Source organism: Actinoalloteichus hymeniacidonis (assembly GCF_014203365.1).
GTDB lineage: Bacteria > Actinomycetota > Actinomycetes > Mycobacteriales > Pseudonocardiaceae > Actinoalloteichus_A > Actinoalloteichus_A hymeniacidonis.
Genome location: NZ_JACHIS010000001.1, coordinates 2066065 through 2988810 on the forward strand (window position 1 = coordinate 2066065; position 922746 = coordinate 2988810).

Annotated in this window: 621 protein-coding genes, 1 tRNA gene, 4 pseudogenes and 1 CRISPR repeat array (2 of these 627 cut by a window edge); of the genes and pseudogenes, 317 read left to right on the forward strand and 309 right to left on the reverse strand. The window is 68.2% G+C overall.

All coding sequences use genetic code 11. The annotated features are described in order from the left end of the window. Positions 1–468, reverse strand: partial view of an MBL fold metallo-hydrolase gene (locus BKA25_RS09265; RefSeq protein WP_069850585.1) — the 5' portion only. It extends 540 nt beyond the left edge of the window; only the first 468 of its 1008 coding nucleotides appear in the window; it begins with the start codon at positions 466–468; its stop codon lies off the left edge, out of view. Between the two features lie 230 nt (positions 469–698). Between BKA25_RS09265 and BKA25_RS09270 the strand changes: the two genes are divergently transcribed. Together BKA25_RS09270 and BKA25_RS09275 are read left to right on the forward strand one after the other, a co-directional pair. Next, positions 699–1628: a LysR family transcriptional regulator gene (locus BKA25_RS09270; RefSeq protein WP_069850584.1), complete on the forward strand. Its 930-nt coding sequence runs from the start codon at positions 699–701 to the stop codon at positions 1626–1628. 216 nt (positions 1629–1844) lie between these two features. Next, the gene (locus BKA25_RS09275) at positions 1845–4061 is read left to right on the forward strand and encodes a thiamine pyrophosphate-dependent enzyme (protein WP_069853848.1); all 2217 of its coding nucleotides are present in this window, start codon (positions 1845–1847) and stop codon (positions 4059–4061) included. Between the two features lie 531 nt (positions 4062–4592). Here BKA25_RS09275 and BKA25_RS09280 read toward each other — a convergent pair. The 5 genes from BKA25_RS09280 to BKA25_RS09300 all read right to left on the reverse strand — a co-directional run bounded on the left by BKA25_RS09280 (position 4593) and on the right by BKA25_RS09300 (position 10016). Beyond that, the gene (locus tag BKA25_RS09280; RefSeq protein WP_069850582.1) at positions 4593–5831 is read right to left on the reverse strand and encodes a cation:proton antiporter; all 1239 of its coding nucleotides are present in this window, start codon (positions 5829–5831) and stop codon (positions 4593–4595) included. 20 nt (positions 5832–5851) lie between these two features. Further along, entirely contained in the window at positions 5852–6334 is a 483-nt protein-coding gene (locus BKA25_RS09285; protein ID WP_069850580.1) for a cation:proton antiporter regulatory subunit, read from the reverse strand. Between the two features lie 273 nt (positions 6335–6607). Next, positions 6608–7387, reverse strand: coding sequence for an ABC transporter ATP-binding protein (locus tag BKA25_RS09290; RefSeq protein WP_069850578.1), 780 nt, complete (start codon positions 7385–7387; stop codon positions 6608–6610). Continuing rightward, positions 7384–8439 carry a FecCD family ABC transporter permease gene (locus tag BKA25_RS09295; protein ID WP_375791880.1) on the reverse strand — a complete coding sequence of 352 codons (1056 nt, stop codon included), beginning with the start codon at positions 8437–8439 and terminating at the stop codon, positions 7384–7386. The genes BKA25_RS09290 and BKA25_RS09295 overlap by 4 nt, the downstream gene beginning before the upstream one ends. Before the next feature lie 575 nt (positions 8440–9014). Continuing rightward, positions 9015–10016 carry an ABC transporter substrate-binding protein gene (locus BKA25_RS09300; RefSeq protein ID WP_069850576.1) on the reverse strand — a complete coding sequence of 334 codons (1002 nt, stop codon included), beginning with the start codon at positions 10014–10016 and terminating at the stop codon, positions 9015–9017. 511 nt (positions 10017–10527) lie between these two features. On the opposite strand from BKA25_RS09300, the gene gltB reads away from it, so the two are divergent. Together gltB and BKA25_RS09310 are read left to right on the forward strand one after the other, a co-directional pair. Next, positions 10528–15141: a glutamate synthase large subunit gene (gene gltB, locus BKA25_RS09305; RefSeq protein ID WP_069850574.1), complete on the forward strand. Its 4614-nt coding sequence runs from the start codon at positions 10528–10530 to the stop codon at positions 15139–15141. Continuing rightward, complete coding sequence (locus BKA25_RS09310) at positions 15134–16639, forward strand: glutamate synthase subunit beta (protein ID WP_069850573.1); 1506 nt, start codon at positions 15134–15136, stop codon at positions 16637–16639. The genes gltB and BKA25_RS09310 overlap by 8 nt, the downstream gene beginning before the upstream one ends. Positions 16640–16688: 49 nt before the next feature. On the opposite strand, the gene BKA25_RS09315 is transcribed toward BKA25_RS09310, so the two are convergent. Further along, on the reverse strand, positions 16689–17522 hold the full coding sequence (locus tag BKA25_RS09315) for a siderophore-interacting protein (RefSeq protein ID WP_069850571.1): 834 nt from the start codon (positions 17520–17522) through the stop codon (positions 16689–16691). A gap of 337 nt (positions 17523–17859) precedes the next feature. On the opposite strand from BKA25_RS09315, the gene BKA25_RS09320 reads away from it, so the two are divergent. Continuing rightward, positions 17860–19236, forward strand: a complete 1377-nt coding sequence (locus BKA25_RS09320) for a M28 family peptidase (protein WP_069850570.1) — start codon at positions 17860–17862, stop codon at positions 19234–19236. Positions 19237–19337: 101 nt separating this feature from the next. On the opposite strand, the gene BKA25_RS09325 is transcribed toward BKA25_RS09320, so the two are convergent. Continuing rightward, positions 19338–19700, reverse strand: a complete 363-nt coding sequence (locus BKA25_RS09325; protein WP_236750308.1) for a VanZ family protein — start codon at positions 19698–19700, stop codon at positions 19338–19340. Between the two features lie 228 nt (positions 19701–19928). On the opposite strand from BKA25_RS09325, the gene pyk reads away from it, so the two are divergent. The 5 genes from pyk (at position 19929) to BKA25_RS09350 (ending at position 26215) form a co-directional block, all read left to right on the forward strand. Further along, the gene (gene pyk, locus BKA25_RS09330; RefSeq protein ID WP_069850566.1) at positions 19929–21353 is read left to right on the forward strand and encodes a pyruvate kinase; all 1425 of its coding nucleotides are present in this window, start codon (positions 19929–19931) and stop codon (positions 21351–21353) included. An 85-nt stretch (positions 21354–21438) separates the two neighbouring features. Beyond that, entirely contained in the window at positions 21439–22410 is a 972-nt protein-coding gene (gene tesB, locus BKA25_RS09335) for an acyl-CoA thioesterase II (RefSeq protein WP_084643203.1), read from the forward strand. Between the two features lie 70 nt (positions 22411–22480). Continuing rightward, positions 22481–23605, forward strand: coding sequence for a DUF368 domain-containing protein (locus BKA25_RS09340; RefSeq protein ID WP_184285083.1), 1125 nt, complete (start codon positions 22481–22483; stop codon positions 23603–23605). Positions 23606–23758: 153 nt separating this feature from the next. Further along, positions 23759–25198, forward strand: coding sequence for an NADP-dependent phosphogluconate dehydrogenase (gene gnd, locus BKA25_RS09345; protein ID WP_069850562.1), 1440 nt, complete (start codon positions 23759–23761; stop codon positions 25196–25198). Between the two features lie 117 nt (positions 25199–25315). Then, positions 25316–26215, forward strand: coding sequence for a DUF4429 domain-containing protein (locus BKA25_RS09350; RefSeq protein WP_172803828.1), 900 nt, complete (start codon positions 25316–25318; stop codon positions 26213–26215). Between the two features lie 42 nt (positions 26216–26257). On the opposite strand, the gene BKA25_RS09355 is transcribed toward BKA25_RS09350, so the two are convergent. The 3 genes from BKA25_RS09355 to BKA25_RS09365 form a co-directional block, all read right to left on the reverse strand. Then, positions 26258–26977, reverse strand: coding sequence for a SigB/SigF/SigG family RNA polymerase sigma factor (locus tag BKA25_RS09355; RefSeq protein ID WP_069853844.1), 720 nt, complete (start codon positions 26975–26977; stop codon positions 26258–26260). Positions 26978–27295: 318 nt separating this feature from the next. Then, on the reverse strand, positions 27296–28069 hold the full coding sequence (locus BKA25_RS09360; RefSeq protein WP_069850561.1) for an SRPBCC family protein: 774 nt from the start codon (positions 28067–28069) through the stop codon (positions 27296–27298). A gap of 56 nt (positions 28070–28125) precedes the next feature. Further along, positions 28126–30540, reverse strand: coding sequence for a SulP family inorganic anion transporter (locus tag BKA25_RS09365; RefSeq protein ID WP_069850559.1), 2415 nt, complete (start codon positions 30538–30540; stop codon positions 28126–28128). A gap of 708 nt (positions 30541–31248) precedes the next feature. On the opposite strand from BKA25_RS09365, the gene BKA25_RS09370 reads away from it, so the two are divergent. The 4 genes from BKA25_RS09370 (at position 31249) to BKA25_RS09385 (ending at position 37158) form a co-directional block, all read left to right on the forward strand. Then, the gene (locus BKA25_RS09370; RefSeq protein WP_069850558.1) at positions 31249–32106 is read left to right on the forward strand and encodes a DedA family protein; all 858 of its coding nucleotides are present in this window, start codon (positions 31249–31251) and stop codon (positions 32104–32106) included. 355 nt (positions 32107–32461) lie between these two features. Beyond that, the gene (locus BKA25_RS09375) at positions 32462–34600 is read left to right on the forward strand and encodes a transglycosylase domain-containing protein (RefSeq protein ID WP_236750307.1); all 2139 of its coding nucleotides are present in this window, start codon (positions 32462–32464) and stop codon (positions 34598–34600) included. A 77-nt stretch (positions 34601–34677) separates the two neighbouring features. Then, entirely contained in the window at positions 34678–35748 is a 1071-nt protein-coding gene (locus tag BKA25_RS09380; protein WP_069850556.1) for a tartrate dehydrogenase, read from the forward strand. Positions 35749–35937: 189 nt separating this feature from the next. After that, positions 35938–37158 (forward strand): nitric oxide synthase oxygenase, encoded by a 1221-nt coding sequence (locus BKA25_RS09385; RefSeq protein ID WP_157421427.1) that lies wholly within the window; start codon positions 35938–35940, stop codon positions 37156–37158. Positions 37159–37190: 32 nt separating this feature from the next. Here the strand turns inward: BKA25_RS09385 and treZ are convergent, their stop codons facing one another. The 3 genes from treZ to glgX form a co-directional block, all read right to left on the reverse strand. Beyond that, positions 37191–38987 (reverse strand): malto-oligosyltrehalose trehalohydrolase, encoded by a 1797-nt coding sequence (gene treZ / locus BKA25_RS09390; RefSeq protein ID WP_216637745.1) that lies wholly within the window; start codon positions 38985–38987, stop codon positions 37191–37193. An 88-nt stretch (positions 38988–39075) separates the two neighbouring features. Next, positions 39076–41454: a malto-oligosyltrehalose synthase gene (gene treY / locus BKA25_RS09395; protein ID WP_069850555.1), complete on the reverse strand. Its 2379-nt coding sequence runs from the start codon at positions 41452–41454 to the stop codon at positions 39076–39078. Then, on the reverse strand, positions 41451–43619 hold the full coding sequence (gene glgX / locus BKA25_RS09400) for a glycogen debranching protein GlgX (RefSeq protein WP_069850553.1): 2169 nt from the start codon (positions 43617–43619) through the stop codon (positions 41451–41453). Before glgX ends, treY begins: the two co-directional genes overlap by 4 nt. 477 nt (positions 43620–44096) lie before the next feature. On the opposite strand from glgX, the gene BKA25_RS09405 reads away from it, so the two are divergent. The 4 genes from BKA25_RS09405 (at position 44097) to BKA25_RS09420 (ending at position 47791) form a co-directional block, all read left to right on the forward strand. Next, positions 44097–44987, forward strand: coding sequence for a M23 family metallopeptidase (locus tag BKA25_RS09405; RefSeq protein ID WP_236750306.1), 891 nt, complete (start codon positions 44097–44099; stop codon positions 44985–44987). A 510-nt stretch (positions 44988–45497) separates the two neighbouring features. Beyond that, the gene (locus tag BKA25_RS09410) at positions 45498–46817 is read left to right on the forward strand and encodes an SAM-dependent methyltransferase (RefSeq protein WP_084643196.1); all 1320 of its coding nucleotides are present in this window, start codon (positions 45498–45500) and stop codon (positions 46815–46817) included. A gap of 122 nt (positions 46818–46939) precedes the next feature. Continuing rightward, positions 46940–47440, forward strand: coding sequence for a hypothetical protein (locus BKA25_RS09415; protein WP_069850551.1), 501 nt, complete (start codon positions 46940–46942; stop codon positions 47438–47440). Positions 47441–47449: 9 nt separating this feature from the next. Further along, positions 47450–47791 (forward strand): DUF3817 domain-containing protein, encoded by a 342-nt coding sequence (locus BKA25_RS09420; RefSeq protein WP_069850549.1) that lies wholly within the window; start codon positions 47450–47452, stop codon positions 47789–47791. 39 nt (positions 47792–47830) lie between these two features. Here the strand turns inward: BKA25_RS09420 and BKA25_RS09425 are convergent, their stop codons facing one another. Then, positions 47831–49309, reverse strand: coding sequence for a DUF6297 family protein (locus BKA25_RS09425; RefSeq protein WP_069850547.1), 1479 nt, complete (start codon positions 49307–49309; stop codon positions 47831–47833). Beyond that, positions 49306–49923, reverse strand: a complete 618-nt coding sequence (locus tag BKA25_RS09430; RefSeq protein WP_069853841.1) for an ABC transporter ATP-binding protein — start codon at positions 49921–49923, stop codon at positions 49306–49308. Before BKA25_RS09430 ends, BKA25_RS09425 begins: the two co-directional genes overlap by 4 nt. A gap of 120 nt (positions 49924–50043) precedes the next feature. On the opposite strand from BKA25_RS09430, the gene BKA25_RS09435 reads away from it, so the two are divergent. After that, complete coding sequence (locus BKA25_RS09435; RefSeq protein WP_069850545.1) at positions 50044–50811, forward strand: TetR/AcrR family transcriptional regulator; 768 nt, start codon at positions 50044–50046, stop codon at positions 50809–50811. A 102-nt stretch (positions 50812–50913) separates the two neighbouring features. Here the strand turns inward: BKA25_RS09435 and BKA25_RS09440 are convergent, their stop codons facing one another. After that, positions 50914–52164 carry a glycosyltransferase gene (locus BKA25_RS09440; protein WP_069850543.1) on the reverse strand — a complete coding sequence of 417 codons (1251 nt, stop codon included), beginning with the start codon at positions 52162–52164 and terminating at the stop codon, positions 50914–50916. A 719-nt stretch (positions 52165–52883) separates the two neighbouring features. Between BKA25_RS09440 and BKA25_RS09445 the strand changes: the two genes are divergently transcribed. Next, positions 52884–53597, forward strand: a complete 714-nt coding sequence (locus BKA25_RS09445) for a M50 family metallopeptidase (protein ID WP_236750305.1) — start codon at positions 52884–52886, stop codon at positions 53595–53597. Between the two features lie 85 nt (positions 53598–53682). On the opposite strand, the gene BKA25_RS09450 is transcribed toward BKA25_RS09445, so the two are convergent. The 5 genes from BKA25_RS09450 to rpmB form a co-directional block, all read right to left on the reverse strand. Further along, positions 53683–54507, reverse strand: a complete 825-nt coding sequence (locus BKA25_RS09450) for an aldo/keto reductase (RefSeq protein ID WP_069850541.1) — start codon at positions 54505–54507, stop codon at positions 53683–53685. A 73-nt stretch (positions 54508–54580) separates the two neighbouring features. Further along, on the reverse strand, positions 54581–54832 hold the full coding sequence (gene rpsR, locus BKA25_RS09455) for a 30S ribosomal protein S18 (RefSeq protein ID WP_069850540.1): 252 nt from the start codon (positions 54830–54832) through the stop codon (positions 54581–54583). Between the two features lie 10 nt (positions 54833–54842). After that, on the reverse strand, positions 54843–55148 hold the full coding sequence (rpsN, locus tag BKA25_RS09460; RefSeq protein WP_069850538.1) for a 30S ribosomal protein S14: 306 nt from the start codon (positions 55146–55148) through the stop codon (positions 54843–54845). Continuing rightward, positions 55149–55313 (reverse strand): 50S ribosomal protein L33, encoded by a 165-nt coding sequence (rpmG, locus tag BKA25_RS09465; protein ID WP_069850537.1) that lies wholly within the window; start codon positions 55311–55313, stop codon positions 55149–55151. Next, on the reverse strand, positions 55313–55549 hold the full coding sequence (rpmB, locus tag BKA25_RS09470; protein WP_069850535.1) for a 50S ribosomal protein L28: 237 nt from the start codon (positions 55547–55549) through the stop codon (positions 55313–55315). The genes rpmG and rpmB overlap by 1 nt, the downstream gene beginning before the upstream one ends. Before the next feature lie 390 nt (positions 55550–55939). On the opposite strand from rpmB, the gene BKA25_RS09475 reads away from it, so the two are divergent. The 6 genes from BKA25_RS09475 (at position 55940) to BKA25_RS09500 (ending at position 66418) form a co-directional block, all read left to right on the forward strand. Beyond that, positions 55940–56209, forward strand: a complete 270-nt coding sequence (locus BKA25_RS09475; protein ID WP_069850534.1) for a type B 50S ribosomal protein L31 — start codon at positions 55940–55942, stop codon at positions 56207–56209. Between the two features lie 408 nt (positions 56210–56617). Next, the gene (locus BKA25_RS09480) at positions 56618–61840 is read left to right on the forward strand and encodes a tetratricopeptide repeat protein (protein ID WP_157421156.1); all 5223 of its coding nucleotides are present in this window, start codon (positions 56618–56620) and stop codon (positions 61838–61840) included. Positions 61841–62053: 213 nt separating this feature from the next. After that, positions 62054–62887, forward strand: a complete 834-nt coding sequence (gene kduI, locus BKA25_RS09485) for a 5-dehydro-4-deoxy-D-glucuronate isomerase (protein WP_069850530.1) — start codon at positions 62054–62056, stop codon at positions 62885–62887. Beyond that, on the forward strand, positions 62884–63645 hold the full coding sequence (gene kduD, locus BKA25_RS09490; protein ID WP_069850528.1) for a 2-dehydro-3-deoxy-D-gluconate 5-dehydrogenase KduD: 762 nt from the start codon (positions 62884–62886) through the stop codon (positions 63643–63645). The genes kduI and kduD overlap by 4 nt, the downstream gene beginning before the upstream one ends. Before the next feature lie 83 nt (positions 63646–63728). After that, a complete protein-coding gene (locus tag BKA25_RS09495) occupies positions 63729–64568 on the forward strand; it encodes an IclR family transcriptional regulator (RefSeq protein ID WP_084643194.1) in 840 nt (279 codons plus the stop codon). 86 nt (positions 64569–64654) lie between these two features. Further along, complete coding sequence (locus tag BKA25_RS09500) at positions 64655–66418, forward strand: L-lactate permease (protein WP_069853838.1); 1764 nt, start codon at positions 64655–64657, stop codon at positions 66416–66418. Between the two features lie 71 nt (positions 66419–66489). Here BKA25_RS09500 and BKA25_RS09505 read toward each other — a convergent pair whose 3' ends face one another. Beyond that, positions 66490–67233: a lysophospholipid acyltransferase family protein gene (locus BKA25_RS09505; RefSeq protein ID WP_069850526.1), complete on the reverse strand. Its 744-nt coding sequence runs from the start codon at positions 67231–67233 to the stop codon at positions 66490–66492. 407 nt (positions 67234–67640) lie between these two features. Next, entirely contained in the window at positions 67641–68675 is a 1035-nt protein-coding gene (locus BKA25_RS09510; RefSeq protein ID WP_069853837.1) for a LacI family DNA-binding transcriptional regulator, read from the reverse strand. A 557-nt stretch (positions 68676–69232) separates the two neighbouring features. Here BKA25_RS09510 and BKA25_RS09515 point away from each other — a divergent pair. The 5 genes from BKA25_RS09515 (at position 69233) to BKA25_RS09535 (ending at position 77401) form a co-directional block, all read left to right on the forward strand. Further along, the gene (locus BKA25_RS09515; protein ID WP_069850524.1) at positions 69233–70486 is read left to right on the forward strand and encodes an ABC transporter substrate-binding protein; all 1254 of its coding nucleotides are present in this window, start codon (positions 69233–69235) and stop codon (positions 70484–70486) included. Between the two features lie 103 nt (positions 70487–70589). After that, positions 70590–71597 carry a carbohydrate ABC transporter permease gene (locus tag BKA25_RS09520; protein ID WP_069853835.1) on the forward strand — a complete coding sequence of 336 codons (1008 nt, stop codon included), beginning with the start codon at positions 70590–70592 and terminating at the stop codon, positions 71595–71597. Next, entirely contained in the window at positions 71594–72487 is an 894-nt protein-coding gene (locus BKA25_RS09525) for a carbohydrate ABC transporter permease (RefSeq protein ID WP_069850523.1), read from the forward strand. Before BKA25_RS09520 ends, BKA25_RS09525 begins: the two co-directional genes overlap by 4 nt. A gap of 11 nt (positions 72488–72498) precedes the next feature. Further along, positions 72499–73956: a GH1 family beta-glucosidase gene (locus BKA25_RS09530; RefSeq protein ID WP_236750304.1), complete on the forward strand. Its 1458-nt coding sequence runs from the start codon at positions 72499–72501 to the stop codon at positions 73954–73956. A 1339-nt stretch (positions 73957–75295) separates the two neighbouring features. Continuing rightward, positions 75296–77401 (forward strand): glycoside hydrolase family 48 protein, encoded by a 2106-nt coding sequence (locus BKA25_RS09535; RefSeq protein ID WP_069850519.1) that lies wholly within the window; start codon positions 75296–75298, stop codon positions 77399–77401. 112 nt (positions 77402–77513) lie between these two features. Here the strand turns inward: BKA25_RS09535 and BKA25_RS09540 are convergent, their stop codons facing one another. The 4 genes from BKA25_RS09540 to BKA25_RS09555 all read right to left on the reverse strand — a co-directional run bounded on the left by BKA25_RS09540 (position 77514) and on the right by BKA25_RS09555 (position 84760). Beyond that, complete coding sequence (locus BKA25_RS09540; RefSeq protein ID WP_172803827.1) at positions 77514–78911, reverse strand: PP2C family protein-serine/threonine phosphatase; 1398 nt, start codon at positions 78909–78911, stop codon at positions 77514–77516. Between the two features lie 188 nt (positions 78912–79099). Next, a complete protein-coding gene (locus tag BKA25_RS09545; RefSeq protein ID WP_069850515.1) occupies positions 79100–80095 on the reverse strand; it encodes a sugar phosphate isomerase/epimerase family protein in 996 nt (331 codons plus the stop codon). 504 nt (positions 80096–80599) lie between these two features. Continuing rightward, positions 80600–81421, reverse strand: a complete 822-nt coding sequence (locus BKA25_RS09550; RefSeq protein ID WP_172803826.1) for a DUF4097 family beta strand repeat-containing protein — start codon at positions 81419–81421, stop codon at positions 80600–80602. A 231-nt stretch (positions 81422–81652) separates the two neighbouring features. Further along, positions 81653–84760, reverse strand: coding sequence for an efflux RND transporter permease subunit (locus tag BKA25_RS09555; protein ID WP_069850511.1), 3108 nt, complete (start codon positions 84758–84760; stop codon positions 81653–81655). Positions 84761–84882: 122 nt separating this feature from the next. On the opposite strand from BKA25_RS09555, the gene BKA25_RS09560 reads away from it, so the two are divergent. Beyond that, positions 84883–86169, forward strand: coding sequence for a MarR family transcriptional regulator (locus BKA25_RS09560; RefSeq protein ID WP_069850509.1), 1287 nt, complete (start codon positions 84883–84885; stop codon positions 86167–86169). Positions 86170–86188: 19 nt separating this feature from the next. Here BKA25_RS09560 and BKA25_RS09565 read toward each other — a convergent pair whose 3' ends face one another. After that, the gene (locus BKA25_RS09565; protein WP_216637744.1) at positions 86189–87007 is read right to left on the reverse strand and encodes an SAM-dependent methyltransferase; all 819 of its coding nucleotides are present in this window, start codon (positions 87005–87007) and stop codon (positions 86189–86191) included. 162 nt (positions 87008–87169) lie between these two features. Beyond that, positions 87170–87709: a TetR/AcrR family transcriptional regulator gene (locus BKA25_RS09570; protein WP_069850507.1), complete on the reverse strand. Its 540-nt coding sequence runs from the start codon at positions 87707–87709 to the stop codon at positions 87170–87172. Between the two features lie 88 nt (positions 87710–87797). Here BKA25_RS09570 and BKA25_RS09575 point away from each other — a divergent pair, with 88 nt between their 5' ends. Then, positions 87798–88709, forward strand: a complete 912-nt coding sequence (locus BKA25_RS09575) for a TIGR03564 family F420-dependent LLM class oxidoreductase (protein ID WP_069850506.1) — start codon at positions 87798–87800, stop codon at positions 88707–88709. A gap of 104 nt (positions 88710–88813) precedes the next feature. On the opposite strand, the gene BKA25_RS09580 is transcribed toward BKA25_RS09575, so the two are convergent. From BKA25_RS09580 to BKA25_RS09595, 4 genes are all read right to left on the reverse strand, one after another. Next, entirely contained in the window at positions 88814–89374 is a 561-nt protein-coding gene (locus tag BKA25_RS09580; RefSeq protein ID WP_069853833.1) for a TetR/AcrR family transcriptional regulator, read from the reverse strand. A gap of 838 nt (positions 89375–90212) precedes the next feature. After that, positions 90213–90527 carry a DUF6247 family protein gene (locus BKA25_RS09585; RefSeq protein WP_069850504.1) on the reverse strand — a complete coding sequence of 105 codons (315 nt, stop codon included), beginning with the start codon at positions 90525–90527 and terminating at the stop codon, positions 90213–90215. An 88-nt stretch (positions 90528–90615) separates the two neighbouring features. Then, positions 90616–90804 (reverse strand): DUF397 domain-containing protein, encoded by a 189-nt coding sequence (locus tag BKA25_RS09590; RefSeq protein ID WP_084643718.1) that lies wholly within the window; start codon positions 90802–90804, stop codon positions 90616–90618. A 674-nt stretch (positions 90805–91478) separates the two neighbouring features. After that, positions 91479–93935 (reverse strand): ATP-binding protein, encoded by a 2457-nt coding sequence (locus BKA25_RS09595; protein WP_069853831.1) that lies wholly within the window; start codon positions 93933–93935, stop codon positions 91479–91481. 436 nt (positions 93936–94371) lie between these two features. Here BKA25_RS09595 and BKA25_RS09600 point away from each other — a divergent pair, with 436 nt between their 5' ends. After that, on the forward strand, positions 94372–95106 hold the full coding sequence (locus tag BKA25_RS09600; protein WP_069850503.1) for a 50S ribosomal protein L11 methyltransferase: 735 nt from the start codon (positions 94372–94374) through the stop codon (positions 95104–95106). Positions 95107–95403: 297 nt separating this feature from the next. Here the strand turns inward: BKA25_RS09600 and BKA25_RS09605 are convergent, their stop codons facing one another. After that, positions 95404–96795 (reverse strand): COG1470 family protein, encoded by a 1392-nt coding sequence (locus tag BKA25_RS09605; protein WP_069850501.1) that lies wholly within the window; start codon positions 96793–96795, stop codon positions 95404–95406. A gap of 176 nt (positions 96796–96971) precedes the next feature. Here BKA25_RS09605 and BKA25_RS09610 point away from each other — a divergent pair, with 176 nt between their 5' ends. From BKA25_RS09610 to BKA25_RS09625, 4 genes are all read left to right on the forward strand, one after another. Continuing rightward, positions 96972–97604 carry a helix-turn-helix transcriptional regulator gene (locus BKA25_RS09610; protein WP_069850499.1) on the forward strand — a complete coding sequence of 211 codons (633 nt, stop codon included), beginning with the start codon at positions 96972–96974 and terminating at the stop codon, positions 97602–97604. Positions 97605–97941: 337 nt separating this feature from the next. Next, the gene (locus tag BKA25_RS09615; protein WP_236750303.1) at positions 97942–101100 is read left to right on the forward strand and encodes a hypothetical protein; all 3159 of its coding nucleotides are present in this window, start codon (positions 97942–97944) and stop codon (positions 101098–101100) included. A gap of 70 nt (positions 101101–101170) precedes the next feature. Next, positions 101171–101896 (forward strand): Pvc16 family protein, encoded by a 726-nt coding sequence (locus BKA25_RS09620; protein WP_069850497.1) that lies wholly within the window; start codon positions 101171–101173, stop codon positions 101894–101896. Next, positions 101893–104025: an ATP-binding protein gene (locus BKA25_RS09625; protein WP_084643188.1), complete on the forward strand. Its 2133-nt coding sequence runs from the start codon at positions 101893–101895 to the stop codon at positions 104023–104025. The genes BKA25_RS09620 and BKA25_RS09625 overlap by 4 nt, the downstream gene beginning before the upstream one ends. Before the next feature lie 16 nt (positions 104026–104041). Here BKA25_RS09625 and BKA25_RS09630 read toward each other — a convergent pair whose 3' ends face one another. Beyond that, entirely contained in the window at positions 104042–104947 is a 906-nt protein-coding gene (locus BKA25_RS09630) for a LysR family transcriptional regulator ArgP (RefSeq protein WP_069850495.1), read from the reverse strand. A gap of 70 nt (positions 104948–105017) precedes the next feature. On the opposite strand from BKA25_RS09630, the gene BKA25_RS09635 reads away from it, so the two are divergent. Then, positions 105018–105626: a LysE/ArgO family amino acid transporter gene (locus BKA25_RS09635; RefSeq protein WP_069850493.1), complete on the forward strand. Its 609-nt coding sequence runs from the start codon at positions 105018–105020 to the stop codon at positions 105624–105626. Between the two features lie 26 nt (positions 105627–105652). On the opposite strand, the gene BKA25_RS09640 is transcribed toward BKA25_RS09635, so the two are convergent. Then, complete coding sequence (locus tag BKA25_RS09640) at positions 105653–106369, reverse strand: hypothetical protein (RefSeq protein WP_069850491.1); 717 nt, start codon at positions 106367–106369, stop codon at positions 105653–105655. 594 nt (positions 106370–106963) lie between these two features. Continuing rightward, positions 106964–107698: a DUF7873 family protein gene (locus tag BKA25_RS09645; protein WP_069850489.1), complete on the reverse strand. Its 735-nt coding sequence runs from the start codon at positions 107696–107698 to the stop codon at positions 106964–106966. Positions 107699–108573: 875 nt separating this feature from the next. On the opposite strand from BKA25_RS09645, the gene BKA25_RS09650 reads away from it, so the two are divergent. From BKA25_RS09650 to BKA25_RS09660, 3 genes are read left to right on the forward strand one after another with little or no spacing between them, the layout of a single operon-like run. Continuing rightward, positions 108574–109647 carry an efflux RND transporter periplasmic adaptor subunit gene (locus tag BKA25_RS09650; RefSeq protein WP_084643186.1) on the forward strand — a complete coding sequence of 358 codons (1074 nt, stop codon included), beginning with the start codon at positions 108574–108576 and terminating at the stop codon, positions 109645–109647. Continuing rightward, entirely contained in the window at positions 109644–110402 is a 759-nt protein-coding gene (locus BKA25_RS09655) for an ABC transporter ATP-binding protein (protein WP_236750302.1), read from the forward strand. Before BKA25_RS09650 ends, BKA25_RS09655 begins: the two co-directional genes overlap by 4 nt. Continuing rightward, a complete protein-coding gene (locus tag BKA25_RS09660; RefSeq protein WP_069850487.1) occupies positions 110402–111700 on the forward strand; it encodes an ABC transporter permease in 1299 nt (432 codons plus the stop codon). The genes BKA25_RS09655 and BKA25_RS09660 overlap by 1 nt, the downstream gene beginning before the upstream one ends. 75 nt (positions 111701–111775) lie before the next feature. On the opposite strand, the gene valS is transcribed toward BKA25_RS09660, so the two are convergent. Beyond that, positions 111776–114343, reverse strand: a complete 2568-nt coding sequence (gene valS / locus BKA25_RS09665; RefSeq protein ID WP_069850486.1) for a valine--tRNA ligase — start codon at positions 114341–114343, stop codon at positions 111776–111778. Between the two features lie 367 nt (positions 114344–114710). On the opposite strand from valS, the gene BKA25_RS09670 reads away from it, so the two are divergent. The 19 genes from BKA25_RS09670 (at position 114711) to BKA25_RS09760 (ending at position 136465) form a co-directional block, all read left to right on the forward strand. Beyond that, positions 114711–116810, forward strand: a complete 2100-nt coding sequence (locus BKA25_RS09670; RefSeq protein WP_069850484.1) for an eCIS core domain-containing protein — start codon at positions 114711–114713, stop codon at positions 116808–116810. Positions 116811–116944: 134 nt separating this feature from the next. Beyond that, entirely contained in the window at positions 116945–118459 is a 1515-nt protein-coding gene (locus BKA25_RS09675; RefSeq protein ID WP_069850482.1) for a phage tail sheath family protein, read from the forward strand. 44 nt (positions 118460–118503) lie between these two features. Next, positions 118504–118944, forward strand: a complete 441-nt coding sequence (locus tag BKA25_RS09680) for a phage tail protein (RefSeq protein ID WP_069850480.1) — start codon at positions 118504–118506, stop codon at positions 118942–118944. Further along, the gene (locus BKA25_RS09685) at positions 118941–119417 is read left to right on the forward strand and encodes a hypothetical protein (RefSeq protein WP_069850479.1); all 477 of its coding nucleotides are present in this window, start codon (positions 118941–118943) and stop codon (positions 119415–119417) included. The genes BKA25_RS09680 and BKA25_RS09685 overlap by 4 nt, the downstream gene beginning before the upstream one ends. Next, positions 119414–119572 carry a DUF6760 family protein gene (locus BKA25_RS09690; RefSeq protein WP_172803825.1) on the forward strand — a complete coding sequence of 53 codons (159 nt, stop codon included), beginning with the start codon at positions 119414–119416 and terminating at the stop codon, positions 119570–119572. Before BKA25_RS09685 ends, BKA25_RS09690 begins: the two co-directional genes overlap by 4 nt. 6 nt (positions 119573–119578) lie before the next feature. Next, positions 119579–122791 (forward strand): hypothetical protein, encoded by a 3213-nt coding sequence (locus tag BKA25_RS09695; protein ID WP_157421154.1) that lies wholly within the window; start codon positions 119579–119581, stop codon positions 122789–122791. Between the two features lie 39 nt (positions 122792–122830). Next, a complete protein-coding gene (locus tag BKA25_RS09700) occupies positions 122831–123256 on the forward strand; it encodes a phage tail protein (RefSeq protein ID WP_069850470.1) in 426 nt (141 codons plus the stop codon). Between the two features lie 30 nt (positions 123257–123286). Then, the gene (locus tag BKA25_RS09705) at positions 123287–124021 is read left to right on the forward strand and encodes a CIS tube protein (RefSeq protein WP_069850469.1); all 735 of its coding nucleotides are present in this window, start codon (positions 123287–123289) and stop codon (positions 124019–124021) included. Then, complete coding sequence (locus BKA25_RS09710) at positions 124018–125787, forward strand: VgrG-related protein (RefSeq protein WP_069850467.1); 1770 nt, start codon at positions 124018–124020, stop codon at positions 125785–125787. Before BKA25_RS09705 ends, BKA25_RS09710 begins: the two co-directional genes overlap by 4 nt. Before the next feature lie 73 nt (positions 125788–125860). After that, entirely contained in the window at positions 125861–126223 is a 363-nt protein-coding gene (locus tag BKA25_RS09715) for a PAAR domain-containing protein (RefSeq protein ID WP_069850465.1), read from the forward strand. Then, on the forward strand, positions 126220–126660 hold the full coding sequence (locus tag BKA25_RS09720; RefSeq protein WP_069850463.1) for a gp25 family contractile injection system sheath assembly initiator: 441 nt from the start codon (positions 126220–126222) through the stop codon (positions 126658–126660). The genes BKA25_RS09715 and BKA25_RS09720 overlap by 4 nt, the downstream gene beginning before the upstream one ends. Then, positions 126660–128627: a putative baseplate assembly protein gene (locus BKA25_RS09725; protein WP_069850462.1), complete on the forward strand. Its 1968-nt coding sequence runs from the start codon at positions 126660–126662 to the stop codon at positions 128625–128627. Before BKA25_RS09720 ends, BKA25_RS09725 begins: the two co-directional genes overlap by 1 nt. Next, the gene (locus tag BKA25_RS09730) at positions 128624–129283 is read left to right on the forward strand and encodes a phage tail protein (RefSeq protein WP_069850460.1); all 660 of its coding nucleotides are present in this window, start codon (positions 128624–128626) and stop codon (positions 129281–129283) included. The genes BKA25_RS09725 and BKA25_RS09730 overlap by 4 nt, the downstream gene beginning before the upstream one ends. Before the next feature lie 7 nt (positions 129284–129290). Next, the gene (locus tag BKA25_RS09735; RefSeq protein WP_069850458.1) at positions 129291–130466 is read left to right on the forward strand and encodes an NADase-type glycan-binding domain-containing protein; all 1176 of its coding nucleotides are present in this window, start codon (positions 129291–129293) and stop codon (positions 130464–130466) included. A 262-nt stretch (positions 130467–130728) separates the two neighbouring features. After that, positions 130729–132207, forward strand: a complete 1479-nt coding sequence (locus tag BKA25_RS09740; protein WP_069850456.1) for a sugar ABC transporter ATP-binding protein — start codon at positions 130729–130731, stop codon at positions 132205–132207. Next, positions 132204–133241, forward strand: a complete 1038-nt coding sequence (locus BKA25_RS09745; RefSeq protein ID WP_069850455.1) for an ABC transporter permease — start codon at positions 132204–132206, stop codon at positions 133239–133241. The genes BKA25_RS09740 and BKA25_RS09745 overlap by 4 nt, the downstream gene beginning before the upstream one ends. Then, the gene (locus BKA25_RS09750; RefSeq protein WP_069850452.1) at positions 133238–134254 is read left to right on the forward strand and encodes an ABC transporter permease; all 1017 of its coding nucleotides are present in this window, start codon (positions 133238–133240) and stop codon (positions 134252–134254) included. Before BKA25_RS09745 ends, BKA25_RS09750 begins: the two co-directional genes overlap by 4 nt. Beyond that, a complete protein-coding gene (locus BKA25_RS09755) occupies positions 134251–135438 on the forward strand; it encodes a substrate-binding domain-containing protein (protein ID WP_069850450.1) in 1188 nt (395 codons plus the stop codon). Before BKA25_RS09750 ends, BKA25_RS09755 begins: the two co-directional genes overlap by 4 nt. A 169-nt stretch (positions 135439–135607) precedes the next feature. After that, positions 135608–136465: a sugar phosphate isomerase/epimerase family protein gene (locus BKA25_RS09760; protein ID WP_069850448.1), complete on the forward strand. Its 858-nt coding sequence runs from the start codon at positions 135608–135610 to the stop codon at positions 136463–136465. Between the two features lie 78 nt (positions 136466–136543). On the opposite strand, the gene bdeA is transcribed toward BKA25_RS09760, so the two are convergent. From bdeA to BKA25_RS09790, 6 genes are all read right to left on the reverse strand, one after another. Next, positions 136544–137458 (reverse strand): bis(hydroxyethyl) terephthalate hydrolase, encoded by a 915-nt coding sequence (gene bdeA, locus BKA25_RS09765; RefSeq protein ID WP_446323460.1) that lies wholly within the window; start codon positions 137456–137458, stop codon positions 136544–136546. A 171-nt stretch (positions 137459–137629) separates the two neighbouring features. Next, positions 137630–138646, reverse strand: a complete 1017-nt coding sequence (locus BKA25_RS09770; RefSeq protein WP_069850446.1) for an SDR family NAD(P)-dependent oxidoreductase — start codon at positions 138644–138646, stop codon at positions 137630–137632. A gap of 309 nt (positions 138647–138955) precedes the next feature. Next, entirely contained in the window at positions 138956–143152 is a 4197-nt protein-coding gene (locus BKA25_RS09775; protein WP_236750301.1) for a ThuA domain-containing protein, read from the reverse strand. A 762-nt stretch (positions 143153–143914) separates the two neighbouring features. Continuing rightward, positions 143915–144553 (reverse strand): LutC/YkgG family protein, encoded by a 639-nt coding sequence (locus tag BKA25_RS09780; RefSeq protein WP_069850444.1) that lies wholly within the window; start codon positions 144551–144553, stop codon positions 143915–143917. Then, entirely contained in the window at positions 144546–145976 is a 1431-nt protein-coding gene (locus BKA25_RS09785) for a LutB/LldF family L-lactate oxidation iron-sulfur protein (protein ID WP_069850442.1), read from the reverse strand. The genes BKA25_RS09780 and BKA25_RS09785 overlap by 8 nt, the downstream gene beginning before the upstream one ends. Then, on the reverse strand, positions 145958–146674 hold the full coding sequence (locus BKA25_RS09790; protein WP_069853825.1) for a (Fe-S)-binding protein: 717 nt from the start codon (positions 146672–146674) through the stop codon (positions 145958–145960). Before BKA25_RS09790 ends, BKA25_RS09785 begins: the two co-directional genes overlap by 19 nt. Positions 146675–147014: 340 nt before the next feature. Between BKA25_RS09790 and BKA25_RS09795 the strand changes: the two genes are divergently transcribed. Continuing rightward, a complete protein-coding gene (locus BKA25_RS09795) occupies positions 147015–148067 on the forward strand; it encodes a glucose 1-dehydrogenase (protein WP_069850438.1) in 1053 nt (350 codons plus the stop codon). A gap of 62 nt (positions 148068–148129) precedes the next feature. Here the strand turns inward: BKA25_RS09795 and BKA25_RS09800 are convergent, their stop codons facing one another. The 3 genes from BKA25_RS09800 to BKA25_RS09810 form a co-directional block, all read right to left on the reverse strand. Next, positions 148130–149017, reverse strand: a complete 888-nt coding sequence (locus BKA25_RS09800) for an NYN domain-containing protein (protein WP_069850437.1) — start codon at positions 149015–149017, stop codon at positions 148130–148132. Between the two features lie 339 nt (positions 149018–149356). Further along, positions 149357–150682: a glycoside hydrolase family 27 protein gene (locus BKA25_RS09805; protein ID WP_216637743.1), complete on the reverse strand. Its 1326-nt coding sequence runs from the start codon at positions 150680–150682 to the stop codon at positions 149357–149359. Positions 150683–150788: 106 nt separating this feature from the next. Continuing rightward, positions 150789–152078: an ABC transporter substrate-binding protein gene (locus BKA25_RS09810; RefSeq protein ID WP_172803824.1), complete on the reverse strand. Its 1290-nt coding sequence runs from the start codon at positions 152076–152078 to the stop codon at positions 150789–150791. Positions 152079–152510: 432 nt separating this feature from the next. Here BKA25_RS09810 and BKA25_RS09815 point away from each other — a divergent pair, with 432 nt between their 5' ends. From BKA25_RS09815 to BKA25_RS09825, 3 genes are all read left to right on the forward strand, one after another. Next, a complete protein-coding gene (locus BKA25_RS09815; protein ID WP_084643181.1) occupies positions 152511–153686 on the forward strand; it encodes a glycoside hydrolase family 43 protein in 1176 nt (391 codons plus the stop codon). A gap of 126 nt (positions 153687–153812) precedes the next feature. Further along, entirely contained in the window at positions 153813–154673 is an 861-nt protein-coding gene (locus BKA25_RS09820; RefSeq protein WP_069850429.1) for an NAD(P)H-binding protein, read from the forward strand. 83 nt (positions 154674–154756) lie between these two features. After that, positions 154757–156739: an AAA family ATPase gene (locus tag BKA25_RS09825; RefSeq protein ID WP_184285084.1), complete on the forward strand. Its 1983-nt coding sequence runs from the start codon at positions 154757–154759 to the stop codon at positions 156737–156739. A gap of 52 nt (positions 156740–156791) precedes the next feature. On the opposite strand, the gene BKA25_RS09830 is transcribed toward BKA25_RS09825, so the two are convergent. The 5 genes and pseudogenes from BKA25_RS09830 to BKA25_RS09845 form a co-directional block, all read right to left on the reverse strand. After that, positions 156792–158456 carry a hypothetical protein gene (locus BKA25_RS09830; RefSeq protein ID WP_069850426.1) on the reverse strand — a complete coding sequence of 555 codons (1665 nt, stop codon included), beginning with the start codon at positions 158454–158456 and terminating at the stop codon, positions 156792–156794. Between the two features lie 335 nt (positions 158457–158791). Continuing rightward, positions 158792–159115: a DUF7711 family protein gene (locus tag BKA25_RS28710; RefSeq protein WP_446323461.1), complete on the reverse strand. Its 324-nt coding sequence runs from the start codon at positions 159113–159115 to the stop codon at positions 158792–158794. Further along, a pseudogene (locus BKA25_RS28715) lies at positions 159000–159518 on the reverse strand (DUF7711 family protein); the annotation flags it as partial. The gene BKA25_RS28710 and the pseudogene BKA25_RS28715, both read right to left, overlap by 116 nt. After that, entirely contained in the window at positions 159493–160557 is a 1065-nt protein-coding gene (locus BKA25_RS09840; protein WP_172803823.1) for a pentapeptide repeat-containing protein, read from the reverse strand. The gene BKA25_RS09840 and the pseudogene BKA25_RS28715, both read right to left, overlap by 26 nt. 95 nt (positions 160558–160652) lie before the next feature. After that, positions 160653–161246: a DUF4352 domain-containing protein gene (locus BKA25_RS09845; protein WP_069850422.1), complete on the reverse strand. Its 594-nt coding sequence runs from the start codon at positions 161244–161246 to the stop codon at positions 160653–160655. 415 nt (positions 161247–161661) lie between these two features. Between BKA25_RS09845 and BKA25_RS09850 the strand changes: the two genes are divergently transcribed. Beyond that, positions 161662–162756, forward strand: coding sequence for a phosphatidylinositol-specific phospholipase C domain-containing protein (locus tag BKA25_RS09850; RefSeq protein WP_236750300.1), 1095 nt, complete (start codon positions 161662–161664; stop codon positions 162754–162756). A gap of 66 nt (positions 162757–162822) precedes the next feature. On the opposite strand, the gene BKA25_RS09855 is transcribed toward BKA25_RS09850, so the two are convergent. Together BKA25_RS09855 and BKA25_RS09860 are read right to left on the reverse strand one after the other, a co-directional pair. Further along, positions 162823–163488 (reverse strand): M15 family metallopeptidase, encoded by a 666-nt coding sequence (locus BKA25_RS09855; protein ID WP_069850418.1) that lies wholly within the window; start codon positions 163486–163488, stop codon positions 162823–162825. A 264-nt stretch (positions 163489–163752) separates the two neighbouring features. After that, positions 163753–165366 carry a hypothetical protein gene (locus BKA25_RS09860; RefSeq protein WP_157421151.1) on the reverse strand — a complete coding sequence of 538 codons (1614 nt, stop codon included), beginning with the start codon at positions 165364–165366 and terminating at the stop codon, positions 163753–163755. A 266-nt stretch (positions 165367–165632) separates the two neighbouring features. Between BKA25_RS09860 and BKA25_RS09865 the strand changes: the two genes are divergently transcribed. Further along, positions 165633–166262 carry a superoxide dismutase gene (locus BKA25_RS09865; protein ID WP_069853824.1) on the forward strand — a complete coding sequence of 210 codons (630 nt, stop codon included), beginning with the start codon at positions 165633–165635 and terminating at the stop codon, positions 166260–166262. A 119-nt stretch (positions 166263–166381) separates the two neighbouring features. Here the strand turns inward: BKA25_RS09865 and BKA25_RS09870 are convergent, their stop codons facing one another. From BKA25_RS09870 to BKA25_RS09900, 7 genes are all read right to left on the reverse strand, one after another. Continuing rightward, positions 166382–167074 carry an NADPH-dependent F420 reductase gene (locus BKA25_RS09870; RefSeq protein WP_069850416.1) on the reverse strand — a complete coding sequence of 231 codons (693 nt, stop codon included), beginning with the start codon at positions 167072–167074 and terminating at the stop codon, positions 166382–166384. A gap of 465 nt (positions 167075–167539) precedes the next feature. Further along, entirely contained in the window at positions 167540–171208 is a 3669-nt protein-coding gene (locus BKA25_RS09875) for a S8 family peptidase (protein WP_172803822.1), read from the reverse strand. A gap of 590 nt (positions 171209–171798) precedes the next feature. Beyond that, a complete protein-coding gene (locus BKA25_RS09880) occupies positions 171799–175464 on the reverse strand; it encodes a S8 family peptidase (protein WP_172803821.1) in 3666 nt (1221 codons plus the stop codon). A gap of 254 nt (positions 175465–175718) precedes the next feature. Then, positions 175719–176012 carry a DUF3817 domain-containing protein gene (locus tag BKA25_RS09885; protein WP_216637742.1) on the reverse strand — a complete coding sequence of 98 codons (294 nt, stop codon included), beginning with the start codon at positions 176010–176012 and terminating at the stop codon, positions 175719–175721. 158 nt (positions 176013–176170) lie between these two features. Beyond that, positions 176171–176650, reverse strand: a complete 480-nt coding sequence (locus BKA25_RS09890; protein ID WP_069853822.1) for a DUF2269 family protein — start codon at positions 176648–176650, stop codon at positions 176171–176173. A 322-nt stretch (positions 176651–176972) separates the two neighbouring features. Further along, positions 176973–177980 (reverse strand): 1-aminocyclopropane-1-carboxylate deaminase, encoded by a 1008-nt coding sequence (locus BKA25_RS09895; RefSeq protein ID WP_069850410.1) that lies wholly within the window; start codon positions 177978–177980, stop codon positions 176973–176975. A 143-nt stretch (positions 177981–178123) separates the two neighbouring features. Then, positions 178124–178768 carry a GntR family transcriptional regulator gene (locus tag BKA25_RS09900; RefSeq protein WP_236750299.1) on the reverse strand — a complete coding sequence of 215 codons (645 nt, stop codon included), beginning with the start codon at positions 178766–178768 and terminating at the stop codon, positions 178124–178126. A gap of 656 nt (positions 178769–179424) precedes the next feature. Here BKA25_RS09900 and BKA25_RS09905 point away from each other — a divergent pair. Next, positions 179425–180114, forward strand: a complete 690-nt coding sequence (locus BKA25_RS09905) for a M23 family metallopeptidase (RefSeq protein WP_236750298.1) — start codon at positions 179425–179427, stop codon at positions 180112–180114. Positions 180115–180273: 159 nt separating this feature from the next. Here the strand turns inward: BKA25_RS09905 and BKA25_RS09910 are convergent, their stop codons facing one another. After that, positions 180274–181629 carry a cation:dicarboxylate symporter family transporter gene (locus BKA25_RS09910; protein ID WP_069850404.1) on the reverse strand — a complete coding sequence of 452 codons (1356 nt, stop codon included), beginning with the start codon at positions 181627–181629 and terminating at the stop codon, positions 180274–180276. A 297-nt stretch (positions 181630–181926) separates the two neighbouring features. Between BKA25_RS09910 and BKA25_RS09915 the strand changes: the two genes are divergently transcribed. Beyond that, positions 181927–183537: an ATP-binding protein gene (locus BKA25_RS09915; protein WP_236750297.1), complete on the forward strand. Its 1611-nt coding sequence runs from the start codon at positions 181927–181929 to the stop codon at positions 183535–183537. Beyond that, the gene (locus tag BKA25_RS09920) at positions 183534–184208 is read left to right on the forward strand and encodes a response regulator (RefSeq protein WP_069850401.1); all 675 of its coding nucleotides are present in this window, start codon (positions 183534–183536) and stop codon (positions 184206–184208) included. Before BKA25_RS09915 ends, BKA25_RS09920 begins: the two co-directional genes overlap by 4 nt. 6 nt (positions 184209–184214) lie before the next feature. Here BKA25_RS09920 and BKA25_RS09925 read toward each other — a convergent pair whose 3' ends face one another. The 5 genes from BKA25_RS09925 to BKA25_RS09945 form a co-directional block, all read right to left on the reverse strand. Beyond that, positions 184215–184928, reverse strand: coding sequence for a GAP family protein (locus BKA25_RS09925; RefSeq protein WP_069850399.1), 714 nt, complete (start codon positions 184926–184928; stop codon positions 184215–184217). Then, complete coding sequence (locus tag BKA25_RS09930; RefSeq protein ID WP_216637741.1) at positions 184925–185494, reverse strand: TetR/AcrR family transcriptional regulator; 570 nt, start codon at positions 185492–185494, stop codon at positions 184925–184927. Before BKA25_RS09930 ends, BKA25_RS09925 begins: the two co-directional genes overlap by 4 nt. A 176-nt stretch (positions 185495–185670) precedes the next feature. Next, on the reverse strand, positions 185671–185967 hold the full coding sequence (locus BKA25_RS09935; RefSeq protein WP_069850395.1) for a hypothetical protein: 297 nt from the start codon (positions 185965–185967) through the stop codon (positions 185671–185673). Positions 185968–186257: 290 nt separating this feature from the next. After that, complete coding sequence (locus BKA25_RS09940) at positions 186258–186554, reverse strand: hypothetical protein (protein WP_069850393.1); 297 nt, start codon at positions 186552–186554, stop codon at positions 186258–186260. Between the two features lie 498 nt (positions 186555–187052). Beyond that, on the reverse strand, positions 187053–187253 hold the full coding sequence (locus tag BKA25_RS09945; protein ID WP_069853821.1) for a cold-shock protein: 201 nt from the start codon (positions 187251–187253) through the stop codon (positions 187053–187055). 465 nt (positions 187254–187718) lie between these two features. Between BKA25_RS09945 and BKA25_RS09950 the strand changes: the two genes are divergently transcribed. Both BKA25_RS09950 and BKA25_RS09955 read left to right on the forward strand, forming a co-directional pair. Then, entirely contained in the window at positions 187719–188141 is a 423-nt protein-coding gene (locus BKA25_RS09950; RefSeq protein ID WP_069850391.1) for a helix-turn-helix domain-containing protein, read from the forward strand. Positions 188142–188151: 10 nt separating this feature from the next. Next, on the forward strand, positions 188152–188571 hold the full coding sequence (locus tag BKA25_RS09955; protein WP_069850389.1) for a VOC family protein: 420 nt from the start codon (positions 188152–188154) through the stop codon (positions 188569–188571). A 70-nt stretch (positions 188572–188641) separates the two neighbouring features. Here the strand turns inward: BKA25_RS09955 and BKA25_RS09960 are convergent, their stop codons facing one another. The 3 genes from BKA25_RS09960 to BKA25_RS09970 all read right to left on the reverse strand — a co-directional run bounded on the left by BKA25_RS09960 (position 188642) and on the right by BKA25_RS09970 (position 190617). Then, positions 188642–189058 carry an arsenate reductase ArsC gene (locus BKA25_RS09960; RefSeq protein ID WP_069850387.1) on the reverse strand — a complete coding sequence of 139 codons (417 nt, stop codon included), beginning with the start codon at positions 189056–189058 and terminating at the stop codon, positions 188642–188644. A 99-nt stretch (positions 189059–189157) separates the two neighbouring features. Beyond that, the gene (arsB, locus tag BKA25_RS09965; protein ID WP_069850385.1) at positions 189158–190255 is read right to left on the reverse strand and encodes an ACR3 family arsenite efflux transporter; all 1098 of its coding nucleotides are present in this window, start codon (positions 190253–190255) and stop codon (positions 189158–189160) included. Next, positions 190252–190617 (reverse strand): ArsR/SmtB family transcription factor, encoded by a 366-nt coding sequence (locus tag BKA25_RS09970; RefSeq protein ID WP_069850383.1) that lies wholly within the window; start codon positions 190615–190617, stop codon positions 190252–190254. The genes arsB and BKA25_RS09970 overlap by 4 nt, the downstream gene beginning before the upstream one ends. Positions 190618–190697: 80 nt before the next feature. Between BKA25_RS09970 and BKA25_RS09975 the strand changes: the two genes are divergently transcribed. Further along, complete coding sequence (locus BKA25_RS09975; protein WP_069850381.1) at positions 190698–191177, forward strand: ArsI/CadI family heavy metal resistance metalloenzyme; 480 nt, start codon at positions 190698–190700, stop codon at positions 191175–191177. Positions 191178–191290: 113 nt separating this feature from the next. Here BKA25_RS09975 and BKA25_RS09980 read toward each other — a convergent pair whose 3' ends face one another. The 4 genes from BKA25_RS09980 to BKA25_RS09995 all read right to left on the reverse strand — a co-directional run bounded on the left by BKA25_RS09980 (position 191291) and on the right by BKA25_RS09995 (position 196672). Continuing rightward, the gene (locus BKA25_RS09980) at positions 191291–192079 is read right to left on the reverse strand and encodes an exonuclease domain-containing protein (protein ID WP_069853820.1); all 789 of its coding nucleotides are present in this window, start codon (positions 192077–192079) and stop codon (positions 191291–191293) included. 211 nt (positions 192080–192290) lie between these two features. After that, positions 192291–192512, reverse strand: coding sequence for a hypothetical protein (locus tag BKA25_RS09985; protein WP_069850379.1), 222 nt, complete (start codon positions 192510–192512; stop codon positions 192291–192293). After that, positions 192505–193155 (reverse strand): DsbA family oxidoreductase, encoded by a 651-nt coding sequence (locus BKA25_RS09990; RefSeq protein WP_069850377.1) that lies wholly within the window; start codon positions 193153–193155, stop codon positions 192505–192507. Before BKA25_RS09990 ends, BKA25_RS09985 begins: the two co-directional genes overlap by 8 nt. Before the next feature lie 214 nt (positions 193156–193369). Next, positions 193370–196672 (reverse strand): family 78 glycoside hydrolase catalytic domain, encoded by a 3303-nt coding sequence (locus tag BKA25_RS09995; protein ID WP_069853819.1) that lies wholly within the window; start codon positions 196670–196672, stop codon positions 193370–193372. A 422-nt stretch (positions 196673–197094) separates the two neighbouring features. Between BKA25_RS09995 and BKA25_RS10000 the strand changes: the two genes are divergently transcribed. After that, complete coding sequence (locus tag BKA25_RS10000) at positions 197095–198183, forward strand: phosphotransferase (RefSeq protein ID WP_069850375.1); 1089 nt, start codon at positions 197095–197097, stop codon at positions 198181–198183. Positions 198184–198234: 51 nt separating this feature from the next. On the opposite strand, the gene BKA25_RS28770 is transcribed toward BKA25_RS10000, so the two are convergent. The 6 genes from BKA25_RS28770 to BKA25_RS10025 form a co-directional block, all read right to left on the reverse strand. Further along, the gene (locus BKA25_RS28770) at positions 198235–198369 is read right to left on the reverse strand and encodes a hypothetical protein (protein ID WP_512699156.1); all 135 of its coding nucleotides are present in this window, start codon (positions 198367–198369) and stop codon (positions 198235–198237) included. Further along, a complete protein-coding gene (locus BKA25_RS10005) occupies positions 198360–199553 on the reverse strand; it encodes an alpha-amylase family protein (RefSeq protein ID WP_084643177.1) in 1194 nt (397 codons plus the stop codon). Before BKA25_RS10005 ends, BKA25_RS28770 begins: the two co-directional genes overlap by 10 nt. A gap of 258 nt (positions 199554–199811) precedes the next feature. Next, a complete protein-coding gene (locus BKA25_RS10010; RefSeq protein ID WP_184285085.1) occupies positions 199812–200600 on the reverse strand; it encodes an alpha/beta fold hydrolase in 789 nt (262 codons plus the stop codon). Positions 200601–200710: 110 nt separating this feature from the next. Then, positions 200711–201277, reverse strand: a complete 567-nt coding sequence (locus tag BKA25_RS10015; protein WP_069850373.1) for a hypothetical protein — start codon at positions 201275–201277, stop codon at positions 200711–200713. 205 nt (positions 201278–201482) lie between these two features. Next, positions 201483–203927 (reverse strand): glycoside hydrolase family 65 protein, encoded by a 2445-nt coding sequence (locus tag BKA25_RS10020; protein ID WP_069850371.1) that lies wholly within the window; start codon positions 203925–203927, stop codon positions 201483–201485. Further along, complete coding sequence (locus tag BKA25_RS10025) at positions 203924–204727, reverse strand: HAD family hydrolase (RefSeq protein ID WP_069850369.1); 804 nt, start codon at positions 204725–204727, stop codon at positions 203924–203926. Before BKA25_RS10025 ends, BKA25_RS10020 begins: the two co-directional genes overlap by 4 nt. A gap of 467 nt (positions 204728–205194) precedes the next feature. Here BKA25_RS10025 and BKA25_RS10030 point away from each other — a divergent pair, with 467 nt between their 5' ends. Next, positions 205195–206535, forward strand: a complete 1341-nt coding sequence (locus BKA25_RS10030; protein ID WP_172803820.1) for an MFS transporter — start codon at positions 205195–205197, stop codon at positions 206533–206535. Positions 206536–206610: 75 nt separating this feature from the next. On the opposite strand, the gene BKA25_RS10035 is transcribed toward BKA25_RS10030, so the two are convergent. Both BKA25_RS10035 and BKA25_RS10040 read right to left on the reverse strand, forming a co-directional pair. After that, complete coding sequence (locus BKA25_RS10035; RefSeq protein ID WP_084643171.1) at positions 206611–207933, reverse strand: sialidase family protein; 1323 nt, start codon at positions 207931–207933, stop codon at positions 206611–206613. A gap of 209 nt (positions 207934–208142) precedes the next feature. Beyond that, positions 208143–209150, reverse strand: a complete 1008-nt coding sequence (locus BKA25_RS10040) for an ABC transporter substrate-binding protein (RefSeq protein WP_069850364.1) — start codon at positions 209148–209150, stop codon at positions 208143–208145. 305 nt (positions 209151–209455) lie between these two features. Here BKA25_RS10040 and BKA25_RS10045 point away from each other — a divergent pair, with 305 nt between their 5' ends. Together BKA25_RS10045 and BKA25_RS10050 are read left to right on the forward strand one after the other, a co-directional pair. Continuing rightward, the gene (locus tag BKA25_RS10045) at positions 209456–210490 is read left to right on the forward strand and encodes a FecCD family ABC transporter permease (RefSeq protein ID WP_172803819.1); all 1035 of its coding nucleotides are present in this window, start codon (positions 209456–209458) and stop codon (positions 210488–210490) included. A gap of 80 nt (positions 210491–210570) precedes the next feature. Continuing rightward, positions 210571–211620: a FecCD family ABC transporter permease gene (locus BKA25_RS10050; RefSeq protein WP_069853816.1), complete on the forward strand. Its 1050-nt coding sequence runs from the start codon at positions 210571–210573 to the stop codon at positions 211618–211620. A 48-nt stretch (positions 211621–211668) separates the two neighbouring features. On the opposite strand, the gene BKA25_RS10055 is transcribed toward BKA25_RS10050, so the two are convergent. The 13 genes from BKA25_RS10055 to BKA25_RS10105 form a co-directional block, all read right to left on the reverse strand. After that, complete coding sequence (locus tag BKA25_RS10055) at positions 211669–212466, reverse strand: alpha/beta fold hydrolase (RefSeq protein ID WP_069850363.1); 798 nt, start codon at positions 212464–212466, stop codon at positions 211669–211671. Positions 212467–212667: 201 nt separating this feature from the next. Then, positions 212668–213789: a cytochrome P450 family protein gene (locus BKA25_RS10060; protein WP_236750980.1), complete on the reverse strand. Its 1122-nt coding sequence runs from the start codon at positions 213787–213789 to the stop codon at positions 212668–212670. Further along, positions 213771–215201 (reverse strand): cytochrome P450 family protein, encoded by a 1431-nt coding sequence (locus BKA25_RS27680; protein WP_236750296.1) that lies wholly within the window; start codon positions 215199–215201, stop codon positions 213771–213773. Before BKA25_RS27680 ends, BKA25_RS10060 begins: the two co-directional genes overlap by 19 nt. A 166-nt stretch (positions 215202–215367) precedes the next feature. After that, positions 215368–216927: a cytochrome P450 gene (locus tag BKA25_RS10065; RefSeq protein WP_157421149.1), complete on the reverse strand. Its 1560-nt coding sequence runs from the start codon at positions 216925–216927 to the stop codon at positions 215368–215370. A 305-nt stretch (positions 216928–217232) separates the two neighbouring features. Beyond that, on the reverse strand, positions 217233–218630 hold the full coding sequence (locus BKA25_RS10070; protein WP_221312333.1) for a cytochrome P450: 1398 nt from the start codon (positions 218628–218630) through the stop codon (positions 217233–217235). A gap of 207 nt (positions 218631–218837) precedes the next feature. After that, a complete protein-coding gene (locus BKA25_RS10075) occupies positions 218838–219962 on the reverse strand; it encodes a cytochrome P450 family protein (protein WP_311734466.1) in 1125 nt (374 codons plus the stop codon). Then, positions 219947–221329 carry a cytochrome P450 gene (locus tag BKA25_RS27685; protein WP_236750295.1) on the reverse strand — a complete coding sequence of 461 codons (1383 nt, stop codon included), beginning with the start codon at positions 221327–221329 and terminating at the stop codon, positions 219947–219949. The genes BKA25_RS10075 and BKA25_RS27685 overlap by 16 nt, the downstream gene beginning before the upstream one ends. Beyond that, positions 221326–221925, reverse strand: coding sequence for a GTP-binding protein (locus BKA25_RS10080; protein WP_069850354.1), 600 nt, complete (start codon positions 221923–221925; stop codon positions 221326–221328). The genes BKA25_RS27685 and BKA25_RS10080 overlap by 4 nt, the downstream gene beginning before the upstream one ends. Further along, positions 221903–222256: a DUF742 domain-containing protein gene (locus BKA25_RS10085; protein WP_069850352.1), complete on the reverse strand. Its 354-nt coding sequence runs from the start codon at positions 222254–222256 to the stop codon at positions 221903–221905. Before BKA25_RS10085 ends, BKA25_RS10080 begins: the two co-directional genes overlap by 23 nt. Further along, positions 222253–222666, reverse strand: coding sequence for a roadblock/LC7 domain-containing protein (locus BKA25_RS10090; RefSeq protein ID WP_069850350.1), 414 nt, complete (start codon positions 222664–222666; stop codon positions 222253–222255). Before BKA25_RS10090 ends, BKA25_RS10085 begins: the two co-directional genes overlap by 4 nt. Next, the gene (locus tag BKA25_RS10095; protein ID WP_069853813.1) at positions 222663–223973 is read right to left on the reverse strand and encodes an ATP-binding protein; all 1311 of its coding nucleotides are present in this window, start codon (positions 223971–223973) and stop codon (positions 222663–222665) included. The genes BKA25_RS10090 and BKA25_RS10095 overlap by 4 nt, the downstream gene beginning before the upstream one ends. Positions 223974–225619: 1646 nt before the next feature. Next, positions 225620–227110 (reverse strand): serine/threonine-protein kinase, encoded by a 1491-nt coding sequence (locus BKA25_RS10100; protein WP_069850348.1) that lies wholly within the window; start codon positions 227108–227110, stop codon positions 225620–225622. Positions 227111–227575: 465 nt separating this feature from the next. Further along, the gene (locus BKA25_RS10105) at positions 227576–228430 is read right to left on the reverse strand and encodes an SDR family oxidoreductase (protein WP_069853812.1); all 855 of its coding nucleotides are present in this window, start codon (positions 228428–228430) and stop codon (positions 227576–227578) included. Between the two features lie 97 nt (positions 228431–228527). Here BKA25_RS10105 and BKA25_RS10110 point away from each other — a divergent pair, with 97 nt between their 5' ends. After that, positions 228528–229415: a helix-turn-helix domain-containing protein gene (locus BKA25_RS10110; RefSeq protein WP_084643165.1), complete on the forward strand. Its 888-nt coding sequence runs from the start codon at positions 228528–228530 to the stop codon at positions 229413–229415. Between the two features lie 52 nt (positions 229416–229467). Here the strand turns inward: BKA25_RS10110 and BKA25_RS10115 are convergent, their stop codons facing one another. The 6 genes from BKA25_RS10115 to BKA25_RS10140 all read right to left on the reverse strand — a co-directional run bounded on the left by BKA25_RS10115 (position 229468) and on the right by BKA25_RS10140 (position 237403). Further along, entirely contained in the window at positions 229468–231201 is a 1734-nt protein-coding gene (locus BKA25_RS10115; protein WP_069850346.1) for a dipeptide ABC transporter ATP-binding protein, read from the reverse strand. 36 nt (positions 231202–231237) lie between these two features. Then, positions 231238–233013 carry a gamma-glutamyltransferase family protein gene (locus tag BKA25_RS10120; protein ID WP_236750294.1) on the reverse strand — a complete coding sequence of 592 codons (1776 nt, stop codon included), beginning with the start codon at positions 233011–233013 and terminating at the stop codon, positions 231238–231240. 34 nt (positions 233014–233047) lie between these two features. After that, a complete protein-coding gene (locus BKA25_RS10125) occupies positions 233048–233923 on the reverse strand; it encodes an ABC transporter permease (RefSeq protein WP_069850342.1) in 876 nt (291 codons plus the stop codon). Continuing rightward, positions 233923–234876 (reverse strand): ABC transporter permease, encoded by a 954-nt coding sequence (locus BKA25_RS10130; RefSeq protein ID WP_069850340.1) that lies wholly within the window; start codon positions 234874–234876, stop codon positions 233923–233925. The genes BKA25_RS10125 and BKA25_RS10130 overlap by 1 nt, the downstream gene beginning before the upstream one ends. Before the next feature lies 1 nt (position 234877). Next, a complete protein-coding gene (locus BKA25_RS10135) occupies positions 234878–236569 on the reverse strand; it encodes an ABC transporter substrate-binding protein (RefSeq protein ID WP_084643163.1) in 1692 nt (563 codons plus the stop codon). A gap of 207 nt (positions 236570–236776) precedes the next feature. Continuing rightward, positions 236777–237403 carry a GntR family transcriptional regulator gene (locus BKA25_RS10140; protein ID WP_069850338.1) on the reverse strand — a complete coding sequence of 209 codons (627 nt, stop codon included), beginning with the start codon at positions 237401–237403 and terminating at the stop codon, positions 236777–236779. Positions 237404–237492: 89 nt separating this feature from the next. Between BKA25_RS10140 and BKA25_RS10145 the strand changes: the two genes are divergently transcribed. The 3 genes from BKA25_RS10145 (at position 237493) to BKA25_RS10155 (ending at position 240929) form a co-directional block, all read left to right on the forward strand. Next, a complete protein-coding gene (locus tag BKA25_RS10145) occupies positions 237493–238218 on the forward strand; it encodes a YoaK family protein (RefSeq protein WP_216637739.1) in 726 nt (241 codons plus the stop codon). A 186-nt stretch (positions 238219–238404) separates the two neighbouring features. Then, positions 238405–240081, forward strand: a complete 1677-nt coding sequence (locus BKA25_RS10150) for a PepSY-associated TM helix domain-containing protein (RefSeq protein ID WP_069850336.1) — start codon at positions 238405–238407, stop codon at positions 240079–240081. Beyond that, entirely contained in the window at positions 240081–240929 is an 849-nt protein-coding gene (locus BKA25_RS10155) for a DUF5134 domain-containing protein (RefSeq protein ID WP_069850334.1), read from the forward strand. The genes BKA25_RS10150 and BKA25_RS10155 overlap by 1 nt, the downstream gene beginning before the upstream one ends. Before the next feature lie 44 nt (positions 240930–240973). Here BKA25_RS10155 and BKA25_RS10160 read toward each other — a convergent pair whose 3' ends face one another. Then, entirely contained in the window at positions 240974–241744 is a 771-nt protein-coding gene (locus BKA25_RS10160; RefSeq protein WP_069850332.1) for a TetR/AcrR family transcriptional regulator, read from the reverse strand. 143 nt (positions 241745–241887) lie between these two features. Between BKA25_RS10160 and BKA25_RS10165 the strand changes: the two genes are divergently transcribed. Together BKA25_RS10165 and BKA25_RS10170 are read left to right on the forward strand one after the other, a co-directional pair. Next, on the forward strand, positions 241888–242295 hold the full coding sequence (locus tag BKA25_RS10165) for a VOC family protein (RefSeq protein ID WP_069850330.1): 408 nt from the start codon (positions 241888–241890) through the stop codon (positions 242293–242295). Positions 242296–242350: 55 nt separating this feature from the next. Then, a complete protein-coding gene (locus BKA25_RS10170) occupies positions 242351–244666 on the forward strand; it encodes an ATP-binding cassette domain-containing protein (RefSeq protein ID WP_069850328.1) in 2316 nt (771 codons plus the stop codon). 30 nt (positions 244667–244696) lie between these two features. On the opposite strand, the gene BKA25_RS10175 is transcribed toward BKA25_RS10170, so the two are convergent. The 3 genes from BKA25_RS10175 to BKA25_RS10185 are packed head-to-tail and all read right to left on the reverse strand — an operon-like array spanning position 244697 to position 247549. Then, positions 244697–246091: an Asp-tRNA(Asn)/Glu-tRNA(Gln) amidotransferase GatCAB subunit A gene (locus BKA25_RS10175; RefSeq protein ID WP_069850327.1), complete on the reverse strand. Its 1395-nt coding sequence runs from the start codon at positions 246089–246091 to the stop codon at positions 244697–244699. Continuing rightward, positions 246088–246282 (reverse strand): hypothetical protein, encoded by a 195-nt coding sequence (locus BKA25_RS10180; protein ID WP_069850325.1) that lies wholly within the window; start codon positions 246280–246282, stop codon positions 246088–246090. Before BKA25_RS10180 ends, BKA25_RS10175 begins: the two co-directional genes overlap by 4 nt. Positions 246283–246322: 40 nt before the next feature. After that, positions 246323–247549: an MFS transporter gene (locus tag BKA25_RS10185; protein ID WP_069850323.1), complete on the reverse strand. Its 1227-nt coding sequence runs from the start codon at positions 247547–247549 to the stop codon at positions 246323–246325. Between the two features lie 92 nt (positions 247550–247641). On the opposite strand from BKA25_RS10185, the gene BKA25_RS10190 reads away from it, so the two are divergent. Beyond that, entirely contained in the window at positions 247642–248220 is a 579-nt protein-coding gene (locus tag BKA25_RS10190) for a TetR/AcrR family transcriptional regulator (RefSeq protein ID WP_084643161.1), read from the forward strand. 18 nt (positions 248221–248238) lie between these two features. Here the strand turns inward: BKA25_RS10190 and BKA25_RS10195 are convergent, their stop codons facing one another. The 5 genes from BKA25_RS10195 to BKA25_RS10215 all read right to left on the reverse strand — a co-directional run bounded on the left by BKA25_RS10195 (position 248239) and on the right by BKA25_RS10215 (position 250617). Further along, positions 248239–248811 (reverse strand): hypothetical protein, encoded by a 573-nt coding sequence (locus tag BKA25_RS10195; protein WP_184285086.1) that lies wholly within the window; start codon positions 248809–248811, stop codon positions 248239–248241. Between the two features lie 119 nt (positions 248812–248930). Beyond that, on the reverse strand, positions 248931–249626 hold the full coding sequence (locus tag BKA25_RS10200; protein WP_157421145.1) for a hypothetical protein: 696 nt from the start codon (positions 249624–249626) through the stop codon (positions 248931–248933). Between the two features lie 10 nt (positions 249627–249636). Further along, positions 249637–249957: a hypothetical protein gene (locus tag BKA25_RS10205; RefSeq protein WP_157421143.1), complete on the reverse strand. Its 321-nt coding sequence runs from the start codon at positions 249955–249957 to the stop codon at positions 249637–249639. Between the two features lie 10 nt (positions 249958–249967). Then, positions 249968–250231: a YbaB/EbfC family nucleoid-associated protein gene (locus BKA25_RS10210; protein WP_069850316.1), complete on the reverse strand. Its 264-nt coding sequence runs from the start codon at positions 250229–250231 to the stop codon at positions 249968–249970. Continuing rightward, positions 250231–250617, reverse strand: coding sequence for a YbaB/EbfC family nucleoid-associated protein (locus tag BKA25_RS10215; protein ID WP_069850314.1), 387 nt, complete (start codon positions 250615–250617; stop codon positions 250231–250233). The genes BKA25_RS10210 and BKA25_RS10215 overlap by 1 nt, the downstream gene beginning before the upstream one ends. Before the next feature lie 283 nt (positions 250618–250900). On the opposite strand from BKA25_RS10215, the gene BKA25_RS10220 reads away from it, so the two are divergent. The 9 genes from BKA25_RS10220 to BKA25_RS10260 all read left to right on the forward strand — a co-directional run bounded on the left by BKA25_RS10220 (position 250901) and on the right by BKA25_RS10260 (position 260639). After that, complete coding sequence (locus tag BKA25_RS10220; RefSeq protein WP_069850312.1) at positions 250901–252307, forward strand: MarR family transcriptional regulator; 1407 nt, start codon at positions 250901–250903, stop codon at positions 252305–252307. A gap of 326 nt (positions 252308–252633) precedes the next feature. Further along, a complete protein-coding gene (locus tag BKA25_RS10225; RefSeq protein ID WP_069850310.1) occupies positions 252634–253944 on the forward strand; it encodes an extracellular solute-binding protein in 1311 nt (436 codons plus the stop codon). A gap of 8 nt (positions 253945–253952) precedes the next feature. Beyond that, positions 253953–254936 (forward strand): carbohydrate ABC transporter permease, encoded by a 984-nt coding sequence (locus tag BKA25_RS10230; protein WP_084643158.1) that lies wholly within the window; start codon positions 253953–253955, stop codon positions 254934–254936. After that, complete coding sequence (locus BKA25_RS10235; protein WP_084643157.1) at positions 254933–255886, forward strand: carbohydrate ABC transporter permease; 954 nt, start codon at positions 254933–254935, stop codon at positions 255884–255886. The genes BKA25_RS10230 and BKA25_RS10235 overlap by 4 nt, the downstream gene beginning before the upstream one ends. Before the next feature lie 47 nt (positions 255887–255933). Beyond that, positions 255934–257097, forward strand: a complete 1164-nt coding sequence (locus BKA25_RS10240; RefSeq protein WP_069850308.1) for an ABC transporter ATP-binding protein — start codon at positions 255934–255936, stop codon at positions 257095–257097. A 108-nt stretch (positions 257098–257205) separates the two neighbouring features. Then, positions 257206–258177: an acetylxylan esterase gene (locus BKA25_RS10245; RefSeq protein ID WP_172803818.1), complete on the forward strand. Its 972-nt coding sequence runs from the start codon at positions 257206–257208 to the stop codon at positions 258175–258177. Beyond that, positions 258174–259043, forward strand: coding sequence for an acetylxylan esterase (locus BKA25_RS10250; RefSeq protein WP_069850305.1), 870 nt, complete (start codon positions 258174–258176; stop codon positions 259041–259043). Before BKA25_RS10245 ends, BKA25_RS10250 begins: the two co-directional genes overlap by 4 nt. Further along, positions 259040–260221: a PLP-dependent transferase gene (locus BKA25_RS10255; protein ID WP_069850303.1), complete on the forward strand. Its 1182-nt coding sequence runs from the start codon at positions 259040–259042 to the stop codon at positions 260219–260221. The genes BKA25_RS10250 and BKA25_RS10255 overlap by 4 nt, the downstream gene beginning before the upstream one ends. Before the next feature lie 37 nt (positions 260222–260258). Beyond that, entirely contained in the window at positions 260259–260639 is a 381-nt protein-coding gene (locus BKA25_RS10260) for a RidA family protein (RefSeq protein ID WP_069850301.1), read from the forward strand. 184 nt (positions 260640–260823) lie between these two features. Here BKA25_RS10260 and BKA25_RS10265 read toward each other — a convergent pair whose 3' ends face one another. Genes BKA25_RS10265 through BKA25_RS10285 form a run of 5 tightly spaced genes read right to left on the reverse strand, consistent with a single transcriptional unit; the run spans position 260824 to position 263819 of the window. Then, on the reverse strand, positions 260824–262020 hold the full coding sequence (locus BKA25_RS10265) for a lactonase family protein (protein ID WP_069853806.1): 1197 nt from the start codon (positions 262018–262020) through the stop codon (positions 260824–260826). Between the two features lie 26 nt (positions 262021–262046). Beyond that, entirely contained in the window at positions 262047–262634 is a 588-nt protein-coding gene (locus BKA25_RS10270; protein WP_069850299.1) for a hypothetical protein, read from the reverse strand. Continuing rightward, a complete protein-coding gene (locus BKA25_RS10275; protein ID WP_069850297.1) occupies positions 262631–263011 on the reverse strand; it encodes a hypothetical protein in 381 nt (126 codons plus the stop codon). Before BKA25_RS10275 ends, BKA25_RS10270 begins: the two co-directional genes overlap by 4 nt. Further along, the gene (locus tag BKA25_RS10280) at positions 263008–263490 is read right to left on the reverse strand and encodes a hypothetical protein (protein WP_069850296.1); all 483 of its coding nucleotides are present in this window, start codon (positions 263488–263490) and stop codon (positions 263008–263010) included. Before BKA25_RS10280 ends, BKA25_RS10275 begins: the two co-directional genes overlap by 4 nt. Beyond that, positions 263487–263819 (reverse strand): hypothetical protein, encoded by a 333-nt coding sequence (locus tag BKA25_RS10285; RefSeq protein WP_157421141.1) that lies wholly within the window; start codon positions 263817–263819, stop codon positions 263487–263489. The genes BKA25_RS10280 and BKA25_RS10285 overlap by 4 nt, the downstream gene beginning before the upstream one ends. Positions 263820–264161: 342 nt before the next feature. Between BKA25_RS10285 and BKA25_RS10290 the strand changes: the two genes are divergently transcribed. Both BKA25_RS10290 and BKA25_RS10295 read left to right on the forward strand, forming a co-directional pair. After that, on the forward strand, positions 264162–265025 hold the full coding sequence (locus BKA25_RS10290; RefSeq protein ID WP_216637738.1) for a helix-turn-helix domain-containing protein: 864 nt from the start codon (positions 264162–264164) through the stop codon (positions 265023–265025). Further along, the gene (locus tag BKA25_RS10295; RefSeq protein WP_069850288.1) at positions 265022–265222 is read left to right on the forward strand and encodes a DUF397 domain-containing protein; all 201 of its coding nucleotides are present in this window, start codon (positions 265022–265024) and stop codon (positions 265220–265222) included. Before BKA25_RS10290 ends, BKA25_RS10295 begins: the two co-directional genes overlap by 4 nt. Before the next feature lie 63 nt (positions 265223–265285). On the opposite strand, the gene BKA25_RS10300 is transcribed toward BKA25_RS10295, so the two are convergent. The 6 genes from BKA25_RS10300 to BKA25_RS10325 form a co-directional block, all read right to left on the reverse strand. Beyond that, positions 265286–265936, reverse strand: coding sequence for a hypothetical protein (locus BKA25_RS10300; RefSeq protein WP_069850286.1), 651 nt, complete (start codon positions 265934–265936; stop codon positions 265286–265288). A 77-nt stretch (positions 265937–266013) separates the two neighbouring features. After that, positions 266014–267570 (reverse strand): class I SAM-dependent DNA methyltransferase, encoded by a 1557-nt coding sequence (locus BKA25_RS10305; RefSeq protein ID WP_069850285.1) that lies wholly within the window; start codon positions 267568–267570, stop codon positions 266014–266016. Next, positions 267567–269078, reverse strand: a complete 1512-nt coding sequence (locus tag BKA25_RS10310) for a restriction endonuclease subunit S (protein WP_236750978.1) — start codon at positions 269076–269078, stop codon at positions 267567–267569. The genes BKA25_RS10305 and BKA25_RS10310 overlap by 4 nt, the downstream gene beginning before the upstream one ends. Positions 269079–269092: 14 nt before the next feature. Beyond that, positions 269093–272641: a type I restriction endonuclease subunit R gene (locus BKA25_RS10315; RefSeq protein ID WP_069850284.1), complete on the reverse strand. Its 3549-nt coding sequence runs from the start codon at positions 272639–272641 to the stop codon at positions 269093–269095. A gap of 376 nt (positions 272642–273017) precedes the next feature. Beyond that, complete coding sequence (locus BKA25_RS10320; RefSeq protein WP_157421139.1) at positions 273018–273470, reverse strand: hypothetical protein; 453 nt, start codon at positions 273468–273470, stop codon at positions 273018–273020. Between the two features lie 4 nt (positions 273471–273474). Then, positions 273475–274026 (reverse strand): DUF6973 domain-containing protein, encoded by a 552-nt coding sequence (locus BKA25_RS10325; RefSeq protein WP_069853805.1) that lies wholly within the window; start codon positions 274024–274026, stop codon positions 273475–273477. A 253-nt stretch (positions 274027–274279) separates the two neighbouring features. Here BKA25_RS10325 and BKA25_RS10330 point away from each other — a divergent pair, with 253 nt between their 5' ends. Next, positions 274280–275089, forward strand: a complete 810-nt coding sequence (locus tag BKA25_RS10330; RefSeq protein ID WP_069850280.1) for a hypothetical protein — start codon at positions 274280–274282, stop codon at positions 275087–275089. Positions 275090–276262: 1173 nt separating this feature from the next. Then, a complete protein-coding gene (locus BKA25_RS10335) occupies positions 276263–277546 on the forward strand; it encodes an acyltransferase family protein (RefSeq protein ID WP_069850277.1) in 1284 nt (427 codons plus the stop codon). Positions 277547–277600: 54 nt separating this feature from the next. Here BKA25_RS10335 and BKA25_RS10340 read toward each other — a convergent pair whose 3' ends face one another. The 9 genes from BKA25_RS10340 to BKA25_RS10380 all read right to left on the reverse strand — a co-directional run bounded on the left by BKA25_RS10340 (position 277601) and on the right by BKA25_RS10380 (position 292596). Further along, positions 277601–278407, reverse strand: coding sequence for an SDR family oxidoreductase (locus BKA25_RS10340; protein WP_069850275.1), 807 nt, complete (start codon positions 278405–278407; stop codon positions 277601–277603). A gap of 207 nt (positions 278408–278614) precedes the next feature. Further along, positions 278615–279871, reverse strand: a complete 1257-nt coding sequence (locus tag BKA25_RS10345) for a serine hydrolase domain-containing protein (RefSeq protein ID WP_157421135.1) — start codon at positions 279869–279871, stop codon at positions 278615–278617. Positions 279872–280047: 176 nt separating this feature from the next. Continuing rightward, a complete protein-coding gene (locus BKA25_RS10350) occupies positions 280048–282087 on the reverse strand; it encodes a YehQ family protein (RefSeq protein WP_069850270.1) in 2040 nt (679 codons plus the stop codon). Continuing rightward, positions 282084–283220 carry a VWA domain-containing protein gene (locus BKA25_RS10355; RefSeq protein ID WP_069850268.1) on the reverse strand — a complete coding sequence of 379 codons (1137 nt, stop codon included), beginning with the start codon at positions 283218–283220 and terminating at the stop codon, positions 282084–282086. Before BKA25_RS10355 ends, BKA25_RS10350 begins: the two co-directional genes overlap by 4 nt. Before the next feature lie 2 nt (positions 283221–283222). Beyond that, on the reverse strand, positions 283223–285598 hold the full coding sequence (locus tag BKA25_RS10360; protein WP_069850266.1) for a DUF5682 family protein: 2376 nt from the start codon (positions 285596–285598) through the stop codon (positions 283223–283225). Continuing rightward, positions 285598–286689 (reverse strand): ATP-binding protein, encoded by a 1092-nt coding sequence (locus BKA25_RS10365; RefSeq protein WP_069850264.1) that lies wholly within the window; start codon positions 286687–286689, stop codon positions 285598–285600. Before BKA25_RS10365 ends, BKA25_RS10360 begins: the two co-directional genes overlap by 1 nt. Positions 286690–286938: 249 nt before the next feature. Then, the gene (locus BKA25_RS10370) at positions 286939–288114 is read right to left on the reverse strand and encodes a DUF4132 domain-containing protein (protein ID WP_069850262.1); all 1176 of its coding nucleotides are present in this window, start codon (positions 288112–288114) and stop codon (positions 286939–286941) included. A 345-nt stretch (positions 288115–288459) separates the two neighbouring features. Then, positions 288460–291951, reverse strand: coding sequence for a DUF4132 domain-containing protein (locus BKA25_RS28355; protein WP_157421134.1), 3492 nt, complete (start codon positions 291949–291951; stop codon positions 288460–288462). Positions 291952–292098: 147 nt separating this feature from the next. Beyond that, positions 292099–292596 (reverse strand): DUF4132 domain-containing protein, encoded by a 498-nt coding sequence (locus BKA25_RS10380; protein ID WP_069850259.1) that lies wholly within the window; start codon positions 292594–292596, stop codon positions 292099–292101. Between BKA25_RS10380 and BKA25_RS10385 the strand changes: the two genes are divergently transcribed. Then, positions 292566–292886 (forward strand): hypothetical protein, encoded by a 321-nt coding sequence (locus BKA25_RS10385; protein ID WP_157421133.1) that lies wholly within the window; start codon positions 292566–292568, stop codon positions 292884–292886. The two genes, BKA25_RS10380 and BKA25_RS10385, sit on opposite strands and share 31 nt — an antisense overlap. A 172-nt stretch (positions 292887–293058) precedes the next feature. Here the strand turns inward: BKA25_RS10385 and BKA25_RS27700 are convergent, their stop codons facing one another. Further along, positions 293059–293184 carry a hypothetical protein gene (locus tag BKA25_RS27700; protein ID WP_257786022.1) on the reverse strand — a complete coding sequence of 42 codons (126 nt, stop codon included), beginning with the start codon at positions 293182–293184 and terminating at the stop codon, positions 293059–293061. Next, the gene (locus tag BKA25_RS10390; RefSeq protein ID WP_157421132.1) at positions 293148–293858 is read right to left on the reverse strand and encodes a hypothetical protein; all 711 of its coding nucleotides are present in this window, start codon (positions 293856–293858) and stop codon (positions 293148–293150) included. Before BKA25_RS10390 ends, BKA25_RS27700 begins: the two co-directional genes overlap by 37 nt. 322 nt (positions 293859–294180) lie before the next feature. On the opposite strand from BKA25_RS10390, the gene BKA25_RS10395 reads away from it, so the two are divergent. Further along, positions 294181–295098 carry a hypothetical protein gene (locus BKA25_RS10395; RefSeq protein WP_157421131.1) on the forward strand — a complete coding sequence of 306 codons (918 nt, stop codon included), beginning with the start codon at positions 294181–294183 and terminating at the stop codon, positions 295096–295098. Between the two features lie 64 nt (positions 295099–295162). Here BKA25_RS10395 and BKA25_RS10400 read toward each other — a convergent pair whose 3' ends face one another. Next, entirely contained in the window at positions 295163–298513 is a 3351-nt protein-coding gene (locus BKA25_RS10400; protein ID WP_069853804.1) for a DUF4132 domain-containing protein, read from the reverse strand. A gap of 395 nt (positions 298514–298908) precedes the next feature. Here BKA25_RS10400 and BKA25_RS10405 point away from each other — a divergent pair, with 395 nt between their 5' ends. Then, on the forward strand, positions 298909–299643 hold the full coding sequence (locus BKA25_RS10405) for a phosphotransferase (protein ID WP_069850251.1): 735 nt from the start codon (positions 298909–298911) through the stop codon (positions 299641–299643). Positions 299644–299739: 96 nt separating this feature from the next. Here the strand turns inward: BKA25_RS10405 and BKA25_RS10410 are convergent, their stop codons facing one another. Together BKA25_RS10410 and BKA25_RS10415 are read right to left on the reverse strand one after the other, a co-directional pair. Next, positions 299740–301704 (reverse strand): family 20 glycosylhydrolase, encoded by a 1965-nt coding sequence (locus BKA25_RS10410; protein WP_084643143.1) that lies wholly within the window; start codon positions 301702–301704, stop codon positions 299740–299742. Next, complete coding sequence (locus BKA25_RS10415) at positions 301691–303085, reverse strand: sugar porter family MFS transporter (protein WP_069850249.1); 1395 nt, start codon at positions 303083–303085, stop codon at positions 301691–301693. The genes BKA25_RS10410 and BKA25_RS10415 overlap by 14 nt, the downstream gene beginning before the upstream one ends. Positions 303086–304045: 960 nt before the next feature. Here BKA25_RS10415 and BKA25_RS10420 point away from each other — a divergent pair. The 3 genes from BKA25_RS10420 to BKA25_RS10430 are packed head-to-tail and all read left to right on the forward strand — an operon-like array spanning position 304046 to position 306693. Then, the gene (locus tag BKA25_RS10420; protein ID WP_069850246.1) at positions 304046–304927 is read left to right on the forward strand and encodes an SIS domain-containing protein; all 882 of its coding nucleotides are present in this window, start codon (positions 304046–304048) and stop codon (positions 304925–304927) included. Positions 304928–304940: 13 nt separating this feature from the next. Further along, complete coding sequence (locus tag BKA25_RS10425; protein ID WP_069850244.1) at positions 304941–305876, forward strand: 1-phosphofructokinase family hexose kinase; 936 nt, start codon at positions 304941–304943, stop codon at positions 305874–305876. Continuing rightward, positions 305854–306693: a class II fructose-bisphosphate aldolase gene (locus tag BKA25_RS10430; RefSeq protein ID WP_069850242.1), complete on the forward strand. Its 840-nt coding sequence runs from the start codon at positions 305854–305856 to the stop codon at positions 306691–306693. The genes BKA25_RS10425 and BKA25_RS10430 overlap by 23 nt, the downstream gene beginning before the upstream one ends. 15 nt (positions 306694–306708) lie before the next feature. Here the strand turns inward: BKA25_RS10430 and BKA25_RS10435 are convergent, their stop codons facing one another. Both BKA25_RS10435 and BKA25_RS10440 read right to left on the reverse strand, forming a co-directional pair. Then, positions 306709–307212 (reverse strand): nitroreductase family deazaflavin-dependent oxidoreductase, encoded by a 504-nt coding sequence (locus BKA25_RS10435; protein ID WP_069850240.1) that lies wholly within the window; start codon positions 307210–307212, stop codon positions 306709–306711. Between the two features lie 64 nt (positions 307213–307276). Continuing rightward, entirely contained in the window at positions 307277–307846 is a 570-nt protein-coding gene (locus tag BKA25_RS10440; protein ID WP_069850237.1) for a TetR/AcrR family transcriptional regulator, read from the reverse strand. A 50-nt stretch (positions 307847–307896) separates the two neighbouring features. Here BKA25_RS10440 and BKA25_RS10445 point away from each other — a divergent pair, with 50 nt between their 5' ends. Further along, positions 307897–308400 (forward strand): nuclear transport factor 2 family protein, encoded by a 504-nt coding sequence (locus BKA25_RS10445; RefSeq protein WP_069850235.1) that lies wholly within the window; start codon positions 307897–307899, stop codon positions 308398–308400. Between the two features lie 96 nt (positions 308401–308496). Then, positions 308497–309438 carry an oxidoreductase gene (locus BKA25_RS10450; protein WP_069850233.1) on the forward strand — a complete coding sequence of 314 codons (942 nt, stop codon included), beginning with the start codon at positions 308497–308499 and terminating at the stop codon, positions 309436–309438. 81 nt (positions 309439–309519) lie between these two features. On the opposite strand, the gene BKA25_RS10455 is transcribed toward BKA25_RS10450, so the two are convergent. Beyond that, a complete protein-coding gene (locus BKA25_RS10455) occupies positions 309520–310305 on the reverse strand; it encodes a DeoR/GlpR family DNA-binding transcription regulator (protein WP_069850231.1) in 786 nt (261 codons plus the stop codon). A 276-nt stretch (positions 310306–310581) separates the two neighbouring features. On the opposite strand from BKA25_RS10455, the gene BKA25_RS10460 reads away from it, so the two are divergent. Beyond that, a complete protein-coding gene (locus BKA25_RS10460; protein ID WP_157421421.1) occupies positions 310582–313461 on the forward strand; it encodes an FAD-binding and (Fe-S)-binding domain-containing protein in 2880 nt (959 codons plus the stop codon). 143 nt (positions 313462–313604) lie between these two features. Then, positions 313605–314381, forward strand: coding sequence for an alpha/beta fold hydrolase (locus tag BKA25_RS10465; RefSeq protein WP_069853802.1), 777 nt, complete (start codon positions 313605–313607; stop codon positions 314379–314381). A 254-nt stretch (positions 314382–314635) separates the two neighbouring features. Here BKA25_RS10465 and BKA25_RS10470 read toward each other — a convergent pair whose 3' ends face one another. Both BKA25_RS10470 and BKA25_RS10475 read right to left on the reverse strand, forming a co-directional pair. Further along, entirely contained in the window at positions 314636–316165 is a 1530-nt protein-coding gene (locus BKA25_RS10470) for a BNR repeat-containing protein (protein WP_069850227.1), read from the reverse strand. A 139-nt stretch (positions 316166–316304) separates the two neighbouring features. Further along, on the reverse strand, positions 316305–317156 hold the full coding sequence (locus BKA25_RS10475; protein WP_216637737.1) for an SDR family NAD(P)-dependent oxidoreductase: 852 nt from the start codon (positions 317154–317156) through the stop codon (positions 316305–316307). 83 nt (positions 317157–317239) lie between these two features. On the opposite strand from BKA25_RS10475, the gene BKA25_RS10480 reads away from it, so the two are divergent. Beyond that, the gene (locus tag BKA25_RS10480; RefSeq protein WP_069850226.1) at positions 317240–317650 is read left to right on the forward strand and encodes a winged helix-turn-helix transcriptional regulator; all 411 of its coding nucleotides are present in this window, start codon (positions 317240–317242) and stop codon (positions 317648–317650) included. A 34-nt stretch (positions 317651–317684) separates the two neighbouring features. Here the strand turns inward: BKA25_RS10480 and BKA25_RS10485 are convergent, their stop codons facing one another. After that, complete coding sequence (locus BKA25_RS10485) at positions 317685–317903, reverse strand: FCD domain-containing protein (RefSeq protein WP_069850224.1); 219 nt, start codon at positions 317901–317903, stop codon at positions 317685–317687. A 343-nt stretch (positions 317904–318246) separates the two neighbouring features. Between BKA25_RS10485 and BKA25_RS10490 the strand changes: the two genes are divergently transcribed. Next, positions 318247–318975, forward strand: coding sequence for a S1 family peptidase (locus tag BKA25_RS10490; RefSeq protein WP_069853800.1), 729 nt, complete (start codon positions 318247–318249; stop codon positions 318973–318975). Between the two features lie 322 nt (positions 318976–319297). Here BKA25_RS10490 and BKA25_RS10495 read toward each other — a convergent pair whose 3' ends face one another. Then, positions 319298–320188: a LysR family transcriptional regulator gene (locus BKA25_RS10495; protein ID WP_236750293.1), complete on the reverse strand. Its 891-nt coding sequence runs from the start codon at positions 320186–320188 to the stop codon at positions 319298–319300. Between the two features lie 137 nt (positions 320189–320325). On the opposite strand from BKA25_RS10495, the gene BKA25_RS10500 reads away from it, so the two are divergent. The 3 genes from BKA25_RS10500 (at position 320326) to BKA25_RS10510 (ending at position 324978) form a co-directional block, all read left to right on the forward strand. Next, the gene (locus tag BKA25_RS10500; RefSeq protein WP_236750292.1) at positions 320326–321327 is read left to right on the forward strand and encodes an NADP-dependent oxidoreductase; all 1002 of its coding nucleotides are present in this window, start codon (positions 320326–320328) and stop codon (positions 321325–321327) included. 542 nt (positions 321328–321869) lie between these two features. Next, positions 321870–324026, forward strand: a complete 2157-nt coding sequence (locus BKA25_RS10505) for a prolyl oligopeptidase family serine peptidase (RefSeq protein WP_084643134.1) — start codon at positions 321870–321872, stop codon at positions 324024–324026. Positions 324027–324102: 76 nt separating this feature from the next. After that, on the forward strand, positions 324103–324978 hold the full coding sequence (locus tag BKA25_RS10510; RefSeq protein ID WP_069850218.1) for an aminoglycoside phosphotransferase family protein: 876 nt from the start codon (positions 324103–324105) through the stop codon (positions 324976–324978). Between the two features lie 22 nt (positions 324979–325000). On the opposite strand, the gene BKA25_RS10515 is transcribed toward BKA25_RS10510, so the two are convergent. Next, on the reverse strand, positions 325001–325858 hold the full coding sequence (locus tag BKA25_RS10515; protein ID WP_069853798.1) for an LLM class flavin-dependent oxidoreductase: 858 nt from the start codon (positions 325856–325858) through the stop codon (positions 325001–325003). Positions 325859–326058: 200 nt separating this feature from the next. Continuing rightward, positions 326059–327192: a serine hydrolase domain-containing protein gene (locus BKA25_RS10520; RefSeq protein ID WP_069850216.1), complete on the reverse strand. Its 1134-nt coding sequence runs from the start codon at positions 327190–327192 to the stop codon at positions 326059–326061. Between the two features lie 323 nt (positions 327193–327515). After that, positions 327516–328284: a CRISPR direct-repeat array (repeat unit 37 nt; unit sequence GTGGCACCGGCCCTTTTGGGCCGGTGAGGATCGCAAC). A 284-nt stretch (positions 328285–328568) separates the two neighbouring features. Here BKA25_RS10520 and BKA25_RS10525 point away from each other — a divergent pair. Continuing rightward, a complete protein-coding gene (locus BKA25_RS10525; RefSeq protein WP_084643706.1) occupies positions 328569–329492 on the forward strand; it encodes a LysR family transcriptional regulator in 924 nt (307 codons plus the stop codon). Here the strand turns inward: BKA25_RS10525 and BKA25_RS10530 are convergent, their stop codons facing one another. After that, positions 329493–329678, reverse strand: a complete 186-nt coding sequence (locus BKA25_RS10530; protein ID WP_157421130.1) for a hypothetical protein — start codon at positions 329676–329678, stop codon at positions 329493–329495. A 157-nt stretch (positions 329679–329835) separates the two neighbouring features. Between BKA25_RS10530 and BKA25_RS10535 the strand changes: the two genes are divergently transcribed. After that, a complete protein-coding gene (locus tag BKA25_RS10535; RefSeq protein WP_236750291.1) occupies positions 329836–330603 on the forward strand; it encodes an alpha/beta hydrolase in 768 nt (255 codons plus the stop codon). Further along, positions 330600–330839 carry a hypothetical protein gene (locus BKA25_RS10540; RefSeq protein WP_069850209.1) on the forward strand — a complete coding sequence of 80 codons (240 nt, stop codon included), beginning with the start codon at positions 330600–330602 and terminating at the stop codon, positions 330837–330839. Before BKA25_RS10535 ends, BKA25_RS10540 begins: the two co-directional genes overlap by 4 nt. On the opposite strand, the gene BKA25_RS10545 is transcribed toward BKA25_RS10540, so the two are convergent. Next, complete coding sequence (locus BKA25_RS10545) at positions 330840–331046, reverse strand: hypothetical protein (RefSeq protein WP_069850207.1); 207 nt, start codon at positions 331044–331046, stop codon at positions 330840–330842. Then, entirely contained in the window at positions 331043–331624 is a 582-nt protein-coding gene (locus tag BKA25_RS10550) for a helix-turn-helix domain-containing protein (protein WP_069853797.1), read from the reverse strand. The genes BKA25_RS10545 and BKA25_RS10550 overlap by 4 nt, the downstream gene beginning before the upstream one ends. Positions 331625–331882: 258 nt before the next feature. On the opposite strand from BKA25_RS10550, the gene BKA25_RS10555 reads away from it, so the two are divergent. Beyond that, positions 331883–332860, forward strand: coding sequence for an alpha/beta fold hydrolase (locus tag BKA25_RS10555; protein WP_069850205.1), 978 nt, complete (start codon positions 331883–331885; stop codon positions 332858–332860). A gap of 125 nt (positions 332861–332985) precedes the next feature. Here BKA25_RS10555 and BKA25_RS10560 read toward each other — a convergent pair whose 3' ends face one another. Then, entirely contained in the window at positions 332986–333717 is a 732-nt protein-coding gene (locus tag BKA25_RS10560) for a DNA alkylation repair protein (protein WP_069853796.1), read from the reverse strand. Positions 333718–333797: 80 nt separating this feature from the next. Further along, on the reverse strand, positions 333798–334730 hold the full coding sequence (locus BKA25_RS10565; protein ID WP_069850203.1) for a LysR family transcriptional regulator: 933 nt from the start codon (positions 334728–334730) through the stop codon (positions 333798–333800). Between the two features lie 82 nt (positions 334731–334812). Between BKA25_RS10565 and BKA25_RS10570 the strand changes: the two genes are divergently transcribed. Continuing rightward, positions 334813–335607, forward strand: a complete 795-nt coding sequence (locus BKA25_RS10570) for a TSUP family transporter (protein WP_069850201.1) — start codon at positions 334813–334815, stop codon at positions 335605–335607. Positions 335608–335743: 136 nt separating this feature from the next. Next, entirely contained in the window at positions 335744–336355 is a 612-nt protein-coding gene (locus BKA25_RS10575; RefSeq protein ID WP_157421129.1) for a WD40 repeat domain-containing protein, read from the forward strand. A 25-nt stretch (positions 336356–336380) separates the two neighbouring features. Here the strand turns inward: BKA25_RS10575 and BKA25_RS10580 are convergent, their stop codons facing one another. Together BKA25_RS10580 and BKA25_RS10585 are read right to left on the reverse strand one after the other, a co-directional pair. Beyond that, positions 336381–336833, reverse strand: a complete 453-nt coding sequence (locus BKA25_RS10580; RefSeq protein ID WP_069850197.1) for a protein-tyrosine phosphatase family protein — start codon at positions 336831–336833, stop codon at positions 336381–336383. Between the two features lie 17 nt (positions 336834–336850). Beyond that, the gene (locus BKA25_RS10585) at positions 336851–338236 is read right to left on the reverse strand and encodes an MFS transporter (protein WP_084643128.1); all 1386 of its coding nucleotides are present in this window, start codon (positions 338234–338236) and stop codon (positions 336851–336853) included. A 75-nt stretch (positions 338237–338311) separates the two neighbouring features. Between BKA25_RS10585 and BKA25_RS10590 the strand changes: the two genes are divergently transcribed. Then, on the forward strand, positions 338312–338875 hold the full coding sequence (locus BKA25_RS10590; protein WP_069850195.1) for a winged helix-turn-helix domain-containing protein: 564 nt from the start codon (positions 338312–338314) through the stop codon (positions 338873–338875). Positions 338876–338908: 33 nt separating this feature from the next. On the opposite strand, the gene BKA25_RS10595 is transcribed toward BKA25_RS10590, so the two are convergent. From BKA25_RS10595 to BKA25_RS10610, 4 genes are all read right to left on the reverse strand, one after another. After that, positions 338909–340048, reverse strand: a complete 1140-nt coding sequence (locus BKA25_RS10595; protein WP_069850193.1) for an epoxide hydrolase family protein — start codon at positions 340046–340048, stop codon at positions 338909–338911. Positions 340049–340197: 149 nt separating this feature from the next. Then, a complete protein-coding gene (locus BKA25_RS10600) occupies positions 340198–341037 on the reverse strand; it encodes a DUF4097 family beta strand repeat-containing protein (protein ID WP_069853794.1) in 840 nt (279 codons plus the stop codon). Positions 341038–341168: 131 nt separating this feature from the next. Next, positions 341169–341699, reverse strand: a complete 531-nt coding sequence (locus BKA25_RS10605; RefSeq protein WP_069850191.1) for a histidine kinase — start codon at positions 341697–341699, stop codon at positions 341169–341171. A gap of 88 nt (positions 341700–341787) precedes the next feature. Beyond that, positions 341788–342405: a TetR/AcrR family transcriptional regulator gene (locus BKA25_RS10610; protein ID WP_069850188.1), complete on the reverse strand. Its 618-nt coding sequence runs from the start codon at positions 342403–342405 to the stop codon at positions 341788–341790. Between the two features lie 145 nt (positions 342406–342550). Between BKA25_RS10610 and BKA25_RS10615 the strand changes: the two genes are divergently transcribed. From BKA25_RS10615 to BKA25_RS10655, 9 genes are all read left to right on the forward strand, one after another. Continuing rightward, positions 342551–343579, forward strand: coding sequence for an aldo/keto reductase (locus BKA25_RS10615; protein ID WP_069850185.1), 1029 nt, complete (start codon positions 342551–342553; stop codon positions 343577–343579). Positions 343580–343786: 207 nt separating this feature from the next. Next, positions 343787–344623, forward strand: a complete 837-nt coding sequence (locus BKA25_RS10620; RefSeq protein WP_069853793.1) for an alpha/beta fold hydrolase — start codon at positions 343787–343789, stop codon at positions 344621–344623. Positions 344624–344818: 195 nt separating this feature from the next. Further along, positions 344819–345346: an SRPBCC domain-containing protein gene (locus BKA25_RS10625; protein WP_069850183.1), complete on the forward strand. Its 528-nt coding sequence runs from the start codon at positions 344819–344821 to the stop codon at positions 345344–345346. A 91-nt stretch (positions 345347–345437) separates the two neighbouring features. After that, the gene (locus BKA25_RS10630) at positions 345438–346481 is read left to right on the forward strand and encodes an RNA polymerase subunit sigma-70 (RefSeq protein WP_069853792.1); all 1044 of its coding nucleotides are present in this window, start codon (positions 345438–345440) and stop codon (positions 346479–346481) included. A gap of 117 nt (positions 346482–346598) precedes the next feature. Further along, positions 346599–347540: a phosphotransferase family protein gene (locus tag BKA25_RS10635; RefSeq protein WP_216637735.1), complete on the forward strand. Its 942-nt coding sequence runs from the start codon at positions 346599–346601 to the stop codon at positions 347538–347540. A gap of 195 nt (positions 347541–347735) precedes the next feature. Then, positions 347736–349799, forward strand: a complete 2064-nt coding sequence (locus BKA25_RS10640; protein ID WP_069850181.1) for a DUF262 domain-containing protein — start codon at positions 347736–347738, stop codon at positions 349797–349799. A gap of 118 nt (positions 349800–349917) precedes the next feature. Continuing rightward, entirely contained in the window at positions 349918–350568 is a 651-nt protein-coding gene (locus tag BKA25_RS10645) for a TetR/AcrR family transcriptional regulator (RefSeq protein ID WP_172803815.1), read from the forward strand. Beyond that, on the forward strand, positions 350565–351467 hold the full coding sequence (locus tag BKA25_RS10650) for an alpha/beta fold hydrolase (protein ID WP_069850180.1): 903 nt from the start codon (positions 350565–350567) through the stop codon (positions 351465–351467). Before BKA25_RS10645 ends, BKA25_RS10650 begins: the two co-directional genes overlap by 4 nt. A 181-nt stretch (positions 351468–351648) precedes the next feature. Beyond that, entirely contained in the window at positions 351649–352452 is an 804-nt protein-coding gene (locus tag BKA25_RS10655) for a GNAT family N-acetyltransferase (RefSeq protein ID WP_172803814.1), read from the forward strand. A gap of 22 nt (positions 352453–352474) precedes the next feature. Here the strand turns inward: BKA25_RS10655 and BKA25_RS10660 are convergent, their stop codons facing one another. The 3 genes from BKA25_RS10660 to BKA25_RS10670 form a co-directional block, all read right to left on the reverse strand. Beyond that, complete coding sequence (locus BKA25_RS10660) at positions 352475–353470, reverse strand: LLM class flavin-dependent oxidoreductase (RefSeq protein ID WP_236750976.1); 996 nt, start codon at positions 353468–353470, stop codon at positions 352475–352477. Between the two features lie 73 nt (positions 353471–353543). Next, entirely contained in the window at positions 353544–354074 is a 531-nt protein-coding gene (locus BKA25_RS10665; RefSeq protein WP_069850178.1) for a hypothetical protein, read from the reverse strand. Between the two features lie 184 nt (positions 354075–354258). Then, a complete protein-coding gene (locus tag BKA25_RS10670; RefSeq protein ID WP_069850176.1) occupies positions 354259–354822 on the reverse strand; it encodes a TetR/AcrR family transcriptional regulator in 564 nt (187 codons plus the stop codon). A gap of 126 nt (positions 354823–354948) precedes the next feature. Here BKA25_RS10670 and BKA25_RS10675 point away from each other — a divergent pair, with 126 nt between their 5' ends. From BKA25_RS10675 to BKA25_RS10685, 3 genes are all read left to right on the forward strand, one after another. After that, on the forward strand, positions 354949–356151 hold the full coding sequence (locus BKA25_RS10675; RefSeq protein WP_069850175.1) for an MFS transporter: 1203 nt from the start codon (positions 354949–354951) through the stop codon (positions 356149–356151). Positions 356152–356236: 85 nt separating this feature from the next. Then, complete coding sequence (locus BKA25_RS10680; RefSeq protein WP_069850173.1) at positions 356237–356995, forward strand: DeoR/GlpR family DNA-binding transcription regulator; 759 nt, start codon at positions 356237–356239, stop codon at positions 356993–356995. Beyond that, complete coding sequence (locus BKA25_RS10685) at positions 356992–358344, forward strand: MFS transporter (protein WP_069850171.1); 1353 nt, start codon at positions 356992–356994, stop codon at positions 358342–358344. The genes BKA25_RS10680 and BKA25_RS10685 overlap by 4 nt, the downstream gene beginning before the upstream one ends. A gap of 127 nt (positions 358345–358471) precedes the next feature. Here the strand turns inward: BKA25_RS10685 and BKA25_RS10690 are convergent, their stop codons facing one another. After that, positions 358472–360847: a helix-turn-helix domain-containing protein gene (locus BKA25_RS10690; protein ID WP_069853787.1), complete on the reverse strand. Its 2376-nt coding sequence runs from the start codon at positions 360845–360847 to the stop codon at positions 358472–358474. 333 nt (positions 360848–361180) lie between these two features. On the opposite strand from BKA25_RS10690, the gene BKA25_RS10695 reads away from it, so the two are divergent. The 3 genes from BKA25_RS10695 to BKA25_RS10705 all read left to right on the forward strand — a co-directional run bounded on the left by BKA25_RS10695 (position 361181) and on the right by BKA25_RS10705 (position 364445). Then, complete coding sequence (locus BKA25_RS10695) at positions 361181–362299, forward strand: alpha/beta hydrolase (protein WP_084643115.1); 1119 nt, start codon at positions 361181–361183, stop codon at positions 362297–362299. A gap of 18 nt (positions 362300–362317) precedes the next feature. After that, entirely contained in the window at positions 362318–362638 is a 321-nt protein-coding gene (locus BKA25_RS10700; protein WP_069850169.1) for a hypothetical protein, read from the forward strand. Positions 362639–363590: 952 nt separating this feature from the next. Beyond that, positions 363591–364445, forward strand: coding sequence for a discoidin domain-containing protein (locus tag BKA25_RS10705; RefSeq protein ID WP_069850167.1), 855 nt, complete (start codon positions 363591–363593; stop codon positions 364443–364445). Between the two features lie 107 nt (positions 364446–364552). Here the strand turns inward: BKA25_RS10705 and BKA25_RS10710 are convergent, their stop codons facing one another. After that, positions 364553–364960, reverse strand: a complete 408-nt coding sequence (locus BKA25_RS10710) for a hypothetical protein (RefSeq protein WP_069850165.1) — start codon at positions 364958–364960, stop codon at positions 364553–364555. A gap of 470 nt (positions 364961–365430) precedes the next feature. Here BKA25_RS10710 and BKA25_RS28610 point away from each other — a divergent pair, with 470 nt between their 5' ends. From BKA25_RS28610 to BKA25_RS10725, 3 genes are all read left to right on the forward strand, one after another. After that, positions 365431–365811, forward strand: coding sequence for a peptidase inhibitor family I36 protein (locus BKA25_RS28610; protein ID WP_084643702.1), 381 nt, complete (start codon positions 365431–365433; stop codon positions 365809–365811). A gap of 178 nt (positions 365812–365989) precedes the next feature. Continuing rightward, on the forward strand, positions 365990–366166 hold the full coding sequence (locus tag BKA25_RS28615) for a type I-E CRISPR-associated protein Cas6/Cse3/CasE (protein ID WP_216637733.1): 177 nt from the start codon (positions 365990–365992) through the stop codon (positions 366164–366166). 295 nt (positions 366167–366461) lie between these two features. Further along, on the forward strand, positions 366462–366653 hold the full coding sequence (locus tag BKA25_RS10725) for a hypothetical protein (RefSeq protein WP_069850164.1): 192 nt from the start codon (positions 366462–366464) through the stop codon (positions 366651–366653). Between the two features lie 115 nt (positions 366654–366768). Here BKA25_RS10725 and BKA25_RS10730 read toward each other — a convergent pair whose 3' ends face one another. Further along, positions 366769–367023 (reverse strand): hypothetical protein, encoded by a 255-nt coding sequence (locus BKA25_RS10730; RefSeq protein WP_069850162.1) that lies wholly within the window; start codon positions 367021–367023, stop codon positions 366769–366771. After that, positions 367020–367472: a hypothetical protein gene (locus tag BKA25_RS10735; protein WP_157421128.1), complete on the reverse strand. Its 453-nt coding sequence runs from the start codon at positions 367470–367472 to the stop codon at positions 367020–367022. The genes BKA25_RS10730 and BKA25_RS10735 overlap by 4 nt, the downstream gene beginning before the upstream one ends. A 341-nt stretch (positions 367473–367813) precedes the next feature. Between BKA25_RS10735 and BKA25_RS10740 the strand changes: the two genes are divergently transcribed. The 8 genes from BKA25_RS10740 to BKA25_RS28360 all read left to right on the forward strand — a co-directional run bounded on the left by BKA25_RS10740 (position 367814) and on the right by BKA25_RS28360 (position 378798). Then, on the forward strand, positions 367814–368656 hold the full coding sequence (locus tag BKA25_RS10740; protein WP_069850158.1) for a helix-turn-helix domain-containing protein: 843 nt from the start codon (positions 367814–367816) through the stop codon (positions 368654–368656). After that, the gene (locus BKA25_RS10745; RefSeq protein ID WP_069850156.1) at positions 368653–368850 is read left to right on the forward strand and encodes a DUF397 domain-containing protein; all 198 of its coding nucleotides are present in this window, start codon (positions 368653–368655) and stop codon (positions 368848–368850) included. Before BKA25_RS10740 ends, BKA25_RS10745 begins: the two co-directional genes overlap by 4 nt. Before the next feature lie 44 nt (positions 368851–368894). Beyond that, positions 368895–369083 (forward strand): DUF397 domain-containing protein, encoded by a 189-nt coding sequence (locus BKA25_RS10750; RefSeq protein WP_084643111.1) that lies wholly within the window; start codon positions 368895–368897, stop codon positions 369081–369083. Positions 369084–369509: 426 nt separating this feature from the next. Continuing rightward, positions 369510–370574, forward strand: coding sequence for an ABC-2 transporter permease (locus tag BKA25_RS10755; RefSeq protein ID WP_069850154.1), 1065 nt, complete (start codon positions 369510–369512; stop codon positions 370572–370574). Further along, the gene (locus BKA25_RS10760) at positions 370571–371404 is read left to right on the forward strand and encodes an aldo/keto reductase (RefSeq protein ID WP_069850152.1); all 834 of its coding nucleotides are present in this window, start codon (positions 370571–370573) and stop codon (positions 371402–371404) included. Before BKA25_RS10755 ends, BKA25_RS10760 begins: the two co-directional genes overlap by 4 nt. Positions 371405–371536: 132 nt before the next feature. Continuing rightward, a complete protein-coding gene (gene poxB / locus BKA25_RS10765; RefSeq protein WP_069850150.1) occupies positions 371537–373270 on the forward strand; it encodes a ubiquinone-dependent pyruvate dehydrogenase in 1734 nt (577 codons plus the stop codon). A gap of 230 nt (positions 373271–373500) precedes the next feature. Then, positions 373501–377874: a GH92 family glycosyl hydrolase gene (locus BKA25_RS10770; protein WP_069853785.1), complete on the forward strand. Its 4374-nt coding sequence runs from the start codon at positions 373501–373503 to the stop codon at positions 377872–377874. Positions 377875–378153: 279 nt separating this feature from the next. Next, complete coding sequence (locus tag BKA25_RS28360; RefSeq protein WP_084643109.1) at positions 378154–378798, forward strand: hypothetical protein; 645 nt, start codon at positions 378154–378156, stop codon at positions 378796–378798. Positions 378799–379681: 883 nt separating this feature from the next. Here BKA25_RS28360 and BKA25_RS10780 read toward each other — a convergent pair. Both BKA25_RS10780 and BKA25_RS10785 read right to left on the reverse strand, forming a co-directional pair. Next, positions 379682–380749: a ferric reductase-like transmembrane domain-containing protein gene (locus BKA25_RS10780; RefSeq protein WP_069850148.1), complete on the reverse strand. Its 1068-nt coding sequence runs from the start codon at positions 380747–380749 to the stop codon at positions 379682–379684. 277 nt (positions 380750–381026) lie between these two features. After that, the gene (locus BKA25_RS10785) at positions 381027–381542 is read right to left on the reverse strand and encodes a lytic polysaccharide monooxygenase auxiliary activity family 9 protein (RefSeq protein WP_069850146.1); all 516 of its coding nucleotides are present in this window, start codon (positions 381540–381542) and stop codon (positions 381027–381029) included. A gap of 508 nt (positions 381543–382050) precedes the next feature. Between BKA25_RS10785 and BKA25_RS10790 the strand changes: the two genes are divergently transcribed. From BKA25_RS10790 to argG, 9 genes are all read left to right on the forward strand, one after another. Next, positions 382051–382911, forward strand: a complete 861-nt coding sequence (locus BKA25_RS10790) for an ATP-binding cassette domain-containing protein (RefSeq protein ID WP_069850144.1) — start codon at positions 382051–382053, stop codon at positions 382909–382911. A 414-nt stretch (positions 382912–383325) separates the two neighbouring features. Then, positions 383326–384264, forward strand: a complete 939-nt coding sequence (locus BKA25_RS10795) for an ArsR/SmtB family transcription factor (RefSeq protein WP_157421127.1) — start codon at positions 383326–383328, stop codon at positions 384262–384264. Positions 384265–384372: 108 nt separating this feature from the next. Next, entirely contained in the window at positions 384373–385401 is a 1029-nt protein-coding gene (gene gntD / locus BKA25_RS10800; RefSeq protein WP_069850141.1) for a guanitoxin biosynthesis L-enduracididine beta-hydroxylase GntD, read from the forward strand. A gap of 102 nt (positions 385402–385503) precedes the next feature. Further along, the gene (locus tag BKA25_RS10805) at positions 385504–385719 is read left to right on the forward strand and encodes an MbtH family protein (RefSeq protein ID WP_069850140.1); all 216 of its coding nucleotides are present in this window, start codon (positions 385504–385506) and stop codon (positions 385717–385719) included. A 105-nt stretch (positions 385720–385824) separates the two neighbouring features. After that, the gene (locus tag BKA25_RS10810) at positions 385825–387129 is read left to right on the forward strand and encodes a sensor histidine kinase (protein ID WP_236750290.1); all 1305 of its coding nucleotides are present in this window, start codon (positions 385825–385827) and stop codon (positions 387127–387129) included. Continuing rightward, positions 387108–387773 carry a response regulator gene (locus BKA25_RS10815; protein ID WP_069850139.1) on the forward strand — a complete coding sequence of 222 codons (666 nt, stop codon included), beginning with the start codon at positions 387108–387110 and terminating at the stop codon, positions 387771–387773. The genes BKA25_RS10810 and BKA25_RS10815 overlap by 22 nt, the downstream gene beginning before the upstream one ends. A gap of 197 nt (positions 387774–387970) precedes the next feature. Then, on the forward strand, positions 387971–389020 hold the full coding sequence (locus BKA25_RS10820; RefSeq protein WP_069850138.1) for a TauD/TfdA family dioxygenase: 1050 nt from the start codon (positions 387971–387973) through the stop codon (positions 389018–389020). A gap of 54 nt (positions 389021–389074) precedes the next feature. Then, entirely contained in the window at positions 389075–398800 is a 9726-nt protein-coding gene (locus BKA25_RS10825; protein ID WP_069850137.1) for a non-ribosomal peptide synthetase, read from the forward strand. Positions 398801–399096: 296 nt separating this feature from the next. Further along, positions 399097–400545 carry an argininosuccinate synthase gene (gene argG, locus BKA25_RS10830; protein ID WP_069850136.1) on the forward strand — a complete coding sequence of 483 codons (1449 nt, stop codon included), beginning with the start codon at positions 399097–399099 and terminating at the stop codon, positions 400543–400545. Positions 400546–400670: 125 nt separating this feature from the next. Here the strand turns inward: argG and BKA25_RS10835 are convergent, their stop codons facing one another. Both BKA25_RS10835 and BKA25_RS10840 read right to left on the reverse strand, forming a co-directional pair. Next, entirely contained in the window at positions 400671–402614 is a 1944-nt protein-coding gene (locus tag BKA25_RS10835; RefSeq protein ID WP_069850135.1) for an FtsX-like permease family protein, read from the reverse strand. A gap of 4 nt (positions 402615–402618) precedes the next feature. After that, on the reverse strand, positions 402619–403389 hold the full coding sequence (locus BKA25_RS10840) for an ABC transporter ATP-binding protein (RefSeq protein ID WP_069850133.1): 771 nt from the start codon (positions 403387–403389) through the stop codon (positions 402619–402621). Between the two features lie 390 nt (positions 403390–403779). Between BKA25_RS10840 and BKA25_RS10845 the strand changes: the two genes are divergently transcribed. The 4 genes from BKA25_RS10845 to BKA25_RS10860 all read left to right on the forward strand — a co-directional run bounded on the left by BKA25_RS10845 (position 403780) and on the right by BKA25_RS10860 (position 420067). Continuing rightward, on the forward strand, positions 403780–404784 hold the full coding sequence (locus BKA25_RS10845) for a methyltransferase domain-containing protein (protein WP_069850131.1): 1005 nt from the start codon (positions 403780–403782) through the stop codon (positions 404782–404784). Positions 404785–404869: 85 nt separating this feature from the next. Continuing rightward, entirely contained in the window at positions 404870–417382 is a 12513-nt protein-coding gene (locus BKA25_RS10850) for a non-ribosomal peptide synthetase (RefSeq protein ID WP_157421126.1), read from the forward strand. 5 nt (positions 417383–417387) lie between these two features. Beyond that, the gene (locus BKA25_RS10855) at positions 417388–418701 is read left to right on the forward strand and encodes a serine hydrolase domain-containing protein (RefSeq protein WP_172803813.1); all 1314 of its coding nucleotides are present in this window, start codon (positions 417388–417390) and stop codon (positions 418699–418701) included. Beyond that, a complete protein-coding gene (locus BKA25_RS10860) occupies positions 418694–420067 on the forward strand; it encodes an MFS transporter (protein ID WP_084643103.1) in 1374 nt (457 codons plus the stop codon). Before BKA25_RS10855 ends, BKA25_RS10860 begins: the two co-directional genes overlap by 8 nt. Positions 420068–420329: 262 nt before the next feature. Here the strand turns inward: BKA25_RS10860 and BKA25_RS10865 are convergent, their stop codons facing one another. Further along, on the reverse strand, positions 420330–421349 hold the full coding sequence (locus tag BKA25_RS10865) for a class I SAM-dependent methyltransferase (RefSeq protein WP_069853781.1): 1020 nt from the start codon (positions 421347–421349) through the stop codon (positions 420330–420332). Between the two features lie 27 nt (positions 421350–421376). Further along, positions 421377–422525 (reverse strand): branched-chain amino acid aminotransferase, encoded by a 1149-nt coding sequence (locus BKA25_RS10870; RefSeq protein WP_084643101.1) that lies wholly within the window; start codon positions 422523–422525, stop codon positions 421377–421379. A 232-nt stretch (positions 422526–422757) separates the two neighbouring features. On the opposite strand from BKA25_RS10870, the gene BKA25_RS10875 reads away from it, so the two are divergent. From BKA25_RS10875 to mppR, 4 genes are all read left to right on the forward strand, one after another. Then, positions 422758–424002, forward strand: coding sequence for a cytochrome P450 (locus tag BKA25_RS10875; protein ID WP_069850128.1), 1245 nt, complete (start codon positions 422758–422760; stop codon positions 424000–424002). 189 nt (positions 424003–424191) lie between these two features. Then, positions 424192–425337, forward strand: a complete 1146-nt coding sequence (gene mppP / locus BKA25_RS10880) for an enduracididine biosynthesis enzyme MppP (RefSeq protein WP_069850126.1) — start codon at positions 424192–424194, stop codon at positions 425335–425337. Next, positions 425334–426596 carry an aminotransferase-like domain-containing protein gene (locus tag BKA25_RS10885; protein WP_084643099.1) on the forward strand — a complete coding sequence of 421 codons (1263 nt, stop codon included), beginning with the start codon at positions 425334–425336 and terminating at the stop codon, positions 426594–426596. The genes mppP and BKA25_RS10885 overlap by 4 nt, the downstream gene beginning before the upstream one ends. Beyond that, entirely contained in the window at positions 426593–427429 is an 837-nt protein-coding gene (gene mppR / locus BKA25_RS10890; protein WP_069850124.1) for an enduracididine biosynthesis enzyme MppR, read from the forward strand. Before BKA25_RS10885 ends, mppR begins: the two co-directional genes overlap by 4 nt. A gap of 61 nt (positions 427430–427490) precedes the next feature. Here the strand turns inward: mppR and BKA25_RS10895 are convergent, their stop codons facing one another. After that, positions 427491–429011, reverse strand: coding sequence for an MFS transporter (locus BKA25_RS10895; protein WP_069850122.1), 1521 nt, complete (start codon positions 429009–429011; stop codon positions 427491–427493). A 152-nt stretch (positions 429012–429163) separates the two neighbouring features. Continuing rightward, on the reverse strand, positions 429164–429688 hold the full coding sequence (locus BKA25_RS10900; protein ID WP_069850120.1) for a TetR/AcrR family transcriptional regulator: 525 nt from the start codon (positions 429686–429688) through the stop codon (positions 429164–429166). A 229-nt stretch (positions 429689–429917) separates the two neighbouring features. Between BKA25_RS10900 and aceB the strand changes: the two genes are divergently transcribed. From aceB to BKA25_RS10920, 4 genes are all read left to right on the forward strand, one after another. Next, on the forward strand, positions 429918–431519 hold the full coding sequence (aceB, locus tag BKA25_RS10905; RefSeq protein WP_069850118.1) for a malate synthase A: 1602 nt from the start codon (positions 429918–429920) through the stop codon (positions 431517–431519). Between the two features lie 589 nt (positions 431520–432108). Next, complete coding sequence (locus tag BKA25_RS10910; RefSeq protein ID WP_069850116.1) at positions 432109–432900, forward strand: IclR family transcriptional regulator; 792 nt, start codon at positions 432109–432111, stop codon at positions 432898–432900. A gap of 158 nt (positions 432901–433058) precedes the next feature. Then, on the forward strand, positions 433059–433844 hold the full coding sequence (locus tag BKA25_RS10915; protein ID WP_069850114.1) for an SDR family oxidoreductase: 786 nt from the start codon (positions 433059–433061) through the stop codon (positions 433842–433844). Between the two features lie 41 nt (positions 433845–433885). Next, on the forward strand, positions 433886–434269 hold the full coding sequence (locus tag BKA25_RS10920) for a hypothetical protein (protein WP_069850112.1): 384 nt from the start codon (positions 433886–433888) through the stop codon (positions 434267–434269). A 128-nt stretch (positions 434270–434397) separates the two neighbouring features. Here BKA25_RS10920 and BKA25_RS10925 read toward each other — a convergent pair whose 3' ends face one another. Continuing rightward, on the reverse strand, positions 434398–437733 hold the full coding sequence (locus BKA25_RS10925) for a hypothetical protein (protein ID WP_157421124.1): 3336 nt from the start codon (positions 437731–437733) through the stop codon (positions 434398–434400). 251 nt (positions 437734–437984) lie between these two features. On the opposite strand from BKA25_RS10925, the gene BKA25_RS10930 reads away from it, so the two are divergent. Further along, on the forward strand, positions 437985–439586 hold the full coding sequence (locus BKA25_RS10930; protein WP_069850108.1) for a carboxylesterase/lipase family protein: 1602 nt from the start codon (positions 437985–437987) through the stop codon (positions 439584–439586). Positions 439587–439626: 40 nt separating this feature from the next. Here BKA25_RS10930 and BKA25_RS10935 read toward each other — a convergent pair whose 3' ends face one another. Both BKA25_RS10935 and BKA25_RS10940 read right to left on the reverse strand, forming a co-directional pair. Next, complete coding sequence (locus BKA25_RS10935) at positions 439627–440094, reverse strand: DUF6194 family protein (RefSeq protein WP_069850106.1); 468 nt, start codon at positions 440092–440094, stop codon at positions 439627–439629. A 200-nt stretch (positions 440095–440294) separates the two neighbouring features. Next, positions 440295–441764: an MFS transporter gene (locus tag BKA25_RS10940; protein WP_069850104.1), complete on the reverse strand. Its 1470-nt coding sequence runs from the start codon at positions 441762–441764 to the stop codon at positions 440295–440297. A 198-nt stretch (positions 441765–441962) separates the two neighbouring features. Here BKA25_RS10940 and BKA25_RS10945 point away from each other — a divergent pair, with 198 nt between their 5' ends. The 6 genes from BKA25_RS10945 to BKA25_RS10970 all read left to right on the forward strand — a co-directional run bounded on the left by BKA25_RS10945 (position 441963) and on the right by BKA25_RS10970 (position 447731). After that, positions 441963–442628, forward strand: a complete 666-nt coding sequence (locus BKA25_RS10945; protein WP_084643698.1) for a TetR/AcrR family transcriptional regulator — start codon at positions 441963–441965, stop codon at positions 442626–442628. 424 nt (positions 442629–443052) lie between these two features. Next, positions 443053–444291, forward strand: coding sequence for a cytochrome P450 (locus BKA25_RS10950; protein WP_069850102.1), 1239 nt, complete (start codon positions 443053–443055; stop codon positions 444289–444291). Between the two features lie 2 nt (positions 444292–444293). After that, positions 444294–444962, forward strand: a complete 669-nt coding sequence (locus tag BKA25_RS10955; protein ID WP_069853777.1) for a TetR/AcrR family transcriptional regulator — start codon at positions 444294–444296, stop codon at positions 444960–444962. A gap of 68 nt (positions 444963–445030) precedes the next feature. Further along, entirely contained in the window at positions 445031–445228 is a 198-nt protein-coding gene (locus tag BKA25_RS10960; protein WP_069850100.1) for a ferredoxin, read from the forward strand. Further along, the gene (locus BKA25_RS10965; RefSeq protein WP_069850098.1) at positions 445225–446457 is read left to right on the forward strand and encodes an NAD(P)/FAD-dependent oxidoreductase; all 1233 of its coding nucleotides are present in this window, start codon (positions 445225–445227) and stop codon (positions 446455–446457) included. The genes BKA25_RS10960 and BKA25_RS10965 overlap by 4 nt, the downstream gene beginning before the upstream one ends. 53 nt (positions 446458–446510) lie before the next feature. Continuing rightward, a complete protein-coding gene (locus BKA25_RS10970) occupies positions 446511–447731 on the forward strand; it encodes a cytochrome P450 (protein ID WP_069853776.1) in 1221 nt (406 codons plus the stop codon). Positions 447732–447966: 235 nt separating this feature from the next. Here the strand turns inward: BKA25_RS10970 and BKA25_RS10975 are convergent, their stop codons facing one another. Together BKA25_RS10975 and BKA25_RS10980 are read right to left on the reverse strand one after the other, a co-directional pair. Next, positions 447967–449946 carry a P-loop ATPase, Sll1717 family gene (locus tag BKA25_RS10975; protein WP_157421122.1) on the reverse strand — a complete coding sequence of 660 codons (1980 nt, stop codon included), beginning with the start codon at positions 449944–449946 and terminating at the stop codon, positions 447967–447969. Between the two features lie 341 nt (positions 449947–450287). Further along, positions 450288–454229 (reverse strand): Dyp-type peroxidase, encoded by a 3942-nt coding sequence (locus BKA25_RS10980; protein WP_236750289.1) that lies wholly within the window; start codon positions 454227–454229, stop codon positions 450288–450290. A 976-nt stretch (positions 454230–455205) separates the two neighbouring features. On the opposite strand from BKA25_RS10980, the gene BKA25_RS10985 reads away from it, so the two are divergent. Further along, the gene (locus BKA25_RS10985; RefSeq protein WP_084643097.1) at positions 455206–456744 is read left to right on the forward strand and encodes a DHA2 family efflux MFS transporter permease subunit; all 1539 of its coding nucleotides are present in this window, start codon (positions 455206–455208) and stop codon (positions 456742–456744) included. A 146-nt stretch (positions 456745–456890) separates the two neighbouring features. On the opposite strand, the gene BKA25_RS10990 is transcribed toward BKA25_RS10985, so the two are convergent. The 3 genes from BKA25_RS10990 to BKA25_RS11000 are packed head-to-tail and all read right to left on the reverse strand — an operon-like array spanning position 456891 to position 460050. Then, a complete protein-coding gene (locus BKA25_RS10990) occupies positions 456891–458438 on the reverse strand; it encodes a tripartite tricarboxylate transporter permease (RefSeq protein ID WP_069850094.1) in 1548 nt (515 codons plus the stop codon). An 8-nt stretch (positions 458439–458446) separates the two neighbouring features. Next, positions 458447–459043 (reverse strand): tripartite tricarboxylate transporter TctB family protein, encoded by a 597-nt coding sequence (locus BKA25_RS10995; RefSeq protein WP_069850092.1) that lies wholly within the window; start codon positions 459041–459043, stop codon positions 458447–458449. Beyond that, positions 459040–460050, reverse strand: coding sequence for a Bug family tripartite tricarboxylate transporter substrate binding protein (locus BKA25_RS11000; RefSeq protein WP_069850090.1), 1011 nt, complete (start codon positions 460048–460050; stop codon positions 459040–459042). Before BKA25_RS11000 ends, BKA25_RS10995 begins: the two co-directional genes overlap by 4 nt. Positions 460051–460630: 580 nt before the next feature. On the opposite strand from BKA25_RS11000, the gene BKA25_RS11005 reads away from it, so the two are divergent. From BKA25_RS11005 to BKA25_RS11035, 7 genes are all read left to right on the forward strand, one after another. Further along, entirely contained in the window at positions 460631–461965 is a 1335-nt protein-coding gene (locus BKA25_RS11005) for an enolase C-terminal domain-like protein (RefSeq protein WP_069850088.1), read from the forward strand. A 49-nt stretch (positions 461966–462014) separates the two neighbouring features. Continuing rightward, positions 462015–463157, forward strand: a complete 1143-nt coding sequence (locus BKA25_RS11010; RefSeq protein ID WP_069850086.1) for an L-talarate/galactarate dehydratase — start codon at positions 462015–462017, stop codon at positions 463155–463157. A gap of 36 nt (positions 463158–463193) precedes the next feature. Beyond that, entirely contained in the window at positions 463194–464678 is a 1485-nt protein-coding gene (mqo, locus tag BKA25_RS11015) for a malate dehydrogenase (quinone) (RefSeq protein ID WP_216637732.1), read from the forward strand. An 11-nt stretch (positions 464679–464689) separates the two neighbouring features. Then, complete coding sequence (locus BKA25_RS11020; RefSeq protein ID WP_069850082.1) at positions 464690–466108, forward strand: FAD-binding oxidoreductase; 1419 nt, start codon at positions 464690–464692, stop codon at positions 466106–466108. A 201-nt stretch (positions 466109–466309) separates the two neighbouring features. Continuing rightward, positions 466310–466621 (forward strand): DUF6403 family protein, encoded by a 312-nt coding sequence (locus BKA25_RS11025; RefSeq protein WP_069850080.1) that lies wholly within the window; start codon positions 466310–466312, stop codon positions 466619–466621. After that, entirely contained in the window at positions 466614–468014 is a 1401-nt protein-coding gene (locus BKA25_RS11030; RefSeq protein ID WP_069850078.1) for a hypothetical protein, read from the forward strand. Before BKA25_RS11025 ends, BKA25_RS11030 begins: the two co-directional genes overlap by 8 nt. Beyond that, on the forward strand, positions 468014–468952 hold the full coding sequence (locus tag BKA25_RS11035) for a hypothetical protein (RefSeq protein WP_069850076.1): 939 nt from the start codon (positions 468014–468016) through the stop codon (positions 468950–468952). Before BKA25_RS11030 ends, BKA25_RS11035 begins: the two co-directional genes overlap by 1 nt. 72 nt (positions 468953–469024) lie before the next feature. On the opposite strand, the gene BKA25_RS11040 is transcribed toward BKA25_RS11035, so the two are convergent. Then, positions 469025–469330, reverse strand: a complete 306-nt coding sequence (locus BKA25_RS11040; protein WP_157421121.1) for a hypothetical protein — start codon at positions 469328–469330, stop codon at positions 469025–469027. A gap of 689 nt (positions 469331–470019) precedes the next feature. On the opposite strand from BKA25_RS11040, the gene BKA25_RS11045 reads away from it, so the two are divergent. The 4 genes from BKA25_RS11045 to BKA25_RS28365 all read left to right on the forward strand — a co-directional run bounded on the left by BKA25_RS11045 (position 470020) and on the right by BKA25_RS28365 (position 473103). Next, positions 470020–470754 (forward strand): ABC transporter ATP-binding protein, encoded by a 735-nt coding sequence (locus BKA25_RS11045; RefSeq protein WP_069853774.1) that lies wholly within the window; start codon positions 470020–470022, stop codon positions 470752–470754. After that, on the forward strand, positions 470751–471566 hold the full coding sequence (locus tag BKA25_RS11050) for an ABC transporter permease (RefSeq protein ID WP_069850072.1): 816 nt from the start codon (positions 470751–470753) through the stop codon (positions 471564–471566). The genes BKA25_RS11045 and BKA25_RS11050 overlap by 4 nt, the downstream gene beginning before the upstream one ends. A 33-nt stretch (positions 471567–471599) precedes the next feature. Then, on the forward strand, positions 471600–471941 hold the full coding sequence (locus BKA25_RS11055) for a hypothetical protein (protein ID WP_069850070.1): 342 nt from the start codon (positions 471600–471602) through the stop codon (positions 471939–471941). A gap of 76 nt (positions 471942–472017) precedes the next feature. Further along, on the forward strand, positions 472018–473103 hold the full coding sequence (locus tag BKA25_RS28365; RefSeq protein ID WP_084643095.1) for a helix-turn-helix transcriptional regulator: 1086 nt from the start codon (positions 472018–472020) through the stop codon (positions 473101–473103). A 32-nt stretch (positions 473104–473135) separates the two neighbouring features. On the opposite strand, the gene BKA25_RS11065 is transcribed toward BKA25_RS28365, so the two are convergent. Further along, a complete protein-coding gene (locus BKA25_RS11065) occupies positions 473136–473978 on the reverse strand; it encodes an SDR family oxidoreductase (protein ID WP_069850068.1) in 843 nt (280 codons plus the stop codon). A gap of 81 nt (positions 473979–474059) precedes the next feature. Here BKA25_RS11065 and BKA25_RS11070 point away from each other — a divergent pair, with 81 nt between their 5' ends. Further along, positions 474060–474521, forward strand: coding sequence for a MerR family transcriptional regulator (locus tag BKA25_RS11070; protein WP_069850066.1), 462 nt, complete (start codon positions 474060–474062; stop codon positions 474519–474521). 28 nt (positions 474522–474549) lie between these two features. Here BKA25_RS11070 and BKA25_RS11075 read toward each other — a convergent pair whose 3' ends face one another. After that, positions 474550–475146 (reverse strand): TetR/AcrR family transcriptional regulator, encoded by a 597-nt coding sequence (locus BKA25_RS11075; RefSeq protein WP_069850064.1) that lies wholly within the window; start codon positions 475144–475146, stop codon positions 474550–474552. 121 nt (positions 475147–475267) lie between these two features. Between BKA25_RS11075 and BKA25_RS11080 the strand changes: the two genes are divergently transcribed. The 3 genes from BKA25_RS11080 to BKA25_RS11090 all read left to right on the forward strand — a co-directional run bounded on the left by BKA25_RS11080 (position 475268) and on the right by BKA25_RS11090 (position 481709). After that, the gene (locus BKA25_RS11080; RefSeq protein WP_221312336.1) at positions 475268–477754 is read left to right on the forward strand and encodes an MMPL family transporter; all 2487 of its coding nucleotides are present in this window, start codon (positions 475268–475270) and stop codon (positions 477752–477754) included. 105 nt (positions 477755–477859) lie between these two features. Then, a complete protein-coding gene (locus BKA25_RS11085; RefSeq protein ID WP_069853771.1) occupies positions 477860–478471 on the forward strand; it encodes a class I SAM-dependent methyltransferase in 612 nt (203 codons plus the stop codon). 271 nt (positions 478472–478742) lie between these two features. Next, entirely contained in the window at positions 478743–481709 is a 2967-nt protein-coding gene (locus BKA25_RS11090; RefSeq protein WP_069850062.1) for a 3-keto-alpha-glucoside-1,2-lyase-like domain-containing protein, read from the forward strand. A 92-nt stretch (positions 481710–481801) separates the two neighbouring features. On the opposite strand, the gene BKA25_RS11095 is transcribed toward BKA25_RS11090, so the two are convergent. Next, the gene (locus tag BKA25_RS11095) at positions 481802–482551 is read right to left on the reverse strand and encodes an SDR family NAD(P)-dependent oxidoreductase (protein ID WP_069850060.1); all 750 of its coding nucleotides are present in this window, start codon (positions 482549–482551) and stop codon (positions 481802–481804) included. Between the two features lie 245 nt (positions 482552–482796). On the opposite strand from BKA25_RS11095, the gene BKA25_RS11100 reads away from it, so the two are divergent. Next, complete coding sequence (locus BKA25_RS11100) at positions 482797–483393, forward strand: TetR/AcrR family transcriptional regulator (RefSeq protein WP_069853770.1); 597 nt, start codon at positions 482797–482799, stop codon at positions 483391–483393. Positions 483394–483433: 40 nt separating this feature from the next. Here BKA25_RS11100 and BKA25_RS11105 read toward each other — a convergent pair whose 3' ends face one another. The 3 genes from BKA25_RS11105 to BKA25_RS11115 are packed head-to-tail and all read right to left on the reverse strand — an operon-like array spanning position 483434 to position 486055. Continuing rightward, a complete protein-coding gene (locus tag BKA25_RS11105; RefSeq protein ID WP_069850058.1) occupies positions 483434–484264 on the reverse strand; it encodes an ABC transporter permease in 831 nt (276 codons plus the stop codon). Continuing rightward, positions 484257–485039 carry an ABC transporter permease gene (locus BKA25_RS11110; protein WP_084643093.1) on the reverse strand — a complete coding sequence of 261 codons (783 nt, stop codon included), beginning with the start codon at positions 485037–485039 and terminating at the stop codon, positions 484257–484259. Before BKA25_RS11110 ends, BKA25_RS11105 begins: the two co-directional genes overlap by 8 nt. Next, positions 485036–486055, reverse strand: a complete 1020-nt coding sequence (locus tag BKA25_RS11115) for an ABC transporter ATP-binding protein (RefSeq protein ID WP_069850056.1) — start codon at positions 486053–486055, stop codon at positions 485036–485038. Before BKA25_RS11115 ends, BKA25_RS11110 begins: the two co-directional genes overlap by 4 nt. 72 nt (positions 486056–486127) lie before the next feature. Here BKA25_RS11115 and BKA25_RS11120 point away from each other — a divergent pair, with 72 nt between their 5' ends. The 4 genes from BKA25_RS11120 to BKA25_RS11135 all read left to right on the forward strand — a co-directional run bounded on the left by BKA25_RS11120 (position 486128) and on the right by BKA25_RS11135 (position 491280). Next, entirely contained in the window at positions 486128–487603 is a 1476-nt protein-coding gene (locus tag BKA25_RS11120; protein ID WP_172803811.1) for a helix-turn-helix domain-containing protein, read from the forward strand. 243 nt (positions 487604–487846) lie between these two features. Then, positions 487847–488398: a TetR/AcrR family transcriptional regulator gene (locus tag BKA25_RS11125; protein WP_069850050.1), complete on the forward strand. Its 552-nt coding sequence runs from the start codon at positions 487847–487849 to the stop codon at positions 488396–488398. A gap of 123 nt (positions 488399–488521) precedes the next feature. Next, on the forward strand, positions 488522–489376 hold the full coding sequence (locus tag BKA25_RS11130; protein WP_069850048.1) for an SDR family oxidoreductase: 855 nt from the start codon (positions 488522–488524) through the stop codon (positions 489374–489376). Positions 489377–489804: 428 nt separating this feature from the next. Beyond that, positions 489805–491280, forward strand: a complete 1476-nt coding sequence (locus tag BKA25_RS11135) for a multicopper oxidase family protein (RefSeq protein WP_084643092.1) — start codon at positions 489805–489807, stop codon at positions 491278–491280. Positions 491281–491430: 150 nt separating this feature from the next. Here BKA25_RS11135 and BKA25_RS11140 read toward each other — a convergent pair whose 3' ends face one another. The 3 genes and pseudogenes from BKA25_RS11140 to BKA25_RS11150 all read right to left on the reverse strand — a co-directional run. Further along, entirely contained in the window at positions 491431–491808 is a 378-nt protein-coding gene (locus tag BKA25_RS11140; protein WP_172803810.1) for an MFS transporter, read from the reverse strand. Further along, complete coding sequence (locus BKA25_RS11145; RefSeq protein WP_069850044.1) at positions 491802–492662, reverse strand: MFS transporter; 861 nt, start codon at positions 492660–492662, stop codon at positions 491802–491804. Before BKA25_RS11145 ends, BKA25_RS11140 begins: the two co-directional genes overlap by 7 nt. Before the next feature lie 731 nt (positions 492663–493393). Beyond that, positions 493394–493658 (reverse strand): annotated as a pseudogene (locus BKA25_RS11150) (MFS transporter); the annotation flags it as partial. Between the two features lie 19 nt (positions 493659–493677). Between BKA25_RS11150 and BKA25_RS11155 the strand changes: the two are divergent. The 3 genes from BKA25_RS11155 (at position 493678) to BKA25_RS11165 (ending at position 495626) form a co-directional block, all read left to right on the forward strand. Further along, entirely contained in the window at positions 493678–494907 is a 1230-nt protein-coding gene (locus BKA25_RS11155; RefSeq protein ID WP_236750288.1) for a cytochrome P450, read from the forward strand. 319 nt (positions 494908–495226) lie between these two features. After that, on the forward strand, positions 495227–495364 hold the full coding sequence (locus tag BKA25_RS11160) for a TetR family transcriptional regulator (protein ID WP_157421118.1): 138 nt from the start codon (positions 495227–495229) through the stop codon (positions 495362–495364). A gap of 64 nt (positions 495365–495428) precedes the next feature. Next, entirely contained in the window at positions 495429–495626 is a 198-nt protein-coding gene (locus BKA25_RS11165; RefSeq protein ID WP_069850038.1) for a ferredoxin, read from the forward strand. Positions 495627–495854: 228 nt separating this feature from the next. Here BKA25_RS11165 and BKA25_RS28370 read toward each other — a convergent pair whose 3' ends face one another. From BKA25_RS28370 to BKA25_RS27720, 3 genes are all read right to left on the reverse strand, one after another. Continuing rightward, positions 495855–496259, reverse strand: a complete 405-nt coding sequence (locus BKA25_RS28370) for a hypothetical protein (RefSeq protein ID WP_157421117.1) — start codon at positions 496257–496259, stop codon at positions 495855–495857. Between the two features lie 261 nt (positions 496260–496520). Beyond that, positions 496521–497741: an FAD-dependent monooxygenase gene (locus tag BKA25_RS11175; RefSeq protein ID WP_236750287.1), complete on the reverse strand. Its 1221-nt coding sequence runs from the start codon at positions 497739–497741 to the stop codon at positions 496521–496523. A 66-nt stretch (positions 497742–497807) separates the two neighbouring features. Next, positions 497808–515201, reverse strand: a complete 17394-nt coding sequence (locus tag BKA25_RS27720) for a type I polyketide synthase (protein ID WP_069850034.1) — start codon at positions 515199–515201, stop codon at positions 497808–497810. Between the two features lie 809 nt (positions 515202–516010). Between BKA25_RS27720 and BKA25_RS11235 the strand changes: the two genes are divergently transcribed. From BKA25_RS11235 to BKA25_RS11250, 4 genes and pseudogenes are all read left to right on the forward strand, one after another. Beyond that, positions 516011–517318, forward strand: a complete 1308-nt coding sequence (locus BKA25_RS11235) for a cytochrome P450 (protein WP_069850032.1) — start codon at positions 516011–516013, stop codon at positions 517316–517318. A gap of 356 nt (positions 517319–517674) precedes the next feature. Continuing rightward, positions 517675–527955, forward strand: a pseudogene (locus tag BKA25_RS11240) (SDR family NAD(P)-dependent oxidoreductase); the annotation flags it as partial. A gap of 29 nt (positions 527956–527984) precedes the next feature. Next, positions 527985–534944 (forward strand): type I polyketide synthase, encoded by a 6960-nt coding sequence (locus tag BKA25_RS11245; protein WP_069850028.1) that lies wholly within the window; start codon positions 527985–527987, stop codon positions 534942–534944. Between the two features lie 11 nt (positions 534945–534955). Next, positions 534956–552700, forward strand: coding sequence for a type I polyketide synthase (locus tag BKA25_RS11250; RefSeq protein WP_069850026.1), 17745 nt, complete (start codon positions 534956–534958; stop codon positions 552698–552700). Positions 552701–553016: 316 nt separating this feature from the next. On the opposite strand, the gene BKA25_RS11255 is transcribed toward BKA25_RS11250, so the two are convergent. The 3 genes from BKA25_RS11255 to BKA25_RS28620 form a co-directional block, all read right to left on the reverse strand. Then, positions 553017–553274, reverse strand: a complete 258-nt coding sequence (locus tag BKA25_RS11255; protein ID WP_069850024.1) for a hypothetical protein — start codon at positions 553272–553274, stop codon at positions 553017–553019. Next, complete coding sequence (locus BKA25_RS11260; RefSeq protein WP_069850022.1) at positions 553271–554104, reverse strand: hypothetical protein; 834 nt, start codon at positions 554102–554104, stop codon at positions 553271–553273. The genes BKA25_RS11255 and BKA25_RS11260 overlap by 4 nt, the downstream gene beginning before the upstream one ends. A 114-nt stretch (positions 554105–554218) precedes the next feature. Next, positions 554219–554569 carry a hypothetical protein gene (locus BKA25_RS28620; RefSeq protein ID WP_375791881.1) on the reverse strand — a complete coding sequence of 117 codons (351 nt, stop codon included), beginning with the start codon at positions 554567–554569 and terminating at the stop codon, positions 554219–554221. Here BKA25_RS28620 and BKA25_RS28625 point away from each other — a divergent pair. Together BKA25_RS28625 and BKA25_RS11270 are read left to right on the forward strand one after the other, a co-directional pair. Next, entirely contained in the window at positions 554451–554969 is a 519-nt protein-coding gene (locus BKA25_RS28625; protein ID WP_375791897.1) for a hypothetical protein, read from the forward strand. The genes BKA25_RS28620 and BKA25_RS28625 overlap by 119 nt on opposite strands. Before the next feature lies 1 nt (position 554970). Continuing rightward, entirely contained in the window at positions 554971–555267 is a 297-nt protein-coding gene (locus tag BKA25_RS11270) for a tyrosine-type recombinase/integrase (protein WP_069850018.1), read from the forward strand. Between the two features lie 82 nt (positions 555268–555349). Here BKA25_RS11270 and BKA25_RS11275 read toward each other — a convergent pair. The 4 genes from BKA25_RS11275 to BKA25_RS11290 all read right to left on the reverse strand — a co-directional run bounded on the left by BKA25_RS11275 (position 555350) and on the right by BKA25_RS11290 (position 561981). After that, positions 555350–555423, reverse strand: a tRNA-Pro gene (locus BKA25_RS11275). A 964-nt stretch (positions 555424–556387) separates the two neighbouring features. Further along, positions 556388–559168 carry a helix-turn-helix transcriptional regulator gene (locus tag BKA25_RS11280; protein ID WP_172803809.1) on the reverse strand — a complete coding sequence of 927 codons (2781 nt, stop codon included), beginning with the start codon at positions 559166–559168 and terminating at the stop codon, positions 556388–556390. 655 nt (positions 559169–559823) lie between these two features. Then, entirely contained in the window at positions 559824–560429 is a 606-nt protein-coding gene (locus tag BKA25_RS11285; RefSeq protein ID WP_069853766.1) for a dTDP-4-dehydrorhamnose 3,5-epimerase family protein, read from the reverse strand. Positions 560430–560532: 103 nt separating this feature from the next. Continuing rightward, entirely contained in the window at positions 560533–561981 is a 1449-nt protein-coding gene (locus tag BKA25_RS11290) for an NDP-hexose 2,3-dehydratase family protein (protein WP_084643088.1), read from the reverse strand. A 450-nt stretch (positions 561982–562431) separates the two neighbouring features. Here BKA25_RS11290 and BKA25_RS11295 point away from each other — a divergent pair, with 450 nt between their 5' ends. The 4 genes from BKA25_RS11295 to BKA25_RS11310 all read left to right on the forward strand — a co-directional run bounded on the left by BKA25_RS11295 (position 562432) and on the right by BKA25_RS11310 (position 597245). Then, a complete protein-coding gene (locus BKA25_RS11295; protein WP_172803808.1) occupies positions 562432–563814 on the forward strand; it encodes a glycosyltransferase in 1383 nt (460 codons plus the stop codon). 177 nt (positions 563815–563991) lie between these two features. Then, a complete protein-coding gene (locus BKA25_RS11300) occupies positions 563992–580230 on the forward strand; it encodes a type I polyketide synthase (protein WP_069850012.1) in 16239 nt (5412 codons plus the stop codon). A gap of 44 nt (positions 580231–580274) precedes the next feature. Next, positions 580275–596198, forward strand: a complete 15924-nt coding sequence (locus BKA25_RS27735; protein WP_446323466.1) for an SDR family NAD(P)-dependent oxidoreductase — start codon at positions 580275–580277, stop codon at positions 596196–596198. Positions 596199–596249: 51 nt separating this feature from the next. Further along, positions 596250–597245, forward strand: a complete 996-nt coding sequence (locus tag BKA25_RS11310; RefSeq protein ID WP_069850008.1) for a Gfo/Idh/MocA family protein — start codon at positions 596250–596252, stop codon at positions 597243–597245. Between the two features lie 69 nt (positions 597246–597314). Here the strand turns inward: BKA25_RS11310 and BKA25_RS11315 are convergent, their stop codons facing one another. The 3 genes from BKA25_RS11315 to BKA25_RS11325 form a co-directional block, all read right to left on the reverse strand. After that, positions 597315–598496, reverse strand: coding sequence for a cytochrome P450 family protein (locus BKA25_RS11315; protein WP_069850006.1), 1182 nt, complete (start codon positions 598494–598496; stop codon positions 597315–597317). A 61-nt stretch (positions 598497–598557) separates the two neighbouring features. Further along, on the reverse strand, positions 598558–599391 hold the full coding sequence (locus BKA25_RS11320; protein ID WP_084643086.1) for a class I SAM-dependent methyltransferase: 834 nt from the start codon (positions 599389–599391) through the stop codon (positions 598558–598560). A 66-nt stretch (positions 599392–599457) separates the two neighbouring features. Next, positions 599458–599847, reverse strand: coding sequence for a VOC family protein (locus BKA25_RS11325; protein WP_069850004.1), 390 nt, complete (start codon positions 599845–599847; stop codon positions 599458–599460). A 540-nt stretch (positions 599848–600387) separates the two neighbouring features. Between BKA25_RS11325 and BKA25_RS11330 the strand changes: the two genes are divergently transcribed. From BKA25_RS11330 to BKA25_RS27745, 7 genes and pseudogenes are all read left to right on the forward strand, one after another. Continuing rightward, complete coding sequence (locus BKA25_RS11330) at positions 600388–615081, forward strand: type I polyketide synthase (protein ID WP_069850003.1); 14694 nt, start codon at positions 600388–600390, stop codon at positions 615079–615081. 108 nt (positions 615082–615189) lie between these two features. Beyond that, positions 615190–629847 (forward strand): annotated as a pseudogene (locus tag BKA25_RS11335) (type I polyketide synthase); the annotation flags it as partial. A gap of 127 nt (positions 629848–629974) precedes the next feature. Then, positions 629975–642217, forward strand: coding sequence for a type I polyketide synthase (locus BKA25_RS11340; protein WP_069849999.1), 12243 nt, complete (start codon positions 629975–629977; stop codon positions 642215–642217). 236 nt (positions 642218–642453) lie between these two features. Then, positions 642454–643680, forward strand: a complete 1227-nt coding sequence (locus BKA25_RS11345) for a cytochrome P450 (RefSeq protein ID WP_069849998.1) — start codon at positions 642454–642456, stop codon at positions 643678–643680. Next, a complete protein-coding gene (locus BKA25_RS11350) occupies positions 643677–643886 on the forward strand; it encodes a ferredoxin (RefSeq protein ID WP_069849996.1) in 210 nt (69 codons plus the stop codon). Before BKA25_RS11345 ends, BKA25_RS11350 begins: the two co-directional genes overlap by 4 nt. Before the next feature lie 344 nt (positions 643887–644230). Further along, positions 644231–644464, forward strand: coding sequence for a hypothetical protein (locus BKA25_RS11355; RefSeq protein ID WP_157421116.1), 234 nt, complete (start codon positions 644231–644233; stop codon positions 644462–644464). Between the two features lie 511 nt (positions 644465–644975). Next, positions 644976–660668, forward strand: coding sequence for a type I polyketide synthase (locus BKA25_RS27745; protein WP_069849992.1), 15693 nt, complete (start codon positions 644976–644978; stop codon positions 660666–660668). Between the two features lie 451 nt (positions 660669–661119). On the opposite strand, the gene BKA25_RS11365 is transcribed toward BKA25_RS27745, so the two are convergent. Beyond that, positions 661120–662460, reverse strand: a complete 1341-nt coding sequence (locus tag BKA25_RS11365) for an aminotransferase-like domain-containing protein (protein ID WP_311734468.1) — start codon at positions 662458–662460, stop codon at positions 661120–661122. Between the two features lie 73 nt (positions 662461–662533). Between BKA25_RS11365 and BKA25_RS11370 the strand changes: the two genes are divergently transcribed. Then, entirely contained in the window at positions 662534–663475 is a 942-nt protein-coding gene (locus tag BKA25_RS11370; protein WP_069849989.1) for a DMT family transporter, read from the forward strand. 489 nt (positions 663476–663964) lie between these two features. Next, on the forward strand, positions 663965–665140 hold the full coding sequence (locus BKA25_RS11375) for an oxygenase MpaB family protein (RefSeq protein ID WP_236750284.1): 1176 nt from the start codon (positions 663965–663967) through the stop codon (positions 665138–665140). A gap of 78 nt (positions 665141–665218) precedes the next feature. On the opposite strand, the gene BKA25_RS11380 is transcribed toward BKA25_RS11375, so the two are convergent. The 9 genes from BKA25_RS11380 to BKA25_RS11420 all read right to left on the reverse strand — a co-directional run bounded on the left by BKA25_RS11380 (position 665219) and on the right by BKA25_RS11420 (position 680241). Next, a complete protein-coding gene (locus BKA25_RS11380; protein ID WP_084643081.1) occupies positions 665219–672172 on the reverse strand; it encodes a non-ribosomal peptide synthetase in 6954 nt (2317 codons plus the stop codon). A gap of 71 nt (positions 672173–672243) precedes the next feature. After that, positions 672244–673491 (reverse strand): MFS transporter, encoded by a 1248-nt coding sequence (locus BKA25_RS11385; protein WP_069849983.1) that lies wholly within the window; start codon positions 673489–673491, stop codon positions 672244–672246. After that, a complete protein-coding gene (locus BKA25_RS11390; RefSeq protein WP_069849981.1) occupies positions 673488–674663 on the reverse strand; it encodes an LLM class flavin-dependent oxidoreductase in 1176 nt (391 codons plus the stop codon). Before BKA25_RS11390 ends, BKA25_RS11385 begins: the two co-directional genes overlap by 4 nt. Positions 674664–674679: 16 nt before the next feature. Beyond that, positions 674680–675792 carry an acyl-CoA dehydrogenase family protein gene (locus BKA25_RS11395; RefSeq protein WP_069849979.1) on the reverse strand — a complete coding sequence of 371 codons (1113 nt, stop codon included), beginning with the start codon at positions 675790–675792 and terminating at the stop codon, positions 674680–674682. Further along, the gene (locus BKA25_RS11400; RefSeq protein WP_069849978.1) at positions 675755–676507 is read right to left on the reverse strand and encodes a dihydrodipicolinate reductase C-terminal domain-containing protein; all 753 of its coding nucleotides are present in this window, start codon (positions 676505–676507) and stop codon (positions 675755–675757) included. The genes BKA25_RS11395 and BKA25_RS11400 overlap by 38 nt, the downstream gene beginning before the upstream one ends. Further along, entirely contained in the window at positions 676500–676760 is a 261-nt protein-coding gene (locus BKA25_RS11405; RefSeq protein WP_069849976.1) for a hypothetical protein, read from the reverse strand. Before BKA25_RS11405 ends, BKA25_RS11400 begins: the two co-directional genes overlap by 8 nt. 9 nt (positions 676761–676769) lie before the next feature. Then, complete coding sequence (locus tag BKA25_RS11410) at positions 676770–678251, reverse strand: class I adenylate-forming enzyme family protein (protein WP_069849974.1); 1482 nt, start codon at positions 678249–678251, stop codon at positions 676770–676772. Next, positions 678248–679348: a nitroreductase family protein gene (locus BKA25_RS11415; protein ID WP_069849973.1), complete on the reverse strand. Its 1101-nt coding sequence runs from the start codon at positions 679346–679348 to the stop codon at positions 678248–678250. The genes BKA25_RS11410 and BKA25_RS11415 overlap by 4 nt, the downstream gene beginning before the upstream one ends. Before the next feature lie 152 nt (positions 679349–679500). Continuing rightward, positions 679501–680241, reverse strand: coding sequence for a class II aldolase/adducin family protein (locus tag BKA25_RS11420; RefSeq protein WP_069849971.1), 741 nt, complete (start codon positions 680239–680241; stop codon positions 679501–679503). Between the two features lie 642 nt (positions 680242–680883). Between BKA25_RS11420 and BKA25_RS11425 the strand changes: the two genes are divergently transcribed. The 3 genes from BKA25_RS11425 (at position 680884) to BKA25_RS11435 (ending at position 684925) form a co-directional block, all read left to right on the forward strand. Next, on the forward strand, positions 680884–681501 hold the full coding sequence (locus tag BKA25_RS11425) for a hypothetical protein (RefSeq protein WP_184285088.1): 618 nt from the start codon (positions 680884–680886) through the stop codon (positions 681499–681501). Positions 681502–681921: 420 nt separating this feature from the next. Next, positions 681922–684270: a non-ribosomal peptide synthetase gene (locus BKA25_RS11430; protein WP_069849967.1), complete on the forward strand. Its 2349-nt coding sequence runs from the start codon at positions 681922–681924 to the stop codon at positions 684268–684270. A 199-nt stretch (positions 684271–684469) separates the two neighbouring features. Continuing rightward, on the forward strand, positions 684470–684925 hold the full coding sequence (locus tag BKA25_RS11435; RefSeq protein ID WP_069849965.1) for a hypothetical protein: 456 nt from the start codon (positions 684470–684472) through the stop codon (positions 684923–684925). A 273-nt stretch (positions 684926–685198) separates the two neighbouring features. Here the strand turns inward: BKA25_RS11435 and BKA25_RS11440 are convergent, their stop codons facing one another. The 6 genes from BKA25_RS11440 to BKA25_RS11465 all read right to left on the reverse strand — a co-directional run bounded on the left by BKA25_RS11440 (position 685199) and on the right by BKA25_RS11465 (position 695368). Continuing rightward, positions 685199–687136 carry a S9 family peptidase gene (locus BKA25_RS11440; RefSeq protein ID WP_172803805.1) on the reverse strand — a complete coding sequence of 646 codons (1938 nt, stop codon included), beginning with the start codon at positions 687134–687136 and terminating at the stop codon, positions 685199–685201. Between the two features lie 428 nt (positions 687137–687564). Then, positions 687565–687777 (reverse strand): hypothetical protein, encoded by a 213-nt coding sequence (locus BKA25_RS11445; protein ID WP_069849964.1) that lies wholly within the window; start codon positions 687775–687777, stop codon positions 687565–687567. 184 nt (positions 687778–687961) lie between these two features. Further along, positions 687962–691063: an FAD-binding and (Fe-S)-binding domain-containing protein gene (locus BKA25_RS11450; protein ID WP_069849962.1), complete on the reverse strand. Its 3102-nt coding sequence runs from the start codon at positions 691061–691063 to the stop codon at positions 687962–687964. 10 nt (positions 691064–691073) lie between these two features. Then, the gene (locus BKA25_RS11455; protein ID WP_069849960.1) at positions 691074–692174 is read right to left on the reverse strand and encodes an enolase C-terminal domain-like protein; all 1101 of its coding nucleotides are present in this window, start codon (positions 692172–692174) and stop codon (positions 691074–691076) included. Continuing rightward, positions 692174–693967 carry a thiamine pyrophosphate-requiring protein gene (locus BKA25_RS11460; protein ID WP_069849958.1) on the reverse strand — a complete coding sequence of 598 codons (1794 nt, stop codon included), beginning with the start codon at positions 693965–693967 and terminating at the stop codon, positions 692174–692176. The genes BKA25_RS11455 and BKA25_RS11460 overlap by 1 nt, the downstream gene beginning before the upstream one ends. Positions 693968–694204: 237 nt before the next feature. Further along, positions 694205–695368, reverse strand: coding sequence for an erythromycin esterase family protein (locus tag BKA25_RS11465; RefSeq protein ID WP_069849956.1), 1164 nt, complete (start codon positions 695366–695368; stop codon positions 694205–694207). Positions 695369–695497: 129 nt separating this feature from the next. On the opposite strand from BKA25_RS11465, the gene BKA25_RS11470 reads away from it, so the two are divergent. Then, positions 695498–695869, forward strand: a complete 372-nt coding sequence (locus BKA25_RS11470) for a nuclear transport factor 2 family protein (protein ID WP_069849954.1) — start codon at positions 695498–695500, stop codon at positions 695867–695869. A 46-nt stretch (positions 695870–695915) separates the two neighbouring features. Here the strand turns inward: BKA25_RS11470 and BKA25_RS11475 are convergent, their stop codons facing one another. The 6 genes from BKA25_RS11475 to BKA25_RS11500 form a co-directional block, all read right to left on the reverse strand. Beyond that, entirely contained in the window at positions 695916–696656 is a 741-nt protein-coding gene (locus BKA25_RS11475; protein WP_069849952.1) for an alpha/beta fold hydrolase, read from the reverse strand. 211 nt (positions 696657–696867) lie between these two features. Beyond that, complete coding sequence (locus tag BKA25_RS11480; RefSeq protein WP_157421113.1) at positions 696868–699096, reverse strand: DUF4132 domain-containing protein; 2229 nt, start codon at positions 699094–699096, stop codon at positions 696868–696870. Positions 699097–699256: 160 nt separating this feature from the next. Then, the gene (locus BKA25_RS11485; protein ID WP_069849948.1) at positions 699257–700429 is read right to left on the reverse strand and encodes an acyltransferase family protein; all 1173 of its coding nucleotides are present in this window, start codon (positions 700427–700429) and stop codon (positions 699257–699259) included. Next, positions 700426–701073: a TetR/AcrR family transcriptional regulator gene (locus BKA25_RS11490; RefSeq protein ID WP_069853762.1), complete on the reverse strand. Its 648-nt coding sequence runs from the start codon at positions 701071–701073 to the stop codon at positions 700426–700428. Before BKA25_RS11490 ends, BKA25_RS11485 begins: the two co-directional genes overlap by 4 nt. A 142-nt stretch (positions 701074–701215) precedes the next feature. Then, on the reverse strand, positions 701216–701956 hold the full coding sequence (locus BKA25_RS11495) for a helix-turn-helix domain-containing protein (protein WP_069849946.1): 741 nt from the start codon (positions 701954–701956) through the stop codon (positions 701216–701218). 32 nt (positions 701957–701988) lie between these two features. After that, positions 701989–702180, reverse strand: a complete 192-nt coding sequence (locus BKA25_RS11500) for a DUF4177 domain-containing protein (protein WP_069853761.1) — start codon at positions 702178–702180, stop codon at positions 701989–701991. 229 nt (positions 702181–702409) lie between these two features. On the opposite strand from BKA25_RS11500, the gene BKA25_RS11505 reads away from it, so the two are divergent. Next, a complete protein-coding gene (locus BKA25_RS11505) occupies positions 702410–703984 on the forward strand; it encodes an alpha/beta hydrolase (RefSeq protein ID WP_069849945.1) in 1575 nt (524 codons plus the stop codon). Positions 703985–704093: 109 nt separating this feature from the next. Here the strand turns inward: BKA25_RS11505 and BKA25_RS11510 are convergent, their stop codons facing one another. After that, positions 704094–705086 (reverse strand): alpha/beta hydrolase, encoded by a 993-nt coding sequence (locus tag BKA25_RS11510; protein WP_269466147.1) that lies wholly within the window; start codon positions 705084–705086, stop codon positions 704094–704096. Between the two features lie 246 nt (positions 705087–705332). On the opposite strand from BKA25_RS11510, the gene BKA25_RS11515 reads away from it, so the two are divergent. The 5 genes from BKA25_RS11515 (at position 705333) to BKA25_RS11535 (ending at position 714316) form a co-directional block, all read left to right on the forward strand. Further along, entirely contained in the window at positions 705333–705917 is a 585-nt protein-coding gene (locus BKA25_RS11515) for a DUF3885 domain-containing protein (protein WP_069849941.1), read from the forward strand. A 222-nt stretch (positions 705918–706139) separates the two neighbouring features. Next, a complete protein-coding gene (locus tag BKA25_RS11520) occupies positions 706140–707381 on the forward strand; it encodes an MFS transporter (RefSeq protein ID WP_172803804.1) in 1242 nt (413 codons plus the stop codon). Positions 707382–707860: 479 nt separating this feature from the next. Then, the gene (locus BKA25_RS11525) at positions 707861–710596 is read left to right on the forward strand and encodes a M48 family metalloprotease (RefSeq protein ID WP_172803803.1); all 2736 of its coding nucleotides are present in this window, start codon (positions 707861–707863) and stop codon (positions 710594–710596) included. 473 nt (positions 710597–711069) lie between these two features. Next, entirely contained in the window at positions 711070–712962 is a 1893-nt protein-coding gene (locus BKA25_RS11530) for an alkaline phosphatase (RefSeq protein WP_069849937.1), read from the forward strand. Positions 712963–713098: 136 nt separating this feature from the next. After that, positions 713099–714316, forward strand: a complete 1218-nt coding sequence (locus BKA25_RS11535; RefSeq protein ID WP_069849936.1) for a COG1470 family protein — start codon at positions 713099–713101, stop codon at positions 714314–714316. Positions 714317–714381: 65 nt separating this feature from the next. Here the strand turns inward: BKA25_RS11535 and BKA25_RS11540 are convergent, their stop codons facing one another. Then, positions 714382–715308 (reverse strand): NmrA/HSCARG family protein, encoded by a 927-nt coding sequence (locus BKA25_RS11540; RefSeq protein WP_069849934.1) that lies wholly within the window; start codon positions 715306–715308, stop codon positions 714382–714384. Positions 715309–715429: 121 nt separating this feature from the next. On the opposite strand from BKA25_RS11540, the gene BKA25_RS11545 reads away from it, so the two are divergent. Next, positions 715430–715999 (forward strand): TetR/AcrR family transcriptional regulator, encoded by a 570-nt coding sequence (locus BKA25_RS11545; protein ID WP_069849932.1) that lies wholly within the window; start codon positions 715430–715432, stop codon positions 715997–715999. A 28-nt stretch (positions 716000–716027) separates the two neighbouring features. Here BKA25_RS11545 and BKA25_RS11550 read toward each other — a convergent pair whose 3' ends face one another. From BKA25_RS11550 to BKA25_RS11560, 3 genes are read right to left on the reverse strand one after another with little or no spacing between them, the layout of a single operon-like run. Beyond that, the gene (locus BKA25_RS11550; RefSeq protein ID WP_069849930.1) at positions 716028–716720 is read right to left on the reverse strand and encodes an AroM family protein; all 693 of its coding nucleotides are present in this window, start codon (positions 716718–716720) and stop codon (positions 716028–716030) included. Beyond that, positions 716720–718378, reverse strand: a complete 1659-nt coding sequence (locus BKA25_RS11555) for an OPT/YSL family transporter (RefSeq protein ID WP_069849928.1) — start codon at positions 718376–718378, stop codon at positions 716720–716722. The genes BKA25_RS11550 and BKA25_RS11555 overlap by 1 nt, the downstream gene beginning before the upstream one ends. 56 nt (positions 718379–718434) lie before the next feature. Continuing rightward, positions 718435–719220 carry an IclR family transcriptional regulator gene (locus BKA25_RS11560; RefSeq protein ID WP_069849926.1) on the reverse strand — a complete coding sequence of 262 codons (786 nt, stop codon included), beginning with the start codon at positions 719218–719220 and terminating at the stop codon, positions 718435–718437. Positions 719221–719380: 160 nt separating this feature from the next. Between BKA25_RS11560 and BKA25_RS11565 the strand changes: the two genes are divergently transcribed. The 4 genes from BKA25_RS11565 (at position 719381) to BKA25_RS11580 (ending at position 722294) form a co-directional block, all read left to right on the forward strand. Then, positions 719381–720316, forward strand: a complete 936-nt coding sequence (locus BKA25_RS11565; RefSeq protein WP_069849924.1) for a DUF1177 domain-containing protein — start codon at positions 719381–719383, stop codon at positions 720314–720316. Positions 720317–720325: 9 nt separating this feature from the next. Next, entirely contained in the window at positions 720326–720979 is a 654-nt protein-coding gene (locus BKA25_RS11570) for an aspartate/glutamate racemase family protein (protein ID WP_172803802.1), read from the forward strand. Between the two features lie 73 nt (positions 720980–721052). Next, complete coding sequence (pepE, locus tag BKA25_RS11575) at positions 721053–721778, forward strand: dipeptidase PepE (protein ID WP_069849920.1); 726 nt, start codon at positions 721053–721055, stop codon at positions 721776–721778. 168 nt (positions 721779–721946) lie between these two features. Then, positions 721947–722294, forward strand: coding sequence for a DUF1330 domain-containing protein (locus tag BKA25_RS11580; protein ID WP_069849918.1), 348 nt, complete (start codon positions 721947–721949; stop codon positions 722292–722294). A gap of 215 nt (positions 722295–722509) precedes the next feature. On the opposite strand, the gene BKA25_RS11585 is transcribed toward BKA25_RS11580, so the two are convergent. Both BKA25_RS11585 and BKA25_RS11590 read right to left on the reverse strand, forming a co-directional pair. After that, positions 722510–724105, reverse strand: a complete 1596-nt coding sequence (locus BKA25_RS11585; RefSeq protein ID WP_084643075.1) for an FAD-dependent monooxygenase — start codon at positions 724103–724105, stop codon at positions 722510–722512. A 145-nt stretch (positions 724106–724250) separates the two neighbouring features. Next, entirely contained in the window at positions 724251–724850 is a 600-nt protein-coding gene (locus tag BKA25_RS11590) for a TetR/AcrR family transcriptional regulator (protein WP_069849916.1), read from the reverse strand. A 407-nt stretch (positions 724851–725257) separates the two neighbouring features. Here BKA25_RS11590 and BKA25_RS11595 point away from each other — a divergent pair, with 407 nt between their 5' ends. Continuing rightward, the gene (locus tag BKA25_RS11595) at positions 725258–726736 is read left to right on the forward strand and encodes an SDR family oxidoreductase (protein ID WP_221313274.1); all 1479 of its coding nucleotides are present in this window, start codon (positions 725258–725260) and stop codon (positions 726734–726736) included. 77 nt (positions 726737–726813) lie between these two features. Here the strand turns inward: BKA25_RS11595 and secA2 are convergent, their stop codons facing one another. After that, the gene (secA2, locus tag BKA25_RS11600) at positions 726814–729231 is read right to left on the reverse strand and encodes an accessory Sec system translocase SecA2 (RefSeq protein WP_236750283.1); all 2418 of its coding nucleotides are present in this window, start codon (positions 729229–729231) and stop codon (positions 726814–726816) included. 409 nt (positions 729232–729640) lie between these two features. On the opposite strand from secA2, the gene BKA25_RS11605 reads away from it, so the two are divergent. Further along, a complete protein-coding gene (locus tag BKA25_RS11605) occupies positions 729641–730573 on the forward strand; it encodes a proteasome assembly chaperone family protein (RefSeq protein WP_069849912.1) in 933 nt (310 codons plus the stop codon). Between the two features lie 124 nt (positions 730574–730697). Here BKA25_RS11605 and BKA25_RS11610 read toward each other — a convergent pair whose 3' ends face one another. After that, positions 730698–731882: a helix-turn-helix transcriptional regulator gene (locus BKA25_RS11610; RefSeq protein WP_172803801.1), complete on the reverse strand. Its 1185-nt coding sequence runs from the start codon at positions 731880–731882 to the stop codon at positions 730698–730700. Positions 731883–732148: 266 nt separating this feature from the next. Here BKA25_RS11610 and BKA25_RS11615 point away from each other — a divergent pair, with 266 nt between their 5' ends. The 4 genes from BKA25_RS11615 (at position 732149) to BKA25_RS11630 (ending at position 735689) form a co-directional block, all read left to right on the forward strand. Next, a complete protein-coding gene (locus tag BKA25_RS11615; RefSeq protein ID WP_069849908.1) occupies positions 732149–732376 on the forward strand; it encodes a hypothetical protein in 228 nt (75 codons plus the stop codon). A gap of 473 nt (positions 732377–732849) precedes the next feature. Further along, positions 732850–733869, forward strand: coding sequence for a FecCD family ABC transporter permease (locus tag BKA25_RS11620; protein ID WP_069853757.1), 1020 nt, complete (start codon positions 732850–732852; stop codon positions 733867–733869). Continuing rightward, a complete protein-coding gene (locus tag BKA25_RS11625; RefSeq protein WP_069849906.1) occupies positions 733870–734694 on the forward strand; it encodes an ABC transporter ATP-binding protein in 825 nt (274 codons plus the stop codon). After that, positions 734691–735689: an ABC transporter substrate-binding protein gene (locus BKA25_RS11630; protein WP_069849904.1), complete on the forward strand. Its 999-nt coding sequence runs from the start codon at positions 734691–734693 to the stop codon at positions 735687–735689. The genes BKA25_RS11625 and BKA25_RS11630 overlap by 4 nt, the downstream gene beginning before the upstream one ends. Before the next feature lie 82 nt (positions 735690–735771). Here the strand turns inward: BKA25_RS11630 and BKA25_RS11635 are convergent, their stop codons facing one another. The 3 genes from BKA25_RS11635 to BKA25_RS11645 form a co-directional block, all read right to left on the reverse strand. After that, complete coding sequence (locus BKA25_RS11635; RefSeq protein ID WP_157421111.1) at positions 735772–737631, reverse strand: serine/threonine-protein kinase; 1860 nt, start codon at positions 737629–737631, stop codon at positions 735772–735774. A gap of 244 nt (positions 737632–737875) precedes the next feature. Continuing rightward, on the reverse strand, positions 737876–740932 hold the full coding sequence (locus BKA25_RS11640; RefSeq protein WP_084643070.1) for a glycine--tRNA ligase: 3057 nt from the start codon (positions 740930–740932) through the stop codon (positions 737876–737878). Positions 740933–741214: 282 nt separating this feature from the next. Then, entirely contained in the window at positions 741215–741694 is a 480-nt protein-coding gene (locus BKA25_RS11645) for an acyl-CoA thioesterase (RefSeq protein ID WP_157421110.1), read from the reverse strand. A 766-nt stretch (positions 741695–742460) separates the two neighbouring features. Here BKA25_RS11645 and BKA25_RS11650 point away from each other — a divergent pair. From BKA25_RS11650 to BKA25_RS11670, 5 genes are all read left to right on the forward strand, one after another. Beyond that, complete coding sequence (locus BKA25_RS11650) at positions 742461–743351, forward strand: tyrosine-type recombinase/integrase (protein WP_172803800.1); 891 nt, start codon at positions 742461–742463, stop codon at positions 743349–743351. Between the two features lie 110 nt (positions 743352–743461). Beyond that, positions 743462–744022 carry a GrpB family protein gene (locus BKA25_RS11655; RefSeq protein WP_069849898.1) on the forward strand — a complete coding sequence of 187 codons (561 nt, stop codon included), beginning with the start codon at positions 743462–743464 and terminating at the stop codon, positions 744020–744022. 54 nt (positions 744023–744076) lie between these two features. After that, on the forward strand, positions 744077–744364 hold the full coding sequence (locus BKA25_RS11660) for an alpha/beta fold hydrolase (RefSeq protein ID WP_157421109.1): 288 nt from the start codon (positions 744077–744079) through the stop codon (positions 744362–744364). A gap of 389 nt (positions 744365–744753) precedes the next feature. After that, on the forward strand, positions 744754–745095 hold the full coding sequence (gene trxA, locus BKA25_RS11665; protein ID WP_069849894.1) for a thioredoxin: 342 nt from the start codon (positions 744754–744756) through the stop codon (positions 745093–745095). Positions 745096–745246: 151 nt separating this feature from the next. Beyond that, on the forward strand, positions 745247–745804 hold the full coding sequence (locus BKA25_RS11670; RefSeq protein ID WP_084643067.1) for a DUF4231 domain-containing protein: 558 nt from the start codon (positions 745247–745249) through the stop codon (positions 745802–745804). A 16-nt stretch (positions 745805–745820) separates the two neighbouring features. On the opposite strand, the gene BKA25_RS11675 is transcribed toward BKA25_RS11670, so the two are convergent. Next, on the reverse strand, positions 745821–746201 hold the full coding sequence (locus tag BKA25_RS11675; protein ID WP_069849892.1) for an ArsR/SmtB family transcription factor: 381 nt from the start codon (positions 746199–746201) through the stop codon (positions 745821–745823). A 136-nt stretch (positions 746202–746337) separates the two neighbouring features. Beyond that, positions 746338–746736 carry a VOC family protein gene (locus tag BKA25_RS11680; RefSeq protein ID WP_069853753.1) on the reverse strand — a complete coding sequence of 133 codons (399 nt, stop codon included), beginning with the start codon at positions 746734–746736 and terminating at the stop codon, positions 746338–746340. 218 nt (positions 746737–746954) lie between these two features. Here BKA25_RS11680 and BKA25_RS11685 point away from each other — a divergent pair, with 218 nt between their 5' ends. After that, complete coding sequence (locus BKA25_RS11685; protein ID WP_260331222.1) at positions 746955–747986, forward strand: Rv2578c family radical SAM protein; 1032 nt, start codon at positions 746955–746957, stop codon at positions 747984–747986. Between the two features lie 54 nt (positions 747987–748040). Here BKA25_RS11685 and BKA25_RS11690 read toward each other — a convergent pair whose 3' ends face one another. The 3 genes from BKA25_RS11690 to BKA25_RS11700 all read right to left on the reverse strand — a co-directional run bounded on the left by BKA25_RS11690 (position 748041) and on the right by BKA25_RS11700 (position 752389). Continuing rightward, complete coding sequence (locus BKA25_RS11690; RefSeq protein WP_157421108.1) at positions 748041–750344, reverse strand: WD40/YVTN/BNR-like repeat-containing protein; 2304 nt, start codon at positions 750342–750344, stop codon at positions 748041–748043. A 316-nt stretch (positions 750345–750660) separates the two neighbouring features. Beyond that, positions 750661–751290 carry a hypothetical protein gene (locus BKA25_RS11695; RefSeq protein ID WP_157421107.1) on the reverse strand — a complete coding sequence of 210 codons (630 nt, stop codon included), beginning with the start codon at positions 751288–751290 and terminating at the stop codon, positions 750661–750663. A 277-nt stretch (positions 751291–751567) separates the two neighbouring features. Continuing rightward, the gene (locus BKA25_RS11700; RefSeq protein WP_069849885.1) at positions 751568–752389 is read right to left on the reverse strand and encodes a helix-turn-helix transcriptional regulator; all 822 of its coding nucleotides are present in this window, start codon (positions 752387–752389) and stop codon (positions 751568–751570) included. A gap of 143 nt (positions 752390–752532) precedes the next feature. Here BKA25_RS11700 and BKA25_RS11705 point away from each other — a divergent pair, with 143 nt between their 5' ends. Beyond that, complete coding sequence (locus BKA25_RS11705; protein WP_069849883.1) at positions 752533–752901, forward strand: nuclear transport factor 2 family protein; 369 nt, start codon at positions 752533–752535, stop codon at positions 752899–752901. Between the two features lie 139 nt (positions 752902–753040). After that, entirely contained in the window at positions 753041–753844 is an 804-nt protein-coding gene (locus tag BKA25_RS11710) for an aminotransferase class IV family protein (protein WP_069849881.1), read from the forward strand. 21 nt (positions 753845–753865) lie between these two features. Here the strand turns inward: BKA25_RS11710 and BKA25_RS11715 are convergent, their stop codons facing one another. Then, the gene (locus tag BKA25_RS11715) at positions 753866–756364 is read right to left on the reverse strand and encodes a glycoside hydrolase family 3 N-terminal domain-containing protein (RefSeq protein WP_084643065.1); all 2499 of its coding nucleotides are present in this window, start codon (positions 756362–756364) and stop codon (positions 753866–753868) included. A 468-nt stretch (positions 756365–756832) separates the two neighbouring features. On the opposite strand from BKA25_RS11715, the gene BKA25_RS11720 reads away from it, so the two are divergent. The 5 genes from BKA25_RS11720 (at position 756833) to BKA25_RS11740 (ending at position 760895) form a co-directional block, all read left to right on the forward strand. Next, entirely contained in the window at positions 756833–758131 is a 1299-nt protein-coding gene (locus tag BKA25_RS11720; RefSeq protein ID WP_069849879.1) for an ABC transporter substrate-binding protein, read from the forward strand. Continuing rightward, a complete protein-coding gene (locus tag BKA25_RS11725; RefSeq protein WP_236750282.1) occupies positions 758128–759024 on the forward strand; it encodes a carbohydrate ABC transporter permease in 897 nt (298 codons plus the stop codon). The genes BKA25_RS11720 and BKA25_RS11725 overlap by 4 nt, the downstream gene beginning before the upstream one ends. A 2-nt stretch (positions 759025–759026) precedes the next feature. After that, entirely contained in the window at positions 759027–759923 is an 897-nt protein-coding gene (locus BKA25_RS11730) for a carbohydrate ABC transporter permease (protein ID WP_069849877.1), read from the forward strand. Between the two features lie 27 nt (positions 759924–759950). After that, entirely contained in the window at positions 759951–760550 is a 600-nt protein-coding gene (locus BKA25_RS11735) for a hypothetical protein (RefSeq protein ID WP_069849875.1), read from the forward strand. 144 nt (positions 760551–760694) lie between these two features. Further along, a complete protein-coding gene (locus BKA25_RS11740; RefSeq protein WP_069849873.1) occupies positions 760695–760895 on the forward strand; it encodes a DUF6243 family protein in 201 nt (66 codons plus the stop codon). A 142-nt stretch (positions 760896–761037) separates the two neighbouring features. Here BKA25_RS11740 and BKA25_RS11745 read toward each other — a convergent pair whose 3' ends face one another. The 4 genes from BKA25_RS11745 to BKA25_RS11760 all read right to left on the reverse strand — a co-directional run bounded on the left by BKA25_RS11745 (position 761038) and on the right by BKA25_RS11760 (position 764448). Further along, on the reverse strand, positions 761038–761283 hold the full coding sequence (locus BKA25_RS11745) for a hypothetical protein (RefSeq protein WP_069849871.1): 246 nt from the start codon (positions 761281–761283) through the stop codon (positions 761038–761040). Further along, positions 761274–761711 carry a hypothetical protein gene (locus BKA25_RS11750; protein ID WP_069849869.1) on the reverse strand — a complete coding sequence of 146 codons (438 nt, stop codon included), beginning with the start codon at positions 761709–761711 and terminating at the stop codon, positions 761274–761276. Before BKA25_RS11750 ends, BKA25_RS11745 begins: the two co-directional genes overlap by 10 nt. Positions 761712–761892: 181 nt before the next feature. Continuing rightward, positions 761893–763074, reverse strand: a complete 1182-nt coding sequence (locus BKA25_RS11755; RefSeq protein ID WP_069849867.1) for a helix-turn-helix domain-containing protein — start codon at positions 763072–763074, stop codon at positions 761893–761895. A 246-nt stretch (positions 763075–763320) separates the two neighbouring features. Then, entirely contained in the window at positions 763321–764448 is a 1128-nt protein-coding gene (locus tag BKA25_RS11760; protein ID WP_069849865.1) for a Gfo/Idh/MocA family protein, read from the reverse strand. Between the two features lie 411 nt (positions 764449–764859). Here BKA25_RS11760 and BKA25_RS11765 point away from each other — a divergent pair, with 411 nt between their 5' ends. Next, positions 764860–765216 carry a VOC family protein gene (locus BKA25_RS11765; RefSeq protein WP_069853749.1) on the forward strand — a complete coding sequence of 119 codons (357 nt, stop codon included), beginning with the start codon at positions 764860–764862 and terminating at the stop codon, positions 765214–765216. 48 nt (positions 765217–765264) lie between these two features. Here BKA25_RS11765 and BKA25_RS11770 read toward each other — a convergent pair whose 3' ends face one another. Then, entirely contained in the window at positions 765265–766317 is a 1053-nt protein-coding gene (locus BKA25_RS11770) for a LacI family DNA-binding transcriptional regulator (protein ID WP_069849863.1), read from the reverse strand. A 246-nt stretch (positions 766318–766563) separates the two neighbouring features. On the opposite strand from BKA25_RS11770, the gene BKA25_RS11775 reads away from it, so the two are divergent. After that, positions 766564–767634 (forward strand): endo-1,4-beta-xylanase, encoded by a 1071-nt coding sequence (locus BKA25_RS11775; protein ID WP_236750280.1) that lies wholly within the window; start codon positions 766564–766566, stop codon positions 767632–767634. On the opposite strand, the gene BKA25_RS11780 is transcribed toward BKA25_RS11775, so the two are convergent. Beyond that, positions 767610–768650, reverse strand: coding sequence for an EamA family transporter (locus BKA25_RS11780; protein ID WP_069849861.1), 1041 nt, complete (start codon positions 768648–768650; stop codon positions 767610–767612). The two genes, BKA25_RS11775 and BKA25_RS11780, sit on opposite strands and share 25 nt — an antisense overlap. A gap of 232 nt (positions 768651–768882) precedes the next feature. On the opposite strand from BKA25_RS11780, the gene BKA25_RS11785 reads away from it, so the two are divergent. The 3 genes from BKA25_RS11785 to BKA25_RS11795 all read left to right on the forward strand — a co-directional run bounded on the left by BKA25_RS11785 (position 768883) and on the right by BKA25_RS11795 (position 771448). Beyond that, positions 768883–769881, forward strand: coding sequence for a LysR substrate-binding domain-containing protein (locus BKA25_RS11785; RefSeq protein ID WP_069849859.1), 999 nt, complete (start codon positions 768883–768885; stop codon positions 769879–769881). 281 nt (positions 769882–770162) lie between these two features. Beyond that, the gene (locus tag BKA25_RS11790) at positions 770163–770759 is read left to right on the forward strand and encodes an ATP-dependent Clp protease proteolytic subunit (RefSeq protein ID WP_069853747.1); all 597 of its coding nucleotides are present in this window, start codon (positions 770163–770165) and stop codon (positions 770757–770759) included. Between the two features lie 125 nt (positions 770760–770884). Next, on the forward strand, positions 770885–771448 hold the full coding sequence (locus tag BKA25_RS11795; protein ID WP_069849857.1) for a PadR family transcriptional regulator: 564 nt from the start codon (positions 770885–770887) through the stop codon (positions 771446–771448). 58 nt (positions 771449–771506) lie between these two features. Here BKA25_RS11795 and BKA25_RS11800 read toward each other — a convergent pair whose 3' ends face one another. Further along, positions 771507–772484 (reverse strand): hypothetical protein, encoded by a 978-nt coding sequence (locus BKA25_RS11800; protein ID WP_157421106.1) that lies wholly within the window; start codon positions 772482–772484, stop codon positions 771507–771509. A gap of 658 nt (positions 772485–773142) precedes the next feature. Here BKA25_RS11800 and BKA25_RS11805 point away from each other — a divergent pair. Continuing rightward, positions 773143–774102, forward strand: a complete 960-nt coding sequence (locus BKA25_RS11805) for an ATP-binding cassette domain-containing protein (protein ID WP_069849854.1) — start codon at positions 773143–773145, stop codon at positions 774100–774102. Between the two features lie 70 nt (positions 774103–774172). Next, positions 774173–774934, forward strand: coding sequence for an ABC transporter permease (locus BKA25_RS11810; RefSeq protein WP_084643064.1), 762 nt, complete (start codon positions 774173–774175; stop codon positions 774932–774934). A gap of 52 nt (positions 774935–774986) precedes the next feature. On the opposite strand, the gene manD is transcribed toward BKA25_RS11810, so the two are convergent. From manD to BKA25_RS11835, 5 genes are all read right to left on the reverse strand, one after another. Continuing rightward, on the reverse strand, positions 774987–776219 hold the full coding sequence (manD, locus tag BKA25_RS11815; protein WP_069849852.1) for a D-mannonate dehydratase ManD: 1233 nt from the start codon (positions 776217–776219) through the stop codon (positions 774987–774989). 60 nt (positions 776220–776279) lie between these two features. Further along, positions 776280–777158, reverse strand: a complete 879-nt coding sequence (locus tag BKA25_RS11820) for a carbohydrate ABC transporter permease (protein WP_069849850.1) — start codon at positions 777156–777158, stop codon at positions 776280–776282. After that, positions 777155–778048, reverse strand: coding sequence for a carbohydrate ABC transporter permease (locus BKA25_RS11825; RefSeq protein WP_069849849.1), 894 nt, complete (start codon positions 778046–778048; stop codon positions 777155–777157). Before BKA25_RS11825 ends, BKA25_RS11820 begins: the two co-directional genes overlap by 4 nt. Position 778049: 1 nt before the next feature. Continuing rightward, positions 778050–779339 (reverse strand): ABC transporter substrate-binding protein, encoded by a 1290-nt coding sequence (locus BKA25_RS11830; RefSeq protein ID WP_069849846.1) that lies wholly within the window; start codon positions 779337–779339, stop codon positions 778050–778052. An 828-nt stretch (positions 779340–780167) separates the two neighbouring features. Continuing rightward, positions 780168–780917, reverse strand: coding sequence for a maleylpyruvate isomerase family mycothiol-dependent enzyme (locus BKA25_RS11835; protein WP_069849844.1), 750 nt, complete (start codon positions 780915–780917; stop codon positions 780168–780170). Between the two features lie 457 nt (positions 780918–781374). Between BKA25_RS11835 and BKA25_RS11840 the strand changes: the two genes are divergently transcribed. Both BKA25_RS11840 and BKA25_RS11845 read left to right on the forward strand, forming a co-directional pair. Continuing rightward, complete coding sequence (locus BKA25_RS11840) at positions 781375–782430, forward strand: phytoene/squalene synthase family protein (protein WP_069849842.1); 1056 nt, start codon at positions 781375–781377, stop codon at positions 782428–782430. A 134-nt stretch (positions 782431–782564) separates the two neighbouring features. After that, positions 782565–783008: a nitroreductase/quinone reductase family protein gene (locus tag BKA25_RS11845; protein ID WP_069849840.1), complete on the forward strand. Its 444-nt coding sequence runs from the start codon at positions 782565–782567 to the stop codon at positions 783006–783008. A 68-nt stretch (positions 783009–783076) separates the two neighbouring features. Here BKA25_RS11845 and BKA25_RS11850 read toward each other — a convergent pair whose 3' ends face one another. The 4 genes from BKA25_RS11850 to BKA25_RS11865 form a co-directional block, all read right to left on the reverse strand. Continuing rightward, the gene (locus BKA25_RS11850) at positions 783077–784012 is read right to left on the reverse strand and encodes a transketolase family protein (protein WP_069849839.1); all 936 of its coding nucleotides are present in this window, start codon (positions 784010–784012) and stop codon (positions 783077–783079) included. Then, positions 784012–784713, reverse strand: coding sequence for a thiamine pyrophosphate-binding protein (locus BKA25_RS11855; RefSeq protein WP_069849836.1), 702 nt, complete (start codon positions 784711–784713; stop codon positions 784012–784014). Before BKA25_RS11855 ends, BKA25_RS11850 begins: the two co-directional genes overlap by 1 nt. 74 nt (positions 784714–784787) lie before the next feature. After that, entirely contained in the window at positions 784788–785600 is an 813-nt protein-coding gene (gene prcB, locus BKA25_RS11860; RefSeq protein WP_172803799.1) for a proteasome subunit beta, read from the reverse strand. A 198-nt stretch (positions 785601–785798) separates the two neighbouring features. Further along, a complete protein-coding gene (locus BKA25_RS11865) occupies positions 785799–788123 on the reverse strand; it encodes a PQQ-dependent sugar dehydrogenase (RefSeq protein ID WP_084643058.1) in 2325 nt (774 codons plus the stop codon). 24 nt (positions 788124–788147) lie between these two features. Here BKA25_RS11865 and BKA25_RS11870 point away from each other — a divergent pair, with 24 nt between their 5' ends. Beyond that, a complete protein-coding gene (locus BKA25_RS11870; RefSeq protein ID WP_069849834.1) occupies positions 788148–788540 on the forward strand; it encodes a hypothetical protein in 393 nt (130 codons plus the stop codon). A 137-nt stretch (positions 788541–788677) separates the two neighbouring features. Here BKA25_RS11870 and BKA25_RS11875 read toward each other — a convergent pair whose 3' ends face one another. Then, positions 788678–788830, reverse strand: coding sequence for a hypothetical protein (locus BKA25_RS11875; protein WP_157421103.1), 153 nt, complete (start codon positions 788828–788830; stop codon positions 788678–788680). A 29-nt stretch (positions 788831–788859) separates the two neighbouring features. Continuing rightward, positions 788860–789423 carry a DUF4132 domain-containing protein gene (locus BKA25_RS11880; protein WP_069849833.1) on the reverse strand — a complete coding sequence of 188 codons (564 nt, stop codon included), beginning with the start codon at positions 789421–789423 and terminating at the stop codon, positions 788860–788862. Positions 789424–790077: 654 nt separating this feature from the next. On the opposite strand from BKA25_RS11880, the gene BKA25_RS11885 reads away from it, so the two are divergent. Further along, the gene (locus tag BKA25_RS11885) at positions 790078–790767 is read left to right on the forward strand and encodes a M23 family metallopeptidase (RefSeq protein ID WP_236750279.1); all 690 of its coding nucleotides are present in this window, start codon (positions 790078–790080) and stop codon (positions 790765–790767) included. A gap of 76 nt (positions 790768–790843) precedes the next feature. Here the strand turns inward: BKA25_RS11885 and BKA25_RS11890 are convergent, their stop codons facing one another. Beyond that, positions 790844–790990: a hypothetical protein gene (locus BKA25_RS11890; RefSeq protein WP_157421102.1), complete on the reverse strand. Its 147-nt coding sequence runs from the start codon at positions 790988–790990 to the stop codon at positions 790844–790846. Between the two features lie 237 nt (positions 790991–791227). Between BKA25_RS11890 and BKA25_RS11895 the strand changes: the two genes are divergently transcribed. From BKA25_RS11895 to BKA25_RS11935, 9 genes are all read left to right on the forward strand, one after another. After that, positions 791228–791401: a hypothetical protein gene (locus tag BKA25_RS11895; protein WP_157421101.1), complete on the forward strand. Its 174-nt coding sequence runs from the start codon at positions 791228–791230 to the stop codon at positions 791399–791401. After that, positions 791398–791745: a hypothetical protein gene (locus BKA25_RS11900; protein WP_069849828.1), complete on the forward strand. Its 348-nt coding sequence runs from the start codon at positions 791398–791400 to the stop codon at positions 791743–791745. The genes BKA25_RS11895 and BKA25_RS11900 overlap by 4 nt, the downstream gene beginning before the upstream one ends. A gap of 49 nt (positions 791746–791794) precedes the next feature. Further along, entirely contained in the window at positions 791795–792388 is a 594-nt protein-coding gene (locus BKA25_RS11905) for a hypothetical protein (RefSeq protein WP_157421100.1), read from the forward strand. 121 nt (positions 792389–792509) lie between these two features. Next, a complete protein-coding gene (locus BKA25_RS11910; RefSeq protein ID WP_069849825.1) occupies positions 792510–793109 on the forward strand; it encodes a hypothetical protein in 600 nt (199 codons plus the stop codon). Between the two features lie 183 nt (positions 793110–793292). Continuing rightward, positions 793293–795494 (forward strand): alpha-galactosidase, encoded by a 2202-nt coding sequence (locus BKA25_RS11915; protein ID WP_069853743.1) that lies wholly within the window; start codon positions 793293–793295, stop codon positions 795492–795494. Positions 795495–795644: 150 nt separating this feature from the next. Further along, a complete protein-coding gene (locus tag BKA25_RS11920; RefSeq protein ID WP_069853742.1) occupies positions 795645–796112 on the forward strand; it encodes an ankyrin repeat domain-containing protein in 468 nt (155 codons plus the stop codon). A 180-nt stretch (positions 796113–796292) separates the two neighbouring features. After that, on the forward strand, positions 796293–797057 hold the full coding sequence (locus BKA25_RS11925) for an SAM-dependent methyltransferase (RefSeq protein ID WP_069849823.1): 765 nt from the start codon (positions 796293–796295) through the stop codon (positions 797055–797057). A 207-nt stretch (positions 797058–797264) separates the two neighbouring features. Beyond that, the gene (locus BKA25_RS11930) at positions 797265–798041 is read left to right on the forward strand and encodes an alpha/beta fold hydrolase (protein ID WP_069849821.1); all 777 of its coding nucleotides are present in this window, start codon (positions 797265–797267) and stop codon (positions 798039–798041) included. A 203-nt stretch (positions 798042–798244) separates the two neighbouring features. Continuing rightward, positions 798245–798895, forward strand: coding sequence for a phosphoribosyltransferase (locus BKA25_RS11935; RefSeq protein ID WP_069853741.1), 651 nt, complete (start codon positions 798245–798247; stop codon positions 798893–798895). A 101-nt stretch (positions 798896–798996) separates the two neighbouring features. Here BKA25_RS11935 and BKA25_RS11940 read toward each other — a convergent pair whose 3' ends face one another. After that, positions 798997–799965 carry a DMT family transporter gene (locus tag BKA25_RS11940; protein WP_069849819.1) on the reverse strand — a complete coding sequence of 323 codons (969 nt, stop codon included), beginning with the start codon at positions 799963–799965 and terminating at the stop codon, positions 798997–798999. A gap of 201 nt (positions 799966–800166) precedes the next feature. Between BKA25_RS11940 and BKA25_RS11945 the strand changes: the two genes are divergently transcribed. Then, positions 800167–801129 carry an RluA family pseudouridine synthase gene (locus BKA25_RS11945; RefSeq protein ID WP_069849817.1) on the forward strand — a complete coding sequence of 321 codons (963 nt, stop codon included), beginning with the start codon at positions 800167–800169 and terminating at the stop codon, positions 801127–801129. A 4-nt stretch (positions 801130–801133) separates the two neighbouring features. Here the strand turns inward: BKA25_RS11945 and BKA25_RS11950 are convergent, their stop codons facing one another. After that, positions 801134–801928 carry a DUF3592 domain-containing protein gene (locus BKA25_RS11950; RefSeq protein WP_069849815.1) on the reverse strand — a complete coding sequence of 265 codons (795 nt, stop codon included), beginning with the start codon at positions 801926–801928 and terminating at the stop codon, positions 801134–801136. Positions 801929–802081: 153 nt separating this feature from the next. Here BKA25_RS11950 and BKA25_RS11955 point away from each other — a divergent pair, with 153 nt between their 5' ends. The 4 genes from BKA25_RS11955 to BKA25_RS11970 are packed head-to-tail and all read left to right on the forward strand — an operon-like array spanning position 802082 to position 807890. After that, the gene (locus BKA25_RS11955) at positions 802082–803719 is read left to right on the forward strand and encodes a hypothetical protein (RefSeq protein WP_216637728.1); all 1638 of its coding nucleotides are present in this window, start codon (positions 802082–802084) and stop codon (positions 803717–803719) included. Further along, positions 803716–804837, forward strand: coding sequence for a hypothetical protein (locus BKA25_RS11960; RefSeq protein ID WP_069849811.1), 1122 nt, complete (start codon positions 803716–803718; stop codon positions 804835–804837). The genes BKA25_RS11955 and BKA25_RS11960 overlap by 4 nt, the downstream gene beginning before the upstream one ends. A 3-nt stretch (positions 804838–804840) precedes the next feature. Beyond that, the gene (locus BKA25_RS11965) at positions 804841–806559 is read left to right on the forward strand and encodes a tetratricopeptide repeat protein (protein ID WP_084643057.1); all 1719 of its coding nucleotides are present in this window, start codon (positions 804841–804843) and stop codon (positions 806557–806559) included. Then, entirely contained in the window at positions 806553–807890 is a 1338-nt protein-coding gene (locus tag BKA25_RS11970) for a CHAT domain-containing protein (RefSeq protein ID WP_069849809.1), read from the forward strand. Before BKA25_RS11965 ends, BKA25_RS11970 begins: the two co-directional genes overlap by 7 nt. 31 nt (positions 807891–807921) lie before the next feature. On the opposite strand, the gene BKA25_RS11975 is transcribed toward BKA25_RS11970, so the two are convergent. The 4 genes from BKA25_RS11975 to BKA25_RS11990 all read right to left on the reverse strand — a co-directional run bounded on the left by BKA25_RS11975 (position 807922) and on the right by BKA25_RS11990 (position 812575). Beyond that, a complete protein-coding gene (locus tag BKA25_RS11975) occupies positions 807922–808407 on the reverse strand; it encodes a MarR family winged helix-turn-helix transcriptional regulator (protein ID WP_216637727.1) in 486 nt (161 codons plus the stop codon). A gap of 66 nt (positions 808408–808473) precedes the next feature. Continuing rightward, positions 808474–808746, reverse strand: coding sequence for a hypothetical protein (locus BKA25_RS11980; RefSeq protein WP_069849805.1), 273 nt, complete (start codon positions 808744–808746; stop codon positions 808474–808476). Between the two features lie 32 nt (positions 808747–808778). Next, positions 808779–809648 carry an aldo/keto reductase gene (locus BKA25_RS11985; protein WP_069849803.1) on the reverse strand — a complete coding sequence of 290 codons (870 nt, stop codon included), beginning with the start codon at positions 809646–809648 and terminating at the stop codon, positions 808779–808781. Positions 809649–809827: 179 nt separating this feature from the next. Beyond that, the gene (locus BKA25_RS11990) at positions 809828–812575 is read right to left on the reverse strand and encodes an AfsR/SARP family transcriptional regulator (protein WP_157421099.1); all 2748 of its coding nucleotides are present in this window, start codon (positions 812573–812575) and stop codon (positions 809828–809830) included. A 1603-nt stretch (positions 812576–814178) separates the two neighbouring features. Between BKA25_RS11990 and BKA25_RS11995 the strand changes: the two genes are divergently transcribed. The 4 genes from BKA25_RS11995 (at position 814179) to BKA25_RS12010 (ending at position 817785) form a co-directional block, all read left to right on the forward strand. Beyond that, positions 814179–814898, forward strand: coding sequence for a YqeB family protein (locus BKA25_RS11995; RefSeq protein ID WP_157421098.1), 720 nt, complete (start codon positions 814179–814181; stop codon positions 814896–814898). After that, entirely contained in the window at positions 814895–816091 is a 1197-nt protein-coding gene (locus BKA25_RS28375; protein ID WP_069849797.1) for a sensor histidine kinase, read from the forward strand. Before BKA25_RS11995 ends, BKA25_RS28375 begins: the two co-directional genes overlap by 4 nt. Before the next feature lie 76 nt (positions 816092–816167). Continuing rightward, a complete protein-coding gene (locus BKA25_RS12005) occupies positions 816168–816851 on the forward strand; it encodes a response regulator transcription factor (RefSeq protein ID WP_311734469.1) in 684 nt (227 codons plus the stop codon). A gap of 139 nt (positions 816852–816990) precedes the next feature. Then, positions 816991–817785, forward strand: coding sequence for a glycoside hydrolase family 16 protein (locus BKA25_RS12010; protein ID WP_069849795.1), 795 nt, complete (start codon positions 816991–816993; stop codon positions 817783–817785). 46 nt (positions 817786–817831) lie between these two features. On the opposite strand, the gene BKA25_RS12015 is transcribed toward BKA25_RS12010, so the two are convergent. Continuing rightward, the gene (locus BKA25_RS12015; protein WP_069849793.1) at positions 817832–818632 is read right to left on the reverse strand and encodes a DeoR/GlpR family DNA-binding transcription regulator; all 801 of its coding nucleotides are present in this window, start codon (positions 818630–818632) and stop codon (positions 817832–817834) included. A gap of 289 nt (positions 818633–818921) precedes the next feature. Between BKA25_RS12015 and BKA25_RS12020 the strand changes: the two genes are divergently transcribed. From BKA25_RS12020 to BKA25_RS12045, 6 genes are all read left to right on the forward strand, one after another. Then, positions 818922–821474, forward strand: a complete 2553-nt coding sequence (locus tag BKA25_RS12020; RefSeq protein WP_375791851.1) for a LamG-like jellyroll fold domain-containing protein — start codon at positions 818922–818924, stop codon at positions 821472–821474. A 135-nt stretch (positions 821475–821609) separates the two neighbouring features. Next, complete coding sequence (locus tag BKA25_RS12025) at positions 821610–823763, forward strand: MGH1-like glycoside hydrolase domain-containing protein (protein ID WP_084643054.1); 2154 nt, start codon at positions 821610–821612, stop codon at positions 823761–823763. A gap of 366 nt (positions 823764–824129) precedes the next feature. Further along, the gene (locus BKA25_RS12030) at positions 824130–825215 is read left to right on the forward strand and encodes an ABC transporter substrate-binding protein (RefSeq protein WP_069849789.1); all 1086 of its coding nucleotides are present in this window, start codon (positions 824130–824132) and stop codon (positions 825213–825215) included. 87 nt (positions 825216–825302) lie between these two features. Continuing rightward, the gene (locus tag BKA25_RS12035) at positions 825303–826886 is read left to right on the forward strand and encodes a sugar ABC transporter ATP-binding protein (protein ID WP_236750277.1); all 1584 of its coding nucleotides are present in this window, start codon (positions 825303–825305) and stop codon (positions 826884–826886) included. After that, positions 826883–827992, forward strand: coding sequence for an ABC transporter permease (locus BKA25_RS12040; RefSeq protein ID WP_069849787.1), 1110 nt, complete (start codon positions 826883–826885; stop codon positions 827990–827992). Before BKA25_RS12035 ends, BKA25_RS12040 begins: the two co-directional genes overlap by 4 nt. Before the next feature lie 75 nt (positions 827993–828067). Further along, positions 828068–829084 (forward strand): ABC transporter permease, encoded by a 1017-nt coding sequence (locus BKA25_RS12045; RefSeq protein WP_069849785.1) that lies wholly within the window; start codon positions 828068–828070, stop codon positions 829082–829084. Between the two features lie 57 nt (positions 829085–829141). Here the strand turns inward: BKA25_RS12045 and BKA25_RS12050 are convergent, their stop codons facing one another. Both BKA25_RS12050 and BKA25_RS12055 read right to left on the reverse strand, forming a co-directional pair. Continuing rightward, the gene (locus tag BKA25_RS12050; protein WP_184285089.1) at positions 829142–829684 is read right to left on the reverse strand and encodes a TFIIB-type zinc ribbon-containing protein; all 543 of its coding nucleotides are present in this window, start codon (positions 829682–829684) and stop codon (positions 829142–829144) included. 74 nt (positions 829685–829758) lie between these two features. Continuing rightward, positions 829759–830472: a DJ-1/PfpI family protein gene (locus tag BKA25_RS12055; RefSeq protein ID WP_069853736.1), complete on the reverse strand. Its 714-nt coding sequence runs from the start codon at positions 830470–830472 to the stop codon at positions 829759–829761. 96 nt (positions 830473–830568) lie between these two features. On the opposite strand from BKA25_RS12055, the gene BKA25_RS12060 reads away from it, so the two are divergent. The 3 genes from BKA25_RS12060 (at position 830569) to BKA25_RS12070 (ending at position 834316) form a co-directional block, all read left to right on the forward strand. Continuing rightward, a complete protein-coding gene (locus tag BKA25_RS12060) occupies positions 830569–831552 on the forward strand; it encodes a GlxA family transcriptional regulator (protein ID WP_069853735.1) in 984 nt (327 codons plus the stop codon). A gap of 185 nt (positions 831553–831737) precedes the next feature. Beyond that, positions 831738–831902, forward strand: coding sequence for a hypothetical protein (locus BKA25_RS12065; protein WP_157421096.1), 165 nt, complete (start codon positions 831738–831740; stop codon positions 831900–831902). A gap of 482 nt (positions 831903–832384) precedes the next feature. Then, a complete protein-coding gene (locus BKA25_RS12070; RefSeq protein ID WP_069849781.1) occupies positions 832385–834316 on the forward strand; it encodes a KedN5 family methylcobalamin-dependent radical SAM C-methyltransferase in 1932 nt (643 codons plus the stop codon). A gap of 87 nt (positions 834317–834403) precedes the next feature. Here BKA25_RS12070 and BKA25_RS12075 read toward each other — a convergent pair whose 3' ends face one another. From BKA25_RS12075 to BKA25_RS12100, 6 genes are all read right to left on the reverse strand, one after another. Continuing rightward, entirely contained in the window at positions 834404–834880 is a 477-nt protein-coding gene (locus tag BKA25_RS12075; RefSeq protein WP_069849779.1) for an SRPBCC family protein, read from the reverse strand. 28 nt (positions 834881–834908) lie between these two features. Then, entirely contained in the window at positions 834909–835220 is a 312-nt protein-coding gene (locus BKA25_RS12080; protein WP_069849765.1) for an ArsR/SmtB family transcription factor, read from the reverse strand. Positions 835221–835399: 179 nt separating this feature from the next. Beyond that, the gene (locus BKA25_RS12085; RefSeq protein ID WP_069849763.1) at positions 835400–835585 is read right to left on the reverse strand and encodes a hypothetical protein; all 186 of its coding nucleotides are present in this window, start codon (positions 835583–835585) and stop codon (positions 835400–835402) included. Between the two features lie 37 nt (positions 835586–835622). Next, the gene (locus BKA25_RS12090) at positions 835623–836471 is read right to left on the reverse strand and encodes an SDR family NAD(P)-dependent oxidoreductase (protein ID WP_069849761.1); all 849 of its coding nucleotides are present in this window, start codon (positions 836469–836471) and stop codon (positions 835623–835625) included. A 371-nt stretch (positions 836472–836842) separates the two neighbouring features. Then, complete coding sequence (locus BKA25_RS27755; protein ID WP_069849759.1) at positions 836843–837037, reverse strand: DUF397 domain-containing protein; 195 nt, start codon at positions 837035–837037, stop codon at positions 836843–836845. 16 nt (positions 837038–837053) lie between these two features. Next, positions 837054–837905, reverse strand: coding sequence for a helix-turn-helix domain-containing protein (locus BKA25_RS12100; protein WP_069853734.1), 852 nt, complete (start codon positions 837903–837905; stop codon positions 837054–837056). Positions 837906–838280: 375 nt separating this feature from the next. Here BKA25_RS12100 and BKA25_RS12105 point away from each other — a divergent pair, with 375 nt between their 5' ends. From BKA25_RS12105 to BKA25_RS12125, 5 genes are all read left to right on the forward strand, one after another. Next, positions 838281–839045, forward strand: coding sequence for a hypothetical protein (locus BKA25_RS12105; RefSeq protein ID WP_157421095.1), 765 nt, complete (start codon positions 838281–838283; stop codon positions 839043–839045). A 151-nt stretch (positions 839046–839196) separates the two neighbouring features. Next, positions 839197–839619, forward strand: coding sequence for a VOC family protein (locus tag BKA25_RS12110; RefSeq protein WP_069849755.1), 423 nt, complete (start codon positions 839197–839199; stop codon positions 839617–839619). Between the two features lie 339 nt (positions 839620–839958). Next, complete coding sequence (locus BKA25_RS12115; RefSeq protein ID WP_069849753.1) at positions 839959–840576, forward strand: stage II sporulation protein M; 618 nt, start codon at positions 839959–839961, stop codon at positions 840574–840576. A 208-nt stretch (positions 840577–840784) separates the two neighbouring features. Beyond that, positions 840785–841564 carry a helix-turn-helix domain-containing protein gene (locus tag BKA25_RS12120; RefSeq protein WP_069849751.1) on the forward strand — a complete coding sequence of 260 codons (780 nt, stop codon included), beginning with the start codon at positions 840785–840787 and terminating at the stop codon, positions 841562–841564. Positions 841565–841710: 146 nt separating this feature from the next. Further along, positions 841711–842535, forward strand: coding sequence for a serine hydrolase domain-containing protein (locus tag BKA25_RS12125; RefSeq protein WP_069853733.1), 825 nt, complete (start codon positions 841711–841713; stop codon positions 842533–842535). Positions 842536–842570: 35 nt separating this feature from the next. On the opposite strand, the gene BKA25_RS12130 is transcribed toward BKA25_RS12125, so the two are convergent. Then, the gene (locus BKA25_RS12130) at positions 842571–843428 is read right to left on the reverse strand and encodes an LLM class flavin-dependent oxidoreductase (RefSeq protein WP_069849749.1); all 858 of its coding nucleotides are present in this window, start codon (positions 843426–843428) and stop codon (positions 842571–842573) included. A gap of 172 nt (positions 843429–843600) precedes the next feature. Continuing rightward, positions 843601–844473 carry an alpha/beta fold hydrolase gene (locus tag BKA25_RS12135; protein ID WP_069849747.1) on the reverse strand — a complete coding sequence of 291 codons (873 nt, stop codon included), beginning with the start codon at positions 844471–844473 and terminating at the stop codon, positions 843601–843603. 216 nt (positions 844474–844689) lie between these two features. Between BKA25_RS12135 and BKA25_RS12140 the strand changes: the two genes are divergently transcribed. Next, on the forward strand, positions 844690–848007 hold the full coding sequence (locus BKA25_RS12140; RefSeq protein WP_069849745.1) for an ATP-binding protein: 3318 nt from the start codon (positions 844690–844692) through the stop codon (positions 848005–848007). A gap of 14 nt (positions 848008–848021) precedes the next feature. Here BKA25_RS12140 and BKA25_RS12145 read toward each other — a convergent pair whose 3' ends face one another. After that, positions 848022–848930, reverse strand: coding sequence for a class I SAM-dependent methyltransferase (locus BKA25_RS12145; protein WP_069849743.1), 909 nt, complete (start codon positions 848928–848930; stop codon positions 848022–848024). 55 nt (positions 848931–848985) lie between these two features. Here BKA25_RS12145 and BKA25_RS27760 point away from each other — a divergent pair, with 55 nt between their 5' ends. After that, positions 848986–849120, forward strand: coding sequence for a hypothetical protein (locus BKA25_RS27760; RefSeq protein ID WP_257786021.1), 135 nt, complete (start codon positions 848986–848988; stop codon positions 849118–849120). 69 nt (positions 849121–849189) lie between these two features. Here BKA25_RS27760 and BKA25_RS12150 read toward each other — a convergent pair whose 3' ends face one another. The 3 genes from BKA25_RS12150 to BKA25_RS12160 all read right to left on the reverse strand — a co-directional run bounded on the left by BKA25_RS12150 (position 849190) and on the right by BKA25_RS12160 (position 852807). After that, entirely contained in the window at positions 849190–849717 is a 528-nt protein-coding gene (locus BKA25_RS12150) for an EF-hand domain-containing protein (protein ID WP_069849741.1), read from the reverse strand. A 364-nt stretch (positions 849718–850081) separates the two neighbouring features. Continuing rightward, positions 850082–850744, reverse strand: coding sequence for a response regulator (locus BKA25_RS12155; RefSeq protein ID WP_069849739.1), 663 nt, complete (start codon positions 850742–850744; stop codon positions 850082–850084). Further along, positions 850741–852807: a sensor histidine kinase gene (locus BKA25_RS12160; protein WP_157421094.1), complete on the reverse strand. Its 2067-nt coding sequence runs from the start codon at positions 852805–852807 to the stop codon at positions 850741–850743. Before BKA25_RS12160 ends, BKA25_RS12155 begins: the two co-directional genes overlap by 4 nt. Positions 852808–853002: 195 nt before the next feature. Between BKA25_RS12160 and BKA25_RS12165 the strand changes: the two genes are divergently transcribed. The 5 genes from BKA25_RS12165 (at position 853003) to BKA25_RS12185 (ending at position 860458) form a co-directional block, all read left to right on the forward strand. Beyond that, on the forward strand, positions 853003–854649 hold the full coding sequence (locus BKA25_RS12165; RefSeq protein ID WP_084643050.1) for a carboxylesterase/lipase family protein: 1647 nt from the start codon (positions 853003–853005) through the stop codon (positions 854647–854649). 381 nt (positions 854650–855030) lie between these two features. Further along, positions 855031–855924: a carbohydrate ABC transporter permease gene (locus BKA25_RS12170; RefSeq protein WP_236750276.1), complete on the forward strand. Its 894-nt coding sequence runs from the start codon at positions 855031–855033 to the stop codon at positions 855922–855924. Between the two features lie 4 nt (positions 855925–855928). Then, positions 855929–856873, forward strand: a complete 945-nt coding sequence (locus BKA25_RS12175; RefSeq protein ID WP_069849736.1) for a carbohydrate ABC transporter permease — start codon at positions 855929–855931, stop codon at positions 856871–856873. Continuing rightward, the gene (locus tag BKA25_RS12180) at positions 856870–858291 is read left to right on the forward strand and encodes an ABC transporter substrate-binding protein (protein WP_216637726.1); all 1422 of its coding nucleotides are present in this window, start codon (positions 856870–856872) and stop codon (positions 858289–858291) included. Before BKA25_RS12175 ends, BKA25_RS12180 begins: the two co-directional genes overlap by 4 nt. Before the next feature lie 73 nt (positions 858292–858364). Further along, the gene (locus BKA25_RS12185; protein ID WP_069853729.1) at positions 858365–860458 is read left to right on the forward strand and encodes a beta-galactosidase; all 2094 of its coding nucleotides are present in this window, start codon (positions 858365–858367) and stop codon (positions 860456–860458) included. A gap of 91 nt (positions 860459–860549) precedes the next feature. Here the strand turns inward: BKA25_RS12185 and BKA25_RS12190 are convergent, their stop codons facing one another. The 3 genes from BKA25_RS12190 to BKA25_RS12200 all read right to left on the reverse strand — a co-directional run bounded on the left by BKA25_RS12190 (position 860550) and on the right by BKA25_RS12200 (position 863741). Then, entirely contained in the window at positions 860550–861542 is a 993-nt protein-coding gene (locus tag BKA25_RS12190) for a LacI family DNA-binding transcriptional regulator (protein ID WP_069853728.1), read from the reverse strand. 214 nt (positions 861543–861756) lie between these two features. Next, a complete protein-coding gene (locus BKA25_RS12195; protein ID WP_172803797.1) occupies positions 861757–862863 on the reverse strand; it encodes an MrcB family domain-containing protein in 1107 nt (368 codons plus the stop codon). 68 nt (positions 862864–862931) lie between these two features. Next, positions 862932–863741 (reverse strand): helix-turn-helix transcriptional regulator, encoded by an 810-nt coding sequence (locus BKA25_RS12200; RefSeq protein WP_069849732.1) that lies wholly within the window; start codon positions 863739–863741, stop codon positions 862932–862934. A 130-nt stretch (positions 863742–863871) separates the two neighbouring features. Here BKA25_RS12200 and BKA25_RS12205 point away from each other — a divergent pair, with 130 nt between their 5' ends. After that, a complete protein-coding gene (locus BKA25_RS12205; RefSeq protein WP_216637725.1) occupies positions 863872–864306 on the forward strand; it encodes a hypothetical protein in 435 nt (144 codons plus the stop codon). Between the two features lie 382 nt (positions 864307–864688). Next, positions 864689–865453, forward strand: a complete 765-nt coding sequence (locus BKA25_RS12210; protein WP_069849730.1) for a S1 family peptidase — start codon at positions 864689–864691, stop codon at positions 865451–865453. A 65-nt stretch (positions 865454–865518) separates the two neighbouring features. Here the strand turns inward: BKA25_RS12210 and BKA25_RS12215 are convergent, their stop codons facing one another. The 4 genes from BKA25_RS12215 to BKA25_RS28645 form a co-directional block, all read right to left on the reverse strand. Further along, the gene (locus tag BKA25_RS12215) at positions 865519–866244 is read right to left on the reverse strand and encodes an SDR family NAD(P)-dependent oxidoreductase (protein WP_069849727.1); all 726 of its coding nucleotides are present in this window, start codon (positions 866242–866244) and stop codon (positions 865519–865521) included. 241 nt (positions 866245–866485) lie between these two features. Further along, on the reverse strand, positions 866486–868420 hold the full coding sequence (gene htpG / locus BKA25_RS12220) for a molecular chaperone HtpG (RefSeq protein ID WP_069849725.1): 1935 nt from the start codon (positions 868418–868420) through the stop codon (positions 866486–866488). A 566-nt stretch (positions 868421–868986) separates the two neighbouring features. Beyond that, on the reverse strand, positions 868987–869313 hold the full coding sequence (locus tag BKA25_RS28640) for a YidB family protein (protein WP_069849724.1): 327 nt from the start codon (positions 869311–869313) through the stop codon (positions 868987–868989). Next, the gene (locus BKA25_RS28645; RefSeq protein ID WP_069849722.1) at positions 869310–869519 is read right to left on the reverse strand and encodes a hypothetical protein; all 210 of its coding nucleotides are present in this window, start codon (positions 869517–869519) and stop codon (positions 869310–869312) included. The genes BKA25_RS28640 and BKA25_RS28645 overlap by 4 nt, the downstream gene beginning before the upstream one ends. A 290-nt stretch (positions 869520–869809) precedes the next feature. Here BKA25_RS28645 and BKA25_RS12235 point away from each other — a divergent pair, with 290 nt between their 5' ends. Beyond that, on the forward strand, positions 869810–870730 hold the full coding sequence (locus tag BKA25_RS12235; RefSeq protein WP_069853726.1) for a LysR family transcriptional regulator: 921 nt from the start codon (positions 869810–869812) through the stop codon (positions 870728–870730). Here the strand turns inward: BKA25_RS12235 and BKA25_RS12240 are convergent. Genes BKA25_RS12240 through BKA25_RS12255 form a run of 4 tightly spaced genes read right to left on the reverse strand, consistent with a single transcriptional unit; the run spans position 870718 to position 874630 of the window. Beyond that, a complete protein-coding gene (locus BKA25_RS12240) occupies positions 870718–872244 on the reverse strand; it encodes a tripartite tricarboxylate transporter permease (RefSeq protein WP_069849721.1) in 1527 nt (508 codons plus the stop codon). The genes BKA25_RS12235 and BKA25_RS12240 overlap by 13 nt on opposite strands. A gap of 13 nt (positions 872245–872257) precedes the next feature. Continuing rightward, a complete protein-coding gene (locus BKA25_RS12245) occupies positions 872258–872788 on the reverse strand; it encodes a tripartite tricarboxylate transporter TctB family protein (RefSeq protein WP_216637724.1) in 531 nt (176 codons plus the stop codon). Next, positions 872769–873794, reverse strand: coding sequence for a tripartite tricarboxylate transporter substrate binding protein (locus BKA25_RS12250; RefSeq protein ID WP_084643046.1), 1026 nt, complete (start codon positions 873792–873794; stop codon positions 872769–872771). Before BKA25_RS12250 ends, BKA25_RS12245 begins: the two co-directional genes overlap by 20 nt. A gap of 50 nt (positions 873795–873844) precedes the next feature. Then, entirely contained in the window at positions 873845–874630 is a 786-nt protein-coding gene (locus BKA25_RS12255) for an RraA family protein (protein WP_069849719.1), read from the reverse strand. 233 nt (positions 874631–874863) lie between these two features. On the opposite strand from BKA25_RS12255, the gene BKA25_RS12260 reads away from it, so the two are divergent. After that, the gene (locus tag BKA25_RS12260; RefSeq protein WP_236750275.1) at positions 874864–875982 is read left to right on the forward strand and encodes an adenylyl-sulfate kinase; all 1119 of its coding nucleotides are present in this window, start codon (positions 874864–874866) and stop codon (positions 875980–875982) included. Positions 875983–876019: 37 nt separating this feature from the next. Here BKA25_RS12260 and BKA25_RS12265 read toward each other — a convergent pair whose 3' ends face one another. Continuing rightward, positions 876020–876370, reverse strand: coding sequence for a hypothetical protein (locus tag BKA25_RS12265; RefSeq protein ID WP_069849717.1), 351 nt, complete (start codon positions 876368–876370; stop codon positions 876020–876022). A 507-nt stretch (positions 876371–876877) separates the two neighbouring features. On the opposite strand from BKA25_RS12265, the gene BKA25_RS12270 reads away from it, so the two are divergent. Continuing rightward, complete coding sequence (locus BKA25_RS12270) at positions 876878–878761, forward strand: rhamnogalacturonan lyase family protein (RefSeq protein WP_157421093.1); 1884 nt, start codon at positions 876878–876880, stop codon at positions 878759–878761. Between the two features lie 73 nt (positions 878762–878834). On the opposite strand, the gene BKA25_RS12275 is transcribed toward BKA25_RS12270, so the two are convergent. The 7 genes from BKA25_RS12275 to BKA25_RS12305 form a co-directional block, all read right to left on the reverse strand. Then, the gene (locus tag BKA25_RS12275; protein ID WP_069849713.1) at positions 878835–879617 is read right to left on the reverse strand and encodes an alpha/beta fold hydrolase; all 783 of its coding nucleotides are present in this window, start codon (positions 879615–879617) and stop codon (positions 878835–878837) included. Between the two features lie 14 nt (positions 879618–879631). Next, positions 879632–880255: a TetR/AcrR family transcriptional regulator gene (locus tag BKA25_RS12280; protein ID WP_172803796.1), complete on the reverse strand. Its 624-nt coding sequence runs from the start codon at positions 880253–880255 to the stop codon at positions 879632–879634. Between the two features lie 91 nt (positions 880256–880346). Further along, on the reverse strand, positions 880347–881240 hold the full coding sequence (locus BKA25_RS12285; RefSeq protein ID WP_069849711.1) for an aminoglycoside phosphotransferase family protein: 894 nt from the start codon (positions 881238–881240) through the stop codon (positions 880347–880349). A 204-nt stretch (positions 881241–881444) separates the two neighbouring features. Beyond that, on the reverse strand, positions 881445–881858 hold the full coding sequence (locus BKA25_RS12290) for a nuclear transport factor 2 family protein (protein WP_069849709.1): 414 nt from the start codon (positions 881856–881858) through the stop codon (positions 881445–881447). A 121-nt stretch (positions 881859–881979) separates the two neighbouring features. After that, a complete protein-coding gene (locus tag BKA25_RS12295; RefSeq protein WP_069849707.1) occupies positions 881980–882969 on the reverse strand; it encodes an ornithine carbamoyltransferase in 990 nt (329 codons plus the stop codon). Between the two features lie 11 nt (positions 882970–882980). Continuing rightward, positions 882981–883985: a 2,3-diaminopropionate biosynthesis protein SbnA gene (gene sbnA / locus BKA25_RS12300; RefSeq protein WP_069849705.1), complete on the reverse strand. Its 1005-nt coding sequence runs from the start codon at positions 883983–883985 to the stop codon at positions 882981–882983. Positions 883986–883989: 4 nt separating this feature from the next. Continuing rightward, positions 883990–885351: an MATE family efflux transporter gene (locus tag BKA25_RS12305; RefSeq protein WP_084643041.1), complete on the reverse strand. Its 1362-nt coding sequence runs from the start codon at positions 885349–885351 to the stop codon at positions 883990–883992. 86 nt (positions 885352–885437) lie between these two features. On the opposite strand from BKA25_RS12305, the gene fabD reads away from it, so the two are divergent. Next, on the forward strand, positions 885438–886457 hold the full coding sequence (fabD, locus tag BKA25_RS12310) for an ACP S-malonyltransferase (RefSeq protein ID WP_084643039.1): 1020 nt from the start codon (positions 885438–885440) through the stop codon (positions 886455–886457). Here the strand turns inward: fabD and BKA25_RS12315 are convergent. From BKA25_RS12315 to BKA25_RS12335, 5 genes are read right to left on the reverse strand one after another with little or no spacing between them, the layout of a single operon-like run. Continuing rightward, positions 886414–887448 carry a MupA/Atu3671 family FMN-dependent luciferase-like monooxygenase gene (locus tag BKA25_RS12315; protein WP_069849701.1) on the reverse strand — a complete coding sequence of 345 codons (1035 nt, stop codon included), beginning with the start codon at positions 887446–887448 and terminating at the stop codon, positions 886414–886416. The genes fabD and BKA25_RS12315 overlap by 44 nt on opposite strands. After that, positions 887445–894344, reverse strand: a complete 6900-nt coding sequence (locus BKA25_RS12320) for a non-ribosomal peptide synthetase (RefSeq protein ID WP_069849699.1) — start codon at positions 894342–894344, stop codon at positions 887445–887447. Before BKA25_RS12320 ends, BKA25_RS12315 begins: the two co-directional genes overlap by 4 nt. Next, complete coding sequence (locus tag BKA25_RS12325; RefSeq protein WP_069849697.1) at positions 894341–897790, reverse strand: non-ribosomal peptide synthetase; 3450 nt, start codon at positions 897788–897790, stop codon at positions 894341–894343. Before BKA25_RS12325 ends, BKA25_RS12320 begins: the two co-directional genes overlap by 4 nt. Beyond that, complete coding sequence (locus tag BKA25_RS12330) at positions 897787–900294, reverse strand: beta-ketoacyl [acyl carrier protein] synthase domain-containing protein (RefSeq protein WP_157421091.1); 2508 nt, start codon at positions 900292–900294, stop codon at positions 897787–897789. Before BKA25_RS12330 ends, BKA25_RS12325 begins: the two co-directional genes overlap by 4 nt. Next, the gene (locus BKA25_RS12335; protein WP_069849693.1) at positions 900287–903421 is read right to left on the reverse strand and encodes a non-ribosomal peptide synthetase; all 3135 of its coding nucleotides are present in this window, start codon (positions 903419–903421) and stop codon (positions 900287–900289) included. Before BKA25_RS12335 ends, BKA25_RS12330 begins: the two co-directional genes overlap by 8 nt. A gap of 506 nt (positions 903422–903927) precedes the next feature. On the opposite strand from BKA25_RS12335, the gene BKA25_RS12340 reads away from it, so the two are divergent. From BKA25_RS12340 to BKA25_RS12355, 4 genes are read left to right on the forward strand one after another with little or no spacing between them, the layout of a single operon-like run. Then, positions 903928–905559 (forward strand): amino acid adenylation domain-containing protein, encoded by a 1632-nt coding sequence (locus BKA25_RS12340; protein WP_172803795.1) that lies wholly within the window; start codon positions 903928–903930, stop codon positions 905557–905559. Positions 905560–905588: 29 nt separating this feature from the next. Continuing rightward, entirely contained in the window at positions 905589–905852 is a 264-nt protein-coding gene (locus BKA25_RS12345) for an acyl carrier protein (protein WP_069849689.1), read from the forward strand. Positions 905853–905856: 4 nt separating this feature from the next. Further along, positions 905857–907071: a condensation domain-containing protein gene (locus BKA25_RS12350; protein ID WP_157421090.1), complete on the forward strand. Its 1215-nt coding sequence runs from the start codon at positions 905857–905859 to the stop codon at positions 907069–907071. After that, positions 907068–909392, forward strand: a complete 2325-nt coding sequence (locus BKA25_RS12355; RefSeq protein ID WP_172803794.1) for a lantibiotic dehydratase — start codon at positions 907068–907070, stop codon at positions 909390–909392. Before BKA25_RS12350 ends, BKA25_RS12355 begins: the two co-directional genes overlap by 4 nt. On the opposite strand, the gene sbnB is transcribed toward BKA25_RS12355, so the two are convergent. Next, positions 909389–910399 (reverse strand): 2,3-diaminopropionate biosynthesis protein SbnB, encoded by a 1011-nt coding sequence (gene sbnB, locus BKA25_RS12360; RefSeq protein ID WP_236750274.1) that lies wholly within the window; start codon positions 910397–910399, stop codon positions 909389–909391. The two genes, BKA25_RS12355 and sbnB, sit on opposite strands and share 4 nt — an antisense overlap. A 300-nt stretch (positions 910400–910699) precedes the next feature. On the opposite strand from sbnB, the gene BKA25_RS12365 reads away from it, so the two are divergent. From BKA25_RS12365 to BKA25_RS12380, 4 genes are all read left to right on the forward strand, one after another. Further along, on the forward strand, positions 910700–911398 hold the full coding sequence (locus tag BKA25_RS12365) for an NUDIX hydrolase (RefSeq protein WP_069849682.1): 699 nt from the start codon (positions 910700–910702) through the stop codon (positions 911396–911398). A 136-nt stretch (positions 911399–911534) separates the two neighbouring features. Beyond that, the gene (locus BKA25_RS12370) at positions 911535–912080 is read left to right on the forward strand and encodes an NUDIX domain-containing protein (protein WP_157421410.1); all 546 of its coding nucleotides are present in this window, start codon (positions 911535–911537) and stop codon (positions 912078–912080) included. A 266-nt stretch (positions 912081–912346) separates the two neighbouring features. Further along, positions 912347–913252 (forward strand): 5'-methylthioadenosine/S-adenosylhomocysteine nucleosidase family protein, encoded by a 906-nt coding sequence (locus tag BKA25_RS12375; RefSeq protein ID WP_069849679.1) that lies wholly within the window; start codon positions 912347–912349, stop codon positions 913250–913252. Next, positions 913249–915294, forward strand: coding sequence for a hypothetical protein (locus BKA25_RS12380; protein ID WP_157421089.1), 2046 nt, complete (start codon positions 913249–913251; stop codon positions 915292–915294). Before BKA25_RS12375 ends, BKA25_RS12380 begins: the two co-directional genes overlap by 4 nt. A 165-nt stretch (positions 915295–915459) precedes the next feature. Here BKA25_RS12380 and BKA25_RS12385 read toward each other — a convergent pair whose 3' ends face one another. Both BKA25_RS12385 and BKA25_RS12390 read right to left on the reverse strand, forming a co-directional pair. Continuing rightward, positions 915460–916881 (reverse strand): FAD-binding oxidoreductase, encoded by a 1422-nt coding sequence (locus BKA25_RS12385; protein WP_216637723.1) that lies wholly within the window; start codon positions 916879–916881, stop codon positions 915460–915462. Between the two features lie 551 nt (positions 916882–917432). Next, positions 917433–917579: a hypothetical protein gene (locus BKA25_RS12390; protein ID WP_157421088.1), complete on the reverse strand. Its 147-nt coding sequence runs from the start codon at positions 917577–917579 to the stop codon at positions 917433–917435. Positions 917580–918088: 509 nt separating this feature from the next. Here BKA25_RS12390 and BKA25_RS12395 point away from each other — a divergent pair. The 3 genes from BKA25_RS12395 to BKA25_RS12405 all read left to right on the forward strand — a co-directional run. Next, positions 918089–920068 carry a glycoside hydrolase family 127 protein gene (locus BKA25_RS12395; protein ID WP_069849675.1) on the forward strand — a complete coding sequence of 660 codons (1980 nt, stop codon included), beginning with the start codon at positions 918089–918091 and terminating at the stop codon, positions 920066–920068. Between the two features lie 85 nt (positions 920069–920153). Next, on the forward strand, positions 920154–921875 hold the full coding sequence (locus BKA25_RS12400) for an ABC transporter substrate-binding protein (RefSeq protein WP_069849673.1): 1722 nt from the start codon (positions 920154–920156) through the stop codon (positions 921873–921875). Between the two features lie 13 nt (positions 921876–921888). Beyond that, positions 921889–922746, forward strand: the 5' portion of a protein-coding gene (locus tag BKA25_RS12405; RefSeq protein WP_236750273.1) for an ABC transporter permease. Its footprint extends 54 nt past the window's final position; the window shows 858 of its 912 coding nt (coding positions 1–858); its start codon is at positions 921889–921891; the stop codon falls past the right edge of the window.

Sequence of the window (922746 nt, forward strand, 5' to 3'; positions counted from 1 at the left end):
CGCTTGGAAGCCTCGGCGAGCGAACCAGCCGCCGAGCCCGGCCGGAACCAGCATCGGAGTCGTCTTCGCAAGTCGTCGCAGGGTGGGCGCGTCCAGATGGTCGTAATGGTTGTGACTGATCAACACCGCATCCACGCGCGGCACCTCCCGCCAGTCGATCCCCGGCGGAGTCAACCTGCGGGCTATTCCGGGAATCCTGGTCGACCACACCGGGTCCACGAGCACACACGCCCCACCCATGCGCACGACGTAGCCTGCATGGCCGACCCAGGTGATGCCGGTGGCGTTCGACTCGATCTCGGGCAGCCCCGCTCGGACCACGGGCACCCCCTCGGCGGAGGTGGCGGCGGTACGCAGTTCCCCGGAGAAGAAGAGCCGCAACATGTCGCGCAGATCCGGTGGCCGCGCGGTCACCCGATCGGCGAACGAACGCTGGCGTGGCCGCCGCGCCGAGGTGGTCTTGATCATGTCATCAGCCTCACACGGCCAGGGGGACGCGCCTATCGGGGTTGCCCCGGTGTTGACCCCCATCGTCGACCCTGACCCGGCCGGGTGCAGCCTCGAGACAGCGGGCCCCAGGCCGGGACGTCACTCCGATTGTTCGTCACCCGAACGGTGCGGTGTGGCCGATCCTCCCTGTCGGTAGACCGGTCACACCGTGGTCCGATGTACCGGGCCGCGTCCGTAGCATCGGGGGGGTGCTCAACCCCATTCACCTGCGAACCCTCCAGGAATGCGTGCGTACCGGGTCATTCGCCGAGGCCGCGCGGGCGCTGGGCTACACCGCCTCCGCGGTCTCCCAGCAGATGATGCTGCTCGAACGGTCGGTCGGTGCACCGTTGTTCGAGCGTTCGGCCCGCTCGGTACGCAGCACTGCGGTCGGTGAGTTGTTGGCGGTTCGCAGCCGCGATGCCCTCGGCGCACTGCATCAACTCGAACGCGAGGTCCGGGCCATGGTCGTCGGGGACCAGGGCAGACTTCGGATCGGGAGTTTCGCCACGGCCAACGCGCGAGTACTGCCCGCGGCACTCGCCGCCGTCGTCGCCGACCGACCGGGCGCCGAGGTACACCTCGACGAGGGAGAACCTGACGAGGTGCTCGCCGGGGTACTCGATGCGACTCTCGATGCCGCAGTCGTCTTCGAATACGACCTCGACCCGCGATCCTGGCCTGCGGAGCTGTCCCGCGTCGAGCTGCTCACCGAGGTTCTGGGGCTGGCGGTGTCGGCCGATCACCGGCTGGGGGATCGAGGGGAGGTCGGCATCGGTGAACTCGCCGACGACCCGTGGATCTGCACCAGGGAGGACACCGCAGGAGCACGCTCACTCACCCGCCTCGCCGCATCGGCCAATTTCGCACCCCGGATCGTCTGTCGCAGCAACGACTATGGAGTCATCCGCGACCTGGTCTCCCGTGGCCTCGGTGTCGCGCTCCTGCCGGGGCTTGCCATCGAGGACGGATCCCTGCGAGTACTGCGTCTGATCGGCTGGCAGCCCTGCCGTCGGGTGCTGGCGCTATTCCGTCCCGGCAACACCAACCCCCTGCTGCCCCTGGTGCTGGAGCACCTCACCCGGGTCAGCTCCGCATTGCCCAGCACCGTGTTGCACGAGACGAACCCGCGGCTCTGAGGCAGCCTGTGGCCATGGCCTGCCCAGTCCGGAACGCCCGGTCATCCCGGTCCCGAGCTGGTTCGCGGTGAAGGGCTGCTACCCCTGAGGCCCATTGATTGATCCGCTGAGACCTCTTGGACGCTGGGACGGATCCGGCCATGCTGGGTGGGCAGGCGCCCCAGCCGGAGCCCGCCGACGGTGTCGTGACCAGGTTGACCTGTGCGAGAGGTGCGCGTGACGAAGAACCCGGTGGACGAGTACTTCCTGACCGAGATCGCAGGGCTCTCGCCCGTGGCGGCCGTCGACCCGGCGGATCCGATCCCCGGGCATCCCGAACTGACCGGGACCCGCTTGCTCGGCATGTTCGACTCGCAGGTGGGCAGCCGCCACCTGGATCTCGCTGCCCGCGCGCTCGGCGCCGCAGGCAAGGGCTTCTACAGCATCGGTTCGTCCGGGCACGAGGGCAATGCGTCGGTCGCCGCCGCACTGCGGCCCACCGATCCCGCCCTGCTCCACTACCGTTCCGGCGCCTTCTTCCTGGAGCGGGCAGGCCAGGTACCGGGGCAACGACCATTGCGTGACGTGCTTCTCGGTGTGGTCGCCGCCTCGGCGGAGCCGATCTCCGGGGGACGGCACAAGGTGTTCGGCCACCGCGACCTCGACATCATTCCGCAGACCTCCACGATCGCCTCACATCTACCGAGAGCGGTTGGTCTGGCCTTCGCCTTGGAACGGGCCAAGGCGCTCGGCATCGACAGCGAGCGTCCCGCAGATGCGGTGGTGGTCTGCAGCTTCGGCGATGCCTCCGCCAACCATTCGACCGCGACCGGTGCGATCAATGCCGCGCTGCACTGCGCCTACCAGGGCGTCGGGCTGCCCTTGTTGTTCGTCTGCGAGGACAACGGGATCGGGATCAGCGTTCGCACCCCCACTGATTGGATAGCCAGGAGCCATCGGGACCTGCCGGGGATGACCTATCTGGAGGCGGACGGGTCCGATCTGCCCGCTGCCTTCGCCGTGGCGAAACAGGCGGTGGCCGAGGTTCGTCGCGAGCGACGACCCGTCTTCCTGCGACTGTCCACGGTCCGGTTGATGGGACACGCGGGCTCTGATCTGGAGTCGGGCTACCGCAGTCGGTCGGAGATCAACGCCGACTACACGCGAGACCCGGTGACGGCGACGGCACGTCTGCTGGTCGGCCTGGGCATCGCCACCCCGCAACAGCTGCTCGACCGCTACGCCGCCCTGCGTGCCGAGGTATCCGACCTGGCCACCGAGGTGGTCGGTCTGCCGAAACTGGCGTCGGCGGCCGAGGTGATGCGGCCGCTGGCTCCGATCAGTCCGATCGAGACCGCCGCACGAGCAGCGGTCGCCGCCCCGGCCGGTCGCCGCGCGACGGCGTTCCCCGACGGCCTGCCCGAATCCGAGGGCCCGTTGACCTTGGCGCAGTCGATCAACCGTGCGTTGGCCGACCTGCTCCTGGTGGATCCGGGCGCACTGATCTTCGGCGAGGACGTAGCACGCAAGGGCGGCGTCTACGGGGTGACGAAGGGCCTGCAACAGCGATTCGGCAGGCGGCGTGTCTTCGACACGCTGCTGGATGAACAGAGCGTCCTCGGCACCGCTCTGGGCGCGGGCCTGGCCGGGCTGCTGCCGATCCCCGAGATCCAATATCTGGCCTACCTGCACAACGCGGCGGACCAATTGCGGGGGGAGGCCGCGAGTCTCCGGTTCTTCTCCGCAGGTCAGTACCGGAATCCGATGGTGGTGCGAGTGGCAGGCCTCGGCTACCAGAAGGGCTTCGGTGGGCACTTCCACAACGACAACGGCCTGGCGGCGCTGCGAGACATCCCGGGTCTGATCGTGGCCTCGCCCTCGCGCCCGGACGACGCTGCGGCGATGTTGCGAACCTGTGCCGCCTCAGCGCGCACCGATGGGTCCGTCTGCGTCTTCCTGGAACCCATCGCGCTCTATCACCAGCGAGATCTCCACGAGGCGGGCGATGGCGACTGGGCGGCGAGCTATCCGGCGCCCGGTGATCCGACCATGGGGCAAACGCCATTGGGCCGTGCCCGACGATACGGCGATGGGCCGGATCTGACCTTGGTCAGCTTCGGAAACGGGGTGCGGATGAGCCTTCGCGTCGCCCGCAGGCTCGCGGAACAGGGAGTGGGTGCCCGGGTGCTCGACCTGCGGTGGCTCGCTCCGTTGCCGGTGGACGACCTACTGGCCGAGGCGGCCGCTACCGGACGGGTGCTGATCGTCGACGAGACCCGGCGCAGTGGTGGCGTGTCGGAGAGCGTGGTCACGGCGCTGGTCGACCGTGGATTCGATGGGCGGATAAGTCGTGTGACCAGCGAGGACAGTTTCATTCCGCTGGGCGCGGCTGCGGAACTCGTGCTACTCGACGAGGCCACCATCGAGGCCGCTGCGGTACGGCTCCTGATGTGACCCGATGGAATCGGCCTCGAGGTGGATCAGGAGTGCCGATCTGTTGGTCGATGATGCGGCAGCCCGCCCGGAACTCGGCTTGTTCCAGGCGGGCGTAGGACTGGGCATGTCTCAGGCGGGTCCGGTGCCATGCCGGTCGCCCTTCCGGGCGGCTCGGGATAGTTCGGCTCATGACCTTTCTCGGTGGCTCACCTCGATTATCGAGGAAGAATGGTTCTCGTTTAAACGTTTCTTCCCAACGATGTTCGGCGGGTATGGTCACGCGAATCTCTCCACTGCTGCTCGGATTCGCGCCTTGCCGTGCGCGGGCGTCGAACTCGACGGAGGTTACTCGAGGCCGACGCCATTGTTGATCCACTCGATCGATACCTTGCGGGAGTCGAACATTTGTTCGATCATGGATTTATGTCCGAGATCGATATCTCCAGGAATCCCGTTAGTGTCCTTCGGCGGATTTTGTCTGGCTTCGCCCGCCGATATCTCGGTGGTGGGGGCAAAGCGGCGAAGGCGGCCAGGTCCAGCTCGTCGCTCTCACGGGTTCGTCGAGCGAGCAGCGCCGCCCTCGGGGCGCTGCTCGGTGGGACCAGCCGTCGGCTGCGGAGCAGGCGAGGTTCGACGGAGCCACCATTGAGCGGCCGGCTCGACGAAGCGGGCGGCCAGCGGGCCGATGACGGCCATCGACAACACGTAGGTGGTGGCCAACGGGGCGAGCTGTGGCACGACGGCACCGCTCGCCACCGCAAGACCGGCGATGACGATCGAGAACTCGCCCCGGGCGACGAGCGCGGCACCGGTACGGACTCGCCCCGCTCGCCCGATACCCGCCCGTCCGGCCGCGTACCAACCGGTCAGCATCTTGGTGACCGTGGTGACGGCCGCCAGGGCCAACGCGGCCCACAACACGGCGGGGATCTCACTCGGATCGGTGTTGAGCCCGAAGACGACGAAGAAGACCGAGGCGAAGAGGTCCCGCAGAGGCGCCAGGACGCGGGTGGCGTTCTCGGCGGTCGAACCGGATATTGCGATTCCCAGCAGGAAGGCCCCGACGGCCGCGGACACCTCCAGTTCGGCCGCGATACCCGCGACCAGCAGTGCGGCGCCCAGCAATCGCAGCAGGAAGGCCTCGGGATGGCGCGAGTCGATGAGCGCCGAGACGATGCTCCCGTAACGCAGTGCCACCACCAAGACCACGGTCACCGCGAACAAGGCCACACCGACGGCCGTGATGCCGCCGATCAGGCTCAATCCGGCGAGCAATGCGGTGAGTACCGGCAGGTACACCGCCATGGTCAGGTCCTCGAACACGAGGATCGACAGCACCACGGGGGTTTCGCGGTTGCCCAGTCTGCCGGGGTCGCCCAAAACCTTGGCGATGATCCCGGAGGACGAGATATAGGTGACTCCGGCCATCGTCAGCATGCCTATCGGGCCCCAACCCAGCAGCAACGCCACGATCGCGCCGGGGGTGGCATTGAGCAGCAGATCGACCAAGCCGCCAGCCCAGGATCGACGCAACCCCGTCACCAATTCCTGCGCCGAGTACTCCAAACCCAGCAGCAACAACAACAGGATCACACCGATCTCGGCGGCGATCCCGGTGAACGACTCGATTCCCTGCAATGGCAACAGACCGCCATGGCCGAACATCAAGCCGCCGATCAAATACAGCGGAATAGGCGATATTCCCAATCGCCACGAAGCCTGTCCGAGCAAACTGAGGCCGAACAGGACCGCACCCAGTTCGATGAGCGCGATAGTCGTGTCATGCATCGCTCATCGCCCCGAGAATGTCAGCCACGCTCGAGAATCTCTGCGGCGAGTGCCAATCCGGCATCGGTGCCCACGATGATTATGAGATCGTGTGCCTGGAAGACGAAATCGGGCCGAGGCGAGGGAATCACCTCGCCGGCTCGTGCGACGGCCACCACGGAAGCACCGGTGCGAGTGCGCAGTGCCGTGTCGGCGAGGCTTCGCGTTGCGAAGGGCGAGCCGGGTGCGATCGGCAGCTGGCTCGTGGTCACGCCATCGACCTGGCTGTGTTCTTCGCGGAGCTGCAGCACGAGCTCCGGCGTGCCCAGCAGAGCGGCCAACGCACCGGTCTCCTCGGCGGTGAGCGGCACGCTGACTCGGCAGGTGTCCTCATCGTCGGGATCGGAGATGATCAGCTCCAGACGTCCATCACGATGGGTGATCACACCGAGTCTTCGGCCTGAGCCGGTACGGAAGTCCTGCCGGGTTCCGATCCCCGGCAGCGCAGTGACATCGACGTGCACGCCATTGAGCGTAGACCTCGTTCGGCGGTCGAACGGCGGCCGCCATCAGACTGGACTTATATGGGTAGGTATACGTTTACCTGGGGTTTTTGGCTGATGATGTGCACGTTCGTCCGGTCTTCCGGTCTGGCTGCTGTCTGGTTCAGCGCTGGCGTGGGTTGAGCGCGGCGCACTACACGAGGAACCGTGGAATGCGGACGAACCTGGCGAGCTTCGTCACGGTGAGTGACTGATCGTCGTGAGGTCGGAGGCCGGCGGGCGGTCCGCAGGCTGTCAGCGGCGCCGGGCCGGTGTCACGACCCGACTTCCATCGGAGGCGATCAGGACGGACACGGTCGCGTCGTAGTGCGTGGTGATGAGTGGTTCGGTCAGGACTTCGTCCGGTGTCCCGACCGAGACGGCTCGACCACGGTCGAGCAGCAGCAGCCGGGTGGCGTACTGGCCCGCCAAGGTCAGATCGTGCAGGGTACTGACCACGGTGACGCCGTCCTCGACCCGCAGGCGATCGACCAGTTCGAGCAATGCCTGGGCATGTCCGAGGTCCAGCCCGGTGGTGGGTTCGTCCAAGAGAAGGAGGCGAGGTTGCTGCGCCAGCACCCGGGCGAGGACGGCGCGTTGGCGCTCTCCACCGGAGAGCGTGCCCAGTTCTCGATCTGCGAGCGCGACCAGGTCCAACCGTCGTAGGACGTCGGCGACCACGATCAGATCGCGACGGCCCTCGCGGCCGAGCGGTGGGAGATAAGGAGTACGTCCGAGCAGGATGTAGTCGGTCACCGAGATCCCGGGTGGGATCTGTGGGATCTGTGGCGAGTAGCCGATCGACCTGGCGCGGTCGCGGTGGCTCATGGATTCCAGCGGTAGCTCACCGAGCCGCACCGTGCCTTGGTGGGGTATCAGCCCGGCGATCGCCTTCAACAGGGTCGATTTGCCTGCGCCATTCGGGCCGATGATGCCCAGCCAATCGCCGGTTCCGACGTCGACGGCGACATCGTGCACCACCGGGGTGGCGCCCTGGTAGGTCACGGTGACACCGCTGATTCCGAGCGCGGTCATGCGCGACCCCTCATCCGAAGCACGAAAGCGAAGAAGGGAGCACCGGCGAACGCGGTGATCACCCCGATGGGTAGCTCGGCAGGAGCGATCACCGTGCGGGCGACGACATCGGCAGCGGCGAGGAACGCCGCTCCGCCGAGGAGCGACAGCGGCACGACCACGCGGTAGCTACTGGCCACTCCCAACCGGACCAGGTGCGGTACGACGAGGCCCACGAATCCGATCAACCCTGCCGCCGACACGGCTGCGGCGGTGGCCAAGGAGGCGGCGATCAACACGACCAAACGAATCCGCCCCGGCCTGACGCCCAGCGACCCGGCTTCTTCATCGCCGACACCCAGTAGATCCAGCAGGCGCCCGCAGGCGCAGAGAACCACCGAGCAGACCAGGACATAGGGCAGGACCAACACGACATCTCGCCAACCGGTCGTGTTCACCCCGCCGAGCATCCACGTGTAGATGAGTCGCAGGTCTTCGGTGTGCAGCTGTTGCACCAGCGTCTGAGCTGCGGTCAGAAACGCTGCGACCGCGACACCGGCGAGGACGAGTGTCCCCGCGCCCGGCCCGGAGGAGCGGCCCAGTACCCAGGCGAGTCCGACGCCGGTCAACGCGCCGACGAATGCTGCGAGCTGCACCGGGCCGACCACCCAACCCGCAGTGGCTGGCACCAGGGTGAGAGCGATGGTTGCGCCGAGCCCGGCACCGGCTGCTGCTCCGAGTAGATAGGGATCCGCCAGTGGATTACGGAACACGCCTTGGAAAGCCGCTCCAGCGCCGCCCAGTGCGGCTCCCACGAGGCAGGCCAACACCACCCGGGGTACCCGGAGTTGCCAGAGGATCGCGGCCTCGCGCTCCGAGAGAGGGGAGACGCCGCCGGTCAGCTGCGCAAGGATCTCCGCCAGTACTCGGGTCGCGCCCAGGTCGGCTGCGCCGATCAGGACCGAGACTGTGACGACCAGGAGCAGGAAGCCCGTACTCGCCAGCACATGCCGAAGGCGCAATCTGGTCGGCCGGGGCAAGGCCGAGCGCGGTGGGTCGATGGCCTCGGAGATGCCCCGAGGTCGTCTGCCGCTGGGATGAGGCGTGCTCACGGTGTGGTCGGCATTCCCTTCAGCACTGTTCTCGATGAACGGCGTCGTGATGAACGGCGTCGTGATGAACCGGGCGACCCTCGCGCCTGGCCGTGGCCAGGTGTCTCCCAGTCGACGCTGGGTGGGCTATGCCCGGTGTCGGGCTTGACGGCGTCGCGCTCTGCCAAGCCGGCGCCGACGACCCCACGCCTCGCCGCCGCTTGCCGGTACCTCGTGGTCCGAGCCGAGGGGATGTGGAAGCGTCGAGGGGGATGTGGAAGCACTGCGGACTCGCGTGCTGCGCGCTCGAACCAGGTTGCCGGTTGACGCAGCGCGGCAGCGGGGTCGGTGCCGGGTCGTTCGCTCTGCCGAGCCCATGGTCGACGTTTAGCCGGTTTCGGTCAGATCAGTGGGTTGTGAGTAGGCCGACCCGATGTGGCCTGGCAGGCCTGCCAGGCGTGGTCGCCCGTCCATCGGGGCCGGCCGGCGGCGGCTCGGTGTGTACTGGGCCGGACCGCCGCCGATGTGCGCAGCTGAGGCGAGACTGCGCGGTGGGGTCACTCGGTGGCGGTGGCGTCCACTGCCTCTGCGACGGCCGCGACCAGCTCCACGACCCGAGGCCCCCACCGGGAGGCGATGTCGTCGTCGAGCGCGATGATGTCGCCGTTGCGCACGGCGGTCATGGTCTCCCAGCCCGGTCGGGCGGCGACGGTCTCCGCCGACTGGCCACAGCATTGGGCATCGGCGAGGAAGATCAAATCGGGGTCGCTCTCCACGACGAACTCATTCGCCAGCTGCGGGTAGTCACCGCCGCCCGCTGCCTCGTCCGCGATGTTGGTCAGTCCGAACAAGCCGTAGATCTGGCCGATGAAGGTCGCCGATCCCGCGCTGTAGAGATCCTCGCTGACCTCATGGAAGACGGTCATGCCCTCCTGTGCCTCGGTGGTAGTGACGATCTCGTCGATCTGGGCTTCGAGGTCCGAGGCGAGGTCCTGGGCGGCTTCGGCGTGGCCGGTGGCCGTGCCGAGGACCTCGATCTGGGCGTAGGTGTCGGCCAGTTCGGTGGCGGCCGGGAGCAATAAGACCGGCACCTCCACGATGTCCATGGCCGTGACGAGGTCTTCGGTCTCGGTGTCGGAGGAGGCGATGACCAGATCGGGGTCCTCGTCGGCGACAGCCTGCGGGTTGATGGTGAAACCGGAGAGTTCGCTGGTCGGGGCCTCCGGCGGGTAGTCCGAGTTGTCGTCGGCCGCGATGACCTGGTCGCCGGCGCCGATGGCGAAGAGCATCTCGGTCACGCTGGGGCTGAGGGAGATGATCCGGTCCGGCTGGGCCGGGATGGTCACCGGATCGGCATCCCCAAAAGCGACCTCCGCGGGGAAACCACCGTCCTGGGTGGCGCTCTGCGAGGACGGGGTGTTCTCGGTCGAGTCCTCGCGGGTGGCGCATCCGGCGAGCCCGAGCACGCCTACCAGGGCGGCCAGGGGCAACAGGGCCCGATGGCGGCGGGGACGGTGGCGCGATGCACCGGGGTTCTCCGGTGAGTACTGCGTGGTCACAGCTGGTCCTCTTGCTCGGCCGACGCCTGGCGGACGGGCGACCGGCGGGCCGAGGATGGTGGCCTGCGTGGACGCGTGAACCCCTGCGTCGGGAGTGTCAACGTCGCTCTCGCCGGTAGTCGACCTGGCTTATCCCCGCATCGGGGCATTACAGTTGCGGCACAGCGCCGGGTTCGCACCGGACTTCGCCACCGGGAGGCGCTGGCAGGCGTTCGCTCGCCAGCGAGCGGGACCCTACCAGGACAGACGCCGGCCGAAGCGGCCCGAAGCAACCGTCATCGCCACACCCGATAGGCCGGTTGGCTTCATGTATCGCTCTGGTATGCCAAAGCGTTACCATGCATGGCGAGGATCACTTTCGAGGGTCTCGTAATTTTTCACGTGGCTGTTACAGTCCCATGTACTGATCGCCCATCTCAGGTTACGGGCGTATTAACCGCGGGCCACCGTCGTCCCGACCACCCATTACCGACTTGACCAAGTCGGCCAGGACGACGAGGGAGGTCTGTTCGTGATCTTCTCCGCCATCCCCGGCCCGCAGGGCCTGTACAACCCGGAGGACGAGCGCGATTCGTGCGGCGTGGCGATGGTCGCCGATGTCAAGGGGCGTCGATCCCATGACATCGTTCGCGACGCGCTGATCGCCTTGGCGAACCTCGACCATCGGGGTGCTGCGGGCGCGGAGCCGAGTAGCGGCGACGGCGCGGGCATTCTGCTGCAGCTGCCCGACCGCCTGTTGCGCGCCGACACCGGCCTGTCGCTGCCCGAGCCCGATGAGACGGGTGCGCATCGTTATGTCGCGGGGATGGCCTTCCTCCCGGTGGACCTGACGCAGCGTGACGCGGCCAAGTCCATGGTCGCGCAGCTCGCCGCCGAGGAGGGCCTGCGGGTCATCGGCTGGCGTGACGTCCCGACCGATGCCGATGGGGCCGACGTCGGGCCGAGTGCTCGGTCCTGCATGCCGCACTTCGCGATGTTGCTGGCCGAGGGTGTGCCCGATGCCGAGGGCACTCAGCCGACCGGTCTCGGACTGGACCGACTCGCGTTCTGCCTGCGTAAGCGTGTCGAGCGGGAGAGCGTCCGCGAAGGCTGTGGCGTGTACTTCCCGTCGCTGTCCTCCCGGACGATCGTCTACAAGGGAATGCTCACCACCGAGCAGCTGCCTGCGTTCTTCCCCGATCTTCGTGATCCTCGGCTGGTCAGCGCGATCGCCCTCGTGCACAGCCGCTTCTCGACCAACACCTTCCCGTCTTGGCCGTTGGCGCACCCGTTCCGGTTCGTCGCCCACAACGGCGAGATCAACACCATTCGCGGTAACCGGAACCGGATGTTGGCCCGCGAGGCGCTGCTTGCCTCCGCGCACCTGGCACGTCCGGGCTCGACCACGGATGCCGAGGCCGATCTGGAGCGACTGTTCCCGATCTGCGCGGAGGACGGTTCCGACTCGGCGACCTTCGACGAGGTCCTGGAGCTGCTGCATCTGACCGGCCGCAGCCTCCCGCACTCGGTGTTGATGATGATTCCGGAGGCGTGGGAGAACAACACGCAGATGGACGCTGCGCGTCGCGCGTTCTACAAGTTCCACGCCAGTGTCATGGAGCCGTGGGACGGTCCCGCCTGTGTGACCTTCAGCGACGGCACCCTGGTGGGTGCGGTGCTCGACCGCAACGGACTGCGTCCCGCGCGCTGGTGGCGGACCGTCGACGACCGGGTCGTGCTGGCCAGCGAGGCTGGCGTGCTGGACATCGCCCCCGAGCAGGTCGTTTCCAAGGGCAGGCTGCAGCCGGGCCGGATGTTCTTGATCGACACCGAGGCCGGGGTCATCGTCGACGACGATGACGTCAAGCGGGAGCTCGCCGCCGAGCAGCCCTACTCCGAGTGGCTGCACGCGGGCTTGGTGAAGCTCGCGGCGCTGCCCGCTCGGGACCACGTCGTGCAGAGCCACGATTCCGTGGTGCGACGGCAGCTCACCTTCGGCTACACCGAGGAAGAGCTCCGCGTGCTGTTGACGCCGATGGCCGTGACCAGCGCCGAACCTACCGGGTCGATGGGTTCCGATACGCCGGTCGCGACGCTGTCCGAGCGCTCGCGGATGCTCTACGACTACTTCGTGCAGGGGTTCGCCCAGGTCACCAACCCGCCGTTGGACGCGATCCGCGAGGAGATCGTCACCTCGGTGGCGCGGGTGATGGGTCCGGAGCACAACCTGCTCGATCCCTCGCCCGCCTCGTGTCGACACATCGTGCTGCCGAGGCCGGTGATCGACAACGACGAGCTGGCCAAGCTGATCCACATCAACGACGACGGCGATCTCCCCGGCTTCGCGTGCCGGGTGATCTCCGGGCTGTACGAGGTCGACGGGGGCGGCGACGCACTGGCTCAGGCCATCGAACGGGTCCGGCAGGAGGCCAGCGCCGCCATCGCCGGTGGCGCCAGGGTGCTGGTGCTCTCCGATCGCGATTCCGATCACGCACACGCACCGATCCCCGCCTTGCTGCTGGTGTCGGCGGTGCACCACCACCTGGTCCGGTCCAAGGAGCGGCTGCAGGTCGCGCTCGTCGTGGAGTCGGGCGACGCCCGCGAGGTGCACCACATCGCGCTGTTGTTGGGCTATGGCGCGGCCGCGGTGAATCCCTACCTGGCATTCGAGACGATCGAGGACATGGTCTCGACGGGTGAGATCACCGGGATCGAGCCGGCCACCGCAGTGCAGAACTACGTCAAGGCGTTGGTCAAGGGCGTGCTGAAGGTGATGTCCAAGATGGGCATCTCCACGGTGGGCGCGTACACCGCCGCTCAGGTCTTCGAAGCCGTCGGGCTTGCGGGCGATGTCGTCCGGGAGTACTTCACCGGAACGGTCTCGAAGCTGGGCGGGGTCGGTCTGGACGTGCTGGCGGCCGAGGTCGCGCACCGTCATCGGCTGGCCTACCCGGAGAATCCGCCGGACCGCACTCATCGCAGGTTGGAGGTTGGCGGCGAGTACGCCTACCGTCGCGAGGGCGAGCTGCATCTGTTCAGTCCCGAGACGGTCTTCCTGCTGCAACACGCCACCAAGACCCGTCGGATGGAGGTGTACCGCGAGTACACCGCCGAGGTCGACCGGTTGGCCAAGGCGGGCGGCACCCTGCGTGGCCTGTTCCGCTTCCGCGACGGTGAGCGCGAACCCATCGCGCTGGACGAGGTGGAGCCGGTCTCGGCGATCGTCAAACGGTTCAACACCGGCGCGATGTCCTACGGTTCGATCTCCGCCGAGTCACACGAGACGCTGGCGATCGCGATGAATCGGCTCGGGGGCCGGTCCAACACCGGCGAGGGCGGTGAGGACGCGGCTCGACTGCACGACCCGGAGCGTCGGTCGGCGATCAAGCAGGTCGCGTCGGGACGCTTCGGCGTGACCAGCGAGTACCTGGTCAACTCGACGGATATCCAGATCAAGATGGCGCAGGGCGCCAAGCCCGGCGAGGGCGGCCAGCTGCCCGGTTACAAGGTGTATCCGTGGATCGCGCGCACCCGGCACTCGACGCCCGGCGTCGGGCTGATCTCGCCGCCGCCGCACCACGACATCTACTCGATCGAGGATCTCGCGCAGCTCATCCACGATCTGAAGAACGCCAACGAAGAAGCCAGGGTGCACGTCAAGCTGGTGAGCGAGATCGGCGTCGGCACCGTCGCCGCAGGCGTGGCCAAGGCGCATGCCGACGTGGTGCTGATCTCGGGTCATGACGGTGGCACCGGCGCCGCCGCGATGACCTCGCTCAAGCACGCGGGCACGCCGTGGGAGATCGGTCTCGCCGAGACCCAGCAGACCCTGTTGCTCAACGGTCTTCGTGATCGGATCACCGTGCAGGTCGACGGGGCGATGAAGACGGGTCGGGACGTGTTGGTCGCGGCGCTGCTCGGCGCCGAGGAGTACGGGTTCGCCACCGCGCCGCTGGTCGTCGCGGGGTGCGTGATGATGCGGGTCTGCCACCTGGACACCTGCCCGGTGGGGATCGCCACCCAGAACCCGGAGCTGCGCAAGCGATACACCGGCAAGCCCGAGTTCGTGGAGACCTTCTTCCAGTTCGTGGCCGAGGAGGTCCGGGAACTACTCGCGGAGTTGGGTTTCCGCACGCTCGACGAGGCGATCGGTCACGCGGAGCTGCTCGACACCGACGAGGCGGTGTCGCATTGGAAGGCGGGCGGTCTCGACCTGAGCCCGGTCTTCGCGGTTCCGGCTGCGATCGCCGATGGCACGGCGACCTACGGGACGATGCGCCGTCGGGTCCGGGACCAGGATCACGGTCTCGCCCACGCCTTGGACCGGACCTTGATCCAGCTCGCCGAGGCGGCGTTGGAGGATGCGCATGCGGTGCGGCTCGAGCTGCCGGTGCGCAACGTCAACCGCACGGTCGGGACGCTGCTGGGATCCGAGGTGACCCGACGGTTCGGCGGCGAGGGCCTACCGGACGACACCATCTCGGTGACGTTGACCGGCTCGGCAGGCCAGTCGTTGGGTGCGTTCCTGCCTTCGGGGATCACACTGGACCTGGTCGGCGACGCCAACGACTTCGTCGGCAAGGGGCTGTCCGGCGGGCGGATCGTGGTCCGGCCGCATCCCGAGGCCCGATTCGTCGCGGAACACCAGGTCATCGCAGGCAACGTCATCGGCTATGGCGCCACGTCGGGAGAGATCTTCCTTCGTGGCCAGGTCGGCGAGCGTTTCGCGGTCCGGAACTCCGGTGCGTTGCTGGTCGCGGAGGGCGTGGGCGACCACGCCTTCGAGTACATGACCGGCGGCCGTGCGGTGGTGCTGGGTAAGACCGGCCGGAATCTCGCTGCGGGCATGTCCGGTGGAATCGCGTTCGTCCTGGACCTGGACCCACAGCTGGTCAACCCGGCGATGGTCGACCTGCAACGGCCCGGCGTGGAGGACCTGCGCTGGCTGCACGACGTCGTGCAGCGCCATCACGAGCTCACCGGCTCGGCGGTGGCCGCCTCGCTGCTGGGCGACTGGCCGAGGCGTTCCGCCGGTTTCACCAAGGTGATGCCCGGCGACTACCAGCGCGTTCTGGAAGCGGTGCGGATGGCTCGCGCCGAGGGGCGTGACGAGGACGAGGCGATCATGGAGGCTTCCCGTGGCTGACCCACATGGTTTCCTCAAGCACAGCAGAGCCGAGCCGGGTAAGCGGCCGGTGGACGATCGACTCGGGGATTGGGACGAGGTATACGCCGCGCTGACCCCGGGCGATCGAGCGGACGAGGTTCGCACCCAGGCCTCGCGATGCATGGACTGCGGTATCCCGTTCTGTCATTCCGGCACGGCGGGCTGTCCGCTCGGGAACCTGATCCCCGAGTGGAACGACCTGGTTCGCCGTGGCCAGTGGGCCCAGGCCGGCGAGCGACTGCATGCCACCAACAATTTCCCCGAGTTCACCGGCAGGCTCTGCCCCGCGCCGTGCGAGGCCGGGTGCGTGTTGGCCTTGTCGCCGATGGCGGGTGGCGCGGTGGCGATCAAGCGGGTCGAGCAGACCATCGCCGATGTCAACTGGGAGGAAGGCACGGTCTCGGCGCAGCCCGCGACGGTCTCCTCCGGGAAGCGGGTCGCGGTCGTCGGCTCCGGTCCGGCGGGGTTGGCCGCAGCCCAGCAACTCACCAGGGCCGGCCACGAGGTCACCGTCTTCGAACGCGACGACCGCCTGGGCGGGTTGCTCCGCTACGGCATTCCCGAGTTCAAGATGGAGAAGCGCGTTCTGGACCGGCGACTCGCCCAGATGCGTGCCGAGGGGACCGGCTTCGTCACCGGCTGCGAGGTCGGCGTCGACCTGACCGTGGAGCAGCTGCGGGCCGACTACGACGCGGTGGTCTTGGCGGTGGGTGCCCTGCGTGGTCGGGACGCACCGGACATCCCCGGTCGTGAACTGGCAGGCGTGCACCTGGCGATGGAACATCTGGTGCCCGCGAACCGGGAGTGCGAGGGCGACGGACCAACCTCGATCAGCGCTGCGGGCAAGCACGTCGTGATCATCGGTGGCGGTGACACCGGAGCCGACTGCCTGGGCACCGCTCACCGACAGGGTGCGGCCAGTGTGCTGCAGCTCGACCAGTACCCGAAGCCGCCCAACACTCGGGACGACGAGCGATCGCCGTGGCCGAGCTGGCCGGTGGTAGTGCGCAACTACCCGGCTCATGAAGAGGGTGGGGAGCGCAAGTACGAGGTTGCCGTCGAGCGTTTCGTGGGCGACGACGAAGGCCACATCCGGGAGATCGAGCTGCGTCGAGTGCGGGTGCAGCGCGACGAGCAGGGCGTTCGCCGGGTCGTACCCGTTTCGGACGACGTCGAGCGCTTTCCCTGCGATCTGGTTCTGCTGGCGATCGGCTTCGAGGGCGTCGAGCGGATGCCCTTGCTGGACGAGCTGGGTATCTCGTTGTCCGGGCGCGGCACGATCGGCTGCGGTTCGGACTGGGAGACCAGTGCGCCCGGTGTGTTCGTCTGTGGGGACGCCCATCGCGGCGCGTCGCTGGTGGTCTGGGCGATCGCCGAGGGCCGCTCGGTGGCCAATGCGGTGGATGCGTTCCTGACGGGCGAGTCGCTGCTTCCGGCCCCGGTGCATCCGACCGCGCTTCCGTTGGCCGTGGTCTGACGACGAGCGTTCGCCTGCCCCACCGAGCTCGGTGGGGCAGGCGATACTCCTAGTCGGCGTCCTCGGCGTGGTGGTCGTGGTTGATCACGCCGCGCTTCCAGTAGCCGTCGACCTTGAAGTTCTTGCGGCTGAGCCCGAGCGTGCGCAGATGCCTGCGGATCGGCTTCAGCACGCCTGCCTCGCCTGCGACCCAGACGTAGCCCTCGCCGTCAGCCGGGAGGGTCTCGCCGCTGAGGGCCTCGCTCAGCAGTTCGGTGCCGCCCGCTGCGATCCCGTCGCGATGTAGCCAGGTCAGCTGGGTGCGGCCGCCGACGGCAAGGTCCTGTTCCTCGGCGGGCCCGTCGACCTCGACGAATGCGCGTACCGGGACGTCCGGCCTGCGATGGGCGAGTTCCTCGAGCCTGCGGCCGATCGCGGGCAGTGCGGTCTCGTCCCCTGCGAGCAGGTACCAGTCGAAGTCGTCGGGAACCACGTGCGATCCGCGTGGGCCCAGCACGCCGAGCTGCGCACCGGGTGCGGCGGTGCCCGCCCATCGGCCTGCGATCCCGTGATCGTGTAGCACGAAGTCGATGTCGAGTTCGCCTGCGTCGGCGTCGTACCTGCGCACCGTGTAGTCGCGGAAGATCGGCTGCGGCCCGCCTGCCGGGGTGGGGACGATGCCGCGCTCGCCGAGCGTCGGCATGATCGGCAGTTCGGCGCCCGGCTCGGGGAAGCAGAGCTTCACGTGGTCCGCGTAGTCGTTGGTGTGGAAGCCCGGCAGGTCATCGCCGACGAAGGTGATCCGCACGGTTCGCGGGGTGATCTCCTCGACCCGGCTCACGCGTAGCAACCGGGGACGGAGTTCGTAACGCAGAACGCGGATCTCTCGCTGTGCGATGGTCATGGAACGCCTGCCGCCTCTCCTTCGGTACGGGAATCCACTCGCCGCAACCCAACTAAGGGCACCCTAACATGACGGGTTCCGTGGTCTGACGTGCCCGGTGGTAGGGGGCCTGGTGCGGCCCGTGCCGTCGTTGACGCTCCGCGGCGTCGGTCTCACTCGTCGGTGAGAAACGCCAGCGTGCCTATGTCGATGCGTGACTGAGATGCATCTTGTCACTGCAATTCCGGCGCCGTAGATTCCGAATCATATACACCAATAAGAGTGACTCAATTACTGAGAGTCATTTCCTGTTGTCGGATGCTGCGGGGGACCGCGCGGCGCGCGAGGAGTGATCTGATTGTCCGGAGTCAAGCGTCGGGATCTCATCGGTGGGGCGGCTGCGCTGGCCGCGTTCGTCATGGCGGGCGCCGCGTCGCCTGCTTTCGGGGCCTCGCGGATACGGCCCGGCGCCGGGACCGCGCCGAACCTCGGCGTCGGCGATCGGGCCGTGGCCGCCTCGGTGGACGGACGCCGGGCGCTCGGACACATCCAGCACCTCGCGGAGACGATCGGCCCTCGGATCGGCGGCACCGAGTCGGAACATCGCGCTGCCGACTATGCCGCGGCCCGTTTCGAGGCGCTGGGTTACCAGGTGACCCGGCAGCCGTTCCCTGTCGCCGACAAGTACCTCGCCGACCTGGTCCTTCCGGACGGACAGCGGTGGCAGGCCAGCGCCTCGCCGCAGGGTGCCTTCGATACCGAGGTCGAAGCGGCCGTCGCGGACATCGGGAGTGGGATCGCGCCCGACGATCCGGCGGGCTCGGCACTCGAAGGCCAGTTCGCCCTCATCGATCACCGCACGGCGGACCGGGAGACCCAGGTCCGAGCAGCAGCGGAGCGTGGTGCCGTCGGAGTGCTCCTGGTCGCGTCGTCGGCGACACCCGACCGCAAGGCCGGTGCCTTCCTGCCTACCTTGGCGACGCCGGTCGGCATCCCGGTGCTGGGCCTCGGGCAGGCTCATGGTGAGTGGCTGCGCAGACGGCTGATGGCGGGTCCGGTGCGGCTGCGGGTCGTCGTCACCCGGCACACCAATCTCACCTCCTACAACGTCCTGGCCGAACGGCCCGCCTCGATCCCATCCGGCGACCAGGTGGTCATGATCGGAGCGCATTACGACTCGGTTCCCGGTTCGCCCGGCGCCAACGACGACGCCAGTGGTTCAGCGCTATGTCTGGAGCTGGCGCGGGTGCTGCGCAGCCTGCCCACTCAGAAGGCGCTGCGTTTCGCGTTATGGGGATCCGAGGAGCAGGGGTTGATCGGTTCGCGGTACTACGTCGATCAACTGGACGATCACGCGGCGGGGCGGATCTCGGCCTGCTTCCAGAACGACATGGTCGCCACCAGCCACCCGCCTGCCGACCTGTACTGGCTGTTGTCCGTGGACGGCGCCGACAATCTCGCCACCGCGACCGTCGCCGAGGCGGCCACCAGGCTGGGCTACCTGGCCGATGTCGCCGGTCCGACGGCACGGGGCGGCAGCGACCACGTCCCCTTCCACGAGCGGGGCATCCCGGCTGCCAACTTCAGTTGGCGTGGTGAGGCGGGACCTCACCTGTTGGAGCCCGTTTATCACACCCCGGAGGACACGGTGGCGGGCAACGTGAGCACCCAGCGCCTGCAGGTCTCGCTCGAACTGGTCGGCTCGGCGGTCTACGAGGTCGCCAGATCGCGCTGACCGGCGAGCGCCGAGTCCCGACGTGCTGTGCCGACCGCCCCGCCAGGCCCAGGCCCAGGCCTCGGGGCGGTCGTCGCCGGATCGCCTGCTCGGGTCGAGGCTTAACCCACGCGTTCGGCGCTCGCCCGGCGGCGGGCCGCGTACCGCCCGAACAACCAACACATCGACCAGGCGATCCCGACTCCCACGAGATCGGCCACCACGTCCCCCGGATCGCCGCTGCGACCCAGCGGCAGATTGGCCTGAAGTACCTCGGTGAGGCAGGCATAGCAGGCCAGCGCGATCGCCAACAGTAGTCGCGAGATCGTCGTCCACAGCCCGGTCACGGTCAGCGCGGCGAACACCGCCGCATGAACCACCTTGTCGGTGCCGGGTGGAGCCGATGGCACGCCGCTGGCCGGCATGAAGAACACCACGATGCTGGTCAACAGGGCTAAGAGGAAGGGCGTCCATCGCGGCGACACGGTTCGTAGTCTGGCACGCGCCCGTCGGCCGATCCGGCTCGCGTCGGTGGATGGTCGCTGGCCGTCGCGGATCAGTCACCCGACTCCGATGAAGATCGCTGCGGTGCTGCCCGGCGTGATGGTGACGGTCACGCTTCGTGTTCGCGGCGCCGATGGGAGCCAGAATGAGACAAGAATTCTGCTTCGCGGGGCAGAATCGGTCCAGTAAGCGGACTACGCTGACCAGACGTGAGTCGACGTGCGAAGATCGTTTGTACGCTGGGCCCTGCCACCGCGACCCCGGAGAAGATTCGGGACCTTGTTCGTGCCGGTATGGATGTCGCCCGGATGAATTTCAGCCATGGCGAGCACGCGGAGCACAAGCGCGTGTACGAGCTGGTCCGTGAGGCCGCCCGCGAGTCGGGTCGGGCCGTCGGAGTGCTCGCCGACCTCCAAGGTCCCAAGATCCGGCTCGGCCGGTTCGCGGGCGGCCCGGTGGAGTGGGAGACGGGATCGACGGTGCGCGTCACCGTCGAGGACGTGGTGGGAACCCACGACCGTGTCTCCACCACCTACCGAGGACTGGCCGACGACGCGAAGGTGGGCGACCGCCTGCTGGTCGACGACGGCAAGGTCGGCCTGGTCGTCACCTCGGTCGAGGGCCCCGATGTGGTCTGCGAGGTGACCGAAGGCGGCCCGGTCAGCGACAACAAGGGCCTGTCCCTGCCGGGGATGGATGTGAGCGTCCCGGCGCTCTCGGACAAGGACATCGCCGACCTCGAGTTCGCCCTCTCCTTGGGCGTTGACTTCATCGCGCTGTCCTTCGTCCGCTCGCCCGCCGACATCGACCAGGCCCATCAGGTGATGGACCGCGTCGGTAGCCGCAGGCTCCCGGTGGTGGCGAAGCTCGAGAAGCCCGAGGCCGTGGAGAACCTCGAGGCCATCGTGTTGGCCTTCGACGGCGTGATGGTCGCCCGCGGCGACCTGGGCGTCGAGCTCCCGTTGGAGCAGGTGCCGCTGGTGCAGAAGCGGGCGATCCAGATCGCCAGAGAGAACGCCAAGCCGGTCATCGTGGCCACCCAGATGCTCGAATCCATGATCAACAACTCTCGGCCGACCCGCGCCGAGACCTCCGATGTGGCCAACGCCGTGCTCGACGGCACCGACGCGGTGATGCTCTCCGGCGAGACCAGCGTCGGGCGCTACCCGGTCGAGACCGTGCTGACCATGGCTCGCATCATCGAGGCGGTCGAGACCGAGACCACGGTGGTTCCGCCCCTCACCCACGTCCCGAGGACCAAGCGGGGAGTCATCTCCTACGCGGCCCGCGACGTCGGCGAGCGGCTGAACGCCAAGGCGCTGGTGGCCTTCACCCAGTCCGGTGACACCGTGCGTCGCGTCGCGCGGCTGCACACCTCGTTGCCGTTGCTGGCCTTCACCCCGGAGCCGGAGGTCCGTGCGCAGCTCTCCATGACCTGGGGCACGGAGACCTTCCTGGTCGACAAGGTCGACTCGACCGACCGGATGGTTCAGCAGGTCGACCACGCGATGCTGTCGATGGACCGCTATCAGCGCGGCGACCTCGTCGTCATCGTCGCTGGCTCGCCGCCCGGAACGGTCGGCTCGACCAACCTGATCCGGGTCCACCGTCTTGGTGAGGACGACCACGCCTGAGCTCTGCGGGCTTCGCCCCGCCTCGGCGCGGGGTAGCGTCTCCGGTCATGCGAGGCGAAGTGCAGACCGGCTGTGAGACGTCGGAATGAGCGGGATCAACCACAACGCGGCGTCCGATCCGACCAGCGGAGTCGGCTCGGCCGCCGCGCCACGGTCGAGTGATGTCGGCGATGGTCCCGCGGTGGACTCCCGGGACGGCATCCGCCAGGGCGTCCTCGACCGTCTGGTGTCGCTACTGGATCTGGAACGGATCGAGGAGAACCTTTATCGAGGGATCAGCCCGGCGGAGTCCCCGGTGCGGGTCTTCGGCGGCCAGGTCGCAGGTCAGGCGTTGGTCGCCGCGACCCGGACCGTGCCCCCGGATCGCTACGTGCACTCCTTGCACGCGTATTTCATCCGGGGTGGCGACCCGAGCGTCCCGATCCTCTACGAGGTGGATCGGATTCGAGACGGCCGATCCTTCACCACTCGGCGGGTCGTCGCCATCCAGCACGGCAAGGCGATCTTCTCGCTGTCGGCCTCGTACCAGCTTCGGGAGAACGGGCTGGATCACGCCGAGACGATGCCCGACGTGGCCGATCCCGAGACACTGCCCACCCTGGAGGAACGGGTGGCCGGACATCAGGAGAAGCTGGGCGTCTTCGGGACCGTGCCGCTGCCCTTCGATCTGCGCTATGTGAACGACCCGCCGTGGCTGTCCATGCGCAACGGGCCGCGCGAGGCACACAACCAGGTGTGGATGCGTGCGGCCGGGAAACTGCCCGCCGACGAGGTACTGCACGTCTGCCTGCTGGCCTACGTCTCCGACCTGACCCTGCTGGACTCGGTGCTGGCGCGACACGGCGTCTACTGGGGCGCTGATCGGGTCGTCGGCGCGAGTCTGGACCACGCCATGTGGTTCCACCGGCCGGTCCGTGCTGACGAATGGTTCCTCTACGACTCCGCGTCGCCCAGTGCTTCCGGCGGGCGCGGCTTGGCACACGGGCGGTTCTTCACCAGAGACGGCAAGCTGATCGCCTCGGTCGTTCAGGAGGGACTGGTTCGCGTCGCCCGCTGAGGATCCGGACACCGATAGCCGTGTGGTGCCGGTGAACCGGCCGCAGCCCGTCGCCGGTTACGGTGACCGGGTGCCTCCCACCTCCTCTCCGCCGCAGCAGCGTGCCCGCAGTCGGTCGTCGTTCTGGAGATCGGCGCCGTTGAACTTCCTCTCCGGTGCCCTGATCGGCACCGTGGAGATCATCCCCGGAGTCAGCGGCGGCACCGTCGCCTTGGTGACGGGTCTCTACGAACGACTGATCGCATCGGCGGGGCACCTGGTGACCACGCTACGGCTGTTGGTCGCGGGGATCTCCCGTAAGAAGAAGGGCGGCAAACAGAACGGGCCGGGCGTCCGCGCCGGTCAGGATCCGGCCGAGGCCGCGACCATCGAGATCAGCCTCTCGCGGACCTCGGCGGCCAAGGCCGAGGCGGCCAAGGTCGACTGGTTGCTGCTCGGTTCGGTCCTGCTGGGCATGGCGATCGCGGTGGTCACCGTGGCGCAGCTGTTGACGCCGATGTTGGAGGAGTATCCGGTCGAGTCGCGGGCCGTGTTCATCGGCATGGTCGCGGCGTCGATCCTGGTGCCGGTCCGGATGATGGGCGGCTTGCGCAAGCCGTTGCACTGGGCCCTACTGATCGGCTCGGCGGCAGCGGCGCTGTTGCTCACCGGTCTTCCCTACGGCTCGATCGAGGACCCACCGCTGTGGTTGGTCGGCGTCGTCGCGGCCTTCGCCGTCTGCGCACTGGTGTTGCCGGGTCTGTCCGGCTCGTTCCTGATGATGGTCGTCGGCCTGTACGAGCCGACCCTGGCGGCACTCAACGCCAGGGACCTGCCCTACATCGGTGTCTTCATGCTCGGCGCGGTGATCGGCCTCGGGGTGTTCGTGAAGACCCTGCAGTGGTTGTTGGAGCATCGCCGCCAGGTCTCCCTTGCGGTGATGACCGGCCTGATGATCGGATCGCTGCGGGCGTTGTGGCCCTGGCAGGACTCGCACAGCGTGGCGCAGACCCCCGATGGCGATCTGCTGCCGGTGTTGCTGCTCGCCCTCGCCGGTGCGGCCTCGGTCTTGACGCTGATCTTCCTGGAACAGCGGATGACCGCCAAGCGGGTGGCCGAGGCATCGGTGTCCGAGGACGCGATGGCCGCGGACACGGAGACGACGCGCATTCCCCGGGTCGTCGGCGAGGACCCGACCATTCGAATCCGACGCTGATCCGCCGTTGTGATCCGCGCCGCCTGCGTGGCCCAGAACGACGCTGTGTCGGGGCATTTCGCCATGCGGACGATGTGTTCCGACGATCGGCCGTAACGAGTCGAAGGTGACAACAACTCGCGCAGCACCCGCTTCGCGAGGCAGGCTGTCAGCATGACGGATGATGTTGCGCGCACGGCGCGGATCGGGGTCACCGGGCTCGCCACCATGGGTAGTAATCTCGCCCGGAACCTCGCTCGGCGCGGATACACGGTCGCGGTGCACAACCGCACCCAGACGAAGACGCGCGAGTTGTTGGACCAGTACGGCGATGAGGGAACGTTCGTCGAGGCCGCGACCCTGGCCGACCTGGTCGCGGCGCTCGAGCGCCCTCGCCAGATCATCGTGATGGTCAAGGCGGGTGCGGGCACCGATGCGGTCCTCGACGAGCTCGCGGAGCTTCTCGAACCGGGTGACATCCTGCTCGACGGCGGCAACGCCCACTTCGCCGACACCCGCAGGCGCGAGGCAGCCATGCGGGAGAAGGGCCTGCACTTCGTCGGCACCGGGATCTCCGGTGGCGAGGAGGGTGCGCTGCTGGGCCCGAGCATCATGCCGGGTGGCTCCTCCGAGGCATACGAGCAGGTCGGACCGGTGCTGGAGTCCATCGCGGCAAGGGTCGACGGCGAACCCTGCTGCGCTCGCCTGGGGCCGGATGGCGCCGGGCACTTCGTCAAGATGGTGCACAACGGCATCGAGTACGCCGACATGCAGCTCATCGCCGAGACCTACGACCTGCTGCGCAGGGGAAGCGGGCTCGAACCCGCCGAGATCGCCGAGGTGTTCCGCACCTGGAACGAGGGCGATCTGGAGTCCTACCTGATCGAGATCACCGCTGAGGTGCTCGCGCACGTCGACCCGGTCACCGGCAAGCCGTTCGTCGATGTGATCGCCGACCGCGCCGAGCAGAAGGGCACCGGACGCTGGACCGTCCGCGAGGGCCTGGAACTCGGCGAGCCGGTGGCGGGCATCGCGGAGGCCGTCTTCGCGCGAGCGTTGTCCGGCCACGTCGAGCAGCGGGCAGCCGCGGCGAACCTGCCGGGCCCGGCCGCGCCGCCCAAGCTCGGCACGGACTTCGTCGACGATCTGCGCGAGGCCCTGTACGGCGCCAAGCTGGCCGCCTACGCCCAGGGCTTCAGCATGATCACCGAGGCAGGCCGGGAATACGGTTGGGACATCGACCTCGGCGCGACGGCGCGGATCTGGCGGGGCGGCTGCATCATCCGGGCCCGCTTCCTCAACCGCATCACCGACGCGTACAAGGCCAACCCGGAGTTGGTCAACCTGCTGGTCGATGACTACTTCGCCGAGCAGATCGGTCGTGCACAGGAAGCATGGCGCCGCGTGGTGTCCGTGGCGGCGGCGGCCGGGGTACCGGTACCGGGCCTCTCCTCGGGACTGGCCTATTACGACTCGCTGCGTGCCGAGCGACTGCCCGCCGCCTTGGTGCAGGGACAGCGCGATTACTTCGGTGCCCACACCTACCAGCGGGTCGACCGCCCGGGCAGCTTCCACACCCGGTGGTCGCAGGGCCGCGACGAGGTCGAGGCGTAGTTCCCGCCCGCTTGGTCTCGCACCGGGCGGGAGTTGCTCACCGGGCAGCGGCGTGGACCTGCCTACTCTTGGAGCGGATCCACGCCCACCCGGGTGAGCCCGCGCTACGCTGCATCGGTGAATTTCGGCCTGGAACTGCCCGGACGTAACGCATCGTGGTCTTTCGAGGCCTCGGGCATCCGGATTCGATATCGCACGAATTGGCGTTCCCACGCGTTGCTCCGGGAGTTCGGCGAGATCTTCGTGCCGGACGAGGCATTGGCGGGTGCGTCGCTCGGTTCGGGACGCAAGCCGACCCTGACCCTTCGTTTGCGCACGGGTGCGGAGCCGATCCGCAGCCTGGCGGCGGCGGGCCTGCCGTTGGCAGCCGAGCCCTACCGACTCGTGTTGACCTCGGATCAGGCCGAACTCGCAGCCTATTACCTCTCGGAGGTGGAGAACCGGGTCGCGGCTCAGCCGGATGCCGAGCAGCCCGCCAGCCGTTATCTGGTGAGATTGCAGTCACCGCCGTACACGACGAAGGGTTACGACGGAACCGCCTCCTTCGACGGGCAGGTCCTGACCCTGCGATGGTCGGCATTCGCGAGTAAGTCCAAGCGCGAGGTCGGCCTCGCCACCTACCCGGTGAGCATGCTGCGCCGGGTGGAATGGCATAACCCGACCGACGGCAGTTATGGCTTCCTCCGGGTCACCCCCAGCGAGTCGGTGACCGACTCCCGGCCCAAACCCGCACAGGATCTCGCCGCGGTCGTGCTCTACGGGCCGAACGCGGGGCTGGCGGTGGCCTGCGCGATTCAGATGGCGCTGCCCGAGCGGTCGGTTGTCGAGCTGGGGGAGGCCGCCCCGCTCGCCGTGTCCGCAAGCCCGCAGGCAGCGCGTGATTCCACCGAGGCCGCCGAGGTGGACGTGGACGAGATTCTGGAGACGATCCGGAAGCTGGGTGAACTCCGGGACGCGGGACTGCTCACCGAAGACGAGTTCGAGGCGAAGAAGACCGAGCTACTGGGCCGAATCTGATCGCTCTCGGTCGCGGGCGACGCCGATCGACCGCGAAGGCGATCAGCGTGCCTCGTCGCGCAACCGGCGCAGCGTGCGAGCCAACAGCCGGGATACATGCATCTGCGAGATCCCCACCCGCTCGGCGATCTGGGTCTGGGTCATGTTCGCGAAGAACCTCAACAGCAGTACGGTGCGATCCCGCGCGGGCAGTGCGGCGAGTAGCGGCTGCAGCATCTCGCGGTTCTCCACGTTCTCCAGCTCGGGTTCCTCCTGGCCGAGCGTGTCACCGAGCGCCATGCTCTCGTCATCGACGAGCATCTCGTCGAGTGAACTGCTGCGGTAGGCGTGTCCGGCGGCGAGACCCTCGTAGACCTCCTCGACGGGGATCTCCAACTGCTCGGAGAGCTCTCCGGGCGTCGGTGCCCGGCCGAGGGTCTGCGACAGCGTCCCGCTGGCCGAATTGAGGGCCAGGTGTAGTTCCTGGAGCCTGCGCGGGACCCGAACCGTCCATCCGGTGTCGCGGAAATGACGCCGCACCTCGCCCATCACGGTCGGCACCGCGTAGGACAGGAAATCGACCCCGCGTTGGTGGTCGAAGCGGTCCACCGCCTTGATCAGCCCCATCGTGGCGACCTGAACCAGGTCTTCCTGGGATTCACCCCGGTTGGCGAAACGGCGGGCAACGTGCCTGGCCAGCGGAAGGTGCTCGGTGACCAGCCGTTCCCGCAGTCGGGTGTGCTCGTCACCGTCGGGGTCCAGCTCGGCGAGCTGGGCGAACAACGGGGCGAGATGCGCATAGCGGACATCCTCGTGTCCGCGTGCATCTCGCTCTCCGTCGCCAGGCCGGGCCTGCTCCGGGCGCACCTTCCGGCTCACCTCGCCCCCGCCCGCCGTCTCCGCGATTCCACGCGCACCAGCTTGCCTGGACTCCCGGTGTCCTGCTCATCGTGCGCACCGGCACGGTGTCGGCCCGCCGGGGCGGGTCGCCCCACGGGCAGCGAAACGGTGCCGGGTCGGTGAGCCGACCCGGCACCGCCTCTCGGGCGGATCAGTTGCTCCCCGACCGCAACAGCAGGCCCGCCCGGGCCGAACGCCGGTTCACCGACCACTCCGATTGCTCGGTGCGTCGGTCTCCGGCGCGGATTTCTGAGACGGCACCGGGCCGGGACCGTCCGGATCGGGGTCGGCGGCGTCCATCGTCTCCGTGGCCGGAACCGGCTCGGCGGGGGTGCCACCGACCCTGGGCTCGACCAGATCGACCGTCCGGATGTCGCTCTCCTCGAGTTCGGTCTGGATCTCCTTCTCGACACCGAGATCGGTCTTCTCGGCTACTTCGGTCTCCACGGTCTTCGCGGCGTCCGACATGACCGCAGCCTCGGCGGTGACGGTCGCGGCGGCTGCCCCGACCTGGTCTCCGAGCTGGTCCGCCGGTTCGGGATCGGGATCGAAGAGCTCGAAGATGTCGGCTTCGACGAACTCTTTGAAGCGGTCGAGGTCGCCGCGCACCCGTTGGGCGATCAGCCCGAGTGCGCCGCCTGCCTTCTCCACCAGCGTGGTGGGCAGATATTCCATCCGCAGATGGATCCGGGTGATCTCCTCGTCGACCGCACGGAATGTCACCACTCCGCTGTGGTCCTGTCCACCATCGGCCTGCCAGCTCACCAGGTCGTCGAGCCGTTGCTCGACGATTCGTGCGTTGAACTCGCGGCGCACCCCCGCGATACTGATCACCCAGCGGCTGACCTGGTCATCGACGGGCGTGATCTCCTCGACGCCCTCCATGAACAGCGGGAAGTCCACGAACTGCGCCCAGCTCGCATAGGCGACGTCGATCGGAACTTGGACATCCACCGATTCCTCGATCCTCGTCACGCAGACCTCCTCCAGCCGGCCGTCAGCCGTGGGGGACTACCCGAGGTGTTCCGGCTTCACACCTGGACGACGGGGCCGGACAGTGACCGAAGGACGTCGTCGTCGGCGTCGATCAGGTAGACCTTTGCCTCGATCAGGTCGAAGTACATGCCCTCCAACACCAGGCGTCCCGCCAGTACCGCGTCGCGTACCACCGGATAGGTCATGAGATTTTCGAGTTGCTGTTGGACGTTGGCCACGGCGAGCCGCTGCCATTGCGTCGACTGAGCCTCGGCCGAGGCCAATTCGTGCTGCGTGGCAGACATCGCAGCCAAGGTCGCGGTATCGGTGCCCTGATCGCCGTGCGTCGGGCTCGCGGCGGCCGGGCCGTGGGCGGTGGAGTTCGGCGCGAGGTCGGGTTCCTGCTGCTCCTCGAAACGACGCAGGCTCGGCTCCGCGTGGACCAACCACTCGGCGAGATGACTGCCCTCCGGCGGTCCGCCGTCGAGCAGCGCGAGCATCGCGCCGCAATGCGAGTGACCGCAGACGACGATGCTGGTGACGGCCAGCTGTTCGACGGCGAACTCGATCGCCGAGCCCACCGAGCTGTCTCCGACCGCATAGCTGGGTGGCACCAGGTTGCCCACGTTGCGCACCGTGAAGAGGTCGCCGGGTCCGCTGGTGGTGATGACGTTGGGCACCACCCTGGAATCGGCGCAACACACGAACAGCCTCGCGGGTCGTTGTCCACGCTCGGCCAGTTCGGCGAGCAGCGGTCGTAGCAGGGGTGCCGACCGTTGCTCGAACTCCCGCAGGCCCACGATCATCGGGTCCGGGGCATCGCGAGGCTCCGGGATCACCGAGGCGGTGTCGGGTTGGTGCTCGCGGTGGCGCTGCCAGTGCTGCCAGGGGGCGAACCAGCGTGGCGCCAACACACCGGAGCTACGCCGAGACGCGGGCCTACCGCCCTGTGCCGCCCGGCGATACCAGGTCGCGCCGATCTCGTCGATGCGGACCGTGCCGCCCTCCTGCTCATAGGTGGTCCGCCAGTCACGAAGCGCTTCGAAAGCGCCGTGGTCGAGGCAGTCGAGGTGCAGCTCGATCGTCACATCCTCGCCGGGCGGAATGCTGCGCAGTTTCTTGATCAAGGCGCTGATCCCCAGGAAGACCAGCGAGCCGTCGACGTTGACCCGCCATTGGCCGTCATCGACCCTGGCCACCTGGATGGTGTGCCTGGCCAGCCGGATGAGCGTTTGGGCCAGGGCCACCGCGAGCCCGGTGAACACCCCGACGACGAGGTCGAAGCCGACCACGCCCGCCATCGTGCAGGCGTAGGGCAGGAACTCCCGCTGCCGCCACAGCAGCCGCATCTGCTTGCCGTTGACGAGCTTCACACCCACCACGATCAGGACTGCCGACAACGCCGCCAGCGGGATCATCTCCAGCATCCCGCCGAGGAACAGCACGGCGGCGGCAACCCACACGCCGTGCAGGACGCTGGAAGCACGGGTACGGGCTCCTGCGGAGACATTGGTGGAGCTGCGCACGACGACGCCGGTGACCGGCAGCCCGCCCAGTGCGCCGGAGGCGATGTTGGCCGAGCCCTGTGCGAGCAGTTCGCGATCGAGATCGGCGCGGGGGCCGTCGTGCAGCCGGTCCACCGCGACGGCGGACAACAGCGATTCGACGCTGGCCACCAGCGCCACGGTCAGCACCGCCGCCGCGATGGCGAGCAGGTTGGAATCGGGCAGTGTCGGCAGGCTTATCGCGCTGAGCGGATCATCCGGGAGGGAGACGGTGCCGATCCCGGAACCGCCCAGTGCCAGCACGGTGGCGATCGTCACGGCGGCGAGCGGCGCGGGAATCACTCGAAGGCGAGGTAGCCGCGGCCAACCGATCAGGACTGCCATGGCGACCAGCCCGATCAGCAGGGTGGGGACATGCAGTCGGGCGAGGGTCTCCGGCATGGCCGCGAGGTTGTCCCTGGCCTCCGGGTGGGATTGACCGCCCAGTAGGACCTGGGCCTGCCCGATGGCGATCACCACGCCGATCCCGGCGAGCATGCCGTGCACGACCGAGGGCGACAGTGACAGCGCGAAGCGGGCGATCTTGGAGATGCCGAAGATCAGCTGCAGCAGACCTGCTCCGATGGTGATGGCCGCGGTGGCAGGCCAGCCGTGTTGTTCGATCAGACCGGCCACGATCACGACCAGACCGGCGGCCGGACCGCTGACCTGCAGTGGAGCCCCGGCCAATGAGCCTGCGACCACTCCACCGACCACTGCGGCGATCAGACCGGCCATGATCGGCGCCCCGGTGGCCGCCGCGATGCCGAGCGACAGCGGGACCGCGACGAGGAAGACGACCAGCGATGCCGGGAGATCGTGGCGCAGCAGCACGCCCGGCCACGAGGCCGAGGATGCCGTCTCGCCCGGTGGGTCGACGGTGGTGTGCTCGCCGCCGTGTGGTCGCGGTTCGCTTCGTTTGTTCATGAGAACTCCTCTGCGCAAGAAGAAAGACGGTGCCGACATCGCCGGTTCGAAGGGCGACGGCTCCGGATGGGTGTTCAGGCTGCGACGGCGTCGATGCGATCGCAGGGCTCGACGTGACGGGAGACGAGAACGAGTTGCGAGAGTGCTGCGGGATGAGCGGGCCTCGATGCCGGTGCTCGCCCGGGCGCGTCGACCGCTGGGCTCCAGAAGCCGTCGCACCGGTCTCGGGAGTGCGCCTGCGGTGTCCCGCACGATTAGCGAGTCGGACGGACCGCTTCTTTCAGCGCGCGACGCTGCGCAAATCCGGCCTAGACCCACGAAGCCCATCGGTGGGCTTTCTTCGCTCCCTGGTGTGTGGGCGAGGTGAATAGACCGGACGCACTCCGGTTGGCTTGCTGCGCGGATTGGGTACTTCGATGCTCGCCATGGTCAGCCCCATCATCAACAAACAGGACGTTTCGGACAAAAGAATCCACCTGAACGAGTGGAGGAAGTCGCTGCGACGGATTTCGTCGTGCAGCTGACCCCGGGCCGCCGACCCAGGTAGGGTCTGCACCGTCCGAGTGACAGGGCGCAATGTCGTTGCCACCCGCAACGGCGTGGCGGGCCTCGGACTGAAGAACCCGGTCGAGTGATACGTGCCCGGAGTTTGTCGCTGTCAGTACGCCGCCGACTCGAACGGGGCGTCACATCAATGGGAGTACCTGCGTGGGTTTGCTCACGGAAGCACTGAACGCGCTGGCGGAGCTGCCCCAGCCCCTGGTGATCGCGGTTACGGGCTTGCTCGTGCTCGGCGAGACCACGCTCGGCCTGGGCTTCCTCGTTCCCGGTGAGACCGGGTTGCTCATCGCGGCGACCACCGTCCGCGACCCCTGGGCCTTCGCCATCATGTGCCTGGTCGTGACCGTGTGCGCGGGTATCGGCGACTCGATCGGATACTGGCTCGGCCGCCGATTCGGCCCGAGGCTGCGTGAGACCAAGCTGATCCGCAAGATCGGCCAGAACCACTGGGACAGCGCGGGCGAGCTACTGCGTAAGCACGGTGTGTGGGCGGTCTTCTTCGCCCGATTCCTGCCCGTCGTGCGGACCCTGACCCCGGCGGCCTCGGGTGCGTCCGGGCTGCCCTACCGCTACTTCCTGCCCGGATCCGTGCTTGGCGCAGCATGTTGGTCGGTGCTGCACGTGGGCATCGGTGCGGGGGCGGGCGCCTCGGCCGCGTACATCGAGGAACGGCTCGGCACGGCGAGCTGGATCCTGTTGGTCGCATTGGCCGTCGTGGTCACCGTGGTGATCGTGCTCAAGTCGCGTAAGGCGAAGCGGACGAAGGTGGCCCCCATCGCCACGGCCCCGGTGAGCCAGGCGGTGGCGGCCAAGAGCGTTCCCGTCGCCGACGGCGACGACCGGCCTGCACCGGAGGGATCCGAATCCGAGGCTGAGGCACCCTCGGCGACCACCGCTGCGGACGCCGCCCAGGACGACCCGCCTGCTCCCTCGGATGCAGGCACCCCGAACCGCAAGACCAAGCCCACCGCCGAGGAATCCGACTCCTTGGACCCGGTCTCGTAGCCGAAGCATGGTCCGGTTCGCCGGAGAAGACATCGTGATCCGCAGGCCCGGTGGTCGGGAACGACCGCCGCTGGCCTGCGGATCCTTTTACTGCGAACGGGAAACGACTCCGCCGGACTCACCATCGCGCTACCCGCGCTCGGGCACAATGGAACGAGCCAGGTGGGTGAGGCCACGTGGGCTCCGAGAGATCGGGGACGCGTGATCTCGCCACGCGAGGTGAGTCATTTCACCGCGAAGCCGGGCAACGCCGAATGGATCAAGGGCGTCTTGCTGAAGTAGCGGTTTGCGCCTCCAGTGCGCCCGCTGATCATCAACGCTGGTCGGCCGAGGTTGGCCGCCGGAGGAAGGAGTCGTGCCAGCCGTGTTCCTGGCTCGGGCGAAGGGCCTGTCGAAACTCTTGGGTCTCTGTCTCATCGCAGGCGTGCTGGTGGCCGCGGTGCTGTTCCCCGTGGCCGCAGGTTTCGGCGCTGTGTCCAATCAAGCGGCGGAGACGGTGAACAACACCTCAGCAGAGGTTGAGGAGCGGCTACCCGCCACCAATACCAAGGTCACCGACAAAGACGGCAACGTCATCGCACATCTTTTCCACCAGAACCGGGTGATCGTGGGAGCAGACGCGATCTCCGAACAGATGAAGGCCGCGATCGTGGCGGTCGAGGATCGACGTTTCGAAGAACACGACGGTGTGGACTGGCAGGCGACGGTTCGCGTCGCCCTGCAGAACCAGATGTCGGGGGAGATCGAGGGCGGCGGATCGACGCTGACCCAGCAGTACGTGAAGAACTACCTGGCCTTCGTGGTCGCCGACGGCGATCCCGAGAACCCGGAGTACGCGGCTGCTACCGAGACCACGATCGCCAGGAAGCTCCGTGAGGCACGCATCGCGTTGGACCTCGAGAAGCGGATGACCAAGGACGAGATTCTCGCCGGGTATCTCAATGTCGTGCCTTACGGCAACGAGATCTTCGGTGTGCATCAGGCGGCCGAGGCGTATTTCAGTACTACGCCGGACAAGCTCACCGTTTCCCAGTCCGCGTTATTGGCGGCGATCGTCAACGCACCCAGTTCGCTCAACCCGATCCGGCGCCCCGAACAGGCGTTGGAACGGCGGAACGTGGTGATCCAGTTGATGGCCGACCAGGGTCGGTTCTCCGAGGACGGTCCCGAGGAGAACCAGCGGATCGCCGACGAGATCAAGCAAGAGGGTCTCGGTGTCGGTGAGACGTTGAACCAGACGTACAACGGCTGTGTCGGCGCTGGAACCGGTCATATCAACGGGTTCTTCTGCTCATACGTTGTCAACTACCTCGTCGAGCACGGTTTCGACCTGGACGAGATCAAGCGTGGCGGCTACACGATTCAGACCACGCTCGATGCCAGGGCGACCGACGCCGCCAAGCAGGCGGCCGAGCATCACGTACCCAAGAACGCCGACGGCGTCGCGAACGTGATGGCCGTGGTCGAACCGGGCACCGAATCGCACAAGGTTCGGGCATTGGTCGCCAACCGGGATTACGGTGTCGACCCGGCGCAATACCAGACGCAGATCGATCTGCCCAGCTACGTCACCACTTTCGGGGCGGGCTCGATCTACAAGGTGTTCACCGCCGCTGCGGCCTTGGAGCGGGGTTACAAGATCGGCCAGCAGCTGGATGTTCCCGAGGTCTACACCTCGAACACCTATCGAGGGCCGAACGGTCCGTACCAGGTTCGCAATGCGAGCCAGAATCTGCCAGAACAGATGTCGTTGACCGATGCACTGGCGAAATCGCCGAACACGCCCTTCATCGCAATGCAGGAGGACATCGGCGTCGGTGCGGTGGTCGACATGGCCTCGCGGCTCGGACTGCGTGAGGGCATGAACGAGGTCAATCTGTCCGGTACCGCGATCCAGCCTGATTCCCCCGATGGCAGGCTCAATCAGTCCCAGGGGGACGCCGTGACCAACGGCAACCAGGGTTCCTTCACCCTGGGGGCCGGGCCGACCGGTGTACTGGAGTTGGCCAACGTGAGTGCCACGTTGGTCAGCGGCGGTGTGTGGTGCCCGCCGACCCCGATCGAGGAGATCCGCGATCGGAACGGCAACGTCGTGCCCATCGATGAGGCACCTTGCGAGCAGGCTGTCGATAAGGGACTGGCCGACTCGATGGTCGTGGCGATGAGCAAGGACACCGCCCCGGGCGGCACCGCAGTGAACGCGGCGACTAACGCGGGTTGGAACAGGCCGATGCTGGGCAAGACCGGCACCACCCAGAATTACGCGTCGGCTGCTTTCATCGGGGCGACTCCGCAGTACGCGGGGGCGAACCTGATCTTCGGGGACACCCCGTCGCCGCAGCCGCTGTGTAACGGCAATCCGCCGCATCTCTGCCAATCCGGAAACATGTACGGGGGCAACGTGCCTGCCAGGACGTGGTTCGACACCATGAACGTGCTCCACGATGGTCTCGAGACCGCACCACTCCCGGCTGCGCATCCGCGTTACTCCTGATCTACCCACGTATCCGGTGCTTTCCGGGGGGATGAGACGCTGACCTTCGTCCCATCCCCTCGGGAAGGTCGATCGAGATGACGCAACGAATTGCGGTGATCCCCGGCGACGGCATCGGGATCGAGGTCATCGACGCGGCCAGAATTGTGCTGGACGCCTTGGCCGCTCGGCACGGACTCGACCTGGCATTCCAGGAATTCGACTGGTCCTGTGCCCGCTATGCGCAGAGCGGGACCATGATGCCCGCAGACGGTATCGACACCCTTCGCGAATTCGACGCCGTTCTGCTGGGCGCGGTGGGGTGGCCCGGGGTTCCGGATCATGTCTCGTTGTGGGGCCTGTTGGTCCCGATCCGCCGTGCCTTCCATCAATTCGTCAATCACCGTCCCGCTCGAACCTTCGCGGGTGTGCCGTCGCCGCTGACCGGGGTGGGTCCGGGCGACATCGACATCCTGGTGGTGCGGGAGAACACCGAGGGCGAGTACTCCCAGGTGGGCGGCCGGTTCAATCACGGCCTGCCGGAGGAGACCGCGGTGCAGGAGGCCGTGTTCACCCGACGCGGGATCAGCCGGGTGGCCGACTACGCCTTCGAGGCGGCCCGCTCGCGCAGCGGAAGGCTGGTTTCGGCGACCAAGTCCAACGGCATCGTGCACACCATGCCGTTCTGGGACGAGGTGGTGGCCTCGCGGGCCGCGGAATTCCCACAGGTGGAATGGCGCAGCGAGCACATCGATGCCCTCGCTGCCAAGGTGGTGCTCGCGCCGAGATCACTCGACGTCATCCTGGCCTCGAATCTCTTCGGTGACGTCCTCAGCGATCTCACCGCAGCCGCGACCGGCTCGATCGGTCTGGCGGCCAGCGCGAATCTGAATCCGTCCGGGGAGTATCCGTCGATGTTCGAGCCGGTGCACGGCTCGGCGCCGGATATCGCCGGGCGCGGCATCGCCAACCCCGTCGGTGCACTGTGGTCGGTGGTGTTGATGCTCGAACAACTCGGGCATCCGGAGGCCGCCTCGGACCTCATGCGGGCGATCGAGCGGAGTCTCGCCGACGCCTCGACGCGGACCGGCGATGTCGGCGGCAATGCCGATACCGCCGAGGTCACCGAATTCATCCTCTCGACCATCGGTGCAGGCGAATCCGGCTGATACGGGAATTCGCCTGCCGAGCACCGAGCCGGAGCCGAATCGTTTGCTTCGTCGAGATGAAGATCGTGTTCGAGGAAGATCACCTGCCGGGCGAATCACTGCCCGGTGGTATTAGGTTGTCTCTCCGTGACTCTTTCACCCGGTAGGGCGTCAGTCGATGGAGTTTGTCCGGTCGCCGATCCGGCGAAGATCTGGGGGCAGGCACCGGCCCCACGGCTGCCGGATCAGCCGGATGTGTTCACGGCGGCCGAGGAGTTCTTCGAGCTGTTCGAACGCGAGAACGATGCGGTCGGCGCCCTTGCCGCCCGGAGACGGTGGGTGCGGGCCGAGATCGAGGCCACGGGAACCTATGTGCACACCACGGCGGAGCTCGTCTTCGGGGCCAGAGTCGCGTGGCGCAACAGCGCGCGGTGCATCGGCCGGTTGTACTGGAAGAGTCTGCGAGTCCGGGACTTCCGCGCGATACGGGGTTCGGCGGCGGTGGCCGATCGCTGCGTCGACCACCTTCGATTCGCCACCAACGGCGGCCGGGTGCGCCCGACCATCAGCGTGTTCGCCGCCGACAGCATCGACCGGCGAGGCCCGAGGATTTGGAACGAGCAGCTGATTCGCTATGCCGGGTACCGCACCGAGGACGGTGGGGTGCTGGGCGACCCCCGATATCTCGAATTCACCGAAGCGGTCCGTGCGCTGGGCTGGCGGCCGCCGGAGCAGCCGGGGGCCTTCGACGTGCTGCCGTTGGTGATCGACACGGAGGAGGAGGGCACCCGCTGGTTCGAGTTGCCCTCCGCCGTGGTGCACGAGGTCGAACTGACCCATCCCGATCTGCCCTGGTTCGCGGAGCTGGGCCTGCGTTGGCACACCGTGCCCGCCATCTCGAACATGAGCCTGGTGATCGGCGGCGTCGAGTACGCCGCGGCACCCTTCAACGGTTGGTACATGGGTACCGAGATCGGCGCGCGCAACCTCGCCGACCAGGACCGCTATGCGATGTTGCCCGAGGTGGCGCGGCGCATGGGCCTGGATACCTCTCATGAGCAGACCCTGTGGAAGGACCGGGCGCTGGTGGAGCTCAATCGCGCGGTGCTGCACTCCTATGCCCAGGCCGACGCGACGATCACCGATCACCACACCGAGTCCGAACGCTTTCTCACTCATCTGGCCAGGGAGGAGAAGGCAGGCCGCAGCTGCCCGGCCGACTGGAGCTGGATCGTGCCGCCGGTATCCGGCGGCCTGACGCCGGTCTTCCATCGGTACTACGACACCGAGCAGCTGTGGCCGAACTTCGTATTGGGGGACGAGGCAGCCAGCCGGGGTACCCAGGGCGCCCCGGCTAGGCCACCGAGGCGACCCGAGACCGCCGATGACGGAGTGTTCTCGATGTTCGGACTCCCGCTGGCGGCGAACTGACCAACGGGTCCGCCCGACGGCCCGTCACCGCCTCAGTGCCCGGTGGTGGCCACCCGGATCAGCGCGAACGACTCCGGTCCCAGCTCGATGCCGGGGCTCGCCGTGTCTGTCGTCGTGCCCCGTGCTGCCGTGTCGTCGGCGGAATCGGTGGAGTCGGCGGCGAGTTCGGGGACGGCGTAGCGGACGTCGTCGACCGGCAGATCCAGCGGGATCCGACGTGGTCGGTCCGCCAGGTTGCACACCAACCGCAGCGTCCCCCGGCGCAGCACCAGCCAACGTTGCTGTTCGTCGAAGTCCACCCCGAACCGGTCCAACCGAGGATCGGTCAGCTCGGCGGAGGACCGCCGCAGCGCGATGAGCCGTCGATACACGGCCAACAGCTCCCGGTGCCCGGGCCGGTCCGACTCCGACCAGTCCAGCGTCGAGCGTGCGAAGGTGGCCGGGTCCATCGGATCCGGTACCTCGGCCTCGTCCCAGCCGTGCGCCCCGAACTCGGCGCGCCGTCCGGTGCGCACCGCCTCGGCGAGCGCGGGATCGGGGAAGCTCGCGAAGAACTGCCACGGGGTGCGCGCGCCCCATTCCTCGCCCATGAACAACATCGGCGTGTACGGAGTGCACAGCATCAGGGCCGCCCCGCACGCCAGCAGACCGGGGGACAGCGTCGCCGATAGTCGGTCGCCGACCGCGCGATTGCCGATCTGGTCGTGGTTCTGTAGGTAGATCAGGAAACGATGTCCCGGCAGCCGGTGGGTGTCCACCGGCCTGCCGTGGTGACGCCCTCGGAAGGACGAGGCCGTGTCGGCGTGGAAGAAGACCGATCGCAGTGTGTCCGCCAAAGCCCGCAGGGAACCGAAGTCCGCGTAGTAACCCTGCCGTTCCCCGGTCAACGCGGTGTGCAGGCAATGGTGGAGATCGTCGTCCCATTGGGCGTGCAACCCGTGGCCGCCCGCCTCCCGCGCGGTGACCAACCGGGCGTCGTTCAGGTCGGATTCGGCGATCAGAGTCAGCGGCCTGCCCAGGTGCGCGGCGAGCACCTCGACCTCGATCGCCAGTTCCTCCAACAGAGGCACGGCTCGCTGATCACGCAGCGCGTGCACCGCGTCCAGCCGCAGACCGTCCACCCGGAAGTCACGCAGCCATCCCAGGGCGTTGTCGATGATCAGCCTGCGGACCTCGTCCGAGTCGGGGCCGTCGAGATTGACCGACGGACCCCACACGGTGCTGCCCGCGAAGTAGGGGCCGAAGCGATCGAGATAGGCCCCCGACGGCCCGAGATGGTTGTAGACCACGTCGAGGATCACCGCGAGACCCCGGTCATGACAGGCATCGACGAAACGCTTGAAACCGTCGGGACCGCCGTAGCTCTGCTGGACGGCCGACCAGGCGACCCCGTCGTAACCCCAGCCCCATGGCCCGTCGAAGGAATTGACCGGCAACACCTCGACGAAGTCGATGCCGAGATCGACGAGGTGGTCGAGCCGCGCGATCGCCGCGTCGAAGGTGCCTGCCTCGGTGAACGTGCCGATGTGCAGCTCGTAGACCACCCCGCCCGCCAGTGGACGGCCCGCCCAATCGTCGGTGCGCCAGTCGAATCGGCCGTGGTCGTAGACCCGCGACAGTCCGTGCACCCCATCGGGCTGCCATCGGGAACGCGGATCGGGCAGTGGCAGTTCGTCGTCCAGCCGGAAACCATAGGCGCTGCCATGCCCGGCCTCGGGTAGGTGGGCGTGCCACCAACCGTCGTCGGTGCGGTGCATCGGATGCTCACCGCCCCCGGTGTGCAGGGTGACCCTCTGCCGCTGTGGTGCCCAGACCGCGAAATCCGCCATGGGGATCATCTTGGCGTGAGGGTGCGCTCCTGCCCAGCAGCCCGATGGGGTCAACCGGGCGGCGCGCCGAGCGAGGGCGCCGGGTACGTCAGTCCCGCCGCAGGAGCGCCACCGGGTATCGGGCCAGTACATCGGCGAGCAACGGCGTCGCCGTGTCGACCCGTGCCCCACTGATCACATCGACCCATGAGGCGCGGCCGTCGGGCATGGCCAGCACGGTGTCCCGCCAGCCACCGGCCTTGGCCAGCCCGACCGGGAGCCTGGTGGCCACCGCGACCAACTCCGCGTGCCGCGAACCCCGGGCGAATGCCAGGGCGTGCGCTGCGGCCGGCCCGTCGGCGACCAGCGGCCGGTACCCGGTGAACAGGTGTGGCTGATCGCGTCGCAGCCGCAGCACCCGCGAGGTGACCAGTAGCTTCACGGCCCCCGACTCGTCGATCTCCGGCAGCCAACCCTGATCCAGCCGGGCGGCCAACGAGCGTCGGAGAGCGAAGTCCACCGGTCGCCGATTGTCCGGGTCCACCAGGGAGAGATCCCAGAGTTCGGTGCCCTGATACACATCGGGGATACCGGGGCCCGAGGTGTGCACGAGCTTCTGTCCGAGGGAGTTCGACCAGCCATGGCCGACGATGCCCCCGACGAAGGCCGCCACCTCCGCCGAGGTCTGCTCGTCGCCCAGCACGGCGGCGGGCCAAGCGGCGACGGCGGCGTCGAAGTCGGCGTCGGGCGCCGTCCAGCTGGTGCCGAGCTTGGCCTCCTTGGCCGCCTTCGCGAGGTAGTCGGTCAGCCGCTGCTCGGTGATCGGCCATGCCCCCAACAGGCTCTGCCACCCCAGAAGATTCAGACTCGCCTCCGGGAGCGGGTGCCGCTGCGACCAGCGGCGCAACGCCGCACCGAACTCGTCGGGAAGCTCGGAGAGCACCGCCAGTCGGGCCCGGACATCCTCGGAGCGCTTCGTGTCGTGGGTCGACAGCGAGGTCATCATGCCCGGCCGGGCCGCCGCCCTGGCCGAGGCCGAGGCGTGGAACTCCTCGGGGCGCACTCCGAAGCGGCTCGGATCGCCGCCGACCTCGTTGAGCGCCACGAAACGGTTGAACCGGTAGAACGCGGTGTCCTCGACGCCCTTGGCCATCACCATCCCGGACGTCTGTTGCACGCGGATCGCGAGTTCGCCGTCGGGATGGGCCACCATCTCCTCGGCCACCGCCGTCACGAGGGGCGCCAGGTCGGGGCGCTCGCCGCACGCCGTCGCCACCGCGTCGGCCAGCGCCTGCCTGCCCTCGGGGAGATAGCTGCGGTAGACGGGGAACGAACGCAGCAGTTCGACGGTGACCTGCCGGGCGCTCTCCCGATCGGGACAGCCGGGCAGCGCGGCGACCAACCCCGCGATCCGATCGGTCTCGGCACCGAGGACCCGTTCGGCGGCGAAATGCTTGGCGGCCGCCTCGGTCCCGTGCGGGTCGGCGACCGCGGCCGAGGACTCCGGTGCGGACAGCTCCTGGGCGAGCCGCGTCAGCGGCTGCTCCCCGGCCGGGTCGATGAACAGCCCGCACACCTCGCGCAGTGCTTCGTACCCGGTGCTGCCGTCCACCGGCCAGGAAGCGGGCAACGACTCATCGGGGCCGAGGATCTTCTCGACGACCAACCAGGCTTCGGGCGCGGCCTCCCGGAGCCTGCGCAGATATTCGCCGGGATTGCTCAACCCGTCCGGGTGATCGATCCGCAGCCCCGTGACCTCGCCTGCCTCCACCCAGCGCAACAGTTCACCGTGGGTGGCCGCGAACACGGTGGGCTCCTCGACCCGAACGGCGGCGAGGGCGCTGATGTCGAAGAATCGCCGGAAGGTCAGCTCGGCCCCGCCTCGCCGCCACGACACCAGCCGGTAGTGCTGCCGCTCGTGCACGGCGTTCGCCTCGGCCGCCGGGTCGGCAGGCTGCGCGTCGGTGTCCTCGGATGGCGCCTCGGTGCCCTCGGCCAGCGGGAACTCGTGTTCGTGATAGCGCAGCCTGCCATCCACCAGCCGCAGATCCGCCAGTGCCGCCGCACCGCCGTCCCCGTCGTCGGCCAGGACCGGCAGCAGGATCGGGCCCCGAGACCAGTCGATGTCGAAATACTCGGCGTGCACCGCATCCCGGCCGTCCCGCAACACCTCCCACCACCACGGATTGGCGGCTGGCACGGCGACCCCCATGTGGTTGGGCACCACGTCGACCACGAACCCGATGCCTGCGCCGCGCAACCGTTCCGCCAACGCTCGTCGGGCGGACTCGCCGCCGAGGATCTCCGAGGCGCGGGTCGGGTCGACCACGTCGTAGCCGTGGGTCGATCCCGGCGTGGCCCGCAGCACCGGGGAGACATACAAGGCACCGATTCCGAGGCCCTGCAGATAGTCGATCAGCGCCGCCGCCTGGTCGAAGGTCTGCGCAGGACCCAACTGCAGCCGATAGGTCGAGGTCGGGACGGTCACTGGCTCTCCTCCGTACGCTGCATCACGATCAGTGATCGGGCTGGAACGTTGAGTACACCATTCGCGAGGAACGACCGGACCGGGGTGGGCACCGACCCGGCCATCGCGCCGCTCACGGTCTCGCTGGCCCCGCCGAACACCTCGCCGGTGGCGGTGTCCACCACCACGGTCCATTCGACGCCGTAGTCGGGATCGGGCAGCGTGATCTCCAGGTCCTCCCGGTGGGCGTTGAAACAGAACAGGAAGGAATCGTCGGTGACACGGTCGCCGCGTTTGTCCCGGTCGGGAATGCCATCGCCGTTGAGGAACACCGTCACCGCGCGGCCGAACGGCACATCCCAATCGTGCTCGGTCATCTCGTCCGCCGAGGGCGTGAACCAGGCGATGTCGCGCAGCTCGTCGCCCTTGCGGATCGGCCTGCCCGCGAAGAACTTGCGCCTGCGGAACACCGGGTGGGTGCGGCGCAGCCGGTTGAGCGCCGCGACGAAGTCGATCAGCTCCTCGTGTACGTCGGCGAGGGACCAGTCGAGCCAGGACACGTCGTTGTCCTGGCAGTAGGCGTTGTTGTTGCCACGCTGGGTGCGGCCGAGCTCGTCGCCGTGCAGCAGCATCGGGGTGCCCTGGGACAGCAGCATGGTGGCCAGGAAGTTCCTGCGTTGTCTGGCGCGCAGGTCGTTGATGGCCGGATCACCGATCGGTCCCTCCGCCCCGCAGTTCCACGAGCGGTTGTCGTTCTCGCCGTCCTTGCCGTCTTCGCCGTTGGCGTCGTTGTGCTTGTGGTTGTAGGAGACCAGGTCGTTGAGGGTGAAGCCGTCGTGGGCGGTGACGAAGTTGATCGACGCGTAGGGCCTGCGACCGTCGTCCTGGTAGAGATCGCTGGAGCCGGTGAATCGGGAGGCGAACTCGCCGAGGGTGCCGGGTTCGCCGCGCCAGAAGTCCCGCACGGTGTCGCGGTACTTGCCGTTCCACTCCGTCCACAGCGGGGGGAAGTTGCCCACCTGGTAGCCGCCGGGCCCGACGTCCCACGGCTCGGCGATCAACTTCACCTGGCTGATCAGGGGGTCCTGCTGCACCAGGTCGAAGAACGAGCTGAGTCGGTCGACGTCGTAGAACTCCCTGGCCAGCGTCGAGGCGAGGTCGAAGCGGAAGCCGTCGACGTGCATCTCCGAGACCCAGTACCGCAGCGAGTCCATGATGAGCTGCAGAGTGTGCGGATTGCGGACGTTCAGCGAGTTGCCGGTGCCGGTGTAGTCCCGGTAGTAGCCGGGATCGTCCTCCATCAGCCGGTAGTAGGCCGCGTTGTCGATGCCGCGCATGGACAAGGTCGGGCCGAGATGGTTGCCCTCGGCCGTGTGGTTGTAGACGACGTCGAGGATTACCTCGATTCCTGCATCGTGCAGGGCGCGGACCATGGCCTTGAACTCCGGGACCTGCGCGCCACGACCGCCCGCCGAGGCGTAGCCGCTGTGTGGGGCGAAGAAGCCCAGTGTGTTGTAACCCCAGTAGTTGGTCAGCCCGCGTTGGACCAGATGGTGGTCGACCACGAAGTGATGCACCGGCATCAACTCCACCGCGGTGATCCCCAACCTGGTGAGGTGATCGATCATCACCGGATGCGCCAGCCCCGCATACGTGCCGCGCAGTTCGGCGGGGATGTCGGGATGCGAGATGGTCAGGCCTCGGACGTGTGCCTCGTAGATGACCGTCTCGTTGTAGGGCGTCTTGGGTGGGCGATCCATACCCCAGTCGAAGAAGGGATTGATGACCACGGCCTTCGGTAGGTAGGGCGCCGAATCGAGATCGTTGCGCGAGCCCTCGTCGTGGAAGTGGTAGCCGAACAGGGACTCATGCCAGTCCAGCGTTCCCCCGATGGCCTTGGCGTAGGGGTCGATGAGCAGCTTGTTCGGATTACAGCGCAGTCCCGCTGCGGTGTCGTACGGGCCGGTGACCCGATAGCCGTACCGCTGTCCCGGCCCGACGCCCGGGAGGTAGCCGTGGTGCACGAAGCCGTCGACCTCGTAGAGCGCGACGCGGGTCTCCTGGTCGTCCTCGTCGAAGAGACAGAGCTCGACCCGGTCGGCCACCTCGGAGAAGACAGCGAAGTTGGTTCCGGCACCGTCGTAGGACGCGCCCAACGGGTAGGCGGTGCCTGGCCACGGCTGCATGCTGGCTCCCGATGCGACATGGCCCGACGCAGGCTGCGCGGGGCGCCTGTGATCACGCTATTCGATCGTGCTGCGTCCCGGCGATATCTCTGCTTGATCCCCTATCGACCGCTGCCGCCGGTTCGGCACGGCCAGGCCGGGCCCGCAGGTCGTCCAGGAGCGCCGGGGGTGAGGACGGATCGGCCGTTGGTTTGTAGATCCAAGGCAAATTGCTCCGAGGTCTTCGTGATTCGGCCACGCTTGCGACCTGGGCATGTAACCGTCTGTAGAGATTTCGGCCTGTGGATGTTCACCGGTTAGGTGCTGGGTCACAGCTGGTTGATGCGCTGGGTGACCGCCGAATACGTTCTGCTCTGTAGTCACGGCCAGGTCACAAGAGCAACACGAAACGCCCTTCCCGTTCTGGTGGATGGGCCGGTCGGATCCCCCGCCGACCCAGTGACCGTGGCCTTCCCCGAGGACGCAGGAAGGTTGAACATGCCCCGAAACCGCACGAACGGGTCCGCCCGTCGCGGCGCAGGTAAGGCCGTCATCGCCTCAGCATTGGCAGGCGCGTTCCTGGTCGGCGGTCAGCCGATGCTCGCAGGCGCCAGCACCACCGAAGGCACCAACGACACCACGGTCGCCGAGCAGCACGCCGCCCACCTGGCCGAGCTCTCCGAGCAGAAGATGCTCCCCAGGATCACCCCGTCGGTCCTGCCGGTCTTCCACGACATCAACCCCACCCTGGAGCTGACCAAGCTGGTCAGCCAGGCCAAGGCCGACGCCGACGCCGCAGCCGAGGAGGCCGCAGCGCAGGAGCAGGCCGAGGCGGACGAGGCAGCGGCGCAGGAGCAGGCCGCAGCCGAGGAGGCCGCTGAGCAGGAGCAGGCCGCAGCGCAGGAGCAGGCGGCCGCCGAGGAACAGGCCGCAGCCGAAGAGCAGGCCGTCGCCGAGGAGCAGGCCGCCGCCGAGGAAGAGGCTGCGACCGTCACGGCGTCCCCCGAGTTCGCCAAGCCGACCGAGGGCACCTTCACCTCCGGTTTCGGCGCTCGTTGGGGCACCACGCACTACGGCATCGACATCGCCAACTCCATCGGCACCCCGATCGTCTCCGCCACCGACGGCACCGTGATCAGCGCGGGCTCCGCCAGCGGATTCGGCCAGTGGGTTCGGGTCCAGGCCGACGACGGCACGATCACCGTCTACGGCCACATCGACACCTACTCGGTGTCGGTGGGTCAGCAGGTCCAGGCGGGCGAGCAGATCGCCACGATGGGCAACCGCGGCCAGTCCACCGGCCCGCACCTGCACTTCGAGGTCCACGTCAACGGTCAGAAGATCGACCCGCAGCCGTGGCTGTCGGCCCGGGGTATCGCCGTCCAGTAAGACCAGGACGGCCACCGGCGCCAAAGACACACCGAACACCCGAGCCGCCCGCCAGGACACCCTGGCGGGCGGCTTCCGTGTCGGGGCTTGGGCCGGCGCCCGCGCCTCCTCATTCGGGTGGTCGAGGCTCTCGGCAAGGGGACACACCGTGGAGGTCACCCCGCCGGCGCCGTGGCGTACCCACGTTCACGGGTAGGCGGTCCCTGGCGCATCACGGTTCCCTCGGGTCCCGCAGGTCCCCGACGGGCACGGGCGAGCTCGGGAGGGCTCCATCGATTCCCAGGAGGGTGGGACGCCCATCGTGTTCGCCGAGACGGGCGAACCTCGCTGCCGGACGCCGCTGCATTCCGATCCGCACCGTTTCAGAATCGGCACCGGGCGCGGGACCCCGGCGACTCGCCAGACCGAGCCGGAGCGCGCCGACCCGGCTCCGACGGCTGGTGTGTCGGGGCTTCACCGGATGTCGAGCCTCACTCGGCGCCCTGCTTTCGACAAGGAGGGTGGACAGCGATGCGTTCATCGCCCCAGGACATCGACCAGCGGGTGGCCTCTCCCACGCCGTCGCTGCTGATCCCGCGGCCCGAACAGGGCGAATGGCCGGGCCTGGCCGACCCACCGGACTCGCCGCTGCGCGCCAAGGTGGCCGAGGTTCTGTTTCGGAGCGCGGTGCGATCCCTGCCGCTGCGAGTGGAGTTCCCGGATGGAACGGTCCTCGGTGCGGGCGACGTGACCGATCCGCTGATGCGGTTGGTGCGGCCGAGGGCGTTCTTCCATCGGCTCGGCGCCGACGCCAAGATCGGCTTCGGCGAGGCGTACCTGGTCGGGGACTGGACCTCGAAACGGCCCGCCGACCTACTGACGGTCTTCGCCCAACGACTGACCAGGCTGATCCCTCGCCGCCTGCAACATCTCCGCCGGTTCGTCGAGCGTGCTCACCCGATCGAGGAGCGCAATACGCTGCGGGGGGCAAGACAGAACATCCACCGGCACTACGACCTGTCCAACGAGCTGTTCGAGATCTTCCTCGACGAGACGACCACCTATTCCTCGGCGCTGTTCGATGACTCGGCGGCGGACCCCACCGCACCCAGCGCAGCCGCCGATCCGATGTCCGGATTGCGCGCCGCCCAGCTTCGGAAGATCGACGCGATCCTGGATCGGGCGGGGGTCGGCCCCGACACCACGCTGCTGGAGATCGGCACCGGATGGGGCGCCTTGGCCGTCCGAGCTGCTCAACGCGGCGCCGAGGTCACCTCGCTCACACTCTCCGCCGAGCAGCAACGGGCCGCGCAGACCCGGATCGCAGGTGCGGGGGTCGCCGACCGGGTGCGGGTGCTGCTGCAGGACTACCGGGAGGCGGACGGCGGCTTCGACGCGGTGGTGAGCGTGGAGATGATCGAGGCCGTGGGCGAGCGGTACTGGCCCGACTACTTCCGGGCGGTGGATCGGCTGCTGCGGCCGGGCGGCCGGTTCGGTCTCCAATCGATTCTGATGCCGCATGACCGGATGCTGGCGGCCCGCAACAGCTATGGATGGGTGCACAAGTACGTCTTCCCCGGCGGTCTGATCCCGTCGATGCAGGCGATCGAGGAGAACCTGCGGTCGCATACCAGCCTGCGCATTCGCGAGGCACTGTTCTTCGGTGCCGACTACGCGGAGACACTGCATCGATGGCGCGAGCGTTTCCTCGCCCGTTGGTCCGAGGTGGCCGAGCTCGGCTTCGATCCCACCTTCCGCCGGATGTGGGAGTTCTATCTCGCCTACTCCGAGGCGGGCTTCCGGTCCGGGCATCTCGACGTCGCGCAGTTCACGATCGTCAAGCCCGAATGACCTGCTCTTCTGCGATCCCGACGTTTGTCGGGATTGTCGTGATCGTCGGCGGGCGCTCGGCCATCGAGGCGAGTGCGGATGCGGGCTGCCGGGTCCGAATCGGCTGGTGCTAGCGTCGCAGGGTGCGTTCGGAGCTGCTGCGTCCCCGGTGGATCCTGCTGCATGTCGCGGCCGTGGTGATCATGATCACGAGCCTCCGGCTGGGCTGGTGGCAGTGGGAACGATCGCAGGCAGTGGGCGGCGACGGCCAGAATCTCGGATATGCCGGACTGTGGCCCGCGATCGCCGTGTTCGTCGGCTATGTGTGGTGGCGCTGGACACGTCTGGAACTCGAGCGGTCCGCCGAGGAATCCGAGCAGAACGCGGAGCCCGGTAGCGTCGAGGTCGCCTCGGCATCGGTTCCGGAGCAGAGTCCCCAGCCGACCACCCCGGCCGAACCGCAGCCGAAGGAGTCGGCCCGTGCCGCCGCCGTTCGCAGGCAGCTGGAGCGAATGCGAACCCGTGGCGAGCCGGGGCAGCACGGTATCGGCGATGAATCGGTTCCCGCCGATGAGTTGTCCCAGTACAACGGCTACCTCGCCGAGTTGTCCGGCTCCGACGCGGAGCCGACTCGGAAGGTCTGAGGAGACGACGTGACCCAGGTGCAGAATTCACCGGCCCCGGTGGTGCCTTCGGGCACCCTGTTGCGCTACCGCGTGATCTCCTACGTGGTCGGCGTGATGCTCGTGGCCTTAGTCCTGGTGGCGATGCCCGTCCGCTGGCTCACCGGCGACCCGTTCCTGGTGGCGCTCATCGGGCCGCTGCACGGCTTCCTCTACATGGTCTACCTGCTGTTCTGCTTCGACCTATCCCTCAAGGCCAAGTGGTCGATCAAGGCGACGATCCTGACCCTGCTCGCGGGGACGGTGCCGTTCCTGTCGTTCGTCGCCGAGCACATCGTCACCCGTAAGGTCCGCGACCGCGTTCGGATCTGACCTCGACCGGCAGGTCGTGCGTCACTCCGCGCCCGGTGATCAGCGGCGATCCCGGAACAGCGCCCAGCCGATCGCCAGGACCGCGAGGCCGATCGACCAGAGCGGGCCGACACCGGCGATCGCCAACAGTGTGCAGGCCACCACGATGTCCGGGCCCGCGATGAGCTGCACGATCAGATACACCGGGACGGCGCCCATCACCGGGTCGAGGGTGGCGCCCGAGTTGTAGTCCGGCGGCGGACGCATCGCCGAGCGCAGTACTCCGGCCAGGCCGACTAGGGCGATCGCCGTCGCGGCCGACCACCACGGCACCGCCTCGACGGCGGGTGCCGTGGCCGCGCCCCATAGCAGCGCGCCGATGGCGGGGGCGGCGAGCATCGTCAGCCGGATGGTCAGATCGGAGAAGGGCAGCATCCGACGTAGGGCGCCGCTGCGTGCCGTGAGTCGTAAACCCGCGGAGAGCCTGCCCACGGCGAAGAAGCCCACGACCAGGGCGACCGGCATCGTCCAGAGCGCGGGCAGCATCGTCGCCGCCACGTAGGGCACGGCGGCGAGGGCGGCCCACCATCCGATGGACGACCGGCGACGCAGCGCTCGACGCAGCTCCGCGCGCAGCAGCGCGGGCACACCGTGAGCGGCGAGTCTGTGGCTGACGACCGTGCCCCGCCGTCGCCATCGCCGGGCTTCCATGATGTCGGCGAACAGGCCGGTGTCCATCCAGCCGACGGAGAGCCGGACGGTGCCGGTCAACTCGGCCGAATCGGTCAGCATGGTGCGGTCGATCAGGCCAACCGACCGAGCGGCCGAGCGCAGGCTCCAGAGAGCCAGAACCGCCACCGGGATCGAGGCTGCCAACCAAGGCAGCGCCGGCAGGCCGGGCAACGCCAGGTCGAGCACCGTGGCCAGCCCGGACCCGCCCGCGAGCAGGGTTCCCACCGCAGCCACGGCCGAGCCCAGCACCCTCACGAGTCGCGGTCCGCGCGGAATCGATTGGGCGGTCACGGCCTGCCCGAACCCGATCACACCGATCAAGGCGCCGATCAAGGTCATACCCAGCAGGTCCGCGCCTGCGACCTGGGTCGACAGGGCGGCGCCGGAGACCGGGACAAGTGACACCAGGGCCGCTGCCGCCGTCGAGACGAGCATTCGTGGGCGTAGCAGCGCGCCCCGGTCCACCGGGGTGGAGAAGATCCAGTGCGTCGAGGTCGCGGAGGCCGACAGCGGTCCGAGATCGGCGAGGACACGGAAGAGCAAGCCGAGGAAGGTCACCGTGATCCCGGCGAGCAGCCATGCCCTGCCATGTGGGTCTGCGGGAGTCTCGGCGGACTGCGACCAGTCCATGGCCGCCCACACGAGCTGTACGAGCAGTCCGCCGAGGATCACGGTGTACAGCAGGCCTTCGTAGATCCGACCCATCCGCGTCGTCGCACTGATGCGATGTCGACGTCGTTGCCGCAGCAGGGTCCGCAGGTGTGCGGCGCTGACGGAGTGCCCGACCCCATCGGTTGTCGTGCTCACCGGCCCACCTGGACCTGCTCGTCGGCGATGGCCCCGGCGATGGACTCGTCATGGCAGGAGATCAGGATCGCGACCCCGGCGGCCTTCTCCGCGAGCAGCCGGTCCACCAACCAGCGTTTGCCCGCGGCGTCCAGTCGCTGCTCCGGTTCGTCGAGGATCAGCAGCTCGCGTGGGCGGACCAGACAGGAGGCCAGGCCGAGCCTGCGTCGCTGACCGGAGGACAGGGTGCCGGGGAGCTGATCGGCTACCGCCGCCAGCTCGAGTTCCTCAAGTAGCTCTTCGAGCATCTCGGCTGGGTCGTCGTCGCCATGGGCCCGCGCAAGCAGGTCGAGATGCTCGACCACGGAGACATCGGGGAAGAAGTCGGCGTCGTCGAGCCCGACGGCCAGGGCGGCCCGGATACGCGGGTCGGTCTCTCGGATCGGCCTGCCCGCCCAGGTGATCTCTCCCTCGTCAGGGTGATCGGCGCCCGCCACACAGCGCAGCAGGGTCGTCTTCCCCGCGCCGTTGGGCCCGACCAGCACCGATGCCCGACCGGGCGCGGTCGTGAACCCCACCCCGTCCAAGACGGTGTGGGTTCCGAACCGTCGGGTCACTCCAGTCACTTCGAGCACCACGCCAGGCTAGCCGCGCGTCCGAGGTCGTCGGGGTTTCGCGTTCGGTGGCTTTGTGATCTTGATTTGGGCATCATGGTGATCGTCGGTATTCGTTCATCGCCTAGTGGAAGGCAGAGCGTGAGCAGCAAGCGACCCGGAGTCGCCGGGGGACCGAGAGGACCGGTCAAACGGCGTCCGGCCGCATCGCCGAGACGCCGTGACGAGCTGCTCGCCATCGCCGCCAGGCTGTTCGCGGCCCAGGGTTATCTCGCCACCAGCGTGCGGGAGATCGCGGATGCGGCGGGCATCCTCTCGGGCAGCCTCTACCACCATTTCGACTCCAAGGAGTCCTTAGCCGACGAGCTGCTGCGTGGCCTGCTCGCCGCCCAGCGCGGCGGATACCAACAGGTGCTCGATGAGGGCGGCCAACCCAGGGAGATGATCGCGGGGCTGCTTCGCACCGACATCGGGTTGTTGGACACCCATCTGGAGGCGATCGCGGTCTTCCAGGCCGAGCGGCGGCACCTGGCCAGGGTGGACCGGTTCGCGTATCTCGATCGGCATCGCCGTTGGGTACAGCGTCAGTGGGCGACGCTGGTGGGCGAGGGCCAGCGAGCGGGCGTCTTCCGCCAGGACTTCGACGGCGCGCTGCTCTACCGGGTGGCCCACGAGTCGGTGTGGAATGCGGCGCATTGGTTCAACCCGCGCGGCCGGACCTCCGGTGCGGAGCTGACCGAGCAGTACCTGGACCTGCTCTTCCGGGGCCTGCTGGCGCGCGAGGACGACGAGATCGCCCTCGTACAGGCGCCGGAGGGGCGGACCGACGAGGAGACCGACACGGTGGCCCCGGTGTCGTCGGCGGCCACCGTCCCCGAGGAGTCCGGCCCGGCGCCGGTCTTGGAATAGCGTTCCCGAGCATCGGGCCTGCACGGCTCGGGTACGACGACGGCACGGTGGGACGACGGGCGACCGGCAGGCATGCCATGGCCGCCCGTGTCACAACGAAGGTCAGTTCAGAGCGTGCTCGTAGATCTGCCGCATGGCCTCGGCATAGCGATTCGGGGTCAACGACTGCACCCGGGAGCGCGCGGCCGCACCCAGCCGTTCGGTGGACTCCGGGTCGCCCAACAACCGGAGCAGGGCGTCACCGAAGCCATCCGGAGTGTTCTCGGCGAGCACCGCGTCGTCGCCGAGCGGGCCCGAGGCGTGCAACGCCGGGTCGCACAGCACCGAGGGCAGCCCGGTGAGTGCGGCCTCCTGCAACACCAGACCCTGCGTGTCGGTCATCGAGGGGAACGCGAAGACCTGGGACGCCGCGTAGCCCGCCGCGACCACGTCCGGCGGCTGCTGCTCCAGGATGATCGTGTGGTCGGTGATGCCGTGCTCGGCCAGCAGCTTCGTCAACCACCGCCGCTCGTACACCGCGCCGATGAGCATCAGCCGTGCCGACGGGATCTTCTCGATCACCTTGGCGAACGCGGGAGCGAGCAGGTCGATGCCCTTCTCCCGGTTGATCCGGCCCACGAACAACGCCACCGGGGCGTCGGGGGCGATACCCCACTGGCTACGAAGCTCCTGAGCGGCCTTGGGCTCGATCCTCGGCAGGTTGATCCCCGCAGGCGCGACGAAGAGCTTGTCACTGTGCATCGGAAGCTTGGCGCGATCCAGGATGGCCGCGGTCGGCGCGATGATCGCGTCGGCATCGCCGAGCAGGATCTGGTTGATGGCGTCGATGGTCGCGCCGCGCCGCTCGACGTCCCGGTCGATCTTCGGCACGTCGGTGCCGAGTCTGCGGGCGTAGAGACGCATGAGCGTCCGCAGGCCGATGGCCGGGATGCGATATGCCTCGGCGTACGCGTGGAGGTCCGTGTGATACGTGTGCACGATGGGCAGGTTCAGTGACCGCGCCACGAACAGCCCCAGGAGTCCCATGGGTCCCGGCGTGTGCACGTGGACCAGGTCGGGCTTCCACTCGGCCAGCTGCGCGACATGGCGGCTGCGTGGCCAGGTGAGCCGGAGCCCGGCGACCCCGCACGGCACCGAGCCCAGTTGGAGCACGCCGGGCTCGCTCTCCTGCTTGGGGTGCCGGGGCACCACCAACATGCTCGGGTTGCCTGCGGCGGCGAGGCTCGACATCAGCGTGCGCACCGAGGTGACGATCCCGTCGCGACGCGGGAGATAGGTGTCACTGAAGTGCAGCACGCGAAGCTGCCGTTGGCGATGTCCGGAGTCGTGGGTGCCGACCTGCGCCGGGATCATCGGCGGAAAGTGCAGTGCTCGTCGTCGAAGGCGGAACCTGCCTCGGCTCGTGCCTGCGCGCCTCAGGAGCGGGGAAATCTGTCTGATCCTTCCGTGCAGGAACGCTGATCCGGTGGTGGATACAACCCAAAATACGGGGCTCGGAGGTGCCGCCGGAAGCTTTCCGACGGATCGTCGAAAGTCCCGCTCGTCACCCCTCAGGGAGCAGTCGAGCCTCTCATGTCGGATGCCGGGCGGTCCGCCTGCCCACGAATCAGGCGCGTCGGACCACTCACTCCACCGGGTCTGCGCTCATCGGCGACCGTGTCGAGCAGGTGGGTGAGGCCGGGCTCCGCCGGATGGAGGAGCGTGGCCATCGATCTACCGGTGGTTGCTACGTCGAACATGTCTCTCGGTCGACCTTCTCCGCTCGATCTTCTCGGGTCGGGCCGTTCGCCGTCTACGGTCCGCCGTCGCTATCGAAACGGTGACACACCTGGCTCGCCGGTTCAATTACATAGTGATGTTTTCGGGGTTGATTCAGGGTTGGCTAAGGGGTCGTTCCCCTGGTTCATTCGCCGTTCTCGCGCGTGAGACCTCGATGTTCACCCGAGGCCATCGGTGAAGGATGGGTGGATGTGTCGCGAGATTCATTCGCGGGCGTTCGGGGCGGGGTGGGTCGGAGCGCCAGGCATCGTGTCTGATGGAGTCGAACAGCCGAGGATTTCGGTCAACCGGAGGTGGGCACGCTGGACATCGAGTGGCGCGAGCTGGTCGAGGCACCGTTGAGTTCGGAACTGACCTTGGTGCTGGGGACCGGGCTGCTCGCCCTGGTGCTCGTGGGGCAGCGGCGATTATGGCGACTGACGCGCAATGTGGTCACCATCGTGCACGAGGGTGGGCACGCGGTGGTCGCGTTGCTCACCGGACGCAGGTTGATGGGTATCCGCCTGCATTCCGACACCTCGGGTGTCACGGTCTCCTCCGGGCGGCGTACCGGTCCGGGAATGGTGTTCACCGTGCTGGCAGGCTATCTGGCCTGTCCGCTGCTGGGGTTGGCCGCAGCCTGGGCGATGATCTCGCAGCAGCACACCCTGTTGCTCTGGGTCACCGTCGGGTTGCTGGCCGCGATGCTGCTCATGATCCGCAACCTCTTCGGCGTGCTCTCGCTGGTGCTGACCGGTGCGCTGGTGTTCTGCGTGTCGTGGTTCGCCCCGGAGTCCATCCAGGTCACCTTCGGGTATGCCTTCAGCTGGTTCCTGTTGTTCGGCGGCGTTCGACCGGTCATGGAGATCGGAGGACACCGGCGGAGCTCCGGCGCGCGGGACTCCGACCCGGATCAGCTGGCGCGATTGGCGGGTGGAACGGCCCTGGTGTGGACCGCCTTCTTCTTCCTCGTCGCCGTGGGGTGTCTGGCATTCGGTGGCTTCCTGCTGCTCTCCTCACCGAGTTGAGGACGTGTTCGGGGCCTGTGAAAACGTCGGTACCCCCGTCGGCCGGTCGCGACGGGGGTACCAGGGTGACGTCGAGCGATCAGACTCAGCCCTGTCGGTCCGGGTGCGGCCCGGTCCTGGTGTCCGAGTTCAGCCCGGTGATCGAGGCGATGTCGTCCTCGGACAGGGTGAAATCGAAGACGTCGATGTTCTCTGCGATCCGGGACGGCGTGACGGACTTGGGGATGACCACGTTCCCGAGCTGGATGTGCCAGCGCAACACCACCTGAGCCGGGGTCCGATCGTGTTTCTCGGCCAGCGCGGTGATCGTCGGGTCGGTGAGCAGCCCGCCCTTGGCCAGTGGGCTCCAGGCCTCGGTCAGGATGTTGTGTGCCGCGTGGAATTCGCGGAGCTCGTGCTGAACGAGGTTCGGGTGTAGTTCGATCTGGTTGATCGAGGGCACCACCGCGCTCGAATCGAGCAGTCGCTTGAGATGCGCGACCTGGAAATTGGAGACGCCGATCGCCTGGACCCGTTCTTCTTCGAGGAGCTTCTCGAACGCGCGCCAGGTGTCGATGTAGTGGTCTCGTTTCGGCTGGGGCCAGTGGATGAGATACAGGTCCAGATATTCCAGCCCCAGCTTCTCCATGCTCTCGTCGAACGCACGCAGGGCACTGGCATAACCATGATCGTCGTTACCCAGCTTGGTCGTGATGAAAAGCTCCTCCCTCGGTATTCCCGAGGTCCGCACGGCCCGACCGACAGCGGCCTCGTTGGCGTAGAGATTCGCCGTGTCGATACTGCGATAACCGGCCTCGAGGGCGGCGTCGACCGCCGCCTCCGTCTCGGAGTCGGGTATCTGGAAGACGCCGAATCCGAGTTGGGGAATGCGCACTCCGTTGTTCAGTGCGAGGGAGGAGACCTGCGGCATGGTGTGTCGACCTCCTGGGATCGGGATGACTCGGGCGAGCATGACCGTCCGCCAGTCTCGCAGGACTGCGTGGTTATCGCGCCTGCTGACTCGGATAGGGCAACAGGGCCATCTCCCTGGCGTTCTTGATCGCCCTGGCCACCTCCCGTTGTTGGCTGGAACTCAGTCCCGTGACTCGCCGAGCCCGGATCTTGCCCCGGTCGGACAGGAATTTGCGCAGTAGGGACACGTCCTTCCAGTCGACATGTTCCACACCCTCGCGCTTGAGCAGGTTGATCTTGCGCTTGAGTGGGCGGACCTTGCTTCCCCGTGCCTTCGTGGGCATCGTGTCCTCCTCACCAACTCGATTTCCGGACACCGGGCAATTCACCGTTGTGTGCCAGTTCGCGGAATCGGATCCGGGATACTCCGAAGGTTCGGAGATAGGCTCGCGGCCTGCCATCGGTGGCGTCCCTATTGCGCAGTCGGGTGGGACTGGCATCCCGGGGGAGTCGCTGCAGTGCCGATTGCGCGGCGGCCTTCTCCTGCGCGCTGAACTGGGGAGCGCGGATGATCTCCTTCAGTTCGGCGCGGCGTTGGGCATAGCGGGCGACCACCAATCGGCGCTGCTCGTTCTTGGCGATCTTCGATTTCTTGGCCATTCAGCGTTCCTCGCGAAACTCGACGTGCTTGCGGACCACGGGGTCGTATTTCCGAATGCGCATGCGGTCCGGGTCGTTGCGACGGTTCTTCCTGGTGACATAGGTGTAGCCGGTGCCTGCGGTGGACTTGAGCTTGATGATCGGACGTACGTCGTTGCGTGCCATCAGATTCGCACCCCTTTTCCTCGAAGTTCGGCGACGACGGATTCGATGCCCCGGCGGTCGATGATCTTGATGCCGGTGGTGGAGACCCGCAGTCGGATCCAGCGCTTCTCGCTGGGCAGCCAGTAGCGGCGACGCTGCAGGTTCGGCTCCCACCGTCGGGACGTGCGTACGTGGGAGTGCGACACCCGTTTGCCGTACCCCGGCTTGGCACCGGTGACCTGACAGACGGCGGACATGGCTGGGTTCCTCCTTGGGTTCGAGCAGGGCGAGCGGTGCGTCGTCGGTGCTGCTCCCTCGGCGACTGCTTCGCGCTGGAGAACATGATAACCGTTATCGATAAGCCGTGTCGGGGTCGGGGTGTCGGACTCCATGGCGCAGGGGTACCCGGCGAGAGGCGGGCTGCACGGCGACCTCGCGGTGTCTCCGCCCGGTTCGACGTCGCGGCGACGACGTGGGGCGAGGCGGGCCCGAGGTCGGGGTGAGGGGGTTCGATGTGGTCGAATAGAAATGAAAATCGTTATTGATTAGGGCGGTCGGGTCGGCCTCGGCCGCCCCCGAGGGCATCCCCCGGGGGCGGGTGGCGTGCGGCCATCTCCGTCGCGATCTACCGACAGGAAGGACGACAGGTGAAGAAGGACATCCATCCCGACTACCACCCGGTGGTGTTTCGGGACTCCTCCACGGGCGACTCGTTTCTGACCCGTTCGACGATGACCTCGCAACGAACGGTCGAGTGGTCCGATGGCAACACCTATCCGTTGATCATCGTGGACGTCAGTTCCTCGTCCCACCCGTTCTGGACCGGAACCCAACGGCTCGTCGACACCGCGGGTCGGGTCGAGAAGTTCCGGCGTCGTTACGGCGATCGCGCCCGGCCCAAGGGCGATCAGTCCTGAGGGTTCTCGATGGCGGGGTCCGGCCGTAGGTGCCGGACCCCGCAGGTGTGTCCGGGGTCGGGTGTCGATCGCCTCCGGTGTCGATGTCCGCAATGTTCGTAATGGGTGAATTCAAACCGGCGTGAAGTGTGTGAAAGGCCAGCGGCGTCGATTCGAAAATGGTATTCGGATGATTTCTGCTGCACTTCGGATTACTTTGATCACGAAGTGGTTTCCCCGGTGATGCCAGGATGCCTTAACTCCCTGGTGGTGGGCTTGATGGAAGCGCTTGAAACGGCGTGAAATGGCCTGAGTGTCACCGCTCGACCATATGGTTGAATCTCGTCGCGGGCGCCGAAGTGCGCAGCCAATGGTGTGAATTGGGCGACGTCAATCAGTTTTTGGCGGGTTTTGGGTGGTGGCCACGCCGTGACCCACGACCCCTGGGGTGTTGAGGGCAGGAACCGGATGTATTTCTGGCAGCAGCGGATTGCCGAGGCCAAGGAGTGTGTGCGGCGGGGCGAGACCCTCGCGGCCCAGGAGATCCTGAACGAGATCATCGAAGGGGGCGACATAGAGGCCCGGCCCGCAGCGCTGGTCACGCTCGGGTTGCTGCTGGCCGATGGCCCCGACCGCGAGGCGCGCGATGCGGCGCTGCAGGCCGCCGTGGACTCCGGCCACCCCATCCACTCCGCCTACGCGGCCTTGATGCTGGGTGCGGCGCTGATCGAGGAACAGCGGTACACCCTCGCGCGCCCGCTGCTGCACCTTGCCGCAGACAGCGCCGACCCCGAGCTGGCGGGCCGGGCGAATGTCGGGCTCGCGCATGCGCTGAGCGGCTTGGGCGATATCTCCGGCGCCCGACGGATCCTGGCCGTTGCGCTGGACTCGGCGGACCCCGAGATTCGTGCGATGGCCGAGGAATTGGAGCTGCCGACCTCGGGCGGTCCGGATGACGAGGACGAACTCGGCGCCGCCTTGCAACTGGCCCAAGGGCTGGGCGATAGCGGAATGGTGGACGAGGCCGAGGAGATCCTGGAGCGGGTGCGATCCAGCGGCCATCCGCACTTCGCCTCACTGGCGGCGATGCAGCTGTTCGGCATTCGCGCCGCCGAGGAGGACTACGACGAGGCCCGGGAGCTCGCGGAGCAGATCATCGAGTTAGGCCACCCCGAACACCTCGGTTGGGGCTACAAATTGCTGGGCAGCGTGCTCCAGGACTTCGAGGACGGGACCGGGGCTATCGCGGCCTTCCGCGAGGCCGCCAAGGACCCACGGCCCGCAGTGCGTCTGGAGTCGATGATCCAGCTCGGTCAGGAACTCGCCGCTGCGGGCGAGACCGAGGAGGCCGAGCAGCTCTATCTGCGCGTCATCAACACCGGACATCCCCATTTCGCGAGCTCAGGCTGGGGTGTCCTCGCCGAGTTCCGCGCCGAGCAGGGCGACATCGATGGTGCGGCCGAGGCCTTCCGAAAGGTGATCGACAGCGGACACGAGGAGTTGGGCCCACGGGCCGCGTACAACCTCGGTGTCCTGCTGGCTCGGGTAGACGACATCGCGGGCGCCCGTGACGCCTTCGGGATCGCTGCGGACGGGCCGGATCCCGAGGCGGCGCATAGTGCGACGACCGCACTGCTCTGGCTCACCGCCGGCGAGAAGCTCGATAACGAACCGGGCCGGGAAGATGCAGGCCCCGCCATGCGCTCCACCCGCCTCGCGCTGGAGCGCGGCGACATCGTCGAGGCACGCACGTTGTTGACGGCGTCGCTGCACTCCGATGGTCCGATGCACTCGGCCATCGCCTCATTCTCGCTGGGGCTGCTCGAGGCAGTGCACGGTGATGTGACCGCTGCCCGGACCGCATTACAGTTCGGACGTCGCAGCGAGTACACCAAGCTGGCGGAGGACGCGGTGTTCCTGGCCGCGTTGTTGGACGAACCCCTCGATCTGATCGGACCCGCGCTCGGCCCGAGACAGCGATTCTTGTACGACCCAGCTGGGGCCGAGGAGCAGTGGCAGCAGCTCGCAGGCACCTCGGATTCATTGACCGATCGGCTCGCGACCCTCTTCCTCGCCGAGGCGGCGATGCACCGAGGTGAGGGCGATGCCGGCTCGACCCTGGTGATGTTGGCGCAGTCGGCCCACCATCCTCTGATCGCGGCCCGGGCGGCGCTCACGCTGGTCACCCTCGGCAAGGATCTGGTGGAGGAGGAACTCCAGCACGACCTGCTGCGACGTTGTCTCACCGACGGGCATCCGGCCCTGGCGCCGTTCGCCGCCGCCGAAGTGGGAATCCGGCTCCTCACCGCTATCGACGACCAGGACACCGCGAAACTGTCGGAGGCTCGGTCGCTGTTCGAGACCGCGCTCGACTCCGGACTTGCCTGCCTGCTGCCGCAGGCATTCGGTGGCCTGCAACTGATCTACCTCGCCACGGACGACGACCGCAAGCAGCGGGCCGCACTGGCGATACGCGTCGCGGGCAGCGGGCACTCCACCGAGGCGCCGAAGGCGGCTCTGGCGGCCGCTGAGCTGCTGTTGGAGGACGGGGCGATCGCGCGGGCGCTGCCCTTCCTCGATCAGGTCGCAGCCATGGACGGTCACGATCAGACCGGTATCGCGGCCTTCTGCGCGCACACCATCCGTGAGGAGTTCGACCAGGCAGAGTCGTCCTTGGTGCTGGCTCTCGAGGCCGCCGACGGTTTCGGGGCGATCAAGGACATCGTGGCGGCGCTCGCGCATGCCTTCCATGATCGAGGCGTTCATCAGCTCACCGAATGGATCTGGACGGAGGTCGCCGCGAAGGTCACCGATGTCTGGGCGCTGCACGCCCGGATGCTGCTCGGGGCCTCCCAGAACGACCGAGGTGCCTCGGACGCGGCCGTCGCTTCGTGGTCCGAGGTGGCCCGCAGTGTCGATTCCGAGCGTGCGGTGCACGCGGTGGAGAGCATCGGCTCGGTGTGGCGAGAGCAGCAAGCCGTCTCGGAGCCCGCGATCCTCCGGGAGATCGCCGCAGGCGACGGACCGGCGGCTGCGGACGCGGCATGGGAACTCGGTCTCGGGCGCACCGAGGCGGATCCGGCCGGTGCGGTGGCGGCCTACACCCGATTGATCGAGGTCGGGTCGGGCGACCTCGTTGCAATGGCTGCTTTCAACGCGGCGTTGATCCAGCAGCGGCGAGGCGAGTCGGCCCGATGGTTTCTGCGATGCGCCATCGAGGCCTCGGCCAGCGGCGCGGCTTCGCCGCAAGCGCAGCGGCACGACCCGGAGCGGATGCTCTCCTTGCGGGCGCAGGCCCTGTTGCGCTTGGGCGACGAGTTCCGGACCTCGGGAGACCCCGAGGGCGCCACGAAGTTCTACACCGAGGCGTTGGAGACCGGGGTCGGTGAGGTCATCGGCATGGCCAGGCACTGGTTGGGACTGGCCACCCTGGAGGAGAGCGGGTACAGCCTGTCGGCCAACGGCGATACCGAGGACGCACTGGCGGCCCTGACCGAGCACTACGGATCGGTCGAACTGGCGGAGCTGGGGCTGGCCGGGCACGCGGGCGATGTCGCCGCGGCCGCCGAGGCGCTGGCCCGATATCTCGGCACCGAGCCCGCCGATCCCAGCCGAGGAGTCGCCGTGCTGACGCTTTTTCTGGTCGGCCTGCATCAAGCGGGGGAGACCGCCGCCGCCCACGGCCTGGCCAACTTGGCCATCGAGCACGGCACGCCAGAACAGCGGGCGTCGGCGTGGAGTGATCGTGGCGGTATGGCCGAGCAGGAGGGCGACGACTCCCTCGCGGTCGACTGCTACCGGCAGGCCTTGGAGATCGGCGGCCAGGCGGGCGCGCAGTGCGGTCGCTGGGCTGCCGTGATCCTCGCGGCGAACGACGACACCAGCGAAGCAATCTGGTTCTGCGAGCGTGCCGTGGATATCGGCGGGTCCGAATCCGTGCCCGCCGGCGTGTTGCTCGGCGCGCTGTACTGCGCCGCCGGGGATGTGCAGGCAGCTCATCGCGCGTGGGATCGTGCCGAACAGACCGGCGAACCACGGGAGTACGGCCGAGCATTCATCGATGTGATCTCGAAGTACTTCGATGAGGATGCGGAAGCGGGCCGGAGGTCCGATCGGCATGTCCCGCTGTTGGTGCGGGCGGCGGCGACGAAGACGGACCCCGCGACAGTGGCATTCGGGTTCGCCCGCCTGGCCGACCTGGCATCGGCCCGGGGTGACTGGCCGGAGGCGTTGCGCTTGCGCCGGGAGGCCCTTGCGGTGCCGGACAGCGGAATGGAGCCGTACCTGCACAACACGATCGGACGCATGTTGATGACGGCGGAGGACACCGACGGGGCGATCGCCGAGTTCCGCCTCGCGGCCGATTCCGGCGAGAAGGACATGGTCTACCGGGCCGAATACAGCCTGGGCGTGTTGTATTTCGAGGCGGGTGACCGGCGCAGCGCGGCGGCCGCCTTCGCCAAGGCTGCGGCATGCGGCATCGACGCATCGGACGAGCTGATCGAGAACCTGGTCGTGGTCTCCGGCCAACAGTTCGCGGCCGCCGAGCATGAGGATGCCATCGAGACATTGCGGCTGATGGTCGGCCTCGGGCAGACCGATCGGGCCGTGCGGATCATCTTGCGGCTGGCACTGGAATCGTCCGATACGGACCCCGACGAACAGGACACCTCGGATTTCGACCGGCAGTCGGCCGACCCGGCCGTGCTCATCCCCTACCTGCGTCTCGGCCTGGAGTACGCGACCGATTCGGTCGCTACGGAGCTGAATCTCCGGCTGGGCGAGACCTTGCTGGCCACCGACGATCGGGCAGCGGCTCGTCGCGCCTTCGAACAGGCCCTCGCCGCAGACAGCGGCGATCTGGGTTTGGTGGCGGGGTACAAGCTCTACGAACTCCTCCGCGAGCAGGGCGAGGAAACCGCCGCCCGTGAATTGTTGACGAGGCTGAGCGACCACGGTTCCGGTCGGATGAACAGCGCGCTGAAGGCCATGCTGTCGTTCAGGATGGCGGAGGAAGGCGACGCGGCCTCGGCGTCGGACCTCTTGCGATCGGCGGCCGCCACGGAGGACGACTTCTCGCCGATCAGCAACTACCTGCTCGCCCAGCGGGCCCGCGAACAGGGCGACGACGAGACGGCCCGGGCGGCACTGCGCAAGGTCGTCGAGTCGAAGGACCGGAAGTATGCCGACCAGGCCTTGTTGAGTCTCGGAGCGATGGCGTATCACGAGGAGGATTTCGCCGAGGCCCGCCGCTGGTGGGAACCTGCGGCGGCGTCGTCGGACCCGCAGGTCGCGGGCTCGGCGGCGATGAATCTCGGCTTGATCGCCAAGGATCGGCGGGACCCGCTGGAAGGCGCCCGTTGGTTCCTGCGGCTGGTCGATGCGGGTGACGAGCGAGCACCCTTGGCCGCCGCGCACCTGGCCGAACTGCATTACTGGCGCGACGAGTTCGCCGAGTCCGCCGAGCACTACGGCTACACGCTGGCCAACACCGATGATCCGGAGTTGATCGCCGAGGCGGCCTATCGCGTCGGCGAGATCCGTGCGCAGGCCGGCGCGATCGCCGAGGCCAAGGAGTTGTTGGATCGGGCGGTTCGTACCGAGGACGAGACGTTCGCATCGAGGGCCGCAGCCTTGCTCAAGGTCCTGTGAGGCGATGACCGATTGCGGTCGTCCGGCGGCGGCACTGCCGGCGGGCGACCGCGCCACACCGGGCGTTTCCCAGGTGGCCGCCGCCATCGGACCCAGTCCGTTGGGCTGATCGGCTCCTTGGCGTGATCTGGGTGCGGTGTTAATTTTTCTCCCACTGATCGGAATCATGTACCGATTACCGGTACATGAGAGTGTGGTGGGGGCAGACAGCCGATGGATGTTCGGTACGCGACCAATCCCGACGACGCGCGAAGCTATGGCACCGAGGAACTGCGGGATCGCTACCTGGTGACGGACCTGTTCGTTCCGGGCGAGGTACGGCTGACCTACAGCCATCAGGATCGCGTGATCCTGGGCGGCGCGATGCCGATCGCCGATCTGCCGCTGTCCCTGCCCGTCGACGACGCCGTGCGAACCGAGTACTTCTGCCAGCGCCGCGAACTCGCGGTGTTCTGCGTCGACGGCGCCGCCGCCGTCACCGTCGACGGCGTCGAGTACGTGCTGACGGGCCGCGACCTGCTCTACATCGGACGCGGCAGCGAGCAGGTGTCCTTCGCCGCACGAGACGGCCTTCGGGCGCCGAAGCTCTATCTCTGCTCCGCACCGGCCCACCAGACCCATCCGACGGTGTTGGTGCGGGCGGACCAGGTTCAGCCGATCAATCTCGGTACCGAGAAGGGGGCGAATCGGCGTCGACTGCACCGCTATATCGACGGCACCCTCGTGACGAGCTGCCAGCTCATGATGGGGTTCACCGAGATCCTGCCCGGTTCGGTCTGGAACACCATGCCGTGCCATACCCATGCCAGGCGCACCGAGTGCTACCTGTACTTCGACCTGGCCGAATCGGCGCGGGTCGTGCATCTGATGGGCCGACCCGAGGAGACCCGGCACCTCATCGTCGGCAACGAGCAGGCCGTGATCTCGCCAGCCTGGTCGGTGCACTCGGGCGTCGGCACCTCGGACTACTCCTTCGTCTGGTGCATGGCGGGCGAGAACTACTCCTTCGAGGACATGGACCACGTCGACATGGCCGATCTGCGATGACCGCGCCGGGATTGTTCTCCCTCGAGGGCCGAACCGCATTGGTGACGGGGGCTCGCACCGGTCTCGGGCGGGCGATGGCCCAGGCACTGGCCTCGGCCGGTGCCGACCTGGTGTTGCTCGGCCATGGCGGCGATCTGACACCGGTCCTCGACGAGGTTCGAACGGTGGGCAGGCAGGCGACGGAGGTGCACGTCGATCTGGCCGACCCCGACGCGGTGATCCCCGCCGCCGAGGACCTGCTCGAACGACAGCGAATCGACATCCTCGTCAACAACGCGGGCATCATCCGCCGTGGTCCAGCACTGGAACACAGCCGCCAGGACTTCGACGACGTGCTCGCCGTCAACCTCGACTCGTTGTTCCTGCTCACCAAGACCATTGCCGGACCGATGGTGGCCAGGGGCGCGGGGAAGATCGTCAACATCGCGTCGATGTTGAGTTTCCAGGGCGGAATCAACGTGGTCGGCTACGCGGCGAGCAAACACGCCGTGGCGGGACTGACCAAGGCGTTGGCCAACGAGTGGGCGCCGTCCGGTGTGCAGGTCAACGCCATCGCGCCTGGATATTTCGCGACCGACAACACGAAGGCTCTTCGGGACGATCCGCAGCGGTACGACGCGATTCTCGCTCGGATTCCCGCCGGTCGGTGGGGCACCGGCGCCGATCTGGCCGGGGCGGTGGTGTTCCTGAGTTCGCAGGCCTCGGACTACGTCACCGGCCAGGTCCTCGCGGTGGACGGCGGCTGGTTGGCGCGCTGAGACGTCGGCGATCTCCGACCGTCGATGTCCCGGTGATCGGTACATTGTGGCTCCCGACCGAGTAGAGACTCCTGGAGGACGCCATGGCCGACCCAACGGGGCAATCGACGGCCACCCGCCGACCCACCGAAGTCCGAAAGCCACTGTCCACAGCGCAGAAGATCGAGCAGAGCGGCACCCTGGAACGCGGCCTGGCCGTGTTGGAACACATCGGAGCCGCTCAGGAGATCTCCACCAACGCCGTCGCCGCCCAACTCGGGCTGAGCCGCAGCGCGGCCTACCGCATCGTCAACACGCTCAAGGAACTCGGTTACCTGGAGGCCGACCACATCACCGGACGGGTCCGGCTCGGCACCCGACTGGTGCAGCTGGGCGTGCAGGCGATGGACGCGGCCGACCTGCATCGCAGCGCACCACAGTTCATGGCGCCACTGGCCGAGGAATCGGCGGAGACGGTGTATCTCGCGGTGCCGGAGGACGACTCGATGGTCTACCTCGCCAAGGAACAGGGCGTCCGGGCCGTGACGCTGAACTGTCGCCTCGGCGGCCGTCGAGCGCAACACGTCACCTCGCTCGGCAAGGCATGGCTGGCGGCACTACCGCCCGCCGAACGGGTTCAACGGGTAGCGCGGATGGATCTGGTCCGGCTCACTCCCAACACGATCGTCGATCCGGACCGACTCCTGGAGGAGCTGGCGCAGACCGCGCGTCGAGGTTGGGCGATCGACGACATCGAGAACGAACCGGAGGTCGGCTGCGTGGCGGCCGCCGTCCGCGATCGGACCGGACGTCCGGTGGCCGCGCTCAGCATCGCGGGCCCGGCGGATCGGGTTCTTCCCCTGGTCGAGCGGTTGGGCCGTGCGGTGGCAGCAGCTGCCGCCGGACTCTCCCGCAGGCTCGGCTACGTGCCGGCCGGAAGTTAGCGACACCTCGGACACGGCAATGACGTCGGGCCCGAGTGCGGTGGCTCGCCATGCCGCCGCGACCTGCGAGGACGAAGGAGTTGGCCGTGGGTTGGGTCCAGGACTACGAACCGGTGGGCGGGCTGTGGCTTTCCGCGCTGCTCGCCGCCCTACCGATCATCGTGCTCTTATCGGCGTTGGGGGTGTTCCGCCGCTCGGCGCACCTCTCGGCGGCCTTGGCGCTGCTCACCGCGCTGGGCATCGCGGTGTTCGCCTATGGGATGCCGGTCGGCCTGGCGGGCAACGCGGCGCTGCTGGGTCTGGTCTTCGGCATCTGGCCGATCGCGTGGATCGCGTTCCACGCGGTGTTCTTCCACAACGTCACCGTCGAGACGGGACGATTCGAGAGCATCAAGGCCGCCCTCGCCGGTTTCAGTCCGGACCGACGGATTCAGGCGCTGCTCATCGCCTTCGGATTCGGCGCGCTCTTGGAGGGTGTGGCAGGCGGCGGGTCCCCGATCGCCATCACCGCGGCGATGATGGCGGCGCTGGGCTTCCCGCCGATCAAGGCCGTGGTGCTCGCCCTGTTGGCCAATACCGCTCCGGTGGCCTTCGGCGGTCTGGGCAACCCGATGATCGTGCTCGGCAATGTGACCGCCCCGCTGCTGGGCGTCGAGGTCGAGGAGGCAACGCAGCTGTTCTCGGCGATGTCCGGCCGACAGCTTCCGTTCCTGGCCCTGATCATTCCGGCGTTCATGGTCGTCGTACTGGCGGGCTGGCGGCGGATGGTCGAGGTATGGCCCGCCCTGTTGGTCACCGGTGGCAGCTTCGCCATCACGCAGTTCCTGATCTCCAATTATGTGAGCCCCAGCCTCGTCGATGTCGGTGCCGCCCTGGCCGCGATGGGTTCACTGTGGCTGCTCACCCGGTTCTGGAGTCCCCGTGAGGTCTGGCGTTTCGACTCTGAGCCTGCCGAGAAGACCGACGGGCATCGGGCAGGCTCCGATGCCGCGCAGACCGGCGATGGATCGGGCGCCGTCGGCGACGCCGAGCCTGCTGCGGGTCGGCTCGCCACGGCGGGTCGCCGTAGGAGCGGTCTCTACGCCTGGATGCCTTACCTGGTACTGATCGTGGTGATCGTGGTGTCCCGAATCGGCACCCTGTTCCCCGGTCTGCCCGCCTGGTTGGACGTCACCGCGCTGCTGCAGCGGGCCACCCTCGACATTCCCTGGGCCGGCTTGCACGAGGTGGTGGTTCGCGTGCCACCGATCACCCCGCAGGACGCCGACTATCCGGCCGTGCTGACCCTCGATCTGCTGTTCTCGCCCGGATCGGTCGCCCTGATCGCGACGATCATCGCAGGCGTGATGATGGGCGCGCGGCCCATGACCCTGCTCCGGGTCTACGGCCGCACCATCGTGCAGATGCGCTGGGCCCTGGCGACGATCATGATGATCCTGTCGATCTCGTTCGTGATGAACTACTCCGGCGCCACCTCCACCCTGGGCCTGGCCTTCGCCACCACCGGGGTGCTGTTCCCGTTGTTCTCGGCATTCATCGGCTGGCTCGGTGTGTTCCTCACCGGCTCGGATGCCTCGGCCAACAGCCTGTTCGGTCCCATGCAGGTGATCTCGGCTCAGCAACTCGACATCGATCCCACCCTCGCGGGCGGCACCAACAGCTCCGGAGGCGTGATGGGCAAGATGATCTCACCGCAGAATCTCGCGGTGGGAGCCACCGCGATCGGTCAGACCGGCAAGGAGTCGTTGCTGCTGCGCAAGACCTTCCTCTGGTCGATCTTGCTCACCCTCGCGGTGGGGGTGATCGCGTTGCTGCAGTCCACCGTGCTCACCGGCATGATCCCGCATTAAGGCGACGCGCCCACCGCCGCAGGCTCGACTTCGGATTCGGAATCGCACTGCGGCGGTGGCGTGGGCGTGGGTCAGCCGCCTTCCGGGCGGCGCGCGTCGAGTTCGGCGGCTTCCTCCGGCGTCGGCGCGGAACCACCGAGATACGCGGGCTGCCACCAGCTGTCCGAGGAGTCGGCGGGCTGATCCGGATACGACCGTTGCGCCGCGTCGAGCAGCGCGGTCATCCGCTCCCGGAGTACGGCGGTGACATCCTCCGCGGAGTCGTTCTCGGTGGGGTGTAACGGTTCGCCGAGGTCGATCGAGACCGGGACATGACGCCGGTTGAGCGTGCGCGGCCTGCCCTTGGTCCACAGTCGCTGGGTGCCCCACAGCGACACGGGGATGAGCGGCACGCCCGCCGCTGCCGCCAGTCGAGCCGCCCCGTTCTTCAACCCCTTCACGGTGAAGGACCGGCTGATCGTGGCCTCGGGGAAGACCCCGACGACCTCGCCGGACCGGAGCGCGGCCAAAGCCTGGTCATAGGACTCGGCACCCGCCGCCCGATCGACCGGGATGTGGCTCATCCCGCGCATCAGTGGTCCGGCGATGCGGTGATCGAAGATCGACTTCTTGGCCATGAACCGGACCAGCCGCTTGGCGGGCTGTGCGCCGTAGCCGCAGAAGATGAAGTCGAGGTAGCTGACGTGGTTGGACGCGAGCACCGCGCCACCGGTCCGGGGCACGTGTTCGGCCCCGGTGACGCTCAGCCGCAGATCCAGTATCCGGAACAGGGCTTTGCTGGCGATGACGACCGGCGGATAGACGAGTTCCGGCATGGCGCAGACCCTAACCGGAAACACACTGTGCCTGACCTGCGGAGGGGTCGAAACCTACGGTCGCGTAACCTGTTACCGTTCACTTCGAATACTGCCCGAAATGCCGGTTTGTTCAGCTGCGCGCTGCTCGGTAGGCCGCGTCGAGCAGGCCTGTGTGTCCGGCGGATCGCACCGGCCGAACACAGCGGGGCACCGGTGCCTCCGGAGGGCTTCCGATTCGGCGGGCGACACTGCCTGTTCGGGCATCGATCACCCGACGAGCGGGCAGTCTCCGCCGCACGGGGCGGCGCATCGATCACCCGGATGGCACTGTCTGTCTCGAAATGTGTCACCACCGTGCTCGACCAGACGGGCTGCTCTCGCCAGGCTTCTCGGCAGGCGAGCGACCTCGGCGGCCCTCGGTCGGCTCAGGTCGAGCCGCGCAGGACCAACTCGGTGGGCGCGATCAGCGGTGCCACGTTGCGGTCGCCGCCCTCGATCATGATCCGCAGCATGCGCGCCATCTCACGTCCGAGGAACTCCACCGGTTGGCGGACCGAACTCAGCGGCGGGTCGGTATGCCCGGCGACCTCGGAATCATCGAAGCCGATGACCGCGACGTCCTCCGGAACCCGACGGCCCTTGGCTCGCAGCGCGCTGAGCGCGCCCGCCGCCATCAGATCGCTGGCCGCGAACACCCCGTCCAACATCGGTTCGCGCTCCAGGAGCTGGTACATCGCCCGCTCGCCGCTCTCCCGGCCGAAGTCGCCGATGGCGTACAGGTCGCGTGGCACCCCGCGTCGGCCGCGCAGCGCCGAGCGGTAGCCGGCGAGCCGGTCGATGCCCACCGACATGTCCTGCGGACCGGTGATGGTGGCGATTCGACGTCGCCCCTGGTCGTAGAGGTAGTTGGTGGCGCTGCGCGCGCCGCCGACGTTGTCGGAGTCGACGTAGGGGATATCCGGGGTGGTGACATGCGGTCGACCCACCATGACCACGGGGATCCCGCCTGCGGACAACCTGCCCGGCAACGGATCGTCGCCGTGTACCGAGACCAGCATCAATCCGTCGACATGCCCGTTGTGCACGTACTGCTCGACCTGGGCGTGCTCCCTGGCGGTCCAGGACATCACGAGCACCATCTGGAGGCCGCTGTTGGACAGCTCCCGGCTCGCACCGCGCAACAGGCTCGCGAAGAACGGTTCGCCGAAGACCCTCGTCTCCGGCTCGGACACGACGAAGGCGACCGAGTCGGCTCGCTTGCTGGCGAGACTGCGAGCGGCCCGGTTCGGCACGTAGCCGAGCTCGTGGACCGCTTGCAGTACCGCCGCCCTGGCCGATTCGCTCACCTGGGGAGAGCCGTTCACCACCCGAGAGACGGTGCCGCGTGACACGCCGGCTGCGGCGGCCACCTGCTCCAGGGTGGGCCTGCCCGCTCCGAACCCTTGGTTGGCATCGGCCACTGTCAGAACACCTCCGTACTGCGCCGAGGGGAGGAGATCGCCCACCCGGCCCTGGTTGACCGGTCTGCACGATGCACGCAAAGTCTCCCCAGCGTTGGGAGCGCTCCCGGCCCCTGATGGTAGGACATCGCGGGCTTAGCCCTCACTCATAGCTACAAACTACCTGTTCGTGTTCACGGGGTGAATGTCGCTGCTGTTCAGCGGGGTCACCGTTTGGTGGGAGCGTTCCCATGTGCTGGTTTGCGTGTTCGGCGGGTCAGCTGACCGCGAGGGAGGGTCCGTAATCAACAGGATGTTGGTCACCAGGCGGGGTGTAAGCGGATAAATGCTGTTCAGATGGTACCGATGGCCGATACCGGTCAAGACGGCCACCCCGACTGAGGTAACACCCTGGAAACGTCCTCTTGACTTCGACACTGTGGCCTTCGACACTGTTGGCCAAGAATTTGGGAGCGCTCACAGCTTTTCTGCTGCTTTTTTAGTTCTCCTTCAGTCGAGTTCACCCGAGCCGGTTCCATCCGAAAGAGGAGTCAGTCGTGCGTCATCCGAAACGGAGAATGCTCGCCCTGCCGGTAGGCCTAACCGCTGCCCTGACCCTGTCCGCCTGCGGTGGGGGCAGCTCGGCGGACGGCGACATCGAGCTGGTCGTCGCGAGCTTCAACGAGATGGGCTACGAGGAATTACTCGAGGAGTACGAGGAGGCCAACCCCGGCATCACGGTCACGCACCGTAAGACCGGCACCGCCGAAGCTCACCACCAGAACCTGTTCACCAAGATCGGTGCCGGTTCGGGACTCGCCGATATCGAGGCGGTCGAGGAGGGCTACATCGCGCAGGCGATGGAGGCAGCCGGTCGGTTCAACGATCTCGCCGAGATCGGCCCGGAGGAGGTGACCGCGGATCGTTGGCTGGACTACAAGTTCGAGGGGGGTCAGACCCCGGACGGCAAGCTGATCGGCTACGGAACCGACATCGGGCCGCTGGCCATGTGCTACCGGGCGGACCTGCTGGAAGACGCCGGGCTGCCCAGTGAGCCGGCCGAGGTCGGCGAGTTGTTCGCCACCTGGGAGTCCTACTTCGAGGCAGGCGAGGAATTCATCGCCGCGAACCCCGAATCGCACTGGTTCGACTCCGGCGCCCAGGTCTTCAACGCCATGCACAACCAGTTGGAGATCGGCTACTACGACACCGACAGCAACCTGGTGGTCGAGTCCAACACGGCGATCAAGGAGAACTGGGACACGGTCGTCACGGCGATCGAGGGCGGACAGTCGGCTGGGTTGGAGATGGGCAGCCCGGCGTGGGAGACCAGCTTCGGTGACGACGCCTTCGCCACCAAGACCTGCCCGCCGTGGATGCTCGGCCAGATCGAGGGGCTGGCAGGGGAAGGAAAGGTTTGGCGAGTGGCCGAAGGCTTCCCCGACGGCGGTGGCAACTGGGGCGGTTCCTGGCTGACCGTGCCGACCCAGAGCGAGCACCCCGAGGAGGCTGCCGAACTGGCTGCTTGGCTGACCGCACCGGAGCAGCAGACCAGGGCCTTCGTCGCCTCCGGTCCGTTCCCGAGCCAGGTCGAGGCCCTGGAGTCCGAGGAGCTGCTCTCGCTGACCAACGAGTACTTCGACGTCGATACCGGTGCCCTGTTCGCTGAGCGGGCAGAAGCAGTGGGCTCCGCCCAGTTCAAGGGCCCTCGTGACGGTCAGATCCAGACCAACGTCTTCATGCCCGCCTTCGCCTCGGTGGAGGAGGGAACGGCAGACGCCGACCAGGCATGGGACGCGGTCGTCAGCGGCGCCGAGAACCTCGCAGGCTGACCTTCGCCCACCTCATCCAGGCCGCTGCGGGCCTCGCCGGAGAATCTTCCGGCGAGCGCCCGCAGTCGCGCCGACACCCCATGAAGGAGGGGGAGTGTCCAGCCTGACCGTCGGAACGTCCGGGTCGAGCGACCCGGAGAGCCGGGAGACGGACGACGATCCGGCACCACCCGGGGACCACGGTGGGCGGCAGAGTCTGCGGGACCGGCTCAATCACTGGGACGTCCGCTACTCGCCGTACCTCTATATCGCGCCGTTCTTCATCATCTTCGCCATCGTGGGCCTGTTCCCACTGCTCTACACCAGTTATGTCTCGCTGTTCGACTGGAGTCTGGTCGCCGACGAACCGGTGTTCATCGGTCTGGACAACTATGTCGAGTTGATGGGCGATGCCAGGTTCTGGCAGGCCATGGTCAACACGCTGAGCATCTTCATCCTGTCCACCGCCCCACAGCTGGTGATGGCGCTGCTGTTCGCCGTCCTGCTGGACGCGCATCTGCGGGCTCGGACGACCTTCCGCGTCGCACTGCTGCTGCCCTACGTGGCCAGCCTGGTTGCCCTGGGCATCATCTTCGGCAATCTCTTCAACCAGGAATACGGCCTGATCAACGGGGTGCTGGGCTTGGTGGGCATCGACCCCATCGACTGGCATGCCAATCGGTTCCTCAGTCACGTCGCCATCGCCAGCATGGTCAACTGGCGCTGGACCGGTTACAACGCGCTGATCATCCTCGCGGCGATGCAGGCCATTCCCCGTGATCTCTACGAGGCGGCCACCGTGGACGGCGCAGGCCGGTGGCGGCGATTCATCAGCGTGACGCTGCCGATGCTGCGTCCCACGATGATCTTCGTCGTGATCACCGCGACGGTGGGCGGCCTGCAGATCTTCACCGAGCCGAAGCTGTTCGCGGAGGTGCCCGGCTCGAACAACGGCGGGTCCACCGGTCAGTTCCAGACCGTCACGCTGTTCATGTACCAACAGGGCTTCGAGAACTTCGAACTCGGCTATGCCTCGGCGACGGCATGGATCCTCTTCCTGGTGATCGTGATCTTCGCACTCATCAACTTCTGGATCACCCGCCGAATATCGACTACGGAGGATCCACGATGAGTGTCCTGACGGCGGCGCCGAAACCCTCGAACGGACAGGCCAAGCGCAGGCGGGGCCAAGACCCGGGTTCGATCATCGGCAAGCCCGGATTCCTCACCTACGGCTTGCTCATCGCCTTCGTGCTCGGTTCGGCGTTCCCGCTCTACTGGTCCTTCCTGGTCGCCAGCCGGGACAGTTCCTTCACATCCCAGCAGTTGCCGCCGATGTGGCCGGGCGGCAACTTCCTCGCCAACGCGGCCAGGGTCTTCGATACCGCGCCGTTCTGGGCCGCGCTGGGAAACAGTCTGATCGTGGGCACGGTGGTCACCGTGTCGGTGGTCTTCTTCTGCACGCTGGCCGGCTACGCCTTCGCCAAGCTGAACTTCCGAGGCAACAACGCGCTGTTCGCCTTCGTGGTGGCCACGTTGTCGGTGCCGACTCAGCTCGGGGTCATCCCGATGTTCATGGCGATGGCGGAGCTGGAGATGACCGGCGAGCTGATCGCGGTGATCCTGCCCAACCTGGTCACCGCGTTCGGCGTGTTCTGGATGCGGCAGTACCTGGTCACGGCGGTTCCATACGAGCTGCTGGAGGCCGCGCGGATGGACGGATGCAGCATGATCCGCACGTTCTGGCACGTCGTGCTGCCCGCAGCCCGACCCGCGGCGGCGATCCTGGCTCTGTTCACATTCATGACCTCGTGGAACGACTTCCTCTGGCCGCTGGTGGTCCTCGATCCCTCGAACCCGACCATCCAGCTCGCCTTGGAGAAGCTCCAGAGCGGCTACTCGGTCGACTACTCGCTGGTCCTGGCGGGTACCACACTGGCGACTCTGCCCATCCTGGTGATCTTCATCCTTCTCGGGCGGCAGATCGTCTCCGGAATCATGCAGGGAGCTGTCAAGGGATGACGATGTACGAGGTGAACGGCACACGCGCCGAGGAGATCTCGACGCCAACGCATCGACGGGACTTCCCAGCGGACTTCCTGTGGGGCTCGTCCACCGCGGCCTTCCAGATCGAGGGAGCCACCACGGAGGACGGGCGCACCGACTCCATCTGGGACACCTTCAGCCGCACTCCGGGCCGCGTGCTCAACGGCGACACCGGGGATCCCGCGGTGGACCACTACCACCGGATGCCCCAGGACGTCGCGTTGATGAGCGACCTCGGGTTCAAGGCGTACCGGTTCTCGGTGGCCTGGCCCCGGGTTCGCCCGGACGGCGGCGCCGTCAACGAGGCGGGCTTGGACTTCTACCGACGGCTGGTGGACGAGCTGCTCGCGCACGACATCACGCCGTGGCTGACGCTGTACCACTGGGATCTGCCGCAGGCACTGGAGGACCGGGGCGGGTGGGCCGAACGGTCCACCGCCTTCCGGTTCGCCGAGTTCGCCGACACCGTGCACGCGGCGCTCGGTGACCGGGTGGAGCACTGGACGACCCTGAACGAGCCGTACTGCTCCTCGCTGCTCGGCTACTCGGCCGGGGTGCACGCCCCGGGCCGTCAGGAGCCGTCGGCTGCGGTGGCGGCGGTGCACCACCTGCTGCTCGGGCACGGGCTCGCGGTGTCGGCGATCCGACAACGCGAGCCGAAGGCCAAGCTGGGCATCACCTTGAATCTGTACCCGGTCGATCCGGTGGACCCGGAGAACCCGGCCGACGTGGACGCGGCACGCCGGGTGGACGGCCTGCAGAACCGGATCTTCCTCGATCCGTTGCTGCGCGGGCAATACCCCGACGACGTGGTCGCCGACCTGGCGCCGTTCGCTTTGGCTGAGCGGATCCAGGATGGCGACCTGGCCGCCATCGCCGCACCGCTGGACATGTTCGGGGTGAACTACTACACCCACCACCTCGTCGGCGCCGCCGCACCGGAGACCGCGACGGCCGACACCGCCGCCCCGTTCACCCCACCGGGATCGCCCTGGGTCGGCGCGGGCGCGCTGCGGTTCGCCGATGCGGGTCTGCCGGTGACCGACATGGGCTGGGAGGTCATCCCCAACGGCCTGTCCCGGGTGCTGCGCAGGTTGCACGAGGAGTATTCGGTCACCGCGCTCTACGTCAATGAGAACGGGGCCGCCTGCCCGGACGTGGTCAACGATCGCGGCGAGGTCGACGACCAGGATCGAATCGATTACCTGGACGGCCATCTGCGGGCCGCGTTGACGGCGATCGAGGCGGGTGTCGATTTGCGCGGATACTTCTGTTGGTCGCTGTTGGACAACTTCGAATGGGCTTGGGGTTATTCGAAGCGCTTCGGTCTGGTGCATGTCGATTACCAGACGCAGGTGCGTACCCCGAAGAACTCGGCGAAATGGCTGTCCTCGGTGATGCGGGCGAACGCGGTGCCCGAGGTGGAGTCGAAGAACGGAAACTAAAGAACATCGGTGCTCCACCGATAGCGGCTCCGGCGTTGAACTGCCGAAATGGCTGTCGGGTCACCTTGATCGCAGGTGCCGGCGCGAGATCCAGTCGCGCCGGCACCGGCGTGTTCGGGGGCGCGGGCTGGGTGTCGTGCCAGCTGGGCGCGGTTCTGGTCTTTGCGGTGCGGGAGCGCTCCCATTGATAGTGTCGGCCGATCGCGTGCATCTCGGGCTCATCGAATTGCCGATCGAATTCGATTGTCGAATTGATGGTGATATTGCGTCAATAGTCTGGGTGGCGGTTTATTGATAGTGCCATTCGGCGGATTCGATGCTGCTGAAGGTCGGGAAAATGGCGGCGGTCTTTACAGGGTATTTCACTTTGGTTACGCTTCACTTGGGAGCGCTCACAGGTAACGCAAGGAAAGTTTCTTGAATTGCCGTGGAATACGACTTCCGGTTCGTGCTTCGATGAGGAGGCAGCCGTGCGAGACGGCGTATTACGAACCCCGACGTCACTGGCGGGTGTGTTGGCGATCACCGCCACCACCCTGGCGGGGGCGGCGGGCGGACAGGCGGGTAGCTCCCGACCTGTGCCCGCCCCCCGCCAGGCCGACACCCGTCCAGCGCGACGTCTCGACGCACTCTCGCCAGCCCGCCCCGCCGACTCGGAGAGCTCACCATGGGGTATCGACTGCGGTACGAGATTCCGTCCGGACCGGCCGATCGTCGGCCGAGTAGACACTCGCCACCCGCATGGATGGTGTTCGGATCGTCCGATCTGGACGGCGCGATGCTCTACCGCATCGACGCGGCACCGTTCGCGATCGATGGCCGTGACTTACCCGGAGCCGACCTGCGGCTCGGAGTTCGGCGGCAGGTTCGCAACGGTGCACGGCGACGAATCGGGGCGCTGCTCGACAGGATCGTGCGCACCGGCTCGGGCGCTGTCTCGGCGTCCCGAGCAGGCAGGCAGTCGGATCCGTCCGCGTCACAGCCTGCGAGGTCGCAGACTCCGCTTGTCACGCAGCCGTAGCCCGCGCAGCCGCTCACGAGGACGTGACCAACCGACCGAGCAGATCCGCAGCCTCAACTGATCCGGGCTACTCCGGCCCGACCAAGCCCCGGTGCGGGACGCGACCGCGCTCCCAATGGCGTCCCGCACCGGCCCCTGCCATACCCAGCCAGCGGAGGTGATGCCGCTTTCGTTGCGAGAACACTGTCCGTCCCGGCTTCCAGACACGCGGACAGCGGCGGCCCGGTGAACGAGCTTCGCGGTTCGTTCACCGGGTCCGACCAGCACTGTGTCTCGCGAGTTCGGCTTCTCGAAACCCCAGCGCAGAGACGAGGAACCATGAGATCCGAAAGGTTGACGCGGTGGCCGACTCGGTCGCCGGTGCCGGTAGCCGCTGCGGCGGTGCTGCTGGCCGCAGTGATCGTGCCGATAACGGCGTCCCCCGGTGCAGCCGAGAACGCGGAGCCCACCGGCTCCGCCGCCGAGTCCGGCGCGCTGCGCACGCCGAGCGCGATGCAGGCCGATTACGAGACGGCCTTCCTCGAGCAGTACGACAAGATCAAGGACCCGGCCAGCGGATACTTCCGCGACATCGACGGCCTCCTCGTGCCCTACCACTCGGTTGAGACGTTGATCGTCGAAGCCCCCGACCACGGGCATCAGACCACCTCGGAGGCCTACAGCTACTACCTCTGGTTGGAGGCGGCCTACGGGCGCATCACCGAGGACTGGGAGCCGTTCAATCAGGCCTGGGAGTCGTTGGAGACCTTCATCGTCCCCGGCACCGAGGACCAGCCGACCAACGCGTCCTACGACGCGAGTGCGCCCGCCACCTACGCGGGAGAGTCGACGACGCCCACCGACTATCCCTCCCCGCTGCTGCCGGACGTCCCCGTCGGTGAGGACCCGCTGGCCGACGAGCTGACCTCGACCTACGGCGACTCCGATGTGTACGGCATGGCGTGGTTGCTCGATGTGGACAACGTCTACGGCTTCGGTTTCTGCGGCGACGGCAGCAGTGACGAGCCCGTCTTCATGAACTCCTACCAGCGCGGTTCCAACGAATCGGTCTGGGAGACGGTGCCGCATCCGTCCTGCGAGACCTTCGACTTCGGCGGCGAGAACGGCTACCTGGATCTCTTCACCGACGATCAGCAGTACTCCCAGCAGTGGCGGTACACCGCCGCGCCCGACGCGGACGCGCGGGTCGTCCAGGTCGCCTACCTCGCCAAGACCTGGGCCGAGGCCCAAGGCCAGGGCGACGCGATCGCCGACACGATCTCCGACGCGGTGAAGATGGGCGACTACCTGCGGTACGCCATGTACGACAAGTACTTCAAGGAGATCGGCGACTGCACCGACCCGACGACCTGCGCGGCGGGCACCGGCAAGAACAGCGCCCACTACCTGCTGTCCTGGTACTACTCCTGGGGTGGCGCGATGGCCAGCGCCGAGTACCCGTGGGCGTTCCGCATCGGTGGTTCCGGCGTCCACCAGGGCTACCAGAACCCGATGGCGGCCTGGGCACTGTCCGAGGTGTCGGGGATGGCGCCGCAATCCCCGACCGCGCAGGAGGACTGGGCGCAGAGCCTGGACCGGCAGCTCGAGTTCATCCAGTGGCTGCAGGCCCCCGAGGGCGGCATCGCCGGTGGCGCCACGAACAACTGGGAGGGTCGCTACGCCGAGCCGCCCGCCGACAGCCCCACCTTCTACGGCTTGTACTACGACTGGCAGCCGGTCTGGAACGACCCGCCGAGCAACCAGTGGTTCGGTTTCCAGGCCTGGGGCATGGAACGCATCGCGCAGCTGTACGACGTCACCGGTGACGAGCGCGCAGGCGAGATCGTGTCGGCCTGGGTCGACTGGGCCATCGCCAACACCGAGATCGGCGCGGACGGCAGCTTCGCCGTTCCCTCCAACCTCTCCTGGAGCGGCCAGCCCGACGACTGGAACCCGGACAACCCCGGTGACAACGCCGGATTGAGTGTCCAGGTCGTCGACCACACCCAGGACGTCGGAGTCACCGCCTCGTACGTCAAGACCCTGCTGCACTACGCGGCCGAGTCCGGCGACGCCGACGCTCGCGCCACCGGTGAAGCACTGCTCGACGCCCTACTGGCCAACGAGACCGACATCGGTATCGCGATCCCGGAGGCCAGGCAGGACTACGAGCGCTTCGACGACACCTACGACGCGAGCACCGACCAGGGGCTCTACATCCCCGAGGGCTGGACGGGCACCATGCCCAACGGCGACGTGATCGACTCCGACTCGTCGTTCGCCTCGATCCGCTCCTTCTACGAGCAGGACCCCGACTGGCCGCAGGTACAGGCCTACCTGGACGGCGGTCCGGCCCCGACCTTCACCTACCACCGATTCTGGGCCCAAGCGGAGATCGCCACGGCCTTCGCCCTGCACACCGAGTTGTTCGGCGCGGCCGAATGATTCGAGGGTGACGAGCTTCGGGACGGCCGACGGGTGACGGCCGAACTGAGGGAAGGACCGGCCCCACACACCGCGCCGTGTGTGGGGCCGGCTCCTGGCTCGGCGGCGGCCCTCAGTCGGTCGTCGGCTCGGCGGCGGCCCGGCCGGGGGAATCGGCATGCCGATCCTGGGCGCGGCGGCGCAGCGCCAACAGCGCGATGTCGTCGTCCTTGTCGTGGCCGAAGCGTTCCAGGAGCCGTTCGCAGAGATCTTCGAGGTCCTCGTCCGCAGGCGTCCCCGTCTCGGGGGTCGCGGCCGTCTCGGCGAGCGTCGCCATCGCCTCGTCGATGGCCGTCACGCGATCCTCGAGCAGCCCATCGGTCACCAGGACCACGGTGGCGCCGACCGGCAGCCGGAGCGCCGTCGGCTCCGCGCGGGGCAGGTCGATGCCCAGCAGCGGGCCCTGCACCGGTACGAAGCGGGCGCCCTCCTGGTCGATCAACAGCGGAGGGATGTGCCCCGCGTTGGCGACGGAGGTCTCGCCGGTCACCGTGTCGACCAGAAGCAGACACATGGTGACGCAGAAGTCCGCGTGGTACTTCAACATCATCCGGTTGAGCAGATCGAGGATCACATCCGGGGGATGGCCTTCGATGGCGAAGGCACGCAAGGCATGCCGCACCTCGCCCATGATCGTCGCGGCCTTGATCGAATGCCCGGTGACATCGCCGATCGCGACGAGCAGCGCCGAGCCCAGCTCGGTGACCTCGTAGAAGTCGCCGCCGATCTCGGCGTTGTGGGAGGCGGGCACGTAGCGCACCGCCATATCGAAATCCGGGTGCCGAGGCAGCATACTGGGCAACAGACTGCGTTGCAGAGTGAGCGCCAGACTGTGTTCGGCGGCGAAGGACCGCAGCCCGCCGACCGCGAGGGCGAAAGTCCTGCTGAGCTGCCATAGCAGCTCGCGTTGCTCCGGGTCGTCCGCGAGCTCCGAGGCAACGACCAGACACACCGGCGGGCTGTCCGGCTGCCAGTGGCACAGCGTGATTAGCACGTCCTCGGTCATCGGGGTGGAAGCAACCTCCGCAGACCACGTCGCGGCGCTCAACACGGCGCTGGCCAGGTCGTCGGTCAGCTGCTCGGCGTGATCGCCGAGGCGATCCAACAGGTCGGAGGCCACGATTCTGGTGACCACGGCGCCATCGGGCCCCTCGACGACAGCCAATCTGCACCAACCGTCCGGCCGCAACGCCAGCGCGACGGCCCGGTTCGGGAAGATCGTGCCCAGCCCGACGGCTGCTGCGGCCACCAGGGCATCGAAGTCGGCGGCGGCGTTGATCTGGGCCATGGCCTCGGTGAGATTGCCCAGCCGGTCGACGCGCTCGGCGGTGGACGCGGCCGACTCGGCTGCCGCAGCGCCCTCGGCGACGAGATCGTCCTGCGATCGATCTGCCGTGGATTTCGGACGCGGGCCGCCATCGGGTGAATCGGCGGGTGGGCGGCGATGCCGCACGGGTCCACCGGAGGTCATCATCGCTCCTCCACGTCGTTCGAGTAACGCCGCTCTCACCCGCTCAACAGGTTCGATCTGATTCCCGGCGAGAGTGTGTCCGATCGACGCGCTTAGATCGCAAGCCTAGCAAGCAGACGATCGAACGCCTGCCCCGCGAGCCCCCAGCACGGTGCGTCACCACCGTCGCGGCGGCCCGCGACGACGGATCAGCCGTCGGCCTGCGACGACGATGGATGCACGGCACCGCCGCCGGGAGTGGTTCGAGGCGATGGAGCTGCGGTGAACAACCGAGCGCGCCGCCGCAGCCGGTCGAGGTCGTGGGCCAGCCGGATCGGATCACCGTCGCGATGGTCGGTCTCCGAGACGAGCGCCCGTACGGGGACCCGTTGCGCGCGCAGTGCGTCGAGGGTGTCGTCCAGTCGATCCGTCACCGATCCCGGCTCGGGACCCGCGCGAACGTCGGGTGGGACTTCTTTCAATGCGACCTGATCGGCCAGCAGCCCAGCGGTCTCACCAACGAAATCGACCGGGCACGTGCCCGAGGCGGTCACGTTCGCCGGATTGAGCATCAGGCGGAAGGCAGCTGAGCCGACCGCCTTGGCGAGCAGGGTCGACCACCGCGCGTCGAGCCGGTTCATGCTGCCCAACAGCAGATTTCGGGCCTCGGCGGCCCGCGCCGCTTCACGCAGCACGGCGGCGGTACGGGCGAAATGCTCGGGACCGCCGATGGCGCTGCGCCGGAATCCGGGGACGATCACCAGCGGCGCACCGAGGAAGTGCGCCGCGTCGAGCAATCGGTCCAGGACCCGCTGCACCCGGGCTGCATCGCGACTGCCCGCCCGCGCGGTGAGCCCGATGTCGTTGAGCCGGTTCGCGCACACGGCCAGCAACCGGACGCCGGTGGACTCGGCGATCTCGCGCACCGCGTCCAGCCGTCCGGGAGCGTCCAGCCGAGGCCCGGTTCCGGGGCCGCCGAGATCCAGTTGGATGCCGTCGACTCCGAGGCGGGCCGAGCGACGTACCGCGGCCGGACCGGATTCTCGGATCCGCCAATCCACCATCCCGACCAGGCAGTCCGCCGAGGGAGCCCGGGATCCGAAGGCGCCCTCGGCGGCCGAGGTCGGGTGGACGACGCCTGCCACGACCCCGCCTGCGGCGGCGATGCGGTTGCCGACCGGCGGGGCTGGACGCTGCGCAGTCATGGTTCTCCTCGGTCGTGTGCAGGGCTCCCGCGGATCTCGATGGCACGACGTCCGCCGTGGACGGTGACTCTGTCGGCCGAACGCGATGCCGAGCGGCTCGGCTCGACAGCTCCGCGATGCTCGTCGGATCGCACGATCGCATCGCGCGATGACATCCGCCATCGGTGAGCCGAGGGCAGGCAGCAGCGTGCTCGACGAGCCGAGCTGCGCTTGACTCACCCGAGGGGTGCCGGTGCGCCTGTGGTGAACGGGGAGCCGATCCTCGGCTGTCTCGGTGGCCTCGTCGATGCCGTTCGGGACGGCCCGGCCCGGAACCCGGTCGGCTGGAGCGGCCGCGACACGGCTCGGCGGGCCCGAGCCATCCCGTCAGACGGCGTCGGCGCGCTCCAGTGCAGCGCCCTAGCCTGCTGGATCCGAGGTCGCGCGGCGCGGCGGTGCGGTCAGCGGAAGTTCGGCCGAGCGTCGAACATCGTCCCCGCTGGTCCTAAGACCGTGAGTATTGATTCAGCCTGCCGTGATGCTTCCGCTGGAGGTCTTCAGGGTGATCGTGTTCTCGGCGTCCGAATTCTCGGTCAGGTTGCTCGTCACGCTGCCGCTGTCGGTCTCGGTGTCGAGCTGGTAGGGAACCTCGGGCACCTCGACCGTCACCGCACCGCTCTGGGTGGTCACCAGCAATTCATCGGCCGGGGCGAGAACTTCGAGATCGACGCTGCCGCTGCGGGACTCGACGTCGATGCGGGCGGCAATGAGATCGGTCGCCTGTACCGCGCCGCTCTGGCTTCGCACCGTGAGCTGCTCGCCGTCGATGTCACCGACATCGACGGCGCCGCTCTCGCTGCTCACGGTGGTGGTGCCGGTGATTCCCGAGACGTCCACCGCGCCGCTCTGCGAACTGACCTCGAGTTCGACCTCGAGATCGGTGGCGGTGATCGATCCGCTGCTTCCGGTGATGGCCAGCGTCGTCACATCGGCGGGCACCAGCACCTCGTACCGGGCATCGCACCGGCCGATCAGGAAACCACCGCACTCGGTCGCCAGGAGCAGGGTGTCGCCGGTGAGTTCCCAGGTCGCCTCGGCGCTGCCCATGAAGGGCTCGCCCGCGAACCAGCGGGTCACCTCGATCTCCTCGACATCGGCGCCTCGGATCACGAGCTGCGCGCCGCTGCCGTCGGTGGTGATCGAGAGCTCCTCGGGAGCGGCCCCGAAGCTGCGGGTCTCGGGCTCTGCCACCTCGGCGACGTCCGCGCATCCGGCCAGGGCCACGAGCGCCACGAGCGATCCGCCGATGGCGAGGAGCTGCGGCCGGGACCGGCGAGACAGCGACACGATTTCCTCCGAATACCTCGACCGAATCACCTCGGACCGCCCCCGCGAGTCCGCCGAGACCTCCGCTGGGGCGCCGCGCCGGCTGCGCATGGCCGATTCGGCGATTCCCCTCGAACGGGTTAAAGCCTAGCGCTCGATGATCAGCGGGACGGGCGAATGCGAAATGACGACGGGCGGGCGGTCCGCGAGGACCACCCGCCCGTCGTCGTTCGACCGGCGCCCAGGTGCGGCTCAGCCGGTCGTCGTGCCGGCCTCGGCCGGTTCCTCGTCCTCGGCGGACCTGCGGCTGAGTGCGGCGCGAGCCCGCTCGGTCAGCGAGTACAGCACCGGCACCAGCACGAGGGTGAGCAGCGTCGACGAGAACAGTCCGCCGATCACCACGATCGCCAACGGCTGCGAGATGAACACGCCGCCACCGGTGATGCCCAGCGACATCGGTACCAGCGCACAGATCGTCGCCAACGCCGTCATCAGGATCGGGCGCAGTCGCTGCCGGGAGCCCTCGATGATCGACTCCCTGATGGACTTACCGGTCCTGCGTACCTGGTTGACCAGGTCGATCAGCACGATGGCGTTGGTGACCACGATGCCGATGAGCATCAACATGCCGATCAGCGAGGGAACACCGAGCGGCGTACCGGTGATCACCAGCAGGCCCAGGGCACCGGTCGCCGCGAAGGGGATGGAGACCAACAGCAGCAGCGGTTGCAGCAGGCTGCGGAAGGTTGCCACCATCACCACGTAGACGATCGCGATGGCCAGCAGCAGCGCCACACCCAGATCGGCGAAGGCCTCGTCCTGATCCGCGCTGACGCCGCCGATGGTGATATCGATGCCGGGCGGGACATCCAGTGCGTCGATCCGACTCTGCAGCTCGGAGTTGACGCTGCCCAGGTCCTCGGCGTCCAAGCCTGCGCTGACCGTGGCGCTGCGTTGGCCGTCCTGCCTGGTGATCGTGGTGGCCTCGGAGACCTCCTCCACGGTCGCGATGTCGGCGAGGGTGATCGGGCCCTGCGGCCCCGCACCCAGCGGGAACGTCCGAAGCGCTTCGAGGTCGGCGGGTGCCTCGCCGCTGCGGACCACGATGTCCTGGCGGGTGCCGTCGATGGTCAGGGTGCCTGCCGGGGTGCCGCGCAGCGCGCCGGACACCAGCTGTCCCACGGTCTGCTCGTCCAGACCGATGGCGGCTGCCGCCTCCCGATCCACCGTGACCGCCACCGAGGGCTCCTCGACGGAGAGGTTGTTGCTGACATCGGTGGTTCCCGGCGTGTCGTTGAGCAGATCGGTGACCTGGGTAGCGGTGTCCGCCAAGTCCTCTTGATCGTCGCCGCTGACGATCACCTCGAGACCGCTGGTCCCGCCGAAGCCCATGCCGCCTGCCGAGACGGTGATCTCGCCGGCATCGGTCAGCTCGGCGAGCCGATCACGCAGTTCGGTCTGCACGGCGCTCTGGTCGGCGTCCTCGTCGGTGGTCACCGAGAACGTCGTCGCTCCCGAACCGCCCATCCCGAACGAGGCGGCGATCCCGCCCTGAGCCCCGATCGAGGACTGGTAGCTCTCCACGGCGTCGACGTCGGCGAGCACCTCCTCGACCTCGCGGGCGGCCTCATCCGCGGTCTCCAAGCTGGAGCCGGGCGGCAGTTCCTGGCTGACCGACAGGGTGTTCTGGCCGCTGTCGCCGAGGAAGTTGGTCTGCAACTGGGGGACCAGCGCGAGGGTGCCGCCGAGCAGGGCGACGGCGATCACGATGGTGATCACCGGGTGCGCCAGCGAACCACGCAGTACCGGGAGATAGGTGCGCTGCAGCGGCCCGCGCTCCTCCTTCTCGCGGATGGCGGCCTCGTCCGGGGCGCCCTCGCCGTTCTCCTTGCGGTCCTTGAGGAACCAGTACGCCAGGACCGGGACGATGGTCAACGAGACGAGCAGCGAGGCGACCAGCGCGACGGCGACGGTGACGGCGAAGGGGCGGAACAGCTCGCCGACCTGGCCGCCGACCAGCGCGATCGGCAGGAACACCGCGACGGTGGTGATGGTGGAGGCGGTGATGGCGCCCGCCACCTCGCGCACGGCGGTGATGATCGCCTGGCGTTTGCGCTCGCCGTAGCCCAGATGTCGCTTGATGTTCTCGATGACGACGATCGAGTCGTCCACCACCCGCCCGACGGCGGCGGTAAGCGCACCGAGGGTCAGGATGTTCAGCGAGTAGTCGGCGGCGTAGAGGCTGATCAGCGCGATGAGCACCGACAGCGGAATCGACACGGCGGTGACCAGCGTCGACCGAATCGAGAGCAGGAAGAGCAGGATGATCACGATGGCGAAGACCAGACCGAGTGCGCCTTCGACGGTCAGATCGTGGATCGACTGCTCGATGAACGGCGCCTGATCGAAGACGATCGTGACCTGACCCGCATCGCCGAGCAGCCGCTCGATCTCGGGCAACAGTTCCCGGACCTCTTCAGAGATCTCCACGGTGTTGCCTACCGGGGTCTTGGTCACGCCGATCCCGATGCTGGGCACGCCGTCGGTGCGCGAGTAGCCGGTCGGCTCCTCGGGCTCGCTGGTCACCTCGGCGACATCGGCGAGCCGGACGGATCCACTGTCCGAGGAGATCCGGATCTCCCGGAGGTCCTCGACCGAATCGGCCGGGCCACCCACCGACACCGACAGTGTGTTGTCGTTCTCGTCGATCGTTCCGGCGGGCACACTCGCCCCGGCGGCCTGCAGCGCCTGGAGCACGGCGGGCAGCTGGATGTTCGCGCCTGCGAGCGCGGCCTGGTCGAGATCGATGGTGACGGCGTTCTCGGCGATGCCGGTCAGGCTGACCTCGCGGACGCCCCCGACCTCCTCGATCATCGGCACCACCTCGTCCCGCAGCAGACGGGCCGTCTCCGCCTCGTCCTCCTCCGAGGCGGCGGAGAGCTGCAGTACCGGCAGATCGTCGACGCTGCCGGTCATGACCGTCGGCGAGACCTCCTCCGGCAGGGCCGCCGAGACCCGGTTCACCGCCTGCTGGAGGTCCTGCTCGGCGGTGCTCAGATTCGTGCCGAACTCGAGTTCGACCGTGATCACCGACATCCCGCCGCTGCTGGTGGCGGAGGTGCCTTCCACCCCGCGCACCCCGGTGGCCGCCGTCTCCAACGGCTCGGTGACCTGGTCCTCCACCACCTGCGCTGCGGCGCCGGGATAGGGGGCGACCACGGCGGCCACCGGGATCTCCATCGAGGGAATGAGCTCTTGTCTGAGTGAGGTGGTAGCGAAGGCACCGAAGCCCAGGATGAGCACCGAGACGAGTGCTACCAGTGCACGGTTAGCCAGGCTGAGTCGAGCAAGCCAGGTCACGGGTGGATCCTCTGGTCGAGTGATGATCAGGAGGTGAATGGGTGAATTGTTAGCTTCACACAGAGTATTGCCGAGAAGCTGAGAGATCGTTGAGAACGGGGTCGGTAAGGGAGGATCCTCCGGTGCGGATCGACGAAGAGCGGCACCGATTGAGCGAGACCATCCAGCGGCACGAAGAGGCGCTGATGCGCGGCGCGGTGCGCATCAGATCGCATCCGTTGCTGGACAGCGGCCTGACCATGCAGCAGTTTCGGGTGTTGCTCTGCCTCGCCGTCGACGGCGGGCTCTCCGGTCATGCCCTCGCCGATCAGCTCGGAGTGAGCCTCGCCACCGTCACCGGTTTGATCGATCGGCTCCTCGACCGGGGCTTGGTCAACCGGGTGCCCGACTTGCGAGACCGTCGGATCCGGCTGTCCTCACTCACCCCGGCTGGCATCACCCTGTTGGACGACATTGCGGTTGCTGGCCGTGAGCATCGGCGTGCGCTGCTGGCTCAGCTCTCGGTCGATGAGCTGCATGCCTTGGAACGGGGCGCACGCGCCATGCGGGCCGCTGCGGACCGCACGCCCGCGGATTCCACGCTGACCCGGCCGCTGAATATCGGCAGCCCTGCCGATCTGCTCACCGACGGCGGGTCGGCGGTGCCGCAGCATGGTGCGAGCCCCCACAGGCTGCCCGCACTGGTCGCAGGCGAGATCCAGCTGTGGTGGGCCGCCCGGGCCACGGCCGACCCCGTGCTCCAGCGGTGGCTCGACCCGCAGGAGTCCGTTCGCTACCACCGGTTCACCCAGGACGGCACGCGCGAGCGGTACCTCGTCGGTCGTGCCCTCGTGCGAGTGCTGATCGCCGCACATACCGGCATCGAGCCTGCCGAGGTTCGATACACCTCCGGCGGCGCCCACCACGAGACCGGTACGGGCGGCGTGGTGCTCGACGGTGAACGGGAGCTGTGCTTCTCCATCGCCTCGGCGGGCGACTGGGTGGTGGTCGCACTGGCTGAGGGCATCCCGGTCGGTGTCGACCTGGAACACCGGCAGAGCGGACGGCACATCGGCCCGCTGATCGACTCGGTCCTGGCCCCGGGGGAGCGGGCCGAGATACTCCGACTCGATCCGGCCGACCGCGAGGACGTCTTCCTCGGCTACTGGACCCGCAAGGCAGCGGTGCTCAAGGCGCTCGACGCGGGCTGGACGGTGCGGCCGGAGCAGGTGGTGATGAGCGGCCCCGATGCCGCTCCAAGCATCGTCGAATGGCGGGCTGGACCGCTGCATACCGGAGTGCTGCCGACCCCCGACTCGGTTCAGGTGTTCGTTCCGGTCGCACCGGCAGGTCACCACGTCGGTGTCGTCGCGGTGACCTGCCGGTCGACGGCACTCCTCGATCACTCGGCCGCCGACCTGCTGAACTGACGGCGGCCGAGCGAACCGATCAGATCGCCCGAAGCACGAAGACACCCCAGCCGAGATGGTTCCGGCTCAACAGGTGCGCCCGCCTGGCTACTTCGAGGAGATCGCGGAACTCCGTGGCATCCGGGTCGGTCGGATGCTCCCGCAGCCAATCGCTCATCGTCCGCCATTGGGAGGCGACGTAGCGATCGAAGGAATCTGCGTCGGAGAGCACCATCTCGATCAACTCGAAGCCTGCGGACTCGAAGACGGCGTTGGTGCCGATCAGGGAGGCGTAGTCCGTGCGCGCCATGCCGTTGGCCTCGCACACCTCCTCCGGCGGCTCGGAGATCCAGAACACCTCGCCGATCACCAGGAGGCCGCCGGGACGGAGCGCGGGTCGCATCAACTCGATGGTGCCCGCCAGGTTTCCGCCGATCCAGGTGGCTCCCACGCAGGACACCACGTCGTACGCCTCGGATTCGGCGACGTGGTCCGCCGCATCACCGTGGACGAAACGAAGCCGGGACGTGACGCCCAGCTCCGCCGCCCTGGCCACCGCGGCGTCGAGGAAGACCTTGCTCAGGTCGACGCCGACACCCTCGATGTCGTAGCGCGCCGACCACTGGGCCAGCATCTCGCCCGCCCCACAGGCCAGATCGAGCTGACGCATGCCGGGGCGCAGCCGACAGATCTCGCCCAACAGGTCGAGCTTCGCCGGGGTGAGCGGGTTCAGGATCCGGTGTCCGGACTCGGCGATCTCGTGAAAACGTAGGGACAACGAAGACTCCTCGAAGAAGATGGTCGATGACGGCGTGGCCAGCTCCTTCGCGGTGGGAATCAACCGGTGGGGGACTCCCACGTCGAAGGGCTGGTCGTGGCCTGGGCCGCAATCACCGAAATCGCCTGCTTTCCCTCGTCGGAATCGGACGGCCGGGACGATAGCCGCTATCTCCGCGCCAAGCACCTGAATTTTCAGCCCGGACCGTCCTCCCGGGCCGCCGCCGGACACAGCCTGCGGAGGCTACCGATGGCCGCTTCCCGTGCCGGGGACCCGAAGGCCGTCCAACAGCACGACCGTCAGCGGATCGTCGGGCCGGGCGCCGGGTCGACACACCGCCGTGCTGATCAGTTGCACGATCTCGACAGGCACGATGTCGGTTCGGATCGTCCCCTCCGCCTGGCCGCCCGTGATGATGCTCAGCAGTTGTTCGTTCAAGGCGTCCCTGGTCTCGATGAACTCGGGGTCATCGAGGTCGCCGACCGTCTTGAGCAGGGCCAAGGGTGATCCGCTGCAGGTCTGGATGTACCGGATCAACCTCGCCTCGCTGGACGGCTCCTCGGTCGCGGAGAGCTCGGTGTCCGCGAGCAGGATCCGCAGGGTGCTGATGGTGATCTCGGTGAGCAGGCTGGTGCGGTCGGGGAAACGTCGGTAGATCGTGCCGACTCCCACGCCTGCCTCGGCCGCGATCTCCTCCATCGACACGCAGGAGCCGTGCTTTGCGAACAGGGCGAGTGCGGCGGCAACGATCTGTTCGCGGTTACGGCGGGCATCGGCACGCATGAGACCTCTTAACCGGAATTCAAGATTCCTGTTAATCTACCGCGCGGTAGCGGAATGGAGCATTCCGCTTACTCGGGTGGAGGACCCCATGCGCATCGGCACCTTCTTCAACGGCGGCGACCAGAGACTGCCCGCAGTCATCGAGCGCGTGAGACAGGCGCGCGACGCCGGACTCGACAGCTTCTACTTCCCCCGGCTCTCGAGTTGGGACCCGATCACCCTCGCGGCGATCAGTGCGGGCCAGGTGCCCGGGATCGACATCGGAACCGGTGTTGCCCTGGCCCAACCGCACCATCCGCTGACGATGGCTGCGCAGGCGCTGACCGTGCAGGCCGCGGCGGCCGGTCGATTCACCCTCGGCCTCGGCTTGGGGCATCGCCAGATCATCGAGGGTTCCTTCGGTTACTCCTACGATCGTCCGGCGCGGTACATGCGCGAGTACCTGACCGCGCTCCAGCCGCTGCTGGCAGGCACCGAGATCGATTTCCGAGGCGAGTTGCTCACGGCGGCGGGGCGGGTGACCGTGCCATCGGTGTCCAGACCGTCGGTGCTGGTCGCGGCCCTCGGTCCGATGATGCTGCGGCTGGCCGGGGAACTGGCCTCGGGGACGATCACCGTCTGGGCGGGCCCGGAGTACCTCGGTGAACACATCGTGCCGACGATCCGGCGGGCGGCCGAGGCGGCCGGGCAACCGGAACCCCGGGTGGTGGCGACCGTGTTGGTCGCCCTCACCGCCGACCCGGACACGATCCGGGATTCGGTGGCCGTCCAATTCGGTGCGGCTGCGGACTTCGCGAGTTATCGATCGCTGCTCGACCGGCAGGGCATGGCCGGATTAGCCGAGACCGTCGTCGCCGGGGACGAGACCGAGGTGGCCGCGGCCTTCCGAGCTTTCGCCGATGCCGGGGTGACCGAGCTGTTGGTGGCTCCGATCGGCACCCCGGCCGAGCAGGCGCGCACCTTCGAGTTCGCGGCCACGCAACGAAGGCTCCTGGCCTAGGGCGCTGTGCAGGCTCGCGGGCCGCCTGCCATCACCGGCACGAAGCCTCGATCCCGGTTCTCGGCTGCTGCGAATCCGACCGATTCGCCTGCGACACCGTGCGATCAGTGAGTGGCCAACGCCTGGGTGGCCAGCCGCCGGAGCGCCGCGACGATTCGCTCCTGGCTGAGTCCGCACTGGTGACGTTGGTATTGGTAGACCTCGGGCGCGAGCGGTGCGAGTAGCGAGTCGATCGTCGCGTCTGGGTCGGCGGCCCGCGCGTCCACCAGCAGGGCGCGCACGTGTACTCGCCAGAAGCCGTACGCGCAGGCCTCGAACCGCGCCGCACCGGCCTCGGCACCGAGCACCAGATAGAGATGTCGTTCCAGGATGTCGACCATCGCGGCGTAGAAGGCGGCCAGCCGTTCGGCGGGCGGCGCTCCCGGACCCAGCGGCGGTTCACCTCGCAACAGTTGTTCCTGCAGCGCGTGTTCGTGCTCATCGAGTAGCGCCAGCGCGATGGAGGCCGGATCGGGGAACCGTCGATACAGGGTCGCCCGGCCGACGCCTGCCTCGTGGGCGATCTCGCCCATCGTGATGGGTTCGGCGCGTGAGGTGGCGAACAGGCGCTCCGCGGCCGCGAGCACCCTGGCCCGATTCCGGGCGGCGTCGGCGCGCTCACGCACCCTGACGCGAGGGAGGGGCCGTTGCGGCGTCCGCTCGGCCGGTGGTAGTTCGCTTCCGCTGTCGGACGTCGTCATCCGGTCGGTACGTCGAGACTTCCGAGGTGCGGCCTCGGTCTCATCGCGAGTGTCCACGTCAGGCCCGGCGGAAGGTTTCGGACGGGACATGCGCTCACCTTACGCGGGGCCGTGCCCGGGTTCGGCGAACCTGCCCCGCCGCTGGGAGATCTCGCCCGACCGGGCATGGCCGAGGACACCGCCGACCGCATCGAACCGCCGGGCCCGATACCGGGACCGGCTGTACTCGGCGCTGACCCCCACCGGTGTGGGGACGTCGAAGAGGGACCCGAGAATCTCCGAGCCCGACGGCGGTGCACCCCCACGATGGTGAGGAGGACGCGGACCATCCTGCGCGGAGCGCGTCAGCCCGGAGCACCTCCACCACTGTGGAAGACGACACGGGCGCCGACAGCCGATTCGCCATGGTCGTCGACGAGACCGAGTCTGTCAGAGCGCTTCCTGTGCTGTGTCGGTCCCCCGTCGATCTCGGTGCGTCGGCTCGCCATCGGACGTGTCGATCGACTGCTGGGTCGCGCGTCGGGCCGGGACCGGGTAGGCCCGGGACGCCCGGGCGAATCGAGCTCGACTCCGGGCAGGCCACAAGCGCCCGTGTAGAAGGAATCGAGAGGGCGCGCTGCTCATCGACGCCGCAACCCAGACCAGAGAGCTCAGGCGACGCGCACCGAGAAGCCAGGGCCCGTCACGCATCGCCGCTTCATCGGCGACGGACGCCAGGTCCGTGTGAGACCACGGCCCGCCGGTGCCGTGCGCGGCGGCGTGGCTAGTTCGACTGACCGCCTGCCGCCATCCGGTCGGAACCCTCCGGCGGCCAGGCGATGGCCGATTCGTCAGCCTCCACAGCGGATCGCTGCGGGAACCTGCCAGAGGGCGAGGAGCTGTTCGCGACCACCGTGTGTGGTCGCCAGCGATGCACGACCTCGGTGAGTCTGCCGACGTCGAAGGTCTCGGCGACCTCTTCGAGCGCGGCGCGGAACTCGTGTTCGAACAGGCTCCGGTCGTCGACCTCCAACGCTGCCCAGACGGCCGGACCCGTCCTCGGTCGACGGGGTTCCCGGATGGTGGAGCGCGAATTCATCTCGATGTCCGTTCCTGGAGGCGGTAAGCCGGAACCGACCGCGTCCTTCGATCGGTGACTTTGCGCACCGAGAGGACCGAGGTCGATTTCAGTGCATCTGCTCGTTCTTGACGGTGGTGAGGAAGGCGTGAAAGGCCGCCGTGCCAAGGACTAAGGTGCCGCCTCGGCGATTCTTGGTGTCACGTATGACGATGGCGTCGCACCCATGTTGCACCTCGACGCAGTTGTGTTGACCGCTGCGGGTCGATGTGCGCCATTTCGGCGATACCTTGCTCACGGTAACCTCCAGTTGGTGTTCTGTCACGGAGGGTACTCATTGTGCTCCTTCTGGGCCAGCACTCGTTCGGGGGAATGGTCTAACGGGAGTTTGATGACATTGCGTCGAGATTTCGGCGGCGATCCGGCGCGCATTCCCCACGACAGTGGGAAATTCCCGCAGCTGTCGGCGGCCGAGGATCACGGCGCCGCAACCTCGCCTGCCACCCGCCACACTCTCGGCGGAAAATCGCGAATGTCCTGGCATACCTGCGAACCCCACCGCCACGGCGGTGGTGAGTCCGCTTCGGCGAATGCGATGTCTGCCCTCACAGGGGTGAGGAAGTCCGCGATGGTCGATGCCGAGGAACTCGGCGAGACCGGAGCACCCCCACAGCGGTGAGGAATCGTCCGTCGAGGAACGTCGAGGAATGCCCCGACACACCCCGGAACACCCCCAGGCGAAACTGGGGAGAACCGATCATGCGGCGCTACCGGGCGCGCGGCCGTCGAGCTGGCTCCGGGGACCCGAGGGATCAGTCGGTTGTGCGACGATACTCGCTCGCGATGTACGGGCGGGAATGCGCCATCCCACTACCACCGTCAGTGCTAGCGGACTGCGCCGTTCGCCATCGGGCCGAACCACTCCGATGCGCGCCGCCGCCATCGCACATCGTTGCTACGCGCGAGAACGACTCAGCTCGCCGTCGGCTCGTCGGTCTGTTCACTGTGCAGCCGCGCGGTCAACTCCGCCGCCGAGTGGGTGTCCAGGCCATCGATGATGCCGCGGACCTGAGAACGGATCCGATCGGCCTCGGCGGGATCCCTGAGCTGGATGATCGAGGCGAGCCGATGCAACACCCGCGCCCGATTCACCGCCTCGGTGGACTCCCCGGCATAACCGGCCGCCGCCGTGGCGAGATGCCCCTGCGCGACAGCGGGTTCGCCGAGCGCCTGCGCCGTTCGACCACAGCCGAAGGCCGCTTCGGCCGCCCAGAGCGGGACATCGAGTCGGATACACAACGCGTGCGCCTCCTGGAAGGCGGTGTGCGCCTCGACGTACTGCTCGGCGAGTTCCAGGGTGTCGCCCAACCGCAGCAGCGAGATCGCCAGCGAGCTGTCGTCGGCCGCCCGGAAGTAGGCCACCACCTGCCGGAGCAGAACGATGGACTCGTCCAGCCTGCCCATCTCGCGTAGGGCCAAGCCCTCGAACGATGCGGTGATCTGCTCGCCGAGGGGATAACCCACCTGCCGGAACAGATCCGACGCGGCCTTGAAGTACTCCGCGGCATCGTGCGGCTGCCCGCTGCCGAGCCGGGTACGCCCGCAGTACTGCAACGACCAGGCCTCCTCCCGCAGATCGTTGACATCCCGGGAAGCCGCCAGCGCCAACTGGTGGACCTCGAACGCCTCGTCCTGCCTGCCGGGCGTCCGATTCACCGCCCAACCGAGGTAGTTGAGCTGCACCGCCTCGTCCCACCGGCTTCGCAGCGCGCGGGCCGCCGTGACCCCTCGGTCGAAAACCTCCTGCCACAGCGAGGCCTCGGCGCGGACATCGGAATACCAGTGCAACGCCCGGCAGAGCTTCAGGATCTCCGCGTTGCGACCGGTGGTCGCCGCTTGGCGCAGCGCGGCAAGCCAGTTCGTCTGTTCGTCGTCGAGCCATTCCCTGGCCTGATCCAGATCGTGGATCAGTGCCACCGGTTGTGGTGGGACGGGTGCGGGGCCGCCGTCGAAGTCCGCGGGGACGAAGAAGCCTCCCGCGCGCACGGCACTGTGCAGGAACCACCCGGTGACCAGGCCCGCCAACCGCTCTACCGTGGCAGTGGTCTCCTCCTCGACGAGTTGCTCACCCGCGAAGAGTCGGAGCAGGTCGTGCAGCACATAGCGATCCCCGGTCGGTGCGGTGCCGAGCAAACTCGCATCGACCAGCTCCTCCAACACCTCGGAAACCGTGTCGGGATCGTCCTCGGCGACCACGGCGGCCTGCCGCACATCGAAGTCCTGCCCGGTCAGCAGGGAGAGCCTGCGGAACACCCGGCGCTCCGAGGGATGACACTGGCGGTAGGACACCTCCAACGCCGCCCGAACCTGGAGGTCGCCCGCGGTCAACGCGGTCAATCGACGTCGTTGATCCGATAAGGCCGAGACCAGATAACTCACGCCCCACCGCGGCCTGCTCGCCAGCCGATTGCCCGCGATGCGCAGTGCCAGCGGCAGGCACCCGCATAACTGGGCCACTCGCGCGGTCTCGACCGGCTCCCGCATGGCGCGTTCCGAACCGATGATCGACTCCAACAGGGCGACGGCCCCGGTCGGAGAGAGCACGTCGAGCAGCTGGCGATGCACCGATTCCAACCCGGAGAGCACCCGCCTGCTGGTGAGGATCACCAGACAACCCGGACCGTTGGGCAACAGCGGCCGGATCTGCGCCTCGTCGGCGACGTTGTCCAGCACCAGCAACACCCGGCGGTCCTGCAACAAGGAGCGGTAGAGACCGGCGCGATCGTCGGTGTCCTCCGGGATCCGGGCCGCCTCGACGCCGAGTGCCAGCAGCAGCCTGCCCAGTGCTTGACCCGGCGTCAGCCGCTCGACGTCCATCCCGCGCATGTTCACGAAGAACCGGGCGTCCGGGAAGTGTTCGGCGAGTTCGTGGCCCGCCCGCACGGCGAGGGTCGTCTTGCCGACGCCGGGTGCGCCGAACAGCACGACCACGGTGGCGCCGCGATGATCGTCGGCGGCGGTGGCCTCGGCGAGGCGCCGCAGTCGTCGCAGCTCGATGTCGCGTTCGGTCAGATCGCCGACCTCGGGCGGCAGGTCACAGCGGGAGCGGCCGTCGGTGGCCGCCTCGGCGGGCGCCCGCCGAGTGTCGTCGGGGGGAGCCGTGGAATTGCTGGTCTGCGCGGACTGTGGGCGTTGCCGCCCGGCCTTGGCCGCCGCCTCCAGATCCCGGGCGGCTTGCCGGTCCAGCTCCAGCGCTGCGGTCAACGCCTGTACGGTGCGTCGTTGTGGGCCCAGCGCCCGGCCGCGTTCCATGTCGCTGATCGCACGGACACTCAATCCCGATCGATCGGCCAGCTCTTCTTGCGTGAGCCCCGCAGCCCGTCGCCGAGAGATCAGGATGTCACCGAAGGATCGGGAGGGCACTGGCATGGAACCGCCCACGTTCGGCATTGTCGCTCACCATCCGGATGCCACGTATGGGCTGCTCGTCTCGGCCTGCCGGTGCGGACATCCCCGAACGGGGATGTCATCGAAGTCTGTCGAGGCGCTGGCGTTTCCGCTAGATCTGTTGGCGACGGCGCCGAGGCATGCACACGATGTTGGTAAGTCGTTCACATCAGGCGGTCGAGAAATCTCACCGGCAGAAGTACCAGCAGAGTTCTGCCGGTCTTCCTTCCTGGTCAATGGGAGCTGCGCCGAGTTCCATGAACCCATTCTAGCGCCGCCACCGGACTGGGCCGGATGCGGCAGCGGGAGCACTGCGATGGTTTACCAGTAGTTGCGGGAGCAAGCAAATTTTCCAGATTCGGTCGTGCCGGCTCGCGGAAAGCCAGGCCGGGTGCCTGGATGACGCGGAGGAGAACGGATGGATCCCGCTCAGCGGGGAATCGGTCATGCGATCGGTAGACATGCGCTGGCCGCCTCGCACGCCGCCGGGGAGCTGATGGTCGTCCTGCTCGGACGGACCTGGGTGGTGCAGGACGGGGTCTATTCCCCGACTGGCTCACCGTCCACCGAGCTCTGCACTACCGCGTTGCCCTACCCGGCCGGTGGTTCCTTCCTGGAGATCGGCAGCGGATGCGGCGTCACCGTCGTCCATGCGCTGCTGCACGGGTGCACCACGGCCGTCGCCACCGACGTCACGCCGCAGGCGGTCGCCAACACCAGGTTGAACGCCGAACTGCACGGCGTGGACGATCGACTTGATGTGCGGTCCGGTTCGGTCTTCGACCCGCTGGACCATGGAGACCGATTCGACCTGGTGTTCTGGAACGCACCATCGTTGCTGGACGCGGAGGACCCGGAGGTCTCCAACGCCCTGAGCCGGTCCTATTTCGACCCGGGACGCCAGGGCCTGAGCGCCTTCCTTTCCGGGCTTCGTGCCCGGCTCACCCAAGGCGGTCGCGCCTTCCTCGGGTTCGACGATCTCGGCGACTGCGTCGGGTTGCGGGCCCTGGCCGCCGAGCATGGTTGGCGGCTGCGCATCACGGCGTGCGAGGTCGCCCCGAGACGCGCCGTCGTCGAGGGCAGACCGATCGATGTCGAGGTCGACCACCTGCTGTACGAGCTGTTCCCCGGTCGGGGACCGCAGCCGGAGTAACAGAACCCGAGACGAACCGGGCCTCGGCCTGCGCACCGTGGGGGCGGCAGCGCAGGCCGATCGACGTCCTACTCGAGATCTCGCCGTACGACGGTCGAACGAACGCCCGGCAGAACCAGCGGAAGTAGTCAGTTCCGCAGGCTGATCTTCGTGGTGTGCGGCGCGTAGGGGCGATTGGGTGGGCGACGGTATCGATCGCCTGCGACTAGCGGCGAGTCGCGGGTTCTCGGACGGGAGCAGACGATGCGAACGGCTCATCGGGGAATCGGTGGTGCGAGCCGATGGATGCGGCCGGAATCAATCCTCCAGCGTCACGATCATTCCGCTGACGTTGAGCAACTCGACACAGCCCGCCGCCTGTTCGCCGGAAGCCGGAGTGCCGGGTTGGGCACAGTCCACCTCCACGATGATGTCGCTCTCCGCCGGGACGTCGATCGGTGTGACCCAGTGGTAGTCCTGGTTGCGGAAGGTCTCCAAGGCGATCCGGGCGATCACCGTCTCGTCGAAGGTGATCGTGACGATTCCCTCGTCTCCCTGGAAGTTCGACACCAGGATGTCGGTGACCCGGAAGAGCTGATCCTCATCCACCGTGTGTCGGCCCGTGGCAGACTCGCCGCTGTCGGTCTCGACCTCGATGGTGACCGTCAACTGCTCGCCCTCGCCGAGGCCACCGCCCTGTCCGTCCCCGGAGCCGGGTTCGGTCGAGCCCGAAGCGTCGTCCTGTCCCTCGGCGCCGCCACCCGAACCGGGGCCGCTCCCGTCTTCGGTACCGCCCTCGGTGGGCGGTGGGCCCGCGGGCGGGAAGTCGCCGGTCTCGACCATCTCCTCGGCGCGTTCCTCGGCCGCCTCGCGCGCTGCCGACTCGACGGCGGGTCGAACCAGCCCGAACCACAGCGCCAGCAAGGCCAGCAGCGCGGCCAACAGCCACAGCAACCACTGCGGCAGTACCGCGAGCTGGACGAACTGTGCTTCCGATGTCGCGCTGGACGGGGCCGTGTCCGCAGGCTCGTCGGCAGCGGAGGCCGGTTCCCCGATCACCGAGGTGGCCTCGGCATCCTGGTCCGTCGCAGGCGTGGTGTCGGTCGTGGCCGCGACGACCTGGAACGGGCGGGTGACCGGTTTGCCGAACCACATCAGCCTGCGTGCCGAAGCCTGCAGGTCGATCTCGGCGGTGGCCCCTGGCTCGATGGCCATCGTGGTGTGTGTGGTGTTGAACCGGAGTTGTTCGTCGGTGTCGACGAAGTCCAGCCCGGTGTGCGGCAACGACAACCCGGTGTTGCCCGCATTGTGGACGGCGATCCGGTAGTGAGCCCGTTTCCGGGCGCGCCGCACCTGCGGAACCACCTCGGCCGTCACTTCGTGGAACGGGCGGACCAGCAGAGTGCCCTCCGGCACCGTGGCGGTCTCGGGTCGCTCCGCCGGGATCACCCGGACACCGATCGGGATCTCGCCGACCGGAACCTCGGATGTCCTGGGCGGCCGCAGCACCACCTGCACCGTCTCCGACGTTCCCGGGTACAGCGACAGTCTGCCGGGCTCCACCGTGGCCCAACCTGCGCTGGCCCCGACTATCTCGAATTCGTACGCCTCGACGATGTCGCCGCCGTTTCGCACCGTGAGACTTGCGGTGGTCTCTTCACCGGGAGTGACGACCACGATGAGCGGGTCCAATTCCGCCGAGGTTGTCATACCTCCGACATTAGGGCGCGGGCGAGAGCATCGGCAGGGCACTCGGTACTGGGGTCCGGGCAGCCGCATTGCCCGAATGACCGTGTCTCGCTGCCTGTCGGTGCTGCAGGCGAACACATCTCTCTCACAGCGATCAGCGGCGACGCCATGGCGCCACTCCACGAGGAGGAAGACTGATGAGTATCGAACGAGTGCCGGTGGCCGTGTACGCGGAGGACCCGATCTCACAGACCGGGGTGACCTGCCAGTTGCGACCGCGTCCCGAGGTGGAGGTGCTGCGACTTCCCGACGAGGAGAATCGGGCGGTGGTGTCGTTGGTGGTGGTGGATCGGCTGGACGACAACGCCATCCGGTTACTGCGTCGACTCCGACAGTCCGGTGACACCCGGACCGGCCTGGTGGTCGGTCAGGTCGAACAGAACGCCCTGTCGGTGGCCATCGAATGCGGTGTCGCCGCAGTGATCCGGCGGGTCGACGCAGGCCAGGACCGTCTCGTCGAGATGATCATGGCTGCGTCCCGTGGCGAGGGCGTGCTACCCGGCGACCTGCTCGGCAGACTGCTGGAACAGATGGGGCAGTTGCAGCGCAAGGTGCTCGATCCGCGTGGCCTGACCATGTCCGCTCTGACCTCGCGCGAGATCGACGTCCTGCAACTCATCTCCGAGGGTTTCGACACCGGTGAGATCGCCACCAAGCTCTGTTACTCCGAACGCACCGTGAAGAACGTGCTGTACGAGGTCACCACCAGGTTGCAGCTGCGCAATCGGGCGCACGCCGTCGCCTACGTGATGCGGCACGGCCTGATCTGACGGTACTGCTGCCCGAAAGTCCCGGTTCGGATTCCCGACGCCTTGCCTGCCAGGTCTGGTCGGTGCGGGCCGCCGGAGCCGAGTATCGACGGTAGCCGGTGTGGATCGGGCGTTCGTGCCAGGGCATCGCCAGGATTGCGCGGGAAGTACGTGCAGTGTCTCCGTACAGCCGGATCGTTCACACCGAACCGTGACCGGCGGGCAAGCGACGCCGAGAGGAGAGAAGGCGGCGACGGTGATCCGGAGATCCGATACACGTTCCCTGCCCCGTGTTCCTGCAATTACCGCAGTCGGATTACTACTAGTCGGTCTGATCGTCGCTCCCACCGAATCCGCAGTGGCGCAACCACCACCCGAGGCCCCGCCTGACATCGGCCGGATCGCTTATGCGGGCACCGAACACCGGAGTCTGGGAATAGTCCAAGAGCAGTATGGCGGGACGGTCTCGATACCGTTGTTCGGCGAGGGCCCGACACATTTCGATCAGGACCCGTCGGCTCGCGGCGATCTGTTGGTGTTCACCAGTCTTCGCGATGAGGCGCGCCCGCAGGTGTACCTGCGCAACCCGGATGGTTCGGTGCGCAGATTGACCGAGGGACGCGATGCCGCCGCGCCCGAGTTGTCGCCCGATCGCACCCGCGTCGTCTTCGAGTCCACCGAACCACATCCGGGCGGAACGGGTGTGCACACTCAACTGTGGTCGGTCGGGGTCGACGGCGAAGACATGCGACCGCTGACCGACACGACCGCGGACGAGAAGACGCCGACCTTCTCCCCGGACGGAACCATGATCGCCTTCAGCGCGGATCTCGGGGATGGGCGTGGTCGGGAGATCTATCAGCGTCCCGTGTCCGGCGGCGCGGTGCAACGGGTCAGCGATGAACCCGAGGGTGCCGCCCTGGACCCTCAATGGCATCCCACCGACGAGATGATCGCCTATACGCTCGATCCGTCGGGCAACGGCGACCCCGCTGCGGTCGAGGGGATGCGGATTCGGCTGTTCGACCTGGCGGAGAACCTGGTACTGCCGCTGTTGGGCGGCGACCAGGAGTCCTGGAACAGCCGCTCGCCCGCCTGGGGGATCGAGGGCAACACACTGCTGTTCGTCAGCCGACAGACGGCTTCGGCCGCCGCGCGAGCGGGCGGACCGCCGATGTACGGCTCCGGCGATGGTGCAGGCGGGGCGGGGGAACACCCACCGGGCGGCACCCCGGCGGAACCCGGTACCGGTGAGGACCGCGTCTACGAGGTTCCCACCGACGGTTGTCTGCCGTACTGCGGCGTGCCGGATCTGGTGTCCGACGAGGAACGGGACATCGATGTCCCGACCTGGCTCGACCTGCCGCAGGGACCGCACCCGATCATCGAGCGGACCACCTCGGCCGATCCGTACACCGTGACGCTGCAGGACGTCCGGCCCGACGGCGCGGACCCGCGCGACCTGGGACTCGTCGTGCTGCGCGAGGACCCGGCGATCGGCACCGATTCCCGGCGGATGTGGTATCCGAACCCCGGATTCGATCCCTGGACGCATCGGCAGGCGTATTCGCCCGACGGCAGCACCCTGGTGGTGACCAGGTTCGAGGACACCGACTCCGGACGTGTCCAACGGCTCTGGCTGGTGGATGCGGACGGATCGAACCCGCGTCCGTTACCGGTGGCCGACCGCGAATCGGCAGATTGGGAGACCGACGCGACCTTCTCGCCGGACGGGGAGTTCATCGCCTTCGTCCGGCGAAGGCCCGGCGGCATTCGACCCGAGGCGGGCCTCGCACGCATCGTGGTGGTCGCCGTCGACACCGGCGCGGTGCGGTTCGCCGTCGCTCCGCCGCCGGAGTTCGCCGATCAGGAGGACACCCAACCTGCCTGGTCGCCGGACGGCAGTGCGATCGCCTTCACCCGTGGCCTGGTGACCGGCGGCTTCGACGACGAACAGCGTGACAACCACATCTGGACCGTCTCGGTGCCCGATCCGACGGTGCAGGTCGATCTCTCCGCCGCTGCCTGTGGTTTCGACTGCGATGTCGCCGACGACAGTGCCGCGTTCTCCCCGGACGGTCGGCGGGTGCTCTTCAACCGGGAGCACGATGCGCTGCTCACGGTGGATGTGGCAGGCGGTGACTGCACCGTCGTGCTCCCGTCGACCGGCTACGGCTGCCAGTCGGAGCTCATCACCGGGCCCACCGACGGCCCGTTCCAGCCCCGGGATGCCGCGTTCTCGCCCGACGGCGGTTCCGTGGTGTTCACCAGCAGGCGCGACGGCGACCCCCAGACTCCCGAAGCACTCGAGATCCTCGACCTCGCCACCGGGGAATCCACCGTGCTGACCGGGGAGCTGCCCGGCAGACAGAAGGAACCCAGTTGGCAACGGAGCACGAATCTCTCGACGACAGCACCCACCGACCCGGCCCCGATCGAGGTGGGCGAGGCGGTCGAGATCGTGATCCCGGTGCACAACGAGGGGCCCGCCCCGGCGCCGACGACGGAGTTGATCCTGACCTTCCCGCCGGTGTTGCGGCCGACCGGATTGACCACACCGCAGGGTGAGTGCGTCTTGGACGGTCTGCGTTGTGATCTGGGGTTGCTCGAGCCGGGGGAGTCGGTGGAGGTGGTCGTCGAGGCCGTCGGAACCGACCCGGGGCCGGGACGGATCGACTGGACCGTCGGCAGCAGCGTGCTCGAATCGAACCAGGGCGACAACGAGGCGGGCGTACCGATCGCGGTCGAGCCACCGGCCACCGAACCGCCGCCCGATCCACCGGGACCACCGGAGCCCCCGAACCCACCGGAGCCGCCCGACGTGCCGGCGCCACCACGGCCGCCGAGCGCCTTTCCGCCATTGGGTCCGGTGCTGGCCGGTCCGGCGGTGACGGTCGCCATCGAGCCGGATCCGTCCTATGTGGGCGGCACGGTGACCGTGCGCTACACCGTGACCAACGACGGCCCCATCCGCGCCACCGGCTTGCAGTTGCGCCCCGGCCTGCCTGCCTCCGTGCCGTTGCGCCGGTCCTCCGTGGGCTGTTCGCGCAACCTCTGCATCCTCGGTGACCTGGTCTCGGGCGGCACGAGCACCGTCCGATTCGTCTTGGCTCCCACCGAGGCGATCCGCACCCCGGTCGCGGCCCTGTTGACCACCACCGGCAGCGACGACGACCCCGATGACAATCGGGACGATGCGCTGCTTCGGGTGCTGCAACCACGCATCGTGGCCGTTCCCGACGTCGGCGATCCCGGCTTCGTGACCTCGGTTCGGGGCATCGATTTCCCGCCGGGCGATCCGGTGGAGCTGACCTGGGATCCCGGCTTGACCGCGCCCGCCGCGCCCACTCGGCCGCGCGCCGACGGAACGTTCGCGGCACAGCTTCTCGTGGTACCCAAGGACGGACTCGGACCTCGGCTGATCACGGCGTCGGGCGCGGGGTTCGCCTCGGTCGACACGGATTTCCTGGTGGTGGCCAGCACCATGTCGCCACCCGACCTGGGCAGCCGCCGATGAGCGGCCACCAGGACCGAAGACGACGGGCTCCTCGGTGGCGTCCCGTCGCACAGTCATCGAGAGGACGACGGTGATCCACGAGGTGGACGAGGGTTTACGTCGGATGCTGTCCGCCGAGAGCTTCCCCGGCGGGGAGATCGAGTTGGTCTTCGACGCGCCCACCAGGGCGTGGGCCGCTCGGCGGACCGCTCCGACGATCAATGTCTTCCTCTACGACATCAGGGAGGACGCCGAACGCAGGCGGACCAATCCCACCGAGGAGTTCGCCGCCGATGGAGTGACGATCGTGCGGCGGGAACCACCGCGCTGGTTCCAGTTGTCCTACCTGGTCAGCGCGTGGACGACGCGGCCACAGGACGAGCACCGACTGTTGTCGGCGGTGCTGTCATGTCTGATCGAGCACGACGAGCTGCCTGCGGCGCACCTCGAGGGGACCCTGGCCGGGTTGGGGCTGGGCGTGCCCATCGACGCTGCGGGCCCGGTCGGGGAGAACCGATCGGCGGCCGATCTGTGGTCGGCCTTGGGCGGCGAGTTGAAGGCTGCGGTGGACCTGCGGGTGCTGGCGCCGCTGGCGGGCAGGCAGATCGGCACGGCACCGCCGGTCACCGACGGATTGGTGATGCGAACCCGGGATTCGCGTTCCGACGCTGAATCGGCGCGCATCCGCCGCTTGCGCTATCAGAACCAGCCCGACCCGGAGGTGATCACCCCGCCCGATCCGACCGAGGGGCTGGGGGCCACCCGCCCGAGGCCGACCGGGCGCGGTCCTCGCCGACGTGGTGGGCGGATCCGATGACCTCGGTAGCCGAGGGCGCGGGACTCGATGGTCGACGGCATGCCACGGCGGATTCGAGGGCGGCCGAGCTGCGGGAACTCCTGGGCGGACTCGCGCTCGTCGAGCACCGGGTCCACAGGCTGATCGAGGCACGTGGCGGTGCCGAACAGGTCGAACAGGATCCGTACCGGGGGCTGTATCTGTCCGACGACGAGGTGGCGCGAATCCTGGCCGACCGGCCGGATGCCTCCACGGGGCTGCGGCGATCGGACTCGGTCGGCGAGGAGCCTGCGGGCTTCCTCCCCGACGATGGGTCGAGATTGGCGAGTCTCGCCCGACGGTTCGGCCTGGACCGGCTGGATGTGGAGTTCCTGCTGATCGCCCTGGCACCCGAGGTGGACAGCCGGTTCGAACGGCTCTACGCCTATCTCAACGACGACGTGACCCGCACCAGGGCGACCGTCGGGCTCGCGCTGTCGCTCGTCGGGCTGCCGCAGGCCGGGCACGGTCGATTCCGGCTCACCGAGGGTGCCCCGCTGCTCGCGGGCGGGCTGCTCGTCGTCCAGGACGGCGATCGACCGATGCTCACCCGATCCCTTCGTGTGCCGGATCGGGTGATCGGCCACCTGCTCGGGCACGATCGAATGGACCCGGCCCTGGCAGGCGTTCTGCGGCAGGCGGCGGGCGACGACGAGGATCCCGACCCACTCTCCTTGGCCCGCAGGCTCGGCGTCGCCTTGGCTGCGGGCCCCCGACTCATCTACCTGCGGGATCCCGACGGCGACGCAGGAAGGCAGGCGGTTGCGGCGTTGGCGGCCGCGCACCGGGCCGCCCTGATCGTCGACCCGGTCGGGTGGAACACCATGCCCGAATCGGCCGAGGTCGTGCCGCTGATCGCCAGGGAGGCCCGGTTGCGGGCCGCCGGGGTGATACTCGGTCCGCTCGACCGCGTTGACTTCGCGCGTCCCGGACAGCACACGCGCTTGCTGCGGGACCTGGCCGATCTCGCCGAGCACACGCCGGTGCTGTTCCACGGGCGACGGGAATGGGATCCGGAGTGGACGGCAGAACTGCCGATCGTGGTTCCGGTGCCTCCGATCAGCGGCGCCACCCGCGAGGCCGCCTGGAGTGCGGCCGTGGCGGAGGTGACCGGCGAGGGCGCCGCCGCCACGGTGCCCGAGGCGAACCTGGCGGCCTATCGGCTGAGCCCCGAACAGGTGCGGCGCGCAGTCGGTGCCGCCGCAGGCTTGGCGCTCGTCGATGGTGCGCCGCTGAACGGCGCGCACCTTCGGGCCGGGGTACGCGCCTACAACGCTGCCGGCTTGGATCGGTTGGCCCGCCGGATCACGCCCGCCGTCGGCTGGGACGACCTGGTGTTGCCCGCCTCGACTCGTCGACAGCTCTCCGAGTTACTACTGCGGGCCGTGCACCGGGACACCGTGCTCGGCCGGTGGCGGATGCGGCCCGGCGGCGGGCGCGGCCGAGGGGTGCTCGCGTTGTTCGCGGGCGAATCGGGAACCGGCAAGACGATGTCGGCGGAGGTACTGGCCGCCGAGCTCGGCCTGGAGCTCTACATCGTGGATCTGTCGACGGTGGTCGACAAATACGTGGGGGAGACCGAGAAGAATCTCGACCGCATCTTTACCGAGGCGGCCGGAGTCAACGGCGTGCTGCTCTTCGACGAGGCCGATGCGATCTTCGGCCGCCGCTCCGAGGTCCGCGATTCGCACGACAAGCACGCGAACATGGAGTCCGCGTATCTCCTGCAGCGCATGGAGTCCTTCGACGGCATCGCCGTGTTGACGACGAACCTGCGGGCCAACCTTGATGAGGCCTTCATCCGCCGACTGGATGTGGTCGCCGACTTCCCCATGCCGGATGCACCGCAGCGGCTCGCCCTGTGGGATCGCTGTCTCGGCACCGAGCTACCCAGGGCCGACGATCTCGACCTGCGCTTCTGCGCGGAGTCCTTCGAACTCGCAGGCGGCTCGATCCGCGCCTGCGCGCTGACCGCCGCGTACCTGGCCGCCGAGGCGGACGCCCCGCTGAGCATGGCGCAGTTGATCAACGCGATTCGTCAGGAGTATCGGAAACTCGGCAGGCTCGTCTTGGCGGGTGAGTTCGGGACCTGGCTGGAGACCTCGGAATAACGGGCGCCTCCTCGGCTCAGGACGGGGCCAACAGCGCGCGGGAACCCGCCGCCAGCACGGCTTCGGTGACCGCCGCCAACGGTGGCGAGTCGAGTCGCCAGTGTTGCCAGTACAAGGCGACGTCGACCGGTCGATCCGGAGCCAACGCGACGAGTTCCGTCGGGTCCGGCAGCGCCGCGACCTGCATCGTCGGCAGCATTCCCCAGCCCATCCCGCTGAGTACCGCCTGGCAGTACACCGCCGACTCCGGAATCACATGGCGCATCCCGCCGCCCCGCGAGCGTCTGCCGGTGAGCTTGCGAAGGAAGGCGTCCTGCAGATCGTCCTTGGCATCGAACACCATCACCGGGGCGGCGGGCAGTGCCTGCCGCAGCGGAGAGTCGGCAAGCCAGCGCGCGACGAACGCACGGCTGGCCATCGCCTGGTACCGCATGTGCCCCAGCGGCCGGACCGTGCAGCCCTGCACCGGTTGGGCCGAGGAGGTCACCGCCGCCATCACCAAGCCCTCCCGCAGCAGCTCGGCCGTGTGATCCTGATCCTCCCTGCGCACCTCGTAGCGGATCGGCAGGCCCTCGGGCTCCGGGTCGAGCGCGGCCAGGAACCAGGTGGCCAGCGAATCGGCGTTGACGGCGATCGAGACCGTGGTGGGCGCGCCGGTCCCCGCCGCTCCCAGCCCGGTGAGCGCATCGTCGGCGAGCAGGGCGAGTTGACGCGCATACCGAGCGATCACCACGCCGGACTCGGTCAGCCGGACGGGTTTCGAGCGGATCAGCAGTACCCGACCCGTCTTCTGTTCGAGCAGCTTGATCCGCTGACTCACCGCGGAGGGGGTCAGGTGCAGCACCTTCGCCGCCGCATCGAAGGTTCCCTCGTCCACCGCCGTGACCAGGGTCCGCACCAGCTCGGCCGGCAGATCAGGCATCACAGTTGCTTATGATACTGAAGAATCTTTAGCTGGACGCACGAAGTGGCGGCGACTTAGCGTCGTGGCCATGCCCGTGCTGCCCCCTATCGCCGCTGGTCTCGGTACCGGCCTGTCACTCATCGTCGCCATCGGAGCGCAGAACGCCTTCGTTCTGCGACAGGGCATCCGGCGGGAACACATCGTGCCGGTGGTGGTGATCTGCATCCTCTCGGACCTCGTGCTGATCACTCTCGGCGTCGCGGGCGTCACCACGGTGCTGCGGGAGCTACCCCAGCTCGCTCTGGTGATCCGGCTGCTCGGCGCGGCCTTCTTGATCGGCTATGGACTGCTCGCCGCCCGACGCGCGCTGCGTCCGACCGCGCTGCACCCCGGGGGCGGCGCCGCAGGCTCGTGGCAGGCCGCGGTGCTGACCTGTCTGGCCGTGACCTGGCTGAATCCCCACACCTACCTGGACGCGGTGTTGCTGTTGGGCACCATCGCCCACAGCTGGGACGCGCAACGCTGGTGGTTCGGTGCGGGCGCCGTGGCGGGCAGCGTGCTGTGGTTCGCCGTGCTGGGCTTCGGCGCGGGCCTACTCCGAGGGTTCTTCGCGCGCCCGGCCGCCTGGCGCATTCTCGACGGCCTCATCGCGGCGACGATGCTGACCCTGGGCGTGCTGCTGGCCATCGACGGGTGAGCCGCCCGTTGTGCGGGTCGGCGCAATCAGACCGGGCACCGGAGTCGATAGTCCCGGCGCCGCTCGGCCAGCCGCTCGCGAAGCGGCTGGTAGTCGTGATCGGGGAACAACGTGGGCAGGACCTCCAGCATGTCCTCCATCCGCCGTCCGGTGCCGGCGAATGCGCCGCCCTCGGACATCGAGATGTCGGTGAACAACAGTTGCCAACCGGTGGCGCCCTTGGTGATGCGCAGCGTGTCGAGGTACTCGGCGTAGCCGATGTCCAGTCGGTAGCAACCCATGGTCGAGGCCTTGAACCAGACCTCGGGATCGGTGACGCCCGGTTCGATACGCACCATCGCCATGTATCCGACGCCGCTCCAAGGAGTGTCGTCGAAGCAGCGGAACTGGGAGTACCGGCGATGTTCGCCGCGAGGAACGTCGAGTACAGCGAGCAGACCGCCCGCGTCGATCGCCTGGTCGAGGGTGCTCAAGCTGAACTCGCCGGTGAGCAGCGGATCGAAGGCGACCTCGGGGTTGGGCACCTGCCACTCGGCGGTGAGCCTGGAGAACCGCAGCTGTCTGTCGATCAACGCGGGTTCGAAGACGATGCCGTCTCTGTCGGCAAGGTCCCGGTAGATCCGCTCCACGTCTTGATCGGAGTCCGGCTCCTGTTCGATGGACAACTCGACCTCGGTGCAGTCGCGCAACGCGGCGAGCATGTCGAACCAGGTCGACTCGTAGGCGGTCGGCTCGGTGTCCATCGGTTCGTCCTTCCCGGCGCAGGAGCGGTGTTATCGCGCGGCGGCCCTGTGGTGACACGTGGAGGGCCTTGGGGCCACGGTCGGTCATTGTGGCTTGAGGGTCGGACTCAACGGGGTCGGTTGAGCCGATCCGTTGCCGCTGCGACGAAGGGGCCTACTGTCGGCGCCGAGGAGCGGAGATCGTGAGCTCGGGAAACACCGGTAGCGGCGGCGCTGCGTGCACTACCGGACCAACGCCGAGACGAGGTCGGAGGTGGGGCCCTGGCCATGTCCCGGCCAGGGCCCCGTGGGCCCGCCCAATTGCGCACACCGGTTCAGCTGAGTTCGCTGGATCAGTCCTTAGGTCGCCGCGCTCTACCGTTGAGCTACGGCCGCATGGGAGCGGCCAGCAGGATTTGAACCCGCACCTCGACGAGTCTTGTCCAACCTCGAAGAACCGGTGATCGACGGAAATACTGAAACTGGAGCGAGAGTCTGAGATTGATCTCGACCGCTGGCAGAGGTCGAGTGGGTTCAGGCTGACTCCTGAGTTTCAGCTTCACACTCCGCTAGGGGAGTGCGCCCCCGCGCTCCTGCGGGGGAGTTCGACGACGACTACCTGCTGAACAGGTAGCCGAACACGGTGTCACCGATGCGCTGGTCGGTGATCTCCAGGTTGTTGGCCTCCTCGCGGGCGAACTTGACCGCATTCTGCAGCTTCTCCAGCCGTTCCAACAGTTCGTTGACCCGACGAGCGGGCAGCGCCCCGGAGAACTTCACCGTGGACCAGTAACCGACGGCGATGTCCTCGTAGTACACCTCGACCTGCGCCGGGTGCTTCTCGGTCGCCTCGGCCTTGACGTGGTTACGCGGCACCTTCTTCGTGCGGATGGTCCGTACCTGCTCGGTGCGCCAGTGATCGGAGGCCTCTTCGAAGTTCCAGTCCTCGGCGGCGTCCAACAACGGCAGCTTCTTGACGACGGCGTGCAGCTCGGTCAGCTGCTTCTCCAGGAAGAGCAGATAGGACACCGGAACGTCGCTGAGCAGGGCGCGACCGTCGACCACGACATCGGCCTTGGCGATGCAGTTGGCCCAGTCCTTGGTGGCGGTCACGTCGAAGAGGCGGGTCAGCACGCTGGCGGTCTTGCGCAGGACGTCCTCGGTCTTGACCTGCACACGGGTGGACTCGGCAGGCAGCTGCTCGCCTTCCTCGTCCTTCGGCTGGTAGGTCCGCGAGATACCCGCTAACAGCGCGGGCTTCTGCAGCGCCTGCTGTGCCGAGGCGAGATCACGGAGTGCGCCGCTCTTGACGCCCTTCTCGACCGCGATGATCTGGTTCAGCTTGGTCATGGTGTGCCCCTTCGATCCGGCGGCACTGTATCCAGGCGACGATCTTGCCCGCAGCCGATTTTCGGAATCGGTGGATCACGGTGCTCTCCAGGGCGGCCTGCGGGACCCGGTCCACGAGAAGGACGGCCGAGCCTGCGTCCGCGAGGTGCCGCCGATCATCGTCGGCGAGTGGCCGGGGCGATGTGGTGACGTACGAATTCGCCGGGTCGGTACCGGTTTTCCGGTGTCGTTGGGGCGATTGCGCGCCGATTCCGCCTTTTTCGTTGTACCTGATGGTGCGGTTTTCTGCGGTGTCTCGATGTCGACCGGATCCGACACCTTCCGGTCGGTCCGGGTGCCTGTTCAGATCGGAATGCGCGCCGCTCCCGGAATCGTCCTGATCACCTTTTCGACACCTCGGTCCCACGTGCCACGCGATCGCGCGGCTCGCGCGAGGTGCTTCACGATTTGCGATAACCGCGGATTCCGGTCGGCGGGCGGTGAATGGCGACAGCGACGCGACGGGACTTCTCGCCGCGACGTCGGTTTGCCCGATTGGTCCGTAGATCGTCGTGATCTCGGGATATTCATCGCGCGCAGGCCCCACCTCCTGCTCGGTACCGAGCGGACCCACTGTCGACCCGGTGTATACATCGAGTGTATAGTCCTCCGCACGGGGTGGCCCGGGGCGGCAGGCGAGGGGTCTGCCGCCGCAGCCCCTTCGATTGACCAGCCGTTTCGCGGTGTCGGTCGTTCGGCCGGTACCGCAACGCGCGAGTTTCCACCGTGCTGCACGGCGGGCTCGCCGAAGCCGCTTCTCATTGCGGTGGCGGCGCAACGTGTGGTGACGGATGCGCGTCTAGTTGATCGACAAACCTTCCATAAAATGGGGGCAGATGGTGCGCAAGCACAGTTTCCTCGGCGCTCTCGCGCTCGGAGTCGCGGCGGTGACGGTGACGACGGCCTGCTCGTCCACTGAGCCCGCCGCGCAGAATCCGGAGTTATCCGAGCGCGGTACGACGATGACGACGGTCACGCCGAGCAGGCAGGACCTCACCAGTAATGTCAGTCTGGCCGCGCAGGTGGCGATGAATCCGGTCTTCGGCGTCGCGGCACCGGTCGATGGAGAGGTCCGTTTCTTCGACATCGCGGATACTCCGGGTACGCCGACGATCGCCACCAGAGTGGCCAATATCTGGAATGACAATGGCGCCACGCCGGTCGACATTCCGCCGAATTCGGCGTTCGCCGGGCGGCTCGTCGAAGAGAGCGGAAACGTCGCAACGGGCACGCCGATCGTCTCGGCGCGCCTCGGTGGTTACGCCATCGTCGCGCCGATCGACGGCGACCAGGCCTACGAGATCAGTGACGCCCTCGCGTCGGTCGAGGCCCAGATCAAGAACGGCCCCGGCCCCTTCCCGTGCACGGTGCTCGGCACCATCGCAGCGCTGCCTGCGGGCACGATCCCGGAGCCGGAGGAGGAATCACAACCGGAAGGAGATGGTAGCGAGGAGGGAATCACGGACCAGGTCGACGGCGAGGAGCTGGATGGCGGCGCAGGCGCAGGAGACGGCCTTCCACAGCCGCTCGGACTGCAGGCGTCCGAGGCGACGCCCCTGCAGGTCGTCTGCACGGTTCCCGACGACGTGCGGCTGATCAACGGTGCCGCCGCGACGCTGGAACTGGTCAGCGAGCAGGTGACGGACGCACTCGTGGTCCCCGTCGAAGCAGTGGCGGGCGCCCAGGGACGCGGCCGGGTCGACGTGCTGAACGCCGACGGCGAACGTCAGACGGTCGACGTCGAACTCGGCCTCAGTGACGGCGAGGTGATCGAGGTGCTCTCCGGCCTCGAAGGCGACGAGACGCTCGCCGTTCCCGGTCCGAACATCCCGCCCGGCGAGGACCTCGGCCCGGCGGACGGCGAAGGTGAAGGCGAGGACCTGACCGAGGGTGAGGAGCCGCAGCCGTGACCGTGGACGACGCCACCATGCAGCTGCCGAGGGTGCAGCCACTCACCGGAGAGCTTCCTCATCGGCTCGTGCACCTCACCGGCATCACCAAGACGCTGAAGGGGCAGGGCGAACCGCGCGACATCCTCTCCGACGTGAACCTGACCGTGCACGGCGGTGAGAGTGTGGCGATCCTCGGTCGATCGGGCTCGGGCAAGAGCACCCTGCTCAGCCTGATCGGTCTGTTCGACCGGACCGACGGCGGCAGCTATCTCCTCGGGGAGCAGGACATCACCAGACTCCCCGAGAACAAGGCCGCCGCCCTGCGCAGCGCCGAGTTCGGTTTCGTCTTCCAGCGGTTCTTCCTGCTCAAGCATTTGACCGCCGCGCAGAACGTCGCCATGGCGCTGGTCAACGGGCAGGGCTGGTTCTCTCGGCGTGAGCGGCAGGCGAAGGTGTTGGCCGCGTTGGAACAGGTCGGCATCGCGCACCTGGCCAAGCAGAAACCGCCACGGATGTCCGGCGGCGAGCAACAGCGGGTGGCGATCGCGCGGGCACTGGTGCGCCAGCCCCGCATCGTGCTGGCCGATGAGCCGACGGGAGCGCTGGACACCGAGACCGGCCGCATCGTGATCGACGCCCTGCTCGAGACGACCAAGCGGGGCTGCGCACTGATCCTGGTGACCCACGACAACGCCCACGCCGCGAGGATGGGACGAGTCGTGCGGCTGGACGCGGGCGTGCTCACCGAGACCCGTTCGGGAGTCGCCGCGTGATGCGAATGTCGGGGCGGCTGCGGTCGTCACTCATCATCGGTGGTCAGGGCATCCGGGCCAGGAAGCTGCGGACCTTCCTCTCCATGGTCAGCCTCTTCCTGGGGGTGCTCGCCGTCGTCGCCGTGCAGGCGGGGTCGGAGATCGCCCAGCGGGCGATGCTCGCCGACATCGAGCTGCAGAACGGCGTGGACGGCACCACCCGGGTCTACTTGCCGCAGCATGCTCAGTCGGCGGAGATCGCACTGGACTCGCTGGCGGGCCGGGACGATGCCGTCTCCGTGAGCATGGGCGGTGCGATCATCGGCGAACCCGGTGTCGCGCCGCTCAACCCAGGAGGGGCACCGTTCGACGTTCCCGGAGGCTACTCGCGGGGCGGGAGCTACTGCGATGCCTCCGGTTGTTTCGAGATGGAAGATCCGAATGCCGGATTGCCCAGCGGACAGGCGATCGAGGTGTCCCTCACCTCGTTGTCGGGGGACATCAGGGAGTTCAAACCGTTCCGGCAAGCCTCCGGTGACTGGCTCGATTTCCAGAGTGCGCCTGCGCTCGCGCCGCGCATCGTGGTCAACACCGCGGCCGCCGATGGCTTCGAGATGTACGACATCCCAGCCGAGATGGCCGTGTCTGGAGCAACGGCCAACATGACACCACAGATCATCGGTGTCGTCGACGACGGCGGCAGCGCCCCGATGGCCTACGTACGCACCGACGAGATGCTCAACTGGATGCCGGTCTCGGAGACCGCCGATCCCTTCTTCGGTGGTGTGGAGGTCTTCCTCGCGCCTTCGGCGGTGGACATGGAGCAACTGTTGCGCTCGAAATTGAGTGCGGTGGGTGCCGACGTCGACCAGATGGGTTCCTGGATGGTGACGTCGAAGGCCGACGCCGAGGAACAACTCGCGGTGATGCGGCTGATCTTCCTCTCCCTGGCCGGGCTGGTGTTGCTCATCGGCGTTGCGGGCATCCTGAACGTCGGGCTCGCCACCGTCGGCGAACGGGTCGAGGAGTTCGCGTTGCGGCGCGCGGTGGGCATGTCCCGGCTGCTCCTGGCAGGCATCGTGCTCGCCGAGACCCTGCTCACCGGGCTGATCACCGCTGCGGCGGCGATCGGCGCTGGAGCCCTCGGCCTGCAGGCTCTCTCGATGTTCGTCAGCACCCCGGTACTCCAGGATGTCGCCTTCCCCTGGCAGGCAGGGGTCTCCGGTGTCATCGCCGGGTTGGTCGCGGGCATCCTCGGTGGGTTGATCCCCGCGATCCGGGCCGCCCGTATTCCGATCGCCACGGTGATGCGGGCCTGAGAGCACGCTCCCTTCACCAACGGTGCCCCGGTCGCTGTTCGCGGCCGGGGCACCGATGCGTCTATCCGGAGCGGTTCACTCCGGCGCGGCCAGCGTCACCGTCACGGACAGCTCGGGCTGATCCGCCGGGACGAACTCCAGTCGGCGGACGACACCCGCCGCCTTGAGATCGGCCGCCACCGTGCCCAACGCCGTGAGATCGGCGGCCCAACCGGTGACGCGGACCAGGTCGACCGGCGTCCGCATGGATCGCTTCGCCGTCGACTTCGCTCGGCGAATCGCGGTGAGCACCGTGCCCGAGGCGGCCAACAGCGCTGCGGAGTCCGCCAGGGCAGGTCGCCGCTCCTGCGCGGTCGGCCAGTCCGCCGTGTGCACCGAGCCATCGTGCCACCAGGACCAGGTCTCCTCGGCGGCATACGGCAGGAAGGGCGCGAGGAGCCGGATGAGCGTCGACAACGCCGTCCGCAGGGCCAGCCGGGCCGAATCCGCACCGTCCGCCGCGTCCGATTCGAGATCCCCGTAGGCGCGCTGTTTGATCAGCTCCAGATAGTCGTCGCAGAAGAACCAGAAGAAGCGTTCGGTCCGTTCCAAGGCGGAGGTGTACTCGAGATCCGCCAGCGATGCCGTGGCCGACCGGACGACCTCGGCCAGCTCGGTGAGCATCGCCTCGTCCAGCGGCTGATTCACCACGGCGGTAGGGGACGGCGCCGGGAATCCGAGGATGAGTCGTGCCGCGTTGAGCAGCTTCGTCGCCAGTCTCCTGCCGACCTTCATCTGGCCCTGATCGAAGGCCGTGTCGGTGCCGGGCCTGCCGCTGGCCGCCCAGTACCGCACCGCGTCGGAACCGAACTGATCCAACAGCCCGACCGGCGTCAGTGCGTTGCCGATCGACTTGCCCATCTTCTTGCGGTCCGGATCGAGGATCCAACCGGACAAGGCGGCGTGTCGCCACGGCAGGGTGTGCGAGTCCAGTTCGGCCCGCAGCATGGTGGCGAACAGCCAGGTGCGGATGATGTCGTGGCCCTGCGGCCGCAGATCCATCGGGTAGGTCTGCGCGTAGAGCTCGGGATCGCGTTCCCAACCGCAGATCAGCTGGGGACTCAACGACGAGGTCGCCCAGGTGTCCATCACATCGTTCTCGCCGACGAACCCGCCTGCCACCCCGCGTTGATCCGCGCGGAAGCCGGGCGGGGTGTCCGAGGACGGGTCGATCGGCAGCGTGTCCTCGGCGGGCAGGATCGGTGCCGTGCGGTCGGGTTCGCCATCGGCGTCCAACCGATACCAGACCGGGAACGGCACGCCGAAGAACCGCTGCCTGCTGATCAGCCAGTCGCCGTTGAGGCCGCGCACCCAGTCGTCGTACCGCGCCTTCATGTACGTCGGATGCCAGACCAGTTCCTCGCCACGCGCCAACAGCGCATCCTGATGCTCCACCGAGCGGATGAACCACTGCCTGCTGGAGACGATCTCCAGCGGTTTGTCGCCCTTCTCGTAGAACTTCACCGGACGCACGGTGGGACGCGGTTCGCCATCGAGGTCCCCGGATGCACGCAGCATCGCGACGACCCGTTCCCGCGCGGTGTGCACGGTGGCGCCCGCCAGCTCGCCGTAGGCGGCGCGCCCGGCGGTCTCGACGAGTCCCTCGGGCGGCTCGGACAGGATGCGACCGTCCCGACCGACGACGGTGCGGGTCGCCAGATTCAGTTCCCGCCACCACTGCACGTCGGTGAGATCGCCGAAGGTGCAGCACATCGCGATGCCTGCGCCGCGATCCGGCTCGGCGGCCGGATGGGCCAGCACCGGGACCTCGACACCGAAGATCGGCGAGCGCACAGTCTGTCCGAACAGCGACCGGTAGCGCTCGTCGTCGGGATGCGCGATCAACGCGACGCACGCGGGTAGCAGCTCGGGGCGGGTGGTCTCGATGAACAGCGGCTTGCCGTCCGGGCCGCCGAAGGCGATGCGATGCCACGCGCCCGCATGATCGCGATCCTCCAACTCGGCCTGCGCGACCGCGGTGCGGAACCCGACGTCCCACAGCGTCGGAGCCTCGGCCTGGTAGGCCTGCCCGCTCGCCAACAACTGCAGGAAGGCCAGCTGCGAGACGCGCTGCGCAGGCCTGCCGATGGTCGTGTAGGTCATCGACCAGTCCACCGAGAGACCCAGCCGCCGCCACAGCTGCTCGAAGGTCTGCTCATCCTCGGCGGTCAGTCGCTCGCACAGTTCCACGAAATTGCGTCGCGAGATGTCCACCGTGGGCCGCGAGTTCTTCTTGACCAACGGTTGCGGCACCGGCAGTTCGGGGTCGTACGGCAGCGAGGGATCACAGCGGACCCCGTAGTGCGCCTGCACCCGTCGTTCGGTGGGCAGTCCGTTGTCGTCCCAGCCCATCGGATAGAAGACGTGCTTGCCGCGCATCCGTTGGAAGCGGGCGACGATATCGGTGTGGGTGTAGGAGAAGACGTGCCCGACGTGCAGTGAGCCGCTGACCGTCGGCGGCGGGGTGTCGATGGAGAACACCGACGCCCGGTCGCCGGGCGGATCGAAGCGGTATACCCCGGTCTGATCCCACCGCTGCGTCCACTTCGTCTCGAGTCCGTCCAACGACGGTCGCTCTGGCATGGTCGGCATGGTCTCGGACATGCGGGTGCACCTCGATCGATCGGGTTGCTCGGTGTGCTCCGGTGGCAGGTGAGGCCCTCACGGGAAAGCGTGGTGCCCACGTCGTCGTCGACGCGCCGCCGTCGACCGCCACCGCGCGAACCGGCAGCCTACTCGCGCTGCGCACACCCGTCGTTCGGTTCCCGGGTGGCTCCATTCGGCCGGTGCGCGGACTACTCCGAAGCGGCCGCCGTCGGCGCCGCCGCGCTGCCCTCGTCATTGCCCGTCCGAACCTTGCCGACCATTTCCGCGCGCACGAGGCTGGACCACAGCTGCGCTGGTCGGCGCGCGGATCGCGTCGTCATGATCCGCCCGAGCCACCGGCGATCCGGTGTCGATCGGAGGAGCGATGCACGAACGACGGCGGCGGAGGCTCGACGACACGGCGGCGGAGCCCGCACCCGCCCGAATCCAGCGGCAGCCCGGGCCCTCCGAGGTGGACCGCCTGCTGGCTTTGCAACGCAGCGTGGGCAATGCGGTCGTGGCGCGGGCCATCGCGCAGCAGCGACGTCGTGCCGCTGCGCAGGGCAGCCCGGATACCGCCGTGCAACGGTCCGCCGTGCACGCGGTTCTGCGGTCGCCCGGCACCCCGTTGCACGAACCGGTGCGTGCGGAGATGGAGGCCCGGCTGGACGCGGACTTCTCCGACGTTCGACTACACACGGGGCCGGATGCCGCCCGGTCGGCGGCCGAGATCGGCGCCCGCGCCTACACCTCGGGCAGCCACGTCGTCATCGGCAACGGTGGCGCGGACGCGCACACCTTGGCGCACGAACTCACGCATGTGATCCAGCAGCGCACCGGTTCGGTGGCGGGCACCGACACCGAGGCGGGACTGCGGATCAGCGACCCCGGCGATCGATTCGAGCAGGCCGCCGAGGCGAATGCCCGGCGGGTGATGGCGGCGGTGGTACCTCCGACCGAGGGACAGCGGACAGACTCGGAATCGGAACCGATCCCGGCGACGGCCGAGACCGCTGTGTCCCAACGGAACCGAGACCTCGTGCAGCGGGCAGGCGACGAGATCGAATCCGCATCGTCGTCGAACCCGCGCGATGCCCGACCGATGCCGGTGGCGCCGGGCGGCGACGAGTACCTCGACTGGTTCCTCGGCAGACCGCCGGTGCCTGGGGCCTGGGAGGTCCGGTCCGGATCAGGCGGCGACGCCGAGGCGGACCGAGCCATGGCCCGCAGCGCCCCCGCCACCCAGAAGATGGTGGCGGGCGGGCCGGACACGGTGCTGATCCATGCCCTGCGGACCAACGACTCCGAGGCCGTCAACGAACTGCGCGATCACCATCCGCGCCACTACGAGCTGTTCGGCCGACTACGTACCCGTACCGACTGGGCGAAGCTCTCCGCGAACCAGGCGTGGGCGCTGGTCGCGGCCGAACGCAAGGGCGGCGAGCAGGAAGCGGAGCTGTCCCGGATCGCGCGAGAACGAATCCAAAAGAAGCCGTGGTTCGCGTTCTATCGATCCGTCCCCGACCTCGACGGGTTGATCCGGCAGGTGGCCGCGCATCTCTCCGCGCTGCCGATCGCCACCAACTATCACCTGGCCGGGGCGCCCACCCGTAATCCGCAGACGGACGCGCTGCGGGCGATAGCCGAGCCCGGTGAATCCCTGGCCGACCTGCTGATGGGCTCCGGTGCGTTCATGAACACCTGGGAGACCGGCACCTCGCAGGCCACCTCGCAGAAATCCCGGCGGGGTGCCGTGGAGGAGCACTTCGGCTATGCCCTGGCCCTCGGCCGCACGGCCGGGCCGTTCCAAGCCGTTCCGGACGACCAGCTGGGTGCCTTCCGCGCGGAGGCCGCCAGCGAGGGGCCGCCGAAGAACAGCAGGTGGCGCCCCTTCGAATCCAGGAGATCCCGCGACGAGCGCCGCGCCGCCTCGCAACACGACTACGAGGAACAGCGAGGCAACGCCGCCGAGCTGCCCCGCTACGGCGCGCTGGTCGATCCCGCCCAGCGGCGTGGGGTATCGGATCGCTACGGCAACGGCATCGTGTATTGGAAGGACGAGGTGCGCCATCGCTCCACCCACACGCCGAACGACAGCTGGTCGTTGGGTAAGGAGGGTGCGTTCTCGGTGTCCAGCAACCGTTATCCGTTGGCGCTGGTCGCCTACGGGGTCGACCAATTGGTGCGGTTGGCCTTCGCCAGGGTCACCGACTTCGCGCACGACCAGGAGATGCGGGCCTTCGCCGATGCGGGCGCGGAGGTGAGCGACTACTTCGAAACCCAGATTCACGGGCCGCTGGGGTGGAGGGACGTCGAACGAATCGTGATCAACGCGCCCGACCCGGATACCGCACGCCCGAACCGGCAAGCCGAGGCGACCGCGATGGCCGAGGCCCTTCGCGGAATCGAGCAACGGCTCAACGCGTACAGGAGCGCGCAGAACCTCGAATTCACCGTCGAACTCCGGCAGCTGCCCGCGCACTGACGGCCGGATTCCCCCTGTTGCCGATCCGAAAGGGCATCGTCCTTGCCCCTGCCTCGGGTGCACTCGGCCTACCCGCGCACTGCGGCCCGGATGACTCTGGAGAGTGATCGACCGGTCACCGTGAAGGAGTAAGTATGCCGACATACCTCTCCCCGGGCGTCTACGTCGAGGAGGTTCAGGGCGGATCGCGACCCATTGAGGGCGTGGGCACCGCCGTGGCGGCTTTCGTGGGCTTCGCCGAGAAGGGCCCGTTTCACGCCCCCACCCTGGTGACCTCCTGGAATCAGTACACCCAGCATTTCGGCGGCTACGCCGAGGATGCCTACCTCGCACACGCCGTGTTCGGATATTTCGCCAACGGCGGCGGCCTCGCCTACATCGTGCGGATCGGCGGGGATCCCAGCAGCGGACCTGCCTCGGCGCAGCCCACCGCAGCCGCCGAGGTCGGCGGGCTACGGATCGAGGCCTTGCCCGACGTGACCGGCGATATCGAGGTCGAGATCGCCGACCCCGAGGGCGAGAACCCGCCCGACGACCGATTCCGGCTCGTGGTGCGTCAGGGCGGCCGCATCGTGGAGACCTTCGATGTCTCGACGAAGAAGACCACCAAGAACTACGTCGTCACCCAGATCGGCGAGCGCTCGGCCGTGATCCGCATCGCCGAGCCCGCCGGAGCGCTGGCCCGCCCGGAGCGGGGGAAGGCGCCGTTGACGCCGCCCGCCGCCGACGTGCCCACCAGGGTGTCCGCGGTCGAGTACATCGGCGATGTCGCCGCGCGCACCGGTTTCGGCGGGCTGGAGGCTGTCGACGAGATCACCATGGTCGTGGTCCCCGACCTGATGAGCGCGCATCGGCGCGGCGTGATCGACGCCGAGGGCGTGCGCACCGTGCAGTTGGCCCTGATCTCGCACTGCGAGCAGATGGGCGACCGGGTCGCCATCCTGGACACGCCGCCGACACTGACCGCTCAGCAGGTCCGGGACTGGCGTCAGGACGAAGCGGGCTACGACTCGCGGTATGCCACGGTCTACCACCCGTGGATCCGGGTGTTCGACCCGGTGAGCGGCCGCAACATCCCGGTACCGCCTGGTGGGCATGTCGCCGGGGTGTGGGCCCGCAACGACGTCGAGCGGGGCGTGCACAAGGCACCCGCCAACGAGGTCGTCCGCACGGCGGTGGATCTGGAGACCCCGCTGAGCAAGGGCGAGCAGGACCTGCTGAACCCCATCGGCGTGAACTGCATCCGTGCCTTCCCCGGCCGGGGCATCCGGATCTGGGGCGCCCGCACGCTGTCCTCGGATCCGGCGTGGCGTTATCTCAACGTGCGCAGGCTCTTCAACTATCTCGAGGAGTCGATCCTGCTCGGAACGCAGTGGGTGGTCTTCGAACCCAACGACGACCGGCTGTGGGCCAGTATCCGGCGCAACGTCACCGCGTTCCTCACCGAGGAGTGGCGGCGCGGGGCGCTCTTCGGCCGTACCGCCCAGCAGGCGTTCTACGTGAAGTGCGATGCGGAGACCAACCCGCAGGAATCGATCGACCTCGGCCAGGTGATCTGCGAGATCGGTGTCGCCCCGGTGAAACCCGCCGAATTCGTCGTCTTCCGGCTCTCCCAGTACTCCGACAGCACCAGCGTGGTCGACGAATGACCTCCACGACGCAGCGTTCTCGACCGAAAGGCGGCTGAACCGCGATGGCACAGGGCGATTCACTCTCCACGCACATCTTCGGCCTGGAGATGGGCGGGATCCAAGTCGAGTCCGTTCAGGAGGTCAGCGGGCTGTCGGTCGAGGAGGACGTCGTCGAGAGCAATTTCGTGACCACCGAGGGCATGCAGGTCATCCGGAAACAGCCCGGCGCCCGCAAGAGCGGCGAGGTCGTCATCACCAGGGGCCTGGACAAGAGCGACGCCTTCACCAAGTGGATCGACGTCACCCTCAACGACGGACAGGTCGAGGAGGCCCGCAAGGAGATCACGATCGAGATCAAGGACACCAAGAAGGAGACGGTCCGTCGGATCAACCTCTTCGGCTGCTGGGCCAGCAAGTGGGAGGGCCCCTCCTTCAAGGCGGGGGAGTCCTCGGCCGCGACGGAGAAGGTCACCATCGTCTTCGAGGAGATCAAGGTCGAATGAGACGACGATCGGTCAGCATCGGTGCACTGGACGAGCTGGTCGAGGACGCCGATCCGCAACCGGAGCCGTCGAGGCCCGCGCCTCGGCGGCAGGCGGGCGACGGCCTGCGCACCGAGTTCGAGTTCGAGCTGCCCCGGGGTTATCTCGACTCGGGCGGTGTCCTGCACCGCCGAGGCCGGATGCGGTTGGCCACGGCGGGGGACGAGCTCAAACCGCAGATGGATTTGCGGGTCAAGGAGAACCCGGCCTATCTCAGTGTCGTCCTGCTCAGCCTGGTGATCACCGAACTCGGGACGATCACCGACATCCATGCGGGGGTGGTCGAGCAGATGTACGCCACCGATGTGGCCTTCCTGCAGGACTTCTATCGACGGATCAACAGCGAGGGCCACACCAGGGCCGGAGTGACCTGCCCCAGCTGTTCGACGGACTTCGAGGTGGATCTCGCGGGTGGTCGCCTGGGGGAATCGTGACGTACGCGGTCGACCGCCTGCACGAGGAGGTCGCGTACATCGCCTACCACTTCCATTGGCCCAGGTCGGAGATCCTCGGTCTCGTGCACCACGAACGGCGACGTTGGGTCCAGGAGATCGCAGGCATCAACACCAGGATCAACGAAAGCGGGTGAGTCCGGATGGCGTGGTGGGGCAGGCTGTTACGTCGGCAGCCGGACTCGTCGGACGGCGATCCCGACGCAGCGCGGACGGGCGGATTACGCGGGCTGCTCGCGGGCCGCGCCGCCCGGCACGAGGCGGCTTCCGACCCGGACCGTCGCGCGGCGGACACCGGCGTCACGGCGTCCTCCGAGGCCGAACCGTCGACGCCGGGCCGGACCGGCGAAGCGTGGGACGGCGGCTGGCGAGCGCTGCCCGCGCTGCAACCGGTGCTGCAACGGTCGGCGGCCGGAATCTCCGACGGAATGCGGTTCCGCGCCGGTCTGGCCGCCTGGCAACGGCCGGGCCGATTGAGCGCCGACCTCGGGCACCTCGTCGATAGGCGGGCACCCGGCGGCCTGATCGGGGGCCTGTTGCGACCGGTGACACCGCAGGCAGGCGGGGCGGCAGGGCCACCGCTTCCCTTACGTGTCATCGGCTCGGACTCCGACGCACCGCCGCAGACCGCGCCGAGTGGTGCTTCGCCCTCGGGCTCGACTGCTGCCGTCGCGCCCGGCTCGGTGCCCCGGTCTACCTCGGCGCCCGCTGTCCTACAACGGTCGAGCCGTGTCGATGCGCCGGTCTCGGGAAGCGGATCCGGCGGCGCACCCTCCGGGGCGGTTTCCGATCCGGCCGCTCGGGGCGCTGACATCCCGCTCCCCGCGGACTCGGCCAGCGGGCATTCGAGCGTGCCCGCCGTCCGGGCCCGACCGGTCGGATCACCATTGACCACCGCACGGGTCGAGCGGCCGATTCGTCGGTTGCCGGTGATCTCGCGGGCGGTGAACCCGGCCGAACCGGTGGGCGGCGCGGCGGCTCACACCTCGACGTCCGGCAGCATGACCGGTGCATCGGCGGGCCTCGACCCCGCCGATCCGCCGGGATCCACCGAGTCCGGTTCGGAGTCCCACACCGCGATGTTGTCCGGCGATCCGACGAGCCTGGGCGGATCGGAGGGCGCTCGGCTCGGCTTGGGCGCGCCGCTACCGAGCCTGCCCGAGACCGTGCAGCGGATGCCTCTGGCGGCGCCACCGACCCCACCGCCTGCTGTGACTCCGCAGGCTTCAGGCAGCTCGCCAACACCGGCTGCTCCGCGTCGATCACGGCCGATTCCGCAGCCATCACCGTCGCCGCAAGCATCGCAGCCACCAGCGCCGACCGCCGGTCGCACCAGGACCGGGCTCGGTGCGCCGCTCCGGGACCTGCCGCCCACCGCCACGGCATCGCCGGCAGGCCCGCGTATCTCGGGGCCGACAGCCGGGCCGTCCTCGACACCGATTCAGCTGTCCTCGGCAACACCGGCCTCCGGCGCTCAGCCTGCCGATCCATCGGTGGTCACCCATCGGCCCGCCCCCGACGCTCGCACTGCGGAAGCGGGGCCTTCGCCGAGCTCGGGTGGCCCGTCGTCCACCACTGCGCCGACGAGAGCCTCGGCAAGCACCGAGACCGCACCCGAGGACGGGCCGATCGACACAGCCGCGAGATCCACCGCTCCGAGCGGCGCCTCGCCGATCGCTCCCGTCATCGCCGACAGCCCGCCTATCCAACGGTCGGCGGCATCCGCAGGCACCCCGAACGATCCCGGCGGCCACCGCCCGGACACGGCGAGCACGGACCCGTCGCTGCCGGTGGTGACGGATGCGGGATCAGCATCCGAGACCGGCTCGGCGGTCGCAGGTCCGACGCCGGTCGTCAACCCGGCCGTAGCCGCCGGCCCGGCTACTCGGCCCGCGCGCGGTGAGCGGTCCGTTGCGGTCCAACGGTCCTCGCTGCCATCGGTCGCGTCTCGGCCAGCCCACGACCCCGAGCCGTGGTTGTCCGGTCCGGGGACACCGAGCGGTTCGCACGTCAGCGGAACCGTCGGGGTGCTGGCCACCCGACCGTTGCGGCCCGCATTGCAACGGCCGGTCGGCTCCGACGCGGCCGCCACCGAAGCGACCGGTCCGGCCGGGCCCATACCTCCGGTGCCGCTGCGCTGGTCCACACCGGCAGCGGCCGAGGCGAGCAGCCTGGATGCGACTCCGGGCCAGGCCACGGCGTCCGTGCCGACGACGGGACATCCGGTGCAGCGCGTGACGATGGCAGGCGAACCCCGCCATGCCGGCCGAGGGTCGGGGCAGAGCTGGCGGTCCACACCCCGACCGGTATCGCAGCCCGGACCGCAGACGACCGGGCCGGGCGCACCGGGAACCATCCAGGCTTCCGTTACCGGATCATCGGGCGGTGGCGGCGCGGTCCCTCCTGCGCCTGCGCCGCGGATGTCCTGGGTGGATCGCCGTCGCGCGCGTCGCGAGGCCCGGCGACAGCGAGCGGCCTTCGAGCGGCAGCGCAACCGGCCGGTCGGTCCGGCCGCGAACGAGCCCGCCGTCAACGAGCCCTCCGGGGACATCGCCGGGCCCGCAATGGTGCAGCGATCCGCATCGGGCGAGGCCGGGATAGGTGCGCCGCGTCGCAACCAGCGGTCCGCGCCGGACCCGACGAACGAACCACGCGGTCCCATAGCCGTGCAGCGCACCGGATCGGTCACCCCGGCACCGGTCGCCTCGCCCGCCGCCGTCGGGTTGGTGAACACTCGCCAAGGTCGTCCCGGTGCCCCGCCGATCCGCCCCGTCCCATCCGGCGGCCCGGCGACAGCAGGCGGCGCTGCGACCCCCGGAAGATCGGCGGCACGCCCAGCTGCACCGGCTGTTCTCGGCCCGAGGGCCGCGCCGCATCCCACGCCGGGCTTCGATTCGACGGCGACATCGACCCCGGCCGACCGACCGGGTACCCCCGTCCGGCTGCACCCGCCGGGACCGCCCGGACGTCCTCTTCGACTCGCGCAGCCACTTCAACGGGCGCCGCTGCGGCAGACCGACGCGTCGAGCGAACCCGAGGAACCACCGACGCACCCGCATTCCTCGGCAATCCCGCTGTTGTCGTCGAACGGTGTCACCTTCAGCCGGTCGCTGGTCCCACAGATCTCCCGGAGTGCGGTGTCGTCCTCCTCGGGCTCCGGTCCGGATTCGGCGCATTCCTCGCCGACCTCGTCCACCGCGAAGGACGGCCAGCGCGGCAAGTCGATGGACGAGATCGGTGGCGCCGAGCTGGACGGACTGGCCCGCAGACTGCTCGACCCCGTCGTCCGTCTGTTACGGGCGGAACTCCGGCACGGCAGGGAACGCTTTGGCCGTCCGCACGATCGGCGTCGGTGACCGCGATGTGCCCAGGCTTGGCGAGGTGAAAGGCAAGGGATGACGAAGCGCATCTTCGCTACCAGCGTCTTCTTCCGGCTCACCGTCGGCGGAAACGATCTCGGGGCTTTCCACACCTGTTCCGGACTCGGCGCACAGGTCGAGGTGGAGCAGTTCGCCGAGGGCGGCAACAACGGTTTCAGCTGGCAACTCCCGACGAGGATCACCTGGTCCAACATCACGCTGACCCGGCCGGTCACCGAGGACACCACCAAGATCACCCGCTGGATCACCGAACTGATGCGCAAGGTGGTGCCCAAGAACGGCGAGATCGTCGCGCTACAACCGAATCGCACCCCCATCGCGCGGTGGCAGGTTCAGGGCGCGGTCCCGGTTCGCTGGGAGGGTCCGTCCTTCGACCCGGCCAACTCCCAACCCGCCGTCGAGACCCTGGAGATCGCACACCAGGGCCTGCTAGCCGGTTGACCAGCGGAAATCACGGGGAGAGGACTCGCCATGCCGTCGACACCCGGGGTGAACCTGGTGCACGCCGAGCTGCTCATCATGGAACCGCCCGCATCGGTCGGCGCACTTCCCGGCGCGACCATCGCCAGGGTCCCGTTCCAGTTCAACCCGAACCGGCTCTCGCTGACCAAGAGCACCGAGTGGCGGCGCAGTCCCTCCCGGATGGCGGGCGAGGCGGCGCTGCCCGAATTCGTCGGTAGCGGACCACGTAGCCTCTCGGTCGAGATCTTCATGGACGCCACCGCGACCCACGACACCTCCGTGGAGGATCGGGTCGAGAAACTGATGCTCGGCTGTGTTCCCACCCCGAAGAGCCTCGACAACAACAAACCCGCCAGCCCCTGGGTGCGGTTCGAATGGGGCACCGCCAGGACGACGACGTTCAACGGGGTGCTGACCTCGTTCTCCGTCGAGTACTCCCTGTTCGACGTCGATGGCACCCCGCTCCGGGCCAGCTGCTCGTTGGGTATCGAGGAGGCCTCGGGCGAGACGCCGCTGCAGAACCCGACCTCGGGCGGCGAGGATGCCCGACGGACCCATCTGGTGGTCGCCGGGGACAGCCTTCCGCTGTTGGCGTTCCGCGAGTACGGCGTCGCCACGGCCTGGCGGATCATCGCGCAGGCCAACGAGATCGACGACCCGATGGAGCTGCGGCCCGGATCGGAACTGCTCCTGCCCGCCTTCGACGACTCGTCGGTGCCTGCCGAGGGAGGCGAGTTCCGATGAGCGATGACGACATCTCGGGCCGGTCCTTCGCCGCCAACCCCATCATCGCGGCGCCCGGCGCGCTGCCTGCGGCCTGGGCCGCCCAGTTGGTCCGGTGCGTGGTCGACGAGAACGTCAACCTGCCAGACACCGCAGAGCTGTCCTACCGCGACCCCGACCACGAATTCCTGGTCAAGACCGGGATCACCATCGGCACGAGGCTGACGGTGTCCGTCAGCACCGTGCGGGACCGCGGCCGCACACTGCTGTTCTCCGGCGAGGTCACCGCCCTGGAACTGGACACCGACGAGACCGGTTCCTACACGGTGGTGCGGGCCAGCAGCCGGGCACATCGATTGCTGCGCGGCCGCAAGGTGGCGGCCTTCCGCAACATGACGGCGGGCGACATCATCCGCAAGGTCGCCAAGGACGCCGGGTTGTCGGTGGGGCGCGTCCAGGCCGACCCGATCACCTATCCACATCGCAGCCAGAATGCAATCTCCGACTGGGATCTCCTGCAGATCCTCGCCGAGGAACACGGCGCGATGGTGACCATGGACGAGCAGGACCGGCTCGAGTTCATCCGGCTCGCCCCGGCGGCAGGCGCCCCGGCGCCCACGACCTCCTCGATCCGCAACCAGTTCGTACTGGAGTACGGCCGCAACCTGGTGGCGCTGCGTGCGGGTGTGACCAGCGCCGATCAATACTCCACGGTCGAGGTGCGTGGCTGGGACGTCAAGACGAAACGGCCGGTGGTCGGCCGCTCGCAGGCGCTCACCAGCACAACCGTGGTCCCCGGGATGAGTCCGGCACAGGCCGCGTCGGCCTTCGGCGGTACCCCGGAACTGCTGGTCACCGATACCCCCTACGGCACGCAGGCGGAGACCGCCACCGTGGCCAAGGCCCTGGCCGCCTCGACGAGCGCCGGTTTCGGCGAGCTGGAGGCGGTGGCCCTGGGCAACCCCAAACTGCGGGCCGGTGTGCCGGTGGCACTGGGCAACGTCGGTCCCGCCTTCGCCGGTCGATACACCGTCACCGCCGCACACCATGTGCTGGAGCCCGGCGCAGGCTACCGGACGACCGTGTTCGTCAGCGCCTCCTCGGACCGCTCGTTGGCCGGGCTGGTCACCGGCGGCAACGCCCCCTCCCGTGGGGAGCGGATCAACGGCGTGGCCATCGGCATCGTCACCGACACCAAGGAACCCGGGAACAAGGGGCGCGGCGAGGTTCGACTGCGGTTTCCCTGGCTCTCGGAGACCTACGTGTCCGACTGGGTGCGCACCGTCCAACTCGGTGGCGGCGGGGTCTGCAGCCCCGAGGTCGACGACGAGGTCCTCGTCGGTTTCGAACAGGGCAGCCTGGACCGGCCCTACGTGCTCGGCACGCTCTACAACGGCGTCGACCAGCCTGCCAAGCACGACATCCGACTCATCGACGGCACCAGGGGCACCGTCGACCGGCGCTCGATCGTCTCCCGCACCGGCAACCGCTTCGAGCTGTTGGACAAGACCGGCGGGCCCAGCGGCGTGCGTCTGACCACCGGCGACGACAAGCTCATGGTGCACCTGGATCAACAGCGGACCCAGATCACCGTGCACAGCGACGGCACGATGGACATCCAGGTCAAGGGCGAGATCACCGTGTCCGGCACCGGCGTCTCCATCGACGCGGGCCGAGGCGAGTTGACGCTCAAGGGGCGGAAGGTCTCGGTCGACGCCAGCCAGGGCGTACGGGTGGACGGCGGGGCCGAGGCGGTCGTCAAGGGCCGGGTGATCCGCCTCAACTGACCCGCTGCCGGACTCGGATCCGCTTGCCACGGCTCGAAAGACAGCGCCCGTCTCGCCGAAGGAGTCACCCACGATGCCCGCAGCCGCCCGGATCGGCGACCCGACCTCACATACGCCCGCGTTGCCGTCGGTACCCGGGATGCCCGCCCCGCCACCCGTGCGAACGGGAGTCCTGGCTCCCGCACCCCGGGGCGGCCTGCCGACGGTGCTCATCAACATGCGCCCCGCCGCCGTCGTCGGTGCGGTGAACGCCTGCACGGTCCCGCCGCAACACGCCCTGTTGGGGCCGGGCAACGTCGTGCTGCCCTCGCCTGCGGGCCTCGGCTCGGTGGTGTTGATCGGGGGCGTCCCGGCCGCACGGGTGGGAGATCGAACCACCTGTCAGGCGACGGTGGCCGGTGGCTCGCCCGACGTGTTCATCGGCGGTGTCGGATGAGCGATCGATTCATCGGACGCGGCTGGGGGTTCCCGCTGCGCACCGGCCCCACCGGCGGCATCGGCATGGTCGAGCGGGAACAGGAGATCGAGGAGGCCATCCGGCTTATCCTGGGCACCGCGCCGGGCGAACGACCGATGCGCCCGGAATTCGGCTGTGGCATCCACGACCAGGTGTTCGCGCCCGCCGATGGCGCCACCGCAGGCCGGATCGCCTACGACGTCCGCGCGGCCCTGGATCGGTGGGAACCCAGGATCGAGGTCGCCGACGTGGTGGTGGCCTTCGACGCCATCGAGGAGGGAACCCTCTACATCGACGTCCGCTACCGGATCCGAGCCACCAACGACCGCCGCAACCTGGTGTTCCCGTTCTACGTCATCCCGTCCACCGAATCGCAGAACAGCGGTGACGGCGCGGCCGGGGGAGGCGAGCACTGATGGCCCTGCCCGCGCCGAACCTGGACGACCGTCGATTCCAGCAGCTCGTCGACGAGGCCAAACGCTACGTACAACAACGCTGTCCCGAGTGGACCGATCACAACGTGTCCGATCCGGGCGTCACGCTGATCGAGACCTTCGCCCACATGGTCGAGCAGCTGGTGTACCGACTGAACCGCGTCCCGGAGAAGAACTATCGCGCGTTCCTCGACCTGCTGGGCATCACCCTGTTCCCGCCCTCGGCGGCCCGTGCCGACGTCACCTTCTGGTTGTCGGCGCCACAACCGGATGTGGTGGTGCTCCGGGCGGGCACCGAGGTCGCCACGGTGCGCACCGAGACCGAGCAGGCCCTGGTCTTCGCCACCGTGATCGACCTCGACATCGTGCCCTGCACCCTGACCCGTCTGGTCACGCGAGCGGTGCAGGGCGAACCGGTCGACCACACACCGGAACTGGAGTCCGGCCGCAACGTGCGGTGTTTCCAGGCGGCTCCCGCCGCAGGCGACACGATGCTGCTGGGACTCTCCGACGCTGTGCCGGGCTGCGCCGTGGCGGTCAGCCTGGACAGCAGGGTGGAGGGTGTCGGCGTCGACCCCCGACAACCGCCGTTGACCTGGGAGGCATGGGATGGCGACTCCTGGGTCGACTGCGAGGTCGACCACGACACGACCGGCGGGCTGAACCGGCCGGGTGAGGTGCTGCTGCACATCCCGAGCGGCCACCGACACTCGGTGATCGCCGGGGTCCGCGCGGGGTGGTTGCGTTGCCGGGTCATCGAACCGGAACCCGGCCAGCCGTTCTACTCCGAGTCGCCGACCGTGCGCTCCGCCGAGGTGGTCACCGTCGGCGGGACGGTGACCGCAGAGAACGCCGAGACCGTCGACGAGGTGTTCCTCGGCCGTTCCGAGGGCGTGTCCGGTCAGCGGTTCCGGTTGGACCGGGCCCCGGTGCTGACGGACGGCGAGCCGATCGTCGTGCAGGTCCACGATGGACTGGACTGGCAGGACTGGCAGATCGTCGAGCACTTCGGCCGGTCGTCGCCGACGGACCGCCACGTGGTCCTGGACGCGGCCAACGGCGAGTTCACCTTCCCGCCCTCGGTCCGCGAACCGGATGGCGGCTTCCGGCGATTCGGGGCGCTGCCACCGAAGGGCGCCGCCCTGCGGGTGCCGAGGTATCGAACCGGCGGCGGCCGGGCGGGCAACGTCGCAGGCGGCGCACTGTCGGTGTTGCGAAGCTCGGTGCCCTACATCGCCTCGGTGGTCAATCGGGCGGCCGCAGCAGGCGGTGTCGACGGCGAGACGGTGGCCGAGGCACGGCTTCGGGCCCCCAACCAACTCCGGACCCAGGACCGGGCGGTCACCTCGGCCGACTTCGAACAGATCGCCAGACTGGCCGCCCCGACCGCTCGGATTCGCTGCCTGGCGGCACGGGAGGGCGACGCCCCCGGCGATGTCGGCGGCGTGCGGGTCCTGGTGGTACCCGATGCGGTGCCCGATGAGGACGACCGATTGCGGTTCGAGCAGCTAGTTCCCGCTCCCGGTCTGCTCGACGTGATCACCCGACGTCTCGACGAGCGCAGGCTGTTGGGCACCCGACTGATCGTGGAACCGCCGCGTTATCAGGGTTTGACCGTGGTGGCCCGGTTGATCAGCACGGCGGCCGACGTCCACGAGGTGAGCAGGGCGGCGCTGCGCGTGCTGTACCGACATCTGGATCCCTTGCGCGGCGGGCCCGACGGCACGGGCTGGCCGTTCGGGCGGCCGGTCCAGTTCGGCGAGATCTTCGCCGTCTTGCAGGGCGTGCCGGGGGTGAACCTCGTCGAGGACGTCCGTCTGCTGCCCGCCGACCCGATCAGCGGCAGGCGCGGCACCCCGGTCGGCCGCGTCGATCTCGCCGAGGGCGGCCTGGTCTTCGGTTACGAACACCAGATCACGGTGGTCGATCGCAGCGGGGAGGGGACATGACCCGGGGGCCCGCGCCCGGACTGCTGTCCCGGCACCGGATGGGCGAGCAACTGCCCTCGATGTACGCCGATGACAGTCTCGCGCAGCGGCTCACCCAGGGGCTGGACGAGGTCTTGGCGCCGGTGTTGGGTGTGTTGGACAACCTGCCCGCCTACTTCGATCCCGCGCTGGCCCCACCGGACTTCCTGGAGTGGTTGGCCTCGTGGCTGGCGGTGGAGATCGAACCCGACTGGCCGGAGCCGCTACGGCGTGCCGTGGTGGCCAGAGCGGTGGCGCTGCACGGCAGCCGGGGCACTCGACGGGGGCTGACCGAACGGCTGTGGCTGTTGTTGGGTGTGCGCGCCGCGATCATCGACGGCGGTGGCGCGGCCTGGTCCACCACGCCGGGAGCGGCATTGCCGGGAACGGGTGGCAGGCACGTGCTGATCCGGGTCTGGCGGCCCGACGGCGGTCCGGTTCCGGTGCAACGGGTGCGGTCGATGGTCGAGTCCGTGCGACCCGCCCACCTGGTGTGCACCGTCGAAGTGGTGTCCCCGCCGGTCGAGGACCCGCACCGCGAGACGGCGTCTGCTGGTCCACCGGAGGGCGAGGCGATTCGGGATGCGGGTGGGACGCCGCCCGGTGAGCCGATGTCCGGAGCATCGAACGAGGAGTGATCCGAGGATGCGTGCGTGTCCACAATGCGGGGTCTCCAACCGGATCGACGAGGCGTTCTGTGTCGCCTGCGGCACCTACCTGGCCTGGGACGCGCCTGCCGCGACCGCGCCTGCCGCTCCGACGACACCGAGGCCCACGCCGATCGCGGAGCAGCCCCCCGACGTGCCTCGGCCCGACTTCGTGGGACCACCGGCCACGCAGCTCGCCGGACCTCCGCAGACGTTCCCGTCCGCACCGATCCGGCCACAGACCCCGATGCCGGATCCCGTAGGCCAGCCGCCGCCGGTGCCGCACGTCGACCCGAATCCGATAGCGCCGCTGGACCCGAGCGCCGCGCAGAGCCCGAGCACCCCGCCGAACCCCGCTGCGCAACCGGGACCGACCGCACCCGTCGCCGACACCACGGCGCCCGCCGCTGCGGAGCAACCCGCGCCGGTTGCGCCGGGACGGGCGTCGGTACGCAGACCGCTGCCGAGCGAGGTGCCTCGGGACGTGGAGGTCGACGGCCCCGAGTGTCCGAGGTGCGGCACCCGCAATCCCGTGGCCCGGCGCTTCTGCCGCCGCTGCGGGCTGGCCCTGACGGCCGCGCCTTCGGAGAGCAGGCTGCCCTGGTGGCGACGGCTGCGCTCTCGCCGGGCGGGCGGCTCCGGGCTGCTGCGCTGGTTATTGATCCTGGTCGTGGTGGTGGCGCTGGTCATCGCCGTCATCGCGTTGTATCCGCTGGGCCGGGCCGCGATCGACGATCTGCGCGACCGGTTGGCCACTCCGAGGGCGGTGGCCGTGGCGAGCGTGACCGGATCCGAGTCGGACCCGGCGCATCCGCCCGCCGCCGTGGCGGACGGATTCAGCAATCGATTCTGGTCGGCAGGTGAGGTCGGCGACTCCGTCGAGATCACGCTGGCCGGGCCGGTGCGTCTGCTGGCCATCGTCGTGCACACCGGCTGCTCGGCGGTGGAGGAGGAGTTCGCCTGCCAGGCCAGGGCCGCCGAACTGGAGATCACCACGATCAGCGGCGACGGCGAGGAGACGCTGGACATCCAGCTGGCCGATCAGCCGGGGGAGCAGGAGACCCTGACCGGGATCAGCGATGTGACCGGCATCCGGGTCACGGTGCGCAACCGACACGGCGCCGACGATGGTCCGATCGCACTCGGCGAGATCGAATTATTCGGCCGAAACTGAGCTCGAATTGCGATTCGACTACGCACAATCACAGAAGTCCGCAGTGACCGACATCGACATGCGGCCTTTCGAGTGAATTGATCTTTCTGTCGATGGCGGGAGAACTTCGTTACGCGCTGAGTCTCGGCTGTCTCAGATCGGACAGCTTTCAGTTGTGGCAAACATTCTTCTGGTCAATCAAGGCGAAAGTACCTACAGTGATCCGGGTTACACCAGGCCATTGGAGGTCAGTGTGGGGGACGTATCGCCGCTTCTGTTGGAGATGCGAGGAATCTCGAAGAGTTTCGTCGGCGTCCCGGTATTGACCGAAGTGGACCTCGACCTGTATTCGGGCGAAGTGCATGCCGTGGTCGGGGAGAACGGCGCTGGAAAGTCGACCCTGATGAAGGTGTTGGCCGGGGTGCACGAACCCGACGCGGGCACGGTTGCGCTGGCTGGCAGGCAGGTCTCCTTCGCACATCCCGTCGAGGCGCAGGCGGCGGGCGTCGCCATCATCTACCAGGAGTTGACGTTACTGGCCGACCGCACCGTCGCCGAGAACGTCTTTCTCGGCCGGGAGCCGACCAAACCCGGCCTACTGCGCGGAATCGTCGATAGAAAGGCGATGGCCCAGCGAACCGCGGACCTGCTCGCCGACCTCGGCGAGGACTCCATCGACCCGCATACGCCGGTCCGCCGACTCTCGGTCGCGCAACAACAGGTCGTCGAGATCGTCAAAGCACTAGCCGGAGACGCCCGAATCGTCGTGATGGACGAACCGACCGCCGCCCTGGCCGATCACGAGGTCGAGCTGCTGTACTCATTAGTTCGCAGGCTGGCCGAACGCGGTATCGGAATCCTCTATATCTCGCACCGAATGCGGGAGATATTCGATCTCTCCCAACGGGTCACCGTCCTCAAGGACGGCCGCCGCACCGCCTGTCGTTCCACCGGGGAGGTCACCGCAGACGACCTGGTCCGGTTGATGGTCGGGCGCGAGCTGAGCGACTACTACCCGGACCGGGCCGCGCCCGCCGACCTCGGCGACGTGCGCCTGCGGCTGACCGGCGCGGGCAACGCCCGGCTGCGCGACATCGACCTCTCGGTCCGCGCGGGCGAGATCGTCGGCATCGCAGGCCTGCAGGGCGCGGGCCGCAGCTCCCTGGCGCACGCCGTGTTCGGGGCCGACCCCTTCACCACCGGGGAGATGGTCCTCGACGGCGCCCCGGTGCGACCCGCCTCGCCGCGAGCCGCCATCCGCGCGGGCATCGGACTGGTCACCGAGGACCGCAAGGCGGAGGGCCTGGCGTTGCGCCAGTCCATTCGGGACAACGCGCTGCTGGTGGTGCGCGGGGCGTTCGCAGGCCGCCGTCGAGCCAAGACGGTGGACGTCACCGAACTGCTCGCCGAACTGCGGATCGGCGCCCGAGGCAGCGGCCAGGAGGTCCGCCTGCTCTCCGGCGGGAACCAACAGAAGGTGGTGTTGGCCAAATGGCTCGCCGTGCGGCCGGGGGTCCTCGTACTGGACGAACCGACCCGGGGCGTGGACGTCGGTGCCAAGGCGGCCATCCACGAACTCGTGCGCGACCTGGCCAGACAGGGCATGGCCGTACTGATGGTGTCCTCGGAACTGCCCGAACTCATCGGGATGAGCGATCGGATCGTGGTGCTGCGAGACGGCGCCGTCGCAGGCGAGCTGCCTCCGGGCGTCGGTGAGGAAGAGATCATGCGTTTGAGCACCGGCGCCGGGAGCGCCGCATGACACCGCAGCCCGGAACCAAGGCCGGGCCGCCGCCGTTATCGCGGGTCGCCCCCGCCGCAGCGAGGATCAACTTCGCCGACCCGGTCGTCCTGGTCTACCTCGCCCTGGTGGCGGTGTACCTGATCGGCTGGACCATCGTCGGCCTGCGCGGCGGCGACTTCGTCACCGTCGCCAACACGGTGACCATCCTGCAGAACTCGGCCGCCCTCGGCCTGGTCGCTATCGGCCAGACCTACGCCATCCTCGCCGGGTCGCTCGATCTCTCGGTGGCCTACCTGATCAGTCTGGTCACGCTGATCACCGCGCAGGTCATGGAGTCGGCAGGCATCGTCGCGGGCGTGGCCGCAGCCCTGCTGCTCGCCGGACTGGTCGGGCTGGGCAACGGGTTGATCGTGACGAAACTGAAGGTCAACGCCTTCATCGCCACCCTCGGCGTCGCGCTGATCCTGCGTGGTTACCTGGAGAACACCTACACCGGTCCGGCGGGCGACGTGCCCACCGAGTTCCAACGGCTGGGCTACGACCGGATCGGACCGCTGCCGGTCTCGGTGTTCCTGGTGGCCGCAGTCGCGACCCTGACCTGGTTCGTCTTGCGCCGCACCAGTCTCGGACACCACATCTACGCGGTCGGCGGTGACCGGGAGATCGCCCGTCTCTCCGGCGTGCGCACCGACCGCACGGTGATCACGGCCCACGTGCTGTGCTCCCTGTGCGCCGGGCTGGCCGGGGTGTTCCTGGCCAGCAGGCTCGGCGCCGGAGCACCGCTGGCGGGCACCGACGGGCAGTACGACCTCGTGTCCATCGCGGCCGTCGTGCTCGGCGGCAGCCTTCTCGCAGGAGGCCGGGGCGGGGTCGTCGGCACCATCGGCGGCGTCCTGATCCTCTCGGTACTGGACAACGTCTTCGACCAACTCGGCGTCGATCCCTTCTTCAAGAACGTCGTTCGGGGCGCGGTGATCATCGCCGCGGTGGCCCTGTACGCCCGACAGAGCGTCGCCCGTCGCAGGCGGCAGGATCAACGGAGGTCGGGATGACCCAGACGGCCGTCCCCGAGACGCGGCGCACCCGGCTGCGCCTGCCCGCCACCCTGTCGGCGAGCACGCCGGTGTTCGTCCTGCTCGGCGTGCTGTTACTCGTGCTCGCCTTCGTCGACATCGGCTTCTACGAACCGGATCGGCTGCTGGCCTTCATCCGCCGGGCGGCCCCGCTGATCATCCTGGCGGCGGGACAGTACTTCGTCATGGTCTCCGGCGGCTTCGATCTCTCCGTCGGTTCCGTCGTCACGGTGGGCGTGGTCGTGGCCGCCGAGCTGTTCAACATCGCCCCGGACATGCCCTGGCCGGTGGCGGTGCTGATCCTGCTCGTCGCGGGCATGGGCGTCGGGCTGATCAACGGTCTGATCTCGACGCTGCTGGCGGTGCCCTCGTTCATCACCACGCTCGGCATGATGCTGATCCTGCAGGGCGCAGTCTTCTTCTGGACCCAGGGCGCGCCCCGGGGTTACCTCTCCGACGACTACCGCACCCTGGGCCGGGGCATGGTCCCCGGACTGCCCTGGTTGCCGTGGGCGGTGATCGTGCTGGCCGTGGTCGCCGCGGCCGCGGTGGTGTTCATGCGCTCCGACACCGGACGCACCCTGGTGGCCACCGGCGACAACGACGCCGCAGCCGCCCTCTCCGGAGTCCGTGTGCATCGACTGCGCGTGCTGGCGTTCGTCCTCTCCGGACTCGCGGCCGCATTGGCCGCCGTGCTGGTCGGCGGATTCACCGGCATCTCGGCGCAGGCGGGCGACGGCATGGAGTTCGAGGCCATCACCGCCGTGGTCCTCGGCGGGGTCGCCCTCGGTGGCGGCCGAGGCTCCGTGGTGGCCGCCATGGCGGGTGCCCTCTCCCTGCAGACCCTGTTCACCCTGCTGACCATGCTCGGCGTCTCCGGCGCACTGGAGTCGACCGTGCAAGGCGTGATCGTCATCGCCGCCGTCGCCCTCGGGGCGGTCTCGTGGTCGCGGCGCCAACGCGTACCCAACTCGACGAAGGAGAGGCGATGAGAGCCAGAATCCGGCCAGCGCTGACGATCATGTCGGTGTCGGCCCTGCTCGTGCTCGGTGCGTGCACCAGCGAGGTGCCCACCGACACCGATCTCGGCACGGAGACCACGGGAGCCGACGCGGCAGGCGAGTCGGAGTTCTTCGTCCAGGCCGACTACGAGGCCCAGATGGCGTTGCGCGAGGCCGTCCCGGAGGGCCCCGAGGATCGTCCCTGGGAGCAGATGATCGACCCGGAGATGATCGACACCAGCGAATATCAGAAGGACGGGCCGCACAACCTGTGCTTCTCCAACGCCGGACTGTTCAACTCGTGGCGCGCGGTCGGCTGGCGCACCATGCAGGCCGAGGTCGATCTGCACCCCGAGATCGCGGAGTTCACCGCGCTCGACGGCCAGGGCCAGGACGACAAGCAGATCTCCGACATCGGCTCGTTGGCCGCCCAGGACTGCGATGCGCTGATCGTCTCGCCGAACACCACCGCCACCCTGACCCCGGCGGTCGAGGCCGCCTGTGGTGAGGTGCCGGTCATCGTCTTCGACCGAGGCGTCGAGACGGACTGCCCGGTGACCTTCATCAGCCCCATCGGCGGCTACGCCTACGGCGCGGCGGGCGCGGAGTTCCTCCGCGACGAGGTGGAACCCGGTGGATCGGTGTTGGCACTGCGCATCGCGCCCGGCGTCGACGTGTTGGAACACCGCTGGGCCGCTGCGGAGCGCGTCTTCGAGGACAGCGATCTGGACATCGTCGGTGTCCAGTTCACCGAGGACGACCCGGCCACCGCGAAGAACATCGTCTCCGACTTCATCCAGAGCAACGGGGGACTGGACGGCGTGTGGATGGACGCCGGCGCCACGTCGGTCGCGGTCACCGAGGCGTTCGAGGACGCCGGAATGGAGATCCCGCCGATCGTCGGCGAGGACCAGCAGGACTTCCTGCAGGCCTGGCAGGACAAGGACCTGACCGCCATCGCTCCCGGCTACCCGACCTTCCAATGGCGTACTCCCGTGATCGCCGCGCTGCGAATCTTGAACGGCGAGGAGGTTCCCCGGGAATGGCGGCTGCCGCAGCCCGTCGTGACCGAGGACAACCTGGACTCCTACCTGCAGGAGGGCATGCCGCCACAGCACTATGCCCTGTGCGGGTGTGAGGACCTGCCCGGTTTCCCCGAGGAGTGGGGAGGCTGACGTAGGGGGTCTGTGCGGGAGTGATCGGACACCGCCGCCGTCCGATCACTCCCGTCCAGCACATGCCGAATTCGATACCGCCACCTCGACCGGATGCGTCGGGCCGATCGCCGCCTGATCGGCCCGACCTCGCCTCCGGCCGCAGCTCTTGGATCGTTGAAGGAGTTGGATGTTTCCGATCGGCGTGAACACCTGGGTCTGGGAGTCACCGCTATCCGATGCCACCCTCGCCGAGCTGATCCCCCGCATCGCGGGCTGGGGATTCGACGCGGTGGAGATCCCGATGGAACAGGCAGACGACATCGACGCCGGGCGTACTGCGGAGCTGCTCGCCGCGCACGGCCTGGCCGCCGTCGCGGTCTGCGCCGTGACCTCGGCGGGCCGCAACCTCGTCGCCGCCCCGGCCCGGCAAATCCGGGACACCCAGGACTATCTGCGCGGCTGCGTGGACCTGGCGGCTCGACTGGGCGCGGGTTCGGTGGGTGGCCCGCTGTATGCCGAGGTCGGCCGAACCTGGCGGATGGACGCCGCCGAGCGGGCCACGGTGTACCGGGAGCTACGGGAGAATCTCGCGCCGGTCGCCGACTATGCGGGCGAACGCGGCGTGCGACTGGCCGTGGAACCGCTCAACCGCTATGAGACCAGCGTGCTCAACACCGTCGAACAGGCGTTGACCGCCTTGGACGGGCTGCCTGCCGAGACCGTCGGCCTGATGCTGGACACCTACCACCTCAACATCGAGGAACGCGACCTCGTCACGCCGGTACTGGCTGCGGGCGGTCGGATCGCCCACGTCCAGGTCTGCGCGAACGACCGGGGCGCCCCCGGCGCCGATCACCTGGATTGGCCGGGTTTCCTGGCGGCGCTGACGAAGACCGGATATCGCGGCTCGATCTGCATCGAGTCGTTCACCGCACACAACGACGCGATCGCGGTGGCCGCCTCGATCTGGCGCCCGCTGGCCGAGACACAGGATGCGCTCGCGGTCGACGGGCTGGCCTTCCTACGACGGATTCAGGCGGGCTAGCCGGAGGACCCGGTCCGGCGCAGCACCGACAGCGCGACGGCGGCCGCCTACCCCGGCGACCGCCGTCGTGATCCGTCGTTAGGAGTGCGGACAGGTGTTGCGGTACTCCGAGATCTCCCGGTCGTCGGGCGGCGGACAGAGGAACTGCTCGTAGCGCAGGTCGTCGTCGATGAACCGCTTCAACCACGAGATGCTGTACTTGGCGATCGTCGTGTTGGAGATGTTCGGGGCGAAGTGCGAGGCGCCGTCCAACTCCAGGTACGCCTTGTCCAACGAGGACGACAGGCTCTCGTAGAACGGGATCGAATGTGACCGCACCGGGGCGATGAGATCGTTCTCAGCTCCGACCACCAACGTCGGGACGGTGACCCGCGACCAGTTCTTCGATAGGTGCCAACCGGTCAGCGGGATCGCCGCCTGCAACGCAGGCCTGCTCTCGGCCGCCGATAGGCTGCCTCCGCCGCCCATCGAGTGACCCATCACCCCGAGTCGATTCGGGTCGATGCGATTGCGGACATCGCTGTCCTCGACGAGATAGTCCAGCGCGGCGAGCAGCTGCCGCCCTCTGCTGTCCGGCTGGTCGACTGTCGTGTTGGTGTCGATGGTGAAGACGACGAAGCCCTGCGAGGCCAGCCGGGGACCCAGCCAGGCCATGCTGGACTGCGTCCCGGTGTAGCCGGGTGACACCGCGACCGCACCGAAGGTTCCCTCGCTGGTGTCGGTCGGGTAGTAGATGGTGCCGCCGCCGAACCCGATGACCAGCGAGGAGACCCGGTCCTCGGCCACGGCGAACGGGCCGCGCAGTGCCTCGATACTGCGCTCGGTGGGGGCGGGACCCCGTTCGTACGGATTCTCCTGGGCGGTGGCCGCCGGGGCGGCGGCCAGGCCCGTGGCGACCATGGTCAACGCGAGGACGAGGCCCGCCAAGCGGGTCCTGGGGCGGCCGGCTGATCGGACGCGGGCTCTGCGGGAGGCGATGCTCGATGACTGCACGTCGTTGTACTCCTGTTCATCGGCACTTGATCACGCTGTGCAGTCATCCTCGCCGCCGCACCACACCGGCCACATCGGCGAAATCACCGGTCTTCGCGCAGTCGTCCGGTATCGGAGGGTTTCGGCGCTGCCTCGCACCCGCAGTCGGATCGGCCGGCCTCCGCCGTGGCGCTACTGCGCCGACCAGCCGCCGTCGGAGGGCAACACCACGCCGTTGATGTTGATGCCGTCGTCGCTCAACAGGAAGGTGATCGAGGCGGCGAGCTGATCGGCGGTGGCTATGGGCGGGATCATGCCGAGGAAGTCCTTGACGCGTCCGCCACCGAACTCGGAAGAATCGGCGGCGACGGCCATGCCGGTGGCGACCCCGCCGGGCGCGACGGCGTTGACCCGGATGCCATGCGGCGCATACATGACCGCGCAGTTGCGGGTGATGCCGACGACGGCGTGCTTCGAGGCGGTGTAGGCGACCCCGGCGGCCGACCCGCGCAAGGCGGCCTCGGATGCGACGTTGACGATGCGCCCGCTTCTCGCCGCGAGCATCGAGGGAAGCACCGCGCGGATGAGTCGCAGCGGGCCGTCGACGTTCACCGCGAAGACACGTCGCCACATCTCGTCGCTGACCTCGTGGGCGGGCGAGAAGTCGTCGTTGATGCCCGCGACGTTGGCCAAACCGTCGATGCGTTCGCCCGCCGCGGCCACGATGCGGTCGATGTCCTCGGGGTCGGTGACATCGGCCGGGACGGTGACCAGCTCGGCGGATTCCGACTCGGCCGCGAGCTCCGCGAGCTTCTCGGCGGAGAGATCGACCGCGATGACCCGACCACCCTCGTGCAGGATTCGGGCTGCCGTTGCGCGCCCGATCCCGGAGGCCGCCCCGGTCACGATGACCGTCTGATCGCGGAACCTTCCGGGCACGGCGCGCGCCCGTGCTTCGGCCGCCGGATCCGACACCACGGGCACGCCACCGTTCACCGCGGTCACGAGGCCGTCGACGATGTCCTGCCCAAGCCTGCCCTGACTCAGGTTCACCAACTCCTGAAGCGGCAGCTGTTGGACCGGGGCGAGCGTGCTCTCGTCGAATCCGCCGTGGCCGAGCAGTTCTCGGAGCAGCGGTCCGCCCTCCGGATGGCCGAGCCACTGGGCGATCGTGCTGTCGGCCGTCAGCGATCGGGGTGTTCCGCTCATACGGGTGGGCTCCTTCGGTTGTGCCGCGCGGACATTTCGGGCGAGACGTGCTGCACCGGATTGCTGCCCGCGCACACTACCGAATTAAGTCAATCGATTGACTTTTAGGTGGGTCGACGTGGTCGACCCGATCGAATCGTCCAGACCGAGTCGCAAGCTACGAATCCGGGCGCTATCCGCGTCGATCGACCCGACGGCATGACGTCGGGGCCGACGTCCGGTTGGTGTACCGGATGTCGGCCCCGAGGTCGTTCGAAGCGGGAGCGGCTCACGCCGTTGTGAGACTCACTCCTTGATCAACAGGGGCCGTCATACCCCCTCGATGTCGTCGATCACCGCCTGGATATCGCGATCCAGCGTGCTGCGGACGTCGTCCGCTGTCACGAGAGTGCTGTCCGCGACCAGGGACTTCAACGTCTGAAGCTCCTCGATGGTGGCGATGTCGTCGCCGCGTGCCTCGACGAGGCGAACCTCGACGAGCTGTGCCCGCAGCTGGGTGGTTGCGGTGAGCGAGAGCCGGTTGGTGGCTCGGAACCGGTCGATCAGTTGGCTGATGTCGCGGGTGGAGGTGGTGGTGGCGAAGGTGATCGACTGCTCGGTGGTGTTGCCCGCATGGTCGGTCGCGGTCACCGAGAACTCCTGGAAGCCCAACGGAAGCCGGTGCAGCGGCACGTATTCGCCGGAGTCCAAGCCCGTGTCGTTCAGGGTGCCCACCACGGAGTCGATACCCGAGGTGCCGTCCTCGGCATGCCAACTCAGCACGAGGTCGGTGGCGTCGCCGTAGACCCGTCCGTCGGCCACCCCCGCCACCAACAGCGTGGGTGCGGTGGGGTCGATGAGGATGGTGGCGGCCTTCTCGGCCTCGATGTTGCCCGCGATGTCGATGGTGCGGTAGAGCACCGAGTGCGGGCCCTCGCCGGTGACGGTGACCGGCTCCTCGTAGGCGGTCCAGTCGCCACCGTCGAGGCTCCACTCGGTTCGGGCCACCCCCGAACCGTCATCGGAGGCGCTCAACTCCACGGTGACCTCACCGTCGTGCCAACCGCTGTCGTTGCCCTCCGGCAACACCACCTCGGTGGTCGGGCTGGTGGTGTCGATGGCGATGTCGAGGGTTTGGGGTTCCTCGATGTTGCCTGCGGTGTCGGTGGAGCGGTATTCGACGGTGTGGGTGCCGTCGTCGGTGAGGGTGATGGGCTCCTGGTAGGTGGTCCAGTCGCCGTCGCCGATGCGGTATTCGGTGGTGTCGATGCCGCTGTCGTCGTCGGTGGCCTCGAGGGTGACCTGGACGGGGCTGCTGGTGAACCAGCCGTCCTGTCCGTCGGGTTCACCGGGGGTGGTGCTGGCCGAGGTCACCGGCGCCGTCGTGTCCTCGCCGCCACCGGGCGGCGTGCTGAAGCCCGCGCCCTCGAAGCGCAGCGAGTCCAGATCGAAGGAGTTGTTCGACGGCGAACGGAACACCAGGTAGACGGTGTGGCTGCCCGCCAGTTCGACATCGACGGACTCGGTCTGCTGGTAATCGTTCCAATCCCCGGTGTTGGGCACCGCCGTCGTGGCCACCAGGTCGCCGTCCGGCGAGCCCGCCCGCAACTCGATGGCGCCACCCTCGGCGATCGAGGACAACCGGTAGCTCACCGAATCGATGTTCTCCAGGCTGACGGGATCGAAGGAGATCCAGTCGCCATCGGAGACGTCCCCGACTCGTGCCCCGCTCTCGGCGCCCGCCTCGGAGACGACGCGAACCCCGGAGGAGTCGGTGAAGTACTCCGCCTGCTTGTTCTTCGGCTGCAGCACCCGTCGGTCGTAGCCGGTCAGCGAGCCGACACCCTCGCCGCCACCGTCGGTGTAGCGCGCGTTGAGGACGTAGTACAGATTCGCGCCCTCCGGGTGTCCACCCAGGTCGGCCGTGTTGACCGTGCCGGAACAACCTGCGATGTCGCTCGTGTCGTGCTCGTGGTCGTCATGGCCCAACGCGGGACGGACGAGTACCTCGGCGCAGTCGACCTCGCCGTCCTCGGGGTCGGTGACGGTGAGCTCGTAGGACACGTCATCGCCGAACTCGATCATGCCGCCGTTCGGTGGCGCATCGAAGGCCACGGTGGGCGCGGTGTTGCCCACGGTGATCTCGATGTTGGCGTATCCCGTCTGCTCCGCGACGTTGGTCACCCGCAGCTGAGCGGTGAACACCCCGGGCTCGGTGTAGACGTGCGTCGGATTCGCCTCGGTGGAGTCCACGGTGCCGTCGCCGTCGAAGTCCCAGCCGAAGGTGACGTCGCCGCCCGCCGGATCGGCGCTGCCCTCGCTGGAGAACTCCACCTCCAGCGGAGTCGGACCATTGGTCGCACTCGCCGTCGCCACGGCGACCGGTCTGCTCTGACCCTGGTTGTAGTCGATCCGATAGAGACCGGAGTTGCTGTTGCCGCCGCCGAACTCGCTGCCCCACTCCAGGAGATAGAGCGAGCCGTCGGCACCGAACTCCATGTCCATCGGCTTGTTGAAGCTCTCGTTGCCGAGGAAGTCGTTGCTCTTGAGGAACTGATCGTCCTCGTCGAGGTGGAACTCCTTGATGTAGTTGCGCGACCACTCGTAGAAGAAGTGCACCCCGTCGAAGTACTCCGGGAACTTCGTCTCCGAATCGCTGTCCGGGTCGAACCGGTAGACCGGGCCGCTCATCGGTGCGCTGCCGCCGGAACCCAGCTCCGGGAACTCCGGCGAGACGTCGTAGTCGTACCAGACCTGCGGCATCTCGGCGGGCGGCAGCTCGGTCAGACCCGTGTTGTTGGGCGACTCGTTGACCAGGTTGTCGCAGTCGAACTTCTCGCCCACCTCACCGGTGTCCGGGTTGTAGGGCGCGTAGGGCTCGTTGTCGCCGTGACAGAACGGCCAACCCGAGTTCACCGGCTCGGTCAGCACGTCGTACTCCACGAAGCCCTGCGGGCCGCGTTCGTCCGGTTGTCCGCCCCGGTCCGGGCCGTAGTCGGAGACATGCAGGTGACCGGTCTCGGGGTCGACCCGGAAACGGAAGGGATTGCGGAATCCCATGCCGTAGATCTCCGGGCGCGTCAGCTCGGTGCCCTCTTCGAAGAGGTTGCCCTCGGGAATGTCGTAGCCGCCCTCGTCCAACGGCGTGATCCGCAGGATCTTGCCGCGCAGATCGTTGGTGTTACCCGAGGTGCGCGCCGCGTCCAGCATCTCCTCGCCCGGGCGCCAGTCGATCGGCGCGTAACCCTGCCAGTCCGGGGAGAGGTTCGGCGGGACGTCGTCGCCCACGCCGAGGAACAGACTGCCGTCGATGCCGAAGTCCAACGCACCGCCGGTGTGTCCCGGCTCCGGGTAGGTCCGGCTGCGATAGGCGGGCACGTCCAGCAGCACCGACTCCGATTCCAGATCGAGGGTGTCGCCCTCGATGGTGAACCGGGAGAGCCGGTTGACGTCCTCCTCGGCGTCGGCGGGGGAGTAGTACAGGTACACCCAACCGTTCTCGTCGAAGTCGGGGTCCAGCGTCAGGCCCACCAGGCCGTCCTCGCCGCCGGTGTAGACGTCCAGCGAACCCGCGGTGACGGTGGTGTTGGTATCCGGCTTGAAGACGGTCAGATCGCCCGCGCGCTCGGCGACGAACACCCGGCCGTCATCGGCGACATCGAGCTGCATCGGGTCGTCGGTGTCGGAGTCCAACGAGATCTTCTCGAAGTTGTTCCACACCGTGCCGCCGCAGTCGCCCTCCTCGACACCCGCCGCCCAGCGCAGGCCGCCGAGCACGTGGTCCTGGAACAGCGTCTCGTTGTCGTAGGTGTCGGCCTCGTGGCCCATCGCGGTGGCCCACACCCGGCCGCCCTCGGGCCGGTGACACCAGGAGATCGGGTGGTCCGGCCCCATCGCGTCGTTGCCGGGATCGTAGGTCCGCTCGTCGGCGGCGACCAGGACGTGGACGTTGCCCCTCGGGTTGGGGTCGAAGTTGTACCACTCCTCCGCCCGCTCCCACCGCACCGGAAGGTGCTCGGTGGACGGGTGAACGCGGTCCAGGGTGAACGCGGTCCCGTCCAGCGTGCCGGGGGAGTGCGTGGGCATGTGGGCCCCGCCGTTGATGGTGTCGTCCCACCACGGGAAGTCGTTCTCGATGCCCATGTCCAGGGCGTTGTGCACGGCGGTGATGCCGCCGCCGTTACGCAGGTAGGTCTGGATGGCCTCCCGCTGTTCGTCGGTCTCCCAGATCATGCCCGAGTTCTGGAGCATGATCACCGCGTCGAACGTCGCGAGATCCTCGTCGTTGAAGATGCTGGAGTCGTCGGTCTCGACGATCTCGAAGCCCTCTTCGGCGGCCTGCCGCTCGAACATCGCGATCCCGTTCGGGATCGAGTTGTGCACATAACCGACGGCCTTGGTGAACAACAGGGCGCGGAACTCGGGCTGGTCGGAGTCCTGAGCGGCTGCCTGGGGAATCGGCCCCGTGAGCAGCACGGCAAGAGCGGATGCGATCAGTAATCCCATCGCTCGTCTGATGCGATGCAATTGGTGCTCCTTGTTCAACGGTTGGGAGAATGCGTCGGTCGGCGCAGCAGGCGACCGGTGGAAACGTGTCGACTCCTTTCGGCGGGTTGGTCGAACGCGATTCGATGGATAGCGGCCGAATTCGGGCAGCGTGAATGTCCGCCCGACGAGGAATTGGAGTCGGCCGGAGCGGATGGGTGGAATTCGATCTTGCGGTCGGTGGGGATCGGCCTCCCCTGCTACCGCGCGCAGCCAAAGCCGGTCAGCCGTCACCCGGCGTGGGTGATCGGTCGACAGGCAGGGTCGTGCCACGAACGATGCAGGTCAGGTGCGGGTGACCGCGAAAGGTCCCGGCCGGAGGAGTCGGGGGACGTGCGGTCGCACCGGTCAACCGGTACCCGAGAGCTCTCGTTGTCGTCTCGGGTCGCCGGATCGGCGAGCTGACAAATCGGCCAACCTCTCCCGATGATTCCGGCCCGGCGTCGATTCGAAATTCGACACCGAGTGGATCATCGCGCTAGCGACGTGGTGCGTCCATCGGTCATTAATCAAACGACCGCTAACACCCAGGCGCCGCCTGCCCGGGAAGATGGCGGATAACATAATCAGTTAAGTACAGCGGACCGACCTTGTCAATACTGGGTGAACGTACAGCGGGAAATCGCCGAGAACAGGCCGCGCCGCGGGCTTTTCAGCGCGTCCGAAGCTCCTTCGAAGCGCCCGGCGGGACCGCTGCGCGGCCCGCCGGGGACGGTGGCGAACGTTCGATCGGCGAGCGCGCCCTCAGCCGACGATGACGACCTCGAGTGTTCGGGGGCCGTGCACGCCCTCGACCCGGTTGAGCTCGATATCGCTGGTCGCCGACGGTCCACTCACGAAGGTCAGCGGCCGCGTCCCGTCCAACCGCGCCAACGCCTCGGGCAACGACACCGCCACCTGATCCGCCCGCACCACGCACAGGTGATAGTCGGGCAGCAGCGTGAGCAGCCGCCTGCCCTGTGCTGCCCCCGCGTCCAACACCAGTGTCCCGGTCTCGGCGATCGCCACGGCGCACCCGGTGAGCACGCCGTCGATGCCGTCCAACTCGTCGATGGTCAGCGCCTGATCGGTGTCCAACCGCCAGGTCACCTCGGGCGCCAGCCACGTCGTCGGCAGATCGACCGGGGCGGCCATCCGGCGGGCGCCACGCGCCGCCAACGAGGATGCGATCCGATCGGGTAGCTCCGCCGCGTCGACCCGATGGACGGTCGCCCGGTAATCCTCGACGCGCTCCGCCAACAAAGCGAGCGGATCGGCCGTGGACCGAGTGCGGTCGTAGTCCCGGGGCACCGTGACCGGGCCGGGCCGATCGGCCAGTGCGGCCCGGATCCGGCCCAACACGGCCGCCTTGGCGGTTGCGCTCGGTTCGGTCGCCTCAGCCACGGGTCCTCCTCCACCACGCCCGGAAGGTCTCCTTCGGCGGCGCAGGCAGATCACGTGAGGCGGTCCACCGCGATCCGGGCCACGGCAGCCCGCTGATCCGCCCGCCCCGACTCAACAGTCGTCCGACACCTGCCGCCTTCTGTGCCGCGGCCCAGCGTCGCGGGTTGCCCATCGCCCAGGCGAGCGCGGACATCGCCGCCGCCTCCGGGGCCGCCTTGCTCTTGGACTCCACGGCCTCGGCCCGCAGATGCACCAGCACCTCGGGAATGTCGATCCGCACCGGACACACCTCGAAGCACGCCCCGCACAGCGACGAGGCGTACGGCAAGGACTTAGCCTGCTCGTCGACGTCCTCGCCGAGCAGCTGCGGGGTCAGGATCGCCCCGATCGGACCGGGATAGACCGACCCATAGGCCGCGCCGCCCGTGCGCTCGTAGACCGGGCACACATTCAGACAGGCAGAGCATCGGATGCAGCGCAGCGCCTGCCTGCCCACCGTGTCGGCAAGCGTGTCGGTGCGGCCGTTGTCCAACAACACCAGGTGGAAGTTCTTCGGCCCGTCCCCGGGAGCGACCCCGGTCCACACCGAGGTATAGGGATTCATCCGCTCCGCAGTGGACGAACGCGGCAGCAATTGGAGGAAGACCTCCAGATCCGACCACGTCGGGACCAGCTTCTCGATCCCCATCACGGTGATCAGCGTCTCCGGCAGCGTCAGACACATCCGACCGTTGCCCTCGGACTCGACCACCACCACCGACCCGCTGTCGGCCACCGCGAAATTCGCCCCCGACACCGCCACCTTCGCGGTGAGGAACTTCTGCCGCAGATGCTTACGGGCCGCCTCGGCGAGTTCCCGAGGCTCGTCGGTGATGTCCTGGTCGACCCCGGGCATCTCCCGGCGGAAGATCTCCCGGATCTCCGAGCGGTTCCGGTGGATCGCGGGCACCAGGATGTGCGACGGACGATCCTCGCCCAGCTGGACGATCAGCTCCGCGAGGTCGGTCTCGACCGCGTGCACACCGCCCTCGGCCAGCGCCTCGTTCAACCCGATCTCGGCAGTGGCCATCGACTTGACCTTGACTACCTCGTCGGCGCCCGCCTCCCGCGTCAGCCGCAGCACGATCGCATTGGCCTCCGCCGCATCCCGGGCCCAGTGCACGACACCGCCGCGCGCGGTGACCGCCGCCTCCAACCGCTCCAGATAGGTGTCGAGGTTGGCCAGCACCTCGTCCTTGATCGCCTCGCCCGCGCGGCGCAGCGGCTCCCAATCCGGCAACTCCGCCACGGCCCCGGCCCGCTTGCCGCGAATCGTGGTGGTCGCATTGCGCAGATTGGTGCGGAGTTGGGTGTCGGCCAGGGCCGTGCGCGCCGCCTTCGGGAAGGTCGGCGTGCCGAGCCAGGTCACGCCACGGCCTGCCATGGCTCCTCCTCGGTGCTGCTCAGGATCTCGGCAAGGTGGACCGGGTTTACCCCGGCGCGCAGCCGGGACAGACCGCCGCCGATGTGCATCAGACAGGAGTTGTCCCCGGCGGTGAGGACCTCGGCTCCGGTTCGGGTGATGCCGCTGATCTTGTCCGCCAACATCGCACTGGAGGTGTCGGAGTTCTTGATCGCGAAGGTGCCACCGAAACCGCAGCAGGACTCGGCCTCGGGCAACTCGACCAATTCCAGACCCCGGACCGCGCGCAGCAGCCGCTGCGGCCGATCCCCGACCTTCAGCATCCGCAATGAATGGCAGGTGGGGTGGTAGGTGACCCGATGGGGGAAGTAGGCGCCGACATCGGTGACCCCGAGGACGTCCACCAGGAACTCCGACAACTCGTGGCTGTAGGACGCGGCTCTGGCGGAACCGAGGAGCTTCGGATAGATCTCCCGCACCATCCCCACACACGAACCGGACGGCGCCACCACCGCGTCGTACTCGGCGAAGATGCGTTCGTAGTCGCCTGCCAGCGCCGTGGCGTGCCTGGGATACCCCGTGTTGTAGTGCATCTGACCGCAGCACGTCTGGGCCTCGGGGAAGTCGACCTCGCACCCGAGACGTTCCAACAACCGCACCACGGCCTGCCCGGTTCGCGGGTACAACGTGTCGGTCACGCACGTCGCGAACAACGCCACCCGCACGCCTACCAGCTCCCTTTGTCCGCTGTCATCCTGCCGGTGTCGTCGAGCTTGTCAGACCACCGGGCGATCAGGCCGCCACCGGGCCGGAAATCGCGCGGCTGAAACCGGCCGGCAGTCGCCCCGGCACCACCGTCGAGGCGTATGCACCCGTCTGGCCGCACCGCCGCCGGGAACGGCGAGACCACTCCGACGGCGGTGACCGATGAGATGGGTGACCGCGTCTGGGACAGATGTGGGTGTGCCTACGGCGGGCCCGGCACGCCGCGTGTCATGGTTTGCTCTGATCGGTCTCGGTCGGCCTGGACTGGGGCAGCTGTCGGGGAGGAGACCGGACATGCGGGCATTGACGGTGACGCCGGGAGAACGCGACTCCCTGCGGGTCGAGGAGGTACCGGAACCGGTACCGGGACCCGACGAACTGCTCGTCGACGGGATCGCGGTCGGCGTGTGCGGGACCGATCGGGAGATCGTGGACGCCGAGTTCGGCCAGGCCCCGCCCGACCGGCAGCGGCTGATCATCGGCCACGAGTCGCTCGGCCGCGTTCGCCAGGCACCGGACGGTGCCGATCTCGCTCCAGGCGACCTGGTCGTCGGCGTGGTCCGCAGACCGGACCCCGAGCCGTGCGGCGCCTGCGCCAGAGGCTACTTCGACATGTGTCGCAATGGCCGCTACACCGAACGCGGCATCCAGGGTCTGGACGGCTATGCCAGCCAGTCCTGGACGCTGGAGACCGACTACGCCGTCCGGCTCGACCCGTCGCTGTCCGAGGTCGGCATGCTGTTGGAGCCGACCAGCGTGGTCGCCAAGGCCTGGGATCAGATCGAGCGAATCGGCAACCGGTCCTGGTTCGATCCCAAGACGGTGCTGATCACCGGAGCCGGACCGATCGGGCTGCTCGCCGCTCTCATCGGCGTCCAACGCGGCCTGGAGGTCCATGTGCTGGACCGGGTCACCGGCGGACCCAAGGTCTCCCTGGTCCAAGACCTCGGCGCCGAGTACCACAACGCCGACATCACGGCGGTCGGCGAGAAGCTCCGGCCCGACATCGTCATCGAGGCCACCGGCGTCGACCGGCTCGTGTGTGGCGCGATGGCGATGACCGCCGAGTACGGCATCGTCTGCCTCACCGGTGTCTCCTCGCCCGGTCGGACCCTGCCCACCGACCTCGGGATGATCAACCGGAGCATCGTGCTGGAGAACGACGCGGTGTTCGGCTCGGTCAACGCGAACCTCAGCCACTACACCCTGGCAGCCGAGGTGCTGGCCTCGGCGGACGCCGGTTGGCTGGAACGATTGATCACCCGACGGCTGCCGCTGGATCGGTTCGCCGAGGCGTTCGAGCACCACGAGGACGACGTGAAGGTCGTCATCGATCTCACCACCTAGGCGGCGGGCGACTCCGCCGGGCTCGACTCTGCCGGGCGCACCGGCCGTCCGCCTTGGCCGGGTCAGGGCAGCCGGGGGTCGGTGCTGGCCGTGACCACACCCCAGAAGGCCGACCGGACATCCCGGCGCGTCTGCTCCTGTTCCTGGAGGTCGATCCCGAGCGCCTGCTCGACGTGGGCTCGAAGACCCTGATCGAGCGCATGGGGGATGCTTGGCCTGCGGGACAGCAGATCCGCGATCTCCTCGCTGGAACTGTTGGCCAGCCAGCGGGCGGTGAACTCGGCCGAGGCCGCTCGCGGCGTGAGCATGGCCTGGAACGGGTTGGTGGCGGTGGCCGACGTCGCTGCGGCCTCCCCCTCGATCGAGAGCGGATCCGACATCGAGACCGGCAGGCTCGGCGGAGCGGGCGGCGGCCGGAGATCGAAGACCGGCGTCAGCTCCTCCTTGGTCAGGCTGTGCAGCCGGTCGGATTCGAAGACCAGTTCCTCGGACTGGTTGTACTTCCCGCTCTCGGCCTCGATCCCGACGAGCACCACCCGGACCCCGTGGTCCTGCGCGGTGCGAACCCCCTCGCGCAGGTCCTCGTCCCCACTGACCAGCAGTACATCGCTGACGGCACCCCGCTGGGCCAGCATGATCATGTCGCGGTAGATGAGGGCGTCGACGCCCTTCTGCTGGCCACTGCCGTTGAGCCTGCCCAGCCGTAGCTTCACGTCGGGCAGCACCGCGATGGCCCGCTGTTCGCTGGTCCGATGCCCGCCCCTGGCAGCGTCGTACCAATAGGTGCGCAGCACCGGGAGCCCGGTCAAGGTCTGCGCGACCGAGTGCATCAGGCCAAGGAAGGGCTCCGGGTTGAGCAGCAGCGCCGAACGGGACGTCGTCTGCCGACACAACCGTCCGCCCTCGGCGTAGAGATAGCCTGCGTCGACGAAGATCGCACATCGATCCATCAGCAGCCCTCTCTACAGGAAAAGGGGCCGCCTGAAGAAATGGCGACCCCCGGCCACTCAACGGAGCAGCCAACGCAATACTGCGCCCGTGGACGCATCGCCATTATCGGCCATCCTTCCACCAGTCTTGTCACCACCCCCGGTTTCTCGCTGATTTGGACGGGACGCCAGGGATTTCACCCGGTTGAACATCCCCACCGACCGGATCGAAGGATTTAGTCGCGCGTATTGGCCTACTCGGCGGGTGGCTTGCGGATCAACCGAGCCTCGCACGCGATGGTCCCGGTGCAGGCCACCTCGATCGAATCCGAGGCGAGAATCGCGGTCCGAACCGGATGCTCAACTCGAGCTGATCGCCCACAGCACACAGCCGTGCGGCGGCAGCGGGGTCCGGCGACTCACCCCCAACCGGACAGGCGTGCCGGAGCCGAGGATGTCGACGACGAGATCGTCGGCGTCCGTACCCAGCTCCGCCGCCTGGACCGTCGAATCCGCCGGGACGTCCCCGAGGTTGAACTGCGCGACGTAGCGGATCCGGCCATCCCCACTCGACGCCGTCCACACCACGAGCTCCCCCTCGCGGCGATGCTGTCGGTTGTCGACGCTGTCCTTGGTGATCGCGAGCAGCGCGTCGTTGGTGAGCAGCCCGAGTGTCCAGTCGTCGTTGCTGGGTAGATCCCCGCCGAACATCAGCGGGGAGCGGGCCATCGCCCAGAGCGCCATCAGGCTGCGCTGCTCGTCGCGGGTCAGCCGGGAGCGTCGATCATCGCCACCGTGGGCCCGGATCCCGATCCGGCCCAGTGGCAGCATGTCGGCGTCGGGCCACCGGCCTTGCCCGGCATGAGGCGCCCACCGCGCCATCCGCTCGAACTGGTCGTAGACCAGCGGCCACCGGTCCCACAGATCGTCGGAGATCCGCCACACATCGCTGTGTTGGACGAGATGATCGAGATGTTCCAGCCCCAGGTCCGTGCCAGGGGAGAGACTGAGCACCATCGGCCTGCCGCTGGCCTCGATCGCCCGGGAGAACGCGGCGATCTCGGCGGCGTGATAGGGGGCGAGCATGTCGTCGGCCTTGACGTAGTCCACGCCCCACTCCGCGAACCGGGCCAGCAGCGAGTCGTAGTAGGCCTGCGCGCCGGGGTGTTCGTGGTCGAGCCCGAGGTTGTCCGGGTTCCACGGACACACGTGATCGTGGTCGGCCACGTCCGCGGCGGTCCAGTCGGTGCCCAGGATCGGCAGCCGTTGCGCGACGGCCTGTCTCGGGATACCGCGCAGGATGTGCAGTCCGAACCGCAGGCCCATCTCGTGGATTCGTGCGGCCAAGGGCGCGAAGCCCGCCCCGTCCGCCGCCGAGGGGAAGCGGTTGACCGAGGGCATGGGACGTCCGTTGGCGTCCAGATCGAGCACGGCGCCCTCGTGATACCCGGCGGTGTCGGCGGTGGGTTCGTACCACTGGATATCCACCACCACGTGATCCCAGCCATGCGGGAGCAGGTGATCGCGTAGGTACCGGGCGTTGGCGAGCACCTCCGCCTCCCGGACCGACCCGCCGTAACAGTCCCAGCTGTTCCACCCCATCGGCGGGGTCGAGGCCGATCGACCCCGCCGGGCTGTGCTGGAGTCCGGTTCGCCTGCCGGATCGTTCTCCGGTGGTGTGCCCATCGCGTACTCCTTCGGTGACCGTCGGCGTTGCTCGCGACCGTGTCTACGAGTGGAGCCGACCGACATGTCGATGGACAACCGCCGGGCGAGTGGCGACGCGTTCGACTCAGGCGGCCTCGGCCAGGATCTGTTCGGACTCGGCCATGAACCGGGCGGCGGCCTCCTCGACGGAGGTTCGGTCGTAGGCGACCTCCTCGTTGATCCGCTGCATCAGCCGTTCGACGCTGGCCCCTCCCGGGGGCGGCGGGGCCGGTGTGTCGCCCAACCGGTCCTCGATGCCGGTCTCGAACTCCTCGATGCGTGCATTCACGTCGTCCAGCTCGGCCGCCTCCCGCTGACCCGTGGTGGCGGGCAGGCCTCGGTTGGCGCCGAAGATCCGACCGGCCCCCGGATCGTTGATCATGAAGTCGACGAGCTGTGCGGCCTCCTCCGGATGATCGCTGCGGGCGGTCACACTCATCAGCATGGACGGCTTGGCGTACAGCCCGAGTTCATCGGTGTCGGTGGGCATCGGTGCCAGGGACAGCTCGTTGCCGTTGGTGTTCTCGGTGCTGGGCAGATAGTTGTCCCAGGCGAACTCCGAGGCGGTGTCGCCGACAGCCAGCGAGGTGGCGGTGACGGCCTGGTCGATCTGACTGAACGGGATGACGATCTCGGCGTCGCGCCATTGCTCGTTGAGGTCCCAGAACGCGACGAGGTCCTCCTCGGTGAACCCGAGTCGACCGTCCTCGGCGTAGGCCTGCTTGCCCTGCTGTCGCAGCCACGCGTCGAACAGATGCAGATGCTCGCCCATGTCGATGCCGCCCCACGGCTCCTGATCGTTGGCCTCGGTCACGGTGCCGATGGCCTCCGCGTAGTCGTCCCAGGTCCAGCCCGCCTCGGGAGTCGCGGCGCCCGCCTCCGCCCAGATCGCGGCGTCGTACTGGAACGACATCACGTTGGTTCCGATGGGAATGGCGTAATAGCCGCCGTCGACCCTGCCCGCCTGATCGAGGCCGCTGATGAGGTCGTCGGTGTTGATCTGCTCCCCGACCAGCGGATCGAGATCGAGCAGCACGCCGCGATCGGCGTACTCGCGTAGGTAGGTGTAGTCCATCTGCACGACGTCGGGTGGATTTCCGCCCGCCGATTCGGTAGCGAGTTTCTGCCAGTAGCTCTCGAAATCCGCGAAGGTGATGGCGACGGAGATGTTCGGGTGCTGTTCCTCGAATAACTCGATCGCCTCGGTGGTGAGCTCCCCGCGATCGGTGTTTCCCCAGAAGGTGTAGGTCAGCTCGACGCGGCCATCGTCGCCCGCCCCGCCTCCGCATCCGGCCGCGACCAACGCGATGCTGAGTAGCCCGCAGGTCACCCCCACTCCTCGGCGGCGGGCGGGTGGCTGTGAAGTCGACGTCACTGTCGTTCCTCCCCGTATTCGCGATGTGTGGCGCTTTCCCGGTCGTCGCGGCGCCGGCCGGCTGATCGGGTAATGCGTCCGCTCATTATTGGGAGACGCAGATCACAGTCAAGATGGAATCGGTTACTTGACCGTCGTATTGGCCGCTACCGGTCGAACGTTGTCCGACATATCGAATCCGCGGATCGGTAAGCCTCCAAGGTGCCGGTGGCGACTCGGACGGCCGGGGTGTCGAGGCTCGGGCCTGCCACCCGAAGAAGGTGAACCTGCTGGGCATCGCGTCGCTCTGATCGGGTGAATTGCTCGCGGCGTGCCCCGATCCGCTCGCTTACGGTGCTGCTGACGCCGCTGCTCGGCAGCAGGCACATCACGGCACCGCTTCGATCGTCGCCAGCGATCGAGCCGAGGTGGCGGACATCGGGGGAGTCGGGAATGAGTGATGGCCGATCGCGCTGGATACGCCGGGCCGGAGTCGCGGTCTGCGTCATGGCCGCTCTGATCCTCAGCGGCGTCCCCGCCCACGCCCGCCAGGACGACACCTTCCGCAATCCCCTTTACGCCCAGGACGGTGCCGACCCGTGGTTGACCTTCCACAATGGCCGGTACTACCTCAGCGGCACCTACAACTCCTCCGAGATCGCGATGCGCAGCGCGCCGACCCTGGCCGGACTGCGCGACGCCGAACCTGTCGTGGTGTGGCGTGGTGACGACCCCTCGCGGTGCTGCTACTTCTGGGCGCCGGAGTTCCGTCTCCTGGACGGACCGAACGGCCGCCGCTGGTACCTGCACTACAGCGCGGGCGTGAGCGGTACGGCCGACCATCAACGGATGCACGTCCTGGAGAGTGCGGGCGACGATCCGATGGGCCCCTACACCTATCGGGGAAAACTCAACCCTCCCGGCGAGGACGTCTGGTCGATCGACGGTAGCTATCTGGAGATCCCCGGTCGGGGCCTGTACTTCCTCTGGTCCGAATGGGGCCCCGACTCGCAGGAGAACTGGATCGCCCCGATGAGCGATCCCTGGACCATCAGCGGTGCCAAACGACTGCTGTCCACCCCGCAGTACTCGTGGGAGACCAGCGGACTACGCGTCAACGAGGCCCCGGTGGCCGTGCAGCACGCGGGGCGCACCCACGTCGTCTACTCCGCCAGCTACTGCGGAACACCGGACTACAAACTGGGGCTGTTGACACTGGTCGGTAGCGACCCACTGTCGCCGGGCGCCTGGGTCAAACATCGTGAGCCGGTGTTCGAACGATCGGACTCCGCCGGGGTGTTCGGGCCGGGTCACAACGGCTTCTTCACCTCCCCGGACGGCACCGAGGACTGGATCGTCTATCACGCCCAGGACCGGGAGTCCGGCGGCTGCGGCCAGGGCCGCACCATCCGGGCCCAGCGCTTCGAGTGGAACCGGGACGGCACCCCGAACTTCGGCAGCCCGGTCGGGCTCGGCGTGGAACTGGCCGCACCCTCCGGTGAGGGCAGGCGGCAGCCGACCTCCGCCGACTTCTCCAGCACGCCGTGGCTGGTCTCCCCGGTGAAGGTCACGGCGGCCGGTCGGCATCGCCGGTCGCTGGACACCATCCGGGTCGACCACCTGGGCTGAGGCGCCGCCCGCCCGATTCGGTGGCTTAATCCGTTGACCTCAACTGTTGTTGAGCTTCTAGTGTCGTGTTGATCACGTGTCCCGCACTGCGCGGGCCGCGATGTCCCCACGAGAAAAGGAGCTCACATGCGGGCTGACGACCCGATCCTGGTGATCGGCGCGACGGGCAACGTCGGCAGACAGGTCGTGACCCAGCTGAACGATCAGGGCGTGCCCGTCCGCGCACTGACCCGCAACCCGGCAACGGCCGGACTCCCGACCGAGGTCGACGTGCGAGAGGGTGATCTCACAGACCAGGCGAGCCTGATTCCAGCGCTGGCCGGGATTCGCGCGGTCTTCCTGGTCTGGCCGCTGGACAACGCCGACCACGCTCCCGAGGTGATCTCGGCGATCGCCGCCCACACCCGACGGATCGTCTATCTGTCCTCCAGCGGCGTCGACGAGCACGCCGAACGACAGGCGGACCCGATCAACCAGTTCCATGCCGATCTCGAGGCCACGATCCAGGCGCAGGATCTCGAATGGACGTTCCTGCGGGCCGGGGGATTCGCCGCCAACGACCTCGGATGGGCGACGGAGATCCGTTCGACGGGCATGGTCCGAGATCCATTCCCCTCGGCCACCCGGGCCGTGCTGCACGAGGCCGATATCGCCGCCGCAGGCATTCGCGCGCTTCTCGGTACGGAACACATCGGCGGCAAACCCGTACTCATCGGCACGGAGACTTTGAGTAACGCCCAGCGGGTGCAGATCATCGGAGAGGTCATCGGCAGGCCGATCCAACTCGAGGAGATCTCCAGACAGGACGCTCGGGAACAGATGCTCGCCGAGGGATGGCCCGCCGATCTGGTCGATGGCCTGCTCGCTGCCCATGCCGAGATGGAGGTGGCAGTGGAGGTGCTCGACGCCACGCTGGTGGAGATCATCGGACGCCCGGCACGCACCTATCGGGAGTGGGTGACCGACCACCTCGCCGACTTCCGCTGAGCACGCCATCGCCTGCCGCCTCGCGATCGACCGGTGCACCAAGATCGCGCCGTAGCGTAGATTGCCGATCACAGTCTGCGAACATGAATGGGGCGAGGTCGGCGATGGACGGAGCACACCCGGACCGATCGGGCACCGACCCCGCAGTCGGCAACTCGGCGGACAACGTGGGCGGCTCGGTGATCCAGGTCGGCACCGTCCACGGTGGGGTGACCGTTGCCCTGCCCGCCCAGCAGATCCCTGTGCCACAGCAGATTCCGCTGGGTGGCCTTGGCCGGTTCGTCAACCGTGTCGCCGAGTTGTCCGCGGTCGACGAGGTTCTCGGCGACGCGGGAGCGGACTCGGCGTGGATCGTGGTCCTCACCGGCCTTGCGGGCGTCGGCAAGAGCGCGCTGGCCCGCCGGTGGTCGCGCGATGCGCGGGATCGCTTCCCCGGCGGTCAGCTCTACATCGACTACTCCACTCGCCGCACCGAGGCGGGCACCGCCGTCTCCGACGCCGTGGGCGAGTGTCTCCGTGCCCTCGGAGTCCATCCCGAACACATTCCTCCCGGGCTGGCCGAGCGGACCGCGTTGTACCGGACCAAGACGGCGAACCGTCCGGTCCTGGTACTGCTCGACGACGTCACCGAGGTCGCCCACGTCGAGCCATTGGTGCCCAACAGCCCGGGCAGCGCGGTGGTCGTCACCTGCACCGAACGTCTCAGCGAGGCGGCCTTCGAGACCGATGCGCGCGTCGTGGTGCTCGATCCGCTCGACGGTGCGGGCGGTGTGCAGCTGCTCTCCCAGCTCTGTGGAGCATCCCGGGTGGCCGAGGAACCGGCGGCGGCCGAGCAATTGGTCCGGCTCTGCGGCGGACTGCCCATCGCACTGCGGGTCGTGGCCGCCCGGCTGGTCGCCAGACCACAGCTGAACCTTGCCGACCTGGTGACCGAGCTGTCCGACGAGCGCAGCAGGCTGCGTGCCCTGTCAGCGAGAGGAGAGCGCACGGTGTCCACCGTTTTCGAACATTCCTATCGAGGCCTGTCCACCGAGGCCGCCCTGATGTACCGACGGCTCGCCCTGTTGCCGGGGCCGGACTGCACCCTCGACACCGCGACCCTGGCCGCCGATGTCGACGAACAGACCGCCCGGGCCGCGCTGGCCGCGTTGCTCGACGCGAACCTCCTCACCGAACAACCCGACGAGCGGTACCGGCTGCATGATCTGTTGCGATTGCACGCCGCCGAACGAGCAGCGCAGGAGGAGCCCGAACGCGCCAACCTACTCGCGCTGCTACGCGCCTCCGCTGAGATCGGTTGGGACGAGCGTGCCTGGCAACTCGCCGAGGCGATCGTGCCCCTCTACCTGAACCGGCGGAATCTCGAAGACTGGATCGAGTCCAGCGAGATCGGAGCCGACGCCGCTCGCCGCGTCGGTCACCCGGCGGCCGAGGCCAGACTGCGCAGCCTGGTCTCCCGCGCCTACACCGACCTCGGCGAGCACGAACGGGCAGGCACGGAGCTGTCGAAGGCGCTGGAGTTGGCCGAGTCGGCCGGTGGTCGGCGGCTGCTCGCCTCGGTTTGGGAGTTCCTCGGCAGGCACCGAGACATCGTGGACCCGTCCGGGGCGATCGAGGCCTATCGGCGCTCCATCGAGCTGAACGTGGCGGTCGGCGAGCCGAGGGGTGCGGCACTGGGACGGTACTTCCTGGGCCGCACCCTGCAGGCGACCAACCGCCCCGGCGAGGCTCTCGGCGAGCTCTACGCGGCCAGGGACAGCCTTGCCGCACTGGGCGATCGGCGGATGACCGCTCGGGTACTCGTCGCTCTGGGGCTGCTGCATACCGCGATCGGCGATGACGAACTCGCGGAGGCGGAACTGACCGAGGCCGCCGACACCTTCGTCGAACGCGGCGCCGTGCATTACGAGGCGGCTGCCCGCCGGGCACTGGCCGACCTCGCCGAGCAACGGCAGGACCGGGCAGGCGCCCATCGCCAGCTCACCCGACTACTGGCCATCGAGATCGAGACCGGCGGTCCCGAGGTGGCGGTAGTGCAGGCGCGGTTGGCGCGGCTCACGGACTGAACCGACTCGACGGTGCTGCATTGCCCTGCTGCCGGGACAGCGGACGGTGGGGTCAGCACCGTTGCCAGCGCAGTCGATACGTCATCGCCGCGACGCGCAGCTCGACCGCGCCTGCGTCGAGTCGTCCTGCCACCAGCATCGAATACGCCGCGGACGCGGCGAGCCTCGGATCGATCCGAGGTGCTCCGGTGAGTAGGAGACAGCGGCCATCCCGTAGCGCGATGTGACAGCCCTCGTCCACGGCGGTTGCCGCGATCCGGGCGCCGGGATGGCGGCGCAGCGTCTCGGTGAGCCACCCCTCCGCCGAACGGCGATCCGACGCCTGCGGCCCCGGCGCCCGGACCACCACGGCCGCGTCCGCGAACAACCGGAGATTCGGCTCATCCGAGCCGACCAGCAGATGCCGGGAGTCCGAGGCGGGCAGCGCGGGACGGTTGCCTCGGACCGAAGCCGGAATGCGGTGCAGGCTCAGGGTCGTCGGCGCGACCAACGTCGCGAACACCTCGAAGGAACATACCGGCCGCACCACGGGCACCGGATCCGGTGCGGCATCCAGAATCGGCTCGTGGTCGGGTTCCGCGAGATTAAGCAGGCCGTAGCAGCGCATCCGCAGCAGGTCGACTCCCCGACCGGGCGCCGCGAAGATCCGGCCGGTCAATTGCCGGAATCGCCGTGGATCGTGGGTCGCGATCGCCTTGTCGAGCTGTTCGCGCAACCCCTGCGTCGGATCCAGCCGATCGGCGCGGCCGCCGAGTTCGGCCAACGGTGTGTCGGGGACGACCTCGTCGCCGAAGGCGCCCAGCAGCAGGGGCGTGCCCAGCGCGGCGCCATAGAGACTCACCGAACCGTGATCGCCGATCAACACATCGGCCGCCACCAACGTCGCATGCCAGCCCGAGGTGGGCGGTAGTAATCGCAGTCCCGCACGTAACGCCGAGTCGCACCACTGACCGAGCTGCCAACCGCCATGCCACGTCCATACGTTGGGATGCACGATGGCGGCCACCCGGTACTCATCGACCGGAAGCTCCGCGAGTAACCGATCCAACAGCTCCGGTCGGCCGCCCAGCAACGACCGCGTGCCCCAGGTCGAGGACACCGCGACCAGCCGGTGATCGGGCGAGACGCCCAGCGACTCCCGATAGCGTTCCCGCCTGGCGGTACTGCCCACCATCGCGTCGTGGCTGAGATCGCCGATCAACGTCGTCCGACCCACCGTCCGAGGCGAGGCTGCGGCGAGCTGCTCGGCCTGCGCGGGATGAGTGATCGCCAGCGTCACCCGAGGATCGGCGAGCACCTCCTCGGACACCAGCCCGGACAGTCGGGTGTTCGCCGAATCGACCTCGGGCACGTACTTGTGGAAGCCGATGCCATGGGGCAGCACCAGGATCGGCGCGGCGGTCACCCTGGTGAGATCCACCTTCTCGCTGGCCGTGATCACCAGGTCGTATCGCAGCTCGCCGACCGACTCCCAGGGCACCAGCCGTGCGCACCGGGCCCGGAGTAGCTCCACGACGTCGGCGGAGAACCGGGAGGCGGCATGCACGGTGAACACCACCTGCACCCGAGGGTCACCGAGGAAGACGGCGGTGGCCTCCAACAGCCGGATGGCCGAGGTCAGCGTGCGGGCGACGGCCAGTACCGTGCGTTCCGGCCGGAAGGTCTGCCATCGAGCCGCATCGGGGGCGGCGGGACCGTGCGATCGATACTCATCCACGGCTTATCGCTCGGTCGTCGCAGCGTCGATCGGGCCATCGGGCCATCGGGCCATCGGGCCATCGGGCCATCGGGCCATCGGGCCATCGGGCCATCGGGCCATCGGGCCATCGGGCCATCGGGCCATCGGGCCATCGGGCCAAGTTGTTAATCATAGCGGAGGTGCGTGTGCCTGCCGAGACATCGGATACCGATCCGATGGTGCGATTCATCAGGCCACCACCTCATCGGTTCGAGCGTCGACGTGGTGGCACTCTAACCAAGGAGACCGGCTCCGCGGGCGCACTGCCCGCCCGCTGGCACGAGGCCCCCCGAGTGCATGCCGACTCGTCGGACTCAGTCGAGGTCCCGTGCCCGTGCCGAAGCCTCCACATCCAGATATCCGGCGCTGACCCGCCAGAGCGCATCGGCCACCGGTTCGAGTTTCCCCGGCTTGAAGCGGCGGTCCTCGTAATGCCGGGTCCGCTCCCCGAGCGCGGCCAGGCTCACCGCGAGCTCGGCGTCCACCCGATCCCGGTACTCCTGTGCGGGGGGCCGCGACGGGCCGGATCTCCGAGCCCCGACCGGCCCGCAGTGCCTCCAGCGCATCCTGGCGGATGCCGTCGTCCGCGTTCCACAACAACACCGGTCGGTCGATCCGGTGATTCCAGACCGGGGCATGCTTCGAACGCCAGCGGGCGATGACAGGGCTCTTCGCCAACCTCGTCGCGTTGGACCAATGCTGCGCGCCGCTCGGTTCGTCGAGCCACGGGATCGCCTCGACGGGCCGGTCGACGACCAACGCCACGGCAACCGCGTCGAGATCCCGCTGCGCACCGAGGACGTCGCCGAAGGCCCACAGCTCTTCGACCCGGAGCGGGAAGATCGAGGTCGGCTTGGTGATCATGTCGGCGCAGGTCTGTGCGAGCGTCTCCAGATGCCACACGGCGCGGGTCCATTTCACGCAGGCCATCCTGCCGGACGGCGATGTGATCGGTCGCCGTCGCATCCTCAGGAGCAATGCCGAAGCGATGGGCGGTGCCGGGGTCCCCTTCGCATCAGTCCCGACGCCGACGATCACCATGCCGTCGCACCGCGACCGAGGTCGCGGGCGTACCCGCTTCCTCGCCGGTCTCCTGCTCCGCTTTGTGCAACCGGGTCCACATTCCTTCTCGGCCGGCTCGTCTACCCTGGGTGCCCATCACCCAGCCGGGCGGCCAGCTGTGGGCGCGTCCGTCGTCGGTTCGGGCCCAGGCCTCCTTACACGAGGTGACGGTGCACAGCACTCGATCGAACCGGCTGCCGCCGTCGAAAGAGGCCTTGTCGAAGGTCACGGCGCCTACGAAGGCGGTTTCGACGAAGACGGCGTTGCTGGTGAACCGCGCCTTGGTGAACCACGCCTCGCCCGCGAAGACCGCATCGTCGAACCGGGCATTGCCGGTGAAGACGGCATTGGAGAAATCCGCCTGATGTAGAACACAACCGACGAAGTCGAAGTTGATCAGATTGGCTCGGTTCAGATCGAGATCGAACCTGCCCGGCCAGTGCCGGGGATTCACCATCGCGGTGGCGGCCGAGCCATCGGCCGCTCGCAGCCGGTCGGCGAGCAGTCGTTGCGCGGTCAACCGGACCACGCGTTCCTGCGCGCGTTCCTCGTCGTCGGCGAGCTGTTCGGCTGTGGGGTTCTCCGGCATCGAACCGGGTTCCCGAAACGGCATCCGAAGGTAGGAGCACAGTAGGTCGATCACGGTTTGCCGGTGTTCGGGATTCCCATCGCCGAGCCGGTCGAGAGCTTGGAGCGCCCCCAATCGCACCGGTGCCTTTTCCGAGCCGAGCTGTTCGACGGCTTTGAGTTGTAGTTCGGTCACGCGACGCTCGGCGGCATCGAACCGATTCTCCTCGGCGACCGCCTCGGTGGAGCGTTGCCGCCGGACCGCCAACAGCAGGGCGAACACGGCCCCTACGCCGCCCGCCGCCGTCAGCCCGGTGCGCACGGCCTCGTTCTGGGCGGTGACGCGATCGTTGCCGGTGAGAGTCTCGGCGCGCTGCCATTGCCAGCCGCCGAGCCCGATCCCCACCGACAGCACGACCACAGAACACAGACCGACGACCCACCACGACAACGGCCGTAAGCGGCTCCTCCGGCGACTCGGGGTCGCAGCACGTGCAGGGATCATTCCCAGGTTCACCCCGCCATTGTCGCGCGGTGCTGGGGCGGTCAGTTCGTCAGATCCACCGTGACGCCACCGGAGAACGGCGAATCGTGCAGCTCGATCGCGACCGGTTGCGCGTCAACGGGCATATCGAAGACGAGGGTGCCCTCGACGGTGTTCCCGGGGTTGATGTTGTTCAGGAAGGTGTCATTACCCCTGAGGCTGATGACCGCCGCACCGGTATCGGCATCGAATCTCCGGCCGTTCTCGTCGATCAGCACCTGATTGCTGTCGGCGAGGAGCTGCGCCTCGTCGCCGATGTTGCCGACGGTCAGGTGGACCAGCACATATGCCCCTTGGGCGACCGATTCGGTGTAGTCACTGCCGATGCTGGCCACGCCCGACTCCACCTCGCGCACCGAGAATTCGAAGGATCCGTCGCGAACCGTGGAACCGATGCCCACCTGCGCCGTCGCATCGACGCCTGCCCCGAACGCGGGGTCGATCTCACCGGGGCCGTCGTTCTCTTCGGTACCGAGGCCGAGAATCGCGCCGACGAGGACGAGGCCCACCACGATTCCGACGGTCAGCGGCAGGATGCGCCGTTTGCGGCGTGGTGGCTGGGGAGTGGGCGTGGCGGGGTGCGGATATGCGTGCATCGCAAGGATCTCCTGTGGTGACGGCCTACGCGGTTCGCGTGCGGTGTGTCTGACGAGTCGGCGTGCACCGAGACCTACGGCGAAGCGGCACTCTCTCGATCGCGAGGCGCGACACTCAGCCACTCGTGCCCGGCGCACATCGGGAACAACACACCACCGGGAATGCCCGTACCACCGGAAAACCGGGACAACGCGGAAGTCCGCTGCTTGGTTCGGGCGGATATCGCCGACTCGGCTCGAAGCCCTCGCGATCGGTCGGCCGCCATCGCCATTCCACTCACGAACCCTCCCCGCGTTCCACAGTGGATCGCGGAAATTCACCACCCCGCCCTAGTCTCGGTCCGTTGAGGTTTCGCGAGTTCGGTGGCCGACCACCCGACGGAGGCCGCCGGACAACGAAGATCACGGAGGCGACGTGTTCACTCACCCGGTACCACCGATCAGACGGTTATCGGCGACGACCCGGCGCGTAACGGCGTTCACTGCGGCTGCGCTGACTGCGGCGACGATGATGACGGCGGCCCTGTCGGGTTCGGCACTGGCCGAGTCGGATCAGGTCGAGACCCGTGCATTCACCGGTTCGACCGCCGTGGGCCTGCACAATGCCTACGAGAAGAGCGGATTCCCGTACCTGGCCGACGTCCTCGACTCGGGTGCGGCACTCATCGAGCTGGATGTGTGGACGGACGAGCTGCTCGGAACCTGGCGGGTCAGCCACGAACTGTTCGGCGCCAGTAGCAACTGCGTGGGCGCCAGTGATGCGGGCGGCCTGCGCACCGGAGATCGCGATCAGGACCTCATCGGCTGTCTGGACGACATTCGAGCCTGGCGGAGTGTCAACCCCGGCCACCGTCCGATCGTGTTCAAGATCGAGATGAAGGACGGCTTCTACGACCGGGGCGGCATGGGCCCGGCGGCCTTCGACGCCTTGGTGGCCGACCGACTCGGTGACGCCGTGTTCACCCCGGCCGACCTGCTGGCCCATGCGGGCGGTGCCGCCGACCTCGAGCAGGCGGTTACCACAGCGGGCTGGCCGAGCCGTGACGAGCTGGCAGGCCGGGTGTTGATCGAGCTGATCCCCGGCACCTTCGAGCAGGGCAACCCCTTCGACACCCTGTGGACGGACGAGGAATACTCGCGGCACCTGCGCGACCTGGCCGCCGCAGGCGAACTCGCCAGCGCGCAGGCGTTTCCGGCAGTCCTCGGTGCCGAGGCAGGCGACCCCCGCGAGCGTTATGAGGACACCAGCCTTCGCCCGTGGTTCGTCGTCTACGACGGCAGTGCCAACGCCTACGTCACCGGCGGAATCGACACCGGGTGGTACCGCGAGCGGAACTATCTGCTGATCATGACTGCGGCCCACGAGGTCGCCCCCGCGATCGACTCGGTGGCCCCCGACGAGCAGGCGGCCTTGGACCGTGTCGCGCAGCTCGCCGAGGCCGACGCCAGCATCATCACCAGCGACTGGCGTTCCTCGACGCTGCTGTCCACCGTGGTCCCACGAGGCTGATCGTCGTTGAGCCTGTGGCCCCGCTCGATCAGCGAGCGGGGCCACGGTCTCACGCCGGGGAGTCCGTCAGGGCTTCTCGAAGTGCTGGTAGTCCAGGGGAGTGGTCCAGAAGCCGCCCCAGTCCCAACCCGCGTCGGCGAAGCTGCGCTCCACCACGTCACCGGCATGGATCATGCCGGGAAGGTCCTGGTCCCGGTCGACGAAGGGCGCACCGCTGGGCGGCAGCACGGTACCGCTCGAACTGACGTACGGATTCTGCACCGGATTGATATCGATGGCCTTGCCGTAGGAGTGGTTGGACCAGCCACCACCGCCGGTGATCGGCCGACAGTTGAACGCCGAGGTGTTGTTCGCGGCCATCGAGGCGTCATCGTCGGCGTCGTACTTCTCGACGGTCTCGACCCGCTCGATCGGGAATCCGCTGCGGTAGAGCTTGACGAAGATCTCGCCCACCTCCCGCGCGACGTCGGCGTGCACGATGATCTCGCCCCGCTTGGTCACCCCATCGAAATCGACGTGCGGGAAACCGACCAGCCGCAGGTCCTCGGGCCCGACCGGACAACCCTCCCGGTAACTGGCGCCGAGACGCTGCGCGGTGACCGGCGAGATCTCGATCACGGATGACTCTCCCGTTCTCTCGGTGCTCTGGTGCGCGGCGGCGGGCAAACCGGCCGAGGCGAGCATGCCGAGACCGGCCAGGGCCATGACTGCGGAACGTGCTGTCTTGTTCATACCCGTTACACCCGCGCCGGCGGGGCAAGGTTGCCCGGGCTCGAGGATTTCATCCTGAGGTGAAGATCATCTTGCTTAGTTGCACCGAGGGCGGTAATGGCACCCCCGGTGCGAGTTTCCTGGTTGGGATCCTGGATTCTGTATTCTGCAGCTCGTTCGATTGTCCTTCTTTGCTGGTCGTGTACCAATGTAATGTTCCATTGCTATCAACTGCCCAGCTGTCTGTATCGGACGCTCTGGTATGCTCCGGTATTCGATCTGTTGTCACCGACCCATGCTTGTTATATTTTTTCCTGATGTCTTAGAAATCCTCAAGCCCATAAAGGCGCTTCGTGCGTCGATGCCCCATCCGCACGATAAGCTAAGTGGGTTCTGAAGCCGAATCTCATCCAATTTTTCCTGGAAGGAGGAAATGGAGCTCGCCTTAATTCCGAAGATGGCGCTGTCGCCTCCTGTTGAGAGAAGCTCGACGCCAGGAATTGTTCCTATTGAATGGAATGCGAAAGCCAGTTCTGAGCTGACTGATTCGCTGTATGTAATGGCACTCTTCAGCTCTCCCGAAAGTAGGTGTGACTCCATTGGTGACCCGATGTTGTCGCCATCGACAATGGCTACAAAGTCTGGGTTTGGTGTGATCGACACCTTCGGTTTTGGGCTATTTTGATTAGTTGCGCTGTTTTTCCAGGGGACTAATCTACTACCTTGAGGGAAGATCGCCCCGGCTGCGAACGCGACAATGGCGGGCCCCTTGAGGAATAATCTCACGGGAACTTCCTCGGTGCCATACAGCCTTCGTGATACCGCAGCTCTCCTCTTGTTGAGGTACCTAAGGAACTCGTGGCCCTGGCCGTTCGTCAGTAGGTCCTCCAGGAGTTTTGAATTGAGGGAGAACGCAATGGCATTATCGCATAAATCGTCTTCCTTTATATCATAATTGTGCGGCACGCGGCCGGATGCGGCGCCAACGAACAAACAGCGGTACGCCTCAATTTCTTGGCATTCGGGTTGGTTGTCAGAATTCTTTTTAGGGCTTCTTCGTGTTTCTTCGTTTCCCTCTTTCAGTTCCTGGTTGGATGCTCTTTTTGGATCTCGCTCCCTATCTCCATTCGATGTAGCTGGATCTGTTTCCTGGTGGACATAGATCAGGATGGCTAGTTTTCTCAGCCGGGCGGATCCGTCTCTTGCTGTCCGATCGTGTAGAGTATGTATTGTTTCATCGATTGAGCCCGATCCCTTGAAGTCTATTTCTCCTAATTTGGCCAGTCTGCCTATGTCGATCTCGTAGATCTCTCTTTTTTGCCTTCGTATTGCCAGGTATCGAACTGCTGGCGAAATTCGCCATTTTCCGGGCAAGTTCCCGTTCAGGTCGTGCAGTCCATCGGTGTCTACGCTGAACTGCTTGGTGAAATGCGCGCCCATTGCAAAGGCGTCTTCTAGTTGAGAGTACAGGTAAAAGTAAAGTGTTGAAGCCATGGCCGGATTGATTCGTGTTTTCCTTAGATGGTGTTGAATTGTTTTCACCATCCATTCAGCGCGCCGTTTGGCGTCATCCGCATACTCGGGGTTGTCTGGTCCGGCCATGAACCAATCTATATGTTCCTCGGACATCCTCTTGTTTACAAGGAGGATATTGCTGTCTTTGGGGTCACCTTTCCGTTGGGGGATGTGAATGAAGACTCCAACGCCAGATTTGCGTGCCATCTTGTTCCAGATCAAGAATGCTACAACGCCGGCGGTTGCCCATCCGGCGACCAGCGCTCTCCAGTCGCCGAAATAAATAAGTAGATCCGGAATGGCTCCGCCGACCAGGACAACGGACAGCCAGAAGGTGAGCTGCCTTAGCTCAAACCCCCAAGGCAGCGGTCTATTTTTCTGCACTCCTGACGGCCTCTCTGTGCTAACCCGGGATCAGACTGAGCAAGGAATTTATCACCAGGTTTGAGTACTCTGCGAGTGTTTGCAGATCTTGTCGCGTCAGGGCGGTTGGTTCGGGTGTCCTGGATCTATGGAGTGCCCTTGGTTGGTTGCGCCGCTCGGGTAGACGTTTGCGGTGATCGGGTTCACAACGCCGCTCTCTTGACCTCCACAATGGTCGAGGTTTCAAGCTGGTGGTGAATCACCGCAGAGGAATCTGGAGCAGCGCCATGGCCCGTTACGTACTTCCCGACCTCGACTACGACTACGCGGACCTTGAACCCGCTGTGTCGGGTGAGATCAACGAGCTTCACCACAGCAAGCATCACGCCGCCTATGTCACCGGCGCCAACGACACGATCGACAAGATCGCGGAGGCCAGGGACAAGGGCGATTTCAGCTCGATCGTCGGCTTGCAGACGACCTTGGCCTTCCACCTTGCCGGACACTCGCTGCACCTGGTGTGGTGGAAGATCTTGAGCCCCAACGGTGGCGACAAGCCCACCGGGGAGCTGGCCGCCGCGATCGACGAGCACTTCGGCTCCTTCGATGGCCTGCGCGCACAGCTCAGCGCAGTCTCGGCCTCCATCCAGGGCAACGGTTGGGGTGTGCTGGCCTGGGACCCGGTCGGTGAGCGGCTGATCACCCAGCAGCTCAAGGACCACCACTCCAACTTGGCGATCACCACCACCCCGCTGCTGGTGTTCGACATCTGGGAGCACGCCTACTACCTGCAGTATCGCAACGTCAAGGCCGACTACATCGCGAAATTGTGGGACGTCGTGAACTGGGCCGAGGTCGAGCGCCGGTTCGTCGATGCCCGGGCCGGCCGCAACGGTCTGTTGTTGCCTGCCTCCTGATCGAGGGCGGGTTGCGGGTGGTGGATCGGCGCCCGACTGGGGGTGCGCCGATCCACCGCTCGATTGCCTTTCAACGCCGCTTCCCGTCAGCGGTCAGACAGCCATCGCAGTGGGTGCCCTCACGCGGTGCGGATGGGCGGTGGCCATGGGAGCGAGGGGACCCGGCCGCCGGGATCCGAGGCCCGTTGGGCGGACGCGATGCTCGTCTCGACCTGTGAGACGGTCTCGCGCTTGCCATAACCCGGAGTCTCCGGTTCGATTCGCCAGCTCTCGGCGAGCGCGCCGACATCGACGACGTCGAAACCGAGCCGGTCGATCAACTCCGTCGCCTCGGCGCGTGCCGCGGCATCGTCGGCGGCGATCGCAATCGCGCGGCGATTCGCAGTGCCCGCAGGACTCGCGTCGGTGCTGATCTGGTCGGCCGGGATCGCGTTGAACGCCTTGACGACCTTCGTCGTCCGCCAGTGTGCCGCCTGCAGCTCGGAGCTGGTCACCGAGTTGTTGTCCAGTTCCGCGATGCGGCCGTCGCGCTGCGGGTAGTAGTTGTTCGTCTCGATGACGGTCTTCCCGGCCAATGCCTCTGCGGGAACCGTCTGATAGTCCTTCAGCGGGATGCTCACCACGACGATGCGCGCGGCGGCCGCTTCGAGCGTCGTCCCAGCTCGCGCCGTACCGCCGAGTTCGGCGACCAGTTCGCCGAGTGTCTCCGGCCCCCGTGAGTTGCTGACCAGTACGTCGTAGCCTCGGGCTGCCGCGAGCCGCGCCAAGCCGCCGCCGATGTTCCCCGCTCCGATGAAACCGATGTCGGTCATGATCAGTGCAACATCGATTCCGGCCGGGTATTCCAGTGTCCGAATGCTGACATGTGTCAGCGAGAGCGCTGACAGTTGTCATCAACAATGATGACAACCGGGCACTACCAGCGCGAACCTTGCTCGTCCAGGATCAATGCCATGAACTCGTCGAACCGCATCCTGTCCAGCGCCCCGGTTTCCCGTGCTCTCTCGACCTTCGGACGTGGCCCCGTCATCCAGCTCTGCGTCCGCGCCTACCCGCCGGGCAGCCATTGTCGTCGGTGTTGCCGAGATGATGGGCGCGATACGCACTGCGCGTACCGCACCCATCTCAAGGGCGGCCGGTGCCCGCCGCCCGGTTCGCTGCGCCGAGGTCCGATGCAGACCAGGGCGGATCCGGTGACCCCCGCACGTAGCCGGGGGTCACCGTCGATCCAGATCAGCCGGGTCCCGCGCTATCCACTGCGGAGGCGGCGCTGTTCCTCACTTCACCTGGTACGCCCGGATGATCTCCTCGGTCACCGAGTGTTCACTCTCGTCCTCGGCCGTCGTGCGCAACGAGACGAAGGAGCCCTCATCCGCTGCGGGAATCTCCACCGTCCAGATGTCGCCGTCCTGCTTGGCCGAGGCCTCCTGCCAGGTGACGCCGTCATCGAGTGAATAGGAGAGGACTAGCTCGATGAGCGGCGACTCACCCTCGGTGGCAGCAGCCGTCACCGAACCGGTGACCGCCGCTCCCGCCGAGGCGGAATTCGTTTCATCCAGGTCGAGGTCGTACCGGATGTCGAGCAAGCGGGGAGCTGCGATGGTGCCTTCCTCGGTGGACCCCGACTGGAAGCGCCATTCGGCCTGTACCTCGGTGGAGATCGGCCACCATTCGGCGGAACGGGTTCCGGTGGCCGACAACTCGAACCAGCCATCCGAACCTGCGGGCAGCTGGAAGGAACCCGAGCCTGCCGACTCGCTGCGGCCGATCTCGGTGTCGTCCTGACGCAGGACGGTGTTCCCGGTGTCGATCTGGTGTGGGAAGGCGATGTTGTGCGCGTTGCTGTCACCGAACATCGGCACATCGACGGTCAACACGTCATCCCGGCGAAACACCGGCGGCACCGTGCCCTCGGGTGAGAAGCGGGACTGCGGCAACGACGGGCCCAGCGGCCCCACCCAGAAGGTATGCGCGGGGTGCGGCCCGGCGGGCAGGCCCACGAAGGAGGTCTGTAGATCGGGGTATGGCTCGAAGGTTGTCTCGTCATGGCCGAGGGAGGTGTAGGTGGACCATTCGACATCGGGTGAGTAGTAGTCGGTGCGCCGATGCGGAAGCCGACGGGGGGATTCCACCGCGAGCGAGATCCCACCCTCGACGTTGTACAACACCGGCGTCCACTCCCGGGCGACGCCCAACGGGTGGTTGTGGACACTCTCGACCTCGGCGAGCTCCTCCTGGTCGAATCGCCAATCCGTCGTCTCGGCGTCGAGCCCACCGAACACCGAATCGGCGAGATGGAAACCGGTCGGGCTCTGCGGGGTCAGCGTCACCGCGATGTCCGTCGGGCGGGTCTCGATCCGCGATAGCAGTCGCTGGACATCGACGGGGTGGTAGACCTGCACGACGGGAAGGATCGACATGTCCTCGATGTAGTTGAACGACAGCACCAGCTCGGCGCCCTGCCGCTCCAGCGACTCGACCAGGGCGAGGAGTTGTACCTCGTCCAAGGAGCCGTCGGTATCGGCGATCAACGGGATCATCCCAGTCATATCCCCGATGTCCTCCGGGGCCGTCCGGGTGACATCGATCAGAGTGCCCTCGGCGCTCAGATCATGGCCTTCGATCGACTGCTCCAACGCCCAACCCACCTCGAACCCGTCATCACCGAGCACGGTCGCCGAGGCCCACGGCACGCCCCAGAAGCCCGAGTAGTGGTATTCCAGGTTCGGAACCGGGCCGGAGGGGATCACCAGGTTGTTCGGTAGGGCATCGACCTGGATTCCTACGGCGAGTTCCGGATGAAGCGTGGATTCCAGAATGACGGTGGCGAGGTCCTGCCGTACCTCGTCGGTTGCGTCGAGGTCGATCTCGACGCGCTCGCTGTCCTGTCCGGATAGTCGTAGGGTCGCTCCTTCCTCGACGGTGAACGAGTCGAGGACGAAAGCCGTGTGCTCTGCTTCCACTTCGCCATCGGCATATCGCAGTCCGAAGGCGATCACCCGATAGTCACCGGCGTCGACCCGGACCTGTGGCTCCTCGGACGCGAAGATCATTCGGGCGGCGCCCGATTCACGATCCTGCAGGATGAACAGGGCTTCGGACGGGTTGCCAGCGCTATCGGTGGCCTCGATCGCCACGTCATGTGCCTCGGGCGCGACGTGTACCGACAGCGGTGTGACCAGTCGGTGCTCACCCGCCTCGGCGACCAGGTGACCGGTGTACTCGCCGACGGCCTCGTTGCTCGCCCCGACCTGGACCTCTACCTCGGCGCTGCCCTGGGCGGGCACCTCGACAGTGTCGCTATCGAGTACGACGACCTTGGCCGGACCGTCGATCGTCAGCGCCAACTCGATAGGCTGCTCTGTCGAGTTGTGGTAGGTCATGGTCCGCGTGGTCGGCTTGGCCGGATCGTGCGGCCAGGCCAGCCTGCCGAAACCGAGCACGGCCGGTTCGGCGCGGAGTCGTTGGTCCACGGCGCGGGCGACATCCACCCGACCCGCGCCCTGTGCGTGCACGCTGATATCGGCAAGTGGTTGAGCGCTGGCGAGGAGCAGCGATTTCAGTTCGTCTCCGTCGGCCTCGGGATAGGCCTGCGCGACGATGGCTGCCGCACCCGCGACATGCGGTGCGGCCATCGACGTGCCGTCCATGCTGACGTAGCCCGCGCCTGCGGCTGCGGCCGTGATGCCGGTGCCGGGCGCGCTGATCTCCGGTTTGAGCCCGAAGTCCCATGGTCGCGGGCCCTGGCTGGAGAACTCGCTCAGGCCGTCTTCCTTGGTGGTGCTGCCGACGGCGAGTGCGGAATCCGCCACGGCGGGACTGCCCACGCTCTCACGGGCACCGGAGTTACCCGCAGCCGTCACGAAGAGGGTGCCGTGTGTCTCGGATAGGTCGTCCAAGGCCAAGACCATCGGGTCGCCTTCGCCGAAGGCCGGGCCACCGAGGCTCATGTTGACCACGTCGGCTCCCGACCCGGCGGCCCATTCCATCCCCGCGATGATGTCGCTCTCGAAACCACCGCCGCTGTCGTCGAGTACCTTGCCGATCAGCAGTTCCGCGTCGGGGGCGACGCCCTGATACCGGCCATCGGATGCCGCGCCGCTGCCCGCGATGGTGCTCGCGACGTGAGTGCCGTGGCCGTTGCCGTCCTGGACCGGCAGGTCGGCGACGAAGCTCTCCGACTCGACCACCTGGTCTGCCAGGTCTGGATGGGCGGTGTCATAACCGGTGTCCAGCACGGCCACGCGCACACCGGCGCCGGTGAAGCCGGACTCCCACGCTTGGGGCGCACCGATCAACGGCACACTGGTGTCCAAGGTGGATCGCACTCGGCCGTCCAACCACAGGGTGTCGGTCGAGTCGGTGAAGGTGGTGGGCCGGGCGGTCAGCTCGGCCCAGAATTCCGGGGTGTCGGTACGTGGAACCGACAGGCTCTGCACGCCGAGGTCGGGCAGCGAATGCGAGATCTCCGCTACCTCGGGAAGCTCGGGGGAGTCGAAGATCCCGACATTTCCTGCGTCGTCCGCGCCGTCGGTGACGAGCAGCCGAAGGTCTTCCTGCTCGTCATCGGCCAGTCCCTGCTCGACCAAACTCGTGATGTGGAACAGGCGCTCGTCGAGTCGGTCCGCCGCGACCAGTGGCAAGGCGTCGGACGGCAACACCGAGACCCCGGTGTCGTCCCAGAACCGAGTCCAACCGATACCCCGACGCTGGGGCGGCTGCGTAACCGACACCACATCGACATCGCCTGCGTTCTCGGTGAACAGCACCCGGTCGCCGGTGATCAGGGTGACGGAACGAATCGGGCCATCCTGCCCCGACGCGGTGCTTGTCGCGCTGTGTGATGCCAGGCTGCCGACGGGGTCTGCGGCCCACGCGGCGGTGGGTATGGCCAGCGCGGCCGCAGCCGCCAGCGCGACGGTCGATCGGAGAACGGGTAATCGCATTCGTACCTCCATTGGGGACTTCTCTCGCTCGAACGGCGCCGATGACCAACGAATATCGGCCCAGAAGGAGGATGTCTCGCACCTCGAAAAGGATCAACGAATCCACTGCAGTTCCTCGTAGCTACGCCGCTCGGCTGAGGGCAGTCGGCTCGGCGGTGGGACGACATGCGAGACGTCCACCCGTGGTGAGCTGCTCGAATCCTCGTGTGGTTCACCCGAAGGCGTTGCCCGACTGCCGCTGCGGCCTACAGAGAATTCTCGTCGGGCCGCCTCGCGGGGTGCGGGTCGTTCGGCGGACGCCGTGTGTTCACGCCTCGCCGATCTTGGGCGTCGGCGCCCGGACTCGGCGATCACGTGCCGGCTCGGTCGACCGCAGGGCAGACGACTCCGCGAACCGGCCGTACCGGAGCGATCGACGCCGCGCAGCATGCGTTCGTACGACTACCGGGCCCTGATCACCCTGAGCGGCCGCGATGCTCGTCTCAACCGTCCGACGGTCTAGTGGCCGAATCCTTCACGGAAGGACCCTGTTCGATGAGCAAGCCGCCGGCGCGAGGGAACCCGCGCCGGCGGCCGTCGAGCAGGTCGGATCACCGCACCGAGTAGGCCTTGATGATCGTCTCGGTCACGGAGTGGCCGCTTGCGTCGGACGCAGTCGCTCGAAGCGAGACCTGCTGATCCGCTGCGGTCGCGGGAATCTCGACAGTCCACGCATCGCCCGACTGCTGTGTCACCGCGTTCTGCCAGGTGTCCCCGTCGTCCAGGGAGTACTCCAGCCCGAACTCGGTCACCGGTTCGGCGGCGGCATCCGGATGCGCGGCCGCGGTCACCGTTCCCTCGACGGGTTCGTCGGCCGTGGCGGAGTTCATCTCGTCCAGATCAAGGCCATAACGGACATCGAGGAGTCGGGGAGTGGCCATCGCCCCTGCCTCGCCGGGACCGGAGTGAAAGCGCCAGTCGGCCCGTACCTCGGTGGAGATCGGCCACCACTCGGCGGATCGCTTTCCGGTCGTCGACAGTTCGAACCAGCCATCCGCCGATGCAGGCAGTTCGAACGAACCCAGGCCTGCCGCGTCACTGCGACCGATCTCGGTGCCGTCCTGGCTCAGTACGGTGCTACCGGTATCGACCTCGGTGGGGAAGGCGATATTGCGGGGATCGCTGTCGCCGAACATCGACACCTGGACGTCGAGGACGTCGTCCTGGCGGAATACCGGCGGAACCGTGTCTTCGTCGTAGGTGCTGCGGGAGTTCGGCAGCGAGGGACCCAAGGGGCCCACCCAGAAACCGTGCTGTGGGTTTGGGCCGACAGCGAAGCGCTCATAGACCGTCTGCATCGCGGGGAAGAGGCCGAGTAGTGTGTAGGTGGCCCACTCGACATCGGGTGAGTAGTACTCGGTACGTCGATGCGGAGTCCGTCGTTTCGCGACGACGACACCGTCCATCCCGCTCTCGGTGCGATAGCTCACGGCAGATCCCCAGTCCGCGCTGCTTCCGATCGGGCTGTGGTGGACGGTCTCGAGTTCGGCAAGCTCGTCCGTGCTGAATCGCCAGTCGATCTCCTCGGGATCGAGTACGTCGAAGACCGAATCCGCGAGATGGATCGCCACCGGACTTCTCGAGGTCAGAGTCACCGCGAGATCGGCAGGTCCCTCTTCCAACCGGTAGAGCAGCCGGTGGGCTTCGGGGGTGTACATCTGCACCACGGGCAGGATCGAGAGATCCGCGACGTAGTTGGGCGACAGCACCGTTTCGGCACCCTGGCGTGCTGCGGACTCGACCAACGCGAGGATGTGTTCGTCGTCGAATTCACGGGCTATATCGGCGATCAGCGGGATCATTCCCGTCATGTCACCGATGTCGTCCGGAGCCACGTGCGTGATATCGACCAGGGTCCCCTCGGTGTGTAGATCGTGGCCCTCGTTCGACCGCTCCGATGTTCGAAGCAGGGTGAAGCCGTCCTCGCCGAGCACCGTCACCGATGCCCACGGCACAGCCCAGAACGCTTCATAGTGGTATTCCAAACCCGGTACCGGCGTCGTCGATGGGATCACCCGGGTGCCACCTGGCGAGGCGTGGCCTACAAGGCCGATCTGACTGCCCGTATCCAGGCTGGATAGGAGGGTGACTCCTGCGGAGTCCTGCGCGACTCCCTCGACTCCGTCGACACCGATATCGACGGGCTCGCTGTCCGGTCCGGAGAGGCGTAGCACCGCATCCGCGTCGACGGTGAACCTGTCGATCGCCATTGCGATGTTCTCCTCCGCCCGGAGGCCATCGGCGTATCGCACCGCGAGGGCGACCACCCGGTAATCACCGGCGTTCAACCGGGCTTGTGCGGACCCGAAGAGCCAGCCGCTGAAGATCTCACCGGTCTCGTGGTGTTGCAGCGAGATCCGCAGTTCGACGGGATCGCCCGCACTGTCGGTGGCCTCGATGGGAATCTCATAGGCCTCGGCGGAGACCTGGACCGACCACGGCGTGACCAGTCGTAGCTCGTCCGACACCGCGACCAGGTGGCCGGTGTAGTCCCCGAGGTCCTCGTTACCCGGTGCGACTCGGATCTCGACCTCGGCACTGCCTTGCGCAGGCACCTCCATGGTCTCGGTGCTGAGCGATATGACACCAGGTGGCCCGTCGAACTCCAACGCCAGCTCGATGTCCTGCTGGGTGGGGTTGTGGTAGGTCAGCGTCCGGATGGTCGGTTCGGCGGGATCGTGCGGCCATTCCAGCCTGCCGATGCCCAGCGTCGAGGGCTCGGCGTGGAGCTGCTGGGCGGTGGCGCGTTCGACGTCCAAGCGGCCGGCGCCCTGCGCGTGAACGCTGATGTCGCTCAGCGGCTCTGCACCGCCGACGAGTCGCGACTTCAATTCCGCGCCGTCTGCCTCCGGATGCGCCTGGGCCACCATGACGGCTGCTCCCGCGACGTGCGGCGCCGCCATCGAGGTACCGGACATGCTGACGTAGTCCTCGCCGAGGACCTCGGCCCCCGCCGCCGTGATGTCGGAACCGGGCGCGGCGATCTCCGGCTTCAAGCCGAAGTCACCATAACGAGGTCCCTGGCTGGAGAAATCGCTGAGCTCGTCTTCCTTGGTGGTGCTGCCGACTGCGAGCGCGGCATCGGCCACGGCGGGGCTGTCGATGGTCTCGCTTCCCCCGGAATTGCCCGCAGCGACCACGAAGAGAGCGCCGTGGGTCTCCGAGAGACTGTTCACCGCGTCGACCAACGGATCGTCTCCGCCGGAGTCCGGACCACCCAGACTCATGTTGACCACCTCGGCGCCGGACTCGGCGGCCCACTCCATGCCCGCGATGATCTCGCTGTCGAAACCGCCGCCGGTGTCATCAAGCACCTTGCCGATCAGCAACTCCGCCTCCGGCGCCACACCCCGGTAGCGCCCGTCGGATGCGGCACCGCTGCCTGCGATGGTGCTGGCGACGTGAGTGCCGTGGCCCTCGCCGTCCTGAACGGTCAGGCCGGGCACGAAGCTCTCGGCAGCGACGACCTTGTCGGCCAGGTCGGGATGCGTCGTGTCGTAGCCGGTGTCCAGCACGGCCACCCGTACCCCGGCACCGGTGAAACCGGATTCCCAGGCCTCGGGTGCTCCGACCAGGCCGGCGCTGACGTCCAGACTGGCCTGCTTTCGGCCATCGAGCCATAACGTGTCGGCCGAGTCGGTGAAGGTGGCGGGCCGAGCCGTCAGCTCGGACCAGAAGTCCTGGGCATCGGCCCGGGGAATGGACAGGCCCTGTACACCGAGGTCGGGCAGCGAAGTCGTGACCTCGGCTACCGAGGGAAGCGCGGCCGTGTCGAAGATTCCGACGTCATCGGATTCGTCCTCGCCGTCGGTCAGCAGCAACCGCAGATCGGCATGGTCGTCGTCGGCCAGTCCCTGTTCGACGAGATTCGTGATGTGGAACAGCCGTTCATCGAGTCTGCCTGCCATCACCAACGGGCTCGCGTCGGACGGCACCACCGAGACACCGGAGTCATCCCAGCTGCGAACCCAACCGACGCCCTCACGTTCCGGGGGCTGTTGCACCGCGAGAACGTCGACCGTGCCCGCGCTCTCGGTGAAGAGCACGCGATCGCCGGTGATCAAGGTGAGCGATCGAAGCGTTCCGTCCGATGCACTGGCTTTGCTGTGGTCGGGCGGCGGTTCGCCGGGAGGACCGGCTCCGAACGCGGCTGCGGGGATGGCCAGCGCGAGCGCAGCCGCCAGCGCAGTCGCCGATCGTGGATCGGGTAATCGCATTCGTCCCTCCATAGTGGACTTCTGAAATCCCGCCCATCGACATGAGTAGATGAGGGTCGCTTCGGGTGCGCGAAGATGATCGCACAGGAACCCACCATATTCGACGCAGTAGTTCGACGATCTCCGGTTCGGTCGAGAAAACCGTGGATAAATGACAGGCGGTTCCCTGTCGAATTCGGTCGGCTACCGCGCGGTGAGGGTGATTCAGAAAAGCGGTCACAGTAGGTTCGATGGGGACGAATCGGGCGTCGACCTCAATGCTGTTCCGCGTCGGCCGCCTGCCTGCCATCGGTCCGGGGTCGTCGTGTGAGGCGTAGGGCCAGCAGTCCCCCGATGCCCGGAATAATGGCTGTGAGCAGGGTTTTCCTCGGGGCGTGCTCGGCCATGGCGGCAGCGATGATGACGAGGAGATAGGAGCACCCGTGGACAGGTCCGATTGCCGAGGTGATCGGACCCCAATGGACGGTGGCCAGGTTTGCCAGCAGCACCGCCAGGGACACGAATTCGAGCTGAGCGGCCCTGGTGAGTAACGCGTACTCGGGTCGCACGACTATCACATTCCTTTTGTCGGGGCGCGGAGGGATGCTGTTAATCGACTGCGGAGGGTTGACGATCGAATTCCACGACTATCACATGCCTATCGGAATTCGGGAGGGGGTTGCCGTTGATTGAACGCGGCGAGTTGTGTATTCGGGTCGCGCGAGTATCACACCCCGGTTGTCGAACCGGGACGCACGATCATCAAGACGGTGACCGTGGCCCACAGCAGGTTGAACATCCCGGTGGTCATGGCCAATCGGCGGGTTAGGGCGGTGGTCGTATCGGCGGCTGCCGAGGGCGGTTCGACGCCGACCTGGGTGAGCAGGGTGTCCTGGATCGGCAGGAGAACCATGATCAGAAGGGCCGCCGCGATGGCGGTCAGGGTCATCGAGACGATCAACCATGCATCGGTGAGGACACCGAGACTCACCGCAGTGGCGATACCGAAGACGGGCACCACCACTCCGACGACCGCGTAGACCCGGCAGATGCGGTGCAGGGTCCGCAACACCGCGACCGCTCGGTTGTCGCCAGGGGATGAGAGCGCGGTGCGCGCCGCGACGGGGAACATGCTGGCCGCCACGGCGACCGGCCCGATAGCGATGATCGCGGCGATGACGTGCACGCTGAGCAGGAACTTGGTCAAGGAACCCTCGTCTTCCACGAGAACGGCGTTTCCGACCCGCCCGCCAGGCATGACTCAACCGCGACCCCGATATCGGGATATCGACGCCGAGTGTTGACCCTCCGTGCGCACTCGGCCGACGTGGCTGGCCGGACTGCGCCTCCTGTCGACTGCGAGGTCGGGCACGGGCGGACTCCTCGCCACCCGGCCAGCCGACAGTAGGCCGGTGACCCGGCGGCCAGAAGTGGCGGAACTGCCAACTATCGATGAGTTTCAGTCAGCGGTTCCGCCTGGCCGGGTGGCGAGGTGGACGTCCGTTGTTCTTCGTGGAGGCGAGCTTGTCTCAGGAGAACAACCCGCTGTACGCGTTCAGCGCGGGCTGGCCGCCGAGATGCGCGTAGAGGACGGTGGCGTCGGCGGGAATGTCGCCGTCGCGCACTAGATCGATCAGCCCGGCCATCGACTTGCCCTCGTAGACCGGGTCGAGGATGACGCCCTCCAGGCTGCCGGTGAGTCGCATCGCGGCCAGGGTCGAGTCCACCGGGATGCCGTACTCCGCGCCCGCCCAGCCGGCTCGGACCTCGATCTCCTCGGAGCGCAGGTCACGGCCGAGCCCGATCAGATCGGCGGTGGCACGGGCGATCTTCTCCACCTGGGCATGTGTCTCGGCGAGCCGGGCCGAGGCGTCGATGCCGATGACGCGGCGCGGGCGGTCCTGGCCGGCGAATCCCGCGATCATGCCCGCCTGCGTAGAGCCGGTCACGCTGCACACGACGATGGTGTCGAAGAAGATCCCGAGTTCCTGTTCCTGCCGCTGCACCTCGGCGGCCCAGTTCGCGAAGCCCAGCCCGCCGAGCCGATGGTCCGATGCTCCGGCCGGGATGGCATACGGGGTGCCGCCCTGCTCGCGGATGTCCGCCAGCGCCCGTTCCCAGCTCTCCTTGAATCCGATGCCGAACTCGGCCCGCACCAGTTCGACCTCGGCGCCCAGCACGCGTGAGAGCAGGATGTTGCCCACCTTGTCGTTCACCGCATCGGGCCAGTCGACCCAGCTCTCCTGCACCAACCGTGCCCTCAGCCCGAGCTTGGCGGCGACCGCGGCGACCTGGCGGGTGTGATTGGACTGGATGCCGCCGATCGAGACCAGGGTGTCCGCGCCCTGCGCCAGTGCGTCCGGCACCAGGTATTCCAGTTTGCGCGTCTTGTTGCCGCCGAAGGCCAGCCCGCTGTTGCAGTCCTCGCGTTTCGCCCAGATACGTGGACCGCCCAGATGCGCGGTCAGTCGCTCCAGCGGATGGACCGGGCTGGGTCCGAAGAGCAGCGGGTGTCGGGGGAAGTCCTCGATGGACATGGCGAATACTCCTCGGGCCGATGGGGTTCCGGTGGTCGGTGCTGCCTGCGGTGCGTTCGGCGCGGCGCTGGGACGGTTGCCCGGTGCCGTTGTCGAAGTAGCGGACGCGCATGCCGTCGCAGGCATGGGCATTCGGGCCGTAGCTACGGCGCGTCGGTCTCCTCGGCGTGCAGCAGCGGTTCGAGGGTCTCCCAGTTGTGACGGGTGGCCACGGCGGCGTGCTCGGCCTCGCCTGCGGCACACAGCTCGATGATCCGGCTGTGTTGGGCGACCGATCCCCGACCGGCGAGCGACGCGAAGCGCACCCGTTCCACTCGGCGCAGTAGCGGGGTGACCTGGTCGAGCATCGCGTGCAGGGTTTCATTGGCGGCTGCGGTCACCGTGACGGCGTGGAAGTCGTCGTCTGCGGCGAGCGCGCCGTCGACATCCTCGGCCTCCAACGCCTCGGCGAGGCGTTGGTTGGCCTGGCGCATCAGTGCCAGCTCGGTCTCGGTCAGCGCGGGGACGGCACTGCGCACCGCGAGTTCGTGGAGCGCCGCCGCCACGGCCTGCGCCTCGCGCGTGGCGCGGACATCCAGTGGGGCGACGATCGTGTAGCGGCCGGGCTTGGATCGCACGAGGCCGGCCTGATCCAACCTCGACAGCGCCTCCCGAATCGGTGTCCGGCTCACTCCGAGCCAGTCGATCAGCTCGGAGTCGACCAGCCGTTCGCCGGGGGCGAGCGTGCCATCGACGATCGCATCCCGAATCGCCCGATAGGCATCGTCGCGCAGCAGCGACCTCGCCATGACATGGTGACTCTCCGGTACCGGCATGCAATATATTGCACATCGCCGAGCCTCGGCCGTCAAGAGTTGACGGAGAGCGCTACCCGTACCCGCCCGACCCGGCCCGATAGGAACGCGCGGTGCGCGTGAGCATCTTGATGCTGGTGCTCTTCTCGGGCGTGCTGTGACAGCCCTGCGTTCCGGGGGCGCCGCCCCCGAGGGTGAGCACCCGATGCTGCGCGGGACGTGGGCCCCACGGGCGCCCCGGCGCTGGGTGGAGCGCCCACGCCTCGCAACCGACTGATCAAGCTCGTGCCTGGGTTGGGTCCGCTTATTTTTGTCGATCAGGTGCGAGGCGCTCCGAGGTCTGGTCGTTGTGGGCGGCGGTTCGGCGGGGAGTGGTGACGCTCTGTCGAGGTTTTCGGGCTTGGTTTGTGCCTGGTGGCGGTGCGGGTCACATCGGGTGGTGGCGTTGGGTGAGCGGCGCTTAGGTTCGGATTTGTACGTCACGCCCGGTCATCACGACGCGGCCCCCTTGAGCGGCCGGTGTCGGAGCCCCTTTCAAGTCCTCTTCATCTTCTTCGTGTGGGACATGGGGCAGGTCGGATCGCCGACCTTTCGATGGCCTTCATCTAGGGCGCCCCGTGTTCTGTTTTCGAGTTGTATTGGAGCTTGGTTTGACGCTGCGTACCCGTAACCCGTTCGTTCGTTCCTCCAGGGTTGGTAAGTCGGCTGTGTCGGCGGTGTTGGCCGGTGCGTTCCTGCTGGGCGGTCAGCCGCTGTTGGCCGGTGCCACCGAGACCCCCGCCCCTGCGTCTGCTGATGGTGGGGTCACGGCCGAGCAGGACGCCGGCGCGGCGATGGCCCCGCTGTACAACGACGTCGCCCCGACGTTGCAGTTCCACACCCTCGCGGGTGAGGCCCAGGCCCATTCCGCCCGGGTCGCCGAGCAGGCAGCCGCTGAGGCGGAGGCCAACCGTCCGGAGTTCGTCAAGCCCGCCGAGGGAACCTTCACCTCCGGCTACGGCGCCCGCTGGGGCACCAACCACTTCGGTATCGACATCGCAGGCCCCATCGGCACCCCCGTGGTCTCGGCCACCGACGGCACGGTGATCAACGCCGGGCCGGCCACCGGCTTCGGCCAGTGGGTCCGCGTCCAGGCCCCCGACGGCACCATCACCACCTACGGCCACGTCGAGACCTTCACCGCGAGTGTCGGTGAGCAGGTCAAGGCCGGCGATCAGATCGCCACGATCGGTAACCGTGGCCAGTCCACCGGGCCGCACCTGCACTTCGAGGTCAACGTCGGCGGCCAGAAGATCGACCCCCAGCCCTGGCTGGCCGAGCGCGGCATCACCGTCCAGTAAGAAACACCCGAGCAACAACACCCGAGACCCCCGCCAGAACACCTGGCGGGGGTCTTCGTTGTATCCGAGGCCCGGCGCTGGCGGCGCCGAAGCCCGGTGGTGCGCCCGGCGTGACGGTGGGGGCGGCGATCCCGTCACGCCGGGCGAGCTGCGCCGCACTCAGGCGGGCGTGTTCTCCTTGGCCGAGCCTGCGCCTGCCGACACCGGAGCGGGCACGGTCTCGACCTCCGCCGCCGCATCCTTGGCCGGTGCGTGGTCGTCGACCAGGGTGGCCTCGTTGAACGGCGCCTCCCCGGAGAACACTCGCTTGGCCTGGGCGGCGTCGAACTCCTTCGTCCACGAGCCGATCAATACCGTCGCCACCGCGTTGCCCGCGAAGTTGGTCAGCGCGCGTGCCTCCGACATGAAGCGGTCGATACCGAGGATGAAGCCGACGCCGTCGACCAACTCGGGCCGGTGCGACTGCAGACCGCCTGCCAGCGTCGCGATACCCGCACCGCTCACACCCGCCGCGCCCTTCGAGGCGATGATCATGAAGATCAGCAGCGAGATCTGCTCGCTCACCGCGAGCGGGCTGCCCTGGGCGGCCGCGACGAACAGCGTCGCCATCGTCAGGTAGATCGCGGTGCCGTCGAGGTTGAAGGAGTAGCCGGTGGGCACCGTGATGCCGACGACCGGCTTGCTCACCCCGAGGTGCTCCATCTTCGCGATCAGCCTGGGCAGCGCGGACTCCGAGGAGGATGTGGAGAAGATCAGCAGGAACTCGCGGCCCAGGTAGCGCAGCAGCGAGAAGATGCTGATGCCCGCGCCCAGCCGCAGCACCGTGCCGAGGACGACGAAGATGAAGATGAGACACGTCGCGTAGAAGCCGACCATGATCACGGCCAGGCTGCGCAGCGCATCCCAGCCGGTCTCGCCGACCACTGCGGCGATCGCGCCGAATGCGCCGACCGGTGCCGCCCACATGATCATCGACAGGATGCGGAACACCAACCGTTGGATGTGCTCGATGCCCCGCAGCACCGGCTCACCCGACTTGCTCATCTTCTGTAGCGCGAAGCCCGCCAGCAGCGCGACCAGCAGGGTCTGCAGCACCGATCCGTCGGTGAACGCCGAGACCATCGTCTCCGGGATGATCCCGAGCAGGAAGTCGACGGTGCCCTCGCCGGAACCGGCGCTCTCCTGGACCTCGGCGGCCGCCGCCGGATCCAGCTGCATGCCCTCGCCGGGGTGCAGCAGGTTGCCGACGACCAGGCCGATCGCCAGGGCGAAGGTCGACATTCCGATGAAGTAGCAGAGAGCCAGCAGGCCCACCTTGCCGACACTCGCGGCCTTGGCCACCGAGCCGATGCCGAGCACGATGGTGCAGAAGATGATCGGGCTGATCATCATCTTGATCAGGTCGACGAAGCCCTCGCCCAGCGGCTTGAGCCCGACGGCGAACTCGGGGACGGCGAAACCGACGATGATGCCGAGGACCACCGCGGAGATCACCGCGATGTACAGGTAGTGCATGCGGTCGCGCCGAGCCGGCTTCTGCCCGGCCTCGTCGACGGTCGGCGGTGTTGGCACCGTTGCCTCCTAGCAGGATGTGCGATTCGGAGTGACTATCCGGCGCCTTATGAGCTGGGTCACGCTTGTGTTCATTGTGTAAATCGAACGGGTGCGGTTGCGGGCGCGACCGTGCTCGACGTGCGCCGGCCCCGTAGCCGTCACCGGGAAGGGCTACGGGAGCGGCGGCCGGCAGTCTGAACTCGCAGCACAGCGGCCTGGTCCCATTCCGCCCACTTCCGCATGTGGTCCCATGAGCAGATGCGGAAGCGGCACTGGAGCCTGGCCAGGCAATTGCTCGTGCTGCAGGTGGCGGTCGTGGGCGTGCTGGTCGCGGGCGCCCTGATACCCGCTTATCTCGACGCGGCCAGGGTCACCGAGGACCGCGCGGCCGACGAGGTCACCGCCGTGGCCGTCACCGTGCGGGACTCACCGAGTGTCCGTGCGGCCCTGACCAGGGCCGATCCGAGTCTCGAACTACAGCCCTTCGCAGAACGGGTACGTAGGGACACCGACGTCGACTTCGTGACGATCATGAATCCCAGCGGTGTCCGGTATTCGCATCCCAACCCGGAGTTGATAGGACAGCGATTCATCGGACACACCGAGAGCGCGCTACGCGGCGAGGTCCTCACCGAGACCTACACCGGAACCCTCGGCCCATCGCTGCGGACCGTGGCGCCTGTCTTCGGAGCCGACGGCGAGGAGATCATCGGCCTGGTCGCCGTCGGCATCACCGTGACCTCGGTGGCCGGGGAGCTGGCCGGTCGGGTGCCCGGCCTGCTGTTGGTCGCGTTGGGCGTCCTGATCGCCGGAGTGGGCGGCAGCATCCTGGTCAGCGCCCGGCTGCGCAGACAGACCCGAGGTGTGGCGCCCGCCGAGCTGAGCCAGATGTTCGAGTACTACGAGGCGATCCTCGGCTCGGTTCGGGAGGGCCTGCTGCTCGTGGGCAGGGACGGGCGCATCAGACTGTGCAACGATGCGGCTCGCGAGCTGCTGGACCTCGCAGGCGATCCGAGGGGCGTCGCCGTGGCCGATATCGGCTTGGCCGACGACCTCGTCGACGCGGTGACCGCAGCCGAGACCCGCTCGGATGAGATCCACCTCGCCGACACCCGGGTGCTGGTGGTCAACGTGGCCCCGGTCCGATCCGGTGGACGTGATCAGGGCACCGTGGTGACGCTGCGGGATCACACCGAGCTGCAGAGCCTGACCGGCGAGTTGAACACCGTGCGCGGGTTCGCCGAGTCCCTGCGCTCGCAGGCGCACGAGTCGGCGAATCGGTTGCACACCGTGGTCTCGCTGGTCGAACTCGGCCGCACGAACGAGGCCGTTGACTTCGCGACCGCGGAGCTGGTGACCGCCCAACAGCTCACCGACCGGGTGGTCGGGGCGGTGTCCGAGCCGGTGTTGGCGGCGTTGTTGCTCGGCAAGTCCGCCGAGGCCGACGAGCGGGGCGTCGAACTCGTCCTGAGCGCCGACACCTCGATGCAGGACGCCGAATCCAGCATCGATGCGCGGGATCTGGTCACCATCCTGGGCAACCTCGTCGACAACGCGATCGACGCCGCCGTCGAGAATGCCGAGACACGGTCTGCCAAGGTGACGGTCACCGTGCGTGCCGAGAACGGCGGACTGCTGGTCAGGGTCGCCGACACCGGCGGGGGAGTGGCCCCCGAGGTCGCACAGGAGATGTTCCGCCGAGGGTGGTCCACGAAGTCGGGCGGTTCGCTCGGTGGCCGAGGACTCGGCCTGGCGCTCGTGGGCCAGGCGGTGCGTCGCCATGGTGGCACGATCGAGATCGGCTCCGACCTCGGAGCCGTCTTCACGGTGCGATTGCCCGCCGGGCCGAGAGGAAGCGGAGTCGGATGATCCGGGTGCTGGTGGTCGAGGACGACCCGGTCGCCGCGGCGGCCCATCGCACCTATGTCGAGCGGGTGGCCGGATTCACCGTCGCCGGGGTGGTGCATTCCGGGAGCGCCGCGATCCGATTCTGCGAACGGGGCGAGGTCGACCTCGTCCTGCTCGACTTCTATCTCCCCGACCTGCACGGGCTGGCGGTCTGCCGGGCATTGCGAGCGGCAGGCAGTTCCGTCGACGTGATCGCCGTGACCTCGGCCCGCGACCTCACGGTGGTGCGGGCGGCGGTCTCGGCGGGGATCGTGCAGTACCTGTTGAAGCCGTTCACCTTCGCCTCGTTGCGGGCCAAGTTGGAGCGCTATCGCCGGTTCCGCGACCAGGTCCTGCGCACCGGCGAGGTCGACGATCAAGCCGAGATCGACGGGGTACTCGCCACCCTGCGCACTCCCGACCACGGGGCCCTGCCCAAGGGCATGACCGGTCACACCCTGGATCTGGTGAGTGCGGCGCTGCGGGCGGCGGGGGACGGGCTCTCCGCTGCGGCGTTGGCAGGCGAGGTCGGGGTGTCCAGGGTGACGGCCCGCCGTTATCTGGAGTACCTCGCAGACAACGGCCTGGCCCGCCGCACCCCGCATTACGGTCAAGTCGGCCGACCGGAGGTTCGGTACTCGGCGATCAGGTGAGCCCGGTCAGTCGGCGAAGAAGAGGAAGACCACCGCATCCCTGGCCAGCAGGAAACCCGCGATACCGACTATCCAGCCGAGCGCGTCGCCCCCGTTCTTGGTCATCCAGTCGTTGAGTCGCTGCAACAGCGGATCCACCCGCTGGTGTGCGATCAGCCTGGCCAGGATCAGCACCAGCGCGGGCAGCACCATGACCATGCAGTACAGGGCCAGGGTCAGGGTGGTGGCGGCGAAGGACATCCCCGAGGCGATCAGCAGCCCGATGGCGGCTAGATAAGGCAGCATCGTGGCCACCTCGATGGTGGCCGCCAACAGTGCCAGGCTGATCAACGAGCCGGTGTTGCCCTCGCCGATCATCGCTCGTTCGCGCCATTGCGTCATACGGCCCGGTCGACTCTTGGCGGCCTGTCGTTTCGAGGTGAGCCGGAAGCTGTAGGCGAACAGGCCGACGCCCAGTGCCAGCTGGATGCTGCGCAACACCGTCTCGTCGATGCTTGAGAGCAGCGAGCCGATCGAGTCGAGGAAGGCCTCGGCGCCCAGCAGGATGAGCAGCCCGACGGCGAAGTAGAAGACCACGATGGTGCCGAGGTAGACGGCGAAACGGCCGAGTCGCACCCTGCCGGGGGCCAGCAGTAACCAGATGGGGATGAACAGTGTTCCGATGCTGGTGCTGTCGACGAGGGCCAGGCCGATGAGGCCGAGCGCTAGAGCGATGGTCATGGCGAGTCGGACCCTTCGGTGAAGAGACGATCGAGGTGGTTGGTCAGTAACCGGCGGGCGCGGGCCGCGTCGAAGTCGCCGCCGGTGGCCAGGCAGTGCACGGAGATCCCATCGGTGAGTGCGACCAGGGCACTCGCTTCTTCGCGGGGGTCCAGTCGGCTGGGTAGCTCACCGGTTTGCTGAGCGCGAGCGAAGCCATCGGTGAGACCGCTCAGGAGGCGTTCGGTGTTGTGGTGGTGCAGGGCGCGCATAGCCGGGTCGGTCAACGTGACGGGGATGAAGGCCAACCACACCGACAGCTCGCCTCGGCGCGCCTCGTCCAGCGGCAGCAGGGTCTCCATGATGGAGATCAGGGTCTGCCGGATCGTGGTGCCCCGGGGTGCCTCGGCGATGCGCTCGGCCGCTCGGGCATACATGTATTCGATCCCGAAGCGGAGCAGGTCGCTCTTACTTCGGAAGTAACTCTGCACCAGGCCGATGGACGTGCCTGCCTCGGCGGCGACGCTCGCCAGTTTCGCGCCGGCCAGACCATCTCTGGCGATGACGGTCAGCAGCGCCTCGGCCACTTGTCGCCGCCTCGCCTCTTGATCGGCTGTTCGCACCATGACGTAAAAATAGCACGGTATTATTTTTTTGGAGTCGATCAGGCTCATATCGAAAGCGGGGGAGACCGAGAGCGACCCGCCGCCCATCGGGCTGCGGGTCGTCGGCGATCAAGGCTGGGCGGATTGCCTCGGGGTGATCAGTCGAAGTCGCCCCCGGCGGCATAGCGACGTGCTGCGCGTCGGCCCGCATAGCGCTGTTTGCGGTTCTCGTGCTTGTCCCACTGCTGTCGTTCCTTGATGTGGCCTCGGATCTTGCAACCCTGGCAGCAGAAGCCGACACGGAGCGATTCGATCCACCTGCAGCGGGTGTCCGTGGTCTCTCGCGTCGGAGCAGGCGGTAGATCGCAAGCGCCGAATCGGTGATCATGATCGGGTTGAGGCCGGTGCTCTCGGAAGCGCACGAAGAGTGGCTTCGTCTTGTCCGTGCGGGACATCTCGTTCCTTCCGGAACCCGCCGCCCGTGCTCCCGGACTGTCCGGGCGGGCGGCTAGATCCAGAACTTCATGGCCACGCTCCTCTCATTCGGTTGTCTCGAGCCCGCGATCGTCTCGCGGCGCTCGCACGCTGTCCACGCCCTGCGGCGTAGGCGGGTGGCCGGGTTGTTCGGTGGACAGCCGCCCAAGCTCTCATCGGCTCGATCTTGGATGCAAGCGAATACATCGAGTGATCGCACCATCCGGGCTCTGCTCGCAGCGTGGCGAAACACCAGGGTGATGCCTCGGGATCAGTCGAAGTTCGCCTCGGCGGCATGACGACGTGCCGTACGTCGGCCCGCATAGCGCTGCCTGCGGTTGGCCTCCCTGATCCACTCCTGGCGCTCCTTGATGTGGCTGCGGATCTTGCAGCCCTGGCAGCAGCCGACGCGGATCGCGAAGTCGACCCACCTGCATCGGGTGTCGCTCTCCTCGCGCGCCGGGGACGTGGGCAGATCGCAGACACCGAACCGGTGATCGTGGACCGGGCGAGGATTGTGCTCGCGAAAGCGCACAAAACGTGGCTTCGTCTTGTCCGTGCGGGACATCTCGTTCCTTCCGGAACCCGCCGCCCGTGCTCCCGGATTCTCCGAGCGGGCGGCTAGGCGTAGTACGTCATGGCGCCGCTTCCCTTCTTCATTGCTGCGTTGTTCGGCTCGAACCCGGCAGGCGGGTTGGTGCGGGCTCCTCGCGAGGCCCGGCGTTCATGCTCCGCAGGTGTCGATCAGGCGAGAACCGGCCTGCCGGGTGGCAAGCCTTTCAGGATGCCTGCTGTGAATCCCACGACACAAGGGTTTTCGAGGGGGAGATACGGGGGTTTATCGGCGACATCGGGCCGCTCCGACCGGTCGGGTCACGGTCGGTCGCAGGCGCTCGGATCGTCGATTGCGGCGGGATCGCGACGGGGCACCGGTTCGCAACACCGGGGGGATCCCGGGTGGAACGGTTCCGGACGCGCCGATGCCCCCGACCGCATCCGGTCGGGGGCATCGGGACTTCGCGTACTCAGTCAGCGAATACGCTGATGAGAGCTATGAAGGGGTGCTTCAGACGCCGCGGACCTGAACGGCCTGCGGGCCCTTGGGGCCCTGGTTGATCTCGAACTCGACGCGCTGGTTCTCCTCGAGGCTGCGGTAGCCGCTGCCGCTGATCTCCGAGTAGTGCACGAAGACGTCAGGGCCGCTCTCCTGCGCGATGAAGCCGAAGCCCTTTTCCGAGTTGAACCATTTGACGGTTCCCTGTGCCATGTCTGCTCCTTCGCAGGGCCAGATACGGGTCCGCACCGTGCGGTCCCCGGGTCGGGTCTCAGACGGCGACTTCTCCAGCTTGGCCTGCAAGGAAAGAGACGGCGCGCCCGCAACATCGTTTCCGCGAGCGTGGTGAAACACGAACACAAAGCTGACGACCACCCTGTTCAACCCGATCGACAGCCTATTCGTTCCCCACGACACCGTAGAGTGTTGCACGTCACGATCAGCTCGGCAGCTGTCTCGACCTTGAACACTCCGATCGGTCGGTGGATCTCGGCCTAACGGACGCCGATCGTGCAGGTCGGCGGCTTACGGGTATCGCTTGGATCACTCTTTGCGGGCATGGCGGAACCGATTGCTGTACGAGCGGTGACGACGGCGATCACCGTGCGGCGACAGGGGACCGTACCGGTTCGAACGATCGGAGCCATCGTTGTCCGCCCGACGTGCTGAGGTGCAGCCATGAGCCGAGCCGTGGAGCAGTCCAATCGCCTGATGCTGCGGGTGCGCGACCGGATGGACCGTTCGTACGCGCAACCACTGGACATCGCCGCGCTGGCCCGTTTCGCGCATGTGTCCCCGACACATCTCATCCGCACCTTCCGGGCCACCTTCGGCGAGACCCCGCATCGCTACCTACAGCGTCGTCGGGTCGAGCGGGCGATGATCAGGCTGCGCGAATCGGATCGCAGTGTGACGGAGATCTGCATGGAGGTGGGCTTCACCAGCCTCGGCACCTTCAGCCGCACCTTCCGCGACATCGTCGGCGAGTCGCCCACCGAGTACCGCAGGCGGTTGGGCACGCTGGCGGTGCCGACCTGCTTCGCGATGTCCTGGCTGCGACCGAGTTCTTTTGGAGAAGCACCCCGTTCGACGCCCCAATAGCGTTGTGCTCATGCTCAAATCGATCACGCACTCCCAGCTCTACGTCTTAGACCAGGACGAAGCCCGTGCGTTCTACGTGGACACACTGGGTCTCGAACTGCACACCGACACCGACCTCGGATTCATGCGCTGGCTGACCGTCACGGTGCCCGGCGATCCCAGCAGGCAGATCCTGCTGGAGAAGCCTGGCGCACCCGCGATGGACGAGTCGACCGCCGAGCAGGTCCGCGAGCTCGTCACCAAGGGGGCGATGAGCGGCTGGTTCATCCTCACCACCGACGACTGCCGGGCGACCTACGAGAAGCTGCTCGCCAAGGGCGTCGAGTTCACCGACGAGCCGGAAGAGCGGCCCTACGGCATCGACTGCGGCTTCCGGGATCCGTTCGGCAACCGCATCCGCATCACGCAGCTCGTCGAGCAGGACGACTGACACCACTCGAGCACACCGGGCACGGCGCGGCATCGCGCCGTGCCCGGTTGGCGTGCTTGCAGGGCGGAAACTACTCGGTCAGTACCTCGGGCACGATCTCGGCGAGGAGCCTGCGCACGCGGCGGTCGATCTCATCGCGGATCGGCCGGACTGCGTCGATGCCCTGGCCTGCTGGATCATCGAGTGTCCAGTCGAGGTAGCGCTTCCCCGGGAAGATCGGACAAACATCGCCGCAGCCCATCGTGATCACCACATCGGAGGCCTGCACCGCGTCGCTGGTCAACGGCTTGGGGAACTCCTTCGTCAGATCAAGCCCGAGCTCGACCATCACCGCGACGACAGCGGGGTTGATCGAGTCCGCAGGGGCCGACCCGGCGGAGCGGACGACGACGCGGCCTTGGGCGTGGTGGTCGAGCAGCGCGGCGGCCATCTGGGATCGGCCGGCGTTGTGCACACAGACGAACAGCACTTCGGGTCGGTCGGACACGGTGGCTCCTTGGTTCTCGGGGTCGCCGCACGCAAGGCCCGACGAGGCTCCATCACGTCGTCGCCCGGTTCGCTGTTGCAGTGAGGCGGTGCGATTCGGTCATGGCCGTGGAGTCACGGAATCGGGGGAAGGGCGGGTGAAGCGTCGGCGCAACGCCAATGAGACGTACACGAGGCCGATGAGGACCGGAACCTCGATCAGCGGGCCGACGACTCCGGCCAGGGCCTGTCCACTGGTAGCGCCGTAGGTCGCGATCGCGACGGCGATGGCGAGTTCGAAGTTGTTGCCCGCTGCGGTGAAAGCCAGCGCCGTCGTGCGTTCGTAGCCCAGGCCGATGGCCTTGCCGAAGGCGTAGCCACCGCCCCACATCACGGCGAAGTACACCAACAGAGGTAGTGCGATGCGCAGCACGTCGACTGGGCGGTCGGCGATCTGATCACCTTGGAGAGCGAAGAGAACGACGATGGTGAACAGCAAGCCGTAGAGCGCGAAGGGGCCGATCCTGGGCAGGAACCTCGTCTCGTACCACTGGCGACCTTTTGCCCTCTCCCCGAGATAGCGGGTCAGGAATCCTGCCGTCAGGGGCACTCCGAGGAAGATCAGCACACTCTTGGTGATCTGCCAGCCCGACACGGCGAGGTCGGTCTGGGCGAGGCCCAGCCAGCCCGGCAGCACCGCGAGATAGAACCAGCCCAGTACCCCGAACATGAGGACCTGGAACACCGAGTTCAGCGCCACCAGGACGGCGGCGGCCTCGCGGTCGCCGCACGCGAGATCGTTCCAGATGATGACCATCGCGATGCAGCGGGCCAGACCGACGATGATCAATCCGGTTCGGTATTCGGGCAGATCCGGCAGCAGCAGCCACGCCAGGGCGAACATCAATGCCGGTCCGATGACCCAGTTCAGCGTCAGTGAGGACCACAGCAGCCTGCGGTCACCCGTGACAGTGTCGACGCGGTCGTAACGAACCTTCGCCAGTACGGGGTACATCATGATCAGTAACCCGGCGGCGATCGGTAGGGAGATGCCGTCGACCGACACCGCGTTCAAGGCGGTATCCAGACCCGGAACGGCCCGGCCTGCGAACAGTCCCACGCCCATCGCGACGGCGATCCACACCGGCAGGAACCGGTCGAGGGTCGAAAGCCTCCCGACCAGACCTGCCGTGGCGTCAGGTCGTTCAGCGGTGCTCATGCGGGGGCTGTCGCGGGGGCGGCGGGCACCAAGACCGCGGACAGTCGTGCCAGGACCTCGGGGTGGACTCGGTAGTACACCCAGGTTCCTCGGCGTTCACCGTCGATCAGTCCTGACTCGCGCAGCACCTTCAAGTGGTGAGAGATCGTCGGGCCCGTGACGTCGAAGGCACTGGTCAGGTCACACACGCACACCTCTCCGCCCCCGTGTGAGGCGATCAGCGAGAGCAGGCGCAGCCGAATGGGGTCGGAGATGGCCTTGAAGATCTTCGCCAGTTCCGCAGCCTGCGAGGCGGACAACGGTTCGCGGGCCAACGGAGAACAGCAGGCGTCCATCGCCGCCAACGGCAGTTGCTTCGACATCTTTCTATATTGACATCTCTCTATCTAGAGGGCAATGTCGACTACGCCTTGCTTCGATAAACATCTATCCAAGGAGTTCCATGTCCCGCGTACAGCTCGCTCTCCGGGTCGGCGACCTCGAAAGCTCGATTGCGTTCTACACCAAGCTCTTCGACACCGAACCGGCCAAGCGTCGCCCCGGCTACGCGAACTTCGCCATCAGCACACCGGCACTGAAGCTGGTCCTGCTCCAAGGGGAGCCCGGGCAGGACACCGTGATGGACCACCTCGGTATCGAGGTCGGCTCCACCGATCAGGTCGATGCCGCGTCCCGACGTCTCACCGGCGAGGGCATGGAGACCCTTGTCGAGAAGGACACCACCTGCTGCTATGCCGAGCAGGACAAGGTCTGGGTGCATGGTCCCGGCCAGGAGCCGTGGGAGGTCTACACCGTCACCGGGGACTCCGCTTCGTTCGGGCACGACAGTCCGGCCACGGCAGGTACCGCAGCCTGCGGTACCTCCGATGCCGGCCCGGGTGCGGCCGCAGCGGAAACCCAAACCGATGGCAGCTGCTGCTGATCGGAAACCGCATCGTTCCGGCTGCTCGCCTCGCGTCGATCACCTACGGCGAGCAGCCGCGACCGGCATGGTGTCATCGCGACCACGCACCGCTGCCGTGTTGCCGCTCGATCTCAGCCTGCGGGCACCGAGACCTCGGCGGGCTCGACGGCCATCCGCAGCGGCCAATGCTCTGCGGTGGCGCGGACGTCGGCCGCCCGGATCCGCAGCTGCTCTGCCTCGGTGGGATCGGCTTCCTTGCCTGCGAGGCGATCGAGATAGTCGGCGAAACCGGTGGTCTGGGTCCGGTACCAGCCCGACTGCAGCTCGTGCAGCTCGCCGAGGTCCACGGTGCCGACCTGATCGGGATATCGGCGGGCCAGCCGCCAGGCGAGCCGGGCGCAGGCCAGCGCATCCCCGGTGGAGCTGTGTGCGTCCTCCAGCCGAACCTGGTGATGCTCGCAGAGCGCGCCCAGGGTTCGCTTGCCCTTGCGGAAGCGGTCCAGGTGCTTGTCGATGCACATCGGGTCGACGACGGGCCCGCTCAACGTCAGGCCTCGGCCGTGGTGTCGACGCAGCTCCGCGTCCAGCAGAGAGAGATCGAAACTCGCGTTGTAGATGCACAGCGGGGTGGCGGGATTCCACACCTCCGCCAGTCGCGCGGCGACCTCGGCCACCACGGTGGCCGCGTCGCGACCGTGCTCGCGGGCGTGGTCGGTGGTGATTCCGTGCACCTCGGCCGCGGCGGCGGGGATCTCGACGCCCGGATCGGCCAGCCAGCTGGACACGACCGGCTCCACCCCGGGATTGATGGCGACGACCGTGGCGGTCACGATCCTGTCGGTCGCGGTGTCCACCCCCGTCGTCTCCAGATCGAACGCCGTCAACGGACCGTCGGACCAGGACATGGCGGATCGGATCATGCACCGAAGGTAGCCGATCATGCCGACGGTGGACACTCGTCGCCTGCGGCGCTCCCGATCGGTTTGCCTTGTCGCCCAAGGTGATCGCGCTGGGTGACCTAGAAACGACCCGAATCCGGCGGGCACCCGCGACCGCCACCCTCGGCGATGCCGGACCTGCGGTGCCGGACGGATCAGTTTCCGACACCACAGGCAGGCCGTGCCGCGCCTGCTATGCCCCCGTCGGCGGGCTCTCGGCGCGTGGGGTGTCGGCGGCATCCACCGGGATCAGACAGCTGTCGCCCTCGCAGGCCACGGCCGATTCCGCGCCCAGCATCCGCAACCCGCCGCCCGGCGGCGGTTCGAGCGGCGAGACTCCGGCAGCGGCAGCCGCGTCCGACCCGAGCGGCGCACCCGGATCGGGGGTGTGCTCGGGCCGCACGACGTCACTCACCGCCGTTCCGTGCCGTGCGCAGGGCCGCCACGAACGTGTCGGGTTCCTGCGCTCCCGAGACGCCGTACTTGCCGTCGATGACGAAGAACGGCACCCCGCGAATCCCATACTGCTGCGCCGTGCGCATGTCCTGCTCCATGTCGTCGAGGTACTCGTCACCGGCGAGCACCTCGACGGCGCGATCCCGATCCAGCCCGACCTCGACGGCCAACTCGACGAGTTCCTCGTCCTTGCCGAGGTGACGGCCCTGCTCGAAGTAGGCGCTCAGCAGCCGTTCCTTGAGCTCGATCTGACGGTCCTCGGCCTTGGCGAAGTGCAGCAGCCGGTGCGCCTTACGGGTGTTCGTGTGATGCAGGATCTCGAAGTCGTACGACAGTCCCTCATGGGCCGCGAGCTCGGTGATCTGCGTCAACATCTGTTCCACCTGCTGCGGTGGAATGCCCTTGCGCTGGCTGAGGAACTCGGCCGTGCTGCCCCCGAAGTCCACCGGAGTGTCCGGGCTGAGCTCGAAGCTGTGGTACTCCACCACCACGTTCTCCCCGGACTTCGCCACCGCGGTCTCGAACCGCCGCTTGCCGATGTAGCACCACGGGCAGGCGATGTCGGACCAGATGTCGACCTTGATCGGCTCACTCGGTTGCACGAAGACTCCTCCGGGGAAATTGAACGGCGACCGGTCCGGCCGACCAGCCCGGCCCGTGGCAGCACGGCGTGGCGAGGCAGCAGACTGCCGCGCCACCACCCGCGCGGGCAGGCACCACGGACAACACCGAACCGGTCGGAATGCTTCCCGTCGTGCCCGCCCCGGCGGGCGAGACCGCGCTGCTTCGGCCCGAAGCGAACGGCGGACGCCCGCGCTACCCGATCCGGCCGACGAACTCCCACCCGCCGTGCCCGACCTGCAGCACCGCGTGCCCGTTCTCCATCCGCAGCACCTCGGCGGCAGGCGAGACCGTGACCTGACTCGGCTCGGAAGCAGGCACATGGACCTCCGCGCGGGAACCCACCGGCACCGTCACCCGCATCGACACCGCGTCGCCCGCGGTCTCCCATTCCACGGACACCGCGCCCCGGACGGTCTGCAGCTCCGCCCGGGCCCAGTCCACCCCTACCCGGGCATCCGGTCGCACCACCAGCTCGCGATAGCCGGCCTCACCCGGTCGGAGCCCGGCGACGTTCTCGTACAGCCACTGGGTGACGGTGCCTTGGAAGTAGTGATCTCGGGAGCGGGAGTCCGCGTGCCACATCTCCCACATCGTGTCCGCGCCGTTGTCGAACCAGAAACCCCAACTCGGATAGGTGCGTTGGATCGCGACGGCGTGGGCCAGCTCGGAATGGCCGTGGGCGCTGAGCACGCGGAGCAGCACACTGGTGCCGAGCGCCCCGGTGTTGAGGTGGTCGCCCCGCTCACGGATGTCGGCCACCAGACTCGCCAGCACCGATTCCCGCGACTGCGCCGGGACCAGCCCGAAGGCCAGCGGCACCGCATTCGACGTCTGCCGATAGCCGGGGTCCCGCGCGGTCCGATAATGCCCCGCCGGGCCGAGGAAGGTCGCGTTCAACGCATCGGTGCACTCCTCGGCGACCCGTCGATACCGCTCGGTCACCTCGGAATGTCCGAGCACCGCGCCCAGTTCGGCGGTGTCCAACAGCGCGCGACACAGGTAGGCGGTCGCCGTCAGCCTGGTGTCCTCCGGCGGATTGCCCCCGTATCCGGGCGCCAGGTAGTCGCCGAGCTCGGTGATCGCCAGACCGTCGACGAGTCGGTCGATCTCCCAGTCCAGATAGCGCACCAGTGGCTCCCAATGCCTGGTGACCAGCCGCTCGTCGCCGTAGACCCGGTACATCTCGCGGAGCAGGAACGGGTAGACCGTCGTCCACTCCGGGGAGGGCGCCAGGTCGCCGTATCCCCAGCTTCCGCTGGGCACGATCACCGGAATCGAGTCCCGCACCGCGCTGTCGGTGAGGTCGCCGACCCACTTGGTGAAGAAGCGAGCCATCCCGAAGGCGAACAACATCGTCGGCGCGCCCAGCTGGGCATCTCCGGTCCAGCCGTTCTTCTCGTACATCGGGGTGTCCGTCGGGATGCCGTGGAGGTTGTTCAGCAGGGTCCGGCGCATCGCCCGATCCAGCTGCTCGTAGAACGGCTCCGAACAGGCGAAGGTCCCGGTCTCACCGACGGCGCTGTGCACCAGCCGCCCCTGGACCTCCTCGGGTCGGGGCGCGGCGGGCAACCCGGTCACCTCGACGTAGCGGAAGCCCTTGTAGGAGAAGCTCGGCTCCCAGGTCTGCGCCGCGTCCCCCGCGCAGATGTACTCGTCGAGTTGGTGCCTGCCGGGAACGTGGCCGTTGGAGCCGACGACCCGGCCCGCGTCGTCCAGCCGTTCGCCGTATTGCAGGCCGACCAGGGTGCCCTCGGGTGCGCGCACGGTCAGTCGGGCCCAGCCCGCCATCGTGCGGCCCATGTCGACCACGTGGACGCCGGGTACGGGCTCGGTGATCGCCGTCGGTCGGATGGTGGTCAGCAACTCGATGGGCTCGTGTTCCTGCGCGACGAGCGCGCCACGAGGGGCCTCGACCGACTCGGGGTGGCCCCAACCCGTGTCGTCGAAGCCGGGGGACGTCCAGGCGCCCGGTGCCAACCTGGCGTCGTAGGTCTCGCCCGCGAACAAGGAGTTCGTCAGTGTCGGTCCGTCGGTGATCCGCCAGTCGGAGTCCGTGACGATCGTCGTGGTGGTGCCGTCGGTGTGGTCGATCTCCAGCCGGGCGAGCAACCGAGGCTCGCCATGCCAGGACGGCTGGTGCCAGTCCCAGACGTTCGGCGTGGTCATCCCGTAGAAGCCTCGGCCCAGCACGACCCCGATGGCGTTCGAACCGATCCCGACGGACTCGGTCACGTCGTGCACCGCGTAGAGCACCGTCTCGTCGTAGTCGGTGAATCCGGGATCCAGGACCTGGGTGCCGACCCGATGCCCGTTGATCGCGGCCTCGTAGTAGGCCAGTCCACTGAGATAGAGCCGCGCCCGACGCACCTCGGCGGGGAGGTCGAACTCGCGGCGCAGCAGCGGCGCGGGCCGCTCGGGGCGTACGACGCTCACGTCGGCGCCCCACGGGCCTGCACCGTAGGGCGCGAGCACCGCCGCCGAGGCCCAGTGCCGGTCGTCGAATTCCGGCTCGGCGAAACCGGGTTGTTCGACGTCGGACACCCGCCAGGCTCGGCCGGTCACCAGCTCGACGGTCTGGTCGTCGGTCGTCTCCACCACCAGCCGGACCAGCAGGCCGCCGGGGTTGACCGAGGCGTCTCCCCGGTTCACGGCGCGCGCGGCGACCACGAGGACACCCTCGGCCGCGCGTACCGCCGAGGTGACATCGGCGGTCTGGCCGATCTTCCAACCATCGACCTGTTCCGGCGTGTGTAGCACCCGACCTCCCCCGAGATACAGGGTGAAGTCGTCATCGGCGGTGGCGACCACGACGGCCCGGCGCACCTCGGTGCCCGGCGCGAGCGGCAGCTCGCCCCGGAACCAGCGTGGGCCGACGGGTGCCCCGTCCGAGGTCGAGTCGGGCGACCAGATCCACGATGCGCCGTCGAAGGTGGGTGGGGCCGCCGCCTCGGGCGTGCCGATCCACTCGGCCTGCCACGGCTGATCGAGCAGGGCGGTCTCCCACCAGCGGATCGCGCTCCAGTCGGATTCGCGCCCGTCGCCGTCCCACACCTGCACCCGCCAGTGATAGCGGGTCCTGGGTAGCAACACCGGGCCCGCGTAGTCGATCCCGATCGTGCGATCCGAGGAGATCCGGCCGGAGTCCCAGATGTCGGCGATGCCTGCCGCCAGCCGATGCTCGTCGCTACCGACCTGGATCCGATAGGCGCTCTGCCGCGCCCCGTGTCCGTCGGCGGCCAGCACCCAGGCCAGCCGAGGCTCGGTGACATCGGTCCCCAACAGGGTCTCGGCGTACTCGACCGTGGTGCGCTCGACCCGCAGAATGCCCGGCTGGGCACGGTCGGTGGCGTCCTCGTCGTCGATGGGCCCGTCCCGGTGGCTCGGGCCGTCCTGTGCGGCGGCCGACACCGAGGACAGCGACAACGCCGCCACTCCGGCCCCGGCCCCGACGGCGGAGGTGTGCAGGAATCCACGCCGATTCATGCGCTTGGCCATCGCTTCGCCTTTCCCGATCAGAGGGTTCGCGGTGGACATCGTGCGAGGTCGCCCACCGTGGTCCGAAGGAACTACAGCGCCGCCGACACCGGTCGCGGTAGCGGCGACGACTCTCGATGATCGATCCACTTCGGACGGTAATCATCGCCGATGGGTCTGGGAATGCCGTGGATGTCCGGATCCGGCCGGCCGTCGCCTGCCGCAAGGACCTTCGTCGCTGCCGATCACCGCTTCGGGTCGGCGGAATCCCGCGATCGAGTGGCAGGTGGGGAGGGATCGTCCTCGCCGATGAAACTCGCTGGCCGTGGGAGAACCCCGCCGGCTAGGGTGTCCGCGATGTCCGATCCGGCCGACCTCGGCGCGGGCTGCGCGAAGCCCGTCCGATCTCAGGGGGAGGGAGCGCGGTGACATCGAATTCCCGGATGTCCGCAGACCATCGGCAGCGGGGCGAGGCACCGCTGGCCGAGTGGATTCGAGCGGACTTCGGTATCGACCTCGTCTCGATCGAATCGGTCGACCAGGGCGCGGATCGCGCGGCCCAGGTGCGACGCGGGATCGCCTCGGACGGCGCTCGATATGCGATCAAATGGACGACCGGTGGCAGTCGTGCCGGATTGACCGTCCCAAACCGGCTCGCCGATCACGGGGTACCCGGAGTCGCGGGGCCCATCCGAACGACGGCCGGAGGTCTCTACCGCGAGCGCGCCGGGCGACGGTTGTCGTTGACACCGTGGCTCTCGGGGGACATCGCGATGAACGGCGCGATGACGAGCGAACACTGGCGGTCCTACGGCGGAGTGCTCGCCGAGGCCCATGCCGTGCCGGTCGACGCCGAACTGGCGGCCGTGCTGCCCCGGGAGGAGTACCGCCTCCACGAGCAGTACGTCGCGGCCGTGCGGACCGTCCAACGCGGCATCGACGAACTCGATGCGGCGGCGTCGCGCGCTGACCGGGGCGACCCGCATCCCGCCGGCCTCGACGACCGGCTCGTTCAGTCCCTTCGTGCCGAGTGGCGTGCCTCGAAGGAACTGATCACGAGCCTGACGACCCAGGTCGAGGTGCTCGCATCCGACCTACGTGACCGGCCGACTCCCCGGGTGATCTGCCATGGCGATCCGCATCTGGGCAACCTGCTTCTGCGCGGTGCCGACCAGGTGTGGTTGATCGACTGGGACGACACCGTCCTGGCGCCGCCCGAGCTGGACCTGCAGTTCGTTCTCGGTGGTGTGCTGTACTTCGCGCTGGTCGGTGAGCAGGAGCAGTCCTGGTTCTTCGATGGCTATGGCCCCATCGAGATCGATCCCGCCCGGCTGGCCTACTACCGATGTGCTCGGGCGCTGGAGGACCTGGTGATCCCGGCCGCCGAGGTTCTCGACCTCGACGGCTTCGACCGGCAGGCCCGATCCGACGCATTGGCCATCGTCCGGGGCGTGCTCTCGCCGACCGGTCTCGCGACCCTGGCCTGGGGTTCCCTGCGTGAACTCGGGATGGTCGCCGGTCGAGACTCATGATGGATGCGCCCCGAGACGGCGTGGAATCCGTCGATCTCGACCGAGGAAGTTTCAACCGAGGACGCTGACCGTCCAGCCGCGCGCCGGTACCTCGCCCGGATCTCCGCCGTGTCCCGACGCGGCCAACACGACCGTGCCCGTCGGTACCGGCGGCGACTGTGGCGTGTCGGTGAGGTTCAACGCCACCGACAACCGGGGGCCGACTCATCGGCGGCCGTCACCCGGTAGACCAACTGTTCGTTGGCCACCTGGACGATCTCGATGCGGCCGTCGACCAACCACGGGAACCGCCGTCGCAGCCCGAGAAGCTGTTGATACCGCCGGTAGGTGTCCCAACCGTAGGGCGCGAGTTCCCGTGGGGACGCCGGGAATTCCGGGCGGATCGCGTCATCGCCGCCCTCCCGTTCCTCCTTGATCCCCTGGAACCGCTGTTCATCGCCCGCGTACACGCTGACGATCCCGGGCACCGTGCACAGCACCACGATGGCGTGCTCGATCAGCCTCGGGTCCGCCAGCACACTCGCCAGCCTGCTCACATCGTGGTTGCCGAGGAACACCAGTGGCCGGAAGTCGGCGGCGAACGTCGCATGTCGTTCCAGGGCCCAGGAGAGTTCGAAGAGATTGGCGTCGTGCAGGCTGCTCCAGACGGCCTTCCACAGCTCGTACTGGGTGGTCGAGTCCAGCCCGCCCTCCCGGATCCAGGCCGAGTAGTCGCCGTGGATCACCTCGCCCACCAGCCACGCGTGCGGATGCGCTCGGCGCACCCGATCGCCGACCGTGCGCCAGAACGGCAGCGGCACCGCGTAGGCGGCGTCGAGTCGCCAGCCGTCGATGCCCCGGTCCAGCCAATGCGACATCACCTCGACGACGTGATCGGCCACGGCCGGTTCGGCGTGATTCAACGCGACGAGTTTCCGGTGTCCTTCGAAATCGGCGTAACCGAATCCGTCCGGTTCGTCGGTGGCCGCGAAATCGAGCCGAAACCAATTCGCGAATCGGGAGTCGCGGCCGCGTGCGAGAACATCGCGAAAGGGTGGGAAGTCGCGGCCGACATGATTGAAGACGCCGTCCAACAGTACTCGGATACCTCGGTTCCGACAGGCGGCCAGCACCGCGTCGAAGTCCGATTCGGTCCCGAGTCGCGGATCGATTCGCCGGTAGTCGATCGTGTCGTAGCCATGGGTGCCCGACTCGAACACGGGCCCGAGTGCGAGCCCGTTGCAACCGAGTTCAACCAGGTAGTCGAGCCAGTCGACGAGATCGGTCAACCGGCGCCTCGGCTCGACACCGGGATCCGGTTGTCGTTGCGGGGCACCGAGGAAACCCAACGGATAGACCTGCCACCACATCGCATGGCGAACCCAGGACATCAGGAGTCGCTTTCCCTTCACCCTCGATGATGCGGTGTGCCGCCGTCGGTTCGCGACCGCCGTCCCTCGACTCCCGAAACGGGTCCGAACACACTCGGAAAACGCGCATCCGAAAGGGATTCGGCCTCGATCGAGGACATCGACGACGGCCGGAACAGTACCGTAGAAACAGCCGACGCGGGCGACCACACGCACTCGCGCCGAAGGCGGCGCGGTGCGCCTCACGCAGCGGTTGGCGGCAACGGGTGCACGATCGGCTCATCGACCGCGTGCCGCCTCCGAGGCCCGGTCCGCGAGCCAGGGCAGCACCAGTCGACGCACCGATCCCGGTGCATCGACGAGCATGGTGTGGCCCTGCCCGGCGAGTACCTCGACCCGACAACTCGGCATCGTGCGACGCAGCAGCGGCGCCGCACCCGCCGCAGGCGATGCACCGCCGAACAAGGCCAGCACCGGGTGCGGATAGCGGGCGACCTCGTACTCGGACAACAGCGTTCCCGTCGGGGCATCGGCGTAGAGCGTGGTCGCCGCGAACTCCTCGGCCATCCGCAGCGACTCCTCGACGGCGACCGGACCGAGCCGTTCCCTCAACGCCTGGAGAGTCTGCGGGGCCTGCAGGGCACGCCGCACCCCATCGATCGTCAACCGCATCGATCGGGACCACAGCTCGGTGGGTGGGCCGGACTCCAGTACCGCGACTCCGGCGACGCGCTCGGGCCGTTGATACGCGAAGTGCAGCGCGACGGCGCCCCCGTAGGAGTTCCCGACCAACAACAGCGGGCCGGTGTCGCCGTACTCGGCCGTGAGGTGAGCGACCACCCCGCCGAGTTCGGTGCTGAAGTCGTCGAGCCGGTAACCATCCTGGGGCCGGGTGCTGGCGCCATGGCCGCGCAGGTCGTACAACGCCACGGCGAAGCCCAGCCGTGTCAACGGAATCGCGAGCGTCCAATAGAAACTCGCCAGGCTGTCCCTGCCGAGCCCGTGCACACACACCGCCATCGGATGGCCCGGCGCCGGGACCTCGGGGTGCAGCACTGTCGTGTTCACCGCCACCCCGCCTAGCGTGATCAGTCCCACCATGCTCCCTCGGTGTCGTGGCAACCGGTGCCCGCGTGTCGTCGTCGCTGATGAGCGGGGGACCCGCTCGGGGTCGGAGGTCAGGTCCATGCGACCAGCCACGGCCCGCCGTCGAGCCCCTCGGCCTGGTCGAGCACCGCCGTGCGGACCTGACGGGTCCGCCCGGGGCCGCTCCCCTCGGGAACCCGCACCGCCCACAGCGATCCCTCGGTCGCCAGCACCCGAGCGGGTGCCTCCGAGACGACCGGATCCACCGTGCTCATCGCGGCGGCGAGCGCCAGTTCCTCGGCGATCGAGCGGTCCGACCCGGCTCGGTACTCGGTGATCGCGATTCCCGGAGCGGGCCGATCGGCGGGCCGGGCGATGGCCACGGCCGTGACGCCCGCGACCCCCACCGCGATCCGCAGGTCGGGAACCTGCCTGCCATGCCTGCCGACCACCGTCAACAGGCCGGAAGCAGGTCCTCGATCGTGGGCATGCCGGATCTCCAGCTCGGCGGGGAAGATCGGCCCGGCACCCCCATCCCACATCAGTCGGCGTACCGCGTCCTTCGCGGCCAGCCGGGCCAGCAGCCAACGGCGTCGCTGCCGCGGTGCAACGGTGTCGTACTCGGCGCGCTCGGGGGTGCCGAACTGGCCACGCAGCACCAGGAGCCGGGTCGCCAGGTCGTCCCACCGCTCGTGGAGGGCTACCCAACCGCCGGGTCGCTGCCGTGTTCCGCGTAAGACGTCCTCGATCGGTGCACCGTCCCGACGTCGCGCACATCGACCCGGCGGTAGCGAACCGGGCTGCTCAGCGCGGTCAACTATTCTCGCGAATCAATTCACGTTCGCTTTGCTTCGGACGCGCTGTTCACAGCTCGTCCGCAGGCGCGGCAGGCGGGGTCTGCTGTTGTTCTGCCGGTCGGTCCGTGGCGAAGTGCGCCGTCTCGCCCGGCCCCAGCAGTACGCTCTGCGAACCGCATACACAGCGGATCGGGGGCCGTTGCGGGCCCGGCGCCGTTCGTACCGTCACCGTGCGACCGCTGACCCGGACCAGCACCGGCTGTGCGTGGTACCGGATCGAGAGCTCCAGCACACCGAGTTCGGTGGGCCAGTGCGGGTCGAAGCGCAGCGCGCCCCCTCGGACCTCGATACCGGCGAAACAGCGTTGGAGCAGATCCACCCCGCCGACCATGCCCGCGAGGTGGATGCCCTCCCTCGTGGTGCCATCCCGGGAGTCCAGGTCGGCGACCAGCGCCCGGTCGAAGAACTCGACGGCCCTGGCCCGGTGGCCCCTGGCCAGTACCCAGGCATGGACCACGGCGCTGAGTGTGGAGCCGTGCGAGGTGCGGTGGAGATAGTAGTCGATGTTCTTCGGGATCTGCTCGCCGGAGAACTCGTACCCGAGATCGTGCAGCACCGCGCGCAGTTCCTCGGCCGAGAGCAGATAGAAGAGCATCAGGACGTCGGCCTGCTTGGAGGCCTGGAACTCGTTGGGATCACGTCCCTCGGCCTCCAGGATGCGATCGAGGCGCCGGATGTCGGGATACCGCCGTCGATAGTCGTCCCAATCCAGTTCGGCGAGGTGGTTGTAACCCTCGTACTGGCTGATCACGCCGTCATCGTGGAAGGGCACGAACAGCTTCCTGGTCATGCGACGCCACCGGTCGAACTCGCGATGGTCCAGCCGCAACTGCTCGATCAGCTCACTGCGTCGATCGGCGGGCAGCGAGCGCACGGCATCCGCCGCCACACGGCACAACCAGGCGGTCATGATGTTGGTGTAGGCATGGTTGTCGATGCCCGCACGGTCGGTGTCGGGGTAGGCCGTGTGGTACTCGTCCGGGCCGACCACGCCGTGGATGACGTAGCGATCCCGACCGTGGTCGTAGGTCGCCAGCGACGCGAAGAAGCGGGTGATCTCCAGGATCATCTCCGCCCCGTAGGAGCCGAGGAACTCCTCGTCGCCGGTGGCCTGGTAGTAGTGCCACACGTTGTAGGCGATCGCGATGCCGATGTGCCGCTGCAGATGGGTGTTGTCCGGTAGCCAGCGGCCGGACTCCGGATTGAGATGAATCCGCTGGCTCTCCTCGCGCCCGTTGCTGCCGCTCTGCCACGGATACATCGCCCCGGCGAAGCCCTCCCGTCGGGCGGCGGCCCGGGCCTGGGGGAGCCGCCGGTAGCGGTACAGCAGCAGTGACCGGGTCAGATGCGGCGTGCGCAGGGTGATGGTGGGCAGCACGAACAGCTCGTCCCAGAAGATGTGTCCCCGATACGCCTCGCCGTGCAGGCCACGGGCGGGGATGCCCACGTCGAGGTCCGCCGTGTGCGTGGAGACGGTCTGCAACAGGTGCAACAGGTTCAGGTTGACCGCTCGTCTGGCCCGCACATCGGTGGACAGTCCGCAGCGGTACCGAGCCCACACCTGGGTCCAGGCCAGGGCGTGGGTGGCCAGCAGGTCCTCGAAACCCGCCGCCTCACGGGTGCTCGCCTCAGCCTCGGCGATCGGCTCGGTGGATGCCAGATCCCGCGAGGTATGCAGCGCGACGATCTTCTCCAGTCGAACCCGTTGGCCCTGGCGCACCGTGACCTCGAGGTCGTGGGCGACCAGATTCTCCTCGCGCACCAGGGTGCGTCGCGGCTGCGCCTTGGCGGTGTCCAGCCATATCTCGGAGCGGCAGGCCTCGGCGACGACGATGCCCGATTGGCTGGTACGAGCGTGCAGTAGGACGGTGGTCGGCGTGATCTCCCGCGTGCCCTGCTCGACCAGATGCCGACCGTCCAGGGCCCGGTAACGCGCCACCCCGGTGTTGGTGACCCGGCCATCGATGCCGCTGCGGAAGGTGATCCGGCCGGACCAGTCCTCCGGGACGAGGGTGGTCTCCAACCCGGCCAGATGCGGTGAGCCCAGGTGTACGAACCGTCGCTGCACCAATCTGGTGGTCCGGCGTTGCGCGTCGCGGAAACGCAGTCTGCGCAGCAGGATTCCGCGTTCGATGTCCAGTTCCTGGTCGGCGGACAACAGTTCCACCGAGTCCAGCGTGAACCAGGGACCGTCGTCGATGCGGAAGGTCAGCAGCAACCAGTTCGGCATGTTGACCAGCGACTCGTCCTCGATATCGTGATCGGCGACGCGGCTGGTCAGCCGGTTGTAGCACCCCGCGACGTAGGTTCCGGGGTAGTGCACGCCGTCGGCGACCGACTCGGGGGCCGCGCCCCGTGTGGCGAAATAGCCGTTGCCGACCACACAGAGTGCCTCGCGGCGACCCTCGTCGTCGGGGTCGAAGCCCTCGAACGACAGCTCCCAGGCGGTCATGCGAGTCGCTCGTCTCGGACCGGTCCCGCAGCCTCGACCGGGGTGGGCGTTGCGACGGTGAGCTCGTCGAGGTCGCGCAGCACGAGGTCGGCCCCCGCTCTGCGCAGTGCGGCATCGGCGCCCTCCGCCCTGGCCACCCCGACGACGAGGGTGAATCCGCCCCGCCTGCCCGAGGTGACGCCTGCCTCGGCGTCCTCGATGACGACTGCTCTGGCGGGGGAGACACCCAGCGATTCCGCCGCGACCCGGAACACGTCGGGCTGCGGCTTGCTCCGCAGGCCGCGTTCCTCGGCGAGCACACCGTCGACCCGGGTGTCGAACTGATCGGCGATGCCTGCGACCGACAGGACGGTGGCGCAGTTGCGGCTGGCGGAGACGATCGCCGTTCGGATCCCGTTCTCCCGCAGGGTCCAGAGCAATCGCCGCGCGTCGGGGAAGACCCGCACCCCGTCCGCCAGTGCGGTGCGGAAGTAGGCGTCCTTTCTGGCGGCGAGACTTCGGACGGTCTCCGGATCGTCCGGGGACCGTTCGTCGGTGTCCTCGGCACCCTCGTCGAGTCGGATGCCTCGCGAGCGCAGGAAGTCTCTGGCTCCGGCGATTCGGCTCTTACCGTCCACTTCTCGCAGGTAGTCCTGCCGGTCGAACGGTCGGTGGTCCTCGCCCGCGACGTCGGGGCGGGCCAGTAGGAAGTCGTCGAACAGCTGTCTCCACGCGATGGCGTGCACCCGGGCGGTGTCGGTGACGACGCCGTCCAGGTCGAACAACACCGCGTCCACCTGTGTCGTGTCGATGCTCGGCATGGTGGGACTCCCGCCCTGTGGTGTCGGCGCCCTGGCGCGGGAACCGGATCCTCGTTACCGCCGAAGGGGTGCCCGTATCCCGGACGGGTATTCCGCAGCGGCTGCGGCAGCCCGGGTAGGTGACCCGGTCCGCGTCGGGTTCGCGATGGCGCGCCGGCGGGCTCGGCCCCGGCAAGGGGCTCGGATGTTTCTCCGGCCGGCTCCGCCTTTCGGGTGTGCTGCGACATCGGTGCGGTTTTCTGGCGGAAATTTGCTCGGAAATAGTTTTCGAATCCTGCGGCCACCTTTTTCGATACAGTGCCCGCTCGCAATTAGCGGCGGGCGTCGAAGTGGGTGTCCACCGTCTCGTCTCGAGTGGCACTTCTCATCATCTTGCTGCAGGTATCCCAGGTAGAAGCTTGATCAACATGTGTTATCTTCCGCCCCAAGATCAACTTTGTGGCTCGATCCGTCAGAATGGGGAACTCGTGACGACTATTCATGCCTGCCCGACCACGGCCTTCTGGCGAGACCGGAGTTTCATTCTTCTCGTCGTCTCGACCGGCGTATCCGCGATCGGGTCTGGAATGTACCTGCCCGCTATTCAACTGCTCGCCGCGGATCTCGCCGCCGACGACCGCACCGTGTCCGGCATCCGGGTCGCGATGACGCTGCCACCGGTGATGTTCATCCTGCTCGCGGGTGCCGCGGCCGACCGGCTGCACCGACGCAGACTGATGATCCTGGCCGACGTGGTCCGAGCGGTGACGATCCTGGCCTTCGCCGTGATCACCGCAGGCGGGCTGAACAACTGGTGGCTGCTCCTGGCGGTGGTGATGGCGCTGGGCGCCAGCCAGACCTTCCACGACAGCTCGGCGCAGGCGCTGCTACCTCAGCTGGTGCCTGCGCCCGCCCTTGTCCAGGCCAACGGCGTGCTCACCGCCGCGCTGACCCTGGGCTTCTCCTTCGCCGGACCCGCGCTCGGCGGGGTGTTGTTCTCCTGGAACATCAGCCTGCCGTTCTTCGTCAACGCGGTGACCTTCGCGGTCTCGGGCGTGCTGATCCACTGGATTCGAGCCGAGCGCCAGGCCGATGAGATCGGCCGTCCCGCCACCGGCCCCGCCACCGGGGTCCTCGCCGACATCAGGGCCGGTCTCGGGTACACCCGGCGCCATCCGCTGTTGCGCTCGCTGAGCCTGCTGGGTGTCATCGTCGCGTTCGCCGTCGGCATGGTGACCGGGATCTTCGTCCTCTTCGCCACCCGGCACCTGGCATTGGGCCCGATCGGCTACGGGATGCTCTTGATCGGCGAGGCGATCGGGGCGCTGGTCGGCAGCGCGATCGCTCTGCGGCTGAGCGGCGGGCTGCGTCGACGCGGCCTGTTCCGGGCACTGCCGGTGGTACTCGGGGTGATCTATCTGGTGGAGGCCTCGACACGCAGCCTGTCGGTCGTCTTCGCCACCATCGTGATCGGTAACACCGCCTTCCTGATCTGGGTGATCATGTCGACCTCGGTCCGGCAGGAGGCGGCTCCGATCGAGTTGGCGGGCCGGATCAACAGCGTGTATCGGCTCGGGGTGCTGGCCGCGACCGGATTCGGTGCCATCATCGGGGGTCTCCTGTCGGAGACCTTCGGCGTGCTGATGCCGTTCGTGGCGGGAGCCGCCGTGTTGTTGGTGATTCCGTGGTGCGTGCCGTTGCGCGGACGCCTGACCGAGAACACGGCCGAACGCGACCATGCTTCGGGTGGCTCCGAACGGCGACCGCGTCGATTCTGCAGCGCGACCTCGGCGCGGCTCGGCGGCTCCGAGCGGGTGCACCGTCGGTGAGCAGGCGACAGGTGGCGGCACCTCGCCGCGCCGCCACCCTGGTGATCCCCGGTAGTCGTGCCTATCGCCGGTGCGTCACAGCCCGCCGGAACAATTCGGTTCTCGCACCCCGCCCTGGATCCAGGGCAGGTTGACCTTCCGGAACGCGATCGACCGGTGCGAGGTCGAGTTGCTCGAGACGTTCTCGTTCACCTCGATCAGCGCACCGACGTGATAGTCGGCGGTCTTGGCGATGCTCGAATAGCCGCCCTCGCGGTAGTTGCCGCCCTCACCCGGCAGCGGGGCGTCGGAGAAGGGCCTGCTGTAGCTCCAGGTCCGTCCCTCGTCCTCGCTCATCCGGATTCGCATCTTGGTCCTGGTCACCGTGCTGGCCGAGTTGACGAAGGCCAGCCGGGCGGGCGCATCGGCGTTGTACCGCATCGTGGATGCCTCGTTGACCGGATCGAGCAGGCAGCTCGCCGGGGCGAACGGGGAGAATCCCGATTCGATCGAACCCCGTGACACCCAGCGTCGTTTGCCGCGCTCGGCGGTGGGAGTGGTCGGGCGATCGTTGCGATAGAGACTGCCGTCGGCGAGTTCGAGGATGGTGGACTCCCCGGTCTCCTCCATCGCGGCACCCGCCGGGGTCCGCAGAACCTGAACCCGCCAGGTCTCGCCGTGATCGTCGCTGTAGATGTTGCGGTGCTGCGCGAGGATCACCAGCCTGCCCGGATTGCGCACCGTGGTCTGGATGCCGACTCCGGGGCCCACCGCATCCCAGTTCCAGCTGCGGCCGTCGGCGAGCGTCCTCGGCTTGAGGGTGTCGGACATGTTCACCGGTTCCGACCAGCTCACGCCGTCATCGGTGCTGGAGGAGAGCCAGACCTGACGGTCGTCCCAGGAATTCACCGTGCCGCTGCCCTCGGGTTGGAAGTTCATGAACAGCCAGATCTTGCCGTTGGACCGGCCCACCACGGGCGTCGGATTGCCCCAGGTGCCCTGGCCCCGCCCGACGACCTCCCGCAGGCTCGACCACGAGGCGCCATTGTCGGTGGATCGCTTGTAGAGCAGATTGATATTGCCGAAATCCCGGTTGTCAGCGGCCCGCCCCTCCGCGAAGGCGATCAAGGTGTCGCGATTGGTGCGGATCAGGGCGGGGATCCGGAACGAGTGATAGCGGAGTCCGTTGAGCACATCGTCCCCGCCGCCGTCGAAGATGATGCGTTCGCTGTGCGACGGCGTGGCGGCCATTGCCGTCTCGGCCTCGGCCACCACCGAGCCCGGCGGGCTCTCGGCAGGCCGATCGGTGGCTGCGGAGGCGGGTGAGGCCACGACCGCCGCCGCCACCAGACTCGTTGCCACCAGGGCCAGGCCCCGCCGTAATCGCATTCCCATTCTGAACTGAAGTGCCCGTGCCACAGATGTCTCCCTCGCGGCCGATCTTCCTTCCAGCGAAGGGAATCTATTCGATGAATCCTCGGGAACGAGGATTCCGCCGGTCTCGTTCAATCCCCGTTCACTCACGGGGCCGAGCGGGGTCGCGCAGGCAACCGTGCGGCAGCACGGGATGGGTTGCGAGGCCCCCGACAGCCTCGCAATCCACCTTGGGCCGGTCGATATCGGCAGGATCAGGAGCGGGCGCCCTCGACCTCGAATGCGTCCGCCAGCTCGTCCAGCATCTGCTCGGCGCCCTGCAGGCTGACCGAGGTCACCCACACGGTGTCGTCCACGGAGGTGATGTCGGCTTCCAACCGATCCCAGAGCGGGTTGGACTCGAACTGCTCACGCGGGTCCTCCGCCTCCTGAGTGGGGTCGGAGTACGCGGACAGGAAGATGTGATCGGCGTCGAGGTCGGTGATGTCCTCCTGGCTGAGATTCACCATGATGTCGTCCTCGGAGTCCGGCTGGCCTTCTGGCCGGGCCAGGCCGGCGTCCGCCAAGACGATGCCGGGGAAGGAAGCGCTGGTGTAGAGCCGAACGGTGGGCTCGCCCTCGACGAAGCGCGCCATCGTGACGGTGGCATCGTTGCCCAGCTTCTCGCGGATCGCCGTCCCGATGCTCTCGGCGCGCTCCTCGTAGGCAGTGATCCGTTCCTCGGCGAGTTCCTCGCGCCCGACCGCCTCGGCGAGCAACCGGATGTTGTCCTTCCAGGTGGCGCCGGTGGTCTGGCTGAACACCGTGGGCGCGACCTCGCTGAGCTCCGGGTAGATCTCCTCGTGCCGCACCTGCGCCGAGACGATCAGGTCGGACTCGATGTCCCACAGCGCCTCGATGTCGGGGGCGGTGATGTCCCCGATGACCTCGGCGCTCTCGGCGTTGGCGCGTTCCGATTCGTCCAGGTAGGAGGGCAGTTCGCCGCCCTCGGTGTGGTAGTCGATCCGGGCCACCACATCGAGGTCTAATGCCATCGCGGCGTCGATGTAGCTGGTGTCCAGGGCCACGACCCGTTCCGGCGCGGCCTCGACCGTGGTCTCACCCATCGCGTGCGTGACCGTGCGAGGGAATCCGTCGGCGCCGGGCTCCTGTTGCGCCCCCTCGGGTTCCTCGCCGCCGCCGCAAGCGCTGACCAACAGGCAGGCCGCGAGCGGGAGGGCGATGGCAGCCCCTCGGGAACGACGACGCACGGCACTCGACATCTCACAGATCCTTTGTTCGGTTAGCCTTGCCTTAAACATGGTACGAGGTGCGGGGTACGGTCCGATCACGGCGCCGAAACTCCTCGATGCCTGCACGGCGAGCCGAGACCGGACGGCTAATCTCGGGGATCGGCGGTGATCCTCGTTGCGGATGGGGGCGACGTGGAGCGCAACACCGAACCGGTCGGACCACGGTGGGTCCGACCGCCGGGCGGCGGCTTCCGTCCTCGTGGGCGATGGCGACCCGGAACGGATCCGACAACCGGCTCGATCACACGATCCGGCCAATCTCGTGAGGAGATCGGGTGATCACGGCGCCCAATACCGTCCGAGGCGGCATTTCGGACGCCGGTGCGCGCCGCAGACGAGTGGGAATCACCCTGCTCGGCATCGCGCTCCTGTTCGTCGTCGCGGCCAGCGTCGCCATCGGCTCCCGCACCATCCCGCTCGACCAGGTGTGGGCCGCGCTGGTCGACCCGAGCGGCACCGAGTCCGACGACATCGTCCGCGCACTGCGATTACCACGCACCGTGCTCGGCCTGTTGGCGGGCGCAGGCCTTGGCGCCGCAGGTGCGTTGATGCAGGGCCACACCCGCAATCCGCTGGCCGACCCCGGCATTCTCGGTGTCACCCAGGGAGCGGCCTTCGCCACCGTGGTCGCGGTGGTGTTGTTCGGCATTCGCGATCTCGAGGGGTTCATCTGGTTCGGTTTCGCGGGAGCCCTGATCGCCAGCGTGGTCGTGTTCGCCCTCGGCTCGATCGGCGGTGGTGCCTCGCCGGTGACGCTGGCCATGGCGGGCGCGGCCGTCACCGCGCTACTCAGTGGACTGGTCTCCGCCGTGGTGTTGGCCAACCGCGCCGGGATGGAGGTCTACCGCTTCTGGCAGGTCGGCTCCATCGCCGCCCGCGAGTACTCCGTCTCCGGCCAGGTCGCACCATTTCTACTGGTGGGCATCGTCCTGGCATTGGCCAATGCACGTGGACTGAACATCCTCGCGCTGGGGGATGACATGGCCCGCTCGCTCGGCCAGAACATCCGTCGCACCCGGATCGTCGGAGTCCTCGCGATCACGTTGCTCACCGGCGCCGTCGTCGCGGCCTGCGGCCCGATCGCCTTCCTGGGCTTGATCGTGCCGCATCTGGCTCGCTTCATCACCGGCCCGGACTATCGGTGGATCGTGCCGGTCTCCGCGTTGACCGGCGCGACCCTGCTCCTGGCCGCGGACGTGCTCTGCCGCGTCGTGTCCTCGGACAGCTTCGAGGTGGGCATCATGCTCGCCGTGCTGGGTGCGCCCGTCTTCATCTGGCTCGTTCGCCGCAAGGGACTGATCCGCCTGTGACCGTCAACGAACCACGCCTGCACGACCGTCCTGCCGACACCGCCACCCGGTCGACGGCGGCGGACGCCTCGCCGGGCCCGATCGTGCGGGCGCTGCGGCTCGGCCCGGTTTCACTGCGGCTGCGGCCCCGATTGATCACCGTCTCGGTGGTCGGCCTGGTGCTGCTGGTGTTGGTCGCGGCGGTGAACATCGGTCGAGGTACCTCGCACATCGAGGTGATCGATGTGCTGCGCACGCTCGCAGGCGGCGGGGATCGCCGGGAGAACGGCATCATCTTCACCCTCCGGATGCCCAGGACCCTGACCGGAATCCTGGTGGGTGCGGCCTTGGGCCTGTCCGGTGCACTCTTTCAATCCCTGGCCCGCAATCCGCTGGCCAGCCCCGACATCCTGGGTATCACCTCGGGGGCGGGCGTCGGTGCGGTCGCGGTCATCGCCTTCGGCGCCACGGGCGGCGCGCTCGGCGGGGTGGCGTCCCTCGGCGTGCCGTTGGCCGGGCTCATCGGCGGGCTCGTCGCGGGCTTCCTGCTGTACCTGCTGTCGTGGCGGCAGGGCATCGACGGCTATCGCATGGTGCTGGTGGGCATCGGCCTGTCCGCGATCGGCAGCAACATCATCTACTGGCTGTTGACCGTCGGCGACGTCGACAACGCCGGACAGGCCACCACCTGGCTGGTCGGCAGCCTGGCCAACGCGGGATGGGACGGCGTCGGCCCGCTGGCACTGGCCCTCGCCGTGCTGGTACCGGCGACCCTGTTGTGTTCCAGGGTCCTCGGTGGCCTCCAGTTCGGCGACGACACCTCGCGGGCCCTGGGTATCCGGGTGGGCGCGGCCAGGGGCACGCTGCTGTTGCTGGCCGCAGCCCTGGCCGCCGTGGCCGCCGCCACCTCGGGCCCCATCGCCTTCGTCGCGCTGGCCACGCCGCAGATCGCGATGCGACTCGGCGGGACGGCCCAGCCGCCGCTGTTCGCATCGATGGTCGTCGGTGCATTGCTGACCGTGAGCGCCGATGTGGTCGTGCGGATCACGCCGGGACTGTCCTATCTGCCCGTCGGGGTGCTCACCGCCGTGCTCGGGGCGCCCTACCTGATCTATCTGTTCATCAAGACCCGGCGTCGTGAGCAGCGCTGATCCGAGATCGCGCCATATCGGCCGGGTGAGTTCCCCGGCGAAGCCGGCCTATCGGCCATGGTCTGCCAGGAACTCGCGGACGTGCCCGGCCCAGACACGTTCCTCGGCGGCGGAGAAGATGTGCCCGGCGTCGGGGTACTCGATCAGGGTGGCCTCTTGGATCGCGCCCGCGAGCCGCCGCGTGGAGACGGGAAGGACCACCCGATCTTGGCCGCTGACGAACACGGCGGTGGGCACCGTGATGGTCGCGGCCGCCGCACGCGCATCGGTTCGGCAGGCAAGGCCCAGTTGCGCGGCGCTGTCGGCGGGCGAGCCGTCGACGATGGCCGCGACCGCGTCGTCATCACCGCCGGAAGCCAACGTGGCCAAGGTCGTGGGCGAGGAACAGGTCAGCAGCAGCATGCGGGCGAGAGCCTGGTCCTCGCCGCTGGCGGCAAGTGACTGATACAACGCGGCGAACTGGCGTAGCTGCGCGTCGGCCGTCAGGAAACCCACGGTCAGGGCCAGCGCGGTGATCCGATCCGGGTGGCGTGCCGCCGCAGTGAGGGCCACCGCCGACCCCAGACTCACACCGACGATCGGAAACCGTTCGAAACCCGCCGAGATCGCGGCCGCCACCAGCTGGTCGGCCAGCGCGGGGAGAGTCAGATCCGTAGCAGGCCGGGGTACCGCCCCGGAACCGGGATAGTCCACGCCGATGAGCGTTCGGCTGCCGCTCGACTCCGCGATCAGCTCGGAGAAGTTGGCCTGCACACTGCCGCCCGCACCATGCGCCAGCGCCAGCGGCGGTCCGACACCGAGGCGTGTTACTCCGATCCCGGGGTTGTTCGTGGTCGTGTTCGGCATCGAGCCAGGCTAAACAGTGACATCGGTGTCAAGGTCAACCCCGAATCTCGACGGCGGCGCCGATGAACGCGCGGCGGGCCGCCTCGGCGAACACCGAGGCGGCCCGACCTCAAGACAGCCCACGTTTCACGCGGCGATCGCACGCACAACGATCACCGATGGATCAGCGCCGAACCCGCTCCACCGAGCCCGACGGCCCTCTCACGCCGTGCTTGGCTTGAGGATCACCGGCAGCTCGCGGTGACCGTTGGAGATGAAGGAGGCCACCGGAACGAGTTCCGCAGCAGGCACCGCCAACGACAGCTCGGGGAACCGGTCGAACAGGGCGGGCAGCGCGAGCTGCACCTCCATCCGCGCCAGCGGCGCACCCAGGCAGTAGTGCACGCCGTGCCCGAACGCCAGGTGATCCTTGACCTCGCGGGTGATGTCGAAGCGGTCGGCCGTCTCGCCGTGGTGCTCCGGGTCGCGGCCGGTGGCCGCATACGGCGCCAGGATGCGGTCGCCCTTGCGGATGACGATGTCGCCGAGCTCGATGTCCTCCACCGCGAAACGCAGCGGCAGGTTCGCCACCGGTGCGTTCCAGCGCAGCGTCTCCTCGATCACGTCGTCCCAGGAGCGCTCGCCGGAGCGCACCATCGCCAGCTGCTCCGGGTGGGTGAGCAGCGCGGTGATCGCCTGGTCCAACAGATTGACCGTGGTCTCATGCCCGGCGGCCAGCACCAGGTTGAGGGTGTCGACCAGCTCTGCCTCGTTCAGCCGCGAGCCGTCCTCCTCACGCGCCGCGATCAGGGCGCTGGTGAGGTCGTCGCCCGGATTGGCCTGCTTGTAAGCGACGAATCCGTACATCAGCTTGTAGAGGTCCTCGGCGATGGCCATCGCCTCCTCCGGCTTCAACGAGGTGTTGAAGACGCCGTCGATCACCCGACGCAGCTCGGGCCTGGTCTCCTCCGGGACCCCGAACAACGCACAGATCACCTCGATCGGTAACGGGTAGCAGAAGCCCTCCCGCAGATCCGCGGGCGTCGTCTGCGGCCCGGCGGCGAGATCGCTGATGAGCCCGGCGGTGATCTTCTCGATCCACGGCTTCAGCGAGTTGATCCGTCGCGGCGTGAACGCCTTGGACACCAACGAGCGCAGCCGCTTGTGCTCATCGCCGTAGGCGCCGAACATGTTCCGCCGACCGACCCAGGTCGCCAGGATCGAGTCCAGCACGACGGCGCCCTCGGCGTACTCGGGCCAGTGCTGGTGGGCGTCCTTGGACACGCGAGGGTCGGACAGCAGGGTCCGCATCGCGCTGTGGCTGGTCACTGCCCACGCCACCACCGGACCAGGGAGCTCCACCAGCGTGGCGACTCCCCGGGCGCGGAGCTGTTCTGCCTCGGCCTGGATGTCGCTGCCGGTGGGGTCGATGACGAAGGGGACTGGCTGGTGTTCCATCTGCTGCCTCCGGTGGGTACGTCGATCGGGACGGACGGTTGGACTACGGGAAAGCGGACGGGCAACGCGGTGAGCGCCCGGTGGAACGGCCCCTGCCGCCACGTCAGTTGCTCGACGGGGACGGCCAACTCCAGCTCCGGCAGCCGATCGAGTAGCGCCTCGATGGCGACCGAGGCGATGGTGATCGCCTGCGCTTGAGCGGGGCACACATGTGGTCCGGCGCTGAAGGCGAGGTGTGCTCGGTTGCCCGCCGCGCGGGCCGCCGACAGCGCCGGATCGGTATTGGCGGCGGCAAGGCTGATCAGCACCGGCCTGCCACCGGGAATCTGGACGCCACCCGACAGCGTGACCGGGTTCGGCGGGTGGGTCGGCGAGTAGTTCGCCATGGGCGGATCCGTCCAGAGGATCTCGGCGAGCGCATCCGCGATCTGGACGCTGCCGCCTGCGAGCCCGTCCGCGAACCGGTCGTCGGAGAGCAACAACCGCAGCGTGTTCGCGATCAGGTTCTGCACCGGCTCCACCCCGGCGGCCACCAACAACAGGATCGTGTGCACGATCTCGTCGGTGCTCAGCTCCGCAGGATGGGCGATCAGCCAAGACACCAGGTCCGGCCCCGGTCGTTCCCGGCGCAGCGCGACCAGCTCGAGCGCGCAGAGGAAGACGTCCTCGTTGGCCTGCTCGGTGCCCTTGGCATCGACTCCGTCGAAGATCGTCGCGAAGCTCTTGGTCATCCGCTCGCTCAGGTGCGGCGGACACTTCAGAATCTGATCGAAGACCAGGATCGGCAGCAGCTTGCCGTACTGACTGAGCAGATCCGCCTCGCCCGCCGGGGCGATCTCGTCGAGCAGCGTCTGGGCGCCGCGCTCGATGTAGTGCCGCAGCGTTCCGATGTCGATGCGGCTGAGCCCGTCGTTGAGCGCGCCCCGCAGGCGGCTGTGCACGTCCCCATCGGTGTGCAGACAGTTCGGCCGGTACATCATCATCGGCAGCACCGGGCTGTCCGCCGGGATGGTCTGCTGCCATGGCCGCGCGTTCTTCGGGAAATTCTTCTGGTCCCGCAGCACTTCCAGCGCGGTGGTGTAGCCGGTGACCAGGGTCGCCGGAACACCGGGCGCGATCTCGACCGCCGATACGGGGCCCTGCGCCCGCATCCGCGCGTACACCGCTGCCGGATCCTCGGCGAACTCCGGACCGTACATCGAGATCAATTGCTCGGCGGCCCCGTGCGCCGGGCAACCCGGCGGTGGAAGTCCGGGCCCGCCTGCGGCGAGTGGTCGGGAATGGTCTTGGGAGGTCACGCAAGCTCCTCACAGGTCATGGAGGTACAAGGACCGTCGCGGGGACGGATCCTTCGACCATCTGTCCTAAGTGGACTGCGCATCCGTCCTAAGTGGACAGTGCAGTCGGAGTAATCCCCGCTGCGGCAGTCGTACGGGTCAGGTCATCGGTGTGCAGGCCGAGCGGTTATTGACCGCGCCACCAGCGCCGGAGAGAGTTCAACCAGCGTGGCGCGTTCGAATCACTCAGCCACGGTTCTCTGGTGCCCGCAGGCGCCATTCCGGGGCCGGCGGGTGTGGGGACCGAGGTGCGCCGCCATGGGCTGCCGTCACCCCGACCCGCATCCGGCGCCTCGGGCTGCTCGACCACCGGCGGGAATCGAACCGGCAGTGCGGTCAGCGCCCGATGGAACGGGCCGGGACGCCAGGTGAGGTCCTCCGCCGGGACGACCAGCTCCAGGTCCGGAAGTCGGTCGAGCACCTTCTCGATCGCCAGCGAGGCGATGATCCGGGCCGGTGACTGGCCGGGGCAGGCATGTGGCCCCGCGCTCCAGGCCAGGTGCGCCCGGTTACCGACGCCGTGTTCGATGGAGGTGGTCGGGTCGGTGTTGGCGGCGGCGAAGCTGATCAACACCGGTCGACCGGCCGGAATCACCGTGCCATCGGGCAACTCGACGTCCCGAGTGGGATGCGAGGCCGCATAGTTGGCCATCGGCGGGTCGGTCCAGAGGATCTCCACCAGCGCGTCCTCCACCGGCAGGCTTCCGTTGGAGAGATCACCCGCGAAGCGATCATCGGAGAGCAGCAACCGCAGGACGTTCGCGATGAGGTTCTGCACCGGCTCGATGCCTGCCGCCAACAGCAACGGAATCTGATGTGCCAGTTCCTCGGTGGTGAGCTGCGCCGGGTGGGCGATCAGCCAGGACAGCAGATCCGAACCGGGATTCTCTTTGCGCAGCGCGATCAGTTCGAGAGTGCAGTGGCCCAATTCGTTGTTGGCCTGGGCCGCATCGGGCCCGCCCTCGAACATCGACGCGAGACTGCGGACCAGTTGACCGCTCAGCTGTGGCGGGCAGTTCAGCAGCTGGTTGAACACCAGGATCGGCAGCAGCCTGGCGTACTCGGCGAGGAGATCGGCCTCGCCCCGCTCGGCGATGTCGTCGAGCAGGGTGTCCGCACTGCGTTCGACGTACTCGCGCAACGTGGTGGGCTCGATCCGACTAAGACCGTCGGTGATGGTGGCGCGCAACCGTTCGTGCTCCGCGCCGTCGTTGAACACCGCGCTGTGTCGATACATCAACATCGGCAGTACCGGGCAGTCCGACGGAACGGTCTGCTGCCACCGCCGGGGGTCCCTCGGGAAGGACTCCGGATCGCGCAACACGGCCAGCGCCGCCTCGTAACCGGTGACCAGCGTCGCGGGCACCCCGGGACTGAGCTCCACGAGGGCGGTCGGACCCTGGTCGCGCAGTTCGCGGTATACCGTGGCCGGATCGGCGGCGAACCGCTGCGAGTACAGCGGTGTCGGCGCATGCGCAGGTGCTGCGGCCGTCGGCGGGGCGGGCGGGAACGGCGTCGCCCCGGAGTCGGTCGCTCGGGACATCGGGCGCCCGGCGCGATCCGGCGGGCGGGGGATGGTGGAGCTCTCGGAACGTGAGGACGTGCCCGCGTGGACGGGGCACCCGGTCGGCGAACCAGGATTCGCCGTGGGCGGTAATGCCTGTCCCGCCGGGTCGGTGGTGGTCACACGTACTCCTACAGCGATGTCGGATGACAGAACGTCGGACCTGACGTGCCGTCTGCGGTTCCCCGACCGCGAACGCTGTTGTTACCGCTCCCACGGCGGCGCGTTCGGTCGGGCATCCGGCCAGGTCAGGCTGGATCGGGTGAGACGAACCTCCTGTCGTGCCAACCTCCACCGCGAACGGCGGGACAGGCGCCGGATCAGTCGCTGTGCCGCGAGGAATCCGTCCGTCCGGGTCCTTGTGGAGACGAGATCGTGGATCGTGCGAGTGGAGATCGTCCACTCTCCAGCCAGGGGTGCGGCGCCGATCAGGTGCCGCGCCACCACCGCGTCAAGAAGCTCCATCGGCCCCGACGAGGTGGCTGCTCGGTCTGTTCGACCTGGCTCGGGACGTACTCCGAGGTGGCGGCGGGCAGCCGCGACAGCGTCGGAGCAGCGAAGCCGCTCACCGGCGGATTCGTGCCTGCCGCCGCGACGCCCACCGACACCGGTGGGAAGCGCACGGGCAGCGCGGTGAGCGCCCGATGGAACGGACCGGGTCGCCAGGTCAGCTCGTGATCGGCGACCGCCAGTTCGATGTCGGGCAGCCGATCGAGGAGCTTCTCGATGGCCACCGAGGCGATCAGCCGGGCCTGTGCCTGGGCCGGGCAGAGATGCGGACCCGCGCTCCAGGCCAGATGTGCCCGGTTACCGGTGCGTTGGTGAGAGGCCAGGGCCGGGTCGGCGTTGGCTGCGGCGAGGCTGATGACCACCGGAACCTCCGGTCGCAGGCGCACCCCGGCCTTCTCCACCGGCTCCACCGGATAGGTGATGGCGAAGTTCGACATCGGCGGGTCCGACCAGAGCACTTCGACCAACGCATCGTCCACGGGCACTGCTCCACCGGACAGCTCGCCGGCGAAGCGGTCGTCCGAGAGCAACAGCCGTAACCCGTTGGCGATCCAGTTCTGCGTCGGCTCGACGCCCGCGCCCATCAACACCACCAGTTGATGGATCATCTCCTCGTCGTTGAGTTCGGCGGTGTGGGCGAGCAACCACGAGGTGATATCGGCCTGGGGCTCGGAACGTTTGAGAGCGATCAACTCCAACATGCAGTTCACGATGTCGGCGTTGGTCTGCTCGGTGTCGATGCCGTCGAAGATCTTGCTCATCGTCAGGACCATCCGGTCGCCCAGCTCGGGCGGGCAACCGAAGAGCACCTTGAAGACCAGCAGCGGCAACACCTTGGCGTACTCGTCGAGCAGATCGGCGGAGCCGCGCGACGCGAAAGCGTCGATGAGTTCGTCCGCGTGCCGCTCGACATGCTCTCGCAGCACATTCGGGTCGACCCGGTTGAGACTGTCGGTCACCGTGCCGCGCAGTCGGACGTGCTCCGCACCACCGCTGTACAGACAGTTCGGACGATAGGTCATCATGCCCGGTAGCGGCGTGCCCGGCGGTGCTGCCGCCATCCAGGCCCGGGAATCCTTATGGAAGGTCTCCGGATCGCGCAGGATCTCGAGCGCGGTGCTGTACCCGGTGACCAGCCACGCAGGCACCTGAGGCGCCAACTCGACCGGCGCGATCGGGCCGTACTGGCGTAATGACGCATAGACCGAGCTGGGGTCGGCGGCGAATCCCGGGCCGTAGAGCGGGGTTCTGCCACCGGTGACCGGACAGGCCGAGGGCGATCCCCGTTCGGGCTCGCTGGGTTCCACTGGAGTCACTTCGATGCTCCCGGTGCGGTGCTTGAGGCGTTCGACGAGGGACCGTGACCGGAACAGGACGCGCCCACCGGATCGCGGTGGGCGCCCCGTCGGGTCCACGCCGAGGCCCATATCGGGCCCCGGCGTTGGTGGAGCCGATCCGCTGAAGCGGATCGGTGTGTCTCGTCGTGCGCGAGCTCGCGCACGAACCTCCAAGTGCGGGTCGAATCAGACCGTGGCCGCCGCACCGAGCGTGGCGGGGAGTCCGAGGTGACCGTTGGAGACGAAGGACTGCACCGGTCGAAGCTCATCGGGCCGGACAGCCAGTGCGAGGTCGGGATACCTGTTGAACAACGCGGGCAGCGCGATCCGGGCCTCCAGCCGGGCCAGGGGCGCACCGAGGCAGTAGTGCACCCCGTGTCCGAAGGAGAGGTGGTCCTTCACAGCGCGCCGCGCATCGAAGCGATCCGCTTCGTCGCCGTAGTGCGCCGGGTCCCGACCGGCTGCGGCGAAGAAGGTCAGGATCGCCTCGCCCTTGCCGATCTTGACCCCCTCGACCTCGATGTCCTCCGTGGCGTAACGCAACGGGAGGCTCGCGATCGGAGCGTTCCAGCGCAACGTCTCCTCGATGACGTCGTCCCAGCTAATGGTGCCCGCGCGGACCTCGGCGAGCTGATCCGGATGGGTCAGCATCGCCGTCATGGCCTGGTCCAACAGGTTGGTGGTGGTCTCGTGGCCCGCGCCCAGGATCAGCAGCAGCGTGTCGACCAGTTCCGCCCCGTCCAGCCGGGTGCCGTCCTCCTCGTGCGCGGAGAGCAGCACACTGGTGAGGTCGTCACCGGGAGTGGTGCGCTTCAACTCGACGAGGTTGTTCAGCAGCGTGTACAGATCCGCCGCGTTGGCCTTGGATTCCTCCGGGCCCAGCGTGGTGTTGAAGATCCCGTCCACGATCCGGTGCAGCTCCGGCCGCCAGTCCTCCGGCGCGCCGCAGAGAGTACTGATGACGGCGATCGGCAGCGGATAGGCGAGCTCCTGGCGGAGGTCGACCGTCTTGCCGTCCCGGCCCGCCTCGGCGATGTTGTCCATCAGGCCATCGACCAGCTCCTCGATGGCGGGCTGCAACTGCGCGACCCGCCGAGGAGTGAAGCCCTTGGAGATCAGTGACCGTAACCTGCTGTGATCGGCACCGTAGGCGTTGATCATGTTCTGCACGGCGACGAAGGTGAACAGGTGCCAGTCCGGGGTGATCTCGCCGTCAGCCCAGGCCTTGGAATGATTCCTGGTGTCGCGGGAGACCCGACGATCCATCGTGACCCGACGGATCTGGTCGTGGTCGGCTACTGCCCACGCCACCACCCCACCAGGGAGTTCAACCAGCGTGGGCGCGCCCGCCGCCCGGAGCTTGCCTGCTTCGGACTGGATGTCGGTTCCGGTGGGGTCGATGACGAAGGAACCGGCCTGTCTTTCCATGTGCTGTCTCCAATGGTCTCGCCGATCTGGACGGGTACCGGGGGAAAGCGAACAGGCAGCGCGGTCAGCGCGCGGTGGAGTGGGCCGGGCCGCCAGGAAAGCTGATCGGCTGCGACCGCGAGTTCGAGGTCGGGCAACCGGTCCAACAGCTTCTCGATGGCGACCGAGGCGATGAGTCGGGCCTGCGACTGGGTGGGGCAGACGTGAGCGCCGCCGCCGAAGGCGAGGTGCGCACGGTTACCCGCCCGCCCCTCCGAGGCCAGCTCCGGATCGGTGTTCGCGGCGGCCAGTCCGATCAGCACCGGCTTGTCCTTGGGCAGGACGGTTCCTGCGACCTCGACGTCGCGGGTGGGATAGGTCATGCAGAAGTTCGAGAACGGCGGATCCGTCCACAGCACCTCGACCAGGGCGTCCTCCACGGGCATGCTGCCCCCGGCGAGGTCACCGGCGAATCGGTCGTCGGACAACAGCAGCCGCAGTGCGTTGGCGATCCAGTTCTGGGTCGGCTCCACTCCTGCGCCGAGCAGGATGACCAACTGGTGGATCATCTCGTCGTCGGTGAGCTGGGCGTTGTGCAGCAGCATCCAGGAGGTCAGGTCCTGACCGGGCTCGGCGCGCTTCATGGCGATGAGCTCCACGAGCAGGCCTGCGAGCTCCATGTTGGACTTCTCCGGCTCGATGCCGTCGAAGACCCGGGACATCGCGGCCATCATCTGGTCGCCCTTGTCCTTGGGGAAGCCCATCAGGAGCTGGAGGACCATCAACGGCAGCGTCTTGGCGTAGTCGTTGAGCAGGTCGGCCCTGCCCTCGCCCGCGAACTGGTCGATGAGCCGGTCGGCGCTCTGCTCGATGTGTCGACGCAGGACGTTGGCGTCCACCCGCTCGAAGCTGTCGGTGATCGTCACGCGCAGCCTGGCGTGCGGCGCGCCGTCGGCGTGGTAGACGTTCGGCCGGTACATCAGCATGCCGAGGATGGGGCTGTCCTGCGGCGCGGTGGCCTGCCAGGTCCTGCCGTCCTTGGGGAAGGTCTCGGAGTCCCGCAGTACCTCGAGGGCGGGCCCGTAGCTGGTGACCAGCGAGGCGGTGAGTCCCGGTGACAACTCGACCGGTGCCACCGCTCCGTACTTGCGCAGCTCGTCATAGGTGCGTGTGGGGTTCGCCGCGAATTCCTCCCCGTAGAGGGGGACGCCCCCGGCGTGGGCGGGACAGCCGGGCGGCGGCTGCAGTTCGGTGGGCTTCGGTGCGGTCACGCTTGCTCCTGATCGGTACTTGCGAGCAGATATTCGACGAGGGTGATCAGCGCTCGGGTCGACGACGCCGGATCGCGGGCATCGCACATGACCAGCGGAGTCGCCGGGAGTAGATCGAGTGCTTCGCGCAGCTCTTCCTCCGAGTAGGAGGTGGCGTTGTCGAAGTGGTTGACGGCGACCGCGTAGCGCAGTCCCTGTTCCTCCAACAGGCCCATGACCTCGAAGGAGTGTTCGAGCCGTCGGGTGTCGACCAGGACGAGTGCGCCGAGCGCACCCGAGGCGAGGTCTTCCCACATGGGGGTGAAGCGTTGCTGGCCGGGAGCGCCGAATAGATACAGCACCAGCCGTTCGTTGAGAGTCAGTCGACCGAAGTCCATCGCGACCGTGGTGGTCTTCTTCTGCTGGACTCCGGCGAGATCGTCGACGAGCGCGCCCGCCTGTGTCATCGTCTCCTCGGTCCGCAGTGGACGGATCTCGGATAACGTGCCGACGAAGGTGGTCTTGCCCACCGCGAAATGACCGACGATGAGCAATTTGACCGCAGTGCGCACGGTCTCCCGCAGATAGACGCGGTCAGAGGCGAGCGCGGAGTCCATCAAGCACCTCCTGCAGGAGCTTCATGCTGGGCAGTTCGGTCGTCGGGAGGGGCGCGGTGGTCTGGATGTGGCCGCTGTCCACGAGATCGCTGAGCAGGACCTTCGTGACGCTGACCGGGAGTTGCAGGTGGCCCGCGATCTCGGCGACCGACAGTGAACCGCCTCGGCACAGCTCCATGAGTCTGCGCTTCTCCGGACTCAGGCCGCCGAGCTGGTCACGTGCGGCGCTCACCAAGGTGATCAGGCCGAATGTGTTCCGAGTCGGGTGTGCCCGGCCGCCCGTGACGACGTGCGGCCGGACCAACGCCCGCTCGTTGCGGGGCGGGTTCACACTGGGCTTCCTGAATCGGACCGCTGCGGGCTCGTCAGTTCCTTGCCCAGCCGCTGGACCAATTCCTGAAGTCGGAAGGAGACGGTCTCCATGTCGACCTTCTCGGTGGCCGACACCGCGAGGTAGGCGCGTTCGCCCGCCGCCACGAGGAAGACGTAGCCGCTCTCGAACTCGTTCACCGTCTGCTGCCACGGGGTGGTCGGATCGCCGCAGAACTCGGCCGTGCTCCGGGCCAGGGCCTGCAGGCCGGACATGCCCGCCGCGTGCCGCTCCGCGTCGTCACGGCTGATGCGTTCGGAGTGGGCCATCAGCAGCCCGTCGGCCGAGAGCAGGATCGCGTGACGGGTCTCGGGGACTCTCAGCGCATCGTCGAGCATCCAGCCCAGCTTGTTGTTCACAGGGTCGGTCATGCCTGGGTGTTCCCTTCACTGTCAGACGAATCGATGATGCGGCCGGACCGGGTGCCGCGTTGCCACGCGCCCATCCCGGCGGCGGTCTCACCTGCGGGACGTGCCGAAGGTGCCGAAGGCGGCAGGGTCTGCTCCGACGAGGGAGACCGATCCGTGCGGGGGGTGTGCCTGCGGCGCTTGGGCAGTCCACCCGCCGTGGATGCGGGGGTGTGCTGGGGTGTCTCGAGTGCCGGCGCCTTCGCGGGTGGTGGTGCGGCGGGCGTGGACACTGCTGGGGTCTCCGCACGGGTCGGGACGGGGGGCGCGATCCGGGTCAGCAACGGCGTCGGGAGGAAGACCACCGCGCGTACCCCGCCGTAGGGCGAGGTGGTGTCCACCGAGACGGTGAAGTTGTAGCGCGCGGCAAGGACACCGATCACGGCGAAGCCGATCTGCGGCGGGTCGCCGAGCCGGTTGATGTCGGCGACCTCGCGCGCGGCGAGCAGACCTGCGGCCCGTCGGACCTCTTCCGCGTTCATCCCGACGCCCGCATCGTCGATCACGATCGCGGTGCCGTTGTGGGCGTGTCGGAAGTTGACCTCGACCGAGGTGTTGGGCTGCGAGTGCCGTGCCGCGTTGTCCAGCAGCTCGGCCAGGGTCAGGACGACCGGCTCGACGGCCCGGCTGATCACGGCGTTCTCGACCTGTGCGTGCACCTCGACCCGGCGGTAGTCCCGAATACGGGAGGTCGCGCCTCGGACGATGTCGGTGAGTGAGGAGGCGGAACGCTGCTGGCCGGGCCAGGAGCCACACAGCACCGCGGTGGCCTGGACTCGACGGCCCAGCTGCGAGTTCGCGTGGTCGATGCGGAGCAGGTCCTCGAGGACGTCGGGGTCGTCGTGCCGGTCCTGCATCGTGGAGATGGCCAGCTGCTGTTCATTGGCCAGGCTCTGGACGGTGCGCATCATGGACTTCAACGTCGTCCGGGCCGATTGCTCGACACGATTGATCGACTTCTCGACGGACTCGGTCACCAGCCCGACGACGAGCTGCAGATTCTGGCCGTAGGCGGTGTTCGACAGTTGCGGGTGCAGCGGACCGGGAACCTCGGCGGCCATGTGGCTGAGCGCATCCACCAGAGCGGGGAGTCGCGCCGAGACTAGATGCTGCGCTTCTTCATCGCGGGCACGCAGATCGTTCTGCAGGGCGGTGTTGCGCGCACGAAGCAGGGTGGAGATCTGACGCTGGCGGACCAGCAGTATCACCAGGGCGAGGGCGCCGACGGCTAAACACCAAAACGCGATGGTCAACAGCACTTGTTGTTCCATGAGATCCTCGTGAACGGGGCGGATGGGGACGGACAGCGTCATCGTGCTGCCGCGTTCGGCCGGCTGCACGATTGCGCTCTGACAGATGACGGCTTACGGGATTCGTGCGCCTCCCTGCGTCATGCCGGTGGCATCCGCGAGTTCCTGCTGGTCTTCTCCAGTTTCATGATCAGCTCCTCTGGACCCTACACAGCTGCACATTGGTGTCAATGCCCCGGGGTATCCCTCGGGGATTGTTACGTGTCTCACAGTGCGGTGCGTCGACAGGTCGCCCTGACGTCGCGGAGAGGCTACCGAGAACATCGGTCCACTGAAGTGTTCGAGGCCGATCCTATAATCCGAGTATTCGAACACATACATCTCGTCGAGACGGTGGGCGAACCCGGTGCGACGCGTCCCGTCGGATCCGGTGAAACGGGTGTCGGCCGTCGCGGGAGTCGACATCGAGGCGATCCGGCGCAATTGATTGCCAGCGTCGGACGAGGATCCCGGGCGTATCACGGTCGCAGTACACGCGCGTTCGGCGAGGCGGGTGATAGCAGGTCGACGGAGGTCCTGCGCCGCCAGGTCGCGGGAGCGGTCGTCGATTTTCGATTCTCCTTCCCGCGCTGGTTACCGAGGTCGCGGCGTGGCTATCAGTGAGCGATAACGTCGGTGTCACTGCGCTGCAAACAGCCGCCGTAATCGAGTGGGTTTGATACTGCCATAGATATCCGGGGATGCCTATGCGGCATGCCCTCTGTCAGCGGACCCGGCGTTGATCGACTTAGGCGAACACCGCGCTGACCAGCGATGAGGGAGCGTGTGGCGCGCGTCCCGGCAGTTCGGTGGGCCGACCTCGAATCGGCGAGTCGGCCGCCGCCGTCCTTTGATCTTCGTCTGATCGGTAATCAAGGCAAACCTAGTCGGGCGGACTTCCGGATAACATTGCACTGCGTGACAATTGCCCCTCACCCATTCGGCCGAGCTGGTCCGGGGAGGCTAGCGGGGTTGCGCCGAATGGCGGACGTCGGATGGCCGTGCGACTTCGGATGTTGCGAACGGTCCTTGGGTGGGTTTCTCAGCGGTGAGACATTCTGGTCACGCAATCTCCGGTCACCGAGCGTCGTCGAATCGGTGCCGCTTGATCGATGCCGATGGGGAATTCCCGCATAGACCGGGGAGCACTGGCTGCGGGGCGAAGACGGTCCGCCGTGTTCCGAGAATCCGTGGAGTGCCGCCACCGGGGTCGGTGTGCATCGTCAGCCAAGCCTGTGATATCGATGTGAGGAATCCGGGCTAAGGCCTCTTGGATCCCCATTCGAATGGGGCGTCCCCATTGCCGTCGGGCACGTTCGGCATTTCCGTCGACTATGGCTACCGGCCCGCCGACATCGAATGTCGGTATCGCGGATATGGGTGCCGATCGAGATGACTATCCGAGCCGAGGCGAACCCTTGTTCAGCGGCCCGTAACAAGCATGCCGGATCCCGCGAAGTGGTTGGCCCGGCTTGTGGGACGCGGATTCCCACCCTTGACACGCAGACCTTCCGGCCGTAGTGGCCGGCCGAGGCGATGCGGCTTCGGAGACGAGGTTCCCCAACCGATGCCACCGCCGACGGTGCCCGTGGAAGGGCACCGTCGGCGGTCTGGAGGTACTGGTGTGGTCAGCCGCTCATGCCGCCGGTGGGCGGGTCCTCCACCTGGTCGTCGTCCTCGTCCGGCGGCGGGTCGTCCCCGGTGGGGTCGGTCTCCGGCGGGTCCTCGATGTCCGTTGGCACTGACGGTTCGGTCTCCGCCGAGGACGTACTCGTCTCGGTCTCGCCCTCGTCCTCGGTGGTCGACGCGGTATCGCTTGGCTCTGGTTCGGGTTGTCCGGTAGCACCGGGCCCGCCGTGGTTCGGCGGCGGAACGGGCTGATTCCCGTGATCCTGCTGATAACCGGGATCTGGAACCTCGTCCGTCGTGGTCGCCGCCTCGGTCGGCGTCGGTCCCCGATCCTGCTCGGACGCGGGCTGATCAGCAGGAGTCTGCTGGCTGTCCGGCGGTTGATTGCCGTTGAGCAGCGCGGTGATGACGACCGCGACCAGTGCCACGCCCAACACGCTGACGCCCGCGAGCACGGCGGGCCGCCGCCAGAACGCCTGCGGGGCAGGTGCGGGTGCGGGGCGGGCACGAGCTGCCGTCGCGGTGGGCATCGCGCCTGCGGGTCTCGCCGCGATGGTGGTCGTCTGCGGACGAGCCGCGCGCGTGGTGGCCGCCGCCCCGGGCGCCAACACGGTCGGATCCTCGTCGAGGTCGTCCTCGTCGTACAACGGTGTCAGGCCGGTCGCGGTGCCCCCGGTGGCCACCTCGGACAGGACCCGTTGCACCTCCGGCATGGTCATCCGCTGTTCGGGGTCCAGCGTCAACATGCGCAGCAATACCGGCGTCAGTTCCTCGGCCTGTTCCGGCGGCGTGAACTCGCCCGCCGCGACGGCGTGCAGGATCGCCAAGCCGTTGTCGCTGGTGCCGAAGGGCGGACCGCCCTCGACGGCGGCATACAGCGTGGAGCCCAGCGAGAAGACGTCGGAGGCGGGCAGCGAAGGCTTGCCCTTGGCGACCTCCGGGGCCAGATAGGCGGGAGTACCCGCCAGCATCCCGGTCTGCGTCACGGCCACGTCGCCCGCTGCCCGGGAGATCCCGAAGTCGGCGATCTTGACGATGCCCTCCTCGCCCAGCAGCACGTTGGCAGGCTTCACATCGCGGTGCACCACGCCGGCGACGTGCGCGGCGTGCAGCGCCGAGGCCACCTGGGTGCCGATCCGGGCGGCCTCTCGGATGTCGAGCGGACCATCCTGATGCAGCACCGCCGCGAGGCTTCGGGAAGCGAAGTACTCCATGACCAGACACGGCTGTTCGTCGTGCTCGACGACGTCGTAGACCGAGGTCGCATGGGGATGCTGCAACCTGGCCGCGATCCGGCCCTCCCGGAAGGCCCGTTCCCGGGCCTCGTTCGCCGCCGCCGGAGTGAGACCGGGCTGGAGGAGAAGCTGCTTGACCGCCACGACACGCCCGAGTCGTTCGTCCTGTGCCTTCCAGACGACGCCCATCGCACCACTGCCGATTTGGTCAAGCAGACGGTAGCGTCCCGCGACCAGCTGCCCTTCCTGATCCACCCGTTCCTCCGTAGGTCGCATCGTGACTCTGCAGCGCGCTCGCCCGCCGTGTGCCGACTCACACTCGAGGGATCTCATCCTCGCCTCGATCGGCTCGAAGAGTCTGACAGGAGGAGGTTCCGCCGGAGATCACGGGTGTGTCCTTACCGTGATCTGATCTTGTGGGTGGCACTCCGGCCGAAGACCCGGACCGTACTCGTCCTGCCCGACCGGGCGACGTTCGTTCGGTACCCGGCGATACGAGGATCGTCGACTCGACGCGAGCCGGGGTCGATCGTAATCGTGCGCTGCGCGAAGTCGTTGAACCGCGATGGTAGACCTGTCGGCCGTCAAGGTCGCCCACCGGCCGCCGTGCTCTTGATCGTCACGGCGAGAGGAGAGCGGACAGCCGGCTGACGGGGCGCTTCGTGCCGACGGCCGAAGGCAGCGGAGTCCGCCGCCCTCGGCCGCGTGGCGGCAACGCGTCTAGCCGGTGAAGGACCCGCGGTGATCGCGGATCCAATCGGCGAAGGAACGGGCGGGGCGGCCCAGCACCCGCTCGACGTCATCGGAGACGAATCGGGCCGCGCCGCTACGGATCAACGCGAAGCCCTCCGCGGCCATGTCCACCATCGAGGCCGGCGCCCCCGCGTCGAGCATCTGGGTGCATGCGGTCTCGATCGGCACGTCCACGGTGGGCACCGTCCGGCCCAGCTCCGCCCCGATCAGGGCAGCCTGGTCGACGACGCTGATGTTCTCCGGACCGGTCAGCGTGTAGGTCTGGCCTGCGTGCTCTGCCGAGAGCAGCGCCGCCACCGCCACCTCCGCGACATCGCGGGGATCGACGATGCCCTGGGCGCCGGGACCCGACATGTTCGGCACCGGGCCGCCTGCACGGATCGACTCGGCCCACGCCAGCGAGTTCGAGGCGAAGCCCGCAGGCCGCAGGATGGTCCAGGACACCCCGCCGTCCCGTAGCGCGGTCTCGCCGGGCCGGTGCCAGTCGAACGCCCCGGTGCCGCTGCCGGGAATGTCGATCGCGGAGAGCTTGACCACCCGACCGACCCCGGCACGGATCGCCGCCTCGATGAGGGCCCGATCGTGGTCGGGCCCCGCCGCTCCGGGTGCGGTGAGCAGGAAGACCGTGTCGATCCCGTCGACGGCGGCGCGCAGTGAGTCGGGGCGGTCGAAGTCGCCGATCACGACGTCCACGCCCGTCGAATCGTAGGCCCGCAGTCGGGCTGGGTCGCGGGTCATGGCGCGCACGTCGTGGTCGCCCTCGACCAGGAGATCGAGGACCTTGCTGCCGATGGTTCCGGTTGCCCCGGTGATCAGAATCATGGTCGAGGATCCTGCGCCGGGGCCCACGCGGCGGGATAGGAAGAATCGGCACTCGCCTGGCGAGTGGTCGACCGGCAGGCGAGGTTAGCGTGAACAGATGCGTGCAGACATCGGCAGGCCGCTAGCGCCGACGACCGACGGCGTCGCTGATCGAAGCGGCGCCGTGATCGGGACGCTCGCCGCCGGACCGAGTACAGCCGGGCGAGCGGTGCCCGCCGGCCTGCGGCCGTGGGTGGAGACCATCACGGTGACCGATCTCGACGGCGTGGTCGATCGACGGACGATCGCCGTGCCGCCGGACGCCGCGCCGATGCTGGTCTGGCGGACGACGACGAGCGGTCGTGGCGACCTGCTGGTGCAGGGCCCCCGCACCCGGGCCGAGTATCGGCGGGGCAAGCACCTGCCGATCTGCGTGCAACTGCGGCTCCGGCCCGGCGGAGCCCAGTCGCTCCTCGGGGCGGACCTGGACGCCGTCGTCGATCGCATCGCGCCGCTGAGCGAGCTATGGGGCCGCCCAGCCCATCGCTTGAGCGAGGAACTGGTGGATCTGGGATTGGATCCGGCCCGGGTGCTGCGTCGGATCGAGACGGTCCTACTCGAACGCCTCGCCCGGCCTGCGCAGAAGTCGGAGCACAACCGGGCCCGGGCAGGGCTGGTGCGCCATGCCTTGTCGAGTCTGAGCGCCGGCGTCGGTCGTCCGCCTGCGCGAGTCCGCGACACCGCGGACCGGCTCGGGATCAGCGAACGTCACTTGCGCACCCTCTTCACCAAGGCGGTCGGTGTCTCGCCGCAACGCTTCGCCCGCATCACCCGGGTGCGCAGTGTTCTGGCGGCCTCCGACACGGACCCCGCCGGGTGGTCGAGACTGGCCGTCGAGGCGGGTTACTACGACCAGTCACACCTCACCGCCGAGTTCCGCGAGGTCATGCGGATCACGCCGGGGAGCTTCGCGGCGGGCCGACTGCCGCCTGCCGCGTCGTGTTGATCGCCGGCCGGTCGGGCTGCACCGGGTCTGCGGCGCGCAGCCGCCCCCGCCCTCAGCCGAAGAACCCCGCGCCCGGAATGGCATCGAGCAGATCGCGGGTGTACTCGGTGTCCGGGCTCTCGAAGACCCGGTCGACGGTGTCGCGCTCGACGACCCGCCCCGCGCGCATCACCAGGACGTCGTCGGCGATGAGCCGCACCACCGCCAGATCGTGGGTGATGAACAGATAGCTGAGGCCGAGGTCGGCCTGTAGCCCCGCGAGCAGCCGCAACACCTGGTCCTGCACCAGGACGTCCAGCGCGGACACCGCCTCGTCGCAGATGACCACCGAGGGCTCCAGGGCCAGTGCCCTGGCCAACGCGACCCGTTGCCGCTGTCCACCGGAGAGCTCGTTGGGATGCGCCTGGGCCACCCTGCCGGGCAGCGCGACATGATCGAGCAGTTCCGCGACCCGACGCCTGCGAGCCGCCCGATCGCCCACCCGGAACACCCGCAGCGGCTCGTCCACGATGCGTTCGATGGTGAACATCGGGTTCAGCGAGCCATAGGGGTCCTGGAACACGGGCTGCATCGCGCGGCGGATCGCCCGCCGCTCGGCACCCCGCGCCGTCTGCACGACGCGGCCGTCCAACCGGACGGTCCCGGCGGTCGGGGTCTCCAGACCGAGCACCATCTTGGCGACCGTCGACTTGCCCGAGCCGGACTCGCCGACGATCGCGGTGGTGGAGCCCCGGCGCACCCGGAAGCCGACGTCGTCGACGGCCCGCAGCGTCCCCGACAGCCGTCCGCGCAGCCGGTAGTCCTTGGTCAGCCCCTCGACCACCAGCACGTCGTCCTCGGCCTCGGCGGCCGTCGCGCCGCGTTCGGCCGCGATGGCCTCGGCGATATCCCCGCCCGCCGCGCCAGCCTCGCCCGCCTCCTCGACGGACGGCGGTGGCGGCCGATCGCCGTCACCGCCGAGGAAACGGCGGGCGGTCACCACCGAGGGCGCCGCCGCCACCAAACGCTGGGTGTACTCGTGCTGCGGATTCTCCAGCAGGGTGCGCGCCGAGCCCGCCTCCACGACCCGGCCCTGCGACATGACGAACACCGTGTCGGCCCGGTCGGCGGCCAACCCGAGATCGTGGGTGATGAACAACAGCGAGGTGCCCGACGAGGACACCAGCGTCTCGAGGTGGTCGAGGATCTGCCGCTGCACGGTCACATCGAGCGCCGAGGTCGGTTCGTCGGCGATCAACAGCTCCGGCTGGCAGGCCAGCCCGATCGCGATCAACACCCGTTGCCGCATACCGCCGGAGAACTCGTGTGGATACTGCCTGGCCCGCCGGGCCGCATCGGGGATGCCCGCATCGCCCATCAACTCGATGGCCCGTTTCCGCGCCGCCGCGCCGGAGGCCAGCCCATGAGCCCGCAGGGTCTCGGCCACCTGATCGCCGACGCGCCGGACGGGGTTCAGATTGGACATCGGGTCCTGCGGGACCAGACCGATCTCCCGGCCCCGCAGGCGGCGCAGTCGTCGTTCGTCCGCACCGGTCAGATCCTCGCCTCGGAACAGCACCTGTCCGCCGGTGATCCGGCCATTGCCCGCGAGCAGTCCGAGCACCGCCAGGGCCGCCGTCGACTTCCCCGAGCCGGATTCGCCGACGACGGCGACCCGCTCGCCGGGACGCACCGTCAGGTCGACGCCCCGCACGGCGGGGGTCGCATCGGGTGCGGTGGAGAACGACACCTCGAGATCACGCAGTGCGAGCAGCGGCGTCGTGGTGTCCGTGGCGATCTGGGTCATCCTCGGCTCCTGGCGGATTTCTCGATGGTGCGGTGGTCAGCGGCCGACGGCGTAGCCCTGCATGCCGCGGGGATTCGCGGCCGAGGTGAGGATGCCGTCCTGGGTACGGGTCACGGACGAGAGCCTGCCCAACGCCCAGTCACCGGCCCGGACGATGCGGTGGCCGAGGGCCTCCAGCTCGGCGATGACCTCGTCGCCGAGTCGGTCCTCCACCACCATCTCGCCGGGGGACCAGGTGCGTGGCCAGAAGGAACCGGGCATCGATGTGGTGTGGAAGGCAGGCGCGTCGATGGCCTCCTGCGGGGTGTAGCCGCCGACGATCGTGCGCAGCAGGTAGAGCAGCTGCCACTGGTCCTGCTGATCCCCGCCTGGCGAGCCCAAGGCGGTCACCGGCACCCCGTCGCGCAGCACCAGCGTCGGTGTCAGCGTGGTGCGGGGCCGCTTGTTGGGGCGCAGACCCGACGGCGATTGCTCGTCCAGCCAGTTCATCTGTAGCCGGGTGCCCAGGCAGAAGCCGAGCGCCGGAATGGTGGGGGAGGACTGCAACCACCCGCCGGAGGGCGTCACCGAGACGATGTTGCCCCAGCGGTCGACGACATCCAGGTGGCAGGTGTCGCCCTTGGTCTCGCCGGAGGAGCCGACCGTCGGCTCGCCTGCGGCGGCGCCCGCGCCGTGCAGGTCGTAGGTGATACGCAGCGGCGGTTGGAAGGCGGTGCGGTCGGCCAACACACCGGGACGCAGCTCCGCCGAGGCGGTCTGGCCGATCTGCGCGCGCCGCTGGGCGGCGTACTCGGCGGAGAGCAGCGTGGCGGCGGGCGGGGCGAGATCCCCCTCGCCGTCGCCGTAGTAGGCGTCCCGGTCGGCCAGGGCGAGCTTCATCGCCTCGACGATGCGGTGCGCACCGGCGGAGGTGCTCGGGTCGATCTCGGAGTCCTCGAAGCCCTCCAGGATCGCCAGCGTCTGCAACAGCGCCGGGCCCTGGCCCCAGAAGCCGGTCTTGGCGATGGTGTGCCCCCGGAACTCCAGGGTCACCGCGTCCTCGTAACCGGCCGAGAAACCGGTCAGGTCGGCTGCGGTGATCACCCCGGCGTGGTCGGTGCCCGAGGCGTGTCGATGCGGGGTCTTGACGAACTCCTCGATGGCCTCGGCGACGAAGCCCTCCCGCCAGGCGGTCCGCGCCGCCTCGATCCGACCCTCCCGGTCGGCTGCGTCGGCCCCTGCGGCGACCAGCCGGTCGAGCACCTCGGCGTAGGCGGGCAGTCGGACCAGCTCGCCGGGTTGCGGGAGCCTGCCCTCGGGGGCCCACAGGTCGGCGGAGCTCGGCCAGTGCTCGGTGAACAGTTCGTTGACCTCGGCGATGGTGTTGCACACCCTCGGCAGCACCGGGTGACCGTTGCGCGCGTAGCCGATCGCGAACTCCAGGACGTCGGCCAACTCCCACGTTCCGTGGTCGCGCAGCAGAACGAACCACGCGTCGACGGCGCCGGGCACGGCGGCGGCCAGCGCGCCTGCCCCCGGAACCAGGTCGAGCCCCTCGGCGCGGAAGTGCTCCACGGTGGCGCCCTGCGGCGCGGGGCCCTGCCCGACGAGGACCTTCGGGGTCGGGTCGGCTGCGGTGGCGAAGACGCCGGTCAGATCGCCGCCCGGCCCGTTCAGGTGCGGTTCCACGATGTGCAGTACGAACCCGGCGGCGACCACGGCGTCGAAGGCGTTGCCGCCGCGCTCCAGCACCGCCGAGGCGGTGGCGGACGCGGTCCAGTGCGTGGTCGCGGCCATTCCGAAGGTGCCCTGCAACGTCGGTCTGCTGGTCATCGCGGGAGGGGGTACGAAACTCACAGGAAGATCCTCAGCGTCGAGTGGTCGGGTCGAGTGCGTCGCGTAGTGCGTCGCCGAACAAGTTGAATCCGAGACAGATCAGCAGGATTACCAGGCCCGGGAAGATCGCCGCCGTCGGGCTGCGCACCAGGTACTGCTGGGCGTCGGAGAGCATCACTCCCAGGCTGGGCGTCGGTGGTTGGATACCGAGTCCGAGGAAGGACAACGTCGCCTCGCCGATAACCGCGATCGGCATGATCACCGTGGCCTGCACGATGATCGCCGAGGTCGCGTTCGGCAGGATGTGCTGGCCGAGGATCCGGCCGCCGGAGGCGTCGAGCCCCTTGGCCGCGAGCACGAAGTCCTTACCCTTGAACCGCAGTGTCTCGGCGCGTACCACCCGGATCATGGTGGGGATCTGGGCGATGCCCAGCGCGATCGCCGCATTGGTCAGGCTCGGGCCGTTGATGGCCGCCAAGCCGACGGCCAGGATGAGGAACGGGAAGGCCAGCATCAGGTCGGTCAACCGCGACACGACCGCATCGAGCACCGGCCAATAACCGGCCAGCAGGCCCAGCGGGGTGCCGATCACGACGGCGAGCAGCACGGACAGCCCGCCCACCTGCAGCGAGGTGCGGGCACCGTGCAGGATCCTGGAGAGGATGTCCCGACCGAGATCATCGGTGCCCAGGGCGTATCCGATGGTCAGCGGCCGTTGGAATGGCGCGTCGAAATGCACCTCGGCGGGGGGATAGGGCGCGATCCAGGGTGCGAGGACTGCGGCCAGGACGACCAACAGCAGCAGGATCCCGCCGGTGATGCCCAGCGGGTTGCGCAGCAGTTCACGCCACACTCGACCTCGGGTCCTGGCGAGGTCGACGTGCACGGGCTCGGCAGCGGTGGACATCAGGCCTTACCTCCTACTCGGATCCGTGGGTCGATCAGGGTGTAGAGCACATCGACGGCGAGATTGATCAGGATGTAGGCGGCCGTGACCACGAGCACCACCGCCTGGATCACCGGGTAGTCCCGGCTGAACACCGAGTCGAGGGTGAGTTTTCCGAAGCCGGGCAGTCCGAAGATGCGCTCGGTGACCACCGCCCCCGAGATCAGCCCGCCGAGCTGCAGTCCCACGATCGTGACGACGGTGATCAGGCTGTTCCGCAACGCGTACCGCACCAACACGGTGCCGCGTCCCAACCCCTTCGCCCTGGCCGTGCGCACATAGTCGGCGCTCAGGGTCTCCAACATCGAGGCACGGGTCTGCCGCATGACCACACCCGCGATGGCGGTGCCCAGGATGATCGCGGGCAGTGTCAGATGCAGCAGCCCGCGCAACGGGTCCTCGAAGGGCGAGACATAGCCGGAGGCGGGGAACCAACCGAGGCCGACGGCGAGGTAGAGGATCGCCAGGATGCCCAACCAGAAGTTGGGTACCGACAGGGCGACCAGCGCGAACCCGTTGGCGGTCCATTCCGGCCACCGACCCCGGAACACCGCGGCCACCACGCCGGCCACCATGCCGAACAGGACGGCCACCACCAGCGCGTAGACCGACAGCTGGATCGTCACGGGCAGGGTGGTGCCGATCATCTCGGTCACCGGTGTCCCGGTGCGGACCGAATCGCCGAAGTCGCCGCGCAGGGCATTGGTCAGGAACCGCCAGTACTGCACGAGCACCGGCTGATCGAGGCCGAGATCGGCGCGAACGGCCGCCAGCTGCGCCGGATCGGCCTCCTCGCCCGCCATGGCCAGCGCCGGGTCGCCCGGTAGCGCCCGAACGCCGAGGAAGACCACCAGGGAGGCCAACAGCAGCGTGATCAGCGACTGCCAGGTCCGGGTGAACAGGTAGCGCCCCACGTCAGCCCTCCTCGATCAGGAAGCCCGCGCGGCCCAGCCGGACCACTCCGTCGGCGTAGACCTCCACGCCGCCGAGCTCGGAGCGGTGCGCGGTGAGGTTGCGCTGGCGGTACAGGTAGACGACCGGGTTGTCCCGATGGATGATCCGCACGATCTCGCCGTAGAGCTCGGTGCGCTCGGCCACGTCGTCGGTGGCGGTGGCCGCCGCGAGCAGATCGTCGACCTCGGCCGAGTTGTAGCCCGCGTAGTTGCTGCCCGCACCGGTCTCGTAGAAGTTCCTGATGTTGTTGTTCGGGTCGATCCGACCCGACCAGCCGAGCTGGACGGCGTCGAAGGTGCCCTGCGCTTGGACGTCGAGCAGCGTCGAGTACTCCACGGGCACGATCTCCAACTCGAAGCCGCCTTCGAGGACCGAGGCCTGCAACGCCTGGCTGAACCGCAGGGTGTCCGCGTTGTTGGCTGCGGAGATCTTGATCCGGTAGGGCGTCTCGACGCCCGCCTCGGCCAACAGCTGCCGCGACAGCTCCGGGTTGTATTCGGGACAGGCCTCGCTCGACTCGCTGCTGAACGGGCTGTCCGGGGAGATCGGCGAGCACGCCGGGTCGAACCAGTTGTTGAACACTGAGTTGACCAGCGCCTCCCGGTCCACGGCGTGGGAGAACGCCTGCCGGACTCGCGGGTCGGAGGCCAACGGGGTGTCGATCTCTCCCGCCTCGGCTCCGACGCCGTCCACATTGCCGACGTTGAAGGTGACGCCCTGGTAGCCCAGCGAACCGGTCTGGAGCACCTCGATGCCCGATTCGCGGTCGAGCGCGTCGACCTCGGTCGGCGAGATCGTGTCGGCGACCTGGACGTCGCCGGACCGTAGGTTCGCGGCCCGGATCGAGGGGTCGTTCATGATCCGGTAGGTGACCGTGTCGAGATGCACCTGGTCGGCGTCGTAGTACAGCGGATCCCGTTCGACGCTGATCGAGGTCTGCGGCACCCGGTCGACGAATTTGAACGGCCCGACGCAGACCGGTTGGGAACCGAAGTCGTCGCCGAGTTCCTCGATCGCCACCGGCGAGAGGATCATGCCCGCCCGGTCGGCAAGCGCGGCGGTGATGGGCGCGAACGGCTCGCTGTAGTGCAGCACGACGTGTTCGGGGTCGAGGACCTCGATGGACTCGATGGGCCCGAGTTCGGTACGGCGGGAGGAGTCCTCCTTCTCCAGGTGCCGCAGCAATGTGGTGCGCACGGCCTCGGCATCGAACTCGGCGCCGTCGGCGAAACTCACCCCGTTCCGCAGTGGGATGGTCACGCTGAGTCCGTCATCCGAGGTGGTGGGCAGTTCGGTCGCCAGCTGGGGGACGAGCTCACCCTCGGCATCGATGTCGTAGAGCTTCTCGCACACGCTGCTCATCACGTACCGGGTGTACAGCGAGGTCGACGTCGTCGGATCGAGCTCGTCCGGTTCGGAGGACAGACCCATCACGAGGTCGCCGCCCTCCTGAACCGGGGTGTCGCCGATCGGCGTTCCCGTGACGTCCTGCCGGTCCCCGACGGGCGGGGGCGGTTGGACCGGCGAGCAGGCGCCCGCGGCCACCGTGACCAGCGCCACCGCGCCAATGGCCAGCGCGCCGCGAACTCGAGTTCGGACCCGGAGCGCGCCGCGCACCCGACGGGTGCCCGACGCGGAGTTCGGGTGGGTCATGCGGGACCTCACAGAACATCAGGAATGTATACGATCCTAGACCTTAGGTTGGCGATGTTTCCACGATGTTTCCGCAGGTGCAATGGGTTCTTGGTCATCAATTGATGCGAGCACTACCCGGTGCCGACCGTTTTGTATACGATCGCCGCCGTTGTGGTGCCCCTGCGAGGTAGGGCCGTGGGCATCGGGATGCCGAGAGCACAGAGGTCAGCCGTGGCGGAGCAGGAACCCATGTCGAGAGGTCTCGACATGGCGACGCATGAGCCGCGCCGCCCCCTCGATGTCGCCCGTCTCGATCGCCGAGGCGATCAGCCGGTGCTCGATCCACGAACTCTCCGCCCGCACCGCGACATCGGCGGTGTAGATCCACTCGATCTTGCCTGCGAGCTGGCGCAGCATGGCGGTCAGACCCGGATTGTCGGCGATCTCGGCGATCGTCAGATGGAATCGGGTGTTCAGGTCCGTCAGGTCCTGCCTACGGCCCTCGGCCAGGGCGGCATCGCCCGCGTCGACCACGGCCATCAACGCGGCCACCCCCGTCGCTCCCGCCCGGGCGGCGGCACGTCGGGTGGTGCGCTCCTCGACGGTGGCCCGCACGGCGAACAGATCGTCGGCGTCCTCGGTGTCCAATGCGGCGACCGTCGACCCGGCATAGGGCCGCGAGACCACGAACCCCTCGGTCTCCAACACCCGGAAGGCCTCCCGGATCGGCACCCGCGAGACCCCGTAGGTCTCGCTCAACGCGGCCTCGGTGATCCGGGTACCCGGCGCCAACACGCCCCGGATGATGTCGCGCCGGATTCGGCCTGCGACCCGCTCACTGAGGCTGGCCACGGTGCGCTCCTGACCTTCGATGCGGCAGAAACCTCAGCATATCCGTGCCTCCCGATGGTCTGGGAGCCGACGAGAACAGGACCACAGCGTTGACCAGCAGCTCCGAGGACACCCGCGCGCGTACCCATCTTTTTCTGATGCTGGCGCTGACCTTCTCGACCGGAGTGATCGACGCCGTCGGTTATCTGGGCCTCGACCGCGTCTTCACCGGCAACATGACCGGCAACGTCGTTCTGCTCGGCATGGGTGTCGTAGACGGCGGCGCGGGCGAGGACGGGGCCGGGCTTCCGGTGCTGCGCCCCGCGTTGGCCCTGTTCGGCTACCTCGTCGGGGCGGCCATCGCCGGACGCGCCCTGCGCAAGGCCGGTCCCGGCTGGACCACGCACACCACCGTGCTGCTCGGCATCGTCGCAGGCGCGTTGCTCGCACTGTCCGGTGTCCTCTTGGTGACCGGGTCCGAGCCACGGGACCCGGTGGGCGCGCTGATCACCACCGGAATGGCCGTGGTGATGGGCATCCAGGCGGCGGCGGCCCGACGGCTCGCGGTCAAGGACGTCACCACGGTCGTGGTCACCTCGACCCTGACCGGACTGGCCGCCGACTCACGACTGGCGGGCGGCGACGGGCGATTCTGGGCCCGCCGAGTGAGCGCGGTGGTCCTCATCCTGCTCGGCGCCCTGGTCGGCGCGGCCCTGCTGCTCTGGCACATCGCGGCTGCGCTGCTGGTCTCGGTGCTGATCACCGCCGTGGTCGCCGTGCTCGGCCACCGCACCAGGAACCCGATCGCGGAGCCCGTAGCCCGATCCGCCGCGTGATCATCGTAATGCCCGCTCGGCCGGGTGGCGGTGTACCGATTGAGAAAGCCGCTACCTGCGGGGAACCGAAGGGGTGTGTTCAGCGACCTGTGTGATGACGATCGCCCGCCGTGGGGCACCGGACCAGCGGTCCGGTGCCCTTTCGATCGGCTCGGCGGAGGGCGTCATGACGCGGATGGAGCACCGATGGACACCGAGGACTCACCGACGGCGCGAGCCGACGGGGCAGCCACCGGGACGACAGACCCGGTGAGACCCGAGACGACGGGTAACGGACAACCAGTTCGAAGTACGCAGCGGACGGCGCAGTCGGCCGATCCGGCGGCGGCAGAGCCTGCCGACACACCGACCGTGCCGCGCGATGCGTCGGACACCGTGAGTGCGGCGAGCAATGGCGCAGGCCGTTCGGCGTGGTCATACCTGCGGCCCCTGGTGCTGCGGCTGCACTTCTACGCGGGAGTGTTCGTCGCCCCGCTGCTGGTCATCGCGGCGTTCACCGGACTGCTCTATGTCTTCACCCCGCAGCTGGAACAGGCGATCTACGACCACGAGCTGCACGTTCCAGCCGGTCAGACCGTGCAGCCCTTGGCCGACCAGGTCCAGGCGGCTCAACAGGCGCGGCCCGACGACGAGCTGATGGCCATCCGTCCTGGCCCGACGGAGACCGACACCACCCAGGTGATCTTCCATGCCCCCGACCTGGCGGAGAGCTACCGCCGGACGGTCTTCGTAGACCCCTATACGACCGAGGTGCGGGGCGTCCTGGAGACCTACGGCAGCGGCCAGGCCCTGCCGGTGCGCGGCTGGATCGACTGGCTGCACCGGGGTCTACACCTCGGCGACTTCGGCAGGCTCTACAGCGAGCTCGCCGCGAGCTGGCTGTGGCTCATCGTCTCGGTGGGTGTCGTGCTCTGGGTGGTGCGTCGCCGGACGGGTCGTCGGGCCAGGGCCGTACTCGCGCCCGCGCGCGGGCCTGCGGGTCGACGTCGAACCATGTCCTGGCACGGATCCGTGGGGGTGTGGGCCGCGGCCGGTCTGATCGCGTTGTCGGCGACCGGCCTGACCTGGTCGACCTTCGCGGGCGAGAACGTCGGCGCCCTGCGGTCCATGTTGTCCTGGGAGACACCGGCCGTGTCCACCGAACTGCCCGCCGGGACCGGTTCCGCCGCGGAATCGAGCGGCGCATCGAGCGGCGACATCGGGGTAGACCAGGTCCGGGAGACGGCACTGTCCGAGGGACTGACCGGGCCACTGGAGATCACCCCGCCCACCGAGCCGGGCACCGCCTACAAGGCTCAGGAGGTCGGCCGTACCTGGCCGACGGAACAGGACGGGATCGCGGTCGCCCCCGGCAGCGGCGAGGTCATCGACGTCGTGCGCTTCGAGGACTATTCGTTGGCGGCCAAGCTCGCGCGCTGGGGCGTCGATGCCCACATGGGGCTGCTGTTCGGTTGGGTGAACCAGGCCGTACTGGTGTTCCTGGCCGTGTCGTTGATGGCGGTGATCTTCTGGGGCTATCGGATGTGGTGGCAGCGTCGCCCGGCCAGGGGCGGCGGATTCGTCTTCGGTAGGCCGCCGACCAGGGGCGCCTGGCGGCGCATTCCCGGCCGGGTCTTGGCACCGGTGATCCTGGCAGGCGTCTTCGTGGCCTATTTCGTGCCGCTGCTGGGTGCCTCGCTGCTGGTGTTCCTCCTGATCGACGTCCTACTCGGGGTTCGGGCCCGCCGGCGCGGTGATCCCGATAGAGCGGCAGCCACAGGCTCCGAGGACCTCGAGCTCGGCAGCACGGCCGCCGCCACCGCCGATTCGGTCGTGCCTGCGCAGAAATCCGACCGCACCCCCGAGAACACCGGAGGAATCTGATGGTCGAGGGCCCACTGCTTCAATGGCTGTTCACCCTGGGTTTCGGGCTGGCCGCGGTCGGATTCCTCCGAGGCGTGCTGGCACGCCGTACCGAGGGAACCGGACCGGACCTGCCGGGACGGGTCTCCGCGCTGACCCATCTGGTGATGTGCGTTGCGATGATCGCGATGACATGGCCGTGGGGGATGAGCGTGCCCGCCACCCCGCAACTGGTGTTCTTCACGCTGGCCGCCGCCTGGTTCCTGGCGCTGGCCGTCGGGCGGATGCGCGCGGAACCGGCCGACGGCCTCTCGTCGACCGCCCGTAGACGTGGCCTGCCCAGCGGCCTCGCCTCGCAGCTGCATCACAGCCTGATGATGGCCGCCATGGTGTGGATGATCGTCATCATGCCCGCCGCGATGTCGGCGCCGAGCTCGGGCGGCGGCGGCCACAACCATGGACTCGCGGCGGCAGGCGCGGTCGAAGCGGGCGGGCCGGTACTCGCCGCCGTCGGGTCGGCTCCGGGAGTGTTGGGCTTGACCACCGGCGTCGCCGTGTTCACCGGTCTGGTGGGGCTGTACTTCGTGCTGGCCTCGCTGCGGCCGATCGCGGGCGCCGTCGATGCCGCCCAGGCCGCATTGCGGGCGACGGACCTCGGACGGACCGCTAGACGAGGGTCCACCGTGGTCAGCGAGCCCTATCTACCCGGCACGGACGCTCCACCCGGCGACACCCTCATCGAGGCCGCGGCCGATCCGGCGCCGGTCGGCACGGGCGATCGGTCCGTGCTGCGGATCAAGGCATTCGACGCCGCCTGTCACGCGGTGATGAGCCTCGGCATGGGGATCATGCTGTTGGTGATGCTCTGAGGTGATCCTGCCGCGTCCGCACTCGGCGGACGCGGCAGGTCTGCTCACCCGGTGGTCTGGTCGATCAGGGTCTCGAAGCCGTCCAGTACGCGGCAGAGCCCGAAGCGGTAGGCGTGCTCGGGGTCGGCGGCGCCCTGGTGTTCTTCGCCTGCGGCCGTCCCCACTCGCGAGGCCGTCGGATACCGCGTCGGATCGAGCATCTTCGCGAGCAGCGGTTCGTTGGCGGCCCACCACTGCTCGTCGTTCATCGTGCTCTCCCGCGCCGCGATCTCCCGATCGGCGGCGACCCGTGCGACGTTGTGCACGAAGCCGAGCAGGAAGGCGAGCGCGGCGTCCATCTCGATATCGGGCAGTCCGAGCCCTTCGAAGGCCAGCAGTTCGTGCTCGTACTTCGCCATCTGACCGGGCCCGAGCACCGGTCGGGTGGTGGAGGCGGCGGCCACCCAGGGATGCGCCTGTAGCAGCGCTCGGTTCTCCTCGGCGATCGAGGTCACCCGTTCGCGCCAGGGCCGGTCGCCGTGGTCGGCGCGCGGCATCGCCAGATAGACGCTGTCGAGCATCATCTCCAGCAGCTCCGCCTTGCCCGGCACATAGGTGTAGAGCGACATCGGGGCGACCCCGAGTGATTCGGCGACCCGACGCATCGTGACGGCTTCGAGGCCCGCGCTGTCGGCCAGCGTGATCGCGGCGTCGACGACGGCGTCGATGGTCAGCCCTTGACGTGGTCCTCGGCCCGGTCGTCCGGCGCCCGGCTCCCGCCACAGCAGAGCCAGTGTCCTGGCCGGATCGGCCGGCCCGTTTCGATCTCCGGCCATGGGGACATCCTTGCACGACTAACTCTGTACGGTGTACAACGTACAAAGTACGAAGTTGGTATCCCGGGTCGGCACCGCCCGTCGGCTTCCACCGATGTCCGTGGCCCTACCGAGGATCACCGCCGTGGGAAATGGGGACATCCATGCAGGTAAGCAGCACGACCATCGCGTTCACCGTCGACGATCTGGAGGCATCGCGCGACTTCTTCCGCGATCACTTCGGCTACACGGTCGCGATGGCGGCCGATGACTTCGTCTCGCTGACCCGCGAGGACGGCGCGATCGATCTGGTGTTCCACCGGACGGGACTCGAGGTACTGCCCGAGAACCTTCGCTACCGCCGGGCATCGGGCGCCATCGTCGCCTTCGTCGTCGAGGATCTGGAGGCAGAACAGGATCGACTGCGGGCCGAGGGCGTCGAGATCACCCTCCCGCTCCGGGTGGAGCCCTGGGGCGAACGCCTCTTCATGGTGGCCGACCCGAACGGTATCCCCGTCGAACTCCTCGATTGGGCGGGCGGCGCCGAGGAACAGCAAGCAGCGCAGAGCTGACCCAGCCCGGTTCGCTTGCGTCGCATGCCCCGCCCCCAGAAGAAGAGGCACCTCTTTGTCACCTACCCAGCACAACGGCCACCGAGACCACGCCGGCTACCTCGACCACATCGAGATCACCGGCGCTCGCGAGAACAACCTGAAGAACATCTCCCTGCGCATCCCGAAACGGCAGCTCACCGTGGTCACCGGTGTGTCCGGCTCGGGGAAGTCCTCGTTGGTGTTCGACACGATCGCCGCCGAGGCCCAGCGGCAACTCAACGAGACCTTCACGACCTTCGTGCGTAACCGGTTGCCCCGCCATGGCAGACCCGAGGTCGACACCGTCGACAACCTCTCGGCCGCCATCGTGGTCGATCAGAAGCGGATCGTCGGCAACTCACGGTCGACCGTCGGCACCATCACCGACACCTATGCGCTGCTGCGATTGTTGTTCTCGCGGGTGGGCATGCCCTACGTCGGCTCCTCCAACGCCTTCTCGTTCAACGATCCGGCGGGCATGTGCCCGGAATGCGAGGGCCTCGGCCGCAAGGTCACACTCGACCTGGCGGTGTTCCTCGACCGGACGCGATCCCTGAACGACGGTGCGCTGCTGCATCCCAACTTCGCCGTCGGTGGCTGGTACTGGAAGCTCTACGCCAACTCCGGGCTCTTCGACAACGACAAGGCGCTGATCGACTACACCGAGTCCGAGTGGCAGACACTGTTGTACGGCACCGATGCCAAGGTCGCCCTCGAATGGGCGGGCGGCGAGATCGACTCCCGCTATGAGGGGTTGGTCGAGCGGTTCACCAGGGTCTACCTGAAGAAGGACCCCGGCGAGATGTCCGACCGCAACCGCGCGATCCTCGAACGCTTCGTCACGCCTGCAACCTGCCCGACCTGCCATGGCGCTCGGCTGAACCCCGCCGCGCTCGGCTGCACGATCGACGGCCGCAACATCGCCGAACTCGCCGACCTGGAAGTGGTCGACCTGATCGGCGTGATCGCGGCGACCTCGACGGTCAACGCGGAACCGGTGGTGGCGAGCCTGCTGGAGCGGCTCGGCGATCTGATCGACATCGGCCTCGGATATCTGAGTCTCAACCGCGAGACCTCGACCCTGTCCGGTGGCGAGGCCCAACGCATCAAGACGGTCCGCCATCTGGGGAGCAGCCTCACCGAGATGATCTACATCTTCGACGAGCCGAGCATCGGCCTGCATCCGAGGGACGTCATCAGGCTGACTGGTCTGCTGCGTCGGCTGCGGGACAAGGGCAACACCGTACTGGTGGTCGAGCACGACCGGGACGTCATCGAGATCGCCGACCACGTCGTCGACATCGGACCCGGCGCGGGCGCCGACGGCGGCGAGGTGGTGTATTCCGGCGAGGTGTCGGGCCTGGCAGGCGCGCCGACTCCCACCGGAACCCACCTGCGGCGGCGGATGCCGATCAAGGCCGTCTTCCGGACTCCGACCCACTCGATGCCGATCGAGCACGCCACCCGGCACAATCTCGACGACGTCGGCGTCGACTTACCCGCCGGGGTGTTCACCGTGGTGACCGGGGTGGCCGGCTCCGGGAAGAGCACCCTGATCAACGAGGTCTTCCTCGCCGCGCATCCGGACGCGATCGTGATCGACCAGGCCGCCGTCGGCGTGTCCCTGCGCTCCACCCCGGCGACCTATACCGGGATGATGGACGAGATCCGCAAGCTGTTCGCCAAGGTCAACGGTGTACGCCCCGCGCTGTTCAGCGGCAACTCGGCCGGAGCGTGCCCCGAATGTCAGGGCTTGGGCATCATCTACACCGACCTCGCCTTCATGGACGGTCTCAAGTCGACCTGCGAACGCTGTGCGGGCAGCCGATTCCGGCCGGAGGTGCTCGAGCATCGGGTCCGGGGCCGGTCGATCGCCGACGTGCTGCGGATGCGCGCCGCCGAGGCCGCCGAGTTCTTCGTCGAGAAGCGCATCCAGCAGATCGTGCAGGCCATGATCGATGTCGGACTCGACTACCTCACCCTCGGACAGCCGATGAGCACCCTGTCGGGCGGCGAGTGTCAACGCATCAAACTGGCCACCGAGCTGCACAAGAGCGGCACCGTGTACGTGATGGACGAGCCGACCACGGGCCTGCATATGGCCGATGTCGCGCACCTGCTCGGCATCATCGACCGACTCGTCGACCGGGGGAACTCGGTGATCGTGATCGAGCACGACCTCGACGTCGTCAAGAACGCCGACTGGGTGGTGGATCTCGGCCCGGAAGGCGGCAGCGCGGGCGGTCGGGTCCTCTTCGAGGGGACCCCGGCCGATCTACTCGGCACTGCAGGCTCGCATACCGCCGCCTTCCTCCGCCAGGATCTCGGACTACCGCCGATGACGATCTGATCGCTCCGGCCGGCGTTGGCCCGGTGGCTCTCAGAGCGGAGCCAGGGTGCCCGCCGATCCCTTGGCGTGTTCGAGAGCCGCGCCCACCTGGATCAGCCTCGACTCCTCCATCGGCCGGCCGATCAGCTGCATTCCGATCGGTAGTCCGGCGGAATCCTGCCCGACCGGCAGGGTCAAGGCCGGCATTCCGGTCAGGTTGGCAGGCTCGGTGAAACGCAGCAGCGCGTCGGTGACCGTCTCGGTGCTGCCATCGGGCCAGCGCACCTCATCCTGTTCGGCGGGGACGGCCGTGATCGGCGTGGTGGGCGTCGCGAGCACGTCGATGTCGGCGAACATCTCCAGCCAGCCGTGGTGGAGTAGTCGTCGTGCGCGCTGCGCCCGCAGATAGTCCGTGGCGGGCAGCAGGGTCGCCGCCTCCAACACGGTGCGGACGTCGTCGCCGTACTTCGCCGCCGAGTCGCGCAGGCTGCGCCGGTGCAGCTCGGCGGCCTCGGGGAACAGAACCCCGACGCGGATGGCCTGGGCATAGTGCGCCATCGGAATCGGCACCTCCACCGGGATGGCGCCGAGGTCGACGAGGGCGACGATGGCGGCCGCCACCGCATCCCGCACCTCGTCGACCACCCGGTCGAAGAAGAACTCTGTCGGCACACCCACCCGCAGACCCGTCAACTCGTGCCCGATCAGTCGCCGTCGGTTCTCGGCCGTCACCGCGAGGCTCGCCGGATCACGCGGATCGTGGCCCGCCATGGCATCCAGCAGGGTCGCGGCGTCCGCGACGGTGCGGGCGATCGGGCCGACATGATCCAGCGACCAGCTCAGCGGGGTGACTCCGGTGGTGGGGACTAGCCCGTAGGTCGGTTTGAGACCGACGACGCCGCACAACGCGGCGGGAATCCGAATCGACCCGCCGGTATCGGTGCCGAGCGCGGCGATCGCCGTCCCACTGGCCACCGCCGCCGCCGACCCACCGCTGGAGCCACCCACGATGCGGTCCGGCGACCACGGGTTGTTGGTGCCGGGAGTACGGACGCCTGCGGCGAACTCGTGCGTGTGGGTCTTGCCGATCGACACCGCGCCCGCCCGCTGCACCGACTCGACCACGGCCGCATCCGCCGTCGGAACGCGCCCGGCATGCACCAGGGAACCCGAGGCCGTCGGGATTCCGGCGGTGTCGATGAGGTCCTTTACCCCGATCGGGATTCCGTGCAGTGGGCTGCGCGGGCCCAACGCGTCGATCTCGCCGTCGGCCACGGCCGCCGCCTGCCGGGCGGAGTCGGCGGTCACGGTGGCGTAGGCCGAGACGGTGTCCTCGACCGTGTCGAGCCGATCGAGCACCGATTCGGTGAGTTCACTCGGTAAGAGCGTCAGATCGGCGATGGCCTGCGCGGCTGTGGCGAGGTTCAGTCGGTAGGGCTCGCTCATCGGTCGGCGCTCCTGGGGTCGAAGATCGAGGCGGGGGCGGTGGTCTCGTAGTCCGGCTCGTCGAGGGCGGCCAGCGTGGCGCGGATCCCGTTGAACGTGGCGGTGACCTGCGGCAACCGTTCAGATGGGAGATCGAGCTCGGCGTGCATCGCCAGTGCGGCGACCTCGGCGGCGGTCAGGTCGGTGGGCATCGGTTCGTTCCCCTTCGGGTGTTGGAGTTCTCGGGTCGTCTCAGGCGGCGGGCGGCGGGTTCGTGCTGGGGGTGTCCTGACGGAGCAGGGTTCCGAGGAAGGCCACCAGCGCCAGCAGGATCACGGCCGCACCGAAGTAGCCGGTGGCCGCGGGCACCCCGATGGAGTTCGCGGCGATGCCCGCGATCACGGCTGGAACACAATTGCCCAGGTAGCAGACGATGTAGAAGGTGGACATCAGCCCGGCGCGCTCGTGTGGTTCGGCCAGCGGGATGAGGGTGCGCATCGCGCCGAGGAATCCGCAGCCGAAGCCGATGCCTGCCAGCACGGTGCCCGGATAGAACAACAGTGCCGATCCCATGCTCACCCCGAGCAGGGTGATCGCCAGCCCGCCGAGCAGTGCCGATGAGCCGATGCGGATCAGCCGTCTCGGTGCCGCCGAGCGCAACAGGAACACCGCGACGGCACCGCTGCTGGTGAGGGTGAACACGAGCAGTCCGCCGGTCAACGCGGAATCCGAGCCGGTGACCAGCTGGGCGAGCGACGGCCCGAGGGAGAGATAGAAACCTCCGAGCGCCCACGCCGCCACCGCTGCCGGGCCGACCAGGAACAGGGTGCGGCGGGCTCTCGGTGGCACCCCGATCCTGGGTCGCAACGAGGCCACCGCGCCCGGCCGCCGGGCGGCGGTCTCGGGTAGCACCGTGAGTGCGAACGCCTGGCCGATGAACGCCACCAATAGGAGCAGGAAGACCAGCCGCATCGGAATGGGCGCGAACTCGACGAGCAGGCTCGCTCCGAGCGCGCCCAACGCCATCCCGGCGACCGGCGACACGCTGTTGATCAGGCCGCCGTGGGCGCGCGCGGTGTCGAGCAGGCCTGCGGCCAGCGCGCCCGTCGCGGTGCCGGTGGCCAGCCCCTGCACCACTCGGGCGACCAGCACCGTGCCCGCGTTCTCGGCGACCAGGAACAGCACCATCGCGAGGCTCACGCCGATGAGCGCGGCGAGGACGGTGGGTTTGCGACCCACATGGTCGGAGATCCGCCCCACCACCAGCAGCGCGACCAGCAGACTAGCGGCGTAGACGCCGAAGAGGATCGTCAGCGTGCTGGGCGCGAGGTCCCATTGCTGCTGGTAGATGCGGTAGATCGGGCTCGGCGCGCTGGAGGCGGCCATGAAGGTGATCAAGATGATCGCCTGTAACGCGGTAGCCGCGCCGGGACCGAGACTCCGGCGGCGCGTGGATGGATCGAGCGTGGACGTGGTCATCGAACTCCCAGCCTTAAAGCGAAGATTTCGCTTTAGCTGACGGTAGACCGCGACCGGCGTCTAACGCAAATACTGTGCGTTAAGCTGGTCTGGTGAGTCCGAGAGAGGCCATTCGCCCGGGTGGGCGCAGTGCCAGGGTGCAGAGCGCCGTACACGACGCGACCCGTGAACTCCTGGCCGAGGTCGGCCGTGCCGAACTCACGGTGCCGATGATCGCCGCCCGTGCGGGTGTCACCAGCTCGACGATCTACCGGCGCTGGGGCGATCTGCGGCAGCTGCTCTCCGACGTCGCCGTCGAACGGCTGCGGCCCGAGACGCCACCGGAGGACACCGGTTCGCTTCGCACCGACCTGCTGCGCTGGGCCGAGCAGTACCTGGAGGAGTCCGGTTCGCCCACCGGCAAGGCCTACCTGCTCGACGTGCTCGCCGCCAACGCCGACCCGAGCAATCAGTTCCAATGCTCCCGGTTCAACCAACGCCAGATCGGCCACATCGTGGACCGAGCCATCGCGCGCGGAGAGCCTGCCCCGGAGGTGGACACGGTGTTGGATCACGTCGTCGCCCCGACCATCTACCGAATCCTGTTCGGCACCGAACTACCGCCGGTCGAGTGGGTGCGCGGGTTGGTCAGCTCGGTGCTGGAGGGGCTGACAGTGAAAGAGGTGCGTTGAGCAGTAGCCTGTGTGGTCTCACAAGGTCTCGGCGATAGCCTTTGCGATCGTCTGAGCTGATTCCTGAGCTTCGATGGGGGACATTGGTACCTCTTGATCGGCGGAGCGATCTTCGCCACTGAACGAGATGTTGATAAGCAAATTCCGATCGCGAATGATTACTCGGGCGCCAGGAAACGGGCCCTCTTCGTCGTGCCAATAATGCGCCTCATCGGCGACGTAGTGCAATTTTCGGACTGTTGACGATATTTCGGCCTCCTCAACTTGATCGGAATACATCGTAGTCGCGTGAAGGATTGGTTCCCTGAATAGATCTGATTCGGGGAGCATCAAGTATCTGGCTTGAATAAAACGTCGAGAAGGTCCCTCGATTTTCGTATTAGTGGCAAGAAAATTGGCGGAGCACTGCATTGTTGCGGGGCGGTCGTCCTGAGGTTCGCTGTCTTCGCTGTGTTCGGAATTGTGTCGCTCTTGATTGTATAGGTCTCCCGTGGTATTTGAGATCGCAATCTCGATGTCGTTGAGGCAGCTACTTGGAAGTTGGTCTCGGGCGTTGACTGCTTGTTCTCCTGTGCACGCAGTCAGGGTCACCGATATGAGTGCAAGAAGAAGCCTGCTTCCTATTTTATGCAGATTTCGGACATCCATTATTTGCATACTTTTGCATTTTTCTTCGAACTCGTCACTGTGCGAAGCGGAACGGTGAGAATTCATCTCGGGTTGACCGTCCAATTCTCGCTTGGCGTGGCATTGCTTGGAAGCGCGTCGGGTATCCGGATATCGTCTGCCTGGCTGATTAGGGCCTGCCCGGTTTGCGCGTAATCTCCAAGCGTTTGTATTGCCGATTGCAGTAGATCGGTCGTCGCCCCAGTGAAGGCTGCCAGTGCATCAAGGATTGCGCCACATACCGCGCCCCAGAGGGACATCCAGTTCTGCGCTGCGGATCCTGCTGCCTGGAGGATCTCTGTCGCACACGTGCCAATGAATTGAATACCGCTCATGTAGGTGCTATCGACAATAGCTCGTAGCTCTCCTACGAGGCCACCCATATTTTTCATGACAGTGTAAGTGTGATCGATAATTTCTTCCACGTGTTCGACGTAGGAGTTGAACGATTCGAACGCCGACCCGCTCCAGTAGGCTGCCAGGTTGAGTCGGGTGCTAAGCATTCCCTGGCGGGCATCATTGATGAGGCTGCCGGCGTCGGAACTCCAGACGGTCGCTATATCGGTGATTTTATTTGGGTTCCCAAGGCAGTTTTTTATCTGCTCAATCACCTCGGATACGATCACTTTTTGCGCGAGATGCGCCCAGTTGTTTACTACAGCTGCGGCATTGTATGGAAAGTTTTCGTCTGCTCCCTCGGCCCTTCCGTAGCCGGGAACCTGTACCTCGATTAATCCCATTTTAGAAGTCCTATCGATTCATCTCGTCGTCTATGTAGCCGAGTTCGGTATAGAATTCCGCGTCTCTTGATTCGTAATCATCGGCGACGTTCTTGAGGCTTTCTGCGGCATTGTTCAATGCTTCGAATCCAGATTGAAGTCGATCCAATACCGTATTTAGAGCCGTATTGTATATATCTGGGATATTCTGCTTTACTCCTAGGTATCCCAGATCGTTTTGCTCCATGTGTTGATTGGACAGTTCGGCTTTCGCATCTGCCCACGAATCTGCGACATAATGGAGCTGTCGTACGTTTTCGCGTAATGCATCCGGCACCACATGGTAATCCACGATCGTCCTCCTAGATTTCCCGTGCGCGTCTCTCGGCGCGTTGGATCGCTGTCTTCACCGCATCGGCCAGCGCCGTTTCGTTCGTGTAGCGCAATGCCCGGACATCGAGGTCGACCGTGCTCAGCTCGCCTTGGCCGTTGACGGTGAGTGTGCCCAGTCCTGAACCGATGGCCTCGGTATACGTGGCCGCTGCCCGCTCCTCTGCTCGGACCCGAGCGGCCTCCGTTGCTGCCTCGATCTCGGCGACCAAGGCTCGAATCCTGTCGTGTGTCATCAGAGCTGCCCCTCTGTCGTGGGCTCGGCAGGGAATATCCCCGGCATCAGATCGTGGAAGGCCTTGCGGTTCTCCTCGGATGCCGCTGCCCGTGCGGTCCTGACCGCCTCGGCGATCTCCGTGCCCAGCTGGCCCGGGTGCGAGGTCCGCAGCGAACCGGGCTCGATGCGCAGGTCTTGGAGCAGCCCTTCACCGTTCACCACAGCCTGCACCCGCCGTTGAGACGACCATCCCTCCAACTGTCGGGCGCGGAGCGCTTCGGTACGGGCCTGCACCTCCAAGCGCTGCGCGTTGATCTGTTCCTGTGCGCGCCCGAGATCGGCGAGGCTGCTCTCCAGAGAGCGGCGGAGGCCGGTGAGTGGATCGTGGGGAGGTGGTGCAGTCATGATCGACAACTTAACAGCGTCCTCACGCTGTGTTGCATCGCGAGGACGTTGTGCAGTCTTTCTCACTTCTCGGCGCGCTGGGTATCTGGCGAGCTGCAGTCTGCTCCGCGCGGGCGCGCGTGTATCACGAGGAACCGACAGTGGCGGGCGTTGGTGGCCGGCGGTCTGCCGCGCTGACTCTTCAGTGCCCCACAGCGAAGCCTGTTCACCCCGCTTCCGAGCGCGTATGGTCCTACGAACCATTTTCGGTCCTCACATTCTCGATAGGTGATCTGGCGGCGACATGAGCGTGGTTCTCGGGCTGATCGTGCACGTCAAGCGACGTGCCGTTTTCGAACAGGCGACCCGGATGCTGACCGGCGTGAACTGGGAATGGGTCATCTACGACGAGGAGGCCGAGATTCGCGGTCTCGTCGCCGAGTTGATCGCCACCCGGCACGTCGACGGGGTTCTGCTCGGCCCGGTGCCCTACGACGCCAGCCACGACGTGCTGCCCGAGGAATTACCCGCGGTGGTGATCCGGCCCTCCGCGCTCGATCTGGCCCTGGCGTTCTCGCTGGTACGTGCGCGATATCCGCAGGTGGGGCGCATCAGCGTCGACACCTTCGACCTCGATGCCGTCGTCGAGGTGCGGGCCGCGCTGGGGCTGTCCGCCGAACGCGTCGCCGCCCTGCCCTACGCGCCGGGACAGCGGACCGCCGACATCGTCCGACATCACCGACGGGTACTCGCCGACGATCCGGATGGTGTGGTCATCACGATGCGGATGGAGGTTCGGCGTCGGCTCGCCGGCGAGATCCGGGTACTCAGCAGCCAACCGGTGCCCTCCACGATCCGCGCCGAGCTGCACGAGTTGACCCTGCGCATCCAGTCACACCGGGCCAACGCCTCGCGCTTCGCCGCCGGGGTCTTCGTGGTGGCGGAGCAATCCAGGGAGGTGGACGTCGACCGCGCCAGGGTCGGATTGATGAACCTGCTGCTCAACAGCCCGGAACTCGCCGAGGCCTGGGTGGAGAACAGGGGCAGGCGCGGCCTGGTGGTCTTCGCGCATCGCGCCCTGTTCGAGCGGATCACCCACAACTGGATCGCCGTGCCGATACTCAGCCAGGCCGAGACGCTGCTCGGAGTCCGGGTGGCGGCGGGGTTCGGCGTCGGCGGCTCGGCGCGGACTAGCGTCGCTTTGGCGGAACGGGCCGCGACCAGGGCCGAGTCGGAGGGTCGGGCCTGTGGATATCTCGTCGAGGACAACGGGGTGATCATCGGTCCGATGGGCCAGGAGGGCAGCCCGGTCGCCTTCACCTACCGGGATCACGGCTCGCACATCGAAGGGCTCGCCCGCAGCGTCGGACTCAGTCCGGCCACGATCTCGCGGCTGGCAGCGGTGGAGCGCCATCAGCGTGGCCAGGCGATCTCGCCCGGCGAACTCGCCAACGTCCTGGGTATCACCGACCCCAGCGGACGCCGGTTGATCCGACGCTTGCACGAACGCGGCCTCGTCATCCCCGAGGGCACCGCCCAGACCCACCGCAAGGGCAGGCCGACGAGGCTGTATCGGCTGGCGATCGACGCCGCTCTGGCGTCGGCCGCCGACGCGCAGCCCGCCGACCCGACCTCGGTGGAACACCGGATCACGGAACCGGCGTTGCCGCAGATCGACCCGGCGGACATCGGTCCGATCGCGGCCGACTAGCGGTCGCTTCAACATTCGGCGGTCCGTCGGTAAGCGGTCATTCCACCATTTACGAACCATGCGCCATAAATGAAAGGCATGCCGCCGAACAGGTGTCTTAATAGTCATTCGGTGTTGCTTGCGAGTAACCCCGGAGTTTCGCCTGAATCGTGGAAGTCCGGGCAGACGGGCGATTCGACGACATATTCGTCCGACACCGTTGACTTGCCTCGAACCATCGGGCATCGTCTCCCGCAACCACAAACGGACCATTAACGAACCTTGATCGTTGATCGGTTCGGAACGTGGCCACCAGGTCGGCGGGACTTCGTAGGAGGAGCGGTGGCATGGACCGAAGAAGCCTGCTGAAAGCAGCAGCTCTGGGGCTTGCGCTGCCCGGAATCGCCTCGCTGACCAGCTGTGCGGGCCCCCGCAGGAGAGGAGCCGTCCGGTTCGAGGGCTGGGACTACGAGGCACAACTCGTGCAGCAGAACATCGATCGATTTATCCGGATGAACCCGGATGTCGAAGTCGACTATGCGCCGATCACCAGTGCCCAGTTCATTCAGAAGCTCACCGCCGAGTTCATGGGTGGTGGCGGTCCCGATGTCCTCTACATGTATGACGACTCGCTGGCCAGTTCGGTCGAGGCGAGATATCTCCAACCGTTGGACGAACTCGACGGAATCGATGGGGTCTACGACAAGATCTATCCCTCGGTCGCCGAGGCGATGACCTATCAGGGCAAGCGTTACGGCTTGCCCTATTACACCGATTCGCAGGCTTTGGTCTACAACTCCGACATCCTGGGCCAGGCCGGGTTCGATACGCCGCCGACCACCTTGGACGAGTTGGAGGAACAGGCGCTGGCGATCAAGGACGCGGGCCTGTTGGAGCATCCGATCGGACTGCCCGCGCAGCTGTCGGACACCGCGTTGATGTGGATCTGGGCGTTGGTCTACGCCAACGAAGCGGATCTGTTCGACGAGGAGCTCCAACCGGTGATGAACCAGGCCGGTTCGATCACCACCGAGGTCCTGGAGTGGCTGCGTCGGGTCAGCGCCGACTCGCAGGTGTTGGACCCGGCGTCCGTGCAGACCCTGCCCGTGCCGATGGACAACGCGATGATGGCGGGCCAGTACGCGTTCTCGATCCAACCCAGGTACTCGCTGCGCAACTACAACGACCCGGCGGTCTCCAACTCGGCGGGTGTCCTGCACCTGGCCGCGATCCCGAGCCTGGACGGTCGAACCGAGGGCACGGTCAGCAACTCGCGGATGTACTGCCTCAACCTGGAGACCGAGGTCCAAGAGAAGTCCGAACGCCTGTTGCACTACATGGGTGGCCTGGACGACGACGGCGAGCCGTACACGGCGCGGTTCTGGTTTCTGGAACGCGGACTCGGCTACGCCTTCGAGGATCTGGCCGAGGACCCGGAGATCGTCGAATCCCTGAGCACCTTCGCCGACCCGGAGACCTATGCCTACCTGGCGAGCGTCTCGCGGGCGCGCAGCGTGGTGAAGGTGCCCTGGTACGCGGAGTTCGAGGCCTCGTTGCAGCGCACCGTGCAACAGGTGCTCACCGGTGACCGCTCCCCGCAGGAGGGCTCGGCCGAACTCGAACGGTCGGCACGATCGCTCGCCCAGCGTTACGAGTAGGAGGCGACATGGCCAGCCCCGCTGCCCCGAATCCGGCCCCGGCGAAGCCGCCGAGCGCCGCCGGGCCCCCACGCAAGGGCAAGAAGTCGCTGCGCTACCGAATCGGCCACGGCGCCAGCGACACCGTCCGCGCCTATGCCCTCAACGCTCCGGCGTTGATCGTGCTGTTCTCGCTGGTCGCCTACCCCATCGGCTATTCGCTGTGGGTCAGCCTGCACCAGCAGAACCTCAAACGACCGGACGACACCGAGTTCATCGGACTGCAGAACTACATCGCTCTATGGCAGGACCCGACCTTCCTGAGTTCGCTGCGTACCACCGGGTTCTTCGTGTTGTTGGTCGTCTCGATGACCGTGGTCCTGGCGATGGTCCTCGCGCTGGTGCTTAACGAGAGTTTCCTGGGGCGCGGCGTGCTGCGCAGCCTCGCGCTGCTGCCGTGGGCGATGCCGGGTGTGGTCAACGGTCTGATGTGGCGGACGATCTTCGACGCCAATACCGGGGCACTGAACGGGTTGCTGACCCAACTCGGCCTGATCGACAGCTATCAGGCGTGGTTGTCCTCGCCATCGGGCGCGTTCTTCATGACCGCCTTCGCCCAGGTGTGGAACACGTTGCCCTTCGCGGTGATCCTGCTGTTGGCCGGGCTGTCGACCATTCCATCGGACCTGTACGACGCGGCGCGGGTCGACCGGGCCGGGGTGTTCCAGCGCTTCCGGCAGATCACCCTGCCGTGGCTGCTGCATCCGCTGTTGATCGTGTTGATCCTCGAGACGATGAACGCCTTCCGGGCCTTCGACACGATCTACGTGCTCACCGGCGGCGGTCCCGGCGACGCCACCAGCATCATCGCCGTGCTGAACGTGCGCACCGCCCTGACCTACACCGACTTCGGACTCGGCAGTGCCTATGCCTGGGTGATCACCGCGTTCACGCTGGTCATCTCGGTGGGTTATGTCGCGGCGCTCTACCGGAAGGGGAGTTTCGAGGTATGACCACCCCGACGAGCACGCCGCGCTCGGGCGCCACCCGACCGGAGGAGAACCGCGTCCGGACACCGGTTCGCCGTGTCCCGCTGCGCTACCGGGTGCCGTGGAAGAAGATCGTCGTCTACACGCTGGCCGCGTTCTTCGCCCTGTATCTGGTGCTGCCGTTCTACTGGATCTTCGCGATGAGCTTCATGCGCGAGGTCGACGCGATCGCCGTGCCGCCCAACTGGATTCCGCCGCACCCCACCCTCGACAACTATCTGAGCTTCCTGCGGCCGGACGACAGTCAGGCCCTGGTCGGCGGGCGGGCCATCCGGGAGACACCGTTCGCACTGGGCAACAGCATGATCGTGGCCACCGCCACGGCACTGCTCAACCTGGTCTTGGCCGTCCCCGCCGCCTACTCGTTCTCCCGGCTGCGGTTCACCGGCGGGAAACTGCTGCTCATCGGCTACCTGATCACCCGGATGGTGCCGAGCATCGCGATCATCATCCCGTTCTACCTGATGATCCGGTCGCTGGGCCTGCTGGACACCTACTGGGCCCTGATCATGTCCTACCTGACCTTCTCCCTGCCGGTGACGATCTGGGTGCTCAAGGACTTCTTCCGCGCGGTGCCGCGAGAACTGGAGGACGCGGCCCGGGTCGACCGGTGCGGCTGGTTCCGCACCATGTGGTCGGTGTTCCTTCCGGTGGCCGCACCCGGTCTGGTCGCGGCGGCGGTGTTCTCCTTCATGACCGCGTGGAGCGAGTTCATGTTCGCCCTGTTCATGACCTCCACCGAGGCGGCCAAGACGATGCCGGTGGTGGCGGCGAACTTCGCCACCGACATGAACACCCAGTTCACCCTGATGGCCGCAGCGGGAGTGGTGGCCGTCGTGCCGCCGCTGATCCTGGTGTTGATCTTCCAGCGGTTGATCGTGCAGGGCATGGCCGCAGGTTCGGTCAAGGGATGACCCGCCAGATGCACCGACCGGCTCGGACGAGACGAGGAGACGACTAGATGGCACAGGTCCGATTGGAGCGACTGCGCAAGAGTTTCGGCGACAATGTCGTCGTCGACGACCTCGACCTGACGATCGCGGACCAGGAGTTCCTGACGCTGGTCGGTCCCTCCGGCTGCGGGAAGTCCACCACGCTGCGGATGATCTGCGGCCTGGAGAAGCTCGGTTCCGGAGAGGTCTACTTCGACTCCGAGCCCGTCGGCTACCTGCCCGCCAACAAGCGCGATGTGTCGATGGTCTTCCAGAGCTACGCGCTCTACCCGCACAAGACGGTCGAGCAGAACATCGGCTTCGCGCTGCAGATGATGCGGGTGCCCAAGAGCGAGATCGGCGAACGGGTTCGCAAGACCGCCGCCTCGCTGGGCATCGAGAACCTGCTCGGCCGCAAACCCAGAGAGCTCTCCGGTGGCCAGCGGCAACGGGTGGCATTGGGGCGGGCCATCGTCCGCGATGCGGGTGCCTACCTGCTGGACGAGCCGTTGTCCAACCTGGACGCCCAGCTGCGCGGCGACATGCGGGTGGAGCTCAAACGCCTGCATGCCGACCTGGCCAGGACCTTCATCTACGTCACCCACGACCAGGTCGAGGCGATGACGATGTCGGACCGGATCGCGGTGATGCAGGGCGGTGTCCTGCAACAATGCGCGCCGCCGGAGGAGATCTACGGCAAGCCGGCGAACATGTTCGTCGCGCAGTTCATGGGTTCGCCGCCGATGAACTTCTTCACCGGCGGGCTGACCGACGTCGAGGGTCGACGCACCTTCCGCAGCCCGGCTGCCGTGCTGGCGTTGACCGAGGAGGCATCGCGTGCCGCCGAGGACTTCCCGGCAGGCGAGGTGGTGCTGGGCATCCGACCCGAGGACGTGATCCTCGGCGAGCCCGGAGATGCGGACGCCGCCGACTCGCTACAGGGCACCGTGTTCGTCGCCGAGCCATTGGGCGCCGATGTGCTGGTCACCGTCGATCTCGGCGGCGAACTGATCAAGGCACGGGTGCCCGCGCCGTTCCGGGTCGGCATCGACAAGGCCGTCCCGGTGCGGTTGCGCGCCGACCGCGCCCACCTGTTCGCCAAAGAGTCCGGTGCGTCGCTGTTCTCCCCGAGCCAATGGGCGCCGCAGCCGACGCCGATCGCGCCCGCGTCCGACCGGCCCACCGACAGCTGAGGACACCCCGCCAACCAGCCCGAGTCATCCCGAACGACCCACACGAACCCGCAACCGACATCCCGGCGTGGCCGAGGCCACGCCGGAGCGGTGAGGAGGAAGGCGATCGTGAACGACACTGGGAGAAGCCGGTCGAGCACTCTCGAATCGGCGATCATCGACGTGCCACGCCCGGCGGACTTCGACGAGTTCTGGGCGGAGTCGCTGCGGCTGCTCGACACCGTCGACGCCCGGCCGAGCTTGAGACACCTACCCGAGCGCTCCACCGAACGAGTCGACGTCTACGAACTGCACTACTCCGGTTTCCACGGGGTCCGCATCGCCGCCTGGTGCACCATGCCCGCCGGTCGAACCGGTCCGCTGCCCACCGTGGTCCACATACCCGGCTACATCTCCGAACCGTCGATCATGAAGTCGTGGTCGGAACGCGGCTACCTGACCGTCGCGCTGGCCCCCCGGGGCAAACTGCGGTCCAACGACCTCGTCAACCCGGGCTATCCGGGTCTGCTGACCGCCGACATCACCGACCGTTTCACCTACGCCTACCGGGGTTTCTACCTGGACGTGATCCGCGCCTTGGACGTCGTCGCCGAGCTGGAACAGGTCGATGCCGAACGGATCGGCGTGTGGGGTTCCAGCCAGGGCGGCGGCCTCGGCATCGTGGCGGCGGCGCTGCGGCCGAACATCGTCCGTGCGTTCGCGGCGGGAGCCCCCTATCTGTGCGGGATCATGGAGTCGGCGCGGCTCACGCACTCCTATCCCTACGAGGAGATCAACGAGTTCCTCCGCGTTCATCCCGAGGCCGAGGCCGAGGCCACGGAGACCGCTGCCTACTACGACGGGATGAACTTCGCCCCGGCCGTGCGGGCGCCCTCGCTGGTGTATCTCGGCCTGGAGGACGACGTCTGCCCGCCGGAGACCGGCTTCGCGGTGTATCGCGAACTCGGCGGCGTCAAGGAACTGCACACCTATCCGCGTTGCGCCCACGATGCAGGCCTGCGCTGGGTGATTCCGAAGGTGGAGGCCTTCCTCGACGGACATCTGAAGCAGGCAGCCGAGAGGGACGGAGTGAACGCGTGAGCGAGTTCGACGAATTCTGGGCGAGGTTGGACGACGACCTCGCCGCGTTTCCGGCCCGGCCGCTGATCGAGCCGGTGCCCGCCAAGACGACCGAGCACTTCACCGGCTACGAGATCCGCTTCAGCGGGCTGGACTCCTATCGCCTCTTCGGCTATCTGAGTGTGCCGACCGGGCCCGGCCCGTTCCCCGCCCTGTTGGAGGTACCCCGGTACGGCAGCGTCAACCACGCCCCGCACTACAACGACCGGCTGCGCTACGTGGTGTTGACGCCGATGCACCGGGGCCAGCGGCTGGCGGACAGCCCGTTCAAGGCCGCCTACCCGGGATTGTTCGCCCTCGGTATCGAGAACCCGACCACCTACGTCTACCGGGCGATCCTGGCCGACGTGCTGCGCGCCGCCGAGATCCTGGCGGCCCGCCCGGAGGTCGATCCGCAGCGCATCGGGATCACCGGCGACGACCTGGTGCTGACGACGGCGGCCCGTAGGCCGGTGTTCGCCGCGGCGCGGGTGACGGGGCCGTTGTTGCACGACGCCATGGCTCGGCGCAGCACCACGGGCGAATACCCGCTCGAAGAGCTGAACGATCTGTTGCGGACCACCCCCGAGCTGTCCGAGGCCGTTGCGAGGACCCTCGACGTGTTCGACCCGGTGCACCACGCGGGCGCGGTGCGAGCGCGCACGCTGTTCAGCGTCCCCAGCGGCGGTTCCCCGTGGACCGAGAAACTGACCGGCGCGCTCGGGTCCACGTTGGACACCTACCGGCTCACCGACGAGGATTCCGCCGACGCCTTCGCAATCGACGAATGGCTGGCGGAACGCCTCGGCGTCGAGCCCCTGTCCCGGTTCATCGCGGAAGTGCCATGACCCCGGCGGACCCGTACTCGACGGCCGATCCCGACGGTCCGCCGCCCCGGCTGCGGGATCTCGGACTGTCACCGGTGATCAACGCGGCGGCCACCCTCACCAAGCTCGGCGGCTCCCGGTTGGCGCCGCCGGTGCTCGCCGCGATGGCCGAGGCCGCCGGGAACTTCGTCGACCTGCCCGAACTCCATCGTCGGGTGGGGGAGCGGCTGGCCACGGTGACCCGGAACGAGGCGGCCTACGTCACCTCCGGGGCGGCCGCCGGGATGTCCCTGGCCATCGCGGGCTGTGTGACCGGACTTGATCCGGCGACGCGGGAATCGTTCCCCGCGCGGCGGGGGACACCGTTGCCTGTCGGCTGGCGGAATCGGGTGGCGATCTGTGCCGCGCAGCGCAATCCCTACGACTACTCGGTTCGGCAGCTGGGCGTGACCGTCGATGAGTTCGATGCCGACCCTTCCTCGTTAGGTAAGGCGCTCCGTCCCGACACGGCGTGCGTGCTGTGGTTCGCGGGGGAGCACTATGCGGTGGGCGCACCGGAGTTGCCGGAGGTCATCGCCACGGCGAAGGCCGCAGGCGTGCCGGTGATCGTGGACGCGGCGGCGCAGATCCCGCCGGTGTCCGCGCTGTGGCACTTCACCGGCGAACTCGGTGCCGACGCGGTGATCTTCAGTGGTGGCAAGGGTTTACGCGGCCCGCAGTCCAGCGGCCTGGTGCTGGGCACCCACCGCATCATCGAGGGCACCCGGCTGCACAGTTCGCCGAATCACGCCTTCGGTCGAGGAATGAAGGTCGGCAAGGAGGAGCTGCTCGGCCTGTTGGCGGCCGTCGAGTGGACGGTGGCCCGGGACGAGACGGCTCTGTTGACGGCGTATGAGGAATCGGTCCGTCGCTGGGTGGACGGGCTGACCGGGTTCCCCGGCATCCGAGTGGAACGCGGCTATCCCAGCGAGGCGGGCCAACCACATGGCCGGGCGCTGCTCTGGCTCGACGAGGACTCGGGTTGGACTCGGGACAGCCTGACCGACGCCCTGTGGCGGCACGACCCGCCGGTCGCGGTCGGCGCGGCCGGTGACGCGGTGGCCTTGAACCCGCAGCCATTGGATCCCGGGGAGGATCTCGTGGTGCTCGACGCGGTGCGCTCGGTCCTGTCCGCCGGGCCTGCCGAGACCGCGCCATGATCGCGAGACCGCTCACTTCGTCAAAAGAGGAGTCACGATGACCTGGAAAGCCATCACCAGCCCCGATCTGCCCGCACCGGCAGGCCCGTACAGCCATGTGATCGACACGGGCACGCTGGTGTTCACCGCGGGTTTCGGCCCGCAGGACCCGGCGACCGGCGAGGTCCCGGAGGGGATCGAGGCCCAGACCGAGCAGGTCATCGACAACGTCGAGACCGCGTTGGCGGCGGTGGGCCTGCGACTGTCCGATGTGGTCAAGACGACCGTGCACCTGGAACGCCTGGACCGGGACTTCGCGGCCTACAACGTCGTCTACGCCCGCCGGTTCGCCGAACCGCACCCGGTGCGGACGACCGTCGGCAGCACGCTGGCCAACATCCTCGTGGAGATCGACGCGGTCGCCGTGCGCCCGAGCTGAGGCGGGCCTTCCAGCTGATCTCGGTCCCGAGGAGAGGGGTGGGACCGAGATCGGAGCCCGGGTGGGCGGGCGCCGTCGGCGACGGCGAGGCCGCATCGCGGACAGCGTGCACGTGGGGGTCACGCTGTGAGACGGCTGCCGGGCGCCGCCCCGCCCACCGGGCACTTCCTCGGGCGTGGCCTACTCAGTCGAGGAAGGCCACGACGCACACCCCCGGTACCTCGGTGGTGGCGTCGACGGGCGACAACAGACCCGATTCCGGGTCGCGCGGCAGCCTGCTGATCGCCCCGGAGTTCTGATTCGCCACATACAGGTGGTTCCCGTCCGGGCCGATGGCGAAATGCCGAGGCCAGGCCCCGCCCGTCGATTCGGTGCCGAGCAGGGTCAGGGACGCACCGTCCTCGGCGACGGCGAAGACCGCGATGTCGTCGTCGCCCCGGTTGGAGGCGTAGACGAAACGGCCATCGGCGGACACCGCGATCTCGGCCGGGAAGTTCTCCCCGGTCGCGCCCGCCGCCCGGCTGCTGATGGTCGCGCCCGTGGTGAAACCGGTCGTGGGATCCCAGGCCAGCACGGTGATGGTGGAGTCCAGTTCGGCGAGAACGTAGGCGTGGCGGCCGTCGGGATGGAACGCGAGATGTCGGGGCCCGCTGCCCGAGGCGAGCCGAAGTTGTTGATCCAGGCGCAGCGTGCCCGAGGCGGTGTCCAACGAGTACACGTAGACGGAGTCGGCGCCGAGGTCGACGGCGATCACCCGACTGTCCAGAGGGTCGATGACCACCTGATGGGCGTGTGGGTCGCGGCTGTCGCCGACGTGCTGCACGAGGTCGGTGGCCGCACCGACCGAGCCGTCCTCGGCGAGCGGATGCACCACCACCGAACCGGATCCGTAATTGGCCGCGATCAGGAACCGGCCGTCCGGATGCACGACCAGGTGAGTCGGCGCCGACCCTTGGGTCGACGCGGTGTTGATCGGCGAGGGCAACCACGGGTCGGTCAAGCTCAACGCGGTCACCGTACCGGTAGGACTCAACTCGTTGACCGCGTACAGGAAGCGCCGATCCGGAGAGAACGCGAGGAACGAGGCGTCGGGCACGCCCGCGACCGTGTCGGTGGCAGTGATGGTGCCATCGGTGTCCCGGCTGCCGACGTCGAGTCCGCGTCCCGGCGGGTCCGTCCAACTGAAGCTGCCCAGGTAGACCGGCGTGGTGTCGGTGCCCGCCACCGGGGTCGTCGGCCCGGTCGCGGGCTGCCCGGCTGCGGAATTCGTCGCGCCTGCCGCCGCTTCCGAGGTCGCCGAGAGGGACGTGAGCACGACCGCGCCCCCGGTGAGCCCCAGCGTCGCGAGGAATCGTCGTCGAGTCGTGTCGCTGTCGGACATCGTGCTCCACCGCCATCGTCGTCGAGTCAGTGCCGAGCCCATGGCACCACCCGAACGCCGATTGGTACAGACCAAAACGGGTTAATCGCAGCTGCTGGGTGGGGGAGCGGGGTTGACGATTGTGCCAATGAGGCTGCGGCGTCGACCTGGCGTAGCGAGCCGGATAACGAGAGCAGGAGGCAGCGGACGCAGGGCGCACCGTCGCCCGCATCGAGCAGTTCGAGGTCGTCGCCGGGACGGAATCTCCGGCCGCACTGAGTGATCAGCAGCTCGGCGATGGTCGGATCAGCACTGGCGATGTGCACATCCACGGTGCCCCGCAGTCGCACGAAGAATCGGAGTGGCGCGCTGGCCTGCTCGTTCTCGGGTTCTTCGGTGCGAATCGCGTGGCAGTCGGCGCAGTCGGCGAAGTGCGTTGCGGGTATACCGGGCACTGCTTCGGTGGGCGGCGGGCCGATGATCATCCATTGCCCGCACAGTGTCTCGACCCGGTCGCCGTCCGTGGGGATTGCGGCGCCCACCGCGACGACCACGGTGTGCCGGTCGCAGATCAGGCCCACCAAGGGTGCGGTGACCTGCTCGATATAACAGGGTTGTTCGGCGTATTCGGTCATCGGCGAACCCTCGGGTCGTCGAGATAACGGCGGATGCGGGCGGCTGGCAGTCGCCGCAATCCGCCGACCGGCACGAGCTGGTTGATTGCCTTGCCGTTGCTTCGGACCACGGCAAGATGTCGCGGCCGGGGGAGCGGACCGGGCCTACGGCCGCGTGCCGCCCGTCGTATCGGGAGGAGCGCATCGTTCAGACAGTCGGGACAGCGTTGCGAGTCGTAGAACGGCATGCCGATGGGCTGGGAGTTCAACGCCGTGAACACCGAGGTCACGTCACAGCGCGGCCGGATTCGTGCCTGGCCGCCGCTGGTCCAGTGCTCGTCGGCTGCGCGATGGGTGTCGCCATCGCCGACGGTGCGCACAAACCAGTGTCCGGTCACCGCAGCTCACCGAACCCGGTGCCCGCGACCGCGCTCGCCTCTGCGGGCGGGCGTTCGCATGGAGAATCGGGACGGGTCAACAGGCTGCTTGCCTTGGCGAGCATGGCGGCGAACTCGGCGATTCGATCGGCGTCGATACGCCAGCGACCCAACGGGGTTCGACTGCCCTCGACGGTAAGCCGGATATCGCCCGCGACGGTGTCGGGACGAACCGACAACCAGCGCAGCGCAAGACCACGCCCCAGCGCGGGCAGGGTGATCGTGGGTCGGGGCCGCCGAAGCCCGGCGGCGAGGTAACGGGTGTGCGCCGGGGTGAGCGCGGTGAAGGTGGGCAACCGTCGATTGTGGGCGGCCTCGATCAACACATGGGCGGCCGAGCGGTTGATCCCCACGTCGATCGACACCGGCCGATTCGGTGCCTCCAACAGCAAAGCGGGCACCGAGCAGGACCATTGCGCGGGATCGCCGAACGAGGTCATGTGGTCGCCTCCCGCGCGTCGAGTGCGCTGGCGGCGCGGCGCAACAGGCCCGCCAACGTCGCCAGGAATTCCGGACGAACCAGCCACCGGCCCAACAGATCGCCGCCCGCCAGCATCGCGATCTCCAGGTCGTAGGCAGGACGATCCACCCGTACCGCGCGGTGCTCGCCAAGGTGACGACCCGCCACCACGAGCCGCCCGCCCGATCCGACGGCGGTCGACAGCTCCAACGCATCGGCGGGGAACACCTCGGCACTCACGATCCCGGCGACCAGATGTCCACCCTCGATACGCACTCGCCAGCCGTCCATTCGCTTTGCTGCCGACACCCAGACATCCGTCTGGTGACCGCCTACCTCGGACATCCACAACGCGGGAACCCGCGCCACCGCGCTCAACGCGAATCCCGAAGCGCGTGCCGGGGCAGGGTTCCCGCGAAGGCGGTGTAGATCGGGGTGGGTTCGAAGCCCGCAGGTGGCGCCTTATCCGGGCGCGGCGGGCGAAACCGCAGTACAAGCGCCCTGCTTCCGGAAATTACAGCAATGCTCCAGATGGCAATGATGATCGCCATTACACCTCCAACTGTTTGCGCAAACGCTAGCGCCAAACTGTTTTCGCAAACAAGTCGATTCGCCCATTCGGGGGGTCAGGAGGCCGCTACCATGTCGCCCATGGCAAGACCCAAGAGCGCTCTTCTCCGTACTCCGGGTGCGCGTTCCCTCGGCAACGCGCTGCGGACGGCACGAACCAATGAGGGTGTGTCCACTCGTGAACTCGGCCGCCGTCTCGGTTCTCGGTCGGCTGCGTGGGTCCTCAACTTGGAACGCGGCGAGGTGATGATCACTCCGGAGTTGGTCGCAGCCATCGCCGGGGCGCTTGCGCTACCCGAACGGGACCGGGAACGGCTGGTGGCTCGTGCCCGTGATCTGGGCGCGTCGCCATGGACACCGAGCGCGGACCTGCCGGATCAACTCACCACGCTCATCGGGTACGAGCGTGAAGCATCGCGGATCACTGAGCTTGCTCGGATCGTGCCCGGTCTCTTGCAGACCGAGGACTATGCGCGGGCGATGATTGCAGCTCTTCCGGGGCGTTACGACGTCGATGAGCTCATCCGCGTTCGGATGGAACGACAGAGCGTGTTGACCAGCGTCAATGCTCCCAAGTACCGGGCGATGCTTGACGAATCCGTCCTCCGTAAGCCAATCGGAGGCCACGCCGTCATGGCCGGTCAACTCGCCCATCTGCTGGAGGTGGCCAGCGCGCACAACGTGGAGATCCTCATAATCGCCGATGACCAGGGCGCGTACCCAGGCATGTCGGCACCGTTCACCTTGCTGGAGTTTGAAGACACCGACCCCGTTGTGTACGTCGAGCTCATGACCACGGGGACGTGGATCAATAAGCCCGGTGACACTGTTGGCTACCTACCTGCTCTCGATAGGCTGGCGACCGTTGCGCTCTCATCGGATGAATCCATGCAGGTCGTCGCGAAGTATCGGACGCACCACGAAGGGCAGGCACCATCACCATGACTCACGGCGAACTCACCGGATGGCACAAGTCGACTAGATCGGCACATCAGGGCGGCTGCGTGGAGGTCGGTGACGCTCCTGGTGTTGTCGGGATCCGGGACACGAAGAACCGTGCCGCTGGGACGTTGGTGGTTGACCGTGTGACCTTCAGTGCCTTCCTGGATGCGATCAAGGCAGATCGGGTCGGCCGACTGTAGACAGGTCCTTCACGGGACAGACAGGGGCTCGCGAGCCGAAGCGTTCGGAGGCGGACGAGACAGCTAGCCCAACACGTAGGCGATCGCTAGCGCGATCCGTTCGATCCGGTCGATGGCGTCCGTGGCCTCCGCGTCGGTGATGCTGCGGCGTTGTTCGAGATCGCCGTCAAGAAGGTCGGCTTCGTGGGCGATCTTGTTACGACGGTCGGTGATCGCCACGAGCTGCTTCTTGAGCGTCTGCTCGGTGATTGTCGTTCGTCCGTAGGTCCATTCCTTAAGCTGGCGGGCAGCCTTCTCCCAGATGTTCTGGTTCGTGACCAGCTTCAGCGCCTCGCCGATCTTGCGCGGGTTCTGCAAGGAGGCGTTGGCCCACTTCGCCTTGACATGGTCGACGACCGCGTCAGCCAACGTGACGGAACCCTGCTGCACCGCCTCCACCTTGGCTAACGGCAGCTCGAACCTGGTGAGCTGGTGCGGCATCTCGGTACCGTCCAGGGCTGCCAGCTCGGCGACCCGCCGATACAGCTCCTCATGAAACCAATGGTCGATGGCGCTGACCGCCTGCACCCACGCAGCGCGATAGAAGTCGCCGACGTCGATGACCGGCGATTGGAACGCCGCCAGGTTCTGACCCGCGACGACCATCTTCCTGGCGTACTCGATGTTTCTGATGAACGCCTGAAACTCGCGCGTCTGCGGATGCCGGATTGCCATGAGCCGCCCCCGTCTCACTGAAATCAACCGCGTCAGATTTCCAGTGAGCACGGGGCACGGTCAAATGCATTGCCAGGTCAATCGATTTCATTGGTGGGTAGTGCATCGGTGTCTACGGAGACCTCACCACCGAGCGCTTCCGCGAGGGCGGCGAACTCCCGCAACGCCGCCTGAAGGTCCTCCACGATCTCCTTCGCGATCACCTCGGGGGGAAGGAGACTGTCGGCGTCGTCCAACGCCGGGTCCTTCATCCAGGTGATGTCGAGGTTGACCTTGTCCCGCGCGATCAGTTCCGCGTAGTCGAAGGGTTTGAAGCGCTCTGATTCCACCCGCTTACTGCGGTCGTCGGAGCTGTAGGCCTGGACGAAGTCTTCCAGGTCGGCGCGGCGCAACGGGTTCTGTTTGAGGGTGAAGTGCTGAGCGGTACGGAAGTCGTAGATCCAGACCGTCGAGGTGTTGGCGACGCCGCCGCTGCGGGGCGGCTTCTTCTCGAAGAACAGCACGTTGGCCTTGACACCGCCCGCGTAGAAAATGCCGGTGGGCAGCCGCAGAATGGTGTGCAGGTCGAATTCCTCCAGCAGACGGCGCCGGATCTTCTCGCCCGCACCGCCCTCGAACAACACGTTGTCGGGCAGAACGACGGCGGCCCGGCCGTCCATCGCCATCAGCGACATGATGTGTTGCAGGAAGTTGAGCTGCTTGTTGGTCGTGGTGGCGCGGAAGTCCTCTCGTTCGTAGGAGATGTCCTCGCGCTCGGCCCTGCCATCGGTGCCGACCACCGTGATCGAGGACTTCTTGCCGAACGGCGGATTCGCCAGCACCAGCGAGGCATGCCGGTGTGGCTTCTCGGCCAAGGCATCACCGACGGTGATCAGCGACTCTCCGTCGGCGTCGCCGATGCCGTGCAGCAGCATGTTCATCGCGGCCAGACGGGCGGTGCCGGTGACCAGCTCGTTGCCCCAGATCTTGCCCGAACCGAGCGCGAGGCGTTGATCCCGCGTCAGCTTGTGCATGTACTTCTCGCGAATGTGGTGGTGTGCGGCGATAAGGAAACCGCCGGTTCCGCAAGCCGGATCGGTGATGGTGTCCTCCGGCAGGGGCCGCATCACGTCCACCATGGCGTCGATCAGCGCGCGAGGGGTGAAGTACTGCCCGGAACCGGTCTTGGTGTCCTCCGCACCCTTGGCGAGTAGCCCCTCATAGGCGTCGCCCTTGAGGTCCGTTCCGTGGACCGTCCACTCTTCTCTGCCGATCAGATCCACCACGAGCTTTTCCAATAGCGCGGGCTCGGTGATCCGGTTCTGCGCCTTGGCGAAGATCGTGCCCAGCGTCGTGTGGGGGTTCTTCGCGAGCACATCAAGGATCTCGCGATAGTGAATCTCCAGGTCGATACCCTTACGGCGAACGAGCGATGCCCAGTTATAGGCAGCCGGAACGACGACCTTGGCTTCCTGTTCGGTGAACGGATCTGCGGCGATCTCGTCCGCCATCTTCAAGAACAGCAGATAGGAAAGCTGCTCGACATACTCGATGGTCGACAGGCCGTTATCGCGCAGGACGTTGCAGTAGTTCCAAAGCTTGGTGACCAAGGAGTTGGTCTGCGCTTGGGCCAAGGCGGGTGATGCGGTGCTCACAGCGGTAGCTCCTGCTGAACGGCGGTGGTGGAGGCGAGGGAAATAGAGGAAGATGCGGCTGAGGAGACTCGAGAGGTTGGCGCGGTAGTCGAAGTCTTGCGCCGTTTACGAATGGTCCTGGGCTTGGCGTCCTGTACTTCGCGCTCAATACGTATCCGATGGAGCAGGAGTGAGGCGGGTTCGTCGGCGGGGTCTTGGGCGACCAGGCTGCCGGTGAACGCTCGAGTGAGTAGCGATTGCCTCAAAGCTTTCGATTGTGTGAGAGCGCGCTGGGCGATCTTCGTCGTGCGATCGACCTGATCTTTCCACATGTGAAATTCTTTGAGCAGTTCGATCTGTTCGCTATGTGGAGGAATTGGAATTGGGAAGGAGGCGAGCTTCGTGCTGTTCACATTTGCTTGACCGACTTGTTGAGCGGCAACGGACCTGATGTATTGGCGTCCCACGGGGCTGTTGATGCAGAGGCTAACCCACTCTGGCTCGACGCCGTGGGCGAATTGACAACGAATCAGGTATGAGGCGAATGTTGCTGGTCCCATTGCCGAGTGGTATACTGCCGACTTGCCAACCAGTTCTGGGCTGTTGGTTCGATTGAAAAGAAGGTCGCCATCAGCGAGTAGCAACTTCGAAGAGTCTGGGTGGCTTCGCGGGAGATACTTCAGCTCACGCAGGTCGAGGCGGCCATCTTGAATATTTCCCATTCGAAGCACTGCAATATTGGGTTCGGTCGGATCACTGCTAGCTTTCGCTGAAGTTCCATATTCAATATTTCGGGTAAGTGCACCTAGCGGTGCAATCCTCCAATGTGATGGCAGGTTCACACGTGGGCTTAGAGGGGCTGGGCGCACGTCCTTTCGTCGTTTTGCATTTGGTGTGCGTTCAAGTTCATTGGCTATTCTTGTGAGAAGTTCCGTTGCTGGTTCATGGTCTTGGTTCTGAGTTGAACGTGCCCCGCTTGTTGTCTGCAGAATTGCAGATCGTTTGAGCACTTCAAAGCGGGACTGTGCGCTGATAAGATCACCCGTAGCGGCCACGATTCGAGAATTGTGGGTTTCGAGGGCCTCGACGATGCGGCGCTGTTCTGAAAGCGGGGGGATCGCTACCTGGAGTTGGTCGAATTTAGGCCGAGTGATGTGGATCATTCCAGATCCGTGACTTGACGCCAGCAGTTCGTTGATCTTGTATTCGAGTAGATAAAACAGAAAATATTTGTCGATGAATGGTCTGACCTTAAAGATGTGTTGGTTTAGGGCGGCTTCCGGTCCTCTCCAGATATGTGCACCCAGGGTGGCCGCCCATGAAATCAAGAGATCTCCGGAATTGACTTTATGACGCTCCTGCAGCTCGTCTGCGTAGTAATTGAATTTCTGTCCGGATCCGGTAAGGTTCTGGATTCGGATAATCGGGCGTCCTGAATCAGACCATTCCGACTTCTTGAATCCTCGGCCGTTGATGTATTCGCCAAGTTCTCCCAATTGGGCCCAAACCCACCCCGCCGGAAGTTCCACATCACTCAACCCGCTCAAGCCAACTCTCGATTCAACTCACTCAACAACGACCGCACATCCCGCTCCGGGAACGCGCGTTGGAACCCGAGGCCGGAACCCTTGCCCTTGAACGGCTCGGCGTTGAACTCGGCCGGGCTGATCCCGACGTCGCTGGCCACCACATCCCGGATGGAGCGTAGCCACCACAGCTGCTCGGGGGTGAACTCGGCCCCGGCCTGCTGTTGCCGCAGCAACCAGGCCTCGAACCGCTCCTCGACACTCGCCCGGTAGGGCCGCAGCTCCTGGTCGACGCCCAATTCGTAGCGGATCAGCGAGATCAGGTCGGGCACGTCAGCATCCCGATTACCGGCGGCCACCGAGGCGCCCAAATCCTCGTAGTACGCCCACAACACCTGCGGCGTCCACGCATACTGCGGGCGGCGGATCTCGGCTGCCAGCTCTTTGAGCGCGTCATAGGCCTGGCCCGGCGAGACCGATCGCGGGCTTGCCACCGCGAGGTCGACGGCGGCGATGCGGTCGCGTTCCTCACGCAGCAGCCGACTCCACCGGTCGATCTGTTCCCTGGCCCGCTCCTCGCGTGGGATCTCCGCGACCTCGGTCACCTCGACGGCGGTGAACTCGTCGAACACGTAGTCCTTGTCCCGGCGGATCTCGATGATGTGCCGTCGCAGCTCCGGGTTTTTCGTGAGCGGCGCGACGGCGTCTTCGATCAGCTTGCGTGCCGCCGCCGGGCCGCCCTCGGCCTGGGCTCGGTCCTGCCGGTCCGGGTCGGCCGCCGTCACGATGGCGCCTGCGATCTGGGAGAGGGTCCGGCCGTGTGCCGCCTTGGTGAGCTGATCGCGTTCCTCGTCGGTCAGCTGTTGGTTCAGCCGCGCCAGCCTCCCGGCCAGGATCTCGGCCTCGCTGACGTTGATCGACGCCGTGCCCGCTTTGTCCAGCAGTTTGGCCAGGGAAATCTGGCGCTCGCCTGCGGGTACCAGTGGCTTCGCATCCACCAGGGATGATTCGGTCACCCCCACCGCGTCCACTAGTACGAAGCGGGTCTTGCGTACCGAGTCGTCGGCGTCGGGAGTCACCTCCTGCAGCTCGGTCGGGTCGATCGTTCGCGCGCCTCGGCCCTTCATCTGCTCGAACAGCACCGCACTGCGCACATCGCGCAGGAAGATCACACATTCCAAGGCCTTGACGTCGGTGCCGGTGGCGATCATGTCGACCGTGATGGCAACCCGCAGCCGAGGAGAGGTTCGTAGTGCTCGAATCAGATCGTCGGGGTTCTCGCCTGCCTGCCTGCTCTTGTAGGTGATCTTCTTCGCGAAGTCGTCGCCACGACTGAAGACCTCCTTCACCTGAGCCAAGACGTCCTCGGCGTGGTCCTCACCGACGGCGAAGATCAGGGTCTTGGGCAATTCGCTACGGCCGGGGAACCAACGCCGCCAGTTGTCTCGGTAGGCGACGAGCACCGCCCTGATCTCGTCGACAGTCACGACCGAGCGGCCGATCTGCCCGGTCGTGTAAGAGAAGTCGTCGTCGAGTTCCTGGTAACGCTGCCGGCGCGTCTTGCGGTCCTTAACCCGCACCGTCGTCCCGGCGTCGATGGTGGCCCCGCCTGCCTCCCGTAGATCGGTCCGCATCCGCACCACGTCGAAATCGACGTTCACCCCGTCGCCCACCGCCTGCGGATAGGTGTACTCCGACACCAGGTTGCGGCCGAAGAATCCGAGTGCCTGCACAGTCGGGGTCGCCGTCAAACCCACCATGTGTGCGTCGAAGTATTCCAGCACGCCACGCCACAGACCGAAGATGGAGCGGTGACACTCGTCCACGACGATCAGGTCGAAGGATTCGATCGGAACCTCTTCGTTATAGTCGACCTCGATGGGTTGATCGGTCTCGTAGGTGTCTTGGTCCGTCGAGGCGGCATCGGTCTCGTCGTCGGGCAGGGTTTCCCCACGCAGTAACGAGTACATGCGCTGGATGGTGCAGATGACCACCGACGAGGTGTCCTGGAGTCCGGCGGGCCCCAGCCGGTTGATGTTGTAGAGATCCGAGAGCTTGCGGCCGTCGTCGGGCGTGGTGAACTTGCAGAACTCGTCGTATGCCTGCTTACCGAGGTTGTTGCGGTCGACGAGGAACAGCACTCGGCGTGCCCCGGCGTGCTTGAGCAACCGATAGGTCTGGGCTACTGCGGTGAAGGTCTTGCCCGCTCCCGTCGCCATCTGGATAAGACCGCGCATCCGGTCCTTAGCCAGTGAATCCTCCAGGCCGGTGATTGCGTCCACCTGGGCCAGGCGCAGGCCGTTCTCCTCCAACACCGGCAGCGTGCGTAGCGCTGCCCGCAGTGTCGGGGTTGCGGGCGACTCGTCTGCACGGCGCATCCATGCGGCGATCGTCTCCGGGCGGTGGAACCAGAACACCACCCGAGATCGGGCATCGGGGTCGAGACGGTTGATGAAGTAGGTCTCGGTGCCGGTCGTCGCATAGCGGAACGCGAAGGGTTCGTCCTCCCGCCAGACAGCCAGGCGGTGCTCTTTGAGGACACCGGCGGCATAACGGTCGTTCTGCTCGACGGCACTGGAGAGGGGGTCGCCCTCCCGCTTGGCCTCGATGACGCCGACGATCCTGCCGTCGACGTAAAGCACGTAGTCTGCGCGCCCGGTGGCCAAACCGAACTCCCTGACCGCTACACCGTGCGCTGCCCGAGGATTGACCCGATCGCGATCTTGGACGGCCCACCCCGCAGCGTGGAGCATCTTGTCGATAGCTGTGCGGGCCTGGACCTCGTTGAGCGGTGCGGGCCGTTGCGCGCGGGAGATGATCGCATCGCGTCGGACCGTGTCGACCTTGCGCGGCGCACGGCGTGCGGCGTCGTATTCGGCCTCCTGCTCGGTGCGCAGCGCTTCGACCTGCGTGGTCAACTGCTCGATCTGCCGGAGCAGCCGACTCTTGTTCGCGTCGGCGCTGGCAATCAGGTTCTCAGCCTCGGCTCGCGCTCTGCGCTCGGCCTCCAACGCCGTCGAAGACTCGGCCAGCCGCGTTCTAGCGTCGGTCAACGCCTTGCGGTGGAACCCCAAGGCTTCGCGTAGCTCAGCCAGTTCGGCCGGGTCCGTGACGTGTGCACCCGGCGCTGGATCGGTGGGAGGCACGAACTCGGCTACCGTCCGACGGCCCTCGGTGGCGTCGTGGAACCATAGCCCGAGCTTGTAACACACCCGTACCGCGCTCAAGGCCCGCGTGGTATCGAAGAGATGCCGGTGCGCGGCGACGTTGCGATCGCGCCGCAGCCGATCGAAATCCTCCCGTATTCCGCTGACCAGCACGCCTTCCCTGACCAATGCCGCCAGCCTGTCGATCTGGCGATCTCCGTCTACCCGGATGCCGATCCGGGTGATCAGTTCCTCAGCGAGCACTTCGCCGAACTGACCGGCCTGAACGAGCGAGGCATTCGGATTGCTGAAGACGGTGGCCTCGGCGAGTGCGCCGTAGACAGCCAACAACGGCTGATGCTGGTAGAGAACCGCGAAGTTCGGTGAGCCCTTTGCAAGATCACGAAGCCGGTCGTCCACGAGTCACCTCCTTGCCCGTGCAACGACTGGCGAAACCCGGATAATGCGTGTTCGCCGGTCGCGCAAGCCCCAACGCGAAGGGCCCGATCTTACTTGTGGGGAGGTATCGTCGGGCCGTATCTCTACAGGACATGTCGTGCTTCACCGCCATCACCACTGAGTTCGGTGTCAATCCGATGGCATCACCCCAACGCCGGTTCGGTGCAGACGAAGATGGTCAATCCCGTCTGCGGGCGGCGAGCGATCACCGAGGAACTGGCGGAGTGGATCCTGGATCGGCTGTGATGTCGGATAGCTAGGCGTGGGTGCAGCGCTTCGGCCGGATCTGAGCGGGACCGGAGAGCTCACTCACTCGTGCGGATCATCTCTGCACCGATCAACCCTGCTCGTCGACCAACTCCAGCCGAGGTGAGGGCGACTCTCGCGTCTGGATCCGCAGTTCGGAGCTGTAGTCTCCGTCCACGAGATTGTCGGGCCTGGTGTAGACAGCGCGTTGCACCTCGCCATCGAGGGTGAAGACCAGGATGTGGCCTCGGATCCCGAAGAGTTCGTCCATGTCGATCGGTGCACCGACGGCGCGTTCGACGAAGTCTCGACTGACCGGATGGTGGAACACCCGGACCCGGTCCCACTGCCCGTCCGTGAGATCACGAAGCCGCGCGGACCCGCCATCCCGGTGCAGTTGGGCGATCCGCTGGGATAGTTCCCGGTCCTCGCGCAATTGCACTCCCTCCTCGGTTCCTTGTCCCATCAGCAGCACGGCTGTGACGGCGGCCAACACCACCGCAGCGATGACGACCAGCAGTGTCCGACGCCGCGGCCTTCTCACTCGGTCAGTTGCCATAGGTCCCGTAGTTCTCGCCGTCGCCGCCAGGGTTGTAGCCGCCGGAGGTGTTCTCCCCGTAGCTGGGATCGCCGGGATCAGGCCCACCGACATGCGGGAGATCATCGGCGGTACCGCTCTGTCCGATCTCCACGTTGTCGCTGTGGGTGAGCCTGCCATCGGTCTCGACCACGATTAGATCCCCGTCGTACACGGCCTGCTCGATCAACTCGGCCAACTCCTCCGGACCGGCATCGGGATGCGCGGCGGCAATCTGCCTGCCGACTTCGTTGTTGTGCAGATCCATCGATTGAGAGCTGGCCGGATTGTCGGGGACACGTTCATGGGCGGTCGCATACTCGGCGGCCCAGTCTTGGCCGAACCGATTGGCCAGCATGGCATTCCAGTACGCGTGCCGGAACGCGTCCGAGTGCCCATCGGTGGAGCCTGCGCCGTCGAACACGTTCTCAGCGTCGTGCAGCGCCGTCCGATAGATGTCGTAGGCATCTTTAGCACCCAGTACGCCGATATCCTCCAGCATTCGGGCCTCGCTTGCTGTCATCTCTATCGGCGACCGGCCGAACAATTCCATGGCCCAGCCTGCGAGTCCCGCTGGAAACATGACCATGCCATCGGGGTCGACGGAGACCTGGTAGTCGTCGAGTAGCTGTCGGTGCAGGTCAGCCGCGTCAGGGCCTAACCGCCGCTGACAGGTGACATCGACACGTCATGAACGATCTCGCCGTGACGGTCATGGCCCGTGGCCAGAGTTCGCCGACGTCGGTGAGAAACCGACCTACTGATATCTTCGGCCAATGTTCACCGAGGCTGATCTTGCTCGGCGCGCTCGGGTCTATGCCGCACTGCCGGAGTACCGCAGACGGCTGCTCGCAGTGGATCCGCTGCCCGGTGCGTTCGTGGGCTCGGCGGGCCTGACCGACCACGAGTTCCAGCTGTTCTCCCAGAACGGCGAGGACGGCGTGCTGCTGGAGATCCTGCGGCGGGTCGGGGTCACCGACGGCAGCTTCGTCGAATTCGGTGTCGAGACCGGTCGCGAGGGCAACTGCATCGCGCTCGCCGACGTCGCGGGGTGGCGCGGGCTCTTCCTGGAGGGCGATGGCGCCCACAACCATCACCTGCACCAGAAATACCAATGGAACAACCGAGTCCGCACGCTGCACGCCATGGTCACCCCGGATCGCATCGAGGAACTGTTCCGGTTAGGCGAGGTTCCCGCCGAACCCGACGTGGTCTCGATCGACATCGACGGCGGCGACTACTGGGTCTGGGAGGCGTTGACCCGCTTCCATCCCCGGGTCGTGGTGATCGAGTACAACTCGGCGCTCGACCCGAATCGAGCGTTCGTGCAACCGAGGGACACCCCGCCCTGGGACGGCACCGCGTTCTTCGGGGCCTCGCTCGGTGCATTGGTGGCCCTGGGGGAACGGAAGGGATATCGATTGGTGCACTGCGAACTGGCCGGCGTCAACGCCTTCTTCGTCCGCGCCGACCAGGCGGGCGAGTTCCCGGCACCGGCCGAGGTGCAGCGGCGCGGACCCAATTACTTCCTCACCTCCCACGGCCATCCCGCCGACCACGCTGGTCGCGCCTACGTGGAGCTGTAGACCGACAGGCCGCCGTGGCCTGCCGACCACTGCCACACCACATCCCACGGACTGTGCGAAGTCGGGCAAACGGGGTAACGACCAGGACTCGATGGGCTACGGTGGCGCCCGGTTCGTGCAGGTACACCCGCTGAGAAGACTGAGATGGCTGAGATGGCTGACAGGCCCCTGCCACGCGCGGCGCGCAGGCAGGCGGCGGATCACCGACCACCCGAGGTGCCGGACGAGGGCGCATCGGGTGCTGGAGCAGCTACTCGGATCGGCGGTCGGCGTCGGCGCAGGGAAGCCGAAGCCGCAGCCGAAGCGGCCGGCTTCGTCGAGCCCGGTGGGTTCATCCCGCCGGAGACCAGGGGCAGGCGAGCCCCGGCCGACGGCGAAACCAGCGGATCGTGGAGCGAGCCCGGACACGACGCCGAGCCAGGTGGGTTCGTGCCACCGGCTCCGCCTGCTTTTCCGGATTCCTTGGACTCGGGCGAGTTCGCCGTCCGGCAGCGCCCGATACCGCTGCCGCCGGGCGGCAGGCGGCGCCGGGCCGAACCCCCGACACCGGACGAGCAGCCGTGGCCGGAGCCGGGCGCCGAGCCTCGCCGACGCCAGCCGACACCACCGCCGGAATCGGCCGAGCGGCCCGAAGCGCGCCGGCGTGCGGCAGAACCACAACCCCAGCGTGCGGCCGAACCCCGGCGTGGTCCACGACCGATGGAGGGCCGCCCACCGGGACGGTCCCCGGAGCGCGATGACGTCCATCCACCGCCGGAGATACGCGAAATCGGCGCCGTGCGCGACGGAGGACGTCGCCGTCGCGCCGTCATGGAACCCGAATCGGCCGAGGAATCCGCACCTCGGCTGCCCTCGGGATTCCAGGACACCGACGTCCATCGCCGCCCGCCTCGGCGTTCCCCGAATGCCGAAGCACCGAATGCCGTAGCACCGAATGCCGTAGCACCGAATGGCGTAGCACCGAATGGCGCAGCACCGAACGGCGGAGCGCCGAACGGTCGCCCTGCTCCGCCCGACGTCCACGGCACACCTCCGCCGGGTCCGATACCCACCCGACCACCGCGACCGAACCCGGCCGATCCCGCCGCGCGGCGCCCGACCGGGCCCCGGCGATCGCCGGATGCAGCGGGCTCCGCCATGGCCGAGGCACCTGCACCACCATCGAGGGGCGAGGTGCGTCCGCCGCGACCCGCCCCGCGTCGCGAGCCCACCGAACAACCGCAACGGCCGCCGCCCCGACCCCGTCGGATACCGCCGCCGAGCCCGGCCGAGGCGACCGTCCGACTGCCCAAGACCCAACCGGCCGCCGAGCAGCCGCCCTCGGACGAACCCGAGAACGAGACCGTCGTCATCCCGGCGGTGGTCGGCGACCGTCCTGCGGCGGCGCCCAAACGGCCCGGCCGGATCGTCTTCATCGACATCGTGCGCGCCGTCGCCGCCTTATGGGTCTTCTACGGCCACGTCGACATCCTCTTCCTGCAAGAAGAGGTCGGCTACACCTGGTTCACCTCCAGCTTCAACTACTTCGTCGGCCCGCCGCTGCACCTCGCGGAAGAGGGCATCGGTGCGGCAGCCGTGCCACTGTTCTTCCTGGTCAGCGGGTTCATCATCACGCCCATCGCCCTGAAGATGGGTGGCGGACGGTTCATGACCAACCGGCTGATGCGGCTGTATCCGCCGCTGATCGCCGCCGTGTCGATCGCCGTGATCTTCGCCGCGTTCGGACTGTCGCCCCTGATCCTGCGCAGTCTCCCCGACATCACCGTGGGGACCGTCCTCAGCAACATGACATTGATCAACTTCTTCCAACGTCCGCTGGGTGCGTTCGTCGGGGTCGCCTGGACGTTGGCCGTCGAACTGCTCTTCTGCATCCTGCTGGCGGCGATGCTGCCGCTGCTGCGCCGCTGGATCTGGGCGGCGCTCGCGGTGGAGATCGTGATCATCGTCGGACTGATCCTGCTCGGCGACCTGCTCGGCGGCACCTTCGGCGTCTTCGCCTCCGAGCTGCCGTACCTGCTGGCGCCGATCATGGGCCAGGCCATCTGGGCGGGATGGAACGAGAAGATCCCCGGCTGGCTGGCGGGCTCCTATCTCGCGGTGTGCTGGGGCCTCTACGTGTGGACCTCGCACCTGGATCTGGCCGACGACTATGTGCTGCGGCCCGCGCCGATGGCCTTCGGCCTGCTGATCATGCTGGTCGGAGTGGGCATGGAATCCCGGCTCCGACAGCGCGCGATCTGGACGTGGTTGTCCGATCGAAGTTTCTCGCTCTATCTGATGCACGCCGTGGTGGCGTTCCCCGTGATGCGTGGCCTGGTCAACGTGGTGCCGCTGTGGCTGACCCTGTTGTTGGGCGTGGCGGCCACGGTGCTGGCCGTCGAACTGTGCTTCCGCTTCGTGGAGAACCCGAGCCACAACCTGGCCCGCAAGCTCTCCCGAAGAGCGAAGAAGACCTAGTACCAGCGCCGAACGCGGGCCCACCAAGGACCCGCGTTCGGCAGGCATTCCAGGTCAACCCGTGCTGTAACTGTGTTCGTGATGCACGGCTCGCTCGGCGAGGAACTGGTCGAAGCCGATCTCGCCCTCGGCATGATCCGGGGTCAGATGCTCGCCTCGGCGCAGGGCGCTCGCGATCGCGCCGGGCATCGGCATCCCGACCACCCGGGTGTCCCGGCCCTCCGAGTCCAAGGTGCTGCGGGCCAGTTCGACCAGGCTTCGAACCTCGGGGCCACCGATCTCCGGGGTACGTCCGGCCGGGCCCTTCTCCACCCACTCGACCAGCCGTCGCGCCACGTCCCGCACGTCGATCGGCTGACAGTCGATCCCGGCGGGTGCGACCACCAGCGGCCACCGGTGCTGCACGTCGGTCATCCTGGCCACCAGATCGTGGAACTGGGTGGCGCGCTGGATGGTCCACGGCAGCCCGGAGCCTGCGACGACACCCTCACAGGCCAGCTTGGTGCGGTAGTAGGACAGCGGAACGGTCTCGATGCCGACGATGGAGATGTAGATCAGGTGTGGTGGGTTCTCCGCCCGGCTCGCCGCATCGGCCAGCCGCCGGGTGATCGCCACGTCGCCCCCGCCCGGCGAGGTCGCGCAGTGCACGATCGTGTCAACGCCCTGCACCGCGAGGTGGATACTCGGTGAGGTCGCGAGATCCCCGACCACCCATTCGGTCGCGGGTTTCGACGTCCGTTCCTCGGCGGGAGGGTCGCTGCGGCTGAACAACCGCACCGCGTGCCCGCGAGCCTGTAGTCGGTGCACGACGGCCCGGCCAAGCGCGCCGGTCCCACCGGTCACCAGAGTCGGTCTGGCCACGATTCCTCCCGGTTCCCTCCTCGAGCCATGGCACTCCCGGCCGGGTACCGAGGCCATCTCTGTACTGAAGGAGACGACACACTGCGCCGAGAGGGGTGTCCCATCCGCAGTGTGTCGCCTCCCGCAGCGGCCCGCAGCATGGTCTGCCAGCTCAGCTGTTACCGCTGTGACCTGCGATGCAGCAGTGTTCGGGGGTGTTCTCGCCGATTACCGTTCCAACATTGCTCGGAGTCCGGATCCGGTGTCGATCGCGCCCGAGTCCCGGGCTGAGAGGTCCAGGTAGGGAACCCCGCAGAACTCCAGATTGACGATGTTCATCGACCCGATGGTCACCAACGCCGATTCCGGTCCGGTGTCCTGCTGGTTGATCAGGACCGTCGCCTGATGCCGCCCGTCCTCGGTGGCGAAGGACACCGTCGTGTAGCCGGGGATGCTGCCGGTGTGCCCCCACAACTCGACCCCGCAGGTGGTGGCCATCTCCTCGATGCCCAACCCGTAGCTCGGCCAGAACTCGTGGCCGGTGGGCACCGTCTCCCGTAACGCCTCGGTCGACTCGGGGGAGAGCAGGCCGCCGCTCAGCAAGCCCGCCCAGAAGCGATGCAGATCCTCGGCGGTGCTCACGGCGCCGTACGCCGCCCACGCGAAGGACGGGTTGATCTCGGTGACGTCCTGCCGCTGGCCGTCCTGCATGAAATAGCCGGAGGGATGCCCAGCAGGCAATCGGGGATCGGTGATTGGCAGAGTGGTGTCGGTCATCCCCGACGGCGACCACACCTCGGTGTCCAACACCTCGGCAAGATCACGGCCCGTGACCGTCTCCACGATCATGCCGAGCAGCACGTACCCGGTGTTCGAGTAGTGGAACGCCTCGCCCGGTGCACCGACCGTGCCGAGCGCGACCCCCATCTGCACCAGCTCGGTGGGGGAGAAGGTGCGCTTGCCGTACTCGGACGGTGGTTGCTCCGTCAGCGTCACCGTGTAGTCGGCCAGCCCGGCCGTGTGGTTCAGCAGCTGCTCGACGGTGATCTGCTCCGCATCGGGGACCAGCCCCGGCACCAGCTCCTCAAGGGAGTCGGTCAGTGCCAGGCTGCCGTCATCGACGAGTTGCAGCACGGCCACCGCCACCATGGTCTTGGTGATGCTGGCGGCCCGGAACGCGCCGTCCTCGGGCATCGGGGTGTTGTCGTCGAGATTCCCGACCCCGTCGGCGGCCTGCCAGCCGCTGCCGTCCTCGATGGTGGTCACGGCGACACCGGGGGCGCCTGCGTCGACCATCCGACGCAGCTCGGCCTCGACGTCCGCCCGGGCGTCCCGAGCGCCCGCCAGCGCGGCGGGCGCCGTCGTCGACACCGAGGTCTCGGCCGAGGCAACGGGGGCCACCGCGCCCATGAGCAGCAGCGGGACCGTCAACGCGGCCAATCCGCGACATCGCCTGCCCAACCGGGACCGATTGCTGTGTGACATGGTTCCTCTTCCTTGCACGGCCTCGTGGCCACTCACAACGATTCGGAACCAGTGGATCTTGTTCCGGGGTGTTCCCGGATCAGCCGATCGGCCTCGTTCGGCCCGCCATTCGGCCAGCGGCCGTTCGGCCCTGCCGGTCTCCCGGGACGCGCGGCCCGAGAGGGAGCTTTTGGACCTCAGCGCGCCTCGGCCGTCACCAAGAGCTGGAGCGTGGCCGCCACCCAGGCCTGCGCCCGCCGAGCCGGGTCCTGCGCACCGAGTGCGGTCTCGAACGCCGCCACCAGCGAGGCGCCGGTGCGCAGCCCCACCCGTTGCAGGCCGGCCGCAGCCTCGGACACCCGACGCAGCAGGGACGGCGAGAGGTGCGCGAAGCCTCGGTGCGCGGTGTCACCCAGCACCAGCAGCGCCGTGTTCAACGCGGTGTCCAGTGGCCCGAGTTCCGCCTCCGCGCCCCAGCCGAACGAGGCGGCGCCCGCACCGTCGGCCAGGTCCGGCACCACCACGGTCGATCCGGTCAACACGGCGATGGGGTCCAGCACCAGGCCACCCTGGACCCGGGTGAGGGCGCCACTGATCAATCGCACCGGATCGTCGTCCTCGGCTCCCCGCAGCGCCTCGGCCAACGCATCCAGGGAACCGGGACTGGTCGACCGGTAATGCGCGGACACGGTCATCGTGTTGCCCGCGTCGTCGGCGATCAGGGCGCTCAATCGTTGTTCCCCTGGGTGGTAGCCGACCCCCAACACCTCTGCGGCGCGGACCACGTGGATGTTCTCCGCCTCGACCCGAGGTCGGATCAGCGACGGCGGGCGCCGCCGCATCGCCTCGGCGGTCGCCGCGAAATCCCGGACCAACAGCGGCTCCGGGAGACTCGTCCAGCTGGCACCCAAGGGCAGCACCGTCGTCTTGGCCACCCGGCTGTCACTGATCCGCATTAATCGACTGGCGTTGCGCGACGCCGATTCCGAGACGATCTCCGCGGCGGCCAACGACCGCAGCGACACCCCGTTGACCCGGCGATTCGCCAGGTTGTTCGGGGTCGGTGGCTCGCCGGTGACGGTGAACTCCCGACGCAACACCATGACCGTGCGGGTCTCGAGTTCGGCGAGATACACATTGACGGTGCGGTGATGGGTGTTCTCGTCCGTCGAGCCCTCGATCCGGGCGCCGAGGCTGGTCAGCCGGACCCGCCGCAACGGGGTGTTGGCGGGTTCGTCGGTGCCCAGCACCCGCGAGCGGGGACTGGCGCTCGGATTGATCGAGGCCTGATGCCGGGCATGCAGTTCGGTGATGAGCTCGGCGACCCGCCGGCTTCGATGTGTCGCGGCGCGGTCGGTGTAGGCGGTGAGCTGCGCGGCGAGTTCCGTGACCGCGCCGGCAGGCCACCGCAGATCCGCCGCCTCCAGCGCGGCGGCGGTGCGATGCAGTTCGGCGAGAAACGCCTCGCCGGTGTGCATGGCGCCTTCGTTGAGCAGTCGATCCACCAGCACCAACGCCGGTTCGATGCCCGACGAGTCGGTGTCCTGTCGAGCCCCGCCCACATCGAGTCGGACGTCGTCGCCGGTGAGCCCGCGCTGATCGGCTTCCCGGAACGCCCACACCGCCAACGCCACGAACTCACCCTGATTGGCCTTGGCCGCATCCGAATGCGCGTAGCTCAACTCGTTCGGTACCAGGAAACGGACCGTGCAGCTGGGCAGCTCCACCCTGGCGATCGGGTCGGACGCAGCCGGACGGCACACCCGAGCCGAGAATCCGGCGCGCCGCAGCCGCCGCGCGCTGGTCATGGCACGTTTGCCGAGGAACTCGTTCAGGGCGTCATCGTCGATAGTGCCGGGAGACCAGACGGTGAACGCCGGATCGACGGCGTTCGCGGTGTCGTCCGCAGCATCGGAGACCTGGGCCGCCGTGCCAGCCGTCTCGGTGGCAGCCGCTCCGGCGGCCATCTCCCGTTGATACGCCAGCACCAGGCCGACCCGATGCCGACAGACCGAGGTCGAGGAACAGCCACAGGTGGCGGTGTCCAACCCGACGCCCACCGGTAGGGCGGCGTGGGCGCCGTCGGGGAAGACACCCACCACCGTGCCGTCGTCCTCGACGGTGATCTGCGGGAACGTCCCGGCGTCGAGGTCCTTGGTGGCGCGTTTGACCAATCCGCGATTGGCCAGTGAGGCCAGGGCCTCGCTGGACAGCGCCAGTAGGTCGGAGCGTGTCATCGGCCGATCCTCTCCGCGACGAAGTTCGCCAGCTCGCCCGGCGTCATGGCGCCCACGTGGGCGCCGACGTTGGCCAGTCGCTGCGCGGTATCACGGTTGTAGTCGGGTTGGGCGTCCTCATCGAGCGCGGCGAGACCCAGTACGACGGTGCCCTGCTCTACGAGCTTGCGAACGCTGCGGATCAACTGGCCCTCGTCGCCGCCCTCGTAGAAATCGGTGATCAACGCGACGATGGTGCGTCGCGGGTTCTCGACCACGCCGGCTCCGTACTGCACCGCCTTGGCGATATCGGTCCCGCCGCCCAGTTGGACCTTCATCAACAACTCCACCGGGTCGGTCACGTCGTCGGTCAGGTCGACCACCGAGGTGTCGAAGGCGATGAGGTGGGTCTTGAGCCCCGGCAGTCCCCACAGACAGGCGGCGGTGACCGCCGTGTGGATGACCGAACCCGCCATGGAACCCGACTGGTCGGCGAGCAGGATCAGCTGCCATTGGTCGAGGCTGCGTTGGGTGCGGGAGAAGAATCGGGGTTGCTCGATGGAGATCCGCCGTTCCTCGGGCTGGTAGTGCCCGAGGTTCGCCCGGATGGTGCTGCGGAAATCGAAGTTGCGGGCCTGCTTGAACCTGCTGGGCCTGCGAGCCCTCGTTCCGGTGAACGACTGCCGCACCTCGGTACGCAGCTTCTCCATCAGATCCCGAATGACCTTCTCGACGATCTTGCGAGCCAGCGCGAGGACATCGGGATTCATCAGATGCTTGGTCCGCAGCACCGCGCTCAACAGACTCGGGCTGGGCTCGACCCGCTCCAATACCGTCGGGTCGGTGACGATGTCGAGGATCTCGAAGCGCTCCACGGCGTCGCGCTGCAGGCGTTCGATGGTCTCCTTGGGGAACAACCGGTGTACCGAGTCGAGCCAGTCCACCGTGGTCAGGGCCGACGGCCCGTCGCCACCCTCCTTGCCTGCACCGCCGCCATCGCCTCGGATACCGCGCTTGGCCAATTCCGGGTCGCGGCCGTACAACCAGCTCAACGCCTGATCCCGGCCTGCGGCATCCCCGCTGAGACCGCCGGTGTGCTTCTCGGCGGAGCTGCCCAGGATCAGCCGCCATCGCTGGAGATCACTGTCGGACATCGTCACGCCTCCGCTCCGCCGAGTCCCTCGCGGGCACACAGATCGGCCACTCTCGCCTCCAGCGCCATCGCCTCGGCCAGCACGGTCGGATCGACCGAGAGCCGCAGCAGACTCCGAGGGCTGCTGTGCTTCCCGCGTCTGGCGAGGAGTCCGGCCGCGATGATCTCGCGTTCCCTCGGGGGGAAGAACTCGAATGCGCCGCGCAGGGCGGGCAGCGCGATGAGGAAGTCCGCGTCGGGCATCGCCGAGATGATCTCGTCCAACACACTCAGGACACCCGACGTGTCGGTTTCGGCATCGCCGTGTTCCTCGCTTGTCAGTACCTCGTCACGGGCCAACACGAACAGCCCGGCCAACCAGTCGCCCAAGGTGGTGGGCAGCGCCGCGCCCCGGGCGGCCCTGGCCGCATCGACACCACCCTGACCGGACGATCCCGCGTCGCCCATCGACCAGCAGAACCCGAAGGCCGCGCCACGAAGGTCCTGCGGAGCCAACTCGTCGAGGCTGATGCGTTGCATCACCGCCAGCGCGGCGTCGCGATCCAAATCCAGCTCATGCTCGGCATGCCGGAATGCGTCACGCACGGCGGCGATCGCCTTGATCCGGGGCACATCCATCGGGGCGGTGGCGCCCTGGACGCCCTCGGCGAGCCACAGCACCCGTGTCACGGCACCGCTGATGATCTCGCCGAACAACAGGCTGTGGGCCGACCCGAGCAGCGTGTCGTGCCGCCACAGGCCGAGGACCGTGGTCGACACCCGACCCAGTGCGCCGAGATCGGTCGCCCCGGCCACTCCTTCGGCCACCGCCGACACGATGGTGTCCGCCAGCGTGTCGAGCCCGCACAGCGCCGCATCGAACAGCACGGCGGCCAGCGCATCGACATCGTTGCCTGCCTCGGCGACCTGCTCGGTCAACAGCGCCGATGTCGCGTCGATCAGCGTGGCCCCATAGGAACCCGCCTCGATCAACGCGGTGCGGCGGGTCTCCAACGCCTGCAGGGCCCAGCTCTCCGTCGCCCGCGTATCGGCGCCGGTGCTCGGGCCGTTCACCCGGACGACGCCCGGGATGTCCAGCACTCGAAGGCGGTGCAACAGGCGACTGCGCTGGCGATCGCCGTCCTCGACGAGGTTCAGCTCCACGTCGCCATCACCGTCGAGTCCGTGCTGTTGCAGCTCGGTCTCCACGGCCAACACCAGCGGCGGGGCGGGGGTGTTCGGATGCAGCGAACCGACTCGATCGCCGCCCAGCGCGCTCACCATCGCCACCACGGCCGGATGCGCGCCCTCGGCGAGCGTGCCGCGCACCGTCCACGGCAACGGCTGATCGAGATCCTCCGAGACCAGCGCGGTGACCAGACCGTCCAGCATGTCGGTCCGGGTGGGCTCCGGATGGCCGCGCAGCCGGGACAGACCCTCGGCACTCGCGGTCGCCGCGATCAGATCCGCGGTGGACACCGGCTGCTTGTGCTTGCGCAACCGCTGCGCCACGATCTGCATGACCTTGGTCGCGGCCTGCCTCGGTCCGTTCTCCCACAGCTGTTGGTAGTACTCGGGGGAGGGCATCCCCGCCTGGTAGCCGACGAAGGAGTCCAACCTGGTGAAGGAGTACGGCACCAGGAAACTCCCGCTGACCGCGCCCGCCGGTGGCTGCGGCACCACCGGTGGCGTGCAGTCGCCGTCGGTGGCGGCCGAGGCGGCGACCAACGCGGGGCGATGGAAACCGCCGGTGATCACCAGGACTGGTCGATCGCCCGCCTCGACGACGGCGGAGCGCACCCAGGCGGCCATGTAGGCCTCGCGCGCCATGTCCATCTCGCCAGCTTCCAACGCGGCGAACGGCGCCGACTCCTCGTCGTGCTCGGCGGTCGGGTCCTTGGTGACCTGGCCGCGCAACAGGTCGAAGTAGGCGGTCAGTCGCTCCGCGAGCCCGCCGTCCGCCTGCGCCTCGAAGAGGTGATCCCAGAGGGCGTCGATGTTGTCCACCGAGAAGGTGCGACACAGCTCGTCGACCACCTCGGAATAGCGGTTCTCCGCGTCCGAGTAGCGGTTGCGTTGATCGGTCATCGAGTGATGCCACGCGGGCAGATCGATGAAACGGACCTCCGCGCCTGCCTCGCGACCCTTGGTGAGGGCGATCCATTCCGGCGAATAATCGCAGAACGGAGTCCAGGAGGACTGCGCGCGCTTGCCGTCCCGAAGGTAGCTGAAGATCGCCATCGGCAGTCGATGACCGAGCAGCAGCTCATCGATCCGGTCATTGAAATCGGACGGACCCTCCACCAACACGATCGCCGGGCGTAGCGATTCGATGGTCGAGGCGACCAGACGAGCGCAGGCCGGACTGTGGTGGCGGACCCCGATGAAGGTGGCGGGCATCAGCCTGGCAGCCGGTGCCGGGCGTCGTGCAACGCCTTCCACTGACCGTCGGTGGCCTTCTTGGGCACCTGTTGTTCCAGGTAGCGGCGCAACCGGACCAGGTCCTCGCCGTTGTCCTTGGCGGCGGTGCCCGCCAGACACTCCACGACGTCGGCGGCGTCGCCCTCCTGCCCGCGCAGGAACCAGCCGCGCAGCCCGACGGCGTGGGCGACCGACACCGCCTCGGCCGTGCTCATCACGGTGGAGAGGCGTTCCATCGACTGGCCCTTGTCGGTCTTGCCTGCGCGTAGCTCGCGGAACGTGGTCACCAGCACCTCGAGCACGTCGCGCCGGGGCGCGATCTCGACGCCGGAGCGCCGCAGCAGGTTCCCGGCCTCGCGTTCCACCAGGTCGAGTTCGGTGTTGAAGTCGGCGATCGGGAACACCGTCTCGAAGTTGAAGCGCCGCTTGAGCGCCGCGCTCATCTCGTTGACGCCCCGGTCCCGGGTGTTGGCGGTGGCGATGACGTTGAAGCCCTCCTGGGCGAAGACCATCGAATCGGCGCCGGTCAACTCGGGGACGGCCACCACGCGCTCGGAGAGCAGCGACAACATCGAGTCCTGCACTTCGAGCGGGCAGCGGGTGATCTCCTCGAAGCGGACGATCTTGCCCTCCGCCATGCCGCGCAGCATCGGGGCCGGCACCAGCGAACGCGGCGAGGGACCCTCGGAGACCAGCATCGCGTAGTTCCACGAGTACTTGATCTGGTCCTCGGTGGTCGCCGCGCCGCCCTGGATGGTCAGGGTCGACTCGCCGCTCACCGCTGCCGCGATCAGTTCGGAGAGCAGCGACTTCGCCGTTCCCGGCTCACCGACCAACATCAGGCCACGACTCGTCGCCAGTGTCACCAGCGCCCGGTCGATGAGCGATGGGTCGCCGACGAACTTGCGGGCGATTCCGGCGCGCTCGTCGCCGACGATGAACCGGCGGGCGGCCGACAGACTCAGCGCCCATCCCGGCGGGCGGTGTCCGGTGTCCTCGGCGCGCAGCCGGGCCAGTTCGTCGGCGTACCGGATCTCGGCCGGTGGTCGTTGCAGGGTGTCGTGGGACATGGGGGATGCGGTCTTCCTTGTCGCGGATGGGCGAACGGGCGTGCGGTGTTGTCTTCGATGCCATCGGTGGCGCCTGCGTTCCATTCCCGGTGGACTGGAAAGCAACCCGGCGGTGTGCGGGCCACGGCTCTGATGACGGGTGTCGATGCCTCGGCGGGGATCTCGACAGCGGCGAAACCGGTCCGCGCTCGGTTGAATGATTAACCTGTGGCGGACCCTAGCCGACGCCTATGACACCGCCGGGTGAGATCAGCTCGTCAGGTCCAGCAGGGTCTGGATGAGTTCGGAGGCATCCAGCGGACCCACCTCGCTCAACGGCAGATCGGCCGAATCCCGATCGGATCGGTGCCCCACCAGCCGAACCCACTTGATCTCCGCCGCGAAGGAATCCTCGGCGTCGATCTCGACCAGGACGTCCCCGGCCCCGCTGACCAGCGGGAAACACAACGTGGTCGAGTAGTACGTCCACGCCGCGTTGCGTCGGCAGAGCGCATGTACCCGGCTGGTGTAGGTCGTCATCCCATCGAACCGAGTGAGGCGATTCTCGGTGCGTTCGGCTTCGCTGAAGGTGTGCACCGGCCTGCCGAGTTGCGGAAACGGCTGGGTGATCAGGTAATCGGCGAAGACTTCGGACCACCGCGCCGGGTCGCCGCCCAGCAGGGCGGGATGCGCCACCATGACCTCGGCATCCTCGGCCACGAGCACTTCGTCGTCGTCGACATCGGCGAAGGTGCCGTCCTCGGCGATCCGGAACGTGGTCGGCTGCTGTTCATCGACGGGTTGCGTCATCCACACCAGCCTGCGAGCCAGGTGGATGAGCAGTGGATGTCCGACGAGGAAGGTGCGGAAGTCGACGAGCTGCCAACGGTGCTGTAGCACCATCGCCGATTCCAGCGGAGCGATCTGATCCTTGGCGATGGCCTTCACATCGGCGCGCAGGCCCGCGAACGTGGCGCGCGCGGCGGCGACCAGGCCCGGGTCGTCCTTGGTGGTTGGTCTGGGCAGGGATCGGCTGATCTTGCCGCTATGGTCGATGACCACGGGCGAGAGCCGTTCGTCGAAACCGACGGTGCAGCGCCTGCTGCCGAAGTCCAGGGTGAGGGCGCCGTCCTTGCCGAGTCCGAAGTCCGGCACGAGACGGTCCTCCACCTGTTCGGTGGTCAGGCCGCGCGCGGTGCCGATGGCGGTGATCCGCTTGCGCGCATCCTTGGCCAAGCCTTTGTACTGCACCGTTCGGGAGATCAGGTACAGGTGCAGCAGGGCGACATCGCTGCCGATGCACTGCAGCATGCCCAGACCGGTGACCGATCGTGAATGTGCGCCATCGCCGGGCCAAACGCTGATCATCGGGGCCAGTCGACGAACGATCTCATCGTCGCCGAGCAGGGCGAGATTGGTGAATGCCCACCGCCGATTCGTCGGCATGCCCTCCTGCTCCCACGCGCGGAAGATCGCCCAGCAGAAATCGACCAGCGAACGCGGATCGCAGGTCTGCTAATAAGAACCTGGTTCCATTCGGATGGCGCAAGCCGAATAGTCCGATCTGCCACATCCGCTTCGGGGTAATGGACGGCGCCGCGATCCGACACTCAAACCGAGGAATCGCTATACCGGTAGCCGCCGATCGGCATCATGGCCGGATGCGCCCGTGGTCCCACGCAGGTTCTCTCCGATTGCCGGATTCGCGGTGCGCGTGCCGAACGAAATCGGATGGCCCGCCGAGTCGCGCCTGCCTGCCACCCTGGCAGGCGTGGCAGGCAGGCAGCGATATCAGCTGGCGCCCGCCGTCAGATCGGTGAGTGCACCGATCAACTCGGACCAGGCGATTCGGTCGGCCAGGGTGAATGTCGACCAGCCCTTGTCCTTGCTGCCCTCGGTCCACAGCCACACGTCGGTGATCTCCTGCACCGGATCGGGTGCGCCCATGACCGAGATCCCGGGGCTGATCCGAATCAGCGCGCCGCGCTCGCCGAATTGCCGCACCAAGGAGATGCGACTACCTCGGGTGCCTGCTTCGACACCCTCCAACTTCCAGCCGGTGCGTTCCAATCCCAGTACCCGACCCGTCGGTGCGGTGCGGCCGTTGAAGGCAGACAGCCTCGTCGGATCCTGTTCCTGCGTGTCGCGTTCGTAGACCGGCCTGCCCAGCTGCGGGAACGGTTGCAGGATCTCGTAATCGGCGAAGACGTCGGTCCAGGCTTTCACCAGCTCGCCGAGCTGTAGGGGATGGGCGATACCGACCCTGGCGTCCGCCGGGATCGGACCGGGGTTGGACTCCCGGCCGCCGATGGTGTTCCCAGCATCATCGGCCGCCGTGGGCTGCACCGCGAATTCCGCGTCCTCGACGTCGGCCAGACTGCGATCCTCGGCAACGCGGAAGGTGCCGATCAGCTCACCGTCCCTCTCCACCACCCACACCAGTCTGCGCACCAGCTGACACAACAGCGGATGGCGCAGCAGACTCGTCTCGAACTCCGCCCACCGCCAACGGCGGCCGACGATCAGCGCCGCCTCTAAGCGACGCACCTGCTCGGTGGCGATGCCGCGCACCGACTTCTTGAGCGCGGTGAACCGCTGGTAGGACGAGGTCGCCAGCTCCGCGTCGTCGCGGACACCGGGCTTGGGCAGGCTCTTGCGCGACTTGCCGTCCTCACCGGTGACGAACGGTTTCAGTTGCTCGTCGAAGCCGACGATGAATCGACGCGGCCCGTAGTCCAGCTCCAGCGTGCCGTTCGGCGACAGTCCGAGGTCCGGCACCAGGCGGTCGGCGAACTGCTCGGTGGTCAGGCCGAGCCGATCCGCGTCCGCGCGGATGGCCCATCCTGCCTGCCGTGCCAGGCTCGCGGGTTTGTTCGTCTTCGCGATCGAGTGCACCAGCCGCAGGGTGTGATCGGTGTCCATCGTGCGTAGCGCGCCGAAGCCTGCCATACCGTAGCCGGCGGAACCACTGCTCACCCAGAAACCGAGGAAACCCGCGAGTCGGGTCGCCGCCGCGTCATCGCCGAAGCGGCCCACCACGGTCAACACCCATTCGGTGTCGGCGGGCCGGTGCGCCGCCAGCCAGTCCTCGAAGAGCGCCCGGGCGAACCGGCTCAGCGAGGTCGGATCGCATGCCTGTCTGATCAGGTGCAGACCGGAGTAATCGCCGTAGAGACCGCCGATGGCGACCAGGGTGAGCAGGGCGCGGACGGACTCCCGAGGTAGTGCCGCTGATCGATCACGCAGCAGGATCTGCGGCAGCAGCCCGAGATCCAACCAGTCGCCGAGCGTCGGGATCGTGGCCGCAGGCTCGTCCAACGGTCTGAGGCGCAGCAGCTGTTCCACGATGGGACCGGCCGCATCGCCCCTGCTCCCGGCGGCCTCGACGACCGCCTCGGTCGAGGTGAGTTCGGCGACGAACCGCAGCGCCTCGCGGGCCTGCTGACGCCGCCGCCAGTCCTCGCTCAGTGCCCCCGACAGCAGATACGGCACGATCGTGGCCCCATGCCTGCGCAGATACGCCTCGGCGACCGGGCGCCGAGGATCGTCCGGGAGCAGTCCGCCCATCAAGACATTGGTGATGTCGACGGTGCGGAACGGCAACAACGCCCACAGATACTCGGCGGGCGGCGACTTCTTGGCGACCGTCCACAGGTTCTTCGCCGCCGATTCTGGTCGCGCAGCGGCCAGTCGATATAGCCAGGCCGGATCGGAGGGCAGTGTTTCCGGATACCAGTACCGCAGGCGGCCCGAGGTGTACCTCTCGGGCGCCTCCACCAGCACGGGGATGTCCCACGCCGAGTCGAGCTTGCGCTTCTGGAACGCCTCGCCGATCTCGTCCCAGTCCGGTGTCCCCGACCACGGCGTCTCGGCAGGCATCGCCGCCCACTGTTCGCGTTCGCCGGGGGCCCAACACGCCCCTTCCTCGGCCACGGCACCGAGTTCGCCCTCGACCGGGCCGGTCTGGGGCCCGTCCCGTAGCCAGGAGCCCGATGCGAGGAAGTCCGGCAGGCTCGTATCCTCGGCGACCGGCCACCAGTCGGTGGGGCGCGGCACCGAGGCGCGGGCGGCGGTCACCAGTTCGGCCGCCCCGTCGACGGCACAGAACTCGGGGTCGGCCAGCAGTTCGTGCAGCAACCACGCGGCCACCAGCGCGGCCTGCCGCGTGGTCGGGTCCGCTTCCGTCGATTCGTCGACGGCCAGAGCCGGGAGCCGTCGTAGCGCCCGCAGCGGGAACCGGCGGGCTGCGGCCGACACGGTGGCATAGGCGTGCCGGGTACCGAGTTGCGCTGCCAGTACGTCGAAAGCGGCGTCGGTGGGCAGGGCGGCCAACACCTCGTAGACCCGGGCCCGCAGCGGTGCCAGCGAGCCGAGGGCGGCCAACACCGTCTCCAGCACCGGCAGCAGTCCCGCGCCCACCCGCTCGGCCAGGGTGAACACGTCCTCGGCCGTGGTCGGTATCGCGACCTCGCCCCAGCTCGACACCGCCGTGAGGTGCTCGGCCGTGGCAACGGTACGCAGCACCAATCCGCGTTGCGCCGCCAGCGCGAGGCCGAGCCACGGCGCCTGCACCACAGACTCGATGCGGTCGCTCTCGGTCGGTGTCAGATAGCAGGCGACCAACCGTTGCATCTCGCTGCCGTCGAGAACCGGTTCGCTCTCATCCGCGGCGTGACGCGGCGAGTCTGCGGGCGGACCGTAGGCGACCAGCTCCTGTGCTGCGGCCAGATAATCGGCGTCTGAAGCAATCGACAGCAGGGCCCGTACCCGGCGCGCCACCTGTTCGCCCGACCAGCCGAACGGCTGCCGGGTGTCCGAGTCGCGGCGCCGCAGATGCCGGGGCACCTGCGGATCCAATGACCTGCGACCGGTTCCCGCCACATGCTCGATGCCCGCCAGCTCCGCCACGGCCGTGGCCGTGAACACGAGACCGTGGTCCTTCGCCCAGACGTCGGCGAATGCCGCGAGGCTGTCGAGGCGCTTGACATCGGCGGTGGCGGCGACGACCGCGAACACCGCCGCCGCACCGAGCGGGGTCGGCTCGTCCGCCAAGTGCGCTCGACCCGCCGCAGCAACGTCCTCGGACCCGTGTTCGCCGGTCAGTGCCTCCGTCAGAGCGGACTCGGCCTTGGTCAGTAAGCGGCGGACCTTGGCCCGAGCGCCCCGATCCGGCTCGACGGCCGACTCGACTCTGCTGTGGCGCCAGGGATCGATGCGAGCCGCCCAGCTCTCGGGGACGACGAACGAGTCCTCGTTCGTCGCGGTGAGTCCAGCCGTAACCACGTTGTTCTCCTCGGTCACCATGAATGTGTTTGATGTCAATGAACTGACGGCCGGACCGGGGTGGTGGTTCCGGTCTCCCACCCGGCTGACGGCCGTTCGGACGGGGTAGGCGGACCCCCGTGCCCGCCTACCCCCGACAAGGACCGATCAGCCCACCAGTCGTTCGGCCTCGTAGATCAACTCTGCGACGGCGACCGGGCTGAGCTGGCCCAGCGTTCGACCGGTTCGGTGGCTGTCGATGCCGACCCCGGCCAGTCGTTGCCTCGGGCTTCCTGCCGGATAGCCCACCGCGTAACCCGGCTCGAAACCGATCTGAACAACCGAGCCGTCCGGCAGCCTGCGCGAGAACCCGTACACGCCGCCGCCGTCGCCGGGCATGTCCCGGTCCCAGCCACGCGTGGCCAGGCTCAGCAGCTTGCCGATGGGGACCTCGGCGCCCTCGAACCGAGTCAGCGTGTGCCCGGCCGCCTCCTCGTCGGTGAGGCCTCGGCTGGTCCTGGCCAGCTGCGGGAATGGTTGCAGGATCTCGTAGTCGGCGAACTGCTCGCCCCAGGCGGTCAACGAATCGGAAATCTCCTGCGGGTGTGCGATGCCGATCCTGGCCGACTCCGGCAGTGAGATCGTTGGAAGTCGGCGGCGCTCCACCGGCGTTGGCTGGCCATCGCGGCGGATCCACCAGGAACCGGGGCAGCGTTTCGGCGGGGGCCTCCTCGGTCTCCTCCGACTTCACCGCTGCCGCCAACACCGCTGCGGGGCCTGCGGGCAACTGCGGAAGCGTCTCGGCGGCCAGTGCGCGATGGTGCTGGGCATGGGTGGTCAACGCCCGTCGCACCATGCCCGCCGCCGCCGTTGTTCCCGTTCCTGCCGAGGCCAGTCGCCGCATTGCTCGGCGCGGGAATCGGTGCATGGCATCGAACAATGCGGTCGCCACCTGAGGCCGATCCACCCTCGCGACAAGCAGGTCGAACGCCTCGTCGGTGGGTAGCGCCGCCAGGATCGCGAAGGCGCGCGCCCGACCCGTGTCGTCGCTGAGGTCCCGTTGGTTGGAGTACCGGCGGTCGTAGCTGTCGAGGGCATCGCGCTCCACCATGGTGATCAGGGTCGGTGCTAACGGGCCCCGATCGCATCGGCAAGCGTCTCCAGGGTTCCCTTGGGCCACAGGAACTGTTCGAGATCACCGTTGCGGTCCAAGGTGGTCAGCTGTTCGACCTTGCCGACGGCTCGCAACACCATCCGCATCTGGATGTCCGCCGGGTCGGTGAGAGAGAAGTCGTCACAGAGCTCGGTGACCCAGTCCGTCTGGGAGGGGCCAGATAGGCGGCGACGATTCGGGCGAATTCGCGATCTCGACGAGCCGCGATCTCCGCCACCGCCGCTGCGTGGTTCGCATCGTTCACCGTGGTCAGAAGAGTCCGCAGCCGCTGCGCGACCGGCTCGCCGACCCATTCGGGGGCGTGTTGCTGCTGATTGATCAGCCGCCACTCCGACCCGTGGCCCCGCGACACGCGCGACCGAGCGAGTTCGGCGACCGCAGCGGCGGCGAAGTCGATGCCGTGCGCCGTAGCCCAGACATCGGCGAAGGCGGCGAACTCCTTGATCCGCTTGGCGTCGACCCCGAATTCCACCAACTGGACCGTGGCTGCCGCTCCCACCGGACTGGCCGCGCCGTCGAGATAGGCGCGAACCTCGGTGGCCAGTCGCCGCTCGGTGGCGGCAGAACCGAAGACCGAGGCGAAGGTGTCCTGCGCCTCATCGATGAGCTTCGCGGTGCGCTCGGCGGCTTTCTGAGCGGGAGTGGCGGTGACCGACCGGTGACCGCCGCGTCTGGGATCCACCGTTGTGCCCCAGGAACCGGGAACGTCGAGGATATCCTCGTTCGGTCCGTTATCCGGTTCGGTTGTGCTCATCGTGGGCCCCAGCATTCTGACTACTCGTCCGGTTGGTGATTGTTCTCCGCCGGTCGGTTGTGGTGGCGGAGATTAGAGACGACCCCCGACAGTGCTGTCGGCACGATCGAGGTATCGAAGACACCGTCGAATGAGAAGAGCCTTCCGGTTCGGTAGCGAAGGGACCGTAAGGAGGTCCAGAATTGCCGACATCGAACCGTGTCGCACTGCGCGACGATGATCAGCCGAGCGATTGCTCCATCCGGACCGTGCACCCCCGCTCGGCATCAACGGCACGATCTGCGGCACCATGGGTTGTGCGCGAGGAGTGAGGAGTGCTGCCTTGGGGGTCGCTGATGTGGTGGAGCAACTCCGGCGAGCACACGCCTTGGTACTGGAGGCCCGTCGCGCGGCGGTCATAGCCGACGCGGCGATCGCCGACGGCGCATCGGTGTTCGCGACCGCCACCCAGGGGTCCAACCAACCCGAGGTCCAGCAGATCAACAGCCATGCTCAGGCTGCGGCCGAGGACGTCCGCACCGCAGGCGAGCTGCTCGACGGGGCGCAGGAACTCATCGACGCCTACTGCCGATCCATCGCGGGCCACGGCGTCGACGCCCCGGCGCTCTCCGCAGCCGCGGTCCCCGCTCCGCAGGCGATCGCGCCGCCGATCCGACAGCGTGCCTCCCGCACCTCCGCCTCGCGGCCGGGCCGAACCGCGCCCGAACCCACCAGCCAGGCGGCGCTCGACTCCATCGGGCCGCCCAAGACGGCAGCCGGACCGGGCTCCGCCGAAGGTCCTGCCGAGAAGACACCCGCTCCCGACGCCGAGGTGCCCGAGGGCACGACGATCGACCCGGAGGCGCGCTATCCCGGCTGGATCGCCGAGCTGCGTCGCAATGGCACCGAGGTCGACCCGGACCGCATCATGCGGATGACCCGGCTGCGCAACGGACGGATCATCTGGCTGGAGAGTGGCCCCGGAGGTTCCGGCGGCAGCGCCGGGTTCCTTGGTAAATCCCGGGTCGGTGCGTTCGGCGCGGCGGGGATCGAGCCGGACGAGGTCGTCGATCTGGTCTTCGAGGCCCTGGAATCCGGCGAGACCATCGCAGGCGACGGGACCGACGGCACCGTCCTCGACGTCCGGTTCCACGGCCAACGCCGCCGCGTCGTGGTCACCGTGACCTCCGAGGGGGCCCTCGTCGACGCTCGGCCCGCCCCACCGGCTGAACCGCAGGCGGACCTCGGCCCAGCGCGGTGAGAGGGCCCGGCCCGACGGCCGCCTGCGCGGTTGGACCCGCTCCGACGCACCGCCGTGCGACGCATCAGGACGTGGTCGTCAGCCTCGTCAACTCCGCCAACACCTCCGACGCGGTGATCGCGTCCAGCTCGCCGAAGGCCACCAGACCGCGTCCCCGCACCGCATTCGCAGGCGAGCCCTCGGCGAGCAGGATCTTCGTCAGCGTCTGAAACTCCGCATCGCCGCCGAGCCACAACGAGATTCCCGGCTGGAGCGAGATCACCACGCGGCGGCCGCCGGGAACCGGCCGGGCCATCCACTGCACCTCGCCGTGGTCGTGGGCATCCCCACGCTCCCAACCTCGCGAGGCCAGGCCCAGCACGGCTTGTGCGGGCACCTGCCCATGCTCCGCGAAGCGCGTCAGATTCTCGGCTCCGCGCTCCTCGTCGGTCAGCTCGTAGGTCGACCTACCGAACTGCCGGAACGGTTGGACGATCTCGTAGTCGGCGAACACCGCTGCCCAGGCCTTGTTCTCGGCCTCCGTCAGCTGCAGGGGATGCGCCACCCCGACGGTGATCTCACTGTGACCGATGCCCACGCCGCCCCCTCGGAGCAGGAAGGGCTCGTCGTCGATGTCGGCGAGCGTGCGATCCTCGGCCACCCGGAAGAATCCGGTCTGTCGACCGTCCTCCTCCACGACCCACAACAACCGGCGTACCAGATGCCACACCAGGGGGTGGGCCAGTAGGAAGTCGTGGAACTCGGCCGAGCTCCATCGCCGCCCGAGGACCATCGCCGACTCGAAACGGCGAACCTGCTCGGCGGCCAGGGTGCGGACGTCCTTGCGCATCGCCGCGAACCTGGCATGGGCGGCAGGCGCGAGCTCGGCGTCGTCGGTGGCACCCGGCTTGGGCAGGGCCTTGCGTTGCTTGCCCTTCTCGTCGATGACGAAGGGTGTGAGCGACTCGTCGAAACCGACGATGAACTGGCGTGGCCCGTAGTCCAGGATCAGACTGCCGTCCTCCTCCAGACCGCAATCGGGGACGAGCCGGTCGGCGAGCTGGTCCGAGGTCAGGCCCAGCCCCGCCGCCACCTCGTCGATCTTCAATCGCGCCCGGTTGCGCAACCCGGCGAACTTCACCTTCTGCGCGATCGCGTGCAGATGCATCAAGGCCACATCGGTGCCGATCGCCGCGAGCACGTCCAGCGCGTCGACCGCCCTGCGATGCTGGTTCTCGCCCGGCCAGGCGCGGATCAGCGGGGTGAGTCGTCGGACCGTCTCGTCATCGCCGATCCAACCGAGCGCGGTGAGCACCCAACCGTCGGAGCTGGGCATCCCATTGGTCTGCCATTCCTGGAAGATCGCCCAGGCGAATTCGGCCAGCGATGCCGGATTGCAGCTCTCCCGAACCACCGCCACCCCGGCGTAGACCCGGCCGGGTTTGGACAGCGCCAAGGTGACCAACACCCGGTCGACCGCCGCGTCGGGCAACGCCTGGGGGCGATCGCGCAGCAGGATCGGCGGCAGCAGCGCGATGTCGAGCCAGTCGCCGACCGCCGGAATCCTGGCGGGTAGATCATCGAGCGGACTCGCCGTCAGCAGCGCCTCCACCGCAGCGCCTGCCTTGGCATCCCACTCTGCCGCCATGGCAACGGCCGCCTCGGCGCGACCCGAGGCGATGATGCGCAACGCTTCCTCGGCGGCGACCCGTTTCGCCCCCGCCTTGCCCAGCGCTGCGGGCAGGAACACCGGAATCGCAGCCAAGCCGTGTCGGTCCAGCCAGGACAGCGCGAAGGGACGCATCGAGGTCCGTGGTGGCAGCCAGGCGGCGATCTGCTCGGCGACCAGGACATCGACGAAGGGCAGCAGCAGTTCCGCCCTGGCCATCGGATCGCGGAGCACGTGCTGAAGGACTGTCTGGGCGGCACGGTGTTCGTGTTTCGCCACCACCGCCCGGAGCAGATTCTCGTTCCAGAAGCCGAACATGCCCCGCCTTCGGAGCAGGACCCGTTGCGCGATCTCGTCAGGGGCTTGGAGCAGCAGCGCGGCGTATTGGTCCGCCCGGAGGCTGGACCCATTCAGCGTCGCATCCCAGTCGGTGTCCGCAGGCCATTCGAATACATCGGCGGCCTTCGGACTGTCCGCCCACTCCTGCCGTTCCCCGTCCGACCATCGGACCGACGACGGCGGGGTAGGCAGATCGGTCAGCACGACCGGCTTCGCCTTCTTCCGCCGCCGTTCCCACGGCGGGCTGATGAGCAACTCCGGCAGGGCCGAATCCGGCGCGGTGTCGGGCCGGGGTGCGGGCGGCTCGATGCCGTCCAGCACCGCCAGGCTCTCGGCATCCAACTCGGCGCGCACCGACTCCCGCAGCGAACCGGTCACCAGAAGATGCCTGCGCAGCAGCGTCGCTGCCTCGCCTGCGATCGCGGAGTCGCCCGCCGCGTGGGCTGCCAGCCTGCGCAGGGCGCGAGCCGGGAAACGTCGCATCATCGCGAGCAGCGCAGGCCGCATTCTCGGATGGGCGATGCGATGCAGCGCCAGATCGAACGCCGCATCCGATGGCAGCAGCGTCAGCGCGTCGATCAGCCGCTGCTGTTCGTCCGGCTCCTGCCAGGCGGCACCGTCCACGGCCACAGCTACGGCAGGTGCCGCCGCCGTTCCGACGTGGGCGAGAACGGCGTAGAGATACTCCTTGAACCGCAGTCGGATCGCCTCGGAGCCCTCGACGAGCGTGGTCAACTGTTCACCGGTGGTCACCGAGTGGATCAGTAACCACCACTCGCGCCGGATCTCGCGGCAATCGGCCGAGACCCAATCCTGTTCGGTCGGCAGCAGATAGGACGTCACGGCACGGCACGGACCCGTACGCAGCGGCTCGAGTGCGTCGACGACCGCCGCGTAGTCGGCGTCGTCGACACTCGTCAGCAGGGCTCGCATCCGACGCGGCACCGCGATGAACGGTGCCCAATGCTGGAGCGGCCGATCGGCTGCCTGCAGATGAGTCGGATCCGTCCGCGAGCCCCAGCTGACCTCGATCGTGGTCACCTTCGCGGCCGCCTCGGCAGCGAAGGTCAGCCCGTACGCGGTGGTCCAGGCGTCGGCGAACATCGCCATGGTGGTCCGAGTCTGATCATGGATCTTGCTGATTCCACGCATCGCGCTCGCCACCACCGCGGCGCCCAGCGGCGTCGGTTCCCCGGCGAGCATGGCGTGCCCGGCCCGAGCCAGCGTCGAATCGGTGCGTGGATCGTCGAGGACGGCGCCGACCTCGCCCGTCGCCGCCGTCACCGCAGCGTGAACTCGCTCCTGCGCCGTGGGATCCGCCGACACGACCGCCGAGCCCGATCCGCGTCTCGGCTCGACCAGCGCACGCCAGGATGCGGGCAGAACCAGGGCATCCTCGTCAGGGTGGTCGAGGGCGGTCGCGGTCATCAAGGCTCCTTGCTTCTTCGCGATGTTCGCCTGCGGGGGCGTCGATCGGTGCGGTTGTCCTCGTGCTGTGTCCACTCGCGTGCCAGGGTGCCTGCTGCGGATCGGAGGCGATGGCGACCTCGGGGAATCCGTCCGAGGAGCCTCGGCGAAGGTGGGATTCGTGGACGGTCATCGCATCGATCCGGTGCAGCACTTCCGGGTCCGACTGCATCGCAGGTTAGTTCAGTCCTGCTGAGGAAGGGGGTGACGGTCGGCCGGATCGGATCCACCTCGGGGCCTGCCGGCTCTCCGATGCCGTCGCCGCCATCAGATTTCGATAGGAATCGCTGTGGCTTCAGTATTGATCAAAATCAATATCACTCACGGAGAACAACCAATCGATCTACAGTGCTCAGATGGACTCTGCGCAGGCTGAGTGCGTCGCCGATGCGGTTGCCTCGGCCTTCGGGCTTGGCGCGGTGCTCGGTGAATGGGAACCCGTTCTCGGCGGCCGATCGCATCGATCCTGGCGACTCACCACGGTGCGGGGGGAGTGGATCGTCAAACGCCTGAACCGCTCTCGAGAACCCTGGTGGCTGGCCTGGCACGGTTGGCTGGCCGAGTCACCCGTCGAGATCGAACCGGGATTCGTGCACGCCGTCGGCGACTATCTGCCCGATATCGCCCGGGCCACCGAGATCGCCGCAGACGCGGCCGCGCAGCTCGGCACCACCCTCGACCTCGTCTTCACTCATCGCGACGTCAAGCCGGACAACATCCTGTGCACTCCGACATCGCCGCTGCTGGTCGACTTCGACGGCGCCGGGCTCGACGTGGCGCAATGGGAGATCACCCGCGCCGCACTGGCCTTCGCCCGGACGCCTTCGGGATGGGACCACGACCACGCCCGACGCATTCTGCGGGCCTACCGAGCCGCAGACGGGTATCCGGTGTCCGCCGACCCCGCCGCCTTCGCCGGTCTGCTGCGATCCCGGCTCGGCGGCGCGTCCTGGATGCTGTTCCGAGCACTCGGCCACCGCCCGGTGACCGGGCCAGAACGGGCCGCCGCTCGCGAGCACGTCCTCGAACTGCTGGCCGACCTGCGGGGCTCGCTACGCCGGATCGAGGAGTGGACCACCCTGCTCGCCTGACCCGATGCTCGCTCTCGCAGCGCCGGCGAGGACGCCGGGGGCTGCGGCGGACCACCGCCGCACCGCCGCAACCCCCGGCCGGGTTCTCGATCGCCCTCAGCGCGCGCGGACGGCGTCCAACTCGTTGACGGCGGACTTCGCCGATGGCACCGGACCATGCCCGCTGACCACCTGCAGACCCAGGAAACGCGTCTCGATGGGGCCGAAGCGCACCACCGTCTCGGTGTGGGTGTCCGCGAACCGGCCGCTGGTCACCGGTCGCCACTCGACGCCGTCGTCGGAGGCCAGCAGACGATAGTCGCGCACCGGGTTCCCCTCGCCCTCGGGCGGCGGGAGATAGCGGATGCCCGCGATGCGTTGCCGGGACCCGAAATCGATCTCCAACAGCGGTTCGCTCTCCGGGAAGGCCTCCCAACCGGTGTAGGGATCGCCGTCGATCGCCCGGGAACCATCGTTGCGACCCTGCACGGCCGTCCAGCCCTGCTGACTGATCATCCCGGGGTTCTCCCCGTAGCCGCGGGCACTCGGATCGGCATCGCCGACCCGGTCGTAACGGTCGAAGAACTCCCTGACGTCGGATGCGGGCGCGCCCCAGGTTCGGTCGGCGAGTACCGCCAGCGGCCGCCGCGCGTAGAAGTCGAACCAGCTCGCCGGGTGTTCGTGGGCTCGATCGGCCCAGCGGGACACCTTGTAGCCGACGAAACCTGGGTCGTTCTTGAACTCGTAGCGGAACACCTCGCGGGGATCGAAGTAGCCGTACTGGCCCGGTCGGGTCCCGAAGCCGGGGCTGACATAGAGCTGCGATTCCTCGGCACCGACGGTCTGATAGCCCTGTGCGACTCGATCGTCCGGGGCGTTGAGCCACTCGTCGACGACGACATCGCGATCCGGCAGGATGCTCGTCTCGCGCTGGAAGTCCCACCACTGCCAGACCTCGGTGGTCTTGCCGTGTGCGCGGACCACGTCGTTGAGGGTGTTGATGAACTCCACGAACACGTCGGCGGTGTACTCGTAACCCTGTTCCTGCTGGTAGGCCACCAGTTCCGGGCACAGCTGCTGGTCGGACACGCTGGGGATCTCGTCGCCGCCGATGTGGAAGTAGGGGCCGTCGAAGAGCGGCAGCATCTCCTCCAGCAGCTCGGTGACGAACTCGATGGTCTCCGGGCTGGTCACGTCCATCGTCCAGTTCCCGGTCCCCGAGCCCTCCCAGGGCATGTTCGAGGGATAGGACATCGACTCGCACTCGAAGGCCAGCGACGGGCGGTAATTGCCGATGTGCGAGGCATGACCCGGCATGTCGATCTCCGGGATGATCATGACGTGATACCGCGCGGCGTAGTCCTGCAACTCGCGGATCTCGGCTTTGCTGTAGGCCTGCGGCGAGGTCAGTCCGGGAAAGCGGTCGCTCTGGATGCGGAACGAGTTCCAGTCCGACAGATGCAGGTGGAAGGTGTTCAGCTTGTACCAACCGAGCTGCCTGATCTGCTGCTTGAGGTAGTCCAGGGAGAAGAAGGTGCGGATGTCGAGCATCTGGCCGCGCTGACCGTCGATGTGCGGCCAGTCCAGCGCGCGACCCTGGGGCAGCGTGGCGAACTCCGCCGAGGTGCGTAGGGCCTGCAACAGGGTGCGGGTCCCATAGAAGGCCCCGGTCTCGGTGCCTGCCGTGATCGTGACCCGATCGTCGATCTCCAGCAGATAACTGTCCTCGGTCTGCTCGCCGCCCGCATGCAGACGCAGCCCGATGTCACCGGGATCGGCGGGCCCGTCGGTCACCCGCAGGGCAGGCAGCCCGTCGTCGATCAGCTCCGCGGCGAGTTGCTCGCCCAGTTCGAGGAGCACGGGGTCCTCGACGGCGATCGACCCACGCTGGGTCAGCCGAAGAGAACCGTTTCCGCCCTGCCATTGCTGGATCGCCGGCACGGTGAGCGGCGCCGCATTCGGGGTCTCGGTGTCCGCCGAATCGGCGGGCCCCGGTGCGTCCGCCGCTGCGGACACTGTCGTTGTGCCCAGCGGCAGCACGGCCGCCACCAGCAGGATCGCGATCGATCTACCCACGTCCATGGAACTCCTCACCTGTCCACTTGGCGCCGTTCTCCCAGTAGTGCCGGATGCTCTCCAGCGGTCGTCCCTTGGTCTCCGGAGCAAGTCGGAACACGAACACCAGAGCGACCGCGGACAGCGCCGTGAAGATGCCGAAGGTGGCGCTTCCGCCGATGCCGTCCATCAGGGGCAGGAAGAACTGCGCCACGATCATGTTGGCGACCAGATCCGCGGTGAGCATGAGCGACGCACCTTGCGCGCGCAGCCTGGCGGGGAAGCTCTCCGAGGCATACACCCAGACCATGGAGCCGAAGCCGAAGTTGAATGCCGCCGTGAACACCAGGATGCCGACGAATCCCCACATCGAACCGCCCTCGGCGAGCGAACCGGAGGCGAAGACGATCATCATCAGCACGCTGGAGGCGACCATCGCGCTGATCCCGCCGAGCAGGATCGGTCGTCTACCCAGCCGGTCGACGGCGAACAGGGCGCCGATGGTGGCGACCAGCGCCGCCAACTGGACCACCGACGGCAGCCCGAGCAGCGCGCCGTAGCCGGTGAAGCCCATGTCCTCGAAGATGCTCGGGCTGTAGTAGGTCACCGCGTTGATGCCGGTGATCTGCACCAGGAATCCCAGCCCCAGCACGAACGCGGTGGCCGTCGAATAGGGCTTCCGGAACATCTCGCGGATCGCACCACCGCGTTCGGCGGCGATGTCGGCATCGATCTCGGCCAGTTCTCGATCGACGTCGACGGTCGGGTCGGTGAGCGCCAGGGTCGCCCGTGCCTCCTCGCGTCGGCCCTTCATCAGGTACCAGCGCGCGGTGTCGGGCAGGCGCAGCAACAGCAACAGGACGAGGACCGAGGGGATCGCCGACAGCGCCAGCATCAGCCGCCAGTTGCCCGAGTCGGCCAGTGACCAGTCGACGAGGTATCCGATGAGGATTCCGGTGACGGTGGCGACCTGATAGCCGACGACCAGGGCACCTCGGATGGCGGCAGGCGCAGATTCCGCGACGAAGACGGGCGCGACCACCAAGGAGAGTCCGATGGTGACCCCGAGGAAGAACCGCACGATGTCGAGGCTGACGACATCGGACACCATCCCGGATGCCGCCGCGAACACGGCGTAGCCGATGGCCACCAACACCATGGTCTTCTGCCTGCCGATGGCGGTGGCGATCTTGCCCGCGATCAACGCACCGACGATGTTCCCGGCCACCAACACGGTGGTGATGCTGCTCAGCGCGAGAGTGGAGAGGTTCATCTCCTCATCGATGAACAGCAGCGCGCCGGCGATATTGCCGATGTCGTATCCGTAGATGACGCCGATCGCGGCGGCGGCCAAGGCGATCTTGCGGCCGACCGCCGAGGTTCTCGGAGTCGTCGGCGTTGCGGACATGGCACCCTCTCCTCATCGTGGACCGAGGCCCCCCGCGCCTCGCTAGCAGGGGAGGCCGCCTAGCAGGGGCCGCAACGAGACGCGTGTCGCTGATCGGCGATCGACTCGCACCTACGGAGATGGATGGCTGCGATTCGCCGCGCCTGTGGTCGGCTCGGACGACCGCGGCTTCGCGTTCGAGGTGGGCGATCAACCGAGGAGTCGGATCCTTCGGCGGTGGACTGGGCTGGCGGAAAGCGAACGGCCGCCTTGGTCGTCCGGGGTGGACAGCGGAAGGCGGGCGGGCGATTCGACGGGTCGCGGTCCGATGCGAGTGGGTCGATGGCGCCGGTTCGTCTCGGACGGCGCGAATGTCCGGGTCATCAGCACTCCTGCCCGCCGAGGAGTTCGGTGATCGTCACTCGACGTTAAGTGATCGATCATGCGCTGTCAACGCGAGTTCTGTGCATGATCGATCAGTTCTGATCGCTGTCGGCGCTACTCGAAATATCGAGCAGTGCACGATTCGACCGTCGGATCGAACGAGGTGTCGAACGGCGGACCGCTTTCTCGTCCGGGTAGCCGACGGTGTTGGCGGTGGGGGATGTCGGTGGCGCCCGCCGAATTGCGGGGCCATGCCGGCGGTCAACTGTGGATACTCCGCAGGCGTGGACACCGACTGGACGTCGTCGGGCGGAATCGCAACCGAGGTGCCCGCGCGGCGACATCCTCGGCGTCGCGCTGTGCGTCCAGGAGATGATCGCCGTTGACCTGGCTGCCGCAGACGGTCACCATTATGTGCGCGAAGTTGATCGAAAATCGCTAGTATCGAGCGAAATCAAGCAAGATCGACGTCGATCGACCGGCGGCTCGTGTGTTCCGGTCGATCGGCCAGAACGTCGTCGTGGCCCGACGACTGCGCCGATCCCCGGGCAGCCGCACAGAGCCGTCGGCACCGGGGCACGAGAAGGAAGGCTTCGCATGTCGCCATCGAAGATGGACGTCGAGATCGCGAGTCAGCCCGCATGTTGGCGGCGGGCCGCCGCGCTCGCGCCCGTCGTCGCCGACCGGCTGCCTGCCTCGGGAGAGCGTGTCGCGGTCGTCGGCTGCGGCACATCGTGGTTCATCGCCCAGTCCTATGCCGCGCTCCGCGAATCCGTGGGCCACGGACACACCGATGCCTTCGCCGCCTCCGAGTTCCCCATGGGACGGCGGTACGACCGGGTAGTGGCCATCACCCGCTCGGGGACCACCACCGAGATCCATCGCCTCTTCGCGGGCCTCGACGAAGGAACCAGCCGTATCGCCATCACCGGTGTTCCCGGGGCGATCGGGCAGGCCGCCGATGTGGTGGTCGACCTGTCCTTCTGTGACGAGGACTCCGTGGTGCAGACCCGATTCGCCACCTCGGTCCTCGCATTGCTGCGTGCGCAGCTGGGCCACGATCTGGTTCGCGCGGTCTCCGATGCCGAACGCGTGCTCGCCACCCCGGTCGACGAGGTCGTGCGGACGGCGTCCCAGTTCACCTTCCTGGGCACCGGTTGGACCGTGGGCATCGCCAACGAGGCGGCGTTGAAACTACGCGAGGCCGCGCGGTGTTGGACCGAGTCCTATCCGGCCCTGGAGTACCGACACGGGCCGATCAGCATCGCCGAACCGGGCCGGGTGACCTGGGTGTTCGGCGAGCCGCCCGTCGGATTGTCCGAGGAGGTCACCGGCGCGGGAGCCTCCGTCATCGACGACGACCTCGATCCGCTGGCGGACCTGGTTCGAGTGCATCGACTGGCGGGCGTGCTCGCCGCCGATCGCGGTCTCGACCCGGATGCGCCCCGCAATCTGACCCGATCCGTCGTGTTGAGCTGATCTCGGAGGCGCCGTGATCCTCGTTGTCACCGCGAACCCCGCCCTCGACGTCACCTACGCCGTGTCATCGCTGACGCCGGGGGCGGTGCATCGGGCCGCCAGCGTGCATCGGCGAGCCGGTGGCAAGGGTGTCAACGTGGCCCGGGTGCTGCACACCCTGGACGTGCCCGCGATGACGGTGGCCGCCTGCGGCGGTGGCGACGGGGCGTTGGTGCGGGCGGACCTGCGCACCGCCGAGCTGCCCCATGTGTTGTGTGACCTCGCCGGTTGCACGCGGCGCACCGTGACCATGCTGGCGGCGGCCGAGGACACGGTGACGCTGGTGAACGAACCCGGCCCGGAGTTCTCGCCGTCGGAGTGGCGGGCGGTGGTCGCCACCGTGCACGGGCTGTTGGACCACGCATCGGTGCTGGTCTGCGCGGGCAGTCTGCCACCGGGTGTGCCCAGCGACGCCTATGCGGAGCTGATCGGTTTGGCGCACCGGCATGGCGTCACCGCCATCTTGGACACCTCGGGCGCCGCTTTATCGGCTGGCATCGTGGCCCGGCCGCACCTGGTCAAGCCGAACGTCGAGGAGCTGCGCGAGGTCACCGGTATCGACGATCCGTTGGCCGGGGCGCGGGAGTTGCGGTTACGGGGCGCGGGCGCCGTGTTGGCCTCGCTGGGTGCGGCGGGATTACTGCTCGTCGCCGAACGCGGTGCCTGGCGGGCTCGACCCACCCATCCGGTGCGGGGCAACACGACGGGTGCGGGCGATGCCGCCGTTGCGGGCGCAGCGCTGGAGATGGCGGGCGGGCGGCCGTGGCCGGAGGTGCTCCGCAGGGCCGTCGCCGTGTCCGCCTCGGCCGTGCTCGGCCCGTTCGCGGGAGACATCGACCTCGATCATCACCGGCGCGAGCACAGCGCCGTCACCGTGGAGGAGATCCATGCCGCTTGCGTCGACGTGTGACATCGTCATCCCGGCCGCAGCCGAGGGCCGGGGCTGCGGCGCGTTCAACGCCGTCCAACTCGAACACGTCAGCGCGGTGATCGCGGGAGCCGAGGCGGTGGGCGTCCCGGTGATCCTCCAATTGAGTCACAACGCGATCCGATACCACGGCGGGCTCGGCCCCATCGGCTGCGCGGCGGTGGCGGCCGCGCGGGCCGCTCGGGTGCCGGTGGCCGTGCACCTGGATCACGCGGAGTCGGCGGATCTGGTCCGTGAGGCCGTCGACCTGGGGTTCTCCTCGGTGATGTTCGATGCGTCGGTATTGGACTACGCGGACAATGTGCGGGCGACCCGCGCGGTGGTCGAGCACTGTCGGGCGCATGGCGTGTGGGTCGAGGCCGAGCTGGGCGAGGTCGGCGGGAAGGACGGCGTCCATGCCCCCGGGGCTCGAACCGATCCGGTCGAGGCGCAGCGTTTCGTCGCGGAGACCGGAGTGGACTGCCTGGCCGTGGCCGTCGGCAATTCCCATGCGATGGCCACTCGCGATGCGCGGTTGGACTTCGCGCTGATCGCCGCTCTGCGGGCCCAGGTCGGGGTGCCGTTGGTGCTGCACGGTTCGTCCGGGGTGGCCGACGAGCATTTGACGATGGCGGTCCGGCACGGCATGACGAAGATCAATATCGCCACTCAGCTGAATAAGGTGTTCACGTCGGGGGTCCGCACCTACCTGACGGATCAGCCCGAGGCGACCGACCCGCGGAAGTATCTCGGTGCAGGCCGAGAACGGGTGACGGCGGAGATCTCCCGATTGTTGATGCTGCTCACGGCACCGGCCTGACGCTCGGTGCCGGGATCAATCCCGGTCGGTCGGTTCGAACCGCACGAACGGAATGGACTCGCCGACCCGCCGGTACTCCTGGGCGCTGCCGTCGGTCACCTCGAAGCCCATGAAGCTGCTCAGCTTCCGCGCCACGAGGGGATGCCGGACGGCGTACTGCGTCATGAGTCGTCCGCCTTCCTCCGAGGTCGGGAAGTGTGCGACGACCTCGCGTCGCCGGGCGCCGGTGATGATCGTCGCGGTCGGCGTGGCGCGGAGGTTCCGATACCACGCAGCCTTCGCTCCGAACCCGGAGGCCACCGTCCAGGATGGGGCGACGGGGTCATCGTGGGCGATCACCTCGATCACGACCTGCCGCCGTTGTCCGGATCTCCGTCCGGTGTGCTCCAAGAGGATGAGCCGATTCCCGAACAACCAGCCGAGCCGGGCGCGGTACAGCCAGATCGGTAGGCGGAAGAGGAATCGCCGCCAACCCTTGGGAAGCGGTGGACGCCCTGTGTCAGGATCCGAACTGGTCACCTCGGCACCGTACGCCGCGGCGGGCGGATGATTCCGACACTTTCCGGAACGTGATCAAGGATCGCTAGCGGTCGGGTCGGACCGCGTCGACCAGCAGGGTCACGAGTTGGTCCACGCTGACCTGCCACTTGTCCTTCGCCAGGTGCCCTGTGAGCTCCATCCCCGCGATGCCGTGGGCGCTCGACATCAGCAGTGCGCCGTAGCGGCGTGCGTCGGCCTCGCCGACCAGGTCGGCGACGAGGGTGAGGAATCCGTTCTCCAAGCGGCTCGCGGCCTCGGCCGCCGCCGGGGTGCCCGCCGGGGTGCTGAACATCAGTGCGTAGCGGTGTGGTTTTCGCCGGGCGACGTCGATGAGTTTCAGGACGGCCCGCTCCAGCCGTGTGGTGGGAGCGCAGTCCGGGTCGGTTCGCAGCTGTTCCACCTCGTCGGCCAGCGAGTTCCAGGTGCCGACGGCGAGGTGGGTGAGCAGATGCTCCTTGTTCTTGAAGTGTCCGTAGGGCGCGCCTCGGGAGACACCGGCTCTGGCGCCGACTGCGCGCAGGGTCACCGCCTCGCGGCCGCCCTCGTCGAGCAGCTCGGTTGCCGCGTTGACAAGGGTCCGTCGTGTCGCTGCAGCGCTCTCGGCCCGGGTCACGCGGAGAAGCTTACTTGACACTGTCAGGTGAACCGTGGAGAGTTATTCATATGACTTTGTCAGCTGAATCCCTCGTCGACGATGCCCGCCTTCGACGCCTGGCGGACCGGGCCGAGATCAACGATGTCCAGCTTCGCTATGCCTGGGGCACCGACTCCCGCGACTGGCAGCTGTTTCGCAGTTGCTTCACCGAGGAGATCGAGATCGACTTCAGCGCGGGCTTCGGTCTGGCCGCCGTGCGGATGGCGGCCGACGACTGGGTGCGCTCCACGGCGCCGAGGATGGAGTCCTTCGCGGCGACGCAGCACCAGATCACGAATATCGCGATCACCTTCGACGGCGCCGATCGAGCCACCTGTGTCGCCTACGTCCGAGCAGGCCACCATCTGCCGAACGACACCGGCGACAGCGACCAGACGGTGCACGGCTACTACACGAACCGTTTCGAACGGACCCCCGACGGCTGGCGGATCGCCAAGCTCAAGCTCACCGCCCGGTGGATGACGGGGAACTTCGGCATCTTCCAGACGGCCATGGCCTCCGAAATCGGCTGAAACCTCGGCTACCGGCCGCATCCCCGTGCCGCCGGGGGCCACCATCGGCGGATCCCACTTCGAACACGCTCGCTGCCAGCGGAGGTACCGACGCTCATGACACAGCCGCACGAATTCCCACCCGATCTCACCGGGCGCACCGTCGTCGTGACGGGAACGACCTCCGGCCTGGGCCTCGCGCTCTCCGGTGTGCTCGCCCGGGCCGGTGCCCGCGTTCTGATGACCGTTCGCGATGCCGAGCGCGGCGCGGCGGCCGTCGACGAGGTGCGGGCAGGCATCGAGGATCGGGGCAGCGCCGAGGCGGTGCTGCTCGACCTCGCCGACCTCGCCTCGGTACGGCGCGCCGCCGAGGACATCCGGGAGCGCACCGACGACCGGGTCGACGTGCTGGTCAACAACGCGGCCGTGTCCCTGGGCCCGAAGAACCGGACCCGCGACGGGTTCGAACTGCAGTTCGGCACCAACCACCTCGGTCCGGCCGCGCTCACCTGGTTGCTGATGCCGGCGCTGCGGTCGGCAGGCAGCGCGCAATCGCCGTCGCGGGTGGTGACGACATCGAGCATCGGCCACCGGACGGGCGGGCTGGATCTGACGGACCTGCATTGGGATCGCAGGCGCTACTCACCCACGCTCGCCTACGGGGCCTCGAAGTTGGCCAACCTGTTGTTCGCCGCCGAACTGGATCGACGGTTGCGCAGGAATTCGGAACCGGTGCTCTCGGTCGCCGCCCATCCGGGCCTGACCTCCTCCGAACTGCTGAACAACGGCCTCGCCAGGGGCGGTGGCCGGCTAGCCCGACTACTCGTGCTTCCCGATCGGCTGATCTCCCAACCGGTCGCCAGCGGTATCGCGCCGCAACTTCTCGCGGCAACCGGAGCGGTGCGCGGTGGGGACTACCTCGGTCCGACCGGGCCGTTCGAGGTCCGAGGTCCCGCCGGGCGTGTCCGACGTTCGAGGACCGCGCGGGATTCGGTGCTGGCGGCCGAGTTATGGGCGGCCACGGCGACCGGCACCGGCGTCACACCGGATCCGAGCTGAGTCGCCGCACCGAGGCTGTTCGCGTCGCTCGGGGGGCCGTAGCCCCTTCGTTCACCCTCGAAGTCGCGATCGCGGTCGAGATCAGGCGGCGATGATGCGCAGCCCTTCCGATTCGAAGGCCGCCAGCATCGGCTGCTCGGCCTGTGAATCGGTGACCAGCGTGTGCACCTCGTCGATCGCGCAGATGCGGGCGAAGGCATAGCCGCCGAGTTTGGAACTGTCGCCGACCACCGCGACGTGCCGAGCCCGCGAGACCATCAATCGGTTGATGCTGGCCTCGCCCTCGTGATGCGCGTATGCCCCGCGAACCGGGTCGATGGCATCCACCCCGAGTAAGACGAGATCGAGGGTGATCTCCTCCAGAATGCGGGTGGCCAGCGGCCCGGTCAGTTCGAAGGACTGCTGGCGGGCGACCCCGCCGGTGACCACGATCTTGATGCTCGGGCGGACCGCGAGTTCGTTGGCGATGTTGAGCGCGTTGGTGACGATCGTCAGCGCGGGCGAATCGCTGCGTTCGGCCAAATCCTGCCGGATGGCGATGGCCCGGCTGACCTCGGTGATCGTCGTTCCGCCATTGAGCCCGACGACCATTCCCCGATCGACCAGGTTCGCCGCTGCGGTCGCGATGCGCTGTTTCTGATCGGCGTGCCGAGCCGCCTTGTGTCGCAGGGGAAGGTCGTAGGCGACATTGCTGGCCACGGCCCCGCCTCGGGTTCTGGTCAACAGCCTGCGTTCGGCGAGATGATGCAGATCTCGGCGCACGGTCGCAGGCGAGACATCGAGTTCGGCGGCGGTGTCGTCGACGTCGATCCTGTCGCGCTGGCCGACCATCTCCAGCAGCGCATTCAGCCGTTCGTGCCGATCCACCGGCTCACCTTTCGCCCGTTCGTGGTCACCTCGAAAAATGTACCCCGCAACCAATTTCCTTCGGGGCCGTTGCATCGGACGCGCGCAGCTGCCCTGTGCGCCGGGTGGGCCCGGCCGAGTTCGGTCGAGAATTCCGGGCCCGTCGCATCCCGTTCCAAACCCGGTATTCCACTACGGTCTGGAGAACATGGGCAGCCTTGACGACCGATCTCCGGTGCGGGGCACGGTTTCCCGGTGCCGCAGGGCGTACGCGGGCGACGTGGCCGGATGACCAGGATGCGGGCCGCGTCGTCGCACGCCGCCGACCTCGCGGCGCGGCTGCGTCGAGCGGTGGCGGGCGAGGTCTCCGACGACTCCCGACGTCGGGCCGAGTACTCCACCGACGCATCGAACTACCGGGTGGTCCCCGAGGTCGTCGTCCTGCCGAGGACCGCCGAGGACGTGCAGGCCGTACTGGCCATCGCCAAGGCCGATGCGGTGTCGGTGACCTGTCGGGGCGGCGGGACGTCCATCGCGGGCAACGCGGTCGGTCCCGGCATCGTGCTGGATTTCTCGCGGCACCTGAACCGGATTCGGGAGCTCGATCCCGTCGCGGGCATCGCGGTCGTGGAACCCGGGGTGCTGCTCGGTGACCTGCAACGCGCCGCTGCTCCACATGGGCTGCGGTTCGGCCCGGATCCGTCTTCCCAGGCCAGGGCCACGCTCGCCGGTATGATCGGCAACAACGCGTGCGGCCCGCACGCCGTCGCCTACGGCCGCACCGCCGACAACGTGCGGTCGATGACCGTGCTCGACGGGACCGGTCGACGATTCACCGCCGCCGACGATCTCAGCGTGCTCCCCGGCCTCGACGCGTTGGTCCGCGCACGGCTGGGCGTGCTGCGTACCGAACTCGGCCGATTCTCCCGGCAGGTCTCGGGCTACTCGCTCGAACACCTGCTCCCCGAACGCGGCCACCGGTTGGCCAGGGCGCTGGTCGGCACCGAGGGCACCGTCGCGGTGACGCTGGACGCCACTGTGGATCTCGTCCAGATCTCACCCGCCCGGGTACTGGTCGTCCTCGGCTACGCCACGATGCCCGACGCCGCCGACGCGGTGCCCAGGCTGCTCGGCCACGGACCATTGGCCGTTGAAGGGCTCGACGCCCGGATGGTCGATGCCGTGCGCAGTCACCGAGGCGTCGTGCCGGAGCTGCCCAGCGGCACCGGCTGGTTGATGGTCGAGGTCGGCGGCGTCGACGACGGCGCGGCCCTCGAATCGGCCCGCGCGGTGGTCGCCGACGCCGAGGCCCTCGATGCCGTCGTGCTGCCCGCAGGCCCGCAGGCCACCGCGATGTGGCGCATTCGTGAGGACGGCGCGGGTCTGGCGGGGCGCTCGCCGCGCGGCGAGCAGAGCTGGCCGGGTTGGGAGGACGCCGCAGTGCCGCCGGAACGGCTCGGCCCCTACCTGCGTGAATTCGATGCGCTGTTGGACTCCTACGGATTCGACGGCCTGCCCTACGGACACTTCGGAGACGGCTGCGTGCACGTGCGCATCGACTTCCCACTGAACCACGACGGTTCGGCATTTCGAGCCTTCCTGTTCGACGCGGCGCGACTGGTCGCCGCCCACGGCGGTTCCTTCTCCGGCGAACACGGCGATGGTCGGGCCCGCAGCGAGCTGTTGCCGCTGATGTACTCGAAGGAGGCCATCGAGACCTTCGAGGCCTTCAAGGCCTTGCTGGACCCCGACGACCTGCTCAACCCGGGCGTGCTGGTCCGCCCCCGTGCGATCGATGCCGATCTGCGGCGACCGCAGGCCCTGCCGTTGCTCGCCGACGGCGGCTTCTCCTTCCCGCATGACGGCGGCGATCTGACGCGCGCGGTGCACCGCTGTGTCGGCCTCGGCAAATGCCGCGCGGACAACAGCGCGGCAGGCGGGTTCATGTGCCCGTCGTTCCTGGCGACCCGCGACGAGAAGGACTCGACCCGGGGTCGAGCCAGGGTGCTGCAGGATATGGCGAACGGCACCCTGGTGACCGGCGGCTGGTCGGCGCCGGAGGTGCACGAGTCGTTGGATCTGTGCCTGTCCTGTAAAGCCTGCGCCAACGACTGCCCCGCCGGGGTGGACATGGCCCAGTACAAGGCGGAGGTCCTGCACCGCACCTACGCGGGTCGGCGGCGGCCCATGGCGCACTACAGCCTCGGACGGCTGCCGCAGTGGGTGTCGTTGCTGCACCGCCTCGGGCGGCTGGGTCCGGCCGTGGCCAATGCCGTGCTGGGACTGCGGGCCCTGGCGCGGCCGCTGCTGGCCATCGCCGGGGTCGACCGTCGCCGCCGGGCGCCCCGGCTGGCAGGCGTGCCGTTCTCCCGCTGGTGGCGCAGGTCTGAATCCGCTGTCCGACGTCGAAGCGGCGGCGCGATCTCCGACGATCGCCCGCCGGTGGTGCTGTGGGCCGACTCCTTCACCGACGGGTTCAGCCCCGAGGCGGCGCAGGCCGCGGTGCGGGTGCTCGCCGACGCGGGATACCGGGTGATCGTGCCCGAACGGCAGGCCTGTTGCGGTCTCACCTGGATCAGTACCGGCCAGCTCGACGGAGCCCGCCGCAGGCTGGGCACCCTGCTCGACGTACTCGGACCCTATGCGGCCGAGGGCATCCCGATCGTGGGTCTGGAACCGTCCTGCCTGGCCGTGCTGCGGTCGGATCTGACCGAGCTGCTGCCCGAGGACTCGCGCACACCGCAGGTCGCCCGGGCCGCCGTGACGCTGGCGGAGCTGCTCACCACTCGGCTCGCCGAGGACCGACCGTGGCGGCTCCCGGACCTGACCGGCGTCACCGTCCTCGCGCAGCCGCACTGCCACCAGCACGCCGTGATCGGCTACGACAAGGACCTCGCGCTGCTCGCCGCCGCAGGTGCGAAAGCCACCGGACTGGCGGGCTGCTGCGGGCTGGCGGGCAACTTCGGCATGGAACGCGGCCACTACGAAGTGTCCGTCGCCGTCGCCGAGAACACCCTGCTGCCTGCGCTGCGCGATCGAGCACCGGACGTGGTGTTCCTGGCGGATGGCTTCTCGTGTCGAACCCAGGCCGAGCAATTGGCCGAGGTCCGCGGCGTGCATCTAGCCGAATTGCTGGCCGCGCGGTTGACGTCCGGCAGGCGAACCGGCGAACGATAGCCACGCCGTCCGCCCCGGCCGCCTACCCGCGTGCCGGGCACGGTGCCATCGACGGGTTACCGTGTCAGCCGCCTGATCGCCGGGGACGCCCCGGCACATCGAGCGGTTATCGAGCACTGTGATCAACGATGGGTGGAATCCTCATGCCGTACGCGATCGCCCCGGATGGCTGTCGGATCGCCTACCAGGTCGAAGGACAGGGCCTCCCACTGGTGCTGTTGGCCGGACAGTCCAACAATCACCATTGGTGGGACGGAATCCGGGAGGATTTCCACGCCACCCACCAGACGATCACCCTCGACTACCGGGGCACCGGGGACAGCGATGAGCCACCGGGTCCGTACAGCACCGAGGGACTCGCCGACGACGTGATCGCGATCCTCGACGATCTCGGCGTCGATCGCGCGGACGTGTACGGCACCTCGATGGGTGGGCGTGTCGCCCAATGGGTCGCCGCGCGGCATCCCGACCGGGTTCGACGTCTGGTGCTCGGCTGCACCTCGCCGGGCCGAGGCCACGGGATCGAACGCGACAACTCCATTCGCGCGGCGCTGTCCGACCGCGATCGGGCGGTGGTGCGCCAGACTCTGATCGACCTGATGTACACACCTGCCTGGCAGGCCACCCATCCCGGACCACACAACACCCTCGGCGATCGGAACCTGACCTCCAACGCCCGCCGCGCCCACCTGATGGCCAGCCACCGACACGACGCCTGGGACGCGTTGCCACAGATCACCGCGCCCACCCTGGTGGTTCACGGCACCGAGGACGTCTTCAATCCGGTGGCCAACGCGCCGCTGCTGACCGAGCGGATCCCCCACGCCCGGATGCAACTGATCGAAGGTGCCCGGCACGCCTACTTCGAGGAATTCCGCGAGGTGGCGGGCCCGCTGGTGCGGGATTTCCTGGCGGACTAGCGGTGTATCGCCACGGATGTCAGCGCGCCGGCGACACAAGCCGGGCGAGACGCGAGCACGGGCCATGGCGCGCGGCTGGCCGAATCGGCCAGGGAACGCGTCGGTGAAGAACCGGATGCGGATTCGACCGCGACTGCGGCCGGACAGCCTGCCGTGACTCCGGGTGAAACGCCAGGACCGTCGACCTCGGGCGGCGAACGGCCGAAGCCCACGGGGCAGCATGCAGGACTACCTGCCGCCCCGACAGCCGCTCGTCAGCCTCCCGCGCTGCCCTCGTAGGGCACCGGCGGCGCTTCCGGCTCGTTCTCCTTGTCCACCGGCCTACCGCCGGGGCGGATGCGGAAATCGGCTACCCGGAAGGCCGATGGCGCGTTGGGCTCGCCCCGCTCCACATAGGCCACGCTGAGCACTCCGTCGTGGTCGAGGCGTTGCCGATCCACGATCAGCTCGGCGATGGGATCGACGTCCTCGGCCTCGAACACGATCCGCCAGTCGGTCCACTCCGCTGCCGAGGTGGCGGCGGCGATGCGTGCATCGGGCAGCACCAGGTAGGCCGTGTCGTGCCGATCGAACAACAGCTTCGTGCGGCCCGCGCTGTTGCTGTAGAACGGCAGGATCGTGGTGTGCCAGTCGCCGTCCTCATCGCGCCAGTGGTGGAAGGGCCGCGCGTACTCGGCGCGCTGTTCGTAGGTCGCGGTATGGCAGCCGCCGATCGCCGCGAGATCGGAGTCGGTGAACTGGCTGGTCATGACGTGGATGCGCCCGCTGCCGTCGAAGGTCTGCGCCTCCTGGTTGATCAGGCCCCGGTTGATCGCGACATCGACGACGACATGCGGATCGTAGACGGTGATCAGGTCGTCGGTGCCGGTGCGACCGATCACCTGTCCTTCATTGTTATGCCAGGTCATCCCGCCGTCGGGGCTGCTCGCATAGCCGATGTCGTGGTTGCCAAGCCCCGAAGGCGAGCACCAGGCGTCGGTCTGCTCCCGCCATGACCAGGAGATCTGCAGTTCGCCGCTGATCGGGTTGACTGCGAACCCGTGCAGGTAGGCGTAGCGGCTCGAACTCGTGCCGAACGGGCTGCGGTAGGTGCCGACGCTGTCGGTGAACCGGTCCAAGAACTCCCAACCGCCCTCGGCGTCGTCGCGATAACGCAGCAGCACCTGTCGGCCGTTGCTGGTCGAGCCCTCCCGGTAGGTCAGCAGCGTCGTGTCCTCCTGCACCTCGAACTGCGGATAGGTCCATTCCGTCGGGGCGCCGATCGCACCCGGCAGCGTGCTGCCGGTGGGCTCGAACGAACGCGAGGACCACGGCAGATCGCTGTCCGAGGCAGCCAGACCGGGCAGGCTACGGGCGTAGAGCGTGGGCCCGCCGTGGGTGCCGATCGCCAGATGCAGCCGCTCGTCGCTCGGGCTGACCACCATGGAGATGGTGTTGTGCGAGTCGTCGGCGTCCAGGAAACCGTCGAGTTCGATGCTGGCCCAGCGGTCGTTCGGCAGGTCACGTCGGGAGACCACGACTCGGCCGTCCGCGTGATACCAGGCCGCGTACTGCTTGCCGTCGTAGGTGAGCAGCCCGTCCTGTTGGTAGCTCGCGGCGTTGACGGTGCCCTCGTAGCTGATCCGGGCTTGCCCGGCCGGATCGAGAATCCGATCCCCGAGCCGAACGGCATTGGGTGGCGGCGCCTGCGCTGTGGTGCTGGCGGACAGGGCCGGGCCGGGAATGGTCAGCGAGATCGCGACCACGGCGACGAGAACACGGGTGCCTGCTGCGTTTCTGCCCAAGACGGATCTCCGATGATCTGCGTGGGGAATCGAATGGCCATCAGCGCTCGATCACCCCCGACCGTATCCCGCCTTACCCGCCGATGAACACGAATCCCGCAGCGCACGGCCGTTGTCGGCCGGCGGGACCCGCGTGCGATCACGTGGCCTCGCTGTCGGTGTTCGTGGACCGCAACAACTGCGCGGTGTACTCGGCCAACCGGGCGGCTTCCTTGGGATCGAGGGTCTTCAGCGTCGGATCCACCGGCTTGCCCCGGTCGACAGCGGTGAGCGCGGCGGCGGGCGGATGCTCGATCCACTCCACGATCGGGCGGACCGATGCCGCCACCGGGCGGGCGAAGAACGTGCCCAACACTTTGATCATGCCGCTGACCAGCGCACTCGGGTGTGCTTCCGCGCCGCTCTTGGTGAATCCGGGGTGATAGAGCACGTAGCGTGCGGTGCTGTCGGCATTCTCGGCGTAGGAGACACCGAGCAGATCGTTGGCCCGGCCCGCCTGGAGTTGCGCGCGGACCGTTCCGTAGTTCTCGGTCAACTGTGGATCGGCCCAGTGGATTCCGCCTGCGGTGTTCCCGACACCCGCGACATTGATGATCACCGACCTCGGGCTCGCGTCCAACAGCGGCGCCAACCGACGACCCAACAGATAACGACTCAGGTAGTACAGCGCGAAGGTCGCTTCCCAGCCGTCCGCCGTCTCGACTCGTTTCGGCCGCACCCGGTTGGCGAACAATCCGAGGGCGTCGATGCGATCGTGCTGTTCGGTGATCTCCCCGACCACCCGGTCGACCTCGGCGACGGTGGACAGATCGGCGCACACGAAGCGGAGTCGTGGATTCGCAGCCTCGTCGAGCAGTGCCTTTCCCCGTGTCGGATTGCTGCCGATCACGGTGACGCGGTCGCCGCGAGCCAGCCGTTCCAGGGCCGTGGCCCGGCCCATTCCGGTGCTGCCCCCGCTGATGACCACGTTCTTCGGTGCCTGCTTCGGCACGGTGTCCTCCGGTGTTCGCCCTGTCTCGTCCTGACCCACCTATCGTTGATCGACAGGCCAGGTCAGCGGAAGAAGGCAGTTTGATGTCCGGTACGAACACCGATGTGCCCGCCGTGCTTGCTTATGAGCTACCGAATCCGGTTCCGACCGCGGAATTGGAGATTTGTCCGGTCGGCGGGATCTTCCGGCGGGTCGGTGACAGATGGAGCCTGATTCTGATCGCCTTGCTCGGCCGCAGACCGTATCGATACAACGAACTGCACCGGGCGATCGAGGGGATCAGCCAACGAATGCTGACCAGGACGCTGCGTGGCTTGGAGATCGATGGCCTGGTGCATCGCGAGGTGTTCCCGACGGTGCCGCCGAGCGTCGAATACCGGTTGACTCCGCTGGGCAGCAGCCTGCTCGGTCCGGTGTCGGCGCTGGCCGAGTGGGCGGTACGACACGAGCCCGACATGGCGGCCGCCCGGCTGCGCAACGGGTCGGTCGAGTAGGTAGTTCGACGGTGATCCCACCCGCGCGCGGGGATCAGTCCGGTCGGGTCGGCCTTCTGGCGGCCTGCGCGCTGAGAATGGTGTCGATGTGCTCGCGCATGACCGCCGCCGCGCCTTCCACGTCACCTGCGACGACCAGCTCCAACAGGCTCGCGTGCTCCTCGTCCTTCTTGGCGCGTTCGGCGTCGGTGCGCGCGATCTCCAATGCGAGCCTGCGATAGCGGTCGGCCTTGTCGATCGATCCGATGGCCATCGCGTCCAAGACCGCGCTGATGTGGGAGGTCGACCGGCTCAGCGGGATGGACGACTTGGCGCGGACCGCGGCCGGACCCGGAGACCTATCGCGGCATGCTCAGCAACCGAGACGGGCCCTTCCCCGACCGCGCGGCGAAATCCGCCGCGACACGCCGGCGCGCCCTGGTGCGGCAAACGGTGGTACCTGGTCTCCGGTGCATCTCGTTACGGTCGGCGAAGGTCAGCGCCGCGCACGCCGCACTCGACCGCCGAGTACATCGGCCGACCGTGCCCGGATGGGCGCCGGGACGCCGATTCTCGCCGACAGTTCCGCCGTCGAAGCCGTGGGATGGAGCCGGAAGATGAGAGCACGCAGGTTGATCGGCATGTTCGCGAGTCTGGGAACCGCACTGGCACTGTTGGTGGCGGGCCCGACCGCCGCGATGGGTGCCACCCACGAGGCAGGACAGCCCGCCGAGACCTTGATCGTCGGCGGCGTCGACGCCGATCAGACCTACTCGTTCATGGTCGCGGCCACCTCGCGCGGCGGCGCCTACTGCGGCGGCACACTGATCGCCCCCACCTGGGTGGTGACCGCCGAACACTGCCTGGGCGGCATCGACGGCGTTCGCGTCGGCTCCCTGCACACCGGTAGCGGCGGCGAAACCGCCGGTGTGGCGCAGAAGATCGCGAACTCGCAGGCCGACATCGCCCTGCTCCGGCTCGACCGCGCAGTCTCGGCGACGCCCGCGCCGCTGGCCGACACGACGGGCGGCAACGGCGCTCCGCTACGGCTGCTCGGCTGGGGCGCGACCTGTTCCCCGGAGAACTGCCCGCCGCCGCAGGTCCTGCAACAGTTGGACACCTCGGTGGTCGGCATCAGCGGCCCCTACATCCGGGTCGACAACCCCGGCGGCGACAGCGGCGCCTGCTTCGGCGACTCCGGCGGCCCGGCGCTGCGCCAAGGCGCCAACGGCTGGGAGTTGGTCGGCGTGACCAGCAGCGGTCCGGCGATCTGCGGCACCGAGCCCTCGAACTACACCGACGCGACCCAGTTCCGAAACTGGATCGCCCAGCACACCGGGATCTGATCGTCCGTAGATCGACCTGCTCCGCCGCGCCTCGCGATGGGATCGTCCATCGCGAGGCGTTCCTGTGGGTGGCGAATCAGCGGCGCCCGGATCGCACGGGCGTCGGCCGGATGGTCTGTGGCGATAACGAAGGCATGCGTGTGCGTGTGCACCACCGGCACAGTCCCGACCGCATCCGATAGGTGAGCAGGATCGCCGACCATCCCTGGGGGGCTGCGCTCGAGCAGTTCCGAATCGTGGCGTGGCCAGCAGGACCACATGCCTACGGCCTGATCGTTCCCACGACGAAAATCGGTGCTCACTCGGGATCAGCGCTGAAGCCTTACCTGGTGAGTTGCTCGTCCCGGGTGGCCCGGAGGGCGTGCACGAGTTCTCGGACACCGAGCGAGTGCGCGCCCGCCCTACTGGTCAGGTGCACGGTTCGGCGAGTCGGCGCTTGATCGCCGAGCTGCGTGATGGTGACCCCTGCCGGCGCGTTGGTCAGCGATAGCTTCGGCAGGATCGCCATTCCGAGGCCCTGCGCCACCATCTGCAGCACGACCCCGTCGTCGGCGGCCGTGATCTTGGCGGGCGGCAACCAGTCCTGGCTCGACCACCAGCCGAGGGTGGCCGCCGAGCAGTTCTCGTCCCAGTCGATCAACGGCAGGGTGCGCGGCGCGGGATGACCGGTCGGATAGACGAACAGGTACGGCTCGCGCAGCAGTTCGCCCACGAGGAGCCCGGGTTCCGGGACGACGTCCTCGGGCAGGGTGGCGACGGCGACGTCGGCTCGGCCGTCGGCGACCTCGCCCATCGGGCCCCGGCCCAGTTCTCGCACTATCGAGACCTGCGGACTCAGCTCGGGATGCCGCGAGGCCAGTCGGTCCAGCGCAGCAGGCAGCAGGTGTAGGGCGGCGGTGCGGAACGCGGCGATTCGTAGCGGCCCGCCGATCCGTCCGTTCGCGGCACCGCGCGCTTCGACCTGCAACACCTCGTACTGCCGCAGGATGTGTCGCGCGTGCACCAGGGCCCGCTCGCCCGCATCGGTCGGGCCCGACCCGGTACGGCCGCGTTCGAAGAGGACCGCGCCGATCTTGCGCTCGATGGTGCGCACGGCATGGGAGACCGCCGACTGGGTGAGTCCGAGTTCCTCGGCGGCGCCGGTGAAGCTGCCCGTCCGCTCCACTGCGAGCAGCAGACGTAGCTCGTGCGGACTGGGGTAGGAGTCGGCCACCGGACCGAGTCTAACGACAGCCATGAACGGGATTCATGCAACGGCCGGAACCACATATGCCAGCCGCTGCCCAGCAGAGCGCCGGAAATCTAGCGTCGTCATCGAGCCCGTTTCCACCCCGCTACCAGGGAGATCCCGTGAGTTCAGTCATGACCGTCATCCGGCAGGTCGCGCCACCGGCAGGCGCACCGAAGAAGGACGACTTCGAGGCGGTCACCCTGCCGATCCCCGAGCGCGACGACAATCAGCTGCTGGTGGAGAACCTCTATCTCTCCGTCGATCCGTATATGCGGGAACTCATGGAATGGGGTGGCTGGGAGCTGGCGGGCGGCCTGCTGGGTGATGCGATCGGGCGGGTCCTCGAATCATCCGACCCGACGGTGCCGGTCGGCAGCATCGTCCGACACCGCCACGGCTGGCGGACCCACGCCCTGCCCGCCGTCACCGAGGTCACCCGAATCCACCCGGCCGACGGCGTCCCGCTCAGCGCCTACCTCGGCATCCTCGGACTCACCGGCTTCACCGCCTACGTGGGTCTGGTCAAGATCGCCGCGCTCCGGCCCGGCGACGACCTGTTCATCTCGGCGGCGGCGGGCGCGGTCGGCGGTGCCACCGCTCAGATCGCCCGGCTACTCGGCGCGCGGCGCATCGTGGGCAGTGCCGGATCGGCGGCGAAGATCGCCTACCTGACCGAGAAACTGGGCCTGGACGCCGCATTCGACTACCACGCGGGTTCGGTGACCGAACAGCTCGCCGAAGCCGCCCCCGACGGGATCGACGTGTACTTCGACAACGTCGGCGGCGATCACCTCGAAGCCGCGATCGCCGCGATGAAGGATCACGGCCGCATTGCCGCCTGCGGCGCGGTCGCGCAGTACAACAATCTGCGGACCCCGCCCGCCGCACCACACAACCTCTTCGACATCGTCGAGAAGAACCTGCGACTGGAGGGCTATCTCGCCGACAGGCACCTGAATTCCATCCCGGAATTCGAACGCTTCCTCGTCCCTCGGGTCCAAGACGGCACGGTGCTGATCGACGAGGTGGTGGTCGATGGCATCGAGAACACCGTCGACGCCTTCATCGGAATGCTGCGTGGCGAGAACATCGGCAAGATGCTGGTCCGCGTCGCCGAGTGATAGCCGGTGTTCGCGGCGCAATAGCGACGTGGTCCGCCCCGCTTCTGCAGGGCGGACCACGCGGCTGTTGCCGTAGGGACGTAGATCCGCGGCGCACCCCCCCGCTAGCGCGGGGCAGACGCGAGTACGGCAAAGAGGCCGCTGAGCTGGCCAGGCTCACCCCGCTAGCGCGGGACAGACGTCAGCGCCGAGCCGTTCGAGCTGCTGAGCTGGGGCTCTCACCCCCGCTAGCGCGGGGCAGACCTCTCGTCACCTTGGCGTTCAGAAGGGCGTCATCGCTTCTTGACCTTGTGGAGCAACCGTGAACATCGATCGACGTTGCGCCAATCCAAGAACACCGCGACCGTGTTCCGCGGCTGATCCGCGCAATGCCCAGCCTCCCGACGGCGTCAGCACCAACGCGAATCCTATTGTCCGGCGAGCACTCGACGTCGCCCCCCGGCCGACAGAATCCGGCTAGATTCGAATCAGCCGACATTCGCCAGCACCCGTGCCGATCTCGACTAGACGCACGCGGGACCGCGCTATGAGAAGGACGTCGTATGACGGGATCGTCGAAGGACAGCCCGCCCGTGGCGCGGGTGGATACCGTGGAGGAGAGCCGATTCGGCATCCGCCTGAGCGACCCCTACCGGTGGATGGAGACCGACGGCCCGGAGCTGCGAAGCTGGCTCACCGCGCAGGCCGACCACACCGAAGCCGCCCTGAACTCCTTGCCGAACCGCGCGAGGATCCGGGCCAGGGTCGAGGAACTGACTTCGACGGGGACGAGCGAGTCCGGTTTCGTCGCCGGAGTCGACGGTCTGCTGTTCTTCCTACGAGAGGACCCGCAGACCACGGTGCCGGTGTTGATGGTGCGTACCGGAGCCGAGCCCGCGGAGCCCTCGGCGGGCCGGGTGTTGGCCGACCCGGTCGCCGTGACGGGCGATGCGCATGGCGGAATCGATTGGTACGTGCCGTCCCCTGACGGAAGTCATGTCGCGGTCGGGTTCTCCGCAGGTGGTTCGGAGGACAGCATCCTGCGCATCGTGGTCGTCGAGACCGGCGAGCTACTCGACGACGTGGTCCACAGCAGCCTGCATGGCGCGGTGTCCTGGTTGCCCGATGGCACGGCACTGATCTACCACCGCTATCCAGAACCGACACCCGACTTCGCCGCCGACGAACGCCGGTTCGACAGCCAGTCCTGTCTGCACCGACTCGGCACCCCGGCCGAACAGGACGTCCCGGTGTTGGCGCGTGGCCGAAACGACGCGGTGCCGCTGACCGAACGGGATCGGCCGTTCGTGCTGGTGCAGCCGGATTCCGACTGGGTCGTCGCCGTCGTCTCGCACAGTGCGCTGGTCGGCCCGCTGACCGAACGGATCTCCGACTGCTCGATCTACCTCGCGCCCCGCGCGGCCCTGGCCGAGCCTGCGAGCTGCCCGTGGCGGCAGGTCGCGAACCCCGCCGACGACATCACGGCCTTCGCGATGCGCGACGACGTGCTCTACCTCGTCGCCCACGGTGGCACGCCGCGAGGCCGGGTGGTGGCGGTCTCCGCCGTCGATCCGGAGCTGAGCCGAGCACCGGTACTCGTGCCCGAATCCGACTGCGTACTGATCGCGGTCCGGGTGGTGGGCGACTACCTGTTGGTTCGGGAACTGCACGCGGGCGCCGACCGGCTTCGTCGGGTGCCGCTGACCGGCGGGGACACCCAGGAGATCGAGCTGCCCGTTGCGGGCACCATCCAGGAGATCACCGGCCTGCCGAGCGGCTCCGGCGCGCTGCTGCTGACCACCTCTCATACCGCGCCGCCGATGTTGCTGCACTACGACGGCGCCACCGGGACCGTCCGGGACACCGGTTGGCTGCCCGGTTCGGACACCGAGGTGTTGATGGCCACCGATGTCGTGGTGCGAGCCCGCGATGGGGCCGCCGTTCCGCTCCGCCTGATCCACCGCGCTGGGCTGCCGTTGAACGGCGACAACCCCACGCTGCTCTCCGGCTACGGCTCGTATGGGCATGTGCTCGCGGCCGAGTTCACCCCGGATCTGCGGGTCTGGTGCGAGGACGGCGGCATCTACGCCGTCGCGGGATTACGCGGTGGCGGCGAGCACGGTCGGGCCTGGCACGCGGCAGGTCGTGGGCCGCACAAGGAGAACACCATCACCGACTTCATCGACTGTGCCGAATACCTGATCGCCCACGGCTACACCCGGCCCGCCTGGCTGGCGGGGGAGGGCGCGAGCGCGGGTGGCATTCCGGTCGGTGGCGCGCTCGTGCGGCGGCCCGAGCTGTGGGCGGCGATGGTGCTGCGGGTGCCGGTGACGAACGCGACGCGTCAGGAGTTCAGCGAGAACGGCCCGGTCAACGTCCCCGAGTTCGGCACCATCACCACCGAGGACGGCCTACGCGATCTGTTGATCATCGACTCCTACCTGCGGGTTCGGGACGGACAGCAGTATCCGGCGGTGCTGCTGACCACCGGGCTCAATGACCCTCGGGTGGCGGTATGGCAACCGGCCAAGACCACGGCCCGACTCCAGGCGGCCACGGCGTCGGACCGTCCCGTGCTGCTGCGGGTCGACGCGCACGCGGGCCACGGGGCAGGCGCGACGAGGGCGCAACGGGTCGACTCGATCACCGACATCCTGGCGTTCCTGCGTGATCAGCTCGGCGATCGGACCTTGACCCGACGCGGTCCCGCCGTCGAATAGACGCAGGCCTGCGCGGCGTCCGCTCGATAATGCCTCCGCGTTCCGGCAGCTCGCATTGCAGACTACCGAGGTGAATATGGAGGATGTCGCCACGCGCCTGACCGATCGGTTCGGCCCGCAGGCCGCGAGCTGGCTTGCGGAAGTCCCGACCGTCGCCGCGCAGTTGGCGTCCCGATGGGGCCTCACCCTGGGGGAGATGTTCGAGAGCGGGGCGTCCTCGGTCGTCCTGCGCTGTCGATGGCGGGACGGGATCCCGGCGGTGCTCAAGCTGACGCCGGATCGCGCGTTGTTGGCCAAGCAGGTCGAGATGTTGCGGGTGTTCGAGGCCTCCGGGCGGGTGCCTGCGGTGTTGGCCACCGACGCGGAGGTGGGCGCGATGGTGTTGGAGGAGATCCTTCCCGGCACCGAGGCCACGGACCTGCCCGCTGTGGACCTGCCGGAGCGGTGGGCGGAGCTGCTCGGCGACCTGCATGCCGTGCCCGTGCCCGCCGACTGGCCGTGGGACCTGCGTGGACGGTTTGCCGAATCCTTCGAACGAGTCGGCAAGCGGCTGGACGACCCGAAGGTCGGCGCCCGGATCGACGCGGCCACCTGGCAACGGGCCATCCGGCGCTGCGAGACCCTGCTGAACACCCAGACCGCGCCGGTGTTGCTGCACGGCGACCTGCATCTCGGCAATGTCCTCGACGGCGGCCCGTCGCGTGGGCTGGTCGCGATCGATCCCAAGGCGTGTGTTGGCGATCCCTGTTTCGACGCCGTCGACTACGTCGTCGAAGGCGCGGGGCAGGAGGGCATCGAAGCCCGGTGCCTGCGGGTGGCGACCGCTTGCGGCCTCGACGCGGATCGGCTTCTCGAATGGAGCCGGGTGGTCGCGCCGATGTTCGCCGTCTCGCACCTCGCCTACGGCGGACCGGAGCCGGTGCTCGACGAGCTGTTGACGCTGATCCGCTGATTCCGACGCCTTCGGCCGGCGATCAGGTCGTCGCGATGAGCTCCTCGGCGACCCACTGCGCGGCATGCGGCGGATAGGGCGCGGGGAGGCCGAGCACGACGTGTCCGAAACCGGCGTCGATCGCCTGTCCGATGGCGGTGCGGGTCGGGGCCGGGGCGTCGTAGTCGACAGGCAGGTGGATCGAGCGGGTGATCGTCACCGGATCACGGCCGATCTCCGTGCAGTAGCGGTCGAGCAGCGCGCTGCGGCGGACGACGTCCTCGATATCCCCGCCGGGAATGTTCCACAGGTCGGCGTGCTCGGCGACCACGCGCAGGGTCGCCGAGGAGCGCCCGCCGATCAGGATCGGCGGATGGGGCCGCTGCACCGGTTTGGGATTGCCGAACGCGCCGACCAACCTGACGTAGTCGCCGTCGAAGTCGAACGGCTCGGGCTCGGTCCACAGTCGACGAATCACGGTGCACGCCTCGGCGAGGCTGCCCACGGAATGCGCGAAGTCGTGGAAGGGCAGGCCGTGTGACTCGTATTCGCGCCGCGCCATCGGGTGGCTTGGGCGGGAGCCCGCGCCGATGCCGAAGTCGAGCCGTCCGTCGGCGACGATGTCCACGGTCGTGGCGATCTTGGCCAGCATTGCGGGCGGCCGGAACCTGTTGCTGGTCACCATGAGACCGATCCGCAGGCGCCGGGTCTGCGCGGCGAGGGCACCGAGTAGCGTCCAGCCCTCTAAGGCGGGGCCCATCGGATCGCCGCCGATGGGCATGAGGTGGTCGAACAACCAGGCGTGCTCGATCTCGGGAATGGTGTCGGCTTCCTGCCAGACCGGCAGGAGTCGGTGATAGTCGATCTGCATGGGTGCGGTCATGATTCCGAAACTGGGCATCGGGGTCGGAACCTTTCTGGCGAACGAGAGCAGGCGGCGCGGGTCGGGTCGACCAGCGGCCGAGAACGAGACTGGGTCGGCCGGTGCACCGGGCCGAACCAAAGCGGAACGACGTTCCGATTCTTAAGATACGGAACGACGTTCCGCTTTGGCAAGTCGTCGCGAACCTCGGCTACCTGGCCCCTGCCGCCTGCCCCGACCTAGCCCGTCGTCTCGTACACCGCCTCGACCAGGGAACTCGTCCTCGGGTCCATGCCGGGCGGCCCGGGCACCAATCGGCTTGTCGTGTAACCGAAGGAGAGTCGACGATCCGGATCGGCGAAAGCCGAGATGCCGCCGGAGCCGCCATGGCCGAAGGTACGGGTCCCGGGCGGTGCGCCCACCGGCGGCGACACGTCGAATCCCCGGCCGAAGAGTTGGGTGACGGTCACCGCGGGGCTCGACAGCACCAGGTCGGTGCCCTCGGTCTCCGGTGTGAGGATGTCCTCGACGGTCGCCGAGGTGAACTCGTCCAGCAGCAGGCGGTAGAGCCGGGAAAGACCGCGTCCGTTGGCGACGCCACCCGAGGCCCCGACCTCGGCGGCGCGGTAACGGCGATCGGTGGCCGCCGCGACGATGTCCTCGGGCAGCATGCCACCGAGGGTGAACGCGTCGAGGTGGTGCGGACCGAAGTAGGACGACAGGTCGAGCTGGGCGGGATCGGTCCCCGGCGGCAACGCGGGATCGTCGGCCACCGACGGCACGACCCTCGGCTCCTGATCCTGCGGCAGGCCGATCCAGAACTCCGCGCCCGCAGGCTGCGCAAGCTCCTCTCGGAAGAACGTCCCCAGCGAGCGGCCGTCCACCAACCGCACCAGTTCGCCCACCAGCCAACCGAAGCTCTGGGCGTGATACCCGTAGGCGGTCCCGGGTTCCCACGCCGGAGTCTGTGCGGCCAGCGTGGCGGCGACGAGGTCCCATTCGGCGAGCGCGTCCATCGTCAGCTGCTCGCGCGGCGTCAGCACCCCCGCCCGGTGACTCAACAGCCATCGGACCAGGGTCGACTCCTTGCCTCGGACGCCATAGGCGGGCCAGTACTCGGCCACCCGGGCATCGAGTTGCAGCAGTCCACGTTGGACGAGCAGGTTCGCGCAGGCGGCGGTGGCACCCTTGGTCGCGGAGAAGACCACCTCGAGTGCCTCGGGCAGCCCGCTCCACAGGTCGACCACCATCTCGCCGTCGACATGCACGCAACACTGCGCGGTCTCGGTACCGTCATCGGACAGCGAACGCTCGAAGGCCTCGGCCACGCGTTGGTAGCCGGCAACGACTGTTCCATCGGCAGAAGGCGACATCGCGCCATTTTGGCAGGTAGGCGCCCTCATTCCGGTGCGACGCGGCGAGTGGGAGTGTCGCGGTGACGGCGTTTTCAGCGAACGTGTTCGGACCGAATCGAGCGCTGGGCGCGTTCGTGAAAATGGTTCGTGCGTGGCGCTTCGGCGGGGGTTGTTCGGCGGTGTGTTTCGCCGCCGGGCCCGGTATCGCGGTGCTCCAGGTTGCTTAGGGAAGGCAAGCGTCGTGCGACACGCCGGGGCTCACCCAAGTTGACGCCGGGTGTGTCTGACACGGCTCGATAACTTCGAGGCCCCGCGTAATACGATGTGCCTGTTGAACCAGGGTGGCACCGGCCCTTTTGGGCCGGTGAGGATCGCAACGACCAGGCAGCGGTTAACAAGCTCATCTCGGACCGGCGTGGCACCGGCCCTTTTGGGCCGGTGAGGATCGCAACTCGTAATGCTGGTCTCGCCCCTGCCTGTGACGGAAGGGGTGGCACCGGCCCTTTTGGGCCGGTGAGGATCGCAACCTCGGAGGCTTGCAGAGCCTCATAGGCGAGACCAAGGTGGCACCGGCCCTTTTGGGCCGGTGAGGATCGCAACGCCAACACCATCTGGCGCACGAGCACAAGAACCCAGTGGCACCGGCCCTTTTGGGCCGGTGAGGATCGCAACCACCCCAACCCCGGGGCCGCGCCCGAGGGCACGACGGTGGCACCGGCCCTTTTGGGCCGGTGAGGATCGCAACCACGGAAGCCGTAGGTGCGCGGTGCGCACCAGGCCCGTGGCACCGGCCCTTTTGGGCCGGTGAGGATCGCAACCGGAGCCCGAACCGGAGTCGCTGGAAGTCCTTCCTGTGGCACCGGCCCTTTTGGGCCGGTGAGGATCGCAACTCCACCGCGACGAACTTCGACCTCCACAAGCCGCGTAGGTGGCACCGGCCCTTTCGGGCCGGTGAGGATCGCAACAATCCAGACCACGCGGTAGGGCATCCCATGCTTGGGTGGCATCGGCCCTTTCGGGCCGGTGAGGATCGCAACACGAGTGTCGTCTGGCGAATCGTGGTCGGGCACCCCGTGGCATCGGCCCTTTTGGGCCGGTGAGGATCGCAACGGCGACCGCTCGCGGCTGGGACCCCGGCGGTGGTGCACGATGGCGATCTGCGGCGCCGGTTATCGGCGCCGCCAGGCCGCGAGCAGTCCGCCCTGACAGCGGAGTGAGCGGCATGTCTTTGATGCCATGCGATTGCTGAGATATTCCGCCCTCGCGGCGCGTTCCCACGATGCGGCCTTCGTTGACCGGTTCGCCGCGCCGCGCTTAGCGTCGATCGCGAGGTTCGAGGGCCCGCATCGTCGATCGCGGCGGGCCGCCGATCGAGAAGATCTAGGTGCGTGCCGATGGTTGACGTCTCGTTGGATCTGCTTCAGCTTCGCACCTTCGTCGCCATCGAGGACTGCGGAGGTTTCGGCCGCGCGGCCTCGGTGCTGCGCATCAGCCAACCCACGGTGAGCCAGCATGTCCGGCAACTGGAACGACGATTACGCCAGACCCTGGTGGAGAAGGACGGCAGGCGAGCCCGGTTCACCGCAGCGGGCGAGCGGCTCCTCGTCGAGGCAAGACGGATCATGGCCGTGCACGACGAGGCACTGAACAGGCTGACCTCGGACACCCGCACCGGCCTGGTCATCGGCTCCGCCGAGACCGCCGCCGAACAGGTGCTGCCCGAACTCCTCTCCTCGCTGCGCGACGCCTATCCAGGACGGCCGGTCCGATTCCATCTCGATCGATCGACGCAACTGATCGACTCGGTGGACCGGGGCCTCGTCGACCTGGCCGTCATTCTCGGTTTCCCCGGCGACATCCCTGGTCGGCTGGTCGGAAACCTTCCGCTGCGCTGGTACGCCGCTCCCGGCTGGCAGCCGCCTGCACGTAGCGATCCCTGGCCGTTGGTGGCCTATCGGGAGCCCTGCGGGATGCGCCAACGCGCCCTGCAACGACTCGGTGAAGCCGACCGCACCGTGGACGTGGTAGCCGAGTCGACCAGTGTGGAGGGCGTGATCGCCGCGGTGCGGGCCGGTCTCGGCGTGGCGGTGCTGCCCAGTGCCGGGCGGGCCCCATCGGGCCTGACACGGCTGGGCGGACTGCCCGATCTCGGCAGCATCGGCGTCCATCTCGCGACCCGCCGAGGATTGGATCTGAACCTGGAGACCGCCGCCCTGGACGTGTTGGAGAGTTTCTTCGGCTCCCTCGACATCCCATGGTCGGCAGGCTCCGGCCGAGCCCTGCCCGCGCCGCGCAGCCCTGAGATCACCACTCCCTGATCACGCCGCACCGATGCGGTTTCGGGATCGACCATTCGAAATCCCGATGAATCGGTCGCGAAATTCATCATTGGACGCGCCCACGGTTCCTCGTCGAAGCTGCGAAGGCGACAGCGAGATCGCCGTTGGAACGGCTCGGCGACGCGCGTTCGAGGAATCCGCCGGATCGACGACGAGGTCGAACACCCCGGTTGTCCATGGCACCGCCCGATCGGCGACCCGACCCGCCGCGAAGCGGTGTCCGCACCGCCGCAGGCCGCGTGACCGGCCCGGCCACCGCCGATGCGAAATGGGGCCGAGCAGCCGTACCCGTTGCACCCGAGCCGAGATGAAGGAGACCCGCGTGACGATCGCCGAAGCCGCCCCGCTCACCGCGACCTGGCCGGAACCCACGGGCATCGCCCTCCGTGGCACCGTGATCATCGTTCCCGGACGAGGCGAACACCCCGGCGTGTACGAACGGTTCGGACGACGGATCAGCGCCGACGGCTACCGAGTGTGGGCCGTCGCCGATCCGACCGTGGACGCCGATCGGGCGACCCGACAGCTGGACACCCTGATCGCGAACGACGCCCTGCCCCGACCATTGGTGTTGGTCGGCTCCGACACCGGTGCGTTGTTCGCCGCCGCCTCGCTCGCCGACCGCACCGCGCCGGGTGCGACCTCGATATCGGGACTGGTCCTGGCAGGCCTGCCTAGCCGGGCGGAGTACTGGGCCGATACGGCCGACTGGCAGGACGAACTCGACGCCAGGACGGGATGTCCGACCCACCAGGGAGTACTCGACCTCGACCCCTCGGTGCGGCGTGGCGCGCTCGGCCGCCGCGCCCCCGCCGAGTGGTTCGACCGGGCCGACCCGGCGTCGATCACGGTGCCGATCCTGGGGCTGCACGGCGAATCCGACATGATCAGCCCCTTCGCCGGAGTGCGCGGCTGGTATGACGCGGCGCCGCATGCCGACCTGGTGGGACTGGTGGGCGGCAGGCATGACGCGCTCAACGACCAGACCCATCGCAGTGCCGCCGCGACCACCGTGCTGTTCCTGGAGCGCTTGCGACTCGGTTCGGAGCTGCCGGTGATCGCCCGGCCCGCCTCGGCGGTCGCCGAATGAGCCACGACGTGGTGATCGGGCGCGGCCCTGGCCCCGCCGAGTCGCTGCCGGGACCGGACGGTAAAACGCCTGCACGCCGAGTCGCGGCCGGGTACGAACCCGCGGATATCTCGTCGGTAAACGTCGAGGCCGAGTCCACCGTGGACATCACCGAGCTGGCGGTCCATCCGCGCCCGGATCGGGCCGCCACCGGCCGATCCACCTGGCAGAGCTACATCCGAGGCGCCTGCCTCTAATCAGACGTGCTCGACGGCGGGATGGTGTTGCTCGCCCGACTCCACTGCGTCGGCGTGCTCGAACGCCGCTGGCTGCGCGAGGGGACGCGGCGAGGACGTGCCCGACCAGCCGAACCGAGTGAAGCGGTCTTCGACCCACGATCGATCTCGAATGCGGGCGAGGCGGTGTGAGGCCAGCACCCGCTCGATTCCCTGCACACCGGTCACGACGAGGGATTCGCCTGCACATGCGCACGAATGCCCTGCAGACCGAACAGGATGAGCAGCTCGACCGCGCCGCCGTCGGCGGTGCCCAACCAGTGCGGCAAGGACGTGTCGAACTCGGCAGCCTCACCGGGAGACAAGGTCAAGTCGCGTTCGCCGAGCACCAGCCGTAGCCGCCCGTTGAGGACATACAGCCACTCGAAGCCGTCATGAGTCTGTGGCGTCGGTTCGAGCGGCTTCTCCCGCGCCGGGATGATCATCTTGAACGCCTGTGTCCCACCGGGCCGCCGGGACAGCGGAACGAAGACCATGCCGAATCGGCCGATCGGCTTCAGATGGATTCGTGGGTCACCGGTGCGTGGGGCACCGACAAGGTCGTCGAGTGGGATGTCGTAGGTGCGGGACAGCGGCAGCAGCAACTCCAGGGTGGCGCGCCGTTGCCCGCTCTCGAGTCGGGACAGGGTGCTCTCCGAGACGCCGGTTCTCGTGGCGACGTCGGCGAGGGTGAAGCCTCGGTCGCGTCGTAGCGCCCGCAGTCGAGGTCCGACCACTCCGAGCACATCTTCCGTTTCCTGGTCCACGAGTCCCATCTTGCCGAAACCGCAAGATCGCGTGCCAGGCAGTGTGGGCGCCGGCAACACTGGGCTGCGTTGCGATCGCGCGCGATGCGCAGCGTCGAGACCGCGCCCTCTCTCGACCCGTTCGGGCGGACCCACGGCCGAGTCCGCGCGGATTCGTCGTCGATGCGAACGGGTACCGACCGCCTTCCTTCCACGATAGGGACCAAGATGATCACCGAATCATGCCCGTCAACACGCCGTTTCGACCGTTCCACTCGGATGGCGGCGACCTTGCCGCTCGCGGTCCTACTCACGTTCGGCGCTGCAGCCTGCGCCACGCCTGCCGTCGAGGACATCGCGCCCCACGCCGTCGCCACCCACGACGATCCCGCGTTCGATCACACCTTCCGACACGAGTTCGCCGACGTCGACGGCGTCCGCATGCACTATGTGACCGGCGGCAGCGGCTCGCCGGTCGTGTTGATCCACGGGTGGCCGCAGACCTGGTACGGCTGGTGGTCGATCATGCCGCAGCTCGCCGAGCACCACACCGTGTACGCCATCGACCTGCCTGGCTTGGGCGACAGCACCGGCTCGCCGACCGGTTACGACAAGGCGACTCTGGCCCGGTACGTCCACACTTTGATCGCTAATCAGTTGGGAGTCGATGACGCCCGCGTCGTCGGTCACGACCTCGGCGCGGCCGTGGCATTCCAGTACGCCGCCCAGTTCCCCGGGGACACCGTCGCTCTGGGCTATCTCGACCTGCCATTGCCCGGGCCCGCGATCGATGCGGCCACCTATCGCTCGATGAGCTGGCACATCGCCTTTCACTCTCAGGAACGGGTCCCCGAGACGGTGGTGGGCGACGATGTCCGCGAATACCTGGAGTTGTTCTATCCCCAGGTCGCCTACGAGGGATCCTCGTTCGGCGGCACCTCGGATCGGTCCCCGTTCACCCAGGCAGAGATCGATGAGTACGCACGAACCTATGGCAGACCCGAGGTCCTGGCGGGTGGCTTCGAGCTTTACCGGGCCCTCGACCAAGACGTCAGCGACACCATGGAGGCCGTACCGACGGATGTTCCTACCCTCCTCATGACCGCCGAAGGACAGCTCGAACCGGTCCAGGCCACTGTGGCGCCGAGGCTGACCAACATCGTGCGTGCGGTGGATGTGCCGAACGCGGGGCACTGGCTTGTCGAGGAGAACCCGGAGTTCGTAACCGACGAGTTGCTCGATTTCCTCGCAAACTGAGCGCGGGCTTCACGAGTGCTGCGCGAGCTCCCCGGGGCAGTGCGTGCCGATTGCGGAGTGCACGCGCTGCCGAGCCCGTCGATCCAGTGCAGGTCGATCGATGCTGGGGTCGATGCTGGGGTGTACTAGGCCGTCCGCTTCTTGAGCCCGCGATAATAGGCCCGTTGGTCGGCGTCGAGGTGCTCGATCGCGTAGCGCAGCATGGTGCGTGGCATGGCGGCGGCGTGTTGGTCCAAGAACGCGAGCAATCGAGCGGGATCCTTGCGCCCCGCCTCGCGCACCCATCCGCCCGTGGCCTTGTGGATCAGATCCTCCTCGTCGCGGAGCAGGATCTCCGCGATGGCGAACGTATCGTGCACCTCGTGGTGTCGGAGGAAATAGCTGGTGCCGACAATCGCGGTACGTCGCTCCCAGATGTTTCTCGAGCGGGCCAGCCGATACAGAACGTCGCGAGATCGGTCGAACAGATAACCGCCAACCACATAGGGCGCGGCGAGATCGACCAGGTCCCAGTTGTTGATTCGATCGATCCGCGACAGGTACAGCTCGAACAGTTCCCTGCGACGTTGCTCGTCGGTCTTCTTTCTCCTGGCCTGCTTGTCCATCACGCTGAGTGCACCCGCCCGAACCTCGTGGATCGGGCTCTCCAAGAGCCGTTCGAGCTCGGCGGGCGCTAGGTCGATGAACTCTTTCGCCAGGGCGAAGACCTGGCCCATCCGCACCCCGATGAACTCATCTCCCTCGCCGTACTCGCCGACGCCGGACTTGAAATAGCGCTGGATCTTACGCAGTTCCTCCTCTGAACGGTGGCTTTCCAACCGTTCGACGAAACGTGCGGCAGTCAACTCGATCGGCATGCCGTCCTCCTGTCGGCCCGGTACTCCGCCGATCACAGTCTGCCGTCGACCGCCGACAGAACCTGTGCGGAAGCGCCGAGCTAACTCTGATGCCCGTCGACTATCGAGGAGCCACCCTCCGTCCCCCGCCGCGCGGCGGCTCGTAGGTGATCGGCCAACGCGGTCCGGATCTCCGGCTCGCCGCGTTCCCGAGCACCCCAACACAGCAGGTGGGCGCGGCGAGCCCAGGAATCGGTCAACTCGCAGACCTCCACGGCGGACTCCGGCGCGACGGATCGGCGAGGCACCACGGCCAGCCCGACACCCGCGACGGCCAACGCGATCAGCGTGGTCAGATCCGGGACCAGCGTGCGAAAACGGGCTGCGGGAGCGTTCGCCCCGAGGCTCGTCTCGATCCAATGCTGAAGGGAGGAACCGGGCCCGAGACCGACCAGCGGATGTTCGGCGACTTCCCGATAGGACACGGCGGCCCGGTCCACCAGCACCCCACCGGCCTGGCCGATCGCCACCAAGGAGTCGTCACCCAACGCCTCGATCGGCAGCTCGTCGCCGATCGCCTCGTGGCTCTGGACGATGCCGAGATCGGCCTCGCCCGCCGCCAGCAAGCGCATGGTCTCGGGGGTGCGACATTCGCTGACGGTGACGTCGACGTCGGGATGACTGCGCAGAAACGAGACCAGCGCCTGCGGCACGAATCGATGCATCGCCGAACCGCCCGCCAGGAGCACCAACGGTGCCGCCGAGGGACGTGCATAACTGGCAACCGCGCCTTCCAACAGCGCGGTCTGGGCGAGAACCTCGTGAGCGTGTCGGGCCAACGTGCTCCCTGCCGGGGTGGGACGCACGCCTCGTCGACCTCGGACCAGCAGCGTCACCCCGGCGTGATGCTCCAGGGCCCGGACCCGCGCACTGGCCGAGGGCAGGCTCAGGTGCATCCGGCGGGCCCCTGCGGTGATCGACCCCTCGTCCACCACATGCAGGAACAGCCGTAGGTCGTCCAGGTCGTAGCGCACCAGTTCAGCCTATGGCCCAGCCTTACCCTGACTGCGGAGATCGCGCATTGTGCCCGGCGTGGGTCGCGTCGATGCTCGACAGGTGGCCGAGTTTCTCTTCCTGCTGCTCGCCGGTGCAGTGGCGGGCGCGCTGAACGCTGCGGGCGGCGGCGGAACCTTCGTCGCGTTGCCCGCGCTCGTGGCGACAGGCCTGTCCCCGGTCACCGCGAACGCCGCAGCGACCGTCGCGCTGGTGCCAGGAGCGCTGGTGAGCGCCTGGGTGTATCGGCGGGAGGTGCTGCCGATCGGCACGACCTCGACGAAAGCCCTGCTCACCGCCAGCGTCCTCGGCGGTGGCGCAGGCGCGGCGCTGCTGTTGACCCTGCCCTCCGAGTCGTTCGACGCCGCAGTGCCGTGGCTGCTCGCCTTCGCCACCATCGTGTTGGCCTTCGGCCGCCCGTTGTCCGCCAAACTGAGCGCGCTGCGCCAACGTCGCGCCACCGCCGGTTCCGGCTCGGTGCCCTCGGCCGCGATCATCGGCACCCGCACGATCCTGATCGGACAGTTCATCCTGGCGATCTACGGGGGATACTTCGGCGGAGCCGTAGGCATCCTGATGCTCGCCTTCTGGAGCATCGGGCTGGGCCTGGACACCGCCACCAGCAATCCGATGCGCATCGTGCAGCTGGGCGCCGTCTACCTCACCGCGACCCTCCTGTTCCTCGTCGCCTCCGACGTGCTCGCCGAACCGCTCCCACTGGCGGCCATGCTGGTAGGAGCGCTCGCAGGCGGCTATGGCGGCGCTCACCTCGTCCGTCGCCTCCCACCCGGCGTGCTCCGAACGGTCGTGTTGACGACCGCGGTGGTCATGACAGTTCTGTATTTCCTGCGTGGGTGACGGTTTATCCGTTGCGGGCCGGTCAATTGCTGTACAGAATCCCGGGCCGGATACTTCCGGAGTGTCCGTATTGGGCGCACCAGCTCGCTGCGCGATTTACCTTGTCGTGTCGGGGCCTCTCCTAGGCTTCGCGCCCGTGTCTTCGCCTTTGAGCCTTGTCCAATCCAGTCGGATTCCCTCTGAGTCGCCGATCCTGGACTTCGACCTCGTCGTTCACGATGGACGGATCCTATTGGTCTGCGCGGACTTCAGCGGCGCGGTATTCAGCTGGGATCCGATTGCGGACGAGTGGACCGGTCATCAGCTGGACAATCCCTGGGAACCCGGCGGGTACGAGTTCGGCGACGTCATGGCGATCGGCGCTCAGGTGGTGGGCGGTCGGATCGTGGTCGGTGGGGGAGGTGAGCACCAATCGCTCGCGCAGTGGGATCTCGAAACCGGGCGGGTCCGGGTGCACGCCGATCCCGACTTCGGCGGAACGGCCACGGTGATCAGTGCTCAGCTTGATGGGCGCTCCTTATTCGTCAGTGGTGACAGCAGCGTGCCCGCTCCGGTTCGGGTATGGGATGCGTCGGACCAGGACGAACTCACCGAAGGCGGCGACATCGACAGCTACGCCGAGGACATGGAGCTGTCCGGGCATCTCGACGGTGTCGGCGGGCTGGCAACGGGCACGATCGATGGCAAGCCGTTGATCGTCTCCGGAAGCTGGGACTGTGGCGTGCGGGGGTGGGAAATTCGGTCGTGAACGGCGACGACCGGATCGTGTCGTGTCAGGGCTGCCTCGGGTGATCGGTGGTCGAGCGGAACTGCTTGACGAAACGCCGTTGCCAGGGTGTCTCGACGGCGTGCCGGGAATAATGCTTGCGGACATAATCGACCGCTTCGGCCGCCGGCACACCGTCGAGTACGGCTAGGCAGGCCAACGCGGTTCCGGTGCGGCCACGGCCGCCCCCGCAGGCGACCTCCACTCGGTCGGTCTCGGCCCGCTCCCACGCCGTCCGCAACGCCTCGACCGCCTCATCGCGGTCCGACGGCAGCCAGAAGTCGGGCCACCGCAACCAGCGGTGCTCCCATTCGACCTGCGGTGGCGGGTGACCCAACAGGTACAGGCCATAGGTGGGTTCGGGACCCGGCGGAGCGGGCTTACGTAGGCCTCGTCCTCGGATCAGTCGGCCCGATGGCAGTTGCAGCACGCCATCGCCGGGTTTCCACGAAGAGATCATCTTCGAACGCTACCGTGTCACCGACTCGGTTCGGTGGGATTCGCCTGCTGCTCGGCGGCGACAATCGCCGAGGTGGTCACGCCCCGCATGCCGATCAACTTCGCCAGCAGCACGATCGTCATGACCAGGAACACCGTGGAGAGTCCGAAGAGCTGCGCGAGTATTCCGCCCATGGCCGCGCCCAGCGGCATGGTTCCCCAGGCGAGAAGTCGGTAGCCGCTGTTGACTCGGCCGAGTAGGTGATCGGGGACGATCCGCTGCCGCAGCGACACGGTGAGCACGTTCCAGATCATGGTGGCCGCACCACCGAGGAAGAACGCTGCGGCGATGAGGATGAGATCGGTGGTCACCACCAGGACCCCGAATTGGATCGCGCCACACAGAATGGTGGCCGCGAGCGTCCAGCCTCGGTCGAAGGTGCGTTCCACCCACTCGGCGATGAAGGAGCCTGCCAACCCGCCTGCGGCCGTTGCGGTCATCAACAGTCCGAAGGCCGGGGCGGACAGGCCCAGGGCCGACTCGGGACCGACGGCGTAGAGGACGAGGACGGCGAACACGGCGTTGGCGGCGAAGTTGTGCATGCCGACCAGCACGGCGAGCGTGCGCAGCAGCCGTCGATTCCAGAGGAAACGCAGTCCCTCCGCGATGTCGGCGCGCATCGTCGTCTGCTTCGTCCGCGCGACGCGGAAACGACCGCGCACCAGTAAGAGCGCCGCCACCGCAGCCGCCCACAAACCCACCGGCGCCGCGAATGCCACGGCCGCACCCGCGACGGCGAGCACGCCCGCCAGCGGCGGGCCGACGAACTCGTTGGTCGTCAGCTCGGCGGCATACAGCCTGCCGTTGGCGCGCGGCAGCTGATCACGCCGCACCACCTGCGGCATGATCGACTGCGCCGAGGTGTCGTAGATCGTCTCGGTGATGCCGATGCACAGCGCGATCGCGTAGAGCACCCAGATCGAGCCGACATCGAAGACGATCGACACCACCAAACCGGCCAGCACGGTGACCCGGACGAGATTGGCGCCGATCATCGCGCGCCGTCGGTCGAGCCGGTCGGCCAGCGCGCCCGCCGGGAGCGCGAAGAACAGCCACGGCAGCGTCAGTGCCACGGTGAGCCCCGCGATCAAGGTCGGGGAGCGGGTCAACTGGACCGCGACCAGCGGCAACGCGATCTTGAGGATGCCGTCGGCCAGGTTCGACAGGCTCGATGAGGTCCACAACCACCAGAAGGACGAGCCCAGTGAGCCTGCGGGTACGGGCTTGCCGCGCTCGCCGGAAGGTTCTGAGGCCGATCCGGAGACCTCGGTCCGTCGGGGAACAGCTTCGGTCGTCGTCCCCGGGGGCGACTGTGCATCGGGGCGCGTTGCGGGAGCCGAGTGCCCCGCGTTGTCTGCCGTCATTGGTGGAGAATTGCACATCGATTGAGAAAACTCCATCGATTCGATATTTCGCCTGTCGAGCTTTAACGTTCGTCCATGCGCGATGAGTCGACCGAGGTGTCCCCGGACGAATCCCATCCCGGACCCGGTCGGCGCCGCCCCGCGACCGACCGCGAGGTGAAGGCGTTGGGCCATCCACTCCGGCTACGCATCCTGCGGCTGTGTGGGCAGCGGGACCTGACGAACAAACAGCTCGCCGACCGGCTCGACCGCGACCCCGGAACGGTGCTCTACCACGTCCGACAGCTCGTCGAGGCGGGCTTGTTGGAGCCCGCGCCCGTGCGCACCGGCGAGAGCGGCGCTCTGGAGAAGCCCTACCGTTTCAGCGGGCACACCTGGTGGCTGGATGGGCCGCTCACGGATGTCGAACCGACGTCCCGCTACGCACCCATCCAGGCATTCCAGGAAGAACTACGGGAGGCAGGCCCCGACTCGGTCGAGGTGTACGCGCGGTTCGCGTTCCATCTCGGGCAACGCGACCGCGAGGAGTTGGACCGGCGAATCCAGGCGGTTCTGGACGAGTTCGTCGAGACCGATGCCCAGCGTCGTGATCAGCCGCTCTACAACGGCATCATGATTCTGCACCGAATGCCGGACTGAGAGCGAAGAGCCGGCGAACCAGGTCACCGACCATCAACCGCGCAGCGGTCGGAAGAAGGTCCGCATCCGGTCGGCGAGCAGGTCCGGCGTCTCCTTGCCCGCGAAGTGACCGCCGCTGGGCAGTTCCTCCCACACCCGGATGTCCCGGTAGGTCCTGGCCGCATAGGACTGCGGGAACCCGGTCTCACCCGGGTGCACCGCGACGCCCACCGGCACCTCGATCTCCGGAATCGAGGTGTCCCAGCGGTGGTCGCAGTAGGGCTGGAACGAGGAGCCGATCGTCTCGGTGACCCAATAGAGCATCACCGTGGTGAGCACCTCGTCACGAGTCCACGAGCTCTCGAACTCGCCGCTCCAACCACGGAACTTCTCGACGAGCCACGCCGCGAGCCCGGCAGGCGAGTCGTTCAACGTGGCGGCCAGCGTGTCCGGCTTCGACGCCTGTAGTGCGCTGTAGGCGGTCTCGCCCTTCCACTTCTCCGCGAGCCGGGTGGTGAACGCGACCTCGGCCGCACTCAGATCTTGTTTGCGCTCGTCGGGGGCGAACGCGGCGTGGGTGGCGAACAGGCCGAGCACCTGCTCGGGATAGCGCGCCGCGAGCCAATCGCTGATCGGGGCGCCGACATCCTCGCCGTAGGTCGCATAACGGTCGTAACCGAGCACCTCGGTCATCAGGGTGTGCCACCGAGCGGCGACCACCCGGGGGACGAACGGCTCGTCCCGCATCGGCTCCGAGAACCCGAACCCCGGCAGGGACGGGATCACCACATCGAAGGCGTCGCCCGGTTGCCCGCCATGCGCGGCGGGATCGGCGAGCCGGGCGCCCAACGCAAGTAGCTCGATGAAGGAATACGGCCACCCATGGCTGAGTATCACCGGAATCGGCTGCGCATCATCGGGCGTCGGCTTGGCCCGCAGATAGACGAAGTGGACGGTTTCTCCGGCGACGTCCGCAGTGAACTGCGGAAACGAGTTCAGCTGGCTCTCCCGCGCGCGCCAGTCGAAATCGGTTGCCCAATACTCGATGAGATCACGCAGGTAGTCCGGCGCGGTCCCCACGCCCCAGGCCGTCGGTTCCTGCTGCCGCACCGGCCGGGCGAATCGCGTCTGCCCAAGCCGTCGGCGGAGATCGGCGAGAGCGCTGTCGGACACGGCGATGCGGAAGGGTTCCATCGGCGCAACGTACTCATCCCGACCGACAAGGAATCGGTGTTCTCCCTGGTCCGTGTCCGACACCGACCGTGGCTGTCGGCCTGCATCCGACCGCGTCTTTCGGACTCCGAACGGTCGGATGCCACGACCACAGCCACGGCTCGCGGGACTCACGCGCGGCAGATCTTGATGTCGCCCAAGGCGGTGCGGGCCTTGATCTCGACCCGATCATCGGATTCGGCCGGACCGGCGACCGCGTCGAGCCGGTTGTCGACCCGGCCCAGCTTGGACCGGGCGTCGACGAGGGCTGCCGTGCCCGACCGGATTCCGACATCGATTCCGCCGACCGCGGTGCTCAGCACAACCGACCCGCTGGCGACCTCGCCGACCTGGATGCTGCCGTTCGCGGTCTTGGCACCCACGCTGCGGTGCGCGCGATCGATGGTGATGGCGCCATTGGTCGCATTGACCCGCAGATCGCCGGTCACGGCACCGACCCGGGACGCGCCGTTGGAGTTCTTGATGGTGGCCGGGCCATCGACGTCGTCGACCCGCACGCTTCCCGAGCCTGCTTTGACCTCGCAACGGCCCACCACGCGTTCCACGGTCACGTTGCCTGCGTGACTCGTCAATTGCAGTGCGGCCGTCTGTTCGAGGTGGATGTCGCCGACGTCCGAGGTGAACTCGCAGTCGCCGAGCGGTCCCTGACTCCGGAAGGTCACCACGGACGCATCCGCGCGGACGCCCGAGCCTGTGGGTAACTCGACGCGCAGGTCGATCGAGCCGGGCTTGCCGAGGAAACCACGTTGTCTGGGAGTGATGATCGTGAGTCTGCCGTCGGTGTAGTCGACCCTGGTCTGTGCTGCGGCGGTCACGTCGGCGGAGCGGGTGGCGTCGCTGGGTTGCACGTCGACGACGGTGTCGGTGCGGTCACTCGCGATGATCCGCGCTTCGCCGACGACGAGTTCGAAGCGGGCGAGAATCGGTTGCGGGGTGGCGAAAGTAGGCATGGCTGAGCCCTTCTCGTGAGTCATAAGGATGTTTCACCTGGTCAGGCCAGTGTGAGTCGAGGTGGGGGCCCGGTGAGACGAGGCGCCCGCGTCAGGCGACCGGGTGATGTGGACCTGGCGGCGGCCGGGTGTTACCGCACCCAACCGGTGTAGTGCCCGCCGAGCGGGCCGCGTCGCCCGGCCTGCGAGCGCCTCGGTTCGTCGAGATCGAGTGTTCTCGTGGTGGCCCGGACGAGCCACGCGTTGACCGAGAGGCGTTCCCGCCCGGCTGCCTCCTCGATGCGTGCCTTGAGGTGTTCCGGCGGTCGGAAATTGATCCGGGCTGCGGGACCCTCGTCGGTGGGCGAGGAGCCCGCGCGTGCCCCATCGTCCGGTGCGGGGAGGTCGTCGATCTCGGGAGCTTCGAAGGCGGCTTCGGCTGGCGCCGGTGTCACGACGAACTCGGGATCTCTGCCCCGGAGCCGGACGTCGACCGATCCGGGCGCCAGATCGCGGGTGATCTCGTTCGCCGCCGTCGACAGCGCTTCGAGCAGCGTGAGTCGGACTGCGGAATCGAGCGGCGCCATGAGACGTTCGGCCAGCACTCGGGCGTCCTCGCCGCTGGCCTCCGCTGCCGTGGCCAACTCCAAGCGAAGCCGCTCGACGAACGAGTTGAGTTCCATGACGCCATCATGGCACCGCGATGGCGTCATGGCAAGGAATTCGCGTCAGATTGGCGCCATATTGGCGCCACGACGGCATCGGGCGGCGTTACGGTGTCTCCCGGCTGCCTCCGTAGCGAAGTCCGTCGACGAGCAGCGCCACCATGCGTTGGTTGTGCTCGATCCCTTCGCCTGTCACGGGTAGGCACAGGTGGGCGACGGCGTACAGCAACTCCTTCGGGCCGACGTCGGCGCGAATCTCGCCGCTGGCGGCCGCGGCATCGAGCAGTGATTCGAGGGTGGGACCGAATCGCCGCATGAAGTAGCCGGGTAGGGCATCGAAAGCCGGGTCGCCCGAGTGCAGGGCGGGCGCGAGCGCGGGCTTGGCCGCGAGGAACTCGGTGTACCTGTGCAGCCACTTCGCCAGTGCGTCTGCCGGGCGGTTCGCCGCAGTCAGCGCCGGTGCTGCGTCGGCGCAGGCGTCCACCTCGTGGCGAAACACGGCCGTGACCAGGTCCGAGCGTAGTGGGAAGTGCCGGTAGAGAGTTCCGACTCCGACGCCTGCCAGGTCGGCGATCTCCTTCGCGGGTGCGTCCACGCCTGTCGTGCCGAACACCGTCTTGGCCGCGTCGAGCAGGGCGTCGAGGTTGCGTCGCGCATCGGCGCGCAATCGACGCGGGGCGCGCTCGGGTGTGCCCGAGTCGGTGGAGTCGGCTCCGTTCGACATCGGATCCTCGGTCAATGTCCACCCTCCACTTGCGTAAGTGGAAAGCTGTTCCGTATTATTCCGGAATAGCTTTCCGCTTCGGTACAGGTTACGTGCGCGGCCAGGCCGCCGCGCATCTTCGACCGCAACCCCAGGGAGAAACCGTATGCAGTACCGCGTTCTCGGCCGGACCGGCATCAAGGTCAGCCCCTACGCACTCGGCACGATGATGTTGGGCGCCATCGGCAACACCGACCACGAGGATTCGATCCGCATCGTCCACCGAGCGCTGGATGCCGGAATCAACTTCGTCGACACCGCCGACCGATACTCGCAGGGCGAGTCGGAGGAGATCGTGGGCAAGGCGCTGAAAGGGCGGCGTGACGACGTCGTCCTGGCCACGAAGTTCTGGGGACCGATGGGAGAGGATCCCAATCGGCAGGGCGGCTCGCGACGCTGGATCATCACCGCGGTAGAGGACTCGCTGCGGCGTCTGCAGACCGACCATCTCGATCTCTACCAATTGCACCGCCCGGACCCCGACACCGACATCGAGGAGACACTCTCCGCGCTGTCGGACCTCGTCCGCAGTGGGAAGGTCCGGGCCATCGGGTCCTCCGCGATGCCGGCCTCCGACATCGTCGAAGCCCAATGGGTGGCGCAGCGGCGCGGCTTACAACCCTTCCGAACGGAACAACCGACCTACTCGATCCTCAACCGAGGCATCGAAGCGGAAGTACTGCCCGTTGCTCAACGCTACGGAATGGGCACGCTGGTATGGAGTCCGCTCGCGAAGGGGATGCTCACCGGACGCATCCGAAAGGGACAGCAGACCGACCTGCGCCGCGCTGCCATCTTCGACAGCTTCACCGATGAGCATCGCCTCGACGTCATCGAGCGGCTCGTTCCGCTCGCCGAAGAGGCAGGCCTGCCGATGACACATCTCGCGATGGCCTTCGCCATCGCCCATCCCGGCGTGACCAGCGCCATCATCGGACCACGCACGATGGACCATCTCGACGACCTGCTCGCGGGTGCCGAAGTCACGCTCACCGACGAGATCCTCGATCGGATCGACGAGATCGTGCCGCCCGGAACCGACATCGGCGTGCCCGACCTGTCCGCCTACCTGCCCCCGGCTTTGCAGAACCCGGGACTGCGACGTAGGCCCGCAACCGAACGCGCCGCCTCCTGAGCATCGGTTTCCGCCTGCGCGCCGCTGCGGCACAAGGGGCTGCGCAGGCCGAGCCGGTGCTTCCGCAGCCCATCGGCGCGGCGGCATAGCGCTCACCTCGGCGAAATGTCGCTGATGGGCGGCTCGAAGCGTTCCGAGGAGGCCCGGATCGGTCGTGGTCACCACAATCCACGATGCGAGCGCGGCGGGATGAGCCATCCTGTACTGATGCAGCTCGACCGTAGTTTCTCCTGGCATGGCCGTGAGGTCGCATGGACCAAGACGGGCACCGGACCCGCGCTGGTGCTCTGCCATGGCACACCATGGTCGGCCGCCCTCTGGCATCCGTTCGCCGAGGCCCTGGCCGCCGATTTCACCGTGTACCGCTGGGACATGCCTGGTTATGGAAGCTCGTCCAAACACCCGGACCACCCCGTGGATCTAGGAGTGCAAGGCGAGCTCCTCGCCGATCTCCTCGAACACTGGGAACTCGACTCGCCGCACGTGATCGCGCACGACTACGGCGGAGCGGTCTCGTTGCGCGCGATGCTGCTGCACGAGGCGCGATACTCCTCGTTGTGCCTGGTGGACGTCGTGGCGCTGCGCCCGTGGGGATCGCCCTTCTTCACCCTGGTCAAGGAGAATGCACACGTCTTCGCGCAGCTCCCGGCGTCGGTGCACCGGGGCGCGCTGGAGGCCTACATCGCGGGCGCCAGCCACCGGGGCCTGCGTGAGGACGAGATGCACACCCTCATCGCGCCCTGGTTGGACGAGGAAGGTCAGGCCGCGTTCTACCGGCAGATCGCGCAGGCCGACGAACGGTTCACCGCCGAACTGGAACCACTGCTGGACAGGATCGATATCCCGACGCACATCGTCTGGGGCGCCGACGACACCTGGATTCCGGTGGATCGGGCGGAACGACTGCGGCAGGCGATCCCCGGCGCCACGACCAAGATCGTGTCGGGTGCAGGTCATCTGATCCACTACGACGCCCCGGTCGCGCTGGCCACCGAGCTGCGCAGTTGGCTGACCAGTGTCGAACCTGCTGCGAGACCTCGGTAGACGGCGGACCCGTACATCGTGCTCACGTCTGGCGATATCCCGAGTCAGGTGACTTCGCCCGTCCACGAATTCGAGCGGGAATCGCCCGTTGTGGTGTGGAACCGATGGCCGAGCGAGCACCGGAGTCGTCTCGTTCTCCCGATTCGTACCGGGCATCGGTTGCCACAATATTCCTATGTAGCTATATTTCCGACCATGGATATACCCGAGCTGGGACAGCTGACCACGACGAACGACGGGCGTTGCAGGCTCACGTTCGAACGGAGATCCCGTCGCTCCAAGGAGAAGGTCTGGCGAGCCATCACCGAGGCCGAGCACCTGCGGGGTTGGTTCGCCCAGTATCTCGACTACGACCGATCACAGCTGGACTTCTCGGCCGACGGCGCCGAGCTCGTCTTCCATCCGGCACCCGGATCGAACGAGATCCCGGTGGAGGTCGGACAGGTGATCTCCTGCGTCCCGCCATCACTGCTGGAATACACCTGGGGCACCGAGGTCCTGCGCTGGGAGCTGGCCGAGGCCGAGGACGGCGGTTGTCGGCTCACCTTCGACAACATCTTCGACGACCCGTCGTTCGCGCCGTTCAACGCCTTCGGTTGGCACGTCGGCCTCGACCGACTCGCCGCCGTGCTCGGCGGCGACGACCCGGCGGGGATCCGCCTCGAAACAGACACGCCGGCTGCAGGTGATCTGCAGGCGCAATACGAACGGTCTTTCGGCTGAACCGGATCCCGGTAGCGAGGTCGCACCGATCAGTTTCGTGGGCAGGCACCGTCATACCGGTATGAAGTACAGCGATGGACTCGACGAGCACATGACTGAGGAAGGCGACGGGGCGTCCGTGGCCGAGCGGGACACGGTGCTGGCCGTGGTGCGCGATGGGGACGAATCGGCTTTCGCCCAGGTGGTGCGGCGCCACGAGCGCGAACTACGGGTGCACTGCTACCGGATGGTGGCGTCCTTCGATGACGCGGAGGACCTCACCCAGAAGACCTTCCTCCGAGCCTGGACCAAGCGCGACACCTTCCAGGGCCGATCGACGTTTCGTGCCTGGCTGTATCGGATCGCGACCAACGCCTGTCTGGATTTCCTGGACCGGCATCCGACTCGCCGGCTGGCTGCACCGGGACCCGGACCGGCATCCCCGGTGACGATCCCTTGGCTGTCGCCCTTCCCGGATCACCTGCTGCCTGCCGCCCCGGAGGAGGAAGAGCCTGCTGCTCGTGCAGTGGCGAAGGAGACCATCGAACTGGCCTTCCTGGCGGCCATCCAGCATCTTCCCCCTCGCCAACGGGCGGTGGTGATCCTGCGCGACGTGCTGGGCTGGCCCGCATCGCATACGGCAGAACTCTTGGGTGACAGCGTCGCCTCGGCTAACAGCGCACTGCAACGGGCGCGCGGAACCCTCCGAGAGCATCTCCCGACCCGTCGGACGGAGTGGGCGGCCACCACGGAACCGAGTCAGGCGGAACGCGCGTTGCTGCGCCGCTATGTCGCTGCCAGCGAGCAGGCCGATCTCGCGGCCTTGACCTCGCTGCTTCGATCGGATGCGCGGTTCGGGCAACGGCCCGGAGCCAGTGGTCATACCGAGGGCGAGACGCTCCGCTACGACGGGCGCGACGCCATCATCGCGGCGTGGACACCGGCCTGCGATGGCCCCGACGCGATGGAGTTCCGTGTGTTCGAGACCTTTGTGAACCGGCAACCCGCCGCAGCGGTCTATGTCCGCGCGAAGGGAGAGTCGGTGTATCAGGCATTCGGACTGGACGTGCTGCGGACCGAAGGCGACCAGGTAACCGAAGTGCTGGCCTTCACCGCCGACGTCTTCCCGATGTTGGGGCTCCCGGCGACCTGGTGAGGGCGGCGAATAACGGACGGCGGCAGCAGAAATGACTGGCGCCTGCCGCGCGTGAGGAGGTATCACGTGGCGGTAGGCGCTACCAGCCGCCCCGATGTCTGACAGGAGAATGGAACGGTGAGCCAGCCGACAGAACTGTGGACCGACTTCTTCCGCACACTCGGATTCAACCAGGCCGAGGTCATCGGGCGCGGAATGGAGGGCGAGGTCTTCAGGCTGACTGCCGGGCTGGTGGGCAAGGTGTGGCATTCCCGGCAGGTCGGTGAACTTCGACCGCTGAGAGATCTCTACGCGGAACTGGCCGGTCAACGATTGCCCTTTGCCACCCCGGAGATCGTCGATAACACCGAGCACGCGGGACGGCAGGTGACGATCGAACGGTATCTCCCCGGTGAATCCCTGCGTTCGAAGCTTGATTCGGGCCAACTATCGAAGGCGGCGGCGCTGGAGGCCACCGTGAACGTGGTCGCTGCCCTCCAGAGGACCACCGCAGGCGCTGCGGCGCGGTCACTGCCCGTCTTGAGCGAAGGACGTCCACTGTGGGCCGGGCACGACACCTGGTCCGCGGCGCTTGCCTGCCTGGTGCAGCGCCGCGCCGACCGCTTCGCTGGGGTGTTGCGGGCTTCCGTAACCGACTTCGACCGGAAGCTCGCCGCCACAGTGGACCTGCTCAACGCCTTGCCCGCCACCGAGCCGCAGCTCGTGCACGGGGACATCTGTCCGGAGAACATCCTCGCCAGCGATTCCGGAGAGCCGACCGCGTTGCTGGATTGGGGCTTCGTCAGCACGGCCGGGGATAATGCTTTCGAGGCTGCGGCCGCCGCCGGATTCTTCGACATGTACGGCCCGGAGGCCAGGGACGACGATGACACCCTGATGAAGGTTTTCGCCGACCGGCTCGGACACGCGGTGGAGACGCAGTTGTTGTACCGGGCCGCCTATGCGATCGCGGGCGCCAACTCCTATGCCGCTGATGGGGCGGACGGGCATTTCCGGTGGTGCGCGGCGGCGCTCGATCGGGCCGATGTGACCGAGCTGCTGCTCACCTCGTCGCGATAGTGTCGAGTGCGGTATGCCTGGTACCGAGCGGATCTCATCGGCAGGTTAGAGGATATCCACCCATCGGCCGATTGCGGGGCAGTCGAACAGCAAGTATGTCCGCACCGAGCGGCTCGGTGTATTCGTCGAATGGCTACGATCATCTCTCATCGAGGACACCCGCTGCGACTTTTTCACGGTGTCGTGAGGAGAGTAATGAAGGCCAACGAGACGAAGCTCCGTGATTTGTTGCAGGGTGAACGACAATACCTCATCCCGCTCTACCAGCGCCGTTATAGCTGGGAGCGCAAAGACCTGCAGCAATTGTGGAGCGATCTCAGCGCGCTACTGGAAGACGACACCGAGGCCGCGCATTTCATGGGGTCCGTCGTGCTCGCTCCCAGCCCGACGAACACGGCAGCCGGAGTGCAGGGTTGGATCGTGGTCGACGGGCAACAACGACTCACCACCTTGAGCATTCTGCTCTGCGCGATCCGCGACCACGTTCGGGGAGATGACCCGAAGCTGGCCGAGAAGATCGACGATCTGTACCTGTTCAACAAGTATGCCGCCGATCAGGAGTGCTACACGCTGCTGCCTACCCAAGCCGACCGGCAGGCCTGGATCTCGCTGCTGGAGCAGGCCCCGGATGCGGGCGGTGAAGACCGTATCGGCCAGGCATACCGCTACTTTCGCAGTGCGCTCGTCGCGTTCGACGACCCGGACGACCCGCACGACATCGCCCGGATCGAGCAGGCTATCGCCGGCCGGTTGAGCATTGTGGAGATCGCCGCGCATCGGGACGACAACGTGCACCGGATCTTCGAATCCCTCAATTACACCGGCCAGCCGCTGACCCAGGCCGATCTGCTGCGCAACTATCTCTTCATGCGCCTTCCGACCCAGGGTGAGGACGTCTATCGCAGGCAGTGGCTGCCGTTGCAGGAGCTGCTCAGCAACAAACAGCTCGAAGAACTCGTCTGGCTCGACCTGGTGCTGCGGGGCGATGATCGGGCCACTCAGGAATCCGTCTATCAGGCCCAACAACAGCGGTTGGACGCCTTGGACGGCGAAGCGCCGTTGGTGGAATGGATCACCGAGCTGCATCGAAAGGCACGACTGTTCCGCGCCATCATCGAGCCGTCCTCGGCGATCACGGACCGGTTGCGCCAGGCGCTCGGGCGGCTGGATCGGTGGGGCGCCGGGGTGGTGCGTCCGATTGCCCTGCGGATCCTGCTGGCGCACGATGACGGTCGGCTTTCCGATCACGAGGCATCGGACGCATTGCGGGTCGTCGAAAGCTATCTGGTCCGGCGCATGATCACTCGCATCGGCAGCACCGGATCGAACCGGGTACTGATGTCCTTGGTGAAGGAGATCGGCGAGGAGACCCCCACGGCCGCCGCGATCACCAAGGCGTTGTCGGGCCCGAGGAAGAAGTTCCCGACCGACCGGCAGCTGCGCGATGCCGTGCTCACCAACAATTTCTACTGGGCCGGACGGGGCACCCAACGGACCTTCGTGCTGCGTAGCCTGGAGGAGGATCATCGACATGGCGAACCGGTCGACTTCGATAAGTCGGGACTGACCATCGAACACGTCCTCCCGCAGTCGTTGACCGAGGAGTGGCGGCAGATGCTGGTCGAGGGCGCTGCCGAGGATGAGACGCCGGAGGACCTCCATGGAATGCTCGTGCATACCCTGGGAAACCTCAGTCTGACGGCGTACAACGCGAAACTCGCCAACGACGGTTTCACCGCGAAGAAGAAGATTCTCGCCGACAGTGGGCTGCGGATGAACCGCGAGATCGCATCGTCGATCAACTGGGGCGCCACCGAGATTCGACACCGGGCACGTGGGCTGGCGGAACGTGCCGTCCGAATCTGGCCGGGGCCGGACGAATCGGCGATCGCGGCACCGACGATGCCGCAATGGCGTTTGATGACTCAGATCCTGGCGTCGATCCCCGCCGGACGGTGGACGAGCTTCTCGGATGTCGCCGAGGTCATCGGCTCGAGCCCGAATGCCGTCAGTGCGCGGCTGACCAGTGTTCCGACGGCCAATGCGCACCGAGTATTGAAGGTCAGCGGCGAGGTATCGGCGGATTTTCGGTGGCCGGACCCTGCGGTGACCGAGGACCCGATCGTGCTCTTGCAGTCGGAGGGGTTGCACTTCAGTGAATCGGGACGAGCCGCCGCCGCGCAGCGCATCTCCGCTGCCGAGCTCGCTCGTTTGATCGACCTGGATACGGATGTGCCCGAGGTGACGGGCGGAGCCTGAGCGGTGCGCCACCTGCTGCGGTGAGTCGTCCCGATGGTGTTCGTGTCTTCGGGGCGGTTCGCCGCGCCTCGCTAAATGACCGATTGCACGAGATCGGTCATTTGGTTATCCTGTGGGCGTGCCCAGATTGCAGATCAGCCGTGATCAGATCCTCGATGCCGCCGCCGCCGTGATCACGCGTCACGGCTTCGCCAAGGCATCGATGGCGGATTTCGCGGCGGAGGCCGGCGTCTCCAAAGGACTGCTCTACCTGCGCTTCATCGACAAACCGGCGCTGCTGCGTGCCTTGCTCGATCGGGAGTTCCTCAGCGCTTTGCGGATCGTGACGGCTGCTGTCGAGCAGGACGAGCGCGGCGGACTGCTCTCCCGGATCTATCTGCACTCGATCGCGGCGTTGAACAGCAGGCCGCTGCTGTTGGCCTTCTACCGAGATGACCAGCAGCGCACGCTGGCCCGCTTCGTGCGGGAGGCCGCGCCGGAACGCTATACCGCACGCATCGAGGCGGGGCGGCGGTTCATCGATCGGTTGCGAACCGAGGGCATGGTGCGCAGCGACCTCGACGGGCGACTCGCCGATGTGCTGTCGGTGTTCGCCTTCGGACTGACCATGACGGCTCCCTACGCGGATGTCGAATCGCTGCTCGGTGGGTTCGCCGAATTGGTCGCGCAGAGCATCGACAGCGATGTCGACGACACCTCGGCGGGCAAACGCGTATTCGCCGAGTTCACCGCGGAACTGGCCGCATCAACTGAGGAGCAGACCCGATGAGCGCACCAGCGAGAGTCGACAGGTTGATCCCGAACGGTGCACGGGAGGAATTCCTGGCGGTGGACGGGGGACGGGTCCGCCTATTACGCAGTACGACCTCGGGGGACGGGGTTCCGATGCTGCTCATCCACGGTGGTGGATCCGACAATGCCGCCATCTCTTGGAACCTGCTGTTCGAGCCGCTGTCGCGAGATCGTCCGGTGATCGCCCTCGATCTTCCGGGATTCGGCTACACCGAAGGACTGCCCATCACCGGCACGGCGCAGGGGATGGCTCGGCAGGCAGATCGCGTTCTCGAAGTGTTGGGGATCGAGCGAGCCATCGTGGTCGGCGTGTCGATGGGCGGCGAGGTCGCGCTTCGCTTCGCACTGCATCACCCGGATTCGACTGCCGCAGCCGTGGCGATCGCACCGGGTGGGCTCATCGAGGTGTATCGCAATCCGTTGGCGCACCGAATCGCCTGGCTGGGCACCACGTTGCCCGATGCCGTGCTGCTTCCGTTGTCCAGCGTGGCCAATCGCTTCACGCGGTCGGTGATCCGGCACATGGTGCACGACATCGAAACCCTTCCCGCCCCGGTCGTCGACGAGATGGTCCGGGAAGCGCGACGGCCGCGAGCCGGTTACGCCTATGGCCGATACACCAAGGCGGCGATCGGGTCGAAGCGGATGCACAACAACCTGCTGCCGAGCGTGGCGCGGATCGCTGCGCCGACGCTGCTTTTCCACGGCAGTCAAGATTCCCTCGTCGACCCGGAAGGGTCCCGGGCCGCAGCGAAACTGATGTCCGATGCACGGCTGGTGATGGTGCCGGATTGCGGCCACTGGGCGCAGATCGAGAAACACGAACGCTTCTGTGCGGAGTTGGCGGCTTTTCTTGCACAGCACCACATCGACTGAATTCGCCGGGGACACCCGAAAAGATGAACTGCCCCGAGCATCCCGCCGAAATTCCGCCACATCGTGGCGGGACGAACGGGTCGAGCTGGATGATGTGGGCAGAGATCCACATCGACCTTGTCGGCGCCGTGTTGCCAGCGGGGACGATCGATGTGCGCAACGGATAGCGAGGCCGCCCGAAGTGACGGACATCAACCCCGACTCGGTCGAATCGATGCGGCAGCTCGTCGCCGGCTGGCGTCCCCTGGTGCTCGACGCAGCTCCTACGGCGGACATCCGGGACCTACCCGGACTGTCCATCCGCTGGGCGGATTCGCGATTCCTGTTCTGGAATGCGCTCACCTTCACCGAGGTGGGCGCCGACTCCTCGATGCTGGCCGAGCGCCTCGATCAAGCGGCGCGGATCATGCGGGCGAAGTCTCGCCCGGGCAATCTGTGGCTCTTCGAGGACCTGTTGGATGAGGCCGCCCGCTGGGCATTGCCCGAGGCCGCCGAGCGTGCCGGGCTGACGCTGTCGTTCACCGGGGCAGGCATGGCCATCGATTTCCGCCCAGACCTCGAACCGAGCCACCCACTACTGACCTTCGTCCGAGTGACCACCGACGAACAGATCGAGGCCTACGCGGACCTGAACTCCCGCGCCTACGGCTTCGACCTCGCCGACGGACGCGACGGACTGGTCGGCTCCGAGCTGTGGAAGACCGAGATACACGCCTACCTCGGCCTCCTCGACGGGGTCCCGGTCACGGCGGCGGCCACCATGGCCTGCGACGGCCGACTATTCGTGGTGCTCGTCGCAACCGCCCCGGAACACAGCCGCCAGGGTTTCGGTGCGGCGGTGACGCGCAAGGCGCTCCACGAGGGCGCCCGCGCCACCGGACTCACCCGAGCCACCCTGCACGCGACACCGGACGGCGCCTCGGTGTACCGGCGAATCGGTTTTCAGGCGAACTCTCCGATCCACTTCTATTCGCTCGCCGGGTGAGGTCGAGCGGCCGTCAGCGGCGTCAGTGCGGTTGCGGGAACAGCCGCGCCAATCTGCGGTAGGAGTCGAGTAGCCCGTCCTCGTCGTAGCCGCTGGTGCTCACCAACACCTCATCGGCCTCGATGGCTCCGACGATGGCCGCCAGTGCCTCGGTGACCTCGGCCTCGGTGCCGTAGAGGTGACCGCGCATCGCTCGGTCGAACTGCTCTCGCTCCCAGTCGGTGAATTGCCGAGCCAGGATGTCCCCGACCGGCTCCAACGGCGGGAAGACCCCGTGCACTCGCGAGTACGCGCTCGACCACGCCTCCGGAATCAGGAGCCTGCGGGCCTGCTCGGTGGTCTCCGCGACGGCGATCGATCGGGAGAGCACCACATACGGCCGTGACGTCAGCGCCGAGGGTTGGAATGTCTCGCGATACTGGTCAACGGACTGCCGCAGCGCCTCATCGCCTCGAATGGCGGCGATCACCAGCGGCAGGCCTGCCTGCGCGGCAAACTCGACGCCGGCACCCGTGGCCAGGATGAACATCGGAATCCGAAGGCCCTCGGCGGGCACGGCACGCACCGAGGCATCCGGTGTGGCGGTGAAGTAGCCCAGCAGCTCGGCCACCGACTCGCCGAAGCGCTCGGCCGATTCTCGGTCGCGGCCCAAGGCCCGGCGGATCTTCGCGGTGAAGCCCAACGAGCGTCCGAGGCCGAGGTCGATCCGGCCGGGGAACATCGATTCGAGCACTCCGAACTGCTCGGCCACCACCAACGGCTGGTGATTGGGCAGCATCACCCCGCCGGTGCCCACCCGGATATGCGAGGTCGCCGAGGCCACCGCAGCCGCCAGCACGGTCGGCGCCGCCCCAGCCACGCCGGGCACCCCGTGATGCTCGGCAACCCAGAATCGGTGGTAGCCCAGCCGTTCGGCCTCGACCGCGAACCGGCGAGTGCGCTGCAGCGATTCCGCCGGAGAGTGCCCACGCCGCACGAGCGAGCGATCCAGGACGGAGAGGCGTGGGGTTGCGGTCACCTCCACGTCAACACCGGACGGGGCGGCGGGGATTCCCGCCCGCCGCGTCGACGCCCCGATCGGGATGCGCTGCTCAGGCCTCGGTCTGGAACGCGAACTCGAAGTCGTCGCCATCGCGGCCCTTGACGCAGCCCAGCGCGGCGGTCTCGCCGTCGTCGACGGTGCAGGACCAGCCGTCGGACAGCTCCACATTGCCGAGGGACGCCTCGGCCTGTTCCTCGGGGGAGAGCTCGAGGAATTCGCCCGTCACGTTAAACGCCTCGGTGCAGCCGACCAGACCGGCCGCCGCAGGCAGGGCGATCAACCGATGCACCTCACCGGTGTGGAGTTCGATCTCGCCGCAGTCGACGGGCTCCAGGTCGTCGGTCGCGAGGGTGTTCGCGTCGCCGGAGGTCTCGTCCTCGGTGGCTATCGAGTCGTCTGCGGTCTCGTCGTCGGTGGCTATCGAGGTGTCCTCGGTTCCGGCGGTGCTCTCGGAAGTGGCCGCCGAGGTCTCGCCAGCGCCATCGGCAGCCGAACCCTGATCGTCGGGTGTCTGACCGCACGCCGCCAGGAGCAGGCCGCCGGCCACCAAGGCCACCGGGGCGAGCAAACGTCGATTCATCGCGGGTTCCTCCTATCGGCGTTCAAGATCTCTTCACTTATTGAGACGCCCGACCGTCCGACAGGTTGTCACCGAATGAGATCTTAGTTGGGAAATATCCGACATAGATCGTTCTGGTTGTCCGATCCCCCCGTTGATCGACAGGATGCGACGGCCTCGTCGCCTGGGTGGTGAGAGTGATCTCCTACTCGGGGTCGAGCCGGTCGGCGACCGCGCGCACCGTCGCCAGCACGAGTTCGCGTGACAGCGGGGCGCCCTCGAAGGTCCGGTGCAGCGGCCAGCCCTCGATCAGGGCGTCGAGCGCACGGCAGGCGTCCTCGGAGAAATGCATGGCCAGGCTCTGACGGCTGGTGCCGATCCACTCGCGGGCGATGGTGTGGCAGGCCGCGTCGTGATTGGCATACGAGTAGAGCTCGAACAACGCCGTCATCTCGCTGGGAGTGGCGTAGCCCGGACCGCAGATCAGGTCCGTGACGACCTCGCATGCCTGCGCCCGATTCGTCGCGGCCGTCAGCGCGCTTCGGTACTTGTGCGACATCGTCGAGGCGAGCAGGGTGAAGGCCGCTCGCAGGATCGACGGCAGTCCGTCGAAGTAGTACGTCACCGAGCCCAGCGGCACCCCGGCCCGCTCTGCGATCAGGCGGTGCGTCGTCTTGTGGACGCCGTGGTCGGTGAGTACCTCCAGCGCCGCCTCGACGATCCGTTCCCGGCGCCCCTCGTCATTCGGTACCCGCCGTCGTCCCCCCATCGATCTTCCTTCCGCCGGGGCCGATTCCGTCGGACAGCGACCCTTCCATAGCTTGCCCAAGCGTGTGTACGGTTGTCCACGAAAGTGTGTACATCTGTACATGTTGTCGGTCAGGCAAGGAGTCCCGTGGCCCACCCGATCGCTCAGCGCCGCCTAGCGCTCTTCGTGCTGTTCTTCCTCCCCGGCATCGGGATCTCGTCCTGGGTGACTCGAACTCCCGCCATTCGCGACCTCCTCGACGCCTCGACCGCGCAGATGGGGCTGGTGCTCTTCGGGCTGTCGGTCGGGTCGATGGTCGGAATCCTCTCGGCGGGTCCACTGGTGAAACGCACGGGAGCGCGGCCGATCATCGTGCTCGGGATCAGCTCGTTCGTCCTGAGCATGCCGACCATCGGTCTGGGCAGCGCGTTGTCGATGCCGCTGCTCGTCGCGGCGGGCCTTTGCCTCTTCGGATTGGGGATGGGGGCGGGTGAGGTAGCGATGAACGTCGAGGGCGCGGACGTGGAGAAAGCACTCGGCAAGCCGTTCCTCCCCGCATTGCACGGCTGCTTCAGCCTGGGCACCGTCGTCGGCGCCGCCGCGGGGATCGTGTTCACCGCCACCGAGTTCTCCGTGGTCTGGCATCTGCTGATCGTCGGCGCGATCGCCTTCGCCGCCTTCGCTCTCGTCATCCGCGCCGTGCCACCCGGCACCGGTCGCAGCATCGAGACGAAACCGGCCGAGGGAACCGTGCGACGCGGTCCCGTGTTGTGGCGAGATTCCCGGCTGCTGTTGATCGGCGGAATCATGCTGGCGGTGGCCTTGACGGAGGGCACGGCCAACGACTGGCTCCCGCTGATCATGGTCGACGGACATGGTTTCGACGCGGAACTGGGCTCGGCGATCTACGCGGCGTTCGCCGCCGCGATGACCGTCGGCCGATTCGTCGGCGGCCGAATCGTGGAGCGTGTCGGCCGCAGTCGGGTACTCGGCGGCAGTGCGGTCCTCGGCGTCCTCGGGTTGGCGCTGGTGATGGTCGTCGACAACCAGATCGTCGCGGGCGCCGCCGTGGTGCTCTGGGGCTTGGGCACCTCGCTCGGTTTCCCGGTGGCGCTCTCCGCAGCGGGGGACTCCGGTCCCGACACGGCCGCGCGGGTCTCGTTCGTGGCGACCGTCGGCTATGTCGCCTTCCTCGTCGGGCCGCCGGTGCTCGGTTTCTTCGGCGAGGAGTTCGGCCTTCGTGCGGCGTTGATCCTGCCGATGGTGCTGCTTGCGGCAGCTGTCTTCCTCTCGCCTGCTGCGGGACCGCGTCGGGGCGACCGCACCGACGAGCGGATGGAAAGCGCCTGACCACGGTGCGGCCGACCGTCCATCCGGATTTGCCCGAATGGACAGAATCATTGAGCGTTCATGCAAGATCTTGTACGTTTCAACGATGGACGTCGGTGAGCGGTTACGCAGGATCGAGCAGATCGTCGCCGCCGAGGAGACGGTGACGGTGGCGGACCTGGCCGACCGGTTCGTCACCTCGGAGGCGACTATCCGACGCGGGCTGATCGAACTGGATCGCAAGGGTGTGCTGCGTCGGGTGCACGGCGGTGCGAAACGCCTACGGTTACGCGGGTCGGAGGTGTCCTTCGCGAGCCGGGCTGCCACCAACATCGAGGCCAAGACGCGGATCGCGGCCGAGGTGGTCCGCAGGCTCACCGCCAACGAAGCCGTCCTGCTCGATAGTGGCACGACCTGCGTCGAGATCGCCCGGTCGATCGGCGACCTGCCGTTGCGGGTGATGCCGTTGTCACTGACCTCGGCCTCGGTACTCGCCGAAGCGGACAACGTCCGGCTCACCACGCCCGGCGGCGATGTGCGGCCAGGGGAGCGGTCCTTCGTCGGGCCGCTGACCGAGTTGTGTATCCGACGCCTGCGCTTCGACACAGTGATCGTCTCCGGGTGCGGCGTCTCACTGACCAATGGCGTCACCGCTTACGACATCGGAGACGCGACCGTGAAGATGACCGCCATCGACTGCGCCGACCGCGCGATCCTGGTCTGCGACAGCTCCAAATGGGACAAGACCGCAGTTGCCTGGGTGGCGCACCTGCGGTCCTTCGACATGGTGATCACCGACCGCAGACTGAGTGCCGACGAGCTGGCCTTCTTCAAGCAGCACGGCGTCGAAGCGGTGATCGTGTGAGCGAAGCGAACGCGAAGGTCGACCCCCGCCTGCGGCGAGCCCGCCTGTCGGTGTTCGGGGTGTTCATCGCCAACGGATTCCTGTTATCGATGTGGGTCGTCAACATCCCCGCCGTGCAGGCACGTACCGATGTCAGCCACGGCACCCTGGGCGCGTTATTGCTGGTATTGGGCGCGGGTGCGCTGCTAGGCATGCAGATCGCCGGTCCGTTGTCCGACCGGATCGGCTCGAAGCTCACCGTCATCGGTGCGCTCGCCGCGCTGTCCATCGCTGTCACCTTTCCCGGGTTCGCAGTCGATGCGGTGTCGCTGGGCGCCGGACTCTTCCTGTTCGGCATGTTCAACGGGGCGGTGGACGTGGCGATGAACGCGCACGCCGCCGCCGTCGAGTGCGCCTACCGGCGGCCGATCATGTCGGCGTTCCATGCCCTGTTCTCGATCGGCGGGGTTGCGGGTGCCCTGCTGGGCGCGGGACTCATCGGCGCAGGGGTGCCGCTGCCGGGCATCCTCCTCGGCGCAGCGGCACTGGGAGCGCTGTTGCTCGCGGGCTCGACCCCCGGAATGCTGTCGCGCGCTGCGGAGACGGCCGCCGCGACACCTGCCCAGACCGAACCTGCGCAGATCGAGGAGCAGCCGACTGCGGCCCCCGGCGCCGATTCGCCGAACACAGCCACCGCACCACAGCCGAGTAGGTCGAAACGGGTCGGACTGTCCAAGACCGGCTGGATGCTCGGGGTGACCGCCTTCCTGCTGATGTTGACCGAGGGCGTCGCCAACGACTGGAGCGCCCTGCAGATCGCGAACCACCTGGACGCGCCGGAATCCTTGGCCGCCCTCGGCTATGCGGCGTTCTCGGTGACGATGACGGCAGGCAGGCTCGCCGCCGACTGGATCGTGGTGCGCATCGGCCCGGTCGCGGTGGTGCGCTACGGCGCGTTGATCGGGGCGCTCGGCTTGGCGATCATCACCACCTCCGGCTGGCTCTGGTTGACCTTGGCGGGATGGGCGATCCTCGGCATCGGTCTCTCCGGCTGTGTGCCGCAGATCTTCACCGCGGCCGGAAACCTGCGATCCGGCGCGCGGGGCATGAACATGTCCCGCGTGGTGGGCATGGGTTACATCGGGCTGCTGTCCGGCCCAGCGCTCGTCGGGTGGATCGCCGAGTACACGACCTTGAACACGGCGCTGCTCGCACCGCTGTTGTTCTGCCTGGCGGTGCCGATGTTGGCGGTGAGCCTGCGCCCCGACGCGGATGGTCCGCCGTCCGCCAGCGCGCTTCCCGCCGAATCAGCGGCGTTGGACAAGTCAGCGGGGAGAGCACCCGAGGCAGAGGCGCAGCCGCGCGACTGAACGGCCTACTCGCCACTCGATGCGCCCGTCGCAACGGGCTATCGGATCAAGACCGATCGCGCTGGGTGTTCCACACGCCACGACCCCGGTGCAGCGCGGGATTCTCGCCTGCGCTCGCTCGCCCGGCTCAAGACCGCGCGATCGATCGGGAGGCCGATTCGGTGGCGCCAAGCAAGGTTCGTCGGGCATGTTCACGCAGGCAGTAGGCCTGAAGCCGGGCATGGCGGAACTGATAGACCGAACCGGTATGCCGAAGAACTCCCCGCCGATGGGCATCCTCGAGGAAGGCGATGATCGACCACGGCAGCCGTCCGGTCAGCGGCAGCCAGACCCGAGCGAGGATCAGCCACTGACCCCAGGCGGTGAAGGTGGCGGCATAACACGACGCTCCCACCAGGCCACCGACCACGCCCATGCCGAAGCCGGCTGCGACATTCCAGGAATAACCGGGGAAGAAGGTGATAGTCAACGGCGCCATCGCGTTGAGGGACACCGTCAGTAGCGGGACCAGCACCAGGATCCGATTCTGGACCGCCTCGCGATTCGCCACGAGCATGGCGCGCGCCTTCGTTGCGACGCTCAGGTCCACCGGGCGTTCCATGGCCAGGACAAGACCGAGCACCACACCACCGGCAAGGCTGAAGGTGAGCCCCAGATGGGTCGGAAGGACCACGGTGGTCTGCATCAGCGTTGCCAGCGCAGATGTTCCGTCGGACAGGACGTTGCGTACCAATAGCAGTGCCCAGCCGTAGCCAACACCGATCAGGAAGCCGATGATCATTCCGCCGCCCACCCGGATGGCGATATCCGGAGCGGCACGCATCAACCCGGCCCAGCTGCGTCCGGACATGCCCAGGCGGACCCGAGACGGTGTGACCTCGATGCGCAAGACCATGGTGACAGCGGCATAGACCAGCCCGAAGCCAAGACCGACCACCAGCCCGACGGTCACCCCGTCGAACAACGCCAACAGCAGCATGTCACCGAGACCGAGCGCATTGACTCCGATGAATGCCGTGATCAAGAAATCCATCGTGCCGGACAGGATCATCGTCGCCACGATCACCCCCAACACCCTGACCGCCGGGCTCAAAGCCTTCGGGAACTGCCACCACGCCAGGTTCGGTGTGCCCAGCCGATCCAGATGGTTTGCCAGGTGACCGAACCAACGCTGCACCCGATCAGGCGTCCAGCTTGGCCGGGAGTTGCCCGGGCGAGCTCGATAGGCATTGGGGATGAAGCCCGTGACGAGATGTTCCTCGATGGACTCGGCGCTGGGGAACCGGTCGGCATCCAACAGCGCCGCCGGGTCCTTGCCCGGGTCGCCGCTGTAGATGGCACTGGCGAGCGCCACCATGAGCGGGGTGCGCAGTGCCGAGGCGAGCGCTGCGTTCTCGGGGCGTTCCGGGTTCTCCCGTAGCTCGGCCAACAGCCGGCCCCACGGGGAGTCGGCTTTCGTGGTGTGTCGATCGTTGGGGAGGTGGTCGATGAGATCGTCCGGGCTGAGGTCCTCCAAATGGATTGCGGCGGCATGCAAGAGCTCGTGGTCTGCCTTCGTCACCGCCGCGACGTACTCGTCGCGCCTACTGGTCAACAGCATCGGTAACCGGGCGAAACTGAGTTCCTGCATCGCAGGGACGCGAAGGCGCTCATGGATCTCGTCGAACCCATCGAGCACCGGCAGGATCCGATCGGCTTCGACGAGGGCGGCCGCGAGCGAGGTGCCGGCGCCCGAATCCGCGATCAGGCCGGGATCGTCGTGAAGCAGACACTCGACCATCCATTCGCGCAGGGTGATGCGCTGTGGATTCCACGACCCGAGGCTGAAGATCACCGGCACCGGGTCGTCGGTCGCCGGCGCGCGTAGATAGTCGAGGACGAACCGAATCGTCAGAATCGTCTTGCCCGCCCCGGCACCACCCAACACGACGAGCCTGCCCGAGGGAATCCGCCGATAGGTATCGACGATGTCGCTCAACTCACCGGCCAGATCGCCCAGCGCTTCGCCTACGGGGTCGTCGGGACCCCCGGCGGCCCGTCGACCGGTGAAATCGGTGGGAAGCGGTCGCCAACGCACCGGCAGTGGCGTCGGATTATGGATACGGTGCCGTTCCTCTTCCCGCTGCCAGCGGGACCGCACCAGTAACCGTAAGCGGTCCGCAGCGTCGTCCAAGGTCTGCTGCAATGCTGATCGAGGCGCGGCTCGGTCCCCGGCTTCCGACCTTGTGGACGCCGACGGTTCGTACGGAGCCGTCCACGGCTGCCCGTCTGCCGTGGGGACATCGGGCAGCTCCGTCGCGGCAGACAACAGAGCGCGATGTTCCTCCGGGGTGGTGTTCAACGCCACCGCGAGCAGCCGGATCGTCTCCGGTCGGGCACTGCGGGTGCGCCCGGTCTCGACCCTGCGGATCGTGCGCACGCTGATCCCGGAGCGGGCCTCCAACTCTTCCTGAGTGATACCGGCTCGCGCGCGTGCCGCTCGAAGCAGCGGGCCCAATTCCATCGTCACCGAGTGACCTTCCCCGAGGCGCCGGGTTATCCCGTCGACTGTAACGAGAATCGATCTTCGACGTACCCGAGCGTCGCGAATCCGCGGCTTCCAGAGATGGCTCCTCGCCCTAAGCCGAAACGGAAGCCCTGAGCGGAATGGGCCCGGCGATCCCACGGCAGTTCGCCAGGAAGCGGGTCGTGGCTCGACTGCGGATCGCGCGGCGCCGATTCCCGGTGGTGCCTCGGTGTCCGGTGCTACCGGACACCGATGGCCGGTTGCTGTCCTGGTGCGCTGACCAGGGTGAATCCACGCTATTCGGTAGATCGACCAACCGAAGGGATTCTCATGAACACCCTCCTGACAGGACACCGAACCTCGGCGGTGGCCTTGATGACCGCCACACTCCTCACGCTTTCGTTGGCGCCCGCCACGGCGGAATCCCTCGTCGCGACGGCGGATGCCGCAACGCAGACGGCCGACCAGCCGCCGAGTATCGAGGACGGTTTCGGCCTCACCGTCGTGTCCGAACCGAGCTGGGTCGACGAGACACAGCGCACCTTCACGTTCTCCGTCGCCGCCGAACAGGTTCCGACCCCGACGTTGCTGCCCGGTCAGAAACCCGGTGAGCACGCCATCACGGTGACGCTGCCCGAGGACTACGACCCCGGCGGCGCGCGTCGCTATCCCGTCCTCTACTCCTTGCATGGCTACGGTGATCGCCCGGACAACCCGGTGAACCAGCTGTTGGCCGAGCGGAGCACCGAGGGCACCCCGTTGATCACCGTGCAGCCCAACGGTGGTCGTAGCTGGTACGCGAATTGGCTGAACCCTCGCGAACTCGGCCCGCAGAACTGGCAGGACTTCCACCTCGATGGCGTGCTGCCGCTGATCGACGCGAATCTGCCCACCGACGCCACCAAGCAGGGCCGGGCGATCATCGGACACTCGATGGGCGGCTTCGGCGCCTTCCGCTACGCCCGCCAGCGACCCGAGCTCTTCTCGGCGGTCGGCAGCATGTCCGGCGGGCTGGATCTGCTCGACCAAGAACAACGCGCGGCGGTGGTCGCCAGCCTGGTCACCTCGGTGGGTGGGCTGCCCACCGCTTCTGCAGACTCGATCTTCGGACTGCCGATCTGGCCTGTCGACGAGGTGTGGAACGCCGAGAGCCCGGCACAGCACGTTGCCGAACTCCGAGGCATGGACATCGCGATGTACGTCGGTAACGGCGGCAACCTCACCGTCGACCCCGTGCAGGCGATCGTGGAGAACCGCGCCCGCGAGACGAACCTGGTGACCGCGGCCAATCTCACCGCCGCAGGCATTCCTTTCGAGTTCGTCGACTACGGCGACGGCTCCGACTGGGCTCCGGGCTGTACCGGCAAGCACGCCCAGGTGAGTTGCCTGCAGGCCGATCTCGACCACTTCGTCGAGTCGGTGCTGCATCACCGACCGGGATCGCGCTGACAGACAAGGGGGATAGTGATGTCCGGTTCGTATCGATACCGCTGTGGTGAGTGCGACCACCGTACGCCGTGGCTCGGGGAATCCGAGGGTGAGCAGCGACATCTCGATCACTACATCGAGCGGCATCCGGGGGTCTTGCCCGGCGGCACGACGGAATACAACCCCTACCGGGGTCCGTCCAGTGGGCGGGGCGGTTGTGTAGGCCCGATCGGCGCGATCTTCCTGGTCATCATGTTGCTCGCCACCTGTGACGACCAGATGAGCGCCTCCGGTGGGGGTACCCCGGACGGCTCGACCATCGTGCGGGAACAGCTCGACGCGAGCGGAGCAGACTGGTGAACTCCGCGCGGCGGGCCCGCCGAACCGCCCCAGCCGAACAACGCCTGGATTCCGGCCGGTCTCCACCGGAACCGGACCGGACGGCAGGTCGCTTTCCGCGCACCTGACCGCGTGCCGAGGCCGCAGGCCTGGCATTTCGCCGAGAGATCGGCGCACTGGGGGTGTGTGGGCCCGGTCGAACGGAGTGGGATCCGTTCGGCCGGGCCCTGCCCGGTTTCTCCCCGTACTCATGGCAGCGCGGGCCTCGCGCTGAGCGCAACGCAGCGGGGCGGCGGGTGGTCGGATGGTCGTCGGGAAAGTCGGTGCAGTCATACTTGGTAAGACGGTTGAGCGGGCCCAAATGTGAGATGCCATGACGGTGCGTCCCCGAATCGGGTGAGTGGGGACGGAAGCTCTCGATTCGGCCGGTATGTGACTGCTCATCGGAGGAACAGGCCTCAGAATCATCCGATCGGCGGATTCCCGACTCTGTGGCGTGCTGATCATCGCCGCCGATTCCGGTGTGATTCAGCGACAGTATCCGCAATAGTGGAGAAGATGTCATCTTCTCGCGTTGTCACGCAATGCGCTGGTCCACTGTGTGCTCATCGAGCATCTTGGCCGGTTTCGAAGTGGCTCAGGATGTCGATCGAAACACCGGCGGCCTGAGGAATGGCCTGCAGGTCAGCGGGTGATCCTAGTAGCGCTGGCCGAGGTGGGTCGCCCGGCTCGACGGCGGTAGGGGCCGACGCGAAACAGTGATCGTCTGTCGAGATCGACACGGAATGTGTCGATCAAGCGGGTTTCGCGAGTTCTTGACCGAGGTGGATCCCGAGCAATAGCCTCGTTTTCCGTGCTCCGGTCAACAATTCTGGTCGGCGGAAGCCAGGAAAAGCGACCGGGTGTGGGTTGACCGCAGTCGCCGGAATAGTTCCGGTGCTCGACGGACCCGTCAGAACTCGGAGGTCACCGCATGCAGCGTTCTGTCGTCCTCGGTGTCGCCACCTCGGTCACTCTGATCGGTCTGTTACTGATGGATCCCGCGCGGCGTCCGAACGGGTCGGGCTCGATCGCCCTCACCGCAACACCCGGCCGAGTTCAGGTCGTCGGGCTGGAGTGTCTCCCCACCCCAGTGGATATCGGGATGACCAATACCGGAACGACCGGTCGCGACGTGGAAGCGGAGCTCACCGCCGCCGAGCCGATCGACCTCGGCCGTCGGACGATCTCCTCGTGGCTGCCCGGGCGCCAACCGGGCCACACCGTGCGCACCCCGCTCTGGCTGACGGTGCCCCGGGATGCGGAGCCCGGCGACTACGACGTGACAGTGCGGGTGGATAGAACCCGGTTGACCGTGCCGGTGGAGATCCTTCCCCTGCCCGACATGGACAAGGGCGACAATCTCGCCCTCGGCGAGGCAGCGGCCGCCTCCTCGACCCGCGAGGGTTTCCGGGCCTGTGGAGCCGTGGACGGCGACACCGACTCGACGAGCTGGCGGATCGGTACCGGCTGGACCGACGGCACCCGAGGAGAGTTCCCCGACGATTACACGGTCACCCTGCCGGGACCCACCTCCATCGGCCGCGTGACGCTGTACACCCTGGACACCGAGCGGAGACCTGCTGCGGACGTTGGGTTGCGCGATTGGGACGTCCTGGTCCGGATCGACGGCGAGTGGACGACCGTTGCCGAGGTGCGGGGCAATGAACGGCGCCGAGTCGACTCGCGGTTCGACACTGTGCGCGGCGACGCGGTGCGAATCGTGGCGCTGGACTCCAACGATCACGCAAATTCGCGGATCGTCGAACTGGAGGTCTACGCGGCCTGAGCCGCTAGCCATGGTCGAAGTGCCGTAGGGCATCGTTGGCGAGGCGTTGGATCGAGTATGTCGGCGCCCTTCCCCTCAAGAGCACCGACATACGCTCCGAGATCGGTTTAGAAGGCGACCTTCCCGACGTTTCCGGTCCTGTTGCCCTTGATCTGAACCCGGAAATCAGTGCCGTCGAGTACGTCGGTGGCGATCACGTGCCAACCGCCGCCGAGTTTGACGGTCTTGGCGTTGTTGCAGGCACCGGTCCGTCGGAAACAGACTATGGCGCTGACGCTGTCGGAACCCTGATCAAGACGAAGGTTGATGTCGTTGCACCGGGAGGTCGTGCGGTAGTAACCGGTGGAAGAAGGGAGATGGATTCCCATGGTCTTGTAGCTGACCGCACCGCCATAACACGACTGGAGAGCTCGTGACCGGTCGACTGTCTCGGTAGCGGCGCTGGCGGTAGCCGTTCCGACAACCATGAGCAACACGGCCATCACAACGGCGGCGAACTTACGCAGCACAGACATGTGGATCTCCCCCTCGGAGACTTTCGTGGACGGGCCTCATTGAAGCGAGCATGACCCGGACCATCGGCGGGAATGCCAGCCGTATCACCCGAATGAAGTAGCAAGAACGAGAAAGCGTCACGTTTCGCCCGATGTGTCCGTCAACGGCGGCTCAATGGCCGCCATCTGCCTTCCAGGTGGCTGTAGTCGCAACTGGGATCGTGCTGATCAAGTGCGGCAGAAGATTAACGGCGCCGCATTCCGGCCTAGTCGGTCGTGCCTATTGTGAAATAGTTGCAATGCTTCGCAAGTATTTCTGAATGCGCAAATTTGGGTCAGCGCTATGTGTTGACTCTGTGAAGGTAAAGTGGGTAGATTCCGGCGTGTTGCATTGCAAAGTGCAACCCACGGGGGTCGTATTGGATTTCAATGAAGGGGGAACCATGCGTTTTCGTGCCGCTTTTCTTGCCGTGATCACTGCCATTGCAGCAATGCTGCTAGCCTCTCCTGTCGGCCTCGCTCAAACAGAATCCCACGCGGTCGCTGAACCTGTCGCAGCGGTGCAGCCTGCGATCGACGACATCTCGACCAGGGCATACTCGGATTGCGCTAGCGGCTATGCGTGCTTCTGGACTGGCAGTGGTGGTGCCGGAAATCGATGTGCGTGGTCGTCGAACTCCAGTAATGCGAGTGCATGCTCATGGAGTTCTACGACAAATGTGCGGTCAATCTACAATCGCACGAGTAGTGCAATCATCTACTACACCGGTACCAATTACACGAACCGAATCGGGTGCACGCGACCGGGCGTGTCCGGTAATTTGGCGGGCAACTACAAGGTGCGCTCCCTTCAGTTCGTGGCGAGCTGCTGATCTGGCGCAGTGAGATTGATTCCAGTGAGTGTAGGACTAACATAAACTGGAACCTGCGCCTGTTCGAGTACCGTGCTGCCCCGTCGATCGACTGCGGTCGGTCGACGGGGCGGTGGAAATTGGAGCCGCCCGTCTTGGTGGTTGAGTCGTTCCGCTGCCTGCTGCGCTGGCCACCTCGTTGGACATCGCGCGTGGCGAACGTAGTCGGGACAAACACATCGTTCGTCATGCGCGGACGCTGTTCGAGGGCACTGCGGTCATCGCCGATGTCGAGTTGTTGCGGCAGCGCCTGATCGAGGGCCGGGCCTATGGCTGCGGCCTATTTTCCATCTCGCCGACACCCGGTCGATCGTGAACCTGGGTCGATGACCGGGTAACACCCGTCCACTCCCGGCGACCCATAACGACCGCAGCAGGCAGGGCACGCAGGGGGCGCCGCTGGCCGAGGTGAGGTGTTCGAGGTCGTCGTCGACGGTGAAGCTGCGGCCGCATAGGGAGATCAGCGGGCCGGAGGCCGTGGTTATGGCGGGGACGATGTGGACATCGATGGCGCCTCGGCTTCGGACGAACAATCTGACGGGCGCCGAGGGGACGGACGTGGCTTCTTCCGCAGGCGCTAGGACGGCACGGCATTCGGGGCAGTCGGCGGCGTGGGTCGCGGGGATTCCTGGCAGGACCTCGGTCGGTGGCGGGCCGATGGTGATCGGGAGTCCACAGAGAGCCTTCAGCCGGTCGCCGGGCTTCGGTATGGGTTGGCCTGCGTCGACGAACACCTGATGGCGGTCGAGAAACAGGCCGACCGGCGGGCACACGTCCTGTTCGATGAGCAGCGGTTGGTCTGAGATGTGGTCGGTCATCGGCGGGATCGCAGTTCGGCGAGTAGGTAGGGGCGGACGCGCGCGGCGGGAAGCCTGCGCACACCTCCGACGAGCCGCAGCGTGGTGATCGTGCGGCCGGTCATCGCACGGCCGCCAGATGACGGCGTCCGGCGTGGATCAGGTGAAGACGCGCGGGTTCGGTGGTGAGGCAGGTCGAGCAACTCTGGTTGTCGTAGTAGGGCAGGGCGATGGGCTGCCGGTTGAGCGCCGTGAACAGCGCCGTGGGATCGCACAGCGGGCGGATATGTGCTCGACCATCACGGGTCCAGTGTTCGGTGCGGGCGCGGTGCGTGTCGCCCTCGGCGACGGTGCGGACGAACCAATGAGCGGTCATCGGGAACCGCCTCCCGCTGCGGCGACGTCGAGCGGATTGCGGCCGGTGGCCAGCGCATGCGCGTATTTGAGTGCCCAACTGAGTTCGGGCACGCGGTCGGGGTGGACGGACCAGCGGCCCAGCGGTCCGAACCGGTTATCGATGGCGAGGACGGCGCCGCCGTCGCCGGGGTCCGACACCGAGAATTCTCGATCCTGGAGGCCGGTTCCGAGGGCGGGGACCGTCACCGAACGACGATGGCGATAACGCAAGCCTTCGCAGGCCTCCGCTGCGGCGGCTGCGGTGATGGCGGCCAGAATCGGTGTGCGGTCGGGGAGATGACCCTCCACCAGGACGTGTTGTCGGGCGCGGTTGCAGCTGACCGTCACCCACATCGACCGGGGCGGATCGCTGCGGAACGTGGCCGGAATCCAGTCCGACCAGCCTGCGGGATCACGAAAAGACCTCAAGGGGAAACCTCCCAGTTTCCGAGTAGGTGGTTCGGCGCGGAGCCCGCCTCGACCGCACAGCGGGCCAGGATCGTCAGGACCGGTATTGAGCCGGTGTGGGCGTTCCTGCGATGTGGGCGGACAGAGTTCGGCCTTGGCGATCGATATCCCCAGAGAGCCAACGGGACACCCACGCCAACCAATGACAAGCCGAGGAGGAGTAGCGCGATCACGGTGTGCTGCAGCCCGAGTCGCACGAGAAGTTACCGATCATTGCCAAAGTATCGATCTCTGGTAACTCTGGTAACAATGCCACGATCGGGCGAACTGATCCATCGTGCGGATCCGATTACGCTGCGCGAATGGTTGTGACACCCAAGGGGCAGGCGCTCGGGCGTGAGATGAAGAACGTGCGTGAGCGGGTTGGGGCGACTGCGCGAGCCATCGCGGAACAGATGGGTGTCAGTACGGCCACCATCAGCAGATGGGAAAGCGGCAACCGCTCGCCTAGGCCTGAGGACGTTGCTAGTTACCTGACCGCTCTAAGGGCGCCAAACGGGGTACGTAACGAACTCATCGACATGGCGCGTGACACCGAAGGCAGGCAGTGGCTCGCAGTCGGTTACCCGGAACAGGGGCATGCGTTGGCGGCGCTGCTTGAGGCCGAGCGCGACGCGACGCACATCGTGAGTGTCTCGCCGCTGATCATTCCGGGATTGTTGCAGACGGTTGACTACGCTAGGTCGATCATCGGTGCGGGCGGTGTGCCTGCCGAAGAGGTTGAGATCAGAGTCAAGACGCGTGTCGGTCGGCGCTCAGTGCTGACTGGACGGAACGCACCCGCGTTTCTGGCGCTTCTCGGTGAGGCTGCGCTTCGTAGGTTGGTGGGCGGCCCACAAGTGCAGAGTGACCAGCTTCGAGTGCTGCTTGAAATCAGCCGGTTGCCATCAGTCGATCTTCGGGTCATCCCTTTCACAGCGCCATGGAGCCCGGACATGGAAGGCTTGTACGACTGGTTCGCCTTCCGCGATCGCGACCCGGTGGTCCATGTGGAAAACCGTCGATCCGCGCTGGTCTTCCATGATCGGGACGACGTGGCTCCGTATGAGGCTGCGACAGATACCGTCATGCGAGTAGCGATGAGTTCAGCCAGGACGAGCGAACTCATCCTTGATGTCATATCGGAGCTGGAGGCGACACCATGACGCGACTGTTAGAACACGCGACCTGGCGGAAGGCTAGACGCTCTCAGAACACCAGTGCGTGCATCGAGGTCGGTCAGGCTCCTGGCCTCATCGGCATCCGCGACACCAAGGATCGCGCTGGCGGAACGCTCGTGGTCGACCGCGTTACCTTCGGCGCGTTTCTGGCTGCGGTGAAGAGCAACAGAGTCGGCTGAGGCTGTTCGCTCCTCTGAAGAGCTTTCTAGGCATGGAGTAGGACGTGTTGGCCCTAGGAAACTGGCGGAAATCGACGCGATCTCAGACTGCAACGGCATGCATCGAGGTCGGTCAGGCTCCCGGCCACGTCGGCATCCGCGACACCAAGGATCGCGCTGGCGGGACGCTCGTGGTCGACCGAGTCGCCTTCGGTGCCTTCCTGACTGCAGTGAAGGCCGACCGGCTTGGCTGATCCTCGGCTTCCCCGCCGAGCGGGCCCGATGGCCCGGAAGTCTGTCTGGTGGCCGCCGCCGGAGTCAGCTCGGCGGCGGCCACGCTCACCCGTGTCTCCTGGAACGCATCGCGCTGCCTAGTACCGGCTCGACCGCAGCGCCCGACATTCGACGAAGGTGAAGTTTCCTTTCGTTAGTCGGCACGTCCGAAATTCCGTTGCATTTCGCCCGATATCGCTCCCGAATCATGTCGACTGGCGACCAGAGAAGGTCGGACGTACGGTCGCGGGCGGTATTGCGGGAAAAGCCGGAAGGGCGTCGATGGTGATGGACGGGGAATCGGCGATGGTCGCAGATCCGGCAGGCCCCAGGCCGTGTCGTCGAGGAAACCCGCTGTTCAGCAGTGTCCTGCCGCCCATCGAGTCCGACCCGGTGCGGTAACGACGATGCGAAGAATCCTTCCCGGACCGCATTTGCCCGCCTTCGTGATCTCATTGATCATCGCGGTCTTCGGCGCGCTATTCGTGGCCTCCTACAGTATTGCGATGGGCGATCCGCATGCCCACGCCGTTCCGATCGGAGTCGTCGGTGACGCCTCGGACAAGGAACGCTTGCGGGGTGCCATCGATGCCGCGACCGGGGCCCGATTCGAAGCGGTCGACGTCGACTCTCGGGACGCCGCAGTGGAAGCGATCGGCCAACAGCGGCTCTACGGGGCGCTGCTCATGGGCGAGGACCACGCCGAGTTGCTCATCTCCAGTGCCTCGGGCGCCTCGATGGCGCGCATCATCGGCCAGGACACCACCGCGATCGAGGCGAGCCTGGGCACCCGGCTGACGGTGCTCGATCTACACCCGTTGAGCCAGAAGGACCCCGCCGGGCTGGTGCTGTTCTACATGGCGCTGGCCTCGACGATCATCGGTTTCGTCGGCGCCATCCAGACTCGGGTCAACGCGGGTGGGCTGACGTTGGCGGGCGAACTGGGCTGGGATGCGACCCGGGCGGTGTTGGCCGGTCTGCTCATCTCGGTGACCGTCGGGCCCGCGTTGGGCTTGGAACGCTTCCCGGTGCTGTGGGTATGGGCGGTGCTGGCGGCCACGATGTTCATCGTCGGCGCGGTATACAGCATCTTCCGAATCCTGTTCGGCAACAGCTGGGGACTGCTGCCCACCTGGGTGCTGTTCGTCTTGATCAGCAACCCTTCCTCGGGTGGCGTGGTCGCGCCGGAACTACTGCCGTCGTTCTACGAGTTCATGGGCCGCTGGTTGCCGACCGGCGCCACCGTTCGCGCCCTGCGCGATCTGACCTATTTCCCCGATGCGATCCACGCCGAGCCGTACCTGGTGCTCGGCTGTTGGCTCCTCGGCGCCCCGATTCTCTTCGTTCTTCTTCGGCGCCGACGTTTCGGAACCGGGCCGAGCCGTGCACCCAATAGGGAGAGATCGACGACCAACCCAGAATCCGCCGGAACCCCGGACACAGGTAACCCCGACGCAACGGAGGCGAGATGACCCTTCCCGAACGCACCGTGGCAGGCCACGCACTGCCGATCATCGGTTTCGGCACCTATCGGCTGACCGGCGCCACCGGCACCGACACGATCGTCGACGCGATCCACGCGGGCTACCGGCTCATCGATTCGGCGGTCAACTACGAGAACGAGGGCGCTGTCGGCGCGGCGGTGCGCAATTCGGGGGTGCCGCGTGACGAACTGATCGTCACCTCCAAGCTCCCCGGCCGCCACCACGCCGCCGACCAGGCCCGCGCCACCATCGAGGAAAGCGTGTTTCGCACCGGCCTGGACCACATCGACCTCTACCTCATCCACTGGCCGAACCCGAAGGTCGACCGCTACGTCGAGGCGTGGGGCGCGCTCATCGAGGCCCGCCAACGCGGCCTGATCCGGGACATCGGCGTCAGCAACTTCCTACCGGAACACCTGGCACGGCTCACCGCCGAGACCGGGGTGGCGCCGATGGTCAACCAGATCGAACTGCACCCCTACTTCCCGCAGACCGAGGCGCTGGCCTACCACCGAGAACACGGAATCCTCACCGAATCCTGGAGCCCGATCGGTCGGGCGAACGACCTGTTGTCCGACCCGAAGATCGTCTCCATCGCCAACAAACTCGGCATCAGCCCCGCGCAGACCGTGTTGGCCTGGCACATCAAGGTAGGCGCCATCCCGCTCCCGAAGGCCTCCTCGATCGAACGCCAGCGAGAGAACATCGACCTCGCCGACATCGAACTCAGCGAGGACGACGTCGCCGCGATCACCGGACTCGGCTTTCCCGAGGGGCGGACCAACGACCAGGATCCGGCGGTCTACCAGGAGTTCTGACGCAGCCCTAGCCGAGTCCGGGTGCGAGGCGTCGAGTGTGAGTGGCCGCCTCGGCCGGTGCGGCCGTCGAACCGGGCCCCGAGACCGCTGCGCTCAAGCCAGTTGCCGCACACCGTCGAGAAAGGACCACCCATGCGGACCGTCGCCGACACCACCGTCGAGATCCTGCACGAATCCGGTGTTCAACGGATCTACGGAATCGCCGGAGACTCGCTCAACGGGCTCACCGACGCGCTGCGCCGCGCGGGCACCATCACCTGGCAGGGTGTGCGCCACGAGGAGGCCGCCGCGTTCGCCGCCGCCGCCGAGGCCGCCCTCACCGGGGAACTCGCGGTCTGTGCGGGCAGCTGCGGACCGGGTAACACCCACCTGGTCAACGGCCTGTTCGACGCCCAACGCAGTCGGGTTCCGGTGCTGGCCATCGCCGCGCAGATCCCGGCGGTCGAGATCGGCAGCGGCTACTTCCAGGAGACACATCCGACGGAGTTGTTCCGCGAGTGCAGCGTCTACCTCGAACTGGTCAGTGTGCGCGAACAGCTGCCCCGCATGTTGGAGATCGCGATGCGCACCGCCGTGGAGCAGCGTGGCGTGGCGATCATCGTCGTTCCCGGGGAGATCTTCCTAGAGGAATCCGCAGGTAGGCGGCGGTCCACGCCGATCAGGGCGATCCCGAAGATCACCCGACCCGCCGACGCGGAACTGCGGGCCGCCGCCGACGTCCTGAACGCCGCCAAGCGGGTCACGATCCTCGGTGGGGCCGGGGTCGCGGGTGCACACAGCGAACTGCTGGCCATCGCGGACCGGTTGAAGGCCCCGGTCGTCCACGCGCTGCGCGGCAAGGAGTTCATCGAATACGACAACCCCTACGACGTGGGAATGACCGGGCTACTCGGGTTCTCCTCCGGCTACGGCGCCATGGAGAAATGCGACACGCTGCTGATGCTGGGGACCGACTTCCCCTACCAGCAGTTCCTGCCGAGCAAGGCCAAGGTCATCCAGGTCGACATCCGAGGCGAGCAGCTCGGTAGACGTGTCCCGCTGGACATCGGGCTCGTGGGCAGTGTCAAGGACACGATCGACGCGCTGCTGCCGCTACTGGACGCCGACCGCGACGAGGAACACCTCAAGACCTCGCGAGCCAACTACGCCAAGGCCCGCAAGGAACTCGACGCGCTGGCCACCAACGATCGCAACCGCACCCCCATCCACCCGCAATACGTGGCCCGGCTGGTCAGTGAGCTCGCCGCCGAGGACGCGGTCGTCATCCCCGATGTCGGCTCGCCCGTCGTGTGGGCCTCGCGGTATCTGAAGATGAACGGCTCACGTCGACTGATCGGCTCCTTCGTGCACGGAACCATGGCCACCGCCGTGCCGCACGCCATCGGCGCCCAATCGGCGTTCCCGCAGCGTCAGACCATCGCGTTGGCGGGGGACGGCGGACTGAGCATGTTGCTCGGAGAACTGTTGACCGTGCGGCAGCACGAACTCCCGGTGAAGATCATCGTGTTCAACAACGCCTCGCTGAACTTCGTCGAGCTGGAGATGAAATCAGCGGGCCTGGTCAACTTCGCCACCGACCTGACCGACCCGAACTTCGCCACGATCGCCCGGGCGATGGGTTTCCACGCGGCCAGAGTGGAACAACCCGACAATCTGGAAGCCGCGCTGCGCGCCGCCTTCGCCCACGACGGCCCCGCACTGGTCGACGTGGTGACGGCCCGCCAGGAGCTGTCGATCCCACCGACCATCACGCCCGCCCAGGTCAAGGGTTTCGGTCTCTGGGCATTGCGGACCATCATGTCCGGGCGCGGCGACGAACTCATCGACCTGGCCGACACCAATGTGTTCCGGCGGTTGTTCGGCTGACGACGCTGGGTGAGCTGCGGTGTTCCTTCGGCGAACCCGGACACCGCAGCCGGCCCGCTGTGGATGTTGCGCCCACCACATTCACCGGCGTGACACGCCCGTATTCCGCCGTGCTTCACCATCGAGTCACCCGATGTTCCGATTGCCGCGACACAGATCAACAAGGCTCCATGGTGTTGTCACACCTCGTGACGCGTTCTTCCGACATCTTCATCGAGAGGAACCACCACATGGAGGCCACGCCTCATCCCGCGTCGAGCGCGGGAGGACCGAGACCCGGCTCCGGCGCCGCACCCCGCCGCGCCGGAAGCACGTTGCGACGGACCATCGGATCCGGTCTCGTCGCAGTACTGGTCGCCGGTCTGGCGCCACTGGCAACGACGTTGCCCGCCCATGCAGCCGAACTAGACCCGTTCGACGCCGTGGATCCCTTCATCGGCACCGAACTGGACACGACGCAGAACAAGGGCAACAGCGCTTACGGAAACACCTGGCCCGGCGCCACCGTCCCCTTCGGGATGGTGCAGTCGAGCCCCACCACCTACCGCACCAGCGACGGAGACCAGAAGGGCGGCTACGAGTACACGGCCGACCAACTGCGCGGCTTCGGCATGACCCGGCTCTCCGGCACCGGCTGCGAAGGCCGTAACAGCGGCTTCGACTTCCCGATCCTGCCCTACACCGAGACGCTGGTCGACGACACGCTCCCGGTGAACCCCGCAACTGACATCGAGGACTACTACCTCGACTTCGACCACGACGACGAGACCGCCGAACCCGGCTACTACCGCGTCGACCTGCCTGCCAACGTCGACGTCGAACTGACCGCGACCACCAGGACCGCGGTGTCGGCCTTTGACTTCAACGGTCGAGGCACCCGGGACTCCACCCTGTTGCTGGACGTGGCCGGTTCCAACAACCGGGTGTTCGGCAGTGGCGTCGAGATCGACGGCCGCACGGTGAGCGGCTGGGTCGAGTCCGCCACCGTCTGCGACGAGGGCGGCCGCTACCGGGCGTACTTCTCGGCGAGCTTCGACCGCAACATCAAATCCTTCGGCACCTGGGATCGCGACGGCGTGCACCTCGGCTCGACCGGCACCGAGTCGATCAACCCCGACGGCGACGGCAAGCACGCCGCAGGCGCCTTCCTCACCTTCCCTGCGGGCGCTCGGGTTACCGCCAAGGTCGGGCTCAGCTATGTGAGCATCGACAACGCCGAGGAGAACCGCGAGACCGAGGTCGGCAGCACCCGCTTCGACAACGTGCGCACCTCGGCCGCCGAGACCTGGCGCGAAGCACTGGGCACCCTGGACGTCCGGGGCGGCACCGCCGAGGAACGCACCAAGTTCTACACCGCCGTGTATCACTCGCTGCTGCACCCGAACGTCTTCGACGACGTCAACGGCGAATACGCGGGCTACGACGGCGAGACCAAGACCGTCGCCGAGGGCCGACACCACTACGTGAACCACGCCGGGTGGGACGGCTACCGCAGCCACGCGCAACTCGTCGCGCTGCTGTTCCCGAAGGTCGGCGACGACATCAACCAGTCGCTCGTCGACATGGTGGACCAAACCGGTCGCTGGCCCAACTGGCCGCATCTCAACCAGCCGCAGCAGAAGATGAGCGGCGACTCGTTGCAGACGGTCCTCGCCTCGATCGACGCCTTCGGCAGCACCGACTACGACCGGCAGGCCGCCCTGGACTCCATGGTGGACTCGCAGACCCTGCCCGCCGATGAGACCAACCGCGCGCACGCTCACCAGTACTTCAGCACCGGCATGATCGAGAACCGGCGCGGCGACTCGGCGACCTCCAAGGTGCTCGAGTACTCGATCAACGACTTCTCCATCGCGCAACTCGCCGACCGGCTCGATGACCAGAACGCCTACCGGCAATTCATGGTGCGGGCGCAGAACTGGCAGAACGTCTTCGACGACGAGACCTCCCACATCCGGCCTCGGGAGCGCAACGGCTTCGACCGGGACTTCGAACTCGGCGAGCGCGGTAACCAGTTCGAGCAGGCCACCGGCTACCAGTACGGCTGGATGGTGCCGCACAACGTGGGCACCCTCGTCGACAAGCGCGGCGGAATCGACACCGTGACCGCCGCTCTCGACGACCACACCAGCGAACTCGACGCAGGCGTCTATGGCACGGCCGATGCCTACCTCAGCAATCAGCCCAGCTTCAGCATGCCGTTCGTCTACCACTGGTTGCGGCAGCCGCACCGGACCACCGACGTGCTGTACCGGGCCGTCGAGGAGATGTACGACACGACCCCGTCCGGCCTGCCCGGCAACGACGACCTCGGCTCGCTCAGCGCCTGGTACGTCTGGGCCAACATCGGGCTGTTCCCCTCGATCTACGGCACCGCGAACCTCATGGTCAGCGCCCCGATGTTCGAGGGCGTCGAGATCCGCAGCGCCGACTCCGACCGGGCCATCTCCATCGACGCGCCCGGTGCGGGCGAGGACGGGAAGTACACGGTCGGACTCGACGTCGACGGCGAGGCGACCACCGCATCCTGGCTGCCGGAGGACTTCGCCCAGCGCGGTGGCTCGCTGCGCTTCGAGCTGGCCGCGACCCCGGGAGGCTGGGGAACCGGAGCCCAGGACGTGCCGCCGTCCTACACCGACGGCACCGACGGCCGCAATAACATCGGCATCACCCCCGAGGGGCGAGGCGATCTCGGTTCGCTCGACCTCAGCGACAACTCGCTGTCTCGTGACGCCCTCGCCGACGCCGGTGCCGCGCCCGGTGCCGAACTGCCACTCGGGGACACCGGGGTCGTCTTCACCTGGCCGGACACCGAACCGGGCGAGCCGGACAACTGGATCCCGCACGGCCAGCGCATCGAACTCGGCGGCGAGACCGCGACCGGCATCTCCTTCCTCGGCCTGGCCACCAACGGGCCGGCCACCGGGCGCGCCACCGTGGAGTACGTCGACGGCTCCACCCAGGACGTGACGGTCGCGTTCACCGACTGGACGCCGGGAACGAACTACCAGTACGGCAACGAACCGCTGGTCACCGCCGTGGGCCGCAACCGGGCCGACGGCAGCGCGGACACCGCCGAGACCAAGGTGTTCGGTACCGTCCCGCAACTGCTGGACGCGACCAAGCCGGTCGCCTCGGTCACCCTGCCCCAGGGCACCGACCGAGGCATCATGCACGTCTTCGATGTCGCGCTGACCAGCAATCCCGACCTGGAGGTCCCGGGCGCGCTGCCGGAGCGCATCGTGTTGACCCCCACCGAACAGCCGTCGACCTCGCAGGCGATCACCTGGCGCACCGACGCCGCGATCGATCAGGGCGCAGCGGAGATTCGGATGGCCGGCACCGAACAGTGGCGCACCGTCGAGGCGCGTACCAGCGAGGAACAGGTCAGCGGCGGGCTGCCGACCCGGTCGCACTCGGCCGTCGTGGACGGCTTGGAGCCCTCGACCGAATACGAATACCGGGTGGGCACCGACCGGTGGTGGAGTGAGGAATACCGGTTCACCACCGCAGGAGCGGCGGGGGAGGAGTTCACCTTCATCCACCTCGGCGACGCGCAGAACGAGTTGACCGACAAGTGGACCCCGGTCGTCGAGGACGCCTTCGAACGCTTCCCGGACGCCGTCGCCAGCGTGCACGCGGGCGACCTGGTCAACACCGCGGGCAACGACGGCGAATGGGGCGAGTGGTTCACGGCGATGGACGGCCAGAGCCAGACGTCCAACGTCATCGCCACGCCGGGCAACCACGAGTACTCGGGCGACGCCCTGCTGAAGAGTTGGGGCTCGCAGTTCGAATACCCGGCCAACGGGCCCGTCTCCACCCCGGCCGCCGACGACTCGCCCGCCGAGATCCAGCGGGCCGCCTATGAGGAGCACATGGCCGAGGTGCTCACCGAGAGCGCCTACTACACCGACTACCAGGGCGTTCGCTTCCTGTCGCTCAGCGCCAGCCACCGCGACGCCCGGCAACTGATGACGCCGCCCGATCTGCCCGCTTGCGAGGTGGACTGCCCGGAACCCGAGCGGTTGTGGCTCGACATCCAGGGCCGCTGGCTGGAACAGATCCTCGCCGACAACCCCAACAAGTGGACGGTCGTGGTGTTCCACCACCCGGTGTTCTCCACGGCCGTCGGCCGGGACGAGCCGCTGGTCCGCGAGATGTGGTTGCCGGTGCTCCAGCGCAACGACATCGACCTCGTGCTGATGGGCCACGACCACACCTACGCCCGGGGTTACGTCGACGCCGATGCCACCGACACCCCCGGGATCACCACCGGACCGGTGTACGCGGTGTCGGTCGCGGGCCCGAAGTATTACGAGCAGCAGGACGAGGACGACAACATCTGGACCCGCAACGGCGCCACGCAGGTCGCCAGGGCCGGCCACACCTCCACGTTCCAGGGCATCACCGTGACCGAGAATCAGATCCGCTACGAGTCGATCGTCGCCGCGAAATGGGACGACCAGTCGACCACCGACAAGGAGGTCGGTGAGACGCTCGACGCCTTCACCATCACCAAGTACGACGACGGCACCAAGTACGTGACCGAGGACGGGGTCGACGTGCCGGCCGGACCGGACGGGGTCGGGCCGACGAGCTGACCGACCCGGCCCGCTTCGGTGGGTCGTGCCACCGCCGGACGACGCCGGTGTGCTCCCGAGCGGAGCGCACCGGCGTTCGTCTTCCCGCGTGGGTGCATGGTGAACACTGACGAGACGGACGGACTCGGCCGCCACCGCGATCTCGTCCCGGCCGCGACGGACAGCGATCACCGTTGCCATTCGGCGGGGTCGCCGGCGCCGACCGGGTTCGTCGAGTGAACCGCGTCCGACGATCGTTGAAGAGGTTGATTCCGTGGCTGTGATCGAACCCTGGGCCCGGTGGGCACCCTCATCCTCGCCGCAGGCGGCCGTGACGAGCAGATCGTCGAGGCCATCGACGAGATCGGTCTCGCCGCTACCGCCGAGGTGGTCCACGCCGAGATCCTGCTGCGACTCACCCCGCCACAGCTGGATCGGCTCGTGCGGGTGCAGCTCGAACTCCGCCACGGCACCGAGCGATCCGACGCCATCCTCGTCTTCGACGGGGAGTCCGTCACCGCCGAACCGGGCCGGATCGAGGACGAGGCGCAACAGCCGACCGTGCGCTACGACCTCTACGACGTCGTCCGCAGCCTCTTCGGACCCGGCGAATCGAACACGCCGAGCCGCAACGTGGTGCTGAGCATGCCGAAGATGCATTCGTGGGCCGAGGGCGCCGACTGGGCGTTGATGCAGGCCCGCAGCACCTCCGCCGTCATCGCCGCCATCGCGGACCGGCCCACCGACCTCGGCGCGCTCTCGCTGGCCAACGGCTCCGACAAATGGGGCGGCTGCACTACTACACCCCGCACTACGAGCGTTATCTCGCCACTTTCACCGACACCCCCGTGCGCCTGCTGGAGATCGGCATCGGCGGCTACCAGGAGCCGAACATCGGCGGCGGCGGGCTGCGGATGTGGCGGCGTTACTTCCGCCGAGGCCTGATCACCGGACTGGACATCCACGCCAAACACGGGCTGGAAGGACCGCGAATCCGCACCGTGCAGGGCGATCAGACCGATCCGGAGCTGGCGGCGGTCCTGGGCGCGGAAGTAGGCCCCTTCGACATCGTGGTCGACGACGGCAGCCACCGCAGCGAAGACGTGATCGCCAGCTTCCACCTACTGTTCCCGCACGTACGGGCGGGTGGCTTCTACGTCATCGAGGATCTGCAGACCTCCTACTGGCCGGACTTCGGCGGCAGCAACACCGAGTTCAACGACGAGAACACCACCGTCGGCTTCCTCAAGACACTCCTCGACGGCCTGCACCATGCGGAGTACGAGCAGGCACCGGGCTTCGAGCCGAGCTACGCGGACCGCACCGTGGCCGGGGTGTACTTCCACCGCAACGTGGTCTTCATCGAGAAGGGACTCACCACCGAGGAAGGCCTACCGATGCGGCGCGTGCAGCCGAAAGCCGAACCGGAGCCGTTGCCTGCCACGGATCGGTGAGGCGGCTGGTTGAGTGACCTCCGCCAGGGTCGGTGACGCTGGCGGCTCACCCCCGCTTGCGCGGGGCGGACCTGGATATCACTCGGCACTGGCTGGCGGATGGCGGCTCACCCCCGCTTGCGCGGGGCGGACGCGAGGTTGGAGGCGATCCGGGACGCGGCGATCGGCTCACCCCCGCTTGCGCGGGGCGGACAACGACACCCCCGGCGGTAACCGGGGGTGTCAGGGCTCACCCCCGCTTGCGCGGGGCGGACCCTTTCCGACCTGCGATCTTAGAAGCGCGTTATGTGTTCGTGATCGCCGGAGCGTGCGGAAAGGACCCAACCACAGGCCGATTATGACGGCCCCGCGAGCAAGCCATCCGAGCGGGCCGCCTACTCCGCATCGGCCGGCTCTGATGCCGGTTCCGAAGGCGATTTCCGTGCCGCGACCCGGGCGCGTTCCGCGCGGCGCACCAGAAGCACCGCCACACCCACTCCCAGCACGAAGACCGCGAATCCGGTCCACACCATCCAGGGCAGCACCGACGGCGCTGCACCCGTCACGTCCCGGGTCCGACCGCCGTCGCGGCCGGTGATCACCACGGCGAGGATCGCGCCGATCGCGGCCACCACCGCGAGCACGGCCACGACTCGACGGATGACGTGTGAGACCGGGGTGCCTCGGCCGAGCTTGTCGCCGCGTCGCGCGGGGGAGACCAGCCGGAGGATCAGCAGCACCGCGATCGGGATCTGCAGCAGCCACAGCGCGGTGCGCGGCCAGCCGTCGAACCACACGTTGGTGCCGTACAGCAGGGTGTGCCAGGCGCTGAGGATGTAGACCACGATCACGAAGCGATGCAGTGCCCGCCACATCCGTGCGCCGGTCCGGTTGCGCAGGTAGTACAGGAGGCCCAGCGGGATCGCGAGGTACAGGGCCAGCAGCCCCAGCAGGATCGCCACCTGGCCGGTGCCGGAGGGGTATCCGCCGGGGACGAACGACTCGACGAAGGCATTGACCCAGCGGCCCGCGAAGTCGAGGTTGTTGTCGTTGGTCCGCGCCAGTTCGAGGAAGAACAGGAACGCGTGGGCGAACATCAGCCCGATGGTGGTGAGGCTGGTGGTGCGGTGCCAGCGTTCGATCCGCACCGTGGAGAACGGCTGCCAGGAGGGGCGGCTGCTGGAGCGAACGAGTCCCAACACGGTGGTGATGTAGGCCCACAGCAGCGCGGACCAGCCGAATGCCTGACACAGCCAGTACATCCAGTATTGGTTGGCGTCCGCGAGATAGGGCATCACCTCGACGGTCTCGGAGATGCCCGCACGCACCCGCGAGTACAGCCAGATGAAGATGGCCACCGTGATGACGAGCGCGGCGGTGGCATCGGGGATCGCGGCTCGGAGATCAGCCCGAAGTCCGGTGCGTCTTCGTTCTCCGTCGACTCTCGCCTCAGTGGCGACCATCGCTGCACCACCTTCGTTGGCCGGGCTCGATGGGCTATTTCTAGCCAACCGGACGGAGCGGAGTCAACGGTGCAGCGGAACCGATTCCGGAGATCGTCCGGCGAGACGGTGATTCGACCACGGCTTCGACGAGTTTCGAATCCTTGCAGCGTATGGCCGGTGCTGGCCGGATCGCGCCGTTCTCGGTTCGGCCCCTCGACATCGGGGCTCGACGGCGATCCGGCGCGCACGCCGGTGATTCGGGCGTGCTGCCCGAATCACCGGACGTGGTCGGCGATCAACCGATGTTGACGTCGATGCAGGCGTAGAACGCCATCTCGGTGTCGGCGATGTTCCACACGGCGAGGACCTTCTGCTGTCCTCGGATGCCGCCGAAGTCGACCTGGTGGCTGACGGTCTCGCCGGGGCGGGCGCCGCCGTCGTTGAACTCGGCCAGCTTGGTGCCGCCGACGAAGTACTGCCAGGTGGTGGTGGCGTGCGAGACACGCACGGTCCAGTCGAAGTTGGTGGTGGTGCCGACCGGCGTGACGGTCCAGCCCTTGCTGTCATCGTCGAGCTCGGAGAATCTGCTGTTGCCACCGCTGCAGCTGGTCAGGCCCTTGGGACCCTCCACGCTCTGCGGCTCGTACTTGATATCGCCGCAGGGCACGGTGTTCGCGGCGCACTGGGCCTGCCTGCTCGGCGGCGAGGACACGTAGGCGTGGGCGTTCGCGGTGCCGGCGGGAACCACCGCGAGTAACAACGGGGCGATCGCGGCACCGATGATGGCCGCCGCAGTCCTTTTCTTGCGCATGGTGACTCCTTCACAGGGGACGCCTTCCGCCCAGACCCATCCGGCGTGATCGACAGCGCCGGGGCACTGGTCGGAGGGCTGCAGGGGATGTGAAGACGAAACACTTCGCCCACGTCTGGAGGCCATGGAGCTGATTCAGGTGAATTGCCGTTATTCGGTGGTGATATGCGAATCGACGTTGGCGAAGTTGGTCTAGACCTTATCAGTTGTGAAGTCGACGTCAATGGTTTCCTTGATTTGATGTTGGTTGGTGAGAAGTCCACCTGATCACCGGATCTCTTGAACGATTCGCGCACTGTCCGCAGTCGACGTCTACTTCGGTCGTCCATCGAGGGCGGGGCGTCCGAGATCGGACGTCTTGACGGCTACACCTCGTCGAACAGTGCGGCCGTCGGTCGAGAAGTGGGGGCGCAGAGGGGTCCCCGTTTGGCGGGTAGTGGTTTGTCTACCTTGGTTCGCCTACTGGAGGTAATGACAGGACGGGGTCCGATGCGCTCCACTTGTCGCCATGATGGAGAACGCAAGTTCGGCATCGCAGCCCCGGAACGGCCGCAAGCCCGCGTATCTGACGGGTCCGCCTGCCGATTCCCGCCTGCTCGATGTGACGGCGCGGGACGTCGACCGGCAGCCCGCAGCCGTCAACCCCGACCCGGCTGCTGCGCTGGAACTCGTTCAGGTGGGCAAGATCCACTTAGACGGCGATGCCGCAGTCTGCGCCGTCGAGGATGTCAGCCTGCGTTGTCCTACCGGTACCTGGACGGTGATCGTCGGCCCGGCCCGCTCGGGGCGGTCGAGTCTGCTGCGTTGTGCGGCCGGGCTGGACCGGGTCACCTCAGGCCGAGTGCTGCTCGGGGGAGTCGATGTCACGGAGACGTCCGGTGTGGACCGGCGCGGGCACGTCGGCCTGGTGTCCTCCGTGGCCGAATTCGCCGGTTCCCCCACGGTGGAGCACTATCTTCGTCGGCCCGCGCCGGAGGTCGGTGCCGCATCGGACAGGCTGGTGACCGCCCTGTTGGCTCACGTCGGATTGGAGGGGCGACGGGATGTCGCGCCCTCGGCGCTCTCGGTCGAGGAGCAACGGTGCATCGTGCTACTGGGAGCCCTGACCCGGCGACCGGCCGTGCTCATCGCCGACGAGCCGACCGTCGAGATGGGCGCCGACCTCGCGGAGGCCGCGATGTCGTTGTTGGAGCAATGGGTGGTTGCTGCCGGTTTGACGGTACTGATGGCCTCCGAGGAGTTGTCCGGCGTCCGTTCGGCCGATACCGCGTGCTTTTTGGCCGCGGGCCGAATTGTGGATAGTTGCTCTCTGGGTCCACGTGCTGTATTCGAGACGACGGGAAAGTCGTGGTCTGAACTGTGCAGATGACCGATTAGTGTACTATCGGTGGACTTCGGATAACCGAAGTAGGCGCTACGGGTGTAGTAAGGATTCGTTCTCCCGGGCTGGCTGGTATGCGTGGCCTAATCGTGCTTAGGGCATTAAGTGGGCAGTGTTGGGCCGCTCGGCCCTGCCCGCCGAACCGTCGTTGTTAAAGGTTGTCGTGCAAGTAAATCCCCGTTACGATTCAACTCGATGATCAGAGCCTGCCCTACCCGAGCGGCAGCACTGATTTCGGATCCGGTTTGCCGACCTTGTGAGTCGGTGTCCGGTCCGAATCGTGTGCAAATTTTTCCGGCTGCTGAGTAGGGTGGTTTCTGATTGTCTTTTATACGCGTCGGACTGGGGGTTCTCGCGGTGCTGCGTCTCCATTTAACAGCAAAGGACATCGAGAAGCTAAGGATGGTGAGCACTCTTGGCCCGGTGGTGGAGAGCGTGTTCGCCTTGGACTTGTTCGGTCAGCAACGCGGTTCACGGGCCGCGCGTTGGCGACGTCGGGTCAGGGAACAGCTGGGAACCGGTCTGACCGCCGTGCAGCAACTCAACCGGGAGTGCCGGGCGGTGCCGGATCTACTGTGGCTGCTGCGCCGCCAGGAGGCGGACGGCGACCACCTGGGTGCCGACCACGACGCGAGAGTAGCCGCGCGTCGGTTGGCCGCGACGGTGTTCATCTTCTGTCGAGCTGCGATTTTGCCGTACTGGTCGAAGATGCAGGCACACCTGGAGTCGGAGCGCGACGTCCGGGGTCGGATGGCCATCACCAATGGCGTCGAGACCCTGCTCTCGGCATTGCATCCCAAGGTGTCGTGGAACTCGCCGGTCCTGGAGATCGCCTCGGAGCAGGACCACGACGTCTACCTGGACGGTCGTGGGCTGGTGCTGAGCCCGTCGCTCTTCCTACTTGAGAAGAACTGCGTGTTCATCGATTCAGAAAAGCAAAGTGGAATGCCCGCACTCATCTTCTCGGTGCAGTCCGACCCGCACGAATTGTCCGATCCCTTCGACGTCTGGGAATCGGGCGATCGGGCGCTCGGAGCGTTGGTCGGGGCGACCAGGGCCGCCGCGTTGCGGGCGTTGGTGGAGAGCGGAACCACCGGTGAGCTATCCGACCGACTCGGTATCTCGCTGTCCGGAGCGAGTAAGCATGCGACCGTTCTCAGGAAAGCCGGTCTCATCATCACCTCCCGTAACCGGGCGACGGCACTGCATACACTGACGCCGCTGGGAATGGCGTTATTGCAACGCAGTCCGCGTAGTTCGAATGGGGCGGAGGAGCGCAATTCTCCGGCTGCGGGACAGCGGGTTGGCGCCACGCTCTGCGTACCCGATGAACCGGTATGACGACGCGGTTTCGCGGCTGCGGAAAACCGCTGGCCGGGTGGTCCGTGGACCGGCAGGCTCCCTCCTAGGGCGGGTCTGGCGGATCCGACGGCCGAAAGGGGAACGCGTGTGGTTGTCTTCGAGCTGAACAACACGGAGATAGAACAGATCAACCGCGTCGTCGGAGAGTTGGCGGGCCGATTCTCGACGGTGGAGGATCCCGAATTCCTGCGGGAGAGTCAGCTGTGGGCACACGAGTTACCCCGGCGACTGCGACAGCAACTCGTCGACTTCCGGACCGACGAACCCTCGGGCACGCTGATCGTGCGGGGCCTCCCGGTCGACGAGGCGGGGCTGGTGCCGACCCCGACGACCAGCGGGCATCGACCCGTGCCCAGCCCGACGCTCTCCTACGACCTGGCCTTCTTCCTGATCGGCGGTCTGCTGGGCGAGTCGATCGGGTGGGCCACCCAGCAGGACGGCTACCTGATGCACGACGTGTATCCGGTGCAGAGCTTCGAGAACGACCAGATCGGCTGGGGCAGCAAGGAACTGTTGACCTGGCACACCGAGGACGCGTTCCATCCGATGCGGACCGATTACCTTGGCCTGATGTGCCTGCGTAACCCCGACGCGGTGGAGACGACGGTCGCCGACATCGCCGACGTCAAGATCGACGACGAACTGCGCGAGGTACTCGCCCAACCACGCTTCCGGATCCTGCCCGACGACTCTCATCGACCCGGCGCGTGGAAGGGCGACGAACCCGAGGAGCAGATCCTGATCGACCTGTTGCGGCGCAGCCGGGAGCGGGTCGAGCAGGCCTTGCGGACGCCCGAACCGGTTCCGGTGCTGTTCGGCTCGCCCGTCGATCCCTACCTGCGGCTGGATCCGCACTACATGAAGGACGTGCAGGGCGAGGAGGAGCAGCAGGCCCTCGACAGCGTCATCGGCGCTGTCGACGCCGCGATGGGCGGGGTGGTGCTCGCGCCCGGCGACATCTGCTTCATCGACAACTACCGGGTCGTCCACGGCCGGAAGCCGTTCAAAGCGCGTTTCGACGGCTCGGACCGATGGCTCCGAAGGCTCAATATCACTCGAGATCTGCGTAAATCCCGCGAGTATCGTGCATCTGCCCCGGATCGCGTCATCTACTGACCGCGACGCGAACAGCACCGGGACACGGCACAGGCTTCACCTGCAGTCCTTCTCGACCATCGGTATCGGCGTGCGACCCACCAGCGGAAGGCAGGATCTCCCATGAGCACCAACCCATTCGACGACCCCGACGGCCGGTACCTGGTCTTGGTCAACGAGGAGGGCCAGCACTCCCTCTGGCCGTCGTTCGCCGAGGTACCCGCAGGCTGGACCGCGGCGTTGGAGGAGACCGACCGGCAGAGCGCTCTGGACTACGTCAATGAGAACTGGACCGACATGCGGCCCAAGAGCCTGATCCGGGCGATGGACGGTAGCTGATTCGACGACGCGCGGCGGGGGATCGGGTCTCGGTTGTCCCCGCCCTCGCCGCGCCCGCGTTGTTAATCTTGCTGACGGCAATTCCACCGAGCCGGATCGGATGTGGTGAGCACGGTGGTCACCACTCCGTGGCAGGCGATCAGGATGCACCCGCTGCGCTTCCTGATCTCGGGCTGGCCGTGGCGTTGTCTGCTCTACCTGGCCTGCGGGGTGTTCGCCGCGCTCCCGGCGTTGGCGGTGGGCCGTTGGATCTCGCTGAGCGGCTCGATCACCTCCTACCTGGTGAGCGTGCTCGGCGTCCTGTTGATCAGCCTGCTCGGTGCGGTGCCGTTCGCGGCATTGGAGCGGCGACGCCTGGGAATCCTCAACCCCGAATGGGCCCGACGTCGGTCGGGACACGAGCGGCCCGGCGGCCCGGTGGCCCGGCTGCGGGCGTGGCTGCGTGAGCAGGACATCTGGCGTGAGTTCGGCTACGCCCTGGTGACGCTCACGATCCTGTCGCTGATCAATCTCGCGGTGACGGTGAGCGTGCTCGGCATCCTGTTCGCGCCCTTGGGTGCCGGGATGGCGTTGATCCTGGACACCGGTTCCGGCCCGACCGGCGGACTGACCGTCAATGTGCCGACGATCATGATGATCGCGGGCGTCTGGCTGTTGATCATGCCGGTGGCGGCGTATGCCACGACGGCGGTGGCCGCAGGCCAGGCCGCGCTGGCCCGGTTCCTGTTACTGCCCAGCGGCACCACGATGGCGGCCAAGGTGCAGGAGCTGTCGCAGTCCAGACTGCGTCTGGTGGACGTGTTCGAGGCCGAGCGATCCCGTATCGAGCGCGACCTGCACGACGGTGCGCAACAGCGACTGGTGTCGTTGGCCATGACCCTGGGCATGGCCGAGCTGAGCCTCGCCGACGACCGCACAGAGCGAGCCGACTCGGACGTCGCCCGGCTGGTGGTGGCCGCCCGCAAGGAGGCACAGGCGGCGCTGGGCGAACTGCGGGAACTGATCCGAGGCATTCACCCGCAGGTCCTCACCGATCTGGGAATCGAGGCGGCGGTCGCGGAGGTCACCACCCGATGCCCGATCCCGGTCGGTCTCGACATCGACCTCCCGCGGCGGCCCGCCCGCTCGGTGGAGGCGGTGGCCTACTTCGTGGTCAGTGAGGCGCTGGCCAACGTCGTCAAACACTCCCAGGCCAGACGCGCCGAGGTCGCCGGTGCACCAGCGGGGGCCGGTTTCGTGTTGACCGTCGTCGACGACGGCATCGGAGGCGCCGACCCGAGGGGCGGGACCGGACTGCAGGGTCTGGTGGACCGAGTGGCGGTGGTGGGCGGCAAGATCAGCTTGTCGAGCCCGCCAGGAGGTCCGACCGAACTTCGAGTGGAGTTGCCATGGCACCCGGACTCCGAATAGTCCTCGCCGAGGACGCCGTCCTCTTGCGAGCCGGACTCGTCGAGCTGCTGGGACGCTTCCAGCATCGAGTGGTCGCCGCCGTCGGCGACGCCACCGCGTTGGCCGCCGCAGTCGCCGAGCACAAACCCGACCTCATCGTCACCGACGTCCGAATGCCACCCGGCTACTCCGACGAGGGCCTGCGGGCGGCCGTGGAACTGCGCTCTCGCTACCCGGGACTGGGCGTGCTGGTGCTGACCCAGTATGTGGCCACCGCCTACGCCTTCGAACTCATCGAGGCCGACGGCGATCGCCGCAGTGGTGGCATCGGGTACCTGCTCAAGGATCGGGTCGCCGACGTCAAGGAATTCGTCGACGCCGTGGAACGGATCGCCAAGGGCGACATGGTGATCGACCCCGAGGTGGTGCGCCAACTCCTGCGGCGCGAGCGCGCCGATCGGCCGCTGCGCCGACTCACCCCGCGGGAACACCAGGTGTTGGCGCTGATGGCGGAAGGCCGGACCAACGCCGCGATCGCCGCCACGCTGTTCATCAGCCAGGCGGCGGTGTCCAAGAACATCGGCTCCATCTTCACCAAACTCGACCTCTCCGACAGCGACGGGAACCATCGGGTACTCGCCGTGCTGACCTACCTACGCGGCTGAGGGCCGCGAGGTCGTCGGCGGCCGTGCCGCGCTTACGACCTCGGGTGTTTGCCGCCATGGTCAAGCGCGTTGCCCCTCCTGATCACGCCGAGAAGACTCGGGCCGGTACGTCTTCGAGAACACTCGCACCCATTCGACGCCGTCCGCCCGGGTCCCGCGCGCACGCCGTCGGTGGTGACCCAGGGGGAGGCGAAAGAATGACGAGCACACTGGCGGCGGATCTCAGCACGCTCGGCCCGCTGCACGGCACCGTCGAGGGCAACGCCCACACACAGCTGGTGGCCTACGGGCCCGAATCCGGCGACACCACCGAGGCCGCCCTGCGATCGGCGTCCATCGTGGACTGGGCCGGCGAACATCGTGAGGCGTTGATCAAAGCTCTGCACAACCACGGGGCGGTGCTGGTTCGGGGTGCGGTGCCCACGCCGGAGCTGCTCTCCGGCGTCGCCGAGGCGGTCGGGGGGACGCTGCTGGAGTACAACGAGCGGACCACCCCGCGCAGCACCGTCAGCGGCAACGTCTACACCTCGACCGAGTACCCCGCCAACCAGACGATCCCGCAACACAACGAGCTGGCGTACTCGGCGAACTCGCCCCGCTGGCTGTTCTTCGCCTGCGGTATCCCGGCATCCAGCGGTGGCGCGACCCCGCTGGCCGACAGCGGCGCGGTACTGCGTCGCCTACCCGCCGAGTTGGTGAGCCGGTTCCGCGACCTCGGCGTGCTGTACACCCGGTGCTACATGGCGGGCATGGGCCTGACCTGGCAGGAGGCGTTCCAGACCGAGGAACGCGCCAAGGTCGAGGAGTACTGCCACGCCAACGGTATGGAGTTCGAGTGGTTCGGCGAGGACGAGCTGCGCACCCGCAGCCGACGGCCCGCCGTGGTCACCGACCCCGACTCGGGCCAGGAGGTCTGGTTCAACCAGGCGCACCTGTTCCACCTGTCGAACCTGCCCACCAACGTCGCCGCGGCGTTGTCGGCGATGTACGAGGAGCGCGACTACCCGAGGCACTCGTTCTACGGCGACGGAACCCCGCTGGCCGAGGACGACCTCGCGTTGATCCGGACGGCCTACGACGACACCGTGTACGCCACGCCATGGGAGACCGGCGACCTGCTGGTCGTGAACAACCTGCGGGTCTCGCACGGCCGCCAGCCGTACGAGGGCGCCAGGAAGATCATGGTCGCGATGGCGGGGACCCTCGATGTCGGACCCGCCCCGGAGCTGGCAGGCGCCGGCGTCTGACGCCGTCCACCACAGCCGCAGCAGCCCGATCCCCTTCGCCTGGAACGGTGTGTGATGTCGCAGAGTGACAGGGAAACCTCGGCCCGGATCGACGACAGCGGACGGGGTGCCGCGCTGGACGAGGTCCACCGACATCGAGTGCTCGTCGAGTTCAACGACACCGCCGCCGACTACCCGAGGGATCGGTGCCTGCACGGGCTGTTCGCCGACCGTGTCCGGCGGGCGCCGGACGACCTGGCGGTGGTGTGCCGGGGAACCCGACTGACGGCACGCGAGTTGGACATCCGGGCCAACCGGTTGGCCAACGAGCTCGTCGCCAGGGGCGTGGGACCCGAGGTGCTCGTCGGGTTGTGCCTGGAACGCGGCATCGACCTGGTGATCTCGGCCTTGGCCGTGCTCAAGGCGGGCGGCGCCTACGTGCCGCTGGACCCGAACTATCCGGCCGACCGGCTCGGCATGATGCTGACCGATACCGCCGCGCGACTGGTGCTCACCGAACGACGGCTCGCCGGTCGGGTACCCGACTCGGCAGCCACCGTGCTGTATCTCGACGAGGAGCAGCAGGCCATCGAGCAGGCCTCGGCCGCCGCGCCCTCGGTCGTCGTCGGGCCGCAGAATCTCGCCGTCGTGCTGTACACCTCGGGCTCGACCGGGGTGCCCAAGGGCGCGATGCTCAGCCACCGCAGCCTGGTGCGGCTGGTGCGGCCCGGCGGGATCATCGACTTCGGTCCGGACGAGGTGTCCGGCATGCTGGCCTCGCCGTCCTTCGACGCCTCGGCCTTCGAGATGTGGAACGCGCTGCTGGGAGGGGCGGGACTGGCCGTGTATCCGGCGGGCACGCCGTCGGCGGATCAGCTTCGCGAGTTCCTCACGGACAACGACGTCACCACGATGGTGTTCACCACCGGCTTCTTCCACGCGCTGGTGGACTCCGGCGTGTCGGTCCTCGACGGATTGCGGCAGATCGTGGTCGGCGGCGAGGTGCTCTCGCCCGTGCACTGCGCGAAGGCCACCGACCGGCTACCCGGCCTGCGGATCGCCAACGTCTACGGCCCGACGGAATGCGGCTCGGTGACCTCCTTCGCGGTGTTCGACCCCGAGGTCGGCACCGCGCAACCCCTGCCCATCGGCTCGCTGCTGGCCAACACCAGGGTGGTGCTGTTGGACGACTCCCTGGCACCGGTGCCCGTCGGCGAACCCGGCGAGGCCTATATCGCGGGCGATGGTCTGGGCCGAGGCTTCTTGACCGGTGCGGGGCTCAGCGCGGAACGCTTCGTCGCCAATCCGCACGGCGCGCCGGGCGAGCGGATGTACCGCACCGGTGACCTGCTCCGGTGGCGCTCAGACGGCGTCCTGGAGTTCGTCGGCCGGGTCGACGACCAGGTCAAGGTCCGTGGGTTCCGCATCGAACTCGGCGAGATCGAGAACGTCCTGGCGCAGCGGCCCGGCGTGGCGGCGGCGGTCGTGCTGGTCCGGGAGGATCAGCCGGGCCTGCGTCGACTCGTCGGATACGTGGTGGGCGACGCGGGCGAGACGCTCGACGGTGACGTGCTGCGCGAGCAGCTGGCCGCCTCGATGCCGGAACATCTGGTGCCCTCGGCGATCGTGGTCCTGGACCGATTCCCGTTGACGCCCAACGGCAAGGTCGACCGCCGATCGCTGCCCGCCCCCAGCGCCCCGGCGGAACCGGCTGCCAGCTTCCAGGCGCCCACGACCGCCGCCGAACGACTGCTGGCCGAGGTGTGGTCGGAGGTCCTCGGCGTCGAACAGGTGAGCATCTCCGACGACTTCTTCGCCGACCTGCACGGCGACTCCATCCTGGCGATGCGGATGCTCTCCAAGGCGCGCGCGGTCTCCGGCGCCGACCTGCCCGCGCGTGCGCTGTTCGACTCGCCCACGATCGCGGCGCTGGCGGTGCTGCTGCCGGCCGAGACCGTCGGGGGCGACGAGGCGACGCCGATCCCGGCGGTGCGCCGAGATGGTCCGCTGCCGTTGTCCAGCGCGCAACGCCGGATGTGGATCCTGGAGGAGATCGAGCCGGACGGCATCGACTACAACACCACCGCGGGCGTGCGGTTGGCAGGACCGCTGGATCCGGCCGCGTTGAAGATCGCCCTGGATCGGTTGGTGGCCCGGCACGAACCGCTGCGCACCACCTTCGCGGTGGGCGACGGGGCGGGGGAGCAGATCGTGCACCCGCACGGCACGGCGGTGTTGGAGATCGTCGATCTGTCCTCGGTGGACCGCGCCGAGCAGGCCTCTGCGGTGGATCGTGCGGTCCGCGCCGAAGCGGCTCGCCCCTTCGATCTGCGGACCGGCCCGCTGTTGCACACGCTGCTGCTGCGGCTGTCGGAGTCCGAGCACCTGATGGTGATCGGGCAACGACACATCATCACCGACGGTTGGTCGGTCGGGCTGGTGGTCGGGGACCTGCTCGCCCTCTATGCCTCGGTGCGCGGCGGGACTCCGGCCGAGCTGCCGTCGTTGCCGGTGCAGTACGCCGACTTCGCGGTGTGGGAGGACGGCAGGCTCGCGGATCGCTCCCTCGACGGCGAACTGGAGTACTGGAAGCGGCGACTGGCCGGGAACCGGCCCTTGGAGTTGCCCACCGACCGGCCCCGCCCGCCCATCCGCACCTCGGCGGGCGCCGACCATCGGTTCCTCGTGCCCGCCGAGGTGGTCGACGGGCTCACCGAACTCGGCCGTGGCCACAACGCGACCCTGTTCATGACCCTGACGGCCACCGTGCAGGTGTTGTTGGCCCGCTACAGCGGACAATCCGATGTCACCATCGGTACGGTCTCCGCAGGTCGGGACCGTGCCGAACTCGAGAACCTGTTGGGGTTCTTCGTTCGGACCCTGGTGTTGCGTTCGGAGGTCACGCCCACACTGTCCTTCGCCGATCTGCTGGACGACACCCGCGAGACGGTGCTCGGGGCCTTCGCACATCAGGAGGTGCCCTTCGACCGGTTGGTCGACGCGCTGGCCACCGAACGCGATCCCAGCCGCACCCCGCTGTTCCAGGTCATCGTGGCCCTGCAGAAGCCGTTCGTGGCGACGACGCGGATCGCGGACCTGCTGGTCGAGGAGTTCCCGTTGCCGAAGGTGGCGGTGCCCTTCGACCTGTTCATCGAGTTCTGGCCGCAGGGCGACACGCTCGAAGCAGTGATCAACTACAACACCGACCTCTTCGACGCCACGACGATCGAGCGGATGGGGACACATCTCTCGACGCTGCTCGCCTCGGTCGTCGCCGATCCGGCGACACCGGTGTCCCGATTGCCGATGCTCACCGAGGCCGAGCGCGGACGACTGCTGAGCGGGCACCAGCCGGAACCGCTCGCCCTCGGCGCGGCGGATGGGCAGCCGCCGACCGAGGAGACCGTCCCGACGGCTTTCCTGCGCCAGGTCCGCCGCACGCCGGATGCCGTCGCACTGGTAGCCGACGGGGTGTCGTGGACCTACGCCGAACTGGCGGCCCGCGCGATGCGACTGGCCGAGCGGCTGCGCACGGCGGGCGTGGGCGTCGAGCAGCCCGTTGCGCTGTTGATGGACCGCTCCCCGGCCGTGGTGGTGGCCGAACTGGCGATTCTGGTGGCGGGAGGTGCCTACCTGCCGTTGGATCTGCGCGCGCCGGTACCCAGGCTGCGGGCGCTGCTCGCCGACGCGAGCCCCGAGGTGTTGATCACCAGCGGCGATCGTCGGTCGATGGCCGAGCAGATCCACGACGGCCCGATCATCGTGCTGGAAGACCGGGAGCCGATCGAGGAACCGGCCGTGTCGGATCTCGGGCGGACACCCGCGATCGTGCACGCCGACAATCTCGCCTACATCATCTATACCTCCGGCTCCACCGGCTCACCCAAGGGCGTGGCCGCCCGACATCGAGACGTGCTCACCCTGGCGGCGCACCGGGACTACTCCGGTGGGGCTCATCGTCGAATCCTGCTGCACTCGGCGTCGGCCTTCGATGCCGCGACCTACGAGACCTGGGTTCCATTGCTCACCGGCGGATCGATCGTCGTCGCCCCACCGAGCGACCTCGACGCCGACGGGGTGCAGCGGTTGATCGCCGAGCACGGGGTCACCGCGCTCTTCCTCACCGCAGGGCTGTTCCGGCACTTCGCGGAGCACGCACCGCACTGCCTGGCCGGGGTCGAGGAAGTCTGGGCGGGCGGTGACGTGGTGCCCGCATCGGCCGTGCGTCGAGTGCTCCAGCACTGCCCCGGACTGACCGTCGTCGACGCCTACGGGCCGACCGAGACCACCACCTTCGTCCTGACCCATCGCATCGGCGCGGCCGCCGAGATCCGACGCGAGGTGGTGCCCATCGGCCTGCCGATGGACGGGGTGCGTGCCTTCGTGCTCGACCCGATGCTGCAACCCGTGCCGGTCGGAGTCGCGGGCGAGCTGTACCTCGCGGGTGCGGGCGTGACCAGGGGCTACCTCAACGCCCCCGCTGCCACCGCGCAACGATTCGTCGCCGACCCCTTCGCCGCCGACGGTTCCCCGATGTATCGCGCCGGCGACCTGGTTCGCTGGCGGGACTCGGTGGGGCGGGACGGTCGCGAGATCGAGTTCGTCGGCCGGGTCGACGATCAGATCAAGATCCGCGGTTTCCGGATCGAGCCCGGCGAGGTGGAGGCCGCGCTGACCCGACTGCCCGGCGTCGACGAGGCACTCGTGTTGATCCGACACCGCGACGGCCGAGCGCAACTCATCGGCTACCTGGTCGCGGCGCATGGGATCACCCTCGATCACGCTGCGCTGGCAGGCGAACTCGGCCATGTGCTGCCCACCTACATGGTGCCCACGGCGTTCGTCACCATGGACGAGCTTCCACTGACCACCAACGGCAAGGTCGATCGCGCCGCGCTGCCGCTGCCCGCCGCACCGGACTCGGTCGGGACCGTCGAGCCGCGCACCGAATTGGAGCGCACCCTGGCCGAGATCTGGGCCGAGCTGCTGGGCGTCCCGAAGGTCGGAGTCGAGGACAACTTCTTCGCGCTGGGCGGCGATTCGATCCTGGCGCTGCAGGTGGTGTACCGCGCCAGGAGTCTCGGGTTGGTGGTCACCTCTCGGGACCTGTTCCGAGGGCAGACCGTCGCCGCACTCGCCGCCGAGGTCGCGTCCTCCACCGCACCGGTCGCCGAACAGGGCGCCGTGAGCGGCACGGTGCCGTTGACCCCGATCCAACGATGGTTCTTCGAGATCCGGGACACGAACCCGGACCGCTTCAACCAGACCGTGCGGGTGGAACTCGCTGGTTCGGTGAATCGGCAGGCCTTGCGGGCGGCGATGCAGGCGGTGCTCGACAAGCACGACGCGCTGCGGATGCGTTTCGAACGGGTCGACGGGCGGTGGCGGCAGTACAACGCGGTCGTCGAGGAGACCGAGGTTCTGCGTTTCGTCGACGCCACGGTGGCCACGGATGGATCCGAGCCGCCCGGCGGCTCCGAGTTACCCGAACAGCTCGACGGCCGGATCGCGGCCGAGACGGCGGCGCTGGCGTCCAGAGTGGACATCGGCACCGGGCCGCTGATCGCGGGCACCGTCCTCGACCACGAACCGCGACCCCTGTTGTTGCTGGCCGCACACCACCTGGCCGTGGACGGCGTCTCTTGGCGGATCCTGCTCGCCGACCTGGCGACCGGCTACCGGCAGGCCTCGGCCGGACTGCCGATCGAACTCGGTGCGAAGACCACCTCGTTCCGGGACTGGGCCCTGAATCTGACGCGACTGGCCGAGCAGGAGGGATTCGCCGCCGAGCGCGAGTACTGGAGCATGGTCGCCTCGACCGATCGGCCGCGCTTGCCGGTGGATCTCGACGGCGCCAACACCGCGGGCTCGGCCCGCACCGTGGTCAGCGGGTTGAGCGTCGAGAACACGGCAGCGTTGTTGCGCGACGTGCCCTCGGCCTACCGGACCCGGATCAACGATGTGCTGCTCACCGCGTTCGGTCGGACGATGGCCGAGTGGACCGGAGCGGACCGGGTGCTGCTCGATCTGGAGGGCCACGGTCGGGAGGACCTCTTCGACGGGGTCGATCTCACCGGCACCGTCGGCTGGTTCACCAGCATGTTCCCCGTTTCGTTGGCGGTCGATGCGTCGGAGGGACCGGACACCGGCGACCCGACCGCAGACTGGGCGCCACTGCTCAAATCCGTGAAGGAACAGCTGCACGCCATCCCCGGCAACGGGCTGGGATACGGGGCGCTGCGGTACCTCGCCACCGACCGACCGGCCGCCGAGTCCGAACCACAGATCAGCTTCAACTATCTCGGCAAGATCGACGGCGCCGAGAGCACCGAGGAGTCGCTCTACCACTCCGGCGACCTCGAACTCGACCTCGACGAACCCGCCGACGCCCTGCGACCGCACCTGCTGGATCTGGTCGGCCGCATCCGCGCAGGCCGCCTGGAATTCCACTGGGTCTACTCCGACCAGATCCACCACGAGACCACGGTGCGCGAGTTGGCCCGTCGGTTCATCGAGGCACTGACCGAGTTGATCGGGCACTGCACCAGCCCCGGTGCGGGCGGGCGCACCCCGTCGGACTTCCCGTTGGCGGGCCTGGACCAGCCGACCGTGGACCGGATCGTCGGCGACGGCCGCAGCGTCGAGGACATCTATCCGCTCACCCCGATGCAGAGCGGGATGCTCTTCCACAGCCTGCTGGACGACCACGGCGGGCTGTACTTCGAACAGACCTCGCTGCTGATCGACGGCATCACCGACCCGGAGCTGTTGGCGGCAGCCTGGCAGCGCACCGTGGCCCGCACCCCGGCGCTGCGCACCGAGATCGCCATCCACGACCTACCGCATCCCGTACAGGTGGTGCGCTCCGCCGCCCGGCTCCCCGTCCGACAGCTGGACTGGCGCGAGCTGGACACCTCGGCCGCGCAGCATGCCGCCGAGGAGTACCTCGCCGAGGACACCGCGCGTGGTCTCGACCTCGCACAGGCGCCGTTGATGCGCCTGGCGATCGCCCGACTCACCGACCGCCGAGTCCGGCTGTTCTGGACCTTCCACCACACCCTGTTGGACGGGTGGAGCGTGCAGCGCGTCCTCGGGGACGTGTTCGGCGAGTACGCCGCGCTCGTCGACGACACGTCCTTCGTCCCGCCGGTACGCAGGCCGTTCCGAGACTATCTGGATTGGTTGAGCCACCGCGACGAACAGGCCGCACGCGTCTACTGGAGTGGTGTGCTGGCCGATCTGGAGTCGCCGACCGCGCTGCCCTTCGACCATCCGAGGATCGAGCAACGCCGCGCCCCGGTGTCGGCCGAGTATCTCCTGGAACTTCCCGCCGAGGTCTCCGAGAACCTGCACACGGTGGCCAGGAAGGCGGAGATCACCCTGAACACCCTGGTCCAGGGTGTGTGGGCCGTGCTGCTGTCGCTCTACAGCGGATCGTCCGACGTCTGCTTCGGCGCCACGGTCTCCGGCAGGCCCACCGAATTGGCAGGCGCGGACTCGATCGTCGGACTGTTCATCAACACCCTGCCGGTTCGGGTGTCGGTGGATGCCTCGGCGCGGCTGGGCGACTGGTTGCGGACGATCCAGGCCGAGCAGGCGGAGTCCCGAGGCCACGAGCAGGTGTCCCTGGCCGAACTGCGCGGCTGGAGTGCGCTGCCCGGCGGTGTCGACCTCTTCGACAGCATCGTAATCTTCGAGAACTACCCCTTCGACCGGGGGATGGCCCGCGAACACGGCATCGAGCTGCTGGACATCGCCTCCGACAGCGGGACCAACTATCCGCTCAACGTGATCGCCTATCCGGGCAGGCAGCTGTCGCTGCTTCTCAACTATGACACGGCCCTGTTCGACGAGTCCACCATCGAGCGGCTCGCAGGCCACCTGCGGACCCTGTTCGACGCGGTGATCACCCGCCCGGACGCCCCGGTGCGCGAGTTGCGGCTGCTCACCGAGGGGGAGCGCGGGCAGTTCGTCGCATGGAACGACACCGACACCCCGCTGTCCGAGGGCCACAGCGTGCACGGTCTCTTCGCCGCCCAGGCCCGCCGAAGCCCGGACGCGCTCGCGCTTACCTCCTCGACGGTGCGATTGACCTACGCGGAGCTGGAGGCCAGGGCGAACCGACTGGCGCACCGGCTCATCGGCCTCGGCGTCGGCCCGGACGTCGCGGTGGCCATCTGTCTGGAACGCGGCGTCGACGTGGCGGTGGCCGCGTTGGCGGTGCTCAAGGCGGGCGGGGCGTATGTGCCCCTGGACCCGGATATGCCCTCGGCCCGGTCCGCCTTCGTGGTCGCCGACACCGGGGCGCCCGTGGTGGTGACCCAGCGCAGCGTGCGGATCGACTGGGCGGAGTCGGTGGCGGTGGTCCGGCTCGACGAGGACTGGCTGGCGCTGGCGGAGCTGCCCGACACCCCGCCTGTCACCGAGGTGCGCCCCGACAACCTGGCCTACGTGATCTACACGTCCGGTTCCACCGGGGCACCCAAGGGCGTGATGGTCTCGCATCGCAACGCGGTCGCGCTCTTCGACTGGCAACAGCGGGTGTATGACATCGGCGCCGAGGACCGGACCTGTCTGCTGGCCGCCCTGAGCTTCGACGCCTCGGTCTGGGAACTCTGGCCGTACTTCCTGGCGGGGGCGCGGGTGGACGTGCCGGATCCCAAGATCCTCGGTGACGCCGCCGCGATGGCCGCCTGGTTCGTCGACAACGGCACCACGGTGTGCTTCCTGCTCGCCGCGCGGGTGGACGCGCTGTTCGACGAGCCGCTGTTCCCCGCGACCAGGCTTCGACTGATCCTGACCGGCGGCGACACCGTGCGGCGGCGACCCGCAGCGGGCACGACACCCCGGCTGTTCAACCACTACGGCGCCACCGAGATGACGGTGGTCTCCACCTACGGCGAGGTTCTCCAGGAGGGACGGCAGACCTCCGACCGGCTGCCCGACGTCGGCATCCCGGTCTTCGGCGACACCGTGCACGTACTGGACCGGCACGGGAACCCGCTGCCGGTCGGGGTGGCGGGCGAGATCCACCTCGGCGGGATCGGCGTCTCCCGGGGCTACCTCAACCAGCCGGGGCTCACCTCGGAACGCTTCGTCGCCGACCCGTTCGGCCCACCGGGATCGCGGCTGTATCGCACCGGCGACCTCGGCAGATGGAACACCGAGGGCAGACTGGAATTCCTGGAGCGGGTGGATGACCAGGTCAAGATCCGAGGCTTCCGGGTGGAGGTCGGCGAGGTCGAGCACGCGATCCTGCGGTTGCCGTGGGTATCCGAGGCCGTGGTGGTGGCGCGCAAGGACGAGGACGGCCACACCAGGCTGATCGGCTACCTGGTGCTCGACCCGGCAGAACGCGACGGGACCGAGGATCCGGTGGTGACCCGGCTCCGGGCGGCCCTTGCCGAGACCCTGCCGGAGTACATGGTGCCCTCGGTGTTCGTGACCCTGGACGAGTTCCCGCTGACCGCCAACGCCAAGATCGACCTCCGGGCCCTACCGGAACCGACGCGGCAGGACCGGTTGGCCACCGAGTACGTGGCGCCCAGGGATCCAACCGAGATCGCCTTGGCCGAGCTGTGGGCCACGGTCCTGGAGGCCGAACGGGTCGGTGTGCATGACGACTTCTTCCAACTCGGCGGCGATTCGATCGTGTGTCTGCGGCTCACCTCACGGATCCGATTGGCCTTCGGGGTGGAGGTCTCGCCGAGGGACGTCTTCGACGCGCCGACCGTGGGCTCCTTCGCCGAGCTGCTTCGCGATCGCATCCTGGCGGACCTGGAACGCGCGGCGCGCGGCTGATCACCGGGAGTAATCACGGTGTGTTCGTGGATGAAGTGACGCACGTCATGTCGCCTAGCGGGCCGAGGTTCGCGTTGATCGGATCTCGGCCCTCGGCGCGCGTACATCGGGGCAGGCTGCGGTGGTAGCGAAGCGCTGACCTGCTTATTCGTCTGCATAGTGCGGAGTCGTCGCCTGATTGCGTGATCTGGTGGCCGCCTGCTCCGGCGGGTGTCCTGCGGGCGTCGAACGAGATCGATAGCGAAAAAACCGCCCCCGCCGATACATAATCATACGTTCGGCTGCATACTCTTCCTATGTCTAAGGTTCTCACGTCCCTGCCCACCGGCGAGCGCGTCGGCATTGCATTCTCCGGCGGCCTTGACACCTCTGTCGCAGTCGGGTGGATGCGCCATCAGGGCGCCGTCCCCTGCACCTACACCGCGGACATCGGCCAGTACGACGAGCCCGATATCGCCTCGGTACCCGACCGCGCGAAGACCTACGGCGCCGAGGTGGCGCGGCTGGTCGACTGCCGGGAGGCACTGGTCGAGGAGGGCCTGGCCGCGCTGACCTGCGGTGCGTTCCACATCCGCTCCGGCGGGCGCGCGTACTTCAACACCACGCCGCTGGGCCGTGCCGTCACCGGTACCCTGCTGGTCAGGGCGATGCTGGAGGACGACGTACAGATCTGGGGCGACGGCTCGACCTTCAAGGGCAACGACATCGAGCGGTTCTACCGCTACGGCCTGCTGGCCAACCCGAACCTGCGCATCTACAAGCCGTGGCTGGACGCCGACTTCGTCTCGGAACTGGGCGGCCGCAAGGAGATGTCGGAATGGCTGCTCGCCCACGACCTGCCCTACCGGGACAGCACTGAGAAGGCCTACTCCACCGACGCCAACATCTGGGGCGCAACCCACGAGGCCAAGACCCTGGAGCACCTGGACACCGGCCTGGAGACCGTGGACCCGATCATGGGCGTCCGGTTCTGGGACCCCTCGGTCGAGATCGCCACCGAGGACGTCACGATCGGCTTCGACCAGGGCAGGCCGGTGACGATCAACGGCGAGTCCTTCGCGTCCTCGGTCGAGCTGGTGATGGCCGCGAACGCGATCGGCGGCAGGCACGGCCTCGGCATGTCCGACCAGATCGAGAACCGGATCATCGAGGCGAAGAGCCGAGGCATCTACGAGGCGCCCGGCATGGCCCTGCTGCACGCCGCCTACGAGCGTCTCGTCAACGCCATCCACAACGAGGACACCGTCGCCCAGTACCACAACGAGGGCCGCAGGCTGGGTCGCCTGATGTACGAGGGCCGCTGGCTGGACCCGCAGGCGTTGATGGTCCGCGAATCCCTGCAGCGCTGGGTCGGTTCCGCGATCACCGGCGAGGTGACCCTGCGGCTGCGGCGCGGCGAGGACTACTCGATCCTCGACACCACCGGGCCCGCGTTCAGCTACCACCCGGACAAGCTGTCCATGGAACGCACCGAGGACTCCGCGTTCGGGCCGGTGGACCGGATCGGTCAGTTGACGATGCGCAATCTCGACATCGCCGACTCGCGGGCCAAGCTCGAACAGTACGTCGGCCTCGGGATCGTCGGCTCGAACCCGCCGGTGTTGATCGGCGCCGCCCAGGCGGCGGCCACCGGTCTGATCGGCAGCATGCCGGAGGGCGGCGCCGAGGCCATCGCCTCTCGGGGCGGGGTCTCCGCCGACGCCGAGCTGCTGGACCGGGCCGCCATGGAGTTCGGCACCGACTGACCGATGCATCGCGTTCGTTGCAGGGCGGCCGGGGGTTGGACGCCCGTATGGGTGCCCTTCGCCCAACACCCGGCCGCACCTTTCGCAGGCCCGGCGGCCTGGGGAGTTCCACCGGGCAGGTCTGATCACTCGCGCGCCGCCACCAGCGACACCGGCTGGATCCGGGTCGCCGACAGGGTCGCCAGCACACTGGTCACGCCGATCACCAGGAACGAGCCCGCGGCGACCATGCCGAACAACGCCCACGGGATCTCCACCACGACCATCCCGATCGTCTCCAGCGTCCCGGCCGCGATTCCGGCGAGCGTCCCGGCCACGACCAGTCCACCGAGGAACAGGCCGATCACCGCCACCGCCAGCGACTCCGCCAAGGCCATCCGCACCACCTGCGCCCTGGTGAGCCCGGTGACCCGGGTCGAGGCGAACTCCCGCTTGCGTTCCGTGCAGGCGATCACCACCGCGTTGATCACCGCCATCAGGGCGTACAGGCCGGACAGACCCATCAACACCACCATGGTGCCGACATTGGTGTCCTGTTGACCGGTGGTCTGGGCGGCGGCCCAGTCGTCCACCGTGGACACCGCGCCCAGCTCGGCGGCCCGGATCTCCTCGGCGACATCGGCCGGGTGGGCGCCATCGGCAACCTGGACCACGGTGTGCGCCTGCGCCGAGGCCAACACTTCGGCCGGAATCTGGTCCCGTGGCACCAGGAACGCCTCGCTGGAGGACAGCCGCTCGGGCAGCACCGCGCTCAGCGTCAGGGTCGACTCGGTGTCGCCGAGCGTGGCCGTGGCAGTCCCCCCGACCTCCAGGCGGTCCTCGCTGCGCTGTGCGGCCGCCAGGGTCGCGCCCTGCAACTCCGCAAGCGAACCGGCCTGCGGGTCGATGCGGTGGGTGGCCAGGTAGGCGGCGGAATCGATCGCGACGATCCCGGAGTCGTAGCTCTTCTCCCTGGGCTCGCCGGTGTCGGCGTTGACCACCATCATGCGCAACGTCATCGGAACGACGAACTGCGGCGAGGCGACCTCGACACCTGCGACGTCGGCGACGGCATCGGCCTGATCGCCGGTGCCCTCGACCACGAGATCGCCGTCGACGATGAGCCGCTGTTCCTCACCGGCGGCCAAGGCCATCGAACCGAGGGTTCCGGACAGCCCGAGCAGCAGCGCCACCAACACGATCAGCGGGGCCGCGGTCGACGCGCTCCGACGGGCGTCGTCGCGGAGATTGCGCTCGGCCAGCAGACCCAGGGTGCTGCCGCGCAACACGAAACCGAATACCCGGGCCGTCAACGGCACCACGATCGGACTGAGCAGGCTCAACGCCACCGCGCCGGTCACGGTGAGGCCCAGCGACAGGGCCAGCGCGATCACCAGACCGACCTGCTGCGCCAGGAACACCATGGCCACCGAACAACCCAGACACAGCAGGCCCATCGCCCACCGCGAGCGGGTCATCACCTTCGCCGCGTCCCCGGTGTCGCGCAGTGCCTCCAGCGGCCGGACCCGCGAGGCCCGTCGCGAGGCCGCCAACACGCCCAACAGCGCGACCCCGAGCCCGGCGACCGCCGACACCCCGGCCATCCACCCGTTGAACTGTGATTCGAAGCCCGCGGGCAGGAAATCCAACTCGGCCAGCAGCCACGTCTGCACCGACACCGCGGGCATCCCCAGCGGGATGCCGATCAGGACTCCGAACATGCCGAGCAGCAGCGCCTCGGACAGCAACAGGGTCCGCACCGAACCGCGCCCCGCGCCGACCAGCCGCAGCAACGCCAGGTCGCGGCGCCGCTGTGCGACGGTGAAGGCGAACGTGGAGCTGACGATGAAGATCGCGAGGAAGACCGACAGCATCATCGTCATGCCCATCAGCGTGGTGGCATCGCCGTAGCGGCCACGCAACTCCGACTCGGCCAACGGGGCCAATCCGGCGGGGATCGGCGGATCGCCCGCCGACGCCATCACCTGCAGGGACGACTGCACCAGCGCGACACCGACGGCGACACTCAGGATCGCCCCGATGAACAGCTGCCAACGCTCGCGGAACGTGCTCAGCGACAGGGTGATCACCGCGTCATCCCTCCAACCGGGTCAGCCGGTCGGCGACCTCGCGCGCGGTGGGCCGCTGCGCGTGGTCGACGATCCGCCCGTCGGAGAGGAACACCACCGAATCGGCACAGGCCGCGGCCACCGGATCGTGCGTCACCATCACGATGCTCTGCCCTGCGGTGGCGACCATCTCGCCCAACAGGTCCAGCACGGTGCGTGCCGACTTCGAGTCCAGGGCGCCGGTGGGTTCGTCGGCGAAGAGCACCGCAGGCCGGGTCACCATCGCCCTGGCGATCGCGACCCGCTGCTGCTGGCCGCCCGAGAGCTCACGCGGCCGATGCCGCATCCGGTCCTCCATGCCCACGGAGGCCAACACCCGACGCAGCTCCTGCCGGGAGACCCGAGAACTGCCCAACCGCAACGGCAGCGCCACGTTCTGCTCGGCGGTCAGGGAACCGATGAGGTTGAACGTCTGGAAGACGAAACCGATCTGGTCGCGGCGCAGTTTCGTGAGCTCGGCGTCGGAACTGGCGGTGATGTCGGCGCCGCCCAGCAACACCTGCCCGGCATCCACCCGTTCCAGGCCGGCCGCGCAGTGCAGCAGGGTCGACTTCCCCGACCCCGACGGACCCATCACCGCCGTCCACGAGCCTGCCGGGAATTGGAGACTCACCGCGTCCAGCGCCCGCACCCGCGCCTGTTTCGTTCCATATTCCCGGACGACCCCACGCAACTCGACCGCGGCGGGCCCGAGGCCGCGCTGCGTGTTCCGTTCGGTTCCCGTCGCCGCTGTCATGTCGTGATTTCAGCACGAAAAATGTGGTCGACCCGCCTTTAGCGCCTGAATTGCACAATTGTCTAGCAGAACTCCCACCTCGGCGGTATAGGTAGGTATACCGCCGAATGCGCAACCCGCGATTCGGCCCATGAATTCGCCGGTCGGAGCCGCAGGACGAGCGAGGACGGCGCGACGCTGGACCTCCCCGTTTCGCCACGGAGTCAAGGAACTGGCTGCGCACGCCCGACCAGGGCCACGATGAACTGGCCTGACCAGCGGCAAGCCACGCGCGGTCCGGCCCCGGGACCGGGATGGTCGTCGCCACCCTCGTCGGAGCAACCTGGCGCCGGTCGAGGACTCCACCGAGCGAACAGGCCGATCGAGACAGGCAGGCATGGGAGAAACCGTATGAACGCCATTGTCGAGAACACCGACGCGAAACGGGCGACCGCCGATATCTTCAACTCGGTGGTCGCCGCTTCGGCAATCGGAGCCGCCTGGGAACTGGGGGCGTTCGACGAACTGGAGAAGAACGGCACGATCGATTCGGCGGAATTCGCCGCCCGCAACGATCTGCACCCGGCGTCCACCAACGGCATGTTCATGGCGTTGGCCAGCGTGGGCGTGGTCGTCCGCAGAGACGGCGTCGTCGTCCCGGGACCGAACTTCAACGAGGTCAACCAGCATCGCTCGCTGTTCCACTGGCTGAGCCTGGGATCCGGCGAGCTGTTCGCGAAGCTGCCCAGCGTCATGCGCAACGAGAACCGCACCGGTGATTACTACCGCCGCGACGCCGCCGCGATCAGCTATGCCTGTCGGGAGATCAGCGAACGCTACTTCGACCCGGCGTTCTGGCGGGCGATGAACGGACTCGGCTACGACTTCCGCTCCGTGGCCGACCTCGGTTCCGGCAGCGGCGAACGGCTGATTCAGCTGGTCAGCAGGTATTCCGGCACCAAGGGGCTGGGCGTGGAGTTGGCGCCTGCCGCGATCGAGATGTCCAGAGCCGAGATCGCCCGCAACGGTCTCGCCGAACGGATCACCGTCGTGCAAGGCGATGCCAGGACGATCGAGCCGCGACCGGAGTTCGCCGACGTCGACCTGCTCACCTGCTTCATGATGGGCCACGACTTCTGGCCGAGGCAGAACTGCGTGGCCACGTTGCGCGCCCTTCGGGAGGCCTTCCCGAACGTCCGGCGATTCCTGCTCGGCGATGCCACCCGCACCGTCGGACTGCCCGACGGCGAGTTGCCCATCTTCACGCTCGGCTTCGAATTCGGGCATGACCTGATGGACGTCTACCTGCCGACCCTCGACGAGTGGAACGGCGTCTTCGAGGAAGGCGGCTGGCGCCTGGTGCGCCGACACCTGATCACCAGCCTCAGCGTCTCCGTGGTCTTCGAGCTCGAATAGGCGCCGTCGCGCCGAAACACAGGAATCAATCCCTCGCCGCCGGGAGTGACGCCGGCGGTCGGCAGTCGAACGGAAGTGACTCACAGTGGCCGCTCCTTCTTCCCGCGACGACCGGATGGCCGCGCTCCCGACGCATCTCCAGGAACTGATGCGTCGGCGGCTGGCCGGCGAGGATCCGGGCCTGGCGGATTCCACCGCGATACCCACCGTGCCCCGCGAGGGCGATCTGGCCCTGTCGCCCGCCCAGGAGCGGCTGTGGTTCCTCTACGACTTCGAACCCGACAGCGTCGAGTACAACGTGGTGCGGGCGATCCGCCTCACCGGGGAACTCGACGTCGGGGCGCTCCGGTTCGCGCTGGACCGCCTGGTCGAGCGGCACGAACCACTGCGCACCACCTTCGACTCGGTGGCAGGCAGCGGGGTGCAGGTGGTGCACCCGCACACCGCGAACCCGCTGCCCGTCACCGATCTCACCGGCCTGCCCGACCGCCAACGCGAGGCGACCGTGGACGAGACGCTGCTCGCCGAGGTGCAGCGTCCGTTCGATCTGCGTCAGGGACCGCTGTTCCGTTCCCAGCTGTTGCGGCTGGAACCGACCGAGTACGTCCTGGTGCTGAGCGTGCACCACATCGCGGGCGACGGCTGGTCGATGGGAGTACTGGTCGACGAACTCAACGTGCTCTACGCGGCGCGCCTGCGCGGCGAATCCGACGGACTACCGGATCTCGTGGTGCAGTACGCGGATTTCGCGGCCTGGCAACGTGACCGGCTCGCCGAGGGTGCATTGGAGGAGAAGCTCGACTACTGGCGACAGCGGCTCGACGGTCTGTCGCCCTTGGAACTGCCGACCGACCGGCCCCGGCCCTCGGTACGAGACTCGGCCGGTGCGTTGCACGTCTTCGAGGTCTCGGAATCGGTGACCACACGAGTGAAGGAACTGGGGAGGCAGGCGGGGACCACGCTGTACATGGCGTTGGTCGCCGCCGCCCAGATCCTGCTCGCCCGCTACTCGGGCCGCACCGACATCGCGGTCGGCACGTCCACCTCCGGCCGCGACCGACCGGAACTGGAGAAGCTGATCGGCTTCTTCGTCAACACCGTCGTCCTGCGGGTCGACGTCGACGAGTCGAAGTCCTTCGCCGAGCTGCTCGACACGGTGCGAACCACCGCACTGGACGCGTTCGGTCGGGCCGAGGTGCCCTTCCAACGCCTGGTCGAGGCGTTGCGCCCGGAGCGCGATCCCAGCCGCCCGCCACTGGTGCAGGCGATGGTGAACCTGCACAACGCCGACGAGGGCACCTTCCGGCTGCCCGGACTGCGGGCCGCCGACGTTCAACCGCCCGCGTTGATCGCCAAACTCGACCTGACGTTGGACTTCGCCGAACACGACGGCGGCCTGACCGGTTATCTGGAATACAGCACCGAACTGTTCGAGCTCGACACGATCCGGCGGCTGGCCGACAACGTGGTGGCCCTGCTGACGGCGGTGGCCGCCGATCCACACCGCCCGCTGGGCGAGATCGCGCTGGTCAGCGCGGCGGAACGTCGGATACTGGACGGCTGGCACACCGCGCCGGGCGAGGCCGCCGTCGTCCCCGGTGAACCCGCCGCCGCACCGGAGCGACTGCCCGGCGTGCTGGAGCTGTTCGACGAGCAGTGTCGTCGGGCCCCCAACGCGCAGGCGGTTCGGCACGGCGACCGGGAACTGACCTACGCCGAACTGGCCGAGCGCTCCGCCAGACTCGCCAGCCACTTGGCGAAGACCGGTGTGGGCCCCGAGGTCGTGGTAGGCATCGTCGCCGAGCGGGGCATCGAGCTCGTCGTCGGCATGCTCGCGGTACTGCGCGCGGGCGGCGCCTACCTGCCCCTGGACCCGAAGGACCCCGCCGACCGGCTCGGCTTCGTGCTCGCCGATTCGGGCGCCGCCGTGGTGCTCACACTCGACAGGCTTCGCGACCGGCTATCCGCCTCGACCGTCCCGGTGATCTGTCTGGACACCGACGCGGCCACCATCGATGCCGAAGCAGCGGCCCCGCTGCCCGCGCCGCCCCGGCCCCAGAATCCGGCCTACCTGATCTACACCTCGGGCTCGACCGGCCGTCCCAAGGGCGTGCTCATCGAGCACCGGCAACTCGCCAGGTATCTGGACTCCTGCGCACGGGACCATCCGGGCCTGGGCGGAGTGGCCCTGCTGCACTCCTCGATCTCCTTCGACCTCACGGTGACCACGTTGTGGGGCACCCTGAGCAACGGCGGCGCGATCCTGGTCGGCGACCTCGACGTGCGCACCCCCGCGACGCCACCGGACGGCCAACGCGCGACCTTCGTCAAGATCACCCCGAGTCACCTGCCGATCCTGCTCGACCTACCCTCGGAGTGCTCCCCGGTCGCCGAACTGGTCATCGGCGGCGAGGCCCTGCTAGCCGAGAACCTGGAGCAGTGGCGGGCCAAGCACCCCGATGTCGTGGTGCACAACGAGTACGGACCCACCGAGGCCACCGTCGGCTGCGTCGTCTTCCGCGCCGCGCCCTCGGCGGAACTGCCGCCGGGCGCGGTGTCCATCGGCCGACCGATGAGCGGCCTGCGGGCCTATGTGCTGGACGACCGGCTGCGGCCGGTGCCCATCGGCGTGGTCGGTGAGCTGTACGTCGCCGGCCCACAACTGGCCAGGGGCTATCACGGCAGACCTGCAACCACCTCGGAGCGGTTCGTCCCCGACCCCTTCGGCGCCCCCGGCGAACGCATGTACCGGACCGGCGACCTAGCGCGGCGCAACGGCACCGGCGACCTCGAATACCGAGGCCGGGCCGACGAGCAGGTGAAGATCCGCGGCTACCGCATCGAACTCGGCGAGGTGGAATCACAGCTCGCCACCCATCCCGGGGTCGCGCAGGTCGCCGCCACCGCCCGCGAGGACCGTCCCGGCGACCGGCGGCTTGTCGCCTACGTGGTGCCCGCCGCAGGCGTCGCACTCGACGCGGGCCAATTGCGCGATCACCTCGCCCAGCGGGTGCCCGGTCACCTGGTGCCCACCGCCTTCGTCACCCTGACCGAACTGCCGCTGGCGCCCAGCGGCAAGGTGGACCGCCGCGCTCTGCCCGCACCAGAGCAACTCGCCGAGCCCGCGCCACGGGGCCGGGTCGCGCCCCGCGACGACGTCGAGGCCACCCTGCTGCGCATCTGGGCCGAGGTACTCGGGATGGACCCGGAGCGGCTCGGCATCGAGGACAACTTCTTCGACCACGGCGGCGACTCGATCCAGGCGATCCTGGTGGTGTGGCAGGCCAAACAAGCAGGCCTGGAACTGACCTCCAAGCAGATGTTCCTCCGACAGACCGTCGCCGAACTGGCTCCCGAGGTGCTGTCGAAGCGGCTGACCGAGTCGATCGCGCCCACCCCGACCGCCACCGAGGCCGACGTCCCGCTGACCCCGATCCAGCACTGGTTCTTCACCGAACTCGCCGAGAGCCGCGAGGTCTTCAACCAGTCGACCTTCGTGGAACTGGCCCCGGACACCGACGCCGAGACGCTGCAGACCGCGTTGACCGCCGTGCTGGACCATCACGACGCCTTCGCGCTGCGCTTCGAGACCGGGAAGAAGGGCTGGCGGCAGTTCCACTCGACGGGGCGCCGATCCACCTTCGACCGGGTGAACCTGGCCGAGACGTCGGATGCCGAGGTGGACACCGCGATCGGGCAGGCCATCGCGGAGGCGCAGCGTGGTTTCGCGCTGTCCGACGGGCCACTGGTCAAGGCGCTGTACCTCGATCTCGGCGCCGAACGGCTGCCCCGCCTGTTCCTCACCGCACATCACCTGGTGATCGACGGGGTGTCCTGGCGCATCGTGCTCGCCGACCTGGAGACCGCCTACCGGCGCCTGCGCGCGGCCGAACCCGTCGCGCCCGGCCCGAAGACCACTCCCTTCGCCGAGTGGGCGCACCGGCTGCGCGGCCATGCCGGGAGCGGCGCCTTCGATCACGAGCTCGCGCACTGGCATGCCGTCGAACAGGCGGTGACCGCCACCGCCCCGCTGCCGGTCGACCGATCCGGCGACAACACCGTCGCCTCGGTGCGCACCAGCACCATCCGGCTCGACGCCGAGCACACCACCGCCCTGCTGCGCCGGGTCCCCGAGCTGTACCGCACCCGGATCAACGATGTGCTGCTGGCCGCGCTGGGACGGGTGGTCGCCGACTGGACCGGTGACGCTCGCATCGCCCTGGAGATGGAGGGACACGGCCGCCAGGAGCTGTTCGACGACCTCGACGTCGGCCACACCATCGGCTGGTTCACCAGCCACTTCCCGGTGGCACTGTCCATCCCGGACGAGCGCGAGTGGGGCGGTGTCCTCAAATCGGTCAAGGAACAGCTGCGTGCCCTGCCCGGCGACGGGATCGGCTACGGCGCCCTGCGCTATCTCCGAGACACCGCCTCCGAGGCCGACCGATTGCACGGAGTCCAGCCGCAGATCGCTTTCAACTACCTGGGAAGGTTCGACACCGGCTCGGCCACCGCCGACGGCCTGTACCGGGGATGGAGCCCGAACCCCGCCATCGACCGCAGCCCGACCCAACAGCGGCAGGCGCTGCTGGAGGTCACCGGCTACGTCCAGGACACCGAACTGGAATTCCGGTTCGGCTACTCCGCCGAGGTGCACGACGAGGCGACGATCGCGGAGCTGGCCCGTCGATTCCAGACCGCATTGGCCGAGATCGTCGAACACTGCGCCACCCCGGGCGCGGGCGGCGCCACCCCGTCGGACTTCCCGCTGGCCCGGCTCGACCAGGCGACGGTGGACCGCATCGTCGGGGACGGCACTGCGGTGGAGGACGTCTACCCGCTGACGCCGATGCAGAGTGGCCTGCTGTTCCACTCGCTGGACTCACCCGGCGGCGGGGTCTACGTCAGCCACTTCGGCATCGGCCTCGACGGCGTCACCGACCCGGACATCCTCGCCGAGGCCTGGCAGCGGGTGGCCCGACGGACCCCGACCCTGCGTACCTCGGTGGTGTGGGAGGACGTCGACGAACCGGTGCAGGTGGTGCACGTCGACGCCCCGATCCCGGTTGCACACCACGACCTGCGCCATCTCGACGAAGCGGAACGCGACCAGGCCTCGGCCAGGTTGTGGGAGCTGTGCAAGCAGCAGGGTCTGGACCTCTCGGTGGCCCCGTTGGCCCGCCTGACCCTGGTGCGGCTGACCGAGTCGCGCGTACAGGTGATGTTGTCCTCGCACCACATGCTGTTGGACGGCTGGAGCTTCTCCGACGTGCTCTCGGAGGTCTTCCAGCAGTACGCCCTGCTCCAGGGCGATCAGTCCGTCATCCTCAAAACCCGTAGGCCCTACCGGGACTACGTGCGGTGGTTGGCCGAGCAGGACGCGCCCGCCGCCCAGGCGCACTGGCGGCGAACCCTGCACGGTTTCGCCACGCCGACCCCGTTGCCGACCAACCGGGCCGTGGAGCGCGCCCACGCGAGCCAGTCCTCCCGCAAACTCGACATCCGGCTCTCCCCGGAGCGCTCGCAAGCGGTGTACGAGTTCGCCCGGCAGACCCGGGTCACCGTCAACACCCTGGTGCAGGGCGCGTGGGCGATGCTGCTGTCGCGCTACTCCGGCGAGAGCGACGTGTGTTTCGGCGCCACCGTGTTCGGCAGGCCCGGTGACCTGCTCGGCTCCGACTCCATCGTCGGGTTGTTCATCAACACCATCCCGGTGCGGGTCCAGGTGCCGGGCGACGCCGAGGTGCGCGGCTGGCTGCAGGAACTCCAGGCGCGGCAGGCGGAATCCCAGCAGTACGACCACGTCTCGCTGGCACAGGTGCAGGGGTACAGCGACGTGCCCGGCGGCACCAACCTGTTCGACAGCATCGTGGTGTTCAAGAACTACCCCTACGACCCCGACGCGGCCGCCCGATTCGGCCTGCACCTGCGGGACTTCCTCGGCGACGAGCACACGAACTACCCGCTGATCCTCAACGCCTACACCCAGGACGAGTTGAACCTGACCCTGGGCTACGACCCCGAACTGTTCGATCAGGACACCATCACCGGCCTGGCCGGGCACCTGGAGGCGCTGCTCGGCGCCATCGCCACCAACCCGGAGAACCGGGTGGGCGCGCTGCCGATGCTCACCGCCGAGCAACGACACCGACTGGTCGTCGAGTGCAACGACACCGCCGTCGACTACCCGGGCGGCCTGCTGCACGAGTTGGTCGCCGAGCAGGCCGCGCGGACACCGGACGCCGACGCAATGGTGTTCGACGGAGCCCGGTTGACCTACCGGGAGCTGGACGAACGCGCCAACCGACTGGCGCGGTACCTCGTCGACACCGGGGTACGGCCCGACACCCTGGTCGGCATCTGCCTGGAGCGCGGCCCCGAACTGGCCATCGCGCTGCTCGGGGTGCTCAAGGCGGGGGCGGCGAGCGTGCCGCTGGATCCGGGCTATCCCGATAACCGGCTGCGGTTGGTGCTGCGCGACGCCGAGTGCCGACTCGTGCTCACCCAGGACCGGTTGGCGCACCGGCTGACGGCGACCGAGGCGACCGTGCTCCGAATCGACACGGCCTGGTCCGAGATCGCGGCCCGACCGGCCACACCACCGGCCGTCGAGATCGGACCGGACCAGCTCGCCTACGCGATCTACACGTCCGGATCGACGGGCACCCCGAAGGGCGTCGTGGTGTCGCACCGCGCCATCGTGAACCGCCTGCGATGGATGCAGCGGGACTACCCGCTCGGCGCCGACGACCGGGTGTTGCAGAAGACCTCCGCCGGTTTCGACGTCTCGGTCTGGGAGCTCTTCGGACCGCTCATCGCGGGCGCCACCCTGGTGCCCGCAGGACAGGACGAGGGCCGCGATCCCGCACGGTTGGTCGCGCTGATGGCGCGGGAACGCGTCACCACCGTCCACTTCGTACCGCCGCTACTCGCCGCCGTACTGGCCGAACCCGGCATCGCCGAATGTCTGTCGGTGCGCCGGGTGTTCTCCGGTGGCGAGGCGCTCACCAGCGAGTTGGCCGACCGAGTCCACGCCGCGTTCCCCGGCGTGCGGCTGGCCAACATCTACGGGCCGAGCGAGACCGCCGTGGACGTCACCCATTGGACGTGCACGCCGGGGGAGCGGCGCATCCCGATCGGCGTTCCGGTCGGCAACACCCGCATTCACCTGCTGGATCGCTTCCTGCAGCCGGTGCCGATCGGGGTGCCCGGTGAGCTGTACATCGCGGGAGTCCAGTTGGCCCGCGGCTACCACCGCCGCCCCGAACTGACCGCGACCCGCTTCGTGCCCGATCCGTTCGGCGCGCCCGGCGACCGGCTGTACCGCTCGGGCGACCTGGCCCGCAGACGTGCCGACGGCGCGCTGGAGTTCCTCGGACGCACCGACGACCAGGTCAAACTGCGTGGCTATCGCATCGAACTCGGTGAGGTCGCGGCCGCCCTGGCGGCCCACCCCGGCGTCGGGCTGGCGCATGCGGTGATCCGGGAGGACCGCCCCGGCGATCGCCGACTGGTCGCCTACCTGACCGGTCTGGCGACACCCTCGCCGTCGGTGGCCCAGCTGCGCGACTTCCTGACCGACCGGGTGCCGTCCTACCTGGTGCCCTCGGCGTTCGTGGTCCTGGAGTCGTTGCCGCGCAACGCCAGCGGCAAGGTGGACCGGCACGCCCTCCCTGCGCCGGAGTCGGCGGCCACCCCTGCCCAGACGAGCCGGGTGGCGCCGCGAACTCCCGTGGAGGAGGCGCTGGCCGAGATCTGGGCCGAGGTACTGGGCCTGACCCCCGCCGACATCGGGATCGACGACGACTTCTTCGAACGCGGCGGCGACTCGATCCTGGGCATCCTGGTCATCTCCCGGATGCGAGCCAGACTCGGTGTCTCGCCATCGCCCCGACAGTTGTTCGACACACCGACTCTCGGCGGCCTCGCCACGGCCATCGAGGGCAGGGCGGAGCTACCCGACAAGCCCACGGCCGACACCTCGACCGAGCCGGCGGCGATCCCGGTGATCGACCGCACCGGTCCGCTGGCGCTGTCCCACGCCCAACAACGGCTCTGGTTCCACCACCAGTTCGACGCGGCCAGCGCCGAGTACACCACCATCCTCGGGCTCCGACTCCGAGGCGCGTTCGACCTCGCAGCGATGGAGAGCGCGCTCACCGAACTCATCGCCCGGCACGAACCGTTGCGTACCACCTTCGACACCGTCGACGGCCGAGGCGTCCAACTGGTGCGGCCCCCTGCCGCCGTGACGCTGACCCCGATCGATCTCACCCTGCTCGCCGCCCCGGAGCGACAGGACGCGGTGGACCGCATCCTGCGCGACCAGGCCGCCACCCCGTTCGACCTGCGGGCAGCACCGGCGCTGCGGCCCGTGCTGATCCGGGTCGACGATGACGAACACGTATTGGCGCTGGTGATGCACCACATCATCACCGACGGCTGGTCCAACGGCGTGCTCACCGCCGAGCTCGCGGCGCACTATGCCTCGGCGGTGCGGGGACTCGACTCCACGCGGGACCCGTTGCCGCTGCAGTACGCCGACTTCGCGGCGTGGCAACGCGACCAGCTCATCGGCCCGGCCATGGCCGAGCACCTGGACTACTGGAAACGCGAGCTGGACGGGATCGTCGGACTGGCGCTGCCGGTGGACCGGCCGCGCCCCGCCGTGCGCAGCTCCGAGGGCGACTCGGTGTATTTCGAGCTGCCCCCGGAACTCAACCGACTGATCAAGTCGATGGCCACCGGCCAGGACGCCACGCTGTTCATGGTGCTGGTGGCCTCGATCCAACTGCTGCTGGCCCGGCACTGCGGACAGCGCGACATCGCCGTCGGCACCGTCACCGCAGGCCGGAACCGCAGCGAGCTGGCCGACCTGATCGGTGTCTTCGTCAACACCACCGTGCTGCGGTCCACCGTGGACGAGTCCCGACCCTTCGCGGAGTTCCTCGCCGAGGTCCGCGGCACCGTGCTCGGCGCGCTGGAACACGACGAGATCCCCTTCGAATGGCTGGTCGACGAGTTGCGACCGACCCGGGACCCGAGCCGCAACGCGCTCGCCGAGGTGATGGTGGTGCTGGGCAACACCATCGCGCCCAGCCTGGAATTCCCCGGTATCGACGCCGAGCGGATGGCCTTCGGCAGCACCGACGTCAGCCACGACCTCAGCTTCGACTTCGGTGAGAAGGACGGCGCGCTGCACGGCGCGATCAGCTTCAGCACCGCGCTGTTCGACCGCTCCACGGTGGAGCGGATGCGCGGGCACCTGGTCGCCATCCTGACGGCGATCGCCGCCGACCCCACCGTCCGACCCGCCGAACTGCCGCTGCTCACCGAACCCGAGCGGGCCCAGCTGCTCACCGACTTCAACGGCGCACCGGCCGACTTCCCCACCCCGAGACTGGTGCACGAGACCTTCACCGCGCAGGCGCGGCGAACCCCCGACGCGATCGCGGTGTCGGCGGGGGAGACCGAGCTGACCTTCGCCGAACTGGACGAGCGCGCCGACCTGCTCGCCGGTCGGCTGCGGGCCCTCGGCGTCCGCCCCGGACTGCTGGTCGGCGTCTGCCTGGAACGCGGCCCACAGGCCGTGATCGCCTTGCTGGCCGTGCTCAAGGCAGGCGGCGCCTTCGTCCCGCTCGACCCGGACTACCCGGCGCGGCTGGTGACCCAGCTGGTGGCCGACGCGGCCGCCCCGGTGGTGCTCACCGAGACGCACCTGGCACACCGGGTGGCCGAGGCGGCGGGAACCGTGCTCTGCCTCGACTCCGACGAGCCCGACCCGGTCCGACCACAGCCCGCCGCCGCCGAACCGGTGACGCCGAACGACCTGGCCTACGTCGTCTACACCTCGGGTTCCACCGGCCGCCCCAAGGGCGTGATGATCGAGCACCGCAACGTGCACCACATCATCAACGCCTGGGACACCGCCTACGGGCTGAGCGGCACGAACCCGCGCTGTCTGTCGGTGTCGAGCTTCGGCGTCGACCTGTTCTTCGCCGACTTCCTGCTCTCGGCGATGTTCGGCGGCACCATGGTGATCTGCCCGGCCGAGGTGGTCACCGATCCGCCAGCCCTGGTGGATCTGATGGAGCACACCGAAACGCAGGTGATGGTCACCGTCCCCGCGCTGGCCAAGGCACTGAGCACCGAACTCGCCTGGCAGCGGCGCAGCCTGCCCGCGCTGCGGGTGCTGGCCGTCGGTTCCGAGGGCTGGCCCGCCACCGACGGCGGCGACCTCGTGGGCACGCTCGGCCGCGACACCATCGTGGTCAACGCCTACGGGGCCACCGAGACCACCGTGGACTCGACGCTGTTCCGCGTCGACGCCGAACCCATCGGCAGCTCCTCGCTGGTACCGGTGGGACGGCCGATGGCCAACACGAGCGTCTACGTCGTCGACCCCGACCTACGGCCGGTGCCGATCGGCGTGGCCGGTGAGCTGTACATCGGCGGCGACGGCATCGCCAGGGGCTACTGGAACCGCGCCGACCTCACCGCGCAACGGTTCCGAGACGACCCCTTCGCGGGCGGGACCGCACGGATGTACCGGACCGGGGACATCGCCCGCTGGCGGGTCGACGGCAACCTCGAATTCCTCGGCCGGGTCGACGACCAACTCAAGGTGCGGGGCTACCGCATCGAACCCGCCGAGGTGGAGGCCGCCTTGGCCGCGCACCCCGACATCGCCGCCGCCTCGGCGACCGGCTGGACCGACGACCTCGGGCGCAGCAGGCTGGTCGGCTACGTGGTGCCCCACACGGGCCGTCACCCGGATTCGGCCGAGCTGCGCGGTTTCGTGGCCGACCGGCTGCCCGGTTACGCGGTGCCGTCCGCGTTGGTCACCCTCGACGCCCTCCCACTGACCCCCAGCGGGACCGTCGACCGTCGCGCGCTACCCCGACCCGCCGACTCCACCACAGCCGACGAACACCTCGCGCCGAGAAACGACCTCGAACGGCGGCTCGTCGAACTCTGGGCGGAGGTACTCGGCCTGGAACCGGCGCGGGTCGGTGTGCGCGACAACTTCTTCGACCTGGGCGGCGACTCCATCCTCAGCATCCAACTCGCCTTCGCCGCCCGGCGCGCCGGGGTGGGCTTCACCTCGAAAGACCTGTTCCTGCACCAGACCATCGAACGACTGGCCCCGGTGGCAGGCCGGGACTCCGAGGCCGTCGACCGGTCGGTGGTGGGCGGCGAGGTCCCGCTCACCCCGGTGCAACACGAATACCTGTCGGGCGAGCCCACCTCGCCGCACCACTTCACTCAGTCGGTGCAGGCGGCCATGGCCACCGACCTCGACCCCGCGGCCTTGGACGTCGCGCTCACCGCGTTGGTGCGCCACCACGACGCGCTACGCATGCGCTTCGAACACGGTCAATCCGGTTGGCGGCAACACCACGCGCCCGCCGACGTCGAATCGACGCTGGTCCGACACGACCTGACCGGCCTCGACCCGGCGGCCCAACGCGCCGAGATCGACCGGCTCGGCAACGAGGCCACGGCGTCCCTCGACCTGGCGGCCGGGCCCATCCTGCGGACCCTGCTGTTCGACCTCGGTGCGGATCGACGTCCGATCCTGTTCCTGGCCATCCACCACCTGGTGGTCGACGCGGTGTCCTGGAGCATCCTGCTCGGCGACCTCGACACCGCATACCGGCAGGCCGTCGGCGGAGACCCGGTGGATCTCGGCGCGAAGACCACGTCGTTCCTGGCCTGGGCGCAACGCTTGGCCGGACACGTGCAGGACGGCGGCCTGGACCACGAACTGCCGCACTGGACCGGTCTTCCACACCCGACACCGCTGCCCGCCGACGCCGCGGTCCAGCAGGCCGCCGCCCGAGAGTCGGTGCGCGTCGAACTCAGCGCGTCCGAGACCGACACGCTGCTGCGCGGTGCGCCCGCCGTGTTCCGAACCAGGATCAACGACGTCCTGCTCGCCGCGTTGTCCTCGGCGCTGTGCCGGTGGACCGGACAGGACGGGCTACTGATCGATCTGGAGGGCCACGGCCGCGAAGAGCTGTTCGACGACATCGACCTCTCGCGCACGGTCGGCTGGTTCACCACCGTGTTCCCGGTGTTGTTGCCCGCGCCCATCCGAGGCGTCGACGCGGAACCCGACGCCACCGACTGGCGGCAGACGGTACGTGCCACCCGCCGCAGCATCCGCGAGATTCCGGGCAAGGGCCTGGGCTATGGCGCCCTCCGATTCCTCGGCGGCCCGGACACTCCGGGCGCGGCCTTGGCCGACCGGCCGAACCCCGAGGTGCTGTTCAACTACCTCGGCCGGGTCGCCGAACCGTTGCCCACCGACCGACCGATGTCGGGCTCGGCGTCGAACACCGAGGACACCGCTGGTGGGCTCGTGCACTCGCTGGAGGAATCCGCCGCACTGAACGAGAGCCCCGACGCCACCTCGGATCACGCGCTCTCGATCACCGGCGGCATCCGAGGCGGTCGGATCGTGTTCGACTGGGCGTACTCGCCGCGAACCCAACGCGCGACGACCATCGAACGCGTCGCCGGGGACTTCCTCGGCGCGCTCCGGCAGATCGCCCGCGAGCTCGATTCCCCCGCCGACCCCGCGAATCGGGACTGACCCCCGTGGACCTGACCCAGTTACCGGCCTTGGTGGCCTACCTGGCCGAACGGCATCGGGTGCCGGGCGCGCAGCTCGTCGTGCGACGGGGCGAGGAGCTGCGCACCACGGAGTTCGGTGTCGAGACCGTGGGCAGTCGCCGGGCGGTGGTCGCCGACTCGGCGTTCCCGCTCGGCTCGCTGACCAAGCCCTTCACCGCGACCCTGGCCATGCTGCTGGTGGCCGATGGCGATATCGACCTCGACGACACCCTGCCCGGTCTGACGCTGCCCGGCGTGACCCTGCGCCGGGTGCTTGCCCACACCGGGGGACTGGTGTCCTCGGTGACCGTCGACAACGTCGAGTCGGGCTCGCGCACGCGCTGGCTCGCCGTGGACCGCACGGCGAACGCCCTGGCGAATCCGCCGGGCACCGCCTTCTCCTACTCCAACCTCGGCTATCTCCTCATCGGCCACCTCATCGAGGAGCACACCGGAATGCCCTGGTGGGAGGCGGTCACCGACATCCTGTTGCGGCCCGACGGAATCCGACCTGCTTTCGTGGTCGGCCCGGCCGATCAACGGACGGACCGCAACCCGATCACCGGGCACGCCGTGCGCGCCTCGGGCGGCTCGCCACTGCCGATCGCCGACCAGCCACTGCCACTCGTGGAGGAACCCGCGGGCGCACTCGCCCTGAGCGCCGCCGACCTCGTGGCCTTCGCCTCGGCACACCTACCCGGGGCTCACTCTCCGATCGGGGAACGGACCGCGCGTTGGATGCGCGAGGACCAGACCGAGGGCCTGCGTGTCGGGCCCTTCGGCATGGCCGACGGCTGGAGCCTCGGCTGGTCGATCTACTCCCGGGGCGGCCACACCTGGTACGGCCATGACGGTACCGGGGGCGGCACCTCCTGCCACCTGCGCTTCCACCCGGACAGCGCGACGGCGATCGGCTTCACGGCCAACGCCAACACCGGACTGGCGATGTGGGAGGAACTGGTCGAGGAACTCCGCAAGGCCGGACTCGACGTCGGCAGCCACTCCTACTCCACCCTGCCCGATCCCGGGGCACCGGTGCCCGCCCCACCGGAGTGCCTCGGCCGGTATGTCAACGGTGACACGGAGTTCGTGCTCGACACCGCAGCCGACGGCGAGCTGCGGTTATGCGTCGGCGGCGCACCGTATGCGCGGCTGACCTGCTACGACGGTCTGCTGTTCACCATGCGCGAGATCGACGGCGGCGGCATGGTCCACACCGGACGATTCGTGCCGGGCGAGGACTCCGAGACCGTGGTGGCGCTCCAGATCTCCGGAAGGTTGGCGCGACGCCATGGTTGAACCGGTTCGCGAGGCGAGTACCGAGGCCGATCCGGCTGCCACCGCCGAGTCCACCAGTACCGCAGCGGCGACACCGCCGTCCGAGGCGCCGCCGCTGCCGCTGTCCCGGAATCGCAACTACCACATCCTGTGGTCGAGCCTGTTGCTCTCGGAACTCAGCAGCGCCATCGTCGCGATCGGACTGCCGCTGCTGATCCTGGCCGTGTCCGGATCGGCGTTCCAACTGGGCTTGGTCTCGTCGGTGTTGGCCACCGCGCGCATGCTGGCCAACGTCCCGGCCGGTGTGATCGCCGACCGCTGGGACCGCAAGAAGGTGATGCTGTGGTGTCAGGGGTTACGTGCGCTCGCGATGGGCGCACTCGCCGCGACACTGCTCGGCGGTGCCTATTCGCTGCCGTTGGTCCTGGCGGTCGCCGTGATCGAGGGAGTCGTCGGTTCGGTCTTCGCACCCGCCGAGGACGCCGCACTGCCCCGAGTGGTGCACCGATCGCAGCTCTCCACCGCGATCGCCCGCAACACCGCGCGCCCGCATATCGCGAACCTGCTGGGTCCGGCCGCCACCGGATTCGTGTTCGGCTTCCACGAGATGCTGCCCTTCGCGCTGACCGTGGTGCTGTTGACCGGTTCCTTCGTGGCACTGGTCTTCCTCGTCCTGCCGCGATCGAAGCGCACCACACCCGACGCCGGTTCGACTGCGGATTCGCCGCCCGCCGAACCCGACCGGACCGGCGTGCGGCGGGAGGTCGCCGACGGATTCCGTTGGGCACTGGGCAACCGCGCGGTGTTGACCACGCTGGTGTGGCTGGTGTTCAACCAACTCTGCTTCGGTGCGCTGGTGATCGTGGTGCTCGCGGCCTCCGGCGAGGGTGACGTGGCACCCGGCGAGGTCGGCCTGATGATGGCCTTCTTCGGCGGCGGCGGAATCCTCGGCGCGAGCATGGCCTCCCGGGTGCTCCCGCTGTTGCCGTCCTCGGTGATCGTGATCGGCTTCTCCTGGGTGGGCGCCGTGCTGACCGCGGTGATGGCGCTCGTACCGCCGGGCCTGCCCTTGGGGCTGGTGCTCGGGGCGACCGCGTTCTTCGTTCCGCTGGCGGCCACCACGATCATGACCTACCAGATGCTGGTCACCCCGGACGAGCTGCGCGGCCGTCTCAGCGGCATCGTCGGCGTCTGCGTCGGCGGCGCCAACGCCCTCGGCCCGATGCTGGGCGCGATGCTGATCGGCTTCGGCGGCAACAGCGCCAACGCGTTGTTGCTGTGTGGCGGTGCGCTCGCGGTGGTCGCGCTGGTCAGCACCTTCAGCCCGGACCTGCGCCGCTTCCCCACGCTGCCCACTCTCGACAAGCCGGGGCGAACCGGCGACTGACCACTGGGTTCGCACGCGGGCCCGGCCACCGACCGATGCGGTGGCCGGGTCCTTCTGCACGCGGCCTGTCGTCTGTGCTGTGCTCCGGAGGGGAGCTCTGGGGAGCGCGGCAACTCGGTGGCCGCGGCCGAACCGAGGAGCGCACAGCGGCAGCGCGGTGTGCGCGCCATGCTGGCGGCACAGCGGAACCACCCCGGAGCGGCACCGGTACCAACGGCTCGGGCGCCGTGCCCCCGCAGGGACACGGCGCCCGAGGCCCGGATCACTTCTTCTTGGCGATGAACAACCTGCCGGTCGGGAAGCGGTGCGGCACACACTCCACCTCGGAGAATCCCGCCTGCAGCAGCTTGGCGGTCCACTCCTGCTCGGTGAGCAGCCTGCGCCGCATGAACTGCTGGTGGTAGTAGGTCACGATGGCGCTGAACCGCCGCTCTCGGACGTTCTGCACGAACGGGACCGCCTCGGTGATCGCCATGATCCCGCCGGGCCGCAACGCATCGCGGCAGTTGGCCAACACACCGTCGGCGACGTCCTCCTCCTCCGGCATCATGTCGTGGAAGACGAAACCGGCGTGCACCACGTCGGCCCCGGCGACCGGGCCTGCGTCCTCGGCCACCGACTGGATCGACCGCTCCACCACGGTCAGTCGGTCGGACATCCCGGCGCGCTCGGCGGCGGCCTGCGCCTCCTTGCAGGAGGGTCCGTCCAGATCCAAGGCCACCGCGGTGGTCTCCGGAAGCTGCCCCAGGATCTCGATGAGCAACCGAGCGGTGCCCGCGCCGAGGTCGACGACGTGGGACGGCCGCGCCTTCAGGATGGTCTCCAACGCCACCGGGTAGAACGCCTTGGAACCCATCCACTCCGAGGCGACCGCGACCTGCCTGCCGTCCCGGGTGTGCCGCTTGCCCGCCGCACGGGGATCGCGCAGGAACTCGAGTGCGTTGTTGACGAACGGACGGTTGGCGTTGAGTGCCCAGGAGAGATACCCGGACTCGTACCGGATCTGGTCGAAGTCGTCGGCGACGGTGAACGTGCCGGGCAACTCGGTCGACTCCGACATGATCCCGGCGGAGGTCATCGCCTCCAGGTATTTCGCCACGCCCTCCGGGGGCACCAGGGTCTCCTCGGCGAGGCCGGCGACGGTCACCGCCTGCCCATTCTCGATATGGGGCACCAGGCCGAGTCGATCCCCGATCTCCAGCAGTGCAGCGGCGCCCGCCGCATCGGCGACCACCTCTCGGACGTCGGTGTCCAGAACCGTTTCCCTGTCGCGGATCGTCATCTTGCGCACTCCTTGAATTCCACTCGGTTATCGAACGGGGAACACCCATCCGTGGTGGTCGGGGCTGAGCCCGTGTTGGATGTCGACCAGCGCGCGACGTAGCCCCAGCGTCACCGGGCCCGATACGCCGCCGCCCACCTGCCACTCGCCCTCGGTGGAGCGCACCGTGCCCACCGGGGCGACCACGGCGGCGGTGCCGCAGGCGAAGGTCTCCGCCATCGAGCCGTCCTCGGCGGCGCTACGCCACTCGGTGATGCTCAACGGTTGTTCGTCGACCGCGTAGCCCGAGCCGCGGGCCAACGTGATCAGTGCGTCTCGGGTCACGCCCGGCAGGATCGTGCCGCCCAGTGGCGGCGTGATCAGCCTCGGTGAATCCGGCGGCCCGTAGACGAAGAACAGGTTCATCCCGCCCAGTTCCTCGATCCACCGCCGTTCCACCGCGTCCAACCACACCACCTGGTCGCAACCACGGGCCTTGGCCTCCTGCGCGGGCAGCAGACTCCCCGCGTAGTTGCCGGGGGTCTTGGCCTCACCGGTGCCACCGGGCGCGGCACGCACGTAGTCCCCACTGACCCACACGGTCAGCGGGGAGACCTCGCCGGGGAAGAAGTTGTCCGTCACGAACGCGATCAGCAGGAACAGATACTCCCTGGCAGGCCGCAGACCCAGATCGGACTCCGTCGCCAACAGCACCGGCCGCAGGTAGAGGCTGCTGCCCACCGTGGCCGGCACCCAGTCGCGGTCGGCGCCGACGAGTTCGGTGATGGCGGCGAGGAACAACGATTCCGGCAACTCCGGCATGGCCAGCCTGCGAGCGGAGCGCCGCAGCCGTTCCGAGGCCAGGTCGGGACGGAACACCCCGACACCGCCATCGGGTTGCGAGTACGCCTTCAGCCCCTCGAAGACGATCTGCCCGTGATGCAGGCCGACCGAAGCCGGGTCCAAGCGGAGGTCCTGGTACGGATCGAGCCGGGCGTCATGCCACCCCAGGTCCGCCGACCAGCGGATGGTGACCATGTGCTCGGTCAGCACCCGCCCGAAACCGGGCTGCCGCATGCGTTGGCTGCGTTGGGCGGCGGGAATCCGATTGGCGGCGGGCACGGTCCTCCGGGTGAATACCGGCGCGTTCTCGGTTGCGCTGTGCCCACGATGGTCGGTCGACCGAGTCTGCGTCATGAGCCTTCTTCCCCAGTCACCTTCGAGCGCTATCGTCGCGTGAGATCCGAGAATGATCCGCGGGCCCATCCCGCTCAACTCGCTTGAATGGAGCGGAAACCGGGCGGGTCAGCTTGCCGGTTTCCAACTCGGGAAACCTCGTTGTCCGCGTTGCCGGTTCTTCGGTAGAACAACGAATAAGGGACTTCTGCGGTCCGCAGGCAGTCATTCTTCGGTGAGGATCGAAACGTAGATGACGAATCACCATGCGGTTCGCGGGGAAACAGCGTCGATGATCGATCTGGCGGACCCCGACACGTTCCTGGCCAACGACCTCACCGACTTCTGGCGGCACCTACGCCACGAGCAACCGGTGTATCGGCATCCGGGCACCGCGCAGACAGGCGGGTTCTGGGTGTTGAGCCGACACGCCGACCTGCTCGCGGTCTACCGCGACACCGAGCACTTCACCTCGGAGCGGGGCAACATGCTCGACACCCTGCTGCATGGCGGCGACTCGGCCTCCGGCCGAATGCTGGTGGTGACCGACGGACCACGACACCGCGAGCTTCGACGGGTACTGCTGCGGGCCTTCGCTCCCCGTGCCCTGCGCGTGGTGGTCGAACGCCTGCAGGCCTCGGTGCGCCGCCTGGTGCTCGACGCCGCGCGAGCGGGCAGCGTCGACTTCGCCGCCGACGTGGCCTCGGCCATTCCGCTGGCGACCATCTGCGATCTGCTCGCGGTGCCCGACGTCGACCGCGCCCGCATCCTCGAATGGACCTCGGCCGCCCACGGTTCGGAGAACTGGCTCGCCGTGAACGAGATCCTCACCTATTTCGCCGGGCTGGCCAGGCAGCGTCGGGACACCCCGCACTCCGACGTCATCAGCCTGCTGGCCACCAGCGAGGTCGACGGGAAACTGCTGGAAGAGGACGAGATCATCCTCAACTGCTACAGCCTGATCCTGGGCGGCAACGAGACCACCCGACTGTCGATGATCGGCGGGGTGCTCGCGTTCATCGAGAACCCCGAGCAGTGGGCGGCGTTGCGCGATGGTCTGGTCGAGGTCGACAGCGCCGTCGAGGAGGTGCTGCGTTGGACCTCCCCGACGATGTACATGGGCCGCAGCGTGAAGTCCGATGTGGTCCTGCACGACACCGAGATCAAGGCCGGTGACGTGGTGACGCTGTGGAACATCGCCGCCAACCACGACGAAGCGGTATTCGACCAGCCGGAGCGCTTCGACCTGGCCCGCACCCCGAACAACCACCTGACCTTCGGGCACGGCCAGCACTTCTGCCTCGGGGCCTATCTGACCAGGATCGAGTTGAGCACCCTGTTCGAGGTGCTGCGCACGGCGGTCGCCGACATCGCGCTGCAGGGCACACCCGTGCGCATCCACTCCACGATGCTCACCGGCTACAGCAGCCTGCCCGTCTCGCTGCGTCCGAACCCCGAGGGCGCGGCCCGACTGGCCGCGCCCACCACCTCGGACTGAGTCGCCCCTTTCCTGCAAATTCAACTCGGTGTCCTATTCCGTCCATTGTGGATACGCTCTCCAACGTCCCGGCAGCTTTCGAATAAATGCCGGTGAGTGGGCCGTTCGCAGTGGTTCGACAATGATTTCTCGCTGCGCCCGGTCGCTCCAAGCACGTTCGTCCCACTACTCTCACGTTAGGTGCTTGTGATGACGACGCACGCGACATCGTCTGATCGCAGTCTCGGAAATCTCACCCAATTCGAGTATCTGGCATTGAACAATCCGCTCAATCTGGCCGATGGGCACGCCCGCCAGGAACTCACCCCCGGACAGGCCGGGATCATCGACGAACTCCCGGCGCTCTGGGCGGATTCGGTGAAACGTCCGGTGGAGGAGGTGGAGGCCGCCGCGCACCGCGCCTACTTCGAACTGCTCGGCCAGCGCGACTACCGGGCGGCCGACAGCCAGGTGCTCAGCTGCTACTCCTCGTCGGTGGCGATGGAGATCTTCGCCAGATCGCTGGCCACCGTCACCGACTCGATCATGCTGGTCCACCCGACCTTCGACAACATCCCCGACATCCTGCGCGGTGTCGGCCTGCGATTGGTGCCGCTGGAGGAGGAACCACTGCACGCGGGCACCATCGACCGCGAACAGCTGCGGTCCGTCGGCTGCGTCTTCGTCACCACCCCGAACAACCCGACCGGCCGAGTGCTGTCCCAACAGCGCCTCGCCGAACTCGCCGCGCTGTGTGCCGAGCTCGACGTCCTGCTCACCCTGGACACCTCGTTCCGGGGTTTCGACCCGGCCGCGCACTACGACCACTACGCGGTGCTCAACGCCAGTGGCTGCCGCTGGGTCGTCATCGAGGACACCGGGAAACTGTGGCCCACCCTGGAACTGAAGATCGGTTGGCTGGTGTCCTCCGCGCACGCCGGACTGCCGTTGGCCAGGATCTACTCCGACATCCTGCTCGGCGTGTCACCGCTGGTGCTGTCCATGGTCCGCCGGTTCTCCGAGGACGCCGCCGGCGGTGGCCTGGCCGATCTGCACCGCTTCATCGCGGGAAACCGGGCCCAGTTGCGCGGCGCGCTGGCGGGGCTGCCCGAGGTGCGGATCATCGATCCCGATTCCAAGGCCAGCGTCGAGCGGATCGACCTCGGCAAGCGGTCGGCCCTGGACGTGTGGGCGGCGCTGCGCGATCAGAACGTGTTCGCCCTGCCGTGCCAGAAATTCCACTGGGCCCGACCCGATGAGGGCGATCACAGCCTGCGGATCGCGCTGGCCAGGCCCACCGCCACGGTCGCCGCGCTGACCAAGGCGCTGCGCTCCGTGCTTCTCGACTCCCGATGACCACCGGCCTGCCGATGGGCGCCGACCCGGCGGATGACCGGGCGGCGGCCGCGCCCTCGACCGAGCCGTCCTCCACCGCGGGACCGCTGTCGCACCGCCGCCGCTGGCAGCTCGGGGTGGTGCAGTCGATGGGGCCGCCCGAGCTGATCGATCTCGTCCCCGGCTATCTGGACCCCGATCTGTTGCCGGTGGACCTGCTGCGAGGTGCGTACCGCGATGCTCTAGCCGAATTCGGTTCCGCAGCGCTGAGCTACGGAGACAACCAGGGCGCCGTGGAATTCCGAGAGGTCATGGCATCCCTGGTGAGCCCCGCCTGTGGACCGGAACACGTGCTGTCCACGGCGGGCACCTCACACGCGTTGCACCTGATCGCCACGGGACTCGCCGACCCCGGCGATGTGGTGTTGGTCGAGCAGACCGGTTACGACCTCGGCCGGGGCATCCTCGCCGACTGCGGGCTCCGGCTGCGCGAGGTACCGACGGATGACGACGGTCTGGACCCGGCGGCCTTGCGATCCTCGGTGCTCGAAGCACGCTCCGGTGGGCAGCGGGTCGCCTTCGTACTGGTCACCCCCACCTTCCACAACCCGACCGGGCGAGTCATGTCACTCGAACGCCGACGAGAACTGATTGCCGTGGCACATCACCTCGGGGTGCTGGTGGTCGAGGACGACGCCTACGCGGATCTAGGCCTGACCGAGCCGACGTTGCGGCCGCCGACCCTGCTGGAGATGGCGGGTTTCACCGGCGTCATCGCGCTGCGGACCTTCTCGAAGACCCTCGGGCCGGGCCTGCGGCTGGGCTGCATGGTCGCCGAGCAGTCCCTGGTGCAACGCCTGGTCTCACACGGGTACTTCGTCAGCGGTGGCGCACCCAACCACACCACCTCGCTGGCGATCACCCGGCTGATCAGCGACGGCGACTACCACCGACATCTCGAGTGGCTGCGCACCCGACTGCGGACCCGGCGGGACGCACTGCTCGGGGCGCTGCGCGACGGGCTCGGCACCGATCCCGTCCTGCGGTTCACCACCCCGGCAGGCGGTTATTTCCTCTGGGCGTGGAGCCGAGGCGACCACCGGGAGACCGATCTGCTGGCCGCCGCCGCCCGCGCGGGGGTGGCCGTCGCCGAGGGATCCCGCTTCGGCACCACGTCCGCGCCGAGCGCCCGACTGGCCTACAGCTTCAATTCGCCGAGCCGGCTGGCCGACGCAGGCGCCAGGCTGGCCGAGGCCCTGACTCTGGAGCAGAACCGATGAGCGACCCGAACCATGGACCCACCGGATACAGTCTGCCGCTCTCGCCGACGGGAGCCTCCGCGATGCTCACCCCGCCACCGTGGCATTTCGCGGGCGAGGTGGTGATGGTCGACTACCGCGTCGACCCGGACCGGGCGGCCCGATTCCTGCCGCCCGGCCTGGACCTGGGCCCGGATCCGGGCGCGGCGGCGGCGGTGTTCGCCGACTGGCAGTGGTGTTCGGACGACGGAGCCGAGCTGACGGACCCACAGCGTTGCCAGTTCGGCGAATTCCTCATCCTGCTGGGCTGTTCGGCAGGCGATCGGGTGATGGCGCGCTGCCCGTACGCCTGGGTGGACAGCGCGGTGCCGATGCTGCGCGGCTGGGTGCAGGGCATGCCCAAGCAGTTCGGCGAGATCCACCAGACCCGAACCCGGTCGGTGGGCCGGGCCGGACCCCGGTTCGCCACCAACGGTCGCTACGACGGCACTCTCTCGGTGCGGGGCAAGCGCATCGTCGAGGCGTCGGTGACGCTGTCCGAACGACTCGACGAACCACCGTGGCTGCACACCGTGCCACTCGTGCACACCAGGACCTTCCCTGGCTGGGTATCGGATACCCCTCCCGTGGAGGAACTGGTCACCTCGCAGGTGACCGGCGTGGAGTTCTCCGAGATCCTCGCAGGCGAGGCCACCCTGGACTTCGGGGCGGCGTTGGACGACGACTTCGCCGGTCTCGCCCCGGTGTCCGTCGGAAGGGGATACGTCTTCGGCTATGCCGAGACGCTGTGCGGCGGCGCGTTGTTGGCGCCGCCCACCGCGTCGCCGCCCGTCGCGGTCGGGATGACCGGCTGAGCAGTCCGTGAGCCGTCGGGCCCGGTGTCGATCGCGGACGCCGGGTCCGACGAGCATCGGATCAGTGTCCGTGGACGCTGCCCGCTGTGGCCTTGTCCATCTCGTTGCCGGTCGGCGATCGACGCAGCAGGAAGGCCGAGAGGACTGCGGCACCGAGCAACGCGACCGCGGAGACGGCCACCACCACGATGTAACCCGTGTCGAAGGCGCTGTTCGCGGCCGTGAGCAGGGCCGAAGCCTCGCCGTCGGACATCCCGGCGGCCGCGATGCGCGCATCGTCGATGCTGTTCGCCGCGCTCGGGTCCGCACCATCGGGCAACGACACCGTGCTGGTGTAGACGAGCCCGAGCACGCTGCCCAGGATCGCGACGCCGGTCAGACTGCCGAACTCGTAGGAGACCTCCTCGACGGAGGAGGCCATCCCGGCCCGATGCGCGGGGGCGTTACCGAGGATCGAGGACGATGCCGCGGCCATCGCGGCACCGAGACCTGCACCGGTGACCACCAGTCCGATCGTCGCGTAGATCGGGTCGGCGGAGACGACCAGCAGCAGGCTGGCGACGCCGATCGCCGAGATCAACATGCCTGCCGAGATCACCAGCTTGGCGCCCCACCGATGCAACAACGCCCCGGCCACGATGGACGCGGGCAGCGCGCCGACGGCCTCCGCCGCGACGATCAACCCGGCGTGCAGCGGAGTGAGCTCCAAGACCAGCTGGAAACGCTGGGTCAGGACGAGCTGGACCCCGGCGACGGTGAACATCGACAGGCTCGCCGCGATGACGCCGGTCAGAATCCGCCGGTCCCGGAACAGCCCGAAATCGATCAGCGGATACGGCTGCTTCCGTTGCCTACGGCCGAAGAACCAGAACCCGATCAACGACACCACCAGTGCGATCACGGTCGCAGACATCGAGGGGTCGGGCTTGGTGACCTCCTTGATGGCATAGACCAGACCGACCAGGCCGACCATCACCTGCAGCGAGGCGATCAGATCCCACGGGTGCGCCGGATCGCCCTTGCTGTCGGGCGCCACCAAAATCGTGGCGACGATCGCCACCGCCACCACCGGAACGTTGATCAGAAACGCCGAGCCCCACCAGAAGTACTCCAACAGCAGGCCGCCGACGATCGGCCCGAGGGCGACACCGCAGACCGATAGTCCGCCCCAGACGCCGATCGCGACGCCGAACTCGCGGGGATCGGTGAAGGTGATGCGGATCAGCGCCAGCGTGGCGGGCATCATCGCCGCCGCACCCACCGCCAAAAAGGCCCGCGCCGCGATGAGCACGGCCGCGCTCGGTGCGAACGCGGCCAGCACCGAGGTCAGCCCGAACAGGACCAGCCCGGCCAGGAACATCCGTTTGTGGCCCACCCGGTCGCCGAGGGCGCCCGCGCCCAGCAGCAACCCCGCCATGACCAGCGGATAGGCATTGATGATCCACAGCTTCTCGGAAGCCGTCGCCTGCAGATCATGGGTGAGCGTGGGCAACGCGGTATAGAGCACGGTCATGTCGACCGCGATCAACAGCACTCCTGCCGACACCGTCCAGAGGACGAGCCAACGCCTTACCTTTGACACCGGTTCACCTGTGTTCTCATCGATGGGTGCGCGATTTCGGGGCGTGCCGTGGAACCCGCTGTCTGCCGTGTGACGGCGTGGGCGGGACCGGGCTGTTCTGCCTGGGGGCTTCGTGGCCGAGCGGTAGCCGATCTCGTCGTGGTGCTTCGAGATCAACCGTCGGCAGGGGCCGCCAACGCGCTGATGCGCTCGGTCAGTGCCGTTCGCAGTTCGGGGGAGAACGTGGTGCCCATCGAGACCTCGTACAGCCACAGTCCGTCGGCCGCCAACCAGGCGACGAACAGATCGAGTTCGGTCATGTCGGGTGACCAGCGTTCGATCATGGTGTTCCACGGCTCGCACAGCTCGGGTTTGCCCACCGATTCGAGGACGAACACCAGATCCGCTCGGCTGGCACCGTCGACCGAGACCTTCGTGTAGGCCGCCAGACGTTCCTGCTGGGTCGACTCCTCGACGGGCTTACCCAAGGCGGCGAGGAGTTTCTCTTCCCAGCAGTCGGCGATGTGACGCTGGATCGCCAGCATCAGTGCGTCGCGGGTGCGGAAGTGGTAGAGCAGTCCGCCCTTGGTCAGCCCGGCGGCCTCGGCCACCGAGTCCAGGGTCACGCTCGTGATGCCGTCGTTCTCGGCCACCCGCATCGCGGCCTCGAGGATCAGGGTTTTGGAGCTGGGGCGCATGAGAGTAACTGTACCTTCCGGAAGGTACAGTTACGCATTCGCGAACGCGAAGATCGCCGCTTTTCGCGCAGTTTTCCGTCGGTTGTGCCGGTGGTGTCCTTGTGTCACCAGGGCGAATACCTTTTCGGAATAGTGTTTCCATATCGCGAAAGATGTGTCACTCTGGCGAGACGCCGGGGAACGGCCGCCTCGGTCGTCCACTCGAAACGACGATGTACGGGAGTCAGCGATGTCGGACACCGCGCCCTTGACGCTTCGCGGAACCGGAGTCGACCGTGTCGACGAGGTCTTCACCCCGGAGGCGATCGAGCTGATCGAGATGCTGCATCGCCGATTCGAACCGACCAGGGTGGCGCTGCTGGCCGAGCGCGGCGAACGGGAACGCCGACTCGCGGCGGGCGGCAGCCTCGACTTCCTGCCCGAGACCAGGGAAATCCGCGAGGACCCGACCTGGACCGTCCCGCCGCCCGCGCCCGGTCTTGAGGACCGGCGGGTCGAGATCACCGGCCCCACCGACCGCAAGATGACGATCAACGCTCTCAACAGTGGCGCCAAGGTCTGGCTCGCCGACTTCGAGGATGCCAACACCCCGTCCTGGGCCAACATGATCGACGGGCAGCTCAACCTTCGTGCCGCACTGGAGGGCACCCTGGATTTCGTCTCCGAGGCGGGCAAGGCCTACACCCTCGGCGAGGAGATCGCGACCATCGTCGTGCGCCCCCGAGGCTGGCACCTGATCGAGAAGCACGTCGAGGTCGACGGCACCCCGGTCGCGGGCGGCCTCGTCGACTTCGCGCTCTACCTCGTGCACTGCGGCCGCCTGCAGATCGACGCCGGTCGCGGCCCCTACTACTACCTGCCGAAACTCGAAGGACACCGCGAAGCGCGGCTGTGGAACGACGTGTTCACCCTCGCCGAGCAGTACCTCGGCCTGGCCACCGGCACCATCCGCGCCACCGTGCTCATCGAGACCATTCCCGCCGCGTTCGAGATGGAGGAGATCCTCTACGAACTGCGCGACCACTCCGCAGGCCTGAACGCAGGCCGCTGGGACTACCTGTTCTCCATCATCAAGAAGTTCCGCGAGCACGGCGAGAAGATGGCGTTCCCCGACCGCAGCGCACTCACCATGACCACCTCGTTCATGCGTGCCTACACCGAACTGCTGGTCACCACCTGCCACCGTCGCGGCGCACACGCCATCGGCGGTATGGCCGCCGCCATTCCCAGCCGCCGGGACCCCGACGCCAACGCCATTGCGCTGGCCAAGGTGCGCGAGGACAAGACCCGCGAGGCAGGCGACGGATTCGACGGGTCCTGGGTCGCCCACCCCGACCTCGTCCCGGTCTGCCGGGAGGTCTTCGACGGCGTCCTCGGCGACGCACCCAACCAACTCGACACCCGCTGCGAACACGTCGACGTCGACGCCGGGCAACTCCTGGACGTGGCCAGCGTTCCCGGCCGGGTCACCACGGCAGGCCTGCACAACGACGTCGCCGTCGGACTGCGCTACCTCGAATCCTGGCTGCGTGGCTCCGGGGCCGTCGCGATCTTCGGTTTGATGGAGGACGCGGCCACCGCCGAGATCTCCCGATCCCTGATCTGGCAGTGGGTGCACACCGGGGCCCGCCTCGAGGACGACACCGCCATCACACCGGAACTCATCGACACCGTCATCACCGAACAACTCGACCGGGTGCGAGGGGAGATCGGCGAGGAGGCCTTCGCCGCCGGGCGGTGGACGGACGCCGAGGCGCTGTTCCGCCATGTCGCCCTGACCGACCCGTTCGTGGATTTCCTGACGGTCGCGGCGTACGACAGCCTGGACTGAGTGGGGTCGGGTAGGTCCGTCGCGGCCTGTTCGGGCGTGGGTGACCAGGCTGATCGAGATATTGCCTCGGGTGCTCGGCCGCCCCGCCTGCGTGGGGCTTACTCATCATCACCCATGACCAGGAAGAGACCAGGAGGCTCACCCCCGCCTGCGCGGGGCTTACAACGCCCCGGAGTTCCCGCCCGCGCTGGTGTAAGGCCCACCCCCGCCTGCGCGGGGCTTACGGGACCCACTCGACTTTCCGCCACGACCAGTAGGGCCCACCCCCGCCTGCGCGGGGCTTACTGGGGAATCCGGGGAGCCTGCTTCGTGTGCGGGGGCCCACCCCCGCCTGCGCGGGGCTTACCCCTTTTTGACCTGCACCGTCAGCGGGTCGTGATGCGTTCGTGATCTACGTTGTCGATGTGCTGCACGACGTCTCCGAAGCGTTCGATGATGACGATCTTAGCGACGGCTCGTCGATCGTCGCCGACGAACTCGAAGCCACCGCACCACACCACAGGCACCGAGTCGGAACTTCCAGGCACGACACCGATGACCTGGGATAGTGTGGTCGATCTTTTCCGTTTCACCCGAGGGAGGCCCATCGATGGCCGAGGAGACCGGGCCCGGTCCCGTGCAATCGGTGGTCCGCGCGTTCGCGATCCTGGAATGGCTTGCCGCGCACGGTGGGGAGGCCGGGGTGAGCGAACTCGCGGAGGGCCTCGATCTGGCCCTGCCCACCACACATCGGCTGATGCGCACGCTGTCGACCATGGGCTACGTGCGGCAACTTCCGTCCCGGCGGTATGCGTTGGGACCCGGCCTGGTGGGTCTAGGCGATCGGGCCTCGGCGCTGCTGGCCACCTGGGCCCGGCCGACCCTGGTCGAGCTGGAGCAGACCGTCCAGGAGACGGCGAATCTGGCCGTGCTGGACGGCGACATGGTCGTCTATGTCGCGCAGGTGCCGTCCCGTCATCAGATGCGGATGTTCACCGAGGTCGGACGCCGGGTGTTTCCGCATTCGACCGGCGTGGGCAAGGCATTGCTGGCCGGGCTGCCCGACGACCGGGTCCGTGCACTCCTCGGTCGTACCGGACTGCCCGCCTACACCCCGAACACCCTGACCACCGAGGCCGAGGTATTGGCGGAACTCGCCGGAATCCGCGAGCGCGGTTATGCGGTGGACGAGGGCGAACAGGAGATCGGCGTGCGATGTTTCGCGATCGCCGTCCCCGGCGGCGATACCCCGACAGCGCTCTCGGTGTCCGGGCCGAGCAGCCGGGTGACGGCCGAGGCGGAGTCCTGGATGGTCCCCGCGCTCAAGAAAGCGGCCGCCGAGCTGGCCGAGGTGTTGACTCCGGGGGAGCCGAGCCGGTTCGTCGAACCCCGGGGTCGGTGACTTGCGCATCGGCGCGCGCGGGGCCGGGCGCGCCGACCTGTGTCGCGATTGGACACGGGTTCGATGCGGCATACGGTGAGGTTGTTGCGGCCGCAACAGAAGTGGTCGGACGCCGAGCGGGCCGGCCGGCCCGCAGCACAGCGAGGAAAGTGAGCGCAATGGCACGCACATACGTGGTGACCGGGGCGGCCTCCGGAATCGGGGCCACTCTCGCGGAGAAGCTGAGCGCCGAAGGGCATCGCGTCATCGGCGCGGACCTGCGCGGTAGCGACATCGATGCCGACCTGCAGACCACCGATGGGCGTGCCGCGCTGGTCTCCCGGGCGACCGAGCTGACCGGGGGCCGGATCGACGGTGTCGCCGCAGTTGCCGGGCTGTCCGCGCCGATTCCGGCCACCGCCGCCGTCAACTACTTCGGCGCAGTGGCCACTCTGGAGGGGCTGCGGCCGCTGCTGGCCGAGTCCGAGGCCCCGCGCGCCGCAGTGGTCGCCTCCCTCGCAGCCATCGAGCCGATTGACGAGTCGCTGATGGCGGCCCTGTCCGCAGGCGACGAGCAGGAAACCCTGGCCATCTCGGAGCGGATCGCCGCCGAGGCGGCCGTCGGCGCGGGCAACCTGATCTACAACTCGTCCAAGCGCGCCCTGAGCCTGTGGCTGCGCGCCCAGGCACCGACCGCAGCCTGGGCCGGGGCCTCCATCCCGCTCAACGCGGTCGCCCCCGGCGTCATCGAGACCCCGATGATCGCCGAACTGCTGGCCACCGAGGAGGGCAGGGCGGCACTCTCCGCAGGCGCACCCGCACCGCTGAACGGCCCCGCCGCCCCGCCCGCCGCGCCCGCGAACCTGCTCGCCTGGCTGCTGAGCCCGGAGAACACCCATGTGACGGGCCAGATCATCTACGTAGACGGCGGAGCAGAAAGCATCCGACGCCCGGATCTCGTCTGAGTGCTCATCGGGCGCTCCTGCGCCCGAACAAGGAGACCCGGATGGGCTTGGTGCTGTTTCCCGATGACGGGGACCTGAGCAGTCCCGATATCTCCTGGTCGCATCACGGTTTTCACCTGTTGCGGCAACGGCTGGCCGAAGCCGAGGGGTTCACGCTGACCGCGATGGCGGGCTTCGGCGGTGATCGGCCGTGGACCGATGTCGTCACCACGCTGGCACCGTTGCTGGACCACCCGGACGACGACGGTCCCGACCTCACACCCGCTCAGTGTGCGGCGATGCTGCCCCGGTTGGAAACGATCGTCGAGCGTTGGCAACGCGAGGCCCACGATCCCGTGGTGCGCCATCATCTCGACGACCTACGGCAGCTGGTCGTGGTGCTGCGATTCTGTCTGGCCGAGGACGTCGATCTCAGCTTCGGCTGACCAGCGGTTCCAGTCGAGTAGTGCTTGATCGACACACCGGTCACCGAACTCAGCCCCTTCGGCGAGCCTGCTCCGTAACCACCGACTTCGGTGGCGCCCCGGGCACATCGCCCGGGGCGCCACCCGCACTAACCGGTCAGCCACCGGTCGGCTCGAACCGACCGAGCAGCCTCGCGGACATCGGGATCCTGGTGCTGAGTCAGGTCGTCGATCAGGTTGATCCATTCGTCGGTGAGCTTGGCCTGTCGCGCGCCGAGCGCGACCACCCCGACAGCCAACTGCCCGGGTATTGAACCGGCCTGACCCAACAGGTGACGGATGATCACCCGCACCGTGTCGAGATTCGCCGAGACGTAGCCCGCCCACCTCATGACCTTGCCGGGCCATCGGGCAGGTCGTTCGTCGATCGCCGCGATCAACTCATCCCAGAGGGCCGGATCGGGCGGCCCGCTCAGGGAATCCGCCGCCAGCCGTGCCGTCAGCGTCGCCACGGAGACCTGCATTCCCACCGCTCGGCAGCCATCGATCAGCGCCTGGACGGTCTGTCGATCGATTGCCTTGCGATCCCACATCGGGAGGTTGGTCATCTCCTTGAGTCGCTGCCAGGCAGCCGCCGCGACGCCACGATCGGGCGAGCCGATGTCCGCGACCAACCGATCGACGAGCCCCGTCACGGCGGTTGGTCGCCGAGTCCGCAGGACCAGTTGCCACACCGCCTCCGCAACCTCCCGAGGAGCGTCCGCTCCGACCAGCCGGGATAGCCGATCCACCGCGCGCGGCTCGGTTCGCCAGCACTGCTCGTAGGCCGACACCACCTCGCAGCACAGCGCGGGATCGTCGGTCGGTGACAGCCCGTCGACCACGGTGGCGAGCAAACCGGCCCACGATCCTTGCCGATCAGCGGTGAAGGAGTCGGCCCCGCAGGACAGGACGGCCGTCCGCACGGCCGCCGGTCCCCGGATAGCCTCGATCAGCAGCGCCGAGATCTTCTCCGACGTACCGAGATACCCCACGAGAGCCACCGCCATCGCCGCGCGGAGATCGCGATGTACCCCGGGATCGGCCCAAGCCTCCACCAGCAGGTCCAACGCACCGACCGGCTGGCGGGCGCCCAGCACTCGGACCGCCTCCTTGGCCGCGCCCAGTGACCCGCTCCGATCCAGCACGACCGGCCGCAGCAGGTCGACCGCCAGGTCCCCCGGCAGACCATCCACCGCGGAACCCAGCGCACGCACTGCGGCACGAGGCGCTGGACCGGAGGCCGCAGCAGCGTGTCGTAAGAGGACCGGCAGCACCTGCTCCGACCGCATTCGCACCGGAACCGACCGGCCCAGTGCCTCCAATGCCGCCGCCGCGATCGGTTGGGGCGCCGATTCGACGATGGAGAGCAACGCCGCACCCTCGGAGACCAGTTCCACCGCCGCCGCGCGCTCCCGGATTCCGGCGGTCGGATTCTCGATCACCGACATCGCCCGCGTCTGCATCGACGACCGTTGGGCGGCGGTCCACCGGCCATGGCAGCCAGAGGCGACCGGCGGAAGGGACTGGCCCGCCGCCAACATGCGGTCCAACAGGTCCGTCCGTCTCGTCACCACGACCTCCCAGAGCCGGTCGACCATGCCGAGCGAGGGATCGTGCGAGACCAACTCTCCGACGCGTTGCTCCCGCAGCCCGTCGACCGTCACCCACCGGTTGGCCGCAGCCGCCCGATCGGCTGAATCGACTGCGGTGCGGGCGATATCGCCGATCAGTCGGTCCAGCTCGGGCACCGCCGCCAGCCGTGTCCCGAAGAGACGGGCAACGCGGAGCGCGAGGTCGAATCGGTGGGCTCGGACCCCCGCGATCACCTGTTCTCGTATTGCCGTCCACAGCCGAGCGACACTTCCCGCTGGCAGCGGAATCCTCGCCGGGAACTCGACCGAGGTTCGTTCGTCGGCGTACACCCGGGCGAGGAGCTTGCCGAGGTCTACCACTCGATCGGCCTGCGCGCGGGACGCCGAGCTGGTCAACTCCCTGGTCAACCACCGTGCCAGCAGATCACAGGTTCGCGGAGCCGCATCACGGGCTCCAACGGTTGCCGTCACCGCCTCCCAGAACACCCGAATGGGAATCTCGGACGACAGCCGGGCAGGTGTCTCGACGAGGACCTGCAACACCGAAGACCGAATCCGATCCTGGTCATGCCAGGCGCGGTCCGCCGAACACACCGCCGAGGCGAAGGCCTGCGGATCACGCTCGGCGGCGGCGCATCGCAACAACGCCATCCAGGCGGCACGCCGTTGCTGATAACGATGGCTGGAGGTCGCCGTCCGCAACAGCGGCTCGGCCCGGTCGTAGGGCAACGCCGAGGTGATGGCGAGCCGATACCAACCAAGGTCGCGGACACCGGTGTTCGCCGAGAGAATTCGTTCCGCCAACTCGACCCGGTCGGCGCTCGGGAGCACGCGTAATTCCTCTCCCATGGTCGAGATGGGGGATTCACCCGCCGGATAGACGAGGTCGAAGCACTTCCGCCGGTCCTGCAACGCAACGGCCGCCAACACGGACGCCCGCGTCGAGCCGTTGACGAACAGCCGCAACAACGCCGCGACCTCCGTCGTGGGGAGCTCCGCGATGGCCGTTCGTGCTGCTTTGGACAAGGCCAGTGACCGGGAGTGCACCGGTTCCCCTTCGCGCAATTCGCGGATCAACAGCGCGGGCCGAGTTAACAGGGCGTCGAGGTAGGAATCGGCATCGACATGGACCAACGCCCGCATGGCGTCCCCGTAACGAGCGGTGGCCTCGGCCAGCACCGAGGGATATCGGGTGGCGAGAACGGTCAACGCTGCCGAACGGGCTCGCAACCAACAGACCTGCGCATGGCGCTCCCGCCTCGCGATCTCGAAGGCCAGGAAACGGGCCACCGGTTCCGGTGCAGTGCGGGCCAGCCGTCCGAGTAGACCCGGTGATGGCTCCACCCCGGGCAACCAACGGGCCACAACGGATGCCGAACACGCGACCAACAGCTCGGCCAACTCGACGCGGCCGTAGCGCTCCAATACCAGCGGCACCAGCGAATCGGCGAGCGCACGCCGCCGCGACAGCCGCAGCACCCCATACGTGGCGATCCGATCGCGTCGGGAGCCCATTGTCACGACGGAGGTCAACGCGAGATCGGACACCGGCAATCGGATCGCCGCCGACAGGGCTCGTCGGCGCAGCACCGGATCGGCAAGGGCTCGCTCGACACCGATCAGGTCCCGCCGAACCACGGCCAGCTGTAGTGCGAGGAAACGTTCGTCTTCGGAGGTTCCGTTGTCCAGTGCCGTGTGCAGCGCGACATAGTCGTCGTGCGACAGAGCACGGGCATGTTCGGTGATGGCCTGCATGCGGGCCGGGAAGGACAGCGAATCGAGGCTGTCGATGAAGGAGGTAACGGTTTCTTCGCCGGGCTCGTCGGCTCTCGGCTCTTCTGACGCGCTCACCAGATGGTGGCGACATCGTCCTTTCGTGTCATCACGGCGATCATGATGCGTCATGGCACGGTCGTTGACAAGGAAAACGCGGACAGTGGACGGACTGCGAGGGAACAGCAGCCGCCGCAGGCAACTCACGAGTGTCAGGCCGCAATCGGTGCCACAGACCGGCGAACCGATGCCCACACCCATTCGGTACACGCCGGGACAAAACCCCCGCTCGACGAGACGAGTACCCCCGGACCTGTGATGATGCGGCCATGATGACGAGGAATCAGCTGCCCAGAGCGGGATTGACGGCCTTGGTCCTGGTAGCAGCGGTCGCCTGCACACCCGCGTCGGATTCGAACGCAGAGCAACCCGAACCGATCGGCGATCGGACTGTTGTCGAACAGGGCGAATTGGCGGGTCGAGTCGACGGTGAGGTGATCCGATACGACGGGATCCCCTACGCGGCTCCGCCGGTGGGGGAGGCCCGCCTTGCGCCGCCCGCCGAACCCGAATCTTGGTCGGGCACCTTCGATGCCACCGCTCCCGGCCCGCGCTGCGTCCAGGCACCAGCCCCGCCGACATTCGAGGCGAGCAGCGAGGAGGACTGTCTCAGCCTCAACATCACTGCTCCGTCGGACACCTCGCAATCCAGCGACCATCCGGTGTTGGTGTGGCTGCACGGCGGCGGTTTCAGTGGTGGCGCAGGCAGCGATTACGACCCGAAGCGGCTTGTCGTGGATGGCTCACTCGTGGTGGTCACCATCAACTACCGTCTCGGTGCGCTCGGATTCCTCGGTCCGGAGGGCACCGACGCCAACTTCGGCCTCCTCGACCAGCAGGCCGCGCTGCGGTGGGTGCAGAACAACATCGGCGACTTCGGTGGCGACCCGACGAATGTGACGCTGGCAGGTCAATCCGCAGGCGCCGATTCGGTGTGCGCCCAGCTCGCCTCGTCCTCGGCCGACGGGCTGTATCAGCGCGCGATCCTTCAATCGGGGAGCTGCTCGGAGACCAACGTGACCGATGCGATCCTGCCGGGTGCCGGACCGGCCGCAGACACCTGGAAACCCCGTGATCTCGTCGCGTCGCAGAGCGCCGACTTCGCGGAATCGGTCGGCTGTACGGCGCCCGAGACGATGGTGGACTGCCTGCGGGAACTGCCCGTCGAGGAGTTCACCTCGGAGGCTGCGGCAGGCTATTGGAGTCCCACCCTGGGCACACCGACGCTGCCCGACCACCCCGCCGTCGCGATCGCCGGGGGCCGAACCTCGGACGTGCCGATCTTGATCGGCGTCAATGATGACGAGGGCGGTTACTTCGCGGGAACCTTCTTCGGCGCGGATCCATTGGAACAAACCGACCTCGACGGGCTCCTGGCGTCGGCAGCGGGGCCGCGCACACCCGAGGCGATCGAGGCCTATCCGGTCGAGGGACGGACGCCCAATCGGGTCTGGGGCGACGTGATCTCCGACCGGGGCTATGCCTGTCCGAACCTCACGAGCTGGCGGTCGATGGCCGACCACGGCACGGTCTACGTCTATGAGTTCGCCGATGAGACCGCCCCTTCATGGTTCGGTGAGATTCCATCGGACCTCGCAGGTCAGGGCGCCGTGCATGGCGCGGACATCGGCTACCTGTTCGACCTCCCCGCAGCGGAACTGCAGCTCGACGAGAAGCAGCGGGCACTAGCCGACCGACTACGCGAATCCTGGGCTCGGTTCGCCACCACCGGCGATCCCGCCCACGGCGAATCAGATCAGCGATCGGACTTCGACACGGACGGCCAGGTGATGGTCTTCACCGCCGACGGGCCCGAACCGGTCTCCGACACCGATCTCGCCGCGCGCCACCACTGCGAGATCTGGAGCTGACCACGGCCAAGCGCAGTGGGGCCGTGGTCAGCTGGCATGGTCAGGAGGCTGCGGGATCGGCCTTCCGATTGGCGTGCTTGCGAGCGGCGAATCGATAGGCGGCATCGAGAAGGCCGTGAACCTCGCGGAGACTCGCGTCGGCCGGATTGAGGGCACAGACCCAGTGCTGGCCGCCGTAGACCGGGTGCGGCATCAGCAGATCGAGTGCCGTGTAATCGAACTCGGTGACGAACATGCCGTTCTCGTCCCGCTCGGTGGGAGCCTTGCCGAAGCGGGCGGTGTAGTCGGTCTTGCTCAGCCCGATGTTGATCCGATAGGTGTCCGGCCGGTGCAGTCGGGACGCCGTGTCGTAGTTGTCGTCGGTGACGATCGTGGCGAAGGGGAACCACCGCTGCGCCGGGAGATCACCGTCGGGGTCGTAGGCGAAGAACGAGTCGCCCGCGTTTTCCATCATGGCGACCCCCTCGAAGCTCTCGCAGATGTGGTTGCGCAGGGCGGTGGCGTCCATGTTCGGATCTCCTCGTTGTCGCTGGTCAGCTCCCTTCAAGTTTCTCATTGAACTCCTATGTGAGACTTGCGCGAATAGAACACCCGATCAGCATTCGTGGTCGCTTTAAGAAGTCTCAAATACGGCTTCGATTGCGCCGCGCTGGTGATCCCGCCCCAGGCACGGGCTGCCGAAGGGGCGGGATCACCGGGCCTGGCGGTCTATCCCGCGACCTTCGCCGGGACCGCGACGGATTCCGGTGTCGACGACGGGCTCGCCGGTCGCCTGCCGGGGATGAAGGTCGCGATCAGCGCCGAGGTCAGTGCCGCGCCCGCGCCGATCGCCATGATGACCCGGAAGCCGTCCTGCGAGGGCAACGCGGCCCCGCCGAGGGTGATGGTCATCTGTGCCAGGACGACACCCGCCACGGCGCTGGAGGTCGAGGTGCCGATCGAGCGCATCAGGGTGTTGAAGCTGTTGGCGGCGGCTGTCTCAGACACCGGCACCGCCGACATGATGAGGGCGGGCATCGCACCGTAGGCCAGCCCGATGCCCGCGCCGATCACGCTGGAGACCAACACGAGATGCCACAACTCGGCCATCAACATCAGGTTGAGCCCATAACCCATGGCGACCACCAGCGTTCCGACGATCAAGGTCGTCTTGGGTCCGCCCAACCGCGAGATGCGGGCGGAGATCGGCGCCATCGCCATCATGACCAGGCCGGACGGTGCGAGAACCAATCCGACGACCATCATCGACTGACCCAGTCCATAACCGGTGGCCACCGGAAGCTGCAGCAGCTGCGGCATGACCAGGGACATCGCGAACATCGAGAAACCGAAGACAGCGGAGGCCAGGTTCGTCAGCAGAACGGGTCTTCTGCCGGTGGTGCGCAGGTCCACCAGGGGTTGCGTCGTCCGCAGCTCCCACCAGGCCCACGCCGCGAGCACCACCACGGCGCCACCGGTCAAGCCCAGGGTCAGCCCGTTCGTCCAACCCCAGTCGGCACCCTTGGAGATGACCAGTAAGAGACAGATCAGTGCGGTGGACAGACCCAATGCCCCGACGAGGTCGAAGCGTCCGCCCGTCTTGACCGGCGACTCCGGCACGATCCTGGTCACCAACACCGCCACGATCGCACCGAGTGCCGCAGCCAGCCAGAACAGCACATGCCAGTCGAAACGCTCGGCCAGCAGCGCCGCCGCAGGCAGTCCCAGCGCGCCGCCGACGCCGAGGGAGGCGCTCATCATCGCTGTGGCCGAGGCCAGCCGTTCGGCGGGCAGCGTGTCGCGCATGACGCTGATTCCCAGCGGGATCACACCGGAGGCCATGCCCTGGAGAGCCCGGCCCACGATCATCGGGGTGAGGCTGTTGCTGAGCGCGCAGACGACCGATCCCGTGATGAGCAGCGCCAGGCTGATCAGCAGCATTCGGCGTTTGCCATACATATCGCCCAATTTGCCCACGGTGGGGGTGGAGACCGAGGCGGCCAACAGCGTGGCGGTGATCGCCCAGGCCGTATCGGCCGCCGTGGCGTCCAAGAGTCGAGGCAGCTGAGGGACCAGCGGGATCACGACCGTCTGCATCAGCGAGACGACGATGCCCGCGAAGGCGAGTACCGCGACGACGGCGTTCGGCGCCGATGCCGGCGCGGCCGAGTCGGCGGTTCGCAGCCGAGAGCTGCCCATGGCGAAGCCTCCTTGAGGAAGGATGGGTTTGATGCAGCGGGATGGCGAAAATTAAATCAGTCGCCTGACTTACGTTAGACGATCCAATTCAGTACTCCGAGTGCCGTACCCCCACTGTGAACGATCACGGTCGAGGCCCGAAGTGCAACCAGGTCGAGATCTGGTAACCGAAAACCAGCTGGACAGGCGAGTACGGTGTTGCGCGTGCCGACCGATGTCCGTAGAACCCCCAGAGCCGAGCAGGTGGGTGCCACTCGCGAGCAGATCCTCACGACCGCCGAGCGTCTCTTCGCCGAGCAGGGCCTGTACGTGGTGTCCAACCGGCAGGTGAGCGCCGCTGCGGGCCAGGGCAACAACGCTGCCGTGGGGTACCACTTCGGGACCAAGATCGATCTGGTGCGGGCGATCGTCAGGCGGCACACGGGACACATCGAGACCCTCCGGCTCGAACTGGCCGAAGCGGTCGACGGTTCGTCGAATGTGCGGGACTGGATCGACTGCCTGGTGCGACCGTACGCCATGCACCTGAAATCACTCGGCGGTCCGACCTGGTTCGCGCGCTTCAGCGCACAGGTGATGACCGACCCCACCTTCGGTCGGATCATGGCCGAGGAGGCGCTCGCGACGGAATCACTGCGCCGCGTCGTCGTCGAGATCGACCGCTGTCTGCCGCAGGTGCCCGCCGAGGTCAGCGCCGAGCGCTCGGACATGGTGCGGCACCTGATAGTGCACGTCCTGGCCGAGCGCGAACGGGCGATCGCCGAGCGAGAGGGCACGCCGAGGGCGACCTGGGATACCGCCGCGACCGGGTTGGTGGATGCCATCACCGGGTTGTGGACGGCGCCGACCTCGCTCGGTTCCTGAATCCCGCCCCATGTTCCAGGGCGGTTAGTCGCACGAGTGGCGCGCGTTGTCGCCCCGGCGCTGCCGATCGGCGTAGCGATTACCCCCGAAAGTGCATCTGCGCCTGGTGCTGACGGCCGAGGTGGCGCTGTCCGATCAAGGCCCGGCGCTCTGGCGGTGTCGAACTCGAGGCGAGATCGATGTCCGATTCGAGCTCTACCTGCGGGAACGGGTTGGGCGGCGGCGTCCGGATCGCGGGACGGTCCGGTGATGGCCGCGACCAGTCGCCGGCTAGGCGAACGCCGCATCGAACCGGTGTCGATCGGCTTTTCAGGCGAGCTGCCGCCACGTAATTGTGATCCCAGTCACTGCGCGTAGATCTCCGCGCCAGGTGAAGTAAGTCAGTCGCTTGACTCAAACTCGTCGAATTGTTTAGCTGGCGTCCATGGAGATCAACGTGGATGCGGTCGCAGCAGGACGCGAAGAGGCCCCTGTTCTCGACTACCCGATCCCAGCTTCCTCGGCATTGGAACCGCCAGCCGAGTGGGACCGGCTGCGGCAGAGCTGTCCGGTTGCCCGCGTGCGTCTGCCCAGCGGGGACGAAGCCTCCCTGCTGACCCGTTACGACGACGTCAAACAGGTACTGGCCGACCCGAGGTTCCGTAGGCGACTCGACGCCCCCGAGGCCGCACGGGTCTCGACCAACGAATCCGGCGGCGTGTTCAACGGGGAAATGGCTGCGGCACTGCCCGAGGAGACCCACCAGCAGTGGCGGCGCATGGTCGGTAAGTGGTTTACCGCCAAGCGGATGACCGCCCTGCGCCCCGCCATCGAGGCGATGGCCGATCGACTGATCGACGACATGGTGGCCGCCGGACCCACCGCCGACCTCAAGAGCGCGCTGGGCTTTCCCCTGCCGGTGTGGGTCATCTGCGACATGCTCGGCGTGTCGGAGCACGACCGCGAGAAGTTCGCGTACTGGTCGAACACCCTGCTCAGCCTCACCCGCTTCACCCAGGCGGAGATCGACGCCGCGCAGGCCGAGTTCGCCGCATACATGTCGAACCACATCGCCGCCACCCGCGAGAACCCCGGCGACGACCTGATCAGCCAGCTGATCGCCGACGCGGACGCCGAGGGGCAGATCATGCCCGACCTCGCGCTGTTGAGCACGGCACAGGGCCTACTGGTCGCCGGACACGAGACCACCTCCAACATGATCGGCAAGATGGTCGCGATGCTGCTGGCGGACCGCTCCCGCTGGGAACAGCTGCTGGCCGACCGCTCGCTGGTGCGGACCGCGGTCGAGGAGACCCTGCGTCTAGACGCCAACCCCGGCTTCGGCATCCCGCGCTTCATCAGCGAGGACACCGAGATCGGCGGGGTCGCCGTTCCGCAGCACACCACCGTGGTGTGCAGCATGGGCGCCGCCAACCGCGACGAGAACACCTTCGACAGCGCGGGCGAGATGGACCTGACCCGCACCCCGAACGCCCACCTCGCCTTCGGCGCTGGCTCCCACTCCTGCCTCGGCCAATCGCTGGCGCGCACCGAACTGCAGGCCGTACTCGACGTACTGCTCCGACGACTGCCGAACCTGGAACTCGCGGTGCCCGTCGAGGAGCTGAAGCGCGTCGACGGCCTGATCGTCGGCGGTCTGGACGAGCTGCCCGTCCGGTGGTGAACGTGCCCGACGCAACCGAACGGCCCGCACCGACCAGAGCTGACAGAGCCGGTGACACCCGCGAACTGATCCTGGCGGCGGCAGAACGGCTCTTCGCCGAACACGGGGTGTTCGCGGTGTCCAACCGGCAGATCGGCGAGGCGGCCGGACAGGGCAACAACTTCGCCGTCGGTTACCACTTCGGCAGCAAGGCCGAGCTGGTGCGGACTATCACCCGCAGACACGCCGACATCGTCGAACGGGTCCGGGTACGGATGTTGGCCGAGATCGGCGACAGCACCGACGTCCGCGACTGGGTCGCCTGCCTGGTTCGCCCCTCGACCGAGCACTTGGACTCGTTGGGCAGCCCCACCTGGTACGCCAGGTTCGGGGCACAGGTGATGACCGACCCCGGACTGCGTCGGATCGTCATCGAGGACTCGTTGGCGACCCAACCGATCCAACAGGTGCTCGACGGACTGAACCGCTGCCTGCCATCGCTGCCGCTCTCCGTCCATCTGGAGCGCAGCGCCATGGCCCGCAACCTCATGTCCTACACCTTCGCCGAGCGAGAACGCGCGCTCGCCGAGAACACCACCACACCCAGGGCCAGCTGGGAAGACACCGCCACCGGACTGATCGACGCGATAGTCGGGATGTGGCTGGCACCGGTCACCACACCCACCGACTGACCCGAACCCACCCAGAGAACCCGAGAGCGGGCGCCACCATCGGCGTCCGAATTGGAGGAAAGCGACAGATGAAGGTCACTGTGGACGAGGACAAGTGCTGCGGCGCAGGATCCTGCGTGCTGGCGGCGCCCGACGTCTTCGACCAGCGCGACGAGGATGGCGTCGTCGTCCTGCTCGATGCCGAACCGCCCGCCGAGCTGCATCTGGCAGTGCAGGAGGCCGCCGATGTGTGCCCGGCAGCCGCGATCACGCTGAGCGGAAAGTGACCAGCAGTCCTTCCGACGTGCTGATAGTCGGAGCGTCCGCAGCGGGACTGGCCACCGCCGAGGCCTTACGCCGCAAGGGCTACACCGGTTCGCTGACCATGGTCGGCGCCGAACCGCAGCTGCCCTACGACCGCCCGCCACTGTCCAAACAGGTGTTGGCAGGAACCTGGGAACCCGAGCGGGCCAGATTACGACCCCCCGAGGTCCTGGAGGAACGGCTGGCGGCCCGGCTGGTCCTCGGCGACCCGGCGATACGGCTGGACGTACCGACCCGCACCGTGTCGACCTCGGCGGGCCTGTCGTTGACCGCCGACGCGGTCGTACTGGCCACCGGGGTCCGCCCACGACCGCTCCCGAACCAACCCGACCTCGACGGCGTCCACCTACTGCGCACGATCGACGACGCCACCAAGCTCCGCACAGGCCTGCAGAACTGCAGCCGGCTGGTCGTGGTCGGTGACGGTGTCCTCGGCGCCGAGGTCGCCGCGACCGCCCGCACCCAGGGCGTCGACGTCACCATGGTCGGACCCCAACCGGCTCCGCTGGCCGCGCAACTCGGCGGGCTCGTCGCCGGACTGCTCGGCGACCTGCACCGCGAACGGGGCGTCACACTGCGGCCCGGCGCCGCCGTGACCGGCTTCGCCAGCACGGAGAACCGGGTGACCGGTGTCCGACTGGCCACCGGCGAGACCATCCCGGCCGATGTCGTCGTGGTCGCACTCGGCGCCATCCCGAACACCGAATGGCTCGACGGCAGTGGGATCCCGGTCGACAACGGCGTCGTGTGCGACGCGCACTGCCGGGCTGCCGCAGGCGTGTACGCCGCCGGGGACGTCGCCCGCTGGCACCACGACGACCTCGACACCGCACTGCGGCTGGAGAATCGCACCAACGCCACCGAACAGGCGATGGTGGTCGCCGACAACATCCTGGGCAACCCTCGCCGTTACACCCCGGTCCCGTACTTCTGGACCGACCAGTTCGACGCCAAACTGCAGATTCACGGCCTGCCCGGCACCGGAACCGAGGTGTCCGTGGTCGACGGCGACCCGACGGAGGGCCGTTTCGCCGCCGTGTACCGGCGAGCAGGCGACCCCGTCGGCGTCCTCGGCTGGAACATGCCCAAACAGGCGCGCGAACTCCGCCGCCGACTCCTCGGCGAACCACGCGCCGCAGGCACCGCCCCGGCCGCCCCGGCCCCCTTGGCGACGGCCGACTCCTCGTCCTAGGCCGAATGCGGTCGCGGCACCGCAACGCCATCGCATTCATCGGAAGGAAGATCATGACCAGCACCATGGACCCGGCAGCCCCCGACACGGCCGAGGTTCCCGAATACCCGATGCCCCGAGCGCAGGGGTGTCCCTTCGACCCGCCGCCCGAGCTGAAAGCCCTCCAAGAGCAGGGCCCGCTGGTCCGGGTCCGGTTGTGGGACGGCAGCACTCCCTGGCTGGTCACCCGCTACGCCGATCAGCGCGCGGTGCTGTCCAACCCGAACGTCAGCGCGGTGATGTCGCGACCCGGCTACCCCCGCCAAACCGAGGGCAACGGCACCCTCAGCTTCATCAGCATGGACGACCCGGAACACGCGCGACTGCGCCGCATGGTGGGCGCCGCCTTCACGGTGAAGAAGGTCGCCGCGATGCGCCCCGCCGTACAGAAGATCGTCGACGACGCGATCGACGAGATGCTCGCCGGGCCGAACCCGACCGACCTGGTGGAGGCCTTCGCGCTACCGGTGCCTTCCCTGGTCATCTGCGACCTGCTCGACGTGCCCTACTCCGACCACGACTTCTTCCAGCAGAACAGCAAGACCCTGATCAACCGCAACTCCACGCCGGAGGAACGCGCGGCGGCGATCGGACGACTCGGCGTCTACCTCGACGGACTGATCAGCAAGAAACTCGTCGAACCCGGCGACGACCTGCTGTCCAACCTCGCGGGCCGGATCCAGGCAGGCGAGCTGGAACGCCAGGAAGCGGCCTCGATGGCGGTGCTGCTGCTGATCGCCGGGCACGAGACCACCGCCAACATGATCGCCCTCGGCACCCTCGCGCTGCTGGAGAACCCCGAACAGCTGGCATTGGTGCGAGACTCGGACGACCCCAAGATCGTCACCCACGCAGTCGAGGAACTGCTGCGTTACCTCAACATCACCCACGGCGGGCGTCGTCGCGTCGCTTTGGAGGACATCGAGGTCGCAGGCCAGCCGGTCCGCGCAGGTGAGGGCCTGATCATGCCCAACGAGATCGCCAACCGCGATCCCGAGGCGTTCGCCGAGCCCGACCACATCGACGTCACCCGCGAGGCAAGGCACCACGTCGCCTTCGGGTTCGGCGTGCACCAGTGCCTCGGCCAGCCCCTGGCCCGGCTGGAACTGGACATCGTCTATCGCACCCTTTACCGGCGGGTCCCCGAACTGCGGTTGGCGACCGATTTCGAGAAGGTGCCGTTCAAGCACGACGGATTCGTCTACGGGGTTCATGAGCTGCCGGTGAGCTGGTGATCACGCTTCGGTGCCGCTGAGCTGTGTAGCGGCGGGGACGATGGCTCGGGCGGTGCCTCGAGATCTGTAGAAGCGCCGGCGCCGTCGTCCCCTCGTCGGGCCGGCTGTCCATCTGAAGATCATCGCCGGGTTATGGCCGTTGGCGGTCGAGGACCGAGGATATGGGTGAGTCTGGTTTGGGTCAGAGCGCTGTAGCTTCGTGCGCCCGAATCCACGGCACCATCGGCGGGCCTGCCTACGGTTGGTCGACCACAGTCTCGTCCGGATCGTCGTGTGTCAACTCGGCGGGGCGGCGCTTGGGCTTTGGTTTGAGGACCACATCGGCGCCAGCCGAACTGGCGAAACTCATGCCGCCAGAGATAGTTGCCGCCTGGACGACGTTCCCGACGATATTGCCAGTAGCGTCGTTGACTATGGTCGACACATGGGGCTGAGTTGCGCCGAGTGCGGGACGGAAGCACGGATGAACACAGAAACTAGACTCGAACGGGCGAATCGAAGTCTCGATCGTTCCTGCATATACATAATTCTGCCCCCGATGCACGCCGAGGAAGCCAACCGCGTAAAGTAATTCGATAATCGCGTCCGGATCAAAAAATTCAGCGTACATGTCGTATCTGCTTCGAAAGTAACGCTGAAAAGGCTGGTAGAGTGCGGCGATGGACGTACGGGTCAGTTCGTATCCTGTGTCCCGAAAAACGGTCAGCAACGAGCTGAGGAACGGAAAGCGAGTACCGTACTCCTTCGCGAGATCGAGTAACTTCCATCGGGAGAACACGAGCGTGGCATCTACCACGTCGGCTGCCGAGATGTGACGGTGCCCGTTGGCCAGTGCGGTGTCTCGGCACTGGTTGAGGAACTGGATGGCGTCACGCGGGCGCGGTAGCATACGTGTGAACAAGTAGTCTGCGGTGCGTTCCCCTGCAATCATGGCGGGAAAAATCCCGCCCCACAGGTCTGCGGGCTGCAATCGCTGTCCCAGCGCGATACTAGCCCGAGTGAGAGCGAGTTGATGCAGCATGCGAACGGTCCAGTCTAGTCGGATCTCGTCGCTGTGAAATTTGTCCGCGTCGCTGAATTCTAGAACATCGTAGATGTCTGAGCGCAAGAAGAGAACGCAGCGAACCGGGCCCCCGTAAACCAGCGCCGCGTGCTTGCCCGCCAGGAGTAGGCCGATGATGAGCGATTCGCTGTCTGCCTCTCCCGACCAGATTTGTTCTAACTGATCCACCATCACCAGTAGGGTGCCGTGCTCGTCGGCGCATCCCAGCTCCTCGAATGCCCGCCGTACTCCCGATTCCACCACGTCGAGCTGACGGGAAGCCCGAACACCTGCCGGAGTGTTATTGGCGCTGGCTGCCACCTTTACGCCGAATGCCTCCAATGAGAACGATGAGAGTAAACCGCGGCTCGCGCGAGCGATTCGATGATAGAGACTCTGCTCGGTGATTTCTCCGTTATCCCGCAAGAATCTTTCTAGCGCGCTTACCGAGGCGAGGCGCCGTCGCCGATGGACCTTGTCGCCAGCGTGTTGCACCACGTGTCTTGCGGCGTGGATGGCGAAGACATACCGCCACAGCAATGCCTTGGCCGATGGCGCAGTCAACCCGTCCAGCTCGAATCGGCGGAGTTCCTCGCCGACGGCATCATCTGGCGTGATAAGGCAAGATTTGTTGGGGCCGAGGTTGCTGAGTGCCAGGTGCATGCAGATCGCACTTTTACCCGAACCCTTGCGGCCGATGATCAAATTTTTGCGTCCGGTGACGACTTCCGAATAGGCGGTGGTCGGGATGAAACCCTCTCGCAGCAATCCGTCAGCCATGTCGTGTTCGGCATCGTCGCGACCGAAATACAATCGGTGTACGACCTGTGCTTGGTCGATAGGGGCGGTGCTGCCGTCGCCCGAAGTCATGCCCAGACCAACCTGCTCGGCGACCCTTGGAGTGCGCGCGCTGTCGGCTGCTGCCCGAAGTGCCGTATTGAGCCGAACGTCGAACCCCGGCAGACGGTCGAGCGCTTCCTCGACCGCGAGTTCGGCGCGCAGCCGTGTCCTCGGTGAAACCCGGCCGTCAGTAGCTTCGATAAGTAGCTGCCGAATGGCGGAGTCCTCGCCCAACGTTGCTGCCACAAGCTCGCCTACCCGTATCGCGGCAGCACTCGGCTCGGTCAGCTGCCGGGCGGCCCACGCCTCCACCAGTTCAACGGCGTCACGCATGCAGTGCTCCTCCACGATGACCTGACTGGACTCGTTATCGGACTGCTGAACCAGAGTCGAGCTAATAGCCATCTGTCTCTTCCGGAAGCTGGATGTCACTTTACCCGACCGACGGTCTAGGCGGTGGGCGCGGCAGGAAGAAATCCAAGTCGAGGTATTGGGGCGTGCGTGGAATAACGCCGGGCGTGGGATGGTGTTTGTTGGCAGTGCAATTTGTTGGTGTAGCGGCGTTTGTTGGTCGTTGTTGTTGATGTGTCCGACTCGTCCACCGTGGGACTCGACACCGAAACACACCGTCGCCGAGCGGTACGCCCGACATCGTCGAGCGTACCGCCGACCGGCTACTGCGCCGTGATGCTGAACGGCCTGCGCTGGTGGGTGCGCTGATGGCCGGGGAACATCGAGATGAAGAACTCCGACCAGCCACCCATCCGAACCCGGAGCAGGTCGTACTTCTCCGGATCGAGGCAGGCCGCGTCGAAGGTCTCCGGATTCGCGCAGGTCACCGTGAGAAGGTTGGAACCGGCACCGTCGACGAACGCTCGGAGAACCTCTTTGAGCTCATCGAGATCGAAGTCCTCCCGAATGTTCATGTCTGTGGGTGCGGTGTCCCACAACGCATCCGTACCCGGACCGGACAGGCTCTTCAACACGGTCAGGAGACCAGCCTCTTGGTGATCGACTGCCCGATCACCAGGGCTGGGCGCCGCACTCAGATCCGTCGCCAGTGGCTCGCCGGATCGCCTTCCCTCCGCCGACGCGCCTGCCATCGCACCGAACTCCAGGTAATTCTCGAAGGTGCCGACTCCCGGCTGCATCTGCACACCGAACGGATGCTCCGCGCTGCCGAATCGGCGGGCGAGTTCGACCATGGTCCGTGCGCTCGGCGCGGCAGGGTCGGTGAACACCGACAGCACCGTTTCGGAGACCCGTTGCAGGAATTCGTTGCCGAAGGCGTCGATCTCGGCGTTGCCTCGGCCGTACTTCGGGAGAGCCAGCGCTACCTCGCGAATGTCGCGGAATCGCTCGGCGCGTGCGGCGATCCGCCCTTCACCGGCCAGAACGCTGATGAACGGCTCGACCATGGACTCGCCCCAGTCGCACATCAACGCCTCGACCAGCTCGGGAAGCGAGGTGACCGCCGTGGTCGGCTCGAATACCAGCTGGCGCACGGCGTACAGCGAATTGATGGCGTTCGGCAGCGCCGTGAAACAGGGCGCGAACACGTTGTAGCGGGGGCCGCCCGCGTAGTAGTCCATCCCCTTCTCGACGCAGTCGTCCACGAAGACCGACAGCAGCGGAGACGGACACACATCGCTGGTCTGCCCGTACAGTCCCAGGGTTCCATCGGCCTGCTTGGCGTACATCCAGAACAGATGCGTGAAGAACAACTCCAGCACTTCGTCGAAGGTCGTGATCTCGCTCGGCTTCGGCGAGCTGAACGACACACGCTGGCCTCGGAAGTACATCGGCCCCGCCGTCAGCCACGACTTGCCCTGGTTGAGGCTGGCTTCCAGAACCTGAAGCGTGTTGATACCGCCGAGGGTGAACCAGTTCTTTCCGATGAACTGCGGCTCGTAACAGCCGTCGCAGGCATAGTCACGCGCAACGCTCAATGGAACGTCGCTGCGCCACAACTCGCCTGCCTTCTCCCGCACCGGAGTGAACTCGGTGGGATCTGCGGGACCGTCGCCGATCTCCTCACCACTACGGATGAGCCCGGGGATGACCTTCTCGTCGTTGATCAGGATCGGATGCGCCCCGCCGCTGATGATCGCCAGGGCTGCTTCGTCCAGGTATTCCTGGGGCATGTCGGGCCGGACCCGGAGCGACAGACACGGCGCATTGAGCGGGAGCCTGCGGGCGGCGCGTAGACAGAGCATGGTCAAGCGGTTGTAGGCGGGCTTGCCCGCGCCAGGCTCGTCATCCGCGAGTGTGCCGCCGACGGTGATCTGCTGCACCCATTGATTGTTGGCCGCACCCTGCGGATAGGCCCCGCTCGCCCCACCCATCGCCATGTTCCCGGACTGCTGATGGTCGTCGACGAACATGCGGTTCCATAGGACGTTGCCGCCCAGCTTCACCCACAGGCAGTCGATGACCTCTTGAGCCTGGTCGTCATCGATCAACTCCGCCGCGATATCGCGGTCGTAGAAGGGCTGGAGCAGCTGATCGAGCCTGCCGATCGCGGTGGGTTCGCCGATGAGGTGCAGGCAGGAATGCAGGGTGAAGATCAGTTGTGCGGCCTCGACGAGGGTGTCCGGCGGTTCGTGGGCGAGCTTGCGCATCCGTGCTTGAACCTCGGCGAGATTGTGTTGTTCGGCCACCATCGAGTCCGGCAGGTCCGCCGCGTGTTGCTCGGCGAGGTCCGCGAAGGCGAGGCAATGGTCGCGCACCCCCTCCAACGCCAGCCGGATCGCGAGATAGAACTCGATCTTAGGCTGGTCGCTCGCCACGGACGCCTTGTCGGAGATGTCGGCGAGCAGTCCGCGCAGGCCCTTGTCCAACAGACGCTGGTAGTCCGGCACGACATGCCCGACGCCGGATGCGGCACTCAGATTCCGGAAATAGTCGCCGAGCTGTTCGTCGGCTCGCCGGTAGTCGACGACGTATTTGCCCTGGCCGAGACCGAGGGTCGGCATGCCGCCGACGATCAGTTCGAAGGGGTCCAGGTGGTAGGTGTCGGAGCCGTTGACCCAATTGCCCTGGTCGTCGCGCCTGCGACCCCGGAAGCCGTACTCCTCGGAGGCGAACACCCGACTCAGCCCGAGCTTGACCGACCAACCCATTCGTTCCATGACCCGGCCGGCCATGATCTCGGCGGCCCGCTGCGCCCCGAGTTCGTGTTCGAGGAGGACCGACAGGTGCGGCGGCTCCGGCTGTACTCGGTCGAAGTACCAGTTGTCCTGCCAACGGGAGAACGCCTTGGCCAGCAAGCGCAGCACTCGTTTGCTGGGAGGTAGGTAGCGAAGCCGGTCCGCGCCTGCCATGGTGCCCATCGTGAACAGGTAATCGCGGTGGTTGTAGTACAGGTACCCGTTCGAGGATCGGCCGGTGAAGTGCCGGTCCAGGCGGTTCCAGTCGACTCCCGGGAAACGATCCCAGCCGTCTTCGTGCAGCTTGCCGAGCTTCGCCGGTGCCAGTTGCAGGGCGGTCTGGCTCGGGATGAAGTAGAACCCGCCGATATCGGCGTGCACCGTGTTCAGTAGTCGGTCGGCGACGTAACCGGGTTCCTGACCGAGCTGGCTGGTCATGATCTCCTCGAGCACGCCGACGGCCTTGGCGTAGCCAGCGAAGTACACGCCGTGCTCGTCCCGCAGGCTGGCCCCCTTGAGCCGCAGCTCGTTGTTCTTGGTCGCTGTAGAGGTGCCGTAGGGCAGGCCGAGCCGCAGGATCCGCATCGTGTCGCCCGACTCATCCTGGACCCGGGAACACTTGATGTGGCTGCGGTCGTCCCGGGTGGGCACGATGATGTCCTCGGCGGTCCGACCGACGAGATCCTCGATCTGATCCGGTCCCATGTTCAGGATGTGTTCCCAGTTGAACGCGAAACGCTGGGACAGTGCGAAAGACGATCCCGCGTACCAGGGATCCTCGTTGCCGACGATCGTGTGACTTTCGATAGTCACGGGGTCGGTCGGGTTGTTGAGATTCTCGGAGAATCGGCAGCCGAGTACCTTGCCACCGAGCTTGTCGGCACGCACGGATTTCGTCGCGGCCGCCTGGAAGACCGTTCGCGATTCGTCGATACAGTTCTTAGCGGCGAGTAGTCGCGATATCGACTCGTACACCGCAGGGCAGTCGTCCTCGCGGTCGGATTTGATGTGGAACCACAGATCGGCCTGCGAATCGGCGAAGGTGCCCTGCGAACGGGCGAACACGTCGGACGTCGGGTGCGGACCGGTCGACGTGTTCGCCGGGCAGGTGAGTGCCATGCCGCGTGGCAGTTCGAGACCGTCGGTCTCGCAGATCTCCTGCCACAGTCCGAAACCGACTCCGAGCACGGCGGTGGTGTTGGCACCCGCGTGATGTTTCTGGATGGCTTCGCCAACCTCGGTGAGTACCTCGGCCAGTACCGACCTGCTGATCTTCGCGCCCTCCGGTGCGCGCCAGAAGGTAGCGAATAGGGCATACGGGGAGGGGTAGACGAGGCCGGGCTGAACGTGCTGCCAGATCTCGTGGCCTGTCAGCACATCATCGGGCGGTACCGGGAAGTTGCCGGGCTCCGTTCGCGGTCCGGGTACCTGGCCGGTGGTGGCGATGGTGGTCGAGGAGTCGGTCACTGCGGGCCTTTCCGTTGTCGCATGACTGTCGACGCCGCGCTTCGGGAACGTCGCGTCGAACCAGGGACGGCCTGGGCCCAGTAAAAAGTGAAGTTTTCACGTATTGTGGTGAAAGAGTGCGCCATAGCTCGATTCGATGCTGGTGCAGTCCAGCAGGTATCGATTGTCGTCGAAGCGGTATCCGTGCAAGAAGGTGAGAAATGAAATATATTTTTCGATTAGTCGTCTTCACTGATGTGGTTGCCCAGGCGTGAACAAAATAGTGATTGAGCAGCTGTATTTCCATCCCTCGGACGGGTGGGGTTCTTGAGGAATCCGCCAGCGCGCTGGTATGGGGCGCCGCTGGCCGCCGTGTTCGGCGGGGCCTGGCCACGCGGGCACCCGGGGTGTTCTCGCCAACGGCGTCCGGCGCGAGCATCGCCCCCGAACCACGGCGACCCGGCCAGTCGCACAGCGGACGGTTCCCCGAGCCTCACTGTCGGTGGCGGCTGCCGAAGAAGATTACCGAGTCGAGATCTTCGCAGCGGAATACGGGCCGTCCGATCACCGTTGCCAGTCGGTGGATGGGGTTACGCTGGAAGGGCTACTGACATCGTCGTGGAGGTGCTCGGATACACACATCGACACCTGCATAGTCAGAGACCGTTCTTCCCCGCGCGGTTCGTCCTAGGACGCAGCCGGTGGGGGAGAATTTTTTGCCTTGTGGTCGGCGTCATCGAGGACGCCATCGCGCCAGCACCCGATCCCCGGTCACCAACCCCGAATGCAACGACGGTGTGCCGTGGATCGGCCGCACGGGGTGGTCGGCTCCGGCCCATCGGACCGAGCGCCCCGCCGGGCTCAGCCGGCCTCGATCAACCTGCCGGGCCAGCGCCAACGACGGTGAGCAGCCATTCTCGTTCTCACGCGAGACCTCCCGGTCTCGCCCACATCCTGGGCGCGTGAGCACGACCTACTTTCGTGAGAGGTTCCAGTAATGATCGACCCTGCGAGCACTGCGACCGCGGGATCCGACCGAGTTGTTCCACCGCCGAAAGCCAACGTGCTGATCGCAGTACTGGTCGCCTCGGCGTTCGTCATGATTCTCAACGAGACGATCCTGAGCGTCGCCCTGCGCGACCTCACCGTCGACCTCGATATCACCACGACGACGGCTCAGTGGCTGACCAGTGGATTCCTGCTGACAATGGCCGTGGTCATCCCGACGACCGCATTCCTGTTGGAACGGTTCACACCGCGCCAGATCTTCCTTGCCTCGTTGACGCTGTTCGGGGTCGGCACCCTGCTCAGCGCGTTGGCACCCGGCTTCGGGATGCTGCTGGTCGGCCGCATCATCCAGGCCTGCGGTACCGCAGTCATGATGCCCCTGCTGATGACCTCGGTCATGCGACTGGTGCCGGTGGCCAACCGTGGCGCGACGATGGGCACGATCACCATCGTCATCGCGGTCGCCCCGGCATTGGGCCCGACAATCGGTGGGGCGGTGCTGTCCTCACTGGGTTGGCGCTGGATCTTCTGGTTGGTTCTTCCGCTAGCGGCTGTCGCGCTGGTCATCGGCGTGGTCTGGATGCGGTTGGAGAGCGAGACACGCAAGGTGCCGTTGGACGTGCTCTCGGTGCTGCTGTCCGCCTTCGGTTTCGGTGGCCTGCTGTACGGGCTGGCCTCCATCGGTGAGTCCGCGGGGGGCGAGCACCTGGTGCCGCCGTGGGCGCCGATCGTGGTCGGTGCCGTTGCACTCGCAGCCTTCATCGGCCGCCAGGTCCTGCTGCAACGCCAAGAACGCGCCCTGCTCGACCTGCGGCCCTTCACCTACCGCACCTTCCGCGTCGCCCTGGTGCTGACGGCGCTGCTGTTCCTGTGCATGTTGGGCGCGGCGGCGATCCTGCTGCCGCTGTACCTGCAGACCGTGCTGAACGTGAGCACCTTCGTCAGCGGGCTCGCGGTACTGCCCGGTGGCCTGGTCCTCGGTCTGCTGGGGCGTCCGGTGGGACGACTGTTCGACCGTCTCGGCGCCCGGCCGCTGGTGGTCCCGGGTGCGGGCGCGATGGCGGTGTCGCTGTGGCTGTTCACGACCTTGGGGCCGGAGTCGTCGGTCGGCATGGTCGTGGCCATCCACGTGGTGTTCATGGCCGGTCTCGGCTTGATGATGACGCCGTTGATGACCGAGTCGCTCAGCGTGCTGCCCGACAACCTGCACTCGCACGGCAGCGCGATCCTGGCGACCCTGCAGCAGGTCGCAGGCGCCTTCGGTACCGCGGTGTTCATCACGGTGGCCTCGCTGAGCACCTCCCAGGGGACCGGTGCTCCCGACGCCGCCGGGCTGCGCACCGCGTTCATCGTCGCCGGGTGCATCGGGGTGGCCGCGTTCATCACCTCGTTGTTCGTCCGCAGCAGCAAGAAGGACACGCCGGAGTCCGGGGTGCCCGGCGCGGCGGATCCGGCGCTCGCCCTCGACGTCGAGGAGCCCGGTGTCGAGTCGTTACGTGCCCCGAGCCGGGTGGCCTCGGACTCCTGAGCGAGTACCCGCCTGACTGCGGCGGGTGACACGACGAGCATGAACCCGCCGCCCTGCGGTGGGTGACACAACAAAGCGGCGCGGGACCTGGTCGTTCACCAGGTCCCGCGCCGCAGTCGTCTGTTCAGCCGGGGATCGACCCGGTCCTACACCCGCTCGTCCTTCCGGTCCTGATCGGTGTCCTGCTCGTCGGACCCGACCGCCGCCTTGGCGGCCCGACGGCGAGCCAAGACCGACTTGAGAATCGGCATCAGGGCCACCACGACGAAGGCGAGGAGCAGCGTCCCGGAGATCGGTCGGGTGACGAACCCGGTCGGGTCGCCGTCGAAGATCAGCAGGGAGCGGCGGAGCGAGTCCTCCAGCAACGAGCCGAGCACGAAGGCCAGCACCAGCGGTCCGGGGTCGAAACCGCACTTCTTCATCAGGTAGCCCAGCGCGCCGAAGACGATCACCAGGATGATGTCGAAGGGGTCGTTGCGCACCGTGTACACGCCGATCAGGGTGATCAGCACGGTGATGGGCGCCAGGATGGTCGGCCGCACCCGCAGGATCTTCACGAACAGCCCCACCAGCGGGATGCTCATGATCAGCAGCAGGATGTTGCCGATGTACATCGAGTTGACCACGCCCCAGAACAGCTCGGGCTCCTCGGTGACCAGCCGGGGGCCGGGGCTCACGCCCTGGATCAACAGCGCGCCGAAGATGACCGCCATCGTGGCGTTCGCGGGGATACCCAGCGACAGCAACGGGATGAACGACGAGGTGGCGGCGGCATTGTTGGCGGTCTCCGGCGCCGCGACACCCTCCACCGCGCCCTTGCCGAAGCGCTCCGGCTTCTTGGCCCGCCGCTTCTCCAACGCGTAGGCGGCCAGCGAGGAGAGCGTGGCGCCACCGCCTGGCAGGATGCCCAGGATGAAGCCGAGGACCGAACCACGTCCGATCGCACCGGAGGACTGTCGCAGGTCGGCCTTCGACGGCCAGACGTTGGCGATCTTCGACGGCGGTTTCGAGGCCCGGTGCCGTTCCTCCAGGTTGTAGAGGATCTCGCCGAGTCCGAACAGGCCCATCGCGATGGGCACGAAGTCCAAGCCGTCGGCCAACGACAGGTTGCCGAAGGTGAAGCGCTCGACGCCGGTGAAGCCGTCGCGGCCGACGGTGGCCAGCAGCAGGCCGACACAGGCGGCGATGACGGCCTTGATCCGGTTGCCGCCGCCGACCGTGGAGACGAGCAGAATGCCCAGCAGTGCGAGCGCGGTGTACTCGGGCGGCCCGAAGTCCAGGGCGAAGCCGGTGACCACGGGCGCGAGCAGCGTCAGGCCGAGGATCGAGACGGTGCCGCCGATGAAGGAGCCGATGGCCGCGATGCCCAGCGCGGTGCCCGCCTTGCCCTGGCGGGCCAGTGCGTGTCCGTCGAAGACGGTGACCACCGAGGACGCCTCGCCGGGTAGCCGCAGCAGCACCGAGGTGATCGTGCCGCCGTACTGGGCGCCGTAGAAGATGCCCGCCAGCATGATGATCGAGGTGACGGGTTCGATGCCGAAGGTGACCGGCAGCAGGATCGCGATGGTCGCCGCCGGGCCGAGGCCGGGCAGGACCCCGACCAGCATTCCGACGACCACCCCGATCAGGCAGTACAAGAGGTTGATGGGCTCCAAGACGACAGCGAAGCCGTCCAAGACCGGTGACAGGTCCACGGAACCTCCTAGAACAGGTGTGGAATGGGGACGGAGAAGGCGCCCACGAACAGGGCGTAGAAGGCGGCGGTCACGGCGATGCTGGTGATGATCGACGTGCGCCAGCTCTCGCGTCCCAGGAACCGGAGCCAGACGAAGGTGAGCACGGCGGCCGGGATCTCGAAGCCGACGAGCTCGATGACCGCGACGAACGCGACCATCGTGCCCAGCCCCGCCAACACCAGTAGCGCCCGCGTCGAGAACTGTTCCCCGCCGCTGGCCTTACGCGCGGAGGCCAGTAGTGCGACGGCGAGCACGACCAGGACGACGCTGACCAACAGCGGCCAGGTGCCGGAGTCGGGGGCGCTCGCGGTGCCGATGCCCAGTGACCAGGAACCCAGCAGCATGGCCACACCGAGTACCAGGACGGCGGCGGCGGTGACGACGTTGCCGAGGGTGCCGGTCGGCGCAGGCCGGTCCTCGTGTTCGGCTTCCTCCACCGCGACCAGCGCTTCGGCCAGGCTTGGCTCGGCGGCGGTGGTGTCGGCGGTGCCGGGGGCCGAATCCTTCGAGCCGGCGGCCGGGGTGGCCGCCGACTCGCGTTCCGCGTCGTCTGCGGACGTCACTGCGCACCGCCCATATCGATGTCGAACTCCTCGACCATGCTGCGGTAGGTGTCGAGGTTGGTCGACCACTGCTCACGCAGCTCTTCGCCGTCGACCTCGTTCGGGGTGAGTTGGTTGTCGGTGTTGAAGTTCTGGTAGACCTCGGAGTCGAAGACCGTCTGGAACGACTCGCGAAGGGCGTCGATAACCTCCTGCGGGGTGTCCTTCGGCGCGAAGACCGCCCGCGACTGCTGAACCTCGACGTCGTAGCCCGCCTCCACGGCGGTGGGGGTGTCGGACAGGTAGGTCGGCCGTTCCCTCGCGAAGGTGACGATCGGCGTGAGCTCACCTGCCTCGATCTGCGCGGCGGCCTCGCCGAGTTGGATCGAGCCGACGTCGACCTGGCCGCCGAGGACGGCGGTCAGCGTGGGCGACCCGCCGTCGAAGGGCACGGCGGTGGATTCGATGTCGGCCTGGGCGAACAACGCGGCCTGGGAGAGCTGGCTGCCCGTGCCCACGCCGGTGGTGCCGTAGGTGATGGACCGGTCGGCCTCGGCGAGGTCGTCGATGGTCTCGAAGCCGGAGTTGGCGGCGGTCACCAGCACGTAGTCGTCCTGGGACAGCCCGCTGACGATCTCGAAGTCCTCGATGTCGACCGCCTCGCTCTCCGACACTGCGAGCGGGGTGATGTAGGCGAGGCTGCCGTTGAAGATCATCAGCGTGTGACCGTCGGCTCGGTCGCCCTCCAGCTGGCGGGCGGCCAGGGTGCCGTTGGCTCCCGGGATGTTCTCCACGGTGATCGCCACGTCGAGGTCGGCGGTGGCGCCGTCGGCTAACGCGCGGCCGATGAGGTCGGTGCTGCCGCCCGGGTCCTGGCCGACGTAGATGCTGATGGGGTTGCCGTCGGGGAAGTCCGCGCCGTCGCTGGACCCGCCCCCGAGGTTTCCGCCGCAGGCCGTCATCGAGAGGGTCAGGGCCAGCCCGAGGCCGGTCGCCGCCCGTCGTCGCGTGCCGATGCTGGTGGTCATGTCATTTCTCCTCGTCGAGAAGCCAGTCGTCCGGCAACGGGGCGCTGTGAGTGGCATCACGAGCGTCTGGACGGGCGAAGAGTAGGAACCTGGCGCGATGCCTGTCCAGGACCCATGCAGTATGAATCGATACCTTCGACGCATGGGGCGCGTTGTGCGCCGATCCGACGAGCGTGGGGGAGTCGGCGTGCTGCGGAGCGGCCGGCTCGGGGGATGGTCATCGATGTCGGTGCGATCTCGTTTTGGTCGATCGACCGAGACCTGTCGAAGGTGTGTAGCCCGTTCGCGAAACGGGCGCGGATTGCCGCCTCGTCCCGTCGAATCCATTCGATGCCCTGACGGCATCGGTTGATGCGAAAAAGCACCTAGACAGGCATCGCGCGGGATTCTTACGGTTGCCGGGCCCGCCCGTGTCCCTTGCGGTGCGCGGCATCGAACACAGGGGGCGGGACACGCTCGCCGAGGCGGCGGACGAGCCCGCCGCAGGCGCGGATCGATGACGGGACGGCCCGACCAGCCGGCGGCCTCGGCTCCACCCTCGTCGAGGCCCGCGCATTCTCGATGCGAGAGGACGGACAGCATGACCGGTCTAAGCCCCACCGTGGCACGTATCGAGGTGGTGCCCGTAGCGGGCCACGACAGCATGCTGTTGAACCTGAGCGGCGCCCATGGGCCGTTCTTCACCCGCAACATCGCGATCGTCACCGACAGCGAGGGCCGGGTCGGGGTCGGCGAGGTACCGGGCGGGGACGCGATCCGGCAGACCATCCAGGATGCGGGCGAGCTGCTGATCGGCAGACCCGTCGCCCGCTATGGCAGCTTGCTGCGTTCGGTCGCGGATGCCTTCGCGGGCCGCGACGCCGGAGGTCGGGGCCAGCAGACCTTCGATCTGCGGACCACGGTGCATGCGGTGACCGCCCTGGAGTCGTGCCTGCTGGACCTGTTCGGCCAGTACCTCGGTGTCCCGGTGGCCGAACTGCTCGGCGATGGGCAGCAGCGCGACGCGGTCCCGATGCTCGGCTACCTCTTCTACGTGGGCGACCGGCGGGCCGCCGCCGAACTGCCGTATGTCGCCGAGTCGAATCCGGCCGACGACTGGGAGCGGCTGCGGCGCGAACCCGCCCTGACACCCGAGGCGGTGGTGGCGCTGGCCGAGGCCGCGCAGGCCCGCTACGGCTTCACGGACTTCAAGCTCAAGGGCGGTGTGCTGCCCGGCGCGCAGGAGATCGAGGCGGTTCGTGCGTTGGCCGCGCGTTTCCCCGACGCCAGGATCACCCTGGATCCCAACGGCGGCTGGCTGCTGGCCGATGCCATCGAACTGTGTCGTGACCTGCACGGGGTACTGGCCTACGCCGAGGACCCGGTCGGCGGCGAGAACGGCTTCTCCGGCCGCGAGACCATGGCGGAGTTCCGCCGGGCCACCGGCCTGCCCACGGCGACGAACATGATCGCCACCGACTGGCGGCAGCTGGCGCACGCCGTGCGGGCGGCGGCGGTCGACATCCCGTTGGCCGACCCGCACTTCTGGACGATGCGCGGCTCGGTTCGCGTCGCGCAGCTGTGCGCGGACTTCGGTCTCACCTGGGGTTCGCACTCCAACAACCACTTCGACATCTCGCTCGCGATGTTTACCCAGGTCGGTGCGGCCGCTCCCGGGACGATCACGGCGCTGGACACGCACTGGATCTGGCAGGACGGCCAGGCGTTGACGCGCGAGCCTTTGCAGATCCGCGACGGGCGGATCGCCGTGCCGACGGCCCCGGGGCTCGGAGTGGAGCTCGACCGCGACGCCCTCGCCGCTGCCCACGAGCTGTATCGGGAACACGGCCTCGGTGCGCGTGACGACGCCGTCGCGATGCAGTACCTCGTGCCCGACTGGCAGTTCGACGCCAAGCGTCCCTGCCTGGACCGCTGACCCCGACCGATCCTCGACCGCTGCTCGCCGCCGCTGCCAAAGGAGTCCCATGACCAGCTCCGCCGTTCTCGACCGGATCGCCTCGGTGACGCTGTCCTCGGTGACATTGCCGCTGTCCACCGGAATCAGCGACGCCAAGGTCCTCACCGGCAGACAGCGGCCGATGACCGAGGTCGTCTTCCTGTTCGCCGAGATCACGACCGAGCAGGGCGCCGAGGGCGTCGGCTTCAGCTATTCCAAGCGCGCCGGTGGCCCCGCCCAGTTCGCCCACGCCAAGGAGGTCGCGCCCGACCTGATCGGCGAGGACCCCAGCGACATCGGTCGGTTGTGGACGAAGCTGGTGTGGGCGGGTGCCTCGGTCGGCCGCAGCGGCGCCGCGACCCAGGCCCTGGCCGCGATCGACGTCGCGCTGTGGGACCTGAAGGCAAAGCGGGCCGGGCTGCCGTTGGCGAAACTGCTCGGCGCGCACCGGGACTCGGTGCGCTGCTACAACACCTCTGGTGGCTTCCTGCACGAGTCGGTCGAGCAGATCAAGGACAACGCCACCCGCACCCTGGAGTCCGGGGTCGGCGGAATCAAGATCAAGGTCGGGCAGGCCGATTGGGCCGAGGACCTGCGGCGCGTCGCCGCGGTCCGAGAGCACATCGGAGACGTGCCCCTGATGGTCGATGCCAACCAACAGTGGGACCGGCCCACGGCGATGCGGGTCGGCCGGGCGCTGGAGGAGTTCGGGCTGGTCTGGATCGAGGAGCCCCTGGACGCCTACGACGCCGAGGGACATGCCAACCTCACCCGGTCGCTGACCACGGCGATCGCCTCCGGGGAGATGCTGACCAGCGTCGCCGAGCACTACGAGCTGATCCGCAACGGTGCCGTCGACATCCTGCAACCGGATGCCCCCCGCATCGGCGGAATCACCCAGTTCCTCAAGCTCGCCACGCTGGCCGACCACCGCAATCTGCAGATCGCCCCGCACTTCGCAATGGAGATCCACGTCCACCTCGCTGCGGCCTACCCGCATGAGCCGTGGGTCGAGCACTTCGACTGGCTGTACCCGCTGTTCAACGAGCGGTTGGCGACCGTGGACGGGCGCATGCAGCTGTCCGACCGTCCCGGTCTGGGGATCACCTTGAGCGAGCAGACCAGGGCGTGGACGGTCGATCGTGTCGTGATCGACTCGCCGATTCGCTGACACACACGCCGTCCGAGGCCCGAAAGAGGAGGAATCGTGGTCGACACCGAGATCCACGACATCGTCCTCGTCGGCGCAGGCATCGTCAGTGCCACCCTCGGCACGCTGATCGCGACACTGCAGCCCGACTGGCGGATCACGGTGTTGGAACGGCTCGGCGAGCCCGGCAACGAGAGCTCGCACGCCTGGAACAACGCCGGGACGGGCCATGCGGGGCTCTGCGAGTTCAACTACACGCCGCGCGGTTCGGACGGCACCGTCGATGCGACGGGTGCCGTCCGGATCGGCGAGCAGTACCTCACCTCGCTGTGTTTCTGGGCCGAGTTGGTGGCGCAGGGACAGCTCGGCGACCCCGGCGACTTCATCCGGTCGACGCCGCATCTGGGACTCGGGCGTGGAACCGACGGGGTGGCCTACCTTCGGGCCCGCCATGCGGCCTTGCGGGAGCATCCGCTGTTCGCGGACCTGGAGATCAGCGCGGACCGGAGCCGATTGGAAGCCTGGCTGCCGCTGGTGCTCCGAGGCCGGGACGAGCGAGAACCGATCGCGGTCACCCGATCAAGGCAGGGCACCGACGTCGATTTCGGGGTGCTGACCCGTCGGCTTCTCGCCGCGCTGCAACGACGGGGCGTCGCCGTCCGGACCCACCACGAGGTCCGGTCCCTGCGGCGCGGGCAGGGACGGTGGGAGATCGGCGTCCGCGACCGACGGGCCGACCGGGTGGAGACGTTGCGCTCCCGATTCGTGTTCGTCGGTGCGGGCGGAGCGACGCTGCCACTCCTACAGGGTGCGGGCGTGCCCGAGGTACGCGGCCTGGGCGCATTCCCCATCAGCGGCCGATTCCTGCGCGCCTCCCGACCGGCCCTGGTCGCCGAGCACCCGGCGAAGCTCTACGGTCATGCCGCGCCGGGTGCGCCCTCGATCTCCGTTCCACACCTGGATCGGCGAGTCGTCGCAGGCCGGGAGCACCTGTTGTTCGGGCCCTTCGCCGCGTTCTCCCCGCGCTTCCTCAAACGCGGCCGTCACACCGACCTGGTGCGGTCGATACGACCCGACAACCTGCCGACCCTGCTGGCCACGGCCAGGGACAACCCGTCGCTGCTGGCCTATCTGGTGCGGCAGCTGACGCAGTCCTCGGCTGCCCGGCTGGCCGCGCTGCGGGAGTTCGTGCCCACCGCACAGGAAGCGGACTGGAAACTGATCACCGCAGGCCAACGAGTCCAGACCCTCAGAACCGTTGCGGGCCGGGGCACGATGGTCGGTTTCGGCGCCGAGCAGTTGATCACCGAGGACGCCACGCTGGCGGCGTTGTTGGGTGCCTCGCCCGGCGCCTCGGCCTCGGCATCGGCGATGGTGGCCGTCCTGGCCGGGTGTTTCCCCGATCGAATGCCCGCCTGGGAGTCCAGACTGCGCACCTTGGCGCCGAATGCCTCGGAGCTGTTGGCGACGGGGCAGGCCATCGATCGACTGGCCCACGCCCGGCGAACCCTGGGCCTGGACCCGCTGATCTCCCGTTCCTGAAGGGAATCCCGATGGACCCCGACGTTCTGCGTCGTCTGCACGACATCCTCGGACCGGCCGGTGTGGTCGCCGATCCCGACCTGCTACGGGGGTATCTGTCCGACTGGCGAGGCGCCTACCAGGGCACGGCTGCGGTGGTGGCCCGGCCCGCCGACACCGGACAGGTCGCCGAGATCCTCGGGCTCTGCCATCGCCGGGGCGTGGCGGTCGTTCCGCAGGGCGGCAACACCGGGTTATGCGGGGGAGCGGTGCCCGACCGCTCCGGGACCCAGCTCGTGCTGTCCACGAACCGGTTGCGGCGTATTCGGGGAGTCGACCGTGCCGACCAGACGATCACCGTCGAGGCAGGGGTGGTCCTGCAGACCGTGCAGGAAGCCGCCGACGCCGCCGGACTGCTGTTCCCGCTCTCGCTGGGCGCGGAGGGCAGCTGCACCATCGGCGGCAACCTCGCGACCAACGCGGGCGGCACCGCCGTGGTCCGCTACGGGACGATGCGCGAGCTCACCCTCGGCGTGGAGGTGGTGCTGCCGGACGGTCGGATCTGGAACGGCCTGCGTGGCCTGCGCAAGGACAACACCGGATACGATCTCAAACAGCTGTTCATCGGCTCGGAGGGCACCCTCGGCGTGATCACCGCCGCCGTGCTGGCCCTTCATCCGGCGATTCGTAGCCGTGCCACCGCGTGGGTCGCGCTCTCCGACCCGCAGGCGGCGGTGGACCTCATCGAGATCGTGCGCGCCACCGCCGGATCGCGGCTGTCGGGTTTCGAACTGATGTCCGCGCAGAGCGTGGAATTCGTGTTGCGCCATGTGTCGGGCACCCGTGATCCCTTCGGGTCTGCGCACCCGTGGTTCGCGCTCCTGGAACTCAGCGATCCGATGGCGGACGCGCCGCTGGCGCAGACCCTGGAGACGGTGTTGGGCGAGGCCTTCGAACGCGAGCTGCTCCGGGACGCCGTCGTCGCCGACGGTTCCACACAGGTCGCGGCGCTGTGGGCACTGCGCGAGGGAATCTCGGAGGCGCAGAACCACGAGGGACCCAGCCTCAAACACGACATCACGGTGCCGATCAGTGTCATTCCGGCCTTCGTCGCCGCCACCGACGACGCGCTGCGGGCGACGATGCCCGGCATTCGCATCGTGACCTACGGCCATGTCGGCGACGGGAATCTGCACTACAACCTGAGCAAACCACCGGGGACGGACGACGAGGTGTTCCGCAGCAGAGCAGCGGAGCTGGCCCGCGTCGTCTACGACTCGACGGCCGGGTTCGCGGGCAGCATCAGTGCCGAACACGGGCTGGGCCAGTCGAAACGCGAAGTGATCGCGGACTACAAGCCTGCGGTGGAGCTCGACCTGATGCGCGGGATCAAGCAGCTGTTCGACCCGGCGGGACTGATGAATCCGGGCAAGGTACTGCCGGAAGGATGACCGCGAACTACGCGGTTTCCTCGGTCGCGGTCGGTCTGCGGGCGCGGTGGGTGTAGCGCGAGCACAACTTGTTTCCGTGTCAATCAGATCGCTGTTGCGTCTCGTTCCCGGGGTTGTGGGAACCCCGGGACGTCGACTCGGCTCTAATGCGCGCATGGTGGCCGCACCGGGGCGACGTGCCGTTGAACGACTGGGGAGTCCATGGAGAGCAGCTGGCTGATCTGGCCGATCGGCCTCGTGGTGTTGATCGCGGCCGGGTTCGTCGCCGCATTGCTGCCAAGGTTGCGGCACCGCGAGACCATGCGCCGAACGGCTTGGTCGACCGCACGGTCCGCCATCGACAGCGCATCGGTGAGTCGGGACGCCGCGACCGTGGCGGTGCCGGAGGCCGATCAGCTGTTGCACAAGGCCGAACTACTCGTCGCGGGCGGCGGCGGTACGGCGGCGGCCACCGAAGCGGCGAGCAGTGCCGGGCGTGCCGATCGACTGTGGCGGGAGGCCGGTCATGACTGAATCGCGACAACGACGACTGCCCTCGGCAGGTGTGCTCCGCTGGGGAGTCCTCCTGCTCGGGCTGGCCGTTCTGGCGGTGTTCCTGTTCGCGCAGGTGCAGAGTGTCGACGTCAGCTACGGCCAGTCTCCCTCGGAGGAATCGCCCGACTACGAGGAGGGCTCGGCGGGTGAGCTGAGCGGCGCGACCGTGCCCACGGTGTCGGAGATGGAGGACATGCTCGCCGACGAGCCCGTCGTCCGGCTGCCGGGTGCGGTGGCGTACTGGGACACCGAGCAGGTCGCGGCCGCCATCGGCGACGACGACGTCCGCATCATCGTGGCCCCGCCGGGACTCGACGACAGCGCTCGTGAGGCTGTCCGGCAGGTTAACCGTGATCCCGAACTCGACGACCTGACCGTGCGGATCATCGGCACCGAGATCACCGGCAGCAGTTGGCAGGCGAGCAACAACAACGCCGAGGACTGGCGGGACCAGTACGTCACCGGTGATGTGACGACCCTGTTGGTCACGATGATCAGCAAACTTCGCGATGTCGAGCGCCCGGAGAGCGAATCGGTCTTCGCCTGGCGGGAGCCCACCGACGTCGAGATCTCCGAGGTACTGGCCGAGTTGGACGCGACAGGCGCGTATATCGCCGACGACGCCACCCTCGACGAGGTTCCGATCAGGACTGCTGGCCTGGCGTTCCCCGACGCCGAGCCGCTGTACGTCATGCTGCCGCCCCAGCAGTTCGGCGAGCCGGTTCCCCGGTACGCGCCTGCGGTGGCCGAGTCGTTCCCCGACCGTCCCGTGATCGTCATGTACGGCTCGTGGCCGGAATACGCGGGCCCCGATGCCGAGGAGTTCGCCGATCTGGCGGTCGGATCGATGTTCGGCCAGCTCGACTATCGGCTCAGCAGGTACGACTACCCACAGGACAACGTGCTGGGCAGCTACCTGAATCGGATCACCGACATCCGCTACGCAGGCTTGTTCGACCGACCATTGCCCTATCAGCCCCTCGACCCGCTCCGGGTGGCGCTGCCCGCGCTGCCCTGGGTGTTCGCGGTCTGTGTGCTGGCCTTCCTGGTGTTGTCCATCCGCACCGTGGGCAGCTTCAACCAGGCGCCTCGACGGACCGCGGAGCGACGACTCGTCGGGCCACCGGCACGGCTCGCCGGGCTCACCGCGCTGGCCATCGAGATCTCCGGCCTGACCGATGGGGCGAGCAATCCGGCCTTGACCAGGGCCATCACCCGCATCCAAGCCGCGCAGCGCGGCCTGTCGGGGAAACTGCCCCTTCGATCGGTACATCGAGAATTAGACGTGGCCGAGACCGAGTTGGACGAGGCCGCGCGTCTGTTGGGTCGCCCCGAGTACCGGCCGGGCCTCTACCTGCAAGGCGGTCTGTGATGAGACGACTGCGGCGACTGATCACCGCTCCCTTCGCCTTCGCGCTTGCCGGGTGTCTGTTACTCACCGGCTGGGCGCTGTGGTCCGACGGCATTTTCGACGGGCCCATCGCCGGCCAGGTTCGGGAGTCCTCGGTGTATGCCGACCCCGGCATCGATCTGGACCAGCAGGCTGCCGAACGCGTCATCGGCAACCGCAGACTGGTCGTGGTCATGTTGGAGCCGGGAGCCGACCTGGCCGAGGCCTGCGACAGCATCGGCACCGTCGCCGACGGCAACGTCGGTTTGATCCTCAGCCCGGAGACCGGACCGGACCCCGTGTTCGACCGCTACGGGTGCTCGTTGATCCCCGGGTACGACGACGAGAACTTCGGTAAGGCCTTCGCGGCGGACATGACGATCGCCAACGGCGTTGCTGGCTTCGTCGACCGCCCGATCGACGCGCTCAAGGTGGTCGCGGTCAACTACGACACGCTGGTCAAGGCGGGAACCGTGCCCGACGGACCCCGTAGCTTCAGCCCGTCCCTGCCGCGTTACCTCGCCGCCGCCGCGGCGATCGCCGCCGTGCTGATCGGAACCACGACGATCTACGTCTTCTCTTACCGGGCCGGGCGGATCGCGGCGGCGCGTCGGGCCCGCCGGGAGGCCGCGACCGATTCGCGCAGCGTGCTCAGCGCGGGCGCGGCGGGATTGGCGCAGCAGATCATCGAGTTGGACCGTCGGTACCAGCCCCGGATCTCGCAGAGCGGCGCCTATCAGGGCAGACCCCGGCAGGGCAGCTTCGAGTTCGAGTACCCGCGCCTGGCCGCCGACTACGGGAAACTACTGGAGTCGATCCAGAAGGCCGATTCCCTCGGCGGGAGGGAGACCGACGACATCGCCGATCGCATCGGGGCACTGAGCCAGCGCGCCACCAGACTCGCGGACAAAACGGAGTGACACAGCTGCGTCTCGGCGCGATCGGGCCGTTCCCGGAACGGGTCAGGGAACGGCCCGATTACTCGTCGCGGTCTACGCCAGCTCCCACACGGTGACCGTGATGTCGGTGAACTGGGAGAGCGCCTCGGGCGGGGACAGGCTCGTCACGGTGAAATAGCCGACCCGGCCGCCCGAGGTGTGGAAACACGCCATCGAACCGACCCGGACGGGAACCCACCTCCCACCGAGATGGGTGTTCAGCTGCTCGGCGCACTGCTCGTGGTCGGGCTCGACCTCGGAATCCCAGGCGACCAGCGCAGTGCCCCGACCTCGTTGGGCGCCCCGAAGTAGAGATCGCCGAGCACCGCGCGGCCGGGCGGCGATTGATCCAGGTACCACCCCCCGCCGGTGCCGCCGTAACCGCCGAGCTCCAGGGTGCCGCTCCACCACACGCCGACCGACGCCGATTCCTCGTCGGGGGCGGATTGGGTGGTGCCGGGTCGTCCTCGCTTTCCCCGGGCGGCTGATCCGGGAACTCCTCCGCAGGTGGTGGTGTGGGCACGGGCTCGGAGGTCGTCGGGGGAGCGGGGTTCGGCCCCGTATTCGAGGCGCGATCCGACGACAATGACACCATCAGAATGCTCGCCAACAACGCCACCACGAGCGACATCGAACCTAAGACGTACCAGACCCAGCCCGGAGTCTGGTTGAAGTGCACCCCGCCGCTGACTTTTTCCGCCTGCACGGCGTTGCCCTGGTTGCCCGTCACGATATTGCGGGTCTCGGAGTCGCCGTCGTCCCTCGGCCGTCCTCGACCTGCTGTCATCGTCTGCCTCCGGATCGTGACGCCGCGACAACGACGTTAATGGCTGCAGACGGGTTTCGGGACGGGATTCGCCCGGCGCATTCCAGCGCGGCCGAGACACCGGGACGACGAGTGCCACCTCGCCATCGGGCTGCGCGGCGGGCGTCCGCGGAGCTGAGACCACCCTCGTCGGACGTCGGCCTGCCTTCCACAGACCTTCGTGACACCTCGGCAGACGAAAGTAGCTAGCGGGGGATATCGCAGGTCCGCTGGGGTGGAGCACATGATCGAGACACGGGGACTGACCAAACGACATCGTGCCTTCACGGTGCTCGACGACCTCGGCTTCACCGCCCCGGCGGGACAGGTCACCGGGTTCGTCGGACCCAACGGCTCGGGCAAGACCTCCACCCTGCGGATCGTCGTGGGGCTCGACCGCCCCAGCGCGGGCACCGCCACCATCGACGGCCGTCCCCTGCGCGACCACCCCAACCCGCAGCGCGTCGCGGGCATCCTGCTCAACGCCGGGAACGCCCCGGCGGGGATGACTGCCCGGTCGCATCTGCGGTGGCTCGCCGCCGCCGGACGAATCCCGGACAAGCGCGCCGACGACCTGCTGGAAGAGGTCGGCCTCTCTTCGGTGGCCTCTCGGCGTATCGGTGCCCTGTCGCTGGGGATGCGCGGTCGTCTGGGGATCGCCGCCGCCCTGCTGGGCGATCCGGGCACGTTGATCCTGGACGAACCGGTCAACGGGCTCGACCCCGACGGCGTGCGGTGGATCCGACTCCTCATGCGCAGGCTCGCCGCCGAGGGCCGCTGTGTGCTGGTGTCCAGCCACCTGATGGCCGAGATGCAGCAGACCGCGGACCGCGTGGTGGTGCTCGGCGCGGGTCGACTGCTCGCCGAGATCGGCCTCGACGAACTCGGCGAGGGCGTCTCGTTGGAGGACGCCTACGTCGCACTCACCGCCGACGCCGCCCAGTACCGCGCGGGCAGCACCGAGAGGACCTCCGCATGAGTGCCCCCACCAGACAGCGCGACATCCCGGCGAGCATCCCGGGCTTCGGCGCCACGCTGCACGCCGAATGGCGCAAGCTGCGCTTCCTACGATCGACGCCCATCGGCGTCGCACTGATCGTCGCGCTCAGCATGGCCATCGGCTTCGTGATGACCTTGATCAGCGACGGTGACAGCATCGCGTCGGCACAGCAGGACAGCGAGTACTCCGTCATCTTCTACAGCTCGACGCTGGCCACCTGGGCTTATGCCTACCTCGCCGCCCAGTTCGTCGCCGCCGAATTCCAGGGCATGGGGGAATCGACCTTCACCGCCACCCCGCGTCGGTCGCGGGTACTGAGCGCCAAGCTCGTGCTCGTCGGGCTTGGCGGCCTGATCGTCGGGTTGGTGACCTCGGTGGTCACCGTCGCCGTGACCCAGGGGTCCCTCGCCTCGCGCGGCATCCCGACGTTGGAGCTCGCCGATCCGGGGCTGCTGCGGGCGATCACGCTGTTCCTCGGTATGTCGATGGCGGTGCAGGGTCTGCTCGCCGCCTGCGCGGCGGTCCTGATGCGGTCGGCTGCGGGCGGGGTGATCGTGATCGGCCTGCTCGCCGCGCTGCCGGTCAGCCTAGCCGAGTTCCTCGGCACCGGATTCGCGACCACCGTTCCACGTCGGCTGCCCGGCGCCGCGATCGAGAGCATCGCGGGCCTGTCCGCCCCCGGTTCACATGGCTATCTCCCGCCGCTGCACGCGGGCGCCTGGGTACTGGGCTGGCTGTTGGTGTTCGCCACCGTGGCCTTCCTGCGGCTGCGTCGCACCGATCTGCGCTGACAACGAGCCCCGGCAAGGGAGGAGACAACAGTCATGACCCGCATCGACTTCGACCCGAGGCTCTCCGTCGAGACCGTGCTGACCACCGTCCGGACGACCTTCGACAGCCGCGACTACCACTGGGAACAGCACGACGGGCTGTCGACGGTGGCCTCCGAGGGCGGCAGGCCGGTCGCCAACGTCGCCGTCTCACAACGCCTGCGCGTGAGCATCCGCATCGACGTAGCACGTCATCGCGTGGTGCTGAGCCAGGAGACACTGGGCGCCGCCTACACGGCGAACGGCAGTCCGTTGTTCATGCTGAAGCTCGGTCGGCGCTTGAGCAAGATCGGCAGGGCCGTCCAACAAGACCTCGCCGCCGCCGCGCTGCGATGAGGACACGACGCCCGAGACCGTGGGCGTCCGGAACACACCGTGCCCGGGGCACCGGGACGAACCGAGGTAGGAGAACGTGGCAGACGACGGCACCTCGGAGCATCGATCCGACAAGCTCCCCACCGAGGCCACCGGGCCGATTGCCGAGAGCGGACCGGACCACCCGGCGAAGGCCGGACTGGCCTCGCTGGTGGAGGGCGAGGGCGGCTGGCCGCTGATCGGGCTCGCCACCGCGACCCTGCTCGGAGCGGTCATCGGTGTCATCGCGATTCCGTCGTCGCTGCTCGCGATCGTCGTGATGGCGGTCGTTCAACTCGGTGTCACCGCGCTCGGCCTGATCGCCGTCCGCAGGCCCGTGCTGTGGGCGGTGGCGATCGGCATCGTGTCGATCGGTTCGGCCGCAGCGGAACCGGGGCTGGCCGAGCTGGCCTACAGCGGGGCCACGCCGTGGATCGCGTGTGCGACGGCGGCGGGCACGCTCAACCTGTTCTGGCATGCCTCCGACCGCCGGGTCCTGGCGGCGGGCGCGGCGGCGTTGCTGGTGGGGTCGACCGGGTTGATCGCGGTGACCATTCGCTTCGGGGTGCCGCCTGCACAGGCGATCCTGACGTCGAGCGTGCCGTTTCTGATCGGTGCGCTCTTCGCCGCGGTGCTGCACCTGCGGGACGCCAGGCAGGACCGGGTTCGACGTCCCGAGCTGCTCCTGGGCGAGGCCGACCGGCCGGATTCGGGTGCGGGGGCGGGCAGTGGCGACGCCGCGCTGCGGGCGTTGGCGATCGTCGCCCTGCGCAGCGACGAACTGGCGTCGACCAGCGCCGACGCCACCGCCCGCCGGGCCGCCATCGATCTGCGTGAGGTGGCCCGACGGGCATTGACCGGCGACGCCGCCACGGCGGACTCGGTGGCGCGGATCGAATTGTTGCCCGCCAGGCAATCCAACGCGCCACAGCAGGCCGCCGGTCCGATGCCGGAGCTGCCGGACCGGGAACGGGAGATCCTGCGGTTGGTCGCCACCGGGGCCTCCAACGCGGCCATCGGAAGGAGCCTGTATCTGAGCGAGGCCACGGTCAAGCAGTACGTCTCGCGGTTGATGCGTCGTTTCGATCGCGACAACCGCACCCGATTGGCGCTCTTGGCCGCCCGATGGTTCGACGAGCCCTAGCCGCGATATCGCACGCTAGGTGTTCGCGGGGTTCAGCGGTTCGCGAACTCGTCGAGGACCACCGACAGCGCCGTCTCACGGTGCGAATCGTGTTCCGCGAGTCGAGAGCTCAACGAGGTGCGGATAGCTTCGTAGGCGTCCGGGCCGAGGGGTAACCGAAGCGGAACCGCTTCGCTCTCCACCAGGGTCACCAGGGCCGCCGCGATCTTCTCGGGATCGTTGAGCAGCGGGAAGGAGCCGTCGGCGATCGCCCTTCTGGTGTCCCCGGCGGGGCCTGCGTCGTATTCGGGCATGATCGGTGCGGTGTCGAGCGCCGCCCCGAATCCGGTCGGCGCGGCCCCCGGCTCGACGATGGTCAAACCGATGCCGAATGGGGCGATCTCCCGCGCCGCGGTCTCACAGAAACCCTCGATGCCCCATTTGGCGGCGTGGTAGAAGCCGAAGTTCGGGAAGGCGGCCTGACCACCCGCGGTGGAGATCTGCAGAATCCGGCCGTGTCCCTGCGGGCGTAGGTGCTTCAACGCGGCCCTGATGACGGAGATCGAGCCGATCAGGTTGGTGTCGACCACCTTGCGGATCTGCTCGTCGGAGGCTTCCTCCACGGCGGTGAACACCGCGTATCCGGCGTTGTTGACGATCACGTCGATGGTGCCGAGTTCGGCGAATGCCGCGTCGATCACCTCTCGGACCGAATCGGGTTCGGTCACGTCGAGACGTCGCACCCAGAGTTGATCGCCGTACTCGGCGCGCAGGTCGTCGAGTACCTCGGGTCGACGCAGGGTCGCGGCCACCCGGTCACCGGCCGCGAGCAGCCTGCGGGTCAGCAGCAGGCCGAAGCCCGAGCTGGTGCCGGTGATGAACCATGTCTTGGTCATGCGAGGTCTCCTTCGTCATTGCGGTGCGGCGACGCTATGAGTTAGAGACGACTCGAAGTCAACAGCTCCTACAGTGGAGGGATGACCGCGATCTTCTCTGCGACCTTGAGCATCGGCGAAGTCAGTGCGTTGACGGGTTTATCGACGCACGCGCTGCGCTTCTATGAGCAGGAGGGCCTGTTCGTCGAGCCGGTACGGCGCAATTCGGCGGGACGGCGAGTGTTCACCGAGCAGGAGGTCGGCTGGTTGAAGACCTGTACCAAGCTCCGAGCCTCGGGGATGCCGCTGCCCGATATCCGGCGTTACGCCGAATTGGTTCGCGAGGGCGCGGGTACCGAGGCGGCCAGGTTGGAACTGCTGCGCGCTCATGAGACGGCGGTGGCCCGACAGCTCGCCGAACTGCAGGAGTCCTTGGACCTCATTCGTTTCAAGGTCGGGTTGTACGAGCAGCACCTGGCCGCCGGATCGGCGGACGGGCTCTGGCGCAATGGCCCGGAGTGCACGGCGCCGCCGACGGCAGGCGCTCAGATCACCGAGCAGTGATCCCGCTCGACGCGAGGAATCGTCCCAGCTAGCCGGGCTGCCCGGATTCCTCGTCGTCCTCGGGCTGGCGCCAGGCGCCGATGCCCAGCAGCACCCGCCACAGCCAGTCGGCGGCCACCGAGGGCAGCGGCAGCGGGTCGCGGGCGATCCAGGCGGTGATGACACCCAGCGCGCTGCCCGCGATCCCGGCGGCGACGACGTCGACCGGGAGATCGGTGCGCGCCGCCGAGCCTGCGGCCCCCACCGTCTCCCGCACGATCGTCTCGACCCGCTGGCGCAGCCGTGCCGCGATGAGCGTCGAACCGTGTTCGCCCAGGACGCGTCGATAGACGGCGGCATTGGCCGCGATGTGATCCAGATAGGTAATGAGTTCGATCGGCATGCTCAGCGTGCCGGTCAGCGCCGGTGCCTCCGGCAGCTGGGTGGACACGTCGTGCAGCGCGTCCTCCAGTGCCTCGGCCAGCAACGTCTCCTTGTCCACGTAGTGCTGGTAGAAGCTGCTGCGATTCACCCCGGCCCGGCTCGCGATATCGCCCACTGTGACGTCGTCGAGCGGTCGCTCCCTGGCGAGGTCGAGCAGCGCCTTCTGCAGGCTCGCCCGGGTGCGGGCGACGCGGGGGTCCATAACGCGATCCTCTCACGTGGCCAGGGACACCCCCATATTTATCCAACACGCGTCGGATAAGCAACATTCGTCGGATATGGTGGCGACCGCAGAGACTATTTCCCACTTCAACGAAAGGCTCATGGTGGCCAACCTCCTGTACCGACTCGGGCGGTGGTCCGCGCGCCGAGCGTGGGCCGTCATCGCCGCGTGGATAGTCGTGCTCGCGGCGGCGGGTGGTGCATTCCTGACACTGGGAGGCTCCCTGGCCTCCAACTTCTCCATTCCGGGAACCGAGACCGAACGGGTCAACGACCGGCTCACCGAGCAGTTCCCCGAACTCACCGGCGCCACCGCTCAGGTGGTCTTCGCCACCGAGGACGCCGAATTCGGTGCCTCGGAACGCGACCAGATCGCGGAACTCCTCGCCGAGGTCGGCGAGGTCGACGGGGTCACTGCAGTGACCGATCCGTTCGTCACGGAGGCCGAGCGGGCAGCTGCCGAAGAGCAGGTCGCGGGCGGCGAGCAGCTCATCGCCGACGCCCGCGCCGAGCTCGAGGCAGGCGTCGAGGAGCTCGACGCAGGCCAGACTCAGCTCGACGCCGCCATCGAGCAGGCCCAGGCCGCAGGCGTCTACGAACAGGCCGCAGCGCAATTCGATCAGCAGCAGGCCCAACTCGACGCGGGCCGGGAGCAGCTCGACGCGGGCGCGCAGGAGATCGACGCGCAGGAAGCCGAGTTGGAGCACGGTAACGCGCTCGTCGAGTACGCGTCCTCGATCAACATGGTGTCCGAGGACGGCCAGACCGCGATCGCCACGATCGCCTTCGAGGACACCCTCTTCGAACTTCCGGACAGCGTCAAGGCCGCCGTCGCCGAGGTCCTCGAAGCCGCTGACATCGCGGGCGTCGACATCGACTGGTCCTCGACCATCACCGCCTCCGTCGAGGGCATCATGGGCCCCGGCGAGGTCGTCGGCGTCGTCATCGCCGCCCTGGTCCTGCTGATCATGATGCGTGCGTTGCTGCCCGCAGCCACCCCGTTGATCAGCTCCCTGGTCGGCGTCGGCGTGGGCGTCGCCGGTTCACTGGCCTTCTCCGACCTGGTCCCGATGGCCTCCATCACCCCGGTGCTCGGCGTGATGCTGGGCTTGGCCGTCGGTATCGACTACTCGCTGTTCATCCTCAACCGGCACCGCAAGCAACTGCTCGCGGGCATGGATGTGGACGAGTCCATCGGCCTGGCCAACGGCACCGCGGGCAACGCCGTCGTCTTCGCAGGCAGCACCGTCATCGTGGCCCTGGTCGCCCTCGGCGTGACCGGCATCCCGTTCCTCACCACGATGGGCGTCGTCGGCGCGGTGTGCGTCCTGGTTGCCGTGCTCGTCTCGGTCAGCCTCACCCCGGCGCTACTCGGCCTGCTCGGCACCCGAGCACTGGGGCGCAAGGCCAGGGCCACCATCGGGCACGCCCAGCACACCGAGACCGAGGTCAAGCCGCTGCGCACCCCGCGTGCCATCGGCGCCGCCGTGCTGGCCACCGTCGGCCTGCTCGTATTGGCCATCCCGGTGCTCTCGATGCGCCTCGGACTGCCGGAGGGCTCCTCCGAATCGCCGGACACCACGCAGTACCAGGCGTTCAAGGCCGTTGAATCCGAATTCGGCGCAGGCATGAACGGCCCGCTGTTGGTGGTCGCCGAACTGCCGGACGCCGTCGAGGAGACCGAGGTGACCGCCACCCAGGCGGGCATCGCGGGCGAGCTGATGGAGAACGAGGACGTCTCCGCCGTGGCGCCCATCGTCGCGTCCGAGGAGCGGGACGTGTTCCTGTTCCAGGTGGTTCCGCAGGATGGTCCCTCCAGCGCCTCCACCGAGGACCTCGTCCGCGAACTCCGTGCGCTGACTCCGATGTCGGGCGAGGTCACCCTGGGCGTCGCCGGGCAGGCGTCGGGCAACATCGACGTCTCCGAGATGCTCGCCGAAGCCCTGCCGGTCTACCTGGTGGTGGTCGTCGGTCTCTCGCTGCTGATCATGGTGTTGGTCTTCCGCTCGATCCTGGTGCCGTTGATCGCGACGCTGGGCTACGTCCTGTCGCTGTTCGCGGCGCTGGGCGCGGTCACCGCCATCTACCAGTGGGGTTGGCTCGGCGACATCTTCGGCGTGCACGATCCCGGGCCGGTGCTGAGCTTCGGGCCGATCATCATCATGGGCGTGTTGTTCGGGCTCGCGATGGACTACCAGCTCTTCCTGGTGTCCGGCATGCGCGAGGCACACGTCCACGGGATGCCCGCCCGCGAGGCGGTCGTGCAGGGGCTGCGGCAGGGCCGGGTCGTGGTCACGGCAGCGGCGATCATCATGATCTCGGTCTTCGGCGGCTTCGTCTTCAGCCACCTCGGCATGGTCCGACCGCTGGGCTTCGGCCTGGCGATCGGTGTGCTCTTCGACGCCTTCGTGGTCCGAATGGTGCTGGTGCCCGCACTGATGCACCTGCTGGGCGAGAAGGCCTGGTGGCTGCCGAAGTGGCTGGACAAGGTCATGCCCGATGTCGACGTCGAGGGCGCCTCGCTGGAGCGGGCGCACACCCCGGCTGAGCGGGTGGACGCGTTGGCCGAAAGCGGGTCGAAGTCCTGACCCGAGTCTCGTCTGCGGTGCCCGTCGGGAGGCGACTCCCGGCGGGCACCGCCGTCTCCGAGGGTGTCGGTGCGGCGCCTCGGACGCTGTGTGGACCATGGCACGGTGCAGGACTACTGGAACCACAACACCGCGTATCACCGTTGGATCCTGGATATCGCGGCCGAGCACGGTGAGCCCGATGTCCTCGACGTCGGGTGCGGCGACGGCCTGCTGCTCCAACGACTGGCTCCACACTGCGCCACGGCGACCGGACTCGAACCACACGCGCCCACCTTCGATCGAGCCCGCACCCGCCTCGCATCGACCCCGAACGTGACACTCCGGCCCACCGGCTTCGCCGAGTTCGAGCCCGATTCGGAGCGCTTCGACCTGGTGATCCTCGTCGCCGTGCTGCACCACCTGGATCTCGCCGAATCGCTGGCCAAGGCCCGCCGACTGCTGCGTCCCGGCGGCGACCTGCTCGTCGTCGGACTGTCGGCGAACAAGACCCCGGTGGACTGGTTGCTCTCCGGTCTGGCCGTGCCCCTGGTCCGCATCGGTTCGCGCCGCAACCACGAGACCCGGGATATCGGGGTGCCGGTGGCCGACGTCCACGAGAACTTGGCCGAGATCCGATCCGTGGCGCGGCGATTGCTGCCCGGTGTCCGGATCCGCCGGGCCCTGTACTACCGCTATCTGCTGCGGTGGACTGCACCGTCCGGCGGTGTTTCGTGAGCCAATGCGCCAGCGTATCCGTCGGGAATCATTGCGCTGAACGGACGAAATCGACTACGGGCGTTCACCGGCTGCGGATGTCGCCGGGCTTATTCGTTCACTGGTTCGTCGAATGGTTTTCGCGGGATCTCGATTCCCGACACCGCAACCACTTTCGGAAATTAGATGCCGACTTTTGTTGACATTATTTGAAAGTCGCCTTTAGCTGGGGGTAACGCGGTCCCTGCGCAGCGGAGCGTGGGTCCGCGTCCTGCCCCGAGGAGGAAGGCCCATGCGGCGTTTCGTCGCCCTGCTCGCAGTGCCTCTACTTGTAGGGTCCACGGCCACGGCCATCGCCCAGCCTGATATACCGCCGCAGGAACCAGGCGTGACGATGCGGGTGTTCGACGTGCAGGTCCCCTTGGAGGACTACTGCACACTCAAACCCAGTCAGACGCCCAACATCGACAAACTGATGCCGACGATCGACTGGTCGACCAATGAGGACTTCGGCATCGCCGACCGTTTTGTCACAGAAGTAAGCGGTTACCTCAACGTCGACACCGCCGGTACCTACGATTTCCGGCTCACCAGTGACGACGGCGCCAGGCTCTTCCTCGGCGATACCGAGGTCGTCGACAACGGCGGCGTCCACGGGGAGATCCCCAAGGACGGCTCGATCGACCTCGATCCCGGCTACCACGCCCTGCACATCGACCACTTCGACGGTGACTTCGACCAGCGGCTCCTGCTGGAATGGCAGCCACCGGGCGCCGACGGCTTCACCGTCGTGCCCAATTCGGTGCTGAGCACCGACGAGGGCGTCACCAGGGTGACCTCGCCGGGGCGCAAGGAATGCGAGGGCGTCACGGAATCGCCCGGCGACGGGCTGCCGTTGAACGACGTGCACCCCGACTACACGCTGACCGACCTGCGGCCCGAGGGTTTCGAACCGCAGGTCACCGGGATGGACTGGCTGCCGGACGACCGGTTGGCCATCTCGACGTGGGGCGGCTCGCGGGAATCCCAGCTCGGCGAGGTGTACCTGATCGACAACGTCACCGGAGCGACCGATCCCTCCCAGGTGACGTTCAAGAAGATCGCCGAGGATCTCCAGGAACCGATGGGGATCAAGTATGTCGACGGCACCCTCTACGTCTCCGAGAAGCACGGCCTGACCGCGCTCATCGACAACGACGGCGACGAGGTCGCCGATGAGTACGACACGATCGCGATCTGGCCCTTCGGCGGCAACTACCACGAGTTCGCCTTCGGTCTGCTGTACGAGGACGGCTACTTCTACGTCAGCCTGGGCATCGCGATGGTCCCCGGCGGTGCCACCGCCGACCCGCAACCCGTGCCCAACCGGGGTACCGCCCTCAAGGTCGAGAAGGACACCGGCGAGGTGTCCTATGTGGCAGGCGGACTGCGCACCCCCAACGGCCTCGGTTGGGGCCCGGACGGCGACATCTTCATCACCGACAACCAGGGCGCCTATCTGCCGACGTCCAAGTTGGTGCGCGTCGAACAGGACCGGTTCTTCAACCACCACATGAACCCGGACGGCCCGTACGACGACCGTCCGGTGTCCGACCCGGTGCTCTGGCTGCCGCACGGCGAGGTCTCGAACTCGCCGACCAACCCGCTGATGTTGCCCGACGGCGTCTTCGAAGGACAGATGATCTTCGGCGACGTGACCTACGGCGGTCTGCAACGGGCATCCCTGGAGAAGATCGGGGACGAATACCAGGGCGCGGTGTTCCGGATGACCCAGGGCTTGGAATCCGGGACCAGCCGGATCAGCCTCGGACCGGATGGCGCGATCTACACCGGTGGCATCGGCTCCGAGGGCAACTGGGGCCAGGCGGGCAAGCTGAAGTTCGGTCTGCAGAAGCTGTCCCTCACCGGCAGCGACGCCTTCGACATGCTGGCCATGCGGGCGGTCGACGGAGGATTCGAGATCGAGTACACCCAGCCGTTGTCCGAGGAGACCGCGCAGGATCTGGCGTCGAAGTACAACGCCGAGCAGTGGCGGTACGTCGCCACCCCGGCCTACGGCGGTCCCAAGGTCGACGAGGAGACCCTGGAGGTCAGCGAGGCGACGCTGTCGGAGGACCGCAAGACCGTGACACTGCAGATGGACGGCCTCAAGCCCGGCCACGTCGTGTACGTGCACTCGCCGAGACCCTTCGCCGACGAGTCCGGCGAGGAACTGTGGAGCACGGAGGCCTGGTACACCCTCAACACCCTGCCGGACGGCACGACGGCACCCCCGGAGTACGAGGCGGAGTCCGCCGCACTGGCGGGTGGCGCCGGGTACAACACCGAGCACTCCGGCTACTCGGGGGCCGGATTCGTCGACCGCATGTGGGAGCCCGGTTCCAGCACCACCTTTGCCGTCACCGCCGACGAGGCGGGCGACCACGATGTCGCCCTGCGGTATGCGAACGGCCTGAACATCGACCATCCTGAACCCACGACCAAATCGATCAGCGTGTATCTCAACGGTGAGAAGCACAAGCAGATCTGGTTGGCCAACACCGGGGCCTGGAACAACTGGGCCACCCACGTCGAGTCCCTGCCACTGCGCGAGGGGGGGAACACGATCGCCTTCGTGCACGATCCCGACGACGAGGGACACGTGAACTTCGACAAGATCACCGTCAACCCCGGCGAGCGGATCACCCTGTTCGACGGAACGGATCTGGACGCCTGGGAGGCGACGGCAGGCGGCGAGGCGACCTGGCCGATCGAGGACGGCTCGATGGAGTCCTTCGGCGGTGACATCCGTACGAAGGAGAAGTTCGGCGACTTCCGGATGCACGCCGAGTGGTACCAGCCGCAATACCCGCCGGAGGTGACCGGACAGGCCCGAGGCAACAGTGGCATCTACATCCAGGAGCGCTATGAGATCCAGGTGCTCGAATCCTTCGGCATCGAGGAACCGAAGGACAACGATGCCGGTGCCATCTACCTGAAGAAGGCCCCGGATGTGAATGCCGCGACCGATATGGGCACCTGGCAGACCTACGACATCGAGTTCCGCGCAGCGCGGTTCGACAGCGATGGCGAGAAGGTCGAGGACGCCCGAGTGAGCCTGTGGTGGAACGACGTACTCGTGCACGACGACGTCGCGATCGACGGTCCGACCGGTGCGGGTCAGCCGGAAGGCCCATCCCAGGGGCAGATTCGTCTGCAGGACCACGGTGATCCGGGCGAGAATCCGCGGTTCCGCAACGTGTGGATCGAACGGATGTAGCCGGTAATCCTTTTGGTTCGGCGGCTGTCCCGGCACGGTGCGGGGCAGCCGCCGAACCGCGTCCGGCCCTGCTGTCGGCCGGGTGCACGCCGCTACCAGGCCAGGGTTTCCCGATCGCGGAACAAACCACCCCTCGGCCCGTCATCGGGCAGCGTCGCGGCCCAGACGACGCCGGGAGCGCTCTGGGCGACGGGACGTGCATCGAGGTGCTCGGCGCCGGGGTGGGTCGCGGTGACTCCGGGGCAGACGGCGTTGACGATGATCGGTGTGTCCGCCAGCTCGGCCGCGAGTGCGGCGGTGAAGGCGTTCAGCGCCGCCTTGCTGATGCCGTGGATCGCCGCCGCGCCGCCCGCCAGCGGAAAGCCGTACTGCGGATCGCCGTGCGATCCCGCACCGGAGCTGACGTTGACGATTCGGGGACGATCGGATCGACGTAGCAAGGGCAGAAAAGCCTGCGTCATCCGCCAGGCGCCGAACAGGTTGACCTCGATGACCTCGGCCGCCGCCGCGAGGTCCGCCTCGGTGGCGGTCTCGAACCGGTTGGGGTGGGCGGCGGCATTGTTGATCAGGATGTCGAGTCGGCCCGGATGGGCACCGAACGCCGCCACCGCGCCCGCCACGGACTCCGCATCTGAGATGTCCAGGCCGACCGGCAACGCCTCGGCCCCGTCGAGCTGCTGCGCGGCCGCCGCTGCCCGTTGCGGATCTCGGGCGGCGATCACGACGTGAACCCCGGTCGCGGCCAGTTGCCGGGCGGTCTCCAGGCCGAGTCCGTGCGCGGCGCCGGTGATCAGGGCCGTGGTCGGGTGGGCGTCGGACTCCGTGTGCTGCTGTCGGGTCATAGCTTGGTTTCGGCCTTTCCGGAGAGGATGGGAGACGGCCCGCCCGTATCGTCGGTGTGTTCGGCCCGGGGGATGGCGCTGCCGTGATGGAGGGGTTCCTCGCATCACCGGGTGTGCAAGCGGTGCTTGTCCGCCCGGCCGACGAGTACTGATTGAACGCGAGACCGATCCGGTTAAGCGGAACAACGTTCCGGAAATATACGGAACGTTGATCCGCTTTGTAAAGAGCGCCAGAGGGAGCTGTGGTGTCCACAACCGATTCCCCGGGAGCGACGCCTGCGCGAGGCAAGCGGGCCGACGCGGTGCGCAACCAGAAGGCACTGGTCGCCGCCGCAGCCGAGGTCTTCGTCGTCTCCGGCGTCGACGCACCGATCCGGGAGATCGCGGCCCGAGCCGGCGTCGGGGTCGGGACGATCTACCGGCACTTCCCGACCCGTGCCGAACTCGTCGTCGCCGTCTACCGTCACCAGGTGGAGGCGTGCGCCGAGGCAGGCCCGAAGCTCCTGGCAACCGCCGACACACCGTTCACCGCGCTAAGCCGATGGGTCGACCTGTTCATCGAGTTCCTGGTCACCAAGCACGGCTTGGCCGATGCTCTGCAGCCGGGCAACGACGCCTTCGAGGCCCTGCACACCTACTTCCTCGACCGCCTGGTCCCCGTCTGCGCGCAGTTGCTCGACGCAGCGCGTCACACGGGTGAGATCGAAACGGACACCGAGCCCTACGAGCTGATGCGTGGCATCGGCAACCTCTGTATCGGCCACGACGGCGACCCGCGCTACAACCCCCGCAGGCTCGTCGAGGTGCTGCTCAACGGCTTGCGGCCGGGCGGCGCGGACTGAACCCGTTCGTTGAACCCGGGACCGCAACCGGCGCAGCCGATCAGGCGTCCAGATCGATCGATCCATCACGCCGACCCGCACCCGCGAACACGGTGAACGCCACCGCCGCGACCACCAACCAGCCGAGACCGATGCCCAGCGCCAACCCGGCGTGCAGCCCCACTCCGGACCAATCGATGGTCGGTCCATCCAGCAGTGCTCTGATCGCGGCGAGTCCATGGGTGAGCGGGAATGCCTGGCCCAAGCCCTGGCACCAGGATGGCCAGAAGCTGACCGGCACGGTGACGCCTGCGAGCAGCATCATCGTGGTGTGGCCCAGGTTGCTGACGACGTTGCGCCATCGTGGTCCACGCAATACGAAGGCCGCGGCCACCAACGCGAGGGCGTACGAACCGAACGCCGTGAGTACGACACAACCGAAGGCGACCGCAGCGGTCGGCAGCGTCCAATCGAGCCCGACGAGCGGACCAACCAGGAACAACGTCACGCTGGAGGTGGCGATACCGCTGGGCACCCAGAACAGCGAGCGGCCCACCAACACCGCCCACAGTGGACCGGGCGCGGCGATCAGTAGTCCCAGAGTGCCGGAGTTTCGCTCCCAGGTGGTGGACGCGATGGACAGGAAGGCCTCCACCGCGCAGGCCATCACCGCCTGACCCACGAAGAGGAAGAGCACCGCGTCCCGGCTCTCCAACAGCATCCCGATGGATGCGAAGAACAGAACCTGCACGATGATCCGGCCAAGCCAGCCGACAGACCAGGTCAACGGGGTGTAGACGGTACGCAGATCGGCCAGGGCGACCCGCCAGCCCGCCACGATCGCGGTCCTGGCGTCGGCGATTGTGCCTGGCGTACCGGAGATGTCAGGCATGGGCAAGGCTCCCCGTTGTACGGACGCGACGAAGGATGCGGCCCAACAACAGGCCGCCTAATAGGAAACCGGCCGTACCCAGTACGAGCACCATCCCGACGCGGAACGCGACGGCGACCACCGGCCCGGGATCGAGCGTGTCGCGCAGCAGGTCCGACGACCAGGACAGGAACACGAACCGGGCGAGCAACCGCACCGGCTCCGGCATGAGGTCGACCGGAACGACGACCCCGCCCAGAAGGAAGAACGGATAACTCAAGGAATTCTGGAAGGTGCGTGCCGAGCGCGCGAGCACGAAGAGACTCGCCATCACCGTCGCCGTGCCCGCCATGGCGAAGGCGGTGACCAGCACCGTCACGGCGAAGACGAGCGGGTGCGCGATGAGCACCGGCGAACCCGTCATCACCCAGCCGACGACCCACGATTCGACGAACGCCACCAGCGACACCGAGATGACCGCCATGATTCGTCCGGCCAGCACGATGCCGAAGGACGCAGGCGCCGCCACGAGCAGCTCCAACGAGCCGTTCTCGCGTTCGCGAGCGATCAGCTCGCCCGCGGTCTGCAGCGCCATGGCCCACAGCGCGATGAGGGCGGGTGCCAGGATCCCGTAGGACGTCAGGTCCGCCCGCCCGCCGGCTTGGAAGATCGAGACGAACACCACCGTGGTCAACGGCGCGGTGAACAGGGCGAGGAACCAGTCGGGATTCCCGCGCATCTGTTGCAACTGAGTGCGGAACCCGATCGCGGCGGTCGCCGTCGCGGCGCCGATCACGAGACACCCATCCCGCGTGCCTGCCCGGACGCCGTGGTCCCCAGCATGGCCACGTAGACGTCCTGAAGGCTGGGCGCGCTGGTCTCGAACGAGGTGTGGCCCTGGGCGACCAGCCAGGCCAGCACCTCCGCCATACCCTCCTCGGCGACCCGCAGCACCACGCTCGTGGCGGTGACGGCCGCATCGGTTGAGCGGGGCGCTGATTCGACGTCCGGAGCGCCCTCGACGGTCACCCCCGGCAACCGGCTCGACTCCGCGACCACTCGGGTGGCAACGTCGGCGGCGAGATCGCGGATCTCGATCCGATGTCCGAGTTCGACGCGGGATCGAGCCTCTGCGAGTGTCCCGCTCCCGACGATCCGCCCGCCGTCGACGAACGTGAGCGTGTCGCACACGGCCTCGGCCTCGGTCATGTCATGCGTGGTGAGCACGATGGTTCGTCCCTCGGCGCGAAGTTCGGCCACCAGCTCTCGGAAATCCAAGGCACTGACGGGATCCATCCCCACCGTGGGCTCGTCGAGCAGCAACAGCGGCGGGTCGGCGACCAACCCTCTGGCCAGATGCAACCGTTGTTTCATCCCTCGGGAGAAGGTCTCCACCCGGACCTGCGCTCGATCGAGTAGGCCCACTCGTGCGAGGAGTTCGGGAATCCTCCGTTGCGCGGTTCGACGGGGCACGCCGTACAGAGCGCACCAGAACGCCAGGTTCTCCGCCGAGGTCAACCTGCCGTACAACCCTCGGTCACCGCCGAAGACCACCCCGATGCGCTGCCGCACGGCACGACTGTCGCGAACGACGTCGTGTCCGAGCACGGTGACTCGACCGCTGGTGGGCAGTAGCACGGTCGACACGATGCGACACAGCGTGGTCTTTCCCGCGCCGTTGGGCCCGAGCAGGCCATGCACGCGGGCCGCGTCGAACGATGCGGTGACCTGGTCGAGCGCCAGCCGATCCGGTCGGCTTCGACTGCCGAAAACCCTGGTGAGAGCGTCTATTTCAAGAGCTGTTGAGGACACGTCGAACAGTGTGATGCGGTGGATCTCGTCCGGATGTAGTCAAGAATGACTATGGCTGCGAGGATGCAGGGTATGGCGACGAAGCGTGTCGATCAACCGCCGCCCGATGCCTCGGAATGTCGCCGTTGGTGCGCGGAGAGCTCGACACGTTGGCGGGCCGGGGACGCGGCGGGGGCTCGGCAGGCGCTGGAGCGGGCGGAGCAGGCAGCCGGATCGGATGCCCACCTCACGGTGGAGACACTGGCTGCTCGCTCGGTGCTGCACGTTCGCGCCGAGGAATACGATCGAGCGCTGGATGTCGTGCTGCGCTGCCTTGCCTTGGCGGAGACGCTGACAGAACTCCAACCAGAGCAGGTACTCGCGGTCCTGCATGCCCGAGTCAGCCGAGGCACCGTGCTGATCTCGGACGCCGCGCCGCCGGATGCGGCCTCGCGTCGGGAGGACGGACTCGCCGAACTGGACGAGGTCGCCCGCGATCCGGCCGCCGATCTCGCCGTCCTCGACCGGGCCGTCAACAACGGCCTCCTGGCACGGTTGGCGCCACTGCGTCGTCGGATCTCGTCGGGTGCCTTGCAGGTGGACGCCTGGCTGTGGGTGGCGCGGGCGCGAGAGCTCGCCGATCGCCACGGTGCCCGAGGGATCATCGTGCGCCAGGCCGTCGATCTCGCGGTCCACACCGGCCAATGGGAACGGGGCTGGGATCAACTCATCGGACATCTCGACCACGAGACGAATCGCTCCGAGCAGGTCGCCCTGACGGCGAAGGGGAGCCAACTCGCCTGGGCGCGCGGCGACCTCGCCGCCGCAAGGACGCTCGGGCGTCGAGCATGGGACCTCTCCGTCGGCGTGGAACTCGTCTGGTCCCGGTTGTACGGACACCTGGGCGGAGTGATCGCCTCGGCCGCGGGCGCGGGTTCGTTGACGACGGCGATGAACTCCTATGCGCGATGCGTCGATCGGGCGGGACATGCCTCGCGGCCGAACCGAGCGTGGGAGACGGCGCTGATCGGCATGGAGGCGGGCCTGCCTGCCACGGCATTACGAGCCTGGCTGGACCAGGTGCTGCCCGATGGAATCGCCAGGCCCGAGCTGCGAGCTCTCGTCGACATCGTGCTGTCCGATCACGGTGGCTCGGCACCGGACCCGCAGAGCTGGCTGATCATCGACCTGGACGGACTCGCCGCGGTGGACCGCGCCAGAGCGTTGTTGGCCCGAGGGCGCGCGGCACTACGTGCCGATCGCCAGACGGCGGCGATGGTCGATCTGCACGCCGCCCGGCTGGCCTTGCGTGACTGGCCGGGCCGCACCCGCGATGCCGTCGACCAGACGGCGGCCCCCTTGCTCGATCCGCCTGCCATCACCTCGGCACAGACGCGCGTGCTCGATCTGATCCTGGAGGGCCTGAGCAATCACGAGATCGCGGCGGAACTCGGCTGCTCCCCTCGTACCGTCGCGGTGCATGTCGCGCGGTTACTGAAGGCCGTGAAGGTGAAGACCCGAACACAGCTCGCCGTCCGGGAGTTGCGCCGCAGGCTCATGGTCGCCTGAGCTGCGAGTGGTCCGGACCGGGGAGTGGTCCGGATCGCGGCGGGCCGGAGGCATTCGAGGACACCGATTGCCGAGGACGCCCGAACGGCGAGGTCGAACGCGGTCGAGGGGCTGGCGTGGGCGCGATCGGGTTTCGCCCGGGTGGCCGATGTGTCGTCGAGCTCGCGGCCGGTGGCTGATCCGGCGCGGCTGTCCGACCTGCCGAGTTGACGTCATCGCAGTAGTGAGTGTTAACTATCAATCATGTCGGCGGCAGGGCGAAGGCCACGGGTCAGTATCGAGCGACGTCGTGAGCAGATCCTTGCCGCAGCGCTGAAGGAGTTCAGTCACAAGGGGCTGCACGGCGGTTCGACGGTGACCATCGCCAAGGATGTCGAGATCTCGCATCCGAACCTCTTTCGGGTCTTTTCGACCAAGAAGGAGCTCTTCATGGCGGTCCTCCGACAGTGCTTCGACACCATCGCGCGGACGATGCTCGCGGCCGGGGAAGCGGCCGAGAGTGACCATCTGCAGGTGATGTCGGACGCCTGGGGTGTGCTGATGGAGAACCGTGAACTGATGCTCATCCTGACCCAGGGATACGCCGCGTGTAACGACCCAGACATCCGCGACCTGATGCAGGAGTGGACGCAGGACATGTTCGAGCGAATGGAGGCGCTGCCGGGCGTGGGCACCGACAAGGCCCACGACTTCTTCGCCGCCGGGATGCTGTACCTGGTGGCCGCCTCGATGAACCTGCCCGAGCGCGCCCCGCAGGACCCGTGGGCGCAGCGATTTCTGGACTCGGGTAGCTGATCGTCCGCTGTCCCATTCGGGGCGGCGGCATTTTTTACCCGCTTTAGATAGTGACTACTCACAATAGAAATGTCGTCGACGGCAGTGCGTCGTCGACGACAACCGAAGAGAAGGAGACAGACGATGAACGCACCGACCGTGCTCGTGACCGGCGCGACCGGAACCGTGGGATCGGCTTTGATCCCCGCGCTGCAAGCCCGTGGCGCCCACGTCCGCGCCATGGTTCGCAACCCCGAGCGGACCGTTCCCGGCGTGGAGAACGTCATCGCCGATCTGCAGGATCCGGGTGCGGTGGCCGCCGCGTTGCAGGGGGTGGACGCGGCATTCCTCAACAGTCCGTCGGCCGAGGACGCCGCCGAACTGCAGATCCAGTTCGCCGACCTCGTCCGCGAGACCGGTGTGAAGCGGCTCGTACTGCTTTCGCAGTACGGGGCGCGTACCGATTCGCCGGTCCGTTTCCTACGCTGGCACGCCGAGGTCGAGGCCCATGTGGCGAAGATCGGCCTCGACTACACCGTGCTGCGCCCCAACCTCTACCTGCAGGCGCTGCTTCTCTTCGCCGCAACCATCGCGCAGGGTTGGTTCGCCGCGCCCATCGGCACCTCGGCCGTGAGTGCCATCGATACCAGGGACATCGCGGCATCCGCCGCTGCCGTGCTGACCAGCACCGGACACGAGGGGAAGACCTACACACTGACCGGGCCTCGTGCGGTGACCCACGCCGAGATCGCGCAGGCGCTCTCCGTCGCCACCGGAAAGGAGATCACTTTCCAGGACGCGCCACCGGAGGTCTTCGCGAGCCAGCTCGCCGCTTTCGTGCCGTCGTGGCAACTGGACGGGCTCCTGGAGGACTACGCCCACTACGCACGGGGCGAAGCCGCCGAGGTGCACGCCGCGGTCGCCGATCTCACGGGGATGCCTGCCCGCGACATCGCCGACTTCGCCCGCGATCATGCCGGGATCCTCGGCGACGCCTGATCTCTTCGCGCGGTGCTGTGCAGAAAAGGAGAGCTTCTGGCCCAGTAGTGGCGGACACCCTCGGGTGCGCCTTCGTACCAGATACACACGGCTCATTTGAGCCAGTGATCTTCACCGGTCGACATCAGGCCTGATCGGAACGATCCGTCGGCCGCGACCCTGTTTGAGCCGCCATGCCGTCCTGTCTCGTTGATGGGCGGTGGCGTTGGCTGCGTCGCATTCGACGGAGAACTCCCGTCATGCTGCTGGCCGCTGTAGTGAAGCCTTCCCGAATGGTTGACGACGTTTGATGTCGTCGACCATTCGGTGGCGCGCTCGTGGCTCTCGAAAGACCGTGAAAAATAATGTGAAGGGGAGAAGTGAATAAGGAATCAAAGCCCGCTCGTCGACGTAGGCGATGGGGGAGACTGATATTAGCGGTCATCGGAATGTTCTTGCTCGGTAGTGTCGGAGCCGGGCTCATCTACTTCAGCCAGGCGAGAATCGACACCGTCGGCGCGGTGGAATTCGGCACGGAACTGGGGATACCACCACTCGCCGAATCCGAACAGGACGCATCCGGGGCACGGGTGTTCAACTTGGACATCGAGTCCGGCGAGACCCTGTTCCTGGACGGCGGCCCCACCGAGACCTGGGGCGTCAACGGCGCCTACCTCGGGCCGACCATTCGTGCGGCCAAGGGGGAGAAGGTCCGGTTTCGAGTCGACAACGGTCTGGACGAGCCGACCTCGCTGCACTGGCACGGCATGCACCTACCGCCGGACATGGACGGTGGCCCGCACCAGCCCGTGGGCCCGGGCGAGACCTGGACGCCGAACTGGACGATCGACCAGCCTGCGGCGACCCTGTGGTATCACCCGCACCTACACGGAAACACCGCCGACCACCTGTACCGGGGTCTGGCGGGAATGTTCATCCTCGACGACGACAACGTCGATCAGTTGAAGCTGCCCGCCGAATACGGCGTCGACGATATTCCGATGATCGTGCAGGATCGAAAATTCGACGACAACAACCAGTTCGATCAATCGATCCCGTTCATGAGCACCTCGGGAACCCTCGGCGACGAGATCATCGTCAATGGGTCACGAGGCCCCTACCATGAGGTGACGACGCGACTCGTGCGGTTGCGGCTGCTCAATGCCTCGAATGCGCGGATGTACAATTTCGGCCTCTCCGACGACCGCGAATTCCAACTGATCGGCACCGACGGTGGACTACTGCCCGAGGCATGGGCAACCGACCGGGTTCAACTGTCGCCCGGCGAGCGCGCCGAGATCGTGGTGGCCTTCGAACCGGGGGAGACCGTGGAACTTCGGTCCTACGAGGCCGAGTTCGAGCTGGGAGATATGGCGCCCGCCCGACTCAACGGCGACGAGGACCGCTTCGACATCATCCAATTCCGGGCCGCGGACACGCTTACCGACGAGACCGAGATCCCGGCCGTGCTGGCCTCGGCGCCGGACCTCGACACCCACGACATCGCCGAGGTACGAACCTTCGAACTCGAAGGGCGCAACATCAACGGTGAGCGAATGGCGATGGACCGAATCGACTTCGGCGTCCGTGAGGGCGACACGGAGGTCTGGGAGGTCACCAACGTCAACGGCTACATCCACAACTTCCACGTCCACGACGTGCAATTCCAGATCCTCGACGTCGACGGCGCGGAGCCGCCACCGGATCTGCGCGGTTGGAAGGACACCGTGTTGCTCATCCCGGACCTGCGTTATCGCCTGGCGATGCGTTTCGACGGCTACACCAATCCGGACATGCCGTACATGTACCACTGCCACCTGTTGACCCACGAGGATCAGGGAATGATGGGTCAGTTCGTCGTCCTGGGAGAGGGCGAGGAGATCGGCCGGGTTCCTCAGCAGGCAGCCACCCACGATCACGGCTGAGCGCCCGGGGCGTTCGGATGGCGCGTCGAAGCGACGAACGCTTTGCAGCACGGCGGCCGACGCTGTCGACTGCAGCCGGAAAGCTCCAGGCAGCGTGTCAGGGAACCGGATCGAGGTTCCCTGACATCACCGGTTTTTCTCGATAACCGATCACACCCGGAAACGGCGGACCGGCGACCACCACAGGACCAGCGCCGCGACGGCCACCGGAACGATCGCCAACAATTGGGTCTCACGAACCCCGACCGTCTCGGCCAGAACCCCACCGAGCAACGCACCGATCGGCGTTCCGCCCAGCGCGATCATCCGTGCCGAGGAGTTGACCCGTCCCTGCAACTCATCCGGCGTGAGTTGCTGCCGCAGGGTGACACCGTTGAGCACCGCCAACGTGTTGGTGCAGTACCACACCGCCCAACACGCGAGGGCGAACAACCAGCTAGCGGCGGCCGACACGGCGACAAGCGCGGGAACGTACAAGGTGAAGGCCAGCGCGGAGAGGCGCCCGGCGCCCACGAATCGCGTCAACACCGGAAGCAGGACCGACGCCAGCAGTGCGCCGACAGCACCCGCCGCGAAGAACAACCCGATCCGCCAGTCGTCTGCGGCGATCCCGATATTCCGGTCGAGATGCACCACCAGGATGCGATGACGGCGCCGCTGGACAGGGTGAGACCCACCGACGCCAGGGTCACGATGCGGACCTCCACGGTCCGCCAGATGAATCGCAGGCCCGCGCGGATCGCCTGTCCTAACGATTCCTGCGGTGCGGATGTCCCACGTGGGTCGAGATCAAGCTTTGTGCGAATCCGGAAAATGAGAAGCGCCGAGACGCAGTAGGTCACCGCGCTGAGGACCAGCATCATGCTTGGATGCGTTGCGCTGCCGACGGCCGTGGCCACTGCGGGCATCGCGATCCCGGCGGTGATCCCAAGCGACCAGATCACCGAGTTGGCGCCCACCAGGCGATCGCGACCCACCACGCTGACCAGAGCTCCCCAGGCTGCGGCATCGAACCAGACGAAAGCCGTCCACGCGACGAACGCCACGAGGACGACATGGATCGCGCTGATCGAGCCCAGCAGATAAGCGATCGGTACCGACGCGACTAAAGCGGCGGCCGTCAGATCGGAGAGCACCATGAGCCGCTTGCGGTTGACCCGGTCGGCCATCGCTCCGGCGAGCAGACCGAACAGTAGATACGGAATCGTCATGATGGCCGAAGCCGCGCCGGTGAGCGCTGCCGAGCCGCTGCTGATACACCAGAATCGGGACAACGACGGCAAGAGCCTCGGTGCCTGCAGACGAGATCGTCCGACTTCCCAGCCACCGGCGGAAATCGGCGTGCCACAGCGGCCGACCGCCAGAAGAATCACCGTGTCCATTGGGCCGCTCGGTCACTGTGGCCGTCCCTCGGTTGGGTAAGGTGCGTCGTGATCCGCAAGTCTTCCGCTGCCGGGCTCCCATGACTCCGAGCGCGGTCGATCTAGAGTGACGTTAGCGTGTGAGCCGTCACCGATGGTGCTCGGGCGATCATGGGCGGGAGGTGACCGCAAGTGCCGGTCGAGGCTGAGCCGTTCATTTCTTAGACGGCCCTTGTCAATGGCAACAAGGGGCGATCAAGTGACTATGGCATCGCAAGAAGACGGCTGATTTTCGGAGGGAGGCGACGGTGCAAGTCCGCGCTAAAAAAATCCGGCGGGAATTTTTTGGATAATTTTAGACGTCTCCCACTTCCAGCTGTACCTCGCGGCATCTCGTCTCGCGGGCGCTCAATACTGATGAACTTCGGAGACCCCGCACTTACGTACCGGCTGAGGCTAACGTAGCTGATGCCCTTGCTGCGATGTCCGTGCTCTCATTGCTCCGTTTAGGTGCGAGCTTCGATAATGACCTCCGATCAGCAGGATGATCGAGACTCGAGGACCTTGATTCCCGCCATCGCTCTCGTTGATCTAAGAAGGTCAACCTCACTCACCGAACCGGGCTGCGTAGTCGCCACCGCAAGCGCACAACCGGGCGCGGTTGCCAACCCGACATGGTGCTCGCTCATCGCGATTGGGCGCCGCGTGCCGATGCTGCAACAAGGTTGAGGCGCTTCCGATCACGGCGATGTCAGCGTGACCTTGGGGTCGCCCGTCCGTGAACCACGGGCGGAAACCGGCGCCCATCGCCGTCATCACCAGCCCCGAAGGCGCGAGCACCAGACCGACGACCATCATCGCCTGGCCTAGGCCGTACCCGGTGGATACCGGCAATTGCAGCAGCTGCGGTTTCACCAGCGACATCGCGAACATCGAGAATCCGAACACCGCCGAGGTCAGGTTCGTCAGTAAGACCGGCCTGCGGCCGGTTGTGCAAAGATCAACGAGTTGTTTAGCTGGCGACATGGAGATCCACGTGGACGAGCCAGCAGCAGGCCGCGAGCGCACCGAGTCGGTCCTCGACTATCCGATCCCAGCCCCGTCGGCGTTGGAACCGCCGCCCGAGTGGAGTCGGTTGCGCCAGACCTGTCCGGTCGCCAAAGTCCGGCTGCCCAGCGGGGACGAAGCTTCGCTGCTGACCCGTTATGCCGACGTCAAGCAGGTCTTGGCCGATCCGAGGTTCCGCCCGGCTCTCAACAGTCCCGATGCGGCTCGGGTCTCGGACAACGAGTCCGGCGGCGTGTTCAGCAGTCCTTTGGTTACGGCCTTGGACCTCGAGAACCATCAGCAGTGGCGCCGGATGGTCGGCAAATGGTTCACCGCCAAGCGGATTACCGCGCTGCGACCCGCCATCGAGGCGATGGCCGAACAGCTCGTCGACGACATGGTGGCTGCCGGTCCCACCGCTGATCTGAAGAGCGCTCTCGGTTTTCCGCTGCCGGTGTGGGTCATCTGCGACATGCTCGGTGTGTCGGAGAACGACCGGGACAAGTTCGCCTCCTGGTCCAACGCCCTATTGAGCCTGACCCGCTTCACCCAGGCGGAAATGGACGTGGCGCAGGCCGAGTTCGACGCCTACATGGCTGGCCATATCGCCGCTACTCGCGAGAATCCCGGCGAAGACCTGATCAGCGAACTCATCGCGGCCGCTGATGCCGAAGGGCAGGTCATGACCGATATCGTGTTGCTGAACACCGCACAGGGACTGTTGCTTGCCGGCCACGAGACGACCTCCAACATGATCGGCAAAATGGTCGGGATGCTGCTGGCCGACCGCAGCCGGTGGGAACGACTCCTCGCCGATCGCACCCTCGTGCGTACCGCCGTCGAAGAAGCGCTGCGCATGGACGCGAACCCCAGCTTCGGCCTGCCCCGCTTCATCGACGCGGATATCGAGGTGGGTGAGGTCGCCGTGCCGCAACGGACGACCTTGGTGTGCAACATCGGGGCGGCCAACCGCGACGAGAACGCCTTCGACAACGCCGCCGAAATGGACCTGGCCCGCACCCCCAACCCGCACCTGGCCTTCGGTTCCGGTGGCAGCTCCTGTCTCGGCCAATCGTTGGCCCGCACCGAACTGCAGGCCGTGCTCGAGGTGCTGTTGCGGCGGCTGCCGACATTGGAACTCGCGGTGCCCGCAGAAGACCTCGAACGCGTCGACGGTTTGGTGGTCGGCGGACTGAAGGAGTTGCCCGTGCGGTGGTGACCATGGTGGCGCGAACGGAGCGCTCGGGGACCGAACACGTGCGGATTCCGATGGTGGACGAGTTGGGCCAGAGCACCGAGGCCCACGACTGTGGCGCCTGCCTGATCCCGCCGTCGACGCAGTATCCGGCGGCCGCCCTGGCACCCGAGTCGGTACGCGCGTCTCGGTGCTCAGGTGATGGCCGACCCGGGGCTTCGCCGGATCGCCATTCACGATTCGCTTACCACCGCGTCCCTTCAGCAGGTTCTTGACGGACTGACTGAACCGCCGCCTGCCCTAGCTCCCGAGATCCGTCCACCTGGAATGCAGCGCCAACCTCATGTCCTGCCCCTTCGCCGAGCGAGAACGCGCCTTGGCCGAGAGCACCACTACCACCAGGCCGAACTGGGAAGACAGCGCCATCGGCCTGATCGACGCGATCGTCGGCATGTGGACGGCCTCGGTCACCACTACCTGAATTCACCCCCCGACATCGACCGACGGGCGCCGACTCGGCGTCTGCATTTGGAGATAGACAGCTAATGAAGATCACCGTGGACGAAGACACCTGCTGCGGAGCGGGCTCCTGCGTCATGACCGCCCCGGACGTCTTCGACCAGCGCGATGAAGACGGGGTCGTGATCCTGCTCGACGCCGAACCGCCTGCCGACCTGTACGGGGTCGTGCAGGAAGCCGCCGACGTCTGCCCGGCCGCGGCGATCCGGCTGACCAAGCAGTGAGCGACAGCCCCGCCGAGGCCTGATCGTGGAGCCTCAGCGGCGGGCCTGGCTACCGCAGAGGCCTTACGCCGCAGGGATTAAGCGGGTTCGCTGACACTCCTCGGTGCCGAGAACACCTGCCCTACGATCGGCCGCCGTTGTCCAAACAGGTGTTGGCAGGCAGTGGGGAATCGGCACGGGCCAGCCTGCGGACGCCGGAGGACCTGGCCGAACGGGTGGACGCCCGCTTCATCCTCGGCGATGCCGCAGTCGGTCTCGATGCTCGACCCGCACGGTGTCCACCGCCGCCGGACTGGCACTGACGGCCGACGCCGTCGTGCTGGCGACCAGGCGTGCGACCCCTGCCGCTACCCGACCAAGCCGACCTGTCCGGGATGCACCTGCTGCGCACCCTCCGACGAGGTCCGTGCCCTGCGCGCCGGACTGGCAACCTGCGAGAAACCCGTGGTGGTCGGCGACGGCGTGCTCGGCGCCGAAGTCGCCGCCACCGTCCGCGCACAGGGCGTGGACGTCATGATGGTTGGGCCCTAATGGACCCCGCTGGCGGCCCAAGTGGCCCAACTCGGTGAATTCGCCGCGCAACTGCTCGGCGAACGCCACCGCGAACACGGCGTTCACCTGCGACTGTGTCACCGTGACCGGATCCGCAGCCAGAGAGGGATCCACACCGCCACAGGCGACGGACGAGTGGGCTGGATCGACGCACGGGATATCGCGGCCGCCGCCTTCGCTTTGCTGACCCAATCCGTGCGCCGCTGCCGTTGGTCTCCTGTGCCAGGCACAGCGGGTGGGCACGTTCGTCGCCGTCCAACTGCAAGCCGCGACTGCGTTCAACACACAGGGGAGGCCCGGCGACGATCGACGCTCGGCGACCGGGACGCGGGCCGGGGTCCGTCACACTCGGGTGATGTCGGCCTCCTTCATCCGAGCCGCCTTGTTGTTCACGGTCCACCAGCGCAACGGGGCTCCCACCACGCGCCTGCTGTTCAGGAACAAGATCGCCCTGCGCAGTGCGGTGTGGAAGCGGGTGTGCGGGGTGAAGAACGTCCGCTGCTGCACCCCGATCTTCTGGTAGAGGTTCATGTACGGGCGCAGCTTGCGCTCCCATTCGGTGAACGCGCGGGGCAGGTCGTCGGGGTAGGTGGCGATCATCGTGCCCAGCAGTTCCGCGCCGCACAACCCGGCGGAGGCGCCCATCCCGGAGTACAGCGTCGGGCACCACGCCGCGTCGCCGACCAGGACCACCCGACCGCGGTGCCAGCTGTCCAGGTGCACCTGCTCGACCGAGTCGAAGATCAGTTCGTCGGTGGACTCCACGGCCGCCACCGCGTCACCGAGCGTGTGGCCCAGCGGTTCGGGGCCGAACGTCGCGCGGATCCGTTCGGCGGGTGACTCGGCGAACTCGGCGTCCACGTCGTCGGTGCGGTAGGACAGCAGCATGGTCGGGTTGTGGTCGGAGAACGGGAGGATCCACATCGACCGGCCGCGTTCCAGTAGCGTCGCCCCGTCCTCCTTTTCCAGATCACCCGGCGTGCCGGGGAACTCGAAGGCGGCGATCATGTAGTTCATCCGGTGTAGGTACTTCTCGTGTGGTCCGAACGCCAGCTCCCGGACCGTGGAACGAAGGCCGTCCGCGCCGACGACCAGGTCGAACCGCTCGATGGTCGAGTTGCCGTCAGTGACCCCGGTCAACGTGACGTCGACGCCGTCGGCGTCCTGCTCGATCTTGGTGGGCACGGTGGAGTAGCGGATCTCGATCTCGGGCGGCAGCTTGTCGAAGGCCGCTCGCTCGACATCGCCGCGCAGCATCAGCCACGGCACACCGGGCAGGTCCTTGAAGCCCAGCCCGGACCGCCGGTTGCCGGCCCGGTCGATGTCGAAGTGTGCGCCCTGCGGCGTGCGGTCGTGCACCCCGTCCAGGATGCCCAGCCGCTCGGCGGAGATCCGACCCGCGCCGAACAGCCCGATGAAGTAGCCCCCGTAACGCCGTGCAGGCGCCTTCTCCACGATGACCGGTGTCCACCCGATGCCGTGCAACCGCAACGCGGTGGCGATCCCGCTGATCCCCAGGCCTACCACCAGCACCCGACGTGCCTTGTTCTCGTTCAAATCCAACTCATTCCTCTATCTGGTCAGTGGGGGATGCGAGTCGCGTGCGAAATGATCACGGGGCAGTCCTCATCAACTCAGGTCGATCTCGTTGTCGATGAACCTCAGCAGGTTTTCCGCGTCGGCCGCCATCACCTTGTCGGTCATGCCGTCGGTCGCCGTGGCGCCGACATCGGTGTTCAGGGCGGAGAGCATGGTCTTGAGGCGCGTGGAGATCTCCCGGTTGAGCGCCTTGTCGTGCGAGACCTTGAACATGTCGGCTTGCAACTGCTCGAGCTGGGCGATCAGTTGGTCCGCACCACTGCCCTCCTGCGCCTCCTGCGGTGCGAGCTGCGCCCGAAGGTGTCCGGCCAGCACGGTCGGTGTGGGGTAGTCGAATACCAGGGTGGCTGGTAGTCGTACGCCGGTGGCGGTGGTGAGCCGGTTGCGGAGTTCGACGGCGGTGAGTGAGTCGAATCCGGCTTCCTTGAATGCCTGGTTCGCGTCCACTCCATTGGTCTCGGATGAGCCGAGGACGGCGGCGGCGTGGGTTCGGACGAGATCGACCAGGAAGGTGATCCGCTGTTCATCGGTCATCGAGACGAGTCTGCGGGCCAATCCACCCGTCTCGGCGGTGGCCGCTGCGGCGGTCCGTACTGGTGCGGTGCGCGACACCAGCCTGCTGAGCAATGGCGGAATGTTCTCGGTCCTGCCCAGTACGGCGGTGTCCAGTCTGGTGGCCAGTACGTAGGCGGGTTCGGCGAGTCGGGCGAGGTCGAGCAGGTTCATGCCCTCCTCGCTGGTGAGTGGCACGATCCCGGTGGCGCTCATCCGCTGGACGTCGGTGGCGTCGAGGTGCCCGGTCATGCCGCTGCGTTGTTCCCAGAATCCCCAGGCGACGGCGGTGGCGGGTAGGCCGTGTGTTTTCCGGTGTTGGGCGAACGCGTCGATGAATGCGTTGGCGGCGGCGTAGTTGCTTTGGCCTGCGGCGCCGAGAGCGGCGGCGGCGGAGGAGAACATCACGAATTCGGACAGGTTGTGTCCGGTTGTGAGTTCGTGGAGGTTGATGATCGCGTCGACTTTGGGGCGTAGTACGGCTGCGAGTCGTTGCGGTGTCATGGACTCCAGTAGCCCGTCGTCGAGGATGCCTGCGGTGTGGACGACTGCGGTCAGTGTGTGTCCTGACAGCACTGCTGCCAGGGCGTTCCGGTCGGCGATGTCGCAGGCTTGCAGGGTGACCTTCGCCCCGGACTCTCTGAGTTCGGCGACCAACTCGGCCGCGCCGTCGGCGTCCTTGCCACGGCGGCTGACCAGCAGCAGGTTCCGTGCGCCGTGTGTGTTGACGAGGTGGCGGCAGACCAGGGCGCCGAGGGTTCCGGTGGCGCCGGTGACCAGCACCGTGGCGTGGGGGTCGAACCTCTGTGGGATGGTCAGTACCGCCTTGCCGACCAGCTTGGCCTGACTCAGGCCACGGAAGGCCTCGGCCGCACGGCGGATGTCGAAGGCGTTCACCGGGATGGGCCGCAACACACCCTGGTCGAACAACTCGACGATGTCGGCAAGCATCTCTTGCAGCCGTGGTGTTCCGGCCTCGGCCAAATCGTAGGCCTGGTAAGCGATTCCGGGGTGCTCGGCCCCGACCGTGTCGGCGTCGCGGATGTCGGCTTTGCCGAGTTCGAGGAATCGTCCGCCTCGGGGGAGTAGTCGCAGGGTGGCGTCGACGAACTCTCCGGCTAGACAGTCCAGGACGATGTCGACGCCCTCGCCGTTGGTGGTGTCGAGGAATTGTTGTTCGAAGTCCAAGGTCCGTGAGTTGGCGATGTGGGTGTCGTCGTAGCCGGTGGCGTGCAGGGTGTCCCACTTGGCGGTGCTCGCTGTTCCGAAGACCTCCAAACCAAGGTGACGGGCCAGTTGTGTCGCGGCGGAACCCACCCCACCGGCGGCCGCGTGGATCAGGACACGTTCACCGGGCTTGGCCCCAGCCAGATCCACCAACCCGTAGTAAGCGGTGAGGAACACGATCGGCACCGCAGCCGCCTGCTCCCACGACCACCCGGCCGGCTTGGTGGCCACCAAGCGCGCGTCGGTGACCACTACCGGTCCCGCGCCCTGGAAGATTCCGAACACCTCGTCGCCAACCCGGACATTGCTGACCTCCGGGCCGGCCTCCAGGACCACGCCCGCACCCTCACCACCGATGACAGCGTCGGGATCGGGGTAGACGCCCAGGGTGATGAGCACGTCGCGGAAGTTCACTCCCGTGGCCCGTACGGCGAGCCGCACCTCACCGGGGCCCAGCTCGCGGGTCATCTCCGGCGTGCCGAGCAGGGCCAGGTCCTGCAGGCTGCCCTTCTTCGTCACGTTCAGCAGCCACGTGGGTTCCGGCGGCGGAATCAGGGATCCACCGGCACTCGCCCGCGCGAGCCTGGGCACCGACACCTGCCTGCCGCGAACCGCGCTCTGGGCTTCCCCGGCAGCCACTATGGCTGGGAGCAGCGCCGCGCCCTCGTCATCGACGTCGACCAGGAAGAATCGGCCGGGGTTCTCCGATTGGGCCGAGCGCACCAGCCCCCACACCGCCGCACCCGGCAGGTCCGTGACGTCCTCGTCATGGGATGCCGCGATCGCGCCACGGGTCACGAACACCAACGGCACATCATCCAAACGGGAATCGGCCAGCCATTCCTGCAACAGTGCCAGCGTGTCGCTCGTCGCCGAGTGCACGGCCGTAGTCAGATCACCGGCATAGGTCCGCGCGACCACCGCAGCGGTAGGCGGCGCAGCCGCCAGGGAAGCAAGGTCCGAATAGGACACCCTTCCGTCCCCGAGGCGCAGGTCATCAGGCCCGAGTACGACCCAACCATCCTCACCCGGCGGCACCGTGACGGGCTCCCACTCCAACCCGAACAACAGATCATGGTGGGCGGGACGGGATGCGGCCAGGTCTGTGGCGGACACCGGCCGCAGGACGAGTTCTCCGATGGTGGCTACCGGTTGTCCGGTCGTGTCGGCGAGTTCCACCGACACTGTGTCCGCGCTTGCCGGGGACACTCGTACGCGCAGTGTGGAAGCGTCCACCGCGTGCAGTGAGACGTCCCGGAAGGCGAACGGCAACCGCGTCTGCGTTCCCGCGTTCAACCCGACCGCGTGCAACGCCGCGTCGGACAGGCCCGGATGCAAGCCGAACCCGTTGGTCACCGCCCCGTTCGGGAGGGTGACCTCGGCGAATACGTCGTCGCCGACCCGCCACGCCGCAGTCAGGCCCTGGAACAGCGGACCGTAGGTCAAGCCCGCCTCCGCCAGGCCGCGATACAGACCTTGCACATCGACGGGTTCGGCCCCGGCTGGTGGCCACTGTTCCGGCCAGGTCGGTGTGTCCTGCTTGTCTTGGGCAAGCACACCGGAGGCGTGCAGCGTCCATGCCTCGTCGGCACGGGAATACACGGTCAACGACCGGCGTCCCGATTCGTCCGCTGCGGCGACCGTCACCTGGATTTGGGTGGAACCGCGTTCGTCCAGCACGAGCGGGGCCGACAGCACCAGTTCCTCGATCCGGCCGCCGCCGATCTCGTCGGCGGCTCGTAATGCGAGTTCGAGGAAACCGGTGCCGGGGAACAGGGCTGATCCCAGGATGGTGTGGTCGGCCAGCCATGGGTGGGTGTGCAGGGACAATTGGCCGGTCAGCAGTACTCCGCCTGTGTCCGCGAGCGTGACCGCCGCGCCCAGTAGTGGATGATCCGCCGAGCCCAGGCCAGCCGAGGAGACGTCTCCGACCGACTGGGTGGTTTCGAGCCAGTACCGTTGGTGTTGGAACGCGTAGGTCGGTAGTTCCACGATGGCGCGTTCTGTTCCGAATACGGCTTCCCAGCGTGGGAGCGCGCCGCGGGTGTGTAGACGTGCCAATGCCGTGAGGGTGGCTGTGGGTTCCGGGGTGTTCTTGCGTAGTGATGTGATGGCGGTGATGTCGGGGGTGTCGGCGATCATCGTGGTCAGTGCGCCGCCTGGTCCGACTTCGAGCAGGGTGGTGACCCCGTTGTCGTGCAGGGTGTGGATGTTGTCGGCGAAGCGGACGGTGTTGCGTACGTGGTGTACCCAGTATTCGGGGTTGGTGACGTCTGCGCCTACTACCGGGATCCGTGGTGTCTGGTAGGTGAGGTTTTCGGCGATGGCGCGGAACTCGTCGAGCATCGGGTCCATCAGTGATGAGTGGAACGCGTGGCTGACCCGCAACCGTGTCGATCCGGGGAACTGGGCGGCGATCTCCAGGACCGCGGTTTCCTCGCCGGAGATGACCACCGCGTCCGGCCCGTTCACGGCCGCGATGTCCACCGGGCGTCCGGCCAGCAACGGCACCACGTCGGCCTCGGAAGCGCGTAAGGCCACCATCGCACCGCCTGGGGGTAGTGCCTGCATCAACCTGCCACGAGCCGCCACCAACTTCGCCGCGTCCGACAGCGACAACACCCCGGCAACATGAGCCGCCGCCAACTCCCCAACGGAATGGCCCACCAGGTAGTCCGGTGTGACACCCCAGGACTCCCACAACCGGAACAGGGCTACCTCGATGGCGAACAACGCCGGTTGGGCATGGCCGGTGTCATCGATCGACCAGTCGCCCACGTCGAAGTGCGACCACACCTCGTCGAAAGTTTGGGCGAACACGGGGAACTCCGCGTGCAGCTCCCGACCCATACCAACCCGCTGGGACCCCTGACCGGGGAAGGCGAACGCCAACTTCCCCTCGGACACCACACCCCGGACCACACCACCGGCCGAACCACCGTCGGCCAGGACGTCCAGTGCTTCCAACAAGCCTGCACGATCACTGGCCACCACCGCCGCACGATGGGCCAACCCGGCACGCGTCGTCGCCAACGACCAACCAACATCCACCGGATCGAGGTCGGGGCGGTCTTGCACGAACGCGCGCAACCGAGCGGCCTGCGCCAGCAATGCGGGCTCGGTTTTCGCCGATAGGACCAACGGCACCGCAGCAGGCTGCGGTGCTGCAGGCGGGGCAGGCACTTCCGGTTGGGGTGCCTGTTCGAGGATCACGTGCGCGTTGGTGCCGCTGATGCCGAACGATGAGACCCCAGCACGACGCGGCCGACCGACTTCAGGCCATGCCCGTGCCTCGGACAACACCTCCACCGCACCGGTCGACCAATCGACCTGCGGGGTCGGCTCATCCACGTGCAGGGATTCCGGCAACCGGCCGTGTTGCATGGCCAGCACCATCTTGATCACGCCCGCGACCCCGGCCGCCGCCTGGGTGTGACCGATATTCGACTTCAACGAGCCCAACAGCAGCGGTTCGTCCCGGTCCTGGCCGTAGGTCGCCAACAAGGCCTGTGCTTCGATCGGGTCGCCGAGCCGAGTGCCCGTGCCGTGTGCCTCCACCGCGTCGACATCGCCGACACCGAGCCCGGCACTGGCCAGGGCCTGCCGGATCACCCGTTCCTGGGACGGACCGTTCGGCGCGGTGAGGCCATTGCTGGCGCCATCCTGGTTGACCGCCGAACCCCGCATCACCGCAAGGATTTGATGGCCGTTGCGCTGAGCATCGGACAACCGCTCCAACAACAGCATGCCGACACCTTCGGCCCAGCCGGTGCCGTCCGCCGCGCCCGCGAACGACTTGCAGCGGCCGTCCACCGCGAGGCCACGCTGGCGACTGAACTCGACGAAGCCAGCCGGTGAGGTCAGCGCAGTGGCTCCGCCCGCCAACGCCAATGTGCTTTCGCCCTGGCGTAGGGATTGTGCCGCGAGGTGCATCGCCACCAGCGACGACGAACAGGCCGTGTCGACGGTCATCGCCGGGCCTTCCAACCCGAAGGTGTAAGCGATCCGTCCGGAAGCCACACTGCCTGCCGTGCCGCTGGACAGGAACCCCTCGACGCCGTCCGGGACTTCCGACAAGCGGGAGAAGTAGTCGTTGGAAATCAGACCTGCGAACACTCCGGTTCGGCTGCCTCGTAGTGTCTGTGGGTCGATGCCTGCTCGTTCGAAGGTTTCCCATGCCGATTCCAGCAGCAACCGCTGCTGGGGGTCCATGGCGATGGCTTCGCGTGGGCTGATGCCGAAGAACGCCGAGTCGAACCCGGCGACGTCGTCCAGGAAGCCACCCTCGGCGACGTAGCTCTTCCCGGCGGCGTCCGGATCGGGATCGTAGAGGTTCTCGAGGTCCCAACCCCGGTCGGTGGGGAGCCCTGACACGGCATCGGTTCCCGTGTCGACCAAGTGCCACAGGTCTTCCGGGCCCGCGACGCCGCCGGGGAATCGGCAACTCATCGCCACGATCGCGATCGGCTCATCGCTGGGCGCGGTGGTCACGGTCACCGGCCCGGCGGTACCGGCTCGTTCGCCGAGCAATTCGGTGCGCAGACGTTCCGCCAGCACCACCGGTGTGGGGTAGTCGAACACCAATGTGGCTGGCAGCCGCACCCCGGTGGCGGTGGTGAGTCGGTTGCGGAGTTCGACGGCGGTGAGTGAGTCGAATCCGGCTTCCTTGAATGCCCGACCCGCATCCACTCCACTGGCTTGGGACAGGCCCAGGACGGCGGCGGCGTGGGTTCGGACGAGGTCGGTCAGGTAGGCGGTGCGTTGTTCGTCGGTCATTGCGGCCAGTTGGTGGGCGTGGCCGCCTGTCTGCTGGGCGGTGGCCGCTGCGGCGGTCCGTACTGGTGCGGTGCGGGGCACCAGTCCGCTGAGTAGTGGCGGAATGTTCTCGGTTCTGCCCAGTACGGCGGTGTCCAGCTTCGCGGCCAGTACGTAGGCGGGTTCGGCGAGTCGGGCCAGGTCGAACAGACCCAGCCCCTCCTCGCTGGTGAGCGGCACGATCCCGGTGGCGCTCATCCGCTGGATATCCACGGTGTCCAGGTGCCCGGTCATCGCACTGCGCTCGGCCCAGAAGCCCCACCCGACCGCAATACCCGGCAGGCCTTGAGCCCGCCGATACTGGGCGAACGCATCGATAAACGCGTTGGCCGCCGCGTAGTTGCTTTGACCCGCGCTTCCGATGGCCGCCGCAGCCGAGGAGAACATCACGAACTCCGACAGGTTGTGTTCTGCCGTCAACTCGTGGAGGTTGATCACCGCGTCGACCTTCGGCCGTAACACCGCCGCCAGCCGTTGCGGTGTCATCGACACCAACAACCCGTCGTCCAAGATGCCTGCGGTGTGGATCACCGCTGTCAACGTGTGTCCTGACAGCACTGCTGCCAGGGAGTCTCGGTCGGCGATGTCGCAGGCTTGCAGGGTGACCTTTGCTCCCAGTTCCTCCAGCTCGGCGACCAGTTCGGTAGCGCCGGGGGCCTCGGCTCCACGGCGGCTGGTCAGCAGCAGATTCCGTGCGCCGTGTGTGTTGACGAGGTGGCGGCAGACCAGGGCGCCGAGGGTTCCGGTGGCCCCGGTGACCAGCACCGTGGCGTGGGGGTCGAAAGTGTGCGGGATGGTCAGTACGGCCTTGCCGACCAGCTTGGCCTGGCTGAGGTTGCGCATTGCCTCGGGAGCGCGGCGGATGTCGAACGAGGACACCGGGATGGGTTGGAGGATGCCGCGGGCGAATAGGTCGACGATGTCGGCGAGGATCTCTTGCAGTCTTGGTGTTCCGGCTTCGGCCAGGTCGTAGGCCCGGTAGGCGATCCCCGGGTGGTCGGTGGCGATGATGTCGGGGTCGCGGATGTCGGCTTTGCCGAGTTCGAGGAATCGTCCGCCTCGGGGGAGTAGTCGTAGGGTGGCGTCGACGAATTCTCCGGCTAGACAGTCCAGGACGATGTCGACGCCCTCGCCGTTGGTGGTGTCGAGGAATTGTTGTTCGAAGTCCAGCGTGCGTGAGTTGGCGATGTGGGTGTCGTCGTAGCCGGTGGCGTGCAGGGTGTCCCACTTGGCGGTGCTCGCTGTTCCGAAGACCTCCAGACCGAGGTGGCGGGCGAGTTGTGTCGCGGCGGAGCCGACACCACCGGCGGCTGCGTGGATCAGGACACGTTCACCGGGCTTGGCCCCGGCCAGATCCACCAACCCGTAGTAAGCGGTGAGGAACACGATCGGCACCGCAGCCGCCTGCTCCCACGACCACTCGGGCGGCTTGGCGGCCACCAAACGAGCGTCAGCCACCGCGACCGGACCCGCACCGGGGAAGAGTCCGAACACCTCGTCGCCGACCCGGACACCGGTCACGTCCGGGGCCACCTCCACGACGACACCGGCACCCTCACCACCGAGCACGGCGTCGGGGTCGGGGTAGACCCCGAGGGCGATGAGCACGTCGCGGAAGTTCAGCCCTGTGGCCCGTACGGCGAGCCGCACCTCACCGGGGCCCAGCTCGCGGCTCATCTCCGGCGCCTCGAGCAGGACCGCGTTGCTCAGGCTGCCCTTCTCCGTGACGCTCAGCCGCCAGGACGGTGTCAACGGCGGAACCAGCGATGTCGTGAGCTTCGCGAGCCGTGGCGCCGACATCTCTCCGTCACGGACCGCGACCTGCGGCTCCCCGACCGTCACCCCACCCGGCAACGACCCCTCGTCATCGAGGTCGACCAGGAAGAATCGGCCGGGGTTCTCCGATTGGGCCGAGCGCACCAGCCCCCACACCGCCGCACCCGGTAGGTCCGTGACGTCCTCGTCATGGGATGCCGCGACCGCGCCACGGGTCACGAACACCAACGGCACATCATCCAAACGGGAATCGGCCAGCCACTCCTGCAACAGTGCCAACGTGTCACTCGTCGCCGAGTGCACGGCCGCAGTCAGATCACCGTCATAGGTCCGCGCGACCACCACCGCCGCCGCCGGTATCACCGGCATGGATGCGATGTCAGGATGGGAAAGCGCCTCGCCTGCCACACCAAGGTCGTCGGGGCCGAGCACCGTCCAAACAGCGTCTTCCGGTTGCTCGGTGACGGGCGTCCAATTCGGGGTGAACAGCAGGTCATGCTGAGTGGGACGGGACGCGGCCAGGTCCGCTGCGGACACCGGCCGGAGCACCAGTTCTCCGATGGTGGCCACCGGTTGCCCGGTCGTGTCGGCGAGTTCCACCGACACCGCTTCCGTACCGGCTGGGGATACTCGTACGCGCAGCGTGGAAGCGCCCACCGCGTGCAGTGACACGTCCCGGAAGGCGAACGGCAGGCGCGTTCCTGCCGTCGCGCCTGCCAGGTCGTTCATCCCGACCGCGTGGAGTGCCGCGTCCGAAAGAGCAGGGTGGAGACCGAAACCGGTAGCCGCAGAAGGATCCGGCAGCGAAACCTCGGCGAACACCTGATCGCCGACCCGCCACGCCGCAGTCAGACCCCGGAACAGCGGTCCGTAATCCAGGCCGACCTCGGCCAGGTCGGGATACAGACCTTGCACATCGACGGTTTCGGCCTCGGTTGGTGGCCATTGTTGTGGCCAGGTGGGTGTGTCTTGGTGGTGTTGGGTGAGTGTGCCGGAGGCGTGTAGTACCCATTGGTCGTTGGTGTGGGAGTGGATGGTCAGTGAGCGGTGTTGTGTGTCGTCGGGTGCGGTGACGGTCACTTGGATTTGAGTGGCATCGTGCTCGTCGAGCACGAGCGGGGCCGACAGCACCAGTTCCTCGACCCGGCCGCCGCCGATTTCGTCGGCGGCTCGTAGCGCGAGTTCGACGAATCCTGTGCCGGGGAACAGGGTCGAGCCCAAGATGGTGTGGTCGGCCAACCATGGGTGGGTGCGTAGGGACAGTCGGCCGGTCAGGACTATTCCGTCGGTGTCTGCGAGTCGTAAAACGGCGGCCAGCAGTGGGTGATTCGCCGACCCGAGGCCGGCGGAGGTGACGTCTCCGGCCTTCTGGGTGGTTTCGAGCCAGTACCGTTGGTGTTGGAACGGGTAGGTCGGTAGTTCCACGTCGGCACGACCCGCCCCGAATACGGCTTCCCATCGTGGGAGCACGCCACGGGTGTGTAACTGCGTTAATGCCGTGAGGGCGGCTGTGGGTTCCGGGGTGTTCTTGCGTAGTGTCGTGATGGCGGTGATGTCGGGGGTGTCGGCGATCATTGCCGACAACGCGCCGCCTGGTCCGACCTCCACCAACGTGGTCACTTCGTTGTCGCGTAAGGCGTGGATGTTGTCGGCGAAGCGGACGGTGTTGCGTACGTGGTGTACCCAGTATTCGGGGTTGGTGACGTCTGCGCCTACTACCGGGATCCGTGGTGTCTGGTAGGTGAGGTTTTCGGCGATGGCGCGGAACTCGTCGAGCATCGGGTCCATCAGTGATGAGTGGAACGCGTGGCTGACCCGCAACCGTGTCGATCCGGGGAACTGGGCGGCGATCTCCAGGACCGCGGTTTCCTCGCCGGAGATGACCACCGCGTCCGGCCCGTTCACGGCCGCGATGTCCACCGGGTGTCCGGCCAGCAACGGTAGTACGTCGGTTTCGGAGGCTCGGAGTGCGACCATCGCACCGCCTGGGGGTAGTGCCTGCATCAACCTGCCCCGGGCCGCCACCAACTTCGCCGCGTCCGACAGCGACAACACCCCGGCGACGTGAGCCGCCGCCAACTCCCCAACGGAATGGCCCACCAGGTAGTCCGGTGTGACACCCCAGGACTCCCACAACCGGAACAGGGCTACCTCGATGGCGAACAACGCCGGTTGGGCATGGCCGGTGTCATCGATCGACCAGTCACCCACGTCGAAGTGCGACCACACCTCGTCGAACACCCGGGCGAACACCGGGAACTCCGAATACAGCTCCCGACCCATACCAACCCGCTGCGACCCCTGACCGGGGAAGGCAAACGCCAGCTTCCCCTCGGACACCACACCCCGGACTACGTCACCGGCCGAGCCGCCGTCGGCCAGGACACCTAAGGCTTCCAGGAGACCCGCACGATCGTCGCCCACCACCGCCGCACGGTGCACCAGTCCGGCCCGCGTCGTTGCCAGCGACCAACCCACATCTGCCGGATCGAGGTCGGGGCGGTCCTGCACGAACGCGCGCAACCGGGCGGCTTGCGCCAGCAACGCTTGTTCACTCCGGGCCGAGAGCACCCAGGGCACTACGGCCGGAAGTGATCCCGCAGGTAGGACAGGTAGGGCAGGCACTTCCGGTTGGGGTGCCTGTTCGAGGATCACGTGTGCGTTGGTGCCGCTGATACCGAACGATGAGACCCCAGCACGACGCGGCCGACCGACCTCGGGCCATGCCTGTGCCTGGGACAACACCCGCACGGCACCGGTTGTCCAGTCCACCTGCGGGGTCGGCTCATCGACATGCAGGGTCTTGGGCAGTTGGCCGTGTTGCATGGCCAGCACCATCTTGATCACGCCCGCGACCCCGGCTGCGGCCTGGGTGTGACCGATGTTCGACTTGATCGAGCCGAGCAATAACGGCTCGTCCCGGTCCTGCCCGTAGGTCGCCAACAAGGCCTGTGCTTCGATCGGGTCGCCGAGCCGAGTGCCCGTGCCGTGTGCCTCCACCACATCGACATCGCCGACACCCAACCCGGCACTCGCCAGGGCCTGCCGGATCACCCGTTCCTGGGACGGACCGTTCGGCGCGGTGAGGCCATTGCTGGCCCCGTCCTGATTGACCGCCGAACCCCGCATCACCGCGAGAACCCGGTGACCGTTGCGCTGGGCATCGGACAACCGCTCCAACAGCAGAAGGCCAACGCCCTCGCCCCAACCAGTCCCGTCCGCAGCGCCTGCGAACGACTTACACCGGCCGTCTGCGGCCAGCCCTCGCTGGCGGCTGAACTCCACGAAACTCGCAGGCGAGGAAACCACGGTGACGCCACCGGCCAAGGCCAACGTGCTCTCACCCTGGCGCAGGGATTGCGCCGCCAGGTGCATCGCCACCAACGACGACGAACACGCCGTGTCGACCGTGACCGCCGGGCCTTCAAGCCCAAACGTGTAAGCAATCCGCCCAGAGATGGCACTGGCCGTCAGCCCGGTGATCCCGTAGCCCTCTGCGCCATTATCGGAAGCGGCGATCAACCCCCCATAGTCTTGACCGTTGGTACCTGCGAACACTCCGGTTCGGCTGCCTCGTAGTGTCTGTGGGTCGATGCCTGCTCGTTCGAAGGTTTCCCACGCCGTTTCCAGGAGCAACCGTTGCTGGGGGTCCATGGCGATGGCTTCGCGTGGGCTGATGCCGAAGAACGCCGAGTCGAACCCGGCGACGTCGTCCAGGAAGCCGCCCTCGGCGACGTAGCTCTTCCCGGCCACGTCGGGGTCGGGGTCGTAGAGGCCTTCGACGTCCCAACCCCGGTCGGTCGGAAAGCCCGACACCGCGTCGGTTCCCGTGTCGACCAAGTGCCACAGGTCTTCCGGGCCCGCGACGCCGCCGGGGAATCGGCAACTCATCGCCACGATCGCGATCGGCTCATCGCTGGGCGCGGTGGTCACGGTCACCGGCCCGGCGGTACCGGCTCGTTCGCCGAGCAATTCGGTGCGCAGACGTTCCGCCAGCACCACCGGTGTGGGGTAGTCGAACACCAATGTGGCTGGCAGCCGCACCCCGGTGGCGGTGGTGAGTCGGTTGCGGAGTTCGACGGCGGTGAGTGAGTCGAATCCGGCTTCCTTGAATGCCTGGCTCGCGTCTACTCCACTGGCTTGGGACAGGCCCAGGACGGCGGCGGCGTGGGTTCGGACGAGGTCGGTCAGGAACGTGGTGCGTTGGTCGTCGGTCATCGAGACGAGCCTGCGGGCCACTCCACCGGTCTCGGTGGTCGCCGCTGTGTTCCGACCCGACCCGGAGGCGGGTACCAGCCCGCTCAGCAACGGCGGAATGTCACCGGCCCGCCGCAACGCTGCGATATCCAACCGGGCCGCCAACACATAAGCAGATCCGGCGAACCGGGCCAGGTCGAACAGACCCAAGCCCTCGTCACTGTTCAACAGGGCCAACCCGGAGGCACTGATCCGCCGCATATCGGCAACACCCAGATGCCCGGTCATGCCGCTGCGTTGTTCCCAGAAGCCCCATCCGAGAGCGGTGGCGGGCAGCCCGTTGCTCTTCCGGTGCTGGGCGAACGCGTCGATAAACGCGTTCGCGGCGGCGTAGTTGCCCTGCCCCGCAGCACCCAGAACAGCGGCGGCGGAGGAGAACATCACGAATTCCGACAGGTCATGCCCCGCCGTCAGTTCGTGGAGGTTGATGACCGCGTCAACCTTGGGCCGTAGTACGGCTGCGAGTCGTTGCGGTGTCATCGACACGAGTAGCCCGTCGTCGAGGATGCCTGCGGTGTGGACGACTGCGGTCAGTGTGTGTCCTGACAGCACTGTTGCCAGGGCGTTCCGGTCGGCGATGTCGCAGGCTTGCAGGGTGACCTTCGCCCCGGACTCCGTGAGTTCGGCGACCAACTCGGCCGCGCCGTCGGCGTCCTTGCCACGGCGGCTGACCAGCAGCAGGTTCCGTGCGCCGTGTGTGTTGACGAGGTGGCGGCAGACCAGGGCGCCGAGGGTTCCGGTGGCCCCGGTGACCAGCACCGTGCCTTCCGCAACACCTGCCACCGGCGTGCCCTCCACCGCCACCCGACCGAGACGGGGCACCAACGACGAGCCCCCACGAACAGCCAACTGCGGCTCTTCGCCAACCACCCCACCCGGCAACGACCCCGCATCACCGAGGTCGACCAGGAAGAATCGGCCGGGGTTCTCCGACTGGGCCGAGCGCACCAGCCCCCACACCGCCGCACCCGGCAGATCCGTGACGTCCTCATCATCAGACGCCGCGACCGCGCCACGGGTCACGAACACCAACGGCACGTCGTCCAAGTGGGGTTCGGCGAGCCATTCCTGCAACAGTGCCAGCGTGTCACTCGTCGCCGAGTGCACGGCCGTAGTCAGATCACCGGCATAGATCCGCGCGACCACCACAGCGGCGGTAGGCGGCGCAGCCGCCAGGGAAGCGATGTCCGAGTAGGACGTCGCCCCTTCCCCGAGGCGGAGATCATCACGACCCAGGACAGCCCACTCAACTCCAACCGGCTCAACAACAGCAGGCTCCCAAGCCACACCGAACAACAAATCGCGACCGGCGGTACGGGATCCGATCAGTTCCGCCTCGGACACGGGCCGAAGCACCAACTCACCGATACTGGCCACCGGCTGCCCGGCGCCGTCGGCGAGATCGACCGAAACCGTGTCTGTGCCGGTTGAGGTGATGCGCACGCGCAGCGTGGAAGCGCCCACCGCGTACAGGGAGACGCTGCGGAAGGCAGCCGGTATCCGCGCTGCTTCGCCGAGCCCCGCCGCGTGCAACGCGGCGTCGGACAGCGCCGGGTGCAGGCCGAACCCGATAGCCTCCGCCCCATCCGGCAGGGTCACCTCGGCGAACACCTCGTCGCCGGACCGCCACGCCGCCGTCAAACCCTGGAACAGCGACCCGTAGTTCCAGCCCGTCTCTGCCAGATCGCTGTAGAAGTCCTGCACGTCAACGGGATCGGCGCCATGCGGCGGCCACTGCTCCAGTCGCACCGGCTCCCTTTGCGGATCCGGCGCGAGAACGCCCGTCGCATGCAGTAGCCAGTCTCCATCCACGCGCGAGTGCACCGTGAACGGACGAGCGCCCGACTCGTCCGCCAACGCCACGGCTACCTGGATCTGAACCGCCGCAGACGCCAGCACCAGCGGGGTCGACAACTCGAGTTCCTCGACCCGGCCGCCGCCGATTTCGTCGGCGGCCCGCAACGCCAACTCGACGAAACCCGTCCCGGGGAACAGGATCGATCCCAGGATCGCGTGGTCGGCCAGCCATGGGTGGGTGTGCAGCGACAATTGGCCGGTCAGCAGCACCCCACCCGCATCCGCGAGCGTGACCGCCGCTGCCAGCAGTGGGTGATTCGCCGACCCGAGGCCGGCGGAGGTGACGTCTCCGGCCTTCTGGGTGGTTTCGAGCCAGTACCGTTGGTGTTGGAATGGGTAGGTCGGTAGTTCCACGTCGGCGCGTTCTGCTCCGAACAGTGCACTCCACTGGACTCCGACACCGCGGGTGTGTAGACGTGCCAATGCCGTGAGGGTGGCTGTGGGTTCCGGGGTGTTCTTGCGTAGTGATGTGATGGCGGTGATGTCGGGGGTGTCGGCGATCATCGTGGTCAGTGCGCCGCCTGGTCCGACTTCGAGCAGGGTGGTGACCCCGTTGTCGTGCAGGGTGTGGATGTTGTCGGCGAAGCGGACGGTGTTGCGTACGTGGTGTACCCAGTATTCGGGGTTGGTGACGTCTGCGCCTACTACCGGGATCCGTGGTGTCTGGTAGGTGAGGTTTTCGGCGATGGCGCGGAACTCGTCGAGCATCGGGTCCATCAGTGATGAGTGGAACGCGTGGCTGACCCGCAACCGTGTCGATCCGGGGAACTGGGCGGCGATCTCCAGGACCGCGGTTTCCTCGCCGGAGATGACCACCGCGTCCGGCCCGTTCACGGCCGCGATGTCCACCGGGCGTCCGGCCAGCAACGGCACCACGTCGGCCTCGGAAGCGCGTAAGGCCACCATCGCACCGCCTGGGGGTAGTGCCTGCATCAACCTGCCACGAGCCGCCACCAACTTCGCCGCGTCCGACAGCGACAACACCCCGGCAACATGAGCCGCCGCCAACTCCCCAACGGAATGGCCCACCAGGTAGTCCGGTGTGACACCCCAGGACTCCCACAACCGGAACAGGGCTACCTCGATGGCGAACAACGCCGGTTGGGCATGGCCGGTGTCATCGATCGACCAGTCGCCCACGTCGAAGTGCGACCACACCTCGTCGAAAGTTTGGGCGAACACGGGGAACTCCGCGTGCAGCTCCCGACCCATACCAACCCGCTGGGACCCCTGGCCGGGGAAGGCGAACGCCAGCTTCCCCTCGGTCACCACACCCCTGGCCACACCACCGGCCGAGCCACCGTCGGCCAGAACACCTAGCGCTTCCAACAAGCCTGCACGATCACTGGCCACCACTGCCGCGCGCTGGGCCAACCCGGCACGCGTCGTCGCCAATGACCAGCCGACTTCCGCCGGGTTGAGGTCGGGGTGTGTTTCGAGGAAGTCCTTCAACCGCCCGGCCTGCGCCAGCAGCGCGGGCTCGGTCTTCGCCGAAAGGACCAACGGCACCGTGGTCGGCTGCGATCCCGCAGGTACGACAGGTAGGGCAGGCACTTCCGGTTGGGGTGCCTGTTCGAGGATCACGTGTGCGTTGGTGCCGCTGATACCGAATGACGAGACCCCAGCACGACGCGGCCGATCCACCTGCGGCCACGCCCGCGCCTGGGACAACACCTCGACCGCACCGGTTGTCCAGTCCACCTGCGGGGTCGGCTCATCGACATGCAGGGTCTTGGGCAGTTGGCCGTGTTGCATGGCCAGCACCATCTTGATCACGCCCGCGACCCCGGCCGCCGCCTGGGTGTGACCGATGTTCGACTTGACCGACCCCAACAGCAACGGCTCGATCCGGTCCTGCCCATAGGTCGCCAACAGCGCCAGCGCTTCGATCGGGTCGCCGAGTCTAGTTCCGGTGCCGTGTGCTTCCACCGCGTCGACATCGGCGACGCTCAGCCCGGCACTTGTGAGGGCCTGTCGGATGACCCGTTCCTGGGACGGGCCGTTCGGTGCGGTGAGGCCATTGCTGGCGCCGTCCTGGTTGACCGCTGAACCTCGCATCACCGCGAGAACCCGGTGACCGTTGCGTTGGGCGTCGGAGAGCCGTTCCAGCAGGAGCATGCCGACACCTTCGCCCCAGCCGGTGCCGTCCGCTGCACCCGCGAACGACTTGCAGCGCCCGTCTGCGGCCAGTCCCCGCTGCCTGCTGAACTCGACGAAACTCGATGGCGAGGAAACCACGGTGACGCCACCGGCCAAGGCCAATGTGCTTTCGCCCTGGCGCAGGGATTGCGCCGCGAGGTGCATGGCCACCAGCGATGACGAGCAGGCCGTGTCGACCGTGACCGCCGGGCCTTCAAGCCCGAACGTGTAAGCAATCCGTCCGGAGATGGCGCTGGCTGTCCGCCCGGTGATTCCGTAGCCCTCTGCGCCACCATCGGAAGCGGCGATCAACCCCCCATAGTCTTGACCGTTGGTACCTGCGAACACTCCGGTGCGGGTGCCTCGTAGTGTCTGTGGGTCGATGCCTGCTCGTTCGAAGGTTTCCCACGCCGTTTCCAGGAGCAACCGTTGCTGGGGGTCCATGGCGATGGCTTCGCGTGGGCTGATGCCGAAGAACGCCGAGTCGAACCCGGCGACGTCGTCCAGGAAGCCGCCCTCGGCGACGTAGGTCTTCCCGGCGGCGTCCGGGTCGGGATCGTAGAGCCCCTCGACGTCCCAACCTCGATCCACGGGGAAGCCCGACACCGCGTCGGTTCCCGAGTCCACCAGCCGCCACAGGTCCTCCGGGCCCGCGACCCCGCCAGGGAACCGGCAACTCATCGCCACGATCGCGATCGGCTCCTGCGCCGACTCCTCGACGTCACGCAGGCGTTTCCGGGTCCTGCCCAGCTCGGCAGTTACCTTGTTGAGGTAATCACGGAGCTTGGAGTTCTCTGGCATCTGTTTCCTAGGGCCTTTCCAGGGGTCCTGACGCGGGTGTACGCATGCCAGGAGATGCTGATATGCCGGGAGTCTTATCGAAATCGGGATTTTCGGGCAGATTGACGGGGACTTTCGGGCAAGTGGAACGCTCCTCAGGCGGGCGCGGAAAAGAGCTCAGCGCAAGGAAAACACAAGTAAACAGTGTGGGCGAATAGTGAGTCAGTCATAACCTGTGGCGGCGTCTCTCGGCTGAGACCTCAAAGTGGACTATAGGCGGTCTTCGGTGGCATCAGGCCGGGGAAGTTTGTCAATGAAGAGCGTTGTCAGTGGTCACGGGCATGACTGTGATTTGCTCCACATGGTGAATAGTGATCGGCCGATTACTGTCTGACATGAGGGAGCGGCTCCCAGCTCACGGGCATCCGCAGGGGACTACGAGCAGTCACTAGGTGGGACGCAACGTGATATTCCACTTGGAATGGCACGTGTCATCGGGGCCCGTAGTGACCCTGTTAAGGCTAGGTGAAGGTGAGCGCGTGCCGGAATAGGGCGTGCGGTGAACGGGCGCAGGTTATTGCTGCTCAGGTTCGGAGTTGTAGGCCAGTCCAGTGCGGTGAGTGGTACAACTGATTGAGGCGGAAGCGGGGATGTGTAAGGACTGTTTGATTGACAAACTTCTCGCCGCACGGTATGAAGATTTAACCGATCGAGTCCGCGTTACCCGAGGGTTAATTTAAGGATTTATCAGCCTTGTTCCGCCGACTGTCCCCGCTGCCCGTGACATTGTTCGAAACGCACCCAGGGTGATTTAGAGTGAGAGGTACCCGGTGACCACTGCAGCACGGCCGGACGCGATCCTGCCCGACGGCCCCTCTGGTCAGCGTCTGGTGAAAGCCCTGACCTACACCCTTAACCCGGACCGAACACTGCACCGCTACCAGGCCCGCTACGGGTCCGCCTTCAGCATCGACGCGTTCGGGTTCGGTCGGATGGTGGTGCTGACCGACCCGGCCGAGGTGAAGCAGATCCTGCAGGCCACCCAAGACGTCATCGACCTGGCCGACATCGGCGTCGACCGAGCACTCGGTCACGGTTCGCTGTTCGCCACGTACGGCGACGCGCACCGCCGCGACCGCAAACTCCTCACCCCGCCGCTGCACGGCAACCGCCTGCGCGCGTACGAGAAGATGATCGAACGGGCCGCCGAGTGCGAGATGGCCACCTGGCCTGAGGGCAAGCCTTTTCCCGCCCTGCCGTCGATGATGCGGATAACGCTCGACGTCATCCTGGACGCGGTGTTCGGCGCCGAGGGCGCCGAACTCGAGGAACTGCGCCGGATGCTGCCGCCGATGGTGCAGCGCGGCACCCTTCTCGCGTTCCTGCCGAAATTCCAGCGGCTTCTGGGCTCACACGGCCCGTGGGCACGTTTCCAACGCGAACGGGCCCGGTTCGACGTCCTCATGGCCAGGCTGATCGACCAGGCCACGCCCGTCCTCGACACCCGCGACGATGTGCTCGCCATGCTCTTGCAGGCGCGGTACGACGACGGTTCCCCGATGAGCCATGCCCAGATCTCCGATCAGATGCTGACCCTGATGGCGGCCGGCCACGAGACCACCGCGACCACGCTGGCCTGGGCCGTCGAACGGATCCGGCGCCAAGAAGGGCTCTCCGACCGGCTTGCCGCCGAGGTCGACGAGGGCGGGTCGGCGCTGCGCGACTCCACACTGCTCGAAGTGCAGCGGGTGCGACCCGTGGTCAACCTGGTCAACAGGGAGGTGCGGGCCGAGAACCTGGAGATCGGGCGTTGGCGGCTGCCACGCGGCACGGTTGTCGGCATTCCCGTCGGCCTGCTGCACGACGACTCGAACCTGTTCGGCGACCCGTCCACGTTCAACCCGGACCGCTTCGTCGGAGCCAAGCCGAACACCTACCAGTGGATTCCGTTCGGTGGCGGCGTCCGGCGCTGTATCGGTGCCAACTTCGCGACGCTGGAGATGAACGTGGTGCTGCGCACCATGTTCCGCGACTTCATCGTCGAACCGACCACCGACGGACCGGAACGCCGGGTGACACGCGGCATCGCGGCCGCCCCCGGCAAGGGCGGCATGATGATCGTCCGGCGCCGCAACTGACCAGTTGTTCCCGTGATCTTCCACCGGCCGGGTGCCTCCCTTCGAGTTGACGGTCCTGGGCATGGGCACAGTCGCCCCGTAGGCCTGGGCCGCTCCGAGCGGTGGGCATCGTGAGGGCGGTTCGCCAGCAGGTCCTCGCCAGCAGCACCCGATCGGCCAGGTCGAGCCGTCGCCGTCGTGTCCGGTCACCATGCGGACCTGGTCTGGTTGCGACCGGCCCACCCGACCCGGAAGCCGAAATGACCTGCTTTCGACCATGATCACCGATCGCCCGTGCCGGCTGGTCACCGAGTAACAAGACATCCCTTGGCACTCACCCGCCGTCGTTCCGCTGAATAGGGAGACCTTCTGTGCCCAGCCAAGAAGAGTTGGTGAACTACCTCAAGCGGGTCACCACGGAGTTGCTCGACGCCCGTCGCCAGCTCCAGGAGAACGACAGCGCGCAGCGTGAGCCGATCGCGATCGTGGCGATGAGTTGTCGGTTCCCTGGCGGGGTGGCCAGTCCGGAGGACCTGTGGCGGCTGGTGGACTCGGGAACCGACGCGGTGTCGGGCTTCCCCGTGGATCGAGGTTGGGACGTCGAGGGGCTCTACGATCCCGATCCGGACGCCGTCGGGAAGAGCTATGTCGCCGAGGGTGGCTTCTTGGATGATGTCGCCGGGTTCGACTCGGCGTTCTTCGGCATCAGCCCACGCGAAGCCGTGGCGATGGACCCGCAGCAACGGTTGTTGCTGGAGTCGGCGTGGGAAATCTTCGAACGGGCCGGCATCGATCCGAGAGCGGTGCGGGGCAGTCGTACCGGCGTGTTCACGGGACTGATCTCGAACGACTACCTGTCCCGGCTATCCGAGCTTCCCGATGGAGTCGAGGGTTTCCTGTCCACCGGGGCCGCAGGCAGCGTGGCTTCCGGGCGGATCGCTTACACCCTCGGGTTGGAAGGCCCGGCGGTCACCGTCGATACGGCGTGTTCGTCGTCGTTGGTGGCGATGCACCTGGCGGCGCAGTCGTTGCGGCAGGGCGAGTGCACGCTCGCTCTGGCGGGTGGCGCGACCGTGTTGTCCTCACCCGCGGGTTTCGTGGAGTTCAGCCGGCAGCGGGGATTGGCCTCGGATGGACGGTGCAAACCGTTCGCAGGCGCTGCGGACGGGACTGGTTGGGGCGAAGGTGTCGGCCTTCTGCTGTTGGAGCGGTTGTCCGATGCTCAGCGCAACGGCCATCAAATCCTTGCGGTGATGCGGGGTTCGGCGGTGAACCAGGACGGCGCCAGCAATGGCCTCACCGCGCCGAACGGTCCGTCCCAGGAACGGGTGATCCGGCAGGCCCTGGCCAGTGCCGGGTTGGGTGTCGGCGATGTCGACGTGGTGGAGGCACACGGCACGGGCACTCGGCTCGGCGACCCGATCGAAGCACAGGCCTTGTTGGCGACCTACGGGCAGGACCGGGACGAGCCGTTATTGCTCGGCTCGGTCAAGTCGAATATCGGTCACACCCAGGCGGCGGCCGGTGTCGCGGGTGTCATCAAGATGGTGCTGGCGATCCAACACGGCCGGTTGCCAGAGTCCTTGCATGTGGATGAGCCGACTCCGCAGGTGGACTGGACAACCGGTGCCGTGCGGGTGTTGTCCGAGGCACGGGCATGGCCTGAAGTCGGTCGGCCGCGTCGTGCTGGGGTCTCGTCGTTCGGTATCAGCGGCACCAATGCGCACGTGATCCTCGAACAGGCACCCCAACACGAACTCGAATCCCGCACTGCGTCCCCCGATCCGATGCCGAGGGTGGTGCCGTGGGTGTTGTCGGCTCGGAGTGAGCAGGCGTTGCTGGCCCAGGCCGGGCGGTTGAAAGACTTCCTCGAGGCACATTCCGACCTCGATCCGGCCGATGTGGGTTGGTCGTTGGCGACGGGGCGGTCGGTGTTCGACCGGCGTGCGGTGGTGGTGGGGAGTGATCGGGATGCCTTGCTCGATGGTCTGACGGCGTTGGCATCCGGCGGTCCTGTCGTCGGGGTCGGTACCGGTAAGGCGGTGTTCGTCTTCCCGGGTCAGGGTTCCCAGTGGGCTGGTATGGCGGTGGAGTTGATGGACTCCTCGCCCGTGTTCGCGGCGTCGATGGATGAGTGCGGATCGGCGCTGTCGGAGTTCGTCGAGTGGTCGTTGGTCGACGTTCTACGTGCCGGCGGCGAGCTCGAGCGTGTTGATGTGGTGCAGCCAGTGTTGTGGGCGGTGATGGTGTCGTTGGCTGCGCTGTGGCGTTCTTTTGGTGTCGAGCCTGCTGCGGTGGTGGGTCATTCACAGGGCGAGATCGCTGCCGCGGTGGTCGCCGGTGCGTTGTCGTTGCGGGATGGTGCCCGAGTGGTGGCGTTGCGCAGCAGGGTGTTGCTGGGTATCGCCGGTGACGGTGGCATGGTGTCCGTCGCACTGTCGGTGGACGAGGTGCGCCCCCGGTTGGCCGACGGGATCGGGATCGCCGCGGTCAACGGGCCGGGTTCGGTGGTGGTGTCGGGTGCGGCGGGGGTGCTGGATCGGTGGCAGGCCGAGGTGGAGGCTGCTGGGGTCCGGGTGCGTCGGATACCGGTGGACTACGCCTCCCACTCCGCTGACGTGGAGCGGTTACGTGACGAGATCCTGAAGGTGTTGGCTCCGGTCACACCGCGGTCGGTGGAGCTGCCGTTCTACTCCACGCTGACCGGCGGGGTGTTGGATACCTCGGGGTTGGACGCGAAGTACTGGTACGAGAGCTTGCGTCAGCCGGTGCTGTTCGAGCAGACCACTCGCGCGTTGCTCGACCACGGTCACGACGTACTGATCGAATGCAGTCCGCATCCGGTGCTGGCCGTCGGCATCGAGGAGACCGCCGAGGCGGCCGGGACCACTGTCACGGCGCTCGGTTCTCTGCGCCGCGACGATGGCGGCCTCAGCAGGTTCGTCAAATCGGTCGCGGAAGCCTGGGCGGGTGGCATCACACCGGCGTGGGACGTGGTGTTCGGCGCTGGACGCTCGGTGGTGGAGCTGCCGACGTATGCGTTCCAGCGGGAACGGTTCTGGCTGGAGGCTGGTCCCTCGACGGGCGACATCGCCTCTGCGGGCCTGGGCTCGGCAGGTCACCCGCTCCTGGGCGCGGCGGTCACGTTGGCGGACGCCGGCGGGGCGTTGCTGACGGGCAAGCTGTCGCTGCGTACCCACCCGTGGCTAGCTGATCACGCCGTCCTGGGCTCGGTGTTGCTGCCGGGTACGGCCTTCGTCGAGTTGGCGTTGCGGGCCGGTGACGAGGTCGGCGGCACCCGGATCGAGGAACTGGTGGTGCCGACGCCGCTGGTTCTGACTGAACGTGGCGGTGTCCAGATCCAGGTGGCCGTGGCAGCGGCGGACGAGTCGGGCCGCCGCCCGTTGACGGTGCACTCGCGCGTGGATGAGGAGTGGGTGCTCCACGCGACGGGCATTCTCGTGCCGGATCCGCAAGGGGAGCCGGTGCGGTTGGAGCAGTGGCCGCCACCTGGGGCTGAACCAGTCGACGTCAGCGGTCTATACCCGGACCTGGCGGAAGCTGGCCTGGGCTACGGGCCACTGTTCCAGGGTTTGACGGCGGCGTGGCGGTCCGGCGACGAGGTGTTTGCCGAGGTGGCCCTGCCGGATGGGGCGGAGGCCACCGGGTTCGGCCTGCACCCGGCGCTGTCCGATGCCGCCTTGCACGCGGTCGGGCTGAGCGGCGGAGCGCAGACGCGGCTGCCCTTCGCGTTTCGTGACGTGTCGTTGTGGGCGGTGGGTGCGTCCGCGTTGCGGGTGCGGGTCTCTCCGATGGGTGCGGATGCGGTTTCGGTTGATCTGTTCGATGTGGATGGTCGGCCGGTGGCTCGTATCGGTGAGTTGACGTTGCGGCCGGTGTCCACGGCGGATTTTGCTCGTCATGACCTGTTGTTCGGGTTGGAGTGGGAGCCCACCGCCGCACAGCCCGGTGAGGGTGAGTGGGCCGTGCTTGGCCCCGATGACCTCGGTGTGGTGGGCGAGGCGTCTTCCTATCCTGACATCGCGTCCATGCCTGCGGTGCTGCCTGGGGCTGTGGTGGTCGCGCGGACCTATGACGGTGATCTGACTGCGGCGGTGCACTCGGCGACGAGTGACACGTTGGCACTGTTGCAGGAGTGGTTGGCTGATTCCCGTTTGGATGATGTGCCGTTGGTGTTCGTGACCCGTGGCGCGGTCGCGGCGTCTGATGATGAGGACGTCACGGATCTGCCGGGTGCGGCGGTGTGGGGGCTGGTGCGCTCGGCCCAGTCGGAGAACCCCGGCCGATTCTTCCTGGTCGACCTCGGTGATGCGGGGTCGTTGCCGGGTGGGGTGGTTGGCGAAGAGCCGCAGTTGGCTGTTCGTGGGGGCTCGTCGTTGGTGCCCCGTCTCGGTCGGGTGGCGGTGGAGGGCACGCCGGTGGCAGGTGTTGCGGAAGGCACGGTGCTGGTCACCGGGGCCACCGGAACCCTCGGCGCCCTGGTCTGCCGCCACCTCGTCAACACACACGGCGCACGGAATCTGCTGCTGACCAGCCGCCGTGGAGCCGAGGCCCCCGGCGCTACCGAACTGGTCGCCGAGCTGGAGGAACTGGGAGCAAAGGTCACCCTACAAGCCTGCGACATCGCCGACCGAGACTCCCTGGCAGCAGTGCTGTCAGGACACACGTTGACAGCGGTGATCCACACCGCAGGCATCTTGGACGACGGGTTGTTGGTGTCGATGACACCGCAACGGCTGGCGGCGGTGTTACGGCCGAAGGTCGACGCGGTGATCAACCTCCACGAGTTGACGGCAGAACACAACCTGTCGGAGTTCGTGATGTTCTCCTCGGCTGCGGCGGCCATCGGAAGCGCGGGTCAAAGCAACTACGCGGCGGCCAACGCGTTTATCGATGCGTTCGCCCAGTATCGGCGGGCTCAAGGCCTGCCGGGTATTGCGGTCGGGTGGGGCTTCTGGGCCGAGCGCAGTGCGATGACCGGGCACCTGGACACCGTGGATATCCAGCGGATGAGCGCCACCGGGATCGTGCCACTGACCAGCGAGGAGGGGCTGGGTCTGTTCGACCTGGCCCGGTGTGTCGGGCCTGCTTATGTGTTGGCGGCTCGGTTGGATATCGCAGCGTTGCGGCGGGCCGGTGACATTCCGCCGTTGCTGAGCGGGCTGGTGCCCGCCTCCGGGTCGGGTCGGAACACAGCGGCGACCGCCGGGGCCGGTGGAGTGGCTCGCAAACTCGTCTCGATGACCGATGACCAGCGCATCACGTTCTTGACCGATCTCGTCCGAACCCACGCCGCCGCCGTCCTGGGCCTGTCCGGGGCCGGTGGGGTGGATGCGGGTCGGGCGTTCAAGGAAGCCGGGTTCGACTCGCTGACTGCGCTGGAACTGCGCAACCGGCTCACGGCGGCGACGGGCGTCCGACTGCCCGCCACTCTGGTGTTCGACCACCCCACACCGACCTCGCTTGCAGAGCGGCTCCTCTCGGAGGTGCTGGGTAAGCAGGCCGGTACCGCTGGATCAGTGGTGGCCACCGCAGTCAGTGATGAGCCGATCGCGATCGTGGCGATGAGTTGCCGGTTCCCTGGCGGCGTCGCGGGCCCGGAAGACCTGTGGCGGTTGGTGGACTCGGGAACCGACGCGGTGTCGGGCTTTCCGACCGACCGGGGTTGGGACCTCGAGAACCTCTACGACCCCGACCCCGACGCCCCGGGGAAGACCTACTCCGCCGAGGGTGGGTTCTTGGATGACGTCGCCGGGTTCGACTCGGCGTTCTTCGGCATCAGCCCACGCGAAGCCATCGCGATGGACCCCCAGCAACGACTGCTCCTGGAAACGGCGTGGGAAACCTTCGAACGAGCAGGCATCGACCCACAGACACTGCGAGGCTCCCGCACGGGAGTGTTCGCAGGCCTGCTCTCGAACGACTACTTCTCTCGGCTGTCTGAGCTTCCCGAAGGAGTTGAGGGGTTCCTGTCCAGCGGCACGGCAGGCAGTGTGGCTTCCGGGCGGATCGCTTACACCTTCGGGTTGGAAGGCCCGGCGATGACCGTCGATACGGCGTGTTCGTCGTCGTTGGTGGCGATGCACCTCGCGGCGCAGTCGTTGCGGCAGGGTGAGAGCACGTTGGCGTTGGCCGGTGGGGTCACGGTGTTGTCCTCGCCTGCGGGTTTCGTGGAGTTCAGCCGGCAGCGGGGGCTGGCCGCGGACGGCCGCTGCAAGTCGTTCGCGGGTGCGGCGGACGGTACGGGGTGGGCCGAGGGTGTGGGGATGCTCCTGTTGGAGCGGCTCTCCGATGCCCAGCGCAACGGTCACCGGGTTCTCGCGGTGATGCGGGGTTCGGCGGTGAACCAGGATGGCGCCAGCAATGGCCTCACCGCGCCGAACGGTCCGTCCCAGGAACGGGTGATCCGGCAGGCCCTGGCGAGTGCCGGGTTGGGTGTCGGCGATGTCGATGTGGTGGAGGCACACGGCACGGGCACTCGGCTCGGCGACCCGATCGAAGCACAGGCCTTGTTGGCGACCTACGGGCAGGACCGGGACGAGCCGTTATTGCTCGGCTCGGTCAAGTCGAACATCGGTCACACCCAGGCCGCAGCCGGTGTCGCGGGTGTCATCAAGATGGTGCTGGCGATGCAACACGGCCGGTTGCCGAAGACTTTGCATGTCGATGAGCCGACCCCGCAGGTGGACTGGACAACCGGTGCGGTGCGGGTGTTGTCCGAGGCACGGGCATGGCCTGAAGTCGGTCGGCCGCGTCGTGCTGGGGTCTCGTCGTTCGGTATCAGCGGCACCAATGCGCACGTCGTGCTGGAACAGGCACCCGAGCACGAACTCGAATCCCGCACGGCGTCCTCCGATCCGGTGCCGAAGTTGGTGCCCTGGGTGCTCTCGGCTCGGAGTGAGCCCGCATTGCTGGCGCAGGCCGCTCGGTTGCGCGCGTTCGTGCAGGACCGCCCCGACCTCAACCCGGCGGAAGTCGGCTGGTCGTTGGCGACGACGCGTGCCGGGTTGGCCCATCGTGCGGCGGTGGTGGCCAGTGATCGTGCAGGCTTGTTGGAAGCACTAGGTGTTCTGGCCGACGGTGGTTCGGCCGGTGGTGTGGCCAGGGGTGTGGTGTCCGAGGGGAAGCTGGCGTTTGCCTTCCCCGGTCAGGGGTCCCAGCGGGCCGGTATGGGTCGGGAGCTGTATTCGGAGTTCCCGGTGTTCGCCCGGGTGTTCGACGAGGTGTGGTCGCACTTCGACGTGGGTGACTGGTCGATCGATGACACCGGCCATGCCCAACCGGCGTTGTTCGCCATCGAGGTAGCCCTGTACCGACTGTGGGAATCCTGGGGCATCACACCCGACTACCTGGTCGGCCACTCCGTCGGCGAGCTGGCCGCCGCCCACGTTTCGGGTGTGTTGTCGCTACCCGACGCGGCGAAGTTGGTGGCGGCCCGGGGCAGGTTGATGCAGGCACTACCCCCAGGCGGTGCGATGGTCGCACTCCGAGCCTCCGAAACCGACGTACTACCGTTGCTGGCCGGACGCCCGGTGGACATCGCGGCCGTGAACGGACCGGACGCGGTGGTCATCTCCGGCGAGGAAACCGCGGTCCTGGAGATCGCCGCCCAGTTCCCCGGATCGACACGACTACGGGTCAGCCACGCGTTCCACTCATCACTGATGGACCCGATGCTCGACGAGTTCCGCGCCATCGCCGAAAACCTCACCTACCACGCGCCCACGATCCCGGTAGTAGGCGCAGACGTCACCAACCCCGAATACTGGGTACACCACGTACGCAACACCGTCCGCTTCGCCGACAACATCCACGCCTTACGCGACAACGAAGTGACCACGTTGGTGGAGGTCGGACCAGGCGGCGCGTTGTCAGCAATGATCGCCGACACCCCCGACATCACCGCCATCACATCACTACGCAAGAACACCCCGGAACCCACAGCCGCCCTCACGGCATTAACGCAGTTACACACCCGTGGCGTGCTCCCACGATGGGAGGCCGTATTCGGGGCGGGTCGTGCCGACGTGGAACTACCGACCTACGCGTTCCAACACCAACGGTACTGGCTCGAAACCACCCAGTCGGTCGGAGACGTCTCCTCGGCTGGCCTGGGCTCGGCGGATCATCCACTACTGGGCGCGGCGGTCACGCTCGCGGACACAGGCGGAGTACTGCTGACCGGCCAATTGTCCCTGCACACCCACCCATGGCTGGCCGACCACACCATCCTGGGATCAGCCCTGTTCCCCGGCACCGGTTTCCTCGAACTCGCATTACGAGCCGCCGACGAAATCGGCGGCGGCCGGATCGAGGAACTGGTGCTGGCAACCCCACTGGTGCTCGACGAACACGGCTCCACCCCCATCCAGGTAACCGTCACCGCACCCGACGACACACAACACCGCTCACTGACCATCCACTCCCACACCAACGACCAATGGGTACTCCACGCCTCCGGCACACTCACCCAACACCACCAAGACACACCGACCTGGCCGAAACAATGGCCGCCGGTCGAGGCCCAAGCCATCGACGTGTTCGATTCCGGACTGACGGCGGCGTGGCGGCGTGATGACGAGATGTTCGCCGAGGTATCACTGGCCAAGGAAGTGGACGCCGCCGGGTTCGGCCTGCATCCGGTTCTGTTGGACGCCGCGCTGCAAGTCGTCGGTCTGAGTGGCGAGGACGGGGCACGGCTGCCATCCGCCTTCCGGGACGTGTCACTGCACGCGGTGGGGGCTTCCACGCTGCGCGTACGAGTGTCCCCGGCCGGCACGGACGCGGTGTCGGTGGAACTCGCCGACACGGCCGGGCAGCCGGTGGCGTCGATCGGGGAACTGACATTCCGGTCGGTGTCCGAAGTGGAGTCTGTTCGGCCCACCCGCCACGACCTGTTCGGGGTGGATTGGACACCTGTTGCGGAGCAACCGCAACCGGCCACCGGCGACTGGGCGGTAGTGGGCCCCGACGACCTCGGCGTGATGGCCGGACTCGAGACAGCCGGTGTCGCCGTCACCGACCTGCACGCGGCGGCGTTCGCCGTCGTCGCACGGTCGTACGACACGGCAGGCGGTATCGCCGACGCGGTGCACACCGCGACCGCGGAGACGTTGGCGCTGCTGCAATCGTGGCTGGCCGACCGGAGCGTTGACGACGTTCCTCTGGTGTTCGTGACCCGCGGCGCGGTGGACGACGTCACCGATCTGCCTGGCGCCGCAGTGTGGGATTTGGTCCGCTCCGCCCAGTCGGAGAACCCGGACCGGTTCGTCTTGGTCGATATCGACGACGAAGGCGCGGCATCACTCCCGTTGGCCGTGGCGGCCGGGGAGCCCGAGGTGGCCGCGCGCGGCCGAGTGGTGTCGGTGCCAAGGGTCGTGCGGATCACGAAGCGGGACTCGCCGGAAACCGGCATTGCAGAGGGCACGGTGCTGGTCACCGGCGCTACCGGAGCGCTCGGCGCGATGGTGTGCAGGCACCTGGTGACCGCGCACTGTGCGCGTGACCTGCTGCTGATCGACCAGCACGGGGAAGCCGCATCCGGAGCGACGGAGTTGGTCACCGAGCTGACGGAGATGGGGGCGCGGGTCACCCTGGTGACCTGCGATGCCGCCGACCGCGACGCTCTGGCGGCGACGCTGGCCGGGCATGCGCTGACAGCTGTCGTGCACGCCGCAGGGATGCTGGACGAGGACCTCACGGCGTCGACCCCGCCGGAACGGCTGGCGGCGGTATTACGGGCCAAGGTCGACGCTGTGATCAACCTCCACGACCTCACCGCAGGGGAGAGCCTGTCGGAGTTCGTGACGTTCTCGTCGGCGGCTGGACTCCTCGGCACCGAGGGGCTGGGCGGCTACGCGGCGGCCAACGCCTTCCTCGACGCGTTCGCCCGGCACCGGCGGGCTCAAGGGCTGCCGGGTTCGTCCATCGCCTGGGGCTTGGTCTCCTCGGCGGAGGAGGAGAGCTTGGCCCTGTTCGACTCGGCTTTGCGAGCCGAACGGGCCCACGTCCTGGCCGCCCGCTGGGACATCACCGAACTGCGCCGCGCCCGTGACCTGCCGCCGATCTTGAACGGGCTGGTGGGCCGGACCGGACCGGTGCGCCGGAGCGCTGCGGGAGCCGGCGAGGCGGGAGATCTCGGACGTCGGCTGGCCATGATGACCGAGGACCAGCGCGTCGCTTTCCTCATCGACCTCGTGCACACGCACGCCGCCGAGGTCCTCGGGTTGGCTGCCGTCGACTGGGGGGACGGCGAACTGGCGTTCAAGGACGCCGGATTCGACTCGATGACCGCCGTGGAGTTGCGCAACCGGCTGACCAAGGCCACCGGGGTGCGGCTGCCCGCCACGCTGGTGTTCGACTACCCGACACCGGTCGCGCTGGCCGAACGGCTGTTCGCGAAGCTGCACGACGCACCCACGCTCGAAGCGCGGATCCAACACGCGCTGGCGACGATCCCCGTCAGCCGATTCCGCGACCTGGGGTTGCTGGAGCCCCTGCTCCGGCTCGCGGAAAGTGTCGGCGAGTCGGCACCCCGCGTGCCCGACGACGTCCGTGACGGCGACGCCGGGGCGGACGTCGATGAACTGGACCTCGACAGCCTCGTCGAGATGGCACTCGAACGCGCCGAGCCGTGACATCGAGCCGAGAAGTGGGAAGGAAATCGATGGACACGCAGTCGGAGAAGGTCGTCGCCGCGCTTCGGGCGTCCTTGAAGGACAACGATCGCCTGCGTCGCCTCCACCAGGAAGCGACCGCGGCGGCCCGCGAGCCGATCGCGATCGTGGCGATGAGTTGCCGCTTGCCGGGCAGTGTGGCGGATCCGGAGGACCTGTGGCGGCTGGTGGACTCGGAAACCGATGCGGTGTCGCACTTCCCAGTGGATCGCGGCTGGGACGTCGAGGGCCTCTACGATCCCGATCCGGACGCCGTCGGGAAGACCTACTCCGTCGAGGGTGGCTTCCTGGACGACGTCGCCGGGTTCGACCCGGCGTTCTTCGGCATCGGCCCTCGGGAGGCCGTGGCGATGGACCCGCAGCAGCGGTTGCTGTTGGAAACGGCGTGGGAAGCGTTCGAGCGTGCGGGCATCGACCGGGGGACGCTACGAGGCAGCCGCACCGGCGTGTTCGCCGGCTTGAGCATGACCGACTACTTCTCCCGGTTGACCGATGTGCCGGACGGATTGGAGGGCTACCTCTCCAGCGGCGCGGCGGGCAGCGTGGCTTCCGGACGGATTGCTTACACGTTTGGGCTTGAAGGACCGGCGGTCACGGTCGACACGGCGTGTTCGTCGTCGTTGGTGGCGATGCACCTGGCGGCGCAGTCGTTGCGGCAGGGTGAGTGCACGCTCGCTCTGGCGGGTGGTGCGACCGTGTTGTCCTCGCCTGCGGGTTTCGTGGAGTTCAGCCGGCAGCGGGGGCTGGCCGCAGACGGGCGCTGCAAGTCGTTCGCGGGTGCGGCGGACGGCACCGGCTGGGGCGAGGGTGTGGGGATGCTGCTGTTGGAGCGGTTGTCCGATGCTCAGCGCAACGGTCATCGGGTGCTTGCGGTGATGCGGGGTTCGGCGGTGAACCAGGACGGGGCTTCCAACGGGTTGACCGCGCCGAACGGTCCGTCCCAGGAACGGGTCATCCGCCAGGCCCTCACGAGTGCCGGGCTCGGTGTTGGCGATGTGGACGTGGTGGAGGCGCACGGCACCGGGACCAGGCTCGGGGACCCGATCGAAGTGCAGGCGCTTCTGGAGACCTATGGGCAGGATCGTCCTCAGGACAGGCCGTTGTTGTTGGGGTCGTTGAAGTCGAATATCGGTCACACGCAGGCCGCGGCCGGGGTCGCGGGTGTCATCAAGATGGTGCTGGCGATGCAACACGGCCGGTTGCCGAAGACTTTGCATGTCGATGAGCCGACTCCGCAGGTGGACTGGACGACCGGTGCGGTGCGTTTGCTGTCCGAGGCACAGAACTGGCCGCAGGTGGATCGGCCGCGTCGTGCTGGGGTCTCATCGTTCGGCCTCAGCGGGACCAACGCGCACGTGATCCTCGAACAGACATCGGAAGCTCCTGTCGTGCGGGCGGAACCGCTGCCGGCTGTGGTGCCGTTGGTCCTTTCGGCGAAGACCGAGCCCGCGCTGCTGGCGCAGGCCGGGCGCCTGAAGGACTTCCTCGAAACGCATCCCGGTGTGGACCCGGTGGATGTGGGTTGGTCGTTGGCGACGACCCGGTCGGTGTTCGACTGGCGTGCGGTGGTGACGACCGGTGACCGGGAGGGCTTGGGGTCGGTTACCGCGCAGCGGGTCGGTGCCGGTAGGGCGGTGTTCGTCTTTCCGGGTCAGGGTTCGCAGTGGGTGGGTATGGCGGTGGAGTTGATGGACTCCTCGCCCGTGTTCGCGGCGTCGATGGATGAGTGCGGATCGGCGCTGTCGGAGTTCGTCGAGTGGTCGTTGGTCGACGTTCTACGTGCCGGCGGCGAGCTCGAGCGTGTTGATGTGGTGCAGCCAGTGTTGTGGGCGGTGATGGTGTCGTTGGCTGCGCTGTGGCGTTCTTTTGGTGTGGAGCCTGTTGCGGTGGTGGGTCATTCACAGGGCGAGATCGCTGCCGCGGTGGTCGCCGGTGCGTTGTCGTTGCGGGATGGTGCCCGGGTGGTGGCGTTGCGCAGCAGGGTGTTGCTGGGTATCGCCGGTGACGGTGGCATGGTGTCCGTCGCGTTGTCGGTGGATGAGGTGCGTGCCCGGTTGGTCGACGGGATCGGGGTTGCTGCGGTCAACGGGCCGGGTTCGGTGGTGGTGTCGGGTGCGGCGGGGGTGTTGGATCGGTGGCAGGCCGAGGTGGAGGCTGCTGGGGTTCGGGTGCGTCGGGTACCGGTGGACTACGCCTCCCACTCCGCTGACGTGGAGCGGTTGCGTGACGAGATCCTGAAGGTGTTGGCTCCGGTCACACCGCGGTCGGTGGAGCTGCCGTTCTACTCCACGCTGACCGGCGGGGTGCTCGACACCTCGGGGTTGAACGCCGAGTACTGGTATGAGAGCTTGCGTCGGCCGGTGCTGTTCGAGCAGGCGACCAGACAGTTGTTGGAGGACGGTCACGATCTGCTGATCGAGTCCAGTCCGCATCCGGTGCTGGCCGTCGGTATCGAGGAGACCATCGAGGCGGCGGGGAGCAAGGCCGCGGTGGTCGGCTCCCTCCGCCGCGACGACGGCAGCCTCGGCCGGTTCCTACACTCCGTGGCGGATGCCTGGGCGGGTGGCGCCAAGCCTGACTGGGACGCGGTGTTCGGTCCCGAGCGTTCCACGGTGGAGCTGCCCACCTACCCGTTCCAACGGGACCGGTACTGGATGGAAGCCCCGCCATCGACCGACCACCCGCTGCTGAGCACAGCCCTGTCCTTGGCCGATGGGGGCGGCGCGGTGCTGAACGGCCGGTTGTCCTTGCGCACCCATCCGTGGCTGGCTGATCACGCCGTCTTAGGGTCGGTGTTGTTCCCCGGTACGGGGTTCGTCGAGTTGTCGCTGCGGGCCGCAGACGAGGTCGGCGCTGCCGGTATCGAAGAACTCGTGGTGTCGGCGCCGCTGATCCTGGCGGAACGCGGCGAAGTCCATGTCCAGGTGACGGTGACGGCGCCCGATGAGATGGGCCGCCGCTCACTGAGCGTGCACTCGCGCGCGGACGAGGAGTGGGTGCTGCACGCCTCGGGCGTCCTCACCGACGAACAGCAAGGCGCACCCGTACGGCTGGAGCAGTGGCCGCCGACCGGGGCGGAGCCCCTCGACGTGCGGGACCTGTACCCCGGCCTCTCCGGATCGGGTCTGGACTACGGGCCGCTGTTCCAGGGGCTGACGGCGGCATGGCGGTCCGGCGACGACCTGTTCGCCGAGGTCACGCTGCCGGACCCGACGGGCGCCGAGCGGTTCGGCCTGCACCCGGCGCTGTCGGATGCGGCCTTGCACACGGTCGGGCTCAGCGAAGGGAGCGGGACGCGGCTGCCGTTCGTGTTTCGTGACGTGTCGTTGTGGGCGGTGGGTGCGTCCGCGTTGCGGGTGCGGGTCTCTCCGATGGGTGCGGATGCGGTTTCGGTTGATCTGTTTGGTGTGGATGGTCGGCCGGTGGCTCGTACCGGTGAGTTGACGTTGCGGCCGGTGTCCGCCACAGACCTGGCCACATCCCGTCCCGCCCACCATGACCTGTTGTTCGGGTTGGAGTGGGAGTCCGTCACGGTGCCGCCGGGTGATGGTGGTTGGGTCGTGCTCGGGTCTGATGATCTGCGCCTCGGGGATGGGAGGGTGTCCTATTCGGACCTTGCTTCCCTGGCGGCTGCGCCGCCTACCGCTGCTGTGGTGGTCGCGCGGACCTACGACGGTGATCTGACTGCGGCCGTGCACTCGGCGACGAGTGACACGTTGGCACTGTTGCAGGAATGGCTCGCCGAACCCCACTTGGACGACGTGCCGTTGGTGTTCGTGACCCGTGGCGCGGTCGCGGCGTCCCATGACGAGGACGTCACGGACCTACCGGGTGCGGCGGTGTGGGGGCTGGTGCGCTCGGCGCAGTCGGAGAACCCCGGCCGGTTCTTCCTGGTCGACCTTGACGGTGATGCGTCGCTGCCGGTGGCCGTGGCGACCGGCGAGGCTCAGACAGTTGTCCGTGGCGAGGTGGTGTCGGTGCCCCGGCTCGCGCGGACAGCGTCCGGTGGCACCATGCTGCCGCCGGCGGATCCGGTCTGGCGGTTGGGCGTCACCGAACAGGGCAGTCTGGGAAACCTGGCCCTGCTCGGCGCGCCGGATATGTCCCGTGAGCTGAACGAGGGCGAGGTGCGGATCGCGACACGCGCTGCGGGGCTGAACTTCCGGGACGTGCTCATCGCCCTGGGTGCTTACCCCGATCCTGACGCCGTCATCGGCGGCGAAGGCGCCGGCGTGATCGTGGAGGTGGCCTCGGACGTCATCGGCGTCGAGGTTGGTGACGAGGTGTTCGGCCTTTTCGAAGGTTCGGGTCCGATTGCGGTGGCTGACGCTCGTTTGGTGGCCGCCAAGCCGGCCGGGTGGTCGTGGGAGCAGGCGGCTGCGGTGCCGGTGGTGTTCCTGACGGCGTATTACGGGTTGGTGGATTTAGCGGCGGCCAAGCCCGGTGAGCGTGTCCTGATCCACGCGGCCGCCGGTGGGGTCGGCTCCGCCGCGACACAACTCGCCCGCCACCTCGGTCTGGAGGTCTTCGGAACAGCGAGCACCGCCAAGTGGGACACCCTGCACGCCACCGGCTACGACGACACCCACATCGCCAACTCACGGACCTTGGACTTCGAACAACAATTCCTCGACACCACCAACGGCGAGGGCGTCGACATCGTCCTGGACTGTCTAGCCGGAGAGTTCGTCGACGCCACCCTGCGGCTACTCCCCCGAGGCGGACGGTTCCTCGAACTCGGCAAAGCCGACATCCGCGACCCCGACATCATCGCCACCGACCACCCGGGGATCGCCTACCGGGCCTACGACCTGGCCGAAGCCGGAACACCAAGACTGCAAGAGATCCTCGCCGACATCGTCGACCTATTCGCCCGCGGCATCCTCCAACCCATCCCGGTGTCCTCGTTCGACATCCGCCGCGCTCCCGAGGCAATGCGCAACCTCAGCCAGGCCAAGCTGGTCGGCAAGGCCGTACTGACCATCCCGCACACTTTCGATCCCCACGCCACGGTGCTGGTCACCGGGGCCACCGGAACCCTCGGCGCCCTGGTCTGCCGCCACCTCGTCAACACACACGGCGCACGGAATCTGTTGCTGGTCAGCCGCCGTGGCAAAGACGCTGACGGCGCGGCCGAGTTGGTCGCCGAACTCACGGAGTCCGGGGCGAAGGTCACCCTGCAAGCCTGCGACATCGCCGACCGGAACGCCCTGGCAACAGTGCTGTCAGGACACACACTGACCGCAGTCGTCCACACCGCAGGCATCCTCGACGACGGGCTGCTGGAGTCCATGACACCGCAACGACTCGCAGCCGTACTACGCCCCAAAGTCGACGCGGTCATCAACCTCCACGAACTCACAACCGGACACAACCTGTCCGAATTCGTGATGTTCTCCTCCGCCGCCGCCGCTCTCGGCGCCGCAGGCCAAAGCAACTACGCCGCCGCCAACGCATTCATCGACGCGTTCGCCCAACACCGGAAAACACACGGCCTACCCGCCACCGCCGTGGCCTGGGGATTCTGGGAACAACGCAGCGCGATGACCGGGCACCTCGACGCCACCGACGTCCAGCGGATCACCGCGACCGGAATCGTGCCACTCACCAGCAAAGAAGGCCTCGAACTACTCGACCTGGCCCGGCACGCCGAACCCGCGCACACCCTGGCCCTACGACTCGACCACACCGCCCTACGACATACACCGGAAATCCCACCGCTACTGACCAGACTGATACCCCGCACCGGGTCGATGCGGCGCGCTGCCGCCGCTGTCGAGGCGGGGCCGCAGACGGGGCCGAAGCTCCTGGACCACCTGGCTCAGCTGTCCGAGAACGAGCGCGGGCCCGCGCTCGCCGACGCGATCCGGGCCGAAGCCGTGCTCGTGCTCGGGCGCGCGCAGGAGGACGCCGCCTCTGACGACACGACGTTCCGAGACCTCGGGTTCGACTCCCTGACGGCACTCGAACTGCGCAACCGCCTCGCCACGACCACCGGCGTCCGGCTCGCGCCGACCGTCGTCTTCGACCACCCCACCTCGGAAGAGCTGGCTGGACACCTGCTGCCGAAGCTGAAGCTCCGCGCCGGTGCGCCTGCTGCCGCGCCGACCGAGAACGTGGACGACGGTGGCGAGGACACTGTCGTGTCGCTGTACCAGCGCGCCATCGGCGACGGACGCGTCGACGAGGCGACGGACGTGCTCGCCATGCTCGGCCGTCTGCTGCCGACCTTCGTCGATGGCGAATCGCGGACCACGACGCGACGCCTGGCCGACGGCGACGCCCGGCCCGCGGTGATCTGCCTGAGCGCCCCGATCGCGCCGGTGATCTGGGACGCCTACACGATCCTCGCGAAGAACTTCCCGGAACCGCGGCAAATGTCGGCGCTCGTCCCGCCCGGATTCGTTGCGGGAGAACCGGTTCCGGCCGACCTCGAAGCGTTGGCGCGGGCCTGCGGTGACGCAGTCCTGGCCTCGACGGGAGGCGATCCGGTCGTGCTCATGGGACATTCATCGGGGGGCTACCTCGCCCACGCGACGGCCGCCCACCTGGCGGGTATCGGCAGGCCACCGGCCGGGGTCGTCCTCGTCGACACCTACCCCCTTGACGTGTTCGACGACGCGGAGTACGGCGAATTCATGCGGTCCCAGATGGGGCGGCACGCACTGGCCTCCGGGCGCGAGGCGGTGTCCCTGGGGCACCAGCTCGTCGCGCAGGGCGCCTACTCGGGCTTTGTCATGTCCTGGCGGCCGACGCCGTTGTCCGTGCCGACACTGCTGGTCAGCGCATCCGAGTCGATGTCGGAGGCACTTCGGCCGGACTACGCCCACACCGACGCGGAGAAGGTCTGGGACCGGGTCGTCCGGGTTCCGGGGAACCACTTCACGGTGGTCTCGGCGCACGCGCGGACGACCGCACAAGCGATCCACGAATGGCTGGAAGAACTGTGAGGAGCCGTCCGATGTCCCAGAACGACACCGATCGCAGGCTCGCGATCGTCGGACTGTCCTGCCGGCTGCCGGGTGCGGATTCCCCGGACGCCCTGTGGGAGCTGCTCACCGAGGGCCGTTGCACGATCTCGGAAGTACCGGCGTCGCGCTGGACCGGCGAAGACGGACCGGAGGCCGCCGGTTCGCGCTGGGGCTCGTTCCTGGACGACGTCGAAGGCTTCGATCCGGCCTTCTTCGGCATCTCGCCGCGCGAGGCCGCCGCGATGGACCCGCAGCAACGCCTGGCCCTGGAACTGGGCTGGGAGGCCGTCGAGCACGCGGGAATCGTCCCGGCCGCGCTGGAGGGCTCGCGCACCGGCGTGTTCTTCGCCGCTATGCACGACGACTACGCCGTACTCGCCCGACGCCAGGGTGACGGGGTGACCGGCCAGCACACCTTCACCGGGTTGCAGCGCAGCATGCTGGCCAACCGGGTGTCGTACTTCTTCGGCGCGCGTGGCCCGAGTCTGACCGTCGACACCGGGCAATCGTCGTCGCTGGTGGCCGTGCACCTCGCAGCCGAGAGCCTGCGGTCCGGTGAGTCCGACCTCGCGGTCGCGGGTGGGGTCAACCTGATCCTGGCCGCAGAGAGCTCGCTCGTGGCGGCCCGGTTCGGTGCGCTCTCCCCGGACGGTCGCTGCCGGACCTTCGACGCCGCGGCCAACGGCTTCGTCCGAGGTGAGGGCGGCGGCGCCATCGTTCTGAAGCGGATCGCCGACGCGATCGCCGACGGCGACCACGTGTACGCGCTGGTCGACGGGACCGCGGTCAACAACGACGGCGGTGGCGACGGGCTGACCGCGCCCAACGAACTCGCACAGCGTGAGGTGCTGCGGCTCGCTTACGAGCGCTCCGGTGTCTCCCTCGACGAGGTCGGCTACGTCGAACTGCACGGCACCGGGACCCCGGTCGGTGACGTTGTCGAGGCGGCGGCCCTGGGCGCGGTGCTGGGTGCGGCTCGCACCGGGACGCCGCTGCCCGTCGGCTCGGTCAAGACCAACGTGGGACACCTGGAAGCCGCAGCCGGGATCGTCGGCGTGCTGAAGACGGTGCTGGCGATCGAGCACGGGAAACTGCCCCGAAGCCTCGGCTTCGATGCCCCGAACCCGCGAATCCCTCTTGAAGAGCTGGGTTTGCGGGTCAACACCGAGGTGAGCCCGTGGCTGCCCGCCGACCGGCCGCCGGTCGCCGGGGTCAGCGCTTTCGGCATGGGCGGCACGAACTGCCACGTCGTGCTCCTCGGGCCGTCGGGTTCCATGCGGGCGGCTCAGCCGTTCGGCGGGACCACGCACCTCGGGCTTGTAGAGCCGGCTGGCTCCGAGCCAGCGGATCAGCCGGGTACGTCCGGCGGGACCACGCACCACGTGGTGTCGGGGCGTACGGCCGAGGCTCTGCGGGCGCAGGCCGGGCGGCTGCGGGACGTCGTCGACGCCGGAGCGAACCTGGTCGACCTGGAGTTCTCCCTCGCGGCGACCCGTGCGGCGTTCGAACACCGTGCAGTGGTGTCCGCCGATGATCGGGACGCGCTGCGGGAAGGGCTCGACGCACTGGCGACGGGCCGTCGTGTTCCCGGAGTTGTCGAGGGGTCCGTCGGTGCCGGTGGCAAGGTGGCGTTCCTCTTCTCCGGTCAGGGCAGCCAGCATCCGGGGACCGGCAGCGAGCTGTACGCCGCGTCCCCCGTGTTCGCCGAGGCACTCGACGCCGTGTGCGCGGAGTTCGACCGCCTGCTCGAACAGCCGTTGCGCCCCATCATGTTCGCTGTCGCGGGAACGTCCGCCGCAGACCTGCTGAACCGCACCGAGTACACGCAGCCAGCCCTTTTCGCCCTTCAGGTCGCCCTGTACCGGGTGACCGAACGGGTGGGGCTGCGACCGGACTTGCTGGCCGGGCATTCGATCGGCGGCATCACCGCCGCCCACCTGTCCGGTGTGCTGTCGCTACCCGACGCCTGTGTTCTCGTCGCCGCGCGCGGCCGGTTGATGCAGGCGCTGCCGGAGGGCGGGGCGATGGTCGCCGTCCAGGCGGCTGAGGCGGACGTGCTGCCGCTGCTGACCGGCCGGGACGGCGAGGTGTCCGTGGCCGCCGTGAACGGACCGGCCGCCACCGTGCTCTCGGGCGATGAGCAGGCAGTTCTGGACGTCGCCGCCGAACTGGCCCGGCGCGGCCACAAGACGCGGCGGTTGCGGGTGAGCCATGCCTTCCACTCGCCTCGGATGGAGCCGATGCTGGCCGAGTTCCGGGAGGTTCTGGCCGGGCTCGACCTGAGGGAACCGGGTATCCCGCTGGTCTCGGACCTGACCGGCGCGCTCGCCACCGCCGAGGAGTTGCGCACGGCTGACTACTGGGTGCGGCACGTGCGGGAACCGGTGCGATTCCTGGACGTCGTAAGCGAACTCGCGGGACTCGGCGTCACGAGGTTCCTGGAACTCGGTCCGGACGGGACGCTGAGCACCGCGGCGGCCGACGGCCCGGCATCCGGGGCCTTCCGCACCCCCGTGTTGCGGCCCGACCGGGCCGAGATGCGCTCCTTGACCTCGGCGCTGGCCGGGTTGCACGTCCGCGGTGTCACAGTGGACTGGCCCGCGTTCACCGGGCACGGCGGACACCGGATCACCCTGCCCGGATACCCGTTCCAGCGCACGCGCCACTGGCTCACCGACCAGCCTGCCTCGGCACCGCACGCGGCTGCGGTCCAGTCGGACACCGCCTCGGCACCGCACGCGGCTGCGGTCCAGTCGGACACCGGCCAGGAGGACGTGCTCGGCACGGTTCTGGCCTGCACGGCTCTGGTGATGGACGCGGTCGGGACCACCGGGATCGACCCCGACCGCAGTTTCCGCGACCTCGGCTTCAGCTCGCTGATGACCGTCGAGCTGCGCGACGAACTGGTCACGGTGACCGGGGTCGCACTGCCCCGGACCGTGTTGTTCGACCACACCTCGCCCCGTGCGGTGGCCGACCACCTCCGCGAAGCGCTGGCAGGGACACCCCGTCCGGTGGACGAGGGGAGCGACAAGGCGCATCCCGGTGAGCCCATCGCGATCGTCGGGATGGGCTGCCGGCTGCCCGGCGGCGTGCGGACACCCGAGGCCCTGTGGGAGCTGCTCTCGGCCGGAACGGACGCGATCAGCGGATTCCCCGACGACCGAGGCTGGGACCTCGACGGGCTTTACGACCCCGAACCGGGGACGACGGGGAAGGCGTACACCAGGGCGGGGGGGTTCATCGACGCGGCGGACTTCGACCCCGAGTTCTTCGGCATCTCCCCGCGCGAGGCGACCGCGATGGACCCGCAGCAGCGGTTGCTGCTGGAGACGGCCTGGGAGGCGCTGGAGGACGGTGCCGTCGACCCGGCCACGCTGCGCGGCAGCCAGGCGGGCATTTTCGTGGGCGTCACCGCTCAGGAGTACGGCCCCCGGCTCGCCGACGCATCCGGCGGACACGAGGGCTACGCGCTGACCGGCACCTCGGTCAGCCTGGCCTCCGGCCGGATCGCCTACGTACTCGGGTCGCAGGGCCCGGCCGTCACCGTGGACACCGCGTGCTCGTCGTCGCTGGTCGCGCTGCACCTGGCGGTCCAGTCGCTGCGGCAGGGCGAGAGTTCGCTGGCGCTCGCAGGCGGTGCGGCGATCATGCCGGGTCCTGGGATGTTCGTGGAGTTCGCGCAGCAGCGCGGCCTGTCGCCGGACGGCCGGTGCCGGTCGTTCGGTGCCGACGCGGACGGAACGGGCTGGGCCGAGGGCGTCGGGATGCTCGCGCTGGAACGGCTGTCCGATGCACGGGCGCGCGGCCACGAGGTCCTCGCGGTCATCCGCGGCACGGCCGTCAACTCCGACGGCGCCAGCAACGGCCTCACCGCCCCGAACGGGCTGGCGCAGCAACGCGTCATTCGGCTGGCCCTGGCCGATGCCGGGATGACCGGCGGCGAGGTGGACGCGGTCGAGGCGCACGGCACGGGCACCCCCCTCGGCGACCCGATCGAGGCGGGCGCGTTGCAGGCCACGTACGGCAGCGACCGCGACGCGGATCGACCGCTGCTGCTGGGGTCGGTCAAGTCCAACATCGGGCACACCCAGGCCGCCGCAGGCGTCGCCGGGGTGATCAAGATGGTCCTCGCGATGCGCCACGGTGTGCTGCCGCGCACCCTGCACGCCGAGGTTCCCACGCCTGAGGTGGAGTGGTCCTCCGGCGCGATCTCGCTGCTCACCGAGGAAATCCCGTGGCCGGGCACGGGCCCGCGCCGGGCGGCCGTCTCGTCGTTCGGCATCAGCGGCACCAACGCCCACGCGGTACTGGAGCACGCCCCGACCTCCACCGAACCCGGCAGCGAGCCAGCCGACGGCCCGGTGCCGTGGCTGTTGTCCGCCCCCACGCCGCAGGGGATCACCCGTCAGGCCGCGCGGCTCCGCGACCACCTGGAGGCTCACCCCGACCTCGTTCCCGCCGACGTCGCGCTGTCCCTGGCGACGACCAGGACGACGTTCCCGCACCGGGCCGCCGTGGTGGCGGCGGGCGACGACCTGCTGCGTGGCCTGGAACGACTGGCCGCGGGCGAGAACACGGGCCGGGGGACCGCGTCCGACGGCGGGGTGGCGTTCCTGTTCACCGGCCAGGGCAGCCAACGGGCAGGCATGGGTCGGGAGCTGTACGAACGCTTCCCGATCTTCGCCGCCGCGTTCGACGCCGTGTGCGCCGAGCTGGAACCGGGCCTGCGGGAACTCGTGTTCGGCGCCGACGGCGACGGCCTGCTCGAACGGACCGTGCACGCCCAGCCCGCGCTGTTCGCGATCGAGGTCGCGCTGTTCCGCCTGCTCGAATCGTGGGGGGTGGTGCCGGACCTCCTGCTCGGCCACTCGATCGGCGAGGTCGCCGCCGCGCACGTCGCCGGGGTGCTGTCGCTACCGGACGCCTGCACGCTGGTCGCCGCACGCGGCCGCTTCATGCAGGCCGCCACCACGGGCGGGGCCATGGCCGCCGTGCAGGCCACCGAGCAGGAACTGGCGGAGGACCTGGACGCGTCTGCGGGGTTGGTCGCGCTGGCGGCCGTCAACGGCCCGAACTCGGTGGTGGTCTCCGGTGACTCCGAGGCCGTCGAGGCGATCACCGCGCGGTGGCGGGACCAGGGGCGCAAGACCTCGCGGTTGCGGGTGAGCCATGCCTTCCACTCGCCGCACATGGATTCGGTGCTGGCCGGGTTCGCGGAGGTCGTCGGCGCGCTTCCGCTCGCCGAGCCGCGTATCCCGATCGTCTCCAACCGGACCGGCCGGATCGCCGAGGTGGGGGAGCTGACGTCGCCGGACTACTGGGTGCGGCAGGTACGCGAACCGGTCCGGTTCCTCGACGGCGTCCGACACCTGGTGGCGTCCGGCACCACGACATACCTGGAACTGGGCCCGGACGCGACCCTGTCCGGCATGGTCCGCGACTGCCTGGGTGACGAGGCCGTCGGCGTGGCGGTGCTGCCGATGATGCGCAAGGACCGACCCGAGAGCGCCACGGCGTTGACTGCACTGGCCGCCGCACACGGCCACGGGGTCGTCGTCGACTGGCGTGCGGTCCTTCCGGCGGCCCGTACTGTCCGGCTGCCCACGTACGCCTTCGAACGCGGGCGGTTCTGGCTCGACCAGCCCACGTCGACCGGTGACGCCCGCGGGTTGGGGCAGGGCATGACCGGCCACCCGATGCTGGGCGCGACGGTGAGCCTGGCCGATGGCAACGGCACCGTGTTCACCGGACGCCTGTCGCTGCGTACCCACCCGTGGCTGGGTGACCACGTGATCGCGGGCCAGGTCCTGCTCCCCGCATCGGCCTTCGTCGAGTTGGCGTTGCGGGCCGGGCAGGAGGCGGGCTGCGACGAGGTGGCCGAGCTGACTCTGGAGGCACCGCTGGTCCTGCCCGCCGAGGACGGGGTGCGACTCCAGGTCGCGATCGACGCCCCGGACGCCGCCGGCCACCGCAGGCTGACCGTGTACTCGGGCGACGAGCGGGTCGACGGCTGGACCCGGCACGCGACCGGCCTGCTGAGCTCCGCCCGTGGCCCGGCCGGCGCCCCGGCGCCCCGGCCTGCGGGCGTGCTGGCCGAACCCGACGACGTCTACTCGCGACTGGACGCGCTCGGCTACCGGTACGGACCCGTGTTCCAGGCCCTGCAACGGGTAGGTGCTTCGGGCGCCGACCTGTTCGCCGAGGTCAGCCTGCCGAGTGGCACACGTGCGGACGACGTGCGGGGCTTCGGCATCCATCCCGCGTTGCTTGACGCCGTGCTGCACCCGCTCGTGCTGGCCGCCGCCGAGGAGGACGGCGAACTCCGCCTGCCGTTCGCGTGGTCCGGAGTGCGCCTGTACGCCACCGGTGCCACCTGGCTGCGGGTCCGCGCGACCCGCACCGGCCCGGAGACGTACTCGCTGCTCGCCACGGACGCTGACGACAGGCCGGTCGTCGGCGTGGCGTCGCTCGTGCTGCGTCCTGTTCCGGTGGAGCGGATCGCCCAGGCCGCCGCGCCGGGCAACGGGAACCTCTACCGACCGACCCTCGTCCCGATCCCGCTCGCCGTCCAGCCCGCAGACGTGATCGACACCGTCGTGTGGGTGGAACCGGGCACACCGGCCGAGGTGACCGCCCGTGCGCTGCGCAGCGCACGGGAATGGTTGGCGCAGCCGGGAACCGCAGGCCGGCTCGCCTTCGTCACCAGGGCTGCGGTGCACGCCCCGGCAGGCCCGGACCTGGCGGGTGCCGCCCTGTGGGGCCTGGTCCGCAGCGCGCAGACGGAGAACCCCCGCCGCTTCGCGCTCGTCGACCTGGACGACTCGTCGGAGCACCTGCTCGCCTCCGCCCTGTCTGCGGGCGAGGACCGGCTCGTGCTGCGCGACGGGCAGGCCTACGCGCCACGGCTCCACCGCGCCCGGCCGGAACTGGAGGACGTACCGACCGTTCTCGATTCGCACGGCACGGTGCTGATCACCGGTGGTACCGGCGTGCTAGGCGGCATCTTCGCCCGACACCTGGTGACCGCGCACGGCGTGCGCCACCTACTGTTGGTCAGCCGCAGCGGGCCCGCCGCGCCGGGAGCAGCCGACTTGGCGGCCGCGCTGGAGTCCCTCGGTGCCGAGGTGCGGATCGAGGCCTGCGACGCCGCCGACGCCAAGGCCCTGGACGAACTGCTGGCCACCGTTCCCGCCAGCCACCCCCTCACCGGCGTGATCCACGCGGCCGGTGTGCTGGATGACGCGCCGATCGAGACCCTTGATCCGGACCGGCTGGCCGTGGTGCTGCGGGCGAAGGCGGACGCGGCGTGGAACCTGCACCGGGCGACCGCCGGGACCGACCTCGCGGCCTTCGTGATGTTCTCCTCGATCGCCGGCCACATCGGCAGTGCGGGACAGGGCGCCTACGCCGCCGCCAACCGCTACCTCGACGCGCTCGCCGAGCAGCGCCGGGCCGCCGGGCTGCCCGCGGTCTCGCTGGCCTGGGGGCTGTGGGACCTGGACACCGGCATGGCGGGCGGTCTCGGCCCCGCCGAGCGGGCCAGGTGGGCACGGGGCGGGGTCACCCCGCTGCCGGTCCGGTCGGGGCTGGAGCTGTTCGACCTGGCACTCGGGGGTGGCGCCGACGCCATCCTGGTGCCGGTGACGCTCGCCCTGGCGGGAGTGACCGCGCTGCCGGACGAGTTCCGTGACCTTGTTCGGGCTCCGCTGCACCGTGCGACGGCACCGGCTGCGGGGGGCTCCTCCTGGGCCGCGCGCACGGCCGCGCTCCCCGCGCTGGAACGTGAACGCGAGATCCGCGCCTTGGTCCGGTCCGCCGTCGCCGCCGTGCTGGGGCACGACGGCAGCACACCGGCCGACCCCGACCGCACGTTCCGGGAAATCGGCTTCGACTCCCTGACCGGCATCGAACTGCGCAACCACCTCCACGCCGCCACCGGGATCCGGATCTCGACGACGGCGACCTTCGACCACCCGACCCCCACCCGGCTCGCGGACCACCTGGTCGAGCAGTTGACCGGCGCCCGCTCCGCCGAGCCGTCCGTCGTGCGGGCGGCGGACTCCGACGACCCGATCGCGGTCATCGGCATGGCCTGCGGTTACCCGGGCGGGGTACGCGGGCCGGAGGACCTCTGGCGGTTGGTGTCGGAGGGCGTCGACGCGATCGGCGACTTCCCCGGCGACCGCGGGTGGGATGTCGACGGCCTCTACGATCCCGACCCCGACCGAATCGGCACGTCGATCACCCGCGAGGGCGGCTTCCTGCACTCGGCGGCCGACTTCGACCCGGAGTTCTTCGGGATCAGCCCGCGCGAGGCGCTGGCCGTCGACCCGCAGCAGCGGCTGTTGCTGGAGGCGTCCTGGGAAGCCGTGGAGCGGGCCGGGATCGACCCGGTCAGTCTGCGCGGCAGCCGCACCGGCGTGTACGCCGGGATGATGTACCACGACTACGCCTCCCGGCTGCCGGTCGCACCGGACGGGTTCGAGGGGCGACTGCTGACCGGGAACACCGGCAGCGTGGCGTCCGGGCGGGTCTCGTACACCCTCGGTCTCGAAGGCCCGGCGGTCACCGTGGACACCGCCTGTTCGTCGTCGCTGGTGGCCATGCACCTGGCCGCCCAGGCGCTACGGAGCGGCGAGTGCTCGCTCGCGCTGGCAGGCGGGGTGACGGTGATGTCCACCCCGAACACCTTCGTGGAGTTCAGTCGCCAGCGTGGACTCGCGCCGGACGGCCGGTGCCGCGCGTACGCCGAGGACGCCGCAGGCACCGGCTGGGCCGAGGGCGTGGGCGTGCTGCTGCTGGAACGGCTGTCCGACGCCCGGCGCAACGGGCACCCCGTCCTGGCCGTGGTGCGCGGCACCGCGACCAACCAGGACGGTGCGAGCAACGGGCTCACCGCGCCGAACGGACCCGCGCAGGAGAGGGTGATCCGGCAGGCACTCGCCAACGCCGGGCTGACGACGGCGGACGTGGACGCCGTCGAGGGGCACGGCACCGGCACCCGACTCGGTGACCCGATCGAGGTGCGGGCGCTGATGGCGACCTACGGGCAGGACCGGCCGGAGGACCGGCCACTGTGGCTGGGGTCGCTGAAGTCGAACATCGGGCACAGCCAGGCCGCGGCCGGGGTCGGCGGCGTGATCAAGATGATCATGGCGATGCGGCACGGAGTGCTGCCCCGCACCTTGCACGCCGACACCCCGTCGACCCGGATCGACTGGTCGGCGGGCGCCGTGTCGCTGCTCGCCGACGCCGTGCCGTGGCCCGAGGCCGACCGCCCGCGCCGGGCCGCCGTCTCCTCGTTCGGCATCAGCGGAACCAACGCCCACGTCGTGCTCGAAGCTCACGAAGTGACTGCGGCCGAACCGGTCCCGCCCGCACCGCCCGTCGTACCGCTGCCGCTTTCCGCTCGGACGGACGCCGCCCTGCGCGCGCAGGCCGGGCGACTGAGCCCGTTCGTGACGGAACTCCCGCTCGCCGGTCTCGCCGCCACGATGGCCGGGCGCTCGATCATGGACCACCGGGCGGTGGTCCTCGGCACCGACCGAGACGAACTGCGGGCCGGGCTGAACGCGGTCGCACGGGACGACCAGACCGCCACGGACCTGCAGGTGGTGCGCGGCGTCGCCGTCGCGCGCGGTGCGACGGTGTTCGTCTTCCCCGGCCAGGGCAGCCAGTGGCAGGGGATGGCCCTCGACCTGCTCGGGAGTTCGCCCGTGTTCGCCGAGCGCCTGACCGAGTGCGCCGCCGCACTGGAACGCCACGTCGACTGGTCCGTTCTCGGCGTGCTGCGCGGCGAACCCGGCAGCGCCGACATCGAACGGGTCGACGTGGTCCAGCCGCTGCTGTTCGCGGTGATGGTGTCGCTGGCCGAGATGTGGCGGTCGTCAGGAGCGGAGCCCGCCGCAGTGGTGGGCCACTCACAGGGCGAGATCGCCGCAGCGTGCGTGGCGGGCGCGTTGTCGCTCGACGACGCGGCACGGGTCGTGGCGCTGCGCAGCCGGGCGCTGGTCGCGCTCGCCGGTGGCGGCGGCATGGTGTCCCTCCCGCTGAACGTGGAGGAGGCCGAGGCCCGCATCGCCGAGTGGGCCGGGCAACTATCGATCGCGGCGGTCAACGGGCCCCGGTCGGTCGTCGTCTCCGGCGACGCGGCCGCGCTGGATGCCCTCATGAGCGCCTGTGACGCCGACGGGGTGCGGGCTCGCCGCATCCCCGTCGACTACGCCTCGCACTCCGCGCACGTGGAGGCGATCGAGGCACGACTGGCCACCGACCTCGCCGGGCTGTCCCCGCGCCCGGCCGCAGTGCCGTTCTACTCCACGGTGACCGCCGGGGAACCGGACACGAGCGCGCTCGACGGCGGCTACTGGTACCGGAACCTGCGGCAGACCGTCCGACTCGACGAGACCGTGCGACTGCTGCTGGACCGTGGCCACCGAATGTTCATCGAGGTCAGCCCGCATCCGGTGCTGACCATCGGTGTGGCCGAGACGGTCGAGGACACCGGGCTGCAGGACGAGACCGTGGTCATCGGGACGCTCCGGCGCGACCAAGGCTCGCTCCGGCGGTTCCTGGCGTCGGCGGCCGAGGCGTACGTGGGCGGGCTTTTGATCGACTGGCGGCGGCTGTCGGGCGTCGTCGGCGCACCGCACGTGGAACTCCCGACGTACCCGTTCCAGCGGAGCCGGTACTGGTTGGACGCTTCGCTCACACGCTCCGGCGCCGGAACCGGCCTGACCGTCCTCGACCACCCGGTGCTGGCGGGCACGGTCGTCGTCGCGGACGGCGAGACCGAGCTGTTCACCGGTGAACTCGGCCTGGCCACTCAGCCGTGGCTGGCGGATCACCGCGTCGGCGGGAAAACCCTGGTTCCGGGTACGGCCTTCCTCGACTTGGTGGCGACAGCGGCGGCCCACGCGGACTGCGCCGTCGTAGAGGACCTCACCCTGGAAACGCCGATGCTGGTCCCGAGCACCGGCACCGTGCGCCTGCAGCTCCTCGTCGGCGCCGCCGACTCGACGGGCCGCCGCGCGGTGTCCTTGCACTCGCGTTCCGGGGGCGAGCCGCACTGGCAGTGTCACGCCACCGGGACTCTGGCCCCGGCCACGTCGCAGGCGCCGCCCGCCGGGGGGACCTGGCCACCCCGCGACGCCATCGCGATCGACCTCGACGACGCCTACGCCCGGCTCGCCGACCGCGGGCTCCATTACGGACCCGCATTCCAGGGCCTGCACGCCGCGTGGCGCGACGGGGAGCACACGTACGCGGAGATCCGCCTGCCCGAGTCCGTTGCCGCAGGCGGCTTCGGTCTTCACCCGGCGCTGTTCGACGCGGCCCTGCACCCGCTCGCCCTCGACCACGACGGCGGGCACGGGACCGTGCCGCTGCCGTTCACCTGGCGCGGGGTGAGCCTGTACCGCACCGACGCGACTGTCCTGCGGGTTCGGTTGACCTCCGACGACACCGGCACCGCCATCGTCGCCCACGACGCCGCGGGCGCACCGGTGCTCCAGGCCGAGTCGCTCGTCCTGCGCTCGGCCCGGCTTGACGGCGTCGGCGGCGCCCCGCTCTACCGCCTCGACTGGGTCCCGGTCCCCCCAATGGACGAGCCCGGCACGGACGGCTGGGAAGGGGAGGTCGCCGTCCTCGGCGTCGAGGCGGACGGCGATGTCGTCGCCCGCACTCACCGGGCCACACAAGCGGCCCTCAACCTCGTTCAGGCACGGCTCGCCACGAACGAGAGCGGTCTGCTGGTCGTCACGAGCACGGCTGTCGCGGTGAGCCCCGATGAGACACCGGACCCGGCGGCCGCCGCCGTGTTGGGCCTCATCCGCACCGCCCAGACCGAGCACCCGGACAGCTTCCTGCTACTCGACCTGCCCGCAGGTGAAGAACCCACCGCCGAGCTGCTCGCCGCCGCGCGAGCCAGCGGCGAACCCCAGCTGGCCGCCCGAGGAGGAAAGCTGTATGCCCCAAGGCTCGCCGCGCTTCCGAACGGCACCGGGACCACGGACTGGGAACCGGACGGGACCGTGCTCATCACCGGCGGCACCGGCGTCCTCGGCGCCACCCTGGCCCGACACCTGGTCACCCGGCACGGCGTCCGGAACCTGATCCTGGCGAGCCGCAGGGGCCCCGCCGCAAAGGGTGCGGAAGCACTCGTCGCCGAGCTGACCGCAGCGGGTGCCCGTGTCACCCTGGCTGCCTGCGACGCCGCGGACCGCACCGCGCTGGCCGCGTTGCTCGCCGCCGTGCCCGCCGAGCACCCGCTCACCGCCGTGGTGCACACAGCCGGGGTCCTCGCCGACCACACCGTGGAAAACCTCGACCCGGATCGGCTCGCCGCCGTGCTGCGGCCGAAGGTGGACGGCGCCTGGCACCTGCACGAGCTCACCCGCGATCTCGCGCCGCAGCTGGCCGGCTTCGTCGTGTTCTCCTCGTTCGCGGGCACGCTCGGCACGGCGGGCCAGGCGAACTACGCGGCCGCCAACGCCTTCGTCGACGCGCTCGCCCAGCACCGCACGACCGCCGGACTGCCGGCGACCTCGCTGGCCTGGGGATTGTGGGCGGAGGGCACCGGCATGACCGGTCACCTCGGCACGGCCGCGCTGGCCGGGCTCGCCGGGTCCGGCATCGCGGCCATCGACACCGATCAGGGCCTCGCGATGTTCGACACGGCCGTCGCGGGCGGCCTCGCGGTCACCGTCCCCGCCCTGCTCGACCTGTCCGCCCTGCGTACCCAGGCGACCGAGGGCACGTTGCCACCGATCTTCCGGAACCTGGTCCGCGGCGTGCGCCGCCGGGCCACCGCGATCGCCCGGACCGGAGAAACCCCGGAGGAGCGGAAGAATCGACTGCTCGACCTGACGACCGGCTCGGTCGCCGCCGTCCTCGGCCACGCCTCACCGGAGACGATCGACATCCGGCGGCCCTTCACCGAGCTGGGCTTCGACTCGCTGCTCGCGGTGCAACTGCGCAACCGACTCAAGGCGGCCACCGGGCTCGGACTGTCCGCGACCATCGTGTTCGACCACCCGACCGTCCAAGCCCTCGCCGCTCACCTCGACGCGCAGCTCGACGGCGGGACTGCGGCGGAGACCGGAGACGCTCCCGCACGGGCGGGCACCGACGAGCCGATTGCCATCGTGGCCATGGCCTGCCGGTTCCCCGGCGGGGTGAGCACACCGGAGGACCTGTGGCAGTTGGTGGCCGACGGCGTCGACACCACCTCGGAGTTCCCCGGCAACCGGGGCTGGAACACGGCCGACCTGTACGACCCCGACCCGGACAGCACGGGCCGGACGTACGCGCGGGCCGGTAGCTTCCTTCACGACGCGGGCGACTTCGACGCCGACTTCTTCGGCATCAGCCCCAACGAGGCGCTCGCCGTCGACCCCCAGCAACGGCTGCTCCTGGAAACCGCGTGGGAGGCCTTCGAACGCGCGGGCATCGACCCGAACTCGTTGCGCGGCAGCGACACCGGTGTCTTCGCCGGGATCATGCTGCACGACTACGCGCCGTCCGCGGGAGGCCCGGCGAACCTGGAGGGCAAGCTCGCGGTGGCGAACGCGCCGAGCGTCGCCTCAGGCCGCGTCTCGTACACCTTCGGCCTGCAGGGCCCGGCGATCACGGTGGACACGGCGTGCTCGTCGTCGTTGGTCTCGCTGCACCTGGCAGCGCAATCCCTGCGGCAGGGGGAGTGCTCGCTCGCGCTCGCCGGCGGTGCCACGGTGATGGCCACCCCAGAGCTGTTCGTCGAGTTCAGCCGGCAACGCGGTCTCTCGGCCGACGGCCGATGTAAGTCCTTCGCGGGCGCGGCGGACGGCACCGGCTGGGGCGAGGGCGCGGGCTGGCTGCTGCTGGAGCGGCTGTCCGACGCGCGACGACTCGGGCACGAGGTGCTGGCCGTGGTCCGTGGGTCCGCCGTCAATCAGGACGGCGCCTCCAACGGGCTGACCGCGCCGAACGGCCCCGCCCAGCAGCGGGTGATCCGCCAAGCCCTGGCCAGCGCCCGGCTCACCGCCGCGGACGTCGATGTCGTCGAGGCGCACGGCACGGGCACCCGGCTGGGAGATCCGATCGAGGCCCAGGCGCTGCTGGCGACCTACGGCCAGGACCGGGATGAGCCGTTGTTGCTGGGGTCGGTCAAGTCGAACATCGGTCACACCCAGGCCGCGGCCGGGGTCGCCGGTGTGATCAAGATGGTTCTCGCCCTGCGACACGGCGTGGTCCCGCGCACGCTGCACGTCGACGAGCCGACCCCGGAGGTCGACTGGAGCGCGGGTGCCGTCGAACTGGCGACATCGCAGGTGTCCTGGCCGACCGTGGACCGGGTCCGCCGCGCGGCGGTCTCCTCATTCGGGGTGAGCGGCACCAACGCCCACGTGGTGCTGGAGCAGGCCCCGACCGTTGACGCCCCGGTGGGTAACCGGCCCTCCGGCGTGGTCCCGTGGACGTTGTCGGCAAAGACCGATGCGGCCCTGCGGGCCCAGGCCGCCCGGCTGCGCGCATTCGTACAGGCACATTCCGACCTCGATCCGGCCGATGTGGGTTGGTCGTTGGCGACGGGGCGGTCGGTGTTCGATCGGCGTGCGGTGGTGGTGGGCGGTGATCGGGATGCCTTGCTCGATGGTCTGACGGCGTTGGCATCCGGCGGTCCTGTCGTCGGGGTCGGTACCGGTAGGGCGGTGTTCGTCTTTCCGGGTCAGGGTTCGCAGTGGGTGGGTATGGCGGTGGGGTTGATGGACTCCTCGCCCGTGTTCGCGGCGTCGATGGATGAGTGTGGGTCGGCGCTGTCGGAGTTCGTCGAGTGGTCGGTGGTGGATGTTCTACGTGCCGGCGGCGAGCTCGAGCGTGTTGATGTGGTGCAGCCGGTGTTGTGGGCGGTGATGGTGTCGTTGGCTGCGCTGTGGCGTTCTTTTGGTGTGGAGCCTGTTGCGGTGGTGGGTCATTCGCAGGGTGAGATCGCTGCTGCGGTGGTCGCCGGTGCGTTGTCGTTGCGGGATGGTGCGCGGGTGGTGGCGTTGCGCAGCAGGGTGTTGCTGGGTATCGCCGGTGACGGTGGCATGGTGTCTGTCGCGTTGTCGGTGGATGAGGTGCGTGCCCGGTTGGTCGACGGGATCGGGGTTGCTGCGGTCAACGGGCCGGGTTCGGTGGTGGTGTCGGGTGCGGCGGGGGTGTTGGATCGGTGGCAGGCCGAGGTGGAGGCTGCTGGGGTTCGGGTGCGTCGGATACCGGTGGACTACGCGTCGCATTCGGTTGATGTGGAGCGGTTGCGTGACGAGATCCTGAAGGTGTTGGCTCCGGTCACGCCGCGGTCGGTGGAGCTGCCGTTCTACTCGACGCTGACCGGCGGGGTGCTCGACACCTCGGGGTTGAACGCCGAGTACTGGTATGAGAGCTTGCGTCGGCCGGTGCTGTTCGAGCAGGCGACCAGACAGTTGTTGGAGGACGGTCACGATCTGCTGATCGAGTCCAGTCCGCATCCGGTGCTGGCCGTCGGTATCGAGGAGACCATCGAGGCGGCGGGGAGCAAGGCCGCGGTGGTCGGCTCCCTCCGCCGCGACGACGGTGGCCTCGATCGATTCCTGGCCTCGCTGGGCGAGGCGTGGACCAGGGGAGCCACACCTGACTGGTCTGCGGTGCTTGCAGGTGGCCGTCGGGTCGAACTGCCGACGTACGCATTCCAGCGGGTGAGGTTCTGGCTGGAGAACCGTCCCGCCACCGCTCCCGTGGATGCCCTCTTCTGGGACCTCGTCGACCAAGGCGAGGTGGACGCCATGGTCTCGGGCGTGGGTCCCGAGGCCGAGCAGGAGAGGTCCGCACTGACGACCGTGCTGCCCATGCTCGCCACCTGGCGCCGTCGCCAGCAGGAGGAGACCTTCCGCTACCGGGTGACGTGGGTGCCCGTCCCCGAGAATCCGGTCGAACCCGGCCCGTGGCTGGTCCTGGTCCCGGAGGAGCCCACGGAACACGTGGCGGGGTGCCTCGACGCCCTGAACGCCCTCGGGTCGAAGATCATGCCGATCGACCCGCGTTCGGGCCTCGGTGACCTGTCAGGGCCCGAACCGAGGGGCGTGCTCTCGTTGTTGGCACTCGGCGGCAAGACCGCTCTGGAGAACGCCGCAGACCTTGCTCGCGTGACACGGGAGTTGGGCGAGGCGGGTGTCGGAGCCCCGCTATGGGTCGCCACGAGCGGCGCGACCGGGCCCGGCGTCCCGCACGCCCCCGAGCAGGCGATGCTCTGGGGCCTGGGGCGTTCCGCCGCCGTGGAGATCCCGGACCGGTGGGGCGGTTTGATCGATATTCCGGCCGAGCCCACCCCCGAGACCTGGCGGCACTTCGCTGGGGCGCTCGGCGGCGACGAGGACCAGGTGGCCGTTCGGGCGTCCGGGGTTCTCGCCCGGCGATTGGTCCGGTCGACAGGGCCCAGCAAGGGCTGGCAGCCGCGTGGAACCGTCCTCGTCACCGGCGGCACCGGCGCGGTCGGTAGGGAAGTGGCCCGATGGCTTGCGACACAAGGGGTCGAGCGCCTGGTACTCACCAGCCGCAGTGGCGGAAACGCGCCGGAGGCTGGACCGCTGGCAGCCGAACTGGCCGCCGTGGGCGTGAGCGTCGCGGTGGAATCCTGCGACGTGGCGGACCGGCAGGCACTGGCCGTGCTCCTGGAACGGCACACGCCCAACGCCATCATCCACGCCGCAGGGGCGCTGGACGACGGTCTGGTCGGCAGTCTCACCGCAGCCCGGTTCACCGCCATCGCCGCCTCGAAGGTCGACGCGGTCAAGAACCTGTACGAACTGACCCGTGATACCGGCCTCGACGCGTTCGTTGCGTTCACCTCGCTCGCCGGGGTGGTCGGCTCGCCCGGCCAGGGCAACTACGCCGCGGCCAACGCCGCAGTGGATGCCCTGATCGAGACGTACCGGGTCCAGGGCTTCCCCGCGACCTCGATCGCTTGGGGGCTCTGGGCGGGCAGCGGCGCCGACGACGGCACCAGCGGACGGCACCTCGGGGCACGGGGGATCGTGCCGGTGGAACCGGCTCGGATGCTCGACTCGCTCGGCTGGGCAGTCGGCAACGACGAGGCCTCGACGACGGTCGCCCGGATCGACTGGCCGCGCTTCACCCTGCTCTCTGCGGCCACCCGCCTGTACGACGACCTCGTGGACACCCGACGGCAGGCGGACGAGCCCGCTGCCCAGGAGGCCGAGGCCACGTCGCTGGCCGACCGGCTCGCCCTCCTGCCGCCCGCCGAACGCAACCGTGAGGTCATCGCCCTCGTGCGCAGGGAAGCCGCGGTGGCGCTGGGGCACGCCGACGCGGAACTGATCGAGTCCGGCCGGGCGTTCCGCGAACTCGGGTTCGACTCGCTCACCGCCATGCAGCTCCGCAACCGGCTGGTCGCCGTCACCGGCCTGGACTTGCCATCCGCGCTGGTCTTCAACTACCCGAACACCACCGCGCTGGCCGAGCACCTGCTCTCCCGCCTGATACCCGACACCGGCGCGGACCACGACGGGGTGCTCGGCATCCTCGACCGACTCGACTCGGCACTGGCGCACGCCGTGGACGGGGACGTGCTGCGAGAGGTGTCCGGTCGTCTGGAGGCGCTCCTCGCGCGATGGCGGGAAAGGGACACCTCCTCCGACTCCGTGCTCGAAGAGGACGCCATCGAGTCCGTCTCCGATGACGAGATCTTCCGCCTCATCGACCAGAACTTCGACCTGTGAGAGGAGATCGCACCGGCTGTGGACCGCACCGCACGTGGGTAAGCCGCGGCATCGATACGAGAGATCGGCCTGCCGGACTCGTCGTAGCCGAAGTGCGCGATCCCACCCGGGCCGTCGGCGGAGACCAGCAGGCCTCGGTCGTCACAGCCGTAGGTGTTCAACCCGGTGGGCGTCCCAGCCCCGACGAGCCTGCTCGCGACGTCGTAATCGAGGATTCGTTCGGCGGTGGCCACCTCGGCGACTGCTGTTCCGGCTTACGCAGGAACAGCGCGGCAACGGCCGCCTCGCCGAAGGTCAACAGCGCTCCGACGAGCAGTCACGCCCGCAACCCGGTCAGCGAACCCGCCTCTGCCGTGACGCCCTCGGTGATGGTCGCCGACGCGACGACTGCGGGCAGCACCGCGACACCGACGGCGCTGCCGATGTGCTGTGCGGTCGGTGCGAGCCCACCGGTGAGACCCCGGTCCGCATGGGACACGCCCGAGGTCATGATGCCGACGGGGGACATCACCGCGAGCACATGCCCGAAGCCGAGCGCTGAGGTCGTGATGACAGCGGAATGACGCCAGCTCACGCGAAGATGGTCGGAAGCCCGTACAGGATCGCATCCCGCCTGCGTTCGGCCGCCGCGATGTGCCCCGGACCGAGTCGGCTCGATCCACCGAGAATCCGATAGACCTCCGCCGCCTCCGTGGCCAGGATTCGAGCCTCGGTGACGCCATCGTGGAAGCGGCAGGACGGCAGCCGGCAATGCCACGCCAGCGTTTCCCCGCTGCGGTGTGATCCCTTGTCGACTCGCAGTAAGGCGTCCAGTTCTTGAGCAGTCACCACGTCCACCGGGTTATCAGCAGGAGGTCGGAAGGAGGCCAACCGCTCGGCGAGGGCGAAGCGCGCGTCCGCGGCGGCAACGATGCGGATCTCGCCAGGGGAGAGCGCTCCGTACTTCACTCCCTCATACCCACCGAACACGAGGCAGTCCCGAACCCAGGTCTCCTCCGCATGGTCGAACCCGATCCGCAGCGAGGGTTCCCGAGGCGGCCGCGCGAGGTATCCGCTGCGGAGGTCACCGATCTCGTCCCGATCGAACGCCCACAAGGTGGCTCGGGCAGCGTCGATCGCAAATCGGGCCCAGAGGCGCCGGGCAAGCCCGCGCCCGCTTTCCGCCAATGCTGCCGCCACCCCGGAGCGCAGGCTCGCGATCTTCCCGTAGGCGAGGCGCGGGCCAGGGTCGTCCAAGTCGACACAGGCGGCGCGGAACAGTGCGGTCTCCGCGCGCATGACCACGTCCATGAAGAGCTTTGCCTCGCGCCCAATCGGCGGGTCGTCGACCTTCTCCCACCCCAACCGAACGTCCCTCAGCCGTTTCGCCGCCTTCTCCAGGACCCGACCGTGCTGTGCGGACACTTGCTTCCTCCTGCCGCACCGCGCGGAGGTGACGAGATGGATCGTCCCGCCACGGTCCGTCCGAAGTGCATGATGGCCGTTCGGTGCCCGCCGCCGAACCGAGGTTCGAGTGAGCTACGCCGAAATACACACGGAAGAATATTCTTGTTCACGCGTCCGGATCGACAGCGGGGCAGGGACCGGCTTCCGCCCTCGCTGGCGACTTCGGCCAACCGCAGGTTGCGCTGGAAGTCTCGCCGATGAAGCGAAGGTTGGTTGCGCGCCAGTCGTCGGGGTCGCACTGTTCCGGGGAACGCACGGTGCCGATGCGGAAACCATGGCCATGCGGGAGTACGGCACGAGGCCAATGCCCAGCTCACTCGGCGCGGGCAACACCAGTGACTCGGGATCCCGGGTCCAGAGCGAGTACTCCGACTGCACTGCGGTCACCGGGTGCACGGCGTGGGCCCGGCGAATCGTGTTCACACCCGTCTCGGACAAGCCGATGTGGCGGATCTTGCCCTCGGTCACCAACTCGGCCGCGGTGGGATGGGGGTGGGTAGGCCTGCTTCCCGGGCTCGCACTGGTCGGGTTGTGCACCGGCCCGCTGTTGAGCCTCAGTTCCATCTCGCTTCAGTATGTCCTGCCGGAGTCACGCCGTTCCGAGGGTTTCTCGGTCGCCTTCGTCGTGCAGTCGGTGGGCTTTGTCTCGGGATCGTTCAGCATCGGGGTGCTCGACATCGGTACGGCGATCGGGCTGGGTGTCGTCGCGCGCTCGTCTCCGCACTGCTCGTATTGGGCACCAGGCGCGTCGGGTGACCATTGCGCAGAATCGTGGATGTCTCCTGTTGGGCAACGGGGTGACGCGCCGACGGGACTGCGGTGAGATGTCCGTTCAACCGCCGGCCGTCCTGCGGGACGCGACGCACTGGGACGATGTCGTGGCAAAGCTCGGGCTCGAACATCTCAGGCGCCACGATCTGCGGCATACGGGATTGACGTGGATGGCCGACGCGGGTGTGCCGGTGCACGTCCTTCGCCTCATCGCGGGACACGGTTCGCTGTCGACGACACAGCGATACCTACATCCCGACCGCCAATCCTTCGATGATGCCGGAGCGGCCCTCAGCGCTCACCTGACCGCCAGTAGGTCCACAGGTGGTCCACAACTCCGCGTGGTCTAGATCAACAGTGCCACCGCCACGACCACACGAAAAAGCCCGCTGACTTGGGCTTTCGCCTCAGTCAGCGGGCTTTTTCAGACCGTCGGGACGACAGGATTTGAACCTGCGACCCCTTGACCCCCAGTCAAGTGCGCTACCAAGCTGCGCCACGTCCCGGCCACACCTCATCGGTGCTCGCATAGCGTACAACACCCGACGAGCCCGCATGAACAGCACCCCCCGATCATGCCGGACTGGCTGTTATCGCAGGTGACAGCGTATTCAGTGTCGAGTCAGACGGCGGATCGTGCTGATCTCCGCAGGGCGTCGAGCGGAGCCGATCGGCGAGACTTCTGGGTAACCTGCTCAGGTTCCAGGGCAGACATGGCCCCTCGGCTGCGAAACGAACTCCTACGGCCCCGCCAGACAGGCGTCGCGCGCCGCACCACAGAAGCCGGCGATCGAGTCCTTCACGGGGAACTGATCGGCAAGGGTGGGCACCGGCTCGGCTGGGCAACGGGCGGGTACGCGCGCCGCGCTCTTTCCGCCCCAGTCGCCACTGTCGAGGTGTTCAGTGAGGGCCGCGAAACTTCGGGGTTGTGGGAGCGGAAGGATCTTGGTTCACCAGGCAACGACCCAACCCGTCGACCGAGAAGCGGCCAGCCGATGTGAACGGGCAGCTTGCTCGCCACGGTGACTTCCCGGTGATCGGCTGGGACAGCGTGATCTTTCGAGTATGGATCGGCGGTCGGACCGTCTCGCGGACGCAGGCACCGAGGTCTTCACCTGATCGCCTGCTTCCGGCCACGGTGCGAGACCGACGGGCATCCCGCCGGTCTCGCCGCACCCCACCCCACCCCACCACGCCCCGCCATGACTCGATGCGGCCACCTCGACGGACGTGCTTGCGGCCTTCACCGACGATCGGCCGCCGCGTTCCTCGGCGCATCCGGGGCATCGGGCGCGTACCGTAGTCCTTATCGGAGGGCGCGCACCTCGGCCCACTGTCTGTTGCCACAGCGGCGCGACGGTTCGGGAGCAGCCCTAGGCACATCGTCCGGGGCTCTCTGACGTTTTCGATACGGCCCTTGCCCGGTGGTGCGATCCGGTACTCGGCGGGAACCGCTTCGATGCGCCCCGATCATCGTCGCACCGCTTCGGCCGGGGTGTTGTCTTGGTACAGCTCGATCGGCAGGCCGGCGCGGCTGTCGACGTGGAGTTTGCGGTAGATCCGGGTGAGATGCTGTTCCACCGTGCTGACCGTGATGCACAGTCGTCGTCCGATCTCGCGATTGGTGTGCCCCATGGCGGCGAGCGTGGCCACCCGCCGTTCCGCCTCGCTCAGCAGCGCGAGGCCCTTGACGCTGGCCCGATGGTCGAGGTCCGCCGTCGGCTGCGCGGCGAGATGCCGGATGAGCTCGTCGGCGTGGCAGGTCTTGGCCTCCTCGGCGGCACGGCGGGCGATCGTGCTGGCGCGTCCGAACTCGCCGAGCTGATGGTGTGCCTTGCTCAGGTCGGCTAACGCGCGTGCCAGCTCCAAGCGATCGCCGCAGCGTTGCAGGCAGTCCACTGCCTCACGCAGCAACGCCAGGCGTTGGCGAGGTTCACAGGTCGCGGCGAGGACGCGCAGCGTGATGCCCTTGGTGCGGACTCCGATGCCAGCCGGATGATCGAGCTGCTCGGCGGCCAGATCACGCGCCGTGGCGGTGTTGTCCGTCAGGAGGTGCGTTGCCGCCAGGTCGCTGCGCCACGGGATGAACGTCGGGAAGTCCATGTTCCACTGTTTCATCAGCGCACCGCACGCCTCGAAGTCACGGCGCGCGGCGAAGATCTGTCCTGCCGCCAAGTGCGCGTGCCCCCTGCCGTGTAGGTACTGGAGTCCGAAGACGGTCTGGAACACGTCGTCGGGGACCGATCGGAAGGCGCGTTCCATCGCGGTGTCCTGCCTGCCCACCGCAGCGTCGGCGCGCAGGAGGACGGACAGCGGCAGACCGATGAGGACGCCCCAGCTCTGGGTGTTGAGCATGCCCAGCGCCCGGGAGACCTCGGCCAGAGCGTTGTCCAGGTCGCCCTTTCGGAGCCAGATCTGTGCGCTGATGCAGCCGAGCAATGCCTGCCAGGTGATGGCGTGGCGATCGCTCGCCTCCTTCGACAACAGTGACGTCCAGTGCTCCGCCCGGTCCAGCCGGTCGGCGTAGACCAGCACGGACACGGCGATGAGCATGATCTCCAGCGTCGTGTCCCCGAAGACGCAGTTGCGCAGGACGTACTCGGCGAGCTCGACCGCCTCGTCGGGGGCCTCCTCGGCCCAGACGAGCGTGAGTGCACGGATGGCCTGCGCCCACGGATTCCCCGAGACCAGTGTCGCGTCGGCCTCGTCCTCGCCCTGCTTGCAGAAGACGTCGTCGAGCGCGTCCGGCCGGACGTCCTTGCGTGGTTCCGGGCCGTAGACCCACGCGTAGGCCAGGCGTAACTCCGCTCTCGCTTGGATGTCGACGAAGACGTCGTTGACGCTGTCGGTGGCGAGGAGTTCCCGGACCGCGCTGTGCTTGCCCTGCCACAGACGGGACCGGACCAGCGCGACCGCCGCGCTGTCGACGATCAGCCCCGCACGCAGGGCCGGTTGCAGCTGCGCGAAGTGCGGCATCGACGACGACGGCGTGAGCTGCCACTTCACCCGTGCCAGGGCACTCTCGATGAGAGTGTGATCCAGGGGGTCGGCGCACGACTGCAGCGCCTGCTCCAGATACCTCAGGGCCGTACGCAGGTCGTCCTGGAGCAGAACCTGTTCTGCGGCGTCGCGGAGGACCTCCACCGCCCACGGCGGGAGGTCCTCCCGAGTGGCGAGAAGGTGTTCGGCGATGGAGACCGCGCCTGCCTGCTGGCGATGCAGCAGCTCGGCCGCGCTCAGATGCAGTACGGACTGCCGATCCGGGGGGATGCTATCGAGTACGACGCGCTGCGCCACCGGATGACGGAACCGCTGCCGGTGGAGCAGTCCCGCAGTGGTCAGGGTCTCCAGGCCCTGGGCCGCTGCCTGAGCCCTGATGCCGAGAAGCTGGCAGATCAACTCCGGGGAGGAATCCCGTCCCAACAGTGCGATGCCGTGGGCGAGGTCCAGCAGGCTCGAGTCCCAGCGGTGCAGACACGCCAGAACCTCGTGCTCGAACGCCGCGCCCACCCGAGTAGCCGCGTCCGCGCGATCCGGTTCGGCGGTGCGGTCCTCGATGAGAGCGTGCAGCAGGAGCGGATTGCCGCCGCTGACCGTGTGGAGATGGTCCACCTCGCGTTCGAAGAGTTGCCCGCCGAGCACGGCGACGGCGACCTCGGCGACCCCGTGTCGGGACAGGGCGTGTAGCGAGATCCGCTCATGTGGTTGACGGGTGATCTCGGCTCGGAACAGCGGTTGAGTCGGCAGCGGCTGAGCCCACTCGTTGAGCAGCATCAGCAGCCGAGTCGACCTGATGCGTCGTCGGACGTACAGCAGCGTCTGCAACGACGCCTGATCGGCGAACTGGATGTCGTCCACGGCGATTACCACCGGTTGATGCCGGGACATCGCCAGCAGCGCGTCGCAGACCTCGTGCGATACCCGCGCGTCGACCGGTGCGGCCGCAGCATCGTCGTCGGTGTCCGTCGTGGAGACGGTGACCAGACTGCGCATCCCGGTGCTCGGCTCGGCGCTCTGGAAGAGCTGGTCGATCACGCCCATCTGCAGGCGCATCTCGGCGCGTGAGCCGGTGGCGGTCAGTAGTAGCGCACCGGAGTCGGCGAGCTGATCGGTGAAGACGTCCATCAACGCCGTCTTCCCGCTCGCGGGACCGCCGGTGACCAGTGCGACCTGGCCCTTTCCCATAGCAGTCTCGGCGTATAGCCTGTTCAACGTCTCCAATGCATCGTGTCGTTCGACCAGTAGTCTCATGGTCAGTGCCTTCCCCCAGCGGCGGCCACGTGGAGATGTGGCGCCGATCGACATCACCGTGTGTCACTGCTTTGTGGGCGTGACGCCCCTTTGTCTCGGCTGCACTTCTCGTGGTGCGGAGGCAGAACTCCGCCGGCATCATGCGTCGTCTAATCGCATAGTAGGCCGATTTCGATCAAGGTGATGACGGTTATTCACGGTGGGATGCCGAAAGGGCGGTATTGGTCTAAACCGACGAGATTGTTCCATGCTGAATTCATTGTGATCGGATCGTGACTACCGTTGGCTTACTTCCTGCGTCATTGCAGAGAGTTCCGCAGGTGGCTGCGCCGGGTCGCCGGTCGGGTTGTTCCAGCACTCGGTGACGAAGGTCTACCCACGGTGTTCGACGTCGATTTCCGAGGTGCTCGACGCCCCCTTCGGGGCGCCGCAGCCGGTCGTCCGAGCGTCGGTCTCGTGACGGCATCGTGATCGACGACCGGCACGTTCTGCGTGGTGATTTCGGTCGCATCCGTCGGGCGTCGGAAATCGGGCAGATGCCGCGTTTCGGAGTGTGCCGGTTGTTCGGCCCGCATTGCGGTCAGCCGTGTGTCCGCATTCGCCGAGACGGTGGGAAGGCCGGCGTGGCGGCGATTCCCGGATTACGAGCGGATGGTCAGGGAGTCCCTGGAACCGGAGAATGCAGTGCGATGCAGTCCTCGTAGCGGGGGAGCACGCCGCGAGCCTCGGCCTCGGCGAGGGTGGGGGCGGCGGCGTCCTTGGCCGACCTGATCGGCGGTTCGGTGAGATTCCATGGCAGTGCCAGCGCGGGGTCCAGCGCGTCTACGTCGATCATCGTGCCGGGTACGTACACCTCGGAGCACAGGTAGTTCATGCAGGTGTCGTCGGTCAGCGCCAGAAACCCGTGGCCGAGTCCCTCCGCAAGGTAGACGGCCACCCCGGATTCCTCGTCCTGGTAGGTGACCGCATGATGGCCGAACGTCGGCGAGCCGACGCGCAGATCGACGACGATGTCCAGCACCGCCCCGCGCACACAGCTGACGAGTTTCGCCTGACCGGGCGGCAAGGTGGTCCCGTGAATGCCGCGAAGGGTGTTCTTCGCCGAGACCGAGTAGTTCACCTGCGCCACCGAGAACGGCGTACCGATGGCCTCGGCCAGGACCTCGGCGCGCACCGCCTCGTAGAAGTGCCCTCGATTGTCGTAGAGCTTCTCCGGCGTGACCTGGAAGGCACCGGGAACCTGCGTCGGAGAAATCTTCATGATCACCCTGTCTGAAGTGGAGGTGTATTGGGCTCCATCGGGCGGCTCGCGTCGACCCGTGGTCAGGAGCCGGGCCTGCGATCCGCTGTGGTCGACGGCGGACTCACCAGATGCTCTGGGCGCACGCCAGCAGGCTGCGCAACTCGACGTTGAGGTAATTGCTGTGGGCCAGCAGGCTCGTGAGCTGATACACCGTGACCCAGCAGTATTCCTCCGGCACGTCCAACGGGAAGTCCTCGCCCGCCTCGATCACCAGATAGCGGTTGGCCGCGTGGAGGAAGCGCCCGCCCTCCTCCGACTGCATCACGTCGTAGCGGATGGCGTGCGGCTCGGCCGCCGCCACGTAGTCCAGGAAATGCGGGCGGTGCTCCGGCGGGACGTCCCGATAGTTGGCGGGCTGACAGTGCACGGTGGGCGCGATCTCCGCGCCGTTGAGCGAACCGGCGTCCGCCCTGGCCTGCACCAGCATGTGCAGGGTCCCGTCGACGATCTTGGCGATCAGAGCAAGCAGGCCGGTCTCTCGCGGGGCGACCAGTGGCTGCCGCCACGACCTGATCTCCCGGCTGTCGGCCTGAACATCCACCGCGACGACCTCGAAGTATCGGCCGGACTCATGGCTGATCGCCGTCTCCGACTGTTGCCAGCCGCCCTGCCGAACCTGGGTCAACGGGATGCGTGCGGCGATCAGCTCCCGCCGTGCTCTCAGCTCCGTCAGCCAGCTCAGCACCTCGCTGATCGAGTGCCGCGCCTCGCCCTCGCCCCGGGCGGATCGCAGGACGGACAGCGGGAACTCGTCGAGGGCTCCCGATCCGACCCGGGCGCGGCTGCCTGCCTGCACGGCCACCGGGATACAGGAGAGCACCGTCCTGGCGTCCATGTTCACCAGGTGCTCGATTCGCAGCAGACCCCGGATCTGCCCCAGGGTCAGCCAGCAGAAGTCCTCGTCGACCATGACATCGTCGTCGGTCTCGACCACGATGTTGCGGTTCCTCTTGTGTAAGAACCAGGCGCCTTGTTCGGACTGCAGTGCGTCGACCAGCACGCGACTGTTCCGGCCGGGGGCGAAGTGCTCCAGATATCGGATCTCGGTGCCCTTGTGCACGCCCATGTAGTTGCTGCGCGTGGCCTGAACGGTCGGCGACAGCTGCACCGTGTTCACATTGCCGGGCTCCATCTTGGCCTGCATCAGAAAGTGCAGGATGCCGCCGAACTTCTTCGCGAGGATGCCGAGTACACCGATCTCGGGCTGCACGATGATCGGCTGCCGCCAGTGTGAGATCCAGGTTCGATCCGTACGGACGTCGAGCCCGTCGATGGTGAAGAAGCGACCGGACTCGTGGCCGAGATTGCCGGTGGTCGGATCGAAGCTCCAACCGGTCAGATCGGCGAACGGTACGCGGGACACCTGGAAGGGATGGGCCTCGGCGCGTGACGCGAACCACGCCGCGAAATCAGCGGTCGGGGTGAGCGGACTGTCCTCGGTCTGCGCGGACAGCATGAAATCGCGCAGTACGTTCGAATTTTGGACGATGAGTTGTTGCTGCGCTGTCATGCACACCTCGACAGGTCGATATCGAAACGTCAGTATTCTTATCGTTGTGCTGTAGGCGTGGAATGCATGAAGCTCAGTTGACGCGGAGTCCGCCCCGATTTTCGAGGAACAACAGGAGAGGGAACTTCTTCATTGATCTCGTTGGTCGAGAGATTAGTAATCGAAACACCCCTAAGCTCAACCCCTAAAATCCCCTAGTCGGCGACCTGCGGCGTGGATCCAGGGAAACTCAAGGCTTTTCCAGACGTTCGTTCTTCAGCTCGGACACCCCGTTCTCCGTGGTGGATCTTAGGGGCAGGAGCGGGGATTCCGGGGTTGCCGGAGTCGCTGCGACAGTTTTAAAGTCCGATGTCGGAGACCGGGTGAAATCGGTCGACCCAGGGCTGCGGCGGCGCATGACGGACCGCATTATCGGTGCCCGATTCAGGAACACGGATGAGGCGATCGGATGTGAACGTGTCGGACGATGCGGCGATACTCTTCCTCAGTGCGGGCAACGCTGGCCTGATCAGTCCGCTGTACGCACTGGCGGGTGAACTGCTGCGGCGCGGCGTGCGCCCCGTGTGGTTCGCATCCAGCGATGAACGCGCCGAGGGAATTCGCGAACTATCCGGTGCGACGCCGATCGACTTCTACTCGCTCGGTCCTTACCGGCCTGAGTTCGACCCGGCCAACTGGAGCGACGCGGTCTACCACCAGGTCAACCGAACCTCCCGACTGCGTGGTTTCGCGGCGTTCATGGAGCAGGTCATGGACTCCGAGTACGCCGAGGAGCGATACCGGCGCGCGTTGGCGGCGATCGACCACGTTCGTCCGGGTCTGATCGTCGTCGACCTGAACAGCCCGTGGGCGATCGATGCCGCGCAGACTCGGGGCGTCCCGTACGTGGTCAACGTCGCCACGCCGATCAGCTATGCCTTCCCCGAGCGGCTGCCGCTGGGCTTCCCCGGCCCGCTCTCGGGGTTGCCCCGCACGATGACCGGAAGGCAGCGGGCGACCAACGTCGCCTTCAAGATCCTGCGGCTGGGGTCGCTGCTCGCCTCCCGAAAGGCGCTGGACAACATGAGGTTCTACCGACGCAGGCATGCGCAGGGCCTGAAGAACCCGGGGTCGCTGCTTTCGCGTTACTGCGACGAGGCCGAGGTCGTGCTGGGCAATTCCGTCTTCGGCATCGAGTACCCCTTCTCGCCGGCTCCGGCCGATGTTCGGATGGTCGGCACCCTGGTACCGGAGACCCGGGAACGACCGGAGCGGCATCGCGAGCTCTTCGAATGGCTCGACGCTCACCCCTCGACGATCTACATCGGTCTGGGATCGATGATGCGCCTCTCCGAACAGCAGAGCGCCGCGCTCATGGCTGCGATCTCCCGGCTCGCAGAGCGGCATCATGTCGTCTGGAGCCTGGCCGCCGCGCAACACCGCCTCCTGCCCCGCGAGCTGCCCGCGAACCTGCGCATCGAGACGTGGGTGCCGCAGACCGAGGTCGTCGCCCATCCGAATGTGCGGCTGTTCATCACCCACGGCGGCAACGGCGCGCATCACGGGCTGTACTTCGGCAAACCGCTGCTGGTGCTTCCGCATTCCTGGGAGACCAGAGACCTGGCCGTCCGGCTCATGGACGGCGGCGCGGCCCTGATGGTCGAGGACGTCTACTCGCTGACCGCCGAGGAGATCGTCACCAAGGTCGACCGGCTGCTGACCGAGAAATCCTTCAGCGAACGGGCCGACCACTGGCGTCATCGCCTCGTGGAGGCGGGCGGCGTTCGGGCGGCTGCGGACCTCGTCCTAGCCCATCGGCCGATGAGTCGAGCGGACGACACGTCGACGGCGTGACCGATCGGCGGCCCGGCCCCGCCCAGGCCGTGGCGTGACGTTCGCCCGGCATCCGCGCGGCGTGCCCGCCGGGATGCGGGGATGGCGAGCCCCGCACAGGTACCACCTTAGGAACGACGTGGCTTGGTGAGAACGGGTTCTCTCCGAGATCGCGGCTCTGCGCAGAGGAGAGATCAGATGGCGGACGAGGCCAGGCTTGTCGAGTACCTCAAGAAGATCACCGCCGAGCTTCGACAGGCCCACCGCCGACTGCGCGTCCTGGAGTCCGAGGAGGCCGAGCCGGTGGCCGTGGTGGGCATGGCCTGCCGTTATCCAGGTGGCGTGGCCTCGCCAGAGGATCTGTGGCGGCTGGTCGCCGAGGGCCGTGACGCGGTCTCGCCGTTCCCGGCCGACCGGGGTTGGGACTTGGAGAGCCTCGTCGATCCGGATCCCGATCGCTCTGGCACGTCGTATGCCGATGAGGGTGGGTTTTTGTATGACGTGGCGGAGTTCGATGCGGGTTTGTTTGGGATTTCGCCGCGTGAGGCGGTGGCGATGGATCCGCAGCAGCGGTTGTTGTTGGAGGCGTCGTGGGAGGGGTTGGAGCGGGCGGGTATTGATCCGTTGTCGTTGAAGGGTAGTCGTACCGGGGTGTTCGCCGGGGTGATGTACCACGACTACGCCTCCCGACTGGCGGTCGTCCCCGCCGAGGTGGAGGGCTACCTCAGCGCGGGTGCCGCAGGCAGCGTCGTCTCCGGGCGCATCGCCTACTCCCTGGGGCTGGAGGGCCCCGCCGTCACCCTCGACACGGCCTGCTCGTCGTCGCTGGTGGCCCTGCACCTGGCCGCGCAGTCGCTGCGCGAGGACGAATGCTCCCTGGCGCTGGCGGGCGGCGTGACGGTCATGGCCTCGCCGGGGACGTTCGTGGAGTTCTCCCGGCAGCGTGGTCTGGCCGCCGATGGTCGGTGCAAGTCGTTCTCGGACGCCGCGGATGGCACCGGCTGGGGCGAGGGTGTCGGGGTCGTCGTGTTGGAGCGGTTGTCCGATGCGGTGCGTAACGGTCGTCAGATCTTGGCGGTGGTGAAGGGTTCGGCGGTCAATCAGGATGGTGCGTCGAATGGTTTGACGGCGCCGAATGGTCCGTCGCAGCAGCGGGTGATTCGGCAGGCGTTGGCGAATGCGCGGCTGTCCCCTCGGGACATCGATGTGGTGGAGGCGCATGGCACTGGGACTCGGTTGGGTGATCCGATCGAGGCGCAGGCTTTGTTGGCGACCTATGGGCAGGACCGGGAACAGTCGGACCCGCTGTTTCTCGGTTCGGTGAAGTCGAACATCGCTCACACGCAGGCTGCCGCAGGCGCGGCGGGCATCATCAAGATGGTCATGGCGATGCGTCATGGAGTGTTGCCGTCGACCTTGCATGTGGACGAGCCGTCATCCCAGGTGGACTGGTCGTCGGGTGGCGTGGAGTTGCTCACCGAGTCGCGGTCGTGGCCGGAGGTGGATCGGCCTCGTCGGGCTGCGGTGTCGTCGTTCGGGATCAGCGGGACCAACGCCCACGTCATCCTGGAGCAGCCACCGGCCCTGGACGCGCCGATAGAGACGGCGGATGACGCGCCGACCGACTCGGCATCCGGCACCGACACGGCCGGACTGGTCCCCTGGGTGATCTCCGGGCGGTCGTCGACTGCCCTGCGTGCGCAGGCCGCGCGACTGGCCGCACACGTGGCCGCGCGACCGGATTCGGCACCGGCCGATGTTGCGACGTCGCTGCTCACGACGCGTGCGCTGTTGGAGCATCGTGCGGTGGTGTTGGGGGCGGATGTCGCCGAGCTGGCCGCTGGTTTGGCTGAGGTGGCGGCGGGTCGTTCGGCGCCGGGTGTGGTGTCGGGTGTGGCGCGGGGTGCACGCCGGGTGGGGTTGGTGTTCTCGGGTCAGGGTTCGCAGTACGTGGGGATGGGTCGGGAACTGTATGACGTGTTCCCGGTGTTCGCGGGGGCGTTCGATGAGGTGTGTGCGGAGTTGGACCCGTTGTTGGGGTTCTCGCTGCGCGACGCCGTGTTCGCCGAGCCTGTGGCCGAGCGGACCGAGGGCCAGGACCGGCGATCGGCGGACGAGGGCTCGGATTCGATCGACGACACCGGACTGGCCCAGCCTGCCCTGTTCGCGGTCGAGGTGGCGTTGGTGCGGTTGCTTGCCGCGTTCGGAGTCGTTCCCGAGGTGGTGGCGGGTCATTCTTTGGGTGAGGTGACGGCGGCCTTCGTGGCGGGGGTGTGGTCGTTGCCGCAGGCGTGTCGGGTGGTGGCGGCGCGTGCCGGATTGATGCAGGCGTTGCCCGCGGGTGGGACGATGGCCTCCATCGCCGCCAGCGAGCAGGAGGTCGTGGACAGCCTGGCGGAACTCGTGTCGCACAGCTCTGCTGGGTCGGTGTCGATCGCTGCGGTGAACGGGCCATCGTCGACCGTGGTGTCCGGCGCGGCTGCGGCGGTGACCGAGGTCGTCGCGTGGTGGCGTGAGCGTGGTCGTCGGGTTCGTGTGTTGTCGGTGTCGCATGCGTTTCATTCCGCGTTGATGGATCCGATGCTCGACGACTACGGGCGGGTCCTTGCCGGGGTGGACTTCGGGTCGGCGGGATTGCCGTTGGTGTCCACCGTGACGGGTGAGGTGCTCGCGTCCGCCGTCGTGACCGACCCGGAGTACTGGGTGCGGCAGGTCCGAGAACCGGTGCGGTATGCCGACGCGGTGCGGACGCTGCGTGAGCTGGGCGTCACAACGGTGATCGAGATCGGACCCGGCACCACCCTCACCAGCCTGACCGAGGCCGCCCTCGACGGCGAGCAGACGGTCGACCGCCCGAACGAGGTGGCCGCCGACCAGACGACGTCGCCGTCCAACGGGGCCGAACCTCCGGAGCCGGTGCGGTGTCTGCCATCGCTGCGTCCCGGTGCGCAGGAGTGCGCGACCGTTCTGACGGCGATCGCATCCCTTCAAGTCACCGGAACCCCGATCGACTTCACACCGATCCTGCCGAGGACCGCCCGACCCGTCGAGCTCCCGACCTATGCCTTCCAACGCGAGCGATACTGGCTCGAGTCGGGGGAGTCGCTCGGTGATCTCTCGACGATCGGCCTCGCGCCACTCGACCACCCCATGTTCCAGGCAGGCTTGGTGCTCGCGAACACCGAGGGCGACTTGCTCGCGGGCAGGCTTTCGCTGTCGGCTTTCCCCTGGCTGGCCGACCACGTCGTCCTAGGCGCCGTCCTGTTGCCGGGGACCGCCTTCGTCGAACTCGCCACCTGGTGCGGCGAACAACTCGACCGCCCTGTACTGGCAGAACTCACGCTGGAAGCGCCGCTGGTACTGCCCGACACCGGATCGGTCCAGTTCCAATGCGCCGTCGACACCCCGGATGAGACCGGCGCCCGCAGCTTCAGCATCCACTCACGTCGAGACGACGAGGAGCACTGGATCCGCCACGCCGCCGGACTGCTCACCACGAGGCCCGCATCGCAGCCGGACCTGCCGATCTGGCCGCCCTCGGACTCCGATCCGCTGGACATCGACGACCTCTACGAGCGCTTCGCCGCAGGCGGATTCGACTACGGACCCTCCTTCCAAGGCCTTCGCCAGGCCTGGCGGCGGGACGATCAGCTGTTCACCGAGGTGTCGCTGCCCGCCGAACAGCACGCCGAGGCAGGTCGGTTCGGTCTGCATCCCGCGTTGTTCGACGCCGCCCTGCACGGCATCGGCCTGCTCGACTCAGCTGGGGGCTCCGGCGGGCTGCCCTTCTCGTTCACCGGAGTGACGCTCCACGCAACAGGGGCCACGAGTCTCCGCGTGCTGCTCACACCGACCGGGGTCGACGAGGCGGCCCTGCTCGCCGTCGACGAGACGGGCAGGCCGGTCATCTCGGTCGACTCCCTCGTTCTGCGCGCAGTTTCGGCCGAACAGCTTGCCGAGAACAGGCCGGCATCCGCCGATTCGCTCTTCCGCATCGACTGGATGTCCGTTCCGCTGCCCGCCGCAGGCCCGGAAGGGCAGCCCGTCGCGCACCTCGATCTAGCCGACGTCCCCGATCCGGCCGCGCACCCGGAGCAGGGTGCCGACGACTTGGTCGCACTGGCAGCACAGCCCGAATCCGCCGACGGCCACAGGCCTGTGATCGTCGTGCGCTGCGGCAGGCCCGAGTCGGGGACAGACGTCGTCGCCGCTACCGGAGCGGCTACCCGTCGCACACTGCGACTGCTCCAGAGCTGGTCGACAGACGATCGCCTCGCCGACGTACGACTGGTGTTCGTGACCGACGGCGTCGTTGCGGTCGACGGCGCGCCCGGCCTGCTCGACCTGGTGGGCGCCGCAGTGCACGGTCTCGTCCGCTCCGCGCAGTCCGAACATCCCGGTCGCATCGTGCTCCTGGACACCGACGGCCATCCCCAATCGACGCGGATGTTCACCGCCGCTCTGGAGCTCGACGAGCCGCAGGTGGCCCTGCGCGCGGGTAGCGCGGTGGCACCCCGACTGGTCAGGATCCCGCGATCGCCTGCGGCGACGGTGCCCGGCGGTGTCGTCGCCGCCGAGAGTGTCGACCGTGTGGTGCTTGCACACGACAGCACGCAACCCACCGGAACCGTGCTGATCACCGGTGCTTCGGGTGCGCTCGGACGGGCGCTGGCCCGCCATCTCGTCGTGGACCATGGCGTCCGCCACCTGCTCCTGGTCAGCAGGCGAGGGATCGAGGCGCCGGGAATGACCGAGGTCGTCGCCGAACTGACCGAGATGGACGCGGACGTCCGGGCCGTCGCCTGTGACGTCGCGGACTCCGACGCGCTCGCGGGGCTACTGGGGGGAGTCTCCGCGGAGCACCCGCTGACCGGCGTCGTTCACGCGGCGGGCGTGGTGGACGACGGGATGCTCACGACCTTGACGTCGTCCCGGCTCGACGCCGTCCTGCGCCCCAAGGCCGCCGGGGCGTGGAACCTGCACGAGCAGACCAAGAATCTGCCCTCGGTCTCGTTGTTCGTCCTGTTCTCCTCGGCGTCCGGCCTGCTCGGCGGCGCCGGGCAGGCGAACTACGCGGCTGCCAACGCCTTTTTGGACGGACTCGCGGAGCATCGGCGAGCGCTCGGCTTACCGGGCACCTCTCTCGCGTGGGGGCTGTGGGATGCCGACGCGGGCATGGGCGGTGCCCTCGAACGGGCGCAGGTCCAGCGGATCACCCGCTCCGGGATCCTCGCACTGTCGGTCGAACAGGGTCTCGCGCTGTTCGATGAGACCTGGGACTCCGACCACGCGGTGTCCGCGCCGGTGCGGCTGGACCAGGCGCGGCTGCGGGAGGCCGCCGCCTCCGGCATGCTGCCGCCGTTGTTACGCGACCTCGTGCGTGCGCCTCGGCGCCGCGCGGCGGCAGGCAGCACGGACAACGCCGCAGAGGTGCACGGATTACTGGCCGGGCGTTCCGATGCCGAGCAGCACAACGTCCTGTTGGACCTCGTGCGCTCCACTGCCGCCGCCGTTCTCGGGCACTCCTCGGCCTCAGCCGTCGAGCCGACCAGCCCCTTCCGCGATCTCGGCTTCGACTCGCTCACCGCAGTGGAACTGCGCAACGCCCTCGCCACCGGAGTGGGACGTCGGCTGCCCGCGACTCTGGTCTTCGACTTTCCCACTCCGCTGGATCTGGCGCGGCACCTGCGAGCGCAGCTCGGCGGCATCGATGTCGCGGCGCCTCGACCGGCCGTCGCCGCCGCGTTCGACGAGCCCATCGCCGTGGTGGGCATGGCTTGCAGGTTGCCCGGCGGTGTGACCTCTCCCGCCGATCTGTGGCGGCTGGTCGACACCGGCACCGACGGAGTGTCGGGCTTTCCGACCGATCGGGGTTGGGATTTGGAGAGCCTGTTCGACGCCGACCCGGACCGCGTGGGCACGTCGTATGCCGATGAGGGTGGGTTTTTGTATGACGTGGCGGAGTTCGATGCGGGTTTGTTTGGGATTTCGCCGCGTGAGGCGGTGGCGATGGATCCGCAGCAGCGGTTGTTGTTGGAGGCGTCGTGGGAGGGGTTGGAGCGGGCGGGTATTGATCCGTTGTCGTTGAAGGGTAGTCGTACCGGGGTGTTCGCCGGGGTGATGTACCACGACTACGCCTCCCGACTCGGTGTGGTCCCCGACGATGTCGAGGGATATCTCGGTACCGGCACCGCAGGCAGCGTGGTCTCCGGACGGATCTCCTATGTCTTCGGGCTGGAGGGTCCGGCGGTGACGGTGGACACGGCGTGTTCGTCCTCGTTGGTTGCCTTACATCAGGCGGCGCAGTCGCTGCGTGCCGGTGAGTGCTCGATGGCCCTGGCCGGTGGGGTGACCGTCATGTCCACCCCCGGGACGTTCGTGGAGTTCTCCCGGCAGCGTGGTCTGGCCGCCGATGGTCGGTGCAAGTCGTTCTCGGACGCCGCCGACGGCACCGGCTGGGCCGAGGGTGTCGGGGTCGTCGTGTTGGAGCGGTTGTCGGATGCGGTGGCGAACGGTCGTCGTGTTCTGGCGGTGGTGAGGGGTTCGGCGGTCAATCAGGATGGTGCGTCGAATGGTTTGACGGCGCCGAATGGTCCGTCGCAGCAGCGGGTGATTCGGCAGGCGTTGGCGAATGCGGGTTTGTCCACCGGGGATGTCGATGTGGTGGAGGCGCATGGCACTGGGACTCGGTTGGGTGATCCGATCGAGGCGCAGGCTCTGTTGGCGACCTATGGCCGTGATCGTGAGCCGGAGAATCCGGTGTTCCTGGGTTCGGTGAAGTCGAACATCGGGCACACCCAGGCCGCTGCGGGTGTGGCCGGTGTGATCAAGATGATCGAGGCCATCCGGCACGGGGTGTTGCCGTCGACCTTGCATGTGGACGAGCCGTCGTCTCAGGTGGACTGGTCGTCGGGTGGCGTGGAGTTGCTCACCGAGTCCCGGCCGTGGCCGGAGGTCGACCGTCCGCGTCGTGCTGCGGTGTCGTCGTTCGGCTTCAGTGGGACCAACGCCCACCTCATCCTCGAACAACCGCCTGCCGACCAGACCGGTACGACCTCGGTGGAATCAGAGCGCTCCGATGCCGTCGTCGGGGCTCCCCCTGCGGCCGTGCCGGTGCCCTGGGTCCTGTCCGGACACAGCGAGGAGGCGTTGCGAGGGCAGGCCGCGCGCCTCGCCGATCACCTGACGGCGGAACCGGCTGTGCCGCCGCAACATCTCGCCCACACGCTGATCGGCTCGCGTGCGCTGTTGGAGCATCGTGCGGTGGTGTTGGGGGCGGATGTCGCCGAGCTGGCCGCTGGTTTGGCTGAGGTGGCGGCGGGTCGTTCGGCGCCGGGTGTGGTGTCGGGTGTGGCGCGGGGTGCACGCCGGGTGGGGATGGTGTTCTCGGGTCAGGGTTCGCAGTACGTGGGGATGGGTCGGGAACTGTATTCGGCGTTTCCGGTGTTCGCGGGGGCGTTCGATGAGGTGTGTGCGGAGTTGGACCCGTTGTTGGGGTTCTCGCTGCGCGAGGCGGTGTTCGGCGATGTAGTCCCGGATTGCGCTGTTGGCGAGTCCGGGGGAGGTGAATCGTCGCTGCTGTCGATCGATGCGACTGGGGTGGCGCAGCCGGGTTTGTTCGCGGTCGAGGTGGCGTTGGTCCGGTTGCTTGCCGCGTTCGGAGTCGTTCCCGAGGTGGTGGCGGGTCATTCTTTGGGTGAGGTGACGGCGGCCTTCGTGGCGGGGGTGTGGTCGTTGCCGCAGGCGTGTCGGGTGGTGGCGGCGCGTGCGGGATTGATGCAGGCGTTGCCCGCGGGTGGGGCGATGGCCTCCATCGCCGCCAGCGAGCAGGAGGTGCGGACGAGCATCGACGAACTCCAGACGGATCTCGACTCGTCGTCAACCGAGGTGGATGCCGCCACGACGACGCCGGTGCTACTCGACATCGCCGCAGTGAATTCGCCGACGGCGACGGTGATCTCGGGTGCCGAGGACGCCGTGGACCGTCTCGTCGCGCTCTGGCATGCGCGTGGCCGTCGAGTGCGGCGGTTGTCGGTGTCGCATGCGTTCCATTCGTCGTCGATGGAGGCGATGACGGAGGAGTTCGGTCGGGTGCTGTCGACCGTGGAGCCCGGTTCGTCGTCGTTGTCGTCGGCGGTGGTGGTGTCCACGGTGACCGGCGAGGTGGTCGATGCGGAGGTGTTGTCGGATCCGGGGTACTGGGTGCGACAGGTTCGGGAGCCGGTGCGGTTCGCAGACGCGGTGCGGACATTGCGTGAGCTGGGCGTCACAACGGTGATCGAGATCGGACCCGGCACCACCCTCACGAGTCTCACCCACGACGTCATCGACGTCCTCGACGATGAGGAGCACCTGCGGCGCGAACCACGGCGGACCGCCGGACACGACGCGGACGCCACGGCGACCTCCGATGCATCGTCGGCGGCAACGCCGTCCACGGCGACCACGATGACAGCGGCCGCGCTGCTGCGACCGGGCATCGGTGAGGCGGAGTCGCTGGTGACCGCCCTGGCGTCAGTCCACGTCGGCGGCGTCCCGGTCGACTGGTCGTCCATCGTGCCGACACCGACCGCCCCGCCGTTGGAACTCCCGACCTTCGCCTTCCAACGAGAACGTTTCTGGCTCGACGCCGATCGGGCCCGGTCGGATGCGAGCGGTCTGGGCCTGACCACCGTCGACCATCCGGTTCTCGGCGCCAGAGTCGATCTGCCCTCCGAGGCCGGCCTCGTGCTCACCGGGCTGCTCTCGGTCTCGGTGCTGCCGTGGTCGGCCGAACACCGAGTGGGCGAGAACCTCGTCCTGCCCGGCACCGGCCTGGTGGACTGGGTGCTGCACGCGGCGGCGGACCTCGGCCCGGTCGTGATCGACGAGCTGACCCTGCACGCCCCGGTGCTTCTCCCCCCGACCGGCGCGCTGAGCATCCGTGTCCAGCTGCGCGCGATCCGGGACGACGTCGAGACGGACTCGGCCGAGGGCCGACGGGCGGTGACCGTCCACACCCGCCCCTCGGACGAACCGACCGCCGACTGGACCGTCCACGCCACCGGTTGGTTGACCATCGAGCCGACCACCCCGCGCGAGCCCGTCGCACCGGGTCTCGCCGCCTGGCCCCCCGCCGACGGCATCGTGCTGCCCGTTGACGACCTGTACGACTCCTTCGCCGACGCGGGACTGTCCTACGGGCCCGCATTCCGAGGGCTGCGCCGAGCATGGCGAGGCACCGACACGGTGTTCGGCGAGATCGAACTGCCCGCACCCGTCCGCGCCGAGGCTGCCTCCCACGCCCTGCACCCGCTGCTGATGGACGCCGCGCTGCACGTGCTGGGCCTTCCCGACGCGGCCGCGTCGGTGGCCGCCGCAGGTAGGTCCACGCAGAGCGAGCCGGTCGCGGGGGTGTGGTTGCCGTTCTCGTGGGCCGGGGTACGTGTCCACGCCGTCGGGGCCGCGGCCGTCCGAGTCGCCATCACCGCCGCTGGAACCGACGCCGTGTCGCTGGCCATGGTCGACCCCGGCGGCGCCCCGGTGCTCACGGTGGATCGACTCGTCCTCCGCCCGGTCGGGCCCGACACCTTCACCTCGGCGCCCGCTGCGGGCCCCGATGCGCTCTACGGACTGGAGTGGACGCCCCTGCCGCAGGCCGAGCCGCCCGCAGTCGCCGAACACTGGGTACTGGTGGGCGCCACCGCATCGGATTCGACCGGTGTGATCGCCGACCTGCCCGGTATCGAGCCTGCCTTCGCTTCGACCGTGGCCGAGGCGTCGCATGGCGGCGTACCCGACGTCCTCGTCCTGTTCGGTGGGCCTTCCGAGGACTCGACCGGCCTCACCGAGGTGGTGCGCAGCACCGTCGAGTCCACTGTGCAGACGATTCAGGACTGGCTCGACTCCGAAGGGCTGCTCGCCACCCGCCTGCTGGTGCTGACCCGAGGCGCCGTGCCCACCGCCGACGCGGACCCGGTGCGCGACCTCGTCGGCGCCGCTGTCTGGGGGCTGATCCGCACCGCGCAGACCGAGCATCCCAGCCGCATCACGATCGTCGATCTCGACGACGACCCGGCCTCTCCTGCTGCGCTGCCCGCCTTGGTCGCCGCAGGCGAATCGCAGGCCGCTGTGCGCTCCGGGACCGTCTTGGTGCCCAGACTGACCCGTTTCGCCGCCGTACCCGAGCGTGCTTCCGCAGCCGGGGCGGACGACCACACCGACTCTCCGCCCGCCGACCCCGTGCCCGGCGATCGCGTCGACGGTTCCGAGGAAGCCCGATGGGTGCCCGCGTCGACGGTGTTGATCACCGGCGGCACCGGTGGTCTCGGCTCCGTGGTGGCCCGCCACCTGGTACGCACCGGCCGGGCCGCCTCGCTCGTGCTCGTGTCTCGCCGGGGTCCGGCTGCTCCGGGGGCGGCCGAGCTGGTGTCGGAGCTGGAGTCCTACGGCGCACGGGTGTCGGTGCGCGCGGGCGACGTCGCCGATCCGGACGTCGTCGCCGACCTGATCGCGACCGTGCCCGCGGAGTTCCCGCTCACCGGTGTGATCCACGCGGCGGGCGTGGTGTCCGACGGGGTGCTCGCCTCGCTGGACCCGGCCCGGCTGGCTGCGGCGGTGGCGCCGAAGGTGGCGGGCGCCTGGAACCTGCACCGCGCCACCGAGAATCTGGCCCTGTCGATGTTCACCGTGTTCTCCTCGGTGTCGGGCATCCTCGGGTCGGCGGGGCAGGGTGCCTACGCCGCCGGGAACGCCTTCCTGGACGGTCTGGTCTCCTATCGGCGTGCGGCGGGCCTGTCGGGGACCTCCCTCGCCTGGGGTCCCTGGACCACCGAGACCGGAATGACCGCCGAGCTCAGCGAGAACGACCACACCCGGATGAGGCGTTCCGGGCTGCGGTCGCTGGCTCCGACGCACGCCCTCACCCTGTTCGACCTCGTTACCGACATCCGGCCTGCTCTGGCCGTGCCGGTTGCCTTCGATCTGGCGTCCCTCGGCGGCCGCGACGCAGGCGACGTGCCCGCCCTCCTACATGGACTCGTGCGACTGCGTCCCCGCAAGGCGGCGTCCACGGCACCGGACGCGGCGGTCGGGCTGCGTGCCAGGCTCGCCCCGCTCGATGCGACCGAACGACAGCGCCTGCTGCTCACCATGGTGGGCACCGAGGTCGCCCTCGTGCTGGGCTACGGCGACCCGTCGCGGGTCTCGGTGGACCGCGAGTTCCGAGAGTCCGGCTTCGACTCGTTGACCGCGGTCGAACTGCGCAACCGGCTCGCCTCGACCACCGGTCTCCGGCTGCCCGCATCGTTGATCTTCGACTACCCCAGTGTCCGGGCATTGGCCGCACATCTCGACGACGTGCTGCTCGGTGAGCTCGCCGAGGTCGGCACGGCCACCGGACGAGCGGCCGGACTCGACGACGATCCGATCGCGATCGTGGCGATGAGCTGCCGGTATCCCGGTGACGTCCGATCGCCGGAGGACCTGTGGCGGCTGCTGCTCGACGAGGGTGACGGCATCGTCTCCTTCCCCGACGACCGAGGCTGGGACGTCGCCGCCCTGTACGACGCCGACCCGGATCGTTCCGGCACCAGCTACACCCGCGAGGGCGGCTTCCTGCGCGGTGCTGCGGAGTTCGATGCGGGTTTGTTTGGGATTTCGCCGCGTGAGGCGGTGGCGATGGATCCGCAGCAGCGGTTGTTGTTGGAGGCGTCGTGGGAGGCGTTGGAGCGGGCGGGTATTGCGCCGTCGTCGGTGAAGGGGAGTTCGACGGGGGTCTTCGCGGGGGTGATGTACAGCGACTACGCGAGCCTGCTGTCCGACGTGCCCCCGGAGGTGGAGGGACACCTCAGCACCGGGACGTCCAACAGCGTCGTGTCGGGTCGGATTGCTTATACGTTTGGTTTTGAGGGTCCGGCGGTGACGGTGGATACGGCGTGTTCGTCGTCGTTGGTGGCGTTGCATTTGGCGGCGCAGTCGTTGCGGTCGGGTGAGTGTTCGTTGGCGTTGGCCGGTGGGGTGACGGTGATGTCGACGCCCACGGCCTTCGTGGAGTTCTCCCGGCAGCGTGGCCTGGCCGCCGACGGCAGGGTCAAGTCCTTCGCCGCGTCGGCCGACGGCACCGGCTGGGGTGAGGGCGTCGGGGTCGTCGTGTTGGAGCGGTTGTCGGATGCGGTGGCGAACGGTCGTCGTGTTCTGGCGGTGGTGAAGGGTTCGGCGGTCAATCAGGACGGTGCGTCCAATGGGCTCACGGCGCCGAATGGTCCGTCGCAGCAGCGGGTGATCCGGCAGGCCTTGGCCAATGCCGGTCTGTCCACCGGGGATGTCGATGTGGTGGAGGCGCATGGCACCGGCACGCGCCTGGGTGATCCGATCGAGGCGCAGGCGTTGTTGGCGACCTATGGCCGGGATCGCGAGCCGGAGAATCCGCTGTTCCTAGGCTCGGTGAAGTCCAACCTCGGGCACACCCAGGCCGCTGCGGGTGTCGCGGGTGTGATCAAGATGGTCATGGCGATGCGACACGGGGTGCTGCCGTCGACCCTGCATGTGGACGAGCCGACGCCTCAGGTGGACTGGTCCTCGGGTGCGGTGGAGTTGCTCACCGAATCGCGGTCGTGGCCCGAGGTGGACCGTCCGCGTCGGGCGGCGGTGTCCTCCTTCGGCTTCAGCGGGACCAACGCCCACGTGATCCTCGAGTTGCCCGCCGAGTCGTCGGCCGCGCTCCCCGCCGCCGACGCGGTCGACACGACGGCGGTCGAACCCGAGTCGGCGAAGTCGGCAGTACTGCCCTGGGTCCTCTCGGCGCAGTCGGAGCCCGCTCTGCGTGAGCAGGCCGCCCGGCTGTCCGCGCATCTCACCTCGGAACCGACCGCCACCCTGGCCGAGATCGGAACCGCACTGGTGACCTCGCGTGCGGAGCTGGAGCACCGCGCCGTGGTGCTCGGGACGGACCGCGAGACGATGTCGGCGGGCCTCGCCGCGCTCGCCGAGAGTCGGGCCGAACCGAGCGTGATCGTCGGCCGCGCCGCCACCGGACTCGGCTCGGTGGGCTCCGTGTGGGTCTTCCCGGGGCAGGGGGCGCAGTGGACCGGGATGGCCGCCGATCTGATCGGAACGGACGACGTCTTCACCGCCGCGTTGGCCGAATGTGACTCGGCGCTGGCGCCGTGGGTCGACTTCTCGGTGTCCGAGGTGCTGAGCGGTGCCGACGAGGAGCTGCTTGGGCGGGTCGACGTGGTGCAGCCGGTCCTGTGGGCGGTGATGCTCTCGTTGGCGGCGGTGTGGCGCTCCCACGGCGTGGCCCCCGACGTGGTTGTGGGCCACTCCCAAGGGGAGATCGCCGCGGCATGCGTGGCGGGGCTGCTCTCCACCGCCGAGGGCGCCCGCCTGGTGGCCACGCGCTCACGGCTGATCGCCGAGCGGCTCTCCGGCCGGGGAACCATGCTCGCCGTGGACCTCGGCCAGGCCGAGGCTGCCGCACTCGCCGCCGACGCGGATGGCCGCACGCCCCGTGACCCGCAGGCAGACACGCTTGTCGCCGAAGGTGCCCGCGTCGCCGTAGGCGTGGTGAACGGTCCTGGCCAGGCAGTGGTGTCGGGAGCGCGGTCGGTGTTGGAGGTGGTGGCTGCCGAGTGTGCGGTGCGCGGCATCCGGGTGCGGTGGCTGCCGGTGGACTATGCCTCGCATTCACCGCAGGTGGCGGCGATTCGTCGAGAGTGGTTCGCGGTGGCGGGCGTGGTGGAGACGCAGCCCGGCACCGTGCCGATGATCTCCACGGTCACCGGAGACCGATTGTCCGCCGCCGACGTGGACACCGAGTACTGGTATCGCAACCTGGCGGAGCCTGTTCGGTACGACCGGGCCGTGGAGACGGTGGCAGGGCAGGGATATCGCCGTTTCGTGGAGATCAGTCCGCACCCGGTCCTCACCTGGCCCACGACCGGCGTGCTCGAGAAGATCGCCGCAGGCGACCTCGATCCGAGAGACGGTGAACCCGACCGCTCGGTAGGCGGCTCCGAGGACGAGCCCATCGTGGTCGGCAGCCTCCGCAGAGACGAGGACGGCTCCTCGGCGCTACGGACCGCGCTGGCCACCCTCTGGACGACGGGGTCCGATGTGGACTGGACCACCGTGCTGTCGCCCGCGCCCGCCCAACCCGCGACGCCGCTGCCGACGTACCCCTTCCGACGCACCCGCCACTGGCTGGACGTGCGACCTGCCGGTCCCGTCCCCGCGCCCGTTGCCGACGGCCCGTTCTGGGCTACCGTCGACCAGCTCGACGCGCAGGCACTCGCCGACCTGGTAGCCCCGGGGGCGACGACGGACGACGCGGTCGTCACGGCGCTCGCCCCCGCGCTGCCGGTGCTGGCCGAATGGCGACGTCGATCTCGAGAACGCGAGGCACTGGACTCGTGGCGGTATCGAATCGGTTGGGCGCCGTTACCCACACCCGACACCGAGCCTGCGCTGACCGGTCGATGGCTCGTGGTGGAACCGGCCCTCGGCTCCCGGTCCGTCGACTCGCCGCTGCCCGCCGCCGTGGACGAGCTCGTCGGCGCCCTGCGCGACGGCGGAGCCGAGATCATCCGGCTCACCGTCGATCCCGGAACGGGACGCGCCGAATTGGCGGCGCGGCTCACGGATCTCGCCGAGCGGGCGACGCTGCGCGGCGTGGTCTCGCTGCTGGCCTGGAACGCCGCCGACTCCGACGACATGCCGGCGCCGCTGTTGCCGCGAGGCCTCGGTGACACCCTCGCCCTGATCCAGGCGGCCGGCGACGCGGCGATCTCCGCCCCCCTGTGGTGTCTCACTCGCGAGGGCGTCGGGACGACGGAACACCCTCAGCCGCTCGATTCGGTCGCCGCCCAGGTGTGGGCGTTGGGTCGGGTCGCGGCGCTGGAACACCCCGACCGGTGGGGCGGGCTGCTCGACGTACCCGACTCGATCACCGGTGCGGTTGCCGCTCTGGTGTGCTCGGTGCTCTCGCGGGCCGACGACGACCAGGTGGTGGTGCGCCCGACCGGCGCGGTCGGTCGCCGACTGCTCCGTGCGCCGACCACCGAGAGAGCCGGTGGGAACCCTGCCGAATGGACGGCGCGTGACACCGTGCTGGTGACCGGCGGGACCGGCGCGCTGGGTGCGCAGGTAGCACGCGCCTTGGCGGCGCGGGGCGCCCGACGACTGGTGCTGACGTCTCGTCGCGGTCCCGACGCGCCCGGCGCGCAAGAGCTGACCCGGGAACTGACCGACAGGGGAGTGGCGGTGACCGTCGCGGCGTGTGACGTCGCCGATCGCGACTCGCTCGCCCAGGTCCTCGCGGACATCCCCGCCGACACACCGCTGACCGCCGTCGTCCACGCGGCCGGGGTGAGCCACTCCGCACCGCTGGCCGAGTGCGACCCAACGGAGTTCGCCGAGGTGATCAGCGCCAAGGCGGGAGGCGCGCGGGTCCTCGACGAACTCCTCGGCGACCTTCCCTTGGATGCCTTCGTGCTGTTCTCCTCGGGCTCCTCGGTCTGGGGAAGCTCCGGCGCGGGCGCCTATGCGGCGGGTAATGCGGCGCTCGACGCGATGGCGGACGCCCGCCGGGCTCGAGGCCTGACCGCGACGTCGATCGCCTGGGGCAGTTGGGCGGGCGGGGGCATGGTCGACGACACCGAGGGCGACTGGCAGCGTCTCGGGGTCCGACCGATGGACCCCGACATCGCGATGGCCGCGATGTGGCAGGCCGTCGAGCACGGCGAGATCATGCTCACGGTCACCGACATCGACTGGGAGCGGTTCGCCCCGGCGTTCACCCTGGCCCGGCCTCGGCCGCTGCTCGACGACCTGCCCGAGGTGCGTGCGGTGCTGGCCCGCGAGCAGGCTGACGTCCCGGAGGCCTCCACCACCCGCGACACCCTCGCGGCGACGCTGCGGGCGAGGACTCCCGGTGAGCGGCACACCATGCTCGTCCGGCTGGCCCGCACCGAGGTGGCCGGGGCGCTCGGGCTCGACGGACCCGAGTCGATCGGCCTCGGCCGCGAATTCAAGGAACTGGGGCTGGACTCCCTGACCGCGCTGGCGTTGCGGAACCGGCTGAACGCGGCCACCGGGCTGCGCCTGCCCGCGACCCTGGTCTTCGACCATCCCACCGTGGCGGCGCTGGTGGATCACCTGCTGTCCGAGTTGGTCCCGTCCGCCGGCGAGTCGGCGGCCGAGGACGACGCGATCCGCGCGGCGCTCGCCGCCGTGCCCCTCGCCCGACTGCGGGAGGCGGGACTGATGGACGTGCTGCTGCGGATGGCCGAGGACGCCTCCGCCGAGGAGATCGACGCCGCGGGTCCGGCGGCATCGGACGCGGCCGAGAACGAGGCCACGGACGACGACATCCGCGCCATGGACGTGGACGACCTGATCCGACTCGCGCTCGACGCGGACGACGCGACGGCGACGGGCAAGGCGGTCGAGTTCGAGTGACACGCAACGATGAGGAGCCGGCCATGGAGAAACCCGCCCGCGACGTGGTCGAGGCACTGCGGTCCTCGCTGCTGGAGAATCAGCGCCTTCGCACCCGGAATCAGCGGCTCTCCGCCGAGGCGACCGAGCCGATCGTGATCATCGGAATGGCGTGTCGACTCCCCGGCGGGGTGCGGTCACCCGAGGATCTGTGGCGGCTCGTCGACCAGGACGGCGATGCGGTCGCCGACTTCCCCACCGACCGAGGTTGGGATCTGGAGGGACTGTTCGACTCCGACCCGGACCGGCCGGGCAGCTCCTACACGCGGCAGGGCGCCTTCCTCGACGACGTCGGGGAGTTCGACGCGGAGTTCTTCGGCATCTCGCCCCGCGAGGCCGTCGCCATGGACCCGCAGCAGCGACTCCTGCTGGAGACCTCCTGGGAGGCGTTCGAACGTGCTGGCATCGACGTGGCGTCCCGGCGGGGCGCGGACGTCGGCGTCTACATCGGCACCACCGGCCAGGACTACTCGCAACTTCTCGCGCAGGCGCGGGAGAACGCCGAGGGCTACGTACTGACGGGCAACGCCGCCAGTGTCCTGTCCGGCCGACTCGCCTACACCTTCGGTCTGCAGGGCCCGGCGGTGACAGTGGACACCGCGTGCTCGTCCTCCCTGGTCGCGCTGCACCTCGCCGTGCAGGCCGTCCGGCAGGGGAACTGTTCACTGGCCTTGGCGGGCGGTGTCACGGTGATGTCCACCCCGGGACCGTTCGTGGAGATGTCCCGGCAGCGCGGCCTGGCGACCGACGGCCGGTGCAAGGCCTTCGCCGACGCGGCGGATGGCACCGGCTTCTCCGAGGGCGTCGGCGTCCTGCTCGTCACCCGACTCTCGACGGCACGGCGACACGGGCACCCGGTACTCGCCGTGATCCGGGGCAGCGCAGTCAACCAGGATGGGGCCAGCAACGGACTCTCCGCGCCCAACGGTCCCGCCCAGCAGCGTGTCATCCGACAGGCACTGGCCGACGCCAGACTGACCGTCGCTGATGTCGACGCGGTGGAGGCACACGGCACGGGCACCACTCTGGGCGACCCGATCGAGGCGCAGGCGCTGCTGGCGACCTACGGGCAGGACCGCCCGCAGACCCCGTTGTACCTCGGCTCGGTGAAGTCGAACATCGGTCACGCCCAGGCCGCCGCCGGTGTGGCGGGAGTGATCAAGATGGTGGCGGCGTTGCGACACGGTCGACTGCCCCGCACCCTGCACGTCGACGAACCGACCGGTCACGTGGACTGGTCGTCGGGAGCGGTCCAGCTGTTGACCGAGGCGCGGGCATGGCCGGACGCAGGGCGACCCCGACGCGGCGCCGTGTCCGCCTTCGGAATCAGCGGCACCAACGCCCACCTGATCCTGGAACAGGCCCCCGATCCGAACCGGCCCGACACCGACGTCGATTCCGAATCCGGACCACAGGCGGAGCCCGCCGCCGACCGCGCTGCGACTTCCGCCGTACTCCCGCCCGACGTCCCGGTCCCGTGGGTGCTCTCCGCCCGCACCGCCGACGCACTCCGCGAGCAGGCGCGGCGGCTGCGCGATCGGGTCCTCGCCGACCCAGAGGTCTCGATCGCCGACATCGGTCTGTCGCTGGCCACCACCAGGTCGGCGCTGGAACATCGAGCCGCCGTGATCGGCGCCGACCGGGCCGACCTGGTGCGCGGCCTGACGGCGTTGGCCGAGGGAACGGGTGATCGGGACCTCGTCACCGGCTCCGCGCAGGACGGCAAGACGGTGTTCGTGTTCCCCGGACAGGGTTCGCAGTGGCCCGCGATGGCCCGTGAACTGCTGGCGACCTCACCGGTGTTCGCCGAGTCCATCGCCCGCTGTGCAACAGAGATCGAGCGGCACGTCGACTGGTCCCTGCTCGATGTCCTGCAGGGCACGTCCGATGCGCCGTTCGACCGTGTCGACGTCCAACAGCCGGTGCTCTTCGCCATGATGGTGTCGCTGGCCGAGTTGTGGCGTTCGCACGGCATCGATCCCGACGCGGTCGTCGGCCATTCCCAGGGGGAGATCGCCGCCGCGTTCTTCGCGGGCGGACTCACGCTCGCCGAGGCGGCCCGGATCGTCGCGGTGCGCAGCCGGGAGTGGTTGCAGGCCGCCGGACAGGGCGGCATGGTCTCCGTGCTGCTCCCCGTCGACGAGGTGCGCGAGCTGGTGCGCGAGGCGGGCCACGAACTGGCCGTCGCCGCGGTGAACAGCCCTCGGTCCTGCGTCGTGGTGGGCGAGCCCGTGGTGTGCGAGAAGTTCCTGGCCGGCTGCGAGGAGAAGGGCGTACGGGCCCGACGGGTGCCCGGTGTGGACATCGCCAGCCACTCGCCGCAGGTGGAGGTCCTGCGGACGCGGCTGTCCTCGGACTTCGCCTCGATCCAGCCGATCTCGGCAGGCGTGCCCTTCTACTCGACGGTGACCGGCGGCCCGCTGGACACCGGGGAGCTGACCGGCGACTACTGGTTCCGCAATCTGCGGCAGACCGTCCGCTTCGACGATGCAGTGCAGGCCCTGCGCCATGACGGACACGACCTCTTCGTCGAGGTCAGTCCCCATCCCGTGCTGCCCTCCTCGATGCAGGAGACCTTCGAGTCCTCCGGCGGCGGCGGTGCGGCCGTCGGCACGCTGCGCCGCGACGCGGGCGGGCCGGACCGATTCGTGCGAGCGCTTGCCGAGGCCTGGGTGCACGGAGCCACACCCGACTGGTCGGCCGTCTTCGCGGGCCGGTCGGCCTCGCGGGTCGAGTTGCCCACGTACGCCTTCCAGCGGCGACGGCACTGGGTGGACATCACGGGCGTCCGAGGTGGCGATGTCACCTCGGTGGGTCTCGCCGCCGTCGATCACCCCTTCGTCGGGGCGGTGCTCTCCATGGCCGACACCGACGGAGTGGTGGTGTCGGGGCGGATCTCGGCCGAGACCCTGCCGTGGCTGGGCGACCATCGGATCGGTGAGGCGGCGCTGCTGCCCGGCACCGGCTTCATCGAACTCGCCGTGCGCGCAGGCGACGAGGTCGGGTGCGGCCGGATCGTCGAGCTGACGCTCGAAGCGCCGTTGGTGCTGCCCGAGCGGGGCGGTGTGGCCGTGCGGGTCGTCATCGGCGCGGCCGACGCGGCAGGCGGTCGGTCGGTCACCGTGTCCTCCGCCTCCGACGGCTCGGTCGAAGCGGTCTGGACCCGCCACGCCGTCGGGGTTCTGGCGCCGTCGACAGAGGACGGTGTCGCGGGACCCGCGGAATGGCCCCCGAACGGTGCCCGCACGGTGCCGCTCGACGACTTCTACCGCCGGGCCGCCGAGGCGGGACTGCCCTACGGCGCAGCCTTCCGAGGTCTGGACGCGGTCTGGCGACGCGGCGATGAGGTGTTCGCCGAGGTGAGTCTGCCGGAATCGGTGCGGAGCGAGGCAGACCGGTACGGCCTGCATCCGGCGTTGCTGGACGCGGCCCTACAGGCCTCGGGTGCGGCGGCCTCGCCCGAGGGATCGGGACCGGTGCTGCTGCCCTTCTCGTGGGACGGGGTCGGCCTGCACGCCTCGGGAGCCGACCGGCTCCGCGTCCGACTCACGCCCGCCGGCCAGGACGCCACGACCCTGCTGGCGACCGACGCCGCCGGTCGGCCGGTGATCACGGTCGACCGTCTCGTCTTCCGTCCTGCCGGGGCGACTATCGCCGATCCCGCCGCGCGCGTCGCAGGAGAATCGCTGTTCCGGCTCGACTGGACGCCGATGGTCCGATCGGGGCCGACCGTGGATCACTCGCGGCGGCTCGCCGTGCTGGAGACGGGCGCCGTGCCTGCGCGCTGGGTCGGAGACGTCCCCGTCCTGCCCGATCCGACCTTCGCCGAGTGCGAGGCCGAGTCGGTGTTCCTGTTCTGCCCGCTCCCGGTCGGTGCGGGCGGATCCGTGGAGTCGGCAGCGGCGTCGGACGAGACGGTGCCGTCGGCCGTGTACACAGCCGTGACGATCGTGCTCGATGCGGTGCGGGGTTGGCTGGCCGGCGATCGGCCGGAAGCGGCACGACTCGTCGTGATCACCCGGGGCGCCGTCGCGGCGCTGCCGGGCGAGGACGTCGCCGACTTGGCGGGCGCCGCTGTGTGGGGACTGCTGCGTTCGGCGCAGACCGAGCACCCCGGACGGCTCCTGCTCATCGACGCTGATCGCGACGACGCCTCGCCCGCCGAGCTCGATGCCGTGGTGCGCGTCGCCCTCGACGGGGACGAGGCCCAGGTCGCCGTGCGCGACGGAGCCCTACTGGTGCCGAGACTGGCCCGCGCCGCCCGAACGGCCGAGCCGGACCGCGACGCGACGTGGGGTCCGGACGGCACCGTGCTGGTCACCGGTGGCACGGGCATGATCGGCGGGATGGTCGCGCGGCACCTCGCGCGAGACCACGGGGTCCGGCATCTGCTGCTCGCGAGTCGGCGTGGACCCGAGGCCCCCGGCGCGGCGGAGTTGGCCGCCGAACTGCGGGCCGAGGGTGCGACCGTGGCCGTCGCCGCCTGCGACGTGGCCGACCGTGGCGCGCTCGCCGACCTTCTCGCCGGAGTCGATCCCGATCAGCCGCTGACGGCCATCGTGCACACGGCGGGCGCAGTGGACGACGGGATGATCACCGACCTGGAGGCCGATCGCTTGCCCGCCGTGCTGCGGCCCAAGGTCGATGCCGCCTGGAACCTGCACGAGCTGACCACCGATCTGCCGCTGCGTGCCTTCCTGCTCTTCTCCTCCGCATCCGGCATCGTCGGCAACGCCGGGCAGGCCGGTTATGCGGCGGCGAACACCTTCCTCGACGGCCTCGCCGCGTACCGGCAGGCGCGCGGCCACACCGCACGATCGATGGCTTGGGGCCTGTGGGCACAGGTCAGCGAGTCGACGGCCTCGGCGAGCCGGGACGGTTTCGCCCCCATCACCCGCGCAGGCGTCACCGGACTCACCGAGGCCCAGGGCATGGCCCTGTTCGACGCCTGCGTGGCCGATGCGTCCCCGGTGCTCGTGCCCATGCGCTTGGACACCGCCGCAGGCGCGGACGGCCGCCACGAGGGCGGCGTCCCTGTCGTGCTGCGTGGCCTGGTGCGCGGCCCGCGTCGGCGGACCGCCGAGACGGGCGTCGCCGACGTCGAAGACCTGCGCCGCAGGTTGATCGGCCTGCCCCGGGACGAACAGGTCGTGTTCCTACTCGGTCTGGTGCGGACCGAGATCGCCGCAGTTCTCGGACACGAGTCGGCGGCGACCGTGGCCCCCGACCGTGCCTTCAAGGAACTGGGCTTCGACTCGCTCACCTCGGTGCAGCTGCGCAACCGGCTCACCTCGGTCGTCGGTCTGCGGCTTCCCGCATCGTTGGTCTTCGACTACCCGACCCCGCTGGCGCTGACGGAGTTCCTGCTGACCCAGGCGGTCGGATCCGAGGAGCCGCGACAGGTCGTCGCCCCGACGGCCGCGCTGGACGGCGACGACGTGGCGATCGTCGGCATGGCCTGTCGTTATCCCGGCGGCGTCGGCTCCCCGGAAGACCTGTGGGCGCTGCTCGCCGAGGGCGGCGACGCGATCGGCGGCTTCCCATCGGACCGCGACTGGAATCTGGAAGCCCTGTTCGACTCCGCCACCGGGTCGGCCGCTCGCGCGGGTGGATTCCTGCATGACGTGGCGGAGTTCGATGCGGGTTTGTTTGGGATTTCGCCGCGTGAGGCGGTGGCGATGGATCCGCAGCAGCGGTTGTTGTTGGAGGCGTCGTGGGAGGCGTTGGAGCGGGCGGGTATTGCGCCGTCGTCGGTGAAGGGGAGTCCGACGGGGGTCTTCGCGGGCGTGATGTACAGCGACTACCTGAGCAGGCTCACGGTGGTCCCCGACGGCGCCGAGGGCTATCTCAGCACCGGCGGATCCAACAGCGTCGCGTCGGGTCGGATTGCTTATACGTTTGGTTTTGAGGGTCCGGCGGTGACGGTGGATACGGCGTGTTCGTCGTCGTTGGTGGCGTTGCATTTGGCGGCGCAGTCGTTGCGTGCTGGTGAGTGCTCGATGGCCCTGGCCGGTGGGGTGACGGTGATGTCGACGCCGGGTGGTTTTGTGGAGTTCTCTCGGCAGGGTGGTCTGGCGTCGGATGGTCGGTGTAAGTCGTTCGCGGAGGGTGCGGACGGCACCGGCTTCTCCGAGGGCGTCGGGCTGGTGGTGTTGGAGCGGTTGTCCGATGCGGTGCGTAACCGTCGTCGGGTGTTGGCGGTCCTCAAGGGTTCGGCGGTCAATCAGGATGGTGCGTCGAATGGGTTGACGGCGCCGAATGGTCCGTCGCAGCAGCGGGTGATTCGGCAGGCGTTGGCGAATGCGGGTTTGTCCCCTCGGGACATCGATGTGGTGGAGGCGCATGGCACCGGGACTCGGTTGGGCGATCCGATCGAGGCGCAGGCTCTGTTGGCGACCTATGGGCACGGTCGTTCCGAGGACAAGCCGTTGTTCCTGGGTTCGGTGAAGTCGAACATCGGGCACACCCAGGCCGCTGCGGGTGTCGCGGGTGTGATCAAGATGGTCGAGGCGATGCGTCATGGCGTGTTGCCGAGGACGTTGCATGCCGAGGAGCCCACGCCCCAGGTGGATTGGTCTGCGGGTGCGGTGGAGTTGTTGACCGAGTCGCGGTCGTGGCCGGAGGTGGGTCGTCCGCGTCGTGCTGCGGTGTCGTCGTTCGGGATCAGCGGGACCAACGCCCACGTCATCCTGGAGCAGCCACCCGCCCTGGACAACGCCCCGGAGACCGACGACGAGCCGCAGAGCGATGCCCCGCTGATCTCCTGGGTCCTCTCGGGCCGCTCCGCCGAGGCACTGCGCGACCAGGCTGCTCGGCTGGCCCGCCACGTCGAATCGACCCCCGACGCGTCACTCGCCGCGCTCGCCCATGCCCTCACGAGCAGCAGGTCCGAATTGGACCATCGCGCCGTCGTCCTCGGTACCGACCGCGCCGAGTTGTCCGCCGGGCTGGCGGCGTTGGCGGAAGGACGAGACGCGGCGGGCGTCGTCGTCGGCCGAGCGGGCGACGCGGGTTCGCTCGGCACCGCGTGGGTGTTCCCGGGCCAGGGGTCGCAGTGGACCGGCATGGCCGCCGACCTGCTGACCGACGAGGTGTTCGCCGAGACGCTGGCCGAATGCGAATCGGCATTGGCGCCGTGGGTGGACTTCTCCGTGACCGAGGTGCTGCGCGGTGGCGACGACGCGCTGTCGGCCAGAGTCGATGTCGTGCAGCCGCTGCTCTGGGCGGTGATGGTTGCGCTGGCCGCCGTGTGGCGGGCACGAGGCGTCGCCCCGAGTGTCGTGGTGGGCCATTCCCAGGGGGAGATCGCCGCCGCGACCGTGGCCGGCCTGCTCTCCATCGCCGAGGGCGCCCGCCTGGTGGCCGGCCGCTCCCGACTCATCGCGCGAAGGCTGTCCGGACGCGGCGGGATGCTGGCCGTCGAGGCGAGCATCGACGAGGTGCGCCGCTGGGCGGCGGACGCCGACGAGCGAACCCCCCGCGATCAGGGTCCCGTCGGCGACACCGACACCGACGCCGACCCGATGTCCGACGCCGACCTGACGTCCGATGCCGTCGACGCCGTGGGTGCTCGGGTGTCCGTGGGTGTGGTGAACGGGCCTGGCCAGGTGGTGTTGTCGGGCGATCGGTCGGTGTTGGAATCGGTGGCTGGGGGGTGTGTCGAGCGCGGGGTGCGGGTCCGGTGGTTGCCGGTGGACTACGCATCGCATTCGCCGCAGGTGGCGGCGATTCGACAGGAGTGGCTTGCGGTGGCGGGTGTGGTGGAGACCCGGCCCGGCACGGTGCCGATGGTCTCCTCGGTGACGGGCGAACCGATCGTCTCCGCTGATCTCGATGCGGAGTACTGGTATCGGAATCTGGCGGAGGCCGTTCGCTACGACCAGGCCGTGGAGTCGGCGGTGCGGCAGGGGTTCCGCCGGTTCCTGGAGGTCAGCCCCCACCCCGTCCTGACCTGGCCCACCGTGCACGCCGTGGAACGACTCGTTCCCAACCCGGATGCTCAGCACGGCGCGCGTGGTGCCGCCGCCGAGTCCTCGGAGATCACCGCCGAGCTGAGCGGTGGCTCCGGGGGATCGCTGGTGGTAGGCAGCCTGCGGCGCGACCACGATGGTCCGCGCGTACTGGCGGAGGCGGCGGCCGCGCTGTGGACCGCCGGGGTGCCGCTGCACTGGCCCGCGCTCCTGCCCGCACCCCGGTCCGGCCCGGCCGCCGACCTGCCCACCTACGCCTTCCAACGAACCCGACATTGGCTCGACCCGCAGATCACGGCCACCGAGCCTGCAGGCGACCGGCTCGACACGACCTTCTGGAACAGCATCGAGGACCAGGACGTCCCGGCGCTCGCCGCCAGCCTCTCCGTCACAGCGGAGACTCCGTTGAGCGTGGTCGTCCCCGCGCTCGCCGCCTGGCGGCGGCGTAGACACACCCAGGACATCGTGGACTCGTGGCGCTACCGGATCTCGTGGCGGCGGCTGACCACGCCCGCCCGGACGGGCTTGGCCGGGCGCTGGCTCATCATGGAGCCCGTCACCGGTGACGATTCCGACCTGCGAGAGTGGCTGCACGCCGCGCTGCGCGGGGCGGGTGCCGAACCGATCGGCATCGAGGTCCCGCCGACCACCGACCGCAGCGGTCTCGCCGACCGACTCGCCCCGTTCATCGGTGACGAGGCGGTCGGGGTGATCTCGCTGCTCGGCATGGACGCTGCGACGCACCCGGCTCATACGGTGGTGCCCTCGGGAGTCGCGGGCACCCTAGTCCTGGCCCAGGCATTGAGTGATCTCGGAGTCGCCTCGCCGCTGTGGTGTCTCACCCGAGGCGCAGTGCACGTCGAGGGCAGTCGAGAGATGCTCGTCCCGGAGCAGGCGCAGGTCTGGGGACTCGGTCGGGTCGTTGCCGCCGAGCATCCGACCAGCTGGGGCGGCCTCGTCGATCTACCCGAGGTGCTCGACGACCGGGCGGGCGCTCGACTGTGCGCGGTCCTGGCCGGACTCGACGACGAGGACGAGGCGGCGATCCGGCCGTCGGGCGTCTTCGGTCGACGCCTCGTCCATGCCGAGCCCGCCGCGCGGGCAGGCGGCACCACGGCCGATCCAAGGCAGGAAGCCGACGGCTGGACGCCGAGCGGCACGGTGCTGGTGACCGGAGGCACCGGAGCGCTCGGCGCCAGGGTTGCGCGCTGGTTGGCGGAACGGGGCGCCGAGCATCTGGTGCTCACCAGTAGGCGAGGGCTCGACGCGCCGGGTGCGCGCGAGTTGGAACGGGAACTCGCCGCCGTCGGAGTCCCGGTGACCGTCGCGGCGTGCGACGTAGCCGATCGAGACGCGCTGGCCCGGGTCCTGGCGGACATCCCGGCCGCCACGCCCCTGACGGCCATCGTCCACACCGCGGCCATGCTCGATGACGCCGTCGTCGACTCACTGACCGTCGAGCAGCTCGACAATGCGATGCGGGCCAAGGTGCAGGGCGCGAGGAACCTCGATGAGCTGACCGAGGAGCACGATCTGAGTGCCTTCGTGCTCTTCTCCTCGTTGGCGGGATCGGTCGGCATCCCCGGTCAGGCGGCCTACGCACCCGGAAACGCGTTCCTGGACGCTCTCGCCCGACAGCGGCGGGATCGCGGTCGCACTGCGACCTCCATCGCCTGGGGACACTGGGCGGGCGGCGGCATCGCCGCGGAGGACATCGAGGACGTGCTGCGTCGTCGTGGCACGGCGGACATGCCGCCCGAGACGGCCTTGACCGCACTCGCGCAGGCGCTCGACGCCGACGAGACCTGCCTCGCGGTGGCGGACATGCGCTGGGACACGATGGCTCGCGGCTACGACGCGGCGCGGCCGCATCCGCTGCTGCGCGAGCTACCCGAGACCCGTCGCAGGCAGGAGGCCGACCGGGAACGGTCGAGCGGATCGGACGCATCGGGCGCGGGCCTCGCCGGGCGTTTGGCCGACAAGACCGAGCCAGAGCAGCGTCGGCTGCTGGCGGAGCTGATCGCCGCGAAGGCCGCCGCCGTCCTCGGACACGCCTCGTCCTCGGAGGTGGAGGCGGATCGTGCCTTCCGGGAACTGGGGTTCGACTCGCTCACCGCCGTCGAGTTCCGCAATCAGCTGGGCCTGATCACCGGGCTGAGCCTGCCCGCCACGGTGGTCTTCGACCATCCCACGGTCACCGCCCTGGCGGAGCACCTGCGACAACTCCTCGTCGGAGCCCGGCCGGAGGCCGTGGTTCGCGTGGGTGCCGACGTCGGCGACGATCCGATCGCCATCGTGGCACTCGGCTGTCGATTCCCCGGCGCGGTGCATTCGCCTGCCGACTTCTGGGACCTGCTGTCCCGCGACGGCGACGCCATCACCGACTTCCCGGACGATCGAGGCTGGGATGTGGCCGGTCTGCGCGCACTAGGGCGGGAGTCCTCCGAGACTACCTACGCCCGGGCGGGCGGTTTCGTCGACGACGTGACTCGCTTCGATGCGGACTTCTTCGGAATCTCGCCTCGGGAGGCGACCGCGATGGACCCGCAGCAGCGGCTGCTGCTGGAGACGTCGTGGGAGGCCTTCGAACGGGCGGGCGTCGATCCGACCGTTCTACGCGGGCAGGACGTCGGCGTCTTCGTCGGCTCGAACAACCAGGACTACGCCCGGCTCATGGCCGACGTCCCGTCCGCCGCCGGCTATCTGAGCACCGGTGGCACGGCCAGCGTCCTGTCGGGTCGGATTGCTTATACGTTTGGTTTTGAGGGTCCGGCGGTGACGGTGGATACGGCGTGTTCGTCGTCGTTGGTGGCGTTGCATTTGGCGGCGCAGTCGTTGCGTGCTGGTGAGTGCTCGATGGCCCTGGCCGGTGGGGTGACGGTGATGTCGACGCCGGGTGGTTTTGTGGAGTTCTCTCGGCAGGGTGGTCTGGCGTCGGATGGTCGGTGTAAGTCGTTCGCGGAGGGTGCGGACGGCACCGGTTTCTCCGAGGGCGTCGGGGTCCTCGTCCTGCAGCGGTTGTCGGATGCGGTGGCGAACGGTCGTCGTGTTCTGGCGGTGGTGAAGGGTTCGGCGGTCAATCAGGACGGTGCGTCCAATGGGCTCACGGCGCCGAACGGTCCGTCGCAGCAGCGGGTGATCCGGCAGGCCATGGCGAACGCAGGAGTGTCCTCGCCGGACGTCGACGTCGTCGAGGCGCACGGCACCGGGACTCCGCTCGGCGATCCGATCGAGGCACAGGCGTTGTTGGCGACCTACGGCCGGGATCGTGAGCCGGAGAATCCGGTGTTCCTGGGTTCGGTGAAGTCGAACATCGGGCACACCCAGGCCGCTGCGGGTGTCGCGGGTGTGATCAAGATGGTGTTGGCGTTGGAGCACGGGGTGCTGCCGTCGACCCTGCACGTGGACGAGCCGAGTCCCGAGGTGGACTGGTCCTCGGGTGCGGTGGAATTGTTGACCGAGTCCCGGCCGTGGCCCGAGGTGGACCGGCCGCGTCGGGCGGCGGTGTCGTCGTTCGGGATCAGCGGGACCAACGCCCACCTCATCCTCGAACAGGCCCCGGCCGCCGACCGAAGCACCCGGCGAGTCGGCGAAGCGAACGCGTCCGGTGCCGCTCCGGTCATCCCCTGGGTACTGTCCGGTCGGTCGGAGGCCGCGCTGCGCGCGCAGGCCCTGCGACTGCGGGCGGCGGTGTCGGCCGACGCCGGCCTCTCGCCGACTGCGGTGGCTCATGCCCTGATCACCACGCGCGCCCGTCACGAACAGCGTGCCGTGGTCCTCGGAACCGATCGCCACGAGCTGGCCGCGGGAGTGGACGCCGTGGCCGAGTGGCATGACCAGCCGGGCGTGGTCCTCGGCGCGGCACGCAACGGCGGTCGGATCGGCCTGGTCTTCTCGGGCCAGGGAACGCAGTATCCGGGGATGGGCCGCGACCTGTACGAGGCCCATCCCGTGTTCGCGGAGGCCTTCGACGAGGTGTGCGCGGAACTGGACCCGCTCCTTGGGTTCTCCCTGCGCGGCGCACTCTTCGCCACCGAGGAAGCGGCGCGGGACCGGGCCGAGGAGAAGACGGACCCCGCCGTCGAGGGCTCGTCGACCACCGATGAGCGAGCCGACGTGCGGATCCTCCGTGCCGTCGACGCGACCGGATTGGCACAGCCCGCGCTGTTCGCGGTGGAGGTCGCGCTCGTCCGATTGCTGGCCTCGTTCGGCGTGACGCCCGCCGCAGTGGCGGGCCATTCGCTCGGCGAGGTCACCGCAGGCTTCATCGCCGGGGTGTGGACGCTGCCCCAGGCGTGCCGGGTGGTGGCCGCGCGAGCCGGGCTCATGCAGGCGCTTCCCGAGGGCGGGGCGATGGCGTCGATCGCCGCCACCGAGAACGAGGTGCGCGCCGCACTGGCCGACCTCGACGCGACCGAGGTGAGCATCGCGGCCGTCAACGGCCCGGTGTCCACGGTGGTGTCCGGCGATGCCGACGCGGTCGGCCTCGTCGTCGAGTGGTGGCGTGACCTCGGGCGTCGCGTACGGCCGCTGTCGGTGTCCCACGCCTTCCATTCCGCCCTCATGGACCCGCTGCTCGACGACTTCGGACGCACCCTCTCCACCGTCGACTTCACCGCGCCGGAGCTGCCGCTGATCTCGACCGTCACCGGAGCGCTGCTCGACAGCGAGACGGCGACGTCGGCCGACTACTGGGTGCGGCAGACCCGCGAACCGGTCCGCTACGCCGACGCCGCGCGCGCTCTGCGCGATCTCGACATCACGACGGTGATCGAGGTGGGCCCCGGCGGAGTGCTGACCGCGCTGACCAGAGATGCACTCGACTCCCCGGCGGACTCCGACACAGGCGGCCGGGTTCGCGGCGACGGCGCGGCACCGGGTCCAGCTGGGTCGGTGTCGACCCTGGCTCTGCTGCGAAGTGGTCGGAGCGAATCGACGTCCTTCGTCACCGCACTGGCCGCCTTGGAGGTCGCGGGGTATGCCGTGGACTGGACGGTGCTGCTGCCCGAGCACGTCGAGGCCGTGGAGTTGCCGACCTACGCCTTCCAACGGGAGCGTTTCTGGCTGGACGCGACCCGCACCCGCGCGGACGCCGACGGACTCGGGTTGGTCCCGGCGGGCCACCCGGTGCTCGGTGCCCGAGTGGAGCTGCCCGATACCGGCGATGTCGTTCTCACCGGCCGGGTCTCCACGGTGCTGCAGTCGTGGACCGCAGACCATCAGGTGGGCCACGCCGTGGTGTTCCCCGGTACCGGGCTGGTCGACTGGGTGCTCCACGCCGCACAGGACCTTCCCGGCCTTCCCAACCCGGAGATCGAGGAGCTGACGCTGCACGCCCCGGTGCTCCTGCCGTCGACCGGAGCCCTCACCGTCCGGGTCCACCTGCACCGACAGACTCTCGACGGCCACCCGGCGGACGCGGAGACGATCGAAGACGAGTCGTACTCCGACAGCCCGGCCCGTCGGGTCACCGTCCACACGCGACGCGAGGATGACCCGTCGTCCGCGTGGACCCTGCACGCCACCGGGTCCGTCGTGCCCGGCGAGCCAGATGCCGGTGTGGCGGAGTCCCTCGGAAGTGCGGCCTGGCCGCCCTCCGACGCGGTGCCGCTGACCGTCGACGGGTTCTACGACCAGGCCGAACTCGTCGGGCTGCGGTACGGACCGACCTTCCGAGGGTTGCGTGCCGCCTGGCAGCGCGACGACGTCGTCTTCGCCGAGGTGGCCCTGCCTGCGGCGACGGCCGACGACGGCGACGGCTTCGGGCTGCATCCCGCGCTACTCGACGCCGCGCTGCACGCGGCAGGTCTCGTCACGACCAGCGAGGACGACGACACCGACCCGGCGTCCTCGGCGGCGCGGCTGCCCTTCTCCTGGACGGGGGTCCGGCTGTACGCGGTGGGCGCCACGCACCTGAGGGTCCGCCTCACCGCGCTGCCTCACGGCGGCCTGTCGCTCTTGCTCGCCGACGGTGAGGGAAACCCGGTCGCCGCCGTGCGCGAGTTGGCGCTGCGTCCGGTCGTCGCCGATCAGTACACCCCCGCCGAGCGGTCGGTGGCGTCCTCGCTGTACCAGGTCGACTGGACTCCGGTCGTCCGCACCACGCCGCAGGACCAGGACCAGCACTGGGCGCAGCTCGGCCCCGATCACCTCGGTGTCCTGCCGGGGCTGCGCGCCGCAGGCGTCGAAGTCCTCGCCGCCGGCACTCTCGACGATCTCGACGGGGCACGGCCTCCAGCGGTGGTCGTGTTCCAACCGCACGCGCAAGCCTCGGAAGGGCAGGCAGCCGCGGCCGGTGCGATGGTCGAGTCGACGCTTGCCACCGTGCAGGACTGGCTGGCGGCCGACCACCTGGTCGGCACCAGGCTGCTCGTACTCACCAGGGGGGCGACCTCGGTGACGGCGGACGGCGATGTGGCCGATCCGGCCGCCGCCGCAGTCTGGGGGCTGCTCCGCTCCGCGCAGTCCGAGTATCCGGGACGGATCGAGGTCGTCGACCTCGACGACGACCCGGATTCGATCCGCGCATCGGTCGTCGCGGCTGACGAACCCGCTCTCGCCGTCCGGGCGGGCCGCGCCTTCGCTCCACGGCTCGCCCGATCGACGGACGACGGGCCGGGCATGCCCGACCTCGACCCGGCAGGTGCGGTGCTCATCACCGGCGGCACCGGGGCGCTGGGTGCCGACGTGGCCCGGCATCTCGTTGCCGAGCACGGTGTGCGCCATCTGGTGCTCACCAGCAGACGGGGTGCCGACGCCCCGGGTGCCGACTCCTTGACCGCCGAGCTGACCGAGGCGGGCGCCTCGGTGTCGATCCTGGCCTGCGACGTCGGTGATCGGGACGCGCTGACTCACCTGCTCGCCGAGATCAGACGTCACCGTCGCCTGGTGGGCGTCGTGCACACGGCGGGCGTGCTGGCCGACGGCGTGATCGCGTCGATGAACGCCGAGCAGGTACGGACCGTGTTCCGGCCCAAGGTCGACGGTGCCTGGCACCTGCACGAACTGACCGCAGCCGACGACCTTGCGCTGTTCGTGCTCTACTCCTCGGCGGCGGGCGTGCTCGGAGCGCCGGGGCAGGGCAATTACGCCGCGGCGAATACCTTCCTCGACGCGCTCGCCCAGCACCGACGGGCAGGAGGCCTCGTCGCGACGAGCCTTGCCTGGGGCGCGTGGGACGAGACGGCGGGCGGCATGGCCGCGAACCTGGCTGCGGACGAACGTCGTCGACAGACGGATCGGGGAGCGGCGGCCTGGTCGGTCGAGGACGGCCTGGCGGCGTTCGACCTCGGCTGTGGCAGCGCCAGGCCGGTGATCGTTCCCATCCACCTGAAGATCGCGCGGGTCGATCCGGGGCGGGAGCGGGACATCCCCGCGATCCTCCGAGGGCTGGTGCCCTCGCGGCCCGCAGCCGCGGGTGCGACCGGTCGACGCGCGACGTTCGCCGCCGACCTGCCCACCCTGTCCTCAGAGGATCGGGACCGAGCCGTGCTGGAACTGGTACGCCGGGAGGCCGCTACGGCGCTCGGCCACCAGACGTCCGACGCGGTGCGCGCTCAACGACCGTTCACCGACCTGGGCTTCGACTCGCTCACCTCGGTCGAACTGCGTAACGCGCTCGCCGCCGCCACCGGACTCGCCCTGCCTGCGACGCTGGTGTTCGACTATCCGACGCCCGCCGCGCTGGCCGAGTATCTGCTGGCCGAGCTGGTCGTCCCGGAGGATGCCGCCGACGTCGGCGACCTGGTGCGTGGGCTGGACCGACTGCAGGAGGAACTGCCGTTCCTGTCCGCTCAGGACCCTCGGCTGTCCGTGCTGGCTGATCGGCTACGCAGCCTCACGGCGGAGATCGAGGCACGGTCGACGGCCTCGGTGTCGACGCCACCGGCAGGCGGACTCGACGCGGCCACCGACGAGGAGATCTTCGACTTCATCGATCGGGATCTCGGCCTCTCCTGAAGAGACGAGCCAGGGCCCCGGCCCGACGAGTGTGAACGAGACAGGAGAGACATGGACCGCACCACGTCGGGCCACGCCGTGCGTTTCGGATTGCTGGGTTGCGCCGACATCGCCGCACGACGCACGCTGCCCGCGCTGGCCGAGGTCGACCAGGCCCGGTTGGTCGCCGTGAGCAGCCGAGACGCCGCCAAGGCCGCGGACTTCGCGACGAGATTCGACGCGCTCGCCGTGACCGGCTATCAACGACTGCTCGACTCGGCGGACATCGACGCGGTGTACATCCCGCTGCCGCCCGCGCTTCACGCGGAATGGGTGGAGAAGGCACTGCACGCGGGCCGACATGTCCTCGTGGAGAAGCCGCTCTCCACCGATCCCGGCACCACCGCGCGTTTGCTCCGACTCGCCGAGGAGCGCGGACTGGTGCTCATGGAGAACTCGATGTACCTCCGCCATTCCCAGCACGCCGCCGTGCAGGACCTCATGGCCAAGGGCGCGATCGGGGAGGTTCTCGGCTTCGAGAGCACCTTCGTCATCCCGCCGCGCCCGGAGTCCGACATCAGGCACGTCCGAGAACTCGGCGGTGGGGCGCTGTTGGACGTCGGCCCGTATCCGCTGGGTGCCGCCCTGCACTTCCTCGGACCGGACCTGGAGTTCGTGGGCGCGGTCCTGCGGCACGACCGGCGGCGCGACGTCGACCTGTCGGGGAGCGTGCTGCTGACCACCGCGACCGGTGCGCAGATCCGCCTGGGATTCGGCCTGGAGAACTCCTACCGCTCCCACTACGGCGTGGCGGGCAGCACGGGACGGATCGATCTGGAGCGGGCCTTCACCCCGCACCAGACGCATCGGCCGGTCATCGTGCTGGACCGGTCGGGCGACCGCGAGGAGATCGTCCTGCCCGCCGACCACCAGTTCCGGGCCATGATCGTCGAGTTCGCCGATGTGGTCCGAGGCGACCGCCGTCCGAACGAGTCGACGGCGCGCTCCCGACGACTGGCCGGACTGGTGGCCGAGATCCACCACCGTGCCCGGCGGGTGTACCGCTGAACGACGCGGAAAGGCCGGTCACCCCGAGACGACAATGGGATGACCGGCCTGCATGGCGCGGGGTGAACCTCAGCGCAGCGTGAGGGGGAGCCTGCGGACTCCCCGCCGCGCCACTCCATCGAGCCACTCCACCGGGGCGTCCGGGTCGGCGAGGGTCGTCTCGGGATGGCGGGCCAACAGCATGGCGACGGCGATCTCCGCCTCCAACTGGGCGAGATGCGCCCCGATGCAGAAATGCCTGCCGTGGCCGAAAGCGAGATGCGCGATGTCGCTGCGGTGCAGATCGAAGTCCGCAGGCGCGTCGAAACGCTCCGGGTCGCGGTTGCCGATGCCCAGACCGATCATCACGTGCTCGTTCGCCGGGATCTCCACGCCGCCGATCACCACCGGCTCCGTGGTGTACCGCGCGCCCGCCGAGGGCACCGGCGACTCGAAGCGCAGCACCTCCTCGACGGCCGAACGGATCAGGGCGGGATCGTCGAGGACCTCGCGCAGCTGCGCGGGAGAGCGAAGCAAAGTGACGACGGTGTTGCCGATCAGATTCGTCACCGTCTCGTGGCCCGCTCCGACCAGGGCGAACGCCATGCTGAGCAGCTCGGTGTCGTCCAGCGAGTCGGAACCGTCCCGCACCGCCGTCAACTCGGAGAGCAGATCACCGGTCGGTTCGGCACGCTTCGCCGCGATGAGCTGTGAGAAGTACGCCATGAGACTGCCGAACGCCGCCTCCAGCTCGTCGGCGGGCGCCGCCCCGATCGCCGCCATCGTGGCGAACCAGCCCCGCAGCGCGTCGTGGTCGGAACTCGGGACGCCGAGCATCTGGCAGATCACCGTCAACGGCAGCGGATGCGCGTACTGCGAGATCAGGTCGACCTCGGACCGATCGTCGATCGAGTCGAGCAGCTCGGTGGCGGTCTGCTCGATGACCGGACGCAGCGTCGCGATGTAGCGGGGGGTGAACACCTTGGCCACCAGCCGTCGGAGCCGGAGGTGGTCGGGCGGATCGGAGTTGCCCATGTGTCGGAAGCCCACCGGCGCAGGTGCCTTGCCGTTCGCCGGATCGTTGGACAGCCTCGGATCGTTGAGCGCCTCGCGCGCGTCGCTGTAGCGGGTGATCAGCCAGGCCTCCTCCCCATGCGGAAGGGTGACCCGGTGAACCGGTGCCTCGGTGCGTAGGCGGTCGTACCAGGGGTAGGGGTCGTCTCGAATCTCCTGAGGCAATCGGCCGTATTGGTCTAGAAGGCGCTCACTCATGCTCTCGGCTCCTCGTGAGGCTGCGGGCCCTGCGGTCGGCGTGGGCGCGGCGGCGTGTCGGCTACCTCGTCGACGCGGCGCGACGGCCGACCACGACGAGGTAGCCGATCTCGCTGGCGCCGGATAGCGGTGCGACGGCGCGCTTCATCAGGTCGTCGGCCTGATCTCCGTAGCGGCTCTCGATCTCTTCGCGAATCCGGCTGAACTGGGTGCCCAACCGCTGCGGGGTGTACTTGGTGTGCTCGGTGACGTCGAGCAGTTCCTCGATCGCGATGTCGGTCCCGCTCAGCAGCTCGTGGTAGTCCTCGGCGCGGGGAAGCGGGTCCACCTCGACCTGGAACGCCAGCTCCGCGACCGACTTCGCCTCGGTGCCCTTCGGTGCGCGCTCGATCATGTCCGTGATCACGAGCCTGCCGCCTGGCTTGAGGACTCTGGCCATCTCGGCCAGCGCGGTGGTGCGGTCCATGTGGATGATCGACTCGAAGGCCAGCACCGCGTCGAAGGACGCATCGGGGAACGGCATCTTCATGGCGTTCTCCAGCTGGAAGCTCACCTGGTCGCCGAGACCGGACTCCTCGACCCGACGGGTCGCCTCGGTGACCTGGTGTCTGCTGATGGTGACGCCGACGACCGCCGCACCGGTCGTGCGCGCGATGCGCATGGCGGGCTTGCCGAACCCACACCCCACATCGAGCACCCGATGGCCCTCGCCGATGCCGAGCTTGCCGATCAGGATGTCGGTGAAGCGGTCGGTGGCCTCTTCGACGCTGCTCTCGTCGTCATCGCCGAGCCAGTAGCCGAAATGGCAGTTGTCGTCCCACACGTCGCGTAGCGCGGGGCCGACCAGATCGTAGAAATCGCCGATCTCGTCGGCGGAGGGGATGTTCTGAGTCACTGTCCTGCCTCTCGAAAGCGTGCCTGCGGCCCCGGAGCCGGGCCGAACATCGTGATCGTGGGGACGTCAGCCCTGTTGTTCGGCCACCGGAGTCGCCACGGCGAAGAGCAGCCCCGCCGGGTCGCGCAGGTAGGCGAAATGCGTGCCCTGCTCGACCCGCGTCGGGGAGACGACCACGGAGGCACCCGCCTCGGTGGCGCGCCGGACGGTGTCCTCGACATCGGCCACCTCGATGACGTTCACGATGTAGTTGGGGGGAAGACCCGTGTTCGGCTCCTCCGTGGTGTCCCACAGCGCGCCGAGCATCCGCCCGTTCGGCAGCGTGATGAAGGTGTACGGCCTGCCGTGTCCCGGCCCGAAGTTCCAGCCGAACAGGCCGCCATAGAATTCTTCAGTCCGCTGTGGATCGTCGGAGCCCAGCTCGAAGAAGCCGGAAGAGTTCAGGGTCTCGGACATGGTGCTCCTCGGTGAAATTCGGTGTCCAGATGCTTTTCGTGCCGTCGACGAGCGATGATGCGAAGCCGGTCGATTTCGCCCGTTTCGGGGCTGAACTCGACCGATCGTATGCATCGCGGTCGGCGCTGCCAACCCCTACGAACATGCTGTTCACCGGTGTTCTCGGTATTCGGTGAACCGTTGTCGAGGCGACGTTTCACTATTCTGTCGAAACCGAAGGAGTACCGGATAATACGGGTGTGTCACACTCGGGAAGCAGGTGCTAATTCGCTTTATGCGAATTCGGGCAGGGGTGGGCAGGGGTTCATTGTAGGGGTGGGTTCGGTCGTAATATTCCTATCCTGGCAGCCCCGGAATCAGGGTTCTTCCGGTGTCGTGGAATGGGTTCTCAGGAGCCCGCGATGACGTTCGGTTCGCCGTTCGGTCGACGACGTCGACGGAGGGCGTGCGGGAAGGGTGGCGCTCGCCGCGTCGCCGCCCGCCGTTCCCGGTCGCTGCATTACCTGGGTGGGAAGACGACGAGGGGAAGTGGCGGCGCCGATGACGAGCGACTCCGTTTCGGACGGTCGGAGCAGAGCTGAGCGGTTCGCCTCGGCCGTGGCGATCGTGGGCGCGGCCTGTCGCGTTGCGGCAGGCGCACGCGAGATCGACGACCGACCCGGCGGCTCCTCGGGACCCGTCGAGCCTGGGCCGTTCGACGATCCGGCATGGGAACTGGCCGACGCGGCGCTCGTCGCCGACGCGCCCCACGGTGCGCCGATGGAGCCGACGGTCGATGCCCTGTGCCGGGGGGCACTGGCGAATGCGGGGATCACCTTCGGCGCGGATGCCCCACCCCGGGTGGGTGTGGTCCTCGCCCTCCCGGACTCCGCGACCCCAGCCGTTCTCGGCCTCGCCGACCGTCTCGCGGTTGCTCTCGACCTACCCATGACGCACGTCCGGATCCGCACCAGCCCGACCGCGCTCGACGCCGTGCACGCGGGCGCACGATGGGTGGCGGACGCCTCTGTCGACATCGTGATCGCGGGAGGCGTGTCCTTGCGGGCGACGGCCGCTCCCACCCCGGAGACCGCAGCCGCGGAGGGAGTGCCGGGCACCTCGGTGGTCGTCCTCACGACGCGGCTTCGCGCGGAGGCCGACGGTGCCATAGTGCGCGGACTCCTTCTCGACGAGACCGCAGGCGACGCCGTCGAACCGGGCCCCGCCGCCACCGAGGCGCCCGACTCCGCCGAGGCGGAGCTGATCTGCGACTTCGAGGATGATCTCGCCGTCGAATTCGTCGGCGTCACCCGGCTGCTTCGGGTGCTGGCGGTACTGCGGGATCGCGAGGTCGGTCGTCCCGCCGACCATGACCCGGTGAACGACCCGGTGGGACCGTCGACTTCCGACGAATCCGCCCCGGCCGCCTTCCTGTTCCCCGCCGCCGCTGGAGCCGCCGAGCACGGCCCCTACCGTGTCGCGGCCGCACCTCCCGCCGCCGACCGCATCGACGCCTCGGCGGACGGCGCCGCCGAGGCCGACGCGCCGGTGGGACTCCTGCTGTCGGCTCCGGACGATGCGAGCCTGCGTGCGGAGGCCCGCAGACTCGCCGCCCACCTCGCGGCCCGACCTGGGCTTGCGCCCGCCGACCTCGCATACACGCTCGGCACGGCACGTCCGCTCCACCACAGGCGGGCCGCGGTCTTCGGTGCGAACCCGGGCGAGTTGGGGGAGCGGTTGACCGCCATGGCCGCAGGCCGACCGGCTACCGGAGTGCTCGGCGCACGCGACGCCACGCCCAGGGCCGCAGCCTTCGTCTTCCCGGGACAGGGCTCGCAGTGGGCGGGTATGGCGCGCGGACTCCTCGACGCGGCCCCCGTCTTCTACCGGCACATGGCCGAGTTCGACGCCGCCTTCGCCGAGTTCGCGGACTGGTCCCTGCTCGCGCTGCTGCGGGAGGAGCCGGGACAGCCGCCGCTACAGCAACCCGACGTCGTCCAGCCCGCCCTGCTGGCCGTGATGGTCTCGCTGTCCCGACTCTGGCAGTCGGTCGGGGTGCAACCCACCGCCGTCGTGGGACACAGCCTGGGTGAGGTCGCTGCCGCCCAGGCCGTCGACGCCCTGTCGGTGACCGACGCGGCCCGCGTGGCGGTGCTGTGGAGTCGACTGCAGGCGGAACTGTCGGGACACGGCGAGATGGCCTCGGTGTCGCTGCCCCTGGAACGGTTGCAGGCCCGGCTCGCGCCCTGGGGTGAGCGGATCGACATCGCGGGTGTCAACGGTCCCGCATCGATCGTGGTCTCCGGTGACGCCGATGCGGTGCGCGAACTCTCCGCCGCGCTGGTCGCCGACGGCATCCGATCCCAGCTGATCCCCGTCGGGCTCGCCGCGCACTCGCGCCAGGTCGACCTCCTGCACGATCGGCTGCTGCGTGATCTGGCGCCGATCACCCCGCGCAGCTCGACCGTCCCGTTCTACTCCGCCGTCCACGACCGACTGATCGACACCGCTGAGCTGACGGCCGACTACTGGGCACGCAACCTGCGCAGCAGGGTCCTCTTCGACCCGGCCGTCCGCACCCTGCTCGGCGACGGCGCCGACGCGCTGTTGGAGATGAGCCCGCATCCGGTGCTCACCGTCGCCATGCGTCAGACCGTCGAGGACCTCGGTGCCGACGCCGTGGTGTTGGAGACACTGCGCCGAGGAGAGGGCGGGCCGGATCGATTCCGCCGCGCCGTCGTGGAGGCACGGGCGACCGGTGTCGACGTCGACACCTCGGCGGTGTACGCGGATTCGGGTGCTCGGCGGGTCACCCTGCCGTCCCCGGTCGACCTGGCGTGGCTGGGCCGCGACGGAGCTGCGGGCGCCGAGTCCGATGCGGTCGACGCAGCCGTGGCGGCGACGCCGGTCTCCGCACACGTGGCCCTCGCGGAGCGCCTCGCGATCCTGGACGACGTCGAGCGGCGTCGATTCGTGCGGCGGCTGGTGCGAACGGAGACCGCCGTCGTGCTCGCCGCAGCGGGCGGCGACGCGGTCGACGGCGCGACCACCTTCCTCGGCCTCGGACTCGACTCGCTGGCCGCCGTGCGTCTACGGGACGCGCTGAACAGCGCGACCGGCCTCGATCTGCCCGTCACCACCGCCTTCGACCATCCGACCCCTGACGCGCTCGCCGCGCACGTGCTCGCCGCACTGCTCGGAGCGTCCTCGGGCGACCGGGCGACACCGCCCGTGACGCCCTCGGCGCCCGACGACCCGATCGCCGTCGTCGCCATGACCTGTCGGGCACCCGGGGGCGCGAATTCGCCGGAGGAGCTGTGGCGTCTCGTCGCGGAGGGCCGCGACGCGATCTCCGCGTTCCCCACCGACCGAGGTTGGGACCTGACCAGCCTCTACCATCCCGATCCGACGCATCCCGGCACCACCTACACGACCTCCGGCGGCTTCCTCGACGGCGTCGACCGCTTCGACGCCGGACTGTTCGGCATCAGCCCCCGCGAGGCCATGGCGATGGAGCCGCAGCAGCGGGTGCTGTTGGAGGCCTCGTGGGAGCTCTTCGAGCGGGCGGGTCTGGACCCGCGTTCGCTGCGGGGCACCGACGTAGGAGTCTTCCTCGGCGCCATCGCCCAGGACTACGCCCCACGGCTGCACCACGCGCCTGCCGGTCTCGAGGGCTACCTCATGACCGGCAACACCGCCAGCGTGGTCTCCGGGCGTATCGCCTACACCTTCGGCCTGGAGGGGCCTGCGATCACGGTCGACACCGCCTGCTCCTCGTCGATCGTGGCCGTGCACCTCGCCTGCCAGTCGCTGCGTCAGGGCGAGAGCTCCCTCGCCGTCGCGGGCGGCGTCGCGGTGCTCTCCCACCCCGGCATGTTCGTCGAGTTCAGCAGGCAACGGGCGTTGTCACCCGACGGACGGTGCAAGCCGTTCGCCGCCGCCGCCGACGGCACCGCCTGGGCCGAGGGCGCGGGCGTCGTGCTGCTGGAGCGGCTGGCCGACGCACGGCGCAACGGCCATCGTGTCCTCGGAGTCATCAAGGGCAGCGCCATCAACCAGGACGGCGCCTCAAACGGACTCGCCGCGCCCAGCGGCCCCGCCCAGCGACGGGTGATCCGCCAGGCACTGGCCAACGCGCGAGTGGGCGCTGCCGAGGTCGACGTGGTCGAGGCACACGGCACCGGGACGACTCTGGGCGACCCGATCGAGGCCAACGCGCTGGCCGCCGAGTACGGACCGCACCGACCGGCCGACCGACCGCTGCTGCTGGGCTCGGTCAAGTCCAACATCGGTCACGCTCAGGCCGCCGCAGGCATCCTGGGTCTGATCAAGACGGTGCTGGCCATGGAACACGGCATCCTGCCCCACACCCTGCACGTCGACGAGCCGACACCGCACGTGGACTGGTCCTCGGCGGGACTGTCGCTGGTGACCGCGACCAGGGAGTGGCCGACGACCGACGGGCCCCGCCGTGCCGCCGTGTCCGCCTTCGGCATCAGCGGCACCAACGCCCACCTCATCCTCGAGCAGCCGCCCTCGGCGCCGGAGCAGGCCGACGCCGCGCCCGCGACCACATCCGACGAGCCGATCGCCCTGCCCTGGCTGCTGTCCGGTCGGACACCCGCCGCGCTCCGGGAACAGGGCAGGCGACTGCTGGCCCGGGTGGTGGACGACCCCGACCTGCGTCCGGCCGACGCCGCGTTCTCGCTGGTCACGACCAGATCATTGTTGGAACAGCGGGCCGTCGTGGTCGCGGAGGACTTCTCGGCACTGCGCCGAGGCCTGCGGAGCCTCGTCGACGACGAGGCCGCGCCTGCGCTTCTTCGAGGCGAGGCGGGAGCGTCGCCTCGACGGGTGGCGTTCGTGTTCCCCGGCCAGGGCTCGCAATGGGTGGGTATGGCGGTCGACCTGCTTGCCGCCTCGCCCGCCTTCGCGACGCGGATGGCGGAGTGCGAGGCCGCGCTGGCTCCCCACGTCGATTGGTCGTTGTTCGAGGTGCTCTCGGACGAGACCGCCCTGAACCGGGTGGACGTGGTGCAGCCGGTCCTCTGGGCGGTGATGGTGTCGCTGGCCGAGGTGTGGCGGGCTCATGGGGTTTCTCCGGAGGCCGTGGTCGGCCATTCGCAGGGGGAGATCGCTGCGGCCTGCGTGATCGGCGCACTCACCGTCGCCGACGCGGCTCGGGTGGTAGCACTGCGCGCCTCGGCGCTGGTGCGGCTGGCGGGCACGGGCGGAATGGTCTCGGTCTCGGCAAACCGTGAGACGGTCATGGCCGCGTTGTCGCAGTGGGCGGACCGGCTCTCCGTGGCGGCGGTCAACGGGCCGAACTCGACGGTCGTCTCCGGTGAGTCCGAGGCACTGGACGAGTTCCTCGCCGACTGCGAGGTACGTGGACTGCGGGCCCGGCGGATCGCGGTGGACTACGCCTCGCACTCCGCGCGAGTGGAGTCGCTGCGCGCGGAGTTGATCGAGTCGCTGGCGGAGCTGAACCCACGGTCGGTGTCCATACCGTTCGTCTCCAGCGTCACGGGCGAGGTGATGGACACGTCCGAGCTGGACGGCGAGTACTGGTATCGCAGTCTGCGCGCCACAGTGGAGTTCCAGCGAGCCGTCGAGACTGTCGCGGCCGAGGGAGTCGACGCGTTCATCGAGGTCAGTGCTCACCCGGTGCTCGCCGTCGGCCTCCAGGAGACGCTGGAGGGTTGTGCCGAGGACGCAGTCGTGCTGTCGACGCTGCGCCGTGACGAGGCCGACCGCCGGCGACTGCTCGGTGCCCTGGGCGAGGCGCACGTGCGGGGCGTGGCCGTCGACTGGACCTCGGCTTTCGCCGGGTCGAGACCACAGCGCGTCGACCTTCCGACGTATCCCTTCCAACGACAGCGGTACTGGTTGCGCGAACAGCACGGTGCGGCGGTCGATCACGACGCGGCAGGCCTCGATCCGCGGCCGCACCCCCTGCGGGGCTCCGCCCTCGTCCTGGCGGATTCGGACGGCGTGGTCTTCACCGGCAGGGTCTCGGCCTCCTCCCATCCGGTACTGGCGGGACATCGGGCGCACGGTGCCGAACTCCTTCCCGGCAGCGCCGTTCTCGACCTCGTCTGCTGGGCGGGAGAGGCCCTCGGGCTGGAGCAGGTCGTCGAGCTGGTGTTGGAGAACCCTCTCGTCCTGCCCGTCGGCGGCGCTGCCCGGTGGCAGCTCACGTTGGCGGCCCCCGAGGCGTCGGGGACCCGAACGCTGATCCTGCACAGCCGCGCCGAGGGCGACGACGACGGCTGGACGACCCATGCCACCGGTCTGCTCGGGTCCGCCGACGCCCCGCCCGCCGTCTCCGTGTCGCTCCCGCCCGCTGACGAGGCGGCCGAGATCTCCGTGCTGCCACCGGCGGAGGAGGAGGGAATGGCGGCGTGGCGGTGTCTGCGCACGGTGCGCAGACATGGCGCCGACCTCGTCGTCGACGTGGCGCTGCCCGCAGACCTGCGGGACGAGGAGACGTTCCTGCTTCATCCCGGTCTGCTCGACGCCGTCCTGCTCGCGTGGACCGCGAGCACCGGGCGGCAGGCGCGACCGTTCGCCTTCACCGACGTGACGTGCTACGCCCCGATGCCCGAGGAGCTGCGCGTGCACGTGCGGCCGTCGGCACCGGATGTGGTGTCGCTGCATCTCACCGACCTCGACGGCGAGCTGATCGCCGTCGTCGGCTCGGCGACTCTGCGGCCGGTCCCGGCCACCGACCGGCACCCCCGGTCCGCCGGATCGCTCCTTCGGATGCAGTGGACCCAGGTCGATGTGCCGTCTCAGACCGGGGACGACGAGCGGTGGGCGGTGCTCGGCTCGGCGGACGAGGCGACGGCCGCACTGTGTGACTCGGGGCTGATCGTGTCGGTCCTCCCCGGACTGGCCGAGCTCGGCGCGTCGCTGTCGCCGGAGGCGCCGGCGCCGACCACCGTGGTGCTGATCGCCCAACGGAGCCCGCGCGACGGACTCGCGCTTCCCGACGCGGCTCGTGATGCCGTGCACCGCACGATCGAACTGATCAGGACCTGGCTGGCCGACGACCGGTGGGCGGCGACGACCCTGGCGGTGCTCACCGGGCGGGCGGTCGCCGTCGGCTCCGACGACGATGTGCCGGACCTCGTGCACGCCCCGTTGTGGGGTCTACTGCGGACGGTGCAATCGGAGAATCCCGACCGGGTACTGCTCGTGGACGTCGACGACGCACCGGACTCGCACCGCCTGCTGCGTGCCGCGATCGCCGAGGGCAGGCCGCAGACGGCGATCCGCGAGGGTCGCCTCGTCGCGCCGACCCTTGCCGCAGCCGCGACGGCGTCCATGCCCGCGCGGCCCGTGCTCTCGCCCGAGGGCACGGTCCTCATCACCGGGGCGGGTGGCGGCCTGGCCAGGATCGTCGCCCGGCACCTGGTGACCGAGCATGGCGCCCGTCGGCTCCTCTTGATCGGCCGTCGCGGCCCGACCGCGCCCGGCATCGCCGAGCTCGTCGCCGAACTCGCCGAGCATGGCGCCGACGTCGCCGTCGCCGCCTGTGACGTCGCGGACCGGGAGCGGCTCGTCGAGGTGCTCGACTCCGTCCCCGCGACGCATCCCCTCACCTCGGTGATCCACTGCGCGGGAGTCCTGGACAACGCGTTGGTGCCCTCGCTGACGGCCGACCAGGTCGACCGGGTGCTCCGCCCGAAGATCTACGGCGCCTGGCATCTGCACGAGCTGACGCGAGACGCCGACTTGTCGACGTTCGTCCTCTTCTCCTCGGTGGCCGGGCTGATCGGCGGCGGTGGGCAGGGCAACTACGCCGCCGCGAACGCCTTCCTGGACGCACTGGCCGCCCACCGACAGGCCGCCGGATTGCCCGGTACCTCGCTGGCCTGGGGACTGTGGGAGGACCGCGCGGGCATGGCCGGTCGCCTGGGCGACGTGCACGTCGCCCGCGCCGGGCTGCGGGGCCTGGCCGCGCTGCCGGAGGCGGAGGGGCTGCGCCTCCTCGATGCGGCGCTGGCCGTCGGCGAGCCGCTGCTCGCCCCGGTGTGCCTCGACAGGACGGAGCTGCGGTCCTCCGACGCGGCGGCCGCGCTGCCTGCGTTGTTCCAGGGGATCGAGACGCCGTCCCAACGGCGACCATCCCGCATTAGGAACACAGCCGACGACGCGCCGCCGTTGCTGCGACGCCTGCGCGGCCTGCCCGCCGCCGAGGCCGAGCCGGTGTTGCTCGATCTGGTTCGCAGCCGGGTGGCCGCTGAACTGGGGCACGCCTCCGCCGCCGAGATCTCCGTCGGCCGCGCCTTCAGCGATCTCGGCTTCGACTCGCTGACCTCCGTCAACCTTCGAAACCGCCTCGCAGCGGACACCGGGCTCCGCCTGCCCGTGACGGTCGCCTTCGACCACCCCACCGTGCAGGCGCTCACCGATCGGCTGTGGGCCGAGCTGGGCGCGCTGCTCGGGTCGACGGGTGCGGAACCTGCCTCGGCCGGTCTCACCGACGGGTCGGGTGCGACGTCGTCTACACCGCAGAGTCTGGCCGACGAGCCCATCGCCATCGTCGGCATGTCCTGCAGGCTGCCCGGTGGAGTGACCTCGCCGGAGGCGCTCTGGGAGTTGCTCGCGGCCGAGATCGATGCGATCGGGGACTTCCCCGGCGATCGAGGCTGGCAGCGTGAGGGACGGTACGACCCCGAGCGGTTGCACCCGGACAGTCCCTACTCGCGGGTCGGCGGCTTCCTCTATGACGCGGGCGACTTCGACGCGGAGTTCTTCGGAATCTCCCCCCGCGAGGCCTCGGCGATGGATCCGCAGCAGCGTCTGCTGCTGGAGACGGCGTGGGAGTCCTGGGAACGTGCGGGCATCCCCGCGGAGACGCTGCAGGGCAGTGGGACGGGTGTCTTCGTCGGGACCAACGGAAGCGACTACGGGGCGCTGCTCGCCGAGTCGCCCGAGGCGGTCGGGCACGTCATGACCGGTGGGGCGGCGAGCGTCGCCTCGGGGCGCATCGCGTACTCCTTCGGTCTCGAGGGCCCCGCGGTGACGGTGGACACGGCCTGCTCGGCCTCGCTGGTGGCGCTGCATCTGGCCGTCCAGTCGCTGCGCCAGGGCGAATGCTCTCTCGCCCTGGCCGGCGGGGTCACGGTCATGACCACGCCCCGACTCTTCGGCGAGTTCGCCCGCCAGGGCGGATTCGCCTCGGATGGTCGGTGTAAGTCCTTCGCGGAGGGTGCGGACGGCACCGGTTTCTCCGAGGGCGTCGGGCTGGTGGTGTTGGAGCGGTTGTCGGATGCGGTGGCGAACGGTCGTCGTGTTCTGGCGGTTCTGAGGGGTTCTGCGGTGAATCAGGATGGTGCGTCGAATGGGTTGACGGCGCCGAATGGTCCGTCGCAGCAGCGGGTGATTCGGCAGGCGTTGGCGAATGCGGGTTTGTCGGCCGGGGATGTCGATGTGGTGGAGGCGCATGGCACTGGGACTCGGTTGGGTGATCCGATCGAGGCGCAGGCGTTGTTGGCGACCTATGGCCGGGATCGTGAGCCGGAGAATCCGGTGTTCCTGGGTTCGGTGAAGTCGAACATCGGGCACACCCAGGCCGCTGCGGGTGTCGCGGGTGTGATCAAGATGGTGTTGGCGTTGGAGCACGGGGTGCTGCCGTCGACCCTGCATGTGGACGAGCCCTCGTCTCAGGTGGATTGGTCGTCGGGTGCGGTGGAGTTGCTCGCCGAGTCGCGGTCGTGGCCGGAGGTGGGTCGTCCGCGTCGGGCTGCGGTGTCGTCGTTCGGGATCAGTGGGACCAATGCCCACGTCATCCTCGAACAGGCCCCACCATCTGCCTCGCCGAGCGGATCGAACGACACGGAGCAGCCGTTCGACGGGACACCCGAGGCACCGTCCTCGGTGCCGCCGTGGGTGATCTCAGGCGGATCGACGCAGGCGCTGCGCGCCCAGGCCGCCCGACTCCTCGAACGACTCACGGCGGATTCCGAGTGGTCTCCCGTCGAGGTGGCCGTCGCTCTGGCCAGGTCACGTGCGCGGCTGGACCACCGCGCGGTGGTACTCGGCTCCGACCGAAGCGAACTCCTCGTGGGCCTCGCCGCGGTCGCCGATGATCGTGACGCCGCCGGCGTCGTGCGCGGAACCGCCCAGCAGGCGGGACGGGTCGCGATGGTCTTCACCGGGCAGGGCTCCCAACGCGCCGGGATGGGGCGCGAGCTCTATGAGCACCACCCGCTGTTCGCCGCCGCCTTCGACGAGGTGTGCGCGGAGCTGGATCCACTGCTCGGGTTCTCTCTTCGGGACGCCGTCTTCGCGACCGATCCCGCGCAGACGCCCGGCAGCCTGACGATCGACGACACCGGGCTCGCCCAACCGGGATTGTTCGCGGTGGAGGTGGCTCTCGTCCGTCTGCTGGAGTCCTTCGGCATCACCCCGGCCGTCGTCGCGGGGCACTCGCTGGGCGAGGTCACGGCGGCGCACATCGCCGGACTGTGGTCGCTGCCGCAGGCCTGTCGTGTGGTGGCGGCCCGGTCCAGCATGATGCAGCAGCTGCCGGAGGGCGGCGCGATGGCCTCCGTCGCGGCCACCGAGGACGAGGTGCGTATCGGGCTGCTCGAACTCGATATGACACCGGACGACCACGGCTGCGACATCGAGATCGCCACCGAAGTCGGCATCGCGGCCGCCAACGGCCCGTCCTCGACCGTGATCTCCGGCGAGACCGACGCGGTGGAGCGGGTGCTGCGCTGGTGGCAGGACCGAGGCCGTCGAGTGCGTCGACTCTCCGTGTCCCACGCGTTCCACTCACCGCTGATCGATCCGATGCTCGACGACTACCGCCTCGCACTGGCCGATGTGGAGTTCGGCGACGCCGCGTTACCCGTGGTGTCGACGGTGACGGGCGCGATCCTCAGCCGTTCGGACGCGGCGGACCCGGAGTACTGGGTGCGGCAGGTACGCGAACCGGTCCGTTACGTCGACGCGGTGCGCACCCTGGAAGAACAGGGCGTGACGACCGTACTGGAGATCGGTCCCGGATCGGTGCTGACCGCGCTCACCCGCGACGCGCTGGATCGCACGGACCCGACCGGTTCGGTCGCCGCGCGCCCGGTGACGTGCCTGTCGATGCTGCGCTCCGACCGAGGCGAGCGAGCGGCCCTGCTGAGCGGCATCGCCGCATCCCTCGCGCACGGCGTGCCGGTGGACCTCTCCCCACTCCTGCCCACCCGCGTCGCCCCCACCGAGCTGCCGACCTACGCCTTCCAACGCGAGCGGTACTGGCTGGACGTCGGACGGAAGCCGACCGACGCGGCGGGACTCGGGCTCGTCGCGTCGGGCCACCCGGTGCTGGGTGCGCGCGTCGACCTGCCCGACTCCGGCGCCGTCGTCTTCACCGGCCGCCTGTCCACGGCGGCGCTGCCCTGGACAGCCGCCCACCGGGTCGGAACCGCCGCCGTGTTCCCCGGAACGGGACTCGTGGATCTCGTCTTCGCCGCCGCGGTCGACCTACGGAATCCATTGATCGACGAGCTCACACTGCACTCCCCGGTGATCGTGCCCGCTGAGGGCGGTCTCGCCGTCCGAGTCCGGCTCGACCGACCCGCCGATGAGCAGCCGGTCCCGAGCGCGGACGAGACGTCGTCCCGGATCGGTGCACCCGCGCGGGACAGCGAACGCGTGGTGACCGTCTACACCCGCCCCGAAGAAGACCCCACCGCCGAGTGGACCAGCCACGCCACCGGACATCTGATCGAGGCGGAGTCCGCCGCACCCGCCGACGAAACCGGTCGGGCGACCTGGCCGCCGCCTGCGGCCGTGCCGGTGTCCACCGACGGCCTCTACGCGGCCTTCGAGACGGCAGGCCTCGGGTACGGACCGGTCTTCCAGGGCCTGCGCGCGGCCTGGATCTCCGCCGATACCGTGTTCGCCGAGATCGAGCTGCCCGAGCAGGCATGGGTGGAGGCGTCCGCCTACTGCCTCCACCCGGCGCTGTTCGACGCGGCGCTGCACGCCCTAGGCCTCACCGACGCCGTCGGGGTCCTGCCGTCCGGCGAGGCCGACGGCGTGCGCCTGCCGTTCTCCTGGGCAGGCGTTCGAATCCACGCCACCGGTGCCACCCGACTGCGGGTCACGCTGCGCACCATCGAGGACGGCGACGTCGAGGTCCGGGCGGTCGATCCCGAGGGCACGCCCGTCGTCACCGTCGACCGGCTGACCCTGCGACGCGCGGCGTCCGGCGATCGACCCGCCGCTGCCTTCGATGTCCGCGAGGCGATGTTCGACCTGGACTGGGTGCCGACGTCCCTCATGGACACACCGACCGAACCCGGCTGGTGGGCGCTGCTGGGCTCCACCGACGCAGGGCTGACCGGCGGGCTCGTCGCGGCGGGACTGTCCGTCGAGTCCGGAGCGGACCTGGCCGACCTGAGTTCGCGGATCGCCGCAGGCGGCCCGGCACCGAGTGTGCTCGTCGTCCCCGGCGGTGCACTCGCACCCACCGGGACCGCACCGGAGCCGGTCGACGGCGTGCAGCACGCGGTCGAACGGATGCTGGACGTGCTGCAGAGCTGGTTGGCCGAGGAACACCTGGCGGCTACGCACCTGCTCGTGGTGACACGAGGAGCCGTCGCGACCGGCGAGACCGACGACGTCCCCGATCTGGCGGGCGCCGCAGTGTGGGGGCTGTTGCGCACGGCACAGACCGAGAACCCCGGCCGGATCACCCTGTTGGACCTCGACCCGGCGAGCAGCGAGCCCGATTCCCTCGCCCGCCTGAGCGAGGTTTCCAGGCTGATCGGGGGCGCGGACCCGCAGTACGCGGTTCGAGCCGGCCGGGTGCTGACTCCGAGGATGGCTCCGCTGCGGCTGCTCCAGTCGGTCGAGGATCGCAGGCAGTCCCCGGGCGAGCCGGTCGCCGACGACCGGCCCGCCTCCGACGACGTGATCGTGACGGGCGGCCGGTGGCGGGTGGGCGTGGTGACCCCCGGATCGGTGGCGGGCGTGGGCCTGCTGCCTGCGGCGGAAACGCCGACGCGCGACACGGCCCTCGCACCGGGCGAGGTGCGGATCGCCGTCGCCGCCGCCGGACTGAACTTCCGGGACGCCATGGCTGCGCTGGGCATGTACCCGGGCGCGGTCGAGATCGGCGGCGAGGGTGCCGGGACGGTCGTGGAGATCGGCGCCGACGTCACCGACGTGGCACCCGGAGACCAGGTCATGGGCGTACTACCCGGTGCCTTCGCCGCCTCGGTGGTGGTGGACCGACGCATGGTGACGCCGTTGCCCGCCGGGTGGACCGCCGTCGAGGGGGCGGCGGTGCCCAGTGTCTTCCTGACGGCCCTGCACGGCCTCGCCGGACTGGCGGACCTGTCCGCCGGTCAGTCGGTGCTGATCCACGCCGCAGCAGGCGGTGTGGGCGCGGCGGCGGTGCAGGTGGCCAGGTCCAGGGGCGCGACGGTGTTCGCCACCGCATCACCCGGTAAGCACCAGGTACTGCGCGACTGGGGCATCCCCGACGAGCGGATCTCGTCCTCGCGCGACCTGGACTTCGAGTCCAGGGTGCTCGCCGCCACCGGCGGGCGGGGCGTCGACGTGGTGTTGAACGCCCTGGCAGGCCCCTTCGTCGACGCGTCGCTGCGGGTGACCGCGCCCGGCGGCGTGTTCCTGGAGATGGGCAAGACCGACCTGCGGGACCCCTCGGCCGTGGCCGAGGAGCACCCCGGCCTCGCCTATCGCCCCTTCGATGTCTCGGCACTGCACCCCAACCTCGTCGCCGCGCTGCTCACCGAGTTGCGAGGACTCTTCGACCGTCGGGAGCTCACGCCGCCGCCGATCACCGAGTACCCGCTGCGACATCTGCGACCCGCCCTGCGAGCACTGGCGGGAGCCGAGTTGATCGGCAAGGCCGTCCTGCGGATGCCTCGGCCGGTGCCGTCCAACGGCACCGTGCTGATCACCGGCGGTACCGACGGCTTGGGCCGGATCGTGGCCCGACACCTGGTCACCCGGCACGGTGTCGCGGCGTTGGTGCTGCTGTCTCGTCGCGGCGGGGACACGCCGGGCATCGCGGACCTCGTCGCCGAACTCGAGGCGGCAGGCGCCCGAGTGACCATCCATGCCGGCGATGTCGCCGATCCCAGGGTCGTCTCGGAGGTGATCGACGCGATCCCGCCGGAGTTCCCGCTCGCAGGGGTCGTCCACGCCGCAGGTGTACTGGCCGACGGGGTCCTGTCCTCGATCGACGCCGATCGAGTGGCCCGAGTGCTCGCGCCCAAGGTCGCGGGCGCCTGGAACCTGCATCGGGCCACGGAGCACCTCGGCCTGTCGCTGTTCCTGACGTTCTCCTCGGTTGCGGGCGTCTGGGGTGCGGCGGGCCAGGGGGCCTACGCCGCGGGCAACGCATTCCTGGACGCGCTGATCTCCCGACGGCGGGCCCGAGGGCTCGCCGGAACCTCGTTGGCCTGGGGGCCGTGGACGACGGAGGCGGGCATGACCGCAGGCCTCGCCGCGACGGATCAACACCGGTTGCATCGTTGGGGCCTGCGGGCGTTGGCACCGCAGGACGCCCTGGAAATCCTGGACACGGCGTTCACGACCCGACCGGTGCTCGCCGTCGCGGCCGGGGTGGACCTCACCGCACTCGGGCGCCGCCCGGCCGAGGACGTCCCCGCCGTCCTGCGCGGACTGGTGCGCACCCCGGACCTTGGCGCGCCGCCGCGATCCACGCAACCCGTCGAGGCCGTCCCGCCGCTGCGTTGGGCCACGGAGATCGCCGCCCTGCCCAGGGGCGAGCGGCACCGCCGGGTCACCACGCTCGTCAGGGAGGCGGCGGCCGCCGTCCTCGGCCACGCCAGAGCGGATCGGGTGGGGGAGACACAGGCGTTCGGCGAACTGGGATTCGACTCCCTCACCGCCGTCGAACTGCGCAACCGCCTGCGTGCCGTCACCGGCGTGACCCTGTCGGCGACGTCGGTGTTCGACCACCCCAACCCGGCGGAACTGGCAGAGCGGATCCTCGGCGGGCTCGCGCTCCCCGAGGACGATCCGACCCGAGACGTCCTGCGCGGTATCGACGACCTGGAGGCGGGGCTCGCCCTGCTCGCCTCCGACGACGATCACGCGGAGATCACCGCCCGACTCCAGAACATCCTCTGGCGGTTGGCGGACGCACACAGCGCCGCCGAGCCGTCCTCGCCGGAGCAGCTGACGGAGGCGAGCCCCGACGAGCTGTTCGATTTCATCGACCGCGAGTTCGGCGAGCTGACCTGACCTCGGGCCGTCCCGCGCCCCACCACCGTTTGCACCATGACCTGTAGTGCCGCATGACGTCGAGGAGCTGAGATTTCAGTGGCGGATGACGACCGGCTTGTCGAGTACCTGCGGCGAGTGACCGCCGATCTGCACCAGACGCGGCAGCGGCTGCGGGAGGTCGAGTCCCGAGGCCGGGACGCGGTGGCGGTGGTGGGCATGGCGTGCCGTCTCCCCGGCGGGGTGACCTCGCCGGAGGACCTGTGGCGGCTGGTGGCCGCAGGCGGCGACGCGGTGTCCGGCTTCCCGGTCGACCGGGGGTGGACGCCGGCCGACCCGGCGATGCCGCACACCAGGCAAGGCGGTTTCCTCGACGGTGCGGCCGACTTCGACGCGGGCCTCTTCGGAATCTCGCCCCGGGAGGCGACCGCGATGGACCCGCAGCAGCGGCTGCTGCTGGAGACCTCCTGGGAGGCGCTCGAACGAGCAGGTCTCGCACCGACCGCCCTGCGTGGCACGGACACGGGCGTCTTCGTCGGCATGGGAAACCACGATTACGGCCCCCGGTTGGACGAGGAGGCCGAGGACGTCGCCGGACACGTGCTGACCGGCACCATCGCCAGCATCGCCTCCGGTCGTATCGCCTACACCCTGGGCCTGGAGGGGCCCGCCATCACCATCGACACGGCCTGTTCGTCCTCCTTGGTCGCCCTGCACCAGGCAGCGCAGTCCCTCCGCGACGGCGACTGTTCGCTGGCCTTGGCGGGCGGTGTCGCCGTCATGTCCCATCCCGGTCTCTTCACCGAGTTCCACCGGCAGGGCGGACTCGCCTCCGACGGGCGATGCAAGTCCTTCGCCGACACGGCCGACGGCACCGGTTGGGGTGAGGGCGTCGGCGTGCTCGTCCTGGAGCGGCTGTCCGACGCCGTGCGTAACGGGCGGCACGTCCTCGCGGTGGTCCGAGGCTCGGCCGTCAACCAGGACGGTGCCTCCCACGGGCTCACCGCTCCGAACGGGCCCGCGCAGCAGCGGGTGATCCGCCAGGCCCTCGCGAACGCGCGACTGTCCACCCAGGACGTCGACGCGGTCGAGGCCCACGGCACCGGAACCCGGCTCGGCGACCCCATCGAGGCGCAGGCGCTGCTCGCGACCTATGGACAGGGACGCGATCCCGATCGTCCCCTGTTCCTCGGCTCGGTGAAGTCCAACATCGCCCACACCCAGGCCGCCTCGGGTGTGGCGGGCGTGATCAAGATGATCCTCGCGATGCGACACGGGGTGCTGCCACCGACGCTGCACGCCGAAGAGCCCTCCGCCCAGGTGGACTGGTCGGCCGGAGCAGTGGAGCTGCTGACCGCATCGCGTCCGTGGCCCGCTGTGGACCGCGCCCGGCGGGCGGCGGTGTCCTCCTTCGGGATCAGCGGCACCAACGCGCACGTGGTCCTCGAACAGGCCCCGGAGCCGGAGTATGACGAGGTCGAACCGCGCCCGGCGTCCGCCGCCGCGCCCGCGCCGCTGCCGTGGGTCCTCTCCGGACGAACGGCGGAGGCACTGCGGGGGCAGGCCGCCCGACTGATCGACCACGTCGCCGCTGAGCCTGCGGTCTCCCCGACGGACGTGGCCTTCTCGCTGGCCACCACGCGGGCTCATCTGGAGCACCGGGCGGTGATCCTCGGAGCGGACCGCGCCGAGTTGGCCGCGGGACTGTCGGCCGTGGCCGAGGGCACTGAGGCACCCGGCGTGGTGACCGGCACGACACGCGCCACCGGCAGGCTCGCGATGATGTTCACCGGGCAGGGCTCCCAGTACCCGGCGATGGGCCGGACTCTGTACCGCACCTACCCAGTGTTCGCCGCGGCCTTCGACGAGGTGTGCGCCGAGCTGGACCCGCTGCTGGGCGTCTCGGTCCGCGATCTCGTCTTCGCCGACGACGACTCGGGCGGCGGTCTCGGTGCCGCCGTCGAAGCCGGGCCTGCCGAATCCGCGACGACGCAACCCGACACGGCCATCGATCGGCCGCTCGACCGCACCGACCTCGCTCAAGCTGCGCTGTTCGCCGTCGAGGTCGCCCTCAGTCGCCTGCTGGCCCACGTCGGAATCCGCCCCGATGTCGTGTTGGGACACTCATTCGGCGAGGTCGTGGCCGCCTACCTGGCGGGCGTCTGGTCCCTGCGCGACGCCTGCGCGGTGGTCGCCGCCAGAGGCGGGCTCGTCCGGCGACTGGCCCTGCCCGGCGCGATGGTCGCCGTGGCGGCCACCGAAACCGAGGCCGCCGACTACCTCGCCGAGATCGACGGGACCCTGGTGATCGCCGCCGTCAACGGCCCGAATTCGGTGGTCTTCTCCGGAGACGCCGACACCGTGGCAAGGGCGACGCACGCCTGGCGGGACCGGGGCCGACGGGTACGCCTGCTACGCGGCGGCCAGGCCTTCCACTCCCCGTTGATCGAGCCCGCTGTCGCCGCCTTCACCGAGGCGTTGCAGCAGGTCTCCTTCGTGGCGCCGGAGATTCCGCTGATCTCCACGGTGACCGGCAGGCCCGTCGACCCGCGGGCAGTCACCACGCCGGAGTACTGGGCCGACCAGCTCCGGCGTCCGGTCCGCTTCGCCGACGCCATCCGCACCCTCCGGGAGGAATCGGTCACGACGATTCTGGAGGTCGGTCCCGACGGTGTGCTGACGCCGATGGCGCGCGAGGTCCTCGACGAGCAGCACGCCGACGAGGAGGTCACCTTCGCCGTCACCCTGCGTCGGGGACGGCCGGAGCCCGACACCTTCGGCGCGGCCTTGGCCGCGTTGCACGTCCGAGGGCTCGTCCCGCGCTGGGCGGGGCTGCTCGACGGGGCCGCCCGTCGGGTTCCGCTGCCCACCTACGCCTTCCAGCGGAGCCGCTACTGGTGGGACCGCTCGACGGCAGGCGGCGACTCGACGGCGACGACCCTCGACGCCGACTTCTGGGAAGCGGTGCGACGCGGTGACCTGTCCGCGCTCGCCGAGACACTCGGTCTGCGTGCACCGGACGAGCACGGCGCTCTGACGGCCCTGCTGCCAGCCCTGAGCGAGCGGGCCGCGCGGCGACGGTCGCTCGCCGAGACCGCGTCCTGGCGCCATCGCAGCACCTGGATCCCGTTCGCCGCCGACCACACCGACGGAACCGCGGGTCGGTGGCTGGTCGTCCACACCGAGGAGCAGAGCGACGATCCCGACATCACCGCGATCGTCGACGCCCTCACCGACGGCGGCGGTGTCGCGCACCTCGTGCTCGACGAGGCCGGGTCGACCGGGTCCGTGCAGGTCGAGCGACTCGCCGAAGCCGTCCGCTCCGCCGACGGCACCGAGGTCGCAGGCGTGCTCTCTCTGCTCGCCCTGCGCGATGGGGCGTCGGAGCACGACGGTCTCGACACGCCGACGGCGATGCGCGCCACCACCGTTCTCCTCCAGGCACTGGGACAGGCTCGCGTGCGCGGGCCCCTCTGGTGCGTCACGCGGTCGGCCGTCTCGGTCGGCGAGGGCGACGCTCCCGTCGATCCACGACAGGCCTTGCTCTGGGGCTGGGGGCGCAGCGCCGCGCGCGAGCATCCGGACCGGTGGGGCGGGCTGATCGACCTTCCCGCCACGACGGACGGTCGGACGGCCGGGCTCGTGGCGGGCGTGGTGCGCGGCGGCCATGCGGAGGACGAGATCGCCGTCCGCTCCTCGGGCCGCCACGTCCGGCGACTGCGGCCCGTCCCCGAGGACAGCTCGGTGGCCCCACCGTGGCGGCCGGATGGCGCGGTGGTGCTCACCGGCGACTGGGACGACACCTGGCCGACGCTGGCGTGCCGCGTCGCCGAACGCGGCGCGCGCCACGTCCTGCTGGCACCGCGCTTCCCCGCCGAGGCCGGCGACCGGGACGACTCGGTGCTGACGGATCGACTCGCCGAGCTCGGCGCCACCGTCAGCGTCGTCCGCGACACCGACGAGACTCGCCACGAGACCCTCATCGGGCTGCTCGGCGCGACCCCGCTCGCCGCCGTCGTCCACGTCGAGACGGCCTCGGTGCCCGTCGGACGGCTCGACGACGTCGATGCGGCCGAGTTCGACGCAGGGGTGCGCGCCGCCCTGCACTCGATCTACGAGGTGATCCGGTTCGCCCACCGGGCGGGCGCCGCCGACCTGCTGATGTTCTCCTCGCTGACCGGCGTGTGGGGCGCGGGCGGATACGCGGCGCAGGCCGCGATCGAGTCCCACCTCGACGCGCTGGGCCGACGTTCCTCGACCGACGGCCCCCGCGTCCGCTCGCTGTCCTGGGGGACCTGGCAGTCGGAATCGGTCCGCGGCGCGTCCTCGGACGCGGCGAGCGATCACTGGGGCGATCGCGGTCTGCGACCCATGCCCGCCGAGCGCGCCCTGGACGTCCTGGACACGGCGATGGTCGTCGACGCCGAGCCCTGGATCGTCGCCGACGTCGACTGGACGGTCTTCGCCGCCGCCTACACCAGCCTGCGTCCCGGACCGCTGGTGGACGGACTCGTCGACGCCGACGTCGACACACCGGACGATTCCGCCGCTCCGGCGGCCGAGGACACCCGGCTGCGCGACGTCGACGCCGAGGAACGGCGCAGCCTGCTACTCGACCGGGTGCGCGGCGACGCCGCCCTGCTCCTCGGACACGCCTCGGCCACCGCCGTGGGGGCCGATCAGCCGTTCCGCGACATGGGCGTGGACTCGCTTACCGCCGTCCGGCTGCGTGACCGGCTCGCCGCGAGCACGGGACTCCGACTGCCCAGCACCCTGGTCTTCGACCACCCGACTCCCCAGGCGCTCGTCCGTCACCTGGAGGCCGAGATCCTCGGCACCTCGGCGGAGCCGAGCCGCGACCGGACCGCCGAGATCGCCGCCGTCGCCGAGGACGAGCCGATCGCGATCATCGGTATGGCCTGCCGGTTCCCCGGCGGCGTCGACTCGCCGGAGTCGCTCTGGCGGCTGCTCGTCGACGGCGAGGATGCGATGTCGCCGTTCCCGCTGGATCGCGGCTGGGACGTCGAGGCGCTCTATCACGCCGATCCGGCCAATCGGGGCACGAGCTACACCCGCTCCGGCGGCTTCCTCGACGACCCCGCGGGTTTCGACGCCGACTTCTTCGGCATCTCCCCGCGTGAGGCGACGGCGATGGACCCGCAGCAGCGGTTACTGCTGGAGACCTCGTGGGAGGCCTTCGAACGGGCGGACATCGATCCGTCGCTGATGCGGGGCAGCTCGACGGGAGTCTTCACCGGCATCGCCTGGCGCGACTACGGCAGCGAGCCGGGTCGGGACGCCGACGCCGCCGAGGGATACCTGATGACCGGCAACGCGACGAGCATCGCCTCCGGTCGCGTCGCGTACACGCTGGGGCTGGAGGGCCCGGCGATCACGGTGGACACGGCCTGTTCCTCCTCGCTGGTCGCCGTGCACCTGGCGGGCCAGGCGCTGCGCAGCGGCGAGTGCTCGATGGCGTTGGCGGGCGGAGCGGCCGTGATGGCCACGCCGGTCGCCTTCGTCGAGTTCTCCCGCCAGCGCGGTTTGGCACCCGACGGCCGCTGCAAGCCGTTCGCCAAGGCGGCGGACGGCACCGGTTGGTCGGAGGGCGTCGGCGTGCTGCTGCTGGAACGACTCTCCGACGCACGACGCAACGGCCGCCGTGTGCTGGGGGTCGTCCGTGGCACCGCGATCAACCAGGACGGCGCCAGCAACGGCCTGTCCGCTCCCAACGGCCCCGCGCAGCAGCGCGTCATCCGACAGGCTCTGGCCCAATCCGGGCTGACGGCGGACGACGTCGACGCGGTCGAGGCCCACGGCACGGGCACCAGACTGGGCGATCCGATCGAGGCGCAGGCGCTCCTCGCCGCCTACGGCAGGGACCGATCCGAGGATCGTCCACTGTGGCTCGGGTCGGTGAAGTCCAACATCGGCCACACCGGGGCCGCCGCGGGCGTCGCCGGAGTGATCAAGATGGTGATGGCACTGCGGCACGAGGTGCTGCCGCGCACGCTGCACGTGGATGAGCCCACTCCCGAGGTGGACTGGACGACGGGCGGGGTGCGGCTGCTGACCGAGGCTCGCGACTGGCCCCGCCAGGACCGGCCGCGTCGCGCCGGGGTGTCGGCGTTCGGTTTCAGCGGGACGAACGCACACGTTCTGCTGGAGGAACCCGAGTCCGCCGTCGTTCCCGAGCCCGCCTCCGTTCCGGAGGCCGCCGCCATGCCGCTGGTCGTCCGGCCGGACGCGGTGCCGCTGTTGCTCTCCGCGCGCAGCGAGTCCGCGCTGCGGGCGCAGGGCCGACGCCTGCGTCGGCTGCTGGTCGAACAGCCCGAGTCGTCGATCGTCGACGTGGCCGGCGCGCTGGTGACGAGCCGCACGACGCACCGGCATCGTGCGGTGGTGGTCGGTGCCGACCGTTCGGAGTTGCTGGCCGGTCTCGACGCGGTGGCCGATGGGCGCGAGGCTCCCGGCGTCGTCGCGGGCATCGCCCACGACGGTGACCGTCGTCCGGTCTTCGTCTTCCCCGGGCAGGGTTCCCAGTGGCGGGGGATGGCGACCGATCTGCTGGCCTGCTCTCCCGTCTTCGCCGAGTGGATCACCGCCTGCGAGCAGGTACTGACCCCCTTCGTGGGCTGGTCGCTGCGCGACATGCTGAGCCCTGACGTCGATCCGGCGCTCGCCGATCGCGTCGACGTCGTGCAGCCCGTGCTCTGGGCGGTCCTGGTGTCGCTGGCGGAGCTGTGGCGCTCCTGCGGCGTGGTTCCCGCCGCCGTCCTCGGTCACTCGCAGGGCGAGATCGCGGCGGCCTGCATCGCGGGTGGTATCTCCCTCTCCGACGGGGCCAGGATCGTCGCCCGGCGTAGCCAGGCCGTCGCCGAGACTCTCTCGGGCGGCGGCGGAATGGCGTCGGTGGGTCTGTCCTCACGTCAGACGACGGAGGCGATCGCGGCACTCGGCGATTCCGCCGTAGGCCTGGAGATCGCCGCCGAGAACGGACCGACCTCGACCGTCGTCGCGGGCGCAACGGCGGCGCTGGACGCACTCGTGGCGCACTGCTCGACCAGCGGCGTCCGCGCGCGGCGCGTCACGGTCGACTACGCGTCGCACTCCGATCAGGTGGAAGCACTGCACACCCGGCTGCTTGAACTGTTCGAGGAGGTCGAGCCGCACGCCGGTGAGGTGCCGTTCTACTCGACGGTGGCGGCCGCCCGGATCGACACCGCCGAACTCGACGCCGAGTACTGGTATCGGAACCTGCGCCGGACGGTTCGGTTCGAGGAGACCACGCGTGCCGTCGTCGCCGACCGACACGAGGTGTTCCTCGAGGTCAGCCCGCATCCGGTACTCGCCATGAGCATCGAGGAGATCCTGGCGGACACCGCCGTCGAGGAGGCCTTCGCCGGGGCGACTCTGCGGCGGGACGACGGGGGAGCCGCCCGGTTCCTCACCGCCCTGGCCGAGCTGCACGTCCGAGGCGTCCCCGTGGACTGGTCGCACCTGATCGGCGGATGGGGCGGCAGGCGGATCGACCTCCCGACGTATGCCTTCCAACGGGAGCGGTTCTGGCTCGCACCGGATCCGAAGCCCTCGCCGATCGACTCTCGCCCGTACCCGGGCGGGGGCTCGGTGGAGGACTCCTTCTGGACGGCCGTGGAGCAGGGCGACGCGGCGGGTGTCACGCGGTTGGTGGCGGACTCGACGGCGGACGACCACGACGCGGTGGCCTCGGTGCTGCCGATGCTGTCCCGATGGCGGCGCCGAGCCCGGGAGCACGAGATCGTGGACTCGTGGCGGTACCGCGTCCGGTGGGCGCGGGCGTCGGTGCCGACAGACGCCGACGCCGCTCGGCTCGATGGTCGCTGGCTGCTCGTCGACGCGCCTGCGATGCCTGCCGCGTTCGACGGCCCGTCCGACACCGCGCGCCACGCGGAATCGGATACCGATGCCGATCAGGTGATCCACGCCCTGTCTCGCGGGGGCGCCGAGGTCGTCCGGCTCATGGTGGAACAGGGCCTCGATCGCGGGGCGCTGACGGAGCGACTGCGGACGACGATCGCCGTCGACGGCCCGGTGACCGGCGTGGTGTCGCTGCTCGCCCTGCCGTCGGTCGGGCACCCACTCGACGCCGAGGACGGCGGCCGCCACCCGTCTGTCGTACCGGGCCACGAAGCTTCACGTGAATTGCCCGACACGGTGTCGGGTGGCCGGCTCGCCGACACGGTGACCCTGTTGCAGGCGCTGGGGGATGCGGGTGTCGGCGCGCCGCTGTGGTGCGTCACCCGCGACGCGGTGTCCCCACACGGGCCCGGCTCCGCGTTCGTCGACCCCGAACAGGCGATGGTCTGGGGTGTGGGCCGCGTGGCGGCGCTGGAACAGCCCGACCAGTGGGGCGGCATGATCGACCTTCCCGCGTCCCTCGGTGATCAGGCCGCGTCCCGGCTGTGCGGAATCCTGGCGGGCACCACGGGCGAGGACCAGGTGGCGGTGCGCTCCTCCGGGGTGTTCGCGCGCCGACTCGTCCGCGCACCGCTGCCCGTGGGCGGCCGCGTCGATTCATCGGTCGAGCAGGAGCCCGACGGCGCATCCGTCGCGGTGACCGATGAAGGGCCCGTTCCGTTGCCGGCCGCGACGTCCGGTCGCTGGACGGCGGGCGGCACCGTGCTGGTCACCGGCGGAACCGGTGCGCTGGGCGCCCAGGTCGCGCGGTGGCTCGTCGGTCGCGGCGTCGAGCACCTCGTGCTCACCTCGCGGCGCGGTGCGGCGGCACCGGGAGCCGAGGACCTCGCCGACGAACTCCGCCGTCTCGGCGCGGAGGTCACCCTCGCGGCCTGCGACGTGGCCGAGCGCGACGCGCTGCACCGTGTCGTGAAGGAGATCCCGGCCGAGGCGCCGCTGACCGGCGTGGTGCACACCGCCGGAATCCTGGACGACACCACGCTCGAGGCACTCACACCGCAGCAGATCTGCGCGGTGCTCGATGTCAAGGCCCAGGGCGCGGTGAACCTGCATCACCTCACGCGTGACCACGACCTCGCCTGCTTCCTGCTGTTCTCCTCGGCGGGCGCGACCGTCGGCGTGCCGGGTCAGGGCAACTACGCGCCCGGCAACGTCTTCCTCGACGCACTCGCCGAATGGCGGCGGGCCGCGGGGCTGCCCGCGACCTCTGTCGCATGGGGAGCGTGGGAGGACAGCGGCATGGCCACAGGGGCCGTGCGAGACCTCTTCGAACGCCACGGCACTCCGGCGTTGGACCCCGCCGCCGCCCTGACCGCCCTGCATCAAGCGGTCGAGCATCACGAGGCCTTCCTGTGCGTCGCGGACATCCGTTGGGAGCGTTACCTCGTCGCCTACACCGCCGCACGCCCGAGCACCCTGTTCGACGAGGTACCGGAGGTGCGTGCGCTGAACGATCGGGAGCGCCTCGGTGCTTCGGGGCCGGCCTCTGCCGCCACCACCGCATTCGATCGCCTGCGTGGCCTGCCCGTCGGGGAACGCGAGAAGGAACTCGCGGACCTGGTGCGCTCCACCGTCGCCGTCGTGCTGGGCCACGGAACACCGGACCAGGTCGATCCGCGTCGGCCGTTCCAGGAGATCGGTTTCGACTCGGTGACCTCCGTCGAACTGCGCAACCGACTCAACGGCGCGACCGGGCTCCGACTTCCCGTCACCGCGATCTTCGACCATCCCACTCCGGCCGCACTGGCCGCCGAACTGGCCCAGGGATTACTCGGCACGAGGGACGAACCTGTAGTCGTCGCGAACCAGCGGAGGCAGAGCGCGTCGGACGACGACCCGATCGCCGTGGTCGGCATGGCCTGCAGGCTGCCCGGTGACGTGCGGTCCCCGGAAGAGCTGTGGCGGCTGCTCACCGAGGGGCGTGACGGTCTCGTTCCGCTGCCCATCGACCGGGGCTGGGCGGACGAACAGGCGGACGGAACCGCAGAGGGCTCGCCTTCTCTCCCTACGGCGGGCGGTTTCCTCTCCGACGCCGCCGACTTCGACGCGGGTCTGTTCGGGATCTCGCCTCGGGAGGCGGTGGCGATGGATCCGCAGCAACGGTTGTTGTTGGAGACCGCCTGGGAGGCCTTCGAACGGACCGGTCTCGATCCGCACTCGGTCCACGGCCGGGACATCGGCGTCTTCGCGGGCGTCGCGGGCGTCGACTACGTGACTCGTCGACGGCATGCGACCGAAGCGGGCCAGGGACACCTCATGACGGGCAACGCGGCGAGCGTCCTCTCCGGTCGCCTCTCCTATGTCTTCGGGCTGGAGGGTCCGGCGGTGACGGTGGATACGGCGTGTTCGTCCTCGTTGGTTGCCTTACATCAGGCGGCGCAGTCGCTGCGTGCCGGTGAGTGCTCGATGGCCCTGGCCGGCGGGGTGACGGTCATGTCCACCCCGCTGGTGCTCCAGCAGTTCAGCCAGCAGGGCGGCCTGGCCGCCGACGGCCGGGTCAAGGCCTTCGCGGATACCGCCGACGGCACCGGCATGGCCGAGGGTGTCGGGGTTCTTGTTCTGGAGCGGTTGTCGGATGCGGTGGCGAACGGTCGTCGTGTTCTGGCGGTGGTGAGGGGTTCGGCGGTGAATCAGGATGGTGCGTCGAATGGGTTGACGGCGCCGAATGGTCCGTCGCAGCAGCGGGTGATTCGGCAGGCGTTGGCGAATGCCGGTCTGTCCACCGGGGATGTCGATGTGGTGGAGGCGCATGGCACTGGGACTCGGTTGGGTGATCCGATCGAGGCGCAGGCGTTGTTGGCGACCTATGGCCGGGATCGCGAGCCGGAGAATCCGGTGTTCCTGGGTTCGGTGAAGTCGAACATCGGGCACACCCAGGCCGCTGCGGGTGTCGCGGGTGTGATCAAGATGGTGTTGGCGTTGGAGCACGGGGTGCTGCCGTCGACCCTGCATGTGGACGAGCCGTCGTCTCAGGTGGACTGGTCGTCGGGTGGCGTGGAGTTGTTGATCGAGTCGCGGCCGTGGCCGGAGGTCGACCGTCCGCGTCGGGCTGCGGTGTCGTCGTTCGGGATCAGCGGGACCAATGCCCACGTCATCCTCGAACAGGCCCCGACCATCGAGACAGACGATCACCGCTCGGCCGACCCGGTGGAATCCGCCGAGCGTGCCGTCGAGCCCGGGAGATCGTCGATCGAGAAGCCCGTGTCTCCGTCGGTGCCCTGGCTGCTGTCCGGGCAGACCGCAGCCGCCCTGCGGGCACAGGCCCAGCGGCTGGCCGAGCACGGGGCGCTGCCGGGAACGGCACCGGCCGACGTCGCACGTTCACTCATCACCACGAGAGCGGCACTGGACCACCGTGCGGTCGTGGTCGCGCAGGACTCCGCAGAATTCGCGGCCGGTCTGGCCGGGGTGGCGGCGGGTCGTTCGGGGGCGGGTGTGGTGTCGGGTGTGGTGCGTGGTGCACGCCGGGTGGGGTTGGTGTTCTCGGGTCAGGGTTCGCAGTACGTGGGGATGGGTCGGGAACTGTATGACGTGTTTCCGGTGTTCGCGGGGGCGTTCGATGAGGTGTGTGCGGAGTTGGACCCGTTGTTGGGGTTCTCGCTGCGCGAGGCCGTGTTCGCCGCTGCCACGGCGGGAGAGAAGTCGCCCGCCGACGAGCCGAGCCGCTCCGTCGAGGAACCGCCCGCCCGCTCGATCGACGACACAGGACTTGCCCAGCCTGCCCTGTTCGCCGTCGAGGTAGCTCTGGTGCGCCTGCTGGCTGCCGCAGGCGTGACGCCGGAGGTTGTTGCGGGACATTCGCTGGGCGAGCTCACCGCCGCCTATGTGGCGGGCCTGTGGACGCTGCCTGCGGCCTGTCGAGTCGTCGCGGCGCGGGCGAGGCTGATGCAACGGCTGCCCGACGGCGGGGCGATGGCCTCGATCGAGGCAGCCGAGGACGCAGTGCGAGCACACCTGGCGACCCGGACCGCCACAGTGACGGGTCAGCAGTCCACGGTGGACGTCGCTGCGGTCAACGGTCCGCTCGCCACGGTGATCTCCGGCGACGCCGCCGAGATCTCCGAGATCGTTGCGTGGTGGCGGGACCAGGGACATCGCGTGCGGCTGCTCCAGGTCAGCCACGCCTTCCACTCGTCGCTACTGGACCCGATGCTCGAGGACTACGGTCGCGAGCTGGCGACCGTGGCGGCCGATGTCCCGACGGTCCCGCTGGTCTCGACGGTGACCGGTGCGGTGCTCGACCCCTCCACCTCGGCCGGACCCGAATACTGGGTGCGGCAGGTGCGTGAGCCCGTGCGCTACGCGGACGCGGTCCGCACGCTGCGCGAGCTGGGGGTCACCACGGTGATCGAGGTCGGACCCGGCGGTGTGCTGACCGCGCTGACGCGCGAAACACTGGATGACGACCGTGCGGCCACCGAGGCTGCGGCGGACGGGATCGTCGATGCACCGCGCGGATCGACGCCTGAGACATCCTGCATCGCCCTTCTACGGTCGGACCGGGCGGAGACGGCCGCGCTTCTCGGCGGTCTGGCCGCCGCGCACGTCACCGGTGTCGCCGTGGACTTCACGCCACTGCTGCCTTCCGACGCCTCGGTTGTGGACCTGCCTACCTATGCGTTCCAACGAGATCGGTTCTGGTGGGACGCCGCCCCGGCCGCCGCGCCGACCGGTCCGGTCGGATCGGGTTCGGCCGCCGAGGACGCGTTCTGGGCCGCCGTCGAACGCGACGACCGGGCAGGACTCGCCCGGCTGGTCACCCTGCCCGATGGGGAGGCCGAGGACCTCACATCGATGCTGCCCGCGCTGTCCCGGTGGCGCCGCCGATCACGCGATCGGGAACGGGTGGACTCCTGGCGGTACCGGGTGCGCTGGACGGGAGTGCCGACCCGCGAGCACGCTGCGTCGACGCCGCTCCTCGGCAACTGGCTCCTCGTCGAGGACCCCGCCGCCGGGCGATCCATCGGCGAATCCGCCAGCGTCGAGAAGCTGCTCACACAGGGCGGTGCCAGGGTGACTCGGATCGAGGTCGAAGCCGGTTTGGGCCGTGTCGAGCTGGCCACGCGACTGCGACGTCTCGCGGAGACAGCGGAGCCGCCCACCGGGATCGTGTCGCTGCTGGGGCTGCCGAGGACCGACCCCGCGACGACGTTGGATCCGGCCGAGCCGGTAGCGCCGATCCTGCCGGTCCGCGACCTGGCGTCCACTGTCACGTTGGTGCAGGCGCTCGGTGACGCTGCGGTGACCGCCCCGCTGTGGTGTCTGACGCGTGGTGCCGTGTCGGTCCGGGACGACGATGCACCGGTCGATCCCGCGCAGGCGATGCTGTGGGGACTGGGCCGGGTCGTCGCCCTGGAACACCCGGAGCGGTGGGGCGGCCTGGTGGACCTCCCGAACCTCCCCGGACTGTCCGAATCGGACGCCGACCGGATCGGCGCGCGGCTGCGCGGCGTCTTGGCGGCAGAGTCAGGAGAGGATCAGGTTGCCGTGCGCCCGGCCGGGGTGTTCGGCCGCAGGCTGGTGCGGGCTCCGCTGAACCCGGTTTCCGCCGAGACCGCCGAACGATGGCGAACTCGCGGGACGGTGCTGGTGACCGGCGGCACCGGCGCGTTGGGCGTCCGCGTCGCCCGCTGGTTGGCGAGCCGGGGGGCCGAGCGACTGGTGTTGACCTCGCGGCGCGGTCCGGCGGCACCCGGGGCCGCCGAACTGGTGGCGGAGCTTGCCGAGGTCGGTGTCGAGACCGTCGTCGTCGCCTGCGACGTCGCCGATCGCGACGCGCTGCGCGACGTTCTCGACGCCATCCCCCCGGCGACGCCGTTGACCGGTGTCTTCCACACCGCAGGAGTGCTCGACGACACGGCACTGACCGACCTCTCCGAGGCCCGGATAGCCGAGGTGCTGCGCGCCAAGGCACAGGGAGCGGCCACTCTGGACCAGCTCACCCGGCACCATCCGATCACCGCGTTCGTGTCGTTCGCGTCGATCTCGGGGGTCTGGGGCAGCGGAAGCCAGGGGGCCTACGCGGCCGCCAACGCCGCCGTCGATGCGATCGCCTCGCAGCGCAGGGCCGTAGGCCTGCCCGCGACGTCGATCGCCTGGGGAGCCTGGGCCGAGAGTGGGATGGCCGCAGGCGAGGCAGGCGAGTACCTCCGGCGGCGCGGCGTGATCCCCATGTCGCCGGACCCGGCGATGGCGGCCTTGGAAGCCTCGGTCGGCAACGACGATACGGCGATCGCGGTGGCCGACGTGGACTGGGCGAACTTCGTCCCCTCGTTCACCCTGCACCGCCCGCAGCCGCTGTTGTCGGAGCTGCCGGAGGCACGGCAGGCGGTGGACTCCGTCGCCCCGGCCGCCGACGGTGCCGGGGACGAACAGGACGGCCTGGTGCGAAGACTGACCGCGATGCCGCCGGGCGAACGGGCCCGGGCAGTGCTCGACCTGGTGCGCTCCGAGGTCGCCTCGGCTCTGGGCTACGTCTCCGCCGATCAGGTCGATCCCGACGCGGCATTCCAGTCCGTCGGCTTCGACTCGCTGATCGCGGTGGAGCTACGCAACAACCTCGGCCGGATCACCGGTCTGCGGCTCCCACCCACGCTGGTCTTCGACCATCCCACCCCCTCGGCGGTGGCCGAACTCCTGGACACCCGACTGGCGGCCGACGGCCCGACGGCCGACCTCCCGATCAGTGCGCAGCTGGACCGACTCGAAGCCGACCTGGCCAAGGTCGACGCGCGGGACGCCTCCCGGTCGCAGATCACCACCCGTCTGCGCGGGCTGCTGCTCAAGTGGACCGACGAGCCCTCCCCGACGGTCGAGGACACCGTCGACGACGAGATCGAGTCGGCCTCTGACGAGGCGCTGTTCGAGTTCATCCGAGGACGGCTCGGCAGGGACTGATCCCGCCCCGCCTCGACCCCGCGTTTGCTGACGCGAACCACGCTAGGAGTAACTGGACATGGCGAACGAAGACGAGCTCCGCGACTACCTGAAGTGGGTCACGACTGATCTTCATCGGACCCGGCAGCGCCTGCTCGACGTCGAGTCGCGCGAGCGGGAGCCGATCGCCGTCATCGGCATGGCCTGTCGTTATCCCGGCGGCGTCGAGTCGCCCGCAGACCTGTGGCGTCTCGTCGACCACGGTGTCGATGCCGTCACCGGACTGCCCGCAGACCGGGGATGGGATCTCGACTCGATCGCAGGCGGCGGGGCGGCAGGCGACTCTGCGGGCGACTTCGGCGGGGGTTTCCTCACCGACGTGGCCTCGTTCGATGCAGAGCTCTTCGGAATCTCGCCCCGTGAGGCGCTGGCGATGGACCCGCAGCAGCGCCTGCTGCTGGAGGCCGCCTGGGAGGTGTTCGAGCGCGCGGGCATCGACGCCTCGACCCTCAAGGGCAGCCGCACCGGCGTGTTCGCCGGGGTGTCCGGGCGAGATTACGGCGGTGCGCTCACCGACATGCCCGAGGAGGTCCAGGGCTACCTGCTGACCGGCAACGCCACCAGCGTCGTGTCCGGTCGCGTCGCCTACACCTTCGGCCTGGAGGGACCAGCGGTGACGGTGGACACCGCATGCTCGTCGTCATTGGTGGCCCTGCATCTGGCCGCGCAGGCGCTGCGTGCCGATGAGTGCTCGCTGGCGGTGGTCGGCGGCGTGGAGGTCATGGCGTCCCCCGTCATCGTGCGGGAGTTCGCCCGGCAGGGCGGCCTGGCACCCGACGGGCGCTGCAAGTCGTTCGCGGCCTCGGCGGACGGCACCGGCTGGGGTGAGGGCGTGGGCGTCCTGCTCGTCGAGCGGCTGTCGGACGCGGTGCGTAACGGCAGGCGCATCCTCGCCGTGGTCAAGGGCTCCGCAGTGAACCAGGATGGCGCGTCGAACGGGCTGACCGCGCCGAACGGCCCGTCGCAGCAGCGGGTGATCCGCGAGGCGCTGGTCAACGCGCAGATCAGTCCGGCGGACGTCGATGTGGTGGAGGCGCATGGCACCGGGACCCGCTTGGGTGATCCGATCGAGGCGCAGGCGTTGTTGGCGACCTACGGACAGGGCCGTCCCGATGGAAGGCCGTTGTGGCTGGGTTCGGTGAAGTCCAACATCGGCCACGGCCAGGCCGCTGCGGGTGTGGCCGGTGTGATCAAGATGGTCGAGGCGATGCGGCATGGGGTGTTGCCGAGGACGTTGCATGCCGAGGAGCCCACGCCCCAGGTGGATTGGTCTGCGGGTGCGGTGGAGTTGTTGACCGAGTCGCGGTCGTGGCCGGAGGTGGGTCGTCCGCGTCGGGCTGCGGTCTCGTCGTTCGGGATCAGCGGGACCAACGCCCACGTGATTCTGGAGCAGCCCGAGCCCGCGGACACCGAGCCCGCCCTCGGCGATGGGGACGGCCACGTCGCAGGGCCCGGTCCCGTCCCGTGGGTCCTGTCCGGTCGTTCCGCAGCGGCCCTGCGCGCGCAGGCGGGCAGGCTCGCCGCCATCGCCGTCGAGGCGGGACCGCAACCGCCGTCGCCGGTCGACATCGGACAGGCGCTGGCCACGACGCGGACGCCGTTGGAACACCGTGCCGTGGTGCTGGGCGGGGATGCGGCCGAGCTGGCCGCTGGTCTGGCCGAGGTGGCGGCGGGTCGTTCGGCGCCGGGTGTGGTGTCGGGTGTGGTGCGTGGTGTGGGTCGGGTCGGGATGGTGTTCTCGGGTCAGGGTTCGCAGTACGTGGGGATGGGTCGGGAACTGTATGACGTGTTTCCGGTGTTCGCGGGGGCGTTCGATGAGGTGTGTGCGGAGTTGGACCCGTTGTTGGGGTTCTCGCTGCGCGACGCCGTGTTCGCCGAGCCTGTGGCCGAGCGGACCGAGGGCCAGGACCGGCGATCGGCGGACGAGGGCTCGGATTCGATCGACGACACCGGACTGGCCCAGCCTGCCCTGTTCGCGGTCGAGGTGGCGCTCGTGCGCCTGCTCGCCACCTTCGGCATCGCCCCCGAGGTCGTCGCGGGTCACTCGCTGGGCGAGGTGACAGCGGGCTTCGTCGCCGGCCTGTGGTCGCTGCGACAGGCGTGTCTGGTGGTCGCCGCCCGCGCCGGACTGATGCAGCGCCTGCCTGCGGGTGGGGCGATGGCCTCCATCGCCGCCACCGAGGCCGAGGTCCGGGACTGCCTCGCCGAATCGGCCGCGACGGCGCGACGCGGCCCGGACAACGCGGTGCCGGTGGACATCGCAGCGATCAACGGACCGAGTGCGACGGTGGTGTCCGGGGACTCCGATGCCGTGGCTCGGGTGATGGAGTTCTGGCGGGCCCGTGGTCGCCGGGTCCGGGCGCTCTCGGTGTCGCACGCGTTCCATTCCGCGCTGATGGACCCCATGCTCGACGACTACGGCCAGGTCCTGGACCGGATCGAATTCGGTTCGCCCGCGTTGCCGCTGGTGTCCACTGTGACGGGCGGCGTGCTCGCATCCGCCGTCATGACCGACCCGAGGTACTGGGTGCGGCAGGTGCGCGAACCGGTGCGGTTCGCGGAAGCTGCGGGCGCACTACGCGACCTCGGCGTGACCACCGTGATCGAGGTCGGGCCGGGTGCGGTGCTCACCGCGCTTCTGCAGGCCGTCGTCGAGCCGACCGACGGCCCGGATGCCGAAGACCGGCCCGTCCCTTCCGACATCGGAGCCGAGGAGCACAGCGGAGCCGCCCCGAGTGCGGCAGCCCCCGTGTCGTGCGTATCGCTGCTGCGCTCGGGCCGAGGCGAGCGGGAGTCCCTGCTCGCCGGGCTCGCCACGGTGCACGTCTGCTGTGCCCGGGTGGACTGGTCACCGGTGTTCCCGACTCGGGTTCCCCCGCTGGAGCTGCCCACCTATCCGTTCCAGCGCCAGCGGTTCTGGCTGAATGCCGAAGACGGACGGGCGGACGCACGCGGCCTGGGACTGACGGCGGGTGGGCATCCCGTGCTGGGTGCGCGAGTGGATCTCCCGGACGCCCGAGGCATGGTGCTCACCGGCGTGCTGTCCGTCTCGGCCGCGCCCTGGACATCGGATCACCAGGTCGGTGGGGCGATCGTGTTCCCCGGTACAGGACTGGTGGACTGGGTGCTGCACGCGGCCGCCGATCTGGACGCCCCGGTCCTCGAAGAGCTGACCCTGAACGCCCCGGTGCTCCTTCCGCCGACCGGCGCGCTCACGGTGCGGGTGCACCTCGACCACCCCGAGGCGGACGGACGCCGGGCGGTCACGGTGCACACCCGCCCGGCGTCCGACCCGGACGCCGACTGGACCGCACACGCCGTCGGCACGCTGCTGGAGTCCGATCCGACCGTTGCACCGACGGCATCGGACGGGTTGACGAAGACATGGCCGCCGCCCGACACCCGCCCGGCGGAGGCGACCGAGCTGTACGACGCCTTCACCTCGGCAGGACTGACCTACGGCCCGGCCTTCCGGGGCCTGCGAGCGGCCTGGGTCGGGACGGACGCGGTGTTCGCCGAGGTGGAACTGCCCGCCTCCGTCGATGCCTCGGGGGGCGGTCGGCCCACGGAGATCGCCCACGCGGTGCACCCGGCACTGTTCGACGCCGCCCTGCACGCGCTCGGCCTGCCCGAGGCGGCTCGGGTTCTGCGACCGTTCGACGACGACGGCACCGGCGTCCGATTGCCCTTCTCCTGGACCGGGGTCCGGGTGCACGCGGTCGGGGCCACCCGTCTCCGGGTGCGACTGAGCCCGGTCGGGGACGACGCCCTGGCCCTGACCATGACCGATCCGGACGGGACGCCGGTGCTCACCGTCGACCGGTTGGTCCTGCGCCCCCTCGCCGCTGGCACGTTCGACGACGCAGCAGATCGGGAATCGGCCCTGTTCGAGGTGACATGGGTCCCCACGACACTGCCCGCCGTGCCGCCGGAGTCCGCGCAGTCCGCCGAATGGTTCGCGGTGCTGCCTGCGGCCGGAGCATCGACGATGGCCGAGATCGAACCCGAGTCCGCGGATGACGGGCGGCTCGGTCCCGTCCGCCGCTTCCCAGACCCGGCGCGGCTCTTCTCGGCCGTCGAACGCACCGAGAACCCGCCCGCGCTGATCGTGTTGGATTGCCGAGATGCTGGACAGGCAGGCGACGCCGCCGTGCCGGAGGCGGTGCACCGCGACATCGCACGACTGATCGGCATCGTCCAGTCGGTACTGGTCGAGGACGTCCTGCTCGAAACCCGGTTACTGGTCGTCACGTGCAACGCCGTGGCGGCCGAGCCCACCGACCAGGTCGACGGGCTGGCAGGCTCGGCGATCTGGGGTCTGCTGCGCACCGCCCAGACGGAGAACCCCGACCGCATCGCGCTGCTCGATCTGGCCGATCCCGACGTCTCCGTCGAACTCGACTCGGGCCTGCTGCGCAGCCTGCGCATCGCGGCGGACTCGCAGATCGCGATCCGCGAGGACCGGGTGCTGGTGCCCCGACTCGACAGGTCGAGCCTCGCGCGGCCGTCCGACCAGGACGAGCTGATTCTGCCCGGCGGACGCTGGCAGATCGGCATCGCATCGCCGGGATCGTTGACCGGCGTCGACGTGCTTCCCTCCTCACCGAACGGACAGCAGCCGTTGGCCCCCGGCGAGGTCCGGGTGTCCGTCCGTGCGGCCGGGGTGAACTTCCGTGACGTGATGGCGGCGCTGGGGATGTACCCCGACGTCATCGAGATCGGCGGTGAGGGTGCGGGCGTCGTTGTCGAGGTCGGTGCCGAGGTCACCGGCCTGGCCTGCGGCGATCTGGTGACGGGCGTGTTCTCCGGCGCGTTCGCCTCCGAGGTCGTGGTGGACTCCCGCTGCGTGATCGCCGTGCCGACCGGCTGGTCGGCGCTCGAGGCCGCGTCGGTGCCCAGCGTGTTCCTCACCGCGTACCACGGCCTGGTCGAGCTGGCGGGACTGTCTGCGGGCCGCTCGGTGCTGATTCACGCAGCCGCAGGCGGCGTCGGCTCCGCCGCCGTCCAGGTGGCCCGCGCGGTCGGAGCGGAGGTCTTCGCCACGGCTTCCCCCGGTAAGCACGCGGTGCTTCGGGACTGGGGGATCCCGGCGGATCACATCTCCTCCTCTCGCGACCTCGAGTTCGAGTCGCGGGTGCTTGCGGCGACCGACGGTCGTGGCGTCGACGTCGTGCTGAACGCCCTGGCGGGGTCCTTCGTGGACGCCTCGCTGCGGACGCTGGCCCCCGGCGGGATGCTGCTGGAGATGGGCAAGACCGACCTGCGCGACGCCGGGCAGGTCGCCGAGAAGCATCCCGGAGTCCGGTACGAGCCCTTCGACGTGTCGGCGCTGCACCCCGACCGGGTCGCACACGCGCTCGCGAAGCTCGGGGAGCTGTTCGAACAGGGCGTCCTGACACCGCCGCCGATCACCGAGTTCGACGTCCGCCGCATCCGCCCCGCCCTCCGAGCCCTTGCGGGCGCCACCCTGGTCGGTAAGGCGGTGCTGACGGTGCCTCGGCCGGTGCCGCCGAGGACGACCGTGCTGATTACCGGTGGTCTCGGGTCGTTGGGTCGCGCGGTGGCGCGCCACCTCGTCGCCGTGCACGGCGTCACCGACCTGCTGCTGGTGTCCCGGCGCGGCGCGGACACGCCGGGGGCCGCCGAGTTCGTCGCCGAGCTCGCCACGCTCGGCGCCCGAGCCCGCGTGTCCGGTGCGGATGTCACCGACGCTCGGGCCCTCGCCGAGGTGATCGACTCGATCCCCGAGAATCGGCCGCTGGCCGGAGTCGTCCATGCCGCCGGGGTGGTCTCCGACGGCGTGTTCGCCACCCTCGACGCGACGCGGATCGAGGAGGTGCTGGCCCCCAAGGTCACCGGAGCCTGGAACCTGCATCGGGCCACCCGGCACCTGGACCTGCCGTTGTTCCTGACGTTCTCCTCCGTCGCGGGCGTCTGGGGGGCCGCGGGCCAGGCGGTCTACGCGGCAGGCAACGCGTTCCTCGACGGGCTCGTCGCGCATCGCCGCGCGCGCGGTCTCGCGGGCACCGCGCTCGCGTGGGGACCGTGGTCCGCCGACTCCGGGATGACGGCGGGTCTGACCGGCACGGACCGCAGCCGACTGAGCCGAGGTGGGGTGACCCCCCTGACGCGGGACCGGGCTCTGGAGCTTCTCGACGTCCTGCTGGCCACGCGACCGACCCATGCCGTCCCGGTGGATCTCGACCCCGCCGCGCTGCGCGACTGGGATCGTGTTCCGGAACTGTTGCGCAACCTCGTCCGCGTCCGCCGGACCCGCGCGCCGCGACGGGCCACGACCTCGACATCGGCCGCGCCCGGCTGGGCGGACCGGATCGCCGGACTCGCCGAGTCGGAACGTCGCCGACAGGCGGTCGACACGGTCCGCCAGGAGGCGGCGGCGGTGCTCGGTCATGCGGGTGCCGACCGGGTGGCGGCGGATCAGGCCTTCAGCGACCTGGGTTTCGACTCGCTGACCTCGGTGGAACTGCGTAACCGGCTCCGAGCGGCCACCGGTCTGACGCTGCCCGCCACCGCCGTCTTCGACCATCCGACGCCTGCCGAGCTCGCCCGTCACCTGCTGAGCAGGCTCGGGCCTGCCGACGGCGCCGTCGCGGGGAGCGCCGCGCAGCGCCTGGCGGACGTCGGCACTGGACGGGCCGACGACGACGCCGTCGCGGTGGTCGGCATGGCCTGTCGCTTCCCGGGAGAGGTGGGATCACCGGAGGACCTCTGGGAGCTGGTCGTTCAGGGCCGTGACGCGATGGCCGCCTTCCCCGACGACCGTGGCTGGCGGACATCCGACGCCGACGGCTTCGCCAGGGTCGGCGGCTTCGTCGCCGATGCCGCCGGTTTCGACGCGGGTCTGTTCGGGATCTCGCCTCGGGAGGCGGTGGCGATGGATCCGCAGCAACGGTTGTTGTTGGAGACCGCCTGGGAGGCCTTCGAACGCTCGGGACTGGCCCCGAACACGCTGGGCGGCAGCGATACGGGCGTGTTCGTCGGAAAGGCGAGCCAGGACTACGGGCTGGGCGCCGTCGGGCTGCCCGAGACCGTCCGCACGCATCTGAGCACCGGTATCTCGAACAGCGTGACCTCCGGCCGCGTCGCCTACGCCTTCGGACTGCAGGGGCCTGCGCTGACGGTGGACACGGCCTGTTCGTCGTCGCTGGTGGCCCTGCACCTGGCCGCGCAGTCGCTGCGTGAGGGCGAGTGCTCCCTGGCACTGGCGGGCGGCGTCACCATCATGGCGACCCACGGCATCTTCGAGGACTTCCACCGGCAGGGTGGTCTGGCCGCCGATGGTCGGTGTAAGTCGTTCTCGGACGCCGCGGATGGCACCGGCTGGGGTGAGGGTGTCGGGGTTCTTGTTCTGGAGCGGTTGTCGGATGCGGTGGCGAACGGTCGTCGTGTTCTGGCGGTTCTGAAGGGTTCGGCGGTCAATCAGGACGGTGCGTCCAATGGGCTCACGGCGCCGAATGGTCCGTCGCAGCAGCGGGTGATCCGGCAGGCCTTGGCCAATGCCGGTCTGTCCACCGGGGATGTCGATGTGGTGGAGGCGCATGGCACCGGCACGCGGTTGGGTGATCCGATCGAGGCGCAGGCTCTGTTGGCGACCTATGGGCAGGATCGTCCCGGTGACAGGCCGTTGTGGCTGGGCTCGGTGAAGTCCAACATCGGCCACACCGTCGCCGCCGCAGGCGTGGCGGGTGTGATCAAGATGGTCATGGCGATGCGTCATGGGGTGTTGCCGTCGACCTTGCATGTGGACGAGCCGTCGTCTCAGGTGGATTGGTCGTCGGGTGGCGTGGAGTTGTTGACCGAGTCCCGGCCGTGGCCGGAGGTCGACCGTCCGCGTCGGGCTGCGGTGTCGTCGTTCGGGATCAGTGGGACCAACGCCCACGTCATCCTCGAACAGCCGCCCGTGCCCACCACGCCGCAGGCCAGCCACCCCCTCGACGGTGCCCGCCCCGCCCGCGCCCTGCCGTGGCTGTTGTCCGGCCGGTCGCCGCAGGCCGTGCTCGACCAGGCCGCACTGCTGGCCGCCTTCGTCACCGCGAACCCCGAGACCTCCGATGCCGACATCGCACACGCCCTGGCGACGAGTAGGGCTGTGCTGGAACACCGGGCGGTGATCCTCGGCGCGGGGCGGGGTGAACTCGCGGCAGGCGCGGCCGCCCTCGCCGAGGGTCGCTCGACCCCGGCAGTGATCACGGGCATGGCCGAGAACCCGGGAAGGCTGGCCATGGTGTTCACCGGCCAGGGCACCCAGTACCCCGGCATGGGCCGCGAACTCCATGCTGCCTATCCGGTCTTCGCCGCGGCCTTCGACGAGGTCTGTGCCGAGCTGGACCCGCTCCTGGGCTGTTCGCTGCGAGCGGCTCTCTTCGCGGTGCCCGACGACGCGGTGCCCGACGACGCGGCGCCCGAGGCAGAGCCCGCAGCCCGTGCCGTCGACGCGACCGGGTTGGCGCAGCCAGGACTATTCGCGATAGAGGTGGCACTGGTCCGCCTGGCGGAGTCCTTCGGCGTGGTGCCCGACATCGTGAGTGGACACTCGCTGGGCGAGGTGACGGCGGCGTACGTGGCAGGCCTGTGGTCGCTGCCGCAGGCGTGTCGAGTGGTCGCCGCCCGGGCCAAGCTGATGCAGGCCCTGCCCGAGGGCGGCGCGATGGCCGCCGTCGCGGCGACGGAACAGGAGATTCGAGAGGATCTGATCGATCGTGCGGCGCGTCGACTCGGGGAGCAGGACCCCGCCGGAACTCCGGGTTCACCGCCGCCGGTGAGCATCGCGGCGGTGAACGGCCCGACGGCGACCGTGGTCTCCGGCGAGGCCGAGGTCGTCGAGGAGATCGCCGAGTCGTGGCGGGCGCGCGGGCGTCGGGTCCGAGACCTGACGGTGTCGCACGCCTTCCACTCCGCCCTGATGGACCCGATGCTCGACGACTACCGGCGGGAGCTGTCCCACGTCGAGTTCGACACCCCGACCATGCCGGTGGTCTCGACGGTGTCCGGTGCCGAGGCAGATCTCGCGGCGTTGACCGATCCGGATTACTGGGTGCGCCAGGTTCGCGAGCCGGTGCGCTACGCGGACGCGGTGCGCAGCCTGCGGCGGCTCGGGGCGTCCATCGTGATCGAGGTCGGCCCCGGCACGGTGCTGTCCATGCTCGCCCGCGACACCCTGGATCACGACGAGGACGACGATCGCGATGCAGGCGGCACGAGGACGCGCGACACCGCCGGAGTGCGCTGTCTCCCCCTGCTGCGCACCGGGCGCGGCGAGGTGGACGCGGTCCTGACCGGACTGGCCACGGCCCACGCCGGGGGTGTGCCGGTGGACTGGTCGCCTCAGCTGCCGTCCGCGCCGTCATCGGTGGACCTACCGACCTACGCCTTCCAACACGAGCGGTACTGGCTCGATGTCGGCGCGAACCCCGGAGACCCGCGCGGCCTCGGATTGGGCGCCGCCGACCACCCCATGCTCGGCGCGATCGTGGCCTCGCCCGACACACCCGGTGTCGTACTCACCGGCAGTCTCTCGCATGCAGCGCAGCCCTGGCTCGCGGACCACCGGGTCGCGGGCGGCATCGTGCTGCCCGGCACCGCCTTCGTGGAGCTCGTTCTCCAAGCGGGTCGGCACGTCGGCCGCGACACCGTGGCCGAACTGACCCTGGAGGTCCCGCTCGTGTTGTCGGCGGGTGAGGAGGTCCACCTCCAGGTCGTCGTCGGCTCGCCGGACGAGAACGACGCGGTTCCCGTCACCGTGTACTCGCGTGCGCAGGACGACCCGCCGGACGAGAACTGGACCCGGCACGCCCACGGCAGCCTGACCGTCGGCGACCGCATGCCGACCGTCCGAACGGGACCCTGGCCGCCGGCCGACGCCGATCCGGTCGACGTGGCCGACCTCTACACGGCGGACTCGGATTCGGCTCTCGCCTACGGGCCGGCCTTCCAAGGTCTGCACCGTGCCTGGCGACAGGCGAACGAGGTCTTCGCCGAGGTACGACTGCCCGATTCCGTGCGGGAGGAGGCGGGCCGGTTCGGGATGCATCCCGCACTGCTGGACGCGGCCCTGCACACCATCGGACTCGCCGCGAGCCCGACCGACGACCCCACCCGGCTGCCGTTCGCCTGGACGGGGGTGACCCTCCACCAGACCGGAGCCGCCGCCGCTCGGGTCCGGATGTCGCCCGGTGCGGGGACCGCGCTCTCGATCGAGCTGACCGACGAGCTGGGCAGGCCACTGGCCTCGATCGAGGGCGTCACCCTGCGGCCGGTCGCACAGACCGGGCCTGCCTCGGCGGGAAGACGGCGCCCGGATGCGCTGTTCAGGCTCGACTGGATCTCCTCGCCGCGCACACCCGAGCCCGTCGCGCCCATCGGGTGGGCCGTCCTCGATCAGGACACAGTGGATCGGCTGCCCGTCCGGATCGGCGGGGTGGAACTACCCCGATGGACGGACCTCGAAGCCGGGTCCTCCTCAGCGGCGGGCGCGGCACGACCGGAGGTCGTCCTCGCCGAGCTGGTGGGCGGTGACTTCTCCGACGACCCCGCCGAGGCCGTGCGCGACGCCGTGCATCGGACGTTCGGCCTGCTGCGTCGATGGCTCGCCGACGACGGTCTGTCCTCGACCAGGCTCGTGTTGGTGACCCGGCGGGCCTTCGCGACGACCGACGACGAGGACGTGGCCGATCTGGCGGCTGCCTCGGCTCTCGGGCTGGTTCGCTCCGCGCAGTCCGAGCATCCCGAACGCTTCCTGATCGTCGACATCGACGGGGAGGAGACGTCCTTCCAAGCGTTGCCCGCCGCCGTCGCTGCGGCGACGGCCGCTGCCGAACCCCAGACTGCCATTCGGGCGGGCACGCTCCACACCCCTCGGCTGGCGCGGTTGCCTGCGGAGGCGAACCGGTCGCGGGTCAACGCTCTTCCGTGGCACAGCGTTGCCGGGGGAACGGTGGTGGTGACGGGCGGCACCGGCCTGCTCGGCGGTGCCGTCGCGCGGCACCTCGCCGCCGAGCACGGGGCACGCAGGCTGCTGCTGCTCGGCAGACAGGGCGGCGATGCCCCTGCGGCGGAGCGCCTCGTCGAGGAATTGGCCGAACTCGGGACGGACGCCTCTCTCGTCGCCTGCGACGTCGGTGATCGTGCGGCGCTCGCGGCAGTACTCGCGGACGTTCCCGCCGACCATCCCGTGACGGCCGTGGTGCACGCTGCGGGCGTGCTCGACGACGGGCTGCTCACGTCGTTGACGCCCGAGCGAATCGACCGTGTGCTGCGCGCCAAGGTGCACGGCGCGGTCAATCTGCACGAGACGACCTTGGAGTTCGGCGCCGTCCCGCTGGTGTTGTTCTCCTCCGTCGCCGGGCTTCTGGGCTCGGCCGGTCAGGCGAACTACGCTGCGGCCAACGCCTTTCTCGATGCCTTGGCGCAGCACAGGAGAGCACTCGGCCTGCCCGCCGTATCGCTGGCCTGGGGGCCATGGGCCGGCTCGGGTGGCGGGATGACCGGGGCGCTCGACGGTGCCGATGCCCGGCGTACGGCGCGCACCGGGCTGCGGCCGCTGTCGATCTCGGAGGGACTGCGGCTGTTCGACGTCGCCGTCGCCGCCGATCGGGCCGTGGTGTCCCCGGCCGACTGGGTGTTGGACGCCGGCGTCGAACGCCGCGACGGCCCGATTCCCGCAGTGCTACGCGGCCTCGTGCGCGCACCGGCCCGGCGGCTGCCGTCGGCCGGTGATGCGGGCGCGGCGCTGCGGGCGAGCCTGGCCGGGCTGTCCGAGGCGGATGCCAGGGCCGCGCTCGTCACCATGGTTCGGCAGGAGGCTGCCGTCGTCATCGGCCATCGGTCCGTCGAGATGGTGAGCGCGACGACCGCGTTCACGGAGTTGGGTTTCGACTCGCTGACCTCGGTGGAGCTGCGTAACCGACTGAACGAGCTGACCGGGCGGCGTATGCCAGCCACGCTGGTCTTCGATCATCCGTCGCCCTCGGCGGTGGGGGACTTCCTCGCCGCCGAGCTCGGCACCCGGACGGAGAACCCGGACGGAGCGGTCCTCGCCCAGCTGGATCGGCTGGAACAGGGTGTCTCCTCGGTCGAGCTCGGTGGCGAGGCCCGCCGGGCCCTGGCGACGCGGTTGACGGTGCTCCTGTCGAGGCTCGGCGACGCCGACCACGACGAGCCCGGTGCGGCAGACGTGGCGCTGCACGCCGCCGACGCGGACGAACTCCTCCGATTGATCGACGACGAGTTCGGCGGGATCTGACCCGGGTGCCCGACCTCGGCAGCCGGCCGATCGATGGAATCGGGAATCTCATCGAGATTCTTCATCCGTCAATTGGCCGGCCCGAGGTCGGTATGAATTAAGGCGATCTACCGGCGTTCGTCGATAAGGGTGCTGCGGAGAGTAGGGGCAGGCTAGGGGGCGATCCTCGATCGTCGTCGAATTAGGGTTGTCGCGACCTATTCGGCCCGAATTCCCGTTGATTTTGGAGCGAGCTTATGACTGACGCGGCCACGGATTCCGTAGTCGAGTTCCCGATCCTGCGCAAATGCCCCTACGAGCCGCCCGCCGAGTACGGTGAAATGCTCGCCACGGGTGGTCCCAGCCCGATCCGGCTGTACAACGGGACGCAGGGCTGGCTGGTCACCGGGTACGACGATGCGAAGGCCGTGCTTTCCGACCCGCTGTTCAGCTCGGACGCCGCCAACCCCGGATACCCGATGCTGAGTGCCGCGATGGAGGGTACTCGGGCCTTCTCGACCCTGATCACGCTCGACGCTCCCGAGCACACCAGGCTTCGACGCACCGTGATCAGCGAGTTCACCGTGCGCCGAATGAACGGGCTCCGGCCGCTCATTCAGCAGACCGCCGACGAGCTGATCGATGCCATGCTGGCCGCCGACAAGCCGGTGGATCTGGTGCAGGCCTATTCGTCGCCGATGGCAGGCAGTGTGGTCTGCCATCTCCTGGGAATCTCCTATACGGATATGCAGGAATTCGTCGCGAAGAGCCGCGACGTCCCGCTGGAGACCAGTGACTCCCTCGACGCCGACGACGTCGGATCGGCGATGAACGCCCACCTCATCCCGGTTACCCGGTATCTGTACCAGGCGATCATGGAGAAGGAGAGCGAGCCGGGGGACGACCTGCTCAGCCGTGTGATCGCCAAGCACGTCGCCACCGGGGCGCTGACGCACGAAGAACTGGTCAGCCTGTGCTTCCTGTTCTTCGGCGCAGGCCAGCTGCCCACCGCGTCGATGATCTCCCTCGGTGTGGCGGCTCTGCTGGAGAACCCCGGCCAGCTCGCCGCACTGCGGGCCGACGAGGCCGTGCTTCCGGGAGCCGTGGACGAGCTGCTGCGCTACATCAGCGTCTCCGACCTCTCCGGACTCCGTGTGGCCACCGCGGACGTCGAGATCGGCGGCGTGGCGATCGCGGCGGGTGACGCCGTCATCGTGGCCAACGGCGCGGCCAACCGCGATACCGAGGTATTCGACGAGCCCAGCGTGCTGGACGTGCACCGCAACGCCCGCGCGCACATCGCCTTCGGGCACGGTTCCCATCAGTGTCTGGGCGCCAACCTCACCCGGGTGGAGCTGGAGATCGCCTACGGAACGCTGTTCCGCCGCATTCCCGATCTCCGCCTCGCCGTGCCCGCCTCGGAGCTGACGGGCCTGCCCGGCTCGCCGCTGCCCGACATCATGTCGATGCCGGTCACCTGGTGAGTGCCGACGCAGCCGGACCGTACGTCCACGCCGACCGGGACGTCTGCACCGGCTCGGGCAAGTGCGTCTTGATCGCCCCGGAGGTCTTCGACCAGGACGACGACGGCCTCGTCCTGCTTCTGGATTCCGAGCCCGATCGTCGCCTGCACGACGCTGCTGAGGAAGCGGTGGCGTTGTGTCCCGTCGGGGCCCTGCGGATCGGCTGATCGCGGGAGATCGACTTCCTCCGCCTGCACGCCCTGGATCCGCCCTCGCAGGTGAGCCGAGGGAGAGGCGCCGTAGTGGGGCGGACGACGAGGTCGTCGGCTCGGTCGCCGATTCGCCGCAGACGTGCGCGGAGGACATGCGGAGGGTCGACGACCTGGCGGACGACGGCGGGATCGGTGCCGTGTCGGTGCGCAGACCTACTCCGCCGTGGTGGGCCTATGCGCGGCCGAGACCGGCGGCTCTGTCGTCCACCACGGATTTTGGGTAGGCGACTGCCCGCCGAGGCCGTCGCCGTCCCGCCGGCTGCGGTGTCCACCGTCGACCCCGGGCTCCCGGTGCGGAGTTGCGGAGCGCCGTGTCGGCGGTGCTGCCGACGATCCTGCTGCAGCGAGGCGCTCTGGCTCGCCCGGGTAACCGGTGTCGCCCGTTGCGGCAGACCCGCCGTCCCGGCGACTGCGGTCCGGACCGGCTCGCCGGCGAGACGATGGCGACGCGCGCCGCCGAGTGTGCGAGAAGGCGGGTACGCGGCGGTGAACGGGACCGCGACATCGTCGAGGACCAGGCCGCTCGACGTTGAGCCACCCGGCTGATCGCGCGGACTCCTCATCGCCGCAACTCGCCGTGTCGACTCGATTCGCCGATTTACCGGCGAATAGCAAAGAGCCAGTTCCCGAGGGCGATCCAGCGCGAATTTATGCCCCTATGTGCACCCCTAAAATCCCCTATCGCCGTGCCGTGACTCGGCAGTACCGATTCGGGGTTTCGGGGCGTTGTTTCCGGCGGTAGCGTACACCGATAATAGTGTGGTCGATGAGGCGAAGCGCCCGGATCGGGGATGCGGTTCGTGGGTGCGAGAGTCGTCACGACGACGTCGACGGGACGGTCTCCCGGTGCCGCGGGCGTCGAATTCCTGGGACTGGTCCCGCATGTCGTGAGATCGGCCGATACGCGGCCGTGCGTGGGTGATGCGGCCCGCGCCTGTGCAGGTTCGACCACATCAGGACCACTGCGGGAAATGTCACGGCCGGACAGCCGGGGACGCGACAGACGAGTTCTGACCGGTGTGCAGAGTGGAGATGGCGATGGTAATGGCCGAGGATAAACTGCGCAGTTACCTGAAGCGGGTGACCACCGAACTCCAGCAGACCAGAACGCGGCTGCAGGATGTCCGGGATCGGGCCCAGGAGCCGATCGCCATCATCGGAATGTCCTGTCGATTCCCGGGCGGAGTGAGTTCGCCCGATGATTTCTGGGAATTGATGGCGAACGGCACCGATGCCATCACCGGATTCCCCGCCGATCGGGGCTGGGAATCATTGGAACTGCCGGCAGGCGGATATGTCCGTCAAGGCGGATTCCTGCATGACGCGGCCGAGTTCGACGCTGAGTTCTTCGAGATCTCGCCTCGTGAGGCGGCGGCGATGGACCCGCAGCAGCGGCTGCTGCTGGAGACGTCCTGGGAGGCGATCGAGCACGCGGGCCTCGACCCCTCGACCCTTCGCGGCAGCCACACCGGGGTCTTCGTCGGCGGCACCCCGCAGGACTTCGCCACCGTTTCCGTCGGGGCCCCCGCCGAGGCTGCGGGCTTCATCCTCACCGGCACGGCGGGCAGCATCCTCTCCGGGCGGCTCGCCTACACCCTCGGACTGGAGGGGCCTGCGGTCACCATCGACACCGCCTGTTCGTCCTCGCTAGTCGCGTTGCACCTCGCGATCCGCGCCCTGCGCAACGACGAGTGCTCGATGGCCCTGGCTGGCGGCGTGACGGTGATGTCGACGCCCGGTGCCTTCGTCGAGTTCTCCCGGCAGAACGGGCTCGCGGCCGACGGTCGCTGCAAGCCCTTCTCCGAGGACGCGGACGGCGTCGGCTGGTCCGAGGGCGTCGGCCTGCTGCTGGTGGAACGCCTCTCCGACGCGCGCCGCAACGGCCATCCGGTGCTGGCGGTCCTGCGGGGCTCCGCCGTGAACTCCGACGGCGCGTCCAACGGACTGACCGCGCCGAACGGTCCCTCGCAACACCGCGTGATCCGACAGGCCCTACTCGACGCGGGAGTGGCGGCGGGCGACGTCGACATCGTGGAGGCCCACGGCACCGGCACGGAGCTGGGTGATCCCATCGAGGCGCAGGCCCTGATCGCGACCTACGGACGTCATCGGGAGTCGGACAGGCCGCTGCTGCTCGGCTCGGTGAAGTCCAACATCGGACACACTCAGGCTGCGGCGGGCGTGGCAGGCGTGATGAAGACGGTGCTCGCCCTGCGTCACGGGATGGTGCCCTCCTCTCTGCACGCCGCGGAGCCGACAACCAAGGTGACCTGGCCCGACGGCGCCGTGCGACTGGTGTCCGAGGCCACCGTGCTGCCCGACCTCGACCGCCCGCGACTCGCGGGAGTGTCGTCCTTCGGGTTCAGCGGCACCAATGCGCACGTCATCGTCGAAGAGGCCCCCGCGACGCCCCCGTCTCCCGACACCGACGGGCGCCCCGCCGCAGGCTGGGTGCCCTGGGTGCTCTCCGGCCGCACCGAGGACGCGCTGCGGGCGCAGGCGCAGCGGCTCGTCGCCGCCGTCGACGCCGCTTCGGAGTCGTCGGCGGCCGACGTCGCCTCGGCGCTGCTGCACGGGAGATCGTGCTTCGAACACCGCGCGGTGGTGATCGGTGACGATCTCGAGGCGCTGCTCGCCGGGGCTACGGCCGTGGCCGAGGGCAGACCCGCGCCGTCGGTCGTCGTGGGCTCCGGCGCGCCCGAGCTGGGACCGGTGTTGGTCTTCCCCGGACAGGGCTCACAGTGGCTGGGAATGGCTGCGGACCTCCTGACGTCCTGCTCGCCCTTCGCCGACCGCCTCGCCGAGTGCGAGCGGGCGCTGGCGCACTGGGTGGACTTCTCCGTCACCGATGTCGTCCGAGGTACTGCGCCGCGCGAGGCGCTGGACCGGGTGGAGGTCGTGCAGCCCGCACTGTGGGCGGTGATGGTGTCCCTGGCCGCCCTGTGGGAGGCCGAGGGCGTACGGCCCGCCGCAGTCATCGGCCATTCCCAGGGCGAGATCGCCGCCGCCTGCGCCATCGGCGCGCTGTCACTCGAGGACGGGGCGAGGATCGTCGCCCTGCGCAGCGCCGCCGTGGCCGAGACGCTGTCCGGTCGCGGCGGCATGGTGTCGGTCACCCGCTCCGTGGCCGAGGTGCGCGCTGACCTCGCGGCCTGGGGTGAGCGCATCTCCGTCGCGGCGATCAACGGACCCGAGTCGGTGGTCGTCTCCGGTGAGCGCATCGCCCTGACCGAGCTGGTCGAGCAGTGGGAGCGCCGCGACATCCGCGCCCGGTGGATCCCGGTGGACTATGCCTCACACTCCCGCGAGGTCGACCTGCTGCGGACCCGCATCCTCGAACTGGCTGGCCCGATCGAGCCTCGTCCTGGCAGCGTGCCGTTCTATTCCACCGTCACGGGCGAACCGCTGGCCACCGAGGAGCTCGACGCCGACTACTGGTTCCGCAATCTCGCCGAGACCGTGCAGTTCGAACAGGCGGTGAGGGCCTGCTCCGCACGCGGCCACACCGTGTTCTTGGAGGTCAGTCCGCATCCAGTCCTGACGATGGGCATTGAACAGACCCTGACCGCCACGGGTGTCGCCGACACCGCCGTGGTCTGTGGAACGCTGCGCCGGGACGAGCCGGATTTACGTCGACTCCTGTTGGCCGAGGCCGTCCTGCACACCCGAGGAGTCACCGTCGGCTGGCACGGGACCGTGCGGGCCGCGACCGCCGCCGAGGTGGCGCTGCCGACCTATGCGTTCCAGCGCCGACGCTACTGGCTGGAGCCGCACCGCCCGTCCATCGAACCGACCGGGACTCCGGCGGGCGAGGGCGAGACGGCGTTCTGGGCACGCGTCGAGCAGGAGGACCTCACGGGTCTTGCCTCGTCCCTGGACGTCTCGACGGACGCCCCACTGGACGCGGTGCTGCCCCGACTTTCCGCGTGGCACCGACGGCGACGTGAGCTGTCCACCGCGGACTCGTGGCGGTATCGGATCGAATGGCGACCGATGCGGGCTCAGCCCGACGCCCGGCTCACCGGGACCTGGCTGGTCGTCGAGCCCGCCGACGGACGGTGCGCCTCCTCGGCATCGGACGTGGGAACGACGCTGCGGGCAGGCGGAGCCGAGGTCGTCGTCCTGCCGGTGCCGAGCGAACTTGATCGCGGCGGCCTGGCCGACCTGCTGCGCCGGACGCTCGACGGCTCGGCGCCCTTGGCCGGGATCGTGTCCTTGCTGGCACTGGACGAGAAGAACGGCACCGCGATCACCTCGACCATGCCCGAGGGGGGACCGGCCACCGTCGCGCTGGTGCAGGCCTTGGGCGACGCCGACCTCGACGCCCCGCTCTGGTGCCTCACCCGAGGTGCCGTCTCCACCGGACCCGCCGACCCCGTGACTGCCCCGTTGCAGGCGCAGACCTGGGGATTCGGCCGCGTCGTCGGAGCGGAACACCCCGAGCGGTGGGGCGGCCTCGTCGACCTGCCGGAGCGACTCGACGCCCGCGCCGGGGCCCGGCTCCGCGCCGTTCTCGCCGCGCGGGACGAGAACGAGGTAGCGGTGCGCGCTGCGGGCTCCTACGGCCGCAGGCTCGTGCGCGCCCCGTTGGGCGAACGACCGGCGGTCCGCTCCTGGCAACCCGAGGGCACGGTGCTGCTGACCGGTGGCACCGGATCACTGGGGGCGGCGGTCGCTCGGTGGCTGGCCCGTGCGGGCGCCGAGAACCTGTTACTGCTCAGCCGGCGGGGCCCCTCGGCGCCGGGCGCCGAGGACCTGCGTGCCGAGCTGACCGGCCTCGGCACCGAGGTGACGATCCTGGCCTGCGACATCGCCGAGAAGGATCAGCTGCGCGCAGCGCTGGATTCGATCCCGGCGCACCGACCGCTGACCTCGGTGGTGCACACGGCCGCGGTGCTGGACGACGCGCTGGTCGACGCCGTCACCGACGCGAAGCTGGCCGCCGCGTACGGCGCGAAGGTGCGCGGCGCCATCAATCTGCACGAACTGACGGCCGACCGTCCGTTGGCCGCCTTCGTCCTCTTCTCCTCCCTCGCAGGCTCCCTGGGGATTCCCGGCCAGGCCACCTACGCACCGGGCAACGCCGTGCTCGACGCATTGGCCCAGCATCGCCGCGCCCGAGGACTGCAGGCGACCTCCGTGGCCTGGGGACACTGGGCGGGCGGCGGTATCGCCGACGACGCCGTCGAGCAGCAGCTGCGGCGGCGCGGCACCGTCGACATGGACCCGGAGACCGCGCTCACCGTCCTCGGACAGGTACTGGACCACGACGAGACCCTGCTGGCCGTGGCCGACATCGACTGGTCCCGGCTGGCGGCACAGGTCGGCACCGTCCATCCGCTGTTTCGCGACCTCCCGGACCTGCGAACCGCGCCGACTGCCCCCGGAACCGCCGACGCGCCGACGACTGCCGCCGGAGGCTCGCTGACCGGTCGACTGGCCGGGCTGTCGACTCAGGACCAGGACCGGCTGCTGGTCGACCTGGTGCGCGCCGAGGCCGCCTCGGTCCTGGGCCACTCCTCGTCCGAGGCGGTCGGAGACGAGCGGGCGTTCCGGGAACTCGGGTTCGACTCGCTGACGTCGGTCGAACTGCGCAACCGACTCAACGCCGTGACCGGTCTTCGGTTGCCCGCGACCCTGCTGTTCGACCACCCCACACCGGCCGGTCTGGCCGCGCGGCTGCGCGCCGACATGGCGGGCGGGCCGAGCGAGGACGACGGTCCCACCGCGCAGACAGGCGCGGACGACCCCATCGCGATCGTCGCCATGAGCTGTCGTTTCCCCGGCGGCGTCGACTCTCCCGAACAGTTGTGGAGTCTGCTGGCCGATGGGCGCGACGCGATCTCGCCCTTCCCAGCCGACCGGGGCTGGGAGGTGCTCACCGGAGACGGCTCGTTGGACGCGGAGGCAGACGCCCCCCGGTCCGGCGGATTCCTCGACGACGTCGCCGGTTTCGACGCGGCCCTCTTCGGCATCGCGCCGCGTGAGGCGGCGGCGATGGACCCGCAGCAACGGCTGCTGCTGGAGACGTCCTGGGAGGCGATGGAGCGGGCGGGCATCGATCCTCAGTCGCTGCGCGGCACTGCCACCGGGGTCTTCGTCGGCTCCAACAACCAGGACTACGCGAACCTGCTCGTGCGAGCGGGCGCCGAGGCGGCGGGATACCTGAGCACCGGCGGAACGGCCAGCGTGCTCTCCGGCAGGCTCGCCTACTCGTTCGGCCTCGAAGGGCCCGCGATGACGGTGGACACGGCGTGTTCGTCCTCGCTGGTGGCACTGCACCTGGCGACGCAGTCGCTGCGCAACGGTGAATGCGAGCTCGCGCTGGTAGGCGGTGTGACTGTCATGTCCACGCCCGGTGGACTCCTCGAGTTCCATCGCCAGGGCGGACTGTCTGTGGACGGTCGTTGCCGGGCCTTCGCCTCCGACGCCGACGGGACCGGCTTCGCCGAGGGCGCGGGTGTCCTGTTGGTCGAACGTCTCTCCGACGCCCAGCGCAACGGGCGCCGGGTTCTAGCCGTGATCCGAGGATCGGCGGTCAACCAGGACGGCGCCTCCAACGGACTGACCGCCCCCAACGGCCCCGCCCAGCAGCGAGTGATCCGACAGGCGCTGGCCAATGCGCGGCTGGGCACCGACGACGTCGATGTCGTCGAGGCCCACGGCACGGGCACCAGGCTGGGCGACCCGATCGAGGCACAGGCCCTGATCGCCACCTACGGTCGGGACCGGAGTGCGCAGCGCCCGCTATGGCTGGGCTCGGTCAAGTCCAACCTCGGGCATACCCAGGCCGCCGCCGGCGTCGCGGGCGTGATCAAGATGGTTCTCGCCATCACACGGGCGAGTCTGCCGCCGACGCTGCACGTCGAGGAGCCCACCCGGGAGGTCGACTGGTCGACGGGCTCGGTGCGGCTGCTGACCGAGCCCCGACCATGGCAGCGGGCGGACCGGCCGCGCCGGGCCGGGGTGTCGTCGTTCGGCATCAGCGGGACCAACGCCCACCTGATTCTCGAGGAGCCGCCGTCGGTGCCGCCCACCCCGGCCCGCCCGAGTCCTGCCGTCGTCCCCTCGACATCGGTCGTCCCGTGGGTGCTCTCCGCACAGAGCGAGGCCGGGCTGCGTTCGCAGGCCGCGCGGCTCCGCGCCTTCCTGACGGATCGTCCCGGTGAGTCCCCGGCCGACATCGGCTTCTCCCTGGCCACCACCAGAGCCGTGCTCGACCACCGTGCCGTGGTACTCGTCCCGGATCTCGACCACGGACTCGCCTCCCTGGACGATCTCGCCGAGGGACGTCGCACCGTGGACGGCGGCACACGAGGGAACAGCCCCGACCTTCGTACCGCGGTGCTGTTCACCGGCCAGGGCGCCCAGCGGCCCGGGACGGGCCGCGAACTGTACGAGGCGTCCCCCGTCTTCGCCGAAGCCTTCGACGAGGTCTGCGCAGAACTGGACACCCGGCTCGACACGCCGCTGCGGGAGATCGCCTTCGCGGAGGAGGGCTCCCCACAGGCCGTTCTGCTCGACGAGACCCGCTACACCCAGGCCTGTCTCTTCGCGCTCGAGGTCGCACTGTTCCGGCTCGTCGAGTCCTTCGGCCTGCGCCCCGCCGCTGTCGGCGGGCACTCGGTCGGGGAACTGGTCGCCGCGTACGTCTCCGGGGTGTGGTCGCTCGCCGATGCCTGCGCTGTCGTCGCCGCGCGGGGCAGGCTGATGCAGGCGCTGCCCTCGGGCGGGGCGATGGTGTCCGTCCGCGAAACCGAGTCAGCCGTCGCCGAGTCTTTGGCGGGACTGACGGACCGCGTGTCGATCGCGGCGGTGAACACCGCCGACTCGGTGGTGGTCTCCGGCGATGCCGAGGTGATCGACGGCCTCGTGACCGACTGGACGGCGGCGGGACGTCGCACTCGTCGGCTGTCGGTCAGCCACGCCTTCCACTCGCCGAGAATGGACCCGATGCTCGCCGAGTTCGCCGAGGTACTGGCGGCCGTCGAGTTCCACCCGCCGCGACTGCCCATCGTGTCCAACCGGACGGGCGAGTTCGCCGCGGCGGACTTCGGCACCCCGGAGTACTGGGTCCGGCATGCCAGGGACGCGGTTCGCTTCGCGGCGGGCCTGCACACGTTGCGTGCCGACGGCATCACCGCGTTCCTCGAACTCGGCCCGGACGCCGTCCTGACCCCCATGGTCCGCGACACCCTTCCCGACGTCGTGGGCCTCGCCGTGTTGCGCCGCGACCGGCCGGAGATCGAGTCACTGTTGACCGCGCTCGGCGGGCTGCACGCCCGAGGGCCCGCCGTCGACTGGGCCTCGGCCTTCGTGGGCCGAGACGTCCGAGTCCTCGACCTGCCGACGTATGCGTTCCAGCGGCGGCGTTTCTGGCTGGACCCCCGTGTGACCGAGACCGATACCCGGCAGCCGACACCCTCGGGCCTCGACGACGGCGCGTTCTGGCGTCAGGTGGAGGAAGAGGACCTGACGGGGCTGGCCACGACCCTGGACGTGGACGCCGACGCGCCGTGGCACGAGGTGCTGCCCATGCTCGCGGCCTGGCGGCATCGCAGGCGCGAGATGTCCACGGTGGAGTCGTGGCGGTATCGCGTCCGCTGGCAGCCGATCGCCGTGTCACCGGGAGCGCTGCTGACGGGAAGATGGCTCGTGGTGGAGGCCGCCGTCGAGGCGAGCCGAGCGCACTCGGTCCCGGATGTCGCGCAACTGCTGTCGCAGGCCGGTGCCGAGGTGGTCCGGCTCGTCATCGAGTCCGACACAGACCCGACGGAGACCGCTGCACTGTTGCGCTCCACGGCGCACAGACCGTTCGCGGGTGTGGTCTCCCTACTCGCGCTGGACGAGACCGCCCATCGGGACGAGTCGGCGGTGCCCGCAGGCCTGACGGCCACCGCCGCCCTGGTCCGGGCGCTGCGCGACGCCGACCTGCGGGCGCCGCTGTGGTGTGCCACCCGGGGCGCGGTGTCGGTGGGCGACTCCGATCCGCTGCACAGCCCGGCGCAGGCGCTGACCTGGGGCCTGGGCCGCGTGCTCGGCTTGGAGCGTCCCGACCGCTGGGGCGGTCTGATCGACCTGCCCGACCTGCTCGACGCCCGCTCGACGGAGTGGTTCGTCGCCGCCCTCGCCGGCGTCGACGACGAGGATCAGCTCGCCGTGCGCCGCTCCGGCGTCTTCGTCCGCAGGCTCGTCCCGGCGCCGCCTGCCGCGCAAGCGGGATCAGGCTGGCGACCCAGCGGGACGGTGCTCGTCACGGGTGGCACCGGATCCCTCGGCAGTCACGTCGCATGCTGGTTGGCCGGTCAGGGGGCCGAGCACCTACTGCTGGTCAGCCGCAGGGGCCGCAGCGCTCCGGGCGCCGAGGACCTCGAACTGGAACTGGCGGGCATCGGTGTCCGCGTCACGATCGCCGCCTGCGACCTGGCCGACCCGGCCGCCGTGCGGGACCTGATCGCGAGCATCCCGGCCGATCGTCCGCTCTCCGCCGTCGTCCACGCCGCAGGCATCGTCGACGACTGCCCGGTGGAGGAGCTGACCGTCGACCGGCTCGCCCCCGTGCTGCGCCCCAAGGTCGCGGGCGTGGTCAACCTGCACGAGGCGACGCGGGGACTCGACCTGAACGCCTTCGTGCTCTTCTCCTCGGTCTCCGCGGTGTGGGGCAGTGCGGGGCAGGGCGCCTACGCGGCGGCCAACAGTTACCTGGACGCCTTCGCCGAGCATCGCCGGGCCCAGGGGCTGCCCGCGACCTCGATCGCCTGGGGCGGTTGGGGCAGTGGCGGCATGGTCGACCCGGCCGCCGAGCAGGTCCTGCTCCGGCGTGGCCTCAACCCGATGGCGCCGGAGCTCGCCATGACGGCTATGTCGCAGGCCGTCGACGCCCGCGACGCAGCCGTCGCCATCGCCGACGTCGACTGGACCAGGTTCCTTCCGGCCTTCACCATCGCCCGCCGCCGTCCGCTGCTCGACGTGCTTGCCGCCGGACTGGTACGGACGAACGACCCGACACCAGGACCGGATGTCCGCTCGACGGCGGGGGAGCTCCTGCGAACGCGCCTGTCGGCGGCCGACGAGGCCGAGGGGCGGGCACTGCTGATCGAGATGATCCGCACCGAGGCCGCGGGGGTCCTCCGCCACGTCGACGCCGAGGCGATCTCGGCCGACCGCTCCTTCCAGGAGGCCGGCTTCGACTCGCTGACGGCCATCGAGTTCCGCGAGCGGCTCGGACTGGTCGCGGGCCTGACCTTGCCCGCCACGCTCGTCTTCGACCACCCCACGCCCGAGGTGCTCGCGACCCATCTGCGCACGGAGCTGATCGGCGCCCCGACGGGTGACGGCGCCGGGACGTCGGTGACGACGTCCGCCCGCCCGAGCGCGGACGAGCCGTTGGCGATCGTGGGCATGGCCTGCCGTCTGCCCGGCGGGGTGCACAGCCCGGAGGACCTCTGGCGCGTGGTGTCCGACCAGGTGGACGGGATGACGACGTTCCCGACAGACCGAGGCTGGCAGCTCGCGGGCGTACCCGGCGCGCCCTCGGGGTCGCCGTCGGACCCGACGGCGCCCTCGGTAGTCGGTGGCTTCCTCGACGACGTCGCGGGCTTCGACGCCGCCTTCTTCTCGATCGCCCCGGTGGAGGCGGCGGCGACCGATCCGCAACAACGACTGTTGCTGGAGACCACCTGGGAGGCACTGGAGCGGGCGGGCATCGACCCGCAGGCTCTGCGGGGCAGCGACACCGGCGTGTTCGTCGGTGGCACCGCGCAGGAACACGCGACCGCGTTGCTGGGCGAGCCCGCGCTCGGCGCGGACTACATCCTGACCGGCGCGGCGGGCAGCGTGCTGTCCGGGCGCCTCGCCTACACCTTCGGTTTCGAGGGACCGGCGGTCACCGTCGACACGGCGTGCTCCTCCTCGTTGACGGCACTGCACCTCGCCGCCCAGTCGTTGCGCACGGGCGAGTGCGACCTCGCACTCGCGGGCGGTGTCACCGTCATGTCCTCGCCGGGCGTCTTCGCCGCGTTCTCCCGCCAGGGCGGCCTCGCAGGCGACGGTCGCTGCAAGGCGTTCTCCCACGCCGCCGACGGAACCGGCTGGGGCGAGGGCGTCGGGATGCTCGTCGTGGAACGGCTTTCCGACGCGCGGCGGCACGGGCACCGTGTGCTGGCCGTGGTGCCCGGGTCCGCGGTCAACCAGGACGGCGCCTCCAACGGGCTCACCGCGCCCAACGGGCCGGCACAGCAGCGGGTCATCCGCCGGGCGCTGGCCAACGCGGGCCTGACGCCCTCGGACGTCGACGTCGTGGAGGCACACGGCACCGGGACCCGGCTGGGCGACCCGATCGAGGCTCAGGCACTGCTGGCGACCTACGGTGCGGCCCGGCCCGCCGACGCCCCGCTGTGGCTCGGGTCGGTGAAGTCCAACATCGGCCACACCCAGGCGGCGGCGGGCGTGGCGGGCGTGATCAAGATGGTGCAGGCGCTGCGACACGGGACCTTGCCCGCCACGCTGCACGTCGACGAGCCGACGCCGCACGTCGACTGGTCCTCGGGAGCGGTCCGAGTGCTCACCGAGCCGCAGCCCTGGCCCGACCGCGACCGGCCCCGCCGGGCGGCCGTCTCCGCCTTCGGCCTGAGCGGCACGAACGTCCACCTCATCCTCGAACAGGACACGGCGGACGTCGATCAGCCCGAGATCGTCGATGCCCCCGAGGTCGACGACTCGGGAGGCTCGGCGGTCCCCGAGCACGGTCCCGAGGCCGTCGCCACCGACCGGACACCGCCGACGCCGTGGGTGATCTCCGCCCGCACACCCCAGGCGCTGCGGGCGCAGGCACAGGCGCTGCACACCCGGCTGACCGACCAGCCACAGCTCTCGACGCTCGACGTCGGGTATTCGCTGATCACGACCCGGGCGTCGCTGGGCAGCCGTGCCGTCGTCGTCGGCGACGACCGGACGGAACTGCTCGCCGGACTGGCAGACATCGCCTCCGGGCTCGTCCCGCCCGCTGCGGGCACACAGACCGAGACCCGGCCGGTCATGGTCTTCTCCGGACACGGCTCTCAATGGGCGGACATGGCGGCGGAGCTGATCGAGACGAATGCGGTCTTCGCCGACCGTATCGACGAGTGCGAGCGTGCCCTCGCACCGTGGGTCGACTGGTCGCTGCGTGCGGTGCTCTGTGACGCGGAGCAGTCCGCACTGTTGGCGCGGGCCGACGTCGTCTCGCCGGTGCTGTGGGCGACGGCCGTCGCCCTAGCCGAGCTGTGGGCCTGCCACGGGGTTCGACCGGCTGCGGTGGTCGGCCACTCCCAGGGCGAGATCGCCGCCGCCTGCGTGGCCGGGACGCTGTCCCTCGCCGACGGCGCCCGACTCATCGCGCTACGCAGCAGGGCGGTGCTCCGGTTGGTCGGACGAGGGGGGATGGCCCTGATCGCGGCCACAGCCGAGGACGTCCGGACCCGGATCGCCCGGTGGGCCGACCGGCTGGTCGTCGCGGGGCACAACGGGCCGAGATCCGTCGTCGTCTCCGGCGATCTCACCGCGCTCGACGAGCTACGTGTCGACTGCGCGGCCGACGAGGTGCGCTTCGACCGGGTGGACATCGCCTACGCCTCGCACTCGCCGCAGACCGAGGTCCTACGGGACGAGTTCCCGGAGCTGGCCGCCACGATCACCCCGATCGAGCAGCCCGACGCCGTGCCGATGATCTCCACCGTGACCGGCGCTCCGGTAAGCCCCGCCGACCTGGATGCCGACTACTGGTTCCGCAACCTGTCACGACCGGTGGAGTTCGATGCCGCGATTCGGGCCTGCCTCGACCGAGGCCACACGACGTTCCTCGAGGTCAGTCCGCACCCGGTACTGGGCCTGGGACTGACGCAGATCCTCGAGGACGCCGCGCCCGAACGTCGGACGCTCGTGCAGGGCACCCTGCGACGGAACCGGCCCGCAGCACGGTCCTTCCTGCTCGCGGCCGGGACGCTGCACACCCACGGCATCGCGGTCGACTGGTCGGCGTGCTTCGCGGGCCGAGGAGCCTGCCGGGTCGATCTGCCGACCTATGTCTTCCAACACGAGCGATTCTGGCTCGGCCCGCCGACCGCGACCTCGCTCGACACGAGGGGCCTGGGACTCACCATGGCGGACCACCCGGTGCTGGGCGCCGCCGTGGACCTGCCCGATGTCGGAGGAAGCCTGCTCACCGGCAGGCTGTCGGTGCCGACACACCCGTGGCTCGGCGATCATGTGGTCGCGGGCTCGGTGATCTACCCGGGAACCGGGTTCGTCGATCTGGTGCTGCGGGCGGGCGCCGAGGTCGGCTGCCATCGTATCGAGGAGCTCGTCCTGCACACGCCGCTCGTGCTGTCGGGTGACGACGCCGTCGCGGTGCAGGTCGCGGTCGGCGCGGCGGACGAGCAGGGCCGTCGCTCCGTCGCCGTCTACGCCCGTGACGAGCAGGACGTGCACCCCGAGGCCTGGCGGCGGCATGCGGGCGGGGTCCTGGCTCCGGACACCCCGATCGCGGGCGACGAGACACTCGCCTCGTGGCCGCCTGCGGCCGCGACGGCGGTGTCGACCGACGGTTTCTACGATCGGATGGTCGGCGAGGCCGAGCTGTACTACGGCCCGGTCTTCCAGGGATTGCGGGGCATGTGGCGCCGCGATGACGCGGTGTTCGCCGAGGTCGAACTGCCAGCCGACGCCGTGGGCGAGGCCGAGCGCTTCACCGTGCACCCGGCCCTGTTCGACGCGGCCCTGCATGCGGTCTGGCTGCTGGGCGCCGGTGACACTGCGGACTCGGATCAGGAGGATGCCTCGGCGGAGGGAGCACGGGATCACACGCGGCTGCCGTTCTCCTGGAGCGGTGTGTGGCTGGGCGCGGTGGGAGCCAGCCGTCTCCGGGTGCGGTTGCGCTCGACAGGCGGCGGCGTCTCCATCCTCGTGGCCGACGAGACGGGTTCTCCGGTGGCCTCGGTGGCGGAGCTGGTGCTTCGTCCGCTCAACGGAGCACCACGCGACGCCACGGTCGATGCGCACCGGGATTCGCTGTTCCGGCTCGACTGGACGAGGGTGGAGGCCGCCCCGGGGGACCCGCGACCGGTCGTCCTCACCGGACACACCGCCGAGCCGCACTGGTGGGTCGATCGGTTCGGTGCCGAGCTGGACACTGTCGAGTCGGTGACGACGCTACCCGCTCCCATACCCGCTGCGGTGCTGCTGCCGTGGTCGTCCCAATCGGAGGTCGACGACCTCGGCGACCTTCCCGCAGATCTCGCGACCCGAGTGCACGACGGGGTGGCCGACGCACTGGACACGGTGCGGACATGGCTCACCGAGGAGCGCTTCGGCGCTGCCACCCTGGTGGTCACGACTCGGGGCGCCGTCGCGGCCCGCCCGAAGGAGGACATCACCGATCTCGCTGCGGCCACGCTGTGGGGACTGCTGCGCTCGGTGCAGGCGGAGCACCCGGCCCGCATCGCGCTGCTCGACATCGACGAGCACGCGACGCCTGTCGCCCTCCGGTCGGCGCTGGCGACGCTCGCGGGCCACCTCGAGCCGTGCCTGGCGGTACGCGGTGGCGAGGTTCTGGCATCCCGGCTGGCGAGGGTCGCACACTCGGAACTCGCCGCCGCTCGGGACACGGCCGCCGATGAGAGCGGCCCGGGCGACCACTCCGAAGGCGGTGGTGCGGTGGGCGACGCGGGAACGACCGACGCGGCGGCCGACGGGACGGTGCTGGTCACCGGCGGGACCGGCGCACTGGGTGCCCGGCTGGCCCGCCACCTGGTCGTCGAGCACGGCGTGCGACACCTCCTGCTCACCGGCAGAAGGGGACCGGACGCGCCGGGGGCCGCCGAGCTGAGCGCCGAGCTGACCGGACTCGGGGCGAGCGTGACGATCCGGGCGTGCGACGTCGCCGACCCGGTGGAGGTGCGCGGACTGCTGGCCGAGGTGCCCACCGCACACCCACTGCGGGGTGTCGTGCACACCGCGGGCGTGCTCGATGACGGCGTCGCCACGGCTCTCACTCCCGAACGGCTCGGAGGTGTGCTGCGGCCCAAGGTGGACGGAGCATGGAACCTGCACCGGCTCACCCGAGATCAGGACCTTCGTATCTTCGTGCTGTTCTCCGCCGCCGCAGGGGTCATGGGGACACCGGGACAGGCCGCCTACGCGGCGGCGAACTCCTTCCTGGACGCCCTCGCCGCCCACCGCCGGGCTCGCGGGCTGCCCGGTCGGTCGCTCGCCTGGGGGCTGTGGGCGCAGCCGGACGGCCTCGCGGCCGACCTGCACGGCAGTGATCAAGCGCGACTGACGGGCGGCGGGATCAAAGCGCTGTCCACCGACCATGCGCTGGCCCTGTTCGATCGATGTCTCCGCGCCGAGGACGCCGTGCTGATACCGATGCACCTCGACAGCCGGACGCTGGCGAGCTGGGCGGGCCACGACGTGCCCGCGATCCTGCGCGGCCTGGTTCGTTCCGGGCCGCGGCCTGCGGCCCGCGGCAGGCAGCAGTCGGCGGGGGAGACGACGGCCAGGCTGACCGAGCTATCGATCGAGGACCGTCGCGTCGAGCTGCTGCGGATCGTCCGCACCGTCACGGCGAGGGTGCTCGGGCACAGCGGCCCGGACGTGATTCCCGAGGACGGGTCCTTCGCCGAACTCGGGGTCGGCTCGCTCACCGCAGTGGAACTGCGCAACGCCCTCGCCGAGCTGTCGGGGCTGGTCCTACCTGCCACGCTGGTGTTCGACGTGCCGACGGTGGCTGCGGTGGTCGAGGACCTGCTACGCAGACTGGCGGAGCACGACGGGGAGGCGACTCCCGCGACGGCGAGATCCGGAGCCGATCCCGAGCCACCCGGCGAGCAGTCCGGGTCGCTCGGCGGCATCACCGCCCTCTACCACCAGGCATTCTCCGCAGGCCGCATCGAGGACGGCAGGCTGCTGCTCGCGGCCGTGGCGAATCTCCGACCGACGTTCAGCTCCCCGGCAGAGCTCGTATCCGCGCCCGCCGCGGTGCGACTGAGCAGTGGGCCTCGGCCGTCGCCGCTGATCTGCTTCCCGTCGTTCAGCATGTTGGGCGGGGTCCACGAGTTCAGCCGTTTCGCGGAGTCCTTCCGAGGCGACCGGGATGTCTGGGCACTGCCCGCACCGGGCTTCGCCCCGCAGGAGACGCTTCCCGCGACGGTGCACGCTCTCGTCGAACTGCACATGGAGTCGGTGCGGCGATACGTGCAGGAAGGACCGTTCGTCCTGGTCGGACGCTCCGGCGGCGGCCTCATCGCCAACGCCGTTGCCGCTCGTCTGGAGGAGGTCGGACTGCCCGCAGCCGCCGTGGTCCTCCTGGACACCTCGCCCGCCAGATCCGAGCAGGCGGAGGCGATCGTGCCCGTGCTGTCCGAGAAGCTGTTGGAGAAGGAGACCGAGTTCGTCGCCATCACCGGCGGCGCTGTCAACGACGTGCGCCTCACCGCCATGGCGGGGTACTCCGCCTTGATCGCGGACTGCCCGCCGATCGCGACCGCCGCGCCGACACTGCTCGTCCGGGCGGTCGAGTTCCCCGGAGACATCGGCGACGCCGAGGTCGCGGACGCGGACTGGCAGAGCTGGTGGCCTCATGCCGAGGAGGTCGTCGAGGTGGCGGCGGACCACTTCAGCATGATGGAGGATCGGGCCGCCTCGACGGCCGAAGCCGTACGAGCGTGGCTGGACTCCTCCTCGACCACGAGGCGGTAGGGCGGTGGCCGCCCGGTCGACCGGGCGGCCACCGCTCCCATCACGACGGCGCAGCACGGACCGCTGCGGTCGCCGCCGCCGCTCGGTCCGCGCCCGCAGTGCGGCCGGATCGCGCAGCGGCCGTTCGTCCGCCGCAACCTCCGCCGCACCAGCGATGGCCGGTCGCAGCGGCATCGCGAACGATCCGACCGGATCTGTCGTGCCGGATGCTGCGATCGAGCTAGACAACACGCCCCGGTTCCTTCTGCTCAGACCAGGTGACCACCAACCGGAGCGACCGACATCGGCGAAGCTCGCCGATTTCTGCGCTATGCCCTTGCACACGCCGCGCCCGGTAACCACCGTATCTGCACTGTATTGCGCATTACCCCGACAACCGACGATTCTCCATGGCCACTTCAGCTCGATAGACCCATCATGTCGGCAAGACCGGCAAGACCGGCGATTCCGATCAGGAGGAGGCTGCGGCGACGAGCGCCTCGCCGATGCGCTGCGCCGCGGTATCGAACGCGCCCGGGTTCGGGCCTGCGAAGTTGAGTCGGATGTAACGCCCGGTCGGTTCGGCGGGAAACCACTCGTCGCCGGTTGCGATCATGACGGCGCGCGCCTCGCATTCGCGGGCGAGTCGGACGAGATCCGTGTCGTCGTCGAGCCTGACCCAGAGGTTGAGCCCACCGGCGGGGATCACCTCGATGCTCGCCGTCGGGATGCGAGTGTGAACCGCGTCGATGAGAAGATCCCGACGGGCCGCCAACTGTTGCCGGAGACCACGCAGATGGGTATTCCAGGCCGGTTGTGTGACGACTTCGAGTGCGGCCGCCTGTAGGACGCCGCTGACGTACATCGTCTGTGCTTGCAGGTCCGCGAGAAGACGTTCCCGCAGCGGGCCTCGCGCGACGATCGCTGCGACCCGGATCGTGGGCGACACACTCTTGGTGAGCGAGCGCAGGTAGACGACGTGTCCACCGTCGTCGCGCGCCGCGAGCGGCGACGCGTCGGAGGTGATCGCGAAGTCGTGTGCCCAGTCGTCTTCGATCAGAAACGCTCGGTGAGCTCGGACGATCCCGAGCACCGCGTCAGCGTGTGGTCTCCCCCACTGCACGCCGGTCGGATTGGCGAACGACGGTTGCGCGTAGAACGCGCGTGCACCGGTCTCGGTGAATGCGCGATCAAGGGCTTCGAGGTCGGGGCCATCGACTCCCGTGGATACGGGGACCAGCGTCACCCCGACCTGGGACGCGGCGAGGATCGCACCCCAGTACGTCGGCGACTCGACCAAGAGCACGCCGCCGGCGCCGACGATGCTGCGGAAGAGAGAGCCGAGACCGAGCTGGCTGCCGGGGAGAACGATGACGTCTCTCGCGGTCGGCGTCGAGAATCCGGCAGGCGTCTGGCGACCGAGTTCCATCGCTACCCAGGATTGCAACTCGGGCATGCCCGCCGAGGGTGGGCGGCTGACCGCCGAGTCACCGCGCGCTGCGCGGGTGATCGCGGCGCGTACCAGTCTCTCGGGGAGCAGCTCCCGATCCGGGTAGCCCGAATGGAGCGCGATCATCTCCGTGGAGACCGCTCGCAATGCCGCCGAACTCGCTGACGCAGTCCAAGCCTGCGCGCCGAGCGCGGCCGTCTGCCACGCGAAATCCTGCGAGCGCGCGCGACGCACCGTGCGGACGAATGCCCCCGCGCCGGGACGCGTCTCGATGACGCCCTGCGCCACCAGCGTCCGCAGCGCCTTCTGCACGGTGACCGGACTCGCGGAGTGGCGGGCCGTCAACTCGCGAGTCGTTGGCAACTGCGCACCTGGCGCCGCAGAGGCGATCCACACTCGTAAGGACTCCACGATACGGTCACTGCTATCGTTTTCCATGTCTGGTCATGATAGCGATACACCCAATCGCGAGGCTCCGCTACTCCGGTCGAGGAGCGGTCTGGGCTGGGGATTGCTTGGTGTCGTTGCGTTCTCGTTCACGGTGCCGCTCACGCGCATCACGGTCGAGGCAGAGCGAATGCCCCCGCTGTTCGTGGGCAGTGGTCGCGCAGTGGTCGCCGCGATCCTCGCTGCCTGTGCTTTATCGCTGACCCGTCAGCGCGTCCCGAGAGGCAGACAGTGGGTGAGCGTCGCAATCGTGGCGGCCGGTGCGGTAGCGGGATTTCCGCTCCTGACGTCGTTCGCCCTCACCGAAGCACCTGCAAGCCACGGCGCGGTGGTGATCGCACTCCTGCCCGCAGCGACCGCAGTGGTCGCCGTACTCCGTACTCGTGAGCGGCCCGCCCGGTCGTTCTGGATCGCAGCAGGAACGGGTGCGGTCGCGGCGGTCGGATTCGCCGCTGTCCAGAGTGGCGGCCTCGGTCGGCTGCACGGGGCTGACGTGCTGCTGTTCGCCGCAGTGATCGTCTGTGCGATCGCCTACGCCGAGGGGGGCGTGCTCGCACGGGACCTCGGGTCATGGCAGACGATCTCGTGGGCGCTGGTCGTCGCCGCACCCGTGATGGCTGCGCTCGCGGGTGTCTCAGCCACCGAACAGCCGCCCACCGGCACCCTCACGGAATGGGCGTCCTTCGCCTACCTCAGCGTCTTCAGTATGTTCCTCGGTTTCGTCGCCTGGTATCGGGGACTCGCCATCGGCCCGATCGCTCAGATCAGCCAGGTTCAGCTTGTGCAGCCTGTGCTGAGCATCTGCTGGGCGGGTGTGCTCCTACAGGAGCAGATCCATCAGACGACGCTCCTCGGTGGCGCTGCCGTCATCACCTGCGCCCTGATCGCCGTGCGCTCGCGAAACCCCCGGAGCCGGGGAGTCCCGGCGTAGGGCGAGGCGGCGGGACCGGTCATCGATCGGGCCAGAACGGGTGTCGGCGGTGGGTCATGCCGACCGCGCCGATCTCGCTGATCGGCGCAATACGGTTGTGGTGGTGGTCCGGGCGATTGTCGTGGAACCGGTTCGGTGATGCGTACCGATCACGGCAGGTGCGGAGAAGATCCACCTCCTCGCAGGGGTGCCGCCCGCGATGACGGCGATGGGAAACCGTGATGCCCCTTCGGACCGATCACCGACGCGCGATTCCGCGACGCTGCCATGCATCCGAACCGGATCGAGCGTCCTAGAAGACATCGGCAGCCAGCGCTGCACACCGGGACACCCGATGCCGACGAACCACGAGCTAGCTCCGCTAGGCCGTTCGGACGATAGAACGGGGAATTCGGGGGATGGAGGGCGGCAGCTCTGGTCATCCGTTCGGAGAGCGTCTTAGCTGATCGGGTGTGCGAGATGCACACGGCGAGCGAAGGTGGCAGTCAAGTGATCGACGAAGCTCGCTTAGAGGCGTTGAAATTCCAAGGCGACCCGCTGGCGGACGCCGTGATCACCGACCTGGTGTCCACCGGGCAGGTGGACTCGGTGAACGAGGTCCTCGCTCGGTTCCGCGCCAACGAGCAACCCATCCCCGAGGAACTGCCGCCGTCGGTGCGGGCCTACCTCGTCGCCACCGATGACGTGCCCGGCTGGACCGACCTCGATCGGGTCGCAGGCGCCTACGAGTTCTTCGTCGACGACGGCGTGCACGTCGCCTCGGTCCTGTCGTTCGGGGCAATGGTGAACTGCTACGCCCAGCCGAGACCATCACGGGTGCTGGCGCTGACACACAGGTTGAACCAACCTCGACGTCGCCTGTCGGAGACCGCGCAGTTCGTGCTCGACATGATGGGACCGGAGCCGTTCGGGGCCGGTGGGGCCTTCATTCCCACCATCCAGAAAACCCGGTTGATTCATGCCGCCGTGCGGTACTTCATCCTTCGCTCCGGCACCTGGGACGTCGAGGCCGACGGTGTGCCCGTGTGTCAGCAGGATCTACTCGGCGCGCTGCTCATCTTCTCGGTGCAGGTGATCGACGGAATGCGGCGGATCGGTATCTCGGTGACCGAGAAGGAGGCGGAGGACTACTACTACGTCTGGCGGGTGACCGGCGCCCTGTTGGGTATTCCCGCCGACGCGATGCCGGAGAGCCTGGCGGAAGCACAAGAGCTCAACGCGACACTCGTCGAGGCCTCGTACGGTCCATCGGCCGAAGGCGTGGAACTCACCAGGAACCTGCTCGATCTCTACGAGAAGATGGTCCCGGGCAGGGTGTTCGACGGCGTCGTGGCGGCGATGGTCCGGCAGACAGTCGATCCCCAGGTCGCCGACTGGATGGGTGTGCCGCATTCGCGAGCTTGGGCTCGCGCCGTACGCGGTGGAGTCCGGCTGATGCGCCTTCTGGAACGGTCGGAGGACCACAGCAAGCTTGCCGCGACCGTCCTGGACAAGGCGGGCAGCCTGCTGCTGGGCAGCAGCGTTCGCATTCTCACCGACGGACAGTCCACCACCCTGGATATCCCCACCGACCTGAAGGAGAAGTGGATCGCCGCCGGGACGTGCCCGGTCAGTCCGCCGAAGGGCGGGTCGACCTCGCCCACGGTGACCAGGGACGGCGCGTGATCCTCATCGGCGCGCCGCCCGAGGAATAGCTCGGCTTCGGCTACCCGCTGGTCGCACCGCCCGGGACACTCCGATAGCTCACTTCGGCCTGCTCAATTCCTCGCCGAGCACCTCGGCGATCCGGGATAGCGGATCGGCATCCAGTAATTCGAAGTGGCCGACGTCCATCTGGATGGTGCGCACCTCGCCGGTGACGAACTCCGCCCAGGACTCGGCGCTGAGCCGCTTCTCGTCGGGATGCCCCGAGGCTCGGAAGTAGAGGATGTCGCCTTGGTGCAGCCCCGGTCGGTGGCGGGTGCCCAACCAGTGGTGTCGGGTGAGTGCCTTGGCCAAGAACTCCAGTCTGTCCTGGTCGAGGATCGCCTCGGTATGCAGCTGCGGGAAACTTCTCCGTACCAGCTCGATGTGTCGCGGTTCGATCTCCTCCGGCTCGGGAAGAGCGTTCTCCGGTTGCGATCCGAGGTATGGATAGGCGTCGATCATCGCAAGCAGCTCGACCTCTTCGCCTGCTGCGGCCAGAGAGGCCGACATCGCGTGCGCGACGTTGCCGCCGAACGACCAGCCGACGAGCCGATACGGCCCGTGTGGTTGCACACGGCGAATCTGCTCGAGGTAATCGTCCGCCATCTCGCCCAGAGTCGAGACGCCTGGTTCCGCATCGGTGACCGCCCTGGCCTGGATCGCGTACAGCGGCCTCCCGGACAGGTACCGACTGAACGGGAAATAGCACCAGCTCAAGCCGATCCCAGGATGGACGAAGAACACCGGGATACCGTTTCCGGCAGGGCGGATCGGCAACATAACGTCGAATCGCTCGGGGACGTCCCCGAGCCCGATGAGTTTACTGAGCTCGGCAACGGAGGGAGCCTGGAACACGGCGGAGACGGGGACCTCCACCCCCAATGACTCCCGGATCAGGCCCGTCAACTGTGCAGCGAGCAACGAGTGGCCGCCGAGTTGGAAGAAGTTGTCCTCGATTCCGACACTGGAGATCTTGAGGGTGCGCGCGACCAGCTCGGCCAACCGGGCTTCCGGAAGGGTTCCCGGCGCACGTGGGGCGGACGCCGCGGATCTCGTCGGCACGGGGAGCGATCGACGGTCGAGTTTTCCGCTCTGCGTGACCGGAAGTCTGTCGAGGTAGACGAGATCCGAGGGCACCATGGCGGGGATCAGCGTCCGCCCGACGTGATCGCGTAAGGCCCGAGTCAGTGATTCCGAATCGAACCAGCGGTCGTCGCGATCGTGTTCCGGCAGGGGACTCCGTGTGGTGACCGGCACGACGTACGCGACGATCCGTTGCATTCCCGGTTCCGGCTCGTACACGGCGGCGGCAGCCTGCTCGACCGCAGGATGCGAGGCCACGGCAGCACCGATCTCGTCGAGTTCGATGCGCACGCCACGCAGCTTGACCTGGTCGTCTACCCGACCCAGGTATTCCAGGGTCCCGTCGGCCCGCCATCGAGCCAGATCACCGGTCCGGTACATCCGTGAACCCGCGGGCCCGAACGGATCCGCGATGAACCTCTCGGCGGTCAGCGCGGGCTGTCGGAAGTAGCCCCGGGCGAGCTGCGCTCCGGCGATGTACAGCTCGCCGGGCACGCCGACCGGGACCGGGCGCAGCGCCGCGTCCAGGACGTGAGCCCGCGTGTTCCACAGCGGCGTGCCGATCGGCACCGTGGTGAGCGGGCCGCTCGCCGGGCAGTGCCAGCTCGTCACCTCGACCGCGGTCTCGGTCGGCCCGTAGAAGTTGATGAGCGGCGCGGACAGCGACCGGGAATAGCGCTGTACCAAGGAGGGCGACAGTGCCTCACCACCACAGAACACCCTGCGAAGAGTGGGTAGGCTCGAATCGTCGTCCAGCTCGGAGAGAAACACCTCCAGCATCGACGGCACGAAATGCACCGAGGTGATCCGCTGCTCGCGGATGATCCCGGCGAGATAGCGCGGATCGCGGTGCCCGTCGGGCGCTGCCATGACCAGTGTGGCCCCGTCGATCAGGGGCCAGAAGAACTCCCACACCGAGACGTCGAATCCGGCGGGTGTCTTCTGTAGAACCCGATCCTCGGGCCTAAGCGGAAAAGCGTGCTTCCCCCACAGGAGGCGATTGACGATCGCTCGGTGTTCCATGAGCACCCCCTTCGGGCGCCCCGTGGAACCGGAGGTGTAGAGCAGATACGCGGGCTGGCGGGGTTCGATCTCCGTCTCCGTCTCCGCAGCCGGGCCCGGTGACTGTGTCAACTCGTCAAACAGCGCCTGGTCGAGCAGCACCACGGGCTCGGCGTCGGCGAGCATCGCGGTCCGCCTGAGTTCGGGAAGCTCCGGTTCGAGCGGCAGGTATGCCGCGCCGGACCGCAGCACGGCGATGATCGCCACGACGAGGTCGACCGAGCGTGGCAGCGACACCGCGACGATGCGTTCGACATCGGCACCCCGCGCCCGCAGCCGCCGCGCGAGCCTGCGCGATCGTCGATCAAGCTCGGCGTAGGTGACCTGCTCGGCCGCGTCGACGACCGCCACGGCGTCCGGAGACGACGACGTCTGGCGGTCCAGCAGCTCGGTCAGCGTCACGTCGGGCACCTCGACCTCGGTGCGATTCCAGCGCCTCAGCTCAGCACGCCCGTGGTCATCGAGAGCATCGACCGCGTCCACCGGTTGCTCGGGATCGGCACTGAGCCGGTCCAGGACGAGCACCAGTCCGTCCACCATGCGCTGCGTCGTGTCGGGATCGAACAGGCCGGTGGCGTATCCCAGCGCCCCGTGGACCCCACCTCCCTCGGGCTTCTCGGTGAACATGAACCTGAGGTCGAACTTCGTGGTCTCCACGGTGATGTTCCGTCGCTCGACGCTGAGTCCGTCCAACTCGAACCGGCCCTCGTCGTAGCTCTGGAACACGAGCATCACCTGGAACAACGGATGGTGGCTCAGCGTCCGAGACGGGGCGGTGAGTTCGACGACCTGCTCGAAATCGAGATCCTGATGGTCGTGAGCCGCGAGGTCGACCTCGCGAATCCTACTCAACAGCTCCGTGAAGGTCGGTTCGCCGCTGAGGTCGTAGCGCAGCACCTGCGTGTTGACGAAGAAGCCGACGAGGTCGTTCAACGCCTCATCGGTTCGGCCCGCCGTGACCCCGCCGATCGGGATGTCCCGGCCACAGCCGAACTTCGACATCAGCACGGCGAGCCCGGCACGAAGGACCATGTTCACGCTGACGCGGTGGCGGATGGCGAGATCACGGAGCCGCGCATGCAACGGTGGTGCGATCTCGAAGTCGATCCGGGCGCCCGCCGTCCCGGCACGGGCCGATCGCGGCCGGTCGGGCATCGGCATCACCTCGGCGGGCAGACCCGCGAGGTGGTCCCGCCAATAGGCGCCCTGCTTCGCGGCGAGGCTGTCGGAGTCATCCGGATCGCCGAGTTGTTCCGACTGCCAACGGCTGTAATCCACGTACTGGACCGGTAACGGTGTCCAGTCGGGTCGTCGTCCGTCGATCCGGGCCCGGAAAGCGTGCGCCAGGTCCTTGCCGAACGGTTCCAGGGAGACTCCGTCACAGGCGATGTGGTGGATGACCAGGAGCAGCGTGTGGTCGTCCTCGGCCGTCTCGAACAGCCAGGCCTTGATCGGGATGTCCCGGGTGAGGTCGAACAGGTGCGCGGCGGCCCCGTCCAGGGCGGCCTGGATCTTCGGCTCCGAGACACGTCGGTGCTCCATGGTGATCCGAGCATCCGCGACGACCCGTTGGTATGGGTTGCCCTCGTGGGAGGGGAAGACGGTGCGCAGCGCCTCATGCCGTTCCACCACGTCGTCGAGCGCCTCGATCAAGGCCTTGCGGTCCAGCCTGCCCACGAGCCGGAGCGCGATCGGCACGTTGTAGTTCGCGTCGGCGCCGGTTGCCCGGAACAGGAACCACAGTCTGCGTTGGGGGTGGGACAACGGTGGATAGGTGGGTCGCGGAGCCGCGGTCAACGGCTGACGTGGTGTGGACGCCTGCTCGATCAGCACAGCCAGGCGTGCCACCGTCGGGTTCTCGAAGACCGTCCGGATGCTCAGCTCCGCCGCCAACTCCGTGCGGACCCGACCGACCAGCCTGGCCACCAGGAAGGAATGGCCGCCGAGGACGAAGAAGTCATCGTCGACACTGGTCACGTGCACGCCGAGGACGTCGGAGAACAAGGCGCACAGGACCTCTTCCCGCAGATTCCGCGGCTGCCTGCCGGTGGTGCTCGTTCTGCGCGGGAACGGCAGGTCCGCCGTCCGAACTAGACCGCTTGCGTCGAGAGGCATCGAGTCCAGCACGAGGAAGTCCGCAGGCACGAGTTGCGGAGGAAGAAGTTCCACGGCGAACCGACGGATCTCCTCGGCCTCGAGTCGAGCCCCGGGCCGACCGCAGGCGAAACAGATCAGGCGGTTGCCCCCGCCGTCGTCATCCTCGTGGGGCGCGACCACGACTCGCTCCAGATTCGGATGCGCGCCGAGTATCCGCTCCACCTCCCACGCCTGGACCTGCGAGCCGTGGATTCGGCGCCCGTCCGTGACGCGGCCGAGGAATTCGAGGTCTCCATCGGGCAGTCGCCGGACCAGTTGTCCGGTGCGGCGCAGCCGAGAATCCGGCGGGCCCCATGGATCGGCGACGAATCCGGCGGCCTGCGTGTCCGACGGCAGGGGCTGCCCGGCGGCCCCTCCGTCGACCGCGAGACACAGCTCACCCGGTACGCCGGACGGAAGCATCGTCGATCCCGGACCGACGACGTAGGAACGACTGCGATGTCGAAGCCTCCCGACCCGCCTTCCCGCGATGGTCTCGTAGGGCGAGGTGATTCGACGGGTCACCTCGTATCCGGGAGCTCCGTAGCAGAGCACCACGTGCGTTCCCGGTGATCGGAGCAGTACCCGCTCGACCATGGGGGAGGCGACACCGGCCCCGTCGGTCCAGACCTCCGCGATACCGAGGAACACCTCGGGATCGTCCTCGGCGAGGACATGGAACAGCCTGCCGTCCAACCGGACCCGGCTCAGCCGCTCGGCGGTGGCGAGCTCCCTCAGCACCGTTGTGGTCAGCGGTCCGAGCGGGGCGACGACGACACGGCCGCCGTCCAACAGCGCGGACCAGATCTCGATGAGCCCGCTGCCGGACACGGAGTGCAGGAGTGTCCTCGGCCCGGAGCCCGCGACGCCATCGCCGGCCGTCGCGAGGTGACCCAGCTCGGCGTGTGACATCGTGATGATCTCCGGTCGGCCGTCCTGCCCGTCGACAGGCAGGGCGACCGCTGGCTGCCCGGCGTCCGAACAGGCAGGCGGCGGTGTGATCGGGAAGCCTGCGGCCGCTGAGCTCGACGCCGGGATGACCACGAGGTCGACATCCACTTCGGACAGGTTCGTCGGGTCGACCCCGCTCGCCACGAGAACGGTCCGCACACCGCAGGCCGCCAGCAGGACGCCGGCGTCGTCGGGAGGCAACGGCAGGCACACGGCACCCACCTTCGCCGTCGCCAGCAGAGCGAGGAGCAGATCCCTGCCCGGCGGCGCCACGACGGCTACCACGCTGCCCGCGCCCACCCCTCGGGCCAGCAGCAGGTGAGTGAGCTGATTCGACAGGGCGTCCAGGTCGCCATAGCCGAGCAGGCTCCCGCCATCGGAGACGGCGACGGCATCAGGAGTGCGCCTCGCCTGTCGCTCGAAGCGCGCTCCGAGCGTGGCTTCGGTATCGAGACCGGTGAACCGCCCGGCACCGGCATCTCGTTCAACCTCGTCGAGCAGGATCGAGTATTCCAACGATCCGTCCGGATCGGCGACGATGAGTTCGGCGATCCGGACGAACAGTTCGCCCAGCCGCTCGATGGTAGTCGCACGGAAGAGATCCGACCGGTAGATGAAGGCCCCGGTCAGCCGATCGTCGACGACCTCGGCGCGCAGTTCGAGATCGAACCTGGTCGAATCGTCCAGCCAAGGCAGCCGTTCGATGCCGGACGCCTCATCGTGGTCGGCGGTCTGCTCGCCCTGATAGAGGAAGAGGACATCGAACAGCGGGTTACGGCCGCCCTGACGATCGGGCTGCAACGCGGCGACCACCTGCTCGAACTGCACATCCTGGTGGGCGTAAGCGCGATTCAGCGTGGCGTGTGTCGTCCGCAGCAGCTGCCGGAACGGTGTCGAGGGCACCACCTCGCCCCGCAGCACCACGGTGTTGACGAACAAGCCGATGACATCGGAGAACTCCGGGTTCTGCCTGCCATGCAGGACCGTCCCGATCGTGATCTCATCCTGCCCGGTGTACAGCGCCAACGTCGCCTGGAAGAGGGCGGTCGCAGCGCTGGACATCGTGCAACGCCATCGGCGAGCGATCGCCCTCAGCTCCGAGGTCGTCGCCTCGGACAGCGTGAACTCGCTGGTCGCCCCAGCGGCGTTGCCCCCGGGAAGACGGGGGAAGTCGAGGAGGAGGTCGAGCTGCTCCGCGCCGTCGAGTTCGCCGCGCCAGAAGGCGAGCTGAGCCTCCAGGGTGTCCGTGCCGCCGTTGGACGCCTGCTGATCGACGTAGTCCTCGTAGCTTGCGCGTGCGGCAGGCAACACGGCCCGGTCGCCTCGTAGCTCGGCCTCGTACAGCGCGGGGATCTCCCGCGCGAGAATCGCCAGAGACCGGCCGTCCATGATGATGTGATGGAAGACCAGGCACAGCACGGCCGATCCGTCCGGATGGGACGCGACCAGCCCTCGCGCCGCGGGTGCTTCGAGTAGATCGAAGGGGGCATCGGCGAGCGGGGCCACCGCCTTGCGCCAGCCCTGCTGCGCCGTCACCTCGATGAGCGGGATGGAGAACGAGCCCACCGTCGTCGAGATCGGATTGCCGTCCCCGCCGGTCTGGAAGACCGATCGGAGCACCGCGTGTCGGGTGAGGACGGCATCCAGGACACGGCGGAGTACGGGCAGGTCGACGCCGTCGGAGAACCGTAGTGCCAGCCGAACGTTATAGGCGCTGCTCGCCGGATTGACCTGCTGCAGGAGCCACATGCGCTGCTGACCGGACGACAGTCTTCTCATAAGTCACTCCCACGGAGAAATCCAGGAACGTCCACTGCTGCCTCGTCGACTCGGGTTCGACGAGCCGCCGGCTAGCTCTCCTTCGCCTCGGAATGCACGACATCGCCGGACGCACGGGCGGACGTTCGGTAGACGACGAGCAGGACCACCAGCAGCAGCACCGACAGCACGAGCACCGGAACGTTCGTGCCCTGCCAGCCGAGGAATACGAAGATGGTGCTGGCGCTGAGGGAGGCGGCGACCGCGGTGGCCGATCTGACACCCTCCGCCACCGCCTGGATCCGCGCCCCCCGGCCTGGCGGATAGCAACGGACCAACAGGGTCGTACCGGCGAGATAGAGGAAGTTCCAGCCGATCCCATTGAAGGTGAGCGCAAGCAGGAAGTGCACGAACTCGTCACCTAGGACACCGCTGATCGCGCCTGCGAGGAATAACGCCACGCCGATTATCGCGGTCCGATACGCCCCGATCCTGGCCAGCACGTTGCCACTGATGATTCCCGGTGCGAACATGCCGACGAGATGCCATTGGATGATCGCCGCGCCGAGCGTGGGCGCGTGCTCCGCATGGTGGCTGCCCAACGGGCCCACCGCCATGATCATGGTCATCATTCCGCCTGCGCTGGCGAGTACGAGCAGGCCGATGCGGAACTCGCGCTTGCCCCTGACCTCGGAGACCGGCAGCGGCGTCGGCTTCTCGACCTCGACCTTCGGCCCCACGTCGGTCGCCCGCAACGCCAGCAGCAGCAGGATGATCAGCACCGCGTAGACACCGACCATCATGTAGGCGCCCGTGTAGCGAACGGCGAAGAAGCCTGCGCTGGTGGTCGCCATGAACGGCCCGATGAAGGCGGCCACCAGGCCGCCGTAGAGGACGAAGGACAGGACGCGCTCGCGTTGTCCGGCAGGGGCGCGGTCGGCGGCCATATACCGGATGTAACCGCCGATCGGCCGGTAGGCACCGGCTAACGCGGTTCCGCAGCACAGCAGCAGGAACGACTCCGTCGTCACCGCGAACACCGAGACGCCTGCCCCGAACACCGCCATCAGTGCGCAGCCGATCATCACGCGCACATAGCCGAATCGACCGGCCAGCAATCCTGCGGCGATCGAGGCGAACATGCCGACGACGGTGATGGAGGCCAGCGGCACGGTGGCGAGGGCAGGCGTCGGAGCCAACGACAGACCGACGATGGCGGTCAGCGTCATGTCGATGGTCGTACCCATGAAGTAGCAGGTCTGGGCGGCGACCAAGAGCCAGTTGCTTCGTCCGATACCGAAACCCGCGTAACGGCGCCAACCAGTGGGGATACCGGTCATGTTGCGTTCGGGCCCTTCGCCGTCGGAGCCAGATGCGAGTTATGACTGCCTGCACTCGACCTGACGAACTCTGCGCGCCGCTCGGCGACCCAGCGCTGGGACTCCTCGGCAGCCCACAGCGTTCGCCTCAGCCGAGGTGCCACCTGGCGGGCGAACAGTTCGAGGCTGCGCAGCCTCGCGGCCGGGGGAGCCCAGTCCTGCAGGGAGATCAGCAGACAGCCGAACCCACCGACGCGCTGGGCCAGAGCCGTGATCGCCGCCGTGCAGTCCTCGGGAGAGCCAACGATGATCCCACCCTGTTCGACGGTGTAGTCGAAGGCCTTCTCATGCGCGATATCGGAGCCGGGGAGCGGCATGCCCAGGGTGTTGCGGTAGAGATCGTTCCGTTGGAACGTCCAACCTTCGAGAATCTCGCGTTTACCGGTTTCGACGGAATCGCTCACGTGCACGGGCACCGTCAACCGCCAGTCCCGCCGGTCCACCGGACGTTCCGCCGTACCCTCGAGGTGCCGCCACTGCCCGGGCAGCCTGCCTACGCCGATGTCCTGGCCCGCCCTGATCGCTCCCCAGGTCGGCGCGACGAACGACACGGCGTTGATGCCCAGCCTGCCCGCGAGCTCCATGCCGAACGGAGTGGCGGCGCTGGCCACCACGATCTCGATCGGATCGGCGAACGGCCGGAGCTGCACGCGTGCACCGTGCATCTCGAACCAGTCGGTCACGGCCGAGACCTCGTCGCCCGCGAGAAGCCGCTGCACGGGCTCCAACGAGTCCACCAGTCGGCTACGGGTGACGGCCGGATCGATGCCCAGGAGGTGCATATCGGCCTGATACGACCCGGAACCGACACCCAGGATGAACCTGCCGTCGGTCAGGTGATCGAGTAATGCCGCCCGCTGCGCAACCATGAACGGATGGTGGAAGGGTAAGGGAAGCACTCCGGTGGCGAATTTGATCCGTCGAGTCCGGGGCGCAGCCGAGGCAATGAAGAGATCCGGGCTGCTCAGCGTCGACCAGCCGCCGGAATGGTGCTCACCGACCCACAATTCCTCGAATCCGAGCCCGTCGAGGACTTCGGCGAGCGCGAGATCGTCCTTCAAGAGCAGGTGCGGGTCGGTTCCGAGTCGGTGAGCAGGCGAGATGAAACATCCGAATCGGGTGGGCAACTGCATAGTCTCTCCTGAGTCGTCACAGTCGGGACGCGATTGCGACTCGCTGGATCTGATTCGTGCCTTCGATGATCTGGAGCAGTTTCGCCTCGCGCATCCATCTCTCTACCGGCTCGGTGCCGGTGTATCCGCGGGCACCCAACACCTGAACGGCGTTGGTCGTGACCTCCATGGCGGTGTCGGTGGCGAACACCTTCGCCTGCGCCGCCAGCAATTCGGTCTGGCTGCCGCCGGAGTCGACCTCCCTGCAGGCACGATGAAGTAATTGTCGAGACGCCTCGATCTTTATCGACATATCGGCGAGCATGAACGAGACACCTTGGAAGTTCATGAGGTTCGCGCCGAACTGAGATCGCGTCCTGGCATGCTTTGTCGCGTAGCGCAGTGCTGCGGAGGCCAGACCCACCGCGCAGGCCGCCACCCCGAGGCGTCCCTGTGTGAAGAAACTGTGCGCCACGATCATGCCGCGATTGACTCGCCCCAGTATTCGCGACGCCGGGACGTCGACGTCCGTGAACACGATCCGAGCCGTGGGCAACGCCCGCACCCCCATCTTGTCCTCGGGGGGCTGGATGCACACGCCCGGCGCATCGGCATCGACGAGGAAGCAGGTCAGGCCGCCGAGCCCGCCCCCGCCGGTCCTGGCGTACACGTTGAGCAGGTCGGCCACACCGGCGTGCCCGACCCAGGCCTTCACTCCGTTGATGCGATAACCGTCGTCGTGGCGCTCGGCCGTGGTCCCGATCAAGGACAGGTCGGAACCCGCTCCCGGCTCCGACATGCAGTTCGCCGCGATCAGCCGCGCCTCCTGCATGCCGGGCAGCAACTCCGTCCGCAGGTCCGCCGTGCCATGCCTGGCCAAGGCGCAGGTGGCCAGGGTCTGGAGGTGGACGGATTCGGCTAGTGCGAGCCACGCCGCCGCGAGCCGCTCGATGGCGCGGCAGAACAGCACGGTCGGTTGTGGAAGATCGGTCCGACCGGTGACGAGCGCGGGCAGGCCCAGTGCGCAGAGCTGCTGGACCAGGGCGAGCGGGTAGGTCCGGGATCGCTCGTAGTCGTCGACGACGGTGTCGACGTGATCCGCCACGATCCGGTCAACCCTGTCCAGGATCTCCGGCTGCTGCTCGGTCACCGTGCCTCACCTCGGCTCGTGCGTATAGCAGTGCGTAGACCTCGTGGATCGGATGGAGCCCCGGGGGAAGTCGTCGGACGTGCTCGATCACATCCAGCAGGCACGAGGCCGCCGCGCTCAGGTCGCTCACGGAATGCTCGATCGACAGGGACATGCCCGGCAGGTCGAAGGTGACGACGTGGTCGCTGACCGGCTGGCCGCTTCGTTGGGAGGTCGTCTCCCCGACGGAACCCGGCGGTGCGGATTCCATCCAGGCGCGCATCAACGACCGCGCGGACGCACTCGGCCGGTCCCGCTTGGTCACCGGGTGCCTCTCATGCACGGACATGCGCGGCGATCGCGGCATCGACGCGGTCAGGCCCGCGACCATTCGGATCATGCGGGTCTGCAACCAGTGGCCGAGCGACAGATTGTCCGCGACCACCACCGGGATCTCCGCCGACAACGCGGCGAGCCGGTGTGATTCCTCGGTCGGGACGTTCGACACGCAGTACACCAGCGCGGCACCCGTGCGCCGACACCGCGCGACGGTGTCGCACAACGCCTCGGGTGCACTGGCGTCGACGAGCACCGTCGGCGGGGTGTCCTCCACCCAGCCCGCGCGCGACGCCGTCATCCCGATCGGTACTCGACGCCTGCCGCACTCCGAGGTCACTGCTCTGCCCAGCCGCCCGGTGGCGCCCACGATTCCCAGGACCAGCGGTCGGTCAGTCAATATTCTGTTCCCTCAGGAATCCGACGATGCCGCTGACCCGGCCGAGGAACCTCGTGTCCCCCTCGAGGTCGACGTAGACCCCGTACCGCGTCTCCAGCGCATCGACGAGTTGCAGGAAGGACAACGAGGAGAAGCCCTTCTCCAACAGGTTGGCCGTCTCATCGCGCGCCTGTTCGGCGGAGACGATGCCCCCGGACACCTCGACGATCAGGCCGGTCACCTCTGTGGACAATTCGACATCGGTGCGTCCCATGAATTCTCCTCAGTATTGCTTCGGTGGCCGTATATCGGCGAGCAGAAGTCTCGATATCTCGGTGGTCTGGACTTTGCCTGCGCCGTTTCGAGGAATCTCGGGCACGACAACGAGATGTACCGGCACCTTGAATGGCGCGGCACGGGCCAGACAATGCCTGCGGACCTCGACGAGTTCCACGGGCGCCGAGCACACGATCAGCGCGCCGAGCAGCGGCGCCGCATCGGCATCGGGTGTCACCATGGCCACTGCGCTCTCGGTGATACCCGGGTGGGACACGAGCAGTTCCTCGACCTCGGCGGCGGTGAACTTCTTCCCGCCGACACTGAACGAGTTGTCGATTCGCTCGCCGAGGTGCAGCTCGCCGTCGGCGCCGATCGAGCCGAGATCGCTTGTGCGGTAGTAGCCCGCATCGGTGATGCGTTGCTCCAGCACTCCCGGATAGTTCAGGTAGCGCGTACCCATCGAGCGACTTCGCACCACGATCGTGGCACTCCCAGCCTCGTCACCATCGAATCGCAGGCTCGCGCCGGGAACCGGATAGCCCTGACCGCCACCCGGGACCGGATTCGCGTTGAAGGTCAACGGGCCGGTCTCGGCGAGGCCGTAATAGTCGGCGATCCCGATGGACTGCCCGGCCAACGCGACACTCGTCTCGGCCTTCAGACGGGCCGCCGAGGACAATGCCAGACGTAGTCGGTGTCGAAGAGGCTGTGTTCCGACCGAGGCGGCCAGCCGGTCGTAGGCGGCGGGGAAGGCGACCAACACCGTCGGGTCGATCTCGCCGAGATGGCGGCGGATGTTGCTTCCGGAGGGCAGACCGCTAGGCAGGTACAGGCTCGCTCCGGCTCGGATGCCGGGGATCAGCGCCGCGTTGAAGCCCAGACCGTTGTACAACCCGGCGAAGCACAGCACACGGTCGGCGGCGCTCAGTCCGCTCGCCTCACACCAGGCGTCGGCTGCCGCCAGGACGGCCGTGCCCCGGAATTCGATACATCCCGGTGTCCGAGTGGAGCCGGAGGTGAGGCGGCAGAGCTCGGTGCCCGGGTGCAGCTCGGGTCCAGCCGCACCCGGCAGAAGGGTGAGCTGCGAGCCTGCGCAGTCGGTGGGGTGTGCGGCATCCGGAAGTGTCGCCGAGTCGTCATGAAGTACAGCGGCGACGCCACAACCCGTGAACAGCGCCGTCAGCTCGGCCGGGCCCAATGCGGGGTCCATCAGTACCGGCACGTGGCCGGTCCCGAGCACGGCCAGCAGATCCGAGACGTACGCCGGAGAGTTCCGCCGGATGATCGCCACCGGCAGCCGCCGTTGCGACGAGGGTTCGAGCGACTCGGCAAGCCGATCACGTTTGATCGCGCTCCGCTCCAGGAGCATTCGGGCCGTCTCCTGAGACGCGAGGTTGCCGATGACCGCATCGGGATGGTCGGCCAGGCTCTGGGTCAGCGCCGGATAGAGCACCCGCTCGCCGTCGGGGATCGGGACGAAGTTCATCGGGTGTGATTCCCTCCGTTGCCGACGGTGTCGACCTTGTCCCCGGTGGTCTCCGATCCCAGCGCCAAGACGAACAACACGTCGTCATCGGACTGGCACAGGCGTGACCACATACCCGTATCGAAGCCGCCGACACCGGTGACGTCGATGCCGAGTCGGGCGGCGACCAGGTAACCGATCTCGCCGACGACCCCTCCCGCCATGGCCGCCCGCTGAGCGTCCGACGACAGGACTTCGAGTGATCTGCCCGGGACCTGCGCATGGATCACGATGAAGGTGTCTGCGTCGACGAGGTTGGTCTGCCCGAGCAGCGCGGGGGACAACCAGGTCCTGTCCGGTAGTTCCTCACCGATCTCCGTGTGCCGGGAGAAGACCGTGATCCCGGGGACCGGTAGGCCGAATCGCGGCACCAGCCGTTGGATCAGCTCCTCGATCCGGTGTAACGCGGTCGCGAGTTCCCCGACCTCACCGGGTCCCAAGGCTGCTGCCGACCGCCGTGCCCGAAGCCCTGGTTCGAGTTCCGCCCGGACGTCCTGATCGGGATGGGCCCGTACCGGCGTGGGTGCGGGCGGGATGAGCGAGGTGACCATCGATTCGAGATCGGAGGGCGGGAGGTGCCCTCCTGTTCCCGCAGCCGTCTCCCTGAGCATCCAATCAGGCCCGTCCTCGGCGGGGCTTGCGTTGTCGAGGGCACCCGCGGCGAGCAGCACACCTCCTCGGCCTGCGCTGAATTCCCCGGCCCGTGCCAACAGACCCGACTCCGGCCGTAGATCGGTTGCGGTCGCCCACAGCGAGAGATTGAGCAACGCATGCCCGGCATCCAACAGGTGGTAGAAGTAGCCGCGCCGCCCGTACCGGCGCATGGAGAGCCACGGCCGGCCGATCAGGAAGTAGGTGAAGGTCTCCGAGTCCCAGCGCGCGCGGTCCGCGCCGTCGATGACGATCTCGCGATGCTGCAGATCCACTACGCCGAGAGCCGAGCCATCGGCGGGGGCCAGGAGGACCTCGTACGGGTAGCACGCGCCTGCCGACGGCGCCGCCCGCCGCCCCGAATCGAGTCGCCTCCCGATCGCCACGTCGAGCCGGGAGGCCACCACACCGAGACGATCGGGCGGGATCGACCGACGACCGGCCGGCGACAGCTTGGACTGACTTATGTCGGCCCAGTTTATGGCTCTATGTATCGTGTTCGCATACGACAACGAGGACTCCACGATTCCGGTGACGTTTCGATATGGGGCCTTTCCCATTACCAATCCCGGGACTCCGGGACACTGCGCAGCACCCGCCGCCGGGTGTGCTCCCAGTACGCGCGAACGGACAGATCGGCGAAGATGTAGTCCCGTTTCGCCGACACGTCGAGCGCGGACGAGGTCGTGAGATCCCGCCCGGTCGCGATCGCGTCGAGCTGAAGCCGGCAGGCTCGTTCGAGCATGAGGGCGAAGATCACGGCATGTCGTACCGACTTTCCGACGACCACACTGCCGTGGTTCACCAGGAAGACGCCTATCCCGGCGCCGAGACTCGTCGCGATGGCGCGGCCGACCTCGATGTCGAGGACGGTGTTGCTGGTGAGCGTGAAGCGGTGCACCTCGCCCATGAGCAGTGCGCCCTCGTGGCCGAGCGGCATCAGATCGTCGTTCAGCGCCCCGAACACGAGTGCTGCGGGGGCGTGCGAGTGCACGACACAGTTGATGTCCGGACGCGATTCGTAGACGGCTTGGTGCAGTGGGATCTCGGGGGGCGCAAGGCGATCCACCTCCGCCGTCGGATCGAGGTCGCCGACCACGAAGTCCTGCGGAGTCGCCTCGTCGAAACCGGTCATCGCACCTTTGATCAGGAAGGTGCTCGATTGCGGGCGCCGACAGGAGATCTGTCCCTGATTGAAGTCGTCGTGCCCACCAAGAGACAGGGCGCGCGATCCGATGGCGGCCTGTGCGGCCAACGGATTCGTCGTGGTGCCCGCCGGCTTCTTATTTCCCTCTGACACAAGACCTCTCAAATGCCGCGTCGATACCGGGGAAATGGCGACTACCACTTCCCCAAGAAGTCACTACGCACCACTTGGGCGATCCGCGATGTCCGCATGACGTAGTTACGCCAAATGGACGAACCGAGAATTGTAAAGCTGTGGCATGACAAGCGATCTACTCGAAGTAGCCGCTCACGCGCGCATTACTAGCCCGTGGGACAACCAGCCCGGTAGGACGATCTTCCGACCACCTCCAACGTAAGTCGTCGCCGAGAATAAGCCGGTCGACTACCGAACCGCAAGATCCCGTCAGGCGCACTATGGTTCCGGCTGCCGGGCTGGCTTACCGGCATACGGTGCGGGCGGTTTCACCAGGTGAATAGCAGGTTGACCGATTGTCGAGACCTCGGCTACCGTCCTGGTCGGCTAATTTCGCTCTGCCTGCCAGACGGCGTCTAACAGGAAGGCGCGTGAGGGGCAACTGTGCAGTCTAAAATGTCTTGGCGCAGGTTAAGTCACGGAGAGTCGTCGGCGGTGCTCGCTGTCGATTTCGATTCCGCCGTGCGGCCTATTGCGGGTTTCGGTCAACTCGTCGAATTAATGGATTTCAACCGCGCGTTCTGGCACTCCAGGCAGCCGCCGTCGAGTACGCGCGACCGCTTGTCGGCGGAGGAATACCTGGATCACTGGGCCGAGGTGCCCCACGGCGGTGGCAACATCGACGCCGTGCTGGGGTACTGCGTCGGCTGTGTCTTCGCACCTGCGCTGGTGGAGAGAATCGAGCAGGTGCAGGGACATCGGCCCGAGTTACTGCTGTTCGACCCGGAACCGGCCGTGGTCAGCAGCCTGTACCAGGACTTCAGGGAGACCGTGGAGAGCGTGTCGATCCTGTCCGGAGCGGAGAGGGAACAGCTGGTCATCGAGGCAGGCAAGGCCTGTCTGGACGCAGGCGACGACTTCGACGCGGCTGCCGCGCAGGTGATCGAACTCTACGAGGCCGCGGTCAGTACGGCCTTCGCCCGGCTGAGCCTCGATCCCGTGCTGATCGGTGAGTTCACCCAGGTTTTCCGCTCCTATGTGTCCTATTTGAGCGCGGCTGCGGAGCTCTCTCCAGAGGACGGGTGGCAGTCCGGTATCGCGTTGACCGCACGTGGTTCCAGTCCGGGGGCGCGGCATGCGCGGAAGGAATTGTCCTTTCCTGTTGGTTCGGCGGACCTGCTCCGAGACCGGCGCGTCGCCGAGACCGTGTTCGATCTTCTTAGCGGCGGCGAACATTAGGTTCTTCCGGTCGCGAGAGTTCGGATATCCGCGAAGTTCGTGACTGTCGGTAGTCGATTTGCCGTGCTGCCGTACAACAAATCCATGAATTCGACGCGAGAAGACGGCCGATTAGCCGTCAATAGCAAGGTTCGCCGCCCCGGGAAACGCTGCGGCCGGAGCGTGGGATGCTCCGCCATTGGATGTAGTCCCGGCGGAAACCGTGGGATGGTCGCCCGCGCGGTGGCACCGGTTCGCCCGCTATCGCGGTCGAGAAATGACGCGTCCGCAGGGATGGTTGTGGCCTTCGGCATAGCAGTTCACGGAAAGGACGACCGAACCTGTGAACTCAGCGGAAGTCAACCGAGAGATTGTGGGCGTCGGATCGGACGACCGTCGGCGGTGGTCCGCTGTCGGCACATGAGATGAGGACGCAGGGACATGAAAGCCGAGACTCCGCCTCCGTCGATCTCCGCTACGGTTCGGCTGCCCGCCCGGTCGCACCGCGCAGACCCGGAGACAGGAGACCGATCCCGAGACGAGGGATTCACCGTCCTGCTCGCGACGGTCGGGCGGGCCATCGCCAGGCACGAGGGTGTCGAGCGGGTGTCCATCGGATGCGTGGCCGTGGACGGGGGAGAGGCGGCGATGCTGGCCGTGGACCTCGTGGTCGGAGGTGACGAGAGCTGGTTCGAGACCCTGGCGGCGACCCGTACCGCGTGTGGACGACCGGGACCTCCGAACGGCGAGCCCGATGTCCTCGTGGCCGTGCTGGACGAGGTGAACCTCGGATCCGAGGTCCTGCGCGCGCACCATCTGGAGCGGTTGGGGTGCCCGGCACGCTCGGGGAGCATGGCCTTCGTCGGACACGGGGACGTCCAATGGTGTGTCGTCGACCCTTCGCTCCCCGAGGACGGGGTGAGTGAGCTGCTCAATCTGATCCGGCAACCGAACGGTCGGCACCCGGCGATGCGGATCCTCCTTCATCGCGCCGACAGCGAATCGGAGCGGCGAGATGCGCCCTTCACCGTCGTCCACGGACGTGGACCGTGTCGAGAGCACGACGCCACGGTGCTCGATCTCATCCGCAGACAGATCGCGGCGACGCCCAGCAAGGCGGCTCAGGTGCACGAGTCCACGGTGGACACCTACGCCGGACTCGGCCTGAAGGCCTCCGCCGTGGCTCGGTTCCTGGATGATCTCGGCGTACGGCGGGGCGACCGCGTCGCGTGTCATCTGGTTCGCGGGCTCACTCCGCTGATCGCGTTGCTGGGGGTATGGACGGCCGGTGCCGTGTACGTGCCGATCGACCCGGCGCTGCCGCCCGAACGGCAGCGTGTCCAGTACGAGCTCGCGGGTTGTGCCGCAGCGCTCGGTACCGACGACGTCGAACGCGTCTGCGCTACCGTCCAGGACACGACGCCATCGACCGAGAACCTCCGGCAGGCGCCGGTCGGGATGATGGAGTCGTCACCGGACGACGAGGCGTACGTGCTGTTCACCTCCGGCTCCACGGGGACACCCAAGGCGGTGAGCATGCCGCACCGGGCGATGGCCAACCTGATCTCCTGGCAGCTGCGCCAGCCGGAACTCGCCACGCCGCCCCGCATCGCGCAGTTCGCAACGCTGTCCTTCGACGTCTCGGTCCAGGAGATGCTTGTCTCCGCCGCATCCGGCGGAACCCTGGTCGTCGTTCCCGAACGATCGCGGCGCAATCCGCAGGAGCTGTTGAGCGTGCTCGACCAGAGCGATGTGTCGGTCGCGTTCCTCCCGGTGGCGGCGCTGCACCAGCTGGCCGCCGCGAGCGAGACCTTCGGTATCGCCCCGAGGGCCCTGCGGCACATCATCACCGCAGGCGAGGCCTTGGTGGTGACCGACCAGGTCCGCGCCCTCGGCGCCGCCACCGGCTGCAGGCTGGTCAATCAGTATGGTCCGACGGAGACCCACGTGACGACCTACTTTCGGCTCGGGTCCGTGCCTGCGGACTGGCCGGAGCGGCCGCCGATCGGATGGCCCATCGACAACACGATCGTTCGCGTGGTCGATGAATCCGGCCGACCGTGCAGGCTCGGCGAGACGGGAGAACTCCACCTCGGCGGCGAGAACGTGGCCGCCGGCTACCTCGGAGTGGGTACGGACGCGGGAGGCGGCTTCAGCACCGAGGCGGGCATCCGCTGGTACCGCACCGGTGATCTGGTCAGGCTGGGCGCGGAAGGGGCCCTGTACTTCGCCGGTCGCACCGACGACCAGGTCAAGATTCGAGGCCACCGTGTCGAGCCGACCGAGGTGGTGGCGGTACTGCTCCGCCATCCCGAGATCAAGGCCTGTGCGGTGCAGAGCGCGGACTCGGTGGGCGGTCTCGGTCTGATCGCCTACCTGGAGGCAGGCGGCGTGACCGCCGAGCAGGTCAGGGAGCACGCCGGGACGTACCTACCCGAGTACGCGGTACCCGCACACTTGGAATTCGTGGATCGGTTGCCGACGACGCGCAGCGGCAAGATCGACCACCGTCGCCTACCGTCGGCACCGCGAAGGACCGAGGTCCCGGCCGAGAACCCTGTACCGGGCGACACGGAATCGCGGGTCGTGCGCGTGTGGGAAGACCTGTTGGGCAAGCCGGTGCCGTCCGCACAGATGTCGTTCGTCGATGCGGGCGGAAACTCGCTGGCGATGCTGGAGCTGTACCTCCGGCTGCGCGCCGTGTTCGAACGCGACTTCCCGATGCACGAGCTGTTCAGTAGGCCGACTGCTGCCGCCTTCGCTGAATTCCTCGACGAGCAGGACGAATAGACCGCCGCCTGCCGGTGATGTGCTCGTCACCTGTCTGCCTGTCTGCCTGTCTGCCTGCCTGCCAACGGAGCGTGCACTCGGGAACCGCGTCGTCCTCCGAGATCGGACCGGACGGCACACGGACCTGCTGCCGCGTCCGTGCCCTCGGAGGCAGTGGAGATCGATGGGCCTCCGGGCCCGATAGCGCGAGAATGCGCCCATGAGCGACGAGGCGAGGCGCGCCGTGGTGACCGCGCTGATCAGACTTTCGGCGAGTACCGACCATCGCGACAGAGCGGACGCGGGGCACAGCCTGGCAGGCTTCGCCGAGATGCCCGAAGCCAGGGAACCGTTACGGGGCCTCGTGCTCGATGCGGGCGATACCTCCATCACCCTCACGACCGCTAGGGCGTTGCTCCGGCGTCAGGACGCGGCCGGGCTCGGCGTGGTCGTAGGCGCGCTCGGGAGAGCGGGTCCCAACCACGCCGATTGGATCCAGAGCGCGGTGCTCGACGTGTTCGGCGTGTTCGCCCGGGACCGGGACGCCGCCGTTCGGGTGTGCGAGGCGCTGGCCTCGGAATCCGATGAGCAGACCCGCCTCGGAGTCGGTCGGTTGACCGCCATGCTCGTCGAGATCAGCCCGATCCTGTACCCGGTACAGAACGACGAGCCTTAGCCATCGTCCGCCGGGCGTGCTCGCGCCTCCGCCGTCGCCTCGCCGGGTCGGCGTCGTCGGTTCCGGCTGCGGATTCGACGCAGCGCGAAGGCACGCCTTCTCGGGTATCGCACCCGAGAAGGCGGTCGGCCGTGTCCAGGCAGCCGTGCTGCCTCGGATTCGCTCTCAACCTGTGAACGGCTGATGGAAACGCCGTTGTGCGCGGTCCGATGGAGGCCTCGAACTCGGTTCAGGACCACGCACTCGTCACCCCGTAGGCGACGACCCGGTGCGTCAGCGCTGCGCCGAGGCGTTGCGCCTGCCCCCGAGATGCTCGGCGAAGTGTGCCTCGATGGCGCGATACATCCGGATGAGGTTCTCGGGGTTCTGGAAGCCGTGGCCCTCGTCCTCGGCGAGCAGATACTCGACCGGTATACCCCGATCTCGGAGCGAGGCCACGATGTTGTCGGCCTCGGCCGGGACGACACGGACGTCGTTGGCGCCGTGCACGACCAGCAGTGGGGTGCGGATGCGGTCGACCATCGTGATGGGTGAGCGGGCCAACATGTCGGCCTCCTGCGCCTGATCGGCGGGATCGCCCACGTAGTGGAACCAGTTGTTGGCCATGTGCGGCCGCACGAAGGGCGGGAAGGTGCGCATCAGGTTCGCCAGGTTCGACATGCCGACGTAGTCCACCGCCGCCGCGAAGTAGTCCGGGGTGACCGTGACGCCGACCAGCGTCGCATAGCCGCCGTAGGAGCCGCCGAAGATCGCGATGCGAGCGGGGTCGGCATAGCCCTGCGCTACCGCCCAGTCGGCGGCGTCGATGAGGTCGTCGTGCATTCTGCCTGCGAATTCCCCGGCCGCAGCCGTGATGTGGCGCTTGCCGTACCCCGTCGACCCTCGGAAGTTCACCTGCAGCACCGCGTAGCCCCGGTTCGCCAGGAACTGCGCCCGCGAGTTGTAGGTCCACGAGTCGTGCGCCCACGGTCCACCGTGGACCATCAGCACCAGCGGCAGCTTCTCGGCCGGGATCCCCACCGGCAGGGTCAAAAAGGCGTGTAGCGGCAGCCCGTCGCGGGCGGGGAAGCCGACCGAGGACATCGGCGCGAGCTCCGCGGGGTCCAGGCGGGGGTACGGCCGGAACAACAGCCTGCTCTGCCGCGTGCGGTGGTCGTAGAGGTAGGTCAGGGCGGGCTCACGGTCGTGGATGAACGTCGCGATCCACACCTGCTCGGTCGTGTCCGAGGAGACCGAGTGCAGGACGCCGTCGGACAGGGCGGACAGCTCGGCGTAGACATCGGCGAAATGCGGGTCCAGCACCTTGATGATGGGCCTGTCGCCCACGAACCGCGCGGCGATGACCTCGCCGGTGCGCTTGCTGGTGAACAGCGTCGGCGGCTCACCGGCCATCATCGGACCCATCGTGCACAGGCTGTGCCCCGCCACGGCCGCGACGACGGTCTCCTCGCCGGTCGCTCCGTCGATGCGGACGAGCCGCAGGTCGTCGGAGTCCTGGTAGGCACCCAGTAACAGACCCTTGCCGTCGGGCGTCACCAGGGACGGAGTGATACCCAACGGGTGCTCGGGACCGCCCAGTCTGCGGAGCAGGCTCTTGGCTCCCGTCGTGGGGTCGACCGTGAAGAACTCGTAGGCGCCGTCCTCGGCGAGCGCGGTGTAGTAGGCCGCCTCGCCGTCCTGGCCGATCAGGAAACTTCCGCCGTCGGCCTCGGACTGTTCGGCGTGCAGCGTCGTCTCGCCGCTGCTCAGATCGACACGGAACACGTCGAAGTACAGGGGACGTCGGTTCATCGTGACGAGCACGCTGCCAGGCGTGGACCGCATCCGATCGACGGAGAACACCCGGGAGCCGGGGTCCATCGGCGTCAGATCGACGGCGGGTTCCTCCGGGGCTTCGAGGTCGACCCGGTACAGGTGCCAGTCCTCGTTCCCGTCGGTGTCCTGCAGATAGAGCAACCAGCGTGGATCGCCGGTCCAGTAATGGGTCTTGATGCCGCGCCGCGTGTCGTGTGTGACGCACACGGCGTCCTCGTGTTCCTCGTCGATACCGCGCACCCACACGTTCATCCGCCCGGACTTCGGCGCCAGGTAGGCGATCCGGGTTCCGTCCGGCGAGATCGTCGCCCCGGAGAACACCGGATCGGCGAAGAACTCCTCCACGTCGATCAATCGGGGTAGCGACCCCGGTTGGTTGGTGCTCTCGTTGCTCATTCGCGCACTCCTATCGAAATCGACTCGCGCGGCCGCCGGGGTCCGGCGAGCCGGAATGGAATTCCCTCAGCGCCGATGAGACACCGTGCCGTCGGGGCATACTCAAGTCGAATAGAGGTGACGCGGACCACTGTTTCTCATTCTTCCTGGTCAGCGGTCCAAGCTAGCACCATTGTCCTGGTATCCCCGGAGTATTGCCGACGGCGATGGGGCCCACTAGAAATCGATGGCACCGCTGGAAAAGTCCGGCGCATATGAATTCCCGCGTGTCGCGGAGAAAGGAAGCCGATCGAGGCGGAAACCGCGTCGGCGGGCTCGGTATCGCTCTTCTTCCATGGTCTTCGAACCCGATCACGGGTTGCGCGACGGCCCATTCTCGAACCGAGTGGCGACGTCCTAGACAGGTCGACGCGACGTGCGACTGCGGATCACCACGTCACGGGCAGCGGCGTGATACCCGCGTCCGAGCGTGTGAGTCGATCGAGCGGAACAGCAGTGCGAAGCTCGGGACAGTGCAGCGCCAGTCCGGTGATCGCGGCCCGGATCCGGACGAGGCGCTCGCCCGTGTCCTCCGCGCTGTGAACGGCGTTCTCTCGGAGCCGACCGCCACGCCGCTGGGAGGTGATCGACGGGACGGGCACGTTCGTCAGGCTCGGGCAGGCTGATGCGTGATGTCCTGGGCGGTCGCGGTGCCCCTACCGGCACGGGTCGACGGTCGTCGGAGGCGGTAGACCCACGCAACGGCGGTCTGGCCCAAGACGAACGCCTCCCCACCTTGTCGACCGGCAGCCGCGGCCGCCCATTCGCCATCCCCGTCCCGTGTCCTCATCGTCCGAACCGCCGGAACGTGCGCCCGAGGACCGCGATGCCGAGCGCGGCGGCGACGGTCAGGGCCGACAACACCGCTGCCCGCACACCTCGGTCGGCAGCCGTGGCACGTGTGGCATCGTCGTCCGATTCCCCGTCGAGTGCGGAAGCCAGTAGCTCGGCGAGGTGGCTGCCCTCCCGGCCCGCGCTGTCGAGTTCATGGATCTGGGTTCGGCAGCTGAACCCATCGGCCAGGACCACCGTGTCGTCGGCTGCCTCGCGTACCCGGGGGAGCAGGACTCGTTCCGCACAGGCCTCGCTGACCTCGCGATGTCCCTTCTCGAAGCCGAAGTTGCCTGCCAGGCCGCAACAACCCGAGTCGAGTCGCTCGACATCGACACCGGCGTTCGCCAGCAGCCGGCGGTCGGCATCCCAACCCATGATCGCGTGCTGGTGGCAGTGGACCTGAGCGATGGCCTTCGTTCCCAACCGGGGCGGCCGATAGCCGGGCGAGTGCTCGGTGAGCAGCTCGGCGAGGGTGACGGTCTGTGCCCGCAGCCGTCGAACGTCCTGGTCGTCGGGAAACAGATCCACGGCATCGGAGCGGAACACCGCCGTGCAACTGGGTTCCAAGCCGAGGACGAGGCCACCATCCCGCAGGTGCGGCGCGAGTTCCCGCACGGTGCGGGCGAGCATCCTCTTGGCCGTGCCCAGCTGGCCGGTGGAGATCCAGGTGAGGCCGCAGCACACCGGGTTCGCCGGCATCGTGACCCGCCAACCGGCGGCCTCCAGTACCGCGACCGTCGCTTCCCCGACGTGTGGGTGGAAGGAGTTGGTGAAGGTGTCCGGCCACAACAGCACGGTGCCGCGCTCGCCGGTGCCCCTCGGCCCACGTCGGGCGAACCACTGTTGCAGTGTCTCCCCGGCGAAGCGGGGGAGACACTGCCGCTCGATACCCGCCAACGTGGTGATCAGGGGTGCCGCTCTGGAGTTCTGGGTGAGCGCGTTGACAAACCTGCCCAGTCGGAGTCTGCCCACGAGCTGGGCGACCGCGGGCAGCCAACCCAGGGCGAGATCGGAGCGAGGCCGCCGCCACGGACGGCCGGCATAGTGATGCGCCAGGAACTCGGCCTTGTAGGTGGCCATGTCCACATTCGCCGGACAGTCCGACTTGCAGCCCTTGCAGGCGAGGCACAGATCCAGCGCCTCGCGCACCTCCGTGGAACGCCAACCGTCGTCGATGGGGCTGTCGCCGTGGCCGTCGAGCATCTCGAAGAGCAACCGGGCCCGACCTCGCGTCGAGTGCTCCTCCTCGCCGGTGACCTGGTACGACGGACACATCACCTGACCGCCGTCGTTGGTGTGCTGCCTGCAGCGTCCGACGCCGACACACCGGTTGGCGGCTTGGGCGAACGAGCCGCCGTCGTCGGAGAACCCGAAGTGCAGTCTCGATGGGTCTGCGGGCGACCAGCCCGCGCCGAGTCGCAGGTTCTCGTCCAACCGGTACGGGGCGACGACCTTGCCGGGGTTCATCCGGTTATCGGGATCGAAGATCGTCTTGAGCTTGCCGAACGCGGTGACGATGGAGTCACCGAACATGATCGGCAGCAGTTCCCCCCGGGACTGGCCGTCGCCGTGCTCGCCCGAGAACGAACCACGCAGCTCGGCGACCAGCGTGGCGGCGCGCTCCATGAAACGCCGGTAGGTGGCGACACCGTCGGCGGTGTAGAGATCGAAGGGGATGCGGGTGTGGACGCAGCCCTGCCCGAAGTGGCCGTACAGGCTGGGCCCGGTCTCGTCGGCGTACCCGAATTCCTGGTACAGGGCAGTGAGCTTGCGGAGATATTCGCCGAGCCGCTCCGGCGCCACCGCGGAGTCCTCCCACCCCTCGAAGGTGTCCGCTCGGCCGGGAACGTGCGCCGTGGCGCCGAGGCCCGCCTCGCGAACCTGCCAGAGTTCGTTCTCCCGGGCGGGATTGTCGAGAACCGCGACGGTGGCCGCGTTCTCGGTGTCGTGCAGTGCCTCGAGCATTCGGCGGGCCTGCCGCTGGACGTCCTCGGCGGTGGTTCCGCCGAACTGCACCATGAGGAAGGCACGGCCCGCAGGCATCTCGGCCAGCGCCTGCGGGTTCTTGTGTTTGATCTGCTGGTCGCGAACCAGCTTGTGGTCGACGCCCTCCAAAGCGATCGGCTGGTGTTCGAGGACCGCGGGCACGGCGTCTGCGGCGGTGGCGATGTCGGGATATCCGAGTACGACCAGCGTCCGCTCCGGCAGCACCGGCACCAACTTCAGCTCTGCCCGCAACACCGTGACCAGTGTGGACTCGGACCCGACGAGGAGACCCGCGACGTCGAAACGGTTCTCCGGTAGCAGCGAGTCGAGGTTGTAACCGGAAACGCGGCGGGGGATGGTGGGAAATCGACGACGGATCTCCTCGGCGTACTCGTCCTGCAACAGCCGCAACCGGCGGTAGACGTCCGCGCGCGTGCCGCCCAGTCGGGCGATCTCGGCGTGCTCCTGTTCGCTGGTCTCGCCACACCAGAACCGCGTGCCGTCGGGAAGGACGACCTCCAGCCGGACGATGTTGTCGACGACCTTGCCGGTGCGCTGGGCGGTGGCTCCACAGGAGTTGTTGCCGATCATGCCGCCGAGGGTGCAGTTCATGTGGGTCGCCGGTTCCGGACCGAAACGCAGTCCGGTGGCGGCCAGTTGCCGGTTGAGCTCGTCGAGCACGATCCCGGGCTGCACCACGCAGGTCCGGGCCCTCTCGTCGACGGACTCCACGGTCGTGCAGTACTTGGACCAATCGAGGACCAGGGCCGCGTTGGTGCACTGACCGGCGAGACTGGTGCCGCCGCCTCGGGAGAGAACCGGCGCGCCGAACTCCCGAGCCACGGCGAGTGCCTCGACCGCGTCCTCCGGCGAATGCGGGACGACCACGCCGATCGGTACCTGTCGGAAGTTCGAGGCATCGGTCGAGTATGCGGCGCGGCTACCGGGGTCGAACCGGATCTCGCCCGCCACCCGGTCTCGCAACGCTCGGGCGAGCGCCTCCCCGTCGAGGTCGGGACGGTGGACGGCGCTCCTGCTCACCGGATCGGGAAGGTCCACCTGTGCCATGCATCCTCCTTCAGACGGCGTAGTCGGCGGCGACATCGCTGCGCAGGCTCAGACCGTGACCCGGCACGGACATCGACGGTGTGACGGTCCCGCCCGTCGGGTCGAGACAGCCGTCGAAGAACAGGCTCTCGATCCGATCGTGGTCGGCGAACCACTCGATGTGGCGGAAGTTCGGCGTCGTGACCGCGGCGTGTGCGGACAGGTTCGGCGCGCAATGTGCGGAGACGTCCCGGTTGGCGGCTGCGGCGAGTGCGGCGACGCGGCGCCACTCGGTGTAGCCGCCACAGCGGGTGACATCGACCTGCAGACAGTCCACGGCCGGGAGCAGCCGCGCGAAGTACGGCAGGTCGTAGCCGTACTCGCCCGCCGCGATGTCCGGCCCGCCTGGCGCGCGTAGCGAGGCCAGCCCGGCGAGGTCGTCGCTGGACACCGGTTCCTCGAACCAGGTGACGTCGGCGTCCCGGAGCGATTCGAGCAGCCTGCCCGCCTGCCCGATCGAGTATCCGCCGTTGGCGTCCACATAGAGCGCGGCATCCTCGCCGATGATCTCCCGGGCGTGGGCGATGCGCTCGAGATCGCGCTCGACTCGGTTGCCCCAGGACTCCGCGATCTTGATCTTCACTCTCGGGATGTCGAGTTCGTGGACCCAGTGGGCGAGCTGCCGGGTCGACTCCTCCGAGGTCAGCGTGGTGAAACCGCCGCTGCCGTAGACGTCGACGGCTCGGTGCGCCCTGCCGAGGAGCCTGCTGACCGGCAACTCCAGCCACCGCGCCGAGGCATCCCACAATGCGATGTCGACCGCGGACAGCGCACAGGAGACCAGGCCCGGCCTGCCGAGATTGCGGGTCGCATGCTGCATCGCCGCCCAACACGCGGGGACGTCGAGCAGCGGGCGGCCGGCGATCGCCTCGGCCAGCACTCCCTCGATCAACGGCACGACCGCCGCGTCGGCGTAGGTCCAGCCGAGCCCTCGAACCGGGTCGGCCTCGACCTGGACCACCACGATCGTGGTGTCCGGCCAGAGCAGTGTCCCGTCGGCCTCGGGTCTCGGGGTCGGCACCCGGTAGGCGCGGGCGCCGATCCGCGCCACGTCCGGCGGCCGGGTCGGCATCAGTCCCGCCTGCCGGGCAGGAACTCCTGGATCTTCGTCTTCACGCCCTGCGCGATGAGGTGCAGCGCATTCGGATCGCCCTTCAACACCGCCTCGGCCGCCGACTTCACCTGTTCGAAGGTGGCGTGGGGCGGGATCGGCGGGACCTCCGGATCACAGTGGACGTCCAACACCGTGGGCTTGTCCGCACTCAGCGCGGTCTCCCAGGCCGTGCCGAGCTGGTTGGGCTTGTCGACCGTGATCGCGCCGAGCCCCAGCGAACGGGCGAATCCCGCGTAGTCGACGTCCGGCAGGTTCTGTGATTCCTCGAACTTCGGGGCGCCGCCCATCGCCCGTAGTTCCCAGGTGACCTGGTTGAGGTCGTTGTTGTGAAAGACGCAGATCACACACCTCGGATCGCTCCACAGGTGCCGATAGCGCGCAATGGTGATCAGTTCGGCGAGCCCGTTCATCTGCATGGCGCCATCGCCGACCAGGGCGATCACCGGTCGTTCGGGGTGGGCGAACTTGGCGCCGATGGCGTAGGGGACGCCGGGACCCATGGTCGCGAGCGTGCCCGAGAGCGACGACCGGATGTCACCGTGAATGCGCAGATTCCTGGCGTACCAGTTAGTGGAGGATCCCGAGTCGGCGGTGACGATCGCGTTACTCGGAATACGGCGGGACAGCTCGGACACGACCGCCATCGGATTGACCGGTTTCGCCGCGACTCCGGCCTCGCGGTCGACGGTGGCCCACCAGGACGCGACGTTCTTCTCCACCGTCCTGCGCCACGAGCGGTCCGACTTCTTGACGAGCTTGGGTAGCAGCGCGCGCAGCGTGGCTGTGCTGTCGCCGACGAGATTGACCTCGGTCGGGTAGCGCATGCCGATGAACTTGCCGTCGTGGTCGATCTGTACGCCTCGCGCTTGACCGAACTCGGGAAGAAACTGGGCATAGGGGAAGTTCGATCCGACGATCAGCAGCGTGTCGCAATCACGCATGAGCTCGTAGCTGGGACGGGTGCCGAGCAGACCGATGGAGCCGGTGACGAAGGGCAGATCATCGGACAACACATCCTTGCCCAACAGCGCCTTCGCGACCCCGGCTCCGGTGATTTCCGCGATTCGACGAACCTCCTCGGCCGCCCCACGCGCGCCTTGGCCGATCAGGATCGCGACCCGCGTCCCGGCATTGAGTACCTCGGCCGCGGCGTCGATGTCCGCCTCGTCCGGAACCGGTCTCGGGCCAACCAGGCCTGGCGGACTCGACGGCACCTGCTTGAACGCGTGTTGCGGAGGCGAGTAGGCCTCCTCCTGCAGATCCGCCGGGATGATCAGGGCCGTCGGGCAGCGGCGCGATTCGGCGGTGCGGATCGCCCGGTCCAGTGCGTTGGGCAGCTGCTCTGCGACGTTCACCTCCACGAGATATTCGCTGGCGACGTCCTTGTACAGCGTCTGTAGGTCCACCTCCTGTTGGTAGCTGCCGCCCATCGCACTGCGCGCGGTCTGCCCGACGATCGCCACCACCGGAACGTGGTCCAGCTTGGCGTCGTAGAGGCCGTTGAGCAGGTGGATCGCCCCAGGCCCCGAGGTCGCCATACAGATCCCGACCCGGCCGCTGAACTTGGCGTATCCGACCGCGGTGAACGCGGCCATCTCCTCATGCCGGGCCTGTACGAATCGTGGGCGGTTATCCGCCTTCCCGAAGGAGGTGACGATCCCGTTGATTCCGTCACCCGGATAGGCGAACACCTCTTCCACCCCCCACTCGCGCAATCGCCGCAGGAGGTAGTCGCCGACCGTATCCGCCATGAGAGCTCCTCAGTCCGAGCATCGAGAACCACCGGCGGATACCCGGCGGTGCGCACCGGTACGCCGAGGATGCCGAGAAGACCTCGTCGGGGCGACGACGGCGTCGAGGACGGCTGCACGATGTTCACTGCGCTATCGCTTCAGTTCTTATCGAAAATCAATCTCTCCGGAGGGTCGAGACTTCGGTGCGATCGAGTGGCGCGAGCGGGGCGATTCCCCGCTCGGGTCGCTAAGTGATCATCCGAGTGATTCGGTGGGGGTGATGGCGGGGACGTACACCAGCGCATCGAAGCTGTCCCGAAGGGAGGGGAGTTCGAGGTAGTGCTCGGCGTCCTCGGCGGGATCGTAGAGCCCGGAGATGAGCCGGGTCGGCCACGAGCGTTCGAGTTCGACCGCAATCGATGCCGGTGCCGGTGTGCGCAGGTCGAGTGTTCGGGGGTCGTGGGCCGCAGCGAGTTGAGCATCGATCGAATCCGTCTGCGGGGCGGGGATGTCGCCGGTGACGATCCGACCGTGTCCGAAGGTGATGTGGACCGCCACGTAACCATCGCCGAGCGTGTCCCGCAGGTGCGCACCGAGCATGGGACCGGGGTGCGCGGCGACGTGGGCGCTGCCCTCCCACAGCACGATCCGCGCCCCGGTGCGCCGATGATGATCGAGAAGCCGACGAGCGGCGGCGCGTTCCTCCCTCGCCATGTCGTAGCCGACGCCGATGGCGTTGGCATGAAACCCCACGACGGCATCGAGTAGGTCGACTGCGGTATCCCGTTCGGCACTGGGCCGCAGTCTCGACGCGATGGCGCGGGCAGAACGTGCGAGGTCTACGAACGGCACGCCCGGATGGTTGCCCCGGGCGCGCAGGACGTGTTCGCCGCTGTCATGCGCCGGGCGGATGAGGTCCAGAAGAGCCTGCACCTCGGCGGCTGCGCGCGCATCGAGGCCGGTCAACAACTCGACGATGCGGTCGTAATCGGTGACGAGAACCCGGGTGCCCGCGATGCCGATGACGCGGACCGGAGCCTCGGGGTGGGCTTCGTTCCGGGCGCGCAGCCGGTCCAGCATTCGCCGTAGCTCCGCGATCCGCCACGGACCCCACGCTTGGGCGAGTGCCTGGTCGATGTCGATGTCCTGCCCGATCACGTACCGGTCGTACCGGTCGACGACGCATTGATCGTCGAGCACGGCGATGGTCGTGAACCCGCTGTCGAGTAACCGCCAGGTGGCGTCGGTCACGACGTCGAAGACCTCGCGTGCCGCGCGGGTGCTCATGCCGAGGCCGACGATCCGGGCATCGCGGGCGAGTCCGCCGATCACTTCGGGGCGCAGGCCGCTCTCCTGCGTGGCGAGCCACTCGGCGAGCGGGTGTGTCGAGGCCGGGTCGGGGATTCGGTGTGCGTTCATGCCCCGAGCCTGGACCCCGAATATTGGTTGAGGTCAAGTTCGGTCCGCAGCACACCGGCGGTACTCGGTGCCGTCGTGGAGCGAGTCGGAGGGTCGGTCTCCCAATGCCACCGGATAGCATCCGCAGGCATGGATCTTTCGGAACTGTTGCGGCTGGAGCACGCGGGCTGGGAATCGTTGTGCGCGGGCACCGGCGCGGACTTCTACGGCAAACTCATGACCTCGGATGCCGTCATGGTGCTTGCACACGGCTTCGTCCTCGACCGGGAGGCGGTTCTCGCCTCGCTCAACGATGCGCCGCCGTGGCAGACCTACTCGATCAGCGACGAGCGCCTGGTAGAGGTGGCCGAGGACACCGCAATCCTCGTCTACACCGGCCGCGCCTCCCGGGACGACGACCAGCCGGAGTTCCACGCGCTGATGTCCACCGTCTACACCCGCCGCGATGGTCGATTGCGAATCGCTCACTACCAGCAGACGCCCGTGCCGCCGACCCCATGATCGGCGGCACGACGTAGCGACCTTGCAGCTGCCCGGGGCCCCTCAGCTACCGGCCCTCGCCGAGCAGCGTGCCGATCCGCTTGGCCAGCCATTCGGGTCGCTGCAGCGGAATGCCGTGCCCGCAGCCCTCGACGATCTCCAGTTCGCCGGCGGGCAAGGCCTGCTGCAACCGCTGTGCGGACTCCTTCATGACGCCGCGTTCCTTCTGTCCGGCGAGCACGAGCGCCGATCCGGGGTAGTCCGACCATGCCGGTGGGATGGTGAACCGGATGTTGTCGTCGACGACCTTGGTAAGGGTCGACGTCGTCAGTTGGGTCGAGGTCTGCAGATAGTCATCGATCAGCTCCTCGGGAATGAACAGCTCCTTGGCCTGTGCCCGGGCGAATTTGGGGTTCTTCGCCAGCGGCGCTGCGGCGGACAGCAATCCGATGGTGAGTTTGGGTAGCCGCGTCGGCTTCGCCTGGGCGCTGATGACCACGGCGTGCGAGACGCGGTCCGGTGCGATTGCGGCGAGTTGCACCGCGAGCTGGGCGCCGAAGGAGAACCCCACCACGGCGAACGGGCGATCGACCTCCGATTCGAGGTAGCGCAACAGCTCCGCTGCGGTGTGGTCCCTGGAGACGAACGGTTCCGAGGCGCTGCCGTCATGGCCGGGTAAGTCCGGGACGATCAGCTCCAGCGTGCTCGGCAGATGCTGCCGGAGTGGTCTCCACATCCACCCCGCGACCCCGCCGCCGTGCAACAGGACCACTGGAGTCCCGGTTCCCCGCACATGTTCGATATGCACTGCTTAACTCCGTTCGATCCGGTCTTGCTTGCTCGCCGCAGGGACCGACGAAGTCTCCGTGCCACCACCCGTGCCCCCCAGCAACTACCGAGACAGTCTGCCGAACGGTCGAGAACCCCTGACGACCATCCCGCTCACACCGACCGCCGAGGTATCAGCGTGGCCTCTGCGGCGATTGCAGGGTTCCGTCCCACCGGCAGTGAGGATGCCGCTAACGCTGCTCGGTCAAACCGAGCAGGTCCCCGAGGATCTCCGAGGTCGTGATCGGGTCAAGGCTCCCGAAGAGCGCCGAGTCCGCAGGGCGACGTTCCCCGCCGTAGTTCTCGCTGCCGATCCAGATCGCGGTCACCTCCTGGTCGGACATATCGGCGGCCGAGTACGGCCCGACCCCCACACCCGGGTAGAGCTCGACGATCACCGCTTGCCCATCGCCCAACGGGCGGGTGATCCACGGTTGGCCGCCGCCGTCCTGCGGTTCGGCGCGAACCCAACCGCGAGGTACCAGGCCGAGGATGCGAGCGGGTTCGATCGTGATGCCATCGAGTCGAGACAGCGTCGGCGCGGACCGTTCTGCCTCGGACAGGACGTGCACCGCCCGGCCCAGCTGCGGAAAGGGCTGCAGGATCTTGTAGTCGCCGAGCACACCAGCCCAGGCCTTGATGGTGTCCTCGCTCAGGTGTAGCCGGTGGGCGAGGCGGATCTCCGTATCTGCGGGAAAGGTGATGGTCTCGTCTTGGGCGTCGGCGAAGGTGCCGTCCTCGGCGACTCGGAAACTCGAGGCCGGCTTGCCGCCGGTGGTCTCGGCCAGCCACACGAGCCTGCGGACCAGGTGAGACACCAGTGGGTGGTCGACCAGGTAATCGCGGAATTCCTGGTCACTCCAGCGTCGGCCGACGACCATCGCCTGCTCCAGCCTGCGGAGTTGATTGGCGGCGAGGGTCCGCACGTCCTTCTTCAGCGCGGCGAATCGGGCGTATGCCTGTGGGGCGAGTTCCGCATCATCGCGGGCCCCGGGCTTGGGCAGGGACTTGCGGATCTTTCCGGCGTCGTCGGTGAGGACGGGCTTGAGAGACTCGTCGAAACCGACGGTGAAACGTCGGGGTCCGTAGTCCAACGTCAGGGTGCCCGTGGAGTCCAATCCGCAGTCGGGCACGAGTCGGTCGGCGAGTTGTTCGGGACGCAGACCGCGCTCGTCGGCGACCGAGGCCATCTTCGCGATGGCGTGCTTCTTCAGGCCGGTGAACTTGACGTTCTGCGAGATCGCGTGCAGATGCATCAATGCGACATCGGTGCCGATGGTGGCGAGTACATCCAGGCCGGTCAGCGCGCGCCGGTGCTGCCCGTCGCCGGGCCACGCCCGGATGAGCCGGGTGAGTCGTCGCACGGTCTCGTCGTCGCCCAACCAGCCCAGCGCCGTCAGCACCCAGCCGTCCTTACTGGGCATGTTGGCGAGTTGCCATTCCTGGAACAGCCGCCAAGCCCACTCGGCCAGTGGGGCGGGCTCGCAGACCTCGCGGACGACGTCGATCCCGGCGTACCTCTGATCCGGGGTGGAGATCGACAACATGGTGATCAGATGCCCGACGCCATCGGAAGGTAGGGCGGCTTTCCGGCCACGCAGCGGGATCTGGGGAAGTAGCCGCGGATCGAGCCAGTCGCCGATCTTGGGGGGATTCTTCGGCAGGATCTCGAGCGGGTCCACTGCCAGCATGGCCGCCACGGCCGCCGCCGCCTGCTCGCTGTGCTCGGCCGCGACCGCGATCACCTCGTCGGTCCGACCGAACAACCGCAGGAGCGCCTCGGCGTGGCGCCGTCGGCCTCCGGCCGGACCGAACGCGGCGGGTAGGAGCGTGCGGACTGCGGCGATTCCATGACGTTCGAGCCAGTCGACGACGACCGGGCGCATCGCCTTGCGCTGCCCGAACCACTCCGCCATCTGGGAGGCGATGGTCGTATCGACGAAGGGCGACGCCCAGGTCGCCTCGGTCGCCACGTTCTTGCGGCCGCGATAGATCGGTGCCTCCAGAAGCGATAACGCGGCATGTCCGTATCGGGAGAGCAGCCCGCAACCGTCCGCCGTGGTGCACCGGAACAGGGCCGTTCGGCTGTGGAACAGCGAGTCGGCGATCTCGTCGGGAGCTTCGATGAAGAAGGACTGATGCCGGTACGTCGGCAAGGTGCCCGCCCGGTACTCGGCAGCCAACCGATCCCAGTCCGTGTCGGCCGGGTAGACAGCGCTGTGCGTCCTCGACCAGGATTCCCGCTCGCCGTCCCGCCACGTCGCCGAAGGCGCGGGCGGCGCCAAGTCCGGGATCACCACGCTTGGAGTGCGCCGCTGTTTCGCCGATACCGTCCAGGGCGGGCTGACCAGGATCTCGGGCAGTTCATCGTATCCGGCGGCGGGAAGGACGGGGGCTAGCTCCGATACGACCTGGGTCAACGCCAACGCTCCTTGATCGGAAACGGAATGGTGGCGACCTTAGCCGGCGGGCCGGACAGCTTTGATCTTGGTCGTAGCACGGTGTCAGCCAGCCGATGTGGGCGGTCGCCTGCTCGCGAACCAGCAGGCGACCATCGGGCGGGCAGTCGGAACCTCTAGGTCACAACACCTTCTTGGCGCCGGGCAGCGCGCGAACACAATGGGCGAACAGCCAGCACAGCGGCACCCCCAGCGCCGCCAGAACGCCGAACTTCACTACAGCGGGCGCCGCTACGCCACTGAGTGCATAGCCCAGTGCGACCAGCACGAGCGCGTGGGTGAAGTAGACGGTGTAGGCGCGCTCCGAGAGGAACCGGCCTCGGCTTCCCTGGCGGGGGAGCCGATCGCGGAATAGCACCAGCAGCGCCAGCAGCAAGCCGACGGCGACCGCCGATTCGCAGACCGCCATCACGAGCGAATGCAGGCTGCCGAGACCCACCCAGGCATCGCCCGTCGACTGGAACATGGCGACGACTCCGGCCGCGCCCAGGACGGCACCGGCGAAGCCGAGATACCCGACCGACTTGGGCAGGCCCTCGATCCAGCTTCGGCGTGCGGCGATCAGGCCGACGACGAACAATCCGGTGTACTGCGGCAGATAGGCCACCGTGGGTAGACCCAGGATCGGAACCGAGGTGCCGATCGGTACCACCATTCGCCAGAGATAGGTCACCAGCGCCAAGCCGACGGCGAACCCGAGGATGGCGAGTGTGCGGGCGTTGCCGATCAATGGGGCAGGCTGTCTGCGGACGGGATCGTGCGAGTTCTTCCGCAGACGCCGGAAAAGCAGGTAACCGGCGCTGAACACCAGCAGTAACTCGACGAACCACATCGGACCGGGATCCCAGGAGAACAGGTAGAACAGCCAATAGGGCAGTTCGATTCCCTGCTGGGCGACCTCGTCTCGAATCGGCGGATAGAACCCGTAATTGACCAACGGGCGCAGCAACACGACGAAGATGAGCAGTGGGATACCGAGGCGAACCAGTCGATCCTTGAAGAATCGGCCCGCGCCCTTGCGATCGTAGGATCCCGGCACGAAGAGCCCCGAGATGAAGAAGAACGCGCCCATGAAGAACGATTGGTTGATCATGAGCATGCCTGCGAGGAAGTCTGCGGAGGGGTCGGTCACCGGTTCGCTGTAGAACCACACCATCGGAATGCCGCTGTAAGTCCCCGCAGCGTGATGGACCACGACGAGCACTGTCAGCGCGATACGCAGGTTGTCGAGGTAGAACAGCCTCGGTCGGGTTGTGGCCGGCGGCGAGACGATCGACCGCGTTTGCTCGCTCATCTCGCCGTCCTTCCCGCACCGCTGTCGGCGCGCACGGCCTGCTCGAACAGATCCGCGAGTTGCTCGGCATGTGCCGCGATGTCGTGGTCGGGATATTCGCCGAGGTAGGACACCATGGCGTCGATGGCCGCCTCCAGGCTCACCGCCATGACCCGGGTGTCGAACTGTCGGAACTCACCCGCCTCCTGACCTGCGCGGAAGATCTCCTCCTGGCTTCGGTAGAGATCCTCGTTGAAGGCGTGGCCGTAGAGCAGCCGGCCGTCTGCCCCTCGCGCATTGCTGAAGATCTCCGCCAGGGCGAGAAGCTGGGCGCGATTCCCGTCCACGTATTCGGCGACGGCTCGGATCCGGCTGCGAAGCTTGCCGGTCGCCGTGGTCTCGGGCGCCACCCGGGGAACCACGAACTCGACCATCTCGCGGTAGATCGTGCTGACGAGTTGGTCGACCAGTTCGTCCTTGCCCGCGAAATGGTAGGAGATCACCCCCTTGCTGATGCCGACCCGCTCGGCGATGCGAGCCAATGAGGTGCTGCCGTAGCCCACCTCGGCGAAGGTCTCGACCGCACCTCGGATGATCTGTGCCCTCCGGACATCCTCGATCACCGACCGGCGTTTCTGGCCGGGTGGCTCATTTTCTGACCGCATGGCCAAAAAATAGCACGACTGGTCAGATCGCCGGGTTCGAAGTGCCGAATACGGGAGTGCTGTGGTGCTGAGCTGGTGCGGCGCGGCCATGCTCCACGGCAGTCGCGTCACGCTTGGCCGCTCGATGGGCCGGCGGCAACGATCAGCGATGACCGCTGGAGATCACCGCATTGGTCTTGAGGATCGCGTGGATGCGTTGCAGCACGTCGAGCTGCGCCGGGTTGTACACCTCGGTCAAGCCCAGGATGATGGCGAACTTCGCGGACGTCGACTGCCCCGAGATCATCTGATCGGGATTCAGCGCGTCGGGGTGGTCGCGATGCCTCTGGAGGAGCTCGGTGCCGTAGTGCTCGGCGACGCGTGCTCGCTCCTCCTCGGCCGCATCCGAGGGCAGGGCGTTGAAGTCCATCTCGATCGGGGTGCGTGGGTTCGCCAGACTCGCACGCACGGCCGCCATCGCCGAGGGCTTCAGGACTCGCGAGTAGACCATGACCAGAGCACGGTCGGCATCCGACATCTCGATGTCGATCGAGGCGAACTCGGCAGGCAGGTCTGGCGAGACCCGGTGTCGGCGCAGCAATGCCAATTCGGCCCGCAACTGCTGTTGACGTTGGATGCTCGCCGCCAACTCGGCGTCGAGAGCGCGCAGCGCCTGATCGGTGTTCTCCTCCGACTCCTCCATGGTCGCGATGTCGGATAACGGCACGCCCAGGTCGACGAGCCTGCGGATTCGCAGCAGGCGGACGAGGTGGCGGAATTGATACTGCTTGTAGCCGTTGGTGCCCCTCGCTGGTTCCTCCAGCAGGCCGATTCGGTGGTAGTAGCGGATGGCTTTCACCGTGGTGCCAGCCAGCTCGGCCAGTTGCGGTGTGCTCCACGCCATCCGTCGGGCTCCTCGTGTGGTCGCTGTCGGGATCAGGGGCGTGGTCGCTTGACGATGATGCTGATCTCGACGGTCTGGCCTGGCCCGATGTTCGGCGCGATGGTACTGACCGTCTCCCAGCCCTGACGGCCGAGTTCGTTCAGATCCTCCTCGATCTGATGGAGGTCGAAGCCCTTCCACTTGCTCGGATAGGTGAGCACCCTGTGCTCCCAGTTGGTGGCCATGTCCGCGTTCCCTCCGGAGTAGGTGACGGCGAGGAACGGATGAGACACCCTGCCCCTGGGGCAGGGTCAACTCGCAATCGATGAGATCCCACGCTTGACCCTGCCCCGAGGGCAGCGGATCCACTCTCGTCGGTTCGGTGATCGACCGGACTGATGGCCGAGTGCCGACGACTCGGCCGTCCCGCTGGACCGCGCTCCTGGTGCGGCGCACCTATCCGTGAGGACTCCGATGACCGTTCGATCCCCAGCGCGTCGAGTGCTGGCCAGAACCGCGACCGCCTTACTCGCCCTGCCGCTGCTGGCCTGTGGTGCGACGACTCCCGGCGGTGGGGCGCCGCCGACCGGGGACGCTCCGCCTGCCGACCTCGCAGGCTTCTACGGCCAGGCGATCGAGTGGGAGGAGTGCGCCCAATACGCCACGACCTCTATCGAAGGAGCCGTCTTCGCCGCCACCGAGGGAGCCGAATGCGGTCGGCTCGACGTGCCGTCGAACTACGCCGATCCGACCGGTGCGACCGCCGAGATCGCCGTTCTGCGCGTTTCTGCTCGGGGTGAGCCGACCGGCTCCCTGGTGTACAACCCCGGCGGCCCGGGCGGATCGGGCCTGTTCGGCGCTGCGGCGATGGCCATGACGCTCGCCGAGAATCCGCTGACCGAGAAGTTCGATCTGGTCGGCTTCGACCCGCGTGGCGTGGGGGCGTCTACCCCGGCCATCGACTGCTATTCCGACGAGGAGGCCGATCGCCACGCCGTGCCGCTGACGGCATTCGAGACCAGTGTGCAATGGACCAGCGACGACACCAGAGCACTCGTCGAACGGTGCGCGGCGGGCTCCGGCGGGGCGGAGTTCCTCGCCCAGGTCGGAACCCGCGATGTCGCGCGCGACATCGACGTGTTGCGCGCGGTCCTCGGCGATGAGGAACTCAACTTCCTCGGACAGAGCTACGGCACCAGGCTCGGCGCGGTGTATGCCGAACAGTTCCCGCAGAACGTGCGAGCGATGGTCTTGGACGGTGGCATCGACCCGAAGCAGGGCACCGTCGAGCGCAGGGTCGACGCCTATACCGGTTTCCAGGGCGCCTTCGAGCGGATGGCCGCCTTCTGCGCGACGCAGCAGGACTGCCCCCTCGGTACCGATCCTGCGAACGCGACCCAGGCGTTCCAGGAGATCGTCCGCCCGCTCTTGAACGCACCCGTGCCTGCACTGCACGGCGAGATCGGCTTCGACGAAGCGGTCTCGGGGGTGATCTCGGGACTCTACGACCAGAACGCGTGGCCTCGGATCATCGCGGGCCTCACCGAGATCACGCAGGGACGTGGTGACGAACTGCTCCAACTCGGCTACGACTTCGCGATGCGCGATCCCGAGGGTGCCTGGCCGAACTTCTACGAGGCCAACTATGCCGTCAACTGCATGGACGAGGAGCGGCTCAGCCCCGAGGAGGGCGCGGAACTGCGTGCGGCGATCTTCGCAGCCGCCCCGTTCATGGACCCGGGCATCGAGCTCGTCGGAGCACGGGACGGCTGCGAGCACTGGCCCGCCGAACCGAACCTCGGATACCCCTACGCCGACGACGTCTCCGGACTCACCGACACCCTCGTCGTCTCGATCACCGGCGATCCCACCACACCCCACGCCGGGGCCCTCAGCCTCGCCGACTCGCTCGGCAGTGCGCTGCTGACCGTGGAAGGCGAGGGACACGGCGTTGTCGGTACCGGCGCCAATGCCTGCGTGAACGACATCGTGGCCGCCTATCTGATCGATCTCGAACTTCCCGGAGAGGGCGCGACCTGCTCCCCCTGAGGCGTCTGCTCGACACCGTGCGCGTGACCGGGAACGGATAGGCCCCGCTGAACCGACGATCGGTCCAGCGGGGCCTCTCCTCGATCACAGCGAAGAGCCCGCGCGGGCGTTACGCCTTGCGGAGGCGGGCGATGATCCCGTTGAGGTCCTCGGTGAACACGTCGCGGCGGAACACATGGCCGCCGCCCACCTCCCGCCGATCATGCGGGATGCCCGCCGCGCTCAGGGCCGCGCCGAACTGGCGTTGGGTGTTCAGCACGTTGACCTCGTTGACGGTGTCGAACCAGTTGACCGGGTCGGGGCTGGTGCCCGCCACCATGAAGACCCGCTTGCCCCGGTAGCTCTCGACCCGCTCGACCGGGTTGTCGGCACTGACCCGGGCCTGATCCCAGAGTGGCACGCCATAGACGCTGCCGCCGCCCAACTCCAGGGTCGCCGAGGTGGCATTCGCCCAGTGCGTGATGATCTCGCCCTCTTGGCGCAGGCTGCCCGGACCGGAATAGGAACTCACCGAGGCGAAGTGACCCCAGTACTTCGCGGTGTACTTCAGCGCGCCGAAACCGCCCATCGAGAAACCCGCCACGGCGCGGCCATCGAATTCGTCATAGGTCCGGAAGTTCGCATCGACCCAGCGCAGCAGCTGTTCGATGTGGAAGTGCTCCCAGTCCCTCGGCCCGACGTTCGTGCTGACCGGATTCGAGTACCAGCCCGCGCGTCCGCCATCGGGCATCACGACGATGATCGGCTTACCCGCGGTGAGGCCGCGAATGTCATGGTGGGCATCGAAGGTGATGAAGTCCTCCATCCCACCATGCAGCAGATAGAGGACGGGGTAGTGGCGCCCGCTGGTGTGATAGTCGTCGGGAAGCAGGATGTTGACCGCGGGTTCCCAGCCGCCGATCGAGGCCGTCGCGAATCGGTAGTACTGCATGCGACCCGCGACGGGGCCACCGTCCACGACTCGCAGGCCGAATCCGTCCTGGTTCTGGGCCGTGGCGGTGGAGGCGGTCGCGCCTAAGGCGACACCGCTGAGGGCCATCGCCGCGGTCATTCCCCCGACCGCCTTGAAGATGCCGCGTCGGCTGAGATGGTGCTCGCTCAAGATTCCTCCCGAATCGTGATGACATGCGGCCAGTAATCGTTACTTTCCGCGCTTGAATGATTACCAGAACGGGAAGCGTTGCGAGATGGGAATGAACAAACAGGGGTGGATGGTTGCCGGTTGTTCACGGTTGGGCGGCTGCGGACACCGTGGACGACCCGATCCGGAGCCCTGCGTTGGTGACGGATTCGAGCCCGCGACACTCCTTCCGGGGTGAGAAAAGCCGCACCATGAAGAGGAGCGCGGATGACTTCGGCGACGGTCGACACCGCTGCGCTGACGGAACTCTGGGACCGGCGCTGGCCGGGGCAGTCGAAGCTGCCCTACGAACTGCGCGATGCCCGCGATCGCTGGGTCCGATTCCACGCGCTGCCGGAGTCGAAGCGCTATCCCGAACGGGAGTCCGAGTACGCCACCGTGCTGCGCAGGCACAACACCGTCTTGACGGAGTTGGCCGATGGCGGCGACCTCCTACTGATGACCTCGGGCTACTCGGACGGCCCGGAGCAGGCCGGCGCGGCGGCAATGGTGCCTGCACACCGAGACGCGGCGTACTGGACGACGATCTGCATCGATGATCAACCGCCGTTCGAGAGCTACCTGCACCTGTTCGTCAGCCGGATCCCATGGTCGCCGGGCGCGTTGGATCCGTTGCTGCGCCAGGTCGCCGACTGGGCCATCGCCAACGTGGTGGTGGCCGATGTCGATCTGCGCTGGTTGTATCACCCCTACGACGGCGGCATGGACGTCATCCTGGGCTCGTCGTGCGCCCGCGACGAGCTACGGGAACGCCATCGTGACTGGCTCTCCCAGCGTTCTGACGGAATGTGATCGCGGGCTGAGGACGGTTCGGCGTCCAGAAAGTACACGGCGCGACGCGACGATGGGTTGCGACAGCCAGAAATACCGTGCCGCATCCTCGCGTCATCGAGCACAATCGGTTCCGTTCCGACGATCAGGGACCGGTTCTCCCCGTTCGTCGCGGACATCGCCCCGCGATCCGACCAGACAGCAAGGCGGCACCATGGACCTCCACATTCTGCGGCCAGCGCGGTGACCACGAACGCCGAGTCGACCAAGGCCGGTGTGGACCGCGTCCACCGCAGAACGCTGCGATTGCTGTTCTGTACCCAGATCGTCGCCGGGGTAGGGACCGCGATCGGGATCGCGGTGGCGGTGTTGACGCTCGCGGGGTTGTCCGGTTCCGCCGCCATCGGCGGGATGGGGCAGACCGCACTGGTGGCGGGTACCGCGCTGTTGGCGTTGCCGTTCGCGCAGCTGGCCGATCGGGCGGGCAGGCGGGCCGCGCTGGTCGCCGGGTTCGCCATCGCGACGCTGGGTGCGGTGCTCGCGGTGGTGTCCGTGCATCTCGCGTCGTGGCCGATGCTCCTGGTCGCTCTGGTCCTGTTCGGTGCGGGCAACGCCTCGGCCTTGTCCTCCCGATACGCCGCCGTCGACCTGTCCGGGCCGGACCGCCGGGCCAAGGACCTGTCGTGGATTCTGTGGGCGACCACGATCGGTTCGCTGATCGGCCCGAACCTGGCCGCCGCCACCGAACCCATCGCGGAGGCGATGGGGATCGCGGGGCGCGCCGGGCCGTTCGCGTTGGCCGCCGTGGCTTTCGCGGTGACGGCGTCGGCCATCGGAATCGGACTGCGGCCGGATCCGCTGTTGATCGCGCGGCAGCGGGCGGTTCGGCCTGCGGCGCCGCGACAGCGTGGGGTACGCGGGGCGCTGGGGGTGATCGCGAGCTCTGCCGATCTGCGGGTCGCGCTGGCCGGCTTGGCCTTGGCGCAGTGCGTGATGGTGGCGTTGATGAGCATGACCCCGGTTCACCTGCAGCACGGTCATGCGAGCCTCGGCGTGGTCGGCCTACTGATGAGTCTGCACCTTGGCGCCATGTACGCCTTCAGCCCGCTGGTGGGGATGGCGGTGGACCGATTCGGTGCGCGTCGGGTCCTGCTCGTCGGCTGTGTCATGTTGATCGCCTCGGCGTTGAGCTACGCCCTCGGTGGCGACTCCCAGGTCCTGGTCGGCGTGGCGTTGGTGCTGCTGGGCATCGGTTGGTCGTGTGGGCTGGTCAGCGCCTCGGCGCTGGTCACGGCCGCCACCGATGCGGACAACCGTCCCTCGGTGCAGGGCACCAGTGACGTGACGCTCAGCATCGCCAGCGTGGTGGGCAGCATCGGCGGCGGTCTGATCGTCGCGGGCACCTCGCTGACCGTCTTGGCCCTCATCTGCGCGGTCCTCGTGGCACTGTTCGCCGGATACGTGCTGCGGGCCGGATCTCGTTGATCCACTCGTATTCGACGCGGATCAGCGCGACGAGGTGAACGAGACGGCGTATTCCGCGTATCGAATTCGTGCTGGTGGACGGATATTCCGCCGCGTAACTCCGCAAGACCAGCTGCCGGGACGGCGATCCGCAGTGCGGGTTGTGCAATCCCGATAACCGTGGAATGAACTGCGCTTGCGTACCTCTCCGCTGTGAGACGTCTCCGGACCGATGTGGTCGTTCACCCGCGCACAACGGGCCGCGGCTGGAGAATGAAACCTCAGTGGCAATGCGGCTCGGTGTGGCGGCGGGCGCGAACAGTGCAGAACCAGGTTCTCAGTGAGACATTCGAGGGAACGGGCGGAACGTTGTGAGCACGGTGACCGATTCTGTTGCGTCCGCACGGACCTGGGGCGGGTTGAGCACCGGGACGACCCAGCGCTTCGTCCTCTTGATCACCTTGTTCATTGCGAGTTCCCTCGCAATGTTTCCGGTACTTGTGGAGCCATTCACCGCAGGATTGCGCATTGCGGCCGACGGCTGTGCGTTGGCGGCGGGCTACAACCCGGATGCCATCGGTATTTCGAATCAGTTGATCACCGGCACTCCGGCCTTCGAACGATGTCTCGATGAGAACGTCGAAGACCGCATCGGCCTCGCCCTGCCGTACTTCGCTACCGGAATCCTCGTGATTCTCGCAGTCGTACTGTACGTGGTGCTGCCGTATTGGAAGGGACGAGCAAGCCGAGCGACGGCGTTGGCGGCGGTGGACGACCAGGAAGGGTCGTTACGCGCGGAGTTGGTGCGGTTGGCGGCCCACGGAGGATTACGGCGCCTCCCACGCTTCGTCGTGGATCCGACGAGCATGCGCGCGAACGCGATCGTATTCGGGCGGTTGGGTCGGTACACGGTGCGGCTGGATATGGGTCTGGTCGTATTGTTCAATAAGGACCGATCGGCGTTCGAGGCGACGCTGCTCCACGAGTTCGCACACCTTCGTCATCGCGACGTCGACATCACCTATCTCACCGTCGCGATGTGGCGGGTCTTCGCCATCGGAGTGCTCATCCCGTACTCGGCGGTGGCTGGTTGGTACCTTGTCACCGTCGTGTTGCCCGGAACAGCACCGAATTTCTTCGCCACGCAACCGGCGGAGATGGTTCGAATCCTGGCAGCCGGGTTCTTCCTGGTCATCCTTACCTATCTGGCCACGGCCGACCTACTGCGGACCAGGGAGTTCTGCGCCGACATCGAAGCGACTATCAACGGTGCCGATCAGAACTACTGGCTTCGCCATGCCGGTATCACTACCCGACGCGACACTCGATGGCGTGCTGCGCTTTGGGCCATCCGCTCGGTTCTCCACACCCATCCCGACTGGACCGAGCGAATCAACGCCACGCGGAACCCTGCTGCATTGTCCGTCATTCAGGCGATGCCGATGTTCCTGTCCGGCGCCATCACCGTATTCGTGGGGTATTACTTCAGTTTCAACCAGGCCAACCGACTCACCGACGTCGGTGATGTCGTTCGAGGACCCTGGTTCGCGGCGGCGTTGGCACTGGCCGTTGGCGGAGTCGCGGTCTGGCGTGAGGTGGCGCGGTGCATCCGAATCAGTGCACCGCCGCCCTCGGGCCTGCGTGCGGGACTGTGGCTGGGCGCCGGACAACTCGGTGCGGATCTACTGGTGAGCCCCGTGGCCGAGACGGGTTGGCTACCGCCGTTCCCACAGTCGTTCCTGCTGGTGTTGCTGGTTCTGGTACCGGCAGCACTGCTGTGGTGGATCGGCGCCTGCGCCGCATTATGGGGCGGATTGCGGTCGGGTCGATGGCGTGGTGTCGCCGCCGTGGTCACCTTGGCTGTCGGCGGCGCAGGCTTGGCGTGGTGGTTCGACTGGTGGCAGATGGCGGGAAGGTTCTTCGTCGCCGGTCAATCGGTCGCTACCGCCGAGGTACTCGCGATTCTCTACGGTGACATGTCGTCTTCGCCGACCATGAACGTCATCGCAGCGCTGACCCTGCCCGTGCTGTCGCTATCCGCCCAACCGTGGACCATCTGGTTGACCGGTGCGCTCTGGGTTATCCCGCTGGTCGCATTGATCCGGCGATCCCGCGTTACAGCGGCCGGTGGTCGGTCGGCCGGGGTCGTGTCGGGTTGGCTCGGCGGACTCGCGGCGGGAATCGGACTCATCGTCGTTGCGGACAGGGCGTATCGATCGGTACAGCATGACGGGCAGCCGGTGGAACAGGCCGCGACGCTGGCCACCGGCTGGTTCTTCGCCATCCTGTTCTGTACGGCCGTGGTTGCCGCCGTGTCCGCATCCCTCGCCAGCCGGGGCGATGCGGCGATCTCGATGGCGGCGGGTGGGACGGCGATGGCGATCGGTGGTCTGGTCCTCGTCGGACTCGCCGTGGTGAGCGGCTGCGCGCCGTGGTCGACCACCCGCTCGATGTGCCTGTCGATGAGCGACGGGGACCGGCAGGTGCTCGACCTGTTCCTGCCGCAGCTTCTCGCTACGTCCGGGATGGCGACTCTCATCGGCGCTGCGGCGGGCGCGATCGCGGTGCGGCTGGCAGTGCGCGGACCACGCGGACGGGTTGCCGTTTCCAACGCCGCAGCTCGACCGGACCGCGTAGGGGCCCGCCGGGTGGGCACGTCATTGGTGTGTGCGGTCTTGGTCGGCGTCTGCGCAGTGGCTTACCTCGGTACCTCCGGTCGGGAGAGGCCCGGAAGCACCGGGGCCACCGAGCCGGAGTTGTCCGCTCTGTTCGAGCCGCCGAAGTCCGCCGAGTTGCGCGACGTGCAGGTGTGGGCCTGGGCAGCACAGGGTGGCGATGACCTGTTCCGGCTCTACCATTCGACATTGGGTGAGTTGTTCACGAGCGTGGGGTTGGACGGGCGCGCCGATCTCGCTGCTGTGCGGCAGGCCTGTGTTGCCCTGACCGGCCTGTCGGAGCGGGCCGACGCCTATTTTCCGATTCCGGACAGCCACCTGCAGACCGCATGGGCAGCCGCGATGCACGACACCCATCGTGCGGCGCAGACCTGTGTCACCGGCATCGACCGGGATGATCTGGCTACCGTGTCGGAGGCCTTCAACCAATTGATCGCCTCACCGGACGAGCCGACCTGCGTCGAGATCGAGGTGATGCAGGCGACGGTGCGCGCCCAGCAACTACGCGGACTCCCACCCGTTGGGAATCCGGAGTCCCTCCGTGCGCTCTGTCCTCGATGACTGTCGTTGTCGCCGTAGGAGAATCACCGAGGTGCCGGCGAGATGAGCCGGGGACCACTGGGTACCCCCAGCCGAACCATGATGAATATCGCCAGCCGCGCGATTCGGGAAAGGTGATCTGAGGAGACGGGAATGTCCCCGATCCGGCGCCGATGTGGTGGAAGGGATGGCGGCGGTTTTCCTTTTCGGTGGTTGCTTGATTGCGTAGCGTGAGAGCAACAGCGTTCTGGCTCGACCACGATGGCCAGTGTCTTGTTGCCTCGGTTGCCCGAGCCGCGTACTCGGTCCGCTCGAATCGGCTGGCTGATATCTCCATTCGATATCGATTCCGCATGGCGCCGCAAGAGTTGCCTCGCTGGTTCGGTGCCGGCCTCCATTCGTTCACTTCCGCGTTCGGCACTCCCGTTTGTCTGCTCCCGGTGGTCCTCCACCGATTCCATGCTTGAAGCAGTCCTCCCAGCAGGAAAGGGATCATGACGAAAAGCATTCCGCAGCGCCTGTTGTGCGGCGCGGGTGTCGGCGTCCTCACCGCCGGTATCGCGCTCGGCACGACGGCGCCTGCTCTTGCGGAGCAGACCGAGCCGAAGAACATCATCGTGCTCATCGGCGACGGCATGGGCTACAACCACGTGGACGCCGCGAGCCTCTACGAGCACGGTGCCACCTACCGACAGGTGTCCGTCGACCCGGCCACCGGAACCATCGAGCACCAGCCGGGCACGCCCTCGCAGGTGTTCGAGTCGTTCCCCGTCCAGGTCGGGATGTCGACGCACTCGGCGAACGGGCGGGCCGAATACGATCCGCAGGCCGCGTGGTCGGACTTCGACTGGATCGCCGACGGCGCAACGGATTCCGCGGCGGCGGGCACCGCGCTGGCGACCGGATACAAGACCGACAACGGCATCATCGGCGTCACCCCCGACGGCGAGTCGGTCAAGAACGTCGCCGAGCGGGCCGCCGAACTGGACAAGGCCACCGGCGTGGTCAGCTCCGTCCAGTTCTCCCACGCCACCCCGGCGAGCTGGGGAGCGCACAACGCCGACCGCAACGCGGTGCAGAGCATCTCCGACGAGATGATCGCCGGCCCGCTCGACGTCATCGTGGGTGCCGGTCACCCGTTGTACGACGACGACAACCAACTCTTGGACACCCCCCGCTACGACTACCTGAGCGAGGGGACCTGGAACCGGTTGCAGGACGGTCAGACCGGCTTCGAGCTGGTCGAGGAGAAGTCCGACTTCGAGGCCATCGCCACTGGCGAGCGCGTTCCGGAGAAGTACTTCGGCCTGGCCCAGGTCGCCAGCACACTGCAGCAGGCGCGTTCCGGTCACGTCGACGGGGCCCTGCCCTTCGAGGTCGAGCAGAACGACGTCCCCGACCTGGCCACCCTGGCCAAGGGTGCGCTCAACGTCCTCGGCCAGGATGAGGACGGCCTCTTCCTGATGGTCGAGGGTGGCGCGATCGACTGGACCGGTCACGCCAACGAGACCGCGCGCAACATCGAGGAGACCATCGACTTCAACCGGATGACCGAGGCGGTCGTCGTGTGGGTCGAGACCGAGAGCAGCTGGGAGGAGACCCTGGTCATCGTCACCGCGGACCACGAGACCGGTTACCTCGACGGGGCGGACTCCGACCCGACCTGGGCGCCGATCACCGGGGCCAAGGGGCAGCTGCCCGACCAGGGCTGGTACTCCGGCAACCACACCAACCAGCTCGTTCCGGTGTACGCCAAGGGCGCGGGTTCCCAGCGGCTCACCGAGTACGCCACCGGGGTCGACCCGGTCCGGGGCGCCTACCTGGACAACGTCGACATCGCAGGCGTCGCCTTCGATGCCTGGGGCCGGGAAGACGGACCCGATGAGGACGGCATCCCGGTGCGGGCCACCGTGCCGGACGGCACCGAGGCCCCCGGCAGCCTGACGCTGTCGGTGGCCGACTACGGCGACGCGGTGCAGCTGACCGACGCCGAGAACGCGGGCGACCGCCTACGTTCTGCGGGCACGCTTCCGACGGTGTCGGTGACCGACTCGCGGTCCGCCGATGTCGTCGGTGACGGCGGCTGGACCGTCACCGGTCAGTCCTCCGCGTTCACCTCGGGCACCCAGATTGTTCGCGCCGGCCACATCGGCTGGACCCCGGGGCTGGCCTCGGACAAGCCCGGTGTCGAGACCGGCGACCGGGTGGCGACCGTCCTCGACGGTGGTGTCGGCCTGGCGGAGCCCGCAACCCTCGCCTCCGCCGTCTCCGACAGCCGCTTCGGCACCACCGAGATCACCGCGGACCTCGCGCTCGAGGTTCCCGTCGACACGCGGCCCGGCGACTACGCGGGCAGCGTGACGGTCTCGCTCTTCCCGGTGGACTGATCACCGGCTGAGCACCTCGGTGGGTCGGCCGCTCCGGTCGACCCACCGAGTCCCGCCACGGCCTCCGCGCATCGAATCCGTCGGTGGCCTGGCCGTCGCACGACATCGCCAACCCGTCGAAGAAGGACATACCTCGATGATCTCCGTCCGCCGCGCCGCCCGAACCGGGCACCGCCGTCGTGATCTGCCCGAGGGGGTGCCGCACTCCGCCATGGTGCGGACGGCCGCCGGACTGCTCGTGGCGGCGGGCCTGCTGATCACCCCGGTCGCCGCGACGGCGCAGGAGGACGAGACGAACCGCACCACCTGGGCCATCCAACCGTCCGACGGCGAGGAGCCCGACGGTCGAGTGTCGTTCCGGCACGAGGTGGAAGCCGGTGGACACGTCGTCGACCACGTCACCGTCACCAACTTCAGCCCGCAGCCCGCGACCTTCCGGATACACGCCAGCGACGGGGTGGTGACCTCGGACGGCCGATTCGACCTCCTCGCCGACGACGTCGAGCCGGTGGGCTCGGGATCGTGGATCGCGGTGGACGGGCAGGACCCCGGTGCGCCGGTGACCGTGGAGATCGATGCGGACTCCTCGGCGACCGTGCCCTTCGTGATCGAGGTCCCTGCGGATGCGACGCCGGGCGATCACCCGGCGGGCATCGTCGCGGCCCTGGTCGGCGGTCAGGACGCCGTTGCCTTTCACACCCGCGTCGGTGCCCGGCTGCACCTTCGGGTCGCAGGCGACGTCGTCGGCGTCCTCGGCGTCGACGACCTGCGGGTGACCCATCTGCCCTCGTGGAATCCCTTCGCAACCGGCAGCCTGCGCGTCGACTACTCGGTGACCAACGAGGGCAACGTTCGGCTGGGCGCCGCGCCGGAGGTGCGTACCACCGGCCCGTTCGGTTGGGGCGCCCGAGAGGCGACCGCCGAGGAGCACCGGGAGATTCTGCCGGGGCAGCGCGTCACGGGCAGCATCGTCCTCACCGGAGTGTGGCCTTGGGGCAGGTTGTCGACGGAGTTCGCCGTGACGCCGCTGGTCGTGGGGGAGGACACCGTGGACGCCGACCTTGTTCGGACTACCGACTCGGCGGAAACCTGGGCGCTGCCCATTCCGCAGGCGCTGGCGTTGCTGTTGGTGGTGGGTGCGGTGCTGCTGTGGCGTTGGGCGCGAGGTCGTCGAGACGCTCGCACCGAGGCGCGCATCGCCGAGGCCGTCGCGGCCGCGACGGCCGGCTCCGCCGCCGATACCGAATCGACCACCACCGCCTCGACGCCACCCGCCGGGGAGAATCCGGAACCACCGTCGAAGAACGATCAGGACCCAGCCGAGGGAACCGGGGGGTCGGCCACAGATCGGTGAGTCGCGCGGCGTGGTCGCCCGGCACAGCCCACGCAGAGCAGGCTGTGCCGGGCGCGAACCGTCGATTAGGGCCGGGTCCTGCCTGCCGTGCATGCGGGGCCCGCCGATTGCCATGCCCAGGTTCGGAAGTCGGTGGTCGTCAATCCGAGTGCGTGGGCGTGCTCCGGCCGGGCGGGTGCGCCGACCTCGTTGAGCCATTCCTGGTGGCTTACGATCATCGGATCCAGACCGCGCTCGATGGCTTCTGCACTGGTGAGAACCGGTGCATCGACCTGGCGGCCCGATACCTCGGCGAGCACCGCCGCCATTTCGGTCATCGTCAGCAGGTCGCCTGCCAGTTCCACATCCAAGCCATGGAATCGCCGGGGATCGGCGAACACCGCCGCAGCAGCCGCCCCGATGTCCTGCACCGCCACGAAGGAAAGCCGGGTATCGGCCGCGAAGGCCGTGATGAAGCCGGTTTTCTTCCAATCACCGAATAACGGCGACCATTCGAGGAGGTTCTCCATGAAACCGGCGGGCTTGAGCACCGTCCAGTATGGGAATCCCACCTCGCGGACCAGGTCGTCGATGACGGCCTTGCTCTCCCAGTAGTGGCGGTTCCATCGACCCTCGGCCCAGCCCGGTGCCGTGCGATGGTGCTCGCCCGCACCCGAGACGGACGTGTGGACGAACTGCTCCACGCCGGCCTCGTAGGCCGCCCGCACCAGATTGGTGCCTCGGACCGACTCGCCGTCGGAGTCGAGGTCGTCGAGGACCGGGGTTTGGACCGAGAACACCGCGCGGACGCCGGTGGTCGCCGCCTGCAGGGTGGCCGGGTCATTGAGATCTCCCCGGACGAGTTCGGCGCCGAGTGCGGCGACGGCCTGCGCCCGGTCGGAACCCGGGTCGCGGACGAGGGCCCGGACACGGGTGCCTGCGGCGAGCAGCGCGCGGGCGACCGCCCCGCCCTGTTTGCCGGTTGCTCCGGTGACAAGTACCTGATCGGTCATGATCTGCCTCCACAACGAAAACGGGGCGTCCCCCCGGTTTGTCTCCGCTACGATATGGAGGGACACCCCGTTTTGCAAACCTTGGAGGTCTTCGGTGGTTGACGCCGGCACAGGGCGGCCGATGCGGGCCGACGCACGACGCAGCTACGACCGGATACTGAAGGCAGCAGACGCCGCCATCGCGCGGGATGGCGCGACAACCTCACTCGAGGAGATCGCCAGGAACGCCGGGGTCGGTTCCGCGACGCTGCACCGGCACTTCCCCTCGCGGCGCGCGCTCCTCAACGCGGTGTTCCATGACCGTATCGAGGGAATATGCGCCCAAGCCCATCGGCTGATCGATGCTCCCGATGCCGGAGTCGCCCTCATCGATTGGCTCGGCGAACTCTGCCGCTACTCCGCCAAGACTCGGGGCTTGGCGCCCGCCCTGCTGCAATGGGCGGGCGACGATCGGCCGCTGGTACAGGACAGCAGCTGCCATTCGATGCTCCACGACGCGGGCGACCGGCTGTTGCGACGGGCGCGCGAGGCGGGTCAGGTTCGACCCGAGGTGTCCATCGACGACCTCCTGACCCTCGTCAACGCCATCTCGTTGGTCACCGAGGCGAACTCGGCGGCCATCGTGGTCGATGACGAGGCCGATCGACTCTTCGCCATCGCGGTCGAGGGGATTCGCCCGGCGACGAACTGATCGCGCCGGGCGAACCCTTCCCACCGCTTTAGTAGCCGATGCCCGCGACGAATTCGGCCGTCACCCTGGCGGCCAGTCCTCGAACCAGGAGGACCGTTCGACCGCTTGCTTCGGCCGCCGCCCGGCGCATCGGCTCGTCGAACCCCATGCAGTCCAGGATGATCACGTCCGTCGAATCCGCGATCCTGGCCGCGGCTGCCGCCGAAGCCGCTTGGCCGTCGGAATACGGAGCGGCGACGTCCACGGCGGCAACCGCTCGCCCAAGCGTGCGGGCCCAGGCCTCGCCTGCATCGGACAGCTGCGCGGCGAGCGGCCGCACGATGCCGATGCGCAACTCCGGGCCGAGACCGGCCACGGCATGATGCGCGAGCTGTTCCACCAGCAACAACGGCTTGCGATGTTCGAGTCCGACGAAGGACCCGCTGCAGGCCAGTAGGACCAGGTCGGCGCCGTCGTCCTCGGCACGGCGGATGGCAGCAGCCACCAACCCGAGCGATTGATCGTGGCCGAAGACGGCGGAGCCGCCGTCGCGCAGCCGGGAGGTGACCGCGTGCTCGCCGGGGCGAGGCGCGAGTGCCGCGATCTCCTCGGTGCTCAGGCCGTCCAGCGCGCCATGCTCGACGAGCCGACACGGCGGCAGCACCGCAGTCAGTTCCGGTGTCAGATCGACTCGGGGAGTCTGGCCGATCGTGACGACACCCAGGGTGGGCAGGGAGGTCATCAGTTCACCACCTTCGAGGTTGCGGCGATGGCATCGCCCGCGATCAGACCCGCACCGACCAGTGCCATCTCGTTGTCGGCGCCCTCGCCTCGGATGCGGGTGTAGACGAATCGGATCGCCAGCGCGCCGAAGACGATCCAGCCCGCGTTGGCGGTGGCCACCAGCAGGCCCGTCGCCAGCAGCACGCCGAGCTGGCGGCGACTACCACCGATCAACTGGATGATCGCGCCGGGAATCGCCCAGGTCAGCAGCGACATCAGCACGTCGGGATCGGAGAGACCCTCCAGGATCGTGGTCGCGTAGACGGTGGCCACCGGCGGGACGTCGCCCGCCTCGAAGTAGGTCTGCCACAGCAGTGCCACGATCGCGATGGCGGCGGCGAAGCCGAGCATCGCGGCAAGGTACTGCTGGCGCCGACCCGCGAGCTCGAAGACCCGACCCGTGGGGTGACCCTTGCGCAGCAGCCAGCCGGTCTTGAAGTCGTACCCCATGTCGGCGAAGGCGGGTCCGGTCGCCGCGCAGTACCCGGTGAGCACCGCGAGCGGCAGCGCGGGCACGCCGAGTAGGAGACCGAAGATCAAGAAGATCAGGGTGACGGCGAAGGCGGGGAACCAGCCCGCGTGCATGGCGGCCAATCCCACGATGATCTCGTGGACCAGCGCCGCCACCCCGGCGAAGATCACCCAGCCGACCAGCGCGAGAAGGCTCATCTCGGCCGCCAAGCCGCTGATCAGACCCAACACCAGCGCACCGCCGATGAACAGGACGAGACCGGTGAACAGTCCGCGCCGTGCCACCGCGTCGTCGGTGAAGCCCGTCTCGGGCTCGCCGCTGGGCGTCGTGTCGGCCGCCGTCGACGCCGAGATGTCGGTGGTCGCATCGGTGGCCGCGGCACCGGGGCGATGCCGCTTGAGCAGCACCATCGCCGCCTGCACCAGGGCGACCAGGCCCGCGCCGATCATGAGCCCGTGCGGCAGGTACATCGCGTCGAGGTCGATCCCCAGCACCGAGGGTGCATACTGCGCCACCAACAGCCCGGTGCCGAACATGCCCAGCGCCCACGCGTTACCGATGAAGGCCACGCCCGCCGCCGACATCGGCAACCCGAACCAGGAACCCGCCAAGCCCATGACGCCCGCACCACCGAGCACCATGGCCCGGCGGCCGCCCTTGTCGCCCGCCTTGATCGTCTCGGCTGCGGCGACCCCGGGCGGCCAGGCGCCCTCGGCGGGCAGCGCGCGGCTGCCGAACATCCGATACAGCACGAAGGCGTCGATGAACAGCGCCAGGATCACACCGCCGAGCATCGGCCAGACCAGATCCGTCCGACCGAAGGCGAACAACACCGCCATCGGCGTCAGCAGCGAGTTGGCCGCGGCGAAGGTCGCCGAGGACACCGCGCTCTGCACCAGGTTCTGTCGATGCGGCGAGCGCATGGAGCGCAGCTTGCCCAGCGAGATCCGCCCGATCAGCATCGCCAGCAGCGCGCCGACGATCGACGTGTTCGCCGTGACACCCAGTGTGGTGATCATGTGCATGCCGATCAGCGCGCCCAACACACTCAGCGCAGCGGTGGTGAGGAACACCACCGGCTCGAACACCCGGGGGTGTCTGGCCTCGTGATGCAGATCGGAGTCGGGAGGTGTCGCAGCCGACATAGGGAAGTCCTTCCAGGGGCGAACGCGCCGTCGGCGCCGCAGTACGGAGGTGAGGATCAGGGGGTGCGTACCGACCCGTCCGGTCGATAACGACTGGTCAGTTCTGCTGCTGCCGCGACGACGGCGGTGGTGATCTCGTCGACCCGCTCGCGCATCTGCTCGGCCGCTCCGGCGATTCCGATGGACCCGACCACGCCGCCCGCCACGAAGACGGGGGCCGCGACCGCCATCACCTGCGGGTGGTACTCGCCTTCGCTGATGGCCACCCCTCGATCCCGGACCTGGGCGTGTCGGTGCAGCAGGGCATCGACGGTGCCGATGGTGGACCGGGTGAGCGCGGCCAGCCTGCCGGGGAACAGCTCGCGCACCCGTTCGGTGGGCAGTTGGGCGAAGATCGCATGCCCGCTGGCGCCACCGTGCCCGGGATACAGCTCGCCGATCGCCGAGGAGTAGCGGATCGGGCCGGGGAAGTCCACGGCGGCGGCACAGCGGTACTGGCTGCCGTCGGGGACGTTGAACACTGCGCTGTGCGCGAAGGTGTGCGCCAGCGTGTGCAGGACCGTGCTGATCGAGCCGTCGAGTCCCATGCTGCGTTCGGCGCGCCTGCCCAGCCCCAGCAATGCGGGGCCGAGCCGGTAGCGCCGGGTGTCCGGCCGGACGGTGAGGAAGCCTCGGCCCGCCAGGGTGGCGAGCATGCGCTGAACCTGGGACTTGTCCAGTCCTAATTCGCGGGCCAGCTCGACGACACCGCGCTCGGGGCGTTCGTCGGTGAACGCGCTCAGCACCACCAGCGCGCGGTCGACCGTGCGCAGCTGACCGCTCCGTGACTCTCCGTCAACCATCAACCTAGACCATTCTGTTGCTGATAGTGAGATGCCCTTGCTAATAACGAGACCATGGCACACCCTGATCCGGCAGGTGTCAACTGTCTTAGGGCCCTGATCAGTGTTAACAGCAGATTTCCTGGACTGGGCCCGAGCAAGAAGGGAACGAGACTCGACGATGCCGTGGCGCAATGTGATCGACGCCGAAGAACTGCTCGACGACCCGTCCGTGACCGGTGAGCGCGTGGCCGACTGGCTCCGCGACGCAGGCGTGTCCGACGTGAGCGTGCAGACCGTGACCGGCGAGAAGGGCACCACCGACTTCCTCCGCGCGGTGATCCCCGGAACGAACGGACGCAGCGCAGGCGGCGACGCGCCGACGCTCGGCTTGATCGGCAGACTCGGCGGGATCGGCGCGCGCCCGGAGAAGATCGGCATCGTCTCCGATGGCGACGGCGCACTCACCGCGATCGCCGCGGCAGCCAAGCTCGGCATCATGCGGCGGCGGGGCGACGGTCTGCCCGGCGACGTCATCGTCACGACGCACATCTGCCCGAACGCCCCCACCAGGCCGCACGACCCGGTGCCGTTCATGGACTCGCCGGTCGACATCAACACGATGAACAACCACGAGATCGACCCGGCGATGGACGCGGTGCTCTCGGTGGACACCACCAAGGGCAACCGGATCTGCAACCACCAGGGCTTCGCCATCACCCCGACCGTCAAGCAGGGCTGGATCCTGCGCGTGCGCGAGGACGTCCTGGATGTCGCGGCGATCACCACCGGCGCCGCCCCGGCGGTGCTGGCGATCACCAACCAGGACATCACCCCCTACGGCAACGGGGTCTTCCACATCAACTCGCTGCTGCAGCCTGCGGTGGCCACGACGGCCCCGGTCATCGGAGTGGCGATCACCACAGAGACCGCCGTTCCCGGCTCCGCGACCGGTGCCACCTCGCTGACCAGCGTGGAATCCGCCACCCGGTTCTGCATCGAGGTCGCCAAGGAGTTCGGTGCCCAGCGGCTGCACTTCTACGACACCGAGGAGTACCAGCTGCTCCAGGACACCTACGGTTCGCTGGACCACCTGCGCGGCGCGAGCAGGGACTGAGGGCAGCCGATGTCGAATCGACCGTTGTTGGGCATCGTCCGGGTCCTCACCACCGACGACGAGAGCCTGCTCACTGCCCACGGCCGGGCCATCGCCGAGGAACACGGACTCGAGACCCGGTCGATCTGCATCCCCGACCAGCCACACGGGGTGTACGACGACGCCTCGGCGGCCCTGGCGATTCCCAAGATCGTCGAAGCGGTTCGGGAACTGGTCGCGGACGGCGCAGGCGCCGTGATGATCAGCTGCGCTGCCGATCCCGGGCTGGCCGAGTCCAGGGCCGAGGTGTCGGTCCCGGTCTACGGTGCAGGCTCGACCGCCGCCTCGGTGGCCGCCGCGATCAGCACCAAGGTCGGGGTGCTGGGAATCACCGAGGAGGCACCCGCGTCGATCACCTCGGTGCTCGGCGACCGGATGATCTCCCATCGGCAGCCCACCGGTGTCACCAAGACCACGGATCTGCTCACCGAGGCGGGGCAGGCGGCGGCGCTACGGACTGCGGGTGAACTGGTCTCCGACGGCGCGGAGATCGTAGTCTTCGCCTGCACCGGACTGACGTCGATCGACCTCGCCGGTGCGGTGCGAGAGAACTGGGGCGTTCCGGTCGTCGACGCGGTCCGGGCCACCGGTGCCATCGCCGGGCTCACCGCCGCGCCGGCCTGAACCGGCCGGTCCCCGCCGTATCGGGGCGGGCGATGATCCGAGCGGATCGCCGACAACGAGGAGAGGCTGCTTCGTGGAACTGCTGTTGATGTCGAACTCCACCAACCACGGCTCCCGCCGTTTCGGGCACGCCCGCGAGGAACTGCGGGACTTCTACGGTGACGCCGAGGTGTTGTTCGTTCCCTACGCGCTGGCCGACCACGACTCCTACACCGCTGCGGTGGCCGAGTCGTTCGCCGAGGCAGGCGTGCGAGTGCGGGGCGTGCACACGGTGTCCGACCCAGCGGCGGCTCTGGCCGAGGCGGCAGGCATCTTCGTCGGCGGCGGGAACTCCTTCCGCTTGCTTCGGGCGTTGCAGCGGGGCGGACTCATCGAGGCGATCCGCACGGCGGTCGGGCGGGGTGCCCGCTACGGCGGGGCGAGCGCGGGCACGAACATGGCCTGTCCCACCCTGCGGACCACCAACGACATGCCGATCGTCGAGCCAATGGGGTTTGCCACCCTCGGCTTGATCGACTTCCAGATCAACCCGCACTACCAGGACCCGATCCCGGACTCCTCGCACATGGGGGAGAGCCGCCAACAGCGCATCGCGGAGTTCCTGGAGGAGAACGACGTCCCGGTACTCGGGCTCCGCGAGGGCGCCTGGCTTCGAGTCAGCGATGACTCGATCGTCCTGCGCGGGCACACCGCACGGCTGTTCCGCCGCGACGTGCCGCCCGAGGAGTGGGGCGTCGACGCGGATCTGTCCTTCCTGACCGGATCCGCGCGGCGGTTCGACAACCCGGCGGCGAGCTGATCAGCGCGCCCCGGCTCCGCCTGCGGTGGACGCGGACGGTCCTGGCATTACCCCTCGGGTAATCGACAGCGCACCGCCCTCTCACCGACGATGACGACCACGGGCCGAGACAACCGATTCGGCCCCAGTGGGAGACAGCCCGCCGTTCAACGTCTGTGAAGGAGCACCATGCCCGCCTATGCTCTCGCTCGTCTCCGCAGGCCCGCCGAGTTCCACCCGGAGGTCGGCCGGTATCTCGCCGGGATCCAGCGGACCCTGGACCCGTTCGGCGGTCGGTTCGTCGTGCACGGTGCCGAGGTGGAGGTTCGGGAAGGCTCCTGGGATGGCGATCTGGTCGTGATCGAGTTCGATGACCTGGTGTCGGCCCGATCCTGGTATGAGTCGGAGGCCTACCAGCAGATCCTGCCGCTGCGCACCCGCCACCTTGCGGGCGACGTCATCCTGGTCGACGGTGTCGGCCGGGACCATGATTCGGCGGCCATGGCGGGTGCGCTCGGCGCGGGTGCGACCGCGTAGTCGGACGGGAGGCTGGCGGCCACGAAACGTGGCCGCCAGCTTGACGAAGCCTATCGGGAGGCAAAGCCGGGCGATGCGCACTTGCGAGTGATCTCGGCTGATGCGCGAAAGCGCGCGGTGGGGACTGGGCGCGAATGCGAACGGCGGTGCCGCCGGCATCCGATAACCCCGGCCTCCGGCGGTGCACGCCGGAAGGCGATTCGAAAGAGCGGGGGTCAGCGGGCGAGTACTGCGGTCAGCGCCTCTGCGAGTTCGCGCTCCGGGTCGTCGGCCGCGTCCTTGCATCGCCAGGCGATGACCGCGTCCGGGCGGACCAAGGCGGCCCCAGCGGACTCGATCCCGTACCGGGAGCGCCAGACGTTGTCGGCGTCGACGAAGCGGACCCCGATCTGACGGGACACGAGGCCGACTCCGAACCGGTCCGCCACCTTGGCAGCAGCGTCGACCCACTCCGCTCCGTCATCGCCAGTGAGCAGGACGAATTCCTTTCCGAACAGGTCGTGTGTGGACAGTGTCTCCCCGTCCAGTGTGAGGCGGACGTGCGGGGCACGGGTGCCGGGCCGGCCGGTGGGCGCCGCAGGGTCTTCCTGCAGGCTCATATCGTCGCCGGGCTCGGTGCGGACCGCAGGCGAGTGGTAGCGGAACCCCAGCTGCTCGCGGAGCGTGGGAATCGGCTGCGATTCGTCGAAAGTGGACAGGATCCGGCCTTCGGCCACGCCCAGGAGCGCGACTTCGCGTTCGAGGGTGATGTTGATGACCGGCCGCCGCTCTTGCGGGTAGGTGTCCAACAGCGCCGGGCCAGCCTGCCCGGTGAGGATCAAGGCTAGCCGCCAGGCGACGTCGTAGCCGTCCTGGATGGCGAGGTTGCCGCCCTGCCCCCCGACTGGCGGGCAGGCATGCGCGGCATCGCCCGCGAGAATGACCCTACCGTCGACGAACCGCTCGGCGAGCTGGTGATTGAGCGGGAACGGTCGGGCGTTGGCGATGCGGCACTCCAGATCGGGAACGCCGATGGCGTTGCGGACCCTCTCCAGACACTTCTCCTCGGTGAAGTCGGCCTCGCTCTGTCCCTCTTCCGGGAAATAGTCGACCCAGAGGGTGGTGACGCCGAAACTGTCGTGAATCACGCTCGTGCCAGAACCGGGAATTCCCACAACCACGAAGTGTCCTGGGGTGAAATAGGAAGTTAGATCGGCTTCGAAGGTGATCACGTAGACGTGGCCGACCCGGCCCCCGCCTTCGAGCGGGATGCCCAGGCTGGTCCGGATCGGGCTGGTGTTCCCGTCCGCAGCCACCAGGTAGTCGGCTTGGACGGTGTATTCGTGTCCGCTGGACACGTCGCGCAAAGTCGCGGTGACCGCATCGTCGTCCTGTGTCCACGAAACCAGTTCGGTGCCGAAGCGCAGGTCGGCCCCGAGGTCTTCGGCGCGCGACCGGAGGATTTTCTCGATCGTCGACTGCGGTAGAAAGCACACCGGTGCCGCCGTCATCGCTTGGTATGCGGCGATAAAGGGCGTGGGGTCGATTTCCGGCTGGGTCGCGACCCGCACACTGGCGCCTGAGCGCACTGCGGGCATAGTCCCGTTGCCCATCGCCGCGCGGACATCCGCGCCGACACCCGGGATGGTGTCGAGTAGTTCCATCGTCCGCGGGTTGAGACCCCAAGCCTTCGGCAACGTCGAAGTGGTCGGCCTGCGCTCCACCAGCAGCGGTTTGACGCCGTGGTGCGCGAGCCCGAGCGCGGTGCTCAGCCCGGTGTATGCACCGCCCACGATGAGCACGGGAACCCGCTCGTTCGACACCTTATTCATGTGGAGTCATCCCCAATCGTTCAGTCTCCGGGTCCCGGCGTCGCCAGGTCTCGACAGTCACTGCCATAAGATCAACTCTGCCATCTGGCAGTGACTGTCACTACGATGGGCGGCGTGATGCGCACCACGTGACGTGATGGACTCGTCAGGCCAGTGGCGCCGGGGCGGGCACCTCGCCGGCGCGGAGCGCCTGGAGTGCGGCGCGCACCTGCTTTCGCAAATCGTCCGGCGCGCCGGTGGTGTACCACTTCCGGACTGCGGAGCCGAATACGGCACCGGTCTGCGCCACGGCCAGGCTCGCCAGTAGTTCAGCGGACGCGCCGCCGATCCGGTGGGCTACCTCCTGCTGGAGCGTGGCTTCGTGGGTCTCCAGCAGGTAGGCGAAATGGGCTCGTACGGACGGCGTTTCGTGTGCGATCGCGTGGGCGGCCCGCAGCCGGTCCGGCTCCTCCTCGTACGACCGGAGCAGGCTTTCCAGCCCCGCGCGTAGCACCTCGGACACGCTGGTCTCCTCGGGGCAGTCGCGGAGAGCGTGAAACGAGGCGTCGAACACCGCAACGAACTCGCTGAGTGCCAGTGCTTCCTTGGTCGGGAAGTACCGGTACACGGTGCGCGTGCCGACTTCCGCTGCGGCTGCGATCTCCTCCATGGTGGTGGCGGCGAATCCCTGCTCCTGGAATCGCGAGAACGCCACCTCGACGATCAGCTCCCGGGTCCGCTCCATCTTGATCTCGCGCAGCGACATGGCACCCTCCCCGGTCGACCCGTCGGTCCAACGCTGCCACCTGGCAGTCACTGTCATTATGCATGCGGATCGTGGCCACAAGCTGCGAGACGTGCCCTGGGCCGCCGACGTGGACATCGTTCAGGGCGACCTCGGAAGCCGACATCAGGGCGACGTCATCATGGTCGACGGGGTGGCCGCGACCACGATTCTGCGTCCATGGCAGATGCGCTCGGCACGGGCGCTACCGCGTAGCCGTCGATCCGGTCGCGGCCACACCACCTACCGCCGTGGTCAGCTGATCCGGGCCCCTCGCGCCGACGAGGCGCTGAAACCTCGGTGGACCGAAGTCCGCCGGATCGGTGCAACCCCGGGCTGGTCACTGTGCAAGCGTCGACCGGACGAACCCAGAATGAATCGTGCGAATCCTGGTGACCGGTGCGACTGGTTATATCGGGGGCAGATTGGTGCCCGCCCTGCTCGCCGAAGGCCATCGGGTGCGGTGCCTGGCGCGTCATCCCGACAAGCTGCGAGACGTGCCCTGGGCCGCCGACGTGGAGATCGTGCAAGGCGACCTGACCTCGGAAGCCGACATCAGAGCGGCCGTGGCGGGCTGCGAAGTCCTCTACTTCTTGGTGCATTCGCTGCAGCAACACGGTTTCGCCGCCAAGGACCGCCGTGCCGCACTGCTCAGCGCCCAAGCGGCCAGGGAAGCCGGGCTGCGGCGCATCGTCTACCTCGGCGGGCTGCATCCGGTGCGCACCGAGCTGTCCGAACATCTGTCCTCACGGGCCGAGGTCGGCGAGATCCTGCTGCGCTCCGGTGTTCCCTGCGCTGTCCTGCAGGCAGCCGTCATCATCGGTTCCGGCTCGGCGAGCTTCGAGATGCTGCGCTATCTGACCGAGCGGCTGCCCCTGATGATCGCGCCGAAGTGGATACACAACCGGGTGCAGCCGATCGCCATCGCCGATGTGCTGCGCTACCTCGTCGGTGCGGCCACCCTGCCCACCACGGTGAGCCGCACCTTCGATATCGGTGGGCCGGACGTCCTGAGCTATCTGGAGATGATGCACCGCTACGCCGAGGTCGCCGGGCTTCCGCAACGGAGGGTGCTTCCGGTGCCGCTGCTCACCCCGAAGCTCTCCTCCCACTGGGTCAACCTGGTCACACCGGTTCCGGGCAGCTTGGCAACGCCGCTGATCGAATCTTTGATCCACGATGCGGTATGCCGGGAGGACGACATCCGTCAGCTGATCCCGGACCCGAAGGAGGGCCGGCGGGACTATCGACGTGCGGTCTCGCTGGCCTTGGAGAAGGTGCGGGCGGCCGACGTCGCCACCCGCTGGTCCGGTGCATCACTGCCGGACGCGCCCTCCGATCCACTTCCGTCGGACCCGGCATGGTCCGGCGGTTCGATGTTCCGCGACCAGCGGGAACGCCACACCACTGCGCCCGCCTCCGAGGTGTGGCGGGTGGTGGAGGGCATCGGCGGCGAGCAGGGCTGGTACTCCTTTCCCCTGGCATGGGCGATCCGAGGCTGGGCCGACCGGCTCATGGGCGGGGTCGGCCTGCGCCGGGGCAGACGAGACCCCAGCAGGTTGCAGACCGGCGATGTCCTGGACTGGTGGCGGGTCGAGGACCTACAGCGAGGCAGGCTGCTTCGGCTTCGTGCCGAGATGCGCATGCCGGGGCGCGCCTGGCTCGAACTGCGCGTCGACCTCAACGGATCGCGCACCCGATTCCGACAGCGGGCCGTTTTCCTGCCACACGGGCTGGCGGGCTACCTGTACTGGTGGTTGCTGTGGCCATTCCACGGCATCGTGTTCGGCGGCATGCTGCGCAACATCCTGCTCGCCGCCGAACGTAACCACGCGCAGCGTCAAGCGGCGGGGGAGCGTACGCCCTAGGTCGGCCGACCCGGCCGGCCCGCCCGGGCAGCTGACTCGCGAGACACCGCAGGGTGGCTCGCGCCGCCGCCGGCCCGTCAGTCCTCGCTGCGCCTGCTGCGCTGGCTCGACCGCCGCCCGCCCAACGCCATGCTGCGCAGCGCCCCGATGGCGCGATCGGCCTCTGAGCCGAAGGGGTTGTCGTTGACCAGGTACGTCCAGGTCGCACTCGGCCGCCGCAGACCCTCGGAATCCAGATCGACGCCCTCCGAGGTGATCTCGGCCGTCTCGAAGGTGTCCGCCGCCGCGTCCGCCGCATCGGTACGGATCTTGTTGAACGCGGGGATCGCCGCCCGATGGAACTCGTCGAGCGGATTCTCCTTCGCCAGTGCGTGCAGGTGGATGCTCTCCCGCAGATCGGCCAGATAGGCGAGGTGATCGGCCCAGCGGTCGTCGAGATGGTAGAGCGCGATCAACCGGGCCGCCTGCTCCACCGTCTCCTCACCGAGTTCCTCGACCAACTCCGCATGGCGTTTCGGATGCTGTTCGGCTGCAGTGCGGCTCGCCAGGTCGGTGCGCAGCAGCTCATCACGATGCTCGCTGATCAGCCGCCGTTGATGCGAGACCAGGCTCGTGTACCGCCAGGTGTTGCGATGGATCTCCAGTCCGACACCCTCGGCGACCCGCTGTGCATGCGCGAAGGCCTGCTGGGCGCCACGACCGGTGAACTCCTGGGCCTCGTCGGCGGAGAGCTTCGCGGCGGCCTCGGGTGCGTGCTGCACGATCAACTCGTCCTCGGCGGAGGCGAAGAACACCGACCCACCGGGATCGCCCTGTCGGCCTGCGCGGCCACGAAGCTGCTGGTCGAGGCGGTTGCTGGGATGCAGACCGGTGCCCACGACGGCCAGCCCGCCCAACTCGACGATGCGCTCGCGGTCCTTGCCGTCATGTCCGCCGAGTTTGATGTCGGTGCCCCGCCCGGCCATCTGCGTCGAGACGGTGACCCGGCCGTGGGCGCCCGCGTCGGCGATGATCCCGGCTTCCTCGGCGTCGTTCTTGGCGTTGAGCACCACACACGGGACGTCGGCAGCCTCGAGCAGCTTGGCGAGCTGTTCGGACTCGGCGACGTCCTGGGTGCCCACCAGCACCGGTCTGCCCTCGGAGTGCCGAGCGGTGATCTCCGCGACGATCGCATCCTCCTTCGCCGACCTGGTCGCGAACAGCCGGGTCGGCTCGTCGATTCGGATGCACGGCTCGTTCGGCGGAACCACCGCGATCGTGGCTCGGTAGAACTCGTACAGCTGCTCGGCGGCGGGCATCGCCGTACCGGTCATGCCACACAGCGTGGGGTAACGGCCGATCAACGCCTGGACGGTGATCTCGTCGAGCACGTCCCCGCTCTCACTGACGGCCAAGCCCTCCTTGGCCTCCACCGCCGCCTGCAGTCCGTCCGGCCAGCGCTGCAACAACGCGACCCGTCCCCGCGAGGCGTTGATGAGCTGGACCCGCCCGTCGCGCACCAGGTAATCGACGTCCCGGTGCAGCAGCGCGTGTGCATGGAGGGCGACGTTGACCCTGGTCAGCGTGCTGCCCACGTGTTCCTCGGAATAGATGTCGACGCCGCCGAGCGCCCGCTCCACCTCGGCCGCCCCTGCCTCGGTGAGCGAGACGTTGCGTTCGTCCTTGTCGACCTCGTAGTGCCTGCCCCGCCGGAGCCTGCGCACCACCTTGGTCATCTCCTGGTCGTCGACCCCGACTCCCCGGGCCCCGGCCAGGACCAGCGGCACCTTCGCCTCGTCCACCAGCACCGAATCGGCCTCGTCCACCATCACCACGTCCGGCGTGGGCACGATCAGCTCGTCCGCATCGGTGCACAGCCGGTCCCGTAGGACATCGAAGCCGAGTTCGCTGACCGATGCATAGGTGATGTCGGCCGCATAGGCCGCGCGCCGCTCCTCGGGCGTCGAGGTCTCGGCGACCCACCCCACCGTCACCCCGAGCAGCTCGAACGCCGGGGCCATCCACTCGGCGTCGCGCCGAGCCAGATAGTCGTTGATCGACAGGATGTGCACCCGGTGGCCCTGCAAGGCATAGCCTGCGGCGGCCAACGCGCCGGAGAGCGTCTTGCCCTCGCCGGTGGCCATCTCGACGACGTGACCGGACAGCAGGGCCATCGTGCCGACCAGCTGCACGTCGAACGGCCGGAGCCCCAGGGTCCGATCGGCGGCCTCCCGGCCGATCGCACAGAACTCCGACGCCTGGGCGTCGGTGAATCCGGAGCCCTTCGCGCCACCGCGCTTGCCCCGCTGCTTCTTCTCGGTGTCCCTGCTCTCACCGATCGTCGTACGCAATCGTTGCGCGGCCTCGGTGAGCCTCGCGTCGGACCAGCCCGCCAGCGCCTCGGCGTCGCCGGTCGCCGTCGCGACGATCCGGCGGAACGGCTTGAGGTCGACCGATCCGTGCCGTTGGAACAGCCGTCTCAGGCGGTCCCGCAGCCCGTCGGCGAATCCGGTCACGAGGTTTCCTCTCCTGGCATGGCGGCCGCGCGCTGGCCCGGCCTTCGGTCCTGACGGGTGCGACCGGACGGTCGTGGTGACGAAGTGGCCCTCCGGCGGGCCCGCGACATCGACACCCGCCGCGTCGCCTGCATGCCGCACCCGCCCGTCCTTCGTCGATCTCCTCGTCTGACATCTATTTCTACCCGGCTGCGGCTCGATCTCCACCCTCGATGTCGGCCTACCCGATATTCACAATGCCTGGGCACGGCGAGCCTGCCGCTGCCGGCCCCGCGAACACCGAGGGAGGCGGTACGACGGCGCGATGGCAAGATCGGGGCAACGGATGTGCCGATGTGGGATTGAACCGGCGTGGTGTTGCGTTGCACCTGAGCAACGACGGACAGGGCCGAACGGCTGGAGGTTACAGGTGGCGCTCGATCCGCAGGAGCTGTACGAGGTGGACTCCGACGTCCCCGACCTGAACGGTGCGGTTCTGCTGCATCACTTCGAGGGGTTCATGGACGCGGGGGCGGCGGGCAGGCTGCTCGCCGAGCACCTCACGGAGACGGCCGGTGGTCGCATCGTCGCGCGATTCGACATCGACGGGCTGATCGACTATCGATCGCGCAGGCCGACCATGACCTTCGCGGCCGACCACTGGGAGGCCTACGACAAGCCGGAGCTGGTGGTCTGGCAGCTCTTCGACGCAGACGGGACTCCGTTCCTGCTGCTCACCGGGCCCGAGCCGGACCAACAGTGGGAGCTGTTCATCGCCGCCGTGCGCAGCCTGATCGAGCGGTGGGGAGTCCGGCTCGCGGTGGGCTTCCACGGCATCCCGATGGGCGTGCCGCACACCAGGCCGCTGGGTGTGGTCCCGCACGCCTCACGTCCGGAACTGCTCGACGAGTGGACCGACGGTTCGCACCCGGCCCTGGGCGATCGCATCCAGGTACCCGGCAGCGTGTCGGCTCTGCTGGAGCTGCGGCTCGGCGAGGCGGGCCTGGACGCGATGGGTTTCGCCGCCCACGTCCCGCACTACCTGGCGCAGTCGACCTACCCGACTGCTGCGGTCACGCTGCTGGAATCGGTCGGGCGGGCCGCCGGACTCAGCTTCCACTCGGACGAACTGCGCGCGGCAGCCGAGCGGGTGGAGATCGAGATCAACCGGCAGGTGGTCGAGTCGACCGAGGTCACCGACGTGGTACGGGCGCTGGAACGGCAGTATGACTCGTTCGAGTTGGCGCCCGGCAAGCGCAGCCTGCTGGTCGAGGAGGGGCAGCCTCTGCCGACCGCCGACGAACTCGGCTCGGAGTTCGAACGCTTCCTCGCCGAACAGGGGCCGAACCAGCCGGAGCAGTGAGCCGAGCATTGCGACGCGGCTGAGGCCGCCGTATACCCGACCTGCCCGTCGGGTGTGCGTGCTCTCCGGGCGGTGGGTTCGGCGCGCGGTGGTCTCTCGCCGAGCGCCTGTCCGACGCCGCACCTCAGCGGCTTTGGCCTGAGGAGTCCGGTCGCTGTGTGCCGAAGGAGAGTCGGGCCACCAACTCGCCCCTGCTGTGCGCACCGAACTTCGTGAAGATCGACTTCAGGTGGTCTTGAACGGTGAGTGCGGTCAGCGAGAGCGCCTTGGCGATCTCCTTCGTGCTGCCGCCGCCCAGTACCTCGCGGATGACGAGCTGCTCGCGAGGCGTGAGTCCGTGTGCGTTCAACACGACGGGCATGATCTCGGCGGCGGTCGGTGCGGTCGCCGAGATCGCGACCTGCGGTCCGGTGGCTCCGTGCAGCACCGAGCCACGCAGGACGACCCAGTGGCCGTTGCGGGTCTGCACACGTAACTCGGCGGGAAGGGCGTCCGGGGTCTCCTCGGCGATTCTGGCCAGCTTGGCGATGATCGGGAACGCGGTGGGAACCGCCAGCACGTCGGACGCCGAGTCGGCGAGCTCCGCGATCAACCGCTGTCCGGGACGGTCGGCGGCCACCAACTCGTTGCTGGATCCCAGGATCACCACGGCGGGTACCGAGGCCGATCCCGGTACCGCCGCTCCCGGCCGGGGGAGGTGTGAGTGCCGCAGCGCGGTGGTGATGAGTCGATTCGCCTGGTCCGCGAAGCGGATCTCCTCCACTGTGAACGAGCCTCGCGCCTTCTCCCGCATGAACGCCGCGAAACCCCAGCTGCCCGCACCGATATCGCAACGCAGCCGGAGCTCGTCGCCGAATCCGTAACCGGACAGCTGTTCCCGCATCCGGATGCTGCGCTCGGGGTGGCCGTGCGTGACCTGGCTGATCGTCGTCACCCGGCTGCCCTTGGCCTGCATCTCGGCCACGGTGCCGACGTCGTTGGCGGTGAACTCGAGATCCAGGGCCTGCGCGATGCCACGCGGGTCGAGGGTGTCGCTGACCATCGAGGTCGGCAGCCCGATCAACGGATCGGTGTCATGCCAGCACACGGCATCGAAGCCGACGGCCTGCGGCAGCACCGAGCCGAGTTCCTCGAACAACCGGACCGTGCTGACCCGGGTTCCCGCCAGGTCGCGGAGGTCGCTCAACACCCGACGCTCGCGTTCGCGACGACTCGCCACCTCGGTGGTGTCCGTTCTCTCGAATGGCCGATGCGGCCCGGTGGATCCGCTCGTCGAATCCGTGCTCGGCGGCGGCCCGGTGATCAACACGACGATACTGTGCGCGTGCGGTCGGTTGCGCACCGTCCTCCCAGATTTGTGGGATATCCACCGTCGGCTCGGCGGAGCACGATGAGTACGGGCCCGAGATCGCGGCAGGCCCGGGGTGTGGAAGACGATCGGCGACAGCGTGGCCACCGTGGGGGCACGGTTCATCGGACCGTGGTGGCGCGGGGCGAAGCCATCGTCTCCCCCGTGCTCCGGGAATGACAGGCGAGGGCTCGCGGCCGCGATCAGGTCCGGCGGCACCTGGGGGGATGCCGGACCTGATCGCGATGCTCGGTGCGGGCGCGCGGCCCGAGATCGCCAGGACCCACGAGCGCGGCAACGCGGTCTCGAGTATCCGACGCCATCGCCGGCAGGCGGCGCCTCATCGAGCCATCGATTCCCACGCCGTCGGCGACCTCTCGACCGGCCGCATCGCCGTGCTTCGTCGGGCGTTATTCGCGAACTCCGGGCGATGGTCGTCGGTGTCCGGCCCGTGATTCACCATCGTTGTCGGCGCCCGGTCGGGTGCATCCGAGCAGCTCAGTGGGCGCAACCAGCGCTGGCGAGCGTGGGGCCGCCGTGTCGAGATCCCATAACCGTGTTGACAACGATTTCCATTGGATGTTGGCTGAGTGCCGACAGTTCATCCACGAGAGGCCCTTTCCGCCTCGGCGTCGATCCCGGTGAGACGGCGATCGCGACGCAGGCGTCCACCCGCGATATCCCGGATGGCCTCACCGGATTCGGAGGTAGAACGAATGCCCCTCTGCAGGCGGTTCGAGCGCGCAGGCGTCGCCTCGGCGATGCCGTCGGCGGCGCCGAGCCACGGGGCGATCCGGTGATCCCGGCCGGTCAGGAAACCCGTTCCGAACCCGACATCCAGTCGTCGGAGACCACTGCCGCCCGCGTTGTCGCGCCGAAGCCGGCTCCGGCCACGACCGGCAATCGGCTGACCACCCGCAGCGGTCTGATGTGGACGGTGGTCGGCCTGTCGGTCGCCATCCTCGGCTCCGTGGTGTTGGCGATCAGCCTCGGACCCACCACCGTCCCGCTGGACGACACGCTGCGTTATCTGGGCGCGGCGCTGACCGGGGGAGTCATCGACTCCAGCGAGGTCTCGAAGTACACGATCATCTGGGAGGTCCGCACTCCCCGCGTCCTGCTCGCCGTGGTGGTCGGTGCAGGACTGAGCATCATCGGCGTCGCGGTGCAGGCCATGGTCCGCAACGCCCTGGCAGACCCGTTCGTACTGGGAATCTCCTCGGGCGCCTCGGTGGGCGCCAGTGCGGTCGTCGTCTTCGGCGCCTTCGCGGCCTTAGGCGTCTACGCGCTGTCTGCGGCGGCCTTCCTCAGCGCCCTCGTCGCCTCGGTGCTGGTCTACGCCGCCGCCCACAGTCGAGCAGGCCTGAGCCCGTTACGCCTGGTGCTCACCGGTGTCGTGCTGTCCTACGGATTCCAGGCGATCATGACCGTGATGATCTTCCTCTCGCCCAACGGAGAGGCCGCTCGTACGGTGTTGTTCTGGCTGCTCGGCAGCCTGGGCGCGGCGACCTGGACCTCGCTGCCGGTGGCCGCCGTCGCGGTCGTGGCGGCGCTGATCGTGCTTCGGTACCGCAGCCGCTCGCTGGACGTGATGGCGATGGGCGACGAGACCGCGGGCAGTCTCGGCGTGGACACCACCAAGCTGCGCCGTGGCCTGTTCCTCCTCACCGCCGTCGTCACCGGCGCGCTCGTCGCGGTCAGCGGGGCCATCGGCTTCGTCGGACTGGTCATGCCGCACCTGGTGCGGTTGCTGTTCGGCTCCAGCCACGCCAAGGTGCTGTTGATCACCCCGCTGGCCGGGGCGCTCTTCCTGATCTGGGTCGACCTGGTGTCCCGCACCCTGGTGGCCCCGCGCGAACTGCCGCTGGGCGTGATCACCGCGCTCATCGGCGTGCCAGTGTTCATCGGTTTGATCCGTAAACGCGGCTATGTGTTCGGGGGCCGCTGAATGCGACTCACGCTCGATGACGTCTCGGTGTCGATCGCCGGGAAGACCCTGGTCCGTGAATTGCGGCTCGCCGTGGACAGCGGCGAGATCGTCGGACTCGTCGGTCCCAACGGCAGTGGGAAGTCCACGGCACTGCGCTGTGTCTACCGGGCCTTACGGCCCAGCTCCGGCGCGGTGCTGCTCGACGACGTCGACCTCGCCGATCTCTCCCTCCGGGAGAGTGCCCGCTCGGTGGCGGCATTGACCCAGGAGACCAGCGTCGACCTCGACTTCACCGTCGAGGAGGTGGTGGCACTCGGCCGCTTCCCGCACCTGCGCGACAGCCAGGCACTCGGGGCACGCGAGGACGAGCTCTGTGCGGCGGCCATGCGAAGGGTCGATGTCGCTCACCTGGCCCAACGCGGCGTCCTGACGCTCTCCGGCGGCGAACGGCAGCGGGTGTACATCGCCAGAGCGCTGGTCCAGGAACCGAGGGTGCTCGTCCTCGACGAACCGACGAACCACCTCGATGTCCGCCATCAGATCGAGCTGTTGTCCTTCCTGCGTGGTGCGCAACTCACCGTGCTGATCGCACTGCACGACATGAACCTCGCCGCCGCCACCTGCGATCGGATCGGCGTCCTCTCCGGCGGGGAGCTGGTCGCGATCGGGAAACCGGGCGAGGTCCTCACCCCGGAATTGATGCGCGAGGTCTTCGGGGTCGAGGCCACCATCGTCAGCCACCCGAACACCGGTGCGCCGCAGCTGCTCTACGACCTGAGCCCGCAACCCGCCCAGCCGAATCATCGGCACGCCGGGCCCCGAGAAGAAGGAACCCGAACATGACCATGCGCCCCGCGCGTCGAATGCTCCCGCTGGTGGCGGTGAGCGTGCTCGTCGCCACCGCCTGCGGCGCCGAGATCTCCTCGCAGACAGCGGACGGCACCACCGAGGTCACGATCGACAACTGCGGGCGGGAGACCACCTATCCGCGTCCGCAACGCCCCGTCGTCTACGAGGGCGGCGGCGCGGAGAAGCTGTTCGTCCTCGGGCTGGCCGACCAGGTGCACGGCTGGATCGCCACCCCCACCAACGACCCGGCGATCGAGCGATCGCCGTACCGGGAGGACTTCGAACGGATCGAGCGGCTGAGCAACGACCTGTTGAACCGCGAGATCGTCGTCGACGCCGAGGCCGACTGGGTCTTCGCGGGCTGGAACTCGGGCTTCAGCGAGGAACGCGGCATCACCCCGCAGTTGTTGGACGATCTCGGCATCGCCAGCTACATGCACACCGAGAGCTGCTACAACTTCGAGGACGGCTCGGTGAACGTCACTCCTTTGGAGGGGCTCTACATCGACCTCGCCGACCTGGGCGAGATCTTCGGCGTCGAGGAACGAGCCGAGGAGGTCGTCACCGACCTCCGTGAGCGGATCGCCGCCTTGGAGAGCGACCAGCCGACCGGGGAGGCCGCCGAGGTCTTCGTCTACGACTCCGGCACCGATCAGCCGTTCACCGCAGCCGCACATGCACCACCTAACGACATCATCGCGGCGGCGGGCGGCCGCAACATCCTCGCCGACCTCGACGAGCGTTGGACCTCCGTCGGCTGGGAATCGGTCATCGAGGCCCAGCCCGAGGTGATCGTGATCATCGACTACGGCGACCTACCCGCCGAGGACAAGATCGAGTTTCTGCGGACGCATCCGGCCCTGGAATCGGTACCCGCCGTGGCCGAGGAGCAGTTCTACGTTCTGAACTACGGCGAGGCCATCAGCGGGCCCCGGATGGTCGACGGTGCGGAGAAGTTCGCCGAGTACCTGCGCTCTATCGGGCGCTGAGCCACAACGTTGAGCCTGCGGGGCGACACCTGGCGCCTTATGTCCGGTGGTCGCCCCGCTTGTTACGCGTTCTGCCCTCTGATCACGCGGTGGAACGGGGGCTCCGACGTCCGGTCGATCGCCATCGCGCACCGAGGTCGATCGCGATGCGCAGTGCCCAGCTTCCGCCGATGCAGCCGCCCAGGATGGCGATTACGTCGATGGGGATGCGGCCGTCGACGACGATGCCGATCCAGCCGTGCAGTCCACACATCACCATGGTCACCCCGCTCGCCAGGAAACCGATCACCCAGGCGGCGAACTGCACCGCGAACCGGCGGTTCTTCGTGATCGAGAACGTTCTGGAAACGGTGGAGACAGCGGTGTTGGCCATGATGACGGCGAACAGGAGACAGAGGAACATGAGGGACCGGCCATCCAGCCGCCCGCCCAGGTTCAGCGCGGCGAAGTCGAGATCACCTCGTGCCGCCAGCCTGCCGAGCACGAACCCGACGACGGGCACGCCGACGAGCAGCGCACGGCGCAGCAGAAGGGTTCGGCCCATGGCCCGCGGCCCGCTGACCGTCGAGATCAGCGCACAGAGGACTACCCCGAGCGTGGCCCCGGCCAGTATCCCGAACACTTCGGGAATCAGTACCAGCGATACCGTGCCGAAGGGAAAGATGCTTTCCACCACCATGCGGATGACGATCTGATCGACTCCTCGGCCGTCCATGATGAAGTTCGCGGCGAGAACACCGAAGAGAACGCCAACCAGCACCAACACGCCGTTCAGCGCCCACGTTGGCCGCCAACGGCCGATCCCGCGAGCGGTGGAGCGAATTCCGCCGCTCGCCTTCGCGGACATGCTGCGCGCACCGGCACCCGCCTTCGCGAGTACCTCGCGGGCCCCGGCTCCGAAACGTGACGTCCATGGAACCCCGGGCTCGCGCTGCTGCCCGGCGTCATCCTTGTTCGGCTCCGGCGACTCGGCGTCCCACTCATTGATCGGGCGCGCCTGCAAGCGCGTGTGCTTCCTCGGCGTCGGCTCGGGCCCGCCATCCGGTTCCGAGTTCTCGATCAGCCGGTCGATCTCGGCATACTGAGTGCTGGTCAGCGTGTGGACGTGGGCAGGCCACGGGCGAGCGGACGGGGCGACCCGGCCGATCGACTCCAGCAGGCGTTCTGCACTCGGGCGAGCCGCCGGGTTCTTGGCCAGACATGCCTCGGCGACAGCACGGACCCGAGTCGGGACCCCGTCGAGATCGGGCTCGGTGTGCACGATGTTGTGCAGCACCTGGAAATCCGATTGTCCCGCGAAGACGCTGTTCCCGGTCACCGCCATCGCCAGCAGCGCTCCGAGGGAGAAGATGTCACTGGCCGGGGTGATCTCCTGGGCTTGGGCCTGCTCCGGCGACATGAACTCCGGCGATCCGACCACGAGGCCGGTGCGGGTCAGATCCCGTCCGCTGCCTCGGTCCAACGCCCGCGCGATGCCGAAATCGATCAGTCTCGGACCGTCCTCGGCCAGCAGCACATTGGATGGCTTGATATCCCGGTGCACCAGCCCGGCCTCGTGGATCAGGACCAGTGCCGAGGCCAGCCCCGCCGCCAGTCGCAGCGCCGACTTCTCCGGCAGCGGACCGTCGACCTCGACCGCCTCGCGTAACGAGGGGCCGGAGATGAATTCCGAGGCCAACCAGGGGGTCGGCGCTTCCGCATCGGCATCGATCACCGTCGAGGTGTAGTTACCCGGCACCGCGAGCGTCGCGCGTACCTCGCGGTGGAAGCGAGCCCGGAACCCGTCTTCCTCGACGAGATGCGCATGAACCTGTTTGACCGCGACCAGTCGGCCATCCGGGCCCGCACCCAGCCACACCCGACCCATGCCGCCCCGGCCCAATTCGGCGATCAGCCGAAATCGACCGATTTCCCTCGGCTCGGACACCCCCAGCGGTCGCATGACCATCTCCTTCTCGCTGGCCGAACCGCGACGCACCAGCGATCGTGGGGGCGTACCTGCGGCGGCTCGGAGATCATCGCACCGAGGCCGGCAGCGTGGCCTTGAAATCGCGAATCGATCGCCTGCGGGGCGAACCGGCTTACCGGTGGCAGGTATTCAGGAGAGGCCGGGTGACCGCGTCCGTCCTCCGAGGTCGGTGCGCAGGGTGCCGGGGCTGATGATCCGCCCCGACACCCGAAATCGATCAGTCCTTGGCCAGCGCCGCACCGAGGGCGCGCCAGTCCAGTACCGGGGCTGCGGCGTCCCGGATCGAGGCCAGCAGACCGAGCCGAGCGGCCCGGACCTCGGCGTCGTCGGTCATCACCATCACGTCGTCGAAGAAGGCTCCGATCGGCGCGACGATCGGCTGCGCCGCCGAGGCGAAGCCTGCGAGATCCGGCGTGGTGCCACCCAGCGTTGCGGCGACCTGCTCCCATGCCGTTCGCAGCGCGACCTCGGCGGGCTCGGTGATCTTGGCGGCGTCGTAGCCGGCGACGACGTCGTCCGGAACGATCCGACGCACCCGCTGCAACGCGGCGGCCAACTCGACGAACGTCGGGTCACCGGTGCGCTTCTTGATCTCGGCGAGGGTGACATCGGCGGTCACCGGCGCATCGGCCAGCGGCAGCACCGCAGCGACGAGATCGTGGTCGTTACCGGCATCGAGCAGCTGCTGCTCATAGCGACGCACCACGAACTCGTGGGCCTCGGCCACGGCGGAATGCGCGACCTCGACGCCCTGCGCGGCCAGCACATCGGCTGCGGTGCGCAACGCCCGGCTCACCGTGATCTGGTGCAGATCCGGGAACGCCCGCAGCACACTGATCACACCGAGCGCCGCCCGCCGAAGCCCGAAGGGATCGGAGCTTCCGGTGGGGGAGGCGCCGATGGCGAACAGACCGACCAACAGGTCGAACCGGTCGGCCAACGACAACAGGGCGCCCACCCTGGTGGCGGGCAGGGCGCCGCCCGCAGAGCGCGGCTGCTCCATGTCGAACAGCGCGGCGGCGACCTCGGGGGTCTCCCCGGAACGCACCGCGTACTCCCTGGCCATCGTGCCCGCCAGGTTCGTCAGCTCGACCACCATCTGCGAACCGAGGTCGAACTTCGCCAGCTGCGCCGCCCGGCCCAGGGTCTGGCGTTCCTCGGCGGTCAACGGCACCAGCGGCGTGCTGGCGGCGCCCTCGGCGGCGCCGGTGACGGCGACCGTGCTCTCCACGGTGGCGTCGCCGAACTCCCTGGCCACCGCTGCGATACGGGCGGTGCGCTCGGACATCGAGCCGAGCCGCTCCTCGAAGGCGAGCTTGTCCAGGCCGAGTTGCATCGTCTCCGGCTTCACCTCGAGGTCGGCACGCCAGAAGAAGGCCGCGTCCTCGTAGCGGGCCCGCAGCACCGCCTCGTTGCCGCTGCGTACCGCGTCGTGGGCGCACTCGCCGTTGGCCACCGCGACGAAGTAGGGCATCAAGGCACCCGAGCCGTCCCGGACGGGCAGGTAGCGCTGATGCTTGCGCATCACCGTGGTGAGGATCTCGTCCGGCAGTTCGAGGTAGTGCTCGGCGAACGAGCCGAGGATCGGCGTCGGCTTCTCGACGAGATTGACGATCTCCTCCAGCAGCACGGCCTCGCCGTCGAAGTCGACCGTCCCGCCGACCTCGGCGACCAGCTGCTGCGCGGACTCCACGATCTGGGCGCGTCGCACGTCGATGTCGACCACGATGCCGTGGGCGGCCAGGAAGTCGACATAGCCGTCGGCGCGCTCGACGGGGACCGTCGGAGACGCGGCGGTGCGGTGCACCCGGGTGGTCACGCCGCTGGCCAGCGCCGAGGCCGCCACCGGGACGCCGACCTCGCCGAGCAGGGCGAGCAGCCACCGCACCGGCCTGCTGTAGGACAGCGCCGGGTCGTTCCACCGCATGTTCTTGTCGGCACGCAGCTCGGTGACCACGCTGGACAGCAGCTCGCTGAGCACCGCCACGGCGCCTCGGCCCACGTCCGTCTTGGTCGCGACGACGAACTCGACGCCGTCGATCACCGCGCGTCCCAGGTCGGCGACGTCCATGCCCTGGCCCCGGGCGAAGCCCGCCACGGCCTTGGTCGGCGCGCCCGTCGCGTCGAAGGCGTTTGCGACCCTCGGGCCGCGCACCGTCCGCTCGGCATCCGGCTCGACCGGCTCGACCGCGTCGACCACGGCGACGATCCGCCTCGGCGTCGCGTAGGTGTTGATCTCCCCGTGGCCCAGGCGGGTCGCGGCCAGCTTCTCGGCGAGGGAGGTGCGCATCACCTCGGCGGCCCGACGGACCTCGCCCGCCGGGAGCTCCTCGGTGCCGATCTCGAACAGCAGCGTCGCGGCCTCGGACACCGACGGCAGCTCGGCCGGGGTCGGCGCGGCGGGCAGGGGCTCGGCGACACCCAGCGGGTGCCCGAGCTCCTCGCGCCGCTCGGCCCACAACCGGACGACGTCCCTGGTCAGCGCGCGAGTGCGGCCGAACGCCTTGGCTCGCTCGGTGGTGGAGACCGCGCCCCGGGCGTCCAGGACGTTGAAGGTGTGCGAGCACTTGAGCACGTAGTAGTGCGCGGGCATCGGCAGCCGCGCGTCCAGCAGCCTGCGTGCCTCGGTGGCGTACTCGTCGAACAGCCGACGGTTCATCTCCACGTCGGCGTCATCGAGGTAGTAGCGGCTCATCTCGTACTCGGCCTGGCCGAACGCCTCGCCGTAGGAGATGCCCGGTGCGTACTCGATGTCCTTGAAGTGGTTGACGTCCTGGAGCGCCATCAGGATGCGCTCCAACCCGTAGGTGATCTCCACGGAGATCGGGTCGAGCGTGGCGCCACCGGCCTGCTGGAAGTAGGTGAACTGGGTGATCTCCAGCCCGTCGAGCCAGACCTCCCAGCCCAGTCCCCAGGCGCCGAGCGCGGGGAAGTCCCAGTTGTCCTCGACGAAGCGGATGTCGTGGGCCCGGACGTCGATGCCGATGGCCTCCAGGCTGCCGAGGAAGAGCTCCTGCGGGTTGCCGGGGTCGGGCTTGAGGACGACCTGGAACTGGGTGTGGGTCTGCAGTCGGTTGGGGTTCTCGCCGTAGCGGGAGTCGTCGGGGCGGACGCTGGGCTCCACGTAGGCCGTCCGCCAGGGCTCCGGGCCCAGGACGCGTAGCACCGTGGCGGGGTTGAGCGTTCCCGCACCGACCTCGGTGTTGAAGGGCTGCACGACCATGCATCCCTGGTCGCTCCAGTACTTGGTCAACGCGGAAATCGCGCCCTGCATGGTCAACACGGAGGACAACCTCAGACGGGGTTCATGGCGGGCCTAGCGGCTGCCCGCTGTACGGACGGCATGGACGACTGCGGGCACCAGCCGGGTGGCACTCGAGATCGTTCGAGTCTAGTGGACCTGCTCGGGGATCGGATTCGGCGGTCGCGGGAGCCCGCCTGCGGCCCGACGACGCTGCGCGCTCGGCCCGCCGCGCCGGCTGCCCGGGCGGGTGCCCGCCGTCGGGTCCACCCTCCCGCGCAGGTCGGGTACCTCCGGGCCCGGGGTGCTCCCGCCTCAACCGCCCAAGGCGAAACCGCGTGGCCGCCGCAGCCGGTGTGCCTCGGCGACCATCTCGACGCTGAGGGTGATCGGATGATGCGTCGAGGGATCGCTGCGGACCTGCGTCCGGCTGCCCTCGGCGTGCAGCACGGAGAGATCGGCCGACAGGACGTGGAAGCCGTAGGTGAGGCTGCTGGTGGCCACCTGGTCGATCCAGAAGTGCACGGTGATCGGCCCCACTCCGATGATCGGGGTGTGGAAGCCGATCGCGACGTGGCGCACCACCAGGCAGACGTCGTCGAAACGGGACAGCGGCGGGTCGTAGTGCCAACCTCGTTCGAACCAGTAATCCATCACGGCCCGCTCCACGAGCAGGAGATAACGCGAGTCGTGCACGGCGCCGTTGGCGTCGAGGTCCTCGAAATGGATTTGGGCGGGCCCGAAGTGGCCGAAGCGCGCCGGAACGTCCATCGGCGTGCTCTCGGGGCTGGTCATCGCTGATATCACCTGTTCTGGCGTTGTGAGGTATTCGATCGCGGGCCTGCGCGGTCCGAGAGATCCGCCGCAACCGCGTCCGTTCGCCGAACGGCCGGGCCGGGATCGTGCCGACCTCGGTGGCCGGCTTCCGATGAGCGGCGGCGTCTTCCCGGTGACAGCCGATAGGGCGATCTTGCCGGATCGACCTCGGCATGTCACCCGGTCGGTGGGGTTCGGGCGACTTGTCCGGTGTGTTGGCGGGTGTCGGATTTCTCAACGGCTCGAACGTCGGTGAGCTGGTCGGATGCGGCTAGTTCGCCTGCTGTGCGCTGTCGGCGTTCGGGCCGGGCGGTCGGCTCGGCGGAGAACGCTCGGTGGTTGTCCACGCACGAGTGTCCCCCGACGTCCAACGGGATCCTCCCCTGATGGCGGTGGTCGCCTGCGGTGCGGCGGTGTTCGCTTCGCAGGTGCTCGCGAGGGTCGGTGGTCGCGCACCGGTCCGGCGGGCGTCGGGAACCGGTCTGACGACTCGTCCGGGAGACCGTCGTCCTCGCGGTGCACGCCTCCCCGCGTCGATCGGGGGTGCTCCGGCCACCGGATCGCGGCGTAGTGAGCCGAGCCTGTGTTCCCCGCGGCTGCGGGGGTGCGTCGGTGGGGCATTCGGTGTCCCGGTGACGATTCGAGCGCAATATCAGAACAATATTCCGGATTTGGTTCTGATATTGCGATTCGCGGACACGGTACGATCACCGAAGAGGGGTTTTCGAGAGCCGAGAGGGATGCAGTGGGTGCGATCGACGAGGGCCGAGCGCGTCGGGTGCTCGCCGAGTACGAGCAGACCCTTGCCGAGTCGACACTGGCGCCGCAGACCCGCCGTGCCTACCGCTCCCGCATCGCCGGTTTCCTTGCCTGGCTGGCCGCCGACCACGAGACGACCTCGGTCGATCCGTTGACGGACCCGGCAGGTCGCGACGCCGCCGTATCGGGCTATCGGGCCCGATTGCGCGGCGCGCAGCGCAGCCGCCCCGCCACGATCAACGCCGTGCTCACCGCACTCGACCACTTCTACGAGGGCCTGGGACTCGGTCCCGCCCCGGCCGACCGGGAGGAGGCACCCGACGCCGAACCCCGCGTCCTGCAACAGGACGAGCTGGATCGGCTGCTGCCCCTGGTGGGCCGGGTCGCCTCGGGCCGAGACGCCGCGATCGTCTACACACTGCTCTACACGGGGGTCCGCGTCACCGAACTGGTCGCGCTGGACACCGGTGACGTACGCCTCGGCGCGCGCCCGCCCCGTCTCGTCGTCGTCGGCCCCGAACACGGGCCGAGGGAGATTCCCTTACCCGACGAACCCCGTCCCATCCTGCGCGAATGGCTCGCCATCCGTCGAGAGTGGCCGAACACCGACCGGACATCGGCGCTGTTCCTCAATCGGCGGGGCGGCCGGTTGTCCACCCGCTCGGTCGATGCGTCGGTCGCATGGCTGGGCAGCCTCGCGGGCCTGGTCGACGAACGGGGTAGGCGGATCACCCCGCATGTGCTGCGTCGGACCTTCGGCCATCGGCTGCTGCGCGCAGGCGTCGATCAGGTCACCGTCGCCGAGTTGATGGGGCACCGCAGACTGACGACGACCCGTCGTTATGGCGCGGCGTCGCCCAGCCAGACCCGCCGCTGATGCATCCTCGTGATCTGGGCGTACTCGACAGCGATCGGGCCGCCCCGACCATGTCCGAGAGACGACCGCTTGCTCGACACATTCCTGCAGCGAAGAAGGATTGAACCGCGATGACCGAATCCGTCGAGATCGTGGACCACGACCCACGCTGGCCGTCGGTGTTCGAGGAACTCCGCACCAGGATCGCCCGGGTGCTGGGTTTCCATTGCCAACGAATCGAGCATGTGGGCAGCACCGCCGTGCCGGGTCTGGCAGGCCGGGGCATCGTCGACCTCGACGTGGTGATCTCCGATCCGAGTGCACTGCCCGCCGTCATCGGCAGGCTCCGGCCGCTGGGCTACACCCACCAGGGCGATCTGGGCGTGCCGGGTCGGGAGTCCTTCGGCTGCCCGCCGCACCGGCCACCCCGGCATCACCTGTATGTCTGTGTCGAAGGCAGCACCGCGCTGGTCCGGCACCTGACCTTTCGCGACCAACTGCGGCGCAACACCGACACGGCCGCCGCCTACGTCGAGTTGAAGCGATCCTTGGCGGCCCGCCACCCCGACGACCCGGTCGCCTATGTCGAGGGCAAGACGGCCTTCATCAGCCAGATCCTGGACCAGTCCGCCGAATCGGCCAGATCCATCGAGTCTCCATCGCATCCGGAGGTCATCCACGGCACCCTGTAGGCGGCCGGAACATCGGCGCCGCCACCGGCTGTGGCTCATCCAAGAGGAGCAGTGATGACGGCTGTGCTCTTGGTTCACGGTGGTCTAGGCGATCCGACGAGGGACGTGGAACGTTTCTGGGGAGCCTCCGGCGTGGCCGCGGGATTACGCGGTCGGGGTCGTGTCGTCCTGGCTCCCGACCGGAAGCGGTCTCCGTCGGGCTGGGACGATGAGGCCCGACACCTGCTCACCTTCCTGCCCTCGGAGCCGGTCGACCTGGTCGGTGCCTCCAACGGCTGCTCGGCGGTCGCTCGACTCGCATTGGCGGCTCCGCACCGAGTGCGGCGAGTGGTGCTTGCCTGACCCGCCACCGCAGGCGACGAGAAGGTCGACGAGTCGACCAGGCGCGACCTGTCCGCCGTTGGAACACCGGCCCCCGCGATCGACCGCTTACTCAGGGGCGCCCCACCGCGGGGATCGATCGGGAGGAGCTGCCGGGCTGCCCGGAGCCGCCGCGCCCCGAGTTCGCAGCGTGGCTGCCTCGGTGATTGCCACTCTGACCGACTTCCTGCCAGCCTGACACCGCTGGGTGTGCCGGTGCCGGACGGCTGGGTACCCGTGGCGGACGAGCCGTGGCGATGCGCAGGCCCGCGCTGTGGTGATCGGCGCGGAATCGGCCGGATGGTCGCGGCGTTGGACGAGGTGGGATACCGCGTGCCGACGCGGGGAGACGACCCCGATGAAGGAGGACGATGTCCACGATCTCGCTGACCGCAGACAACTTCGCCGACACGATCAAGGAGAACGAGATCGTCGTCGTCGACTTCTGGGCCGACTGGTGCGGTCCGTGCCACCGGTTCGCGCCGACCTTCGACGCCTCGTCGGAGAAGAACCCCGATGTGGTGCACGGCAAGGTCGACACCGAGGCGGAGGCCGGACTCGCAGGCGCCGCCCAGATCAGCTCCATCCCGACCCTGATGGTCTTCAAGAAGGGCACCCTGGTGTTCCGCGAATCCGGGGCGCTGCCCGCGCAGGCCTTGGAGCAGGTCCTGGACGCCGCACGCGCGCACGAGGTCACCCCGTCTGCGGAATGATCTCGACCAATCGGCGGACACCCAACGTCGTCGATCACTAACCTGGGGTGGCGGGGCGAGTGTGGGGCTCGCCTATCGCGGATGGCAGGGGCGCCCATCGGTGTAGGGGTGGGCTTCGCTCTCGAGATGCCACGCCACCCGGGGGGTTGGGATGCGCAACGGACAGCTTGGCGACTCCGGAACCGAGGAGACGATCGCGGTGGCGCAGCAGGCCGCCACCGCGAGGGCACCGCAGTCCGATCCCGGTCCGACGCCCGATCTGCACGAGCTCGCCGAGGCACACGTGCTCGAACTGCGGGAGCGCTACGACTGGCGGGCGGGTTGGCACCGGCGGTTCTTCCGCATCAGCGGTATGTTGATCATCATCGGCAGTGCCTCGCTGCCCTTGTTCACCACGCTGGACTACGCGAACAAGGAGTTCGTGCTCTCGACGCTGGGCGTGGTGATCGCCCTGCTCACGGGGCTGCAGACCTTCTATCGCTGGGATCGATCGTGGGCGACGCTACGTGCCGCCGAATCCTCGTTGACCCAGCTGCACTGGGAATGGCTGCTCGAACAGGAGTCGGCCACCAGTCTCACGGGCGACGCAGTCGAGCAACAGCGCAGGGCGGCGACCGAAGCGCTGCTGGCCGGGGTACGGGAGGTCCGGGCGCGGGAGTCGGAGGACTACTTCGCCGAATTACGTTTCCCCTCGGCCCGGACCCGCTGAGGCGACGGCGGATCACTCAGCCGCCCGAGGCCGCTCCGGGCTCGTCGTCGGCGATTCGGTCGGCTGCCTGCTTGCGGCGTTCCCGTTTGCCTCGGGCCAGCTCGGTCGCCAGTGCGTCCAGCGGTTGGTTCCAGAAGCGCCGGTAGCGCTCCAGCCAGCCGTCGACCTCCCGCAGCGGCTCGGGGTCCACGGAGTAGAGCCTGCGGGCTCCCACGGCCCGCACCCGGGTGAAACCGTTTTCCCGCAGTACCCGAAGGTGCTGGGAGACCCCGGGCTGGGAGATGCCGAACTCCTGCTGGACCACCGTGCTGACCTCGCCCGCCGCCTGCTCTCCCTCGGCGAGAAGCTCCAGGATCCGGCGGCGTACCGGATCTCCCAGGACGTCGAACGCGTGCATGATCGCCCAGCCTTCCAACCTGGCTTCGGATAAGTCAAGCGTGAAATGCGGCAGGCGATCCCGGCCCGGGGCCGGTCCGCCGCGACCTGATCGACCATCCGTGACGGGTCGATCACGGCCGCGTTCGGACGGCGGGTCAGCCGGCGCTGGGCTGCTGCACGATGCCGATCAGATTGCCGCAGGTGTCGTCGAGGACGGCCATGATCACCGGCTGAGTCGGGTCCGGCGGGCTGACGAACTCGACGCCGAGGCCGCGCAGACGCTCGTACTCGGCGACCGCGTCCTCGACTCCGAAGATCGTGGCCGGGATGTTCGCCTCGCGCAGTGCCTGCTGATAGGTGCCCGCGATCGGGTTGCTGTTGGGCTCCAGGAGCAGCTCGACACCATCGGGGTCGGCGGGGGAGACGACAGTGAGCCAGCGTGCGCCGCCTGCGGGCTCGTCGGTCTTGGGCAGGAAGCCGAGGACACGCGTGTAGAAGTCGAGCGCCTTGGCTTGGTCGGCGACGAACAGGCTGGTGACGGTGATTCTGAGCATCGATTGCCTCCCGGTCGGGTGCGGCTGCTGGCTGATCTGGCGCTCCGGACTGCGCGGCACCGGGTCGGGCGGCGGTCGGAGCCACCCCAGGTTAATACCTGTAGCTTATATAAGCAAAGAATGATGCAACGCCGTCCGTCGCGGTCGTCCCGGGTGGACAGTGGACGGCTATTCGAATGTATGTTCGAATCCAGGGTATGCGGTGGGACGAGCGACGAATGGACGAAGGTGGTGCTCAGGCGCTGCCCTTGGAGGTGACCGGTCGGGGTGGCATCGCGCGGGGGAGCGGGCGTGGCGGTCTCCGGCTGCCGCCGCCGATTCCGATCGACGCCGGGACCGACGGCGAGGCGATGGCCATCGAGATCACGGCCAAGACCATCATCAACCGCGTCGCCCCGGGATCGCGGATGCCCTTCGGGTGGACGGTCAACCCGTATCGAGGCTGCGGGCATGCCTGCCGGTACTGCTTCGCACGCAACACCCACACCTACCTCGACCTCGACGCGGGCCACGACTTCGACAGCAAGATCATCGTCAAGGTCAACGCCGGATCGCTGCTGCGTCGAGAACTGGCGCACCCCCGCTGGCGCGGCGACTCGATCGCGATGGGCACCAACACCGACCCCTACCAGCGAGCCGAGGGCCGCTATGGGCTGATGCGCGAGATCATCACGGCGTTGCGCGACCGGGCCAACCCGTTCTCGATCCTCACCAAGGGCACCCTGATCCTGCGCGACCTCGACCTGATCGTCGATGCCGCCCGGCAGAGCGAGGTGTCCATCGCCGTATCGGTGGGCTCGGTCGACGAAGCGCTGTGGCGCTCGGTGGAACCGGGGACGCCCGCACCGCAACGCCGGTTGGACGTGGTCCGCCGCTTCGCCGATCGCGGTATCGCGGTCTCGGTGTTGATGGCCCCGATCCTGCCGGGACTCAGCGATGCGCCGGAACAGCTGGAGGAGACCGTGGCCGCGTTGGTCGACGCAGGGGCCGCCTCGGTCACTCCGCTGATCCTGCATCTGCGTCCCGGGGCCCGCGAGTGGTACCACCGCTGGCTGAGCAGTGATTTCCCCGGACTGCTGCCGTTGTACGAGGAGCTCTATCGGGCGAGCAGCTACGCCCCGAAGTCCTATCAGCAGCGGATCACCGAGCAGGTACGCGGCATGGTCGCCGCGCGGGGGCTGCGGCCGAGATCCCGGCCGCGTGCCGTCGAGCCGCCACCCACGACCGGCGACCAGCTCACCCTGCTGTAGCCGAGGGCGGCGAGTCTTCGGCCCGCCGCCCTCGGTTCGATGTCGCCGGGGGAATCACCCGCCCGAGGGCTGGGCTCCCGCCTGCTCGCCGATCTGGATGCCACGGCCGTTGGTGCCCAGATAGACCCGCCCATAGACGCGGGGGTCGCCGCTGAGCGCCTCGCCCATGTTGCCGAACTGATGCTGGTCGTCGTTGATACGGACCCAGGCACCGCCCGCATCGTCGGAGCGGAACACGCCTTCGACGCCGTCGACCTCGCCGACCAGGTACAGCGCCGGGTGGTCCTGCCCGGGGGCCGCCGCACCATGTGCGATGTTGCGTGCATTGGCGACGCCTGCCACCTCGGTGAACGTCGCACCGCCGTCGGTGGAGCGGACCAGCCCGCCGTCGCCCGCGAGCCAGATCTCACCCGCCCGCTCCGGCAGCGTCGTGAACTTGACGTTCCCGGTGGGCAGCCCCGAGGCGCCTGCGGTGAAGCTTGCGCCGCCGTCGGTGCTCACATAGAACCGCCCGTCGGCCGCCCCGTAGAAGGTGTCCGGGTCGACGCGATCCGCCTCGACCACTGCCCCGTTCGGGATACCCGTGGCGGCGGTCCAGGAGCTGCCGCTGTTGTCTCCACGGTGCACTCCGGCGCCCTCCGGGCTCCACACGACGGAATTGCCGTCGGCTGCGGCGGCGATGGTCCCGCCGCCGGTCACACCGCTGGGCTCACTGCTGGCCGGATACCAGCTGGAACCGCCGTCATTGGAGAACGCCGCCCGGCTGACCCCGTCGGCATGGCCGGACCGCACCACGAAATCCGGGTTGTTCTCGGCGAAGTCCAGGCTGGTGGTGCTGCTGAAGTTCGGGCTGGAGAACATCCGCTCGGGAACGGCGTCCAGGTCGTCGTGCCGGAAGCCTGCGATGTCGCCCAGTGCGCTGAGCAACGGCGCCCCGCTGGGCGGGCTGGCGAGATCGAGGACCGCGGTCTCCTCCAGGCCGCCGACCATCGGTTCGATGGTGATCTGACCACCCGCATCCCAGTCGGAAAGGTTCTCGGTGCCGTAGATCGTCGCTCCGGTGCCGTACATCATCCGGTCGGAGTCGAAGGGGTCGATTTCCAGCGCCTCGGTCATCCAGCCCAGCTTCGGCGTGACCTCGGGTGGTGCGGGATCGGTTGCGAAGTCCAACCAGGGCACCTCGGAGATGTCCAACTCGTAGCGGAAGGAACGCTCCGGGTAGTTCGTCCAGTCCCAGGCGCGGGTCCAGGTCTCGCCGCCATCGGTGGAGCGGAAGATCACGATGTCCGGCCACCACAGCAGCTGGCTGGCGACCATCAGGGTGCCGGGATTCTGCCGGTCGATGGTGAGTCCGCTGTAACCGAAGTCCGCGCCCTCCTCGCCGGAGGGAATGGGACTGATCTGGGTCCACTCACCGGAATCGGTGGCGTACTTCCAGACATCGCCCGATGCGCCGTCGTAGGGACCGCCGGTGTCGCTCGTCGCGATGTAGAGGAAGCCGTTGACATGGTCGACGACCCCCTTGTGCGCCAGGAAGCCGGTCGGCTGGCCCGCCACGCGCTCCCAGGTCTGACCGGCGTCGGTGCTGCGGTAGACGGTGTTCTCCTTGTCCGCCACCCCGATGTAGACGTCCTGGGTCGGGCTGCCCGCGCTGCCGGAGGACTCGTCGAAGCTCACCCAGGTGACGCCCTGGTTGTCATTGAGGTATCCGTTGGGGTCGTCGGGGTCCTCGGCGTAGTTGCCCGGGTTCGGGAAGTTCGTCACCTCCGACCAGGTCTCGCCGAAGTCGGTGCTGCGCCAGAGGCCGTTGCCGCTGGGAGCTCCCAGGTAGACGATGCTGTTGTCGTTGGGGTCGACGGTGAGGCGCTCGCCCATGCCGCGTCCCGGCATGTTGCCGCCGAGTTTGAAGGGCAGCTCCGAGACCTCCCAACTCTCGCCCCGGTCCGCCGAGCGCAGGATCGCACCGTTGTTGGGATCCCAATCGTTGGTGTACATCCCGGCGGCGACGTACACCCGGTCGGTGTCGACCGGGTCCGTGGCCAGACTGACCACTCCGTTGTAACCCCAGTCGTCCCAGCCGACCCAGTCCAGCAGCGGCGTCCAGCGGCCGGTGCTCTCCTCCCAGCGGTAGGCCCCGCCGATGTCGGTGCGGGCGTAGATCAGGTTCGGCTCGGTCTGATTGAAGACGATGCCGGGAACGAATCCGCCGCCCGCGATCTCGGCGTTGCGCCAGGAATAGGACTGATCGGCGGTCTGCGCCACCGCTTCGGAACCACCGTCGGGTAACTGGGTGAGCGCCAGTGCACCCGCAGCCAGCGCGGCTGTGAGCGCGGCCGACAGGAATCTGCGCTTGGTCACGTCGAACCTCTTCCTTGAGCTGACGTCGGTCGATCGGACAGAGCGCAGAATCGGGTGACGAAGCGAGTAGCGGGGCGATAATGCCAGCTCAACCCGGGTCTCGATTCGTGTGCGAGCCTGGACGCCGTCCGGGGCCGTCGCGCCCCGACCCGGTGCCGAGATTCACATATCCACGGTGCGCTGTCAACGATTCAGCGCGGCCGGAAGTCGGCGAACCTTGATTTTCCTCCGAATATTCAGGAAAACATTATGTATCGAAATGTGATTCGATGGAAAATGCACTCCGCTCGTCGAAATCGAGTTCGACGAGCAGGGTTCAATGGTGCGCAGTCCTGGCGAACTCGCAGCCGTCCACATCGGCCGGAATGCGATGGGCGTCCTCGATGTCGACCGGCTTGCACCACAGGTAGTGCAAACCCAACTCGTCGTTGCCGACCGAGCCCGCCGTGATGGCGAAGCCGTTGCCGAAGGCCCAGACCGGGTTGTCGTTCAGCCGGCCGTCGGCCTGCGCCTGTTGCCACGATCGTTGGAACTCGACCAACTCGCCCTCGCCGAACAGGACGAGTCCGAGTCGGTCGTACGGCGGTATCGAGCAGGTGACCCATTCGGAGACGAAGGGCTCGTAGTACTCGGCGAGTTGCGGACCGACATAGTCGATCAGCTCGTCCCGGTTCGCCGGAGCCGGATCGGCGCACTCGCCGGTCTCGTCCTGCACCCACGCGGCCAGCTCGTCCAGCGACTCGAACGACTCGCCGAGCGCGGCGACGCCGTGTCCATCGCCGTGTCCCTCGTGGTGATCCTCGGACGCGGTCCCGGTCTCGTTGGCCTCCGGGCCTACGCGATCCTCCGAGGCGGTGCGCTCGCCGCCTGTGCACCCCGTCGCCAACAGGACGGCGAGCAGCGACAGCGCTAGCGGTGTTCTCCCGGTACTCGACTTGGTGCGCACCGACACGACCTCCTCGGCGGGGCGACCCGCGTCGCAGCTCGACGTCGCCATGGGGCAGCGCGGCGACGGCTGTCGCGCGGGTGTCCGGCGCGCGACGCATCGACTGCCACCCGCCGCGACGCCACACCGCGTCGGCTGGTCCTCGGATCGTTCCCGGCCCGGTGGACGGGAACGACTGACTCTGTTCTGCCCTGCACGTTAGGAGCCGTGGTCACCTCGGTACAGGCCCGGATGGCCGTATCGCCGATGGCAGCCCATGGACGACGGGGCAGTGGATTCAGTGCGACGTCGACCGGCCCCGGTCTCGGTGTTCGCGCAGCACCGAGGAAGTGGCCTCGTCGGCAGGCAGGAACGACTCGATGGCCAGTTCGTCCATGGTCACGTCCAACGGGGCGCCGAAGGTGGTGACGGTGCTGATGAAGTTGAGCACTCCGTCGTCATGTCGCAGCCGAAGCGGCACCGCGATATCACCGAGGCCCGCCGTCGGCTCGGTCGCCTCGGGTCGGGCGGACGTGGCATAGCCACTCAGCTCCGTGTGCAGTGCCCGCAGGTCCGGATCGCCGCCGTTGGCGGCCTGCCTGCCCAGCCGGTCGAGAAGATGTTCGCGCCACTGCTCGAGATTGACGATCCTTGGCGCCATCCCATCGGGATGCAGGCTGATCCGCAGTGCGTTGGCCGGTGCGGCGAGCAGTTCGGGAGCCACCCCGTCGGTGAGCAGCGCGATACCGCTGTTGCCATCGAGGATGTTCCAGGATCGGTCGACCAGCACGGCGGGGTAGGGCTCGTAGGCGGCGAGTACCCGACCCACGGCCGCGCGCACCGAGGCCAACCGGGGCGAGTCGAGCCCGGTCTCGGTGTAGACGGGCGCGTGCCCTGCGGCGAGCAGCAGTCCATTGCGGTCTCGAAGCGGGACGTCGAGATGCTCTGCCAGCCGGAGAACCATCTCCCGGCTCGGTGTGGACCGACCGGTCTCGACGAAGCTCAGATGTCGAGTGGAGACCTCGGCCTGACTGGACAGTTCGAGCTGGCTCCACCGACGCCGCTCCCGCCACGAGCGCAACAGCGCGCCGAACGGTGTGGACTGGACGGCGTTCGTCATCGGGCCTCGCTTCCCAAGTATTACCTGGCAGGTAATCGACAAGGTTACCTGCGGGTCGGCATGCTCTCGGTGTCGGGCGAGAGGCCGGACACCGCGAGGCCGGGACCCGGCCGAGGCGGTCACCATCACCGAGAGGAACACCAATGAGCAATGTGACCGAGCTGTTGGACCGCTACATCGCGACCTGGAACGAGACCGACGCGGACGTCCGACTGCGGGAGGTGGCGCGGCTCTGGACGGCGGACGGCGTCTACACCGACCCGTTGGCCTCGGTCCGCGGGCACGAGGCGATCGCCGAGGTGATCGGCGGCGCGCAGCAGATGTTCGCAGACCACCGCTTCCGGCTGCTCGACGGCGTGCAGGCCCACCACGACATCGTGCGGTTCGGCTGGGAACTGGTGCCCGCAGGCGGCGGTGAGTCCGTGGCGATCGGTCTCGACGTGGCCGCGCTGACCGACGACGGCCGAATCCGCCTGGTGCACGGTTTCCTGGACAAGGCACCCGGCGCCTAGGACACCGTATTCGTCGGACGACCTGCGGCGGGGCCGCTCGCCTCGTCGCGGAACCGGCGCCGGGGCGGGGAACGGCCGGATATGATCAATCTCATCCGAGCTTGAGTCTGACATCGATGTCAGGTTCTACGGTGCCGAAATGACGTTCTTCGCAGTTCAGCACGCCGGTCGGCCCGCCACCGCAACGGAGTTGGCGCCGTTGGCCTTCGCCGGATACGCCCACTTCACCGCCATGCAGGTGCGGGCCGGAGAGGTGCGGGGAATCGATCTGCACCTGGATCGCCTGCGCACGGCATCGGAAGTCCTGTTCGGTCGAGCCCTTCCCGACGAGCGGGTGCTCTCCCGGCTGCGATCGGCGTTGGCGGTCAGTCCGCCGGACGTCTCGCTGACCGCGGCTGTCTCCTCGTCCGCAGGGGAGTTCGTCGTGGCCGACCGGGACTGCGAACTCGAACTGTTGGTGCGGACCGGCCCGCCCGCATCGGGTCCGGCCGGTCCGTTGCGACTGACCACGGTCGAGTACGAACGGGTGCTGCCCGAGGTGAAGCACGTCGGAGAGGTCGCGAAGACCTACTTCCTGCGGCAGGCCGTCGAACGGGGCTTCGACGACGCCGCCTTCGTCGACCGTCGGGGGCGGCTCAGCGAGGGCACCATCTGGAATCTCGCCTTCCTCGACGGCTCCGAGGTGGTGTGGCCGCAGGCGGACATGCTGACCGGCACGACGATGAACATCGTCCGAAGACAACTCGATCGTCTCGGTGTCGCCCAGCGGTTCCAGGAGATCACCTCCACCGACCTGCCTGCGTTGAGTGGGGCGGTGGTGATGAACTCCTGGACTCCCGGGGTGGCCGTCGAACAGATCGACGAGATCGGGTTCTCGGATAACTCGACGCTGCTGGAGCTGCTGCACCGAGCCTTCCAGGTCGAACCGCTCGCTGCGCCCTGACCGGCGGCGCGGGACGTCGGCTCAGCCTTCCGCCGGCGGGTTCGGGTCACCCAGCTCGACGGGGGTATCGAGCACCCGATCGGCCCCGACCTCCCTCGGCTCGCCCGCGATGGTGAACGAGCCCGTGAGCCGGAGATCCTCGCTGGAAGCGCCCACGTGCACGTCGATCCGGCCGGGTTCGACGATGCGTCGCCCGACGCGTCCGGTGAAGGAGGTGCGGTCGGCGTGCAATCGGAACCGCACCGTCCGCTGCGCACCCGAGGCCAGGGCGACCCGGGCGAATCCGACCAGCTGCCGCACCGGCCGGGTGACCTGCGCGACCGGATCGCGCAGATACAGCTGCACCACCTCGACACCCGCCCGCTCGCCCGTATTGGCCACGAGAAGAGAGATCTCGACCGTCCCATCGGTCGGGATCGACACCGGGTCCTCCGGCTCGGCGGACGCAGCGGGTGGATCGGAAACGTCGCTCGACACAGGCGTTTGCGGATCGACGCCGAGTATTCGCAGTTCGGAGTGCCGAAAGCTCGTGTAGGACAGGCCGTGTCCGAAGGGGAACAGCGGGGTCGGATCCGCCGAGCTGACCTTGCTGCGAATCCCGAGCGGCGGGGTCAGGTAGGTGGACGGCTGGCCGTGCGCGCCCACGGGCAGACTCACCGGCAACCGCCCCGAGGGATTGATCCGGCCGGTCAGGACTCCGGCCAGCGCCGACGCTCCCTCCTCACCGGGGAGGAACAGCTGCACTGCGGCGGCGAGGCGGTCGATGACCGATCCCAGGGCGTACGGCCTGCCGCTGATCACCACGGCCACCGTCGGCACCCCGGTATCGACCACGGCCGCGAGCAACTCCTCCTGCACCCCCGGCAGGGCGAGGTCGGTCGCATCGCAGCCCTCCCCGGAGGTACCCCGACCGAACAGACCGGAGTGATCGCCGACGACGACCACCGCCACCTCGGCCGTGCGGGCCGACTCCACGGCCGCGGCGATGCGGGAGCGGTCCGCATCGGCGACGGAGCAGCCCGGTGCGGTGCGCACCTCGCGTGCGCCCGACTCGGCGCGCAACGCGTCGAGCACCGTGGGAATCGCCACGCCCAACGGCAGTTCCGGATAGGAGACACCGATATGGGCGGGGAACGAGTAGCAGCCCAGCATCGCGTGCGCGTCGTCGGCCAGCGGACCCACCACCGCCAGCCGGCCCGGCTCGGCGAGCGGCAGAATGCCCTGTGGATTGCTCAGCAGCACCACGGATTCCTCCGCGAGCCTGCGAGCCAGCGCCCGGTTCGCGGGCGGATCGAGATCGATGATCACCTCTGCATCCGGGTCCGGCGCAGCGGCCAACACGGGCGGCAGGGGAGACCAGTCGGGATCGAGCAGACCCAGCTCGCACTTCTGCCGCAGAACCCGTCGCAGTGCTCGATCCACGAGTGATTCCGGGACGAGACCGGACCGAACGCGCTCCGCCAGCGGTTCGCCGTAGCACCGCACGGTGGGCAGTTCGACGTCGACGCCCGCGGTCAGCGCCTGCTCCGCCGCTTCGCCCTCGTCGGCTGCCGTCCCGTGCAGTCGCTGTAGGAAGGCGATGCCGAAGTAGTCGGCCACCACGACACCGGTGAAGCCCAACCGCTCGCGCAGCAGTCCGGTGAGCAGTTCCGCGTCCGCCGCGACCGGGACGCCGTCGATCTCGGAGTAGGAGTGCATCACCGATCGGGCCCCGCCATGCCGCAGTGCCATCTCGAAGGGCGGGAGGATCACGTCGGCGAACTCCCGGGGCCCCATCGAGACCGGCGCCAGATTCCGGCCTGCGCGCGAGGCCGAGTAACCGGCGAAATGCTTCAGCGTGGCCACCGCTCCGGCGCTCTCCAGCCCGTGGACATAGGCGGCACCGATGGTGCCGACCAGGTACGGGTCCTCGCCGATGGTCTCCTCTACCCGGCCCCACCGTGCATCGCGGACCACATCCAGCACCGGCGCCAGACCCTGGTGGACGCCGAGCGCACGCAGATCCGTGCCGATGGCCGTCGACATCCGTTCGACCAGTTCGGGATCGAAGGTTGCGCCCCACGCCAGCGGCACCGGGTAGATGGTGGCCTGCCAGGCGGCGAAACCCGCCAGACACTCCTCGTGGGCCATCGCGGGAATACCGAAGCGATTCGACGACACGATCTCGCGTTGCGCCGCCGCCAGCTGTCGGGCGCCGGTGACCGGCTCGACGGGCGTGGTGCCGAAGGTCCTGGTGAGTTGACCGAGCCCGGAACCGATCACGGCAGGCCAATCCGGCGGTTGTTCGGTCTCCTCGTGTTGATGGGGCGCGACGCCCTGCGCTCCATCGGACGCGCTGACCCAGACCCCGACCAACTGCGCGAGTTTCTCGGTCAGACTCATCCGCGCCAGCAGATCCGCCACCCGCTGCTCGACGGGTAGCTCGGATCGTTGCCACGGATCGAGTCGGTCGGGCTCCGTCGCACCGGGCGAGGTCGCAGCCGAGGGCGTCGAGGCGGTACGGCCGTCGTGCTGGTCCATGGTCGGGCTCTCCACTCTTCGACGGCCGACCCTCGCAGCCGTGACCTGCGAGCGCGGCGGGACATGCGGACACCGACGTCAGTCGGCCGAACCTGTCGGCTCAGCGTTCTCCGACGGTCCGGCTCTCGACACTATCGGAGGAAATCGATAACGGTCCAGTGATCGGGGCGTCGAGGTTCGACGGACATCGCACCCCGCTACCTTGCTGGTGAAAAGCCACATTCGTCGCGAACGTGTTGATGAGTTCGTTGTGGACCCCGTGGGTCTTGACGTGAGCAATCCCACCTCCGTACGCTGCGCGACACCGAAACTATCGGTTAATTTTCGATCGCCTGGGTGTGTCAGCTCCCTGGCAGCCACCGGCTCGACTCGACGACGACGTCCGCTGCGGTTACGTGGCCGTCCTCGCATCGGCGGCTCGGCTCAGCGGAGGTTCCACGCGCCCTCGATTGCTTGGCAGGAGCGGCGATGACTGAATTCATGCTCGGACGTCGACGATTCATGACCGCCTCGGCCGCGGGTCTGGCCGTGCTGGGACTCGCCGCGTGCGGCGGCGGCAACGACCCCACCCGAGGCGGCAGCAGCGTGTGGTCCCTCCAGGACGACGTGCAGAACCCCATCCAGGAAGCCGCCATCACGGCGTTCAACGAGAGCGCGGGCACCGGATTCCGGTTGGAGACCTTCGCCAACACCGCCTACGCCCAACGGCTTCGGGTGTCGATGGGCAGCCCGAACGCGCCCGCGGTGTTCTTCAACTGGGGCGGGGCCAGCATTCGGTCCTACGTGGAGGTCGACCAGGTCGTCGATCTCAGCGAACGACTGGACGCCGACCCGGCCTGGCGCGACTCGTTCCTGCCCCAGGTCCTGGATGCGGGACGGATCGACGGCCGCTACTACGGAGTCCCCTTACGGGGGATGCAGCCGGTCGCCCTCTTCTATCATGCGCCGCTGTTCGCCGAGAACGATCTGCGGCCGCCCTCGGACTGGGACGAGCTGCTGGACCTCGTCGACCGCTTCCAGGCATTGGGCGTCACGCCGTTCGCACTGGCCGGTTCGGAGAGCTGGACCCAGTTGATGTGGCTGGAATACCTGGTGGACCGCATCGGCGGCGCCGAGGTCTTCGAACGCATCGTCGCCGGGGAACCGGGATCCTGGTCGGACCCGGCGATGATCGAGGCGGTGGATCGCATCATCGATTTGGTCGATCGCGGGGCGTTCGGCACCAACTTCTCCTCCGTCAACTACGGCGCGGGCGGTGCCTCCACCCTGTTCGCTCGGGGCGACGCCGCGATGCACCTGATGGGCTCCTGGGAGTACACCAACCAGCTCGATCAGCAACCCGACTTCGCCGCCGACGGGCTCGCCTGGACGTCCTTCCCGGTCCTGCCCGACGGCGTAGGCGATCCGAGCGCCATCGTCGGCAACCCCACCAACTACTTCTCGGTCAACACCCAGGCCGCCGACGTGGAACAGGCGGTGGCGTTCCTTCGGGAGCACATGAACTCGGACTCCTATGTGGATGCCCTGATCTCCGGGGGCGATGTACCGGCCGTCGCCGACATCGAGGACCGGCTGAGCGCCGCACCCAACGCCGAATACGCCCTGTTCGTCTACGGGCTGGTCCGCGACGCGGCGGCCTTCACCCTCTCCTGGGATCAAGCGCTGCCGCCCGAACTCACCCAGGTCATGCTGACCAGCCTTCAGGAGGTCTTCCTCGGGCAACGCGACTCGGCGGGCTTCGTCGAGGCCGTGGAGGCGGCCACGTGAGCGAGCGGGCGCCGGACCGAACCACCCGGCCCGGGGTCTGGTACGCGGTACCCGCGATGGTCTTCTTCGGACTGTTCGCGCTGGTGCCCCTGGTCGCCGTCGTCGTCCTGTCCTTCACCCACTGGAACGGGCTCGGCGATCCGCAGCCTGCCGGGCTGGAGAACTGGGAGCGACTCGCCAGTGATCCCACCGTGCTGGACTCGTTGCGCATCACCGTGTTGCTCGGCGTCGTGTGCTGGCTCGTGCAGACCCCGTTGAGCCTGCTCCTCGGAGTGTGGGCGGCCGGGCCCCAACGCAATCGGGCCGTGTTGTCGGCGGTGTTCTTCCTGCCGCTGTTGCTCTCGGGCGCCGCCGTCGCCATCGTCTGGCGCTCGCTGCTCGACCCCAATTTCGGTCTCGCCTCGGTGCTCGGACCGCTGGTGGGCATCCCCGACGGCAATCTCCTCGGCAGCTCCACCAGCGCGCTGTTGGTCATCGTCGCGGTGGTGGCCTGGCAGTTCGTGCCCTTCCACACCCTGCTCTATCAAGCGGCGGCGCGGCGCATCCCACGCCAGCTCTACGAGGCCGCTCGGATGGACGGTGCGACGCGGCTGCATCAGTTCCGCCACATCACCCTGCCGCAACTGCGCAACACCATCATCACGTCCTCGCTGCTGATGGTGGTCGGTTCGCTGACCTACTTCGAGACGATCCTGATCGTCACCGACGGCGGGCCCGGCCGGGCCACCGAGGTGCTGCCGTTCCGGATGTACGAAGCGGGCTTTCGTAGCTACGAGATGGGCTACGGCGCGGCGATCGCCTCGGCACTCGTGCTGATCGGCACGCTGCTCTCACTCGTGATGGTCCGGTTCAGCGGCTTCAGCAAGATGCGTTCGACCCTGGAGGGCCTGTAGCCATGAGCCTCACGACCGCCACGGCACCGCCCACGGACCCGGGACCCGCCGAGACCCGGCGCAGGCGGGCGGGGCGAAGCAGGTTGGAACCGCCGAACCGGTGGGCCGGTCTGCTCACTGTCGGCTGGTTGACGATCGTCGCCGTCCCACTGTTGGTGATGATCAACTGGAGCCTGCAGAGCCAGGACGCCTACCTCGCGGACGGACCGCTCGCACCGCCTCGGGCGATCACCGCCGACAACCTGGTCACGGTCTTCGACTCCGGCTTCCTGCTGTTCTTCCTCAACACCGCAGTGGTGACCGTGGCCTGCGTCGGCCTCACCCTGATCGTGGCGGTTCCCGCCGCTTACGCGATCGTGCGGTCGCCGAGCCGGATCGTCGCGGCGGGATTCCGAGGCTTCCTACTGGGGCTGGCCATCCCGGCTCAGGCGACCATCATCCCGATCTACCTGCTGATCGTCCGGATGGGTCTGTACGACACCCTGGGCGCCATCATCCTGCCGACCACCGCCTTCAGCCTCCCGCTGGCGGTGCTGGTGCTGGCCTCGGCATTGCGCGATGTCCCCCGAGAGCAGTACGAGGCGATGACCCTGGACGGCGCGAGCGCCTGGCGGATGATGTTCTCGCTGGCGGTGCCGATGTCGCTGGGCAGCGTGATCACCGTCGGCGTCTACACCGCGCTGACCGCCTGGAACGGCTTCCTCTTCCCGCTCATCCTCACGCAGTCGGTGGACCAACGGGTCTTGACGCTGGGCCTGTGGAGCTTCCAGAGCGAGTTCGGCGTCGACGTCCCCGGGTTGATGACCGCGGTCCTGCTGTCGGCGATGCCCGTCTTCCTCGCCTACCTGCTGGCCCGCCGCTGGCTCATCGCCGGTCTGGCGGGAGTGGGCGGCAAATGATCCGAGCCGCCGGGGGATCATGCAACGATGGGAGAATCGACGACCGGACGTGAACCCGTCGGGTTAGCAGGCGCCTGGGCGCTGATCGTGGGCCCCGGTGGCAGCCGAGGCCACTCGATGCTCATCGCGGTCTGCGCACTGGGTGGCGGGGTCGGTGCCGTGCTGCTCGCGCCACCGTATTGGACCTCCTGGCAGCTGCTCGTCGCGCTGCTGCTCGCGGTGGACGTCATCGGTGGCGTGGCAGCCAACGCCCTGCCCGCCGGACGGCGCTGGTACCACCGGCCCGAGCGTTCCCTCGTCTCCCGGGCGTTGTTCTTCGGCGGGCACGTGCTGCATCCCGTGCTGCTCGTCCTGGTGTTCGACGCGCGTTGGGAGTGGGGGCTGTTGCTGTTCGGCTCGATGCTGCTGGCGGCGACCTCGGTCCTCCTCGCTCCGATCGACGTCGCACTCGCGGTGGGGCTGATCGCGACCACGGCCGCGCTGACCCTGGTCCTGACCGTGTTCGGCGGCCCGCCCGAGGGCCTGGTGTGGCTGGCGGTGGCCTACTTCCTCAAATTGATCGTCGGACACGCGACTCCGGAGACTCCCTCGGCGGCCACCGCTGTCGGCTCCGACGCAGCGCGCTGATCGACCTCGGCGCAGGACACGCGAAGCGGGACAGCGCGGCCGGATCGACAATTCGGTTGGCCGCCGCTGTGCTGCGGAGCATGCTGTCGTCACGCAGCCGGTCGCGACCGGTCTGCCACTACCTCGATAGAGCAGGAGATCACCATGGCCAGGAAACGCAACGGACTTCTCGGCGTGGGCGGCCAACGGACCAAGGCTCCCCGCACCGCCCACCACCCCGACGGCATCGGGGTCGGACCGCAGCAGGACGCGGTGGATCGCAAGCAGGCGATCCTGGACAAGATGCGCAAGCTGTCCGAGAAGGCCGCGCCGCAGGAGGACGAGCCGACCGCCGACAAGGCCTGACCAGCAGGCGCACTGTCGCCGACGACGTCTCGAACCCGCACCGTACAAGCTCACACCGTCGCCCGGACGGAGGTGCTCTGCGGTGCGGGTGTGCCGATGCCGCACCGGTTCGGGCGGCGGTCACGACGAGAACGCGCGTCGGTCAGTCCGCCGCCTCCGGACGACAGACGGGACACGGGGGCAGCTCGACGTCCGCCTCGACCGCCACCTCGCAGATCGCCCCGCAGATCGCGACATCGACCTGCCGGTACGCCGGATCGCGGACATGCTCCATCCGACGGAACACCCCGGCCCATCGAGGCGTCGCCCTGGTCTGTTCGGCATTGGTGAGACGCCGTGCGCCCGGGAGGTCGGCATTCGAGGCGCCGGACGCGCCGGTCAACGACATGGTGCCTCCGCCAGTCCCGCGAGCAGCCACGTTCCCCGGTTCAGCGAGTCGGCGAGCAACCGGGTGTGCTCCGGGCGCAGCCGCCAGGCATCGGTGAGCGCGCCACGCCCGGACAGCGACAGCTCGACGAGATCGGGTGCGGTGCGAACCCACAGGATCCGCATCGTCAACCCGGGGCCCAGCGCGGGGAACAGCCGGGAGATCGGCCGGTCCGCGACGAGCACGAGCCGCAGCAGTTCCGCCTGATGCGGCTCCAGCGCAGCCAAGCCTCGGGCGGTCTGCCCGCCGAGCTGGAGCAGAACCCGCCGCCGCACCCGATCGATCGTCAGGGTCAACGCCTGCGTGCGATCGGCTGCCTCGACCCTGGTCGCCGGGATGCGCACCGAGAACGCGGCATCGTGATAGATCATCACCTGGATGCTCTCCATCGGTACGCGGCCACCGGGGAGGCCACGGGCGGAGTGCCGGGCGCCGGTGGCGCTGCGAACGATGCGACACACAACGCGGGTAGCGGAATCAGGACCACATGATCACCTCCGGGGGAGAGGCAGACGTTAAGGTCGCCCGAGCCGGATCGACTAGCACGCCGTGTCCTACTGCCCGAATGTGTCATTCGAAGACCCCCAGGCGTTGAGCCAGGTCGCGCACCGGAGTGGAACGCTCGACCGAGAGCAGTTCCGAGATCACCCGTCGTGGCAAGGTTTGGTACTCCATCCAGTCGGGAGCGATGCGCTCCGCAGTCAACAGGTTCTGCAAGGCACGTTCCCGATGGCCGAGACGGGCATGGGCGAAGGCTTGATCCGCCAGATGCCGGGCTCGGGAGGCCAACGGCAACCGGGCATCGACGGGCATCGTGGTGGCGGTGGTGAGAGCCCCGGAATAGTCCTCCCCGACCACCGCGATATCCACGGTCTGCATCACCACCTGTGCCGGACCGAAGTACGTCTCGTAGTCGGAGCGGTCGCCGGTGTGGACGGCGATCGTGGCGGCCTGGGCCAACAGGTGCCGCGCCTCGACCGAATCGGTGTTCCTGGCCGCGGCCGTCGCGGCGGTGAGCAGGAGCGAACCGTGATTGGACAGGCGCTCCGGACTCGACCCGGCCGCAGGCTCGATCGACGCCGCGGCGTGCGTGGCGAGGCGATGCGCTTCGGCGTAGCGGCCCTGGACGAGCAGTTGCCAGGCCGCCGAGCCTCGCAGGACGGCGGCGAGGAGTTCGTCGGAGCCCGCGTCCGCGGCGGTGATGGCTTGTCGGATCGCCAACCACGCCGGATCGGCATAGCCGAGATGGACCAGGGTGCAGCCGGTGAGCCACAGACAGCGGCCCAGCAGCTCGTGAGCTCTCGACCGATCATCCGATTCGACGTGCAGCGCTGCCCGCAATCTCCTGATCAGTTGCGGGAGTATCCCGACCAGCAGGGCGTAGCGGCCGCGCCAGTAGGCCGCCCAGCCGTACTCGACGGCCCGTCGTGCCTCGGTGGGACAGAACGGCTCCTCGTGCTCCGAGGTGGTGCCCAACAGATCGTCCACCGTGGTCAGCGCGCGGCGGATCGCCACCACGCCTGCGGCGGGATCGTTGGACAGCGGGCCCGCGCGCCTGCCGAGTAGATCGGCGATATCGACGTCCAGGGCACGGGCGATGCGTTGCAGGCTCACGATGGAGGCGGTCTGCCGGGTGCCCTGTTCGAGTTTGCGGATCAGATCTATCGAGACACCGGATATCTCGGCCAATTCACGTTGCGTCAGAATTCTTCCGCGAAGGACTCGGATTCGAGAACCTATCTGGGATTCCACCGGAAACGCTGCTCCCAGCCTGGTGAGTGCGGACCACGGCCGGTTCGATGACGAGGAGAATCGAATCGCCGAAGATCATCTCGACAGTACAAGGGAGGTCAGGTGGGTCGCATCGTCACATGGAGTGGATTCGATGCGCGGCTCTCGATCCACTGCTCACCGAGTGCTACGGGAACCGCGTTCTGCGGTATCGCGAAAGGACCTAATCGATATCTACCGGCGGAACCGCGGAGTCGATACAGAAACTCACCAGTCGTCTCGACGGGACTCGTTGGCGGGTGCCCAGCCCGGCATGTTGCCGTGCAGCCGGTGATAGAAGACATCGTCCTGCCGTAACCGATCGCGGCGCACGGTGGTGCCGGTGAGCGCCGAGCGGTACAACGCGGTGATCAACTCCAGTGTCTCGCGCCCCTGCCGTCCGCTGACCGGCGGCCGTTCACGCCGCTCCATCGCGTCCAGCACCAGTGTCAGCTGGGCACCGTGTGAACTCGGGACGTCGGTGCTGGGCGTGGACCAGCGTCGAAGCCGAGCCGGGTCGACCATCGATGGCGCCGGGGTGTAGCGCCAGTCGGAATTGCGATGTCCGTAGAGGTGGTTGACCTCCACGGTCGCCTCGGTGAGGTCGATGCGCAGTCTGCTGACCTCGTCCGGCGACAGCACACTGTTGACGATGCTGGCCAACGCGCCATTGGCGAAGCGGACCGTTGCCACCGACACGTCCTCGGTCTCCACGGCCCGATCCAGCCTGCCCATCATCGCGCCCACCTCGGTCCACTCCCCGAGCAGCGCCAGCAGCAGATCCAACTGATGGATCCCGTGGCCGAGGGTGGGCCCGCCGCCCTCGGTGGCCCAGCGGCCACGCCACGGCACCTCGAAGTACTCGTGACCTCGATACCAGGTGGTCTGACAGAGTGCGACCAGCGGCCTGCCCAGTTCGCCGCTGGCGATCAGCTCGCCCGCATGTCGTGCCCCCGAGCCGAAACGGTGTTGGTACACCACGGATGCATAAGGGCCGCCCGGTCGTTCCGCTGCGGTGATCCGGTCGAACTCCGCGAGTGATCGACAGGGCGGTTTCTCCAACAGCACCCACGCCCCGGACTCCAGCGCGGCGACCACCGCGTCGACGTGGGCCGCGGGCGGGGTGCACACGTGGACGAGGTCCGGCCGTTGGCTGCGCAGCATCTCGGCCGTGCTGGCGTAGCCCATCGGGATGTCGGTGCGTACCAGGAAATCGGCGAGCCGACCCGGGTCGACGTCGACGGCGGCGACCAGTTCGACGCGGTCGGCCTCGGCGCGCAGCGCGGGAACGTGGCAGACCTCGGCGATTCCCCCGGTCCCGATGATGGCGGCGCGGAAGCGGCGTGAGTTGGCCATGGGTGCCTCCCGGGGATCGATGATCGAGGCCGTCTCGTGGTGTCGGCGCAGTGCGCCGTGTCGGCGGCGCGGATCGGTGGGGTGATGAGCGAGGCACCCGTCGGTGTGGTGGTCACCGGCTGGGTTGGCGGGGCCGTGGTGTGCCGCGCGATGTGGCGCCGAGCGTGGTGCCGATCGCGGCGGTGCGACCCGAATCGGTTCCGAAACTTTCTATTGGCACGAACGTATTCCAGGCGGGCGGAGCCGTCAAGATGCCAGGGAACGTACCCGGCCGATGCTCGAGAACTTGCCCTCTACCGGCTAAAGCAGTGTCAGTGCTTCGAAGGTCGGGAGCGGGTCGGCGGTCTCGAAAACAATCGGTGTCCGATGTGGCGAGTGGTCTGCGTGACCCGACTGCGCGAAGATGATCTCATGATCGGACGTTGGCATGCCCTGGTGATCGACTGCCCCGAGCCCGCCGAACTGGCGGACTTCTACCAGCAGGTGCTCGGCATGGTGCGCGTGCAGGATGAGGCGGACTGGGTCGTGATCGGGTATTCGGCAGAGCGCCCGGGCATCGCCTTCCAGCGTGCTCCGCAGTTGCAGGCGCCGAACTGGCCCGACCCGAATTCCCCACAACAGATGCACATCGATGTCCGGGTGGACGATCTCGATGCGGCCGAGGCCGAGGTTCTCGCGCTGGGCGCCCGACGACTGCCCAGCGACGCGACCGAGTTCCGGATCTTCGCCGATCCGGTGGGGCACCCGTTCTGTCTCGTGCTCTGGTGAACCGGGCCTCCCCTTAGCTCGGCGGCCGAGTGGCGGGCACCGGCGTCGTCAGTCCGTGGAGCGGGGCGGCGCGGTGCTGCCGCGCACGACGAGGCTGGTGGCCAATTCGATCCGGGTGTGACTCGGTTCCTCGCCGGTGGCCAGGGACAACGCGAGTCGGGCGCCCGCCGCGGCCATCTCCTCCAGCGGTTGACGCACGGTGGTCAAGGGCGGCCCGATCCATTGCGCCACCGGCAGATCGTCGAAACCGACCACGCTGAGGTCTTCCGGAACCCGGAGGCCGGCCTGTCTGGCGGCCTGGTAGACGCCCATCGCCTGGAGATCGCTGCCCGCGAACACCGCCGTCGGGCGATCGGGCTGGTCCAGTAGCGCGGCGGCCTGCTGATAACCGGCCTCCACATGGAAGTCGCCATGGCGGATCAGTTCCGGGTCGACCGACAGACCGGCCGTCTCCATCGCGGAGCGATAGCCGTCCACCCGTGCCCGGCTGCACAGCACCCGCTCCGGCCCGCCGATGACGGCGATCCGTCGATGACCGAGTTCGAGGAGATGTCGGGTCGCGGTGAGACCGCCACTCCAGTTCGTCGCGCCGATCGAGGGGACATCCGGCGCCGGTTCGCCTGCCGGATCGACCACGACGAGCGGAATCCCACCGGAGCGAAGCCGGGCCTGTTGTTCGACGCTGAGATCGGAGAACACCGAGACGACGGCGGCAGGCCTGCGCTGGAGTACGTCCTCCACCCAGCCTCGTCCCGGCGTCCGCCTGCCCTCCAACTCGGAGAGCACCACCGACATCTCGTTGTCCCTGGCGACCTGCTCGACACCCCGGATGATCTCGATGGCCCACGCGCTCTCCAGCTCGTGGAAGACCAGATCCAGCAGATTCGCCTTGATGGAGCGCTGGTCGCTTCGACGTTGGTAGTCGTACTTGCGGATGATGGCCTCGACCCGACGTCGGGTCTCCCGTGCCACGTCGGCGCGACCGTTGACCACCTTCGAAACAGTCGGAACCGAGACGCCCGCCTCCTCGGCGATATGCGCGATGGTGATCTTGCCGGACGGAGTCTTCGCCGGGTCGGTGGGGTCTGTGGTCGCGCGCATGGCCGGAGTCTACCCAGCCTGCTAGTCCGGTCGTCGGTTCTCCGGCATGGCGCGACTGCGCCGATCGGACCTTGTGTGCCGTCCGAGTCGAGCCCTACCGTGGCCAGAAAGAATCGGAGTTTCTGTCGAAACATCGAGGCTGCGGCAGTCGAATGCACCGATGCACGGCTGTCGAGACACCGTCCTTGCGCAGACTGTCGCGAAGCGCGGCGCGATCGTCGTCTGGCTCACGAAGGAGTGAAACGGATGAGTTCGAGCATCGGCACCGGAACGCTGCACCGACGGTGGCGCAGAATCGCCGGTCTGCTGGCCTCGACGTTGCTGGCCGCGACCACCGCGATCCTCGTCGTCCCGACGGCCCAGGGGATGGAGACCGATCAACCGCCGCCCTTGAAGGAGCTCACCGATCGTTACGTCGGTAGCGCTGTGGCGGCGGGGCCGCTGGCCTCCGAGGCCGACTACCGAGCCACCCTCGGCCGCGAGTTCGACAGCGTCACCGCCGAGAACGAGATGAAGTGGTCCAGCGTCGAGCCGAATCGAGGCCAGTACAACTGGTCGGGCGCGGATCAGATCGTGGAGTTCGCCGACCAGAACGGCCAGAGCGTGCGGGGGCACACCCTGGTCTGGCACAGCCAGCTGCCCAACTGGTTGCAGAACGGCGACTTCTCGGCGGAGGAGCTACGCGGCATCCTGCAGAACCACATCACCACGATCGTGACGCGCTATCGCGGCAGCATCCGAGCGTGGGACGTCGTCAACGAGGTCTTCAACGAGGACGGATCGCTGCGCGACTCCATCTGGCTGCGGCAGCTGGGCCCCGACTACATCGCGGATGCGTTCCGGTGGGCGCGGGAGGCCGATCCGTCGGTCAAGCTCTACATCAACGACTACAACACCGAGAACATCAACGCCAAGAGCGACGCCACCTACGCGCTCGTGCAGGATCTACGCGCGCAGGGTGTGCCAATCGACGGCGTCGGTTTCCAGACCCACCTGGCGACCAAGTACGGGCTCTCCGACTCGTTCCAGCCGAACCTGGAGCGCTTCGCCGCGCTCGGCGTGGACGTGGCGATCACCGAACTGGATGTCCGCGTCGACACCCCGTCCGATGCGGCCAAACTCGCCGCACAGGCCGAGTTGTACAAGCGGGTCTGGGACGGCTGCCTTGCGGTCGACCGTTGCGTGGAGTTCACGGTGTGGGGCTTCACCGATCGGCATTCCTGGGTTCCCGGCACCTTCCCCGGTGAAGGCGAGGCGTGCCTGTTCGACGCCTCGCTCAACGCCAAACCCGCCTATCGAGCCTTGAACCCGGGCTGATCCTCGGTCCGGTCCGCCGCCCCGGCCGTTGTCGCGGTCGGGGCGGGCTGCTCCTCGGTGGAACCGCCCGAGTGCAGCGGGTCCACCGACTCGGCATCCGTCCGGACGGCGTCGCCGGGGACCGAGAACTGCGCGATGAACGCTCCGGCCAGCACGATCACCGCGCCGAGGGTCTGCATCGGGCTCAGTGCCTCGCCGATCAGCAGCCAGGCCAGCACGATGGCGGTCACCACCTCCAGGTAGCCGACCGCGCCCGCCACGGCCGGGGAGAGCCTGCGAACGGCGGCGACCCCCGCGAGATAGGCCAGTGCGGTGGAGACTCCGGCCAACCACAGCAGGGCGATCATCGCGGGCATCGCGATCCCGCTGATCTCGACCGTGCCTGTCACGAGCTCCCAACGCAGGTTCCAGGGTTGGGCGATCGGCAGCAGCACCACGCTGGCGACGATCGCCCCGAAGGCGATGACCGCAGGCGGATCGACGTCCTGGCCCCCCGAGTCGGAGAGGATGAAGAAGGTGGCCTGACAGGCCGCCGCACCCAGCGCGAGCGCGATGCCGATCGGGTCGAGGGTGGAGCCGGAGAACACCTCGACCAGCAGGGTCAGCCCCGCGACCGCCAGCACGATGCCGACGGCGGCCTGCCGCGATACCGGGGTACGACGCACCACCCGCAACCACACCAACACCAACACCGGACCGAGGAACTCGATGAGCAGTGCCACGGCGACCGGGATCCGGGCCAGCGAGGCGAAGTAGAACGCCTGGATGCCCGCCATCGGGAAGACACCGAAGGCCAGGAGCAGTCCCGGTCGGGCCCGCAGCATGTGGCGTCGACGAATGGCCACCGGGACGAGGAACAACGCAGCGCCCGCCACCCGAAGCCAGGTGACGTGCAGCGGATCCATCCCGGTGTCGATGAGCGCGCGGGCCAATGGGCCGGAGGCCCCGAAGGTCAGCGCGGCCGCCACGGCGAACAGCAGCCCGGTGGACCGGTTCCTGAGGTGGGTCTCGGTCACGAGGTCACCGCCGAGGCGGCCGACGCGGGGTGCGGGCGCCGCTGCGGTCGGGCTCGGCGCTGGGCCGTCCGGATCTCATCGACGGCGTGCGGGGGGCTGGTGGTGAGGACTTGCCGCCTCAACCGGGTTCTCTGTCGTGACACGGCATCCACGCTGCCGGAGATGGCACCATCAGTAAAGTGAAAGGAATTTAGCATTTGACGTTAGTTCGGCTAATGGATCGGCGGGAGACATGCTTGATCTCCATCGGCTGCGGCTGCTGCGCGAGCTCAGCCGTCGGGGCACCCTCGCGGCGGTGGCCAAGGCACTGTCCTACACGCCATCGGCGATCTCCCAGCAACTCACTCGGTTGGAGGAGGAGGTCGGCGTCCCGCTGCGGGAACAGGTGGGGCGCAAGGTCCGGTTGACCGCCCAGGGAGAGATCCTCGTCGCCCACACCGAGGCGGTGCTGGAACGGCTGGAACGGGCGGAATCCGAGCTGGCCGCCTCGATGACCGAACTGACCGGGACGCTGCGGATCGCCGCCTTCCAGACGACGATGCTCAGCCTGGTCCCGGAGGCCTTGAGCGGGCTGCGCCGGGCGCACCCACGGCTGCGGGTGGAGGTCACCCAGGCCGAGCCGGAGGAGGCCCTCCCGCTCCTGCTCACCCGGGATTTCGATCTGGTGATCGGCGAGGAGTACCCGCACGATCCGGAGCCTCGACCGGTCGAGGTGGAACAGGAGGATCTCGTCGAGGACGTGATCCGGCTGGCCTGTCCCCGGACCTTCACCGATGCCGAGGTCGTCGGGACCGAGTCTGCGGTGCCCGGCCTGGGCGCCGAACCGCGCCCGCTGCCCGCAGATCCCGGCGAGGCGGATCCGGCCGCGATGCTGCGCTCGGCGGCCACCCTGCCGTGGATCATGGAGCCGCCACGGAACGCCGCTCGGCGCTGGGCGTTGGCCCTGTGCCGGGATGCGGGTTTCGAGCCGGATGTGCGGATCGTGACGGCGGACGCGCTGACCTGTCTGCGATTCGTCGAACAGGGCCACGGCGTCGCCTTGATCTCCGACCTGGTGTGGGCCGCACGCGAACCCACGGTGCCGCTGTACCCGCTGCCGCAACCCTGGGGCAGACGACGACTGTTCACCGCCGCCCGGCGGGGCAGTGGTGCCCATCCGGCGGTGCGGGCCTGCCGGGACGCGCTGTGTGCTGCGGCGAAGGCGACTCCGATCCGTTCGATGCCGGCGTGATCGGCGATCCCAGCGGCGACGTCGAGTGGCGGGTCGTGTCCCGGCCCGGTCCGGATCAGCTGGAAGCGTCTACCGAGCGACGAGCGCCGTCCGGCGAAGTGGCCTCGTCGGTGGCTGTGCGTTGCCGCCCGAACGTCGGCGCCGATCTTCTGCGATCATCGGCCTTGGAATCGGACGTTATCGGGAACCCTGGCAAGCTGGTGGGACACCGAGGCCAGCTAACGGCCGAGTTCGAACGTGGTGCGATCGTCAGCGATGTGGGGAAGAGGAAGCAGAGGACTATGACGGCCGAGATGCATGCCGGAACCGGGCTCAACCTGAGCGACTCGGTGTTCGAACGACTTCTCCAGGAACGGATCATCTTCCTCGGATCCGAGGTCAACGACGAGATCGCCAACCGGATCACCGCTCAACTGTTGCTGTTGGCCGCCGAGGACCCGGACAAGGACATCACCCTGTACATCAACTCGCCGGGCGGCTCCGTCTCGGCGGGCATGGCGATCTACGACACCATGCAGCTGATCGAGCCCGACGTCGCGACCTTCGCGATGGGCTTCGCGGCCTCGATGGGGCAGTTCCTGCTCTCCTCCGGGCAGCCGGGTAAGCGGCACATCCTGTCCCACGCTCGCGTGCTGATGCACCAGCCCTCTGCGGGTATCGGGGGGTCGGCCTCCGACGTCGCTATCCGCGCCGAGGTCTACGCGAAGACGAAGCTGCAGATGGCCGAGTTGATCGCCGAGCAGACCGGGCAGACGGTGGAGCGCATCACCAAGGACTCCGATCGCGACCGGTGGTTCACCGCGCAGGAGGCGTTGGAGTACGGCTTCGTGGATCACGTGGTCGCGCGAGCGCAGCATCAGAGCCGTCGCGGCCGCTGAGCTCGTCCTTTCGGAGTACGGGGCGGGCAGCACGGTGTCCGCCCCGGTGGTCGTTGCCCTCGCAATGACGGAATCAGCGCTGGTCTAGCCTGTCCGCGACGGGTTATACGGCCGATAGGGAGACGATGTCGGCAACGCGGCTGCTGGTCCTCGGTGTGGTGCGAGGACTCGGAACGGCGCACGGCTATCTGCTGCACACCGAGTTGGCCTCCTGGGAGGCCGAGGGTTGGATCAACATCAAGTGGGGTTCGATCTACCACGGACTCCGCCAACTCGCGAAGCTCGGATTGCTCGAAGCCACCACCCACGACGAGTGGCCGGGACGTACCGATTACCAGCTGACCGAGGCGGGGGAGACGGAGTTCTTCCGTCTGCTTCGCGATGCGCTGCGCCGCGCCGACCACCGGCCGGACGTGCTGGCCGCAGGCCTGGCCCTGATGCCCGCGTTGGAGCGTGCCGAGCTCGTCGGTCTGTTCCGGGAACGGTTGGCCGCGTTGGAGAGCAACGCCGAGGAGCTGCGCGGCAACCTCGAACAGCGAAGACAGCTCGACCGCCACGCGCACCTGCGGGAGCTGACCGTCCTGCGGGCGCACACCGCGCAGGGCGACGCCGAATGGACCAGATTGCTTCTTCAGCGGCTTGAGCGTGGCGACTATCGCCTGGCGGACGACGAACCTCGCCCGGCGTAGCCGGTCGCCCCGGTGGGGCGGTGGCGGCCGGGCGAGGTCGCGGATGCCGCGTTCGGCGTCAGTCCTGCTGCTTGGCGGTCGGTGCGTTCAATTCGGCGAGCAGGAAGGCGCCGGTCACCGCGATCATCACCCCGGTCATGATCTGGAGCAGATCGACGAAGGGCACCAACCCCGTCTGGGTCGCGTTCGTGCCGGAGCCCGCGACGCCTGCCAGCAGCAGCGTCATCGGATACAAGCCGTTACCGAAGACGGCGCCGCCGCCGATCCAACCGAGGGCCAGCGGTAGCGCGGTTCGCTGTCGCTGCGGACGCCGGAAGGCGATGACGAACAGACCTGCCGCCGCCGCGACCGCGAACAACGCGGTGCCCGCGTCCGCGAGCCGCTCCGCGATCCCTCGGCTCTCGATCAGCTGTGGCGACAACCCCCACGTCGCCCCCAAGGCCCAGGGCAGTCGCACTGCGGCCACCACGGCGAGCAACACGGTGGCCAGCCGGACGAACACGGCGATCACCGGTTGATAGGGGCCCACCGGGTGTTCCCGCACGCGTCCGGTGAGTACGTGCGGCCACCGGTCGCGCGCGTAGAGCACGAACGAGGCGGCGATGCCGATCGCCTGGGCGCCGAATCCGACGTAGACCAGCGGGCCGACCCAGGCCGCGAGGGAGTCGTCACCCACGCTCGCGGATCCGGTCAGGACCGATACCGCGACGACCGGGCCGGTGATGACGAACGGCGCCAGCAGGCCCGTTCCCACCCAGGTCGGCGCGAGGACCAGGAATACCGGTATCCGCGCGCCCCAGGCATGGGTGAACGCGATGATGATCAACGCGGCGATGATCTCCATTGCCGCCGTGACGATATTCCCACCCTGGATGACTGCGGGATCCACCGAGGAGGCGCTGGTGATACCGGCGGTGGAACCGGCTATCCAGAATAGTTTGAGGGTGAAGTACGGAAGAATGGCGAGAATTGCCGCGTATCCGACGATCAATCGAATTCGAGAGCTTCGTCGGCGGGCCGGATTCGGGCTCGTCATGATCGTTTCAGCCCTCGTTTCCGTCGGCGTGGAGCTCATGGGAGACCCACCGGCCCTTTCCTGTCGAGATGGCGTCGCGCAGCGTGATCGGCGACTGTTGCCACAGGTTGCGGCTGGGCTGGGACTGTACCCGATGCCGAGATCGCCTAGTTGTCGAATCCCGTGCTGCCGGATAGGGTGTGACGATCTTCTCGATAGTCCGTGATCGGCTCAGTCCCGGTCGGGTTGTGCGGTATTGCGCGCGAGGCGCCTCGACGGGTCCGCTCGGTGTCGACGGGCTAATACGAATCGTGACGCGATTCCGTCCGACGGTCGCGATGTGGGGGAATCGCTTTATTTGCCGCCTGGGTAAGTTGGTCTATTCGCGGGTGGGCAGGCGGCATCGACGTTGTCGTCAAGCGCTTTGTGCGGGGCGCCCCATGCGGTATCGGCCGCCTACGGCTGACGAGTGCGACGTATACATCGATGGTCTACTCAAATTTGTGCAAGGCGGCGGCGGTGGGCTAGGTTGTTGCCCCGATCGAGTCCGGCCCCCGGCGTCCGACCAGTGACTCAAGTTTGAGTCCGACGGCGGGTGGAGAGATCGCCCTCTACCGACCTTTGAACCGACCCGGTGGTCCCGCCCTGCGCGGGGACTCAAATTTGAGCAGGAGGCCGCGTGATCCACACCCGAGGTTTGACCAGGCAGTTCCGTACCAAGCACGAGACCGTTCAGGCGGTCCGTGGCCTCGATCTCGACGTCGAGCCGGGCGAGATCGTCGCCTTTCTCGGGCCGAACGGGGCGGGCAAGAGCACGACCTTGCGGATGCTCACCACCTTGCTTCCGCCGACGTCGGGAAGCGCCCGCGTGGCGGGCTGCGACGTGACGACCGACCCCGTCGGTGTCCGAGGCCGAATCGGTTACATCGGTCAGGGCCACGGCACCAGCGAGGAGTTCCGGGTCCGCGAGGAGCTGATCACCCAGGGGCGGTACCAGGGCCTTCGAAAGAGCGACGCGGTGCGGCGGTGCGATGAGTTGTTGAACCGTCTGTCCTTGGACGCCTTCGCCGATCGAGGAGTCGGCACGCTCTCGGGCGGCCAACGGCGGCGGCTCGACATCGCGCTCGGCTTGATCCACGACCCCCGGTTGATCTTCCTGGACGAGCCCTCCACCGGACTGGACCCGCAGACCAGGGCCAGCCTGTGGGAGCACATCACCGGGCTGCGGGAGACTTCCGAGACCACGGTGTTCCTGACCACCCACTACCTCGAGGAAGCCGATCTCGCCGCCGAGCGCGTGGTGGTGATCGACCACGGCCGGATCATCGCCGATGGCTCGCCGAACCAACTCAAGGCCAAGGTGTCGGGGGATCTGGTCCGCATCGGCATGGGCGATGCGCAATCAGCGGGCCAGGCGGCGGAGATCGCGGCCCGACTGCCCACCGCGCACGACACGGTCGTGGACGGCACGGCAACCAGTTTCCGGGTCTCACACGGCCACGAGGCGCTCGCCGACCTGGTCAACGCCTTGGTCGTCGCCGGACTCCGGCCGACGGAGGTTCGCGTCGATCGGCCGACCCTCGACGACGTCTATCTCTCGCTCACCGGCCGGAGCATGCGTGAGGACGACGCGGCATGACCGAGCAGACCGTCACCGAACCCGCCCGTCTCGACCCCGACCCCCGAACCGCCCGAGAGCAGGAGAACCGATGCTGAAAATCCTTCGTGACACCGCGCTCGTCTTCTCCCATCACGTCCGGCCCGCGCTACGCAGCCCGATCGCGTTGACCAGTGGGTTGGCCCAGCCCATCCTGTACGTGGCGTTGTTCGGCCCCCTGCTGTCCGGTCAGATCCTCAGCGGCACGGGCGCGGAATCGCCCTGGCTGTGGTTCATCCCCGGCGTGCTCGTCATGTTGATCCTGTTCGGGACCGCGTTCGCGGGCGCCGACATCCAGTTCGAGCGGGAGACCGGTGCGCTCGAACGCATCATGGCCACCCCGGTCAGCCACTCGGCCCTGTTGTTCGGTCGGGCGTTACGGCAGGTGGCGACCCTGCTGGTGCAGACCGTCCTGATGATCTGCATCGTGCTGCCGTTCGGCCTGCGGGTCTCGCCGCTCGGAGTGCTCGTCGGCTTGGTGCTGATCGCCCTGGTCGGCGCGGCCGTCGGTGCCACCTCGCTCGCGGTGGGATTGTTGATGACCGACATCGGTTCCTTCTACACCGTGTTGGGGACGGTCACGCTGCCGCTGATGTTGACGTCGGGGGTGCTGCTGCCGATGGACTCCGCGCCCGGCTGGCTGCTGACTCTCTCGCAGGTCAACCCGCTGAGCTACGTCGTGGCCGCCGAACGAGCCCTGTTCGTGGGCGACTTCGGCGACCCCGCCGTGCTGATCGGACTGCTCGTCGCAATCGGTGGTACGGCATTGGCCGCGGTGTTCGGCGTGGCGGTGCTGCGGCGGAACGCTCGCTGAGCAGTCGGTCCTGGCAGGCCGGCCTGAGACCGGCCTGCCAGGGACCTAGGCCTCACCAGTCGTGCACGGTCCCGTCCCGGAGTCGGTTCACCGGAAGATAGGCGGGTTCATAGGGGAAGGCCGCAGCCGCCTTGCGATCCAGCGTGACTCCGAGCCCCGGCGTCTCCCCGGGATGCAGGTAGCCGTCGGTGAAGGTGTACGAGCGCGGGAAGACCTGATACGTCTCCTCGCTGTGCGGCATGAACTCCTGGATGCCGAAGTTGTGAATCGCCAGATCCAGGTGCAGGCCTGCGGCCATCCCCACCGGAGAGATGTCGGTCGGCCCGTGGATGCCGGACTTGATCTGATACTGCGCTGCGTAGTCGAAGAGTTTGCGCATCGGGGAGATGCCGCCGGTATGGGTGACCGCCGAACGGACGTAGTCGATAAGTTGTTCGCGGATCAAGGTCTGATAGTCGACCGTGGAGTTGAACACCTCGCCGATCGCCAGGGGAGTGGTGGTGTGGTGCCGGACCAGCCGTAGCGACTCCTGATTCTCGGCGGGAGTGCAGTCCTCCATCCAGAACAGGTCGTAGGGCTCCAGGGACTTGCCCAGCTTCGCCGCCTGGATCGGGGTCAACCGATGGTGCACGTCGTGCAGGAGGGGCAGATCCGGACCGAACTCGTTGCGCACCGCCTCGAAGACCGTCGGCAGGTGCCGCAGATACGCCCGGGTGTCCCAGACCTCCTCGGACGGAACGGGATGCCTGCGCGCAGGCTCGTAGTCGTAGCGACCGGTCCCGCCCGTGGTGACGCCCTGACCGATGCCGTAGATGGTGCCCAGCCCCGGGACGGCGGACTGGATCCGGATCGACTTGTAGCCCGCTTCGAGATTCGCGCGAACCGAATCGAACAGCTCCGGTAGATCCCGGCCGCTGGAATGACCGTAGGCACGGATCCCGGTGCGACTGGCGCCACCGAGAAGCTGGTAGAGCGGCAGCCCCGCGACCTGAGCCTTGAGATCCCACAACGCGACGTCGACGGCGGCGATCGCCGCCATGGTCACGGGACCGCGCCGCCAGTAGGCGCCGCGATGCAGGTACTGCCAGGTGTCCTCGATCCGATGCGCGTCCCGACCGGTCAACAGCGGGATGACGTGGTCGGTCAGGTAGCTCGCCACGGCGAGCTCCCGCCCGTTGAGCGTCCCGTCGCCGTACCCGCGCAACCCGTCCTCGGTGATGATCTCGAGGGTGACGAAGTTGCGACCGGGGCTCGTGACGACGACCTCGGCGTTGGCGATCCGCATGTGCTTCCTTTCGTGGGAGACCGGTTGTTCCAGCCCGGGCCCGTCGCCCGGCGTGCGGGCTCAGCCCTTGGTGGCTCCGGCGGTCAGCCCGGCCACCAGATAACGCTGGCCGAAGACGGCGGCGAGGATGACCGGCACGCTCATCAGCGTCGAGGCCGCCATCAGACCGCCCCAGTCCACACTGGCGTAGGAGATGAAGTTGAACAGCGCCACCGGCAGGGTCTTGGTCGACTCGTCGGACAGGATCAGGGCGAAGATGAAGTTGTTCCAGCTGAACACCAACGCCAACACGCATGCCGTCGCGGTCCCCGGCGCGGCCAGGGGCAGGGAGATCCGACGGAAGGCGCCGAAGGCGGACAGCCCGTCGACGCGGCCGGCCTCCTCCAGCTCGGTCGGCAGATTGGCGAAGAAGCCGATCATGATCCAGGTGATCAAGGGCACCGAGACGAACATGTGGCTGAGCACCAGAACGGTGTAGCCGCCGACGAGTTCCAGCCGGGCGAACAGGTAGTACCAGGGCACCAGGAGCGAGATGGCGGGGATGATGCGGGCGATCAACACCCAGTTCCCGGCCCGGTGCATGCCGAACCGACCGATGGCCCACGCTGCGGGTACCGCGATGATGGCCGAGAGCACCGTCGAGACCAGGCCGACCACGGCGGAGTTCACCATGGCGGGTAAGAAGATGCCCTCGCCCATGATGTTGCGGAAGTTCTGCATCGTCGGGCTGAAGATCAGCGCATCGTCGGGGTTGCCGATCTGCACGTTCGTCTTGAATGCGGCGAGCACCATCCAGATCAACGGGGTGGCGAACACCGCGCTGACCAGGATGATCGCCGCGAAGCGGAGGCCGGTGAGCAGCTTGCGGCGGCGCAGATGCGCGGCGGCCTCGGTGGCGGGAATGGACCCTGACTCGGATCGCGGCAGCATGGCGGTCATGAGGATGCCTTCGCGGAACGGCGCCGAAGCGCGACGACGATGAAGATGATCAGCACGGTGAACACGACCAACACCGAGGCGGCCAGGCCGTACTCCTGGTAGTCGAAGGTCAGACCGTAGGCGTAGACGTTGAGCGTCTCGGCCTCGTGGCTGGAACCACCACCCGGGCCCTTGGTGGCGTAGATCAGGTCGAAGGTCTTCAACGCGTCCACACTGCGCAGGACCAACGCGGTGACGATCGCCGTGGTCAGCATCGGCAGCGTGACGTGCCGGAATCGTTGCCAGGCCGACGCCCCGTCGACCAACGCCGCCTCGATCGGCTCGCCCGGCAGCGTGCTGAGCCCGGCCAACAACAGCAGGGTCATCATCGGGGTCCACTGCCACACGTCGATCAGGATCAGCGTGGGCAGCGATTGCGCTACGGAACCGAGGAACGGCTGCGGCGGGATGCCGACCAACCCGAGCAGGTAATTGGCGATGCCGGTGGTCGGGTCGAGGATGAGCAGCCACAACACGCCCACCGCGACCGGCGTCGCCAGCAGCGGCACCATCATGATGGTCCGCACCCAGCGCATCCCCCGGAACGGCTTGCGCAACAACATCGCCAGGGCCAGCCCGAGGGTGAGTTCGAGCGCGACGGCGGCCACGGTGAAGACGAGGGTCCGCCACACCGCGGGCCAGAATCGCCGCAGATCACCGAGGGCGTCGCTGAAGTTCAACAGCCCGATGAACGAGCTGTCCGCGTTCACCGCCCCGAAGGCGTCGGTCAGACTCAGATAACCGGTGTAGAGGATCGGGAAGACGATCATCACGCCGATGAACAGCAACGCAGGCGCGAGCATCATCCACTTGAGACGACGGTTCTCCTGCTCCAGTGTGTGTACTGCCATGTCAGAGCTGCCTTTGTCGAGCGTCGCGGACCAGGAACTCGTCGAATTCCTCGGAGGCGTCGCGGGCCGAGGCGGCGACATCGTCACCGAGGATGCTTGCGACGATCGGCCGCCCCACGATGTCGCGGGCCCGACCGACCTGGACGACATCCGGGCGATCGGCGCCGACGCCGGTCTCGATCCCGGCGGCCATCGACTCGGCCAGATCCGGCGGGAACGCGGTCAGACTCGCCTCGTCCGCCCACGCCGACGTCCGGGCGCTGGGCACGCCCTCGTTCTGTAACCGCAGGGTCATCTCGGGACCGCTAGCCCAGCGGATGAACTCCCAGGCGATGTCGCGCCGTTCGGAGAACGCGTTGATGGTCAACCCCCAGGACGCGATGTTGAAGGGGCGGGACCCCGCCGGGCCCGCCGGGAAGGCGGCGAACCCGGTGCGGTCGCCGACCGTCGAGGTCGCCGGGTCGATGAAGTTCTGGTAGACGGCGTCGGCGTCGATGGCGAAGACCGCCTTGCCCTGCGCGAAGATCGGGGTGATCTGCTCCAACGTCATGTTGGTCGCACCGATCGGACCCGCCTCCCGCAGCAACCTGCCGTAGTACTCGTAGGCGGCAAGTGCCTCCGGCGAGCCGACCCCGGACCGACCGTCGACGATGAAGTCCGCGCCGTGGGAATAGAGATAGCTGGAGAACATGCTGACCGCACCCGCGCGTTGGCCTCGACCGGTGAAGCCGTGCAAGCCGGTATCCGGCGAGTGCAGCCTGCGGGCCGTCTCGTACATCTCCTCCAGCGTGGTCGGCGGCGCGTCCACCAGGTCGCGCCGGTAGTACAGCGTCGGTCGTTCGGTGATGATCGGTACGCCGAAGATCCGGCCGTCGATCGTCACCCGGTCCTTCGGGCCGTCTTGGACGTCGGCCCAGTCGTACTCGCTGTCGTCGGCGACGAGATCGTTGAACTCGGTCAGCCAACCGTTGCGGGCGAACAACAACTGCTCCTGCAACGGGCGGTACATCATCACGTCGAGGTCGGGCGCGCTGGCGTTGAGCTTGACGTTGTAGGTGCTCGACAGCTGATCGGAGGTCATCGTCGAGACGAGGACCCGTCGCCCGGTCAGGTCCTCGAACTCGGCGATGCGCTCGCGGATCGCGCTGGTCCAGACGTGGTTGACCAGGGCCACCCGCAGCGGCCCGTTCGCCCCGTCGCCGGAGCTGCCACAGCCTGCGAGCCCCAGGGAGCCCGAACCCAACACCGCGCTCAGACCCAGTATTCGCAGGGCGTCGCGTCGCTTCAGCATCGGTGCCTCTACTTCCCGTTCACCGCGGATCAGGCGGCGCTGGCGAGGTCTCGGTGCGCTTCACGCCGAGAACGTGCTGCGCACCAGTGGTGACGTCGATGGAAACCGGTGCGTCGTCCCGAGAAGGGGTGCCTCGGAACCGCGTACGGGTTCGTGGGTCGCCGCGTCGTGGCCCGGCCGAAGTCGACCGTCGCCCGATCGAGGAGACGGGTGCCGAGCCGCGGACGGACTCGGTTCTCGAGTGCTCCGGTGTGGCGGGGTCGCCGCGAGACGTTCCGGGGCCCTCGACGGGAGCCGGATCGCTCTAGCGCGGCGACCGGCTCGACCGCTGGGGCGCGATCACATCGGTGCAGGGCGTTCTGGACGGCGTACGGACCGGCGGGGTGATCGGCGCAGGGGAGTGGTGACCGAGGCGAGACTGATGTCGAACATGGGACCTCGCACTTCTCATAGGTGGCGACACTGCCTACATATGTGAACAGGCGATCAGGTTTCAGGAAGATACGTCATCCGTCCCCCGGGGCGGAAGGGTTCGGCGTCGAAGAGGATTCGACGACGCGAATGCCGACCCCGGCGTGCTCGCATCTCCTTGATCGGCTTCGGTATGCCGCCGCGAGCCGCAGACGGCCGGACAGGCGTGCCGCCTGCCTGGTCGAGCACCGTCGCCCCGATCCACCGCTATCCAGTGGGCCGTGCGGCTCGGTGCGGCGAGTCCAGCAAGCACGCTCTCGCCTCGCCGGACGCGGCCGATATACGCCGAGTTCCGACCGCGTCCGGAGGGTGCGATCGCGCCTATCCGTGCTGACGCAGCCGCGTGCTGGAAGCCGATCAGCTACTGGTGAGATCCCGCCAGCGTTGCGCCAGCGATACGTCACCGCCGCACTGCACGGCGTCGATCGGAAGCCGGTTGTACAACACCAGGTACAGCGCCATCGCAGGGCCGGTGTAGGTGCAGTCGGCGGGCTGCCCATCCCTGGTCCGCTCGGTGCGCGGCGGCTTGTCCGCCGACAACGACACCGTCCAACCCGCAGCGGGCACGTCGGTGGGCAGGATCCGCAGCGTCTTCGGTGTCTCGGTACGCACCGGGCTACTCGGGCGCGCCTGGAATCCACGGAGGAACTCGTCGATGCCGCCCGAGGCGAACTCAGGGGCCATCGGGGACAGCGCGAGACCGCTTGCGGCCTCGATGTCGACCCGGTGCACCGAGGTCTCGTAAGCCTGCCTGCGCGCCCAGAACTCCAGTGGCTCCACCCCCGTGGGTAGGAAGGTCCAGCAGTCCAGCTCGGCGGGCGCCTCGGTCAGGGCCGCCACCAGGCGAGCATGGCCGTCGCGTAACCACGGGGCCAGTTCGGTGTCCTCCAGTGCCGGAGCCTCGGCAATGGGCTCGGGCTGTGTCCTGCCCTCGACCACATAGCCGGTAGCCCACCGATGGACCGCACCCAGATGCAAGACGAGGTCACGCACCGACCAGGCAGGACAGCCGGGCACGGGCGCGGTGAGATCGACGTGCTCTGCGGTGTCCGCGAAGCGTTCCCCCTCGCGATGCAGCGTCTCGATGAACTCGGTGGTCGTGTGCATCTGTTCACTCTGTCCGCCGCCGATGTCCGGAGTCCACCGGTTATCGCAGGCAGGTCGGCGCCGTCGGCGGCAACCAGCTCGGATGGTGATCGATCGTGTGATGGCAGGGAACTGCCCGCCTCAGTAGCCTTGAGCCGGGTCGTTCGCCGTATCGTGCAAGCTCTTTCGCTGGGTCTCTCGGCCGCAAGAGGCCGAGGTGCACGCGCCAGTGCAGGCACGGTATCCGGAGTCCTCGGCTATTCGGGCTCCGGTGGTGATCCCCGCAGTTATCGAGCCCGGATCGGTGGATTCCTCGGTGCGGGCGGCGATGATGGATCGATGGCCCGCAGCATCGTGCTGTGAGTGGTCGGTCTGCCGCGAAATCGGCGGAAGGTCGACCATGGCGGATCGTCCTCTCGTCGCCTTCGCGAGAAGCCCGCTCCCCGCAGCACCGACACCCCGGCGAGGTCAGACGACCATGGCGTTGCATGCGGCACCGACGAGAAGACTCGACCCGCTTCTCCGGGACTCCTATGCGCTGTGTCGACGGTTGCATGCCACGCACCGGCCCACCTACCTCGCGGCCCGGTTGCTGCTGCCGCCCGCTATCCGCCCCCAGGTGCATGCGGTGGTGGCCTTCTTCGCCGCCAGCGACCGAGTGGCCGATGTCGGCGACCCTCGAATGCGCGAGCGCGCCTTTCGGCACTGGTCGGCGGCTGCGGTCTCCGAGCTACGCCGGGGCGAGAGCCGACATCCCCTGCGACGCGCCTTGATCGACACCACCCGGCGCCATGGCCTGGAGCCGGAACTGTTCATCAGATTCCTGGAGGCCACCCGCGCCGACAGCCGGGGCGCTGCGGAGTTCGCCACCTTCGACGACCTGCGGGTCTTCCTGCGTGGCGTGTCCGGGACGGCCGCTCTGGTGGGCGCCCGCCTGCTGTGCACGCCGAGCCCCGAGCTGGACCGGCTTGCCTCGTTGATCGGTGAGGTGCACCAGCTCATCGACATCTTCTGCGATTTCGCGGAAGACCTGCCGCAGGGCCGCGTGTACCTGCCCGCCGAGGACATGGAGCGCTGCGAGGTCGACCGGGCGACGGTGCGACGCGGGGTCGTCGGCCCGGAACTGGATGCGCTGGTACGACTCCAGGTGTCCCGGGCCCGCGAGCTGCACCTCGAGTCGACCAGGATCACCTCCCTGGTGCCTGCCCGATTCCAGCCCTTCGCCCGCGCGGCGTTGGAGATCCACCGTAGGTACCTCGATGTCGTCGACCATCTCGGCTCGCGGGTGCTGCGGGAGGGTGCGTCCCTGAGCAAGGCACGGTTGCTGCGGTTGGCCTTGCCCCATGTCCTCGGTGGACGATTGGCGGGCGGGACCCGCCGAGCCGGACCCGGCGGCCATCGACCACTCGGCGTCTCGACCTGGCCTGCTGCCCTACAGCGCGGCGATAGAGCGCGGCCTGCCGTCGACGTCGACCTCTTCGAGGACCACCGGTCACGTCCGTCCGGTCGAGGCGGCCGCCGGTTCCGATCCTGACCTCGGGTGTGGCCGATCGATCCTGATGTGGCGTACCGGATTCGCTTCGAGGCACCCGGAAGCGATCCTGGTCGTCACCGAACTGGGCCGGACGGGTGAGTCGTACCGACCCACAGCCGACTACCGTTCAGTAGGTGAAAGCAGAAGGACTCCTTCGGTCGATCGCCTCGGCACACCAGACGGTGTACCAACGCACCGGCGGCCGGGTCGGTCATCGACTCATGATCCGGCCCACCCTGTTGCTGACCACCCAGGGACGTCGTAGCGGCAAGTCCAGGACCTCCGCGCTGGTGTACGGCACGGACGGCGCCGATTACCTCGTGGTGGCCTCGAACTGGGGCACGGAACGGCTGCCGGGGTGGCTGCACAACCTGCGGGCCGGGGGACCGGCCGAGGTCCTGGTCGGCCGCCGCCGCGTCGCCGTGACCTCCCGCGAGGTGCTGCCCGAGGACACCGATCACACGAGGCTGTGGGACATCGTCAACCGGGTCAACCGGGACCTGTACCGCCGCTATGCCAAGACCCTCAAGCGCCCGCTGGCGGTGATCGTGCTGACCCCGACGGACAGTCGCGGCTGAACGCGGTCCGGTGCCGGGCCGGGGTGTCGCCGAGGCACTCGACCCACCCCGTCGGCACCGGAGCACCGTCAGCCTGCCGCATCGAGGAAATCGGTGATCTGTCTGCGCAGTCCCGCCTCGTCGATTCCGTGCAGGACATCGTGCTCGGCTCGGGTGCCGTAACGCCGTGCTTCCGCGGGGCCGATGCCTAGTCCTGACACGCGGTGCCGGATCCCGGCCAACGACCGGGTTACCTCGGCGATCGAGGTTCCCCGGAGATAGGGCTCGACCAGCACGACCTCCGGAGCGTCGAGGGTGGCGCGCAGCGTCTCGCCGTCGAACGGCCTGATCGTGGCGGCGTAGAGCACGGTGACGTCGAGGCCCTCCGTCGCGGCGACGGTGCGGTCCGCCATCGGGCCCACCGCGATCACGGTCCCCCGTGTGCCACGCCGTAACACCTGCATGCGGCCGTCCCGCCCCGCCAGCGGCCTGCTGTTCGCGTCCCCGCCCAACCGGACGTAGACCCGTCCGTCACCGCGCACCGAGGTGCGCAGCAGTGCCTCGGCCTCGTCGGGGTGCCCTGGAACGTGCACCGTCCAGTCCTGCAGGGTGTCCAGCAGTGCGACGTCGCGATAGCCGAAATGGGTCTCACCGCCCTCCGGCCAGTCGTAGGAGCCACCCGCACTGACCAGTACCGCGCCGACCCCCTGGTGTCCGAGGTCGAGTTTGACCTGTTCGAACGGTCGCTCGATCAAGAACGGCGCGAAGGTGTGGGCGATCGGCCGCAGGCCGGTCAGCGCGAGACCACCCGCGACGCCGATCAACAGCTGCTCGCGGATCCCGACGTTGATCAGCCGGTCCGACACCGCCCGTGCCGCCGCCGAGTCCACATAGGACGCGCCGATCTCGGCGAGCACGGCGGCCAGCCGATCGTCCTCGGCGAGCAGTTGGGGAAGGATTCGGTAGAACCGGTCGCGCTGGTTCTCCCCGGAAGTGATCGTCTCGTTGTCCATCGTGCTCGTCATCAGCGTTCCTTCGGCTCGACGTGGGCGATGACGGCGTGCGGGCGGTCGCCCGGCGCCGAGGTGAAGGCCTGTTCGAGCTTGTCGAGATCGCGGCCATCGACCTCCACCGTCGACCAGCCCTCGAGCGCGAAACGGGCCGCGATCCCGCCGGGCCAGCCCAATGAGGCGGAGGAGTTGTCGATCACCACGGTCGTCAGCCTGTCGAGCCGAGCGCGTCCGGCGTATTGAATGGCCTCGAGATTGCTGCCCTCCTCCAGTTCGGCATCGCCGACGAGCACCACCACGGCGGCATCGTCGTGTCCGGTGGCGCGCAGTCCCAATGCGGTGCCGACGGCCAAGCCCAGGCCGTGGCCGAGGGAGCCGGAGCCGATCTCGACGCCGGGCACCAGGGTGCGGTCCGGGTGATAACCCAGCGGCGAGTCGAAGCCGCCGAAGCCACGCAGTTGGTCGGTGGTCAGGAACCCCTTCGCGGCCAACACCGCGTAGTAGGCCATCGGTCCGTGGCCCTTGGACAGCAGGAACCTGTCACGACCTGGGTCGTCGACGCGCGCGGGGTCGACGCGGAGAATCCGGTCGTAGAGCACCCAGATCGTCTCCAACGTGGAGGTGGCGCTGGGTTCGTGTTTCTCGTCGCCCGTCATCAGAGTCAGCAGCGCGAGCAGGTCTTCGTGACCGTAGTCGGTCCTCGGTGGTGCGTTCATGACACCAGCCTGTAACCTCATCAAAGGTTGAGGTCAAGCATGGTGATCACGAACACCCCGATCGGGTGTACCGGTCAGTCGGCCGCCACGAGCTCGGCGGCGATCTCCTCGGTGGGAACCGCCGCGTACCCGCTTTCGTCGATGCAGGACACGAGCGGCAGCAGGTGCCCGGGCGCCTGCGGTCCACCGGTGGCGGTGTCCTCATCGGCCGCGTCGGTCAGAGCCGTCAACACGATGCGGATCGCCTCGCTCCGGGTCAGCTCCGGCCGGTACAGCTTCTTCAACGAACCGAGAGCGAAGGTGCTACCGGAGCCCGCACCGCCGTACTCCCGTTGCTCCGAGGCCGAACCGCCGATATCGAAGGTGAAGACCCGGGCGGCGCCCGCGTGGTCGTCCCATCCGGCGAACAGCGGGATCACCGCCAGCCCCTGTCGGGCCGGGCCCAGGTTGCCTCGGATCAGGGTCGAGACCCGGTTGACCTTCGCCGGGAAGCTGAGCGCCACACCTTCGATCTTCTCGTAGTGCAGCAGTTCGAGTTGGAACAGCGACACCAGGCGCATCGCCGTGCCGACCGTGCCCGCGAAGGCGATACCGGAGTGACTGTCGGCGGGCTCGAGTTTGCGGAGGTCGCGCTGGGCGATGAGGTTTCCCATCGTGGCACGCCGATCGGCGGCCATCACCACGCCGTCGCGGTAGTGCATCGCCACCACGGTGGTGCCGTGCGGCAGCTGTGCTTCGTCCGGGGCGATGGGGACGGATATCTCCGGCAGCGCCTGGGGCGCGCAGGTCTGTAGGAGTCGGTAGAACGACGAGCCGTTGAGCCGCAGCAGCGCCGCGGACTCGGGATCAAGGAGGTGTCGTCCCGCACGATTGTTCGATGCCGTCACTGCGGTGTCCTCTCGGTTCGAGGCTTTCCACCGAAGGCCCATCTCGAGGTTCATCTCGGGAGAGGGCTCGGCTCGTTCCGGAAGCCTCGATCACCGTATCCGCACGGGAAGGTGCCGGCCAAGATCATGTCGACGAGCGGTGTCCCCGGGGTCCGGCCGGCATAGTGGACGGACCCCGGGGCGATCAGTGGTAGCCGCTCACCGGCGGAGGAACCGGTGATACTGCTGGCTGATCGTGCTCGGTGCCGCAGCGGTGTCCAGGAACATCAGGGAATCCATCCGGCAGTTGCAGGGATTGGCCTCCCGATCGTTCTGCGGGAAGCTGCCGCCGATCTTGATCCCCTTCGGATCGGTGGCGGACGTGCCGGAACCATCGACCTCCCATGGGTCGTCGGACCGGGTGTAGAAGCCCGGAATCGACTCGCCGTTGCGGTAGAGCGCCATCTCGCCCGTGGTGTAGTCGAAGGTCGCCGCCAGGTGCACCCATTCGTTCTGCGGGAGCAGCTCCTGCCAGTCCTGCTGCGCGGCGAAGGTCTGGGAGGCCGCGCCGTCGATGCGGCGGCCCAACGCCACCAACCGCAGCTCACCGTCGACCTGGATCAGCTCCAACAGGGCCCGGACCTCGTGCCCGTCGGAGCTTCCGCTCAGGATGCCCGCCAGTCCGACGGCGTTGTAATAGTCGTCGGGGTCCTCGGTGTTGGAGTTGGGACTCGGGTTCTCGCCGGTCATCTTGAACCAGCCCATCACCGTCGTCCCCTCGACGCCGTTGAACGCCTCGAAGGACTCCACGCCGTCTTCGTCGAAGATCCCGGCCTTCCAGTCGTCGTTGCCGTTCTCCTCCGGCGCGATCTGCTGCACTTGCAGCGCGTTGTTGCTGCCGGGGAACGCCCCGTCGGCGACCCGCATGTCCGTCTCGCCGTTGATCAGACTCAGCAGGGTGTTGGACGAGCCGAGATCGGCCTCGTAGGAACCGTCCACCGCGAAGGGGTTCTCGAAGTCGTAGTGGGCGACCAGATTGCGTTCGACCTTGCGGGTCACCTCCGACCCGGCGCCGCGTTTGGTGTCGACGACCCGCCAGATCTTGCCGTTGGACTTGGCCAGCAGGTAGAGCTCGCGATCCGAGTCGATGCCGAATCGCAGGTCGACCCGGCCCTCGCCGACGAAGTCGCTCATCCGCAGCCGGGTGCCCTCGGTGTCGAACAGCTGCAGTTCGTGCAGCGGCGCACGTGTCTGGCCCCGCCGCATCTCTTCGACCTCGGTGTAGAACACCTTGCCGTCGACCAGATCGCCGAAGATGTACTTGCCGCGCAACTCGGCCAACTCGCCGCGATACACCTGGCCACCGGAGATGGCGTGGCCGCTGTCGGAATCACACGGCCAGTTCGCGGGCGGGTCGTGGTCGTAGGCCGCAACGGGGTACACGTAGTCGTACTCCGCGTCGTCCTCCGGCAACGGGTAGAGGTAGCAGCCGTCCTCCCGGCGGTACTGCAGGTCGCCCTCGCGCTCGCTCCAACCGAGGTTGTCGCCCGCCTCGACCTCGTAGACCGCCTCGACCGCGTGCTGACCGATGTGGCCGAGGTACATGGCGTTGTCGCGTTCCGGATCCCAGGTGAAGCGGTGCGGATCCCGCATGCCCAGCGCGTAGATCTCGCCGAGCGCGTCGGGCGTGTCGACGAAGGGGTTGCTCGGCGGGATCCCGTAATTCCCGTTGGGGCCGTCGGTGCCCGCCGGGTCGATGCGCAGGATCTTGCCCGCCGGGTTGTCCAGTTCCTGCGGCGCATCCGAGCGCACGCCGATGCCGCCGTCGCCGACCGCGAGGTAGAGCAAACCGTAGTCCTCGTCGCCGGACCGTGCGGTCGGGTTGAAGTCGATCTGCTGGATCGCGTGGATATAGGTGGAGAAGCCGTAGCGGAAGATCTCCCGGCTGCTACCGCTGAACACATCGGCGCTCGGATCGTCGGCGGTCCACTCGGTGATCACGCTCTGCACGACCGAATCCGGCTGATTCGGGTAGGTCGGCTCCTCGTTCTCGATCGCCGTCTCGTCCTCGGTGTGCGTGGTGTAGAAACGGCCGTTCTCGGCGAACTCTGGGTGGAAGGTGACGAACCCGAAACCACTGCCCATGCCCCGGCCCGAGAAGAAGTGCTCGAACTCGGCGGCGAAGTCGAGATAGACGTGCTGGTCCCCGCCGTCGAGGAGATAGAGCGGACCGTTGAGGTCGGGGATGTACTCCCGTCCGGAGCCGTCGGGGACCTCGCCGACGAAGTTGATCCGATTGTGGCGGATCAGCCGGGGGTCGGTGGCCGGCGGCGTCGCCTCGGATTCCGGAAGCTGCGCGTATTCATCGAGGACCAGACCGAGGCGGGATTGGATCGGTTTCTCGGGTATCGGGTCGGTGATCGGTTCGTCGGCCGGATCGGCCGCCGACGTCGAATCGCTGCCCACCGCCGTCGGCGGTATCGACAGGGTGCCCGTGACCGCGATCGCGGTCAGCACGGGAACCCACCATCTGCGCTTGCCCACTGTCGGACTCCATCCCTGCCGTTGGTGTTGGTCGACGCCGGTGGCGGTCAACACTTCTTGGCACACTCGTCGGTCGTCATCGACGCCGAGCGCTTGCGCTTGTCCGCTCTAGACCGTTCTCGGATCTCCGGCACGCACGACGACCGATTCGTGGGTGCGCAACTGATCGTCGAATGGGTGCCGGTGGTTATGGTCGAATTCTGTAAGCGCTTTCCGAGGTTAGGCACCCTGCGTTGTGCAGGCAAGGCATCGCCGGCACTTCACCGTCGGGGCGAAGCGGTGGTCATCGCGAGTCTTGCGGTCGGCCTACAAACGATGACCAGCTGTTTCGCCGATCAGACGTGCGGCGATGGCCGAATCGAGTCGTTCGACGACAACGCCTCGACCGCTTTCGTCGAAGCCGGTAGGAGCGCATAAGAAGAGGCGATGAACGAAGTCCGGGTGAACCGCGTCGCCCTATTGGGTCAGCCGATGAACTAATCGAGATCGGTTCCCGCAATGCAGTCGGACAACGCGTTCGAGAACCGACGATTACGCCGACGGCCCTACGGTGCTCACCCCGAGACCACCAGCCGAGCCGCCTTCTCCGTGGCATTCGGGACCGGGACGACCGGAATAGGCTGCCCGCCACGCCGAGGTGCGAGGTGCGGGTACCACGCCTCGGGTAGCACGAGGGTGTTCTCGTCGGGAACCGGATGGTCAGTCATGAGTGGCGCTTCCTGCAGCGATGGATGGCTCACCGAGCCAGTTGGGTGAGGTCGTAGACGATCTTGTGGCAGTCCACCTCGTCGAGCACGTTGAACTGGGTGACCGCGTGTTCGGCCTCGGTTCGGACCTCACTCAACGGCGTTCCCTCGCAGACGAGACGGACCTCCCTGAGCGTCTGTTCCTTGGCATTGACCGATGCCCCGGGGGTGTAACCCGGATCGAGCCAGATCTCCACCCGTCGATCTGCGGCCACCGGCCGGTGGAACATCGTGACCGGGCCCTCCTCCGCGCGATGCCAACCTCGGCGCAGCAGCGAGGACAGCGCACGGGTCGGGACGGTGCTGCCTTCGAAGCGGCTCAGCCGCGGGCCGGCCCGTTCCTCGTCGGTCAGCGGCGGGACGACGGCGCCGATCTGCGGAAACGATTGCATGATCTCGTAGTCGGCGAAGATCGCCGCCCACCGCGTCAGGTCGTCGTGCAGCATCGCCGGGTGAGCCACACCGATCAGCGCCCCGGAGGGCAGGGGATAGGCGTCATCGTCGAGGTCGGTGGGCGTGCGGTCCTCCGCCAGCCGGAACGACGCCGTGGTCACGCCGTCCTTCTCCGACCAGCCACACCAGCGCGCGGGCTATGTGCCAGCCCGACGTTGCGATAGTTCAATGGCCGATGTCCTGCCGAGCCCTTCTGCTTGGGGCGGATCTCGGGCAGCCAACGGGGAGTCGTCATTCACTGTTGCTTCGGTGGTAAATGAAAATGATGGCGGACCGTAGCCGTGGCCAAGCAATGCCGAGACCCCTGTGAGCTTCTGTGGCCGCCGGTGCGCGCGGGGTTTGCGGTGCAGTGCAAGGAACCGGTCGACCGAGCCTGCCGCAGCCGAGACCGTGCCTGGCGGGCGGTTTCCAGAGTTCGTGGATCAGTCGCAGGCGCTCCGAGGTCTGGTCGTTGTGGGCGGCGGTTCGGCGGGGAGTGGTGACGCTGCGTCGAGGTTTCACGGGTCGGTTCGTGCCTGATGGCGGTCCGGGTCACATCCGGTGGTGGCGTTGGGTGAGCGGCGCTTAGGTTCGGATTTGTACGTCACGCCCGGTCATCACGACGCGGCCCCCACGAGCGGCCGGTGTCGGAGCCCCTTTCAAGTCCTCTTCATCTTCTTCGTGTGGGACATGGGGCAGGTCGGATCGCCGACCTTTCGATGGCCTTCCTTTGGGCGCCCCGTGTTCTGTTTCCTTGAGTTGTATTGGAGCTTGGTTTGACGCTGCGTACCCGTAACCCGTTCGTTCGTTCCTCCAGGGTTGGTAAGTCGGCTGTGTCGGCGGTGTTGGCCGGTGCGTTCCTGCTGGGCGGTCAGCCGCTGTTGGCCGGTGCCACCGAGACCCCCGCCCCTGCGTCTGCTGATGGTGGGGTCACGGCCGAGCAGGACGCCGGTGCGGCGATGGCCCCGCTGTACAACGACGTCGCTCCGACGTTGCAGTTCCACACCCTCGCGGGTGAGGCGCAGGCCCATTCCGCCCGGGTCGCCGAGCAGGCGGCTGCGGAGGCGGAGGCCAACCGTCCGGAGTTCGTCAAGCCCGCCGAGGGCACCTTCACCTCCGGCTACGGCGCCCGGTGGGGCACCAACCACTTCGGTATCGACATCGCAGGCCCCATCGGCACCCCCGTGGTCTCGGCCACCGATGGCACGGTGATCAACGCCGGGCCGGCTACCGGCTTCGGCCAGTGGGTCCGCGTCCAGGCACCCGACGGCACCATCACCACCTACGGCCACGTCGAGACCTTCACCGCGAGTGTGGGTGAGCAGGTCAAGGCCGGGGATCAGATCGCCACGATCGGTAACCGTGGCCAGTCCACGGGGCCGCATCTGCACTTCGAGGTCAACGTCGGCGGCCAGAAGCTCGACCCCCAGCCGTGGCTGGCCGAGCGCGGCATCACCGTCCAGTAAGAAACACCCGAGCAACAACACCCGAGACCCCCGCCAGAACAACCTGGCGGGGGTCTTCTCTGTGCACCGTCGGCTGTCAGTCGAAGAGCGGAGCCAATCCGTCGAGCAGCCGGGCCAGCCCGAATTCGGAGGTGGCCTGCAGGTCCGGTGGTTCGGTGGCGTTGAACAAGAGCGGGAACCGCCCGGTGGCCTCCAGCTCCGCGAGTTCGGCGGTTTGGTCCACCCACCACAGGTCGTTGTCGACGCCGGTTTCCTGTTACTCGTCGGATTCGGAGCCGAGCCAACCTGCCAGCCCCGCCACGAAGGCGATCACGGAGACGATTGCGTGGGTGGCAGGCGTGTACCTGCCTGGTTGGTCGGCTCCGAGTACTCGCATCATCCATCCGGTATGCGCCAAGCCGCCGGGTACGAGTATCGGACGGGGGCACCGAGACGACCGTGACTATCCACGGGTGTCGCCGTGGCAGGCGGCGGGCCGAACGACATCCTGACCACCCGGCACCTCGTCGCCAAGGGGAGCCAGACCGACATCGGCCGGGCACTGGCCGACGAGGCCCACTCGCGCTTCGGTTGGTTCCCGCGACGGGCGGCGACCGACTTCGCAACCGGGCGACCGAAGGCCCGCTCTGCGTGACCAACCACCTGTTACACCGGTATCCGGATGCCGCCGCCCTTCCCGACGACAATGCGGACACCCACGAGACCTACCAACGGATGCGGATCCTCGATCGCGAGACCCGCCGAGGTGAGGCAGCCGTCTCGTCGCCGACCGCGATGCGGGCTCTGCTCGCCGAGGTGGCACCGACCGCGGATCCCGAGTGGCGCGCGATCTGGCACTCGGTCATCGACGTCGACGAGCGGAGTCTCACCGCCGGTTTCTATCTGGGTGAGTCCGATTCCGGGACGATCCGACACAGCGAGGAGATCCGATTCCCGGTGCGGAATCGCCTCGATTCGTTGGCCGCACTCGACGTCTGATCCGGGCGGACCAACCGAAGCGGCGACCCCCGCCGGCTAGCATGCCCCCGTGTCGTCACCAACCGATCCTCCGGTGCTCACCCTGAGGCCCACCACCGAACGGCGGGTCTTCACCGTGGCCCTCGCGGTGATCATCTCCTCGATCTTCATCATGCCGGGAGCAGTCACCGCAGGTTGGATCGGCATATTGGTGGGACTGGCGGTGGTCGCCGCATTCGTCGGTCTGGTGGCCCTCTCGCGATTTCGGCCGTTGGTCGTCCTCACCCGAACACACCTCGGACACCGAGGCATGTTCGGCGGGATCCGCTGGATACCGCGTTCGCTGGTGAAGGGCATCGTGCACGGGCCGGTACTCCTGGGCAGGACCGCGCCCCACACCGTCTTCATCGCCGATGAAGGCGGACGTTGTCTGTTGCGCCTGATGGATGGAACCTTCGAGCGGGCAGACCTGGACCGGCTCGTGGCGCAGCTGCCCGCGCCGGTCTACCCGCTGCCGCTGCGAGCTCTCACACCGAACAAACTCGATCTGTTATATCCGGGTCTGACCTCGTGGTGGGAACGCCACCCGATCGGACTGGCCTTCATCATTCTCGCCGCAGTCTTGATCGTGACTCTCTGCACCGCCGTCATCATCGCGCTCTGATCCACGCAGTGCGCCCTCCACCGGGCTCCTTGCCACCCGGCGGTGTCGGCAGTCCGCCGTCTTATCTCGGCTTCTGCGCGAAGCGTCCGATCGGCGGATCACCGCTGGTTAGCATGGCCGGGTGTCGTACGCAGCCACCTCGGCGGTTCTCACCGTGCAGCCGTCGACGAAGCATCGAACGCTCTATCTGATCCTGGTGGTGTTCCTGCCCTCGATCGTCATCCTGCCCGGAGCGTTCGCGCTCGGCTGGGTCGGCGGTGTCGTGGGCGTGCTCCTCACCGGGATGTTCGTTGTGTTGGCCGTGTTCTCCCGGTTCCGGCCGCTGATCGTCCTCACAGCGACGCACATCGGGCATCGAGGCATGGCAGGCGGCATCCGCTGGGTACCGCGTTCCCTACCGAGGGCCGTGGTCCAAGGCGACGTGTTTATGGGCAGGACCACCCAGCACACCGTCTTCGTCGCCGATGGTGCAGGCCAGCGACTGTTACGGTTCTCGGACGAGATCTTCGACCGTAGCGCGCTGGATCGGCTGGTCGCCGAGCTTCGGCTTCCGGTCTACCGGCTCGAGCGGCGGGTCTCCTCTCCGAAACAGATCAACGAGCTGTATCCGGGACTCATCGGTTGGCCCGAGCGCCATCGATTCCTCGTGGCCTTCCTCATCGTCATCTCGGTGGTCGTGCTGGTCGCGTTGACCTCCACGGTTCTCATCCCCAGGCCGTGACGCGCCGACCGCCAGCCATTGGGGCCGGCGGGATCGGGCCGAAGAGACCGGCCGCTCGCCCTACCGGTACCCGGGTGCGGGGAAATAGGTTGTCGAACGACAGTGCTTCCCGGCGATCGCCGGGCCGGCGAGGCCGCAGCCTTAGGCGATCGACCGCCACACCGAGACGACCCTGGAGTGTCGATGCCCCCGCCCACCTCGAGGAAGACGACTCCGGAAGCCGATCAGCTCATCCATCTCCGTGCCGCCGGAACAAGCCTCGTTCTTTTCACCGACGACGGGCGGCTGCCCTCGGTCCTGCACTGGGGCGCCGACCTCGGCGCGGCCGCCGACGAATTCCTCACCGAGCTGTACCTCGCCGCGCGACCGAGCCCGGCGCCCAACGATCTCGACGAGATCACCGTGGTCGGTGTCGACGTGCTCCCGGAACACGCCTCGGGCTGGCGCGGCAGGCCGGGATTGACCGGACACCGCGAGGGGCAGGGTTGGTCGCCGCAATTCCTGCGGACCGCGCTCACCGTGACGACCCCGGCGGCGGGCGGCGGACGTGTCGTGGCCGAAGGACTGGACGTCCAGACCGGTCTGGCCATGCTGCTGGAGATCGAACTGCTGCCCAGCGGGCTCGTGCGGCAACGCGCGACCGTCACCGCGACCGCCGACTCGTTGGGCGAATCCGGCGCACCCTATGCACTCGACGGACTCGCCCTCGTGCTCCCGGTGCCACCGGTGGCCACCGAACTCCTCGATCTCGCCGGACGCTGGGGCCGGGAACGCGCTCCGCAACGCGCCCCCTTCATCGTCGGCTCGCACACCAGGGAGAACCGTCGAGGCCGCACCGGGGCCGATGCCCCGCTCATCCTCGCCTCGGGCACCGACGGGTTCGACTTCCGATCCGGTGAGGTCTGGGCGGTGCACACCGCCTGGAGCGGCAACCACCTCGCCTACGCCGAACGACTGGCCGACGGCACCTCGGTGCTCGGCGGCGGCGAACTGCTGGCATCCGGGGAGATCCGCCTCGCGGCGGGGGACTCCTACGAGAGCCCATGGTTGTACGGCTCCTACGGCCGGGGGCTCGATGAGATCGCGGCCCGCTTCCACCGGCACCTGCGCGCACGCCAGCAGCACCCGAAAAGCCCGAGGCCGGTGGTGTTGAACACCTGGGAGGCCGTTTACTTCGACCACGACCTCGATCGGCTCCTCGCGCTGGCAAGGCACGGCGCCGAGGTGGGAGTCGAACGCTATGTGCTGGACGACGGTTGGTTCCGGCATCGGCGGCATTCCCGCGCGGGCCTGGGGGACTGGTATGTCGACGAGGAGGTCTGGCCCGACGGGTTGACCCCGTTGATCGACGAGGTTCGCGAGCTGGGCATGGAATTCGGGCTCTGGGTCGAGCCGGAGATGGTCAACCCCGATTCCGACCTCGCCAGGGCCCACCCCGAATGGATCCTGGGCGTCGGCGAGCGGACGCCGCTGCTGTCCAGGAATCAGCTGGTTCTGGACCTCGACAACCCCGAGGTATACGGCTATCTGCTCGAACGCCTCGACGCGTTGCTGCGGGAGAACCGCATCGACTACCTCAAGTGGGACCACAACCGGGATCTGATCGACGCCGCCCATCGGCCAGCAGGCACCCCGGCGGTGCATCGACAGACCCATGCCCTCTACCGGCTACTGGACGAACTGCGTGCCCGCCACCCGAAGGTGGAGATCGAGTCCTGTTCCTCGGGTGGGCTGCGTATCGACCTGGGAATCCTGGAACACACCGACCGGGTGTGGGGCAGCGACGTCATCGACCCCCTGGAACGCCAGCAGATTCAACGCTGGACCACCCAGTTGCTCCCGCTGGAGCTGATCGGTTCCCATGTCGGTGCACCGCGATCGCACACCACCGCCCGCACCCATGCGTTGTCCTTCCGGGCGGGTACCGCGCTGTTCGGCTCCTTCGGTATCGAATGGGACCTGACATCGGCGTCCGCCGAGGACCGGGCCGAACTGGCTCGGTGGGTGGCGTTGTACAAGGAGGTTCGCCCGCTTCTGCACAGCGGAGTCCTGGTGCGGGACGAACAGCATGACCCGGCCTTCGCGGTGCATGGCATCGTCGCCGCCGACCAGACCGAGGCGCTGTTCGCCTTCGTTCAGCTGGACACCCCGCTGACCGCGATCCCCGGTTCGATCCGCCTGCCCGGGCTGGACCCGGACCGGTGCTACGACGTGCGGGTGCAGGCTCCCGGCGAGAGGCCGTCGCTCCGGCAGCCCCGAACCGCGCCATGGATCGAGCACGGGGTGCGACTCACCGGCCGGATCTTGACGGAGGTCGGCCTCCGAGCTCCCGCGCTGCATCCGGAACAGCTGTTGTTGCTGCGAATCGAGGCCGTGAACGAGTGACCCGACACGGTCGACCCCGAGTCCGGCGAGGATGACGGGCGACCGTGTCTTCGGGCAGGTCGTGGTCGCGAGAATATGGACTTGAGCTGCGCGGATGCTGCCCGTCCGGCCGTCTCGGGGTTTCTGGATCACGCCGGCTACACTGCCCCGATGACGGACTCAGCGGACCCGCGTGCCACGACCGCCCCGCTGCGTAGCCGCATCGGCGACGCAGCTGCCAGCGGGGACGCGACCACCCTTGCCGCCTTACTCGCCGAGCCCGGTGCGGCCGAGGTTCTCGCCGAGACATCGGGCACCACACCGCTGTATTCCGCTGCGGTCAACAACCACGAGGCGGCCGTCCGGTTGCTCTTGGAGGCCGGAGCCGTCCCCGACGTGGAGAGCAACGGCGGCCCCGACGAGGGCACCCCGTTGTGTGCGGCGGCCTCCTGGGGACACCTGCCGGTGGTGCGGCTGCTACTGGAGCACGGCGCGGACCCGAATCTCAGCGAGGGAACCCATCCCGACGCCGACGTCGACGCCGCGGGCATGGCGCCCTTGGACTGGGCCGCCATCGGCGGCCACGAGGGTGTGATGGCCGCTCTGCTGGCCGCTGGCGCCCGCCAACCGGCGATCTGACCCCTGAGTCGCCTTCGGCCCGTAACGCCTCGGTGCTGCCGACAGCGCGGTACCCGGGCCATGCCAGGCCGGGTTGGCGTTCATAGCATGAGGTCGATCTGGCTCTCTGGGTTCGCAGCGGGCCGCCCTGCTGCTGAAAGTGAGCTGCGTGGCGACTCTCGACGGTGCTAGACAGGCGGGATGGATCGTCAGTTGATCTCCAACCTCGCCCACGCGGACCATCCGATCTCCGCACCCGTCAGCGATGTCAATGTCCGAACCCTGCTCGACCGGGCGATCTGCGGGTCCTCCGATCGGTTGCTGGACCTGGGCTGCGGACAGGCCGAATGGTCGGTACGGGCACTGAGCGCGCACGGTGGTGCCACCGCTATCGGTGTCGACCGGTCCGCACTCGCGCTGAACAGCGCGGGCGCCGCCGCGCGCCGCGTCGGTGTCGCCGATCGTCTGCGGCTGGTCGAGGGCGACATCACGGAGTACCGGTCCGAGGACAAGGCGGACGTGGTGTTGTGCGTCGGGGCCGAGTATGCGTTCGGTGGGCTGTTGCCGACCTTGACGGCTGCGGCAGGTCATCTCACCGACGACGGCGTGCTGCTGCTCGGCGTGAGTATCTGGGAGCGCGAACCCGACGCCGCGACGCTGGAGGTGTTCGGCGTTCCCGCCGACGAGTACGCCGACCTCGCAACCACCGTCGAGCGGATCGTCGAAGCCGGCTGGACCCCGACCTACGGACACGTCAGCACTCGCAGCGAGTGGGACGACTACGAGTGGAACTGGACGGGAAGTCTCGCCCGCTGGGCATTGGACAATCGGGACCATCCCGACGCCGCGACCGCGCTCGCCGTGTCCGCCGACCACCGTGACGGCTGGCTGCGGGGTTACCGAGGAGTGGCCGGATTCGTGGTGTTCGTGCTGCGCCGCACCTCGGTGTCGCCTGTCCAGGGCTGACGAGACGAGACTCCCACCAGCACAGCGGGATTCCGTGTCCCAACTCAGTGTCTCCCTGGTGATGTGGGACACGCCGAAACGCCGAACTCCGCACGGTCAAAGGAGATCAGTCCCTCACTCGCGTGAGTTCGTCGCGCGCATGTCGGTCTGCGATGGGAAGGTTCGTCGGTTCGGCAGACGTAATACCGGAAATGGGAGCGACAAGACATGAACACAGTGACATCGCACGACGGCACGAGTATCGCCGTCGACCGCTCGGGACAAGGGCCTGCGGTGATCCTGGTAGGCGGGGCGTTCAACACCAGGTCCTCGGCGGCGCCGCTGGCCGAACTGCTGGCCCCGCGTTTCACCGTGTTCACCTATGACCGCCGAGGCCGGGGCGACAGCGGCGACACGGCGCCCTACGCCGTGGCGAGGGAGATCGAGGACCTGGACGCGGTGATCCAGCTCGCGGGAGGCTCGGCGCTGGTCTACGGACACTCCTCCGGGGCGGCCTTGGCGCTGGATGCGGCTGCGGCGGGCTCGTCGATCAGCAGACTGGCGCTGTACGAGCCACCGTTCGTCGTGACCGACGGACCCCGCGAGGGCTCCACCGAATACACCACCCGCCTCGGTGAACTGGTCTCCGCCGGGCATCGAGCCGAGGCTGTCGCACTGTTCCTGTCCTCGACGGGCCTGTCGGCCGAGGCCATCACCCGGATGCGGGCCACCCCGGTGTGGACCGATCTGGAGGAACTGGCGCACACCCTGCTGTACGACAACGCGGTGATGGGCGACGGTTCGTTGCCCACCGACCGCGCCGCCGCCGTGGCGGTGTCCACCCTCGTGCTCGCGGGTGGGGCGAGTCCGGCGTGGGCGAGGGAATCCGCCCAGGCCCTGGCCGAGGCGGTCCCCAGCGCGCGCCAGCGGACCCTGGAGAACCAGACCCACGACGCCGAGCCCGCAGCCCTGGCCACGGTCCTCACGGAGTTCTTCGCGGGCTGAGACCCGGAGCGAGACGGAATCGGGGACCGGCGGGGCCAGTGCGAGACGGGATACCCCTGCGACACGGGACGATCGACGGTCGGGGTCTGCCGCCGTTACTCCGGGCGGCCTCCCCGCGCAGCGCAGCGGGCCTACCCGAAGGCGGCGACCCCACCGACGGCCGAGGGTTTACCGCAGACAGTCGGTCGGGTATGGCTGCACTCATGGCTGCCGTGTCCGAGGTCTTCCTGGATCGTCCGGCGGCGGGTCGGTTGCTGGCGGCCCGCCTTCGGGGACGTGACTGGCACGACCCCGTCGTGTTGGGGCTGGCACGCGGCGGCGTGCCGGTCGCCGCGCAGGTCGCGTGGGAGCTGGATGCGACGTTGGACGTGCTGGTGTCGAGGAAGATCAGCCTGCCGGGTAATCCCGAGTTCGGGGTCGGGGCGGTGACGGCCGACGGCCCGCCGTACTACGCCGAGCAGACACTCGACACGTTCGGGATCGACGCACGCGACCTGAGCCAGGCGTGCGCCGGTGAGCGCGAAGAGGCCCGGCGCCGGGTGCTCCGCTATCAGGGCGATCGGGCGCCGACACCGCTGCGAGGACGAGACGTGCTGGTCGTGGACGACGGTCTGGCCACCGGCGTCACGGCGACCGCCGCGCTGCGTGCGGTGCGACGGGACGAGCCACGTCTGTTGGTCTTCGCGGCTCCGACGTGCGCATCCGACGCGGCAGCCACCCTGTCCCGGGAGGCCGACGAGGTGGAATGCCTGTCGCTTCCCGCCGACTTCGTCGCGGTGGGTCAGTGGTATCGCGACTTCCCACAGACCTCCGACGACGAGGTGGTCGCGCTGCTCACGGCCGCTAGGGAATAGCGGCCGAGGATTCACCGACGAGTCCCCGACTGGTGCAGGGTGTCTCGCCGAACAACCACCCGAGGCGCGAGGGGTGTTGCCCCCAGAAGCGCGCCGGTTCCTCATCGCTCGTTCGATCCTCCTCGTCTCGCGGGCGACTGGAGGTCTCGGACACCGGCAGGCACCAACGCCGCTAGTTGGCCATGTGCCGCCATGATTCCCAGGATGACCAACAGCCCTCCGAGCGGTTGATTCCAGGTGAGCGGCTCACCGAGCAGCACGGTGCCCAGGACCACCCCGACGACCGGGGACAGATAGGTCACGGCTGCGGCGTTGGCGGCACCCCAGGCGGCGATGATGTTGTTGTTCCACACGTACGCCATGCCGGTGCCGAATGCGCCCAGGACGAGCATGCTCAGAATCGTCACGCCGCTGAGGCCTTCGATTGGGGTGCCCGCCAGCCACGGGGTCGTGACCACCATCAGAACGGCACCGATGAGTACTTGGACGAAGGCCAACGGCGCGGCGGCCACGCCCCTCCCGGTGACGAATCGCCGCAGGTAGGTGAAGGCGAGGCCGTAACAGACGGTCGCGCCGATGCACGCTGATTGGGCTACCAGGCTGTTGTCCGTTCCCAACCCGTGCCAGGGGCCGACGATGGTCAGGACTCCCAAGAAGCCCAGCGTCAAGCCGACGACACGATGGCGGCTCAAGCGCTCGCCTGCCAGTGCCACGGCCGCCAGCGGCATGGTGATCAACGGGGTGGTGGCGTTGAGAATGCTGGCCAGCCCCGAGGAGATGTGCTGTTGAGCCCAGGCGAAAAGCGTGAATGGCATGACACACAGCAAGAGGGCCACGACCGTGAGATGACCCCAGACCCGAATATCTCGCGGGAGCCGGCTTCGGGTTACCAGGACCAGAAGCCCGAGCGCCAGCGCGCCGACCACCAGACGTGCCCAGACCACCTGGGTGGCCGACAGCTCGCGCAACCCGAGCTTGATGAAGAGAAAACTCGACCCCCATGCCAAGGCCAGCAGCACGAACTGTCCGACGATGCCCGCCCGGGTCTGGGTGAACCCTCGTGCTCTCATCTCTTCCTCCGCCACAGCAGTGCTTCGAGGCGTGCCGTGCGCATCGCCATACCTGTAAGACGGTCGCGGAGTGCAAAACGTGAGATTCGGGGCGCTACGAGTTCTCGCCCGCCCGGAGCAATGCGGCGGATCGCCGGTGAGTTGCCGCCGAATGGGCGGGCCAACCCGTGCGGCGCTGCCGCCGGTTAGGCTCTCCCGACGATGAGACGCAAGCTCGCTTCGCCGCTCCCACAGCGCCATGGCCTGGACGCGGCCCGATTGTGGTTGCCGCCCGAAGGCTCGTGGGCGACGATCCGCGACCATCTCGTCGAACGACTGCCCAGGGTCGATCCCGCCCGAATCGACGCGATGCTCGTCGGGCAGGAGATCATCGGCATGGACGGACCGGTGAAGCTCGACGCGCCCTACCGGCCGGACTCCTTCGTCTGGTTCCACCGGGATCTGCCGGTCGAGGTGCCGGTGCCCTTCGAGATCCGGGTCCTACATCGGGATGAGGACCTCGTCGTCGTGGACAAGCCGCACTTCCTGGCCACGATCCCTCGGGGCAGGCATGTCGTGGAGACGGCGCTGGTCCGCTTGCGTCGAGAACTCGACCTACCCGAGCTCAGCCCGGCCCACCGATTGGACCGCGTGACGGCGGGGTTGGTCATGTTCGTCGTGCGGCGGGAGCGACGCGGCGTCTACCAGACGATGTTCCGCGACCGACGGGTGTTCAAGGAGTACGAGGCGATCGCCGAGGCGGACCCCGCACTCCGGGTGCCGCGCACCGTCCGCAGCCGGATCGTCAAGGAACGCGGGATCATCAACGCCCAGGAGGTCGAGGGGCCGCCCAACAGCGAGAGCGTGATCGAGCTGCTCGCCGAGCGATCGGGCCTCGGCCGGTATCGGCTGCTGCCCAAGACGGGGCGCACCCACCAACTGCGCTTGCACATGAGCAGTCTCGGGGTGCCCATTCTGGGCGACGACTTCTACCCGACATTGGTGGAGACCGCCCTGGACGACTTCCGCCGACCATTGCAACTCCTGGCGAAGGTCTTGGAGTTCACCGACCCGATCACCGGTGAGCCGAGACGTTTCGAGAGCCGGTCCACCCTGACCGCCTGGACGTCCTACGCCGACTGGGCGGGGGACGACCGGTCGGGGTCGGCCGGCTCGTCGAGTTGAGCGCTCAGGCGTTCATCGGCGTGGACACGACGACCTCACTTTCGTCTCCCGGCAGGTAGTGCACCTGGACGACCTTGCCGACCTGCAGCCGGGCGACAGCGGTGGCGGGCATGAACCGGTCGACCTCGGCGCCGAAGGTGGTGCCGTTCGGCCTGGTCACGGAGAGAGTGAGGTTCATCCTCGGGTTCCCTTCGCGGATCTCGCCCTTGGCCGACACCGCCTGCACGACGGCCTGCGCGGTGATTCCCCGCTTGACGATGTCCAATCGGGCCTGGGTGGTGATGCCCTTGCGGATCAGCAACTGGTTCAGCGCGTCCTGGGCGGCGGAGTCGTCGTCGGACCGGTCGATCTCGACCTTGTCGGGGCGGTGCGGCAGATAGCGGACCGGCAGGACGACACCGGGACGTAGCATCGGCAGCTCGGTCACGGTGACGACCATCCTGGCGTGCGAGGAGAAGACGCGTCCCTGCGCGTCCTCGACGTCCAGGTCGATGCGCACCTCGGGTTGATCGTTGATCGACATCCCGGTCGGCCGGACCGAGGTCACGGTGCCGACGCCCATCGATCCGTCGCGGAACTCGGAGCTGTTTCGCCAGGAGAAGGCGGCGACCACGCTCTGGCCGGTGAAGGCGAACACCATCGGTACCAGGCTCAGCGCGATGATCGGCGCCACCATCTGCGGTCCGACCCAGCTCAGCCCGAACTCGTTGTCCGCCTGATCGGTCAACCCGTACCACACGTAGTAGCCGAGGGATCCGAAGAGGAAAATCAGTGCGGCTGCGCGAATAATCTTGATCATGACCTTGTCCTTCTCGGCGGCGAGGCGCAGGTGATCACGTCTCGGAGCGGCGATCCGGCTCGGGTTCGAGCCGCTGTCGTCGACGTTAGGAAGCCTTGCCGCGCTACCGATCCCAGGTTTGGCGGAGATCGATCCGCCGCATAGCCTCGAAACATGCGGACCAGCTCACCGGAGCCCCGGCCTGCGGCGGTGCCGGAAGCCCCGCCTGCCCAGCCTGCGAGCCGAGTCCTGCCGTCGGGCTCGGAGATCACGGCGGCCGCCGAGCCTGCGGGCCGTGGGAGAAGACCGAAGGCGATGGTGCTCGCCGAGGTCTGGCGCGGACTCGACGGGGTGGGACCGCTGAGCAACGCACAGGGCGGGCCGCTGAGCCGCACCGTGAAGCTGATCCTCGATCCGTTGGTGCTGCGCCCGGTGCACAACCCGGCGTGCGCCGGGGCGCTGCTCACCGCCGAGGGGGTACGGAGGCTGAGCGAGTTGGTCTCGACCGCCGCCGAGCCACTGCGGCACACCGCGGCCTGGTTCACGGTGTTCAAACAGGTGCGGCGGCGGTTGCGGATCACCGAGGGCAACCCGCAGGACCTCTATTTCCAGCGGTGTCACGAGCTCGCCGTCATCAGCGGCGGACCCGAGGAGTCGACGGCGGAGACGGTGGTCGAACACGAGCTGCGCGCGCTGCATGGCGCGGTCGGCGGCCGGACGACCCAGGCGCTCCGGGAGTACATCGCCGCGCACCTGGCGGAGCTGGAGAACCTGATCTCGGTCAGCTGGTCACGCCTGCCCGATCACCTCGGGCGCGGGGTCGAACCGGGTGGGCAGCGGATCGAACTGATCGACCGAGTTCTCGACGCAGGCCCCACCGCGCGGCCGGGGGCGGCCGGACGATCAACGATGCGGGGCGCGCGTCCGGTCACTGCTCCGATCGAGGTTCCCACGACGGACGGCCGCGAGAACGGTGCCCGCGCCTTGACGGCCCTGGTGGCCGAGCGTGCGGGCACCGCACTGGGCCTCGGATTGCGGTCGCTCGTCGCGGCGTCGGCAACCGCCGGTTCGACAGGGGAGTCCGAGCCCGCTCCGATACGGCCCGCAGCGGCTGCCGATGGATCCGAGACATCGCCCTGGACGGCCCGACGGCTCGGATTGACCCGCCATGCCGCACCCCCGATGCCCGAGATCGGTGGGTCGGCCTCCACGTCGACGCTGGGGCTGCCCTTCGACCGCACGGTCCACGAACGAGTCTTCACCGTGTTGCAGACCGCTCCAGATCGCGCCGCACTGCCATCGATCCCCGAACTCGTGCACGAGGAGATCGACCGGTCCTGCGCACCGTGGGCGCTGGCCGACGAGTCGCTCCGGGTGGCGGCGACCATCGGGGTGCGCTTCGCGACCGGTCTACGTCCGCTGGGGGACCGCGGTCTCGCGTCGGCAGGCCGAACCGCGGCACACCGGACTGTCAACGCGCGTTGGCGACGCGAGGCGTACGTCCTACAGGCCCGCCGACTGGCTCTGAACCCTGTCGAACCATCGAGCAGCCCCGGACCGGCCGATCCACTGACCAGACTCGCCGCCGAGCTGACCACTCCGTGGCAGGGGTACCTACGCCGGCTATGGGTCCGCCTGCACGGCCGCGACGTTCGAGCCGCACCGGTCACCCGGGTGGACGACCTGTGGGACCTGCTCGATGGGGTAGCCCGATCGTTGATCCTGGATCACCGATCTCGGGTGCGCCACGCCCTGAGCCTGCGCTCGACCCAGAACGGCCCCGAGGACACGATCGAGAGGCCGGTGCGATGAGCGGTTCGATCCGGCTCCGGCGCACTCCCGCAGGAGAGTGCGTCATCACTCCGACGGGCACCGACTCGCCGCCGCCCACCGTCCTGGCAGACGAGCCGGATGTGGACGTCGCCGTCCTGGAGGTCGCAGGCGGTCATCTCACCTGGAGCGTGCTCGCCGACACTCCGATCGCCTGCGCGGTGCTCGACGATGTCGAGGCGGCCCAGAGCTGGCTGTGGGCGCTCTACGGCGAACGGGTCGCCGTGGTGGTGGACGCGCTGGCCATCGAGCCACTCGACCCCGACGAGCGGCCGGAACAGGAACTGCCGATCGATCCGGTGCACCCCGACCTGGTGGCACGGGCGCACCGACTCGCGTTCGCGCAGTGGGCGCTGCGCTGGTGGCCCGCCTCGGCGATCGACGACATCCCGCCGCTGGACCGAGGGCTGTTGGAGCGCGAGATCACCGAGCTCATCGAGGAGTGCGACCAGCTCTTCGACGGGATCGACGCCGCCGAGGCCGCCGGGGTGGCGGATCGGCCGGGCGAGATCGACGATCTCGTCGACAGCGAACCGGGAACCGCACGGGATTACGCGCTGGCCGCCGGTGCGGGCGGCACCGACAACTCGGGCGGATCGGTGCTGGCCGGTGGCAATGGTGGCTCCGACTGGCGTTGTTATCCACCGGGACTGATCGACGCGGCCGAGACCGCGGTGTCCTGGGAACTCGTGCGGATCGCGGCCCGCACCGTCGTCGAGGTCAGCGTGGTCGCCGCACCGGGCCTGGACGCGCCCGACTCCTCTGCGATGCCCACACATCTGCTGCCACGGGCCACCCTGCACGCGGAGGCCGCCCCCGTCGTCGACGTCGACCTTCAGCTGCTGTCCGACACCTGGGTCGGTCGGGCGTCCTCGACGGCGACCCCGGCGAAGCCGCTGCGGGTAGGCATCACCCTGCCCGGATTCGGTGCGGTCGAAGCGGATCGCGATCCGGCACGCGCGCGTCGAACCAGAGAGCGGATCCGGACCCTGGTGCGCGCCAGGTTGTCCCGGGTTCACACGGCCGAGCACGGGGATCCAGCGCTGGACGCGACCGCCCCACTGCTTGCCGAACTCGCCGCTGTGGAACAGGACTTCTGACCAGTGCACTCGCCGACGACTCCCGATGACGACCTCCCGGAGTTCCACAGCCGGCGCGTCGACCACCCGACGCCGAGCAAGGACCGACCCTCTCAGGCGGCTGTCGCAGGCCCGGACCCATTCGGTGAGAAGGCCGTCGATCCCGCCCGCTACCAACGGATCGCCGACCTGTTGGCGAGGGGTGCCGAGCTGGCGGGGACCGGGGACCTCGCGACGGCCCGGACCGTGTTCACCGACGCCGCCCGAGTGGCCGAGCAGCCGCCAACGCTGGGAGATCTGCGCGCCCGCGCATTGACCAATGCGGCGGGCATCGCCGACGAACTGGGCGACCACCTCGGCGCCGTCCCCGCCTTCCGGGAGGCGTTGCGGTGGTGGGAGGCCACCGGGAACCCCGCGTCGGACGGCTTACGCGCAGGCGCGTTGATCAACCTGTCCCAAGCCCTGCAGCATCTCGGTGACCTCGACGCGGCGCAGACAGCGCTGGAATCGGCCCGGAAGATCATCCTCGACGCCGCGCCCAGCCCCGGCGTCGACCACGCCGAGTTGATGCTGTCCTGTCTGGTCTCGCTCACGGCGGTCGCCCGACATCAACGCCGCCTCTCCGACGCGGGCGAGTTGGCCAGACAATCCCTGGAGGTGGCCGGGCGAATCGCCCCGCACCGCACCGGATATCCGCTGATGAACCTAGCGGCCGTCCACGAGGAGACGGGCCAGTGGGACCTCGCCCAGGATTTCGCCCACCAGGCACTCGCGGCTTTCGAGGCCGCGGGCGACCGAGTCGCCGTGGCGGAGAACCAGCTGAGCCTCGCGATCATGTACATCCGTTGGAATCGATTCGCCGACGCCGAGGCCCAACTGGTTCCCGCGCAGCGTTTCTTCAACGCGGCGGGGATGGATCACTACCTCGCGATGTGCACGAAGATGAGCGCCTATCTCCTTGCCTCGGCAGGGGAACACTCGCGGGCCAACGAACTCTTCCACCGGAGTCGGTCGCTGTTCGAGAACACCGGGGCGGTGGTCGAGGCAGCGGAGGTCCGGTTATCGTTGGCGCTGGTCGCTGCGGCGCAGGGTCGTTATCTGGACGCGGAAGGACTTCACGACGAGGCATACGCGGTGTATGCGGAACGCGGGTTGAGCCTGGCCTGTGCCCAGCTCGACTTCCGGAGGGCGCTGTTCCTCGAACAACAAGCGGTGGCGCAACCGCATTCGGCCGCCACACTGCTGCCCAGGGCATTGGACCTGGCTATCCCCGCCGCACTGGCCATCGACGCGGTGCGATTCACCCTCACCGATGGTCGCCGACGCGCGCAATGGCAGCGCATCGTCGCCGAACCGGCCTGGGAGCTGGCCTTCCGGCTGGCCGCGACGGTCGGCGACGTGCGGTTGGTCGCGGAGCTGGTCGAGACGCAGTGTGCGGGCACGCCGTTGGCCGGCACCGGAACCCCGGAAGCGATCGAGCCGGTACTACCGATGGCCCTGCTCGATGCGACGCCCCCATCCGATCGAGGCCCCGCCGATGCCGACGCGACCCGACAGGCCGGGGCGTTCCACCTCGGCGCTGCGCTGGCCGACTACGCCGCCGGATTCGGCCTCGCTGTCGCCCCGCCGCCGAGGCTGGCGATGACGCCGTCGAACGTCGTGGCACTGGCACACCACCTCGGGATGGCCGAGGACCGCTACGGGGTCGAGATCAGGGAGGCTCGGGTGATCCCGACATGGTGACCGCACTCGAACCGGCGGGATCGGACCAGCCGACCGTGCTGTTGCGGATGGCCGATGCGGACGACCTCTACCTGAGCTGGCGGTGGGCCGAGGATCTCGCGGCGCCGGGCGTGGCCAGGGTGCCGGAGCAGCTGGTCCGTCAAGCGCTGGCCGGGTTGGCCGCCGCATTGCCCGGAGGCGATGCCACCGATACCGGTGCGGCCGGGCTGACGCGCGCGCTGCGGACGGGACACTTCGCCGACTACGAGGCCGAACTGGCCTTCGCCGAACTGCTGTCGCGGATCTTCCTTCCCTACGGGCTGGCCGTCGCCCTACACGAGATGCAGCTGCGAGGCGTCCGGCCGCATCTGCGGATCCAACCGTCGCCTCGGGTCGCCCAGATCCCGTGGGAACTGCTGGCCCCCGACCGGGATCTCCGATTCATCGAGCTCGCCGACATCAGCGTGCTGGCCCCGGCGACCATCGTGCACGCACCGACGCGGCGTCCCCGGTCCTGGGAGCGGACTCGGGAGCTGCCTATCGCGGCCGTCCTCGACCCCCGGATCCCGGGCTTTCGCGCGGACTCGATGCTGGGTTCGGTCCTGGGACGGATCTCGCCGACGGATCCGGTGGCGGGCTTGGTGGCGAACCACGCTCGGCGACATCGGCTTCGTCCGGAGATCTCCGGACCCGACGCGGCGGTGGAGGCCTTCCGCCGCACCGATCTCGATCGCGATTGGCTGGCCGCGACGCTCGCCGCAGGCGCGAGCAGGCTGCTCTACGTCGGACACGTGACCGCGGCGGCTCCCGAGACCGGGCGTAGCGAGGACGCCCGCCTGCACCTGGCCTGCACCGCCGAGACACTCGGCCACACGCCGCCGATCCGCGGGCACCGGCCGCTGTCGGCGAAGGACCTCCTGGTGGGGACCCACGGTCTGCACGAGCAACCCCGCAGCGGTGCGGACCACTGGCCGATCCCGAGCCGAGTCGCGCTGATCGCCTGCGAGAGCGGCGGCGATCTCCGATTCGGGGAGGCGCTGGGGCTGGCCTCGGCGATGGTCCACGGCGGTGCCGAGCTCGTCACCGCGACCCGATGGGTGCTGCCCACGGATCTGGCGTTCCAACGCATCGCCGGGGTGGACCGGACCGTCCGGCCGTTGCAGGACGCGATCGTGGCGATCGACGCCGCACACGAGACCGACCAACCGGTGCGTGCCATGGGCAGCTGGCAGCGGGAGTGTCTGACCGCGTGGCGGACCGACCGCTCCATCGAGCATTCCCCGCTGCTGTGGGCCGCCTTCGCCACCGTCGACGCGACCAGCGCACTGCCCGCCGAAGTCGCCCTCGACTGACCATCCCGCCACGACGGAGTGGCCGAACAACTCAGTCCTCGGTCTCCCGGGCCCAAGCCGCCAGGCCGTCGGCGAACACCTGCCGATCCGGCCGCCCCATGCTTTGCAGGACCCGCAACAGCGGGGCCGAGCGCACCGCGACGAACTCCTCGACCGAAGGTCTGGCGGTCTCGGCCAAGGAGACCAGCACCTTACGCCGATCCCCGGGGTCCTCCCGCCGTTGCAGCAGTCCGGCTTGGCCGAGGTCGCTGACGAGTTCGCTGACGGTGGCGATCGAGACCCGCATCCGATGGGCGAGCTCGCCGACGCCCAGCGTGTGGGCCACCGTCAGCTGGCTCAGCACGGCGGCGTGCCGGGCGCTCAGGTGGTTCTTGGCGAAGACGAGGCGGAGTTCCGCAGGCATCTCGACGTGGGCATGCCGGAAATACGCCTCGAGCAGCGGCACCACACGGAGTGCCTTCTCGACCAGCTCCGCACGCGGCGCCCTCGGCGGCGAGTCGGGCCCCTCGTCGGTCACCACCCCACGGTAGTTCCGCGACGACGACGCCGCCCGCCGTGTGAGCCGCCGCTCGCGCGTGGGGCGCTACTCGCCGGGAGCGGGCAGCGCGATGATGCGGACCGGCTCGACGTGCTCGGCCAGCCACGTCACCGCGTCGGTCCCCGGCGCCACGGCCAACCCCAGGCCTCGCGTGCCCAGCGCGCCGACGATGCGGTCGGCCGCATTTCGACGCCCATTGGGACTGGCCCGCATGACCAGGGTCAGCCGTACGTCGTCCCCGGAGCCCTCCAACCGGTAGGCGGCAGGCCGGATGCCTCGTAACGCCTGGGCGACGCGCACATCCCAGTCCTCGATCACGGACGGTCCTCTCCTCGCAGCATGGGCGCCGATCAGGCCACGGAGCGCAGCAGCACGGCGTACTCGGCGTCGTCGAGATCCACCAGTGCCGCTGCGACGTTGTCCTCCAGATGAGCCACGCTGGAGGTACCGGGAATCGGCAGGATCACCGGCGAGCGCTTCAACAACCAGGCCAACGCGAGCTGCGCCGGCGTGGCGCCGTGCTCCTCGGCCACCGAGGCCAACGGTCCACCCGCCCTGGCGAGCTCACCCGTGGCCAGCGGGAACCACGGAATGAACGCCATATCGCGTGCGGAGGCGTGTTCCAACACCGGTTCGGCATCTCGGCGTGACAGGTTGTACAGGTTCTGCACCGAGACGATGGTCGCGGTCCTACTCGCCTCCTCCACCTCGGCAATCCCGACCTCGCTGAGTCCGATGTGCCGGATCTTGCCCTCCTGCTGGAGCGCGGCGAGCTCGCCGACCTGGTCGGCGAGCGGAACCGACGGGTCGATGCGATGCAGTTGCAGCAGGTCGATCCGTTCCAATCCCAGGTGACGCAGGCTCAGCTCCACCTGCTGCCGGAGATACTCCGGCCTACCGATCGGCACCCATTGGCCCGGGCCGGTCCTGGCGAAACCCGCCTTGGTGGCGATCACCAGATCGCTGGGATACGGATGCAGCGCCTTCTTGAGCAGGTGGTCGGCGACGAACGGCCCATAGGCGTCGGCGGTGTCGATGAAATTGACGCCCAGCTCGACCGCCCGGCGCAGCACCCGCACGGCCTCCTCCGGATCGCGGGACTCACCCCAGACACCGGGCCCGGGCAGCTGCATGGTGCCGTACCCCAGCCGACGGACGGGCAGGTCGCCGCCGATGGTGAAGGTGCCTGCTGCGGTGGCCGGACGATCGGAGGTGCTCATCGAGATCCCTTCGACGGTGGGGATGGGCGGACGTGTCACGCGGCGGGGGAGCAGTCCCGTGATGCGGCGGGGACGTTCCCGTCGACCGGGCGGGATTCGCAGCGCCGAGGCTACGGGAGCCTGCGACGTGTAACCCGGTGGCGGCCGGGACACGATCGAGATCATGCGGACGCCTGGCGTCAGTTGTGGCGATGCTCGCTCTCGTGGATCAACCCTCGGACGGCGCCCGCCTGTGGATCGCCCAGCTCGTCGAAGAGGGCCAGGGCTCGCCGCCGGTCGGCCTGCGCGGTCTCGACATCGCCTGCCGCATCGAGCGCCCGAGCCAGATTGACCAGGGCTCGGGCCACCGTTCGCTTGTCGCCCACCGCCTCGCTGGCGATGGCCGCGTCACGATGACAGCGGGCCGCCTCCAGATAGTCGCCGTCGTCGTACAACAGGTCGCCGAAGGTGGTCAGCGTGTACCGCAGGCTCGCCTGGTCCGCCATGGCGTGCTGGATGCGCAGCGCCTCCTCCAGACAGCCGGTGGCCTCCGTCCGGAGGCCCAGCTCGCGCAGCGTGTCGCCGAGATTGCTCAGGCAGATGCCCTCGCCCTGGCTGTCCTCGGTGGCCTTGAACAGCGGAACGGCCCGTTCGAAGCACTCCCTTGCCTCGTCGAGGCGTCGAAGGTCGATATAGGCGACCCCGACGTTGTTGAGGTTCCAGGCGAGGCTGTTGGCGTCGCCGACCTCCTCCAGGATGGACTGCGCCTGCTGGTAGGCGTTCAACGCCTCGTTGAACCGCTGAAGATCGTGGTAGGCGATGCCCAATCCCCGCCAGATGATGGCTTGACCATGGCGGTCGGCGAGCGTCGTGGCCGCCGAGAGCGCGATCCGGTGGCTGGCGAGCCAATCGTTCCAATGGCTGCGTCGATAGTGGAAGTTGAGCAACACCGCGGGCAACTGCCAGGCGATCGCCAGGAGTTTCTGGTCGGCAGAGGCACGGATGGCGGCGACCAGCCCGGCACGCTCGGCCTCGTACCACGCGAGGGCCTGTTCGTGATCGCCGAAGGTCGGTGCAGGCTGCTCGGTGAGCAGGGGTTGCAGGCGCACGGGTTGTCCGCGATGCGGCTCGACCTTGCGGCGGGCCGCCTCCGCCGCATGCAGATACCAACTTGCCAGCCGGTGCAGTGCCGACCGGCGATCGTCGTCGGACTCCTCGGCGCGGGCGCACTCCCTGGCGAAGGTCAGCAGCAGATCGTGGAGGCGATACCGGCCGGGCGTGGCCTGATGCACGAGATGCTCGTCCAGCAGGTCCTCCAACAGCGACTCCGAGTCATCCGGGTGCAGGTCGCCGAGCGCGGCCGCGGTCGCGGGCGTGACGTCGTCGCCGGGGTGCAGGCCGAGTAGCCGGAACATCCGTTGATGCCGCGCGGGCAACGCCCGGTAGGAGAGATCGAAGACGGCCTGGATGCCCACCGCTCCCGCCGAGAGCCTGGCGAGCCGACGCTCGGCGTCGTCCAAGCGGTCCGCCACGTCGCCGATGGTCCACAACGGGCGGTTGCGCAACCGCCTGGCGGCCAGCACCACCGCCAGCGGCAACCCGCCGCACAACTCGACGACCCGTCGCGCGGTCTCGGGCTCGGCCTCGGCTCGGCCGTCGCCCGCGATGCGGCCGAACAACTCGAGGGCATCCTCGACGGCCAGCACCTCCAGCGGCACCGGTCGGGTTCCGTCCAGCCCGGGGAACCGACGCCTGCTGGTGATCAGGACCAGGCAGTCGGGCGTACCGGGGAGCAGCGGTTTGATCTGTTCCTCGGAGGCAGCATTGTCCAACAGGACCAACACACGCCTGCCGACCAGCCGATCGCGATACAACACCGAGCGTGCTTCGACGCCATGCGGGATCTGCTGGCCGGGAACGCCCAGCAATCGCAGGAAACCGGCCAATACCTCGGCCGGGTCCGCCGGGGCGTGTTCCGGATCGAACCCGTGCAGGTCCGTCCACAGCTGCATCTCCTCGAATCGGCCCTGAGCGACGATCCGGTGTGCTGCGTGCACCGCCAGTCGGGTCTTGCCGACGCCTGCCATGCCCTCGATGGCGATGACGGGTGGCGCGGTGGAGCGGGACCCGCCGTGTTCCTCGACGATCCGCAGCAGCGCACCCAGCTCCATCTCTCGGCCGGTGAACTCGGTGATGTCCATCGGCAGCTGGCGGTAGGCGCGGGCGATCGAGACGGTGTCCGTGTCGGCCTCGGACTCGTCGGGGGAATCCGAGAGCAGGATCTCCTGGTGCAGACGTTGCAGTCGGGTGCCCGGCTCGATACCGAGCTCCTCGACGAGGCGTGCTCTGGCCTGCGCGAACGCCGCGAGCGCCTCGGCCTGACGCCCACCTCGATAGAAGGCGAGGATGAGTTGCGCCCACAGCTCCTCGCGGTAGGGATGCTCCAGGACCAGCGAGCGGAGCCCACCGACGACCAGGTCGGGCCGACCGAGCGCGATCCGAGCCCTGGCGTGCTGCTCCACCATGGTCAGCCGTAGGTCTTCGATTCGACTCGACTCGGTGGTCAGCAGCGTTCCGAGCACGGCGCCTTCCATCGGTCTACCGCGCCACAGGTCCAGCGCGCGCTCCGCGTGATCGGCCGCCGAGGTGAAGTCGCCGCGCTCGATGGCGGCCTCGGCCTGTCTGGCCTGGTTCTCGAACACGGTGAGGTCCAGCTCGCCATCGTGGACCGTCAGCCGATAACCGCCGGGTTCGGTGGCCAGCCGGTCGTCGGAGTCGCCCGCTGCCCGCAGCGCACGGCGCAGTCCCGCCACATAGGTGCGGATGTTGGATTCCGGCGACACGGGCGGCGTCTCCCACACCGCCTCGGCGAGATAGCCGGTACCGGCCACCTCGTTCGCTCGGAGCAGGAGCGCCGCGAGCACCGATCGTTGGCGACGACCGCCCATCGAGACCGTCTGGCCGGCGCAACGCACCTCCAGCGGCCCTAGAAGTCGAAACTCCACCTGTCACCCCGTGTTTACCGTCGGGCACTGTAGTAGATCAAACGTCGTAATCGGTGGTGGGCAGAGCATCGCGGCCGATCACGCAGTGTCACATGGTTGGAAGATCTCCGCGAGTCCTTGGGTTGATCTTCGAATCTACTCGGTATCCGTCCTGCTTTGTGCGGAATCTGTGCGCGATCTGGGCTGGATCGCGGGCAAACTGTCCGGTTGGGCCGCCGACTAGTGGCGATCCGCCAGATTTGCTCACTCTAGGTGTTGAGCAAGTCCACATCTGGCGGAATATTGCCCTGATCCTTGCTCTACCGGACCAGCAGGCTGATCTGTGCGTGATCTGTGCATGTGATTAGGGATGATCGAGGCACGGAAGAAGGAACGTCCACGACTCCGCTGACGCTCGACGAAGCTGGCTGTGCCGGTCTGCCCACACCGGCGCACCCGCATATTCGTCGGCGCAGCGGGATGAGGAGCGAACCAACGACCGTCGAGTTCGCCGCCGTCGGTACTCGCAGCGCCGCAGGCACCCCTGCCGCCCGTGCTCGTCGGAGGCGTTCCCCGATCGGTGACCGAGATGGAGAACGGAGCAGAGATCGTGTGCAGTCCCACGGCGTGCTGTCCGGGTGCCCGGACGGCGCACCCAACGCCGCGTGACTTCGATGGCCGAAGCGGCCCAGGTCCTCTCGTCGAGAACGAGCGACCGAGGTATGCCGGTCCTCCGTCTGTCCGTCCCGGTGTAGTAGAGCGTGAACAATTCGCATCCGGTTGTCACCGAAACAGCCGCCGACTCGCTCCGGTGGCCAGCGGATTGCGAATAGGTCCGGCTCGGCGTCGCAGTGGAACACGGTACGAGAGAAGTGTGGTTATTCGTTCGTTGTCAGCGTAGGAGTCGAAGGGGGTAGGCACGTCGACTTCTTCGCCGAATCGGTGTCGCGTCCCTGTCTCCCGGGTCTGAGGGGTGTCGGGAGCCAGGGTGCGACCGCCGGAGCATGCCCGGGATGGGTGGTGCGGAAATCGTGATACCGGAGCGACGGTATTGATCCCTGTATCGGATCGTTATCCCGCGAAGCGGTCCGAATCGCACTATCCGGCCCGGCGGCTGCGGGTATGGATTTAAGGTGCGGGAACATTCTCGGGCTGTTTAGTGTCCGCTCCGGTGGTCCGGCCCGTGGTTCTCGTTTATATGTGGGTTGTCTGTCGTAGTTGAAACCTTTATTTCATATTGAATGTTTTTCGCCCTAACAAGAAGAGAGAGGTGAGTTCATCATGCCGGTACAGCACCGCCCCGCCGTATCCGACGTCGGCGAGTTCTCCTGGTCCGCGCTCGCGAATTGAGTGCATTCCCGGCCCCGGCGGGTGGTGGGAGTCCACCTGCCGGGGCCATATCTCTTCGGAGCCCATGAGTGGGGTATCGGGCGAACGGTAGACGAAAGTAGGTACCGGCTCGTCGATCTCTCGACCTTCGGCGACTGGTCGCGGCGCGGACCGAACTCTAGCGTTCGAACAAGCAGGAAGTTCGACGCCAAGCCGCAGGGACCGGAGCCGACCGACGATGCCCCCCACAGACCCCGCCATGCCCGGCCACGATCGAGGCTCGGTGCCGACCGTACTGGGGTTGGCACCTGGGATCTCTCGGCTGCTCTTCTTCGGCGGACCGGCCCTGGGATTGATCCTGGGCTCCCAGCTGCCCAACTTGCTCGACTGGGCCACCGCGCAGCGTTGGCTACCACTGCCGGGGCCGCTCACCCTCCTTGCGGAGCTCGAGGGCCCCTGGCCTGTCATCGGCTGCGCGTCGGCCTGCGCGCTCGGCGCCGTGGCCATCGCGTTCATCGCCGTCCATGAATCGCTACGCCTGCGTATCAGCGCCGACGAGATCCACCTCGAGCGGGAGGGACGGGGTCGCACCGTCGGCCGGTCCGAGGTGGATTCGGTGTTCCTCGATGGGAAACACCTGGTGGTCCTCGACCACGAATCGCGCCAGGTGATCCGCGAGCCGTACGACGAGCATCCCGCCACACTGGCTCGGACATTCCGTGCCCACGGTTATCCGTGGCGAGACGAGGACCCGCACGCCGCATTGTTCCGCCGTTGGGTTCGAGACACCCCGGAGCTGTCCTCGGCCGTCAACGCCGTGCTCGCCGCGAGGGAGATCGTGCTGGAGAAGAAGGCAGGCCGCGACGCCGACGAACTGCGCGTCGAGTCGGCTCGACTCGGTGTCGTGGTCCGAGATGACGGTGTCCGGCAGTATTGGCGGCCGTTGGTGCACTCGTGACCGCGGATCGCCGCAGCCGCCGGGAGTGGCTCTTCGACATCCGGGGTGTCGTCTTCGGACTGATGCTGGGCTTGCTGCTCATGGTGGAAGCGGCCGCGTCGGGCACCGTCGTACCCACTCGCACCGTGGAATACGGGGTCTTCATCGGGCTCGGCTGTGTCGCGTGTCTGTTGTTGTGGTGGCGTCGCCCAGCGCCGCTGGCGATCGCGGCCACCACGATGGTCCTCGGACTGGTCTCGCCTTTCGCGGGAGCCGCAGGCCTGATCGCCCTGTTCACCCTGGCGGTGGTGCGACGCTGGCAGCAGGCGACGGCGATCGCACTGGTCAGTCTGCTGCTCGCCGTGCCGCTCGCCGTGCGCTACCCGGACCCCGAACTGGGTGTGGTGGGCACCAACATGCTGAACGTATTGCTGTTGGCAGTGGTTCTCTTCGGCGGCATGGTGATCCGAGCCCGACGCGAGTTGGTGCTCTCCCTGCGCGAGCGTGCGGTCCGGGCCGAATCGGAGGCCGACCTGCGCGCCGAACGAGCCCGCAGCCTGGAGCGCGAGCGGATCGCGCGCGAGATGCACGATGTGCTGGCCCATCGCATCTCCCTCGTGAGTCTGCATGCCGGTGCCCTGGAGGTTCGGCGCGATCTGTCCGCCGAGGAGGTCGCCGGTGCCGCGGCCACCATCCGAGCCAGCGCGTATCAGGCGATGCGGGACCTGCGTGAGCTGCTCGGCGTGCTGCGAGCGGGAGACGGGGACCCGGGCCTGCGGCCGCCGCCGAGCCTGGCCGAACTCGGGGATCTGGTGGCGGAGAACCGGACGGCGGGGATCCGGGTCGAGTTCACGGATCGCCTTCCCGACGGATTCGAACCCGCCGCATCGGTGCAGCGCACCGCGTACCGGGTAGTGCAGGAAGGTCTGACCAACAGCAGGCGGCATGCGCCCGGCGCGAGGGTGTGCATCCTGGTGGAGCGCCTAGGGGCGGACCTGCATGTCCGGCTGCGCAGCATGCTCGAGGAGAGGCGGCCGCCGACCACCGGAGATGATGCTGTGCCCGTCGTCGACCCCGCCGGTTCGGGAACCGGGCTGGTGGGATTGACCGAGCGAGTCGAATTGGTCGGCGGTCGGATCGACCATGGCATCCGCCGTGTCGACAACGCCGACCTCGTCTTCGATCTGGAAGTCTGGCTGCCGTGCTCGAACTGATCCACTTCCCCGTCGCAACCGGCTGTCGGCGGACGCTCGCTTCCAGGCGCCGTTCGGGTGGTCCACGGTGATCCGGGTGCTGATCGCGGACGACGATGCCCTGGTCCGTTCCGGGCTCACCATGATGCTCGGTGGGGGCGAGGGCATCGAGGTGGTGGCCCAGGCCGCCGACGGACTCGATGCCCTCGACGCGGTGCGAAGGCTGCAACCCGACGTGGTGCTGATGGACATCCGGATGCCCCGAATGGATGGGCTGGCTGCGACCGAGGAGCTGCGCTCGTCCGGTGCCACCCCGGCGATCATCGTGCTCACCACCTTCGACACCGACGAACACGTGATGCGAGCCCTACGCCTGGGAGCGAACGGCTTCCTCCTCAAGGACACCCCGCCTCGCCGCATCATCGAAGCGGTCCGGCGGGTCGCGGTGGGCGAGACGATGCTGTCGCCCGCCGTCACCGACCGGTTGATCGGGCACGTCGTGGCCGGTACCGGCGAGCGAGCAGGCAGCCGGACCGACACCGAGGACACCGACGAGCGACGCAGGCGGCGTCTCCGGGCGCGAACGGCACTGAATGTGCTGACCGATCGGGAACGCGAGGTCGCCGAGGCCATCGGCGCGGGCCGCTCCAACGCGGAGATCGCGGCGCGGCTGCACGTCACCGTGGCCACCGTCAAGGCGTACGTCTCCCGGGTACTGGCGAAACTCGAGTGTGCCAACCGGGTTCAGATCGCGATCGTGGTCCACGAGTCCCGGGACTGAACCGACTTGCGCGTCGAGGCCTGCTGCCGCGCCGGATTGGGCCGGGCAGCGGTTGTCCGCAGGCGAGTGGATACGTGATCGTGGAGCCACGCCGCCGCGTCCGTTCGAGTGTTGTCCACTGCGACGACGGAGGTTCGAGATGCGTATCAGAGTCGGGCTGCTCGCGCTGGTCCTGGCTATCCCGCTGACCGGCGCGGCCGCCGGTCCACCGGTCGCCGACGCCGCGTGGGAACACGTGGTGAGCGGGTCCTTCGGCGACTACGCCACGTTGGAATCGGAGTGGGACTACGGGTATCCGTGGGGCTCCGACCACAATGGTTCCGCCCGCATGTACGGCAGCCCCACCGACCACAACCACGTGTGGCTGGACAACGGCGTGCTGAACCTGAAGGCCACCCGTATCGACTGGGACGAGGGCAACAGCAGCGCCGATCCGTTCCTGCCGATCCGCTATCACTCCGGTGCGGTCCACGCCAAGGACCACATCGTCGTCAACGATCGGTACCCGTCCTACGAGGTGCGTGGCGAGTTCCAGGCACCCTCGACCCGGGGTACCTGGCCCGCGTTCTGGCTGACCGGCGTCAACAGCTGGCCACCGGAAAGCGACATCCTGGAGTACAAGGGCGATGCCAGGAACTGGTTCAACACCTTCCGGAGCCCCTCGGATGTCTCCAGCACCATCGTCGGAGTCTCCTCGCCCGGCGACTGGCACGAGTACCGGGCGTGGATCACCAAGGTCAACGCCACCGACGTCGATATCCACTACTACCTCGATGGACAGTGGGTCGCCCAGCACCGCGCGGCAGGCTTCGTGAACCAGCCGCTCTGGGTGATCATCAACCTCCAGATGGAGGGATCCTCGGGCTCGCCGGGACCGACGACGGACACGCACTACCGCGCCCGGGACGTCTACATCGGGCGTAGCGCCGCCTGACTCCGCGCGTCCCGCGACTGCTCCGAACGGAGGAGATCGAGCGCTGCTAGTCCTCGGTCTCCTCCAACTCGGTCGGTGCCGTGGTCACCCGCAACTCGCCGACCGACTCGCGCAGGAACTGCTCGGCCGGATTGGGCAGTTGATCGTCGGTGATCAGCACGTCGGCTTGGTCCAATCGGGCGATGGTGCTGATTCCGACGGTGCCCCATTTGGTGTGATCGGCCAGTACGACCAGCCGCCTACCCGCCGCGATCAGTGCCCGGTCGGTGTCGGCCTCCAACAGATTGGGCGTGGTGAAGCCGGCCTGGGAGTCCATCCCGTGGACACCGAGGAACACGACATCCAGATGCAGCATCTGCAGGGTCGACACCGCGACCGGCCCCACGAGCGCATCCGAGGGCGTGCGAACGCCGCCGGTCAGCACGACGTTGGGCGTGGTGGGCCCGGATCCGTGCAGCACACCCGCGATCCGCATCGAGTTCGTCACCACGGTGAGGTCCGGGATGTCCCAGAGCAGCTGGGCCAACGTCCAGGTGGTGGTCCCGGCGGAGAGCCCGATGGCCGATCCCGGGCTGACCAGGCTGGCGGCCTCGGCGGCGATCGCCTTCTTCTCCGAGGTCTGGCGGACCCATTTGGCCTCGAAGCCGGGTTCCTCCGTGCTGGGCGCACGCCGGACCGTCGCACCGCCGTGCACCTTGTCCAGCCGGTGATGGGCGGCGAGTAGGTCGAGGTCGCGCCGGATGGTCATGTCGGAGACGTTGAGCAGCTGTGACAGCTCGCTGACTCGCACCGCGCCACGCCGTTGGACCTCTTCGAGAATGTGTGCCTGCCTCTCGGCTGCGAGCACGGCGTGTCCTTCCTCGCTTGGCTCGCCGATCCGGTTTCCTCGGCTCGGCGTTGGACATCAGTCAAGCACGTTGCTGGGCACTGTTGATCGAGAGTGTGTGTTTCCACGGCGACTTGGCCAGGTTTCTGTTGATTTCTGATCGAGATTGATGACGAACGTTGACATCCGTTCGTCACCTGTGTGAAATGGATCACGCGCCCGAGTGAGGTGGGCGTGAACTCGACGTTCCCTAGTCCGTTCGCGTGCAGCCCTGAACTGCCGCACCGGCCACCGAGAAGGGTGCTCGACCGTGATCTCTTCCATCCCACCGAACCGACGGCGTAGACGCCGACGTCTCGCCACGCCCGGAGCGCTGTTTCTGTCCGCCCTGCTGGCGACGGCCTTCGTCTCTCCCGTCGCATCGGCCCAGGAATCCGAGGGCTGGGAGATGGCAGAACCCCGAATGACCACCCCGTGGACCCATGAGGTGTCGCCGGACAACGCGCTGCCGGAGTACCCGAGGCCGCAGCTCACCAGGCGGGACTGGGAGAACCTCAACGGAGTGTGGGAGTTCGCCGCCGCCGCTGAGGGCGAACAACCGCCCTTCGGGCAGACGCTGGACGAGCGGATCCTGGTGCCCTACCCGACCGAGTCGGCGCTCTCCGGGATCGAGCGACACGAGGACCGCATGTGGTATCGGCGCACCTTCGAGGTGCCCAACGGCTGGCGGGTCGGCTCCTCGAACGCGCTGAAGCTCCACTTCGGCGCGGTGGACTACGACGCGGTCGTCTACGTCAACGGCCAAGAGGTCGTCACGCACCGGGGCGGCTTCGGCGCCTTCTCCGCCGATGTCACCGACGCGTTGACCGCCGACGGTCCACAGGAGATCGTCGTCGGGGTCGAGGACCTCACCGACGCGACCTGGCAGCCCGTCGGCAAGCAGCGCCTGGTTCCGGACGAGGGCATCTTCTACGAGGGCGCCTCGGGAATCTGGCAGACCGTCTGGATGGAGCCCGTCCCGGTCGGCCACGTCGAGACGCTCGACATGGTCCCCGACCTCGACTCGTCCACGCTCGGCCTCACCGTGCAGACCGGCGGTGACGTCGAAGGGCTCACCGTCGAGGCGACCGTGCTCGACGGCAGCCGCCGGGTCAGCCGCACCCAGGGCGCGGCGGGCGAACCGATCGACCTCCCGGTACCCGACACCAAGACGTGGTCCCCGGACTCGCCGTTCCTCTACGACCTCGAGGTGGTCCTCAAGGACGGCAACCGCCCGGTCGACCGGGTGTCCTCCTACTTCGGCATGCGTGAGATCGGCATGGCCGAGGGCGAGGACGGTCGACTGAGGATGACCCTCAACGGCGAGATCCTCTTCCACATGTCCACCCTGGACCAGGGGTACTGGCCGGACGGCATCTACACCGCGCCCACCGACGAGGCGCTGGCCTTCGACCTCGAACAGCACAAGGTCCTCGGCTTCAACACCGTCCGCAAGCACATCAAGACCGAACCCGACCGCTGGTACTACCACGCCGACCGGCTGGGCCTGCTCGTGTGGCAGGACATGCCGTCGATGCGGACCGGCGGTAGGCCGCCCGCCGAGGCAGGCGAGCAGTTCGAGGTCGAACTGGAAGAACTGGTCGAGCAGAAGAAGAACTGGACCTCCATCATCGGCTGGGTTCCGTTCAACGAGGGCTGGGGCGAATGGGACCGGGACGCCACCGGCCGGATCGCCGACGAGGTCAAGGCCCAGGACCCGACCCGGCTGGTCAACGCCCACAGTGGCGTGAACTGCTGTGACTCGCTGGGCGACTCCGGTCGCGGCGACGTCATCGACTGGCACGCCTACGTCGGCCCCGCCCTGCCGACCCCGGACGCGACCCGGGTGTCCATGGACGGCGAGCACGGGGGCTTCGGCCTCGAGGTCGAGGGCCACATGTGGTTCGGCGACGGCCACGCCTACGAGATGACCCCGGACAAGGAGACCCTCACCCGGCGGTACGTCGAGAACCAGCAGGATGTTCTCGAAGGAGCGGCCAGTTGTGCGATCAGCGGCGCGATCTACACCCAGATCACCGATGTCGAACACGAGGTCAACGGGTTCTTCACCTATGACCGCCAGGTGGAGAAGATGGACTTCGCCCAGGTGCGGGCCATCAACGAGGAGATCATCCGTTCCGCGGACGGCACCGGCACCGGGGGCGGCGAGCCGAACCCCGGCACGCCGGGACTGGACGGCGTCAACGCCTACAAGTTCGACGAGGGCAGCGGGGACACCGTCGCCGACGCCATCGGCGACGCGAACGCGACGCTGACGGGCGCCGAGTGGACCGAGGGCGTCGAGGGTGGTGCGGTGGCGTTCTCGGGCGCGGGCCAAGCCGACACCGGCTCCTCGCTGATCGACACCTCCGGTAGCTACAGCGTGTCCGCCTGGGTGAAGTTGGACGAGGCCGACGGTGGATTCCAGACCGTCGTCAGCCAGGACAGCGGCCGCGACAGCGCCTTCTTCCTCCAGTACTCCGGAGTGGACCAGGCGTGGGCGATGAGCTTCAGCGGTCTACGCGCCGCCGGGTCCGAGCCGGTCGAACCGGGTCGCTGGTACCACCTGACCGGTGTTCGCGACGTGCAGGCGGGCACCCTCGACCTGTACGTCGACGGAGTGAAGGCCGCGAGTCAGAACGCCTGCTCGGCACCGGAGTCCACCGGCAACACCGTGATCGGCCGCGCCGAGTACGGCGGTCAGCAGGTCGACCACCTGCGGGGTGCCGTCGACGATGCCCGCGTCTTCGACCGGGCGCTGTCGGAGTCCGAGGTAGCCGAGCTGGCCGCCACGGCCGCCGTCGGTACCGAGGAGAAGCGCTGATCGATTCCGCTCTCCGCCCGTCGGGGCCCGATGGCCCCGGCGGGCGGAGCGGTCGGCTGCACCGCTGCCCGCCTCCCTCGGTGGGATCGACCGAGTATCCCCGTGGATTGCGTCCCGAACGAGAAGGACTGACTCATGGTCGCCGGATGGCGTGCCGGTACGGCATCGGCAATGGCGTTGGCCCTGTTCGGTGCCGGAATCGTCGGGTTACCGGCGACCGCGGTCGAGGACGCCGCGACGTCGATGTACCCGGAGGTCGGTGCGGGCACCGATTTCGTGGATCAGACGGCGAAACTCGATGGCCTGGTGGAACCCGAGTGGTACGCCGCGAACATCCCGTTCGTCGATCTACCGGACACCGAGATCGAGGACACCTACTACTACCGCTGGCGGGTGTTCAAGGAAGCACTGAAATACACCGGTCCCGAGGACGGTTGGATCGTCTCCGAGTTCCTCGGCCCGGTCGGCTACTCCGCTCCCGGCGGTGGGATCGTTGCCGCCGCCGGACACCATGTCTACGAGGGGCGTTGGCTGCGTGACCATCGCTATCTCGACGATTACCTCGATTTCTGGCTGCGGGGTAGCGGTTCGGGACCCAAACCCGCGACCGAATTCCTGAATCCGAACACCGATTTCTGGAGCCATCAGTATTCCTACTGGGCGGCCGACGCGATGGTCGCCAGAGCCTCGGTGGACGGCCGATGGGATTTCGCCCAGGACCGGCTGCCCGAGTTGCAGACCCAGTGGGAGCGGTGGGAGACGCAGTTCGACGACGAACTCGGGCTGTACTGGCAGGTCCCGGTCTGGGATGCGATGGAGTACACCGCCGGCTCCTACCAGAGCGACGACCCCTACCACGGCGGCGCGGGATTCCGGCCGACCATCAACGCATACCAGTACGGCGACGCGCTGGCGATCGCGGAACTGCTTCGCAGCCGGGGCGATGCGCGCGACGTCCGGGACGCGCGACGCTACGAGCGGCTGGCCCGACAACTGCGCACCAACCAGGAACGGCTGCTCTGGGATGACGAGGACGGCTTCTACAAGCATCTGATGCGCGCGGACGAGGGCGAGGAGCATCGGCTCATCGGGGACCGGGAACAGATCGGCTTCGTCCCCTGGTACTTCCACATGCCTGGGCCGGAGAACTCGCTGGCCTGGGCACAACTCGTCGACCCCGACGGGTTCGCCGCGCCCTTCGGCCCGACGACCGTAGAGCGACGCAGCCCGTGGTACCTGCACGAGGCCGAGAACGGCTGTTGTCGCTGGTCGGGGCCGAGTTGGCCCTATGCCACGAGCCAGACCCTCACCGCGATGGCCAACCTGCTGATCGACTATCCATCCCAGTCCTGGGTGGACGCGGGCGACTACTACGACGCGCTGCGCGGTTACGCACTGACCCAACGCCGCGACGGCAGGCCCTACGTGGCCGAGGCGCACCACCCCGAGGAGGACCGGTGGCTGTACGACTCGCCGGGACACAGCGAGGACTACAACCACTCCACCTTCAACGACCTGGTGCTCTCCGGGCTGATCGGCATCCGGCCCGCCGCCGGTGACACGCTGCGCATCGCACCACTCGCGCCCAGAAGCTGGGACCACTTCGCTGCGGAGAACGTTCCCTATCAGGGCCACGAACTGACGGTGTTGTGGGACCGGGACGGCTCCGAGTACGGCGCAGGGGCCGGCCTGAGCGTCTTCCTGGACGGCGAGGTCGTGCATCGTCAGGACACCCTCGACCCGGTCGAGGTAGCGGTCCCGGCCGCGCAGCGGGCCGAGTTGGACACCCTCGTCGACGACTTCGTCAACATCGACGGCGCCGGCCATCCCCGGGCCACCGCCACCTACTCCTGGGCCGACGACCTGCCCGAGCAGGCCATCGACGGGCAGGATTTCCACCTCGACGTTCCCAGCACCCGCTGGACCAACTACCGCAGTCCCCATTCGGCCGACTGGCTCACCATCGAGGTGGCGGAACCGACCGAGATCGGCGATGTCCGAATCTCGTTCTACGACGACGGCGGCGGAGTACGTACCCCGGACGAACTCACGGTGGAATACCGGACGACGACGGGGGAGTGGGTCGAGGTGCCGGGGGCGACGTTGATTCCCGCGCGACCGGAGCCGGGCAGATTGCAACGGGTGGTGATCGACCCGCCATTGCGCACCGAGGCACTGCGAATCAATCCGACCAGAACGGACGGCGGGGCCGTGGGCATCACCTCGGTGCAGTCGTGGCGGCCGGCCCGAGACGATCAAGTCGGCAAAACGCCCGGAATGTCTGGCTGAGTCGGCGAGTCCGTTCCCGGTTCGCGTGGCTGTGCGTTGCGTGGGTGCGGGCGGATTCGTCGATGTGTGGGTTGCACCGGGAACGCGTTCGGTTGTTCGGACTCGGCTTCGGCACGGGAGAACGTCGGCCACTCGGATGTCGAATCGGCATGGACAGTCCCGTAGACCAGGCTCGATACCCATATTCCGCAGTGATTCCGCCCGCGCCCACGCGCGATTTTGTCGACCGCTGAACATATCGATGTTGTTTCATGTCGCAGAATTGTTGCAGGAAGATGTTCGATCATGTTGGATCACTGGGGAAAACGTGTGATTGGCATCACTGCATAACCACGGCGTGGTGGGCCCGGTAGCGAGGAGTTCGACATGGCACGCACAGGAGTTCGGCGCTCGTGGCGGTTATTCGCCTCGGTCGCGGCGATCGGGGTGGCGCTGACCGGTTGCACCAATACCGGTGAGGACGACGCGGCTCCGCCCGGCCCGGCGGACGGCGGCGACGGTCAGGTCGTCCGCGAGGGCGAGGACACCGGCGAGGGCTGCACCCTCGAGCAATACGGAGCCGAACCGCTGGAGATCGAGGGCGCGACCGTCGGGTTCTCTCAGTCCGAACCGGACACCGCAGCGTTCCGGGCCGCCGAGACGGCATCCATCGAGGCGGCGGCCGAGGAGGCGGGTGTCGGCGAGCTGCTCGTCACCAACGCCGACAACGAGCTGCCCAAGCAGATCGCCGACATCCAGGACCTGCTCAATCAGGGCATCGAGCTGCTGATCGTGGCCCCGGTCAACTCCGACGGCCTCGACCCGGCGCTGGACGCGGCCAAGGAGGCGGGCGTCCCGGTCATCACCATCGACCGCAAGGTCACCAACACCCACTGCGAGGACTACGTCGCCTTCCTCGGCTCGGACTTCTACGAGCAGGGCGCCAGAGCCGCCGACGCGATGAACGACGCAACCGGTGGCGAAGCGCAGGTCGCGATCCTGCTCGGCTCCTCCGGCAACAACGTGACCGACGACCGCAACGCCGGATTCAAGGACCAGGTCGAGGCCGAGTACCCCGGCCTGGAGATCGTCGCCGAGCAGACCGCGAACTTCGCCCGCGACGAGGGGCAGTCCGTCGCCGAGCAACTGCTGCAGTCCAACCCGGACATCACCGCGATCTACGCCCACAACGACGAGATGGGCCTCGGCGCGGTCACCGCAGTCCAGTCCGCCGGTCTGCAGCCGGGCACCGACGTCAAGATCGTCTCGGTCGACGGCACCCGCAACGCGGTGCAGGGCATCGTCGAAGGCCAGATCAACGCGGTGATCGAGTCCAACCCGCGATTCGGCCCGTTGGCCTTCGAGACCGCGCAGAAGTTCTTCGACGGCGAGGCGATCCCCGAGGACGTGATCATCGTCGACGACCAGTACGACAGCTCCAACGCCGAGGCCAACATCGGTAACGCCTTCTAACGCGAGCACCACTTCGAGAACACCCGTCGGGTCCGGTAGGGCCCGACGGGTTCGCGTCGAGACGGTCGCGCAAGGAGGGACACCGTCGTGAGCAGCAGTTCCAGCGACACCACGTCCGGGGACGGCGTGGGCGTCGTGCTTGAGACCGAGGTGATCACCAAGTCCTTCGGCGGGGTGCACGCGCTGCGGGGCGTCGATTTCCGGCTGCGGGGCGGCGAGATCCATGCCCTGGTCGGAGAGAACGGGGCGGGCAAGTCCACCCTGATCAAGGTCCTCACCGGCGTGCACTCGCCGGATTCGGGCACGGTGCGGTTCGCCGGTGAACCGGTCGCCTTCGCCCGGCCCGCCGACGCGCAGCGCGCGGGGATCTCGACGATCTACCAGGAGGTCAACCTGGTACCGCTGTTGTCGGTGGCCCGCAACATCTTCCTCGGCCGCGAACCCCGCAACCGCTTCGGCCTCATCGACCTCGCCAGGATGAATCGCGAGGCCGCGGCCCTGGTCGAGTCGCTGGGCATCGAGATCGACGTCCGCGCCGACCTCGGCAGGCTCGGTCTCGGTGTGCAGCAGATGGTCGCCCTGGCCAGGGCGATGTCGGTGGACGCCCGCGTGGTGATCATGGACGAACCGACCTCGTCCTTGGAGGCCAAGGAGGTCGCCACGCTGTTCGGCGTCGCCAGGACCCTGCGGGACCGGGGCGTGGGACTGGTCTTCGTCTCGCACCGACTCGACGAACTCTGGGAACTGTGCGACCGGGTCACCATCCTGCGGGACGGACGGCAGGTGCACACCGGGGCGATGGCCGACCTCGACCGCCTGACGTTGATCGCCCACATGCTGGGTCGTGATCTGGAGGAGGTCCGGCGGGGTGGGGCGACCGACTTCGGCGAGACCCATCGGCAGGATCGGGAACCGGTGCTCGTCGCGGCCGGTATCGAGGTCCGGGGCAAACTGCAGGACGTGGGCCTCGCCGTCCGACCGGGCGAGGTCGTCGGGCTCGGCGGATTGCTCGGCTCCGGGCGCACCGAGACGGTGCAAGCCGTCTACGGCGCCCTGCCCCGACAGGCGGGCACCGTGCGGATCGAGGGTTCCCCGGTACGCACCAACTCCGTGGGCCACGCCCTGCGCGCCGGGATTGCGCTGTTGTCGGAGGATCGCAAGGCCGAGGGGATCATTCCCGAGCTGTCGGTGCGCGACAACATCGCACTTGCCGTGTTACCGCGATTCTCGCGGTTGGGGCTGGTCTCGGAATCCCGGATCGACGCGCTGGTGGCCACCTTCATGGCCCGGTTGCACATCAAGGCCTCCAGCCCGGCCCAACCGGTGCGGGAGTTGTCCGGTGGCAACCAACAGAAGGTGCTGATCGCCCGTTGGCTGTGCACCGAGCCCAAGGTGTTCCTCCTCGACGAGCCGACGCGCGGCATCGACGTCGGAGCCAAGAGCGAAGTGCAGTCCTTGATCGACGAACTGGCGGAGCAGGGCCTGGCCGTGGTCCTGATCTCCAGCGAGATGGACGAGCTGGTCGAGGGCGCCGACCGAGTGGTCGTGCTGCGTGATGGTGCCGTGACGCGGGAACTGTCCGGCGAGCAACGCACCAGCGCCGCACTGCTCGCCGCACTGGCGGGCGATCCGGAACGACCGGTGGACGAGACAACAGGAGGACAGGGGTGACCGACTCCACGCAGGCGAGCGGCTCGCCGACATCGGCCACGCCCGACACGAAGGCCGGGGACGCCGATGGTCCTACTCCGGCTCCGCCCGATGTTCCCGAACCGCCCCGGCCCTGGTGGCGGCCCAGGCTGGACGCGGACTGGGTTCGCCGCAACGGGGTCTTCGTCGCCCTGGCCCTACTGGTGTTGATCAACGTGATCATCACCCCCAACTTCGTCAGCGAAGGCACCCTGCGCCTCCAACTGATCCAGGTGGCTCCGGTGCTGATCGTGGCGCTGGGCATGGCCCTGGTCATCGGAACCCAGGGCATCGACCTGTCGGTGGGGGCGGTGATGGCGCTGGCAGCGGCGCTGATCCCGCTCTACATCGGATACGGCGCGGCCATCGCGATCCTGGTCGCGCTGTTGGCAGGCTGCATCACCGGCGCGATCGCGGGCTCACTCGTCGCCAGGGTCGGCGTGCAGCCCATCGTGGCGACCCTCGGTCTGATGGTCGCCGGGCGTGGTGTGGCGAACCTGATCGGCGGCGAGATCAAGAGCATCCGCGAGCCCGGGATCGTGGCCCTGGGCACCGGCAACCTGTTGGGCATCCCGTATGTGGTGCTCATCGCCGCCGCAGTCTCGCTCGCCGTCTGGTTCGCGGTGCGACGCACCATCTACGGTCGCCGACTCCTCGCCATCGGTGGCAACAAGCGGGCCGCGGAATTGGCGGGACTGCCGGTGCGCCGGGTCCTGATCACGACCTATGTCGTCTGTGGTCTGCTCGCCGCGTTGGCGGGTGCGTTGCTGGCGGCTCGTTCGCAGGCCAGCGACCCGACCCGGCTCGGGCTGCTCATCGAACTGTCGGCGATCACCGCCGTGGTGATCGGCGGGACGCCGCTGTCGGGCGGCCAGGTCCGCGTCGTGGGCACCATCGCGGGCGCCCTGTTGATGCAGCTCATCACCGCCACCCTGATCTTCCACGACATCCCGGACTCGACAGCTCAGATCGTCCAGGCCGTCATCGTGGTCGCCGCCGTCTACGTGCAGCTCGGTCGCCGCAAGACCGGGCCGCGCAAAGGGGCCACCGCGACGAAGGCGAACACCTCCCCGGCGGTGACGCCATGACACCACCGGCCTGCCAGACACCTCGATCACATCGCGCCATTCGGATCGACTCGACGTTGAAAGGCAGGGCGTGACATGAGCAGCCCCGTCGTCGCGCCCACCCCGGAAGGACCGCCGAGGGAGGTGCCGACCGCCCCCGGTTCCCGTGCCCGGCTGGCCCGCCTGGTGCAGCGGCAGGGGGCGTTGGTGATCCTCATCGTTGCGGTGCTGGCCGCGACGTTCGCCTTCGATTCCTTCGGCACCAGCGGAAACCTGACCAATATCGGCATGCAGGCCTCGTTCCTGGCCGTCGTCGCGCTCGGTATGACCTTCGTGATCATGACCGGCGGTATCGATCTGTCGGTGGGGTCCGTGTTCGCCCTGGGCGGGGTGCTCGCGGCCTGGGGGTCGCAGTACGGCACCTGGGCGGCACTGCTGTTGCCGCTGCTGGTCTGCGGCGCGATCGGTTTGATCCAGGGATTGATCATCGCCAAGGGCGGGCTGCCACCGTTCATCGTCACGCTGGCGGGTCTGCTGTTCGCCCGAGGCCTGCTGTTGCTCATCAGCGACGAGGGCGCCACCACCTACAAGGTGCCCGCCGAATCGGCGTTCCGCGAACTGGCACAGGGCCGATTCCTGGGCATCGGCTTCCCGATCTGGCTGGTGATCATCGCCTTCGTCATCGGCAGCGTGGTGCTACACCGGACCTCGTACGGGGCGACGGTGCTCGCCATCGGCGGACAGGAGGACGCGGCGGACCTGATGGGGCTGCCGGTGGCCCGCACCAAGATCGTCGCCTACCTGACCTCCGGCCTGCTCGCCGGTTTCGGCGGGATGCTGATCGCCTCGTACACGTCCTCGGGCGTCACGGTCCTGGGCGTCGGCATGGAGCTGGAGGCCATCGCGGCGGTGGTGCTCGGTGGCACCCTGCTCACCGGCGGTGCGGGGACGGTGCTGGGCACCCTCGTCGGTGTGCTGCTGCTTCAGGTGATCATGAACGTGATCAATCAGGTGGGTTCGTTGAACTCGAACTGGCAGGCGGTGGTCAGCGGGACGATCCTGCTGGCGGTGGTCACCCTGCAGCAGTGGTTGGCGAAGGTGCAACGCCGCTGAAACCGGCGATGAGGACTCCCGCTCGATCGGAGCGGGAGTCCTCACCGCGCGAACGCACTACCGGCTCGCAGCGGTGAGCTTCCGACGGCCGGCCACACGATCGCGTGGCGGGACCGGCGGCTCGTCGAGCGTCGCGCGGAGCCGGTGGATCGTCCGCAGGATCTCCGCCCGATGTTTGGCGGATTTGATCCAGGCGGGCAGTCTGGCGATCATCGTCATGCCACTCCCGTGCAGGCGTTCCCGAATCCTGGCGGCCACGTACTGCTCCAACAGATCCAGATGTTGCGCATTCAACACCCAGAGTTCCCGCCCGCCACAGCATTCGGCGGTCAGCCACAGCGGAAACCGGAAGAACGGGTCCGTCGGACCGCCCCAGGCCGAGCAGGACGAGGCATCCCAGTCCGCCGTGTAAGCGCAGGTCGGACAGGTCAGGCGGCGTGGCCAGGAGATGATGAACCGGCTCTCGTTCGGGTAAGCCCGGCTGATCGCCCGATTCGCGCAGCGTGGACAGACGACCATGATGTCCTCGGCCGCCAGGTGCGGCACCTGGATAGCCGGGTCGATGAACCGGGTTCGGTCGTCGTTTCGCTGGTCGTCCACGCGACCATCCTCCATGACCACGCCGCAGGGGTCAGCTGAATTTCGCGACGACCACCTGACCACCGCCCGCTCGGTCAGCCCCGAGGCAACCGAGCCACCAACTTCTCCAACAGCTCGGGATGCTCCCCGAGCGCCTCGCGCATGGTCTGCTCGAGGACGGGGGTATACCCGGGGATGTCCACCGTGGACCAGTCGATCGACCCCAACGGCGGCTCGGGGTCGTACTCGATCATCGTCTGAATACGCCGGGCGACCTCCTCGCCTTCGAGCTGCTGCGCGAGATGCAGCGCCATGTCGATACCCGCCGCCACTCCGGCGGCCGTCAACACCGGTCCGTCCTGCACCCAACGCTCCCGCGCCGGGGTCGCCCCGAGGGCTGCCAACACAGTCACGAACATCCAGTGCGTCGTGGCCCGACGCCCTTCCAACAGCCCGGCGGCGCCCAACAACAGCGCCCCCGTGCACACCGACGTCATCAGATGCGCGCCCGACGCGCTCTCCCGCAGATAGCGCAGCAGCCGCTCGTCGGTCATCGCGGCGAGCGTCGGCGTCATACCGCCGGGCACCACCACGATGAACGGATCGGGCACCTCGTCGAAGGTGTATTCCGCCGCGAGGAGAAGCCCGGAGTCCGACGGCATCTTCTCGGTGTTCGCGGCCACCACGGCGACTCGATACTCGGGGACGAAGGCCGCCAGACCCGCGAGGACCTGCAGGGGCCCGACGATGTCCAGCGGTGTCAGGCCCGGATAGATGACGAATGCGATGGTGCGCTGCTCGGTGGTCATGATCGACACCATGCCGTCGCCGATATCGGGGCGGCCATCGTGATGTCCGAGATCCTGCGACATCGGTCCGCTTTCCGGCGGATTACCCTGGCGAAGGTGCCGGTCTCACCGCGTCGCATCGTGATCGTCGGCTATCCCGAGGCGACCCTGTTGGACATCGCCTGCCCTGCGGATGTGTTCGACGGCGCCAATCGGGTTCGCGGCGAGACCGAGTACGAGATCATCACGGCCACCGTCGGCGGTCAGGGCGTCCGTACCTCCTGTGGGATCGTCCTCGCCGCTGATCTGCCGCTCGAACGAGTCGCCGGCCCGGTGGACACCCTGATCGTCGCGGGTGGTCACGGACACGACGCCGCCGCGTCCGATGTCCGCGTCACCGATCAGATTCGCAGGCTCGCCGCCGTGAGCAGGCGGGTCGCCTCGGTGTGCACGGGGGCGAGTGTGCTCGCGGGCGCCGGCCTGCTCGACGGCCGTCGAGCGACCACGCACTGGTTCTACCTGGACGAGATCGCCCGCCGCTATCCGAAGGTGAGCTTCGATCCCAAGCCGCTGTTCGTCGAGGACGGCAACGTGTACACCGCAGCCGGGGTGACCAGCGGACTCGACCTCGCGCTGGCCCTGGTGGAGCAGGACCACGGAGCGGCCACCGCCCGCAGTGTCGCCAGGGGGCTGGTCGCCTACCTGCAGCGTCCCGGCAATCAGGCACAGGTGAGTCTGTTCGTGGCCGCGCGGCCGACCGAGACGCCGCCGGTCCGAACCGTGACCGACCACATCGCCGCGCACCTCGACGGGGATCTGCGGGTCGTGACGCTCGCCCGGTTGGCGGGCATCGGCTCCCGCCACCTGAGCAGGCTCTTCGCCGAGGAACTCAACACGACACCGACGCGCTACGTCCGGGCGGTACGTACCGAGGCCGCCGCCGCGCTGCTCATCGACACCTCGTTACCGCTGAAGGCGATCGCTCGTCGCTGCGGACTCGGCACGGCCGAGACACTCCGGCAGGCGTTCCTGGACGCCTACGACACGACGCCGTCCAACTACCGCAGGCTGCACCGCCGCCGGGACCTCGTCACGCGGTAGTCCGCTACCCGGCAGCGACTTGAGCCGTTCTCCCGGCTTCGGCACCGTGAACGGCCACTCCCGTGCAGTGCCTCGTTCGCCCCTGCCGAGGAACACATGCCGGGTGGCGACGACACCTCCTCGACGATCGAGCACATACGCGGAGCAATGGCGCGAGCACCTTCCGGGAGGTCGAGGAACACGGTGTGCAGCAGACCCATGACGACGTCTTCCGCACGGTGCGCGACATCTTCGGCCACGTCGTGAAAGCAGACCTGGCCGATCTGTTCGCAGAGCAGGCCAGGGTGAGCGCGCTCGGGATACATGGTCCGATGGCGACGCGTCGCCCGGAATTCGCCACGCGGGCTTGAAGATGTTGCCGGCCGTCGCCCTCGGGTAGTGAGTTGGCGGCGATGATCTCCAGGCCTTCGACGTCGAACAGCGCGCAGAATCTGGCCAGCCCGTTGGGCCATGGCGCTGCTGAGATCGATCGACCGATCTGAAGGGCTCGGCCACCACCGCCAGCTCGGGCACCGAGTCGGTTGGTACGCGCAGAGTTTCGCTGTCAGAATGCGGCGGCTCGCGCGGTGCTTGCCGCTCGGCACCCGCCGACCACAATGGGCAGTTGCCGCAGCGGCGCCGGCGCCTCTCCCTCGGCGAGTCTGGCAGAACGCCAGGTCGAAGTCTCCGTCACCCAGAATCGCCAGAAAAACCCTAACTAACAAAGACAGAAGTCTCATTGTGACGGCAATTAAATGGTCGAAAACCCGATGTCGGCGAGGCAGTTTCCATTAGCTTGTGCCAAGGCGTGCGGACCGCACCGCACCCAGACAGATGCCCAGGGGGACCGTGGATGGAGCGCAACAAAAGGCTTTCGGTGTGCATCGTGCAGCAAGGTGTCTGGGACCTCCCGTTGGAGTCGATGCCGTTGGCGGCGGGGTATCTCAAGGCGGCGGCATTGTCCGACGACCACGTGCGCGCGCACGCGGACATCAGCATCAAGAACTTCCGAGGCGGCGACCGGCTCGTCAAGATGGCCCAGGAGCTGTTCGCCGAAGACCCGCCCGACGTGCTCGCCTTCTCCGTTCTGGGGTGGAACTTCCGTGAGTTCGGCGCGTTGGCCGAGACTTTCAAGCAGATCAACCCGCAGGGCTGGGTCGTCTTCGGCGGCACCCATGTGGCGAATCAGGCGCCGCGCACCTTCCGGTTGTTCCCGGAGGTAGACGTCGTCGTCAACGGCGAGGGCGAGTTCGTCCTGCGCGACCTGCTGACCGCGTGGCTCGATGGGAGGACGCCACATCGGCTGTCGACCATCGCGGGCATCTCGTTCCGCGCCGAGGACGGGGAGGTCGTGACCACTCTGCCGCGCGACCGAATCGACGACCTCGACGCCATCCCGTCGCCGTTCCTCACCGGTGCTATCGAACTGACCGACAGCGAGGGTCGGTTCCGCTACGACGTCGCCTTGATGGAGACCAACCGAGGGTGCCCGTATAAGTGCTCGTTCTGCTACTGGGGCGGCGCGGTCGGCCAGCGCATCCGGGCCTTCTCCCGCGAGCGGTTGCGTGCCGAGCTCGAACTGTTCGCCAAGCACAAGGTGCACACCATCGTGCTGTGCGATGCGAACTTCGGCATCCTGCCGATCGACCGGGAGTTCGTGGAGGACATGATCGCCGTCCGCGAGATCTATGGGTTCCCGCGGGCTTTGGAGACGTCGTGGGCCAAGAACAAGTCTCCACTGTTCTACGACATCGTCCGGACGATGAAACGTACCGGCCTGCGTAGTTCGTTCACCCTCGCGCTGCAGACCCTCAGCAGCGACGCGCTGAGCACGATGAACAGACGCAACATGAAGGTCAATGACTGGGAGGACCTCGCGCGTTGGTTGGACAAGGAAGGACTCGACTGTTACGCCGAGTTGATCTGGGGTGCACCTGGGGAGACCGTCGAGTCCTTCCTGACGGGATACGACAGATTATCCCGGCATGTCTCTCGAATCGCGGTCTATCCGCTGCACCTGTTGCCCAACACCGAGTACACCGAGAAGAAGCAGGAGTACGGAATCGTCTCGGTACGCGGCGATGACGACGATTTCGAGTACATCCTGTCGCACAACACGATGACTCAGGTGGAGAACCGGGAGATCAAGCGGTTCCTGTTCTGGACCAGGGTGATGGCGGAGAACGCCGTCCTGCGTCATGTGTGGATCGGTATTCGAGAGCTCACCGAGTTGACGCAGTCACAGGTGCTGCGCGGCTTGGACGCCTGGACCGAGCGGACCGACGAGTCGGGGGCCGAGCCGTTGCGCGACGCCGTCGTCAGGGCGGCCAGCAGCGACGTCGCTTTCGGGGACGCCGTCAGCTACCTGCTCGGACACCCCGAGGCCAAACGGATGTTGCTGCGCTGGTGGCAGGAGGACATCCGACCGTTGCTACCCGCCGAGCACGCGGATCTGCTGGATGAGATCTTCCGGTACGACCTGCTGACCCATCCGCACTATGACCACCCGGATTCGAGCACGCCGCTGGAGATGCTCCCGGAGGTCGAACTGCACGGCGCTCGGTACTTCGTCCGGAGCCAGGTCTCGCTCCGGCACGACGTGCCCTCGGTCGTCGAGGGATTACGCACCAGACAGGGCAAGGACGTCGCGTCCGGCCCGGTCACCGTCGACCTCTACTACCGCGCAGGCGCTGAGAACTTCATCGGGTCCACGAACCACGAGGAGATCGTCTATTTCATGGGCATGACCGAGCGAGAAGCGTTGGCCGGACTCGGCACCTCCTGATCGAACCCACGCGGGCGGCGTCGAGACGCCATGGATAGGCCCCCTCGGGGGCCTATCCAACGGGGAGAACCGGTACGTGATCGCTCATCAGCCGAAAACGGCGGCGTACTTCTGCGTCAGCTCGCCTGCGCGGTCCATCGGTGCCCAGCCGACTTCGCGGCCGTCCAGTCGGGCCGCGAGAACCTCTAGGCCCGCATGCCAACCGGCGCCGGTGGGCACCCCACTCTCTCGCTCGTCGAAGACGTTGGTGAACACCGCGTGGCAGCCGTCGCCCTGCGGCGTCAGTTCCCAACGCAGCAGCTCGTCGCCCCAGGTGTACTCGAGCGTCCTAGGTGGATCCGAGCGGATGATCCGACCCTCGGTGGTGGGTGCCTGCCCATTGGGGAACTCGAACACGACCGTCTCACCCTCGGGTCGAGTGAGGTCTACGACGGCGGGGAACCATCCCTTCAGTTCCTCGGTCTCGGTGATCGCCCGCCACACCTTCTCCGGTGAATGCGCGAAGGTCCGTTCGAAGCGGAGTGCGAAACGGCCGTCCTCGGTGGGAGTCAGGGTTCCGAGCATGGATGTATCGTCCTTTCCGAATCGATGATCAAGGATCTGGCATCGTGTCGAGGTGGCGGCCGAGATCGTCCAGCCGATCCGCCCACATTCGGCGATAGGGCGCGAGCCAGCGGTCCAGCTCCATCAGCGGTTCACTGTGTAGTTCGTAGACCCGGCGCTGCGCGTCCTTGCGTTGGCGGACGAATCCCGCTTCGCGCAGCACCCGGAGATGCTTCGAGGTCCCTGGCTGCGAGAGACCGAGCTGTTCCACGAGTTCGCCCACGGGCCGAGGCCGTTCCAGCAGGAGCTCGATGATCCGACGGCGGGCGGGCTCGGCCAGTACTGCGAACACGACGGCCATATCGAGAACATTAGTGTCGACTTGTATGTCTCGCAAGTTATGTACGGTGCTCGAGCAGGGTTTCGGGATTGGCTTGGGGTCGCTCGTTCGCCGTGCGTGCGCGTCATCGAGCCATGCTCGGCTGCTCGACGAAGCGATGCAGGAGCAACACCCCGAGCGCTCCTGGGACGTCCCGAGTACTACCGGGTCCGACAGCGCGATCCGCCCGCCGCGATGCCCCATACGACCTGCCGGTCCCGCCGGAGTTGCGCATCGAGATCGCGCGGAACACGGTCGACGAGTCGATCGCCCGCCGCGGCGGATTCCTGGGCCACGAGGGCGAAGGGCACCCGCCATCGGGTTCGACCGACACGGCGCGTCGTCACCAGTCGATCGGCCTCCCCTCGGTGCGCGAGCGACGCGCTACAGCGCCCAGCGGACCCGGGGCGCCGGTTCCAGCGCGCTCGACAACGGCCCGGCCATGGCCGCAGCGACATCGCCCACCTCCCACCGAGGCCGCTCCACCACCGGATGTTTCACCGCCGGTTGCCGCAAAAGATGCATCTTGCCCCCGACGAAGCGGATGATCTGCCCGGTGAGGCCCGCCGACAGGTCGCTGAGTAGGTAGGTCACCACGGGTGCGACCTGCTCCGGGGTCAGTTCCGGGGGACAGGCGCGTTTCGCCGCATCCGACCGCACCATCCTGGTGTAGGCCAGTGGGGCGACCCCGTTCGCGCGGATTCCGGTGCCCACGAGTTCGGCAGCCCAGGAGAAGGTCGTCGAGGCGAGCGCACCCTTGGACGCCGAGTACGCCGCAGCGCCGCGTTGCCCCAGCATCGCGCCGGAGACGATGTTCACGATCGAGCCGCCGGCCTGCTGCTCGCGCATCGCCGCGATAGCCGACGTCCCGCAGTACAGCGGTCCCAACACGTTGACCTCGATCAGGGCGCGCATTCGTTCGGGATCGATCTCCCACGGGGGTGCCTGATAGTTCAGCGCGGCATTGTTGACCAGTCCGTCGATGGCTCCGAAACTGTGCAGAGCGCGCTCGATCAGCTCGTGGGCCTGGTCCGGATCGGCGACCGAGCAATCGTCGGCCACCGCGATGCCGCCCGCCGAACGGATCTCGATCGCCACCTCGTGAGCGAATTCGCCGTCGACATCGTTGACCAGTACCGACGCGCCCTCGTTCGCCGCATGCATAGCGTAGGCCCTGCCAAGTCCGCGGCCCGCTCCGGTGATCACCACGGCTTTGCCATCCAAGACACCCATACGGCAAGTCTGGCCGGGCTCTCGCCTGCTCAGCCCAGGGCGGTCTGCGAGTGGTATCGCCCCATCGGCCAGCGGTTCGCCTGCGGCAGGACAGAGAGGCGTGAGCACAGCCGCTTCGTGTGAGACGGCCCGAATCGAGCATGGCCCGGTTGATGGGGAGCGGGCTCGGCCGCCACACGGCCCGCTCCCGTGATTGTCGCTGGTCCCCGTGCCCACTGCTGTTATCGGGGGGACTGCTCGATCGGATTACCGGCGGCTATCGTCCGATTTCCCGGCGAACCCGATCTGTTCGAAACTGATTCGCTACCGCGCTGGCCGTGGGACGATTACCGGCGAGGTCTTCGTCGGCTCGATCCGATACGGCGCGCAGGTCAACCGATCCGGTCGTGTTTAGCGGCAGCGAGGAATGCCTCGAAGGCACGCGGCGGGACGGTGAGCACCCCGCCCTGACGATTCTTGGTATCGCGGATGCCGACGACGTCGCGGAACTGGCCTACCTCGATGCATTGGCCACCGTTGGCACTGCGGCTACTGGTTCGCCACCGATCACTCGTCACTGGATGCACGCAGCGTCGCTTCCTTTCAGGGAGTCGTGGATTCCGCGAGCATCCTAGCCAGCAGCCGAGTCGAGTCCCGCTTGGACAACGCAAGACGTTGCAGCTCGTCGAACATGGTCCTCAGGGTGGCCACATCATCGCGATCCTCTATTACATTGCCGCCGAGTGGATTCTCCGTCCACCCCACATCGGGATCCGCGGATTCGGCGAACCGCAGGAAGGTGAATCCACCGGCAAGACTCGGATGCGTTCCCACACTGCTGGGCAGGATCTGCAGAACCACATTGGGTAGTCTGCCCAGACTACGCAGATGATGCAGTTGTTCCGCCATGACCTCGGCTCCGCCGATCTGCCGGTGCAGCGCGGCCTCGCTGACCACGGCGCTCAGTCGAAGCGGTTCGTCCGCCCACAGCCGTTGTTGGCGCTCCATGCGAGCGGCGACCCGTTTCTCCACGTCGGAGGGGTCGGTGATGTGGGTGCCAGCCGAGTGGATCTCCCTGGCGTAGGCCTTCGTCTGCAGCAGCCCGGGAATCAACTCGATCTCGAAATTGCGCACCTCGACGGCGGCCTGTTCGAGCCCCACATAGGGTTTGAACCATTCCGGCAGCCGATAGGTCGACCACCAGCCGCGTTGGGCGCCCTCGCGACGGAGATCCTCGAGCAGGCCGCGCACCGCCTGCGGCGTCCGATAATAATCGAGCAGTGCGGTCAGCTCGAACTTCTTGATTCCGGAACGACCGGCTTCCCAGTTTCGGATCTTACCCGCACTGCATCCGATGTGATCAGCGGCTTCGTTGAGACTGCGTTGTGCCTCGGATCGGAGTTCCGCCAACGATGTGCCAAGCCTTCGTCGTCGAGCGGTGGGTCCGAGGGACATCTGGTCGTTGCCTTCCTGGCTTGGGCGGTTCTCGGCGCCCACCGTACCCAAAGATCATCTCCATGTCGTCGGGCTCACTCGGAAGGCTGAATTTCAATCTTGAATTCAGGTTTTGCACACAGGTTTCGATAGGTTCCCCCCGGCCCTGGAGATCATGGAGGCGACGATGAACAGGTCATTCCTAGGCAGAGTGCTCAGTGCCTTCGAGGATCAGATCTTCGCAACGGTGGCTTCGGTAAGCATTGCGTTACTGGTCTTCGTCGCTCTCGAATGCTGGTGGCAGCGCTGGCGCGATTCGCATCCACGGCGCCGGAGCCCGTCCAAACAGGATTGGGCGAGGATTCGAGCCGCCGAGACACGCGCGGCGGCGAACCGATGACCGGCGAACTGGCGGTCGAGGACGGCGGCATCGCCGATCGGGACGTCTGGTTCGCGCAGGACACCCAGTCCGAATGCGGTTCGCGTCGAGATCGGCACCTCGTCGCGGGATTCCGACCGGAGCCGGGCACCCTGGTGGTCAGCCTGTGTTGCCGGTCGCTGGTGGCGGGTAGGCCGCCTGCCACCGAGGACCACTGCATCGCCTCGCCGGGATTCCGCCTCTGCTGGGATTGCGGCGAGGTCGCCGCAGGGCGCAGGCCGCCGCCGCCCACTATTCGGGAACTCGGGCCCGTGCGGCTCGTGCGGCTTCGTTCCGACCTTGTCATCGAGCCCCGCCGACTGGTGCATGTGAGCCCACCGCCGGATCCGGCACCCGCTCTATTGCGTACCCGGTGTGGGAAGGAACTGCGGATCGCCGACCTCGACATCCTCGACGGACCGGGGGAGGAGAGCGGGATGCCGTGCGGTGTCTGTCTCGCCGCGTCGTTGATCGTCTCCGGCGCCGACGCGATGGTCGGTACCTCGGTGAGCAGGCGGCTCGGGGAACCGGCTGTCGACGCAGACGGCCTGGCTTTTGCCAGGTCAGAGCGTTGGCAGGGTGGGTCGGGCTACCTCGGGGGACGACGGGTGCGGCGGCGGGCGGGCCGTTCGGTCCGCGGCCCGGTGACGATGCCCGCCGACTGTTGCAGGCCGCATACCCCCCGCGGCCGCCCGACGCGGTGGCGCGGGCGCGGCGGGTACGGGCTCGACGAATGGTGGTGAACCGTCCGGCCCGGCTCCCGCCAGGTGCGGTGGACTGTCGGTGTTGCCGGGAAAGATCGAGAGTGGCGGTCGCCGAGTCGTGATGGACGGTCGTGCGGCGTCGGTTGCTGCCGAGGTATGTCGTCGACTCGAGGGAATCGAGGAATCTACTGTGAAATGGACGCTGGAAGTGATCGCGGTTCCGGTCTCGGATGTGGCCAGAGCCAAGGAGTTCTACAGCGAGGGGCTTGGTTTCGTCGTCGATCACGACGTCGAGCCGGGCGGGGGTGCTCGCTTGGTCCAGCTCACCCCACCGGGTTCGGGGTGCTCCATCGTTCTGGGCGAGGGGATCACCGATATGCCTCCCGGCTCACTGCGTGGCGTGCAGCTAGTGGTGGCCGATCTCCGCGCCGCACGGGCCGAGCTGGTGGAACGGGGGGTCGAGGTGAGCGAGATCCAGCTCCTGGGGGATCCCGCAGGGCCTCGGCCGCCCAAGGAGGGGGAGTCCCTGGACAACGTCGGCTTCGTCTCCTTCGCAGACCCGGACGGAAACACCTGGGGCGTGCAGCAGATCTCCGCCCGCGCCGATTCGTGACCGGGTGGGTCGGCCTGCCGTCGGGGAGTCCTCGCGACGTCGCGCACGTCGAGCCTTGATTCCGTTCGAGCGGATGCGCCGAGCAGGCTGATCCATGGTGCCGTGGGGAACGCTCGGGAACACGGGCCCGAAGTCCAGCGGACTCGACGCCGGATCAACCAGATCACGATGCCGCCGATGGCGACGGGCAATCGGTCCGAACGTATGTGCTGTCCACGCTGGTGAACCCGATCGACCGGCTACGAGTCAGTTTGACCCTGTGCCCGGCACATGGTCTGAGGTGGTGATGAGGCGCGGCGGACCGCGTCTCATCACCACCCGACCATGGAGCACAGACCAATGCGATCGCTTCGCAAGTCCTTCCAGATCATCCGCAGCAATCTCGGTGCCTATCTCGTCCTGAACGCCGTCGTCTACGGCGCCTTCCTCATCGGGATCGGGGTGGCACTGCTCTTCCCCGAGCTGACCGCACAGCAGCTCACCGACCTGCAGGACGATGGGACAACCGACCTGGTCGTCTCACTGTTGTCCAACGTCTGGCTGTTCGCCCTGGTCATCTTCGCCGTCAACACTCTCACCGTCGGAGTGTTGTCGATCCTGCTGCCCTCGATGATCGTGCCCTTCGCAGGCATCGCGATATTCGCGTACCGAGCCTTCGACATCGGTATGACCTTGGCGCCGACCGACGACGCCGTGGCGCTCACCCTGATTCCGCACGCCCTGACACTGCTGATCGAGTTCCAGGCCTACGTCCTGCTGACCCTGGGTGCTTACCTGCTCGGGAGGTGCTGGCTGCGTCCCGACGTCGTCGACGCTCGTGACCGGCGGCAGGGCTATCTCCGGGGACTACAACAGTTCGGCAGGCTGAGCCTGCCCGCATTGCTGCTGTTCGTCGTCGGTGCGATCTATGAGGCGTTCTCGCTCGTCTATCTGGTTCCCCTGCTGTTCGGTGCCTGATCGCCGAATCCGTCACCCGAGGTGATCGAAGACGGCCGAGCGCGTGCGACCCGCTGTTCGCCGCGCCGGACGCCCCCTTCCGCCATCCTGGCCGCCCACTTGGCATTCTTGAACTCGAGCAGGGTCTCGAAGAACACTCCTGGTGGGTCTGGTCGCCGAGATGACCGCGTCGGCGTGTTGCGGCAGACGGAGATGGGGAAGGCATCAGATGACATGGAGCACTCGACAGCTCGCTGAGCTCGCGGACACCACGGTGAACGCTGTTCGGCACTATCACAAGATCGGGTTGCTCGACGAGCCCGAACGGACGTCGAACGGGTACAAGCACTACACCGTCTCGCACCTCGTTCGGTTGCTGCAGATCAAGCGGATGAGCGCACTCGGGATCCCGCTGGGACAGGTCGCCGCCATGGGCCGAGCCGGTGAGGACCCCGACGAGGGACTGCGCGTGCTCGACACCGAGCTGGAGGCGACGATCAAGCGCCTCACCCGGGTGCGCGCGGAGCTGGCGGTGATCAGACGCCATCGTGCGACCGCCGACACCCCGCCCGGGTTCGAACCATTCGTCCGGGACCTCACCGACACCCAGCGGTCCATGCTGATGATGTACTCGACGATCTTCAGCGAGGCGGCTCTGGAGGAGTTCAGCCAGGCGCTGGCCGTGCGGGACGACACCGCCCACGAGTTCGAGTATCTGTCCGTGGACGCCGACGAGTCCACGATCGATCAGCTCGCCGAGCGAATGGTCCCGATAGCCCGCAAGACGCAGGCCGAACAGCCGACGCTGGTGGATCCGACCGCGCATTCCCGACTGGGCAAGGAGGAAGCGCAGCGGACGATGGCTCAGGCGTTGATCGAGTTGTACAACCCCGCGCAGCTCCGGGTGCTCAAACGCCTGGACGATCTCCTCAAGCAGGAGCGGGCGGCAGCCGATGCCGAGTCGCAGACACCCGACGACGCGGACACCCAGGAGAAGGGCGACGACTGAGACGACGTCGGGCGGCGCGACGGCTGCCTGCGCCGGAGCCATCATCGGATGGACCCGAGCGGGAGGCGGACCCCGGTGGACGAGGGGGACCGAACGCGCGCCGCGTCGCGCCTCGTAGGGTCTGTCGCGTGGAGAGGCGCAACGTGTTGAAGAGTCCGAAGATCGCGGCGGACTGGCCCGTCGACAACAGGACGATCGCCGTGGTGAACGCCGATGGAACCCTGCTCGGCGAGCACGGTGACCTGGATCGGGTGTATGCGTTGGCCTCGGTCACCAAACTGCTGACCGCCTACGCGGTACTGATCGCCGTCGAGGAGGGCGCGGTGGAATGGGACACGCCCGCCGGTCCGCCCGGATCGACGCTGCGCCATCTGATCGCCCACACCGCCGGACTCGCATTCGAGGGCGACGCCGCCTCGAACTTCGAGCCCGGAAGTAGGCGGATCTACTCCAACACCGGCTTCGAGGTGCTGACCTCGGCGGTGCAGGACGCCTCGGGCATCGAGTTCGCGGCCTACCTGGCCGAGGCGGTGTTCGAGCCCCTGGGCATGTCCAGCACCACCCTGCCGGGCAGCCCGGCCTCCGGGGCGATGTCCACCGCCGCCGACCTCGCCCGGTTCGCGGCCGAATTGCAGAATCCGCAACTGGTGTCGACGGAGTTGCTGCACGAGGCCACCACGGTGGTCTTCCCCGGGTTGAACGGCGTGCTGCCCGGACTGGGTATGCAGCGCCCGAACGACTGGGGCCTGGGCTTCGAGCTTCGCGGCGAGAAGTCGCCGCACTGGACCGGTGCGCTCAATTCGCCGTCGACCTTCGGCCACTTCGGCCAGTCGGGGACCTTCCTCTGGGTCGATCCGGTGGCCGGGGCCGCATGCATCGCCCTCACCGATCGGGTGTTCGGCAGGTGGGCGTTGAAGGTCTGGCCCGAGTTGAGCGATGCGGTCGTCGGTGAGCTCGCCGAGGCGCGTTGAGGCCGCCGTAGGCCGAACTCGAGGCCCTTCCACCGTCAACTCTCCATCCCGACACCGGGAGGTCTGATCGCGGCCACGGCGGCGAGGAACCGGAAGGCGTCCGCAGGACGTCGGGTCTCCGTTGGGTCCCCGTTGTACGTGTCGAGCGTGACGGCGGCCGCGCCGCTGCGGCGCAGGTCTTCGAGGTCGGCCGCGACCTGATCGATCGTGCCTTCGCCCGCGAGGCGTTCCGGCGTGGTGATCGGGGTCTCGGTGAGGCGCAGCTTGATACGAGGTGCGAGTTGCGGCACCGGATGTCCGAGGGCTGCAGCGCGCACGCGCAGACGTTCGACCGAGTCCTGCCACCAGGGCATCGTGAAGTGGTACGGATGCCAGGCGTCGCCGAGCAGCACGGATCGGCGCAGTGCCGCGTCGCTGTTGCCTCCGACCCAGATCGGTATGTGCCCGCACCGATAGTCGTCGGTGTTCTTCCATGCGGTGCGGAGGCGGCGCAGATGGTCGTCGGTGATCGCGCCGCGCCGGTCGAACCGAATGCCTAAGGCGTCGAACTCCTGGCGGGCCCATCCGATGCCGACGCCGAGCACGAACCGTCCGCCGCTGAACGCCTGCAGATTGGCGGCCGAGCGTGCCACGTGTAGCGGATGTCGGTAGGGCAGGATCAACACGGTGGTCCCCAGCCGCACCCGACTCGTGAAGCCCGCGAACCAGGACAGCGTGGTGAAGGGCTCGTAGAACGGCGCTGGGTACTGTGCCGCGACATCAGGGGTGATCGCGAGATGATCCGAGATCATCAGGTGATCGAAGCCGAGCCCTTCGACCGTGTGCGCCCAGGATCGCAGGACGCCGGGGTCGGTGCCCGGCCCGTAGTTCGGCACGTTCACTCCGATTTCCACACCGGCGAGGTTAGCCGGCGATGGTTACCTTCCGAAATGGATCGGTCACATAAGTGACCGATAGGTGAAGTTGGCAGGGTGCACTGTTGTTTCAGTGGTGGATGAAAAGAAGGCCCCGGATCCGGACGGCACCTCAGGCACCGACCGGACCGGGACCACCAATGCGGACCGATTACCTACTCAGTAGGGCACGCAAAGCCTCGACCACCTCGGCGGGGGACTCCTCGGCCATGAAATGACCACTGGACACGGTCCGATGCTCCAGGTCCGCAGCCCAGGCCTCCCAACGCTGGGCCGCCTCGTAACCGAGGGCCGCGCCCCAATCCTGTTGCAGCACGGTGACCGGCATCCGGAGCCGGTTTCCGGCCTCCCGGTCCACCGTGTCGTGCTCGACGTCGATATTCGCCGAGGCCCGGTAATCGGCGACGATCGACGGCACCGCCTCCCGAGAGGCTTGGAGGTAGGCGGCCCGGATCTCGGCCGGGAACAGCTCCGGGTTCTGCGCCCAGATATCGAGGAAGTGGCCGAAGAACTCGTCCGGGGCGTTGCCGATCAGCGTCTCGGCCAAGCCGGGAGGCTGCGCCATCAGGTAGAGGTGGAAAGCCACGGCTGCGGTCACGCCGTGCAGAACGTCCCACATATCCAGGGTCGGCAGAACGTCCAGCGACGCGAGGTGGCTGACCGCGTCGGGGTGGTCCAGGCCGGCGCGGATGGCGACCAGCGCGCCCCGATCATGGCCCGCGAGTGCGAAGCGGGAATGCCCCAGTGCGCGCGCCGCCGCCACGACGTCGGCGGCCATCACCCGCTTGGCATAGGCCTGCCCGGTGGGGTCGACGGGCTTGTCGCTGGCGCCGTATCCCCGGAGGTCGGGACAGATCACGGTGTGATCGGCGGCCAGATCGGCGGCGACATGCCGCCACATCAGATGGGTCTGCGGGAATCCGTGCAACAACACGATCGGCGGTCCGGAACCGCCCACCGCGACGTTGAGAGCCACATCGTCGGCGACGGTCACCCGCTGATAGTCGAAACCGCTGATACGCATGTGCTGCCTTCCTTGCCGGGTGTACTTCGTACTTCCGAGGACAGCGTCGGGGACCTCGGTCAGCAGGGAATCAGCATTCGGTCAGCGCGCCTCGGCAGGCCGCTTCGACGGTGGCCCGTCTCCGGCGAACGCACGTCGGACCGCACTACAGTGCGGTACCGGCGATGCCGCTGTGCAGGCATCGGCCCTCGATGCCGACCCGACGAGAGCGAGCGGATGACCTCATCGATTCGTTTCGGTGTGCTCGGACCTCTCGTCGCCGAGGAGGAACGGGGCCCGGTGGATCTGAAGGGCCCCCGCCATCGTGCGGTGGTGGCGCGGCTGCTGGTCGCCAAGGGGCGGGTCGTACCGAGGGACTTGTTGATCGACGACCTGTGGGAGACACCCCCGAGCGGCGCGGTGGGAGCCGTCCAGACCTTCATCGCCACACTGCGACGGTCCCTGGAACCCGACCGGCCCCCGAGGACTCCGGCGCGGCTGTTGGTGACGGTGGCATCCGGCTACGCCCTGCGGGCCGAGCCGGATGCGGTCGACGCAGGCAGATTCGAGAGCGAGGTGGCTCGCAGCCGAGAACTACTCGAACACCATCGGGCGGCGGCCGCGTTGGACAGGCTCGACACGGCATTGGGCTGGTGGCGGGGACCTGCCTACAGCGAGTTCGCCGACGCGGGCTGGGCTCGAGAGGCGATCGCCAACCTCGACGAGCTACGCCTGCTTGCGGTGGAACAGCGAGCCGAGGCACTCTCGGCCCTCGGCCGCGCGGCGGAGGCGGTTCCGAGCCTGGAAGCCGAGCTCGCGCAGCAGCCCTGGCGGGAGAGCAGCTGGCGATTGCTGGCACTGACGCTGTATCGGGCCGGACGCCAGGGCGACGCGCTGGGCGTGTTGCGGCGGGCCCGACGGCTGCTCGTCGAGGACCTCGGCGTGGACCCGGGCCCGGCCCTGCGCCAGATCGAATCCGACATCCTCGCGCACGCCCCGCACCTGTCGACCGTCCCCGCTCCCGCCGTCGTGAGGATCGTCGAACCCGCGCCGGCATCCCCGGACTCGGAGCTGATCGGCCGCGGGACGGAGACCGGCGCGCTAACAGCCGAGTCGACGGCCGTTCACACGAAGCGGCAGCGGGGCGTCGCGCTGGTCTCCGGGGAGGCCGGGGCAGGTAAGACCGCACTGGTGGAGTCCTTCACCGAACGACTCGGCGCCGAGGGCTGGATCGTGGCCTGGGGACGTAATCCGGATCACGAGGGCGTGCCGGCGGCCTGGCCGTGGCATCGCATCCTGGACACCCTGGCCGCGACCGGCACGACTCCCGTTCCCGCACCGCTCATCGACACTGCGGACCCGAAGGCCGCCAGATTCCGCTGGCATCGCGCGATCGGCGACTTCCTGGTCCGGATCGCCCAGGACACCCCGCTCGCGTTGGTACTGGATGACCTGCACTGGGCGGACACCGAGACGCTGGCCCTGCTGGCCGCGATGGTCACCGAACCGCTTCCCGCTCCGATCCTGCTGATCGCCACCTACCGCACCACCGAGGTCTCCGGGGAATTGACGGAACTGCTCGGCCGGGTCGCCCGGACAGAGCCTGCTCGGATCTACCTCACCGGACTGGCGGCGGAAGAGGTGTCCGAACTGGTGAATCGGCTGCTCCGTCGGACCGTGGACGCCGCAACAGCCGGGACCATCCATCGGCGCAGCGGCGGTAACCCGTTCTTCGTGCGCGAACTCGCCCGTCTCCTCGACACGGAAGGACTGGAAGGCCTGTCCGCCGTGCCATGGGGAGTCCGCGCCGTGGTGCAGCACCGGATGGGTTCGGCCCCCGAAGCGGTCCGAACCCTCCTCCGCCATGCCTCGGTACTCGGATCCGATCTCGACCTCGACCTGCTCCGCGCGATGTCCGCCGACGCCGACCTACTGTTGGACGCCGCGGAGGACGCCGCTCGCCGTGGATTCCTCGTCGAGCTCGGTCCCGGTCGCTTTCGCTTCGCCCACAGCCTGGTCCGGGACACCGTGTACGAGGACATCTCGCGTTCGCGACGTGCCCACTGGCACGGCATCGCGGCAGCCGCGATCGAGCGGGCCCGACCCATCGAGGTCGAGGCGTTGGCCGAACACTTCCGCCTAGCCGAGAACCCGGCGACCGTGGATCGGGTGGTGCACTACGCGCGGCTCGCGGCGGAGAACGCCGAATCCCGGTACGAGTCGCATCGAGCCGCCTGGTTCTGGCGGACCGCGCTGACCGCCTACGAGCAGTCCCCTGCCGGGGACGTGCGACTGCGCCTTGCTTTGAGCATGGGCTTGGTCCGAACCCTGGCGGTGACCGGGGATCTCGCCGAGGCACGGCGGTATCGAGCCGAGGCGATCACCCTCGTCGAAGATCTGAACGATCCCGAGGCGATCGCCGAGGTGATCGTGTCGTTCGACGTGCCCGCGATCTGGCCCGACAACGACGACCCCGCACTCGCTGCGCGCATCGCGACCATCGCACAGGAGACACTGCCGGTCCTGCCCTCGGGACGGACCGCGCTACGCGCTCGGTTGCTGGCCACGATCGCCGTGGAACTGCGCAGCGCAGGAGGCGCCCGAGGCAGGCAGGCCGCCTGCGAGGCCGAGGAACTCGCCCGCGAGCTGGGCGACCCGGCGTTGCTCGCCTTCGCGCTCAATGCCCGATTCCTGCAGTCGTTCGAGCGGGCCGGGCTGGCGCCGAGCCGGGTGCGCATCGGGCGCGAACTGGTCGAGGTGGCTCGTGCCAACGGACTGGTGAGTTACGAGGTGCTCGGGCACCTGGTGCTGATTCAGGCCCATGCCGCGCTCGCGGATCTGGTCGCCGCCGATCGCCACACCGAGATCGTCGACCGGCTCGGCGTGGACTATCAGATCCCGCTGGTGGGGGTGTTCACCGACTGGTATCGCGCCCTGCGCTGCACGATCCAGGATGCTGTCCCCGACGCCATCGTCCGCTATCGGGCTGCCGCCGCGCGCTTGGTGGGCACGGGAATGGCGGGATTGGACGAGGGGATCCTGGGATTCGCCCTGTACTGCACACAATTCGCGCACGCAGGAGCGGAGCCGAGAACCGATGCGGCCTGCGACTGTGGTCCGTATCGGCCTTGGTGCCGCCCGGCACTCCAGCCCGATGCGTACCAGCGCAACGCGGCGACTCGCGCCGATGGAGCGGCCCGAGTCGCCGTCCCCGATTCGCCCCGCGACCTGCTGTTCGAGGCCCGTACCTGCCTGCAGGCCATGCACGCCATCGCGAGCGGTGATCGGCCGACGATGCAACGGCTGGCGACGGAACTGGCCCCCGCTGCAGAAGAACTCGCGGGGGCGGGCAGCGGCCTGCTGACCCTACGGCCGGTGGCGTGGTATCTGGGGGAACTCGCGATCGCCCTGGGACGCCCGGCGGAGGCCGAACAGCACTACCGGCATGCCTTGACCGTCGCCGAACGCGCGGGATCGGCGAGTTGGGCGACGGCGGCGCGGGATGCGCTGTCGAGCCTGGATCACTCCGCGGACGCGCCAGGGCGCGACGACTGAAGCGGAAGCTGTGATCAATCGGCGGACTGTCGCTGCGGCGCGTAGGCGAGGATCAATCGGTTGTGGTCCAACGGATCATGCTGGACCGGGGTGGGGCCTCGACCGTAGCGCCGGGTGAGATCGAACGGCGTGTGCACCGTCGTCGACCAGCCTCGCTGGTTCATCTCGTCCACCGGTTCCGGCCTGCCATCGACGACGAACAACCCCTGCAGGTCGATGCCGAGCTGCTGTTTCGCGGTGAAGTACATGGCATTGTTCCGGACTTCGGGGGGTTCCGGAAGAATCCTGATCTCATATCCCAGCGTGCTACCTGGGGCGGTCAACTCGTGGATGGCGGTGAAGAGACGCAGTTCGGCGGCCGGGGACAGGTAGAACACCAGACCCTCGACCAGCCACGCAGTGGGCGCGGTGGGTAGAAATCCCTCCGCGAGCAGCCTGGCAGGCCAATCCTCGTGGAGATCGATTGCTATCTGTCGTCGGTCGCAGCGTGGTGTCGCATCCACCGAATCGAAGACCCGCTGTTTGTACCGCAGAACCTCGGATTGATCGAGTTCGTAGACCGTGCAATCCGACGGCCATTCCAAGCGGAATGCGCGGGAATCGAGCCCGGCGCCCAGTAGGACGACCTGCTTATTGCCAGCCTGCACCGACTGTAATAGGAAATCGTCGAGAAATCTCGTTCGGAGGCCGAAATAGCGGCCTAATCGTCCCCACAAAGCGTTGGTGTCACCGCCGGGCACGTCCTCGATGCGCAACGGCCAGCCCTCGGTATCGGGCGACGCCCGGACGAGGAACTCGGCCAGCGGGTCCTGGGCGAGGCTGTCGGCCCGGTTGGTCTCGATGGATCTGGCTGCGGCGATCAACAGCGCGGTTCTGCCTACACCGGCGTCGATTCCACCGGTCTTATCGGTTCTCGGAAGCACTGATCCTCCGGGGTCTACACAGGGCGTCCGCGTCCTGACATGGACGCGGACGGACATGACCGAGCGGTGGCAGATCACTGGCTGGAACCCCACGGCGCTGCGCATGGTGGGGCGCCGTTCGGAGGCCGGAGTGCCTGCGTTGGGACTACGACTCGGCCGTGGTCATCGGACGGCGGGCGACGTGGCGTGATAGCGCGGCGCCGCGTGCGAAGATCGGTGCGGGAGCGGCAGCCCGCCGCTCCCGCACCGTCGCCGCTGGTCAGCCTTGCGGGACGAGACGGTCACCGGGGATATCGGACTTGTCCGGCCGGTAGAAGTCCTTGATGGCGATGTCCCAGCTCTCGACGGTGATCTGGTCGGCCTCGTTGGGCTCCAACGCCGCGAAGAGCGCGTTGATGTTCTCGAGCGCGAACCCGATGCCGATCATGATCGAGACGAAATTCGGCCGAGTGACCAGGCCGTCGCCGTCAAGGTCTCCGAGCGTGGTGAGCGCGCCGGCGAACTCGGTGATGGTCTCCTCGAAACGCTCCGGAGACAACACGCAGGCCGCGAATTCCTCGAAGGTGATGACGTTGTCGTTATTGGTGTCGAGCTCCGCGGCCAACGTCGACCACCATTGCCGGAATGAGGCGACGGAAGCGCTCTTGCGTTCCTCTGCGGCCTCCGGGATCGCTTCGAGGACCCGATCCGACATAAGTTCGAAATCGTTGGACTCGAGGTTTCCCGATCCGTCGACATCGAACAGGGAGAAGATAAGCTTGACGCGTTCCAGCGCGGCCGTGTCCATGGTAAATCCATTTCTGAGGAAGATGCTGCAGGGGATGAGGGAGGAAGCTTCCCAGTTAGGTGGCAGTCGCCCAGCGAACCGGCGATTCCGGTGAAGCAGAAATCATAATAGTGCGATGCGGAATTAGATCCATGCTTTTCCTCGCGGGCTGCTCGATTTGCCTCTTCTACTATGCACGGCCGGATCCGACATGTCCGCTAAATGATCACTGTTCATCATAAAGGGTTAATCTGTGTTCTGAGTGCCGGGTCGATGCTGGGCCGAAAGAGGGATCGATCCGCTTCCGGCGGTCACCCGAAGGGAGCCTCTCGCCGGGGCGAAAGTTACTTTCCGGTCGATGAACCCGCTTGCGCGAGGCGACGTTTCAGCTGTCGACCAATCCCGCGTCGTAGGCGGCCAGCCCAGCCTGGGTGCGGTTGGTGCACCCCAGCTTGGCCAGCGTCCGAGACACGTATCCCTTGACCGTCGCCTCGGTGAGGAACAGCCGGCGTCCGATCTGAGCGTTGGACAGGCCTTCGCCCAGACACACCAACACGTCTCGTTCCCGATCGGTCAGCCCGGCCACCAACCGCTCGGCCTGCTCCTTGTGTCGTCGCTCCGTGGTCGAGGCGGTGAGCAATCGACGAGTGGCCTCCGGGGAGAGCACCGTGTGACCGGCGGCGGCCACCCGCACCAGACTGATGAGATCTTCCGGCGGGGTCGATTTCACCAGGAAGCCTGCGGCGCCCGCCCGCAATGCGCGGAGCACGTACTCGTCGGCATCGAAGGTCGTCAACACCACGACCACCGGAGCGTCCTGCTCGGATCGGATGTGTTCGGTCGCGGCCAACCCGTCCATTCCAGGCATCCGCAGGTCCATCAGGACGACATCGGGTCGATGCCGTCGGACGGAGTCCACCGCCGAGGCCCCATCGTGGGCGAGATCGACCACCTCGATATCGGCGGCGGAATCCAGGATCGTGCGCAGATGCATGCACACCATCGGTTCGTCGTCGACGATCAGCAACCGGATCGGCGGGGAGCTCATCGGTGTGATCCCTCCACTGCCGGGCTGGAAGTCGGTACCTGCGCGGGCAGTATCGCATCGACGAGGAATCCACCCTCCTCCGTCGGACCGGCCTGCAGGGTTCCCTCGATGAGTTCGACTCGATGCCGTACCCCGAGCAGCCCGGTGCCCGAACCCACGGCGGCGAGCTGCGGATCACCCCGATGTGAGTGCGCCGATTCGCGTGGCGGGCGACCATTGCGGACCTCGACCCGCACGCGGTGCACCTCGTAATGCACCCGGACCAGGACATCGGCGCCGTACGCGTGTTTGCGGACATTGGTCAGTGCCTCGGCGATGGTGCGATGGACGGTTCGTGCCACGGTGGGTGACACCAGGCCGGGGTTGCCCGCCACGCGGAGTGCGGCGGGCAACCCGACCGACGCCGATTCCTCGACAAGGCGGCGAAGCCCCGGTTCTCCTGGCTCGGCGGCCTCCGGAACCGAGGACACGTCAGCCGCCCGCAGGGCGCCGACCAGTTCGTCGAGCTCGTCGAGCGCCTGCCTACCGTTGTCGATCAGATCGGTGGCCGCGGCCCGGGTCTCCGTCGATGCGGCCGCGCTCAGCGGCCCGGTGCGAGCCAGCATGTCGTGCACGCTGCCGATCACGATGTCGTGCATCTCCTCGGCCAACCGAGTGCGTTCCGAGGCCCGGGCCCGATCGGCCCGCAACCGCTGCTCCCGGCTCGCTCGCTCGGCACGCTCGACGAGAGCGGCGATCAGGCGCCGTCGCGCCGCGACATACAGCCCCACCACCGAGGGCAACCCGACGAAGACCGAGGCGATCGTGGCCACCGAGAGGTGTGGTTCCCACGGTCGGGACGCCACCACGATCAGCGCGAGCACCGAGACCGTGGCCACGACCGGGCGTCGGGAATGGACGGCGACGGCATAGGTCGCCAACGGCGTCGCCGCCGGGACCAGGAGAACGAGCGCACCGGCGGGCGGCACCGACGTCGGTCCGAGCAACGCGAGTCCCAGCAGCCCCACGGTGTTGATCAACGTGATGGCGGTGACCAGCTGCGGATGGCGACGGCGTAGGACGAGCACGGCGGCGGTCGGGAGCTGGACGACGAGTTCCCACCAGGGAAAGACCCAGCTCCCGGCCAGGGCAGCGTGCCAGCCCGCCACGACCAGGGTCAGCGTCACCGTGAGCAGCAGCGCTACCACGCCGACCGAGACATCGCGGCCGTCCACCGGCGGTGCAACCACGGGCACCGCCCGTCGCCCGGCGGACTGGTCCTCCTCGGCCTCGGGCACCGCTTCCGGAGGGGTGGCCGCGGTGCGCAGGACACCGATCACATCGCGCAACTCCGCCAGCGCGGTGCAGCCTGCGGCGCGGACGTGCTCGGCCGCATTCCTCGTGGCCTCGGTGATCGCCGTGATCCGCAACGCACCCGCGTGCAGCACCATCAGGCTGATCCGGCGGGTGACGACATCGTGCAGCTCGGCGGCCAACCGGACACGTTCCTCCGTCCTGGCCCGATCGGCCAGCAGGTCGCGTTCCTGTTCGGCGATCTCGGCGCGCTCGGTCAGGGTGCGCACCAGCATCTCGCGCGCGGCCAGATAGAAACCGAAGAGCATCGGTGTGCAGACGTAGAGGACGCCGGAGGCCGTGGTGGCGAGGGAGTCCGACCACGGGCTCACGGCGATGGCGGTGAGCAGCGTGACCATGAACCACGCCCGTCGCCGATCCCGGACATAGAGGGTCGCCGCATAGGTGGGGAACGCGGGCGCCAAGGCCATCAGCACATTGGTCGAATCCTCGGCGGTGCTCAGCTGTCCGGGCACCGCCAACACCCACACGGCCAGTCCTGCGGTCACGAAGGCGAATCGTGGCCAGAACTGTCGCACGGTGCCCGGCCGCAGCCCGATCACCAGTGCGACGACGAGGAAACCGACCGCGCCGGCGGTGGGTTCGGTACCGGGCAGGTCCCTAGGGAGCAGGCCCGGCAACACCAGCAGCAGGACGACGACCCCCGACAGCACGGCCAGCTCCGGGAGGAGGCTGCGGAGCAGCCCTCGGAGCTGCGCGGAGGTGGCCATGGCGGTGACGCTAGATCAGTGGCCATGCCTCGGGTGTCTGACCGGCTGAAAGTACCGACCAAGGACAGCGTCCCCGCCACAGCGCACCTACTTTCGTTGGTACTCGGACGCTGCTTTGGACGCTGGTGCCCGACGGTCGACGCAGGTTGCACTGGGTGAGATCGAAGTGCGAACACCGACTAGCCGAGGACAACGATGGCGATCAGGACGTGGCGTTGGCGAGCTCCGTTGGCGCTCGCGGGAGCAATCGGGGTGGCGGGCGGCTTCCTCGCGGCCTGTGGCGGCGGCGAGGCCGTGTCGGCGGACCCCGCCGGGGCGTCGGCCGAGGCCGGAGTTCGGAGCGACACCGAGGTGGAGACCGAGAACGGCGCGGTGCGAGGAGCGATCGACGACGAGCTGCTGACCTTCAAGGGGATCCCGTTCGCCGCACCGCCGGTGGGGGAGTTGCGTTGGGAGGAGCCGCAGCCACCTCGGTCGTGGTCCGGCGTTCGGGAGGCGACCGAGTCCGGCCCCGCCTGTGTGCAGGACCCGGGGGAGCTACCGGAGGGCAGCGCCACCGAGGACTGCCTCTATCTCGATATCACTCGGCCCGCAGCCGAGTCGTCGGAGTCGAGACCGGTGGTGGTCTGGGTGCACGGCGGTGGTTTCTTCATGGGCGCCGGGTCCAACTACGACGCCGGGCGGCTCGCCGAACGCGGCGATGTCGTCGTGGTGACCGTCAACTATCGGCTCGGGATCTTCGGGTACTTCGGGCATCCGGGGATGCCCGGCTCGGGCACCTTCGGCTTGAGCGATCAGCAGGCCGCGCTGTCCTGGGTCCAGCGCAACATCGCCGAGTTCGGCGGGGATGCGGACAACATCACCCTCGCGGGCCAGTCCGCGGGCGCGATCAGCGCCTGCGCGCAGTTGACCGCACCCTCCTCGGTCGAGCTGTTCGACAAGGTCGTCATGCAGAGCGGGTCCTGTGATCTCGACTGGCCCCGCAACGCCGAATACCGCGGTCAGCCTGCGAGTGCGATCTTCGAATCGCTGCCCGAGGTGCAGGACAGAGGCCGACAGGCTGCAGGCGACCTGGGGTGCACGGGCGAGGATCCGGCGGTGATCGAGTGTCTGCGGGAGCTGCCCGTGGAGACCGTGCGTTCGAAGCTGACCGATTTCATCCTGCCCGCCTACGGGACCGAGGTGCTGCCGGTGGAACCGGCGCAGGCTCTGCGGTCCGGTGAGTTCCACCGGGTTCCGGTGCTGAGCGGACACACCCGCAACGAGGCCACGCTGGCCACCTCGATGTACGACAGCGGCCAACCGATGAGTGCCGAGACCTACGACGCGGTGTTGACCGAGACCTTCGGGGCCGATAGAGCCGAGGTGGAGGCCCGGTACCCGCTGTCCTCGTATGGATCCGCGGCCGAGGCCTGGGCCGCGATCGTGACGGACCGGAAGTGGACCTGCACCCAGTACGACACGTCCGAGGAACTGGCCCGGGAGGTCCCGGTGTTCCAGTACGAGTTCGCCGACCCCGACGCGCCCGCGTTGTCGCCGCTGCCCCCGTCGATGCCGATGGGTGCCTACCACTCCTCGGAGTTGTGGTCGCTGTTCGATCTCGGCGGCTTCGAGGCGCAGATGTCGCCCGAGCAACACGCCTTGGCGGGTCAGATGATCGATTACTGGGCGGCGTTCGCCGCGACCGGCGATCCGGGGCAGGCCGATGGGCCCGAGTGGCCCGCGTTCGACGCCGGTGACTCGGCGTACATCCAGGCGTTGGCGCCGGGCGACGGCGGCGTCGGGCCGGTGGACGGTCGAGCCGATCACCGGTGCGGTTTCTGGGCCGATCTGCAGGAATAATCGGCGTCGCCGGAAGGGTTGGCCGGTCTCGGTCGTTGTCCGAGGACACGATTCGCGCCGCCGGGGCACACCGAACCGGTCGACCCAGCCGCATCTTCCCGGTGCCCCACCGCTTCGGCCCGGAGCGGTGAAAGACGAGGTCGGCGGGTGGGTGACTCACGATGAACCGATGACCGCGCCCGCGCTCGACGCCGGCGCGGTCGTCGTCGTTGGTCCTGATCGGTCGACTGCGGAACGCTCTTGACGGTCCCTGACTGCGGTGACAGCATCCACCGCACCGATGGTTACGTAAACATCGGGCCGACCCGATGGCGAGGAAGCTCCGGGCGGTGGGAACGAGGGAGCCGAATGACAGCGCCGTCATCGATAGCGACCAGACCGGTGCGTGAGCGACCGCCGAGCGGACACGCCGATCGCCAGGTCTGGACCGGATGGGGCTTCCTCGCCCCATTCATGATCGTGTTCACCCTGGTGTTCCTGGCACCATTGGGCTATTCGATCTATCTCAGCCTGTTCCGCGACCGGATGGTCGGCGGGAATCTCTTCGTCGGATTCGAGAACTACCAGCGGGCCATCGCGGACCCCCAGTTCTGGTCCGCACTGGGCCGGGTCACCCTCTTCCTGGTCGTCCAGGTCCCCATCATGCTGGGCATCGCCCTGTTGGTGGCGTTGGCGATCGACAGCGGACGGCTCTATGGGAAGAACTTCTTCCGCATCTCCATCTTCCTGCCGTATGCCGTTCCGGCAGTGGTCGCCGCGCTGATGTGGGGCTTCATGTACGGCGACCGATTCGGTCTGGTCGGCAACATCAACGAGGTGTTCGGGATCTCCTTACCGAGCCCGCTGTCCTCGGATCTGGTGCTCGCCTCGATCGGCAACATCGTCACCTGGGAGTTCATCGGCTACAACATGCTGATCTTCTACTCCGCGCTCCGGGTGATCCCACATTCGCTCTACGAGGCCGCGCAGATCGACGGCGCGGGCCAATTCCGGGTCATCGCGGCGATCAAGCTCCCGGCCATCCGGGGCGCACTGGTCATCGCCACGATCTTCTCGATCATCGGCAGCTTCCAGCTCTTCAACGAGCCCAGCATCCTGCAGAGCCTCGCCCCGAACGCGATCAGCTCCTACTTCACGCCCAACCTCTACACCTACTCGTTGTCCTTCGCCGCTCAACAGCAGAACTACGCGGCGACCGTCGCGATTCTGATGGGCCTGGTGACGATGGTCATCGCCTACGCGGTGCAGCTGCGCGGCCTACGAAAGGACGCGTGAGGTCATGACAAGCGGAAACCCCACCGCCCCCGCCCGACGTGATCGCTCCTCGGCCGCCGTTCGCCTGCGACCGCAGCAGCCCCGGCAGCGCAGCCGCACCACCCGGAAACCCCGGCGCAGCGTGCTGCTCACCGTCCTCACCGGACTCGTCCTGATCTACAGCCTGCTTCCACTGTTCTGGCTGCTGATCAACGCCTCGAAGACGCCAGCCGGTCTGTTCGACTCCTTCGGGCTCTGGTTCGGCGAGGACTTCGCGCTGCTGGACAACATCGTCGCCACCTTCACCTACGACGACGGCGTGTTCAGCCGTTGGCTGGGCAACACCCTGCTGTACGTCGTGGTCGGTGCGGGCGGTGCCACGCTGCTCGCGGTGCTCGGCGGCTACGCGCTGGCGATCTTCGACTTCCCGGGAAAACGTGCCGTGTTCGCGGTGGTCATCGGTGCGGTCGCCGTGCCGGGCACCGCACTGGCGGTGCCGACCTTCTTGATGTTCAGTCAGCTGGGCTTGACGAACACGCCGTGGGCGGTGATCATCCCCTCGCTGATCTCGCCGTTCGGCCTCTACCTGATGTGGGTGTTCGCGGCCCAGGCCGTTCCCCGGGATCTGCTGGAAGCGGCTCGGATCGACGGCGCGGGGGAGATCCGCAGCTTCCTACGGGTCAGCCTGCCGCTGCTGGCCCCCGGCACGGTCACGGTGCTGCTGTTCACCACGGTCGCCACCTGGAACAACTACTTCCTGCCGCTGATCATGATCCGGGACCCCGATTGGTTCCCGCTCACCCTCGGGTTGAACTCCTGGAACGCGCAGGCATCGACGGCGGGCGGCGAGGTGGTGTTCCACCTGGTCATCACCGGGTCGCTGATCACCATCGCCCCGCTGATCGCCGCATTCCTGTTGCTTCAGCGGTACTGGCAGTCCGGGCTTGCCGCCGGAAGCGTCAAGGAGTGAACCACTCGCGCAGCCCGGGCGCGGCCCGCGAACCGAGTCCGACGCAGGTGCTCGACGCGACGAAGAGACGAAGCGAGGCGATCATGAACACCAGCACCCGGCACGTCGTGCGCGGGCTCGGCGTGGCCTGCGTGGCCATGCTCGGCCTCACCGCCTGCAGCTCCCCGGGCGAGGACAGTCCCAGCAGCGCGACACCTGCGGAGATCCAGGCCGCGCTCGACGAGGGCGGGACGATCACCGTGTGGGCCTGGGAACCCACCTTGGAACAGGCCGCCGCCGACTTCCAGGCGGAGTATCCGGCGGTCGAGGTCGAACTCGTCAATGTCGGAACCGGCCCCGATCAGTACACCGCGGTCCAGAACGCGGTGTCGGCGGGCGCGGGCGGACCCGATGTCGCGCAGATCGAATACTTCGCCCTCGGTCAGTTCGTCGTGACCGAGGCCGTCGCCGACCTGAGCGGATTCGGCGCCACCGAGCTCGAAGAGCTCTTCTCTCCCGGCCCGTGGAACGCGGTCAGTGCAGCGGACGGAGTCCACGCCCTCCCGATGGACTCAGGCCCGATGGCGCTGTTCTACAACCAGGATGTCTTCGAGGAACACGATGTCGAGGTCCCCACCACCTGGGACGAGTACCTCGACGCGGCCCGCGCGTTGAACGAGGCGGACCCCGACGTCTACATCACCAGCGACATCGGCGACGCGGGCTTGACCACCAGCCTGATCTGGCAGGCGGGCGGGCGACCCTACGACGTGGACGGCACCAGCGTGGGCATCGACTTCTCCGATGAGGGGACCGCGCGCTACATCGAGATCTGGCAGCAGTTGATCGACGAGGACCTGCTCGCGCCCATCGACTCCTGGACCGACCAGTGGTACCAGGGCATGGCCCAGGGCACCATCGCCACGCTCGCCACCGGCGCCTGGATGCCCGCCAACTTCGAATCCGGGGTGCCCTCCGGCGCGGGTTCCTGGCGAGTGGCGCCCCTGCCGCAATGGGAGGAGGGCGTCGACGCGGGCGCGGAGAACGGCGGCAGCGGACTGACCATCCCCCAGGCCAGCGAGAACAAGTTGCTGGCCTACGCCTTCATCGACTACGTCACCACCGGCGCGGGCGTGGGCGCCCGGCTGGACGGTGGGGCGTTCCCCGCGACCGTGGCCGATCTGGAATCCGAGGAATTCCTCGACGCCGAACTCGACTACTTCGGTGGCCAGCAGGCTAACCAGATCTTCGCCACCGCGGCGGCCGACGTCGCCGACGACTGGACCTACCTGCCGTACCAGGCCTATGCGAACTCGGTGTTCAACGACACCGTCGGCCAGTCCTACGTCTCGGATCTGCCGTTGACCGAGGGACTCCAGAGATGGCAGCAGTCCTCGAGGTCCTATGGCGCCGACCAGGGTTTCGACGTCCAGGAGTGACCGGTCTGCCTCCATGAACCGCGGCGACAGGCCGACACCGCCGGAAGAGCATCGCGAAAGGATCAGGATCTTCATGTCCCACCGCACCACCCCGAGCTGGCTGCGCGCACCGGATGGCTCCACCCCGGGCCTGGCCTTCGGCGCCGACTACAACCCGGACCAGTGGCCGCGCGAGGTGTGGGACGAGGACGTCGCCCTGATGCGGGCGGCGGGCGTCACGATCGTCTCCTTGGGCATCTTCTCGTGGGCGCGCATCCAACCCGCGCTCGACGAATGGGACTTCGAGTGGCTCGACGAGTCGATGGACCTGTTGCACGCGAACGGGATCTCCGTCGACCTGGCCACCGCGACGGCCTCACCCCCGCCCTGGTTGGCGGCGATGCACCCCGAGATCCTGCCGGTCACGCGGACCGGGGAGACACTGTGGCCCGGTGCCCGGCAACACTGGCGGCCGACCTCGCCGATCTTCCGGATGCACGCCCTGAAGCTGGTCACCCGGATCGCGGAGCGCTACCGGGACCATCCGGCGTTGGTTGCCTGGCATGTCTCCAACGAACTGGGCTGCCACAACGTCTACGACTACTCCGACGACGCGGCCCACGCGTTCCGGGTGTGGCTGCGGGCTCGTTACGGCACCATCGACGGCCTCAACCACGCCTGGGGGACGGCGTTCTGGTCGCAGCGCTACTCCGACTGGGAACACGTCCTGCCGCCGCGTCAGGCCGCTTCGCATCCCAATCCCACCCAGCAGCTGGACTTCAAGCGGTTCTCCTCCGACGCACTCAAGGAATACCTGCGGGTGGAGCGCGACGAGCTGCGTCGCATCACCCCGGACGTGCCGGTGACGACCAACTTCATGGTCATGGGCGGCACCAAGGGGATGAACTACGCGGACTGGGCCGCCGAGGTGGACTTCGTCTCCAACGACCACTACGTCATTCCTGGGCCGCAGGCGATCGACGAGCTGTCGTTCTCGGCCAACCTCACCAGCGGTCTGGCGGGCGGGCGGCCGTGGTTCCTCATGGAGCACTCGACCAGCGCGGTCAACTGGCAACCGGTGAACCTGGCGAAGCGACCGGGGGAACTGGCTCGGGACTCACTGCTGCATGTGGCCCATGGTGCCGACGCGGTCTGCTACTTCCAATGGCGGCAGTCGGCTGCCGGCGCAGAGAAGTACCACTCGGCGATGGTTCCGCACGCCGGGGCCGACAGTGAGGTCTTCCGCTCGGTGACCCGCCTCGGCGGGCTGCTGCGGGACCTGGCACCGATCGCGGGATCCACCCGCGCCGGTGCCCGGGCCGCGATCGTCTTCGACTGGGACTCCTGGTGGGCCAGCGAACAGGACTCGCACCCGACGTCGCTGCTGCGATACCACCGGGAGGCGCTCGACTGGTATACCGCGTTCCTGGCCCTGGGGGTTCGCGCCGACGTCGTCCCGCTGGCCGCCGACCTGAGCGGTTACGAGCTGGTCGTCGCCCCGGTGCTCAACGTGGTTCCCGCCGCGCTGCGCGACCGGCTCACCGACTACGTCCAGGCGGGCGGACACCTGGTCACCACCTACTTCTCCGGAATCGTCGACGAGAACGACCATGCGTGGCTCGGCGGCTACCCGGGTGCGCTGCGCGAGCTGCTCGGCATCCGGATCGAGGAGTTCGCCCCATTGCTGGAGGGCCAGACCGTGCGCCTGGACCTCGACGACGAGGACGCGGTCGGGTCGTTGTGGCGGGATCGCATCAGCAGCGTCGAATCCGACGTCGAGGTCCTCGCCCGCTATGCCGAGGGAGACCTGGCCGGATCGCCCGCGATCACCCGCCGCCCGGTGGGCGAGGGCTCGGCCGCCTATGTGTCCACCCGGCTCGGCCCGGCCGGACTGCAGGGCGTGCTGGCGGGGTTGCTGGCGCAGGCCGGGGTGGAGAGCGAACTTCCGGATTCGGTGCGTGGCAACGTGGAGTTGACGGTGCGCACCACCGGCGACGACGAGTTCTGGTTCCTGGTGAACCGCACCGATGAGCCCATCGCGGTTCCCGGCGAGCTGGGCCGGGTGCTGGTCGCCACCAGCGGACCGGCGCTGCCGTCGGCTGCGGAGGATGCGGTGCCCGTGGAACTGGAGCCCAGGGGAGTGGTGGTGCTGCGGCGCGGCGCTCCGGCCTCCGACCAACCGAACTGAGCCACGCGGGCGAGGCGGCCGGGCCTGCGTTGGTTCCGGCCGCCTTTCGCCTTGACTGCAGCCGAATCGGGTGCGACGGCGCGGGAACGGTTCAGTGGTCGCGACGGGGCGGCGCCGTGCTGTCTCGCCGCACCAACCGCGTCGGCACCAGACGTCGACCCGACTCGGTGCTCCCCGCGCGCATCTGTTGCAGCACGCCCTCCACCAGAAGTCGCCCCACCTCGGTGAAATCCTGATGGATCGTGGTCAGCGGCGGGAGAAAGGAAGCCGCGTCCGGGATGTCGTCGAATCCGACGACACTGACCTCCGCGGGCACCGCCCGGCCCGCCTCGTGCAACGCGCGCAGCAACCCCAGAGCCATCTGATCATTGGCAGCGAAGATCGCGGTGCACGCAGGCTCGGCAGCCAATTCCAGGCCCGCCCGATAACCCGATTCCGCCGACCAATCACCGTGCACGACGGCGGGCACCGCCCGCCCGTGCTCGACGAGGGTGTCGCGCCAGGCCGCTGCCCGTGCTCGCGCGGCGAACGACTCATCGGGCCCCGCCAGATGCCAGACGGTCCGGTGACCCAGATCGAGCAGGTGTTGCACTGCGGTCCGCGTACCACCGATCTGATCGGTGTCCACCACGTTGTACAGGTCGTCGGCGGCCGAGGCGGCGACCACGATCGGCACGTGGCGGGGCAACGAGATCGTGACCGCATCCAACAGATGGACCTCCAGGATGATGATGATCGCGTCCACGGCGAGCTCGTCGAGCCGGGTGAACGCGCCGCGCACGGCATCCTGGGTAGGCAGCATCACGGGCAGCAACGTGACCGCATAACCCTGCTGAGCGGCCGAGGCGGCGATCGCCTCCAGGGTCCGCACGTTCCCCGTGGTGGACAGCGTGAACAGAATGACCCCGATGGTCCGGAACTCCCCGCGCTTGAGCGCCCGCGCGGCGCTGTTCGGCCGGTAACCGAGTTCCTCCATCGCCGCCACCACCTGCCGCCGTGTCGACTCGACGACGCCGGGATGCCCGTTGGACACCCTGGACACCGTCTGCGACGACACCCCGGCCAACCGAGCCACGTCGGCCATCGAGACCCGCCGCCGCACCTCGCCACCCAAGTGTTCGCCCCCTTGATCCACCCAGACCAGCCACGGTTCTTCCGGCCGCCGACGAACACTGTAGGCGGGTTGTCTGGGCTGATCGGGATATCGGGGTGCTGCGCGGTAGCGTGGGATGTCGGAGAAACCCCTGATCGGAGGGCGAGCTAGGCCATCGCACTGTCCTCCGCATTAGAGGACGGCCTCAAGACGGACGGCCACGATCGTGCTGATCGAGCGAGTACCGGTAGGAGATAGGGCGTAGTGCCGCTTCCGAGACCTCCCACGGCCGGATCATGTACAGCGTGCCGCCGATGGCGACCGGAGGCACGCTCGTTGAATCCAACGCGATATTCGTCACGACGATCAAGGCGTTGTGTGGGTACTCCTTCTTATGTAGTTCCACCTCGGCGGCTGTGAGTACGATCTCTGCACCATCGGTGGTCGTCCCTTTCACTTCGACGAAGAGACGGGAATCCGACCGCGTCACGTCGAGGTCGTAGGAATGGGTGGCACCGACGTCGCGAACAGCGAATCCTTGAGAGATCAGGTGGGCGGAGGCCAATTGCACTGCTCGGCGCTCGATTGCGATCCGTTCGGCCGCTGAGAGCCGAAATCTCGGCCCATCAACTCTGGCGCGTGCGATGTTGCGCGAGGCGATCGTTGCGTCGGACACCTCGGGCGCAGGCTCTCCCGGTATTGACAGCGCGGAATCGAGCGCTCCATGGAGAATTTCCAGGAGCCGTTCCATGAAGTTGAGATCGCGAAGCAGCACGTCGTCGGCGGGTAGGTGCCCTCGGGCGTAGCGGAAAGCCACTACGTTGCCCAGCTCGTAGCCCCGGCCGAGTTGTGCGGTGGTGTCGAGGGAGATCTGCTTCACGAGTGGACTGTCGGTGATCTCGGCCGCGAGGACCCCACGCGCCCATTCTGCCCGTCGGGACAATTCATCGGCGGGTCTGCTGACGAGGGAGCCGTTGCCCCATTTGGCTGTTCCTTGTATCAAGGATAAATATAAGGACTTTCCGGAGGCGCCGAACAGATAGACCAGGTACCAACCTCTGGTTGCCGATGGCGACCGAGCGGGTGAGAAGATTCGAACCCAGGGAATGATCGTTTTGCGCCCGGCCCCGTCACTGCCAGCCACTTCGAGCGCTTCGGTGTCGCCGTCCGTGCCTGGTCGGCTGTTCCGATGGTGGCGAATTACCTTCGGTATCTCGTTGCGAATTAACATCCCTCGACGGTGCATCTCTTCAGTGTTCTCGGAGGTCCAGCTTTGCTGAAGCGTGAGCACTTCCTCGAATGAACTCCTCATGATCATATGATGACGTACTCCAGGTGTTCGCCTCTACACGTTCATCAGATGTGAAGAGCCTGTCCGTGCTACCGAGACACCTCCGCCAGACTGCGCAGCGCCTTCGCGGTGCGATCGTCCAAGGGGTAGAACAGCTCGATCGCAAGCTCGGAGAGTGTCACGTCGGCAGGGGCGCCGAAGGTGGCCATGGTGCCGAACATCGACAGCACGCCATGCGGAGTGCGAACGCGTAACGGGACCTGAATCGGACTGGTCTGCCCGGCCTCTGCCAGGTCATCGTCGGTGGTCGACGGCACGGGGTAGCGCAGGACCTCTTCATGCAGCTCCTGTAATTCGGGGTCCCCAGTGGCCTCGACCTGTCTCTGCAGTCTCTCGAGGAAGTACTCCCGTACTTCGGAGGCATTGGCGAGCCTGCGCGCCAAACCGTCCGGGTGCAGGGTCAGCCGGAACACGTTCGGTCGGGGACTGAGAAGCGACGGCGGGATGCCGTCGGTCAACACCGTCAGCGCCCGATTACCCGCCACCAGGTTCCAATGCCGGTCGACCACCACGGCGGGGTAGGGCTCGTGTGATTCCAACATCATGTCGAGGGCTGCACGCACCGCCGCCATGGCCTCGTCGGTGAGGCTGCTCTCTCGGTACTCCGGAGCGTGGTGGGCGGCGAGCAGGATGGTGTTGCGCTCTCGCAGCGGAATGTCCAAGGCGGTGGCCAACCGCAGCACCATGGCCCGGCTCGGGCGCGCCCGGCCGGTCTCCACACAGGACAGATGGCGGGTCGAGGTGTCGGCGAGCAGGGCCAGGTCGAGTTGGCTGAGCCTGCGCCGCTGTCGCCATCGGCGTAGCAGCGTTCCTGCCCGCGACGGCTGTTCCACATCCATTCTCGGCAGCGTATTCGGGCCGAAGTCGGCACAGCCATGACCTCACAGGTCATGGAGTCGATGCCCCGAGAGGTGCCAGTGTTCGGGCCACGGCAGGCATCGGCCGCCGACGAGATGTAAGGAGATCCGGATGGACATGACGACCGCGGCCCAACCGACCCGAGCGACGCCGGACGATTCGGCGCTGCTGCGCGCAACCCTGCGCTTCGATGCCTGGGGCACCGGTCTGTTCGGGGTGTTCATGCTGATCGGCGGCGGCTGGTTGGCCGAACCCCTCGGGCTCCCCGTGGCCTGGTCGGTGGCGTTCGGAATCGCGATGTTGGGCGGCGCGGCTTCTCTGGGGCTTATCGCGGGTTATCCGCAGATCCCCGCGCGGTTGGGCGGCACCGTGGTGGCGGGGAACTCGGTGTTCTGCGTGGCGTTGCTGGTGCTCGCCGTCGCCGATGTGCTGCCTCTCACCGCAGCGGGCACCGCATTCCTCGTGCTGGGCGCCGTGATCGTGGCTGTGTTCGCGGTGGCCGAGTTCCGGGGACTGCGCAGATCGTTGATCCTCCGGTCTCGTTGACCGGTTGCGCCGTGGTGGACCCCTTACTGGGCTGTTCGGATTAATTCGGGTTGCCCTCGTTCGTGGCGAGCAGGTGAAGATCTCGAGGCGCCGGCCTTCGAGGTCGGTAGTCGGTCCCACTGGCGAGTCAAAGCCGATCGCGCGTAGTCAGACCAGGTGATGAGCGTTCGGACCACGCGTGGGGAGTGCTCGATACCTGCCGGCGATGGGGCGGTCGATGGGCCACCCGATACCGCTTGTTGCGCTGTTCGGCGGATCGAAGAAGCCCAAATGGGTGCGTCCGAATGGCTGCGGACCATTTGTCGGTGTTCCGAACCTCGTGCTCGGGCGATGCTTCACAGCGCCCCTGCCTAAGTTGAAATCTGAATGAGGTGACGAACCCATGCGGCTTCACCGGGTTTTCTCCGCAGCGGCGCGAGCTGGTATCGCGCTGCTGTCAGTGGTCGCGATGACCACAGTTGTTCCCAGCGCCTCGGCCGAGACCGCAGCCGACACCGTTGCAGACGGCGGTGCGCAGACCTTCATCATCGATGGCGGAATCGCCACCGACGCCCCCTGGGCGGCCCGGCTGTACCGGGGCGGATCGGGATCCTGCTCGGCTACCGTGATCGCACCCGAGTGGATTCTGACCGCCCAGCACTGTGTTGGTGCGGGTGCCGAGATCACCTTCCGAGTCGGCAGTCTCGACGCCGAGAGCGGCGGCACCATCGTCGGCGTCGACGAGATCATCCACCACCCCTCGGCGGACATCTCGCTGGTCCGAATCGACCAGGCGGTATCGGTTCCCTTCTCCCCGCTGGGAACGGTCGGCGCCGCCGAGGTCGGCCAGACCGTCCAGCTGTACGGCTGGGGTGCCACCTGCACCGGCAACGAGGGAGCCTGCCAGTCGCGTGAGCTCAAGTACGCCGACACCCGCGTCGACAGCCTCAACGCGCGGGACTGGCTGGGTGGCATCGCCGTCGGCGTGAGCCGGATCAACGGCATCGCCGCAGGCGGTGACTCCGGCGGCCCGATGTTCGCCACCAGCCCGATCGACGGCCAGTACTACCAGATCGGCGTGGCCTCCACGAGTGACCGCGCCACGGTGTCCTTCTACACCGACATCACCCGCTACCGCGATTGGATCAGCTCGATCGCGGGAGTCTGATAGCGAGGTGGGCGGGACGCGCCTTGCGTCCCGCCCACAGCAATAGCTCGCTCCGAGCGCTCGCGTCAGTCGGTCGACGACTCTGTGGGCGTCGGGGCCACCGGTCGTTGTCCGGCCGCCAATCGGGTGGCGCCTGCGACCACGGACTGCCGCCATTCAGCCGGCAGCACCGCGAAGGTCCCATCCTCGATGGTGGTCAGCGCCTGGCGAGCCACCTCGGACGCGGCGACCCCGGCGTCGGACATCCCGGTGGACACCAGAGCCGGACAGATCACGCTGACGCCGATCGGCGTATCGGCCAGGGCCAGCGCGGTGTGCTCGGCGACCGCCAACACCGCGTGCTTGGACGGCCCATAGGCGCCGCCGCCCGGGAACGTCGCCGCGCCTGCCAGTGAGCCCGTGATCAGCAGATGCGCCGGTCGCGCCGCCGCCAGCAATCGGGGCACGAAGGCGCGCAGTCCGTTGACGACACCGCCGACGTTGACCGCGAACACCCGATCCCAATCCGCAGGCGACACCTCCCACGGTGCACCGACGTACGCGCCGACGATCCCCGCGTTGAGACAGATCAACTCCGCGTCTCCCGCAGCCTCGGCCAGTTCCTCGACGGCGGCGGGCACCGCGACATCGGTCGGAACCGCCCGCGCGCCCAGCCGGTCCGCGACCTCCTGCAACGCAGGAGCGTTCACGTCGGCCAAGACGAGGTCGGCCCCGCGCGCCGCCAGCGTCTCCGCCAGAGCCCGCCCGATGCCGCTGGCCGCCCCGGTCACCACCGCTGTTGCACTGCTCACGACACGGGAGCCTAGGACATCGCCCCGGTCGGTCCACCGGATTTTTCACGCCGAGCTACGTATCGATAGGCCCACGATGGGGGTGGATATATACATAGCTATTGCTTCAGTGTCAATCAAAATCAATGCTCGTCAAACCACCCGACCAACCCCGCAAAGACCGAAAAACGCATCGAACCCCGGTGGTCGGTCGCGAGAACTCCAACGCGACGACCACCGGGGCTCGAAGAGCGAATCCGAGTTAGAGCGCCTTCTCCAGCCGCCCCGCCAGCAGCTTGGTGAACCGTGCCGTATCGGTCAGCTCGCCGCCTTCCGCGAGCAGCGCCATGCCGTAGAGCAGCTCCGCGGTCTCGGCGAGGGCGTCGTTGTCGTCCGACTCCTCGTCGTGTGCGGTGCGCAGCCGCGTGACCAGCGGGTGGGTCGGGTTCAGCTCCAGGATGCGCTTGACCTTCGGGATGTCCTGCCCCATGGCGCGGTACATCTTCTCCAGGGTCGGCGTGACGTCGTCTGCATCGCCGACGATGCAGGCGGGCGAGGTGGTCAGCCGGGACGAGAGCCGGACCTCCTTCACCTCGGACTCCAAGGTCGTCGACATCCGGGAGAGCAGCGTCGCGAAGTCCTTCTCCCGCTGCGCACGCTCCGACTCGGAGGTCTTCTTCTCCTCGTCGCTGTCGAGGTCGACCTGGCCCTTGGCGATCGACTGGAACCGAGTGCCGTCGAAGCCGTCGATGGAGTCGACCCACATCTCGTCGATCGGGTCGGTCAGGGCCAGCACCTCGTAGCCCTTGGCGCGGAACGCCTCCAGGTGAGGGGAGTTCTCGATGCTCGTCCGGGATTCACCGGTCAGGTAGTAGATGTGCTCCTGGCCGTCCTTCATCCGCTCGACGTACTGGCGCAGCGTGGTCGGCTGCTCGGCATCGTGCGTGGAGGGGAACGAGCAGACGTCGAGGATGGCCTCGCGGTTGTCGAAGTCGGAGAGCAGCCCTTCCTTGAGTGCCCGCCCGAACTCCGACCAGAAGGTCGCGTACTTCTCGGCGTCCTTGTTCTTGAGGTCCTTGATCGTCGACAGCACCTTCTTGACCAGGCGCTTACGGATCAGCTGGATCTGGCGGTCCTGCTGCAGGATCTCCCGCGACACGTTGAGCGAGAGGTCCTGCGCGTCGACGACACCCTTGACGAACCGCAGGTACTCGGGGACGAGGTCCTCGCAGTCGTCCATGATGAAGACGCGCTTCACATACAGCTGAACGCCGCGCTTGCTCTCCCGCATGAACAGGTCCAGCGGTGCCCGGGAGGGCAGGAACAGCAAGGCCTGGTACTCGAAGGTTCCCTCGGCGTGCAGCCGGATCGTCTCGAGCGGGTCGCTCCAGTCATGGCTGACGTGCTTGTAGAACTCGCTGTACTCCTCGGGCGTGACCTCGTCCTTGGGACGTGCCCACAAGGCCTTCATCGAGTTGATGGTCTCCGGCTTCGCGGGTTCCGCGTCGGCCTCGGCGGCATCGTCGGCGGGCTCGACGGGGTCGGCGGCCAACCGGATCGGCCAGGTGATGAAGTCGGAGTAGCGGGTGACGACCTCGCGCAGCTTGGCGGGCGAGGTGTAGTCGTAGAGGCGGTCCTCGGCGTCGGCGGGCTTGAGGTGCAGGATTACCGAGGTGCCCTGCGGAGCGTCCTCGGCGGGCCCGATGGTGTAGGTCCCCTCACCACCGGACTCCCAGCGAACGCCTTCGGCCGCCCCGGCGTGCCTGGTCACGAGGGTGACCTTGTCCGCGACCATGAAGCTGGAGTAGAAGCCGACTCCGAACTGCCCGATGAGGTCCTGGGAGCCCGCCGCGTCCTGGGACTCCTTGAGCTTGCGGAGGAACTCCGCCGTTCCCGACTTGGCGATGGTGCCGATCAGACCGACGACCTCGTCGCGGGTCATGCCGATTCCGTTGTCGCGCACTGTCAGGGTGCGGTTCTCCTTGTCGACCTCGAGCGCGATGTGCAGGTCGGAGGTGTCGGCCTCGAGGTCTTTGTCGCGATAGGTCTCCAGTTTCAGTTTGTCCAGGGCATCGGACGCGTTGGATACCAGTTCCCGCAGGAAGGTGTCCTTGTTCGAGTAGATCGAATGGATCACCAGCTGGAGCAGCTGGCGGGCCTCGGACTGGAACTCGAGTGTCTCGACCGGCGTGGTCACGGGCGTCCTTTCCCAGTGTTTCTCCGCCGACGGCGGCGGCGCGTCGGGCGCCTCTCAGCCGTGGTGGCGTCGTGTTCGTCGCGATCGCGGATTCTACCGAACCGCCGTCGGGCGAGACTGAAAACCGCTGGTGAAGTAGGCACACTCGGACTGGCTGGCGGAGCGACGCTGCTTCGTGGCGCGAGCTGTCCAGGGCGTCTGGCAGGGGACGTCCGTCACCTCGGAGTTCGACGTCGCCGAACCGCTCCGAAGTCTGCGATTTCACCGCAGGCGAACGCGATTCGGTCGGCACCTGCGGGTGTTCCGTCGATCGCCATGGAGATCGCGAGGCAACCACGGCTGCCGCGGAGGTAGGGCATCCCCGACCCGAGTGACGGGCGAGGGGGCAGGCGTCGGGGCCTGCATATGGCGTCAAGCCGGACGACGTGCCGGTGGGATCAAACGGCGAGCTGGTGAGATGTGCGTCAGCGGGCCGGCACCCAACCCGGGCCCCGGCACCGCACTGCGGTGCGACGCGCGGGTTGGGAAGCCGGGGCTGCGGCTGTACGGCTAGCAGCCCGTGGCCGCTACTGCTTGTCGAAATTCACCGCGTGCTGCCGGAACTCCTCGTCCTCGGGCAGCTCACCGTCGGGAGTCACGGCATTGGCGGCCTCGGGCAGCTCTCGGGCGAGCTGTTCGGCGTACTCAAGCACGCTCATGCCTGCCTCGCTCGCCACCACCTGTAGTTCCTGTTCGTCCAGGACGGTCAGCAGCTGTTGCCCGGTAAGGGGCTGGTTCGGAGTCTCGGCGCTGACCCAGGACCCCACCTGCGCGGCGAATCCGTGGTCGGCCAGGAACAGCAGCAGCTGTCCCATGTCGATCGCGTTGATCTCGGTAGCGGCCTCTGCACTCACTTGGTGCCTCCGGTCTGCTGCGTGGCGCCCGCCTTGAGGGAGTCCTGCATGGACTGCACGGTCTGCGCTGCCTGCACAGCCAAGATCGCCAACGTCTTCAGGTTCTCCCGTACCTGCTCGTTGTTGCGCAACTGCTCGCCCACGGCCTTGATGACTTCCTTCTTCGCCGCCACCTTGACGAAGGTCCATACCAGTTTCTGGAACACGCAATCCCTCCTTGCACATCGTGTCGCATCGCGACTATCGGAGGGTGACCCAATGAACACGGACAGTTATGATGGGGGTGTGGTTGTCGCCGATGCCACCCGTGGCGCGGCGCGCCGGGGTGACGGACGGCGGGGAGCATCGCGCGGGAATCACTCTTCGGATGCGGAGGAGACGGACGACCACGCTGAGAGGTCTGGCGGCGAGGGCACTGACAGGGGGAGGAGCACACGGCTCGATACTGCGACGGCCTCAGCGAGGTCGTATGGATGCGGTACTGCAGGATCAGGGCATGCTGAACATGCGTGACCTGCAGTACTTCACCGTGCTGGCGGACGAGCTCAGCTTCAGTCGAGCGGCCGAGCGGCTCGGGATCTCGCAACCGACCTTGAGTCAGACGCTGCAGCGCTTGGAGAGATCGGTGGGCGGCAGGCTGATCGAGCGGACCACCCGTCGCAGTCGGCTCACCCCGGCGGGCGAGACTCTGGTGGAGGGGGCCCGGCAGCTCCTCGCCGACCTGGTGCGGTTGGAACGCACGACTCAGGATGCGGCGGCGGGGCGTGTCGGGTCGATTCGAGTCGGCTCGGTGAATCCGGCGATGCGGGTGTTGATGCCTCGGATCCTGCGGGCGGTGCGGGCCGAGACCCCCGAGGTGGAGGTCACCCTGCATCCGTCGAGTAGCCACACCCAACTTCGATTGCTGGTCGATGGGCAGCTCGAGGCGGGAATCCTGCGCGGGAGGGAGGCGCCTGCCGGGTTGGCCTTGGAACCGCTGATGAACGAACCGCTCTATGCGGCTGTGCCGAGCCAACACCCGGTCGCCCGGGCCGATGTCGTCGAGCTGGCGGACCTGAACGGACTGGACTTCGTCATGGCGCCCCGAGATCGGAATCCGTTGTTCTACGACGAGCTGATCAGGCTGTTCTCCGACGCCCGATGCTCGCCTCGGCGCATTCTGACCGCAGACGACATGTGGGCTCAGCTGGCGATGATCGCGGCGGGCAACGGGGTCGCCGTCCTTCCCTTCCTGTTCGTCGATCACAGCCGGGACGATGTCGTGTTCCGGCCGCTGGGACTGGATCTGGATGTGCCGTTGGCGGTGGTCTACGCGCCGGGCTCACCATCGGCTGCGGTCGCGGCGGTGCTCCGCGCCGCCCGTGCCGAGTCGGCCGGGCTGTTGGACGCGGAGCACCGTCTCGATCAGCCGGACTGAGTCGCCCGTTGCTCCTCGCCCGCCGTGGCGCGTCGGGAACGTCTACGGCGGACCGCGCCGACCACCGAGAACCCGATCATCGCGAGCGCGACGAGCAGGATCGTGAGCGAGCCAGGGCGAGTGACGAAGATGCCGAAGCCGCCGTCGGACAGGATCAGCGATTGACGCAGCGCCGTCTCCAGGATCTCGCCGAGGATGAAAGCGAGCACCATCGGGCCGAGCGGGAAACCCCACAGCCGCATGAAGTAGCCGACGACGCCGAAGCTGATCGCGACCCACATGCTCCAGGTGTTGTTGTCGATCGTGTAGAGGCCGATCAGGCTCACGGTGATGATGAGCGGCGCCAGCACACTGAATTTCAGGCGGAGGATCTGAACGAAGATCCCGATCAGCGGCAGACTCAGGATCAATAGGACGATGTTGCCGATGTACATCGACGCGATGACGCCCCAGAAGACGTCGGGGTGCTCGTCCACCAGCTGCGGTCCGGGAGTGATGCCATGGACCAGCAGCACGCTGAACAGCAGCGACACCGTCACATTGAAGGGGATGCCCAGACTCAGTAGCGGTACGAATGCCGAGGTCGACGAGGCGTTGTTCGACGTCTCCGGACCGGCGACGCCTTGGATGGCGCCCTTGCCGAAGGTCGCCGGGTGCTTCGCGACGCGACGTTCGACGCCGTAACTGACCAGCGAGGAGACGAGACCACCGCCGCCGGGCACCAGCCCGACGAGAGTGCCGATGATCGACCCTCGGGCGATCGGCCCACGACTCGCCTTGAGATCGCCCCGGGTGGGCCACACGCGACCGATCCTCGTGGTCTGCAGGGTGCCCTGGCTCGTTCCCGGCCGCAGGTTGTAGAGCACCTCGCCGATACCGAAGAGACCCAACACGATGGCCACGACGTCGAAACCCTCGACGAGCTGCAGTGAATCACCCGCGAAGCGAACGGCACCGGACACCGGGTCGAGGCCGACGGTGGCCAGGAACAGCCCGACCCCCGTGCCCACCATGGCCTTGGCGAAGGAGCCGCTGCCGATATAGGCGATCAAGAGCAGTCCGAGTGCCGCCAGGGCCGCGTATTCGGGCGGGCCGAGTTGCAATGCCAAGTCGGCGAGAGCGGGTGCGAAGAAGGTCAGGCCGATCAGGGCGACCGTCGCGCCGATGAACGAACCGATCGCGGAGATCCCCAGCGCCGGGCCCGCCCGTCCCCGGCGGGCCATCTCGTAGCCGTCGATCGCGGTGACGACGGAGGCCGCCTCGCCGGGGAGCCGCAGCAGCACCGACGTGACGGTGCCGCCGTACATGACGCCTGCGTAGACGCCAGCCAGCAGGATGATGGCCGTCTCGGGGGACATGCTGTAGGTGAAGGGGATCAGCAGCGAGATCGTCGTGATGGGCCCCAGCCCGGGTAGGACGCCGACGATGATGCCCAGGACGGCGCCGAAGAGCACCGCGAGCAGGTTGCCAGGCTCCAGGGCGACGGCGAAGCCCTGCAGAATCGCGTCGGTCATGACATCGCCTCCTTCACGGGATCACGGTCAGCGGGGCGGGGAACGGCGTGGCGATCAGCACGCCGAAGAGCAGGTAGAGCAATGTGGCGCCCAGCACCGTCCAGAGGGCCACCGAAGGCCAGGGCATCTCGCCGAGCAGTCGGGTCCACAGCGCGAAGACGACCACGAGCGCGACGATCACGCTGACGAAGCTGAACAACAGCACGAACAGGATTGCCAGTCCGAGGCCGATGGCGGGTCTCATCGAGCCGTTCAGTGCGGTGGCGCGAGCCCCGAGGATCGTCTGGACCACCGTGCCGAGCCCGGCCGCCGTGGCCAGCGATGCCGCTGCCAACGGCCACAGTCCCGGGCCGGGAGCGGAGAGCGATCCGATGCCCGCGTGCAGGGCCAAGAGCATCCCCAGCACTCCGACCAGGGTGATGCCGAGATGGACGGCAAGCGATGCCGTCCGTCCGAGTCTGCGGGCCGCCGGTTCGGACGGCGGTTCGGCGCCTGCTGGGTCGGGGCCCGACCCTCGGGCGTGGTCAGAGGAGTCCGGCCGCACGAAGCACCTCCCCGTTGTCCCGGTATTCGGCGGCGATGTCGGCCGCGTAGTCGGCGGAGTCACCGAATCGGGGGACGGCGCCGCTGAGTTCGATCTGTTCGCGCACCGCAGGGTCTTCGAGGGCGGTGCCGATCGCCTGGGCGATCTCGGCGGCCACCTCGTCGGGGATGTCCTTGGGGGCGATGAAACCCGAGGTGATGTCGGTGGCGATGTCGTAGCCGGACTCGCGCAGGGTGGGGACGTCCTCGTAACCGGTTCCCTTCACACTGCCCAGATTGGCCAGGATCCGTAGATCACCGGATTGCACCGATGCAGCGAATCCGGCCGGTGAGCCTGCGGCCGCCTCGACGTTGCCGCCGAGAACCGCGGTGACGGACTCGGCGCTGCTCTCGAAGGGGACCTGGGTGGTCTCCACGTCGGCGGCGATGTCGAGTTTCTCCATGGCCAGATTCGCGGGATTCCCCGCGCCGGTCGAGGCGTATCGCACCGATCCGGGCGTGGCGCGGACGTCGTCGAGCAGATCGTCCAGGGTGTTCCACGGCGAATCGGCGGGGACGGCGAGCACGATGGGGGCGACGGCGATCCGGGCGATCGGTGTGACGTCGTCGTAGGAGTAGATCGTGCGGCCGTAGTGCGGTTGGACGGTGACGGGGCCGCCCGCGATGAACCCGAGCGTGTGGCCGTCCGGCGAGGCGGCGACCACCCGGGTCGTTCCGATGGTGCCGGCGCCGCCGGGTTGGTTGAGCACGACCAGTGGTTCCGAGCCGAGCTCGTCACCGACCGGTTGAGTGAGCGCTCGGATCATTTGGTCGGTGCCGCCGCCTGCCTCGTAGGGCACCACGACCTCGATCGGGCCTGCGGGGAACGAGGCGGGGTCGACGGGGATGGAGCCGTTGATGCCACCGGGTCCGATGGCGCACGCGGTGGTGGTGAGGGTCGCGGCGAGCACGGCGGCCAGGCTGGTGCGGAGGCGCGGTCTGCGGTGTCTTCGGCGCCTGTCGGACATGCGAACTCCGTTGTTCGGCCGTGGGGTGGGCGGGGGCTGTTGCGCGGCGGTCAGCTGTAGCGCTTGCGGAACAGCGGTCGCAGTTCGGAGATCGGTGCGCCGCTGAGGATCAAGGAGGTCATGCGTTCCTCTGCTGCGGCGATCTTCTCGACCTCGGTGATGACGTGCTCGACGTGCTCGTAGGGCACCACGCAGACCCCGGAGTCATCGGCGACCATCAGGTCGCCGGGGTTGACGCGGACGTCGTGCAGGGTGACCGGTCCGTTCATCTCGATCGCTTCGATGCGGAACTTGCCGGTGATCGGGGTGACCCCGCAACTCCACACCGGGTAGCCGCTGGCGCGGATGGTGTTCGCGTCGCGCACCGCGCCGTAGACGATGCTGCCCGCCAGGCCGACGGTCTTGGCGACGGCGCACGACTGGCCGCCCATGTTGGAGATGGAGAGGTCGCCGCCGGTGTCGGTGACCAGTACATCGCCGGGTTCGGCGAGGTAGTAGATGTCGCGGGTGGACATCCTGATGGGTTCCTTGTCGACGTAGCCCTGGGTGGGGGTCTTACGTTCCAGGATGTTGCGGATGGTGATGGCCGGGCCGACACATTTCTGGCCGGTGGACAGGGGCCGCAGGTAGGAGGCGGGCACGGCGCCGTCGATGCCGAGGGAGTCCAGGACGTCGGAGACGGAGGTCGTGAGGTCGTCGATCGCCAGGTATCGCTTGACGATGTCGGGGGACAGCCGGGGGAATTTGATCTTCTTGATCCGGTTGCGGTCCACGAGTCCCCAGATGCGACCTGCGGCGAGGTATTCGTCGTACTCGGCTTCCACGTTGTCCGTCATGTGGGCGGGCCATCCTTCGTCGGCGGTCCGATGTCTTGGCAGATATCGGGATTTCGTCAAGTAGGCGAAGGCTAAGCGCGCGGCACTTATCAGACAAGAATCAATTTCCCAATTGATCTATTGGTGAAGACTATTTATCTGGTGAGGTTGAGGCCTCGAGTGCGCCGTTCACCCCCGAGTGCGTCGGCGAAAATCGATCGCAGCGCCGAGACGCGGTGACCTAGGCTCCCGCTGTGCTGCCGGTCGTGTGGCTGTGGGGGACCTCGGGGGTCGGGAAGTCCACCGTCGGTCATCTGTTGGCCGCGCGTTTAGCGGCTCACGGCGTCGATGCCGCGTTCGTCGACGCTGATCAACTGCGGTTGGCGGCCGGGATCGCCGCCTCCGAGTCGGAGCTGATCGGAGTCGGTCTGCGCGCCCTGTCGCCCGGATACCGGCGAGCGGGCGCGCGGGTTTTGGTCGTCGCGGGCCTCCTCGACGACCATGCCCGACTTCCGCGACTGCTCCCGAACCCCGCCGTAGACCGGCTTCTGGTGTGCCTGCTGTCCGCCCGGGCGGAGGTACTCCGCGAACGCATTCTTCGTCGGGGCTGGCTCGTCGAGTCGGCCGAACAGGCCATCGCGGACGCCGCGCGGATCGATGCCGTCGCAGCGGATATCCGGGTCGACACCAGCACACTCACGGCCGACGAGGTGGCGACCCGGCTGCTGCCCCGGGTGGTGGCGCACGCGGTGCGGGCAGGCACCCCTCCCGGAGCGCTCGCCGGGGAACGCGGGGAGACTCCCGGAACGGATCGGGTCCTCCTGCTGACCGGCGCGGGAGGAGTGGGTGCGTCGACCGTCGGATTCCAGGTGTTCCTGCAGCTGGCAGGCGGCGGGCACCGCGCGGGCTATCTGGATGCCCACCAGTTGGGGTTCCTCGGTGACGACCCGCGCGGGGCTCGCCTTCCAGGGCTGCGCCTTCGCAACACCGAGGCCATGGTCGGGGTGCTCGCCGAGCACGGCGCCGCAACCGTCGTCGTCACCGCCGATCTCGATCTGGCCGAGCGCCTCGGGGACGAACTGGGCCGCAGCGGGACCCGCGTCGACACCGGCCTGCTGTCAGCCGGCCCACACACCCTGGCCGCACGCATCCGCAGGCGGGCCGACGGCGCGGGGCCGCCGCTGGCGGGCGACCATCGCCGGGGCCTGGTGGGACGCGCGCTGGAGGAATCGATCTCGCGCAGCGTGCGGGAAGCCGCAGGCCTCGAGACGTTCCGAGGCGCGGCGCACCGGGTGTCCACCGACGGCGTCGAGCCGATCGGGGTCGCGACCTCGATCCTGGCCATCGTGGGATGCGCCCCGGACGTCGTCTGAGCACAGGTCGGAATGGGGCCGCTCGGGCCCGAGTGTCTCAGTCGCCCTGCGACCACGACGCGACCGGCAGGGACAGGTAGACGCCCACGTCGTCGAGCCCGGTCGCCTCGATGATCGCCTCGTGCAGCGTGTCCACCCGTTGCTGCCGGTTGACCGCCCTGCTCTCGGTCCACTTCGAACGGACCTCGATCACGACGTCCACACCACAGCGGTCGAACGGACCCCACTGGCGGAACCGCAGCTCGACATCGCCGGGTTGCAGGTCGTGGTCGTAGGGCTCCTCCGGACACTCCACCGCGACGGACACCAGATGCGGCAACACGGCACCGAGTCGACGCAGTGCCTTGTCGGGGACGGCGGGAGAGTGCGTGATGTCGATCAGCGGCATCCGGCGAGATTAGGCCGAACGGGCGGCTCGCGGCGACCGGATTTCGGGACCTTCGCGGCGCGTCGGTCGCTGCGGGCGGGAGACCGCCGGCCGGATCGAGCCGTGGATGCGCACCCGCCGGTGCGCTTGGCGCGTCGACATTCGACCGGGTGACAACCGTTGTCGGGCCGGTGACGGCGCCGCGAACGCGGCAGGTGGGGGATTGACCGCTTCCACGGCCAACATGACGCTGATCGACGTTGCTGTTCGGCAGCGGATGACGCGGGCAGGAATATCCCTCTCACCCGGAGGGCCCCGATGGAAAGCGTTTTCCTCAGTTGGGCCCACGGGGTACGCCGGCCGCGTCGCTCCTGGTCGGCATCGAGGCTTCCCGTCGACCAGACAGCGACGACGCGAGATCCGGGGCATGGTCCGAGCCCGCCACGCATTGGCGGCGGTGGGTCGACCCGATCATTCCGGATCACCGCAGGCGAAGAGTGTCCGGTCAACGACGACGAGGAGATCTTCATGTTGCGCAGACTTCGATGGCATCCCGGGCGGCGAGCGGCCACCGTGTCCGTGGCCGTGGCTGCGGCCACCACCCTGGTGCTGGGGCTCACCACGATGGGCACCGCAGCACCCAGGTCTGCCGGGGAATCACCTGACGCCACTTCGGCGGTGGGGCCGCGATTGATGGAAGAACTCGACCGTGGGGTGGTGGCAGTACGATCCAGCGACACCGAGGTCCTGGTGTCCTGGCGACTGTTGGGCCTGGACCCGGCGGGTATCGGTTTCGATGTGTACCGATCCGAGTCCGGTGGCGAGTGGGAACAGCTCAACGGCGAGCTTCTCACCGGCGGCACCAACTTCGTCGACGCCGCCGCCGATCTGAGCGCGGAGAACAGCTATCGCGTCGTGCCCGTCGTCGACGGCACCGCGGAACCGCCGAGCGAGTCGTTCTCCCTGAGCGCCGACCACGCGCAGGAACCGGTGGTGCGGATTCCGTTGCGAGCCGGTGGCCCGGTCAAGTTCGCCTGGGTGGGCGACCTGGACGGTGACGGCGACTTCGACTACGTCATCGATCGCCAGACCGCCCCGCAGAAGCTGGAGGCCTACACCGACGATGGCGAGTTCCTCTGGGAGGTCGACATGGGGCCGAACAGCATGGACCAGAACAACATCGAGGGCGGCTCGGCGACGATCAACGTCGGGCACAACGATGGCGTCACCGTCGGCGACCTCGATGGCGACGGCAGGGCGGAGGTCGCCGTGCGGGTGGCCGAGGGGGTCGTCTTCGGCGACGGCACCACCCACCGCGAGGCCGACGACGTCCGGCAGTCGATCGCCATCCTCGACGGCATGACCGGTGCGGCCCGAGCCACCGCCCCCGTACCCGACGACTACCTGTCCGACGGACCGATGTACGCGCGCTTCGGCGTCGGCCACCTCGACGGCACCAACGCCAGCCTGGTGAGCTACATGAAGAACCGCATCGGCAACGGCGGCTTCAATCTGGTCATCGCCGCCTGGCGGTTCGACGGCGATGAGCTGGTCCAACAGTGGAAGTGGCTGCGTGGCGACCAGGATGCTCCTGACGGACACAACACCCGCATCATCGATGTCGACGGCGACGGAAGGGACGAGATCGCCGAGATCGGCTTCGTTCTCAACGGAGACGGCGCCCTGCGCTACTCGCTGGCCGAGCACGGCATCGTGCATGGCGATCGCTTCCACATCGCCGACATGGACCCGTCGCGACCGGGACTGGAGGGCTATGGCGTTCAGCAGGACAACCCCAGCGGGCTGCGCGAGTACTACTACGACGCCGCGACCGGCGAGATGATCTGGCAGCACTTCGCCGAGGGCATCGGCGATGTCGGACGCGGTATGGCGGGTGACATCGACCCCAGGTTCCCCGGCATGGAGGTGTGGTCCTTCTCCGGTCTCTACAACGCGCCCACCGACGAGCTCGCCGAACCCGACACGAGTCTGGCGCCATGGCCGCACCTGGGCCTGTGGTGGGACGGCGACCTCACCATGGAACTGCTCAACGACGGCAAATTCGAGAAGTGGACCCCGGAGGACCCGCGCCCGAGCAACAGCCTGGCGCGGCTGCTGCGCAACACCGATCACGGCGCGATCAACGCCAGTGGGGTCAATCCGGCGCTGGTCGGCGACATCCTCGGCGACTGGCGGGAAGAGGTCGTCTACACCAACGCCGCCTACGACGAACTGATCGTCTTCACCACCGATCAGCCGACCGACACCAGGCTGTACACGTTGGCCCACAACCCGGCCTACCGCAACGCCATGACCCTGCACGGCTACCTGCAGTCCCACCATCTCGACTACTTCCTCGGCGAGGGCATGTCCACGCCTCCACAGCCCGCCATCGCCTACGCGGGAGAGTGATCGGAGTTCGACAAGGTCATGGTGCGGTGCGGGCAGAGCCATGTCCGCGCCGCACCATGGGCCCGGCGTCGGCTCAGCTGTCCAGGAAACGCTGGAGCACTTCGTTGAACCGTGCGGGTTGGCAGAGCGTGCTGGGGTCGGCCGAGTCGGGAATCCGCACCACGGTGGTGCGTGGAACGGCGCTGCGCAGCTCTGCCGCGAACCGCATCGAGCGAGGCCAGGAGTCCTCGCCCACCACCGCGAGGATGGGGAAGCTCGCCGCGCCGAGGGCGGGCACGAAGTTCACCAGGTTGATCGCGAGTCGGGTCTTGAGCGCATCGGTGCCCCGCAGACGGGCGACCGCGGCGGAAAGGGTCTCCGCCGCGAGAGGCCAGCGTCGGTACTGCCGCTCGATGACCGACTGCAGTACCCGATTGGGCAATAGATTCGACGAGGCGCCCGCGTAGACCGAGAGCAGCCATGCGGCCCGGCCGATAGTGCTGGGGCGCGAGTCGCTGTAGGAGTCGACGATGGCGAGCCGCTCGACGCGATCGGGGTGGCTCGCCGCGAACTGCTGGGCGAGGACGCCACCGAAGCTGACTCCGCAGACCGCTGCCTGTGCGACATCGAGATGATCGAGCAGCGCGCGAACGTCCTCGGCCATTGTCGCCAGTACTCGTCGCCAGCTCGTGATCGGCCCGGACCGACCGACGCCCCGGGCATCGAAGGTGATCACCCGGTGGCTCTTGGCGAAGTGATCCACCTGCGGACGCCACATGTCGGCACCCGCACTGATGGCGTGGACGAGCAACAGCGGCGGTCCCGCGCCGTGCACCTCGTAGTAGAGCGTGGTTCCGCCGGAGTCCAGGGTGGGCATCTGCGCTGCTCCTGCTATTCGGTCGGTCTGCATCCGTCGGTACCGTCGGGCACCTGCCGGGTCGAGGCGAGAATCGATTCGTCGGTGTAGAGGCCATGGGTGTACAACTCGATCAACGGGATCGTCATCCGGCGAACGACATCGCCCGGCGCGTGAGCGGCACCCAGCGCGCGCTGGAGATGGTGTTGCAGCAGGAGCGGGACGAGGCCCTGCGTGGCCAGAATGGTGGCGAGGGCGCGCGGATCGCTGCTGGGGCGCATGATTCCGGCCTGCACCCCCGCCGCCAGCATTGCCTCGGTTCGGGTCACGATTCGATCGAACAGCGCCGCGCTCGCCGGAGAGTCCTCGACCAGCATCCGCGCCAGGTAGTCGAGCAGCGGCTGGTACCGATCCACGTCGGCCAGCCAGGAACCGATCACGCCGCCGAGATCGCCGGTGATCAGCTCGTCCTTCTGATCGAATACCGCGTCGAGCACGTACCGATCACACGCCTCACGCAGCGTGTCCTTCGTGCCGAAATGGTGGATGACCAGCGCCGCACTCGCTCCGGCCGCCTCTGCGATGGCACGCACGCTGGTGGCCGCGAAACCCTTGCCGCCGAACAGGTCGACGGCCGAATCCCGGATGCGGGCCTTCATGGTCCGATCATCCAGCCTGACTGAACACATGTTCAGCATGCTGCACTATCGTTCATTCTCGACGGCGAGCGGGTCGTGCCACCCGAGCCGATCAGCCGAAGGCGAGCACCCGCTCGAGCGTCCGGCGGCCCGCTCGGCCCCAGGTCGGCTTGCCACCCGGCTCGCCTCGGTCCCAGGCCCGGCCTATCGACAGGAGCGAGAACGCCGTCAGCACCGCCCACCCCTGTGCACGATGCACCGTCGCCTCATCGGATACCCCGTAGTCGGTGAGGAACGCGGTGGCCGCGCCCTGCGGCAGCAGTTTCCACGCGGCGGCGAGGTCGATGGCGGGGTCGCCCGCGCAGAGTTCACCGAAATCGACGATGCCCGCTAGTGCACCCTCGACGAGGACCGCGTTGGCCGGATGGAGATCGGCGTGCAGCCACACGGGCCGACCGGACCATTCCGGTGCCGCGATGGCCCGCTCCCACACTCTGCGTACGGCGACGGGCGAGTCGACCAGCTCGGCCAGCTCGACCAGCTGCGTCTCGAAGACGTCGGACAGCTGCGGCAACGGCGTGGTGCGACTGGGATTCGTCGGCGCGTCCGACGGTGCCGGCAGATGCAACGCACGGAGGAAGTCGGCGAGAACCTCCGCCGAGGCCGCTGCCTCGGTGACCTCCACCCCGTCCGCCGGGCTGCCGGGCACCCAGGACACGATGCTCCACGGTTTCGAGAACGGCACGACCGGCGTGCTGAACCGTCGCGGTGTGGGAACCGGCAGCGGCAGCCTCGGCGCGATCTCCGGGAGCCAGCGGAACTCCTTGGCCAGCAGCGCGGGTGCCCGCTCGGTCATCGGCAGCCGCACCGCGAGGTCCGCGCCGAGCCGCCAGAGCTGGTTGTCCCAACCACCGGACACCGGACGGATCTCCCGGTCCGCCAGGTCCGGGTGCTGCTGCCGGAGCAGCCCACGGACGAAGTTCTCGTCGACCTCGGCTCGCTGCATGTGTCCCTCCGACAATCCTGCCTAGACCTGGCGGAACACGGGAGGAGCCGCAGTGCCCACCCGTGGTGTCACTCGGCCGCCCAGAATGCCACGCCCGCCTGGAACCCGATCAGCGCGAACAGTTGCGGCGTCGGTTCGGGTCCCCAACGGCGCGATCGTGCGACTCGTGGATGCGGGCGGCGGCTTTCGCGAAAACCACGGCGATCAGGTCGTCGGCTCGAAAGCCGAGGCGACGGCCCAGGTGTCCTCGAACATGTGGTACCGCGTGATGAGTCCGTCGCGGACCCGGACGTCGAACGCGAAGTCGGTCTCGATGACCCGGCCCGTCGCGAGAACCGTGGTACGCAGCCCGCCGAGCACGACGCATCGGTCTCCGTCGCCGATGATCGTGTCGATTCCGAAGTGCGCCAGCTCGGTGCCGGCTGCGAGCTGGGTGTAGAACTCGGCGACGCCCGCACGGCCGACCTTGCGGCCGATCCACGGTACGACCGAGGTATCACCGGGGATGAACCAGTCCACATCCTCGTCGTAGTGTTCCGCCAGCTCGGTCGGTGCGGCGCCGGAGCGTACTCGGTCGAATAGGTCCGCTGCCACGGCGCGGGCGCTCAGATCTGCCATGATCCGATTCAACTCGGGTGCGTGGATGGTTAATCCCCGCTGGTGATCGCGTCATCGCGCGCCACCGATCACCAGGGGCCTGGCCGGATCCCGACCCGACCCCGGCGTCCGCCCTCGTGGTTCAACGACAGATCCACTCCAGGACCGCCATGGCGCTGGTGGCCTTCATCCGCGCCTGTGCCCAGGCCAGCGAACGCGGCCCGTCGAGCACCTCGGCGGCCACCTCCTCACCCCGGTGGGCGGGGAGGTCGTGCAGGAACGCGGCACCGGGAAAACGGTCCAGCAACTCCTGGGTGACGGCGAACGGCGCGAACACCATCCGCCAATCCGGATCCGGTTTGCTCGTGCCGGTGGTCTGCCACCGAGTGGTGTAGACGGCGTCGATGCCGCCGCCGACATCGTGGCCTGCAGCGATGGCCTCCTCGACGTCGTGCACCTCCACCAGTTGTGCACCCGACCCGGTGTCCGCCGCCCGCGCGCGGGCGGCATCCAGACAGCCATCGGGCAGGCCGTAACCGGGCGGGGTGGCGAAAACAGTGGTGCTGCCCGGAATCAACGCGGCCGCGGCGGCGTAGGCGGTGGCGGTGTTGTTCCCCTCGCCGACGTAGAGCACGCGCACCCCGTCCGGCTGTCCGCTCGGAGCGGCCAGGGCCAGGGTCGACACATCGCACAGCGCCTGGGTGGGATGTTCCTCGGCGGCCATCGCGTTGACCGTGGGGAGCCCGCCGTGTTCGGCGAACCGCCGCAGGTCCGCCAACGGTCCCGCGGTGCGGGCGACCAGGACATCGAGCATCGAGCCGAACACCCGTGCCGTGTCGTCCCAGGTCTCCCCGGTGTTGGTCTGCAGATCGTCCGGACCGTAGGCGATCACGCGTCCGCCGAGACGCAACGCGGCGGAGCTGAACGCGGTGCGGGTACGGGTGGAGGTCTTGGTGAACAGCACGCCCACCACCCGACGCGCCAAGGGTTCCCGATGCGCGTCCACATCGCGGTAGAACTCGCCTGCGCGGCGGACGAGCCACCGGAAATCCGCCGGGTCCAAGTCCGCGATGCTGAGCAGACCGGGGTGGGCGTCGGTACGTCGAGGGTCGGGCAGCCGGTATCCGGACATCGTTGGCGCTCCTAGGTTCTCGGCCGTTCCTCGATCGGGACGGATGTCGGCTGGCTCGCGCGACGCTGATTCGGCGCGGTCACCTCGTTGGTCACCCACGTCTCGTCGTAGACGGTGGTGGCGTAGCGCTCACCGAGATCGGGGGCGATCGCCACCGAGGTCAGCGTGCGGTCGGAATCGTGTACTGCGGACCAGGCCAGCGCACCGGCCAGCACGGTCCCGCTCGAACCGCCGAGCAGGAAGCCGGCCGAGGCGAGCAGCATGCACGCCGCGACCGTCTCCGTGTCGTCGACGTGGACGACGTCGTCGACGAGATCGCGGTCCAGGAGCGCGGGCGCGACGCTGGTGCCCAGACCGGGGATCGCGCGTCGCGCGGGTGGCCCGCCGAAGGTCACCGACCCGACGGCATCGACGGCGACGACCCTGGTCGCTGCGCCCGCGTCGCGGAACCAGCGTGCGCAGCCCATCAGGGTGCCGGTGCTGCCCGCTCCGACGAAGAGAACGTCCAGGTTCGGGAACTCGTGGGCGATGGCAGGCGCCGTGCGGCGGTAGTGCGCCCGCCAGTTGCCGGGGTTGGCGTACTGGTTGAGCCAGATGAGCTCGGGATCGGCCGCACACAGTTCGCGCACCCTGGCGATGCGGGTGCCGAGATAGCCGCCTCGGCCGTCCGGCTGACGCACCACGTGGACCTCGGCGCCGAGGGCCCGCATCATCGTCACCGAGGTGGGCGCGCACCTCGGGTCGGTCACACAGATGAAGCGGTAACCGAGGTTGGCCGCGATGGTGCTCAGCGCGACGCCGAGATTGCCCGACGAGGACTCGACGAGCGTGCCACCGGGGTGCAGGACCCCGGCACGCTCGGCGGCCTGCACCATCTCCAACGCGGCCTTGATCTTGATGGAGCCCGCGAAATTGAATCCCTCGCATTTGAGATGCATCGAGTGCCCGACCACGCCACTCAGGTCGACGAATAAGTCGTCCACATTGAATTCATGCGGAGCGCGGATCACCGGCATTGCTTTACTCCGTCACCTGTCTGGCGCGTGCCGTTCCCTCGGCCACCACCCGCGCGGCGACTCGGCGGAATGCCAAGCCCTGTCCGATGGCGACCAGTGCGTTGGCGACCACCAACGTGGTCCACAGGCCGGTGATGCCGGTCGTCGTGGCGATCGGGATGCTGACCAGCGCCAGCGCCCCGTAGACCACGGCGAACACCAGGAAGCTGGGCACCGTGCGTTTGAGGGCGGTGAGCCCGAAACCGAGGACGGCCTGGATGCCGTCGCCCAGGATCGCCACGGCGACCAGCGGAAGCAGCAGAGCCACCGTCGAGGACACCGAGGGGTCGGCGGTGAACAGACCGGCGATGCCGGAGCGGAACACCACACCCAGGGTGCACAGCACGCCGAGCGCGATCATGACCACGATCAGACCGGCCCGTACTCCCTGGTAGAGACGCGCGGGTTCGTCGGTGGCGGCGTACCTGCTGATCACGGGAAGGCCGGCTTGGCCGACGGCGACCGCAGCGGTGAAGGTGATTCCGACCAGGCTGGTGGCGATGTTGTGCACCGCGGCGTCGGAGGTACTGATCCGCGCCGCAGCCAGGGCCAACACACCCAGCACCGCGAACTTCACCAGGACGGTGCCCGCCATCGGGATGCCGACCTTGGCCAGCGCCAGCACCTTCCGGACGTGGAAGCGGGCGCTGATGAGGTTGCGCAGCGGGACGCCGAGGTGCTTGCGCAACGCCGCGAGCATCACGGTGGTGATGACCAGATTGGACAGCAGCAGCGCCCAACCCGAGCCTGCCAGCCCCAGTTCCGGAAACGGTCCGAAGCCGGTGACCAGGGTGAACGACAGAATGGCCGTGCAGGCCGCGCCCGCGAGGCCTGCGGGTAGCACGGCCTTGCTGTTGCCGAGCGCCACCAGGCTGGAGGTCGCCATCGAGCCGAATCCGTTGAGCAGCACACCGCCCGCCATCAACCAGGGGAAGGCGCCCAGGCTCTCGATGGTGCGGTCGGGCACACCGCTGGCGGTGGCCAGCAGCGGCACGGCGGCGACCGCGCCGCCGCCGACGACTCCGACGACCACCGCCAGCCAGGTCCCGTCACGGACCACGGTCAGCAGGCCGGCGCGATCGTCGGTCTTACTCGCCAACAACGGCATGATTCCGCGCACCGCACCGGAGACGGCGGCCATCGCGGGGGAGTAGACCGCCACGGTGACGGCGAACCCGGCCAGCGCTGCGGTGGCGTGTCGGCCGAGGACGGCGGTGTTGATCAGCGCACTGAAGGACACCACCACCATCGACAGATACAGCGGGACCGCCATCCGGGTGATGCGCTTGACGTCACCGCCCACGGTGTCTGCGGCTGGTGCGTTCATGATCCCCCGCCCCGCCCGGCCCGCGTCGATATGTGCTGAGCGCGAATCCAACGGGCATTGTTGGAAAGTTGGCTAGAGTCACCGTAATGGATGGTTATGCCGCTGGGAGGGCCGTGCTCGCAGACCGCACGGCGCTGGTGTTTCCTGGTCAGGGCTCGCAATTTCCGGGAATGGGAGCCGAATTCGCCGAGGATGGTGTGGCGGATCGCTGGTTCGCCGCCGCCGACGAGGTACTCGGGCTGAAGCTGGGCGAGCTCTGCCGTTCGGGCTCGGCCGAGGAACTGCGCGCGACCGAGATCGCGCAGCCCGCGGTGCTGGTGGCCAGCCTGATCGCCTGGGAGGCGCTGCGCGGTCGTGGCATCGAACCGGCGGTGGTCGCGGGCCACAGCCTCGGTGAGTACACGGCATTGGTCACCGCAGGTGTCCTCGAATGGACGGATGCGCTGCGGCTGGTTCGACGTCGAGGCGAACTGATGGCCGCCGCGGCCGACCGTAATCCGGGCAGGATGGCCGCGGTGCTGGGTCCGTCGTCCGCCGAGGTGGAGTCGTGGTGCGCGCGGGTCCACGCCGAGACCGGTGAGATCGTGGCCGTGGCCAACCACAATGCGCCGAGGCAGCAGGTGGTATCCGGGACGCTGGCCGGGGTGGACGCGGTGCGGACCCTCGCGCGTGCCGAGGGCGCCGACGTGGTGCTGCTCAAGGTGTCCGCTCCCTTCCACAGTGAACTGATGCGCGATGCCCAGACGGAGTTCGCCGCTGATCTCGACGCGGTCGACTTCGGCGTGCCGAGGGTGCCGGTGATCGCCAATGCCACCGGCGACTACGTGCTCGACGGGGCTGCGGCGCGGGACGCCCTGCGGGTTCAACTGTGTGCTCCCGTTCGTTGGACGGCGACCATGCGGCTCCTGGCGGACCAGGAGATCGCCTCGGTCGTCGAGGTGGGCCCGGGTCATGTGCTGACCAACCTCGCCGGTCTGTGTGCGCCGGAGCTGCCTGCCGTCAGCGTCGGTTCGGCGGCGGGTCTGTCTGCTGCGGTGGACCGGTTGCATGGCTCGGTGGCGCTCACAGATCGGCACAGCGACGCTGCAGTTCGGTCAGCGACTTGATCGCCGACAGCACGTCGTCGGTGCCCACACCGAAATCGATCAGGCAGGCGATCTCGTCCACCCCGAGCTCGGCGACTCGTTGCACCACCGGGATGCAGCTGTCCACCGAGCCGATCAGACAGCGGTCGGCGGTGAAGTCGCGGTAGGTGTGGTCCAGCAGCTCGGCCAGTTCGGCCTCGGTGAGTTGGTCGGCGGTCGGGCTGCCGGGGCGGTTGACCGAGAAGAGGTCCATCGAGGACCGCAGGTAGGCGGTGAGCGGTTCGCGGGCCAGCGCGTGGGCGTGCTCCTCGCTGTCGGAGACCAGGGTGTGCAGCATGAGCGCCACCCGTTCCGCGCCCGCGCCGTGCCCGTGGCGTTCGATGGCATCGCCGTAGTCGGCCAGGTTCTCCGCGAGGCGGTCGAAGGACTGGCCGAGCAGGTGGGTCAGCACACCCGCGCCGAGTTCGCCTGCGAGGCCGAAGGTGGCGGGGGATCCCGCCGCGGTCAGCCACAGCGGCGGGCGATCCCGTACCGGACGGGGATAGGTGCTCACCTCGGTGGCCGCGCCGTCGGGGCCCGCCCGCTCGACGGACTCGCTGGCCCACAGCGCGGTGAACTCGTCGATCTGTTCTCGGAGGATCCGCCGACGGTCGGCGAAGTTCTGCGGGGCGAGGACGAAATCGGTCGGGTTCCATCCGGAGGCGAAGGCCAACCCGACCCGTCCACCGGAGAGCTGGTCGACCACCGACCATTCCTCGACCACTCGCAACGGATCGTGCAGCGGAAGCACCACGCTGCCCGCTCGTATCTGGACTCGGGAGGTCACGGCGGCCACGGCTGCGGCGGTGACGGCCGGATTGGGGAACGGGGCGCCGAAGGGGTGGAAATGTCGTTCCGGCATCCACACCGCCTCCAATCCCGCTTCGTCCGCGGCACGGGCGGCCTGCAGCAACAGTCGATACTGCTCGGCGGCGTGGTCGCCGGTGGCGAAGAACAGCAGGCTGAATCTCATGCGGTGGCCTCCAGGACCGGGGTGGGGGCGTCCGGGTCGAAGGTGAGGTGGTGCAGTGCTCGTCGGTGTCGGGCCAACAGATCCTCGGCGGACACGGCGGGCAGCGCGGACTTCACCACGACGGTGACCTGGTCGTCGGAGTCCAGGACCGTGAGTGAGACCAATTGGTCCTCATCGAGTCGATCCGGGCCGACCGCGCTGCACCGTGCCCCCGCGAAGGTCACCGTGTCCTGTTCGGAGCGTTGGAAGGAGAACACCAGTTGGGGATCCACCTCTCGGTCCTCGGTGTTCGCCGGGTCGGCGAGCGGCACAGCCCGGACGGCGCGTACCGCATCGGCCAGGGGCCGCATCGTCGTGAACGCCTCCGCAGGCGTCGTGGCCCCGTCGAGTCCGAGGCGTAGCGGTGCGATGGTGGCGAAACCGCCGATCGTGGCGTCGAGGGTCCCGACGGGCCTGCCGTCCATCGGGATGACACACCGACCGGGCAGCACCGCGTCGCCCAGCGTCTCGATCGCGAGCGCGAAGGCGGTGAGATGCCAGGTGAATGCGGTGGTCCGTTGGTCGGCGCAGGCCTGCCGCAGCGCGGCGTGCAGCGGACGCCCCGATCGCCAGACGGCCCGATCCGGGACACCGGGTTCGTGGCGGGGCGCGTCGAGGGCGGTGCCGTGGGCGCGCAGCCAGTCCAGCGCGGCCGTGGTGGTCGCGGGTTCGGGGTCGGCCCGCCAGTTGAGGTAGCGGAGGAACCCGTCGTCCTCGGGACCCAGGCGGCCGGGGCCGTCGAGATAGGCCTTGTCGAGGTCGGCCAGTAGAACGAGTTGGCTGCGGCCGTCGAGCACGAGTCTGTGCACGGTCATCCCGAGGATGCTGTGCCCATCGGGCCGGGTCGCCAGGGTGAACCGGACCGGGGCGTCATGGCGAAGGTCGAGGGATTTTCGCAGCAGTCGGTCGGGAAGGTGCGTCAGGGTCTCGTCGTCGATAGCGCCCACGACGTCCAGCTGTGGCGGCGTGTCGACCGTGATGAGTTGCGGCGCCGGATCGGTGCGCAGCCGCAGTCGCAGGGCCGGGTGGCGCCGGGCGAGTTCGGCGACGGCGGCTTGCAGCCGGTCCGGATCCAATCCGGTGGACACCTCGTACACGAAGGACTTCTGATGCTGCGGCGCGGGTGTCTCGGTGGCCAGCCACGCCAGGCCGGGCGGCAGCGACACGGGGATCGTCGCCTGCGGTAGCTCGATCGCCTGCCCGTCGATAGCCGACCGGCCGAGTGCCTCGGTGACGGCCCTCGGGGTGCCCGCGTCGAAGAACTCGACCATCGGCAGGGTGGTGCCGAACTCGGTGCGCAATCGGTGCACCAGGGTCGTTGCCAGCAGCGAGTGCCCGCCGACGTCGAAGAAGTCGTCCTCGGGACCCAGCTCCGGGCGTCGCAGCACCTCCCGGAACGCGGCCAGCACCCGACCCTCGGGGGTGCCCGGCCGTGCGGAGTGCGGCGGCGCGGATTCGGTGCCCTCGGGCGCGGGCAGTCGGGCCGGGTCGACCTTGCCGTTGGCATTGACCGGAAGGGCATCGACGCGGGTGAACGTCCTGGGCACCATGTAGGCGGGCAGTTCGGTGCGCAGCGCGGCTCGGATCCTGGTGATGGCCGGCTCGGTGGTCTCGTCGGCGTCCAGCACCAGATAGGCGTGCAGTGCGCGGTCGCCGTCGGCGGCATCGCCGGCGACGATGGCCACGTCACGCAGCGCCGGATCCCGGCGCAGCGCCACCTCGATCTCGCCGAGTTCGACGCGGAATCCTCGGATCTTCACCTGCTGATCGGCGCGGCCCAACAGTTCCACCGCTCCGGAGCGCAGCAGCCGGGCTCGGTCGCCGCTGCGGTAGGCACGGGCCCCCTCCGGCCCGGCCGGTACGAAGCGTTGTGCGGTCAGCTCGGCGCGGCCCGGGTACCCGGTGGCCACACAGGGACCGCAGATCACCAGTTCTCCGATGCTGCCTCGGGGGACGTCGTTGCCGTCGCGGTCCACAATGCGCAGGGCCACCCCGGGGATCGGCGTACCGATCGGCGCCCAACGTGGCCAGTCGGCAGGCGGCCCGGCGAACCGATAGGAGGTCACCACATGGGTCTCGGCCGGGCCGTAGTTGTTGATGAGCGTGCAGTCCGGCAGCGCGGCGAACAGCTCGACGATCCGGTCGCCGATGCGTAGTTGTTCCCCTGTCGAGGCGATCTCGCGCAGGGTGGCGAGCGCGGTGCGATCCGAGGCGGGTCGTGCGGCCAGGGCGTGCAGCAGCGACACCGGCAGGATGGCCTTCTGCACGCGGTGCTCGGCGATGAAGGCCAGCAGCAGGTCGTGGTCGTGTTTGACCTCCTCGCTCGCCACGTGCAGCGAGCCGCCCGCGCACAGCGCCGCGAACATCTCGTGGAAGGCGGCGTCGAAACCGAAGGACGCGAGTTGCAGGAAACGCACGTCGCGGGAGTATCCGGCGCTCTCCCAGTGGATCAGGTGGGTCAATGCCCGGTGCGGGAAGTGAATGCCCTTCGGTTGCCCGGTGGTTCCGCTGGTGTACGTCAGGTAGGCGCCGACCCCGCCCGGCACGTCGTCGCCGGGCGCCTGCCCCGATCGGCGGGGACGGGTGTGCAGGTCGGATACCTCGACCACGGCCAACCCGCTCGCATGGCGCCGCCCGGCGGCGTCCGTGCACGCCACCCGAGCCGCGCAATCGGCGACGATCGCGGCGATCCGTCGGTCGGGGTGGTTGAGCTCCACCGGCACCGGGGTCGCTCCAGCGCGCAGCACTCCCAACACGGCGACGACGAGCGGGGTGCCGCGTCGCATGGCCACCAGCACGGGTTCGCCCGTCGAGACCCCGTGTTCGATCAACTCGGCGGCCACGCCGCCCGCGAGGTCGACCAGGTCGACGTAGTTCAGGGCCGTCTCGCCATCGGTCACGGCCAGGCGTTCGGGGAGGCGCCGGGCGACGTCGACGACCCTGGCGTGCACAGCCGATTCGTCGACGTCGGCTGCGGTGGGGCCGGTGAGCGCGCGGGCGGCGGCGGCTCGCGCGGAGGGCGGTTCGACGCGGACCGCGTGCAGTGGGCGGTTCGGATCGGCGAGCACCTCGCGGACCAGGGTGCGCAGGATCTGTTGCCAGGCGGCCACGGTGGACTGGTCGAACACCTCCGCGTGCAGCACCCGGGCGGCCACGCCGCCGTCGGCGGTCAACCACCAGTCGAGCTGGAAGTCCATCGGGCTGCCGGCCATGTCGAAGGGCACCGGCTCGACCTCGAGCCCCGGCCCCGCGTCGGGACGGGACGACGCGGTGTCGAGCATGTTGAACAACACCTGGAACACGGGTGTGGTGGCGGGATTCCTCGGCCCGTGCAGTGCGCGTGCCACCACCTCGAACGGGACGTCCTGGTGGTCCAGCGCGGCGCGTTGTACCGAGGTGACGCGGCGTACGACGGTGCGGAAGTCCTCGCCCCCCGCCGCCGAGAGCCGCAGCGGCAGTGTGTTGACGAAGTTGCCGATCAGGTGTTCGGCGTCGGGGCGGTGCCTGCCCGACACCGGGACGCCCACCACCACCTCGGGCGCGCCGGAGACGCGGCAGAGGAAGGCGGTGAACGCCGCCAACAGCACCGCGAACGGGGTGGTGCCCTCCTCGGCCGCGAGTAGACGCAACGCGGTGCCGGTGCCCGGCGGCAGCGAGAACGAGCGGCGGCCACCCCGGAAGGCCCGGTCGGCGCCTCGGGGCCGATCGGTGGGCAGTTCGAGTACGTCGGGTGCGCCGCGCAGGGTGTCCACCCAGTACTGCCGTTGGGCGTGGGCGTCCGGAGTGGACAGCCACGCGTTCTCGGTCTGCACGTGGCGGGCGAACAGCCCGTCGATCGGGGCGAGATCGGCCGGGGCGCCGCCGATTCGTTCGGCGTAGCAGGCGTAGAGATCCGCTAGGAATACCCCGGTGGAGCGCGCGTCGGCGACCAGATGATGCAGAACCACGATCAGGACGTGCCGCTCCGGCCCCATCCGGGCCACCCTGGCCAGCAGCGGCGGCGGACTGTCCAACGGGATGGACGTGCCGAGCAGCTCCCGGATCAACTCCTGTAGTTCCGCGTCCGATCCGGGTTCGACCACCGGCACGGGAACGGTGCCCACGGCGGTGATCTCCTGCACGGGCCCGGTCTCGGTGTCGCGCACCGACAGACGAAGGCTCTCATGGCGGGACACCACATCGCCGACCGCCGCACCCAGCGCCTCGACGTCCAACCGTCCGCGCAGGTCGGCGAGCACGGGCACGTGGTAAGCCTCGGCGGCGCCCGGGAGTTGCGCGAGGAAGTGGAAGCGTTGCTGCAGCGCGGTCAACGGCAGCGGCCCGGATGGTGCGTCGATGACCTCGTGGGCCGGGCCCGAGGTGCTCGGTCGCGTGCCGGTGGCCTGGATGACGAGGTCCGCCAGGTTGCGAGCGGTCGGGTCGGCCATGAACGAGCCCAGCCGCACGGAGATTCCGAAGGTGCTGCGGGCCAGCGCCACCACCCGCAGCGCGGCCAAGGAGTCCCCGCCCTCGGCGAACAACGAGTCCGTCGGTGCCAGGTCGTGGCGGCCCAGTGCCGCACCGACGACACCGCGGGCCCGTTCCAGCAGCTCGGCCTCGGTGGTGGCTGCTGCGGCCACCTCGGTCTCGGGATCGGCGGCGGTGCGTGGCACCGGGTCGATCCAGTGCCGTATCCGGTCGAACGGGTGTCCCGGCACGTCGACGATCCGGCCGCCCGGTGCGACCGGCGCCGGTTCGGGCAGGACACCGACGACCCACGCGGCCGTCACCGCCGCTGCGAGGTCCTCGCCGACATCGACCGGGTCGATCTCCAGCGCGAAGGGGAACAGTCCGTGCGGCAACGGTGGGCCGGTCGGGCCGGGCACCACCGACACCACGGCGTCCACCAACGGCGGCAGGGTTCGCCTGCCCGGCAGTGGGTCGCCGGTCAGCACGGCGGTCAGATCGGGTACCTCGCCGGGTGCGCAATGCTGGTCGCCGGACTCGGCATACCAGGGCAGCGTCGCCCGTCGCCTCGGTAGGGCGTCGATCAACGCCCTCGGATCGCCCCCGGCGGTCTGCACCGTGAGCAGTCGCGCCGCCTCGTCGTCGGTGAGTAGGCCGCAGAGCACGGCGGCGGCCAGCCGGGTCCGACCGTCGGAGATCACGGCGACCGCTCGCACCCCCCACCGGTTCCAGACCGCCGCCCAGGCCAACGCCGCCGCAGCGTCGCTCGGATGCGGTCCGTATCGGGCGGCCTCCGCCGCCGCCTCGGGATGCGGACCGACCCGGCCCGCCCGCAGCCGCAGGGCCGCGCCACGATCCGAGGTGCCTGCCGAGACGATCACGGCAGGTGTGCTGCCGGTGCGCCACACCAGGGCACGTCGGCGGGCCTGGCCGAGTCGACTGCGCGTCAGGGTGTGAGCGACGTCGAGGACCTCGGCCGGTCCGGCCCCCTCGATGCGCTCCAGCAGGGCGGTGTGCAGCTCGTCGAGCGCCGAGTCGGTGCGCGCGGTGAACGGCAGGGCCACCGTCGTCGGCCTCGGCTCGACCCGAGCCTCCTCGTCGGGGGCCGCGCCGACCAGCAGATGGGCGTTGGTGCCGCCCACTCCGAAGGAGCTGACACCGGCGAGGAGTCGTCGTGTCCACGGCCGACCCTCGGTGACCAAGGAGAACGGTGAGGATTCGAAGTCGATGTGGGGGTTGGGCTCTTCGGCGTGCAAGGTCGCGGGCAGATGGCGGTGGCGTAGGGCGAGTACCACCTTGGCCAGTCCGGCCGCACCCGATGCCGCATCGAGATGGCCGATGGCGGACTTGACCGAGCCGAGTCCGCAGTCGCCTCGTCCCATGCCGCTCGCGCGGAACGCCTCGGTGAGCGCGGCGACCTCGATGGGGTCGCCGAGCGCGGTGCCGGTGCCGTGCGCCTCGACATAGCCGATCTCCTCGGCGGCGACCCCGGCCAGCCGGTGCACCCGGGAGATCAGCTCGGCTTGGCCGTCGACGCTGGGTGCGGTGTAGCCGGATTTGCGGGAGCCGTCGTTGTTGAGGGCGCTGGCGCGGATCACCGCGTGGATCCTGTCGCCGTCGGCGCGGGCGTCCTCCCAACGCTTGAGCACGAACATCACCGCGCCGCTGGCGAACACCGTGCCGTCGGCCTGCGCGGAGAAGGGGCGGCATCGGCCGTCGGGCGAGGAGATGCCGCCTTCCTCGTGGTGATAGCCGAGGTTGGTGGGCGCCACGGCGGCGGCGCCTGCCAACGCCGTGTCGGTGTCGTAGTCCAGCAGTGCCCGACACGCCTGGTGGACGGCGGCCAAACCCGAGGAGCAGGCGCAGTCCACGGCGATACTCGGCCCGCGCAGGCCGAGCCGATAGGAGATCTGGGTCGCGGTGAAGCCCCGGTCGTTGCCCATCAGCACCCGATGCCAGCCGAGGGCGCGGATCGCCGATCGCTCGGGCAGGACGTGCCGCATCAGGTAGTCCGAGTGGTTCATCCCGACGTAGACGCCGATGTCACCGGGATAGCGGCTCGGATCGATCGCGGCGTCCTCCAACGCGCGCACCGACATCTCCAGCAGATACCGCTGCTGCGGGTCGGTCGCCGCGCTCTCGGCCGGGGTCAGACCGAAGTGCGCACCGTCGAACAGGGCGGGATCGGCGGCGGGCTTGCGTTTGGCGACGAAACCCGGCTCGTCCAGCAGCCGCGTCAGACCCGCGCGTTCCAGCTCCTCGGGTGGCACCGTCTCCAGCGGTTCGCGGCCGGAACGCAGTAACTCCCAGAACTCCGAGGCCGATTCCGCGCCCGGCACTCGGCAGGCCATCCCGATCACGGCGATCGAGGTCAGGTCGTCGTCCGGTGTGGTCGGTTCGGGAGTGCTCATGTGTCACCGTCCCGTTCGCGACGCTTGCGTAACACCTGCCGCCTGCGTCGGAGCGCGGCCTCACTCGGCGCCGGACCGGTGTTCGCGGCCGGAGCGGGCTGTTCGGGGCCGGTGAGGTTCGCGACGAAAGCCCGCACCGAGGGGAACCGGAACAGATCGACGATCCGAGCGGCGGGCACTCCGGCGGCCCGCACCTCGCTGAGCAGGCGTGCGACCAGGATCGAGTTGCCGCCCGCGAGGAAGAAGTCGTCGGTCACCCCGATCTCCTCGCGGCCCAACACCGAGCGCCACACCGCCAGCAGTGTCTCCTCCAGCTCGCCTGCGGCGGGAATCGCGGCGCCATCGCGTTCGAGGCCGGTGACGGCCAGCTTCGGCAGCGCGGCCCGGTCCAGTTTGCCGTTCGGATTCAGCGGCAATGCCTGCGTCTCGGCGAAGACCACCGGGATCGCGGGCGGCGGAAGCAGCGCCGCCAACGCGGCCTGGATGGTCGTCGCCGAACCGGGGCCCGGCCCGGCGGGGACGTAGTGCGCCACCAGATGGGCCCGATGGTCCTCGCGTTGGACCGCCGCCGCGCAGGCCGCGATCCCCGGCACCCCGGCCAGGGCCCGCTCGACCTCCTCGAGCTCGATGCGGTAGCCGTCCACCTTGACCTGATTGTCGATGCGGCCGGCCAACTCGACGGTGCCATCGGGACGCAGCCGGGCGAGGTCGCCGGTGCGGTAGACCGGCTTGCCTGCGTCCACCCCGGGCAGCGGACCGAACACCGCAGTGGTCAGGTCCGGACTGCCCACATAGCCCCGGGTCACGCCTGCGCCGCCGATCACCAGCTCGCCGACCATGCCGACCGGCACCGGCCGCAGTTCCGCGTCGACCACGTGCAGGGTGGTGTTCGCCAGGGGCGATCCGACCAGGACGCGTTCGGGGGCGGCGGGCACCGTCCACGCGGTGGACCACACGGTCGTCTCGGTGGGCCCGTACATGTTGAGCACGGTCGGACCGTCCAACTCGGTCAGCGCGGTGGCCAACGCGGGGTCCAGCGGCTCACCGCCGACCATGAGCAGCCGCAGCCGGCGCAGCGCCGCCGTGGCACCGGGCAACCGCAGCATGCTGCGCAGGAAACTGGGGGTGGCCTGCATCGCCGTCACCGCGTGGGCGGCCATCGACTCGGGGACCGTCAACGGCACCTCACCGGGGCCGTAGCCTGCGGCGATCGTCTCACCGTTCTCCCCGAGCACCACCGGCACGCCCCGTGCGAGGGTCCACAGCAGTTCCACCACGGCGATGTCGAAGGTCACGTTGGTGACCGCCAACCATCGGGCGTCGGCGGGCAGCGGCACCGCCTCGTCCAGGGCGACGAACAGGTTCATCAGATTCCCGTGCGTCACCTCGACGCCCTTGGGCATCCCGGTGGACCCGGAGGTGAAGATCACGTACGCGGTGCTGTCGCCGTCGACGACCGGCAGCGGCGGCCGATCGGCGGCGGGTGGAATCGCGTCGGCCGGGTCCGCGACGGGCACCGTCAGCACGGGCCCGGTGAACCCCTCGGGAGCGTCCTCTCCGGGGGAGAGCAACACGGCCGCGCACTCGGCGGTGGTCAGGATCCGTCGGGCCCGTTCCGCCGGGATGGTGCCGTCCAACGGCACGTAGGCCATGCCCGCCCGCATCACTCCCAGCAGCGCCGACACCAGTTCCGGCGACCGCCCCACCCGCACGGCCACCCGGTCGCCGGGGCGCAGACCCGAGGCGGCGAGAGCGACGGCGATCGCATCGGCCTGGTCGGCCAGCCGCCCGCCGCGCAGCGTGCGGTCGCGGAAGGTCACCGCTGGCGCGTCGGGTGCGGCACGCAGGGCGGCGACGATCTGCGCGGGAACCGTCTCCGGCGGTATCGGTCGTTCGGTGGCGGCATTGGCCCGCGTCAGGGCGGCGGTGTCCTCGGCGTCGAGCAGCGACACCTCGCTCAGCGGGGTGTCCGGGGCATCGGCCAACACGGTCAACAGCTGCCGGAACCAGGAGGCGAACCGGGCCGCGTCCTCGGCGTCGAGGAGCTCGTCGTTGTGGATCAGCAGACCCTCGGCGCCACCGTCGACCTCGCGCAGTTTGAGCATCAGGTCGTATTGAGCGGCGTAGATCGGCGCCGAGTACGCCGAGGCCCGCACCCCGGTGAGGTCCAACGGCGATTCCGGATAGCTCTGCAGGATGAACACCGCCTGGAACAGCGGTGCGTGCGCGGCGCTGCGGTGCGGCGCCACCGCCTGCACCACCTGGTCGAACGGAAGATCCTGATGGGCGAACGCGTCGAAGGCGGTACGTCGGGTCGCCGCCAGGTACTCCCGCACCGTCATCGTCGGTTCGGGTGCCATCCGGACGGTGATCGAGTTGAAGAACAGGCCGAGGGTGTTCTCCAACGCCGGATAAGGCCTGCTCGCCAGCGGACTGCCCACGGCCAGATCGGCGCTGCGGGTCATCCGGGACAGCAGTAATCCGTAGGCGGCGACCAGTCCGCCGTAGAGGGTGGTGCCGCATTCAGCGCACAACGCCCGGATGCGGTCCATGAACGCCCGGTCGTAGCGGAAGGTCAGTGCGGCACCCCGGTAGCTCTGCACCGATGCTCGCGGCCTGCCCGGCGCCAGATCCAGCAGCGGCGGCAGATCGGCCAACTGCCCGCGCCAGAAATCGCGTTGGCGCTGGGCCCTGGCCCCGCCGACCCAATGCCGTTCCCACGCGGCGAAATCGGCGTAGTGAACGTCCACATCGGGCAGCTGCGCGGATGTCCCGTGGACCCGAGCCGCGTAGAGCGCGGACAGCTCCTTCTTGATCAACCCGACCGACCAGCCGTCGGAGATCACGTGGTGCTGGGTGATGACGAAGACGTGTTCCTCCGGTCCGCAGCCGATCAGGTCGAAGCGGATCAGCGGCGCCGAAGCCAGGTCGAAACGGTGCGAGACCACCCGGCGAACCGTCTCGTCGACGGCGTCGGGCGGGACCGGGTGCTCGGTGAAGACCGGATCGCACTCCTCGACGACCTGCACGAGGCCGTCGCCGTGTTCGGCCAGGGCGGTGCGCAGGATCTCGTGGCGTGCGGTCATGTCGCCGATCGCGCCACGCAACGCGGCGACGTCCAGCGGACCGCTCAACCGGGTCGCCAGGTACATGTTGTAGACCGGGACCTGCGAGCCGAGTTGCTCGATGAGCCAGAGTCGCTGCTGGGCGAAGGACGCGGGCAGCGGTGCGGACCGGTCGGCCCGGCCGATGCGGGTGTTCCGTCGTTCGTCCTCGTGCTCGCGTTCCCGGAGGAATTGCACCAGCTCGTCGCGAACCGAGGTGATCGCCGCGCGCAGGTCCTCGTCCAGCGCGCCACGCGGCGCCGAGATACGCAGTCTGTCCTCGTGCAACGAGAGCCGGATACCACGGTGGGTGATCTGCGCGAGCGTGTCGGTGAGGGTCACAGGTCCACGGTCTCCAGATCCTCGTCGGCGGGTGCGTCGGTGTCGTGGACCCGGGAGTAGAGGCTGCCCAGGCGTACCTGCTCGGCGACCACCTCCGTCATCCCGGCCAAGGTCTCGGCCTCCAGCAGGGCACCGAGGTTGCAGCGCACATCGAGCCGGTCCAACAGTCGGGCCAGGATGCGGGTGGCCAGGATGGAATGGCCGCCCAATCGGAAGAAGCTGTCGGTGGGGGCCACTCGGTCGACCCCCAACACCTCGCGCCAGATCGCTGCGACCTCGGCGGCCACGTCGTCGGTGCCCTCGCCCGCGCCGATCGGCGCGGCCTCGCGCGCGACGGCGACCTGCTCCGTCAAAGCGACCTCGGCGGCCCAGTGTCGTTGCTCGTCGAAGGGGAAGCGCAGCGGCGCCCGCCGAGCCCCGGCGGGCAGCAGCGCGCCCCATGGCACGTCGACGCCCCGTTCCCAACAACCGCCCAACAGCCGCAGCAGCTCGACCCGGCTCGCCAGCGCCCCGGCGAGATCCAGCACCCCGTCTTCGCGGGGACTCTCGAGCAGGCCCATGAACGCCGACCGCGACTCCTCGACCACGTCGTCGACGGCCACCGGGATGCTTCCGGGTAACTCCACTCCGCTGGCGCGCAACAACACCGGGCAGCTCGGCGCGGCGAGCTCGTTCTCGAACAGCAGCAGTTCGATCTCCTCGACCACCTTGTCGCAGCCACTGAGATCCCCGCCGTCGGCGACGATCTGCTGCCCCTCGGCGTGCAGCGCGGCACAGCGAACGGCGATGGCGGCGGGCACGGCCCCGGCGGCCGCCAGCGCCAGATACGCGCCCGCCCCGGCCCCGGAACAGGCGTCGGGTCGCGCGCCGAAGCGGATCAACGCCTCGGCCAGGGCCAGTGTGGACTCGCCGTCGTCGTCGGCACCGAGTTGAGCCAGCAGCCCGGTGGTGTCGGCGGCGATGTCGAGATCGAAGACCAATGGGCCGTCGGGCTCGGTGGTGGGCGGGGCGCTCAGTTCCGCGACTAGCTCGGCGTGATCAGCGGCGATGACGGCCCGTCGATAGGGGCGCAGGGCACGTCGGCAGGCCAGCGCGGCGGCCAGGTGCGCGGGCCGGTGCGCCGAGTCGGCCAACGCCCGGCACAGTGCGTCGAAGGCCGACTCGGTGTGCGCGGAGATCGGCAGTAGCCGAACCTCACCGTCGGGTTCCGGCTCGGCCGCTGCCGGGGGCGCCTGTTCCACGACGACATGCCCGTTGGTGCCTCCGACGCCCAACGAGGTCACCGCCGCCCGGCGTGGTCCGTCGGTGACGGGCCAGGGATGCGCGGTGGTGCTGACGTAGAGGCCGCTGTCCCCGAACGGGATGGCCGGGTTCGGCTCGGTGTGACCTGCGGTCGGCGGCACGACACCATCGCGGACCGCGAGGATCGCCTTGACGAGTCCGGCCATGCCCGCGGCCTCGTCGAGGTGTCCGATGCTGGACTTGACCGCGCCGACCGCGCACGGACCGGTGGCACCCGACTCCGCACGAATCCGGCTGAGCGCGGCCAGTTCCACCGGGTCGCCCAGCGGAGTTCCGGTGCCGTGAGCCTCGATGTAGCCGACCGACGACGGGTCGACGGCGGCATCGGCCAACGCGGCGGCGATGACCTCGCGTTGCCCGCGCACACTGGGAGCGGCGAAGCTCAGCCGGTCGGCGCCGTCGTTGTTGAGCGCCGAACCGCGTAGCACCGCATGCACCCGATCGCCATCGCGCACCGCATCGGCCAGTCGCTTCAGCACGAGCACGGCGACACCGCTGCCGGGCACGGTGCCGTCCGCAGCGGCGTCGAAGGGGCGACACCGGCCGGACGGCGACATCACTCCGCCGGGATGTGCCAGGTAACCGTGGGTGTCGGGCAGCTGCACGGCCACCGCTCCGGCCAGCGCCACCGAGCAATCGTCCGTCTGCAGCGACCGGCGGGCGAGGTGTACCGCCGACAGCGAGGTCGAGCACATCGACGCCACATACACGCTGGGGCCACGTAGATCCAGGTGATAGGACACCAACAGCGGCAGTGCCGCAGGCCGATCCCATGGCATGCGTTGTCCGGTCGGACCACGGCGACGGCGAGCGGCGTAGTGGTTCTCGCCCGCACCGCAGAACACCCCGACCGACCGATCCGCATCCAGCGGCCAGCCCGCGTCGTCCAACGCGTGCACCGCTTCCTGCAACAGCAACCGGTGCTGCGGATCCATCGACTCGGCATCGGCCGGGGCGATCCCGAAGTAGGCGGCGTCGAAACGATCGATGCCCGTCAAGGCGCCCGCGGTGGGCACGTAAGCGGGGTGGTCGCGCAATCCTGCTGGCACGCCCTGCTCGGCCAGTGCCTGCGGCGTCGGCGTACTGGTAGCCACGACCCCGTCCAGGACGAGTCGTGCGAAGTGCTCGACGTCCGGTGCGCCGGGGAACCGGCACGACATGCCGACGATCGCGATCTCGGCGGTGTGCTGCTGATCAGGCATGTCGGACACGCTCCTCCCGGCGGCCCAGACCGTCGCGGATCGTTCGGGCGACCGCGGCGATCGTGGGGAACTCGAACAGATCGGTGATCAGCAGCCCGGGTGCGGGGCCTGCGGCGAGCCTGCGGTGCAACCGGATCAATCCGATGGAGGTACCGCCGAGCTCGAAGAAACCGACATCCCTGGGCACCTGCTCGACGCGCAGGCCCAGCTCCGCAGCCCACAGCGTGGCCAGCGTCTCCTCGGCGGAACCGTGCGGTGCCGCCGCGCCCTCCACCCGGCTGCGGGCCCTTGGCGCGGGCAGCCTGCGTAGATCGACCTTGCCGCTGGGCGTGGTGGGGAACTCGGCAACGACGGTGGCGTGGGTCGGTACCAGCACGGCAGGAAGTCGGGCGCGCAGCGCCGCGAGGATCCGCGCGCCGAGCCGTTCGGGATCTGCCGAGGGGACAGCGGCCACGGCATGCACCATCAGGGACTCGTCGGGCGCCCGGCGCACCTGCACGACGGCGTCGGCGACGCCGTCGACGTCCAGCACCAGCGCCCGAACCCCGTCCAACTCCACCCGGACACCGCGCACCTTCACCTGGTCGTCGTCGCGTCCGTGGAAGATCAGCTCCCCGTCCGCCCGCCACAGTGCGATGTCCCCGGTGCGGTAGACCCGCGCCGCCGGGTCCGTCGAGAAGGGATGCGGGATGAAGCGCTCCCGGGTGTGCTCCTCGCGGTTGAGATAGCCCAGGGCCAGCGGTAAACCGCCGGCCAACAGCTCGCCTGCGAAGCCGGGCGGCAACAGTTGTCCACCTGGACCGACGACGTAGCACTGTCCACCCGTGACCGGCCGCCCGATCGGCAGCGCGGCGGCGTCCGCCTCGTCGACCGTGCAGACCCGACCGGAGATGTCGATGCACGCCTCGGTCGGGCCGAACAGATTCACCGTCGGGACCCCGAGCTGATCGTGCACGGCGCGCACCACCTGCCAGTCCAGAGGCTCACCGCCGCAGAAGACCAACCGCACCGAGCGGCAGGCGTTCAGTCCACCGTGAGCCAGGACGACCTTGAGCAGAGTGGGTACGAACTGGACCACGGTCACCGCGTGATCGCGCAGGTCGGCAAGCATGCCCTCGGGGTCGCGGTGGGTGTTCGGCGCGGCGACCACGCACGAGCCGCCGAGCGTGAGCGGGGTGAGGAACTCCCACAACGAGGCATCGAAGACCGGCGGTGTCTTGAAGTAGAACCGATCCTGCGTGGTGAGTCCGAACGCGCTCTGCTTCCACCGGATGTGGTTGGTCAGCGCCCCGTGGGCAACCACGACGGCCTTGGGCAGTCCGGTGCTGCCGGAGGTGGCGATGACATAGGCGGGCGCCGCCGGGTCCACCTCGGGCAGCTCGACGGTGGCCGAGGGCGTCTCACCGACGTCGAGAACGGGCATCCCCGGCGGGACCGGCACCTGGTCGCCGTGCACGATCGCCGCCGCGACGCCGGTGTCGCGCAACAAGAACGTCCGTCTGCCCGCAGGCTGTTCCAGGTCGATCGGCAGGAACGCCAACCCGGCTCGGGACACCCCGAGCACGGCCGTGACGAATTCCGCAGAGCGCGGCAGCAACAGCGCGACCGGTGTCCCCGGCGCCAACGCCAACGCCGTCAACCGGGCGGCCAGAGCCGCGCTGGCCCGATCGAGTTCGCCGTAGCTGATCCGTCGACCGCCTGCCAGCAGCGCGATCGCTTCCGGGGTGGCGGCGGCGTTGCGCAGGAAGCCCGCGTGCAACGGGGCGACGGTGCTCGGATCGGGTTCGGGGTTCCAGACCTGCGACACCAACCGCAGATCGTCCTCGTCGGCGAGGGCGACCGCGCCCACCGGAATGCGGGAACCCGCACAGAGCTGGTCCAACACGACCCGGATCGCGGTGGCGATGCGGCGCGCCGTCGGTTCGCCCAGCACATCGGCGCGGTAACGCAGCAGCCCGGTGGTGGTTCCGTCGACCTCGAAGTAGGCGAGCAGATCGTTCTTGGCCGCCGACGGCGCCAGTTTGTAACGACGCACGTCGAGGCCGGGGAGCCGGAGGTCGGCCCCCATCGCGTGCTCCAACGTCAGGGCCGCCGACACCCGGGCACCCGCCCCCGGCGGATTGAGCGCCCGGACACGGGCCCAGAGGCCGTCGTGGGCCCCGCCCTGATAGTCCACGGCGTCGAGCAGGGCACCCTGGATCTCATCGACGACCTCGATGAGCGGTGTGTCGTCCGCAGGCGCACAGTGCACGAGCAGGTTGTCGGTGAACAGCCCGACGACGGGTTGGTGGTCGGCATGGCGCGGGTCCACCGACGGGAAGACCACGGTCACATCGGGCTGGCGGAGGTAGTGCCGCAGAACGACGGCGTAGGCGGTCATCAACAGTGCGAACGGCGAGACCCGCAGTCGATGCGCGGTGGCGTCCAGCTCGTCGGGAACAGCGATCGGCACCACCGGGCTCGGACCCGAGGGCGGTTCGCCTGTGCCCAGACCGGTCCCGGGTGCGCTGGCGCCCTCGGGCAGCAGGGCGGTCCAGTGCGCGGTGTCCGAGACGCCGTCCTCGGTGGCCCAGTGCTCGCGTTGTTCCCGCGCGTAGCGCAGGTAGCCGTCGGCGGTGGCCGTCGTGTCGAGCTCCCCGCGATAGGCCCGTTCGAAGGAACGCAGCAGCACCGCGACGGAGGGTCCGTCCACGGCGATGTGATCGAAGGTGAAGAGCAGCACGGCGTCATCAACTCCCCGCCGCAGCAGCTCGGCGCGGGATCGCACCCGACCGGGCGGGGCCAGTGGCGCGGCGGCGTGCCGGTCCGCGTGGGTTCGCAGCGTCGGCGCGTCGGTGTCGGGGGAGAGATCGACAACGTGGACGACGCCCGCCGGGTCATCATCGCTCGGGGGTGGGAGCACCTGTTGGACGATGGTCCCGTCGCTTTCCTCGCACACGTGCACTCGCAGCATCGGGTGCTCGACCAGAACCGCACGCCATGCTCTGCTCAAGGCGTCCGGATCCACCGGTCCGATGAGGCGGAACGCGATCGGGACGTGGTAGGCATCGCTGGCGGGGTCAAGCTGTTGAGCTGCCCAGACCATCTCCTGCTGCCTACTCAATACCCCCTTGGGCAGCGTGGACATCACCGCACCCGACTTGAAATCGAACCGGCATTCGAAAAGGTGAAAGTGTGCCCGCTGATCGAGCGGGAAAATAGACCAATATCGTCGGAGGGCGCTTTCCCGCGATCCGATCCGCATTCCGCCCGCCGCCGTGGATAGAGTCGATATCCGGATCGATGTCGCTCTGGGTGACGCGGGCTCGGGTGACTGACGGTCCGGCAATTCGCCCCTGCGATCCGGTTCGACGTCGAGGTCCGGGCGCGGTTCATCGGCATTTCGTGTTCCCCCACGGATGGCCTCCGACCAGCGCAGGCGCCGGTCGATGAATGGCCGGATTTCTCGTAGCCGGTCAGGTAAGGCCGTGCAGTCCTGGAAGATAACTTGAGTTCGGAAGCCGAGATAGGGCATGTGGCGCATATCACTATCCATATTTTTGTGTTTGTTCGCCGCATATCTTGGATTGGCTTCGGCGGAACGCCACGGCTGTCGAACACGGCGGGCTACAACGCATCATGCTTGGGGGGAACATGGCCAGCGCAGCGAAGCGCGATGACGCACGCCTATTCCTTGATGGCCCGATACCCGCCACCTGGAATGCGACCGCCCGTCCGTTCAACGCCGCCACCATCCCCGACCTCCTCGACGACGCGGCCCGCCGACATCCCGATGCGCCCGCGCTGCTGGGCGCCGACGGCAGCGGCATCGACCACGGGGAATTACGGACGCGCACCCTGCGGCTGGCGCGGCACCTCCTCGGCCGAGGCGTACGCCGAGGCGACCTGGTCGGCGTGCTCTGTCAGCGCACCCCGGATGCCGTGATCGCGATGATCGCCGTGATGCGGGCCGGGGCGGCCTACGTGCCGCTCGATCCCGGGTGGCCGACGCAACGCACCGTCGATCTCGCCGCCCGCCTCGACCTGTGCACCATCGTCACCGACGCGGGCACGCTTCACGCGGCGGGCGCGACCGGACGCCCCCTCGTCGTCCTGGGCGCGTCACCCGCCACACCGCTGCCCGAGCAGACGAGCACACAGTCCGACGTGGACGAATGCGGCACGAAGCCGCCGCAGGGCCCGACCCCGGACGACATCGCCTACACGATCTTCACCTCCGGCTCGACCGGGATTCCCAAGGGTGTCCAGGTGCCGCATCGCGCCGTGGCCAACATCGTCGACTTCGTCAACCGCGAGTTCGAGGTCGGTTCCGCCGACCGTTCGCTGGCCAGCGCCTCCTTCTGTTTCGACCTCTCGGTCTACGACCTGTTCGGGCTGCTCGCCGCCGGTGGGTCGGTGCGGGTCGCCTCCGACGAGGAGGCCGCCGAACCCGACCTGCTCGCCGATGTGCTCGTCGACGAACCCATCACCACCTGGAACGCCGCGCCCGCCGCCATGCTGCAGCTCGTCCCGTTCCTGCAGGCGCTGCCCCGCAGGGGCCGGTCGGACCTTCGACTGATCCTGATGGGCGGCGACTGGATTCCGCTCACCCTGCCGGGGGAGTTGCGCGCGGAGTTCCCCGCCGTGCGGCTCGTCTCCTTCGGCGGGGCCACCGAGCTGACCGTGTGGTCCACCGCGTTCGAGATCGGTGACATCGATCCCGACTGGGCGAGCATCCCGTACGGCACACCGGTGCAGAACACCCGCTGTCATGTCTTGGACGAACGCTTGCGCCCCTGCCCGATCGGTGTGCCGGGCGACCTCCACGTCGCAGGCGCCCAACTGGCCATCGGCTACGCGCGCGATCCGCTCGCGAGCGCCACCCGCTTCGTCCCCGACCCGTTCTCGGTCGACCCCGGGGAACGGATGTACCGCACCGGAGACCGGGCCCGCTGGCTGCCCACCGGGGTGCTGGAGTTCCTGGGCCGCGCCGACAACCAGGTCAAAGTCCACGGATACCGCATCGAGCTTGGCGAGGTGCAGGCCGCGCTCGGCCAGGTGCCCGGCGTACGCGCCACCGCCGTCACCGCACCGGAGACCAGTACCGGCCGCGAGCTCGTCGCCCACTACGTCGCCGACGACATCGACCCCGCCACCCCGCGACAGGTTCGGGAGGCTCTGACCGCTCGCCTGCCCGAATACATGGTCCCGCGCCGCATCGTCCAGCTCGACGAGCTTCCGGTGGGCCCCACCGGGAAGGTCGACCGCGCCGCGTTGCACCACTGACTCGACCCGCACGATCAGGAGGAACCGCAGTGCTCGACCAGACGATCCCGGAGCACGACAACACGCCCGACGTCGTCGGCACCGTGGTGACACTGTTCGCCGCCATCCTGGACACCGACGAGGAGATCACCGAGGACACCGACTTCTTCGAGGCGGGCGGCAATTCCGTACTCGCCGCTCGCGCGCTGGCCCGGATCCGCACCGAACTGGGTGTGCGGCTGAGCATGCGGGAGTTCTTCGCCGCCCGCACTGCGGGCGTGCTCGCCCGCAAGGCGGCCGAGAAGCAGGGCTGAGCGGGTGCACCCCACGACGATGGGGCACGCCGCGCTCTGGTTCGCCGATCAGCGCACCGAGCCGGGCGCCTACACGATGTCGATCACCTGCAGTGTGACCGGGCCGCTGACCGACATCGAGATCACCGCCGCCCTCGACCGCTTCATCGCCGCCGAACCCGTGTTACGGGTGCGGATGGGCCTCGACGAGCACGGTGACGTGGTGCAGTGGTTCGACCCGGAGCCGCCGCGTGTCGACTTCGCCGACGTGACGCTGCCCGATCCGAGGGCGGGGCTGTCGGAGGACGATCGGGTGGCCGAAGCGGTCCGACCGCACCTCGTGGAGCCCTTCGATGTCGATGGCGGTCCGCTGTCCCGGCTGATCGCCCTGCGGGCGGCCGACCGGACGATCCTCGTGGCGGCCGTGCATCACCTGCTGATCGACGGTGTCGCCCAGGTCGTCTACGCGGATCGACTGGCCGCCGCCGTGCTCGGCACCCCGGTACCCGGCTCGGCGGCCGGCTATCTCGCCTTGGTGGAAGAGGTCCGCGCCGGGGAACGCCGCGCCGAGGAGACCGACGGCGAGTACTGGGCGCAGCGCGTCGGCGGCAGGCTCGGCACCGAGGAATGGGCGGGGCCGACCACGGATACGACGGCGGAGGTTGTGCGGGCGAACGCGTCTCCGGCCGGGCTGGAACGCATCGACGCACTCGCAGGCGATCTCGGCGTGAGCCGATTCCTGGTACTGGCGGGCATGCTGCACCGCGCGCTGGCGCTGCCCCGCACCGTCGTGTGCGCCGCGACCTCCGTGCGCCCTCGCCGGGGATTCGAGGACACGGCGGGGTGCTTCATCAATCAGGTTCCGCTGATCGCCGAGCACCATCGCGGTGATTCGCCCGCGGATCTCCTGCGACGCGAGGCTTCGGGCTGGCGGACCGATCTCACCCGTAGACATCGTCCGCTGCTGGCCACCGCGCACCAACACGGCCCGGTCCGATTGGACCGCGTCCTCACCTCCTACCGACCTGCGGCCAACGTCGGCGTGCTCGTCTACGCCGATGGGGACCGCACGGTGCGGGCGGACCTGTTCAACCGGTACTACCAGGCGAAGACCGACCTCTCGGTGCGTTTCGTGCCGAACGCCGAAGGGATGGAGTTCGAAGTGGAATGGGCGGCTCGGATCCCGTCGACCATGGGTTCGGCCTTCGCCGAGACCGTGCGAACGGAGCTGATCGGATGAGCACCGACCACACGATCCCGCTGGGAGACAGCGGTTGGCGGATCTGGCGACTGTCGGCGCTGCGCGGCGCGGGATTCCCTGCCACCCTGCTCGACCGCACGGTGGATGCGGACCTGGCGCGGGACGCCGCCGAGACCGCCGTCACCGACGAGGAGTTCGCCGACCGCTATCGGGCCGCCGCCGCCCGCCAGTCGACCGAGCTGGCCGCGATCGCGCGGGATCCGGCGTTCCGCGAGGCCGTTGCCTGGCAGAGTCCGCACCTGTTGGCCACCTGCATCGACAAGGTCGCCGTCGAGCCGATCGACCCGAGGCGCCTACCCGGTTCCAAACAGCGGCAGCGAGAGCTCACCACGGCCGCCTACATCCAGCGATACGCGCTGAAGAACGACTCCATCGGTTTCTTCGGCCCGGTGGGCTGGGCGAGATGGACCGAGGATCCGGCTGCTCTCGTCTCGGTCGCGCACCGACCCGCACTGTCCCGCCGCACCGTGTGCTTCGAGACCTGGGCGGCCGATGCGGTGGCCGGGGCGTTGTCCCGAGACCTCGAACTGGTGCCGTGGCTGCTGCCGGTACGTGCTCCGCAGAACCTCCACGGGCCCGATGGCGTCATCACCCCGCGCGGCCGGCTGCTCGCACTGTCGCCGTCGGACGGTCGACTGGTGGCCGCTTGCGATGGCGCGACACCGATCGGGCGGATCGCCTGCGATGCGGTGGCGCGTGGCGACTATCCGGACGCCGAGTCGGTCCACCGTGCACTGCTGGGATTGCAGGAGCGGGAGGTGCTGCGCGTCGACCTGGAGGTCGTGGCGGCCGCACGTCCGTTGGCGGCCTTGCGCACCGCTGTCGAAGCGGTGCCCGCCGAGACGGCTCGACGCGGTGCGCTGACCGCGTTGGACGAGTTGGAGGCGCGGCGCGGCGAGGTCGCCGCCGCCGCAGGTGATCCCGACAAACTGTTGGCCGCGCAGGACGCCCTGCAGGCCGCGTTCGTTCGGTTGACCGGCGAGGGCTCCCAACGGCGGGCGGGCGAGAGCTACGCGGGACGCACCCTCGTCTACGAGGACACGGTCCGCGCCGTCGACGTCACGCTCGGCGCGCCGATGCTGGCCGCGCTGGCTCGTCCGCTCGGCATGCTGCTGGACGCCTCCCGCTGGCTCGTCGCCGAGGCCGCCGCCGCGTACCGACGCCTCTTCGACGAGATCTTCGACCGGCTGTGCGCGCGTCGCGGCCAGGACAGCGTCCCGTTGGCGGTCTTCTACGGCGCGGCGACCCCCGACCTGGTGTTCTCCTTCCGCGAGCTGCCGCCGATCGTGCAGCAGGTCGTCACCGAGTTCCAGCGACGGTGGCAGCGGGTCCTGGAGATCCCCGACGACGGCGTCGCCCGACACGACATCGACGGCGCGAGCATCGTCGCCTCGGTCGCCAGGGAGTTCCCGCACTCCGAGGTGCCGTGGTCCGCCGCCGTGCACCACGCACCGGACCTGATGATCGCCGCCGCCGACGTCGACGCGGTGCGCCGAGGCGAGTTCCTGGCGGTGCTCGGCGAGCTGCACGCCGGGGCGAACACCATCGAATCGCGGTTGTTCGTCGAGCAGTCGCCGGATCCGGCGGCGTTGATGGCCGCTGAGGAAGCCGACCACGGCACCCGGCGCATCGTGCCGGTGCTCTCCAAGGAGTCCAGCAAGGTCAACTCGCGCACCACGCCCTCCGCGCTGCTCTCGCCCGGTTACACCTACTGGGCCATGTATCCCGACGGGGCGTCCCGTCACGACGAGGTGGTGCCTGCGGCGGCGCTGCGCGTGCATCGCAGCGCGGACGCGCTGGAGGTGCGAGGCGCTCCGGACGGCCGGGCCCTCCCACTCATCGAGGTGTTGGGCGAGGTGCTCGGCAGCGCGGTGATGAACGGGTTCAGCATGCTGCCCTCGGCAGGCCACCGGCCGAGGGTCACCGTCGACAACCTGGTCGTCTCCCGCGAGTCCTGGCGGATCCCGGCCGAGGAGTTGGCCTGGGCGGCCGAACGCGACCCCGACCGGCGATTCCGGGGAGCCACCCGATGGCGACTCGATCGAGGCCTGCCTCGCCGGGTGTTCTACCGGGTGCCGGTGGAGGACAAGCCGCTGTTCCTGGACTTCGCCGGGGTGTCGCTGGTGGAGATGCTGGCCCGGTCGGTGCGGCGCACCCTGCGGGACGCCGATCCGGGTTCCCGGATCTCGTTCAGCGAGGCACTGCCCGACACCGACCAGACCTGGCTACGCGACGCCGACGACCAGCGCTACACGAGCGAATTCCGGATCATCGCCGTCGCCGACCGGGCGTCGTCCTAGTAGCGGCTCAACTCGTGGAAGAAGTCGGGCACGGCCACCGCCTGCCCCGAGGCGACGGCGTGCTCGTAGACGAACCGACCGACCGCCAGGTCCAGCACACCCAACCCGAACGGGGAGAACACCACCGGCCGATCGCGCTCCAGGACCAGGTCTCCCCGCAGGACGTCGGCGAGCACCCCGTCGACGAATTCCCGGGAGCCGGTGTGCTGCTCGGCGAGGTGCGGCGAGGTGTCGGCCTTGAGGCAGTGCTCGACATCGTCGAGGACGTTGTGCGCGGCGAGGATCACCTCGGGGGACAGGTCTCGAAGGGAGACGTTGAGGACCAGCGGATTATGGGCGAACCAGGCCGGATCCACGACGTGGGGCGCGGCCGCCGTGGTCGCGAGGATCACCAGATCCGCGGCGCGCAGCGCCGACTCGGCATCCGGATGCACCACCGAGCGCTCCGGGTCCGCGCCGATCGCGTCCAGGAACGCGGAGGCGAACTCGGTGCGTAGATCGAAGACGCCGACCTCGTCGAACTCCCAACCGGTCGCGGCGAGGAATTCGTGGATGTAGCGGGCGATGAGCCCCGTCCCGACGAAGGTCACCCGCCGAGGCCGGGCTCCCCGGCTCAACCGGTCCGCAGCCAACGCGGCTGATGCCGCCGTGCGCGTCGCGCTGATGATGGAGCTCTCCAAACAGGCATAGGGATATCCGGTCGCGGGATCGTTGAGGATCAGCACGGCGGACGCCCTGGGTAACCCATGCTCGATGTTGCCGGGAAAACTGGAGATCCACTTGATGCCGTCGACGGCCTCGTCGCCCCCGACGGAGGCGGGCAGCGCGATGATCCGCGACGAGGGTCGGTCGGGAAACCGAAGGAAGTAGCTGGGCGGGTTCACACTCTCCCCGCGAGCATGCGTCAGATAGGCGCGTTCGATCACCTCGACGACCGCGGCGTGCCGCCCCGCCAACGCGGCGCGAACCGCAGCACCGCCCACCACCGAGAACCCCGGTTCCGTCACGGATCTTCCCCCTTCGAGTGTCACTACGTGTCGAGGCGACTTCACCGGAAGGCTCCCCGATCGGCAACCCCTAGCGCGGGAGCCTGTCCGCCGACAGGGCGATGCTGCCGGAGGAACGGACCGTGGTCTGTTGCGGCAAGACGTCGGGAACACGATTCGAGTGGCCTGACTGAGGAGGGGCCGTGCATCGGCGTTCATGCTCACTGCGATGAACACTCCAAAGACGGTTTCGGATTCGCGCCCTTCAGAACTGGGTTCGGTGCGGATGGCACGCGGCTGAAGCTCAGTACCCTCGCCGGCATGCCCCGCACCCGTCAGGTCCTCATGCTCACCGCCGACCTCGTGATTCTCACGATCCGTGATGGGACCCTGTGTCTACTGGTGGTCGAGCGAGGCAACGAGCCGTTTCGTGGGTGCCTCGCCTTGCCTGGGGGCTTCCTGCGAGGTGACGAGAGCATCGGGGAGACTGCGGCGCGGGAACTCTCGGAGGAAACCGGAGTCGACGCCGAGGAGCTACACCTCCAACAGGTCGGTGTTTACTCTGCGCCCGATCGCGATCCGCGAAGTCCCCGGGTCGTCACCTGCGCTCACCTGGCGATCGCACCGGGGCTGCCGTTGCCGTCCGCAGGCTCCGATGCTCGGGCGGCACAGTGGTTGCCCATCTCCGAAGCCCTCGAGCTGAGGGACGGACTGGCGTTCGACCACGATGAGATCCTCCGTGACGCGCTGGAGCTTGCCCGTGCGGGGCTGCAGTTCAGCACTATCGCCACCGCATTCTGCTCTCCGGAGTTCACGATCAGTGACCTGCGCGAGGTGTACGAGTGCGTATGGGATGTCGAGCTCGACAGGTCGAACTTTCATCGCAAGGTCACCGAAGCCGAGGGATTCGTCGTGCCGACAGGACGACGACGGTCCACCGTCAACGGGCGGCCCGCAGCGCTGTATCGAGCTGGAGATGCGACAAGCCTCAGCCCGCCGATGATGCGGCCCAGCCGTTGATCTCGTGTCGATGGTGCCAGCCCTCCGGATCTTCTCCTGTATTGGAACCTGTTCAAGCCTCGGTCATCGGCGTTGCTGAGCTCAGGAGCTGGTCAACCACTTGATGTCAGAGTGACAATAACCTAGCGTGATCAATATGGGTACTCATGGTCAGCAGGAGTTGAAGGCCACGAAACATACGGCCGACGTAGTGCTGTTCACCAAGCGGACCGGTGTGCTGTCGGTGCTCGTTGTGGAGCGAGCCAAGGACCCGTATCGCGGAGCGCTCGCATTGCCTGGCGGCTTCGTTGAAACAGGCGAGCGCGCAATAGACGCAGCAGTCCGGGAGTTGGCTGAGGAGACCGGGATTCGGCTGGGGGCGGATCGCCTCCACCGATTCGGTTGTTATGGCCGGCCAGGACGTGATCCGCGCGGCCCTGTCGTCAGCGTGGCGTATCACGGCTATCTGCCGGGAGCACCGCCAGTCGTTGGCGGCGACGACGCGGACCGGGCGGCGTGGATCGGGCTACCGGAGTTGTTCGCCATCGAAGTTGTGGCGTTCGACCACCGCGACATTGTTCGGGACGCCGTTTTCCGCAGGTTCGGATGGCGAATGCCGACTGAGGGCGGCGGCAAGGTTGCGTCGAGCGGCGCGTCGGATACCGCCGATGGGGGATCTTCCGGTGTTGCGGGATTGTCCTAGCTGGCGCCGAAAGCAGTCGGGCCGCTGCGCCGCTGTGGTTCTCCCGGGGTAGCGCAGGTAGTGGACCAGTTAAGGTCAGATTGACAAAAAATAACGCGCTCGGCTAGCCTCCTCGGCGCTGAGCCTCCGTCCCAGCAAGATCGGGCCCACGCACATCGGGACCCAGGGCTGTGGACGCTGATCGTTCGGGCCGTCTCGCGGATTCGCCCCCGCGCCCCAATGCACAACGAACGGACCTTGCGTGAGGTCCTCATGGGAGACGAGCGATGATCGTGATCCAGACTGCGTTGCCAGTCGAGCAGCAGGCAGTCCTCGAACATCTGGCTGGTGCTCGAGTGCACCGGCATCGAGCGGGAACCCTGTTCGACGTGGGTTCGCTCGTCGGCCACCCGGACACGGAGATCGCCCTCGGTGTGACGGGCCCGGGAACGCTCGGTGCGGCGGCTCTCACCGAACGCGCGATCGCGGAATTCTCGCCGCAAGCAGTGATGTTCGTCGGGGTCGCGGGTGGCCTGCGTTCCTGGCTGGAGATCGGCGACATCGTGGTAGGTACGAAGATCCATGCTTATCACGGTGGCCGCAGCGAAGACCACGCATTCCTGGTTCGCCCGAGGTCATGGGACGTTTCCCATGAACTGGAGCAGGTTGCGCGTCGCCTCCCTCGCAGGGACTCCTGGTATAGCCGATTGCCGGACTCGGGTGCGGGGATCACTCCCGCCGTTCACTTCGAAGCGATCGCGGCCGGTGATGTCGTGTTGAACTCCGGGACCTCGGCGGTTGCTCAACGGATTCGTGAGAACTTCAACGATGCCGTGGCAGTGGAGATGGAAAGCTCGGGATTCGCGCTTGCCGGACACCTCAGTGGAAGCGTGCCCATGGTGACCATCCGTTCCATCAGCGATCACGCCGACGGGACGAAGGAGGCGAGCGACAGCCGAGGGTCGCAACGTATCGCCGCGCGCAACGCTGCGGCATTCGCGGTGGCGTTGGCCGAGGCAGTTCAACAAGTCGTTCGAACAGAGGAACGTGACAGGCCGAAGAGCCAACCCCACGCCTCGAAGGGTGAGCTGGGCAGCATCTCCAATATCGCCCAAGGTAACGCGCAGGTCGGCCAGCAGATCGGGGTCAGCAATGGCGCAACTTCGTTGACCTGGGGGATGGGATCCAAGTGAACACATCTGGATTCGACATCCCCCACACCGGGCTACGCGGCGAAATCCGTAATGAAGCACGCGACGGCTCGACCGTCGCTCAGCAGATTGGTGTGGTTTACGGCACGGCGGTGCACAACGAGAACGTCTACCACCTCGAACCCGGTGCTCGCCCCGAACGCCGCCATGAGGTCGCGCGGAATTTTCTGGTAGGTGGAACCCCGCGACCAGCCGAGCAGATCCTGGCCGATCTGCTACGCGAGGGCGAGGTGACTACCGAACGGATGTACCACTACTTCCTTGCCGTGGTCAGCGATCGATCGTTCCATGACATCAAGGCTGAACATGTCGACCTGGTCAGCGTCGCACGGAAGACGATCGCTCTGCTCGGTCGCGACGAATGGAGTGACGCCTTTGAGGTGATATGGGAATTCTTGACCTACGCACGGATGCGAATGCAAGGCGAGGAGGAGGACAATGCCGCGGTACTCGATGCATTCAAAGCCCTTCCCGACGCTCGCCAAGAGGAGATCCACCTCCATCTGCAGATGATCCTCAGCAGCGCCGACCAAGCAGTGCTCGATGCAACGCGGGCGGGTCGTATCGCTGTCGAACGGTTCTCCGGCGACCGAACCGCGCGGGCCTGGAAATTCTTCGAGCCAGATCCGGCGCCACCACGACTGAGCATGCCGCAGGCGACTGTCCTGGAGAGGGGGACCTGGACTAGGGCGGTGGCAGGTGTCCTACTACTGGCTACGGCGCTATGGTCGGCGGTGATCGGAGCCACAGGCGTGGGGCTTGCGGTGTCTCTACCGCTTCTGGCCGTCGGCATCCAACTCGCACTGCGACATGGCATCGTCCGGCGGGCCGGGCAGGCGTGGAAACAGGCACGGCAGAGCGAGGTGACACCCGGGCCTCCGGAGGAGGCAGTCTCACCGGGACACTGGGTTCCGACGGCATTCGTCAAGGACATACACCGAATGGTGGACGAGCGGTTCTCCCAAGCCCGCCCGCATCAGGCAGGTGATTGGCCTCGGTACATAGGTGGCTTTCGCGAGCACCTCAAGCGGCGGTTGGTAGCGCAGTATGGCAACGCTCGAGTGGACGCCTCAGAGATCGATTGGCTGATCAACTGGCATGCGCGACGCGTTGCTTCGGGTTGGTCCGCACAGGAGCTCTTCCGATTCCCTATGCCGCATGAGCCCAGGTCGACTCGCCTGTCCGCGCTAGGAATCGGGCTTGCTTGCCTCGCGATTGCGATCCTAGCTCTTAACGGTGCATTGGTAGCTGCGGTCATCATAGGACTCGGCGGCGGCCTCGCAGTGGAGGCGATCACGCACCTAGCCGGTCTCAGGCGCGCGGACGCTTTGCTCCTCAGCGATGCGAAGGCACTGTTCGAACAGGAGCAAGCAGCCTATGAGCAGCGTTGTCAGGAACTCGCCGATCGGCCCACGGACGCGGAGATGGCCCGGTGGCTTGCCTTGGACAAGATCTATCTGCGCAATGACGCAATGCGGCGCGCGAAGCTGGGCGAGCAGGACCTGGTCACTCACGTCGTGATGACGGAAGGCGCCCAAGGTGCTCGGGCCCGGGTCCTGAACGGTCCACCACGATTCGCTCGCTACATCGTGCAGATCTTCCTTCTCACGCGTAACGGAGTGCGAGAAGCTCGCGTCGATCTCGAATTTCTCAGCGGTAAAGCGAGCGATGAGCGCCGAAATCTCTTCCGTTACGAGGCGTTGGCCTCCGCGTCTGTCACCGAGAAGGGTTCCCGAGTCACCGAGGTCCTCGGTAATGTCACCCGCCCGGTGGAGTCATTGCGGAGCCGGACGTTCCGACTCACTTTGGTCAATGGAGATGCGATCACCGTCGTCGCAGAGAACTTCCGTAAGCCGGAGGACGATGTCATCGAGAACGACTCGGATCTGTTCTCCGCTGCGCTGCAGAGTTCGGGGATCGACACGGCGCTCCCGATCCTCGAAGCCGTGGCCGCGGAAGGATCTCACTGGATCGCCAGGGACGAGGAACGTCGAGTGCGGTGGTCGCGCGACTGGACATCCTGATGTTGCCTGCTGATTGAGCTGCCGGTGACATCGATGCCTCACTCGGATTGAACGGCGGCCCCTCACAACAGGTGCTCGGTGCACCCGAGGGGCCGCCGCCCGGGCTGGCTCCAGGCCGGCGTGCGTCGTGCTGGGATCACTGCGCTTGGCACTGCGCTTGGCAGATCACCCCATCCACCCTGTCGGGGGGATGTTGTGGTTGATGCGGAACAGATTGGTGGGGTCGTAGGTGTCCTTGGCCTGCACCAGCCGCGCGTAGGTCGTGGGTTCGTAGGCGCTGCGCATCGCATCGACGGTGTTCTCGCTGCTGGTGATGAAGCTCAGGAACGGGCCGCCGATCCGCCACGGCTCCAGGTCGTCGAGCAATTGTCTCTGTGCCGAGCGCAGCACTGGGACCTGGCTGCCCTCGGCCATGCCCGCGCAGAACAACGTGTACCCGGCGCTGCGGAACGGCACCGCGTTCGGTACTGCGGGCGCGTCGGCCAAGGCGCCGCCCAGGGCGCGGATCTCCACGATGGTGATGGGGGAGCCGACCTGCGGACCCACCGATTCGAGCAGGGTGTCGATGGCCCGGTCGTCGAGACCTCGGAGCCTGCCGGATCGGTCGTAGTACGAACCGGGCTCGCTCGGATCGCCGTTGATGGATCCGACCTCCGGGTAGGGCAGCTCGGCGACGGTGTCCAGCACCGGTTCCGCGATCCCGCGCAGCGGGCGGATCAGCCGTTCGCCCTCCGCTGCATCACCGCGATACGCGAACCGAAGATGCCCGACGAGGTTTCCGCGCAATGGCGCGGGGATGTCGTCGAGTTCGGGGAATCTCAGAATGCCGACGGCGGTATGCATCTCGGGGGGCATCGTGGCCGCCCAGTCCCGCCACGCGGGAATCAGGTCGGACAGCGATGCGCCCGGCATGAACAGCCCGCCCCCGTACACGGTGGTCACCGGGAACAGATCGACCTCGATCGAGGTCACCACGCCGAAGTTGCCCTTGCCCCCGCGCAACGCCCAGAACAGCTCCGGTTCGCGGTCCGGCGTGACCACGCGCAAGCAGCCGTCGGCGGTCACCACATCGAGGCTGCGGACCCGATCGGCGGCATAACCGAAAGATCGACCGAGCGGGCCGATGCCGCCGCCGAGGACGAAGGACACCGCCCCCACCGTGAGCGAGGAACCGTTGAGCGGAGCGAGCCCGTACGTCGCGGCCTCGCGGACGACTCGGCCCCATCGCACGCCCGCCTCGATCCGGACGGTGCGTGCATCCGGGTCGAGGCGCACACCGTCCATGGCACTGGTGCCGATGAGCAGTGCATCGTCACCGGTGACCGAGGGACCGTGGCCGGTGGCCTGCACCGCCACCGGAAGCCCGTGCCGGGCGGCGAACCGCACCGAGTGCACCACATCGGAGGCACCTCGGGCGGCGACGGCGAACACCGGCCGCGACTCGACCGTCCGGTTGAACCCCATGCGCTGCTGGTCGTAGCCCGTGTCGGCGGGCGACAGGACCGCGCCGACCAGGTTGGGTTCGAGCTCGCGGCGGGCGATCTCGACGAAGCTCGCGCGCTCCGCGTCGGTGATGGGCACACTCACGGATATCTGTTTCCTCTCGCCCGCGTCTGCGGGGCCGGTGGTGGGGAGCAGCCGAGAACGGCCGGTCGGTGAGTGCCCACATCTTTGATCATGATCAGCTGCGGCGCGCAGGATACGGCGCGGATGAACACCAACGGTGTGTGTCAGGCCGCGCGGCGGCGGATCGCCTGCGGACAACACGAGGCCGGCGGGTATGGATCGCAGTAGCGCGGAAGAATCTCAGCCGAATCGGTCGACGACACCGGGTTTCGATTGAAAGATTTCCTTTCGGGTCGGGGTTCGATGCCCTTTTCGATCGAGAATCGATGTCGGTTCAACCGGGCGCGACGCAGCACCGCTATGGCGTGGCGCGGCACTATTCGAATCGGTCGGAGAATGCACGAGACGGGGCCTGGCTGTTTCCGGTCCGAACTCGTCGGCCGGGCTCCAGCGCGGCCCCGTCTCGTGTTGAGAGCCTTCTTGAAGTTACCGCAGGGTTAGGTGCAGTCCTCGAATACCCCCAGGTCACAGCGCTGAGGTGAACTGGGGTGTGTAAGCGTGGATCGGTGTGCTCAGCCGAACCTGTGCTCGTTCATGCATTCGACATGAAGGTAACTGTCGGGCACGAGGTGATCGCAGGATCCGGCCGCCGCCGCAGGGGCGGCGGTGGTGAAAGCTGCGGCGGCGGCGAGTGCCAGGGCACCGAGAAGACGCGACATGATGCTCCATTCGCTGAATGGTCAACCGATGGTCTCGGTTTCGCTGAACGAGTATGCGGTTCATTCATTGGGTCGTCAAGATCAGGGGAATCCGCTGCGGGTCCAGGCTAAAGGATCGGCTGTATTGATACCCGGGGAAACGCGAATATAAATCATGTTCTGTTGTCGTCGGTACCTGTTCGTCGAGTGAGCTGGAAGTGATCTCGACTGTTGCCATCGGGAGGGGCGGGAAGCGCCGCGCGGAGTCACACTCGCCGACGCCCGGGACCGTCGGCCGAGGAGCTTCCGAATCCCGGACCGAGGTCTGGCGACCCGACGTCCAGCCGGGCCCGCCGAACACGTCGATCGCACCGGTCGAGTTCCGGCCGCCGAGGTCCGCCCTGGTCACGGGCGCGGTCGCTCGCCAGGTTAAGGACGTATTTCGCTGTGAATTCACCCCTTTACACCGGCGCGCTTCTCAGTAGTGTGTCACCCATTACATCGCGGCCTGACGGCGAAGGGACCCCCGCATGGACCGTAAGACGAGCTCCGAACGCGAGGTCAACAGCGCCGCTAGCCCTGCGCAGCCGGGCCGGACCGCCGCCGTGGCGCCCACTCCGGAACGGGTGTCCGCGATGCCTGCGGACCGGGTCGTCCTACGCGGCGGACTGCTCGCCGACTGGCAACGACGCAACCGAGCGGCGACCATTCCCCACACCATCGAGCGACTGCGGGCGGAGGGCAGCCTCGGCAACATCCGTGCCGTCGCCGAGACGACCGGTGCGGAATACGTCGGGCGGTATCCCTTCCTGGACACCGACGTCTACAAGACCTTGGAGGGTCTCGCCTACGAGATCGGTCGAGGCGAGGCCGACGAGGAGACGACGGCCTTCTGGGAGGAGGCCGTGGGCCTCATCGAGCGAGCTCAGCGGTCCGACGGGTACCTCAACTCCTTCGTGCAGAACCAGCACACCGCTCGCGAGCCGTGGTCGGATCTGGCCTGGGGACACGAGCTCTACAACCTCGGCCACCTGTTGCAGGCGGCTCTCGCCGCGAGCAGGCAGGCAGGCGACGATCGATTACTGCACGTCGCCCGCCGCTTCGCCGACCTCGCCGTGACCAGATTCGCCACCACCGACGACGCCTGCGGCCATCCAGAGGTGGAGATGGCCCTCGTCGAGCTGACCCGACACACCGGCGACCAGCGGTATCTCGATCTGGCCGCGTCCTTTGTGGACCGACGCGGACACGGCGCAATCCCGAAGTCCTTCTTCGCCCCCGACTACTTCCAGGACGATGCACCGTTCCGTGAACTCACCGGGCTGCGCGGCCACGCCGTGCGGATGGTGTATCTCGCGGCCGGGGCCACCGACGTGGCGATCGAGCGTGGTGACGCCGAACTCCTCGCCGCGTCCCGACGGCTGTGGGACGACATGGTCGCCACCCGGCTCTACCTCACCGGCGGCCTCGGCGCCCGACACTCCGACGAGGCGGTCGGCGACCGATACGAACTGCCCGCCGAGCGCTCCTATTCGGAGACCTGCGCGGCGATCGGGACGATGCAGTGGGCCTGGCGCCTGCTGCTGGCCACTGGAGACGCGCGCTATGGCGACGTGTTCGAGCGGATCCTGTACAACGCCTACGCGGTGGCGCTCTCCCAACAGGGCACGGCCTTCTCCTACGACAATCCGCTGCAACGGCGTCCCGAACACCGACAGGGTGGCGGCGCCCCGGCGGGCTCACCGCCTCGGCGCGAGTGGTTCGTGTGTGCATGCTGCCCGCCGAACGTCATCCGGTGGATGGCCGAACTCCAGGACCACCTCGCCATCACCACTCCGGCGGGCGTCGGCGTGGTCGTCTACGCCGACGCCGAGATCGAGACCCCGCAGCTCGCGATCGACATCCGGACCGCCTACCCCGACGACGGTCGCATCACCGTGACGGTGCGCCGAGGCCGGGCGGGCGCGGAACTGGCGCTGCGGATGCCCGACTGGGCCACCGAGGCGACCGTCCGCATCGACGGCGCCGCCGTGCCCGCCGAGGTCGGCGAGGGCTGGCTTCGCCTGCGACGGGACTGGACACCGGACACGGTCGTCGAACTCGACCTGCCCATGCCGGTGCGGCTGCACGGTGCACACCCTGCGGTCGACGCGCTCCGAGGCTCGATCGCCGTCGCCAGGGGTCCCGTCGTCTACTGCGCGGAGCAACAGGACCAGGACGTGCCACTCGACGAGATCGTGCTGCGGACCGCCGATCTGGCCACCGCCCGGCTCCGCCGCGAACCCCTTGGCTCCCAGCCCGACACCGAGGTCGTGCGTATCACCCTGGACGCGCGGGCGCACCCACCGGTCTCCGCCGAGCTCTATCCCGTGCTCGGGTCCGCGAACGCCTCGGGACCCGAGGACACCCAGACAGCCGAGGACACCCCGACCTCGGTCGACCTGCTGCCGTACCGGTTGTGGGCCAATCGCGAACCCGGCGCCATGCGGGTCTGGCTGCGCACCGAGTGAGCTCGGTACAGCCGACCCAGCAGGCAAGCCGCCTCTATCCAAGAGGCACCCAGGTATCCCCGACGCATTCGAGAGTGAAGGAATCATGGCCACTACTCACAGGGCACGCGCCGCGATCGGGGGCCTCATGGTCGCCGCGTTGACACTCACCGCGTGCGGCGGATCCGATGACACCGCCAACGACGTCGTCACCACCGACGGTGGCTTCGCGCTGAACACCGGCGAGACTCAGCCGGGCGGCATCGTGACCGTGCTCGGCACGGTCGACCTGTCCCATCTCGATCCGGCGATGGGCAACGACGGCAACGTCAACAACGTCTACGAGCTGATCTACCGCCAGCTCACCGACTACTCCTACGACGAGCAGACCGGCGAACTGGAGATCGTGGGCGACCTGGCCGTCGGACCGGGAGAGTCCAACGAGGACGCCACCGAGTGGACGTACACCCTCAAGGACGACCTGCGTTACGAGGACGGCAGTCAGATCACCTCGGCCGATGTGAAGTACGGCATCGAGCGGTCGCTGGATCCCGCGCTGGCCATCGGCTCCGACTACCACGGCATCATCGCCGGTGCGGGGGACTATCCCGGCGTCTACGAGGCGCCGGAGGGCTTGGATTCCATCCAGACCCCGGACGACAAGACGATCGTGTTCCAACTCGAGGGCCCGCTGGCCGGGTTCGACGCCGTCGCCGCGACCCCGCCGTTCACGCCGTTCCCGACCGGTGAGGTCGCGGTCGACCAACTCGATCAGCAGCCCATCGCCTCCGGTCCGTACCGGGTGGCGGAATACAGCCGAGGCGAGCGCCTCACGCTGGTCCGCAACGAGGAATGGGAACCGTCGACCAGCCAGACCCACCCCGCCATCGCCGACGGCTACGAGTTCCTCTTCGGCATCGACGGCAACACGGTCGACCAGCGGATGCTCTCCGGCCAGGGCGCCGACGCCAACGCGATGGCCGCCAGCACCAACGGCATGCAACCCGCCTCGCTGGCCCAGGTGATGTCCAACCCCGAGCTTCAACAGCGGACCGTCCGGGCGCTGCCGACCTGCACGATGTACATGGCGATGAACAACACCCACGAGGCCTTGTCCGACGTGCGGGTGCGCCAGGCCATCAACCACGCCGTCGACAAGGAGAGCGCCGTCACCGCGACCGGCGGCCCGGCCATGGCCGAACAGGCACACACGATGCTGACGCCGTCGGTTCCCGAGCGGCAGGAATTCGATCTCTACCCCTACGACCCGGAGAAGGCGGTCGAACTCCTCGAGGAGGCGGGCATCGCCGAGGGCGAGTTGTCCCTGACCCTCGACGTCCGGGCATTGCCGAAGTGGCAGGCCCAGGGAGAGTCCGTCCAGCAGTCCCTGAAGGCGGTCGGGATCGACGTCGAGCTCAACGTCATCGACGCCGCCACCTTCTACGAGGTCATCGCCACGCCCGCCCAGCAGAACGATCTGGCCATCACCGGCTGGTGCTCCTCGTGGATGTCGGGTTACCCGTTGCTGACCTCGCTGTTCGACGGCGAGAGCATCACCGACACCGGCAACACCAACATCAGCCAGTTCGATGAGGAAAGCATCAACGAACGGTTCGACGAGATCGAGGCGATCGCCGACATCGACGAACAGGACGTCGCCTACGGCGAGCTGGACCGGGAGATCATGGAACTGGCTCCCGTGGTGCCGCTGGTCAGGGAGACGCCGTTGCAGCTGGTGGGCGAGAACATCGGCAACGCCTACGCCAGCTCGGCCCGGACCGGGTACGTCGACTATTCGCAGGTCGGCCTGAAGAACCCGCAGGGGTGATCTCGCCATGGCGATGACCACACAGACATTCACCGGTCAGGCCGCGCGCAGGCGCAAGGGCAGTCGATGGCGACGCCCCGCCGTGATCGCCTCCTTCGTGTTCCTCGGTGCCGTGGTCCTCATGGCGGTCTTCGCGCCGCTGCTGACCACGATCAGCGGATCGGGTCCGTACGAGTTCCACGAGGACAAGATCGACGCCATCCGAGGCGGTCTGCCCATCGGATCGTTCGGTGGGATGAGCCCCGAACACTGGTTCGGAGTCGAACCGCTCAACGGTCGAGACATCTTCGCCCGCATCGTCTACGGCGCACAGGTGTCGCTGACGATCGCGGTGAGCGCGGCCGTGGTCACCACGACGCTCGGCGTGGTGTTCGGGGTGCTCGCCGGGTTCTTCGGCGGGATCGTCGATCAGATCGTCTCGCGGGTCATGGATTTCCTGATGGCCTTCCCCGCGCTGATCTTCATGATCGCCATCCTCTCGGCACTCCCACAGGGCAATCGGCCGGTACTGCTGGTGGCCGTGCTGGCCCTGTTCGGCTGGCCGTCCACCGCCCGCGTGGTGCGGGGACAGACCATGTCGATCGCCCAGCGCGAGTTCGTCGAGGCGGCGCGGTCCTCGGGAGCGAGCCGGATCGCCATCGTGTTCCGCGAGGTGCTGCCGAACCTGGTCGGCACGATCACGGTGATGGCGACGCTGTCGGTGCCCACGTTCATCGCGACGGAGGCGGGACTGTCCTTCCTCGGCGTCGGTGTGCAGCCGCCCACCGCGTCCTGGGGGCAGATGATCGCCTCCGCGGTTCCCTGGTACGCCGCCGATCCGATGTTCTTCATGATCCCGGGCCTGTTCCTCACCCTGACCGTGCTGTCGTTC

Coding starts and splice junctions, on each gene's coding strand:
- BKA25_RS09280 (WP_069850582.1), bottom strand. CDS start 5,831: ATGCATGACACGACTATCGCGCTCATCGAACTGGGTGCGGTCCTGTTC.
- BKA25_RS09290 (WP_069850578.1), bottom strand. CDS start 7,387: ATGACCGCGCTCGGAATCAGCGGTGTCACCGTGACCTACCAGGGCGCC.
- BKA25_RS09315 (WP_069850571.1), bottom strand. CDS start 17,522: ATGACCATCGCACAGCGAGAGATCCGCGTTCTGCGTTACGAACTCCGT.
- tesB (WP_084643203.1), top strand. CDS start 21,439: ATGAGCGGGATCAACCACAACGCGGCGTCCGATCCGACCAGCGGAGTC.
- gnd (WP_069850562.1), top strand. CDS start 23,759: ATGACGGATGATGTTGCGCGCACGGCGCGGATCGGGGTCACCGGGCTC.
- BKA25_RS09365 (WP_069850559.1), bottom strand. CDS start 30,540: ATGAACAAACGAAGCGAACCGCGACCACACGGCGGCGAGCACACCACC.
- BKA25_RS09380 (WP_069850556.1), top strand. CDS start 34,678: ATGACGCAACGAATTGCGGTGATCCCCGGCGACGGCATCGGGATCGAG.
- treZ (WP_216637745.1), bottom strand. CDS start 38,987: ATGGCGGATTTCGCGGTCTGGGCACCACAGCGGCAGAGGGTCACCCTG.
- glgX (WP_069850553.1), bottom strand. CDS start 43,619: ATGCAGCCGTGGCCAGGCACCGCCTACCCGTTGGGCGCGTCCTACGAC.
- BKA25_RS09405 (WP_236750306.1), top strand. CDS start 44,097: ATGCCCCGAAACCGCACGAACGGGTCCGCCCGTCGCGGCGCAGGTAAG.
- BKA25_RS09410 (WP_084643196.1), top strand. CDS start 45,498: ATGCGTTCATCGCCCCAGGACATCGACCAGCGGGTGGCCTCTCCCACG.
- BKA25_RS09440 (WP_069850543.1), bottom strand. CDS start 52,164: ATGATCCCGGCGCAGGTCGGCACCCACGACTCCGGACATCGCCAACGG.
- BKA25_RS09450 (WP_069850541.1), bottom strand. CDS start 54,507: ATGCCGCAGGTCTCCTCCCTCGCACTGAACAACGGAGTGCGCATTCCC.
- rpsR (WP_069850540.1), bottom strand. CDS start 54,832: ATGCCCACGAAGGCACGGGGAAGCAAGGTCCGCCCACTCAAGCGCAAG.
- rpsN (WP_069850538.1), bottom strand. CDS start 55,148: ATGGCCAAGAAATCGAAGATCGCCAAGAACGAGCAGCGCCGATTGGTG.
- rpmG (WP_069850537.1), bottom strand. CDS start 55,313: ATGGCACGCAACGACGTACGTCCGATCATCAAGCTCAAGTCCACCGCA.
- rpmB (WP_069850535.1), bottom strand. CDS start 55,549: ATGTCCGCCGTCTGTCAGGTCACCGGTGCCAAGCCGGGGTACGGCAAA.
- kduI (WP_069850530.1), top strand. CDS start 62,054: ATGGATGTTCGGTACGCGACCAATCCCGACGACGCGCGAAGCTATGGC.
- kduD (WP_069850528.1), top strand. CDS start 62,884: ATGACCGCGCCGGGATTGTTCTCCCTCGAGGGCCGAACCGCATTGGTG.
- BKA25_RS09495 (WP_084643194.1), top strand. CDS start 63,729: ATGGCCGACCCAACGGGGCAATCGACGGCCACCCGCCGACCCACCGAA.
- BKA25_RS09505 (WP_069850526.1), bottom strand. CDS start 67,233: ATGCCGGAACTCGTCTATCCGCCGGTCGTCATCGCCAGCAAAGCCCTG.
- BKA25_RS09515 (WP_069850524.1), top strand. CDS start 69,233: ATGCTCGCCCTGCCGGTAGGCCTAACCGCTGCCCTGACCCTGTCCGCC.
- BKA25_RS09525 (WP_069850523.1), top strand. CDS start 71,594: ATGAGTGTCCTGACGGCGGCGCCGAAACCCTCGAACGGACAGGCCAAG.
- BKA25_RS09535 (WP_069850519.1), top strand. CDS start 75,296: ATGAGATCCGAAAGGTTGACGCGGTGGCCGACTCGGTCGCCGGTGCCG.
- BKA25_RS09540 (WP_172803827.1), bottom strand. CDS start 78,911: ATGACCTCCGGTGGACCCGTGCGGCATCGCCGCCCACCCGCCGATTCA.
- BKA25_RS09545 (WP_069850515.1), bottom strand. CDS start 80,095: ATGACTGCGCAGCGTCCAGCCCCGCCGGTCGGCAACCGCATCGCCGCC.
- BKA25_RS09570 (WP_069850507.1), bottom strand. CDS start 87,709: ATGCGTGCCGATGCCCGCCGTAACCGCGAACAGATCGTTGCCGCCGCA.
- BKA25_RS09575 (WP_069850506.1), top strand. CDS start 87,798: ATGCGCATCGGCACCTTCTTCAACGGCGGCGACCAGAGACTGCCCGCA.
- BKA25_RS09585 (WP_069850504.1), bottom strand. CDS start 90,527: ATGAATTCGCGCTCCACCATCCGGGAACCCCGTCGACCGAGGACGGGT.
- BKA25_RS09595 (WP_069853831.1), bottom strand. CDS start 93,935: ATGCCAGTGCCCTCCCGATCCTTCGGTGACATCCTGATCTCTCGGCGA.
- BKA25_RS09600 (WP_069850503.1), top strand. CDS start 94,372: ATGGATCCCGCTCAGCGGGGAATCGGTCATGCGATCGGTAGACATGCG.
- BKA25_RS09605 (WP_069850501.1), bottom strand. CDS start 96,795: ATGACAACCTCGGCGGAATTGGACCCGCTCATCGTGGTCGTCACTCCC.
- BKA25_RS09610 (WP_069850499.1), top strand. CDS start 96,972: ATGAGTATCGAACGAGTGCCGGTGGCCGTGTACGCGGAGGACCCGATC.
- BKA25_RS09625 (WP_084643188.1), top strand. CDS start 101,893: ATGACCTCGGTAGCCGAGGGCGCGGGACTCGATGGTCGACGGCATGCC.
- BKA25_RS09630 (WP_069850495.1), bottom strand. CDS start 104,947: ATGCCTGATCTGCCGGCCGAGCTGGTGCGGACCCTGGTCACGGCGGTG.
- BKA25_RS09635 (WP_069850493.1), top strand. CDS start 105,018: ATGCCCGTGCTGCCCCCTATCGCCGCTGGTCTCGGTACCGGCCTGTCA.
- BKA25_RS09640 (WP_069850491.1), bottom strand. CDS start 106,369: ATGGACACCGAGCCGACCGCCTACGAGTCGACCTGGTTCGACATGCTC.
- BKA25_RS09645 (WP_069850489.1), bottom strand. CDS start 107,698: ATGACCAAGCTGAACCAGATCATCGCGGTCGAGAAGGGCGTCAAGAGC.
- BKA25_RS09650 (WP_084643186.1), top strand. CDS start 108,574: ATGGTGCGCAAGCACAGTTTCCTCGGCGCTCTCGCGCTCGGAGTCGCG.
- BKA25_RS09660 (WP_069850487.1), top strand. CDS start 110,402: ATGCGAATGTCGGGGCGGCTGCGGTCGTCACTCATCATCGGTGGTCAG.
- valS (WP_069850486.1), bottom strand. CDS start 114,343: ATGTCCGAGACCATGCCGACCATGCCAGAGCGACCGTCGTTGGACGGA.
- BKA25_RS09670 (WP_069850484.1), top strand. CDS start 114,711: ATGCACGAACGACGGCGGCGGAGGCTCGACGACACGGCGGCGGAGCCC.
- BKA25_RS09675 (WP_069850482.1), top strand. CDS start 116,945: ATGCCGACATACCTCTCCCCGGGCGTCTACGTCGAGGAGGTTCAGGGC.
- BKA25_RS09680 (WP_069850480.1), top strand. CDS start 118,504: ATGGCACAGGGCGATTCACTCTCCACGCACATCTTCGGCCTGGAGATG.
- BKA25_RS09685 (WP_069850479.1), top strand. CDS start 118,941: ATGAGACGACGATCGGTCAGCATCGGTGCACTGGACGAGCTGGTCGAG.
- BKA25_RS09695 (WP_157421154.1), top strand. CDS start 119,579: ATGGCGTGGTGGGGCAGGCTGTTACGTCGGCAGCCGGACTCGTCGGAC.
- BKA25_RS09700 (WP_069850470.1), top strand. CDS start 122,831: ATGACGAAGCGCATCTTCGCTACCAGCGTCTTCTTCCGGCTCACCGTC.
- BKA25_RS09705 (WP_069850469.1), top strand. CDS start 123,287: ATGCCGTCGACACCCGGGGTGAACCTGGTGCACGCCGAGCTGCTCATC.
- BKA25_RS09710 (WP_069850467.1), top strand. CDS start 124,018: ATGAGCGATGACGACATCTCGGGCCGGTCCTTCGCCGCCAACCCCATC.
- BKA25_RS09715 (WP_069850465.1), top strand. CDS start 125,861: ATGCCCGCAGCCGCCCGGATCGGCGACCCGACCTCACATACGCCCGCG.
- BKA25_RS09720 (WP_069850463.1), top strand. CDS start 126,220: ATGAGCGATCGATTCATCGGACGCGGCTGGGGGTTCCCGCTGCGCACC.
- BKA25_RS09725 (WP_069850462.1), top strand. CDS start 126,660: ATGGCCCTGCCCGCGCCGAACCTGGACGACCGTCGATTCCAGCAGCTC.
- BKA25_RS09730 (WP_069850460.1), top strand. CDS start 128,624: ATGACCCGGGGGCCCGCGCCCGGACTGCTGTCCCGGCACCGGATGGGC.
- BKA25_RS09735 (WP_069850458.1), top strand. CDS start 129,291: ATGCGTGCGTGTCCACAATGCGGGGTCTCCAACCGGATCGACGAGGCG.
- BKA25_RS09740 (WP_069850456.1), top strand. CDS start 130,729: ATGCGAGGAATCTCGAAGAGTTTCGTCGGCGTCCCGGTATTGACCGAA.
- BKA25_RS09745 (WP_069850455.1), top strand. CDS start 132,204: ATGACACCGCAGCCCGGAACCAAGGCCGGGCCGCCGCCGTTATCGCGG.
- BKA25_RS09750 (WP_069850452.1), top strand. CDS start 133,238: ATGACCCAGACGGCCGTCCCCGAGACGCGGCGCACCCGGCTGCGCCTG.
- BKA25_RS09755 (WP_069850450.1), top strand. CDS start 134,251: ATGAGAGCCAGAATCCGGCCAGCGCTGACGATCATGTCGGTGTCGGCC.
- BKA25_RS09760 (WP_069850448.1), top strand. CDS start 135,608: ATGTTTCCGATCGGCGTGAACACCTGGGTCTGGGAGTCACCGCTATCC.
- BKA25_RS09770 (WP_069850446.1), bottom strand. CDS start 138,646: ATGAGCGGAACACCCCGATCGCTGACGGCCGACAGCACGATCGCCCAG.
- BKA25_RS09785 (WP_069850442.1), bottom strand. CDS start 145,976: ATGGCAGGCCGTGGCGTGACCTGGCTCGGCACGCCGACCTTCCCGAAG.
- BKA25_RS09795 (WP_069850438.1), top strand. CDS start 147,015: ATGCGGGCATTGACGGTGACGCCGGGAGAACGCGACTCCCTGCGGGTC.
- BKA25_RS09800 (WP_069850437.1), bottom strand. CDS start 149,017: ATGGATCGATGTGCGATCTTCGTCGACGCAGGCTATCTCTACGCCGAG.
- BKA25_RS09805 (WP_216637743.1), bottom strand. CDS start 150,682: ATGGGCACACCACCGGAGAACGATCCGGCAGGCGAACCGGACTCCAGC.
- BKA25_RS09815 (WP_084643181.1), top strand. CDS start 152,511: ATGAGTGATGGCCGATCGCGCTGGATACGCCGGGCCGGAGTCGCGGTC.
- BKA25_RS09820 (WP_069850429.1), top strand. CDS start 153,813: ATGCGGGCTGACGACCCGATCCTGGTGATCGGCGCGACGGGCAACGTC.
- BKA25_RS09825 (WP_184285084.1), top strand. CDS start 154,757: ATGAATGGGGCGAGGTCGGCGATGGACGGAGCACACCCGGACCGATCG.
- BKA25_RS28710 (WP_446323461.1), bottom strand. CDS start 159,115: ATGCCCCGGTCTGGAATCACCGGATCGACCGACCGGTGTTGTTGTGGA.
- BKA25_RS09845 (WP_069850422.1), bottom strand. CDS start 161,246: ATGCACGCATATCCGCACCCCGCCACGCCCACTCCCCAGCCACCACGC.
- BKA25_RS09855 (WP_069850418.1), bottom strand. CDS start 163,488: ATGAACAAGACAGCACGTTCCGCAGTCATGGCCCTGGCCGGTCTCGGC.
- BKA25_RS09865 (WP_069853824.1), top strand. CDS start 165,633: ATGGCCCGTTACGTACTTCCCGACCTCGACTACGACTACGCGGACCTT.
- BKA25_RS09870 (WP_069850416.1), bottom strand. CDS start 167,074: ATGACCGACATCGGTTTCATCGGAGCGGGGAACATCGGCGGCGGCTTG.
- BKA25_RS09875 (WP_172803822.1), bottom strand. CDS start 171,208: ATGCGATTACCCGTTCTCCGATCGACCGTCGCGCTGGCGGCTGCGGCC.
- BKA25_RS09880 (WP_172803821.1), bottom strand. CDS start 175,464: ATGCGATTACCCGATCCACGATCGGCGACTGCGCTGGCGGCTGCGCTC.
- BKA25_RS09895 (WP_069850410.1), bottom strand. CDS start 177,980: ATGTCCATCGAGGACTTCCCCCGACACCCGCTGCTCTTCGGACCCAGC.
- BKA25_RS09900 (WP_236750299.1), bottom strand. CDS start 178,768: ATGGCGAGGTCGCTGCTGCGCGACGATGCCTATCGGGCGATTCGGGAT.
- BKA25_RS09910 (WP_069850404.1), bottom strand. CDS start 181,629: ATGCACTACCTGTACATCGCGGTGATCTCCGCGGTGGTCCTCGGCATC.
- BKA25_RS09915 (WP_236750297.1), top strand. CDS start 181,927: ATGCGGAAGCGGCACTGGAGCCTGGCCAGGCAATTGCTCGTGCTGCAG.
- BKA25_RS09920 (WP_069850401.1), top strand. CDS start 183,534: ATGATCCGGGTGCTGGTGGTCGAGGACGACCCGGTCGCCGCGGCGGCC.
- BKA25_RS09925 (WP_069850399.1), bottom strand. CDS start 184,928: ATGACCATCGCTCTAGCGCTCGGCCTCATCGGCCTGGCCCTCGTCGAC.
- BKA25_RS09935 (WP_069850395.1), bottom strand. CDS start 185,967: ATGTCCCGCACGGACAAGACGAAGCCACTCTTCGTGCGCTTCCGAGAG.
- BKA25_RS09940 (WP_069850393.1), bottom strand. CDS start 186,554: ATGTCCCGCACGGACAAGACGAAGCCACGTTTTGTGCGCTTTCGCGAG.
- BKA25_RS09945 (WP_069853821.1), bottom strand. CDS start 187,253: ATGGCACAGGGAACCGTCAAATGGTTCAACTCGGAAAAGGGCTTCGGC.
- BKA25_RS09950 (WP_069850391.1), top strand. CDS start 187,719: ATGAGCCGAGCCGTGGAGCAGTCCAATCGCCTGATGCTGCGGGTGCGC.
- BKA25_RS09955 (WP_069850389.1), top strand. CDS start 188,152: ATGCTCAAATCGATCACGCACTCCCAGCTCTACGTCTTAGACCAGGAC.
- arsB (WP_069850385.1), bottom strand. CDS start 190,255: ATGAGCACCGCTGAACGACCTGACGCCACGGCAGGTCTGGTCGGGAGG.
- BKA25_RS09970 (WP_069850383.1), bottom strand. CDS start 190,617: ATGTCGAAGCAACTGCCGTTGGCGGCGATGGACGCCTGCTGTTCTCCG.
- BKA25_RS09975 (WP_069850381.1), top strand. CDS start 190,698: ATGTCCCGCGTACAGCTCGCTCTCCGGGTCGGCGACCTCGAAAGCTCG.
- BKA25_RS09980 (WP_069853820.1), bottom strand. CDS start 192,079: ATGATCCGATCCGCCATGTCCTGGTCCGACGGTCCGTTGACGGCGTTC.
- BKA25_RS09995 (WP_069853819.1), bottom strand. CDS start 196,672: ATGGCCAAGCGCATGAATCGGCGTGGATTCCTGCACACCTCCGCCGTC.
- BKA25_RS10000 (WP_069850375.1), top strand. CDS start 197,095: ATGTCCGCAGACCATCGGCAGCGGGGCGAGGCACCGCTGGCCGAGTGG.
- BKA25_RS10005 (WP_084643177.1), bottom strand. CDS start 199,553: ATGTCCTGGGTTCGCCATGCGATGTGGTGGCAGGTCTATCCGTTGGGT.
- BKA25_RS10020 (WP_069850371.1), bottom strand. CDS start 203,927: ATGACCGCCTGGGAGCTGTCGTTCGAGGGCTTCGACCCCGACGACGAG.
- BKA25_RS10025 (WP_069850369.1), bottom strand. CDS start 204,727: ATGCCGAGCATCGACACGACACAGGTGGACGCGGTGTTGTTCGACCTG.
- BKA25_RS10040 (WP_069850364.1), bottom strand. CDS start 209,150: ATGTCGAGTGCCGTGCGTCGTCGTTCCCGAGGGGCTGCCATCGCCCTC.
- BKA25_RS10055 (WP_069850363.1), bottom strand. CDS start 212,466: ATGCCGAACACGACCACGAACAACCCCGGGATCGGAGTAACACGCCTC.
- BKA25_RS10080 (WP_069850354.1), bottom strand. CDS start 221,925: ATGGACTCCGCGCTCGCCTCTGACCGCGTCTATCTGCGGGAGACCGTG.
- BKA25_RS10090 (WP_069850350.1), bottom strand. CDS start 222,666: ATGACCGACCCTGTGAACAACAAGCTGGGCTGGATGCTCGACGATGCG.
- BKA25_RS10095 (WP_069853813.1), bottom strand. CDS start 223,973: ATGGAACAACAAGTGCTGTTGACCATCGCGTTTTGGTGTTTAGCCGTC.
- BKA25_RS10105 (WP_069853812.1), bottom strand. CDS start 228,430: ATGATTCTGATCACCGGGGCAACCGGAACCATCGGCAGCAAGGTCCTC.
- BKA25_RS10110 (WP_084643165.1), top strand. CDS start 228,528: ATGCGTGCAGACATCGGCAGGCCGCTAGCGCCGACGACCGACGGCGTC.
- BKA25_RS10115 (WP_069850346.1), bottom strand. CDS start 231,201: ATGACCCAGATCGCCACGGACACCACGACGCCGCTGCTCGCACTGCGT.
- BKA25_RS10120 (WP_236750294.1), bottom strand. CDS start 233,013: ATGACCAGCAGACCGACGTTGCAGGGCACCTTCGGAATGGCCGCGACC.
- BKA25_RS10125 (WP_069850342.1), bottom strand. CDS start 233,923: ATGTCCACCGCTGCCGAGCCCGTGCACGTCGACCTCGCCAGGACCCGA.
- BKA25_RS10135 (WP_084643163.1), bottom strand. CDS start 236,569: ATGACCCACCCGAACTCCGCGTCGGGCACCCGTCGGGTGCGCGGCGCG.
- BKA25_RS10150 (WP_069850336.1), top strand. CDS start 238,405: ATGGACACCGAGGACTCACCGACGGCGCGAGCCGACGGGGCAGCCACC.
- BKA25_RS10155 (WP_069850334.1), top strand. CDS start 240,081: ATGGTCGAGGGCCCACTGCTTCAATGGCTGTTCACCCTGGGTTTCGGG.
- BKA25_RS10160 (WP_069850332.1), bottom strand. CDS start 241,744: ATGGCCGGAGATCGAAACGGGCCGGCCGATCCGGCCAGGACACTGGCT.
- BKA25_RS10165 (WP_069850330.1), top strand. CDS start 241,888: ATGCAGGTAAGCAGCACGACCATCGCGTTCACCGTCGACGATCTGGAG.
- BKA25_RS10175 (WP_069850327.1), bottom strand. CDS start 246,091: ATGAGCGAGCCCTACCGACTGAACCTCGCCACAGCCGCGCAGGCCATC.
- BKA25_RS10180 (WP_069850325.1), bottom strand. CDS start 246,282: ATGCCCACCGACCTGACCGCCGCCGAGGTCGCCGCACTGGCGATGCAC.
- BKA25_RS10185 (WP_069850323.1), bottom strand. CDS start 247,549: ATGACCACGTCCACGCTCGATCCATCCACGCGCCGCCGGAGTCTCGGT.
- BKA25_RS10200 (WP_157421145.1), bottom strand. CDS start 249,626: ATGGGATTAATCGAGGTACAGGTTCCCGGCTACGGAAGGGCCGAGGGA.
- BKA25_RS10210 (WP_069850316.1), bottom strand. CDS start 250,231: ATGACACACGACAGGATTCGAGCCTTGGTCGCCGAGATCGAGGCAGCA.
- BKA25_RS10215 (WP_069850314.1), bottom strand. CDS start 250,617: ATGACTGCACCACCTCCCCACGATCCACTCACCGGCCTCCGCCGCTCT.
- BKA25_RS10220 (WP_069850312.1), top strand. CDS start 250,901: ATGAGCGTGGTTCTCGGGCTGATCGTGCACGTCAAGCGACGTGCCGTT.
- BKA25_RS10225 (WP_069850310.1), top strand. CDS start 252,634: ATGGACCGAAGAAGCCTGCTGAAAGCAGCAGCTCTGGGGCTTGCGCTG.
- BKA25_RS10230 (WP_084643158.1), top strand. CDS start 253,953: ATGGCCAGCCCCGCTGCCCCGAATCCGGCCCCGGCGAAGCCGCCGAGC.
- BKA25_RS10235 (WP_084643157.1), top strand. CDS start 254,933: ATGACCACCCCGACGAGCACGCCGCGCTCGGGCGCCACCCGACCGGAG.
- BKA25_RS10240 (WP_069850308.1), top strand. CDS start 255,934: ATGGCACAGGTCCGATTGGAGCGACTGCGCAAGAGTTTCGGCGACAAT.
- BKA25_RS10255 (WP_069850303.1), top strand. CDS start 259,040: ATGACCCCGGCGGACCCGTACTCGACGGCCGATCCCGACGGTCCGCCG.
- BKA25_RS10260 (WP_069850301.1), top strand. CDS start 260,259: ATGACCTGGAAAGCCATCACCAGCCCCGATCTGCCCGCACCGGCAGGC.
- BKA25_RS10265 (WP_069853806.1), bottom strand. CDS start 262,020: ATGTCCGACAGCGACACGACTCGACGACGATTCCTCGCGACGCTGGGG.
- BKA25_RS10270 (WP_069850299.1), bottom strand. CDS start 262,634: ATGACCGAATACGCCGAACAACCCTGTTATATCGAGCAGGTCACCGCA.
- BKA25_RS10280 (WP_069850296.1), bottom strand. CDS start 263,490: ATGACCTCGTTCGGCGATCCCGCGCAATGGTCCTGCTCGGTGCCCGCT.
- BKA25_RS10290 (WP_216637738.1), top strand. CDS start 264,162: ATGGCAAGACCCAAGAGCGCTCTTCTCCGTACTCCGGGTGCGCGTTCC.
- BKA25_RS10295 (WP_069850288.1), top strand. CDS start 265,022: ATGACTCACGGCGAACTCACCGGATGGCACAAGTCGACTAGATCGGCA.
- BKA25_RS10300 (WP_069850286.1), bottom strand. CDS start 265,936: ATGGCAATCCGGCATCCGCAGACGCGCGAGTTTCAGGCGTTCATCAGA.
- BKA25_RS10325 (WP_069853805.1), bottom strand. CDS start 274,026: ATGACAGCAAGCGAGGCCCGAATGCTGGAGGATATCGGCGTACTGGGT.
- BKA25_RS10330 (WP_069850280.1), top strand. CDS start 274,280: ATGTTCACCGAGGCTGATCTTGCTCGGCGCGCTCGGGTCTATGCCGCA.
- BKA25_RS10345 (WP_157421135.1), bottom strand. CDS start 279,871: ATGTCACACAGCAATCGGTCCCGGTTGGGCAGGCGATGTCGCGGATTG.
- BKA25_RS10350 (WP_069850270.1), bottom strand. CDS start 282,087: ATGACACGCTCCGACCTACTGGCGCTGTCCAGCGAGGCCCTGGCCTCA.
- BKA25_RS10355 (WP_069850268.1), bottom strand. CDS start 283,220: ATGTCCGACAGTGATCTCCAGCGATGGCGGCTGATCCTGGGCAGCTCC.
- BKA25_RS10360 (WP_069850266.1), bottom strand. CDS start 285,598: ATGCCCGCCACCTTCATCGGGGTCCGCCACCACAGTCCGGCCTGCGCT.
- BKA25_RS10365 (WP_069850264.1), bottom strand. CDS start 286,689: ATGTCCCACGACACCCTGCAACGACCACCGGCCGAGATCCGGTACGCC.
- BKA25_RS10370 (WP_069850262.1), bottom strand. CDS start 288,114: ATGCCGACGAATCGGCGGTGGGCATTCACCAATCTCGCCCTGCTCGGC.
- BKA25_RS27700 (WP_257786022.1), bottom strand. CDS start 293,184: ATGGTGTTGCGAGCCGTCGGCAAGGTCGAACAGCTGACCACCTTGGAC.
- BKA25_RS10390 (WP_157421132.1), bottom strand. CDS start 293,858: ATGAGCACAACCGAACCGGATAACGGACCGAACGAGGATATCCTCGAC.
- BKA25_RS10400 (WP_069853804.1), bottom strand. CDS start 298,513: ATGACCGCGACCGCCCTCGACCACCCTGACGAGGATGCCCTGGTTCTG.
- BKA25_RS10405 (WP_069850251.1), top strand. CDS start 298,909: ATGGACTCTGCGCAGGCTGAGTGCGTCGCCGATGCGGTTGCCTCGGCC.
- BKA25_RS10410 (WP_084643143.1), bottom strand. CDS start 301,704: ATGGACGTGGGTAGATCGATCGCGATCCTGCTGGTGGCGGCCGTGCTG.
- BKA25_RS10415 (WP_069850249.1), bottom strand. CDS start 303,085: ATGTCCGCAACGCCGACGACTCCGAGAACCTCGGCGGTCGGCCGCAAG.
- BKA25_RS10420 (WP_069850246.1), top strand. CDS start 304,046: ATGTCGCCATCGAAGATGGACGTCGAGATCGCGAGTCAGCCCGCATGT.
- BKA25_RS10430 (WP_069850242.1), top strand. CDS start 305,854: ATGCCGCTTGCGTCGACGTGTGACATCGTCATCCCGGCCGCAGCCGAG.
- BKA25_RS10445 (WP_069850235.1), top strand. CDS start 307,897: ATGACTTTGTCAGCTGAATCCCTCGTCGACGATGCCCGCCTTCGACGC.
- BKA25_RS10450 (WP_069850233.1), top strand. CDS start 308,497: ATGACACAGCCGCACGAATTCCCACCCGATCTCACCGGGCGCACCGTC.
- BKA25_RS10460 (WP_157421421.1), top strand. CDS start 310,582: ATGCGGGCCGCGTCGTCGCACGCCGCCGACCTCGCGGCGCGGCTGCGT.
- BKA25_RS10465 (WP_069853802.1), top strand. CDS start 313,605: ATGCCGTACGCGATCGCCCCGGATGGCTGTCGGATCGCCTACCAGGTC.
- BKA25_RS10480 (WP_069850226.1), top strand. CDS start 317,240: ATGTCCGGTACGAACACCGATGTGCCCGCCGTGCTTGCTTATGAGCTA.
- BKA25_RS10485 (WP_069850224.1), bottom strand. CDS start 317,903: ATGGCCATCGGATCGATCGACAAGGCCGACCGCTATCGCAGGCTCGCA.
- BKA25_RS10490 (WP_069853800.1), top strand. CDS start 318,247: ATGAGAGCACGCAGGTTGATCGGCATGTTCGCGAGTCTGGGAACCGCA.
- BKA25_RS10505 (WP_084643134.1), top strand. CDS start 321,870: ATGACGGGATCGTCGAAGGACAGCCCGCCCGTGGCGCGGGTGGATACC.
- BKA25_RS10510 (WP_069850218.1), top strand. CDS start 324,103: ATGGAGGATGTCGCCACGCGCCTGACCGATCGGTTCGGCCCGCAGGCC.
- BKA25_RS10515 (WP_069853798.1), bottom strand. CDS start 325,858: ATGCCCAGTTTCGGAATCATGACCGCACCCATGCAGATCGACTATCAC.
- BKA25_RS10520 (WP_069850216.1), bottom strand. CDS start 327,192: ATGTCGCCTTCTGCCGATGGAACAGTCGTTGCCGGCTACCAACGCGTG.
- BKA25_RS10525 (WP_084643706.1), top strand. CDS start 328,569: ATGGTTGACGTCTCGTTGGATCTGCTTCAGCTTCGCACCTTCGTCGCC.
- BKA25_RS10540 (WP_069850209.1), top strand. CDS start 330,600: ATGAGCCACGACGTGGTGATCGGGCGCGGCCCTGGCCCCGCCGAGTCG.
- BKA25_RS10555 (WP_069850205.1), top strand. CDS start 331,883: ATGGCGGCGACCTTGCCGCTCGCGGTCCTACTCACGTTCGGCGCTGCA.
- BKA25_RS10560 (WP_069853796.1), bottom strand. CDS start 333,717: ATGCCGATCGAGTTGACTGCCGCACGTTTCGTCGAACGGTTGGAAAGC.
- BKA25_RS10580 (WP_069850197.1), bottom strand. CDS start 336,833: ATGATCTCTTCGTGGAAACCCGGCGATGGCGTGCTGCAACTGCCATCG.
- BKA25_RS10585 (WP_084643128.1), bottom strand. CDS start 338,236: ATGACGGCAGACAACGCGGGGCACTCGGCTCCCGCAACGCGCCCCGAT.
- BKA25_RS10590 (WP_069850195.1), top strand. CDS start 338,312: ATGCGCGATGAGTCGACCGAGGTGTCCCCGGACGAATCCCATCCCGGA.
- BKA25_RS10595 (WP_069850193.1), bottom strand. CDS start 340,048: ATGGAACCCTTCCGCATCGCCGTGTCCGACAGCGCTCTCGCCGATCTC.
- BKA25_RS10600 (WP_069853794.1), bottom strand. CDS start 341,037: ATGCCTACTTTCGCCACCCCGCAACCGATTCTCGCCCGCTTCGAACTC.
- BKA25_RS10605 (WP_069850191.1), bottom strand. CDS start 341,699: ATGGAACTCAACTCGTTCGTCGAGCGGCTTCGCTTGGAGTTGGCCACG.
- BKA25_RS10610 (WP_069850188.1), bottom strand. CDS start 342,405: ATGTCGAACGGAGCCGACTCCACCGACTCGGGCACACCCGAGCGCGCC.
- BKA25_RS10615 (WP_069850185.1), top strand. CDS start 342,551: ATGCAGTACCGCGTTCTCGGCCGGACCGGCATCAAGGTCAGCCCCTAC.
- BKA25_RS10620 (WP_069853793.1), top strand. CDS start 343,787: ATGCAGCTCGACCGTAGTTTCTCCTGGCATGGCCGTGAGGTCGCATGG.
- BKA25_RS10625 (WP_069850183.1), top strand. CDS start 344,819: ATGGATATACCCGAGCTGGGACAGCTGACCACGACGAACGACGGGCGT.
- BKA25_RS10630 (WP_069853792.1), top strand. CDS start 345,438: ATGACTGAGGAAGGCGACGGGGCGTCCGTGGCCGAGCGGGACACGGTG.
- BKA25_RS10640 (WP_069850181.1), top strand. CDS start 347,736: ATGAAGGCCAACGAGACGAAGCTCCGTGATTTGTTGCAGGGTGAACGA.
- BKA25_RS10650 (WP_069850180.1), top strand. CDS start 350,565: ATGAGCGCACCAGCGAGAGTCGACAGGTTGATCCCGAACGGTGCACGG.
- BKA25_RS10665 (WP_069850178.1), bottom strand. CDS start 354,074: ATGAATCGACGTTTGCTCGCCCCGGTGGCCTTGGTGGCCGGCGGCCTG.
- BKA25_RS10670 (WP_069850176.1), bottom strand. CDS start 354,822: ATGGGGGGACGACGGCGGGTACCGAATGACGAGGGGCGCCGGGAACGG.
- BKA25_RS10680 (WP_069850173.1), top strand. CDS start 356,237: ATGGACGTCGGTGAGCGGTTACGCAGGATCGAGCAGATCGTCGCCGCC.
- BKA25_RS10690 (WP_069853787.1), bottom strand. CDS start 360,847: ATGGAATTGGGCCCGCTGCTTCGAGCGGCACGCGCGCGAGCCGGTATC.
- BKA25_RS10695 (WP_084643115.1), top strand. CDS start 361,181: ATGAACACCCTCCTGACAGGACACCGAACCTCGGCGGTGGCCTTGATG.
- BKA25_RS10700 (WP_069850169.1), top strand. CDS start 362,318: ATGTCCGGTTCGTATCGATACCGCTGTGGTGAGTGCGACCACCGTACG.
- BKA25_RS10705 (WP_069850167.1), top strand. CDS start 363,591: ATGCAGCGTTCTGTCGTCCTCGGTGTCGCCACCTCGGTCACTCTGATC.
- BKA25_RS10710 (WP_069850165.1), bottom strand. CDS start 364,960: ATGTCTGTGCTGCGTAAGTTCGCCGCCGTTGTGATGGCCGTGTTGCTC.
- BKA25_RS28610 (WP_084643702.1), top strand. CDS start 365,431: ATGCTGCTAGCCTCTCCTGTCGGCCTCGCTCAAACAGAATCCCACGCG.
- BKA25_RS10730 (WP_069850162.1), bottom strand. CDS start 367,023: ATGACCGCTCATTGGTTCGTCCGCACCGTCGCCGAGGGCGACACGCAC.
- BKA25_RS10740 (WP_069850158.1), top strand. CDS start 367,814: ATGGTTGTGACACCCAAGGGGCAGGCGCTCGGGCGTGAGATGAAGAAC.
- BKA25_RS10745 (WP_069850156.1), top strand. CDS start 368,653: ATGACGCGACTGTTAGAACACGCGACCTGGCGGAAGGCTAGACGCTCT.
- BKA25_RS10755 (WP_069850154.1), top strand. CDS start 369,510: ATGCGAAGAATCCTTCCCGGACCGCATTTGCCCGCCTTCGTGATCTCA.
- BKA25_RS10760 (WP_069850152.1), top strand. CDS start 370,571: ATGACCCTTCCCGAACGCACCGTGGCAGGCCACGCACTGCCGATCATC.
- poxB (WP_069850150.1), top strand. CDS start 371,537: ATGCGGACCGTCGCCGACACCACCGTCGAGATCCTGCACGAATCCGGT.
- BKA25_RS10770 (WP_069853785.1), top strand. CDS start 373,501: ATGGAGGCCACGCCTCATCCCGCGTCGAGCGCGGGAGGACCGAGACCC.
- BKA25_RS10780 (WP_069850148.1), bottom strand. CDS start 380,749: ATGGTCGCCACTGAGGCGAGAGTCGACGGAGAACGAAGACGCACCGGA.
- BKA25_RS10785 (WP_069850146.1), bottom strand. CDS start 381,542: ATGCGCAAGAAAAGGACTGCGGCGGCCATCATCGGTGCCGCGATCGCC.
- BKA25_RS10790 (WP_069850144.1), top strand. CDS start 382,051: ATGATGGAGAACGCAAGTTCGGCATCGCAGCCCCGGAACGGCCGCAAG.
- BKA25_RS10795 (WP_157421127.1), top strand. CDS start 383,326: ATGGTGAGCACTCTTGGCCCGGTGGTGGAGAGCGTGTTCGCCTTGGAC.
- BKA25_RS10805 (WP_069850140.1), top strand. CDS start 385,504: ATGAGCACCAACCCATTCGACGACCCCGACGGCCGGTACCTGGTCTTG.
- BKA25_RS10815 (WP_069850139.1), top strand. CDS start 387,108: ATGGCACCCGGACTCCGAATAGTCCTCGCCGAGGACGCCGTCCTCTTG.
- BKA25_RS10820 (WP_069850138.1), top strand. CDS start 387,971: ATGACGAGCACACTGGCGGCGGATCTCAGCACGCTCGGCCCGCTGCAC.
- BKA25_RS10825 (WP_069850137.1), top strand. CDS start 389,075: ATGTCGCAGAGTGACAGGGAAACCTCGGCCCGGATCGACGACAGCGGA.
- argG (WP_069850136.1), top strand. CDS start 399,097: ATGTCTAAGGTTCTCACGTCCCTGCCCACCGGCGAGCGCGTCGGCATT.
- BKA25_RS10840 (WP_069850133.1), bottom strand. CDS start 403,389: ATGACAGCGGCGACGGGAACCGAACGGAACACGCAGCGCGGCCTCGGG.
- BKA25_RS10845 (WP_069850131.1), top strand. CDS start 403,780: ATGAACGCCATTGTCGAGAACACCGACGCGAAACGGGCGACCGCCGAT.
- BKA25_RS10860 (WP_084643103.1), top strand. CDS start 418,694: ATGGTTGAACCGGTTCGCGAGGCGAGTACCGAGGCCGATCCGGCTGCC.
- BKA25_RS10865 (WP_069853781.1), bottom strand. CDS start 421,349: ATGACGATCCGCGACAGGGAAACGGTTCTGGACACCGACGTCCGAGAG.
- BKA25_RS10870 (WP_084643101.1), bottom strand. CDS start 422,525: ATGACGCAGACTCGGTCGACCGACCATCGTGGGCACAGCGCAACCGAG.
- BKA25_RS10875 (WP_069850128.1), top strand. CDS start 422,758: ATGACGAATCACCATGCGGTTCGCGGGGAAACAGCGTCGATGATCGAT.
- mppP (WP_069850126.1), top strand. CDS start 424,192: ATGACGACGCACGCGACATCGTCTGATCGCAGTCTCGGAAATCTCACC.
- BKA25_RS10885 (WP_084643099.1), top strand. CDS start 425,334: ATGACCACCGGCCTGCCGATGGGCGCCGACCCGGCGGATGACCGGGCG.
- mppR (WP_069850124.1), top strand. CDS start 426,593: ATGAGCGACCCGAACCATGGACCCACCGGATACAGTCTGCCGCTCTCG.
- BKA25_RS10900 (WP_069850120.1), bottom strand. CDS start 429,688: ATGCGCCCCAGCTCCAAAACCCTGATCCTCGAGGCCGCGATGCGGGTG.
- aceB (WP_069850118.1), top strand. CDS start 429,918: ATGTCGGACACCGCGCCCTTGACGCTTCGCGGAACCGGAGTCGACCGT.
- BKA25_RS10910 (WP_069850116.1), top strand. CDS start 432,109: ATGGCCGAGGAGACCGGGCCCGGTCCCGTGCAATCGGTGGTCCGCGCG.
- BKA25_RS10915 (WP_069850114.1), top strand. CDS start 433,059: ATGGCACGCACATACGTGGTGACCGGGGCGGCCTCCGGAATCGGGGCC.
- BKA25_RS10920 (WP_069850112.1), top strand. CDS start 433,886: ATGGGCTTGGTGCTGTTTCCCGATGACGGGGACCTGAGCAGTCCCGAT.
- BKA25_RS10930 (WP_069850108.1), top strand. CDS start 437,985: ATGATGACGAGGAATCAGCTGCCCAGAGCGGGATTGACGGCCTTGGTC.
- BKA25_RS10935 (WP_069850106.1), bottom strand. CDS start 440,094: ATGGACGCCACCGCCCTGCGCAACCACATCTGCGAGAGCTTCGAGGGG.
- BKA25_RS10940 (WP_069850104.1), bottom strand. CDS start 441,764: ATGGGCAGCTCTCGGCTGCGAACCGCCGACTCGGCCGCGCCGGCATCG.
- BKA25_RS10950 (WP_069850102.1), top strand. CDS start 443,053: ATGGAGATCAACGTGGATGCGGTCGCAGCAGGACGCGAAGAGGCCCCT.
- BKA25_RS10960 (WP_069850100.1), top strand. CDS start 445,031: ATGAAGGTCACTGTGGACGAGGACAAGTGCTGCGGCGCAGGATCCTGC.
- BKA25_RS10970 (WP_069853776.1), top strand. CDS start 446,511: ATGACCAGCACCATGGACCCGGCAGCCCCCGACACGGCCGAGGTTCCC.
- BKA25_RS10975 (WP_157421122.1), bottom strand. CDS start 449,946: ATGCGTGACGCCGTTGAACTGGTGGAGGCGTGGGCCGCCCGGCAGCTG.
- BKA25_RS10985 (WP_084643097.1), top strand. CDS start 455,206: ATGATCGACCCTGCGAGCACTGCGACCGCGGGATCCGACCGAGTTGTT.
- BKA25_RS11000 (WP_069850090.1), bottom strand. CDS start 460,050: ATGACCACCAGCATCGGCACGCGACGACGGGCGGCGACCGGCCTCGGG.
- BKA25_RS11005 (WP_069850088.1), top strand. CDS start 460,631: ATGACCGGTCTAAGCCCCACCGTGGCACGTATCGAGGTGGTGCCCGTA.
- BKA25_RS11010 (WP_069850086.1), top strand. CDS start 462,015: ATGACCAGCTCCGCCGTTCTCGACCGGATCGCCTCGGTGACGCTGTCC.
- BKA25_RS11020 (WP_069850082.1), top strand. CDS start 464,690: ATGGACCCCGACGTTCTGCGTCGTCTGCACGACATCCTCGGACCGGCC.
- BKA25_RS11025 (WP_069850080.1), top strand. CDS start 466,310: ATGGAGAGCAGCTGGCTGATCTGGCCGATCGGCCTCGTGGTGTTGATC.
- BKA25_RS11030 (WP_069850078.1), top strand. CDS start 466,614: ATGACTGAATCGCGACAACGACGACTGCCCTCGGCAGGTGTGCTCCGC.
- BKA25_RS11035 (WP_069850076.1), top strand. CDS start 468,014: ATGAGACGACTGCGGCGACTGATCACCGCTCCCTTCGCCTTCGCGCTT.
- BKA25_RS11045 (WP_069853774.1), top strand. CDS start 470,020: ATGATCGAGACACGGGGACTGACCAAACGACATCGTGCCTTCACGGTG.
- BKA25_RS11050 (WP_069850072.1), top strand. CDS start 470,751: ATGAGTGCCCCCACCAGACAGCGCGACATCCCGGCGAGCATCCCGGGC.
- BKA25_RS11055 (WP_069850070.1), top strand. CDS start 471,600: ATGACCCGCATCGACTTCGACCCGAGGCTCTCCGTCGAGACCGTGCTG.
- BKA25_RS11065 (WP_069850068.1), bottom strand. CDS start 473,978: ATGACCAAGACATGGTTCATCACCGGCACCAGCTCGGGCTTCGGCCTG.
- BKA25_RS11070 (WP_069850066.1), top strand. CDS start 474,060: ATGACCGCGATCTTCTCTGCGACCTTGAGCATCGGCGAAGTCAGTGCG.
- BKA25_RS11075 (WP_069850064.1), bottom strand. CDS start 475,146: ATGGACCCCCGCGTCGCCCGCACCCGGGCGAGCCTGCAGAAGGCGCTG.
- BKA25_RS11080 (WP_221312336.1), top strand. CDS start 475,268: ATGGTGGCCAACCTCCTGTACCGACTCGGGCGGTGGTCCGCGCGCCGA.
- BKA25_RS11090 (WP_069850062.1), top strand. CDS start 478,743: ATGCGGCGTTTCGTCGCCCTGCTCGCAGTGCCTCTACTTGTAGGGTCC.
- BKA25_RS11095 (WP_069850060.1), bottom strand. CDS start 482,551: ATGACCCGACAGCAGCACACGGAGTCCGACGCCCACCCGACCACGGCC.
- BKA25_RS11105 (WP_069850058.1), bottom strand. CDS start 484,264: ATGCCTGACATCTCCGGTACGCCAGGCACAATCGCCGACGCCAGGACC.
- BKA25_RS11120 (WP_172803811.1), top strand. CDS start 486,128: ATGGCGACGAAGCGTGTCGATCAACCGCCGCCCGATGCCTCGGAATGT.
- BKA25_RS11125 (WP_069850050.1), top strand. CDS start 487,847: ATGTCGGCGGCAGGGCGAAGGCCACGGGTCAGTATCGAGCGACGTCGT.
- BKA25_RS11130 (WP_069850048.1), top strand. CDS start 488,522: ATGAACGCACCGACCGTGCTCGTGACCGGCGCGACCGGAACCGTGGGA.
- BKA25_RS11135 (WP_084643092.1), top strand. CDS start 489,805: ATGTTCTTGCTCGGTAGTGTCGGAGCCGGGCTCATCTACTTCAGCCAG.
- BKA25_RS11145 (WP_069850044.1), bottom strand. CDS start 492,662: ATGGACACGGTGATTCTTCTGGCGGTCGGCCGCTGTGGCACGCCGATT.
- BKA25_RS11160 (WP_157421118.1), top strand. CDS start 495,227: ATGTCCTGCCCCTTCGCCGAGCGAGAACGCGCCTTGGCCGAGAGCACC.
- BKA25_RS11165 (WP_069850038.1), top strand. CDS start 495,429: ATGAAGATCACCGTGGACGAAGACACCTGCTGCGGAGCGGGCTCCTGC.
- BKA25_RS27720 (WP_069850034.1), bottom strand. CDS start 515,201: ATGCCAGAGAACTCCAAGCTCCGTGATTACCTCAACAAGGTAACTGCC.
- BKA25_RS11245 (WP_069850028.1), top strand. CDS start 527,985: ATGGACACGCAGTCGGAGAAGGTCGTCGCCGCGCTTCGGGCGTCCTTG.
- BKA25_RS11250 (WP_069850026.1), top strand. CDS start 534,956: ATGTCCCAGAACGACACCGATCGCAGGCTCGCGATCGTCGGACTGTCC.
- BKA25_RS28625 (WP_375791897.1), top strand. CDS start 554,451: ATGCCCAGCTCACTCGGCGCGGGCAACACCAGTGACTCGGGATCCCGG.
- BKA25_RS11270 (WP_069850018.1), top strand. CDS start 554,971: ATGTCCGTTCAACCGCCGGCCGTCCTGCGGGACGCGACGCACTGGGAC.
- BKA25_RS11280 (WP_172803809.1), bottom strand. CDS start 559,168: ATGAGACTACTGGTCGAACGACACGATGCATTGGAGACGTTGAACAGG.
- BKA25_RS11285 (WP_069853766.1), bottom strand. CDS start 560,429: ATGAAGATTTCTCCGACGCAGGTTCCCGGTGCCTTCCAGGTCACGCCG.
- BKA25_RS11290 (WP_084643088.1), bottom strand. CDS start 561,981: ATGACAGCGCAGCAACAACTCATCGTCCAAAATTCGAACGTACTGCGC.
- BKA25_RS11300 (WP_069850012.1), top strand. CDS start 563,992: ATGGCGGACGAGGCCAGGCTTGTCGAGTACCTCAAGAAGATCACCGCC.
- BKA25_RS11310 (WP_069850008.1), top strand. CDS start 596,250: ATGGACCGCACCACGTCGGGCCACGCCGTGCGTTTCGGATTGCTGGGT.
- BKA25_RS11315 (WP_069850006.1), bottom strand. CDS start 598,496: ATGAGTGAGCGCCTTCTAGACCAATACGGCCGATTGCCTCAGGAGATT.
- BKA25_RS11325 (WP_069850004.1), bottom strand. CDS start 599,847: ATGTCCGAGACCCTGAACTCTTCCGGCTTCTTCGAGCTGGGCTCCGAC.
- BKA25_RS11330 (WP_069850003.1), top strand. CDS start 600,388: ATGACGAGCGACTCCGTTTCGGACGGTCGGAGCAGAGCTGAGCGGTTC.
- BKA25_RS11340 (WP_069849999.1), top strand. CDS start 629,975: ATGGCGAACGAAGACGAGCTCCGCGACTACCTGAAGTGGGTCACGACT.
- BKA25_RS11345 (WP_069849998.1), top strand. CDS start 642,454: ATGACTGACGCGGCCACGGATTCCGTAGTCGAGTTCCCGATCCTGCGC.
- BKA25_RS27745 (WP_069849992.1), top strand. CDS start 644,976: ATGGCCGAGGATAAACTGCGCAGTTACCTGAAGCGGGTGACCACCGAA.
- BKA25_RS11370 (WP_069849989.1), top strand. CDS start 662,534: ATGTCTGGTCATGATAGCGATACACCCAATCGCGAGGCTCCGCTACTC.
- BKA25_RS11380 (WP_084643081.1), bottom strand. CDS start 672,172: ATGAGAAGACTGTCGTCCGGTCAGCAGCGCATGTGGCTCCTGCAGCAG.
- BKA25_RS11385 (WP_069849983.1), bottom strand. CDS start 673,491: ATGACCGGTATCCCCACTGGTTGGCGCCGTTACGCGGGTTTCGGTATC.
- BKA25_RS11390 (WP_069849981.1), bottom strand. CDS start 674,663: ATGCAGTTGCCCACCCGATTCGGATGTTTCATCTCGCCTGCTCACCGA.
- BKA25_RS11405 (WP_069849976.1), bottom strand. CDS start 676,760: ATGGGACGCACCGATGTCGAATTGTCCACAGAGGTGACCGGCCTGATC.
- BKA25_RS11410 (WP_069849974.1), bottom strand. CDS start 678,251: ATGAACTTCGTCCCGATCCCCGACGGCGAGCGGGTGCTCTATCCGGCG.
- BKA25_RS11430 (WP_069849967.1), top strand. CDS start 681,922: ATGAAAGCCGAGACTCCGCCTCCGTCGATCTCCGCTACGGTTCGGCTG.
- BKA25_RS11435 (WP_069849965.1), top strand. CDS start 684,470: ATGAGCGACGAGGCGAGGCGCGCCGTGGTGACCGCGCTGATCAGACTT.
- BKA25_RS11440 (WP_172803805.1), bottom strand. CDS start 687,136: ATGAGCAACGAGAGCACCAACCAACCGGGGTCGCTACCCCGATTGATC.
- BKA25_RS11450 (WP_069849962.1), bottom strand. CDS start 691,063: ATGGCACAGGTGGACCTTCCCGATCCGGTGAGCAGGAGCGCCGTCCAC.
- BKA25_RS11455 (WP_069849960.1), bottom strand. CDS start 692,174: ATGCCGACCCGGCCGCCGGACGTGGCGCGGATCGGCGCCCGCGCCTAC.
- BKA25_RS11460 (WP_069849958.1), bottom strand. CDS start 693,967: ATGGCGGATACGGTCGGCGACTACCTCCTGCGGCGATTGCGCGAGTGG.
- BKA25_RS11465 (WP_069849956.1), bottom strand. CDS start 695,368: ATGAACGCACACCGAATCCCCGACCCGGCCTCGACACACCCGCTCGCC.
- BKA25_RS11470 (WP_069849954.1), top strand. CDS start 695,498: ATGGATCTTTCGGAACTGTTGCGGCTGGAGCACGCGGGCTGGGAATCG.
- BKA25_RS11485 (WP_069849948.1), bottom strand. CDS start 700,429: ATGAGCGAGCAAACGCGGTCGATCGTCTCGCCGCCGGCCACAACCCGA.
- BKA25_RS11490 (WP_069853762.1), bottom strand. CDS start 701,073: ATGCGGTCAGAAAATGAGCCACCCGGCCAGAAACGCCGGTCGGTGATC.
- BKA25_RS11495 (WP_069849946.1), bottom strand. CDS start 701,956: ATGGCGTGGAGCACACCGCAACTGGCCGAGCTGGCTGGCACCACGGTG.
- BKA25_RS11500 (WP_069853761.1), bottom strand. CDS start 702,180: ATGGCCACCAACTGGGAGCACAGGGTGCTCACCTATCCGAGCAAGTGG.
- BKA25_RS11505 (WP_069849945.1), top strand. CDS start 702,410: ATGACCGTTCGATCCCCAGCGCGTCGAGTGCTGGCCAGAACCGCGACC.
- BKA25_RS11515 (WP_069849941.1), top strand. CDS start 705,333: ATGACTTCGGCGACGGTCGACACCGCTGCGCTGACGGAACTCTGGGAC.
- BKA25_RS11530 (WP_069849937.1), top strand. CDS start 711,070: ATGACGAAAAGCATTCCGCAGCGCCTGTTGTGCGGCGCGGGTGTCGGC.
- BKA25_RS11535 (WP_069849936.1), top strand. CDS start 713,099: ATGATCTCCGTCCGCCGCGCCGCCCGAACCGGGCACCGCCGTCGTGAT.
- BKA25_RS11540 (WP_069849934.1), bottom strand. CDS start 715,308: ATGACCGATCAGGTACTTGTCACCGGAGCAACCGGCAAACAGGGCGGG.
- BKA25_RS11545 (WP_069849932.1), top strand. CDS start 715,430: ATGCGGGCCGACGCACGACGCAGCTACGACCGGATACTGAAGGCAGCA.
- BKA25_RS11550 (WP_069849930.1), bottom strand. CDS start 716,720: ATGACCTCCCTGCCCACCCTGGGTGTCGTCACGATCGGCCAGACTCCC.
- BKA25_RS11555 (WP_069849928.1), bottom strand. CDS start 718,378: ATGTCGGCTGCGACACCTCCCGACTCCGATCTGCATCACGAGGCCAGA.
- BKA25_RS11560 (WP_069849926.1), bottom strand. CDS start 719,220: ATGGTTGACGGAGAGTCACGGAGCGGTCAGCTGCGCACGGTCGACCGC.
- BKA25_RS11565 (WP_069849924.1), top strand. CDS start 719,381: ATGCCGTGGCGCAATGTGATCGACGCCGAAGAACTGCTCGACGACCCG.
- BKA25_RS11570 (WP_172803802.1), top strand. CDS start 720,326: ATGTCGAATCGACCGTTGTTGGGCATCGTCCGGGTCCTCACCACCGAC.
- BKA25_RS11580 (WP_069849918.1), top strand. CDS start 721,947: ATGCCCGCCTATGCTCTCGCTCGTCTCCGCAGGCCCGCCGAGTTCCAC.
- BKA25_RS11585 (WP_084643075.1), bottom strand. CDS start 724,105: ATGAATAAGGTGTCGAACGAGCGGGTTCCCGTGCTCATCGTGGGCGGT.
- BKA25_RS11590 (WP_069849916.1), bottom strand. CDS start 724,850: ATGTCGCTGCGCGAGATCAAGATGGAGCGGACCCGGGAGCTGATCGTC.
- BKA25_RS11615 (WP_069849908.1), top strand. CDS start 732,149: ATGCCGGACCTGATCGCGATGCTCGGTGCGGGCGCGCGGCCCGAGATC.
- BKA25_RS11620 (WP_069853757.1), top strand. CDS start 732,850: ATGTGGACGGTGGTCGGCCTGTCGGTCGCCATCCTCGGCTCCGTGGTG.
- BKA25_RS11625 (WP_069849906.1), top strand. CDS start 733,870: ATGCGACTCACGCTCGATGACGTCTCGGTGTCGATCGCCGGGAAGACC.
- BKA25_RS11630 (WP_069849904.1), top strand. CDS start 734,691: ATGACCATGCGCCCCGCGCGTCGAATGCTCCCGCTGGTGGCGGTGAGC.
- BKA25_RS11635 (WP_157421111.1), bottom strand. CDS start 737,631: ATGCGACCGCTGGGGGTGTCCGAGCCGAGGGAAATCGGTCGATTTCGG.
- BKA25_RS11640 (WP_084643070.1), bottom strand. CDS start 740,932: ATGCAGGGCGCGATTTCCGCGTTGACCAAGTACTGGAGCGACCAGGGA.
- BKA25_RS11645 (WP_157421110.1), bottom strand. CDS start 741,694: ATGACCAGCCCCGAGAGCACGCCGATGGACGTTCCGGCGCGCTTCGGC.
- BKA25_RS11655 (WP_069849898.1), top strand. CDS start 743,462: ATGACCGAATCCGTCGAGATCGTGGACCACGACCCACGCTGGCCGTCG.
- BKA25_RS11660 (WP_157421109.1), top strand. CDS start 744,077: ATGACGGCTGTGCTCTTGGTTCACGGTGGTCTAGGCGATCCGACGAGG.
- trxA (WP_069849894.1), top strand. CDS start 744,754: ATGTCCACGATCTCGCTGACCGCAGACAACTTCGCCGACACGATCAAG.
- BKA25_RS11670 (WP_084643067.1), top strand. CDS start 745,247: ATGCGCAACGGACAGCTTGGCGACTCCGGAACCGAGGAGACGATCGCG.
- BKA25_RS11675 (WP_069849892.1), bottom strand. CDS start 746,201: ATGCACGCGTTCGACGTCCTGGGAGATCCGGTACGCCGCCGGATCCTG.
- BKA25_RS11680 (WP_069853753.1), bottom strand. CDS start 746,736: ATGCTCAGAATCACCGTCACCAGCCTGTTCGTCGCCGACCAAGCCAAG.
- BKA25_RS11685 (WP_260331222.1), top strand. CDS start 746,955: ATGGACGAAGGTGGTGCTCAGGCGCTGCCCTTGGAGGTGACCGGTCGG.
- BKA25_RS11700 (WP_069849885.1), bottom strand. CDS start 752,389: ATGACGAACGCCGTCCAGTCCACACCGTTCGGCGCGCTGTTGCGCTCG.
- BKA25_RS11705 (WP_069849883.1), top strand. CDS start 752,533: ATGAGCAATGTGACCGAGCTGTTGGACCGCTACATCGCGACCTGGAAC.
- BKA25_RS11710 (WP_069849881.1), top strand. CDS start 753,041: ATGACGTTCTTCGCAGTTCAGCACGCCGGTCGGCCCGCCACCGCAACG.
- BKA25_RS11715 (WP_084643065.1), bottom strand. CDS start 756,364: ATGGACCAGCACGACGGCCGTACCGCCTCGACGCCCTCGGCTGCGACC.
- BKA25_RS11720 (WP_069849879.1), top strand. CDS start 756,833: ATGACTGAATTCATGCTCGGACGTCGACGATTCATGACCGCCTCGGCC.
- BKA25_RS11730 (WP_069849877.1), top strand. CDS start 759,027: ATGAGCCTCACGACCGCCACGGCACCGCCCACGGACCCGGGACCCGCC.
- BKA25_RS11735 (WP_069849875.1), top strand. CDS start 759,951: ATGGGAGAATCGACGACCGGACGTGAACCCGTCGGGTTAGCAGGCGCC.
- BKA25_RS11740 (WP_069849873.1), top strand. CDS start 760,695: ATGGCCAGGAAACGCAACGGACTTCTCGGCGTGGGCGGCCAACGGACC.
- BKA25_RS11745 (WP_069849871.1), bottom strand. CDS start 761,283: ATGTCGTTGACCGGCGCGTCCGGCGCCTCGAATGCCGACCTCCCGGGC.
- BKA25_RS11750 (WP_069849869.1), bottom strand. CDS start 761,711: ATGGAGAGCATCCAGGTGATGATCTATCACGATGCCGCGTTCTCGGTG.
- BKA25_RS11760 (WP_069849865.1), bottom strand. CDS start 764,448: ATGGCCAACTCACGCCGCTTCCGCGCCGCCATCATCGGGACCGGGGGA.
- BKA25_RS11765 (WP_069853749.1), top strand. CDS start 764,860: ATGATCGGACGTTGGCATGCCCTGGTGATCGACTGCCCCGAGCCCGCC.
- BKA25_RS11770 (WP_069849863.1), bottom strand. CDS start 766,317: ATGCGCGCGACCACAGACCCCACCGACCCGGCGAAGACTCCGTCCGGC.
- BKA25_RS11775 (WP_236750280.1), top strand. CDS start 766,564: ATGAGTTCGAGCATCGGCACCGGAACGCTGCACCGACGGTGGCGCAGA.
- BKA25_RS11785 (WP_069849859.1), top strand. CDS start 768,883: ATGCTTGATCTCCATCGGCTGCGGCTGCTGCGCGAGCTCAGCCGTCGG.
- BKA25_RS11790 (WP_069853747.1), top strand. CDS start 770,163: ATGACGGCCGAGATGCATGCCGGAACCGGGCTCAACCTGAGCGACTCG.
- BKA25_RS11795 (WP_069849857.1), top strand. CDS start 770,885: ATGTCGGCAACGCGGCTGCTGGTCCTCGGTGTGGTGCGAGGACTCGGA.
- BKA25_RS11800 (WP_157421106.1), bottom strand. CDS start 772,484: ATGACGAGCCCGAATCCGGCCCGCCGACGAAGCTCTCGAATTCGATTG.
- BKA25_RS11810 (WP_084643064.1), top strand. CDS start 774,173: ATGCTGAAAATCCTTCGTGACACCGCGCTCGTCTTCTCCCATCACGTC.
- manD (WP_069849852.1), bottom strand. CDS start 776,219: ATGCGGATCGCCAACGCCGAGGTCGTCGTCACGAGCCCCGGTCGCAAC.
- BKA25_RS11820 (WP_069849850.1), bottom strand. CDS start 777,158: ATGACCGCCATGCTGCCGCGATCCGAGTCAGGGTCCATTCCCGCCACC.
- BKA25_RS11825 (WP_069849849.1), bottom strand. CDS start 778,048: ATGGCAGTACACACACTGGAGCAGGAGAACCGTCGTCTCAAGTGGATG.
- BKA25_RS11830 (WP_069849846.1), bottom strand. CDS start 779,339: ATGCTGAAGCGACGCGACGCCCTGCGAATACTGGGTCTGAGCGCGGTG.
- BKA25_RS11835 (WP_069849844.1), bottom strand. CDS start 780,917: ATGCACACGACCACCGAGTTCATCGAGACGCTGCATCGCGAGGGGGAA.
- BKA25_RS11840 (WP_069849842.1), top strand. CDS start 781,375: ATGGCGTTGCATGCGGCACCGACGAGAAGACTCGACCCGCTTCTCCGG.
- BKA25_RS11850 (WP_069849839.1), bottom strand. CDS start 784,012: ATGACGAGCACGATGGACAACGAGACGATCACTTCCGGGGAGAACCAG.
- BKA25_RS11855 (WP_069849836.1), bottom strand. CDS start 784,713: ATGAACGCACCACCGAGGACCGACTACGGTCACGAAGACCTGCTCGCG.
- BKA25_RS11875 (WP_157421103.1), bottom strand. CDS start 788,830: ATGACTGACCATCCGGTTCCCGACGAGAACACCCTCGTGCTACCCGAG.
- BKA25_RS11915 (WP_069853743.1), top strand. CDS start 793,293: ATGCCCCCGCCCACCTCGAGGAAGACGACTCCGGAAGCCGATCAGCTC.
- BKA25_RS11920 (WP_069853742.1), top strand. CDS start 795,645: ATGACGGACTCAGCGGACCCGCGTGCCACGACCGCCCCGCTGCGTAGC.
- BKA25_RS11925 (WP_069849823.1), top strand. CDS start 796,293: ATGGATCGTCAGTTGATCTCCAACCTCGCCCACGCGGACCATCCGATC.
- BKA25_RS11930 (WP_069849821.1), top strand. CDS start 797,265: ATGAACACAGTGACATCGCACGACGGCACGAGTATCGCCGTCGACCGC.
- BKA25_RS11935 (WP_069853741.1), top strand. CDS start 798,245: ATGGCTGCCGTGTCCGAGGTCTTCCTGGATCGTCCGGCGGCGGGTCGG.
- BKA25_RS11940 (WP_069849819.1), bottom strand. CDS start 799,965: ATGAGAGCACGAGGGTTCACCCAGACCCGGGCGGGCATCGTCGGACAG.
- BKA25_RS11945 (WP_069849817.1), top strand. CDS start 800,167: ATGAGACGCAAGCTCGCTTCGCCGCTCCCACAGCGCCATGGCCTGGAC.
- BKA25_RS11950 (WP_069849815.1), bottom strand. CDS start 801,928: ATGATCAAGATTATTCGCGCAGCCGCACTGATTTTCCTCTTCGGATCC.
- BKA25_RS11955 (WP_216637728.1), top strand. CDS start 802,082: ATGCGGACCAGCTCACCGGAGCCCCGGCCTGCGGCGGTGCCGGAAGCC.
- BKA25_RS11960 (WP_069849811.1), top strand. CDS start 803,716: ATGAGCGGTTCGATCCGGCTCCGGCGCACTCCCGCAGGAGAGTGCGTC.
- BKA25_RS11970 (WP_069849809.1), top strand. CDS start 806,553: ATGGTGACCGCACTCGAACCGGCGGGATCGGACCAGCCGACCGTGCTG.
- BKA25_RS11985 (WP_069849803.1), bottom strand. CDS start 809,648: ATGAGCACCTCCGATCGTCCGGCCACCGCAGCAGGCACCTTCACCATC.
- BKA25_RS11990 (WP_157421099.1), bottom strand. CDS start 812,575: ATGGGCGGTCGTCGCCAACGATCGGTGCTCGCGGCGCTCCTGCTCCGA.
- BKA25_RS11995 (WP_157421098.1), top strand. CDS start 814,179: ATGCCCCCCACAGACCCCGCCATGCCCGGCCACGATCGAGGCTCGGTG.
- BKA25_RS12010 (WP_069849795.1), top strand. CDS start 816,991: ATGCGTATCAGAGTCGGGCTGCTCGCGCTGGTCCTGGCTATCCCGCTG.
- BKA25_RS12025 (WP_084643054.1), top strand. CDS start 821,610: ATGGTCGCCGGATGGCGTGCCGGTACGGCATCGGCAATGGCGTTGGCC.
- BKA25_RS12030 (WP_069849789.1), top strand. CDS start 824,130: ATGGCACGCACAGGAGTTCGGCGCTCGTGGCGGTTATTCGCCTCGGTC.
- BKA25_RS12045 (WP_069849785.1), top strand. CDS start 828,068: ATGAGCAGCCCCGTCGTCGCGCCCACCCCGGAAGGACCGCCGAGGGAG.
- BKA25_RS12055 (WP_069853736.1), bottom strand. CDS start 830,472: ATGACCACCGAGCAGCGCACCATCGCATTCGTCATCTATCCGGGCCTG.
- BKA25_RS12070 (WP_069849781.1), top strand. CDS start 832,385: ATGGAGCGCAACAAAAGGCTTTCGGTGTGCATCGTGCAGCAAGGTGTC.
- BKA25_RS12075 (WP_069849779.1), bottom strand. CDS start 834,880: ATGCTCGGAACCCTGACTCCCACCGAGGACGGCCGTTTCGCACTCCGC.
- BKA25_RS12080 (WP_069849765.1), bottom strand. CDS start 835,220: ATGGCCGTCGTGTTCGCAGTACTGGCCGAGCCCGCCCGCCGTCGGATC.
- BKA25_RS12090 (WP_069849761.1), bottom strand. CDS start 836,471: ATGGGTGTCTTGGATGGCAAAGCCGTGGTGATCACCGGAGCGGGCCGC.
- BKA25_RS12100 (WP_069853734.1), bottom strand. CDS start 837,905: ATGTCCCTCGGACCCACCGCTCGACGACGAAGGCTTGGCACATCGTTG.
- BKA25_RS12105 (WP_157421095.1), top strand. CDS start 838,281: ATGACCGGCGAACTGGCGGTCGAGGACGGCGGCATCGCCGATCGGGAC.
- BKA25_RS12115 (WP_069849753.1), top strand. CDS start 839,959: ATGCGATCGCTTCGCAAGTCCTTCCAGATCATCCGCAGCAATCTCGGT.
- BKA25_RS12120 (WP_069849751.1), top strand. CDS start 840,785: ATGACATGGAGCACTCGACAGCTCGCTGAGCTCGCGGACACCACGGTG.
- BKA25_RS12135 (WP_069849747.1), bottom strand. CDS start 844,473: ATGCGTATCAGCGGTTTCGACTATCAGCGGGTGACCGTCGCCGACGAT.
- BKA25_RS12140 (WP_069849745.1), top strand. CDS start 844,690: ATGACCTCATCGATTCGTTTCGGTGTGCTCGGACCTCTCGTCGCCGAG.
- BKA25_RS27760 (WP_257786021.1), top strand. CDS start 848,986: ATGACCGAGCGGTGGCAGATCACTGGCTGGAACCCCACGGCGCTGCGC.
- BKA25_RS12150 (WP_069849741.1), bottom strand. CDS start 849,717: ATGGACACGGCCGCGCTGGAACGCGTCAAGCTTATCTTCTCCCTGTTC.
- BKA25_RS12155 (WP_069849739.1), bottom strand. CDS start 850,744: ATGAGCTCCCCGCCGATCCGGTTGCTGATCGTCGACGACGAACCGATG.
- BKA25_RS12160 (WP_157421094.1), bottom strand. CDS start 852,807: ATGGCCACCTCCGCGCAGCTCCGAGGGCTGCTCCGCAGCCTCCTCCCG.
- BKA25_RS12165 (WP_084643050.1), top strand. CDS start 853,003: ATGGCGATCAGGACGTGGCGTTGGCGAGCTCCGTTGGCGCTCGCGGGA.
- BKA25_RS12175 (WP_069849736.1), top strand. CDS start 855,929: ATGACAAGCGGAAACCCCACCGCCCCCGCCCGACGTGATCGCTCCTCG.
- BKA25_RS12185 (WP_069853729.1), top strand. CDS start 858,365: ATGTCCCACCGCACCACCCCGAGCTGGCTGCGCGCACCGGATGGCTCC.
- BKA25_RS12190 (WP_069853728.1), bottom strand. CDS start 861,542: ATGGCCGACGTGGCTCGGTTGGCCGGGGTGTCGTCGCAGACGGTGTCC.
- BKA25_RS12195 (WP_172803797.1), bottom strand. CDS start 862,863: ATGAGGAGTTCATTCGAGGAAGTGCTCACGCTTCAGCAAAGCTGGACC.
- BKA25_RS12200 (WP_069849732.1), bottom strand. CDS start 863,741: ATGGATGTGGAACAGCCGTCGCGGGCAGGAACGCTGCTACGCCGATGG.
- BKA25_RS12205 (WP_216637725.1), top strand. CDS start 863,872: ATGGACATGACGACCGCGGCCCAACCGACCCGAGCGACGCCGGACGAT.
- BKA25_RS12210 (WP_069849730.1), top strand. CDS start 864,689: ATGCGGCTTCACCGGGTTTTCTCCGCAGCGGCGCGAGCTGGTATCGCG.
- BKA25_RS12235 (WP_069853726.1), top strand. CDS start 869,810: ATGCTGAACATGCGTGACCTGCAGTACTTCACCGTGCTGGCGGACGAG.
- BKA25_RS12240 (WP_069849721.1), bottom strand. CDS start 872,244: ATGACCGACGCGATTCTGCAGGGCTTCGCCGTCGCCCTGGAGCCTGGC.
- BKA25_RS12250 (WP_084643046.1), bottom strand. CDS start 873,794: ATGTCCGACAGGCGCCGAAGACACCGCAGACCGCGCCTCCGCACCAGC.
- BKA25_RS12255 (WP_069849719.1), bottom strand. CDS start 874,630: ATGACGGACAACGTGGAAGCCGAGTACGACGAATACCTCGCCGCAGGT.
- BKA25_RS12265 (WP_069849717.1), bottom strand. CDS start 876,370: ATGCCGCTGATCGACATCACGCACTCTCCCGCCGTCCCCGACAAGGCA.
- BKA25_RS12270 (WP_157421093.1), top strand. CDS start 876,878: ATGTTGCGCAGACTTCGATGGCATCCCGGGCGGCGAGCGGCCACCGTG.
- BKA25_RS12275 (WP_069849713.1), bottom strand. CDS start 879,617: ATGCCCACCCTGGACTCCGGCGGAACCACGCTCTACTACGAGGTGCAC.
- BKA25_RS12280 (WP_172803796.1), bottom strand. CDS start 880,255: ATGAAGGCCCGCATCCGGGATTCGGCCGTCGACCTGTTCGGCGGCAAG.
- BKA25_RS12285 (WP_069849711.1), bottom strand. CDS start 881,240: ATGCAGCGAGCCGAGGTCGACGAGAACTTCGTCCGTGGGCTGCTCCGG.
- BKA25_RS12290 (WP_069849709.1), bottom strand. CDS start 881,858: ATGGCAGATCTGAGCGCCCGCGCCGTGGCAGCGGACCTATTCGACCGA.
- BKA25_RS12295 (WP_069849707.1), bottom strand. CDS start 882,969: ATGTCCGGATACCGGCTGCCCGACCCTCGACGTACCGACGCCCACCCC.
- sbnA (WP_069849705.1), bottom strand. CDS start 883,985: ATGCCGGTGATCCGCGCTCCGCATGAATTCAATGTGGACGACTTATTC.
- BKA25_RS12305 (WP_084643041.1), bottom strand. CDS start 885,351: ATGAACGCACCAGCCGCAGACACCGTGGGCGGTGACGTCAAGCGCATC.
- fabD (WP_084643039.1), top strand. CDS start 885,438: ATGGATGGTTATGCCGCTGGGAGGGCCGTGCTCGCAGACCGCACGGCG.
- BKA25_RS12315 (WP_069849701.1), bottom strand. CDS start 887,448: ATGAGATTCAGCCTGCTGTTCTTCGCCACCGGCGACCACGCCGCCGAG.
- BKA25_RS12320 (WP_069849699.1), bottom strand. CDS start 894,344: ATGAGCACTCCCGAACCGACCACACCGGACGACGACCTGACCTCGATC.
- BKA25_RS12330 (WP_157421091.1), bottom strand. CDS start 900,294: ATGCCTGATCAGCAGCACACCGCCGAGATCGCGATCGTCGGCATGTCG.
- BKA25_RS12335 (WP_069849693.1), bottom strand. CDS start 903,421: ATGTCCACGCTGCCCAAGGGGGTATTGAGTAGGCAGCAGGAGATGGTC.
- BKA25_RS12340 (WP_172803795.1), top strand. CDS start 903,928: ATGGCCAGCGCAGCGAAGCGCGATGACGCACGCCTATTCCTTGATGGC.
- BKA25_RS12355 (WP_172803794.1), top strand. CDS start 907,068: ATGAGCACCGACCACACGATCCCGCTGGGAGACAGCGGTTGGCGGATC.
- BKA25_RS12365 (WP_069849682.1), top strand. CDS start 910,700: ATGCCCCGCACCCGTCAGGTCCTCATGCTCACCGCCGACCTCGTGATT.
- BKA25_RS12370 (WP_157421410.1), top strand. CDS start 911,535: ATGGGTACTCATGGTCAGCAGGAGTTGAAGGCCACGAAACATACGGCC.
- BKA25_RS12375 (WP_069849679.1), top strand. CDS start 912,347: ATGATCGTGATCCAGACTGCGTTGCCAGTCGAGCAGCAGGCAGTCCTC.
- BKA25_RS12390 (WP_157421088.1), bottom strand. CDS start 917,579: ATGTCGCGTCTTCTCGGTGCCCTGGCACTCGCCGCCGCCGCAGCTTTC.
- BKA25_RS12395 (WP_069849675.1), top strand. CDS start 918,089: ATGGACCGTAAGACGAGCTCCGAACGCGAGGTCAACAGCGCCGCTAGC.
- BKA25_RS12400 (WP_069849673.1), top strand. CDS start 920,154: ATGGCCACTACTCACAGGGCACGCGCCGCGATCGGGGGCCTCATGGTC.